664 protein-coding genes, 9 tRNA genes, 13 pseudogenes, 2 CRISPR repeat arrays and 1 riboswitch (2 of these 689 only partly in view) are annotated in these 922,746 nt (G+C 71.4%); of the genes and pseudogenes, 370 read left to right on the forward strand and 316 right to left on the reverse strand.

Translation table 11 applies throughout. From position 1 onward, the window contains the following. From WMF28_RS00840 to WMF28_RS00855, 4 genes are all read right to left on the reverse strand, one after another. A protein-coding gene (locus tag WMF28_RS00840; RefSeq protein WP_437600091.1) for a DUF1552 domain-containing protein crosses the window boundary here: on the reverse strand, positions 1-587 show its start. Its footprint begins 790 nt before the window's first position; only the first 587 of its 1,377 coding nucleotides appear in the window; it begins with the start codon at positions 585-587; its stop codon lies off the left edge, out of view. Beyond that, positions 584-2,290 carry a DUF1592 domain-containing protein gene (locus WMF28_RS00845; protein WP_437600092.1) on the reverse strand — a complete coding sequence of 569 codons (1,707 nt, stop codon included), beginning with the start codon at positions 2,288-2,290 and terminating at the stop codon, positions 584-586. The genes WMF28_RS00840 and WMF28_RS00845 overlap by 4 nt, the downstream gene beginning before the upstream one ends. Before the next feature lie 800 nt (positions 2,291-3,090). Further along, positions 3,091-3,747: a YceI family protein gene (locus WMF28_RS00850; RefSeq protein WP_437600093.1), complete on the reverse strand. Its 657-nt coding sequence runs from the start codon at positions 3,745-3,747 to the stop codon at positions 3,091-3,093. A 21-nt stretch (positions 3,748-3,768) separates the two neighbouring features. Further along, the gene (locus WMF28_RS00855) at positions 3,769-4,569 is read right to left on the reverse strand and encodes a dioxygenase family protein (RefSeq protein ID WP_437600095.1); all 801 of its coding nucleotides are present in this window, start codon (positions 4,567-4,569) and stop codon (positions 3,769-3,771) included. Positions 4,570-5,181: 612 nt separating this feature from the next. Between WMF28_RS00855 and WMF28_RS00860 the strand changes: the two genes are divergently transcribed. The 5 genes from WMF28_RS00860 to WMF28_RS00880 all read left to right on the forward strand — a co-directional run bounded on the left by WMF28_RS00860 (position 5,182) and on the right by WMF28_RS00880 (position 11,097). After that, entirely contained in the window at positions 5,182-6,231 is a 1,050-nt protein-coding gene (locus WMF28_RS00860) for an ABC transporter substrate-binding protein (protein ID WP_437600096.1), read from the forward strand. After that, entirely contained in the window at positions 6,228-7,160 is a 933-nt protein-coding gene (locus tag WMF28_RS00865) for an ABC transporter permease (RefSeq protein WP_437600097.1), read from the forward strand. Before WMF28_RS00860 ends, WMF28_RS00865 begins: the two co-directional genes overlap by 4 nt. Next, the gene (locus WMF28_RS00870; protein WP_437600098.1) at positions 7,136-7,924 is read left to right on the forward strand and encodes an ABC transporter ATP-binding protein; all 789 of its coding nucleotides are present in this window, start codon (positions 7,136-7,138) and stop codon (positions 7,922-7,924) included. Before WMF28_RS00865 ends, WMF28_RS00870 begins: the two co-directional genes overlap by 25 nt. Then, positions 7,921-9,273: an LLM class flavin-dependent oxidoreductase gene (locus WMF28_RS00875; protein ID WP_437600099.1), complete on the forward strand. Its 1,353-nt coding sequence runs from the start codon at positions 7,921-7,923 to the stop codon at positions 9,271-9,273. Before WMF28_RS00870 ends, WMF28_RS00875 begins: the two co-directional genes overlap by 4 nt. Positions 9,274-9,558: 285 nt before the next feature. Further along, positions 9,559-11,097: a S28 family serine protease gene (locus WMF28_RS00880; RefSeq protein ID WP_437600100.1), complete on the forward strand. Its 1,539-nt coding sequence runs from the start codon at positions 9,559-9,561 to the stop codon at positions 11,095-11,097. Here WMF28_RS00880 and WMF28_RS00885 read toward each other — a convergent pair. Next, positions 11,094-11,909: a DUF6597 domain-containing transcriptional factor gene (locus WMF28_RS00885; RefSeq protein ID WP_437600101.1), complete on the reverse strand. Its 816-nt coding sequence runs from the start codon at positions 11,907-11,909 to the stop codon at positions 11,094-11,096. The two genes, WMF28_RS00880 and WMF28_RS00885, sit on opposite strands and share 4 nt — an antisense overlap. Before the next feature lie 65 nt (positions 11,910-11,974). Between WMF28_RS00885 and WMF28_RS00890 the strand changes: the two are divergent. From WMF28_RS00890 to WMF28_RS00940, 11 genes and pseudogenes are all read left to right on the forward strand, one after another. After that, positions 11,975-12,286, forward strand: a pseudogene (locus WMF28_RS00890) (glutathione S-transferase N-terminal domain-containing protein); the annotation flags it as partial. 277 nt (positions 12,287-12,563) lie between these two features. Then, entirely contained in the window at positions 12,564-13,784 is a 1,221-nt protein-coding gene (locus tag WMF28_RS00895) for an IS4 family transposase (RefSeq protein ID WP_437600079.1), read from the forward strand. 61 nt (positions 13,785-13,845) lie between these two features. After that, positions 13,846-14,169: a glutathione binding-like protein gene (locus WMF28_RS00900; RefSeq protein ID WP_437600102.1), complete on the forward strand. Its 324-nt coding sequence runs from the start codon at positions 13,846-13,848 to the stop codon at positions 14,167-14,169. Positions 14,170-14,846: 677 nt separating this feature from the next. After that, the gene (locus WMF28_RS00905) at positions 14,847-15,173 is read left to right on the forward strand and encodes a hypothetical protein (RefSeq protein WP_437600103.1); all 327 of its coding nucleotides are present in this window, start codon (positions 14,847-14,849) and stop codon (positions 15,171-15,173) included. A 144-nt stretch (positions 15,174-15,317) separates the two neighbouring features. Continuing rightward, positions 15,318-15,854 carry a hypothetical protein gene (locus tag WMF28_RS00910; RefSeq protein WP_437600104.1) on the forward strand — a complete coding sequence of 179 codons (537 nt, stop codon included), beginning with the start codon at positions 15,318-15,320 and terminating at the stop codon, positions 15,852-15,854. A gap of 11 nt (positions 15,855-15,865) precedes the next feature. Next, on the forward strand, positions 15,866-16,882 hold the full coding sequence (locus tag WMF28_RS00915; RefSeq protein WP_437600105.1) for an HTTM domain-containing protein: 1,017 nt from the start codon (positions 15,866-15,868) through the stop codon (positions 16,880-16,882). A 768-nt stretch (positions 16,883-17,650) separates the two neighbouring features. Beyond that, positions 17,651-18,163, forward strand: a complete 513-nt coding sequence (locus tag WMF28_RS00920) for a ClpX C4-type zinc finger protein (RefSeq protein ID WP_437600106.1) — start codon at positions 17,651-17,653, stop codon at positions 18,161-18,163. A gap of 354 nt (positions 18,164-18,517) precedes the next feature. Then, positions 18,518-19,609, forward strand: a complete 1,092-nt coding sequence (locus WMF28_RS00925) for an AAA family ATPase (RefSeq protein WP_437600107.1) — start codon at positions 18,518-18,520, stop codon at positions 19,607-19,609. A gap of 201 nt (positions 19,610-19,810) precedes the next feature. Next, a complete protein-coding gene (locus WMF28_RS00930; RefSeq protein WP_437600108.1) occupies positions 19,811-20,335 on the forward strand; it encodes a hypothetical protein in 525 nt (174 codons plus the stop codon). Next, positions 20,332-21,198, forward strand: a complete 867-nt coding sequence (locus WMF28_RS00935; protein ID WP_437600109.1) for a tetratricopeptide repeat protein — start codon at positions 20,332-20,334, stop codon at positions 21,196-21,198. Before WMF28_RS00930 ends, WMF28_RS00935 begins: the two co-directional genes overlap by 4 nt. Further along, a complete protein-coding gene (locus tag WMF28_RS00940; protein WP_437600110.1) occupies positions 21,195-22,472 on the forward strand; it encodes an AAA family ATPase in 1,278 nt (425 codons plus the stop codon). The genes WMF28_RS00935 and WMF28_RS00940 overlap by 4 nt, the downstream gene beginning before the upstream one ends. A gap of 171 nt (positions 22,473-22,643) precedes the next feature. On the opposite strand, the pseudogene WMF28_RS00945 reads toward WMF28_RS00940, so the two are convergent. Then, positions 22,644-22,871 (reverse strand): annotated as a pseudogene (locus WMF28_RS00945) (SDR family NAD(P)-dependent oxidoreductase); the annotation flags it as partial. Between the two features lie 402 nt (positions 22,872-23,273). Here WMF28_RS00945 and WMF28_RS00950 point away from each other — a divergent pair. Further along, positions 23,274-24,494 carry an IS4 family transposase gene (locus WMF28_RS00950; protein ID WP_437600079.1) on the forward strand — a complete coding sequence of 407 codons (1,221 nt, stop codon included), beginning with the start codon at positions 23,274-23,276 and terminating at the stop codon, positions 24,492-24,494. Between the two features lie 410 nt (positions 24,495-24,904). After that, complete coding sequence (locus WMF28_RS00955; protein WP_437600079.1) at positions 24,905-26,125, forward strand: IS4 family transposase; 1,221 nt, start codon at positions 24,905-24,907, stop codon at positions 26,123-26,125. Here the strand turns inward: WMF28_RS00955 and WMF28_RS00960 are convergent. From WMF28_RS00960 to WMF28_RS00970, 3 genes are all read right to left on the reverse strand, one after another. Next, entirely contained in the window at positions 26,118-26,243 is a 126-nt protein-coding gene (locus WMF28_RS00960; protein WP_437600111.1) for a hypothetical protein, read from the reverse strand. The two genes, WMF28_RS00955 and WMF28_RS00960, sit on opposite strands and share 8 nt — an antisense overlap. A 908-nt stretch (positions 26,244-27,151) precedes the next feature. Further along, positions 27,152-28,063 (reverse strand): hypothetical protein, encoded by a 912-nt coding sequence (locus tag WMF28_RS00965; protein ID WP_437600112.1) that lies wholly within the window; start codon positions 28,061-28,063, stop codon positions 27,152-27,154. A gap of 19 nt (positions 28,064-28,082) precedes the next feature. Next, positions 28,083-28,580 carry a hypothetical protein gene (locus WMF28_RS00970; protein ID WP_437600113.1) on the reverse strand — a complete coding sequence of 166 codons (498 nt, stop codon included), beginning with the start codon at positions 28,578-28,580 and terminating at the stop codon, positions 28,083-28,085. A gap of 350 nt (positions 28,581-28,930) precedes the next feature. On the opposite strand from WMF28_RS00970, the gene WMF28_RS00975 reads away from it, so the two are divergent. Beyond that, on the forward strand, positions 28,931-29,314 hold the full coding sequence (locus tag WMF28_RS00975) for a hypothetical protein (RefSeq protein ID WP_437600114.1): 384 nt from the start codon (positions 28,931-28,933) through the stop codon (positions 29,312-29,314). Between the two features lie 732 nt (positions 29,315-30,046). On the opposite strand, the gene WMF28_RS00980 is transcribed toward WMF28_RS00975, so the two are convergent. After that, complete coding sequence (locus WMF28_RS00980; RefSeq protein WP_437600115.1) at positions 30,047-33,412, reverse strand: tetratricopeptide repeat protein; 3,366 nt, start codon at positions 33,410-33,412, stop codon at positions 30,047-30,049. A gap of 1,556 nt (positions 33,413-34,968) precedes the next feature. Here WMF28_RS00980 and WMF28_RS00985 point away from each other — a divergent pair. From WMF28_RS00985 to WMF28_RS01005, 5 genes are all read left to right on the forward strand, one after another. Next, positions 34,969-35,832 (forward strand): tyrosine-type recombinase/integrase, encoded by an 864-nt coding sequence (locus WMF28_RS00985; protein WP_437600116.1) that lies wholly within the window; start codon positions 34,969-34,971, stop codon positions 35,830-35,832. A gap of 6 nt (positions 35,833-35,838) precedes the next feature. After that, complete coding sequence (locus WMF28_RS00990; protein WP_437600117.1) at positions 35,839-37,113, forward strand: IS91 family transposase; 1,275 nt, start codon at positions 35,839-35,841, stop codon at positions 37,111-37,113. 846 nt (positions 37,114-37,959) lie between these two features. After that, the gene (locus tag WMF28_RS00995) at positions 37,960-39,294 is read left to right on the forward strand and encodes a S41 family peptidase (protein WP_437600118.1); all 1,335 of its coding nucleotides are present in this window, start codon (positions 37,960-37,962) and stop codon (positions 39,292-39,294) included. A gap of 243 nt (positions 39,295-39,537) precedes the next feature. Beyond that, positions 39,538-40,176 carry a peroxiredoxin gene (locus WMF28_RS01000; protein ID WP_437600119.1) on the forward strand — a complete coding sequence of 213 codons (639 nt, stop codon included), beginning with the start codon at positions 39,538-39,540 and terminating at the stop codon, positions 40,174-40,176. A gap of 29 nt (positions 40,177-40,205) precedes the next feature. Continuing rightward, positions 40,206-41,495, forward strand: a complete 1,290-nt coding sequence (locus WMF28_RS01005) for a hypothetical protein (RefSeq protein ID WP_437600120.1) — start codon at positions 40,206-40,208, stop codon at positions 41,493-41,495. Positions 41,496-41,658: 163 nt separating this feature from the next. On the opposite strand, the gene WMF28_RS01010 is transcribed toward WMF28_RS01005, so the two are convergent. The 4 genes from WMF28_RS01010 to WMF28_RS01025 all read right to left on the reverse strand — a co-directional run bounded on the left by WMF28_RS01010 (position 41,659) and on the right by WMF28_RS01025 (position 46,807). Next, complete coding sequence (locus WMF28_RS01010) at positions 41,659-42,843, reverse strand: XdhC family protein (RefSeq protein WP_437600121.1); 1,185 nt, start codon at positions 42,841-42,843, stop codon at positions 41,659-41,661. 86 nt (positions 42,844-42,929) lie between these two features. After that, complete coding sequence (locus WMF28_RS01015; protein ID WP_437600122.1) at positions 42,930-45,122, reverse strand: xanthine dehydrogenase family protein molybdopterin-binding subunit; 2,193 nt, start codon at positions 45,120-45,122, stop codon at positions 42,930-42,932. Next, positions 45,119-46,123: an FAD binding domain-containing protein gene (locus WMF28_RS01020; RefSeq protein WP_437600123.1), complete on the reverse strand. Its 1,005-nt coding sequence runs from the start codon at positions 46,121-46,123 to the stop codon at positions 45,119-45,121. The genes WMF28_RS01015 and WMF28_RS01020 overlap by 4 nt, the downstream gene beginning before the upstream one ends. Before the next feature lie 3 nt (positions 46,124-46,126). After that, a complete protein-coding gene (locus WMF28_RS01025) occupies positions 46,127-46,807 on the reverse strand; it encodes a (2Fe-2S)-binding protein (protein WP_437600124.1) in 681 nt (226 codons plus the stop codon). A 117-nt stretch (positions 46,808-46,924) separates the two neighbouring features. Here WMF28_RS01025 and WMF28_RS01030 point away from each other — a divergent pair, with 117 nt between their 5' ends. Genes WMF28_RS01030 through WMF28_RS01040 form a run of 3 tightly spaced genes read left to right on the forward strand, consistent with a single transcriptional unit; the run spans position 46,925 to position 49,522 of the window. Next, positions 46,925-47,896, forward strand: coding sequence for a LysR family transcriptional regulator (locus WMF28_RS01030; RefSeq protein ID WP_437600125.1), 972 nt, complete (start codon positions 46,925-46,927; stop codon positions 47,894-47,896). Positions 47,897-47,924: 28 nt separating this feature from the next. Continuing rightward, positions 47,925-48,626, forward strand: a complete 702-nt coding sequence (locus WMF28_RS01035) for an IclR family transcriptional regulator (protein WP_437600126.1) — start codon at positions 47,925-47,927, stop codon at positions 48,624-48,626. A gap of 5 nt (positions 48,627-48,631) precedes the next feature. Beyond that, complete coding sequence (locus tag WMF28_RS01040; RefSeq protein WP_437600127.1) at positions 48,632-49,522, forward strand: aminotransferase class IV; 891 nt, start codon at positions 48,632-48,634, stop codon at positions 49,520-49,522. A gap of 112 nt (positions 49,523-49,634) precedes the next feature. Here the strand turns inward: WMF28_RS01040 and WMF28_RS01045 are convergent, their stop codons facing one another. After that, positions 49,635-50,546 (reverse strand): LysR family transcriptional regulator, encoded by a 912-nt coding sequence (locus tag WMF28_RS01045; protein WP_437600128.1) that lies wholly within the window; start codon positions 50,544-50,546, stop codon positions 49,635-49,637. Between the two features lie 651 nt (positions 50,547-51,197). Between WMF28_RS01045 and WMF28_RS01050 the strand changes: the two genes are divergently transcribed. The 3 genes and pseudogenes from WMF28_RS01050 to WMF28_RS01060 form a co-directional block, all read left to right on the forward strand. After that, on the forward strand, positions 51,198-52,742 hold the full coding sequence (locus tag WMF28_RS01050; RefSeq protein WP_437600129.1) for a hypothetical protein: 1,545 nt from the start codon (positions 51,198-51,200) through the stop codon (positions 52,740-52,742). Between the two features lie 55 nt (positions 52,743-52,797). Further along, positions 52,798-53,118: a hypothetical protein gene (locus WMF28_RS01055; RefSeq protein ID WP_437600130.1), complete on the forward strand. Its 321-nt coding sequence runs from the start codon at positions 52,798-52,800 to the stop codon at positions 53,116-53,118. A 110-nt stretch (positions 53,119-53,228) separates the two neighbouring features. Then, positions 53,229-53,396 (forward strand): annotated as a pseudogene (locus WMF28_RS01060) (hypothetical protein); the annotation flags it as partial. Between the two features lie 181 nt (positions 53,397-53,577). Here WMF28_RS01060 and WMF28_RS01065 read toward each other — a convergent pair. Next, positions 53,578-54,003, reverse strand: a complete 426-nt coding sequence (locus WMF28_RS01065) for an organic hydroperoxide resistance protein (protein WP_437577746.1) — start codon at positions 54,001-54,003, stop codon at positions 53,578-53,580. A gap of 472 nt (positions 54,004-54,475) precedes the next feature. Here WMF28_RS01065 and WMF28_RS01070 point away from each other — a divergent pair, with 472 nt between their 5' ends. After that, a complete protein-coding gene (locus tag WMF28_RS01070) occupies positions 54,476-55,156 on the forward strand; it encodes a DJ-1/PfpI family protein (RefSeq protein WP_437600132.1) in 681 nt (226 codons plus the stop codon). Positions 55,157-55,213: 57 nt separating this feature from the next. On the opposite strand, the gene WMF28_RS01075 is transcribed toward WMF28_RS01070, so the two are convergent. Further along, positions 55,214-55,969 carry a glutathione S-transferase gene (locus tag WMF28_RS01075; RefSeq protein ID WP_437600133.1) on the reverse strand — a complete coding sequence of 252 codons (756 nt, stop codon included), beginning with the start codon at positions 55,967-55,969 and terminating at the stop codon, positions 55,214-55,216. A 270-nt stretch (positions 55,970-56,239) separates the two neighbouring features. On the opposite strand from WMF28_RS01075, the gene WMF28_RS01080 reads away from it, so the two are divergent. The 3 genes from WMF28_RS01080 to WMF28_RS01090 all read left to right on the forward strand — a co-directional run bounded on the left by WMF28_RS01080 (position 56,240) and on the right by WMF28_RS01090 (position 59,303). Further along, a complete protein-coding gene (locus WMF28_RS01080) occupies positions 56,240-56,857 on the forward strand; it encodes a TetR/AcrR family transcriptional regulator (protein WP_437600134.1) in 618 nt (205 codons plus the stop codon). Next, a complete protein-coding gene (locus tag WMF28_RS01085; protein ID WP_437600135.1) occupies positions 56,854-58,125 on the forward strand; it encodes a cytochrome P450 family protein in 1,272 nt (423 codons plus the stop codon). The genes WMF28_RS01080 and WMF28_RS01085 overlap by 4 nt, the downstream gene beginning before the upstream one ends. Positions 58,126-58,388: 263 nt before the next feature. Beyond that, the gene (locus WMF28_RS01090; protein ID WP_437600136.1) at positions 58,389-59,303 is read left to right on the forward strand and encodes an MBL fold metallo-hydrolase; all 915 of its coding nucleotides are present in this window, start codon (positions 58,389-58,391) and stop codon (positions 59,301-59,303) included. Between the two features lie 99 nt (positions 59,304-59,402). On the opposite strand, the gene WMF28_RS01095 is transcribed toward WMF28_RS01090, so the two are convergent. After that, a complete protein-coding gene (locus WMF28_RS01095) occupies positions 59,403-61,826 on the reverse strand; it encodes a PAS domain-containing protein (RefSeq protein WP_437600137.1) in 2,424 nt (807 codons plus the stop codon). A 570-nt stretch (positions 61,827-62,396) separates the two neighbouring features. On the opposite strand from WMF28_RS01095, the gene WMF28_RS01100 reads away from it, so the two are divergent. Then, positions 62,397-63,521: a Gfo/Idh/MocA family protein gene (locus tag WMF28_RS01100; protein ID WP_437600138.1), complete on the forward strand. Its 1,125-nt coding sequence runs from the start codon at positions 62,397-62,399 to the stop codon at positions 63,519-63,521. Between the two features lie 115 nt (positions 63,522-63,636). Here the strand turns inward: WMF28_RS01100 and WMF28_RS01105 are convergent, their stop codons facing one another. Further along, positions 63,637-65,037: a sigma-70 family RNA polymerase sigma factor gene (locus WMF28_RS01105; protein WP_437600139.1), complete on the reverse strand. Its 1,401-nt coding sequence runs from the start codon at positions 65,035-65,037 to the stop codon at positions 63,637-63,639. Between the two features lie 451 nt (positions 65,038-65,488). Between WMF28_RS01105 and WMF28_RS01110 the strand changes: the two genes are divergently transcribed. From WMF28_RS01110 to WMF28_RS01130, 5 genes are all read left to right on the forward strand, one after another. Then, positions 65,489-66,136, forward strand: a complete 648-nt coding sequence (locus tag WMF28_RS01110) for an RNA polymerase sigma factor (RefSeq protein ID WP_437600140.1) — start codon at positions 65,489-65,491, stop codon at positions 66,134-66,136. Further along, positions 66,112-67,713, forward strand: a complete 1,602-nt coding sequence (locus tag WMF28_RS01115; RefSeq protein ID WP_437600141.1) for a FecR domain-containing protein — start codon at positions 66,112-66,114, stop codon at positions 67,711-67,713. The genes WMF28_RS01110 and WMF28_RS01115 overlap by 25 nt, the downstream gene beginning before the upstream one ends. Beyond that, positions 67,710-68,774 carry a hypothetical protein gene (locus WMF28_RS01120; protein ID WP_437600142.1) on the forward strand — a complete coding sequence of 355 codons (1,065 nt, stop codon included), beginning with the start codon at positions 67,710-67,712 and terminating at the stop codon, positions 68,772-68,774. The genes WMF28_RS01115 and WMF28_RS01120 overlap by 4 nt, the downstream gene beginning before the upstream one ends. Before the next feature lie 177 nt (positions 68,775-68,951). After that, complete coding sequence (locus WMF28_RS01125) at positions 68,952-69,557, forward strand: hypothetical protein (protein WP_437600143.1); 606 nt, start codon at positions 68,952-68,954, stop codon at positions 69,555-69,557. A gap of 206 nt (positions 69,558-69,763) precedes the next feature. Continuing rightward, entirely contained in the window at positions 69,764-70,123 is a 360-nt protein-coding gene (locus WMF28_RS01130; RefSeq protein ID WP_437600144.1) for an arsenate reductase family protein, read from the forward strand. A gap of 138 nt (positions 70,124-70,261) precedes the next feature. On the opposite strand, the gene WMF28_RS01135 is transcribed toward WMF28_RS01130, so the two are convergent. Together WMF28_RS01135 and WMF28_RS01140 are read right to left on the reverse strand one after the other, a co-directional pair. Further along, positions 70,262-70,480 (reverse strand): helix-turn-helix domain-containing protein, encoded by a 219-nt coding sequence (locus WMF28_RS01135; RefSeq protein WP_437600145.1) that lies wholly within the window; start codon positions 70,478-70,480, stop codon positions 70,262-70,264. 755 nt (positions 70,481-71,235) lie between these two features. Continuing rightward, complete coding sequence (locus WMF28_RS01140) at positions 71,236-71,907, reverse strand: hypothetical protein (protein WP_437600146.1); 672 nt, start codon at positions 71,905-71,907, stop codon at positions 71,236-71,238. Positions 71,908-72,068: 161 nt separating this feature from the next. Between WMF28_RS01140 and WMF28_RS01145 the strand changes: the two genes are divergently transcribed. Further along, complete coding sequence (locus WMF28_RS01145; protein WP_437600147.1) at positions 72,069-72,488, forward strand: hypothetical protein; 420 nt, start codon at positions 72,069-72,071, stop codon at positions 72,486-72,488. A 70-nt stretch (positions 72,489-72,558) separates the two neighbouring features. Here the strand turns inward: WMF28_RS01145 and WMF28_RS01150 are convergent, their stop codons facing one another. Both WMF28_RS01150 and WMF28_RS01155 read right to left on the reverse strand, forming a co-directional pair. After that, positions 72,559-73,002 (reverse strand): hypothetical protein, encoded by a 444-nt coding sequence (locus WMF28_RS01150; protein WP_437600148.1) that lies wholly within the window; start codon positions 73,000-73,002, stop codon positions 72,559-72,561. Positions 73,003-73,851: 849 nt separating this feature from the next. Further along, positions 73,852-74,796: pseudogene (locus tag WMF28_RS01155) on the reverse strand (DUF4142 domain-containing protein); the annotation flags it as partial. Between the two features lie 330 nt (positions 74,797-75,126). On the opposite strand from WMF28_RS01155, the gene WMF28_RS01160 reads away from it, so the two are divergent. Then, on the forward strand, positions 75,127-78,804 hold the full coding sequence (locus WMF28_RS01160; protein ID WP_437600149.1) for a GAF domain-containing protein: 3,678 nt from the start codon (positions 75,127-75,129) through the stop codon (positions 78,802-78,804). A 130-nt stretch (positions 78,805-78,934) separates the two neighbouring features. Here the strand turns inward: WMF28_RS01160 and WMF28_RS01165 are convergent, their stop codons facing one another. Continuing rightward, a complete protein-coding gene (locus tag WMF28_RS01165; protein ID WP_437600150.1) occupies positions 78,935-80,119 on the reverse strand; it encodes an ABC transporter permease in 1,185 nt (394 codons plus the stop codon). Positions 80,120-80,165: 46 nt separating this feature from the next. Then, a complete protein-coding gene (locus WMF28_RS01170) occupies positions 80,166-83,759 on the reverse strand; it encodes a PD-(D/E)XK nuclease family protein (protein ID WP_437600151.1) in 3,594 nt (1,197 codons plus the stop codon). 711 nt (positions 83,760-84,470) lie between these two features. On the opposite strand from WMF28_RS01170, the gene WMF28_RS01175 reads away from it, so the two are divergent. The 5 genes from WMF28_RS01175 (at position 84,471) to WMF28_RS01195 (ending at position 89,644) form a co-directional block, all read left to right on the forward strand. Then, positions 84,471-85,025: a hypothetical protein gene (locus WMF28_RS01175; protein WP_437600152.1), complete on the forward strand. Its 555-nt coding sequence runs from the start codon at positions 84,471-84,473 to the stop codon at positions 85,023-85,025. Positions 85,026-85,107: 82 nt separating this feature from the next. Then, positions 85,108-86,157 carry a hypothetical protein gene (locus tag WMF28_RS01180; protein WP_437600153.1) on the forward strand — a complete coding sequence of 350 codons (1,050 nt, stop codon included), beginning with the start codon at positions 85,108-85,110 and terminating at the stop codon, positions 86,155-86,157. A 236-nt stretch (positions 86,158-86,393) separates the two neighbouring features. Further along, the gene (locus WMF28_RS01185) at positions 86,394-87,254 is read left to right on the forward strand and encodes a hypothetical protein (RefSeq protein ID WP_437600154.1); all 861 of its coding nucleotides are present in this window, start codon (positions 86,394-86,396) and stop codon (positions 87,252-87,254) included. Between the two features lie 599 nt (positions 87,255-87,853). Continuing rightward, positions 87,854-88,321, forward strand: coding sequence for a bifunctional diaminohydroxyphosphoribosylaminopyrimidine deaminase/5-amino-6-(5-phosphoribosylamino)uracil reductase RibD (gene ribD / locus WMF28_RS01190; RefSeq protein WP_437600155.1), 468 nt, complete (start codon positions 87,854-87,856; stop codon positions 88,319-88,321). A gap of 369 nt (positions 88,322-88,690) precedes the next feature. Further along, positions 88,691-89,644 carry a S1 family peptidase gene (locus tag WMF28_RS01195; RefSeq protein ID WP_437600156.1) on the forward strand — a complete coding sequence of 318 codons (954 nt, stop codon included), beginning with the start codon at positions 88,691-88,693 and terminating at the stop codon, positions 89,642-89,644. Between the two features lie 13 nt (positions 89,645-89,657). Here the strand turns inward: WMF28_RS01195 and WMF28_RS01200 are convergent, their stop codons facing one another. The 8 genes and pseudogenes from WMF28_RS01200 to WMF28_RS01235 all read right to left on the reverse strand — a co-directional run bounded on the left by WMF28_RS01200 (position 89,658) and on the right by WMF28_RS01235 (position 97,599). Next, on the reverse strand, positions 89,658-90,011 hold the full coding sequence (locus WMF28_RS01200; protein ID WP_437600157.1) for a thrombospondin type 3 repeat-containing protein: 354 nt from the start codon (positions 90,009-90,011) through the stop codon (positions 89,658-89,660). Positions 90,012-90,100: 89 nt separating this feature from the next. Next, positions 90,101-90,869 (reverse strand): annotated as a pseudogene (locus tag WMF28_RS01205) (hypothetical protein); the annotation flags it as partial. Between the two features lie 350 nt (positions 90,870-91,219). Next, complete coding sequence (locus tag WMF28_RS01210; RefSeq protein ID WP_437600158.1) at positions 91,220-91,825, reverse strand: L-2-amino-thiazoline-4-carboxylic acid hydrolase; 606 nt, start codon at positions 91,823-91,825, stop codon at positions 91,220-91,222. 218 nt (positions 91,826-92,043) lie between these two features. Further along, positions 92,044-93,327 carry a radical SAM protein gene (locus WMF28_RS01215; protein WP_437600159.1) on the reverse strand — a complete coding sequence of 428 codons (1,284 nt, stop codon included), beginning with the start codon at positions 93,325-93,327 and terminating at the stop codon, positions 92,044-92,046. Between the two features lie 64 nt (positions 93,328-93,391). After that, a complete protein-coding gene (locus tag WMF28_RS01220; RefSeq protein ID WP_437600160.1) occupies positions 93,392-93,808 on the reverse strand; it encodes a GAF domain-containing protein in 417 nt (138 codons plus the stop codon). A 31-nt stretch (positions 93,809-93,839) separates the two neighbouring features. Next, positions 93,840-94,648 (reverse strand): annotated as a pseudogene (locus WMF28_RS01225) (response regulator); the annotation flags it as partial. 10 nt (positions 94,649-94,658) lie between these two features. Then, on the reverse strand, positions 94,659-95,321 hold the full coding sequence (locus WMF28_RS01230) for a regulatory protein RecX (RefSeq protein WP_437600161.1): 663 nt from the start codon (positions 95,319-95,321) through the stop codon (positions 94,659-94,661). A 106-nt stretch (positions 95,322-95,427) separates the two neighbouring features. Further along, positions 95,428-97,599, reverse strand: coding sequence for a DUF362 domain-containing protein (locus tag WMF28_RS01235; RefSeq protein ID WP_437600162.1), 2,172 nt, complete (start codon positions 97,597-97,599; stop codon positions 95,428-95,430). A gap of 495 nt (positions 97,600-98,094) precedes the next feature. Between WMF28_RS01235 and WMF28_RS01240 the strand changes: the two genes are divergently transcribed. After that, entirely contained in the window at positions 98,095-101,406 is a 3,312-nt protein-coding gene (locus WMF28_RS01240; protein WP_437600163.1) for a cadherin-like beta sandwich domain-containing protein, read from the forward strand. Between the two features lie 40 nt (positions 101,407-101,446). On the opposite strand, the gene WMF28_RS01245 is transcribed toward WMF28_RS01240, so the two are convergent. From WMF28_RS01245 to WMF28_RS01280, 8 genes are all read right to left on the reverse strand, one after another. Further along, on the reverse strand, positions 101,447-102,991 hold the full coding sequence (locus WMF28_RS01245) for a cobyric acid synthase (protein WP_437600164.1): 1,545 nt from the start codon (positions 102,989-102,991) through the stop codon (positions 101,447-101,449). Continuing rightward, the gene (gene cbiB / locus WMF28_RS01250; protein WP_437600165.1) at positions 102,988-103,926 is read right to left on the reverse strand and encodes an adenosylcobinamide-phosphate synthase CbiB; all 939 of its coding nucleotides are present in this window, start codon (positions 103,924-103,926) and stop codon (positions 102,988-102,990) included. The genes WMF28_RS01245 and cbiB overlap by 4 nt, the downstream gene beginning before the upstream one ends. Then, the gene (gene cobU, locus WMF28_RS01255; protein WP_437600166.1) at positions 103,923-104,507 is read right to left on the reverse strand and encodes a bifunctional adenosylcobinamide kinase/adenosylcobinamide-phosphate guanylyltransferase; all 585 of its coding nucleotides are present in this window, start codon (positions 104,505-104,507) and stop codon (positions 103,923-103,925) included. The genes cbiB and cobU overlap by 4 nt, the downstream gene beginning before the upstream one ends. Then, positions 104,504-106,030, reverse strand: a complete 1,527-nt coding sequence (locus tag WMF28_RS01260; RefSeq protein WP_437600167.1) for a cobyrinate a,c-diamide synthase — start codon at positions 106,028-106,030, stop codon at positions 104,504-104,506. Before WMF28_RS01260 ends, cobU begins: the two co-directional genes overlap by 4 nt. Continuing rightward, entirely contained in the window at positions 106,030-106,599 is a 570-nt protein-coding gene (cobO, locus tag WMF28_RS01265; RefSeq protein WP_437600169.1) for a cob(I)yrinic acid a,c-diamide adenosyltransferase, read from the reverse strand. Before cobO ends, WMF28_RS01260 begins: the two co-directional genes overlap by 1 nt. Continuing rightward, positions 106,596-107,387, reverse strand: a complete 792-nt coding sequence (cobM, locus tag WMF28_RS01270) for a precorrin-4 C(11)-methyltransferase (protein WP_437600170.1) — start codon at positions 107,385-107,387, stop codon at positions 106,596-106,598. The genes cobO and cobM overlap by 4 nt, the downstream gene beginning before the upstream one ends. A 159-nt stretch (positions 107,388-107,546) precedes the next feature. Further along, the gene (locus WMF28_RS01275; protein WP_437600171.1) at positions 107,547-109,148 is read right to left on the reverse strand and encodes a PAS domain-containing protein; all 1,602 of its coding nucleotides are present in this window, start codon (positions 109,146-109,148) and stop codon (positions 107,547-107,549) included. Between the two features lie 220 nt (positions 109,149-109,368). Next, the gene (locus WMF28_RS01280; protein ID WP_437600172.1) at positions 109,369-109,659 is read right to left on the reverse strand and encodes a hypothetical protein; all 291 of its coding nucleotides are present in this window, start codon (positions 109,657-109,659) and stop codon (positions 109,369-109,371) included. 921 nt (positions 109,660-110,580) lie between these two features. Here WMF28_RS01280 and WMF28_RS01285 point away from each other — a divergent pair. The 10 genes from WMF28_RS01285 to WMF28_RS01330 all read left to right on the forward strand — a co-directional run bounded on the left by WMF28_RS01285 (position 110,581) and on the right by WMF28_RS01330 (position 127,156). Next, positions 110,581-112,311, forward strand: a complete 1,731-nt coding sequence (locus WMF28_RS01285; RefSeq protein WP_437600173.1) for a DUF1592 domain-containing protein — start codon at positions 110,581-110,583, stop codon at positions 112,309-112,311. A gap of 2 nt (positions 112,312-112,313) precedes the next feature. Next, a complete protein-coding gene (locus WMF28_RS01290) occupies positions 112,314-113,750 on the forward strand; it encodes a DUF1552 domain-containing protein (protein ID WP_437600174.1) in 1,437 nt (478 codons plus the stop codon). A gap of 416 nt (positions 113,751-114,166) precedes the next feature. Next, a complete protein-coding gene (locus WMF28_RS01295) occupies positions 114,167-115,186 on the forward strand; it encodes a sugar-binding protein (protein ID WP_437600175.1) in 1,020 nt (339 codons plus the stop codon). Positions 115,187-115,188: 2 nt separating this feature from the next. After that, positions 115,189-116,721 (forward strand): sugar ABC transporter ATP-binding protein, encoded by a 1,533-nt coding sequence (locus WMF28_RS01300; RefSeq protein ID WP_437600176.1) that lies wholly within the window; start codon positions 115,189-115,191, stop codon positions 116,719-116,721. Beyond that, positions 116,718-117,833, forward strand: coding sequence for an ABC transporter permease (locus WMF28_RS01305; protein WP_437600177.1), 1,116 nt, complete (start codon positions 116,718-116,720; stop codon positions 117,831-117,833). The genes WMF28_RS01300 and WMF28_RS01305 overlap by 4 nt, the downstream gene beginning before the upstream one ends. Before the next feature lie 352 nt (positions 117,834-118,185). Beyond that, the gene (locus WMF28_RS01310; protein ID WP_437600178.1) at positions 118,186-119,943 is read left to right on the forward strand and encodes a sigma-54-dependent transcriptional regulator; all 1,758 of its coding nucleotides are present in this window, start codon (positions 118,186-118,188) and stop codon (positions 119,941-119,943) included. 53 nt (positions 119,944-119,996) lie between these two features. Beyond that, entirely contained in the window at positions 119,997-124,142 is a 4,146-nt protein-coding gene (locus WMF28_RS01315) for a TOMM system kinase/cyclase fusion protein (protein ID WP_437600179.1), read from the forward strand. Positions 124,143-124,156: 14 nt separating this feature from the next. Next, positions 124,157-124,525: a hypothetical protein gene (locus WMF28_RS01320; protein ID WP_437600180.1), complete on the forward strand. Its 369-nt coding sequence runs from the start codon at positions 124,157-124,159 to the stop codon at positions 124,523-124,525. Positions 124,526-124,571: 46 nt separating this feature from the next. Further along, the gene (locus WMF28_RS01325) at positions 124,572-125,795 is read left to right on the forward strand and encodes a YcaO-like family protein (RefSeq protein ID WP_437600181.1); all 1,224 of its coding nucleotides are present in this window, start codon (positions 124,572-124,574) and stop codon (positions 125,793-125,795) included. Further along, entirely contained in the window at positions 125,741-127,156 is a 1,416-nt protein-coding gene (locus WMF28_RS01330; protein ID WP_437600182.1) for a TfuA-like protein, read from the forward strand. Before WMF28_RS01325 ends, WMF28_RS01330 begins: the two co-directional genes overlap by 55 nt. Here WMF28_RS01330 and WMF28_RS01335 read toward each other — a convergent pair. Both WMF28_RS01335 and WMF28_RS01340 read right to left on the reverse strand, forming a co-directional pair. Next, on the reverse strand, positions 127,146-128,759 hold the full coding sequence (locus WMF28_RS01335) for a tyrosinase family protein (protein ID WP_437600183.1): 1,614 nt from the start codon (positions 128,757-128,759) through the stop codon (positions 127,146-127,148). The two genes, WMF28_RS01330 and WMF28_RS01335, sit on opposite strands and share 11 nt — an antisense overlap. Before the next feature lie 27 nt (positions 128,760-128,786). Next, a complete protein-coding gene (locus tag WMF28_RS01340) occupies positions 128,787-129,278 on the reverse strand; it encodes a hypothetical protein (protein WP_437600184.1) in 492 nt (163 codons plus the stop codon). Between the two features lie 740 nt (positions 129,279-130,018). Between WMF28_RS01340 and WMF28_RS01345 the strand changes: the two genes are divergently transcribed. Further along, positions 130,019-130,537, forward strand: a complete 519-nt coding sequence (locus WMF28_RS01345) for an AidA/PixA family protein (protein ID WP_437604382.1) — start codon at positions 130,019-130,021, stop codon at positions 130,535-130,537. Between the two features lie 91 nt (positions 130,538-130,628). On the opposite strand, the gene WMF28_RS01350 is transcribed toward WMF28_RS01345, so the two are convergent. From WMF28_RS01350 to WMF28_RS01425, 16 genes and pseudogenes are all read right to left on the reverse strand, one after another. Beyond that, the gene (locus tag WMF28_RS01350) at positions 130,629-131,045 is read right to left on the reverse strand and encodes a precorrin-3B C(17)-methyltransferase (RefSeq protein WP_437600185.1); all 417 of its coding nucleotides are present in this window, start codon (positions 131,043-131,045) and stop codon (positions 130,629-130,631) included. Between the two features lie 39 nt (positions 131,046-131,084). Then, positions 131,085-131,888: pseudogene (cobJ, locus tag WMF28_RS01355) on the reverse strand (precorrin-3B C(17)-methyltransferase); the annotation flags it as partial. Further along, positions 131,881-133,020, reverse strand: coding sequence for a cobalt-precorrin 5A hydrolase (locus WMF28_RS01360; RefSeq protein WP_437600186.1), 1,140 nt, complete (start codon positions 133,018-133,020; stop codon positions 131,881-131,883). The gene WMF28_RS01360 and the pseudogene cobJ, both read right to left, overlap by 8 nt. Continuing rightward, positions 133,017-133,817, reverse strand: a complete 801-nt coding sequence (gene cobI / locus WMF28_RS01365; protein WP_437600187.1) for a precorrin-2 C(20)-methyltransferase — start codon at positions 133,815-133,817, stop codon at positions 133,017-133,019. Before cobI ends, WMF28_RS01360 begins: the two co-directional genes overlap by 4 nt. Next, a complete protein-coding gene (gene cbiE, locus WMF28_RS01370) occupies positions 133,814-135,124 on the reverse strand; it encodes a precorrin-6y C5,15-methyltransferase (decarboxylating) subunit CbiE (protein ID WP_437600189.1) in 1,311 nt (436 codons plus the stop codon). Before cbiE ends, cobI begins: the two co-directional genes overlap by 4 nt. Beyond that, entirely contained in the window at positions 135,121-135,852 is a 732-nt protein-coding gene (locus WMF28_RS01375; protein ID WP_437600190.1) for a precorrin-8X methylmutase, read from the reverse strand. Before WMF28_RS01375 ends, cbiE begins: the two co-directional genes overlap by 4 nt. Further along, positions 135,849-136,976, reverse strand: coding sequence for a cobalt-precorrin-5B (C(1))-methyltransferase (locus tag WMF28_RS01380; RefSeq protein ID WP_437600191.1), 1,128 nt, complete (start codon positions 136,974-136,976; stop codon positions 135,849-135,851). The genes WMF28_RS01375 and WMF28_RS01380 overlap by 4 nt, the downstream gene beginning before the upstream one ends. A gap of 16 nt (positions 136,977-136,992) precedes the next feature. Then, positions 136,993-137,730: an FAD-dependent oxidoreductase gene (locus tag WMF28_RS01385; protein ID WP_437600192.1), complete on the reverse strand. Its 738-nt coding sequence runs from the start codon at positions 137,728-137,730 to the stop codon at positions 136,993-136,995. 13 nt (positions 137,731-137,743) lie between these two features. Next, a complete protein-coding gene (locus WMF28_RS01390; protein ID WP_437600193.1) occupies positions 137,744-138,118 on the reverse strand; it encodes a DUF3209 family protein in 375 nt (124 codons plus the stop codon). A 23-nt stretch (positions 138,119-138,141) separates the two neighbouring features. Continuing rightward, the gene (locus tag WMF28_RS01395) at positions 138,142-139,329 is read right to left on the reverse strand and encodes a CbiX/SirB N-terminal domain-containing protein (protein ID WP_437600194.1); all 1,188 of its coding nucleotides are present in this window, start codon (positions 139,327-139,329) and stop codon (positions 138,142-138,144) included. Further along, positions 139,305-140,132: an energy-coupling factor ABC transporter ATP-binding protein gene (locus WMF28_RS01400; RefSeq protein ID WP_437600196.1), complete on the reverse strand. Its 828-nt coding sequence runs from the start codon at positions 140,130-140,132 to the stop codon at positions 139,305-139,307. Before WMF28_RS01400 ends, WMF28_RS01395 begins: the two co-directional genes overlap by 25 nt. Continuing rightward, positions 140,129-140,878, reverse strand: coding sequence for a CbiQ family ECF transporter T component (locus WMF28_RS01405; RefSeq protein WP_437600197.1), 750 nt, complete (start codon positions 140,876-140,878; stop codon positions 140,129-140,131). The genes WMF28_RS01400 and WMF28_RS01405 overlap by 4 nt, the downstream gene beginning before the upstream one ends. After that, complete coding sequence (locus WMF28_RS01410; RefSeq protein WP_437600198.1) at positions 140,868-141,236, reverse strand: hypothetical protein; 369 nt, start codon at positions 141,234-141,236, stop codon at positions 140,868-140,870. The genes WMF28_RS01405 and WMF28_RS01410 overlap by 11 nt, the downstream gene beginning before the upstream one ends. Continuing rightward, complete coding sequence (locus WMF28_RS01415; protein ID WP_437600199.1) at positions 141,233-141,967, reverse strand: energy-coupling factor ABC transporter permease; 735 nt, start codon at positions 141,965-141,967, stop codon at positions 141,233-141,235. Before WMF28_RS01415 ends, WMF28_RS01410 begins: the two co-directional genes overlap by 4 nt. Positions 141,968-142,044: 77 nt before the next feature. Further along, a riboswitch (cobalamin riboswitch) is annotated at positions 142,045-142,249 on the reverse strand. Between the two features lie 920 nt (positions 142,250-143,169). After that, complete coding sequence (locus tag WMF28_RS01420) at positions 143,170-143,997, reverse strand: enoyl-CoA hydratase/isomerase family protein (protein WP_437600200.1); 828 nt, start codon at positions 143,995-143,997, stop codon at positions 143,170-143,172. Between the two features lie 239 nt (positions 143,998-144,236). Continuing rightward, positions 144,237-145,127 carry a 3-hydroxyacyl-CoA dehydrogenase family protein gene (locus tag WMF28_RS01425; RefSeq protein ID WP_437600201.1) on the reverse strand — a complete coding sequence of 297 codons (891 nt, stop codon included), beginning with the start codon at positions 145,125-145,127 and terminating at the stop codon, positions 144,237-144,239. Between the two features lie 209 nt (positions 145,128-145,336). On the opposite strand from WMF28_RS01425, the gene WMF28_RS01430 reads away from it, so the two are divergent. The 3 genes from WMF28_RS01430 (at position 145,337) to WMF28_RS01440 (ending at position 158,546) form a co-directional block, all read left to right on the forward strand. Then, on the forward strand, positions 145,337-156,577 hold the full coding sequence (locus WMF28_RS01430) for a tetratricopeptide repeat protein (protein ID WP_437600202.1): 11,241 nt from the start codon (positions 145,337-145,339) through the stop codon (positions 156,575-156,577). A 14-nt stretch (positions 156,578-156,591) separates the two neighbouring features. After that, positions 156,592-157,584, forward strand: coding sequence for an aminotransferase class IV (locus WMF28_RS01435; RefSeq protein WP_437600203.1), 993 nt, complete (start codon positions 156,592-156,594; stop codon positions 157,582-157,584). 149 nt (positions 157,585-157,733) lie between these two features. Then, positions 157,734-158,546: a hypothetical protein gene (locus WMF28_RS01440; RefSeq protein ID WP_437600204.1), complete on the forward strand. Its 813-nt coding sequence runs from the start codon at positions 157,734-157,736 to the stop codon at positions 158,544-158,546. 125 nt (positions 158,547-158,671) lie between these two features. Here the strand turns inward: WMF28_RS01440 and WMF28_RS01445 are convergent, their stop codons facing one another. The 4 genes from WMF28_RS01445 to WMF28_RS01460 all read right to left on the reverse strand — a co-directional run bounded on the left by WMF28_RS01445 (position 158,672) and on the right by WMF28_RS01460 (position 162,510). After that, on the reverse strand, positions 158,672-160,951 hold the full coding sequence (locus WMF28_RS01445) for a hypothetical protein (RefSeq protein ID WP_437600205.1): 2,280 nt from the start codon (positions 160,949-160,951) through the stop codon (positions 158,672-158,674). Positions 160,952-161,005: 54 nt separating this feature from the next. Then, positions 161,006-161,392, reverse strand: coding sequence for a RidA family protein (locus tag WMF28_RS01450; protein ID WP_437600206.1), 387 nt, complete (start codon positions 161,390-161,392; stop codon positions 161,006-161,008). Between the two features lie 93 nt (positions 161,393-161,485). After that, complete coding sequence (gene recR / locus WMF28_RS01455; protein ID WP_437600207.1) at positions 161,486-162,181, reverse strand: recombination mediator RecR; 696 nt, start codon at positions 162,179-162,181, stop codon at positions 161,486-161,488. A gap of 5 nt (positions 162,182-162,186) precedes the next feature. Continuing rightward, entirely contained in the window at positions 162,187-162,510 is a 324-nt protein-coding gene (locus tag WMF28_RS01460) for a YbaB/EbfC family nucleoid-associated protein (RefSeq protein WP_437485718.1), read from the reverse strand. Positions 162,511-162,795: 285 nt separating this feature from the next. Between WMF28_RS01460 and dnaX the strand changes: the two genes are divergently transcribed. Further along, positions 162,796-165,063, forward strand: coding sequence for a DNA polymerase III subunit gamma/tau (gene dnaX, locus WMF28_RS01465; protein WP_437600208.1), 2,268 nt, complete (start codon positions 162,796-162,798; stop codon positions 165,061-165,063). 27 nt (positions 165,064-165,090) lie between these two features. On the opposite strand, the gene WMF28_RS01470 is transcribed toward dnaX, so the two are convergent. From WMF28_RS01470 to cas7g, 9 genes are read right to left on the reverse strand one after another with little or no spacing between them, the layout of a single operon-like run. Continuing rightward, entirely contained in the window at positions 165,091-165,699 is a 609-nt protein-coding gene (locus WMF28_RS01470; protein WP_437600210.1) for a Uma2 family endonuclease, read from the reverse strand. Then, positions 165,693-166,307 (reverse strand): ATP/GTP-binding protein, encoded by a 615-nt coding sequence (locus tag WMF28_RS01475; protein ID WP_437600211.1) that lies wholly within the window; start codon positions 166,305-166,307, stop codon positions 165,693-165,695. Before WMF28_RS01475 ends, WMF28_RS01470 begins: the two co-directional genes overlap by 7 nt. Positions 166,308-166,311: 4 nt before the next feature. After that, positions 166,312-167,304 (reverse strand): class I SAM-dependent methyltransferase, encoded by a 993-nt coding sequence (locus WMF28_RS01480; protein WP_437600212.1) that lies wholly within the window; start codon positions 167,302-167,304, stop codon positions 166,312-166,314. Continuing rightward, positions 167,301-168,377: a radical SAM protein gene (locus WMF28_RS01485; protein WP_437600213.1), complete on the reverse strand. Its 1,077-nt coding sequence runs from the start codon at positions 168,375-168,377 to the stop codon at positions 167,301-167,303. The genes WMF28_RS01480 and WMF28_RS01485 overlap by 4 nt, the downstream gene beginning before the upstream one ends. Continuing rightward, positions 168,374-169,120 carry a radical SAM protein gene (locus WMF28_RS01490; protein WP_437600214.1) on the reverse strand — a complete coding sequence of 249 codons (747 nt, stop codon included), beginning with the start codon at positions 169,118-169,120 and terminating at the stop codon, positions 168,374-168,376. The genes WMF28_RS01485 and WMF28_RS01490 overlap by 4 nt, the downstream gene beginning before the upstream one ends. A gap of 58 nt (positions 169,121-169,178) precedes the next feature. Further along, positions 169,179-170,117, reverse strand: a complete 939-nt coding sequence (locus WMF28_RS01495; protein ID WP_437600215.1) for a type I-G CRISPR-associated protein, Cas3-extension family — start codon at positions 170,115-170,117, stop codon at positions 169,179-169,181. Next, positions 170,114-173,098 carry a type I-G CRISPR-associated helicase/endonuclease Cas3g gene (cas3g, locus tag WMF28_RS01500; RefSeq protein WP_437600216.1) on the reverse strand — a complete coding sequence of 995 codons (2,985 nt, stop codon included), beginning with the start codon at positions 173,096-173,098 and terminating at the stop codon, positions 170,114-170,116. Before cas3g ends, WMF28_RS01495 begins: the two co-directional genes overlap by 4 nt. Further along, positions 173,091-174,782, reverse strand: coding sequence for a type I-G CRISPR-associated protein Csb2 (gene csb2 / locus WMF28_RS01505; RefSeq protein WP_437600217.1), 1,692 nt, complete (start codon positions 174,780-174,782; stop codon positions 173,091-173,093). The genes cas3g and csb2 overlap by 8 nt, the downstream gene beginning before the upstream one ends. Then, positions 174,782-176,056 carry a type I-G CRISPR-associated RAMP protein Csb1/Cas7g gene (gene cas7g, locus WMF28_RS01510; RefSeq protein ID WP_437600218.1) on the reverse strand — a complete coding sequence of 425 codons (1,275 nt, stop codon included), beginning with the start codon at positions 176,054-176,056 and terminating at the stop codon, positions 174,782-174,784. The genes csb2 and cas7g overlap by 1 nt, the downstream gene beginning before the upstream one ends. 534 nt (positions 176,057-176,590) lie before the next feature. Between cas7g and cas4g/cas1g the strand changes: the two genes are divergently transcribed. Both cas4g/cas1g and WMF28_RS01520 read left to right on the forward strand, forming a co-directional pair. Further along, positions 176,591-178,606 carry a CRISPR-associated endonuclease Cas4g/Cas1g gene (cas4g/cas1g, locus tag WMF28_RS01515; protein ID WP_437600220.1) on the forward strand — a complete coding sequence of 672 codons (2,016 nt, stop codon included), beginning with the start codon at positions 176,591-176,593 and terminating at the stop codon, positions 178,604-178,606. A 54-nt stretch (positions 178,607-178,660) separates the two neighbouring features. Then, positions 178,661-178,951: a CRISPR-associated endonuclease Cas2 gene (locus WMF28_RS01520; RefSeq protein WP_437600221.1), complete on the forward strand. Its 291-nt coding sequence runs from the start codon at positions 178,661-178,663 to the stop codon at positions 178,949-178,951. A gap of 479 nt (positions 178,952-179,430) precedes the next feature. Here WMF28_RS01520 and WMF28_RS01525 read toward each other — a convergent pair whose 3' ends face one another. After that, a complete protein-coding gene (locus WMF28_RS01525; protein ID WP_437600222.1) occupies positions 179,431-179,925 on the reverse strand; it encodes a helix-turn-helix domain-containing protein in 495 nt (164 codons plus the stop codon). 1,081 nt (positions 179,926-181,006) lie between these two features. Further along, positions 181,007-183,746: direct repeats of the CRISPR family, unit length 36 nt; unit sequence CTCTCCGCCGCTGAAAGGCGGCGGCCCCATTGAAGC. Between the two features lie 443 nt (positions 183,747-184,189). Here WMF28_RS01525 and WMF28_RS01530 point away from each other — a divergent pair. The 4 genes and pseudogenes from WMF28_RS01530 to WMF28_RS01545 form a co-directional block, all read left to right on the forward strand. Further along, positions 184,190-184,348 (forward strand): annotated as a pseudogene (locus WMF28_RS01530) (RHS repeat domain-containing protein); the annotation flags it as partial. 217 nt (positions 184,349-184,565) lie between these two features. Further along, positions 184,566-185,360, forward strand: coding sequence for an HNH endonuclease (locus tag WMF28_RS01535; RefSeq protein ID WP_437600223.1), 795 nt, complete (start codon positions 184,566-184,568; stop codon positions 185,358-185,360). Between the two features lies 1 nt (position 185,361). After that, on the forward strand, positions 185,362-185,637 hold the full coding sequence (locus tag WMF28_RS01540) for a DUF7716 domain-containing protein (protein WP_437600224.1): 276 nt from the start codon (positions 185,362-185,364) through the stop codon (positions 185,635-185,637). A 213-nt stretch (positions 185,638-185,850) separates the two neighbouring features. Next, positions 185,851-186,480, forward strand: a complete 630-nt coding sequence (locus WMF28_RS01545; RefSeq protein ID WP_437600225.1) for an RHS repeat domain-containing protein — start codon at positions 185,851-185,853, stop codon at positions 186,478-186,480. Between the two features lie 306 nt (positions 186,481-186,786). On the opposite strand, the gene WMF28_RS01550 is transcribed toward WMF28_RS01545, so the two are convergent. Further along, positions 186,787-188,349, reverse strand: a complete 1,563-nt coding sequence (locus WMF28_RS01550) for a tetratricopeptide repeat protein (protein WP_437600226.1) — start codon at positions 188,347-188,349, stop codon at positions 186,787-186,789. Positions 188,350-188,847: 498 nt separating this feature from the next. Between WMF28_RS01550 and WMF28_RS01555 the strand changes: the two genes are divergently transcribed. The 7 genes and pseudogenes from WMF28_RS01555 (at position 188,848) to WMF28_RS01585 (ending at position 197,826) form a co-directional block, all read left to right on the forward strand. Continuing rightward, on the forward strand, positions 188,848-192,849 hold the full coding sequence (locus WMF28_RS01555; protein WP_437600227.1) for an RHS repeat-associated core domain-containing protein: 4,002 nt from the start codon (positions 188,848-188,850) through the stop codon (positions 192,847-192,849). A gap of 10 nt (positions 192,850-192,859) precedes the next feature. Then, positions 192,860-193,711, forward strand: a complete 852-nt coding sequence (locus WMF28_RS01560) for a hypothetical protein (protein WP_437600228.1) — start codon at positions 192,860-192,862, stop codon at positions 193,709-193,711. Between the two features lie 159 nt (positions 193,712-193,870). Continuing rightward, positions 193,871-194,710: a hypothetical protein gene (locus WMF28_RS01565; protein WP_437600229.1), complete on the forward strand. Its 840-nt coding sequence runs from the start codon at positions 193,871-193,873 to the stop codon at positions 194,708-194,710. Positions 194,711-195,024: 314 nt separating this feature from the next. Then, positions 195,025-195,405: an RHS repeat-associated core domain-containing protein gene (locus WMF28_RS01570; protein ID WP_437600230.1), complete on the forward strand. Its 381-nt coding sequence runs from the start codon at positions 195,025-195,027 to the stop codon at positions 195,403-195,405. Then, positions 195,308-195,517 (forward strand): annotated as a pseudogene (locus tag WMF28_RS01575) (YwqJ-related putative deaminase); the annotation flags it as partial. The gene WMF28_RS01570 and the pseudogene WMF28_RS01575, both read left to right, overlap by 98 nt. A 26-nt stretch (positions 195,518-195,543) precedes the next feature. Further along, positions 195,544-197,031 carry a hypothetical protein gene (locus tag WMF28_RS01580; RefSeq protein WP_437600232.1) on the forward strand — a complete coding sequence of 496 codons (1,488 nt, stop codon included), beginning with the start codon at positions 195,544-195,546 and terminating at the stop codon, positions 197,029-197,031. 537 nt (positions 197,032-197,568) lie between these two features. Further along, positions 197,569-197,826: a UPF0175 family protein gene (locus WMF28_RS01585; RefSeq protein WP_437600233.1), complete on the forward strand. Its 258-nt coding sequence runs from the start codon at positions 197,569-197,571 to the stop codon at positions 197,824-197,826. A gap of 188 nt (positions 197,827-198,014) precedes the next feature. Here the strand turns inward: WMF28_RS01585 and WMF28_RS01590 are convergent, their stop codons facing one another. After that, on the reverse strand, positions 198,015-199,469 hold the full coding sequence (locus WMF28_RS01590) for an SAVED domain-containing protein (RefSeq protein WP_437600235.1): 1,455 nt from the start codon (positions 199,467-199,469) through the stop codon (positions 198,015-198,017). Next, on the reverse strand, positions 199,466-199,780 hold the full coding sequence (locus WMF28_RS01595) for a hypothetical protein (protein WP_437600236.1): 315 nt from the start codon (positions 199,778-199,780) through the stop codon (positions 199,466-199,468). The genes WMF28_RS01590 and WMF28_RS01595 overlap by 4 nt, the downstream gene beginning before the upstream one ends. Before the next feature lie 421 nt (positions 199,781-200,201). Here WMF28_RS01595 and WMF28_RS01600 point away from each other — a divergent pair, with 421 nt between their 5' ends. From WMF28_RS01600 to WMF28_RS01650, 11 genes are all read left to right on the forward strand, one after another. Further along, the gene (locus tag WMF28_RS01600; protein WP_437600237.1) at positions 200,202-201,713 is read left to right on the forward strand and encodes a Cas10/Cmr2 second palm domain-containing protein; all 1,512 of its coding nucleotides are present in this window, start codon (positions 200,202-200,204) and stop codon (positions 201,711-201,713) included. Beyond that, positions 201,710-202,507, forward strand: a complete 798-nt coding sequence (locus WMF28_RS01605; protein WP_437600238.1) for an RAMP superfamily CRISPR-associated protein — start codon at positions 201,710-201,712, stop codon at positions 202,505-202,507. Before WMF28_RS01600 ends, WMF28_RS01605 begins: the two co-directional genes overlap by 4 nt. Further along, a complete protein-coding gene (locus WMF28_RS01610; protein WP_437600239.1) occupies positions 202,504-203,628 on the forward strand; it encodes an RAMP superfamily CRISPR-associated protein in 1,125 nt (374 codons plus the stop codon). Before WMF28_RS01605 ends, WMF28_RS01610 begins: the two co-directional genes overlap by 4 nt. Next, entirely contained in the window at positions 203,618-204,070 is a 453-nt protein-coding gene (locus tag WMF28_RS01615; RefSeq protein ID WP_437600240.1) for a hypothetical protein, read from the forward strand. The genes WMF28_RS01610 and WMF28_RS01615 overlap by 11 nt, the downstream gene beginning before the upstream one ends. Before the next feature lie 2 nt (positions 204,071-204,072). Further along, complete coding sequence (locus WMF28_RS01620) at positions 204,073-204,483, forward strand: hypothetical protein (RefSeq protein WP_437600241.1); 411 nt, start codon at positions 204,073-204,075, stop codon at positions 204,481-204,483. Then, positions 204,480-205,391, forward strand: coding sequence for an RAMP superfamily CRISPR-associated protein (locus WMF28_RS01625; protein WP_437600242.1), 912 nt, complete (start codon positions 204,480-204,482; stop codon positions 205,389-205,391). The genes WMF28_RS01620 and WMF28_RS01625 overlap by 4 nt, the downstream gene beginning before the upstream one ends. Next, entirely contained in the window at positions 205,381-206,346 is a 966-nt protein-coding gene (locus WMF28_RS01630; RefSeq protein WP_437600243.1) for an RAMP superfamily CRISPR-associated protein, read from the forward strand. The genes WMF28_RS01625 and WMF28_RS01630 overlap by 11 nt, the downstream gene beginning before the upstream one ends. Then, the gene (locus tag WMF28_RS01635; protein WP_437600245.1) at positions 206,343-206,915 is read left to right on the forward strand and encodes a hypothetical protein; all 573 of its coding nucleotides are present in this window, start codon (positions 206,343-206,345) and stop codon (positions 206,913-206,915) included. Before WMF28_RS01630 ends, WMF28_RS01635 begins: the two co-directional genes overlap by 4 nt. Next, the gene (locus WMF28_RS01640) at positions 206,912-207,976 is read left to right on the forward strand and encodes an RAMP superfamily CRISPR-associated protein (RefSeq protein WP_437600246.1); all 1,065 of its coding nucleotides are present in this window, start codon (positions 206,912-206,914) and stop codon (positions 207,974-207,976) included. The genes WMF28_RS01635 and WMF28_RS01640 overlap by 4 nt, the downstream gene beginning before the upstream one ends. A gap of 41 nt (positions 207,977-208,017) precedes the next feature. Further along, positions 208,018-211,164, forward strand: coding sequence for an SAVED domain-containing protein (locus WMF28_RS01645; RefSeq protein WP_437600247.1), 3,147 nt, complete (start codon positions 208,018-208,020; stop codon positions 211,162-211,164). Between the two features lie 74 nt (positions 211,165-211,238). Next, positions 211,239-213,884: a hypothetical protein gene (locus tag WMF28_RS01650; protein ID WP_437600248.1), complete on the forward strand. Its 2,646-nt coding sequence runs from the start codon at positions 211,239-211,241 to the stop codon at positions 213,882-213,884. Between the two features lie 188 nt (positions 213,885-214,072). Here WMF28_RS01650 and WMF28_RS01655 read toward each other — a convergent pair whose 3' ends face one another. Both WMF28_RS01655 and WMF28_RS01660 read right to left on the reverse strand, forming a co-directional pair. Beyond that, entirely contained in the window at positions 214,073-214,639 is a 567-nt protein-coding gene (locus tag WMF28_RS01655) for a helix-turn-helix domain-containing protein (protein WP_437600249.1), read from the reverse strand. A 1,080-nt stretch (positions 214,640-215,719) separates the two neighbouring features. After that, a CRISPR array of direct repeats spans positions 215,720-217,602; the repeat unit is 36 nt; unit sequence CTCTCCGCCGCTGAAAGGCGGCGGCCCCATTGAAGC. A 159-nt stretch (positions 217,603-217,761) separates the two neighbouring features. Continuing rightward, positions 217,762-219,156, reverse strand: coding sequence for an IS1380 family transposase (locus WMF28_RS01660; protein ID WP_437598143.1), 1,395 nt, complete (start codon positions 219,154-219,156; stop codon positions 217,762-217,764). 437 nt (positions 219,157-219,593) lie between these two features. Here WMF28_RS01660 and WMF28_RS01665 point away from each other — a divergent pair, with 437 nt between their 5' ends. From WMF28_RS01665 to WMF28_RS01710, 10 genes are all read left to right on the forward strand, one after another. Next, positions 219,594-221,060: a hypothetical protein gene (locus WMF28_RS01665; RefSeq protein ID WP_437600250.1), complete on the forward strand. Its 1,467-nt coding sequence runs from the start codon at positions 219,594-219,596 to the stop codon at positions 221,058-221,060. Continuing rightward, positions 221,057-223,270, forward strand: a complete 2,214-nt coding sequence (locus WMF28_RS01670) for a hypothetical protein (protein WP_437600252.1) — start codon at positions 221,057-221,059, stop codon at positions 223,268-223,270. The genes WMF28_RS01665 and WMF28_RS01670 overlap by 4 nt, the downstream gene beginning before the upstream one ends. Continuing rightward, the gene (locus WMF28_RS01675; RefSeq protein ID WP_437600253.1) at positions 223,267-224,316 is read left to right on the forward strand and encodes a hypothetical protein; all 1,050 of its coding nucleotides are present in this window, start codon (positions 223,267-223,269) and stop codon (positions 224,314-224,316) included. The genes WMF28_RS01670 and WMF28_RS01675 overlap by 4 nt, the downstream gene beginning before the upstream one ends. A 245-nt stretch (positions 224,317-224,561) precedes the next feature. Next, positions 224,562-224,750, forward strand: coding sequence for a hypothetical protein (locus WMF28_RS01680; protein ID WP_437600254.1), 189 nt, complete (start codon positions 224,562-224,564; stop codon positions 224,748-224,750). A 165-nt stretch (positions 224,751-224,915) separates the two neighbouring features. Then, positions 224,916-225,515: an RNA polymerase sigma factor gene (locus WMF28_RS01685; RefSeq protein WP_437600255.1), complete on the forward strand. Its 600-nt coding sequence runs from the start codon at positions 224,916-224,918 to the stop codon at positions 225,513-225,515. 79 nt (positions 225,516-225,594) lie between these two features. Further along, positions 225,595-225,999: a hypothetical protein gene (locus tag WMF28_RS01690; RefSeq protein WP_437600256.1), complete on the forward strand. Its 405-nt coding sequence runs from the start codon at positions 225,595-225,597 to the stop codon at positions 225,997-225,999. A gap of 2 nt (positions 226,000-226,001) precedes the next feature. Beyond that, positions 226,002-227,027, forward strand: coding sequence for a hypothetical protein (locus tag WMF28_RS01695; RefSeq protein WP_437600257.1), 1,026 nt, complete (start codon positions 226,002-226,004; stop codon positions 227,025-227,027). Between the two features lie 369 nt (positions 227,028-227,396). Beyond that, the gene (locus tag WMF28_RS01700) at positions 227,397-228,842 is read left to right on the forward strand and encodes a sigma factor-like helix-turn-helix DNA-binding protein (protein WP_437600258.1); all 1,446 of its coding nucleotides are present in this window, start codon (positions 227,397-227,399) and stop codon (positions 228,840-228,842) included. Further along, positions 228,839-230,059 (forward strand): hypothetical protein, encoded by a 1,221-nt coding sequence (locus WMF28_RS01705; RefSeq protein WP_437600259.1) that lies wholly within the window; start codon positions 228,839-228,841, stop codon positions 230,057-230,059. Before WMF28_RS01700 ends, WMF28_RS01705 begins: the two co-directional genes overlap by 4 nt. A gap of 144 nt (positions 230,060-230,203) precedes the next feature. Beyond that, on the forward strand, positions 230,204-231,325 hold the full coding sequence (locus WMF28_RS01710) for a hypothetical protein (RefSeq protein ID WP_437600260.1): 1,122 nt from the start codon (positions 230,204-230,206) through the stop codon (positions 231,323-231,325). Between the two features lie 208 nt (positions 231,326-231,533). Here WMF28_RS01710 and WMF28_RS01715 read toward each other — a convergent pair whose 3' ends face one another. Then, positions 231,534-233,120 carry an ATP-binding protein gene (locus WMF28_RS01715; protein WP_437600261.1) on the reverse strand — a complete coding sequence of 529 codons (1,587 nt, stop codon included), beginning with the start codon at positions 233,118-233,120 and terminating at the stop codon, positions 231,534-231,536. Between the two features lie 636 nt (positions 233,121-233,756). Between WMF28_RS01715 and WMF28_RS01720 the strand changes: the two genes are divergently transcribed. Continuing rightward, positions 233,757-234,389, forward strand: coding sequence for a glutathione S-transferase family protein (locus WMF28_RS01720; protein WP_437600262.1), 633 nt, complete (start codon positions 233,757-233,759; stop codon positions 234,387-234,389). Positions 234,390-234,584: 195 nt separating this feature from the next. Here WMF28_RS01720 and WMF28_RS01725 read toward each other — a convergent pair whose 3' ends face one another. From WMF28_RS01725 to WMF28_RS01735, 3 genes and pseudogenes are all read right to left on the reverse strand, one after another. After that, on the reverse strand, positions 234,585-235,697 hold the full coding sequence (locus WMF28_RS01725; protein WP_437600263.1) for an alpha/beta hydrolase family esterase: 1,113 nt from the start codon (positions 235,695-235,697) through the stop codon (positions 234,585-234,587). Positions 235,698-236,020: 323 nt separating this feature from the next. Next, entirely contained in the window at positions 236,021-236,236 is a 216-nt protein-coding gene (locus tag WMF28_RS01730; RefSeq protein WP_437600264.1) for an IS66 family transposase, read from the reverse strand. A gap of 78 nt (positions 236,237-236,314) precedes the next feature. Then, a pseudogene (locus WMF28_RS01735) lies at positions 236,315-236,783 on the reverse strand (efflux RND transporter permease subunit); the annotation flags it as partial. A gap of 160 nt (positions 236,784-236,943) precedes the next feature. Between WMF28_RS01735 and WMF28_RS01740 the strand changes: the two are divergent. From WMF28_RS01740 to WMF28_RS01755, 4 genes are all read left to right on the forward strand, one after another. Further along, a complete protein-coding gene (locus tag WMF28_RS01740; RefSeq protein ID WP_437600265.1) occupies positions 236,944-237,498 on the forward strand; it encodes a cytochrome P450 in 555 nt (184 codons plus the stop codon). A 615-nt stretch (positions 237,499-238,113) separates the two neighbouring features. Beyond that, on the forward strand, positions 238,114-239,025 hold the full coding sequence (locus WMF28_RS01745) for a hypothetical protein (protein ID WP_437600266.1): 912 nt from the start codon (positions 238,114-238,116) through the stop codon (positions 239,023-239,025). Between the two features lie 104 nt (positions 239,026-239,129). Beyond that, positions 239,130-240,230 carry a hypothetical protein gene (locus WMF28_RS01750; protein WP_437600267.1) on the forward strand — a complete coding sequence of 367 codons (1,101 nt, stop codon included), beginning with the start codon at positions 239,130-239,132 and terminating at the stop codon, positions 240,228-240,230. A 24-nt stretch (positions 240,231-240,254) separates the two neighbouring features. Then, the gene (locus WMF28_RS01755; RefSeq protein ID WP_437600268.1) at positions 240,255-240,590 is read left to right on the forward strand and encodes a hypothetical protein; all 336 of its coding nucleotides are present in this window, start codon (positions 240,255-240,257) and stop codon (positions 240,588-240,590) included. Positions 240,591-240,685: 95 nt separating this feature from the next. Here the strand turns inward: WMF28_RS01755 and WMF28_RS01760 are convergent, their stop codons facing one another. Further along, positions 240,686-240,952 (reverse strand): hypothetical protein, encoded by a 267-nt coding sequence (locus WMF28_RS01760; protein ID WP_437600269.1) that lies wholly within the window; start codon positions 240,950-240,952, stop codon positions 240,686-240,688. A gap of 151 nt (positions 240,953-241,103) precedes the next feature. Here WMF28_RS01760 and WMF28_RS01765 point away from each other — a divergent pair, with 151 nt between their 5' ends. The 3 genes from WMF28_RS01765 (at position 241,104) to WMF28_RS01775 (ending at position 244,739) form a co-directional block, all read left to right on the forward strand. Continuing rightward, positions 241,104-242,315 (forward strand): hypothetical protein, encoded by a 1,212-nt coding sequence (locus WMF28_RS01765; RefSeq protein WP_437600270.1) that lies wholly within the window; start codon positions 241,104-241,106, stop codon positions 242,313-242,315. Positions 242,316-243,089: 774 nt separating this feature from the next. Continuing rightward, positions 243,090-244,337: a PKD domain-containing protein gene (locus WMF28_RS01770; RefSeq protein ID WP_437600272.1), complete on the forward strand. Its 1,248-nt coding sequence runs from the start codon at positions 243,090-243,092 to the stop codon at positions 244,335-244,337. A 120-nt stretch (positions 244,338-244,457) separates the two neighbouring features. Continuing rightward, positions 244,458-244,739 (forward strand): hypothetical protein, encoded by a 282-nt coding sequence (locus tag WMF28_RS01775; RefSeq protein WP_437600273.1) that lies wholly within the window; start codon positions 244,458-244,460, stop codon positions 244,737-244,739. Between the two features lie 70 nt (positions 244,740-244,809). Here the strand turns inward: WMF28_RS01775 and WMF28_RS01780 are convergent, their stop codons facing one another. Then, positions 244,810-245,868, reverse strand: a complete 1,059-nt coding sequence (locus tag WMF28_RS01780; RefSeq protein WP_437600274.1) for a LacI family DNA-binding transcriptional regulator — start codon at positions 245,866-245,868, stop codon at positions 244,810-244,812. A gap of 380 nt (positions 245,869-246,248) precedes the next feature. On the opposite strand from WMF28_RS01780, the gene WMF28_RS01785 reads away from it, so the two are divergent. Then, positions 246,249-247,775: an L-fucose/L-arabinose isomerase family protein gene (locus WMF28_RS01785; RefSeq protein WP_437600275.1), complete on the forward strand. Its 1,527-nt coding sequence runs from the start codon at positions 246,249-246,251 to the stop codon at positions 247,773-247,775. A gap of 184 nt (positions 247,776-247,959) precedes the next feature. Here the strand turns inward: WMF28_RS01785 and WMF28_RS01790 are convergent, their stop codons facing one another. Both WMF28_RS01790 and WMF28_RS01795 read right to left on the reverse strand, forming a co-directional pair. Further along, positions 247,960-249,033, reverse strand: coding sequence for a hypothetical protein (locus WMF28_RS01790; protein WP_437600276.1), 1,074 nt, complete (start codon positions 249,031-249,033; stop codon positions 247,960-247,962). 10 nt (positions 249,034-249,043) lie between these two features. After that, positions 249,044-250,966, reverse strand: a complete 1,923-nt coding sequence (locus WMF28_RS01795) for a protein kinase domain-containing protein (protein WP_437600277.1) — start codon at positions 250,964-250,966, stop codon at positions 249,044-249,046. 377 nt (positions 250,967-251,343) lie between these two features. Here WMF28_RS01795 and WMF28_RS01800 point away from each other — a divergent pair, with 377 nt between their 5' ends. Together WMF28_RS01800 and WMF28_RS01805 are read left to right on the forward strand one after the other, a co-directional pair. Next, on the forward strand, positions 251,344-254,769 hold the full coding sequence (locus WMF28_RS01800; RefSeq protein WP_437600278.1) for a DUF2126 domain-containing protein: 3,426 nt from the start codon (positions 251,344-251,346) through the stop codon (positions 254,767-254,769). A gap of 327 nt (positions 254,770-255,096) precedes the next feature. Continuing rightward, positions 255,097-255,984 carry an SDR family oxidoreductase gene (locus WMF28_RS01805; RefSeq protein ID WP_437600279.1) on the forward strand — a complete coding sequence of 296 codons (888 nt, stop codon included), beginning with the start codon at positions 255,097-255,099 and terminating at the stop codon, positions 255,982-255,984. Here the strand turns inward: WMF28_RS01805 and WMF28_RS01810 are convergent. Next, positions 255,981-256,415: a hypothetical protein gene (locus WMF28_RS01810; RefSeq protein ID WP_437600280.1), complete on the reverse strand. Its 435-nt coding sequence runs from the start codon at positions 256,413-256,415 to the stop codon at positions 255,981-255,983. The two genes, WMF28_RS01805 and WMF28_RS01810, sit on opposite strands and share 4 nt — an antisense overlap. A gap of 68 nt (positions 256,416-256,483) precedes the next feature. After that, the gene (locus WMF28_RS01815) at positions 256,484-257,188 is read right to left on the reverse strand and encodes a hypothetical protein (protein WP_437600281.1); all 705 of its coding nucleotides are present in this window, start codon (positions 257,186-257,188) and stop codon (positions 256,484-256,486) included. An 84-nt stretch (positions 257,189-257,272) separates the two neighbouring features. Here WMF28_RS01815 and WMF28_RS01820 point away from each other — a divergent pair, with 84 nt between their 5' ends. The 3 genes from WMF28_RS01820 (at position 257,273) to WMF28_RS01830 (ending at position 259,965) form a co-directional block, all read left to right on the forward strand. Further along, on the forward strand, positions 257,273-257,914 hold the full coding sequence (locus tag WMF28_RS01820) for an O-methyltransferase (RefSeq protein ID WP_437600282.1): 642 nt from the start codon (positions 257,273-257,275) through the stop codon (positions 257,912-257,914). A gap of 96 nt (positions 257,915-258,010) precedes the next feature. Beyond that, positions 258,011-258,910, forward strand: coding sequence for a type III pantothenate kinase (locus tag WMF28_RS01825; protein ID WP_437600283.1), 900 nt, complete (start codon positions 258,011-258,013; stop codon positions 258,908-258,910). Further along, positions 258,907-259,965 (forward strand): FecCD family ABC transporter permease, encoded by a 1,059-nt coding sequence (locus WMF28_RS01830; protein ID WP_437600284.1) that lies wholly within the window; start codon positions 258,907-258,909, stop codon positions 259,963-259,965. The genes WMF28_RS01825 and WMF28_RS01830 overlap by 4 nt, the downstream gene beginning before the upstream one ends. 39 nt (positions 259,966-260,004) lie before the next feature. Here WMF28_RS01830 and WMF28_RS01835 read toward each other — a convergent pair whose 3' ends face one another. The 4 genes from WMF28_RS01835 to WMF28_RS01850 form a co-directional block, all read right to left on the reverse strand. After that, a complete protein-coding gene (locus WMF28_RS01835; RefSeq protein ID WP_437600285.1) occupies positions 260,005-260,403 on the reverse strand; it encodes a (deoxy)nucleoside triphosphate pyrophosphohydrolase in 399 nt (132 codons plus the stop codon). 90 nt (positions 260,404-260,493) lie between these two features. Further along, complete coding sequence (locus tag WMF28_RS01840) at positions 260,494-261,600, reverse strand: FHA domain-containing protein (protein WP_437600286.1); 1,107 nt, start codon at positions 261,598-261,600, stop codon at positions 260,494-260,496. 156 nt (positions 261,601-261,756) lie between these two features. Then, positions 261,757-262,377, reverse strand: coding sequence for a Holliday junction branch migration protein RuvA (ruvA, locus tag WMF28_RS01845; protein ID WP_437600287.1), 621 nt, complete (start codon positions 262,375-262,377; stop codon positions 261,757-261,759). After that, positions 262,374-262,892, reverse strand: coding sequence for a hypothetical protein (locus tag WMF28_RS01850; protein ID WP_437600288.1), 519 nt, complete (start codon positions 262,890-262,892; stop codon positions 262,374-262,376). The genes ruvA and WMF28_RS01850 overlap by 4 nt, the downstream gene beginning before the upstream one ends. Positions 262,893-263,007: 115 nt before the next feature. On the opposite strand from WMF28_RS01850, the gene WMF28_RS01855 reads away from it, so the two are divergent. The 3 genes from WMF28_RS01855 (at position 263,008) to WMF28_RS01865 (ending at position 266,675) form a co-directional block, all read left to right on the forward strand. Beyond that, a complete protein-coding gene (locus WMF28_RS01855) occupies positions 263,008-263,418 on the forward strand; it encodes a hypothetical protein (RefSeq protein WP_437485873.1) in 411 nt (136 codons plus the stop codon). Further along, complete coding sequence (locus tag WMF28_RS01860) at positions 263,415-264,737, forward strand: LysM peptidoglycan-binding domain-containing protein (RefSeq protein WP_437600289.1); 1,323 nt, start codon at positions 263,415-263,417, stop codon at positions 264,735-264,737. The genes WMF28_RS01855 and WMF28_RS01860 overlap by 4 nt, the downstream gene beginning before the upstream one ends. A 300-nt stretch (positions 264,738-265,037) precedes the next feature. Beyond that, positions 265,038-266,675 carry a tetratricopeptide repeat protein gene (locus WMF28_RS01865; protein WP_437600290.1) on the forward strand — a complete coding sequence of 546 codons (1,638 nt, stop codon included), beginning with the start codon at positions 265,038-265,040 and terminating at the stop codon, positions 266,673-266,675. Positions 266,676-267,366: 691 nt separating this feature from the next. Here the strand turns inward: WMF28_RS01865 and WMF28_RS01870 are convergent. The 5 genes from WMF28_RS01870 to WMF28_RS01890 all read right to left on the reverse strand — a co-directional run bounded on the left by WMF28_RS01870 (position 267,367) and on the right by WMF28_RS01890 (position 270,639). Then, a complete protein-coding gene (locus WMF28_RS01870) occupies positions 267,367-267,579 on the reverse strand; it encodes a hypothetical protein (RefSeq protein WP_437600291.1) in 213 nt (70 codons plus the stop codon). After that, positions 267,572-269,002, reverse strand: coding sequence for a tyrosine-type recombinase/integrase (locus WMF28_RS01875; protein WP_437600292.1), 1,431 nt, complete (start codon positions 269,000-269,002; stop codon positions 267,572-267,574). Before WMF28_RS01875 ends, WMF28_RS01870 begins: the two co-directional genes overlap by 8 nt. Positions 269,003-269,006: 4 nt before the next feature. Next, a complete protein-coding gene (locus WMF28_RS01880; RefSeq protein WP_437600293.1) occupies positions 269,007-269,432 on the reverse strand; it encodes a DUF6166 domain-containing protein in 426 nt (141 codons plus the stop codon). After that, positions 269,429-270,211: a hypothetical protein gene (locus WMF28_RS01885; protein WP_437600294.1), complete on the reverse strand. Its 783-nt coding sequence runs from the start codon at positions 270,209-270,211 to the stop codon at positions 269,429-269,431. Before WMF28_RS01885 ends, WMF28_RS01880 begins: the two co-directional genes overlap by 4 nt. A gap of 86 nt (positions 270,212-270,297) precedes the next feature. Further along, positions 270,298-270,639, reverse strand: coding sequence for a hypothetical protein (locus WMF28_RS01890; protein WP_437600295.1), 342 nt, complete (start codon positions 270,637-270,639; stop codon positions 270,298-270,300). Between the two features lie 1,325 nt (positions 270,640-271,964). Here WMF28_RS01890 and WMF28_RS01895 point away from each other — a divergent pair. Genes WMF28_RS01895 through WMF28_RS01905 form a run of 3 tightly spaced genes read left to right on the forward strand, consistent with a single transcriptional unit; the run spans position 271,965 to position 273,587 of the window. Continuing rightward, a complete protein-coding gene (locus tag WMF28_RS01895; RefSeq protein ID WP_437600297.1) occupies positions 271,965-272,597 on the forward strand; it encodes a hypothetical protein in 633 nt (210 codons plus the stop codon). Continuing rightward, entirely contained in the window at positions 272,579-273,196 is a 618-nt protein-coding gene (locus tag WMF28_RS01900) for an RNA polymerase sigma factor (protein ID WP_437600298.1), read from the forward strand. The genes WMF28_RS01895 and WMF28_RS01900 overlap by 19 nt, the downstream gene beginning before the upstream one ends. 52 nt (positions 273,197-273,248) lie before the next feature. Continuing rightward, a complete protein-coding gene (locus WMF28_RS01905; protein ID WP_437600299.1) occupies positions 273,249-273,587 on the forward strand; it encodes a hypothetical protein in 339 nt (112 codons plus the stop codon). 106 nt (positions 273,588-273,693) lie between these two features. Here WMF28_RS01905 and WMF28_RS01910 read toward each other — a convergent pair whose 3' ends face one another. The 5 genes from WMF28_RS01910 to WMF28_RS01930 all read right to left on the reverse strand — a co-directional run bounded on the left by WMF28_RS01910 (position 273,694) and on the right by WMF28_RS01930 (position 277,592). Then, positions 273,694-274,302, reverse strand: coding sequence for a hypothetical protein (locus tag WMF28_RS01910; RefSeq protein ID WP_437600300.1), 609 nt, complete (start codon positions 274,300-274,302; stop codon positions 273,694-273,696). Continuing rightward, positions 274,302-275,117 carry a hypothetical protein gene (locus tag WMF28_RS01915; RefSeq protein WP_437600301.1) on the reverse strand — a complete coding sequence of 272 codons (816 nt, stop codon included), beginning with the start codon at positions 275,115-275,117 and terminating at the stop codon, positions 274,302-274,304. Before WMF28_RS01915 ends, WMF28_RS01910 begins: the two co-directional genes overlap by 1 nt. Positions 275,118-275,629: 512 nt before the next feature. Continuing rightward, a complete protein-coding gene (locus WMF28_RS01920; RefSeq protein ID WP_437600302.1) occupies positions 275,630-276,883 on the reverse strand; it encodes a S49 family peptidase in 1,254 nt (417 codons plus the stop codon). Between the two features lie 70 nt (positions 276,884-276,953). After that, a complete protein-coding gene (locus WMF28_RS01925; RefSeq protein WP_437600303.1) occupies positions 276,954-277,136 on the reverse strand; it encodes a hypothetical protein in 183 nt (60 codons plus the stop codon). Between the two features lie 156 nt (positions 277,137-277,292). Then, entirely contained in the window at positions 277,293-277,592 is a 300-nt protein-coding gene (locus tag WMF28_RS01930) for a hypothetical protein (protein ID WP_437600304.1), read from the reverse strand. A 53-nt stretch (positions 277,593-277,645) separates the two neighbouring features. Between WMF28_RS01930 and WMF28_RS01935 the strand changes: the two genes are divergently transcribed. Further along, a complete protein-coding gene (locus tag WMF28_RS01935) occupies positions 277,646-277,888 on the forward strand; it encodes a hypothetical protein (RefSeq protein ID WP_437600305.1) in 243 nt (80 codons plus the stop codon). A 1,181-nt stretch (positions 277,889-279,069) separates the two neighbouring features. Here the strand turns inward: WMF28_RS01935 and WMF28_RS01940 are convergent. The 10 genes from WMF28_RS01940 to WMF28_RS01985 form a co-directional block, all read right to left on the reverse strand. Next, positions 279,070-279,924 (reverse strand): DnaJ domain-containing protein, encoded by an 855-nt coding sequence (locus WMF28_RS01940; protein ID WP_437600306.1) that lies wholly within the window; start codon positions 279,922-279,924, stop codon positions 279,070-279,072. A 39-nt stretch (positions 279,925-279,963) separates the two neighbouring features. Then, positions 279,964-281,922, reverse strand: a complete 1,959-nt coding sequence (locus tag WMF28_RS01945) for a DnaB-like helicase C-terminal domain-containing protein (RefSeq protein WP_437600307.1) — start codon at positions 281,920-281,922, stop codon at positions 279,964-279,966. After that, positions 281,868-282,305 carry a hypothetical protein gene (locus WMF28_RS01950; protein ID WP_437600308.1) on the reverse strand — a complete coding sequence of 146 codons (438 nt, stop codon included), beginning with the start codon at positions 282,303-282,305 and terminating at the stop codon, positions 281,868-281,870. Before WMF28_RS01950 ends, WMF28_RS01945 begins: the two co-directional genes overlap by 55 nt. Then, positions 282,302-282,571, reverse strand: coding sequence for a hypothetical protein (locus WMF28_RS01955; protein ID WP_437600309.1), 270 nt, complete (start codon positions 282,569-282,571; stop codon positions 282,302-282,304). The genes WMF28_RS01950 and WMF28_RS01955 overlap by 4 nt, the downstream gene beginning before the upstream one ends. Continuing rightward, positions 282,568-282,933 (reverse strand): hypothetical protein, encoded by a 366-nt coding sequence (locus tag WMF28_RS01960; protein WP_437600310.1) that lies wholly within the window; start codon positions 282,931-282,933, stop codon positions 282,568-282,570. Before WMF28_RS01960 ends, WMF28_RS01955 begins: the two co-directional genes overlap by 4 nt. 56 nt (positions 282,934-282,989) lie before the next feature. Beyond that, positions 282,990-283,154, reverse strand: a complete 165-nt coding sequence (locus tag WMF28_RS01965; RefSeq protein ID WP_437600311.1) for a hypothetical protein — start codon at positions 283,152-283,154, stop codon at positions 282,990-282,992. 189 nt (positions 283,155-283,343) lie between these two features. Beyond that, complete coding sequence (locus tag WMF28_RS01970; RefSeq protein WP_437600312.1) at positions 283,344-284,135, reverse strand: hypothetical protein; 792 nt, start codon at positions 284,133-284,135, stop codon at positions 283,344-283,346. 124 nt (positions 284,136-284,259) lie between these two features. Then, the gene (locus WMF28_RS01975; protein ID WP_437600314.1) at positions 284,260-284,658 is read right to left on the reverse strand and encodes a hypothetical protein; all 399 of its coding nucleotides are present in this window, start codon (positions 284,656-284,658) and stop codon (positions 284,260-284,262) included. Positions 284,659-284,749: 91 nt separating this feature from the next. Next, positions 284,750-289,423, reverse strand: a complete 4,674-nt coding sequence (locus WMF28_RS01980; protein ID WP_437600315.1) for a sigma 54-interacting transcriptional regulator — start codon at positions 289,421-289,423, stop codon at positions 284,750-284,752. A 12-nt stretch (positions 289,424-289,435) separates the two neighbouring features. Next, a complete protein-coding gene (locus WMF28_RS01985; protein WP_437600316.1) occupies positions 289,436-290,350 on the reverse strand; it encodes a hypothetical protein in 915 nt (304 codons plus the stop codon). Between the two features lie 348 nt (positions 290,351-290,698). Here WMF28_RS01985 and WMF28_RS01990 point away from each other — a divergent pair, with 348 nt between their 5' ends. The 3 genes from WMF28_RS01990 (at position 290,699) to WMF28_RS02000 (ending at position 293,697) form a co-directional block, all read left to right on the forward strand. Continuing rightward, positions 290,699-291,862, forward strand: coding sequence for an alpha/beta hydrolase (locus WMF28_RS01990; RefSeq protein ID WP_437600317.1), 1,164 nt, complete (start codon positions 290,699-290,701; stop codon positions 291,860-291,862). 70 nt (positions 291,863-291,932) lie between these two features. After that, complete coding sequence (locus WMF28_RS01995) at positions 291,933-293,153, forward strand: GNAT family N-acetyltransferase (protein WP_437600318.1); 1,221 nt, start codon at positions 291,933-291,935, stop codon at positions 293,151-293,153. A 13-nt stretch (positions 293,154-293,166) separates the two neighbouring features. Further along, positions 293,167-293,697: a DnaJ domain-containing protein gene (locus WMF28_RS02000; protein WP_437600319.1), complete on the forward strand. Its 531-nt coding sequence runs from the start codon at positions 293,167-293,169 to the stop codon at positions 293,695-293,697. A gap of 77 nt (positions 293,698-293,774) precedes the next feature. Here the strand turns inward: WMF28_RS02000 and WMF28_RS02005 are convergent, their stop codons facing one another. The 8 genes from WMF28_RS02005 to WMF28_RS02040 all read right to left on the reverse strand — a co-directional run bounded on the left by WMF28_RS02005 (position 293,775) and on the right by WMF28_RS02040 (position 306,591). Next, positions 293,775-297,101: a protein kinase domain-containing protein gene (locus WMF28_RS02005; protein WP_437600320.1), complete on the reverse strand. Its 3,327-nt coding sequence runs from the start codon at positions 297,099-297,101 to the stop codon at positions 293,775-293,777. 554 nt (positions 297,102-297,655) lie between these two features. Next, a complete protein-coding gene (locus WMF28_RS02010; RefSeq protein ID WP_437600321.1) occupies positions 297,656-298,339 on the reverse strand; it encodes a thioredoxin family protein in 684 nt (227 codons plus the stop codon). A 38-nt stretch (positions 298,340-298,377) separates the two neighbouring features. Further along, positions 298,378-299,271 (reverse strand): hypothetical protein, encoded by an 894-nt coding sequence (locus tag WMF28_RS02015; RefSeq protein WP_437600322.1) that lies wholly within the window; start codon positions 299,269-299,271, stop codon positions 298,378-298,380. A 2-nt stretch (positions 299,272-299,273) separates the two neighbouring features. Beyond that, complete coding sequence (locus WMF28_RS02020) at positions 299,274-300,227, reverse strand: phosphatase PAP2 family protein (protein ID WP_437600323.1); 954 nt, start codon at positions 300,225-300,227, stop codon at positions 299,274-299,276. Between the two features lie 17 nt (positions 300,228-300,244). Beyond that, positions 300,245-300,601: a cupin domain-containing protein gene (locus WMF28_RS02025; protein WP_437600324.1), complete on the reverse strand. Its 357-nt coding sequence runs from the start codon at positions 300,599-300,601 to the stop codon at positions 300,245-300,247. A 113-nt stretch (positions 300,602-300,714) separates the two neighbouring features. Next, on the reverse strand, positions 300,715-302,511 hold the full coding sequence (locus WMF28_RS02030) for a DUF4139 domain-containing protein (RefSeq protein ID WP_437600325.1): 1,797 nt from the start codon (positions 302,509-302,511) through the stop codon (positions 300,715-300,717). Positions 302,512-302,530: 19 nt separating this feature from the next. Then, positions 302,531-304,807, reverse strand: coding sequence for a DUF4139 domain-containing protein (locus WMF28_RS02035; RefSeq protein WP_437600326.1), 2,277 nt, complete (start codon positions 304,805-304,807; stop codon positions 302,531-302,533). A gap of 74 nt (positions 304,808-304,881) precedes the next feature. Continuing rightward, on the reverse strand, positions 304,882-306,591 hold the full coding sequence (locus tag WMF28_RS02040; RefSeq protein ID WP_437600327.1) for an Eco57I restriction-modification methylase domain-containing protein: 1,710 nt from the start codon (positions 306,589-306,591) through the stop codon (positions 304,882-304,884). 355 nt (positions 306,592-306,946) lie between these two features. Here WMF28_RS02040 and acpS point away from each other — a divergent pair, with 355 nt between their 5' ends. Continuing rightward, positions 306,947-307,438 (forward strand): holo-ACP synthase, encoded by a 492-nt coding sequence (acpS, locus tag WMF28_RS02045; protein ID WP_437600328.1) that lies wholly within the window; start codon positions 306,947-306,949, stop codon positions 307,436-307,438. Continuing rightward, positions 307,435-309,153: an NAD(P)H-hydrate dehydratase gene (locus tag WMF28_RS02050; protein WP_437600329.1), complete on the forward strand. Its 1,719-nt coding sequence runs from the start codon at positions 307,435-307,437 to the stop codon at positions 309,151-309,153. The genes acpS and WMF28_RS02050 overlap by 4 nt, the downstream gene beginning before the upstream one ends. Before the next feature lie 154 nt (positions 309,154-309,307). Here the strand turns inward: WMF28_RS02050 and WMF28_RS02055 are convergent, their stop codons facing one another. Further along, positions 309,308-309,955 carry an NADPH-dependent F420 reductase gene (locus WMF28_RS02055; protein ID WP_437600330.1) on the reverse strand — a complete coding sequence of 216 codons (648 nt, stop codon included), beginning with the start codon at positions 309,953-309,955 and terminating at the stop codon, positions 309,308-309,310. Positions 309,956-310,332: 377 nt separating this feature from the next. Here WMF28_RS02055 and WMF28_RS02060 point away from each other — a divergent pair, with 377 nt between their 5' ends. From WMF28_RS02060 to WMF28_RS02120, 13 genes are all read left to right on the forward strand, one after another. Next, the gene (locus WMF28_RS02060; RefSeq protein WP_437600331.1) at positions 310,333-311,055 is read left to right on the forward strand and encodes an RNA polymerase sigma factor; all 723 of its coding nucleotides are present in this window, start codon (positions 310,333-310,335) and stop codon (positions 311,053-311,055) included. 57 nt (positions 311,056-311,112) lie between these two features. Continuing rightward, the gene (locus WMF28_RS02065) at positions 311,113-312,471 is read left to right on the forward strand and encodes an NAD(P)/FAD-dependent oxidoreductase (protein WP_437600332.1); all 1,359 of its coding nucleotides are present in this window, start codon (positions 311,113-311,115) and stop codon (positions 312,469-312,471) included. Between the two features lie 58 nt (positions 312,472-312,529). Next, positions 312,530-313,195: a helix-turn-helix domain-containing protein gene (locus tag WMF28_RS02070; RefSeq protein WP_437600333.1), complete on the forward strand. Its 666-nt coding sequence runs from the start codon at positions 312,530-312,532 to the stop codon at positions 313,193-313,195. A 157-nt stretch (positions 313,196-313,352) separates the two neighbouring features. Further along, a complete protein-coding gene (locus WMF28_RS02075) occupies positions 313,353-313,676 on the forward strand; it encodes a DUF2325 domain-containing protein (protein ID WP_437600334.1) in 324 nt (107 codons plus the stop codon). 17 nt (positions 313,677-313,693) lie between these two features. After that, positions 313,694-314,713 carry a sulfate ABC transporter substrate-binding protein gene (locus WMF28_RS02080; protein ID WP_437600335.1) on the forward strand — a complete coding sequence of 340 codons (1,020 nt, stop codon included), beginning with the start codon at positions 313,694-313,696 and terminating at the stop codon, positions 314,711-314,713. Between the two features lie 57 nt (positions 314,714-314,770). After that, positions 314,771-315,616: a sulfate ABC transporter permease subunit CysT gene (gene cysT / locus WMF28_RS02085; RefSeq protein WP_437600336.1), complete on the forward strand. Its 846-nt coding sequence runs from the start codon at positions 314,771-314,773 to the stop codon at positions 315,614-315,616. Beyond that, positions 315,616-316,518, forward strand: a complete 903-nt coding sequence (gene cysW, locus WMF28_RS02090; protein WP_437600337.1) for a sulfate ABC transporter permease subunit CysW — start codon at positions 315,616-315,618, stop codon at positions 316,516-316,518. The genes cysT and cysW overlap by 1 nt, the downstream gene beginning before the upstream one ends. A gap of 240 nt (positions 316,519-316,758) precedes the next feature. Continuing rightward, positions 316,759-317,577 (forward strand): hypothetical protein, encoded by an 819-nt coding sequence (locus WMF28_RS02095; protein ID WP_437600338.1) that lies wholly within the window; start codon positions 316,759-316,761, stop codon positions 317,575-317,577. A 190-nt stretch (positions 317,578-317,767) separates the two neighbouring features. Then, positions 317,768-317,839 (forward strand) — tRNA-Cys (locus WMF28_RS02100). 112 nt (positions 317,840-317,951) lie between these two features. Further along, positions 317,952-318,455: an N-acetyltransferase family protein gene (locus WMF28_RS02105; RefSeq protein ID WP_437600339.1), complete on the forward strand. Its 504-nt coding sequence runs from the start codon at positions 317,952-317,954 to the stop codon at positions 318,453-318,455. Between the two features lie 91 nt (positions 318,456-318,546). Beyond that, positions 318,547-321,153 carry a penicillin-binding protein 1A gene (locus WMF28_RS02110; RefSeq protein ID WP_437600340.1) on the forward strand — a complete coding sequence of 869 codons (2,607 nt, stop codon included), beginning with the start codon at positions 318,547-318,549 and terminating at the stop codon, positions 321,151-321,153. A gap of 137 nt (positions 321,154-321,290) precedes the next feature. After that, positions 321,291-321,656, forward strand: coding sequence for a c-type cytochrome (locus WMF28_RS02115; protein WP_437600341.1), 366 nt, complete (start codon positions 321,291-321,293; stop codon positions 321,654-321,656). After that, positions 321,653-322,120, forward strand: a complete 468-nt coding sequence (locus WMF28_RS02120; RefSeq protein ID WP_437600343.1) for a hypothetical protein — start codon at positions 321,653-321,655, stop codon at positions 322,118-322,120. The genes WMF28_RS02115 and WMF28_RS02120 overlap by 4 nt, the downstream gene beginning before the upstream one ends. Before the next feature lie 36 nt (positions 322,121-322,156). Here WMF28_RS02120 and WMF28_RS02125 read toward each other — a convergent pair whose 3' ends face one another. From WMF28_RS02125 to WMF28_RS02135, 3 genes are read right to left on the reverse strand one after another with little or no spacing between them, the layout of a single operon-like run. Continuing rightward, positions 322,157-325,759, reverse strand: coding sequence for an AAA family ATPase (locus WMF28_RS02125; protein ID WP_437600344.1), 3,603 nt, complete (start codon positions 325,757-325,759; stop codon positions 322,157-322,159). A 26-nt stretch (positions 325,760-325,785) separates the two neighbouring features. After that, positions 325,786-329,370, reverse strand: coding sequence for an AAA family ATPase (locus tag WMF28_RS02130; protein WP_437600346.1), 3,585 nt, complete (start codon positions 329,368-329,370; stop codon positions 325,786-325,788). Positions 329,371-329,428: 58 nt separating this feature from the next. Next, a complete protein-coding gene (locus WMF28_RS02135; protein ID WP_437600347.1) occupies positions 329,429-330,535 on the reverse strand; it encodes a cytochrome-c peroxidase in 1,107 nt (368 codons plus the stop codon). A gap of 384 nt (positions 330,536-330,919) precedes the next feature. Here WMF28_RS02135 and WMF28_RS02140 point away from each other — a divergent pair, with 384 nt between their 5' ends. Together WMF28_RS02140 and rd are read left to right on the forward strand one after the other, a co-directional pair. Further along, positions 330,920-331,759 (forward strand): SDR family NAD(P)-dependent oxidoreductase, encoded by an 840-nt coding sequence (locus tag WMF28_RS02140; protein WP_437600348.1) that lies wholly within the window; start codon positions 330,920-330,922, stop codon positions 331,757-331,759. Between the two features lie 91 nt (positions 331,760-331,850). Then, positions 331,851-332,015: a rubredoxin gene (rd, locus tag WMF28_RS02145; protein WP_437485945.1), complete on the forward strand. Its 165-nt coding sequence runs from the start codon at positions 331,851-331,853 to the stop codon at positions 332,013-332,015. Positions 332,016-332,400: 385 nt separating this feature from the next. On the opposite strand, the gene WMF28_RS02150 is transcribed toward rd, so the two are convergent. Both WMF28_RS02150 and WMF28_RS02155 read right to left on the reverse strand, forming a co-directional pair. Continuing rightward, a tRNA-Ala gene (locus WMF28_RS02150) sits at positions 332,401-332,473 on the reverse strand. Between the two features lie 132 nt (positions 332,474-332,605). Further along, positions 332,606-334,735 (reverse strand): hypothetical protein, encoded by a 2,130-nt coding sequence (locus tag WMF28_RS02155; RefSeq protein ID WP_437600350.1) that lies wholly within the window; start codon positions 334,733-334,735, stop codon positions 332,606-332,608. Positions 334,736-334,957: 222 nt separating this feature from the next. On the opposite strand from WMF28_RS02155, the gene WMF28_RS02160 reads away from it, so the two are divergent. After that, the gene (locus tag WMF28_RS02160; protein WP_437600351.1) at positions 334,958-335,203 is read left to right on the forward strand and encodes a hypothetical protein; all 246 of its coding nucleotides are present in this window, start codon (positions 334,958-334,960) and stop codon (positions 335,201-335,203) included. Here WMF28_RS02160 and WMF28_RS02165 read toward each other — a convergent pair. Beyond that, the gene (locus WMF28_RS02165; RefSeq protein ID WP_437600352.1) at positions 335,164-335,649 is read right to left on the reverse strand and encodes a hypothetical protein; all 486 of its coding nucleotides are present in this window, start codon (positions 335,647-335,649) and stop codon (positions 335,164-335,166) included. The genes WMF28_RS02160 and WMF28_RS02165 overlap by 40 nt on opposite strands. Before the next feature lie 91 nt (positions 335,650-335,740). Next, positions 335,741-336,568 (reverse strand): acetylglutamate kinase, encoded by an 828-nt coding sequence (gene argB / locus WMF28_RS02170; protein ID WP_437600353.1) that lies wholly within the window; start codon positions 336,566-336,568, stop codon positions 335,741-335,743. A 153-nt stretch (positions 336,569-336,721) separates the two neighbouring features. Here argB and WMF28_RS02175 point away from each other — a divergent pair, with 153 nt between their 5' ends. Further along, the gene (locus tag WMF28_RS02175) at positions 336,722-337,891 is read left to right on the forward strand and encodes a M20/M25/M40 family metallo-hydrolase (RefSeq protein ID WP_437600355.1); all 1,170 of its coding nucleotides are present in this window, start codon (positions 336,722-336,724) and stop codon (positions 337,889-337,891) included. 376 nt (positions 337,892-338,267) lie between these two features. On the opposite strand, the gene WMF28_RS02180 is transcribed toward WMF28_RS02175, so the two are convergent. The 10 genes from WMF28_RS02180 to WMF28_RS02225 form a co-directional block, all read right to left on the reverse strand. Then, complete coding sequence (locus WMF28_RS02180; RefSeq protein ID WP_437600356.1) at positions 338,268-339,122, reverse strand: helix-turn-helix transcriptional regulator; 855 nt, start codon at positions 339,120-339,122, stop codon at positions 338,268-338,270. 57 nt (positions 339,123-339,179) lie between these two features. After that, entirely contained in the window at positions 339,180-340,019 is an 840-nt protein-coding gene (locus WMF28_RS02185) for a PP2C family protein-serine/threonine phosphatase (RefSeq protein WP_437600357.1), read from the reverse strand. Positions 340,020-340,472: 453 nt separating this feature from the next. Continuing rightward, the gene (locus WMF28_RS02190; RefSeq protein WP_437600358.1) at positions 340,473-342,017 is read right to left on the reverse strand and encodes a hypothetical protein; all 1,545 of its coding nucleotides are present in this window, start codon (positions 342,015-342,017) and stop codon (positions 340,473-340,475) included. An 85-nt stretch (positions 342,018-342,102) separates the two neighbouring features. Beyond that, positions 342,103-343,050 carry a PEGA domain-containing protein gene (locus WMF28_RS02195; protein WP_437600360.1) on the reverse strand — a complete coding sequence of 316 codons (948 nt, stop codon included), beginning with the start codon at positions 343,048-343,050 and terminating at the stop codon, positions 342,103-342,105. A gap of 119 nt (positions 343,051-343,169) precedes the next feature. Beyond that, positions 343,170-344,279, reverse strand: coding sequence for a hypothetical protein (locus tag WMF28_RS02200; protein WP_437600361.1), 1,110 nt, complete (start codon positions 344,277-344,279; stop codon positions 343,170-343,172). 96 nt (positions 344,280-344,375) lie between these two features. Next, positions 344,376-345,083 (reverse strand): sigma-70 family RNA polymerase sigma factor, encoded by a 708-nt coding sequence (locus WMF28_RS02205; protein WP_437600362.1) that lies wholly within the window; start codon positions 345,081-345,083, stop codon positions 344,376-344,378. Next, entirely contained in the window at positions 345,076-345,339 is a 264-nt protein-coding gene (locus tag WMF28_RS02210; RefSeq protein ID WP_437600363.1) for a hypothetical protein, read from the reverse strand. The genes WMF28_RS02205 and WMF28_RS02210 overlap by 8 nt, the downstream gene beginning before the upstream one ends. 72 nt (positions 345,340-345,411) lie before the next feature. After that, positions 345,412-347,376, reverse strand: coding sequence for a protein kinase domain-containing protein (locus WMF28_RS02215; protein WP_437600364.1), 1,965 nt, complete (start codon positions 347,374-347,376; stop codon positions 345,412-345,414). A 953-nt stretch (positions 347,377-348,329) separates the two neighbouring features. Then, on the reverse strand, positions 348,330-349,388 hold the full coding sequence (locus WMF28_RS02220; RefSeq protein ID WP_437600365.1) for a hypothetical protein: 1,059 nt from the start codon (positions 349,386-349,388) through the stop codon (positions 348,330-348,332). 106 nt (positions 349,389-349,494) lie between these two features. Further along, positions 349,495-350,754, reverse strand: coding sequence for a class I SAM-dependent rRNA methyltransferase (locus tag WMF28_RS02225; protein ID WP_437600366.1), 1,260 nt, complete (start codon positions 350,752-350,754; stop codon positions 349,495-349,497). Between the two features lie 30 nt (positions 350,755-350,784). On the opposite strand from WMF28_RS02225, the gene WMF28_RS02230 reads away from it, so the two are divergent. From WMF28_RS02230 to WMF28_RS02275, 10 genes are all read left to right on the forward strand, one after another. Further along, positions 350,785-351,858 carry a hypothetical protein gene (locus WMF28_RS02230; protein ID WP_437600367.1) on the forward strand — a complete coding sequence of 358 codons (1,074 nt, stop codon included), beginning with the start codon at positions 350,785-350,787 and terminating at the stop codon, positions 351,856-351,858. A 529-nt stretch (positions 351,859-352,387) separates the two neighbouring features. Beyond that, entirely contained in the window at positions 352,388-353,590 is a 1,203-nt protein-coding gene (locus tag WMF28_RS02235) for an FIST signal transduction protein (protein ID WP_437600368.1), read from the forward strand. Positions 353,591-353,613: 23 nt separating this feature from the next. After that, the gene (locus WMF28_RS02240; protein ID WP_437600369.1) at positions 353,614-355,482 is read left to right on the forward strand and encodes an ATP-binding protein; all 1,869 of its coding nucleotides are present in this window, start codon (positions 353,614-353,616) and stop codon (positions 355,480-355,482) included. A gap of 110 nt (positions 355,483-355,592) precedes the next feature. Beyond that, positions 355,593-357,560 carry a 4-alpha-glucanotransferase gene (locus tag WMF28_RS02245; RefSeq protein ID WP_437600370.1) on the forward strand — a complete coding sequence of 656 codons (1,968 nt, stop codon included), beginning with the start codon at positions 355,593-355,595 and terminating at the stop codon, positions 357,558-357,560. Between the two features lie 247 nt (positions 357,561-357,807). Continuing rightward, a complete protein-coding gene (locus WMF28_RS02250; RefSeq protein WP_437600371.1) occupies positions 357,808-358,764 on the forward strand; it encodes a hypothetical protein in 957 nt (318 codons plus the stop codon). A gap of 42 nt (positions 358,765-358,806) precedes the next feature. Next, on the forward strand, positions 358,807-359,577 hold the full coding sequence (locus tag WMF28_RS02255) for a thioesterase II family protein (RefSeq protein ID WP_437600373.1): 771 nt from the start codon (positions 358,807-358,809) through the stop codon (positions 359,575-359,577). 89 nt (positions 359,578-359,666) lie between these two features. After that, complete coding sequence (locus tag WMF28_RS02260) at positions 359,667-361,313, forward strand: fumarate hydratase (protein ID WP_437600374.1); 1,647 nt, start codon at positions 359,667-359,669, stop codon at positions 361,311-361,313. A gap of 365 nt (positions 361,314-361,678) precedes the next feature. Next, on the forward strand, positions 361,679-361,993 hold the full coding sequence (locus tag WMF28_RS02265) for a hypothetical protein (RefSeq protein WP_437600375.1): 315 nt from the start codon (positions 361,679-361,681) through the stop codon (positions 361,991-361,993). Next, the gene (locus WMF28_RS02270; RefSeq protein WP_437600376.1) at positions 361,993-362,934 is read left to right on the forward strand and encodes an alpha/beta fold hydrolase; all 942 of its coding nucleotides are present in this window, start codon (positions 361,993-361,995) and stop codon (positions 362,932-362,934) included. The genes WMF28_RS02265 and WMF28_RS02270 overlap by 1 nt, the downstream gene beginning before the upstream one ends. Positions 362,935-363,332: 398 nt before the next feature. Continuing rightward, positions 363,333-364,982, forward strand: coding sequence for a protein kinase domain-containing protein (locus WMF28_RS02275; RefSeq protein ID WP_437600377.1), 1,650 nt, complete (start codon positions 363,333-363,335; stop codon positions 364,980-364,982). A gap of 131 nt (positions 364,983-365,113) precedes the next feature. On the opposite strand, the gene WMF28_RS02280 is transcribed toward WMF28_RS02275, so the two are convergent. From WMF28_RS02280 to treS, 4 genes are all read right to left on the reverse strand, one after another. Beyond that, positions 365,114-365,761 carry a superoxide dismutase family protein gene (locus tag WMF28_RS02280; protein ID WP_437600378.1) on the reverse strand — a complete coding sequence of 216 codons (648 nt, stop codon included), beginning with the start codon at positions 365,759-365,761 and terminating at the stop codon, positions 365,114-365,116. A gap of 215 nt (positions 365,762-365,976) precedes the next feature. Then, positions 365,977-366,516: a hypothetical protein gene (locus WMF28_RS02285; protein WP_437600380.1), complete on the reverse strand. Its 540-nt coding sequence runs from the start codon at positions 366,514-366,516 to the stop codon at positions 365,977-365,979. A gap of 112 nt (positions 366,517-366,628) precedes the next feature. Further along, positions 366,629-367,582 (reverse strand): hypothetical protein, encoded by a 954-nt coding sequence (locus tag WMF28_RS02290; RefSeq protein WP_437600381.1) that lies wholly within the window; start codon positions 367,580-367,582, stop codon positions 366,629-366,631. A gap of 356 nt (positions 367,583-367,938) precedes the next feature. Beyond that, the gene (gene treS / locus WMF28_RS02295) at positions 367,939-371,334 is read right to left on the reverse strand and encodes a maltose alpha-D-glucosyltransferase (RefSeq protein WP_437600382.1); all 3,396 of its coding nucleotides are present in this window, start codon (positions 371,332-371,334) and stop codon (positions 367,939-367,941) included. Between the two features lie 420 nt (positions 371,335-371,754). On the opposite strand from treS, the gene WMF28_RS02300 reads away from it, so the two are divergent. Further along, positions 371,755-372,354, forward strand: a complete 600-nt coding sequence (locus WMF28_RS02300) for a hypothetical protein (protein ID WP_437600383.1) — start codon at positions 371,755-371,757, stop codon at positions 372,352-372,354. 130 nt (positions 372,355-372,484) lie between these two features. Then, positions 372,485-374,086 carry a serine/threonine-protein kinase gene (locus tag WMF28_RS02305; RefSeq protein WP_437600384.1) on the forward strand — a complete coding sequence of 534 codons (1,602 nt, stop codon included), beginning with the start codon at positions 372,485-372,487 and terminating at the stop codon, positions 374,084-374,086. Positions 374,087-374,112: 26 nt separating this feature from the next. Here the strand turns inward: WMF28_RS02305 and gspC are convergent, their stop codons facing one another. The 3 genes from gspC to WMF28_RS02320 form a co-directional block, all read right to left on the reverse strand. Continuing rightward, entirely contained in the window at positions 374,113-375,048 is a 936-nt protein-coding gene (gene gspC / locus WMF28_RS02310) for a type II secretion system protein GspC (RefSeq protein WP_437600385.1), read from the reverse strand. Positions 375,049-375,350: 302 nt separating this feature from the next. After that, a complete protein-coding gene (locus WMF28_RS02315; protein WP_437600386.1) occupies positions 375,351-377,138 on the reverse strand; it encodes a cytochrome b N-terminal domain-containing protein in 1,788 nt (595 codons plus the stop codon). Further along, positions 377,135-377,695 (reverse strand): ubiquinol-cytochrome c reductase iron-sulfur subunit, encoded by a 561-nt coding sequence (locus WMF28_RS02320; RefSeq protein WP_437600387.1) that lies wholly within the window; start codon positions 377,693-377,695, stop codon positions 377,135-377,137. The genes WMF28_RS02315 and WMF28_RS02320 overlap by 4 nt, the downstream gene beginning before the upstream one ends. A gap of 304 nt (positions 377,696-377,999) precedes the next feature. On the opposite strand from WMF28_RS02320, the gene WMF28_RS02325 reads away from it, so the two are divergent. Next, a complete protein-coding gene (locus WMF28_RS02325) occupies positions 378,000-380,330 on the forward strand; it encodes a BamA/OMP85 family outer membrane protein (RefSeq protein WP_437600388.1) in 2,331 nt (776 codons plus the stop codon). Between the two features lie 66 nt (positions 380,331-380,396). Here the strand turns inward: WMF28_RS02325 and WMF28_RS02330 are convergent, their stop codons facing one another. The 5 genes from WMF28_RS02330 to WMF28_RS02350 all read right to left on the reverse strand — a co-directional run bounded on the left by WMF28_RS02330 (position 380,397) and on the right by WMF28_RS02350 (position 385,778). Next, positions 380,397-380,750: a hypothetical protein gene (locus tag WMF28_RS02330; protein ID WP_437600389.1), complete on the reverse strand. Its 354-nt coding sequence runs from the start codon at positions 380,748-380,750 to the stop codon at positions 380,397-380,399. A gap of 182 nt (positions 380,751-380,932) precedes the next feature. Further along, complete coding sequence (locus WMF28_RS02335; RefSeq protein ID WP_437600390.1) at positions 380,933-383,314, reverse strand: (Fe-S)-binding protein; 2,382 nt, start codon at positions 383,312-383,314, stop codon at positions 380,933-380,935. Positions 383,315-383,540: 226 nt separating this feature from the next. Then, on the reverse strand, positions 383,541-384,248 hold the full coding sequence (locus WMF28_RS02340) for a hypothetical protein (protein WP_437600391.1): 708 nt from the start codon (positions 384,246-384,248) through the stop codon (positions 383,541-383,543). Between the two features lie 13 nt (positions 384,249-384,261). Further along, complete coding sequence (locus WMF28_RS02345) at positions 384,262-385,098, reverse strand: TrmH family RNA methyltransferase (protein ID WP_437600393.1); 837 nt, start codon at positions 385,096-385,098, stop codon at positions 384,262-384,264. A 152-nt stretch (positions 385,099-385,250) separates the two neighbouring features. Next, positions 385,251-385,778, reverse strand: coding sequence for an ureidoglycolate lyase (locus WMF28_RS02350; RefSeq protein ID WP_437600394.1), 528 nt, complete (start codon positions 385,776-385,778; stop codon positions 385,251-385,253). Positions 385,779-386,029: 251 nt separating this feature from the next. On the opposite strand from WMF28_RS02350, the gene WMF28_RS02355 reads away from it, so the two are divergent. From WMF28_RS02355 to WMF28_RS02370, 4 genes are all read left to right on the forward strand, one after another. After that, entirely contained in the window at positions 386,030-386,614 is a 585-nt protein-coding gene (locus WMF28_RS02355) for a LemA family protein (protein WP_437600395.1), read from the forward strand. Positions 386,615-386,631: 17 nt separating this feature from the next. Beyond that, positions 386,632-387,423: a TPM domain-containing protein gene (locus tag WMF28_RS02360; RefSeq protein ID WP_437600396.1), complete on the forward strand. Its 792-nt coding sequence runs from the start codon at positions 386,632-386,634 to the stop codon at positions 387,421-387,423. Between the two features lie 199 nt (positions 387,424-387,622). Further along, a complete protein-coding gene (locus tag WMF28_RS02365; protein WP_437600397.1) occupies positions 387,623-388,834 on the forward strand; it encodes a thiolase family protein in 1,212 nt (403 codons plus the stop codon). 131 nt (positions 388,835-388,965) lie between these two features. Further along, on the forward strand, positions 388,966-389,535 hold the full coding sequence (locus tag WMF28_RS02370) for a peptidylprolyl isomerase (RefSeq protein ID WP_437600398.1): 570 nt from the start codon (positions 388,966-388,968) through the stop codon (positions 389,533-389,535). A gap of 194 nt (positions 389,536-389,729) precedes the next feature. Here the strand turns inward: WMF28_RS02370 and WMF28_RS02375 are convergent, their stop codons facing one another. The 3 genes from WMF28_RS02375 to WMF28_RS02385 all read right to left on the reverse strand — a co-directional run bounded on the left by WMF28_RS02375 (position 389,730) and on the right by WMF28_RS02385 (position 393,727). Continuing rightward, positions 389,730-390,815 carry a hypothetical protein gene (locus tag WMF28_RS02375; RefSeq protein WP_437600399.1) on the reverse strand — a complete coding sequence of 362 codons (1,086 nt, stop codon included), beginning with the start codon at positions 390,813-390,815 and terminating at the stop codon, positions 389,730-389,732. 162 nt (positions 390,816-390,977) lie between these two features. After that, positions 390,978-392,039 carry a CHAD domain-containing protein gene (locus tag WMF28_RS02380; protein ID WP_437600401.1) on the reverse strand — a complete coding sequence of 354 codons (1,062 nt, stop codon included), beginning with the start codon at positions 392,037-392,039 and terminating at the stop codon, positions 390,978-390,980. Further along, positions 392,036-393,727: a ribonuclease J gene (locus WMF28_RS02385; protein WP_437600402.1), complete on the reverse strand. Its 1,692-nt coding sequence runs from the start codon at positions 393,725-393,727 to the stop codon at positions 392,036-392,038. Before WMF28_RS02385 ends, WMF28_RS02380 begins: the two co-directional genes overlap by 4 nt. Before the next feature lie 323 nt (positions 393,728-394,050). Here WMF28_RS02385 and sppA point away from each other — a divergent pair, with 323 nt between their 5' ends. Beyond that, positions 394,051-395,838, forward strand: coding sequence for a signal peptide peptidase SppA (gene sppA, locus WMF28_RS02390; protein ID WP_437600404.1), 1,788 nt, complete (start codon positions 394,051-394,053; stop codon positions 395,836-395,838). 537 nt (positions 395,839-396,375) lie between these two features. Then, positions 396,376-399,795, forward strand: coding sequence for a vitamin B12-dependent ribonucleotide reductase (locus WMF28_RS02395; RefSeq protein WP_437600406.1), 3,420 nt, complete (start codon positions 396,376-396,378; stop codon positions 399,793-399,795). 145 nt (positions 399,796-399,940) lie between these two features. On the opposite strand, the gene thiL is transcribed toward WMF28_RS02395, so the two are convergent. The 6 genes from thiL to WMF28_RS02425 all read right to left on the reverse strand — a co-directional run bounded on the left by thiL (position 399,941) and on the right by WMF28_RS02425 (position 407,356). Beyond that, a complete protein-coding gene (thiL, locus tag WMF28_RS02400) occupies positions 399,941-400,930 on the reverse strand; it encodes a thiamine-phosphate kinase (RefSeq protein ID WP_437600407.1) in 990 nt (329 codons plus the stop codon). Positions 400,931-400,940: 10 nt separating this feature from the next. Further along, positions 400,941-402,563 (reverse strand): ATP-binding protein, encoded by a 1,623-nt coding sequence (locus WMF28_RS02405; protein ID WP_437600408.1) that lies wholly within the window; start codon positions 402,561-402,563, stop codon positions 400,941-400,943. Beyond that, entirely contained in the window at positions 402,560-403,288 is a 729-nt protein-coding gene (locus WMF28_RS02410) for a GTP-binding protein (protein WP_437486028.1), read from the reverse strand. Before WMF28_RS02410 ends, WMF28_RS02405 begins: the two co-directional genes overlap by 4 nt. A gap of 108 nt (positions 403,289-403,396) precedes the next feature. Further along, positions 403,397-405,214 (reverse strand): dynamin family protein, encoded by a 1,818-nt coding sequence (locus WMF28_RS02415; RefSeq protein WP_437600409.1) that lies wholly within the window; start codon positions 405,212-405,214, stop codon positions 403,397-403,399. A gap of 48 nt (positions 405,215-405,262) precedes the next feature. Next, positions 405,263-406,156 carry a M48 family metallopeptidase gene (locus WMF28_RS02420; protein WP_437577928.1) on the reverse strand — a complete coding sequence of 298 codons (894 nt, stop codon included), beginning with the start codon at positions 406,154-406,156 and terminating at the stop codon, positions 405,263-405,265. 153 nt (positions 406,157-406,309) lie between these two features. After that, complete coding sequence (locus WMF28_RS02425; protein ID WP_437600410.1) at positions 406,310-407,356, reverse strand: homoserine kinase; 1,047 nt, start codon at positions 407,354-407,356, stop codon at positions 406,310-406,312. A gap of 226 nt (positions 407,357-407,582) precedes the next feature. On the opposite strand from WMF28_RS02425, the gene hflX reads away from it, so the two are divergent. Further along, positions 407,583-409,439, forward strand: coding sequence for a GTPase HflX (gene hflX, locus WMF28_RS02430; RefSeq protein WP_437604202.1), 1,857 nt, complete (start codon positions 407,583-407,585; stop codon positions 409,437-409,439). Between the two features lie 45 nt (positions 409,440-409,484). On the opposite strand, the gene WMF28_RS02435 is transcribed toward hflX, so the two are convergent. The 6 genes from WMF28_RS02435 to WMF28_RS02460 all read right to left on the reverse strand — a co-directional run bounded on the left by WMF28_RS02435 (position 409,485) and on the right by WMF28_RS02460 (position 415,918). Continuing rightward, positions 409,485-410,435 carry a hypothetical protein gene (locus tag WMF28_RS02435; protein WP_437600411.1) on the reverse strand — a complete coding sequence of 317 codons (951 nt, stop codon included), beginning with the start codon at positions 410,433-410,435 and terminating at the stop codon, positions 409,485-409,487. Between the two features lie 10 nt (positions 410,436-410,445). Then, entirely contained in the window at positions 410,446-411,669 is a 1,224-nt protein-coding gene (locus WMF28_RS02440; protein ID WP_437600412.1) for a PEGA domain-containing protein, read from the reverse strand. A gap of 151 nt (positions 411,670-411,820) precedes the next feature. After that, complete coding sequence (locus WMF28_RS02445) at positions 411,821-412,429, reverse strand: precorrin-2 dehydrogenase/sirohydrochlorin ferrochelatase family protein (protein WP_437600413.1); 609 nt, start codon at positions 412,427-412,429, stop codon at positions 411,821-411,823. 97 nt (positions 412,430-412,526) lie between these two features. Then, positions 412,527-413,318 carry a hypothetical protein gene (locus tag WMF28_RS02450; protein WP_437600414.1) on the reverse strand — a complete coding sequence of 264 codons (792 nt, stop codon included), beginning with the start codon at positions 413,316-413,318 and terminating at the stop codon, positions 412,527-412,529. After that, on the reverse strand, positions 413,315-414,877 hold the full coding sequence (locus WMF28_RS02455) for a BamA/TamA family outer membrane protein (RefSeq protein ID WP_437600415.1): 1,563 nt from the start codon (positions 414,875-414,877) through the stop codon (positions 413,315-413,317). Before WMF28_RS02455 ends, WMF28_RS02450 begins: the two co-directional genes overlap by 4 nt. Before the next feature lie 138 nt (positions 414,878-415,015). Then, positions 415,016-415,918, reverse strand: coding sequence for a hypothetical protein (locus WMF28_RS02460; protein ID WP_437600416.1), 903 nt, complete (start codon positions 415,916-415,918; stop codon positions 415,016-415,018). 165 nt (positions 415,919-416,083) lie between these two features. Here WMF28_RS02460 and WMF28_RS02465 point away from each other — a divergent pair, with 165 nt between their 5' ends. Next, positions 416,084-416,650 carry a hypothetical protein gene (locus WMF28_RS02465; RefSeq protein WP_437600418.1) on the forward strand — a complete coding sequence of 189 codons (567 nt, stop codon included), beginning with the start codon at positions 416,084-416,086 and terminating at the stop codon, positions 416,648-416,650. Between the two features lie 19 nt (positions 416,651-416,669). Here WMF28_RS02465 and hisIE read toward each other — a convergent pair whose 3' ends face one another. Both hisIE and WMF28_RS02475 read right to left on the reverse strand, forming a co-directional pair. Beyond that, positions 416,670-417,359, reverse strand: coding sequence for a bifunctional phosphoribosyl-AMP cyclohydrolase/phosphoribosyl-ATP diphosphatase HisIE (gene hisIE / locus WMF28_RS02470; protein ID WP_437600419.1), 690 nt, complete (start codon positions 417,357-417,359; stop codon positions 416,670-416,672). A 3-nt stretch (positions 417,360-417,362) separates the two neighbouring features. After that, positions 417,363-418,829 (reverse strand): prolipoprotein diacylglyceryl transferase, encoded by a 1,467-nt coding sequence (locus WMF28_RS02475; protein WP_437600421.1) that lies wholly within the window; start codon positions 418,827-418,829, stop codon positions 417,363-417,365. 213 nt (positions 418,830-419,042) lie between these two features. Here WMF28_RS02475 and WMF28_RS02480 point away from each other — a divergent pair, with 213 nt between their 5' ends. Together WMF28_RS02480 and WMF28_RS02485 are read left to right on the forward strand one after the other, a co-directional pair. Further along, complete coding sequence (locus tag WMF28_RS02480) at positions 419,043-419,795, forward strand: hypothetical protein (RefSeq protein ID WP_437600422.1); 753 nt, start codon at positions 419,043-419,045, stop codon at positions 419,793-419,795. Positions 419,796-419,800: 5 nt separating this feature from the next. Beyond that, positions 419,801-421,390 carry an MXAN_5187 C-terminal domain-containing protein gene (locus WMF28_RS02485; RefSeq protein ID WP_437600423.1) on the forward strand — a complete coding sequence of 530 codons (1,590 nt, stop codon included), beginning with the start codon at positions 419,801-419,803 and terminating at the stop codon, positions 421,388-421,390. Positions 421,391-422,133: 743 nt separating this feature from the next. Here WMF28_RS02485 and WMF28_RS02490 read toward each other — a convergent pair. Beyond that, the gene (locus WMF28_RS02490; RefSeq protein WP_437600425.1) at positions 422,134-423,921 is read right to left on the reverse strand and encodes a serine/threonine-protein kinase; all 1,788 of its coding nucleotides are present in this window, start codon (positions 423,919-423,921) and stop codon (positions 422,134-422,136) included. 692 nt (positions 423,922-424,613) lie between these two features. On the opposite strand from WMF28_RS02490, the gene WMF28_RS02495 reads away from it, so the two are divergent. The 18 genes from WMF28_RS02495 to panB all read left to right on the forward strand — a co-directional run bounded on the left by WMF28_RS02495 (position 424,614) and on the right by panB (position 443,670). Further along, positions 424,614-424,686 (forward strand) — tRNA-Thr (locus WMF28_RS02495). An 81-nt stretch (positions 424,687-424,767) separates the two neighbouring features. Then, positions 424,768-424,849, forward strand: a tRNA-Tyr gene (locus WMF28_RS02500). 80 nt (positions 424,850-424,929) lie between these two features. Further along, positions 424,930-425,002, forward strand: a tRNA-Gly gene (locus WMF28_RS02505). Positions 425,003-425,018: 16 nt separating this feature from the next. Further along, positions 425,019-425,094, forward strand: a tRNA-Thr gene (locus WMF28_RS02510). A 52-nt stretch (positions 425,095-425,146) separates the two neighbouring features. Next, positions 425,147-426,337 (forward strand): elongation factor Tu, encoded by a 1,191-nt coding sequence (gene tuf, locus WMF28_RS02515; RefSeq protein WP_437600426.1) that lies wholly within the window; start codon positions 425,147-425,149, stop codon positions 426,335-426,337. A 9-nt stretch (positions 426,338-426,346) separates the two neighbouring features. Then, complete coding sequence (gene rpmG / locus WMF28_RS02520) at positions 426,347-426,517, forward strand: 50S ribosomal protein L33 (protein ID WP_437577944.1); 171 nt, start codon at positions 426,347-426,349, stop codon at positions 426,515-426,517. A gap of 29 nt (positions 426,518-426,546) precedes the next feature. Further along, a tRNA-Trp gene (locus WMF28_RS02525) sits at positions 426,547-426,619 on the forward strand. A gap of 186 nt (positions 426,620-426,805) precedes the next feature. After that, entirely contained in the window at positions 426,806-427,333 is a 528-nt protein-coding gene (gene secE / locus WMF28_RS02530) for a preprotein translocase subunit SecE (protein WP_437600427.1), read from the forward strand. A 30-nt stretch (positions 427,334-427,363) separates the two neighbouring features. Next, positions 427,364-427,894 carry a transcription termination/antitermination protein NusG gene (nusG, locus tag WMF28_RS02535; RefSeq protein ID WP_437486067.1) on the forward strand — a complete coding sequence of 177 codons (531 nt, stop codon included), beginning with the start codon at positions 427,364-427,366 and terminating at the stop codon, positions 427,892-427,894. A gap of 117 nt (positions 427,895-428,011) precedes the next feature. Further along, complete coding sequence (gene rplK / locus WMF28_RS02540; protein ID WP_437600428.1) at positions 428,012-428,455, forward strand: 50S ribosomal protein L11; 444 nt, start codon at positions 428,012-428,014, stop codon at positions 428,453-428,455. A gap of 147 nt (positions 428,456-428,602) precedes the next feature. Further along, positions 428,603-429,313: a 50S ribosomal protein L1 gene (gene rplA, locus WMF28_RS02545; RefSeq protein ID WP_437600430.1), complete on the forward strand. Its 711-nt coding sequence runs from the start codon at positions 428,603-428,605 to the stop codon at positions 429,311-429,313. Between the two features lie 3 nt (positions 429,314-429,316). Continuing rightward, positions 429,317-429,847 carry a 50S ribosomal protein L10 gene (gene rplJ / locus WMF28_RS02550; RefSeq protein WP_437600431.1) on the forward strand — a complete coding sequence of 177 codons (531 nt, stop codon included), beginning with the start codon at positions 429,317-429,319 and terminating at the stop codon, positions 429,845-429,847. A 99-nt stretch (positions 429,848-429,946) separates the two neighbouring features. Next, positions 429,947-430,333, forward strand: a complete 387-nt coding sequence (gene rplL / locus WMF28_RS02555) for a 50S ribosomal protein L7/L12 (protein WP_437486075.1) — start codon at positions 429,947-429,949, stop codon at positions 430,331-430,333. A gap of 369 nt (positions 430,334-430,702) precedes the next feature. After that, on the forward strand, positions 430,703-434,839 hold the full coding sequence (gene rpoB, locus WMF28_RS02560; RefSeq protein ID WP_437600432.1) for a DNA-directed RNA polymerase subunit beta: 4,137 nt from the start codon (positions 430,703-430,705) through the stop codon (positions 434,837-434,839). Positions 434,840-434,980: 141 nt separating this feature from the next. After that, complete coding sequence (rpoC, locus tag WMF28_RS02565) at positions 434,981-439,264, forward strand: DNA-directed RNA polymerase subunit beta' (protein WP_437600434.1); 4,284 nt, start codon at positions 434,981-434,983, stop codon at positions 439,262-439,264. Between the two features lie 387 nt (positions 439,265-439,651). After that, a complete protein-coding gene (locus tag WMF28_RS02570) occupies positions 439,652-441,868 on the forward strand; it encodes an HD domain-containing phosphohydrolase (protein WP_437600436.1) in 2,217 nt (738 codons plus the stop codon). A gap of 22 nt (positions 441,869-441,890) precedes the next feature. Further along, positions 441,891-442,520 carry a GNAT family N-acetyltransferase gene (locus WMF28_RS02575; protein WP_437600438.1) on the forward strand — a complete coding sequence of 210 codons (630 nt, stop codon included), beginning with the start codon at positions 441,891-441,893 and terminating at the stop codon, positions 442,518-442,520. Between the two features lie 202 nt (positions 442,521-442,722). Continuing rightward, complete coding sequence (panB, locus tag WMF28_RS02580; protein WP_437600439.1) at positions 442,723-443,670, forward strand: 3-methyl-2-oxobutanoate hydroxymethyltransferase; 948 nt, start codon at positions 442,723-442,725, stop codon at positions 443,668-443,670. Between the two features lie 72 nt (positions 443,671-443,742). Here the strand turns inward: panB and WMF28_RS02585 are convergent, their stop codons facing one another. Together WMF28_RS02585 and WMF28_RS02590 are read right to left on the reverse strand one after the other, a co-directional pair. After that, a complete protein-coding gene (locus tag WMF28_RS02585) occupies positions 443,743-445,836 on the reverse strand; it encodes a VWA domain-containing protein (protein ID WP_437600440.1) in 2,094 nt (697 codons plus the stop codon). Next, complete coding sequence (locus WMF28_RS02590) at positions 445,833-446,777, reverse strand: DUF58 domain-containing protein (RefSeq protein WP_437600441.1); 945 nt, start codon at positions 446,775-446,777, stop codon at positions 445,833-445,835. Before WMF28_RS02590 ends, WMF28_RS02585 begins: the two co-directional genes overlap by 4 nt. A gap of 274 nt (positions 446,778-447,051) precedes the next feature. On the opposite strand from WMF28_RS02590, the gene ftsH reads away from it, so the two are divergent. Then, positions 447,052-448,911, forward strand: coding sequence for an ATP-dependent zinc metalloprotease FtsH (gene ftsH, locus WMF28_RS02595; RefSeq protein WP_437600442.1), 1,860 nt, complete (start codon positions 447,052-447,054; stop codon positions 448,909-448,911). A 61-nt stretch (positions 448,912-448,972) separates the two neighbouring features. On the opposite strand, the gene WMF28_RS02600 is transcribed toward ftsH, so the two are convergent. The 3 genes from WMF28_RS02600 to WMF28_RS02610 all read right to left on the reverse strand — a co-directional run bounded on the left by WMF28_RS02600 (position 448,973) and on the right by WMF28_RS02610 (position 452,642). Next, complete coding sequence (locus WMF28_RS02600) at positions 448,973-450,412, reverse strand: choice-of-anchor D domain-containing protein (RefSeq protein WP_437600443.1); 1,440 nt, start codon at positions 450,410-450,412, stop codon at positions 448,973-448,975. A 62-nt stretch (positions 450,413-450,474) separates the two neighbouring features. After that, complete coding sequence (locus WMF28_RS02605) at positions 450,475-451,713, reverse strand: serine/threonine-protein kinase (RefSeq protein WP_437600444.1); 1,239 nt, start codon at positions 451,711-451,713, stop codon at positions 450,475-450,477. Then, on the reverse strand, positions 451,710-452,642 hold the full coding sequence (locus WMF28_RS02610) for a LysM peptidoglycan-binding domain-containing protein (protein ID WP_437600445.1): 933 nt from the start codon (positions 452,640-452,642) through the stop codon (positions 451,710-451,712). The genes WMF28_RS02605 and WMF28_RS02610 overlap by 4 nt, the downstream gene beginning before the upstream one ends. Positions 452,643-452,806: 164 nt before the next feature. Here WMF28_RS02610 and WMF28_RS02615 point away from each other — a divergent pair, with 164 nt between their 5' ends. Then, positions 452,807-453,838 carry an OmpA family protein gene (locus tag WMF28_RS02615; RefSeq protein WP_437600446.1) on the forward strand — a complete coding sequence of 344 codons (1,032 nt, stop codon included), beginning with the start codon at positions 452,807-452,809 and terminating at the stop codon, positions 453,836-453,838. 1,020 nt (positions 453,839-454,858) lie between these two features. Here the strand turns inward: WMF28_RS02615 and WMF28_RS02620 are convergent. Both WMF28_RS02620 and WMF28_RS02625 read right to left on the reverse strand, forming a co-directional pair. After that, positions 454,859-456,379, reverse strand: coding sequence for a glycosyltransferase family 39 protein (locus WMF28_RS02620; protein ID WP_437600447.1), 1,521 nt, complete (start codon positions 456,377-456,379; stop codon positions 454,859-454,861). Then, positions 456,372-458,030, reverse strand: coding sequence for a helix-turn-helix domain-containing protein (locus WMF28_RS02625; RefSeq protein ID WP_437600448.1), 1,659 nt, complete (start codon positions 458,028-458,030; stop codon positions 456,372-456,374). The genes WMF28_RS02620 and WMF28_RS02625 overlap by 8 nt, the downstream gene beginning before the upstream one ends. A 209-nt stretch (positions 458,031-458,239) precedes the next feature. Here WMF28_RS02625 and WMF28_RS02630 point away from each other — a divergent pair, with 209 nt between their 5' ends. The 5 genes from WMF28_RS02630 to WMF28_RS02650 all read left to right on the forward strand — a co-directional run bounded on the left by WMF28_RS02630 (position 458,240) and on the right by WMF28_RS02650 (position 463,606). Continuing rightward, complete coding sequence (locus WMF28_RS02630) at positions 458,240-459,463, forward strand: DUF1015 domain-containing protein (protein ID WP_437600449.1); 1,224 nt, start codon at positions 458,240-458,242, stop codon at positions 459,461-459,463. A 32-nt stretch (positions 459,464-459,495) separates the two neighbouring features. Then, on the forward strand, positions 459,496-459,933 hold the full coding sequence (locus tag WMF28_RS02635) for a rhodanese-like domain-containing protein (RefSeq protein ID WP_437600450.1): 438 nt from the start codon (positions 459,496-459,498) through the stop codon (positions 459,931-459,933). A 175-nt stretch (positions 459,934-460,108) separates the two neighbouring features. Beyond that, positions 460,109-460,873, forward strand: coding sequence for a glycosyltransferase (locus WMF28_RS02640; RefSeq protein WP_437600451.1), 765 nt, complete (start codon positions 460,109-460,111; stop codon positions 460,871-460,873). Positions 460,874-461,072: 199 nt separating this feature from the next. Next, complete coding sequence (locus tag WMF28_RS02645; protein ID WP_437600452.1) at positions 461,073-463,241, forward strand: HAMP domain-containing sensor histidine kinase; 2,169 nt, start codon at positions 461,073-461,075, stop codon at positions 463,239-463,241. After that, positions 463,238-463,606, forward strand: coding sequence for a response regulator (locus WMF28_RS02650; protein WP_437600453.1), 369 nt, complete (start codon positions 463,238-463,240; stop codon positions 463,604-463,606). The genes WMF28_RS02645 and WMF28_RS02650 overlap by 4 nt, the downstream gene beginning before the upstream one ends. On the opposite strand, the gene WMF28_RS02655 is transcribed toward WMF28_RS02650, so the two are convergent. Both WMF28_RS02655 and WMF28_RS02660 read right to left on the reverse strand, forming a co-directional pair. Continuing rightward, positions 463,594-464,616 carry a squalene/phytoene synthase family protein gene (locus WMF28_RS02655; protein ID WP_437600454.1) on the reverse strand — a complete coding sequence of 341 codons (1,023 nt, stop codon included), beginning with the start codon at positions 464,614-464,616 and terminating at the stop codon, positions 463,594-463,596. The genes WMF28_RS02650 and WMF28_RS02655 overlap by 13 nt on opposite strands. 834 nt (positions 464,617-465,450) lie before the next feature. Beyond that, on the reverse strand, positions 465,451-469,341 hold the full coding sequence (locus WMF28_RS02660; RefSeq protein ID WP_437600455.1) for a serine/threonine-protein kinase: 3,891 nt from the start codon (positions 469,339-469,341) through the stop codon (positions 465,451-465,453). Between the two features lie 564 nt (positions 469,342-469,905). Between WMF28_RS02660 and WMF28_RS02665 the strand changes: the two genes are divergently transcribed. Together WMF28_RS02665 and WMF28_RS02670 are read left to right on the forward strand one after the other, a co-directional pair. Beyond that, positions 469,906-470,427, forward strand: a complete 522-nt coding sequence (locus tag WMF28_RS02665) for a hypothetical protein (protein ID WP_437600456.1) — start codon at positions 469,906-469,908, stop codon at positions 470,425-470,427. Between the two features lie 326 nt (positions 470,428-470,753). Continuing rightward, positions 470,754-471,884 (forward strand): hypothetical protein, encoded by a 1,131-nt coding sequence (locus tag WMF28_RS02670; RefSeq protein ID WP_437600457.1) that lies wholly within the window; start codon positions 470,754-470,756, stop codon positions 471,882-471,884. Between the two features lie 102 nt (positions 471,885-471,986). Here the strand turns inward: WMF28_RS02670 and WMF28_RS02675 are convergent, their stop codons facing one another. From WMF28_RS02675 to WMF28_RS02695, 5 genes are all read right to left on the reverse strand, one after another. Continuing rightward, positions 471,987-472,916, reverse strand: coding sequence for a trypsin-like serine protease (locus WMF28_RS02675; protein WP_437600458.1), 930 nt, complete (start codon positions 472,914-472,916; stop codon positions 471,987-471,989). A 588-nt stretch (positions 472,917-473,504) separates the two neighbouring features. Continuing rightward, positions 473,505-475,295, reverse strand: coding sequence for a glycoside hydrolase family 15 protein (locus tag WMF28_RS02680; protein ID WP_437600459.1), 1,791 nt, complete (start codon positions 475,293-475,295; stop codon positions 473,505-473,507). Positions 475,296-475,620: 325 nt separating this feature from the next. Next, a complete protein-coding gene (locus WMF28_RS02685) occupies positions 475,621-477,135 on the reverse strand; it encodes an AMP-binding protein (protein ID WP_437600460.1) in 1,515 nt (504 codons plus the stop codon). A gap of 10 nt (positions 477,136-477,145) precedes the next feature. Beyond that, a complete protein-coding gene (locus WMF28_RS02690; RefSeq protein ID WP_437600461.1) occupies positions 477,146-477,415 on the reverse strand; it encodes an acyl carrier protein in 270 nt (89 codons plus the stop codon). Positions 477,416-477,443: 28 nt separating this feature from the next. Next, positions 477,444-478,829, reverse strand: coding sequence for a cystathionine beta-synthase (locus tag WMF28_RS02695; RefSeq protein WP_437600462.1), 1,386 nt, complete (start codon positions 478,827-478,829; stop codon positions 477,444-477,446). 368 nt (positions 478,830-479,197) lie between these two features. On the opposite strand from WMF28_RS02695, the gene WMF28_RS02700 reads away from it, so the two are divergent. Then, complete coding sequence (locus WMF28_RS02700) at positions 479,198-480,565, forward strand: sigma 54-interacting transcriptional regulator (protein WP_437600463.1); 1,368 nt, start codon at positions 479,198-479,200, stop codon at positions 480,563-480,565. Between the two features lie 97 nt (positions 480,566-480,662). Here the strand turns inward: WMF28_RS02700 and WMF28_RS02705 are convergent, their stop codons facing one another. Further along, complete coding sequence (locus WMF28_RS02705; RefSeq protein WP_437600464.1) at positions 480,663-480,962, reverse strand: CsbD family protein; 300 nt, start codon at positions 480,960-480,962, stop codon at positions 480,663-480,665. 424 nt (positions 480,963-481,386) lie between these two features. Between WMF28_RS02705 and WMF28_RS02710 the strand changes: the two genes are divergently transcribed. Further along, on the forward strand, positions 481,387-481,644 hold the full coding sequence (locus tag WMF28_RS02710; RefSeq protein ID WP_437600465.1) for a GlsB/YeaQ/YmgE family stress response membrane protein: 258 nt from the start codon (positions 481,387-481,389) through the stop codon (positions 481,642-481,644). A gap of 374 nt (positions 481,645-482,018) precedes the next feature. After that, positions 482,019-483,233, forward strand: a complete 1,215-nt coding sequence (locus tag WMF28_RS02715; RefSeq protein WP_437600466.1) for a pyridoxal-phosphate-dependent aminotransferase family protein — start codon at positions 482,019-482,021, stop codon at positions 483,231-483,233. Here WMF28_RS02715 and WMF28_RS02720 read toward each other — a convergent pair. Next, entirely contained in the window at positions 483,230-485,128 is a 1,899-nt protein-coding gene (locus tag WMF28_RS02720) for a chloride channel protein (RefSeq protein ID WP_437600467.1), read from the reverse strand. The two genes, WMF28_RS02715 and WMF28_RS02720, sit on opposite strands and share 4 nt — an antisense overlap. Before the next feature lies 1 nt (position 485,129). Then, a complete protein-coding gene (locus tag WMF28_RS02725) occupies positions 485,130-485,687 on the reverse strand; it encodes a MarR family winged helix-turn-helix transcriptional regulator (RefSeq protein ID WP_437600468.1) in 558 nt (185 codons plus the stop codon). Between the two features lie 247 nt (positions 485,688-485,934). Here WMF28_RS02725 and glyQ point away from each other — a divergent pair, with 247 nt between their 5' ends. Then, positions 485,935-486,882: a glycine--tRNA ligase subunit alpha gene (gene glyQ, locus WMF28_RS02730; RefSeq protein ID WP_437600469.1), complete on the forward strand. Its 948-nt coding sequence runs from the start codon at positions 485,935-485,937 to the stop codon at positions 486,880-486,882. A 58-nt stretch (positions 486,883-486,940) separates the two neighbouring features. On the opposite strand, the gene pyrE is transcribed toward glyQ, so the two are convergent. Genes pyrE through WMF28_RS02750 form a run of 4 tightly spaced genes read right to left on the reverse strand, consistent with a single transcriptional unit; the run spans position 486,941 to position 489,024 of the window. After that, complete coding sequence (gene pyrE / locus WMF28_RS02735; protein ID WP_437600470.1) at positions 486,941-487,519, reverse strand: orotate phosphoribosyltransferase; 579 nt, start codon at positions 487,517-487,519, stop codon at positions 486,941-486,943. Further along, complete coding sequence (locus WMF28_RS02740; RefSeq protein WP_437600471.1) at positions 487,516-488,226, reverse strand: bactofilin family protein; 711 nt, start codon at positions 488,224-488,226, stop codon at positions 487,516-487,518. The genes pyrE and WMF28_RS02740 overlap by 4 nt, the downstream gene beginning before the upstream one ends. 3 nt (positions 488,227-488,229) lie before the next feature. After that, the gene (locus WMF28_RS02745; RefSeq protein ID WP_272097558.1) at positions 488,230-488,544 is read right to left on the reverse strand and encodes a bactofilin family protein; all 315 of its coding nucleotides are present in this window, start codon (positions 488,542-488,544) and stop codon (positions 488,230-488,232) included. Between the two features lie 54 nt (positions 488,545-488,598). Next, positions 488,599-489,024, reverse strand: coding sequence for a bactofilin family protein (locus tag WMF28_RS02750; RefSeq protein WP_437600472.1), 426 nt, complete (start codon positions 489,022-489,024; stop codon positions 488,599-488,601). Positions 489,025-489,635: 611 nt separating this feature from the next. On the opposite strand from WMF28_RS02750, the gene WMF28_RS02755 reads away from it, so the two are divergent. Continuing rightward, a complete protein-coding gene (locus WMF28_RS02755) occupies positions 489,636-491,030 on the forward strand; it encodes a styrene monooxygenase/indole monooxygenase family protein (RefSeq protein ID WP_437600473.1) in 1,395 nt (464 codons plus the stop codon). Between the two features lie 351 nt (positions 491,031-491,381). Beyond that, complete coding sequence (locus WMF28_RS02760; RefSeq protein ID WP_437600474.1) at positions 491,382-493,835, forward strand: family 43 glycosylhydrolase; 2,454 nt, start codon at positions 491,382-491,384, stop codon at positions 493,833-493,835. Between the two features lie 51 nt (positions 493,836-493,886). On the opposite strand, the gene WMF28_RS02765 is transcribed toward WMF28_RS02760, so the two are convergent. Then, on the reverse strand, positions 493,887-497,021 hold the full coding sequence (locus WMF28_RS02765; RefSeq protein ID WP_437600475.1) for a VWA domain-containing protein: 3,135 nt from the start codon (positions 497,019-497,021) through the stop codon (positions 493,887-493,889). 333 nt (positions 497,022-497,354) lie between these two features. Between WMF28_RS02765 and WMF28_RS02770 the strand changes: the two genes are divergently transcribed. Continuing rightward, positions 497,355-498,551, forward strand: coding sequence for a serine/threonine-protein kinase (locus WMF28_RS02770; RefSeq protein WP_437600476.1), 1,197 nt, complete (start codon positions 497,355-497,357; stop codon positions 498,549-498,551). A gap of 410 nt (positions 498,552-498,961) precedes the next feature. On the opposite strand, the gene WMF28_RS02775 is transcribed toward WMF28_RS02770, so the two are convergent. Further along, on the reverse strand, positions 498,962-501,019 hold the full coding sequence (locus WMF28_RS02775; RefSeq protein WP_437600477.1) for a VWA domain-containing protein: 2,058 nt from the start codon (positions 501,017-501,019) through the stop codon (positions 498,962-498,964). A 1-nt stretch (position 501,020) separates the two neighbouring features. After that, positions 501,021-501,923: a DUF58 domain-containing protein gene (locus tag WMF28_RS02780; protein ID WP_437600478.1), complete on the reverse strand. Its 903-nt coding sequence runs from the start codon at positions 501,921-501,923 to the stop codon at positions 501,021-501,023. Positions 501,924-502,333: 410 nt separating this feature from the next. On the opposite strand from WMF28_RS02780, the gene WMF28_RS02785 reads away from it, so the two are divergent. The 7 genes from WMF28_RS02785 to WMF28_RS02815 all read left to right on the forward strand — a co-directional run bounded on the left by WMF28_RS02785 (position 502,334) and on the right by WMF28_RS02815 (position 513,902). Further along, the gene (locus WMF28_RS02785; protein ID WP_437600479.1) at positions 502,334-503,908 is read left to right on the forward strand and encodes a hypothetical protein; all 1,575 of its coding nucleotides are present in this window, start codon (positions 502,334-502,336) and stop codon (positions 503,906-503,908) included. Between the two features lie 11 nt (positions 503,909-503,919). Continuing rightward, positions 503,920-505,485: a vWA domain-containing protein gene (locus WMF28_RS02790; RefSeq protein WP_437600480.1), complete on the forward strand. Its 1,566-nt coding sequence runs from the start codon at positions 503,920-503,922 to the stop codon at positions 505,483-505,485. 326 nt (positions 505,486-505,811) lie between these two features. After that, positions 505,812-506,621 carry a hypothetical protein gene (locus WMF28_RS02795; protein ID WP_437600481.1) on the forward strand — a complete coding sequence of 270 codons (810 nt, stop codon included), beginning with the start codon at positions 505,812-505,814 and terminating at the stop codon, positions 506,619-506,621. 17 nt (positions 506,622-506,638) lie between these two features. After that, positions 506,639-507,547: a hypothetical protein gene (locus tag WMF28_RS02800; RefSeq protein WP_437600482.1), complete on the forward strand. Its 909-nt coding sequence runs from the start codon at positions 506,639-506,641 to the stop codon at positions 507,545-507,547. Between the two features lie 586 nt (positions 507,548-508,133). After that, positions 508,134-508,841 carry a YsnF/AvaK domain-containing protein gene (locus WMF28_RS02805; protein WP_437600483.1) on the forward strand — a complete coding sequence of 236 codons (708 nt, stop codon included), beginning with the start codon at positions 508,134-508,136 and terminating at the stop codon, positions 508,839-508,841. 1,558 nt (positions 508,842-510,399) lie between these two features. Next, the gene (locus WMF28_RS02810; protein WP_437600484.1) at positions 510,400-513,108 is read left to right on the forward strand and encodes a hypothetical protein; all 2,709 of its coding nucleotides are present in this window, start codon (positions 510,400-510,402) and stop codon (positions 513,106-513,108) included. A gap of 47 nt (positions 513,109-513,155) precedes the next feature. Then, entirely contained in the window at positions 513,156-513,902 is a 747-nt protein-coding gene (locus WMF28_RS02815) for a hypothetical protein (RefSeq protein ID WP_437600485.1), read from the forward strand. A gap of 37 nt (positions 513,903-513,939) precedes the next feature. Here WMF28_RS02815 and WMF28_RS02820 read toward each other — a convergent pair whose 3' ends face one another. After that, entirely contained in the window at positions 513,940-514,902 is a 963-nt protein-coding gene (locus WMF28_RS02820) for a hypothetical protein (RefSeq protein WP_437600486.1), read from the reverse strand. A gap of 383 nt (positions 514,903-515,285) precedes the next feature. Between WMF28_RS02820 and WMF28_RS02825 the strand changes: the two genes are divergently transcribed. Next, complete coding sequence (locus WMF28_RS02825) at positions 515,286-516,674, forward strand: hypothetical protein (RefSeq protein WP_437600487.1); 1,389 nt, start codon at positions 515,286-515,288, stop codon at positions 516,672-516,674. A gap of 26 nt (positions 516,675-516,700) precedes the next feature. Here WMF28_RS02825 and WMF28_RS02830 read toward each other — a convergent pair whose 3' ends face one another. Next, positions 516,701-517,672, reverse strand: a complete 972-nt coding sequence (locus WMF28_RS02830; RefSeq protein ID WP_437600488.1) for a tetratricopeptide repeat protein — start codon at positions 517,670-517,672, stop codon at positions 516,701-516,703. A gap of 467 nt (positions 517,673-518,139) precedes the next feature. On the opposite strand from WMF28_RS02830, the gene WMF28_RS02835 reads away from it, so the two are divergent. Both WMF28_RS02835 and WMF28_RS02840 read left to right on the forward strand, forming a co-directional pair. Next, positions 518,140-519,825 carry a protein kinase domain-containing protein gene (locus WMF28_RS02835; RefSeq protein WP_437600489.1) on the forward strand — a complete coding sequence of 562 codons (1,686 nt, stop codon included), beginning with the start codon at positions 518,140-518,142 and terminating at the stop codon, positions 519,823-519,825. Between the two features lie 100 nt (positions 519,826-519,925). Continuing rightward, positions 519,926-522,115 carry a bifunctional alpha,alpha-trehalose-phosphate synthase (UDP-forming)/trehalose-phosphatase gene (locus WMF28_RS02840; RefSeq protein ID WP_437600490.1) on the forward strand — a complete coding sequence of 730 codons (2,190 nt, stop codon included), beginning with the start codon at positions 519,926-519,928 and terminating at the stop codon, positions 522,113-522,115. A 16-nt stretch (positions 522,116-522,131) separates the two neighbouring features. On the opposite strand, the gene WMF28_RS02845 is transcribed toward WMF28_RS02840, so the two are convergent. After that, a complete protein-coding gene (locus tag WMF28_RS02845) occupies positions 522,132-523,865 on the reverse strand; it encodes a right-handed parallel beta-helix repeat-containing protein (RefSeq protein WP_437600491.1) in 1,734 nt (577 codons plus the stop codon). 489 nt (positions 523,866-524,354) lie between these two features. Between WMF28_RS02845 and WMF28_RS02850 the strand changes: the two genes are divergently transcribed. Further along, positions 524,355-524,972 carry a Maf family protein gene (locus WMF28_RS02850; protein ID WP_437600492.1) on the forward strand — a complete coding sequence of 206 codons (618 nt, stop codon included), beginning with the start codon at positions 524,355-524,357 and terminating at the stop codon, positions 524,970-524,972. Positions 524,973-525,052: 80 nt separating this feature from the next. Here the strand turns inward: WMF28_RS02850 and WMF28_RS02855 are convergent, their stop codons facing one another. After that, complete coding sequence (locus WMF28_RS02855) at positions 525,053-526,060, reverse strand: LacI family DNA-binding transcriptional regulator (protein WP_437600493.1); 1,008 nt, start codon at positions 526,058-526,060, stop codon at positions 525,053-525,055. A 372-nt stretch (positions 526,061-526,432) separates the two neighbouring features. Here WMF28_RS02855 and mgtE point away from each other — a divergent pair, with 372 nt between their 5' ends. After that, the gene (gene mgtE, locus WMF28_RS02860; protein ID WP_437600494.1) at positions 526,433-527,767 is read left to right on the forward strand and encodes a magnesium transporter; all 1,335 of its coding nucleotides are present in this window, start codon (positions 526,433-526,435) and stop codon (positions 527,765-527,767) included. A 119-nt stretch (positions 527,768-527,886) separates the two neighbouring features. Here the strand turns inward: mgtE and WMF28_RS02865 are convergent, their stop codons facing one another. Next, complete coding sequence (locus WMF28_RS02865) at positions 527,887-528,492, reverse strand: hypothetical protein (protein WP_437600495.1); 606 nt, start codon at positions 528,490-528,492, stop codon at positions 527,887-527,889. Between the two features lie 308 nt (positions 528,493-528,800). Here WMF28_RS02865 and WMF28_RS02870 point away from each other — a divergent pair, with 308 nt between their 5' ends. The 3 genes from WMF28_RS02870 (at position 528,801) to purU (ending at position 530,918) form a co-directional block, all read left to right on the forward strand. Further along, complete coding sequence (locus WMF28_RS02870; RefSeq protein ID WP_437600496.1) at positions 528,801-529,082, forward strand: hypothetical protein; 282 nt, start codon at positions 528,801-528,803, stop codon at positions 529,080-529,082. A gap of 132 nt (positions 529,083-529,214) precedes the next feature. After that, a complete protein-coding gene (locus WMF28_RS02875; RefSeq protein WP_437600497.1) occupies positions 529,215-529,952 on the forward strand; it encodes a histidine phosphatase family protein in 738 nt (245 codons plus the stop codon). A 72-nt stretch (positions 529,953-530,024) separates the two neighbouring features. After that, positions 530,025-530,918, forward strand: coding sequence for a formyltetrahydrofolate deformylase (gene purU, locus WMF28_RS02880; protein ID WP_437604203.1), 894 nt, complete (start codon positions 530,025-530,027; stop codon positions 530,916-530,918). A gap of 80 nt (positions 530,919-530,998) precedes the next feature. Here the strand turns inward: purU and WMF28_RS02885 are convergent, their stop codons facing one another. From WMF28_RS02885 to WMF28_RS02895, 3 genes are all read right to left on the reverse strand, one after another. Next, positions 530,999-531,550 (reverse strand): hypothetical protein, encoded by a 552-nt coding sequence (locus WMF28_RS02885; RefSeq protein ID WP_437600498.1) that lies wholly within the window; start codon positions 531,548-531,550, stop codon positions 530,999-531,001. Positions 531,551-531,999: 449 nt separating this feature from the next. Beyond that, positions 532,000-532,692 (reverse strand): glutathione S-transferase N-terminal domain-containing protein, encoded by a 693-nt coding sequence (locus WMF28_RS02890; RefSeq protein WP_437600499.1) that lies wholly within the window; start codon positions 532,690-532,692, stop codon positions 532,000-532,002. Between the two features lie 158 nt (positions 532,693-532,850). Continuing rightward, complete coding sequence (locus WMF28_RS02895; RefSeq protein WP_437600500.1) at positions 532,851-533,708, reverse strand: homocysteine S-methyltransferase family protein; 858 nt, start codon at positions 533,706-533,708, stop codon at positions 532,851-532,853. Between the two features lie 410 nt (positions 533,709-534,118). On the opposite strand from WMF28_RS02895, the gene WMF28_RS02900 reads away from it, so the two are divergent. From WMF28_RS02900 to WMF28_RS02920, 5 genes are all read left to right on the forward strand, one after another. Continuing rightward, a complete protein-coding gene (locus WMF28_RS02900) occupies positions 534,119-534,736 on the forward strand; it encodes a hypothetical protein (RefSeq protein WP_437600501.1) in 618 nt (205 codons plus the stop codon). A 45-nt stretch (positions 534,737-534,781) separates the two neighbouring features. Beyond that, positions 534,782-536,389, forward strand: coding sequence for a S53 family peptidase (locus tag WMF28_RS02905; protein WP_437600502.1), 1,608 nt, complete (start codon positions 534,782-534,784; stop codon positions 536,387-536,389). An 80-nt stretch (positions 536,390-536,469) separates the two neighbouring features. Continuing rightward, positions 536,470-537,447, forward strand: coding sequence for a hypothetical protein (locus WMF28_RS02910; protein WP_437600503.1), 978 nt, complete (start codon positions 536,470-536,472; stop codon positions 537,445-537,447). Between the two features lie 119 nt (positions 537,448-537,566). Further along, positions 537,567-537,944, forward strand: a complete 378-nt coding sequence (locus tag WMF28_RS02915; RefSeq protein WP_437600504.1) for a hypothetical protein — start codon at positions 537,567-537,569, stop codon at positions 537,942-537,944. A gap of 237 nt (positions 537,945-538,181) precedes the next feature. Next, positions 538,182-538,787 carry a DUF2914 domain-containing protein gene (locus tag WMF28_RS02920; RefSeq protein WP_437600505.1) on the forward strand — a complete coding sequence of 202 codons (606 nt, stop codon included), beginning with the start codon at positions 538,182-538,184 and terminating at the stop codon, positions 538,785-538,787. Positions 538,788-538,817: 30 nt separating this feature from the next. Here the strand turns inward: WMF28_RS02920 and WMF28_RS02925 are convergent, their stop codons facing one another. The 8 genes from WMF28_RS02925 to WMF28_RS02960 form a co-directional block, all read right to left on the reverse strand. Further along, positions 538,818-539,423, reverse strand: coding sequence for a Uma2 family endonuclease (locus WMF28_RS02925; RefSeq protein WP_437600506.1), 606 nt, complete (start codon positions 539,421-539,423; stop codon positions 538,818-538,820). Positions 539,424-539,465: 42 nt separating this feature from the next. Then, complete coding sequence (locus WMF28_RS02930; RefSeq protein ID WP_437600507.1) at positions 539,466-540,803, reverse strand: metallophosphoesterase; 1,338 nt, start codon at positions 540,801-540,803, stop codon at positions 539,466-539,468. 86 nt (positions 540,804-540,889) lie between these two features. Next, positions 540,890-542,857 (reverse strand): alpha/beta hydrolase, encoded by a 1,968-nt coding sequence (locus tag WMF28_RS02935; protein WP_437600508.1) that lies wholly within the window; start codon positions 542,855-542,857, stop codon positions 540,890-540,892. A gap of 38 nt (positions 542,858-542,895) precedes the next feature. Then, entirely contained in the window at positions 542,896-543,936 is a 1,041-nt protein-coding gene (locus WMF28_RS02940) for a hypothetical protein (RefSeq protein ID WP_437600509.1), read from the reverse strand. Then, positions 543,929-545,158 (reverse strand): tyrosine--tRNA ligase, encoded by a 1,230-nt coding sequence (tyrS, locus tag WMF28_RS02945; RefSeq protein ID WP_437600510.1) that lies wholly within the window; start codon positions 545,156-545,158, stop codon positions 543,929-543,931. Before tyrS ends, WMF28_RS02940 begins: the two co-directional genes overlap by 8 nt. A gap of 70 nt (positions 545,159-545,228) precedes the next feature. Beyond that, positions 545,229-545,573, reverse strand: a complete 345-nt coding sequence (locus WMF28_RS02950) for an HU family DNA-binding protein (protein ID WP_437600511.1) — start codon at positions 545,571-545,573, stop codon at positions 545,229-545,231. Between the two features lie 135 nt (positions 545,574-545,708). Next, positions 545,709-548,138, reverse strand: a complete 2,430-nt coding sequence (locus tag WMF28_RS02955; protein WP_437600512.1) for a hypothetical protein — start codon at positions 548,136-548,138, stop codon at positions 545,709-545,711. Between the two features lies 1 nt (position 548,139). Beyond that, the gene (locus WMF28_RS02960; RefSeq protein WP_437600513.1) at positions 548,140-550,464 is read right to left on the reverse strand and encodes a hypothetical protein; all 2,325 of its coding nucleotides are present in this window, start codon (positions 550,462-550,464) and stop codon (positions 548,140-548,142) included. 1,076 nt (positions 550,465-551,540) lie between these two features. On the opposite strand from WMF28_RS02960, the gene WMF28_RS02965 reads away from it, so the two are divergent. The 20 genes from WMF28_RS02965 to WMF28_RS03060 all read left to right on the forward strand — a co-directional run bounded on the left by WMF28_RS02965 (position 551,541) and on the right by WMF28_RS03060 (position 583,250). Then, the gene (locus WMF28_RS02965) at positions 551,541-553,193 is read left to right on the forward strand and encodes a GAF domain-containing protein (protein WP_437600514.1); all 1,653 of its coding nucleotides are present in this window, start codon (positions 551,541-551,543) and stop codon (positions 553,191-553,193) included. Between the two features lie 12 nt (positions 553,194-553,205). Next, a complete protein-coding gene (locus tag WMF28_RS02970) occupies positions 553,206-554,888 on the forward strand; it encodes a sensor histidine kinase (protein WP_437600515.1) in 1,683 nt (560 codons plus the stop codon). After that, complete coding sequence (locus WMF28_RS02975; protein ID WP_437600516.1) at positions 554,885-555,805, forward strand: TIGR02757 family protein; 921 nt, start codon at positions 554,885-554,887, stop codon at positions 555,803-555,805. Before WMF28_RS02970 ends, WMF28_RS02975 begins: the two co-directional genes overlap by 4 nt. An 836-nt stretch (positions 555,806-556,641) precedes the next feature. Further along, positions 556,642-557,841: an alpha/beta fold hydrolase gene (locus tag WMF28_RS02980; protein ID WP_437600517.1), complete on the forward strand. Its 1,200-nt coding sequence runs from the start codon at positions 556,642-556,644 to the stop codon at positions 557,839-557,841. Between the two features lie 219 nt (positions 557,842-558,060). After that, entirely contained in the window at positions 558,061-560,985 is a 2,925-nt protein-coding gene (locus tag WMF28_RS02985; protein ID WP_437600518.1) for an MXAN_6577-like cysteine-rich protein, read from the forward strand. Positions 560,986-561,096: 111 nt separating this feature from the next. Continuing rightward, positions 561,097-563,595, forward strand: coding sequence for an MXAN_6577-like cysteine-rich protein (locus WMF28_RS02990; RefSeq protein WP_437600519.1), 2,499 nt, complete (start codon positions 561,097-561,099; stop codon positions 563,593-563,595). Positions 563,596-564,097: 502 nt separating this feature from the next. Next, the gene (locus WMF28_RS02995) at positions 564,098-565,219 is read left to right on the forward strand and encodes a hypothetical protein (protein ID WP_437600520.1); all 1,122 of its coding nucleotides are present in this window, start codon (positions 564,098-564,100) and stop codon (positions 565,217-565,219) included. A 246-nt stretch (positions 565,220-565,465) separates the two neighbouring features. Beyond that, positions 565,466-565,822: an NADH-quinone oxidoreductase subunit A gene (locus tag WMF28_RS03000; RefSeq protein ID WP_437600521.1), complete on the forward strand. Its 357-nt coding sequence runs from the start codon at positions 565,466-565,468 to the stop codon at positions 565,820-565,822. After that, the gene (locus WMF28_RS03005; RefSeq protein WP_437600522.1) at positions 565,810-566,394 is read left to right on the forward strand and encodes an NADH-quinone oxidoreductase subunit B; all 585 of its coding nucleotides are present in this window, start codon (positions 565,810-565,812) and stop codon (positions 566,392-566,394) included. Before WMF28_RS03000 ends, WMF28_RS03005 begins: the two co-directional genes overlap by 13 nt. Further along, a complete protein-coding gene (locus tag WMF28_RS03010; protein ID WP_437600523.1) occupies positions 566,391-567,071 on the forward strand; it encodes an NADH-quinone oxidoreductase subunit C in 681 nt (226 codons plus the stop codon). The genes WMF28_RS03005 and WMF28_RS03010 overlap by 4 nt, the downstream gene beginning before the upstream one ends. Before the next feature lie 3 nt (positions 567,072-567,074). Then, entirely contained in the window at positions 567,075-568,289 is a 1,215-nt protein-coding gene (locus WMF28_RS03015) for an NADH-quinone oxidoreductase subunit D (RefSeq protein WP_437600524.1), read from the forward strand. 69 nt (positions 568,290-568,358) lie between these two features. After that, a complete protein-coding gene (locus tag WMF28_RS03020) occupies positions 568,359-570,053 on the forward strand; it encodes a 2Fe-2S iron-sulfur cluster-binding protein (protein WP_437600525.1) in 1,695 nt (564 codons plus the stop codon). Further along, positions 570,050-571,816, forward strand: coding sequence for a complex I subunit 1/NuoH family protein (locus tag WMF28_RS03025; protein WP_437600526.1), 1,767 nt, complete (start codon positions 570,050-570,052; stop codon positions 571,814-571,816). Before WMF28_RS03020 ends, WMF28_RS03025 begins: the two co-directional genes overlap by 4 nt. Before the next feature lie 11 nt (positions 571,817-571,827). Next, positions 571,828-572,502 carry a NuoI/complex I 23 kDa subunit family protein gene (locus WMF28_RS03030; protein WP_437600527.1) on the forward strand — a complete coding sequence of 225 codons (675 nt, stop codon included), beginning with the start codon at positions 571,828-571,830 and terminating at the stop codon, positions 572,500-572,502. Positions 572,503-572,568: 66 nt separating this feature from the next. Further along, complete coding sequence (gatB, locus tag WMF28_RS03035; protein ID WP_437600528.1) at positions 572,569-574,026, forward strand: Asp-tRNA(Asn)/Glu-tRNA(Gln) amidotransferase subunit GatB; 1,458 nt, start codon at positions 572,569-572,571, stop codon at positions 574,024-574,026. 28 nt (positions 574,027-574,054) lie between these two features. Continuing rightward, positions 574,055-574,906 carry a lysophospholipid acyltransferase family protein gene (locus tag WMF28_RS03040; protein WP_437600529.1) on the forward strand — a complete coding sequence of 284 codons (852 nt, stop codon included), beginning with the start codon at positions 574,055-574,057 and terminating at the stop codon, positions 574,904-574,906. A 106-nt stretch (positions 574,907-575,012) separates the two neighbouring features. Further along, positions 575,013-578,420: a GAF domain-containing protein gene (locus WMF28_RS03045; protein ID WP_437600530.1), complete on the forward strand. Its 3,408-nt coding sequence runs from the start codon at positions 575,013-575,015 to the stop codon at positions 578,418-578,420. Between the two features lie 455 nt (positions 578,421-578,875). Then, positions 578,876-580,459 (forward strand): serine/threonine protein kinase, encoded by a 1,584-nt coding sequence (locus WMF28_RS03050; protein ID WP_437600531.1) that lies wholly within the window; start codon positions 578,876-578,878, stop codon positions 580,457-580,459. A 171-nt stretch (positions 580,460-580,630) separates the two neighbouring features. Next, positions 580,631-581,692 (forward strand): hypothetical protein, encoded by a 1,062-nt coding sequence (locus tag WMF28_RS03055; RefSeq protein ID WP_437600532.1) that lies wholly within the window; start codon positions 580,631-580,633, stop codon positions 581,690-581,692. A 31-nt stretch (positions 581,693-581,723) separates the two neighbouring features. Then, positions 581,724-583,250, forward strand: coding sequence for a hypothetical protein (locus tag WMF28_RS03060; protein ID WP_437600533.1), 1,527 nt, complete (start codon positions 581,724-581,726; stop codon positions 583,248-583,250). A 22-nt stretch (positions 583,251-583,272) separates the two neighbouring features. Here the strand turns inward: WMF28_RS03060 and WMF28_RS03065 are convergent, their stop codons facing one another. The 4 genes from WMF28_RS03065 to WMF28_RS03080 form a co-directional block, all read right to left on the reverse strand. Continuing rightward, positions 583,273-584,751 carry a hypothetical protein gene (locus WMF28_RS03065; protein ID WP_437600534.1) on the reverse strand — a complete coding sequence of 493 codons (1,479 nt, stop codon included), beginning with the start codon at positions 584,749-584,751 and terminating at the stop codon, positions 583,273-583,275. Then, the gene (locus tag WMF28_RS03070) at positions 584,738-585,748 is read right to left on the reverse strand and encodes a hypothetical protein (protein ID WP_437600535.1); all 1,011 of its coding nucleotides are present in this window, start codon (positions 585,746-585,748) and stop codon (positions 584,738-584,740) included. The genes WMF28_RS03065 and WMF28_RS03070 overlap by 14 nt, the downstream gene beginning before the upstream one ends. A gap of 296 nt (positions 585,749-586,044) precedes the next feature. Then, positions 586,045-586,938 (reverse strand): dihydrodipicolinate synthase family protein, encoded by an 894-nt coding sequence (locus WMF28_RS03075; RefSeq protein ID WP_437600536.1) that lies wholly within the window; start codon positions 586,936-586,938, stop codon positions 586,045-586,047. Then, complete coding sequence (locus WMF28_RS03080; protein ID WP_437600537.1) at positions 586,935-587,432, reverse strand: cupin domain-containing protein; 498 nt, start codon at positions 587,430-587,432, stop codon at positions 586,935-586,937. The genes WMF28_RS03075 and WMF28_RS03080 overlap by 4 nt, the downstream gene beginning before the upstream one ends. Before the next feature lie 64 nt (positions 587,433-587,496). Here WMF28_RS03080 and WMF28_RS03085 point away from each other — a divergent pair, with 64 nt between their 5' ends. Together WMF28_RS03085 and WMF28_RS03090 are read left to right on the forward strand one after the other, a co-directional pair. After that, positions 587,497-589,170, forward strand: a complete 1,674-nt coding sequence (locus WMF28_RS03085) for a PLP-dependent aminotransferase family protein (protein WP_437600538.1) — start codon at positions 587,497-587,499, stop codon at positions 589,168-589,170. Between the two features lie 28 nt (positions 589,171-589,198). Continuing rightward, positions 589,199-589,288 (forward strand): annotated as a pseudogene (locus WMF28_RS03090) (hypothetical protein); the annotation flags it as partial. An 82-nt stretch (positions 589,289-589,370) separates the two neighbouring features. Here WMF28_RS03090 and WMF28_RS03095 read toward each other — a convergent pair. The 6 genes from WMF28_RS03095 to WMF28_RS03120 all read right to left on the reverse strand — a co-directional run bounded on the left by WMF28_RS03095 (position 589,371) and on the right by WMF28_RS03120 (position 600,814). Further along, the gene (locus WMF28_RS03095) at positions 589,371-590,465 is read right to left on the reverse strand and encodes a hypothetical protein (RefSeq protein WP_437600539.1); all 1,095 of its coding nucleotides are present in this window, start codon (positions 590,463-590,465) and stop codon (positions 589,371-589,373) included. Beyond that, positions 590,462-592,735: a DEAD/DEAH box helicase gene (locus WMF28_RS03100; protein WP_437600540.1), complete on the reverse strand. Its 2,274-nt coding sequence runs from the start codon at positions 592,733-592,735 to the stop codon at positions 590,462-590,464. Before WMF28_RS03100 ends, WMF28_RS03095 begins: the two co-directional genes overlap by 4 nt. 169 nt (positions 592,736-592,904) lie before the next feature. Then, positions 592,905-594,953, reverse strand: a complete 2,049-nt coding sequence (locus WMF28_RS03105; RefSeq protein WP_437600541.1) for a hypothetical protein — start codon at positions 594,951-594,953, stop codon at positions 592,905-592,907. After that, positions 594,953-598,510: an RHS repeat-associated core domain-containing protein gene (locus tag WMF28_RS03110; RefSeq protein WP_437600542.1), complete on the reverse strand. Its 3,558-nt coding sequence runs from the start codon at positions 598,508-598,510 to the stop codon at positions 594,953-594,955. The genes WMF28_RS03105 and WMF28_RS03110 overlap by 1 nt, the downstream gene beginning before the upstream one ends. A gap of 288 nt (positions 598,511-598,798) precedes the next feature. Continuing rightward, entirely contained in the window at positions 598,799-599,443 is a 645-nt protein-coding gene (locus tag WMF28_RS03115) for an RNA polymerase sigma factor (protein WP_437600543.1), read from the reverse strand. A 189-nt stretch (positions 599,444-599,632) separates the two neighbouring features. Beyond that, the gene (locus tag WMF28_RS03120; protein ID WP_437600544.1) at positions 599,633-600,814 is read right to left on the reverse strand and encodes a sigma-70 family RNA polymerase sigma factor; all 1,182 of its coding nucleotides are present in this window, start codon (positions 600,812-600,814) and stop codon (positions 599,633-599,635) included. A gap of 255 nt (positions 600,815-601,069) precedes the next feature. Between WMF28_RS03120 and WMF28_RS03125 the strand changes: the two genes are divergently transcribed. The 3 genes from WMF28_RS03125 to WMF28_RS03135 are packed head-to-tail and all read left to right on the forward strand — an operon-like array spanning position 601,070 to position 604,355. Beyond that, positions 601,070-602,188 carry a hypothetical protein gene (locus WMF28_RS03125; protein ID WP_437600545.1) on the forward strand — a complete coding sequence of 373 codons (1,119 nt, stop codon included), beginning with the start codon at positions 601,070-601,072 and terminating at the stop codon, positions 602,186-602,188. Positions 602,189-602,214: 26 nt separating this feature from the next. Continuing rightward, positions 602,215-603,294 (forward strand): hypothetical protein, encoded by a 1,080-nt coding sequence (locus tag WMF28_RS03130; RefSeq protein WP_437600546.1) that lies wholly within the window; start codon positions 602,215-602,217, stop codon positions 603,292-603,294. Continuing rightward, positions 603,291-604,355, forward strand: coding sequence for a hypothetical protein (locus WMF28_RS03135; protein ID WP_437600547.1), 1,065 nt, complete (start codon positions 603,291-603,293; stop codon positions 604,353-604,355). The genes WMF28_RS03130 and WMF28_RS03135 overlap by 4 nt, the downstream gene beginning before the upstream one ends. 75 nt (positions 604,356-604,430) lie before the next feature. On the opposite strand, the gene WMF28_RS03140 is transcribed toward WMF28_RS03135, so the two are convergent. The 5 genes and pseudogenes from WMF28_RS03140 to WMF28_RS03160 form a co-directional block, all read right to left on the reverse strand. Continuing rightward, positions 604,431-605,453: a hypothetical protein gene (locus tag WMF28_RS03140; protein WP_437600548.1), complete on the reverse strand. Its 1,023-nt coding sequence runs from the start codon at positions 605,451-605,453 to the stop codon at positions 604,431-604,433. A gap of 6 nt (positions 605,454-605,459) precedes the next feature. Next, a complete protein-coding gene (locus tag WMF28_RS03145; protein ID WP_437600549.1) occupies positions 605,460-605,819 on the reverse strand; it encodes a hypothetical protein in 360 nt (119 codons plus the stop codon). A gap of 460 nt (positions 605,820-606,279) precedes the next feature. Then, complete coding sequence (locus WMF28_RS03150; RefSeq protein WP_437600550.1) at positions 606,280-607,308, reverse strand: hypothetical protein; 1,029 nt, start codon at positions 607,306-607,308, stop codon at positions 606,280-606,282. 44 nt (positions 607,309-607,352) lie between these two features. Further along, positions 607,353-607,949 (reverse strand): hypothetical protein, encoded by a 597-nt coding sequence (locus WMF28_RS03155; RefSeq protein ID WP_437600551.1) that lies wholly within the window; start codon positions 607,947-607,949, stop codon positions 607,353-607,355. Between the two features lie 175 nt (positions 607,950-608,124). Continuing rightward, a pseudogene (locus WMF28_RS03160) lies at positions 608,125-608,262 on the reverse strand (AAA family ATPase); the annotation flags it as partial. 681 nt (positions 608,263-608,943) lie between these two features. On the opposite strand from WMF28_RS03160, the gene WMF28_RS03165 reads away from it, so the two are divergent. The 3 genes from WMF28_RS03165 to WMF28_RS03175 all read left to right on the forward strand — a co-directional run bounded on the left by WMF28_RS03165 (position 608,944) and on the right by WMF28_RS03175 (position 610,936). Next, positions 608,944-609,537: a hypothetical protein gene (locus WMF28_RS03165; protein ID WP_437600552.1), complete on the forward strand. Its 594-nt coding sequence runs from the start codon at positions 608,944-608,946 to the stop codon at positions 609,535-609,537. Between the two features lie 188 nt (positions 609,538-609,725). Beyond that, positions 609,726-610,139, forward strand: coding sequence for a hypothetical protein (locus WMF28_RS03170; RefSeq protein WP_437600553.1), 414 nt, complete (start codon positions 609,726-609,728; stop codon positions 610,137-610,139). A 167-nt stretch (positions 610,140-610,306) separates the two neighbouring features. Beyond that, positions 610,307-610,936, forward strand: coding sequence for a LysE family translocator (locus WMF28_RS03175; RefSeq protein ID WP_437600554.1), 630 nt, complete (start codon positions 610,307-610,309; stop codon positions 610,934-610,936). Between the two features lie 64 nt (positions 610,937-611,000). Here the strand turns inward: WMF28_RS03175 and WMF28_RS03180 are convergent, their stop codons facing one another. Next, entirely contained in the window at positions 611,001-611,723 is a 723-nt protein-coding gene (locus tag WMF28_RS03180; protein ID WP_437600555.1) for a hypothetical protein, read from the reverse strand. 384 nt (positions 611,724-612,107) lie between these two features. Between WMF28_RS03180 and WMF28_RS03185 the strand changes: the two genes are divergently transcribed. Then, a complete protein-coding gene (locus tag WMF28_RS03185; protein WP_437600556.1) occupies positions 612,108-612,557 on the forward strand; it encodes a hypothetical protein in 450 nt (149 codons plus the stop codon). Positions 612,558-612,584: 27 nt separating this feature from the next. Here the strand turns inward: WMF28_RS03185 and WMF28_RS03190 are convergent, their stop codons facing one another. The 8 genes from WMF28_RS03190 to WMF28_RS03225 form a co-directional block, all read right to left on the reverse strand. Beyond that, positions 612,585-615,875, reverse strand: coding sequence for an FAD-binding and (Fe-S)-binding domain-containing protein (locus WMF28_RS03190; protein ID WP_437600557.1), 3,291 nt, complete (start codon positions 615,873-615,875; stop codon positions 612,585-612,587). A 10-nt stretch (positions 615,876-615,885) separates the two neighbouring features. Beyond that, the gene (locus WMF28_RS03195) at positions 615,886-616,992 is read right to left on the reverse strand and encodes an enolase C-terminal domain-like protein (RefSeq protein ID WP_437600558.1); all 1,107 of its coding nucleotides are present in this window, start codon (positions 616,990-616,992) and stop codon (positions 615,886-615,888) included. A gap of 2 nt (positions 616,993-616,994) precedes the next feature. Then, positions 616,995-618,782 carry a thiamine pyrophosphate-requiring protein gene (locus WMF28_RS03200; protein WP_437600559.1) on the reverse strand — a complete coding sequence of 596 codons (1,788 nt, stop codon included), beginning with the start codon at positions 618,780-618,782 and terminating at the stop codon, positions 616,995-616,997. 154 nt (positions 618,783-618,936) lie between these two features. Next, positions 618,937-620,328, reverse strand: coding sequence for a DUF1552 domain-containing protein (locus WMF28_RS03205; RefSeq protein WP_437600560.1), 1,392 nt, complete (start codon positions 620,326-620,328; stop codon positions 618,937-618,939). Further along, entirely contained in the window at positions 620,325-622,052 is a 1,728-nt protein-coding gene (locus tag WMF28_RS03210; protein ID WP_437600561.1) for a DUF1592 domain-containing protein, read from the reverse strand. Before WMF28_RS03210 ends, WMF28_RS03205 begins: the two co-directional genes overlap by 4 nt. 174 nt (positions 622,053-622,226) lie before the next feature. Further along, entirely contained in the window at positions 622,227-622,934 is a 708-nt protein-coding gene (locus WMF28_RS03215) for a hypothetical protein (protein ID WP_437600562.1), read from the reverse strand. Next, positions 622,931-623,620 carry a tetratricopeptide repeat protein gene (locus WMF28_RS03220; protein ID WP_437600563.1) on the reverse strand — a complete coding sequence of 230 codons (690 nt, stop codon included), beginning with the start codon at positions 623,618-623,620 and terminating at the stop codon, positions 622,931-622,933. The genes WMF28_RS03215 and WMF28_RS03220 overlap by 4 nt, the downstream gene beginning before the upstream one ends. A gap of 71 nt (positions 623,621-623,691) precedes the next feature. Then, positions 623,692-624,237: an RNA polymerase sigma factor gene (locus tag WMF28_RS03225; RefSeq protein WP_437578103.1), complete on the reverse strand. Its 546-nt coding sequence runs from the start codon at positions 624,235-624,237 to the stop codon at positions 623,692-623,694. 255 nt (positions 624,238-624,492) lie between these two features. On the opposite strand from WMF28_RS03225, the gene WMF28_RS03230 reads away from it, so the two are divergent. Continuing rightward, a complete protein-coding gene (locus tag WMF28_RS03230) occupies positions 624,493-625,428 on the forward strand; it encodes a hypothetical protein (protein WP_437600564.1) in 936 nt (311 codons plus the stop codon). Between the two features lie 434 nt (positions 625,429-625,862). On the opposite strand, the gene WMF28_RS03235 is transcribed toward WMF28_RS03230, so the two are convergent. Then, positions 625,863-626,126, reverse strand: coding sequence for a hypothetical protein (locus WMF28_RS03235; RefSeq protein WP_437600565.1), 264 nt, complete (start codon positions 626,124-626,126; stop codon positions 625,863-625,865). Between the two features lie 280 nt (positions 626,127-626,406). On the opposite strand from WMF28_RS03235, the gene WMF28_RS03240 reads away from it, so the two are divergent. Next, complete coding sequence (locus WMF28_RS03240) at positions 626,407-626,739, forward strand: hypothetical protein (protein WP_437600566.1); 333 nt, start codon at positions 626,407-626,409, stop codon at positions 626,737-626,739. Between the two features lie 108 nt (positions 626,740-626,847). Further along, entirely contained in the window at positions 626,848-627,990 is a 1,143-nt protein-coding gene (locus WMF28_RS03245; protein WP_437600567.1) for a D-alanine--D-alanine ligase family protein, read from the forward strand. A gap of 25 nt (positions 627,991-628,015) precedes the next feature. On the opposite strand, the gene WMF28_RS03250 is transcribed toward WMF28_RS03245, so the two are convergent. Further along, the gene (locus WMF28_RS03250) at positions 628,016-629,134 is read right to left on the reverse strand and encodes a GHMP family kinase ATP-binding protein (protein ID WP_437600568.1); all 1,119 of its coding nucleotides are present in this window, start codon (positions 629,132-629,134) and stop codon (positions 628,016-628,018) included. A 271-nt stretch (positions 629,135-629,405) separates the two neighbouring features. Continuing rightward, positions 629,406-629,909, reverse strand: a complete 504-nt coding sequence (locus WMF28_RS03255) for a hypothetical protein (RefSeq protein ID WP_437600569.1) — start codon at positions 629,907-629,909, stop codon at positions 629,406-629,408. A gap of 300 nt (positions 629,910-630,209) precedes the next feature. Here WMF28_RS03255 and WMF28_RS03260 point away from each other — a divergent pair, with 300 nt between their 5' ends. The 4 genes from WMF28_RS03260 to WMF28_RS03275 all read left to right on the forward strand — a co-directional run bounded on the left by WMF28_RS03260 (position 630,210) and on the right by WMF28_RS03275 (position 637,615). Beyond that, positions 630,210-632,531, forward strand: a complete 2,322-nt coding sequence (locus WMF28_RS03260) for an ATP-binding domain-containing protein (RefSeq protein ID WP_437600570.1) — start codon at positions 630,210-630,212, stop codon at positions 632,529-632,531. A gap of 301 nt (positions 632,532-632,832) precedes the next feature. Then, positions 632,833-632,909 (forward strand) — tRNA-Met (locus tag WMF28_RS03265). 739 nt (positions 632,910-633,648) lie between these two features. Next, positions 633,649-635,646, forward strand: coding sequence for a globin family protein (locus WMF28_RS03270; RefSeq protein WP_437600571.1), 1,998 nt, complete (start codon positions 633,649-633,651; stop codon positions 635,644-635,646). Positions 635,647-635,731: 85 nt separating this feature from the next. Continuing rightward, positions 635,732-637,615 carry a protein kinase domain-containing protein gene (locus WMF28_RS03275; protein WP_437600572.1) on the forward strand — a complete coding sequence of 628 codons (1,884 nt, stop codon included), beginning with the start codon at positions 635,732-635,734 and terminating at the stop codon, positions 637,613-637,615. Between the two features lie 127 nt (positions 637,616-637,742). Here WMF28_RS03275 and WMF28_RS03280 read toward each other — a convergent pair whose 3' ends face one another. Then, positions 637,743-638,414, reverse strand: a complete 672-nt coding sequence (locus tag WMF28_RS03280; RefSeq protein ID WP_437600573.1) for a hypothetical protein — start codon at positions 638,412-638,414, stop codon at positions 637,743-637,745. A gap of 306 nt (positions 638,415-638,720) precedes the next feature. Then, complete coding sequence (locus WMF28_RS03285) at positions 638,721-639,185, reverse strand: hypothetical protein (RefSeq protein WP_437600574.1); 465 nt, start codon at positions 639,183-639,185, stop codon at positions 638,721-638,723. Positions 639,186-639,272: 87 nt separating this feature from the next. Between WMF28_RS03285 and WMF28_RS03290 the strand changes: the two genes are divergently transcribed. After that, positions 639,273-639,491, forward strand: coding sequence for a hypothetical protein (locus tag WMF28_RS03290; protein WP_437600575.1), 219 nt, complete (start codon positions 639,273-639,275; stop codon positions 639,489-639,491). A 12-nt stretch (positions 639,492-639,503) separates the two neighbouring features. Here the strand turns inward: WMF28_RS03290 and WMF28_RS03295 are convergent, their stop codons facing one another. The 3 genes from WMF28_RS03295 to WMF28_RS03305 form a co-directional block, all read right to left on the reverse strand. Next, the gene (locus tag WMF28_RS03295) at positions 639,504-640,430 is read right to left on the reverse strand and encodes a glutamate--tRNA ligase family protein (RefSeq protein WP_437600576.1); all 927 of its coding nucleotides are present in this window, start codon (positions 640,428-640,430) and stop codon (positions 639,504-639,506) included. Positions 640,431-640,491: 61 nt separating this feature from the next. Next, on the reverse strand, positions 640,492-642,351 hold the full coding sequence (locus WMF28_RS03300; RefSeq protein WP_437600577.1) for a glutamate--tRNA ligase: 1,860 nt from the start codon (positions 642,349-642,351) through the stop codon (positions 640,492-640,494). Between the two features lie 118 nt (positions 642,352-642,469). Then, positions 642,470-644,428 carry an adenylate/guanylate cyclase domain-containing protein gene (locus WMF28_RS03305; protein WP_437600578.1) on the reverse strand — a complete coding sequence of 653 codons (1,959 nt, stop codon included), beginning with the start codon at positions 644,426-644,428 and terminating at the stop codon, positions 642,470-642,472. A 606-nt stretch (positions 644,429-645,034) separates the two neighbouring features. On the opposite strand from WMF28_RS03305, the gene WMF28_RS03310 reads away from it, so the two are divergent. Next, on the forward strand, positions 645,035-645,391 hold the full coding sequence (locus WMF28_RS03310) for a hypothetical protein (RefSeq protein ID WP_437600579.1): 357 nt from the start codon (positions 645,035-645,037) through the stop codon (positions 645,389-645,391). A gap of 269 nt (positions 645,392-645,660) precedes the next feature. On the opposite strand, the gene WMF28_RS03315 is transcribed toward WMF28_RS03310, so the two are convergent. Then, positions 645,661-646,041 (reverse strand): Hsp20/alpha crystallin family protein, encoded by a 381-nt coding sequence (locus tag WMF28_RS03315; RefSeq protein ID WP_437600580.1) that lies wholly within the window; start codon positions 646,039-646,041, stop codon positions 645,661-645,663. A gap of 83 nt (positions 646,042-646,124) precedes the next feature. Further along, positions 646,125-646,589 carry an Hsp20/alpha crystallin family protein gene (locus WMF28_RS03320; RefSeq protein WP_437600581.1) on the reverse strand — a complete coding sequence of 155 codons (465 nt, stop codon included), beginning with the start codon at positions 646,587-646,589 and terminating at the stop codon, positions 646,125-646,127. Positions 646,590-646,932: 343 nt separating this feature from the next. On the opposite strand from WMF28_RS03320, the gene WMF28_RS03325 reads away from it, so the two are divergent. Next, a complete protein-coding gene (locus WMF28_RS03325; protein ID WP_437600582.1) occupies positions 646,933-647,514 on the forward strand; it encodes a YtfJ family protein in 582 nt (193 codons plus the stop codon). A 36-nt stretch (positions 647,515-647,550) separates the two neighbouring features. On the opposite strand, the gene WMF28_RS03330 is transcribed toward WMF28_RS03325, so the two are convergent. Then, positions 647,551-648,600 (reverse strand): MerR family transcriptional regulator, encoded by a 1,050-nt coding sequence (locus WMF28_RS03330; RefSeq protein ID WP_437604204.1) that lies wholly within the window; start codon positions 648,598-648,600, stop codon positions 647,551-647,553. Positions 648,601-648,613: 13 nt separating this feature from the next. On the opposite strand from WMF28_RS03330, the gene crtI reads away from it, so the two are divergent. Genes crtI through WMF28_RS03345 form a run of 3 tightly spaced genes read left to right on the forward strand, consistent with a single transcriptional unit; the run spans position 648,614 to position 652,627 of the window. Further along, positions 648,614-650,212 carry a phytoene desaturase family protein gene (gene crtI, locus WMF28_RS03335; protein WP_437600583.1) on the forward strand — a complete coding sequence of 533 codons (1,599 nt, stop codon included), beginning with the start codon at positions 648,614-648,616 and terminating at the stop codon, positions 650,210-650,212. Continuing rightward, positions 650,193-651,149 (forward strand): phytoene/squalene synthase family protein, encoded by a 957-nt coding sequence (locus tag WMF28_RS03340; RefSeq protein ID WP_437600584.1) that lies wholly within the window; start codon positions 650,193-650,195, stop codon positions 651,147-651,149. Before crtI ends, WMF28_RS03340 begins: the two co-directional genes overlap by 20 nt. Beyond that, positions 651,146-652,627, forward strand: a complete 1,482-nt coding sequence (locus WMF28_RS03345; RefSeq protein ID WP_437600585.1) for a lycopene cyclase — start codon at positions 651,146-651,148, stop codon at positions 652,625-652,627. Before WMF28_RS03340 ends, WMF28_RS03345 begins: the two co-directional genes overlap by 4 nt. Here the strand turns inward: WMF28_RS03345 and WMF28_RS03350 are convergent. From WMF28_RS03350 to crtD, 3 genes are read right to left on the reverse strand one after another with little or no spacing between them, the layout of a single operon-like run. Beyond that, positions 652,612-653,166, reverse strand: coding sequence for a beta-carotene hydroxylase (locus WMF28_RS03350; RefSeq protein ID WP_437600586.1), 555 nt, complete (start codon positions 653,164-653,166; stop codon positions 652,612-652,614). The two genes, WMF28_RS03345 and WMF28_RS03350, sit on opposite strands and share 16 nt — an antisense overlap. Continuing rightward, a complete protein-coding gene (locus WMF28_RS03355) occupies positions 653,163-654,056 on the reverse strand; it encodes a carotenoid 1,2-hydratase (RefSeq protein ID WP_437600587.1) in 894 nt (297 codons plus the stop codon). Before WMF28_RS03355 ends, WMF28_RS03350 begins: the two co-directional genes overlap by 4 nt. Next, positions 654,053-655,627, reverse strand: coding sequence for a 1-hydroxycarotenoid 3,4-desaturase CrtD (gene crtD / locus WMF28_RS03360; RefSeq protein ID WP_437600588.1), 1,575 nt, complete (start codon positions 655,625-655,627; stop codon positions 654,053-654,055). Before crtD ends, WMF28_RS03355 begins: the two co-directional genes overlap by 4 nt. 100 nt (positions 655,628-655,727) lie before the next feature. Between crtD and WMF28_RS03365 the strand changes: the two genes are divergently transcribed. The 5 genes from WMF28_RS03365 (at position 655,728) to WMF28_RS03385 (ending at position 662,892) form a co-directional block, all read left to right on the forward strand. Continuing rightward, on the forward strand, positions 655,728-656,639 hold the full coding sequence (locus WMF28_RS03365) for a polyprenyl synthetase family protein (protein ID WP_437600589.1): 912 nt from the start codon (positions 655,728-655,730) through the stop codon (positions 656,637-656,639). Positions 656,640-657,049: 410 nt separating this feature from the next. Further along, positions 657,050-658,750, forward strand: coding sequence for an acyl-CoA dehydrogenase family protein (locus WMF28_RS03370; RefSeq protein WP_437600590.1), 1,701 nt, complete (start codon positions 657,050-657,052; stop codon positions 658,748-658,750). 116 nt (positions 658,751-658,866) lie between these two features. Next, on the forward strand, positions 658,867-659,955 hold the full coding sequence (locus tag WMF28_RS03375; RefSeq protein ID WP_437600591.1) for a MaoC family dehydratase: 1,089 nt from the start codon (positions 658,867-658,869) through the stop codon (positions 659,953-659,955). Positions 659,956-660,062: 107 nt separating this feature from the next. Then, a complete protein-coding gene (locus WMF28_RS03380; protein WP_437600592.1) occupies positions 660,063-662,180 on the forward strand; it encodes an ATP-binding protein in 2,118 nt (705 codons plus the stop codon). A gap of 142 nt (positions 662,181-662,322) precedes the next feature. Then, positions 662,323-662,892 (forward strand): hypothetical protein, encoded by a 570-nt coding sequence (locus tag WMF28_RS03385; protein WP_437600593.1) that lies wholly within the window; start codon positions 662,323-662,325, stop codon positions 662,890-662,892. A gap of 21 nt (positions 662,893-662,913) precedes the next feature. Here WMF28_RS03385 and WMF28_RS03390 read toward each other — a convergent pair whose 3' ends face one another. Both WMF28_RS03390 and WMF28_RS03395 read right to left on the reverse strand, forming a co-directional pair. Continuing rightward, a complete protein-coding gene (locus WMF28_RS03390) occupies positions 662,914-664,371 on the reverse strand; it encodes a cyclic nucleotide-binding domain-containing protein (RefSeq protein WP_437600594.1) in 1,458 nt (485 codons plus the stop codon). 193 nt (positions 664,372-664,564) lie between these two features. Then, on the reverse strand, positions 664,565-665,611 hold the full coding sequence (locus tag WMF28_RS03395; RefSeq protein ID WP_437600595.1) for a retropepsin-like aspartic protease: 1,047 nt from the start codon (positions 665,609-665,611) through the stop codon (positions 664,565-664,567). A gap of 218 nt (positions 665,612-665,829) precedes the next feature. Between WMF28_RS03395 and WMF28_RS03400 the strand changes: the two genes are divergently transcribed. Beyond that, positions 665,830-666,363 carry a DUF2505 family protein gene (locus tag WMF28_RS03400; RefSeq protein ID WP_437600596.1) on the forward strand — a complete coding sequence of 178 codons (534 nt, stop codon included), beginning with the start codon at positions 665,830-665,832 and terminating at the stop codon, positions 666,361-666,363. Between the two features lie 40 nt (positions 666,364-666,403). Here WMF28_RS03400 and WMF28_RS03405 read toward each other — a convergent pair whose 3' ends face one another. The 3 genes from WMF28_RS03405 to WMF28_RS03415 form a co-directional block, all read right to left on the reverse strand. Next, positions 666,404-667,249 (reverse strand): ribokinase, encoded by an 846-nt coding sequence (locus WMF28_RS03405; RefSeq protein WP_437600597.1) that lies wholly within the window; start codon positions 667,247-667,249, stop codon positions 666,404-666,406. Between the two features lie 78 nt (positions 667,250-667,327). After that, positions 667,328-668,467, reverse strand: coding sequence for a hypothetical protein (locus WMF28_RS03410; protein ID WP_437600598.1), 1,140 nt, complete (start codon positions 668,465-668,467; stop codon positions 667,328-667,330). A 1,008-nt stretch (positions 668,468-669,475) separates the two neighbouring features. Beyond that, a complete protein-coding gene (locus tag WMF28_RS03415) occupies positions 669,476-671,344 on the reverse strand; it encodes a vWA domain-containing protein (RefSeq protein WP_437600599.1) in 1,869 nt (622 codons plus the stop codon). A gap of 483 nt (positions 671,345-671,827) precedes the next feature. On the opposite strand from WMF28_RS03415, the gene WMF28_RS03420 reads away from it, so the two are divergent. The 3 genes from WMF28_RS03420 to WMF28_RS03430 all read left to right on the forward strand — a co-directional run bounded on the left by WMF28_RS03420 (position 671,828) and on the right by WMF28_RS03430 (position 674,330). After that, positions 671,828-672,646: an SIR2 family NAD-dependent protein deacylase gene (locus WMF28_RS03420; RefSeq protein WP_437600600.1), complete on the forward strand. Its 819-nt coding sequence runs from the start codon at positions 671,828-671,830 to the stop codon at positions 672,644-672,646. 244 nt (positions 672,647-672,890) lie between these two features. Then, positions 672,891-673,133 carry a DUF378 domain-containing protein gene (locus tag WMF28_RS03425; protein ID WP_437600601.1) on the forward strand — a complete coding sequence of 81 codons (243 nt, stop codon included), beginning with the start codon at positions 672,891-672,893 and terminating at the stop codon, positions 673,131-673,133. Positions 673,134-673,460: 327 nt separating this feature from the next. Then, entirely contained in the window at positions 673,461-674,330 is an 870-nt protein-coding gene (locus tag WMF28_RS03430) for an isocitrate lyase/PEP mutase family protein (protein ID WP_437600602.1), read from the forward strand. A gap of 93 nt (positions 674,331-674,423) precedes the next feature. Here WMF28_RS03430 and WMF28_RS03435 read toward each other — a convergent pair whose 3' ends face one another. The 5 genes from WMF28_RS03435 to WMF28_RS03455 form a co-directional block, all read right to left on the reverse strand. Continuing rightward, positions 674,424-675,044, reverse strand: coding sequence for a glutathione S-transferase family protein (locus WMF28_RS03435; protein ID WP_437600603.1), 621 nt, complete (start codon positions 675,042-675,044; stop codon positions 674,424-674,426). A 25-nt stretch (positions 675,045-675,069) separates the two neighbouring features. After that, positions 675,070-675,744, reverse strand: a complete 675-nt coding sequence (locus WMF28_RS03440; protein ID WP_437600604.1) for a glutathione S-transferase family protein — start codon at positions 675,742-675,744, stop codon at positions 675,070-675,072. A gap of 64 nt (positions 675,745-675,808) precedes the next feature. Further along, entirely contained in the window at positions 675,809-676,822 is a 1,014-nt protein-coding gene (locus tag WMF28_RS03445; RefSeq protein ID WP_437600605.1) for an ABC transporter substrate-binding protein, read from the reverse strand. A 12-nt stretch (positions 676,823-676,834) separates the two neighbouring features. Beyond that, positions 676,835-677,698, reverse strand: coding sequence for an ABC transporter ATP-binding protein (locus WMF28_RS03450; protein WP_437600606.1), 864 nt, complete (start codon positions 677,696-677,698; stop codon positions 676,835-676,837). Positions 677,699-677,738: 40 nt separating this feature from the next. Continuing rightward, positions 677,739-678,566, reverse strand: a complete 828-nt coding sequence (locus WMF28_RS03455; RefSeq protein WP_437600607.1) for an ABC transporter permease — start codon at positions 678,564-678,566, stop codon at positions 677,739-677,741. 859 nt (positions 678,567-679,425) lie between these two features. Here WMF28_RS03455 and WMF28_RS03460 point away from each other — a divergent pair. Then, positions 679,426-680,004, forward strand: coding sequence for a GNAT family N-acetyltransferase (locus WMF28_RS03460; protein WP_437600608.1), 579 nt, complete (start codon positions 679,426-679,428; stop codon positions 680,002-680,004). A 26-nt stretch (positions 680,005-680,030) separates the two neighbouring features. Here WMF28_RS03460 and WMF28_RS03465 read toward each other — a convergent pair whose 3' ends face one another. Both WMF28_RS03465 and WMF28_RS03470 read right to left on the reverse strand, forming a co-directional pair. Further along, a complete protein-coding gene (locus tag WMF28_RS03465) occupies positions 680,031-680,519 on the reverse strand; it encodes an N-acetyltransferase family protein (RefSeq protein WP_437600609.1) in 489 nt (162 codons plus the stop codon). 78 nt (positions 680,520-680,597) lie between these two features. Then, positions 680,598-684,812, reverse strand: coding sequence for a tetratricopeptide repeat protein (locus tag WMF28_RS03470; RefSeq protein ID WP_437600610.1), 4,215 nt, complete (start codon positions 684,810-684,812; stop codon positions 680,598-680,600). A gap of 347 nt (positions 684,813-685,159) precedes the next feature. Between WMF28_RS03470 and WMF28_RS03475 the strand changes: the two genes are divergently transcribed. The 5 genes from WMF28_RS03475 (at position 685,160) to WMF28_RS03495 (ending at position 697,447) form a co-directional block, all read left to right on the forward strand. Beyond that, the gene (locus tag WMF28_RS03475; protein WP_437600611.1) at positions 685,160-685,759 is read left to right on the forward strand and encodes a peptidyl-prolyl cis-trans isomerase; all 600 of its coding nucleotides are present in this window, start codon (positions 685,160-685,162) and stop codon (positions 685,757-685,759) included. Positions 685,760-685,813: 54 nt separating this feature from the next. Beyond that, entirely contained in the window at positions 685,814-686,110 is a 297-nt protein-coding gene (locus WMF28_RS03480) for a polyhydroxyalkanoic acid system family protein (RefSeq protein WP_437600612.1), read from the forward strand. Positions 686,111-686,362: 252 nt separating this feature from the next. After that, positions 686,363-691,102 (forward strand): hypothetical protein, encoded by a 4,740-nt coding sequence (locus WMF28_RS03485; protein ID WP_437600613.1) that lies wholly within the window; start codon positions 686,363-686,365, stop codon positions 691,100-691,102. Next, positions 691,099-696,867 carry a hypothetical protein gene (locus tag WMF28_RS03490; protein WP_437600614.1) on the forward strand — a complete coding sequence of 1,923 codons (5,769 nt, stop codon included), beginning with the start codon at positions 691,099-691,101 and terminating at the stop codon, positions 696,865-696,867. Before WMF28_RS03485 ends, WMF28_RS03490 begins: the two co-directional genes overlap by 4 nt. Before the next feature lie 163 nt (positions 696,868-697,030). Continuing rightward, the gene (locus tag WMF28_RS03495; RefSeq protein ID WP_437600615.1) at positions 697,031-697,447 is read left to right on the forward strand and encodes a YkgJ family cysteine cluster protein; all 417 of its coding nucleotides are present in this window, start codon (positions 697,031-697,033) and stop codon (positions 697,445-697,447) included. A 60-nt stretch (positions 697,448-697,507) separates the two neighbouring features. Here WMF28_RS03495 and WMF28_RS03500 read toward each other — a convergent pair whose 3' ends face one another. From WMF28_RS03500 to WMF28_RS03520, 5 genes are all read right to left on the reverse strand, one after another. Continuing rightward, on the reverse strand, positions 697,508-699,163 hold the full coding sequence (locus WMF28_RS03500) for a phytoene desaturase family protein (RefSeq protein WP_437600616.1): 1,656 nt from the start codon (positions 699,161-699,163) through the stop codon (positions 697,508-697,510). A gap of 62 nt (positions 699,164-699,225) precedes the next feature. After that, positions 699,226-699,657, reverse strand: a complete 432-nt coding sequence (locus WMF28_RS03505) for a hypothetical protein (RefSeq protein ID WP_437600617.1) — start codon at positions 699,655-699,657, stop codon at positions 699,226-699,228. 41 nt (positions 699,658-699,698) lie between these two features. Continuing rightward, the gene (locus WMF28_RS03510; RefSeq protein ID WP_437600618.1) at positions 699,699-700,631 is read right to left on the reverse strand and encodes an MlaE family ABC transporter permease; all 933 of its coding nucleotides are present in this window, start codon (positions 700,629-700,631) and stop codon (positions 699,699-699,701) included. Next, positions 700,621-701,181: a hypothetical protein gene (locus tag WMF28_RS03515; protein WP_437600619.1), complete on the reverse strand. Its 561-nt coding sequence runs from the start codon at positions 701,179-701,181 to the stop codon at positions 700,621-700,623. The genes WMF28_RS03510 and WMF28_RS03515 overlap by 11 nt, the downstream gene beginning before the upstream one ends. A 90-nt stretch (positions 701,182-701,271) precedes the next feature. Then, complete coding sequence (locus WMF28_RS03520; RefSeq protein ID WP_437600620.1) at positions 701,272-702,051, reverse strand: rhomboid family intramembrane serine protease; 780 nt, start codon at positions 702,049-702,051, stop codon at positions 701,272-701,274. Positions 702,052-702,354: 303 nt separating this feature from the next. On the opposite strand from WMF28_RS03520, the gene WMF28_RS03525 reads away from it, so the two are divergent. The 3 genes from WMF28_RS03525 to WMF28_RS03535 all read left to right on the forward strand — a co-directional run bounded on the left by WMF28_RS03525 (position 702,355) and on the right by WMF28_RS03535 (position 706,022). Then, positions 702,355-703,317, forward strand: a complete 963-nt coding sequence (locus tag WMF28_RS03525; protein ID WP_437600621.1) for a DnaJ C-terminal domain-containing protein — start codon at positions 702,355-702,357, stop codon at positions 703,315-703,317. A gap of 66 nt (positions 703,318-703,383) precedes the next feature. After that, positions 703,384-704,487 (forward strand): AgmX/PglI C-terminal domain-containing protein, encoded by a 1,104-nt coding sequence (locus WMF28_RS03530; RefSeq protein ID WP_437600622.1) that lies wholly within the window; start codon positions 703,384-703,386, stop codon positions 704,485-704,487. A 134-nt stretch (positions 704,488-704,621) separates the two neighbouring features. Beyond that, the gene (locus WMF28_RS03535) at positions 704,622-706,022 is read left to right on the forward strand and encodes a serine/threonine-protein kinase (protein WP_437600623.1); all 1,401 of its coding nucleotides are present in this window, start codon (positions 704,622-704,624) and stop codon (positions 706,020-706,022) included. Here WMF28_RS03535 and WMF28_RS03540 read toward each other — a convergent pair. Both WMF28_RS03540 and WMF28_RS03545 read right to left on the reverse strand, forming a co-directional pair. Then, complete coding sequence (locus tag WMF28_RS03540) at positions 706,019-707,239, reverse strand: chorismate-binding protein (protein WP_437600624.1); 1,221 nt, start codon at positions 707,237-707,239, stop codon at positions 706,019-706,021. The two genes, WMF28_RS03535 and WMF28_RS03540, sit on opposite strands and share 4 nt — an antisense overlap. Before the next feature lie 251 nt (positions 707,240-707,490). Beyond that, the gene (locus tag WMF28_RS03545) at positions 707,491-708,099 is read right to left on the reverse strand and encodes a response regulator (protein ID WP_020732843.1); all 609 of its coding nucleotides are present in this window, start codon (positions 708,097-708,099) and stop codon (positions 707,491-707,493) included. Positions 708,100-708,575: 476 nt separating this feature from the next. On the opposite strand from WMF28_RS03545, the gene WMF28_RS03550 reads away from it, so the two are divergent. Next, positions 708,576-708,649, forward strand: a tRNA-Pro gene (locus WMF28_RS03550). 230 nt (positions 708,650-708,879) lie between these two features. Here WMF28_RS03550 and WMF28_RS03555 read toward each other — a convergent pair. The 6 genes from WMF28_RS03555 to WMF28_RS03580 form a co-directional block, all read right to left on the reverse strand. Then, positions 708,880-711,627: an ATP-binding protein gene (locus WMF28_RS03555; protein ID WP_437600625.1), complete on the reverse strand. Its 2,748-nt coding sequence runs from the start codon at positions 711,625-711,627 to the stop codon at positions 708,880-708,882. 213 nt (positions 711,628-711,840) lie between these two features. Beyond that, positions 711,841-712,812: an electron transfer flavoprotein subunit alpha/FixB family protein gene (locus WMF28_RS03560; RefSeq protein ID WP_437600626.1), complete on the reverse strand. Its 972-nt coding sequence runs from the start codon at positions 712,810-712,812 to the stop codon at positions 711,841-711,843. A 78-nt stretch (positions 712,813-712,890) separates the two neighbouring features. Next, positions 712,891-713,718 carry an electron transfer flavoprotein subunit beta/FixA family protein gene (locus WMF28_RS03565; RefSeq protein ID WP_437600627.1) on the reverse strand — a complete coding sequence of 276 codons (828 nt, stop codon included), beginning with the start codon at positions 713,716-713,718 and terminating at the stop codon, positions 712,891-712,893. 422 nt (positions 713,719-714,140) lie between these two features. Then, complete coding sequence (locus tag WMF28_RS03570; RefSeq protein ID WP_437600628.1) at positions 714,141-714,716, reverse strand: hypothetical protein; 576 nt, start codon at positions 714,714-714,716, stop codon at positions 714,141-714,143. Positions 714,717-714,996: 280 nt separating this feature from the next. After that, the gene (locus tag WMF28_RS03575) at positions 714,997-715,620 is read right to left on the reverse strand and encodes a sigma-70 family RNA polymerase sigma factor (RefSeq protein ID WP_437600629.1); all 624 of its coding nucleotides are present in this window, start codon (positions 715,618-715,620) and stop codon (positions 714,997-714,999) included. A gap of 62 nt (positions 715,621-715,682) precedes the next feature. Then, complete coding sequence (locus WMF28_RS03580) at positions 715,683-716,003, reverse strand: hypothetical protein (RefSeq protein ID WP_437600630.1); 321 nt, start codon at positions 716,001-716,003, stop codon at positions 715,683-715,685. Positions 716,004-716,296: 293 nt separating this feature from the next. Here WMF28_RS03580 and WMF28_RS03585 point away from each other — a divergent pair, with 293 nt between their 5' ends. The 15 genes from WMF28_RS03585 to WMF28_RS03655 all read left to right on the forward strand — a co-directional run bounded on the left by WMF28_RS03585 (position 716,297) and on the right by WMF28_RS03655 (position 740,308). Continuing rightward, complete coding sequence (locus WMF28_RS03585) at positions 716,297-717,547, forward strand: serine/threonine-protein kinase (RefSeq protein WP_437600631.1); 1,251 nt, start codon at positions 716,297-716,299, stop codon at positions 717,545-717,547. Beyond that, positions 717,547-720,105, forward strand: a complete 2,559-nt coding sequence (locus WMF28_RS03590; protein WP_437600632.1) for a protein kinase domain-containing protein — start codon at positions 717,547-717,549, stop codon at positions 720,103-720,105. Before WMF28_RS03585 ends, WMF28_RS03590 begins: the two co-directional genes overlap by 1 nt. A 25-nt stretch (positions 720,106-720,130) precedes the next feature. After that, on the forward strand, positions 720,131-721,348 hold the full coding sequence (locus WMF28_RS03595; protein ID WP_437600633.1) for a hypothetical protein: 1,218 nt from the start codon (positions 720,131-720,133) through the stop codon (positions 721,346-721,348). A 62-nt stretch (positions 721,349-721,410) separates the two neighbouring features. Beyond that, on the forward strand, positions 721,411-722,475 hold the full coding sequence (locus tag WMF28_RS03600; protein WP_437600634.1) for a PEGA domain-containing protein: 1,065 nt from the start codon (positions 721,411-721,413) through the stop codon (positions 722,473-722,475). A gap of 218 nt (positions 722,476-722,693) precedes the next feature. After that, complete coding sequence (locus WMF28_RS03605; protein ID WP_437600635.1) at positions 722,694-724,070, forward strand: hypothetical protein; 1,377 nt, start codon at positions 722,694-722,696, stop codon at positions 724,068-724,070. Positions 724,071-724,561: 491 nt separating this feature from the next. Further along, entirely contained in the window at positions 724,562-725,602 is a 1,041-nt protein-coding gene (locus WMF28_RS03610; protein ID WP_437600636.1) for a PEGA domain-containing protein, read from the forward strand. A gap of 35 nt (positions 725,603-725,637) precedes the next feature. Continuing rightward, positions 725,638-727,212 carry a PGRS family protein gene (locus tag WMF28_RS03615; RefSeq protein ID WP_437600637.1) on the forward strand — a complete coding sequence of 525 codons (1,575 nt, stop codon included), beginning with the start codon at positions 725,638-725,640 and terminating at the stop codon, positions 727,210-727,212. A gap of 841 nt (positions 727,213-728,053) precedes the next feature. Next, complete coding sequence (locus WMF28_RS03620) at positions 728,054-728,818, forward strand: PP2C family protein-serine/threonine phosphatase (RefSeq protein ID WP_437600638.1); 765 nt, start codon at positions 728,054-728,056, stop codon at positions 728,816-728,818. Positions 728,819-729,034: 216 nt separating this feature from the next. Next, complete coding sequence (locus tag WMF28_RS03625; protein ID WP_437600639.1) at positions 729,035-730,759, forward strand: serine/threonine protein kinase; 1,725 nt, start codon at positions 729,035-729,037, stop codon at positions 730,757-730,759. 309 nt (positions 730,760-731,068) lie between these two features. Then, the gene (locus WMF28_RS03630) at positions 731,069-732,640 is read left to right on the forward strand and encodes a hypothetical protein (protein WP_437600640.1); all 1,572 of its coding nucleotides are present in this window, start codon (positions 731,069-731,071) and stop codon (positions 732,638-732,640) included. Positions 732,641-733,316: 676 nt separating this feature from the next. After that, on the forward strand, positions 733,317-734,489 hold the full coding sequence (locus tag WMF28_RS03635) for a hypothetical protein (RefSeq protein ID WP_437600641.1): 1,173 nt from the start codon (positions 733,317-733,319) through the stop codon (positions 734,487-734,489). A 1,241-nt stretch (positions 734,490-735,730) separates the two neighbouring features. Beyond that, positions 735,731-736,084 carry a hypothetical protein gene (locus WMF28_RS03640; RefSeq protein ID WP_437600642.1) on the forward strand — a complete coding sequence of 118 codons (354 nt, stop codon included), beginning with the start codon at positions 735,731-735,733 and terminating at the stop codon, positions 736,082-736,084. Positions 736,085-736,425: 341 nt separating this feature from the next. Next, positions 736,426-738,108 carry an L-aspartate oxidase gene (locus tag WMF28_RS03645; RefSeq protein ID WP_437600643.1) on the forward strand — a complete coding sequence of 561 codons (1,683 nt, stop codon included), beginning with the start codon at positions 736,426-736,428 and terminating at the stop codon, positions 738,106-738,108. Further along, positions 738,105-739,070 carry a CPBP family intramembrane glutamic endopeptidase gene (locus WMF28_RS03650; protein ID WP_437600644.1) on the forward strand — a complete coding sequence of 322 codons (966 nt, stop codon included), beginning with the start codon at positions 738,105-738,107 and terminating at the stop codon, positions 739,068-739,070. Before WMF28_RS03645 ends, WMF28_RS03650 begins: the two co-directional genes overlap by 4 nt. Beyond that, positions 739,067-740,308, forward strand: coding sequence for a patatin-like phospholipase family protein (locus tag WMF28_RS03655; protein ID WP_437600645.1), 1,242 nt, complete (start codon positions 739,067-739,069; stop codon positions 740,306-740,308). The genes WMF28_RS03650 and WMF28_RS03655 overlap by 4 nt, the downstream gene beginning before the upstream one ends. Before the next feature lie 45 nt (positions 740,309-740,353). Here the strand turns inward: WMF28_RS03655 and WMF28_RS03660 are convergent, their stop codons facing one another. Beyond that, positions 740,354-740,854, reverse strand: coding sequence for a YchJ family protein (locus tag WMF28_RS03660; RefSeq protein WP_437600646.1), 501 nt, complete (start codon positions 740,852-740,854; stop codon positions 740,354-740,356). A gap of 160 nt (positions 740,855-741,014) precedes the next feature. On the opposite strand from WMF28_RS03660, the gene WMF28_RS03665 reads away from it, so the two are divergent. From WMF28_RS03665 to WMF28_RS03675, 3 genes are all read left to right on the forward strand, one after another. Continuing rightward, positions 741,015-741,482 carry a Tudor-knot domain-containing protein gene (locus WMF28_RS03665; protein WP_437600647.1) on the forward strand — a complete coding sequence of 156 codons (468 nt, stop codon included), beginning with the start codon at positions 741,015-741,017 and terminating at the stop codon, positions 741,480-741,482. Between the two features lie 176 nt (positions 741,483-741,658). Further along, the gene (gene fusA, locus WMF28_RS03670; RefSeq protein WP_437600648.1) at positions 741,659-743,746 is read left to right on the forward strand and encodes an elongation factor G; all 2,088 of its coding nucleotides are present in this window, start codon (positions 741,659-741,661) and stop codon (positions 743,744-743,746) included. A gap of 10 nt (positions 743,747-743,756) precedes the next feature. Continuing rightward, on the forward strand, positions 743,757-745,073 hold the full coding sequence (locus WMF28_RS03675) for a hypothetical protein (RefSeq protein ID WP_437600649.1): 1,317 nt from the start codon (positions 743,757-743,759) through the stop codon (positions 745,071-745,073). A gap of 136 nt (positions 745,074-745,209) precedes the next feature. Here WMF28_RS03675 and WMF28_RS03680 read toward each other — a convergent pair whose 3' ends face one another. Continuing rightward, the gene (locus WMF28_RS03680; RefSeq protein ID WP_437600650.1) at positions 745,210-745,644 is read right to left on the reverse strand and encodes a DUF6918 family protein; all 435 of its coding nucleotides are present in this window, start codon (positions 745,642-745,644) and stop codon (positions 745,210-745,212) included. 459 nt (positions 745,645-746,103) lie between these two features. On the opposite strand from WMF28_RS03680, the gene WMF28_RS03685 reads away from it, so the two are divergent. Beyond that, on the forward strand, positions 746,104-747,135 hold the full coding sequence (locus WMF28_RS03685) for a hypothetical protein (protein WP_437600651.1): 1,032 nt from the start codon (positions 746,104-746,106) through the stop codon (positions 747,133-747,135). Positions 747,136-747,165: 30 nt separating this feature from the next. On the opposite strand, the gene WMF28_RS03690 is transcribed toward WMF28_RS03685, so the two are convergent. Next, positions 747,166-749,883, reverse strand: coding sequence for a glycoside hydrolase family 15 protein (locus tag WMF28_RS03690; RefSeq protein WP_437600652.1), 2,718 nt, complete (start codon positions 749,881-749,883; stop codon positions 747,166-747,168). Between the two features lie 100 nt (positions 749,884-749,983). Here WMF28_RS03690 and WMF28_RS03695 point away from each other — a divergent pair, with 100 nt between their 5' ends. The 7 genes from WMF28_RS03695 to WMF28_RS03725 all read left to right on the forward strand — a co-directional run bounded on the left by WMF28_RS03695 (position 749,984) and on the right by WMF28_RS03725 (position 756,062). Continuing rightward, on the forward strand, positions 749,984-750,529 hold the full coding sequence (locus WMF28_RS03695; RefSeq protein WP_437600653.1) for an OmpA family protein: 546 nt from the start codon (positions 749,984-749,986) through the stop codon (positions 750,527-750,529). 144 nt (positions 750,530-750,673) lie between these two features. Beyond that, on the forward strand, positions 750,674-751,414 hold the full coding sequence (locus tag WMF28_RS03700; RefSeq protein ID WP_437600654.1) for a MotA/TolQ/ExbB proton channel family protein: 741 nt from the start codon (positions 750,674-750,676) through the stop codon (positions 751,412-751,414). 15 nt (positions 751,415-751,429) lie between these two features. Beyond that, positions 751,430-751,909: a biopolymer transporter ExbD gene (locus WMF28_RS03705; RefSeq protein ID WP_437486552.1), complete on the forward strand. Its 480-nt coding sequence runs from the start codon at positions 751,430-751,432 to the stop codon at positions 751,907-751,909. Continuing rightward, positions 751,906-752,766: a TonB C-terminal domain-containing protein gene (locus tag WMF28_RS03710; protein WP_437600655.1), complete on the forward strand. Its 861-nt coding sequence runs from the start codon at positions 751,906-751,908 to the stop codon at positions 752,764-752,766. The genes WMF28_RS03705 and WMF28_RS03710 overlap by 4 nt, the downstream gene beginning before the upstream one ends. Then, entirely contained in the window at positions 752,757-754,088 is a 1,332-nt protein-coding gene (locus WMF28_RS03715; protein WP_437600656.1) for a tolB protein, read from the forward strand. Before WMF28_RS03710 ends, WMF28_RS03715 begins: the two co-directional genes overlap by 10 nt. 476 nt (positions 754,089-754,564) lie before the next feature. After that, a complete protein-coding gene (locus WMF28_RS03720) occupies positions 754,565-755,137 on the forward strand; it encodes a hypothetical protein (protein ID WP_437600657.1) in 573 nt (190 codons plus the stop codon). 415 nt (positions 755,138-755,552) lie between these two features. Further along, positions 755,553-756,062 (forward strand): hypothetical protein, encoded by a 510-nt coding sequence (locus WMF28_RS03725; RefSeq protein WP_437600658.1) that lies wholly within the window; start codon positions 755,553-755,555, stop codon positions 756,060-756,062. A 181-nt stretch (positions 756,063-756,243) separates the two neighbouring features. Here the strand turns inward: WMF28_RS03725 and WMF28_RS03730 are convergent, their stop codons facing one another. The 3 genes from WMF28_RS03730 to WMF28_RS03740 all read right to left on the reverse strand — a co-directional run bounded on the left by WMF28_RS03730 (position 756,244) and on the right by WMF28_RS03740 (position 759,315). After that, a complete protein-coding gene (locus tag WMF28_RS03730) occupies positions 756,244-757,929 on the reverse strand; it encodes a protein kinase domain-containing protein (RefSeq protein ID WP_437600659.1) in 1,686 nt (561 codons plus the stop codon). 250 nt (positions 757,930-758,179) lie between these two features. Next, positions 758,180-759,007 (reverse strand): bifunctional hydroxymethylpyrimidine kinase/phosphomethylpyrimidine kinase, encoded by an 828-nt coding sequence (gene thiD / locus WMF28_RS03735; RefSeq protein WP_437600660.1) that lies wholly within the window; start codon positions 759,005-759,007, stop codon positions 758,180-758,182. A gap of 62 nt (positions 759,008-759,069) precedes the next feature. Further along, positions 759,070-759,315 (reverse strand): hypothetical protein, encoded by a 246-nt coding sequence (locus WMF28_RS03740; RefSeq protein ID WP_437600661.1) that lies wholly within the window; start codon positions 759,313-759,315, stop codon positions 759,070-759,072. Between the two features lie 184 nt (positions 759,316-759,499). On the opposite strand from WMF28_RS03740, the gene WMF28_RS03745 reads away from it, so the two are divergent. The 4 genes from WMF28_RS03745 (at position 759,500) to WMF28_RS03760 (ending at position 763,123) form a co-directional block, all read left to right on the forward strand. Next, positions 759,500-760,294 (forward strand): ABC transporter ATP-binding protein, encoded by a 795-nt coding sequence (locus WMF28_RS03745; RefSeq protein WP_437600662.1) that lies wholly within the window; start codon positions 759,500-759,502, stop codon positions 760,292-760,294. Beyond that, positions 760,291-762,468 carry an ABC transporter permease subunit/CPBP intramembrane protease gene (locus WMF28_RS03750; protein WP_437600663.1) on the forward strand — a complete coding sequence of 726 codons (2,178 nt, stop codon included), beginning with the start codon at positions 760,291-760,293 and terminating at the stop codon, positions 762,466-762,468. The genes WMF28_RS03745 and WMF28_RS03750 overlap by 4 nt, the downstream gene beginning before the upstream one ends. Positions 762,469-762,546: 78 nt before the next feature. Next, a complete protein-coding gene (locus tag WMF28_RS03755) occupies positions 762,547-762,834 on the forward strand; it encodes an extensin family protein (protein ID WP_437604205.1) in 288 nt (95 codons plus the stop codon). Positions 762,835-762,850: 16 nt separating this feature from the next. Then, positions 762,851-763,123, forward strand: coding sequence for an extensin family protein (locus WMF28_RS03760; protein ID WP_437600664.1), 273 nt, complete (start codon positions 762,851-762,853; stop codon positions 763,121-763,123). A gap of 16 nt (positions 763,124-763,139) precedes the next feature. On the opposite strand, the gene WMF28_RS03765 is transcribed toward WMF28_RS03760, so the two are convergent. The 4 genes from WMF28_RS03765 to uvrB all read right to left on the reverse strand — a co-directional run bounded on the left by WMF28_RS03765 (position 763,140) and on the right by uvrB (position 769,958). After that, on the reverse strand, positions 763,140-765,077 hold the full coding sequence (locus WMF28_RS03765; protein ID WP_437600665.1) for a glycoside hydrolase 5 family protein: 1,938 nt from the start codon (positions 765,075-765,077) through the stop codon (positions 763,140-763,142). Positions 765,078-765,156: 79 nt separating this feature from the next. Further along, entirely contained in the window at positions 765,157-766,176 is a 1,020-nt protein-coding gene (locus WMF28_RS03770; RefSeq protein ID WP_437600666.1) for a LacI family DNA-binding transcriptional regulator, read from the reverse strand. Between the two features lie 294 nt (positions 766,177-766,470). After that, a complete protein-coding gene (gene serB / locus WMF28_RS03775) occupies positions 766,471-767,652 on the reverse strand; it encodes a phosphoserine phosphatase SerB (RefSeq protein ID WP_437600667.1) in 1,182 nt (393 codons plus the stop codon). 128 nt (positions 767,653-767,780) lie between these two features. After that, the gene (gene uvrB, locus WMF28_RS03780; protein WP_437600668.1) at positions 767,781-769,958 is read right to left on the reverse strand and encodes an excinuclease ABC subunit UvrB; all 2,178 of its coding nucleotides are present in this window, start codon (positions 769,956-769,958) and stop codon (positions 767,781-767,783) included. A 596-nt stretch (positions 769,959-770,554) separates the two neighbouring features. Between uvrB and rsgA the strand changes: the two genes are divergently transcribed. Beyond that, positions 770,555-771,667 carry a ribosome small subunit-dependent GTPase A gene (gene rsgA, locus WMF28_RS03785; RefSeq protein ID WP_437600669.1) on the forward strand — a complete coding sequence of 371 codons (1,113 nt, stop codon included), beginning with the start codon at positions 770,555-770,557 and terminating at the stop codon, positions 771,665-771,667. A gap of 126 nt (positions 771,668-771,793) precedes the next feature. On the opposite strand, the gene WMF28_RS03790 is transcribed toward rsgA, so the two are convergent. The 6 genes from WMF28_RS03790 to WMF28_RS03815 form a co-directional block, all read right to left on the reverse strand. Next, a complete protein-coding gene (locus tag WMF28_RS03790; protein ID WP_437600670.1) occupies positions 771,794-773,740 on the reverse strand; it encodes a sigma 54-interacting transcriptional regulator in 1,947 nt (648 codons plus the stop codon). Between the two features lie 225 nt (positions 773,741-773,965). Further along, positions 773,966-775,720 (reverse strand): hypothetical protein, encoded by a 1,755-nt coding sequence (locus WMF28_RS03795; RefSeq protein ID WP_437600671.1) that lies wholly within the window; start codon positions 775,718-775,720, stop codon positions 773,966-773,968. 222 nt (positions 775,721-775,942) lie between these two features. Beyond that, a complete protein-coding gene (locus tag WMF28_RS03800; RefSeq protein WP_437600672.1) occupies positions 775,943-776,785 on the reverse strand; it encodes an SDR family oxidoreductase in 843 nt (280 codons plus the stop codon). Positions 776,786-776,874: 89 nt separating this feature from the next. Beyond that, entirely contained in the window at positions 776,875-778,023 is a 1,149-nt protein-coding gene (locus WMF28_RS03805) for an NAD(P)/FAD-dependent oxidoreductase (protein WP_437600673.1), read from the reverse strand. Positions 778,024-778,029: 6 nt separating this feature from the next. Then, the gene (locus WMF28_RS03810; RefSeq protein WP_437600674.1) at positions 778,030-778,866 is read right to left on the reverse strand and encodes a 3'(2'),5'-bisphosphate nucleotidase CysQ family protein; all 837 of its coding nucleotides are present in this window, start codon (positions 778,864-778,866) and stop codon (positions 778,030-778,032) included. Beyond that, positions 778,863-779,813: an aldo/keto reductase gene (locus tag WMF28_RS03815; protein WP_437600675.1), complete on the reverse strand. Its 951-nt coding sequence runs from the start codon at positions 779,811-779,813 to the stop codon at positions 778,863-778,865. Before WMF28_RS03815 ends, WMF28_RS03810 begins: the two co-directional genes overlap by 4 nt. An 86-nt stretch (positions 779,814-779,899) precedes the next feature. Here WMF28_RS03815 and WMF28_RS03820 point away from each other — a divergent pair, with 86 nt between their 5' ends. The 5 genes from WMF28_RS03820 (at position 779,900) to WMF28_RS03840 (ending at position 784,771) form a co-directional block, all read left to right on the forward strand. Next, positions 779,900-780,124 (forward strand): hypothetical protein, encoded by a 225-nt coding sequence (locus WMF28_RS03820; RefSeq protein ID WP_437600676.1) that lies wholly within the window; start codon positions 779,900-779,902, stop codon positions 780,122-780,124. A 578-nt stretch (positions 780,125-780,702) separates the two neighbouring features. Further along, positions 780,703-781,206 carry a hypothetical protein gene (locus tag WMF28_RS03825; protein WP_437600677.1) on the forward strand — a complete coding sequence of 168 codons (504 nt, stop codon included), beginning with the start codon at positions 780,703-780,705 and terminating at the stop codon, positions 781,204-781,206. A 75-nt stretch (positions 781,207-781,281) separates the two neighbouring features. Continuing rightward, a complete protein-coding gene (locus WMF28_RS03830; RefSeq protein ID WP_437600678.1) occupies positions 781,282-782,379 on the forward strand; it encodes a pectin acetylesterase-family hydrolase in 1,098 nt (365 codons plus the stop codon). A 268-nt stretch (positions 782,380-782,647) separates the two neighbouring features. Beyond that, complete coding sequence (locus WMF28_RS03835) at positions 782,648-783,340, forward strand: ROK family protein (RefSeq protein ID WP_437600679.1); 693 nt, start codon at positions 782,648-782,650, stop codon at positions 783,338-783,340. Positions 783,341-783,481: 141 nt separating this feature from the next. Further along, a complete protein-coding gene (locus WMF28_RS03840) occupies positions 783,482-784,771 on the forward strand; it encodes a cytochrome P450 (RefSeq protein ID WP_437600680.1) in 1,290 nt (429 codons plus the stop codon). Positions 784,772-784,825: 54 nt separating this feature from the next. On the opposite strand, the gene astD is transcribed toward WMF28_RS03840, so the two are convergent. Further along, positions 784,826-786,292 carry a succinylglutamate-semialdehyde dehydrogenase gene (astD, locus tag WMF28_RS03845; RefSeq protein WP_437600681.1) on the reverse strand — a complete coding sequence of 489 codons (1,467 nt, stop codon included), beginning with the start codon at positions 786,290-786,292 and terminating at the stop codon, positions 784,826-784,828. A gap of 535 nt (positions 786,293-786,827) precedes the next feature. Between astD and WMF28_RS03850 the strand changes: the two genes are divergently transcribed. Both WMF28_RS03850 and WMF28_RS03855 read left to right on the forward strand, forming a co-directional pair. Beyond that, the gene (locus WMF28_RS03850) at positions 786,828-788,369 is read left to right on the forward strand and encodes a hypothetical protein (RefSeq protein WP_437600682.1); all 1,542 of its coding nucleotides are present in this window, start codon (positions 786,828-786,830) and stop codon (positions 788,367-788,369) included. Positions 788,370-788,795: 426 nt separating this feature from the next. Continuing rightward, positions 788,796-789,323 carry a hypothetical protein gene (locus WMF28_RS03855; RefSeq protein WP_437600683.1) on the forward strand — a complete coding sequence of 176 codons (528 nt, stop codon included), beginning with the start codon at positions 788,796-788,798 and terminating at the stop codon, positions 789,321-789,323. Positions 789,324-789,489: 166 nt separating this feature from the next. On the opposite strand, the gene WMF28_RS03860 is transcribed toward WMF28_RS03855, so the two are convergent. Beyond that, positions 789,490-789,864 carry a VOC family protein gene (locus tag WMF28_RS03860; protein ID WP_437600684.1) on the reverse strand — a complete coding sequence of 125 codons (375 nt, stop codon included), beginning with the start codon at positions 789,862-789,864 and terminating at the stop codon, positions 789,490-789,492. 240 nt (positions 789,865-790,104) lie between these two features. Between WMF28_RS03860 and WMF28_RS03865 the strand changes: the two genes are divergently transcribed. The 3 genes from WMF28_RS03865 (at position 790,105) to WMF28_RS03875 (ending at position 793,496) form a co-directional block, all read left to right on the forward strand. Beyond that, positions 790,105-791,034, forward strand: coding sequence for a LysR substrate-binding domain-containing protein (locus WMF28_RS03865; RefSeq protein WP_437600685.1), 930 nt, complete (start codon positions 790,105-790,107; stop codon positions 791,032-791,034). A 219-nt stretch (positions 791,035-791,253) separates the two neighbouring features. Further along, complete coding sequence (locus WMF28_RS03870) at positions 791,254-791,985, forward strand: CPBP family intramembrane glutamic endopeptidase (protein WP_437600686.1); 732 nt, start codon at positions 791,254-791,256, stop codon at positions 791,983-791,985. A gap of 17 nt (positions 791,986-792,002) precedes the next feature. Further along, a complete protein-coding gene (locus tag WMF28_RS03875) occupies positions 792,003-793,496 on the forward strand; it encodes a B12-binding domain-containing radical SAM protein (RefSeq protein ID WP_437600687.1) in 1,494 nt (497 codons plus the stop codon). 3 nt (positions 793,497-793,499) lie between these two features. Here WMF28_RS03875 and WMF28_RS03880 read toward each other — a convergent pair whose 3' ends face one another. Beyond that, on the reverse strand, positions 793,500-795,557 hold the full coding sequence (locus WMF28_RS03880) for a right-handed parallel beta-helix repeat-containing protein (protein ID WP_437600688.1): 2,058 nt from the start codon (positions 795,555-795,557) through the stop codon (positions 793,500-793,502). 448 nt (positions 795,558-796,005) lie between these two features. On the opposite strand from WMF28_RS03880, the gene WMF28_RS03885 reads away from it, so the two are divergent. The 13 genes from WMF28_RS03885 (at position 796,006) to WMF28_RS03945 (ending at position 812,330) form a co-directional block, all read left to right on the forward strand. Next, positions 796,006-796,362, forward strand: coding sequence for a hypothetical protein (locus WMF28_RS03885; RefSeq protein ID WP_437600689.1), 357 nt, complete (start codon positions 796,006-796,008; stop codon positions 796,360-796,362). An 88-nt stretch (positions 796,363-796,450) separates the two neighbouring features. Continuing rightward, positions 796,451-797,767 (forward strand): YcaO-like family protein, encoded by a 1,317-nt coding sequence (locus tag WMF28_RS03890; protein WP_437600690.1) that lies wholly within the window; start codon positions 796,451-796,453, stop codon positions 797,765-797,767. After that, positions 797,745-798,485 (forward strand): hypothetical protein, encoded by a 741-nt coding sequence (locus WMF28_RS03895; protein WP_437600691.1) that lies wholly within the window; start codon positions 797,745-797,747, stop codon positions 798,483-798,485. Before WMF28_RS03890 ends, WMF28_RS03895 begins: the two co-directional genes overlap by 23 nt. Then, a complete protein-coding gene (locus WMF28_RS03900; protein WP_437600692.1) occupies positions 798,482-800,287 on the forward strand; it encodes a SagB family peptide dehydrogenase in 1,806 nt (601 codons plus the stop codon). The genes WMF28_RS03895 and WMF28_RS03900 overlap by 4 nt, the downstream gene beginning before the upstream one ends. Then, the gene (locus tag WMF28_RS03905; RefSeq protein ID WP_437600693.1) at positions 800,274-801,071 is read left to right on the forward strand and encodes a nitroreductase family protein; all 798 of its coding nucleotides are present in this window, start codon (positions 800,274-800,276) and stop codon (positions 801,069-801,071) included. The genes WMF28_RS03900 and WMF28_RS03905 overlap by 14 nt, the downstream gene beginning before the upstream one ends. Continuing rightward, positions 801,068-803,608, forward strand: coding sequence for a lantibiotic dehydratase (locus tag WMF28_RS03910; RefSeq protein ID WP_437600694.1), 2,541 nt, complete (start codon positions 801,068-801,070; stop codon positions 803,606-803,608). The genes WMF28_RS03905 and WMF28_RS03910 overlap by 4 nt, the downstream gene beginning before the upstream one ends. Beyond that, on the forward strand, positions 803,605-806,205 hold the full coding sequence (locus tag WMF28_RS03915; RefSeq protein ID WP_437600695.1) for a thiopeptide-type bacteriocin biosynthesis protein: 2,601 nt from the start codon (positions 803,605-803,607) through the stop codon (positions 806,203-806,205). Before WMF28_RS03910 ends, WMF28_RS03915 begins: the two co-directional genes overlap by 4 nt. 49 nt (positions 806,206-806,254) lie before the next feature. Beyond that, the gene (locus tag WMF28_RS03920; protein ID WP_437600696.1) at positions 806,255-807,538 is read left to right on the forward strand and encodes a YcaO-like family protein; all 1,284 of its coding nucleotides are present in this window, start codon (positions 806,255-806,257) and stop codon (positions 807,536-807,538) included. Further along, positions 807,535-808,941: a TfuA-like protein gene (locus WMF28_RS03925; RefSeq protein ID WP_437600697.1), complete on the forward strand. Its 1,407-nt coding sequence runs from the start codon at positions 807,535-807,537 to the stop codon at positions 808,939-808,941. The genes WMF28_RS03920 and WMF28_RS03925 overlap by 4 nt, the downstream gene beginning before the upstream one ends. Continuing rightward, positions 808,938-809,900: an ABC transporter ATP-binding protein gene (locus WMF28_RS03930; RefSeq protein WP_437600698.1), complete on the forward strand. Its 963-nt coding sequence runs from the start codon at positions 808,938-808,940 to the stop codon at positions 809,898-809,900. The genes WMF28_RS03925 and WMF28_RS03930 overlap by 4 nt, the downstream gene beginning before the upstream one ends. Continuing rightward, positions 809,897-811,246, forward strand: coding sequence for an ABC transporter permease (locus WMF28_RS03935; protein WP_437600699.1), 1,350 nt, complete (start codon positions 809,897-809,899; stop codon positions 811,244-811,246). The genes WMF28_RS03930 and WMF28_RS03935 overlap by 4 nt, the downstream gene beginning before the upstream one ends. Before the next feature lie 144 nt (positions 811,247-811,390). After that, positions 811,391-811,864, forward strand: coding sequence for a hypothetical protein (locus WMF28_RS03940; protein WP_437600700.1), 474 nt, complete (start codon positions 811,391-811,393; stop codon positions 811,862-811,864). Positions 811,865-811,904: 40 nt separating this feature from the next. Next, positions 811,905-812,330: an STAS/SEC14 domain-containing protein gene (locus tag WMF28_RS03945; protein ID WP_437600701.1), complete on the forward strand. Its 426-nt coding sequence runs from the start codon at positions 811,905-811,907 to the stop codon at positions 812,328-812,330. A 55-nt stretch (positions 812,331-812,385) separates the two neighbouring features. Here WMF28_RS03945 and WMF28_RS03950 read toward each other — a convergent pair whose 3' ends face one another. After that, positions 812,386-815,982 carry a DNRLRE domain-containing protein gene (locus WMF28_RS03950; protein WP_437600702.1) on the reverse strand — a complete coding sequence of 1,199 codons (3,597 nt, stop codon included), beginning with the start codon at positions 815,980-815,982 and terminating at the stop codon, positions 812,386-812,388. A gap of 389 nt (positions 815,983-816,371) precedes the next feature. Between WMF28_RS03950 and WMF28_RS03955 the strand changes: the two genes are divergently transcribed. Next, a complete protein-coding gene (locus WMF28_RS03955) occupies positions 816,372-816,554 on the forward strand; it encodes a hypothetical protein (protein WP_437600703.1) in 183 nt (60 codons plus the stop codon). Between the two features lie 145 nt (positions 816,555-816,699). Here WMF28_RS03955 and WMF28_RS03960 read toward each other — a convergent pair whose 3' ends face one another. Together WMF28_RS03960 and WMF28_RS03965 are read right to left on the reverse strand one after the other, a co-directional pair. Continuing rightward, positions 816,700-817,545 (reverse strand): GFA family protein, encoded by an 846-nt coding sequence (locus tag WMF28_RS03960; protein WP_437600704.1) that lies wholly within the window; start codon positions 817,543-817,545, stop codon positions 816,700-816,702. Positions 817,546-817,764: 219 nt separating this feature from the next. Next, the gene (locus WMF28_RS03965; protein WP_437600705.1) at positions 817,765-818,484 is read right to left on the reverse strand and encodes a CPBP family intramembrane glutamic endopeptidase; all 720 of its coding nucleotides are present in this window, start codon (positions 818,482-818,484) and stop codon (positions 817,765-817,767) included. 324 nt (positions 818,485-818,808) lie between these two features. On the opposite strand from WMF28_RS03965, the gene WMF28_RS03970 reads away from it, so the two are divergent. Together WMF28_RS03970 and WMF28_RS03975 are read left to right on the forward strand one after the other, a co-directional pair. Next, entirely contained in the window at positions 818,809-819,036 is a 228-nt protein-coding gene (locus WMF28_RS03970) for a hypothetical protein (protein WP_437600706.1), read from the forward strand. Further along, positions 819,020-820,387 carry an RNA polymerase sigma factor RpoD/SigA gene (locus WMF28_RS03975; RefSeq protein ID WP_437600707.1) on the forward strand — a complete coding sequence of 456 codons (1,368 nt, stop codon included), beginning with the start codon at positions 819,020-819,022 and terminating at the stop codon, positions 820,385-820,387. Before WMF28_RS03970 ends, WMF28_RS03975 begins: the two co-directional genes overlap by 17 nt. Before the next feature lie 95 nt (positions 820,388-820,482). Here the strand turns inward: WMF28_RS03975 and bioA are convergent, their stop codons facing one another. Then, positions 820,483-821,766, reverse strand: a complete 1,284-nt coding sequence (bioA, locus tag WMF28_RS03980) for an adenosylmethionine--8-amino-7-oxononanoate transaminase (protein WP_437600708.1) — start codon at positions 821,764-821,766, stop codon at positions 820,483-820,485. A 277-nt stretch (positions 821,767-822,043) separates the two neighbouring features. On the opposite strand from bioA, the gene WMF28_RS03985 reads away from it, so the two are divergent. After that, on the forward strand, positions 822,044-822,286 hold the full coding sequence (locus WMF28_RS03985; RefSeq protein ID WP_437600709.1) for an anti-sigma factor family protein: 243 nt from the start codon (positions 822,044-822,046) through the stop codon (positions 822,284-822,286). Positions 822,287-822,496: 210 nt separating this feature from the next. Here WMF28_RS03985 and WMF28_RS03990 read toward each other — a convergent pair whose 3' ends face one another. Together WMF28_RS03990 and WMF28_RS03995 are read right to left on the reverse strand one after the other, a co-directional pair. Then, entirely contained in the window at positions 822,497-824,629 is a 2,133-nt protein-coding gene (locus tag WMF28_RS03990; protein ID WP_437600710.1) for a DEAD/DEAH box helicase, read from the reverse strand. Positions 824,630-824,698: 69 nt separating this feature from the next. Continuing rightward, complete coding sequence (locus tag WMF28_RS03995; protein ID WP_437600711.1) at positions 824,699-825,145, reverse strand: hypothetical protein; 447 nt, start codon at positions 825,143-825,145, stop codon at positions 824,699-824,701. Between the two features lie 148 nt (positions 825,146-825,293). Between WMF28_RS03995 and WMF28_RS04000 the strand changes: the two genes are divergently transcribed. After that, positions 825,294-826,859 carry a dipeptidase gene (locus WMF28_RS04000; RefSeq protein WP_437600712.1) on the forward strand — a complete coding sequence of 522 codons (1,566 nt, stop codon included), beginning with the start codon at positions 825,294-825,296 and terminating at the stop codon, positions 826,857-826,859. 36 nt (positions 826,860-826,895) lie between these two features. Here WMF28_RS04000 and WMF28_RS04005 read toward each other — a convergent pair whose 3' ends face one another. Continuing rightward, on the reverse strand, positions 826,896-827,792 hold the full coding sequence (locus tag WMF28_RS04005; protein WP_437600713.1) for a LysR family transcriptional regulator: 897 nt from the start codon (positions 827,790-827,792) through the stop codon (positions 826,896-826,898). A 164-nt stretch (positions 827,793-827,956) separates the two neighbouring features. Between WMF28_RS04005 and WMF28_RS04010 the strand changes: the two genes are divergently transcribed. Further along, positions 827,957-828,352: a RidA family protein gene (locus tag WMF28_RS04010; protein WP_437600714.1), complete on the forward strand. Its 396-nt coding sequence runs from the start codon at positions 827,957-827,959 to the stop codon at positions 828,350-828,352. 120 nt (positions 828,353-828,472) lie between these two features. On the opposite strand, the gene WMF28_RS04015 is transcribed toward WMF28_RS04010, so the two are convergent. The 5 genes from WMF28_RS04015 to WMF28_RS04035 form a co-directional block, all read right to left on the reverse strand. Next, positions 828,473-830,026, reverse strand: a complete 1,554-nt coding sequence (locus tag WMF28_RS04015) for a hypothetical protein (protein WP_437600715.1) — start codon at positions 830,024-830,026, stop codon at positions 828,473-828,475. A gap of 207 nt (positions 830,027-830,233) precedes the next feature. Continuing rightward, positions 830,234-833,380 carry an efflux RND transporter permease subunit gene (locus tag WMF28_RS04020; RefSeq protein ID WP_437600716.1) on the reverse strand — a complete coding sequence of 1,049 codons (3,147 nt, stop codon included), beginning with the start codon at positions 833,378-833,380 and terminating at the stop codon, positions 830,234-830,236. A gap of 8 nt (positions 833,381-833,388) precedes the next feature. Next, positions 833,389-834,576: an efflux RND transporter periplasmic adaptor subunit gene (locus tag WMF28_RS04025; protein ID WP_437600717.1), complete on the reverse strand. Its 1,188-nt coding sequence runs from the start codon at positions 834,574-834,576 to the stop codon at positions 833,389-833,391. After that, a complete protein-coding gene (locus WMF28_RS04030; RefSeq protein ID WP_437600718.1) occupies positions 834,573-835,241 on the reverse strand; it encodes a hypothetical protein in 669 nt (222 codons plus the stop codon). Before WMF28_RS04030 ends, WMF28_RS04025 begins: the two co-directional genes overlap by 4 nt. A gap of 1 nt (position 835,242) precedes the next feature. Continuing rightward, positions 835,243-836,136, reverse strand: coding sequence for a hypothetical protein (locus WMF28_RS04035; RefSeq protein ID WP_437600719.1), 894 nt, complete (start codon positions 836,134-836,136; stop codon positions 835,243-835,245). A 267-nt stretch (positions 836,137-836,403) separates the two neighbouring features. Here WMF28_RS04035 and WMF28_RS04040 point away from each other — a divergent pair, with 267 nt between their 5' ends. The 3 genes from WMF28_RS04040 (at position 836,404) to WMF28_RS04050 (ending at position 840,426) form a co-directional block, all read left to right on the forward strand. Continuing rightward, a complete protein-coding gene (locus WMF28_RS04040) occupies positions 836,404-837,891 on the forward strand; it encodes a sensor histidine kinase (RefSeq protein ID WP_437600720.1) in 1,488 nt (495 codons plus the stop codon). Then, positions 837,888-839,303 (forward strand): sigma-54-dependent transcriptional regulator, encoded by a 1,416-nt coding sequence (locus WMF28_RS04045; protein ID WP_437600721.1) that lies wholly within the window; start codon positions 837,888-837,890, stop codon positions 839,301-839,303. Before WMF28_RS04040 ends, WMF28_RS04045 begins: the two co-directional genes overlap by 4 nt. Before the next feature lie 787 nt (positions 839,304-840,090). Then, complete coding sequence (locus tag WMF28_RS04050; RefSeq protein WP_437600722.1) at positions 840,091-840,426, forward strand: DUF6968 family protein; 336 nt, start codon at positions 840,091-840,093, stop codon at positions 840,424-840,426. A 140-nt stretch (positions 840,427-840,566) separates the two neighbouring features. Here the strand turns inward: WMF28_RS04050 and WMF28_RS04055 are convergent, their stop codons facing one another. Continuing rightward, positions 840,567-841,286 carry an NAD-dependent epimerase/dehydratase family protein gene (locus WMF28_RS04055; RefSeq protein ID WP_437604206.1) on the reverse strand — a complete coding sequence of 240 codons (720 nt, stop codon included), beginning with the start codon at positions 841,284-841,286 and terminating at the stop codon, positions 840,567-840,569. Between the two features lie 185 nt (positions 841,287-841,471). Here WMF28_RS04055 and WMF28_RS04060 point away from each other — a divergent pair, with 185 nt between their 5' ends. The 4 genes from WMF28_RS04060 to WMF28_RS04075 all read left to right on the forward strand — a co-directional run bounded on the left by WMF28_RS04060 (position 841,472) and on the right by WMF28_RS04075 (position 845,764). Next, positions 841,472-842,248, forward strand: coding sequence for an SIMPL domain-containing protein (locus WMF28_RS04060; protein WP_437600723.1), 777 nt, complete (start codon positions 841,472-841,474; stop codon positions 842,246-842,248). A 143-nt stretch (positions 842,249-842,391) separates the two neighbouring features. After that, positions 842,392-843,231 carry an inositol oxygenase family protein gene (locus WMF28_RS04065; protein WP_437600724.1) on the forward strand — a complete coding sequence of 280 codons (840 nt, stop codon included), beginning with the start codon at positions 842,392-842,394 and terminating at the stop codon, positions 843,229-843,231. A gap of 331 nt (positions 843,232-843,562) precedes the next feature. Beyond that, positions 843,563-844,885, forward strand: a complete 1,323-nt coding sequence (locus WMF28_RS04070; protein WP_437600725.1) for an endo-1,4-beta-xylanase — start codon at positions 843,563-843,565, stop codon at positions 844,883-844,885. A 246-nt stretch (positions 844,886-845,131) separates the two neighbouring features. Beyond that, entirely contained in the window at positions 845,132-845,764 is a 633-nt protein-coding gene (locus WMF28_RS04075; protein WP_437600726.1) for a MarC family protein, read from the forward strand. 19 nt (positions 845,765-845,783) lie between these two features. Here the strand turns inward: WMF28_RS04075 and WMF28_RS04080 are convergent, their stop codons facing one another. Together WMF28_RS04080 and WMF28_RS04085 are read right to left on the reverse strand one after the other, a co-directional pair. After that, positions 845,784-846,662 carry an NmrA family NAD(P)-binding protein gene (locus tag WMF28_RS04080; RefSeq protein ID WP_437600727.1) on the reverse strand — a complete coding sequence of 293 codons (879 nt, stop codon included), beginning with the start codon at positions 846,660-846,662 and terminating at the stop codon, positions 845,784-845,786. Further along, on the reverse strand, positions 846,659-847,114 hold the full coding sequence (locus WMF28_RS04085) for a nuclear transport factor 2 family protein (RefSeq protein WP_437600728.1): 456 nt from the start codon (positions 847,112-847,114) through the stop codon (positions 846,659-846,661). The genes WMF28_RS04080 and WMF28_RS04085 overlap by 4 nt, the downstream gene beginning before the upstream one ends. A 136-nt stretch (positions 847,115-847,250) precedes the next feature. On the opposite strand from WMF28_RS04085, the gene WMF28_RS04090 reads away from it, so the two are divergent. Next, entirely contained in the window at positions 847,251-848,207 is a 957-nt protein-coding gene (locus WMF28_RS04090) for a helix-turn-helix domain-containing protein (RefSeq protein WP_437600729.1), read from the forward strand. Positions 848,208-848,274: 67 nt separating this feature from the next. On the opposite strand, the gene WMF28_RS04095 is transcribed toward WMF28_RS04090, so the two are convergent. Then, the gene (locus WMF28_RS04095) at positions 848,275-848,904 is read right to left on the reverse strand and encodes an endo-1,4-beta-xylanase (RefSeq protein WP_437600730.1); all 630 of its coding nucleotides are present in this window, start codon (positions 848,902-848,904) and stop codon (positions 848,275-848,277) included. 345 nt (positions 848,905-849,249) lie between these two features. Here WMF28_RS04095 and WMF28_RS04100 point away from each other — a divergent pair, with 345 nt between their 5' ends. From WMF28_RS04100 to WMF28_RS04110, 3 genes are all read left to right on the forward strand, one after another. Next, positions 849,250-849,390 (forward strand): hypothetical protein, encoded by a 141-nt coding sequence (locus WMF28_RS04100; protein ID WP_437604394.1) that lies wholly within the window; start codon positions 849,250-849,252, stop codon positions 849,388-849,390. Next, the gene (locus tag WMF28_RS04105) at positions 849,387-849,881 is read left to right on the forward strand and encodes a hypothetical protein (protein WP_437600731.1); all 495 of its coding nucleotides are present in this window, start codon (positions 849,387-849,389) and stop codon (positions 849,879-849,881) included. The genes WMF28_RS04100 and WMF28_RS04105 overlap by 4 nt, the downstream gene beginning before the upstream one ends. 184 nt (positions 849,882-850,065) lie before the next feature. Continuing rightward, positions 850,066-850,287, forward strand: a complete 222-nt coding sequence (locus WMF28_RS04110; protein ID WP_437600732.1) for a hypothetical protein — start codon at positions 850,066-850,068, stop codon at positions 850,285-850,287. A gap of 50 nt (positions 850,288-850,337) precedes the next feature. Here WMF28_RS04110 and WMF28_RS04115 read toward each other — a convergent pair whose 3' ends face one another. Continuing rightward, complete coding sequence (locus tag WMF28_RS04115) at positions 850,338-850,703, reverse strand: hypothetical protein (RefSeq protein WP_437600733.1); 366 nt, start codon at positions 850,701-850,703, stop codon at positions 850,338-850,340. Between the two features lie 35 nt (positions 850,704-850,738). Here WMF28_RS04115 and WMF28_RS04120 point away from each other — a divergent pair, with 35 nt between their 5' ends. Together WMF28_RS04120 and WMF28_RS04125 are read left to right on the forward strand one after the other, a co-directional pair. Beyond that, positions 850,739-851,371 (forward strand): DUF6151 family protein, encoded by a 633-nt coding sequence (locus WMF28_RS04120; protein ID WP_437600734.1) that lies wholly within the window; start codon positions 850,739-850,741, stop codon positions 851,369-851,371. Positions 851,372-851,511: 140 nt separating this feature from the next. After that, complete coding sequence (locus tag WMF28_RS04125) at positions 851,512-851,673, forward strand: hypothetical protein (protein ID WP_437600735.1); 162 nt, start codon at positions 851,512-851,514, stop codon at positions 851,671-851,673. On the opposite strand, the gene WMF28_RS04130 is transcribed toward WMF28_RS04125, so the two are convergent. Continuing rightward, positions 851,660-852,235, reverse strand: coding sequence for a YceI family protein (locus WMF28_RS04130; RefSeq protein WP_437600736.1), 576 nt, complete (start codon positions 852,233-852,235; stop codon positions 851,660-851,662). The genes WMF28_RS04125 and WMF28_RS04130 overlap by 14 nt on opposite strands. A gap of 151 nt (positions 852,236-852,386) precedes the next feature. On the opposite strand from WMF28_RS04130, the gene WMF28_RS04135 reads away from it, so the two are divergent. The 4 genes from WMF28_RS04135 to WMF28_RS04150 all read left to right on the forward strand — a co-directional run bounded on the left by WMF28_RS04135 (position 852,387) and on the right by WMF28_RS04150 (position 856,554). Beyond that, positions 852,387-853,322 (forward strand): LysR family transcriptional regulator, encoded by a 936-nt coding sequence (locus WMF28_RS04135; RefSeq protein ID WP_437600737.1) that lies wholly within the window; start codon positions 852,387-852,389, stop codon positions 853,320-853,322. 71 nt (positions 853,323-853,393) lie between these two features. Continuing rightward, positions 853,394-854,431, forward strand: coding sequence for an aldo/keto reductase (locus tag WMF28_RS04140; RefSeq protein WP_437600738.1), 1,038 nt, complete (start codon positions 853,394-853,396; stop codon positions 854,429-854,431). A 280-nt stretch (positions 854,432-854,711) separates the two neighbouring features. After that, entirely contained in the window at positions 854,712-856,013 is a 1,302-nt protein-coding gene (locus WMF28_RS04145) for an aminotransferase class V-fold PLP-dependent enzyme (protein WP_437600739.1), read from the forward strand. 166 nt (positions 856,014-856,179) lie between these two features. Beyond that, entirely contained in the window at positions 856,180-856,554 is a 375-nt protein-coding gene (locus WMF28_RS04150; protein WP_437600740.1) for a hypothetical protein, read from the forward strand. 30 nt (positions 856,555-856,584) lie between these two features. Here WMF28_RS04150 and WMF28_RS04155 read toward each other — a convergent pair whose 3' ends face one another. From WMF28_RS04155 to WMF28_RS04170, 4 genes are all read right to left on the reverse strand, one after another. Beyond that, a complete protein-coding gene (locus WMF28_RS04155) occupies positions 856,585-857,436 on the reverse strand; it encodes a ketopantoate reductase family protein (RefSeq protein WP_437600741.1) in 852 nt (283 codons plus the stop codon). Positions 857,437-857,533: 97 nt separating this feature from the next. Then, a complete protein-coding gene (locus tag WMF28_RS04160; RefSeq protein ID WP_437600742.1) occupies positions 857,534-859,057 on the reverse strand; it encodes an amidohydrolase family protein in 1,524 nt (507 codons plus the stop codon). A 348-nt stretch (positions 859,058-859,405) separates the two neighbouring features. Then, positions 859,406-859,537, reverse strand: coding sequence for a hypothetical protein (locus tag WMF28_RS04165; RefSeq protein ID WP_437600743.1), 132 nt, complete (start codon positions 859,535-859,537; stop codon positions 859,406-859,408). Continuing rightward, positions 859,534-859,959, reverse strand: coding sequence for a DUF6184 family natural product biosynthesis lipoprotein (locus WMF28_RS04170; protein ID WP_437600744.1), 426 nt, complete (start codon positions 859,957-859,959; stop codon positions 859,534-859,536). Before WMF28_RS04170 ends, WMF28_RS04165 begins: the two co-directional genes overlap by 4 nt. Before the next feature lie 400 nt (positions 859,960-860,359). Here WMF28_RS04170 and WMF28_RS04175 point away from each other — a divergent pair, with 400 nt between their 5' ends. Together WMF28_RS04175 and WMF28_RS04180 are read left to right on the forward strand one after the other, a co-directional pair. After that, positions 860,360-861,262 carry a LysR family transcriptional regulator gene (locus WMF28_RS04175; RefSeq protein WP_437600745.1) on the forward strand — a complete coding sequence of 301 codons (903 nt, stop codon included), beginning with the start codon at positions 860,360-860,362 and terminating at the stop codon, positions 861,260-861,262. Positions 861,263-861,359: 97 nt separating this feature from the next. Beyond that, positions 861,360-861,782 carry a DoxX family protein gene (locus WMF28_RS04180; RefSeq protein WP_437600746.1) on the forward strand — a complete coding sequence of 141 codons (423 nt, stop codon included), beginning with the start codon at positions 861,360-861,362 and terminating at the stop codon, positions 861,780-861,782. A 93-nt stretch (positions 861,783-861,875) separates the two neighbouring features. On the opposite strand, the gene WMF28_RS04185 is transcribed toward WMF28_RS04180, so the two are convergent. Continuing rightward, positions 861,876-863,726: a TIR domain-containing protein gene (locus tag WMF28_RS04185; RefSeq protein ID WP_437600747.1), complete on the reverse strand. Its 1,851-nt coding sequence runs from the start codon at positions 863,724-863,726 to the stop codon at positions 861,876-861,878. A 178-nt stretch (positions 863,727-863,904) separates the two neighbouring features. Continuing rightward, complete coding sequence (locus tag WMF28_RS04190; RefSeq protein WP_437600748.1) at positions 863,905-865,614, reverse strand: CotH kinase family protein; 1,710 nt, start codon at positions 865,612-865,614, stop codon at positions 863,905-863,907. A gap of 804 nt (positions 865,615-866,418) precedes the next feature. Between WMF28_RS04190 and WMF28_RS04195 the strand changes: the two genes are divergently transcribed. Further along, positions 866,419-867,195: a class I SAM-dependent methyltransferase gene (locus WMF28_RS04195; RefSeq protein ID WP_437600749.1), complete on the forward strand. Its 777-nt coding sequence runs from the start codon at positions 866,419-866,421 to the stop codon at positions 867,193-867,195. Here the strand turns inward: WMF28_RS04195 and WMF28_RS04200 are convergent. Further along, complete coding sequence (locus tag WMF28_RS04200; protein WP_437600750.1) at positions 867,189-867,416, reverse strand: IS66 family transposase; 228 nt, start codon at positions 867,414-867,416, stop codon at positions 867,189-867,191. The two genes, WMF28_RS04195 and WMF28_RS04200, sit on opposite strands and share 7 nt — an antisense overlap. 759 nt (positions 867,417-868,175) lie before the next feature. Between WMF28_RS04200 and WMF28_RS04205 the strand changes: the two genes are divergently transcribed. From WMF28_RS04205 to WMF28_RS04255, 11 genes are all read left to right on the forward strand, one after another. After that, on the forward strand, positions 868,176-875,051 hold the full coding sequence (locus WMF28_RS04205) for an SDR family NAD(P)-dependent oxidoreductase (RefSeq protein ID WP_437600751.1): 6,876 nt from the start codon (positions 868,176-868,178) through the stop codon (positions 875,049-875,051). A gap of 68 nt (positions 875,052-875,119) precedes the next feature. Continuing rightward, positions 875,120-878,839 carry a type I polyketide synthase gene (locus WMF28_RS04210; protein ID WP_437600752.1) on the forward strand — a complete coding sequence of 1,240 codons (3,720 nt, stop codon included), beginning with the start codon at positions 875,120-875,122 and terminating at the stop codon, positions 878,837-878,839. Between the two features lie 6 nt (positions 878,840-878,845). Then, on the forward strand, positions 878,846-883,696 hold the full coding sequence (locus WMF28_RS04215) for a MupA/Atu3671 family FMN-dependent luciferase-like monooxygenase (protein WP_437604207.1): 4,851 nt from the start codon (positions 878,846-878,848) through the stop codon (positions 883,694-883,696). Between the two features lie 167 nt (positions 883,697-883,863). Continuing rightward, complete coding sequence (locus tag WMF28_RS04220; RefSeq protein WP_437604208.1) at positions 883,864-885,249, forward strand: PfaD family polyunsaturated fatty acid/polyketide biosynthesis protein; 1,386 nt, start codon at positions 883,864-883,866, stop codon at positions 885,247-885,249. Positions 885,250-885,281: 32 nt separating this feature from the next. After that, a complete protein-coding gene (locus tag WMF28_RS04225) occupies positions 885,282-886,232 on the forward strand; it encodes an acyltransferase domain-containing protein (protein ID WP_437604209.1) in 951 nt (316 codons plus the stop codon). Positions 886,233-886,463: 231 nt separating this feature from the next. Then, positions 886,464-887,318, forward strand: a complete 855-nt coding sequence (gene fabD, locus WMF28_RS04230) for an ACP S-malonyltransferase (RefSeq protein WP_437600753.1) — start codon at positions 886,464-886,466, stop codon at positions 887,316-887,318. A 143-nt stretch (positions 887,319-887,461) separates the two neighbouring features. Beyond that, positions 887,462-901,936: an SDR family NAD(P)-dependent oxidoreductase gene (locus WMF28_RS04235; RefSeq protein WP_437600754.1), complete on the forward strand. Its 14,475-nt coding sequence runs from the start codon at positions 887,462-887,464 to the stop codon at positions 901,934-901,936. 124 nt (positions 901,937-902,060) lie between these two features. Next, entirely contained in the window at positions 902,061-910,220 is an 8,160-nt protein-coding gene (locus tag WMF28_RS04240) for an SDR family NAD(P)-dependent oxidoreductase (protein WP_437600755.1), read from the forward strand. A gap of 60 nt (positions 910,221-910,280) precedes the next feature. Further along, positions 910,281-918,383, forward strand: a complete 8,103-nt coding sequence (locus tag WMF28_RS04245) for an SDR family NAD(P)-dependent oxidoreductase (RefSeq protein ID WP_437600756.1) — start codon at positions 910,281-910,283, stop codon at positions 918,381-918,383. Between the two features lie 130 nt (positions 918,384-918,513). Then, the gene (locus tag WMF28_RS04250; RefSeq protein WP_437600757.1) at positions 918,514-919,332 is read left to right on the forward strand and encodes an alpha/beta hydrolase; all 819 of its coding nucleotides are present in this window, start codon (positions 918,514-918,516) and stop codon (positions 919,330-919,332) included. A gap of 60 nt (positions 919,333-919,392) precedes the next feature. Continuing rightward, the gene (locus tag WMF28_RS04255) at positions 919,393-920,208 is read left to right on the forward strand and encodes a methyltransferase domain-containing protein (RefSeq protein ID WP_437600758.1); all 816 of its coding nucleotides are present in this window, start codon (positions 919,393-919,395) and stop codon (positions 920,206-920,208) included. 22 nt (positions 920,209-920,230) lie between these two features. Here WMF28_RS04255 and WMF28_RS04260 read toward each other — a convergent pair. Further along, a pseudogene (locus tag WMF28_RS04260) lies at positions 920,231-920,548 on the reverse strand (RNA polymerase sigma factor); the annotation flags it as partial. Between the two features lie 1,352 nt (positions 920,549-921,900). Here WMF28_RS04260 and hcp point away from each other — a divergent pair. Beyond that, a protein-coding gene (gene hcp, locus WMF28_RS04265; RefSeq protein ID WP_437604210.1) for a hydroxylamine reductase crosses the window boundary here: on the forward strand, positions 921,901-922,746 show its 5' portion. The gene runs 453 nt beyond the window's last position; only the first 846 of its 1,299 coding nucleotides appear in the window; its start codon is at positions 921,901-921,903; its stop codon lies beyond the right edge, outside the window.

Below are 922,746 nucleotides of genomic sequence, written 5' to 3' on the forward strand. Positions count from 1 at the left end.
ACGTCGGCGAGCCCGAAGAGCTTCTGGTACGCGTTGAACGGGTTGCGCTCGGCGGCGCGGAGCTGCTTCGGCCCGCGGTACGAGAGCACCTCGTTGATGTAGCCGCCCATCCTGCCCGCGTAGAGCGTCAGCGGCTCGACGCCCGGCGGGTTGAGCTCGGTCGCGATGCGGTTGTCGATCGACTCGCCCATCGCGAGCGACGCGTTGCCCCTCGGACTGTCCGACACGCGGGCGGCCGTGAGGCACTGGTTGCCGCCGCCGGAGTGGCCGCACCCGTTGGCCTGGAACGCGAAGTCGACGCCGCGCACCATGATCAGCTGGCTCGCGTACTCCTTGAGCTCGCTGACCGCCCGGTCGCTGTCCCGCTCCATCGCGTCGGCGGACAGCGGGCCCGCCTCGCTGGGCCAGAACATCTCGGGCTCGCCGCCGGCCGCCTGCGCCACGCCGTTCGCCTGGCGCATGAAGATCGCGAAGGGCGGCACGTCGCCCGTGCCGGCCGCCGCGCGCCGGGGCGCGAACGTCTCCAGGAACGGGAGCGCGACCGTGACGCCAAACAGGCCTCGAAGCACACGTCGTCGGGTGATCATTGCGCCTCCGTGGGAACGCGAGTGAGGAAGGATGTGGAGGAGACGATCTGGAGGAGGAGCTCCTTGGTCGAGGCGCCGCCGCGCGACGCCTCGCCGAGCTCCTTGATGAGCTCCCGGTCCTTCGCGCCCACCTCGCGGCCGTGGGCGAACTCGACCCAGCGCCTCGCGTAGCACGCGTGCGCCTCGCTGCTCTCGGCGAGGACCTGGCTGAACGCGATCGCGTCCTCGTAGCTCCTCGGCTCGCCGCCGAGATAATAGACGTCCGCGGCGTCGACGGGCACGCCGTTGTCGGTCGTGCGGTACTTGCCGATCGCGTCGTAATGCTCGAAGGCGAACCCGGCAGGGTTGATCATCGTCGCGTGGCATGCCGCGCCGCACGTCCCCTTGCCCGTGTGCGCCGCGACGCGCTCGCGGTTTGTCGCGTGCTCCCCCGGCGGCAGCCCGGTCACGTTGTCCGGCGGCGCCGGCAGCGCCGCGCAGAGGATCCTGAGGTTCACGAAGACGCCGCGGTGAATCGAGTCCGGCTGCCGCGCCGTCGCCTTCGACGCGAGGAAGCCGAGGCGCGTGAGCAGCCCCGAGCGCTCCGCCTTGTCGAGCTCCACCTGCTTGAATTGATTGGAGAATTCGCCATCGACGCCGTACGCCGCCGCGAGGTGATCGTTCACGAACGCGGTGCGGGAGGTGAGCAGGTCGGTGAGCCCGCGCTCCTTCTCGAAGACGATGTGATCCACGAACAGCTCCGCCTCGCGCTGCATGTCGTCGCCCATCTCGGGGACGAACTCGGGGTAGAGCGCCTGGTCCTTGTTGAGGTCGTGGTAGTGCTCGTAATCGTAGAGCTGCCGGTGGAACGCGCTGACGACCTCGCGGGCGCGCGGGTCCTCGAGCATTCTCTCGGCGTAGCCGCGGACCGCCTCGTGGGTCGAGAGCTCGCCCGCCTTCGCCGCCTCGAGGAGCTCGTCGGAGGGCATCGTGTTCCAAAAGAGGTACGCGAGCTTGGTCGCGATCTCGTACCCGCTCAGCGGGATGAGCCCGCCCTTCGCCGGCCCGGCGCCGAGCTCGACCCGGTAGACGAAATGGGGCGATTGCAGGAACGCCTCGGTCGCCGCGCGCACGCCCGCGACGAACGGGTCCTCGCCCTCGAAGAGCTCCTTGCCGCGGTCGAACAGCGCGAGGTACGTGCCCCGCTCGCCGGCCGTGAGCGGGCGCCGGAACGCCCGCTCGCCGAACCGCTCGACGAACGCCTGCGCCCGCGCCTCCGGCCCGGCCGGCAGATCGGCGGGCACGAGCCGCTCTAGCTTGCCCTGGTCGCCGGCCACCATCGCCGCGAGCTCCTCGGCGGCGCGCTGGTAATCGCTCCAGAGACCCGGGGTCACCTGGAGCGCAGCCTCGTTGTTGTCGAACACGCCGCCGAGGGGATCGCTCGTGAACGACGCCGAGAGACCGGGCCTGTCGTCGAGGCGCAGGAGATCGCGCACCGTGCTCTCCCACTGCGCGTGGCTCAGCCGCGGGAACATGCTGCGCCCGGCGACCTGCGACGGCGCCGCGCCGCCCGGCAGACCGCCCGGCACAGGGCCGCCGCCTCCCTCCGGATCACCCAAGGAGCCCGTGCACCCCGTGAGCAGGAGCGTCGCAGCGCAGAGCCCCGCGCCGAGCGCCCGCCTCCAGCGCGGCGAGCCGGTCATCGAACAAGACGGTCGGGTCATCGTTGTCTCCTGATCAAGCTCCAGTGGTCAAGCAGCCCCCTCAGCATAACTATCGATGCAACCACATCCGTCCGAGTTGTCTTGCTCACTACATATCATCGAGCGCGGCTTCGGTTTGACCTGCAACGCTGGGTCCGCGATCGATCGATGCTGGACAATTCGGATGTCACCTGAGCTCGCGCGCTCGCGCCGGAGCGAAATCGCTAGAGCTCGCGCGGCCTCGGGGGGGGGCGCCGCGACAGCGGGCGACCTGCGGTGGCCCCGATCCGCCGTTCGCGACGCGCACCGCCGAGCTAACGGAATCGGTGCCGAGATCGATCGTAGGACGAAGATCTCGGTGCGCATGCCCACCCACCCAGGGCGAAGACAAAGGATACCGCTCGGGCCTAATGTGAACGCTCACAGGACCGGTGTCAATTCCAATCGACCAGCCCGCGGGTACCCTCAGCCCGGGGAGGACAAGGCTGGCGGGGCTCCTCCGGAGCGCGGCGTCAAGAGGAGCGGGCGCGAGGCGCCGTGGACAGGCCCTCCAGAGCCGTTAGTGAACGTTCACATAGGTGGTGTCAGCTCGAATCGACCGGCGCGCGGCTCTCCTCGATCGCGATGAATGACAGGAGGGGCGGGGCGATTCCGGAGCGCTGCGTCAACAGGAGCGGGCGCCGGTGCGTCGGTCGATAGGGTGAGGCTCGCTGGCGTCGCCCCGCGCGGAGAGCGCGGTCGCCTCGGTCGTCGCGCGCAGCTCCTGGTCCGGGGTGACAGCGCCACCCGCGCGGGCGGCGCCCCCGGTCTCGGGCCGGCGCTCAGCCCTGCTTGCGCGGCGCCTTGAGCGACAGCTTGAGCAGCACGTCGTCGCGGATCAGGTCGTCCTGCTTGCCCGGATAGACGATCCCGAAATCCTTCCGGTTGATCACGAACTCGGCGTTGCCCGACACCGCATCGGCGCCCTCGGTGATGGTCGCGGGGAAGGTGATGGTCTTCTTCACCCCGTGCAGATCGAGCTCGCCGGTGATCGCGTGCGTCGCGCCGTTCTCGCCGCCGGCCTTGATCTCGCTCGAGGTGAAGGTCGCCTTCGGGAACTTCTCGACGTCGAAGAAGTCCGGCGACTTGAGGTGGCCGTCGAGCTTCTCCGCGTCGGACTTCACCGACGCCGTGTCGGCCTCGACGCTGAGCTTGCCGCCCTCGGCCTTGCCGCCGGCGAGCGTGATCGAGCCCGAGATCTTCTCGAACTTGCCCTCGTGCTTGCCGGTGACCTTCGAGCCGACGAAGCCGATGGTGGACGCGGCCGCGTCGAGGGGCAGCGCCTCGGCGAGGCCGGAGGGCGCGGCCGCCTGCGCCTGCGCCGGCGCGGCGGTCGAGACGGTCGCCTTGGGCTTGTCCTTCGTCGGATCCTCGCAGCCCGCGAGCGAGAGCGCGAGGGCGGCGGGGAGCACGAGGCGAGCAATACGGGACGTGATCATGAGAGACATTCTCCTTGTCGGTCAGCCAAACTGCACAGAACGCTTCGTGAACGTGCCATAGGTGAGCCCCGTGATGGGGAACTCCACCGGCTCGCTCACGTCGATCGACGCCCCCAGGGCGGCGACCACCGGTACGAAATGCTCGTGCGTCGGGAGCGCCATCTTCACCCCCGGCGCGCGCTTGCGGTAATCGAGCAGCGCGTCGACGTCGCGGCGCCCGAGTACGTCAGCGCACCAGGCGTCGAACTCCGTGGCCCAGGGCTGCGTGACCGCATCGCCGCGCCAGTCTGCCGCGCGGAGGTTATGAGTCAAGAACCCGCTGCCGATCACGAGCACCCCCTCGTCGCGCAGCGGCGCGAGCGCTCGCCCCATCTCGAGGAGCGGGCCTGGAGAAAGGGTCGGCAGCGAGACCTGGAGCACGGGTATGTCGGCACCCGGGTACATGCAGACCAGCGGCACATAGGCCCCGTGATCGAGGCCCCGGCGCGGATCCTCCGCGACCGGCCCGAGGGGGCCGAGCAGCTCCCGGACGCGCCGCGCGAGCGCGGGGGCGCCCGGCGCGGGGTAGGTCACGCGGTAGTATTTCTCGGGGAAGTTGTAGAAGTCGTACACGAGGGGCACGGTCTCGGTGGCGCCGAGGGTGACCGGCGCGTCGACCCAGTGGGCCGAGAGCATCAGGATCGCCCTTGGGCGCGGCATCGCCTGCGCCCAGGCGCCGAGCTCGGCCACCCACGCGCGATCGTCGAGCAGGAAGGGAGAGCCGTGCGCGAGGAAGACGGCCGGCATGCGCCCCGCGTGAGCCTGGTTCAGGGTCTCGGACATTGTACCTCTCTCGTTCGCGCCCGACGTCGACGTGGCGTCCGATGTCGAAGCCGAGCTCGATGTCCCCGATGTCGAGGGCCGGCACGCGCCCGCGATGGGTGCGGCTCCGCCCGCGACAAGGAGGAGCCTTAGCGCAGCCCGGCGATCCATGGGCCCACCCTAGGACGTTTCCAGGAATGGTACAATTCCCCCCGCAGTGAAACGCCAGGCTGTCAATCGCCCGCGAAACACCGCGGCCGTGCGCCCGCCCACCCCCCCCCGGACGGGACCCGCCGTGCTCGTGCCGGAGCAGCGGATCACCACCGGCTGTTGCTGGGGAAGCAACGCGTCCGCAGATCCGCCGCCGGGCGCCGCGCGGACCCATGGACGGTCGCCGCCGGAGGGCGGCCCGCGCGGCGGCATGGGTGTTGCTGGTCTGCCGGCGCGCGGCGCTCCTGCGGAGGGGTCGCACAAGCTGCCTTGTCGAAGCTCATCTCTGCGCCTCTCGAGGACTCCACTCCGGTGCCCGGCTGGGCGGCGGAGCGGGCCTGAGCGCCAGGGACACGGCCTCGCTTCCAGCCGCGCACCGAGGTCCATCTGCGCACGTTCATCGACAGCAAAGGCCTTCTTCTGGTGCTCGCCGCGGCGCTGCTCGCCCTGTCCGGGTGCAAGCGCGAGCGCGGCGCGAGCGCCGGTCCACGGCTCGCCCTGGACGCCCCGATCCCGGCCGAGTTCCCGCGAGAGACGCGGCTCAGCATCGGTGATCCGAGCGCGCAGAAGCAACTCCAGATCTCCGGCGACATCGACAGGCTGCCGTTCCGCGTCGACTGGCAGAACATCAGCGGCGGGCCGCAGACCATCGAGGCGTTCCGCGCCGGCGTCCTCGACGCGGGCTCGGTCGGCGACACGCCGCCCATCCACGCCACCTTCACCGGCGTCGACATCAAGATCATCGCCGTGCTGGTGCGGGAAACGCCCATCTACGAGCTGGCGACGGCGCCGGGCGTGCGGCTCGCGTCGGTCCAGGACCTCCGCGGCAAGAAGATCGCCTATTCGCCGGGGCAGGCGCAGGGCGCGCTCGTCCTGCGCGCGCTGAGGAAGGCCGGGCTGTCGCCGCAGGACGTCACCCTCGTCCAGCTCGGCAGCCCCGAGTTCAGGGAGGCGCTCGCCGGCCGACAGGTCGACGTCGCGCCGCTGTCCGGCATCACCCTGCTGCGCTACCTCAACGACTACCGCGCCGACGGCGCCTCGTCGATCTCGCACGGGGTCCGCGACAACCTCGGCTTCCTTCACGTGCGCACCGAGGCGCTCCAGGACGCCCACAAGGCGGCGGCGCTGGTCGAATACGCCAGGTGGCGCGCCAGGGCCCAGCTGTGGGCCCACGCGCACCCGGAGCCGTGGATCGAGGCGTATTACGTCAAGGACCAGGGCCTCACCGCCGCGGAGGGGCGCTTCCTCGTCGAGAGCACGAGCAAGCCGCAGTACCCGAGCGACTGGACCGAGACGATCGCGCTGACCCAGGAGACCGTCGACCTGCTCGCCGAGGCCTCCGGTCAGAAGCGCTTCGAGGCGACGACGATCTTCGACCGTCGATTCCAGTCGATCGGGGCGGAGGTGGCCAGCGCCGCCCAGGGCGCCGAACCGACGGACCGGCCGGCGACGGCCGACAGGAGCACTCCATGACGACCACACTGCCCACGAGGGCCATCTCGCCGCGCGTCGCCACGCGAGCCGCCTCGCTGCGCGTCGCCGGCGGCCCGGATCTCACCGCGACCGCGGATGTCCACGCCTCGCTGGTCGGCGCGCTCGCGCGCCCGGTCGCCGGCCGCCGCTCGCGGCGCCGCCTCGGCCCGGGCCGGCGCATCCCGTACGGCGCGGCGCTCGGCCCGGCGCTGCTGCTCGTCGCCTGGGGCCTCGCCTCGGCGACCGGCGTGCTCGACGCGCGCGTGCTGTCCGCGCCGTGGACCGTGGTGACCACGGCCAGCGATCTGATCGCCGACGGGCGGCTGCTGTCCAACCTGCTCACGTCGGCGCAGCGGGCCTTCCTCGGGCTCGCCCTCGGCGTCGGCCTGGGCACGGTCCTGGCCCTGCTCTCCGGGCTGACCCGCGTCGGCGAGGCGCTCGTGGACGGGCCGGTGCAGCTCAAGCGCGCGATCCCGACGCTCGCGCTCATCCCGCTGCTGATCCTCTGGTTCGGCATCGGCGAGGAGATGAAGGTGCTCACCATCGCCCTCGGCGTCGTCATCCCGGTCTACGTCCACACCCACGCCGCGCTGCGCACCATCGACGCGCGCTACGTGGAGCTGGCCGAGACGGTCCGCCTCTCCAGGTGGCAGTTCGTCCGGAAGGTGGCCTTGCCGGGGGCGATGCCGGGCTTCCTCATGGGCGTCCGGCTGGCGGTCACCGGCGCGTGGCTGGCGCTCGTGGTGGTCGAGCAGATCAACGCCACGAGCGGCATCGGCTACATGATGTCGCTGGCCCGCTCTTACGGTCAGACGGAGATCATCCTCCTCGGCCTCGTCGTGTATGGCCTGTTCGGCCTGGCCTCCGACGCGGCCGTCCGGCTCATCGAGAGAAGGACCCTGTCATGGCGTCGTATCCTGGCCGGCTGACCGCGCCGCCGCCCACGGTGCGGATCCGCGGCCTGACCCGCCGCTTCGGCGCCCGCACGGTCCTCGACGACGTCGACCTCACGATCCAGCGGGGCGAGTTCGTCGCGCTGCTCGGCCGCAGCGGCTCGGGCAAGAGCACCCTGCTGCGGGCGATCGCCGAGCTCGACTACGACGTGACCGGCTCGGGCGAGCTGCACATGCCCGAGAACCGCGCGGTCGTGTTCCAGGACACGCGGCTCCTGCCGTGGGCGCGGGTGCTCGACAACGTGATCCTGGGGCTCGACCTGCCCGACGCCGTGGCGCGCGGCGAGGCCGCGCTCGCCGAGGTCGGGCTCGCCGGGCGGGAGCGCGCGTGGCCCGTCGAGCTGTCCGGCGGCGAGCAGCAGCGGGTCGCGCTGGCGCGGTCGCTCGTGCGCGACCCGGAGCTCGTGCTGGCCGACGAGCCGTTCGGCGCGCTCGACGCGCTGACCCGGATGCGCATGCACGATCTCCTGCGCGAGCTGTGCGCGCGGCACCGCCCCGCCGTGCTGCTGGTCACCCACGACGTCGACGAGGCGATCACGCTCGCCGACCGGGTGCTGGTGCTCGTCGACGGCCGCATCGCCGAGGAGCAGCGGATCGAGCTGCCGGCCCCGCGCCCGCTCCGCGACCCCCGATTCCTCGCTTGCCGCGAGTCGCTGCTGGCCGCGCTGGGCGTGGCGCCGGCAGCGGCCTCCACCGAAGACACCGACTCGAGCTCTGAACTGGAAGGAAGTGCCCCGTGACCCATCGGCCCGGACGACTGCATCTCAACGCGTTTCTCATGAGCGTAGGCCACCATGAGGCCTCGTGGCGCTTGCCGGAGAGCGACCCGTTCGCGAACACGAGCATCGCGCATTTCAAGCACCTCGCCCGCGTCGCGGAGCGGGGCAAGCTCGACTCCCTCTTCCTCGCCGACAGCCCGGTGCTCTGGAACAACGTCGGCCGCAGGCCGGCCGGGACGCTCGAGCCGACGGTGCTGCTCGCGGCGCTGGCGGGCGTGACCGAGCACGTCGGGCTGATCGCCACCGCCTCGACAACGTACAACGAGCCGTTCAACCTGGCCCGGCGGTTCGCGTCGCTGGATCACATCAGCGGGGGGCGGGCCGGGTGGAACATCGTCACGACCGCCGGCGTGGACGCGGCGCGCAACTTCAACCTGGACGAGCTGCCGGCGCACAGCGACAGGTACGCGCGGGCGGCCGAGTTCATCGACGTGTCGCTGAAGCTGTGGGACAGCTGGGACGACGACGCGCCGCTCGGCGACAAGGAGAACGGCGTCTGGGGCGACGACGGGAAGATCTATCCGGCGCAGCACGCGGGCCGGCATTTCAAGGTCGGCGGCGCGCTCAACGTGCCGCGCCCGCCGCAGGGCTATCCGCTGCTCGTGCAGGCCGGCTCGTCGGAGGACGGCAAGGAGCTGGCGGCGCGGTACGCCGAGGCGGTGTTCACGGCGCAGCAGACGCTGGAGGACGGGCAGCGGTTCTATACCGATCTGAAGGCGCGCGTCCGGGCGCTGGGCCGCGACCCGGAGTCGATCAAGATCCTGCCGGGCATCGTGCCCGTGATCGGCGCCACCGAGGCCGAGGCGCACGCGCTCGACGCCGAGCTCGACCGGCTCATCAAGCCGGAGTACGCGAAGCGCCAGCTCGCGCAGACGCTGCGCGTGAAGCCGGAGGACCTCGAGCTCGACGCCGAGCTGCCAGGGGATCTCCCGAGCGAGGATCAGATCGAGGGGGCCAAGAGCCGTTACACGCTGATCGTGACCCTGGCCCGGCGGGAGCGGCTGACGGTGCGCCAGCTCATCGGCCGGCTCGGCGGCGGCCGCGGGCACCGGACGTTCGCCGGCACGCCCGAGCAGGTGGCGGACGCGATCCAGCACTGGTGGGACCAGGGCGCGGCCGACGGCTTCAACATCATGCCGCCGGTGCTGCCGTCGGGGCTCGAGGCGTTCGTCGACCACGTGGTGCCGATCCTGCAGCGTCGTGGTCTGTTCCGGACCGAATACGAGGGCAAGACGCTGCGCGACAACTACGGCCTGTCGCGGCCGGTGAACCGCAACCACGGTCAGGAGCTCGTCGAGGCGGCGGAGTGAGCGGCGTACCCGCTGCGCGGCGACAGCTGCGCTCGCCGCGTTCCTGAGGACGATCCGCCGTTACCTGGCGGCGGTCGCGCCGGTCTCGGGGAGCCACGCCTCGACGTCCTCGGCGAGCTCGCGCGGGGCGTTCACCGAGGTCTCGTGTACAGACTCATGGAGTAGAAGGCGAAAGCGCATGTCGGGGGATCATCGTGATCGTCCGACGTCCGGCGGCGCACCGTTCCGTGAATTCCGCGCGAAACCGATCGATCCAGGCGCGTGTTCATGTAGCGTCCGCGCGACATGCGCACTCCTTTTCTGACATGGATCGCCATCTCGCTGTTCTCCCTGGCCACCGCCGCCTGCGGGGACGATGCTGCCAATGAACAGCCCTCCGAGGCCACTGGCGGTGCCGGCGGCACGGGCGGTGGCACCGGCGGCGCGGGCGGCGGTTCCGGCGGCGCGGGCGGCACCGGCGGTTCCGACGGCACCGGCGGCACCGATGGCACCGGCGGCACCGATGGCACCGGCGGCGCGGGCGGCGCCGACTCGCGCGACCTCCTCGAGCAGCTCCAGGACATCGATGGCCTCACCGCCGTCGAGCAGGACTCGAGCTTACCGGGATACCGCTACTTCGTGATGGAGCTCGACCAGCCCGCCGATCACGACCACCCCGAGGGCCTCCGGTTCCAGCAGCGCGTGACCTTGCACCACCGGGATCCCGCCGCGCCCGTGGTCCTCGTCACCGAGGGCTACCAGGTACGCCCGGACTCCCAGTGGCTCGACGAGCCCGCCGAGCTGCTCGCCGCCAACCAGATCCGCGTCGAGCACCGCTTCTTCACCCCCTCCCGCCCGGAGCCCGCGGACTGGTCGCTGCTCACCATCGAGCAGGCCGCCGCGGACCTTCACCGCGTCATCGCGTCGATCCGGCCGCTCTACGAGGGCAAATGGATCTCCACCGGCGCGAGCAAAAGCGGCATGACCTCCGTCTACCATCGCCGCTTCTATCCCGCCGACGTCGACGGCACCGTGGCGTACGTGGCCCCGCACAGCGCCGGCACCGCCGACCCGCGCTACGTCGATTTCGTGGCCGAGCGCGGCGATCCCGCGTGCCGTGAGGCCCTCCAGGGCTTCCAGCGCGAGGTGCTGCTGCGCCGCCCCGCCATGCTCGACCTCATGGAAGCCGAGAACGAGGTCACCTACGATCTCCTCGGCGCCGAGAGGGCCCTGGAGGTCGCCGTTGTCGAGTCGGTCTTCTCCCTCTGGCAATACAAGGACGCGAGCTTCTGCGAGCGCGTCCCGACCGCCGCGTCGGACGACGCCGCGGTCTGGGCGTTCCTCGACGAGGCGAACGCCCCCCGCCTCTGGTCCGACGCCGACCTCGACGGCATGGAGCCGTACTACTGGCAGGCTGCGACGGAGCTGGGCTATCCGAGCTTCGCGGAGGCGCACATCGCGGATCTGCTCCTCTACCCCGGCGCGAACGCGCCCACCACGTTCATCGAGCCCGAGCCCGGCAAGACCCCGGTCTTCGATCCCGCGGCGATGCAGGACGTCGCCGGCTGGCTCACCACCGAGGGCGAGCGGTTCCTGTTCATCTACGGTGAAAACGATCCGTACACCGCGGCCGCCTTCGATGTCGGGGGCGCCCGCGACTCCCACCGTCTCATGGTGCCGGGAGGGACCCACGGCGCCGTCCTCCTCGCGCTCGCGCCGGCCGACCAGGCGGTGGCCTTCGGCGCGCTGGAGGCCTGGACGGGCGTCACGCCGAGCGTCACGCCGAGCGGCCGCGCCCCGGCGGCGCTGCTGCTCCGGGGCCGGCGCTGGGTGACGCGCGACTAGAGCACCGCAGCCGCGCAGCGCGCCGCGTAGGCGGCGGGCGTGAACCCGACTTGTGCCTTGAAGTCGCGGATGAAGTGCGCCTGATCGTGATACCCGAGCTCGGTCGCCAGCGCCGCCCACGCGATGGACGCCCCCGACGCCACGCGCTCCGCGGCCTCCTGGACCCTGGATCGCCGGATGATCCACTTGGGCCCGACGCCGATGTACCGCTCGAACGCGCGGTGCAGGGTGCGGACCGAGACCCCCGCGACCCGCGCGAGATCCTCGGCGCGGTGGATGTCGCGATCTCCCTGCGCGCGCGCGGCGAGCGCCATGGCCTCGTCGAGGCCCCGATCCGAAGGACCCCTGTGCGCTCGGAGGAGCGCCTCGATCGCGCGGACCGCGAGGAGGTCGTCCGGTTGATTGAGCACGTCGCGCTCCAGCGCGTTCGCCGCGTCACCGAAGACGTCCACGAGCGGGACGACCTGATCGACCAGCCGGCGCATCGGACAGCTCGCGAACGGAAAGAAGCCCCCCGGCTTGAACTTCGTGGCCACGACGCGCCCCGTCCCATCGAGCCGCGAGACCTCGCGCCGCGTCCCGAGCCCGTTCACGATCGACCCGTTCACCTGGATGGCCAGGTTGACGCAGGGGTGCGGCAAGATCTCCTGCTCGAACGGCGCGGGGAGCGACCAGCGGACGACCCAGTGCCAGTCGACGAGCGCGGCCAGATCGGGCGCGGGCGCGTGGCGGCGCAGCTCGAAGCTCTTGAGCCCCGCCGCGGGGTTCAGGATGCCGAGGGTGCGACCTCCGGGGGTGACGCTCGAGCTCATCGCGTGGCGCTCTTTTACAATACGCGGCCCGGCCCGGGCAGTAGGGTCCGGCCCGGAGGCACGACATGGCTGATTCGACCACGCCCGCGCGGGGAAACCTCGTCTTCTATCATTCACCGAACACGCGCGCGTCGGGCACGCGCATCCTTCTCGACGAGCTCGGCGCGCCGCACGAGCTGCGCGTCCTCAACATGAAGGCGGGCGAGCAGCGCAAGGCGCCCTACCTCGCGGTGAACCCGCTCGGGAAGGTCCCCGCCATCGCGCACGACGGCGCGCTGGTCACCGAGCAGGTCGCGATCTTCATCTACCTCGCCGACCTCTTCCCGGAGGCGGGCCTGGCCCCGGCCCTGCGCGATCCGCAGCGAGGCCCCTACCTCCTGAGGGATCCCCTCATTTTCGTGGCGGAAATTAGTGGTCGCAGAGCTGAGGGATCCCCTCATTTTCGTGGCGGAAATTAGTGGTCGCAGAGAGCTGCTCCACGGTCGGCATGCGTAGGTCCATTGGTGACATGAGTCATCGAAATCTTGAGCTTCATGGACCTCGAAACGAATAATTGTGCCGTGCGAGTGAGAAATCGTCGTCGCTGACCGGAATATATATTGGTAGGAGGCGACCAGCGAGCCTAGCGCATGCGCCGTTGGTCCGAGCGACATCATGACGACTTTCGCGAAGAACGCGCATCAGCCTGCCACACATGACTCCGCACCTGCGCCATCTACGCAGACCAATCGCCCGAAAGTCGACCCGAAGTACATCCAGACCTTCGTCGAGAATTTGTTCGGCGATGACCTGCACGCGATGCGCGTCCTGTCGCTCGCGAACGGCGTCGTTGGCGTCCTGCACGCGGCGGTGCTGGCCATCCATGCCATCGGCCAAGCGTATGCGAAGGTCGCAAACGTCAAGCCGAAGAGTGGGGTCAAGCAGGTCGACCGGCTGCTGAGCAATACCGGCATCGACGTGTTCCATTCCCTGAAGTCGTGGGTAGAGTTCGTGATCGGGGTCCGCAAAGAGATCGTTATCGCGTTGGACTGGACGGACTTCGAGAAGGACGATCACACGACGCTCTGCGCCTACCTTGTGACGCGGCATGGTCGTGCCACGCCGCTGGCATGGAAGACGGTGAAGAAGTCCGCGTTGAAAGGCACTCAGAAGGACCACGAATACGAGCTCATCGAGTGGCTCCACGGGGCCATCGACGAGACGGTCGAGGTCATTCTGCTCGCCGACCGGGGCTTCGGCGATCGCAAGCTCTACGACTTTTTGGAGTTCATGGGCTGGGACTTCGTAATCCGCTTCCGCGGGGGTATCGTCGTCGAGAACGCGGCCGGGGAAGCGAGGTCCGCCAGCGCGTGGGTGCCGACGAGCCGCCGCGCCACGATGCTGCGCGAGGTGCGCGTCACCGCCGACCGCGCGAAGGTCCCGGCCGTCGTCCTTGTCCACGCGCCGAAGATGAAGGAGCCGTGGTGTTTGGCCACAACGCTTTCGGGCCGCAAGGCGGGCGATATCGTCAAGCTCTACGGCAAGAGGTTCACGATCGAGGAGACGTTTCGAGACATCAAGGACAACCACTTCGGGATGGGCCTCTCCGCCACGCACATCCACAACGCCGACCGGCGCGATCGCCTGCTGCTGCTCGCGGCCATCGCCCATGCACTCTTGACGCTGCTCGGCGCTGCGAGCGAGGAGGCCGGCCTCGATCGGTATCTGAAGGTCAACACCGTCAAGCGCCGCACACATTCGCTCTACCGCCAGGGGCTCTACTGGTACGACTGCATTCCCACCCTGCGCGAGGACTGGCTTCGGCCTCTCATGACGGCCTTCGATCGCATCGTCCGGGAGCACGCCGTCTTCCGCGAGATTTTCGGCATTATTTGAGGGGATTCCCCAGCCCTACCTCCGCTGGCTCGCCTACTACGGGTCATGCTTCGAGCCGGCCATGATCGATCGCGCGATGAAGCGCGAGCCGGCGCCCCCGGGGATGTCGCCTTACAGCGATTACGACACGATGTTCGGCACGCTCGTGGAGGCGCTCCGAAAGGGCCCCTACCTGCTCGGCGAGCGGCTCTCCGCCGCCGACATCCTCTGGGGTACGGCGCTCCAGTGGATGACGAGCTTCAAGCTCATCCCCGAGCTGCCCGAGATCACGGCCTACATCGCGCGGATCTGCAGCCGGCCGTCGTTCGCGCGGGTCACGGCGGACGACGCGCAGCTCGCCGCAGCGCACGAAGCCGCGGTCGCGGCGGCGGTGCAAGCGAGCTGACGCGCTGACGCCCCGCCGCGGACGTCGGGTCACAGGTCCGGAGCAGGCCTGAGCCGGTTCTCACGCCGGCGGCGCGCGCCAGCTCGACGGCGCCGTAGCCGCGCGGGGCGGCGGGGGCGCGGGGATCAGCGGCATCGAGACATCCTGGCCAACAAACAAGATAAAAGTCGACTGAATCTAGAGAAACAGCCTTGGATTCTAGAGCGAACTGGGCTGGATACAGAGAATTGTCGCTAAAATCTGGCTGATTGGAAGCCAGATCTAGAGAATGAGCTCAAATAACAAGATAATACTGAGCTGAATCCAGAGAAACCGCTCAAAATCAAGCGAACCGGGCACGCCCCGGGCCCCTCTGGGGAGTCTGCGCGACCGCACTACCGGGCTCTGGGGCTGGAACAGGCTTCATCCCGGTCCGGCGGGCTCAGCAGCCTCAGTCCCCGTTGCGCATTCGAGCAAGTCCTCGCGTACTCGCGCAGTCGCTCGCCGACAGCGTCGATGCCGGAGCCATCGATCGATCCCAGCCGCTTCGCCGTGTCCTGCTCGTTTTCACCCTCGTACAGCTGCATTTGCCGGTGGATCGCGCTTGAGCCGCACCCCGGCGCGCAGCGTGCATGGTCACCCTGCATCACCCGGTATGCGACAGTCAGCATGCTCGGGTAGAAGGGAAGGAATCGAAAATGAAACAGCTGAGATTGATCGGCGCTCTGGTGGCCACCGCGGTGGTTTCTATCGCTCCGCTCGCTCGTGCGGCCAGCACCACGCCGATTCAGGACCTTGCGCTCGTCGAGGAGACGAGTGTACCCAGCTCGGCGGACGCGAGCGCCAGCTGGCCCAGCCATCACCACGGGCATCATCACGGCTATCACGGCCACCACGGCTACCACGGCCATCACGGTCACCACGGCCATCGCGGTCACCACGGCTATTGGGGGTTCAGGGCCGACGTTTCTCCGCTGGCAGGGCTCCCGACTCCGGTCGTGAGCCTGACGGCGGATCAGCGCTGATGCTCTGACGGTTCATGGTGCCGCTGGCAGGTCGAGCGGGCGCTCGGCCGCCAGCGGCGCCACGCCGCCAAGAAGGGTCGTCCGGTTGGGCAAGGTGCCGGCGCTGCGGGCACCCTGGGGGTGAGCTGCATGAACGGAACAGCCATGGACCGAAGACGCGCCATCCTTCTGCTCGCCGCGGCGGCGGCGCATCTCGTGGTGGTCTGTCTGGGCGCGCTGCACGTCCACATTGGAGACGAGGGCTGGGCGCGCCGGGCGGTGAAGGTTTACGGCCTGCTCTCCGGAGCGGACAGCGGGTACTCCTTCTTCGCTCCGGGGGTCGGGACGACGCTCTCAGCACGCTTTCAGGTGAACGGCGCCAACGGGGAGATCGCCGCCGATGCCCTGGAGACGGGGGTGAGCCGTGAAGCAGATATCCGGGTCAGAAACATCATCGGGATGTTCTCGTTGGAGCAGGATGAGAGGGTGAGGCGCTCGCTCGTGGCTTCCTGGGCCGGCAAGGTGCTCGCCAGGCATCCAGGCGCCGATGGCGTCGTCGTCCAGCTCGATACGTTCGAGCTCCCCTCGATGGCGGAATACCGCGAGGGGAAGACCACAGGGTGGACGCTGAATTACCGAGCGAAATTCGTGCATCACGCGAAGCTCCTGCGCGCGCAGCAGAGCGACGGGAGGGCGCCGTGAACGCGCGGCCGATGGCTGCTCCCCGGGCTGCGACGGAGCGCTCGCTTGCGCGAGCGTGGGCGGCCGTCGAGCGCTTCGCCTTCGCTCCTGCGTCTGCAGCGCCGCTCGCCGTGCTCCGGATCGGGCTCGCCTCCGTTCTGCTCATCCAGGCGGGGATGGTCGCTCCTGCGCTGTTCGATCTCTACGGGCGAGCGGGGATCCTCCAGACACCGCTCGTCGACGCGCTCGGACGGCCGGGGTTTGTCCGGCTCAGCTGGCTGATAGACCGTCTCGCCCCGCTCGGGATCGGAGACGTGCCCATCCTCGTCGCCGTGGGCGCCTTCTATGTGCTCGCCCTCGTCGCGCTGCTCGCGGGATGGCGCACGAGGGTGGCCGCGGCGGCTGCCTGGTCCTCCCACCTGATGCTGATGATGACGGCGGATAGCACGAATTACGGTGTAGACCAGTTCGCCAACATCTTCCTGTTCTACCTCATGTGGATGCCGGCGGGCGCGGCGCTGTCGCTCGATCGATGGCTCGGCCGCGCGCCCATCGGGCCCACGAGCATGGCGCGATTCGCCCTGCGCGTGGTGCAGATACACCTCTGCGTCGTCTACCTCGTGAGCGGGCTGGGAAAGGCGCTCGGCGAGCAATGGTGGAACGGCGATGCCATCTGGCGGACGCTCAACCTGCCGGATTATCGCCAGTACGACTTCACCTGGCTGGCCCACTATCCATGGCTCGCGGTGGGCGCAGGCTGGATGGTGCTGCTCGTCGAGACCGGCTACCCGGTCATGATCTGGCCGCGGCGCACCCGGCGGCTCTGGGTCGCGGCCACCGTGGCGCTCCACGTCGGCATCGCGGCCTTCATGGGGCTCGGCGTCTTCGGCGCCATCATGGCCGTGCTGACCCTCTCGGCCTTCGCGGTGCGGGCAGATCCTCGCGAATCCATGCCCTCCGAGACGGCCGCGCTTCGCAGCGAGGACGCGGGTGCGCCCCGCTGCGCGCTGTCAGCGGCAGCCGGACCATGGCGCCGCGACCGGCCGTGATCGCGGGTGACGCTGGCGCACGGGCGCCGTCGTCCCGCTGTGCGTGCGCGTCCGTCAGCACACCGTGACGGCTCGCAGGCGACGTCGTGCAGCCCCAAGACGCGCGGTGGCCAGTGTGCTCTCGATCCACGACAGGGGCGAGCCCGACGAGATATCGGCGGCGGGCCGTGGCGATACGCGCCGGGGGGAGAGCTCAAGCGCGCTTGCTGTCGAACGAGTCACGGACGCCCGAGAAGCCTACGAGCTGGCCGAGTCTCCGGCGCTCTTCCTGAGCTCGCCGACGTGCGCCTCCCGATACTCGACTACGCCGCGACCACAATCGCTGAGGCCGATCGCTCGCGTCACAGTCAACTGCGTGTACGAGGAAACGACGCCGTGCATGGATCCGTGCTATGGGAACAAGAGGATTTCGTTAAAATGCTGGTATTTGTCGCTCGGATTCCTGGGCATGATGGGAATAAGCACAAGATCGATGGCCGAGACAGCGAACCATGCCACCCATTGCGTTGACATAATCAGTGCCAACAACTACAATTTTCCGGCGAGCACGATAACCACGGAAGAACCGTGTTCAATCGACGAGAACGAGACGGGCGATGGATCGATATTGCCGGAATGGACGAAGAAGCAGTGCCGCAAGGCGTTTAAGCATAACGTGAAAATTTGCAACAAGTCTCCGCCAAACCTCCGACTGCCGTGTATAGCGGCTGCTCTTTTACTATTTTGCGCGTGTCTCAAGAATGCGCAGTAGTTCAGGAAGTCTGCAGCATGACGCTCGACGACGAGATCACGGCGGTTGAAGACTTGGTTCAGGTCGCGCGAAGTGCAGCAGCCGAGCATCTCGGGCGCGCGACAGAGCATCTGTATCTCGGATGCGAGGCGCTGAATCGATACCATGATTTCGTGAACGCCACTATTGCCAATGCGGAGTCCACGCTGGGGCACTGTAGAGAAACAGCGTCAGCTCTGGCCGTTTTTGCTCAAACGTCCACAGCCATCGCGCAAGGACTACTTGCTGCAACACGCGATTCCATCAAGCTGATGTATGCCGCAATGGCCGTCGCCGAGGAGCTTACTGGAGCCGGAGGCCAGCTCGACGTATCCCAAGGTGGGATCGCGCACGTAATAGAAACTGCGGTACCCAGGTCATGCTCGTTCTGCGGAAAGACCGATAAAGAATCGAAGCTCGTCGCCGGGCCAGAGGCCAACATCTGCGCCTCCTGTACTCGCCTGGCCTGCGGCGTGCTAGGAATAGAGCTATCCGCGAGTGAGACCGAGTAGATCGATCTCGCTCGCGAGCGTGGGCTCGCACGACCGCCCGGCGCGTCCGCTGGGAGCGGAACGCCCCTTGGTGGAGGTGTTCGTCAACCGATCGGTCGGCGAGCAGGCGGCCACATGGGCAAGAGCGCCGCGGTTCCGCGGCACCGCCCAGCGGCGGAATGGACGCGACGAGGGGCGCTGGGGGAGGGGGGGCTGGGGCGGCTCGCACCTCGGCAGGGCTTCATCTCCTCCAGGTGGAAGCGCTGCGCGAGCTCGGGGCCGTCGCCGTCCACCTTGTCGAGCTCGGCCACATCGCCGGCGAGCTGGGGTCGCGGCGCGGGTGGCGGGTGACCACGATAGGCTATCCTGGGCGGGATGACGGTCCAGGAGCTCCACGTCGCGGGGTATCGCTCGATCCGCGAGCTGACCCTCCCCCTCGCGCAGGTCAATGTCATCGTCGGGCCGAACGGCGTCGGCAAGACAAACCTCTATCGCACCATGGTGCTGCTCGGCTCGGCGGCGAGCGGGACCTTCGCGCGCACCCTGGCCGAGGAGGGGGGGATGCCGTCTGTGCTCTGGGCCGGCCAGCGCAGCAAAGGCCCGGTGCGGATGACGCTGCGGGTGCGGCTGGATCAGCTCGTCTACGAGCTTCAGTGCGGGCTGACGCCGCCGCCTGCGGGGCCGTTCGCGCTGGACCCGGACATCAAGGAAGAGACCCTCTGGTTGCTCGACAAGCGCCGCCGCCTGCCGATGCTGGAGCGGGCCGCGGGCTCGGCCTTCGCGCGCGACGTGGACGGCCACCGCGTGACCTTTCCCTTCTCGCTCTGGGGCTCGGAGTCGGTGCTGGCGCAGGTGGTGGAGCCGCACCGCTTTCCGTTGCTCTCGGCGGTGCGGCAAAAGCTGATGAACTTCCGGTTCTATCATCACTTCCGCACCGACTCCGGCGCGCCGTTGCGGGTCGAGCAGGTCGGGGTGCGGACGCCGGTGATCAGCACCGATGGCCACGATCTGGCCGCGGCGCTGGCGACGATCCTCGATATCGGCGACAGGGGCGCCTTGCAGGATGCCGTCTCCAGCGCGTTCCCTGGCGCGTCGCTCGAGGTCTCCTCGACGCAGGGGCGGTTCCGCGTCGAGCTCGGTTTGCCAGGGATGTCGCGGCCGCTCGACGCCCGCGAGTTCTCGGACGGCACGGCGCGCTATCTCTGCCTGCTGGCAGCGCTGCTGAGCCCGAGGCCTCCGCAGCTGCTGGCGCTGAACGAGCCGGAGACGAGCCTGCATCCGGATCTGCTCGGGCCGCTCGGGGATCTCCTTGTGCACGCGGCATCCCGGAGTCAGCTGTGGATCACGACGCACTCCCGCCCGCTGGCGGAGCGGATCCGGAAGGCGACGCCCTGCCGGCTCATCGAGCTTGACAAGAACGGTGGAGAGACGGCGCTGGCGCGCGGCGCGGCGGAGGAGGATGAATGACGTCCGCCCCCGCGTGAGCTTTGCGAGCGGAGCCGGCGCGGGGGAGGCGAAGGGGAGGTGAGCTCGGCGCGGCCGCGCAGGTCGAGGGCGACGTCGGGCGCTGGTGACTGGAGAGCAGGCACGCCACTGGATCGAGCGTTTCGTCGCCTGGTACAACGACAAGGGCAGCGGACGCCGGGCCGCGTGGGGTAGACTGCGTCCGTGGCTCGACCCGGCAAGCGCCCCACGGATGATTTGCTGACACCGACGCTGCAGGACGCCGGCGAGGTGCAGGCAGCGCCAGGGAAGCGGCCGTTCCGGCTCCGGTCCCAGCTCTGGATCGGGGTGCTCGGCGGCGTGGTGCCCATGTTCCTCCTCGGCATGATCAACGCCGGGCGCCTGCGGCTGCCGGCCGAGCAACGGCGGCGAATGCTGCTCCTCGGCCTCGCGGCCCTGGCCGCCATCCTGGCCATCTGGAGCTGGGCGCAGTTTTCCGCGTACGGCCAGGCGTCGGCCGACGCGCCGGGCTTCTACCGCGGGATCCGGCTCGCCAACCAGGTCCTCGGCGTGCTGCTTTACCTCGCCTACAGCCGCCTTCAGCAGCTCGCCGACCGGCGCTTCCAGTTCGCCGGCGGAGAGCACGCCTCCCTCTGGATCCCGGGCATCGCCGTCATGCTCGCCGGCTTCGCGATCCAGTTCGCCGTGCTCGCGGGGCTCGCCGCGCTCCCCGCCGGAGCGCAGCCGTGAGCGGCGCCGAGCAGGCCGTCGCGCTGGCGCGCCACTACCTCCACGTCGACCAGCCGCGGCGCGCGCTCGAGACGCTCGAGCGGGTCGCGGATCCCGATCTCGAGGACCCCGAGCTCTGGACGCTGCGCGCCGCCGCGCTCCGCGCGCTCGACAAGCCCGCCGAGGCCGCGCGCGCCGCGCGCGAGGGCCTCTCGCGCGCGCCGGAGTCGCCCCGCCTGCTCTACCTGCTCTGCGACTGCGAGGCGCAGCTCGGCGACGCCGCGGCGGCGGAGCGGGCCATTCTGAGCTGCCTGCGCGTCGCGCCGGAGAGCGCCCCCGCGCTCTGCCGCTACGCCTTGCTCGTCGCCAAGGAGGGCCAGGTGGACAAGGCGGCGCGGCTCGTCGAGGAGGCGGCGCGCATCGATCCCGAGGCGGGCGGCGTCGCGCGCGCCCGGATGATCGTGGCTTATCTGCAGGGCAAGGACGAGGAGCTCGCCCGGCATGGCAAGGCGCGCCTCGCCGCCGATCCCGACGACGCGCTCACCTACCACTTCCTCGGCCAGGCCATGCTCGAGGGCGGCCGGGTCGACGAGGCCGGCCGCCACCTCCGGACCGCGGCGCGCCTCGACCCGGGCGACAACGACTTCGCCAGCGCCGCGCGTGAGGCCCGCTTCGCCTCGCATCGGCTGATGAGGCCCCTCTGGCCGATGCAACGCTTCGGGGCCATCCCGGTGTGGATCGCGGCGATCGTGGTCTTCTACGGTCTACGGGCGACGGGGAACCGGGCCGCCGCGAGCCTCTTCGGCTTCGCCTACGTCGCTTACTGCCTCTACAGCTGGATCATGCCGCCGCTCCTGCGGCGCTGGATGGGTCTATCGCGATGAGCTCGGACCGGATCACCGCGCTGGAAAGGGCGCTCGAGGTCGCTCCCGACAACCACCCGCTCCGGCTCCTGCTCGCCGAGATGCTCCAGGGCGCGGGCCGCCCCGCGGACGCGGCGCGGCAGTACGAGGCGCTGCTCGACGCGGGCGAGCTGCCGCGCGAGGCGCTGCTCGACGCCGCGAGGCTCTCGATCGAGGCCGGCAGCCTGCAGGCCGCGGCGCGATGCCTCGACGCCGCGCGCAAGGCCGGGCTCGTGGAGGGGATCCCCGAGACGCAGGCGCGGCTCGACGCGAAGCTCGACCATCAGGGCGTGCTCCGGCTCGTGCACTCGTCGAGCGGCCGCGCCGCCGCCGCGGCGGGCGCCGAGGGGCGCCAGCAGGACCGACGCAAGCTCGGCGAGGAGGCGCGGACCACGTTCGCGGAGATTGGCGGCCTGGAGGAGGTGAAGAAGGCGGTGCACCGCGCCATCATCCTCCCGCTGCAGCGCCCCGACCTCTACGCGAAATACGGGCGCAAGTCGGGAGGGGGCATTCTCCTTTATGGCCCGCCCGGCTGCGGCAAGACGCTGCTGGCGCGCGCGACAGCGGGCGAGTGCGATCTGCCCTTCTTCAATGTGCGCATCGAGGACATCCTCGACCCCTACGTCGGCGTGAGCGAGCGCAACCTCCACGACGCTTTCGAGGAGGCGCGCGCCCACGCGCCCGGCGTGCTGTTCCTCGACGAGCTCGATGCGCTCGCCTTCGCCCGCCGCAAGCACCACGGCAGCGCGGGGCGCCCCCTCGTGGATCAGCTCCTCCAGGAGCTCGACTCCATCGGCTCGGAGAACAAGGGTCTGCTCGTGCTCGGCGCCACCAACGCGCCCTGGGACGTCGACGACGCGCTCAAGCGGCCCGGGCGCTTCGATCGCCTTGTGTTCGTCCCGCCCCCCGACGAGGAGGCGCGCCGCAGCGTCCTGGAGATCGCGCTCGCGGGCCGGCCTGCGGAGCGGCTGGAGCTGAAGAAGCTCGCGCGGCTGACGCCGCTCTTCAGCGGGGCCGACCTGCGCGCGCTGGTGGAGCAGGCGTTCGACCGGGTGATCGAGGAGGCGCTCGACACCGGCACGGAGCCGCCGCTCACGATGAAGCACGTGGAGGCGGTGCTCGCGGCGCAGCGCCCCACCACGCTGGAGTGGCTGGCGCGCGCCCGGAATTACGTGGAGTTCGCCAACCAGAGCGAGCACTACAAAGACGTGGCCCTGTTCCTGAAGTCCCGCGAGGCCAGGGCCTGGAAGGACTGATCGCCCGCGCCGCCCGCCGGCGCCATGGCCTTGGCGGCGAAGTACGCGTTACGCAGTCCCCGATCCGCCGGCTCCTCTTGTCCCTGATTCAGTGAAGCTGAGTCGCCGCGCCGATCTGCGGATCGATTTGTCGTGTCATCGAGACCGCCTTGCTGGCGCGCGCTCGTCTCCTCACCAGGGGATCGGGCCTGCGTCGTCCGAGAAGGTGCCAGTCGGTCCGTCGGGACCGAGCAGCGCGAGCCGCACCGGCTCGCGCGCGCCTTCTGCGACGGTGCGCGTTCCGCTGTGGTTGTTGAGATCGGTCGCGACGTAGCCGGGGCACACCGCGTTGACCTTGATCGCGGTGCCGGCGAGCTCCTGCGCGAACGCGATCGTCACCGCGTTGAGCGCGCTCTTCGACGGGTCGCCCGGGAGATCGAGGCCACGTACCCCGGCTACCGGCCGATCCCGCCGGAGATCGGGAACGAGGTGGTGCCGGATGTGGCGATGAACGTGGTGTTGATGGGCGAGGCGACGATCTACATGCGCCTCTTCTCGGAGGTGTGGACTTTGGTTGATCCGGTATAGCCCCTGAGGGATCCCCTCATTTTCGTGGCGGAAATTAGTGGTCGCAGAGAGCTGCTCCACGGTCGGCATGCGTAGGTCCATTGGTGACATGAGTCATCGAAATCTTGAGCTTCATGGACCTCGAAACGAATAATTGTGCCGTGCGAGTGAGAAATCGTCGTCGCTGACCGGAATATATATTGGTAGGAGGCGACCAGCGAGCCTAGCGCATGCGCCGTTGGTCCGAGCGACATCATGACGACTTTCGCGAAGAACGCGCATCAGCCTGCCACACATGACTCCGCACCTGCGCCATCTACGCAGACCAATCGCCCGAAAGTCGACCCGAAGTACATCCAGACCTTCGTCGAGAATTTGTTCGGCGATGACCTGCACGCGATGCGCGTCCTGTCGCTCGCGAACGGCGTCGTTGGCGTCCTGCACGCGGCGGTGCTGGCCATCCATGCCATCGGCCAAGCGTATGCGAAGGTCGCAAACGTCAAGCCGAAGAGTGGGGTCAAGCAGGTCGACCGGCTGCTGAGCAATACCGGCATCGACGTGTTCCATTCCCTGAAGTCGTGGGTAGAGTTCGTGATCGGGGTCCGCAAAGAGATCGTTATCGCGTTGGACTGGACGGACTTCGAGAAGGACGATCACACGACGCTCTGCGCCTACCTTGTGACGCGGCATGGTCGTGCCACGCCGCTGGCATGGAAGACGGTGAAGAAGTCCGCGTTGAAAGGCACTCAGAAGGACCACGAATACGAGCTCATCGAGTGGCTCCACGGGGCCATCGACGAGACGGTCGAGGTCATTCTGCTCGCCGACCGGGGCTTCGGCGATCGCAAGCTCTACGACTTTTTGGAGTTCATGGGCTGGGACTTCGTAATCCGCTTCCGCGGGGGTATCGTCGTCGAGAACGCGGCCGGGGAAGCGAGGTCCGCCAGCGCGTGGGTGCCGACGAGCCGCCGCGCCACGATGCTGCGCGAGGTGCGCGTCACCGCCGACCGCGCGAAGGTCCCGGCCGTCGTCCTTGTCCACGCGCCGAAGATGAAGGAGCCGTGGTGTTTGGCCACAACGCTTTCGGGCCGCAAGGCGGGCGATATCGTCAAGCTCTACGGCAAGAGGTTCACGATCGAGGAGACGTTTCGAGACATCAAGGACAACCACTTCGGGATGGGCCTCTCCGCCACGCACATCCACAACGCCGACCGGCGCGATCGCCTGCTGCTGCTCGCGGCCATCGCCCATGCACTCTTGACGCTGCTCGGCGCTGCGAGCGAGGAGGCCGGCCTCGATCGGTATCTGAAGGTCAACACCGTCAAGCGCCGCACACATTCGCTCTACCGCCAGGGGCTCTACTGGTACGACTGCATTCCCACCCTGCGCGAGGACTGGCTTCGGCCTCTCATGACGGCCTTCGATCGCATCGTCCGGGAGCACGCCGTCTTCCGCGAGATTTTCGGCATTATTTGAGGGGATTCCCCAGGTATAGCCCTCCCCTGGCGTCCGCCGTCCCGTGGCCGAGTTGGGCGCGTGACAAGGTGGATGCTGCGTTCAAGCTCAAGTACCCGCTACTCGGTACCACGGTGTTGGCGCTCGCTGCAAACCGCGGAATTCCGGACAGCCCGAGCGATGGGTGAGTCGTTCGTCACCTGAGGGATCCCCTCATTTTCGTGGCGGAAATTAGTGGTCGCAGAGAGCTGCTCCACGGTCGGCATGCGTAGGTCCATTGGTGACATGAGTCATCGAAATCTTGAGCTTCATGGACCTCGAAACGAATAATTGTGCCGTGCGAGTGAGAAATCGTCGTCGCTGACCGGAATATATATTGGTAGGAGGCGACCAGCGAGCCTAGCGCATGCGCCGTTGGTCCGAGCGACATCATGACGACTTTCGCGAAGAACGCGCATCAGCCTGCCACACATGACTCCGCACCTGCGCCATCTACGCAGACCAATCGCCCGAAAGTCGACCCGAAGTACATCCAGACCTTCGTCGAGAATTTGTTCGGCGATGACCTGCACGCGATGCGCGTCCTGTCGCTCGCGAACGGCGTCGTTGGCGTCCTGCACGCGGCGGTGCTGGCCATCCATGCCATCGGCCAAGCGTATGCGAAGGTCGCAAACGTCAAGCCGAAGAGTGGGGTCAAGCAGGTCGACCGGCTGCTGAGCAATACCGGCATCGACGTGTTCCATTCCCTGAAGTCGTGGGTAGAGTTCGTGATCGGGGTCCGCAAAGAGATCGTTATCGCGTTGGACTGGACGGACTTCGAGAAGGACGATCACACGACGCTCTGCGCCTACCTTGTGACGCGGCATGGTCGTGCCACGCCGCTGGCATGGAAGACGGTGAAGAAGTCCGCGTTGAAAGGCACTCAGAAGGACCACGAATACGAGCTCATCGAGTGGCTCCACGGGGCCATCGACGAGACGGTCGAGGTCATTCTGCTCGCCGACCGGGGCTTCGGCGATCGCAAGCTCTACGACTTTTTGGAGTTCATGGGCTGGGACTTCGTAATCCGCTTCCGCGGGGGTATCGTCGTCGAGAACGCGGCCGGGGAAGCGAGGTCCGCCAGCGCGTGGGTGCCGACGAGCCGCCGCGCCACGATGCTGCGCGAGGTGCGCGTCACCGCCGACCGCGCGAAGGTCCCGGCCGTCGTCCTTGTCCACGCGCCGAAGATGAAGGAGCCGTGGTGTTTGGCCACAACGCTTTCGGGCCGCAAGGCGGGCGATATCGTCAAGCTCTACGGCAAGAGGTTCACGATCGAGGAGACGTTTCGAGACATCAAGGACAACCACTTCGGGATGGGCCTCTCCGCCACGCACATCCACAACGCCGACCGGCGCGATCGCCTGCTGCTGCTCGCGGCCATCGCCCATGCACTCTTGACGCTGCTCGGCGCTGCGAGCGAGGAGGCCGGCCTCGATCGGTATCTGAAGGTCAACACCGTCAAGCGCCGCACACATTCGCTCTACCGCCAGGGGCTCTACTGGTACGACTGCATTCCCACCCTGCGCGAGGACTGGCTTCGGCCTCTCATGACGGCCTTCGATCGCATCGTCCGGGAGCACGCCGTCTTCCGCGAGATTTTCGGCATTATTTGAGGGGATTCCCCAGGTTCGTCACCCCCCCCAGGGTCACCGAGATCGTCTCGGGCACGGCGTTGGCGACGAGGACCTCGAGCGCGAGCGCGGCCGCCTCCGCGTCGCGGTGAAGGTCCATGGCCAGAAGGATAGGGGCGATGCTCGTCCTAACGGTTGCAGCAGAGCACGTGCGTGTCACCGGGTTCCGGTTCGCCGCCCATGACTTTGGAGTCGGTCGAAGGCGTGCATGTAGGCTCGTCCTTCACGAAGGCAGCGCGAATCGCACCGATCTGTCCGTCGATCGTGTCCGCGCAGAGCGGCTCATCCAGCCCGGAGATAGGGACAGAGCCGAGCTCTTCTGAGCAACCTGCCTGATAATATAGTTTGGTCTCTACACGGCACTTGTCGCGGCTCGGCTCGCTACAGGAGCATGGGCTGCACGTGCGCGTATCGTTGTAGAGGGGAAACTCCCGCCGAATCCGGTAGGAGTCCCAGCACCCGCCGTTCGGCTGCGGTGGGTAACAATGGAGGAAGTCCGTGGAAAAGAAGTCGATGTCTGGACTGCAAGCCCGGACGAAGGTCATGTTCGTTCGTCGCAGCGGAGGCACCGGGGAGACAGGCTCGCAGCCACTCACGACCGGTGGTTCGATCATCACGGCAGCGTAGGAATCGCTCGGAATGGGGTGGGTAAGGGCCATGCATGTCCCATCCCAGGAGCCGCCCGCATCGATCGTGGCAACATCGTCTCCAAATGAGCAAGTGGATGAGGAGTACAGGCGCACCCTGCTCGATAGGAAACAGGCAGACGGGCCACACTCGCAAGGCTCGCACTCGACCGGCTCAGGCGTACCCGCCCACCCTTCCCACAATGTCTTGTCATCGCATCGTGGAGCACTCTCATATCGGCCGTCCCAAACCAAAATAAGCTGGCTCGGATCTGGATCTGGCCACTCTTCAGGTATCGGCGACGAGCAGCCGATGAGCACACACGTGGCCAGCGTGGAGAGCGCAACCCAGCGCATCGCGGCGGCCACCCCTCTGTCTTGATCAGTTGTCAGCGTTGCCATAGATGATCTCCGCGCTGGAGCAGCAGAACGTTCGGGTCTCGCCGCTCTCGATCGTGCCGTCCACCAGGGAGACGGTGGCTTTGGGTGAGCACGTGCCCGGCTCGTCCCGTGCGAACACCACGCGCGCTCCTGCCAGAGGCGAATCAATAGGTGCGCCGTAGCAGATTTCCTCCTGTGTACCGATTCCGTTGATCGAGATCAGCATGTCCGAGCAGCTCGTGTCGCTGAAGAGCAGCACATCCACCACGCAGACTCCACCGACGGGCTCACCGCACTCGCATGGTGTGCAGGTACGGGCGTCTCGGATCTTCTCCTGGAACTCGAAGCGGGCGGAGAAGCCCGGCCGGCACGAGCCGTCGTGCTCGGGTGTGATACACACGAGCCCATCGAACCCTGTCCTATACTCACCGGTCCACGGGCAAGCTCGTGCAAACGTCCCGCCGAGGGGCGGCGGAGTGAACTGCGCTGACGCCCTGCACGCGGGAGCCATCGTAGGCGGCGTGATGGTCACCGAGGCGAACGCGTCGCCCGGGACAGGGGGCGAGGTCTTGATGCAGTGCCCTGGCGGGTCGGCTGCATCGGCGAACTTGACCTCGATTCCCTCGTCAGCGCAGCGAGCGGCTTCGTGCGCCTTCACCATGTCTGGCAGCACGCACGCGGCAGGGCTGCACGCGCACGTCCCGCATTCGTTCTGGTACCAAGGATCGGTGCGTACACCAGCCCAACCATCCCAGTAGTCGAGTCGACCTTCTGGACACATGGGAAAATCTGCCGTGTCGCCGACCCACAACAACACCGGGTTGTCATCGGTCCGGGGCTTGGGGATCTCGAGGTCCTCTCCGCAACCGAGCAGCGCAGCCACGCTGAAAGCAAGACAAGACGTAGATCGCATCGAGGATTCCTCACGCTGCTCAGTAAAAGGCCCTCTGACAAGGGAGCAGACAGTCACAGAGATCGGGCTCCTGCGCCGGCGTCTTCATGGTCTGCCGCGTGGGAGCGGCGGGCCGGGTCGTGCGCGGCCGCGTCGCGACGGGCGGCGTGGTGGCCCCTGGGAGCGGCACAGGGCATCGATCGAGCGGTCGAGCTGAGGGCGGCGGGGTGGCTCGATCCGCCGCGGCCTGGATCCCTGGCCCCAGGCGCGGCACGGCGTGACGCGGGGGCCCCCACCGCAGGACCGCGGCCGCGCTGCCCAGCACGAACGCCAGCGCGAGCACCGCGCCGAACCAGCGCGAGGGGGAGCGTCGCCCTGGGTGCGGCTTGAACGCGGAGGGGTCGAGGGCACCGGCGGTATCGGCAGCACCGCCGACGACGAGCGCAGCCGAGCCGAAGCCATGGAACAGGCACGCTCGTGTGTTCGCCGCGTGCGCTTCGTCGTAGGTCTTGCGGAACTGCGCGCTGCTCGGGAGCATCGAGCCGTCCGAAAGGCGCGACACCTTGGCGGCCGTTTCGCTCTCCGCGGCGTTGCCGGCCAGGTGAAGGCCGACGCCGGCGCCGAGCAGGGCCGCCGAGGCGGCCGCGCCGGTGCCGAGGGTCCACGGGTTGCGCGCCCGCGCTGGAGCGCTGGCGGCCTTCGGGGCCTCAAGGCGAGGGCGACGCGCCGCGACTGCCCCGCCGTCACCCTGACGAGCGCACGGGCTACCTGACCCTGCTTGTCCGTCGCCGTGACCTCGTGCTGTCCAGGGACGACGAAAACGGGGCCGCCCGCGCTCACCTCGCGACCGTCCACCAGGAGCCGCGCCGTGCCCGGCGGGGCGCTCACGTGGAGCTCGGCCACGCGCTGCCGAACGGCCGCGAGGTCGGCGCGTCGGACCTCGTAGCGGCGGCGCTCGATGTCGTTGGTCGGCGCGGGCATCTGCGCGACGCACGTGGAGAGCTCGGCCGCGGCCTCCTCGAGTCGGCCGAGGCGCAGGTCGAACACGCCGAGCTGACACACGGCCATCGTCGAGGGCTCGAGCTCGTTGATCCGCGCCCAGAGCTCGCGGGCGCGAGCAAGGTCGAGCCGCTTGGCGGCCTTCTCCGCCTCCTCGATGAGCTCCTGGACCTCGCGGGACCGGGGAGGAGGGTCCGCGGCCGCGGCCTGTACGGGGCACGCGGAGGCAAGGACGAGGGCCAGGGCCGCCGCTTGCCGTCGATGGACCGGTAGAAGAGAAGCACGCACGGTTCACCGGGGGCAAACGAGGGAGACCACAGCGCCGCGCTGGCCCATCCAGCGCGGCGCTGCTTTTCATACCACCGCGACGACGCGGTCGAGCGTGCAGAAGTGCCGCGTGTCCCGTGGCATTCATTGCGATCGAGCGGAGAAATTTCTCATTTGCGGCCCAGGAAAGCGCCGCGACCGGTGAGAACTCTCGCGGCGGTCCATGTCCGCGCGACGCTGGCTACCTGTCCCCATCGCGACGAAGGAGGAAGCGATGGGGACGAGGGTGGAGTGGGCCGAGAGGGTGCAGCGATGGGAACGGAGCGGGTTGAGCGTCGACAAGTTCGCGCGGCGCGAGGGCTCAAGCCGAAGGAGCTGTACCGGTGGCGCTGGAAGCTGCGAGCTGATGGGCCCTCGCAGCCCTCGCCGTCGTCGTCGCCCGAGCCGTCGCGGTTCCTACCGGTGAACGTGGTGGCCGACGTCTCGCCGGTCGAGGCGGAGCCGAGCGAGAGCGCGCTGCCCAACGGGCGGGTGGTTCGCGTTCGGCCGGGCTTCAACCTCGCCACGCTCGAGCGCGTGCTGGCGCTGGCCGCTGAGGAAACGCCTTGCTGTAGCGGCCGCCGGCGCCTCGCCGCCTCGCTCGTGCGCTGGCGTCGTCGGCGCTCACGCGGCCCCTCGACCGCGCTGAGGCTTCGACCGTACGCAGCCCCGAAGACGACGGGCGGAACACCGCGAAGTTCAGTCGCGGATCTTCGTGTTATGGAGTTCTATGCGTTCGAGCAGCGCAGGAGTGATTGGTTGTTCGAGCGCCTCCAAGCCTACGAGAAGGTTCTGGACGATCGTTCCCGCGTCTCTTGCAAAGGCCCGAGGTGTTGCAAGGAAAAAGGGCCAGATAGCTTCAAGTGCCTCCAGGGTCGAGACGACCGCCGCCTCCCGCTGTCCCAGTTCGCGCTGTCTCCGGCCCAGGCTGTTCAGGCTGCTGGCGAGGTTTGGCAGGAAGGCGTCGGGGTTGCGCTCCACCAGGGCGCGGTTGCAGTCGACCGCGTCCTGTGCGACTTGCAGTGCCTCTTCTAGCCGCCCAAGGTCACTCAACGTGGTGCCCAGGTTGCTCAGGCTGATTGCAAGGTTTGGCAGGAAGGCGCCGGGGTTGAGCTTCGCCAGCGTGCGGTTGCACGCGACAGCCTCTTCTGCGGCATCCAGCGCCTCTTTTAGCCGCCCAAGCTCACTTAGTCTGCAGCCCACGTTATTCAGGCTGATGGCGAGGTCTGGAAGGAAGGCGTCGGGGTTACGTTCCGCCAGCGTGCGGGTCCAGGTGACGGCCTCCTGTGCGACTTTCAGCGCTTCTTCTTGCCACCCCAGGCTACTCAACTTGCTGCCTAAGTTGTTCAGGCCTACGGCGAGGTCTGGAAGGAAGGCGTCGGGGTTGCGCTCCGCCAACCTACGCCAACAGGCCACAGCCTCCCGTGTAGCGTTCAGAGCCTCGTGTGGCCGCCCAAGGTCACTCAGCACGACGCCGAGGTTGTTCACACCGGCGGCAAGGTTCTGCAGGAAGGTGTCGGGGCTGCGCTCCGCCAACCTGCGCCAACAGTCCACAGCCTCCTGTGTGGCGTCCAGAGCCTCTGCTCGACGCCCGAGTTCACTGAACGTGCTACCGAGGTTGGTCAGACTGGGCGCAAGGTTTGGCAGGAAGAGGTCGGAGTTGCGCTCCACCAGCCTGCGGTGGATGGCGACCGCTTCTTTCGCGACCTCTAGTGCCTCATCTCGCTGCCCCAGGTTACCCAACACGGTACCCAGGCCGCTCAGGCTGATCCCAAGCTTCTGTAAGGAAGCGTCAGCGTTGTGCTCCGCTAACGTGCGGCAGCAGGCGACAGCTTTCTTAGCGGCCTCCAGTGCCTCATCTCGCCGCCCCAACTCGGTAAGTTGGAGCGAGTAGTTGTGCAGCCGCCGTGCCTGCTCCTCGAGAGCCGGATCGTCCACTACGCTAGCGCTTTGCTTGAGCAGCGTCCGGCTCACCCAAACAGCGACACGACGTAACGACACGGTCAAGGGCGGCAGCCCAACCTTTTCCAGCGTGCGTGCTACCTCCCTGTCTCCGCCCACCTCCAGCCTGTCGGCCAGCACCTCACCGAGCAACGAAAACGGCGTTCGGTGCCCAACTCGCTTCGCGGCCTCCAGCGCCAGTGGTGCTCGATCATGCAGCGGTCCGGCGAGCATCCGATCTATCCACAGCCGGGTCACGGCCGGGCCCGCTGCGGACGCGTGCCCCAGCACCGAAAAACCCGTGCGCACGGGCAGTCCCGCCTCGTCCGGTGGAAAGACCCTCTCGATCCAGTCCGAGAGAGGGCGATCCTCCGCGAGTTTAGGCGCGCCCACCCGCAGCACCATCCCCTCTCCCAATAGATCTGGCTCGAGCGCAGGGATATAGACGGCACCTCGGCCAGAGCCTTGGTAGACTCGATGCAGTAGTCGCAACAGATCCTCCTCGCGCTGTCCGGGATTGCGTCTCAACAGTCTGCCAACAACTGCGGATGCCTCGGCTGGGTCCGCAATCCCGCCGCGCAGCGTGGACGTCGCCATCACCTGCCGCGCGAGCGACCGCCGCGAGGCCAGCGCCACGCCGGCTTGCCCAGCGCTCTCTTCCCAGAAGCGCTCCTCGTGGTCGAGGATCGTATCCATCAGCGTATTGGCCTCGAACCTGAGGCCTGCAACCGTCGCTAGCGCGGCCATGTGTAAATATAGAACTTGATCGAAGCGCGCGTCCGTGAGATCAGGTGGTTCACGTTCGACCAGCGCGGTCGTCCGCCGCTCTGCAAACCTCCGAGCTGCCTCTAGGAACACGGCCTCACGCTCAGCGCCCCCCCTCGCCAAAGGCTGCAGGTCTAGCGATGGCGTCGCGTCGAGCCATGCTCCGAGCGCGACGTCCTCCTGCCTCAACGATTGCCACCAGTCGCCGTCGCTGCGCGCGAGCAGCAGCAGGCGGACGCGCTGCAGTATACCGGTTCCTTGCTGCTGGCAGTAACGGAGCGCACGCAGCAACATGTCGCGCAGATCCGCACGGCTCTCCGCGTAGTCCAGCACTGCGAGGACCGGTCTTCCCAGTGCACACAGGCGTTCAAACCAGCCTTCGGAGCTGCCCTTCGCCAGGAAGCCCGCGGCCCAGCCTTCTGCGCGACATCGGCGCGCCCACTCGATCGCGAGACGCGTCTTTCCGACGCCACCTTCCGCGTGCAGCAGCCGAATTCCCACGGGTGACCCGTCGTTGCACCAGCGATCCAGCTCGGCCAGGATCTCCTTGCGTCCCTGTTCGTGCCACGGCACGACCTCATGCCGTGCGTTGAGCAACGCCGACGGAGGCGCGTTCGGCGCTAAGTCCACGTGCCCGTCAGTCAACAGATCGTCGACGCCGGGCACAACGTCGGGCTCGACATGCTCGCGCAGGAACGCGATCAAGCACTCGGCCGAAGCGCGGGCGGCGAACTCCTTAAAGTGATCGTCCCGCCCGTGGTTAGCGAAGTCCATGACGCCCTTCATCACCAGTGCGTCTAGCTTTGCGTCGCGCTGGGCATGCGCGAGCGCGCCGACGGCAGCCGCCTCCATATCCAGCCCCAGCGTCTTGCGCATGTGCTCCGAGACGAAGGTCCAGCACGCTTCGTCTTCGATAACCTTGTTGCCGCTGCCCATTGGCGCGACGTGCACCCGGAAAGGAAGCAGGGCGCCCGCAGGGGACAGATCCGGGAACCGACGGCGATGTTGAATCAGGATGCGCCCGATCCGGTTGCGTCCGTCGGCGGTAAGTTCGAGAGTGCCGTCTAGCAGATCCCCAGATTGCCATAACGACGCGACGACCTTCTCCCACGCCGGGCACAAATCCGAGCACTCCGGCAGCGCGTCAGGTTGCACGACGCCCTCGTACAGCTTCGCCAGAACCCAGTTCTCCTGCCACTCGTAGGGAACGGGGCGTTTTCTCCACCAGGACGTGTCCCGAAAGCGTGCGGCGAACTCGGTGTGTTCCAGCGCAACCTTCCAGTCCTCGCGCAGGTTGTAAGTCGTCAGATCCTGCTGCACCTCGTCTGGCAGCTGCTTACCCGTGTCGTGGAAGAACAAGCGCTCGGCAGTGACGACGTCGCCTAGACGCGTCTTGCTAGGCCGTCCCGCGCACACGCCACACATTGCGACGCACTTCGGTCTGTACGTGTTTACTAGCGGCAGCAACGCGTTCGTCGCAGGGACCGCCCCCATGTCGCCTGCCTGCGCCAGCGCGATACGGAGCGGCCTTCCACGTGCTGCTTGGAAGCTCCGGAACGCAACAGGAAGGCCGTTTGGACCTTTCTCTGGCTCCCACCTGCTTCCTGGCTGCGCGCCCTCCTCAACCCTAAGCGCGGCCTGGTACTCCAGAGTGATCGCAACGAGGATCACTACGTCGACCTTGCGTATGCTCACAGCGCCCGTAGACATCCACCGCAGCGTACACTCGCAGCCGCTCGCAAGGAAAGGAGACCCGGAGGTGCCGTGCCCCCCCAAGCTTGATCTTGGCCGGCGCTGTGGCCCGCGAGTTCGACGGTGGCCGGTGCGGTGCCCCGCAAGTGCGGCCTTGGCCGGTGTCAGAGATCGGCCTCACGGACCACGACCCGATCCGCAGAACGAATCACGACCGGAGGAGGACCACCTGATAGAGTTCAGCAGGGGCGGACTGTCACTCGGCCGGATGTAGGCGGGACCACCGGGAATGGGCGCGGCAGATTACGCGAGGGTACGGGGCCCACAGAGCTGCACCGGAGATACCAGGCCGGCGGAGCCGACCCCGGGTCCGCATCTGCGTGCTGCGTGCTAGAGGGCGTGAGTGCCGGGGCCCTCCATGGCGTTGAGCGGAGGCGACGTTGATGCTCAAGAGCGGCAGCGAGGCGGCGAGGTTCTCGGCGAGCAAGACAGGCTGTTCCGGTGGAAGGGACACCTATCGGCGCGAACGCGCTCGCCTCTCCGGTACCGCCGACAGGCCGAGCAGCCGACCGATCGCCTCGTGAACGACCCGGGCCGCCACCTCATCCCCGAGGGCCACGGCGCGGGTAAGCGTCTCGGCGAGCGACGTGACCACGGCCACCCGAGGCGATGGATCGACCGTCGCGAGCTCCCCGGGCACAGGGCTCGCCGATTGGACCAAGCCGCTTCGCGGCAGCTCCTGTCCCTGCTGAGGGCGACCGCGAGGACGGCCGCGATCTCGACGACGACCGCGACCGCGATGAAGACGCCGCCCTCGCGCCCCGCCATCAAACAGCCGGATCGACAGGCGCGCCATCGGCGTCAACGAGGGTGCTCAGTAACACCCTGGGAGCCATGGACCTGGCGGCGGCGCTCGGGGGCGCGAGCGAGCGCGATGCTGACGAGGTGCAGGAGCTCGTCGTGAGGCTCAAGAAGATGCTGCGGGCCCTGCTCCGTTAAGCATTCCGGACACCGAGCCGCGGTTTCCTGCCGCGGCTCGGATCCTTGTCTTCGCTGCGGCTGTCACGACAGTCATTGCTGCTGCAGCGCGACTTTTGCCGGTATTCACTGCGAAAAAAAGCGCCCGGCGCCGCGCAGGACTCGCCGCCCGCCGCCTCATTCCCTGCCCACCCTGCCGTTCGCGACGCCCCTGCCCGGGCGCCGCGTCCACCAGGAGGGCAGCGATGGGACAGCTCCGCGATCGAATGGCCGAAGACCTGAAGCTGCGGCGATACAAGCCGTCGACGTGCGACAATTACCTCCGCTGCGCACGGGCCTTCGTAGCCTATCACCGCAAGCCGCCGCAGCAGATGGGTCTCGACGAGGTGCGCGCGTTCTTGCTCTACCTCGCCGAGCAGCGCAAGGTCGCGGAGGCGACGCAGCACCAGTACGTGGCGGCGATCAAGTTCCTCTACGCCACCACGCTCGGGCGTCCGGAGGTCGCCGTCGAGATCCCCTGGCCGAAGGTACCCCAGAAGCTGCCGCCGGTCCTCAGCGGCACCGAGGTCGAGGCGCTGCTCAACGCGATCGGCTCGGTCAAGCAGCGCACGATCGTACTGACGGCGTACGGCGCCGGTCTGCGGATCGATGAGGTCTGCTCGCTGCGGGTCGAGGACATCGACAGCAAGCGCAACCTCATCCACGTCCGCAATTGCAAGCACGGGCGTGATCGGTACGTGATGCTCAGCGCCCCCGTGCTGACCGCGCTGCGCATCTACTGGCGGGCGGACAGACCCGCTGGACCGGAGCTGTTCCCGGGTCGCAAGCAGGGCTCGGTCATCTCGCACGAGGCGGTGCGCAACGCGCTGCGCGAGGCGGCGAGGCGCTGCAAGCTCCACAAGCGCGTCACCCCGCACGTGCTGCGGCACAGCTTCGCTACCCACCTGCTCGAGCTCGGCACCGACATCCGCGTCATCCAGGCCCTGCTCGGCCACCGCTCCATCCGCACCACCGTCCGCTACGCCCGCGTCAGCCAGGCTCACGTCGGTCGCACCCGCAGCCCGGTCGAAGTGCTCGGCACCCAGGAGGCCAAGAAGAAGCTCGGCTGAGGTCGCGTGCACCCGCATCGCCCGACACCGCGGCCCGCGGCGACGGGTAGGCCTCGGCTCGAGGTCGCGGATATCGTCCGCGCCCACGGCGAGGCCTACCTGCACGCCCACGCCGTCTCCACCGCCCAGCGCAAGGTCCTGCGCGACATCGCTGCGTGCAGGACCGCGGTGCTGGGCGGCCATGTAGACGTGTGCACCAGCTGCGGCCACGAGCAGCCCTCGTACAACTCCTGCCGCAACCGCCACTGTCCCAAGTGCCAGAGCCTCAGCCAGGCCAGGTGGATCGCCGAGCGGCAGCAGCGCATCCTACCGACGCACTACTTCCATGTCGTCTTCACGCTCCCGGCCGAGCTGCGCCCGCTGGCGCTCGTCAACCAGCAGAGGGTCTTCGATCTGCTCTTCCAGTGCGGCTCGCAGACCCTGCTCACGCTCGGCCGCGATCCCAAGCGGCTCGGCGCCGACCTCGGTGTCACCGCCGTGCTGCACACCTGGAGCCGCGATCTCGGCTTCCATCCGCACCTGCACTGCATCGTCACCGGCGGCGGGCTCTCGCTCGACGGCTCGCGCTGGATCGAGGGCCGGCGCGGCTATCTCTTCCCTGTGCAGGTCCTCGGCAAGCTCTTCCGCGGCAAGTTGCTCGCCGCGCTTCGGCAGGCCTATGACGCCGGAGAGCTCGACCTGACCGGCGGGGCCGCCGCGCTGGCCAACCCCGCTGCCTTCGCTGCGCTACTCGACGCGCTCTATCGCAAGCCCTGGGTGGTCTACGCCAAGCCGCCCTTCGCTGGGCCCGAGCAGGTCTTTGCCTACCTCGGTCGCTATACCCACCGTGTCGGGCTGTCCAATCACCGGCTGCGGTCGATGGATGAGCGCGGCGTGTGCTTCCGGACCCGCGGAGACAAGACCGTGACGCTCTCCGCAGAGGAGTTTCTGCGTCGCTTCCTGCTGCACGTGCTGCCTCATCGCTTCGTGAAGATCCGACACTTCGGCTTGATGGCGGCGTGTCACGCCACCACCACGCTCGAGGTGGCGCGCACGAGGATCCTGGCGGCGCGAGACGCAGGGCAGCGAGCTGCCGGGGGAGAGGAGCATCGGGAAGGCAGCTCTCACGAGCACGAGCCCTCTCCGCGCCACATCGTCAAGGTCGACTGGTGCACGCTGCTCGCCGAGCTCACGGGGATCGACCTGTCCATCTGTCCTCGCTGCGGTCAGGCTGCGATGGCTCGCCGCCCGCTGCCGTCGTGCGTCGTCGCCTCTTCCGCTGCTCCTCCGGACACGTCATGAGCATCGCTGGCCTGGGCAGGAGCAACGACACCACCTCCGTTGCGCGGCGGTCAGGCATCGATCCGCCTTCTGAGCCCTCCATGTCGGCGGCGTGCGTGCTCCTGGGTCTCCGTCGGCTGCGCGCTCTGTCTCGGCACGCCTGCGCCCAACGTCGTGGCGGCGGGATCCACCCCGCGTGCGAGCCCTGCCGAGCCCGCCCTCTGCTGCCTGCTCGGGCAGGATCCCCATAGGCCTCGCGACCGCCCCGCCCGGCCGCGAACCGGCCCGGTCCAACCCGACGTTTGCGCGACTGCGCCGGGACCTCGCCGCCGCTGCTGCTCAGGCGCAGTCCCGCAAACGCCTATTCGTTGGTCCAACCCGACGTTTGCGCGACTGCGCCGGGACCTCGCCGCCGCTGCTGCTCAGGCGCAGTCCCGCAAACGCCTATTCGTTGGGCCCGGGTTGGGGCCATGCCCTCCGAACGGGTGCGATCCGTCATTACGCCCTTCCAAAACCCCGGGGAATGCGACGGCTCACCACGGTTCGCCACCTCAAATTCGTTCCCCAAGCTCGTCCCTGGTTCCACGTCCACGGCAGGCTCCCGGCGAGGGGGTCCTCCGCGCGGGGTGGGGGATGGGCCGATGTTTGAGCCTGAGCCCTCCCGCCTCCGGCGCTGCCGGAGGCGGGAGGGCTCAGGCGAGTCCGGCGGGGCCCCCACCCCGCGCGGAGGACCCCCTCGCCGGGAGCCGGGCGGCCCTGAAATTCCTCCGCCACACCAGGGACGAACCTCCGCAATCCGGTGCGGCCCGCGCCCCCGCCTCCGATCGGCGTTGCCCGCCCTTTCCCTTCCGTGATGTGCTGCGGGGCATGGTCGCTTCGAAGCTTGTCGCGGTCCTCTCCACATGCACCCTCGCGCTGGCGGCCTCCTTGACCGGAGGCTGCACCGCGTCAGATGCCCCGGCGGAGCCCAAGGCGGAGGACTGCTCGACGGAGGGACAGAACCGGTTCCTGTTCGATCTGATGAAGGACGCCTATCTCTGGTACGACCGCGTGCCGGACGTGGACCACCGGGCTTACCCCTCGCCCGAGGCGCTGCTCGAGGATCTCGTCGACACGTCGCGAGACCGCTGGAGCTACATCACGACCAAGAGCGATTACGAGGCCTATTTCGAGGAGGGGCAGACCCTCGGGCTCGGCCTCCGGTGGAGCTACGACCCGGAGGGCAGCCTCCGGCTCGCGCTTGTCCATCCGGCCTCGCCCGCGGGGGCGGCGGGCCTGCGGCGGGGCGACAGGGTGCTGGCCATCAACAAGATCGATGTCGAGCAGGTGGCGAGCGACGATCTCTGGGCAGAGGTGGCGGGCCCCGACGAGGAGGGCGTCGATGTCTCGCTGACGATCGAGCGCGCGGGCGCGGAGGTCTTCACGGTCGCTGTCCGGAAGGCGGTGTATCCCATGACCACGGTGCTGAACCCGCGGATCCTGCAGGCGGGATCCGCGACGGTCGGTTACCTCATGCTCACCACCTTCATCGAGCCCACCACGAAGGAGCTCGACGGCGCCTTCGCGATGTTCAGGGACAGCCAGATCGACGAGCTCGTCCTCGATCTGCGCTACAACGGCGGCGGGCGCCTCGCCGTCGAGAGGCACCTCGCGAGCCTGATCCACCGGCCCGCGGAGAGCGGCGCGCTGCTCGACGTCATGGCGCATAACGACCGGCACGCCGACTGGGACAAGCGGGCTTTGTTCGAGGACCTCGACCAGCCGGCGCTCCCCCTGTCCCGGCTGGTCGTCATCACCACCGGCGCGACGGCCTCGGCGAGCGAGACGCTGATCAACAGCCTGCGCGCCTACATGGACGTGCAGATCGTCGGCTCGACGACGCACGGCAAGCCCGTCGGCATGCACGGGTGGTCCTACTGCGACAAGAGCCTGCACCCGATCTCGTTCCGGGTGCTCAACGCGAAGGACGAGGGGGATTTCTACGAAGGCTTCGCCCCCGACTGCGCCGCCGTCGAGACGCTCGACGCCGAGCTGGGCGACACGGGCGAGGCGTGCCTCGCCGAGGCCCTGCACCTGCTGGAGCACGGCGCGTGCTCGACCCCGGCGGAGCCGGGCGAGGCGGGCGAGGCGGGCGAGCGACGCGCCGCTCCGCCGCGCGAGATCCCCTGGCACGGCCTCCGCCGCGAGGTCGGCGCGCTCTGAGGCCCTCTCGTCTCCACGGGATTTCCCGCTCACGGGGATTTCCCGCGCGCGGAACCAGGGCCCGGCGGCCGCCCGGGCCGGCGCCGCCCGGCGGCCGCCTGGGCCGGCGCCGCCCGCCAGGCCGGCCAGCCGCCGGCGAGGCGCCAGCGCGAAAGACCGCAGCGACCGGCTTGACACGCTGAGCGGCTTGGCGGAGATTCATCCGCCATAGCGGACGTAGCGCCGCGGCCAGGAGGGACTGTCATGAGCCTGCAACTCGGAAGCATCGCGCCTGATTTCGAGCAAGAGTCCACGCACGGGAAGATCCGGTTCCACGAGTGGGCCGGGAGCTCGTGGGTGATCCTGTTCTCGCACCCGAAGGATTTCACCCCGGTCTGCACGACCGAGCTCGGCGCGGTCGCGCACCTCAAGGCGGACTTCGACAAGCGCGGCGTCAAGCCCATCGCCCTCAGCGTCGACGACGTCGACTCGCACAAGCGCTGGTCTGTCGATATCGAGGAGACGCAGCGCACGAAGCTGAACTATCCGATCCTCGCCGACGTGGACCGGAAGGTGTCGAGCCTTTACGGGATGATCCACCCGCAGGCGAGCGACACGCTCACGGTCCGCTCGGTGTTCCTCATCGATCCGAACAAGAAGATCCGCGCGACGTTCACGTACCCGGCGAGCACCGGGCGCAATTTCGATGAGATCCTGCGCCTCATCGACTCGCTCCAGCTCACCGACAGCCACTCCGTGGCGACGCCCGCGAACTGGAAGGACGGCGATGAGGTGGTGATCGTCCCCTCGATCCAGGACCCCGAGGTCCTCAAGCAGAAGTTCCCCAAGGGCTACAACGCCGTCCGCCCGTACCTGCGCCTGACCCCGCAGCCGAACCGCTGAGGCGGCGCGGCGGGGGCGCTCGGGCCTGTATGCCCTCCGTGACGCGGCTGCTCGCCGTGCTCGCCCTGCCGCTCGCGGCGTGCTCGTGCTCGCGCGCGCCGGCGCGCGAGACGCTCGCGGCGACCGGCGACGCCCCGAAGCCGGCGGCGCCGGCCGCCGGACGCGGGTGGAGGCTCGTGCACCACGAGACCTTCGATGCGCCGTTCCAGGAGCCGGCGGCGTGGACCGAGGACACGTACGGTGACGCGAGCCCCTACCACGTCGATGCCTTCGACGAAGATGGCGAGTTCTTCTCCGCGCGCGGCGGCGAGGCGTTCCGGGAAGGGCTGCGGAGGTTCCGCTCGTTCCGGAAGTCCTTCACGTACGGCGAGGGGGGCTGGCTCACGGTCGAGCTGTACGGCCGCGACAGCGATCGCGACGGCGTCCCCGAGACGGGCGGCCGCTTCGAGGCGGCCTCGGGCAAGGCGAGGCTCGTCTCCACCCGCCATGTCGACGGCGCGATCCTCCGCTCGACCGCGCCCCTGCCGGCGCGGTACCGCGTCGAGGTGACGGTCTCCAACATCGACTTCGGCGGCCTGCGCGAGGGGAGCTGGACGCACCGGGGCAAGATCAACGGCTACGACGGCGATGAGGTGGCCGACCCGTGGCGGTTCACCGATCGGAGCACGAAGCCGCTGTCCGCCACCTTCGGTAACGGTGTTTACTTCCTCTGCATCACCGACCACGCGCGGCCGGCGCCTCACAACAACGTCTTCATCCATCATCACCGGAAGGTCGTGATGGACACCGACAACAACTTCGGCGACGAAGGCCCCTGGTCGGAGGTCTGGAACCCCGTGACCGGCCGGGCCGAGACGGACGGCTCGCGTTACGTGAGCATGATCTGGCTCCGCGGCGACGCGTTCGGGAGCCCCTGGACGGGCAATGGGTTCACGTCGTACACGGCCGGCGGGTGGAAGGACGGCCCCGTCTTCGTGGACAAGTACCTCGACCGGGAGACCTACGTGTTCACCGTCGAGCGCGACGGCGAGGGCTACGCGATGTCCGCGGCGGGCAGGTTCCACCACGGCGGCAGCACGACGTACGCGGCGCGGCGGGGCTTTCGCGAGCCGCCGGTGACGTGGCACTACAACCAGCGTCCCGACGAGCTCGAGGGCCCGGGCTTCAACGAGACGGTCGACTTCGGCAAGACCTTCGAGACCTGGCCGGCGGGGTCGGCCTACCCGGATCACTTCTTCTTCGGCGACCCGCACATCAACTATTACGAGGGCACCGCCGAGTTCGACGACGTCAAGCTGTACCTGCCAGACGAGGGATAGGCCCCATGCGCTGGGTGGACCGAGGTCTCGGGCCTCGCTGCTTCGCCTTCTGCCCCGGTCCACCCTGATCCAGGGGAGCCGCGCGAACGCGCTCGGCGCTTTGGCGAGCGCGGCTGGCCCTGGCTCGCCAACTCCGGCGCGGCCGTGTGGCAGGACATGCAGTCTACCCCTCAGGCACCAGCGCCGGCGCCGCCGCGGCTCCTCTGCGGGAATATCCCTGGAGGGGCGCCGCGGGCAGGTGGATCGATCCCCCGGCGCGGTCACGGAGGCTGCGGCCCTCGCGACGAGACAGGCACGCTTGCGCCTCCGCGAGGATGGCCAGGGCGATCTCCTCCGGCGTCTCGCCCCCGAGGTCGAGGCCGATGGGGCTGTGCAGACCGCCTGCGCACGCGAACGTGGGCGCGCCGCTCTCGGCCAGCAGGCGCTCGGTGCGGCGCCGTGGTCCCAGCAGGCCAAGATAGGCGACAGGAACCGTGGAGAGAGCTCGCAGGAGCGCCCGGTCCTGCGTCACGCTGTGCGTCATGACCACGCAGGCTGTTTCGGGCAGGATAACGAGGTTGGCGAGCGGGGACGCGCGGTCTGTGACCACGACCTCGTCGGCGACGGGGAAGCGATCCCGGCGGGCGTAATGGGCCCGAGCGTCCGCCACGGTCACGTGCCACCCGAGCTCCTTGGCGAGACGCACGAGCGGAACCGCGTCGTGGCCGCCGCCGAACACGACGAGAGAGCGCGGCGGGCGCACCACCTCGAGGAAGACGTCGACCCGCACGCGCGCGCCCCCGAACGCCACCTGTTCGGAGGCTCCTCGCCGCAGGCAGTCCGCGGCGCGCGCGGCGATGCTTCGCGCCAGCGCGGCGTCCGGCAAAAGGCCGCCGAGGTGGCCGTCCGCATCGAGGGTCACGCGGTCTCCGACGCGCGCCCGCGAGGGGTCGAGCGAGCCGATCACGGTGGCGAGCACCCCCGCGCGCCGGCGCGTCACGCACGAGGCAAGGAAATGGATCGGCTCGACCGGCTCCTCCTCGTGGCGCAACCGCTCGAGCAGCACGTGAATCACCCCCTCGCAGCCCAGGTCATAGGGGCGTTCACCCTCCTCCTCCTCGCGCGTGCTGTATCGGACGAGGGCGGGGCTCCCATTGCCGGTCAACCACCACGCCTTGCGCGCCACCTCGCCTTCCAGGCAGCCGCCGCTCACCGAGCCGACGCGGCGCCCGTCCTCGACGAGCAGCATGCGCGCCCCCGGGCGTCGATAGGCCGAGCCCTCCACGCGCACCACCGTTGCCAGCACCGCATCCTTGCCGTCGCGAACGGCCTCCGACCACAGCGAGATGATGGCTTGTGCTTCGTTCATCGGGGGTCTCTCCCTTGGATTCGAATCGACCTTCGGACCTCGCGCGTGACGCCGCGCGCCCTCGACGCCGAGCGAGCGCCGCGGGGTTACAGCGCGTCCTCGACACGGACCGGCAAATGGCGGAGGCGGCGCCCGGTCGCGTGATGGATGGCGTTGACGATCGCGGGCGCCACGCCGACCATCACCACCTCGCCGAGACCCTTGACGCCCATGCTGTTGATGAGCGGGTCCGGCGCGTCGATGAACTCCGCCTCGATCGTCCCGATGTCCGCGTTGACGGGTATCACGTACTCCGCGAGGTCGGCGTTCACGAACCCGCCGTACCGGGGGTCCACCTCGCTCACCTCGCGCAGCGCCGCGCCGATCCCCCAGACCACGCCGCCGAGGACCTGGCTGCGCGCCGTGCGGGGGCTGATGACCCGGCCACAGTCGACGACGCTCACCACGCGTGGCACGCGGATCCGCCGGGTGCGGGGCTCGATCCGCACCTCGACGAACTGGGCGCAAAAACTCATGGAGACGAAGTCGGGATAGGCCGGGCCGGCGGCCGCGGGGAGCCCCTGGGCGACACGGTCGAAGATCGCGTCGGGCTGGCCGGGCGCATGGTGGCGCGCCTCGACATCGACGTGCGACCTGCCGGCGTCACGCAGGATCTGCAGGAAGGTGCGGTTGGCCGGTCCGTTGCCTGCCAGTCGCCCGAGCTCCCGCAGCATGTTCAAGGCCGCCTTGTGCACCGCGGGCAGGGCCGTGGCGGCCCCCCACGAGCCCGCGGTGAGGTGCTGGGGCACGCTGCCCGTGTTCCCGACGAGGATGTTCACCGCCTCGGCCGGAACACCGAGATCCACCGCGACCGTGGAGGCGATCGCCGTGCGGATCCCCTGACCCATCTCGTGCCCGCCGACGCTCACGAAGATCTCGCCCGCATCGGTCACGCGCAGCATCGCGATGGCCGGCGCGGTCGCCGCCTTGTATGCCCCGAGCGCGACACCCCACCCGACGAGCGTGCCATCGGCCAGGCGCATCGAGCCCGGCGCCTGCGTTCTCCTCTCCCAGCCAAACCGCTCGGCGCCCCGCTCCAGGCACGCCACGACGTGCCGGGACGAAAACGGCCGGCCGGTCAGCGGGTCTGTCAATGCGTCGTTGGCGATGCGGAACGCGACCGGGTCGCGCCCGAGCGCATACGCCAGCTCGTCGACAGCGACTTCGAACGCGCACGCGGCGATGTGCTCGAAGGGGGCGCGCGCGAAGCCCGGCGTCTGGATGTCGTTGCGGACAAGGCGCTCGCGGCCGCGGAAATTCGCGATGCCGTACAGGCGCGCGGTCAGATCCGCGTAGGAGAGCGGGAAGAGGTCATGGCGCGAGGTCTGGTGGTCAATCTCGTGTACGGCGGCCACCATGCGCCCCGACGCATCGGCCCCCAGCCGCACCGTATGGCGGCTGGCGGGGCGGAAGCTCGCATTGTTGAAGATCTGCGCCCTGGGGACCACCAGCTTGACCGGACGGCCGAGCTCGCGAGCGGCCAGCGCGACAAGCGCCGTGTGTGCCTGCAACGAGTTTCTCTGACCGAAGCCGCCGCCGGCTGTGGGCGAGAGCACCCTGATCCTGTCCGGAGCCAGCCCGAACACCCTGGCCAGGCCGTGCCTGAGCGCCTCGGCGTTCTGCGTCGATTCGCGGATCGTGAGCTCTCCCCGCGACCACTCCGCCACGGTGGCCAGGAGCTCCATCGGGTTCTGGTGCTGGGGAGGGCCTTGAAACGTCGCGTCCACGCGCGTCGCGGCCGTCGACAGGGCGCCGTCCGCGTCGCCGACGACCCGATCCGCGAAGGCGGGCTTCGGCAACGGGGAGTCCGCTTGCGCGAGGATCTCCGCGCCCGGCGCGTCGAGCGTCACGCTGATGGCGTCCTGCGCATAGGTGGCGCGGACGAGCGCCGCGGCCTCTCTGGCCGCCTCGAGCGTATCGGCCACCACCAGCGCGATCGGCTGGCCGCGATAGGCGATCGCCGCGCCGAGCAGGGGCTGCAGGCTCTGAAAACCGTAGCCGCCGCCGAGCAGGAACCCGGCCGACTGCAGGCCCGCCGTGTCGAGGTGCGTCAGGACCAGCCGCACGCCGGGGACGCGGCGGGCCGCGTCCGTATCGAGGCTCAGGATGCGACCGCGGCCGATCGTCGCCACCGCCAGCGTCGCGTGGGCGAGCCCGGGGAGGGCATGATCGGCGGTATACTGGGTCGCGCCGCGCACCTTCTCGCGCGCGTCGACCCTGGGGATCTCCGGATGGCTCATGGCTGTTCTGCCCTCTGTCGTGCGATCATCAAGGCGTCCGTGATCGTCCGCGCCCCCAGCTCGACCTTGAAGGCGTTGTGGACGCCCGGGCTCGCGGCCGCGAACGCGGCCTGGCCAGCGCTCTGCGCGACGTCCTCGGTGAGCGGCTGACCGAGCAATACTTTCTCGGCCTCCGGCGACCGCCAGGGCCGGGTCGCGACGCCGCCCAGGGCGACCCGCGCTTCAGCGACCACGCCGGCGCTGAGCCGGACGGCGACGGCCGCCGACGTGAGCGCGAACGCGTAGGATTCGCGGTCACGTATCTTGTGATAGGTCGACGCGCGGCCCGCCTCGGACCTCGGCACGCGAATGCGTACGATCAGCTCGTCAGGGGCCAGCGTCGTCTCGACCTCCGGCGTGGAGCCCGGCTCCCGATGCAGCTCCGCCAGGGGAATGGAGCGCTCGCCGCGCGGGCTCAGCGTGTCCACCACCGCGTCGAACGCCACGAGCGCGACGGCCCAGTCCCCTGGATACACCGCGGCGCAGGCGTCGCTCGCGCCCAGGAGCGCATTGCCGCGATCCATGCCATCTCGCGCCGCGCATCCGCTGCCGGGGTCCCGCTTGTTACAAGCAAACGGCTCTCCACCGCGGAAATAGGCGCAGCGGGTCCGCTGCAGCAGGTTTCCGCCCACCCTCGCCATGTTGCGCAGCTGCTGCGAGGCGGCCTTCCACATCGCCTCCGACAGCGCGGGGTAGTCCTCCTTCAGCCGGCGATCGGCGGCCACATCGCTCATCCGGGCCAGCGCCCCGAAGACGAGCTCGCGCGGGCCGGAGGTGTCGAAGCCCGCGAGCGCGTCGAGGCGGGTGATATCGATCACCCTGAGAGGCCCCTCGACGCCCAGCTTCATGAGATCGTAGAGCGTGGTCCCTCCCGCCAGGAACCGGGCTCCGGGGCCGCCGTCGGCCATGGCCTCGATCGCCTGCGCCGGCGTCGACGGCCGTAGGTACGTGAAGCTTCGCATGGCTCAGGCACCTCCGATCTCGGGCGCGGCCTGCTGGATCGCAGCGAGGATGCCGGCATAAGCGCCGCATCGACACAGGTTGCCGCTCATGTACTCCCGGATCTGCTCCGCGGACCCGGCGTTGCCCTCGCGGACACAGGCCACCGCCGCCATGATCTGGCCGGGTGTGCAATATCCGCACTGGAGCGCGTCCTGATCGATGAAGGCCTGCTGCATGGGGTGCAGCGGCCCGCCCTCCGGCGATAGCCCCTCGATCGTCGTGATCTCCCGGCCGTCGGCCTGCACGGCGGGGGTGAGGCAGGACGCGACACGACGGCCGTCGAGGTGCACGGTGCACGCTCCGCACTGACCGTGGTCGCAGCCCTTCTTGGCGCCGGTCAACCGCAGCTGCTCGCGGAGCACGTCCAGCAGAGACGAGCGCAGGTCGATGTCGAGCTCGGCCCTCGTGCCGTTGACGAGGAGCCGGACGGACGTGTCCGCGCTCGTCGCCGGAGCGTTGCTTCCCGCGCAAGCGCTCCCGAGCGTCGACAGCCCGCTGGCCACTGCGATCGAGCCCGTGGTGAACTGACGTCGGGTGAGGAGGTGGGCCGCCAAGAGCCCGCCGCCGGTGTTCGTCTCGCCAGCGGTCTCCTGCTTCGATTGTGCTCCACGAAGGGGCGATGGTCGACTCGTCTTGTCCTGCATGGTGATCTCCTCGCGACAGGCGCCCAGATACCCCAGCCCGGGCTGAACGCGACTCGTCCTGTCGTGACCATGCGCCCGCGCACCCCACCAGGCCAGCGAATAGGATATATGAGTCATATGAACCCCAGTTATGGGAGAGACCTCGACCTCAACCTCCTGCGCGTGTTCGCGGTGGTCGCGGACACGGGCAGCGTCACCGCGGCGGCGGGCCGGCTCTACCTGACCCAGCCGGCGGTCAGCGCGGCGCTGCGCAGGCTGGCCGCCGCCGTCGGGGCTCCGCTGTTCGTGCGGCGCGGGCGCGGCCTCGCGCTCACCGGCCGGGGCGAGCGGCTGCGCGCGACGCTGGTGCCCCACCTCCAGGCGATCGTCGACGCCGCGCTCAGCGAGCCGCAATGGAACCCGGCGACCAGCGAGCGCACATTGCGCCTCGGCCTGTCCGATACAGCCGAGTTCTGGCTGCTGCCCGCGCTGCTCCGCGCCCTCGCGCCCGAGGCCCCGCGAATGCGCGTGATCGCCGTGCCGGTGCAGTTCCGCACGATCGCAGCGGCGCTCGCGGGCGGCCTCGACGCCGCGGTCACCGTCGCCGATGACCTGCCCGCGACCGTGCGCCGCCAGGCGCTGTACTGCGGCGGCTTCGTGTGCCTGTTCGACCCGCGCCACACGCGCCTGCGCCGCACGCTGACCACGGAGGACTACTTCGCGCTCGATCACGTGATCGTCAGCTACAACGGCGATCTGCGCGGCATCGTCGAGGACGTGGTGCAGCGCTCGCGCAAGGTCCGCTGCTCGGTCTCGACGTTCGCGAACCTCGGCGCGCTGCTGGACGGCAACGCCCTTGTCGCCACCGTCCCCGTCATCGTCGCCGCGCACATCCGCGAGACCCGGCGGCACCTCGCCACGCGCCCGCTGCCGTTCACGATCGAGGGCACGCCGACGGAGCTCGTGTGGCCGTCGAGCACCGACGACGACGACGCGTGCCGGTTCGTGCGCGGCAAGATCGTCGAGGTCGCGCGGTCCGCGTCGCCGAAGCCGCGCGTCGCCGCGGCGCGACACAAGCGCGCCCTGGACCGCAGCCCTGGATCGGAGTAAACCAATTATCGGAACTTCATTCCGAATAATGGAACGCTCTGGGACGGTCGACAAGGCGGTGCGCGCCCTCGAGGCGCTGCGCGAGGGGGGCGGCAGCGCCTCGCTGGCGGAGCTCGCGGCGCGCCTCCGCATGCCCAAGGCGACGCTGCACCGGCTGCTCGCGTCGCTCGCCGCGCACGCGCTCGTCGAGCAGGACGGGGAGGGGCGCTACCGGCTCGGCGTCGGCCTCATCCGCCTCGGGCTCGGCGCCCAGGGGCTCGACCCCGTCGCGCGCGTCGCGAAGCCCGAGCTCGAGCGGGCGGCGCGCGCCTTCGGCGAGACGTTCTTCCTCGTCGCCGCGCGGGCGGGGCGGCTCGTCGTGCTCGACAAGGCCGAGGGCACGGGGCTCCTGCGCGCGGCGCCGACGGTCGGGGCCGAGGTCCCCGTCGACGTCACCGCGAGCGGCCGGCTGTACCTCGCGCACGCGCCGGAGCTCGTGGGCGCCCCCTGCGCGGGCCCCGCCGCGCAGCGCGCCGCCAGGCGCGGCTACGACGTCAACGAGGGCGAGTGGATCGACGGGCTCACCGTCATCGCGGCGCCGGTGCTCGCGCGCGGCGGCCTGCACGGCTGCATCGCCTGCGCCGCCGCCGCCCAGAGCCTGCGCGGCGATCGTCACGACGCCGCGGTGCGCCACACGCGCGACGCCGCCGAGCGCGTCGCGCGCGCTCTCCAGGGAGAAAGCAGGAGGTGAACGGCATGAAGACATGGATCGATGGGCGAATCGTCGACGCGAAGGACGCGACCGTGAACGTGACCGATCACGGGCTGCTCTACGGCGACGGCCTCTTCGAGGGCATGCGCGTCGCCGCGGGGCGGCTCTTCCGGATCGAGCGCCACCTCGCGCGGCTCGCGGCCGGCGCGAAGGCGCTCGGCCTCGCGCTGCCGCGCCCGCTCGATGGGCTCCGCGCGATCGTCGAGGAGACCGCGCGCGCCCACGCCGAGCGCGAGGCCTACGTCCGCCTCGTGGTGACGCGCGGCGTGGGCCCGCTCGGCGTCGACCCGACCACCTGCGCGCGGCCGGGGCTGTTCTGCATCGTGGGGGCCATCCGCCTCTTCGACGACGAGCAGCGGCGGCGCGGCCTCGAGCTCATCACGTCGAGCCACCGCCGGCCGGACGCGGACGCGCTCGACATGCGGATCAAGAGCCTGAACTACCTGGGCTCCGCCCTCGCGAAGCTCGAGGCCAGGCAGCGCGGCGCCGACGACGCGCTCCTGCTGAACGCGCGCGGCCACGTGGCCGAGGCCAGCGTGGCCAACGTGTTCGCGCTCCGCGGCGACGTGCTCGCGACGCCGCCCGCCACCGACGGCTGCCTCGAGGGCATCAACCGCGCGGCCGTGATGGAGCTCGCGCGCGGCCTCGGGCTCACCGTCGTGGAGCGCTCGCTCGGGCGGCTCGACTTCTTCGCCGCCGACGAGGCGTTCCTGACGGGCACCGGCGCCGGCGTGATCGCGATGCGCAGCCTCGACGGGCGCGCGATCGGCCGCGGCGAGCGCGGCCCGGTCACCGCCCGCCTGACCGCGCTCCACCGGCAGCTCGCCGAGACCGAGGGCGTCGAGCTCATCGCCGCGCCCGGCGGCCAGACCTGAACGGGCAGGCCGAGGGAAGGGGAAAATAACTCAACCGATTCAGAGCTCCGCCCGTCGTCTCGTCGACCTCTCTCCCGGGAGACCCGACCGCGGCGGGCCGCCGGAGGGCACGTCAGCTGTCACGGGCAATCTCGGCGAAGATCCCTCTCAGCCAGATGTGCGCCGGGTCCTTCGCCTGCCGCTCGTGCCACACCTGATCCAGCGAGAAGCCGCCGAGCTCCACGGGCGGCTTCATGATGCGCAGCGCCTCCATCTCGGCGAACACGCGCGCGATGCGCGCCGGCACGGTCAGCACGAGATCCGTCTGGGCAACGATGTGCGCCGCCACGAGGAAGTGGGGGAGCTGCAGCGCCACACGGCGCGAGAGCCCCCGCTCCGCGAGGACCTCGTCCACCCGGCCCCCGCCGTCGCCGCGCGGGCTGATGAGCGCGTGAGGTAAGCTCGTGTAGCTCTTGAGGGTGAGCTTGCTGCCCACCACGGGATGATTCTTCCGCACCACGCACATGTAGTGCTCCTCGATGAGCCTTTGCCGGTAGAAACCGGCGGGCACGGTGGGGAGCAGGCCGATCGCCAGGTCGACCTTGCCGGTCTCCATGGAGCTCCACATCTCGCTGTCGTAGGGGCGCGCGATCAGGTCGACGAAGGGCGCGTCGGAGAAGAGCTTTTGCACGAGCCGGGGCAGCAGGATGAGCTCCACGTAATCGACCGTGGCGACCGCGAACGAGCGGCGCGCCGTGGCGGGGTCGAAGCGGGGGCTGTGCGCGACCGTCGCCTCGATCTGGGCGAGGGCCGCGCGGATGGGGCCGATGAGCTCCTGCGCGCGCGGCGTCGGGATCATCCCCCTCGGCGTGCGCACCAGGACGGGATCGTCGATCAACGCGCGGAGGCGCCCGAGGGCGTGGCTCATGGCCGACTGGCTCAGCCCGACGCGCGCCGCGGCGCGCGTGACGCTCCCCTCCGCCAGGAGGGCGTCGAAGACGACGAGCAGGTTCAGGTCGATCGAGGCAAGATGCACGGGATGCATGGGGCCCATGCTACGAATGAGCTGGAGGCGCGCCATGGGCCGACCTACAAGTTCGCTGTTGAGGCGGCACGGTCACTGACCCCGCCAAGAGAGGTGGGGGGATGCCGCCGGCCTTCGTGCCCATGTCCCGCTTCGATCCCCCGAGCACGCCCGCGGAGCCCGGCTCACGGCTCCTCCTCGCGCCCGCTCCGCCCGCCGTGACTTCGACACGCGGCGATGTCGCAGGCCGAGCAGCCGGGGAATGTCGTCTCGTGATCCTGCTTGTAAAGATTCGTTAAGAAGTCAGAATCGTGCTGCGACCGTCCGTGAACGTTGCTGTGTCTGGTCCGGTAAGCTATGTAGTCGCCGCCTGAGAACGCCTGCAGCGCGATCCCCGGAGGGGGGTCGTATCGAGGCGGAGCGGCCCGAGCGCGCTCGTCGCACGGAGCGCGCAAGGGCCGGGCCTCGGGCCTCCGGCGTGCCTCCGAGGCCGCGCGGATGGCCGGGATCGGCCATCTCGCCCCCGGCGTGGCGCCAGGTCGGTTTCCACTGTGTTTCCCCGGCGCCGCCGCTGAACGGCGCGCCGCATCCATGAACGCCTTGGTTCGGAATCGGTGTCGAACAACCGTAACAGGAAGAGAGAGCGTCATGCCAAGTCCGAGATTGAGTTCCTTGTTCCTCGCTCCCATCGTCTCTGTTTCTCTCCTCGCCTCGTGCGCCCCCTCCGCGCCGGAGGGCGAGGCAGAGGCCCTCGGCGCCGCGTCGAGCGCGCTCACGGCCCAGCAGCGGCTCGCGGCTTGCGACCAGGATCCTCGCGTGATCGCCGGGCTCGTCACGAGGGAGATCTGCGCGGGCGCCGACATCTTCTTTCACGAGACCTTCGAGGGCAATGGCCGCTCTTGCGGGACGTGCCATCCTGTCGGAAACAACTTCACGATTGACATCCCCTTCATCGATGCTCTGATCGAGGATAACCCTCTCGACCCGCTGTTCGTCTTCGAGCAGGACCCGGAGCTGACCGAGCTCGAGACGCCCGAGCTGAAGACGCTCGGCTTGATCCGCGAGAACATCGACGGCTTCGACGATCTCGACAACAAGTTCTCGATGCGCGCGGTCCCGCACACGCTCTCGCTGGCGACGAGCATCACGCCGGATCCGGTGGACGGGACGGCGAACCCGCCGGTCCATCGCACGGGCTGGTCGGGCGACGGCGCCCCGGGCACCGGCTCGATGCGCGAGTTCCTCACCGGGGCGATCACGCAGCACTACCCTACGGATCTCGGCCGCGAGCCGGGGGTGGCCTTCCGGCTCCCGACGGAGCAGGAGCTCGATCTGACGCTCGCCTTCCAGATGAGCCTGGGCCGGACGAACGAGCTCGACATCACGCAGGTGAACCTCGCCGATCCCGAGGCGAACGAGGGGCGGCAGGCGTTCCTCGACCCGGCGCGGGGCCGCTGCAACGTGTGCCACGCGAACGCGGGCGCCAACCACCTGGACACGGGGCGTAACCGCAACCTGGACACGGGCACCCGGAAGGCCCCGGCGACGGCCACCATCGGCGTGTTCGACGGCGGCTTCGGCGGCGCCGGGCTGTCCTCGCCCAACATCGATGTCCTGGACATCGGCTTTCTCAACGGGTTCGGCGACGGCACGTTCAGCACCCCGCCCCTCATCGAGGCTGTGGACACGCCGCCGTTCTTCCACACGAACGCCTTCGGGAACGACATCGAGGGCGCGGTGGCGTTCTATGTGTCGCAGTTCTTCAAGGATTCGCCGGCCGGCCTGGAGCTCGAGGCGCGGTTCGGGAGCCCCGTCCAGTTCCCCGACTCCGACATCATCAAGATAGGGCGCTTCCTTCGTGTCCTGAACGCCGCGTTCAACCTCGACCTCGCAAGGCAGCGCCTGAACGCCGCCCAGGTGCTCGTCCAGCAGTTCCACGACACGCGGGCCGACGTCCAGCGGCGCCTGATGGAGCTGGCCGAGGCCGAGATCGACGACGCGCTGCAGGTCCTCGCCGTCGGTGGTACGCCGCTGCACCCCGTCTCCACGGATCGCCTCCAGCTGGCGAAGACCGAGATCGCCGCGGGACTCTCGGCGACGACCTGGTCGCAGCGCCAGGGTCGGATCTCGAACGCGATCTCGCGCGTCCAGAACGCGCGCGATCAGTTCGGAGCGAACATCCACTTCCAGCTCGGCAAGGGCAACCTGATGTACTAGCGAAGCGCCATGAGCCCTGTCAGGGCGCTGGCCCAGCGGTCCGGACGGCTCGTTCGTGGACGGCGTGCTGCTCCAGAGCGTCATCATGGTCCTGTCGCTCGGCGTGTACGTCGCGTACATGCTCCACGCGCACGCCCTCCTGACGCTTGTGTGCCTCGCGCCGACGCCGCTGCTCTGGATCGCGAGCACGCTCTTCGCCCGGTGGGCGCGGCCCGCCTACCTGCAGAACCGGGGGCTCGTGGACCGCATGGTCCTGAGCTTCACCGAGGGGCTGCAGGGGATCCAGGTCAGATCGCGAGCATGGCGACCCTCGTCAACACCGCGCAGCAGAGCTTCACGACCCGACCTCCGGGCGCATCCTGCTCGACGGCATTGACCTGCGGCGGCACGACCTCGACCTGATCCGCCGGCGCAGCCCGTCGCGCCGCGCCGGCGCGGGCGCAGCTCGGGCTGGTGCTACAGAGCAATTTCCTGTTCAGCGGCACGGTGCTCGACAACGTGCGTCTGGGCAACCCGGCGGCGACCGACGCCGAGATCCGCGAGGCGGCGCGGAGCCTGGACGCGCTCGACGTGCTCGACGCGCTGCCGGACGGCCTCCACACCGAGGTGGGCGAGCGGGGGACGGGGCTGTCGCTGGGGCAGCGGCAGATCGTGTGCTTTCTGCGGGCGATGGTCGCCCATCCGCGCATCGTGCTGCTCGACGAGGCGACGAGCTCGGTGGACGCGCTGACCGAGGGCGCTTCACCGGGAGCTGGCAAACGAGGCGCCGGCCCCCTGAGAGGGAATTGGTTGGGAGGGGGCGATGTCTATCGCTCGGGGGAGAGGGGGATCGCGATCAGGCGACCTCTAGACGGACGGGGACGTTGTTGCGGGTGGCGTTCGAGTAAGGGCAAACCTGGTGCGCCTTCTCGACCAGCTGCTCGGCCTGCGACCGCTCCAGACCGGGCAGCGCGATCCGCAGGCCGATGTCGAGGCCAAATCCGCCCTCGGAGCGGGGGCCGATGCCGACGGTCGCGGTCACGGTGGCGTCGGCGGGTATCCGCGCCTTCTCCTGCGCGGCCACGAACTTCAAGGCACCCAGGAAGCAGGCCGCGTAACCCGCCGCGAACAGCTGCTCCGGGTTGTTCCCCTCACCACCCGCGCCGCCAAGCTCCTTCGGCGTCGAGAGCTTCACGTCGAGGGCACCGTCCGCGGTCTTGGCGTGGCCATCGCGGCCGCCCTGAGCAGTGGCTTGGGTCGTGTACTTCACGTCGACAGGCATCGAAGCGCTCCTTTTCGTGACGACAGGCCCGGGTACGGAGGGTTCGTCCCCGCTGGGCAGGGCCGGCCGGGCAGCCGTTCGGATACGCTCCCCATAGTGCTCAAGCCCACCGTGCGCAACGTCGGAAGGGACACCGCGCTCGCGCTCGGCATTCTCCGCCGCGAGCAGCCGGTTCTTCTCCTCGAGCTCCTCGGCGTGGACCGCCCGGCGCTGGAGCGCCTCCCTGAGCTCGGTCTACAGCCGCTTGAACCCCCCGAGGGGGCGCGGACATGCGACATCGCGCCGCAGGACAGCGTGTCGCATGGTCGCGCCGCATGGCAGCGCGTACACAGGCATCATGAGACGCCGACAGATCTTGGATCTCGCTGCCGCGAGCGCCGCGCTCGCCACATTGCAAATGCTCGGCGGGTGCGCGCAGGACGACGGCGCTCCCGGGCCGTCGCCCGCAATCCCTGAAGGAGAGAGCTCCCCCATGCAGCACATCGCCATGCTGGTTTATCCGGGCTTCACCGCGCTTGACCTCATCGGTCCTCAGACCGCGTTCAGCATGATTGACGATACGCAGATACACCTCGTGTGGAAGACGCTCGACCCCGTGACGACGGATTCGGGCATCACCCTCCTTCCCACGGCGACCTTCGGGACGTGTCCCGAGGAGCTCGAGATCCTCTTCGTCCCGGGCGGCGTCGACGGCACGATCGCCGTGATGGAGGACGGCGAGGTCCTCGATTTTCTCGCGGCGCGGGCGGAGCAGGCGAGCTACGTGACGAGCGTCTGCACGGGGTCGCTCGTGCTCGGCGCTGCGGGGCTGCTCCGCGGTTACCGTGCGACCACGCACTGGGCATTCCGCGAGGTCTTGCCCCTCCTCTTGGCCGAGCGCGTCGACGCGCGCTACGTCGAGGACCGCAACCGCATCACGGGAGGCGGCGTGACGTCAGGCATCGATTTCGGCCTCCGGATCGCCGCCAAGATGCGGGGCGAGGAGGCCGCGCAGGCGGCGCAGCTCATCATGGAGTACGCTCCCGACCCGCCGTTCCAGGCGGGCACGCCCGAGTCCGCGCCCGCGGCCGTGGTCGAGCGGGTGGCCGACCTCTCTGCGCCGGCGGTCGCCCAGGCCAGACAGGCAGCGGAGCACGCCACGGCACGCTGGTAAAGGCACGACGCGCCGTCTCCGAGGGCCGCTGAACCCGCGCTCGCCGGACAGGGACGGTCAGCCCGTCCGGAACGCGCTGTAGAGCTGGTCGCGCCACGCGATCAGATCATCGTAGCGATCGCGCAGCTCGGGGTCGGAGAAGCACCGCCGGCTGGCGGCGCCGAGCCTCAGCGCGGCGGGCGGCGCCACGTTCACGAGCAGCTGGCTCATCGTGATGTCGGCGAACGTGATGCCGCCCAGCAGCGTCCTCGGCGCGTCTCCGGACGGCGCGCCCCGCGCGAGCATCGCGCGGAGCTCGCCCAGCGCCTCGACCTGCGTTTGCAGGTGCGCCTCGCCGCCGGCCTCGTGGCCGCCGTACTTGCGGAGGGTGCGCCGGACCCCGAGCCCTCCGAGCCGCGAGGCGAGGGGGCCGAGCGCGCGGCGGATCGGCCCCGGCGCCATCTCGGCGAGCGCCTCGTCGTCGGCCAGCATGCGCGACAGCGCGCGGGCGCGCCCGGCGGCGAGGGCGCGCTCCGACAGATCGATGAGCCGCGCGATGGTGGCCTCGTGCTCGACAGGGAACAGGGTCGGACCGGCGCCGCGCCCGTCGGCCCAGCGCGCGATGTCGGCCGAGTCCGCGAGCACGCGCCCGTCGTCGGTGGTGAGCACCGGCACGGAGACAGGGCCCGTGAGCCGGCGGAGCTTCGCCCGGAGCGCCGGCTCGCCGATGAGCGGCTGGTAGTGACGGAAGGTGTACGGGACGCGCCGGACGTCGAGCGCCCAGCGCGCCTTCTCGGTCCACGCAGAGAACACGAGGCCAAGTAGCTCGGTCATGGGGCCGGCAGCCTACCACACGCCGCGCGCGCCTCCTGCCGATCGCCGGCGGGCAGAGGACGCGGCTCCTCGCCGGCGGGCCTCGGCCTCACCACGAGCGATCTCACGCGCCGGCCTTCCGGTCGGCCGGCGCTCTCTCCAACATTCGCCCAACATTCGCCCAGCGTGCCGCGCCTCAACACCTCAGGAGAACCTGCGCCTACCAGCCCAGTCCGATGCGCAGGGAGCGATCGCCTTGCATACCGACCGACCGGTCGGTATACATTCCCGATGCCGGCGCGGACTTACTCCAGCGCGCGAGAGCGCATCCTCGACGCGGCCGAGCGACTCCTCGCCTCGCGCGGGGTGAACCAGCTGACCATCGAGGCGGTGATCACCGAGGCGCGGATCAGCAAAGGCGGATTCTTTCACCACTTCGCGACGAAAGACGCGCTCCTGACAGCGGTGCTCGATCGGCTGAGCGCGCGGGTGAGCGATGACTCCGCGAAGCGCGCGGCTCGGGACCCGGAGCCCCGGGGCGCCCGGCTGAGGGCACAGATCGCGCTCGCCTTCGACGCGGACGAGCGCGAGACCGCCGCGCCTCGCGCCTTGCTCCTGGCGATGATCGAGGCGGCGAGCGCCCTGCCTGCGGTGGCGCGCCACGCCGGCGAGCTGAACGCCGAGGCCTTCGCGCGCGACGCGGCCGAGGACATCCCGGAGGGGCGGGCCATCGCGATCCAGTTTGCTCTCGACGGTTTCTGGTTCTCCCAGGCGCTCGGCACGGCCGCGCTCACCGAGGGCCAGCTGCGGGCGCTGCGCGACGCGCTCCTCGCGCTGGCGCAGCCGGAGGCGGGCGCGGGGCGCCGGCCCAGGCGGCCACGAGCTTCAAAGAAAGGCGGTCCAGCATGATGTCCATTCCCGATATCTCCGGTGCTCAGCACAAGGCGAACCCCCATCCGCTCTATGCGCGGCTGCGCTCCGAGGCGCCGGTCGTGCGCACCGCGCTCGAAGACGGAAAGCCCGCGTGGCTCGTGACGCGCTACTCCGACGTGGCTGTCGCGCTTAAGGACCCGCGCCTCGGCAAGGATCCGCTCCGCGCGCTCAGCGCGGAGGAGCGGGCCGGGCAGGTGCCGTGGATGCCCGGGTTTCTCCGGCCGATGTCGAAGAACATGCTCGATCAGGACCCTCCGGATCACACCCGCTTGCGCGCCCTGGTGCACCAGGTCTTCACGCCGCGTCGGGTCGAGGAGCTGCGCGGGCGCGTCGCGGCGATCACCGAGCGCCTCGTGGCGCGGGCCCGGGCGCGCGGGACGCTCGATCTCCTGGAGGAGCTCGCGCTGCCGCTGCCGCTGGCGGTGATCTGCGAGCTGCTCGGCGTTCCCGAGGCGGACTGGCCGCGCTTCCGGGCCTGGACGAACCGCCTGACCGGGATCGTCACGAAGGTGGACATGGTCCGCGCGATGCCGTCTCTCTACATGTTCGTGCGCTACCTGCGCGCGCTGGTGGAGCGGCGCCGCCGCACGGGCGGGGAGGATCTCATCGCGGCGCTCGTGCGCGCCGAGGAGGCGGGCAGTCGGCTGAGCGAGGACGAGCTGCTCGCGATGATCATGCTCCTGGTCGTGGCGGGGCACGAGACGACGGTGAACCTGATCGCCAGCGGGACCCTCGCCCTGCTCGACGATCCGGAGGCGCTCGAGCGCATGCGGCGCGAGCCTGGGCTGATCAAGCCGGCGGTCGAGGAGCTCCTGCGCTTCACGAGCCCGGTCGACCTCGCGACCGAGCGGTACACGACGGAGGACGTCGCGTTCGGCGAGCACGTGGTCCCGCGGGGACAGCGGCTCATCGCGGTGCTCGGCTCGGCGAACCACGACGAGCAGGTCTTCGCGAGCCCCGGCCGGCTGACGCTCGACCGGGACCCCAACCGCCACCTCGCCTTCGGCAACGGCGTGCACTACTGCCTTGGCGCGCCGCTGGCGCGGCTCGAGGCGCAGATCGCGTTCCCCGCGATCGTCCGGGATCTCCCCGAACTGCGGCTCGCCGTGCCGCGTTCGTCCCTGACATGGAAGCCGTCGCTCCCCCTGCGCGGGCTCACCCGGCTGCCGGTGCGGTGCGCGGCGGCGCCGGTCTACTCCGTCCCCCGGGCGGCCCGGCCGCCGGAGGCGGGTACCCAGCTGTAGAGCACGCCCTTCGCCCGCTTCTGTCCGCGGACGGGCCTCGGCCGTCCCGTCGTTCACGCAGCCTGGAGCCCGGCAATCGGCATGCTCCATGCACTCACCGTGCCTCATGCGCCCCGGGGAGCCCACGCTCTGGTCTCGTGATCTGCGGCGAGCAAGCCGCGATGAGCAGGTCGAGCGCACGACGCGCGGTGCGCCCGTCTCGGCCGGAGCCGACCGCGCGGCCGTCCCCGGGGCAGGGTAGCCGCGAAAGGAGGGAGGTGTCCGTGCGAATCCATCATCTCAACTGCATCTCGACCTGTCCGATCGGCGGCGCGCTGATGGATGGCCAGACGCTGGGGCTCCGCGGGAGGCTGACGTGCCACTGCTTGCTCCTCGAGACGGAGAGCGGCCTGGTCCTCGTGGACAGCGGGCTTGGGCTGCTGGACGTCTCGATGGCGAGGAAGCGGCTCAGCCGGTTTTTTCTCTTCCTCGTGCGACCGGAGTTTCGCGCCGAGATGACGGCGTACCGGCAGATCCAGCGCCTCGGTCTCCGGCCCGAGGACGTCCGTCACATCGTGCTCACCCACCTCGATTTCGACCATGCCGGCGGCCTCGACGACTTTCCCGGCGCCGAGGTGCACCTGCTCGCCGACGAGCGTGACGCCGCGGTCGCCCGGCGGACGCTCCTCGACAGGATGCGTTACCGGCCGGCCCAGTGGTCGACGCAGCCGAGCTGGATCGCCTATCCCTCGCACGGTGGCGAGCGCTGGTTTGGCTTCGAGGGGGCGCGGCCGGTGGGCGGTTTGAAGGACGAGGTGCTCTTCGTCCCGCTCATCGGTCACACGCTGGGTCACGCCGGCGTGGCTGTCCGGAGCGATGACGGCTGGCTGCTCCTCGCCGGCGACGCCTACTTCTATCACCGCGAGATGGACGCGGTTCGACCGACCTGCACGCCCGGCCTGCGTTTCTATCAGTTCATGATGGAGAAGGACCGCGGCGCGCGGCTCCAGAACCAGCGCCGGCTGCGCGCGCTGTGCCAGGACAGCGGCCACGAGGTGACCCTCGTGTGCTCCCACGACGTCGTGGAGTTCGAGCGCCTCGCCGGGCGGAGCCATGCTGTGCCGGCGGGCGCCCAGGGGATGGACGTGTCCGAGCCACCCGTGTGGACCCCCGCCTCGTCCCGAGCACAGAGAATCTGAGCTACAGAGGCGCAGAGCAAATAAGACCTCTGCGCTCTCGGCAGCTCATGCTCCAGGGCAGCTCTCGACGAGCCCCTCTCCTGATCACGGCGCACCCCGTCACGGCGCCGCCCCCACCGGCAGCGTGAAATGGAACGTCGTGTACCCTCCCCTGGGGCTCTCGACCCAGATCCTGCCGCGGTGCGCCTCGACAAGCCCCTTCGCGATGTACAGCCCGATCCCGAGGCCGGCCGCGCGCTCCTCCCTCGCTCTTCCCCGGAAGAACCGCTCGAACAGCAGCGGAAGATCCTCGGCCGGGATCCCGCGGCCGCTGTTCCGGATGGAGATCTGCACCTCGTCGCCGCGCCGCTCCAGCGAAGCCTGGATCGGCGCCTCCGGATCACCGTATTTCACGGCGTTGGAGACGAGGTTGCTGAGCACCTGCTCGACGCGCTCGGCGTCCGCGCGCACGACCGGGATCTCTCCCCTGATCTCGACCTCGACAGCGCGCCCCTCGGCCTCGCTCGCCATCCGCTCCACGACCGCGAGGAGCAGCGCCGGCAGATCGATGGGAGCGCTCTCGATCGCGAGCCGCCGCGACTCGAACTGGGAGATATCCGTCAGATCGGACACCATCCGCCCGAGCCGCTTGGCGCTCGCCAGGATATGCCCCGCCTTCGTCTTCACCGCGGCCGCCACCTGGGGAGCCCGCTCGATCTGGGCCGCATAGCCGATGATCGTCGTCACGGGCTGCTTCAGATCGTGCGCCACCACCGACGTCCACTCTTCCTTGAGCCGCTCGAGGTCCTTGAGCCGCGTGATGTCGTCGAACACGACGACCGCGCCGAGCAGCTGCCCATTTCCGTCGACGATGGGCCCGGCGCTCACGAGCACCGCCAGCATGCTGCCGTCGGCGCGCCGGAGCGCGAGCTCCCTCGAGCTCGTGACCTCGCCGCGCAGCGCGCCCGCCGAGGGCCGCTCGTCGTCCGGGAGCGGCTGCCCGTCGAGGGAGCGCAGGCTCCACGCGCCCGGCAGCCCCGGCGGTGCGTCGGTCCCGGCGAGCTCCTGGGCGCGGCGATTCCAGGCGAGCGGCGCGCCGGCCGGGTCGAGGAGGAGGATGCCGACCGGCGAGCGCTCGATGACCGCGTCGAGCCAGCTCCGCTCGGCCGCCACCTGCCTGAGGAGCCGCTCGCGCTCCTCGGCGGCGAGCTTCTCCGTCGTGACGTCGCGCGAGATGCCGATCCCGGCGACCGGGGCCCCGTGCTCGTCGCGCTGGATCGTGATGTGGGTCGCGACCCAGCGGATCCGGCCGCTTCTGTCGATGATCCGGAACGTGAGCCGCCCGCCGGCCGCGGCCATCTGCGCGACGAACTCGTGATAGCGCCCGCTGTCCTCGGGATGGACGAGCGAGAGGAACAGCTGAGGATTCTCGTACCAGGCCTCGGGCGGATAGCCGGTGTGATCGAGGACGGCGGGGTTGATGTACTCGTAGCCTCCTTCCGGGCCGAACCGGATGCGGAAGATGACGTCGCTCGCGTGCTCCGCGATCACCCGCAGGCGCTCCTCGCTGAGCCGCAGGGCCCGCTCGGCGCGCCGCTGCTCGGTGACGTCGAGGGCCGTGCCGATCAACCGGAGCGGGGCTCCGTCCTCGGCGCGGATCACGTCCGCCTCGGTGTGGAGGAGGCGCTCTTCGCCGCTCGGGCGGAGGATCCGGTAGTCCATGCAATACGGCCTCTCCCCCTGGAGCGCGAGGTCGACGGCGCGCATCAGGCCCTCGCGGTCGTCCGGGTGGATGCAGGCGAGGAACCGGTCGTACGTGAGCGCGCCGGCGTCGCGGGACAGCCCCAGCATCGAATAGCACTCGTCGGACCAGAACAGCTCGTCGGTCGGAATGTGCCAGTCCCAGTTGCCGAGCCTGGCTATCTTCTGCGCCCGCGCGAGGCTCTCCTCGCTCAGCCGGAGCGCCGCCTCCGTCTTCCTGGCATCCGCGATCGCCTCGTTGAGCTGCTCGCTCGCGCGCTCCAGCGCGCGTTTCTCCCGCTCGAGCTCCTCGATCCGCGCGCGCAGCCCGCGGGGCTCGGCGGCGGCGAGCGCCATCCCGAAGAGGCTCGACAGGGCGGCTGCGATCTCGACGATCTCGGCCGGCGGCAGGGAGGGCTGCGCCGCGGCACAGAGCACCACCGCGCGCAGGTCGCCAGCGAAGGCGATCGGGATCGCGATCGCGTGATCGCAGCCGCAGAGGGCGCGCAGGTGGCCAGCGTCCAGGAGCGCCGCTGCGGTCTCGCCCTCGGGCGCGACCTGCACGACCCTCGTGCGCGCGGCCTCGGCCGCGAGGCTCCGGTCGTCGAGCGGCAGGCGCTGGAGCGCGTCCAGCGAGCCCTCGCCGCCGCCCTCGGAGGCGACGAGCCTGAGCGCTGCCGGCTCCTCTGCGATCTCGTAGAGACAGGCGATGTCGGCGTGCAGGAGGCGCGACGTCGCCGCGACGATCGCCCGCGGCGTGCCGTCCTCGCCGGCGCGGAGCAGGGCCAGCGACGCGTCGGCCACGATGCGGGCCAGCGCGCCGCTCGACGTGGGTGGGTCCTCGCAACGTCCCTCTCCGGACGGTCCACCCCGCTCGGCTCCTAGTCCGTCGTCGCTGTTCACTCCGCCCCTCGCGCCTTCTACCAGGATCCCGGCGGGCGCGAGGCGAGACTATCACGAGTGTTCGTGCGGCACCCCGGTTCGCTCAGCGATCCTTTGCCGGGCCCCGCGGCGTGGGCGCGGGCCGCCGGCGGCGCCGCGCCCACGCCGCGGGGAGCTCCGTGGGAGCCTTGGATGTCATCCGGCTGCGCGACATTCATGCGCAGGCGACAACTCCTGCCTTACAGTGGGAGCGTTGCGTGCTTGGAGCTGTTGAGCTCGCCATTGCAGGGAAGACAGCGATGGCCGGATGGCGTCGAAGAGGTCCTGCGTCGCGTGGCTGAAGCTCCTGGCCTGGACGGCGGACGCGGGATCACCGGTGAGGTTGACCTCTCGCTGCCTGGGGGCGCCGTCGACGCCAGCCCCGCCGGTTGACGCTCGCGGTCCTCTCTCCATGCTCCCCGTGAGCGCGGGTTGCCCGCGCAGGGAGGGACCATGTCCAGGACAGCGTCGGACGAGACGAGGAAGATCCGCTACGCCGTCGTCGGGGCGGGCAACATCGCGCAGGTCGCCGTGCTGCCGGCGTTCAAGAACGCCGCCGAGAACTCGGAGCTCGTCGCGCTCGTCTCGGGTGATCCCGAGAAGCTCGCCGCGCTGGGCGAGCGCTACGGCGTCACCGAGCGCGGCGGGTACGACGAGCTCGAGGACATCCTGAAGCGCGCGCGCGCCGACGCGGTGTACATCGCCCTGCCCAACGCGATGCACCGCGCGTACACCGAGCGCGCCGCGGCGGCCGGCGTCCACGTGCTCTGCGAGAAGCCCATGGCCATGACCGAGGAGGACTGCGAGGCGATGATCCGCGCCACGAAGGACCGCGGCGTGAAGCTGATGATCGCCTACCGTCTCCATTTCGAGGAGGCGAACCTGCAGGCCATCGAGATCGCGCGCTCGGGCAAGCTCGGTGAGGTGCGCGCGTTCACCTCCCTGTTCACGCAGGTGGTGCGCCCCGGCGACATCCGCACGCGGAGCGACGAGGGCGGCGGTGCGCTGTTTGACCTCGGCGTTTACTGCGTCAACGCCGCGCGGTACCTCTTTCGTGAGGAGCCGACCGAGGTGCTCGCGACGAGCCTGCGGCTCGACGAGAAGCGCGCCAAGGACGTCGACGAGACCACCGCGGCCATTCTGCGCTTCCCGAGCGGCGCGGTCGCGCAATTCATCGTCAGCCAGGGGCTCGCGAGCGTGTCGTCGTTCCGCCTCGCGGGCACCGAGGGCGACCTCCGCGTGGAGCCGGCCTTCGATTACACGGCCGACATCAAGCATTACCTGACGGTGGGCGGGAAGACGGAGGAGAAGACGTTCAAGAAGCGGGACCAGTTCGCTCCCGAGCTCGTCTATTTCTCGCGCTGCCTCCTCGAGGGCAAGGAGCCTGAGCCGTCGGGCCTCGAAGGGCTCGCCGACGTGCGGGTGATGTTCGCGATCCAGAGCTCCGCCGCGAGCGGGAGGGTCGAGGCGATCCCGCCGCTCCATCCGGAGCAAAGGCCCGACATGCGCCAGAACATCAAGAAGCCCCCGGTCGACGCGCCGGAGCCGGTGAAGGCCCCGTCGCCGTCGGAGCAGTGAGGCGGCGACCCGACCCGATCCCAGGCCGCAAGCTCCGGGGAGGCCCTGCTGGGTCGCTCCAGCGGGCCCCTGGCCGAGCGCCGACGCGGCTCCCGCGCGCGCGCTCCTCGCGCCGTCACCCTTCGAGGTAGGAGCCGAGCTCTCGTTGCCGCGAGCGCATCCGGAGCTTCTCGAGCAGCTTCGCCTCGATCTGGCGGATGCGCTCCCGCGTCAGCGAGAACGACTGCCCGATCTCCTCGAGCGTCTCGTCCTCGTTGCCGTCGAGGCCGAAGCGGCGCCGCAGGAGCTCGCGCTCGCGCGGCTGCAGCGAGTCGAGCAGCTCGCGCGTCTGCTCGATCAGGCGGCGCCGGGCCAGCATCTCGGCGGGCGTGGGGTCCTCGTTGGCCAGCAGATCGCCGAACCGGGTGTCGCCCTCCTCGCCGACGGGGGCGTCGAGGCTGAGCGGCTCGAGGGCGAGCTCGCCGATCACGCGCACCTTCTCCACGGAGAGGCCGCTGCGCTCCGCGACCTCCTCGACGGAGGGCTCGCGCCCGCGCTCCTGCACCAGGTCTCGCCGGGCGCGCACCACCTGGCTCCGGATCGCGGTGAGGTGGACCGGCATGCGGACGGGCTTCCCCTGGTTGAGGATCGTCCGCTTGATGGCCTGCTTGATCCACCACGCGGCGTAGGTGCCGAAGCGGTGGCCGCGGCGGTACTCGAACTTGTCGGCGGCGCGGATCAGGCCGAGGTTCCCTTCCTGCACGAGGTCGAGCAGCGGGACGCCGAAGCGCTGGTGCTCCCGCGCGATGGCGACCGCGAGCCGGAGGTTCGCCTGGACGAGCTCCGACTTCGCCTGGGCGACCGCGCGACGCCCCCGGGCGATCGCCGCGATGGTGGCCGCGATCGGCGCGCGCTCCGCCCCGTCGGCCTCGGCCGCCGCGGTGCGCAGGCTTTTCTCGATGCGCTCCTCGAAGGCCGGATCGAGCCGCAGCTCGGCGAGGCCCGCGGCGAGGCCGGCCAGGGCGATCTCGACGTCCTCCTCATCCTGCCGGGCGACGCGCTCTGCGTCCCGCTGCCGGTCGACGAGCGCCCGGGCGACGCCGAGCAGCCCCACGAGCCGCGTCGTGCACGCGTCCGCCTCGGGATCGTTCGCGTCGGTCTCGCACAAGAGGTCCCGGACGCTGAGCGCTCCGTTCTCGACGTCCTCCGCCGTGAAGGCGAGCTCGCGCAGGGCGACGGGCGAGCGGACCCATGCCTCGAAGCACGCGAGCGCGCCCGCCTCGATGCGGCGGCCGAGCGCGACCTCGCCCTCGCGCGTGAGCGGCTGGCTGCCGGCGAGCGACCGGAAGTACAGCTCCGTCGCCCCGAGCGTGGCTTGCGTGCCAGCGGTCTTCGCGCGGCGCGCCGGAGCGCGCTCACCCCCGCGCCCGGCCGCGGCTCCGCGCCCGGCCGTGGACCCGCGCCCGGCCGCGGAATCGATGGAAACGGGAGGACTCGATTCGGACTCGCTCGCCGGTAGCGAGGAACGGAACCTCATTCAATGCGCTCCAGTGTTGCCGCTGCTTCGTGCCTGACCTCGAAGGGTGTGAAGGGGCACGATCATCGAGGCGCCTCGTTATCCTAACCGCCAAGGACGTAAATAGGAAAACGAATCGCTCGCTGATTTGGCGCATTTGCACGGCGTTTTTCGGGGTCGTCCGCCGGCCGGAGCGGAGCGTCTCTCCGCCGGCGCAGGCGGCCGCGCGGTCGCGTCGCCGGACGAGCGGGCACGGCCCGCTGGAGCCGTCGGTGTTTCACCCCGATGCGGTCTTGTCGTCGCTTGCCGTTGGAGCCTGTCGTCGGACGTGGTGAGGACGGCGCCGGACGGACAGGGCGGCGCTGGAGTAGCCGCCCGGGCGCGGCATCGGGCGCCTGGCCCCTGGGCCGCGATCGTGCGCCCTCTTGAGCCGTGCGCCGCGCCTCCGGGGACTTCAGGGCAGGAGCCTCGCTTGACCCGCCCCCTGAAGCTCGTCCGACCGCTGCCGCCGTCTCCCAGGTACGCCTTCGCGGGGGACGACGCGGCGCTCGTGGACGGGTTCCGGCGGGGCGATTTGCGGGCGCGCTCCGCCCTGTACCACCGGTACGCCGAGCACGTCCACCGGGTGCTCTACCGGCTGATTGGCTTCCACCGCGACCTCGCGGACCTGCACCACGACGTCTTCGTGCGCGCGCTCGGCTCGCTGCCGACACTGGAGGACCCGAGCGCGCTCAAGGGCTGGCTCACGATGATCGCGGTGCACGTGGCGCGCTCGTGGATCACCCGCAAGAAGCGGCGCAGCTGGCTCTGGTTCCTGCCGAGCGAGGAGCTGCCCGAGGTCGAGTCCGGCGCGGCGTCGGGCGAGGTGCTGGACGCCCTGCGGGCGACCTACGCGGTCCTCGACGCGCTCCCGGTGGAGGAGCGGATCGCCTTCGCGCTCCGGTTCATCGACGGCATGGAGCTCACCGAGGTGGCCGCGGCGTGCGAGACCTCGCTGGCGACGATCAAGCGGCGGCTCGCCCGCGCGTGCGCCCGCTTCGGGGCCGAGGCGCGCAAGCAACCCGTGCTCGAGGCGTGGCTCGATGGAGGTACCCGGTGGGGCAATCCGAGCGATCGCTGACCGCCCTCGGGCGGCACGTGGCCGAGCTGCAGGATCGGGCGGCGGCGGCGCGGCTCGACCTGGAGCGCGGGCGCGCGCGGTTGCTCGAGGCGGAGCTGCCCGATCGCCGGTCGGAGGACCGCGCCGGCGGGAACCCCGGTGCGCCGCGGCTCGTGAGGACCTCCGGCGAGGGGCGCGCGAGCGGGGCCATCGCCCGGGCGCCTGCGCGGCCGCTCGCGACCCGGCTCGCCGCGTCGCTGGCGGCGGCGCTGCTCCTCGTCGCGATCGCGGTGGTGCTCGTGAAGCGCTCGCGCGGTCCGATGGGCTTCGAGCTCGGGACGACCGAGGCGGGGGTGGTCGGGGCGTGGATCGCGGCGCCCCCCGAGGCGGAGCTCCCGATCCGGTTCTCGGACGGCTCGCTGCTCCGCCTCGCGCCGGGCGGGCGCGCCCGCGTCGTCGCGGTGGACGCGGAGGGCGCAGAGGTCGCCCTGGAGCGGGGCGCGCTCGACCTGTCGGTCGTCCACCGGGAGCGCTCGCGCTGGACGGTGCGGGTGGGTCCGTTTCAGGTGCACGTGATCGGGACGCGTTTCGAGACCCGGTGGGACCCGGTGACCGAACAGTTCGAGGTGGCCTTGCGCGAGGGGGCGATCACCGTCTCCGGACCGGTCGTGGGAGATTCGCGCACCGTCCGTGCCGGCGAGCGGCTCGTGATTTCGCCCGCGACGAATACGCTCGAGGTGGGGCCGATCGATGCGACGTTGACCGACGCAACCCCGGTCGGCGGCGCAACCCCGGTCGGCGGCGCAACCCCGGTCGGCGGCGCAACCCCGGTCGGCGGCGCAACCCCGGTCGGCGGCGCAACCCCGGTCGGCGGCGCAACCCCGGTCGGCGGCGCAACCCCGGTCGGCGGCGCAACCCCGGTCGGCGGCGCAACCCCGGTCGGCGGCGCAACCCCGGTCGGCGGCGCAACCCCGGTCGGCGGCGTGGACCCGCCGAGCGCTCATGCGGGCGCCGAGGGCTCGTCCGCCCCCACGGCGGCCACTCCGCCGCTGGCGCCCCTGGAGACGCCCCGCTGGCGAGCCCTCGCCCTCGACGCCAGGTACAAGGAAGCCCTCGCCGCGGCGGAGCGCGAAGGCTTCGACGCCATCTGCGAGGCCGGGACCGCCGGCGACCTGCACGCCCTCGGCGACACGGCCCGCCTCGGCGGCAGCTCGGCGCGCGCCGTCCAGGCCTTCACCGCCCTCCGCAGGCGATTCCCCGGCTCGCCCGAGGCGGCATCCGCAGCGTTCCTCCTCGGGCGGATCGCCCAGGACCAGCTGAAGGACGATGCCGGCGCTGCGGGCTGGTTCACCCGGTATCTGAGCGAGCACCCGGCCGGCGCGTTCGCCGCCGATGCTGCGGGACGCCTCGTCGAGACAGAGGACAAGCGGGGCGACAAGGCGGGCGCTCGCCGCGCGGCGGAGCGCTATCTCGCCGCGTATCCGAGCGGCTCGCACGCGGAGTATGCCAGGCGCCTGCTCGCGCGCAGCGCGACGCCGGCTGCTCCCGGCGGCTCGACCGGCAATCCGGGAGCCGCCCCCGATCCCCCGGCGCCGTGACACGCCGCTCCCCGGTGCCCCTCCTCCTCGCCCTCGCCACCCTCGCGGCGGGGGCCGCGCTCGCGGCGGGCGCGCACGCCGACGAGGCCCGCGAGGAGGCCCCCTCGACCATCGCCGTCCTCTGCCCGCCGGGCGATCGCTTCGGCCTGCGGATCGTCGCCGAGCTCGAGTCGCTCGGCTTCCGCGCGGAGATCCTCGACCCCGCGGCCGAGCCGGCGACGCGCGCGTCCCTCGAGGCCTCGGCGCGCCGGGCGGGCGCGATCGCCGCGATCCGCGCCGTCCGCTCCGGGCCCGGCGTCGAGGTGTGGATCGCCGACCGGGTCACCGGCAAGACCGTCCTCCGCGAGATGGCGGGCGGCGCGGACGACGACGGCGGCGCGCCCGACCGCGACGCCGCGCTCGCGCTCCGCGTCGTCGAGCTCCTGCGCGCCAGCCTCCTCGAGGCCTCCCTGCCGGCGCCGCCGCCCGGAGAGGTGCCCGCAACGCCGGAAATCCGCGAGAAGCTGCGCGTCCCGGCGCCCGCCGCGCTCGCCGGCGAGCCGGCGCCGGCGCTCCGGTTCTCGCTCGCTCCCGGCGCGCTGCTGAGCCCGGGCGGCCTCGGCGTATCGGCCAGCGCCGACCTCGGCCTCGCCTGGATGACGAGCGAGCACGTCGGCGTCTTCGCGCTCGCGGTGATCCCGCTGAGCAGCGCGCGGCTCGAGCGATCGCACCTGAGCCTCGACCTCTCGGCCCTGTTCGCCGGCGGGGGGGTGCGCTTTGCCACCCGCGAGGGCCGGATGGCTCCCTCGGTGGATCTCGGCCTGGCTGTCGTCTCGCTCTGGAGCTCGGGGAGGGTCGTCAGCTCGGGCTTCCTCGGCGGCGAGTCCACCGCCGTGACCGTCGCCCCCTTCGCGCGCCTCGGCGTCGCCTTCGCGGTGACACCCGGGTTCCGCCTCCGCGCCGACCTCCTCGCCAGCGTGATCGCTCGAGGGGTCTCGATCCAGATCGCCGAGCACGACACCGTGACCTGGGGACAACCGATCCTGCTCACGTCGGCCGGCGTCGACTTCGGGTGGTTCTGATGAGCCGTCTCCGCGCCGCCGAGGGACTCCACATCAGGAACCTGATCCGGAGGTCAGCGAATGAAGCGACGAACGATTGTCCTCGGAGCCGTGGCCATGTTGATCCCCACGCGTCCGAGAGACTTCAACTGAAGAGCCTGTCATGGAGATTGAAGAACCTGTCACGGAGGTACACCAATGAAGCGCTTCCTCATGGCTCTCGGAATGCTGGCGATCGTGAGCACCGGGTGCGACGAGATCGTGTTCGTGCCGGAGCTGGACTGGACGGACCCGTCCGATCCGGGCCCCACCCCGCCTGATGATCCCCCGCCTCCTGAAGAGGGCGACCCCCCGGTGCCGGGCGCCGTCGCGGTGCGGGCCGGCGACGTGCCTCCCGATCTCGGTTTCGGGATGTGGGAAGACCCCGAGACGACGCTCCTCATCTTCGACAGCGATGCCCAGGAGTGCATCCCCACCGTGATCAAGGCGACGTGCGACAACGCACCCATCTGGCAGCTCATCCTCTACATACCATCCGAGATTGACATGGACACGCCGGGGCTCATCGATCTGACGGATCCGCGGATCGCCTTCCGCGAGACGGTATCCGAGAACCACTCCGGGTGCTCCTTCGGGGGCGGGGTAGGTGCCCTCACCGGCTACCGGGGCACGCTCGAGATCGTCAGCAGCGACGAGATCTCTCTCTTCGTGAAGCTGCGCGGCGCCGGCATGAGAAACCAGGTGAACGGCGATTACACGGTCGAGCGCTGCGGCGCAGCGGCCGCGCTGGCGCCTGACGAGTGATCTTCCACGAAGCCCGCGCCCGCTCGCTCCGGCGGCCGGGCCTGCCCCCGGTCCGGTCCGCCGAGCCCGCCCTCGCGCGCGGCGCGCGATCTGCCGGCGCTCCCCGCCTCGCCGCCGCCTGGTAGGCTGCCGCGTCCGCGCCTATGCTTCACGCTCGCGCTGCCTGCGGGGCGCGCAGGGAGCCAGGCGATCCAGGAGCGACGCGGATGATCCAGATCTTCGGCACGGCCAAGTGCAAGGCGACGCGGGCGGCGCAGCGGTTCTTCGCCGACCGGAGCATCAAGGTGCAGCTCGTCGAGCTGCGCGAGAAGGGCCTCTCCAAGGGGGAGCTCGCGAGCGTGGCGCGCGCGGTGGGCGGCATGCGCGCGCTCTACGACGCGGAGGGCGCGCGGGTGAAGGAGCGCGGCCTCCAGCACCTCGGCCCGAGCGAGGCGTGGCTCGCCGAGCTCCTCGTGGACGATCCGCTCCTGCTCCGCACGCCCATCGTGCGCGACGGCGCGCGCGCGTGCGTGGGCCTGGCCGAGGCCACATGGAAGGCCTTCGCGGAGGCAGCGAAGGCCGGCTGAGGCGCCCAGGGGACGGTCGCGGAGGGGCATCGAGAGGCGCGTCGCCACGCTGCTTGCGCGGCGGGCTTTCCCCCGCCTCGCCGCGGACGGACGTCGTGTCCGGGGTACCGGTACGGGGGCGCGCGCCACCGCTCGTCCTCACCCCGCCGGCGCGCGCCCGTACTCCTTGAGCTTGCGGTACAGCGTCGACACGCCGATCCCGAGCTCCGCCGCGCTCCGCGTCTGGTTGCCGCCGTGGCGCGTCAGCGCCGCGAGGATGTGCTCCTTCTCGACGTCGCCGAGCGTCCGCGCGCGCTCGCGGCGCGGAGGCGGATCATCCCCTGCAGCGTGTGGATGCGCCCGCCCGCGTTGCGCCACGCCTCGTCGCTCTCCAGCGCGAGCTCGGGTCCCGTCGTCTCCAGGACGGCGCCACGTGCCCGTGCGGGGCACGCCGAGGGGGCCGCGCGTCAGAGGGGCTTGACCGCCGGTGGCGCGCCGCATCGGAGATCACAGCGACCTCCTCGAACGGTAGCGTGAGTAGCAACCCGGGCAGCGCCACTCCATCATCCTTAGCCCGTTCGCGTCGACGGTCCGTGTCAGCCGCCAGCCATAGCGAGAGCTGATGAGCGTGTAGTTCGTCTCCGTCTTTGGCGCAGGTGTACCGCAATCCACGCACTGCTGTGCTACACGCTGCTCGCTGTCCGGTGACTCTCTCATCGTGAGACCCGACCCGGAAGGCGGCGCGCTCTTGGGGCCGTCGATCGTGAGACCCGACCCGGAAGGCGGCGCGCTCGTGGGGCCGTCGATGGCGCGACCTGACCCGGAAGGAGGCGTGCTCTTGGGGCCGTCGAGCGTTCCCGGGTAGAATGAATCGCGTCTCGTCGCCGACATCTGCTCCTCAGGGGGTGCGCCGAATCTCCGCTGAGCGTGTCGCCTCGCCCGTCCGCAGGGTGCCCGGGGTCCAGCAGTCCCAAGTGTACCGAAGCGCGTCTCGGGTGCCAAGTTGATCTCCCACGGGACGGCCGGGATCGAGGCCATCTGCAGCTCGGCGGGGGCCTGTAGGCCGGCGCGGCCCCGACGTCCTCGCCATCCTCGCCGTCCTCCGCCATCCTCGCCCGGGCGCGCGGCCGCCGTCAGCGCTCGTGGCGCTTTTCCTTTTCCTCGACGTGGTGCCGTCGACGCTCCGCGCGAGGCTTCTTCGTCGGCTTGGCCGGGGTCGCCGGCCTGGCCGTCGCCCCCGCCTTGACCGTCGCGTTCGCCTTGACCGTCGCCCGCGCCCTGACCTTGGCCGCCGGTCGGGCCGCGGGCGCCGGCCGGGCCGCGGGCGCCGGCCGGGCCGCGGGCGCGCGGTGTACGTGGCCGTGCTGCACGTGGTCGCGGTGTACGTGGCTGTGCTGCACGGGGTCGCGCTTCACGTGGTGATGGTGGTGATGGGCTCGGCGCCGGTCGAAGTCGACGCGGTAGTGGACAAGCGCGCGCGGCTCGTTGCGGTAGTAGACCCAGCCGTGGCGCGATGGATAGTACCAGCGGCCATCCACGTAGTAGACGTAGGTCCCGCGGTAGTACACGCGCGGGTAGGTCTCGATCTGGACCGGCGCCGCCGCGATGTGAACGACCGGCTCCTCGTACACTGCGAACTCCTGGTACGTGACGGTCGCAGGCGCGGCGGCCCTGGTGTGGACTTCCGCCGCGCACCCGGTCGCGCCGAGGAGCGCGAGCGCGACGAGCGCGGCCAGCACGGCGAGCCTGCTGCGCTGCGGGGCATGGGCGGTGGGTCTGGGGAAAGAGGTATCGAGGGCTGTCACGTTCATCTCCATGGGGTTCACAGGAGCAACTGCGGTGCCATCCGGCGGCCCGGGGGCCGGCGCCCGCCGCCTGGCAGCGCGCCTGCTCCTGGTATAGCGCTTGCTGGCCCTTCGCGCATCGGCGCGACAGCGCCAGACTTGGATAAAGGAAGACGACCCCCATGGAACTCTCGAAGGTGCTCTCCGGTCTCACTGGCTGCGTCCTCGCCACCGCCTCGCTCACGGGGTGCATCATCGTCGATCATGACGACCACGACCCCTTCACGAGCGGCTCGCTCACCGTCGCGCTGACCATCGGCGGTAGCAACGACCCGTGGGAGTGCTTCGAGCACGACGTGAGCGGGCTCGCGGTCAGCGTCGAGGACGAGGATGGCTACGTCGTCGATGTCGTCGGGGACTGCGATGATTTCGGCTTCACCATCGACGACCTCTACGAGGGGTACTATGACGTCGATGTCTGGCTCGTGGATTTCGAGGGATACGCGATGAGCGATATCGTGCGCGTCGAGGGCGTCGACGTGCTCGATGGCCTCGACACGCTCGTGAGGGTCGACTTCCCGACGAGGTGGATCGATCGCTGACGGGGCTCAGAACGGCTCCGTCGACGGGCGCACGTCGCTCTCGACCTCGCGGCCGGCGAACGCCGGCAGGTTACCCGCCTCGGGGCTCGACGAGGTCGTCCCCCGGCGGAGCGCTCCACGAACGCACGAACAAGGGCCACGCGTCGTGGAGATACAGGCCGAAGGGGACCCACCAGACGAGATCGTTCGTCAGGCAGAGCACGGCGGACCGGGGCGGCCACTGCCCGGTCACGACCAGGGCCGCGAGGCCGATGGGCCCGAGGACCTTGCCGAGCAGGCCGACGGCCGCGAGGAGAAAGCCGCGTTCCGGGGCCCGCGCGACCTCCGCATAGAGGATGGCGTACACCCCGACCACCATCCCGAGGCAGGCGAAGATGGCGGGGTGGTTGAGGGGCGGCATGCCGGCGAAGCGAAACAGCCATTGCGGGTCGAGCGCCGCGTAGAGCCCCCAGCAGGCGTTGTAGAGGGCGGCGAGCGAGAAGACGGCGCGGTGCAGTCGGCGGCGGGCGATCATGCGGCCTTCGGGCGGCAGGCGTGAGGGGCGCACGGAGGCATCACGGGCATGCCGGCGAGGATACCAGCTCGGGCGACCGTGAGCGCGACGATCAGAGCCGTTCCAGACGAGGACGGCGATCGCGTTCTTCGGACGTGGTCCGGATCGAGGAGACCGCCGAGACACCAGGAGAGATCATGAACCTCTTCGCTTGGCGTCCCTGGCGTCCTGGCGGTTCATCTCCTTCGGGTCCGCCCACCGCTCCGGAGATCGCGGGCGCGATGGGGCCGATGCGGCGCGCGGGCGGTGAGAAGGCGCTGCTGAGAGGGTCTTCTGCGGCTCGCCTTGCTACTGGTCCGGCTGACTCTCTTGCTGCTGCGCGTAGGCCTGGTGGCCTTGCTGCTGGACGCGCTGCTGCTGCCCGAGCTGGGCGCCCTGCTGCTGGCCGCGCTGCTGAACGCCTTGCTGCCCGTACTGGGCGCCCTGCTGCTGGCCGCGCTGCTGAACGCCTTGCTGCCCGTACTGGGCGCCCTGCTGCTGGCCGCGCTGCTGAACGCCTTGCTGCCCGTACTGGGCGCCCTGCTGCTGGCCGCGCTGCTGAACGCCTTGCTGCCCGTACTGGGCGCCCTGCTGCTGGCCGCGCTGCTGAACGCCTTGCTGCCCGTACTGGGCGCCCTGCTGCTGGCCGCGCTGCTGAACGCCTTGCTGCCCGTGCTGGCCGCGTTGCTGCTGGCCGCCTTGCTGCCCGTGCTGGCCGCGTTGCTGCTGGCCGCCTTGCTGGTCTTGCTGCTCCTGCAGCAGCGAGCAGAAGAGCTGCTCCGCCTCTCTCAGGTGCTGCTCGACGTGCGCTCGCATCGCCTTCACGTGAGAACGGAGCCTCGCGTTGTCCGTGCTCGCGATCCTCGGCATGTCGAGGAGCTCGAGCGCGCGGCGATGGAAGGAGACCTGCGCCCAGATGAAGGCGATGTCGAACTCGGTGCCTTTCTGGTCCTCCAGCGATTCGGTCAGCTCGGTCGAGCTGGTCTCCAGCTGCTGGCAGCGCGGGCAGGCCTCGAAGTTGACCCTGCCGCCCTGCGACAGCTCCGCCCCGCGCTGCCCGGCCTGGGAGTGCTCCTCGATGATCTGCTCGGCGTAGCGCTGGACCTCCGGGGACTCCGCCTTGCCTCGAGCGATCTCCGACAGCTCGACCTCCTTCTGGTGGATGAGCGAGACCAGCATCGTGATCTCCGCCTCCGACGCCTGCTGCATCGCGCCTCGCTGGCCGGGCTGCCTGCGGTCTCCCTTCCTGTCGCCTCGACTGCCGATCTCGCCGCGGCCTCCGTGCCTGCCGCCCTGATAGCCGGCCTGCTCGCCGCACGCCTGCGTGCCGCCCGCGCGCTGGCCGCCGGCCTGCTCGCCGCCGCGCTGCCCGCCGCCTTGCTGGCCCGGCTGCCGGCGGCCTCCCTGCCTGCCGCCGGCGTGCTCGTGGTCGCGTTGCCCGCCGCTCCTGTCCGCGCCTCTCGCGCCCTCTCCGCCTGTCTGGCCGCCGCTCCTGCCGTCGGCGCCCGTGGGGCCCCTGCCGGTCCCCTCGTCGCCGGACGTCCCGTCGCGGTCCGTCTCGGCATCTTCGTCGCCGCCGATGCAGCCGCTAGCCCCGGCGAGTACAATGCTCCCAGCGAACATGATCGCCATGAGGCGACCTGAACGATAGCCCAACATCTGCTTGCTCCTTGCTCGATATCGGCGCGCTGTCGCGCTCACCTGCCGGTTATCGGCCCCCAACATCTGGGTTCGCGCAACGGGGATGGTGAGCGAGGTGGAGCCCGAAGCCAGCATCGTCTTTTCCCCGAGAGCCCCCGCGCCACCGGCGCGCTCACCGCGAGAATCGAAGTCCCGCTCAACGTCGACCCTGGCCGTCCCAAAGCAGCCAGCCCGCAGCAGCGGTTCTCCCGCGACGACCTGCCCGCGCGCCGGGGCGCCGCGCCGAGAGCCGCCGTCCGCCCCCGTCCGCGCCGGCGCGAGCCGGACAGGCGCGCACGCACCTGTCCGGCGGCGGCGCCGCTCTCGCGCCGCCTTTCGCCGCGCCGCCGATGAGCGTAAGCTCCGGGCGGCGTCCGACCGAGCGATGCCTCGGCCCTGCTCCGAGCCTCCGGTCGCGGTCACTCTATGGGAACCTCCGCTCACCCCCGCCCGCCTTCCGGGCCCTCGATCAGCGTTGACTCGACGGACATCGAAGCCCTGAAGCGGGAGATCGAGCGGCTCCGCGTCGTGGCCTCCCGCGATCGCGGGTGGCTCGACGCCGTGCTCGAGCACAGCCCGCACGGCGTCATCCTCTGCGACGCCTCCGGCAAGCTCGTCCTGCACAACCGTGCGGCGGAGCGCATCTGGGCCGGCAGCGCCTCGACCGAGTCGATCCAGGACTGGACGCTGTATCGCGCCTTTCACGAGGATGGCCGCCCGTACGAGGCCGGCGACTGGGCGATGGCGCGCGCGATGGCCGCACGGCAGGTCATCGAGAGCGAGGAGACCCGGATCCAGCGCTTCGACGGGACGCGGGGCATGGTCCTCGGGAGCGCCGCGCCGCTCATCGGGCCCGGAGGCGAGCTCGAGGGGGGGATCTCGGTGTTCGCCGACGTCTCCCGCCTGAAGCAGGTCGAGGCGGAGCGCGGCGAGCTCGCGGCGCAGCTCACGAGGCGCGTCGAGGAGCTCGATCGCAGCGCCCGGCTCACCCAGGCGCTGCTCGCGGTCAGCTCCGCGCTGAGCGGCGCGGTCACGGTCGAACAGATGTCCACCGCCGTCCTCCGCGACATCCACCGCGTGCTCAACGCCTCGACGACGATGATGTACGCGGCGGACGAGGCGGCCGGGGTCGCGACGCTGATCGGCCAATGTGGGCTCGAGGCGCAGCGCGCGACTCCTTACGTGACCGTGCCGCTCGACGCCCGACTGCCGCTCTCGGAGGCGCTCCGGGAGCGGCGGCCGATCTGGGTGGGTACGAAGAGCCGCCTGCACGCCGGGTACCCCGAGCTCGCGGCGCTCAGGCCTGCTCGCGACGACATCGAGGCGCTCGCCGTCCTGCCGATCATCACCCACGGAGCGCTGCTCGGCGGGCTCTCGTTCTCGTTCGCGACCGAGCGGGCGTGGACCGATGAAGAGCGCGAGTTCTTGCTCAGCGTGGCCGCGCAGTGCGCATCGGCGCTGGACAGGGCGCGCCTGCTCGAGCAGGAGCGCGAGGCCCGCGCGCGCGCCGAGATGCTCGCGGCCGAGCTCGAGCGGCAGCAGGCGACGCTTCGCCTGCTGAGCGAGGCGGGCGCCGTGCTCTCGAACTCGCTCGACGACGAGGCGCGGCTCACGCACCTGACCCACCTCGCGGTCCCCACGCTGGCGGACTGGTGCGCTGTCGACATGCTGAACGGCGACACCATCGAGCGCGTGGCCGTTCACCACGGCGATCCGGCGAAGATCGAGCTGGGAGAGCGCCTGCGGGCGATGTCGCCGCCCCGGCCCGACGCCGCGACGGGCGTGCCCGCGGTCATCCGCACCGGCCGCCCCGAGTGGGTGGCCGACATCCCGGGCTCCGTGCTCGAGTCCGCCGCGCAGGACCCCGAGCACCTGCGCCTCATCCGGTCGCTCGGGCTCAGGTCCTACGTCGTCGTCCCGCTCCGGGGGCGCGAGCGGACCATCGGCGCGCTCACGCTGGTCCACGCCGAGTCGGGCCGTCGCTTCAGCGAGGCCGACGTCGCGCTCGCCGAGGAGCTCGCGAACCGCGTGGCCTTGCTGATCGACAACGCGAGGCTGTTCCAGCAGGTCGACGCGTCCCGCCAGCAGCTCGCGGGCCTGTTCAACCAGGCGCCCGCCGGCATCTGCATCCTGCGCGGCCCCCGGCACGTCTTCGAGCTGGTCAATCCGACGTATCATGACATCCTCGGCGGTCGAGAGCTGATGGGCAGGCCGATCCGGGAGGCGCTCCCCGATCTGGAGGGCCAGGGCATCTTCGAGCTCCTGGATCGGGTCTACCGGAGCGGGCAGCCCTACGTCGGCACGTCCGTGCCCCTCCGCCTCCGCCGCGGCGCCGCCGGCATGGAGGAAGAGCGCTTCTTCAACTTCGTCTATCAGGCGATGCGCGCGCAGGGCGGCAGCACCGAGGGCGTCATGGCGTTCGCTTTCGAGGTGACCGACCAGGTGCTGGCGCGCCGCCACGTCGAGCATCTCGCGATCGAGCTCTCCACGAGCGAGGCGCGCCTCCGCACGCTGGTCCAGGCGACAACGGCCATCGTGTGGACGACCACGCCGGAGGGGAAGATCATCGAGAGCTCGCCGAGCTGGCGCGAGTTCACTGGCCAGGACGACGCCGAGTACCTGCGCGGCGCCTTCATGGAGGTGATCCACCCGGAAGATCGGGAGGCGACGGCGCGGGCCTGGTCGGACGCGACGGCGCGCGGGGCCGTTTACGAGGCCGAGTACAGGCTCCGCCGGAGGGACGGCACGTATGCCTATACCGTGGCGCGCGCGGCGCCCGTCCGCGCGACGGACGGCAGCATTCGCGAGTACGTGGGCTGCAACATGGATATCAGCCTGCAGCGCGAGGCCGAGCGGCTCACTCGAGAGCACGCCGAGGTGCTCGAGACGCTCCACGAGGTGGGGCAGGCGCTGTCGGCGGAGCTCGAGCTCGACGCGCTCGTCCAGTCGGTCATCGACGCCGGGACGAAGCTCTCCGGCGCGGCGTTCGGCGCGTTCTTCTACAACGTGAACGACGCGCAGGGCGTCAGATCCGTGCTGTATGCGGCCTCGGGGGCGCCGAAAGAGGCCTTGTCGCGCTTCCCGATGCCGCGGAGCACGGCGGTGTTCGCGCCGGCGTTCAGCGTCGATGGCGTGATCCGCCTCGATGACGTGACCCGGGATCCGCGTTACGGCACGGACCCCTCTTCTCAGGGCCCGCCGGAAGGGCACCTCGCCGTCACGAGCTACCTGGCCGTCCCCGTCGTCTCCCGGAGCGGCAAGGTCATCGGCGGCATGCTCTTCGGTCACCCGAGGCCGGGGGTCTTCACCGAGCGTTCCGAGCGCGTCACCGTCGGTCTCGCCGCCCAGGCGGCGGTGGCGATGGACAACGCCCGGCTGTTCCGTGAGGCGCAGTCGCTCATCCGCGCGCTGGAGCGGACCAACGCCGAGCTCGACCAGTTCGCGTACGTGACGAGCCATGACCTGAAGGCGCCGCTCCGCGGTATCGCGAGCCTCGCCCAGTGGATCGAGGAGGACCTGTCGGACAGGCTCACCGCAGAGACGCGCCATCAGATGGAGATGCTGCGCGGGCGCGTGCGGCGCATGGAGGCCTTGATCGAGGGGATTCTGGCCTACTCCCGCGCCACGAGGTTCCGCGAGAAGCCGGAGAGCGTGGACCTCGAGAAGCTTGCGCGGGAGGTGGTCGAGCTCATCGCCCCCAAGCCGCCAGCGCGGGTCACGCTCGACGTGCCGCCCGCGATCCTGAAGACGTACAGGGTGCCGCTGCAACAGGTGCTGATGAACCTGATCACCAACGGGCTCAAGCACGCCGGCCGCGAGGATGCGACGGTGTTCGTCTCCGCCCGGGAGCAGGGTGACAGGTACGAGATCGCGGTGTCGGACAACGGGACGGGTATCGCGCCTGCGTTCCAGGAGAAGGTGTGGGGGATGTTCCAGACGCTGCAGGCGCGGGACAAGGTGGAGAGCACGGGGATCGGCCTTGCCATCGTGCGGAAGATCGTGGAGAGCCGCGGTGGGCGGGCCTGGGTGGAGTCGGACGGCGAGAGCGGGGCGACGTTCCGGTTCACGTGGCCGAAGAGGGAAGAGGCGCAGGGCGCCGCGTAGCGCGCCACGACCGGGGGCGTTCGCTCCCGGAGACGGTGGATGCGAGATGGATTCCCCGCCTCGGCCACGGCTGGCCGAGGTCGAGGCGCGCTCGAGGGGGGCGGCACCCCGGGCAGGCGAGGGGCCGCGCTCAATTCGAGGGCTTCGGCATCTGGAACACCACGGTGTCCTCGTCGGCCTCGAGGTTGTTGACGCTCCAGTAGATGGATCCGCAATCGATGGCGATCTCGAAGAAGTACGGCTGCCCGGTCGCGAGGGTGGTCGTGTCTCCCATGCCGATGTGCGCCCTCCGCACCTCGCCCTGACCGGCGCCGTTCACGTAAACGGTCCAGTAGACGAACTCGTCGTCCACCGCGAGCGACTTGGAGACGGCCTGAGCGTCGACCGTGGTGGTGAAGGGCGGGGCGTCGAGCGCCGCGTCCGTGGCCTTGGACTGGACCGCGCCGGTGTTGTCGGTCACCCAGTGCACGACGCCGTTGGCGAGGACGATCTCGCTCGGGTTGCCGTTCGTCTCCGCGAAGACCTCGGCGGTCTCGCCGAGCGGGTCCTTCGTCTTGCGCAGGATCTGGCGCTCCATGTACTCCGCCCAGTAGACGTGCGTCGCGTCGACGGCGATGCCGGTCGGGTAGCCGCCGGAAGCGATCTGCTCGGCGAGCGCCTGGCTGCCATCGGCCTTGGCCCGCCAGACGGCCGCGGGCGTCTGGGTCACCCAGTAGACGCTGTCGCCAATCGAAGCGATCCGGCCGAAGCCCGGGACGACATCCTCGTCCTCCTGCCGAGGGACCTCCGCGATCGGGATCGGGCTTGAGCTCGGCGGATCGATGGAGATCCCGAGCACGTTCCCGTTGCTCCAGTTGAGCCACGAGAGCTGTCCGCCCGAGTAGGTGACCCAGGACGTGTCTCCGAACCCGACGGTGCCGGGCAGCGTGCGCGCGGTCCCGCCGTCCTTCGGGATGGAGACGATGCCCTCGCCGTTCGCCAGGAGCACGGCGTCCTGGGTGACGACCATGCCCTTCGCGTTCCTCCCGAGCTCGCCCGGCACCTGCGTCACCGGACACTGGCCCGCGGTGCAGCTCGACGGGGCACACGAGGGCGTGCCCCCACCCGACCCGCCCGCCCCGCCCGCCCCTCCATGGCCGCCGGAGCCCGATGTCGTCGTCGCCGACCCGCCGCTCCCGGACCCCGCGCCTGTCGTCGTCGAGGACGAGGTGGTGATCGCGTCCGTGCCAGGCTCGATGCCGAAGAGGAGATTGCAACCGGTGCCCGCCGCTGCGATCGCGAGCAGGGCGCAGGGCAAGGCGATCTTGCTGTGCATGACCGATTGTAACCTGGATGCGCGCGCCTGATCGCGGCGTCCGCGCTCACGCCAGCCTGCGGAGCTGCTCCAGCCGCCGGCGCTGGTCGGTGTCGCGCCGCTTGATCTTCCCGGTCCTGAGCTCCTCGTACGGCCCGCACACGGGCCGGTAGTCGCACTGCGCGCACGCTCCCTCGGCCGGCATCGGCAGGAGCGCCGCCTTGTCGATCGCGTCGCCGATGATCCCCGCCACCTGCGCGGCCGCCTCGCGCGCCCGCGCGTCCAGGTAGATCGGCACCTCGGCGAACCCGCCGGCGGACGTGCAGTAATAGAGCCGCCCCGACTCGACCTGCGTCCCCGGCGGCATGAGCTTCTCCAGCGCGAGCGCGTAGAGGACCGGCTGGAGCGCGCCGCCGCCGCTCACGACCGCGTCGCGCGGGGCCCGCGCCTTGCCCGTCTTGTAGTCGGTCGCCCGCATCGCGCCCCACACGCTCCGCTCGACAAGGTCGATCGACCCCCTGAGCCTGACCCCGCAGTCGAGCGCCACCGCCTGGTCCGAGCTCCCCGGGTCGCGGGTGGCGAGGCGGCGCGGCAGCCCGAACGACAGCTCGAAATGGATCGGCTCCCAGTCGCGGTCCTCCGCGGCGCGCCGCAGCCACTCGCGGAGGTCGGCCCGCACCGACGCGATGCCGTCGTCCCAGACGCGCTGGATCGCCGGCGCGAGCTCGTCCGCGTAGCGCGCAGCCACGCGGTCGAGCGCCCGATCGAGCTCGGCCCGCGCCTCGTCGAGCGAGGCCACGCTCACCGGCAGCTTGCCCGCGTCGCGCAAGGCGACAAGCACCTCGTAGAGCACGTCGTGCACGAGCCGGCCGCGCTGGAGCGGGTCGAGCTCCTCGATCGCCGCCGGCGCCGGGCGCGGCGCGAGCTCGTGCACGGCGTGGAGGAAGAACCGGTAGGGGCACGCGGCGAAGTGCTGGAGCGCGGTCGGCGAGAACGACCGGCGCCCGAGGGCGTGCCTCGCGAGCGCCTCGCGCGCCTCGGCGATCGGCTTGAACAGCCCGTCGGCGCTCGTCCAGCCCGGGATCCAGCGCCGCGCCCGGAACCGGAGCGCCCGCGCCAGGTGCGGGTTCGCGCCGAGCAGGTAGCGCGCGGTGCCGATGGTCCGGTCCTCCGGCAGGCTGAAGAGCGTCTCCAGGAGCGCGAGATCGTGCTCGGCCGCGTCGATGGCGTCCTCGGGCCGCGCCGGCGCGGGCCAGCCGATGCGCGCGGCGCCGCCCTGCTCGGCGCGGCGCTCGAGCTCGCCGAAGCCGGGCAGCCGGCCCTCGGCCGCGCGCAGGAGCTCGAGCCCGTAGAACGAAGGCACGCGCGGTCGGGACTGGTCCATGTCGACGCGCGGGTACGACACGACGAGCTTGCGGCGGGCCGCGCCGACCGCGAGCCGGAGCGCGAGCCGCTCGCGCGCCACCCGGTCGTCGCTCGTGTCGAGGCCCGAGGCGCCCCCGGCGATCGCCCGGCGGAGCGCGTCGCGGAGGATCGGGTCCTCGGTGACCTTCTGCGGGAAGATCCGCTCGGCGAGCCCGGGCACGAAGACCACGTCGAACGAGCGCCCGCGGGCGGCCTCGATGGGCGCCACGAAGAGGCGCCCGTCGCGGCGGGCGGCCGGGGGCAGCACGAGGTCCGTGAGCCGGTGCGCGAGGCAGAGGCGCACCTCGCCGAGATCCACCGGGCCGACGTCGGCCATCGGCGCGAGCTCGGCGAGCACCGCGAGCACGCGCTCGGGCCGCCTCAGCGCGCGCGTCGCGAGCGCCGAGAGCCGCTCGCGCCACGCGCCCCAGGTCGCGCGCTCGCCCGGGCTCGGCAGCGCCGCGAGCAGCGGCAGCGCGAAGTCGCGGAGCGCCGCGAGGTCCGCGAGCATCCGCGCGACGCGCGCGGCGTCGCGCTCCTCCGGGGCGCGCGAGAGCTGCAGCCGGAGCTCCCGCTCCAGGCCGGAGAGCCGCGCCTTCCACCGGTCGAGCCCGCCGATCACCGCCGCGTCGACGAGGATCCGCTCCCAGCGCCGCGGGGCGCGCAGGGTGCCGTCGTGCACGGGGGCGTCGGCGGGACTGGCTGTCGGATCGGGGGTGGCGGCTGTTGGATCGGTATTGGGGCCCGTCGAAGGGGAGTTATTGCCCGTCGAAGGGGAGTTATTGCCCGTCGAAGGGGAGTTATTGCCCGTCGAAGGGGAGTTATTGCCCGTCGAAGGGGAGTTATTGCCCGTCGAGGTGGCGTTATCGCCCGTCGAAGGGGGGGGTTGGCCCGTTCGATCGGGATCTTCGCTGTCGGCCGGTGTGTCGTCGAAAGGCGCCTCGTCGAGCTCGCCGCGCAGGAGCGCGGGGAAGAAGTCGTCGTCCGGCGGCACCCACCGGTCGGCCTCGGACGTGGCCGGCGGCGGCTCGCCCGCGGGCGTGGCGTCGGGCACCTGCCCGAGCGAGAGGTACTCGGCGAAGCGCGACGCCGAGAGGTGCTCGGCCGCGCACGCGAGCAGCGCGAGGAGCGCGCGTCCCGCGGGATCGGGCTGGACCGAGCCCTGCGCGAAGTGCGCGGGGATCCCGGCCCGGCGCAGCGCCTCGACGAGGTGCGCCCGGTACTGCTCGGGCGCGCGCAGGAGGATCGCCATCCGCTCGAACGGCACGCCGCGGCCGGCCTCGCGCAGAGCGATGCGCGCGAGCTCCACGCACTCCCGGCTCTCCCCGGGCGCGGAGAGGATCTCCACCTCGTCGCCGAGCCCCGGGGCCTCGTCGGTCAGCGGGTCGAACAGGTGCTCCTGCAGGCGCGCGAGCGAGGTGCTGGGCGCGCCCGGCGGCGGCCCGTCGCCCGGGTCGTCCGCGTCGGTGCCCGCGTCGGTGCCCGCGCCGGGGCCGTCGTGCGCGGCCGACACCGCGGCCAGCGCGACCCGCCGCGGCGGCGACCGGAGCGCGGCCTCGAGGTGGCGCAGCGACGCGGCGTCGCCGGCGGGCACGGTGGCGAGCGCGTCGGGCGAGCGCGCGGCCATCGCCTCGAGGAGATCGCGCTCGAGCGCGAACCGCACCGGCAGGTCGAGCAGGAGCATCGGCAGCCCGAGCAGCGGGTGCCTCGCGCGGGGGTCGCCGTCGTCCTCGGCCCGGGCGCGCTCGGCCGCGAGGCGCAGGACGAGCGCGCGATCGGCGAGCCCCGCCTCGTCCAGGGCGGCGTCGAAGGCGTGGGCGATGCGGTCGAGATCGGCCGGCGCGAGCGCGTCCGGATCGACGCCGGCGAGCCGCACCTCGTCCAGCGTCCGCGCCACGGCGCGCGGCAGCCCGGGCCGATCCGCGACGCGGGCGAAGCGCCCGAGCAGCCCGTCCTGCGCGAGCCCGCCGATCGCGCGCGCGCACAGGGCCTCGATCGCGAGCGGGCTGGCCGGGACGAGGCCGCGCGCGGCGAGCGCCGGCATCGCGAGCGCGGCGGCGACGCGCCCCAGGGTGAGCCGGTGCCAGCCGAAGGTGGCGCGGCGGCCGCGGATCGACGCGCGGGCGAGCTCGCTCACGGCCTCGACGGAGGCGCCGACGAGGAGCACCCGCTCGGCGGGGCGCCGGCGGCGCAGCCAGCCCACGGCGCGATCGAGGCGGGCGGCGGCGCTGGGCGAGGTGATGAGGGCGTGGGGCACGGGGGCGCTGGGGAAGGCGGCGGCGGAGCATACCGCTGCGCGACGGTGCGGGCCGGCGGAGTGTGATGCAGAACGGAGGGGGAGGAAACCCGCCGCGTGTGGAGCACAGGCGCGGGCAGGCGGGCGAGGGAAGGCGAGGGAATGGCCGAGCGACGAGGGCGCAGCGCTGCTTCGGTACCGCCTGCCCTCGGTCGTCCTCTGCATCCACGGCGGCGTCATGCTGCGCGACTTCGCGTCGAGGCAGCCTCTCGGCGCGTTCCGGGACCGCCGGGGCCCGGCCGCACGGGGCGCGGTGCCGTCGGTGCGAATCGTGCGGCGCGACGCGCCGGAGCGCCCGCGGTGGAGCAACGGGTGTAGGTGCGCTGCAGCAGCCTAGCTACGGAGATTCGCTGAGAGGCAGCGGAGGGGCGCGGTCAATCCATCGGATTACGGGGGTAGGCCGCGGGGAGGTGCGCCCCCGAGGCGGAAATGCCAAGGTAGGCCGCGGCGGCTCGTGGTCTATAGGTCTATATGCTGGACTGCGCCGGCAGGGCCGTGCGTTCCAGGTAATTGCGAGTTTGGGCAGATGAAGCGTCGGCTTCCGGAACTCGGAAAAGTACGATGGTCGCTTCCGGCGGCGCTGCTCATTGTCAGAGGCGATCCCCTTCCCCCGCATGCGGGGCCGTGATAGACGGGTCGCACTGTCGGCGCGGAGTGCGACCTGAGGGCGACATGGACACCTTCCTGAAACTGCGTACGCGTAGCGTGTTTGTGCCCGGTGGGCAGCCCCACCATACCTACGTGAGTAGGAATGAATATGGACTTGAGGATGAGATACGCGCCAGTACGGATAACTTGTGTAAGCTAGTTACGGTCACGGGTCCGACGAAGTCCGGGAAGTCCGTTCTCGTTAAGCGCGTCTTTCCTGGGAACACCGCCGTGTGGATCGATGGCGGCTCTGTGGCAACCGAAGACGATCTCTGGACACAGGTCATCGGACAACTCGCAGCGTCGACAAGCACTGCGAGCACTGAAGAAACAGCGAAGACGACAGCCGGCGGCATTGATGTCGGCGGCGAAGTCGGCTTGAAACTGGTCGGCAAGGTAACCGCCAAGGCTAGCGTTCTGCACTCGCGTGCGTCCAAGTCTACAACGACCAGTACGAGAACTTCAACGCACCGTGCGGGGGCGGTTGCCGCACTTCAGCAATCCCGCCGCCCTTTGGTTATCGACGATTTTTATTACATTCCGGAGCCACTTCAGGCGACAATCATTCGGGACTCTTAAGTCCCTCATATACGAAGGGTGTCCCACGATAATACTTGCCATACCGCACAGGCGGTATGATGCAATTCGTGTTGAGCGCGAGATGACAAGTCGCGTTCAGCAGGTTCATGTCCCCCTGTGGACCGTCGATGAATTGCGCCGAATTCCAGACGTTGGACTGCCGCTTCTCAACGCCTCAGTAGATGACGGGCTGATAGAGCTTTTCACTGCCGAGGCGCTCGGTAGCCCGCACCTTGTCCAGGAATTTTTTCGCGAACTCTGCCTTCGGGCCGGTTTGCTGGAAACCTCAGATGTGCCTGTTGATGTCCGGCCGCAGCCCTCTGCGACTGCTCTTCTGGGCGATATTGCGCAACACCTCAGTCGCCCGGTTTTCGACGCGCTCGCTCAGGGGCCACGCCAACGATCGGACCGCATACCGCGCCCCTTTCGCGATGGACGCACTGGGGACATTTATCACGCGGTGCTTAACGCAATTGCGCAGCTCAAGCCAGGTATGGGGACGCTGTCGTACGAGCAGATTCGATCCGCACTCCGGGAATTACTAATCGATTTACCCCAGGCTCATGAGGTTTCGCGTGTTCTTGAGCACATGAGTACTATTCAGGCCGACCAGGAGGCGTCAGCGCCGGTGCTTGATTGGGACAAGCGGAATCGGTGTCTACATATCACAGATCCCTACCTCGCGTTCTTTTTAAAATGGGGCGCCGACGTGTTTGCTGTTGAGTACGTTGTGCCGGTAGCGTCGGCAACTCAGTCGCTTCCGCCGCCCACACGAGCGAAGTCGGGGAATCGGGTTCCTGCGAAGCCTTCAGCTCAAGGTCTTGCTGGCGCGCACGCGTCCGACGCCGGAGTTCGTGCGACTGGCGTCGGAGTGCGCAGCAAGAAATCGGACGCGGATGCTCCTAGCGCGGGAGACACGCTGAATGCGAATGAACGCGCTGTGCTGGGTTGTCTTTCGGCGGTGAATGGGCCTTTGACTCTGTTCGCTCTCGCAGAGCGGGCGTTCCCGGAACTCCCACCCGAGAAGGCAAATTCGTGGGTTCGCAACTCGGTCCGCAAACCGCTTAGGTTGGGTCTGATCGCTCGAGCCGGCAGCGGGGCGTACTCGTTGCGTAAAGCGCCTAAGCGCTGACGGCGCTGCGAGCAACCAGGACGAACTGCCCAACAAGGGGCTGCACCCGGCGGCGCTTCGCGCCGCGGGTGAGCCGCAAGTCGTGGGACAGCCGAGCATTGAGCCAAGCCTGCAAAGGCCACCTCATCGGTATGTACGGCGACGGCCCCGACCCGCTGGCCAGGGATGGCTCCGATCCGACATCGCCCTTGAGTGCGTGTTGGCCCCATACCGGCCGGCGTGCGATCCTCCTCGCCATGGTCTCCATGCGCCACGAGTGCCTCGTGGATCTTTTCAAGAACCGTCCTTCCCTGGCCGCCGAGATGCTCGTCGAGGTGCTCGGCGTCGTGCTCCCGGCCTACAGCGAAGCCCGCGTCGCCTCGGTCGAGTTGAACGAGACGCAGCCGGCGGAGTACCGCGCCGACCTTGTCATCCTGCTGCTTGAAGGCGGCAGGCCGGTCCGGGTGATCATCGTCGAGGTTCAGCTCAGGAAGGACGAGGACAAGCGCTTCACCTGGCCCGCCTACCTCACCGTTTCGCGGGACCAGCACCGGTGCCCTGCCGATCTGCTCGTCATCGCGTCCGACCCTCTCGTCGCGGCATGGTGCGCGGAGCCGATCGAGCTCGGCGTGCCCACCTTCGTGCTGCGCCCGCCCGTGCTCCGGCGAGACGGGATTCCGGTCGTGACGGACCCCGCGGAAGCAGCCCGCCGTCCAGAACTGGGGGTGCTCTCGGCCATGGCGTACGGCGAGACCGAGCAAGGGGCGACGATCGCCGGGGCGGTGCTACCCGCGATCGATGCGCTCGATGACGAGCGGGCCAGATTTTACTACGATCTCGTGTACAATTCCCTCAACGATGCCGCCCGCTGGGCGCTGGAGGCGATGATGAAGGGGTACGAATATCAGAGTGACTTCGCCAAGAAGTACGTCGCGCAGGGCGAGACCGCCGCGAATGCGCGCGCCGTGATCACCGTGCTCAAGGCTCGCGGCATCACGGTCCCGGATGACGCGCGCGAGCGCATCCTGGCCCAGAAGGATGTAGAGCGTCTGGAGCGCTGGCTGGAGAAGGCCGCCGTTGCCGCCTCGCTGGCTGAGGTGCTCGACGAGCCGAGCTGACAGCGCCGGTCAACCCGACTCCAACGACGAAACGATGTGGCGGATTCCTCCGGTTGCTGGCGTGGCCGTCGCATACGCACTCGGGAGAATTCGAGATCAAGGTTCATGCTGCTCGACGCGGCGCAGACATTATAGTCAATCAATCATCTGACGAACGGACGAACCAGTCCGGGAACTATGTTTTTACCGAGTGGCGCTCGTCGGGCACATCCGGACGGGGGATCGTCACGTAGTGTCGCCCCGCCGAACGAGGGGCTGGTACCGACGAGCGAGTGAGCTCTGCGCATCGCGGCACACACCCCAAGGCGTTGGGCTGGGGTCGGGTCGGGGGAGAGGGTTGGAAGCATGGGTGCGGGTGGCCAGCGCGCAGCCTCCGCACTTCCACGACCCGCCCGGGCACCGAGTTCCGGCCCCGAACGGCTCTCGCGAGCTGCCGAAGCGAGTTCCTCTCCGCCCGTCGCGTCCCGATGCAGGCGACGCGGCCGTCCTTCGCTGCCTGCCTCCGTCGTCCTCCGCTATACTTGCCGCGTCATGCTGTACGACGCCGCGGCGAGCCAGGCAGGCCGCCCCTTCATGGACCGCCGCGCCCCGAGGCCCGCGTGAACGACGACGACCTTCGCTGGATGGAGCGCTGCCTCGAGCTGGCGGCGCTCGCCCGGGGGCGCACCGCGCCGAACCCGATGGTCGGCTCGGTCATCGTGCGCGGCGGCGAGCTCCTCGCCGAGGGATTCCACGAGCGCGCCGGGCTGGCCCACGCCGAGGTCGACGCGCTCCGCAAGCTCGCCGGCCGCGCCGAGGGCGCCACGCTCTACGTCAACCTCGAGCCGTGCTGCCACCACGGCCGGACGCCGCCATGCACCGACGCGATCCACCGCTCCGGCGTCCGGCGCGTCGTCATTGGCATGATCGATCCGAACCCCCTCGTCTCCGGCAAGGGCGTGGCGATGCTCGAGAGCGCCGGGGTCGAGGTGGTCATCGGCGTCCGCGAGCTCGAGTGTCGCGAGCTCAACCGCGCTTACATCGCGAGCATGGCCGAGCGCAGCGCCCTGAACGCGCCGCGCGAGTGAACGCCCCCGCCGCCCCGGCGGCGGCGATCGACCGGGCGCGATCCCCCCGCTCGCGCGTGTCGTGACCCCATCGCCCGGAGAGAGCTCGCATGAAGGCGGGAATCGGGAAGATCGTTGAGCGTTCCCTTCCACCCTTCCGCCTTTCCGCTTTTCCGCCATCGCGCACTCGTGCTCCGATCGGACCACCACCCTCGCGCGCCACGCCGGGACCCCCGCCGCCCCGGGGCCGACACGGGCGCTCCGCGCGCACGGCGCTGGCACCACGCTTGTTATGCCCTCCGCTCACCCGCGGAGCCGAGCGGTGCCGAACTGTGGGCGCCCTCACAATCGGCCGCTCTAGACACCATTTCTAGAGGGAAAGGTGGCAGTATGAAGAATGCTATCCCGATTGCGATCCTGTGCCTCGGCGGGCTCGGCTGCGCGGATACGCCTGCTGGCGACGAAGGCGAGCAACCATTGCTCACGTCCCGACAGCGCATCGTCGGAGGCGCCGTGGACACAGCGCACGCCTATGTCGTGGGCGTGGGCACCCGCAGCCGGGCGTTCTGCAGCGGGACCGTGATCTCGCGGCGCACCGTGATCACGGCGGGACACTGCCACGGCGCGCTCACGCGGGTTTACTTCGGCACGAGCCTCGGGCGGCGCTCGGAGAGCGTGCGGGTCGAAACGTCGCGGCGGCACCCCGAGTACGACCCGGGCACCCTCGAGAACGACCTCACCCTCCTCAAGCTGGAGAGCGACGCGCCCGTGCAGCCCGCGCCGCTCCTGCGCGAATCGATGGAAAATAGCGGGTGGTACGTCGGACCGGACTACACCTTCGTCGGATACGGGGTCTCCGACGGGGTCGCCGGGACGGGGTTCGGCATGCGCCGCGTCGTGACGTTCCCGATCCTGGCGATCGGTCCGGCCCAGGTCGGTGGGACGCCTGGGACGATCGACGCGACCCAGTTCTATTACCAGTTCCCCGCCATGAACACGTGCGCCGGAGACTCGGGAGGTCCGGCGTTCCTCGTGCGGTCGGGCGTCGAGCGCCACGCCGGCGTGACGTCGTTCGGCGACGACCCCTGCACCCTGGACGGGGTGCAGGCGCGCACCGATCTCGACCAGATCTCCCGGTTCATCCAGCCGACGATCGACGAGTTCGAGGCGGACAACCCGTGCCGCGCGGACGGCCGCTGCGACGCGACGTGCGATGTCGGCCCCGATCTCGTCGACCCCGACTGCGCCGATCTCCACTGCGGCGCAGATGGGGTGTGCGCGCTCGCGTGCGTGTCCCCGGCCGACCCGGACTGCGCCCTCGGCGACGATGGCGTGGAGGAGTGATCGGCGGCGGCGCTCAGGGCGTGTCTGCGGGGTCCGCCGGGTCGCTGCCGGCGCTCCGCTCGTCGCCGTCGAGAAAGCCGTCCTCGTCGCGATCGATGCCTGTGCGGTAGCCCGAGCCCGGCGGCGCGCACGTGTACGTCAGCGGGCGCCCCGCCGCGACGGCGATCTGGCGGAGCACGGCGTCGGGGATCGGCGGCAGCGCCATCCGGTCGGCGGCGAACTTCCCGGCTCCGGCGTAGAGAAAGCCGATCTCCTGCAAGATCACGTGGCTCTTCACGACGAGGTCGCACTCGCCGGCATTCGCCCTCTCGATCAGGAGCTCGACGCGCGGGCCAGCGGCGACCTGGTCGTCCCAGCGCAGCGTCACCTGCTGGCCGACGATCGGCGCGACGTTCGAGTCGAAGGCGAGGAGGTACGCCTCGAGCTGCCTTCGGACCGCGTCGCCGGCCGGCCGCGCTCGTCGAGCGAGCCGCTGTCCGGCTGGGCGGCCTCCGCGTCGTTGCCGCCCGTGCGATCGCCGCGCCAGTGCATGGGCCCATGGTTCGCCATGCCGCGCAGGCTCTGGGTCGTTGTCGGGCCCTTCATCGGGTGGAGCTGCTGCGGCATCGGCTGCTGCGTGAACAGGTTGAGCAGCGGGCCGACGAACGGGCCCGGGTTGTTCGTGACCGCCGCGCCCGGATTGCCGAGATCCCACCCGAGGCTGTCGAGGTCGCCGAAGATATGGCAGCTCGCGCACGAGGAGTCGCCGTGCGCCGAGCTCGATCGCGCGTCGTAGAGCTGGCTCCGCCCGAGCGTGACGCTCGGCGGCTCGGGGCTGTACATCGCGACGTGCGCCGTCTCGATCCGGCACGAACGTGTCGTCCTCGGGCGCGGCCGTGCCGAGCACGCCGATCTTGCTCGAGCCGAGCGCGGCCACAATCTTCCCGTTGGCCGGGTTGACGACCATGTTGAAGAGGACCGTCCCGACGCCGGTGAAGACCCCCGAGGGCCCGGCGACGGGCTGCGGTGGGCTCGCCATCGCGTCGATGGCGAACACGTCCTTGCCGGGCAGCGAGAGCTTCACGCGATGGTCCCAGGGGCCGCCGAGCTCGTCGACCCAGTGCGCGCCGTCGAACTTGACGATGAGGCTGACCTCGGGCGCCGGGTCGCCGTCCGCGTTGGTGGCCGGTCCCGGCGAGGAGCCGTCGGGCACGAGCAGCTCGGTGACAACGGTGGTCTGGTTGCCCCAACGATTCACACGATCACGCTCTCTCGAGATCCATGAATCAACGCTCGTGTTTCAAGCTTGAAACATGTGCGCTGTCCCACGGGCGTTCCGTCCTCGGAGGCTGTGGCGCGTCGTGGGGCAATCGTCGAATAGCAATACAATAGCAATAGCAATGGCCATGGCGGCGCCGCGGTGTGCGGTGCGTGGCCACCAGCGCGTCGGCGAGACGACCGGGGCCCTCGTGCGCGCGCCGGTGTGCCCGGCGCGGGGGCTCTGACGGGAGCTGGAGGAGGGCAGGAAGAGGAGGGAGGGCGGTCAGCGCGGGAGAGCTCGAGGACGCCCGGACTGGGCGCCGCGGAGCGGGGGCGCTATTTCTTCGCCATCACGTACCGGAAGCCACGGCACCCGGCGCCCGTGCCGAGCGTGCCCGCGCGGTGCGCCTCGATGCCGTGGAGCTCTTTCACCTTGAGGTCGTCGAGCCGGCAGATCATGGGGACGACCTCCGGCACGCCGTGCCGCCGCGCGAAGGTCACGAGCGGGCACTCGCGCACGTCGCTGGCCCTGCCGAAGCGGAAGGCGCCCGGCTCACCCGCGAGCATGCTCCTCCTGCGCAGGCGCCGCGCGGGCTTCAGCCGGAACACGATATCCATCGCGGCGCCGAGGAGCGGGCTCCGGTGAAGCTGCTTGCGGTAGAACGCGAGCAGCATGTCCTCGGCGAGGCGCAGGGCCGGCTCCCGGTCCACGCCGAGGTCGTGCAGGAGCGCCTGGTAGATCGCAAGCACGGGCGGGCCGAGCTCGAAGAGCTTGCGATCCATGCTGCTCCCGAACTGCGGTATCGTCGCCTCCAGCGCGAGGTACCGCTCCTTGGCGCGCGTGTGGAGCTCCGCCGCGCACTCTTCGCCGAGCTCGCGAATCGCGACGAACCGGCCTTCGCTGAGGATCTGAGCGAGACGTTCCGACGGCGACGACGACATGCTCGGAAATTATCACATGCGGCGCGCGAGCAAGAACCATTGTTCAAATTTCCACGGCGGAGATGGCCACTCGGAGTGGCCGGGCTGGCCGGCCAATGGGTCCACTCGCCTGGCCGGCCAGCCCGGCAGGGGAGCCGGCGTGTTCGGATGAGTTCAATCCGGACGCACACGGTTCTGCCGGAGTGCCTGATCGCCGGACAGGAGCTCTTGTGGCAGCCCTACGCGGCCCCCGGGGCCCACAGGCCGGGCACGGGCGTCCCGCACGCTGGGCACGCGCCGCCGGAGAGGAGGACCTCCTGCGTCTCGTAGTTGAACCGCCGCACCACGACCTCATGGCAACCCGGGCAGCGGGTATGCGAGAGCTCGCGCACGCGGTCGGCCACGTTGCTGACGTAGACGTACTTCATGCCGCGCGCGTACGCGACGCCGGCCACGTCCACGAGGAACGCCGGATCGGTCGTCAGCCGATCGCGCATCTTGTAGCGTGGGTAGAAGGCGTTGAGGTGCCACGGGATGTCGGGATCGACGCCGGCGATCTCGGCGCCGAGGGCGCGGAGGCCGGCCGCGTTGTCGTTGAATCCCGGCACGACGAGGGTCACGACCTCGACCCAGTAGCCGAGGCCCCGGGCCTCGCCGATCGCCGCGAGCACCGGCTCCACGCGGCCGCCGAGCGTCCGGTACTGGTCGGCGCTCCACCCCTTGAGGTCGACGCGGAACACGTCGGTGACCGGGCGCATGTACGCGAGCGCCTCGGGGGTCGTGTTGCCGTCCGAGATGAGCGCCGTGACGAGCCCCCTCCGCCGCGCCTCGGTGAACACCGCGCGCGCCCACTCGGCCGTGATCATCGGCTCGTTGTAGGCGCTCGCGAGCACCCCGCAGCCCGCTGCGACGGCCACCTCGACGAGATCCACCGCGCTGATGTCGATCGGCTCGCCCTCGCCCTCGGGCTCGCGGAGGGCCTGCGAGACCTTCCAGTTCTGGCAGTAAGGACAGCGCAGGTCGCACCCGAACATGCCGAAGGTGAGCGACCTCGCGCCGGGGCGCACATGGAAGATCGTGTTCGTCTCGACCGAGCGCACGTAATGGCGAGCGACGTAGCCGAACGGGACGCGGAGCTCGCCGTCCTTCTCGAAGCGGATCCCGCACGCGCCCGCGCGCCCCGGCGAGAGGACGCAGCGGTGCGCGCACGCGGTGCACCGCAGATACCCCTCCTCGGGCCCTCGCTCGTAGAGCACCCCGGGCACGGTGCGGCGGGCGAGCTTCGCCGTGAGGGGCTCGCCCCCGGCGCTGCCTTCTCCCGCCTCGGCGAGAGCGCGCTCGCCCCCGGCGCTGCCTTCTCCCGCCTCGGCAGGAGCGCGCTCGCCCGCGGGCGCCGCGCCGCGCACGAGGTCCTCGACGCGGACGTGCGGCCGGCTGCCCGGGTCGCGCGAATCGCGCAGATCGCGCGATTCGCGCGGATCGACGATCGCTGCTTCCGGGGCGCTGCGGCCGTTCGTCACCATGGGAAGGCGCCCATCCTCGCATCGACGCCGCGAAAGACAAGGGCCGGCGCCCGCGACGGGGGTGTCAGTCCGGCAGCGCGCCCGCGCCCTCGGCGAGCCCGGCGAGCTCGTCCTCGCCGAGCTCGCGCTCGCCGGCGAACGCGATCCCCACGACGGCGCGCACGCTCGCCGAGGCGCCGCGCACCGGCAGGGCCACCGCGGCCTGCGCCGCGACCGCCCTGGCCCCCGGCCGCACGTCGCCGGACGTGTCCGTCTGCAGGTTGCACGTCTGCACGGGCTGGCCGCGCTCCCAGGCGAGCCCGGCCATGCCCTTGCCGCGCGGGACGCGGCGCGTGATCTCCTGCACCTTCTCGGGGATGTTCACGGCCGCGGTCAGCGTGAGCGCGTCGCCCTCGACGAGGTGCACCGTGCCGGCGATGCCCCCGTTGTCGGCGACGAAGCTCCGCAACCACGGCTCGAGCGACTCTCGGCGCGCTTGCATGGCCGCACCCTCGACCGGCGCGGCGCCTGCGTCAACCGCGAGGACCGGCCGGGGCCGTCCGTCGGACGACCCGCAGATGTAGCGCAGGTGCGGAGAGCAGGGCGCGTCGTGCCAGCCGCGCGCCGGAGTGGACCCGTTGAGCTGTACTGCCACCCTGACGGGTAGATCGCGCGTATGCGGACAGCGTGACTTCACGCCAAGAAGAAATTGAACACGCCGCCTCTCGAGGAGAAGGTATCCGGGCGTGTGCGTCCTCGCGGGGGCTCTCGCGCACTCCGTCCGCGCCCGCCTCGAGCCCCTCGACGCGCGACTCCTCGCCTGCGCGCGCGGAGCGCATGATGACCGGAACGCGGCTCGTGCGCTCGTCCTCGCGCAGCGCCCGGAGCAGGCCGAGCCCGTCGAGGTTCGGCATCATCACGTCGGTGAGCACGAGATCCGGCGGGCTTTCGCGCGCGGACTCGAGCGGCCCGAGCATCAGCGTGAGGGGCGTGCGAAGCTCGTGGCTCACGTTGCTGAAGAAGGCTGTCTTCGCGCGATCGAGCTCGGCGAGGGCCTCCGCCCGCCGCTTCTCTTCCTCGTACGCTTGCGCGTTGGCGACGCTGGCCGAGATCTGGCCGGCCACGAGGTGGAGGAAGCCGCGGTAGTCGTCGTCGAAGAGGCGGAATGGATTCAATCCGACGATCAGGACCCCCGCGCGCCCCGTCTCGCCGGATGGGAGAGCGAGAGCGTGGCGGCTCGCGCTGGCGGCCTTCGCCACGCGCCGGTCGGGAGGTCCCCGAGGTCGGACGGCAACTCGACGACGCGGCAGGTCTCGTGCTCGCGCAGCACCCCGGCGAGCGGGACAGTTGCGCTAGGCGCCCTCGTCGTCGGGCGGCGGCGCGTCGAGCACCGCGCGCAGCGCCCGGCGCGTCACGTCGGGCGCGTAACCCTGCCGCGCCAGGAACGCGTAAAGCTTCTGCCGCTGTTCCATCGGCTGGAGGCCCGAGAGGGAGCGGAGCTTCTTCCGCGCTGCCCGTTCGGCCACGGCGAGCTCGTCTGTCCCCTCATCGGCCATCACCTGCCGGATCGCCGCGTCGGCCACGTCGCGCGCGACGCCCTTCCGGGCCAGGTCCTGCTCGATCCTGCGGCGCGAGCGCGGCTTGCCCACGATGCCCGAGCGCGCCTTGGCCTCGGCGAAGCGCGCGTCGTCGAGCAGCCCGTTCGCCGTGAGGCGCTCGATCGCGCTCACCACGTGCTCCCTCGGCTCGCCCTTGTCGATCAGGCGCTTCTCCAGCTCCCTGGCCGATCGCGCGCGGAACGACAGGAGCCGCAGCGCCCGCTCGTAGGTCTTCTGCGCGCCGGCGCCCTCGCCGGCCTTCCGGAGCGGCTCCGCCGCGGCGGCGGGGCTGTCCTGCCCTGGCGCGAAGCCCGCGGCGCTCGCCTCGGGGACCGTGGCGAAGGCGACCCCATCGACCAGGATGACGACGTGGCCAGGCTTGTCGGGCGAGGGGACGATCCCCGTGATGATCGGCATGCGTGGCAGCACGATGGCGCAGCCCGCGCGGGCCGCAAGCGCCCTCGCGCCCGCCGGCCGGCGACCGCCGCGATCGGCCGCCCGGCCGCTCCTCTCGGAGCTCGAGTCAGGGATCCAGCACGAGCACGCCGAACGCCTCGGGTACATGGAAGTCCGGCTTGGTCGTGCGGGGCGGGCTCCACGCGAGGTAGTGCCGCGGCCCCTTGCCCTCCATCCGGTAGAGGTTCATGGGCAGCCGCGCGTCCGGGGCGAGCGCCTTCACGATCCCCGGCGCCGCGATCCGCGCCTCGATGACGGCCGTGCGCTCGTCTGCGCTCTGGCTCGTCGCGATCGTCGCGCCGCTCGACCACGCCGTGTCTTCCAGGCGTGCATCGCGGTCGATCGCGATATCGAAGAAGTGACCGAACGGCCCGATCTCGACCTCGAAGTACCGCTTCGGCGCGCCCGGATCCGGCGTCAGGAACAGCTCGATACAGTCCTCCTTGTAAAGCCCCTTCCGCTCCTCGCCGACGGGCCTCGAGCGATCCGTGTTGAGCCCGGCGTTCGAGAGCTCGAAGAGCGCATGGAGCCCCGCCGTCGACCAGAGGAAGCGCGCCCGCGTGGGGAATCCGGTGCGCTGGCCGGCATAATCGGTGTCCCACTGCACGGCCTTCGCGCGGCTCCAGGCCGCGTCGTCCGCCTTCCCGTCGAGCACGATCTGCTCTCCCGGCGGCAGCCGCGGCGCGCGCGCCTCCGGCCTCGCCGGGGTCCCGCCGTCTTGCCCGCCCTCGGGTGCCCTCTGCGAGGCCGGCGGCGCGGGCTCTGGCCCCTTTGTGGACCCGCCGGGCAGGGGCGTTTGCCCGGGCTCCCAGTCGAGCCGGAAGGGCGCCATCGCCTTGTAGTGGACCGGCCTCGGGGTCTTCAGGAGATCGGCTCCGTCCCCCGTGATCGCCGTCGCCGCGAGGTCGAGCCCGAAGCGCTTCGCCGCCGCGTCGATGAGCGGCGATGTCCGGTGGCCGCCGAGCTCGCGCGCGAGCGCCGGGCTGTTCCAGACGCCGAGGAGCTCCGCCACCACCCGGTCGACCCGCACCGGGTTCGTGCCGCCGACCGCCACCCTCTCCGCGGTGGGGCGCAGGACCTGGAAGCCGTCTCCGCCCATCGCCGGCGCGCCGTCGCCGAGCACGGCGTCCGGCGTCGAGATCTCGAGCACGTCGACCATCCGCTCGGCGAAGACGCGGAGCGACGAGAGGTACAGGGCGCGGTCCTCCTGGCCGGCGGCCTTCGTGTCGAGGTACGTCTTGAGCTCCCGGTGCATCCTCCACTTCTGCTTGTAGGCAGGCGCGCTGTCCGACAGCATGACCGTGCCCTGCATGCCCTTGATGCCGGCCGAGATGACCGAGTACCTGTGCATCTTGAGCCGCGGGAGCGACAGGAAGAGCCCGCGGTCGAGGTGCTCGGCCAGCACCCTGGGCATGAGCAGCGTCGGGACGTGCGTCGCCTGGATTCCGCGGATGGCGAGGGGCTTTCCGGGCTTATCTCCGGCGACATCGAAGACCCCGTCGTCGTCCATCGCGACGAGCGCGGCGCCCTCCTCCGCGGCCATCGCTTCATAGCCGGTCCGCTGCACGAGGTCCTTCCAGAACTTGTGCGAGTGGCCGCAGCCCTCGGCGATCGTGATCTTCGTGTGCCCGCGCGCCTTGAGGCACTGGACGACGCCTCGAACGAACTCCGGCTGCGTGATGCGGCCGGTCACGCCGTCGTCGCCGTTCGACTTCGCCGGGTCCTTCACGCTGTCGAAACCGCAGATATTCGGCTTGAGGAGCACCGGAGTCGCCGCGGGCCGCCTGGGCACCACCGCCTCGCAGATGCGCTTGCCGAGCTCCAGAGGCCCCTCGCCGCGGAGCACGGTGACGGGCGAGTCGTCGGCCTCGAGGCGCTCGATGTGCCGCTTCCTGAGGGCGGCGCCGTCGATGCTGTCCGACGCGATCACCGACGGGCCGGCCTCGTACCGCTGCGACGCGCCCGCGACCACGTCGCTCGACGCGCCCGGCGCGGCGGTGGGCACGGCCGGGTGCGCGGAGGCGGCGGCGAACGAGGCGGCGCTCGCCGCCGGCGCAGGCGCGGCCGTCGACGCCGGCGGCGGCGCCGCGTCGAGCTGAGGCTGCGCGGCGGCGGGCCCGCCGTCGCCGGGCTGGCGTTGCCGGTCCCCGCAGCCCGCGAGGACGGCGACCAGCGCCGCGATCGCGAGGGAAGACCGTCGCGCCCGGCGGCCATGGAGCGCCCGTGTCCCGTTCATCATCGCGAGCACGATGGAGCGAAACGGCGGCGACGAGAAGGCAGAACGTGCAAGGTGGGGAGGGGACCGCCGCCCGGAGGCGCACCGAAGACGAGCCTCGACTCCTGTTGCCCGGAAGCCACGCTGCCGTGATCGCCGCCGCGCATCCACAGGCGCTGGGCGATCCTCCAGCGTGACGAGCCATACCGGATCCGCAGCCCGGTCGCGAGCGCGTGGGCGCGTCGGCCCCCTGCCGGATCGTCCTGGCGGCCCACCGGGGTTACGCGCCGGGACCACGTGTGTCGTTCCTGTTGGCCCCGCCGCGCGCGAATCGTCTAGTCTCGACGACCGCTCCCTCTCCGAACGCGCGCGGCGCAGCGCCGCTTCACGCCGTGCTCGATCCGGAGTCGGAGCGCACCGGCCAGGCAGCACATCGAATCGTGGCCCTTCGTCCAGCGAAATCTTCTATTCCGACCGTGGTTCGAGCGACGGAGCCATCGCTTCACATCGAGGTTGACCATGCCCCACCTGCGGATCTTCTTGCTCGTCGGTCTCGCCTTCTTCCTCGCCGCTTGCACGAGCGAATCCCCCGGGACGACAAGCGGCGGGGCACCCCTGTGCGGGCCAGGGCAGTCCTTGTGCGGCGATGTGTGCGTCGACCTCGCCACCGATGTGGCGCACTGCGGGGCGTGCGACGTCGCCTGCCCGGAGGGGCAGCTCTGTGATGGGGCGGGGGAGTGCGCGCTGTCGTGCCAGAGCGGGCTTGTGGCGTGCGACGGGACGTGCATCGACCCGGACACCGACCGCGAGCATTGCGGCGCGAGCGGCGATTGCATCGGGAGCGACGCGGGCGTGACGTGCGCGTCCGGGGAGATCTGCAACGGCGCCGGGGAGTGCGCGCTGTCCTGTCAGAGCGGGCTCGTGGCGTGCGATGGGACGTGCATCGACCCGGACACCGACCGCGACCATTGCGGCGCGAGCAGCGATTGCATCGGGAGCGACGCGGGCGTGACGTGCGCGTCCGGGGAGATCTGTAACGGCGCGGGGCGGTGCGAGCTGTCGTGTCAGAGCGGGCTTGTCGCGTGCGATGGGACGTGCATCGACCCGGACACCGACCGCGATCATTGCGGCGCGAGCAGCGATTGCATCGGGAGCGACGCGGGCGTGACGTGCGCGTCCGGGGAGATCTGCAACGGCGCGGGGCGGTGCGAGCTGTCGTGCCAGAGCGGGCTCGTGGCGTGCGACGGGACGTGCATCGACCCGGACACCGATCGCGACCATTGCGGGGCGAGCAGCGATTGCATCGGGAGCGACGCGGGCGTGACGTGCGCGTCCGGGGAGATCTGCAACGGCGCGGGGCGGTGCGAGCTGTCGTGCCAGAGCGGGCTCGTGGCGTGCGACGGGACGTGCATCGACCCGGACACCGACCGCGACCATTGCGGGGCGAGCAGCGATTGCCGCGGCAGCGACGCCGGGATCGTGTGCGCGTCCGGGGAGATCTGCAACGGCGCGGGGCGGTGCGAGCTGTCGTGCCAGAGCGGGCTCGTGGCGTGCGACGGGACGTGCATCGACCCGGACACCGACCGCGACCATTGCGGGGCGAGCAGCGATTGCATCGGGAGCGACGCGGGCGTGACGTGCGCGTCCGGGGAGATCTGCAACGGCGCGGGGCGGTGCGAGCTGTCGTGCCAGAGCGGGCTCGTCGCGTGCGACGGGACGTGCATCGACCCGGACACCGACCGCGAGCATTGCGGCGCGAGCGGCGATTGCATCGAGAGCGACGCCGGGGTCGCGTGCGCGGTCGGGGAGATCTGCAACGGCGCGGGGCGGTGCGAGCTGTCGTGTCAGAGCGGGCTCGTCGCGTGCGGCGGGACGTGCATCGACCCGGACACCGACCGCGATCATTGCGGCGCGGCCGGCGACTGCAGCGGGAGCGACGCCGGCGCGGTCTGCGGCGCGGGCCAGATCTGCAGCGGCGGCGCGTGCGAGGCCTCCTGCGCGCCGCCCCTCGTGGCGTGCGGCGGGGCCTGCGTCGACCCGTCGGCCGACGAGACCTACTGTGGCGCGACCGGCGACTGCGCGGGGGCCAGCGCGGGCGCGACGTGCAGCGCGAGCGAGGCGTGCGTCGCTGGGGCCTGCGCGAGCACGGACTCGAGCCTCTCCGGCCTCTCGGTCTCCAGCGGGGCCCTGAGCCCGGCCTTCGATCCGGCGTCAGCGGTCTATGTCGTGTCCGTCGAGGAACGCATCGCCTCGATCACGGTGACGCCGACGGCGTCGGCCCCGGGCGCCGCGATCGAGGTCAACGGGACCCCCGTCGCCTCCGGGAGCGCCTCGTCGCCGATCGCGCTGATCGCGGGCGGTAGCACCGCGATCACCATCGAGGTGACCGCGCCGAGCGGGGACGTGACGACCTATGGCATGGTGGTCCTTCGCGGCGGGGTCGTCTCGGCGTACCTCAAGGCCTCCAACACGGATGCGCAGGATCAGTTCGGCTTCGCGGTCGCGCTCGACGGGAACACGCTTGCCGTGTCCGCGCTCGGGGAGGCGAGCGCCGCGACAGGGGTCGATGGAGACCAGACCGACAACTCGAAGACCAGCGGCGCAGTGTACGTGTTCGTGCGCGACGGCGGCTCCTGGGTCCAGCAGGCGTATCTGAAGCCGACCACCGCCGACGTGAACGACAACTTCGGTTACAGCCTCTCCCTGTCCGGGGACACCCTGGCGGTCTCCGCGCAGGGCGAGGACAGCAACGCCCGCGGCGTGGACGGCAACCAGGCGAACAACTCTTCGCCGAACGCCGGCGCGGTGTACATTTTCAGGCGCAGCGAAACGACGTGGTCCCAGGAGGCCTACATCAAGGCCTCCAACACGGATGCGCAGGATCAGTTCGGTTATGCGGTGACGCTCGAGGGAGACACCCTCGTCGTGGGCGCGCCTACCGAGGACAGCAATGCCATCGGCGTGAACGGCGGGCAGACGAACAACGGGGTGTCGCAGGCCGGAGCTGCCTATGTGTTCACGCGCAGCGGGACGACCTGGACCCAGCAGGCGTACCTGAAGGCGTCGAACACCGGCGCGGGCGACATGTTCGGCGCCAGCGTCGCCCTCTCCGGGGACACGCTCGCCGTGGGCGCGGCCGGCGAGGCGAGCGCCGCGACGGGCGTGAACGGCGCGCAGGCGGACAACGCTGCTTCCGGGAGCGGCGCCGTCTACGTGTTCGTGCGCAGCGGGGCGACGTGGACCCAGCAGGCGTACCTGAAGGCGTCGAACACCGGCGCGGGCGACGCGTTCGGCGCCAGCATCGCGATCTCCGCGCATTCTCTCGCCGTGGGCGCGACCGGCGAGGCGAGCGCTGCGACGGGCGTGAACGGCGCGCAGGCGGACGACAGCGCCCCCGGGAGCGGCGCAGTCTATGTGTTCACGCGCAGCGGGACGAGTTGGTCGCAGCAGGCCTATCTCAAGGCGTCCAACACCGAGCGCGGCGACGCGTTCGGGTCTGCAGTCTCGATCGACAACGATTTCCTCGTCGCGGGCGCGCCCGGCGAGGACAGCAGCTCCACGGAGTGGGGCTGGCTCGAGTCGGACAACGGCGCTCCCGGGAGCGGGGCAGCGTACCTGTTCGAGCGCTCCGGCGGCGCCTGGGCGCAGGACGCGTACATCAAGGCGGCGAACACCGGGGCGTCGGACGCCTTCGGGGCGCGCCTCGACCTGCACGGCACGACGCTCGTCGTCGCCGCGACCGGGGAGGACAGCAGCGCCACGGGCGTCGACGGCGACGGGGCGAACGACGCGGCGGCCGGCAGCGGCGCTTGCTACAGCGCCAGCTGGTAGCCAACGGCGAGCGTTTGGCGTGAGCGGAGAGCCGCGCCGCTCAGCGCCGGTCGAGCCCCACGATCCGATCGAGCAGCGCCCGATCGAGGCTCGCCTCGACCGCCGTGGCGAGCCGGTCGTACTCCTCGTGACGGCTCGGGATCGCCGTCTCCCCCGCGGGCGCGGGGAGCCCCCGCCGCTCGCGCAGCGCCGCGAGGAGCGACCGCCTGAGCCCGTCGTTCTCGAAGAGCCCGTGGATCATCGTGCCCACCACCGCGCCGTCCGCCGATACGGCCCCATCGAGCGCCGCATCGGCCCTGCCGCTCCTCGACCCGATCGCGAACGCCGCGCGCGCGCCGCCCACCCGCTCCACCCGGCCCATGTGGATCTCGTAGCCGGTCAGCTCTCCCTCTCCCGCGCTCGCCGCGTCCCCCGCGCCCAGGAACGAATCGCCCGCGAGCCGCGCCCGCACCTGCGCCGTCGTCTTGGTCCGCTCGAACCGCGTCCACACGTCGAGCAGCCCCAGGCCCCGCGCCGCCGGCTCGGCCGACTCGACGCCTTCCGGATCCTCGATCGCCCCGCCGAGCATCTGGCAGCCGCCGCAGATCCCGAGCGTCCACCCGCCTTGCCGGGCGCGCGCCGCGACCGCCTCCGCGAGGCCGCTCGCGCGCAGCCACGCGAGGTCGGCCATCGTGCTCTTCGTCCCGGGGAGCACCACGAGATCCGCCCCGCCGATCTCGTCCGGCCGCTCGATGAACCGCACAACGACGTCCCGCTCGTGCTCCAGCGGCTCCACGTCGTCGTAATTCGATATCCGCGGCAGCCCGACCACCGCGATGTCGATCTGCCCCGGCCCCGCCGCCCCTCGCCGCCGCCGGCCCTCCAGCGACACCGAGTCCTCGTCCGCGATCCGCAGGTGCTTCAGATAAGGTACCACGCCGAGCACCGGGACGCCCGTCCGCGCCGTGAGCATCTCGAGCCCCGGCTCGAGCAGCTTGATGTCGCCGCGGAACTTGTTGATCACGAACGCCGCCACCCGCGCGCGCTCGTCGGGCTCGAGCAGCGCCATCGTCCCCACGAGCGCCGCGAACACCCCGCCGCGATCGATGTCGCCGGCGAGGAGCACCGGCGCGTCGGCGACGCGCGCGACGTGCATGTTCACGATGTCGCGGTCCTTCAGGTTGATCTCCGCCGGGCTGCCCGCCCCCTCGATCACCACGACGTCGTGCGCCTCCCGGAGCCGCCCCAGCGAGCGGGCGATGATGTCCTTGAGCTCCCCGCGATAAGCGAAGTAGTCGCGCGCGTGCAGGCTCCCGAGCGGCTTGCCGAGGACGACCACCTGCGAGCGCGAGTCCCCCTCCGGCTTGAGCAGGACCGGGTTCATGTCGACCGTCGGCGCCACGCGCGCCGCCTCGGCCTGCACCGCCTGCGCCCGGCCGATCTCGCCGCCGTCCAGGGTCGCGAACGAGTTCAGCGCCATGTTCTGCGACTTGAACGGCGCGACCCTGAGCCCCCGCCGCTGGAACATCCGGCAGAGCGCCGTGCAGAGGAGGCTCTTGCCGACCGAGGACGCGGTGCCCTGCACCATCACCGTGAGCGCTGTCATCGCCAAAGCCCCTGTCCGAAGGATGTCGCCGCGAGCGCGGCCGCCGCGAGCCCGGCGAAGAGCAGCGCCGCGAGCACGACGATGCGGCAGGCCTCGTCGATGAGCTCCCTCCGGAGCGGCTCTGCCGCGTCGCCGAGGCGGTAATGGCCGCGCTTCTCGAGCGCGACCCGGAGCAGCCCCGCCATCGCCGCCATCGGCCGGCCGGCGTTCGGGCTCTCGGTGCGGCCGCCGTCGCGGAGCAGCACGGCGAGGCCGCGGCGCGCGTCGGCGCCGCGGAGCCAGCCGGCGGCGAGGAGCAGGAGCGCGGTGAGGCGCGCGGGCACGAAGTTCAGCGCGTCGTCGAGCCGCGCCGACGCCTTGCCGAGGTACTCGTAGCGTCCGTGGTAGCCGATCATCGCGTCGAGGGTGTTCACCGCGCGGTAGAAGAGCGCGCCCGGCAGCCCGAAGAGGGCGAAATAGAAGAGCGGCGCGACGAAGCTGTCCGACGCGTTCTCGGCGACCGACTCGATCGACGCGGCGACAAGCGCGGGCTCGTCGAGCTCCGACGGGTCGCGGCTGCAGAGGCTCCGCAGGGCGCCGCGGGCCGCGGGGACGTCGCCGGCCGCGAGCGCGTCGCGCACGCCGAAGGCCGCGTCGCGGAGCGCGCGCAGGGCGAAGGTCGGCTTCAGAAGGAGCCCTGACAAAGCGACGCAGACGACCGGGTGCGGGGCGATCAGCGCGGCGAGCCCGGCGCCCAGGGCCGCGAACAGGCACGGGACGGCGAGGGCCATGAGCGCGCCGAAGAGGAGCTCGGCCACGCGGCCGGACCGCGGCGCGCGGCGCTTCAGCGCCTGGATCGCGGAGCCCATCCACACGACCGGGTGGACGGCGGCCGGGGGCTCGCCGCAGGCGAGGTCGAGCGCGACCGCCACGAGCACCGCGGTGGCGGCGGTCATCGCCCGTCCTCGCCCATGACGGCGACCGGGCCGGGGCGCAGGCGCAGGATGGCGCCCATCACGGCCACGTAGAGCTCGCTGGCCGACCGGTTGAGCCGCTGGTGCGCGCGTCCGGCGAGGTCGCGGAAGGCCCGGCCGAGCCGGCTCTCGGGGACGATGCCCATGCCCACCTCGTTCGACACGAGGACGACGTGGGGCGCCGCCGACTCGACGGCGGCGGCGAGATCCTCGACGCGCGCCTCGATGCGATCGAGCTCGCGGCCCTCGGACTCGTCGCGGAGCAGCAGGTTCGATAGCCAGAGGGTGAGGCAGTCGACGACGACGACGTCGACGCCGGTGAGCGCGGCGATGCGCTCGGGGAGCGCGACCGGCTCCTCGAGGGTGGTGAACTCGTCGCCCCGCTCGCGGGCGTGGGCGGCGATGCGCGCCCGCATCTCGTCGTCGAACGGCTCGGCGGTCGCGATGAAGGCGCGGCGCTCGCCGAGCGAGCGCGCGAGGGACAGCGCGAACGCGCTCTTGCCGGAGCGCACGCCGCCGCCGACGAGGGCGATCCGCCGCGGCGCCGCGCGCACGCCGCTCATCGCCCCTGCTCCTTCCGGTGCGCGGCGGCGCTCGCCACGAGCCCCTCGGGCACGAGCGGGTTCGAGGCCCAGTGCGCGTGGACGTAGGAGGCGAGGACGCGCTGCGCCCAGTACCCCTCGCGCGCGACCTGGCCGCCGCGCCGGCGCCGCACGGAGTAGGCGTGCTCGATCGGCGAGGGCGCCTGCGCGGCGGGCGAGGGCGCCGGCGCCTGCGCGGCGGGCGCGGGCGGCGGTTCGGGCGATGCCGGCGCCTGCGCGGGCTGCGTGGGGCGGAGCTCGGAGTAGCGGAACTGGTGCCCGCGGAAGCGGAGCCCGGCGCCGCCCAGGATCGTGCGCGCCTGCGTCTCGACCTCGACGTAGCCGAGCGCCTGCAGCTTCTCGCACATCACGGCCTCCGCCGGCACGAGCCCGACCATGGGGTGCGCGCGCCCGTCCAGCGTGCGGATCGCCTCGGTCAGGTACATGAGCCCGCCGCACTCGGCGTAGATCGGGCCCCCGCGGCCGGCGAACGCGCGGATCTCGGCGCGCAGGGCGGCGTTCTCGGTCAGGCGCTCCGCGTGCGCCTCGGGGTAGCCGCCGCCCAGGTAGAGCGCGTCGACGTCGGGCAAGCGCGCGTCGCGGATCGGTGAGAACCGCACGAGCTCGGCCCCCGCGGCCTCGAGGCGGCGCAGGTTGTCCGCGTAGTAGAAGTGGAAGGCCTCGTCGAACGCCACGCCGAGGCGAACCCGCCGCTGTTGCGCCCCGCCGCTCGCTCCTGTCACGGCTCCGCCCGCTGCTCTCCCGGGCGCAGCCGCCGCCACCGGCGCGGCCGCCTCCGCCGTCTGCGGCAAGGGCGGCGCCCCGCGCGCGATCTCGAGCAGCGCGTCGAGCCCGATCCACGCCTCGGCCTGCGCGCCCCAGTGGTCGAAGCGCTCCTCCGGGAGCGCGGCCTCGTCGGCCGTGCGCAGGCCGAGGTGGCGCTCGGGGAAGCTCTGCGCCTCGTCCCGCGGCAGGCCGCCGAGCACGGGCGGCGAGCGCTGCGCCTGTCGAAGAATGTCGAGGTGCCCCCGGCTGCCGACCTGGTTGCACACGACCGCGGCGACGCGGAGCCCCGGATCGAAGCCCGCGAAGCCCTGCACCAGCGCCGCGACGCTGCGGGCCATCCCGGACGCGTCGACCACGAGCGCGACCGGCGCCTCGAGCCACTTCGCGATCTCGGCCGTCGAGCCCTCTTCCCCGGTCGGGCTCGCCCCGTCGAACAGCCCCATCACCCCCTCGATCAGCGCCACATCGGCGCCCGCGGCCTCCGCGGCGAACGTCGACAGGACCGCCTCCCGGCCCATCATCCAGCCGTCGAGGTTGTGCGACGTCCCGGCGACGGCGCGCGCGTGGTACGTCGGATCCAGGTAGTCGGGGCCGCACTTGAACAGGGCGACCCGCAGGCCGCGGGCGCGGAGCGCGCGCGCGATCGCGACCGTGGTGGTCGTCTTCCCGACGCCGCTCGCCGTGCCGGCCACGACGAGCCGGGGGATGGCCAGGCTCATCAGAAATCGACTCCGATCTGGGCCTTCGCCCCCTGCTCGAACGGGTGCTTCACCGACCTCATCTCCGTCACCAGATCGGCGAGCGCGACGAGCGCGTCGGGGGCGTTCCTGCCGGTGATCACCACGTGCACGTGCGCGGGCCTCCCGCGCAGCGCCGTGAGGAGCTCGTCCTCCGCGATGAAGCCGTAGTGCAGCGCATACGTGATCTCGTCGAGCACGACGATGTCCTGCTCGCCGCTGCCGATGAGCGCCGCGGCCTCCTGGAAGGCCGCGCGCGCCGCCGCCTTGTCGCGCGAGAGGTCGTCGCTCTCCCAGGTGAAGCCGCGCCCCATCACGAGGAAGGTGAGGCCGGGGAGCGTCTCGGCGAACAGGCGCTCTCCCGTCTTCCACTTCCCCTTGATGAACTGCACGACGGCGACGCGCATGCCCCGGCCGAGCGCCCGGAACACCATCCCGAGCGCGGCCGTCGTCTTGCCCTTGCCGTGGCCGGTATAGACGATGACGAGCCCTCTTCGACCAGCCGCCGCGGCGCCCGCCGCGCCCGCCCCGGCGCCTCCCTCCGCGCTCACGAGCCCTCCTCCGCCGGGCGCGGAGAGCGCGGCCTCTCGGCCTTGCGGAACCTGTGGCTGAACTCGGGATCATAGAGCCGCGAGTCGGCGAAGTCCGTGGACGTGAGCACCCGGCCGACCAGGATCATCGATTGTGTCTTGATCCCCTCGGCCCGCACCTTCTCCCGGATGTCGGCGAGCGTGCCAGTCACGATCTTCTGATCGGGGCAGCTCGCCTTGTGCACCACCGCGACCGGGCAATCGGCGCCGTAGGAAGGGATGAGCGCCGCGGTCACGTCCTTGAGCAGCGTGATGCTCAGGAAGAGGCAGAGCGTCGCCTTGTGGCGCGCGAGCTCCTCGAGCCGCTCGGCCGGCGGCACCGGCGTGCGCCCCTCGGCGCGCGTCAGGATCACGGTCTGCGAGAGCTCCGGGAGCGTGAGCTCGCGCCCGAGCGCCGCCGCCGCCGCCGTGAACGACGAGACGCCCGGGATGATATCGTAGGAAATCCCGAGCTCATCCATCCGGCGCATCTGCTCGGCGGTCGACCCGAACAGGACCGGATCGCCGGTGTGCACGCGCGCCACGTCGTGGCCCGCCTCCTTCGCCTCGACGAAGACCGCCACGATCTGGTCGAGGGTCATGCCGGAGGAGTCGATGACCCGGGCGTCCGGCCGCGCGCTGGCCACGATCTCCCGCGGGACGAGGGAGCCCGTGTACATGACGACAGGGCAGCGGGCGACGAGCTCGGCGCCGCGGACTGTGATGAGCCCGGGGTCGCCTGGGCCCGCGCCGATGATGTAGACGCGCATGGGGGTTCTCTCCTCGTTTCGTGCGCCGGCCATCCTGCCGGGGAGCGCTGGCGCGCGAAGCTAGAGCGGTCGTGAAGCGAACGCCAGGGATCCATTCCTCCTCCAGGCGACACGCCTCTCCGCGTCGCCCTCGCCGAGGAGGGGGCGCGCCGTCCGTGCTCAGCGCCGCGCGGGCAGGGCGCGGAGGCAGACCTCGATCCCGGCGCGGAGGTTGCCGTGCGTCGTGACGCCGGAGAGGTCGACCCCGAGGCCGCAGATGGATTGGGCCACGGCGGGCCCGATGCCGGTGAGGACGCCGCTCGCGCCGAGCAGGCGGATCGCGCGGACGATGCGGACGAGGTGGTCGGCCGTCGCGGCGTCGACGCTCTCGAGGCCGGTGACGTCGATGATGGCGAAGCGAGCGCCTGTGCGCACGACCTCGTCGAGGAGCTTGCCGGTGACGTCGGACGCGCGCGCGTCGTCGAGCGCGCCGATGACGGGCACGGCGAGCACGCCCTCGGCGACCTGGAGGATGGGCGTGGACAGGGCGCGGATGAGCGCCTGCTGGCGCTGGATGACCGCGAGCTGATCGGCGATGGCCTCCTTCTGCAGCTCGAGCTCGGCGATGGTGGCGGCCATCTGCTCCTCGTGCTCCCGCTGCGCCGTGATGTCCGTGCCGATGGCGAGGACGTGCGCCGTGCCGTCCTGCTCGACGAGGGGCACCTTGATGATGGACATCCACCGCACCTTGCCGTTCGGGCGCGAGACGGGTTGAATCCGCGAGACCGGCTGCATGCGTGCGAGCACCTCCTGGTCCATCTCGCTGATGACGGAGAGCTCGGCGTGGGAGGGCGGCAGATCGGCGACGGTCTTGCCAACCGCCCCCTCCGGCGTGGTGTTGTACAAATCGGCGTAGCCCTTGCTGACGAGCTTCATCTTGCCGTCCCGATCCTTGACCGTGACGATGAGCGGGATGGTGTCGAGCACGAGGCGGATGAACTGCCGCTCGCGCTCGAGGGCGAGCTCTGTCTCCTTGATCTCGGTGGTATCGATCCGCAGGCCGACGACGCTGCCGTCGGCGAGGCGGCTGCTCTTGAGGGTGAGCCAGCGGTCTCCGAACCGCCGCATGTAGACCTCCCCGGAGCGGCGATGGTCCGCGAGGCGACCGGCGATCCACGCGTCTTCGCTGAGGCCGCTGTGGAGGTGGAGCCCGTTCCGGCAGCCCTCGCGGACGACGTCTTCGAACGTATTGCCTACCTGGATGGCGGCGGCACATTCGGGGTAGAGCGATCTGTACGTCGTGTTGAAGAAGCAGAGCCGCTCCTTGCTGTCGTAGATGACGAAGCCGACGTCGAGCGCCTCGACGGCCGCGTGCAGGCGCGCTCCTTGCTCGCGCGCCGCCTGCTCGGCCCGGCGTTGCTCGGTCACGTCGCGCAGCGCGAGGAGCACGGCGGCGCACGCGCCCGCGGGGTCGACGAGCGGGCTGAGGCTCCCCTCGGCGAGGACGACGCGCTCGTTCGCGAGGTGGAGCGCGAGGTCGGGCGGCAGGGCGCGCGGGGCGCGATCGCGGAGCACCTGCTCGAGCAGCGCGCCGAGGGGCGGATCGGGCCGCAGGGCCTCATCGATCGGCGCTCCGCGCGCCGTCGCCCCGGACGTGGAGGCGAGGCGCTCGGCGGCGGGGTTCAGCGCCAGGATCCGACCGCTCTCATCGAGCAAGAGCAGCGGGTCGACGCTGCAGGTGAAGGCGAGCGAGTAAAGATCGACAGGAGCGTCGCTAGGCATCGGGAGGAGCGTAGATCAAGATCTCCTCAGGGTGTCGGCCTCGGTGACCCCGTGGCGCATCACAGGCAGCGAAGCTGCTGGCCGAGCTGGGCGTGGGCGCGAGTCCTTGAACCGCCGGTTCACGCGCTCGCGGACAATGTGGTCTATGTCGACCGCCTGTCCGACGCGCACCACGGGTCGTTCACGGCGCCACCCGAGCTCTTCGCCTCCACGACATCGCTCACGTGGACTCCCGCGAGGTCTGGATCTGGGTCCGAGGTGGCGTCGCGCGCCCCGTCCGCGTCATGTGGAGCTCGTACGTGAAGCCGAAGTCGTGCTCCCGCCCCTCGTTGCCCCACCCCTGATCGTCGATGGGGAAGAACTCCTCTCCCCAGAAGTGCCCGAAGCCGCGCTCGCTCGCCTTGAGAGGGACGACGTATGGAATCGGTACGTTGACCGTGGGGTCGTCTTGATACCACGGATAAAACGCCTCGGGCCCGGTCGTGTGATCCGTGCCCCCTGATGGGCACATAGACGGCGGTGGACGTGGACGGGGACGAGGCGGGCAATGGCAATGTCGTGGCGCCCATGTCGCGACCGAGGACGGCGATCTCGGGGGTGCACCCCGCGAGCGCCGTGCCCGTCGAGACAAGGACGGCCAGGAATCTCGGGGCGCCCGCGCGGGCCGCCGTGGGCTGGGACAGCTTCATCGAAATCGTCTCCTGTCGCATGAATGCCGCCGAGCTCACCGGTCCTTCAGGCAAACTCACGCGAGCGCGTCGTTTCGAGGGGCGCTGCGTCCTGCCTCGCAAGGGCGGGAGGGGGACGCGCCCGGGCGGGGTAGCTGGCTGCGGCGCACCGTCACGGCCGCGCTGCAGGCGGAGCGCGCCGCGTTCATGGTCGACGTCGACAAAACTCGCCGGCGTCTCGTACCGGACGGTCTCGCAGGTCCTGCAGCACAGCCCTCACGTGCATCGCGACACGCAGGGGTCCATTTGGATTGACACCCGTCATGTGAACGTTCACAATCGACTCTCGAAGTATCCTTCTGCTTTGCCGCGGGTGGGGGGTGTCGTGCGCCTCCGGCGCCCTTCGTTCCTGGGATTGGGGTGGTTTTTTGCATTGATTTCGCTCGGCCGTCGCGGGCGCGGGCAGGGCGCGAGCTCGTGGGGGCTCGCTCGCGCCCTGCCCGCGCTGGGCTCGAGGTCTCACCTGCGACCCGCACGCGCACCGGTCCACTGGAATCTTGGAAGCACATAAGTAGCATCGTGGAGGTTGCCGTGCGTTCATATGCAGCGCAAATCGCTGCTCTCGTTGGATTGAGTAGGGTGGGTTGCGGCTCGTCGGATACGGCGCCCGTCCCGGGAACGTGGAGCACCTCGTCCGGGGCAGCGGCGGGCGGTCGGCGGGCAAACGGACACCCGCGCTGCGGGATAGGCTGGGAGGCTTGAACATGCATCGACCTCAGGTTTGGGATTGGATTCAGCGCGCGGCGTCCCCCGCCGTGGGGGAGGGGCAGGCCGCCCGGGAGCGCTCCGGCGGGCGACGCCGCTCGGCGTGGCTCGCCGCGTGCGCCTCGGCCCTCGTGGCGGCGGCGTGCACGGGCACCCTCGGGAGCAACGTCGACGAGCAACCCGGCGGCGAGCGACCCGGCGGCGAGCAACCCGGCGAGGACGCGCAGTGCGCGCCGCGGCTGGCGCGCCGCGTCGTGCTGCTCCCCGATCTGCAGTTCACGAATTCGGTGCGTGCGCTGCTCGGGGACGCCGCCGTGCGGGCCGATCAGGCGCCCGATGAGAGGACAAAGCCCTTCATGAAGAAGGGGATCGTCGTCGGCACATCGCTGGTGCGCACCCGGCTCGACGCGGCCGCTTACGCCGCGGAGAGCCTCGAAGGGCGCTTCGAGCAGGTGACCGGCTGCGCGACGGACGGGGATGACGCGTGCGCCCGCGACTTCCTGACCCGGTTCGCGGCGGAGGCGTTCCGGAGGCCGCTCGGGGCGATCGAGCTCGAGGACCTGTGGGGGGTGATCGAGCTCGGGAAGGAAGAGAGCTACGAGCGCGGCGTGATGCTCGCCGTCGAGGCCATCCTCGCGTCGCCCTCCTTCTCTTACCGGACGGAGCTCGGCGAGAAGGGAAGCGACGGCGTCGTGAGGTTGTCGCCGCACGAGCTCGCCAGCGAGCTCTCGTTCTTCCTCACGGACAACCCGCCGGACGTCGAGCTCATGGCCGCCGCCGACTCCGGGGCCATCCGCGACCCCGCAGAGGTGGCGCGGCAGACCGAGCGGCTGCTCGCGCTGCCGGCGACGCGGCGCAGCCTGAGCACCACGCTGCTCGCGGCGTGGGGGATCAGCAACCTGTTCGGCACGGTGAAAGACCCGGGGATGTTCCCCGAATACGGTCCCTTGCTCCAGGCGAGCATGTTCCACGAGACCGAGCTGTTCGTGGACGCGACCCTCTGGGGTCGCGGCGCCGATGTCTCCGAGCTGCTCACGTCGCGGGAGACGTTCGCGAACGAGCCGCTCGCCGAGGTGTACGGCGTCGAGCATACCGGTGCGCCGGAGGAGTTCGCGCCGGTCACCTTGCCCGCCGACCAGCGCGCCGGCCTGCTCACGCAAGCGAGCGTCCTCGCGACGCTCTCCCGCACGGACAACACGAGCGTGGTCGCGAGGGGGCTGTTCATTCGAGGCGCGCTGCTCTGCCTGCCGAAGCTCGCGTCGCCGCCGGAGACCCTCGCGGGCGCGGTCGCGGACCTGCTCAACGCCGACATGACCGAGCGAGAGCGCGCCGAGGCGCGCGCAGCGAACCGCACCTGCGGCGCATGCCACCGGGGGATCGACCCGCTCGGCTTGGCGCTCGAGAACTACGATCCGCTGGGTCGTTATCGAGAGACGCTCGACGGCGCGCCCATCGACGCGCGCATCGAGCTCGGGGGGATCCTCGGGCTGCACGAGAGCTACGCGAACGCTGTCGAGTTCGCCGGCGCGATCGCGCAAAGGGAGGAGTTCGCCGCGTGCCTCGCGCGGAACCTCATCACCTACGGCACCGACGACGAGCAGCTCTCGCCGGTCGACTGCCAGGTCGACGACGTGATCAAGGCGTTGCCGGAGGGCGCGCGCACCCTGCCCGCCATCGTGAAGGCCATCGCGAGCTCGAGCGCGCTCACCGAGCGCACCGAGGAGGAGTGACCATGAACCGCAATCTGCCCTATGTCTCGTCCCGCCGTCGCTTCCTCCAGGGCATCGGCGCCGCCGCGGGGATGTTCGCGATCCTCCGCGGCCTCGAGCGGACCGCGGAAGGCGCGCCGAGCCCGAAGCGGCTCCTCATCGTCCAGCGGCCCGTGGGCACCGTCTACGAGAGCTGGTGGCCGCAGGGGAACGGGACCAACTTCACGCTGTCCCGCATCCTGCGCCCGTTCGAGCCGGTGCGTGACCGGATGATCGTGATGCGCGACCTGAAGCTGCCTTACGAGGGGTCGGTCGGCGGCGGCCATGAGCGCGGGACCGTCCTGATGGCGACCGGCCAGCGGACCAAGCAGCTCTACCCCGGCAACGGCGGGGACGACCCCATGGCCGAGGGGGCGAGCGTCGACCAGCTGCTCGTGAAGCAGTCGGCCGATCTGCAGGGGACGCCGATCGCGTCGCTCCAGATCTCGTGCGACAAGCGCGCGGACACGCCGGAGGTGTCGACGCGCCACATGTCGTACTCCGGCCCGCGGAGCCCGATGACGCCGTACTACCAGCCGCTCGACGTCTATCAGCGGATGTTCGGCACGATGATGCCCGGGGGGCCGACGAGCGACAACCTCGAGGCGCTCGCCAGGGCGCGCCGGCAGAAGAAGAGCGTGCTCGACTTCGCGAGGAAGGACATCGGCCGGCTCCACGAGCTTGCGCCGAGCGCGCAGCGCGAGATGCTGGACGGCCACATGGAGGCGATCCGCGAGGTGGAAAAGGAGTTCGATGCCGACCCGCGCAACGCTGCGTTCTGCGGCATGGAGCAGCCGCCCGAGATCGTCAATGTGAGCGAGTACATCGACCCTTACAGCTCGTCGCACGTCGTGAGCGAGCGCGACGACGAGAAGCACGCGCGCATCGGCGCCCTGCACTTTGCCCTGATCAAGGCGGCCTTCCGGTGCGACCTGACGCGCGTGGTGACCTTCCAGTGGGCCCCGGGGACCAACCACGTGAGCTTCGGCGACCTGTGGCCGCCGGATTCGCGCATCTTCAAGGTCCATCACACGACGAGCCATGATCCCGACACGCGAGATACGCTCGAGTTCCTCACGCGCGTGGAGGAGTTCTACGCCAACAAAATGGTGGGGTTCCTGCAGGAGCTCGCGGCCACCCAGGACGTGAACGGCGGGACGCTGCTCGACAACACGCTCATCCCCTACGTGACCGAGGTCGGCACCCGCAAGCACAACTGGGACAACGTGCCCTGGCTGCTCTTCGGCGGCGCCAACACCGGGCTCCTCGGCGGGCGCGTGTGGGACAGCGGCGGTCGCGGCCTCCGCTCGACGAACGACCTGTGGATGGCGTGCGCGGGGGCGTTCGGCGTCCCGGACTTCGTTCTCGGGGATTCCGATCTCCACACGACGGCGCTCCCGGGCGTGTTCATGCCGGCTTGAGCGTCCAGGTCGCTGTAGCCTGGGTGTCGGACCGCACGGCTCGAGATGACCGCGGTGCGGCGCCCGCTCCTCTCGACGCGGCGCTCCGGAGGACCCGATGGCCTTGTCCTCCCTCGGGCTCGAGGATACCCATGGTCCTTCCAATGGAGTTGACACCGAAAATGTGAACGCTAACAATGCGCCCGGGCGGGCATCTCTTGGCCGCCTCCTGGGGGGACGTTTCTACTCCGGGAATCAATGATTCACCGCTTCACGGCGGAGTGAGAGAGGCGGCCATGCTCTGTTTCGGTGTCATCGGTACGGGCGGGGTCGCGCGTGGCTTCACGCGCGCGCTTCAGGGCAGTCAGCGTTGTCGGGTCGTGGACGCCACGCAGGGTGTCCACGCGCTCAAGAGTGAATCAGCAAGGAGACCTGCCGTGAAAGAGACGAAGTCCTGGGGCAACGGTTGGGCGATCGCAGCGCTCTCCCTGTTCGCGCTGCTCGCGATCACGGGGTGCGGCAAGACGACCGAGGGGACGGGCGCCGCGCCCGCCGAGGGGGCCGACTCGAAGCCGAAGACGGTGAAGCTCGCCTTCGTCACCAACAACGCGAGCGAGTTCTGGAAGATCGCTCAGGCAGGCGTCCGGAAGTATGAGCGAGAGAGCAAGGTCCAGGTCGACGTGAAGATGCCGCCGAACGGCACCACGGAGGAGCAGAACCAGATCCTCGAGAACCTCTCGAGTCAGGGCTACGACGCTATCGCCGTGAGCGCCATCGCGCCGGGCGATCAGGTCCCGGTGCTCAACAAGACGGCCGAGAAGAGCAAGCTCATCACGTTCGACTCGGACGCCCCGAAGTCGAACCGACTGCTCTACATCGGCACCAACAACTACGAGGCCGGCAAGGCGCTCGGCGCCCACATCGTGAAGCTCCTCCCGAGCGGCGGCAAGATGGCCGTGTTCGTCGGCATGCTGTCCGCCGACAACGCGAAGCAGCGCCTCCAGGGCATCCAGGACGCGATCGCCGGCAAGGACATCGAGATCGTCGACAAGCGCGAGGACAATACGGACCGCGCGAAGGCGCGCTCCAACGTGGAGGACATCATCAATGCGCACCCGGACCTGAAGCTCGTCGCAGGCCTGTGGTCCTACAACGGCCCGGCCATCGCGGCGGCCATCGAGGCGCTCGGGAAGAAGGGCAAGGTCCTCGCGGCCGTGTTCGACGAGGAAGAGGGGACGCTCGCGGCCATCGAGAGCGGCACGATCTCGGCCACGGTCGTCCAGAAGCCGTTTCAGTTCGGCTACATGGCGAGCAAGTGGGCGCATGAGCTCGCGACGAAGCCCGACGCGGCGATGGCGCAGATCCCGGCGAGCAAGGGCATCGACACCGGCATCGATGTGATCGAGAAGGCCAACGTGGCGGAGTTCAAGCAGAAGCTCGCCGAGATGAAGAGGTGAGCGTGGCCGCGGCGCTACCGAGCCTGCTCGCGATGAGCGCGATCAACAAGCGGTTCCCCGGCGTGGTGGCGCTCCAGGGCGTCTCTCTCTCGCTGAATCCGGGGGAGGTGCTCGCCCTGATGGGCGAGAACGGCGCCGGTAAGAGCACGCTGATGAAGATCCTCGGGGGCGCCCAGCAGCCCGACGAAGGCGAGATCCGGATCGGAGGGAAGCAGGTCACCCTCGAGAGCGTGCGCGCCGCCAAGCGCCTCGGCATCGCGCTCATCCACCAGGAGCTGATGCTGGCGCCGAACCTCGACATCGCCGCCAACATCTTCCTCGGCAACGAAGGCGGCGGGACCAGAACGCTCCTCCGTCCGCTGCCGAAGGGCGGCATGTACGCCCGCGCCCACGAGCTGCTTCAGCGCGTGGGCTTGGCGCTCCCGCCCTCGACCCCGGTGTCCGTGTTGACCGCCGGTCAGATGCAGATGGTCGAGATCGCCAAGGCGCTCGCCCTGGACGCGCGTATCATCATCATGGACGAGCCGACTTCGTCGCTGACGAGCGGTGAGTCCGAGCACCTCTTCCAGATCATCCGCAAGCTCCGGGCGGACGGTATCGGCATCGTCTACATCTCGCACCGGATGGAAGAGGTCATGGCGCTGGCGGACCGGGTGACGGTCCTGCGCGATGGCCGCCACGTCGGCGACCTCGCGCGCGCAGAGGCGACGCACGAAAAGATCGTCGCCATGATGGTGGGCCGCGAGCTGAGCACGCATTACTTCCCGCAGAGACGGCCGCGGAGGTCGACCGAGCCCGTGCTGGTGGTCGACGGCCTCGTCGTGCCCGGCGCGCCGGCGCCGATCTCCTTCTCGGCCGAGCGCGGGGAGATCCTCGGCTTCGCCGGCCTGGTCGGCTCGGGCCGCACCGAGCTCATGCAGACGATCTTCGGGGTTGCTCCTGCGCTCGGCGGGCGCATGACGCTCGAGGGCGAGGCGTTTGCTCCTCGAAGACCCAGGGACGCCATCGACCGCGGCGTCTACCTGGCGCCGGAGGATCGCAAGCGGCACGGCCTCGTGCTGCCGCTCAGCGTCGCAGAGAACACCTCCCTGCCCAGCATCGGCAACTACAACCGCTGGGGCTTCTTGGACAGGAAGACGGAGCGCCGCGTCGCCGAATCGGAGGTGAAGCGGTTGCGGACGAAGACGCCTGGCATTCGTCAGAGCGTCGCGAACCTCTCCGGCGGAAACCAGCAGAAGGTGGTGCTCGGAAAATGGCTGGCCATGAGCCCGCGCGTGCTCATCGTGGACGAGCCGACACGCGGGATCGACGTCGGCGCCAAGGCCGAGATCTATCGCCACATGGCCGCCCTCGCGGATGAAGGCATCACGATCTTGATGGTCAGCTCGGACATGGGAGAGATCATCGGAATGAGCGATCGCGTCGCCGTCATGCACGAGCGGCGCATCAAGGGGGTGCTGCCGCGGGAGCGGCTCAGCCAGGAGCGGGTCGCGACGTTGATGACGGGCCACGCCGGAGTGGAGGCTTTGTCGTGAGGCGCGAGCTTGGCATGACCATCGCGCTCGTCGTGATGTGCCTGGGGCTCTACATCTCGAACCCGGATTTTCTCGGGCAGTCGAACTCGATCAACACCCTGCGGCAGATCTCGATGCTCGGGATCTTCGCGATCGGCATCGGCTTCGTCATCATCACCGGCGGCATCGATCTGTCGATCGGGTCCGTGATCGGCCTGACGGGCGTCCTGATCGCGAAGCTCTCGTCGAGCCAGGTCGGCGGCCTGGGCTACTCGTTGTGGATCGGCATTCCGGTGGCGCTCGGCGTGGCGCTGCTGATCGGCCTCGGCCAGGGGCTCCTGATCACGCGGCTCAAGCTGCAGCCGTTCATCGTCACGCTCGGCGGCATGCTGTTCTTGCGCGGGGTCTCGCAGACCATCGCCGAGGGCGGCACCCTGAGCCTCGGGGGCTCGCCGCTGCTCCACCTCGCGAACGGCGGGCTGCTCAACGTCGGCAGCGACGCGCTCGTCCCGTATCCGTTTCTGATCTTCCTCGCCGTGATCGGCCTCTCGACCTACGCGCTGCACTTCACGGTGTTCGGGCGTTACGTTTATGCGATCGGCGGCAACCGCGACGCAGCGGAGTACTCCGGCATCAACGTGAAGCGGGTGGAGGCGTCCACCTACATGATCTCGGCGGGCCTCGGCGGCATCGCTGGCGTCTGCTACGCGTCGTACATCGGGCAGATGTCGCAGCAGGTCGGCGTCGCGTACGAGATGTACGCGATCGCCGCGGCCGTGCTCGGCGGCTGCTCGCTTCGCGGCGGTGAAGGCACGGTGCTCGGCATCGTCATCGGCTCCGCGGTGATGCGCGTCATCGACAACGGCATCAACATGTTCCAGCTGCCGTACGAGGACGCGGACGGCATACGACGCATCTGGCGCCTGGACCCGAACTGGACGTTCATCATCATCGGCGCCGTGATCCTCGTCGCCGTCATCCTCGACCAGATCGTGCACATGGTGCAGACAAAACGGCGCACCCGGCGTGCCTCCGCGGGAGCCGCCGAGGCGGCGCCGAGCCTCCAGGCGGCCGCGGCCTTCAGCGCGGCGGAGTCGCCGGTCGCGCGAGCGCCCGATCGTGAGAACGTCTGAGCCCTCCGGTTCGTACGTCGTCGCACAACGATGAGGCGGCCCCGGGGTCAAGGGGACGCTCGTCTCGGACTTGCGCGCTGGCCTCGGTATCGGGGACGTGCCGTTCCTCGCCGGGGATCTCCTCTATTCGGGGCCGTGCGCAAACCACAAGTCGCTGGCGACCGCTGATTCGAATCCTTTCGGACCCGTGGCGGCTCCCGTGCTCCCTCGGGCAGGGCGCAGGCGCTGCCACACCGCTTCCGGGTCGAGAGGGGGCTCGCGTCCCGCCCGGACGCGCTGCGTCCGCGGGAGACGCCAGCCTGCTCGTTCCACCTGGACCCGCCCCCGTTCTCCTGCTTATCTGCTCCGTACCGTGACCGTATCCCGTGACGAGATCTTCATCTCGCTCGTCCCCCGCCTCGTGTCGGCCACGTACTTTGACGAAGCTGCCACAGCGGTCCTCCAGGCCATGTTCGCCTGCGTCGAGGAGGCGCTCGCCGACAGCCCGTTCGCCGGCCGCGCTCGGATCCTGCGCGGCGTCGTCCACCTCCGCCCCGAGGGCAGCTACCTGCGCCTCTTCGGCATCGACCGCTCGAGCGGCGCGCGCATCGAAGGCACCGGCTATCTCACCTCCGGCAGCGTCTGGAGCTGGATCGAGAAGCACCGCTGTTCGGTCTCGATCGACGTCCAGCGCGCCTCGCTCCGCTCCTGGATGCCGGACGGGGCGATCGAGCTCCGCGACCCGTCGGAGGCGGCCGGCATGCCCGGCGACGCGACGCGCAGGCGCATGCTCGATCGCGATGCGACCCACGTCCATGTCGTCCCGCTGCGCGCGCCCGGCGGCTGCGTCGACGGCATGATCACCCTCGAGGCGAGCTCCAGGGGGGCCGTCGGACGGGAGCTCCCCTGGGCGGAGTGCTACGAGGGGCTGGAGATCCTCGCCAGCATCGCCGGGGCGTTCATCGCCGCCCGCGCGCTGCCGCTTCGCGCGGACGAGCCGGCGAGCCCGGACGAGTTCCTGCCGGTCGTCGGTCAGAGCACCGCGCACCTGGTCGAACTGCTCCGCGCCTTCGCCCCGAGGGACGACACCATTCTGATCACCGGCCCGACCGGCGCTGGAAAATCCAGGCTCGCGCGGTGGTGCCACGAGCACTCGCAGCGCCGGGGCCAGCCCTTCGAGTCGCTGGACCTCCTCGGGGTGCCCGAGGACCTGCAGATGGCCGAGCTGTTCGGCTGGAAGCGGGGCGCCTTCACCGGCGCGATCAAGGACAACCCAGGCGCGGTCGCCCGCGCCGCGAAGGGCACGCTCTTCCTCGACGAGATCGACAAGCTCTCGCTCAAGGCCCAGGCGGGCCTCCTGCGCTTCATCGAGGAGCGCGCCTACCGGATGCTGGGCGATGACGGGGCGGGGGAGCGCCGCGCCGACGCGCGCCTCCTCGTCGGCACCAACGCCGATCTGCGCGCCGCCGTGCGCGCCGGCCGCTTCCGCGAGGACCTGTACTACCGCATCAACGTCCTGCCGGTGCGGCTGCTCCCGCTCGCCGAGCGGCTCGACGAGCTCCCGCGCTGGGCCGATTACATGTTGAACCGGCGCCACCAGGAGGCCGACGGCAAGGGCACGGCGCGCTTCGAGCCCGAGGCCATGAAGCTCCTCGTGTCCGCGCCCTGGCCGGGCAACCTGCGGCAGCTCGACAACATCGTCCGGCGCGCTTACGCGCTCCAGCTCGCGGGGCAGAGCGGCCTCGGGGGCGATCTCGTGATGCAGCGGCGCCACGTCGAGCGCGCGCTCACCTTCGACACCGACGCCGAGCCGAGCGCGCTGGTCAAGCTGCTCTGGCGGGCGGCGCTCAGCTTCGTGAACGAGGCCGAGCGACGCCGGGGCGGCGGCGCCCCGCTCCCGCTCGATCTGACCGACGCCTTCCGGGGCATGGTCCTGGGCGCGGCGGTGCAGCGGGCGGGCAACCGTGACGACGGCTTCACGCTGCTCGGCCAGGAGCCGCTGCTCAAGAACCGCAACCACCATCGGACGCTGCGCCGCGAGCTCTCGCGGGTGCGCGAGGTCCTGGACGTGCTTGGGGGTGATGTCGACCCGGATCTCCAGGCGGTGCTCGACGCCGACAAGGATCCCTGACGGAGCGAGGTGCCGGCGCGCTCCGAGCGCCTCCGGCGACCCTGAGATCGAGCATGCAGCGCTACGTTGCAACCGGTGCAGCACCCGTCCCAGGCACCACGTTCGCGGGGCAGTACGAGATCCTGGCCAAGCTCGGCGAGGGCGGCTTCGGCGTGGTGTACAAGGCCCGCCAGCTCACCACCGGGCAGCCGATCGCCTTGAAGATCCTGCGCCTCGCCGAGCAGGGGGGCGTCGCGCAGGCCGACAGGCGGGTCACGCGCTTCCTGCGCGAGACGCGGCTCTGCGCCCAGCTTCACCACCCCAACATCGTCCAGCTCGTCGACGCCGGGCAGATCGAGGACGGGACCCTCTACACAGCGTTCGCCTTCGCGCCCGGCGACAACCTCGCCGCGCTGCTCGAGCGAGAGGGCGCGCTCGCGCCGTCCGAGGCGCGGCACCTGATGCTCCAGGTGCTCGACGCCCTCGCCTGCGCCCACGCGGCGGGCGTCGTCCACCGCGACCTCAAGCCCAGCAACATCATGGTGATCCCCACGGGCGCCCGCCGCAACGCCCTGGTGCTCGACTTCGGGATCGGCGCCGCGCTCGACGACGATCGCTCCGCGCGCCTGACCGGCAGCCACGACGCGCTGGGCACGCCGGGCTACGGCGCGCCGGAGCAGTGGCGCGGCGCCGAGCCTTCACCGCGCGCGGATCTGTTCTCGTGGGGCCTCGTGTTCCTCGAGTGCCTGACGGGCAAGCCGGTGTACGGCGGCACGGAGGCCGAGATCTTCTATCGGCTGCTCGGCCCCGACGCCGTCCCGATCCCCGCCGCGCTCGAGCGCCACCCCCTCGGTGACCTGCTCGCCCGCGCTCTCCGCAAGGACGAAGGCGCGCGCGATGTCGACGCCCGTGGGCTGTTCGAGGCGCTCGAGGCCTGCAGCCTGCGCGGCGTGTCGCGCGAGGCCATGCTCGGCGCCGGCGGCTCCCCGTCCGGCGGGGACACGCGGTCGCTCTCCTCGATCGCGACGGTCGCCACGTCGCCCGACCGGCGGAGGGCGCCCGCGCTCGACGGCGAGCGCCGGCAGCTGACGGCGCTCTGCTGTCACGTGAGCGCGCGCGCCGCCGCCGCGCAGGCCCTCGACGTCGAGGCGCTGGACGATCCCCTGCGCTCGGCGCTCGCGCTCTGCGCAGGCGTCGGGCGCCGCCACGGCGGGTACGTGGCCGCGGCGCTCGGCGCCGATCTGCTGATCTACTTCGGCTACCCCAGCGCGGCGGAGGACGACGCCAAGCGCGCCGCCCGCGCGGCGCTGGCGATGGCCGGCGCCGTCCAGGCCGAGGACGAGCGGTTCGCCGCGCAGGGCGCCCTGATCGAGGTGAGCGTCGGCCTCCACACCGGTCCGGTCGTCGACGGGAGCCTGGGGGATCTCGAGGGCGCGTGCCTCGTCGCCGGCAGCACGCCGCGGATCGCCGCGCAGCTCGCCTCGCTGGCGCCGCCGGGATCCGTGACGGTCGGCGCCGCGTCGCAGACGTTGCTGCGGGTCTCCTTCGACCTCGAGAGCGAAGGGGCCCGATCCATCGAGGGGATCGCGGCGCCGGTGGAGACCTTCCGCCTCCGGCAGGAACACGGCGACGCGGCGGGGTGGCCGACCCCCGACGGATCGAGGGCGCCGCTGTACGGCCGAGCTCAAGAGCTCGGGCTCCTCGTGGAGCGGTGGCGCCGCGCGTGCGAGGGGGTGGGCCACGCGAGCCTCATCATGGGCGAGGCCGGCATCGGCAAGAGCTGCCTGGCGCGCGCGCTGCGCCGCCGGCTGGCGCACGAGCCCCACACGTTCCTCGAAGCGCGGTGCTCGCCCGATACGCGAAATAGCCCCCTCCGTCCGGTTGTCGATCTCATCGAGCGCGCCTTCGGGCTCGATCAGGAGCTCGACGAGGGCCGCAAGATCGCGCGGCTCGCCGGGGAGCTCGCCGGCCACGGCTTCACGCCGGCCGAGGCCATGCCGCTCTTCCTGCCGCTGTTCTCCCTGCCCATCGGCGCGCCGTACGCATCGCTCGACGCCTCGGCGCAGCGGCAGAAGGAGCTGACGCTCCAGGCCATCGCGTCGCTGCTCCTCGCCATGGCGGACGCGCGGCCGGTCCTCCTGCTGGTCGAAGATTTGCATTGGGCCGACCCCACCACGATGGAGTTCCTCGGCCAGCTCGTCCGCGAGGCGATCACGGTCCCCCTGTGCGTCATCATGACGGCGCGCCCGGCGTTCTCGCCGTCGTTCTCGACGGCCGATGTGCTGTTGCTCCCGCTGAGCCGCCTGGAGCGCTCGCCGATGGAGGAGATGCTCGCCGGGCTCCTGGGCCACAAGGCGCTGCCTCCCGCCGTGATCGAGCAGGTGGCGGACCGCGCCGACGGGGTGCCGCTCTTCGCGGAGGAGCTGCTCCGGATGATGGTCGACGCGGGGCTCCTCGTGGAGCGGGAGGATCGCTACGAGCTCACCGGGCCGCTGTCGGGCGCGGCGATCCCGGGGACGCTGCGGGCGCTGCTCACGGCGCGCCTGGATCGGCTCGCGCGCGCCAAGGAGACGGCCCAGCTCGCGGCGGCGCTGGGGCGGGAGTTCAGCGTCGAGGAGCTCTCGGCCGCGAGCTCGCTCGGCCCGGCGGCGGTGGCGGAAGATCTGGAGCGCCTGATGCGGGCTGGGCTCGTGCTGCGCAGGCGGCGGGGCAAGGAGGCGGTGGGGATGTTCAAGCACGCGCTGGTGCGGGATGCGGCGTACGAGTCGCTGTCCACCGGCGCGCGATGGAGGGTCCACGCGCGCATCGCTGCGACGCTGGAGGAGCGGTTTCCGGAGGTGGTCCGGACGCGGCCGGATCTGCTCGCCCACCATCACGCGGCGGCGGAGCAGAAGCGCGAGGCCGTGGGCTACGCGCAGAAGGCGGCGCAGGCGGCGCTGGCTCGGTCGGCGTACGTGGAGGCGATCACCGGGGCCAGGCAGGCCATCGAGTGGCTGCCGGCCATAGCGCAGGAGCACGAGCGAGCCGAGATGGAGCTCGGGTTGAACGGTATCATCATGCCGGCGCTGATCACGACCAAGGGCTGGTCGGCGCCCGAGGTAAAGAGTATTTACGAACGGGCCGTCGAGCTCGCCACGCAGACGGGCGAGCAGGAGCGGGGGAGCCAGGCGCTGCACGGCATGGCCATGTTCACGCTGTTCCGCGGCGATCTCACGGCAGCCAGGGACATCGCGAGCCAGTGCGCGAGGCTGGCGGAGGACATGAATGACGTCGTCGCCCTCGCGCAGGCGTCGCTCATCCTGGCGAACGTGACCACGTGGCTGGGGGACCACGACGCGGGCGAGCCTCACCACCGGCGTGTCATCGAGCTTTACCAGCCGGCGCAGCTGCCCGTCTACATGGCGCGTTATGGCTGGAATCCGAGCATCGTCGTGCGCGTGACCCACGCCATGAGCGCGTGCATTTGCGGCGAGCCGGATCGCGCGGTGCGGATCTACGAGGACGCGATCGCGGCGGCGGAGGCGACGGGGCACCCCTTCACCATCGCCATCGCCTATCAGATCGGCGCGTGGATCCACCACCTGAGGCGCGAGGTGGCCGACACGCAGCGGTACGCCGACGCGCTGGGGAAGGTCGCCGCAGAGCATGGATTCCCCGCGTTCATTGTGCTCGCCGACGCGCTGGGGGGCTGGGCCATGGTCCATACGGGACAGGCGGAGCAGGGGCTCCAGCGCGTCCGAGCCGCCATCGCGCGCTGGCGGCGAATGGGCTCGGGGATGGTCACCACCTTCTACGCCACGCACCTCGCTGACGCCTGCCTGGCCGCCGGCGACATCGAGGGCGCCCGCGAGGCGCTCGACGAGGCGTTCACGACACAGGAGCGCTGCTACCATCCCGAGCTCTACCGGCTGCTCGGCGAGGTGTGGCGGGCCAGGGGAGACGCAGGGCAGGCGGAGGCCGCGCTCGCGCGCGCGAGGGACATGGCCGAGGCGCAGGGCGCCCGGCTCTTCGCGCTGCGCGCGCAGGCGGGTCTCGTGCGCCTGCGCAGGGCTGAAGGGCGCGTGGAGCTCGACGACATCGAGCGGCTCCGCCGGCTCCGGTCGGGCATCACCGGCATCCCGGACGCCCGCGAAGCCGACGCGCTGCTGTCGTGGGGCGCCGGCCCACCGAGCACCGGCGAGGGCTCCGGGGCATCTACGACAGGGCAGCAACCGACGTGACAAAGGAGGATACGATGAAGGATGAGAGCGCAACCAGCGGGGCAGAGGAGAACACGAAGGTCGATCGAGATGCGCCGGACGACCAATGTTGGGGTTTCAACATGATCGTCGCCGTGCCGAACAAAGCGGGCACCGAGACCCTGTATTACGAGGTGTCATCGGACGTGCTGACGAAGCGGCGCAACCGCAGGCCGGCAGATTCGGTGCAATCGTGGTGCACGGAGCTGGTCGATATGGGCGCGCAGATAGGACACGTGGCGGACGAGCCGGATGTCGAGCAGCTGGTCGATGCGGACGCGCAGACGGGGCAAAAGAAGGTACCGGTGTCCACGGACTTCTGCGGCACCTACCTGGTCAACCTGACCAGCTTCAGGCGCCGGTAGCCGTGGGCGCCTGAGCGCGCGCCGCTCGCTGCGAGATCCCGACGACATGACCCGGCCCTCCACGCACAAGACCTTTCTCCGGGGCACGCACCGCCTTGTCAGCCCCGCGGAGACCGTCGAGCGGGTGCTCCCGATGACGCGCGCCATGGGGATCACCCGGGTCGCCGACGTCACCGGGCTGGACGTCGTCGGGATCCCGGTGGTGATGGTGTGCCGGCCCAACGCCCGATCCGTGTCGGTCTCGCAGGGAAAAGGGCTCGCCATCGACGCGGCGCGCGCGTCCGGGCTGATGGAGGCCATCGAGCAGTGGCACGCCGAGCACATCCTGCAGCCGCTGCTCTTCTGCACCGCCGCGGAGCTCTCGGCGCGGCGCCGCCTCGTCGACCTCGCCGGGCTGCCGCGGCTCTCGATCGGCTCCTTCCACCCCCATCACAAGATGCTCTGGATCGAGGGCGAAGACATCATGAGCGGCGGCCCGCTGTGGGTGCCGCTCGAGGTGGTCCACGCCGACTACACAGTGCCGCTCCCGCCCGGCAGCGGGTGCTTCTTGACCACGTCGACGGGGCTCGCCTCGGGCAACCACCGGCTCGAGGCCGTGCTCCACGGGCTCTACGAGGTTATCGAGCGCGACGCGGTGGCGCTGTGGCGCGCGGCCGGGCCGGCGCGCCGCGCGCGGACGCGCCTGGACCTCGGCACCGTGGACGATCCGACCTGCCGCGATGTGCTGGCCCGCTTCGCTCGTGCCGACATCGCGGTGGGCGTGTGGGACGCGAGCAGCGATATAGGGCTGCCTGTCTTCGTGGCGGAGATCGTCGACCGCGTGCCTCACCCGGGCCGCGTCCTTTACGTGAGCGGCGGTCAGGGGTGCCACCGCTCCCGCGCCGTCGCCCTCGCGCGCGCCCTGACCGAGGCCGCCCAGAGCCGCCTGACCGCCATCGCGGGGGCGCGCGACGACGTCGACCGGACCTCGTATGAGCTGTTCCGGTCGCCGCCGCACATCGCCGCGGCGCGCGCGGAGATCGAGCGGTTCGAGGGGCCGTGGCGCTCCTTCGGCGAAGTGAGCGACGGGTTCAGCGAGCGCTTCGACGAGGATCTCGCCGCGGTGCTCGCGGCGCTGCGCGGCGCGGGGCTCCGCCAGGTCGCGGTCGTGGATCTCACGCGGCCCGAGCTCGGGCTGCCCGTCGTCCGCGTCGTCGTGCCCGGGCTGGAGAGCATGTGGGATGCACCCGGGTACACGCCTGGACCGCGCGCGCAGGCGGCGTCGTCGTGATCGTCCTGTTCACCGGGCCCAGCCTGCCGCCCGCCGAGGTGCCCGCGCTCCCGGAGCTGCGGGTCTTGCCGCCCGTCGCCCAGGGAGACGTCTACCGGGCCGCGCGCGAGCGGCCGTGGGGGATTGGCATCGTGGACGGCTTCTTCGAGCGCGTCCCGGCGGTCTGGCACAAGGAGATCCTCTGGGCGATGTCCCAGGGCGTCCATGTGTTCGGGGCATCGAGCATGGGCGCGCTCCGGGCCGCCGAGCTGGCCGACTTCGGCATGGTCGGGGTGGGCCGGATCTTCGAGCAATTTCGTTCGGGCGCGCTCGACGCCGACGATGAGGTCGCGCTCGCGCACGCCTCCGCCGAGGAGGGCTATCGGCGCACGTCGGAGGCCCTCGTCAACATCCGCGCGACGCTCGCCGCCGCCGTCGAGGCGACGATCTGCGATCCGGCGCTCGCCGAGCGGCTCGTCGCCATCGCCAGGGCCCTGTTCTACCCCGATCGCACCTGGCCAGCGGTGCTCCAGGCGGCCCGGGCCGCGCAGGAGGCCCCGGACATGCTCGACGCGCTGAAGCGGTGGCTCCCCGTCGGGCGCGTGGACCAGAAGCGCCTCGACGCGCTCGCCCTGCTCGAGGCCATGCAGGCCGCCCGCGCCCGGCATCGAGGACCGCTCGAGCCCGGCTTCGTCTTCCAGCGTACCGACGTCTGGGAGCGGGCCGTCGAGCGCATGCGTGCGACCCGGCTCGACCTCGACCCCGGCGCGGACTTCGACGCGCTGCTCGACGAGCTGCGCCTGCTCGGGGACGAGCCGCTCTACACCCTCGCGGTCCAGGGCGCCCTGCTGCGCGGCCTCGCCGAGGAGGCGGCGGAGCGCAACGGGGTGAAGATCGGCCCTGCACACCTCGAACGCACGGCCATGGAGTTCCGGCGCGAGCGAGGGCTGTACACCGGGCCCTCGACCCGCGCGTGGCTCGGCGAGCAGGGGCTCGACGCCAGGTCCTTCGCCGACATGATGGCGCGAGAAGCGAAGCGCCGCTGGACGGCCGCCGTGTGCGAGCCGGAGGTCCGCCGTCACCTCGTCGACCAGCTGCGCGCCATGGGCTGCTACGGGCGTCTCGCGCAGCAGGCTCGCGCCAAGCAGGCGGTGATGGAGCGTGAGGGGCTGGACGCTCTGGATCTGGCGGGCAGCGGCGTGGACGACGCGGACGCGCTGTGGCGGTGGTATTTCACCGAGCGGCTCGGCAAGCCGGTCCCGGAGGATCTGGAGACCTACGCCGCGCGCCTCGGTTTTGCGGGCGCAGGAGCGTTGCTCCGAGCGGTGCTGATCGAGCGCTGGTGCACGGAGCTCCGCCGAGCGCTGCCCTTCAGTCGGTGATCTCGTAAGTGACCTTGATGTCTCGGGAGAGCGTCGAGCGGGTCTTGATGCTCCCGGGGCGCACCTCGTCACGGTGGTGGACCGCGATGTTGAACGCGGCGCGCCCGACCTCGTCCTCCGGCATCTCGCGCAAGGGGAAGTGCGCGACGACCTCGAGGTGCGTGCGGCAGTTCGCGCACGAGAGCACGTCCCACCGGCTGAAGACCGAGTGGTACCCCACGAGATACTCCCTCGGCTTGCCGCTCGCGTCTGGGACGGATGCCGTGACGGTCACCAGGAACGAGCCCTGGAACTGCGCGCGATCGATGCCTCGGACCACGAGCTTCTTGGCGCTGAACCCTTTCTTGGCCGCCAGCGCGCTCTTCTGCAGGCCGCCGCCGTCCAAGGAGCCTTTCCCGTACCTGTAGCCGAGCTGCTCTTCGATGTTGATGCACTCCTTGCCGGTCTTGCCGAACGGGTTGAGCGGCGTGTCGAGGCTGAGCGGCGTCCCCGGCGCGATGGCAGGGGTCGGGCCCTGGCTGTCGCTCGAGCTCGTGCCTGGGTAGTTGGGGATGATTTCGAGGTTGTTCGTCGATCCGTGGAGTTTTTGCCAGATCCAGAACATGCGATCGACGTTGCAGTGGTGAAAGAAGAACATCGGATCGAACGCGGCCGTGTTGTTCTCGCCCATGTCGCCGTTCGCCCCGGGCACCCGCCCCGCGCGCAGCTGGGCGTAGATCTGCGGCGCGTCGAACCCGCCGGCGGCCAGGTGAACATCGTTGTGGGGCGACTCGAGCGGCACCGCCGTCTGGCTTGGCACGGTGAGGTTCCATGCGCTGGCGGAGGTCGTGTTGGAGAACACTGTGTAGTTGGGCGCGTCCAGGCAGTCCATGTACTGCAGGCGGATGCCCGGGCCGGAGCCCATCCCGTCGGGCGTCTGAGGCGCGATGTTGACCCAATCCTTGACATTTTGATTGAGCATGGAGACCGCTGTCTGATAATCTTCGTATTCTTGGTTGTGCTTCGCCGACCTCTCCTTGTCGGCCTCATTGCCCACCAGCCCGGAGTACGGGTACCGCATCGTCTTATAGCCGGCGGGTTTGTAGTACGGCGACGTATCGCCGATCGCGGGCTTGTTGTCCCCCCAGTAGTCGTCGGAGAGCGACGTGGGCAGCCTGAACGAGCACAGCGGATTCTTGATCCGCCCGAGCGTCGGGTGGTCGAAGATCGCGTCCGTCAGGATATGCGGGATCCCCTGGTTGTACGGGTCCGTCTGATCCCAGAAGGGCAGCATCACGCCCGGGACGATGCTCTGAAGGGCTTTCTCGAGCCTCCAGAGGTACGCCCTGTGCCAGAGAGGAAAGAGGACGTTGCCGTGGGCGCAGTACCCTCCCCAATAGGCGTATTTGTCGTCTTGCGGCAACGCTTCGACCGCCTCCCGCAGGACGAAGGGCTCGCCATGATAGCCCCCCAGGACGAAGAACGAGTTCGGATCGGTCGGGGGGAGGTTCTGGATGCCGTGCCAGGCGCGCACCAGGTCTTCGAGAGGCTGCTTGTTGTTGTGGTTGTCGTACTGGTCCTGGAGCCAGGTCAGCGAATACCGTGTTCCTACGTTGGTGCTCATGTCTTCGATCCTTCTCTTTCTTGCGCGCTATCGCTGCTGTCCGGGGGAGGTGGACGTGGTTCGGCGAGGGGCGAGGCGGACGCTCCAGAGCGACGCGCCGAAGAGGAGCGCCGCGCCTCCATAGAGGACGGGCGTCGCGTCGAGAATGAACTTCCCGCAGAGCAGGCCCGCCGCGCCCGCGAGGCCCAGAAGAGGAGGTCGGTGGTCCTGGCTCCGCAGCGCGCGCAGCGCGAGCGCGCCGAGCGCGAAGGCGAGCAGCCCGGCGCCGAGCGGCAGCCCCCATGCCTCGCGCAGCCAAGCGCTGGCGCCGAGGGAGCCCAAGATCCCGAGATAGGCCGCCACGCACAAAGGGCACTTCGGGAGCAGCACCAGCGCGACGGCGGGGACGAGCGGGAGATGCCGGCAGGCGCGCCTGGCCAGCGCGGCGACGTCGGACGGGCGCGGCGAAGGGGCAGCGCCCCCGCAGGTGCACCTCGAGGGCGAGGGAGACTTGATGATCGCTGTATCGGTGATCGCCATGGTGGGTCTCCGGGGTGCGCAAGGAACGCGATCAACGGCGGTCGATCTTCGAGGCTCTGCTGAGCAGCCCCGAACCGCGCTGAGGGCTGCAGTGGCGTTGATGGGCCGTACGTGTGCCGGCGTGGACCCGGGCCTCGCCAAAGACATGGGCGCGCCGGTCCTCGCCTCGACAGGCCGCGAGGCTCGCAAGCGATGTGCCATGCGGATCGGCCCTCGAGGCACCCGGCGCAGGAGCGCTCGCTCCACGGGAGGCCCGCGGACGCGCGGCCCTCCGAGCTTCCGGGCGCGCTTCGCCGCCTCCTCGCGGTGCCGGCCTTGCTTCACCAGGTGATGCAAGGCCTTACTGGCCAGGACAGTGGGCCGCCGCGGGCGGCGTCCTCGATGGCGGCTCGATGGTGCCGCTCGTCAGAATCCCCACGGACGGGCTCCGCGCCGCCGGGGCTCCACCCTCGTCAGCGGGGCCTGCTTGCGGGCGGGACGCGCTGTGTCTCGCCGAGACGCGGGCCTTCGATCGGTGCGCCACCTCGTGGCGCGGGTGCGGGCGCTGGCCTGCGCCGCCCGAGAGGGAGTTCGACGCCCGCCGGCTCGGCCCGCGCCGCCCTGGCCGCCTGGGTCGCCCACCGGCACGAGCCTTGCGAACACAGCACATCCGAGCGGTAGACACGCTGCAAGGACGAGCGTCGCGCCCCGCGACAACACGGCATCAAGACACAGGAGAAGCCATGGCCACCCAAGACGTGATGATCATCGTTGATTGTGAAAGCATCCTGAAGGGCGTGAGGGATCCCAGCTCGCAGATTTTCATGTTCGCGGATCCCAGCATCGTGCTTGATGGCCAGGGCACGGACGAGCTCAGCATTCAAGTGAACAACCAGGACATCATCCGGTGGTTCGTCTTCCCGAAGGTGATGCAAGCCCAGGGCAGCGAGGACACCTACGCGGTCCTCGCCGTCGGCAACTACGCCTGGGACCAGAGTACGCTGCTGAAGGAGTGGACGGCCTACCAGGGCAACGGCTCGATCTGGACCTATCAGAACGACGGGGTGCCGCTGACCCAGGGGCAGGACGTCACCGCCAAGCGGGTCACCGATTACAAGCCCTACATCCAGGCGAACGCGACGCTGCCGGGCCGCCAGGATCCTGGGACCAAGCAGCGGGAAGCCTACTTCTTCTATCTCAACATCTACAAGGGCAACGGCAATGCCCCGGCGGTGAAGGACTATTCGTGGGATCCCTATGTGACGGTCTACCAGCCCTGACGACGGCGCTCGGGTGCCTCGGCGACGCGCGAAGCCGCCGCGGAGCGGCGCAGACGTCCGGTCATGCCGGCCGGACGTCTGACGGGCGGAGCTAGAGGCAGCGCAGCACGTTGTCGCGTACGAGCTGCCAGATGGTCTCGGGGATATCCCCGAGCCACCGCGCGTCCCGCTCGACCGGCGCCTCGGCGTCATCGAGCGGGTCGTCGGGGCTGTAGACGAGCCGCCAGAGCCGCTCGCTCACCGAGCCGTTGCGGTCGATCACGAAGCGCTGGACGAGCTTCTTCGCGAGATCCTCGCCCTCGACGTCGAGGAGCAGGACCGGCGCCGCCACCTTCACCTCGCGGAGCGGCTCGAGCCGGAGATAGACCCCCTTCACGAGATCGACCTCGTCCGGGGGCTCGAACCCCGCCTCCCGGAAGTCGACCGGCGCCTTTGTGTTGCCGATGAGGTAATACTCTCCCTGGGTCTCGGCGAGGATCGCGCCGCCCAGCCTTCCTACGCGTGCCATCTAGACCTCCTCTCCAGCGGCGCCCTCGTCCGAGACCACCAGCGTGCGCCCCGGCGTCTGGCCCGGGAGCGCTTCCCCATCCCATGTGTATTTGTTGGTATATCCGCGCGGCGTGACCATGTATCCCTCGAACATGAAGGTGTTTGTCGAGCCGACGAGCACCGTGGTGAGCATCCCGATCTCGTAGTCGAGGAAGTGATCGACATCGGTGAGCACGGCGCTCTCCAGCTTGCGGTAGGCGCTCTTCACGAGCGCGACAGGCGTCGTGCCCGCGCGGTGCTGGCGGATGATCTCCTGGGCCCGCACGATCTGGCGCGTGCGCCGCCCGCTCGCCGGATTGTAAAGGCCGATGACGAAGTCGGCCGCGGCGGCGGCCTCGAGCCGCCGCTCGATGACCGGCCACGGCGTCAGGAGGTCGGACAGGGAGATGGCGCAGAAGTCGTGCCCGAGCGGCGCGCCGACGAGCGACGCGCACGCGTTGAGCGCGGTCATGCCGGGCACGATGCGGAGCTCCGGCGACTCGCCCCGCTTCCAGCCGATCTCCTGAAGCACCTGGAAGACGAGCCCGGCCATGCCGTAGACCCCGGCGTCGCCCGAGGAGATGATCGCGACGCGCCCGCCGTCCCGCGCCCGCTCCACAGCGGCGCGCGCCCGGCCGATCTCCTCGGTCATGCCGGTCTTGATGATCTCCTTGCCCTCGATGAGGTGCTTCACCAGCCGGATGTACGTCGTGTACCCCACGATGAGATCCGACGCGGCGATCGCCTCCAGGGCGGCGCGGGACGCGTGCGCCTCGGCGCCGGGGCCGATTCCGACGATCGACAGGACTCCTTTGTCACCCATGGCTCTCCTCGATGGTGCGCTTCGCGAACGGGACGCGCGCCACGGCGAGCGTCATGGACCGGCCCACGCCCGGCTCGGTGTACGCCCGCTTCGGCACGAGCAGCCTCGCGGCCCCGGCCGCGCGCAGGGCGGCCGGCTCGGCGACGCCCCGGGCGCCGACGTGCTTCTTCACCGTCTCCGACGGGTTCTCGATCCCCTCGGTCGCGTCGAGCTCCTCGGCCGTGAACGTGACGAGCGGCCACCCCCGCCGCGCCGATAGCGCGAGCAGCGCCTCCTCGTCGGCCTTCTTGTCGATCGTCGCCAGCGCCTTCACCGATTTCGCCGACAGCCCGTGCTCCTCGAGCAGCCTGTCGACCCCGCGCTCCACCATGTCGAGCGGCGCGCCGCGGTCGCAGCCGACGCCGAGGACGAGGCTCTTCGGCCGGTAGACGACGGCGCGCTCGACGATCGCCGGGTGCGAGCGGGCGAGGTCGCGGTCGCTCGCGACGAGGAGGATCTCCCATGCGTCCGGGTCCACGCCGTCGAGCGACGTCGCGTAGCGCACGCCCGGCGGCAGCGGCTTGTCCTCGGGCCAGAACGACGGCTCGCCCGTCTCCTGGACGAAGAGCACGGGCGCGGCGTTCACGACGGCGGCGCAGCCGCGGGTCACGTTGCGGTCCGGGTCGTCGAGCGTCCAGCCGAGCTCCCGGCCGAGGATGTCGACCGTCAGCGTCCCGAGCGCGTCGGACGCCGTTGTCACCACCGGCAGCGCGCCGAGCAGCGAGGCCACCTTCTCGGTGAACGCGTTGCCCCGCCCCACATGCCCGGAGAGCACGCAGATCGAGAACCGCGCCGTGTCGTCGACGCAAACGACCGCCGGATCGACCTTTTTGTTCTTGAGCAGCGGCGCGATCATCCGCACCACGGCGCCCACGCTGATCACGAACACGTGGCAGTCGTACGCCGTGAACGCCTCGTTGAGCAGCGGCCCCATCGGCAGCGGGAGCGGCTTCGCACCCTCCGGCGCCCCGTCGAAGAGCTTCTGCGACACGTAGAGGTCCGCGCCCGGGAGGCCCTCGATGAGCCGGCGCGCGATGGCGATCCCGTGGCGCGTGATGGCGTAGACGGCGTAGGGCTTGCGCGCGGCGATCATGGCGCCTCCTGTTCGTTAAATGTCTTTTCGAAGCTGCCCGGCAGCGAGGCCTCGGCCTCGCCGACGAGGAGCCCGCTCCGCTCCCCGCGCGTGACGACGACCATGGCGAAGCAGTCGCCCCGCTCGCCCTGCGCGGCCCGGAGGTCCCGGACGATCCGCTGCTCGGGCATCGTCGCCTTGGACACGAACACCGCGCGATCGAGGAGCCCCGCCCGCGTGAGCGCCTCGATCACCTTCGGCATCTCCGAGCCGATCTTCATCAGGACCACTGTGTCGAAGCGACAGAGGACGTCGGTCAGGTCGTCGACGCCGTACGTGGCGGGGAGGATGGCGATCCGCTCCTGGCCGTCCGCGAGCGAGAGCCCGCTCACGGCCGGGACCGCCGTGACCGAGGTGACGCCGGGGACGACCTCGACCTCGAGCCCGGGGAAGCGGCGGAGCGCCTCGCGGCGGACATAGACGAACGTGCTGAAGAGCGACGGATCGCCCTCGGTGGCGAACGCGACGGAGAGGCCGCGCGAGAGGCGGTCGCCGATCTGGCCGACGGCCGCGTCGATGTACGGGCGGACGCGATCCGGGTCCTTGCTCATGGGGAAGGTGAGGAGCAGCCGCTCCTGGTCCGGCCGCTTGGGGACGACGGGGGAGAGGATCCGGTAGGCCATCGAGGCGCCGAAGTCCGAGCTGCGGGGGAGCGCGAGCACGTCCGCGGCCTCGAGGACGCGCACGGCGCGCAGCGTGAGCAGGTCCGGCGCGCCGGGGCCGACGCCCACGCCGTAGAGCTTGCCGAGGCCGCTCATGACGCCTCCGGCGCGCCGGCGGGCGCGGGCCGGGCCGCCTGCGCCCGCTCCGCGTCCTCTGGCTTCGCGGGCTTCGTCGCGGCGAAGACGTGGATCGGGTTCAGCGCCTCGTACCGCATGTAGCGCGCGAGCGGCACGCCGCGCGAGACCGAGAGCAGCGTGACCTCGGGATCGAGCCCCCGCGCCCGGAGCGCGCGGTACGTCTCGGCCACGTTCTCCATCGTGATCGCGTTGACAACGAGCCGGCCGCCCGGCCGCAGCCGATCGAGCGCCGCCGTGATGATCTCCTCCATGCTCCCCTTGCTCCCGCCGACGAACACAGCGTCCGGGTCCTCGAGCGCCGCGAGCGCCTCGGGCGCGCGGCCCGCGACGACGCGCACGTTGTCGACCCCGTGCGCGCGGACGTTGTCCCGGCAGATCTCCACGCCCTCCGGGTCGACCTCGATCGCGTAGACGCGCCCGAGGGGGCAGAGCATCGCCGCCTCGATCGAGACCGAGCCCGAGCCGGCGCCGACGTCCCAGACGACCGCGTCGGGGCGGATCGCCATCGACGCGATCGAGAGCAGGCGCACCTCGCGCTTCGTGATGAGGCCGTTCTTCGGCATGCGCTTCGCGAACGCGTCCTCGTGCAGGTAGGGGACGGCCGGCGGCGGCCGCCACACGGGATCGCTCCGCAGGAGCAGGAGCACGTTCAGCGGCCCGATGTCGTCGCACGACGCGAGCGCGGCGAGGTCGAAGGCGCGCACGCGCTCGCCCGCGCCCGCGAGGCTCTCGCAGACCCACGCCTTCCAGCCGGTATCGCCGTGCTCGAGGAGGCGCGCGGCGAGGCGGGCCGGGCTGCTCTCCCCGTCGGTCAGCACCGCGACCTTCGAGAGCCGGCGGAGGCGCGTCGCGAACCCCTCGGGCGAGCGCCCGTGGACCGAGACGAGCGCGGCGTCGTCCCAGGCGATCCCGGTGCGCGCGAACGCCCACTGGACCGAGCTCAGGCTCGGGATGATCTCGACGTGCTCGCCGCCGAGCTTCCGGACGACGAGCGCGCCGACGCCGAAGAACAGCGGGTCGCCCGAGGCGAGGATGCACACGTTCTGCTCGGCCGACAGGGCCTCCACGCGGTCGAGCGCCGCGGACAGCCCGCCCTTGAGGGCGATCTTCTCGCCGCGGAACTGCGGGAAGAACTCGAGGTGCCGCTCGCCCCCCACGAGCACCTCGGCCCGGGCGACCGCGGACGCGGCGCGGCTCGACAGGCTGGCGCACCCGTCGTCGCCGATGCCGACGACGGTCACGGCGCGGCGCGCGCTCGCGCTCATCGCGCCACCGTCGCCGGGGCCGCCGGGCCGGACGGCAGCGTCGGATCCGGGGGGTCCGCCGAGAGGAGCAGCAGCGCGTGGACGATCGCGACGGCGATCGGGCTGCCGCCCTTGCGCCCGCGCGCGACGATGGAGGGGAGCCCGGACTCGATCAGGGCCTCCTTCGACTCCGCGGCCGACACGAACCCGACCGGCACGCCGATCACGAGCGCCGGCCGCGCCCCCTCCTCCCGGGCGAGGCGCACGACCTCGAGCAGCGCGGTCGGCGCGTTGCCGATCGCGACGACCGCCCCGTCGAGGAGGCCGAGCCGGTGCGCCTTGCGCATCGACTCGATCGCGCGGGTCGAGCCGGCCGCCGACGCGGCCTGGATGACGTCGTCGTCCGAGATGAAGCAGTGGATCTTGCAGCCGTACGACGCGAGCCGCTGCTCGTTCAGGCCGACGCCGATCATCTTCACGTCGACGAGGACCGGCGCGCCGCCCCGGAGCGCCTCGATCCCCCGGGCGATCGCCTCGGGGTGGAGCCGCATGAGCGACGAGAACTCGAAGTCCGCGGTCGCGTGGATCACGCGGCGGACGACCTGCCACTCCGCCTCCGGGAAGCCGTGGCCCCTGGCCTCCTCGTCGATGATCGCGAAGCTCTTGTCCTCGATGCGGCGCCCGAGCGCGGTCATCTGCCGCATGTCGTTCACCGCGCGCGCGTCTTCACCGATCTTGGCACCGCTCATGGCTCCTCCGCTCTGTCTGTGCTGGCGGCCCCGGCCGGGTACCGGCCGAGCAGCGCCCCGTTGAAATCGACGAGGCAGGCGTGCACCTCGAGGGCGCCGCCCGCGTGGGCCGAGGTGTGCTCGACGACGCGCCGGCAGATCCCGCCCGCGACGCCGGTGAGCGCCTCGCGCTGGCACAGCTCGAGCACGTGCCGCGCGGTGTTCGCCTGCCGGATCTCCGCCGCGACCTCCGGCCGCGCGCCGAGCTCCTCGGCGATCTGCGCGAGCAGCTCCATGCTCACCTCCGAGCCGGCGGCGTGCGTCATCATCTTGCCGTCGGCCATCTTCGAGAGCTTGCCGATCATGCCGACGATGACCGCGCGGGCGATCCGCCGCCGCGCGGCGTGGCGGACGCCGGTGCCGATGAAGTCGCCCACCTGGATGAACGCGTCCTCCGGGAGCTCCGGGTAGAGCTTCATCGCGTACGCCTCGGACTTGCCGCCGGTCGTCAGCGCGAGCGTCGCGATGCCGCGCTCGGCGGCGACGTCGATCGCCTGCACCACGCTCGCGCGGAAGGCGGCGGTCGAGTACGGCTTCACGATCCCGCTCGTCCCGAGGATGGAGATCCCGCCGATGAGCCCGAGGCGCGCGTTGATGGTCTGCTTCGCCATCTCCTCGCCCTGGGGGACGCTGATCGTGACCGTGGCGCCGGCGAAATCCGAGCCCTCGAGCTCCTCGAGGACCATCTCGGTGATGTTCCGGCGCGGCACGGGGTTCACGGCCGGCGCGCCGACCGGCAGCCCGAGCCCGGGCTTTGTGACGACGGCGACCCCGTCGCCGCCGCGGATCTCGACGCCCGGCTCGCGGCGGAGCTCGACCTCGGCGACGAGCTCGGCGCCGTGGGTGCAGTCCGGATCGTCGCCGGCGTCCTTGATGACGCTGCACGTGGCGCGCGGCCCGTCGCGGTCGCAGCGCTTCAGCGGGAAGGTCACCCGCTGCCCGTTCGGCAGGGTCGTCTCGATGGCGTCGACCGCCGCGCCGTGGGCGAGCACGCGCGCCGCCGCCTTGGCCGCGGCGGCCGCGCACGCGCCCGTCGTGAACCCCTCGCGCTGCCCTTTCGGGTCTCTCGGCCGGACCTCTGCCATCCAGGATCCTGAACGATTACAAAGACTTCTTCAGGGGGTTGTTGAAGAAGCTCTCGAGGAGCACGCTGCCCTCCGGCGCGCCGAGCGAGGCCAGCCGGTCGCGGAGCGGGTAGAGGACGGCGCCGTCGCCCGCGCAGAGCACGGCGTCGTAGGGGCCGGCCGCGAGGTGCTGCTCGCCGACGAGCGCGCACGCGCGCGCCGGCCGCTCGGGGTGGCCGACCGGGGGGAGGTCGCGGGCGACCGAGAGGCGGACGGGGGCGGGGAGGCGCTCGCGGACGAACGGCTCGGAGAGGAAGTCGTCCTCGGACTCGACGAGCCAGAGCAGGTCGAGCTGCGCCGCGCCGGCCGCGGCCGCGCTCTGCGCGATGCCGAGCGCGGCGGTGATGCCGGTGTCGGTGGCGATCAGGAGCGCGCGCCCGGAGAAGCCGGGCGGGAGCCGCAGCTTGCCCCAGGGGCCGCTCCACTCGAGCTCGGCGCCGACGGGGAGGTCGTTGAGCACGTTCGACCCCGGCCCGGCGCCGATGCGCTTCACGGCGATCTCGACGGCGCGCTGCTCGGCGTCGCTCGAGAGGAGCGAGTAGGCCCGCTTCGCGAGCTTGCCGCCGGGCAGGGTGACGCCGGTGTTGATGATCACGTACTGCCCGCCGGCGAAGCCGAGCTCGGCGCCGTCGACGCGCTCGACGCGGAGCAGCCGGGCGCCGTGGCCCAGCGGCGTCGCGTGGGCGATCCTGATCTTCGGGTTGCCCTGAGCCATGGGTTTGCTCCGCTCACTCCGCCGGGTAGATCTCGTGAACGAAGTCGTGCATCTCCTCGAGCTCCCGGTAGAGCCGGCCGAGCCCGTCGACCTGGGCGCGGAGGTCGAGCTCGACCTGCTTCGTGAGGATGACGAGCGAGCGCAGGTAGGCGAGCTTCGCGTCGCCGGCCGGGGTCTTCGCGACCTTCTCCTGGAGCTCTGCGAGGGACCCCTCGAACAGGCGTGAGAGGTTCTTCAGATCTCCGGCGCGCAGCATCGCCGAGACCGGCCCCGGCGCCTCCGCTGCAGGGCCGAGCTCGGCGAGCTCGTGCGCGCGCTCGGCGGGGTCGTCGATGCCCAGGATGTTCATGAGCCCCAGGCGGAGCGCGGCGATTTCGTGACAGGCCATATCGGTTCTCTCCTACCGGTCCTTCATTGCATGATGTCGTCGACGAGCCGCGCCACAAGCCGGTCGCCGAGCAGGTGCTCCTCCACGAGGTCCTCGGCGTCCTCCTCGCGGACGCCGCGGTACCACACCCCGTCGGGGTAGACGGCGACCGTCGGCCCCTCGCCGCAGCGGCCCATGCACGACGTCCTCGTCACGCGGATCTGCTGCTGCTGGCCGGCCTGCTTCAGGCGACGGCGCAGCGACTCGAGCAGCGCCAGGCTGCCGCGGTCCACGCAGTCGGCGTTGCCGCAGACGAGCACGTGCTTGCGCAGCGGGCGGTGGGCGTGCAGGTGGTTCGACGCCTGCGTGTGCGTCAGCGTGTGGCGCACGCTGTAGAGCATCGCCTTGAGCCCGCCGACCTCCTGGGCCAGCCCCGGCATGGCGGTGCGGTACATGCACGTGTCGCAGGGGAGGGGCGACTCGCCGGCGAGCGCCTGGCGCGCGCGCTCGTCGACGAGCCCGAAGAGCGCGCGCGACAGGCCGAGGTGGGGCGCGAGGGACGCGCGGATCCACGGGTACGTCGAGGCGAAGCGATCGACCTGCTCGGCGAGCTTCGTCATGAGCCGGCCGGCGAAGAGGAAGTAGGGGAGGACGACGACGCGCTCGGGCCGCTGGCGCGCGACGCGATCGAGCGTCTCCTCGACCGAGGGCCGCGTGATGCCGATGAAGGTCGGCTCGACGAGCTGGAGCCCGCGGCCCTCGCCGATGAGGCGCGCCATCTTGCAGAAATCGCCGTTCGCGTCCGGGTCGCTGGCCCCGCGCCCCACCACGACGAGCGCCGTCCGGGCCCGCGCCGCCGGGTCGTCCGGCAGCACGGACGCGGCGCGCTCGAACGCGAGCTCCGCGAGCGCCGGGTGCACGCCGAGGTGCCGCGCCGCCGAGAAGCGCACGCCCGGGTGCGCGGCCCGCGCCTGCTCGAGCGAAAGCGGGATGTCGTTCTTCACGTGACCCGCCGCGAACAGGAAGAGCGGCACGACCGCCACCCGGGACACCCGCGCCGCGAGCGCCGCGAGCGCGTCGGCGAGGTAGGGCGTCGCGAGCTCGATGTAGCCGTGCTGCACGACGATCCCGGGCCGCGAGGCGCGGTAGTCGGCCACGAGCGCCTCGAACTCGGCGTTCGACGCGGCGTCGCGGCTGCCGTGGCCGATCAGCAGGAGCCCGTCGTCATGCATGCGAGCGCCTCCTCCAGGGTGAGCGGAAGGCCCGCGTGGCCCCGCAGGGGGGACGGGCTCATCCGGGTCCAGAGCTCCGCGACCCAGGGCCGCCTGAGCCGCGCCCGCGCGAGGAGCTCCCCGCGCGCGAACACCTCCCGCGGCGGCCCGTCCGCGAGGACCTGTCCGTCGCCGAGCAGGATCGCCCGCGTCGCGAAGAGCGGCACGAGATCGACCGCGTGCGTCGCGGCGACCAGCGTGGTCCCCTGCTGCTCGGCGAGGGCGCGCAGCGTCCGGCAGAGGGAGAGCTCGCCCTCCGGGTCGAGGCCCGCGGTCGGCTCGTCGAGCAAGAGCACGCGCGGCCGCATCGCCAGCATCCCGGCGATGCACGCGCGCTTGCGCTCCCCGAAGCTCAGCGCCTCGATAGCGCGGCCCTCGAGGTGCGCGATCTGCACGGCGGAGAGCGCCGCCTCGGCGCGGCGCCGCGCCTCGGGCGCGGGCAGGCCGAGGTTCCTCGGGCCGAACAGGACGTCGTCGAGGAGCGTCGCGCCGAGCAGCTGGTCGTCCGGGTCCTGGAGCACGAGCGCGGCGCCCGCGGCCACGGCGTCCGAGGGCGAGCCCACGCGGCGGCCCGAGATCTCGACGCTGCCGCCGGGCGCAGGGAGGAGCCCGACGAGCGTCCGGAGCAGCGCGGTCTTGCCGGCGCCGTTGCCACCGAGCACCGCCACGGACTCGCCCTCGGCGACGTCGAGGCGCACGTCGCGCAGCGCGGGCTCGGCGCCGCGGTAGCCGATCCGGGGGGCGCGCAGGGCGATGGCGCTCATCCCGCCTCCCCGGCGGCGACGCTGAGCCCGAGCGCCGCGAGGGCGGCGGCGGCGAACGCGAGGTTCGCGGCGGGCGCGCTCGCCCGGCGGTCGGCGACGGGGAGCTCTCCCTTGTAGCCGCGGAGCTGCATCGCGAGGGCGGCGTGCTCGGAGCGCTCCAGGGTCCGGAGCGCCACGACGCCCGCGACGGCGCCGGCCGAGCGCGCGGCGGCGCGCGGGTGCGCGAACCCGCCGCGGAGCGCGGCGGCGCTCCACGCGCCGTCGGCCGCGCGCTGGAGCACGCCGGCGAAGCGCCGCGCGAGCGCGAGCAGCTCGACGAGGGCCGCGGGCGCGCCGAGCCCGGCGAGCGCCGACTCGATCTCGGCGGGCGCGGCGGCGCTGGCGAGCCACCGGAGCACCGCGGCCGCCGCGAGGACGCGCGCGGCGATGGCCGCGGCGCGGTCGGCCCCCTCGCGCGTGAGGGCGTCGAGCGGGAACGGCGCGCCCGCGAGGAGCGGCTCCCCCGGGGTGAGCGCGAGCGCGAGCGCGGCCGCGAGCCCCCCGAGCCACGCGGCGGGCGCGAACGCGCGGAGGACGGCGCCCGCCGTCACGCCCTGGAGGCGGAGGGCAGCGCACGCGACGACGAGCAGCGCGGCCGGCGTGAAGGGCGAGCGCGCGCCCGCGGCGACGCAGCACGCGGTCACGGCGGCCCCGAGGCGGAGCCGGGGATCCACGTCGCGGAGCCGCGCGGGGAGGTCAGTCGGCACGGAGGCCTTCAACGCCGGGCTTGCCGCCGGGATCGCCGGCGGGCTGACCGGCGCGCTCGACGAAGAGCACGCGCGAGAAGTAGCCCAGGGCGAAGCCGGAGAGGAGCCCCGCCCAGAGGAACGCGAAGAGCAGGAGATCGCCCTCGAAGCCCGCGAACAGCGGCCCCGTGTCGTGGCGCCCCGCGTCCTCGGCGACGCGGCGGATCACGGCCTCGTCGACCCCGTCCCAGGAGGCGTTGCCGCACGCGACGAGCCCGAGCGCGGCGGCGGCCGGGAGCGCGGCGGTGAGCCGGAGCGCCGCAGCGCGCGCGCGCCGTGCGAACGCGGGCAGCGCGCGCTGCGCGACCCGCCGTGTCACGACGCCCCCGCGGCGAGCGGGACGACCCGGAGCCGCTCCAGGATGTCGGGCCGCCGGGCGCGCAGGAAGACGAGCGCCCCCGCGGTCATGGCGCCCTCGAGGAGGCCGAGCGGCAGCTGGGTGGGGACGAAGGCGAGGGCGACGCCGGTGAACATGGACGTCACCGACCCTTCGCCCGCGAGCCCGAGCGCGAGCTCGAGCGCCGTGGTCGCGTACGTGGCCCAGTCCGAGATCACGCCGGCCAGGAACCCCGCGACCCAGAGGCTCGCGCCGCAGCGCTGCGCGAGCCGGAAGGCGAGGAACCCGGTGAACGCGCCCGCGATGCCCATGGACGCGACGTCGGCGCCGAGCGTGGTGAGCCCGCCGTGCGCGAGGAAGAGGGCCTGGATGAGGAGCGCCACAACGGTGACGAGGACGGCCATCCAGGGGCCGATGAGCACCGCGGCGAGCCCGGTGCCGCACGGGTGGGAGCAGGTCCCGGCGGTCGGCACCGGCACGGGCATGCACGAGATCGCGAAGACGGCGGCGGCGACGAGGCCGACGAACGGCTTGTAGAAGACGTCCTGCCGGGTGCGCTGCCGGAGCAGGTGGAGGGCGATCGCCACGAAGGGCAGGGCGAGCGCGTTCCAGACCGCGCACCAGCCGAGCGGCAGGACGCCTTCCGCGAGGTGCATGGCGGCCGCGGGCCGGGCCGCGAGGAGCGTCGCCAGGAACACGCAGGCGATGGACACGGCACGGCCGTGGGGACCGATTTCGGCGCTCCGGGTGAGATCCGCACCCGAACGCCACGAAGACGTGCGCAAGCTGCACCTCGTGGGGGGCTCGGGTAGGTCTCCCGGCTCATGGGTTCAGGGAGCTGTTCGAGCTCCCAGCGCTGCGTCCACCTTCCCAGGCCTGTTCATGAGGCCCAGTGGTCTTCGGAAGCAGCTCCCCACTCACGGTGGCGGTACCGCGCCGGTTTCGCACCGGCTTCCCTGTTATGCCCTGAGGGCACCCGAGGCGTGGATTGTCAGATGGATCTCGGTAGTCCCGTTTCGCGCTCGGCGTCAAGGACGTCGCGCCGCGATCGCGGGGGCGCTCGTCTCGCGGCGCAGCGCGGCGCGGCGAGCGGGCGGTCCTGGCGCTGCCGCGGCGTGCCGTGCGCTGTTGGCGCCGCCCTGTCGAGCCGACCGGCGGCGCCATACGGGATCGCGCCCTGTGCAATGGTGGAATCGGAGGCGAGGACGGGAAGGAGAAGGAGAAATTGACCGAGACGCACGAGGCAAAGCTTTCTCGAAAATGCTGCAAGCCTTGTGCTTCGGTAGTTAAAGTCTCTTTACTTGCTCGCCTCAGGGTCGCTGCTTACCCCGGCGTCCTGTCGGGGCGTGCGCCGCCCCATGCGCGCGGCGCAGGTTCTGGGCCCTCTCGCCTCGTGCGCGCGGCGCACGCTCCGGTGGTTTTCTCGCGGCAGTGTGCCTTGTTCGTCCTGGCTCTTTACTTATGAGCAGGTGTTCCGTGCCTGGCTCCCTTCGTCGCGGCGCCTGCCGTGAGGGGCCGGCGGGTTCTCGTGTACTCCTTTCCGAGAACGCGAAAATGGACTCCGCCGGAGGCTGTCTCCCGTGCACGGGTATGCCCGGCTCGAACGCGCATTCGCCGGAATGGGCGGCGTCTGCGCTGTGCGGTCGTCTGGCTGTCCTCGTGCCGGGCGCAATCCGCTCACCTGCGTGCATACGTTGCACTTTGTTATCGACAACCTGCCCTTGGGTGCCACACTCTGATCACCGCATGCGCACCGGCGCGGTTTCCCCCCCCGGCCCGGAGCGCGTGCGGGTTTTCTTGAGCACCGCGACGGACGTCCACCACGCCGCCGCGGTCCCCCTGCCGCGGTCATGTCTGGCCCCCCTCCAGCATGATGCGCGGTATTTTTTTGTCCTCCGGCGTGCGGCTCGGAGGCTCACTTTCCGGTGAACGCGGCCTGTGATTTCGCCAGGAAAGCTTTCATTCCGAGCTGCTGGTCGTCGCTGCCGAAGAGCGCGGCGAAGGCCTGGGCTTCCAGCTCGTTGGCGGCGGCGAGATCGAGGCTCTCGCCGCGCAGGATGACGCGCTTGGCGGCGGCGACGGCGAGCGGCCCGCGCGAGGCGATCTTGAGGGCGGTGTCGCGGGCGCGCGCGAGGAGCTCGGTCGCCGGGAAGACGGCGTTGACGAGCCCGATCGAGAGCGCCTGCTCGGCGGTGATCATGTCGCCTGAGTAGATGAGCTCGCGTGCGCGTCCGGGCCCGACCCGTCGCAGCAGCCGCTGGGTGCCGCCGAACCCTGGGATGACGCCCAGGTTCACCTCGGGCTGGCCGAGCTTGGCGCCCTCCGCGGCGTAGATGAAGTCGCAGGCGAGGGCGAGCTCGCAGCCGCCGCCCAGCGCGAAGCCGTTGACCGCGGCGATCACGGGGAACGGGGCGGTCTCGATGAGGTCGCCGAGGCGGTGGCCTGCGTCGGCGAACCGCTTCGCGGCGATGCTGTTCATGGCGGCCATCTCGGCGATATCGGCGCCGGCGACGAACGCCTTGCCGGCGCCGGTCAGCACCGCCGCGCGGATCTCGTCGCCCTCGGCGGGCGCGAGCAGATCGCGGAAGGCCGCGGTGAGCTCGCCGAGGACGGCGGGGTTCAGGGCGTTGAGCTTGTCCGGCCGCTGGATGGTCACGGTGGCGACGTGGCCCGCGCGCTCGACGGCGACGAACTGGAGCGTACCGCGAGCAGGGATCCCCGGCTGCTGTTCTTGAGCGGTCATGGGGTGGGGTTAGCAGCGCCCGGCGCCGGGGGGAAGCGCCTGCCTCGCGCCCCGGAAGGCGCCATTTCGTGCCTGCCTGGGCCTGCTATGTATTCATTGCGTTCCTGGACGCAGGCCGCGCGCGGTCATGGGGAATCGCGTAAACAGGCTGTCTCCTGAATCGCCAGAAATGTTCGCATCTCGCGGATGACGCGGCGTCCCTCCACCCCCGCCCCCGCCGTCTCTGTCGCGGCTCCCGCCTACACGGCCCTCCCCGTCTTCTGCCCCTTCTCGTCGTACACGTAGAACCCCCGCCCGCTCTTCTTCCCGTACCACCCCGCCGCCACGAGGTTCCGCAGCAGCGTGGGCGCCCGGTACTTCGAGTCCCCGAACTCCCGGTGCAGCACCTCCGCGATCGAGAGCACCGTGTCGAGCCCGATCAGGTCCGCGAGCTCCAGCGGCCCCATCGGGTGGTTCAGCCCGAGCCGCGCCCCCGCGTCGATGTCCTCCGGCGTCGACAGCCCCTCCTGGAGCGCGAAGCACGCCTCGTTCAGGAACGGGATCAGCATCCGGTTCACGATGAACCCGGGCTGGTCCTTCGAGGTGATCACCGTCTTGCCGAGGCCCACCGTGAGCGCCCGGACGGCCTCGTACGTCGCGTCCGACGTCTGCACCCCACGGATGAGCTCGACGAGCTTCATCAGCGGCACCGGGTTCATGAAGTGCATCCCGATGACCAGCTCAGGCCGGCCGGTCACCGCCGCGAGCCGCGTGATCGAGATCGACGACGTGTTCGACGCCAGGATCGCCCCCGCCGGCATCGCCGCGTCCGCGAGCTTGAAGATCCGGCTCTTCACGTCGAAGCTCTCGGTCACCGCCTCGACGGCCAGGTCGACCCCCGACAGGCCGGCGATGCCGTCCGCGACCGCGACGCGGCCGAGGAGCGCCTCCCGCGCCTCCGGGGCCATCTTCCCCTTCTCCACCTGCTTCGCGAGGATCGCGGCGATCTGAGCCTTGCCAGACTCCGCCACCGGCCTCGAGACGTCGCACAGGACCACCTCGAGGCCCGCGGCCGCGGCGACCTGGGCGATGCCTCGCCCCATCTGGCCCGCGCCGATCACCCCGAAGCGCTTGATCGTCGTAGCTTCCATGCCCGTGGTGGATACCCGAAGCCGAGGGCACGGTGAATCGTCCATGCAGACGGCCCGCCCGCTGGCCGTCCCCGCGGCAGAAGCGCGCGAAAGCTGCGCCCGCGCTTTTGCCGCGGGGGCGAGGATCCTTGAAACCGTGTCGTCCGCCCGGCTATCTTCGCCCGGCCGTGAACGGACCGGACCGAATTCGCGAGGTCCGCGGAGATACGATGAGCGTTGAGACGATTCGGATGGCCCTCGGGCGCCTGCAGGATGAGCCCGAGAACGAGGCAGCCTGGAACGAGCTCGCGGAGGCCGTGACTGCTCCGAACAACGGCGCGGGCGCGGGCGACGTCGAGCGTCTGCTCGGCGCGGCGCGCGGGCGGCACGAGGAGCGGCACGAGTGGCAGGCCGTCGCTCGCCTCCTCGAGCTGGAGATCGCGCTCGCCGCCGGCAGCCCCGTCGAGGGCGCGATGCAGGCGGAGCTCGCCCGCGTCTACCACGAGGAGCTCATCGACGTCGAACGCGCGACGGCCGCCTACAAGCGGCTGCTCGAGCTGCGCCCCGACGACGACGCCGCCACCGAGGCCCTCGAGACCGACGCCTCGAAGCGCGAGCGATGGCGCGACCTCGTGGACCGCTACATGGCCGAGGCCGAGGCCGCGACCGACGGCGCCTTCAAGAGCGCGCTCACCACGAGCGCCGCCGACATCGGCTACCGCTACGGCCGCGCCGAGCTCGGCGCGAAGGTCGGCGAGCTCATCGATCTCGCCCTCCAGCTCGACCCGAAGAACCGCCGGGCCGCCAACCTCGCCGAGATCGCCTTCGCCGCCGCGGGGGACTGGGACGCCGTCGTCCGCGTCCAGTCGCTCGTCAAGGCCGAGGCCGAGCGCAAGGAGGACCGCATCGCGGCGGGCGTCCGCGCGGCCCGCACCATCAAGGCCCACCTCGATGATCCGGCCCGCTCCATCGCGGCCTACGAGGAGGTGCTCGATCTCTCGCCCGGTCAGCCCGAGGCGCTCTCGTTCCTGGCCGAGGCGTACTCCGCCGCGGGCGACTGGGATCGCCTCGTCGCCCTCTACGAGGACCAGCTCCGCAGCGGCGGCGTGAAGCCGGGCGACGAGCTCGGCATGCTCGTGCAGATCGCCATGGTCCACTGGCGCATGCGCGCCCAGCCCCAGGCGGCCGAGCCCTACTTCGACCGCGTGCGGCGCGCCGACCCGGCGCACGCCGGGATGCTCAACTTCTACCGCGAGGTCCTGGAGCAGCGCGGCGACAAGCCGCGGCTCACGACCATCCTCACGGACGCGCAGCGCGCCGTGCCCGACGGCCCCGAGAAGCGCGCCCTCGCCACCGAGCTCGCGCGGCTCGCCGAGTCGCAGGAGAACGCCGCCAAGGCGATCGAGCAGTACAAGTCCGTGCTCCGGACCGATCCGGAGAACCGCCAGGCGCGCGACGCCCTGAAGCGCCTCTACCTCCAGACCGAGGGGTACAACGCCCTCGTCGAGCTCCACCGGCAGGACCTCGAGCGCACGCCCGTCGACGACGTCGCCGGCAGGGTCGCCGTGCTCCGCGAGATCGCCGGGATCTACCGCGACCGCGCCAAGAACGACGCGGCGCTCGTCACGGTCCTCACCCAGATCGTCCAGCTCGACGACAAGGACGTCGACGCCGTGCGGGAGCTCACCCGCATCTACGAGGCGCTCGGGCGCTGGCGCGACCTGCTCTCGTACCAGCAGCGCCTCGCCGAGCTGACCGAGAGCCGCGCCGAGAAGGCGGGGCTCTACCGCGCCGTCGCGCGGCGCTGGTTCGACCAGTTCTCGAACGTCCAGAACTCGATCGCGGCCTACGAGGCGCTGCTCACCGTCGAGTCGATCGACGAGGAGGCGCAGCAGAAGCTCCGCGAGCTCTACCTGAAGCGGCGCGCCTGGCCGCAGCTCTACTCGCTCTACGAGCGCAAGCTCGACAGCGCCGAGGGCGCCGCGAAGATCGAGCTCCTCGGCGAGATGGCCAAGCTCGCCGCCGAGCGGCTCGATCGCGGCGGGGACGCGATCACGCTGCAGAAGCGGATCCTCGAGCTCGACCCGAGCGCCCCCGGGGTGCTCGACGCGCTGGAGAAGCAGGCCGAGCGCGAGAAGGACTTCGCCACGGTCGCCGAGGTGCTCGAGCGGCGCGTCGACCTCGCGGCCGACGACGCGGCGCGGCTCGTCTCTCTGCAGAAGCTCGGGGCCGTGTACGCCGAGCGCCTCAAGGATCCGGCGCAGGCGGCGCGGACGTGGCGGCGCGTGCTCACGCTCTCGCCGGGGCACGCGCGCGCGCTCCGCGTCCTGCGCGACGCGTACTTCGTCGCGGGCGACTGGGACGGGCTCGAGGAGCTCTACGCCTCGCAGAACGACTGGGAGGGCCTCGTCGACTTCCTCTCGGGCGCCGCGGACAAGGCGACCGACCCGGCCACGAAGCTCGACATCTCCTTCCGCGCGGCGCGGATCTTCGAGGAGCAGCTCAAGGCGCCCGAGCGCGCGGCGCGCTCGTACGAGCGCGTGCTCAGCGTCTCGCCGAAGGACGCGCGCGCCGCGGCGGCGCTCGTGCCGATCTACGAGGACGAGGAGAAGTGGGCCCGGCTGCCGGCGCTCTACGAGATCCTCCTCGACGCGACGGAGGACACCGAGGCCCAGGTCGGCATGCTGCGCAAGCTCGCGGCGGCGACGGGCGGCCCGCTCTCGGACAAGCCGAGCGCGCTCGGCTACGCGCGCCGCGCCTACGAGCTCAAGCCCGACGAGGAGGGGCTCGACCTGCTCGAGGCCTGGTCGCGGGCGGCGGGCTCCTGGGGGCCGTTCGTCGAGGCGGTCGAGGGCCGGCTCCGGACGGCGACGGACCTCACGACCGACGTCCAGCGCACGCTCCGGCTGAAGCTCGCCGAGGTGTACGCGCGCGAGATGGGCAAGCTCGACGAGGCGGTGACCGTCTACCGCGGCCTCGTCGAGGACGACCCGTCCGACGACGACACGGTGCGGGCGCTCGACGCGCTCCTCCGCGCGAACGAGCGGCAGGCCGACCTCAGGTGGCTGTTCGATCTCAGGGCGAGCCAGGTCGAGGGCGAGGCGCGCGCCGAGATCCTCGAGGAGTGGGCGACGCTCGAGGAGGAGGTCTTCGGCGATCCGGCGAAGGCGATCGAGCTCTTGCGCAAGGTCATCGCGCTCACGCCCGGGCGCATCAACGCGCTGCGGGTGCTCTCGCGCCTCCTGAACGCCGCGGGCGAGTACGAGGCGGCGGCCGAGATCGTGGCCACGCACCGCGACGTCAGCGAGGGCGACGAGCGGGCGCGGCGCGAGATCGAGCTCGCGACGCTCTACCTGGACCGGCTGGATCGTCCGGCGGACGCGTTCGAGGCGGCGGTGCGCGCGCTCGAGCTGTCGGCGCACGACCCGGACGCGATCGCCGTGCTCTCGCGGCTCGTCGAGCGCCCCGAGACGCGCGTGCGCGCGGCCCGGGTGCTCGCCGTCGAGTACGCCGAGACGGGCAACCACCGGCGCGAGGCCATGGCCCTGCGGGTGATCCTCGAGGCGGAGCGAGACCCGGCGCGGCGCCGGGAGCTCTACCTCACGCTCGCGAACGTCGAGGAGACGAAGCTGCACGCGGCCGGGACGGCGTTCGACGCGCTGCTCCGGGCGCTGCACGAGTTCTCGGACGACATCGAGCTCTGGGACCGCGCCGCGGAGCTGTCGCGCCGCGCCGGCCGGCCGACCGACCTCGCGGAGGCCTACCGCGTGCACCTCGTCGCGGGGCGCACCGAGGGCGACAAGGTGCTCGGGAGCGCCGTGGAGGTCGAGCTCTGCGAGCGCGCGGCGAGCCTGCACGACGAGCAGCTCGGCGATCCGGAGGGCGCGAAGCCCTACCTGGAGCGGGTGCTGAGCCTCGACCCGAACAGCCACCGCGCCTTCGAGCGGCTGAAGCAGATCCTGACGGCGGCCGAGCGCTGGGGCGAGCTCGAGGAGCTCTACGACCGCGCCGCGAAGGGCACGACCGATCAGAGCGAGCGCATCGAGCTGCTCAACGAGGTCGCGCTGATCGCCGAGGAGATCATCGGCGATGCCGCCAAGGCGATCGGCTACTACGAGCGCATCCTCGAGCTCGATCCGTTCTACACGGCGGCGCTCGACTCGCTGGAGAAGCTCTACGAGCGCGAGGGGCGCTTCCGCGACCTCGCGGCGCTCCTCGAGCAGCGCCTGAAGACGGCGACCGAGGCCGAGAGCGTGGAGATCAAGCTGTCGCTCGGCAGCATCTACCTCGACCGGCTGCACGAGCCGGACGGGTCGCTCGGGCACCTCGAGGACGTGCTCCGGATCCGCCAGAACGACCCGAAGGCGCGCGAGCTTGTCGAGCGGCTGCTCGACATCGGGGCGCTCCGGCTCCGGGCGGCGCGCGTGCTCGAGGCGGTGTACGAGGCGCGGGACGAGATCCGGCAGCTCGTGCGGGTCCTCGAGATCCGGCGCCAGGGCGCGGAGACCGAGTCCGAGCGGCGCGAGCTGCTCCGCCGCGTCAGCGTGCTCCAGGACGAGCGGCTCAAGGACGACGCGGGCGCGTTCGCCAGCCTGTCGGAGCTGCTGCCGCTCGAGCCGGAGGACCTCGCGGCGCGCGAGCGGCTCATCGAGATCGGCCGGCGCCTCGGCGAGCACGAGCAGGTCGCCGAGGTGCTCACGGCGGCCGCGGACGCGTGCGGGACGGCCTCGATCCGCGGCGAAATCCTGATGGAAGTCGCGAGGATCTGCGAGGACCTCCTCGGCGACGCCGACCGGGCCGAGAAGGTCTACCGGCGCGTGCTCTCCATCGATCCGACCGATCCGTCGCTGGTCATCCCGGCGGCGCAGGCGCTCGGCCGCATCTACGCGGCGAAGGAGGAGCACCAGGCGCTCGCGGGCGTGCTCGCGATCGAGGTGCGCCTCGAGGAGGACGTCGAGACGCGGCGGTCGCTCTACGAGCGCATCGGCACGCTGTACGAGACGGTGCTGGACGACCCGGCCAAGGCGATCGAGGCCTGGCAGGCGCGGCTCGGCGACGACAGCGCCGACACGGCGGCGCTCGCGGCGCTGGAGCGGCTCTACGAGCGGACCTCGCAGTGGCGGGAGCTCGTCTCCGTGCTCCGGGCGCGGGAGCAGGCGACCACCGACCCGGAGGAGCGGCGGCGCGCGATGACCAAGGCGGCCGAGACGCTCGCGCAGCGGCTCGCCGACGTGCCCGAGGCGATCAACGCGTGGCGCGCGGTGCTCGACGAGTTCGGGCCCGAGCGCCCGACGCTCGCGGCCCTCGAGGCGCTCTACGACCTCGACGAGCGCTGGGTCGACCTCGCCGACACGCTGGAGACGGACCTGTCGCTCGCGGTGGAGACGCCCGCCCGGCTCGATCTGCTGGCGCGGCTCGGCGACGTGCGGCGGCTGCACCAGGCCGACGCGACGGGGGCGCTCGAGGCGTACCGCCAGGCGCTCTCGCTCGATCCGTCGAACGCGCGCTGCCGCGCGGCGCTCGAGGCGATGCTCGAGCGGGACGACGCGCGGCGGGACGCGGCCGAGACGCTCGAGCCGCTCTACGAGGCGGACGGCGACGCCGAGCGCCTCCTCCGGGTCCTGGAGATCAAGGTCGAGACCTCGGATCTCCCGGGCGAGCGGCTCGCCACCCTGCAGAAGGCGCTCCGCACCGCGGAGGGGCCGCTCGGCGACACGTCGCGGGCGTTCGGCTACGCGCTCCGCGGCGTGCGGGAGGCGGCCGGCGAGCCCGACGTGACGACCTGGATCGAGACGGTCGAGCGGCTGGGCGAGGCCACCGGACGCTGGTCCGAGGTGTGCGCGCTGTTCCAGGGCATCGCGCCGGACATCCTCGACGGCGACGTGCAGCAGGACGTCCGGCTCCGGGTCGGCGAGCTCGCGCGGCACAAGCTCGACGACCGCGAGCTCGCGGTCGAGCAGTACAAGAAGGCGCTCGAGGCCCGCGGCGACGACCGGCGGGCGATGATCGCGCTGGAGGAGCTCTACGGCGAGGCGAACGACGCCGGGCGGCTGCTCGAGATCCTGAAGCTCCGGGTCGAGCACGCCGAGAGCGACGAGGAGAAGACGGGGCTGCTCTTCCGGATCGCCGAGCTCGAGCGGGGCCCGCTCGAGGACCAGGCCAGCGCGATCGCGACCTACGAGACGATCCTCGACATCGCGCTGCACCCGGACGCGCTCGCGGCGCTGGACAGCCTCTACCGCGCGGCGGGGCGCTTCCAGGACCTCATCCGGCTCTACGAGCGGCAGCTCGACGTGCGCGCCGGCGATCTCGCCGAGCTGCACGTCAAGATCGCGCTCGTCGCGCACCGCCACACCGAGGACCTGCAGCGCGCGTTCGACGAGCTCTCCGAGGCGCTGCTCATCGATCCGGCGCACGAGGGCGCCGTGTCGCTCCTCGAGGCGATCCTCGAGGGCTCGGCCGAGGCCGAGCACCGGGCGCGCGCCGGCGAGATGCTCGAGCCGGTGTACCTGCGCCGGGCGGACTGGAACCGGGTGAAGATCGCGCTCGATGCGCGCCTCGCCGCGAGCCAGGACCCGGTCGAGCGCCGCGACCTCCTGCAGCGGCTCGCGACCTTGCACGAGGAGCAGCTCGAGGACTACCGCGCGGCCCTGGAGACGGTGGCGAAGCTCCTCCACGAGGATCTCACCGACGAGGGGGTCTGGGCGGAGCTCGAGCGGCTCGCGAAGGTGGCGAGCGCCGAGCGGCGGCTCGCCGAGATCTACGCGGCGGAGCTCGGCGAGCTCACCTCGGACGACGCGTCGAGCGCGAAGCTCAGCCGGCGCACCGGCGAGCTCTACGCCGAGCTCGGCGACGTGACCGACGCGCTGAAGTGGTACCGGCGCGCGCACGAGTTCGAGCCGGACTCGCGCGAGCTGTTCGACGCGATCGACGGGCTGCTCATCAAGGAAGGGCGCCACGCCGAGCGCATCCAGCTCTACCGCGCCGCGCTCGACTACCGGAAGGACGAGGACCGGCTCGACGCCCTCCACACGATCGCGCGCCTCGAGCGGACGGAGCTCCGCGAGCCCGCGCTCGCGATCGAGACCTACCGCGCGGCGCTCGACGTCGACGAGGACGACGCCCGGTCGCTCGACGCGCTGACCGAGCTCTACCGCGAGCTCGATCGGCCGCGCGATCTCGCCGATCTCTACCTGCGCCGGGCCGAGGCCGCCCCGAACGGCGAGCGCGCGGCGCCCTACCGGCTCGCGCTCGCGGAGCTCCTGCGCACGCGCCTCGACGACACCGCGGGCGCGATCGATCAGCTCGAGGCGATCGTCGGCGAGGTGCCCTCGCACGCCGAGGCGATCCGGGCGCTCGAGGCGCTCATCCAGGACCTGCAGCACAAGGCGCGGGTCGTCGAGATCCTCCGGCCGCTCTACGAGGGGGCGGACGACTGGCGGCAGCTCATCCGGCTCAACGAGGAGCGGTTCGGCCTCGCCTCGGACGCCCGCGAGAAGGTCGCTGTGCTGCGCGAGACGGCGAAGCTCTGGGAGGCGCGGGGCAGCGACGAGCTGCGCGCCTTCGACGCGATCCGGACGGCGTTCAGCCTCGATCCGGACGACGGCGAGACGCGCGGCGAGCTCGAGCGGCTCGCCGAGCAGCTCGGCGCCTGGGAGGAGCTCGCGGAGAGCGTCGAGCAGGGCGTGACCATCACGTCCGACGAGCTCACGAAGCGCGAGCTGCTCTCGTCGCTGGCCAGGGTCTACGACACGCGCGTGGACGACCCGCGCCGGGCGCTCCGCGCCTACGCGCGCCTGTCCGCGCTCGACCCGAGCGACCCCGAGCCGCTCGAGCAGATGGACACGCTGGCCGTGCTGCTCAGCGACTGGGACACGCTCATCGCCGTCCTCGAGAAGAAGAGTGAGATGGCGTCGGACGAGGACAACGCCTCGATCTGCCGGCGCATCGCCGAGACAAAGCTCGAGATGCTCGAGGACACGGAGGGCGCCATCCAGGCGTACGAGCGGGCGCTCGAGCTCGACCCCGAGAGCGCGATGACGATCGACGCGCTGATCGAGCTGCACGAGCCCCGCGGCGCCGCGAGCCGGCTGGTGGAGCTCTACGGCCGCCGCGTCGAGCTCGCGGGCCCCGACGAGGAGGAGCTGCGCTACGACCTCAACGTGCGCGCCGCCGAGCGCTACGACAGGGACCTCGCGAGCCCGCGCGACGCGATCACCGCGCTCAACGCGGCGCTCGACGCGAAGCCGGGCGATCCGGCGGTGCTCACCTCGCTGGAGCGGCTCTACCGGGCCGAGCGGATGTGGGACGAGCTCCTGTCGAACCTGATGCTCCAGGCGAGCGCCGCCACGGAGCGGGACGCGCGCATCAAGCTCCGGACGGCGATCGGCGATCTCTACGCGCGGGAGCTCGAGAGCCCGAGCGACGCGATCGAGCAGTACCGGCTCGTCCTCGACGAGGATCAGGCGAACGATCACGCGATCCGGGCGGTCCGCGCCATCGGCGAGGGCCGCGAGGAGCTGCGCCTCGACGCCGCCCAGGTGCTCGAGCCCGTCCTCCGCGCGGCCGGGCGCCACGAGGAGCTCGCGGCCGCGCTCGAGCTGCGCCTGCGCGCGCAGACCGAGCCGACCGACCGGGCCGAGACGCTCCGGGCGATCGCGGTGGTGCAGGACGTGCAGCTCGGGCGGCCGCTCGAGGCGGAGGAGGCGCTGCTCCGCGCCCTGGAGGACGCGCCGGACGACGCGTCGCTGCACGGCGAGATCGAGCGGCTCGCGGAGCGCACGGGCGGCTTCGGCCGCTACTGCGACGCGCTCGCGCAGCGGGCCTCGGCGACCTTCGACGCGACGATCGCGAAGGACCTGTTCCTCCGGATCGGCCGCATCGCCGAGGACAAGCTCAAGGACGACCGGCGCAGCGCCCAGGCCTACGCCAAGGCCGTCGAGCACGCCGGCGACACGCCGGAGCTCCTCGAGGCGCTCGATCGGCTCTACGGCCGCCTCGGCGACGAGAAGGCGCTCGCGGACGTGCTCGAGCGCCGCGTCGCGGTGACGAGCGGCGATCGCGACCAGGCCGATCTCTTCTACCGGCTCGCGGTGATCCAGATCGAGTCGTTCGGCGACAAGCCCCAGGGCCTGAACACCCTGCGGCAGGCGCTCGATCGCGCGGTCGATCACGAGCGGGCGAGCGCGGCGATCGAGGCGCTCACCGAGGATCCCACGCTCTTCGACGAGGCGGCCGAGGCGCTCGAGGGCGTCTACCGCACGCGGGGCGACAACGCCGCGCTGGCGCGCCTCTACGAGAAGCGCATCCGCTTCGCGCCGACCGGCGTGGAGCGGATCCGGATGCGCCTCGACCTGGCCAAGGTGCTCGAGGTGCGCTCCAACGACCCGCGGGCGGCCCTGGAGACCCTCGAGAAGGCGCTCGCCGACGACCCGTCGGACCCGGACGTGCTCGGCGAGATCGAGCGCCTCGCCCCGCTGACGGGCGGCTGGGCGAGCGCCGCCTCCGCGCTGGAGCGGGCGGTGCGGGCCGGGGACGATCTCGACGGCGACACGGCGCGCGACCTCTGGATGCGCATCGCCGAGTGGCAGAAGAACAAGGTGGGCGACCCGAAGGCCGCCGAGGCCGCGTACGAGGCGGCGCTCACGCACGATCCCACGAGCGAGCACATCCTGCGGTCGATCGAGGAGCTGCAGCGGGCCCCCGGGCGCGAGCGCGATCTCATCGGCACGCTCCGCCGGATCGCGGCCCTCGACGGCATGGAGGGGACCGCGGGCGAGCTCCGCCGCGAGGCGAAGCAGCTGGCGGAGCGCGCGCTGGGCGACCGGGAGCTCGTCGAGGCGATCCTGCGCGAGATGATCGCGGCGGACGAGGGGGACACCTGGGCGCTCGCCGAGCTCACGAAGGTGCGGGAGGAGGCGGGCGACCCCAAGGAGGTCTTCCGGCTGCTCGTGCGCCAGTCCGAGCTCTACGCCGAGGCCGATCGCATCCGCGACGCGCGGCACGCCGCCGCGGCGGTCGCGCGCGAGAAGCTCGGGGACGACGCGGCGGCGATCGATCTCTACGAGACGCTCTTCGAGGCGGAGCCGGGCGACGCGCGCGCGGCGACCGCGCTGCGCGAGCTCTACGCGAAGGCCGGCAAGCACAAGGAGCTGCTCTCGCTGCTCGAGCGGCTCACCGACCTGGCCGAGTCCCCCGAGGCCCGCTCGGCGCTGCGGCTCGAGAGCGCCGAGATCTGCCTCTCGCGGCTCGACGCCGTGAGCGAGGCGACCGAGCACCTGCGCGCGGTCCTCGACGAGCAGCCCGACAACGAGAAGGCGACGGTCCTGCTCGCGCAGCTGCTCGAGAAGACCGGCCGCGATCAGGAGCTGTCGGATCTGTTCGTCACGCAGATCGAGCGCGCGAAGGACCGCGGCGACGTCGCGGCGGAGCTGTCGTACAGCGTCCGCCTCGGCGAGGTCTACGAGACCCGGCTGAACGACACGGCGCGGGCGATCGAGACCTACCGCGCGGTCCTCGAGCGCGAGCCGCGCCACGCCGGCGCGCTGCTCGCGCTGGCCCGCCTGCACGAGCAGCGCGGGGAGAAGGCCGAGGCGGCGCAGCGGCTCGAGGTGATCCTCGAGGACGCCCGCGCCGCGGAGGCGGTGAGCACGGCGCTGCGGCTCGCGGATCTGCACCGGTCCCTCGGCGACGAGGGCGCGGTCCGGCGCGTGCTCGAGCGGGGCCTCGCGGCGGACGCGTCGGCGCAGGACATCAGGAAGCAGCTCCTCGCCCTCTACGAGAAGCAGCAGGCCTTCACCGAGCTCGCCGATCTCATCACCGGCGACGCGGAGACGGCCGGGCAGCCGGCCGAGAAGGTGGCGCTCTACCGCAAGGCGGCCGGCATCCACCTGACGAAGCGGAGCGATCCCGGCCGCGCCGCGGACCTCCTGGTCAAGGCGACCGAGCTCGTGCCGGGCGATCGCGAGCTCCTGCTCGCGCTGTGCGACGCGTACAGCGCCTCGGGCCGCGGCCAGAAGGCCGCCGAGGCGCTGCAGCAGATCGTCGAGTCCTACGGCGGCCGCCGCTCGAAGGATCTCGCCGCGATCCACCACCGCCTCGCCAAGGCCTACCTGGCCGAGGGGCAGCGGGAGCGGGCGCTCACCGAGCTCGACGTCGCCTTCAAGATCGACCCGGGCTCGATCGCCATCCTCCGCGACCTCGGCGTGCTGGCGCTGGAGCTGTCGGAGTCGGGCGACGACGCGGCGAGGACGGCGCACATCGACCGCGCGCAGAAGACCTTCCGCGCGCTGCTCCTCCAGAAGCTCGACGAGGGCGCGCCGATCAGCAAGGGCGAGGTCTTCTATTACCTCGGCCTGATCAGCCACCGTCAGAACGACGACAAGAAGGCGATCCAGATGCTGGAGCGCGCGCTCGACAACGCGCGCGACTTCGCCCCGGCGAAGGAGCTCCTGGCGCAGCTCAAGAAGTGACGTAATCTCGCCGCGTGACGCGGCTTGTCAGCATCGACGGTGTCATCCATCGGCCGGAGGAGGCCAAGGTCTCGGTCTACGACCGCGGCTTCCTCTACGGCGACAGTGTCTTCGAGACCATCCGCACCTACGGCGGCGAGCCGTTCGCGCTGGAAGAGCACCTCGCCCGCCTCGAGCGCTCGGCCGAGCGGATCGCGATCGCGCTGCCGATCCCGCGCGACGCGCTCGCCCGCGAGGTGCGCGCGCTGATCCGGGCCGCGAGCGCGCCGGAGGGCGCCGGAGCCACGGCGGGCTCGGCGGGCGCTGCGGGCTCGGCGGGAACGACGGGCCCGGCCGCGCCGCTCGAGAGCTACATCCGCGTGATGCTGACCCGCGGCAGCGGCCCGCTCGGGCTCGATCCCGCGCTCGCCGGGGCGCCGCTCCGCGTCGTCCTCGTCGAGCCGCTGAAGCCGCTGCCGGGCGCGCTCTACCGCGAGGGGATCTCGGTCATCACGACGCGCACCCAGCGGGCCGGCGACGCGGCGCCGGGGGCCAAGATCTCGAACTACCTCGAGAGCCTCCTCGCCCTGCGCGAGGCGCGGGCCGCCGGGGCCCACGAGGCGCTGATCCTGGACCCGTCGGGCCACGTCGTCGAAGGCACGACGTCCAACGTCTTCCTCGTGGAGCGGCGTCCGCCGGCGCGCGAGGGCGCGCAGGAGGCGGGACACCTGCTGATCACGCCGCCCAGGGAGGCAGGGATCCTTGTCGGCATCACCCGGGCCAACGTCATCGACGTCGCGGGCGAGCTCGGCATCCCGGTGTGCTGCGAGCCGGTCACGATGGCCCGGCTCCTGGCTGCGGAGGAGGTGTTCATCACCTCGAGCCTCCGCGAGATCGTTCCGGTCGTGCGCGTGGACGGGCACACCCTCGGCGCGGGACTCCCCGGCCCGAAGACCCGGGCGCTGCACGTCGCTTTCCGCAAGAAGGTGGGTCTTGGTGAGGCGCCCCTCCCGTGGGAGGCGCCCTGAGCCCCGGCGACCGACCGGACCGCGTCGAAATCTTGCGATCCATGATGTGTTGCTCGGAGCGCGCGTCCAAGAAGCGGGCTGACACGCTCCCTGCGCGGTCGGACGGGGCTCGAACCTCGCCTGCCGTACTATCTGCTCGAGAGGAATCCATGATGAATCGCTCGCTTCGAATCGCCTGCTTCCTGATCTGCGCTGCGTCCGCCGCAGCGGCGGCCGGGTGCGTCGTCACCGCCGAGACCCTCGTGCGCTACGAAGGCACCGACGAGAGCGTGCGTGTCGAGTACCTCCCGACCCAGAGCATCCGCATCGTGAGCGACAACGGTGACGTCGAGGTCCGCACGGGGAACGTGAGCGATGTCGTCGTCACCTTCTCCCCGTTCACGATGCGCAAGAAGGACGAGAACGTGCTCGCGGTGCAGGAGATCGAGGAGAACCTCGATCTCGCCGCGAAGACCGAGGGCGAGGTCGTCATCACGACCCAGCGCAGGGCGGGCTCCTCCGGGTACCTCGGCGCCGACATCGAGGTCGTCCTGCCCGCCGACTTCGACGGCGGGCTCCGCGTCGAGCAGGACAACGGCAGCGTCGAGATCGATCTCGACGGCGCCCCGTCCCGCGGCACCACCGTCCTGAGCGACAACGGCAGCATCGACGTGGTCGGCGCGCGCGGCGCCATCAACGTGGCCACCGACAACGGCGGCGTCTTCGTCGACCTCGACGCGTGGAGCAGCTCGGACGGGGCGATCAGCTCCGGCAACGGCGCGGTCGAGCTCTCGGTGCCGGCGGGGGTGGACGGGACGATGACCGCGCAGACGCTCAACGGCGACGTCGTGGAGCAGGGCATCCCCTCGACGTGGGCGACCGCCGGCGAGGGCAGCGCGACGTCGTACACGATGGGCGACGGCAAAGGCGGCCTGCTCGAGCTCTTCACCGAGAACGGCGACATCACCGTCACCGTGAAGTAGCTCCGCCAGACAAAAGCCGAGAGGCGAGCGCCGGGTCGTTCCGGGCTCGCCTCTCGCGCTTGTTTCCCGGCGCGCCAGCCGAGCCGGCGCGCGCGATCACGCGCCGGCGTGGCCGGCGCGCGCGATCACCCGCCGGCCGCCTGCTGGGCCTCGCCGCCCGAGCCCTCGGCGCTCGCGGCCTCGGCGCCCGAGCCTTCGGCAGGCTCCTCGCCGCTCGCGGCCTCGGCGCCCGAGGAGGGCCCGGCCGCGTCGGCCGGAACCGGGACCCGCAGCTGCCCGCCGCCCTGCTGCGCGAGCACGCCGAGCGCCTTCTGGAAGAACGCCGCCAGGAAGGGGATCTCGCGCGGCGGCGCGGTGATCAGCCCCGCCTCCTTGATGGCGCGCGCCACGGCGAGGGCGGTGGTGGCCGCCGCGTCCCCCTTGCGCGCCCGCAGCGAGACCGCGCTGCTCCGCATCCGCGTCGCGAGCTGCCCGCGCACCTCGGGCGAGAAGAACCGGTCGGTCGCGAGCTCGAGCTCCTCGCGCAGCGCCGTGTTCACCTGCGCGGGATCGCGCATCCCGGCGGACCCGAGCCGCTGGCCGACCTTCTGCAGGAGCTCGTCGAGCGCCTGCCGGGCGGGCAGCCAGTGCCGGAACTCCGGCTCGTCGTGCAGGGCGGCGGAGCCCGGGATGAGCGCCGCCACCTGCTCGTCCGTCAGGCTCTCCTCGAGGTCGGCCACCGGGTGGCGCGGCTCGGTCTCCGGCGCGGGCTCGATGAGATCGCGACACCCCTCGAGCCCGAGCGGCACGACCTGCCCCGACACGGCGTTCTGGCGCTTGGCGGTCGCGACCCGATAGCGGGCCCACTCCAGGGAGACGGGCACGGGCGCCGTGCCCAGGTTGTCGTACGCGCGCGCCCGGCCCTCCTTGAGCTGCGAGCCGCTGAGCCACCCCGCGCCGGCGTGCAGCACGCCGACCGACTCGCGCACGATCACCTCCGCGATCCGGTAGCGGCCGCTCGTATCGCGGCTCGTGATCGCGATGGCCTCGGTCCCGCTCGAGTCGGGCGGGATCAGCGTCGCCTGGATCACCTCGGCGCGCTCCTCGGCGAGCCGCACCACGCGCGGCCGCGTCGGGATCGCCGCCCCGCGCGACTTCAGCACGTTGAGCGCCCGCCGCGCCGCCTTCCGCGCCGCGCCGGAGGCGTCCTCCGACTCGGCCGCCGCCGCGATCGCCTCGGCGTTGGAGGCGCCGATCCAGGCGTCGATGAGCGCCGGCGCGGCGTCGCCCGCCGCCCGCAGCGCCTCGATGGCCCGATCCCAGCCCGCCGCGAGCACCTCGGCGTCGAAGTCGACCTTCGCCGCCTCGACGCCCGCGCTGCCCTCCGGGCGCGCCCCGCTGTCGGCCTTGCCCTTCGTGGCCGCCGTCGCCTGCTTCGCCTTGGCGGTGCGCGCGCTGAGCGCCTCGCGCGCCGTGAGCGCCGGCTTGTCCGCCGCCGCGACCTGCGTCGCCTTGGCCGCCGGCAGCGCGAACAGGAGGTGCGCCGGCCTGGCCGGGCCCTGCGGCTGCCGGGCGCCCTTGCCCGTCACGACCGTCGCGCTCGCGCCCTGGCCGACAACGGTCACCATCCGGTCGCTCTGCTGCTGCTTCGCCGCAGCGGGCGCTCGTCCCCCGGCGCCCCCCGGGCCTTGCGCCCCGGGCCGCGCGCCCTGCGGGCGCCCGCTGTCTGTCCGCCCGCCTTCCGCGACCGGTCGCGCCGAGAACCCGCGGTCGGGCCTCGGTCCCCGGTCGGGCCTCGGCCCGCGATCAGGCCTGGGTCCGCGGTCGGGCCTGGGCCCGCGATCGGGCCTCGCGCCCTGCTCCGCTCCGGCTCCCTGCGCCGCGCCAGGTCCCTGCTCCACCCTGGGGCCACGCTCCGGCCTGGGCCCGCGGTCGGGCCTGGGCCCCCTGTCGGGTCGCGGGCCGCGGTCGGGCCGCGGCCCGCGGTCGGGCCTCGGCCCGCGGTCGGGCCGCGGCGCGCCGGATGCCCCGGCGGTCCGCTCGGGCCTCGGCGCGCGGTAGTCGCGGACGACGCGCGGCGCGACGGTGGGCGGCGGCGCGGCGTCCTCGGTCGGGGCCGGCGGCGGCGCGTCCGCCAGCGCCGGGCGCTTGCGGGGCGCGATCAGGTCCAGCAGCGAGCCTTGCGGCTCCTTTGCGGCGGCCTTCGCCGAGGGGCGCGGCGCCTCGCCCGCGGGCTGCGCCGAGGCGCCCTCGGACGGCTCGTCGGCTCGCTTGGCGACGCTCGCGCTCGACGTGCTCGCCGAGCGGACGACCTTCCGCGCGCGCGGCTTGTCTCCGCTCTCTGCATCGGGGGCGCCCTCGTGCGCAGATTCGGGAACTGCGCTGGCGGTCCGCTCCGTGCTCTCGCTCTCGTTCTTTGTGCTCATGTCGAGGCTCCCGGGGACATTTTGGAGAGGGGGACCGCGGCCGCGGCTCCCCGATTATCGCGATAGATGGGCAACAGCTTCGATCTCGACGGCGGAGCCCTTGGGCAGCGCCGCCACCTGCACCGTCGCCCGTGCGGGCAGCACGCCGCCGACGGCCGCCCCGTACACCTGGTTGACGACGGCGAAATCCGCGAGGTCCGTCAGGTAGATCGTGGTCTTCACCACGTCGTTCCAGCTCGCGCCGGCCGCGGACAGCACCTCGCTCAGGTTCTTGATCACCTGGGTCGTCTGCGCCTCGATCCCCCCGGCGACGAGCTCGCCCGTCGCGGGATCGATCGGGATCTGGCCGCTGCAGAACACGAGATCGCCGGCCCTGACGGCCTGCGAGTAGGGCCCGATGGCGCGCGGGGCCCGATCGGATGTGATTGCGGTTTTGGACATGTCGACCTCTGAATCGTGGAGCGCCTCGGCGTGCGGGGAAGGCTCGCCCGCCCCGCGCTGACGTGGGTCGGGGGCCGATCTACGCGGTTCCCTCTAGCCGAAGCTCTTCCGGCCTTCGATCGCTCGCCCCAGGGTCACCTGGTCGGCGAACTCCAGATCTCCCCCGTGGGGCACGCCGCTGGCAATCCGCGTGACCTGGATCCCCATGGCGCCGAGCTCGCGCGCGAGCAGGAGCGCGGTCGCCTCCCCGTCGACGGAGGGCGGGGTGGCGACGAGCACCTCCCGCACCGGCTGCTCGGGGTCGAGCACGCGCGCCCGGAGCGCCGCGAGCGGCAGCTCCTCGGCGCCGACCCCCTCGAGGGGCGAGAGGAGCCGGCCGAGCACGAAGTAGCGCCCGCGCATCGCCCCGCTCCGCTCGATCGCCAGGAGGTCCTGGACGCGCGCGACGACGCAGAGGAGGCCGCCGTCGCGCCGCGTGTCCTGGCAGATGGCGCAGAGCGCCCCGCCGCCGTCGTCGATCTCGGCGATGTGGCCGCACCGGACGCACGGCCGGATGTGGTCGCAGAGCTCCGCGAGCTCGCTGCCCAGGTCGCGCGCGGTGTCCTCGCCGGCGGTCACGAGGAAGAGGGCGAAGCGCTGCGCCGTCTTCTCGCCGACGCCCGGCAGGCGCGCGAGCAGCTGGGCGACGCGCGACAGCCGGCCGGGCAGGCCTCCAGACGCGCTGCGGAAGCCGGCGGGGCCGCCGTTCGGGAGCTTCGAGGAGCCGGGGAGCGAGGCCGGGGGACGCAACGCAATCAAGTGTGCATGCCGGGGAGCTTGACGCCGCCGGTCACCTTGGCGATCTCGCTCTCGACGAGCTTGTCGGCCGTCTCGAGCGCCGAGTTCGACGCGGCCACGATGGCATCGAGCGCCATCTCCAGGCCCTCGCTCGCGAGGAACGCGGGGTCGACGTCGATCCGGCGCACCTTTCCCTCGCAGGTGACCACGACCGTGACCTTGTCCCCGGCGGCCGTCGCGCTTACCTCGCGCTCCTTCAGCTCGTCCTTCACCTGGTCGATTTTGCGCTGCATGCGCGCCGCCTGGCGAACCAGCTCATTCATTCCGCCGCGAAATTGCATGAGACGGCGGTCTATGCCGTGAACGGCGCCGCGCCGCAACCGGGAAGGGGACGCGGAGAGCGCGGCCTGTCCGGCCCCGTCCGGTCGCGTCTCACGTCGAGCGGCGCTTCCGCCTCTCCAGGGACTCCGTTGCGCACCCTTGCGCAGGGCGGCCGGCCCCGGTCTGGGCGGAGAAGGGTGCGTTTGGCGCGGCAACTCTGGCAAACTCACCGGAATGCAGGGCGGCGTCCGAGTCGGCCACAGCTGCGGCGACGCGCTCGCCAGAAGGTGCTAGTCGAGCAGCGTATGAGCTACGTCGTCCTCGCGCGGAAATGGCGCCCGCAGTCCTTCGAGGATCTCGTCGGCCAGGAGCACGTATCCACGACGCTCGGCAACGCCATCGCGCGGGATCGCGTCGCGCACGCCTTCCTCTTCACGGGCGTCCGCGGGGTCGGCAAGACGACGAGCGCGCGCATCCTCGCCAAGGCGCTGAACTGCGTGCAAGGCCCCACGGCGAAGCCGTGCCAGACGTGCCCGCAGTGCGCCGAGATCACCGTCGGCGCGGACGTCGACGTCCAGGAGATCGACGGCGCGAGCTACAACGGCGTCGACGAGGTGCGGAAGCTCCAGGAGAGCCTGCCGTACCGGCCGGCGCGCGACCGGTTCAAGATCTTCATCGTGGACGAGGTCCACATGCTCTCGAACGCGGCGTGGAACGCGTTCCTGAAGACGCTGGAGGAGCCGCCGCCGCACGTGAAGTTCATCTTCGCGACGACGGAGGTGCACAAGGTCCCGGTCACGATCCTGAGCCGGTGCCAGCGCTACGACTTCAAGCTCATCGGGGCGCAGGCGATCGCGGCGCGGCTCCGCTGGGTGCTCGAGCAGGAGAAGATCCCCGCCGACGATCCGGCGCTCAGCGCGCTCGCCCGGGAGGCCGCGGGGAGCATGCGCGACGCGATGAGCCTGCTCGACCAGGTGATCGCGTGGGTGGGGACGAGCGGCGATCGCATCACGGCCGAGGGCGTGGCGAAGGTGCTCGGCGTCGCCGACCGCGTGGTGCTGCACCGGCTGGCGGAGGCGCTCGTGGACGGCGATCCTGCGGCGTGCGTGCGCATCGTGGGCGAGCTCGCGCAGCAGGGGTACGACCTGCCGCACGTGGCCCGCGACTTCCTCGCGCACCTGCGCGATCTCGTGGTGGCGAAGGTGTGCGAGGATCCGGCGCCGCTGCTCGATCTCGCCGACGAGGAGGTCGCCGACGCGCGGGCGCTCGCGGCGCGCGCGGACGCGGACGATCTCACGCGGCTGCACCAGGGTTTCTCGCGCTCCTTCGACGACATCGTCCGGAGCGGCCAGCCGCGGGCCTCGCTCGAGATGGCGCTCGTCCGCCTCGCCAGGCGGCCGCCGCTCCTGCCGATCGACGAGCTGCTGCGCCGCCTCGGCGATCTCGAGCGGCGCCTGAACGGCGGAGGCGGCGGTGGCGGCGGTGGCGGTGGTGCGCCGGAGCGCGCGCCGCAGCGGCCCGGCGCGCCGTCCGGCGGAGCGGCTGCGCCCCGGCGCGGCGCGGCGCCGGCCGAGGCAGCGCCCGACGAGGCGCGGGCGGATGCGCGCGCCTCGGGCGTCGCGGCAGAGGGCATCGCGGCCCCGGGGGCGGCGCGCGCGGGGAGCGGCGCGGCGGCTTCGTACGGCGCGGCGGCTTCGTACGGCGCGGCGGTGAACGGCGCGGCGGTGAACGGCGCGGCGGCTTCGTACGGCGCGGCGGCGCACGGCGCGCCGCGGGCGAACGGCGCAGCGGCGAGCGGCGCGCCGTACACCGCGGGGGTGGCGAGGGCGACGGGCGGCGTGGCGGCGAACGGCACGTCGTCGGCGCACGTCGTGGCCCTCGCGAATGGCGCGCCGGGCGTGCACGGCGCGGCGGCCAGCTTCGCGGGCGGCGGCGCCGCGCCGGCCTTCGCGAAGGCCACGGCCTACGCGAACGGCGCGGCCGCGCCCGCGTACCGCGCCGACAGCGCGCCGCCTCCCTCGCCGCGCGGCGCCCTGTACTCCGTTCCGCAGAGCGCCCCGCCCCCCGCGGCGCAGGCTCCGGCGCCGCGGTCGAGCGCGCCGCCGCCGGCGGCGCAGGCCCCGGCGCCGCGGTCGAGCGCGCCGCCCCCCGCGATGAGCGCCGGCGATCTCGCCACCTGGCGCGCGGTGATCACCGGGGTCCGGGCGCTGCGGCCGGCGCTCGCCTCGGTGCTCGAGCACGCGGCCGTGCTGGAGCTCACGCCGACCCGCGTCGTCCTCGGCTACGAGGCGAACTCGTTCCTGTCCGGCCAGGCCACCGAGCCCGCGGCCCGCGAGCTGCTCGCCCGGGCCCTGCGCGCCCATTTCGGCGGCCCCGCCGAGCTGGTCTTCGAGACGATCACCCGCGGCAGCGCCGGCCCCTCGCTCGCGCAGGTCGAGACCGCCGAGCGCAAGGCGCGGGTCGAGGCCGCCCGGCGCGCCGTGGCCGACCACCCGCTCGTCACGGCCGCGATCGAGCTGCTCGGCGCGGAGCTCAAGGACGTGCGGCTCTCTCAGGACTTCGCCGAGGGCTGAGCGCCCCGCGCCGCCGCGCGAGCGAGCTCAGCCTTCGTCCCGCAGCCAGCTCCGGAACGCCTTGACCGCCGCGTGCTGATCCGGCCAGCGCACGAAGCGCGCGAGCGCGGCGAGATCCAGAGCCGGAAGGAGCTCGCTGGCCGCGATGGCCTCGTACGCCTCGCCGCGCAACGCATGGATCTGGAATGCGTCGCGCTCCCAGAACCAGACCTCACGGACGCCGAGACCGCTGTAGACAGATAGCTTGTCGAGCCCACCGCTCGTCAGCACCACCTCGATCGCAATATCGGGGAATTCCTTGAGCGGCTCGCCGACGCAATAGCACTCGTCGGGCTCGAGGCCCCGTGCCTTGGCCTCGCGACGGAACGTGGTCGAGCCGTAGCCGTGGAGCGGCACATCCCGCTCCAGCGCGAAGATCTCGATCAGGCGGGCGATGAGCGTCTTCGTTGCTTCGTGATCGATGGACGGGCTCATCAGCTCCAGCGTTCCCTCGCAGAAGGTCATCCGCAGGCCGGGTGTGTCCAGCTCGTCCCGCAGCCTCACGTAGGTCTGCCAGGGGACGCCGTGGATCACGAACCGCTGCTCACCCGCGGGCGCGATCGAGGACGGAAACGGCATGTGCGCGGCGGCTACCATGGGCTCTCACGCAAGGTAGCACGCGCGCCCCGAGCCAGGAGCTCCGCCCGCTCTTCCACGGTGCCGGGGCCGACATCGACCACCTCGAAGCCGGCCGCGCGGTAGAGCGCGCCGAGCCGCTGGTTGATCCGCTCCGCCTCGGCGGCGCGCGCCTCTCTGCTCCTGCCCCAGCGCGGCGCCTGCAGCTCGGGCATCACGGCGAACAGGAACACAAGCGCATACCGCTCGAACGCGGGCTCGCCGGGCGGCCACGGATACTCGGCCTCTCCGCTCGTGCGCAGGTAGTACTCGACCGGATCGAGCGCCCCGCGCTCCAGCCAGTCGCCATCCCGCGCCTCCGCCTCGATCGTCTTCTGGGTCTCCAGCACCCGCGCGGCGAACTCCCGCTTTCGGCACATGGGACAGACGTGGTCCGGCGCGTCGATCGGGCGAAACGGCTCGTCCGGCGGATGGCCGTGGGTGCGCGCGCCGAGCTCGTCGAGCACGCGCCGGTGCGCCTCGCCGTGCACGCCGTAGCCCCGCGTGGACGCGAGATGACGGAGCGTCGTGGTCTTGCCGCACCCATAGGCTCCCGTCGCGACGAAGAGGCGCTTGTTCGTCTCCATCATCTCGTTATCGCCGCGCCCACCACACCGAGCCGGCGCCGCGCTCGGCCGCCCGTCCGGCCAGGGACATGAAGTGAGCCACGGCGTCCATGACCCCCGCGTGCTTGTCGTTGTGATCGTGGCCGGCCAGGACGGCGCCCGGCCTGAGCTTGGGCCACCAGGCCTCGAGATCGGCTCGCACGGCCGCGCGGTCGTGCGAGCCGTCGAGAAACACGAGATCCAGGCTCGCTTCGGCGAAGCGCGCCGCCGCGTCCGTGGACGGCATCCGGAGGACGCTGGGCCGGATCCCGAGCGCCTCCATGTTCGCCTGGAACGCGCCCGGCACGTCCTCCGCGGCCAGCAGGGCGCGATACCGCCCGTCGTACGCGTCGCTGGAGCCTTCCCACGTGTCGACGCAGTGGAGCGCGACGCCGTTCCTCGCCGCGAGCCGCCCGACGTGGGCCGTGGAGAGCCCCTTCCAGCAGCCCACCTCGACCATCGCGCCACCCCGGAGCGAGCGCACGAGCGCTCGGTACGCCAGGCCGTCTTCCTCGGAGAACCAGCCCTGGATCGGTTCGACCCGCGTCACCGGAAAGAGCGCGAGGAGCGCCGCCTGCTTCTGCGCTGGATCGCTGTATTCGTACTGCCGGTCGCACAGCTTGACGAAGCAGCCGGCATCGTGCGCGACGAACAGGGGCCGCTGGATCACGGCGAATTTCTTGAGCGACGTGGACCGCTCGGGCTCCCGCTCTCCCGACCGGATCTCGTCGGCCGTGGTCGCGAAGATCACGTCCTCGTGCCGTATCGGGCGCCCCTGATCCGGGCCGTCGGTCCACGGCCTCTCTCCGGGGTATCCGGCGCGGTCGGTGCCGTGCTCGAGGAGGCGAGCGAGCTTGTCTGTCTCGCTCGCGCGGAACAGCAGAGGGCCCGTGATGCCGCGCCCGTCGAGCTCGTCCAGCACCTCCTCGAGAAAGAGCAGGTTCCGGCCGATGTAGGGCAGGGGGATGATCGGCGGCGTCATGATGCGTCGAGCGCGGCACGCGCCGCCGGGGGTGGGCCCAGGATGCCGTCCCACGGCTGCCAGGTGGAAGCGAGCCTCCCGTTCGGGTGGAAGATGAGCTCGTGGACGATGCCTGGGCCCGAGCGCTTCGTCTCCTCGAGCTGGGCGAGGTCGGCCTCCTCGAAGACAACATCGATGTCCTCGAAGCGGAACACCTCGACATAGTAGTAATAGCCCACGATCTGCCGCTCGAACGAGAACCGCGGGTCGGCGCTGAGCGCGTCGAGGAGCGGCTCGAGCTGGACGCGGGAGCGATCGCTGTATTTCACGACGTGGTTCTCGACCACCGCGGCCTTGTCGGTCTTCATCAGCTGGCGGAAGATCACGTTGTCGACGCCGAGCGACCGGGCGAACCGCAGATAGGCCACGATGGGCTCGACCGAGTCGATCTGCCCCTGCAGGAGCACGCAGGAGAGGCGCACCCGGGTGCCGCCCGCCGCGGCCGTCTCCACGACCTGGCGCAGCTCGTCGACGCTCAGGCCGTCCTTCATCACCATCAGCTTTGCGTTCCTGTCGTGATCCGGGTGGGCGCGGCTGATGTTGAGGTGCTGGACGCCTGTCTCGACGATCCAGTCGATCACCCGCTTTCCCTCGCGCTGCTGCAGCAGCCCCGACCCGTTCGTGGTGAGCGTCCGCTTGCGTCCTCGGCGGGCCTGTCCGAGGGCGAGGATGCGGGGCAGCCGCGGATCGTGGCTCGGCTCGCCGCCGGTGATGGATACCGTCGGATCGAGCGGCTGGAGCGCGACAAGGGACTCGGCCATGGCGTCGAAATAGCGTTCGTCGTCGTCCTCGACGGTCTTCTGCACCGACAGGCTCCGCCCGCGCGACGCCGGCCTGAGCTCCTCGACGCAGAAGTGGCATTTCGCATTGCAGGGCTGGCGGCTGTAGATGGAGAAGTTCGCATTGCGGTAGATCTCGACCGGCTGTCCCCACAGGTCGAAGCGCACCGTCTCGCCGGCGGTGCTGTTGCCCGTCAGATCGAAGGCGCGGCTCTTCAGGCGGCGCCATTCCTCGCGGAAGGGGCGCGCGCTCACGGCAGGTCTCGCATGGCGTCGGAGCGCGCCACGAGGTCGGGGCCGAAGGCGCGGCCGTCCGGGTTGAGCATCGTGAAGTGGGTGCCGACGAGGAAGGGCTCGTCCCAGTCCTCGCGCTTCTGCGCGAAGCCGTAGCGCTGCAGGTGGAACACGTTGGCGAGCTCGATGAGCCCCGCGTCGCGCACCGCCTGCACGACCCACGCGTCGCCGTCGGCCTCGTCCTTCCGGAGCCGGACGTTCAGGACGAGCTGGCGGTCGCCGCCGAGCGCGGAGAGCCGCTCGTGCAGGGCGCGCGCGAGGGCGAGGAGATCGCTGTCGTGCTCGAGGAGGTGGTGGTTGATCGAGAGCTTGATCGTGGCCGGCTCGCCGAGCTTCTGGAGCCAGGCGTCGAGCCCGGCCGGGTCCCGCGGGATCTCGACGCCGTTGGTCACGACGACGACGCGCGCGCAGCGGGGCTCGGCGCGGGCGAGCCGCACCATCTCGTCGAAGTGCGGGTGGATGGTGGGCTCGCCGCCCTCGAGCTGCACCTCGAAGGGGCCCTCGGCCGGGAAGCTCGCCTTGTAGCGGTCGAGGGCGAGGAAGGTCCGGCCCCGGGGCGACGAGCAGGTGCAGCACCACGGGCACGCGCGGTTGCAGTGGTTCGAGGTGGCCACGTAGAGCCGGTGCGGCCGCTCCGCCGTGGGCCGGTCGAGCGGGAGCGCGCCGGTGAGCGTGGCGTTCTGGGGTCTCGTCGCAGTCGGCATGGGGCCTCCAGCGAGGAGGATACGGCGGAGGGGGGAGGGGATGAAGGGGATCCTCGGATCAGCCCGCGCGCGCCGGGCGTGCCATGCGCGCCGGGGCGAAGCTCCCGTAGCCGCCCTGATCGCTCCGGCGAATCGCGGACTCGAACACGATAGCGATGCCGCGAGCGCGCAGGACGCGCGGATCGACCTCGAAAACCTCTGGCGATGTGAGGACGGAGCCGATAACCGAGCGCGGGAGCGGAACGGTCCAGATGGGCCAGCGGAACGTTCCCGTCTTCCACTCGCCGTTGCAGCCAGTCGTCATGATGCGGTCGCCGAGGGGGGCCACCCGGATGAACGGCAGGCCGCGGAATGCGAGCCAGTCCGCGCCGGGCACGCCGAGCTTCTTGTCCTTCGAGGGATCGCTCGCGCGCAGCGCATAGTCGCGCGCCGAGGTGTTGTCCCACTGGAGCACCGGGAGCGGTCGCTCGTAGCGCCACGGCCCGAACAGGGCCTCTTCCAGATCCTCGACGCGCACGCCCTGGAGGAGCTCGCTCACCATCGTGAGGAACTCTTGCTGGCCTGCGGTGAAGTGGAGCGCCGTCGGCTTCGTGTTGCCGTTGTTGTCCACCGCGACGTCGGTCGCGAATGCGGCGGCGAAGGCGACGCTTCGCCGCAGATCGTCGCTCACCAGGTCGCGCAGGTACTCCGCAAAGCGGCGCGGAGGAGGCTTGAGATCGTGCGCCGCGGCCCCATCACCGTCCTTGCGATAACGCAGCCGCTCGATCGCTGGCTCTCCCCGGAAGCTCTCCAGGTCCTGCACGAGCACATCGAGCAACGCGGCGCGATCCGGGCCGCCCACGATCGTCGCCTGGTACGTGCCGCCGGCGCGCCAGAGGAGCTTCGGCTCCGGCGTCCCGTCCTTCGTCCGGTCGGCGAGCGCGTTGAGCACCCCGAGCGCCGCCAGGAATGCCAGCGGGTTCTTGCCGTCAAGCCCGGTCAGCAGGAGCTCGCTCATCTCTCTTCCTTCGCCTGGATGTCGCCGCGCTGCTCTTCCTCGCTCCGCCGGTGATCCGCGAGCCGCAGGATCGCTTCGAGCCAGGCCAGGCCGAACCAGCCGTAGCGCTCCACGAGCCGCCAGAACCGCTCGGCGATGCCCGAGTCGAGCCGCGCGAGGCCGTGGTCGCTCGACACGCATGCGATCTTGCCGTCGGCATCCAAGGTGAGCTCGACAGGATCGGAATCCACGACGACCGGCGCGAACGGCCGGCACCAGCCGTGGTGCGAGGCCACGAGGTGCAGGACCAGATCGCGATCGGCGGCCTGGCCTAGCAGCGGGGCGCACGCCTCCGTCTCCAGGAGCGTGACGGACGAGAGCTCGTGACGGGCTCCCTCCGGATACCCGGATCGCTTGAACGCGTGGGCCCGCGCAGCGCGATCCGCAGAGACTAGCGCGCTCTTGGCAAGCGGCTCGGGCGCCACCGCCGCCCGTAGCTCGCTGCCCCCGTGGAGCATCCGCTGGAACCGCGGATCGACCTTCCCGGCGTCGTGCCAGCGTGCCGCCAGCGCGACGTCGCGCGAGACCTCGGGCGGGAGCCCGCACTGCTCGGCGAACCGCCTGGCCCAGGAGGCAACGCCCCCCAGGTGCTCGTGCAGCGTCACCTCGACGCCCGTGTACGACGCGCCGTCGTCCTCCGTCGTCACGCCGCCCGCCCCCTCGTCATGCGTGCGGAAGCGGCCGACGAGCGCGAAATAGCCAGCCTCGACCCGCGGCTCTCCATCCTCGCCCGCCAGCTCCATGCCGTCGAGCCGCACGAGGGCGGGACGCCTCCTGCCCTTCATCGCGAGCTCCTTGAGCACCCGGCCAAGCCACGATGTCGCGGCCGTCGCCGTGCTCATCTCCGAGAGCCACGCGTCGATCTCCGCGCGATCCTCGGCATCTGACCCATCGTCCACGACCGGGACGGGAATCTGCCGCAATGCAGCGTCCGTGACATCGGCATGCTGCCGCAGGACATCCGGGTGCAGCCGCAGCGTCGGGCGTCCCGTCTGCTGCCATCGAGCGCGATCGCCCAGGTCCGAGACGGGCTTCTGGGCCGAAGGATCCCAGGTGCCGTCGGCGACGCCTCCATACGTGCTCGGCACGACGAGCGTAGTGCCTGGGCGGAGCTTGCTGGGCTCGATCACCCGGCTCTCATCAGCCTGCCAGAGGAGCGCGAGCCGTCCATCGTGCGGTTTCCCGTCGTCCTCTCCCACCGCGCGTCCCTCGACGTCGGCGAGATCGGGTGCCGCGCCGCCCTGGAGCCACACCCGCACCGCATGAATCGGCATCGAGATCGCCTCGAGCCCGACCGGCGCGCACGCCTCCACGCGCTTCAATAGCGCCTCGCGCGCCTCCTCGTCTCTTTTCGCCAGCGCGAGCAGCGCTTCGGTCACGTCGGCGCGCCAGACGACTTGCACCTCGGGGGTCTGCTCCTGCTCGGTCCCGTGGAGCCACAGGGAAACATCGGGATCGACCTCCGGGCTCGGCCGCGTCTGCACCCATGCGTTGAGGTGCGCGGGGAGCATCACGGGCGCAGGCGCCTGCTGCGAGAGCAATGCATCGAGCCTTTCCCCCTCGGGCAGCGCCGTCGCCATCGCCTGGATGCCGAAATCGCGCGCTGCCTCACCGAGCCACGTCCACGTCTCGGCGAGCGCCCTGCCATAGATCGGATCGACGTGGTCCTTGGCGAGCGCGTCCGAGCGCACCAGCACCACGCCCCGCGCGTCCTCGATGGCGCCGATCCGGTTCAGGCGGCCGAAGCGCTGCCGGAGCGCGTCGAGCGAGGCGCACTCGGTCACGATCGCGTCGAGATCGAAGTCGGCACCCGCCTCGATACACTGGGTCGCGACGATGACCACCGGGTCCGCGGCTGCGTCGCGCGCGCGGCCCGTGCGCACGAGCGGGCCGAGCTGGGCGTCGAGATCGTCCCGATCGAGCGGACGCATGCGGCCCGTGACGAGGATGGGGGTGACGTTGCCCCCGGACCGCCTGCGGACCGCCTCGGCCGCCTCGCGCGCCGTGGCGACGCGGTTGACGATGACGCCGACGGCGCGCCCTGGCGCCACGAAACGGAGGGCGTGCTCGGCGAACGCGTCGGCGAACATCGCTCTCCTCGCGTCCTCCCCGCCGCTCACTTTCACTTCACCGAGCGCAATCGACTTCTTCGCCCGGAGCCGCTTCGCGAGCCGCTCGTCGCGATGATCGTCGTCGTTCAGCCTGAACACGCCCTCGCCGTCTGACACAGCGGACGTGCTGCCCGGCGTGGCCGACATTTCCACGGCCTGCCATCGGTCGGGCAGCTTGTGGCTCGCCCACGTACGGTACCGGCGCAGCGAGATCAGCGTGTCGCGGAACGGCCGCGACAGGTGCACCTCGTCGAGGAGCAGGAGCGCATCGTTGCCGAGCAATCCCGCGTGGATCGGGCGCATGGCGTCGCTCACGCCGTAGCCGCGGAAGAGCAGCCGCGAGCCGACCTGATCGACGGTCGAGACGGCCACGAGCGGCTGATCGGGCCTCCGCGCCCACGCGTCGTCGCGCGGCATGCCGCCGCGGAGCTGCGCCAGCGCGAGCGGCGCCTCGTCCCCCCGCAGGCCGGCGAGCGCCCGGAGCCGATCGGCCACGGCGCGGAGGACGCCTTCCCGCGCGCCGATCAGCGCCCCGGCGATCGTCTTCGCGCGCTCGAACGCCTGATCGACGACCGTCCTCCGATCCACGACCATGACGATGCGCCGGGGGGCCTTGCGCTCGGCCGGCGGCGACGCGGCGTCGAGCGCGAGGTGGAAGAGGGCGACGTCGATCGCCGCTGTCTTGCCCACCCCCGTGGGCAGATCGAGCAACGCCGGCCAGTGCCCCTCGCGCTTGACGTCGGCGAGCAGCCTCGCCTGCCACGGGAACGGCGCCGCGCCGTGGATCGCCTCGAAGTATGCGGCGAAGTCATGGGGCGAGAGCTCAGCCATTGCCCCTCAGCGGCCGGAAGAGGCCGAGGCCGAAGTAACGGCCGGCGCCGAGCAGGATGGGCCCCCTCACCGGCGCGTCGAACGCGAGCGTCGCGTGCACAAGCACGCGCTGCACGGAAGGCTTGCCCGTATGAAACGGCGGGAAGCGCCGGGCCTTCTCGGCGCCCGCGAGGGGCGCCGCAGGCAGGACCGTCACGCGCGACGGCCGCGGTAGCCCGATCCGCTCGCACGCGACGGCGAGCGTCGCCTCGGCCTCGGCGTAGGCGGCGGCCTCCTTCTGCGGATCGCGCGCGCCGAGATCGCCCGGGTTGCGATCGAGCGCGATCGGCGTGGCGCTGGCCCAGGATGCGGCCTCGGCGCACCAGGTCGCGGGCCTCAGCGTCGACAGGGACGCCTGCTCTTCGAGCCGTGCGAGGACGAGCTCGCCTGCCTTGCCGAGGTGGACAGGGACCGTCGGCGGCTCCTCGTCGCCACCGCGCCCTTGCCGCTCCCAGGCGTCCAGCGCGCGGTAGACGGCGAGCCGTTCGTCGCGCGTCGCGTCCCGCGGCAGGATGAGCGCGACGCCGAGGATCGCGCCGTCGGCGTGCTCGTTGCCGACGAACGGCAGCGGGACGTAGGCGAGGTGGGGGCGCTCGCTCGGCCCGCCGGACGCGCGGTGCCCCGAGAGGATCTCGGGCGCGCCGGGGCCGTACGCCGCCATCAGGGCCTTGCGCACCGTCCGCGCGACGTCGACGGCCCGGACCGAGGGGAGGCGCGGGCCGGCGACCCGGCGCAGGACGATCCACCCGTCGCCGAAGGAGGGGGCCGGCGCGCTCGCCTCGCCGGCGGCGCGAGGCCGGACGTAGCGCTGGAACGACGCTGGCATCACCCGTCCTGGCGTGTCGGCCTGGAGCTCGAAGGCCGCGCAGAGGGCCGCGAGCTGGCCCGGGCCGACGACGCGGAGCACCGCCTCGTCGCCGGCGCGCCCCGAGCCGACATCATCGGGGACCCAGGTCGCTTCGGGGCGGTCGTCGCGCACGCGGGCGGTCACGAGCGACGAGGAGTGCCCGAGCCGCGTCACGCGCGCGGCGAGCGCGTCGAGCGCCGCGCGCTGCTCGGCCGTGGGGGTCGCGCTCGGCCACGCGAAGACGATCCGCGGCGCGGCGGGCTCCATCTCGGCTGGCGCGCTCGACGGGAAGGTGCGCGGCTGCCGCATCCGGCGCTCGGGCAGGATCGACGCTGCCTTGGCCGGCCCCTCTTTCCCCTCCTTCCCGGCCGCGACCGGGGCGGTCGCCTTGCGCACGGCCTCCAGGAAGCGCGCCTCGGCCTTGACGAGCTTCTTCTCGGCGGCGGCGAGCGGCTTGCCGCCCTTCGGCGCTGCGGCGTCGAGCTCGGCGCGCGCCTCGCGCACGGCGAGCGCCTCGTCGTCGAGCGAGCCGACAACGCTCGTGTCGTTCACCGGCACGAACACGGTCACCACCTCCCGCGCGGCGGCTTCGGGGGCCGTGATCTCGGGCGGGCCTTGCCGTTCCAGCCACTCCAGCGCGGCGCGCTCGTCGGCGGCCGGGTCGAGCGCCTCGAAGTAAGCCGCGACGAGGGCCGAGAACAGCCGCGCCGGGTGCGGCGGCCACTCGGCCCGGCCGCGCTCGTCGGCGGCGGTCGCCACGTAGCGGCCGGTCAGCAGGGCGACCTCGATCGCGAGCATCAGCCGTCGTCCTCGGCCTCGCCGCTCGCCGCCAGCTCGCGGCTCTTCCGGATGAGGCCGGCGAGCTTCGGCGCCGGCGTGAGCGTGACGGGCTTCGGATCCCAGCCGAGGCCGAGCTGCCGCGCCTTCAGCTCGGCGCCCTTGAGCAGGGCCGCGGCCTCGGCGCGCGAGAGCGAGAAGCGCTCCGGCTCGCCGCCGTCGCGGCCGACGAGCTCGAAGACGAGGGGCTCTTTCGCGACGAGGGTCGATCGCGAGCGGAGATCGTAGCCCTGCTCGCGGTGGTAGACGACGGCGGCGAGGGCGAGCGCGGCGAGGGCGGTGCGCGCCGCCGTCTCGGCCGCGTCGCGCTGCTCGGCGGGCAGGCGCTCGCCGGAGCAGGCGGTCTGGAAGCGCAGGCGCCGGAGGGCGCCGAGCGAGAGCACGGCGGTCTGCACGGCGTGGCTCATCGTGACGCCGCCGGCCGCGGCGTCGATGCTCGGCGGGATGTTGCCGTGGTTGATGGCCGACGGAGAGCCCTTCTTGCCGTCGCCGCCGCTGCGCGAGAACTCGACGGGCTTGCCCTTGACGAGCTCGGCCTCCTTCGGATCGACGGTCCAGTCCTGGCTCGGGTCCTTGTGTTTGAACACCGGGCCTGCCTTCGTCTGGATGCCGGCGGGGTCGAGGCGACTCGCCGTCTTCACGCCGATCGCGATGTCGACGCCGACGATCTCGGAGACCAGGCAGCGCTGGAACTTGGCGCCGAGGCCGCCCTTCGGACCGGTGCTGTCCCACACGCCGAAGATCAGGGCTGTCGGGCAGTACTTGAACATGGCCGTCGCGTGGGTCGGGCGCGCGTCGGTCACCTCCTTGCCGATGGTCGTGTGGCGGAACGGGGTGCCGCCGAGGACGCTGTCGCGGAGGAGCGCGTCGGCGATGCGGTGCGGGGCCTGGAGCGCCGTGATCTGCTCGAGGTCTGCGAGCCCCTCCTCGTTCGAGAAGTCGACCTGCACGATCGGGAAGGGGAGCTCTCCGCGCCGGAATCCGTCGAGCAGCGCCTCCTCGAAGCGGTTGGCCTGAGAAGCGACCGAGTCGAGGAGCACCGTGGTCACCTCGCGCCCGTCGATGCGCCGCTGCTCGGTCGCGTACTTCGTGGTCGCGTTGCGCTCCTTCACGTAGGTTGGCGGGAAGACCTTGTCTCCGGGGCCGCCCGCGGGATCGAGGCGCGTGATCGTGCGGATCGCGGCGGCGCCGCCGGCGACGGCGTTCGCGAGGGTGTCGAGATCGAGAGAGCGCATCGGTCCTCCGTGGGCGGAACGTGAGCGGAAAACGGTAAAAAGCTCCAGGCTGCGCGGAGCGGGGGCGAGCTCATGCGGCAGAGCGCTGGCGTCGAGCGGCTGACGAGATGGTGCTTACCATCGCAGAGGAGAGGGCGAATGGGAAGGGGGGCGACGCCTTACTACGCAGCTTTGCGTAACCCATGCGAATTTACCTGATGAAGTGACGCGCGCATCCGAGCTCGGGCCGAGCTCGGCTTGCTTCGCCGAGACTCAGGCTGCCCGGGGCCGCCGTGGCCAGAGTCGAGCTGGGAGCGCACGGGAGTGGAGGTACGGGAGACGTGACGCGACCTATCGGCGGGTTTCAGGTCTTCCCACGGGACCGGGCTGCTCGCGCAGCGCGCCGTTGCCGGTGAGGAATCGCGTGAGAGGACGCCGTTGCTCGTGCCGGGCATTCCGTTGAGTTGCTCGGAATTTCCAGGCCAATTCATGGGTTCGAATGCTTGACTCTGCCTGACGCGAAGGCGTCTGATGGTGTCCAGAGGGGGTGCCACGATGGCGCGAGCTCCTGAGCGAGTCACGGACGAGTCGAGCGAGCCGCTGATCCGGGCGAAGCCGCTTCCGCGGAGGTTGCCTGTCGCGGGGACGCCGCCGGAGCTGGTGCCGGCGCGGATGATCAACGAGGTGCTTTACTGCGAGCGTCTGCTCTACCTGGAGTGGGCGCAGGGCGAGTTCGAGGACAACGTCTTCACGGTGGAGGGCCGGAGCGTGCACCGGCGCGCGGACGTCGCGGGCGGCGAGCTGCCGCCGCGGCCGGCAGGGGAGGCGCACGGCTCCGTCGGGGAGCAGGCGACGCCTGCGCCGGCCGCGGCGACGCCTGCGCCGGTGCAGCAGCGGCGCGCGCCGGGCAGGCGGGCCGACAGGGACGAGGAGGGCGACGAGCCCGCGCCGTACGAGGCGCGCAGCGTGTGGCTCTCGTCGGAGCGGCTCGGCATCACGGCGAAGATCGATGTGGTGGAGGGCGACGCGTCGGGGCGCCTGCTGCCGATCGAGTACAAGCGCGGCCGTGCGCCGGACGTGCCCGGCGGGGCTTACCTGCCGGAGCGCGCGCAGCTCTGTGCGCACGTGCTGCTCCTGCGCGAGCACGGGTATTCGTGCGACGAGGCGGCCGTCTATTTCGCGGCGTCGCGGCGTCGCGTCTCGATCGCGATCGACGAGGCGCTGATCGCCGCGACGCAGGCGGCCGCGGCGCGCGCGCGGGCGGTGACGACGGCCGCGGCCATCCCACCGCCGCTCGTCGACAGCCCGAAGTGCAACGGCTGCTCGCTGGTGGGGATCTGCTTGCCCGACGAGACCAACCTGCTGCGGCGTCTCGCCGGGGAGGATCTCGACGCGGCGGTGGAGCCAGAGAGTCCGCCTCTCGAGGCCGACGGGTCGGAGGAGCTGGAGGGCCCTCTGGAGGTGGATCCGTGGGGGATCGCCGGCGAGGCGCGTGCGGACGCGGGGCCTGGGGACGGCGACGAGGAGGGCGAGGCGGAGCTCAGGCGGCTCCATCCTGCGCGCGACGACAAGGTCCCGATGTACGTGCAGGAGCAGGGGGCGCGCATCGGGCTCGCGGGGGAGCGGCTCGTGATCTACAGCCGGACCGGGGGCCAGACGGAGGCGCGGCTCTCGAACACGTCGCAGGTCGCCCTGCTTGGCAACGTGCAGATCTCGACGCAGGCGATGCGGGCGCTGCTGGAGCGCGGGATACCGCTCTGTCTCATGACGTACGGCGGCTACTACATGGGTCGCGCGACGGGGCTCGAGTCGCGGAACGTGGAGCTCCGGGTCGCGCAGCACCGGGCGGCGGCGGACGAGGCGTTCTGCCTGTCGTTCGCGCGCGGGGTGGTGGTGTCGAAGATCAAGAACGCGAGGACGATGCTCCGGCGCAACCACGCGGCGCCCGAGGCGGCCGTCTTGTCGGAGCTCGATCAGCTCGCGCGCAGGGCCGCGGAGGCGGCGGCGCTGCCGTCGCTGCTCGGGATCGAGGGGACCGCGGCCCGGGTGTATTTCGGGGCGTTCGCCGGCATGTTGAAGGCCGGCGGCGAGGCGGGGGGCGAGTTCGATCTGGAGGGGCGCAATCGCCGGCCCCCGCGGGATCCGGTGAACGCCCTGCTGTCGTTTGCGTACGCGCTGCTCGCGAAGGAGCTCGCGACGACGCTGGGCACGGTCGGGCTGGATCCGCTGCTCGGGTTCTATCACCAGCCGCGCTTTGGCCGGCCGGCGCTGGCGCTGGATCTGATGGAGGAGTTCCGGCCGATCGTGGCGGACTCGGTGGTCGTCGCGGTCATCAACAACGGCGTGGTCGCGCCGGACGATTTCCAGCGCTTCGGGGGCGCGGTGGCGCTGCGGCCGGCGGGGCGCAAGAAGTTCCTCCTGGCCTACGAGCGGCGGATGGACCAGCTCGTGACGCACCCGGTGTTCGGATACCGGATCAGCTACCGCCGGGTGCTGGAGGTGCAGGCGCGGCTGCTCGCGCGGGTGCTGCTCGGCGAGGTCGGAGCGTACCCGTCGTTCCGGACGCGGTGAAGGCGAGGGAGAGAGCGGGAGACGGAGCGAGGGAGAGAGGGAGAGGAGGCCGGCGTGAGGCAAAGTTACGTCGTGAGCTATGACGTCTGCGATCCGAAGCGGCTGCGCAAGATCTTCAAGGCGATGCGGGGGTATGGGGACTGGCTGCAGCTCTCGGTGTGGCAGTGCGATCTGAGCCGGAGGGAGCTCGTGGAGCTGCGGCGCGATCTCGGGCAGATCATCGATTCGAAGGTGGATCAGGTGCTGATCATCGACATCGGTCCGGCGAACGGGCGCGGGCTGAGCGCCATCGCGTCGATCGGGAGGGCGTACGTCCCGTCGGAGCGGGTGGCGGTGGTCGTGTGAGGCGGTGAGCCGGCGCTGGGGGCGGCCAAGGCGCGCGCGAGGGTCGAAGGGAGGGCGGCGCCGAAGGCAGAGATCCGCCGGAGGCGAGCGAGGTATCTTCAGCTCGCTTCCGGATCCGCGAGCCATGCGCGAGGGCGTCTGCGGACAGCTCCAGCCGGACATCGTCCAGGCGAGAGAGGCCGAGGCGTTCGAACCGAGCGGCCAGCACAGGGTGCTCGGCCTCGGCGAGCGGCCGGCCGAGCTTCTTCTGGAACATCTCCGCCACGGCTCGGATCTGTCCCTCCTTGAGAGCCGCGGTATTACGTGGGTCGCACCGATGTCGTGCTGGAATCGTGATCGTGCTGGAATCGTGTTGCCAGCGCGGCTCGCCGGCGCTGCGTGCCCGCCCCGAGTCGCGCGGTGCTGCGACGGCGTGTGTTCGATGGATGAGGGGTTGTTACGAGGCAGGGAGAGGAGCGAACGCGACGCGCCCGCGCGGCTCAGCGCCCGCTGCGTCCGGCGGCCGGGGCGCGGGCAGGAGCGCCGGTGAGGAGCGCCGGGGTGCGGGGCAAGTACTCCAGCCGCACGTCGGTGAGCACCGAACGAGCTGGGCTCCGCCAGGGTGCGGACGAGCCGAGCGTCACGAGCGTCCGCCCGCTCCTCGAAATCCGCGGAGATCCCGCGACGTGCGGCTGGAGTCCTGGAGCGGGTGCGGTCCGGGGGCCGCGCCGCCGAAGTGATTCACGATCTGCTGGGCCATCTGCCGCAGGATCGGCCCGCCCGCGCTGCTTGATCTCGGGCAGCTTGAGCCCCTGCTCGCGGAGCTTCTGGATCGACAGGATCTGGAGCCGATGCTCGCGCAAGTACCGCGCCCCCGGTCCGGCGAACGGCGGCGGCACGAAGAGGTTCCGCTCGTACCCGTAGCGCATGGTGCGTTCGCTCACGCCAGCTTGCTCGGCGATCTCCCCGAGGGTGTACCCGTCGTTCCTCGGCATGGGCGGCCTCCTCGGACAGAGCTTCGCCTGGGAAAGCGGCAAGCTGCCATGAATCTTGACAGGATCGGGGCCGGGGCTGGCCGGAAATTGGACCTATTTGTGCAATTTTTCTCACTTGGGTCGAAGAAAATCGTCACGACCGTGAAGTTAAATTCTCCATCCAGCATATTCGAAGCCTCAAGCGTGAAGTTAACTTCTCCATCACGGATGTTCGAAGCCGTCTGCGCGAGGTTAAGCTCTCCATCCCGGATGTCCGAAGCCACCTGCGTGAGGTGAAGCTCTCGATCCAACATGCTTGGAGCCGGGGAGGCGGACAGTCCATGCGGAAGCACTGCGGGTGATAGAGACACCTGGGGTGGTTCCGGTGGCTATAGAAAAACCATTGAGAACGCCCTCCGCCGGCCCCGCGGACGGCAATGAGGACGAACGCCGGGACGAGGATGGCGAGCGCAGCGACGACTCCCATGGCGACCGCTGTCCGCACGCTCGTCTCCAGCCGCACATCGGTGAGCACCGAACGAGCTGGGCTCCACCCGTGTGCGAACGAGCGGAGCGTCCCGATGGCCGGCCCGCTCATCGAAATCCGCGGAGATCCCGCGACGTGCGGCTGGAGTACAAGGGCGCCGGCGGTCGGGGGGACGAAGCCCCGGCGCGGGCGGTGGGTCGCGGGGGTCGGCGGGCGGGAGCCCCGGGGCGGGCGGGGGTCGTCCCCGGCTCGGGAGGTGAGCGTTCCGAGGGGGATGAGGCGGGCAAGGTGGGGGATGAGTCGGGCGAGGTGGGGGGGGAGTCGGGCGAGGTGGGGCAAGGAGCGGCAAGGCGGCCGAGGAGAACGGAATGGCTGGGCGAGGAGAGGAGGGGGTGTGGTAGAAGAGGGCGCGGGAGCATCGGCTGCGAGCGGTGGAGTGACGCGAAAAACCCGGGGGGCGCTCGCAAGGCCGGCAGGTGTTTGAAAAGACGATGGATTTCGAGATGGCCGGGGGCGCTCGGGGCGGTCCCGGGCGGCCGGAGCGGGGGGTGGAACGGGGACCTCTCGCAAACCGGGTTGCAAGTGCGCGAAATATTAGGTAGGTCTGGGAGGCCTCTCTCCGCCGCTGAAAAGCGGCGGCCCCATTGAAGCCGACCGGAGGCGCCGCGCACCCATCGCGAGGCCCATCCTCTCCGCCGCTGAAAAGCGGCGGCCCCATTGAAGCCGCCCGAGGTCCGTTGCGAGGACCGCGTCCCCGCCGGTCTCTCCGCCGCTGAAAAGCGGCGGCCCCATTGAAGCATCTCCTCGCGTTCGCAGAGCGTGTTGCGCATCTTGACTCTCCGCCGCTGAAAAGCGGCGGCCCCATTGAAGCATAATGAGCGCGCCGAGCGAGCCACCGATCGCTTCGGCCTCTCCGCCGCTGAAAAGCGGCGGCCCCATTGAAGCCCATGATCAGAGTATGATCGATCCGCGGCGCTTGCGCTCTCCGCCGCTGAAAAGCGGCGGCCCCATTGAAGCGTCTCCGGGAAGTAATACTCATCGCGATACAGGAAGCTCTCCGCCGCTGAAAAGCGGCGGCCCCATTGAAGCAAGGCGTGGTCGAGCGCCCCGAAGCGCGCGATGTCCGCCCTCTCCGCCGCTGAAAAGCGGCGGCCCCATTGAAGCGCCGGGACCGACACGATCGCCATCGAGGTGCCAGATCTCTCCGCCGCTGAAAAGCGGCGGCCCCATTGAAGCAACACCCGGGTCAACGCGGTGCTCGGCTCCGACCTCACCTCTCCGCCGCTGAAAAGCGGCGGCCCCATTGAAGCTGAATGGACGCGCCTGCACGGCGTCGACATCGAGCGCCTCTCCGCCGCTGAAAAGCGGCGGCCCCATTGAAGCCTCATCGAGGGCCGGCTCGGCGACGCCGTAGAGCTCGCTCTCCGCCGCTGAAAAGCGGCGGCCCCATTGAAGCTCCTCGGTCACCTCCGGCCCTTCGTACACGTCGACCCACTCTCCGCCGCTGAAAAGCGGCGGCCCCATTGAAGCATGATCTGCGCGTTATCCATCGTGGCCTCCTTTGCCGCTCTCCGCCGCTGAAAAGCGGCGGCCCCATTGAAGCGCCGCTGGCATCGCCGGCCCCGTCGGTGACGCCTGGCCTCTCCGCCGCTGAAAAGCGGCGGCCCCATTGAAGCTAGGCCTGAACCAGCTCCATGTCGCGCGCGCGCAACCTCTCCGCCGCTGAAAAGCGGCGGCCCCATTGAAGCACCATGATCGTGAGGCCTCCGCCGCCGCCGGCCGCGCTCTCCGCCGCTGAAAAGCGGCGGCCCCATTGAAGCAAAGCGCATGGCTCAGCTCCTCACCGCGGGCTGGTCACTCTCCGCCGCTGAAAGGCGGCGGCCCCATTGAAGCGAGTTAGGGCATCACCTGCTGCTCGCCGCGCTCGGAAACCTCTCCGCCGCTGAAAGGCGGCGGCCCCATTGAAGCATGAAGCGCTCGACCCAGATCTCTTCCGGGAAGATGACCTCTCCGCCGCTGAAAGGCGGCGGCCCCATTGAAGCAACTGTCAACACCCGCTTTGCCTTCATTGTCTTACCTCTCCTCTCCGCCGCTGAAAGGCGGCGGCCCCATTGAAGCTGTGCGTCGCTGGGTGGCTCGACGGGGCACGCCCAGACTCTCCGCCGCTGAAAGGCGGCGGCCCCATTGAAGCGGCTGATCTGCGCGCTTCCGGTGTCTTTATGATCCGATGCTCTCCGCCGCTGAAAGGCGGCGGCCCCATTGAAGCATGGCCTTCTGGCTCGGCGAGCACCTGCCCGCGTTGCTCTCCGCCGCTGAAAGGCGGCGGCCCCATTGAAGCCGGCGGTCTCGCGGGGCGCCACGGGGCAAGGTCGCGAGCTCTCCGCCGCTGAAAGGCGGCGGCCCCATTGAAGCGGGTTGCCGCGCTGGAACCCCACGAGCACGATGGTCTCTCCGCCGCTGAAAGGCGGCGGCCCCATTGAAGCTCACCCGTCGGTGAGGTGCACCTGTAGCCGGCCGGGACTCTCCGCCGCTGAAAGGCGGCGGCCCCATTGAAGCTACGCTCGTTCCCGGGTCGGTGATCTCGGGCGAGGGCTCTCCGCCGCTGAAAGGCGGCGGCCCCATTGAAGCCGCGAACGGCGCGGCCACGTCTTGACCGCCTCGCGCACCTCTCCGCCGCTGAAAGGCGGCGGCCCCATTGAAGCATCCGCCCAATTAGTTCCGCTAGAGGAACCTCGCTGTACTCTCCGCCGCTGAAAGGCGGCGGCCCCATTGAAGCTTCACCTTGCTGCTCCTTGGCCCGTGTGCTCCGACCTCTCCGCCGCTGAAAGGCGGCGGCCCCATTGAAGCCGCTGTGAAACGCGAGCGCGTCACCGGGGCGACCGAAGCTCTCCGCCGCTGAAAGGCGGCGGCCCCATTGAAGCTACGCGCTCGGCGCATCGGCGGCGACGCTGGCGACGCACTCTCCGCCGCTGAAAGGCGGCGGCCCCATTGAAGCCTGGACTGGGGTCCTTCCAGCGGGGCGAGCCCGGGCTCTCCGCCGCTGAAAGGCGGCGGCCCCATTGAAGCGCCCAAGCCGAGGAGGCGAGCCTGGCCGCGGACACGGCTCTCCGCCGCTGAAAGGCGGCGGCCCCATTGAAGCGAGGCGCTCTGCCCGCAGTACGGGGACACCTTCGAACTCTCCGCCGCTGAAAGGCGGCGGCCCCATTGAAGCCCGATCCGCTCGACCCACGCTCCCACGTTGTCCCCACTCTCCGCCGCTGAAAGGCGGCGGCCCCATTGAAGCTCGTCAAGGTCGAATTGCTCGAACCTGGGATTCCGGCTCTCCGCCGCTGAAAGGCGGCGGCCCCATTGAAGCGTGTGTTCTCCGGCCGAAGGGGCAAGACGCTGGCGCTCTCCGCCGCTGAAAGGCGGCGGCCGGGCGGCGTGACGGTGCGCTACACGCCGTTCGACCTGCCGGAGACCATCACGCAGGGCGCGAGCACCGTCTCGTTCGCCTACGACGGCGACCAGCAGCGGATCCGAACGACCACGCCGGACGAGGAGACGCTCTACTTCGGCGACCTGTACGAGCGGGTCACCGACGCCGCGACGGGAAGCGCCGAGCATCGGTACCACGTCCACTCCCCAGAGCGGGTCGTGGCCGTCGTGACCCGCGGAGGCACAGGCGACGACACGCGCTACGTGCACGTCGACCACCTCGGCTCGGTCGACGCGCTCACGGACGAGGACGGCGACGTTGTCGAGCGGCGGAGCTACGATCCGTTCAGCCAGCGGAGAAGCCCGGTGTGGGGAGAGTCCGTGCCGGCGTCGTTCTCCAGCGAGACGACGCGGGGGTTCACCGGGCACGAGGGCGACGAGGAGCTCGGCCTCGTCAACATGAAGGGGCGGATCTTTGATCCGAGGATCGGGCGGTTTTTGACGACCGATCCGATCGTGCAAGCGCCGCTCTCCGGTCAGAGCTGGAACCCGTACAGCTACGTGAGCAATCGCCCGATCAATCACGTCGATCCGAGCGGGTTTCAGGCAGAGCCTGCGGGGTCGCAAGCTCCGGGGTTGCTTGAGGAGGATCGAGTCACCCCCCCAGCTTCAGGTCTTTGTCCAAGGCCCTCCGCCCCCGTGGCGCACGCCGAAGGCCGAGGCCGCCGAGGTCGGCGCAACAACGGCGCCTGTCGACGTGGGTACGACCGGAACTTCGTCGGGCTACGCGCCGCAGCCGGTGACCGTCTCCCCGGAGCACGCCGGCGCCGGCGGCCCGGGCACCGTCGTGGGCGACACCTTGCTGGGCGCCGCGGAGGGCACGGGCGACCTCGGTTTCGGCATCGCGCGGTCGCTGGTGCTGAATGCGCTGACGTTCGGGATCTACGGCGGCTACGAGCTCGGCGGAGCGATCTGGGAGGGCTACGCGCAGGACGGGATCCTCGGCGCGCTGAACGCGGTGAACCCGCTCTTCCACATCGGACGGGGCGCCGCGGACACGGCCCTCGCGATCGACCGGGGCGACTACCGGGAAGCCGGCGCGGCGGGGACCAAGTCGGTGATCCTCGCGGCGGCCACCATCTTCGGGATGGGGAAAGGGTTGGGAGCGCTCGCGGAAGAATCGGCGGCGGCGGGGGTCGCTCGCGGCGGAGTGAGGGCGTACTCGGTCGCGTACGAGACAACCATCCCCAAGTTCGGCGCAGGCACTCGACCGGCGCACTTCAAGGCAGCAAACGAAGCGCTCCTCACCGATATGCGAGCGAGCGCGGAGCTGACCCAGTCCATGCGAGGGTTGAGCATCGAAGTGCCCACTTCTGCTTCCGGTGCTGCCCAGGGCCTCTCTCCGTCTGGATGGACATGGCACCACGTGCCGGAGAGCCCTGGTGTGCTACAGCTGGTCCCGCGTCGGCAGCACACGGCAGGAAGCGGCTTCTACGAGCTCATGCATCCCGAGGGTCGAGGCGGGTTCTTTCTCTGGGGAAAGGAATTCTAACATGGCGAAGCTACTGGACCTGATCGCCAAGATCGATCAGATGGATCGTGAGGACATGATCTGCGTCAAGCCGGAATGGCGCCCCGACTCAGAAGCGAGCGTCTTTCGGCCCACCGAGGACTACCGCGTTCCCGACGAAGCAAAGGTCCTCGGCTATGAGTACTTCCTAGAGGTTGATACTATTCGACAGATCCTCGAAGAGTTCCGCAGTCGCCCAGACGCTTCGCTCAACGAAAAGTGCGAGCGGATCATTCATTACGCAACATACGATGCATAGACATGTTCGTCGAGTTCACCGACGCGCCGGATCACGTAACCGTGGTCGAAAAGGCCCCGCTGGGACGACCGGTGGACGGTCTCCACAAACGACGGCTTCGGCACGCTCTCCTACGACGACCCGCTGCACCCGCACGCCGTCACCAGCGCGGGCACGGACCGCTTCAGCTACGACGCCGTCGGCAACCAGATCGCGCGCCCAGGGGGCGTGACGGTGCGCTACACGCCCTTCGACCTGCCGGAGATCATCACGCAGGGCGCGAGCACCGTCTCGTTCGCCTACGACGGCGACCAGCAGCGGATCCGGAAGGCCACGCCGGACGAGGAGACGCTCTACTTCGGCGACTTGTACGAGCGGGTCACCGACGCGGCGACGGGAAGCGCCGAGCATCGGTACCACGTTCGCTCGCCGGAGCGGGTCGTGGCGATCGTGACCCGAGGAGGCGCCGGGGCCGGCACGCGCTACGTGCACGTCGACCACCTCGGCTCGGTCGATGCGCTCACCGGCGAGGACGGCGCCGTGATCGAGCGACGGAGCTACGATCCGTTCGGCCAGCGGAGAGACCCGGTGTGGGGACAGCCCGTGCCGGCGTTGTTCTCCAGCGAGACGACGCGGGGATTCACCGGGTACGAGGGCGATGACGAGCTCGGGCTCGTCAACATGAAGGGCAGGATCTTTGATCCGAGGCTCGGTCGGTTCTTGACGACCGATCCGAACGTGCAAGCGCCGCTCTCCGGTCAGAGCTGGAACCCGTACAACTACGTGAGCAATCGCCCGCTGAGCTACGTGGACCCGAGCGGGTTCCAGGAAGAGCTCCAAGCGCCTGTGGGGTCGCAAGCCTGAGGAATCCCCCCAAATTTTTCGGGGAATTCACATGAAGACGGGAAGCAAAATCTCTGAGAAATCTTCCCGCCTTCTCGCCTTCATGTTCAATTTCTCGCTGGAAGCGGCCACAGAATGAGGGGATTCCTTAGGTAGCTGAGCCCATCTTCCTCTCCGCCGCTGAGAGGCGGCGGCCCCGCGCCCGGCGGCGGTGTGCGGAGAAGGCGGGGGAGCCGGCGGCGGGGGCTGCGCGGTCCGCGCGGGGGGAGGGACGCGCGACGGCGTGCAGCCCGCCGTGGGGGGACCGCCGCCGGAGCGAGCGGGTCGCTACGCCTCCGGCCGGATCCGCCGCGCGGCCCTGGGCGGCACGCCGGGCCGGAGCTGCGCGGGCCGCAGCATGTCTCTTTGAAAGAAGTGCTCGAACATGTGCTGGCAGCTGGGGCAGGGGCTGACGGGATCGCCGGCGTCGAAGTACCTGGACGCCTCGGCCTGGATCGCGATGCCGCCGTCGGGGATCTCGCGCAGCGCCCGTCGCGTCCCTGCTTCGTCCAGGGCGCCGGGCCGGAGCGCGTGCTGCCGCTCCCACGAGGCGAGGTAGTCGCTGAGCGCCGCGGGCGCCGAGCACCGGCCTGGCTCCACGGGGATCCGCGCCGGCTCTCCCCTGGAGAGCGCCTCGATCCAGCCGCGGTACCACGCCGTGAAGCTGTCGTGGGTCGGGACGACGCCGAGGCCTGCAGGGCGCAGATCCGCCCAGACGCTGCCGGCGCGCGGGCCGCGGATCACGAGCACGGAGAAGTAGCCGCAGCCCATGTGCGCGAGCGCCACGGTCCCGCGGACGGCCTCGTCGGCGTGGAGCGCGGCGCGCTCGGGGGCGGTCAGCGTCCGCGGATCGGGCCGGTAGGGCCTCGTGTGGGGGAACTCGCCCGTGAGGCTCTCGAGCTGTCCGGGGCCGTCGAGCGGCAGGAGCCCGTCGTACGGGCCGGCGCCGGCGCTGCCGACGCGGGTGAGGAAGGCGGCGTAGTCGGCGGGGATGCGGGCGCCGCACGAGGCCTCGATGCGCTGGAGCTCGCGCGGGGTGAGCGGCGGGCGGAGGCGGTATCCGTGCGCGCGCGCGCCGAAGCGGTTCAGCCACGGGTCGTGATCCCGGTGGAGGTGGTCGAGCGCCTCGGCGACGCCCGCGACGAAGCCCTCGACGACGCTGACGGGGGCGGGGTGGTGGAGCCCCTCGGCGCGGAGGCGCTCGAGCGACCGCGCCGCAGCGGCGCTCTCCGGGTGCGCCTTGGCGTACGCCGCGAGCTCGTCGTACGCGGAGGCGTCGCCGTCGCGCGCGGCGCGGTGGTAGACGTGGAGGGGGAAGGCTGTGGGGTGCGCCGGCTGCGCCTCGAGGACGGCCTCGAGGTGGCGCAGGCCCTCGTCGGCGCGGCCGGCCTCGCAGAGCATGGCTCCGAGGTCGCAGCGGGCCGAGACGTCCTCGGGATCGAGGCGTGCGGCGGCCTCGAACGCGTCGCGGGCCGCGTCGATGTCGCCTCGCTCCCGGAGGGTGTACGCCAGGCTGACCGCGGTGGCGAAGGTGGGGTCGAGCTCGAACGCGCGGCGGGCGAGCTGCGCGGCGTCCTCCAGGCGGCCGAGCTTGCGGAGGATCATGCCGGCGACCCAGGTGACCCGCGGGTGGTCCGGGTGGCTCGCGCGGAGCGCGTCCAGGGCGGGCAGGGTCTTCTCGATGGCGCCGCGGGCCTTCGTGTCGAGGCGCTCGTCCGGGAAGCGGCTGAGGAGCTTCACGAGGCGGTAGACCGCTGCGTCGACGTCCATGAGCGCGACGTTCTTCGGGGTGAGCTCCGGGGCGCCCTGTCGCGGCGTGGGTTTCTGCTTGCGCCGCCCGGTCCTGGCCATGGCGGGACGGTAGCTCGCCCCCGGTGGGGCACCAAGGAGCGGCGAGGGGCCGCAGGGCGTCGCGCGCAGCGGGAGAGGTCCGCTGTCGAGACAGCCGGGACCGCCGTCCGCTCGGGCGAGCTCTCGCGGATTCCGGAGGCGGCCGTCGACCACGTGACCTGGGGAGCCGGCGCCGCGTGGGGGACGCGAACCGGGACGCCGCGCCGCGTGGGGGGACGCGCGCCGGGACGCCGCGCCGCGTGGGGGGACGCCCGCCGGGACGCCGCGCCGCGTGGGGGGACGCGCGCCGGGACGCCGCGCCGCGTGGGGGGACGCGCGCCGGGACGCCGCGCCGCGTGGGGGGACGCCCGCCGGGACGCCGCGCCGCGTGGGGGGACGCCCGCCGACTTGCAGGCGGCGGTGGGGGGACCACCGCCGCCTGCAAGTCGGCGCGGTCGAGCGCCATCGCTGAGCCGCGTGCGGGTTGCGGTCGGCAGTCCCGTCGCCGAGCATGCCCGCATGGCGCGAACGGCCCCGCTTCCGAATGCGGCGGTGATCCCCGGCATGAACCCCGGCGTCTTCATCCTCGGCGGCGGCGGCGGCGGCGGCGGCGGAAACGGCCGCGGCGGAAACGGCCGCGGCGACGGCCAGGGCGGCGACGGGAAGAACGGCGGCAACGGCGCCCGCGGCGGCGGCAAGGACGCCGGGAGCTGCGGGCCCGGCAGCGGCGGCGGCTGCCCCAACCCCACGCACGGCGGCGGCGGCGGCACGCACGCGGGCGATCCGGTCGATCCGATCACCGGGCGCGTCACCACGGTCGCGGTCGTCGACCTGGCCCTGCCCGGCGCGATCCCGCTCGTGATCCAGCGCAGCTACAGCTCGGCGCTCGCCGAGGAGGACTGCGGTCTCGGCTTCGGCTGGACGCACTCGCTCGCGTGGCAGGTCGAGGAGCGACGCCGCGGCCTGCGCGTGCTGGAGCCGCACGCGGCGGCGACCGAGCTGCCGCGGAAGCTCGAGCCCGGCGAGTCGGCGCGGCTGCCGTGCGGCGTGCTGACGCGGTACCCGTGGGGCTACGCGATCGCGGCCGACGGGTTGGCGTACCTCTTCGCGGAGCCGCTGGGCAGCCGCTGGCTGCTGAGCCGGATCGTCGACGTCCACGACAACGCCATCGCGCTCGCCTACGACGACGGCCGCCTCGCGCAGATCATCGACAGCGTGGGCCGTGTCGTGCGCGTTCGACGGCACGGCGACGGGCACATCGCTGGCTTCGAGGTCAAGAACGCCTTCGCGCACGGTCGGTGGGAGACACGGCGGCGCTACGCGTTCGACGCGCGCGGCGACCTCGTCGCGGCCGAGGACGCCGCGGGGCACGCGCACCGCTTCGCTTACGACGAGGACCATCGCCTGGTGCGGCGGGAGGAGCCCGGCGGGCTCGTCGCGGAGTTTCGCTACAAGGACAGGCGCTGCATCGAGGCGTGGTGCCACCGCGAGGGCAACGACGCGCTCGACGACGGCGCGTCGGGAACCTTGAGCGACGGTTCACCGGCGAAGGGGTTCCTGCACGTCAAGATCGACCCCCACGACGGCGGGCTCACCGAGGTGATCACCTCGCGCGCCATCCGGCGACTCGACGGCAACGCCTTCGGTAAGCTCGACAGGATGGTCTGGGGCGCCGGCGGCGGCGTACACACCTTCCGTTACGACGACGACACCGGGGCGCTGCGCACGTACCAGGACGCGCTCGGGCAGGTCTTCCGCTGGGAGCGCGACGCCGAAGGGCAGCTCCTGGCCGAGGTCGATCCAGCCGGGAACAAGACCGTCTACGAACACGACGCGCGCGGGCTCGTCTCGGCCATGACCGACGCGCTCGGCGGCGCCGCGCGCTACGAGCGCGACGCGCGCGGAGACGTGATCGCCGTCTACGACGACACGGGGTTCGTCGTAGGATTCACGCACGACGCGCGCGGCTTGCTGGTCGGCGCGACGCTGCCGAACGGCGGCGAGACGCGCATGGAGTACGACGCGCTCGCGAACCGCGTCCGCGTCGTCGAGCCCGACGGCAGCGAGCGGCGCATCCGTTACGACTTCCTCGGCCGGGTGATGGGCTTCACCGACGAGCGCGGGCACGAGACCCGCTTCGCGTACGATGCCTGCGGCAGGCTGGCGGCCGTGTTCGGGCCGGGCGGCGCCGTGACGCGCTACGACGTCGACGTCGACGGCAACCTGGCGAGGATCACCGACGCCGACGGGCGCACGACCACGCTGCGCTGGGGCGGCTTTCACGTCGTCACCGAGCTCCTCCGGCCCGACGGGACCCAGGTGCGGTACCGCTACGACCGCGAGCAGGACCTGGTGCGCATCGTCAACGAGGCCGGCGAGGAGCACCGGATCGAGCGCGACGCCGAGGGGCGCATCACCGGCGAGCGGACCTTCGATGGGCGGCAGATCCGGTACAAGCTCGATCTGCTGGGTAGGATCGTCCGGAGGGCGTGCGGCCTCGAGACCATCGACTTCGAATACGATCCGCTCGGCAGGCTCGTGAAGCGGAGCACCTCGGATGGGCGCGAGGACGTGTTCGAGTACGATCCGCTCGGCCGGATCGAGCGCGCGACGAGCGGCGAGGTCGAGTGCGGGTACACCTACGACCGGCGGGGGCGGGTGACGACCGAGGTGACGCGGCGGGGCAGCGAGGTGCTCGCGGCGTTCGCGTGGACCTACGATGCCATGGATAGGGCCTCCGGTGTGCGCGGGCCGGGGGGCGAGATGAGCGTGCAGCGCGACGTCATGGGGCGGCCCGTCGCCGTGCAGATCGGCGGGGAGAGCGAGCCGCTGCGCATCGCCTACGACGCGCGCGGGTTCGAGGTCGAGCGGCTCTTGCCAGGCGGCGGCACGATCGCGACCGACGTCAACGCGGAGGGCTGGATGGAGCGGCAGCGCGTGCTCGGCAAACCCATAACGCCGCGCATCCGTCCGGGGGAGCCCGCCTGGGTTGGGCCGCTCATCGCGCCTGAGACGTGGCGCAGGGCGTACGCTTGGTCGCCTGCGGGGCTGCTCCGCGCCGACGAGGACCTCGGCGGCGAGAGGGGAGAGCTGCTCCGCGATGCGAACGGCCGCGTCGTCGAGCGGCGCAAGGACGGCAAGGTCGCGGAGCGGTTCCGCTTCACCGCGGCGGGAGAGGTGGAGCGAGCTGGCGAGCGGCGAACGTACGCGCCTGGGGGGCGGTTGACGGCGCGCACGACAGGACAAGAGACCGTGCAGTACGACTACAGCGAGCGCGGCGAGGTGGTGCGGAAGCGCGTGAGCGAGCTGGACGGCCAGGGGGAGGTGCGGCGTGAGCGCGTGTGGACCTACGCCTTTAGCGGCGACGGGCGGCTCATGGAGGCGCGCACCCCGGAGGGGAGGACGATCTCGTTCGCCTATGACGCGTTCGGCCGCAGGATCGAGAAGCGCGTGGTGCGCGTCGGGCAGGTCGAGAGCGTGTCCCGGTATGCCTGGCGTGGCGACGTGATGATGCTCGAGCGCACCGAGCGCGCGCGGGACGGGGAGGCCCCCGTCGTGGAAGAGCGGAGCTACGTCACGCTTCCAGAGAGCGCGCTACCGCTCGCGCAGAGGGAGGGCACGGCGGGGGCGCTCAGGTACTTCGTCCATGGGATGAACGGTCTTCCCGAGGCGCTGATCGAGGGGGATGGGAGCGTCGCGGCGGGGATCGAGGCGGGGCTCTACGGTGATGTGCCGGCAGACCAGGCGGGCGTGACGCCACTCAGGTTCCCGGGGCAATATGCGGACGAGGAGACCGGGCTCTACTACAACTGGCACAGGTACTACGACCCGGAGACGGGCGCGTACCTGAGCCCGGAGCCGATCGGGATCGAGGGGAGCCTCAAGGCGTATGCGTACGCCGATTCGTGGCTCCCCGAGGCGATCGACCTGGATGGGCTCAAGAAGGATCCGGTCATCTGCACAATCCGCAGAAAAGATGGCACGACCGTGACCGGCGCGAGCCAGGACAGAGCCCCCGGCGATCTACATAAGGCAGTCTTGGCCGCGTTGCCTCCGACGCCGGCTCGCGATCCCGATGACCCCACAGCCCCCTGGAACTGCGCCGAGCCAGCAGCGCTCTCCGCACACATCAAGGACTGGGAGGAGAAGAACAAGCCAAAAAAGTGTGAGCCCGGTGCAGAGGGGTGGAAGAAGAACCTCCGATCCGCCATGCGAGAGATAGACGAAGAAAACGGGATCTCATCGAAGCACGAGAGATCAGACGTAGCTCGCGCTCCGTGCCCAAACTGCTCGCAAACGGTACCGAGGCTCTTCGCGCTCGCTGGCATGATGCCTCCCACGAAGGTGCTTGCTCCAGGACACCAAAACAGGAGGGGCGTGGGACCGCTCGAACGCTTCTCCAATCCAAACGATAGCTTCCACAAGGATCCGACCAACAAAGCTCCGAACATGTTGATACCCGGAACCAACAACCTGGGAACCTGGTCGCTCACCAGCAAGGGCTGGATGCGTCACCCCTGAGGATGGATGCATGAGCCAAGATCGTCCATCGCTGGATGCTTTCGGCGGGCAGCTCTCGGAGCGCGTGAGATCATTCTTCACACGCGAGCATGTATTTCGGGATTCCTCGAGAACATGTAGCTTCGAGCGGCTCGCCGAGGAGCTAGATCGGCGCGGAGCACCGTGGTTCGACAAGGTGTTCGAACTTGAAGAAGATTTCGGTGGCCTGGTACGTCGAGGGAGCCATCCAAAGACGCCTTCCATGGCTCTTGGACTCTTTCAGTTGATATGCCTCGGCCTCGACTCTCCCGGCGACGAAGAGCCCGACGACGACTCCGCGCTAGTCTCGTCGACGTGGCCGATGGCACGCTTGACAGCGACTGGCGACCCGATGGTCCATGTAGGCCTGTACACGACGGAAGGGGATCTCTATATAAACGAGGCCGGCCGGGTATTCCTTTACACGCCCATGTTGGATCGCGTTGAACTCCTCTCTGGATCGGCATCGACATTCTTGGAACGAATCGCCCTCGAGGACCATGCGCGACGCGCGATGCGCCACCACGCAGCGACGTTTTTCATGGCCGATGACGGCCTCGCGATCGCGCAGGCTCTCGGCCTGCCCATCATCAACGAGGCTTCGGACGCGCTGGTCAAGCACTGGATGAGTCCCGATGTCCTCGTCTCACGCTTGCCCCCGGCGTCCGCATCGGGTAGCTGCCGAACGCGCATCGTCTCCCGTACAGTGGAAGATCTCCTCCTCGCCGCTCGAGCCTTGACCAAGAAGCACCCTGGAGCGCGGGCCACCGTGGAAACTTATCTGCGAGGTGGACGCGAGCGATACGACGCACTCCGGCGCGAAGGTATCGCCGTCGATGAATGATCGGACGCTGGGCCACAGGATCGAGAAGCGCGTGGCACGGCTCGCGCGGGTCGAAAGCGTGACACGGTATGCCCGGCGCGGCGACGTGATGGTGCACGAGCACCACGAGCAAGCGCAGGATGGGGAGCTGCCCGTCGTGGAAGAACGGAGGAGGCGCATATGAACACGCCTTCTCGGATCCGCGCTTCGGAGTTCATCGCAAACCGCCTGTCGGCGCGCGTACAGCTCTACCTGGATGCAGAAGAGATCCTGTACAACCCGGAGCGCACATGCTCTCGCGAGGCGCTGCGTCTCGTACTAGAAGGCGAGGGGCTGCCGACCTTCGCCTCGGCGCTCGATTTCGAAGAGGCGTTCGGCGGCATCCTATCGTCACCAGACGATACAGTGCTTCTCCTGGGCACCTGCCAAGTCCTATTACACCAGAAAGAGACAGGGTGCTACTCGGTCGATGAGCACGCAAAGACGCTCGAAACCGATCGAGGCTGGCCTCACGTCCGGTGGAGAGGCGTGCCGTTTCTGCCTGTCGGACACTGGCACGGCATTGGAGACCTGTACATCGATGAAAGAGGCATCGTCTACGGGTATCGGTGGAATGACGACGTGCTGCGCGCTGCTGCCGGGGGAGGACAAATCTTGCTGGAATCCATCGCGCTATGGTGGGAAACATATGAGAAGCCGCTGGAGAGCCCGCCGAGCTTCGAGGCGAGTGTGCGTGCTCCCATCGCAGCCGGCATCGCGGGAGCGATGTCGGCCTCGCTCGTCGAGGAAGTATCGGACAGCGTCTGCGCACGCTTTCGAAATGATGACGTCTTCATCGAAGAGATAGCGGCTCCCTACCCGGGCGGACCACTCACCACCGTATGGGCTGACAGGAAGATTCTGCTGGAGGCGATGCGAATCGCCCGTGACCTTGCGCCAGAGGTGCACATCGAGCCCAATCAGGACTACGGAGGCGTTGTAGGTACGATGCTTCGAGCCGCAGGGCTTCTCCCGCGATGAGGCGACGATGCGCCAGGAGCCGCTGGCCACGAGAACCTCGTTTGGCGTGTACGCCGCGGCGGCCCCAACGAGCACGCCCCCGCCGGCAGCAGCTCCGTCCTGCCGGCCACGCCCGATGATCAGGAGTGACGTCATGGCAACCCAAGGCAACCCGAAGATCAGGATTGCCCACGCAACGCCGCTAGGCCACGGCGCCCGGCTGCTCCGGGGGGGCGCTCAGGTACTTCGTCCATGGGACGAACGGTCTTCCCGAGGCGCTGATCGAGGGGGATGGGAGCGTCGCGGCGGGGATCGACCCCGGGCTGTACGGCGACGTGCCCGCCGAGCAGGCGGGGATCACGCCGCTCAGGCTCCCAGGACAGTACGCCGACGAGGAGACCGGGCTCCACTACAACTGGCACAGGTACTACGACCCGGAGACGGGGGTGTACCTCAGCCCGGAGCCGATCGGGCTGGAAGGGGACATCAAGCCGTACGCGTATGTCGACAATTACCCGATGGAGTGGGTGGATGCCGATGGGCTCCTTCGCTGCGTCATCGCCCGCCGCAACGGCACACAGATCGTGCGAAGCAGTGGCGGCAGCGAGGAATCAATCCACCGCTGCAGTTACAGCGGCGCTGCCTCGAACGAGCGCTCGACAGCCGGGCGATCCAAGACCCCCGGAAGGATGCGCCGAGCCCCAAGCCCTCTCTGAGCATTTAAGAGACTGGGAACGTCGGACCGGCCGTTCCTGCGCCCCAGGAGATCGCAACTGGCAGCGGAATCTCAAGAGGGCGCTCCGCGAGGTCGACACGATCCGCTCGGAAACCGGATCGAATGATGCCGTACCGGCGTGCCCGAACTGCTCTCAGCTCATCCCGCGGCTCTGGACGATGGCTGGACAATCCCCGCCGAACGGGCGCGTGATGGGCGGAGGCACAAACGCAAGCCGCGATTATTCATCCCATCCCACGAGCCACCTCAGCCGGCCGAACGCACACGGATCCATGAATCTTGGTACGTGGAGCACCGACAACGGCAATTTCGTGAGGCAGCGATGAGCTCCAGGAAGGCGTTTCACCGCGGCCTCGACTTCATCAAGCCACCGGCCGGCCTCGCGTTGCGGCTAGACCGCCGCGACGAGCACGTTGATCTGCGCATCGACGGCGCCCGCGTCGTGGAGCGTCCGGTCGGGAGGAGCCGCCGCGCGCCTTTCGAACGGCGTTTCCTCAGGACAGAGTTCGCCGAGATCGTCTTCGAGCACCGCCTTGCTCGACTCCGCGCCGAGGGGTTCACCGCTGGCGCTCAACCCATCACCAACGTGCGTTTCGAGGAAGACATGCTCACCGCGCCCCGCCTGATCGGCGCACAACTCGAACGGCGGGGCGATCCGACGGGCACCCTGCTCGCCTTTCAGGTCGAGCGGCTGCTTCGCGATGGAGACGATGCGCGCGCCATGGAACGTGAGCTCCTCGATTCGCTTACGGCGATGACCTTCGGCCCGATCCCCGATCTCGGCGAGCCTTTCGCGTGCATCGATGACGGTCACGGCGGCCTCCTCGCGTGGGCCTACGACGAGGATGTGGCCACCATCGAGGATGCGCTCCGGCCAGAGCTCGCGCTCATCGGCCGCGACACGCTCGGCTTCTCGCCCGACGACTCGGACGTCTCGCTCGGCGTCGTCGGGCTGCATCGGCTGCGCCGATTCCTGGCGAGCGCCGCCGGACGCTCGCTCCGATCCCTCCGCCTCATGATCTCTGGTGCTCTCGGACCATTCCTCGATCTGCTCAACGCGCACAGCTGCGCGTCGGCGGTCACATCGCTCGTCGTCCGTGGGACCAGTCCGTCGGTCGGCGCGGCGCTCCCTGGGCTACGCGGGCTGGGCGCGCCGGAGCGCAACCTCGCAAATCTGCTCGCCCGGCCCGCGCCGGCGCCGGCGCTTCGCTATCTGACCGTGTTTCGCGGTGACGATGACGTACGAGGAGCCCTCGCACCGCTCGACCCAGAAAAGCTCCCGTCGCTTGAACACCTCGCGCTCTGGTACCGCCCGACGCGCCCCGAGGGACTCCGTGCGCTCGCAGCGCATCCTCTCGTCCGGCGACTTCGATCGCTCGAGATCTGGTCGGCAGACGACGCCAAGAGGTTCCCTTTCGAGGATCTCCTCGCGTTGCGCCCGTCCCTCTCTCACCTCGCGCGGCTCCTCCTCGGAGGGCACCTCGTACCTGCGGGTGCTCAGGCGCAGCTCGCCGCGTGGCCCGCGGTCGAGCTCGTGAGCCACGATCGACGTGAGGTTCTGGCGCTCGACATCGCCGCGCTCGGCTGGACGCGGGCGCTACGGTGACCTCCTCTGCCGCCGGAGCGCGCCTCGCAGCGACGACCTGCTCGGCTGGCCCATGAGCTCGACCGGGTTGTCACCGCAGAACATTCACGGGTCTCCGCTCAGGGCCCGGAGGCAGATATGGACCTACGCCTTTAGCGGCGACGGGCGGCTCATGGAGGCGCGCACCCCGGAGGGGAGGACGATCTCGTTCGCCTATGACGCGTTCGGCCGCAGGATCGATCAAGGTCGAGCAGGACAACCTCTCGTTCCCGACGGATGAAGAGATCGCGCTCTGCGCGCGCTCGGGCGTCCTGCTCGCCGAGTAGGAAGCGTACGGGGCCCCTCCCTGAGCGCGCGGAGCGCGCGATTGGGTGCGCCCGGCATGGGCGCGGGTGGACACGGGCCGGCCCGTGCCTGCGCCGCGCGCGCGTGCGTCATGCGCGGGAACGACGCGCCCGGGCTCGCCGCCGCGGCGCGCCGCGACGGAAGCTCTCGGACCGCGACGGAGCTCGGCTGCTCGCGGAGCGCCCCGAGGCGGCGTATGCTTGCGGCCTAGCCGTGGTCCAGTCGCACATCACCGTGAGCGTCGATCTTCCGCCGGACGCGGGCAGTGAGCCGATCGATGTCCTGGCCAGACGGCTGCGCTTGCTCTGGGCGCTGGACGAGGTGCGTCAGGGGCGCATGACGCGCGCGCGCGCAGCGCAGATCGTCGGGATCGGGATCGACGCGTTCCTGCGGGAGGCCGCGGCGCATGGCATCGACGCGATCGACTACGATCTCGAAGATTTCGGGCAGGAGCTCGGATCCTCCTCGTGATCGTCATCGCTGACACGACGCCCCTCCTTTATCTGTCGCGCATCGGCCGTCTCGAGATCCTCCGGGCCGCTGCGTTTGCGCTCGCGGATCAAGCTCTCGAGATCCGACGGCGTTGCGTCGAGTGATCGACGAATCCTCCGGAGCCAGCCCCGACCGAGCGCGACCGTGACCGGGTGGCGCCGTCCGGCTCAGCCCGGGATGAGAAACACAGGCGCGTAGCCCGGGCTCAGATCCTCGTACAGCTGGGTGCTCGGTATCCGATTCCAGAGGTGCCCCAGGAGCAGCGCTCCGCCCGCCGGCCCTGACAGGAACAGGTGAACCCTGCGCGCCCCCGTCGCGCGCACCTGATCGCGCACCACCTGCCGCACCGCGAGCGCCCAGCCCATCGCCCTCGCGGCGTCCGGGATCGCCGTCCGACTCGGCGCCGGCGCGGCCGCGATCGCGATGAAGCGCCCGACCGGAAGCGCGCTGCCCCGGAGATAGCCGAGCACGTCCTCGGCGAGGTCGTTTGTCACGCTGAGCCCCACCGCCAGCTCGTTCCCCGCCCCGAGCGCCACGGGGGAGCCGACGTGGACCGGGAAATCGCCTGGCGTCACCTCGCTTCCCCAGCGCTGGCCGCCCTGCACGCAGGCCACCCGGACGTTGCGCGTGTCGCCGAACGCGACGCCCGCCGCGAACCACGCCGGCAACCGCATGTCGCCGCGCACGAGCACCCGGTCAAAACCGAGCGCACGGAGGGTCCGCTCGGCACCCTCCAGCTCGGGGAGCAGGCGCGCATTCCAGTCCCCCGGATCGCGGAGCTGCCGGCGCGCGCGCGGGTGGTCCCCCTCGAAGAGCTCAACCCAGTCGATGTTGACCGTCGCCCCGGCCGCCCAGGGATCGCGATCGATGGCCTGCACCACCACGGCCGCCTGTCGCGCCTCGCCGTGCAGGCCGCGGCGCGCGATCTCTGCGGCCAGCGCCTCCCGGTCCACCTTCTCGCGCCGTGCCCCCGTCACCCACGCACGGATCGCCTGGACCCCCTGCTCCACCGCGAGCTCATCGCTCCTCAGCCCCACGGCAGCCATGCGGTCCGAGACGCTCGTGGCAAGACCCGCCCACCCCGACTGGCCCGTGAGCAGGACGAGATGATCGAGCATCTCCAGCAGATCGCTCTCCGCGACGCCGAGGTGGGTAGCCCAGCGCTTCCGCCCCCGCCCAGCCTTCGAGCTCGACGTCGCCAGCCGCAGCCTCGGGCCGAGGGTGCCGGTGCGCCCGTCCTGCAGGGCCAGCACCGGATCGGAGACGTCGAGCGGCCGGTTCGTGTAGAGGCCCATGTGCGGCCTGTGCCCGTCCCGCGACAGCGTCCGAAAGCTCCGCCAGAAGCTCTGCAACGGGCTCTTGCCCTTGCTTGTCGCCGGCGTGACCCACCAGGCCTGGTCGATCGGGTGACGCCCGTCCACCGAGTATTTCACCTGATAGTGCTCGTCGGCCGCCGCCCGGCGGCGCACCACGACGTCATCCACGTTGCCGGCGTTCTTCGCCTCGACCTCGATCCCGAGGACGTCCTCCGTCGGGTTCAGCGCCCGCAGGGCGTGATACCAGGCAAAAAGATGCTGATAATCGTGTCCCTGGAGCGCGGCTCCAGCAGCGCTGAGGCTCATCTCGTCGGGCCCTCCGGCGATCTCGGGGCCAGCTTGCGGCGGTGGAAGCGCGACGGCAAGCGCGAGACCGCCGTCGCGGCCGCGGGCTGGTGCCGGCGCAGCCTCATCAGGTAAATTCCGCGAACCAGACGATGGACCTCCCCGGCGATAGGTTCGGTCCGTATCGACTCCTCCGACCCATCGGCAGCGGCGGCGCCGGGCGCGTCTTCTCGGCGATCCACCAGCACATGGGCCAGGAGGTCGCGCTCAAGGTCCTCTCGCGGCTGGCTTCTGAGCGAGGACACCAGCGGGACCGGCAGATCGTCGCTCATGCAAGCCGGGCTCCTGCCGCCGTTGACGGAGCGATCCCCGGGGACAGTACCGTAGAGCGTCGCGACGCTCCGGCCGCCCAAGTACCCGACCAAGAGCCTCGCGGGGGCCGTCGCTCCCGTGTGCGCGGCGCACGGCTGGTGACGTCGCATCGGCGATACATGCGCTCGGAGTCGGCTACGGCAACGCACGCCGCTTACCCGTCGGTCAACGAGATCGCGAGCACGCTCGCCATCGCCGTCGCGTCGAAGCCCAGCGGCACGAAGGCTGTGCGCCGGAGCGGATGACCCGCTTCGCGAGTGCGCCCGACCTTGACGGCGCTGGCGAAATACGTTCTCGTTCGAGATGCACCTGGATTGTTAGATCGCATCGCCGCCGAGGCATGGCACGCCATGTCGCTCGACGCCTGACGGTGGGGGATTCGTGCACCATTATCTCTACCTCGAGCTGGAAGGGATCCAGCGCTTCGTCTTCGCCTCGACCAAGCTGAAGATCATTCGCGGCGGCAGCGCATTGCTCGACAGCTTCAACCGGGTTGCGATGCGGGAAGCTTGCGGCAAGAAGGGCCGAGTCGTGCTCGCCGGTGGTGGACACTGCTTGGTCCACGGCCTGGCTCGCGAGGACGCTGAGGGCATCGCGATGGATCTGGGCCGGAAGCTCCGCAGGAAGACGGACGGCCAGGTGGGCCTCTCCTGGGGTGTCATGGCGGAGAGCGCCGACTGGAAGACGACCTGGGCGGAGATCCGTCGGGAGCGCGCGGCGCGAGATCTTGTTGCGCCTGCTGCGTCGCCTCCGCTGCCACCGTTCGTTGCGCTGTGCTCTTCCTGCGGCAGCTCTCCAGCGCGAGACCTTCGCGACACTTACGATCGCGAATCCAGACCGCTCTGTGCGGCCTGTTGGACGCGCTGGCATGAGGTACAGAAGATTCGTGATCTCAAAGAGAAAACGATCTGGGCGCGCCTGCGCCCACACCTCGATCGGCATGCACACCTGGACGACGATCTCGCCTTCTCTGCGCTGCTGCCGGAGCGTGAGCTTGAGCAAATCGCCGAGCTCGGCTCCCGAGAGGGGTACCTCGCCTATCTCTACTGCGACGGGAATGCGATGGGGCGAATCCTGAGAGCGGCGACCTCGGCCGATGAGTACGGAGAGATCTCGGAGCGGGTGGACGTCGCGCTCCACAAGGCCGTCGCAGCGGCTCTGCTGGCGCACTGCCCGCCCGAGCGAGGCAAGGGGAAGTTCGGTGCCGAAGTGCTGCTCCTCGGCGGTGACGACCTCATCGTCGCGCTCCCCGCCGATCGCGGCGCAGGTTTCACCCGGACCGTCCTCGATGTCTTCCACCGGGAGGCCGGCGACGAGTTCCGTCTCTCTGCCGGTCTTGTCCTTGCCCCGTACACGACGCCGATCGCGATCCTCCAGCAGGTCGCGACCTCGCTACTCCGCTCGGCCAAGCGGTATGCATACCTCGACGAGCAGCGTCAACTTGAACGCCGCGCCGTCGGTTATATCGATTTCCAGGAGCTGACCTCTGCGCAGGTGGACGTTGACCGCGACCATACCGTCACCTGCCGGCCCTACCGACTCGACGACTTTGGACGGCTCATCGAGCGTACCAGGCAGCTGCGGAAGACGCGGGTGCCCAGGGGGAGGCTCTATGCGCTTGCCGAAGCTGTGCGAGGCTCGGAGCGCGAGGCCCGCACCATGACCCGACTCATCGTCGGCCGCGCGAGGACCGATGCCGAGCATGCGGCGCTTTGCGGTCTGCTCCGTCCCCTTCACGATGATGCGCCTGCGCGCACCCTGCCCTACACCACCTGTCCTGACCCGGCGTGGGATCTTCCGTTCGGGCTCTACCCCGACTCCCATCGGTGGAGCGTGATCCCTGACGCGATCGAGCTTTTGGATCACCTCCCTACCGATGGAGACAATGCGTGAGTCCTCAGCACGTCAAAAAGCCCCGCGTCGAAATCACCTACGCTATCCACACGAAGGGCCCGCTTCATGTCGGCACCGGGCATGGCGCCGCCGGACTGCACCGAGCGATGCTCCGTGACCATAATGGTCTTCCCTACATCCCCGGCTCCACGATCAAGGGCCGGGCGCGGTACGCCGCCACCCGCATCTGCGACTGGATGGGCGTGTCCGTGCTCAAGGACGCGGTGGGCGATAAGCGAAGCGGCGGCACGCCCAACGGTCCCAGCGGCGTGCGCGATCTCCCCAACCGCATCTTCGGCTGCGCGTGGCAGCGCTGCACCCTGCGGTTCGGCGATGCGCGTACTGACCCAACCTGGATCGCCGCGCGCCCCGATGAGCAACGCCGGAGTGAAGCCGAGCGCCGCATGCTGCGCGACCGTGCGTATGGCCTTCGCGAGGTGCGCACCGGCGCAGCCCGGTCGCGCCGCCTCGGCACGATCCGCCAGGGCCATTTGTATCAGACCGAGGTTGCGCCCCCGGGCGTCGTGCTCAGCGGCGAGGTGTGGGGCTATCTCGACTGCCGCCCGCCCCCGGATGGCAGCACCTTGGTAGAGATGTTGGTGCTCTGGCTGGCCATCCACCTGATGATCGAGGACGGCGTCGGCGGAAACAAGTCGACAGGAAGCGGCAAGCTCGCGTTGGCGCCGTCGACTACGATTGGGATGAAGGTCGACGGGGGCGTGTTCGCCCCGAAGGACGACGACGTAGCTGCCGCGCTCGGGTTGTTGCCATTGATCGAGGCAGCCGAAGGATGATCCCCCTCACCCTGACCGCCACCCTCCGCTCCCCGATGCATCTCGGGGCCACAAACACCGCCGGCAACTTTCTCGCCAGCCTGAGCTACCTACCGGGCCGTTCGCTCCTCGGGGCGGTAGCCTGGGCCTGGATCGATGCGGGCGGCGACCCCGGCGCGCCTGAGTTCGCGCACCGCTTCGTCTCGGGGGCTGTGTCCTGGGGCGACCTGCATCCTGTGCCCGTGAAGGAAGAGACAGGGGCAGCGGTCGACGGTGAGCCGCTGGTCGTGCCCCGCACCATCAAGGTCTGCAAGCTCTCTGGCCTCAGGCACGGCCTTGTGGACGTTCTCCTCACGACCCCGCCACCGGAGGCCTGCCCGCTCTGCGGTGTCGGCCTCGATCGCCTTGAAGGCGTGCTCGTCGGCGACCACGACGGCCGCTGGCTGTCACCGGAGCTTCACCGCCAGCATCGCGCGCATGTCTCGATCGCGTTCGACACCGGCACGGCTCGATCGGGTGATCTGTACTCACGCGACGTGCTGGAAGAGGGGCAGGTGTTTCGCGGGCAGATCCACTGCTCCGATGAGCCTACCGCGAAGGCGATCCTCGACGAATTGCCGCGTCTCCGGCTCGCGGTTGGCGGTGCGCGCAGCAGGGGTTTCGGACAGATTGAGGTCCAGGTCAAGAGGGCGACGGCATCCACGCTCGAGGTGCTCCGGGAGCAATCCGAGCGCGTGGCCCAGTCGCCGGCCGACGTCTGGTACTTCACCCTCACCGCTGTTTCGCCCTGGTGCGTGCGCGAGACCGACGGCTCCCACGCGCGCTCGCTCACCCCTCGTCGGCTCGCGCGGGTGCTGGGTGTTGAAGAGGCGAACGCGCGCATCGTGAGGGGCGATGCGCGGTCCGAGAGTCGCTCGGGCTGGGACGGGGCGGCGGGGCTCCCGACGGAGCTCCGGCACGTCATCGTGGCCGGCTCCACGTTTCTGTGCGCTGTTCGCGGCCTCGACGGCCCAACCCTTCAGGCCCGGCTCTTGCGCCTCAGCGGGCGTGGTATCGGCGAGCATCGTGCCGAGGGGCTCGGTCGCGTCGCCGTCAACCATCCACTTCACTTCATCTCCGCGGAGGCAAATCGTGACGAATGACATGATGGTCCGTGTCGAGCTCAAGCGGCGCATCGATCGAGATCTGGACGAGCTCTACAAGCAGGCCAACGAGCTCGGAGAGGAGATGGGGAAGCTGTTCAAAGCGTACAACCGGTCCCAGCTCCGCAATCTCGAGACCGTGGCGGCCGCCGCCACGCGCACCTCCGCACTCAAGAACCACGTCAAGAACCAGACTGGCAAGGACCGGCTCCGTCTCGAATCGAACCAGACCTGGGCGCTCCAGCGTGGAGCAAAATCGCTCGGTGAGAAGCTGCTCGCGCTCCTCGACGCACTCGGAGGGCGTGCCACGAACATCGTGAGCGCGCTGCCGCCCGGAAACCTCGATCAGGAGGCTCGCGACGACCTCGCCCGCACCGTGGAGATCGAGCTGCAACGAGGTGTGGTGCAGACTGCTGTCTGCGCCGCGCTGTACGAGGCGTAGCCATGAAGCTCGGACTGCTCGAAGACGGAGTGCTCTACCAGCTCGCGAGAGAGGTCGTGCCGGAAGGCGGGAGCGGGGTGGACAACGCCCAGATCACCGGGCTGCTCTCGACCGCTCGTGCCACGGGCTCCTACACGCAGCTGCGCGCGATGACGCAGCACCAGTTCGAGAAGGCCCGCAAGGATGGCGATCGTGGCGCCGCACGGGCTGGTTTCTACGACCGGCTCTTCAGGGCCTTGCAGACGGTCGAGAAGCTGGCCGACGACTTTGCGCGCGCTCGTCTTGGCGAGGCTCTGCAGGGCACCGGGAAGAATACCGCAAAGCAGTGGAAGGACCACTGGTCAGGCCGCCTGACCGTCACCCTCATGACCCATGTCGCCGCCGAGCACCGGTGGCGAGGGAGCCGCCGATGAAGCTACGCACTTGGTTTTCAGGCGTCCTCGAGACCCGGACGGCCCTCCATATCGGGACGGGAACGGTCCTCAGCACCGCCACCGATGCGCCTGTTCTCCGGGGGGCCGACGGCCGCCCGCTCATCCCAGGCAGCAGCGTGAAGGGCGCGCTCCGCTCCGCATCCGAGCGCCTCCTGCGCGCCCTCGGGCAGCGCGCCTGCACGGTCTTCGGCGACGATCGCTCCTCCGACCCTTCGCTCCGTTGTCTGACGACCGATAGGGAGGGCCGAGAGCTGTTCTTCAAGCTCAAGAGCGGGGACGCGGACTGGGAAAAGGTCGGGAACAGATTCTCTCCATCGGTCGATTGGGGCACCGAGCCCTGGAGAGACTTCGGCAAGAAAGAGGAACGACAGCTCTACCTCCTCGAGAAGAAGCAGGAGCTCTGCCGAGCTTGCCTCACCTGGGGCTCGCAATTCCTCGCCGGTCGGGTTCGGGTGCCCGACCTCCGTCTCTCGACCGAAGCGGGTGATGTGGCCTGGTCGGGCGTCACCGAGATCCGCGACGGTGTGGGCCTCGATCGCGACACCGGCACCGCCGCGCCGGGCATCAAGTTCGATCTCGAGGTGCTGCCGGCCGGTGCCCGCTTCTCGTTCGAGCTGGTCGCCGAGCCGGAGGCCGAGCTCTCGGTCGTGGCGCTTGCTGTTGGTGAGCTGCGCCAGGGCAACCTTCCGCTCGGGGGTCGGGTCACCCGGGGGCTCGGCGAAGTCGCCCTCACCGAATTTGCCATCCAGGAGGTCGACCTCTCCAGGCCCGAGCAGCTCGTCCCGTACCTGACGCGAGGCGCCCGCAAGACATACGAGCGCGAGCTCGCCGACAAGAAGCTGGAGGAGATCCTCTCCCGGATCACGGAGAAGCGCGATGCTGCGTAAGCTGGTCAATCACGCCGAGATCGAGATGACGCTCCGGCCCGTGGAACCGCTCCTCATTGCCTCCGGCGTCCCCAATGCCACGGGCACCGATCTCCCCTTTGTCCTCACGTATCGCCGTAGCGCCGACGCGGGCGAGCCCTACCTGCCGGGCAGCTCGCTCAAGGGGGTCCTGCGCAGCCATGCCGAGCGGATTTCCCGGACCATGGCGCCGAAGGCTCGCGTCTGCGATCCGCATTTCCACCCGAAGGATGCCGCGAAGGAGGCGAGTGCTCTTCGCGTCCCCTTCTGCGGCGACCGGCTCCGACCGCGGAAGGGTGAGGACGGAAAGTGGGAATCCCATGATCTCTATCGCCAGAGCTGCCCCATCTGCCGCACCTTTGGCTCTACCGTCTACCGCGGCAGGCTCGCGCTCGGGGACGCATACTTGAAAGACGGGGAGGTCCCCCGGATCGAGCGGCGGGACGGGGTGGGCATCGATCGCTTCAGCGGGGGCGCCAGTCGCGGGGTGAAGTTCGAGATGGAGGTCTTGACCCAGGGCGCATTCCGGGCGCGGATGCGCCTGGAGAACTTCGAGGACTGGCAGCTCGGTCTCCTCGCCCTGCTCTGCCGGGATCTCGAGGACGAGATGATCTCCATCGGCCACGCCACCACGCGTGGCCTTGGGCGTTTGAAGGGCCTCGTCGAGCGGCTCGATGTGATGTACATCGTCCCGCCGACGAAGCATCAGCTCGACGAGAAGCGCGTCCATGGGGTCGGGTCGCTGCTCGAAGACGACGAGCGCCGGCTCTACGGCTTTGTGAACGACGACCACTTCAGCCTGAAGCGGGCGCCTGCGCTCAAGCCCCAAGGAGTGCGCCGGGTGCAATCGTTCGCTGACGCGGAGGTGCGGCGTACCTTCTTCGACGACGCCATTGCCCGCTGGTCGGAGCGGATGGATGGCTGGATGAAGTCATGATAGGCCACCTCGATACCTGGGAAGGCACGCTGGGCAACGGCGATCTCGATGGGCTGATCGCCTGCGTGCCCGCTGCCATCCTCCTCGGGCAGCGACCAGGAGACTTCACCCTCCGCAGCCTCGATGGCGGCGCGGCGGCGTGGCCCTCGGGCCGCTGCTTCAATGAGAGCCTCGAGATCCGCTGGTGGCCGGGCGAGGACGAGGAGCACCGGAGCGTGCTCATCCTGAGCCGGTTGCCCGAGGGTTGGACGCTGCCAGCGACCATGAAATCCGAGCCCCAGCCCCTCGCCGAGGCGCCGGATGAGAACCAGCGCTACCTTTGCGTGGGTCAGTACGACGACGAGCGCGCGCCTGAGGGCACACACCGCTGGTGGGAGACCCGATACGGCCGCTGCTTCGAGTATCTCGGCTCGGCGCCGCCGGCGGGCGGTGAAAAGAAGGCCGAGGTTCGCCCCGAGCGCCGTGGGCGAGTCTACCTGCGGGCCGTGGGGTACGAGCTCGCCGATGGTCGCACCCAGCATCGACTCCTGGGTTTCGAGCACGCCGGCATGGAGGAGGTCGCACCATGAACCCTTACGATTTCATTCCTCTGGGCCGCCCTTCTTCTCGCCTGCCGCCGCCGGGTCATCATGTCCTCGCCGCGCGGGGAGGCACGATCCGCGCGCGCCTGACGACGCTCGGCCCCTTCCTCGTTGCTCAGCAGACCGGGATGCAGAACACCATCATGCCGCTGCGCCAGGGGAAGATCATCCCGGGCAGCTCGCTCAAGGGAATGCTGCGGAGCATGGCCGAGATGGTTGGCGGCGGGTGTATTAGCCTGTCGGGGAGCCTGTATCCGCGCGGAAGATACGACTATCCCGCCGAAGAGCCGCACGGCTTCGCTCCGTGTGATGACATCGAGCGGCTGTGCGTCACGTGTCGCATGTTCGGGGCGCTGATCCGTGGCGCGGCGTGGAAGGGTCTGGTCGAGCCGGGTGAGGCGCAATGGTCGGGCAGCGGCACGCCTCGGACGAGGAGCTTCGATGTGATCGTCGGGCAGCCCAAGCCGAGCCATGGCGCCTTCTACGCGAGGAACCGAGAGATCCGGGGTCGGAAGGCGTATTACCACCATCCGGACAATATCATGGTGTCGGCCTCCGCCCAGCAAGCAACCTATGGGGCCCGTCAGACGATCCAGGTGCGCGCGCTCGAGCCCGGACAAGTCTACGACTTCAACGTGCGCCACGCCGGGCTAGATCAGGGAGCATATGCGCTGTTGCTCTATGCCCTTTTCCTGGAGGAAGGCCTGGGCCACAAGCTGGGGTGGGGCAAGCCAATGGGCTTCGGGTCGGTGAAGATCGAGCCGGTGGCGATCGAGGAGATCGATCTCCGGGCGAGGTACCGGCGCGGGGGTGAGCAGGCGACCGTGAAGCACGAGGGCGCAGCGGCAGCGGCGCACGTGGACGAGCAGACGAAGGAGCTGCGGGACGACAAGGGGGAGGTGATGGCGGAGATGCGGCGGATGTTCGGGGTCCCGGGGCCGGAGGGTAAGTGGGCCTATCCGGCGTATAGCTGGTTCAAGGAGAACCCGCGGGCGACGCTCGAAGAGTTCAACCAAACAGCTACCGCGCAAGCGCCGCCGCGTCGATAGCGTCAGATCCACGAGGTGGATTGGATTCGCCTGGGTCTGCCATGAGCGACGACGGGTACCATGCGTTCGTGAGCTACGCCAGAGATGACTGTGAACAGTGGGCTCTATTGTTCATCGACAATCTCGAAAATCTCGGTGTACGCGTCTGGTCCAGGAGACGAATCCGACCCGGCGAGGAGCGTGACAAGGTCGTTAGAAAGGCACTCGCTCAAAGCAAGATTTTCTTGTTGATTGTGTCGCCAGGGGCGATTCTGTCGAAGGATGTTTCGCACGATCTGGATCAGTGGGGAGCCACCAAGCCACTCGTGCCCATCATTGTCTCGAAGTACGAGCATCCCGACGATAGACATTCCGGTCGTGAACCAATCGTGGCCGTCGATCCAAAGAGAGAAGCAGTTGGTTATAGGGATGCACTTGTTCGGCTGGCGACAGATCTTTTAGGAGCGCCTGCAGACCTGACACGATGGTCGAACGACCTTACCCCAGAGCCTTACCCTCACCCCGTAAGCGCAGAACTCTTGAGCCGTGCCGCCGATGTGGTCGCATTTGTCATCAAGTTTTCAGCCTTCTGGAACGATTTCGCGCGGAGTCTAGATTCCACGCATGAGATTTCGCCGCACTGTGCGCCCAGCGCTGCGTCTGTAGCCCTCCGTAAGAAGGCATGCGCGTACATCTACCGAAATGGATGTCATAAATCTATCGGCGTGATGGATCGTACAATGGCTCAGTTTCGTGAGGATCTTGAGTCAGCGGCCAGGCTCGCAGACCGCATAGATCACGGGCACAGCGAGCGCGCCTGGTGGCGAGATGTTTACACGCAGATCAAGCGAGATGCGGACGCGGCGACAGAGGAACAGAAGATAGCGGAGGAACGGCTACGCCGACGTGAGCTGGCGGAGAGTATGGCCGGCGAGCGAAGGGCAGATGCGCGCGCGGAACACGAAATGGACGAGGTGCTGGCGCAGGCGGAGGAAGAACCGATTTTTTGCGAGCCGTCGGGAACGAGTGAGCGAGTCGAACGATGCATTCCGTCGGACATGAGAAAGGATCTTTTGCGAATGAACACGGTTCCTCACCAAAGCGTCGATTTCCTGATCATCACGGCGCTCGAAGAGGAACGCCTTGCCGTGCTCTCGAAGCTCCCTGGCTATCGCAAGCTCGCACGCGACGGCGCCGACACGCATACCTACTATGAGGCGGAGGTCAAGACCACGCGCCCGGATGGCGCGGTCTACCACGTCGTCGTCAGCTCGCTTGCCCGAGTGGGGCCCATCCCGGGCGCGCTCAAGGCGAGCGCGGTGATCAAGCGATGGCATCCGGCGCACGTGATGATGGTCGGCATCGCCGGCGGCGTCGAGGGCGAGGTCGCTCTGGGCGACGTGATGGTAGCCGAACAGGTCCCCGACTATACGAACGGCAAGATCCACGAGGACGGACGGCGGGAAGAACGCTGGGTGTCCTATCTCGCGGACGCCAACTTGTTCGATGCTGCCTCCAACTTCCCCTCTGGCTGGGACGACCTCGTCACAGTACCGCGCCCCCGTCCGGGCACGCCCAAGCGCCATGTCGGCGTCATCGTTTCTGGCGGAGACGTCATCGCATCGAAGCAGCAGATCGCCACCTACCTCGCCGATTGGCCCAAGCTCATCGGTACAGAGATGGAGGGCGGGGGCGTGGCCGCTGGGCTTCACACCGACATCGAGCGACCTCGCTTCTTGATGATCCGCGGCGTATCGGACCTGGCCAACGGGCAGGACAACGCGGAGATGAAGAAAGTGTGGCGGGCGCACGCCTGCGACGTCGCCGCGGCGTATGCCATCGGCCTGCTTCGCGACGGTCCCGTACCCGGTGCTCGGGTGACCTTGCCTGTCGCGCCTGCTCCCGCTTCGGTCAAGGCATCGGGGGGCGCTCATGGAGGCGCGCCGACGGCGCCTCTGCTCTCTCGAACGCATGTGGATAGCCCGCTGCCGCCCGTGACTGTGGGCCATGATCTCGCCGAGATAGCCGGTCTTCTCAGCCGGCTGGTAGATTCTCAGTTCGGGGACGTAGTCTTGCGATTGCGCATCGAAGATGCTTACCTCCCGCCGCAGTCGGCGCCCATGGCGACTCGCGCGCAGGCGCTCGTCCTCCGGATGGATCAGGAAGGGGCTGACGGGGTTCGGCGGCTCGTCACCGCGATCCAGAGCGTCGCTCCTCACCTCCCGTGGCGGCCCGCTGCCAGCATTAACGCCGCGCCAGGCGCGGTACCTGCTCCCACCAGCGTGCCCGTCGCTTCCATGACCTCCGCTGCGGTCTTGGTAGCCACGACGCCGACCTGGAAGGAGTTCGATGCTCTCCCACGGCGGTATGAGGTGAACCCCTTCGACGATATCGTTCTCTGCATGCACCCAGACTGCGAGCGCGAGTGGCGCACCATCGTTCCCAACGCTCGTATGGGGGTGCAATGCGTGACGATTCGTACTCCGGCGGGCCTATGGCATCGTGCAGGAGCACCGACGCTGAGTATCTGGAAGGACGTTTTCCAGCAGATCAGCGCCAAAGTGCAAGAGGTTCGTGCTGCGAAGCAGAGCCGCCTCCACCTCGTGGCGAAGGCCCCATTGGCGCTCGGTGCACTCCTCGGACGGCTTATCGATCCACATGATCAACTGCTGGTCTACCAGCTTGACACCGACCACGGGAACAAGGTCTGGCGCCCTTGGGGCCCGGCATGGCCGGCCGACCCTGGCACGCGAGGGACGCCTTTCTTCGATGTGCCGCCAGGGCTCGAGCAGTGCCGGCCGGAGCAGGACGGTCACTTCGCCCTCGTCGTCGATGTCTCTGGCAATAATAACGCGGATACCTGTGTCGAGGCCGTGAAGACATGGGCCGGCGGTCGGAACGTGCAGCCATTGCTCATCCGCGCAAACGACATCACGGGGCAGGACGCTGTGCGTGTACCTGCTGACGTCGACAAGGCTGCCATCGAGCTGGATCGTGTGTTCCAGCAGATCGCGGAAGCGCTCCCGAATGCCACGCTTCATGTGTTCTACTACGGTCCCCTTGGGATCCTCATTCGTGCATGTCGTCGCCTCTGGCTACGTCGCACGCCGATCATCTTCTGGGATACGTATTATGATTCGGCTGCGCGATACTTCCCGGCGATCGCCTTTCCGGAGGGAAGGCTCCTCATCGGAGACGGTGCCCCGTGATCGTTGTCCACTCGACGCCGATCGCGATCACCCGCGCAGCCGGCCTCCCTTCAACGCACCGTGAAGGCCGTGTCATGAAGCGATCGCGCCCGGCGCCTGCGCCCATCGAGCGAGCTGTCCGTGCCTTCTGGAGCGAGGCCCTTCGCCACCCGCTCTTGCCTCCGGAGCAGGCCGCGCTGGCCTCCGTCGAGCGCTGGCGACGAGAGGACGCCGATCGCCCCTATGCCCTCCTCCATGGGCCAAGGACGAGTCAACACGCGGCGGTCGCGGCCCACCTCCTTCGCCCCCGCGGGCGCTCGCGCGCCTTGAACAACGCTCATCTCGTGCCCGTCGGGCCGGACATGCGCCTCGAGCGCGACCTCGTCGTCCTGCTCGCCGCCCGGCTCCAGCGTGACCTTGCAGGGGGCTCCGTGCGGACGCTCCTTGGCAACCTGGCGTGGGAATGCTTGGGCGAGGGGCGTGATGAGACCTCTCCGCCGCTCGTGGTTGCGCTCACGGACGTCCACGAAGCCGAGCCGTCCGTCCGCTGGCCGGCGCTGTTCACCGGCGTCGGCGCCGGCGTCAAGGTCATCGCCACCGTGGAAGGCGACGAGGCCGCCGCCCAGGCGTGGATCGACCGGCTCGGCTTCGATCCGGCGCGCACCCTCGTCCATGCGCTCCCGAGCCGTCCCGATCCAGCATGGGAAGGCCTCCTTGGCCTGCTCGAGGGGGAGGGGAAGGCGACCGCTGGGAACGCGACCGCCGGGAAGGCGACGGCTGGGAAGGACACCCAGGCAGCGGCTTTGCTCGACCTGCTCGGCCTCCTCGCCTGCGCGTGGGGTCGATTGTCCGCGGACGACATCGCGCGCGCCCTGGGAGGGCGCGCCGATCGGCGGCTCGCGGAGGTCGCTCCCACGATCGCGGAGGTCGCTCCCACGATCGCGGAGGTCGCTCCCTGGATCGCGGAGGTCGCTCCCTGGATCGCGGAGGTCGCTCCCTGGATCGCGGAGGTCGCTCCCTGGGTCACGGAGGTCGAGGGGACCTACGCTTTCCGGCGGAGCGCGTACCGCCGCGAGGTCGAGGCGCGGCTCGATCCGGAAGCGCGCGCGGCGTGGGTGGGCCGGCTCCTGGAGCTCTCGCCCGGCGGGTACCCCTGCGATTACGGGTGCGTCCACCGGCTGGCGCTGAGCGCGCCTGTCGCGGCATTCGCCCCGCTCGTGACGCAGGACCACCTGACCCGATGGATGCAGCGGCCGCTGGATGGCCTCGGTTTCGTCTCCGACCTCGAGCGCGTGCGCGGGCGGGCCGCGACCTCGCTGGGCCGGGGAGTCGATGCCGAGGCGCTCGGGCTCGCGGTGCGCGCGATGCTCGCCGAGGCCTCCTACCACGGGATGGCCCGCCGCCCGAGGCGCCGCGCTCCGGTCGGCGTCCAGGAGCTCGATCGCAAGCGACCCCTCGCGGACCACCGTGCCCAGTCCACGGCGCTGCTGGCGCTCGGCCGCGCGATAGCGCCCGGTCCTGGGCGCGCCGAGGTGCTCCAGGCGGCCCTGGACGCGGCCAGGCGCATTCCTGTGGCCGAGGAGCGGGCCTGCGCGATCCACGCGCTCGCCTCGGCGTGGGAGGACGACAGCGCGGAGCGGCGCGCGCTCGCTCGCGAGGTGGTCGACGCCTACCGGGGTGTGCCCCAGGCCGCATGGGACCTGCTGGCCGCGACACCGCTCCTCCCGGCCGAAGAGGGCAACTCGCTCGCTCGCGAGGCGCTCGCAGCGGCGCAGGCGGCCGGCGAGGATCCCGGCGATCTCGCGCTGTTCGCGGGCGAGCTCCCCCGCCCCGTCGCCGAGGCGCTCTGGCCCGTCGCCGCATCCTTTCCGATGCCTTCGCGGGCGCGGGCGCTCGCCGCCCTCGCCGCGCGCCTCGGCGATCCTGACCGGGTGCGCGCCGCATTCGACGTCGTGTCTGCCTATCTGGAGAGCGGCGGCGACGACGCCTTCGACGGCAAGCCGCACCACCTCCTGGGGCTCGCCCCGCGGCTCGCCCTGGATCAAGCCCGCCGCGCGCTGCACCTCGCGGCTGCGTTCGGCGATCTCGGGCGGGACGCGCTCCGGGCGCTGGTGTTGCGGCTCATCGAGCTTGGCGAGCCGGCCCGCGCTCTGCTCCCTGCGTTGCGCGACGAGCGCGACGAGGAAGAGCGCCTCGGCGTCCTTGCCCGCACCCTGGCCTTTCCTTCCACGCCCGATCCGGGGCGCCTCCGCGCCGAGCTCCTCGATGCGCTCGGCGCCTCCACGAGCGCGCCGCGCACGCCTGGAGAGCGCTTCGGCCTGTTCTTCCAGGTGGCCCCGCCGCTCGCAGCCGCCGGCGCCACGGGCGAGCTCGTCGCCGTCGCCGAGACGTTCGACCAGCGCGCCAGGTTCGCCGCGCTCCTCTTGCTCGCGCAGCACGACACTGTCCGCGCGCCGGAGCTCGTCCGGCATGCGCTCTCCCTGGGCCTTGCGCTCCCGTCCGAGGACGCGCCCCGCCTGCTCCACCTCGTCCCGCTCGCGCCGCATCTCCCGCGCGCCGGAGCCGCCCAGGCGCTGGCCCGCCTGCTCGACGACGCGGCGTCCGACCTGCGCTCGGCCGCGCTCGCGGGCGACAGCGTGAGCCTCGAGAAGCTCGTTCCGCTCCTCGCGAGCCTGGCGGGGGATCAGGGCCTGATGGAGGCCGCACGCGAGGTGCAGCGGGTGGCCGCGTGGTTCCCTTGAGGCTCCCGGCCGAGGTCGGGCGCGCGTCGGGGCGCCGCGTCCGAGGTGGGTAGGAGCGGGTATGAGGCAGGGGAGAGGCGTGAATGCGACGCGCCCGCGCGGCTCAGCGCCCGTTGCGCCCGGCGGCCGGGGCGCGGGGCGCGGGCAGGAGCGCCGGTGAGGAACGCGCCGGGGTGCGGGGCAAGTACTCAAGCCGCACGTCGGTGAGCACCGAACGAGCTGGGCTCCGCCAGGGTGCGGACGAGCCAAGCGTCACGATCGTCCGCCCGTTCATCGAAATCCGCGGAGATTCGGCGACGTGCGGCTGGAGTCCTGGAGCGGGTGCGGTCCGGGGCCGCGCCGCCGAAGTGATTGACGATCTGCTGCGCGATCTGCCGCAGGATCGGCCCGCCCGCGCTGCTCACGAGGAGCTCCAGGCCGGGCACCAGCACGACATGCTCCCAGCGTTCCGCCGCGTAGGTCGGCTCAGGCGGCGGCGGCCAGACCGCCGGGGGCGGCGGCACGAGCAGCGCTTCCATGTCGGCGGGGGACATCGTCGCGAGCTTCCGCTTGATCTCGGGCAGCTTGAGCCCCTGCTCGCGGAGCTTCCGGATCGACAGGATCTGGAGCCGATGCTCGCGCAAGTACCGCGTCCCCGGTCCGGCGAACGGCGGCGGCACGAAGAGGTTTCGCTTGTACCCGTAGCGCATGGTGCGTTCGCTCACTCCGGCTTCCTCGGCGATCTCCCCGAGGGTGTACCCGTCGTTCCTCGGCATGGGCGGCCTCCTCGGACAGCGGCTCGCCTGGGAAGGCGGCAAGCTGCCATGAATCTTGACAGGATCGAGGCCGAGATTTGCCGGGAGTTGGACCTACTTGTAAGACTATTTTCACATGAGTCGAAGAAATTTATCATGATCGTGAAGTTAAGTTCTCCATCCCGGATGTCCGAAGCCACCTGAGTGAAGTTAAGCTCTCCATCATGGATGTCCGAAGCCATCTGCGTGAGGTTAAGCTATCCATCACGGATGTCCGAAGCCCCCTGCGTGAGGTTAAGCTCTCGATCCAACATGCTTGGAGCCGGGGAGGCGGACAGTCCATGCAGACGCACTGCGGGTGATAGAGACACCTGGGGTGGTTCCGGTGGCTATAGAAAAACCATTGAGAACGCCCTCCGCTGGCCACGCGGACGGCAACGAGGACGAACGCCGGGACGAGGACGGCGAGCGCAGCGACGACTCCCATGGCGACCGCTGTCCGCACGCTCGTCTCCAGCCGCGCATCGGTGAGCACCGAACGAGCTGGGCTCCACCCGTGTGCGAACGAGCCAAGCGTCCCGATCGCCGGCCCGTACATCGAGATCCACGGAGATCCCGCGACGTGCGGCTGGAGTACAAGGGCGCCGGCGGTCGGGGGGACGAAGCCCCGGCGCGGGCGGTGGGTCGCGGGGGTCGGGCGGGCGGGAGCCCCGGGGCGGCCGGGGGTCGTCCCCGGCTCGGGAGGTGAGCGTTCCGAGGGGGATGAGGCGGGCGAGGTGGGGGATGAGTCGGGCGAGGTGGGGAGGCGAGCGGGGGAGGTGGGGCAGGAAGCGGCAAGGCGGCCGGGGAGAACGGAAGGGCTGGGCGAGGGGAGGAGGGGGTGTGGTAGAAGAGGGCGGGAGCACCGGCTGCGAGCGGTGGAGTGACGCGAAAAACCCGGGGGGCGCTCGCAAGGCCGGCAGGTGTTTGAAAAGACGATGGATTTCGAGATGGCCGGGGGCGCGCGGGGCGGCCCCGGGTGGCCGGAGCGGGGGGTGGAAGGGGGACCTCTCGCAAACCGGGTTGCAAGTGCGCGAAATGTTAGGTAGGTCTGGGAGGCCTCTCTCCGCCGCTGAAAGGCGGCGGCCCCATTGAAGCGTCGACGTGATCAGATCCATCGGCCTCCCGAGGACGCTCTCCGCCGCTGAAAGGCGGCGGCCCCATTGAAGCCCAGCCACCCCGTCGGGGGCGGGGATCTCCGCCATGTCTCTCCGCCGCTGAAAGGCGGCGGCCCCATTGAAGCCGCTTGCTGCCGGCGGGTCCATCGGGAGCGCCCGGGAGCTCTCCGCCGCTGAAAGGCGGCGGCCCCATTGAAGCACGCTTGCTCGAGGCGAGGAGAAACCGACCCTCTCGACCCTCTCCGCCGCTGAAAGGCGGCGGCCCCATTGAAGCACCGCGGCGGACATCTCGACCGGCAGCCCGAGCACCGCTCTCCGCCGCTGAAAGGCGGCGGCCCCATTGAAGCCGCTCGAAAACGCGACGTGCTCTGTCCCTGTCGAGGCCTCTCCGCCGCTGAAAGGCGGCGGCCCCATTGAAGCGGCTCCGGGCCCGATACCGTACTGTCCGAGGCAGTCTCTCCGCCGCTGAAAGGCGGCGGCCCCATTGAAGCGTCTCCAGCCCGCGCGAGCCGGCGCCGGCCATCGTCTCTCCGCCGCTGAAAGGCGGCGGCCCCATTGAAGCGCGGAATTCGACGCCGCATCCAGCGCAGCACGCCGTCATCCTCTCCGCCGCTGAAAGGCGGCGGCCCCATTGAAGCATGACGATCGTTTGCGCCGCGCCAGCGCTCGTGCTTCTCTCCGCCGCTGAAAGGCGGCGGCCCCATTGAAGCTGCAGGATGCCAGGGACATCGTACGGGCCGATCTTGCTCTCCGCCGCTGAAAGGCGGCGGCCCCATTGAAGCAGACGCGTGCTGCTCTTCGGCATGGCCGCGATGACGGCCTCTCCGCCGCTGAAAGGCGGCGGCCCCATTGAAGCATAGACCGCGAGCCACGACTCGATCGCGGCGGACGTCCTCTCCGCCGCTGAAAGGCGGCGGCCCCATTGAAGCAGCGTGACAGCGAAGTCCACGTTGTCGCCGTCGACCGCCTCTCCGCCGCTGAAAGGCGGCGGCCCCATTGAAGCCGCTCCTCGCGGAAGCTCAGGAGGTTGCGGCCGTAGACCTCTCCGCCGCTGAAAGGCGGCGGCCCCATTGAAGCGTGCCGATGGCGTCGGCAGCAGCCTGGGTGGTGAGGCCGCTCTCCGCCGCTGAAAGGCGGCGGCCCCATTGAAGCACGTTCGAGGTGATCCCAGAGCTGCGCGTCGGGGCGCCTCTCCGCCGCTGAAAGGCGGCGGCCCCATTGAAGCATGAGCGCGCGGAAGAGGTTCGGAATCGCTTGCTCGACCTCTCCGCCGCTGAAAGGCGGCGGCCCCATTGAAGCCCGGCTCCCTCCAGCGCTCCCTCGAAGTCGTGCTTCCACTCTCCGCCGCTGAAAGGCGGCGGCCCCATTGAAGCTCCATGCGCTCCGCGATGTCGCTCGTGTGCAGCCCTTCTCTCCGCCGCTGAAAGGCGGCGGCCCCATTGAAGCCACGCAGAGAGCGACGAACCGGCGCGGTTGACGGATCTCTCCGCCGCTGAAAGGCGGCGGCCCCATTGAAGCGACATGGCCCGATTCTTTCCCTCGCCCTCCCATTGAGCTCTCCGCCGCTGAAAGGCGGCGGCCCCATTGAAGCGTCCGTGGCCGCGTCAAGCGTGCCGTCGATGCGGAGCTCTCCGCCGCTGAAAGGCGGCGGCCCCATTGAAGCCCGAGCAAGTCCCGGGTCACGCCCGTGCCATCGGCGGCCGCTCTCCGCCGCTGAAAGGCGGCGGCCCCATTGAAGCCGGGGCTCATGAAGCCTCGTCATCGTCGGGAATGTGGCCAAGGACGGCGTGCCTCTCCGCCGCTGAAAGGCGGCGGCCCCATTGAACTTCACTTTCGCGCGTGGGCGCTGCCATGTGCGGGCGCTCAACGATTTCACGGTGCCCGAGCCCGCGAATGCAGCTCGGAGGCGTTTTCTGCTGCGTCATTGCGACGCGAGGGCACACCTCCCCCTTTCCCCCGATGCCCGTCCCAAGGCTGGCCTGCTGCTCAGTTGAGCGAGCGTCCGAGCAACCACAGCTCCGGGACGCGGAGGATGCGCTCGCGTCCTGGGCCTCGTAGCAGGCGTCCGGGAACGAGGATGAGCTCGCGGCGGAGCCACGGCGCGGTCCAGCGCGACAGCTCGGGGAATCGCCGGAGCACGTAACGGCGCATCAGGTTGTGAGCGAGCAGCTTCAGAAGGAGCATCGCGTGGTTCGCGGCGAAGGTATGGCTTGGAACTTGACCACAGCCCCAGCCGTGCTTGAGGTCACGGATCAGCACCTCGATGCCCGCCCGAGGGTCGTAGCGTGCGGCGACGTCCTCCGGCGCTTCGACCATCTCGTTGGTGACGTAGACCTGCACGGTGTAGTCGAGATCGTCCCAGAGATAGATGTGCCTGGCGTAGGTCCGGTCGAGCGTCCGGACGGCGATGACGCGAGCCTCGAGGTCTGCCCATTGGCCGCGTCGAAACGGGACCTCCGCGACCTGGCGGCGAGGCCGTCCGTCCGCGTCCCAGTCCACGGTTTTCCAGCGGGTGACCAGGGAGATTGCACCCGCGAGCTCGCGCGTCAGCCTGGGCTTGGTCAGGAAGAAGGCCCCCTTGTCGGCAACGGCCCGCAGCAGCTGGGTACAGTCGCCGGCGGCGTCAATGCGCACGTAGACGGCGGCCTCGGGCGCCGCCGCACGGACGCGATCGAGGCAGCGCTCGACGTAGGGCACGTCATCGTTGCCGAAGTTTGTGTCTCCCGGCCGGAGCTGGGCGCCGATGACGGTGTTGGTTTCGGCGACGCGGACAAGCAGCGGGTGATAGCTGGGCCTGCCGTGGTAGCGAGGATTGGGTCCCGGTCGGGCTCCTTCCTGCGAGCCGAACAGCGGCTCGACGGTGGTGTCTACGTCCAGATGGACGATGTCGGGCGGCGCTTTGGCGAGCGGAGCGAGCCCGTGCTCGGCGAGCATCGAATCGAGCGCGGCGAGCGCCTTGTCGTCGAAGCGGCAGAGATCACGGTAGACGGTGTCGATGCTGGGCACGACGCCGCCGGCCAGGTGCACGAAGAGCGGGTCGTTCGCCAGCGCCTCCAGGCCGAAGACCCGCGCCTCCCCGGCCACGGCGGCGTCGATGAGCAGCCGCACCTGGGCGGCCATGGGGAAGACAACACGGCTGTCCGGCTTGAGTCGACCGAACGTGCGCCGGAGCTCGGCGTCGACATCGAGCTCACGGAGGAAGACACCGAAGCCGACCAGTCCCGCCACGCCGGTGAGCGTCGTCTCCGTCGCGCGGAGGTGCACCGCACGCGGATCGGGACGGCGGACGCGGGCGCGTCGAGGCGGGGTCGGTTTGGGCTTGCTTCGGCGGATGCGCCGTCGCACCTTCGAGGTGCTCGGCGTGCGCTGGCCTTGGGTCATAGCAAACGCAACGGCTGCGCACGCCGAGCCTTTTCTTCAAGGCGTTCCGTTTTGCGGCGTCAGTTTGCCAGTATTTCCGAATGGCTCAGGACGCGCGAAATCCAGGTTGAAGCCACCAGGCGCCGTAGGCCGGCGCCACCGTCGCCGCGAGCTCTCCGCCGCTGAAAGGCGGCGGCCCCATTGAAGCACGATGTCGGCGATCGCCATGGCCTTGGTGATCAGGCTCTCCGCCGCTGAAAGGCGGCGGCCCCATTGAAGCACCCCCGACGCACCCCCTCGCAGCCCATCGGTGCCTCTCCGCCAAGGACGGATGCGTGTATCTCGGGGCGCGCTGCTCGGCTGAGCAATGTCCGAACGCTCTCGTGGACACTTGTCTCCGGGGCACCTGCGCGCGAGCGTCCGCCGATGAGAAAAGTCGCAGGGTGGAGGGAATGAGGATGAGGAAGACGAGGAGGAGACCCAGGCGACGGCCGACGACCCTTGTCGCGGCCTTCGCCGCCCTGGCGCTCGGCGCCATGGCGTGCGGGTGCTTGTGGGATCGCGACGACGACGCGCGCGGGAGCTTCTGCGCGCAAGCCGACACCAGCACTGTCGAGTACTGCGTGGACGCGAGCGAGGGCCCGGGAAGCGCGTGGCGCAAGGCCGAGGAGAGCGGCGAGCTGCCGATCCAGATGTGGGCGCTGAGGCCGAACAGCGTGATGGCGGAGGATCTCGCCGCGAGCGAGGCGGAGCTCACGGCCTGGTTCGACAACCTCGAGCGGGCCGTGGCCTACGTGCGCGACGAGGAGAAGAACGCCGAGTCGCTCCGGGCGACCCTGAACGGCGAGCTCCGCAGGCTGCTCCGGAACTTCAGCGATTACCAGAAGGAGGTCCTCGAGGAGGAGCCGGTCCGCGCGGCCGACAACTTCACGCAGGCGATGGCCGACAAGGCGAGCGCCGAAAAAGAGCCCCTCGTCGCCGCGCTCGCTGCGGACAAGCAGGCAATGGCGGTCATGCAGGCGATCTTCGATCAGGCGCGCAGCGACGCCGCGCCGCTTCGAGCCCGGTACGCGGGCGCCGCGGCCCACTTCGCCGCGTACCGGGCGACCGAGACAGCGGAGACGGCGGCGTACGTGGCGCTCTCGGAGCAGGCGTCGCGGTCGGATATCGAAGGCCTCGACGGCGCGGAGCAGGCGGTGCTCGCGGCGGCGCGCGAGGCGAGCCGGGCACCGAACGAGCTCGCCGCGGAGGTGATGACGCTGTCGGCGGAGCTCCAGGCGTTCGCGGTCTCGTTCGAGGAGGCGATCGCGCCGCACAAAGAGGTCCTCGCGACGCACGGGGCGGTGGTGCCGGACATGACCTCGGGGGCGCTGCGCTCGCTGAGCGCGATGCTGGGCTACGCGCAGCGGCGGGTCGCCCGGAGCGACGCGACCGCGACCGGGCTGCTCAGCGGCGTCGCGGTGCGCCGGCAGGCGCTCGAATTACTGCAGGCGGACGCGGGGGCGCGCGAGGCGATCGCGCGGTCGCGGATCCGCAAGGCGTCGGAGGGGTTCAGCGAGGGAGCGCGCGCGCGGGCAGCGGCGCTGTCGGCGGCGCCGCCGGTGAGCGAGAAGCTCGGGCTGCCGCTGCTCGCCGAGCGATGCGGGGAGCTCTTGGCGCTGGTGCAGATGCGGCCGCTCTGCGAGGCGGCGGGGTCGTCGTGGCGCGAGGCCGGGTGCGCCGCGCTTCGCGGGCGGTTCGACGCCGCGGAGGCGGAGCTCAGGACGGGCCTGCCGCGGGAGATCGCGGCGGGCCTCGCGGCGCTGCGGGAGAAGGGGATGGCCGCGGCGGCGCTCGACGCCGCGCAGGCGAGGCTCGACGCGGGCGACGTGAAGGGCGCCGCGCTCGCGTATGACGCAGCCGTGCGCGGCGCGGAGGGGCCATGAGAGGCTCGAAAGACGTTGCGCGGCATGGCTTCTGCGCCGCGGTGTTCCAGAAGGTTGTCGCGCTGATGACGGCGCTGGCGGTGCTGGCGCCGTCGCCGGCGTGGGCTCGCACCCGCACGCCGTACACCGTGCTGTGGAGCAGCCACGGTGATGCCGATTCGTGCGGTTCTACCGAGCTCGAGACCGAGGGCAGCGCGATGTTCGAGGTGAACCAGACGCCGCTGCCCACCTACGGGGTGCCGGGCGCGCTGCAGATCCACGGCGACGGCTCGCGGAGCAACACGCTCGAGGCGGAGTTCGACTCGGTGCTGCTCCGCATGGGCAGAAACGAGTTCCACTTCGGGGTCCACACCGTGAACGGCGGCAACTGGTGTACCCACGAGCAGGAGGTGGTGCACCTCGTCTCGGAGCCGCTCGGGCTGAACAAACCGCTCTTCAACCTCCGCCGCGATGGGACCGGCTTCGAGGGCAGCACCGACGTCGACCTGCGCCTCGCCGAGATCAACCCGGCGCTGGCGCGCGACATCGCCGAGCTGGAGGTCGTGCTCGCCAGGCTGATGGTGACGATCCTCCGCGACGCCGCCAAGGTCGCGGACCTGCGGGCGAGGATGGATCTGCTGCGGCAGCTCGACACCGAGCTGCACGACCTGGTGAGCCGGCCGCTGGCCGAGATCTCGCGGACCGACCTCGACGCGATTCTCGACCGGTACAAGGACGTTGTCGACGCGGAGACGCGGGCGGCGATGGAGCAGCTCGTCGACGACCTGAAGAAGAGCGTCCGCGATCTCGAGGACGAGCTCGGGCGATTGCTCGACGAGTTCGGCGCGCAGGCGGACGAGGTGGCGGACCTGGCGACGCAGGATGCGCGCGACGAGGGGTGGAATCCGGACGACCCGGGGGCGTACGCGCTCGGGGAGAGCGAGGTGCCGTGGGTCGAGGTGCCGGACATCGCGGAGGTGGACGGGGCGTTCGACGAGGGGAGAGATCCCTATGCGGCGTACGCGGACGCGGTGATCGCGGCGCTGGAGGCGGACGTGAGCGGCGGGGCGGTGGTCGCGCGGGCGGACTTCGTGGCGAACGTGAGGGCGTGGCGGGCGAACAGCGCGGCGCTGGAGATCGCGCTGCGCGACCGGATGGGGGTGTCGCTCTCGGAGACGAACGCGTTCCTGAAGGCGCAGAACCGGATCGCCGGGGTCGTGCGGCGGTACATGGATGCGTCGGACTGGTTCGAGGACTCGCCCGTGCCGCCGGACCTGCGGGCGCAGGTGGACACGGTGCTGAAGCCGCGGTTCGACGCGCTCGCGGACCAGATGAAGGACAGCCTCAACCAGTGGACGGGCGACGGGCTCGACCTGGAGCAGACGCAGCTCTACCAGACGATCAGCGCCTTCGGGGGGGCGATGTCGACGGTCGGCGAGGGCTTCGAGGCCTACGCCGAGGTGATGCAGACGCTGGTGCACGCGACGACGCGCATCGGGGTCGGGTTCGTGCCGGTGGTGGGGCCGGCGCTCGACCTGTGCGAGGCGGTGACGGGCAAGGAGTGGTGCTTGCCGTCGGGGCAGGAGCTCAGCACCGAGCAGCGGATCTTCTCGGGCGTGGGGTTCGGCCTCGGGGCGGTAGGACCGATGTGGCGCGCGGTCAGTCGCGCCGGCGGGCTAACGCCGGATGCGATTCGGGTCGCCGAGGAAATCGCGCAGATGGGCGAGGAACTCGCGACAGCGCTGCGCGCGAACCGGCGCAACTGGTACAAGACGCTGCGTGGGGCGGTCACCACCAAGTTTATCGACGCGTTCGAGCGCAGAGCGGCCAAGTTCCTACTGGACGATGGGCGGGCCTTGATCGGCGTTGGCGACGACGGCGTGCGCACAGTGCTGGGTATACCGAGGACGGCTCCTGCCTACAGCGACATCGCGAAGGCGCCCGATTTTGTGACGGTGACCCGAGGGAACAAACTGGCAGTGAGCGAGGCGAAAAGTGGGACGCACGTCCAGGAAGCGATCAAGCAGTTGACGAACGCTCTGAAGGCGCTGAAAGAGAAGGGGCTCGCCGGCGACGTCACAAGAGTCGAAATAATCATCAAGAAGGGCGTGGCGTTCGACGATCACAATAAGATCATCAAGAATGGATATTTATTCGACAAGGCCACAGGTCAGACCGTTCAGATTTCCGGAGAGGGTTTTAAGCATTTTGTCAGGGTCATCGAGATATGAGCGAGTCAAGCGGTCAGCGGGTTTTGAGGGAATCAACCCCTTCGTTCTTCGCGTGGTGTGACGAGTCGGATAGAATCGACGCATTTGCAGCGGCGCTGTCGGCTCTCGTTCACCCGTGGCGGTTCTGTAGCAGCCTGTCGATATTCTCGACATGGCGTAATGAGATTCCTATTGACGAAGTCGCTGCGACGCTGCATGCCCAGTTCGGCACGGACGCGTACGCTTGGGCGTCCTTCGGCGTGACGCTAAGCTCCGGACGTGCGCTAGGCTTCAGCAGCCACTGCTGCGGCGACGGGCAGCTCCGCCGCGGCGCCTCAGGTCCTCTCGGCATGTCGCCGTTCGACAAGGAGGAACTGCTCCCGCTTCGCCTGCCCGTCGGCTTGCTCGCCAGCGCGAGATCGGTCGAGGTTGAGGCGGCCATGGCGTCACTCGTCGTCCAAGAGGACGTGGAGGATCTCCTGCTCCGCCTATGCGCGCCGGGCGCGAGCAGGCGCGTAACGACCGGAGGATGTACGAAGCTCGGGCACTGGGGCGCCCCCATCGAAATCGGCGCGACCTACCACGCGACGGCCACGGAAATCGTGCGTGATCTTGCTCTCTCGTGGGTGCACCTGCACGACGGCGACAAGGTGGAACGCGCCGCGGGGTTGTCGATGGACGCGCTGCGCGCGCGCGTCGACGCTGCTCCGCACGGGGCGCGCATCGCGGTCAAAGGCGGCGCTGAGGTATCGCGGGAAGCGGTTCTACAGGCCGTTGATACTGCACCGGAAGTGCTTCTCGACGCGCTTGAGGCGTCCGCGCTCCCGGACGATGAATGGTGCGCCGTGGAGCCCTATGCCCGCGAGATCATGAAGATAATCGCGGAGGGCGCGCCCGTGCACGACGTGGACCTCACCACGCGCAAACACGTCCGGTTTCTCGAGCAACACGCCCCCTACCACGTGCGGCGCCTGGCGAGCGGCGGTGTGACGCTCGCGACCCACCCGTACCGCACGCTGTGGCCGCTCTGGGCCGACGCCCTCTTTTTGCTGGGCATCACGTCATGACGCAGGGCGCCCGCCTGCTCTCCCTTGCAGGTTCCGCACCTGGAAATGCCGGGCAACGCACCCCTCCCTGAGCGCACGGAGCGCGCGATGAGGGAGGGGCGGACCGCTGCGCGCGCTGCTGCTCAAGCCGTGGAAACGCAAGCGCAGCGTCCCGCCCCGACCGATCGGCGCCACGCCCGCCCCCCCTCGGCACCCGCTCATGCCGATTCCGTGACGACCCCGGGCGCTCACCCGCAATTCTAAACATGAGCCCTCTTCCTCTTCCCCCGCGTCCGCCCCCCGACCTCGTCCAGCACAGCACCTGGACGTCCATGCACGCGACCGCCGTTCACGTCCTCCCGGGGATGCTCCGGTACCTCGGGGTCGCCGAGGACGACATCGACGACCTCTCCCAGGAGGTCCTGCTCGGCGCCTACACAAGCCTCCCCCGATAGGACCCCGCCTCGCCCCCTCCGCCGGCGCCCGGTACGCCGTCCGGTCCATCGCTCCCGCACGGCCTCGGCCCGCGCTGGCGCGCCGAGGCCGCCTGGCTCTTCGGGATCGCCTGGCGCCAGGTCGGGCACCACCTGGAGCGCGCTTACCGGCGGCGCGAGGTGCCCGTGGGCCTCGTGGACGCGGCGTGCTTCGAGACCGCCGGCGTCGCGCCGAGCAGCGAGCAGCACATCGCCCGGAAAGAGCGGGGCGCGCTCGCGACCTGCCTGCTGGCGAAGATCGCGCCCGAACGGCGCGCCGTCCTCCTCCTGGCCGACGCGTACGAGATCCCGATGCACGAGATCGCGCGCGCCCTCGATCTCAACGAGAACACCGCCGCGAGCCGGCTGCGCCTCGCGCGCGAGGACTACCGCGCCGCCGTGAAGCGCCTGCGACCCGAGCAGCAGCAGGCGCTCCGGTCCGGCCTGCTCATGCTCCCGCTCTTCTCCCTCGCCTCCGCCTCCTCGAGCTCCGCCGTCGTGTCGCGCCCCGTCCACTCGGGAGCCTCCGCCATCGTCGACGCGAACGCGCCGGCGACCCTTCCCAGCCCGCGAAGCGAGCTCGGACTGCGTATTCCGACGGACGTGGCCCAGGGGATTCTTCCCCGCCCGGGGCGGGAAAGCCTTGACCCCGTGGCGAGCTCGGCGCCCGTGGTGGCGGCGGCGCGCCGGGAACGGGTGCGGGGCGGCGCGCTCCGGTTCCCATGTGCAAGGACCGCATGGACCTAATGTGGTCCAGGTCACCTGTTGACGCCGCCAGCATGCGGAGAGAAGAGAACGGTGCGCTCATCCGGAAAGGGAGGAACACATGGGGTACGACTTGAAGCTGAAGGCGAGCGCGATCGTGCTGTGCGGCGGGCTCCTGGTGGTGCTCGCGTCGGCATGCGACTTGTCCTACACCTGTGACACAGTGGAGCCGGGGAGCGCGGGTGCTGGATACCCTACAGAATCCGTGGGGGCGGGAGATTACCCGAACAACGACGAAGGCGAAGAGGACGGGGGCGAGGAAGTAGGTAGCGCAGAGCTCGCGATGGCAGGGTCGTGCTCCCCAAGCAAGACATGTACTGACATGTTCGAAGCCTGCCAGGACAAGGGTTACCCGTGTACTCGTGAGATCGAGTATAAAAAGACTCTCTGCGCGATTTGCCAGAGGAACTGCATCAACAAGCATCCGTACAAGTATTCGGAATGTTACGAGTGCGGTTTCGAGTGACCATGGCCGACCGTCCGACCCTTCGCAATGCGACCCATGTTGCCTTCGACACGCCGACGGCGGAGCAGCTGTTGCGCATGGGCGCGTCCAGCGTCGTGCCTGCGTCTGATTGCCTCGTCATCGGTCCGAGCCGCCAAGACGCCGAGGAGCATGCTCGCGCGCGTGAGATGTTTTGGGCTTCGTCCGGGAAATTCGACCGGCTATATTCGTCGGAGATCTGTTGGAAACCGCCAGTTGTCTTGTGGGCGTCGTCGAGCGTGCATGAGCGGGTGAACCTGTGGAGAGCCTGTAGCTGGTTGCGCCACGTCGGAATCTCATGCGATGAGGTGGCGGTTATCGATTTCGAGCCAGTGGCCATCTCGCGTGACCTTGACGAGCCGGCACCAATGTTCGAGTGTACCGATTCGGTGTCCGATCACCCCGACGCCATCCTTCTGGAGCGCCTCGACAAGGCGCAACCCTGGCCATGCGAACGCTACGATCGCGCCGTGCAACTCTGGGCCATGTACGCCGATGCGGATCCTCTCCCCTTCGTTGAAAGTTGCGTCCGTGGCGTGGACGGGTTCCCGGAGCTCGCTGCTTTGTGGGCCCTGCTCTCCTGCTTTCATGCAAGGAGGACTCCGGACGGTCGCCTGCGCTTGAGTCGATTCGACGAGTTCTTGCTGGAGCTCCTGTCAGAGGAATGGCGGACACCGCTCGCCGTGTTCTGCCATAAGTCGCCGCAGGGAACGGAGTTGCGTGGGTTCCTGTCCTATACAGGAGATCTGTTTCTTGCCGATCGCCTGGATCGTTGGGCGGACCACGATTCGAGCACGGCGGTGGAGCGCGCACCTGGCCCGAAGCCGCCTGGCGCTGGCTACCCGATGCTTTCGGAGGTCTATCGCCTCACTGAACGCGGGATGCGACTCCGAGACATGGGGCTCGATGAGCTCACGGATGCGCCAGGCCTGCCCATCGCCGGGACCGAGGCGTACTCGCCTTCGGCCCCCTGGGTGCTGCTCGAAGATGGGCGGCTCGCTCGGCTGTGAGGCGTAGCAGCGGCTCCGGCCAGCGCGCCTGACGGAGGGCACAGGCTGTGAAGCTCGAGCGTGACGAGCAGGCCCGGCTCCACGTCACGCGACTCTCCGCCGCTGGGCCCGGTCAACCTCTCGGTCAACCCGAAGGATCACGCTCGGGTCAGCCCGTCGACCGGCGGTCAGCGCCGGTCAAAGGGGCGCACCGCACCGTTCCGTCCGGACCTCCCGCCCCCCTCGGCGCCGCCCCCGCCCCCCCTCGGCACCCGCTCATGCCGATTCCGTGACGACCCCGGGCGCTCGTCCGCAATTCTAAACATGAGCCCTCTTTCTCTTCCCCCGCGTCCGCCCCCCGACCTCGTCCAGCACAGCACCTGGACGTCCATGCACGCGACCGCCGTTCACGTCCTCCCGGGGATGCTCCGGTACCTCGGGGTCGCCGAGGACGACATCGACGACCTCTCCCAGGAGGTCCTGCTCGGCGCCTACACGAGCCTCCCCCGGTACGACCCCGCCTCGCCCCCTCCGCCGGCGCCCGCTACGCCCTCCGGCCCATCGCTCCCGCACGGCCTCGGCCCGCGCTGGCGCGCCGAGGCCGCCTGGCTCTTCGGGATCGCCTGGCGCCAGGTCGGGCACCACCTGGAGCGCGCTTACCGGCGGCGCGAGGTGCCCGTGGGCCTCGTGGACGCGGCGTGCTTCGAGACCGCCGGCGTCGCGCCGAGCAGCGAGCAGCACATCGCCCGGAAAGAGCGGGGCGCGCTCGCGACCTGCCTGCTGGCGAAGATCGCGCCCGAACGGCGCGCCGTTCTCCTCCTGGCCGACGCGTACGAGATCCCGATGCACGAGATCGCGCGCGCCCTCGATCTCAACGAGAACACCGCCGCGAGCCGGCTGCGCCTCGCGCGCGAGGACTACCGCGCCGCCGTGAAGCGCCTGCGACCCGAGCAGCAGCAGGCGCTCCGGTCCGGTCTGCTCATGCTCCCGCTCTTCTCCCTCACCTCCGCCTCCTCGAGCTCCGCCGTCGCGTCGCACCCCATCCACTCCGGCGCCTCGGCCATCGCCGACACGAACCCGCCCGCGACCCTTGCCAGCCCGCGAAGCGAGCTCGGACGACACGACCTCGCAGCTCCGCCCGGGGATCCCGCTCGACCCGCGCGTCTCGCACGCCTGGCGCGCCTCGCACGCCCCCTCGCCCGGCTCCTCCGCCCGGCGCTGGAGTGGGGAACGGCAGGCATCGGCGGCGCCGCCATGGCCGTGGCGCTCGCTGAAGCGCCGGTCCCCTGGGCGAACCACCTGGCTCCGGTCGCGACACAGATCCTCCTTGCGCGCGCCGTCCACACGAATGCACAGCCGGCCACCGATCCCGGCGAGGCTCCGCACTCCGGAACGGCGCGACGCGAGGCGATCTCGATCGCTACCAGGGAGATCGCTATCTCCCCGAAGGAAACGCCAGCCTCCTCCCCGAAGGAATCGCCAGCCTCCCGAACGCCCACATCCACACACGCGCCGGCGGGGGGCTCCGGTCAGCGCAAGCCCGCCGCGCCGATGCCGCAGGCTCGCTCCGACGAGGAGCAGGCTCGCTCCGACGAGGAGCAGGCTCGCTCCGACGAGGAGCAGGATCCGCTCGCCGAGGAGCTGCGCCTGCTCGACGCGGCCAGGCAGGCGCTGCTGCAAGGCGACCGGGCGACCGCGATGGATCGCATCGCCGCCCACGAGCGAGGGTTCCCGCAGGGTCGGCTGAAGCTGCTGCGCGAGCGGCTGCGATCGAAGGTGGACCCGAGGCGGTCCGCGCCGGCCGGCAGCGCGGCCACGCAGCAGGAGCTCCCGTGACGGCGCGAACGAGGCGCGCGCGCCGGACATCGCACGGCGAGCGCGCGATCACGACGCGGGCCCGGCGCGCAGGGGTCGCGGCGATGACCGCCGCCGCGATCTCGGCTCTCGGGATCGCTCCGGTCCAGGCCGAGCCGCGTGCCACGCCGACCCGCGTGCGGCTCGAGCTCCTCCGAGGGCCAGGCGTCGAGGATTGTCCCGATGAGCAGTTCCTGCGCGCACAGACGATCCGGAAGATGGACGGGGTCGATCCCTACGACGCCGAGGCGCCGCTCACGATGACCGCGTCCATCCAGCGCCGGCGCGGCGAGCTCATCGCCGCGCTGTTCCTCCTCGATCGCGACGGCCGCGGACTCTGGGCCGACGGGTTCAGCGCCGGCAAGGACTGCAAGGTGCTCGTCACCGCCATGGCCGTGTCCATCGCCGTGCTGCTCGACGACGACGAGCTCGCCGCTGCACCGGGCGCACCGACCGCACCGCAGGAGCCCGTCCAGCAGGCAATGCGGCTCGAGGAACCCTGCTCGCCGGACCGCCCCTGCCCGCCGCAGCCCGTCCATGCTCCGGCACCGGCGCCGCTCCCCCACGAGACGCCGCTCTCTGACAAGACGCCGCTCTCCGACAAGACGCCGCTCTCCGACAAGACGCCGCTCCCCCACAAGACGCTGCCCACGCCCGCGCCGTCCGGGAGCAGCGTGCCGCCAGCTCCGGCGGAGCGCTTCCGCTGGGTGGCCGGCCTCGACGCCGTGACGGGCCTCGGCTTGACGCCCGGCGTTGCCCTCGGGTCGGCGCTGTCCATCGGGGGACGCTGGCCGGCGTGGTCCGCGGCGCTGGAAGTTCGCGGGCTCTCCTCGCTGTCGGGGAGAGTCGACGCCGTGGCCATGTCGGTGTCGGCCGTCACGACGGATGTCGTCCTCTGCCTGAACCGCCGCGCCCTGTTTGCGTGCGGTCTCGCAGAGATCGGCGTGCTCCGCACGGCACCCAGCGCGCCGTTCGACGCGGCACCGCGGCTGAACCCCCGCGTCGGTACAGGGGTACGGGCGGGCATCGCGTGGCCTCTTTCGGAGAATCTATCCGTGCGGGCACACGCCGAGGCCGTTCACCCCGTGATCGGCGCACCCATCCTCCGCCACCCAGGCGTTCCTGCACGCGAGCGACCCGTCTGGGGCGCTCCTGCTCTCGCCGTGGCACTCGGAATCGGTCTACAGGCGAACCTGTGAGAGCGAACCGGCAATGAACGCAACGAAGCTCAGTAGCGTCGATGAAATGAGAAAATTTTCTCGATGAAGGGAATGGTGCTCATGAGAATGTTCTTCAATCATCCTTCTTGTGCCGGGGACTCGCGTCCGCGTAAGGTCTCAGACATGCGCACGTCACGCTTCTTCCTTCCAGGATTGCTGCTCATCGCTGGCTGCGAAGTAGATCCCATCATCATCACGGGCCCCTGTCAGCCTGAAGAGGCCGAACTGGGGTATTGCACGGTGCCCGGAACCGGCGACGGCGGCGCCGGCGGTGAGGGCGGCGCCGGCGGTGAGGGCGGCGCCGCCGGCGCCGGTGGTGGCGGCGGCGGCGACGCGCACAGCTCGCTCTGCTCCGGCCAGTGCGCCCCGCCAGCGCCGCTCGGCTGGTTCGGCCCGGCGTTGCTCTGGTCCGGCCCGCCCAACGCGGTCCCCGACTGTCCCGCCGACGCGCCGACGCTCGGCTACGAGGGCTTCGCCGATCTCCGGCAGCCGCCCCTGGAGTGCGCGACCTGCGCGTGCGATCCGCCCGAGGCCTCCTGCTCCCTCCCCACCGACTGGGCCGCAACCTCCTCCTCTTGCCCCGGCGACGCGCCCGGCACCGTGGCGACCTCCTTCGCCGCGCCCGACGGCTGGGACGGCGCCTGCACCGCGGCGAACCCGATCCCCGCCGACCAGCTCTGCGACGGCGAGCCCTGCGTGCAGTCGCTCACGATCGCCGCCCCCTTGGTCACGGCCGGCGCCTGCACGCCGCGCCTCGACGTCCCGCCGCCCGTGCCCAGGCTCGATCTGTGGGCGACGCGGGCCAGGGCGTGCCTCGCCGGGGCGCACACCGAGTGCGGCGACGCGACGACGTGCGCGCCGGCGGCGCCCTCGGGCTTCCAGACCTGCGTCTTCCACGAGGGGGACGCCGCCGCCTGTCCGGAGGGGTACGCCGTCAGGCACCGCTTCTTCAAGGACGTGATCGACGGCCGCGACTGCACCCCCTGCGGCTGCGGCGATCCGACAGGCGCCTCGTGCACCCTCATGGCGTCCGTGTACCGCGACGCCGCCTGCACGGACCTGCTCGCGTCGAGCCTCGTCACCTCGAGCGTCCCGTTCTGCGTCGTGACGCCTCCCGGCGTGAGCCTGGGCAGCAAGTCGGCCGTGATCGCCGCCGTGGAGCCGGGCGCGTGCGCTCCGCACGGCGGCGAGCCCGTCGGCGACCTCCAGCCGAGCACGCCCTCCACGTTCTGCTGCATCGCCTGAGCTCCTCCCCCGGGAGCTCTCCCTCACCAGGGAGTGGTGGGGTCATTTGAACATGAAGGCGGGAAGGGGGAAGAAAATCATCAATAATCTTGCCATCTTCCCGCCTTCTCGCCTTCCTGTGACATCGCTCTGGGCCAATGCCCCCACCACCCACAAGGGCGCAACGCTCCGCCACCCTGGCCCCGCGTGCCCCGCGCGCGCCCCCACTTCAACACCCCGCCGCCTCCCTCCGCGGCAGCCGCGCCGTGAACGTCGTCCCCCGCTCCGCCTTGCTCTCGACCTCGATCTCCCCGCCGTGCGCCTTCGCGATCTGGTGCGCGATGAACAGCCCGAGCCCGAGCCCGCGCCCCGTGCTCGACCGTCCGTCCGCGGGCGGCTGTTGCCACGGATCGAACAGCGTCTCCAGCCGCTCCGGCGCGATCGCCGGCCCGTCGTTGTGCACCTCGATCTGCACGTCCTCCCCGCGCGGCCGGATCGCCACCCGGATGGCGCTCCCCGGGTCGGCATAGTCGACAGCGTTCTGCACGAGGTTGGTCACCATCTGGGCGATCCGCTCGGGATCCCACAGCCCGGCGCCGCTCCCCTGCAGATCGAGCCCGATCGGCACCTCCTGCTGCATGGCCCTGAGCTCGTCGATCGCCCCCTTGCAGAGGACATGGAGGTTCCCCGGGCTCGGCGCGATCGGGATGCTTCCGCCGAAGCGGCTCCGCGTCAGGTCGAGCAGGTCGTCGATCGTCCGCGCCATGCGGCGGGCGCTCGCCGCGATACGCTCGACGCTCCTCGCCTGGCGCGGCGTCACGTTGCCGTGGTGCATCAGCACGCTTGTCGCCAGCGTGACGGACGTGAGCGGCGTGCGCAGATAATGGCTGAGCGCGCCCAGGAACCGATCGCGAAACGCGAGCTCGTCGATCCGCTCCGCCTCCGCCCGCTTGCGATCCGAGATGTCGATCACCGTGCCGATCATCCGGACGCTGCGCCCCGCGGCGTCGAAGAACGCGCGCCCCTGCACGCAGACCCAGCGCTCGATCCGGTCGCGGATCCCCACGAGGCGGTACTCGATGCTGTACTCGCCGCCGCTCTCCGGGTCCTGCGACCGCAGCACGGCCTCCTGCACGCGCGCGCGATCGTCGGGGTGGATCGCCGAGACGAAGAGCTCGAAATCGACGTCCGGCTCCGGACCCAGCCCGGACACCTGCCGGCAGCGGTCGTCCCAGCGCAGCTTGCCGGTCACGGTGTCGTAATCCCAGACCCCCACGCCGCCGGCCTGCGTGGCGAGCCGCAGGCGCGCAGCGCTGTCCTCGAGCGCGGCGCGCGCCGCCGTCTCGATCTCGCGGGCGCTCGTCCACATGCTCGCGTCCACCACCGCGTGGAGGACCTGCGCCTCCCTCACCCCGAGGGGGATCCCCTGGGCGGCGCACACCTCGATGAGCACAGCCCGGAGGTGCGATAGCTCGCGCAGGGCCGCCGCGATGCAGCTGCCCTGCGCGGCGTGAAGGTGCGCGTGGTCCTCGACCCGCTCGTAGGCGCTCTGGAGCTCCCCGTCCTCACCGGCGAGGGGCTCGGCGAGCCCGCTCGCCGCGAGCGCCTCGGCGCGCCCGCTCGCCGCGAGCGCCTCGACGAGGTGCTCGAAGAGCCTCGGGACCTCGTGGACGAGCACCGGACCCCTGTTCCGCTGCGCCGCCGCCGCCCTGGGATCGTCGCGCACCCGGCGCGTCCAGCGCTCGATCACGTCGCGCTTGCAGCTGCGCAGCCTGGCGGCAGGGGAGGTCTCCAGGGGCGGACCGGCGTCATCCATCGCCACAAAAGCGAGCGCGCGCCAGCGCGGATGTCACGTGAGGACACCCCCTGATTGACGCGTCGGTGGCCGTCATACGGCCTCGCGCCCGGTGCCAAGGGGCCAAGTACGCCAGGAGGAGAAGAAGAAAGAGAGGGAGACAGATCGCCGAGGCGCCCAGAGAGCCCGGAAATCCTCTTCCGAGCGCCCTAGGCGCCTTTCTGCTCTTCTCCGGGTCGCTCCACCCGGCGCGGCCAGGCGCCGCGCTGGTTCCGTGCGTCAGAGATCCCGCCAGAACAGCCGGTCGATGACGAGCGGTCGCCGGAAATAGCGGCGATCGCCATCGCTTTCCGCCTGTTTCGCCGCCGAGGGCGGCTCCGGTGCCGCCCATCGGGGCGCCCTCTGCCGCCGCGTCGCCCGTAGTCAAGGGCCCGCAGCATCACCTGTGTGCTCGTTCGTGTGGCCGCGGCTCGAGCCGGTGATCCTCGCCGGGTAGCGGTCGAGGTCGCCTCGCGCCGAGGCGGGAGCCATGAACGCGGCGGGCAGAGGAATTCAAATCTGCCGCACCTGGCGCCGCGCCCAACGGGGCCGGCCTCTGGTAGCCTCCGCCGCGCCGCCGACGGACCGGCGGAAACGAACGGAGAAAGAGACACCACCATGGCCATCGTTCTTTACCACCACCCGTTTTCGCGCGCCGCCAACACCGTGTGGATGCTCGAGGAAGTCGGCGTCGAGTACGAGCTCAAGTTCGTCGACATCATGGCCGGCGACCAGAAGAAGGAGGACGTCACGAAGCTCAATCCGATGGGCAAGCTGCCCTTGCTCGTCGACGGCGACACCGTCGTCACCGAATCCGCGGCGATCGGCCTCTATCTCGCGGATCGTTATGCCCCGGGCCGCCTCGCGCCGAAGCTCGACGACGCGGCGCGCGGCACTTATTTTCGCTGGTCGCTCTTCGCCCCCTCGGTCATCGAGCCCGGCTCGATGGCCAAGGCCGGCAACTGGGAGTTCCGCGTCGGCTCCGCCGGCTGGGGCAACTACGACGACATGATCGCGACGATGGAATCGGCCATCTCTGGCCGTGACTTCGTCCTCGGCAAGGCGTTCTCGATGGCCGACGTCATCTTCGGCGGCACCATCGCGTACATGCTCGACTTCAAGATGCTCGAGCCGCGCCCGAGCTTCACCGGATATGCCGCGCGGGTCAAAGCCCGCCCGGCGTACGCGAAGAGCGAGGCGCGCAACAAAGCCGTGATGGACGAGCGCGGCCTCAAGATGCCTGGGGCTTAAGGGGCGCATCGGGCGGCGCCGCGCGCGCCAAGGGGCGCGTCGGCGTGCCGTGGGCACACGTGAGTTCACTCGGCTGTGGTAGTTTGTCTACACCACGCTGACGCGCTGGGGGCGGCCCCTGTTCCCCTGCAGGCGAGACGCCCCGAGCGCGGCGCTACGCGCGGGCGAGGGGCCCGCCCGCGGCGAGGACGTCGGTCAGAACTGCTTGAAGAACTTCCACGACTCGATGGGAATCCAATTCGGATTGCCGTCGATGTTCGTGTGCCCGCCGCCGAAGGTGCACACCCGCGTCGGATGCTCCGGATCGCAATCCTGGAAATCGTAGCAGCTGTACGCGCCGTTTGACGTCGGGATGTTGTTCGGAATCGTGCAGCCGTTGTCTTCGGCTTTTTCGAGGGCGATGAACTTGGCCCCTCTCTTTTGAGCTTCGTTGTTCACCCAGGGGCAAGTCCCGTCGCTCATGCCCGTCGTGTGCATCCAAGCAATGGGCTTACGTGTCTTTTCAGGCAACCAGATGTTGTAGTTGGCCGGGGCGATGCCCACGGCCGCACGGATCTCCGCTTGATGGTTCGTCGACAGCGAATAGGTGATCATCCCTCCGAAGCTGAAGCCGGTCGCGAACACGCGGGTCGTGTCGTAGCATACATTCTCATGCATGAGCTTCATGATGTCGTCGAACAGCGCGTGGTCCTTCTCTTGCCACGTTGCACCGTCCGAGGAGGGGGCCACGAAGATGGCTTGCTCTCCGTCGGCCTCTAGCTGCGGTTTGAGAAAGTAGAAGTTTTGCCCCTGGACGTCTTGCCAGCGGCTGCCGATCCAGTGTGACGTGTAGAACAGCCGGTAGGGCTTGTTCATGTCGTAGTTCCTGGGCATATCGACGTAGTACACGCGATTTTGGCCCGAACTTGAGATCGTATACTCCTTGGTCGTCAACGTGGTTGCTTTGCCGCACCCCGCGCTCAGCACAGGCGCGTTCCCCATGGGAATGGCTCCTTCGGGCCAGCCACCCATGCCAGCCCCGCCGCTGCCGGTCGGCTCAGCCCCGCCACTCCCGCCGCTGTTGTCACCGCCGGTCCCAGCCACGGTGGTGCCGCTGGAGGTCGCAACGCCGCTGCCGCTCGCGCTGCTGCCGCCCGCGCTGCTGCCGCTCGCGCTACTGACGGAACCGGTCGTCGTCGCTCCGCCCGCTCCGCCCGCTCCGCCCGCTCCGTCGTTGTTCGAGTCGGACTCGGCGGGGGCGCACGAAATCGCGACCCAACTCGCAAGGGTGACACAAAAGGCGAGTCGGCTGAACGTTTGATCTTGCATCACAGGTCTCCTACGAACCGGAATCAGGTGAAAAGGGAACTGAACGATTCGAGCGTGTCAAGGGCGACTCGCCACGCTCCCCTCACTGAACGGATCATGTTGACGAAGAGCTCGGTACTCAGGAGGACCCGAGCAAACCGAAACAAAAGGGTGGCCTCGACTGGAATGTGAACGCTCACATTGCCGGTGTCAATTCCAATCGACCGGCCCGCGGGTATCTTCGGGCCCGAGGGAGGACATGGCTGGCAGGGCTCGTTCGGAGCGCCGCGTTAAGAGGGGTGGGCGCCGGACCGCGGCCATCGCCGGACTGCCCGATTACAATCCTACTGCCAGCCTGTCATGTTGCCGCGGCCGATGCGGAAACCGTGCCGGTCCGACTCCACGTCTTGTCGGTAGCAGGGCGTGTGGTAGTCGAGCTCGTGGACGAGCAGGTGGGCCAAGAGGCTCGGATCGGCAAGGCGCCTGTCCATCGGGCGCTCCGGCGGCGAGGCGATCATCACCGGCTCGCCGCTGCCCGCGATGGGCTGGACGGTCTCCATGGGGCCGCCACGCCGGTAACGCCGCCGGTGGAGGGAGGGAGGGCGCCGCTATTGCTGCGGCGTGGCCGGGTGCGCCGTGCTGGCGGGCGCGCTTCGCCCTGCGCGCCGCGTCCGGAGCCGCGCGAGGTCCTCGGGCCGGCTCCGCTGCTCCGCGAGCAGGCGCGCGCGGACGTCGATGCGGCGCCCGTCGTCGTTGTACTTGGCGATGCGTCCGCCGCCGATCAGCGTGTTCAGCGTCGTCGCGATCGCCTCGACGCTCACGCCGAGGTGCGCCGCGCGCGCGGTCGGGCACGATGCGGAGCTCGGGCATGCCGAGCTGGTAGTCCGTGTCGAGATCCACGACGAGGCCGCTCTGGGCGAGCTCGCCCCGGATGCGCTCGCTGTGCTTCGTGAGCTCCCCCCGGTCGGGGCCGCGGACCGAGAGCTCGACCGGGAACCCGCGCTGGGCCGTGAAGCCGGACTGGGAGAGATCCTGCACCACGGCGCGCAGGCCGGGGTAGCCGTTCAGCTCCTTGCGGAGCACGCCCTGGAGCTCGGCCTGCGAGAGCTCCCGCTGCGCGTAGGCAAATCAAGCCGGATCGCAGGGCGAGGAAGTGTAGCGCGGCAGAGCGAAAGGGTGGGACCGCGAGCGTCGTGGACTCTTCTGGCGTCGCAGGGCGCCGTCCGATGCGCTTGCGCCATGGACTCGCCGACGCGAGCACGCCCGCGTGCTTGACGGTGTGAAAGCGCGGCGGCGGAACGCTGGCCGCGAGGCGGCACAAGAGCGAGAGGTCCTCGGGGACAAGGACCCTGGCGAGGAGTCGCTCTCGCGCCTGCGGCTCACCCGCCGCGTCATCGACGAGACCTTGCGGCTCTATCCGAGCGCGTGGATGACCGACCGCTGGACGCTCGCCGTGGAGCACGTCGGGGGATATCGCATCCCCGCCGACCCGATGGTCTTGATCCGCCCATACTTCGTGCACCGCAACCCGCGCTGCTGGAAGGGCCCGGAACGCTTCGATCCAGACCGTTTCGTGCCCGAGCGGGTGGCGGAACGGCCGGCGCACCACGACCTGCCATTCGGCTACGGGCCGCGCAACTGCATCGGCAGCCGCCTGGCGCTGCTCGAACTGCAGATCCTTCTGCCCATGCTCCTCTCACGCTACCGCTTTCGCGTCGCCTCCGCGCGCCCTCTCCGCACCTTCGCGCAGGTGACGCTCCGATCGCTCGGCCTGAAGTTCAGGCTGGAACCCCGCTGCCGAGCTCCACAGACCCGGCCATGACGGAGGGACCCCGACACCAAGGAGGCAAGGGTCTGACGGATAGGACATCCACTTCGACTGCGAGGCACCGCACCTGGAGCGACGGTGCACGACGGCGGCAGCGCGCTGATCGGGCGGGAAGCACGCTGCCCCGACCCGCCGCGACGCGCTGCTCCGAGTGCCGGAGGAGGGCCGCCACCGTCTCCGGAAGGTGACCCGGGGGCGGCAGCGGGGTATGATCGCGGGTCGAAGGACGCAGCAATGAGCGCTGGAAGAGCCGGGAGCCGTGGTCGAGCAGGCGAGGATACGAGGCCGCCGCACCCGGCGACGGTGGCGCAGTCGAAGCCCGCGCCAGGAGCGGCGGCGGCCCGAGCGCCGCACCCGGCGACGGTGGCGCAGTCGAAGCCCGCGCCAGGAGCGGCAGCGGCCCGAGCGCCGCACCCGGCGACGGTGGCGCAGTCGAAGCCCGCGCCAGGAGCGGCGGCCCGAGCGCCGCACCCGGCGACGGTGGCGCAGTCGAAGCCCGCGCCAGGAGCGGCGGCCCGAGCGCCGCACCCGGCGACTGTAGCGCAGTCGAAGCCCGCGCCGGGTGCGGCGGCGGCCCGAGCGCCGCACCCGGCGAGGGTCGTGCAGCCCATGAACCAGGGCGGGAACCAGCAGCCCAGCGTCGAGGACATGATCCAGAAAGGCACCCGTCTCTGGAACGATCTCCGGAATGCCCTGCTGAGCCCCGACTTGGACGTCGACAGAGCCGCGGCCTTCTCCGCCCGTTACGCGAGCACGTGCAAACGAGGCGAGACGCTCCCGATCAACGTCGCCTCCTTCGCCGGGACCAAGGAGAACTTCTTCTACATCCAGACTGGCCCGAAGGGTGGCGAAGGCGCCTACGCCAACTACATCGATCCCGTCCACGGAGTCATCGTCGCGAGCTACAATTACGCGAACAAAGACACGAACACCGTCGAGACCGGGAGCACGGAGCGCATCAACAACTCCGAGATCCTCTATTTCCAGTACCATCATGCCTGCGTGAAGGCCCGCGAGGCCGGGCTCTCCCCGCTCCCCATGCACAAGGTGAAAGAGATCATACGGAGCTCCATAGCCAACCCGGCGACCACCGCCATCTCTAGCAAGTTCATCAAGATCACGCAGAGGTTCAGCGATGTAACGTTCTTGCCGGGGACGGACCCGTTCAAGGCGCTGATCGCGACCGACAACTGCAAGGGCGTCGCCTTTCTCCTCAAAGACCACCCCTTCGAGCTCCGGTGTCTCACGATCACCAGCTTCGTCGTCTGGAACGGTAACTACATCCGGATCAAGCTGAAGCAGGACAAGGGGGCCTACCGCGCCAAGAAGCAGGCCATCGAGGTGCGATTCGAGGACCAGATCGCCCACGGGATGGAGCTCGCGGAGATGTACGGGTGGTCCCCGGAAGCGGTGCTCGAGATGGCGATGCGGGGTGAGTTCGACGAAGACGTGAAACGCCGGAAGGCGATCGAGGAGAGGGCGCGACTGGACCCGAAGAGCATCCCTTCGTACTTCGTATGAGCCCTCCCCGTGAGCCGCCCGAAAAGCCCCCGCACCCGGCGGCCGTGAAGCCACCAAACGCGCGCGTCGCCCGCCCATCCCCGATCCGACCCCATCCGGCGACGGTGGCGCAGCCGAAGGCGCCGTTCGGGGCCGGGGCGGCGAAGGGGCCGCACCCGGCGACGGTGGCGCAGCCGAAGGCGCCGTTCGGAGCTGGGGCGGCGAAGAGGCCGCACCCGGCGACGGTGGCGCCGGCCGGCGCGGTTCAGAGAAAATGGGTCGCATTCAAAGACGGCCCTCGACATGCCATCATCCGCTGGGAGCAACAGGACGAGGACGACCAGGCGGGGTACGCCCTCGAGGACGGATGGTACAGGGCGACGCTGGACCAGAGGACCTACTGGGCGATCAAGCTCGACGATGACGAGGCGGACGACATCGCCACGGGCAGGTACGTGGTGCGGGTACGCCCCTGGATCGTGACGATGGTCTACAAAGAAGGCGTCACGAGGACAGCGGCGGACATCGATCTCAAGATTGTCTTTGGAAGAGTGAGAGAGATCTGGAAGCAGGCCGGCGTTGGCATCCACGTGGCCCGCCCGGTCGCCGCCAGGATCGATCTGCAGAAGAACCTCAATCAATATGCGAGCAGCGATGCGTTCCTGGGCGAGCTGTACGATGACCTCAGGGACGACATCAACGCGGCGATCCTCGAGGACCGGCGGCAGGAAAGGGAGTGCGTCCAGCTCGTGTTCATCCCTACCTTCGATCGGTGGGGCCTCACCCGCCACCAGGGCAACGACGGCTTCGTAGGGCCGGTGGTCTTCGTCGCGACGCACACCGCCGGCGTGTCCACGAAGGACGATTTCTTGGAGCGAGAGATCCCTCCGAGTCAGAAGTACGTGCACATGGGCATCTCGCTCGACACGGCCCACGAGATAGGGCACGTGCTCGGGCTCGAGCACGACAAGGGTCCCGCGCTCGTGCATCGTCTGATGCACGAATCTCTGTACTTCAACATCTGGGGGCAGACCTTCAAGACCGAGCTGGAGGCCCGCCAGATCGCCAAGGACAGGTATCCGACCCTCGGGGATATGACCCTATTCACCACCAAGAACCAGACGACGAATCGGTCGTACTGGACGGTGCTTCACGGCCGCGATCTGAGCGGGGCGCAGATCGCGACCGTCCTGGGGAACGATACCTTCCGGAGGATCGCCCGATGAGAGAGCCCGCGATCCGGCCGGCGCATGTGCGCCACGGCGGCGAATTTCATCGAGGACGTGCAGCCCGAGGTGGCGCTCCGGCAATGGGCTCTGACGTTTCCGTTCGCCTGGCGGCGGAGGCTCGCCCAGGGGGGTGCGCTGTTCGGCGCGCTGACGCGCATCTTCGTGGACAGCGTAGAGCGGTTCTACAGCGAGCACGCCGTGCGCCGGGGCGCGCGCGGAGCGGTCAAGACCGGCTCCGTGACGGTCGTGCAACGCACGTCCAGCGACCTCCGAATGAACCCAAGACCCACGACCCCGTTATTGCCGACCTGTACGGCCGGCTCGCTGCGCGGGGCAAGGAGCCGAGAGTCGCCCTGATTGCTTGCATGCGCAAGCCATCATCTTCTTGATCTCGGATCTGATGCTGCGCATGGCGTTCGCGTTGATCCAGGTCGGGATGGTGTACTACGTGACTATCCTCCTTCGTCCGAACGACGACATGCACGCGGCACGATGTACGTGACGGGCCTCATGGGCGTCATGTTCGCCACGAGCTTGCTGCTTTCGGTGGCCATCTTCCGCATCATCCCCCGCGTGGTCATCTCGAACATCGCGGGCTCGTCCTCGGGGAAGGGGGTGCGGACGAGATCGGCCGCATCGCGCTCGGCGGCGAGCTGGATGCGGCTCGACCAGATGACGCGCCGAGCAGAACGGGCCCGATGGTCAGACAGGCTTTCCACGCCTGAAACGCCTGCGATTACCGCGACGGTAGCACCAAGCGGAACGCATCCTACCCTATAGCTGTACCACTACTGGTGGACTCTCCGGTTGCGGGAGAAAAGGATCTCGTCCTCTCGTCATTTGCGGCGAGTTCGGGTATGCTCGGTCGGTATGTTGCGAGAGCCCACCCGCCTCTGCTGGCTCGTTCCCCTCCTCATCGCCCTGATCCTCTCAGTTGCCTGTGAAAATGGCTCGGCAGAGTCCGAGGCAGACGAGAGCGGAGGCCGAGCAGCGGCCGGAGCAACGAGCTCTGGCGGGAGCGGTGGCCAGGGCGGGACCGGTTCGACGACGAACGGCAGCGGCGGCATGGGATCCACTCCAAGGCCCGCGGAGAATGAACTCTTCCGACTGAGCACGACGCACATCGAATTCGACTCACGGAGCGACGAGTACACAGCGATCGTTGAGGTCGAGGCGCTCAAAGGGGTCGTCACGGTTTCCGCCATCCCGGTCTCCCACGAAGAGCTCGGAGAGTCCCACGTCGTCGTGAGCGGGCTGGAGGTGACGGACTCGAACGGTATCGCCCGCGTCCGTGTCACCAAGGCCGCCCCTCTTTCGCTTCCTCCCGGGGTATTTCGGGGTCAGATTCTGGTGAGAGGCTGCTCGGAGGGCTCGTGCCAGGAGCTCCTGGTCGATATCACCTACACGGTCGTTCATGTGGAGCTCGTCGGGCATCAGGGATTCAATCGGGCTGATATCGTTTTTCGCCGGCGTATCGACGAGGGACCTCCCGGAGCTCTCACGATTCCGATGGTGGCGAGCGACGGGAGCGCCTTCGACTGGTCGGTCAAACTCACCGAGAGCAGCCAGAACGAGGTCACCGGTTGGCTCGATTTTACTGCCGCAGGCAAGAGCACAGAGCCGCTCGTGCTTTCTCCAAATCAGCTCTTCGACCGTCCGATCAGACTCTCCGCCCAGCTCGCCATCACCACCGAGATCGAAGTCGCACCAGCTCTCGTGATTTATGACACGCTATTACCGATCGAAGTTTCGACGAACGAGGTCCACCTCACCGCGAATGTCGGAGAGCAGGCTGAGCCAGTCGAGTTTGAGATCTACGACGCCTACGGAGGCAGCTATCCTTGGGCGGTGAGCTACGTGGGGTTCGTGTTCGGGTGTCCGATCCGGTCGACCTTCATCGTTGAGCTCGTCGAGGGCAGCTACGACGCGTTGCCCGCAGTGGTGAGCGTCACTGCTCCGATCGCAGAGCAACCGACGGCGACGCCCACTGAATGCTACGGGGACCTCGAGATCAAACACGAAAGGACCACGCAGATCGTGCATCAGAAGGTGCGGGTCTCGCTCGACGTGACGGGAGAGTGAGCTCGTGGCAAGGGCGCTGAAACTCGATTTCCGCGTCGAGCGACCCCTCGAAGGCCGGAATGAGCGCGGTCCGGGCGGCGCCGCGCGCGCTAAGGGGCGCATCGGCCTGCCGTGGGCACACGTGTCGGTCCGGGCGCTGGTCTGGCCCGGGAGGCGCGTCGCGAGAGGCTATACGGCGTCACCGTGCGCCTTGCGGCGCACAACGGTGCTTTTCCAGTACGGTGGTCCCCGGTTGGGAGAGCGTGCTGGAACATCGGTCGGCTCGCCGAGCGCGGAGAGGAAGCGGACGATGTTCCGGGGCTCAGTGACCATGGCGACGAGCTTCATCCGCCCCTTGCAAGCTGGGCACTCGAGGACATCGAGCGCACATGTGCGGCGCAAGAGCTCGGCGCGGTTTGTCGACCGCCCGATAGCCGCCACGCTTGCGTTTCGGAGCGGCGTCATCGTCCGCCTTCGTAGACTCTTCTGGCTTCGCAGGGCGCGGTCCGATGCGCTTGCGCGCCAACGTGCGCGACTCGCCGACGCGCCAGGCGAATACAGTGCACGACGGGTTTGCTTTGACAGCATCGATTCGTCCTGGTTTATGCTATTCTTTGTGTCTTGACACCTCCGGCTCGACCCCGCGTGGGTCCGCGGGGGGTGTTGGATGCGGCCAACACGAAGGACATGTCCCCCGCGAGTCCCCGGCGACCGCTCCGGAGCGTCGCCGGTCGGCGTCTCGCCGGGGTGCACAGCAAGGGGAACAGCATCATGAGATCGATATCGAGAACATTCTTGCAATCGACGATCACCATCGCGCTCGCGCTCGCGTCACACGCATGCGACATGGAGAAGAGCGACGGAGACGCCGCCGGGACGACGGGCGCCATCCACGCGGCGCTCGCGGTCCGCGGCGCGCGACACGACGTCACGGCGATCCACTACAAGGTCGTCGGCGCCGGCAGCACATGCGGCGACGCGCCCCTCGCGGAGGCGACCAGCGCCCTTGAGCCCGAGGCGCTCCCTGGCAGCGTGCTCCCCGCGAGCTCGGGGACGCACGCGGGGGACAGCGTCGTGTTCCTGCTGCCTCCCGGCAACTACCGCGTTTGCGCGACACCGATGAGCGACGCTGCGCCGTCGAGCGAGTGCGCTCCCACCGAGGGGACGGCGTACGTCGCCGCCGAAGCGACGACCGAGGTCCTGCTCGTGTCCCAGTGCGGCGGGGGCGCGAACGGCGGTCTCGACACGGTTGTCGCGCTGAACGACCCGCCGAGGATCAACGATCTCGACATCGCGCCCAGCAAGTTCATCTCCCGGTGCGAGACGGCCACGATCACCGTGGGCGCCGAGGATCCCGACGGCGACCCGATCTCCTTTGCCTGGTCGATCACCGCGAGCCCGTCCGGGTCCTCCCCGGCCCTTCAGGCGACCGGCGCCGCCAGCAGCTTCTCGACGGACATGCCGGGCGACTACCAGGTTCAGGTCACGGTCTCCGACGTGTATGCCGCGTCGAGCTCGCTGACCTTTCCCGTCCACGTGTCGGCCGAGGACTGCAGCTGTACGTGCCCCGAGGGCTTCACGCAGCTCCCTGACGGCGACTGCGCGACGAGCTACGACATCGACGACGCGAGCGTCCTCATCAACCAGGACATGGACTGTGATGGGCTCGGCTTACACCGGAGAGACGGGTGCAACAGCATGCCCTACGGTTTCCGGTGGACCGATGCCGGCGGCGCGCTCGGCCCCGTGCAGAGGCTCGATGTCGAGCTCGAGAACGGCCTGACCTGCTACCCGGGCAGTCGGTCGGTGTCGCTCAACGGCACCACGATCGGGAGCTTCGACACCATCGGCACGTGCAGCTGCGACCCGGTCCACGGCCTCATCTCGCTGCCGGATGTGGGTTTCGGCACCTATAACCAGGGCGACTACAACGCCGTCCTGATCCACGGGCCCAGCTGTGAGGGCCTGAGCCGGAGCGACGCGCTCGGCGGCGCGTTCGCGCGCGTCACCGTGACCTACAGCTGCGAAGGCGGCGCGGGTTGACCCACGTGCGCGCCTCCCGACATCGCCTGCGTCGATCCGAGCGGGGACACCGTCTGTGTGGATCCGAGCTTCCACCGAGCCCACTGCGGGAGCTGCGGCAACGTGTGCAGCGGGCAGTGCGTGGACGGCGTGTGCACCGACGCCAGCGCCGACCGCGTGCTCATCGCGGGGGTGTCTTTCATCCCGGGCTGGAACGACGACGTACGGGTGGAGCTCGCTCGCACCGGCGCGTTCTCGGCGGTCGATGTCTACGACATCGGAGAGGCGACGCCGACCGTCGAAGAGCTTCACGCCTACGACGCGGTCCTCGTCTATATGTATGGCTTCCCGCATGATGGCGGCGCCCTGGGCGAACATCTGGCCTCGTACTTCGATGGCGGTGGACGGCTTCTGGGTCGGTGACGGCGCCGACATCATGAGAAACGCGCTGCTGTTCGAGTAGTCACAAGGCTTGGTACCACGGTCCCCCGTCCTACCATCGCGGTCCCGTCGCACCGTCGCCGGCGCTGATCGGGTGTGACTCAGCGGGGCGCCCTTCGCTGCGCGGCACGTCCGATGTTCGCGCGGTGAGGCGAGGGGGGAGCAGGACCTCTCGCGCGACCTTCCCGCCCGCCAGCATTTCAAGGAGCAGCCGGACCGCTTCGCGTCCTATCGCGCCGACGTCCTGATCGACGGTCGCGACGGGATAGCGCAAGAGATCGGCCATCAGGATGTCATCGAATCCGACGACGTCGATCTCGTCGGGCACGGAGAGGCCGGCGGCGCGGATGGCCCGCAGGGTCCCGACAGTGGTGCAGAAATTTGCTGCGTAGACGGCCAGAGGTCCACGCAGCCGCTGGAGAAGCTCGACCATGCGCGTCTCGGCCTCTTCCGGGGTGGCCTCCTTCAACTCCTCGATGGCCGCCGCCTCGACGCCGCTCCGCGCCAACTCCGCCCGGAACCCGTCGAGACGATGTCGGTAGGTGGGGATGTCGAGCGGGCCGCCGATGTAGACGAGCGACCGATCCTTGTGCCTGAGAAGGTGGCGGAGCGCCAGCACCGAGCCGGCGGCGTGATCGGTGCGCACGCACGCGACGTCGAGGTCCGGGACCGCCCGGTCGATCTGCACAAAGGGAAGTCCCTGCTTGTGCGCCGCGATGAGATCGCAATCCCCTCCGGAAACCGGGGACACGATGAGCCCATCCACCCGGGACTCGTGCACGAGCTGCAACGCGCGACGCTGGCGCCCTGCGTTGCCGGCCAGGTGGCTCACCACGAGGGCGTAGCCGTGGAGCTCGGCCTCGCGCTCGGCGCCGACGGCTATCCCGGCCCAGATCGGGTTCGACAGGTCTTCGACGGCGAGGGAGATCGCGTACGATTTTTGCTCCCGGAACGCCTGGGCCATGGCGTTGGTCCGATAACCCAGCTTCTGGGCCAGCGTCCAGACCCGCTCCACCGTGGCGGCGCTGATGCGAAATTTCGCATGCTTGCCCGTCAGCACGTGAGACACCGTGGTCTGGGACAACCCCAGGCGTTCGGCGATGTCCTTCATACGGATCGGACGCAGACCGGGCACGTGCGGGGGGGCGGGGTCGGGGGGATCGTTCAAGCGCGCGCTCCGTTTAGCTAATTCGGATTAGCTGTTGACGCTAGCACGGGCATGCATAGTATTGAAGCGGAATACGCGGTCGGTGTTTGCGGTCCCCCGCGCGCGCGGGAGCCATGAGCGCTGGTCGGGTCCGACGCGCGACTGGACGCCGGTTGGCGCTGTCCGCCTCGATCCGCGCAAACGTGACGAGCCCAGTGGGACTCGTGGCAAGGGGGCGCCCACAGCGTAAGTGGACGCCGATGCGACGACAACCGTGACGCTAACCGGCGGGCTGGAGCGGCAAGACCATCCTGGCTCGAGCCCGCCTGCTCCAGGAGACAGCGATGACACAGAGCGAGCCGGTGATCTTGGGCTTCATGGGCAACCGGGGCTTCTTTCCGACGGAGTTTGCGGAGGACGGAGCGAAGGCCACCCAGTCGGCTGTGGGCCATGTGCTCGGCGGGCGCGTGCGCTACGTCGAGCTCGGCAACGTCGAGACCTACGCCGACGCGCGCGCGGCCGCGGGCGTCGCCCAGCAGTACCGCCGCACCCCCGACGGCGGCGGGGCCATTGGCGTCATCTGCTCGATGTACAATTTCTCCGATGAAAACGGGATTCGGGACTTTCTGCGGCTGGCCGACCTCGATGTGCCGGTGCTGCTGCACACCGAGCCTGACGTGCGCGGTCTGGGACGCATGGGACAGAAGGGCCGGCGGGACGGGGCGTGCGGGCGCTTCTCGGCCGCCAACGCGCTCCGCCACATCGGCTACCCGTACACCCTCACGTCCAAGCATTGCGAAGCCGTCAGCTCGGCAGCCTTCGCGGACGATCTCCACGCCTTCTACGCGAGCTGCGTTCTGGCATCGAAGTTCCGTCGCCGGGGCCGCGGCGTGCGCCTCGGGCTGGTGGGCTCGGGGCCCGACGCGTTCCAGACGGTCACCAACGTCTCCACCGAGCTGCTGGGGCACATGGGCCTGAGCACGGTCGGCCTGGAGTTGATCGCGCTCGATCGACAGATGCGCAAGGTCTCGCCGCGCGAGCTATCCACTCAGCTGGAAGCGGTCTCCGGCTACATGGCAGCGGCTGACGTTCCGCGCGCCTCGCTGGAGGCGATCGCCCGGATGGGCGTCGTCTTCGATCGCTTCGTGAAAGAGAACGACCTCGACGGCATCGCGGTGCGCTGCTGGACGGAGATGCAGAAGTACCAGATCGGCGGAGAGGTGGGCGTGATGCCCTGCACCTGCATGAGCATGCTCTCGGACAAGCTCATTCCCGCCGCTTGCGAGACCGACATCGCGGGCTGGATGGGGATGTACATGCTCCAGTGCGCTTCCGGGCTCGTGCCGCTGCTCGGCGACTGGAACAACATGTACGATGACGAGCGCGAGGAGGTGGATCTCTTCCACTGCGGCGTTTGGGCCAAGAGCGTGATGCGCCCCGGCGCCCGCATCACCCGCCAGGAGATCCTGGCCACCCAGGCCGACATCGGCGCGGAGAACACCTGGGGCGCAGTCGACGGCGAGCTCAAGGCGGGCACCTGCGCTTTTCTGAGACCTTGCACCAACGCGCGCGAAGGCAGCGTGTTCCTCTACGGCGGGGTGGGCCGGGTCAGCGAGGAAGGCATCGACACGTTCGGCACGCGCGGCCGCATCCAGATCCCGCGCATTCAGGAGCTCTTTCGCTATTTGACGCAGCCCGAGCGGGCGGTGGAGCACCACACCGCCCTCGTGGTCGGGACGCACAAGAACATCGAGCTGACGATGAAAGCGATTCGAGACGCGGTGCCCTACATCAATGCCCAAGCGGGCCTCAGCCGCAGCGGCCAGGCGCTGGTTGATTTTCACGAGCACAGCCAGGTGGGCGAGCTCTGAGGCCGGAGCTCAGGTCGCCTGCGTGCGCGCGCGGATTCGCTCCCGACCGCCGACGGTCACGCTCCACGGCAGCGGGCGCGGACTGGCGCAGCCACGACGGCGCACGATCGCGGACCACCGCAGGCCGGTCCTCGTCGAGGCAAGGAGGTCGGCGACCTCGACGAGAAACGTGCCCAGGTCGCGCCTAGAACGCCCCCAGCACGCCGACCCCGCCCCCATCCGGGCCGATGAGCGGCACCACGCGCGCCTGCACGCGCCCCGGCCGCGCCCCGGCGGCGCTCGCGCCCTCCGTTCCCGACCGGCCCGACGTCAGCACCAGGATCACCCCCGCGCCGATCGCGGCGACGCCCACGCCGATGCCGATCGTCGACACGAGCGCCTTGGTCTCCGCCGCGTCGATCTCCGCGCGACCCAGAGGAGAGCACTGCTTGCCCGGACAGAGCGCCGCGTCCTTCTCCGCGTCGCCAGCCTGCCCCGCAGCGAGGATCCCGAACACGGCACCGACGCCGAGCACCGCCGCGCCGGCGCCCCCGATCACGAAGCCCGCGGTGCGCAGTCCTCCTCCGCCGCCGCCGTCGGCGCTGCCGGCGTCGCCGCCCGCCGCCGGCCCCCGCGGCGCGGTGGTCGTCTTCGCGGGGGGCGCGGGCTGGAGCTTCGGGACGGCGATCGCCTTCAGATCGGCGCTCTCGCCGACCTGCACGGTCGTCGACCACACCGAGTAGCCGCTCGCGGTCGCCTCGACCTGGTGCGACCCAGGATCGATCGGGATCGGCGTGCCGAGCGCGGCCGCGGGGATGTCGTACCCGTCGATGCGGACCAGCAGGCCCGGCGTGCCCTCCGCGACGAGCTGGATCTTCGAGAGCCTCGGCTCCAGCGCGTCGATGTGCTCCTGCGCGAACGCCTCGCGCGCGGCGTTGCCCTCCTTCTTCGAGGCGAAGAGCGCCTCCTTGAACTGCCCCCACGCCGTCGCCGTCCTGCCGAGCCCCTCGTTGCACAGCGCCAGGTTGAGCAGCGTGCCCGTGCCGGGCCGCAGCCGCTGGCTCTCCGCCAGCTTGGGACACGCCTCGGCGTACGACTTCGCCTCCATCAGGCGGCGCCCCTCCTCGAACAGCGTCTGGGCCAGCGTCGGATCGCCGCCCATGCCCTGCGCCGCAGCGCCCGCGGGCGCGAGCAGGGCGGCCGAGGCGAGGACGACCGAGGCGAGGACGAGTCGAGCGCGACGGATCGCGCGGGGGGCATGCAATCTCGAGAAGATCATGGGGGGTGGCTCAGTGCGGATCGTTCAGGTCGATGCCCTGGGGAGGACGCTGGGTCGCTGGAGGTGGCACGGGGCGGCCAGCCGGCCCGCTGCGCCCCGCCGGCGCCCGCGGAGGCGCCGCCCTCGTCGGCACCGACGCTGGCGAGGCTGACGCCGAGGCGCTCGCCGCCGCCGAGGCGCTCGCCGCCGCCGAGGCGCTCGCCGCCGCCGAGGCGCTCGCCGCGGCAGTGTCCGTCGCCACCCCCGTCGGCAGGATCGTCGGCCCGTCCGGCGTCGCCGCCCCGGGGTCGGACGCCGGCCGCTCCGGGGTCGGCGCAGGCGCGGCGGTCTCCGTCGCGCTCGCGGTCGTCGCCTGCGCCGCCGCCGCGCCGCCCGCGTCGTCCGCGCCGCCCCGGCGCAGCATGAACACGCTGACCGCGAGCACCCCGAGGACGAGCGCCGCCGAGAGCAGCGTGATCGCGATGATCACGGCAGGGGAGGCCGGCAACCCGGGGATCCGGCGCCCGTCCGACGAGATCCCCAGGTGGGTCGACGAGGCGAAGGTCGCGGCGGCGCGCGAGCTCATCGGCGCGCTGTACGGACCGGGGACGATCTGCTGATGCGGCGCGGGACCTTCGGGCGGCACCGGGCTGAGCCTGCCGCCATCGCCGGGCGGCGCGCCCGGGGGGCCGAAGGCCGGCGACGACGGCCGGGCAAACGGCGAGGACGGGTGCGGGAACGGCGTCGTCCCGGAGGCGACCGGCGATGGCGAGAACGGCGACGGCGGGTGGGGGTAGGGGGTCGCCGCAAAGGCGACCGGCGACGGCTGCGAGAACGGCGCCGCCGCGTCGGGGAGCGGCGTCCCGGGGCGCTGCGGCGGCGCTGCGGCGGCCTGACCGGCCGCCGCAGGCGACGAGAGCCCCGGCCACGACGGCTCGCGGAGCGCCGGCGCCGAGGCCCGCGCGTCCACGACCGAGAACGAGGGCTGCGACGCGCGGTGCCCGCCGGCGGCCGCGGCGTGCAGCGACAGGCCGCCCATGCGCGCGATCCGGACGAGCGTCGGGTACGTGCGCGCGGGCGCGAACGGGGCGAGCGCCACGACGAGCTCGGCGACCGACGCGTACCGTTGATCGCGCTCGCGGGCATAGGCCCTCTCCAGCACGGTCGCGAGCGGGGCGGGCACGTCGGGGCGCATGTCCCGGAGCGGCGTCGGCGTGCCGGTCAGCACCTCCGCGCAGAGCTGCGGCAGCGTCTCGGCGTAGTACGGCTGCCGGCCGGCGAGCAGCTCGTAGAGCGAGACGCCGAGCGCATAGATGTCGGTCCGGTGGTCCACCGAGCGCGTCTGCCGCATCTGCTCCGGCGACATGTACAGCGCCGAGCCCAGCGCCGCGTCCGTGCCCGTCAGGATGTCGACGGCGCCGGTCGCCATCTTCGAGATGCCGAAGTCGAGCACCTTGACGAGCGGCGAGCCGTCGATCCGCGTCGTCAAAAACAGGTTCGCCGGCTTGAGATCGCGGTGCACGATGCCGAGCCCGTGGGCCTCGGCGATCGCCTCGCTGCCCTGGACGATGTAGTCGACAGCGTCCTCCAGGCCGAGCACGCCCTGGTCCTGGAGCAGGCGCGCGAGATCGCTCCCGGTCAGGAACTCCATGACCATGTACGGGGCGCCGTTCTCGAGCGTGCCGACGTCCGAAACACGGGCGACATGCTCGCTCTTGATCTTCATGCCCGCCTTCGCCTCGCGCAGGAAGCGGCCCGCCCCCTCCGGGTGCCGGCTGAGCTGGGGCAGCAGGAACTTCAGCGCGACCCGCTCGTCGAGCACGATGTGCCGCGCCTCGACGACCACCCCCATGCCGCCCTGGCCGATGATCCGCTCCACGCGGTACTTGCCGGCGAGCACGGTCCCCGGCTCGACCGGGGCCAGCGAGGGCTGTTTCGTCTCGGAACCCGACACAGCGGGCGATGATCACCGCTTCGCCCTCGGACGGCAAGCGCGCGGCGCCGGTGGTGGGTCGCGGCGTCGCACGGCCTGCAGAACAACGCGAAAGATGCAGCAACGCGCGCCGCCGCGCGGCCGCTCCGCGCACGATCACGCCGTCGCACGCTCGCGCCGCCGTCGCACGGTCGCGCCGCCTCCGCACGCGCGCGCCGCCTCCGGACACCCGCGCCGCCGCGCCCGCCACACGCCGGCGTCTTCGCGCCGCTACACCGCCGAATTCTCGCCGAATCCTTCAGGAAACGAACGCGCCGTGCGTCCAGAACACGTCGCGGAGAGCGAGACGGAACGGGGGCAACTCTGTTTGGATAGGGCCACCCCCGGAGAGAACCACCGTGCGCCTGCTCATCCAGCACCGGACCCGTTACACCTATCCCAGTCCCGCCTCGCTCGGCCCGCACCTCATCCGGTTGCGGCCCGCGACGCATGCGAAGGCGAAGATCGAGTCGTACAGCCTGAAGCTCGACCCGCACATCGCGGCGCACTGGCAGCAGGACCCGTACGGCAACCATGTCGCCCGGGTGCTCCTGCCCGCGGGGGAGCGCGCCCGGCACCTCGACATCCTCGTCGAGCTCGCGGTCAGCGTGCGCCCCGTCAACCCGTTCGACTTCTTCGTCGATGAGCGCGCGGAGCATGTCCCGTTCGCGTATCCGGCCGAGCTCAAGCAGGACCTCGCCCCCTTCCTCGACAGCGCCGATCCGTCGATCGCGCGCGGCCCGCTGCTCGACGAGTTCCTCGCCGGGCTGCCGTCGCAGGGCCACACCGTGACGCTCCTCGTCGCGCTGAACACCGCCGTGAACCGGCGCATCAAGTACGTCATCCGCGAGGAGGCCGGCATCTGGACGCCGGAGGAGACGCTCGCGCAAGGGCGCGGCAGCTGCCGCGACTCGGCGACGCTGCTCATCGCCGCCCTCAGGTCCCGCGGGCTCGCCGCGCGCTTCGTGAGCGGCTACCTCGTGCAGCTGACCGACGAGGGGATGATCCCCGACCAGCCGCGCGGCGTCAGCCGCGACGTCGTCGACCTGCACGCGTGGGCCGAGGTCTTCCTGCCCGGCGCGGGCTGGATCGGCCTCGACGCGACGAGCGGCCTGCTCTGCGGCGAAGGCCACATCCCGCTCGCCTGCACCGCCTCGCCCGCGCTCGCGTCGCCGGTCGAGGGCACGAGCGACACGCGCGCGAGCGACGTGACCTTCGAGATGAAGGTCGGGCGCCTCGGCCACGAGCCGCGGCCCACGACGCCCTACGAGGAGCCCGTGTGGCAGGAGCTCCTCTCGGTGGCGGATCGCGCCGACGAGCGGCTCGCCGCCGCGGGGCTGACCCTGACCATGGGCGGCGAGCCGACCTTCAACTCGCGCGAGTACCCGGACGCGCCGGAGTGGCGCGAGGGCGCGCTCGGCGCGACGAAATGGTCGCAGGGGCTCCGGCTCGCGCACGAGCTACGGCGCCGGATCACGCCGGGCGGCGTCCTGCTGCTGCGCGCCGGCAAGCACTACCCCGGCGAGAGCCTGCCCCGCTGGGCCCTCGAGATCGTCGGCCGGCGCGACGGCGTCCCCCTCTGGACCGAGATGTCCGGGGCGCGCCACGCGGACCCCGCGGTCGCGCCGAGCCGCTCGTCGCGCGGGAAGAACGTCGCGCTCTCGCGGAAGTTCGCCGAGGCGCTCGCGACGCGGCTCGGGCTGACCGAGTTCCTGCTGCCCGCCTACGAGGACCCCTGGCGCCACCTCCAGGACGAGGCGAGCCTGCCCACCGAGGTCGACCCGCTCAAGGCGAACCTCGACGACCCGGAGGAGCGGCGGCGCCTCGCGCGGGTGCTCGATCGGGGGCTCGGCAGCGAGGCCGGCTTCGTCCTGCCCCTCACGCGCCAGTGGGGGGCGTGGATCAGCGAGCGCTGGGGCTTTCGGCGCGGGAACCTCTTCCTGATCCCGGGCGACAGCGCCCTCGGCCTGCGCCTGCCGCTCCGCTCGCTCGTCGCGGTGGCCCCGCCGCCGCCCCTCGAGGAGCTCGTGTCGCCGCCCGATCCGCGGCGCGGCGAGCCCGAGGCCGACGAGGAGGAAGCGAAGCAGCGCCGCGTCGAGCGGCTGCACGACGACGGCGAGCCGGAGCACGCCGAGACGGCGCGCGCGCGGGCGGCGCAGCGGCACGCCCACGAGGGCAAGCGCGCGGCGCAGGCCCAGCGCGCGGCGCCGGCCGCGGGGCGATCGGGCTACGGGGTGCGCACGGCGCTCTGCGTCGAGACGCGCGACGGCACGGTCCACGTCTTCCTGCCGCCGCTCCTCGCGCCGGCCGACTTCTTCGAGCTCATCGCGGCGATCGACGCGACCCGCCAGGAGACGGGCATCGACGTGCTGCTCGAGGGGTACCCGCCGCCGCCCGGCGCGGACGTGCTCCGCTTCTCGGTGACGCCGGACCCGGGCGTGCTCGAGGTGAACCTGCCGCCGACCGACGGGGTGCGCAAATACGCGTCGCTCCTGGAGACGGTGTTCGACGCGTCGCTCCACAGCGGCCTGCACTGCGAGAAGTACCTCGTCGACGGGCGCATGGCGGGCAGCGGGGGCGGCCACCACCTCACGTTCGGCGGCCCGACGCCGCGCTCGAGCCCCTTCCTGCGCCGGCCGGATCTGCTGGCGAGCCTGCTCACCTTCAACCAGCACCACCCGTCGCTCTCGTACATGTTCGCCGGCCTGTTCGTCGGCCCGACGTCGCAGGCGCCGCGCGTGGACGAGGCGCGGCACGAGAACCTCTACGAGCTGGAGATCGCGCTCGCGCGCGCGTTCGAGCGGCGCGAGGACGAGCCGCCGTGGCTCTCGGACCTCCTGTTCCGCCACCTGCTCGTGGACATGACGGGCAACACGCACCGCGCCGAGGTGAGCATCGACAAGCTGTTCGACCCGCAGACGGCGCACGGCCGGCAGGGGCTCATCGAGCTGCGCGCGTTCGAGATGCCGCCGCACTTCCGGATGGCGGTCGCGCAGTCGCTGCTCGTCCGCACGCTCCTGGCCTCGTTCGCCGAGGAGCCGTACACGGGCCCGCTCGTGCGCTGGGGCCAGGCGCTGCACGACCGCTTCCTCCTGCCGTACTACCTGTGGCGCGACTTCGAGGATGTGCTCGATCACCTGAAGCGGCGCGGGCTCGCGCTGCCCGCGGACGCGTACCGCCCGTTCATCGAGCTGCGCTGCCCGGTGGTGGGCACGCTGCACGCCGGCGACGTGATGCTGGAGGTGCGCAACGCGATCGAGCCGTGGAACGTGCTCGGCGAGGAGCTGACCACGACGGGCACGTCGCGCTACGTGGACTCATCGATGGAGCGCATCGAGGTGCGGGTGCGGGGGCTCACGCCGGAGCGCCACACGGTGCTCGTGAACGGCCACGTGCTGCCGCTCCGGCCGACGGGGACGGCGGGCGAGCTCGTGGGCGGCGTGCGGTTCCGCGCCTGGGCGCCGCCGCACAGCCTGCACGCGCACCTCGGCATCCACCACCCGGTCCACCTCGACCTCCTCGACACGTGGGCCAAGCGCTCGATCGGCGCGTGCGCCTACCACGTGTGGCACCCGGAGGGCCGCGCCTACGACGCGGCGCCGCTCACGCGGTTCGAGGCGTCGGCGCGGCGCGCGCAGCGGTTCACGATCGAGGGGCCGACGCCCTGGCCGGTGACGGGGAAGCCGGCGTCCCCCCACGCCGACGCGCCGTACACGCTGGATCTGCGGCGCTACCCGGTGGACCGGCCGCCGCCGAAGCCGCCGAAGCCCGAAGACGAGGGGTGACCGAGGTGGGAGACCTGGTGGGCGCCGGGGTCAGGGCGGCCCGGGCAGGCGCCGCGAGCGCGCGCATGTCCCCGAGCCAGGCGAGGCGGCTGGCCGCCGGGTCATCGTCGTCGTCGCTGTAGCCGGCGATCAGGGGAATGGACGACAGCGAGAGAACGAGCGCGGGTCGCCGGAAGAATCTCATGGCCGCTCGTGCGGCCGGGTCGGGGGAGCTCCGATCCAGAGTGCAGGCTGCGACCGATGGTCGGGCTGGCCTGCCGTTCCTATTGCCATGTACCGCCGGGAGCGCGAGCGGCCTCCCACCACGAAACGGTATCAGGAGGAGGCATGCGGAACACTGGACCGAGCGAGGATCCGAAGGGCGCGGGCCCGAAGCCGCCTTTCGAGGGCAAGAGCCAGGACCGGCCCGGTATCGAGGCCAGGATGGATCCGAGGCCCGATTATGGCGAGTCGTCGTACAAGGGGCTCGGCCGGCTGAAGGACCGCGTCGCGCTGATCACCGGCGGCGACAGCGGGATCGGCCGCGCCGTCGCGCTCGCGTTCGCCCGGGAGGGGGCCCGCGTGGCGATCTCTTACCTGAGCGAGCACGAGGACGCGAAGGAGACGGCGCGGGTCGTCAGGGAGGCGGGGCGCGATGCGATCACGATCCCCGGGGATCTGGCCGACGAGGCCCATTGCCGGAAGGTGGTCGAGGAGACGGCGCGCGAGTTCGGGCGGATCGACATCCTTGTGAACAACGCGGCGGAGCAGGGCAAGGCCGCCGAGCGGTTCGAGGACATCGACGCCTCGCGCCTGGAGCGCACGTTCCGCGTGAACATCCTCGCGATGTTCCACCTCGTCCGGCTCGCGCTGCCGCACATGAAGGAAGGCAGCGCGATCATCAACGTCGCCTCGATCCAGGCGTATCAGCCGAGCCCGAGCATCCTCGATTATGCGTCCACGAAGGGGGCGATCGTCACCTTCAGCAAGGGCCTGGCGCAGGACCTGATCAAGCGCGGCATCCGGGTCAACACCGTGGCGCCCGGCCCTGTCTGGACGCCGCTCATCCAGCAATCGTTCCCGGAGGAGAAGGTGGCCACCTTCGGCAAGGACTCCCCGATGCAGCGCCCTGCGCAGCCGGCCGAGCTCGCCCCTGCGTTCGTGTTCCTGGCCTCGAACGAGGCCAGCTACATCAACGGCGAGGTGCTCGGCGTCACGGGCGGCAAGCCGCTCTAGGACCCGCTGAACTGCGTCAGATCGACGCGGACACCGAGGTGGAGGAGCGCCTCCTCGGGCCGGGTGAAGGTGCCCACCGGACTGACATGCCCCTTCGAGAGCCGCTCCACCTGGAGCACCCCTATCGCGCTCTTCAGGAGGACCGCCGTCTTCTTGAACCCCTGCACCAACCGCGTGTGAGACGGCGCGAACGTCGCCTCGAACCGGTCGTCGTTGCGCATTGGTGCGTCCCGGGCGTCCACGAGCAGCAGAGAGCGCGGTCTGGAGATGATCCCGAGCGCCTGCTCCATGCGCTGGAAGTTCTGCTCGACTTCCCCGAGGCTCGGATAGGGCGGCGAAAACCGCTTGAGGAACACGAGCTGCTGGGCCGGGTCGTGGTAGAGGGCCGTGTACGGGTTCCGCTCGAGCTCGATCAATCCGCGGAGAGGCACAGCCAGATGTTAGGCCCATTCCTCTTTGGCGTCGACCCTCGCGGCGCCGCGCCGCGGACCGCGGCGGCTCACCGCTCCTCACAATCGACGCTGCACTGCGCCCCTTCGCACGCGAAGACCCCGGCGGCGGCCGGCGCGCCGCTCTCGTACAGCATGGCGCACTCCCCGGGGCAATCGGCGTCGTCGGCGGCGCACGCGTCGGTGCACGCGAGCAGCCCCCTGCACACCGGGTCGGCGACGCACGCGTTCATCTCGGCGGCGCACCGCGCGTGAAGGCAGGACCCGCAGGGAGGCAACGGAGCGCGCGACGGGCACTGCACATTGCACCGCTCGGCCGCACAGCCGCCTTCGAGCAAGACGTCGGAGATGCCCTCCTTGTGCGCGGTCATGCACGTCTGCCGGCACGGCTCGTCTCCCGTGGCGCAGCCGAGAAAGCAGTTGGCCAGCGCGTCGCACTCCGTGCTTCGCTGGCACGCGCAATAGCTCTCCTGACAGCGCAGCGCGAGGCACGTCGTGCACGGGTCGCCGAGCGAAGCGCAGGCGTACTCCGGCTCTCCGCCCGCCCCGCCGCCGGTCGCCACGGAGCTCGCCCCGCCGCTTCCCCCGGCGCCCGCGCCGTCGGCCCCGCCCGCGCCCGCGCCGCCGGCCCCGCCCGCGCTGCCGGCCCCGCCCGCGCCGCCGGCCCCGCCCGCCCCGGGGCTGCCCGGCGCCGAGCTGCAGGCCGATGCGAGGAGCGCCACAACCGCGCACTTCTTCCAGGAAGAACCGGGCATGGTCGACGCTACCCGAAGGCCGGCGGCAGCTCAAGGTGGGGGCGGACCCCGCGTGCTACCGTGGCCCGACCAAGGAACGTCCTCATGGCCCTCATCATCGATCGAGACCTGGAGCGCTACGTCCACGACCACACCGAGCCGCCCCCCACGCTCCTCGACGAGCTGCGCGAGCACACCCTCGCCAACGAGCCGGGGGCCGGCATGCAAGTGGGGCGGGTCGAAGGCGCCCTGCTCAAGATGCTCGTCGCCCTCATGCAGGCGCGCCGCGTGCTGGAGATCGGCACCTTCACGGGCTACTCGGCCCTCAGCATGGCCGAGGCGCTCCCGCCGGACGGCGAGCTCATCACCTGCGACCGCGACCCGGACGTGAGCCGCGTCGCCCGGTCGTTCTTCGACCGCAGCGAGCACGGCAAGAAGATCCGGATCGCCCTCGGCGACGCGCTCGACACGATCCGCGCCCTGCCGGCGAGCCCGGCCTTCGATCTCGTGTTCATCGACGCCGACAAGGAGCGCTACTCGACCTACTACGAGGAGGTCCTCCCGCGCGTCCGCCGCGGCGGGCTGATCGTCGCCGACAACACCCTCTGGAGCGGCGAGGTCCTCGCCCCCCAGACGGTCGACGGCCGCGCCATCGCCGCCTTCAACGATCTCGTTTATCGGGATCCCCGGGTCGAGAAGGTCATGCTCTCCGTTCGCGACGGGGTGACGCTCGCGCGCAAGCGCTGAGCGGCCAGAGCCCCGGGCGCGCGCGGGCGCCGGCCCACGCGCGCGTCCGAAATCCTGGCGGGATCCAGGGCGCGCGGCGCTAGAGTCCAGCCCAGCATGCTGCTCACCATCGACGTCGGGAACACCAACATCAGCTTCGGGGTGCTGGAGGGCGAGGTGCTGCAGCACCACCTCCGGTGCGAGAGCGCGCGCTCTCGCACCGCGGACGAGTACGCCGTGCTCGTCCGGCAGATGCTCGACCTCCGCCGCGTCGATCTCGCCCGCATCGACAGCGCGATCATCGCCAGCGTCGTGCCGACGCTGACCGACACGATGGTGGGGCTCGTCGAGCGGGCATTCGGGATCGAGCCGCTCGTCGTGGGCCCGGGCATCAAGACCGGCATGGCCATCCTCTACGAGAACCCGCGCGAGGTCGGCGCCGACCGGATCGTCAACGCGGTCGCGGCGCACGAGTGGATCAAGCGCTCGTCGGAGCCCGCGCCCCGCTCCGCGCCGGCGCGCGAGCCCGCGGCCGATCCCGGCCGGGGCGATCACGCCGCCTTCGGCGTCATCGTCGTCGACTTCGGCACGGCGACGACGTTCGACTGCGTGACCCCGAGGGGCGAGTACCTGGGCGGCGTCATCGCGCCGGGCATCCAGATCAGCGCCGAGGCGCTCTTCTCCCGCGCCGCGCGGCTGTCCCGCGTGGAGATCGCCCTCCCGCCCCGGGTCGTCGGACGCAACCCCGTCCACTCGATGCAGTCGGGCATCGTGTACGGCTACGCCGGGCTCGTCGACGGGCTCGTGAGCCGACTCCGGCGGGAGCTCGGCTACCCGTGCCGGGTCATCGCGACGGGCGGCCTCGCGCAGCTCATCGCGCCGCAGACCGAGACGATCGAGGAGGTCGACGACGACCTGACGCTCACCGGGCTGCGCCTCATCTACGAGCGGAACGCCGAGCGCAACAGCGGCCCCGCCACGCAGCCGCCCGCGGCGCGCGGAGGCGGCCAGGATTGACGGCGCCCGCGTCCGGCCGCGCTCCCGCGCGCCCTCCCGCCGCGGCGCCCGCGTCCGGCCGCGCGCCCCGGAGCTCGCTCGCCGTCATCGCGGCGCCCGTGGTGCTCGTCGTCGCGCTGCTCCTCGCGGTCCTCCTCGGCGCCGAGCCCGTCTCGGTCGAGCGCGCCCTCGCGGGCCCGGGCCTCGACCGGACGCTCCTCCTCGATGTGCGCCTGCCGCGCGTGCTCCTCGCGGCCATCTCCGGCGCCGGCCTCGCGGCCGTGGGCGCCGCGTTCCAGGCGCTGCTCCAGAACCCGCTCGCCGAGCCGTACGTGCTCGGCGTCTCCGGCGGCTCCGCGCTCGGCGCCTCGGTCGCGATCGCGCTCGGCGTCGGCTCGGCGACCGTCCTCGGCGCCACGCTCCTGCCCGCGGCGGCGCTCGTCGGCGGCCTTGTCGCGACGGTGCTCGTCTACGCCATCGCGCGCGGCGCGGCCCAGGGCACCTCCGGCGCCTCGATGCTCCTCGCCGGCGTGATCGTGAACTCGATCGCCGCCGGCCTCATCTCCTTCCTCAAGACGGTCGTCTCCCCCTCGCGCTCCCAGCAGCTGCTCCGGTGGCTCATCGGCTTCATCGAGCTGCCCACGACCTCGGCCCTCCTCGGCGTCGCCGCCTACGTCGTCGCGGGCTGCGCGGTGCTCGTGGCCGACGCCGCGCGCCTGAACCTCCTCTCGCTCGGCGACGAGTCGGCCGGGACCCTGGGCGTCGACGTGCGCGCCGTCGAGCGCCGGATCTTCTTCGCGTCCTCGTGCGTGGTCGGCGCGATCGTCAGCCGCACCGGCCTCATCGGCTTCGTCGGGCTCATCGTCCCGCACGCGGTCCGCCGGCTGGCCGGCGCGGATCACCGGCGGCTCCTGCCGCTGTCGCTCGTCGCCGGCGCGGTGCTGCTGACGACGTGCGACCTCGTCGCGCGGCTCCTGTTCCGGTGGCTCGGCACGGAGCCGCCCGTGGGCGCGGTGACCGCGGTCCTCGGCGGGCCGCTGTTCCTCGCGCTGCTGCGGCGCTCGCCGCGCATGTGAGGGGGGCGCGCCGGGCCGGTGTCGGACCGGCCCGGGGCGTCAGGTCATGCCGAGGAGCTTGTTCATGCTGGCCTCGTCGGCCGGCGTGAACGGGTAGCGATCGAACTCGGCGCTCGTGACCCACCGGAAGGCGTTCACGGCCAGCGACGCGAGCTCGCCGCTCTCGATGTGGCACTCGTAGAGGTACAGGTCGACGACGTAGCGCTCGTACGGGTGACTCACGAACGAGATCAGCTGGCGCACCTCGATCTCGACGCCGAGCCGGTGCCGGACCTCGCGCTTCAGCGCGGCCGCGTCGGTCTCGGACTCTTCCACGCGTCCACCCGGGAACTCCCAGAGCATCGGCAGCACGGCGGTCGGGCGGCGCTGGGTGATGAGGTAGCGGCCGTCCTGTTCGATCACGGCGGCGACCACGCGGATGGTGCGGACCATTTCCATGACGAGTGCCTCAGCGACGCCCAGCGTACGACGGGGCGCGGGGTTGTGCGAGCGGGACGGTCGCGTCCTCGGGGCCCAGGTCGCGCGGCCTCACACGGACACGCGGAACAGCTGCTGACCCATGAGCAGGATGTCGCCCCCCGTGATCTCGGTCTCGCCGAGGACGCGGAGGAAGGTGCCGTTCGAGCTGCCGAGGTCCGTGAGGAACAGCCGGCCGCCCTGGAGCGAGATCTGGCAGTGGAGCCCCGAGACGTAGCCGTCCTCGGGGAAGAGGATGTCGCCGCGCTCGCGCCCGAGGTGCAGGCCGGTGTCGGGGACGGGGAACGCGTTGCCGGTCGCGTCCCTGCCGATGATCAGCGCCAGGCGGGCGACGTAGCCCTTCGAGGGGCTGCCGAGGCGCTCGACCCCGTCGGGCGTCGCGGGCGCGGGGGCGAGCGACTCCAGGCGGACGATCTCCTGGCCGACGCGGAAGACGTCGCCGGTGTCGAGCTGCACCGGCGTGTCCCTGCGCAGCCTGCGGTAGACGCCGTTCAGCGAGCTCTCGTCCTTGACGAACAGCCGCCCGCCCTTGATCGAGAACGTGGCGTGGCGCGGGGAGAGGTAGCTGTCGCCGCCGAAGATCGCGCCGGCGTCGCGCCCGATCGTCGTGGGGTTCGCGGGCAGGGTGTACGAGCCGGCCTCGGTGCCGTCGGCCCGGAGCGCGGTCAGCACCACGTTCGCGGCGCCCGACGTCGACACGACCGGCGCGGGCGGCTGCACGGACAGGCCCGCCGGCTTGAGGAGCTTGAAGCCGCAGAGCGCGCAGAACTTGTTCGACGGCGGGTTGGGCTCCTGGCACTGCGGGCAGACGACCGTCCCCGCGCCGGCCGACGCCGTGGGCGCCGACGGCTGCGCGGCGGCGGCGGCCTTCCTGCTCGTGCCGGTGTCCTCGCCCCGGACCGGCGCCATGAACGCCGCGGGGTCGACGAGGGCGGGCGGCGGGGGCGCGCCCGGGGCCCCCTTCTGGGCGCCGGTGCCGATGGCGGTCGGCTCATCGCCGTAGCTGTTGTTCGACCGCGAAGCCGCCGGCACGCCGTGGGGCGGCGTGCCCGGCGCGAACTTTTTCGGCGAGACGTCGCGAGGCAGCTCGGCGCCGCAGCCGAGGCAGAACTTGTAATGGTCCTGATTTTCCTTAGAGCACTTCGGGCAGGTGATCACCAGGCCTCCTCACAACGAGCGACCGACGGGGTCCAAGGCGAACGGCGGCGGGAGCATATTCGCCGCGGCCGCCTTCTGTCGACTGTCTGTCGCTTCTCTGTGCGCTTGCGGCCGGTAGGGCCCGGAGCGGCCGGCGGCTCGCCTCGCGCGGGCGCCTCACTTGGACAGCATCGCGAGCGCGTCGCGCACGAGATCCCCGAGCGGGGCGCTGTCGACGCGCGCGCCGAGGGCGGCGACGGCCCGCTCGGCCTCGGCCGGCCGGTAGCCCATGCGGGTGAGCGCGCTGTGCAGGAGGTCCTGCTTCGCGGCGCTGGCCGCGGGCGGCGAGGCCGCGGAGGAGAGCGGGGCCGAGGGGAGGTTGACGAGCTTGTCCTTCAGCTCGAGCACGAGCCGCTCGGCGGTCTTCTTGCCGACGCCGGGGATGGCGGTGAGGCGCGCGGTCTCCCGGCGGGCGATCACCGCGGCGAGCTCCCCCGCGCCGAGCGCGCTGAGGATGGCCACCGCGATCTTCGGGCCGATGCTGGAGATGCCGATGAGCATGCGGAAGGCCGCCCGGTCCTCGCGCGTCGCGAAGCCGTAGAGGAGGAGCGCGTCCTCGCGCACGTGGGTGTGGACGAACAGGGTGATCGCGTCCGAGCCGGCCGGCGCGGCGATGCCGCGCGCGCGCCCCAGGGCGCCGAGCGGGACCGTCACCTCGTAGCCGACACCGCCGACGTCGAGCACCACCGTGCCCTCGTCGCCCTCTTCGACGACGTGGCCCGAGAGCCGGCCGATCAATTGACCTTGGCCCCTTGCTGGATCCACCGGCGGACGGCGTCGCGCTCCGCCGCGGCCAGGGTGTCGCCGGTGTAGGGCATCGGTTCCCCGCACTGTCGATCGGGGGCGCACTCGAGGTCCCCGCAGCTCAGGGTGTCGTCCATCTTGTGCATGAGGAAGCTGTTCGCGGGGTCGCCAGCCGCGATCCGCGGCATCCCGGAGGGCGCCCGCGACGCGGCGCCGACGTTCTGGGCCACGATCGCGTCGATCTGGGCCGGCGTGGCCTGCTCGCTCAGCCCCGGGCCGAGGTACGTGAACCCGGCCGAGCCGGCCTCGGCGCCGTGGCAGGTCGAGCTGAACGAGCAGGACCGCTGGAAGACCGGGAGGACGTCGGTCGCGAAGCTCACCTCGGGGGTCGCGCCGTCGAATTTGCTATAATCGAAGCATTCGGTCGCCGCGGGCTCCGTGCCGCCGTCGCCGCACGCGGCGGCCGCCGTCGCGATCAGGAAAATCAAGAAGAGTTTCCGCACGTTCACCCCTCGCAGCTCGATCTGGGAGGCGCGACCCTAGCAGAACTGTGCGCGCTCTGTAACGCGCGAGATCGCCGTGCGTTTGGCCGGTCGGCGCGGCGGCGGGTAGGCTGGGCGCTGCATGAGGACTGGCCTGGGCATCTGCTCGATGGGGCTCACGCTCGCCGCGCTCTCCGCCGGGTGCGGCGGGGGGCGGGACGCGGTCGGACAGCAGCTCTCCGAGCTGCGCGCCGAGCTCGTCAGGGTGCGCGCGGACAACGCGGTGCTCTCGGACCGGGTGGGCTCGCTGGAGCGCTCGCGGGCCGCTCCGCGCGGCGCGGCGCGCCCGGGCGAGGCCGAGGCGCGCGCCGCGGCCCCGGAGGAGCCGGACAGGCCTGACCTCGAGGTGGTGCGGCTCGCGCCCGAGGACGGCGGCGCGCGGCCGCCGGTGCTCCGCTCGACCGCGAAGGGCGTCGTGATCGACGAGCCTCCGGGCGGCGGATCGACGCCGCCGAGCCCGCCACCCTCCACCCTGTCGAGGCGCAATCGATGAAGTTCCACGCGAAGGCAACGCTGGTCCCGGTCTCCCTGGCGCTCGCCGCGGCGTCGCCGCTGGCGCTGGCCCAGGAGGAGGGCGCCGGCCAGGGTCCGGGCGTCACCGTGGTCCAGCTCCCGCAGGCCGAGCCGACCGTCGAGACGCAGGTCGTTGTGCCGGGCTACCCGCAGCCGGGGTTCGATCCGAACGCCCACCTGCCCTCCAGCTCGCGGGGCACCACGGACACGTCCCGCCCGTCGGACGGCTTCGATCTGGGCCGCCGCAGCGAGGGCCCCGCCTCGGTGCGGGGCAGCGCGAGCGGGAGCTACGTCGTCGAGGGGCAGGTCGTGCCCGAGTCGCACTCGGTGCGGCGCGGCGACACGCTCTGGGACATCTCGGGCAGGTACTACACGAACCCCTACGCGTGGCCGCAGGTCTGGGCGCTGAACCCGCAGCTCCAGAACCCGCACTGGATCTACCCGGGCGATCGGATCCGGCTCCGCGACCCGAACGAGGGCCCGACGCGCGGCAGCATCGGGCTCGGGGCGAGGCAGGCGGGGCGCGGGTCGCGGGTGCCGGCGAAGACGATCTTCCTGCGCGACCTCGGCTGGGTCGACGACGTCAAGAAGGACACGTGGGGGGAGCTCGTCGCCAGCCCCGAGGACCAGATGCTCCTCAGCGAGGGCGACGACGTCTACCTCCGCCTCTCGGACGATCACGACGTCGCGATCGGCGACGAGCTCACGATCTTCCGCGAGATCAAGAAGGTGAGGAGCGGCGGCGACCCGAAGGGCGAGCTCGTGACCGTGCGCGGCACGGCGCGCGTGGACCGCTACAACCCGAAGACGCACATGGTGCGCGCGCGGCTCATCGAGTCGCTCGACATTGTCGAGCGCGGGGACAAGGTCGGCTCGGTGGTGCGCCGCTTCGACGTGGTGCCGCCGGCGAGCGCCGAGCAGGACCTCGAGGCGAGGATCATCGCGGCGATCTACCCCTACCAGCTCTTCGGGCAGCACCAGGTGGTGTTCATCGACAAGGGCGAGAAGGACGGCGTGAAGGTGGGGCAGCGCTTCTTCGCGGTCCGGCGCGGCGACCGCTGGGTGCAGCAGCTCGGGGGCGCCGGCAAGCTGGCGACGCTCAGGCCGCGGCTGCAGGACGAGCAGCCGGCGCAGGTCGACGCGCCGAAGTTCGGCGTCGACGAGGAGCTGCTGCCGGACGAGACCTACGCCGAGCTGCGCGTCATGCACGTGCGCGAGCACACCGCCGCGGCGCTCGTGACCCAGGCGATGCACGAGGTCGAGCGGGACGCGGTGCTCATCTCGCGCAAGGGCCTCTGACCGCCGCGGCGCGGCGGCGGGCGCGCCGCGCGAGGTCGCGCCGCCGCCGCCTGCGTGAGCGAGCGAACCGTGGCGCGCGGCGGCCGGCGCGCCGCCGCTCGCGACCCGGACGGCGCGGCCGAGCGCCGCGCTGACCGCGACGAAAAGCGCGAAGTTGGAATGTACGTGGACGCGTGGACGCGTGTACGTGGACGCGCCGATGGCGTGGAAGGTACGGCCGCGGAATGTGCGTGAGCGCGCGGCCGCCGGCGCAATGTCTCCACGAGGAGGGCGCCGCCGCGGTAGGATGTTCCGTCTATCATGCGTCGCCGCTCAGAAGCCCAGTCCGAGCTGAAGGGCGTGGATGGAGATCCTCCCACGCAGCGCTCGTTCGAGAGCGCGTTGGATCGCTGCGCCCCGAAGAGCGGATCGCTGGCCGAGGTGCTCGGTGACAGCGCGATGCGCGGTCCCCGATCGAGCGCCGCGCCTCCGAGCCTCAACGGCACGGCGCCGGAGGCGCGCGGCCACGCGCTGCGGGAGCGCGGCAACCTGCTGCTCCGGCGCAACGACACCGTGAGCGCGGGGCGCGACTACGACGAGGCGCTCGCGCTGTTCCAGGCCTCGGGCGACGTGCTCGGCCAGGCCCAGGTGCTCATGGATCGCGGCGCGCTGCGCCTGCGGGAGGGCGTCCCCGTCCAGGCGGTGCGCGACTACGACGAGGCGCTCGCGCTGTTCCAGGCCGCGGGCGACCGCGCGGGGGAGGGGGACGCGCTGCGGGCGCGGGGCTTCGCGCGCGCCGAGGAGGGCGATCTCGGCGGCGCGGTCTGCGACTACGATCTGGCGGTCCACGTCTTCCTGCAGCTCGGCGATCGCGAGCCGCTCAAGCCCCGCGCCGGGTCGCGCGGGGCCGCCGAGGGCGCCGACGGCCAGGGGCCCACGGAGTCGCCCCGCGCCCGCCCGCACGGCGCCGCGCACGCGCGGGCGCTCAAGTCGCGCGGCGATCTGCGCGTCCGCCTCCGCAACCTGCCGGGCGCGGCGCGCGACTACAGCACCGCGCTCGCGCTCTTCCAGGGCGCGGGGGCTCGGAGCGGGCAGGCCAGCGTGCTCAAGGCGCGCGGCGACATGCGGCTCGGCCAGGACAACGTGACGGGCGCGGCGCGCGACTACGACTGGGCCCTCACGCTGTACCAGGCCACCGAGGACCACCTCGGGCACGCCGGCGTGCTCAAGGCGCGCGGCGATCTCCGGACCCGGCAGGGGGATCTCCCGGGCGCCGAGCGCGACTACGATCAGGCGCTCGAGCTGTTCTCGGCGACGCGCGACGTGCTGGGCCAGGCCGCCGTGCTGAAGGCGCGGGGGGATCTGCGCTCGCTGCAGGAGGATCTCGTGGACGCGGTGCGCGACTACGATCGGGCGCTCGCCCTGTTCCGCACCGGCTTCGAGCGCCGGGGCCAGGCCGCGACGCTCAAGGCGCGGGGCGATCTCCGCCGCAGGCAGTTCGAGCTTGTGGCCGAGCTCGTGGGGGTCGCGGCGGCCGACGCGTCGGACCTGGAGGGCGCGCTCTCGGACTACGAGCAGGCGCTCACGCTGTTCGAGGTGCTCGAGGACGGCGCAGGCCAGGCCGGCGTGCTCCGGGCGCACGGCGATCTTGTGCGCATCCAGGGGGATCTCGGCGCGGCGCTCGAGCTTTACCTGGGCGCGAAGCGGCTGCTGGACGTCGCCGGCAACGCCTCGGAGCTCTCCGCGACGCTCGCCGAGATCGCCCGGACGCACGCGCTCGGGGGCCGCGCGACCGAGGCCCGCGCCGCGGCCGAGCAGGCGCTCGCGCGCGTCGATCGCGCGACGAGCGCCGAGGTCCGCGAGCTGGCGGAGGCGGTCCTCTCCGGGCGGATCGCGGAGCGCAAGGAGGAGCGCGCCACGCGTGACTCCAAGCTGCCGAACAGCCCGAAGCGCTTCTAGCGAGAGAGGTCTTGAGCGGCGTACCCGCACGGCGACACGGCGTGTGCTGCGTGTTGAGCCTGCGCCAGCCGGCCTGGACTCCCGGCTGGCGTGGCGACCGCCTATCTGCCACGTCCTTCGCCACACGACGCCGCGCGCCGAACGAGCACGGAACGCGCGGCGGCGGCGAGGGTGGGGATGGGAGGAGGTCGCCTCAGGGATCGCTGGGAACGCAGAGCATCTCGGGGGCGCCCCCGGGCGAACCCGCCCGGCTGCAGGAAAACGACCCATCGGGTGCCATGCCAACCCAGCTGTAGACGAGCCCGGCGGGATTGATCTGCTTGCCACGCAGGGATGCTCCCGCGTGTTGTGGCAGTTGTTGGGGACCCAGTGGCCCGAGTGGCCCCGGCCGCCCGCTCCGTGCGTCACGCGCTGCGGCGGCTCCCAGCAGAGGCGCCGCCCAAGCCGCGGCGCGCCGAACGAGACTCACTGCGTTCACGTCGGCGGGCGTCCCCCCACCGGGCGCTGCACGTCGGCGGGCGTCCCCCCACCGGGCGCTGCACGTCGGCGGGCGTCCCCCCACCGGGCGCTGCACGCCGGCCGCGGTCCCCCCACCGGCGCCGGCTCCCCCGAGCGCGTCGCCGACGCGGCGGCCGAGCCCCGCCCGCCGCGATTGCAAGCGCATCGCGGATCGGGCTCGCCGGGCGAGCGCTCAGCGCCGCCGTCTGCCGCGCGGTGCCGGCTTGCGCCGGCCGCCTGGCGGCCCCGGCTCGACCGCGCCATTGCCGCGCGGCGCGGGCTTCTCCGGCGGCGCCTCCGTCGTCCGGACCACGAGCAGCGCCTGTCCGCGCTCGAAGGTCGGCGTCACGCTGACGTAGCCGCTCTCGCGCGCGAAGCCCGCCGCGTCGCCGCGGTGCTCATCCATGTACCGGCTGAACCGCGTCCACAGATCGCGCGCCTCCTCGTCGGGGAGGCGCGCGCCGTCGACGGAGGCGGCGAGGTTCGATCGATCGCTCACTGGATCCCGTATCCGGATGGTGGGGGCGTGAAGTGCTTCGTTTCCCGGGGTTTTTCGAGGATCGGTGCCCACCGATCGCCGCAGCTAAGTGCCCGTGGGTCCGTCCTGTGGGTCCACTCTCGGGCGTCCCGCCCCCCTCCGTCAAGGGGCCGCCGGGCCCCTCCCCCGCCGCCGGCGCGAGCTCCGGGATCGCGCTGGTGATGTCGGGAAAGGGCACGATCTTGATGTCGGCGAGGGTCCGGGCGGCACGCGCATAGCGCTCCAGTTGCGCACGATCAAGGTGTCCGCTGCGATCGGCGATCCAGCCGTCGCCCTTGCCGGCGCGCTTCGCCCACGTGACGAACGTGGCGCGCAGATCGTGGAAGCGCATCGGGGAGACGTTTCTCTCCTTCGAGAAGAGCACCTCGCGCGTCACCCCGGCGGCGCGCAGATCCGCGCGGAGCTGCTCGGCCTCACGCGTCGCCACGCACTCGACGCCCTGCACGACGCGCTCGTCATCCGCCGGGGCGCCGCACCACGCGCGCCAGGCACGGAGCACGCTGACCAGACCGGCGGGGATCTCGAAGAGCTGCGGCACGCCGTTCTTGGTGACGAGGGCGGCGAGCATCGCGTGGGTGATGTCGACGTCCTTCCACTTCAGCGCCATCAGGCTCGACTTCCGCAGGCCCGTGTAGACGGCGAGCGCGTACAGCACGCGGCGCCCGATCGGAATCGCCACGCACGCGAGCAGCGCGAGCACCTCTGCAGGGAGGAGGTAGGCGAAGAGCTTCGCCGTCCCCTTCGGGGGGCGATGGTAACGCGTGACGGGGCTGTCCTTCCGGAGCCGCGCGGGCATCACGGCGAGGTCGAACCCGCGCCGCAGGAGCGAGTAGAGCTGCGTGTGCGTCTTCTCGCGGCGCTCGCGCGGGACGCGCGCCATCACGCGCTCGATGTCCTGCTCGGTCACCTCGTGCACGAGCTTGTCCCCGATCGCGGGGTAGATGTACCTCGCAGCTCGCCAGCGATCGACATCCGCGGAAGCCTTCTCGCGCAGCCCGTTGACCGGCCCGTGATCGCGCAGGAGCGCCCCCGAGATCCACGCCTCGTAGTGATCGCGCACCGTCACGCCCTCGGGCTTCGCAGGGGGCGCGTCGACGCCGTAGCCCTCGCGCGCCATGCGCTCGCGCCACGCGTCTGCCTTCTCGCGCGCCTTCGCCTCGCTCATCCCGGAGCCGAGCGGGATGCGCTTGCGCTCGCCCCCGACCCGGATGCGCAGCGACCACGACCCGCCGCGCTCCTCCACGTTGCCGCGGGGGAGCTTGATCGGACGGTCCTTCGCCTTCGTCGCCATGGTCTCAGCCCCTCCAGCCAGCGGAGCGCGCGCGGGTGCGAACCTCGCTCCGCGTCAACGTCCAGCCGCCATCGGACGGAAGCGCGGACGTCACGCGCACGCAGAAGCTCCATCCGAACCGCCGGGCGGCCTCCGGTCCGATGGCGTCACCCAGGAGGGCGCTGGCCAGCTCGAGCGGGCCCGTGCCGAAGTAGCCCCACCCGAGGCCCACCGGGGCGCCGTCCACGTCGCGAGCGGGCAGGAGCTCGGCGCGCTCCCCGCTGCGCTTGATGACGAGCACGCCGTGCTCCGCGCTCCGGACCCCGTAGTAGGCGACCGGCGCGGGGATCGGCTGCCGGGCCGGCCGGCGCAGCGAGGGCCGCTTGCTCGCGGTGAGCCTCGAGGGCGTGCGGCGCCGCGGTGCGCGGTCGGTGACGTGCTCGCGGCTCATGAGCGGCCCCCTTCCTCGCCCGGCGCGGGACGCAGCGCGCGCTCGTCCTTGATGGCTTCGCGCATGCGGCAGTAGAGCTCACGGGCGACGATCAAGCGCGATTCGATCTGCCAGAGGGCCATGCCGATCGCTTCGGTGTCCACCATGTCTACGCCGTCGGCGCTCTGGAGCGCATCCCGGATGATCCGCACGTCCCGCCGCACGCTGTCCTGGATCGCCAGCGTGGGATCGTCGTCGCCCACGAACAGGAGCGCCATCATGTCCGCGATCGATGCCCCCCCGAGCTCGTCTACGCCGGCGTGGAACTCGATGCCGAGCGCGCGCAGGTGCGGCGCCGCGGGACTGCGCACGTTGCTCCGCACGGGCGGCGAAGGGGGCGAGGGCGGAGCAGCCGCCGGGGGCGCGGGGGGCGCGCTGCCGTCGCCGTCGACATGCCCTGCGGCCTCGCCGCTCGCCGTTCGCACCGCCTTGGAGAAGGCCAGCGCCGCGCGCTGGTAGGCCAGCTGGAACCGCTCGTCATCGCGCTCGAGCATGAAGACGAGCGAGCCGAGGACGAGCCGCGCCAGCGCCGCCGGGCCGCTCCCGCTGGCCTTCCCGGTCCCCGCGAGCCGCTTCAGCAGCGCGCGCAGCGCCTTGTTGATCGCGCTCCGCACGCTCGGCCGATCGGCAGCCGCCGCGCGCGCCGTCGGGCGTCCGGGGCGGGTCGCCTTGCCGGCGGGGCGCTTCGTCGTCTTCGTCGATTTCTTGGCGCCGGGGGCGCGCTTTGCTACGTGAGCCATCGGATCATCTCCTGGTTCCACAGGGGGTCGATCAAGGGCCGTTCGGGAGGGTCCAAGCTCCCGGGCGGCCCGCTCTACTTCTGGGCCTACTTCTTCTTCATCGGCGTCCGCGCCGCGGTGGGCTTCTCCTTCGACGGCGCCGCCGCTACGGGCGCGGGCGCGTCGGGTTGATCGTCAGGGTCGGGGTGCTCCTCGGAGCCGCGCACCGCGATCCCGTGTTCACGGCAGAGCCGCGCCACGGCGATCCGCACTGCGGCGGCATCCGACCGCGCGCCGAGCTTCGGGCGCAGCTTCCGCACCGCTTCGCGGAGCTCGTCGGTCATCGGGATGTTCATGCTCGACTGTGACCAACGTTGATCAACGCGGGTCATGTCGTCAACCCGAATCGTCTCGGGCGTGGCAAAGCGGGCCAGCTGACCGGAATGCACCCAGGTGCACCGGCGCGGCGGCACCTTCCGAGCACGAGGAGCCGCACGCGCTCCGGAGCTCTCCGCCGCTCCGAACGGCCCCGACGTGGTGGGCACTCGGCGAACCGCTCTCGCGTTCACCTTGACGTGCACCGTCGACTCGTGCTGTGTCGGCGGTTCGGGCGTGCACCTCATCGCGGATGCCTGCAACCACAGGACTTCCGCGGTGCACAGCGATGGTCGTTGACACGAGTGCGCTACATGATGCACGCGCGAGCCGATGGATCGCCGAGTGCTCACCACGTCGAGCCGCACCTCGTGCTCGACAGCGCCACCCCTGACGAGCTCCCGCTCGACGTCCTGCCCTGCCCAGGGCGGCCCCTGGCGAGCCCAGGGCGCGACCGGAGAGCCCAGGGGCGACGCCGGCGAGCCGCACCTCGTGCTCGACGTCCTGCCCTGCCCAGGGCGGCGAGGGCGAGATCGGCGAGTGCGCGCCGCACCTCGTGCTCGACGTCGCCGGCGAGCTGTAGCTCGTGCTCGACAGCGGCACCGGGGGCGACCGGCGGCACCGCCCTGCCCCACGGCGCGCTCGCGCTCGACAGCGACGGGGGCTCGTGCCCGAGATCGGCGACCCACCGCGACCCCAGGGCGGCGAGGGCGTGCGCGACGGGGGCGAGCTGTAGCTCGTGCCCAGGGCGCGCGTGCTCGACGGCGCCACCGGGGGCGCGACCCGCACCGCGGCACCGGCGGCGGCGAGGGCGTGCTCGTGCAGGGGCGCGCGCACCGGCGGCACCGGGGGCGAGCTCCCGCTCGCCGGCCTGCCCAGGCGAGCGCTCCGGTGCTCCGCCGGGGGGCGCGGCGGCGGCGAGGGCGTGCGGCGCTTACGGACGCGCCCGATCTCGTCTCGCGAAATCGACACCCACCGGGCGGAAGCCCTGGTAGCCTCGCGCGCTCGGTTGGCCGCCCGGCGGCGACGCCGTCGCGGCGAGGGTCCTCGCTCGAGCGCCCCCCGCTTGACGCTGCGCCGGCCCCTCGCGCGGGCGCGCGTGCCACAGGCGGATCCACCGGGCCAAGAAAGCGGACGACGTCCACGGGCCGGCCCTGGTAACCTGCCGAAAACATGCCGATAACTCCTCCTGATCCGGGTTTCGTAGGCAGGCTGCTCCAGCTCTTCGCCCTCTTCGGCCTGGGGGCCGCCCTTTCTTGGCCCTCCTGGAGGCGCCGCGTACCGTCGGCGCCGTGCCTGCCGCATCGCCCGCCGAAGCCCTGACAGCGCAGCGCGATGGTCCAGCCCTCGCGCCCGGCCTCGAGGGAGCCCGCCCGCCCCACCAAGCCCAGGCTGCGCCGTGATCCCGGCGCTGTGGAGCCTCTCCGTCGTCGCGACGGTGCTCGCCTGGGTCGTCGCGCGGCATCGCCCCGAGCACCGCCCGATCGCGTTTCTGCTCGGGTACGGGCTCGCGACCGATGCCGTACGGGAGCTCATCGGCGCGAAGGTGCTGCGGCCCGCGCGGGCAGAGCTCGCCGGCGCGCCGTTCACGGGATGGGTGAGGATCGCCTTCCACGTTGAGTCAGCTCTCTTCGTCGGCTGGATGACCGGCGTAGCAGCGCTCGCGGTGTTCATCTTTGGCCGGCGGCGCCCGTGGGGTGTGCTCGCGATCTACGTCGTGGCGGTCGGGGTCCTCGCCGCTGGCTACCCCACCTTCCGCGGTGAGCTCCTCGGCAAGGCCTACCTGGCCTTGCAGCTCGCGGCGCTGTGCGTGTCGATCGGGTGCCTGCTCCGCTGGTTCGCCAGCAGGGAGCCGGCGAAGGTGCATCACGTCGCGACGGGCCTGATCATCATCACCGAGCTGTCGATGCTCGCCGGCCCCTACCGCTACGGCGTCTTCACGACTTGGGATCTCGCGCAGTCGATGCTGATTGCGCTGTACGTGACGATCGTTCCTGTCCAAGGGGTGGCCATATGGCGCCGGACGCCCTAGCGTTCACGCTTGCTCAGCTCGTCTTCTTCCTCGTCGCGATCGTCGTTCGCGAGCGACGCTATGCCGCGAAGCGGCTCACCCCGGCGGAGCTCGTCGGGCAAGCGCGCCTCGTGCGAGGCCTCATCACCCGCGCCCTTCGAGGGAAGGCGACGATAGAGGACGTCAAAGACCTCGCGCAAGACGTGCTCCTCGCCGCGTGGGAGGCCTCGGAGCAAGATCGCTACTGCCCCGACCCGGACGTGCAGCCGTCGCGTGCGCTGGCGTTCTGGCTCCGGAGGCTGACCTATCACCATGTCAGCCATCACCTCGAGTCCGCTCGGGTGCGGCGCGAGGAGATCGTTGCAGATCCACCGATCGCCGCGCACTCGATGCCGGACGTCGAGCAGGCTCTCGAGCGCGAGGAGATGCGCGTCTTGCTGCTCGAGGCGCTGCGCCAGCTGCCCGAACACGAGAGCGCGGTGATCATGGCCCACGACCTCTACGAAATGTCGATGGATGAAGCGGCGGAGCAGCAAGACGCGCCCCGCAGCACGGCCTACAAGTGGCGTGCTCGCGGGATCGATGCGCTGACACGGGCGCTGCGGCCGCGGCGAGGGTGAGCGGCACCGGCATGCCCTGCCCAGGCGAGGGCGACCGGCAGGGCGGCACCTCGTGCCCGAGATCGGGGAGGGCGACGCCGGCCAGATCGGCGAGGGCGTGCTCGACAGCGGCACCGGGGGCGCGACCGGCGACCGGCACCGGCGGCGAGGGCGTGCGCGCTCAAGATCGGCGACCGGCGACCCCCACCGGGGGCGAGCGCTGCCCAGGGCGACCGGCGAGGGGGCGCGACCCGGCCAGGGCAACGCCGGCGAGGGCGACGCCAACGAGGGCGACGCCTGCCAGGGCAACGCCGGCGAGGGCGACGCCAACGAGGGCGACGCCTGCCAGGGCAACGCCGGCCAGGGCGGCCGCGTGCCCCACCGCGAGCTCGCGCTCGCCGGCGAGCTGTAGCTCGTGCCGCACGACCCGGGGGCGACATCGGCGACGGCGACGCCTGGCGAGATCGGCGGCACCGGCGGCGCTGCCCTGCCCAAGGCGGGTGTACCGGCTCAAGCCTTCACGGCTTGTCGTCCGGGCCCCTGGGACCCGCGAGCCCCAAATCGACGAGCCCATCATACCCCCCGAGAGCTACCGACGCTGGCAAGCCGCTATTCGCGAAGCCCTTACCAACAGCCGCCGTGAGAGACTCTCGCCATTCCTCCGATATCTTGGGTGTCCGGGTGATGAAGGCCTGTTCCTTGGGCGCCGGGTTCCACTCCTTCGCTTCGATCGTTACCTCGTACATGCAAGGCGTGATGTTCTTCCGGTCGGTCATCTTCTCGATGATGATGTCCGTGACCCTGCGTTCCTGCGCCTTCGGGTGCACGATCGCGAACGGGCCGCCACCGTTCGGCCCGTTCGGATCGAGATAGGCAAGCATCTCCTGGACTTCATCGTAGATCCGATAGGTGAAGCGGAAGGTGATCTTGACCGATACGGGCTCCTTACCCTGGAGTTTGGTCTTGGCCTTGTCGGTGCCGCTCGCCTTCTGCGTGTCGACCTTCTGGGCGGTGGAGACCTCGACGATCGCAACGCCCTCGCGCGCGTTCGGCGGGAAGTTGACCGAGCCGATCCCCACGGAGTCGTGGAGCTCGCGGTTCAGGTAGGGGGAGTTGACTCCGGACATCAGAGTTCCTCCGCGCTCGCGCGCCCCGCCGTGGCGCCCACGCCCGATCCGAGGCCGACTTGTGGAAAGGGCTTCGGCTCACCGTCCTGCTTCGGGTGCACGTCCTGGTACTGTTTCAGCAGCTGGCGACTCAGAACCTGGTCATAGCTCATGCCGCGGGTCGCCTCCGCTTCATCCGCCATCTCGGCCAACAGCCTGCGGCGGCGGAGCTCCTCGCGGTCTCCTGCCTCGAAGGCACGCTCTCGCTGAATGTGCAAGATCGTGCGCTCCAAGTCGCCTTGAGATGTCGCGCCCAGACAGATCTTGATCACCTCATCATCGGAGAGGCGATTGGGCGTGCTCCCCAACCGGAACATGTCCCGCAGCGTGGCGCTGTGCGCTTTCGCGGCGCGCTCCGCCGGCGGCTTCGAGAGGTACCGCTCTTGCTCGATGTGCGCCGTCAAGCAGACGCGCTCGACCGGCTCCACTGTCGCGCCGAGCTCCTGAGCTTCGCGCGCGGCGGCATGCTGGGCTTCGAGGGCCGCGTGGATCCTGGCCTTGTGCCGCGCCACCATCGCTTCCGCGAAGATGAGCGCCGACACGTCTACCGCGATCGCCTCCTTGAGCCCCGCGAGCGATGCACGGTGGGCGAGGTCCGCACGTGCTTGCTCCTCCCGCGCGGCCGTCGCGGCGGCGAGCTCGGGGGCCAGCTCGGGGGCGAGGGCGAGCAGCCGCCGCTCGATGCTCGCCAGCTCGGGAGCAACGGCGGCGGCGAGCTCCCGCTCGACGGCGAGGGCGGAGCACGCCTGCTCATCGGTGCTCGCCAGCGTCGCCATGGTGCGGGACATCGCCGCGGCGTAGCTCGTGCGCGCCGCTGCGCTTGACCGGCGGAGCCCCACCGCGAGCTCCTCCACGGCATCGCTGGCCCTCTGCAGGCGCGCGACGGCGACGGCCTTCTCCGCGGCGGCGAGGGCGGCGCGGGCTTCCTCGAGGCGCCGGCGGGCCCGCTCGGCACGCGACACAGCGAGGTCCCTCGCCGTGCGCAGCTCCTTCTCGGCGCGATCGTTCGCATCGATGGGCTCCGCGTCGAACAGGCGCTCTGCGGCCACTAGCGCTGCGTTCGCGTCCTCGCACCGGCGGATCGTCTCGGCGGCCTCGCGTTCGGCGCTCTCGAGCGGTGCGAGGGTCGCGGCGTGCTTCGCCACGAGCGCTTCGATCTCCGCATCGTTCGAGCCCGATAGCCACCCATCCACGACGGTGGAAGGGTGGAGTCGTTCTGTCTGCTTGATTCTCATGGGCCTTTCGTGCGCCCGGGGGCGCTCCTCCTGGTGTACTGTTGACGCCAGGCTCAGGCCTGGCCCTGAACCCGCAACGCGGCTTGCACCTGCTCGAGCGCCTGGCGAGCAACATCGACGCTCACGCCCTCGCTCGAGGCCAGCGCGGCAACGCTCGCGACGGGGCGAGCCGATGGCGGCTGCAACGCGGCTTGCACCTGTTCGCGCGCCATCCGGACAACCGAGAGACTGGCGCCCGTCTCGAACGCCATGACTTCATCACTCACGACGGCGCGCGCCGGTGCCTGGCGATGCTCCTCGCGGTTCGCCGGGGGAAGTGAGGGCGGCTGCAACGCGGCTTGCACCTGCTCGATCGCCTGGCGGGCAATCGAGAGGTCGACGCCCGTCTCGGCGGCGAGGGCCGGTGCCTGGCGATGCTCCTCGCGGTTCACGGGGGGCGCCGAGTGCGCAGCTTGGAGCCTGGATGAGAATGCCATGCTGTGTCCTTTCCTTGTCCGCGTCACGGCTCGCACCGCGGCGAGATCGACCACGTCTTCGAGAGAGCCGATCCCATCGGCGAGGCCGGCATCGACGGCGGCGACGCCGTGCCGCGTGCGTGCCTTGAACTCGTCCATGTCGGCGGCGGACAAGCCCCGGTGCTCGGAGACGAGCTCTCGGAACGAGGCGCCGAACATGTCCACGAGCTTCTGGAGCTCCGCGCGCGCCTCTTTGGAGAGAGGCTCTGCAGGATGCCCCGCCGCCTTCGTGGGGTCCGAGCGGAGGATCGTGACGTCGAGCCCCTCGAGCGCGAGCGCGCGCGCCTCGCTCACGTGGACGGCGATCGTACCGATCGATCCCACGCCGCCCGATGCCAGCACGTAGATCGCCTCCGCGGCGCTGGCGAGCGCGTAGGCCGCCGAGTAGCCCATCGTCACCGCGGCGAGCAGCGGCTTTCCGGCATCCTTCGCGATCTGCCGGAGGCGCCGAGCGGCCTCGAGGTTCCCGACGGCGTCGCCCCCGGGCGAGAGCACGTCCAGCACCACCGCGTCGACGTCGGCGGACGAGAGCGCCGCTCCCACGCGGGACACGATCGCGTCGTACCCGTCCGCGTACCCGCACATGTGGTGCTGCGCGCGGGTCTGCAGCGGCCCGGCGATGCTGACCACCCGGACGCGCTCGCGCGCCGCCGGGGTCGCGCCAGCGACGGGGGGCGCCTCATCGGCGAGCGAGAAGATGCCTCCCAAGGCACTCTCGTGCAGGGCGAGCACCCCCGAACAGTGGGCCGCGGCGAGCGCGGAGGCATCGAGCTTGAACGTGCGGACCTTCATTGACCATTGTCCTTCCAGCGCCGCGACGAGCGCAGCAGCAGTCGTGATGCGCCAGGCGGGCGCGGGCGTGTCAGGTAGCCTCTTGATGAGGCGCCGCCGGGCGATCCTGCTCCAGCACGTCGAGCCCTTTGGCCAGCGCCTCTCGGGCAACGTCGGAAAAACTGCGGATCTTCTTGCCGATGACTCGACGGGTGTTGACGCGGTCCTCGAGCGCGGCGTCGAGCACCATCGTAATAGGGCGCTTGCTGCTCATGGGTGCATAGCTTGAGCAATTCACTGCTACTGTCCAGCGATGTGCTTGATGTGGCGCGAAAAGACGTCAACCAGATCGTCTATTGCGACTCATCACGACCTATCGAAGCGCGACCGATAGTCGAGCCCCGCGGGCGATGTTTCGCACGCGAAACATTCACAGCAGAGGCATCGCGCGAAAGGCGGCGAGGGCGCGCTCGACGGCGGCGCTGCCCAGGGCGCGCACCTCGTGCTCGACGGCGCGACCGGCGGCACCGCCCTGCCCCACGGCGACCCACCGCGAGCTCGTGCCCAGGGCGGCCGCGTGCCCCACCGACGGCGGCGGCACCGGCGAGATCGGCGACGGCCGGGCGCGCACCTCGTGCTCGACGGCGACGAGGGGGCGACCGGCGAGCTCGCGCTCGTGCCCAGGGACGGCGACGCCTGGCGATCGGCGACCGCCCGAGATCGGCGGCACCGACGACCGGCAGCGCCGCGGCCGCACCTCGTGGCCAGGGCGAGCCGCACCTCGTGCTCGACGTCCTGCCCTGCGGCGAGCTCGTGCCCCGGGTGATCGGCTCGACGGCGGCGAGGGCGAGCTCGTCCTCGATGGCGCCGACGACGCCGGCAGGGCGCGCACCGGCGACCGGGGGGCGGGGCGCTGGACACCGGCAGGGCGGCACCGGGGGGCGCGACCGGCGATCTCGTCCTCGACGGCGCCGACGACGCGACACCGGCGGCGAGATCGGCGAGGGCGACGCCGACGAGCCGTAGCTCGCGCTCGACGGCGGCGCGCGACGGCGTGTCGCGCTCGTGCCCCACGGCGACCCCCACCGCGAGCTCCTCTGCCCTGCCCAGGGAGGCGGCGAGGGGGCGCGCCTATCTGTGCCACGTTGGGCCATCGCGTCGCGACGGGCGCGCTTCGGTCGTGGCACACCTCGCGTGCCATGACGCAAGGCGGCGGCAAGAATTCAGCTTGAAGCGGAAAACGTTGACATGAACCTTACAGCGGCTCGACTTGAACGGGCATACTGAACGCTGAACCCTTCAGTTTCCCGCAAATGAAGGCGCGCCCTAGCCGCTATTCCGTTGTCAGTATAAAAAACTCCCACATTGTACCGAACGAAAATTGACAATCGTTGACAACGCGGTCGATTCGACCGCTGCCTTTGCGTCACAGTGCGTCACTGGTTTGACACGGTGCATTGCTTGCGCTCGCTCCCATGGGCCACCCCGAACGCCTGCCCGAGAGACACCCCGAGCTCGCGAGCGATGGCCCGGAAGGGCTCGTGCCGCAGACGACGCACCCGGATCTCTGCGACGACGGCCGCCGGGATCCTCGTGCGCGGCCGCGCCGGCTCCGTAGAGGCCCTCTCTCGGCTCCACCCGAGTTCGATACGGCGACGCAGGAGCTGGCGGGAGATGCCGTTGCCGCGGGCCACTACCACGAGGTCTTGGGTGTGCTGCATTCCTTCGCTTACGAAAGGTTAGCACGCCTCCCTTCGCCGCCATGCAGGGCGCGACCTCTCAGGGGGCGATCGCCTCTCGCACCGCTCTCTCACGGATCGGTTCCGGTTCCGGTTCCCGCCCTATAGGGCGGGAACCAGGAACCGGGAACCGGTTCCCGTGGTTCCGGAACCGCGGGAACCAGCGGAACCAGCATCACTCGGAGAGTGACTCCGCGCCTCTCCGGACGCGACCGGGGACCCCTGGTCGCCGGGTCGCTGACCGAGCGACCCCCCACCGCGGGCGGCGAGCACCATGCCCCGCGGGAGCTGACCGACGTGTGGAGCATGCCCGTGTCCACCGGCGAGGGCGGCCACGTCGATGCCGTCGGGCTGTTCGTCGTATCGGAGCTCGGCCAGGGCCTCTCCGCTGGCGCTCCGCGCAGCTGGGCGATGGCCGTGTCTACCCGGCTTCGGAGTTCGCCGGCGAAGTCTGCAGGCACGTCAGCCCTACCGGCTGGCGACGGCGGCGAGAGCGGCGTCTCGGGCACGCAGGACGGCGATGAAGTCCTCGGCGCTTCCGCCGCGGTCCGGGTGCGTCTCCAGCGCTAGGCGCCGGAAGGCGCGCTTGATGTCGGCCTCAGGCGCGCCGTCGGGCAAGCCGAGAGCGGCGTAGGCCTGCGCGGTGTTCGGGGCGCTGCCGGCGGCCGCTCGAGGTCCGGGGCGTCCGTGCGCATGGCGGGTCCGCGTGCGCTTCTCGGGCGGCGGCGCGTAGAAGTAGGTGCGGTGCTTCTTGGACCACGCCCGGCCATCGCGAACGAGCTCCGCGGCGTCGAGGCGTACCCGGTCGACATCGCCGTGGGCGCCGTGGGCGCCGTGCTCAACGACCACGGCGCCGCCCTCGCGACCGACGATCGCGAACCGGACGACGGCGCCGAACCCGTGCGAGAGGAAGACGCTCGTCTCCAGCGTCGCGGCAGCGTACCCGACGCGCCGAACGTGGGCGGCAAGCTCCTCGCGTCGGTGCTCGTCCAAAGAGTCGGCGAACGCCCGATCGCGCACCTCCCTGCTGGTGCTCCGCTCGGCTGGCCAGGGGGGATCGCCCTGGAGGGAGAAGCGCGCCGCCCGGGCCCACATGGGCGGGAGCTCGATCACCTGCGCATCGCGGCCGATCCATCGGCGGGCGAGATCCTCTGCCTTGATCCTCGCGTCCTCCGCGCTCGTCCCGCCGCCGATGCCGGTAGGCGGCGTGAAGGGCTCGCGCTGCGGTTCGGCTCGCCACCAACAGAAGGTGTGCGTGCAGCCGCGGAAGCCGCGCCCGCGTGGCTTCCCGAACGTCACGGCGATCCAGATGCGATCGCTCATGGGGCCAAGAAGCTGTGGACAGTCAGTATGTTGAACATATCAACTGGTCCCGACGGCGAGCGACAACGGCTTGTCGCCTGGCGTCTCAGGAGGGGTTCCGCGCTCACCTGCGGCAGCCTGCACGGGGTCAGTCAGGTAGAACATCGCCTGCGGCCCCTTCCCGCGCTTCTCCAGCCGTCCTGCGCGTCGGAGCTCGTCCCAGCCGGCCTTGATCTGCCACGTGCGCCAGCCCTGCTCGGCGACGAGCTGCGCGCGCATCCAGTCCAAGCTCGGCGCGGCGCCGTGCTGCTGGAACATGGCGACCATCGCGCTCACGATCCCCTGCATCGGGTTGTCCGGCGATGGCGGGCGCGTCGACGTCGGCTTGCTCCTCGTGCTCGGCTCGCGCGGCGGCCGCTGCGGTTCCGAGGACGGCGCGCTGCTCGGCTCCGGGGGCTCGGGGTAGTCGTCGAAGTCCTCGAGCGGCGAGGGCGATCGGCGCTCCGCCGGCGGCGCCCCACCGCCGCCCCGTCCGGGGTCGACGCCGGATCCGCCGCACCGGAAGCACACGCCATCCGCGTTGTGCTCGTACTCCTTCAGCTTGCCCGAGCCCCCGCACTTCTTGCAGGGCATTGCCTCTGCATCCGGCGAAGAGTCGCGCGCGCCGGCCTCGGGGACCGAGCCGACGCGGATCACCCCGTTGACGTGCACGAGCCGACCCGCCGCGCGGAGCTCCTTGAACTTCTGCAGGATGTCTTGCTTCCGTCCTTTGACCTTCGTGCAGATGTCGTTTGCGCTCTTGAACGCACCGCCGGACCTCTTCACGGCTTCGATGATGTCGCGCTCGAGCTTGCAGGCTCCGCCGTTGGCGCCGCTCATGTTCTGCTCTTCCTCCGGGATTGGCACTTCGCGGAAGTCCAGCCGCGCGCCCCTCTCCAGCCTGAACTTGATCTCGTTCGGTCCGAGCCGGTTCTTGGCGATGGAGACGTCAATCACGAGCCCCTTCCCCTCGGGCACGCTGCGAAGCAAGAGGCCGAGATCGGCGCCGTACTCGATGCCGCTGCTCTCCTTGAACGCCGCGAGGTCAGAGGAGTTCTCGGCCTGCACTCGATTCCGGTACGAGCCGCGGTTGAGCTCGCTCGTCGCTATAAGGCATATCTTGTGCTTCGTGGCGAGGTAGGTCATGCGCTTGACGCGTGCTTCCATCTTGAGTCGCGAGTCCTGCGCGGGGTCGTCAAGGCTGAACGGCGCGGAGTGCAGCGAGTCAACGATGACAGCGACCCGGCGCCCCTTCGCGTTCGCGGCCGCCCACTCGATGACATCCTCGACGGAGACGTTCTCGAAGCGGGAGTCGAAGATCGCCAGGTTGTCTCCTGTATCCGAGAGGCGATCTCGCAGGTTGGCCCATGCCGGGCCGGACACGCCCGTGTCCTCGCTGTCGAGGTCGGCTCGCGAGAGCCCGTACATCTGGCCGATCCGGCTCAGGATGCCGTGGCGCGGCTCGTCCGTGGCGAAGATGACCACCAGCACCTCGTGCCGCTGGCCGTTCACGGCGACGCCGCGCGAAGCCCAGTTGTAGCCGAGCGACGTCAAGAGAGAGGTCTTGTTCGCGCCGGGCGCTCCGCCGATGACGATGAAGCGCGACGTCTGGAACCCGCCCCCCGTCGCGTTGTCGAGGGGCTCTATCCCTGTCGGGATACGCTTGAACACGCCAGGGAACGTGCCGCAGAGCTCCGCCAGGTTGGGCGGCGCGACCTTGGAGGGCTGCTGCTCGCGCGGCGCGGATGGCTTCACCGGGCGCCCCTGCGCGGCCTGCGGCTCGTCCTGGATCGCCTGGCGCTCGATGTCGTCGTCGGCGCCGGTCGCGTCCGGACAGGCGAACACCTCGGCGCGTCCCTGATCTCCGCTGTCGTCCACCGTCGTGGCGTCGTTCGCGGGCGCTGTCGTGCCGACGATCGGAGCGTTCAAGCCGAACCCCCGAAGGCGTTCATGGGGACGCTGCCGGCCGACGTTATCCACTCGACCTCTCCAGCCTGGTATGGCCCGCGGACGCCTCTCGGGCCGAGCATGAGGATCCGGATCGCGTTTGGCGGCGGCGCGCGCTCGATGGCGGCGGCGATGTCGTCTCGCCCGTCGGCGAGGGCGGCCAGCATCACGAGGCCCCTCGAGATGAGCTGCAGGGTGGGCGCGCTCGTCGGGGCGCCGTCGTCGGTCGAGACGAGCACGAGAAGCTCTGGATGCTCCGGCAGCGTCGGGCTCGTCTCGACGTACCTCCGGATCGCCTGGTAGCCCCGGCGGAGCTCGGGGAGAAGCGCGGCACCGAAGGACGCGGGCGAGGTCACCGCGTTCTGCCTCGCCGCGAGCGCGGCAGCTCGGCGGGCGGCCCTGTTCGGGCGGCTCATGCTTCACCTACCGGCGCGTCCGTGACGCTCAGACGCTCGATCGCAGCGATCGACACGCCGTAGCTCGGGACCATCAGCAGCGCGTAGATGAAGCCGGCGGGCGGCGGCTCGGTCCGCAGGCGCGCAGCGATGCGCGATGCTTCGAGCTCGCCACAGATCTCGACGGCCCGAGCGCTGGACACCGCGTGAAGCTCGAGGATCCCGAGCTCCGCGGACCCCACCATGTAGCGCGGCACGCCCTGCCGAGGGGCCCCGCGGGGGCTCATCGGCTTGCCCCCTTCCGGAGGCCGGCGCGCTGCATGGTGGCCTCGAACTCGTCGCCCTCCGGCTCCGGCTTCTCCTGCGCGAGCGCGGCGTAGTACCGCTCGAGCGCGTCCGGCTCGACGAAGTAGAACTTGCCGATCTTCTGCGCGGCGAGCTTGCCCGCGCGAATGTCGGCCAGCAGGGCGCGCCGGGGGCGCGCGATCCTGTCGTGCCGGATCCGCCGGTCCGTCGCGTGCGTCCCGCTCTTGAGCTCCTCCCGCACGATGCCGCGGACGATGCCGCGGACGAGCTCGAGGAAGCCGGCCAGCTCCTTGGGAACGCCTTGCGCTCCTGTCTGCGTACCCGATCCAGTGGCCTTCGACATGGCACCTTTCCGGCGCACGATCGCCAGGACCAGCCCGGCGCACGGCGCGCTCATCGTCAGGCGGCCTTGGGGCCCTGCGGGTTCTGGAGGCGGATCGCGACGATCTCCGCCGTTGCTCGTCGGACCGGCAGGCCGCCCGCAACGCGCGCGAGCGTCTGTCGACTGATGTCGAGCCGCGCGAGCGCCGCGGGCTCTCCAATCTTCTTGATGAGGTTCAACACGCCCTGCCGTACCTCCTCCGGAGGAACGACAGCCCCGGTATTCTTCACCGCTTGCTGCATGCCTGGAGGATGCGGCTTGGGTATGCGGCTGCAACGCACACCTGTCAGGTGTGCCCAGAAATGCTATCGGGGTGTTAGCTGCAAATCACACACCTGTCAGGTGTGCCTTCGTCCCGGCGAGAGCGAAGCTTACCGCCTGCTCCTGACCTTGTTGTAGGCCTTCGCCAGGCGCGCGCGTGCATCCTCGAGCGTCTCGGCGGTACCGTCGCGGTTGGCGCCGCAGGCATCGCCAAAGGCGCCTGCCTCCAAAGACAGCGCCGCGGCGACCGTTGCTTCTCCTACCACTCGCCCAGCGTATCCCTCCGGGCGCGACGACTCATCAACCAGACGAATCATCCAACTGAATGCGCACTCGTATGTTACTTTCCTGAACTCTGGGGCAAGCTGGTTTAGGCTCTTTAGCATGTATTGCAGACTGAGCGTTTCTATGTCGTGCTCTGGTGGGCCATCGGCAATGACACCGTCGCGGTATCTGGCTATCAGGCGCATCACTTCTGCTCTCTGGTCTTCTACGCCAAAATTCATTGCTTCTACCCCGCGCTCCAAGGCAACCCAGTTGCGATCAGAGAATATGGCGAGCGCTTTAGATACCTCCACCAGAAGCTTTTGCGCCATGCATAGTCTGCTTATGGTTTTGGGGTCGCGAGGATCTGCTACCGGGACAGGTTTGCCCTCTGCGTCGAGCCACGTCGAGCAGTTGTCGGTTAGGAAGTCCTCCACATCTTCTGGCGCGTTTAGGTCAAGCGCGAGGAGAACCGCTAGCCTGTGCGCGTCGTGGCGTCGTGCCAATCGCTCATAGAAGCCAGAGTCAGTGGTTAGAACTGGGACATCGTCGGAATCGGTCTCGTCGAAGTCGTCTGACCCGGTGTCGGCCTCTCGTGACTTGTCCGGAGTTGATTCATCCGATATAATGGCGCTCACGTGAACCTCGCTCGTTCGCGTCGTCGGCCGGGAGGGCGGCAACCCTCGCCGGCCGGTTCCTTCTGAGCCTACGCCGCGACGCGCAACTCCGCGAGCGCGCCGAGCTGCGCGTCACCCCGGGCGCTCACCGTCCCCGCCGGGCGCGCTCGGCCGAAAGGCGCACGACGTCGGCCGCCTGCCCGGAAGGCTGCTCGGGCGCCGTCAGGAGCTTGCCGAGCGCCTCGTTCGCCACGCGCGCGGCCTCGAGGTCGCCGGCGACGAGCGCGGTCCGCACCATCTCGGTCAGCTGCTCCAGCAGAACCGCTCGCGGCGAGCTCGCCCCCGGGGCGCCCGACGACGCCGTTGCTGGTCCCGGCGAGGGCAGCGGGGCGCTGGCGTGGACGACGAGCACCGCCGGCGCGGCGCCTCCCTGCGCGCCCTCGACGTCGACCGGAGACCGCGGCGATGCCTGGGCAGCCGGCGACCGCTCGGTCACGGCCCCGAGCTCCGCCTTGGACCCATCGTTGGACCCAAGCCCCTCCACGCCCCCGACCACATCGGCCGGACCCTGCTCTGCTTCTCCAATAGTTTCGCCAGTTTCGACGCCGCGCCCTGCCCCGAGCGCGGCCCCCGCGTCACTGGATCCCGTACTCCTTCAGGCGCCGGTAGAACGTCCGGCGCGGCAGGCCCACCACCTGCGCCGCCTTCACCCGGTTCCAGTTGCAGCTCGAGAGCGCAACCAGGATCCGCTCTCGCTCGCTCGCCTTGTGCGCGTCGAGCGACGTCTCGAGGCGGTGAAGGTCGCTCGACGGCGGCGCTCGGCCGGCGCTCGCAGGAGCCCCGCCGCGCGCGCCGCTCGGCGGCGGTGACGCGGCCTCGAGGCTCCGCAGCGACCGCGGCGCCGCGTCGGGGAGCTCGAAATCGTCGCTCTCCAGCTCGGGGCGGTCCGAGAGGACCCACGCGTTGAGCAGCACGTTCTCGAGCTGCCGCACGTTGCCGGGCCAGCTGTACGCCGACAGCCGCTTCAGCGCGGCGCGCGAGACGCTGCGCCGATCGCGGCCGTAACGCGCGGCGAAGATCCCGAGGAAGTAGTCGATGAGCAGCGGGATGTCCTCGATCCGCTGGCGCAGCGCCGGGACCCGCACCTCGACGACGTGCAGCCGGTAAAAGAGATCCTCGCGGAACGTGCCGCGCGAGACCATGTCGGCGAGGTCCCGGTGCGTCGCCGCGATGACCCGCGCGTCGACCGGCTCCTCGCGCGCGCCGCCGACGGGACGGACGACCTTCTCCTGCAGCACCCGGAGCAGGCCCGCCTGCATCTTCTGCGGCATCTCGCCGATCTCGTCGAGCAGGATGGTGCCGCCGGTCACCTCCCGGAAGAGCCCCTTGCGGTCGCGATCGGCGCCCGTGAACGCGCCGCGGACGTGCCCGAAGAGCTCGCTCTCCAGCAGGTGCTCCGGGATCGCGCCGCAGTTGACGCCGACGAACGGCTTCTTCGCCCGCGGGCTCGCGTTGTGGATCGTCCGCGCGACGACCTCCTTGCCCGTCCCGCTCTCGCCGGTGATGAGCAGCGGGATGTCGGTGTCCTTCACCCGGTCGATCAGCGCGTACACGCGGCGCATCGCCTCGCTCGTGCCGACCAGGCCCTCGTAGCCGAAGTGGCCGCGGATCACCGCGCGCGCCGAGCGCAGATCCCGCCGCGTCGCGGCGAGTTGCGCGGTGCGGTGGCCGAGGAGCTCCTCCAGCTTGGCGCGCGCGGCGCGCAGCTCCTCGTTGGCGCGCTCGAGCTCGCGGGCGCGGCGCTCGTTCTCGCTGACGAGGCGCGCGGTCTCGATCGCGATCGCCACCTGATCGGCCAGCGCCGTCAGCGTGGGGAGCTCGGCCTCGAACTTCGCCGCCGCGCTCAGGCGGGTCTCCAGGTACAGCGCGCCGATCACCTGCCCGCTCCGCTGCCGGATCGGCACGCACGCGACCGACTGCAGCATGAGCTGGTGGACCGAGACGTAATCGCTCATGCGCGCGTCGTCCCGCGCGCTCGCGGTCACGACCGGCTCGCCCGTGGAGATCACCCGCTCGGCGATCGAGCTGGAGAAGCGCGCGTGCGGGTCGTCCCCGGCCTGGTCGCGCGAGGCGTGGATCGAGAGGTCGGCCGCGGCCGGGTCGCGCGCGGCGTGGATCGAGACGTCGACCGCGGCCTCGCCCGCGGCGGGCGGCGGCTCGTCGCGCGGCGGCCGCTGCAGGATGATGAACCCGCGCTCCGCCTGGAGGAGCGCGATCGCGTGATCGGTCACCTTCGCGAGCAAGCGCGTGAGATCGTACTCGCCCGCGATCGCCCGGTTGATCTCGAGGACCCGCGCCAGCCGGTCCTCGCCCTGCTGGGGCGCCGCGCCGGGCGAGGGCGCCGCGCTCTGCTGGGTGAACGGCACCGTGCGGCTGCTCATCAGCTCGAGCATCGCCGCCGCCCGGATCTCCTTGCGCCGCCCGTCGTTCCAGAAGACCTCCCGGAGGTCGCGCGGCAGCTTCGAGGCGATCTCCTCCAGCGTGCTCAGCGCCTCCTCGCGGTCGTGGCGCGCCCGGATGAGGTGCCCCCGCTCCGTCTCGAGCTGCGCCCGCGCCTCCAGCGCGCGCCAGATCCAGTCGCGCTGGCCCGCGGCGCGCGCCGCGTCGAGCGCCTCGTCGTACGCCGCCCGGGCCCGCCGCTCGTCGCGCGCGAGCGCCGCGACGCGCCCGCGCGCCAGCGCGAGCAGCGCGCGATGGGCGCCGGTCGTCCCCAGGCGCTCCGACGCCACGTCGATCTCCTCGCCGAGGACGCGCGGGTCCGCGCCGGCGCGCGCCACCGCGAAGAGCACGCGCTCGAGCCGCGCCTCGACCCCGTCGATCCGCCGGCCCATCGCCTCGTACGCCTCGGCGCACTCCAGGCAGAGCCGCTCGGCCCGCTCGAGGTCGCCGGAGCGCGCCGCGTGCTCCGCCTCGAGCGCGAGCAGCTGCGCGTGCTGCTGCGGCGCGAGATCCGCGCGCTGGGCGGCGAGCGCGTCGAGCGACACGCGGGCCCGCGCGAGCCGCCCGAGGTAGAGATCGAGGTTCGCGAGGTTGAGGAGCGCCTGCCGGATCGTCGCCACGCGGCCCGAGCGCCGGCCGAGGTCGACGGCGGCCTCGAGGTGGCGGATGGCCGCGCCGAGGTCGCCCTGGAGCTTCGTGAGCGCGGCGAGGTTCAGGCGGGTCGTCGCGAGCGTGCCCGCGTCGCCGGCCTGCTCCGCCGCCGTGAGCGCCTCCTCGTAGACCGCCTTCGCCTCGCTGAGGCGGTCGTCCCGCTGGAGCGCGAACGCGAGCGAGACGAGCGCGACCGACAGGATCCGCGGCTCGCCCGTGAGCCGCGCGAGCCGGACCGCGTGCTCGAGCGTGCGCTTCGCGTCCTCGTGCCGCGAGGCGAAGCTCTGCGCGAGCCCGCGCGTCGCCACCGCCTCGGCCACGATCGCCTCGGGCGAGGCGCCGAACGCGGCCGCCGTCGCGATCTGCGAGGGCGACCCCCCGGCGAGCTCCGCCTCGAGCTTGACCGGGCCCACCCGCTCGACGGCCTCGCCCGCGCGGCGCTCCGCCTCGCCGTAGTCGCCGGTGCGGACGAGCGCCCGGGCCATCTGCAGCGACCAGAACGCCGCCAGCGCGGGGTCGCCCGAGGCCTCGACCTGGTCCTTCACGCGCGCGAGCTCCGCGAGCGCCCGCGCGGTGTCGCCGCGGTTCATGGCGAGCCGCGCGCGCGCGATCGTCAGGATGGACACCACGACGGGCGAGCAGTCGCCCTGGTACCGGCCGAGCGCCTCCGCGGCCGCGTCGAAGTGGCCGCGGTCGAGCAGCCGGTGGATCTCCGCGGGCGGCAGCGCCGCCCTCTCCTCGCCGGCGCCGCCGGGCCCGGACGCCTCCGCCCGGGGGGCGGGCGGCGCGTCGAGCAGCCGATCGACGTCCTCGGTCGACGCGACGGGCGCGCGCGCGATGCGCGCGACGATCTCGCGGATGCGCCCCGGCCACCGGCCCGCGCGCGCGACGACGTGCGCGGCCACCGCGTCGCTCAGCGACGGGATGGTGCGCTGCACGAGCTCGCGGGCGACCTGCTCGTCGAGCGGCGCCATCTCGAAGCGCTCGAACCCGCGCCCCGGCGGCTCCCCGCGCACGAGCACGAGCTTGCCGCCGGCCCTCCGCACCTCGTCGAGCCGATCGCGCTCCGCGTCGCCGAGCCGGTCGGCGTCGTCGACGAGCGCCGTCACCCGGCCGAGGTCGTGCCCCGACAGCTCGATCGCGAGCGCCTCGCGCGGGTCGGCCCCGCTGGCCGCCTCGACCCACGCGACGGCGTACCCGCCGACCTCGAGCGACCACGCGATGCGCCGGAGCAGCGCGCTCCGCCCGGACCCGGGCGGCCCGGCGATCGAGAGACCGCCGCCCGCGGGCAGCGCCAGGATCTGCGCGAGCAGCCGCGTGGACGGCGCGTCCAGCCCGACGATCGGCCAGACCACCGCGCCCGCGCCGGGCCGCGCGCCCGCGTCGGCCGGCCCCGCGGTCTCCTCGTTCTGCCCGCAGGGCAGCCGCGCGGCGCGCCGGAGCGCGTTCGCGAGCTCGTCGGCGCTCGGGTAGCGCGCGTTGGGGTCCCTGGCGGTGGCCCGGTCGACGACCTCCTGGAGCGCGTCGACGACCTTCGGATCGCGCTGGACCGCGCTGTCGCGGAGGGCCTCGGAGAGGGTCGCGCCGAGGGCGAACACCTCGGCGCGGACGGTGAGCGGGTCGCCCTTGAAGAGCTCCGGCGCGGCGTAGCGGGGCGTGAGGCCCACGGGCCGCGAGCCGTCGTCACGGAACGGCGCGGCGAGGCCGAGGTCGACGAGGGTGGCGCGCCCGCCCTCGCCGACGATGATGTTCGCGGGCTTCACGTCGCCGTGCAGCAGGAGCGCGCGGTGCAGGCGCGTGAGCTGGTCGGCCGCGCCGGCGATGGCCGCGACGTTCCTGGCCAGGTCGCCCTTGTGCGCGAGCAGATCGGCGAGGCTCGTCCCCTCGACGAGCTCGCGCACCATGAAGGGCCGCCCCGACGCGGGCAGCCGGCCGAAGCGCAGCACGCGCGGCACGCCGAGGCCCTCGACGCCCGACAGCGCCGCCGCCTCGCGGACGAGCGCGAGCACCTCCGGCTCGTCCGCGTCCTCGCCGAGCGTCTTCAGCGCGACCGTCTTGCCGGTGATCCGGTCGCGCACCGCCCACACCTCGCCGCCGCCGCCCTTTCCGAGCGTCCCGATCGGCTCATACCGCGGGGGGAACAGCGGAGGCGGCGTCACCTGGTCCCTCGCTCAGAGGCCATACCCGACGGACAGCCCCATGAAGAAACCCGTGATGGAGAAGCCGGCGTCGAGCCGCGTCTGCAGCTGCTTGATCGGCTTGTACCGGAAGCTCACCTGCGGAAACGAGATCCACGGGAACACCGACGGCTTCGAGCCCCCGTTGACCCAGCTCGGCTCGTCGTAGTCGCCGTAATGGTTGTTGGAGGCGTCGCAGTAAGGGCCGCCCGCGCCGGAGCACTTGTTCCAGGCGCGCACGTCGTCGGGGCTCGGGTTCGACCCCGCGCCGCCCGGGTACGCCTGGGCGCGGTAGAGGTTGCCGAACACGACGCCGATCCCGACGCCGGCGCCGACAAGGAACGAGAAACGGCCCTTCTCGTCGATCGGGACGTCGAAGAGGAGATCGCTCGTGAAGTAGACGAGCTTCATGTCGCTCGACACCATCTCCCAGGCGAACTGGTCGTCGTTCTTCCCCTTGAAGAGGAAGGGATCCATCGAGTAGTCCGCGTAGGACACGGCCAGATCGATCTCGAGCCCGTTCTTGCGCGAGGTGAACTCCGGGCCGATCATGAAGACGTTCACCGACGCGCCGCCGTCGGCAAAGAGGTTGATCATGAACTTCGGGACGATGACGTTCCGGAGCCGGAGGCCGATGAACTTGTGGGCCTTGCCGTCCTTCTCGAGCGGGCTGTTGTCGTCGGCCGCCTCCGGCGGCGCCTCCGGCAGCATGTCCTTCTCACCCGGCGTCTTGTCGCCCTGCGCCTGCTCGTCCTTGGCCTGCTTGTCCGCGGCGGGGGAGTCGTCCTGGTCGCTGTCGAGCCCGTCCTCCGACTGCGCGCGGGCAGTCCCGGCGAAGCACACGGCGCCGAGCAGCGCGGCGAGCGCGGCGGCCCTGGCATGCACCCCGACCGCGAGCTGCCGACCCATCTTCGAGTGGTACATTGTAGGTCACCTAGCGATGCGTAAGGTCAGGGCCGGACCCGGGCATGCACGGAACGAGCGCGCCGAGGCCAGACTCCGGCTCTCCGCGCGCCCCGGTGCACCGGGTACCAGCCGAGGGGAGGGTACACGAGACGCAGCGCCGTGTGACGCCTGCGGACCGCCCACGGCAGAGCTTTTTCCACCAGGGCATGCCAGAGCGCGCCCGCCCGCGCCCGGCATGAGCGGCCGCGCGACGCCGGCACCGTGGCGGCCGCCCGCGCCGTCGTCGCGCGGCGTCGAAGCGTGCCTGGCCGAGGTTGCGCACAGCAAAATAATCCGCAATAGACGGAAAGGATGATCCTGCACCAGTCTCACGTGGAGCAGACCGTCGACCGCGATGAGCGGGACAGGTTCATCAAGGAGCTGGTGGTGGTGCGGGTCCGCAGCACCGCGCACGAGATCGCGCCGGCGAGCCGTGGGATCGAGGGGGCGCGCGCGCCGGGCGTGGAGGACCCGGGCGGCGACAGGGAGGGGATCGTCCACGATGTGCCGCTCGCGATGATCCGCAAGCGGAGCGCGCGGCTGCGGAGCACGGTGGCGAGCGTGCTGCTGATCCACGGGTACGGCCAGAACCGTTACATCTGGCACCTGCCGTCGCGCAGCTTCTCGAACTACCTGGCGCGGGCGGGCTTCGACGTCTTCAACCTGGATCTGCGGGGGCACGGGCGGTCGCGGCACCTCGGGGCGCGGCGGCCGGGTCACGTGACCGATTTCGTCCGCGAGGACGTGCCGGCGGCGATCGAGGAGATCCGGCGCATCTCGGGGCCGCGGCCGGTGTACCTCATCGGGCACTCGCTCGGGGGCCTCGTCAGCTACGCGGCCGCGCCGACGATGGGCGACGCGGTGGGCGGGATCGTCACGCTCGGGAGCCCTTACCTGTTCACGCACGGGTCGCGGGCGCTCGCGCTGCTCGGCCGGCTGATGCTGACGCTCGACCAGCGGGTCCCGCTCGGGCAGGGCGCGCTGGCGCTGTCGGCGTGGGGGGAGCCGTTCCGGTTCGTGCGCGCGTTCATCGAGAGCCCGATCTTTCCGCTGCCGATCCGGGGGTTCGTCCCGGGCTCGATGGAGACCCGGGTGCTCACGCAGCACATGTCGCTCGCCATGGACAGCGGCAGCATCACGGTGCTCCGGAACATGTTCCTGGACGCGGCGGCGTCGCGGAAGAGCGGCCACCACATGGGGAGTCTCTTCGGTTACGCCGAGCGGTTCGAGCAGCTGGACCTGCCGCTGCTCATCATCGCGGGCACGCGCGACGACCTCGCGCCGCCGGCGTCCGTCAAGCCCGCCTACGATTTCAGCCGCTCGTCGGACAAGACGTACCGCGAGTTCCCGCGCGGCCACCTCGACGTCGTGGTCGGAAGGGACGCGCCGCTCACGGTGTGGCCGCTCATCGAGGCCTGGCTGAAGACGCGCATCCGGCGTGCGGCCGCGCGAGAGCGGGAGCGGCTGAGCGCGTAGGCCGCCGCGCGCACGACGCCGCCGGAGATCTCCGCGCCGGGATGCGCGGCTCCTTTGGTATCGTGGCCGCATGCACATCGAGCTCCGGCAGATGACCGCCGAGCAACAGGCCGAGTTCAGTCAGCCCATCCTCACCGCGTTCGGCGTGGTCCCGGACCCCGAGCGCCTCGAGGGCGCGAAGCGCCTCCCGGAGCTCACGTCGCGCCTCGGCGCGTATGACGGCGAGTCGCTCGTCGGGGCCGCCGGCTCGTTCTCGCTCACGATGACCACGCCGGGCGGCATCGTCCCGGTCGCCGGGCTCACGGCGGTCGGGGTGACGCCGACGCACCGCCGCCGCGGCATCCTCACGTCCCTCATCCGCCGGCACCTCGACGACGCGCGGGCCGAGGGGCGGCCGATCTCCTCGCTCTGGGCCACCGAGGGCGCCATCTACGGCCGCTTCGGCTACGGCCTCGCGTCGCAGGCGTGCTCCATCTCGATCGAGCGGGAGCGCACCGCGTTCCGCAACGAGGCGGGCGCGCAGGGCCGGGCGCGGCTGCTCGGGGAGGCGGAGGCGCTCGAGGCCTTCGCGCCGGTCTGGGAGCGCGCCCGCGCGTCCGTCCCCGGGATGCTCGCGCGGTCGCAGGTGTGGTGGCAGGTCCGCCGGCTGGCCGACAACGACTTCACCCGCCAGGGGGGCGGCCCCTTGCAGCGCGTCGTGATCGAGGTCGACGGGCGCGCGGAGGCCTATGCGCTCTACTGCGTGCACCACCGGTGGGACGCGTCCAACATCCCGATCGGCTCGGTCCGCGTGATCGAGGCGATCGGCGCGACGCCGCTCGGGACCCGGCTCGTCTGGCGCTACCTCTTCGACCTCGACCTGGCGCAGCGGATCGAGGCGAGCCTCCTGCCGCCGGATCACCCGCTCGGCCTGCTCCTCGTCGAGCCGCGGCGCCTGCGCCTCACGGCGAGCGACGGGCTCTGGGTGCGCATCGTGGACGTCGAGGCCGCGCTCGCGGCGCGCGCCTACGGCAGCGGCGAGCCGCTCACGCTCGAGATCACCGACCGCGACTTGCCCGGGAACGCCGGCCGCTTCCGGCTGCACGGGGGCGAGCGGCGCGCGGCGCGGACCAGCGAGGCGCCGGACGTCCGCCTCGACATCTCGGCGCTCGGCTCGGCGTACCTCGGCGGCGTCTCCTTCCGGTGCCTCGCCGACGCCGGCCAGGTCGAGGCGCTCTCGGAGGGCGCCATCGAGCGCGCGGATCGCCTGTTCCACGCCGCGCGCGCCCCGTGGTGCCCCGAGATCTTCTGAGGGCCCGGCCCCGATGACGCTCCCGCTCCGCGGCGTCTACGCGGTGACCCCGACGCGCCGCCGCCGCTTCCTGTGGGCCGCCTGGTGGACGGCCGAGCCCGCGCGCGAGCCGTTCCGCCCGCCGGACGCGAGCCAGGGCGGCGCGCGGACCGCGGAGGAGGCGCGGGCGCAGGCCGAGCGCGCCGCCGGGCGCCCGCTCGTCGAGATCGAGCCGGCGTGGGCGACGGCCTGGACGCGCATCCTGCGCGGCGAGCCCCCCTGGCCCAGGCCGCGCGCGGCCGGTCGGAAGGAGGCGCCCCCGCCGCCTCCTCCCGATCCGCCGCGGCGCGCCCCCTCGCGGCCCGCCTCCGCGCGCGGCGTGTCGCCGTTCGCGGTGCTCGGCCTGACGGAGGCCGCCGGCGCGGCCGAGGTCCGCCGGGCGTTCCGCCGGCTCGCGCTGGTCACGCACCCCGATCGCGGCGGCGACGCCCGCGAGTTCATGCGCGTCAAATGGGCCTACGACGAGGTCATGTCCAGGCTGTCGCGCCCGAAGCGCCGCCCGTAGCGCTCGCAGCCCGCGCTGCCCGGCAGCGCGTGCGTCCCCAACGCCGGTAGCGCACGCGCTGCCCGGCAGCGCGAGCGCTACGGCCGGTCCCCGCCCGCCTCCGCGACCTTCCGCGCCTCGTCGAGGAAGCGCGCGTACTCGCGCGCGAGGAGGGGGGCGTCGCGGAGCGCTCGATCGAGCCGCGCGCCGGCGTGCCGGGCCAGATCCCGGCGCGGCGCCGGCTCGGGCTCCGCCTTCGCCTTCAGCAGGAGCAGCGCGCCCTGCTCGGCGCTCGCCGCGGGGAGCGCCGGATCGATGGCCAGCGCGCGATCGATCAGCGCGAGCCCGGCCTCGACCTCCGCGCGCACGTCGCGGGGGCCGGGGCCGAGCGAGGCGGCGCGCAGCCGGTGGACCTCGGCCAGGGCGCCGAAGATCCTCGCGTTTCGCTCGTTCGCCTCGAGGGCGCGGAGCAGCGAGCGCTCCGCGGCGTCGAGCGGCGGCGCAGGGCTCCTACCCCGGGACGCGAGCCACCGCGCCGCGAGCAGGTCGATGTGCCCGAGCGCGAGGAGCGCCCCCGCGTTGTGCGGCCTCGCGGCCAGGGCGCGATCGAGCGCGCCCCTCGCCGCGCGGAGCGGGGCGGTCGGATCCTCGCCGCGGTCGAGCGCCCACCGCGCCGCCTCGAGGTGAGCGAGGCCCACCCCCTGCTGCGCCTCGAGATCCTCCGGACGGAGGCGCAGCGCCGCGCCGTAGCCGTCGAGCGACCGCGCGAGCGAGACCTCCGGGCTCCCGCCGGCGAGCCGCTCGTGCCGGCCCTGGATCAGGTAGGTCAGGGCCAGGGCGCCATGCGATGGATGGCTGTCCGGACGCAGCCTGAGCGCCGCCTCGAGGTTGTCCTTGGCGAGCTCGAGCGACTCCTCGGGCGGCGTCCCGTGGTCGAGCTCGTACTGCGCCCGCTGCGCGTAGAACCAGCCCTGGTTGAGGAGCGGCGGCGCGTCGTTCGGGGCGATCTCGATCGCCCGCTCGGTGTGCGACGCGCTGAGCGCGAAGAGGGGGAGGGGATCGGCGCCGCGGGACGCTGTGCGCTCGGCCATCATGCCGTAGGCGATGCCGGCGTCGTTCCACGCCCAGAAGGAGCTCGGGTCGAGCGCGAGCGACCGCTGCATGCTCTCGACCGCGCGCCCGAGCGAGGGCCACACGTCGACCCCGAGGGCGCTCTCGTGGGACGCAAGGAGGAAGATGCTCGCCCCCATCGCGCCGTGCGCGGTCGCGTCCGACGGGTCCCCCTCGATCGCCTGCTCGCTGGACGCGATCGCCTGCACGAGGTCCGGCTTCGGGTCCGCGCCCCGCGCGAGGTCGCGCCTGGCCCGGTGCACGAGGGCCCAGGCCCTCTTCGCGTGGGCGCCGCTCGCGCGCGGGCTCGCGCGGAGCGCCCTGTCGCAGCGGGCGATGACCTGCGCGAAGATCGCCTCGGCGTCCCCGCCGCGCTGCGACTCGATCAGCATGATCTCGCTCAGGGCGCGGGCGGCCGCCTCGTGGACGTCGGGATCGCTCTCGGCCATCTCCGCCGCGGCCTCGTACGAGACGACGGCGCTCCGGAACTCGGCGAGCGCCGCCGCGTGCTCCCCGAGGTCGCGCGCCGCCGCCCCCTTCGCGAACAGGATGTCGCCCTCGAGCATCCTCGCCTCGTATTCCCAGGGCGACCGCGCGAACGCGCGCCGCGCGTCGGCGAGGGCCTCGTCGAACCGCCCCTCGTAGAGCTCGATGAGCGCCGCGGTGTACGCTGACGGCGCCGCGGCCGCTCTCACGCTGTCCCTCAGGTACTTGAGCGCCGGGGCCCTGTGCCGCGCCTCCAGCTCGCGCTGGTGCGCGGACCGCTCCCCCTTGTCGGCGAGGCGCCGCGCCCGGTCGACCCCCTTCCTGTAGAGCATCCCGTGCACGAGGCCCGCCGCGAACTTCGCCTCTCGCGCGGCGTACCCGCTCTCGAGCGCCGCCTCGAGGTGCGCCAGCGCCTCCTCGGGCTCGTGCAGCGCGAGGTGCCCGCGCCCGAGCGCGTAGTGGCCCGGGCCCTCGACGAGGTCGCCCGCGGTCTCGCGCATGGCCTGCATCTTCCGGTCGATCTCGCCCATGCGCGCGCGGATGACCTCCTTTTCCCGCGATACCTCGTGGAGGGGGAGCGCGTACGCATAGCGCATGAACAGCTCCATCTCCTTGCCGTCCTGGCCGAAGCCCTGGGCCAGGGACGCCACGTGCGCCGAGAGCTCGGCCTGGCGCGCGGCGGCGAGCTTCGCGCGGAGGGCGACGGCGCCCGAGAGCGCGAGCACGAGCAGCGCCGCGGCGCCCGCCGCGACCGCGAGCTTGTGCTTCCGCGCCCGCTTCAGGGCGCGGTAAACGAGGCTCGGAGGCCGCGCGTCGATCGGATCGCCCTCGAGGTAGCGCCCGAGATCGAGGGCGAGCATCTTCGCGGAGTCGTACCGCCGCTGAGGCTCCTTCTCGAGGCACTTCATCACGATGGTCTCCAGATCGAGGGGGATCCCCCGGTCGATCTGGCGCACCGGCACGGGCAGCTCGTGCGCGACCCGCAAGACGAGGCTTGTCACCGACGGGTCGACGAACGGCGGGCGCCCGGCGAGGATCTCGTAGAGCGTGGCGCCGAGGCAGTAGACGTCCGTGCGGCGGTCGAGCTGGCGCTGGCCCCCGGACACCTGCTCGGGCGCCATGTAAGCCGGCGTCCCCTCGCCGCTCATGGTCGCGCGGACGTCCACGGCCGTGTCCCGCGCGAGCCCGAAATCGAGGAGGTAGGGGCGGAAGGCGCCGTCGGCCGTCCGCTCGACAAGGATGTTCGCCGGCTTGATGTCGCGGTGGATCAGCCCGAGCCGGTGGGCGGCGTGGAGGCCGTCCGCCACGTCGGCCACGATCTTCACCCGCTGCTCGAGCGACATCTGCTGCGCCACGCGGTGGAGCGGCTGGCCGTCGATGTACTGCATGGCGATGAACGGCTGGCCCTGCGCCTCGCCGACCTCGTACACCTTGCAGACGTTCGGGTGCTCGACGCGGGCCTGGGCCTGCGCTTCCCAGATGAAGCGCTGGGCGAGAGCCGGGTCGTTGCCCCGGATCAGCTTGAGCGCCACGTACCGCTGGAGCCGCGGGTCCCTGGCCTTGTAGACCGTTCCCATGCCCCCTTTGCCGACGAGAGACACGCACTCGTACCGGTCCCAGTCGCGGATGGGAAACCGGCTCGGCACGCGCGAGGAGGGCGGATCGACGCACTCGAACACCGTGTCCTGGGCGGCGCCCGAGCCCCCCGGCGGCGCGGTGCGCGACGGCCCGCTCTGGGGCGCGAGCGGGACGGACCTCGACGTGAGCTCCTCGTCGACCGGGCTCGCGGCCTTCGCGCCCTCCGGGCCCGCTCTTCCCCTCCGGCTCATGAGTCGGACCCTCTTCAACATCGAAGGCGGAGGCCCCCGGGGTCGGGGCGCCGAGCCCGTCCGAGGAGGGGCGCGACGACCGCGCCCGAACGGCAGCGCGCTGCATGGCCCATCGCCGGCGCGCGCATCGACATGAACCTTCGCATCAGCACCTGCCTCGGCAGCTCCCAGCGCGATGGCCTCGACTCGCCATCTTCCCGAACCGTCTGGTCGCTTGCCAGTGAGCGCCTCGCCTGGGACGTGAGCTACGAGCGATGTTGTTACAGAACTGTTGTGCAACGGTAAACCGGGGTTTACGTCCATGTCAACACCCGGGACGTTCCGTGTCCCCGTGTCGTGGAATCTTCCAGGAGGGGAGGGCGCGCGGGTGCGATGCGGCCCGTGCGGTGACGTCCTACGCGGCGGGAGCGGGTGGCGGGGGCGCTGTCGGCCTGCGAGCGACGAAAGAGATCAACGGGGGGAGACTACGTCCGTGGCGCTATTTGTGGGGCGCGCGACGTGACGCCGAGGTGGGTCAAGCTGCGATGCGGGGGATGGGCCCGCTGGCGGGTCGCTCAATATTTGACGGTGCAGCCGAACGCCTCGGTCTCTTTCGTGGAGATCGGCTTGCCGGCGGCGAGCTCGGCGATCGCCGCATCGACGTAGTTCGTGACCTGCTCGCCCGGCTCGGGCTCACCGCCCTTCGTGCTGTCGATGGCGCCGGCGTAGACGAGCGTGCCCTGCGGGTCGATGATGTACATATGCGGTGTGCGCTCGGCGCCGTACGCGCGCCCGACATCGCCCTTCTCGTCGACGAGGAGCGGGTAGCTCATCCCGAACTCCTGCTTTGCCTTCGCGTTCTCGTCCTTGGCGGTGCCCTGCTTGCCCGGAGCGCCCGAGTTGATGGCGAGCCACACGACGCCGTTCTGGGCGTGCTGCGCCGGCGCGTCCTTCAGGCCGCCCTTGCGGTGCGAGAGCTGCACGAACGGGCAACCGGGGTTGAACCACTCGAGAACGACCGTCTTGCCCTTGTAGTCGGCCAGCTTGACGGGCTTGCCGTCGAGGTCCGGCAGCGTGAAATCGGGCGCGGGCTGGCCGAGCTTCGCGTTCTTCGCCTGCGTCGCCGGCGCCTGGGCCGCGTTCGCCTCGGCGGGCTGCGCCGCGACGGCGCCGGCCGCCGCGGGCGCGCTGGCCTCGCCGGGCTGGGTGCACGCCGCGAGCGCCGCGGCGAGGAAGGTCAGGGGGATGAGCTTGGTCATGCCGAGACGCTTACCACGCCCCGCGACGGGCGCATGCGTCAGGGGAACTCAGGCCAACGATCGCCGGTCGCCCACCGGTACCGCAGGCCGAGCTGCCCGAGATCCGCGCCCAGCAAGCCGAGCTGATCGGGCGCCGCCGCCACCACCATCACCGTCCCGACCGCGTCCAGGTGGTGTGTCAGCGAGATGGCCAGCACCGGGCCGATGCGCACGATGATGCTGCCGCGGCCGGGGTTGCCGAGCACCTCGGCGGCGGCGCCGAACCGGAGCTCGCCGTACCGGTCCATCTCCCCCAGGAAGCCGAGCCGCGCGCGGTAGAGATACGGCGGCTTCATCACCGTATGGAGCGATTCCTCGTAGAGAGTGAATCCCTCGGGCGCGCCCAGCACCGCATAGCCGGTCCCCACGCCGAACAGGTTGCCTCCGAGCAGGGGTATCGAGCCCGACACCTCGATCTCCGCGGCGACGTAGCGCGACAGGGGGCCCAGCATGAGCTCGGTGTCCCTGCGCGTGTACGACGCCCGGGGCTCGAGGAAGTACTGGCTCGTCGAGAAGGCGTATCGCGCGCCGCCGCGGATCTCCACGCTGGGCAGCGCCGCGCGGAGGCCCACGTACTCCGCGCCGCCGCTCGGCGACACGCTCGCGTAGCCCTCGATCCCGAGCCAGGACCAGTGCGGCTTGCCGAAGCCGACCGCGAGGCTCGGCCTGTAATAGATGACGCCGAGATCCATGACCGCGGAGACGAACGGGCGCGCGCCCGCGCTCCGCGCCCAGTACGAGCGCTTCTGCAGGACATCGACCCCCGAGGGCACCGGCGGCGGATCGACGGCGGGCGGCGGCAGGTCGGCCGGGTCCTGGGCGCGGGCCCCGGCGGGCGGGAGGGCGAGCGCGGCGAGCGCCGCGGCGGCGGCGAGCGTGCGGCGCGGCGCCATCGCTAGAACCTGCCCACGAGGGTTCCGCCGAGCGGCGCGGGCACGAAGCGGATCGAGACGCCGTCCCCGCGCGGCGCGTCCGCCGCCGGGGCGCCGCCGCGGTAGTGCAGGAGCCACGGGAGCCCGAAGCCCGTGAGGGCGCCGACGGTCGCGCCCGTGAGCGCGTCGGTCGCGAAGTGCTGGTCCGAGACGACCCGCAGCATCGCCACGGCGGCCGCCGTCCCGAGCGACGCGGCGCACGCGAGCGCGTCGGGCGCGCCGCCGCCGTACAGGGGCAGGTGCGCGTGGTGCGAGCACACGAGCCCCGCCGCCGTGAACGCGGTCGAGCTGTGGCCGCTGAAGAAGCTCCGGTACCGCTTGCTCCCCCGGCAGTCGCGGTCCTGCTGCTCCTCCGGCCCGGTGCACCCGGCGCGGTAGGGGCGCTCGCGGCTCGTGAGCCCCGCGACGACGCCGTTCAGGGCCGCGTTGAACGCGAGCGCCTCGATGTCGATCATCGCCATCTCCCACGCGACGCTGCCGCGCCCGTGCCCCCACCAGGTGACGAGCAGGGCGTCCACCGCGAGGTGGTTGGTCATCAGCGTGAGCAGGAGATCGCTCGCGTCCCGCGCCATCTCGCGCTGGCGATCGCTCCGGATGCGCAGGGCGTGGCGCGCCGAGCCGTCGAAGCCGTTCACGGTCGTCCACCGGCCCTCCGACGGCGGGATGGCCAGCGTCCCGAAGGCGGTCGCGGCCAGGAGGCCCGTGGCCACGTACTCGCTCGCGCGGAAGCCCGTCCAGCGCGGGTCCCACGCGATCTCGCGCCGCGCGCGCTCCGGCGGCGCCGCGGCCTGTGGCGCCGCCGCGCCGGGCGCCGCCGCGGCCGGCTCGGCCTGCGCCGCCGCCGCGCCGAGCAGCGCCGCCGCGCCGAGCAGCGCCGCCGCGCCGGAGGCGGGCCGTCGGGCGGCGGTGCGCCTCACGGGGCGGACCGCGCGAGTCAGAAGTCGGGGTGGCCGATGACGAGAAACTCGAGCGGCCCGGCGCCCGCGTTGCGCAGCCCATGGTGCACGTTCTTCTCGACGTGCATCATCTGGCCGGGGCCGAGCGGCACCTCGCGGTCGCCGACGATGCCGAGCGCCTTGCCGGCCAGAATGTAGATGGTCTCGCTTGTCTCGGTGTGGAGCTCGCGCGAGATCTCACAGCCGGGGTCCATCTTGCCCTTGTAGAAGCCGAAGGCCTGTCCGAGCCCCCTTCCCAGCAGCTGTGCCAGGAAGACCCCTCGGTTGGGCAAATACTCCATGACGTCTTCGTCGGCCGCGGTCAGCACCACGGCCCCGTCGATCTGCTGCCTCATGGCGATCCTCCTCCTCCGCGAGCGAAGCTGCTGGAGAATCCATCCGTTACAGAAGCGCACGGCGTCCTGTCAACGCGCTTCACGGCGAGGATCGCGACGGCGGCGGTCGCATGTCAAAAAGGCAACACCACGCTCGCGGCGGCGCGGAGCTCGTAGCTGAACGACATCGTCTTCAGCCCCTTCGGCGGCAGCTCGATACGGCCGCGGAGAAAGCCGTCCTTCTCGTCGAGGGTCCAGCCTGGGGCCTCGCCGAGCGCGACCTCGACGTCGGCCACCTCGCTGATCGGGATCCGCTCGGTGACGAGCACCCGCTTCACGCTGCTGGAGAGGTTGGAAACAGAGAGCTTCACGCGCCGGCGGATCTTTCGGCTACCGGTGATCGCCGAGGTCTCCTGCTCCTCGTCGACGGTGCGCCGCACGCGCACGGCGTCGTCCACGCCGAAGCCGAGCTCGAGCGGCTCCCCGGCGCCGACGAAGTCGAGCCGGGCACGGCCGATGAGGCTGCCGCCGCGCGCGACCTTCACCGGGCCCGCGAGCAGCGGGCGCGGCCTCCCGCCGGCGCCGCCGCCGTCCAGCGTCGCGGTCGCGCGCAGGTGCGCCGCGGGGTGGGCCTCGGGGTACAGCACGAGCGCGAGCTCGGCCGGAACCGAGCGCCGCGCGATCTCGATACGCGTCGGGCGGCCGTCGGAGGGGAGGGTCACCGGCTCCGCCGCCTCGAAGATCAGCGGTTCGCCCCCGTCGTCCACGCCCGGCATCTCGTCGACGGCCCGCGCCCCGCGGCCGAGCCCGGCCGTGACGATCGCCTGGTCGCGCGCCTCGACGACGACGCGGCGGCGGTCGACCTCCGCCCTGCGCCGCACCCGGAGGACATCGTCCGCGAGGAGCGGCGCCTCCGCGCTCCGCGACGGCCGCGCGGTCGAGAAGCGCGCGGTGACGTTCTCCCAGGCCTCGCCCGTCGCCTGCCACGCCGCGGCCCACGTGGTGAGCTCGACCGAGCCGCCTGCTCCCTGCGCCTCGGGGCCGCCCGCGCCGGCGGCGTGGGCCGAGAGCCGCGCCAGGTGCTCGGGGCGCCAGATCGCGCACGCGACGCGGTACGTCAGCTCGATCTCGATGGGCTGCGGCGCGGGCGCGTGCACCTCGACCTCGATCACCGCCTCGTAGCGCGGCTGCTCGATCGACCCCTCGCGCAGCCGCGCCGCGGCGCGCCGGGCGTCGTCCTCGGCGTGCGCCCGCGCCGCGCGCGCGTCGGCCGACGCGCCGAGGGCCTCGGCGAGCGCCGCGTGCAGGGCCTCGACGCCGGCGCGGCACGAGGCGAGGCGCGCGGGCTCGCCGGCGTCCTTCGGGGCCTCGCTCATCGCTTGCGCCCACTTCGCGAGCAGCTGGTCGAGGTGCGCCTCGCGGCGCGACGCCCGGTCCCGCGCGCGCTCGGCGGCGCCGGCCCGGCGGGACGCCTCGCGCTGCTCGCGCTCCAGCGCGTCGATCGCCTCGCGCCCGAGCGCCGCCTCCCGGTGCGCCCTCCACCGCACGCGCGCCGCCGTCACCCGGACCGCGCCCTGGCCGTCGGCGCCCGCGCCCTGGCCGTCGGCGCCCGCGCCCTGGCCGTCGGCGCCCGCGCCCTGGCCGTCGGCGCCCGCGCCCTCGGCCCCAGCGCGCGCGACGCGCGCCTGCACGGTGCGCTCGTCGACGAACACCGACACGCCGCCGATCGCGATCCACTGCGCCCCGGCCGCGACATCGACGCGCGCGGCGCGCACGACCTCGGCGCGATCCTCGAACAGCGTCACCACGCGCGCCGCGCTCGGGTGGGGCGCGCCCTCCGCGGCGCGCCCTCCGCTGCCGGTCACCTCGCTTTCATCTCCTCCGCCGGCGCTCCGCTCCGCCCGGTCCGAACCGCTCGCATCCGTTGCCATGGTGCGCCTGTTTCCCCTGTTATTCCCGTCGGTTACCGCCGACGACCTCGTTCCTGGAGGAGAACACGACGCGGTAGGCGAAGGCGACCGAGGCCTTGCCGCCGGGCGCGATCGGGACGCGCCAGCGCAGGCCGCCGCGCACGGGCTCGCCGAGCTCCTCCTGGGTGAACGGCTCGGCCTTCGGCTGCGACGAGAGCAGCTTGATCTCGACGTCCTTGTCGTCCGTCACGGGGATGCGGTCGAGGACCTCGACCTCGACGCCCACGCCGAGCGACGAGGAGAGATCGATGGTGATCGCGTGCTCGACGGCGAGCGAGCCGCCGAGCAGGCCGGCGCTCGACTCCTCCACGCGCGCGTTCCTCGCGACCCGGATCCGCTCCTCGACGCCGAGGCCGGCGCGGAAAAGGCCGCCCCGGTCGACGTGACCGAGCGAGGACTGCGCGGCGAGGGCGCCGTCGACGAAGATCTCGACGGGCCCCGCGAGCAGCGGGGCGTCGATCGGGTTCTCGACGCGCGCCTCGCGGTAGACCTCGGCGGCCTCGCGCGGCACGGTCACGAACCGGGGCGCCGCCGGGGCGCGCGCGGCGCTCAGCGCGACGCGGTGGCGCCTGCCGTTCGACGGCACGTCGGCGGCGCCTTCGCCGGCGTAGAGGTGATCGAATTGCCCGCGCGACGCGCGCGGGTCCACGGCCCGGGGCGGGGCGCCGAGGTGGTCGATGTCGATCTGCGCCCGGCGCGCGGCGCGCCTCGAAGGCCCGGGCTGGTCGTGCGCGAGCCGGCCGCGCTGCGGGCCCGTCCCAGGGAGGTGCAGCGCGTCGAAGTCGAGCCACCGTTCGACCTGCGCGGGCTCGAGCGGCGCGGGGGCCGCGCCGGCGCCTTCGAGCTCCTCGTCGTGGCCGAGAGAATCCTCGGCCAGACCCGCCGTGCGCTCGGCGCTCGCCACGCGGGCGGAGGCGGCGCTCGGGGCCTGGGGCGCGCTCGCCTGGAGCGCCAGCGGCGGGGGCGGACCGCCGTAGCCGCCGCCGAACGAGGGGAGCGACAGCCCGCGCGACTTGCTGCGCGCCGGGGCGGGGAGCGGCATGGAGAGCGGCGCAGCGGCCGGCACCGGGGGCGGCTCGGGGGCCGAGCCGCGCTCCGGCCACGTCGTCGGTGGCGGCGGCGCGGCCCCGCCGGGTGGCGGCGCGATCCTGTCCATCGCCTCCCGCAGCTCCTCTCTGGCCTGGCTCGGCACGGGCCGACTCAGCGTGGGCTCGTCGTCGTCGTTGTCGTCGATCTCGTCGGACGCGGGCAGGAGCTGACCCGGGGCGGCCGTGGTTCCCGCGGCGGGCTGGGGGAGGGCGGCGACGAAGCGGTCGAACCCCTCGAACAGGGCGTCGAGCCCCTCCGGCGCCGGGCGGTAACCGCGGCGCGGGGGGCGCTGCGCGCGGCTCAGCCGCAGCGAGGCGAGCTCCGGCAGCCGCGTGTCCTGCACGAGATCGGCGGTGGCGAGCGCGAGGCGCACGTTCTGCCAGTCCTCGCCGGAGGCCTGCGCGACGAGGGCGTCGAGCTGCAGGGCGACCTCCGTCGCGCCGCGCGAGAACCGCGCCGCGTAGGCGGGCCACCACCGCGCGGCGCCGACGGCGTACTCGATACGGAGCGCCGGCTCGCCGCCTGCCCCGCCGCGCGCGGGCGCGAGCCGCACGACCACGTCGAGGCGCGCCGGGGCGCGCTCCTCGACCTCGCCGCGGGTCGCCTGGGCGGCGTCGAGCTGCGCGGAGAGGAGCTGCTCGCGGGCGCGCTCGAGCTCCGCCTCGAGCGTCGCGGTGCGGCTGTCGAGGGCGGCGAGCTCGTCCGAGAGCAGCCCGCTCACCGCGAGCGCGTCGCGGATGCGGGCCGCCGGGTCGCCCGGCCGGAAGCGCCGCGCGAGCTCCGGATCGAGCGCGACGGCCGCGAGCTGGTCGCGCCAGCGGCGGAGGTGGTCGTGCTCGGCCGACAGGCGCTCGATCGCGAGCTCGAGCTCGCGGAGCTGCGCCGAGAGCGCGCTCCTCGAGACGGGCGCCGGGGGCACGACGAGCCGCGCCCGCACGCCGACGACCTCGCGCGGCGCGGCCGCCGCGTCCGGCGAGGCGCCCGCCGCCGCCACGAGCGCGCGGAAGCTCCCCGGCTCGGCCAGCGGCGTGATCCCCGGCACCGCGATCTCGATCGCTCCGCGAGGGAGCGGCTCCGCGAGCTCGACGCGGCGGGTGACGATCGCGCCGCGCGCGTACACGACGACCGCCTCGATACGGCTAGCGCACTCGATCTTCTCCGCCGTCATCCGTTCGTCCCTCGCCCGCGAACGCTGTGTGGGAGCGCGAAGGTATCACGCCGCGCCCGACGCCAGATAGCGCGCTAGCGCCGCGTGTCGACGAAGCTGAAGCCCGGGAGCGCGTCGATGCCATAGGCGCGCAGCGCGAGCGCGTCGAGACGGTGGAAGTCGCGCTGCCGGAAGGAGCTCCGTAGATCGCTGATCAGCGCCTCGGCGACGCTCTCCGGCGGGGGCAGGCGGATGCGCCGCAGGTACTGGGCCTGGAAGCGCAGGTAGCCGCCGCGCATCTTGACCGCGTAGGACCACACGAAGAAGAGGGCGACCCTGGAGCTGAGCAGCCCGCCGAGCGCCTCCATGTCCCAGCCCTCCGACGTGATGAAGTAGAGGTTGTGGTGCGGGTGGAACCTGCCCTCCTCGTAGACCACCTCGTTGGATCCTGCGATGTCGGGGATGAGGAGCTTCGGGATGGAGGCGAGCTCTGGATAGACGCGATCGATGGTGCGGAACCAGCTCGCGGCGTTCCTCCCGGCGACGTAGCGCTTCCTGACGTCGGCCTCGTGGGCGCGCAGGTAGCCGGCGAGCTTCGGGTACTCCTCGAGATTGACCACCTTGCCGTCGTCCCCGAAGGTGTTGATGACGAACCGCCCGGCGTCCCGGATGCGGCCGTCCTCGATATCGTCTCGCATGACGAGGGGGACGAGGCGGTCGCGCTCGATATCTACATCGTCGCCGTGGCCGACGATGTAGATCCTGTCGCTCCCGGTGGCGACGCCGATGCCGACGCGGGTCCCGCCCACCTGCTCGATCGGCGCGAAGCGCGCCTCGAGGGCGCGCAGGGCGTCGAGGTGCTCCGGTGAGCTGAGCACCCACGGGTCGTCCCCCTCGAACCAGGAGGGGTACTCCGACACGGCGACGCCGGCGCCGCGCACCGGCGCGCCCCCCTCCGCGCGCCGAAGCGCGGCGGACGCGGCCTCGCACTCCTCCGGAGAGGCGGTGCGGAGCGTCGCGACAGGGACGCTCCCCGTCTTGCCGGGCGACACGGCGAATATCGACGGATAGGCGACGACGTCGGACTCGAACGGGGAGGCGCTGTGCAGATCGATATAGCACTGCACCCGGAACCACCTCGAGAGCATCCGGCGGAGCGGGGCGCCGTACCGGTTGAGGGTCCACCGGTCGGCGCAGATGAAGGAGAGGACCCCGCCGGGCGCGAGGAGGTCGAGGCCGCGCTCGATGAAGGCGACGTAGAGATCGGCGCGGTCGTAGAGCGACCTGTACCGGTCGCGATACTCCTCCTGCAGCTCGGGCGAGAGCTGCTCGATCCGGATGTAGGGTGGGTTGCCGACCACCGCGTCGAAGCGGCGCCCCTGGCTGGTGAGCAGGAAGTCGCCGTGGGCTATCCAGGCCTCCGAGAGGCGTCGCGCGTCGCCGTGGGGCAGCCCGAGCCGGGCGAGCGCGCCGGCGACGGCGAGGCGGGAGCGGTCGACGTGATCTCGCGCGATGTCGTACGACCGGATGGCGGACTCGATCTGCAGGAGATCGCGGTCGTGTCGGCGCGCCGACTGGATCAGCCGCTCGACGGCGGGGACGAGGAAGGCGCCGTGGCCGCAGGCCGGCTCGAGCAGCGACAGCGACGCGAGATCCCGGTCCGCCGTGTAGCCCGCGAGATCGAGGATGAGATTCACGACGTGGGGCTTGGTCAGCACCACGCCGTGGGCCTCGCCCGACGAGCGCTCGCCGTAGTCGTAGGCGCTCTGCGGGAGCATGACCGTCAGATCGAGGGCTGTCTGCATGGGCGCCGCGTGGATGCTAGCCGCGATCGGCGCGTTTCGGACGCGCGACGCGCGATGCCGCGCTGGCGCGCTCGCCGCGCTCGCCGTCGGCAGCGCGGCGCCTCGGGCCGCGGCCGCCTGCCTCGCACCGGGCCTCCGCCCCGCCGGCGCGCGGCCCGCGAGGGCGTTTCTCCGCGATCGGGGCGAGAGGCGGCTCGCGTTTCACGGGGCGTCGCGATTGAATAGGGTAGAGTCGCCTCATGGCCTTCCCCCTGCGTCTCTCTTCTGCCGATCGCATCGGGGCGAGCGCCGCCCGCGAGGGCGCCGCGGCGCCGCCGGCCGCCGGGCCGGGCTGCCGGCCTCTCGAGGTGACTGCATGATCCTCGGCATCGGCATCGACGTCTGCGGCATCGGACGCATGGAGGAGGCGCTCGCGCGATGGGGGGAGCGGTTCTGGGAGCGCGTGCTGTCCGTGCCCGAGCGGCGTTCGCTCGCGCACCGTGTCGACCGGGCGACGGCGCTCGCGGGCCGCTTCGCCGCGAAGGAGGCGGTTGTGAAGGCGCTGGCCGGGGCGCCGGGGGTCGGCTGGCACCACCTGGAGGTGCGCGGCGCGCCGCGCACGCCGCCGACGATGGCGCTCCACGGCCCGGCGCGCGCGCTCGCGGATCGCATGGGCGTCAAGCGGGTGCACCTGTCGATCACGCACGACGCCGGCGTGGCGGCGGCGGTGGTGATCCTAGAAGGGGACGGCGAAGTCCGATCCCCGACGATGAATGACGAGGACGGCGAAGTCCGATCCCCGACGATGAATGACGAGGACGGCGAAGTCCGATCCAGCCTGGACGACGAAGGGAAAGAGCGCTCGTGATTCCGGTCCTCTCGCGCGCGCAGATGCGCGCCTTCGACAAGCACGCGATCCACCATTGCCACGTCCCCGGCGTGGTCCTCATGGAGAACGCGGGCCGCGGCGCCGCCGACGTCATCTCGGCGATCATCGAGGCGCGCTGGCCGGCGACGTTGCCCTCCGGAGGCGGCCCTCGCTCCGGGAGCCTCCCGCCGCCGCCGAACGGCCGCCGCGACGCCGACGATGCCCGCGCCGCGCGGCTCCGCTCGTTCCCGGTGCGGCACGTCCCGAGCCCCGGGCAGCCCGCGACGTACCCGCTCCACGCCCGCGTCGTCGTCGTCTGCGGCGCCGGCAACAACGGCGGCGACGGCTTCGTCGTGGCGCGCCACCTCCTCGCCCGCGGCGCCGAGGTCCAGGTCTTCCTGGCCGCCCCGTCCGAGAAGGTCACCGGCGACAGCCGCATCAACCACGACGCGTACGTCGACCTCGGAGGCGCGCTGACCGAGCTCCCCCCTGGCGCGTCGCTCGCCCCGCTCGAGGCCACGCTCGCGGAGGCCGACCTCGTGGTCGACGCCATCTTCGGCACGGGCCTCGCTCGCCCGATCGAGGGCCACCTCGCCGACGTCATCGGCGTCCTCAACACGGTGACCTGCCTCTGCATCGCGCTCGACGTGCCCTCGGGCCTCGACGCCGACAGCGGCGCGCCGCTCGGCGCCGCGGTGCAGGCCGACGAGACCGTCACGTTCGGCCACCTCAAGATCGGCCTGCTCACGCCCGAGGGCGCGCGGCTCGCGGGCAACGTCCACGTGGTCGATCTCGGCGTCCCGGACCGGCCGATCCTCGCCGAGGTGGGGCACGTCGCGGAGGTCATCCGCAAGGAGACGATCGGCGCGTCGTTGCGCCCGCGCGAGGCGACCATCTACAAGCACCAGGCGGGCAACGTGCTCGTGATCGCCGGCTCGTCCGGCAAGCTCGGCGCCGCGCTGCTGACGGCGCGCGCGGCGATGCGCACGGGCGCGGGCCTCGTGACGATCTGCACCTGGGCGGACGCCGCGCCCGCGATGGAGTCGCGCGTCGTGGAGCTGATGACGACCGCGATCGATCCGGCCTGCATCGCGGCGTCGCTCGACGGCGCGCTCGCCGGGCGGCGGGCGGTCGCGATCGGCCCGGGCCTCGGCCTCGACGAGCGGGCGCGGGTCGCGGTGGATCACGTCGTGCTCGGCTGGGACGGCCTGAAGGTCGTCGACGCGGACGCCCTGACGCACTTCGCCGGCCGCCCCGAGGCGCTCGCGAGCGCGCGCGGGAGCCTCATCCTGACGCCGCACGCCGGCGAGCTCGGCCGGCTGCTGGGCCGGAGCGCGCGGGCCGTCGAGGAGGACCGCTTCGGCGCGGTGCGCGAGGCGGTGGCGCTGACCCGGGCGATCGTCTTGCTGAAGGGGGCGCGCACGATCATCGCGCTCCCGGACGGCCGCATGCTCATCTGCATGGCGGGCAACCCGGCGCTCGCCACCGCCGGCTCGGGCGACGTCCTGACCGGGATGATCGCGGCCCTCCTGTGCTCGATGGATCCCTCCGCCGCCGCGAGCGCGGGGGTGCTGATCCACGCGCTCGCCGGGGACGTGTGGAGCGCGCAGACGGGCAGCGATCGGGGGCTGCTCGCGAGCGAGCTCGCCGAGCTCGTCCCCGGCCTGATCGCCGCGCTGGCCGCCGGAGGCGATCCGCTGTCCGGGCACGTCTAATCCACCGATCAGTTTGCTCGAGCGAGAATTGAACCGCCAAGACGCCAAGGACGCCAGGAGGACCCAGAAGCTCTCTTTATCTTGGCGTCCTGATGACTTGCTCTCTTCTCTTGGCGCCTTGACGATTCCTGTCCTCCTCGCTTGAGCTGCCCGGCTACTTCTTCAGGAGTTTGAACGCGTGCGTCCAGCGGTTGTTCAGCAGGCCGGGGATGCACCAGAGCATGCAGAGCGGCTCGATCGCGCGCGCCGCCTCCACGCTCCCCAGGTCCTCGGTCTCCCACCCGAAGGCGTCGAGGATGCCCTCCACCTCCTTCTTCGCGCGGGCGTCGTCGCCGCAGATGAACATCGTCGGCCGCACGCCATCGAAGTCCGGATTGACCATCCACACGCTGCCGACGCACGAGAAGGCCTTCACGAAATGCGCGTCGGGCGCGCGCCGGGTGAGCCGCTCGAGCAGCGACTCGTTCGGCCCCGTGAAGAACTTGAGCACCCCGTTGACGGGCGGCTCGTCCGCGATGGGGTTCGTCGCGTCGATGACCGTCTTCCCCGCGAGCGCCCCGGGGCCCGCGAGCTCGATCGCCTGCTCCGCGGCGGTCCCCTTCACGGCGAGCACGACGAGCTCGCCGAACTGCGCCGCCTCCGCGAACGTCCCCACCGTCGCCTTCGCACCCGCGTCCGCCAGCCAGGTCGCGAGCTTCGAGGGCTGGCGCGTGGCGCGCATGACGCTGTGACCGTGCCTGAGAAAACCGTCCGCCAGCGTCTGCCCGACAATCCCTGATCCGAGAACCGCGATATTGCTCATGGCAGGAGCATCGCACGCCCCTGGAGCCGCGCTCCAGCGCCCGGATCGACGTCGAGGATGCGCCGCAGGGCAGCACCTCGAGGGTCGACTGCAGCGCGACCTTGCTTCAGCCAGCGATGATCCTGATGTGCCCGTTGCCCAGCCCAGCCAGACGAACCCGATGCCTGCGCCGCCCGCGCCCGAAGCGGGCGGCCTGGTGCTCGGCCTGCTCCCGCGCCGCGGGTCGGCTCGCCACTCTGACGAGCCTCGGCGACCTGCTGTCGATTTGACACGCGCCCGCGTGCCTCCGCCCGCGCCATCCAGCGCCTTTCGCGTCCTTCGCGCGGTCCGCTCGGTGGCACCTGCCTTGCCAGGGTCGATCCGCAGGAGGTCCCGCCATGCTTGTCCACGCTGCCCATGTCCCCGCCCGGTCCCCGAACCCAGCGCCGCTGTCGCCCGGCGTGACACGCGCGGCCGGGCGCGGGCCGTCGCTCGGCGCGGCCCGGACGGCGCCGGGCGAGGGCTCGCGGGCGGCGGTCGACGAGCTGCTCCGGGGTCTTGTCGAAATGACACCGGAGCTCTTCGGCCGCGCCCTGCGGCTCTCCCGATCGCCCGCGACGGCGGAGGATCTCGTGCAGGACACGGTGGAGCGCGCCATCCGGTTCGCGGAGAGCTACGAGCGTGGGACCAACCTGCGGGCGTGGGTGCATCAGATCCTCTTCAGCGTCTTCATCACCCGCTGCCGGCGCAGCCGCCGCGAGCGCAACGCCCTCGACGTGCTCGCGACCGACCCGTGCGCGTGGACCGCGCCGGAGCGTCGCGCCGAGGTGCACTTCCTGTCGCCCGGCGTGCGGCGCGCGCTCGCGACGCTCCCGCCGACCTTCCGCGACACCGTCGTGCTCGTGGACCTCGAGGAGATGTCCTACAAGGACGCAGCGACGCGGCTGGGCGTCCCGGTCGGCACCGTCATGAGCCGCCTGCACCGCGGCCGGAAGCTGCTCGCCGAGGCGCTACGCGGCGAGTCCGGAGGCCCGAGGATCGACGCGAACGACGGGAACGACGCGAACGACGCGAAGATCGACGCGCAGACCGACGCAGATCGCGCCCGCTTGCCGCACTGATCGGCGGCCCCTACCATCGGCGTGCCACCGAGGAAGCGTTCCTCGCCAGGAGGCACCATGGCATCGACCGCGAAAGAGCCCCACGTCGTGATCGTCGGCGGAGGCTTTGGCGGCCTGAACGCGGCGAAGGCGTTTCGCGACGCGCCCGTCCGGGTCACGCTCGTCGACAGGACCAATCACCACCTGTTCCAGCCGCTGCTCTACCAGGTGGCCACCGCCAGCCTCTCGCCGGCCGACATCGCGGTTCCGATCCGATCGGTCCTGTCGCGCCAGCGCAACGTCCGGGTCCTGCTCGGCGAGGTGACGGGCGTGGACCTCGCCGGTCGGCGCATCACCGTCGATGCCGACGCGATGGAGTACGATTACCTGATCCTCGCGGTCGGCGCGGCGAACAACTACTTCGGCCACGAGGAGTGGGCCCGCTTCGCGCCGGCGCTCAAGAACCTCGACGAGGCGCTCACCATCCGCGAGCGCATGCTGCTCGCCTTCGAGGCCGCCGAGCGCGAGGAGGACCCCGCCGTGCGGCGGCGGCTGCTCACGTTCGTCGTCATCGGCGGCGGCGCCACGGGCGTCGAGATGGCCGGCGCCTTCGCCGAGCTCGCGCGCTACATCCTCGCGCGCGACTTCCGCTCCCTCGACGCCTCGCTCTCGCGCGTGCTGCTCGTCGAGATCGGCCAGCGCATCCTCCAGGCCTTCCCCGAGGGCCTCTCGGAGAGCGCCGAGCGGCAGCTCACGTCGCTCGGGGTCGAGGTCATCAAGGGCCGTCGCTTCCGGGCCATCGACGAGCAGGGGGTCGAGTTCGAGGACGGCGAGCGCCTCCTCGCGGCGACCGTCATCTGGGCGGCGGGGGTCCGCGGCACCCCGCTCGCGCGCTCGCTCGGCGTCGAGCTCGATCGCATCGGCCGCGTGAAGATCGAGCCGGACTGCTCCCTGCCCGGGCACCCGAACGCCTTCGCGATCGGCGACATGACCCTGCTCCGCGACAGGAACGGCGTCGACGTGCCCGGCCTCAGCCCCGCCGCGATCCAGGAGGGGCGCTTCGTCGCGCGTTGCATCCTCGGCGACCTCGAGGGCCTGCCGCGCGGGCAGTTCGCCTACCGCGACAAGGGGACGATGGCGACCATCGGCCGCTCGCGCGCCATCGCGAAGGTCGGGCGCCTGCAGATGTCCGGCACGCTCGCGTGGCTCGCCTGGCTGGGCGTCCACGTGCTCTTCCTCATCGGCTTCAAGAACCGCTTCGCCGTCATGTTCGCGTGGATGTGGCAGTACATCACCTTCAAGCGCGGCGCCCGGCTCATCACCGGCCACACCGCCCGCGCCGCGCTCCCCGCGGCGGCGCCCGCGGTCGCGCCCCCGGCGCCTGGCCCATCACCGGCCCGGCGCGCGGTGGCGGACGCTGTCTCCGACGGCGCCTGAGCGCCCTCGGCGCTCGCTTGCTTGACGCGCGGCCTCCACCATGGCGGATACGCCTCCAGTGAAGGCACGCAGAGCTCAGTCATCCGCGCGACCGGCGACCCCCGAGGCGCCGCCGCCCCCGGCGAGCGATCCGGGCGTTGACGACCCGGTGCTCGACGACGCCTCGGACCTCACGCCGGTCGTCGCCTCCAACCTGAAGCGCTTCCGGGCCGAGCGCGGCCTGTCGCTCGAGCGCCTGGCGAAGGCGTCCGGGGTGAGCCGGGCGATGCTCGGGCAGATCGAGCTGGGCCAGAGCACGCCGACCATCAACGTCCTCTGGAAGATCGCGCGCGCCCTCGGGGTCCCCTTCTCGGCGCTGATGAGCCAGGCGGCCTCGCCCGTCACGACCGTCATGCAGGCCTCGCAAGCGCGCATCCTGCGCTCGCGCGACGGCGACTTCTCTTCCCGGGCGCTCTTCCCGACGGACCGGCCGCGCAACGTGGAGTTCTACGAGCTCCGCCTCGCGCCGCGCTCGGTGGAGAACGCCGAGGCGCACGCCCCCGGCACCTCCGAGAACCTGGTCGTCACGGAGGGCTCGGTGGAGATCATCGTGGCCGGCGAGCGGCGCGTCCTCGAGACTGGCGACGCCATCCTGTTCGAGGCCGACAGCCCCCACAGCTACCGCAACCTGGGCAGCTCCGAGGCCGTCATGTACCTCGTCATGACCTACGGATCGCGCGGGTAGCCCCCCGTTTCACGAGCTCCAGCGGCCCCGTGTCCCTCCGGTATCCAAGACGTGTCGTCCGCTATACTGTCAGATCTTCCTTGCGCCCTCTGCTTTAGCGTGAGATATGTCCGCTATAGCGGCGGTTACCCGCTGCGGGTAGCAAGGAGACGGCGCGATGCGGATCACCTGGATTGGTGGGTTGGATCGCAACCAGGCGCAGCTGGAGCGGATGGCGCTGCAGGCCGGGCACCATCTGGAGTTTCATACGGGCAACACGGGGGGCCGCGGGGCGGCCGAGCTGCGGGCGGCCATCGAGCGAGCCGATCTTGTGATCTTGCTCACCGATGTGAACAGCCATGGCGGCGTGCTGCTCGCCAAGAAGCTCTGCAACAAGCTCGGCCGCGCGGCCTTCATGGCGCGCCGCTGCGGCGCCTCGCGCTTCCAGCAGCTCCTCGACGCGCTCGCGCAGCGGGAAGCGCGGTTTTTGGCCACCGGATAACGGAGTGAGTACGACCAATGCGATGCTTGATCATGGCGCTCTGCTGCGTGCTTTCGCTGGCCGGGTGCTCGAAGAACGAGGCGGGCAAATCGGGCTCGGTGGAGCTCCTGAATGTCTCTTATGATCCCACGCGTGAGCTCTATGAAGAGGTGAACGCCGCCTTCGCGAAGCGCTGGAAGGAGCAGAGCGGACAGGACGTCACCATCAAGCAGTCGCACGGCGGCTCGGGCAAGCAGGCCCGCTCGGTGATCGACGGGCTCCAGGCGGACGTGGTCACGCTCGCGCTCGCCTATGACGTCGATGCGCTCGTGCCGAGCGGTCGTCTCCAGGAGGGGTGGCAGGCGCGCCTCAAGGACAACAGCGCTCCTTACACGTCGACAATCGTCTTCCTGGTGCGCAAGGGCAACCCGAAGGGCATCAAGGACTGGGACGATCTCGTGAAGGAGGGCGTCGCGGTCATCACGCCGAACCCGAAGACCTCCGGCGGCGCGCGGTGGAACTACCTCGCCGCGTGGGGGTACGAGCTGAAGCGAGCGGGCGGCGACGAGGCCAGAGCGAAGGACTTCGTCGGCCGTCTCTTCAAGAACGTGCCCGTCCTCGACACGGGCGCGCGCGGCTCGACCACGACGTTCGTCGAGCGTGGGCTCGGCGACGTCCTTGTCGCCTGGGAGAACGAGGCGCTGCTCGCGGTGAAGCAGAGCGGCAAGGACAAGTTCGAGGTGATCGTGCCGTCGATCAGCATCCTCGCCGAGCCTCCTGTCGCGGTGATCGACAAGGTGGTCGACAAGCGCGGCACGAGGGCGGCGGCGGAGGCGTACCTCAACTTCCTCTACACGGAGGAGGGGCAGCGCATCGCGGTGAAGCACTTCTACCGCCCGCGCCATCCGGCGGTCCTCGCGGCGGCCGAGTCGGAGGGGGCGTTCCAGAAGGTCGCGCTCTTCTCGATTGACGAGGTGTTCGGCGGGTGGCAAAAAGCTCAAAAGGCGCACTTCTCCGACGGCGGCGTCTTCGACCAGATCTACCAGACCGGCAAGTAAATTTCGGTGGCTCTCCTCTGGCGGCGACAGAGCGTTTTGCCCGGCTTCGGGCTCGCGATGGGGATCACGGTAACGTACCTGTCGTTGCTCGTGCTGGTCCCGCTGTCGATGATCTTCCTCAGGACAGCGACGCTCTCGCCCAGCGAGATCTGGGCCGTGGTGAGCTCTCCGCGCGCCATCGCCTCCTTGAAGATCAGCTTCGCCGCGTCGCTGATCGCGGCGGGCATCAACGCGGTCTTCGGCGTGCTCGTGGCGTGGGTGCTCGTGCGCTACAGCTTCCCGGGCAAGTCGATCGTCGACGCGCTCGTCGATCTACCGTTCGCGCTCCCGACGGCGGTCGGGGGCATCGCGCTCACGGCCATCTATGCGCAGCAGGGGTGGGTCGGCCAGTTCCTCTACCCGCTCGGGATCCAGAGCGCGTTCAGCCGTCTCGGCGTGGTCATCGCGCTCACCTTCGTGGGGCTCCCGTTCGTCGTGCGGACGGTCCAGCCGGTGATGGAGGAGCTCGAGGTGGACCAGGAAGAGGCGGCGGCGTCGCTCGGCGCGGGCCGCTTCCAGATCTTCCGTCGGATCCTCCTGCCGGCGCTCTGGCCCTCGATCCTCACCGGCTTCGCGATGTCGTTCGCGAGGGCGTTCGGCGAGTACGGGTCGGTCGTGTTCATCTCGGGGAACATGCCTTTCAAGACCGAGATCACGCCGCTCGTCATCATGACGAAGCTCGAGCAGTACGACTACGCGGGGGCGACGGCGCTCGCGCTCGTGATGCTGCTCTGCTCCTTCGTGCTCCTGTTCGTGATCAACCGGCTCCAGTCCTGGAGCGGCGCGCGCGTCTCGTCGCGGAGCCCGGTCGAGGCGCCGCGCGCGGCGCCCACGGGCCCGGGCGCGTCCGGGGTCGCGTCGTAATGGCGGGCGCGGCGGGCAAGCTGCGGGTGCGGTCGCGCGGGGCGGTGCGCGGCGCGACCTCCGAGCCCCCGCTTGTGCGCTGGGCGCTCACGGCGGTGGCGCTCGCGTTCCTCGGGTTCTTCCTCTTCCTGCCGGTCGTGGCGGTGTTCATCGAGGCGCTGAAGGACGGCCTCTCGGGCTACTGGCGGGCGATCACCGCGCCGGACGCCGTGGCCGCCATCGAGCTGACGCTCACGACCGCGCTCATCGCGGTGCCGCTCAACCTGGTCTTCGGCGTGGCCGCGGCCTGGGCGATCGCGCGCTTCGAGTTCACCGGCAAGAGCCTGCTGGTCACGCTGATCGACCTGCCGTTCGCGGTCTCGCCGGTGATCTCCGGCATGATCTTCGTCCTCCTGTTCGGGGCGCACGGGGTGATCGGCCCCTGGCTCATGGAGCACGACATCCAGGTGATCTTCGATCGCCCCGGGATCATCCTCGCGACCACGTTCGTGACGTTTCCCTTCGTCGCGCGCGAGCTCATCCCGTTCCTGGAGAGCCAGGGGGCCGACGAGGAGCACGCGGCGCTGTCGCTCGGCGCGAGCGGGTGGAGCATGTTCTTCCGCATCACCCTCCCCAACGCGAAGTGGGGTTTGCTCTACGGGGTGGTGCTCTGCAACGCGCGGGCGATGGGCGAGTTCGGCGCGGTGTCGGTCGTCTCCGGCCATATCCGGGGGCAGACCAACACGATGCCGCTGCACGTCGAGGTGCTCTACAACGAGTTCCACTTCTCGGCGGCGTTCGCTGTCGCCTCGCTGCTCGTCCTTCTCGCGCTCCTCACGCTCGTGGTGAAGCGCCTGATCGAGCACCGGGCGCAGCGCGAGATCGGCCCGGAGCTCGAGAAGGCGAACGCCGGCGCAGGGTGACGCGCCCGCGCGGTAGACAGCAGATCTCGGCGCTCCGCCCCGGGTGAGCGCGGCGACAGGCGCGCTGTCGGGCTGGGTCTTTCCGCCGAGCAGGAAGGCGGGGAGAGGCGCTTGAGGATCTTCATGCCTTCCCGCCTCGATGGGAGGCCTCGCCGGGCGAGCGATAGCGAAAGGCGCCGTCGGGCTTCGCCCAGCTTGCGATGGGCCGCCTGCGCTCCAGGTTGGAGCGAGGGGGGCACCATGCGGTTCTTTGAAGCGATTGGGCGTGCGATCGGGGGAGCCCTGTCTCCTCTCGTCTGGCAGGGCAGCCTCGTCCGGGGAGCGAGGCTGTTCCATCCCGACGGCGTGGTTTACTGCGCGGGGGTGAAGGCGCTCGCGATGGAGGGCGAGGTCGGTGCGCTGGCGCAGCGGCTGGCGGGGCCGGCGCTGGTGCGGCTGTCGGGCGGGATCTGGCGGTGGCGGGGCGGCAAGGGCGAGCGCCGCCCGGACGTGCTGGGGGTCGCCGTGCGCTTCCGGACCAGCGAAGAGGTGACGCCGACGGCGAGCGCCGGCGATCAGGATCTCATCTTCCTGAGCGCGCGCCGATTGTCGCTGCTTCCGATCGCCATCTTCACGACGAGGAGGCGTGATTTCCTGGACAACGATTACTACGCGCAGCTGCCGTTCGACGTGGAGGGCTTCGGTCGCGCGAAGTTCCGCCTGGTGCCGCTGCGCGCATCGACGACGAAGGGCAATCGCCGGGAGAAGCTGGAGCGCGCTGCGGCGGCGGGGCTCGCGCTGCTGCGGCTCGAGATCAGGCGCGGGGGAGCGCGCGCGCGCTGGATGGCCGTGGCCGATATCGAGCTGTACGAGCCGGTGGACATCGACCAGAACACGCTTCGCTTCAACCCGTTCCAGACGGGGAAGGGGATCGTGCCGCGCGGGCTGCTCCAGGCGACGCGGCTCGCGACCTACGCGGCCAGCTACCTCGGGCGGACGCTCGGGGCACGGGCACGGGCACGGGCACGGGCACGGAAGCCGGGGGCGCGGGGGGAGCGGCGGAGCGAGCGGGAGCGGTAAGGGGCGTATTCCGGGGGGCGGAGGCCGGCTCGAGGCTCGAGGAAGCCGGGAAGCGGCAGGCCTCCGCCGGCTCACGGAGGCGAAGCGCCCGTAAAGGCCGCCCGGGCGCATAAATGCGGGTGAGGGCGGCGGTGAAGGCGTTGACAGCTGGGTAGAAATGAGGCATGACCTCCCGCCGCTTCGAACAGTCGGTGAGGTAGCCAAGTGGTTAGGCAACGGTTTGCAAAACCGTTATACGCGGGTTCGAATCCCGTCCTCACCTCCGCAAGGATGACAGTCCGGCCTGCGCGCTGAAACAGCCCCCGAGGGGGCGAGCGAGGAGCGGTGGGCCAGGCTGGAGCACGAGCGCCGGCGACGGGATCCCCGGAAGGCTCATGATTCGCCTCCTGACCCCGGCCGACGAGCCTTTGCTCTGGGAGATGCTCTACCAGGCCATCCATGTCCCGGAAGGCAGCCCGCCGCCTCCGCGGGACATCGTGCACCGGCCCGAGCTCTCCAGGTACGTGCAAGGCTGGGGACAGCTGGACGATCTGGGCGTCGTGGCGCTCCAGGAGGGCGAGGCCGCAGGCGCCGCCTGGCTCCGGCGGCTCACCGGCGCGCTGCGAGGGTACGGCCACGTCGACGACGAGACCCCGGAGCTCGCGATCGCGCTCCTGCCCCAGCACCGGGGACGAGGGCTGGGCACTCGGCTGCTCACCTCCCTGCTGGACACGGCACGGAACCGTTATCCGGCGATCTCGCTGAGCGTCTCGCCGGACAACCCTGCAACTCGCCTGTACCGGCGCCTTGGATTCATCGACGCGGGCCGGAACGGCACGTCGCTCACCCTGGTGCTGGCGCTCTCGGCTCAGCGAGGCTCAACCCCGGTGCGGCCGTAATCCAAGCCGGCGTCCGGCTCGTGATACCGTGGCGCGTTCGGAACACCTCACCTGCGCCGTCATGGCGCTGCTGACCCCGGCGCGCTGACTCATGGCCTCGGATCCCCCGCGACGACCCGCCGTGCTGCCCCAGGCGCCCGGCCTCCAACAAGGGCCGAGCGCCCGCCCGGCCCCGCTGGAGCCCACGCTGCCGTACGACGCAGGCGCGGCGAGCTCCGACCCGACGCCGAGCGAGCGCGCACCGACGCGGCGCTGGTCGCCCCAGCACGCCGCGCCGACGCCGCCCGCGCCGGGGAGCCCGCCGGCGGCACCGCCCTCGGCCGGGCACCCGCTGCGGGCGCGGGCCGCCGCGGCGCTCCGCGCGGCCCTCGCGGCGCTCCGCGCGGTCTTCCAGCGGAAGCCCCACGGCGCCAGACCCAGGCCGCCGCTCCGCCCCCAGCTCGTCCGCTGGGGCAAGCGGCTCGCGATCGCCCTCGCTTGCCTGGCCGTCGCCGCGGTCATCGCGTTCTTCCTCGTCGTCCGGCACTACGAAGCCGAACTGCCGACAACGGCGGAGCTGAAAAATTACAGTCCGCCGCAGGTGACGCGGTTCCTCGCGCGCGACGGCACGGTGATCGGCGAGCTCTTCGTCGAGCGCCGGACCCTCGTGCCCGTCACCGAGATCCCGCCGGCGATGAGCCTCGCGGCGCTCGCCGCCGAGGACGCCAGGTTCTACAAGCACGACGGCCTCAACTACCTCGGCATGCTCCGCGCGCTGATCGTGAACCTGCGCTCCGCGGAGGCGCGCCAGGGCGGCAGCACGATCACCCAGCAGGTCGTGAAGAACGTCCTGCTCACGCACGAGCGCACGCTGGACCGGAAGATGCGCGAGCTGCTCCTCGCCCGCCGCATCGAGCAGGAGCTCACGAAGGACCAGATCCTCGAGCTTTACCTGAACCACATCTACTTCGGCCACGGGCGCTACGGGGTCGAGGAGGCGGCGCGGTTCTACTTCGGCAAGAGCGTCCGCCAGGTGACGCTCGCCGAGGCGGCGCTCCTCGCGGGCATCGTGAAGGGGCCCTCCATCTACTCGCCGCGCGTGAACCAGGGGCGCGCCGAGAAGCGCCGCGCCTTCGTGCTCGGCCAGATGCGCGAGAAGCGCTTCCTGCCCGCCGCGCAGATCGACGCTGCCCTCGCGGAGCCGATCCACCTCGCCCCCGAGCCGGAGCACTCGGACGAGCTCGCGCCCGAGGTCCTCGCCGAGGCCGAGCGCGCGCTGCGAAAGGCCGTCGGACCCGAGGCCAGGTACGGCGGCTACACGGTCGTGACGTCGATCGATCCGAAGATGCAGGCCGCCGCGCGCGCGGCGGTGCGCCAGAACCTCGACGCCTACGCCGCGCGCCACGGCCTCGCCGCGCCGTTCGCCCGCGCCAAGGGGGATCCGGCGCCGTTCCAGGGCGCCCCCAGGGACCCGAACCGCGCCTACCTCGGCGTCGTGACCGGCGCCGACGACGCGCGCGGCACGCTGGCGATCCGCGTGGGCACGGCGCAGGGGACCGCCGACCTGCGCAAGGAGCGCCGGTACAACCCGCGCGGGCTGCCGCCCAGCCGCTTCGCCGAGATCGGCAAGGTGCTCCGCGTGCGCTTCGCCGGCGAGCCCGAGGCCGGCAAGCTGCGGCTGGACCTCGGACCGCAGGGCGCGCTCATCGCGCTGGACGCGCGCACGCGCGAGATCGTCGCGCTCGTCGGCGGCTACGAGGGCGCGCGCGGCGGGCTCGATCGGGCGAGCCACGCGCACCGGCAGCCGGGCTCGACGTTCAAGGCCATCGTCTACGGCTACGGCATCCACGCGCGCAAGCTCACGGCCGTGTCGATGCTCGAGACGAACCCGGCGGCGCTCGAGGGCTACAAGCCCGGCAACCACGACGAGAGCGAGGGGCAGAGCCCGAAGCGCCTGCGCGAGGCGCTCGCGCACAGCGTGAACGTGGCCGCGGTGTCGGCGCTCCGGGACGTGGGCCCCGAGGCCGTTGTCGCGTGGGCGCGCGAGCTCGGGATCACCTCGAAGCTCGGCGCCGACCTGTCCCTCGCGCTCGGCTCCTACGAGGTGACCCCGCGCGAGATGGCGGCCGCCTACGCGACGTTCGCGGCGGGCGGCGCGTACCAGGAGCCCGTCCTCGTGACGAAGATCACGGGCCCGCGCGGCGAGGCGCTGCCCGTGCCGGCGCGGCCCCCGCCGCGGCCGGCGATGACCGCGGCGGAGGCGTACATCACGACGGACCTGCTCACGTCGGTCGTCGAGGTCGGCACGGCGAAGCAGGCGCTCTCGCTGCGCCGGCCGATCGCGGGCAAGACTGGCACGACGAACAGCGCGAAGGACGCGTGGTTCGTCGGCTACTCGACCGACATCGCGTGCGCCGTGTGGACCGGCTTCGACGACGCCACGCCGCTCGGCGCGCGCGAGGCGGGCAGCAGCGCCGCCCTGCCGGCCTTCATCGCGTTCATGGACAAGGCGCACGCGGGGCGGCCGGCGACCGACTTCCCGGAGCCGCTCGGGATCGTCCGCCTCGAGATCGACCCGGAGACGGGCGGCCTCGCGATGCCCGGCCAGGAGAACGCGGTCGAGGAGGTGTTCCTCGAGGGCACCGAGCCGGTCGGCGTGGCGCTGCCGGACCCGGCCGCGATCGGGCAGGGGATCCTGGACCTGTTCAAGACGCAGTGACCGCCGTGGCGTGCCGTGCGCCTCCTCGGGCTCCCGCGCTGCGGCCTCGAACGAGCTGGTCGGGCGCCCTGGCGAGCCCTGCGTCACAACGTCGCGTTACCCGGGCCCGCGGGCGCGCTATGTTCCGGCCCGCCCGCATGACACGGTCGCCGATCCTCGCCGCTCTGCTCCTGCTCCTGCTCGTGGCCGCGTGCAAGGGGCCGGCTCCCGACGAGGGGCTCGCGCTCTCGCCGCGCGCCGCGAAGGGCAAGGCCCTGTTCTCCACCCTCTGCGCGGCCTGTCATGCCCCCGCCGCCAAGCTGGTCGGCCCGCCGCTCAGCGAGATGGCGGCCCTCTATGCGACCGACCCCGAGGGCATCGTCCGCTGGGCCGTGACCCCGGGCCGCAAGCGCACGGACGTCCCTCCGATGCCCAGCTTCCGCGGCGTCCGCGAGTCGGACCTCGCCGACGTGGCGCAGTACATCATCGAGGCCGGCACCGCGGCCGGAAAGCAGCGTCCATGATCTACTCGTTCGTCCTCGTCGTGCACTCGTGGCTGCGCTGGGCCGTCCTGCTGTTCGGGCTGGCCGCGCTGGTGCGGTCGGTCCAGGGCTGGACCCAGCGGAGGCCGTGGACCGAGACGGATCGCAAGATCAGCGCCGCGTTCGTCGGCTCGCTCGACACCCAGCTCCTCCTCGGCCTCCTGCTGTACGTCGTGCTCAGCCCGCTCCGGCCCACCTCGATGGCCGCGCTGAAGGCCGCGATGCCCATCGCCGCGCTGCGCTTCTTCGCCGTCGAGCACATCTTCACCATGATCGTGGCGGTGGCGGTCGCCCACGTCGCCTTGAGCCGGGCGAAGCGGGCCGCGGATCCCACGGCGCGGCACCGGCGCATGGCGCTCGGCGTCCTCTTCACGCTGCTCATCGTGCTCGCCGCCATCCCCTGGCCGTTCCTGCCCTACGGCCGCCCGCTGTTCCGGCTGCCTTGAGGCGCCGGGTCGAGGTCGCTCGGAGAGGCGCGCCGGCTACGCGACGTCCTCCCGGCTCATCCTGAGCAGCCACAGCGGCGCGAGCGCCTGCGACAGGCTCCTCACCAGCGCCGCCTCGGCGTACCCCATCGCGTAGTCCTCGATCTCGATCGGCGCGGCCCTGCCCGGGCGGCCCGGCGGGTCGAACCGGATCCTCCGCACCACCGGCAGGAGCGCCGCCGGGTTCGGCGGGAGCGCGCGCCCGTGCCGCGCCGCCTCGTCGAACGCCGCCTGCCGCTCGAGGTGCTCCCGGACCGCGGTCGCCGGCGAGAGGCCCGGCCGGGCCGGCAGGACGCGCACCCGCACCACCTCGGGGCCGCGCGCGAGCGACGTCCAGACGTGCGCGCCGGTCTCGAGCTCGAAGAAGTCGAGCACGCACAGGCCCACGACGCTCAGCACGAGGAGCTCCGCCCCGCCCGTGAGCATCGCGTCGAGCCCCGCCGTCCCGCGGCCCTGCGCGATCGCGGGCGCGTGCCGATCCTCGGAGGGCGCGCGGCCGGAAGGCGCGCCCGCCCACCCCTCGACCTCGCCCCCCGCCTCGCTGTACGCGCGCGCGAGCGCCTCGAAGAGCCCCTCCTCCCGCGCGCCGCCCGGGCCGCCGGCCGGCCCCTCCTCGAAGTGCGCGGCGCGGAGCAGCTCGATCAGGACCGCGTGCTGGCCCGGCTCGTCCACCTTGCGGAGCGCGCGCCGGAGCGCGTGGCCCTCGGCGATGCACTCCAGCACCTCCTGCTTCGCCAGCCGGGGCAGCGGGCCCGGCAGCTGGCGCCGGTGGAAGAGGCGCACCCGGGAGCGATTCCGCTCGTCCTCCCCCAGGGTCACGTAGCCGAACCGCCGCATCTCAAGGTCGAGCTGCTGCTGCTCGTCGTCGTCGCCGCTCCGCCGCCGGACGAGCTCGATCCGCTCGCGGAACGCCTGGATCGCGCCGCGCATCGCGTCGAGGTTGTAGACCGCCTCCGCGTGCTCGTGCGCCTCGGGCCCCTCCGCGGTCCGGCCGTGCTCCGCGAGGTGGTAGCGGATCCGCGCCGACAGGCGCGCGAGGCCGTCGCCGCGCTCGAGGTCGTCGACGAACTCGAGCAGCGGCGAGAGCTCCGCCGTGAGCGCGTCGAGCGGCCTCGTCATGAGGGGCGCGAGCGCCCACGCCGCGGCCGCGGGCTCGGCCTCCTCGAGCGCCTCGCGGTGCAGCGCGAACGGGGGCGACGCGGCGCCGTCGCTCCCAGCGGGCATGGAGGTCGTGAAGATGCGGAGCAGCTGCATCGCGGCGGGCGCGCCGCGGGTGAGCGCGTCGCTGAGCAGCGAGCCGATCTCGTCCTCGATGAACCGCTTCACCGAGCGGGCGCCGTCCTCGGCCACGAACGCCTCGCGCGCGATCCGCTCGGCCACGCCGGCGCCCCGGCGCACGAAGACGCTGCGCTCGGCGAGCCCGCGCCGGCAGAGCAGCCGGTCGAGCTCCTTCTCGGCCACCCGCACCGCCACCTCGGGCGTCAGCGGCCGGAACGGCACGACGCGATCGATCCGGTTGAACAGCTCGGGCGGGAAGAACTCGCGCACGGCCCGCGCGACCTCCTGGGCCGACTCCTCCGCCATCGCGAGCGCCCGCGCCTCCGGGAGCCCCGCGCCGCCGAAGCCGACGCCGAAGCCGACCAAGGAGCGCGCGCGCGAGCCAAGGTTGGAGGTCATCACCACCACCGCGTGGTTGAAGTGCGCGGGCCTCGCCGCCGCGTCGGTGAGCCGGCCGTCCTCGAAGAGCTGGAGCAGCAGGCTGTGCACCGACGGGTGCGCCTTCTCGATCTCGTCGAGCAGCACCAGCGAGAACGGCTGCTCCCGCACCCGCTGCGTCAAGAGCCCGTCGGGCGCGTAGCGATCGCCGATGAGCCGCGCCGGCGCGTCGGGGCCGCTGTGCTCGCTCATGTCGAAGCGGAGCAGCCGCGACGCGCTGCCGTAGATGAGCTCCGCCATGCACTTGGCGAGCTCGGTCTTGCCGGTCCCCGTCGGCCCGGTGAAGAGGTACACCCCGTACGGGCGCCGCGGATCCATGAGGCCCGCCTTGATGCGCGCCACGAGATCCGCCGCGGCGCGCACGGCCTCCGGCTGGCCGATGACCCGGCGGCCGAGCTCCTCCTCCAGCGCGCCGGCGTCGAGCGGCTCGTCGCCGCCGAGCAGGAGCCTCGGCACCCCGGTCTTCTGCGACAGGAGCCGGAGCACGTCCTGCGACGCGACCGGCCGCGGCGCGTCGCCGCGCGCCGCCGCGTGCTCCCCGGAGGGCGAGGGGCTCCCGCCCGCGCGGACGACCTCGCGCAGGAGATCCATGGCCTTGCCCGGCAGCGCCTGCGCCGACAGGAGCGAGCCGCCGAGGTCGAGGATCGTCCGCAGCACGTACGGGCTCACGCGGGCGGCGTGGCGCTGCTCGAGGGCGCGGACCTCCCGCACCATGAGGCGGAACGTCTCGGAGGGGGTCGCCTCGGGGAGGAAGAGCGGCGTGAACAGGGCCGCGAACGAGGGGGCGTCCTGCTCGAGGAGGCGAAACGCCTCGGGGGAGCACTCCCCGACCATCACGATCTCGCGGCGGGAGAGCGGGCCGCGGAAGAAGTCGGCGAGCGAGCGCTCGCTCTCGCGCGACCTCCCGATCCGGCCGAAGTGCTGGATGTCGTCGACGACGAGGATCGCGCCCCGGCTGCGCGCGTCCTCGACGAGATCGACGCCGCGCTTCTCCCAGTCGCCGAGGTGGCTCATCCCGGCGATGAGCCTGCGGCCGCTCACGGCGACGACGTCGCGCGCGCGGTCGAGGTTCTTGTGGGCGCCGTACCCGTCGGCCTCCAGCAGGTCGACAACCGCCCGGTGGATCAGGGTCGTCTTGCCGCACCCCGGCGGGCCGATGACGAGGACCGGCTGGGCCCGGCCCGCGCCGAGCAGCAGCGCGAGCTGCTCGCGCTGCGGCGACCGCGGCACGCCCGCGTCGAGGCCGCCCTGGGCCGCGCGCTGGGTGAGGCTCACGCCGAGGCTCGGCAGGACCTTCAGGCCGCGGCGCTTCTTCCAGCGGAAGGCCGGGTCGGCGCCTGTGTCGTCGTCGCCCGGTCGATCCGGCAGATCCGCGAGCGCCGAGCGCGGGGTGCACGAGAACGACAGCGCCGTGATGCGCTCCTTGCCCTGGCTCCAGAGCCGCGCGATCTCGTCGTCGTCGAGCCCGGCCCACGCGACCTGGAACAGCGCGCGGAGCTGCTCATCGAGCGGGAGATCGTCGCGGATGGGCGCGGCGTCGCCCTGCCGGGTGGGGTGGTAGGCGAAGACGATGCGCTCGCGCTCCGAGGCCCAGCGCGGCTCGAGCACGACGGGGCAGAGCCCGCTCACCTTGCGGCGCTCGCCGGCCCCGGAGAGCGAGAGCTCGAGGCGCACCTTCTCGAGCCGGAGGCCGCGCGGCATCTCGATCCGCGCGAGCTGCGCCGCGCGCGCCTTCTCGAAGAGGGGCCTGAGCTCCTCGATGAGCAGGCGCCGGACGCGCTCCGGGTGCCGCCCCGCCCGCGATCGCGTGCTCGGGCCGAGGCCGAGCGTCACGCACTCGACGTTCGTGGTCCGGCGTTCGAAGAGCGGGATCGTGAAGTGCACGGCTGCAGGGTAGTGGCTCCGCCGCGTCAGGCGTCCGGCAAATCATCGCCGGGCGCCGCGCCGTCCCCGCCCGCGCTGAAGTACTCGCTCCGATCGAGCCCGCTCCCCTCGTCCTCGAACAGGAGCAGGTGCGCCAGCGCGACCTCGTCGAGGCGCTCCCAGTACCACGCCGGATCCATGGCGATCCGCGCCCGGCGCCCCGCGATCAGCACCGCGCCCTCGACCTCGTCGTGCTCGCGCGCGGCCGCCCCGCGCCGCCGCGCCGCGGTCGAGCCGGCGGGCGGCGGCGCGAGCGATTTATGCTCCCACTGATCCTCGGCGATGCTTGTCGCGTGCGCGACGAAGTGCACGAACACGTGCAGCCGGCCGTCGTCTGACGCGTCGCGCGCGGCGCCCGCGTCCCGCTTCCCCACCACGAACTCGTGGTGCCCCCGCTCGAGCGAGAGGAACGCGCCGGCGTACGCGCCGGTGCAGCGGAAGAGCACGTTCCGGAACCCGCGCTTCGGCTGATCGAGCGCCTCGAGCACGTCGCCCGGAGAGCGCGGCGGGCCCCACCGCCGGCTCGCGGGCCACGCGCCGTCGCCGGGCCCGGCCCGGTCGCCGTCGATGTGCAGCGTCGCGCTCCACCCCCGCCTCGGGAGCGCCCGCAGGAGCGGCGCGAGCCACCGCGCGAACGCCCCCTCGTCGAGCTCCTCCAGGACGAGCGTGATCGCGTCGCGCCGCGCTTCCGTCGCGACGAGCGCGCGCGGCAGCACCTTGCGGACGCCCTCCCACGCGGCGCGCGCCTCGCGCGCGAGCTCGCGCACCTCCTCACCCTCGAGCAGCGCCATCAGGGCGAGCTCCTCGACGCTGTGCATCTCCTCCTGCGCGCCTTCCAGCTGCCCCCAGAGCTCGCTCAGCCGGTGGTGCTCGGCCTGCAGCCCCGCGGTGTCGATCTCGTTCCGGCGGTCGCGCGAAGGGCCGCTCGCCAGGCTCAGCTGCGTCAGCAGGAACTCGATCTGCTCCCGGAGCTGCTCGACCGGCCCGAGGCCCATCCACTGATCCACCTCGCGCCGGAGATCGCCGACCTGCTCGACGCCGAACGCCTGCTGCGCCGCCCGCGCCGCGCGCCGCCGCCGCGCCACGAGGCGGAGCGCGGGCGTCTCCGCGCGGCCGACCAAGACGCCCTCGGCCGGCGCCTCCGGCTCCCCCGCCTCGGCGACCCACACCGTGAGCTCCCGCGCGTCGCCGCCGAGCCCCGCGAGCAGCCGCGCGAGGGGCGCCGCGAGGTGCTCCTCGACGTGGCGCCGGAGCGCCCGCGCGCCGTAGGCCGGCGCGTGGCCGTCCTCGGCCAGCCGGGCGAGCGCCCGCGGCGACACCTCGAGCGCAATGCCCGCCTCGGCGAGCCCGCGGCGCTGGCTCAGGCGCTGCGTCGTGAGGCGCGCGACCTCGGACAGCTCCGCGCCGGTCAGGGTCCGGAACGGCACCACGCGATCGATGCGGTTCACGAGCTCCTGCCGGAACGCGCCCGCGACGACGCGCTGGTAGTGCGCCTCGTCCAGCGCGGCCCGCTCCTCCGGGGGCGCCGCGCCCCGATCGCCGGCGAACCCCGCCTGCGCGCGCCGCTCCGCCCCGCCGAGGTTCGAGGTCATGATCACGATCGCGTTGTGGAAGTACGCCGTCCTGCCGCGCGCGTCGGAGAGGCGCCCCTCCCCGAGCACCTGCAGCAGCAGGTCGAACACGGCCCGGTGGGCCTTCTCGATCTCGTCGAGCAGGAGCACGCAGAACGGCTGCTCGCGCACGCGCTCCGTGAGCAGCCCGCCCGCGCCGTCCGTCCCGCGGATCAGGCGATCGGCCGCGCCCTCGCTCGAGAACTCGCTCATGTCGAACCGCGCGAGCCGCTCGGGCGACCCGAAGAGGAGCCCGGCGAGCGCGCGGGCGAGCTCGGTCTTGCCGATGCCCGTCGGCCCCACGAAGAGGAACGTCGCGAGCGGCTTGTCCGGAGGCGACAGCCCCGCCTTCACCACGGCGATCGTCTCGGCGAGCGCGCGCACCGCGCGCTCCTGCCCGACGACGCTCGCCCCGAGCTCGCGCGCCACGCGGTCGACCCGGAGCGGCAGATCGTCGCGCAGCAGGAACGCCGGCATCCCGGTGCGCATCGAGAACAGCTCGTAGAGGTCGCTCCGCCCGAGCGTGACCGGCTCCCCCTGCGCGGTCCGCTCCCGCTCGTGCACGGTGCGCAGGTCGTCGTAAAGGCGCACCGCCTTGCCCGGGAAGGCGCTGTAGGGGAGGTACCGCTCCGCGAGATCGACGAGCGCCGTCAGCGCGTCGCCCGCGACCGAGGGGCGGTGCGGCTCGACGCGGCGGTCGCGCTCGGCGCGCTCGGCGAGCGCCCTCCGGGTGTCTTCGGCCGAGAGCGGCTCGACCCGGATGCGGCTCAGGCCGGCGAAGAAGGCCCAGTGCCGCCCCTCGAGCGCGTCGAGCCGGTCGTCCCGGAGCTCGCACACGACGCGCACCCGCCCCTCGTCGAGGTAGGGCCGCATCGCGCCGGCCAGGTCCACGTGCCCCCCCTCGGAGCGCTCGGCCAGCAGGTCGTCGAGGCTCTCGAAGTAGAGCACCGCGTCGAGCGCGGCGGCGGCCTCCATCACGCCGTGGATGCGCTCCTGCCACTGCCCGAGCCCGCTCATGCCCGCGACGAGCTGCGCGCCCGAGGTCGCGTAGACGAGCCGCGTCTGGCGCGCGACGTAGGCCTGCATGAGCGCGGTCTTGCCGGCGTGCTCCCGGCCGACCAGCAGCACGCCGAGGCGCTCCTCTCCGTCGAGCAGCGCGGCGAGGCGCGCGAGCTCCGCGTCGCGGCAGGCGAGCGGCGGCGTCGCGGTCGGGCTCCGCTGCGCCGCCACGTGGAGCGGCGTCGCGACAGCGACCAGCGCGTTCACCGCCTTCTTCCGCCGCGCGCGCTCGGCGATGGAGACGCCCCGCCGCGGCCCGCGCCCGCCCGCGGGCTCGGGCAGCGGGGCGTGGAGCACCTCCAGGCGGTGCGCGCTCCCGGGCAGGAGCCCCATGTGCTCCCACGTCGACAGCGTCTGCGAGGCGAGCAGCCGGCGCACCTCGTGCCGGATCGCCGGCTCGATCGGCTCGCCGGCCTCGACGTAGAACGCGTGGCCGAGGCTCGGCACGAGCACCCACGCGTCGCGCTCGTCGCGCGCCGCCGGCCCCGGCGCCCCGCGCGCCGCCCGCTCGCCGGCGGGCACGATGACGCAGGGGAAGCTCACCGGCACCTCCCTCCGCAGCTTGCGCGGCAGATCGTCGCGCGGGACGGCGACGTCCACGGAGAGGAGCGCGGTCCCCTCCGGGAACGACAGCCGGGAGATCGCCTCGGGCTGGGCGCGGGCCGCGTGCTCGCGCAGGAAGAGCTGCTGCTCGACGAGGACGTCCTCGTCGCGGCCGAAGCTCGCGGTGTCGGGCGCCGCGACGGGGAAGGCGACGCACGCTCCGTCGAAGCGCTCGCGCACGAAGACGAGCGCCCTCGCGGTGCGCCCCTCGCTTGCCTCCGGAGCGCCCTCGGCGGAGGCGCCCGCTCCGTCGTCAGGAGCGGGCGCGGATCGGTCGTCGTCGCCGGAGCTCGTGCTCATCCGAGAGGGCGGAGCAGACCCGATCGGCCCGTCCGGCGCAATCGGATCGGCGCTCAGCTCACGACGGGTCGGCCTTGGGCGTGGTCGGCGTGCTCGGGGGCAGCTCGGGCTTCTTGATGTACTCGGTCGGGAGATCGCCGGTGAGCGCCTTGAGGTAGGCGACGATCGCCTTCACCTCGTCGGGCTTGGCCTCCACGCCGAGCTGGTGCCACGCCATCTTGGTCACCGTCTCGTCGAGCGTCGCGATCGAGCCGTCGTGGAAGTAGGGGAAGGTCTTCTCGATGTTCCTGAGGCTCGGGACGCGGAAGAAGAACTTGTCCTTCTCGTCCTTCGTGTGATCGAAGCGGCCGTTGTCCTTGAGGCCGGCGAACTCCTTCACGAGGCCGAGCTTCTGGAACGTCGAGCCGCCTACGGCGACGCCCGTGTGGCAGGTCGGGCAGCCGAGCGAGATGAACTTGTGGAACCCGGCCTTCTCCTCGGCGGTGAGGGCCTTGTCGTCGCCGTCGAGGTACTTGTCGAAGCGCGACGGCGTGACCAGGCCGCGCTCGAACGCGCCGATCGCCTTGGCCATGTTGTCGTAGGTGACCGGCTCCTTGTCGTCGGGGAAGGCGGTCTTGAAGAGCTTCACGTACTCGGGGATCGACTTGAGCGTCGTGATGACCCGCTTCTCGTCCGGCATGGCCATCTCGACGGGGTTCAGGATAGGCCCCTTGGCCTGGTCCTCGAGCGTGGCCGCGCGGCCGTCCCAGAACTGGGCGACGTGGTGGCCCGCGTTGTAGGCGGAAGGCGAGTTGCGGCCGCCGAGCTGGCCCTTGTGCCCGGAGGAGAACGGCTTGTTGTCCACGCCGTAGGTCGAGAGGTCATGACACGAGTTGCAGGAGATATCGTGGTTCTTCGAGAGGCGCGCCTCGTACCAGAGCATCCTGCCCAGGGTCACCTTCTCATCGGTGATCGGGTTCTTGTCGTACTCGAATTTGGCTGGCAGGACCTTGAAGGCCTTGACGTCGTTCGGATCGAAGACGAGCGGCTTCACGTCGCCCGTCGTGGAGGGCTTTGCCGTCGTCGAGGCCTGGGGGGCCTGATATTGGTTATCCGCGGATCGTTCGCAGGCGCTCAGCCCGGCGGTGACGAGGAGCACACAGATGAGAGATGAGGGCCAACGCATGATGTCTCCTGGCTCGTGAGGACGACGTCCACGGTAGATAGAGCCGCCTGCCACGTCAACGCGCGCCTCGGCCGCGTCGCCGCCGCGCCCGCCGGCCGGGGCGCGCGGCTCGGCGGCCGCCGCGAGGGGCGCCTTGTGGCCTGATGTGTGTTACGGCGGGGTTGCGACTCCTGGTCTCGAAGGTAGCGCAAGAGGTGCTGAGGTGCCTCCGGAGCGCCTGTCTTCCGAGGTGCGCATTCCCGCCTCGTCCGATTTGTCCAGGTGCACGCGATGCGCGCCCGCCCGGCGGGCGGGCGCCGGGTGGACGCTCCGGGACGGGATGGAGAGGACGCCCGTCGACGCGCCTCTTGCGCGGCCCGGGGGCGCTGGGCAACCCTTGCGGCCGTGCAATCGCCGATCGACAGCGGGGTCGTGCTCATCACCGGCGCGTCGTCGGGCATCGGCCGCTCGCTGGCGCGCGAGGTCGCCGGCCGCGCCCGGGCGCTCGTGCTCGTCGCGCGCCGCACGGATCGCCTGGAGGCGCTGCGCGCCGAGCTCTCCGCGGCGCGGCCCGGGCTCACCGTGCTCGTCTTCGGCTGCGACGTCACCGATCGGGCGGCGGTCGACGCGATGCTCCTCTCCGTCGCGGCCGAGCTTGGCCAGGTCGACGTCCTCGTCAACAACGCCGGTTTCGGCGATCTCAGCCTGTTCGACCTCTCGGCGTGGTCGCGCACCGAGCAGATGATCGCGCTGAACGTGACGAGCCTCGCGTACCTCACGCACCGGCTCGTCGGCCCGATGGTGTCGCGCGGCCGCGGCGCGATCGCGAACGTGAGCTCCGGCTTCGGGCTCACGTTCGGGCCGGGGATGGCCTCCTACATCGGCACGAAGCACTTCGTCACGAGCTTTACCGAAGCCCTCCGCATCGACCTCGCCGGCACCGGCGTGCGGGTGACGCAGGTCTGTCCGGGGCCGGTGCAGACGGAGTTCGCCGAGATGGCCGGCAACTTCACGGACCTCGAGCCCCCCGCGCTCCTGTCGATCTCTCCGGAGCGCTGCGCGCGCGCCCTCGTCCGCGCGGTGGACCGGGGGCGCGCGCTCGTGGTGCCCGGGGTGGTGGCGTGGTTCGTCGTGTACCTCGGCGTCCTCTGCCCCCGCTGGCTCCTCCGGCTCGTCTACCGGCCGATCGCGCGCATGCTGCGCAAGAAGCAGCTCGCCGTGCGCGGCGCGACGGCGCCGCCCTGAGGCGGGGCGGCGCGGCAGGTTCGCCTCCGGAGGCGACAGCCCTTGTGGTAGCGTCTTTCGCGGCTCGCCAAGCCCCTGAGGAGAACCACGGATGAAGAAATATCGGTGCCTGGTCTGCGAGTTCATCTACGACCCGGCGGTCGGCGACCCTGACAGCGGCATCGCGCCGGGGACCTTGTTCGAGCACCTGCCCGACACCTGGGCTTGCCCGGAGTGCGGCGCGACCAAGGCCGATTTCGAGCCGATCGAGGATTGAGCGATCCGCGCCTCCCCCCCCCGTCTCGAGGGGGCGCGCGCCGCGGGCAGCACGGGAGGGCGGGCACATCGGTTGTCCGCCTCCGTGCCTCTCTGTGCTTCGCCGCTCGCTCCGTGTGCCGCACGCGGCGCGCGACAAGCACGGTGCCGTGAGGGCGAGGAGCTCGGCGCGCTGCGATCGGAGCTCACGCCGCTGACACGAGCTCCCTCTGGCGGGCCGCTCCGCGCGCGGAGACCATGGATCCGACACCGGACCGGCTCACGCAAGGCATGCGCTCGATCGCTTGCCTGGGTCGCTTCGCCGTGAGCTCACGCTCGCGGGGATCAGCGACGGTGCGGAGGGGAAAGAAGAACTGCTAAGAAAGAGAACTGGACGGCTTCGAGGGTGGACCTGACAGGGATCGAACCTGCGACCTCTAGAGTGCGATTCTAGCGCTCTCCCAACTGAGCTACAGGCCCTCGCTTTCGAGAGCGCGGACTCTACTCGCCGGGACGCGGCTGTCAAGCGAAGAACGCCGTTTTCTGTCCGGCGTCCCTGTGCCTCGCCTGCGCGCGCGCCCCCTTGTCCATGTCCTTGCCCTGCTCCTGGTTCTAGTCCGCGGGGCTCTCGTCGGGCGTGGGCGCTCCGGGCGGCTCGGCCGGGGTGCGCGCCTGGGCCTTCGGGTTGTGGAAGGAGAAGAGCCGCTCGCGCTCCTCCCCGTAGCTCTCCGTCTTGCCCCACTTCGGGTTCCAGTCCTTCACCCAGTACACCTCCCCGGAGACGATCGCGTCCTCGGGCCGGCCCGTGCGCTCGGGGTAGCGGTACATGTACTCCTTCATCGCGTCGCGGTACGACGTGTTGGCCGGCAGCTTGATGCGGGCGAAGTAGTCGCACCAGATCTGGGTGTACGCGAAGCTCTTCGCGTGCAGGAGGTCGAAGTTCGGCGGCTTGCCCGTGAAAGGATTGATGTGGCGGCCGTCGACCGTGACGGCGTCGACGACGATCGTCCCGTCATCCATCACCGGGTTGGGGGAGAACATGAACCAGCCCTGGAGGAACCGGAGCTTCTGCGCGAGGACCCGCGTCTCCTCGGGGTGAGGCACCTTCCAGCGGTTCTTGATGACCCAGAGCTCGACCGCCGCCTGGTTCACGGCGCCGGCGAACATCGCGAGCACGGCGAGCTCGCGCAGCGCGGCGAGCGTCTTCCGGCCGGCGAGCCGCAGCGGCGCCGGCGGGGCGGCGACCTCCGAGCGCTCCGGGATCCGCGCGCCGAGCGCCCGGCCCAGGCTGCGGCGGTGCGCCGCCGCCATCGCCGCGGTGGCCGCGTCGCGCGCGAGCGGCAGGCGGAGCACCCACGCCACGGCGGGGCCGAGCGGGATCGCCGCGACGATGTCGGCGAGCGCCCCGGCGCCCTCGAGCGGCGCGCCGTCGGGGCGCCGCGCCGCGAGCCCGTGCGCCGCGGAGCCCGACGCCTCGAAGGTCAGCAGCCCGAACCGGTCCATCCGCTTCAGCACGCGGCAAGCGAGGACGGCGCCCGGCGACCGCGGATCGAACAGCACGACGCGGGCCCGGTGCGCGCGCCGCATCGTGCGCGCGGCGATCGCCCAGTCCTCCCGGCCGAACAGGAGCGTGGAGAACACGCAGAGCGCCCACGCGAACGGCCCCAGCACGAACGTCATGCCGAAGCCGATGTGGAGCACGTTCATCATGACGAGCGCGAGCCGCCGCGCCCACACGCGGCCGAGGGGCGACAGGAGGCACACCGGCAGGGCCGCCTCGAACGCCATCACCATCTTCGTCATGAACACGATGACGACCTTCGGCGCGTAGTCGCGGATGTCCGCCACGATCGGCGTCACCATCCGGTCGACGTAGAGCACGTAGTGGATCGCGGTCCCGTTCTTCCAGGCGGGGCCGGTCTTGTGCACAACGTTGAAGAAATAGATCGCCGCGATCTGGATCAGCAGGACGGGCCCGAGGACGGTCACGTGGTCGTTCGGCTTCAGCGGGTCGTCGACCGTTGTGCGGTCGTTCAGATCGTCCGCGGTCCGCTCGCGGCTCCGCTTCAGCGACGCGAGGAGCGCGTCGACCGAGAAGCGATCGCCGAGCGGCAGGAAGCACGTCCAGAGCAGGAGCAGGTTGTGGACGACGTAGCCGCCGTTCTCGATGAGCAGGACGCGCCCGTTCATGCTCGTGACGAACACGAGCGAGAGCACCTGCATGAGCTTCGTCTTCCAGCCGATGAGCAGGCAGACGTAGGTCGCGAAGATCACGGCCCAGAGGACCCAGAGCTCGCCCGACGTGGAGAAGGCGTTGACGAGCGAGAAGTTCCCGCCGCCCTGCGGGCGCCAGAGGTTCACGTGGTTCGGCAGGACGCCGATGTCCGCGAACATGTCGGTCCACGCCCACGTGCGGCGGAGCAGGTCGCCGATCAGGAAGAAGCCGAGCAGGATGCGCGTGAAGCCGAGCGTCCGCCGGTCGAACGTGAAGAAGCTGTCCCGGAGGATGTCCCACATCGAGGGCCCGCGCGCGGGGGGAGGCGCCGGCGGCGGGGCGTCGTCCTCGCCCTCGGCTTCGCGGTCGTCGTCCGCGGCGGCGCCGCCCGCGGGCGCGTCCTCGCCTGCGCTGGAGCCTCCCGCGGCGGCAGCGGCCTTGCGGCCATCTCCGCGGCTCCCGCTGGGGTCCTCGTCCCGGAGCGCGCCCTCGGGCCCGCGCTCGTCGCGATCGTCGTTTGCGTTCATAAGGCGTCGAGGTCGATTCTACGCGAGCGCAGGGCTCGCGGGTTCCCGGCTCGTACCTACCGCAACCGCGCTGGCGCCGCACGAGGCGACCAGGATCGCGACGCGCCGGCGCGCCGGCTCCCCCTGGAGATCGCGCGGCGCGCTCGATGCGCGCGGGGCTCACCGCGGCGGCGGCGCGGGGCGCTTGATGCGGGCGGCGCGGGGCGGTAACGAGGAGCGAACGTGTCCCCGATGCCCGACGCGGAAGAGCGCCTTGCGCTCGCGGCCTGCGCCTTCCTGGCCGGCTGCATGCTGCTCGCGCCGCGCGAGTGGGTCTCGGCGGGGCTCGCCCTCGCGCTCGCGGCGGCGCTCTTCGCGTGGCACCTGCGGCTGCGCGCGCGGGCCCAGAGGGGCGCGCCGGCGGCGGGCGCGCCGGGCGCCGCGGGCGCTCAGGGCGCGCCGGGTGAGGAGCCGCGGGAGCCCGCCTGAACGCGCAGCGGCGGGCGGCCGAAGCGGGCGCGCACGCGATCGGCGACGGCGCGCATCTTCGGCGCCCCGAGGATCCGCCGCACCATGCGCCGCTTGCCGGGGAGGTCGAGGAGCATCACGCCGATCAGGATCACCAGCGCGCCCGGGCCCGGAATGCCGGGCAGCGCGAGCATGATCCCGAGCGCCACCGCGACGACGCCGAGCAGGTTCTTCCCGATGCGCGCCGAGATGCGCATCCAGGCTGGGCGTCCTGGCAGGAAGGGCTCGTCTTCCTGCTTTTCCAGGTAGTCCTCGGGCAGCCGGACAAGCACGAACGCGGCCAGCGACGTGGCCACGATGAAACTTGTGACGGCCACGCCCGCCCCGATCGCGAACTGGCCGCGATGCGCCTGCACGAACAAGACCGCTGATCGGACGGCATCCATGATCGAGCCCGCGAGGAGCATACGGCGCGCGGTCAGCCGGGGCGAGGCCGGCCGCGCGGGTCAGCGGTCGAGCCCGGCCGCGCGGCTCAGGGGACGAGGCCGGCCGCGCGGCTCAGGGGACGAGCACGGTGCCGATCGAGCCCGGCGCGCTCGCCTCGCGCGCGAGATCCCCCGGGCTCAGCCGTCCCACGATGTGGATGCGGCGGACCCCCTCCGCGAGCGCGGCGAACGACTCCTCGAGCTTCGGGATCATCCCGCGCGTGACGGCGCCGCCCGCGATGAGCGCGCGCCCCTCGCCGACCGTGAGGCTCGGGATGCGCGAGGCGGGATCCGAGACGTCGCGCAGCACGCCGGGCACGTCGCTCACGAGGAAGAGCCCGGCGGCGCCGAGCTCGATGGCGACCCGGTTGGCGACCGTGTCGGCGTTGATGTTGTAGACCTGCCCGTCCGTGCCGGCGCCGAGGCAGGCGAGCACGGGCACGTAGCCGGCGCGCCCGAGCAGCTCGAGGAGCCCGCGGTCGACGCCCGTGATGTCGCCGACGAGGCCGAGGTCCACCGGCTCGGGCCCGGCGCTCCTGTAGACCTGCGGCGGCCGCTTGACGGCCGAGAGGGCGGGCCCGCTCGCCCCGTGGAGCCCGACGGGCCGCGCGCCCGCGGCGAGGAGCGCGGCGCAGAGGTCGACGTTGAGCTTGCCCGCGACGACCATCTTCATGACGTCGAGCGTGTCCGCGTCGGTGACGCGCTGGCCCGCGACCTGCCGGACGGGGATGCCGAGGCGCTCCTGCAGCCGGCTCGCCTGCGCGCCGCCGCCGTGGACGACGACCGCGCGCGCGCCACCGCGGGTGAGCGTCGCGAGGTCGCCGGCGAGGACGGCGAGGGCAGGGCTGCCCACGACCTCGCCGCCGAGCTTGATGACGAGCGGCCCTTCCGACGCTGTCACGGGTGCCTCCGCGCTGCTCTGGGACGGTTCATGAGCGCAACACGTATCACTTCTGCAGCGGGCAGGGCAGAGGTCGCCGGGTCCTCCCCGCGCCCGGCCTCGCGGCGGCGCGGCGGCGCGGCGGTGCCCGGGCTTCCGTGGCATGCTGGTGTGGTGATCCAGGCACTCCGACAGGCGCTGTCCAGCCGCACGGAGCCGATGCTCGCGCTCCTCGAGCGGCTGGTGAACCTCAACTCGTTCACGGACAACCCGCGCGGCGGCGACGCGGTGGGCGAGGTCATCGCCAACGAGCTCTCGACGATCCCTGGCCTGTGCGTGCGGCGGCACGCGAGCGCGCGGTTCGCCGCGCACTGGGTGGTGGAGAGCGAGGCGGCGAAGGCGTCGCCGGCGGGGCACGTCGCCCTCGTCGGGCACCTCGACACGGTGTTCCCCCCGGGGGTCTTCGAGGGTTTCCGCCTGGACGGCGACCTCGCGCGCGGGCCCGGGGTGCTCGACATGAAGGGCGGGCTCGTGGTGGCGATCGAGGCGCTCAGGGTGCTCGAGCAGATCGGCGCGCTGCCGCAGATCGCGGTGCGGCTCGCGATCGTGTCGGACGAGGAGGTCGGGTCGCCCGAGGGGCGCCCGCTGCTGCAGCGCGAGCTCGCGGGCGCGGCGTGCGCGCTCGTGTTCGAGGCGGGGCGCGAGGGGGACAGGATCATCACCGCGCGCAGGGGCACGGGCGCCGCGGTGGTGAGGGCCACGGGCAAGGCGGCGCACGCTGGCAACGCGCACAAGCAGGGCGCGAACGCCATCTGGGCGCTCGCCCGCTTCATCGACTGGGCGCAGCGGCTCACCGACTACGGCCGGGGGGTGACGGTCAATGTCGGCAAGGTGAGCGGCGGGCAGGGCAGGAACACGGTGCCCGACGCCGCGGAGGCCGGGGTCGATTTCCGCTTCGTGAGCCTCGCGGACGGCGAGGCGATCCTCGCGGCGCTCGCCGCGGCGGCGCACGAGGCGGCGATCGAGGTCCCCGGCACCGCGGTGCGCGTCGACGGCGAGATCGCGCGGTCGCCCCTCGTGCGGACCGAGGCGAGCGCGGCGCTCTGCCGCGAGTACGCGGCCTGCGCGCGGGCGGCGGGGCTTGGCGACGCCGAGGCGCCGCTCATCGGCGGCGGGTCTGACGCGAGCTCGACGGCCGAGATCGGGATCCCGTCCATCGACGGGCTGGGGCCGCGGGGCAGCGGCTTCCACACGAAGGACGAGCTCATCGAGGTGAGCACCCTCGTGCCGAAGGCGGAGGCGCTGGCGTCGTTCCTGCTGGGGCGGCGCGCCTCGGCGAGGTGAGGTTGTTCGAGAGCGTGCGGCGAGCGAGGCACGCTGCGTGGTGGCCGGCCTGCGCTCGCCGCGGGCCTGCGAGCTCGTCCCGGTCCGTGAGCTGGGTAGATCCGGAGATGAGAAAGAGGAGCAGGAGAATGAGGAGCAGGAGAATGAGGGTTGCCCACCCCCGGCCCGTGCTCGGCCCTTCGGGCCTGCGCGCGGTCCGCCCCTCCCAAATCGCGCGCTCCGCGCGCTCAGGGAGGGGTGCGCCTGTCGCAAGCACTTCACCCACCTCCCAGACCTCCCAGCCGCCGGCGCACACGTCACCGTACCGCCGTGCTCGGCTTCTCCTCGTGGTCCACCCGCCGAAGTCCGGCCAGGGATCCCGGAGGGAGAGATTTTCTCACCCATGGCGCCCTACTCCCGGGAGCGTCGTGTTCAGGGGAGAGCGCTCTGCTTCCTCCCAATCGGACGCACCGGCCGCGCTCGTCCCCCCTTCGTCGGGCTGCAGCGGGAAGCTCGTCAGGGTGGCAGCGCGACGGGCGAGCTCTTCCCCCGCGACGGCGCGGACAGGGCGCGGTGGCCGGAGCTGCGGCAGGGGAGGCGGCGGGAGCTTCGCCTGCGGGCTCCTGGCCGCGAGCTCGGGAGACGGCACCACGGGAGGTGGAATGTCGAGCGCGCGGGGAGGTATCGGCGGCGACGCCGAGCGCTCACGCTCGGTGACGAGCTCACCGGCCCGGAACACCGCGGTATCCTCCGCGTCCGTTCGGCGGTCGTCGTGCAGCCGCCACAGGCGCTCCCAGTACCGCGCCGGCGTGCCGGTGAAGGTCTCCAGCTGCCGCGCGAGGCCGGGCCTCATGGGCAGGTCGCTCCTCAGCAGCCGCTCCACCTCCCTCGGTTCCAACCCCGTGCTCTCGGCCAGCTTCCTCCTCCACGAAGGCGTCGTCGCGCAGAACGACTCGAGGACCCTTCCTGGCCAGGGGACGGGGCGCCCTCGGGCGTCTCTCAGCTCGGCGAGCGCCGCATCGACGTGACAGTCCAGCAGGCGCCGGCAACGGTCCCGCTCCCCCGCTGCCTGCTCCTTCGCGTCGGTGAGGGCGGCCTCCTCTTCATCATGCGCCAGCTCGCGCGCCTCACGAAACCCCCGCTCGCGTCCCAACGCTTCGCGCGCGGTGACCGCGAAGCCGATCGCGATGCACGCGATCATCGCGAGCCCGATCGGCGAGACGAGCCACATTGCACCCAGCATGTCTTCCATGTTCCCTCCTGAACCGTGAGCACTCCTGTCCGATGCGCCGCGGAGCCCGGCCTTGTGCTACCCGACCCAAGGCATCCCCTCACATCCGCCGTTCGTCGCGCCTGGCTCAGCGCGCCGTCTCGTCCCGCCTCCCAGGCGCGCCAGGACGCACGTCACATTGTCCGGCCCGCCATGCTCGTTGGCGATGTCGACAAGCAGGCTCGCCGCGAGGCTCAGGTCCCGGTGCCTCCCCAGCACGCCCTCGATCCGTGGCTCGGGCACCGGCCCCCAGAGCCCATCCGAGCAGACGAGGAAGATATCGCCCGGCGCCGTCGCCTCCACGCGCGACTCGATCGCCACGCTCTCGTCGCACCCGAGCGCCCGCGTGATCGCGCTCGCCCGATCGCTCAGCGCCTCCAGCGCTGCCAGTGCGCCGTCGCCATCGCGCAGCAGCTCTTCCAGCAGTGTGTGATCCCGCGTCAGCCGCTCCAGCTTGCCGCCCCGCATCCGGTAGACCCGCGAGTCGCCCACGTGCGCGATGTACGCCATCCCAGCTCCGAGCAGCACGCCCGCGAAGGTCGTCGCCATGCCGCGCACTTCCTCTTTTTTCTGGCTCGCGTCGTAGATCGCCCGGTTTGCCCGCCGCACGCTCAGCACCAGCCTCACCTCGTCACGGTCGTGCGGCGTCGCCGTGCCGTAAGGCCATGTGTCCTCGAGATCCTCGTCCTCCTCGAAGCAGCTCTTGACGACCTCGATGGCCATCCGGGACGCCACCTCTCCGGCCGCGTTGCCGCCGAGGCCATCGGCCACCATGAACAGCCCGAGGCACGGCAGCGCCGCGAAGCTGTCCTCGTTGTGGCTGCGGCGGCGGCCCACGTCCGACTGCGCTGCCGCCTCGATGGCGAGCTGTGGATACACGATCGTCCTCCTCGCGTGCTCGTCCACAGGACGAGCCGAGCCATGGCGCGCCGCGTATCGCGGCGCGCTCAATCCTCCTCACGACCACCTCAGCGCGCGAGGCGCTGCTCCCTGCTCAGCGCGCGTGGGCCACGTCGGCGCACGCGCGGCGCGCGCTCATCCCTGTCAGGCGCCAGGCCCCAAAGGGGTCCGCTTCTCCCGGGCTGCTGCCAATGGCCATTGGATAAATATCCAGACTATAGGCCTGACGAAGCAGTGGAGGATTTCAGCAGACCATCGGCCCACCCGCCCGACACTCACGCTTTCGCAGCAGTGTTGTTAGCCCCGAGCAGCCCACCGATCCGCGTTGCCGCGGCACGCTGAAATCTACTGCCTGGGTGCTCTGCACGTCCAGCCTCCTGAAGCGATGCTGCCCTTGATTGGTCCGGAGAAGCTCATCCCCTCCAGAGCGCTTCAATTCTCACACGATCCACCTGAGCCGAAATTCCAGCAACTCCCGGCGCTCCCCGGCGCGCCGGCGCTCTCCGGCGGGCCGCCGGGCGCGGCGTTTCCGCCGGCGCCCGGCGTGCCTGGCGTAAACGTCTTCAGCTCGGGGGGGGCGGCCGGGGTCGACGCGAAGGTGATGCCGACTGCGTAGCCGCCTCGGCCGCCGCCGCCGGAGCCACCGCGGCCGCCGTCGCCGCCATTTCCTCCTTGACAGCCGCGTCTTGAGTCGCCCAGCCCGGAGTCCGCTCCGCCAGCGGCGCCATCCCCTCCTCGGGCGCCCGTCCTGCCGGCCGCGCCGTCGCCGCCTTTTCCGGCCTTCCCTACGGTCACCGCGACATCGGTCAGCACCAGCTTCGTGCCCAGGCTGAGGATCCCGACGCTCGACCCGCCGGTCTTGCCGCCGCCCCCTCCTTTACCGCCGCACCCACCGGCCCCGCCGCCGCCGCCGCTCGCACCCACGCCATCGACGAGGGTCGAGTTGAGCGAGCAGAACAACCCCGACTTGGCGCCGCCGCCCCCGCCGCCCCCTTGACCACGGCCGCCCGTCATGCCTTGGCCGCCGTCTCCGCCGCTGATCCCGGCGAGCGTCAGCGTCGCGCCGCTGCCAGCGTCACCTGGCCCGCCAGCGCTGCCGCTCTTGCCCGGTTCGCCTGGCTCACACTCGCCTTCAGGATCGACCTGCCCGACGCCGCCGATGCCCTTCCCGGATGGATTCGGCTCCGGCATCGGCCCCCCATCCCGCCCGGCCAGCCCGTTGCCCTCCTCTGTCCCCGTGATTCCTCCGGTCCCGCCGTCTCCGCCGCGCGTCTCGCCGTCCTCGCACGTCGTCGCGCCGGCGGTCCCGCCGATGACCAGGTTCGGCGCCATGCACGCATTCGACGCGCTCGTCGCCTCCGCGCTTGCGCCCGCGATGGGCGCCTCTGTCGGCGTCGTCCCGTTCTCGCCGTCCATCCCGTCGCCCGCCGTCACATCCACCTGCGCCAGCTCCGCCTCGATGTCCGCCACGGCCACACCGATCGACGACCCGCCGCTCTTCACCGCGCTGGCCGCGCGCACCGCGAAGCTTCTCACCTTCGCACCGCTCGCTCCCTCGCTCAGCGTCAGCGCGATCTGCCCTGCGGGCCCCACGATCGCGCTCCGCGCCTCAGCGCTCCACGTCCACTCCGCCGCGCAGTCGAAGCCGCCGATCACCTCGACCTCCGCTCCGATCGTCACGCTCTCCGCGAACGCCCCGCTCGCGCACGCCAGCACGCGCTTGCCGTTCGCGTTCGCCACCGCCTCCCCGAGCGACGCGTACGGCCTTGCCTTGGTTCCATCGCCGCCCGGCATCGCGCTCGCGCTCGCGAACACCGCGCATTCCTCCGTCGCCGTGCTCGCGTCCTCCGTCGGGTCCACATCGCACACGGCGCTGCTGCCGCCGCCACCGCCCTCACCGCTGCTCACGTCGCACACGAGCGTGAGCGTGCAGTCGTCCGGCATCGCATACGGGAAGCATCCCAGCGGCTGGCTCACGGCAACCATCACCCCGAGAATGAGCACCGAGCCACAGCGAGCAGTCCGACGCATGCTTCTGTCTCCTCGACCCTCTACACCCTGCTCAGAAGCCACCGCGTACTCCAATCCCGAGGCCGCTCGACCCGACGAGAGGCGTTACATGCACACGCCGCTCGTTCACGGAGGCGCGCGACATGAGACCATAGACGAGTGTTCCGACCCCGATCGTCCCCGCACCGACGAAGCTCCAGAACGCCGCGTTGCTGAGATCGTAGCGAGCGGCGACGGCGTCCTTCAGCTCCGTGCATCGCGCGGGTGCGCCGGGAGCCTCACATGCACCCAAGCCGCCCGCTTGACGCAGCAGCCTTCGCTGCTCTTCCGCGTCGCTGGCGTTCGCGTTCGCCAGCACCGTGAACACCACGCCCGCGACCGCCGCCGCTCCCGCCGTCGCCGCACCGCCGATCAGCACTGCCGTCCTCGGACCGCCGGCGTGCTCCTCCGCGCTGCGGTCGGGCGGTGCCATGGTCGTGTCCAGCAGCCTCGGTGGCGGTGCGCCCGCCGACTTCGGCTGAAGCTGCAGCCCATTCTCGATCTCGCCGCCGGCCCCGAGCTGCACCGTCATCTTCTTCGTCTCGTACTCCTCGTGCTCCACCGAGATCGTGTGCGCGCCCGCCTCCACGAACAGCGGATCCGGCAGCGGCGTCGACCCTCGCAACGTGCCGTCAACGAACACCCGCGCCCCGTCCACGTCGGTGCGCACCACCAGCGTGCCCACCTTCGACCGCGCCTCCGCGTAGATCGCCGCGCCTCGCTCTCGCTCCGCCGCCGTGCTCGTCGCGTCCTCCGCCATCTCCCGCACGTACCTCGCGAGGTGCTCGGCCGCGTCGCGGTAGCGGCCGAGCTTGAGCTCAGCCGCGCCAAGGTTTCCGCGGATCGTGTAGTGGGCGTTCAGCGCCAGCGCCGCCAGGAACGCGGCCCGCGCGTCGGCCCAGCGGGATTGCGCGAAGGCATCGACGCCTTCCTTGAACAACTTCCGCGCCTGCTGGGTCATCGCGGCTGCTTCCGCCTCGTGCGGTGCCGCGCTCGGCTGTGTCCGGCCCGGCGCCGCCCAGCAGAGCAACGCGAGCAAGCCAGCGACAGAGGCGATGCGACGAATGTGCCTGTGCATGATCAGAACTTCGGCTCCGTGTGGGGGGCGCGCTTGCCCGGTGGCTCGGTGGATTCATTTGCGCTGGCAACAGGCGCCGACAGCGGCGCCTCGGCCGACGAGGTGGCGGGCGCTACCGGCGCTGCGGGCGCCTGGGCTGTCGCGTCGGCCGTGGCCACGGATGAACGCTGCCGCTGCACCGGCTGCATCACGGTCGCTCTCGGCGCCGGCGCGTCCGCCTCGGGTGCGGGCCTTCGGGGCGCGCCGTGCGCCGCTTCAACTCGATCCGGCGCCGCGGGAGGCGCGGCGCGTTCGACGGACACCTCCGGCGACGCTCGGACGGGCGCGCTCTCCGCGCGCTCGGCGCTCGCAGGCGCGTCGCTCGTTGTGCGCGCGCCGCTCGCCGCCGCCGCTTCACGCACCGCGTGCGCGCCGCTCGCCGCCGCAGTTTCGCTCCTCGCGTGGGGCCCGCTCGCCCGCGCCGCCTCTCCGGCCGGCGCCCCTTCCTTCACCCCGCACATCGCCGCGGCGCCGATCCCCGCCGCCAGCGCCAGCACCGCCACGGCCGTCCCAGCGCGCCGCGCCTTCGCAGGCCTCGCCGCCGCCTCGTCCTTCTCTTCCGCCGCCTCGCTCCTCGGCCGGTGCGCCGACGGCAGCGCGCTCTTGTCGATCACCGCCGCCCCTGCCGCCGCGTCCGCCGCCCACGGGCTCCCGCCGCCGCTCTTCCCGCCGCCGCTCTTCCCCCCGGCGCTCTTCTCTCCTGGACCCTTCGCGCCGCTCCCTCGCGCCGTGCCCTTCGGCGCCATCGCCTCCCGCAGCCGCGCCGCGGTGCTCGGCTTTCCCTCGTGGTCCACCCGCACGTTCACGCGCGGCTCCCGCGGCGGCGGTCCTTGCTTCGTCCTCTCCCACGCCGCGTACGCGGTCCAGTACGCCTCCACCTCGTCGCGCAGCTCCGGCTCGATGTAGATCACCCCCGTCTGGAACGCCGGGTGGGACACCAGCTGGCTCGGTGCCGGCGCTGGGCTGGCCGGCGCGCCGGCGCCCGGCTCGCTCGCCGCGCCTCCCTCCGCTTCGCGGTCCCCGCGCTCATCCCGGTCCTCGTCCTTCACCGCCTCGCCTCCTGTCCGTGCCACCGATCGCTCACCGCGATCCATCGCCCCCGCGCGCGCGAATTCTCATCTTTCTCATCGCCCATCGACCCATCGCCCATCGACCCGCCCGCCGCCCGCTCACAGTTCGTCCTCGCGCGGCGGCGGCTCGGTCACGCCGGCCGCGCGCAGCAGCTTGCCGAGCCGCACGATCGCCCGGTCGTGGACCCGGTACGCGCCCGGGTGCGGGATCCGGAGCGCGCCGCCGATCTCCGTGAGCGGCCGCCCCTCCACGTAGTGCATCGACAGCACCTCGGCCTCGCGCGGCGTCAGCCGCTCCAGGGTGCGCCGCAGCACCGCGTGCGCCCGGCCGTGGCGCTCGCGCCGCGACAGCACCTCCTCCCCGGTCTCCGGCTTCGCCACGCCGGCGGCCGTCGCGAAGACGCTCGCCGCGAGGCCGTCGACATGGTCGAGGAGCCGCTCCTCCGCCTTGCCGTCGACGTCGGTCATCACGTCGCCGTACCGCCGCTGCCGCGCGATGTAGTCGTACCCGCCCTGCAGGCAGAGCGCGACCACCCGGTCCTGCTCCCGCGCCTCCCGGAGGTACCCGTCGAGCATCGCGCCCCGGATGCGGTGCCGCGCGAAGCGCGGGAAGCTGTCGTCCCGCGCCGGATCGTAGGCGAGCGCCGCCTCGATGAGCCCCGCGCGGCCGAGCGATATCAGCTCGTCGAACGAGAGGTGCCTTCGCAGCCTCGGCGAAAGCCGGCGCGCCGCGCCGCTCACCTCGTGCAGCGCCGACGCCGCGAGCGCCTGTTGCGCCGGCGTGAGCCTCGCCTCGGGGTCAGCCATCCTCGCCGCCCCCCGCCTTGCGCCGGGGCTCCCCGGCGCCGTCCCGGGCCTCCACGCCGCTCCCGAGCGGCGCCGCGCGAGGCCGCGCGCGCTCCAGGAGGTCCCGCCCGACCTCGTCCTCGGTGAGCGCCTCCACGAGCAGCCCGCGCATGGCCTCGATCACGTCGAGCGACGCGATCCCGCGGTAGCGCGCGAGCGTCCGCTCGACGACCTCGGCGAGGAAGGGATCGGTCGCGCTGGGTTCGTCGTTCGACATGTCTTCGCTCCTCGCTCGGCCTCGTGCCTCGTTCCGCGCTCGCGCTTTCATTCATCGCTCCGCGCCTGTCCTCTAGAAGCGGGGCGGCCCGCCGACCGGACCCTCGCCGCCCCTCCCCCGCTGGGCCTTGGCCGGCCTCGCGGGCGCCGAGGTACGCCCGCGCGAGGGCATCGGGTAGATGTCCTCCTCCTCGTACGGGTCGGTGTTCTTCTCCGCGTCGCGCCCCTTCGACGTGAACAGCCAGTCCCACGGGCGCCGCGCGGGCGCTTGCGCCGCCCCCGCGACCGGACGCGCGCGTGTCGCCGGCGCGCTCGGCTGCTCCGGCACGCTCGCGTGCGGCGGCGTGCTCGCCTGCGCCGGCGTGCTTGCCTTCGCGGGCGCGCTCGGTCTGGCCGCGATCCCCCTGGATTCGGCGGGAGGTGACGGCGCGGCCTCAGACGCCTCGACGCCGAGGGGGTCGGCTGCGCTCTCCGGCACGCGCGCGTCCGGCGGTGCCCCGGTCTCGCGCGTGGCGCGCGTGGCGTCAGAGAGCGCCGGCGCCGCCTGTGCGCTCGTGACGACCCCGCCGGCGGACGCGGCCAGCACAGCCCCGCTCTCGGATGCGGACATCGCGGGGCGTTCGCGGCGCACATGGATGTACAGCGCGGTCGCGGCGCCCGAGATCGGGATCGCCAGCACCGCCGCGGCGGCGCAGCGGCGCAGGAGCTGCGCTCGCCAGCGCCGGTCGGCGACGCGGTCCGTCGCCGGCAGGTCAGGTCCCACGAGGCTTGCTCCCTGGCCTCCCGGCGACGATCGCACCGTGACCGGCCCGGGGGTCACGAGCAGCGGCCAGCCCGGGTCGGCCGCCGGCGGCGCGCTCGGCGGCGGATGCCACGGAGGAGCCGAAGGCTGCGCCGGCCGCGCCGCCTCACCGTCCTCGCGCGCCGCCGGCGCCGCGTCCTCCTCCCGCGCCTCGCTCCCGCCGAGCTCGGCCGAGGCTGCCGGCCCAGGGACGATCACCCGGCTCTCGTCGGGCCGCGGCGCCGTGATCAGCCGCTCGGGCGATCGCGGACCGTGGTGCTCCCGCCGGGACCCCGGCGTCCCTGGGTCCGGTGCCGCGGCGAGCCGGCCGGCGCGCACGTCCGAAAGGTAGCGCTCCCGGAGCTCGCGCAGCGCGCTCGCCGCCGCGCCGGCGTGCCTGAAGCGCTGGGCCGGCCGCTTCGCCAGGCCGGTCTGGAGGACCGGCCAGACGTAGTCCGGGATCGACGGCACGAGCTCGTGCACCGGCACCGGCATCCGCAGCATGTGCGCCGCAACGAGCTGGCCCTCGCTGGGCATCCCCGAAAGCCCCCGGCCCGTGGCGAACACGTAACGGCCGGCCAGGAGCTCGTAGATCACCAGCGACAGCGCGTAGACATCGCTCGCCGGTGAGCACGGTTCTCCCCAGCAGTCCTCCGGCGCCGTGTACGCCGTCGTGCCGAATCGCTGGCCCGGCCGGGTGCTCGGCAGACCGTCGACCCGGATCTTCGCGATGTTCAGGTCGAGCAGCTTGACGTCGCCGTGCCGGTCGACGAACACGTTCTCCGGCTTCACGTCCCGGTGCACGATCCCGAGGTCGTGCGCCGCCGCGAGGCCGTCGGCGATCTCGATGCCGATGTGGAGCGCCCGCGCGATCGGCAGCGGCGACTCCACCTGGCAGATCCGGCGGAGCGACTGGCCCTCCAGGAGCTCCATGGCGATCCAGACCGTGCCGTCGGGCAGCATGTCGGCGCTGTGCACGGCGACGATGTTCTTGTGCCGCAGCCGGCAGAGCGCGATGGCCTCCTTGCGGGCGCGCTCGCGCACCTGCTCGGTGCTCGCGTAGCACGGGAGCAGCAGCTTGAGCGCGACCCGCCGCTGCGTGAACTCGTGGACCGCCTCGTAGACGACGCCCATGCCGCCCGCGCCGACCATCCGCACGAGCCTGTGGCCCGCGACGGTGCTCCCCGGAAGATAGGTCGCCGAGGGCGAGGGCGGCTCGGCGTCGTCGTCTCGTGCGCTGCGCTCGCCCTGACTCATCCAAGCCACCTCTGCACCAGGAGCGCGCCGACCATACCAAAGAACGCCGCGGTCGCGGCGACGGCGAGCCAGCTCGCCACCGGCGCAGCGGGACGCGGAGCGAGCGCCTGCGCGGATGACGCGCGCTCCTCCGTCGGATCGGAGCGTGGAGCCCGGCGGACCGGAGGACAGGGCACCTCGATCACGAGGGGTCGCGTCGCGACAGGTCGCGTGACGGCCGCCGGTGCGACCGGCAACGGCGCCGTCGCCATGGAAGCGGGCGGCGCCTGGGACGGCTGCCAGGGAAGAGGCGAATCCGGGCGAAACGACACGGGAAGCGGCGCGGTGAGCAGCGGGGCCGGAGGGGGCTCGACGCGACCCAGCGGCCTGGCGGCGCCCTCGCCGGCACGAAGGACCTCATCCAGGGGCACGGTCGCGAGCAAGCATTCGATCGAGCTGCGGGCGGTCACGGCCAGGTTCCTCTCCAGCAAGCGCGGGCATGAGAGCGCGGGCATGAGACGGCGGCGGCGACGGATCCCGGGCGTGACATCCGAACAGGGTCGTCGCTCCTGCCTTCGACGGGTACTATCGACGCTGCGCGGCGGATTTCTCAGAAAAGTGATCGGTCTCGGGAAAGCCATGGGCGGCTGCGGCTGCGGCTGCGCGCCCCGAGGGCATGGCTGCGCAGGCTGGACCCATGCCTGCATGCGCGGAGGCCGTAGTTGCACACGCGGAAGGCCATGGCTGCGCAGACGGGAGCCATGGCAGCACGCTCGGAGGCCATGGCTGCAGGCCCGGACTCCATGGCCGCGCGGGCTTGAGCCATGGCTGCGTGATGAGAGACCCTCGCCGCGCCCTCCAGAGCCATGGCTGCACGCCTGGAGGGCATGGCTGCGTTGTCGGCCTCCCCCCCTGCGGCGCACCGCGGGACCACGGCTGCGCGCGGGGAAAGGCAGGTACGCGGCCCCGCCGCGCTACACCGGCACGCCGGGCTGGGGCTTCGGCTCCGCCGAAGCGGCCTTCGGCGCCGCCGAAGCGGCCTTCGGCGCCGCCGCGGGGACCTCCTCGGCGGGCTTCTCCGGCTTGGTTCGCCGCGGCGAGAAATACCGGCCGAGCGAGATGGGGACGAGCCGGGGCACCGACGGGTCGACCTGGTGGCCGGCATCGAAGAGGTCGATGACCATCTCCAGGAGGAGGAGGTTCATCCCATCCCAGGTGTCGACCTCCGTCTGGTCGACGCTCGCGCTCGCCGTCACCGCCGCCGCGGCGTCGCCGGCCTTGCGGATCTCCTCGGCGAGCGCCTCGATCTGATCGAGCTTCGCCGCGTCGAGGCGCGTCCCTTTGCGGCGCAGCGCGGCGGCCTCGGACCGGTCGGCGACGACCTCCCGTCCCACCTTGACCAGCGCGGCGAGCGACCTGGCGAGCTTCGCGGCGTCGGGGGCGACGCCGTGGGCGCCGTCGATCTTCTTCAGCAGCCTCGGCTCGCCGCCGCTCAGCGTCCGGAGCGCGGTCGCGAGCTGTTCGCGCACGCCGCGGCCCCTGCGCCGCGCCGCCTCGGCCGCGGCCTCGCGCGCCGCCTTGGCGCTCCCGGCCTTGGCCACGCCGCCGTCGCGCGCGGCCGCGAGCCGGCTGCCGCGGAGCGCGGCCCAGATCGCGGTCCGCAGGAGGTCGTCGGACAGCCCGAGCAAGGCGTCGCGCTGCGCCTCCGTCGCCTTCCTCAGGAACGCGTCCGCCTTGCCGTACAGGCGCGCCGCGTCCCTGTCGATCCGCGAGGTCGCGACGGCCCGGCCCTCGCGGACGAGGTCAGCCTTCTCGACCCCGCCCACGTACGCGAGCACCTCGTCGACCGTCGCCTCGCCGCGCCGCGCGACGAGGTCGTCGAGGCTGTAGATCGCGTCCTCCTCGTCCTGCGGTTCTTGCGCGGGCGCGGCCGGCTGGACCTTCGCCTTCGCCGTCGTCGACTTCACCTTGGGGGCGATCCGGGATGTCCCTCTCGCCGCAGCTTGGGTCTTGGTAGTGAGTTTTGTCGCCATGACCCGATGCTACGGAGTCCGGCGCGCCGAGCGCAATGCATGGGCACGTTGACGCCGACCGTGACGACCGCGCCCGCGCACTTCCGCCCGCAGCGCATCGACAAGCTCACTCCAGCACAACGAACTTGAGATACCGCCCCTCCCACCACGCCGGCAGCGTCGGGTGGTCCTCCGGCTGTCCGTGGATCGCCCGGACCCGCAGGTCGTCCCGCTCCAGCGTGGCGTCGTCGAGCGTCGCCAGGAAGTCCTCCATCGTGATGTGGCTCGAGCACGACGCCGCGCACAGCACGCCGCCTCGATCGAGCACGCGCGCGACCGCGGTGTGCAGCCGCCGGTAGGCGCCGAGCGCGCGCGGCTTGGCGCGCTCGCTCGGCGCGAAGCTCGGCGGATCGCAGATGACGAGATCGTACCGGTCGCCGCGGCCGCGGGCCTTCTCGAGGAAGTCGAACGCGTCCGCCGTCACGAAGTCGTGCGCCGCCGGATCGACGCCGTTCTCGCGGAACGTGCGCTGCGCGGACGCGTGCGCGGCCGGCGCCGAGTCCACGGAGGTGACCCGCCCCGCGCCGCCGAGCGCCGCCGCCACCGAGAAGCCCCCCGCGTAGCTGAACAGGTTCAGCACGCGCCCGCGCCCCGCCGCGAGCGCGCGCACGCGGGCGCGATTGTCGCGCTGGTCGAGGAACGCCCCCGTCTTCTGCCCTCGCGCGAGATCGACCTCCATCGCGACCCCCGTCTCCCTCACGAAGAGGCGATCCGGCAGCGGCGGCCCGTGCAGGTGCGCGAGCTTCTTCCCCTCCTTCCCCTCCGCGTCCCCGCTCGCCGAAGGCGCGCGCGCGCGCAGGCCGATCGAGCGCACGCCGCAGGCGCCCAGCGCGCGCGCGAGGTGCGGGAGCAGGCGATCGAGCCACGGCGCGAGCATGCCGCCGTCGAGGCGGATCACCGCGACGCGGTCGTACCGATCGATGACCAGCGAGGGCACCCGGTCCCCCTCGCCGTTGCACAGGCGGTAGGCCGTCGTGTCGCGGCCGGCGAACCAGCCGTCGCGCAGGGCGAAGGCGCGCTCGAGCCGCTCGGCGATGGCGCGCTCGTCGAGCGCCGGCGCCGGCGTGCGCTGGAAGACGCGGACGGCGATCGCCGAGTCGGCGTCCCAGAGCCCCCGCCCGAGGAACGCGCCCTCGGCCGACAGCTCGACAACGTCCCCCGACGCGGCGGCCGCGGCGCCGCCGCCGGCGCGAGGCGAGCGCTCCCCGCGCCGGCGCTCCCCGGGAGGGCCCGCGTTCCCGCCGCCGCCCGCGATGCCGTCTCGGTACACCCACGGGTGGCCGCGGCGGACGGCGGCGGCGGCTGTCGCGGTGAGATGGACCCGCATCGACCCCGCCTAGCACGGTAAGCTCGCAGCGTGCTGCACCGTGTTCTCTCGATCGGCTGGGCCTGCCTCGGAGGGATCCTGCTCGCCGCGCTCGGCGGAGCCGGCTGCACGCAGGACCACGATCTCCTCGGCCGAGATCCGCCGGGCGCGGCGAGCACGTCCGGCGCCGGCGGCGGCGCGGGGACGACCGCGAGCAGCGCGACCACCACCGGCACGGGCGGCGGCGAGGCGGTCGAGCCGCCAGGGCCGACGAAGCTCACGGTGGTGAACGGCGTCGGCGATCACGACGCGGTCCGCTTCTGCTTCCTCGCCTACCCCGACGGCACCGGCGCCGGCGTGGAGCCCTGGCCGAGCGCCGGCCTCCCCTTCGCCCGGGCCCGCGTGATCGAGCCGCTCGGCGCGGCGATCCCCGAGGGGACCCGCGTGCAAGCGCACGCGATCGCCGGCGACCTCGACGCGACCGAGGGGCTCGACTGCGCCGAGATCCTCGCGCTCGCCGCGGAGCCCGCGGCGCAGATCGTGGCCGCGGGGCTCCCCGTGCTGCCGGCGCCGGTGTTCGCCGAGGAGAAGAGCCTCCTGCTGGTCGCCACCGGCTGCCTCGGCGGCGAGGGGCACACGCACGCCGGGGAGAAGCAGGGCTGCGGCGACGCCTACGCGGTCGACACGCCGACCGCCGGCCTCGTGGCGGTCGCCATGTCGCGGCGGACGAGCTTCGACAGGCTGAGCCTCCAGGTCGCGCACGCGAGCGCGGCGACGCCGAGGGTCCACGTGCGGCTCGCGCCCGGGCGCGCGGAGGCGAGCGCGGCGGCCGTCGCGCAGGACCTCTCGTACGGCGCGATCTCGCCCTCCCCGCCGTTCGCCGGCCTCTCGCGCGGCGATCTGGGCACGCTCGACGAGGTCGAGATCGAGATCTACGATCCGCTCGCGGCGAAGGTGACGTCCTCGGTGCCGATGCGCGAGATCCTGGCGAGCAGCGACGTGCCGGCGGACAGCATCGCGAACGGCCAGGGGCTCGTGCTCGTGGCCGTCGGCGCTGCCCCGGAAGCGGCGCGCGGCGGGTTCTGGCACCCCCTGACGTACGCGCTGCTGTGGGCGGATCCCTGAGCAGGTCCTGATCATCCCTTCTCCGGACTCCCGCGCTGGCCGCCCCCTCAGGAGCTCAACCACACCTCGTCCGGCCGCTCCCAGGCGATGTGCTGCAATTCCGCCTTGGGCATCAAGACGTCGTCGACAGCGGCACGCAATCCCACGTTGGCTCGCGTGGTGCGCTGCGTTGTCCGGCGCTTGCGCACGACCCTGATTGCTTCTGTGCAATCGACGCGAGCGACGCGAGCGACTCCGGGGGTGTCCTGCGCGCCGACGAGCTTGCAGGCGACGTGGTCGTATTGAAGGATAAGGATTCTGCTCCCTCGGTCTCGGGCGCCTACCTCCGCTCCGCAGGTCTCGTCTCGCAGGCCCTTTCGCGGCTCTGTCCGGCTCTTCTCCGAGAGCGTCGCGCCGGGAAAATCGCGAGTCGAGCGAGGAGCGGGAGCGCCCTGTACGGACGACATCCCAGGAGAATGCGCGCGTCGTGACGTTCGGGTGAATCTCCAGTATAACGCGAGTGCCTACATTCCGAGGGGGGGAAGAGAACATGGCGACACAGATGTTTGTGGGGGCGAGCTCCACGGCGGATCCAAAGAAGGCTGCCTCGGAGGCCGTGGCTGCGGCGCTCCGCGGGTCGGCGCGCTCCGAGCACGCTTCACCGCCGCCCCGACCCGCCTTCGCGCTCGTCTTGTCGACGGATCAATACGACGCCGACGCGCTCGCTGCGGCCATGACGAGCGAGCTGCCCGGGGTCCCGTGGGCGGGGTGCTGCACGGCGGGGGTCTTCGCGGGCAGCCGGCTCCTCCGGCAGGGGCTCGTCGTGGGGCTCGTCGCCTCGGAGACCGTGCGCGTGGGCGTCGGGGTCGCGCAGCCGGTGAGCCAGGACGGGCGGCGCGCCGGCGTGCTCGCCGCCGCGCGCGCGCTCGAGGCGTTCCCCTCGTCCGTTCCGGCGGGGTGGAGCCGCGCGCTCATCGTGCTGCCGGACGCGCTCACGGGCAACGCGGCCGACGTCGTGCGCGGCGCGGTCGAGGTCGGCGGCACGGGCGTCGTCTGGGCCGGCGGCGGCGCGGGCGACAACCTCCGCTTCGTGCGCACCGCGCAGTTCGCGGGCGGCCGCGCCTACTCGGACAGCGCGGTCGTGGTCGCGATCGACTCGCCGGCGCGCATGGCCACCGGGATCCGCCACGGCTTCCGGCCCTACGGGCCGCCGACGATGGTCACCCGCGCCGAGGGCACGGTCCTCGCGGAGCTCGAGTACGAGAGCGCCTTCTCGGTCTACCAGCGCACCGCGCGGGCGAGGGGCGATCAGGTCAACCTCGAGGGCTTCGCTTCCTTCGCCATGACCCACCCGCTCGGCATCCCGCAGGCCGACGGCGAGCACGTCATCCGCGACCCGCTGCGCGTGGTCTCGCCGGGCGGCCTCTACTGCGTCGGCGAGGTCCCGGACGGCTGCCTCATCCGCGTCATGGAGGGCGACCCCAGCGGCCTCGTCGGCGCGGCGCGCGAGGCCGCGACCACGGCGCGCGACGCGGTGGCCGGGCCGATCGCCGGCGCGTTCGTGTTCGACTGCATCTCGCGGTGCATGATGCTCGGCGACACGGTGCGCGACGAGCTGACGACCTTCGAGAGCGAGCTCGGCCAGAGCGTTCCGGTGATGGGCTGTCTGACGTTCGGGGAGGTGGGCACGCTCGGCCGGGGGGTGCCGCAGTTCCACAACAAGACCGCCGTCGTGCTCGCGCTGGGGGCCTGAGCCAGGCGCGGCGGGAGCCCTGTATGCCGAGCGGTTCAGACCACGAGATCCAGGAGGAAAGGCTGGCGCTCCTCAGCGTCCTCCAGGAGCTCACGGTCGCAGCGCTCGATCTCTTCGATCCGCGCCAGTCGATGGCGATCTTCCTGGAGCGGCTCGCCGAGCGGCTGAGCTGCATCGCGGTGCTCGTGCTCGTCGAGCCGACGCCCCTCGCCCCGCGGCTCCTCGACGCCGCGGGGCTCTCGGCGAGCTCGCGCGCGCTGCCCATCCCGCCGCGGTCGCCGGCCGCGGCGGGCGAGCCCGCGGGCGAGGGCGCGGGCCTCCGCTTGCCGTACCCCGAGCTCGCGCGGCACGGGCTCGTGACGTGGCACTTCTCGCTGGAGGGGCAGGGCGACAGCGGCGCCTCCGGGCTCATCCTCTGCTTCGAGGGCGAGCCCCCGTTCGCGCCGCGGTACCGGGGCATGATGCGCCGGCTCGCGGGGACCTTCCGCACGGCGCTCGTGCACCGCCTGCTCTACGCGCGCATGATCGAGAACGAGCTCGAGCGGGCGCGGAACCTCGCCGCCGCGGAGGCGGGGCGCGCCGCGGCGGAGGCGGCGCAGCGCCGCGCCGCGTTCCTCTCGGAGGCGAGCCGGCTGCTCTCCAGCTCGCTCAACTACGAGGCGACGCTGGTCCGCGTCGCGCGGCTGCCGGTCCCCTTCGTCGCGGACTGGTGCATGGTCGACATCATCGAGCGCGAGGCGATGCTCCGGCGCGCGGTCGTCGTCCACGCCAACCCCCAGAAGAGCGAGCTCGCGCGCCTGCTGCAGGGCCAGATGCCGATGGAGGCGGTCCTTCCGTCCGGCGTGGCGCGCGTGATGCAGACGGGCGAGGCGGTGCTCTGCGAGATCGCCGGCGCGCCCGCCCCCGAGGGCGAGCGCGGCGCGGTCGAGAGCGAGCCGCCGGTGTCCGCCAGCGAGGCGCTCCTCCGGGAGCTCGGCCTCCGGCGCTACATCTCCGTGCCGCTCGTCACGCGCGGCACGATGCTCGGCGTGCTCACCATCGCCTCGGGCCGCGACGATCTCCTGTACGGCATCGAGGACCGGGCGCTCGCCGAGGATCTCGGGCGGCGGGCCGCGCTGGCGATCGACAACGCGCGGCTCTACGAGAGCGCGCAGCGGGCGATCCGGGCGCGCGAGGAGCTCGTCGCGGTGGTGTCGCACGATCTCAAGAGCCCGCTCGCGACCATCGTCATGAACACGAGCCTCCTGCGCCGGAAGCTGCCGAGCTCGGACGAGGCGGTCGATCTGCGGCGCCCGGTCGAGCGCATCCAGAAGTCGGCCGATCGCATGAACCGCCTCATCCGCGATCTGCTCGACCTGGCGAAGCTCGACGGCGGCCACATCTCGATCCAGCCGGTGCCGCACGACGTCGCCGTCCTGCTGAGCGACGCCCTCGAGCTCCTGCGCGAGGAGGCGGCGGAGAAGTCGCTGCGCCTGGAGCACTGCATCGAGCTCGGCGTCGAGCGGGCGCTGTGCGACCGCGAGCGGGTCCTGCAGGTGATCGCGAACATCGTCGGCAACGCGATCAAGTTCACGCCCGCGGGCGGCGAGGTCGCGCTCCGCGCCGAGCCGTGGGGCAGGGAGGTGCGCCTCTCGGTGCGCGACACCGGCCCGGGCATCCCGGAGGACCAGCGGACGAGGATCTTCGAGCGCTACTGGCAGGCGAAGGAGACCGCCCACAAGGGCACGGGGCTCGGCCTCTCGATCGCGAAGGCGCTCGTCGAGGTGCACGGCGGGCGGATCTGGGTCGAGAGCAAGGTGGGTGAGGGGAGCACGTTCTTCTTCACGCTCCCGGCGGCTGAGGCCGCGGGCGCGACCGCGGGGGTCGCGGCGGGCACGCGCCTCGGGGCCTGATCGCGGTGATCGGGTTTCGCCGGACAGCGATGTAATCAAGCCACCTAGGCGCATCTGTCCCTGATTTCGCGCCTTGGCGGGCCGATCCGTTCATCGCTATACCTACCGCGATGAAGGACGTCGGCGACGACAGGGGCGACGCGGCAGAGGCCCAGGCGCGCGGGGGCGAGGACGAGCGGGGGCTCGTCAGGGCCGCATTGCAGCTCCTGGGCATCCGCAATCTCGTGCTCGCGATCCACGATCCGAGCTTTCCGTCGGACGACGCCGAGGACACCGGGCGCGGGTCCCCGTACACCGACGGGGGGCGCCGGTTCCTCCGGTTTGCGCGCGATCTCGGGTTCAACGGCGTCCAGCTCGGGCCCCAGGGGGAGACCTCGGCCGACAACGCGTCTCCGTACGACGGCGCCATCTTCTCGCGGAGCACGCTGTCGATCGCGCTCGCCCGGCTGGCGGAGGACGGCCCCTGGGGCGCGCTCCTCCGCCCCGAGTCGGTGAGGAAGATCGTGGCCGGGAAGCCCGGCGGCAGCGAGGGGCGCGCGCTGCACGGCTATGCCCACCGCGCGCAGCGCGCCGCGCTGCGCGAGGCGTACGCGTCGTTCGTCGACCGGCGGAGGCGCGGCGAGCTCGGGGCCCTCGCCGCTCGGCTCGACGCGTTCAGGAAGCGGAACGCGGCGTGGCTCGAGCGGGATGGGCTTTACGGCCCCCTCTGCGACGAGCATCGGAGCGACTGGTTTCACGGCTGGTCCGGCGCGCCGGAGCTGGACCGCCGCCTCTGGGCGCCCGGCCCGGGCGAGGCGGTCGCCTGCGCGGAGCGCAGGAGGGAGCTCCTCGACCGGTACCGCGACGAGCTCGACCTCTACGCCTTCTGCCAGCTCCTCGCGCACGAGCAGCACGCGGCGCTCCGGGCGGTGACGGCCGAGCTCGGGCTCAAGCTCTATGGAGATCTGCAGATTGGCTATTCGCCTCAGGATGCCTGGGCCTATCAATCGGTCTTCCTGAAGGGCTATCTGATGGGGGCGCCGCCGAGCCGGACCAACCCGGAGGGCCAGGTGTGGAACTACCCTGTCCTGGATCCGGCGCAGTACACGGACGGCTCCTCCGGCGCGCTCGCGCTCGTGCGGGCGCGGATGGACAAGATGTTCGACGAGTTCGACGGCGTGCGCCTCGATCACCCGCACGGCCTCGTCTGCCCGTGGGTGTACGCCGCCGGCGCCCCCGATCCGCTCCGCGCGGTCCAGGGTGGGGCGCGGCTCTTCTCGTCGCCCGACCTGCCGGACCATCCGCTGCTCGCCCGCTACGCGATCGTCTCTCCTGCGCAGCTGAACCGCGCCGTGCCCCGGTACGCGGACGACTGGGTCTCCTCGCTGACACCGGAGCAGGTCGGGCGCTACAGCGCCATCTTCGACACCATCGCGCGCTGCGCGGAGGCCCACGGGCGCGCCATCACCGACGTCGTGTGCGAGGTCCTGAGCACGCTCCCGTACCCGCTCAGGGCCGTCCTCGAGCGGCACGGGCTCGGGCGCTTCCGGGTCACGCAGAAGGCGGATCTCGACAACCCGAAGGACGTCTATCGCAGCGAGAACGCCGCGCCCTCCGACTGGATCATGGTGGGGACCCACGACACGCCGCCGCTCTGGCGGCTCGTCGACACGTGGGCGCGCGCCTCCGCGCTCGAGCGGCAGGCGGCGTACCTCGCCGCCCGGCTGGCGCCCTCGCCGGCCGAGGAGGGCGCGATGGCGCGCGCGCTCGCGTCCGACCCGCGCGCGCTCGCGCAGGCCAAGTTCGCCGACCTCTTCGCGAGCCAGGCGTCGAACGTGATGGTCTTCTTCTCCGATCTGCTCGGGGTGAAGGAGATCTACAATGCTCCCGGGACGATAGGCGATCACAACTGGTCGCTGCGGGTGCCCCGCGATTACGAGCGCTCCTATTCCGAGATGCGCGCGCGCGGCGAGGCGCTCGATCTCCCGCGCGTCCTCGCGCTCGCGCTGCGCGCCCGGGGAGGCGCGGAGTCGCAGGAGCGCCGCGACCTCGCCGCGCGGCTGGAGCGCCGGTCCGGCCCGGCGCGCGACCAGCGCTGAGCGCGCGCCGGGCCGGTCGCGACGTTGCGCTGCCCCGCCTCGAACGAGCGGCCGGCGCGGCCGCTCGACGCAGGGCGTCGCAGGGTCGCGTCGGTCAAAAAGCTTGCATCCAGCCCCCTCGGGCTGCATTGATCCGGGCGAGCGCCGCGGTCATGGGGCCTCGCCCGTGCGACGCGGCGGCACAGTGCGACAAGGTGGTCAATCGCCCGCAGAGCCCGTGAGGCGAGAACGAGATGGGAGACACCAGGTGAGCACGACCAAAGCGTCTCTTGGCACCCTGTTCCTCATGCTCTCCCTGGCCGCGCCTGCGCTGGCGCAGGAGGCGACGCCGCGGCAGCCCATCACGGACAAGACGAAGGAGCGCTGGGCGAAGACCCAGGGAGGCCGGTTCGGATTCGAGATCGACGTCCTCAGCTCGTCGTACCAGGAGCCGATCGTCGAGGCGCGCCCGGGGTCGGATGAGGTCACGCTCCCGGCGTCCGATCGGCTCGGCGTCGCCATCACCGCCGTCATGCAGTACAAGCTCTTCGCGGGGCTCCACCTCGACGCGGAGATGCCGTTCGCTTACGGCGACGTCTCGGGCCCCCACTCCACGGACCTGTTCGGCAAGCGATTCTGGAGCACCGCAGACTACAGCCATTTCTTCCTCGGCAATCCCACGTTCGGCCTGCACTACGCCGGCAACGCGCTGAAGAACCTCGCGCTCTTCGGCGGCATGAGCGTGACGGTCCCGCTCCACCCGCACCCGGGCGCGGGCCTCGAGGCCGCGGCGGTGGCGAATTTCCCCGCGCGGGCCTACTTCGACGCGCAGCGCGTGCTGCTCGGGCACTGGGCCCTCCGGGCGCGCGTCGGGACCGAGATCCACTTCGGCAAGGTCCTGTTCCTCACCCACGACGTCGCGGCCCAGATCTTCATGCCGACGCGGGAAGGGGACTTCACGAAGACCGTGATCGAGCAAGGCAACGAGATCGAGTTCCGCCCGTTCGGCAACTTCGGCATCGGCATGCGTCTCCAGGCTGCCTTCCCCCTCTCGTCGAGCAACTCCGCCCAGCTGGCGGCGGAGCCGTTCATCGGCTGGGAGCCGCTCGTGAAGGGCTCGTTCACCCGCGTCGGCGCGCTTGTCGCGCTGGACGACGACCTCGGCTTCGGCCTGGACCAGGGGAAGGTCGCCACCATCCGTGTCGCCCTCGGCAGCAAATGGTAGGAGGCGAGCGCGGCGGCGTCGAGCTACGCTGAGCGCCGCACGATGACCGCGAGCTCGATCTCCGATCCTTGGGTGGGCAGCCCTCGGCCGAACCCCGCTGCCCGCCTTCGCCTCTTCTGCTTCCCCTATGCCGGCGGCGGCTCGTCGATCTACGGCGCCTGGTGGCGCGGGCTCCCGGCGCACACGGAGCTCTGCGCGATCAAGCTCCCCGGCCGGGAGGCGCGCCTGAGCGAGCCGCCCTTCGAGCGCCTCACCCCGCTCGTCCAGGCCCTCGCGACCGCGCTCGAGCGCTGGCTCACGAAGCCGTTCGCCTTCTACGGCCACAGCCTCGGCGCGCTGGTGAGCTTCGAGCTCGCGCGCGAGCTGCGCCGGCGGGGCGCTCCCTTGCCGCGCCATCTCCTCCTGTCGGGCCGGCGCGCGCCCCACCAGCTCGGCCCGGCGCCGCTCCACGGCCTGCCCGATCACGAGTTCTTGGCGTGGCTCCGCCGAATGGGCGGCACGCCCGACGAGGTGCTGCGCGAGCCGGAGCTCCTGGCGCTCTTCCTGCCCACCCTGCGCGCGGATGTGGCGGTCAACGAGGTCGAGCCGTTCGTCCCCGAGGCCCCGCTCGATTGCCCGATCTCCGCCTTCGGGGGCCTCGAGGACGAGCGCGCGGGCCGCGCGGAGCTCGAGGCCTGGCGCGAGCACACGCGCGGGCCCTTCCGGGTCGAGATGTTCCCCGGCGGGCACTTCTTCGTGCGGAGCGCCCGGGAGCCGCTCCTGCGGTCGATCGCAGCGCTCCTCGACGGCGTCGAGCGCGAGCTGCCCGCGTGACGGCCGGCGCTGGGCGGGTGTTGAGCCCGGGGCCGGAGCGATGCAAAGAGGGGAGACCCGCAGCCTCCCTGCCCCCGGAGACCCGAACGATGACCGATTTTCAGTACCAGGACATGCTGCCCCTCGGCCACGACGAGGCGCCTTACCGCCTCGTCAGCCGCGACCATGTCTCCACCTTCGAGGCCGCCGGCTCGACCTTCCTCAAGGTCGAGCCGGAGGGGCTCACGCTGCTCGCGCGCGAGGCCATGCGCGACATCGCCCACCTCCTCCGGCCCGGTCACCTCGCGCAGCTCGCGCGGATCCTCGGCGATCCCGAGGCCTCGTCGAACGATCGCTTCGTCGCCCTCGAGCTCCTCAAGAACGCGAGCATCGCCGCGGGGGGCGTGCTTCCGTCGTGCCAGGACACCGGCACGGCCATCATCATGGGCAAGAAGGGCCAGCTCGTCTTCACGGGCGGCGGCGACGAGGCGGCGATCGCGCGCGGCGTCTTCGAGACCTACCGCGCGCAGAACCTCCGCTATTCGCAGCTCGCGCCGCTCGACATGTACAAGGAGGTCAACACGAACGACAACCTCCCTGCGCAGATCGAGATCTTCGCGACGGACGGCGACGCCTACAAGCTCCTGTTCATGGCGAAGGGCGGCGGCTCCGCGAACAAGAGCTATCTTTACCAGGAGACCAAGGCGCTCCTGAACCCCGAGAGCCTGCTCTCCTTCGTCGAGGCCAAGATCCGCGCGCTCGGCACGGCGGCGTGCCCGCCGTACCACCTCGCCATCGTCGTCGGCGGCACCTCGGCCGAGCACACGCTCAAGGTCGCGAAGCTCGCCTCGGCGCGCTACCTCGACACGCTCCCGGCCGAGGGCAACGCGCGCGGGCGCGGCTTCCGCGATCGCGACCTCGAGCAGAAGGTCCTCGAGCTCGCGCAGCGGACGGGGATCGGCGCCCAGTTCGGGGGCAAGTACTTCTGTCATGACGTGCGGGTCATCCGCCTGCCGCGGCACGGCGCGTCGTGCCCGGTGGGCATCGCCGTCTCGTGCTCCGCGGACCGGCAGGCCCTCGGCAAGATCACGCGCGAGGGCATCTTCCTCGAGCAGCTCGAGGCCGATCCCGCGAAGTACCTGCCCGAGACCACGGACGCGGATCTGGGGGGCGAGGTCGTGAAGCTCGATCTCCGCCGCCCCATGCGCGAGATCCGCGCCGAGCTCTCGAAGTACCCGATCCGGACGCGGCTCTCGCTGACCGGGCCGATGATCGTCGCGCGCGACATCGCGCACGCCAAGATCAAGGAGCGCCTCGATCGCGGCGACGGCATGCCGAGCTACATGCAGGAGTTCATGGTCTACTACGCGGGGCCCGCGAAGACGCCGGCGGGCTATGCCTCCGGCTCGTTCGGGCCCACCACGGCCGGCCGGATGGACGCGTACGTCGATCTCTTCCAGGCGAGCGGCGGCAGCTACGTCATGCTCGCCAAGGGCAACCGCTCGCCCGCGGTCACCGCGGCGTGCAAGAAGCACGGCGGCTTCTACCTGGGCTCGATCGGCGGCCCGGCCGCGCGCCTCGCCAAGGACTGCATCAAGAAGGTTGAGGTGCTCGAGTACCCCGAGCTCGGCATGGAGGCGGTCTGGAAGATCGAGGTCGAGGATTTCCCCGCCTTCACCGTGGTCGACGACAAGGGCAACGATTTCTTCGCCGACATCAACAAGCCGACCGGCCGGAAGCTCGACGTCGCGGGCTGAGCTCCCGAGCCCGGGATCGCGGCCGGGCAGCGCTCCCTCGGCCTCCAGCGCCGGCGCGGCCCGGTCGCCCCCGCCTGCGCGCACCCGATCTTCCAGGATCTGGAGGCGCTCCGCGTCGGCGGAGCGGAAATAACGAGCTCGACTGACGATCACGTCCTCCGGATCGAACGCGGAGGGCCCCTGTTGCGTCCATTCGTGACGCGGCTCCTGATCTGCTGCCATGAACGGGGGTCGACCGAGGCAAAAGGTCACATTCGAGGCGTCTTTGCTCCTGTTCGGTCCGGTTTCGGCGCCACGAGCTTCCCTGGCGCTGCGGTCCGCGGGGGCACGGTCCGTGCTTCGACCTCGTGCGGAAGGAGCTGAGAATGACACTTCGACCTGATCGCACGGTGTCCCATGGCCCTGCAGATGCCGGGCACCACCGCTTCGAGGATCGGCACGGCGGTCCGGACGGGGCTCGCCATCACATGGACGGGGAGCGCCTGGAGCGGCTGGTGCGCGCTGCGCAGCAGGTCTCGGATCAGGCAGAGCGCGAAGCGCGCGACGAGCGCCGCGACGCTGGCCAGGGTGGACGGGCCGACGCTGGCGGCGTCGAGGCGCGGCCGGCTCCGAGGACCGCGAGCATCGCCGATCTCGAGCGCGCGGATGATGAGGGGATGCCCTCGCCGGAGGAGACGTGATGGGAGCGCGTGCGATGAGCCTCGATGGGGTCGTCGATCGGTTCGTGCCGAGCGCGCTTCGCAGGACGGAGCGCGCGCCCCTGGCCGGCGCGCTGGACGCGGAGGTCCGGCATGTCGACACGTGGAGCGCGGGGCGCCTCGCCTATTACGTGGACACGCGCGCAGCGGGGCGCCCTGTCGTGCTCGTTCACGGGGTCGACGCGGCCGCCTCGTCCAAGGAGATGGCTCCCCTGTTCGATGCGCTGCGCGGGAAGCGGCCTGTCTATGCGCTCGATCTCCCGGGATTCGGCCTCTCGGAGCGATCCGACCGCGCTTACGATCGCGAGCTCTACCGCGCCGCCGTGCGCCGCTTCCTCACGGACGTGGTGCGCGAGCCGGGCGGCGCCGACGTCATCGCGCTCTCCCTCTCCTCGGAGTTCGTCGCCGCCGTCGCCTGCGAGGAGATGAGCCTCGTCCACAGCCTCGTGCTCATCTCCCCGACGGGGCTCGGCCGCGAGGCGCCTGGCGCGAACGTCGTCCTCCGGGCCGTCTCGCACGTTCCCCCCGTCGCGGAGGCGCTCTATCGCGTTCTGGCGTCGCCGCCGAGCATTCGCTGGTTCCTGAAGAAGAGCTTCGTCGGCGCCCCGGATCCCGGCCTTGTCGACTACGCCATCCGCACCTCGAAGGAGCCTGGCGCCCACCGCGCCCCCCTCGCGTTCATCTCCGGCGCCCTGTTCACGGAGGGTGCCTTCCAGCGCCTTTATGCGCGTCTGCCCGTCCCCACCTTGATCGTCCACGATCAGGACCCGTATTCGCGCTTCGATCGTCTCGACGATCTCCAGCAGCAGAACACGCGTGTGGAGGTCGCTCGCGTCGCGCCCACGCGGGGTCTACCCCACTTCGAGCAGCTCGACGCCACGCTCGAGGTCGTGCGCAGGTTCTGGGCGCAGGACCCCTGGTAGACGCTCCTCGAAGAGCGACCAGGACAGCGCGGGGGCAGCTCCGCGCAGGGCGGACGTCGACGTCTCGCTGAGCCCCGGGCTCGCGGCGAACGACGACCTGCCGGTGTACATGACACCGTTGCCGGACGACTGGGAGGTGGGGCGGGCGCTCTGTGTGCGCGGTCACATGCGAACCGGCCCACTTCGGGCCAGTTCGTTAGGATCATGACATTCGTTGGCTTGGCGGCGTTTTCCCTCAGCCTGCGATGGAGCGCTGCGCAAGAACGGCACGGTGTGACGGCCGGACGATGGAGCGGCGCGGCACGCGTCCGGGAGGTGCGCGGCGTGTTTCCAAAACATAAAAGTCTTTGCAAACTTCCGGTCAACGGGGTAATTAAGCTCTTATAGCGGGGGATGTCGTGAATGCAGGCGGCCAAACCATCTCGACGAACCAGCAAGCGAGCAGCAGCTTGCTTGGTCGATACCGCCTGATTGCAAAATTAGGCCGCGGTGGAATGGCGGATGTGTTCCTCGCCGTCTCCCGCGGGCCTGGGTCGTTCAACAAGCTTGTTGTTGTGAAGTGCCTCCGCGTCGGGATGGCGGAGGACCCGCGCTACGTCCTGATGTTCCTGGACGAGGCCAAGCTCTCGGCCCGGCTCAATCACCCGAACGTCGTTCAGACCTACGAGATCGGGGGCGAGAGCGGCGGGTACTTCATCGTGATGGAGTACCTCGAGGGGCAGCCGCTCAAGGACATCGTGAGGGCGGTGGTCAGCGGCTGTCCCGGCGCCGCGAGCTTCACCCGCGCGGCGTGGGTCAGGGTCATCGCCGAGGCGCTGCGCGGGCTGCATTACGCGCATGAGCTCACGGATTTCGACGGCGACCTGATCGGCGTCGTGCACCGCGACGTCTCGCCGCACAACATCTTCGTCACGTACGACGGCGCGGTAAAGATCGTTGATTTCGGCGTTGCGAAGGCGTCCCTGAACGCGGCGCACACCGAGAATGGAACGTTCAAGGGCAAGATGGCGTACGCCGCGCCCGAGCAGGCGATGGCGAGCGCGGATGTCGACCGGCGGGCCGATCTCTTCGCGATCGGCATCGTGCTCTGGGAGCTCCTGGCGATGCGGCGGCTGTTCGACGGCGATCATGTCGCCGTCATGCACCAGCTGCTCTCGCGGGACATCCCCCGGCTCTCCACCGTCGTGCCGGACATCGCCCCGGAGCTCGAAGAGATCGTGGCGCGGGCGCTCCAGCGGGACCCGGCGCGACGATTCGCCACCGCGCAGGAGATGGGCGACGCGCTGGAGAGCTACCTGCGGGCCTCTGGCGAGGACATCCGGACGGAGCAGCTCGGCGCGCACGTGCTCGAGATGTTCGCGGAGAGCAGGGCGCTCGTGCGCCAGCAGGTCACCACGCAGTTCGAGTACCTGAGCTCGCTGGACGTCACGGGCGACATCCAGCGCACCTCGATGCTCGGCGAGTTCCCGCGCGCCTCGATGGTCATGGGGATGAACCGCTCCATGTGGCCCTCCGCGACCGCGGCGGGGCTGCCCGTCCTCAGCGATCACAGCAGCCCCGTGAACTACCAGCACGAGCCTGTGGCCGTCGATCCCGACAGCCTGGGCGCGACGGTGGGGCGCGTCTCGTCCTGGCGGCAGCGCGGCTATCTCGCCTCCGCGCTCGGCATGGCGGCGTTGCTGACCGCCGGCACCGTCGCGCTGCTCCTCGAGAGGCAGGTGGTGCCGGTCGAGACGGCCTCGTCAGACCGGCCTCTTGTCGATTCGAGGGCCGAGCAGGTGGTCGAACCGAACGTGGCGAAGGCCAAGGTCACGATCCGGAGCGAGCCCGCGGACGCGAACGTGAGCTGGAACGGGAGCATGCTCGGCAAGACGCCGCTCAGCGTCGAGCTGCCGCAGGGAATGCAGGTCGTCGTGGTGTCCAGGTCCGGCTGGTTCGACGAATCGATCTTTCTGCAGCTCTCTGCGTCGGACGTCATCGAGCGCACCGTCTCCCTCCGGCGTCAGGAGGTCACGGTGATGCCCAGGAGAGACTCCGAGTCTCGCTAGCTGGCCGCGGCCGAGTCCCGCGCTCGTCTCGTTTACGTACGGCGCGAGCGGCCCCGAGCCCAGGGAGAGCGCGCCGGCCGGGGGGCCGATACGCCCCCCGGAGGGCCCGGACAGGCGAGCTCCGCGGAGGGTTACTCCTGCTCGATGAGGCCGCAGCCGATGCGGCCGCCGGCGGCCGGGTCTGCCGCGGCGTGCACGACGATCGCGTACTTCGTCACGTCGGTGTCCGCGTCGTCGCCGACGGTCCAGAGGTCGGTCCCGCGCTTGACCGTCTGCGTGCCCTGGCCGCTCGCGTCGCACATGAAGCTGCCGAGTCCTTCGCCGTTGGGCACCCAGTGGGCGCCCGCATCATCACCGTTGCTGCCGCAGCTCTTGTTCTCGTGGATGTGAGCGGAGTGCTCGCCGGCAGGGCAGCCTGACAGCGTGATGGTGAGCGTCACCTCCTCTCCGGTCTGCGTGAAGACCGCGGTCCCGGTCAGGTCGCTCGAGTTCAACCCCTGGATCTCCGCCTCGGCCCGCAGGGACGCGCCGCCGCCGCTCCCGCCGTCGCCGCCGCCGCTCCCGCCGTCGCCGCCGCCGCTCCCGCCGTCGCCGCCGCCGCTCCCGCCGTCGCCGCCGCTCCCCGACGCGGAAGTGCTCGTCGAGGCGTCGCCGCCACCCGCGCCGGTCGTGGACGACGTGCTGCTGGTGCCAGCGGCCGATTCGCCGTCATCCCCGCACGCGGTCAAGAGAGCGCTCGCGCCAAGCGCGAGCAACGAGAGCTTCAACCACCGTGACATAAGTCTCCTTTCCTCGGCGCGACCCGAGCGGGCAGGCAGTTGCCCCCCCGGACGCGACAAGCCATCGAGGGCACGAGTATGTCCTAACATGGCGAGCGTCCAAGCAGCTCCGTCATAAAAATCGTGCATCGATCGCCCATCCGGTGACGAAATTGCGCCGATCATAGAAAGATGTGGCCCGGCCGCCCTGCTCCGGCGCTCCAGCGCGCGGTGGGCTATCCAGCCCCGAGCGCCCGCGTGGAGGAGACCGCCCTGGCAGCGAGACGATCCACTTCTCGACCGAGCCAAGCGAGAAAACCCTCGTTCCAGGGAGGGCCCTCTGGCCAGCCTGCACGGATGCGATCGGCGAGCTCGAGATCCCAGCTCCCGTAGAGGTCCACGAGAGCGTCATGGGCCCTGCGGCCGGCCAGCGCTTCAGGGGCCCCGCGAAGCTCGCCCCCGTGCGCGAAGGCGTCGTCGCAGACATAATAATTGCACGTCGCCGCGCGCCGCTGCGGCGGGATGGTGCAGCCCTCGGCACCGTGGAAAGCGCACCTCTTCGGCAGCGGGTGGCCGTCGCTGCCCTGGGGCTCGACGCGCAGGATGAGCAGGCCGCGCCGGCCGGGGCGCAGGGTGCCTGCGGTCATCTGATCGAGCAGCCAGCCTGCGCCGCCGAGCGACACGATCCTCCCGATGTCCGACCACTCGACCCCCGGCGGGCTGGCGCAGCAGCCGGTCGGCCCCTGCGGGCAAGCGCCGCACAAGGTCGAGTGCAACCGCGTATGCGCACCTGCCAGCTCCAGCCGGATCATCGCTTCACCAGCGCTCGAGGATAACGACGCATCCCGCTTCGTCCAGCGCGCCGGCGCGCTCAGCGGAGGACGGGGATCACCACACCCCGCTGAGCGTCATGCCGCTGGCCGACGCGGTGATCTCGGCGCGTGGGTGCGTGAAGAGCGCAAACCCGAGCGTGCCGGCGGCCAGCACGCCGCCCGCGATGAAGCTGGCGGCGCCGAGCTCGCGCGCCGTGAACATGGTGTTCTCGTACCGGGCGGCCCGCTTGCACTCCGGCGCGATGAGGCGAAGACAGTTGTTGCCGCCGACGCTGCGCGCGGTCTCGTTCCGGCTCATCTCCGCGTCGTGCGCCACGACCATCAGCCCGCCGCCGAGCGCCAGGAAGAGCGTCGAGGCCGCGGCGCCCCCGAGGATGAGGCCGGTCCGCAGCCCGGATGCCGGCGGCGAGCTCGCGAGCGCAGGGCCCCTCGTCGGCGTGGGCCTGAGCGCCGGAGCCGTCACATCGAGCCGTACGTCGCGGAGCTCCCCGCGGCGAACATCGACGTCGACCCGGACGGCGGCGCCGTTCAGCGTTGCCACGACGGCGTGGCGCCCCGGGTTGACGGGAATCGTCTTGTCGCGCTCGACCGAGACCTGCTCGCCGTCGATGGTGCAGGTAGCCCCGGCAGGGAGGACGATGCGGAGCTCGCCGACGAGCTGACGCGCGCGCGCCAGGTCGAAGATCCGCGATTCGTAGAGGTCGCGCTCCTCCGGCGTGCTCGGCGGCCGCATGATCTCCTTGCAGAGCGACAGCCAGCGCACGGCGGCGGGCGCGTCGCCGATCCGGTAGGCGAGCGCCCCGATATTGCAGGCGGCGACCTGCGAGCGCTCCAGTTTCCAGATCGCCTCCCAGAGCTCCCGCGACTCGGCGAAACGACCCTCCGCCTGCGCGGCGTTCGCCTGCGCACGCAAGCGGGTCACCGCGTCATTTCCGGGCTCGGCGTGAACATTGGATGAGAAAATTAGAAGAGCGGCGGCAATGCGCAGTCCCAAGCCGAGTTGCGACATCGTGCTCACTGGGTAGGACCTCCTGGCCCGAGGTTCAGGTCAACCGCGCTCCTGGGGCTGTCCGTCGGCCGCGCAGGCTGGCAGCCTAGCAGAGACAGCCGCCGCACGACTCGACTCTTCGCCTGTCGAGCGGGCCAATCGCTCCACACCAAAGCACCTTCCCCTGTCGAGCCCCGGTGCGAGCGCCGCCGGATACGTCCTCGCGGCGCGACGCGGGCGGGCTCGGGCACCGAGCAGCACCGCGCGCCTCCGGCAGGTCGCCGCGGGCGCTGTACGTCGGGCGCGCGCTCGGCAGGGCGCGCCCGATGCGTTCTGACCGGCTGAACGGAGAGGAAGAGGAGAGGGCAGGTGTGGAATTACACCTTGGGTGTAATCAGTTGCTCCAGCCCGCGCAGCGGGATGTCCAGCCAGTCGGGCCGATTGTTGAGCTCGTAGCCGACCTCGTAGATGCACTTTTCGAGCATGTAGAAGTCGAGCAGGAGCACCGTGTCGGCGTCGCTCGCGGGCACGAACGGCGCCGAGTCGTCGGTCCGCGCCTCCGAAGCGGCCTGCGCGCGCGCGATCGTGTCCAGGTAGCCCGCGAGGTAGCTCGCGGAGACCCAGGCCACCCAGGCGTCGGTCCACGGCTTGAGCACGGCGACGTCCTCCGGCCGGATGCGGCTGTCCCGGAGCGCCGAGGCTCCGGCGTAGTTGAACGAGCGCAGCATCCCCGACACGTCCCGGAGCGGGCACCGCTTGTAGCGGCGCTCGCTGAGCGGCCTCGCCGGCTCGCCCTCGAAATCGATCAGGATGAAGTCGTCGCCCGTCGAGAGCACCTGGCCGAGGTGGAAATCGCCGTGCGAGCGGATGCGGGTGACGTTGAACTTCCGCGACAGGACCTGCTGGAGCTTCGCGTTGATCTCGGCCTCGCGCGCGAGCAGCGCCGCCGCGGGCTCGCGCACGTTCTCGGGGAGCATGCGCTCGCGCTTCCGGATCAGGGTGAAGGTGCGCGAGAGCATGCCGTGCGCCGACTGGAACAGCGACTGCTGGTGCAGCGTCGTGAACGGCTGCTGCCCGAACGCAGGATCCTTGCTCGCCTTCCCGAGCGTGAGGTGAAGCTGCGCGGTGCGCTCGCCGAGCAGCCGCATCCGCACGAGATCGGTGCCCATCAGCTGGTTCACCACGGGGGGAGGCGTCGCGCGCGACGCGTCGATGAGCGTGCCGGCCGGCATGGGCGGCGCGCTCCCCTTCACCGACTCCTCGTCGGCGAGCACCCGCTCGAAGAAGCGGTTCAGCGACTCGAGCGTGGTCTTCCACGCGTCGCTCTGGCTCTGCACGAACTCCTGCAGCATCGCCACCGTGGTCGTCTCGCGACCGCGGCCCTGGTACTCGATCGCCCCGGCGAGCCGCGCCGTCGCGGGGAACTGCTGGTCCGTCAGGAACCTGCCGATCTCGAGCTCCGGGTTGATGCCCTCCTCGACCTGCCGGAAGATCTTGAGGAGCAGCTTGTCGCCGTAAATGATGGTCGTGTTGCTCTGCTCGCTCTCGGCGATGCGCGCCGTGAGCTCTCCCTCCGCGCCGAGCGCATCGAGCGTCGTCCCGAGCGGCAGGGCATGGAGCTCGCCGGCGGCGCCCGTCGCGACGCCCCGCGCCCGGATCGCAGTGAGGATCAGCGCGGCGAACTCCGGGGTGGTCAGCGCGTCGTACAGGACGCCCTCGGGCGACGCCGCGCTCTCCGGGTCCGGATCGCGCACCGTGACGTCCGCGATCACCGCGTGGCGCGTGCGCGTCGCGAGCGCCCGCGCCTGATCGCCCGTGGCGAAGCCGATCGGCACGACGTACGTCTCCGGCGAGCCGTCCGTGTACTCGATGCGCACCAGCAGGAGGTAGTGCTCCGCCGCCGTCTGCTCGTTGCGCACGATCGGGACGACGTCCGCGAGCGCCGTGGCGCGCCGGGTGCGCGCCTTGCCGCGGAACCAGCGACGTGCCGCGATGAACTTCCCGAGCGCAGGCTCGAGCGCCCTGCGCCCGTCGGAGGAGAGGAGCGCCCGCCACGAGCCCTTCGTCGAGATCGCGGGCACCGCCTGGCTCTCGCCCGCGGAGGCCACCGGCGTCGCGGGCTCCAGCGCGAACCAGAAGAAGTCATGCGGCCCGAGCGAGAGGGAGTAGCCGCGGCCCGTGATCTCCGGGAAGCGGCTCCTGCCGAACAGCTCGACAGGCACCATGCCCTCGAAGCGCGCGAGATCGAGCTCGACGTGCTGCGCGTACCGCGACAGGTTCGCCACGATGAGCAGCCGCTCGTCCCCGTGCGCGCGGATGAACGCGAGCACCTTGCTGTTGTCCGGGTGCAGGAACTCGATCGTGCCGCGGCCAAGCACCTTGTGCTGCTTGCGCAGGGTCATGAGCCGCTTCATCCACCAGAGGAGCGAGGCGGGGTTCTGCTGCTGCGCCTCGACGTTGATCGCCTCGTAGTGGTACTCGGGGTCGATGATGATCGGCAGGTAGAGCTTCTGCGGGTTCGCCCGGGAGAAGCCGGCGTTCCGATCCGCGCTCCACTGCATCGGTGTGCGCACGCCGTCGCGGTCGCCGAGATAGATGTTGTCGCCCATCCCGATCTCGTCGCCGTAATAGAGGACGGGCGTCCCCGGCAGCGAGAAGAGCAGCCCGTTCATCAGCTCGATCCTGCGCCGCGTCTTCATGAGCGGGGCGAGCCGCCGCCGGATGCCCAGGTTGATCCGCGCCGTGTGCTCCTGCGCGTAGACGCGGTACATGTAGTCCCGGTCCTCGTCGGTCACCATCTCGAGCGTCAGCTCGTCGTGGTTCCGGAGGAACGTCGCCCACTGGCAGGTCTCGTGGACCACGGGCGTCTGCTTCAGGATGTTGACGATCGGGAAGCTGTCCTCGAGCTCCACCGCCATGAACATCCTGGGCATCAGCGGGAAGTGGAAGTTCATGTGGCACTCGTCGCCGTCGCCGAAGTACGCCGCGGCGTCGGCGGGCCACTGGTTGGCCTCGGCGAGGAGCATGCGATCGGCGAAGTTCGCGTCGATGTGGCGCCGGACCTTCCGCAGGAACTCGTGCGTCTCCGGCAGGTTCTCGCAGTTCGTCCCCTCGCGCTCGTAGAGGTACGGCACGGCGTCGAGCCGCAGCCCGTCGACGCCCATCTCCAGCCAGAAATCGATCACCTTGAACACGGCGGCGTGCACGTCCGGGTTCTCGAAGTTGAGGTCGGGCTGGTGGGAGTAGAAGCGGTGCCAGTAATAGGCGTTGGCCACCGGATCCCAGGCCCAGTTCGACGTCTCGAAGTCCTTGAAGATGATCCGGGCGTCCTTGTAGCGGTGGGGCGTGTCGCTCCACACATAGAAGTCGCGCCAGCGCGAGCCCTTGGGCGAGGTCCGCGCCCGCTGGAACCACTCATGCTCGTTCGATGTGTGGTTCAGGACGAGCTCGGTGATGACGCGGATGTCGCGGCGGTGCGCCTCGCGCAGGAGGCGGGCGAAATCGCGCCGGGTCCCATAAGACGGGTTGATGTTGGCGTAGTCCGCGATGTCGTATCCGCCGTCGCGCAGCGGCGAGGGGTAAAAAGGCAGGAGCCAGATCGCGGTGACGCCGAGGTCTTGAAGGTAGTCGAGCTTGTCGACGAGCCCCTCGAAGTCGCCGATGCCGTCGGCGTTCGAATCGCTGAACGCGCGGACGTGGACCTCGTAGATGATCGCGTCCTTGTACCAGAGGGCGCTGCCTTCGGCGGGCGGGGGCTTTTGATCCTGGCTCATGGCTGCTCCGACGGATGCGCGTTAATCCGCGCGACGACGCCGGGCGCTCAGGACACAGCGGTACGGGCCTGATGCGGCGTGAGCACGCCGCCCGGGCCAGAGTAGGCCAGGAGGGCAAGGCACGCTGCGGAGGTCCACCACTGGGCGCGCACTACCGTCCCACGCAGGTGACGCAGAACACGTGTATAGGTTAACTACTTGGAATTGCAAGACCGCGCAGGCCCGACCTCGGATAGCACGCCACGCGCGGGGCGCAAAGCGGCGCGGCGACAGCGGACGCGCAGCGCTGCGCGGCGCCGTTCGCTGTCGAGGTCGCTGCTTCGTGAGCTCGACCCACACGTCGAACCGCAGCCGGTGTAAGAAGCGCCGGCACCTCGTTCTGTGATCGGGCGAGCTCATGCCCATCGAAGGAGCATTCTCATGATGCGTGTCTTCCAGGTACTCCCGCTCTCCCTCGCAGCGCTCGGAGCGCTCGCGTGCTCGTCGACCCCGGAGCCGACGATCGACCCGAGCAACCCGTGCCCGCCGGGTCAGTGGTGCGCCTCGGCGATGCCGACCACGACCGCGACGGCGGTGCCCACGACCACTGCGGTCGCGCCCGCGGGCTCCGTCGCCACGCCGATCCCGCCGGTCGCCGCGGTGGCCGCGACGCCGATCCTGCAGGGGATGGGCACGACGGAGGCCCCGGGCATGAAGGCGGACGGCGGGCCGTTCGCGGGGCAGTTCCAGGAGGGCCAGACGCTCGAGCAGGAGATCAACATCTCGGCCGGCAAGTGCTACACGGTCGTCGGCATCGGCATCGGCGTCCAGGAGCTCGACATCCAGCTCGTGTCGCAGCCGGCGCCCGCGCTCCCGCCCGTCGTCCTCGCGCAAGACAGCACCACCGGCGCCGCGGCGACGCTCGGCGGCAAGGCCTCGGGCTGCTGGAAGAACCCGCTGCCGCTCGGCGGACCGGGCAAGGTGATCCTCAGGGCGACGAAGGGCGCCGGGCTCGCGGCCGCGCAGGTCTTCTCCAAGTAACGCCGCCGCGCGGGCGGGGAGGGCGAGCCGGCGGAGCGTGCGGCGAGGGCGCCGCTCTGCTCTTCCATATCCCGCCGCCTGCGTGCTCCCCCAATGCAGGCGGACGCGGCCGTGCGCCGCGCGCGACGCCATGAGCGAGACCGTATTTCTCGGCCCCGACGCCAGCAGGACCTGCGCGAGGTCGCGCTGGGACTGGCTGGCGCCGCGGCTCCCCCCGGACCTCGAGCAGGAGGCGGTGAGGCGCGTCGCGTGGATGTCGCTGTGCACGCTCCTCGTGGGCGCCTTCGGCTTCATCGTGTCCGAGCTCATCCCGGGCCTCGAGCTCGGCCCTCACCCGATCCGCTTCGCGGTCTACCTGCCGTTCATGCTCTTCTCGGCGGCGCTCTTCGTCGCCGCGCGGCGTCGGCTGCTCTCGCCGTCGTGGATCGTCGATCTCTCGTTCGCCTACAAGATCCTGGGCGCCGCCTCGATCGCGGTCGTCACCAGCGCGCAGCCGTGGCCGGAGGGGCCGATGCTGCCGGGCTGGTCACCGGTGGCCGTCTGGGTGCTGATGTTCCCGATCATCGTCCCGGCCCCGAGCGTGCGCACGCTGCTCACCTCGACGATGGCGATCCTCACCGAGCCGGCGTGCCTCTGGGTGCTCGTCCGGTCGGACTTCATGGAGGTGCCCTCGCGCGAGGCGATGTTCCGGCGTTTCTTCCCGAGCGTCATCGCGCTGGCGCTCTCCATGTTCGTGTCGCGCGTGGTCTTCGGGCTGGGGCGCAAGCTCGACGCGGCGCGGGAGCTCGGCAGTTACCGCCTCGTCGAGCGGCTCGGCGGCGGCGGTATGGGCGAGGTGTGGCGGGCGAAGCACCGGATGCTCGCGCGCCCCGCGGCCGTGAAGCTGATCCGCCCGGAGGCGTTCCAGGGCGAGGCGGCGAGCAGCGGCAACGCGAAGGCGCGGTTCGAGCGCGAGGCGCAGGCGACCGCAGCGCTCCGGTCGCCGCACACGATCGACATCTTCGACTTCGGCGTCGCCCACGACGGATCGTTCTACTACGTGATGGAGCTGCTCGACGGCATGGACCTCGACACCCTCGTCAAGCTGGACGGCCCGCAGCCGCCCGCGCGGGTGGTCCACCTGCTCCGGCAGGTCTGCCATTCGCTCCACGAGGCGCACAAGGCCTTCCTGGTGCACCGCGACATCAAGCCCGCCAACCTCTTCCTGTGCCGCTACGGCGCGGATCTCGATTTCATGAAGGTGCTCGACTTCGGGCTGGTGGCCGAGCGCAGGAAGGACGCGGCCCCCTCCACGCTGACCGCGGACAACGCGATCACCGGGACGCCTGCCTTCATGGCCCCGGAGGTGGTGCTCGGCGATCGCCCGGTCGACGGCCGGACCGACATCTACGCGCTCGGGTGCGTCGCCTACTGGCTGCTCACGGGCGCCCTCGTGTTCGAGGCCGAGACCGCGATGAAGACGGTGCTGCTCCACGCGACGGAGGTGCCCGTCGCGCCGTCGAAGCGCGCGGCGCGCCCGATCCCGCCGGCGCTCGATCGCCTCGTGCTCGACTGCCTCGAGAAGGATCCGGCGAGGCGGCCGCAGTCGGCGCGCGAGCTGTCCGAGCGGCTCGCCGCGCTCCGCATGGACGCCGAATGGACCGAGCGGCACGCGGGGGCGTGGTGGGAGTCTGTCGCGCCGCCGTCGCTGGCGGGCCGGGCGGCCAAGGCGGCCGTCGACGCCTTCGGCTGAGCCCCGCGAGCGCCGGGCCAAGGTCGTCAGCGGATGTTGAAGTCGACGGTCATCAGCTGGCCGCCGCGCTCGATCGCGACGGACAGGTGGTCCGCGGTCCGGAGCCGCGCGTAGGCCTCCAGCGCCTTCTGCGGATCGGTGATGTCGAAGCCGTTGATCGACCTCAGCGAGTCTCCGCTCTCCAGCCCGAGCGACTCGAGCAGCGAGCCCCGCTTGATCCGGAGCTTCAGCCCGACGACCCGGCCCCCTTGCCTCTCCGGGATCACCCGGGCGGAGCGCATGAGGAGCGCCTGCTGCTCGAGGATCTGGTCGACCGCCGCCCGGTCGACGTGGACCTCCGTGGCGCTCACCCGCCGGATGCGGGCGGCGATCTCCGGGGGGATCGAGCTCATGCCGTCCTCGCTCCCGACCGGCCTCGCCTGAGGCCGCGGCGGCGGCGGTTCCGGCGCCTTCTCGCGCGCGCTCTTCCCGAGCTGCAGCTGGCAGCGCGCGCCGCCCGCGACGATCCAGACGCGGTCCCAGGCGATGCGCGCGAGCGTGCCGCCCGGCGCGTCGCCGCCGAGCCGCCGGAGCTGCGTCCGCCCGTCGGGGCCCTCGATCGCCGCGAACGACCACGCGTCGTCCTGCGAGGCCGCGATGAGCACCACGCGTCCGGCATCGCAGAGCGGATCGCTCCACGGATCGCCGCCCGCCTCGGGCGTGCGCTCCTCGGGAGCGCCGCCCGGCGGCGGGAGGAGCGGCCCCGTCGTCGAGTCGAACGGGTTGCGCTGCAGGATCGGGTCGGCGTTCGTGGCGTGGAGATCGTCGCGCTGCGCGCGGCGTTCGACCTGCGGCAGGGAAGCCATCCTGGAGGCTCTGTCCGGGATGATCGTCCTCCCGAGCAGGTGCGAGACCGCCGCTGCCTGAAAATAGGCTGCGGACGCGATCAGCGTGCCCGCGATCCACGGGAAGTGATGCTTCACAGCCGCATCCAGGTCCACGGATCCTGCTCTTTCTGGGCTCGCGCGCGCCGCCGCCGGGGCGAGCGCCGCGCGCACGCAGGTGTGGAGGCGACCGTGCACGATGCCGCCACCGGCTCCCCCTCTCGGGACGCAGAGCACCGCGCGTGCCGGCGCGCCGCGACACCGCAGCGCGCGCGATCACCGGCCAGAGCGCGCCTTGACCCGAACGGATCGGCGCGCTCCGGCGAGCGCCGCGCCGGCGTTCATCGAGAGAGCGTGTAGGGAGGGAGGTCTGGGACGGCGCTAGCCCGCGAGCGGATCGCTCAGGGCTTCGTCTCGGGCGCGCTGGCGGCGGCCGCGGGCTCGCCGCGGCCGCGGCGGTGAACCCAGGCGGCGAGGACCTTCCGGTCGTTCGCGGAGATCTTCTCCTCGAACGCCGGCATGTGGCCCTCCAGATCCTTGGACATCGCCGCCGGCGGGTAGGCCTTGCCGCTGCCGGGGTTCGTGATCTGCGCCTCGATCCACGCGACCGAGGCCCAGCCCCGGAGCTCGGGCGCGGCCGACTCCTCGTCGTCGGTCTTGCCGTCGAGCCGGTGGCAGCTCGTGCACCGCTGCCGGACCAGCGTCTCTCCCGGCGTCCCGGCGCTCGGCTCCCCGCGCGCCTGCGCCTCCAGGAACGCCGCGATCGTCTCCTGGTCGGCCGCGCTCATCGGCGTGAACATCTTCGCCGCCTCGGGATCCGCGGGCGGCTTGACCATCGACGGCATCATCTCCTTGAACGCCGTCTTGCCGAAGAGGTGATCGGCGTCGGGGTCCCTCAGCACCTCGAGCGCCCAGGCCTTCGTCCCGAACCCGGTGAGGTCCGGCGCCGTCTGCTTGTCCTTGGGCGGCCCGAGATCGTTCAGCCGGTGGCAGCTCGCGCACTCCTTCTTGTAGAGGTCCTCGCCGCGGATCTCGGGATCGTTGCGGAGCATCGCGAGCGCGCCTTCGGGCGGGACGCCCTGCTTGAACAGCGCCATCGCGCGCGCGGTCCGCTGGGCGTTCTGCGCCTGCGAGCGCTGGAAGCCCTCGTCCTTCGCGTCGGACGCGTACGACTTCGCCAGGAAGCCCACGGCCCCGAGGCCGATCAGGAACAGCGGCGCGAGCGCCGGCAGCCGCGCGCGGAGCGGGCCGGGCTTCCTGTCGATGAACGGGAGCAGGGCGAGGTACAGCCCGATCACCCCCGGCAGGCCGACCGTCGCGATGAGCTCCAGCGAGCCGGGGAAGAACTTGCGCAGCTCGAAGAGCGGGCGGAAGTACCACGCCGGGCGGGCGTTGTAGTCGCTGACCGGGTCCGCGGGCGCCTCGAGGGGGGCGCCGTGCTCGATGGCCGCGAGATCGAAGAGGACGACGAGCACGACCGCGCCGGCCAGGAGGATCATGCCGAGCTGCTTCGGGTAGAACCGGTCCGCCTTCGTGAGGTTGGCGCCGTGGGGCGCGCCGAAGCCGTGCTTGCGGAACAGCGCGAAGCTCGCGGCGAGCAGCAGGGCCGTGACCGCCGGCAGCACGAAGACGTGCAGGGTGTAGAGCCGCGTCAGCGTCATGTGGCCGAGCGAGCTGCCGCCGACGACGAGCTCCTGCGTGAGCGGCCCGACGACGGGGACCGCGCCCATGATGCCCGTCTCGACGCGCGTCCCCCAGTAGCCGTCCTGGTCCCACGGGAGCGGGTTGCCCGTGAAGGCGAAGCCGAGGATCACCCCGAGCAGGCCGAGCTTCAGGAACCAGCCGACCTCGCGCGGGGCGCGGTACGCCCCGTGGATCGCGATCTGCGCCACGTGGACCGCGATCAGGATGACGAGCGCCTGCGCTCCGAAGTAGTGGAGGCCCCGGATGAGCCACCCGGCGCGCAGGGTGAAGTTGATGTGCGCGACGCTCGCCCACGCCGTGGTCGCGCTCGGCGCGTAGGCCGACATGAGCAGCGCGCCCGTGACGGCCTCGACGAGCAGCAGCAGCGCGAGCGCGCCTCCCCAGACGTAGCCGATGCGCGCGCCGCCGGGGATGGGCTCGTCGAGCAGGCGACGGAGCGGCTCGCGGTACCCGATGCGCTCGTTCAGCCAATCGCCGAGGCTCATCCTGCGATCTCCTCGAGCGCGGCGGTCCCGTCACGGTAGCGCCGGTAGTCCACCTCGACCCAGCCGTCCACGACGCGCGTCGCGAGCGGATCCATCGGGCGCGGGGACGGCCCCGTCTCCGGCGCCCCCGACAGGGCGAAGCGCGACGAGTGGCACGGGCAGTTGAAGCTCTTCTTGTCGCCGTGGAGCTCGATCCCGCAGCCGAGATGGGGGCACGTGGCGCTCAACGCGCGGATCTTCTCGCCCTCCCGGATGATCCAGATCGCGCCGAGCATCTGGTCCTTCGCGACCGTGAAGGCGTCGCGCTCCTCGCCGATCACCTTGAGGCGCCGCGGCTCGTCCGGCGGCAGATCCGCGAGGCGCCCGACCCGGACCCAGCGCTCGCGCCCGCCCGCCGAGCCGGCGTTGCCAGCGGCGGGACCGGCGATGAAGCTCGCTGCCGGCACGGCGATCGCGCCGGCATAGGCCAGGCCGCCGAGCGCCACCAGCGCCTTCAGGGCGCCGCGCCGCTCCTCGGGGGGCGGACCTCCGAAGGGCGCGCCTGCGCTCGCGGGCACCCCGTGAGCCCCAGGTTCGTTCGGCAATCCATATCCCGGGTACCCAGCGGCACCAGGTTCCTTTTGCGTCGGCTCTGCCATCTCGTAGGCTCTCCCTCGCTCGCGCCGCTCTCCGAAGGCCCACTCAGACTCGGAGCGGGACTCCGGCGGCCGAAGCGGACGGCAGCATATCGAAAATACAGGCGTAACGTTGAATCCTCGCCATCGCGCCCACCGAGGCGATCGCATCGCCGCCGGCTCAACCGAAAGTTCTCTTTCAGGTGTTCAGGTCCCGCTGGCTCGGTTCGTCGCCGCAGCGCTCACGATGTGCGCGGCGCTCGGGGTTTCCGCCTGTGCCGCTTCGCGTCAGCCGCCGGCGTGCACGCGTCCCGATCTCAGCGGCTGCGCCATCGAGGAGGTCTCCTTCGACGGTGACGAGGTGATCAGCGGCGACGAGCTCGCCGGGCGGATCGCGACGGCCGAGAGCTCGCATCTGCTCGGCGGCGTGCTCCAACCCGTGCCAATCCTGAGCATCTGGGACGCGCTCACGGTCGAGTACGAGCGCTTCGATCGGTTCGTCCTCGAGCGGGACCTGGCCCGCATCGAGCGGTACTACCGGGCGCGCGGGTTCTACAACGCGCGGGCCCGCGCGGCGCGGGTGCAGCGCACCGGCGGCCCCGGCAAGGAGGGGCGCGTGCGGGTGCGCATCGTCGTCTCCGAGGGACAGCCGGTGAAGATCGCGTCGGTGGACCTCCAGTGGCGGGACTGGACCCTGGAGAAGGGCAAGGACGTCGCCCGGCCGGTGACCGAGGCGAAGGGCCGGCTCCGGATCGGCGAGCGCCTGGACGAGGACGAGTACGAGGAGCTGAAGAAGACGCTGCTCCGGGTCCTCACGGATCGCGGCTTTGCCTACGCGACCGTCGAGGGGCACGTCGACGTCGACCTCGTGAAGAACGAGGCGCGGGTCCGCTACACGATCGAGCTCGGCCCCGAGAGCACGTTCGGCGAGGTCAAGCTCGAGGGGCTCGGCGAGCTGCCGGAGGCGCCCGTCAGGACGGCGATCGGCATCGAGGAGGGCGAGCGTTTCTCTACCGCGGCTCTGGCGGACGCGGAGCAGGCGCTGGCCGACTTCGGCGTGTTCGGCGCCGTTGCCGTGAAGCCCGAGCTCGCGCCCCCCGGGCAGCCGAGGAACCCGGTCGTCCCCGTGACGTTCTCCGTGGAGCCGGCCGCGCTGCGCGCCGTGAAGCTCGGCGGCGGCGCCGAGGTCGGCTCGCGCGTCGAGGCGCACCTCGTCGCCGGGTGGGAGGATCGCAACTTCCTCGGCGGCTTGCGGCGCTTCAACATCGAGGCCCGGCCGGGGCTGGTCTTCTATCCGGTGGAGTTCGCGAACCTGTTCGGCAAGGAGCTCGGGGACACGTTCCGCCTCCTGCCGGAGATCCAGCTGCGGTCCGAGCTCCGCCAGCCGGGGGCGTTCGAGCGGCGCACGGCCGCGGTGCTGCGCGGCTCGTTCAAGCTCTATTGCCCGCAGACCGGTGAGTTTTGCACCAAGCCTGGCCAGAAAGCCGCCACGGGCGAGGGGGAGTCAGGAAGTGCTTCAAATCCTCCTCAGGAGCCCTCGGACCACGCGATCGTCGGCTACCGCGAGTACGTCGGTTCCATCGGCCTCGAGCGGCCCTTCCTGAAATCGGACCTGAACGCGGCCCTCCTCTACAACGTTCAGCTGAACAGTCCGTTCACCTACAACCCGGCACCGTTGCCCCCGGGTTTCGGGACCCTCTTCATTCCTTACCTCCAGGCGCTCGTGTCCTATGACCGCCGTCTGAACCGGGCGGGGAAGCCCGACCGGCTCACCCCCCATCACGGCTACTACGTCGCGCTGGACACGCAGCTGGCCGGTTATCTCGGGTTCGACACCGCGCTGGCGAAGGCCGTGGTGGGCGAGCAGGACGAGAGCAACAAGCGGTTTCACTCCGCGCGCGACATCCGCTTCCAGCCCGAGTTTCGCGCCTACCTCCCCGTCTCGAGGCGATGGATCCTCGGCTTCCGCCTGATGACCGGGTGGCTGTTCACGGGCGACTACGGCGACGCCTCCCTGGATCCAGCCGCGTGCGACGCCCTCGGGGGCGAAGCCAGGAACACGTGCCAGAGAGAGGTGGGGGCCGACCTGCAGCTGATGCAGTTCCGCGGGTTCTTCAGCGGCGGCGCGACAAGCAACCGCGGATACGGGTACAACGAGGTCGGCCCGCACGCCCGCGTGCCGAGCCTGACAGCCGATGAGAACGCGAACGCCGAGGACGCCCCCCTGGTCCCCATCGGGGGCAGGCTGCTCTGGGAGGCGAGCCTCGAGCTCCGGATACCGCTCGGCAAGAGCTTCGGCACCGTGATCTTCGCCGACGCGAGCGACGTCACCCGGGAGCACCGGCTGTTCCGCCCGGACGCGCAGCGCCTGCACCTCTCGACGGGCGTCGGGCTGCGCTACACAACGCCCGTCGGCCCGCTGCGCTTCGATGTCGGCTACCGCGTCCCGTGCATGCAGGTGCTCGGCGTCTGCGATGAGACCCAGGCAGATGGCTGGCCCGACGACGAGAGGCGTCCGGGCAAGCTGTTCGATGTGCTGCCCGTCGCCGTGAACCTGGCGATCGGCGAGGCGTTCTGATGTCCAGGGTTCCGCCCGGCGGGCGGCGGCGCGGCCCGCGCCTGACGGCGGGCCGCGGAAGCAGGCTCAGCCCTCTTCTTCCTCGACGTTCCAGGCGGACAGCGCGGTCATCCCGATGGCGACGGCGCAGCCGCCGCACAGGGCGGGCTCCTCGATCCGGAGCTCATCGCCGCGCGACCACACGTAGAGGCCGCGCCCGGCGGGCTCTCCCTCGATGGCCGCGTCGCACACGTCGCAGCGGAGCTCGGTGGCGCCCGAGGCTGCTTGACGCGCGCGCAGCGCGCTGTCGGCGACCGCGTCGACCGAGATGCAGATCGGATGAGTCAATGTCCCCGTGAGCCGGTACTCCGCGTTTGCGGTTCCCTCCGGCGTAGGGCGGGGGTCCAGGTTCGCGGTCCCCTTCAGAGCACCTTCAATCACATCCACCTCCGGCGGCACGGCCGAATCTAGCTCAGGCCGAGACGGGACGCACGAGAAGGCTGCGCCTGATCCTCGTCAGGGGTGTTCCAGGGCGCAAATGTAGGCGAGTACGCGGAACCGTGCGCCGCGGAGCCCCGCGGCGCGGCGGCTCCGCGTGCGTTCGCAACGGAATATGGAGGGGATCAGACGCTGGCGGACGCGACCGTCTGGGAACCGGCGGCCTCCTGGGAGGCGGCGTGGCTGCCGGCCGAGCGATCGAGGGCGCAGCTCTCCTCGAGCAGCTCGACAACGTCGAGCTGGCGGATCGACTCCTCCTTGGACTGATCCTTGAGGCCGTCGGTGATCATCGTCTGGCAGAACGGGCAGGCGGTCGCGATCGTCTTCGCCTCGGTCTGGAGCAGCTGCAGCGTCCGCTTGACGTTCATGCGGTCCTTGTTCTGCTCCTCCATCCACATCTGCGCGCCGCCGGCGCCGCAGCAGAGCCCCTTCTGCCGGTTCCACCCCTCGGCCTCGACGAGCTGCAGGCCGGGGATGCGCTTCAGGATGTCGCGCGGCTGCTCGTACACGTCGTTGTAGCGGCCGAGGTAGCAGGAGTCGTGGAAGACCACCTTCCCCTCGACCGGCTTCCTCGGGACGAGCTTCTTCTCGGCGACCAGGCCGAGCAAGAAGTCCGTGTGGTGCACGACCTCGAATTTCGCGCCGAAGTCCGGGTACTCGTTGGCGAGCGTGTTGAAGCAGTGGGGGCAGGTCGTGATGATCTTCCGGATGCCGCCCTGCTCCTTGTAGCCGTTCAGGGTCGCGGCGTTCTGCTCGGCCAGCATCGCGAAGAGGTACTCGTTGCCCGCGCGGCGCGCCGGATCGCCGGTGCAGGTCTCCTCCTGGCCGAGGATCGCGAAGTCGACGCCGGCCGCCTTCAGGAGCCTGGCGGTCGCGCGCGCGATCTTCTTCGCGCGGTCGTCGTAGCTCGCCGCGCAGCCGACCCAGTAGAGCACGGGCGCCTGCGGCTTCTCGGCCAGGGTCGGGATCTCGAGCCCCTCGGCCCAGTTGCCGCGGTCGATGCGCGCGAGGTTCCACGGGTTGCCGTTGACCTCCATCGCGTTGAACGGATTCCCGAGCTCGGCCGGGAACTCGCCCTTCACGAGGACCAGGTGGCGGCGCATGGAGACGATCTTGTCGACGTAGCTGATCATCACCGGGCACTGCTCCTCGCAGGCCCGGCACGTCGTGCAGGCCCAGAGCACGTCCGGGTGGACGACGTTCGCCACGAGGTCGACCGGTTTGTACACCGCCTCCGGGACCGGGACCGGGTTCTCCGGCGCCGCCTGCTCCGCGTGCCCGGCGCCTTCCTGCGCCTCCGCTCCCTGGCCTTCCTGCGCCGCTGCGCCGTCGCCGGCTTGCCCGTTCGCCTGGGTCGCGTGGCCGTCGCCGGCGAGGCCCCTCGGGCCGCCCGGCCGGTTGATGAACTCGCTCTCCCGGCCGTACAGGTGATCGCGCAGGTCGAGCGTGAGCTGCTTCGGGCTCAGGATCTTGCCCGTCTTGTGGGCCGGGCAGTTGTCGCTGCAGCGGCCGCACTCGGTGCACGTGTAGAAGTCGAGGATCGCCTTCCAGGTGAAGTCCTCGATGCGTCCGATGCCGACCGGCGCGGCCTTCTCGGGCTCCTCGGCGGCCTTCATGACCATCTCGCCGATCGCCTCGGCGTTGCCCGCGACGAGCGGCAGCCGGCCGCGCGGGTCGAGGGCGCGCGTGAAGACGTTCGGGATCGACGTGATGATGTGGAAGTGCTTCGAGTGCGGGAGCAGGTTCATGAACACGAGCACCAGCGTGACGTGCGTCCAGAACCCGATGTGCGCGAGGACGACGAGGGTCCCCGGGCCCGCGCCGCCCAGGAGCACGGCGAACAGCGAGCCCGCCGGGGCGGGGAACAGGTGCCAGCGGAGCGCCGCCGGGTCCGCGGGGACGCCCGCGAACGGGGCGGTCACCGTGGCGATGCGCTCGCAGAGCGTCGCGTCGTCGGGGCCGCACGCCGCCGTGAACCCGCGGTGGTGCAGCGCCAGCGCGGCGCCGTCATAGAGCATGTCGGCCACCATCATGGTGACGATGATGCCGAGGATGAGCAGCCCCTCGCCGGACAGGGTCATGCGCCGCTCGCGCTTGATCGCCCGGTAGTAGATGAACACGAGCGCGCCGGCGACGACCAGCGTGGCCATGACGTCCTTCACGAACTCGTAGATGCCGCCGAGCGGCACCGCGCCGATGCCCGGCAGCCGCACCGGAGCATGCCCCAGGATCCAGAAGTCGAACGCCGGATCGAAGCCGCGCCCCCACAGGATCGTCGTGCGGAGCAGGAGAACCAGGAATCCAAAGAAGATGAGCTTATGCGCCAGCCCGGCGAGCGGGTAGTAACCCATCTTTCGCTGGCGGAAGGCATACTCCCAGGTGCCTTTGAGACGCTCGGCGAGCCGGTCGAGCCGGTCGTCCTCCCCGCGCCCGACCTTGAGGAGCTGCCAACGCCGGTTGGCGCTCCACGCAAAGGCCGCGAAGAGGCCGACGAGCAATGTGAGCATCCAAATGGGATTCATTCGCGGGACGTCTCCGGGTGTAAAATGGCCACATCTTTTAAGGTGGGGGGATGGTGGACGTCAACCGCGCGGCGGCGGTGAAGAGCGCGGAGCGTTGTCGCCGGATGCCTTTCCTGCAAGGGCGGATACGCCGGTGCGCGATCGCATCGCGGGTCGCGTCGCGCTTTGGCCGGGAGGCGCGGCGGTGCGCCTCGCGCGCCCCGTCAGCGGCTCAGAGCGTGAACTCGACGCTCTTCTCCTCGCTCGCGGGGGAGGGAGACAGGTCGAGCGCCATGCTGTACGAGCGCTGGCCGACCCGCGCGCTCAGGCGGACGCGGATGGGCGCCGTCGCGTCGTTCAGCTTGTCGAGCCGCACGACGACGCGGTAGCGGCCCCGGGCCGGCTCGCCCTCGGTGAGGAAGACGTTTTCCACGTTCTGCTCCTGGCACTCACCGCTCACGCGCGGGCAGTCGCGATCCTTCATCAGGCCGCTCGCCGTCGGCTCCCCGACGCGGGCGAGCTCTCCCGACGGGTCGTAGACGTTGAGATCGACGTCGGCGTCGGCCTCTTCCCAGGCGATCGTGAACTGGAGGATCCCGGTGTGGAGCCCGCACCCCTCGTCGATCACGCCGTTGCAGTTGTTGTCGCGGGCGTCGAAGCAGAGCTCGACCCCCGTCGGCGTGCAGGCCATCTCGAGCCCGACGCCCTCGGGGACCCGGAGGTCCTTCGGCTCGAGGGGCGGCCTGGGCGGGGGCGGCGGCACCTCGATGCAGCCGGCGAGGGGCAGGGCGACGAGCGGGGCGACGAGCGCCGCGCGCAGCGCGCCGCCGAGCGCCGCGCGCGCGACGGCGAGGCGCGCGAGGAGGCCGCGGGGGGCTGGCGGGCGCGGGACGGCGCCGCGGGCGTGGCGCTCGCGCCGCGGAGGACCGGGGCTTCGCATGGGGTGCTGCATGCTACCCGCCTTCCGGCTCCTTCGGGGCGCCGGCGCCGCGCTCTTCGCGCGCGGGCCCCGCGGGCGGCGTCCGCGCCTTGGGGCCGCGCGGCTTCGGGGGAGGGGGCGGCGCTCCTCCGAGCGGCACGGGCAGGTGCATGCCCCGCGCGGCGAGGATCTCCGCCGCGTGGGCGACGGTGAGCACCAGCGCGCGGGCGTAGAGCCTGATCTGGGTCGGCTCGGGCAGATCGCCCGGCCGGCCGTGCGTCGCGTGCTCGAGCAGGATCGCCGCGGTGACGCTCACGTTGAGGCTCTCCGCGAAGCCCCGCATCGGGACGCGCACGGCGCGGGCGCATGCGGCGGCCAGATCGGGGCGGATCCCGTCGCGCTCGTTGCCGAGCACCAGCGCGAGGCGGGGGATGCCCGCGAGATCGCGCGGGGTCAGCTCGCCGTCCGGGTGCGTCGCGACGAGCTCGTGCCCCGAGGCGCGGAGCGCGGCGATCGCGGCCTCGGTGGTCGCGTGCGTGCGCACGTCGACCCAGCGCTCGGAGCCGCGCGAGACGGTGTTCGAGACGAGGAACGGCTCGGCCCGCTCGATGATGTGCAGCCGCTGCAAGCCGAACGCGTCGCACGAGCGGAGCACGGCGGCCCCGTTGTGCGGGTCGTGCGGCGCGTCCATGGTCACGGTGACCGCGTCGAGGCGCGACGCGATCACCCCGCGCAGCCGGGCCCTGCGCTCGTCCGTGACGAACTCCTCGAGGATGCGGGCGATGGCGGCGGCGTCGAGGGCATCGAGCGCGGCGAGCAGCCTTCGCTGCTCCTGCGCGACGAACGAGCAATTGGGGGTCGAGCGGCGCATGGACGGTTCGGGGCGCCTCTATAGCGCGGCGCGCGCCCGGAGGCTGCGGCGCAGCGCGGCCTTGAGGACCGCCTCCCGCCGCCGCGGTCCCTGCCTGCGGCGCCGGCGCCGCGCTTTGCCGGACCACCGGCGACGGCGGAGCGGTCCGGCGTTCAGGGATCGATCGTGATCGCGACCCGCTCGCCCTCTCCGTACTCGACAACGGCGCAGTCGCCGGGGGAGCCGTCTTCCCAGACCAGGCAGACGAAGTCGACCTCGGCGTCGAGCGCGATCATGGGATGGTGCCACACGCCGGGGCGATAGGTGATGCCCTGGGCGCCGTGGGCGATGAAGGCTGCGAGCGTCGTGAGGTCGGGCCGGTCGCCGCCCAGGGCGACCACGACCAGGTAGCGCCGCGCGTTCATCGGCACGAACGCCTGCGTCGAGCCGGGGTGCTTCTCGAGCAGCGCGATCGGGAGCGGAAAGCTCGCGCGCGGGGCGCAGCGGAACACCGAGACGTTCAGCGCGGCCTGCGCGGGGCGGAGGTTCTCGATCGCGGCGAGGTGATCGAAGCGACGGGCGGTCCCCTGGTTGGCCGGCCTGCCGGGCTGGCCGTGCGGCGAGGCCATGAGGATGTCGCCGTACGGCGCATAGGCTGCAGGGCTGAGCGAATGGGCTGCGATGCGCGGGCGGTGGCTCATCGGAACGGGCGGCTGTGGCGGTGTGCCACGCGTGTGGCCCTCCTGCAGCGAGAGCGCCGGGCTGCGGGCACGATCACGAGGGCGAAGGGTATCACGTCGCCGGAGTCCCCGCGGCGCGGCGCCCCCGTGAGCGGCACGGGGCCGGGGTCTTGCATGACGTGGATCGACGCCGTCCCCGGCGGGTAATGCAAGCGACCCTGGAGCCACTCATGCGGATTGTTCACAAAGCGACATTTCGGAAGCGCCTCGCGGTGGTTTCCCTCTTCCTGGCGGTGCTCGCCCTCATGACGTCGGTGGTGGGCTGCCAGCGCTACGACCTGCTCGTCGAGAAGGATCAGATCGCGGCCCAGAAGTGGTCGGATCTCGAGGCGAACCTCCAGCGGCGTTACGACCTCGTCCCGAACCTCGTGGCGGTGGTGAAGGGGTCGGCCAAGCATGAGGAGCAGACGCTCTCGAGCGTCGCCGAGGCGCGCGCCCGCGCCACCGGCATCCAGCTCAAGGCCGAGGACCTGACGGATCCCGAGAAGGTGCAGGCCTTCCAGAAGGCGCAGGAGCAGCTCAGCGGCTCGCTCTCGCGGCTCCTCGTGGTGCAGGAGCAATACCCGGACCTCAAGGCCAACCAGAGCTTCCACAGCCTCCAGGTCCAGCTGGAGGGCGTCGAGAACCGGATCCTCCGAGCGCGCGAGGAGTACAACCAGGCAGCGCGCGAGTACAACGCGGAGCTCCTGAAGATCCGGGGCCAGGTGGTGAACAAGGCGACGGGCCAGCCGTTCAAGCCGCGCGTTTATTTCACCGCCTCTCCCGAGGTCCAGTCGGCGCCCAAGGTTTCGTTCTGATGACGAGGGAGGCGGCGATGCGCCAGGTTGTCTCGAGCGGAGCTCGGCTGCGGGCCGTGGCCAGGGCGGTCGCCGCCGCGGTCGCGCTTGTCTGCGCGCTCGTCGTCCGGCCTGCCCTCGCCGACTTCACGCCGCCGCAGCTCACGGGGCACGTCGTCGACACCTCGGGGCGGCTCGGCCCGTCCGACCTCCTTTACCTCGACAAGAAGCTCGACCGCATCCGTCGCCAGACCGGGTTCGAGATCGTCGCCTTCGTGGCGGGATCGCTCGAGGGCGAGACGATCGAGGACGTCGCTTACGAGGCCTTCAACACGTGGCAGCTCGGCCAGCGTGGGGCCGACAACGGCGTCCTCCTGGTGATCGCCCCGTCCGAGCGGCGCGTCCGCATCGAGACGGGGAAGGGCGTGGGCGGGGCGCTCACGGATCTCCAGTCGAACGACATCATCCGGCAGACCATCAACCCGCTGCTCCGGCAGGATCGGTTCCGCGACGCCATCGATCGGGGGACGACCGAGATCGCCCGGACGCTCATCGCCGGGACGCCCGAGCAGGAGCGGCGCCCGGCGCCCGGAACCCAGCCGGCGCCCACCCCGGTCTCGCCGATCAAGATCGGCGTCACCCTGGTCGCCATCGTGGCGGCGCTGCTGCTCGCGCTCATCTCACCCGCCTTCCGCTGGTTCCTGTGGTTCGCCCTGCAAGCGCTCCTCTTCCGAGGCGGCAGAGGCGGCGGAGGCGGCGGCGGAGGGTCCGGGTTCGGCGGTGGCGGTGGCGGTCGCTCCGGCGGCGGCGGATCCAGCGACAGCTACTGAGCCGCTGCGCCGCGCCAGCTCGTCCTGTGCTGAACGGAACGGGCCGCTCGGTCGCCGCGACGTCGGCCCGCGGAGCTGTGCTCCACCGGGCGTGACCCGGCGGGCAGGCGTGACATGGCCGTCGCCCCGGCGAGGAACGAAGGCTCGGCGCGCGCGATCTCCAGGCGGCGCCCCGCCGGGGCGAAGCTACGCTCTCTTCATGGCTGCTGCCCTGCGCCCCGTCTTCATCGTCGACGCCGTCCGGACTCCGATCGCCCGCTACGCCGGCGCCCTGGCGACGGTCCGCCCGGACGATCTTGCCGCCCTCGTCCTCGAGGCGCTCGTGCGCCGCCAGCCTTCGCTCGCGCCGCGGCTCGACCAGGTCGTCCTCGGCGCGACGAACCAGGCCGGAGAGGACAACCGCAACGTCGCGCGCATGGCCGCCCTGCTCGCCGGCCTCCCCTACGAGGTCCCGGGCGTCACGGTGAACCGCCTCTGCGGCTCGGGGCTCGAAGCCGTGGCCGACGCCGCGCGCATGATCGCCACCGGCGAGGCCGATTGCGTGATCGCGGGCGGCGTCGAGAGCATGACGCGCGCGCCGTTCACGATGCCCAAGCAGGCCGAGCGCTTCGACCGGAGCGCGCCGACGGTCCACGATACGACCCTCGGCTGGCGCTACCCGAACCCGAGGATGGCCGCGCGGTTCGAGCTCCTGTCGATGGGGGAGACGGCCGAGAACGTGGCCAAGAAGCACGGCGTCAGCCGCGAGGATCAGGATCGGTTCGCGCTGCTGTCCCACGAGCGCGCCACGCTCGCGTGGGAGTCGGGCGGGTTCGCCGCCGAGGTGGTCCCTGTCCCCGTCCCCCAGAAGAAGGGCGCGCCCGTCCTGTTCGAGCGCGACGAGGCCGTGCGCGCCGATGCTTCGCTCGAGGCGCTCTCGAAGCTCAGGCCGGCGTTCCGCGAGGGCGGCACCGTCACGGCGGGCAACGCGTCGCCCCTCAACGATGGCGCCGCCGCGCTCCTGCTCGCCTCGAGCGACGCCGTGCAGTCCGCCGGGGTGACGCCGCTCGCGCGCGTCGTCGCGACCGCGACCGTGGGGGTGGATCCCAACCTCATGGGCGAGGGGCCGATCCCCGCCGTGAAGAAGCTCCTCCAGCGGACCGGGCTGCGCGTGCCCAACGTGGACCTCTTCGAGCTCAACGAGGCGTTCGCGGCGCAGGCGCTCGCGTGCTCGCGCGCGCTGGAGCTCGATCCGGCGCGCGTCAACGTCCGCGGCGGAGCGATCGCGCTCGGACACCCGATCGGCTGCTCGGGGGCGCGCATCGCGTGCACCCTCGTGCATGCGATGCGCGCGCGCGGCGCCAAGGTCGGGGTCGCCTCGCTGTGCATCGGCGTGGGCCAGGGCATCGCGACGCTCTTCGAGCGCGCCTGAGGTGATTTCGCCGCTCGTTCGCGCCGCCAGATGAGATAAGACCGCCGCAGCAGAACGCAGGAGGGGGTCTCGCGGCTCTCCTCCCTCGGCTGACGGCGCCGCCTCGGCGGCAAGGAACAGGAGAAGGCCCGATGGATTTCCCCCCGATCAATGTGCCCGGCACCGGCCAGCTTCACGCTCGACTCAAGACCTCGCTCGGTGACATCACCCTCCGGCTCGAGGAGCAGCGCGCCCCCGAGACCGTCAAGAACTTCGTCGGCCTCGCCACGGGCGCCATCAACTGGATCGATCCGAAGACCGGCCAGGGGATGCAGGGGACGCCCTGTTACGACGGCGTCCGTTTTCACCGCGTCATCTCGGGGTTCATGATCCAGTGCGGCGATCCGCTCTCGCGCTACCCGGACAAGGCGGCGCTCTGGGGCACGGGCGGCCCGGGCTACAAGTTCGCCGACGAGTTCACCCCCGAGCTGCGGCACGACGGCCCCGGCGTGCTCTCCATGGCGAACTCCGGCAAGAACACGAACGGCGCGCAGTGGTTCATCACCGAGGGGTCGACGCCGCACCTCGACAACCGGCACACGGTGTTCGGCAAGGTCGTGAGCGGGTTGGACGTCGTCCATAACATCGCCAACGTGGCGACCACGCGCGATCGGCCGAATCAGGACGTCGTGATCGAGCGCGTCGAGATCTTCCGGCAGTAGCCGCGTCGAGCGCCGCGCGATGCCGTCCAGCGTCGCGCGGCGCGGCCAGCGCCGCCGGCGGACGGCGGATGGAGAAGGGTTGCGGGAGGTCGGAAGGAAGGCGTAAGTCAGGAAGAACGTTCAACTTTCTTCCGAACCGTCCGCCCTCCTGCGCTCTCCGGGGCACACCGGGAGGCGCGCCGCGCTTCGATCGATCAGCCGGCGCAGCAGACGGTGATTTTGTCCTCGCCTTCCTCGACCTCGCCTGTGGGGGCGCCGCCGCGCGGCCGGCAGCTGCCGCTTCCGCTCACCTCGAGCGACACCGAGGCGGCGGGGGGCGGATCGTCGACGCAGGCCCCGTTGAACGACACGGTCTCGACGGGCGTCCGGCAGCCGGACCTCCTGAAGAGCGTCAGCGTCGCTGCGCAGGCCACGCCGCTCGCGTCGCACGTGCATCGCGTGCAGTCGCGGTCGTCGATCACGGAGCTCGCGAACACGTGTCGCTCGCCGAACTCATCAGGGCAGCGCCGCTCCCCCTCGCGCCAGATGCAGACGCCCTGCTCGAACGGCGCGTCGATCTCGCGCGGGGCGCAGGCCTCGGCGGCCGCGCAGCCGCCGAGGTCCGGACCGGGGGCGCACACGACCCCCTCGGTCCCGAAGCGCGGCGGCGGCAAGGTCGCCTCGCCGCCCGACGCGGGGCAGGTCGCCGAGTCCACGTCGGGCGTTTCGGCGCTGTAGCTGCCGGGCTGGAAGTCATCGCCGAGGTTGATGCAGTTCTCGGATCGTACCGGCAGCGTCAAACTCACCCCGTTACACTCGTCGCTCCCGTACACCGTGACCGCCGGTGTCTCGCACGCCACGGTCGGCGCGCCGCACGCGCACGGGCTGCAGGTCGCGGGCGTGTCGAGGACATCACGGCCGCCCACGTCCACCCGCGTGGGGAGGCCCTCGGGGCAGGCGACGTCCGCGGCCGCGGGGCCCTGGTACAGGATGCCGGGCCCTCGCCAGTCCTCGGGCACGGCGACGCACGCGAACCCGCCGCAGTCGTCGTCGGCGCAGTCGACCGCGCCGTCACCGTCGTCGTCGTCGCCGTTCAGGCAGTGCTCGGCCCCGCTTCCGCCGCTGCTCGCGGTGCTCGTGGTCGTCACCTGGCCGCCTCCATCACCGCCGGCCCCGCCGGAGCCGCTCCCGGACGTCTCCGGAAAGAGCTCGGGCTCGAACTGATCGAAGTCCAGGGTGCAGGCGCTCGCCGCGAGGAGAGCGACGAGCGCGGTGACGCTTTGGAGGGCAGAGCGGCGCAACACGACCTCCGGGATGGCGAGCTTCGCCTCGGTGAATGCAGCGATGGCGACGGTATCACGAACCGCCTGCCGTCATGGCGAGCTCCTCGGTCGGCGAGGCGCCATGCCGTCCGAGGCCTTCGTGCTGCGGCGCTCCTTGCTGCACCGCGCCCGCGCGCCGCGTCACCCAGGCGGGAGCGCCGGAGGCTCGTCCGACCAGAGCGAGGTGAGCGTCTCGAGCTCCTGCGCGAGCTCCTGCGTCGCCTTGCGAGCGAGCCGCGCCCGCTCCGCGTCGAGCGCCTCGACGATGGCCGCGCGCTCGTCGGACGACAGCTCCTCCGCCTTCCTCATCTGTGCGAGCGCCTCATCGACGTCGTGCAGCTGGCCGAGGCGGCGCTGCAGCCGTGACGCGGATTTGGCGATGCGCTCGGCGCGCTCTCCGAGGAGCGGCGAGAACGTCTCCGCGGAGTAGCGCAGCCGCTTGAAGCGGATCCGGAGCGCGTGCATGGCCGCGCCGTCGCTCGGATGGCTCGCGGCGAGCGCGCGCACGTCCTCCAGGGCATCGCCGATCGCCAGCCGCGCGAGCGCCTCGGCGCCGCGCTTCTTCGCCTTCTTGCGCGAGATGCGCCGCTCGAGGCGCGCGAGGTGCCGCTCCAGCCGCAGCCTCCCGCCCTTCGTGGGCGCGTCGGCCCGCGTGGCGCCCACCGGCGCGTCGGCCCGCGTCTCACCGGTGCCGCCCGCCGGCGCCTCGGCCCGCGGCGCGCCCTCGTCGCCCGGGTGGTCGCGCCGGAGCAGCTCGACGATGTGGGCCCTCGCCTCGTGCTCGCGGGGCGAGCGCTGCGCGACCCAGGCGGCGACGGCCGCCCGCGCCGCCTCGCCCAGATCGAGCGCGGTGAGCGTCTCGCGCAGCACCTCCTCGTCGCGCAGCGTCCCGGTCGCCCGCGCGAACTCCCGGAGCCCATCGGCGGCGGGGCGGATCCGCTTTCTGCCGTAGATGCGGCGCGCCGGCTTGAGCAGCGTCCGGAGCCGGCGCAGCGAGACCCGGAAATCGTGCACCGCCTCCGCGTCCGGCTCGGCGTCCTCGCCCTGCGCGCTCGTGGCGACGACGCGCCGCGCATCGGCGCGGACGTTCTCGATGTGGGAGAGCAGCACCGGCCCCAGGAAATCCCGCGCGGAGAGCTTCGCCCGGCCGCCGCCTTTCCCGCCGCCGTCCGCCTTCGGGGCGCCCCCCTCGAGCGGCGTCACAGCCGCGTGAGCGCCACCGTCACCAGCGGTCGCCTCCCGAGCTTCGCCTCGATCGTCCGGCGCGCCGCGAGCCGGGCGACCTCGATGATGTCGTTGTCCCGGCGCCGCGCGCGCGGCTCGCAGTCGTTCACCGCCTGCGCGACCGCGCGCGCCGCGGCCCGCAGCGCGCTGCCCTCGAGCTCCCCGATGACCCCGCGGGCGAGGACCTGCGGCGGCGCCGCGAGGGCGCCGTGCACGTCGACGACCAGCGACACGAAGGCCACCCCGGCGCGACCGAGGTTCGCGCGCTCCCGGAGGACCTCCTCGCCGAGCTCCTGGCCTCCCGCCGTCGCCACGCGGCCGGTGACGGCCCGGCCGCTCCGGCCGAGCGGCTGTGTCTTGCCGATCTCGACGACGTGGCCGTTCTCAGCGACGAGCACCTCGGCCACGCCGCGCTCCCGCGCGAGCGCCGCGTGCCGGGTCAGGTGGTGCAGCGCGCCGTGCACGGGGAGGAAGCTGCGCGGCTGGGTGAGGTCGATCATGCGCGCCTGCTCTGTCCGATGCGCGTGACCGCTCGCGTGCACGCGCCGGTCCGTCGACCACGTCACGAGCTCGACGCCGAGGCGGAGCAGACCGGCCATCATGTCGACGACCGGACGGTCGTTGCCAGGGATGACGCGGCTCGAGAGCACGACCCTGTCCCCCTCTTCGAGGCGCAGCAGCGGGTGCGTCCCCGACGCAAACCGCATCAGCGCGGAGGACCGCTCGGCCTGGGTGCCGCTCGCGACCACGAGGAGCCGCTCGCGCGGCATGGAGGAGGCGACCTCGGGCGGGACGAGCAGGTCGCTCGGCCACGGGAGTCGCCCCACCGCCTGCGCGGCCCGCACGTGCGTCTGCACGCTGCGGCCGAGGAGGCAGATCTTGCGGCGCGCGCGGACCGCGGCCTGGCCGAGGGCGAGCAGGCGCTGGACGTTGGAGGCGAAGACGCCGACCACGACGCGCGCCGGCGCGGTCTCGACGAGCTCCGCGAGCGCGTGGGCGACGTCGCGCTCGCTCCCCGCCTCGCCGGGCGAGTCCACGTTGGTGCTGTCGGACAGGAGCAGCCGGATCCCGGCGTCGCCGAGCGCGCGGAAGCGGGCCTCATCGGTCGGCTCGTTGTCGAGCGGCGTCGGATCGAGCTTGAAGTCCCCGGTGTGGACGACGAGCCCCGCGGTCGTTTGGATCGCGAGCGCCGTGGCGTCGACGATCGAGTGCGTCACGCGGAGCGGCTCCACGACGAAGCCGCCGATGGCGACCTCGCGCCCGACCTGCGTCGGCAGCAGCCGCACCTTGTCCTCGAGCGCGTGCTCCGCGAGCCGGTAGCGCACGAGCTCCAGCGCGTGCGGCGGGCCCCAGACGGGGACGTCGAGGTGCCGCAGGAGGAAGGGTAGCCCGCCGATGTGGTCCTCGTGGCCGTGCGTCAGCACGACGCCGCGCACCCGGTCGCGCAGCGCGAGCACGTGGTCGAAGCGCGGGTGGTACACGTCGACGCCGAGGTCCGAGCTCGGGAACGTCACCCCGCAGTCGATGAGCAGCACGCCATCGGCCTGCTCGAGCGCGAGGCAGTTCATCCCGACCTCGCCGAGCCCTCCGAGAGGCACGAGCCGCAGGGTGGACGGGGCTGGCGGGAGGAGCTGGCTCGGGGCGGGGGCGCTCTGCTCGGGATGCACGTTCGGTGAGGGGGTCTGCCACCCAGGGCGCCGGGGGCCCACGGCCCGCGGCTTGCTGAGCTGGTCTGTAAGAGAGAGGACGGCTTCTCCAAGACCTAGCCGAGATCGGCTCGCCGTCCCCTTCGAAACTTGGAGCGACAGTGTAGCCACAGGGTGGCCCCTTGCGTCACGCTCTCTCTTTCCAGCGCCGACGCGAAGCCTGGCGGCGCGGCGTCGCCCCGCTCGGACCGGTTCCTGCGCACCTTGTCTTCTTCGCCGCCTGACCGCCGCCCGAGGGCGGACGCCGAGCCCCCTTTTCCCCTGAACGTTCCGAGGAGCCACCGGTGATCGCTGCCCTGTTCGTCAATCTCCTCCGCCTGCTGCTGCTCCCGGTCAGCGCGCTTCGCTGGGCGTTTGCTGCACCGCGGGGCGGGTATGTCGTCCTCGAAATCGACGGCCGCGTGGTCGATCTGCAGCCTCCCCGGGTCCGTCTCGGCCTCTGGTGGCGTCCCGGGAAGAGGGCTCCGCTCTCGGTGGAGCGCGTCCGGGAGCTCGGCAAGCACCTGAGGAAGGACCCGCGCCCGGCGGGGCTGCTGCTCCGGATGCGGTCGGTCCATGCGGGGCCTGCGGTGCTCGCCTCGCTGCGGGACGCGCTCCTCGAGATCCGGGCAGGGGGCAAGGACGTCGTGGCGTACCTGCCGAGGGGCGCCGACACAGCGATGCTCCTGCTCGCCTCGGCCGCGCGCGCCGTCGTCGTGGGGCCCGAGACGCTTGTGTCGCCGCTCGGGTTCGCGGTGGAGGGCCGCTACGTGCGTCGCGCGCTGGAGCAGGTCGGCGTCGAGCCCGAGGTGTTCGCGAAGGGCATGTACAAGAACGCCGGCGAGGTGCTCGTGCGCGACACGATGAGCACGGAGCAGCGCGAGCAGGTCGGCGCCCTGCTCGACGCGCGCCTCGGCGACCTGATCGCGGCGCTCGCCCAGGGGCGCCGCGTCGACCGCGAGACGGCCGCGCGGTGGATCGACGAGGCCCCCTACGGCGCGGAGCAGGCCGTGGCGCACGGCATCATCGACGCGGTCGCGTACGAGGACGAGCTCGAGCACATGCTCGCGTCGGGGCTGCTCCCGGGCACGACCGCGCCGCGCCGCGCCGAGGCCTCCGCCGGAGGCTCGGCGGGCGCGGGAGCTCTTGCGGCGGGTCGGGACGCGCGGGTCCGCCTCGTGGCGGCGGGCCGTTACCTGAGCGCGCGGCGCGGGCTGTCGCTGCGGCCGATGCTGCCGCGCCCCATCCTCGGCGTCGTCGAGGTGCACGGCGCGATCGTCAGCCGCGCCCGCTTCCGGGGGGCCTCGCTGGCCAGCGAGGAGCGGCTCGTCGCGAGCCTGCGCGCGGCGCGGCAGAACCCGCGCATCCGGGGGGTCATCCTCCACATCGACTCGCCGGGCGGCTCCGCGCTCGCGTCCGACCGGATCCACCACGAGGTCACGCGGCTCGCCGAGGTGAAGCCGGTCGTGGCGTGCATGTCGAACGTGGCGGCGAGCGGCGGCTACTACGTGGCGGCGGCCGCGCACGCGATCATCGCGCAGCCGCAGACGATCACGGGGAGCATCGGCGTGGTCTCGGCGCGCTTCGCGCTCGGTCCGCTGCTCGAGCGCCTCGGCGTCTCGACCGACGTCGTGAAGCGCGGCGCGCGGGCCGACCTGTTCTCCCCGTCGCGCAGGCTCGACGCGGGGGAGCGGGCGGTGGTGGAGCGCGAGCTCGACGCGATCTACGCGACGTTCCTCCGCGTGGTCGCGCGCGGCCGGAGGCGTCCGGTCGAGGAGATCGAGCCGCTCGCGCAGGGGCGCGTCTACAGCGGCGCCGAGGCGCAGGCGCGCGGGCTCGTCGACATGCTCGGCGGGTTCGAGCGGGCGCTCCACGAGCTGCGTCAGATGATCGGGCCGAAGGCGGCCGCCATCGAGCCGGTGATCGTGCGCGCGTCGCGGTACATCCCGCCTCCGCCGCTGCTGCCGGCGCCGGTGCCGACGCTGCTCGAGCTCGTCGGGCTGCGCGGGGTCGCGGAGGAGGTGGCGCTCGCGATCCACTGCGAGGGGGAGAGGGTGCTCGCGTATTGCGCGGAGGCGACGGAGCTCGGCTAGGACGCGGCGGCCGGGCGGGGTGAAGGTGTGTGGGGGGCGCGCGCTGAGGCCCCGCACGCACCCACACCTCGCTCGGCTCCTTTCGGGGGACAGGACGGTGTGGAACCCATTCCTGGATGGGGAGGATTTCGTCGGGGAGAAGCTGTGCGCAATCTGTGCGCCCGGTGGGTAGCACCTGTTCAGAACTGCTCAGGGATCGCTACGAATCCCGCGACGAACGGGCAGACCCCATATGTGGGCCCTGTTCGGCCGGAGATCCCAAGATGTAGCGGTTCTCCTTGACGCACGGGCCCTTCGCGGGTTTGACTAGCTCGCGGTCAGGCGCTCCCGAATGTCGGCGCACGCCTTTCAGGCATCGCACCTGGACCTATGCTCACTGGCCGGAACACGGAACGTTTGAGCAGGTAGCAGGGGAGAAGCGACGGGACCTGTGGAGATCCGAGGCGATGAGGCCTCGGCGTTCTCCCGGGAACTATTTGTGCTTTTGGTAGGACCCGAGTGACCGCCCGGTGCGGTGGCTCACAGGAGGACTTGGAAATGGCCCAGTCGGCAGTTGTGGGTGACGGCGGTAAGCTTCCCGTCGGGAACGGCAAGATGACGGCGCGGACGAAGGAAGATGCAGGGGCCCGTCCGGTGACCGGGGGGGTTGCCAAGGCGCAGACCGACGGCGCGGCCGCGAAGAAGGCCGCGAAGAAGGGGGCCTCGCGGCCGCGCGGGCTCGGGTTCGACCGGCGGTTCACGCACCGCGGCGCGGACCCGCTCGACGAGGTCACCTGGGAGCGCCGCTCGAGCATCATCACCAACCCGGACGGCTCGGTCGTCTTCAAGATGGAAGGGGCCGAGATCCCCGCCGGCTGGTCGCAGCTCGCGACCGATATCGTCGTCTCCAAGTACTTCCGCAAGGCTGGGATCCAGGGCAAGAAGGAGCTCGGCGAGACGAGCGTCCGCCAGGTCGTCCACCGGCTCGCGCGCACCATCCGCGAGGCGGGCGAGCGCTTCGGCGGCTACTTCGCCTCCACGAAGGACGCGGACTCCTTCGAGGCAGAGCTCTCGTACCTGCTCGTCCACCAGTACGGCGCGTTCAACTCGCCCGTGTGGTTCAACTGCGGGCTCTTCCACCGCTATGGCATCGAGGGCTCGGGCGGCAACTACGCCTGGAACGAGGCCTCGGCCGACGCGGGGAACGGGGGCGCCGTGGCGAAGTCGGGCGCATCCACGAGCCGAACGAGCACGGCGGGAGCGGTCGACGAGATCATCGAGACCCGGAACGCCTACGAGCGGCCGCAGTGCTCGGCGTGCTTCATCCAGGCGATCCAGGACGACCTGATGAGCATCTACGACCTCGTGAAGAGCGAGGCCCGCCTGTTCAAGTACGGGTCGGGGACGGGGACGAACTTCAGCGCGATCCGCGGGAAGCAGGAGAAGCTCTCGGGCGGCGGGACGAGCTCGGGGCTCATGAGCTTCCTCGAGGTGTTCGACCGCGCCGCCGGCGCGACAAAGAGCGGCGGCACGACGCGGCGCGCCGCCAAGATGGTCTGCCTCGACATGGACCACCCGGAGATCGTCGACTTCATCCAGTGGAAGGTCCGCGAGGAGAAGAAGGCGATGGCGCTCATCGCCTCGGGGTACCCCTCCGACTTCAACGGCGAGGCGTACCACACCGTGAGCGGGCAGAACTCGAACAACTCCGTGCGCGTGAGCGACGAGTTCATGCGCGCGGCGGCGACGGCCGCGTCGTGGGAGACGCGCTCCCGGACGACCGGCGAGGTCGTCGACACGCTGAGCGCGAAGGATCTCTGGCGCCAGATCGCCGAGGCGGCGTGGGGCTGCGCCGATCCGGGCGTGCAGTACGACACGACCATCAACCGCTGGCACACCTGCCCGAACACGGCGCGCATCAACGCCTCGAACCCGTGCTCCGAGTACATGTTCCTCGACGACTCGGCCTGCAACCTGGCGAGCCTGAACCTCACCAAGTTCCTCGGCGAGGACGGCTCGTTCGACATCGAGGGCTACCGCCACGCGGTGCGGGTGTTCTTCGTCGCGCAGGAGATCCTTGTCGACTTCTCGGCGTACCCGACCCGGGGCATCGCGAAGAACTCGCACGACTACCGCCCGCTCGGGCTCGGCTACGCCAACCTGGGCACCCTGCTCATGCTGCAGGGCATCCCGTACGACTCCGACCAGGGCCGCTCGGTGGCGGGCGCGCTCACCGCGATCCTGTGCGGCCACGCTTACCGGGTCTCGGCCGAGGTGGCCGCCGCAAAGGGGCCGTTCGCCGGGTTCGCGAGGAACCGCGAGCCGATGCTCCGGGTGATGGGCATGCACCGCGACGCCGCCTACGCGCTCGACCGCGACCGCTGCCCGGAGTCGCTCTGGCGGGCGGCGTGCGCCGACTGGGACGAGGCGGTCCGGATCGGGCAGGAGCACGGCTACCGCAACGCCCAGGCGACGGTGCTCGCCCCGACCGGCACCATCGGCCTGCTGATGGACTGCGACACGACGGGCATCGAGCCCGACTTCGCGCTCGTGAAGTTCAAGAAGCTCGCCGGCGGCGGCTACTTCAAGATCGTGAACCAGTCCGTCCCCGAGGCGCTCCGGCGGCTCGGCTACCCCGAGGCCGAGGTGCAGGAGATCGTCGCCTTCGTCTCCGGCACGAACACCCTCCTGGCGGCGCCGCACGTGAACCGGGCGTCGCTCAAGGCCAAGGGGCTCAACAACGACGACCTCGCGAAGATCGAGGCCGCCATCCCCGGCGTCTTCGATCTGGAGCTCGCCTTCGGCCCCTGGATCCTCGGCGAGGAGACCTACGACCGGCTCGGCGTCTCCAAGGAGTCGCGGGCGCGCTTCAGCTTCTCGCTGCTCCAGCACCTCGGCTTCTCGCCCGCGGAGATCGAGGAGGCGAACGAGACGATCATCGGCCGCATGACGGTGGAGGGGGCGCCGCACCTGCGCGAGGAGCACTACGCGGTGTTCGACTGCGCCAACCGCTGCGGCAAGAAGGGCCGGCGCTACCTCGCGCCGATGTCGCACGTCCGGATGATGGCCGCGGCGCAGCCGTTCCTGTCGGGCGCCATCTCGAAGACCGTGAACCTGCCGAACGACGCGACGGTCGAGGACGTGCAGCGGATCTACGAGGAGGGGTGGCGCCTCGGGCTCAAGGCGGTCGCGCTCTACCGCGACGGCTGCAAGGCGTCCCAGCCGCTCTCGTCCACGAGCGACAGCAAGTCGACGGAGACCAAGGGCAAGGCGGACAAGGCCGAGATCGCCGGCCCCGTGCTCCAGGCGGCGACCGCGCTGGCCAGCCAGGCGCGCCCGCGCTCGCCCTCGGCGGCGGCGCCCGAGCGGTTCCGCCTGCCGAGGAAGCGCAAGGGCTTCACGCAGGAGGCGCGCGTCGGCGGGCACAAGATCTACCTCCGCACCGGCGAGTACGACGACGGGACGCTCGGCGAGATCTTCATCGACCTGCACAAGGAGGGGGCCGCGTTCCGCTCGATGATGAACTGCTTCGCGATGGCGGTGTCGATCGGGCTCCAGTACGGCGTGCCGATCGAGACCTTCGTCGAGCAGTACACCTTCACTCGCTTCGAGCCGCAGGGCGTGGTCGAGGGGCACGACTACGTGAAGTTCTCGACCTCGATCGTGGACTACCTCTTCCGCGTGCTCGGGGTCGAGTACCTGAACCGCTACGATCTGGCCCACGTGCAGCCGGTCACCTCGGCCATGGAGGACCCGGTCGAGTCGCGGGCGCAGGAGAGCGGCGTGGCGTCGTTCTCGCAGACCTCCCCGGCGTCGGCGCTGCTCGAGGGCGGGGGACGGGCGTCGAGCGCGCTCGACGCGCAGCTCGAGGACATGATGGGCGACGCGCCGGTCTGCGACGGCTGCGGGCACATCACCGTGCGCAACGGGGCCTGCTACAAGTGCCTCAACTGCGGCAACAGCATGGGTTGCAGCTGAGGGGCGACGGGCGGGGGTTGTGGGGATGAGGGAGGGGCCGGCGGGGGGCCCCTCCCACGAACTCGCGCCTGTTGGCGGCCAGTGCCGCTAGTGCCTCGTGAACGGGAAGGCCGGGACTGGAAGGCCCCGCTGCGCCAGAGCGGCGTCAGGCGAAGTGATCGTACCCCCGCGCCGCGAGGCTCGTGAGCTGCCCGTCCGGTCCGACCAGCGCCACGTCGCTCGTGCCCTCCTCGCGCGGCGCGCAGCGGCCGATCGTCACGAAGCCGGGGAGCGCGCCGACGTCGGGCCCTGCGACCGCGATCGCGTAGTCCTCGCCCCCGTACAGCGCGAGCTCCAGCGCATCAGCGCCGAGCAGCGCGGCGGCCTCGCGGAGATCCGAGCCGACGAGCGCCCCGGGATCGAGCAGCACGCGCACGCCGCTCGCGCGCGCGAGGTGCGCCAGATCCGCGGCGAGACCGTCGGAGATGTCGATCGCCGCGCGGGCGCTCGCGGCCGCGCGGCGGCCCGCGTCGATGCGCGCCGCCGGCCGGCGAAATGCCCGGATCGCCAGCGCGGCCGCCGCGCCGGACGGCGCGATGCCCCGGTCGAGCAGCGCAAACCCCGCTGCGGCCAGGCCGACCGGCCCCGCCAGCGCGAGCGTGTCGCCGGGGCGCGCGCCGTCGCGCCGGAGCGGCGCGGCCGCGACGCCGAGCGCCGTCGTGGTGATCGAGATCTCGCCGCCCCGGGAGAGGTTCCCGCCGATGACCGCCGTGCCGATCTCGTCGCACGCGGCGCGCTGGCCCGCGGCGAGAGCGCCGAGCTCGTCGTCGCTCACGTCCGGAGGCAGCACCAGCGCGGCGAGCAGGCCGACCGGGCGCGCCCCCATCGCGGCGAGATCGCTCGCCGCCGCCATCGTCGCCCGGTAGCCGAGTTCCTCGAAGCTCAGGAGATCGCGCCGGAAATGCACGCCCTCGACGGCGCTGTCGACCGTCCAGACGAGCGGCTCCGCGGCGCCCGGGAGCGCCCCGCCCTGCGGTGCCGCGGGCGCGAGGATCGCGGCGTCGTCGCCGATGCCGCAGAGCACGTGCTCGCCGGCCGCACCGCCGAGCACGGCGCGCAGCAGCTCGATGCGCTTCCACTCGGAGCGCCCGCTCATGGAAACCCGCTCATTGAAAGATGGGCGGCACGACGCTGTTCTTCGCCGGCGAGCCCGCGACCGTGGGCAGCTTGACCACGAACACGGTGCCGCGCGGCTCGTTCGGCTCGATGCGGACCGTGCCGCTGTGCGCCTCGACCAGGCGCTTGACGATCGAGAGGCCGAGGCCCGTGCCGCCGTGCTCCCGGGTCGAGCTCTGATCGATCTGGTAGAACGGGTCGAACACCTTCAACCGCTCGCCAGGAGGAATGCCGATGCCCGTGTCCACGACGCGGATCTCGACCGCCTGCTGGAGCGGCGCGACGAGCACCAGCCCGGGGAGGTCGTCCGTGTCCTCGCTCACGGCGCGGGCGACGAGCTGCACCTCGCCCCCGGCCTCGGTGAATTTCACCGCGTTCTCGACGAGGTTGATGAACACCTGCCGCAGCCGATCGCTGTCCCCGAGCACCGGCGGGAGATCGCTCTCGGCGCGGATCCGGAGCTCGACGCCCTTCTTCGAGGCGGCCGGCGTCATCGTCGACGCCGCCTCGATGAGCACCGGGCCGACCGCCACCTCGGTGCGGTGCACGATCAGCGTACCGCTCTCCAGCTTCGAGAGATCCAGGAGGCTCATGATGAGCCCGAGCAGCTGCTCGCTCTTCGACCGGATCGTATCGATGAACTCGCGCTGCTCACCGGTCAGGGGCCCGCCGATGCCCTCGGCGAGCATCTCGCTGTAACCCATGATCGACGTGAGCGGGGTCCGGAGCTCGTGCGACACCGTGGCGAGGAAGTTCGACTTGAGCCGGTCGAGCTCCTTCAGCCGCTCGTAGGCCTGCTCCAGCTCGGCGTTCTTCTGCGAGAGCTCACGGAAGCTCTCGCGGATCGACGCGACGTGCATCGTCGACGTGAGGAGCGATTTGTGCCCGCTGAACAGGATGAGATCGAGGACGGCGCGGAGGTGATCCGCGATCTCGCCGAGCCGCTCCGGCCGGAGCCGCGGCAGCCCCTCCGCGGCGCGCGCGAGCTGGGTCTGCGCCGCCGCCGTGAGCTCGGCAGCGGGAGGCTCATCGACGCCCTCGGGCAGGTACGGGCCGAGGATCGACCGGCCGATCGCGCGCCCGTCGTACTCGATCGGGAACACCTGGTAGAGCGCGCCGGCGAAGCGGGGATCCGTGTGCTCGCCGACGGCCGCCGCGCCGCGCCGCTGCGCCCGATCCGCCCGCGCCGCGCCGGTCCGCGCGGTCTCCGGCTCGTCTCCGGCCGGGCCGGCCGGCGTCGCGAGCGTCGCGAGCGCGCCGGACTCCGCGAGCGCGCCGGACTCCGCGAGCGTCGCGCCGTTGATCGACTGGATCCCGATCGGCAGCCCGAACAGCTTGTGGAACGAGGCCGCCATCTCGCCGAGGGCCTGGCGATCCACGAGATCCTCGAGCGAGAGCGGGCCGATGCCGACCAGATCGACGACCGGCGCAGCCGCAGGGGGCGGCAGCGTCGAGGGCTCGGGCGCGCTGCTCGGCGCTCCGTCGCGCTTCGAGGAGCTGGGCGCGTCCGCGACGCGGGCCGACGGTACCGGCGCGGAGCTCGGCGCATGGAGGAGATCCTCGTCGTCGAGGCCGAAATCAGCCGGCGTCCCCTTGTGGGCGTCGGGCCTCATGGAACGATCCGGGAGCTCTTCTCGAGGCTGCCGCCCATGCGCCTCGCCAGGAGCTCGCTCACCGAGCTCGTCACCCCGAGCTGGCGCACCGCGCTGTTGAGGAGCTCCTCGCCGCTGATCGACAGCCGCTTCGAGAGCTGGTGCGTCTGATCGAGCGTCTCCCACGTGAGGTGGAGCAGGCCCATGAACGTCTCCACCGTGCCCATGCCGCGGGTCGCGATGGCCCTGTACACCGGCTCCTTGCCCCGCGCGGCGAGGCGCGCCAGCTCCTCGTCGCTCCGGATGTCGGGGAGGTCGCGCTTGTTGAACTGGATGACGAGCGGCATCCGCGCGAGATCGAGGCCGTTCTCCCGCAGGTTCTGGCGGAGGTCGAAGAACGCGTCGGCGTTGCGCTGCGTCTCCGTGAGCTGGGAGTCGGCGATCAGCGCGACCCCATCTGCGCCCTGGAGCACGAGCCGCCGCGTGGCGGCGTGCATCGGTTGACCGGGCACGGTGAACAGCTTGATGCGGAGCGAGACGTCGCCGTCCTTCGCGCGGAAGGTGAGCGGCAGGAGATCGAAGAACAGCGTGCGATCGTCCTGTGTTTCGAGCGTCATCAACCGTCCGCGGGCGTCCGACCCGGCGAGCCCGTGCAGCGAGACGAGGTTCGTCGTCTTGCCGCTGAGCGCCGGGCCGTAATAGACGAGCTTGATCGTCACTTCACGGGCTGCGAAGTCGAGCTGCACAGCCGCATTCTCGCATGAGCAGCGGACGATTGGATATGGCCACGGCGCCCGGCCGAGGATGCCGGGCCGGGCAGCGCCTCCTCCCTTGTCAGGAGGCGTGCGCCCCGCTCAGGCCGAGCCGCCGGGCGCGTTGGGCACGCTGGGCACGGGGGGAGGGATCAGCTTGCTCTCGCCGTTCTCGATGGTCCAGAGCGCGCTCCGCAGCCCCTCCAGGCGCCCCGTCAGGGTCTGGAGCGCCTCGGCCTGGGCGTCGCACGCCTTGAGCTGGCTCTCGCTGCTCGGCTCGGAGCGGACCCGCTCCTCGCGGGCCGCCTGGAGCACCTCGATGACCTCCCGGTGCAGCTCCTGGCCTGCCGTGACCACCCACGCGTCGAGCCGGCTCGCGAACTCCTGGATCATCTCGTCGAGCTTGGGCCCGATCCGGGTGGCGGCCTCGCGCAGGGCGATCGGCGCCATCTCCTTCGCCTTCTTGCGGGTCTCGGCCTCGACCTTGTCCTTTACGTACACGGCCAGGACCGGCGCCGCGAGCGCCAGGATCCCGCCGAGCAGGGCGTTCGTGAACATCACGCCGAGGCCGATCGTGAAGAGCGCGAAGACGCCGACGTCGTAGCCGAACGTGTCGACCTCGACGTTCGGCGTCTTCACGTCGCCCCCGAGCGCCTCGCTGACCCGCTTGGCCACGTCGTGCGCGTCCTCTCGGACGAGCGCGATCGTCTTCTCGGCGAGCGCCTCGAGCGCCGTGGCGATCTCCTTCGTCTCGGCCTGCGCCCACTCGGCCAAGGTGCGCTCCAGGAACGCGCCGAGGTAGACCTTGATCTCGTCGGTCTGGGCCTCGTCGATGATCGCCGGCAGCTGCCGGAGCACGTCGTCGACGAAGCGATCCAGATCGCGGCGCACCCACGCCCGGATGGCGCTCACCTCCTCGCGGATGCCGGCGCGCCGCTCCTCGATGGTGCGCGACTGGCCGGCCAGATCCTTCTCGATCATCTCGATGCGACGGCTGAGCTCTTCGCGCGACATCGCGGCCGCCCGCCGCCGCGCGTCGACGCCCTTGCCGAGCAGGCGCGAGGACTCGAGGCCCTCGCCGAGCGCGTTGTCGAGGAGGATGCGCCCGCGCTCCTCGGCGAGGAACCGCGTCAGGTGATCGAGCAGCTCCGGCATCCCGCTGCCGGCCCGATCCGCCTCCAGCGCCCGCTCGCTCGAGATCGGGAAGACCACCGGCGTCTTCACGAGCTTCCCGAGCTCGCTCCGGATGTAGGCGAGCGCCTCGACCTCCTCGTCCTGGCTCCAGATGTCGCGCTTCGTCACGACGAAGAGGATCTTGTCGCGGGACTGCCCGAGCAGCTTGTCCTGGAGGAAGACGCGCTCGCTCTCCTTGAGCGGCTGGCCGGCGTCGATGAGGAACAGCACGGCGTCCGACCGCGGGATGTAGCTGTAGGTGATGTCCGCCCGCTGGAGCGAGAGATCGTTCACCCCGGGGGTGTCGACGAGGACCACGCGCTCGCGCAGGAGCTCGGCCGGGTACCCTACCTCGAGGAATTTGACCTCGCCGGCGCTCGACGAGCGCTCTCCGCCGACGGTGAAGGCCCGCACGTCCTCGAAGGGCAGGCCCACGCGCTCGCCCGACGCGTAGACCACCTCGGCGCGCGGCTCGGCCGCGTACTCGAGGTGGTGGATCACCGCCGTCGTGGGCGTCACGCCGACGGGCAGGATCGAGGCGCCGAGCAGGGCGTTCACGAAGGTCGTCTTGCCGTGGTTGAACTCGCCGACCACGACGAGGTGGAACCGATCGGCCTCGAGCTTCTTCACGAGATCGTTCGCGATGCGCGTCGCGACGCTCTTGGCGCCGAGGGCCTCGGCGAACTCCACGAGCTCCCGGAGCGCCCCGGTCACGTCGTCTTTGCGGCTGTGGAAGGATTCGAGCATGTGCGTTGGACCTCGGCCTTGGGTCGGGAGCCAGGAGGAGAGAGCCCCTCAGCCCCAGATCTTGATGACTTCGTGCACCTTCTCGTCGACCTCCTCCATGGAGAGGCCGCCCGCGCCGAGCCCGGCGTGGCGCTGGTAGAGCTCGCTCTCGGCGAAGGCCCGGAGCGCCAGGACGCGCTTCGGCAGCCACGGGTGGTTGGCCGTGAACTCGGCGAACCTGCCGATGCCGCCCTTGCCCTCCTCGTGCTGGGCGATGAACGCCTCGAGGTTCAGCTCCTCGTAGAGCTTGGTCGAGCCGAGCGCGAGCTTGGTGAGCGCGCGCGTCGAGACGTCGAGGCTCTTCGCGCAGAGCAGCCCGGCGCGGTCGCAGGTGACCTCGGCCCGGCGCGACCAGCCGGAGAGCGCGATCATCGCCGGGCCGACGATCCACTTCACGAAGACCGACGCCATCCGCGTCAGGTAGTGCATCGCGGTCAGGTAGACGACGTGGCTGTTGTGGATGTGGCCGCACTCGTGGCCGATGACGCTGAGCAGCTCGTCGTCGGTGAAATGGTCGACGAGCGCCGAGTGCACCATGATGAACGAGTCGTCGTTCGTGCCGTAGGTGGCGGCATTGAGGTAGGGGCTGTTGACGATGTAGAGCGTCGGGGTCGCGATCCCGAGCGTGTCGGCGCAGCGGAGCGCGAGGTTGTGGACGCGCGGGAACTGCGTGGGGCCGACCTTCACGGCGTGGCCGAGGAGCTCGTTCTTGCCGACCGTCTTGAACAGCCTGACCGCGGCGGTCACGGCGAGCTCGACCGGACGCATCTTCTCGAAGGCGAGCCGCGTGTTCTTATCGGACACATAGGCATACGCGTTTCCAGCGCCGTCCCCGCCACCCGCGCGCTGGCCCTTCCGTCTCTCGATGAAGCCCTTGAAATCGAGCGTTCCGACCTGTGCCATCCGGCGAAGGTAATGGCCAGGCCGCGGACGCGCAACGCCGCCCTCGCCCGGCGTCGTGAACTTAACGCAAAATCACGGGGCGACCTTCGCGCACACCCCGCGTCGGACGCGAGCTGGCGCAAATCAGGCGAGAGCAGACGTGAGCTGACGCGATCAGACGCGATCAACGCGAAGCAGCGCGAGCAGCCCCTCCGGGCCGAGGCGCTCGAGCGTCCGCTGCCGCGCGAGGAAGCGCCGGAAGTCCTTGTAGACACCGCTGCCCTTCGGGCGGAGCTCGAAGTCGGTGATCCGCGTGATGGAGAACCTCAGCGCGGCGACCAGGCTCTCGTGGAAGATCCGGCCACGCTCCTCGGTTGAAAGCGGCCGCACCGACGTGTAACCGGCGGCGAGCGCGGCCGCGAGCTCCGGGTCGAGGTCGTCGCCGAAGCACCACGCCAGCATCGTGACGGCGAGATCGAAGACGGCGCTCCCGCGCGAGGCGCTCTCGAAATCGAGCAGCGCCGAGATCTCGCCGTCCTGCCAGAGCACGTTGTCGCGGAAGAGATCGCCGTGGATCAGCGTCTCGGGTCCGGACGTCCGCGGCGCCGCGGCGCGCATCCGCTGGAGCCGGCCGGTGAGCTCGTCCACGGCGGCGGCCACCTCGGGCGGGAGGGTCGAGGCGGGAGGGCCGGCGGCCTGCGCGGCGCTCGCGGCGGATCCGGGCGCACGGAGGCCCTGGAGCCGCTGGTCGAGGCTGTCGAGGTCGAACCGGCTCGCGTTCGCCCCCTCGAACGACGCGCCGACGAGGTGCACGCGCGCCAGGGCCGCGCCGACGCGACGGGTCGCTTCGGGCGTGACGCGCGCCTGGCAGAGCGACTCGCCCGCGACCCACGGGAACAGCGCGACCGGCTTGCCGGCGTGCTCTGCGATGAACGCGGCGCCCTCCGACCCGGACGTCGCATCCCGGCGCCGGAGCGGCTGCGGCGTGGCGACGCCGCCGGCCGCGAGGTGCTCCAGCATGAGCGCCTCGCGCGAGGCCGCATGGAGTTGCTGCTCCTCGTAGACCCGCAGGAACGCTTGCCCGCGGCCGTCGGCGAGCGTCAGCGCGAAGTTCGAGTTCACGCTCCCGGCGAGGAGGCCGCGCACGTCGGCGATCTCCAGGCCGTAGAGCGCGCCGATGCGGCGGGCATCTGCGAGCGAGAGGGGGGTCAGGATGGCCATCGTGGGCACGGTTGCCACGGCTCGCGCGCGGCCTCCACAGGAACCTGGAGGAGCACGCCGAGCGAGAGACGCGACGAGGCGGGAAACGGGAGGGGGCCGAGGGGCCGACAGCGGCGAGCGACAGGAAAATGCGCGCCCCGCGTGAAGATCCGCGGTGGCCCAGGTCGCGGACCGGTTCCTCGTGCGTTATGAATTGAGCGGGAGCGACATCCCCTTCGACTATCGAATGCCCACCATCTACGGAAACACCACCGGACTCAGCCCTCTCGCCACCAAGACCCTAGAGCGCATCTACCGCCGCAAGGTGCCGCTCGCGAGCCTCGCCACGCCCGAGCTCATCAAGGCGCTCGCCGAAGCGTCGCACGAGGCGGGGCGCCAGGTCGGCGCCCTGGTCCACCGCTCGGGCGAGGTCGACTACGTCGTCGTCGGCGACGCGACCCGGCTGATGCTGCCCGACATCGGGCGCCTCCGCGCCGCGCAGGGGCGCTTCAGGGCGCTCCGGCTCGTCCATACGCACCTCTTCAACGAGCCGCTCACGCGGGACGACCTTGTCGACCTCGTCCGCCTCCGGCTCGACCTGGTCGCGGCCGTGCAGCTCACCCCGCAGGGCGAGCCGAAGACCATCCAGTACGCGTACAACGTGCCGGTCCGCGGGAAGGAAGCGATCACGGTGACCGTGGACGACGCCGACGGCGACGGCCGCGGGAAGGCGGAGCTTCCGTACCGGACCGTGGGCCCCGTCGCGATCGGCCGCGTCGACGTCGATTTCGGCGCGCTCATCCAGGCGCTCGAGGACGAGTTCGCGAAGCGCTCGCGCACGAGGTCGATCGCGGCCAAGGACGGCCGGGCGATCCTCGTGCACGTCGCCGAGAAAGCCAAGACGGGCGCGCTCGCGCGGGCCGAGGAGAGCCTGCGCGAGCTGACCGAGCTCGCCGGCACCGCCGGCGTCGACGTCGCGGACAGGGTGCTTCAGCTGCGCGACCGCATCGATCCGCGGCTCGTGCTCGGCAAGGGGAAGCTCGACGAGGTCGTGCTGCGCGCCTCGGAGCTCGACGCGGAGACGCTGGTCTTCGACCGGGATCTCACCCCCTCGCAGGCCTCGGCGATCGCGAAGCACACGGATCTCAAGGTGCTCGACCGGACGCAGCTCATCCTCGACATCTTCGCCCAGCGCGCAGAGTCGTCGGACGGCAAGCTCCAGGTCGAGCTGGCCCAGCTGAAGTACACGCTCCCGCGCCTTGGGCAGAAGGACGACTCCCTGTCCCGCCTGACCGGCGGCATCGGCGGGCGCGGTCCCGGCGAGACGAAGCTCGAGATCGGGCGCCGCCGCGCGAAGGAGCGCGTCAGCTTCCTGGAGGCGCAGCTGAAGCGGCTCTCCCGGCAGCGCGAGCAGCGCCGCCGCCGGCGCGCCCGGCTCGGCGTGCCGGTGGTCTCGATCGTGGGCTACACGAACGCCGGCAAGAGCACGCTGCTGAACACGCTGACCGGCGCCGATGTATTCGCCGAGAACAAGCTGTTTGCGACGCTCGACACCCGCTCGAGGCGGCTGCGCTTCCCCGAGGAGCGCGAGGTGGTGATCACCGACACGGTCGGCTTCATCCGGGAGCTCCCGAAGGACCTGTTCGCCGCCTTCCGGGCGACGTTCGAGGAAGCCGCCGACGCCGACCTCCTGCTCCACGTCGTGGACGCGAGCGATCCCGCGCGCGATCAGCACATCGAGACGACCGAGGCGCTGCTGACCGAGCTCGATCTCATCGGCATCCCCCGCATCCTGGTGTTCAACAAGGTGGACCTGATCGCCCCGGAGGAGGGGCGGCGGCTGCTCCTCGGGCATCGAGACGCGGTGCTCCTGTCCGCCACGGACAGGGAGACGACGCGGGAGCTGCTCATGAAGCTCGCGGCTCGGCTCAAGAGCCGCTGGGACGAGGCCGCGATGGTGCCTGCCTACGAGGCCGAGGCCGAAGGCGTCGAGCTGGAGGACGGCGGCCTGTTCGAGGGAGAAGCCGAGTCGATGACGGTGCTCGGTCCGCCATCGGGCGCCGGGGAGATCCGCGCGCGTGTGAGAGGGACGTTCGAGGCGTGAGCTCCGCCGGGCTCCTCGAGGAGCCCGGCGGGAGCCGGGGAGAGCTCAGGGCGTCTCGATCTCGTCACACGTGAAGACGAGGCCGAGGCAGTTGCCGCTCGCGCACTCCCCGTCCTCGTCGCACCGCTCGCCGGCCGCCCGCTTGCAAGCGCCCTGGCCGTCGCAAACGTTGACGTCGCTGCAGTCCGCCCCGTCCTCGCCGCCGAGCGGGACGTTCGAGCACGTGCCCTCCGACCCCTCGACGTTGCAGGCCTGGCAGGCCGAGTCGCAGCCGGTGTCGCAGCAGACGCCGTCGACGCAGCTCCCGCTGCCGCAATCGGCCGCGTCCGTGCATTCCTCACCGTTCGCGGCCTTGCACTCGCCCATGGCGTCGCACGCCTGCTTCTCCTCGCAGCCGAGGCCCGGTGTGCCTGCCGGAGCCAGCGCGCAGGTCGCCGCGTCGTCGTCGCAGACATGGCACTTCGCGCACTGCGTGTCCTCCGAGCACTCGGCGAAGCACGCGTTGGCCTCCTGATCGCAGGCGAACGTCTCGCACGACGTCGCCTCGCCGGGCACGCACTCCACCTTGGTCCCGTGGCAGGTGCCGCGGGCTGTCTGGACGCCCTCGGAGCACGTCGCCTCGCCGCACTCGGCCTCGGCCTTCGAGGGGCCGCACGTGCCGTCCTCGTCGCCCGACGCCTTGAGCTCGGCGGTGCAGGCGTCGCAGTCCTCGTCGCAGGCGGCGTTGCAGCAGACGCCGTCGGCGCAGGAGCCGCTCGCGCAGTCGTCCTCTGCCTTGCACGCCTTGGCGATCTCGCACTGCGGGCAGGTGGGGCCACCGCAGTCGACGTCGGTCTCCTCGCCGTTCTTCGTACCGTCAGCACAGCCGTTGGTGACGCCGTCGTCCCCCGGGATGCGCGAGCGGTCGACCGTGGCGATGAGCTCGCAGCCCATCCCGAGGGTCGAGAGCGCGCCGGCGCAGAGCGCCATCGCGAGAAGGTACTGGTTCTTCCACATAGTAGTCCCCTTAGAAGGTAAACCGCGCGGCGGCGCCGCCGCCTGTCGGGCTGACGAACGGAGTGACGAACGCCTTCTTCGTCACGCTCGAAGCTGCGGCCTTCGGCTCGGCCGTCGCGTCATCGGTGAGGAGCAGGACCGCGCCGGTGACGCCGAACGTGAGCGCCACAGCGAAGGACATGTCCGAGATGAGCGCGAAGCGGTCGACGCGATCCGCGGCGTCGGTCGTCGGTCTCTCGTCGAAGTCGCCCTTCGCGCTGAGCGCCTGGATGCCGAAGATCGTCCCGACCACGACGCCGGCGCCGGCGAGCCCGAGGGTCACGTAGGCCGGCACCCGAGAGCGCGGCTCGACCGCCGGTGCAGGCGGCGGCGGCTGAGCCGGAGGCACCTCGGCGGCGGGCGGCGGGGTCGGAGGCTGCGCCGGCGCCGCAGCGACCGGCTCAGGCGCCTTCGGCGTCAGCGCGACGCTGACCTCGCGCGTCTCGGCGAAGGTGACCTCGAGCTCCTGGCTCGCGTCGGCGAACCCCTCGGCCGAGACGGTGAGCGTGTGCTTGCCGGGCGGGACCGAGAGCTCCTGGCCGGTCTGGGCCACGCCGTCGACCGTGATCTTGAGTCCCTGCGGCGCCTCCGGAACGGTCGCGACCTTCACCTTCGCCGGCGTCTTCTTCAGGGACTCCACGCGCCCCTGCGCCTCGGTGATCTTGTCCTTGAACTTCTCGGCGTCCGGCTTCGAGTCGAGGAACGACTGCCACGCCGCGACCGCCTCGGTCACGAGCCCCTGCCTGTCGAGCGCGAGGGCGAGCTTGTACTTCGGCGCGGCGCCGGGCACGTGCTCGTCCGCCTGGCGGTACAGGTCGGCCGCGACGGCGTACTCGGCTTTCTCGAACCTGGCTTCGGCTTCCTTGTAGAGCTTCTTCGCCTCGTCCTTCTTCTGCTTTTCCGTCAGCGCCTTCTTCGGCTTGGTGATGGTCACCTTCGCCGCGGGCTCGGCGGCCTTTCCGGGCGCCGCCGTCGCGGGCGTACCGGCCGCAGGCGGCGTCGCGCCGGTCGCGGGCGGCGCTGCGACGGGGGGAGCCGCCTGCGCCGCGGCTGCGGCGGGCTTCGCAGGAGCCGGCGTCGGCGCGGCCCCGGCGGGCGCCTGCGCAGATACCGGGCTGACGTTCGTCAGCGTCAGGAGCCCAGAGACCATCGCCGCCGAGGTCAACATCGTCAGCCGGCCCGATCGTGAACGCATACCGTAAGCCCTCCTCCGCGGATAGTGTCGCGTGGGCGCCCACTTAATCCTTGAAGGCCGCTTTACACAAGGGTTTTCGCGTTCGTTGCATCGCGCGCGCCCTCACGTTCGCGGCGCCGGCGCCCCGGTTCGCCCGCGGCGTCTCCGGACATCAAGGCTCGTCGCCTCGCTCCAGCCATGCAGGGAACCGAAGCCTCGCCTCCAGGCCAAAGCCCGAGGTGGCCTGGCGCATTCGCGCGGCCCGCTCGGCGCCTCGAGGGAGGCTCTCGCGGAGCCGCCGCAGCGCCTCGATGTAGCGCCCGAACCGAGGATCCGAGAAGAGCGCGCTGAGGTCCTCCCGGATGCGCCGTATCGTTCCTGGGCTGACGCCGTGGCTGCTGAAGCTCATGGTCAGTCCGGAGGCGGAGACCACCGAAGGATTGACGAAGCTCGACACCTCCGGGCGATCCAGCGTGCAGACGAGGCGCCCGGCGTCCGCGAGCTCGCGATGGAGGCGCCGCGAGAGCGCGTCGTCGCCCGGCGCGAGGAACACGATCGCCGCGCCGGCGAGGTCGCCGTCCACGAACGGCCGCCGGTGCAGCTCGAGCCGCCCTTCCCGGCTGGCGCGCTCGATCGACGCGTCGACCTGCCCCGGCGCGACGACGGAGACGCGGGCGCCCGCCGAGAGGAGCCGCTCCACGGTGTAGGGCACCTCGCCATCCGCGCCGATGACGAGGGCCCGCCGGCCGTTGAGATCGAGCGCGATGGGAAAGAGGCGCATGAGGGTGGAGTAGACACGAACGGGGACGGCCGCGCAGCGATTGTAGACCGGCGGGCGCGGCGCGCGTGACGGCGGGCGAGCTCGCCGTCCGCGCGGCTCAGCGGCTGGGGGGGCTCTGGGGCGGCGGGGGAGGGCTCGGCGGCGGAGCTGGCGGGAGGAAGGCCTGCGTGCGAAACGCGAGCTTCCTGTCGGCGTTGCCGATGCGCGTCACGAACAGGCCGACGAAGGAGCCGAACAGCGAGTCGCCGGGCCCGATGGCGGTGGAGCCGGGCGGGCGGGTGACCCACCGCTTGATGCGATCGAGCATCTCGGCGCTCATGGGGTTCACCTCGACCAGCACGGCGACGAAATAGCGGCTGCCGTCGCGGACGAGGGATCGCTCGACGAGCGGCAGCTTCCGCGCTTCAGCGCAGTTGCGGAGCACGCCCTCGACGTTGATCGCGACCGTGCTCGACGGACTTCCCGCCTGGATCAGCTGGATCCGGAACACCTCGTCCCAGAGGTCATAGACGATCCGGCAGCTCTTGGCGGCGAGCGCGACGGGGTTGCCCCCGCTCTCGTGGAAGAGGTAGCCGCGCATCGTGATGACGGTGGGGAGCCCGCTGAGCAGCTTCTTCGAGATCTCGCCGTCGACCACGTCGCGGAAGCCGACGGTGAGCTGCACGATCGTCTTGTCGAGCGAGAGGCTCGCCACGCGGATGGGCAGCGCGGCCGGCGCGCCGAGCCCCTGCTGCGCGTCTGCATCCGCGATCTCCTTCGGCCCCTGCCGGCCCTCCGCTCCGCCGGGCCCCTCCTGGGCCGCCGATCGGCGCGCGCCGAGGGGGAGCGCCGCGAGCAGCGCGATCCCGAGCCAGCGCGCCGCGGCGCGACCTGCGCCCGGGCAAATCATTTCCGCTCACCGCGCCGCGCTGGGATCAGCCCGAGCAGGTTCGAGAAGGCGAGCGTCACGCCGCCGATCGCCGTGTCGACCCGCAGACCGAGGTTGTAGGTGATGTCCAGGGGCACGCGGGCGAAGCCCTCGTATCCGGTCGGCGCATCGGTGAGCTCGCGGCGGGTCGCCAGCCCGTACAGGCCGGCGGCGCCGAAGAGGTCGACGCCGTAGATCGAGCCACGGCCGGCATAGACCGGGATCCGGTACTCCGCCTCGAGCTTCGCGGCGAAGTCCCCGTACCGGACCTCGATGATGTCCGTGCCGAGGAAGTTCGGCGGCTGCCTGCGATCGGGGGCAAGGTCGAGCAGCCGATCCGGCAGGAGATCGGTGAGATCGCCGACGTAGAATTTCTCGAAGAAGGGCGCGTCCCCGGCGACGGCGCCGACGAACGCCTCCACGCGGAGCACGTGACGCAGCGGGAGGCGGAACCAGCGTTGCGCGGCGAACTCGAACTTCTGGTAGCCGTAATCGCTGCCGAACGGCGGGACGCCCACGGTGACCGAGACGGAGGCGAGCGTGCCTTGCGTCGTCAGGAAGGGCGCGTCGCGCGTGTCGTAGTCGATCGCGGCGCGCAGCGACGAGAGCACCGTCTTGCCGCCCAGGATGTCGAAATCGATGGGCTCGCGGCTGTTTCCGCGCATGTGCGAGGCGACCGTGGGCACGGTCGCGTCGATCTGCTCCAGGTGGTGGTCGAGCGACAGCCGCGAGGCGGAGGAGACGTCGTGGCCCGTTCCGAGCGTCGCGCCGAAGCGCTTGTAGGCGACGACCGCGTATCCCGTGACCTCCCGCTGCTCGAGCAGCGGGGACTCGAACGCGACGTCCCGGTTGCCGAAGAAGTCGCGGGCGTCGTTGTAGAGCACCGTCACCGCGGCCGACCAGCGGGTCCCGACGAACGCGGGATCGACGAAGCGGGTCCTCAGGGCGAGCTGGTCGGCCGCGAGGCCCACGCCGGCGCCGAGCGTGATCCCGGTCCCCGCGAGGTTGGTCTCGGCGACCTGCACGCCGGTGAACGCGGAGAGCGGCCGCGCGTTGCCTGCCGTGTCCTCGTCGGCCGCGATGCCGAGCCAGAGATCCTGAACGACGAACGTGTTGCGCTCGACGACGTCGATCACGAGCGTCGCGCTCCCGCGCTCGGCCCCTTTGCGGAGCGACAGCCCGATCGAGGTGAAGAACCCGGTGCCGAGGAGGCGGTAGCGCGTGAGCTCGATCCCCGGATCCTCGACGTCGAGCACGTCCCCCGCGCGAAACCTGACGTAGCGGAGGATCACGCGCGCGGCGGTGCGCACGTTGCCTCGGATCTCGATGCCATCCAGGGTGTACCGGACGCGGTGCCTCTCCTGGGGCGTCGCGCCCGCGGACAGCCCGGCCGCGCGGGGGCGCGCGGCCGGGTGAGGTGCCGGTTCCGGCGCCGCGGGCCCTGCACCGGCGGCGTCCTCCGCGCCTTGACCGAGCGCGCGACCCGGGTGCGACCCCACGAGCAGCGCGCTACAGAGCGCGAGGAGCGCGCGGCGGAGCACCGGGGGCAGGGGAATGGCGGGGGAGCGTGAGGAGCTCCGGAATCGAGGAGGATTCACAGGATCCCTGCGACACCGCCGGAGCCTCCTGCGACTTCAGCGACGCGCCCTTCGACGACGCATCGTTCAACGGCGCACCGTTCAGAGACGCACCGTAGCACGATCGACTCCTTCTCCGGCGGGCTCGGCCGCGTCGAGCTCGACCACCGGCGCGGCGTCCTCGGCGACGGTGCCCGGAGGGGCATGGCGCGACGGCGTCCCGCGGCGGATCCGTGCCGCCGCAGGCTCGTGCTGCTGCCGCGGTGGCTCGCGCGAGGTCGGGGCGGCATCGGTGTGCTCCGCCAGCACGAGCAGGTCCAGCCGGGCCGGTGTCGGCTCGATCAGGTGATCGGCCGCGGCGAGCAGCAGCGTCCGGACCTCGGTCCGGACGATCGCGTCGCGCGTCCAGCGCGCGCCGGCGCTCGCTGCGATGGCGCGGGCCAGGAGGAGCTCCGCGCGGCCGCGCACGTCCGCGGGGATCCAGTCGGCGATGAGCGGATCCGCGAGCGTGGAGAGCGTCCTGCGCAGCGCGGTGATGCGGCGCGGGCCGAACCGCTCCGGCGCGCGCGCCGCGTGGTGCGCGAGGCGCAATGCCCCGCGGAGCGCGCGCCTCGCCGCCGTGCCGACCACGGCGCCGCGCACGGTGAGCCGCTCGCGCGGCGCATCGAGGGCGCGCAGCACCGCGGCCAGCGAGAGCCCTCCCGCGATCACGAGCGCCACCGTCGCGGCGGTCGCCTCGACGCCGTGCAGCTTCCAGCCGCCGGTCGCCGCGACGAAGGCGCAGGCGGCCACGAGCAAGAGCCCCAGCGAGCCCAGCGCGCCTGCCGAATGCGAACGGTCGCGCCAGGAGCCGCGTTCGCCCTGGATGAGCCGGGCGTAGCCGTCGGGCGCGATGAGCCTTCCGCCGCTCGGGATGAGGCCCACCAGGGCTCGTCGCGCCGCGCGCCCGAGGCCGACCTCCAGCGGGCCGAGCTCGACGCCGGGCGGCTCACGGAACGGGCTCACGCCTCCAGGATAGCCCATCCCTCGCCGGCGCGGAGGGCGCGCCGCGGAGCGGCGACGGCGGTGGGCGCGCTTCGTCCGGCGACGCGGCGCGCGACGAGCGCCCGGGTCGCCAGCGGAGCGCCGCGACGGATTGCGCCCGCTTTTCACGGTCTATACCCTCGGCGCGTGAAGAGCATCGCCGTCTGCAGCCTCGCTCTCGCCGGCGCCGCCGCGGCCGGGGCGATCCTGATCAGCAGCCCCGGTTGCAGCGATACGGTCTCGTCCGTCTGCGATGGGCTCTGCGACTGCTGGCAGTGCAGCGCTTCCGAGTACGAAGAGTGCGTGGACGACGTGGAGGACGCTGTTCAGAGCGCCGAGCGGAGGGGCTGCCCGGAGGCGGCAGACGCCTTCATGCGCTGCGTCGACGCGGACATCGAGTGCATGAGCGACAGGAACGCTGCCGAGCCCACGCGCTGCGAGACAGAGCGGGACGCGCTCGCGACGTGCGGCGTCAGGGTGCCGGTGCCCTTCCTGAGCCCCCTCTGCGAGCGGGGCGTGCAGAGGGTACAGGACTGCGGGGGCGTGGTGTTCGAGCCCGAGCCCGCCCCGTGCGCGGGGCCGTCTCGATGCACGTACGCGTGCTATGCGATAGCGACCTGTGACGAGGTGCTGTCCGGCCGCTCCCGGCAGCTCGACGAGTGTATCGTGCGATGCCTGGGGGACATGCCTCCGCCCGGGCCGTCGCCGCGCTGAGGCGGCGACGCCCGGCGCATCACGGCGCTCCCGCCCGGTCCTTCTGCGCCCGCAGCGCCTTCTCGACGAGGCCGCTCGTGCCCATGCGCGCCGCGAGCGCGGCGAGGACCGCGCGCAGCGGAATGCCGCGCGACGCGAGGCCGACCAGCAGGTGGTAGATGACGTCCGCCGCTTCCGACGCGACGCGCTCGTCGCTCTCCCCGGCGATCGCCTGCGCGAGCTCGCCGGCCTCCTCGCGCAGCTTCGCGCCGATGAGCGGCGCGCCGCCGTCGAGCAGCTTCCGGCTGTAGCTCTTCGTCGCCGACGACGTCTTGCGCGCCTCGATCTCCCGCTCGAGCGACTCGAGCAGCGCGGACGCGTCCTGGCCCTCGTCGGCGGCCTCCGGCTCGCCGTCGCCGCGGGCGTCGACCTGCCGGAAGAAGCAGCTCGCGCTGCCCGTGTGGCACGTCGGGCCGTGGGGCTCGGCGAGGATCAGGAGCGCATCCCCGTCGCAGTCGGCGTGGATGCTGGTCACGGCGAGCGTGTTGCCGCTCGTCGCCCCCTTCTCCCAGAGCTCGCCGCGCGATCGGCTGAAGAACGTGGCGCGCCCCGTCTCCAGCGTCCGGGCGAGCGACTCCCGCGTCATGTACGCGAGCATCCGGATCTGTCCCGTCAGCCGATCCTGCACGACGGCCGGTATGAGCTTGCCCTCTCCGAATGCGATCTTCACAGCCTATGCCTCTCCGTTGGTGTCGGGCGCCTCGGCGGCGTCGCTGCGTTCGCGGGCCGTCGCCCGGTCTCCGTCCTTCTTCGCGCTGCCGCGCCTGGCCCGCGACGGCTTGTCGCCGGCCTCCGCCGTCGCGCCCCGCTTCTCGCTCGGCGTGCCGTCCTCGTCCTCCCCGTCGTCCGTCGCGTCGTCCTCTTCTTCGTCGTCAGCGGCGACGGTCCGGCTCTCCGGGAGGTTGAGCGCCATCGCCTGCTCCGGGTGGTCCAGGGCGGCCTTGTAGTAGATCGCGAACGCGATCGACGCGGCGAGCCCGGTCGCCAGCGCGACCGCCTGCGAGGTCGAGTACTGGAGCGACGTGGACGCGCCGAACGTCTCGGGTTTGAGGGCGAGGTACAGGGCGACCGCGGGGATGAAGGAGAGCACCTGCGTCACCTTGCGCGCCACGTTGTCGCGGATCACGTGCGAGAACCCGATCGTGTACCCCACGGCGAAGACGACGAGGCCGGCGGGGAGCAGCACGTGCTCCGGGAGCGTCGGCGGGATCGAGCCGCGCTCCGCGTCGTCCCGCAGGAGCTCGAGCAGATAGCGGCAGACGCCGTAGGCGAACGTGAAGAGGAGGAAGATCTCGCCGCGGAACTTCTGTCGCCGGCGCGCGAGGAGCAGGAGCGCGAGCAGCCCTGCGCCGACGAGCGACTCGTAGATCTGCGTCGGGTGCACGGCGAGCGACGCCTCGGAGGTCGGATCCAGCCCGCGCTCCTTGACGTGCTGCACCCACGCCGGGGACCCGCTGCCGTGGTCCAGCGTGCCGTCGGCCCAGTGCGGGAACGTGCCGAGCTTCTTCAGCCAGGCTGGCGCCGTCTCGCCGAGCGGCCGGCCGAAATCGCAGCCGAAGAGATAGCAGCCGATGCGCGTGATCATGAGGCCCGAGGCGAGGCTCGGGACGGCGACGTCGGCCCAGGGGAGCAGCGGGAGGCGATGGGAGCGCAGGAACAGGTACGAGCCCAGGAAGCCGCCCAGGAAGCCGCCGTACGCCACGAGCCCGCCGCGGCGGATGTCGAACATCGCGCCGAACGAGTCGAACTCGTCGAGGTTCGTGAGGATGTAGAGCGCGCGCGAGCCGAGGACCGCGGCGAGCGCGGTGACGACGTAGCAGTTGGCCATCGTCTCCTTCGGCAGGCCGTCGCGCTCCGCGAGGCCGAGCGTCAGGTACCAGCCGACGACGAGCGAGAGGCCGAGCATGACCCCGTAGCTGTAGATGGGGATCGGACCCAGGGTGTAGGTCTGCTCCTTGAACTGGGACGCGAGCACAGCGAGCGCGACGCCCGCGATGCCCGCCGCAGCCGCGCCTGGCCTGTTCTTGCCGACGAGCAGCCCGATCGCGCCCGCGAAGGCGATGCCCGCAGCGATCAGGAAGACCCAGAGCAGGGGCACGGTCCAGACGGGCAGCGGGACGCGGAACAGGATGGGATGCATGGCGCCTCTCCTTACGCCTGCGATTGGGGACCATCAAGCGCCGTCTCTCGGGCATGACGCGGCGAGCCAAGGCGCTCGCGGACGCTGGTCCAGCCGCATCGGGCGGTCGCGATGCGCCCGGGCTGGCGCGCGGCGCAGCTCCGTCCCCGATCCCGGCGACGGCGTCCGCGAGCGGCCTCGAAGTCCGCGCGCGCCGCTGCTAGCATCGATTCCGTGCTCTCTGGCCGTGCCACCGTCAGCGTCTTCGCCGTGCCTGGGCTGCTCGTGAGCGCGTCGTGCATCCCCGAGGGGCCGGCCACCGTCGACACGAGCACGCGGCCAGCCGGGACGGTCGCGACGTCGGCGTCCGCGTCGACTGCAGGGGGCGTTCAGGGGACGCCGCGTGCGGGCGTGTTCGAGGACGATTTCAACCGGTCGACGCTCGGCCCCGACTGGAACGCGCTCAGCCCCAAGTGGAAGATCGAGGAGGGGCGGCTCTGCGTCCGCGGCGCGAGGAATCGCGGCGTGTGGTTGAAGCGGCCGCTGCCGGAGAACGCCCGGATCGAGTTCGACGCCATCGCCGAGGCTCCCGACGGCGATCTCAAGGCGGAGCTCTGGGGCGATGGACGGAGCGGAGCGACGGCGGCGAGCTACACGAACGCGACGAGCTACCTCGTGATCCTCGGCGGATGGAAGAACACGAAGCACGTGCTCGCCCGTCTCGACGAGCACGGCGCAGACCGCCTGGAGATCGACGTGGATCCGGAGAGCGACGACGAGCGCGCGCGCCCGGTCGCGCCGGGGCAGCCGTATCGCTTCCGGATCGAGCGTCACGACGGCAGGACGCTCGCCTGGTCGGTCAACGATGTCGAGTACTTGGAGCTCAACGATCCCGCGCCGCTCACCGGCCCGGGGCACGAGCACCTGGGCTTCAACGAATGGGATGCGCCGGTCTGCTTCGACAACCTGCGCATCACGCCCCTCTAGCCGCGATGGAATCGAGCGAGGTCGAACGGGAGCTTGGGGAGCTGGAGACGCGCATCGAGCGGCTGCGCGCGCTGTATGAGCAGTACTTCATGGGGATCGAGCGGCTCGAGCCGCTCATCCCGCGCAAGGACGTCGAGCGCCGCATCTGGGTGATGCGGCGGGAGCAGATCAGGAACACCGGGCTCCGGTTCAAGTTCCAGATGCTGATCCAGCGCTACAACACGTTCCAGCAGTACTGGGGCCGCATCTCGCGGGAGATCGAGAACGGGACGTACCGTCGCGACGTCATCCGCGCAGCGAAGCGGGTCGGAACGAAGGAGGCGCTCACGATCGTCGGCCGGAAGCGGGCGGAGCGCTACGCGGAGCTCGCCGAGCAGCAGGGGGCAGCGCACGAGACGGTGCGCCGCGACGTCGGCGACGACCACGAGGAGATCGACGTCGACGACGAGGCGGTCACGCTGGCGCCCCCGCCTCTGCCCGCCGCGCCGGCGGCGCGAAAGCAGCCGCTGGCCACGCGGGCCGCCGAGGAGGTCCTGCCGCGCGAGGCCGTCGCGCCGTCGACCGTGCCGGAGGCGTCGAGCGCGGCTCCCGCCGTCCCACAGGTGCGCCCCGCGCTCGTGCCGCCCGCCACGCCGCAGGCGGCGGCGGCCGTGAAGCCCGCGCCGCTGGGCGGGTTGCCCCGGGGGCTCGGCCTGACCAGGCCCCAGCAGAAGCCGCCGGAGGTCAAGCCGGCGGAGGCAAAGTCGACCGAGGCATCTGGAGCGGGGACCAGGACCGCCGCGCGCTCCACCGCCGACCGGAATCAGCCTGCGGCGGCGGGCGCCAGCCGCCAGCGACTGGCCGAGCTCGCGGCGGAGATGCGCGCTCAGCGCTCGCAGAGCGCCAAGAACGGCGACGCAGCGGCGGTCGCCGCCGGGCCGCCGGGGGCCTCGACGGACATCGCATCTGAGCCGCCGTCCCCTCCGCCGAAGCGACCGCCGCCTCCGCTCCCCATCAAACCTCCGCGGAGCCCTGCCGCAGCGCCAGCAGCCGCAGCGCCAGCAGCCGCGGCGCCAGCAGCCGCAGCGCCAGCAGCCGCAGCGCCAGCAGCCGCAGCGCCAGCAGCCGCAGCGCCAGCAGCCGCAGCCCTGGCAACCACCGCGGCGGTGGTTGCCGAGGCAAGGGGCGCTGGGGCGAGGCGGCAAGAGCGCGCGCACTCGGAGCGTCCGCCGCCGAGCCGGCGCCGTCGCTCCACCGCGCCGCCTGCAGCGGACACCGGCACGGCAGGCGGAACTCGGCACGCGTCCTCGCGCCCGCCGGACGCCGCGCGCGCCGGCCTCGACGTCGCGAAGCGCCCGCGGCCCGGGCCGCCCCCGCAGCGGCCTGCCGCGCGCGACGATGAGCTCCCGGAGCAGCGTCTGCGCCAGATCTACGCGAAGTACGTCGAGACAAAGCGCGCCGCGCGGGAGTCGACGGCCGGCGTCACCTACGAACGCCTGGCCGAGAGCCTCCGCGCGCAGGCCGCGAAGCTCCGCGCGACGAACCCGGCCAAGTCGGTCGACTACGATGTCGTCGTCAAGGACGGCAAGACGCTGCTGAAGCCGATCCTGAAGTAGCCTGACATCGTCCCGCAGCCGGACGTCGCCGGGCAGGCACAGGTGGCCCGGGCGGGCGCGACCAGCCAAGAAGCGGGCGGGCGCGCACACGAGACCCACCGCTGCGAGCTTCAGGAGCTGAGCTGGCTCCAGGAGCTGAGCTGGCCGGCGGCACCCGGCCAGCTGTATCGCCCCGGAGAGCGCTCGCTACGTCAGATGCCTGGATAGATGAGGTTGTTCGGGCGGATCAGTGCTGTGCGACCCGGCGCCAGAGCTGCGGCAGGCGCTGGATCCGTGTGGGTACCCCGGCCTCCTCCTCGACGAAGAGGATCGCACAGGCAGTACGGTCGGCCTCTCGCATCCTCGCGCACAAGTCGGCCAGGTCATCGTCGGCGTCCACGACGTCGGCCTCGGCCGGCTGGGAACAGCCTTGCGCGTATTTTACATTGTCAAGGGCGATCCATCGCCCAGCAAACTCTTCAGAACGACATATGTCTCGCCACGTCATTCGAGGCGCGGCCAAACGAATCTTACTGCCCATTTCCCGTGAGCGACCTTCTCCCCCATGTTCCAAAGTCAAGCGCCGACCTACTAAGTCAGATCGTGGCGTTCACTGAACTTTCAGAACCATCAGGGCAGGATCTAGCACCGGTCAAAATCGGGCGTCAAGGCAAGCCTGGAACAGTCCGGACCCGTCCGATGTTACGCCCGATCGTGCCCAACCGTCCCACACACCACGTTACGTTTGCCCATCCGTTCCGTCGTTACTGACATTTCGACGGCAACTGGGACATCGCCTCGCCCGCCCCGATGCGCGCGGCAGCCACGGCGTGGGACTTGGCCGCGCACCCCTTGGAGGCGACGGCTCGCTTGGCGCTCGCGCCGATCGCGGCCCTCGCCTCGGCCTTCTTGGGGCCGTCGCAGCCCGCAAAGCGTTTCACCGCGAGATCCGTGTTGCCGCCGTTCGCCAGGTTGATCGCGGCCTTGCACTCCTGCTCGGCCTTCTCGTTGCCGGCGGGCGGGGTCTTGGGCCCCGTGGTCGCGGTCGGCGTGCTCTTCGGAGCGTCGGGGGGCGCCTTGACCTGACCGGCCTGCTCGGGCGGGGGCTCGGGGGTGGAGGGCTCGCTCGTCGGCAGGGCCACGATCGGGTCCGACGTGACGGTGACGGGCGGCGTGCCCGAGGGCGGGGGGATGGCGGTCGATGTGCTCTCCTCGGTCGCGCTCCCGCTGTCCCCCTTCTTCATCATGACGATGCCCACGACGCCGAGCACCGCGACGGCCGCGACCGCGGCGAGGATCGGGGCTGTCTTGTTCTTCTGCGCCGGCGGCGGCGGCGCGGGGAACACCTGACCGCTGCCCGTGTTCACGGGCGGGTGCGCCGGCACGGCGCCTCCCGGCATCGCCGCCTGGTCCATGACGGTGGCGGCGGCGTGATGGTTGACGACGGTCTTGCTCGGTCCCGTGGGCGGCCCCGCGACGAACAGCGGCTCGCCCATCTGCGTCTGACCCGAGCGCGACGGCATCAGCGCGGTCCCGCTGGTCGGGGCCTCGAGCCCGACGTGCGTGCGGGGCGCCGTCCCGAGCACCGAGAGGCGGGGCCCCGCGCCGATCGTGAGGTCCTCGTAGAACTCCCGGGCCGACTGCTGGCGGTCCTCGCGGTTCTTGCTGAGGGCCCTCATGACCGCCGCCTTCATCTTCGCCGGCGCCGCGGCGCCCATGGGCACGGCCTCGAACGGGAACGGCTGCGCCGTCATGTGCTGCGTCGCCCACGCCCACGGCGTGTCGGCGTCGAAGGGCAAGCGCCCGGTGAGCATCTCGTAGGTCAGCACGCCGAGCGAGTAGATGTCGCTCCTCGCGTCGAGCTCCTTCCCCGTGAACTGCTCGGGGCTCATGTACGGCGGCGTGCCGAGCACCGTGCCCTGCTGCGTCAGCTTCTGCTCGGCCCTGGCGCTGCGCTCGTCGCGCTTCGCGATGCCGAAGTCGAGGACCTTGACGTAGTCCTCCTCGCCGGCGCGCCTGGTCAGGAAGAGGTTGGCGGGCTTCAGGTCGCGGTGGACGATCCCCTTCTCGTGGGCCTCCTGGAGCGACCCGCACGCCTGCGCGACGATGCGATCGACCCGCTCGGGCGAGAGCGCGCCGCCCCGCTCGAGGGCCGTCTCCAGCGACTGCCCGGTGAGGAGCTCCATCGCGATGTAGAGCTCCCCGGTGTTCGTCTGCCCGAAGTCGTAGACCTTGATCGTGTTCGGGTGCTCGAGCTCGCTGACCGTGCCGCACTCCCGCATGAAGCGCGCGACAACCTGCGGATCCTTCGCGTGCTGCGAGAGGAGCGTCTTGATGGCGACCTTCCGCACCGACGTCCCCATCGGCTGCTCGCCGTCGTAGACGCGGCCCATCCCGCCCTCGCCGAGCACCCCGACGATCCGGAACCGGCCCCCCACGATCGTGCCGATGAGCGGATCTGCCTCCACCGGCGCGACAGGGAGGAGCGCGCCGCACGTGGCGCAGAAGCGCGCCCCATCGATGTTTGGCTGATGGCAAGCGGGACAGTCCATGCGATCGAACCTCTACCCCCGAAGCATGACGAAATGCCACCGCCGCCCGGCGCTGCTTCGCTGCGCGCCCGAGCGAACGTGTGCCGGGCAGGATCGCAGCAGCGGCGCGCCGAGCGCAAGGGAGCTCTTGCGCGCCCGAGGTGCTGCCACGGCCGTCCCCCGTTCGCGCGTGCGCGTCGCGACGCCGCCGCGCTGCGAGCGCGGCGTGCGACGACGGCAAGTTCGGGCCCCAAGAGCGTCCCCGCGCCGCGCCGCGCCGCCTCGCGTGTTGTGCGGGAGCGCTCAGGTCGACGTCCGGCTTGAAAACGGTCGGCACTCGAGCGAGATCGGCGCTGCCGGACGGAGCGGGAGCTCCGGCCCGCCGCAGCTCGATGGCGCGCTCGCCCCGCGCTCCCGCAGCCGATTCCAGCGAAACGGACGAAAACGATGCACACCGCTTGACACGTCTCTTGCAGGGGGCTAAGAGCCTCCTCCCTTCGCGGGACTCGTCTACCTTCGGAACGACGTGAACGGCACCAGCACCTTCACCTCGCTGCGATCCAGCCCGGCCGGGACACTCCGAGCCGCGCAGGCAGGCGGTCCAGCAGGACCGGGAGTTGATTGCTCGCACAGAAGTGATCGGTCTTGGGACATTTCGCTAGGTCAGCACGCTCGCCTCCGGGAGCCCCGGGGACGGGCAGCGGGTCGATGTCGCTGGCGTAGCTCAATCGGTAGAGCACCTGCCTTGTAAGCAGGGGGTTAGGGGTTCAAGTCCCCTCGCCAGCTCCGATGCAAGGCAGCAGGTAGACGGTTCGGGAGGTCACGGAAGAGATAGGGAGCGGTAAGCTCGAAATAAAGAGATAATCTGGAGGGTTGCCCGAGCGGCCAAAGGGAGCAGACTGTAAATCTGCCGGCAATGCCTACGATGGTTCGAATCCATCACCCTCCACCGGAGTGAGCTTTCGCTCCGATAGCGGTCCGACCAAGATGTAGCTCCGCCGGGGTCGCTCCCGGTGGGACCCCCCGCTCGCGGGCGTAGCTCAGTTGGTAGAGCGTCAGCCTTCCAAGCTGAACGTCGCCGGTTCGAACCCGGTCGCCCGCTCCGTGGTCGGTCGTTTGCCCACCTAGCTCAGTTGGCAGAGCACGTCCTTGGTAAGGACGAGGTCGTCGGTTCGATCCCGATGGTGGGCTCCAGCGAGGACAGCGCAACGCAGCCGCGAACTTCATTTCGGCAGGAGACATCTCGATGGCCAAGGAGAAATTCAGTCGTACGAAGCCGCACGTGAACGTGGGCACCATCGGCCACATCGACCACGGCAAGACCACGCTCACGGCCGCGCTCGTCAAGGTGCAGTCGAAGCGCAACCTGGCGAAGGCGATCTCGTACGCCGACATCGCGAAGGGCGGGACGGTCCGTGACGAGACCAAGACGGTGACCATCGCGGCGGCGCACGTCGAGTACGAGTCGGTGAATCGCCATTACGCGCACGTCGACTGCCCCGGACACGCCGACTACATCAAGAACATGATCACCGGCGCGGCGCAGATGGACGGGGCGATCCTCGTCGTGTCGGCGCTCGACAGCGTGATGCCGCAGACGCGCGAGCACGTGCTGCTCGCCCGGCAGGTCGGCCTGAACCACATCGTCGTGTTCCTCAACAAGTGCGACGCCGTGGACGACCCGGAGATGCTGGACCTGGTCGAGATGGAGGTCCGCGAGCTGCTGTCGAAGTACAAGTTCGACGGCGACAACGCGCCGGTGGTCCGGGGCGCGTCGCTGCCCGCGCTGCAGGGCGACCCCAAGTGGGAGGAGACGATCCAGCAGCTGCTCGCCGCGCTCGACAGCTACATCCCCGAGCCGGTGCGCGACATCGACAAGCCGTTCCTGATGGCGATCGAGGACGTGTTCTCGATCAAGGGCCGCGGCACCGTGGCCACGGGCCGCATCGAGCGCGGCATCATCAAGGTCGGCGACGAGGTGCAGATCATCGGCTTCAAGGACACGAAGAAGTCGATCGTCACCGGCGTCGAGATGTTCCGCAAGCTGCTCGACCAGGGGCAGGCGGGCGACAACGTCGGATGTCTGCTCCGCGGCGTGGAGAAGGAAGAGATCGAGCGCGGCCAGGTGCTCGCGAAGCCCGGGTCGATCACGCCGCACACGAAGTTCACCGGTGAGGTGTACGTCCTCAAGAAGGAGGAGGGCGGGCGCCACACGCCGTTCTTCACCAACTACCGGCCGCAGTTCTACATCCGGACGACGGACGTGACCGGCACGGTGAACCTCCCCGAGGGGGTGAAGATGGTGATGCCGGGCGACAACATCACGATGACGATCGAGCTCATCGCCCCGGTCGCGCTGGAGGAGCAGATGCGCTTCGCCATCCGCGAGGGCGGCAAGACGGTGGGCGCCGGCGTCGTCACCAAGATCCTCGCGTAGGAGACGGACATGAGCGAGCAGGCCGGTGGGTGGCGTGCGGCGCGCATCGCCGTCTCACTGGCCTGCTGCGAATGCAAGTCGCGGAACTACAAGACCACGAAGGCGCCCGACCAGGTGGTTTCGCTCAAGAAGTTCTGCAAGCAGTGCAAGAAGCACACGGTTCACAACGAAACGAAGTGAACGGGTGCTCAGGAAGGCGCAGCGATTCTAGGGGTATAGCTCAGTTGGTAGAGCAGCGGATTCCAAATCCGCAGGTCGGGAGTTCGAGCCTCTCTGCCCCTGCCGGGGAATGTGGGCGCCCAGGGGGCGCCCCCGAAGCCCCATTGAGCAGGCTTCTGTCTGCCGCGGGCCGGCGCGTTTGGTGTGGTTATGGCGAAGGGTCAAAAAGACAAGCAAACGCCGAAGGTCGCGGAGGATGGGGAGCCGGAGGAATCTGGATCGGCCGAGCCCACCGAAGCGTCATCCCTCGTGACGCAGGGCGAAGAGCCAGCGGCCGCTGACACCGAAGATGCCGAGGCGCTGCGCGCCGGTGAGCTCGGAGAGGCCGAGGAGGCCGAGGAGGAGGCCGCGGCCACCCAGCTCGGGACGGAGCGCTATGTGCTCGCCGGTTTCTTCGCCGGCGGGATGCTGCTCGCTTACCTCCTCGGCAAGATCGTCCACGGCGTCTGGGCGACCCTCTCCAACAAGGACTGGTTCAGCCGGGCGCTGCCGGTGGTCTCCGCGGTGGGTGACGACGACCAGGCGACCTACGGCATGGTCATCGGCGGCGTCATCGCGCTCATCGTCGTGCTGCGCATGTTCCGCAACACGGAGCTCCGCACCTGGAGCGACGAGGTTGCCGGCGAGCTGGCGAAGGTGAAGTGGCCGACCAAGAAAGAGGTGACGAACTCGACGTTCGTCGTCATCGCCACGACCACCGTGGCGACCCTCTACCTGGCGCTGCTCGACCGCTTCTGGGCATTCGTGACCAACATCGTTTACGGCGATGGAAGCTGAAGCAGGGAGACCCTGAGGGAATCAAGCGCCATGGCCAAGAAGTGGTACGTCATCCATACCTATTCGGGATACGAGGCGAAGGTGCGCGACGCGCTCCAGCAGCGCGTAAAGCAATACGGACTGGAAGATCGGTTCGGCGAGATCCTCATCCCGAGCGAGACGGTCACGGAGAACCGTCCTGGCGGGAAGACGCGCGTTCGCCAAAAGCTCAGCTTGCCCGGCTACATCTTCGTCGAGATGGAGATGAACGAGCAGGTCTGGCACCTGGTCAAGGACACGCCCAAGGTGACCGGCTTCATCGGCAACCAGGCGCCGCAGGAAGTCCCGCTGGTACAGATCGACAGCCTGCGGCGGGGGATCGTCGAGGGGGCAGTCAAGCCGAAGCCGCGGCTCACGTTCGAGGTGGGTGAGGAGGTGCGGGTCCTGGATGGGGCCTTCGCGAACTTCACCGGCACGGTCGACGACGTGAAGATGGACAAGCAGAAGCTCAAGGTGAAGGTCAGCATCTTCGGCCGACCCACCAGCGTGGAGCTCGACTTCTCAGCCGTGGAGAAGCGCTAGTCGGGGGCGAACGGCTGCAAACCTGCGGGCGAGGACCGCGTCTCCGCGGTGCTTCGCTGTTTCTCTGAATAGTACACCGCCCGTCGGGCGGCGGTTCGATAGGGTGCGAGATTCATCATGGCGAAGAAAATCACTGGGTACGTGAAGCTGCAGCTTCCGGCGGGCAAGGCCAACCCGTCGCCCCCCGTCGGTCCTGCGCTCGGCCAGCACGGCGTCAACATCATGGCGTTCTGCAAGGACTTCAACTCGCGGACGGCAACACAGGGAGACATGATCATCCCGGTGGTGATCACGGTCTACTCGGACCGCTCGTTCACGTTCATCATGAAGACGCCGCCGGCCTCCGTGCTCCTGAAGAAGGCGGCGGGGCTCGAGACCAAGAAGAAGCCGGGCGCGGGCTCCAAGGAGCCCAACAAGGTCAAGGTGGGCAAGGTGACGCAGCAGCAGCTGCAGGAGCTCGCCCAGCTCAAGATGCAGGACATGAACACGACGAACCTCGACTCCGCGATGCGCAGCATGACGGGCACCGCCCGCTCGATGGGCATCGACATCGTCGACTGAGGTTGGTCACAGCGCTCCCCGCCGTCGGGGATGCGCGCCGCCCTGGCGGCGCTCCGAATCGAGGGCGCCCCGGCGGACTGGGAGAAGACTTACCACGGTAGTTTAAGGCGCACCGTGGGAGGCGAGAGCCGTTACGAAGGAGGGCATATGCCGAAAGTCGCCAAGAAGAAAGTCGCAGCGCGAACATTCGTCGATCGCGCGCGAAAGTACACATTGCAGGAGGCGTGCGCGCTCGTGAAGCAAGCCGCGCCCGCCAAGTTCGACGAGACGGTGGACGTTGCGGTCCGGCTGGGGGTCAACCCGCGGCACGCAGACCAGATGGTCCGCGGCGCCGTGGTGCTCCCGCATGGCACGGGGCAGTCGCTCCGCGTGCTTGTGTTCGCCAAGGGTGAGAAGGCCAGGGAGGCCGAGGCTGCCGGGGCCGACTTCGTCGGCGAGGCGGATCTCGTGAACAAGGTCCAGGAAGGCTTCATGGACTTTGACCGCGTGATCGCGACGCCCGACATGATGGGCCTGGTGGGCAAGCTCGGCCGTATCCTCGGTCCGCGCGGCCTGATGCCGAACCCCAAGGTGGGGACGGTGACGTTTGACGTGAAGACGGCCATCTCGGAGGCCAAGGCCGGCAAGGTCGAGTACCGTGTCGAGAAGGCGGGCATCGTGCACGCTCGGATCGGCAAGGTCTCCTTCGCGGAGAACGCGCTCCAGGTCAACGCGGACGCGCTGATCCAGGCGCTCGTCCGGGCCAAGCCGGCGACAGCCAAGGGCATCTACCTCCGGAGCATCACGATGTCCTCGACGATGGGCCCGGGGGTTCGCATCGACCCGGTCCACTTCGTCGGCAAGGCAGAGGAGGCGTAGCCCATGGAACGGTCCCAGAAGGAAGCGGTTGTCGGCTCAGTCCGGCAGAAATTCGAGCGGATGTCTTCCGCGGTCTTCCTGGATTTCAAGGGAATGAACGTCGAGGCGGTCACCAAGCTTCGCGATGAATTCCGGAAGTCCGGCGTCGAGTACCGGGTCGTGAAGAACACGCTCGTCCGCCACGCCGTCAAGGAGCATCCCTGGGCGAACACGCTGGCGAAGAGCCTGACCGGCATGACCGGCGTGGCCTGGAGCTACGAGGATCCGAGCGCGGCAGCCAAGGTCGTCAAGGCGTTCCGCAAGGACAACCAGAAGCTCCAGATCAAGGCTGGGCTCATCGAGGGGCAGATCCTCTCGGGCGACGCCGTCGAGACGCAGCTCGCGACGATGCCCGGCAAGGATGAGCTCCGTGCCACGCTGCTCGCGACGCTCCAGGCGCCGCTCCAGCAGTTCGTGCAGCAGCTCAACGCGCCTCTCCAGAATTTCGCCTATCTCCTGAAGGCGAAGGAGGACGCGGCGGGTACGTCGGCCTGAGAGGGCGCTTTCGTAATAAATGGGCCTTGCGCCCGTCTGGTTTTGGTTTACATCGCCCCCCTCCCCGGGGCGCGCAGAAGAGTTTGAAGGAGTCTTGCAATGGCTGAGATCACGCGCGAGCAGGTCGTCGATTACCTCTCCAACCTCCCTGTCATCCAGATCGCCGAGCTCATCAAGGACCTCGAGAACAAGTGGGGCGTCAAGGCTGCCCCCGCGGCTGTCGCCGTCGCCGCCGGCCCCTCGACCGCCGCTCCGGCCGAGAAGCCCCCGGAGCAGACCGAGTTCGACGTCATCCTTGCGAGCGCCGGCAGCAACAAGATCGGCGTCATCAAGGCGATCCGCGAGATCACCGGTCTGGGCCTGAAGGAGGCGAAGGACCTGGTCGAGGCCGCGCCGAAGACCGTCAAGGAGCAGGTTTCCAAGGCGGACGCGGAAGAGATGAAGAAGAAGCTCGTCGAGGCAGGTGCTACCGTCGAGCTCAAGTAACGATCACCGTTCCCTGCCAGGGGAAATCGGGATCCGCCGGAGGACGGCGGCAGGGCGGTCGTCCCTGCCGCACGTCCCGCTTTTGTCTGAAGAAAGGGACCGCGGGTGCGGGTCCCTGCGCAACGCTGCTGTAGAGGACCGCGGCTACGGGTCCTCGGTCAATTCTGACGAGGACCGCGGGTGCGAGTCCTCGACCAATGCCGGAGCTCAATGGGTCGCCACGCGGTCCGCTCTGCCCCCACAGCCAAGATGTTTTGGGTCCTCACACCCTGGGGACGCTCGCTCGCCATTGGTGCGTAGCTTCGTGTTCGTTGCTCGGTTCGAGCCGTGCGCCCGCCCCGCACGGCTCGTGTGAGCCGGAGGAAATCGATGCCGTCGGTCGTCCAATCCAACTTCCGCGTCCGTAAGAACCTGGGTCGCGTTCGTCGCATCATCGACGTCCCCAACCTGATCGACATCCAGAAGTCGAGCTACGACAAATTCCTCCAGATGAGCGTTCCGCCGAACGAGCGGGAGGAGATCGGGCTGCAGGCGGTGTTCCGCTCGGTCTTCCCGATCAAAGACTTCAACGGCACGAGCGAGCTCGTCTTCGTCTCGTACAACCTCGAGCCGCCGAAGTACGACGTCGATGAGTGCCGCCAGCGCGGCATGACCTACTCGGCGCCGATCAAGGTCACGAACCAGCTGATGATCTACGACACCCGCGACGGCGGGGAGCGGATCGTCCGCGACATCAAGGAGCAGGAGGTCTACTTCGGCGAGCTCCCGCTGATGACCGAGACGGGCACGTTCATCATCAACGGGACCGAGCGCGTCGTCGTCAGCCAGCTGCACCGCAGCCCCGGCGTCTTCTTCGACCACGACAAGGGCAAGACGCACTCGAGCGGCAAGCTGCTCTATTCCGCGCGCGTCATCCCGTACCGCGGCTCGTGGCTCGACTTCGAGTTCGACCCGAAGGACATCATCTACGTTCGCATCGACCGCCGGCGGAAGATGCACGCGACCGTGCTGCTGCGCGCGCTCGGGTACTCGACGCAGGACCTGCTCAACTACTTCTACTCGACCGAGACCGTGTACCTCGAGACGGGGGGCAAGTACTCGAAGAGCATCGAGTACGACCTCCTGGCCGGCCAGCGGACGACGCGCGACATCAAGATCGGCGCCGATGTCATCGTCAAGAAGAACACCAAGTTCACCCGCGCGGCCATCCGGAAGATGAAGGAGGCGAAGCTCGAGCGGCTCAGCCTCGAGCCGGAGGAGCTCGTCGGGAAGGTCGCGGCCCACGACATCGTCGACCCGGAGACGGGCGAGGTCGTGGTCGAGGTGAACGAGGAGCTCACCGAGGCGAAGCTCGAGCGGCTGCGCGACGCGAACATCGAGCAGTTCCGCATCCTCTTCATCGACGGCCTGAACGTGGGCTCGTACCTGCGCGACACGCTGCTCACCGACAAGGTGAAGACGATGGAGGACTCGATCCTCGAGATCTACCGGCGGCTGCGTCCGGGGGATCCGCCGACGCTCGAGACCGCCAAGACCCTGTTCCACAACCTGTTCTTCAACGCCGAGCGCTACGACCTGTCGAAGGTCGGCCGGCTGAAGCTGAACTACAAGTTCTACCGGGACGTCCCCGAGGACGAGCGGCCGGGGCTCGACCTCACCGTGCTCACGCCGCAGGACATCCTGGAGACGGTGCGGCACCTGATCGAGCTGAAGAACGGGCGCGGCTCGGTCGACGACATCGACCACCTCGGCAACCGCCGCGTGCGCGCGGTCGGCGAGCTGATGGAGAACCAGTATCGCATCGGCCTCGTCCGCATGGAGCGCGCGATCAAGGAGCGCATGAGCATGTCGCAGGAGATCGACACGCTCATGCCCCACGACCTGATCAACGCGAAGCCGGTCAGCGCGGTCGTGAAGGAGTACTTCGGGAGCTCGCAGCTCTCGCAGTTCATGGACCAGACCAACCCGCTCTCCGAGGTCACCCACAAGCGCCGCCTCTCGGCGCTCGGGCCGGGCGGCCTCACGCGCGAGCGGGCCGGGTTCGAGGTGCGCGACGTCCACGCGACCCACTACGGCCGCATCTGCCCGATCGAGACGCCCGAAGGGCCGAACATCGGCCTCATTGCGTCGCTGTCGACGTTCGCCCGCGTGAACGAGTTCGGCTTCGTCGAGACGCCGTACCGCAAGGTCGAGAACGGCCGCGTGACCGAGGACGTGATCTGGCTCTCCGCGCTGGAGGAGGAGGGCAAGTACATCGCGCAGGCGACCGTGAACCTCGATGAGAGCGGGCGCTTCAAGGAGTCGCTCGTCTCGGCCCGCTACAACGGCGAGTTCAAGATCGTCACGCCCGAGATGGTGGAGCTGATGGACGTCGCGCCGAACCAGATGGTGTCGGTCGCCGCCGCGCTCGTGCCCTTCCTCGAGCACGACGACGCGAACCGCGCGCTCATGGGCGCCAACATGCAGCGCCAGGCCGTGCCGCTGGTCCAGTCGCACGCGCCGCTCGTGGGCACCGGCATGGAGGAGCGGCTCGCCCGTGACTCCGGCGTCTGCGTCATCGCGCGGCGCCCCGGGGTCGTCGAGAGCGTCGACGCGACGCGCATCGTCGTCCGCGCCGAGGGCGAGGGCGCCGAGGTGCCCGATATCTACCACCTCATGAAGTTCCAGCGCTCGAACCAGTCGACCTGCTACACGCAGAAGCCGGTCGTCAGGACGGGCGAGGTGGTGAAGAAGGGCGACGTGCTCGCCGACGGCCCGTCCACGGACATGGGCGAGCTCGCGCTCGGCCAGAACGTGCTCGTCGCGTTCATGCCGTGGCAGGGCTACAACTTCGAGGACTCCATCCTGGTGTCCGAGCGCATCGCCAAGGACGACGTGTTCACCTCGATTCACATCGAGGAGTTCGAGTGCGTCGCCCGCGACACGAAGCTCGGCAAGGAGGAGATCACCCGCGACATCCCGAACGTCGGCGAGGAGGCGCTCAAGGACCTCGACGACTCCGGCATCGTCCGCATCGGGGCCGAGGTGCGCCCCGGCGACATCCTGGTCGGCAAGATCACCCCGAAGGGCGAGACCCAGCTCTCGCCCGAGGAGAAGCTGCTCAGGGCGATCTTCGGCGAGAAGGCGGGCGACGTCCGCGACAGCTCGCTCAAGGTGCCGCCCGGGGTCGGCGGGATCGTCATCAACGCCCGCGTGTTCTCGCGCAAGGGGACCGAGAAGGACGACCGCGCGCGGGACATCGAGGACCAGGAGCGCGCCAGGATCGAGCGGACGCGCGACGAGGAGATCAAGATCCTCCGCGACTCGTTCTTCCGCCGCATCCGCGAGCTCCTGCTCGGCAAGGAGGCGTCGGGCAAGCTCGTCGACGACAAGGGCAAGGTGCTCTTCCAGAAGGGCGCCATCATCGACGAGGCCTCGCTCGCCGAGATCCCCCGCAAGTACTGGGGCGAGATCCCCGTCGACGACGCCGAGCGGGTCCAGCAGATCCTGCGCGACCTCGAGGAGCTCGTCCGCACGCGCGAGGAGCACTTCCGCGACAAGATCGATCGCCTCTCCAAGGGCGACGAGCTGCCGCCGGGCGTCATCAAGATGGTGAAGGTCTATATCGCCATCAAGCGCAAGCTCCAGGTCGGCGACAAGATGGCGGGCCGCCACGGCAACAAGGGTGTCATCAGCCGCATCCTCCCCGAGGAGGACATGCCGTATCTGCAGGACGGTAGGCCGGTCGATCTCGTGCTCAACCCGCTCGGCGTGCCGAGCCGCATGAACGTCGGTCAGATCCTCGAGATCCACCTCGGGTGGGGCGCCTTCGAGCTCGGCAACCAGCTGCAGCGCATGGTCGAGCAGCAGCGGGCGACCGCCGAGATCAAGGCGCACCTGAAGGCCATCTATGCGGGCGACGAGTCGATGGACGGCTTCTTCGACGACCTCGACGACGGCGACGTCAAGCGCTTCGTCAAGACGGTCGACGAGGGCGTGTTCATGGGATCGCCGGTGTTCGACGGCGCTCACGAGTCGGATATCAAGGGCGCTCTCGATATCGCGGATCTCCCGACCTCAGGCCAGGCGATCCTCTTCGACGGGCGCACGGGCGAGGCGTTCGATCAGAACGTCACGGTGGGCATCATGTACATGCTGAAGCTCCACCACCTGGTCGACGACAAGATCCACGCGCGCTCGATCGGGCCCTACTCCCTCGTCACGCAGCAGCCCCTCGGCGGCAAGGCGCAGTTCGGCGGGCAGCGGCTCGGCGAGATGGAGGTCTGGGCGATGGAGGCCTACGGCGCGGCCTACGCGCTGCAGGAGTTCCTCACCGTGAAGAGCGACGACGTGATGGGCCGCACCCGGATGTACGAGGCCATCGTGAAGGGGGACTACACCCTGGAGGCGGGGCTGCCGGAGAGCTTCAACGTGCTCATCAAGGAGCTCCAGTCGCTGTGCCTGAACGTCGAGCTGGTCGAGTCGACCGGAGGCGTGGAGGCCTCGGCCGCGGAGGAAGAGGAGTGATGCAGTTCGTCACGTCACGAGCGCCGCGCGCCGGGTCGGTGATGGCGAGGGAGGCGCGTCGCGCGGGCGGCGCGCTCCCGAAGGCCGACACGGTGGGCGCGGACAGGTTCATCGGTTTCGTTTCCGTCTCCGGAGGTCTCCATGCGTGACATCTTCAGCTTCTTCGAGAAGCCCAAAGACCCGCTGTCGTTCAGCGCCATCCGCATCTCGCTCGCGAGCCCGGAGAAGATCCGCGAGTGGTCCCACGGCGAGGTGAAGAAGCCGGAGACCATCAACTACCGGACGTTCAAGCCGGAGCGAGATGGCCTGTTCTGCGCCAAGATCTTCGGGCCGGTGAAGGACTACGAGTGCAATTGCGGCAAGTACAAGCGCATGAAGCACCGTGGCATCGTGTGCGAGAAGTGCGGCGTCGAGGTCATCCAGTCGAAGGTCCGCCGCGAGCGGCTCGGGCACATCTCGCTGGCCACGCCGGTCGCCCACATCTGGTTCCTCAAGAGCCTGCCGTCGCGCATCGGCAACATGCTCGACATCACGCTCAAGGACCTGGAGAAGGTGCTCTATTGCGAGGCCTACATCGTCATCGATCCGAAGGAGACCGGCCTCATGAGGGGCGATCTCCTGAGCGAGGAGCGCTATCTGCAGCTGCTCGACGAGTACGGTGACGACAAGTTCAGCGCCGGGATGGGCGGCGAGGCGGTCCTCGAGATGCTCAAGCAGGTCGACGTCCACGGCCTGGCCGAGCTGCTCAGGACCGAGATGCGCGCGGCGACCAGCGAGGCCAAGCGGAAGAAGCTCGCGAAGCGGCTCAAGGTCGTCGAGGCCTTCCGCGAGAGCGGCAATCGGCCGGAGTGGATGATGCTGACCGTGATCCCGGTGCTCCCGCCGGATCTGCGCCCGCTCGTGCCCCTGGACGGCGGCCGCTTCGCGACCAGCGATCTCAACGACCTCTACCGCCGCGTCATCAACCGCAACAACCGCCTGAAGCGGCTCCTCGAGCTGAACGCGCCGGAGATCATCATCCGCAACGAGCGCCGGATGCTGCAGGAGGCGGTCGACGCCCTCTTCGACAACGGCCGCCGCGGCAAGACGATCACCGGCCCGAACAAGCGCCCGCTCAAGTCGCTCTCCGACATGCTGAAGGGCAAGCAGGGCCGGTTCCGCCAGAACCTGCTCGGCAAGCGCGTCGACTACTCGGGCCGCTCGGTCATCGTCGTCGGCCCGACGCTGCGCCTGCACCAGTGCGGTCTGCCCAAGAAGATGGCGCTCGAGCTCTTCAAGCCGTTCATCTACAACAAGCTGGAAGAGCGCGGCTACGTCAACACCATCAAGAGCGCGAAGAAGATGGTGGAGAAGGAGCGCCCGGAGGTCTGGGACATCCTCGAGGAGGTCATCAGCGAGCACCCGGTGCTCCTGAACCGCGCCCCGACGCTCCACCGCCTCGGCATCCAGGCGTTCGAGCCGGTCCTCATCGAGGGCAAGGCGATCCAGCTGCACCCGCTGGTCTGCGCGGCGTTCAACGCCGACTTCGACGGCGACCAGATGGCGGTCCACGTGCCGCTGTCGGTCGAGGCGCAGATGGAGGCGCGCGTGCTCATGATGAGCACGAACAACATCCTCTCGCCCGCGAGCGGCAAGCCGATCATCAACCCGACCCAGGACATCGTGCTCGGGCTCTACTACGCGACCCGCGAGCGCAAGTTCGAGAAGGGGTCGTACCGCGCGGACACCCTCTCCTTCGGCGAGGACGGCGTGGCGCAGGGCTACCTGCGGGGCATCTACGCCTCCCCCGAGGAGGTGCGGATGGCCTACGACAACGGCGAGGTCGCGCTGCACGCCGGCGTCCGCGTCCGGGTGCCGATCATCGACGACGACGGGAACCCGCAGCTCGACGAGTTCGGCCACGTGAAGCGCCGCATCGTCGAGACCACGGTGGGCCGCGTCATCATCTCCGAGGTCCTCCCGAAGGGGGTCGCGTTCGAGTACGCGAACAAGACCCTCGACAAGAAGGCGCTCTCGGCGCTCATCGACGTCTGCTACCGCATCCACCGCAACAAGGAGACCGTCCTCCTCGCAGACCGGCTCCGCACGCTCGGCTTCGACCACGCGATGCGGGCGGGCATCTCGATCTGCATGGATCACATGGTGATCCCGGCGGCCAAGAAGGTCCTCCTGGGCGAGGCCCAGAAGGAGGTCGAGCGCGTCGTCGAGCAGTACCAGGAGGGGCTCATCACCGACGGCGAGCGGTACAACAAGATCGTCGACATCTGGGCGAGCATCGCCGACCAGGTCACGACCGAGATGATGGCCGGCATCGGCAAGGAGACGATCGTCGATCACGAAACGGGCAAGTCCTCGATCGAGCCGAGCTTCAACCCGATCTACATCATGGCCGACTCCGGCGCGCGCGGCTCCACGCAGCAGATCCGGCAGCTGGCCGCGATGCGCGGCCTGATGGCCAAGCCGTCCGGCGAGATCATCGAGACGCCGATCACCGCGAACTTCCGCGAGGGTCTCAGCGTGCTCCAGTACTTCATCTCGACGCACGGCGCGCGCAAGGGCCTCGCCGACACCGCGCTCAAGACGGCGAACTCGGGTTACCTCACCCGGCGGCTCGTCGACGTGGCGCAGGACGCGGTCATCTCCGAGTTCGACTGCGGCACGCTCGACGGCATCCGCGTGGCGAAGCTCGAGGAGGCCGGCGAGGTCATCCAGCCGCTCGGCGACCGCATCCTCGGCCGCGTCGCGCTGGAGGACGTCGTCGACCCGCTCACCGGCGAGGTGCTCATCACCGCGAACACCGAGCTCGACGAGCAGGCGGTGCGGTCCATCGAGGACGCCGGCATCGAGGAGGTCGTCATCCGTTCGGTGCTGACGTGCCAGCTCCGCCGCGGGGTGTGCGCGCTCTGCTACGGCCGCGACCTGGCGCGCGGTTACCGGGTCAACATCGGCGAGGCGGTGGGCATCATCGCCGCCCAGTCGATCGGCGAGCCGGGCACGCAGCTCACGATGCGCACCTTCCACATCGGCGGCACCGCGGCGCGCGGCAAGATCGAGGCGAGCTACCTCGAGGCCCGCACCGAGGGCACGGTCCGCCTCCGCCGCGCGGTCGTCCAGAAGAAGAAGGACGGCACGATGGTGGTCATGAACCGCCACGGCGAGATCGTTGTCGTCGACGAGACGGGGCGCGAGCGCGAGCACAACCGCCTCGTCTACGGCGCCATCCTCAAGAAGGCCGACGGCGAGCGCACCAAGGCCGGCGAGCTGCTCGCCGAGTGGGACCAGTTCGCGACGCCGATCCTCACCGAGGTCTCCGGCGTGGTGAAGTTCGGCGACCTCATCGAGGGCGTCAGCGTGCAGGATCGCCTCGACGAGGTGACGGGCCTCTCGCGAAAGGTCGTCATCGAGTCGAAGGCGGCCGACGTCCGCCCGCGCATCTCGCTGAAGGACCCCGAGTCCGGCAGGACGCTGAAGCTCCCGAACAGCGAGCTCGAGGCGCGCTACCTGCTCCCCGTCGGTGCGCACATCGTCGCGCAGGAGGGGGATCTCATCGAGGCCGGCGAGGTCATCGCGAAGATCCCGCGCGACACGACGAAGGTGCAGGACATCACCGGCGGTCTGCCCCGCGTCGCCGAGCTGTTCGAGGCCAGAAAGCCCAAGGATCACGCGATCATCAGCGAGATCGACGGCGAGGTCACGTTCGGCAAGGACACGAAGGGCAAGCGGAAGGTCATCATCACGCCGTACTCGCCGGACGGGCATGCGCTCGGCGATCAGGCGCGCGAGTACCTGATCCCCAAGGGCAAGCACATCCAGGTGCAGCCGGGCGACCGGGTGCGCGCGGGTGACCCGCTCCAGGACGGCCCGCCGAACCCGCACGACATCCTCCGGGTGAAGGGCGAGAAGGAGCTGTCGGCCTGGCTCGTGAACGAGATCCAGCAGGTCTACCGGCTCCAGGGCGTCGGCATCAACGACAAGCACATCGAGGTCATCGTCCGGCAGATGCTCCGGCGGGTCCGCGTGCGCGAGGTCGGCGATACGAACTTCCTGGTCGATGAGCAGGTGGAGAAGCACATCTTCGAGAAGGAGAACGAGACCGTCCTCGAGCGCGGCGGCAAGCCCGCCATCGCCGAGGCGCTCCTCCTCGGCATCACCAAGGCCAGCCTGTCGACCGAGTCGTTCATCAGCGCCTCGTCGTTCCAGGAGACGACCAAGGTGCTCACCGAGGCGGCGATCAACGGCAAGACGGACGATCTCCGCGGTCTCAAGGAGAACGTCATCATGGGCCGTCTGATCCCGGCCGGGACGGGGCTGCCCGCCTACAAGCGTCTCCAGGTCGTGGTCGAGGGCGAGCCGGTGGTGCAAGCGCCGTACGTCGCCCCCCGGCCGCGTCCCGAGGAGACGCTCACGGCGGTGAACGAGGAGTAACGGCCGCCGGCGCGCCCAGGGCGGGGTCGACCCCCGCCTACGGGCGCGCCGTCCGTCCCCTGGACACCGTCCCGGGGGCGGCTTTCCTCTTTCAGCCCTGAGCTTGTCGGCCTGGCGAGCCGCGCCGGACGTGGCGCGCGCGCCTACCCGGGGTCAGCCTTCACCTCCACGTAGCAGCGCATCGGGTCGAGCGGGGCCTCGGGAGCCAACCAGCGTTGGCCGGTGTTCACGGGGCTCGCGCACCGAGCCGAGCTCTGCTCTCATTCATCGAGCGCACCCCATGGCTGCACACGCCGCGAGCGGCTGGCCAGCTTTCCCCGCGTGCTTTCGTTCCGCGAGGGTTCTTGGGCGCGCTTACCTCCAATTTCCGAGTAGAATCAGGTTTCGATGGCTTCCGTTCACGGATTGAACCAGCGGATTGCCGATCGCCTCGTCCTCGAGGGGCGCATCACTCCGGACGACCATCGTCGTGCGGTGGAGTACGCGATGCGTACCCGCGGCCGCATCGAGGACGCCATCATCGAGCTCGATATCGTCAACGAGGCCGAGCTCCTGAAGTTCATCGCGACCGTCCACAACACCCGCTTCGTCTCGACCGAGAAGCTCTCGAAGGCGATCATCGAGCCCCGCGTGCTCGCCAAGGTTTCGGCGATCACCGCGACGTTGCACGGCGTCTTCCCGGTCCTGCTCGACGATCGGAACACGACGCTCTCGGTCGCGACGGCGGATCCCGACAACGACGTCGCGCTGCACGAGATCCGGCTGGCCGCGGGCGTGCGGGACGTACGCGCCATCGTCGCCAGGCCGGCGGCAGTGCGCGCGGCCATCGCCTACCATTACCGGGGCGACACGACCGCCTTCAATTCGCTGCTGCGGCCGGTCAGCTCGTTCGACGAGATCCTCTACAACAACAGCAATAACCCGTTCGAGCGCACGTCGATGACGCACGAGCGCGCGTCGATGACGCACGTGCCGGCTGCGCACTCGCAGACGATGCACGGCCAGCCGGCGCACGCGCCGCCCTCGCATTCGCAGCCGATGCACGGGCAGACGACGACGATGCACGGGCAGACGACGATGCACGGGCAGACGGCGCACGCGACGCCGCAGCCCGCGCCGGTGCCCGCGGCGCTCGTCACGGCGCCGCAGGCTCCCGCGGTGATGCGGGCGCCCTCCGCGCCGCCGCGCGTGGCCCCGGCCGGGCCCCCGCCCACGCCCGTGCCGCCCTCGCCCCCCGTTCAGCCGCAGGCCGCCCCGCTCTCGGCGCCGGTCGCGGTGGCAGCGGCGCCGCCGCCGCCGCACCCGACCACGAGCCACGCGTATGTCGAGACGCTGAACGTCCTCGTGAGCCTGCTCGAGAACGCGCGGCAGGACCTCCGGGGTCACTCCTCCACGGTCGCGCGCATCGTCCGCAAGCTCTGCGAGCGCATCGGCCTGCCGCCGACGACGGTCGCGAGCTACGTGGCCTCGGCCTACCTGCACGACCTCGGCAAGAACGGCCCGTACCACCTCACCGCGCTCAACGTCGCCGAGTACGAGGGGCACCGGCTCGCCGCGACGAAGAGCGTCGACCTCCCGGCCCACCTCATGGAGTCGGTGGGCCTGCCGCAGGACGTCGTCTCGGCGATCAACCTGATGTACGAGCGCTACGACGGCAGCGGCTTCCCCGACGGCCTGTCCGGCAAGGAGATCCCGCTCGGCGCGCGCATCCTCGCGGTCGCGGACACCTACGCCGACCTCACCCAGAACCCGCGCAACCCCTACCGCAAGGCGCTCCGCCCGCCCGAGGCCTGCGACGTGCTCGCCCAGTACCGCGGCACCATCTTCGATCCGAACATCGTCGATCTCTTCCGCCAGGTCATGACCGGCGACGACATGCGCGCGAAGCTCCTCGCCGACCGGCATCAGGCGCTCATCGTCGACCCGGATCCCGAGGAGACGACGGTGCTCGAGCTGCGGCTCCTCGAGCAGGGGTTCGAGGTCTCGATCGCGCGCAACGTGGCGCAGGCGCGCCGCGAGCTCGAGACGAAGGACATCGAGGTGGTCGTCAGCGAGATCGACCTCGAGGAGCCCGACGCCGGCCTCGTGCTCCGCGCCGACGCGCTGAAGCTCGGCTTCGGCCGCGACAAGACGTGGGTCATCCTCACCGCGAAGACCGACCGGCAGACCGCCCAGCGCGCCTTCGATCTCGGCGTCGACGACTTCGTCTCGAAGCCGGCGTCGACCGACGTCATGGCCGCCAAGCTCCGCCAGCTCATCGAGCGACGCTCCACGACCGCCGTCCCCCGCGGCGTGTCCGGCTCGCTCGCCGAGATGGGCCTGCCGGACATGATCCAGATCCTCTGGCACGGCCGGAAGACGTGCGCGCTCAAGATCCAGGCGAACTCCATGGCCGGCGAGATCCACTTCGCCGACGGGCAGGTCGTCCACGCGCTCTGGGCCGGCGCGCTGGGCGAGGACGCGTTCTACAGGATGCTCACGCTCCGGGAGGGCGACTTCCGTCTCGACCCGAGCTTCTCGCCCAGCACCCGCAGCATCACCGCCTCGCCCGAGGCCCTGCTCCTCGAGGGGATGCGCCGCCTCGATGAAGGGACCTTGTCGTAGGAGCGGCGCGCGGGAGGCCCGGTTGAAGAGCTCCGTCTGCATCGAGACCCCGCGGCTGCGCCTCCTCATCCCGTCCCTCGACTTCGCCGGCCGCTACCTCGCCTATTTCGAGCGCAATCGCGAGCACCTGGCCCGGTGGGATCCGCCGCGACCCGAGGGCTTCTACACCGAGGCGTTCTGGCGGGAGCGCCTCCTCCGCGATCGCGACGATCTCGTCGCGGACCGGGCGCTCCGGCTCGCGCTGCAGTGGCGCGGCGCTCCCGCGGGCGAGGTGATCGGGGTCTGCAACTTCACCCAGTTCGTTCGCGGCGTCTTCCAGGCCGCGACGCTCGGCTACTCGCTCGACCAGCGCGTCGTGGGCTCGGGCGTGATGTTCGAGGCGCTCGAGGCGGCGATCGCGTACATGTTCGGCACGCTCGGCTTCCACCGGGTGATGGCGAACTACCTGCCGCATAACGAGCGCAGCGGTCGGCTGCTCCGGCGCCTCGGCTTCGTCGTCGAGGGGTACGCCCGCGATTACCTGTTCATCGACGGCGCCTGGCGCGACCACATCCTGACCGCGCTGACGAACCCCAGGCCGGCACCCCCGGGCGCCTCGCGGGCGCCTGCCGCGGCGCTCTCTTCTGGCGGCGCCGGCCAGCGACGCGGATGATCGGTCGGCGCTGCAGCGACCGCCGAGCGGCGCCTGGGCCCCCTACCTGCCGCGGCTGTTTCCGTCGGTAACTCTCCACGATCCTTGGTGATTGTGACGAGGTCGGCCGCGGCCGGCGCGCGCCGCGTCTTGCCCTGTAGCGTGCGCGGCTCTAGCCTTTCCGGAGGCGTGGACCGCAGGTGCGGCCGCGACCAGGAGGCACATGTACGGTCCGCAAGGCAATGGTGGCGGCAGCGCGCGTAGACCAGCGCAGCGCTCGACGAAGGTCATGGTCCCCGAGATCCGCGCCCGCAAAGGGGTCTCGCCGATCGCGATGGTGACGGCCTACGACTTCACGATGGCGCGGCTGCTCGACGAGGGCGGCGCCGATCTGCTGCTCGTCGGCGACTCGCTCGGGATGGTCGTGCAAGGGCACCCGACCACCCTCCCCGTCACGGTCGAGGAGATCTGTTACCACGGCCGCGCGGTGACGCGCGGCGCGCGGCGCGCCCACGTCGTGGGCGACATGCCGTTCATGAGCTTCCAGCTCTCTCCGATGCACGCGCTCGAGAACGCCGGGCGGATGATGAAGGAGGGCAGCTTCGAGAGCATCAAGCTCGAGGGGGGCGCCGAGATCGCGGAGCATGTGCGCCGGATCGTCGCCGCGGGCATCCCGGTGATGGGTCACCTCGGGCTCACGCCGCAGTCCGTGCACGCGATGGGCGGCTTCAAGGTGCAGGGCAAGGGCGACGAGGCGGCCGAGCGCCTCATCGCCGACGCGCGCATCCTCGACGAGGCGGGCGCCTACGCCATCGTGCTCGAGGCCATCCCGCCGGACCTCGCGCAGGAGGTGACGGAGGCGGTCTCCGTGCCGACGATCGGCATCGGCGCCGGGGCCGGCTGCGATGGGCAGGTGCTCGTCTGCTACGACCTGCTCGGGATGTTCCGCGAGCTGACGCCGAAGTTCGCGAAGCGCTTCGCCGAGGTCGGCGACCAGATCGTGGAGGCGACGCGCGCCTACGTGGACGAGGTGCAGTCGCGCACGTTCCCGGCCGCGGAGCACAGCTTCAAGCCGAACGGGCCTCGCCGGGCGGCCGTCGTGCCCGCCTCGCCGGCCAAGCCCGAGTTCGCGCCGGCGGACGAGATCCCGCCGCATTGGCAGACGCACTGAGCGCGGTGGCGGCGGGAGCTGGCTGACGCCGGCCGCCCCGCTGCCAGGCCGCGCTGAAAGCGGCCGCCGGCCTCAGCTCGCCTGGACTTCGGCCGGCTGCCGCCGGCCTCCGAGGGCGCGCAGCAGGAGCTCGGCCGCGAGCAGCGCGAGCAGCAGCAGCGCCACGTAGGGCGATCCGTCGATGGATGCCGACATGCCGCCCAGCTCCGCCGCGCGGGCGCTCTCGGCGACGCGCCGGGGGCGAAGGTCGATCTCGCGCTCCGGCACCGACACGACGCGCGTCGAGCGCTCGCCGTCCAGGGTGAGCTCGTAGAGCCCGGCGAGCGGGGGCGAGACGCGCAGCCGCCGATCGACCTCCACGACGGGGAGCGCCTCACGCCCCGCGGGGCCCTGGCCGCGGTCGACCCGCACGCGCTCGACCTTGACGTCGTGGTAGCCGTCGAAGGTCCACGTCTCGCCCGCGGCGAGGCGCCGCGCGCCGCCGCGGGCGCGCGCGGCGCCGACGAACCCGTCGAGCAGCGAGAGGAACGCCGGCCGCAGCGCGACGTCGCTCTCCTCCGTACTGAGCGGCAGCGTCATGAACAGCACGACGCCGCGCCCGAGCGGGCGGCGCACGAGGAAAGGGGCGCCGTCGATCCACCGGGCGAGCACCTCGGCGCCCTCCGAGGCCTCCGCGCCCAGCGTGGCCCGGCCGCGCGGGGCGACGTCGGCGAGGCCAGCCGCGGACGGTCCGAGCCAGCCCGCCGTGGCGCGGTCCAACCCGGGGACCGGGGACGCCGACCAGCGGACGACGCCGGGCACCAGCGGCTCGAACCCGGCGCCGAGCGGCGCGGCGGCGGCGCGCTGGCCGAGCGTCAGGAGCGCGACGCCGCCGCGCTCGACCCACGCGGCGAGCGAGCGGCGCACCTCCGGCGTGAAGCCGGGCGCGTCGTCGACGATGAGCCCCGCGTGCGCGGCCAGCTCGTCCGCGTGCTCCGGGACCGAGGGCAGCGGCCTGATCTGCGCGTCGAGATCCAGCGCAGAGAGCGCCTGCTCGAGCGGCGGCGGGCCGCCCGTCTCGACGTGCGTGGTCGCAGGGTCGACCACGACCGCGATCGAGAGCGGGCCGCCGGCGGTGATGATCGGCGCGCGGTCGTCCTCGGCGATCGCGTCGCCGCCGGTGAGCACGGCGAGCAGGAGCTCGGGCGCCCCCGAGGGCAGATCGATCGTGAGCTCCTCGGCGCGCAGCGCCGGATCGAGCGCGACCTTGCCGAGCACCGCGTCGCCGGCGCGCACCTCGAGGGATCGCCCCGCGGCGGCGGAGGCGCCCGCGGCGGAGGCGGCCGGCGCCGCCGCGCCGCCGTCGCGCTCCGCGGCGGCGGGGTCGGGTCCGGGCGCGGCGGGCGACGCGGCGGTGCAGACGACGCGGATGCGCGCCTTCTGGCTCGATCGATCCGCGCGCACGATCCCGCAGTCCTCGCCCGTCGCCTCGAGCTCCTCGAGCGGCACCCACGTGGCGATGTCGGGGGTGCCCGAGATGGGCGGGGCGCCTGGCGCGCCGTCCGCGAGGTCGCTGAGGAGCACGATGCGCTTGTCGCTCTGGGGCAGGCCCCGGAGCAGATCGCGCGCGAGGTCGAGGGCCCCGTCGAGGTCGGTGGCGCGGTCCGACGGCGTCACCGCGGCGAGCGCCTCGGTGACGGCGGTGAGGTTGGTCGTCGACGCGAGGGCGACCCGGGCCGGGGCGCCCGCGAGGACGAGCGCCGCGGCGTCGCCGGGCGCGAGCCCGCCGGCGAGCTCGCGCGCGGCCGTGAGCGCGCGCTCGAACCGCGCCGGGCCGGCGCGCTCCACGCCGCCGGCGCCCGGGCGCGCGCGCATGCTGAGCGAGTCGTCGACGACGATGGCGAGCGCGACGGACGCGCCGGCCCTGCGGCTGAGCGCCAGGTGCGAGCAGCGCAGGAGCGGCGTGGCGCCGAGCACCGCGAGCGCGAGCACCGAGACGGCCCGGGTGGCGAAGAGGGCGCGGTCCTCGAGGAGGCTCCGGCGCCGCGCTGTCGGCGGCGTGGGCGGGACCAGCCGCGCGGGCGGGAACGGCCGCTCCTCGGCGCGGCGACGGCGCAGGAGGTGCGCGGCGACCGGCGCGCCGACGAGCAGCGCGACAAGCAACGCGCCCAGGGTGACGAAGCTCATCGCCGCACCTCGGCGATCGCCTGCACCAGGGAGCGGACGACGTCGGTCGGGGGATCGGCGCTCGTCGCGCGCAGCAGGCGGCCGCCGCGCGACGCGAGCGCGCGCGACCAGCCCTCGGTCAGGGCGGCGAGGCGCGCCTTGTACTGCGCCCGGACCGCGCCCGCATCGGCCTCGACGACGGCGTCGCCCTCGAGCGCGCGGAGGCGCACGTTGCCCTCGAAGTCGAGCTCCGCCTCGCTCGGATCGAGGACCTGGAGGGCGATCAGCGTGCGGCCGCCCGTGCTGAGCGGCGTGAACGCGGAGAGCGCGCGGTCCGTGCCGGATTCGTGAGCAAGATCGAGTAGATCCGAGATCAGCAGGACGACGGCGCCGCGGCGGGCCTTCTTCGCGACGGGCGCGAGGGCGCGCTCGATCGCGCCCGCGTCGCCGCTCCAGTCCTGGGCCGCGGAGGTGGCCTCGAGGGCGCCCACGATCCGCTCGAACGCCTCGCGCCCCGCCATGGCGGGCAGGCCGTGGGTGCCGGCGCCGCCGAGCCACGCGAGCCCCACCGGGTCGCCGGTGGCGAGCGCGACGCGGGCCATGGCCGCGGCGATCAGCGCCGCGTAGGCGAGCTTGGCGCCGGGCGCGCGCTGGCCTCGGTAGGACATCGAGGCGGTCGCGTCGACGCACAGCCAGAGGGCGCGATCGGTCTCGGTCTCGAACTCGCGCACCATGAGGCGATCGTGGCGGAGCAGGGCGCGGCGATCGAAGAAGCGGAGATCGTCGCCGGGCACGTAGGGCCGCTGCCCGCCGAACTCGACGCCGGCGCCCTTGCGGATGCTCCGGTGCATTCCGGCGTACACGCCCTCGGCGACGGCGCGCGACTTGAGCCGGAGCGGGGCGAGCCCGCCCCAGTCGATGGGGAACGTGGCGAGCGAGGCGCGGTCGGAAGCGAGCGGCACAGGGGCGCTTCTTAGCCTGGATCCACGGGGCGATCACCCCGCGGCAACCGGGCAGCAGGCGCGCGGTAGAGCCGCGGAATCGAACGGTGATCGAACGGTGACCGAGCGGTGACCGAGCGGTGGACGCGTGGTCCCGGGCCGTAGAACCGGGGCCGGGTGGCTCACGGTCAGCCTCCTGGGCTCCCTCCCTCGCGCGGCTTTACCGTGTAATTTCCGGTTCTTCCGGGGCCCGGGGCTTGCCGAGGCGACGCACGCCACACATCAGATCCATGGAATGGCTGACGAGAAAAGGCCGACGTCGCGCACGTGGCTCGGGTACCTGCTGATCGCCGCCGCGGCTCTGGTCTTTTCCGGGATCTTCAAGCCGCCGGGGCCTCCGCTCGTGCCCTACGACGAGGCGGTCGCCGAGGTGCGGCGCGGGGAGGTCGCCGCGGCGGTCGTGAAGCCCGACGAGATCGAGCTCGTCCGCCGCGCCGGCGAGCGGCGGCCCGAGGAGCGCGTCCGCGTGACGCGGCTACCCGGCGTCGAGGACGAGCCGATCGTGCGGGCGCTGCTCGAGCAGCAGGTCCGCATCGAGGCGAAGAGCGCCCGGTCCGCGGCGTGGACGCAGGTGGCGCTCTGGCTCTTGCCGCTCCTGCTCATCAACGCGGTGTTCTTCATGATGCTGCGCCGGGCGGGGCAGGGGGCCGGCGGGCCGCTCGGGTTCCTGCGCAGCAAGGCGAAGATCTACGATCGGTCCAAGCAGGATCCGGTGCGCTTCTCCGACGTCGCGGGGGTCGACGAGGCCAAGGACGAGCTCGTCGAGGTGATCGACTTCCTCAAGGAGCCGTCGCGGTACCGGTCGCTGGGCGGGCGGATCCCGCGCGGCCTCCTGCTCGTCGGGCCGCCCGGCACCGGCAAGACGCTGCTCGCGCGCGCCGTGGCAGGCGAGGCGAACGTGCCGTTCTTCTCGCTGAACGCGAGCGAGTTCGTCGAGATGTTCGTGGGGCTCGGGGCGGCGCGCGTGCGCGAGCTCTTCGAGGAGGCGCGCAAGAGCGCGCCCAGCATCGTGTTCATCGACGAGATCGACGCCGTGGGCAGGACCCGGGGCGGCCTCAGCGCCCTCTCGACCCACGACGAGCGCGAGCAGACGCTCCACCAGCTCCTCGCCGAGCTCGACGGCTTCGACGCGCGCACAACCGTGATCCTGATGGCCGCCACCAACCGGCCCGAGGTGCTCGATCCGGCCCTCATGCGGCCCGGGCGCTTCGACCGCCAGGTCATCGTGGATCGGCCCGATCTGCGCGGCCGCGAGGCGATCCTCGCGGTGCACGCGCGGCGGGTGCCGCTCGCGAAGGACGTCGACCTCGGGCTCGTGGCGCGCCGCACGCCGGGCATGGTCGGGGCCGACCTCGCCAAGATCGTCAACGAGGCGGCGCTCGCCGGGGCGCGGCGCGGCGCCAGGGAGATCGGCCAGGCCGACTTCGACGAGGCGCTCGATCGGTCGCAGCTCGGGCTCCGGCGCCGCGGGCAGATCATGACCGCGGAGGAGCGGCGGCGCGTGGCGTACCACGAGGCCGGGCACGCGCTCGTCGCGCTCGCGCTGCCGGCCGCCGATCCGGTGGAGCGGGTGTCGATCGTGGCGCGCACGATCGGCGCGCTCGGCGTCACGATCCAGGTGCCCCGCGACGAGCGCCAGCTGGTCACCGAGCAGGAGATCGAATCGCGCGTCACGGTGATGCTCGGCGGCAGGGCGGCGGAGGAGATCGCGCTCGGCCAGGTCTCGAGCGGCGCGCACGACGATCTCGGGCGGGCCACGGCGCTCGTCCGCGAGATGGTGACCCGCCTCGGCATGAGCCGGCGCCTCGGGCTGCCCGCGCTCTCGCGCCAGGTCGGCGCGCCCATGCTCGGCGTGATCCAGGAGGAGCGCACGTGCAGCGACGAGACCGCGCGCGAGGTCGACGAGGAGGTGAGGGAGCGGCTCGGCGAGATGTATCTGAAGGCCAAGCAGCTGCTCGTCGATCGCCGCGAGGGCCTCGAGGCGGCCGCGGAGGCGCTCGTGCTCAAGGAGACCCTGCGCGGCGACGAGCTGGAGCAGATCGCGGCCATGTCGGTGCGCCGGAAGATCGCCGTGGGATCGCCGAGCGCGGCCTGAAGCTCGGGGCCGCGCGGCGCCGGGGCTCGCGGCCAGGGCCGTACGGTTCCGGGCACGAGGCTCAGGTCGCGCGGCGCCGGCGCCTGAGGCCGCCCGCGAGCGCGGCGAGCGACAGCCCGGCGGCCGCCCACGCCCCACCGCCCGCGCCCCCGCGCGGCGCGCTCCCGGCCGCGCGGCAAGCGCAGCCGCCGTCCTGAGCCATGGGCTCACCGCCGTCCGGCCCGTCGTCCGGCGCTGCGACGCCGATCCCCCTCACCGTGATCTCCTGCACCGGATCGCTCGGGTCGTTCGACTCGACGAGGACGGTCGCCGCGAACGCGCCGCTCGCCTTCGGCGCGAAGCGGATCGCGAAGTCGACCGCCGTCTCGGGGTCGACCTCGAGCGCCGCGCTCGCGAGCTCGAAGCCCTCCGGATCGTCGGTCGTCACGGCGACGTCGAGCAGCGCCTCCCCTGTGTTCGACAGCTGGACGATCTCCACGTTGGCCTGCCCGACCTCCACCGCGCCGAAGTTGATCTCCTGCGTGTCCAGCGCGAGATCCGGGAGCGGGATATGGACGCGCTCGCTCTCGAAGAGCCATTCCCGCTCGGTGAGCGGGAAGGCGAGCGGGAGGTCGGCGATCGGGATCGACCACTCGCGGCCGAGCAGGCTGACGCTGAACGTGGGGATGAGGTGGAGCGTGCCCTCGTAGCGCACCGAGCCCTCCGGACGGACGTTGAGCTCGACCGACGGGCCGCCCAGGTACTCCGTGAAGGAGGCGCTGCGCTCCGAGGTGATGTCGCCTCCGCTCACCGTCGCCTGATCGAGCGTCTCGATGGCCACGCGGTGGGTCACGTACCGCGCAGCGACATCCATGGCGACGTCGAGCTCGAACCGCCCCTCGATACCGGGGATCGATCCGCCGATGAGGTCGCCGATGGCGACGGACGCGAGCCGCTGCGGCTCGGTCGAGCTCGCCAGCGCAATGCCCGGCTCCCAGCCCCAGGCGTCGAACGGCGCGCTGGCGTGCACATGGAAATCGAGCTGGGGCACATAGGGGATTTCGCCTGTCCAGTCGAAGTCCTGGCCCAGGATGGAAACGCTGATGCGCCCCTGTGCGCTGACGCCGAGCCCGTAATCGCAGCTGAACGTGCCTCCGTCCTGGTCGCCGGGGGCCGTGAGCGCGAGCGCCTCTGGCCACGACGCCTCGATCGCTCCGCTCAGCGAGACCTTCGTGTTCGCATAGACCGCGGCCCGGAGGTTCAGTTGCAACGGTGAGCCCGGTGGGACCCAGCCCGTCTCGAAGTCGAGCTGGAGCGGGATGGCTTCTCTGCGCTCGAAGGCGACTGCCCCCCGCTCGCAATAGAACGGATCGTCGACGCACGGCGCAGCGAGCGAGTCGTAGGCCGACGCAGCCACGGGGGCGAAGAGGGTGAGCGCGGCGGCGGCGCAGGGGAGAGCGCGCCGGGGCCGAGCCGCGCGGGAGGCCGTGAGTGCAGCGTCGCCGGGCAGCAGAGAGCGCATGATAACGATTACCACGAGCCGCGCGCTCCACGCCATGGCCGCATTCCACGATGACGGCGTCGCTAACGTGCCCCGAACAGCGTGCCGACCACGATTCCGGCGGCCGCACAGAGAATGGCCACCACGGTCCAGAGGAACCGCTCGCGCGAGGGGCTCGCCGCCGCCTGCGCGCCGTTGCTGGACGTGTCCTCGAACACCGCGGAGCGGCCCGCGGGCAGCGCCCTGACCACCGCGCTCTCCCGGGGCGGAACGGGGGGACCGACGTCCGAGGTGGAAGCGTCGTTCTGGGGCGTCGCGGCGTGGTCCAGGCCGGTCCGCTCGAGCTCCAGCTCGGTGATCGAGATGGCGTCCGCGAGGTTCGCTGGCGTGTGGCCGACGACGCGCCGTTCGCGGCAGGCGCGCAGGGCGTCGGCGAAGGCCCGGGCGCTCCGGTGCCGCTCGGCCGGGTCCTTGGCGAGGGCCCTCAGGATGACCGCCTCCAGCCCGGCCGAGATGAGCCCGTCGCGCTTGCCGGAGCGCGGCGGCAGCGGTTGCTCGGCGATCTGCGCTGTCATCACGGCGATGGGCGTCCGCTTGCTGAACGGCACGGCGCCGACCACCATCTCGTAGAGGATGCAGCCGAGCGCATAGATGTCGCAGCGCGGATCGACGTCCTCGCCGCGCACCTGCTCCGGCGCCATGTACTCCGGCGTCCCGAAGATCATGTCCTGCTCGGTGAGCCCGGTCGTCATCTGCTCGCCGTGCACCACCTTCGCGAGCCCGAAATCGACCACGCGGACGCAGCCCGCGAGCGGCGGCGGCGCGCCGCCGGCATGCCCGTCCGAAGGCGGCGCGCCCGGGCGCTCGACGAGCACGTTGGCCGGCTTGAGATCGCGATGGACCACGCCCGCCGCGTGCGCGGTCTCCAGCGCGGAGCAGATCTGGAGGGCGATCTCGATCGCCCGGTCGGCCTCGATCGGCGCGCGCTCCTGCAGGAGCTCCTCGAGCGAGCTGCCGTCGATGTGCTCGAGGGCGATCACGAGGAGCCCGCCCTCCTCGACGAAGTCGAGCATCCGGACGACGTGGGGGCCCTCGATGCGCTTCAGGATGGCGGCTTCCCGGTGGTAGCGCCTGAAGATCTGCGGTGTGCCGGAGAGGTGTCTGTGGATCACCTTGAGCGCGACGCGCCGGCCGTCCTCGTCGCGGGCGGCGCGGTAGACGACGCCGGATGCGCCCTCGCCGACGACCGACTCCACGGTGTACTGCGACGCGACGCGGTGCCCGGGGGGCAGGCGCTCGGGCGCGATGGGCTGCGAGGTCACCGCGCACCACCTGCGTCCGCGGGGTTCGGCGGGGCAGGCTCCGGCGGAGGCAGCCTGAGGTGCAGCTCGGTCGATGAGGTGCAGGCGCCCACGATCTTCGGGCTGAGCTCGATGGGGTCGAGCCGCGCTGTCGGATCGTGCTCGCGCCACGCGGCGCAGGCGGTCTCGGCGAGCCCGGCGGCGTCGAGCGCGACGTAGGCCTCCAGCAGATGCCTGTGCAGCGTGGCGATCTGCATCCGGGCGAGCTCGCCGTAGCCGAGCAGGCGGCTCGCCCGCGCCACGGCGTCGATGTACCGGCCGCTCCGCACGTCGCTCGCGAGCTGCGGCAGCTCGGCGTCGACCCGGCGCTGGGCCTCGCGCGCGCGGCCCGCCCCCTCGGAGCGCACCAGCGCGCCGGCGTTCGCTGCCTCGGCCTTGCCCTGGGTCGTGAGCGGAAGATCCGTGAGCGGCACGAGGATCACCGCGCCGCGGCGCAGCGTGTCCTTCTTGAAGTGGTTGTACTTGTGGAGCATCCACGCCTTGTCCCGCTTGCCGAGGAAGCGATAGGCGATGGTGAGCAGCGTGTCGTTCTGGCCGACGACGTACCGCAGGTTGTACGGGACGATGATCTCCTGCCCGTCGCTCGGCTCGATCCACGGCATCGTGTCGTTCGAGAGCGCGAGGACGTCGCTCCGGTCGGCGGCGCCGAGCATCCGCTCCGCGAGGATCGCCCAGGTCTCGCCGGCGGTGACGCGGTGGTGGCCGAGCGCGGGCACCTCCAGCCGCAGGCCGGGCATGATCGGCACGCCGGCGCCCGCGTCGAGCGCGTTCGCGGCGACGAGCACCTGCTCCATCTGCACGCGCCCGTAGGTGCGCTCCGCGATCTGCGCGAGGGTCTCGCCCTCGCGGACGACGTGCGGGAACGCCGCCGCGGCGCTGGCTGCGAGCATCGTCGCGGCCAGGGCGCCCACGGAAAACCAAGTTCGCCGAGAGCTCACGCCGCGGAGGGTACCAGGGGTTTGCCCGCCGTGGGACCGCTCGTTCGGCGGCGCCGGCGGGATGTTCGCCGCGATTTCGGCGCGCCGACAATTTCGTGCCAGAGTGCGCGCGAAGCATGAAAACCACGACGACGGCCGGCAAGATCCCGGCGTGGCTGTCGCGGCGCTCGCCCGCCGCGGCGCGGCTCCTCACGGCCGGTCTGCTCGGGCTGGCGGCGCCGGGCTGCCTCGTCCGGCAGGACCTGTACGATCAGGCGCGCGCGGAGGTCCAGAGAGAGCGCGAGGAGGGGAAGAAGGTCCGGACCGAGGCGCAGAGCGCGCGCGCCGAGGCGGCGCAGCGATCGGCGCAGGTCGCCGCGCTCGAGGAGGAGATCTCGGGCCTCGCGCACGACCTCCGGGCGCGCGATCTCCGGCTGTCGGAGGCGACGACGGCGGAGGCCGGGCTCGCGCGGCAGCTGGACGAGCTCGCCGCCATGAACGAGGAGCTGTCGGCGCGGCTCCGGAGCGCCGGGCAGAGCGTGGGCCAGCTCGCGAACGAGCGCGGCAGCCTGTCGGCGGAGCTCGCCGAGACGCGGGCCAAGGTCGACGAGCTGCGCCGCCAGCACGCCGCGGCCGAGGCGCGGGCGGCGCGGATGCGGGATCTCGTGGGCCAGCTCGAGAAGGAGGTCGACGCCGGCAAGGTCCGCGTCGGGCTCCGCGCCGGGCAGGTGGCGATCGAGGTGCCGAGCGACGCGCTGTTCGACGCCGGCGGGGCCGACCTCAAACCGGCAGGGCGGGCGGTGCTGGACGGGATCGCCAAGGTGCTGCGGGCGATGCCGGATCGGAAGTTCCAGGTCGCCGGGCACACGGACAATGACGGAAGGCGAGCGCGGCGCGCGAGGTTCACGTCGAGCTGGGAGCTCTCGACGGCGAGAGCGGCCGCCGTGGTGAAGCGGCTCGTCGAGCGCGGCGTGCCGCCGCAGGCGCTGTCGGCTGCTGGATACGGCGAGTTCGCGCCGCTCGGACCGAACGACACGGCGGCGGGGCGGGCGAGGAACCGGCGGATTGAGATTGGCCTGGTGGCGGAACAGGAAGCGGAACGGCAACGGGAAGAAGTGACGGGGACCGGGAAGGTCGCCGGCGAGGAGGGGGCTGCGACGGCGCCGTGATGCTGGCACCAGAGCGCTGACGAGAAGGGCTGGCCAAGGCTCGCGGGGCTGGAGGGAGGCATCTCCAGCGCGGAGATGGATGCGGCCCATCTCTCGTTGGAGGCGCTTCCACCGGGAGAGGTAGTGCGGTGCTTCGGCCGAACGTGCGGCGCTTCGTGAACCGCCAAGACGCCAAGTGCGCCAAAAATCCTAAAAGTTTGGCGCACTTGGCGTCTTGGCGGTTCGATCTTCCACGGCAGCGTCCCGTTGGGCGGCGCTCTTGGTTCAGGGGTCGCTCAAGGAGAAGAGGGGCTTCCGCGTGTAGTGTGCGACTCTGGGGTCCAGTCGAAGCTGGAAAGGGAGCCCATTTTTGAGATACAGAGTGCCGAGGCGATCGCCGGGTTTCTCCGGGAACGTGAACCTGGCCCTGGGGCCGAGCGAGTTTCTAAGGACGCTCGATTCGATACGAGCGAAGGTGAGCTCGACCTCGTCCGCTCGTCCAGCCTTGCGCACAACGTTGGCGCGAACAGAATCAAGGATAGAAGACCAGCCGGAGATCGTGACCGTCACGTAGTCAGGCGAGCAGGCTGACCCGCCGTCATCGTCACGAATCGGTTCTATGTCGTAGCGGTAGCACTCCGGATAGTCGGGCTGCGTAGGGCGAGGATTACAGTCCGAAAAAGAAGCGGGCGACAGCGCGCTAGCGCAGGCCGCTTCAGCCCGGGCGCTTTCTGCCGGCCGTGGGCGATCCCCAGGCTCAGCCGGCGAATCGCCGCTGTGCGTCAGGGATGCGGAGGGATTCGCAGTTGAAGACGGACTGGCGCGCTCGCTGCACGCTCCGACGACGATCAACGCGATCCTGCAGAAGCGATTCACGCCGCTCACCATCTTGGTCTCTTGTGTCACAGCCGCCCCTTCAACGCTCTCATCCTCGCGCAGCCGGAGGCCGTCGGGGGCAATGCCTCGTTGAACGAAACCGCGCAAGCGCGTTAGCTCCACGCCGCGGCGCACGCCGATAGGAGCGTTGGTCGCTGCGCGCGCTCACCATGTCTCTCGTGGGACGGCTGGCCCGCCCCGCTCGTCCGCCCGCCCCGCAGCCGGCGCCGCCTCCCCGCGCCGCAGCGCGCACGCCGCGAGGATGCACAGCGCCGGGGTCACGACCATGTGATACCGGTCCTCGCCGAAGAACACCGCGTGCGTCAGCGCCACCGAGGCGACCGCGAACGCGAGATAGCCGACGACCCCCCCGTTCGCGGGCCGGCCCGGCAGCGGCAGCGCCGCGATGAGCGGGATCGCCACCGCGAGCGGCCAGAACGCGTGCTCGTCCCCGAGCACCCCCCACGCGATGAGCCCGAGCACCGCCGCGAGCGCCATCAGCTGCGCGACGAGCCCCTTCCACGGCCGCCGCCGCGGCAGCGCCACCACCCCGAGCGCCGCGACGGACAGCAGCCCGAGGTGCGACCCCGTGAGCACGCCGCGCCCCGCCGCGCGCCGCTCCTCGGGCCACGCCGCGGGGTTCGCCTCGCCCAGGTAGCCGATCGGGAACGACTCGTGATCGAACGTGAAGCTCAGCTTCCTCGGGATCAGGCCCAGCCAGCGGACTGGATCATTTTTGATCCATCTGAGCCCCTCGACCATCCAGCAGCGGTCCTGCGCCACCTGTCCGCGCGCGATCGGGCAGCCGTCGCCCGCGCGCAGCGTCTCGAAGCGGCCCGTGGCGCGCGGGAACGCGCCGATGGCGAGGTTCCAGCCGCCGTTCGTCGAGACGAGCGCGCAGCCGTCCATCACGCGGCAGTTCCGGATCGTCCACGGCGCCACCACGGCGAGGGCCGTCGCGGTCGACAGCGCCGCCGCGAGCGCGCCGCGCCTCCACCCGGCCCGCGCCCCGCCGGACGCCGCGCCCGGGCCACCCCGCGCGAGCAGCGCGAACGCCGGCGCGCAGAGCAAGCTCTGCGGCCGCACCAGCGTCGCCAGCCCGAGCGCCACGCCCGCGAGGACCGCGCCGCGGATGGGGCGCCCGCGCGCAACGCCGCGCGCGAGCAGCCACGGCGCCGTCACCAGGCCGAGCGCCGCGAGCGGCTCCGTCATGACGAGCGCCGCGTAGAGGACGAGCCCCGGCGAGAGCGCCGCGAGGAGCGCCGCCACGCGGGCGCGCGCCGGCGTGGTCGCGTACCGGGCCAGGCGATGGACCACGACGACGAGCAGCGCGCCGAGCACCGCGTTCGCGACGGTCGCCACGTGCGGCCCGGCGCCGAACAGCCGGTAAACGAGGCCCAGAAACCCGCTGTAGCCGACCGGGTAATGGCACCACGGGTGCCACACCGGCTGGCCGCCGACGATGAGATCGTCCGAGTAGCCGAGGCCGGCGGCGATCCGGCGCGCGCCGAAGTCGTAGTAATGGCCGTCCCAGACCGGCTCGCGCGCCCACGCGATCGCCACGTAGAGCCGCGGCAGCAGCGCGAGCACGAACGCGAGCGCCGAGAACGCGAGATCCCCGCCGGCGCGGGGCGGCGCGCGGCCGGGTCGCGCCGCCTCGGCGCCGGCGCGCGCCGCCTCAGCCATGCTGCCTGGCGCGCGTCCCGGCCGAGATCTCGCGCAGGCGACGCATGTACGTCTTCACCACCTGGGCCGGATCAAGCCGCAGGAATTTTGCAAATTCTTGAACGAATCCATGTATATAGACTGGTGCCGGCAGGTCGCCGATCGACTCGTTCTCGATCGCCTGGAGGTGCGCCAGGGAGATCTTCGTCCGCTGCGAGATGTCGGTGAGCTCGACCCCCTGCGACTCGCGCACCTTGCGCAGCAGCGCGCCGCTGAACTGCGTCTCGGCGTTGATCTCGCGCGCGAGCTCGGCCTGGAGCATGGCGAGCTCGGCCGCGGCGGCGGCGTTCTCGGCGCGCGCCGGGCCGAGCGGCGTGCGCGGGTCGTCCGGGTAGGTCGAGAGGTCGTAGGCGCGGCGGCGCACCGGATCGAGCAGGGTGTCGTGCGCCTCCTCGATGCGCGCCTGCTCCCGCTGGAGCACCGCGGGGCTCAGCACGCTCACGACCGGCAGGCTGCCCTCGCGGTAGGTGTCGCGCTGCCGCTTGTAGGCGCGCCGGATCTCGTCGTCGGCGGCCGCCCGGGCGAGGCCGAGCGCCTCGTACAGGGTGGCCGGCGCGGCGCTCTTCGCGGCGGCGGCGAGGGCGCGCGCGTGCGCCTCGGCGGGGCGCGAGTCGCGGGCGGCGAGCAGCGCGAGGATGCGCCGGGCCACGCGCTCGAGGTTGCGCGCGCTCTTCGAGGTCGGGCTGTCGATGAGGAGCGGCTGGCGCCGCCGCGCGGTCAGCCACACCGCGTCGTCGTGCTCGATGTGCCCGAGGTAGTCGAGGGAGATGCCGAGGAAGCGCTCCGAGACGGCGCTCATCGCCGGGCCGAGCTCCAGGTCCGAGCGGTGCCGCGTCTGGCTGACCACGAGGTGCGGCGTCACCCGCGGCAGCTGCGCGGCCGCGAGCGACGCGACCCCCTCGTCGAACCGCTTCACCTCCATGATGAAGTCGCGCGGCGTCGCGAGCGCCGGGAGCGACGAGGCCACCTTCTCGACGAGCCGGATCTTGAAGCGCTCCTTCATGAGCGCCCGGCGCAGGGTGCGCTGGTAGAGCGCGCGGCAGAAGCGGTAGGCGTGCTCGACCGCGAGCGGCTCGGGCGTGGTGACGCAGATGCTGACGTCGGCGTGCAGGAAGAGGTCGAGCGTCGAGGAGCCCGTCGCCGCGCCGAGGCTGACGATCACGTAGTCGACGTCGAGCTCCTGGATCATCTTCATCCAGTAGGCGGCGCGGCTCGGCCGGAGCGGCGTGGCCGTCATCGGGTCGTACGCGGTCGGGACGAGCCGGAGCCCGGGCACCGTGGTCGCGATCGGCTCGGCCTTGCCCTCCTCGATGTCCTCGCGCGTGACGAGCGGCGGCGCCTGGATCCCCAGCGCCGCGTGCAGCCCAGGGCTGTAGGCGTCGGTGTCGACGATGACCACGTCGCGCCCGAGCTGCGCGAAGTACACCCCCAGGTTGACCGCGAGCGTCGCCTTCCCGACGCCCCCGCGGCCGCCCCCGACGGCGATGACGCGGCGGGATCGCGAGCTGGAGAACGAATGGGCCTCGCCCGGCAGGGCGAGGTCGTCGTCCGACGAGCCGGTCGGGAGGGTCGAGAAGCGCGACGGAGGGTAGGACTCACCGGAGCTGGACAAGGTTCCTCTTCGTGCGGCGGGCTGTGTGCTGCGTCGATCACCTGCGCGCTGCTCGTGAAGCGCGCGTGTCCCTCCTAGCACGCGTCGCGCGCCGCCATCAGCGCCGCCGTCGCCGGGGCGCGGCCCGGGCGCGCGCGCCGTCTGCCCGCGCCGTCCGGCCCAGCCGGAGCCGTCTCGACGCGCCCCGGCCGTTGGGCTAGTCGCTCTCCGTGGCCACCGTCCGACCCTTCCGCGCTTACCGACCTCCCCAGGCGCACGCGGCCCGCGTCGCCAGCCCGCCGTACGACGTCATCTCCACCGCCGAGGCGCGCGCCCTCGCGGCCGGAGGCCTGCACAGCTTCCTCCGCGTCTCCCGGCCCGAGATCGACCTGCCCGAGGGGACGGACGAGCACGACGACGCCGTCTACGCCCGCGGCGCGCGGAACCTCGCCGACCTCATCTCTGGCGGCGATCTCGCGCAGGACCCGGATCCGCACCTCTACCTCTACGCCCAGAAGATGGGCAATCACCGGCAGATCGGCGTCGTCGGCTGCGCCTCGGTCGCGGAGTACGAGCAGGAGGTCATCAAGAAGCACGAGAAGACGCGCCCCGACAAGGAGGACGACCGCGCCCGCCACATCGAGGAGCTCGGCGCCCACGACGAGCCGGTGTTCCTCACGTACCGCGCCGACACGGGCATCGACAGCGCGGTCGCGCAGGCCACGCAGTCGCCGCCCATCTACGATTTCACGACGGCCGACGGGGTCGAGCACAAGCTCTGGGTCCTCGGCCGCGAGGCGACCGCCGAGCTCGAGGAGCACTTCCAGGCGATCCCGACGCTCTACATCGCCGACGGCCACCACCGCAGCGCCGCGGCGGCGCGCGTCCACAGGACGCTGCGCGGCGACGGCGGCGAGCACGACGTCTTCCTCGCCGTGGTCTTCCCGCACGACCAGATGAACATCATGCCGTACAACCGCGTCGTGCGAGACCTCGCCGGCCGCAGCGCCGAGGCGCTCCTCGGCGCCCTGGGCGAGCGGCTCGACGTGGCGCCGGCCAGCGACGGCGCGGCCGCGACCCCGGCCAGCCCGCGGTCGTTCGGGCTCTACCTCGGCGGCCGCTGGTACACCGCGAAGGCCCGCCCGGGGTCGTTCGACGCGAAGGACCCGGTGGCCTCGCTCGACTGCTCCATCTGCCAGGACCAGATCCTCGGCCCGATCTTCGGCGTCAGCGACCCCCGCCGGGACAAGCACGTCGATTTCGTCGGCGGCATCCGCGGCATCGCCGAGCTCGAGCAGCGCGTCGACTCGGGCGCGTTCACGATGGCGATCCACCTCCATCCGACGCAGATCGGCGAGCTGTTCGCGGTCAGCGACGCGGGGCTGCTCATGCCGCCGAAGAGCACGTGGTTCGAGCCGAAGCTCCGCAGCGGGCTCTTCATTCATACGTTCTGACGAAAGCGCCGCGCCGGGGGTAGACTGCGCCCATGGCGGACATCAAGCGTGTATCACCCGAACAGGCAAAGAAGCTCATCGACGAGGAGGGGTATCTCTACCTCGATGTCCGGAGCGAGCCCGAATTCGCCGCCGGGCACCCGAGCGGCGCGCACAACGTGCCGCTCATGCACGCCGCAGCCGGCGGCATGAAGCCCAACCAGGACTTCCTCGACGTGGTCTGCTCCCTCTACCCGAAGGACGCGAAGATCATCGTGGGTTGCCGGTCCGGACAGCGCTCGATGCGCGCGGCCGAGGCCATGGTGTCGGCCGGCTACACGGCCGTCATCGATCAGCGCGCCGGCTTCGAGGGGCCGCGCGACGCGTTCGGCGCGCTCACCGAGAAGGGGTGGGGACCGGCCGGGCTGCCCGTCGAGACGACCACGCCCGGCGCGTCGTACGCCGAGCTCCGGCAGAAGGCCGGCAGGTAACGATCCCGCCGAGTGATCCCGGCGCAGGCGGGCGATCCAGACGAGCCGCGCCGGCGTCGCGACCCGGACGTCCGCGCTGTCGGGCGCCTCGGCGGGCGCCCTGTACAGCGCGAGCGGCTTCGACCGCTCCGGATCCGCGGTTTGCCGAGGGCCGCGCCTTCCGCTAGGAACTCGCGTGCTCCACGGTGCGCGCGTCGCAGTGGTCATCCCCGCGCGGGACGAAGCGCGGTGGATCGCCGAGGCGGTTGGGTCCGTCCCCGCCTTCGTCGACCACGTGATCGTCGTGGACGATGCCAGCCGGGACAGCACGGCCGAGATCGCGCGCGGGACCGGGGACGAGCGCCTCGAGGTGCTCGTGCACCCCGAGTGCCGCGGCGTCGGCGCGGCGATCGTCGGCGGCTACCGGCGCGCTCGCGCCCTGGGCGCCGCCGCCGTCGCCGTCATGGCCGGCGACGGGCAGATGGACCCCCGCGACCTCCCGCGCGTCGTCGCCCCGATCACCTCGGGCGAAGCCGATTATGTGAAGGGCGACCGGCTGCGGCACCCCGACGTCTTTCGCGTCATGCCCCTCCAGCGGCTCGCCGCGACGGCGGCGCTCGCCGCGCTCACCCGCCGCGCGGCGGGGCTCGACGCCCTCTCCGATAGCCAGTGCGGATACACCGCCATCTCGGCCCGCGCGATCGACGCGCTCGACCTCGAGGGCCTCTGGCCCCGCTACGGCTATCCGAACGACCTGCTCGCCGCCCTCGCGGCGCGCCGCCTCCGCGTCCGCGAGGTCACCGTGCGCCCCGTCTACCGCGGCGAGGCGAGCGGCTTGCGCGCGCGCCACGTGCTCACCATCCTTCTCCTGATTGCCAGGAATGCCATAAGGCACCGCCTGAGCCCATCAGGGAAATCGCAGATCGCCCAGGCCAGGACGGAACGCGTGAGTCGGAGTTGACCGAATCGACAGGAACCCTCGCGTAAAAGGTCGACAATCCGACCGCTGGTTCCATAGCAAAGCTGCCTGGCGACCTGACTCATCGGCTTGGCGCAGCGTGCCCCGCAGGCGTGGGCCCCGCAGCCATGCTTCAACACGGGGGGTGACGGACGTGGCGATCAGCCGAGCCGCCTGGTCTAGAATCTGGAATCCGGGGAGGGTGCGGACTCCGTCCTTCACGCCCCGGGTCGTGGCTTATGCGTTCGGCATCGAGCTGCCGTATAGCCTGCTCGTCCCGGTCGCTCACCTGCGGCTCCTCGGCGTCGTGGACTCATCGATCCAGGCGCGTATGCTCGGGCTGATCGGGCTCATGTATGTCGTGAAGACCGCGGGCCTCATTGCCCTGCTCGTCCACATGTTGCGCCCGATCGAGCACCTGCGGCGGTACGCCGTGGGCCACCCCCTCCAGAGCGGCGCGGGCGTCGAGGAGCGGGGCGGCGGCGCGGCGCCGCCGGAAGGGCTCATCCTCGCCGCGGCGAACGCCGCCTACGACACGCCGCTGGCGTTCGCGACGGTCTGGGCCGTCTCGTGGGCGCTGCTGTACCTGCCCGTCACCGCGGCGTTCTACTACATCGCGCCGGCCCAGAGCCCGCTCGACGTCCAGCGCGCCGTCGCGCTGGCCCTGTTCGCGCTGGCCCTGTTCGCGGCCGCGCTGCCGCTCGCCTACAGCATCCTCGGCCGCCTGCTCTCGCCCGCCGCCGGCGTCATCTCGCTCATCGCCCGCGAGCGCGGCCTCTCCGTGCCCGGCAGGGGCTACTCGCTCGCCGTCCGCCTCGTGATCCTCGGCGCCTGCCTCGCCATCGCGCCGACGAGCTGGATGGCGGCGATGGTGCTCGGCGAGACGGCGGGGCCGGCCAAGCCCGGCCTGAAGCTCACGCTGGCGATCTTCTCGATGGTCGCGGTCACCTGGGCGCCCGTCTGCGCCGGCTTCCTCGCGGGCGCCCTGGCGGGCCCGCTCCAGCAGGTCGCCGCGGTCATCCAGAAGATCGTCCAGCGCGGCGAGGTCGACCGGCTGGAGCGGATCCCTGTCTATTTCAAGGACGAGATCGGCGCCCTGGCCGGCGGCGTCAACGCGATGGTCGATCGCCTGGAGGAGTCGTCCCGGCGCAGGCGCAGCTACCTGGCGGAGCGCGAGCGCCTGCTGCAGGACGCGGCGCAGCGCGCGGCGCAGCTCGGGGCCGTGCTGGACAACCTCGTCGAGGGGGTGTTCGCGTGCGACCTCCACGGCCGGCTGACGATGATCAACGCCTCGGGGCTCCGGCTGCTCGGGCTGTCCGGTCGCTCGGAGCAGGACGGCCGGATGGTCGAGGAGGTCATGGACCTCAGCCGGATGCGCCACAGCGACGGCCGCCCCTTCACGCGCGACGAGCTGCCCATGGTGCGGGCGCTCGCCGGCGAGACCATCGTGCAGGAGGAGCAGGTGCTCGCGAACGGCCGCGCGGGCCGCGACGTCTTCCTGCGCACCAGCGCGGCGCCGATCCGCAGCGAGGGCGGGGCGATCCTCGGCGCGGTCACGGTCGCCCGCGACGTGACCGAGCTCATGGAGCTCGATCTCGTCAAGGACCAGTTCATCCGGGTCGGCGCGCACGAGCTCAAGACGCCGGTCGCGATCATGAAGGGCTACGCGCTCGCGCTCCTGCGCAACATGGACGATCTGCCGGCGCCCCGCCGCAAGATGCTCGAGGCCATCGACCGCGGCGCAGACAGGATCAACCGCATCGTCGACGATCTCCTGGCCATCTCGCAGGTCTCGCTCGACGTCCTCCACGTCTCGGAGGAGGACGTCGACCTGAAGGCGCTCCTGGACGAGACGGTCGACCGCGTCGCCAAGTCGGCGAGCCGCCACCGCGTGCGGTTCGCGCTCGACGCCGAGCGGCCGCCCGTCGTGCGCGCCGATCCGGAGCGGCTGCGCCAGGTGCTCGCGAGCCTCCTCGACAACGCGGTGAAGTACTCGCCGGACGGCGGCGACATCGACGTCCGCGTCGCCGTGGTCGAGCGCGCGCCGGTGTCCTCGCCGCCCCGCTGCGACGCAGCGCTCTTCTCGCAGCGCCACGGCGCTTCGCCGGGCTTCGAGGCGGTCGTGTCGGTGCGCGATCAGGGCGTCGGTATCCCGACCCACAGGCAGGAGCGCATCTTCGAGCGCTTCTTCCGCGCCCACACGGACACACGACATGATTACGGTGGGATGGGGATCGGGCTGTTCCTTGCGAAGGACATGATCTCCCGTCACGGTGGTCGTATCTGGTTCGAGAGCGAGGAGGACAAGGGCAGCACCTTCTATTTCACCGTTCCACTCAGCAGCGCGGCCCCCGCGGTCGACCGACAATGAGCGAAAGACACGCAAAGACGGTGCTCCTCGTGGAGGACGACGCGGACCTCGTGGCGCTCGTCTCCCTCGTGCTCCAGGAGGGCGGTTACCGGGTCCGGATCGCGAGCAACGGCCGCGAGGCGCTGGCCAAGCTGGAGCACGACCTCCCGGATCTCATCCTGCTCGACATGAAGATGCCGGTGATGAACGGCCCGGAGTTCGCCCGCGAGCTCGAGGTCCGGCACGGGCGGCAGGCGCCCATCATCGTGCTCACCGCCGCGGCCGACGCGCACCGGCGGGCCGCCGAGGTCGGCGCGGACGCGTGGCTGGGCAAGCCGTTCGACCCGGACGCGCTCCTCTCGACGGTGAGGCGTTACACCGGGTGAGCGCGCGGGAGCTGCCGCCGCTCGGCGAGGTCGCGCCGCACCTCGGCCCAGTACCGCGCGGGGAACCGGCGGTGATCGAAGCCGATCGCGCGGAACACCCGGGTGATGCGGGCATAACGGCGCAGGCTCCACTCCCTCATGATCTCGAGCGAGGGGTGCAGCCCGCGCGCGCCGATGAACGGCGCTGCCCGCGCGTAGAGCGACGGCATCACGTCATCGAGCCAGGACCGCATCAGGCGCTCGTATCCGGGTGTATCGACGCACCGTCCGGAGATCACCTGAGCGCGCGTGACGCCGTGACGCGCGAGCTCCTCCTCGGGCAGATAGCAGAGGCCGCGATCGGCGTCCTCCTGCATGTCCCTCAGGTTGTTGAAGAACTGGTCGAGCCGGCCGAACTCCCCGGCTGTATCCCAGTGCTCCTTCGTCAGGAACGGAACCAGCTGGAAGATATGCCCCGACAGCCGCCCCAGCATGGTGTCGTGCTCCTTCATGGTGCGGATGAGGAGGCCGGGAGCGTGGTAGTCGGCGAGGGCGAGCAGGTAGGCGTCCCAGGCGGCGAGCGAGCGCGCCTGCATGTCGTCCTGGTCGCGCCGCGCGCTCGCGGGATCGTGCCCGGGGCAGGCCGCGTCCCGGAGCCACAGCGCGCGGATGGCCGAGAGCTCGCCGGCGAAGGGGCAGCTCGGATCGACGAAGCCGCGTGAACGGAGCAGCCTCCAGGCCTCCATGAACCGGCTGAAGCGCCGCTCGTGAGGCTCGATGCGCTCGTTCTCGGCGAGCCGGTCGACGATGCGGATCCCGCGGAGGCGGTCGAGCCACGCCTGCTTCATGTCCGGTTCGAGGCCGAGCACCCAGGCGGCGTTGTCCTCGTCCTTCAATGCGTCGTCGGAGAGCGCGCGATAGTGCGATGAGCCGACGACCGCCGAGATGGTCTGGTAAGCAGTCCGCTCCGACGCCGGCGCCGCAGCGGGCAGGCAAGGCAGTCGGGTGGAGATGGGTTGAATAGGTTTCACGAGATCGCGTGCCGCACGTTGATGGTGCCTGTTTCTGGTGTCGCCCTGGGCTCACGCGCGGTCGTCGGTGATTATGGACGTGGCCCATCCTGGTTACTTGGGATCACCTGTGTCGATGATGGCTTGTGGCCCTCTGTCTTGCAGGACTTTCCGCTCTTCCGCGAGATGCGGGATGACGCCCGCTCGCCTTCCTTTATGAGACCTTATAGTCTCCCAGTCGACGCGGAAATTCGTCGTCCAGGGCACGGGCTCCGGAGATAATGCATGGATTCCCTGAGTGTTTTGCCCGTGAGTTGGGGACACGCCGGCAATGGTCGTCGGTGTATACCCTGGGTTGATACATTGTCGAACGGACAAAGCCGGGATTGGCTCGACGTTCTCGCCACTTTGTGCTCCGTCGCGGCGGTCTTTGAGGCGTCCTGGGCAGAGGGGTTTTCCGGAGCTCCGGGTGGATGGCGGCTCTGCCCACATGACGTCCTGCGGCCCGACGGCGCGTGTGCGCCGCGGGGCGAGCCTCTTTTCCTGTCGTCCAGTCCGCTTTGGCGCGCGGCGCGATGGGGCCGATCGGAGGCGCGATCCTGCGCGGTGCTAGACGCTCTCGTGAGCTCTATGATTCAGCGCTTGTCTTCGCACTGCTCGTGATGCGGTGAACGCGGCGATTCTGTGGTTGCGAACACGACTCAAAGCGGTCATCCGTGCCTGTCGGACCATCCGCTCCAGACACAGCAGATGGACGTGAGGAGGGGCCCCGGCGAGCCACCTCACCTCTGCCGCGCGGGCGGACGCCGACGGGGGGCCGGCGGCGTCGTCCGCCGCCCGGCGCGGCCCTGCGCGCTAGCGCTCGCGCAGCCGGGCCACCCGGTCGCGCCAGTACTGCAGGTCGAGCGTCGAGAAGAGCGCGACGGCGCGCGCGATCTGGCGCTCGCGCCGCGGATCGCTGCGCGCGAGGTGCCGCGCGAGCTCGAAGCGGGCGCGCGCCTCGTCGACGGGCAGGCCGCGCCGCACCGCCTCGTCGATCGCCGCGGCCCAGAGCCGCCGCGCGCGCGCGCGGCCGCCGGCGAGCCACGCGGCGAGGCCGCGCAGGCGGAGCGAGATCGAGCGCCCGAGCGGGAAGACGCGCGCGTACCGGTCGAGCGCGCGGCACGCCTCCGCCGAGAGCCGCCCGAGCTCGCGCCGCTCCGACGGCGCAGAGGCCTCCTCGAGCAGCGCGAGCAGCACCTCGCTCGTCGCCGCATAGCCGTACAGGCAGTGATAGCCGGCCGGCTGTCCGTCGCGGATCATCGGGAGCGTCCGCTCGGCGGCCGCGCGCGCCTCGCCGCGCGCGCCGCGGAGCAGGTGCCCCAGCGCGACCTGGCCGTGCGTGATCTGCTGCGTGCGGTCGCCGAGCCGCTGCACCTCGTCCGACAGCGCGTCGAAGATGGCCGTCGCGCCCTCGCCGTCGCCGAGCAGCAGCCGGCACTGCGCGCGCCCGCTCTCCGCCCAGAGGTGGCCCTGCGCGTTGTCGCTCGCGCGCGACGCCACGGCGAGCGCGCTGTACAGATCGAGCGCCTCCATCCAGCGGCCCTCTGTGTGCGCCACGCCGGCGAGCAGCGTGATGCACTCCTCCCTGCGGCGGCGGTCCAGCAGCGCCTCCGCCAGCCGCTCCGCCTCGGTGAGCAGCGCCCGCGCGTCCCGGCACCGGCCCTCGCCGAGCGCCGTCAGCCCGCGCAGGAACGAGACGAACGCGACGCCCCGCGGATCGTCGAGCGCCGCGGCGGCCTCGGTCGCGCGCGCGGCGTAGGCGTCCACGACGGCGTTCCACGGCACGTACCCGAACGCGACGCTCAGGGTCGCGTAGCCGCGCGCGAGCGCGAGCGACGGGCCGAGCCGCGCCGCGGCGTTCGTCGAGGCCAGCGCGGCCAGGAAGGCGAGCGTCGGCTCGTTGCGGAACAGGTAGGTCTTGGACAGCGTCTCCGCCGCGAGCGACGCCTCGGCGAGGCGCTCGCGCTCGACCGCGTCGCGCGCGACCGGGATCGGCAGGCCCGCGACGTGCGCGAGCTGCAGGCCGAGCTGCTTCATCGAGGCCGTCGCGGCGCGGAGCCGCTCCCGGAGCGGCGCGCCGCTCCCCGCCACGCGCAGCCACGCCGCCTCGCCCTGCGAGAGCAGCTCGAGCGCCGCCGCGCAGTGCCGCTCCGCGCCGAGCAGGTGGCCGACGTTGTAGTGGGCCTGGCCGAGCCGCCGCTCCCAGCGCGCGCGCCGGAGCGGCGAGGCGCGCTCCTCCGCCGCCTGTGCGCCGTCCAGGTCGAGAGCCCTCCTGTAAAAATCCACCGCGTCGCCGGACGCGCCGGTCGTGAGGGCCTGGTCGCCCGCCTTGTCGAGGTACTCGAGCGTCTTCTGGACGACGCCCGCGATCGCGTAGTGGTGGGCGAGGAGCGGGTACGACAGCGCGAGGTCCGGCGCGTCGCGGTGCCGCTGCTCGATCGCGCGCGCCGCCGCGCCGTGCAGGGCCCGCCGCTCCGGCTCGGGGGTGCCGGCGTAGACGACCTCGCGCAGCTTGTCGTGCACGAAGCGGAGCTGCCCCGGCTCGGTCTCCTCGAGCACGTGGCGGCCGGCGAGCTCCGCGAGCGCGTCCATCGCCTCGACCTCGGCGAGGCCCGCGGCGCCGAGGAGCAGGCGCTCCTCGAGCTCGCGGCCGAGCACCGAGGCGAGCCGCGCGAGCGCGAGCGCCTTCCGGCTCAGGCCCGACAGCCGGCGCGCCACGAGCTCGCGCAACGAGCCAGGCAGCGGCAGCGACGCGGGCGGCTGGCTCGCGCGCGCGGCGCGGGCGAGCGCCTGCGCGGCGGCGCCCTCGGCGCTCGCGCGGATGCGCCACACGTAGGCCTCGTCCCGGTAGATCATCCGCTCCTGGATCGCGGCCCGGAGGTACTCGGCGATGAAGAACGGGTTCCCCTCCGACTGCTCGAAGAGATAGCGGACGAACGCCTCGGGCGGCTCGTCCAGCGCGAGCATGTCGCGCACCATCCGCCCGACCGAGCCGCGGTCGAGCCGCCCGAGCTCGATCCGCGACGCCCAGGGCGCGCCGAGCAGCGGGGCGAGCGCGGGCGCTGCCTCCTCGGTCCGGTACGCGCCGAGCAGGACCACGGGGTGGGCCGCGAAGTAGGCGGCGTCGAGGTGATCGAGGACGTCGCGCGAGCTCGCGTCGGCCCACTGGAGGTCGTCGAGCACGAGCAGGACGGGCCTCGTCGCCGCGAACGCGGCGAGCGTGTCGGCGAGCGCGGTCCGCAGCCGGTAGCGGGCCGCGTCCGGCGGCAGCTCGGGCGGCTCCGGGGCGCGCTCGTGGCCGCGGAGCTGGGCGAGCGACGGCTCGTACGGCGCGAGGACCTGGCCGCGCGGGCCGAGCAGCGCGTCGTAGCCCCAGGGCCCGAGCTCGTTGCACCGGTCGGCCACCGCGAGCAGGAGCGGGCGGAACGGGTGGAGCGGCGCGGCCTTGACCGCGCCCTCGCGCTCGCCCTCGGCGGACACGGCCGCGCACGCGCCCGTGACCACGGCCATGTGGACGAGCGCCGCCTTGTGCACCGCCTCGACCGCGAGGCGCGTCTTGCCGACGCCGCTCTCGCCGCCGACGAGGACGAGGCTGCCCTGGCGGCGCTCGTTCGCGCGCTCGATCGCCTCGTTGATCTGCCGCAGCGCTTCCCCGCGCCCGGCGAGGCGCGGCCGGTACAGGTACGGCTGCGCCGGCGGCGCGGGCGCCTCGTCGCGCGGCGGCGGCGCGTCGCCGGCGCCGAGCCCGGCGAGCGCGGTCGCCACGTCGTCGGCGTAGCCGAGCCGGTCCTCGGGGCGCTTCTTCAGGAGCCGCGCGATGAGGGCGTCGAGCTCGGGGGGCACCTCGGCGACGAGCTCCGAGGCCGGGAGCGGCTCAGCGTAGAGGTGCATGGACAGCACGACCGAGCTCGAGTCGCCGAGGAACGGGACCGCCCCGGTCACGGCCTCGTAGAGCATGCAGCCGAGCGCGTAGAGGTCCGCGCGCGCGTCGACGAGGTCGCCGCGGATCTGCTCGGGGGACATGTAGTCGGGGCTGCCCATCAGCCTGCCGCCGGCCTGGAGCTCGTCGCGCCCCTTCTGGCCCTCGAACCGGAAGGCGAGCCCGAAGTCGAAGAGCACCGGCGCCCCGTTCGCGCGGATGAACACGTTGTCCGGCTTGAGGTCGCGGTGGACGAGCCCCCGGCCGTGGACGTACGCGAGCGGCCGGCAGATCGCGCGGAGGAGCGTCAGCGCCTGGCGGAGCGCGCCGCCGGCCGCGCGGTGGAACGGGCGCGGCGCGAACGGCTGGTACGAGCGCGGGATGACCGAGGCGGGCGCGATCTCGGCCGTGGCGGTGCTCGTCTGCGCGTGCGCGTGCGCGTCGACGCTCGCGGACACGCTCACGGTCACCTCGCTGTTCACGGTCGCGCGGGCGCGCCAGCGCTCCTGGTTGCGATCCCGGAGCGTGCGCCCCTCGAGCAGCTCCATCGCGTACCACGGGATCCCCCCCTCTACCCCCTCGTCGAGGATCCGCACGACGCCCGGGTGCTGGACGCCCCGGAGCGCGTGGATCTCGCGGCGGATGCTGGAGACGAGGCTCGCGTCGCCGACGCAGACGGTCTTCAGCGCCGCGAGCGCGCCCGTTCCGCTGTGCTGCGCGCGGTAGACGACCCCCATGCCGCCGCGGCCGAGGGGCGCGAGCACCCGCCACGGCCCGATGGACACGGGGAGATCCGGAGGGTGCCTGGCCTGTCCCGAGCTAGGCGTCGTGATCATCTGGGGACCGAGGCCCTCCGGGCCTGGGCCGGGATGAGCTCCAGGTGGCAGGCCAAAGGCGGTTCCCCCACATCGCCGCTGGGACTGAGTACATCCACCCGAGGGGCTGCGATGATGTCACGAGGCGGCCGACCCTACAACAAGTCCGTGTCGAGCCCCGATCATCGCACGAGCGCCGCGTCCTGTGGCTGCTGCACCGACAGGCGACTACACGCGGTCACGCGTCGAGGTCGAGTCGCGCGTCGAGTCGCGATGTCGCGGAGAGCCTCCCGGGGCGGCGCTCGGGCGAGGACGTCTCGACTCCTCTGAACGCTCGGGCGGACGCTCGGGTTGTCGAGAATGGTTTCTTTTCTCGCTCGGTGCATCCCGCATCTCCGTGGTCGATGTCCTGTTTTGCCGGGCCGTCGCAGCGTCGAGCGGTCGAATCGTGCACAGCTGTGCTCGCGGTACATGGCTTGCTCCCGGGTGCGCCACGGCCGTGCTCGCGGCCGCACTTAGAAAGGAAGATGGCGAATGAAGCGAACGACTCGTATCGGGGCCCTTCTGACCGTCCTGTCCCTCGTCGCGTGCGGCGGCGAAGGTGCAGATACCGCCCCGACGGACACCGCCATGAGCAGCAAGCAGCTCAAGGACCTGACGGCCGATGACGTCCAGTCCACCTGCGACTCGCTCGAGGCGAGGGTGAAGCTCTCCAAGGAGGATGCGTGTGAGTATATGGGTCTACTCGCGGCTTCCACCCTCGAGAAGCCGTGCGGCACGTTGAGGGACGAGTGCGTCGCCGCGGCGGATCCGGCCGAGGATGAGAACATCGAAGCGGACTGCATGCCTCCGACCGACCAGCGCGCGGGCTGCACCGCCACCGTGGCGGAGTACGAGGTCTGCCTGATCGCCCAGACGCAGCTGGTCCGGGCGCTCACGTGCGACTCTGCCCTGAGCTCGCTGGACGTCGTTCCTACGGAGTGTGATGCGGTGGCGCGCAAGTGCCCGCAGCTCGTCGCGACCGCGGGCGAAGGCCAGGGCGCCGAGGACCCCTGAGCGCGGCGCCGCGGAGCGGGTGATCGGCAATCGTCGGCGCTCGATCGACCGACGCGCGCGCGACCGACGCGCGCGCCTCGCTGCCTGAACGAATTACGGGTAGGCCCGACACGGCCGCTCAGCGGCCGTGAACCCCCTTATCCCACCTCCGTTCTCGTGGATCTTTTGATTCCCACCGATATTCGCGCTCGTCCGCGCCTTCGAGGGCAACTCGTCGTAAGATGGGCCCCGACGCCGGCGTGTCCGGGGGGCTTTCGGCCCCGGCGCATCGGCACGAGCGAGGCCGCGGCTCCCGCCGAGGGCTCGCTCGAACCGAGGAGGATTTCATGAAGATCACCAAGCTTTCCGGAGTGTTCGCCCTGCTGCTGCTCGCCGCTGCGCCCGCATGCGGCAAGGACGAGCAGCCGGCCGAGGCGAACGCGACGGTCGAGGCGACCGCCACCGCCGAGTCGACGATCGGCGAGGGCGCTTACGTCGAGGAGCACGAGAGCGGCAAGGCCGCCTTCAACGTCGCCGCGGACGGGAACGTCAAGGCCGCGGTCACCGGTCCGGACGGCGAGCCGATCCGCGAGGACGTGAGCGGCACGCTGCTGTGGAAGGATGCGTCCGGGGAGAAGAGCGTGCCGCTGACGTTCGACGCGAAGGCCGGCGTCCTGGTCGCCGCCGGCCCCAAGCTCGACGCCGACCTCACCGAGATCGGTTACACCCTCAACGTCGCCGGCAAGCCGTGGAGCGGCACGCTGCACGTCCCCGCGGGCGGCACCGCCGAGCTCTACGCCAACGCCAAGGGGGCGGCGGATCTCGGGCTCCCGGAGGGGAAGCTCGGCCCGCACGGCGGGCGCATCGAGATCGTCGGCGACGACCGCCTCGAGCTCCTCGTCGACGAGGCGACCGGCGAGGTCCGCGTCTTCGCGCTCGACGCCGATCTGAAGCCCATCGACATCGGCGAGCGCAAGGTCACGCTCGGCGTGGTGGCCGAGGCGCCGCAGGTGGTCGTGCTCGTCCCGGTGGCCGCGACCGCGGGCGTCGCCGCGGGGGCGTACCTGACCGGCAAGCTCGCGCTCGCCGCCGATCCGCTGAAGGTGACCATCGCGGTGCGGAACGCCGGTCGCTCGGCGGTGGCCCTGTGCGGCTACCGGGCCGGAGCGGCGTTCGCCGTCCACGCGCGCGCCCCGCGCGTGAAGCTGCGCATGAAGACCGACTGGCACGCGCACGCGCACGCGCACGCCGACCTGAAGGCGAAGGCCGATCTCGATCCGAAGGTCCACGTCCACGCCGGGGCCGGCGCGAAGGCCAACGCGAAGGCCCACGTGAACGTGAAGGCGCCGAGCGTCCGGGTGACGCCGCCGAGCGTGAACGTGAAGATCAAGGCGCCCAGCATCTCGATCCCCAAGCCGAGCTTCAAGGCGTCGGCCTCGGCGCGCGCGAGCGCGGGGGCGAAGGTGGGGACGCACTGACGTGCGCCCCGGGGGGAGGGGCGCGCGGCGCGGGCCCTTCCTCCCGTTCCTTCCGCCGGTTCCTCCGAGGCGTCGGAGAGCGCACCGCGGGTCAACAGGCTCTCATGGGCACGCGACCGAGTTCGGCAAGCACTGGTTGCACGTCGTGCCGCCGCCGGGCTCGCAGCAGTGGAATCCCGAGGGGCACGCGGGGCCGGGGGGCGGCTCGGGGTCGTACACGCGCTCGGTGCACACGGTGCCGCAATCCAGCATGAGGCCCGTGTTCCTCGAGGTCTCGTACATCCAGGTCCGATTGGGCGGGAAGAGCGCGGCCTGCTGCTTCATCGAGAACGAGGGCGCGTCGAGGTAGCGACCCGAGTGGACGCCCACGATCGCGCGCACGCCGTCGCGGGTGAGGAGCCAGGGCGCACCCGAATCTCCGCCGCAGGTGTGCTTGCTCCCGTAGGACGACTTGATGGTGCGGACATTGAAAGACTCTCTGTCCATGACGAAGCCGGTGGCGATGCGCTTCGTGCTGTCGGAGCCGCCGCAGCCCGGGTCCGACAGGCCATAGCCGATGATCGAGAACTCGCGGTCGCTTGTCGAGTTCGACGTCCAGGGCGACGTGTAGCCAAAGAGCCTGGCCGTGCCGGTGACGCCGAGGTTGACGCCGGACGCGCCCGTGAGCCGGACGATCGCGATGTCATGATCAACGTCCGGCGAGAGCCCGGAGCCATAGAACGTGTGCTGGTACGTGCGCGCGTTGCCGGTGTAGACGTTCACGACCGAGCCGGCGGTGTTGCGGGTGCTGACGCTGACCGTCGTGAGCGCGCCCTGGGCCAGGCTGTCGACGCAGTGAGCGGCGGTGAGCAGCCAGTGCGCGGTGAGGACGGACGCCGTGCAGCGGGCCCCGATGCCGGTGAACGTCAGGTTCACGATCCACCGCTCTGCGGTGGTCGCGGGCGAGTTGGTGAGAGGCTGCAGCGCCTCGCCCACCTCGTCGGCGCCCTCGAGCTCCAGCTCGCTCCAGCTGGTCGCGCCCTCGGTATCCATCGCGCAGCCGCTTGTGGCGAGCACAGAGAAAGAGAGGGCGGCTGCGAAAGCATGAGTCGATTTCATGTGATGTCTCCCTGAACTGATTGGCTATGAGCGGGTCATGCCCTGTGTTGGTGATGAACAGCGCTGCGCGCGAACGCGCGCTTCGACCTCGATGAAGGCAAGCTCGTCTCTGCGTGCCCGGTCAAAGCCGCGTGTCGGCGAGGAGAGCAACACTCGGGCCAGCCCTCGGGCGCAGAGCGCGGCAGCCTTCACGGCCCGCGCGCCGCTCGTCAGGCGATTGATCTGCACTACGGGACGGTCCCGCGTTGCGCGCCGTGGCGCGCTGGAGGCCGTCAATTGCGCGAGGACCTGCTCACTGTGCGAAGTCTTGCGCATGCGCGCTGCGCTGCCGTTGCTCGGCCAGATCACGCGCATCGCGCGTCGCCCGGTCGCGTTCCGGAAGGAGCCCGGCGCGTACGAGCCCCCGGAGCGGTCGGACGCCTGAAGCGGGGCCAGGCCAGCGCCGTCCACGCGCGCGCCCCGCGCCCCGGAGGGAAGGGCGGGCGGCGCGGGCCGCCCGGCGAGCTCTTTCCTGCGGACTGCCTACGGGTGCTGGCGGTCCTCGGCGGGGCCGCCGGCGTGGTCGAGGTTGCGGGCCGTGTTGATCAGCCCCACGTGCGAGAAGGCCTGGGGGAAGTTGCCCACCAGCCGGCCGGCGCTCGGGTCGTACTCCTCGGCGAGCAGCCCCACGTCGTTCCGCAGCGAGAGGAGCCGCTCGAACAGCGCTCGCGCCTCGTCGACCCGCCCCTGGAGGGCCAGGTTGTCGGCCAGCCAGAAGGAGCAGAGCAGGAAGGCGCCCTCGCCGGGCGGGAGCCCGTCGACGCCGGAGCGGGTCGGGTAGCGCTCCACGAAGCCGTCGCGGCTCAGGCGCGCCTGGATGGCGGCCACGGTGCCGACCATGCGGGGATCGGTCGCGGGGAGGAAGCCGACGAGCGGCAGCATCAGCAGGCTGGCGTCCACGTCCTTGGAGCCATAGTGCTGCACGAAGCTGTTCAGCCCCCCGTCGAAGCCCCGCGCGCAGACCTCGGCGTGGATCTCGTCGCGCAGCCTTCGCCACGTGGCCGCATCGCCCGGCAGGCCGAAGCGCTCGACCGCCCTCACCGCCCGGTCCATGGCCACCCAGGCCATCACCTTGGAGTGGGTGAAGTGGCGGCGCGGCCCGCGGATCTCCCAGAGCCCCTCGTCGGGCTCGCGCCATGCCGTCTCGAGGAAGCCCATCACCGCCCGCTGCACCTGCCAGGCGTCGTCGCTGAGGGTCAGCCCGGAGCGCCGGGCGAGGTGGAGCGCGTCTATCAGCTCGCCGTAGACGTCGAGCTGGTGCTGATCGTAGGCGGCGTTGCCGATCCGCACCGGCGCCGAGCCCTCGTAGCCTGGCAGCCAGCCGAGCGTGAGCTCGGTGATGCGGCGCTCGCCCGAGAGGCCGTACATGATCTGCAGCTTCGCCGGCTCGCCGGCCGCGGAGTTGACGAGCCAGGTGCGGAAGGCCTGCGCCTCGTCGAGGTAGCCGCCAGCCATCAGCGCGTAGAGCGTGAAGGTCGCGTCGCGCAGCCAGCAGTAGCGGTAATCCCAGTTGCGCACGCCCCCGAGCAGCTCGGGCAACGAGGTTGTCGGCGCCGCGATGATCCCGCCGGTCGGCGCGTAGGTGAGGGCCTTGAGCGTGATGAGCGAGCGCAGGACGTCGTCGCGATAGGCGCCCTCGTAGGTGCAGCGGCCCGACCAGGCGCGCCACCAGGCCGCGGTGGCGTCGAGCTCGTGCACCGGGTCGAGGGCGAAGGGCACGGGCGCATACGTGGGCGACCAGGTGAGCGCGAACGGCACGCGGTCCCCGGCGGCGACGGTGAACTCCGCGACCGTCCGCAGATCTTCGCCGTGCAGCGGGACGGGCGTGTGCAGAAACAGGGTGTCGGGCCCGGCCGTGGCCCGGATGCCGTCGGGGGTGCGCTGGACCCACGGCACCACCCAGCCGTAGTCGAAGCGGATGATCAGCTCCAGGCGCAGGGGCACGACGCCGCGGCGGCCGACGACGAGGCGCATCACGTCGGGGGCGGCGTCGCGGGTCGGCATCCAGTCGATGACGGAGACCACGCCGCGCTCGGTCTCGTGCTCGGTCTCGAGAATCAGCGTGCCGGGCCAGTAACGTCGGCGCACGCTGCGCGTGGGCTCGGCCGGCGCGATCTGCCAGCGGCCGTGCTCGGGCGTGCCGAGCAGCGCCGCGAAGCAAGCGCCCGAGTCGAAGCGCGGGAAGCAGAGCCAGTCGATCGATCCGTCGCGGGCCACGAGGGCCGCCGTCTGACGATCGCCGATCAGCGCGTAGTCCTCGATCCGGGAAGGCATGGGGCGGCTCCTCTCAGCGGGAGAGCGGCGCGGAGCCAGGAACGCCGGGGTGTACGGTCAACGCGCGCATCGCATCGCTCCTGTGGGGCGCTCACCGCTGCACGCCCGCAGCGCACGAGGACCTCGGCGAGGCCGCATGCCGGTCGAGCGCTGCGGTGCCGGGTCGGAGCCGTCCTGGACGGGGAGTCGGGCCATCCAGCGGGCTCGGGCGTGAACGCCCTCCTGCTTCTCCACTTCTCCATCCATCACGGTCTCCTTGTGCCTTCAGGGGAGCGACGGAAGCGGGGGAGGGGCCGTGCTGGCCGCATGACGCGCGCGCAGGCGCTCATCCTGGCAGCGCGCGATAATCGATCTTCCCCGTCGCGGTCCGCGGCAGCTCGTCCATCATGACGATCTTCTCCGGGACCATGTACGGAGGCAGCCGCTCGGCAAGGTACATCCTGAGCGCGTGGTCGTCCGCGTCCCCTGCGAGGGCGACGAAGCCACGGAGCGCCTTGCCGAGGCGCGCGTCCTCGACGGCGATCACGGCGGCCTGGCGCACGGCCGGGTGCGACGCGAGCGCCGCCTCGATCTCGCCCGGCTCGACCCGGTAGCCCCGGACCTTCACCATCCGGTCGATGCGGCCGCGGAAGTAGAAGAGCCCGTCGGCCCTGCGCTCCACCCGGTCGCGCGTCCGGTACGGGCCGCCGTCGACGGTCGTCGGCCCCGAGACCACGAGCTCGCCCGTGCCAGGGCCCTCGATGATGCGGCCGTCCTCGTCTTCAGCGAGCAGCGCGCAGGCGGCGTAGGGGCACGCGCCGCCGATCGGGAGCTCGCTCACCCCGTCGAGCGCCGCGCGGTCGACGCGGTGAAACGTGCAGACGTTCGTCTCGGTCGGGCCGTACAGGTTGTAGAGGGCCGCGCCGGGGACGCGCGCCGCGAGCGCCGCGAGCTCGCGCGGCGGGAACACCTCGCCGGCGAACAGGAGGGCGCGCACCGGCGGGGGGAGCGCCCCGGCCGGAGCGCCCGCGTCCGCCGCGGGGAGCGCCGCGGCGAGCTTCATGAACATCGACGGCACGCCGTAGACGACCGTCGGCGCGAGCGCCGAGACCGCGTCGCGCAGCGCGCGGCCCGAGGCGAGATCGCGCCGCGCCATCGTCGCGAGCGTCGCGCCGGCGCGGAGCGTCGCGAGGTGGTCGAACCACGCGAGATCGAAGACGAGCTCGGCCACGCGGAGGACCCGATCCGCCGGCGCGAGGCCGATGAGGTCGATGCAGAAGGCGGTGAACGCGTCGAGCCCGGCCCAGGTGATGGGGACCGGCTTCGGCTCGCCGGTGCTGCCGGAGGTGTGCAGGATGCACGCGAGCTCCTGCGCCCCGGCTTCGCAGGCTTCGCCGCCCGCCCCGGCTTCGCGGGCTTCGCCGCCCGCGCCTGGGGGCGCCGCCCCGCGCAGCACCCGCCCCTCGGCGTCGAGCTCCACGCGCGCAAGGCCCCCGCCGAGCTCGGCGCCGATGCCGTCGGCGAGGGCCGCGGCGGCGGCGTCGAGCACGAGCGCGCGGCATCCCCGGGCCCGCGCGATCCGCCCGAGCCGCGCGGGCGGCGCGGTCGCGTCGAGCGGGACCGCCACGACGCCGGCCGTGAGCACCCCGGCGAGCGCCACCGGCTCGTCGTGGGCGCGGCCCGAGGAGAGCAGCGCCACCCGGTCTCCGGGGCGCACGCCCGCCCCGGCGAGCGCCGCGCCGACGGCCGCCGCGCGCGCCGCGAGCTCGGCGTACGTGACCGCGGCGCCGCGCGACGCGAGCGCGACGGCGTCGCCGCGCGCGGCCAGGTCCTCGACGCGCAGCCGGTAGGGGCCGGCCACCGCGGCCTCGCTAGCCCTGCGCGGCCGCGATGCGGCCGGCGACGAAGCGCGCCATGCGGTCCACGGTCGACACCTCGTCGACGTCCACCTCCTCGTCCGGGATCTTCACGCCGAAGCGCTGCTCGATGAACACGAGCACCCGCGTCAGCGACATGGAGTCGAACCCGGACCCGCCCTCGAAGAGATCCTCGTCCGGGGCGAGCGGCGCCTTGCGAAGGAGGATCTCGTTCACGATATGGTCGTGCAGCGCGCGCCGCACCGCCTCGAGGTCTTGTGTCACCGCGATGCTCCCTCTCCTGTCCGGGCGCTCAGCCGAGCGCCGGCGTCGCCTTGCGGGCAAGATAGTCGATGAGGTCGATCTTGGACACGACGCCGAGGACCGTGTCCTTGTCGACGACGAGCGCGATCTTCGCGTCGCTCAGGACGCCCTTCAGGAGCTCGACCTTCGTCGCCGGCGTCACGGTCGCATAGTCGCTCTCGACGAGCCCGCCGATGCTCGAGTCGAGCGTGCCGCTCCCCTTCACGAGGTGCCGCAGCAGGTCGACCTCGTGGACCATCCCGCGCAGCTTGCCGTCCTCGGTGACCGGGAGCTGGCTTATCCCGTGCGATTTCATCATGTCGATGACGTCGCGGACCCGGGCGTTCGCGTCGGCGGTGACCACCGCCCCGCTCGGCTTGACGGCGAGCAGATCGCGCACCGTCCCGAGGCCCTTGTCCTCCTCGAGGAAGCCGTTCTCTCGCATCCAGTCGTCGTTGAAGATCTTGGAGATGTACTTGGACGCGCCGTCAGGCAAAAGGACGAGGATGTTCTCTTTCTTCCCGCTCTGCCGCGCATACTTGATCGCGCCGGCGACCGCCGCGCCCGCGGAGCCGCCCACGAAGAGGCCCTCGAGCCGCACGAGATCCCGGGTCATGAGGAAGCACTCCTTGTCGTCGACCCGGACGATCTCGTCGATGATCTCGAGGTTCATCGTGCTCGGAAAGAAATCCTCGCCGATCCCCTCGACCTTGTAGGCAAAAGGCTTCGTGATCCGCTGGGTCTTCACGTAATCGTAATAGAGCGATCCCACCGGGTCGACGCCGACCATCTTGATGTTCGGCTTGCGCTGCTTGAGGACCTTGCCCACGCCGCTGATGGTGCCTCCCGTCCCCATGCCGGCGACGAAGACGTCGAGCTCGTCGCCGCACTGCTCCCAGATCTCGGGGCCGGTGGAGCCGACGTGGGCCTCGGGGTTCGAGGGGTTATGATACTGGTTCGAGTAGAAGCAGTTCGGCGTCTCGTCGGCGATGCGCCTCGCCACCTGGTAATAGCTGCGCGGGTCGTCGGGCTCGACGGCGGTCGGACAGACCACGACGCGGGCGCCGTAGGCGCGCAGGGTCGCGATCTTCTCCTGCGACATCTTGTCTGGCATGACGAAGACGCACTTGTACCCGCGGATCGCGGCGACCATGGCGAGGGCGGCGCCGGTGTTGCCGCTGGTCGCCTCGACGATCGTCCCGCCCGGCCTGAGTCCGCTCGCCTCGGCGTCGCGGATCATGTTCAGCGCGACCCGATCCTTGTGGCTGCCGCCCGGGTTCAGGTACTCGCACTTGACATAGATGTCGCTCTCGATCCCCTCCGTGACCCGGTTCAGCTTGACGATCGGCGTGTTGCCGACGGCTCTCGTGATATCGCTGAGCGCGCCTCGCATCATGGAGGGACCTCTACCCGCCGCGCGCCGCAGCGACAAGAGGAGCGAGCGGGCGCGGAGGGCCCCGTTACATCGCCTCTCGCGCCCGGCGCGCGGCGGCTCACGGGCGCTTTCGCGATCGTCGGGCGGCGAGGGTATAGGGTCTTATCCATGATCTCCCGCCGAGCCGTGATCGCCGCGTGATGCGTTCCACGCGCACCGGAGCGCCCGTCGCCCTCGACGCGGCGCGCCCGGGCGGCGCCGAGCAGCCCGCGGAGGTCGTGCGGGAGCCGGTCCGCGAGGCCGGTTCGCGAGACAGGGCGCCGCGCGCCCCGGGGAAGATCGCCGGGCGGCCCCGGCCATGCGCCGCACCGTCGTGGTAGGCTGGCGAGATGGGCTCCGAGCCGAAGGTTCACCCGAGCGCCGAGACGGCGCTCCTCGATGTCCGCTCCAAAGAGATCGCGTTCAGCCGTTTCCGCGTGCAGGTGACGGCCGGCCCCGACGCCGGGTCATCCCAGGTGTCGGACGCGACCGAGTTCGTGATCGGCACGGCGCCCGGCAACCAGCTCATCCTGACCGACCGGGCGGTGTCGCGGCACCATTGCGTGATCACCGTCACCCCGCGCGGCTTCCTGCTCCGCGATCTGGGCAGCAAGAACGGCACGACCCTCTCCGGCTTCCGCGTCGAGGCGGCCTACCTCCAGCCGGGCGCCACGCTCGGGCTCGGGCAATCGACCCTCCGCTTCGAGCCGCTCGCCGAGCAGATCCGCGAGCCGCTCGGCGACGAGGAGCGGTACGGCCGGGTGCTCGGGCAGAGCACCGCGATGCGCCGCATCTTCGCGGCGCTGCCGCGGATCGCCGCGTCGGACTCGACGGTGCTCATCGAGGGAGAGACGGGCACGGGCAAGGGCCTGCTCGCCGAGGCGATCCACGAGAGCAGCCCGCGCGCGCGCGGGCCGTTCGTCGTGATCGACTGCGGATCCATCCCGCCGACGCTGATCGAGGCCGAGCTCTTCGGCCACGCGAAGGGGGCGTTCACGGGCGCGCAGGCGGCGCGCGCCGGCGCGTTCGAGGCCGCGCGGGGCGGCACCGTGCTGCTCGACGAGATGGGCGAGCTCCCGCTGGACATGCAGCCGAAGCTCCTGCGCGTGCTCGAGGAGCGACAGATCCGGCGCATCGGCACGATCGAGCCGATCAAGCTCGACATCCGGATCATCGCGACGACAAACCGCGATCTCCGCCAGGAGGTGAACCGCGGGAATTTCCGGTCGGACCTCTATTACCGGCTGAACATCGTCCGGCTCCGCGTCCCCGCGCTGCGCGAGCGCCCCGACGACATCGCGCTGCTCACGGCGCACTTCTACCGGCAGCTCGCGCAGGGGCCGGACCAGAGCCCGCCGGGCGACCTCCTCGAGGCGTTCATGCGCCAGGACTGGCCGGGCAACGTCCGCGAGCTGCGCGGCGCGGTGGAGCGCGCGGTGCTGATGATCGATCCGGCGCTGTTCCGCGAGGCGGTGATGGGCTCGGGGGAGAGGGAGAGCGGCCTCTCGGCGCCGGAGGCGCTCCGGGACGACGAGCTCAGCCTGTCGTTCCGAGAGGCGAAGGAGCGCGCCGTGGCGCGCTGGGAGCGGACGTATCTGACGGCGCTCGTGCGCGGGAACGGCGGCAACCTCTCGCGCGCCGCCCGCGCGGCGCGGATGGACAGGAGCCACCTGCGCGAGCTCCTCCAGCGGCACAGCGTCTCGGCGACCGAGGTGTGACGGCGCGAATCTGCACGGAAGTCCGGCCTTCCCCGGCCGGACTTCCGTCGGGCGAGCCAGCGCCCGCCCGTTGCTGCGGGCGAGCAGGGGGCGACCTCTACTGATTGTCCTTCTGCCGGTTCTCTCCCTTGAGCTCCTTGGCCTTCCCTTCAGCGGCCATCTGCTCGTTGTCGACGAGCTTTCCGATCCGGTTCTTGATGGCGCCGGCGGCCTCCTCGAGCGCGCCCTGCGCGCGCTCATCCGCCTTGGCGTCCTCCTGCTGGACCTTTCCTCGGAGCTCCTTGGCGCGGCCCTCCGCTTCCATCTGCTCGTCTCCCATCAGCTTGCCGAGGCCCTTCTTGATCTTGCCGCCCAGCTCGTCGGCAGCCCCTTCATTACGGTCGCTCGCGTTGCTCATTGTACCCTCCTCCGGGTGGACACCCGTAGAACATGTCTGCGGTGCGCCATGATCTCTGCACCTGGCAACATCTGAACCTAGCAACCGCCGCGCCACCGCGGCGCGCCGGGTCTTGTCGAGGTCGTGAGGGCGAATGGGGCAGGCTACCTCGCCCGCCCCCTGTTTTTCAGCTCGCCTGAGGCAATACGCCACGCTGCCCTCAAGCAAGCAGTCCCACAGCGCAGTCCGACCGTCCTGGCTCTCCAGAACGCATTCTGCGCCGCGGTCGAATCTCGCGACGGGAAAGGTGACCCGGCGCTCTGTCCGCGGCGTTCAGCTCGCCTGTGGGCCTGTGGAGAGGCCGGACTCCACGGCATGGCGCGGCGCTTGCTGAACAGGCTGCATAGCAACCAGGAGCGCTTCGCTCCGATCCGGGAGGTTCATCATGTCGTTCATTCTCTTTCTCCTGTTCGGCCTCGTCATCGGCGCTCTGGCCCGCCTTATCGTCCCGGGGCGTGAGCCTGGCGGGTGGGTCGTCTCGATGATCATCGGTGTCGTCGGCTCCTTCGTCGGCGGGCTGCTCGGCCGCATGCTCTTCATGTACCGTGAGGGCGAGCCGGCGGGGTTCTTCATGTCCCTGATCGGCGCCATCCTGCTCACCGCCGGGTATCAGGCGATCGCGCGGCGCCGTTCGGCGGTATGAAAGGGTCGATTGACCCTCTCGTGAGGCGCTACGCCCGAGCTCGTCCCGGGGCGCGACGTGGCGGAGCTCCCGCTCCGCTGCAGTACCCTGTGGCGTCTCGGATCACCTCGGGTCGACCGCACGACGAGCGGTGGATGAGGCGTCGCTGTCCATGAGCCCGTCTCTCGGGCTCAGGCGCCGCGGCGCTCTCCTCCCCCCCGCGGTGGGCCGGAGGGGGCCCTGCTCGTCGCATGGCTCATCCCCCCAGGGTCGTGCGACGAGCAGGACCGCCTCTGGCCGGCTTGCCCGGTAGAGCTTCTTGCCCGGTAGAGCTTGACGCGGCAGGATGCTCTGGGCTTGCTAGCGCGCTCCGCGCTCCCGCCCAAGGTCCTGCCATGTCGTTCTCCATTCTGCCCCCGCCGATCACGCCCCTCGCCGCGATCCTGCCATCCGAGCCGTTGCTCCTCATGGGCGCCGGTCCGGTGCCCATCCCGCAGGCGGTCGCCCAGGCGAACGGGGTCATCATCAATCACCTCGGCCCCACCATGGACCGCGTCATCCAGAACGTGAAGTACATGGCGGCCTACGCGTTCCAGACGCGCAGCGACAAGATCATCGGCATTGCCGGGCCCGCGTCCGCGGCGATGGAGATGGCCGTCTCGAACCTGTGCTGGCCCGGGCGCAAGGTCCTCTGCCTGAAGGTGGGGACGTTCAGCGGGCGCCTCGGCGAGATGGCGCTCGGCGTCGGCGCCGACGTGACCTTCCTCGAGGGGCCGCCCGGCCGGCCCGTGACGCTCGCGGATGTGCGCGAGGCGATGAAGAAGCAGCGCTACGACGTGGTCACGATGGCGCACGGCGAGACGTCCTGCGGCGTCCGCATGGTGGAGCTGCCGGAGATCTGCAAGCTCGCGAAGGCGCAGGGCGCCCTCACGATCGTCGACGCGGTGGTCACGCTCACGGCCATGCCGGTGCACATGGACGAGTGGGGCATCGACGTCGGCATCGTCGGCGGCCAGAAGGCGCTGTCGTCGATCCCGGGCGTGTCGGCCTGTGCGTTCTCGCAGGACGCGTGGAAGGTCGTCGAGGAGCGCCCCTCGCCGCGCCCGCACTGGTGCTACGACGCCACGCGCGCGCAGCGGTTCTGGGGCTACCAGCAGTACCACTACACCGCGCCGGTGCCCGGCGTGCTCGCGCTGCACGAGGCGCTGCGCCTCGTCTGCGAGGAGACGCTCGAGCGGCGGTTCCGCCGCCACGAGATGAGCTCCCTGGCGATGCAGGCGGGCCTCGAGGCGATGGGGCTCGAGCTGTTCGCTTCGAAGGACGTGCGCCTCAACAGCGTGCTCGCCATCAAGCTGCCGGCCGGCGCCGACAGCGCCCGGATCCGCGAGTACATGACCAAGGCCTTCCGCGTCGAGATCTCGGGCGCCTTCGGCCTGAACATCGTGCGCGTCGGCCAGATGGGCGAGCAGTGCCGCTCGCACAACCTGTTCAAGACGCTCTACGCCATGGGCATGAGCTTCCAGCGCGAGGGCGTGAAGCTCGACGTCTCCGAGGGCATGGCCGCGCTCGAGCAGGGGCTCGCGGGCGATCGCAAGTACTTCGTCGACTAGCTCCGCCCGCCTGCGCCACCGGCAGTCCGGGGAGGGATCACCTGGCTTTCGCCATGGGTCGCGGCTGTGAGCGCCGGCTCGCGGCGCTGCGCGGCCTCGATCCGGCTCCGGTGCGCGTCGAGCAGGTCGCTGCGCGTCAGCATCCCGAGCACCTTGCGGGGCGCCTGCCGGGACACGACAGGGAGCCTCCCCACGCCCTCGGTGACCATGTGATCGGCGGCCTCGCGGAGGGAGCTATCGTCGAACACCACGGCGGGCGGCCGCCGGATGAGGTCGCGGATCGCGAGCGCGCCGGGCTGCTCGGTGAGCACATCGCGCTGGGTGACCACGCCGACGAGCTCCCCTCCGCGGTCCACGACCGGGAAGCCCTGGTGGCGCGAGCCTTCCGCCTGCGACAGCAGAAAGGCGCGGGCCGCCTCGACCGTGTCGTCGGCGGCGAGCGTCACGGCGGGGCGGGAGCCGGCGTCGCGCACGGTGATCTGCGCCAGGTGATCGGCCGCGTACTCGACCATCACGCGCGCGCCGCGGCGGGCGAGCTTCTCGGTCATGATGGAGTGCCGCATCAGCAGGCTCGAGACGAGGAACGCCGCGCTGCAGCCGCCGAGCAGCGGCAGCAGCCCCATCGGCTGCCGGGTCGTCTCGAACGCGAAGACGACCGAGGCGAGGAGCGCCCGGGAGGCGCCCGCGAAGATCGCCGCCATCCCGACGAGCGCGGCGACGCGCGCGTCCACGCCGAGCCAGGGGAAGAGCGCGGCGGCGGAGAGGCCGAGGATCGCGCCGAGCCCGCCGCCGATGGTGAAGAGCGGCGCGAGCGTCCCGCCCGAGGTGCCGCTGCCGAGCGCGATCGACCAGGAGACGAACTTCAGCACCGAGAGCGACACGAGCGCGGCGAGCGCGAGGTGGCCGCTCAGGATGTCGTCGATGTTGTCGTACCCCACGCCGAGCGTCTGCGGCGCGACGTAGCCCACCGCGCCGATCGCGACGGCGCCGATCGCCGGCCACCACATCCAGTGGAGGGGCAGCCGCTCGAACGCCTCCTCGATCGCGTAGATCGCGCGGGTCGCGCCCATCGCCGCGACGCCGAGCGCCGCGCCGAGCGCGATGTAGAAGGCGAGCGCGGGGCCGGTCGAGGGCGCCACGGCCGCCATCTCGAACGCCGGCGCGGTCTGGCCCGCGGCCAGGCGCGCCGCGGCGGCCGTGGCGGCGGCGAAGGCGACGGGGATCACCGAGCGCGGGCGGTACTCGAAGAGCAGGAGCTCGATCGCGAGCAGCACGGCCGCCACCGGGCTCCCGAAGGTCGCTGACATGCCCGCCGCCGCGCCCGCGGCGAGCAGCGTCTTGCGCTCGTCCGCGGTGGTCCGGAGCAGTTGCCCGACGAGCGAGCCGAGCGCACCGCCTGTCGCGATGATGGGCCCCTCCGCGCCGAACGGCCCGCCTGTGCCGATCGCGATCGCCGCGGAGAGCGGCTTGAGCAGCGTCATCCGCGGCGGGATGCGGCTCTGGTTGAAGAGCACCTGCTCCATCGCCTCCGGGATCCCGTGGCCGCGGATCGCCTGGGAGCCGTAGCGCGCCATCACGCCGACGACGAGCGCGCCGGCGATCGGCACGACGAGCACGAGCGCGCCCACCTGGTGCTCGGCGGGCGACGCGGGCGCGGCGGACAGCCGGCCGAAGAACGCGAGGTTCGTGATGACGGCGATGAGCGCGGTGAGCAGCTCCGCCGCGAGGAAAGCGACGCCGGCGATCGCGATCGCGAGGCCGCTCACGAGGACGACGCGCCGGTCGACGGCGGCCCTGGGGGCGGGGACGTGGAGGACCTCGAGGGCCGGGCCCATCGAGGGGGCGACCGGGATGCTCTCGGCGGCCGCGGTGTGGGGGGGGTTCACGCTCGACATGTCAGCTCTCGCTCTCGTCTCGGGCGGCGGCGGCGAGGGCTTCTTCGCCCTCGAAGAACAGGGGCGGGGCCTCGTCGCCGGCGCCGAGCGCGCGGGCGAGGGTGGTGAGGCTCTGCGCGAGCCCGCGGCGCTCGTCTTCCGGCAGGCGGTCCACGGCGGAGACGAGCTCGGCCTGCACGGTGCGCGGCGCGCGGCGGAGCAGCGCGCGACCGGCAGGGGTGAGCGAGATCTCGGTCCGGCGCGCGTCCTCCGGCGAGGGGCGCCGGGTGACCAGCCCGCGCTCGGCGAGGCGCGTCACCACGACCGAGACCGAGCTCTGGTGGGTGAGCGTGCGCCGCGCGAGCTCGGCGACCGACGCGGCGGCCGCCTGGTCGAGCTGCTGCAGCACGAACAGCTGCGCGCTGCTCAGGCCGAGACGCCGCTCGCACGCGCGCGAGGAGACGCGCAGGCGCTGCACGATGGCGCGGATCGCGTCCATGACCCGCTGCGCGTCCGGCCCGCCGGGGGCCTGCTGCTCGGCGGCCTTCCGCCGCGCTGGTGGAGATGCATGGGAGCCCATATATTGCGCGGGAAGCTACGCCGCGCGTCGACCGAGCGCAAGCGGCGCGCGGGGTCAGCGGGGGCCGAGGCGGGGCCGTCCTCGACGGGGTACGCCGGGGAGGGCGGCCGAGGCGGTCTTCCACGTGGGCGTGCGGCGCGCGGCGCGCGCCCACGTGGAAGACCGCCCATCGGGCGGACCGCGCGGGGGATCCTTCGCGGGGCGTCGCCTGCGCGGGCGATCCAGGCTAAGAACCGGCCCTCCCACCATGACCTTTCAAGACCTCATTCTCACCCTGCAGAAGTTCTGGGCCGATCGTGGCTGTCTCATCGTGCAGCCGTACAACTCGGAGGTCGGCGCTGGCACCTTCAACCCGGCGACGTTCCTGCGCGCGCTCGGCCCCGAGCCCTGGAATGTGGCGTTCGTCGAGCCTTCCCGGCGGCCCGCGGACGGTCGTTACGGGGAGAACCCGAACCGTATGCAGCAGTTTCACCAGTTCCAGGTGATCCTCAAGCCGAGCCCGATCGATATCCAGGACCTCTACCTGGAGTCGCTGCGCGCGATCGGCACGAACCCGCTCGATCACGACGTCCGGTTCCTCGAGGACGACTGGGAGTCGCCGACCCTCGGGGCGTGGGGGCTTGGCTGGCAGGTGTGGATCGATGGGCTCGAGATCTCGCAGTTCACCTACTTCCAGCAGATCGGCGGGATCGACTGCCGCCCCGTCTCGGGCGAGCTCACGTACGGCCTCGAGCGGATCGCGATGTACCTGCAGGACAAGGACAGCATCTACGACGTCGTCTACTCGGACAGAGGCGGCGAGGTCGTGCGCTACGGGGATCTCTACCAGCGCGCGGAGTGGGAGTGGTCGACCTACAACTTCGAGGAGGCCGACATCCCCGAGCACTTCGCGGCGTTCGACGTGTGCGAGGCCGAGGTGAAGCGGCTCCTCTACCGGGGCGCGGATCCGGCGGCGAAGGGGGCGGCGATCGATCCGAAGAAGGCGCTCGTGCTCCCCGCCTACGATTTCGTCGTGAAGGCGGCGCACCGCTTCAACGTGCTCGACGCGCGGGGCGCCATCAGCGTGACCGAGCGGCAGCGCTTCATCGGCCGGGTCCGCGCGCTCGCGCGGGCGGTCGCGGAGACGTACCTCGCGCAGCGCGAGGCGCTCGGCTATCCGCTCCTCGGCGAGCCGCAGGCGAAGGCGGCGGAGTAGCGCGCGGCGGCGCGGAGGCGGCGCAGCAGCGCGCCGCCCCGCCGGGCGGCCGTCCGCCTCAGGCGAGCGGGCTGTCCGGGAGGAAGTCGCGGCGCGTGCAGAGCGCGACGAGCGGCAGCCCCGCGGCGCGGATGGCGTCGGCGCCGCCCTCGAGGCGGTCGACGAGGGCGATCACGCCGACCACCGAGGCGCCCGCGGTGCGCAGCTTCTCGACCGCCTTCAGCGTCGAGCCGCCCGTCGTGATCACGTCCTCGAGGATCGCGACGGGCATCCCGGGCACGAGCCCGCGATCCCCCTCGACGAGGCGGCGCGAGCCGTGGTCCTTGACGTCCTTGCGCACGTACAGCGCGGGGAGGGGGCGGCCGCGCAGGAAGCTCGTGAGCGACACCGCGCTCGCGAGGGGGCACCCGCCGAGCTCGACGCCGGCGACCGCCTCGCACCGGGGGAGCGCGTCGAGCGCCTCGAACATCAGCGAGCCGACGAGGGCGTGGCCCTCGGCCGTCAGCACCGACTGCTTGCAGTCGATGAAGAAGTCGCTCTCGCGACCGGACGCGAGGACGACGCGCTTCTGCTCGAACGAACGCTCGCGCAGCAGCGCGACGAGCCGCTCCCGCTCCGAGGCGCCGGCAACGCTCACCGCCCGCCCCGCTTGCGGAGCGACGCCTTCGCGGCCCCCTTCCGGAGCGCGGGGACGACGGGCGGCGGCGGCCCGCCGGCGCTCTCCGCCGCGTCGGGCTCGTCGCCCTCGCCGGCGGCCGAGGCCGACAGGTCGGCCTCCTCGTCGTCGTGCACCGCCGCGAGGCGCGGCTCGGGCGCAGGCGCGGGCCTCGCCTCGACCGGCGCGGGGCGGGGCGCAGGCGCGGGGCGCGCAGGCGCCGGCGCGGGGCGGGCCGCAGGCCGCGCGGCCGGCGCCGGCGCGCGCTGCTCCGCCGCGGCCCGCGCCGGCCGCGCAGCCGCAGGCGCGGCCGCTGCGCGCGGCGCAACCGCAGCGGCGGCGGCCCGGACCGGGGCGGGCGCCGCGGCGAGCGGCGCGCCGGTGGTGACGTTGCCGCGCACCAGCGCGCCGGCCTGGATGCCGATCTGCGGCGCGCCGAGGTCGCCGACGACGCGCGCGCCGGGCTCGAGGATCACGGCCTCCTCGCCGGAGATGTTCCCGGCGACCGAGCCGCGGACGACCACGCGCCGCCCCCGGACGTCGCTCTGGATGAGCGCGCCTTCGCCGATGGTGACGTCGCCGGTCATGACGACGCTCCCCTCGACGTGGCCGAGGATCTCGAGATCCCCGTCGCCCTGAACGTTGCCGCGGATGGCCGTCGTCGGCCCGATCGAGGACTGGGCGGCCATCGGCTACACGTCCATGTCGACGTTGCCCTTGAACGAGGCTCCGTCCGCGATGGTCAGCCGCGACGCTTTCACGTCGCCGACGAGGCGACCGCCCGCGAGGAGGTCCACGCGGTCGGCTGCCGTGACGTTGCCGGTCACGTTGCCGCCCACCTGGAGCGACGCCGCCCCGATGTCCGCTTCGACCAGCGCCCCTGCGTCGATGGTCAGCGGCCCCTCGACGGTGAGCTTTCCGCGCACCGTCCCGGCGACGATCACCTCCTCGTCGGAGGTGATCTCGCCCTCGATCGTGAGCCCGTTTCCGATGATCGTACCCGCCACGTTCGTGCTCCTCGTCGCGCCTTGGCGGCGCGATTTTCCGTCCGTCAACGCGCGCTACCGCCCCGCCGATTCGCGTCGGGGGCTCTGTGCGCGCCCGCCGGTCCGCTCCGAGAGCTCGGCCGGCAGGTCGAACTCCGCCTCGATGCGGCCGGCGAACGCCGCGCCTTCCTCGAGGATCACCTCGCTGCCGCCCACGTTCCCGGCGTACTGCGCGGTCGCCCGGATGGTGACGGGGCCGCGCGACGTCACGTCGCCCGTGAGCTGTCCGGAGACGACGAGCGAGCTCGCCTCGACGTCGCCGGTGACCGACGCTCCGTCCTCGATCTCGAGATCGCCGGCCAGCTGGATGTTCCCCTCGACGCTCCCCTCGACCCGGAGCGAGCCGTCGCCGTGGACGCGCCCGCGGATGCGGGCGCCCCTTCCGATGAGCGATTCGGCGGCGTCCGATTCGCGGTGCGTGGTTGTCGAGCCTCGGGCCATTCTCGTCTCCAGTGCGCGGTGGGGGCCGCGCGAGCCGGGGCGCGCACCTGATGCCCGGCTCGTCCGCTGGAGCTGGGCGAGCGACATCGCCCGGCCCTGCGGCGGCGCGGACGCTACTCCAAGGCGCTGCGCCTCGCAACCGGCGGGCGGCCTCGGTGGGGGGTGGCCTCGCAGGGCGGCCTCGGTGCGGGGCGGCCTCCGCGCGCTGCAGGGGAGCCCTCGGGGGGAGGGGGTGTCGCGCGGGGGGTCGAGGGGCCCCCTCCCACGAACTCGCGCCTCGTGGTGGCAATTGCCTCCTGCACGGAGGTGCCAAGTCCATGAGCGACTCGCTGCGACGCGGGCCGGCGCTCGGGTTCGTGGGGCCCTGCCCCTCGGCCCCCCGCGCGACACCCCCTCCCCCCGAGGGCTCTCTCCGGTGGAGCGGACCATGACGCGGTCGTCGGGCATCTCGCGGGAGGCTTCCGGCGCTCCTGGTCGAGGTGATACGGTCTCTCTTGACTGGGCTTCCCTTGCTCGCGACGCCCCCGGTGCCCTGGCGGCGAACCGACTTGGACGGCTCAGCGCGCGTCGTCGTGAGGCGATCGCCGACCAACACAATCCGAGGGGTGCTCATGCGGAAGATGGCTATCGTGGGATCTGGACAGGCTGGCCTGCTCGCGGCGCACGCCCTCGTGAAGGCCGGCTACGATGTGACTCTCTATTCGGATCGCACGCCAGAGCAGTGGCTGAACGAATCGAAGCCGACCGGAAGCGCAGCCCGGTTCGACAGGGCGCTCGAGTTCGAGCGCGAGCTCGGCCTGGCCTTCTGGGAGGACGCCGCGCCCCCGGGCCGGGGCATTCAGCTGACCGCGTGCCCCGCCCCGGGCAACCGCCTGTTGACGCTGGCAGGCCGCCTGGAGCGGCCGTTCATGGCGATCGACCTGCGGCTCCAGAGCCACCGGTGGATGCTCGAGCTGGAGCAACGGGGAGGCAAGATCGTCATCGAGCCCGTCACGGTCCCGCGGCTCGACGCGATCGCGGCGGAGAGCGATCTCACCATCGTCGCCGCTGGACGAGGCGACCTGTGCAGCCTGTTCGAGCGCGACGCGGGGCGCAGCGTCCACACCGAGGCGCAGCGCAACCTCGTCATGATCTGCGTGACGGGACCGAAGCTCGGGTTCGACGGCATCCCGCTGATCCCGGTCAAGTTCAACCTGTTCGGGGGCCTCGGGGAGGCGTTCTGGGTGCCTTACCACCACAAGGACGTGGGACCGAGCTGGAGCTGCATCGTCGAGGCGATCCCCGGAGGGCCGATGGACCGGTTCCAGGGCGCGACGTCGGGAGAAGAGATCCTCGCGATCACGAAGGAGCTGGTGAAGGAGCTCATCCCCTGGGACCATGAGTGGTTCAGGACAGCCGAGCTGTCGGACAAGCATGGATGGCAGAAAGGGCGGGTCGTCCCGGCGGTGCGCAAGCCCGTCGGGCGGCTGCCCTCCGGGCGGATCGTGACGTCGCTGGGCGACACGGCGATGTCGCTCGATCCGATCGGCGGCCAGGGGGCCAACAGCGGCAACAAGATGGCGCGCAACCTGGTCGAGTGCATCGTGCAGCACGGCGACCGCCCCTTCGACGCCGAATGGATGACGCGCACCTTCGATCGCTTCTATGCGCGGCACGGCGGGCCCTCCGACCGGTTCAACAACCTCCTCCTCTCGGGAGCGTCGGCAGGGATCTTCCACCTCCTCTTCGCGCAGTACGGCAGTGACGGGCGGGCGGACAACGCGAGCCGGCAGCAGGCGCTCGCGAACGCCTTCGTGAACAACTTCGACGATCCGGCTCAGCTGACGCCGGTCCTCGAGGACGTGGGGCGGGTGCGCGCGTTCATCCAGCAGACGACCGGAAAGCCCTGGCCGCTCGCGCTCGCCGCCGGCGGCGTCGGCGTCGGCCTCGCGCAGGTGCGGCAGCGCCTCGGGCTCCCGCCCGGGCACCCGAGAGCGCCGGAGCACGCCGGGGGAGCGAGCGCGTAACGCCCACCCCGGCCGCTTCGGCTTTGCCCACGACCGGGGTCGTCATGCTGAGGGGATTCCTCCGATCACGACCGGCTCCGTGACGGTGGGGCAACGCGCGTCGAGCGACCTCCGATTGAACCCCCATCTACACGTCTACACGTCGTGCTTCTCGACGGTATCTATCAGGGCGATATAAACCGTTTGACGCGCGACGTGAGGAGTGCAAGTGAGCATCTTGCAGGTCGTGTTAGCGCTCACATGTGGCGCTGGCGGATTATTACCGGGTGACGGTCTTCGAGGTTCGGACGGTCGCTGCCGATACCCGAGGGACAACCATGGCGCCGGCACGGCGCCGGTGAGGAGCAGACGATGAAACGATGCAGCGCGCCTGTCATGGCGATTCTCCTGATCGGGTCTCTTGTCGCGGCGTGCGGAGAGAGCGGCGATTCGAGCTACACGCTCACCATCGAGACCGGCGGCGAGGGCACGACCGATCCCGCGCCTGGAACCTACACGTACCCGTCTGGCACCTGGGTGACCGTGAGCGCGACGCCCGCCGCGGGCCGCAACTTCCTGGGATGGAGTGGCGCCGGCGCCGGGCTGGACAACCCCGTGACCATCTCCCTGGACGCGGACAAGACGCTGACGGCCACGTTCGGCGCGGCCTTCGAGCCCACGACCTACCAGAACCCCGTCCTACCCGGGGATCACCCGGACCTGAACATCTACCGGGAAGGCGACGCTTTCTACCTGGTCGGGTCCACCTTCCACATGATGCCGGCCTTCGAGATCCTGCGCTCGACGGATCTCGTGCGCTGGGAGCGCGTGACCCGGGTGGTCAATTCCACCGCGACCGCGCTGGACGAGCAGACGGGCCCTGGCCAGGGCACCTGGGGCGGCTTCATCACCAAGGCCGATGATGTGTACCGGGTCTACTACTCCATCGGGGCCACCCAGCACTTCTCTTCGGCGCCGAGCCTCGCGGGCCCATGGTCAGAGCCCACCAAGGTCGACGTCTTCCCCTACACGCCGCCCGGCAGCGAGACCTCGTACGAACGAGGGACCGGCTCCGACAACTCCGTGTTCATCGACCCGGACAGCGGCAAGACGTACATGCTCATCAAGAATGGACTGTGCAAATGGGACGCAGACAATCCCAACGACTTTGGCATCAACCTGGCCACGGAGATCGATCCTGCCACCGGGATGCTGGTGCCGGAGTCGACAATCGATCTGAGCTTCATCAACTGGGACCAGGAGACCGGCGGCTGCGGGGACTTCACCGATCCTGACTGGAGCAAGTGGGCCGAGGGGCCGACCATGGCCAAGCGCGGCGAGTGGTACTACTACTTCGTGTCGACCCACACGGCCTGCGGCGGGCAGCTGCACGCCTGGGCTTCGAAGAAGCTGGCCGGCAGCACCTCCGAGGACTGGACGTGGCTCGGCTATGTCCTGACCGGCGAGGAGCCGTACGCTGGCGTGCAGCACATCACGGCTCCGCTCGAGCTCGAGGATGGCACCTGGTGGGCCTTTGCTCACTCGTACGACTGCAGCGAGGTGGGTACCCAGGACTGGAAGAACGGCGAATGGATGGGGCTGGGCCGCGAAGGGCTGCTCCTGTCGATGGACTGGGTCGAGCAGGAAGTGGGCGGGCAGACCATCCCGGTCCCGCGGTTCGCGACCCAGGTGCGCGATCTGCCGGCGCCCGAGCTGCCGCGGAGCGACGTGCCCTTCCTGCTGCCCGTGAACGACGAGTTCTCGTCGGACAAGATCGGACCTGCCTGGACCTCCTACGGCCGGTCGGAGGACAGGTACTCGGTGACGGACCGCCCGGAGTGGCTGCGGATCAAGCCGGGTGCTGAAGAGACCACGTGGGTGGTGCAGAAGGACGCGCTGCGTTCGAGCACCATGATCGTGAAGATGGAGTTCACGCCCGAGGCCGACGGCGACGCGGCCGGCGTCCGGCTGGGCAACGGCTACTGGCAGGACGAGCAGGTGCTCTCTGCCCCGACGTGGATGGCCAGCGACGAGAAGTTCATGCTTCCCGCCATCATGGAGGCCTCCGTGGCGCGGGTCATGGAGGACAACGCCGACAAGATCCGGTTCTCCTTCCGCTCGCGCTCGGTGATGCCCCCGAGCGAAGAGGGGGGAGCGTACACCGAGCTCGCCGAGCCGGTCGTGGTGGGCGCATCGGTCCCGGCCCCCTCCGGCGCGACGGTCTGGCTGAAGCTGGTCCGCGCCGGCCACATGGCCACGGGCTGGTTCAGCTCCGATGGCGTCGACTGGACCCAGGTAGGCGCCGAGATCGACCTCTCCACGCTCGACCACTTCTATGCCATGGCCCACACCTGGATTGGCAACCAGGCTGGCATGTTCGCGACCAACAAGAGCGCCGACTTCGACCTGTTCGTTTACCGCGACGGTCTCACCCCGATCCCGGCCGCGGAGGCGGACCAGGAGTCCGGCGCCGGCGTCGTGTCGAGCGAGTCGGCGGGATCGGTGCTGGGCGAGCTGGAGAACGGCGACTGGGCCATGTATGGCAGCGTCGACCTCGGCAGCGGCGGAGTGAGCTCGAAGGCCATCGAGCTGAAGGCCGCGAGCGCCGGGCAAGGCGGCGCCGTCGAGGTCTGGATCGATCCGCTGGCCGGTGGCTCGGCGATCGGCACGTGCAACATCCCCGGCACCGGCGGCTGGGAGGAGTGGGTGACCACCACGTGCGACGTGAAGCCCACCGCTGGCACCCACGAGGTCTACTTGAAGGTGACGGGCGGCACGGGCGAGCTGCTGCGCCTCGCGTCGCTGCGCTTCGTGCCGGCCATGTGACCTGTCGGTTTTTTCGTCCCCGAGCCCGTGATGAGCGGCCGACAGGCCATGTCACGGGCGCCCGCGGCGACGCGCCAGGATCTTCTCCGCCGCGCTGAGCGGCCGCTCCTCGCGCGCCGCCTCGCGGCCTGCGGGGGCCGCTGTCCCGTGCGTGCTTCGCCCCGCCGCCGGCGCTCCGGCCGCTCCGCGCTGCTCCGGCCGCGCGGCTGCCTGCTGCGCCGGCGACCCCGGCTGCACGGGCCCCTCGGGCGGCGCCCCCCATCCCGTCTGCGCCGGCCTCGGCGGGGGCGCCGTCCACGTCGGCCCGCCCCCGCCGCGGCCCTCGCCCCCGCCGCGGCCCTCGCCCCCGCCGCGGCCGTCATCCCGCAGCGCGGGTCCCGCCTGCGTGCCCTCGCGCCGCCCGCGCCCCCGCTCCCGCGCCGACAGCAGCGCCCCCACCGTCTCCCCCGCGCCGGCCGCCTCCGCCGCGGCTCCCCACCGCCTCGCCCGCAGCCGCTCTCCCGCCCGCGCGGCCCACGCCCCCGCCGCCTCCGGCAGCGCGAGCCGCCGCGCCGCCACCGCGAACAGCAGCGCGAGCGCGGCGAAGCCGACCAGCCCCGGCGTCGCGTCCCGGTACGCGAAGCGCTTCGACGCCCGGTCGTCGAAGATCCCCGCGAGCGTGTCGCGCCGCTTGCCCCCGGTGAACTCCGCGATCCGCCCGAGCAGCGACAGATCGCTGCCCGTCGGGCGCAGCTCCTCGCCGGCCGTCATCGCCGCCCCCGTGGTCCCGACGGCCTCCCCCGTGAGCTCGTCCCGGGCCACCGCCACGTACGTCCCCGGCCGCGACAGCGGCAGCGTCGCCATGTACGCCCCCGCGCCCGTCGCCTCGAGCGGGAGCTCGCGCGCGAAGCCGTCGGGCCCCGCCACGTGCACGACAAGCCGGCGGAACGACTGCGCCCGCCCGTCGTCGCCGATCACGCTCGCCCGCACCGACAGCTCGCCGCCCGACGCGTCGGCCTCGAGGCGCACGCGCGGATCCTCCGCCTTGCGCGTCACGTCGCGCGCCGCCTGCGCGATCATCCGCGCCGCGCCGGGCCAGCGCGTCCACGCCGCCCCCCAGCGGCCCTTGAGATCGCTCGTGAACGCCGCGGCCCGGCCGAGCCCCGCCGACCACACAGCGAGCACCGGATCCCCCTCCGGCCCGGACAGCAGCACCGTCGCCCGGCTCTTGGGGACCGTCACCACGTAGCCCGCGAGCGGCGGCGCCTCGCCGAACGGCACGCCGGCCGTGATCGACGACGGCGCGCCCAGCGCCACGTGGAACGGCTCCTCCACGATCGCGCTCCTCGCCGCGAGGATGGTCTCCTGCGTGAACACCGCGGGCAGCCGCCCGGCGTCCTCGACGAGGTAGAAGCGGCCGCCGCCGAGGCGCGACAGCGTCTCCAGCTCCGGCACGTCGCCGCCCTGGCCCAGCGCCACGACGCTCGTCGTGATCCCGCGGCGCATCGCCGCCTCCACCATCGCGCGGCAAGGCCCCATGTTCTCCGCGTCCGACCCGTCGGCGAAGAGCAGCACGTGCTTCAGGTTCGAGCCGTCCCGGTCGAGCGCGCGGTAGGCCGCCTCGAGCGTGATGTCGACGAAGATCCCGCCGCCGCCCGGGCCCACGGCGCGGATTGCCCTGTCGATCGCGGCCTTGTCCGCGACCGGCCCGAGCGGCACGCTCCACTGCACCGCCGTGTCGACGTGCGCGACGCCGAGCCGGTCGCCGGGGCCGAGCAGCGACGCCGACCGGGACGCGGCCTCGTTGGCGAGCTCGAGCTTCGTGTGGGCGCCGGCGGTCGCCGCCATCGAGCCGGAGATGTCGATGCCGATCACCTCGGCCAGGCTCGCCCGGCGGCGCTCCTGCTTCAGATCGAACGAGACGGGGGAGACCTCCTCGAGCGGCGTCCGCGCGTAGCCGCCCGGCCCCATGCTCCGATCGCCGCCCATCAGGAGCAGGCCGCCGCCGAGGTCGCGGACGTAGCTCGCGAGCGCGTCGATCTGGCCCGGCGACAGGTCCGCCGCGCGGATGTCGCTGAGCACCACCACGTCGTAGCCGGCGAGCGTCCCGAGATCGGCCGGGACGCGGCTCAGATCTCCCTCGTCCACCCGGAACGCGCCGTCCGCGAGCGCCCGCGCGACGAACGCGCCCTGCCCGGCGTCGCCCTCGAGCACGAGCGCGGCCGCGGCCCCGCGCACGCGCAGGAACGCGCTCCCCGCGTTGTCCTCGGCGGCCTCGTCGAGCCTCGGATCCTTCGCGGTGATCTCGACGTCGTAGCGGTGCAGCCCCGGCCCCGGCGCCTTCTCGCGGATGCGCAGCACGTCCTCCCCCGCGGCGATCGAGGCGTCGGCGCGGGCGATGAGCTCGCCGTCGCGGCGCAGGCGGATCTCGACCTCGGCCAGGGACGGCGACGACGTGACGAGCCGCAGATCGAGCGCCTCGCCCTCGTCGGCCCGCGCGGGCGCGCGGAGGGCGACCACGCGGATGTCGGGGACCCGCCGCTGCTCCAGCGGGAGCACGTCGATCGGCAGGCCGGCGGCGACGGCGGCCGCGGCCGCGGCCATCGTGTCGCCGCGGGTGGCGACCCCGTCGGTGAGCAGCACGACGCGCGCCGCGGAGTCGGGCGGCACCTCGGCGAGGGCGCGGCGGATGCCCGCGGCGAGGTCGGTCCCGTCGCGGCCGAGCGCGACCCGCTGCGGGGCGGGGAGCTGCGAGCGCGGGCGCGGCGGATCCTCGGTCGCCGCGCTGGCGGCGAAGACGATGGTGGCGATCCGGTCGTCCTCGCGCATGCCGAGCTCGGCGACGGAGAGCTCCTGCGCGACGCGCTGGTCGGCGCGCGGCACGAGGTCGATCGAGCGGCTGCGATCGATCGCGAGCAGGACGGTGAGCCGGTCGAGCGGCCGGCCAATCTCGGGCCCGGCCACGGCCATGGCCGCCGCGAACGCCGCGAAGGGGGTGAGGAGGTCACCGAGCCGCGCGCGCCACGCCCCCTGCCTGCGGGCGCGCGCCGAGGCGAGCGCGAGCCCGAGGTACCGGAGCGCGATGAACGACGTGGCGCCCGCCGCGAGCAGCGCGCCCCAGGGCCGCGCGAGCCGGAGATGGGCGTCCGCGAGCAGCCCGCACCAGACCAGGGCCACGTGGAGCGCCGGAAGCGCGCCTGCGATCATCCAGGCGAGCAGGATCGGGCGGCGGAGCGCGCCGCGTCGGAGGGCGAGGCGGAGCAGCGCGGCGAAGAGGAGCGCGCCGGCCAGCGTGGCGGCGTAGGGCAGGGCGCGCAGCGCGGCCGCCGGGATCAGGGAGGCCTCCGTTCGATCCGCATGCGGTGGAGCGGCAGTAAATCATCTTTGCGGCGCTCCGGGGGGGCCGCTTCGGCGGGGTGTGGCCGAGTGCCCCATCGAGGCAGCCGTGCGGCGCCCCTGTCGGTTTGGAGCGGAAAACAGGCGGCATTTTGGCCCTCCTGTCCCCATTTCCATGTTTGTCCAAGATGGCACGCTGTCTGCTTGAGCGCGGGTACGGGCGGCGAGGCCGCGCAGCAGGGGGCAGGAGAGATCATGTCGCGCATCGAGATCACGGACGCCTGGAGCAGCTCGGACGACGGCTCATGGGACCTCGACGAGGGGTTCGGCGAGCCCCGGTGCAGCGTGCACTACCAGGAGGGGGATCTCGTCGCGGGCAAGTACCGGCTGGTCCGCAAGCTCGGCGAGGGCGCGATGGGCACGGTCTGGGTCGCGACCCACGTCGTGCTCGGATCCGAGGTCGCGATCAAGCTGATGCGGCCCGAGCTCCGGTCGGCGGAGCTGGCCGAGTACTTCCTCCGCGAGGCGCGCGCCGCCGGCCGGCTGAATCATGCGGAGATCGTCCGGATGTTCGACCTCGGTGAGGACGCCAAGGGCGATCCCTACCTGGTGATGGAGCTCATCGAGGGCGAGTCGCTGAAGAGCGTGCTGTCGCGCGAGGGGAGGATGACGCCGGAGCGGGCGATCGCGCTGCTGTTGCCGGTGGCGGGCGCGATGCATGCGGTGCACGAGAAGGGCGTCGTCCACCGCGATCTCAAGCCGGACAACGTGATGCTCGTGCGCCGCGGCGGCGGCCGGCTGCAGCCGAAGGTCGTCGATTTCGGCGTCGCGAAGCTCGTCTTCGAGCGCGAGGAGAGCCAGGCGTCGGGGAGCTTCGATGTCTTCGGGACCCCGGACTACATGCCGCCGGAGCAGGTGCTCGCCGCCCCCGACCTCGATGGCCGCGCCGACATCTGGTCGTTCTGCGCGATGCTGTACGAGCTGCTCTCGGGCCGCCCGCCGTTCTCGTCGAGGAACGCGCTGGACGGCCTGCGCGCGGTCCTGCAGGACGCGGTGCCGTCCCTGGTCGATACGCGCGGCCTCGACGCGGATCTCTGGGCGATCCTGGAGCGCGGGCTGCAGAAGGAGCCGGCCTCGCGCTGGTCGAGCATGCGCGAGCTCGGCGAGGCGCTCGCCGCGTGGCTCTGGTCGCGGGGCATCCGGGAGGATGTGCGGGGCGTGTCGCTCGAGGGGGAGTGGCTCCCGCGGGAAGAGACCTGCGCGCCCGTGAGCTGTGGCATGGCGCCACGCCTTTCCTGGGTGGAAGAGCGGGCCCGGCCGAGCCGCCGGTGGTCGTCGCGCCGCCGGGGGCACCGGCTGCACCGGGGGCGGTCGCCTGCCGAGCAGGCGGTTTGCCACTGAGGACGAGGACGCGCCGCTGAGCGGTCGGGAAGCCCCGGCCCCGGAGCCCGCGGCGGTGTAGGCTCGCGCAGGTCGCGCATGAACCTCGTAATCCCGCGTCGCTCGAGGTCACCGCGTCATAGCTGCCCCGAACCGCGTCATAGCTGCCCCGAACCGCCTCCTCGCTGCCCCGAACCGCCTCTTCGCTGCCCCGAACCGCCTCTTCGCTGCCCCGAACCGCTCCACGGTTCCCCTGAAGGGCTCCACGGCTGCCCTTTTCGCCTCGGACCCCCCGTGGCCCCCCGGTCAGGCGCCCTTTTCGCCTCGGACCCCCCGTGGGTGGTGCTCACATCTGCCCGGAGAGAGTTCACATGAAGGCGGGAAGGCGGGAAGATCATTGATCTTTTCTTCCCGCCTTCCCGCCTTCATGTTCAAATCGGGCCACCACCCAGCGGCCGCGGCGCGCGCGTGAAATACCAGACGTCGACGACCACGAAGGCCAGCGCCGCGAGGGCGACGAGCCAGGTCCACTCGACGTGGGCGTCCGGCTCGCCCGCCGCGCTGGAGACCGCGACCTCGCCGCCGCCCTCCGCGACGAGCGGCCTCGGCGCAAGATCGCTCTCGGCGACGCTCGTGAGGTTGGCCGGCATGACGACCGACCCGGCCTGCGGTCCCTGCCAGGCGAGGCGGTAGAGGCCGGCGCGCGGCGTCTCGGCGATCACCGCGATGCCGGCGCGCTGCGCGACCTCGAGCCGCTCGCCGGCAGGGCCGGTGGCCTGGAGATCCCGCGCGGTCGCCGGGACGCTCACCCGCAGCGGCTCGCCGGTGCGCGCCGGGCCGGTGATGCCATGGGCGCGGTGGGCCCGCGCCTGCTCGAGCAGGTTGCGCACGAAGAGCACGAACGACGCCTTGAGCGGCCAGTCGCTCTCGCCCACGTCGAAGCCGAGCAGCGTGCCGGTCCGCGACGAGGTGGAGATGTCGGTCGCGATCGTGCCCTCCTGGGCGCGGATGAGCGCCTGCGCCGCCCCGTCCGGCGCGAGGGACGAGGCGGCGCGGAGGTGCACGCCGTCCAGCGTGAGGAAGCGCAGCCGCGGATCGGCCGTGTCCCACGACGTGAGGGCGGGGCGCTCGAGCGTCTGCCCGACGAGCGTGCCGAAGCAGCGCCCGGGCGGCGGGTTCACGATCAGCAGATCGCCGCCCGGCGGGTCGGGCGGGCAGGCGCCGTCGATCACCACGAACGTGTCGGGATCGAGCCCGGGCGCCCCCAGGAGATCCGCGAGCCCGCCCGAGGTGACCGAGGTCATCGGGTCGGACGCGAGCGCCCGCTCGAGCCACGCAGAGCCGCCGGAGGCCGCCGCCGGCTGCCCGCCCCGGCCCTCGTCGCCTCGACCCGCGCCGCCCGACGCGAGGAACACCGGGAGCCTGTCGCCGGCCGGCACGCGGCCGTAGGCGACGTCGTCGAGCGGCATGGCGTCGGGCGGCGAGAGCTCGAAGACGAGCCCCTTGCGGTAGTCGCCGGGCGACGGCCGGAACGTGAGCACGACCGGCAGGCGCTCGCCCGGCTTCACCAGCACACGCCGCGAGCTGAGCACGTCCAGGGCGCTGTCCTGCCGCATCGTCACGTAGACGTCGCGCGGCTGCGCCCCGAAGTTCGCGACAACGAGGAAGGCCTGCACCTCCTCGCGTCCCTCCGGCCGCCCGCCGTTCGCGCCGGCCGCGCCGCTCGCGCCCGCACCCTCGCTCCCGGAGCGCACGTCGACGCGGACGATGGCCGCGTTGTCCACCGGGTCGCCGACGGTGATGACCTCGAGCGGGACCGACACCCCGCGCAGCGAGCCGGGGCGGGCCAGGTTGCCGTCGGTGATCACGACGACCCGGCGGGCGCCGCCGAGCTGCCGGAGCCGGTCCACCCCGAGGGCGACCGCGGCGCCGAGGTCGCCCTCGACGTCGCGCGCGGCGATCGGATCGATCGCCGCCCTGAGCCGCACGAGATCGCGATCGAGCGCCGCGACGAGGCGCGCGTCGCGCCCCGCCTCGAGGATCAGCGCGTCGCTGCCCGGGGCGAGGCCGGCGAGGAGGTCCCTGGCGACCTGCTTGGCGAGCTCGATGCGCGTCGTCGGCTCGCCGGACGGTCCCCGCGCGGCCGCGGACATCGAGGCGCTCGCGTCGAGGATGATCGCCACGTGATCGCCGGTGAGCTCGCGCCCGCGCGAGGCGGGGCGGGCGAGGGCGAGCGCGAGGAGCGCGAGGGCGAGCGCCTGCAGGACGAGCGGCAGCTGGGCGATGAGCTTCCTGAAGGGCGCGCGCGCCATGAGGTCGCGCTGCGCGGCGGCCCAGAGCCACGTCGAGGGGACGCGGCGGCGGCTCCGCTTGATCTTGAGGATGTAAAGGAGCACGAGCGGCCCGAGCAGCGCGAGCAGCCAGAGGCCGCCGGGCGAGAGCAGCGCGAGCGGAGCCCCCGCGGAGGCCTGGGCGAGCGGCGCGGCCACGTCAGTCGACGCTCCTCGAGACGAAGCGGCGGACGGCGCCCTCGAGCGGCTCGTCGCTTCGCGCCCGCACGTACGTCGCCCCGTGGCGGCGGGCCCAGCCGCGCAGCGCCTCGCACAGGCCGGCGAAGCGCGCCGCGTAGGCGGCCAGGGCCGCGGCGTCCATGGTGACGTCGACGAGCGCCCCGGTCTCGGCGTCCTCGAGCGTCAGGTCCCCCTCGAAGCTCGGCGCGAGCTCCTCGGCGGCGACGACCTGGAGGACCGCGACGTCGTGGCCCGCCTGCGCCGCGCGCCCGAGGGCGGCGGTGACGGGGCCGGGGTCGAAGAAATCGGAGACGACGCAGAGGAGGCCCGGCCGGGCGCTCTGCCGCACGACGGCGTCGATGGCCCGGGCGAGGTGGGTCCCGCCGGCCGCCTTCACGCCGTCGAGGGCGCGGAGGAGCGCGGCCAGCCCGGCGCGCCCGCGCACCGGCGCGTGCTCGCGGGCGATGCCGTCGCCCGCCACGAAGAGCTGCGCGCGCTCGGAGCGCGCGAGCGACATGTAGCCGATCGCGGCCGCGAGCCGCCGGGCGGCGTCGAGCTTCGTGGGCTCCCCGAAGTCGAGCGACGCCGACGCGTCGCACACGATCCGGGCGATGACGTCCTCCTCGGCGCGGAACAGCTTGAGCACCGGCTCACCGGTGCGCGCGTAGGCGGCCCAGTCGATGCGCCGCATGTCGTCGCCGGGCGCGTACGCCCGGTGCTCCTCGAACTCGGCCGACCCGCCGCGGCGCCGCGCGAGGTGCTCGCCGGCGCCCCCGGAGCGGGCGCGGATCTCGAGCCGCCGCCGCAGGACCTCGAGCTCGCGGACGAAGCTCGCGCCGAGGAGCGGCCCGGAAGCGGAATCGGAAGAAGAGGAGCGGAGCACCGGAGACGAGTAGACCTCGGCGCGGGCGGAGGTGCCAGCGGGCCGCGGAGGAACGGCCGCCCGCGCGCCGAGAGAGGCGGCGGGCGGGCCCGGCCCACGGCTGCCGCGCTGTTTTCCTCAAACCCTTTCCCCCGTCGGCGAGGGGGATATCGCCGAAGCTCACGCCGACGACGCTCGCCCTCCGATCCGGCCCGAGGGCCCGGGACGCGGGCGCCCCGGCGCACCCGTCGCGCGGACCGGCCGCGTGACATCGGCGTCAGGGGGCGCGCCGCTGTGTCGTCGCCTAACCTATTGATTTTGTGAATATTTTTTCGGGGTATACCCCTTGCTTCGGGGCGGTCCTCGGCAAGCCGCTCGCTCGCTTGCTTGGCCACCGTGCTGGCCCCTCATCGCACGGAAGGACAGCTCTGATGCATCGAGATCTGCGCTCGTATCGATCGCTCCTTCACCCCCTGTGGCTAGGAGCCCTCGCGCTCCTCGTCCTCAACGATCACGCCCTCAAGGGATCCGGCCTGCTCCCCGGATGGGTGACCGGAAAGCTCAGCGACTTCGCCGGGCTGCTTGTCGCGCCCGCGGTCCTCGCCTCGCTGCTCCGGGTCTCCTCGCGCCGCGGCTTCCTCGGGGCGCACGTCGCCACCGGCGCCGTCTTCTCCGCCATCAAGCTCGCTCCGGAGGCCGCTCGCGCGGTCGAGGGGCTCATGGCGCTCACGCCGCTCCCGTGGCGCATCACCGTCGACCCGACCGACCTCCTCGCGCTGCCGGTGCTCCTCGTGTCGTACCGGGTGCTCGGCGAGGCCGCGCGGCGGCCCGAGCCCGCGCAGCGCCCGATCGCGCACCGGCTGGCGCTGATGGCGGGCAGCCTCTCGTGCGTGGCCACGAGCTACGAGCCGCCTCCGTGCGGCGAGGCCGAGGGCTGCTTGCCGCCGCAGCCGCAGGAGATCGCGTCGCTCGTGATCGGCAATGCGACCGAGACCGAGCAGCTCTTCCGCGTGCGCCGGCTCCGGGAGTCGGCGCGGGTCGACTGCAGCGCCATGCTCGCCGATCCGGCGGGCACCCTCTCGCGCGATCTGTTCGCGAACGCCGAGACCTGGCTCATCGCGCCCGGCCGCGCGCTCCCCCTGCGCAACGCGGGGTGCGACGCCTACCTGATCGACGCCGACGGGCTGCCGCTCACGCTGCTCGCGTGGTCGGCGGAGCAGTTCCCGGAGCAGCTCCTCGTCACCACGACGGAGAACTCGCTGCCGGATCGGATGCTCGCGCTGCAGCGCGCCGGGGCCAGGCTCGAGCTCGCCGAGCACCCGGCGGTGTTCGACGCGCCGCCCGCCGAGCCCCGGCCGCCGGCGGACGCGTGCGGCGTCTCCACCCAGGGGAGCCGCCTCGACTGGACCCTGCCCGTCTCCGAGGCGGCGGTCCTCACCGGCATCACGTCGTCTCCGGACGGGTGCCACGCCCTCGCGCTCGAGCGCGGCGATCGCGGCGATATGTTCTTCCTCTGCGCTCCCGCGGAGGCGATCCCGTTCAGCGAGGGCGAGCTCCTCCACGTGAGCCGGGTCGCGATCGACGGCGGCGACTATCCGGAGCGCCCGGAGGACGAGCGGGCGCTCGCGCGCGGCATCCACATCGAGAGCGAGACGCACGCCGTGCTCGTGCTGCAAGGCAACGTGCTCGCCCGCGGATCGATGGTCGGCCGGCAGGCGTCCACCGACTTCCTGGCCGAGCTCACCCCGCTCAAGGGCTGCAGAGGGTTCCACGACGCGTGCGGCAGCCTTGTCGCGCCGCTCGAGGTGTCGCTCCTCGGCGACGGCGTCTCCGGGGTCGTGTCCCTGCGCGCCGGAGAGAGCGCGGCGCTCGCCGAGGGCGCCGAGACGCTCCTCGTCGTGCGCGCCGAGGACATGCCCGTCCGCAACGCGGAGTGCTTCACCGCTCCCATCGATCAACCCCGCCTGCTCGAGTCGGTCTGGATCGCCGCCGCCGCGGCGCCGTAGGAGATCACGCCATGAAGCTTCGAATCCATCATGTCCTCGCGCTCGGCGCCGCCGCGGCGCTCGGCGCGATCGGCTGCGGCTCCGACGAGAGCAGCTCCGGCGAATTCGTCTCGCCCGAGGGGCCCCCGGGCAGCGTGGGCGTCTCCCAGGGCGGCTCGCAGGACTTCGGCCTGTTCCGCCAGATCCTGGAGGACGGCGAGATCCCCGGGCCGGACACGCTCGACGACGTCGGCTTCTTCGCCGAGCACAAGCTCGACTACCCGGCCGCGGCCTGCGGCGACGACGTGTGCATGCACGGCCTGCTCGGGATCATGGGCAACATGATCAGCGGGTCGCCCTGCACGCTCATCCAGATCGGGATGAACTCGCCCGTGGACCTCGGCGCGCTCGAGCGGCCGCCGCTGCACCTCGTCATCGCGGTCGACACGAGCGCCTCGATGCTGGGCGACCCCATCGCCTACCTGAAGGCGGGGCTCGTCGAGATGATCGACGCGCTCGGGCCGACCGACCGGATCTCGCTCGTCCGTTACTCGAACACCGCCGAGGTCGTCCTGGAGCAGGCGGAGGGCTCGGACCGGGAGGCGCTCACCGAGGCGTTCGAGGGCCTCGTCGCCGCCGGGTCGACAAACCTCTACGAGGGGCTCTTCACCGCGTTCGCGGTCGCGGAGCGGCACCTCGATCCGGCCTGGCAGAACCGCGTGATCTTCCTGTCCGACGGCGTGGCCACCACCGGGCTCACCTCTCCGGAGCGGCTCGTGTCGCTCGCGCGGGGGTACGCGGAGAAGGGGATCGGCGTCACGGCCGTCGGCGTCGGCGCGGAGTTCGACGTCGGCGCGATGCGCGGGATCAGCGAGGTCGGCGCCGGCAACTTCTACTTCCTCGAGGACCCGAAGGCCGTGGAGGAGGTGTTCACGGAGGAGGTGAAGACGTTCCTCGTGCCCCTGGCGCTCGACGTCGAGCTCGACGTCGCCGTGGGCGACGGCTACGTCGTGCGCGGCGCCTACGGCACGAACGGCTGGCAGGGCGGTGAGCGCGGCGGGGCCGTGCACATCCCGAGCCTCTTCCTCGCCGGCCGGACCAGCGCCTCGGAGCCCGTCGGCTCCGGCCGGCGCGGCGGCGGCGGCGCCATCGTGCTCGAGCTCGTGCCGAAGCCCGATCAGCAGGGCGTCGACGATCCCCACGCCGTGGGCTCCCTCGCGCTGTCGTGGAAGCACCCGCTGACGGGCGAGACCCACGCGCAGCAGGTGGACATCGAGGCGCCGAGCACGCCCGACGCGCCCCCGGAGGGCGGCTATTTCTCCGGTGATACCGTCGAGAAGGGCTTCGTGATGCTGAACCTCTACGCCGGGTTCAAGCTCGCCGCCCAGCTCGCCGCCGACGCCGATCCCCGCACCGCGCGGCGCACGCTCGAGGCGCTGCGCCCGAACGTCGAGGCGTGGCTCGAGGAGCACCCGGACCCGGATGTGGAGGACGACCTGCGCTACGTCAACCTGTTCATCGAGAACCTCATCACGGTGGAAGCGGACGTGCAGCCCTACACGCCCGCGGAGCCGCCGAACCCCTGGCCCGCCGATTGAATCACGCGGTCTTCGCGAGGCCCCCGCGGCGGTGATCCGCCGCGGGGGCCAGCGCGCGCCGGGCGATGCTGTGGCCCGGCATTCACGTGGAGCCTATCAACAGGCGTTCACTGGCGCGCTCGGACTGTCTCGGCGCGTCCTGGAACCCTGGAACCCTGGAACGAAACGAAACGCTCCCCGCGCGCCGCGAACGGGCACCGCGCAAATAGCGCTTCCCTGGCGGTAATTACCTTGTGTAGGATCCTGTGTTTGCGGCCGTTCGAGAAGGAGAATTCATCGTGCGAATATCCAGCGTTCTTGGGTTGGCGAGTATCATCGTATGTCTGATGGCCGCTCTCCCCGCGAGCGCCGGCGTCGAGGAATGCGGCAACATTCGCTTCGACGAGCTGTCGAACTGTGAATTGCGCGTCACGGCCGAGTGCTCGGCGGGCTGCAGCGAGCTCGGGATCTACAAGACGGCGTGCGCCACGAAGCTCGTGCCGGTCTGCAAGACGGAGTGCTCCCTCTCGGCGGAGGCGACCTGCACGGACGGCTGCACCACGCAGTGCTCGACGGACTGCGCCAACGGCGTCATAGTCATCTGCTCCCATAACTGCTTCGTCGAGTGCACCACCGAGCGGGACGCCAAGTGCTCCGGCGCCGCCGACGTCGCGCAGTGCGCCGCGACGTGGGACGCGAACTGCGACAGCGAGTGCGACGCCCAGTGCGTGACGGTCGATGGAGACTGCTATCAGCACTGTATCGAGTGCTGCGGCGGCTCGTGCACGGCCGGCGCGAACATGGACTGCCAGACCACCTGCCAGGACGAGATCTTCGAGGACTGCGAGCACGAGTTCCGCGCGAACTGCGATGCTTCCTGCAGCGGGGACGGCGCGCTCTTCTGCGATGGGACGTACGTCATCTCCGGATCGCAGGTCCCGGCGTGCGTGAAAGCGCTGCTCGCGCAGGGCGTCTCCGTGAAGGCCGAGGCGGAGGTCACCATCGGTCCAGACGGCGTGAGCGGAGATCTGTCCGCCGGCATGTGCGCCGCCGGCCCGGGGAACAAGGCCTCCCTTGTCGCGCCGTTCGCCGCGCTCGCCGCGGCGGCAGGCTGGCTCGCCCGGCGGCGCAAGCGGTCCTCGCACGCGTCGAGTTGAGCCGGTACCAGGTGATCGTGCGGCCGACCTCCCAGCCGCTGCGCGCGGTGCTCGCGCTGCTCGCCCTCGGCGCCTCGGGCTGCGGGAGCGAGGACGCCGACGCGCTCGTGGTGGTCGGCCTGACGACGGATATGGCGATCGGCTTCGAGATCGATGAGATCGAGAGCACCACGAAGGTGGATGGCGTCGTCACGCGCGCCGAGCGCCTCTCGTACGGCGGGGGCGAGCTGTCGCTCCCGGCGGAGCTCCCGGTCGCGCCGGCGCACGACGGTGCGGAGGTCGAGCTGTCCGTCGCGGCGTTCCGCGACGGCGACGCAGCGGCGATCGTGACGCGGAGGGCTGTGACCCGCGCGGTCGGCGGGCGGCGGCTGCTCCTGCCCGTCTCGCTCGACGAGGAGTGCTCCGCGGTCTCCTGCGCGGCCGGCGCGACCTGCGCGGCGGGGGCGTGCGTCGACCCCTTCGTCGCCCCGTCCGCCCTCGCCGACCACGACCCGATGTGGATCGCGTCGGCAAGCGACGCGTGCAAGACGCCCTCCTCGGGCGATCCGGAGATCATGATCGGGCAGGGGGAGAGCGCGTTCGCCCCCCTCGAAGAGGGCGAGGTGGTGCCGATCGAGGCGGGCCCTCAAGGAGGTCACCACGTGTGGCTCGCGCTGCGCGTGACCGGCCTCCGGCAGATGGGCTCGCGCCTGAGGGTAGGGGGCTACTTCCGCGAGCTCGAGTTCGAGCTGCGTCCCTTCACCGCGCAGGTCACGCTGCACAGAGCAGCGGGAGACCTCTGCGAGATCTACGGCATACGCTTCCAGGTGGATCGAGGCCTCATGGTCGATGCCGTCCGGGGCCGAGCGCTCGACGTCGAGATCGCCCTGGAGGACCCGAACGGCGATCGCGCGACCGCCGCGCGGCGGGTCGTCATCGCTCCCTGACACCTCTTCGAGCGACGGAGCCCCGGGACCGAACGTCGGGCCGAGCCGCGTCGAGCTCCCGGTGAAGCGCGGCCCGACGGGCAGAGGGCGCACCGCCGTACCGGCCGCGCGCCCGGGCCCGCCGCGCAGGCACGTTTGCTGGAGCAGCGGATCGAGCGTCGCGCCGCTGTAACCGCGACGCACGGGGCCGAACGGGCGCGGCGGTGCGCTTTCGGCAAGACGGGCGCGGCGGCGCGCTTTCGGCAAGACGGGCGCGGCGGCGCGCTTTCGGCAAGACGGGCGCGGCGGCGCGCTTTCGGCAAGACGGGCGCGGCGGCGCGCTTTCGGCAAGACGGGCGCGGCGGCGCGCTTTCGGCAAAGTCGGTGTCCGGAGCCACGGCGACGTCAGGAGGACCGACGTTCGGATTGCATGACGATTGCATGGCGGGGAGGGACACCGGAGGGGGCCGCGACCCGGGACGAGGCGAGAAAGAGCTCGCCACGAGATCGGTTGGCCGAGAGAGCGCAGCACAGCGGGGGCCGAGCGGCCCGTGCCGCCGGCGCCCCTCACGATGCCGGGCCGGAGAATTCCGGGTTGGGGGTAGATATGGTGAAGCAACAGGAGATCACGCGTGGAATGGTCGTCCGGAGCTCGGACGGCGAGAAGCTGGGCAAGGTGACGCGGCTCGACGTGGACACGTTCGAGATCGAGAAGGGCTTCTTCTTCCCGACGGAGTACGCCGTGCGTTACGACGAGGTGGCCGGCATCCGGGACGGGGACATCATCCTGACCCACGCCCGCGACCAGCTCGCCGGTGGCCGCGACCAGGGGCGCGGGGCCGAGGGGATCTCGGCGGGCGGTGAGATCCGCGTGCCGCTCGTGGAGGAGGAGATCACGGCCGGGAAGACGGTGAAGGAGGTCGGTCGGGTCCAGGTCAGGAAGGAGGTCGTGACCGAGGAGAAGCAGGTCTCCGTGCCCGTGGCGCGCGAGGTCGTGCACGTCGAGCGCGTCCCCGCGAGCGGAGCGCGTCCGGTCGCGCCCGGGACGACGGTCGAAGAGGGGTCGATCAGCATCCCCGTCCGCGAGGAGCAGGTGGAGATCTCGAAGCGGCCCGTGGTGAAGGAAGAGCTCCGGATCAGCAAGGAGGTCGTTCAGGAGCAGGCGCAGGCGCGGGCGACGGTCCGTCGCGAGGAGGCCGAGATCCGGACCGAAGGGCAGGTGCGGCGCGAGGACACGCTGGACGAGACACCGGCCACCCTGCCCGAGCAGATGCCGCCGGAGCGGGCCACCGGGACGGGCGGCAGGCGGAGCTGAGCGCTCACGTCATCATCGCGCCGTCGCGCGGCGGCGGCCGCCGCCATGCACGCGGCGGCGAGGGCGCCGGCCCAGCCCCCGCCTGCGCTGCCGGTGTGGCAGCCGCAGCCTCCGTCGCCCAACCGCGCCCCGCCGGCAGGCAGCGCCCCGCCGCCCGGCGCATCGGGCGCTCCGCCCGTACCCCCGGCGCTCGCGCCTCCGCCGCCGCTCGCGGCCGTCCCTCCGCCGACGCCGCTCGCGGCCGTCGCGCCGGCCGCGCCGGTCGCGCCGGCGCTCGTTCCGCTGCCGGCCGCGGGGGAGCCGGCGTCCGGCGTGCAGTCGCGGTGGCTCGTCATCAGCGCGACGCGCGGCCAGTCCGTCGGGCAGAGCGCCCCGACCGCCGTGGTCGCCGCGCAGCCGAGCGGGCCACGGATGCACGCCTGCCGGAGCAGCGGCTCGAACGTCGCGCCGCCGTCGAGCGAGCGGCCGATCGTGAAGTCGTCCAGGAACTCGCTCGCGCACGCGTGGAGGCCCGCCTCCGTCCAGGTGAAGCAGCGCGGCGCGACGCTCGAGACGCGCTCGAACGCGAGCGTCGACGAGGGCGCGCGGAAGACGCCGTCGACGTCGCTGCCCACCGCCACCGTCGCGCCGTCCGGCGAGATCGCGAACGCGCGCACGAAGCCCTGCGTCTCGAACACCGGCTCGAACGCCGCCCCGCCGTCCGTCGAGACGAACAGGCGCCCCGGCGCGCTCGCGACCCGCACGTACAGCACGTCGGCGTCGAGCGGATCGACCCCCGCGATGTAGGGCTCGCGCGACGTCGTGCTCCCCGGCACCACCGCGGTCTCCCACGTCGCTCCGCCGTCGGCCGAGCGCGCGATCACCCCCTTGACCGGTCCGCTTCCGGTCGCGAGGCCGCTCACGTAGACCCGCTGCGGATCCGAGGGCGCGACGTCGACCGTCCGCGCCTGAAAGCCCGCCGGGAGCGGCGTCCCCGCGCTGGCCCAGCGCGCGCCGCCGTCGCGCGACGCCCAGAGGGCGTGCCGGGTCCCCGCGGCCACCGCGACGACGTGCGACGGGTCGCCCTGCCGCACCGAGAGATCGAGCACCGCCTTCCCCGCGAGCTCCGCGGCGCGCGCCCAGGCGCAGCCGCCCTCGGCGCCGACCGCGATCCCGTCGCTCAGCGCGGCGAGCACCCTGCCGCCCTCCGCCGCCGCGATGGGCGGAGCCGCGCCGCCCGTGTCGTCGTACCCGACGGCGCCCTCGCAGATCCAGCGCCAGCTCGCGCCCCCGTCCCGCGTGGCCAGCAGGCCGTACGTCATCCGGGCTACGGCGCGCGCCGGGTCTGCCGGGTCGAACACGAGCTGGTCCGCCGAGGGAAAGACGCCGTTCGCAGCGGCAGGGGAGGGTACCGCCGCGAGCGCCGCGGCGACGAGCGCCGCGGCGCGCACCGGGCGAGATCGCGGCCTCACGACGCGCAGGGAGGACCATCGCATCCAGGATCCATCGTACCCGCGCGTGCGCGCGCGCACGCCAAGAACCACCCACGCGCTTTCCGCGCCCCGCTACACTCGCCGCAATGCCGGAGCGCATCGTCGTGTCCTTTCGAGGTACTGCGGCCCTCTCGCAGCCGGACAGCACGGACGCGGTCGTGCCGTGGCCCGGCCGCCGCGGCGCGACGCGCGCGCCGGGGCCGCCGTCGCGCCACCGGGGCGCGGCGCGCGACCCTCGCCGCGCGCCGCGCGGCGAGGAGAGCTACCTCGCGCGGGCGCTCGCGCTGAAGAAGCGCGCCGAGGCGCTCGGCGCCACCCTGTGCGCCTGGAGCGCGCAGACCTTCTCCTTCGAGTTCAGCCCCGAGGACATCGAGGAGGCCGTGCTGCTCGCCGCGCTCGCCGCGGAGGACGCGTCCGTGCACCCCGACGCGCGCTTCGCGGTCGGCATCGCGCAGGGGGAGATGACCTACGTCGGCGAGGCGGGGCGCTTCACCGCGCTCTCGTGGGGGCAGCCGCTGCTCGTCGCCGTCATGCTCGCCCGCGTCGCGCTCCCGGGCGACGTGCTCCTCGATCCCGCGCTCCAGGCCGTGCTCTCGGGCGAGCTCATGACCCTCGGCATCCACCGCGGCGTCGACGGCGCGCGCCGGGTGCGCGGCCTGCGCCTCGACGCGCAGCAGCCGCTGCGCCGGCAGGTCGCCGAGAGCGTGGCGCGCCTCTGCAAGCCGCCCCTGAGCGGCCGCGACGGCGAGCTCGCCGCGCTCGCCGTGCCCCCCGGCTCCCTCGCGATCGTCCGCGCCGAGCCCGGCGCCGGCGGCTCGCGGCTGCTCCTGGAGCTGCTCAGGGCCCTCGCCCCGTCGCGGAGCCTCTTCGTCGCGCCGATCGGGGCCTCGCGCGAGCCGTTCGGCGCGCTCCGGCGCGCCCTCGTGCGCGCGGCGCCCCGCACCGAGAAGGGCCGCGCGCCGGCGCTCCCGGATCGCCTGACGCCCGCGCTCGCGCGGCTCATCGCCGGCGAGGGCGTCGAGCCGTGGCGCGCCGCCGAGGTGATCGCCGCGTGGCTCGCCCCCGAAGGCGCCCGCTCCGGCCTTGTCGCCGTCGACGACGCCGTCGAGGTCGACGCCGCGAGCCTCGAGGCGATCGCGATCGCGCTCGAGATGGGCGGCCTGCGCGCCGTCGTCCGGCTCGGGCGCGCGGAGCCGCTCCCCGCGCCCCTCACCGCGCTCACCCCCGCCGCGACGGTCGCGCTGGGGCCGCTCTCCGCCGCGGGCGCCCAGGACCTCGTCCGCCGCTTCCTCGACGGCTGCATCGACGAGGCGGGCGCGCGCCGGTGGGCGGCGCGCGCGCCGCCCTTCCCGCTGGCCCTGCGCGAGCTGATCTGCGAGGCGCTGGAGAGCGGCGCGCTGCGCTGGATCGGCAGGAGCGTCGCGCCGCGCCGGCGCAGCGCCGGGCGGGGCAGGCCCGCGCGCACCATGACCGGCGCCGAGCTCGCGGCGCCGCCCGCGTCCCGCGCGATCGAGGGCCGCCTGCGCCTGCTCGCGATCGGCCATCGCACCGTCCTCACCGCGCTCGCGACGCTCGGCGGCGACGCGTCCGAGTCGGCGATCGAGGCGCTGTGCGACGGCACCGGCGCCCCGAAGGTCACCGCGGTCCAGGCGGCGCTGCTCGGCGCCGGCTGGGCCTTCCGGCCGGAGCCGGGCTGGCTGAAGCTCTCCTCGCGCACGCTGCGCGACGCCCTGCTCGCGGCCGTCCCGCCGGGCGAGCGCTCCGCGTGGCACCTCGCCGCGGCGCGCGTGGTCGAGGATCACGCCGGCGTGCTCGGCCTCGCCGACGCCGCGTTTCACGCCGCGAAGGCGGGCGACCGGAGCTCCGCGGCCGATCTCGCCGGGCGCGCCGCGCGCGCCGCCGGCGACGCGCTGCTCGAGTCGTCGGCCGCCGAGCTGCTCGCGTTCGCCGACGAGCAGGAGACCGCGAGGGAGCACCGGCTGGACGGGGCGCCGGACAGCACCTCGAGCCAGCCGCCGACCTACCGCACGCCCATCGAGGTGGTTGGCGACGCGCCGGATCCGCAGCGCGCGACGACCGCCTCGGAGCCCGCCGGCGCCGACGCGCTCCGCGCGGCGGCGGACAGCTCCGCGCGCCGGCGGGGCTCCACGATGCCGGCCGAGAGCGGCGGCGCGCGCGCCGGCGGGCCCCGCGCGTCGCGGCCGGGCGGCGCAGCGCCGGCGCTCCCGGACGAGGCGCCCGCGGACTTCCCCGACGTGCCCTCCCTGGACGAGGACTTCCCGCTCGACGACGCCTCGGGGGATCCGCTCGCGAAGACCTCGGAGTCGCCCGTCCTGTCGATGAACGACATCGCGGTCCGCCTCGCCGAGCTGGCCAAGCAGGCGCTGGTTCAGGGCGATGTCCGCACGCTGGAGCGGCTCGTGGGCGAGCTCCGCCGCACCGGCGAGCACCAGGAGCTGGCGGAGCGCCTGAGCGGCCTGATCTCGCTCGGGCGCGGCGCCAAGGAGGAGGCGCTCCGGCGCTTCCGGATCGCGGCGGAGGCCGACGCGTCGCCCTCGCATCGGGCGCGGGCGCTGCTCGCCCACGGCGTCGCGCTGGCCGCCACGGGCCGCACGGAAGGCGCCCTGCTCGAGGCGCTGAGCGCCCTCGCGCGCGCTCGCGAGGCCGAGGATCGCCGCGGCGAGCAGGCGTGCGCGCAGTTCCTGGCGCGGCTCGCGGCCGCGGTCGGGCACGAGGAGGCGGCCCGCACCTGGGCGCAGGTGGCGCGCCTCGCCGGCGCGGCGCCCCCTTCCTGACAGCGCGTCGATTGACAGCGTCGTCGCGGCTGTTCATACCCGCGGCCATGTCGTCACGAGAGCCCTCCGGCGAGCCCGCTCCCGCGCCGGCAGCGCGCGAGGAGCGCGCTGCGCCGGCAGCGCGCGCCGGCCGCTCCGCGCGCTCCGGCGCCAGCGCGCGCTGGAGCGCCGCGCTCCTCGCGCTTGCGCTCTCGCTCGGCGCGATCGCCGGCGTCGCGTACCAGCGCTACGCCGCGGTGCACCTGCGCGAGCTCCCGAAGGTCCCGCGCTGTGTCCGGGGGGCGCGGGTCGCGCTGCGCAGGCCGGTCGTGGTGTCCGGCACGGAGCCCCGCCAGACGGCGTCGGGCGAGACGGTCTACCTCACGCTCGGGGAGGACCTTGCCGTCGCCTGCGCCCTGCAGTTCGACGAGGCGCTCGCGCGCCACCTCGCCGGAGCGCTGGCCGAGCAGGCGCCGGCGCAGCGCGCCGCCCGGCTGCTCGAGCTCGTGCACGACCGCGTACCGGCGGATCCGGCCCACGATCGCTCGGCCTCCGCGGCCTACATGATGGCCTCGGCGGCCCTTCGCGGCCTGCCCGACGGCGCGCCCGAGGTCCGCGCCGCCGCGGAGGCGATCGAGCAGCGGCACGCCTGCCGCTTCGCCACGCGGCGCGGTTGCCCGACGCGCCCCCCGTTGCCGGTGCTCGTGTGGCTCGCCGGCGTCCCCGCGGCGCTGAGCCTGCTCGGGCTGCTCGGGATCGGCCTCGCCGCGAGCGCCGCGCGCTACCGGCGCTGGACCGAGCGACGGGGCCGCTGATCGCGTCGCGCGCGGTGTCGCCGCGCGCCCGCGCGCCTCAGTCGATCGCCTCGACGCGGAAGCTCGACTGGACAAGCCGTTGGGGGCTCGCGCCGATGTCGGAGACGTCGAACCCGAAGCCCGCGCCCTGCTGGTGGATCCCGCCCGACGTGGCGCCGCTCGGCATCTTCACCGACGAGCTCACCGTGACGTAGACCTTCGCGCCCTTGGCGAACGCGGCGGTCATCGCGAGCACGCGCCCGGCGAGCTGCGCCGCCGCCTCGCGCGCCACCCGCGCCCAGAGCGCGGCGGCTCCGGCCGTCGACGACAGCGCGCGCACCCCGAGCACCGCGCCGGCGCCGCTCAGCTGCACCTCGAACACCGCGCGCGCCGTCGCGGGCGTCTCGGCTGCGCGCACCGCGTCCGCCACCACGGACGCGACCGTCCCGGCGGCGGGAAGATCCAGCCCCAGCGTCTTGTCCCGATCGCGCATCACGTCGCGCAGCACCTCGCCGGCCCTGTCCATCGAGACCTCCCGCGGCGCGGTCGGCGCGGTCGGCGCCGGCGGCGGAGGCGCGCGGTCCGGCAGCACGCCGGGCAGCTGCCACACCGGCACGCCGCCGAGCCCTGCCACGCCCCGCGGCCCCTCGGCGCTCGGTGGACCGCCGTACTCGGCCGCCGGCGGCGGAGGCGCGACCGGGCCTTCCCGCGGCTCGACCGGAGCCTCCGGCGGCGCCGGCGCCTCCAGCGCGCGCCGCTCCCGGCGCGCCGTCCGTCCGAGGAGCGGCGCCGCCTCGCGCGGCCGCGCCCCGTCCGGAGCGTGCGGCGGCGGCGCGTCCGGCTCGTCCTGCTGCGGAACGAGCGGCGCGACGGGCTGCACCTCGATCTCCACCTCGCGGTACGCGCCGCTCGAGCGGGCCACGAGCGCCGGCGCCGGGCTGCCAGCGATCCGCGAGAGCCACGGGATGGCAGCGTGGAGCAGCGTCGCTGCGAGCAGGAAGCGGGCCTCACGGGGAAACAAGCGCGGAGCACCTTGCTGGGTGGCGGAGAGCGGTGCAAGTGCGCGTTTCATCGCCGCCGTGCTCTGTTCACCGCGCGCACCTCACCCGCGCCGCCGCGAGCACTTCCCTCTCGCCCCCCCGCTTCGCCGCCCGACGGGCTCACCCACGCGTGTTCCAGCAGGACACACAGCATTACCGTCACGTTTAAATATGCGCGTACGGCACGGTTGCCGCTTGAGCTTCGTGCCGTGCTGGTCGATCCTCCCGCTGCCACGGCGCCTTCCAGGCTCATGGCAGGAGCAGAAACGCAGCGCGGCGCCGCATGTGCAACGCGCTCACCGAGACGAAGCAGCGCCTGGCAGCGAAGGCCGAGCGCTACGTCCCCGCTGAGGAGGCGCATCGAATGAAGGCAAACGTGCGCGCTGACAGGTCGCCTGTGGACCTCTCGCCGACGCCCACGCCGCCGCCTGTCACCGTGGTCCAGGGTTCCCCGGATCGCGGTCTTCCCCTCGACCCGCCGCCCGGTTCGCTGGAGCAAGGGTCTCTCCTCGATCCGCCGTCCCTCGGCGCGGCGCCCGATCCGCTCGAGCAGGGGCTCGCTCCCGGCCTCGGCGATCCGGCGCTGCAGGGGGCGCCGCTGCACCTGGCCGAGGCCGGACCGTACGGCTCCTGGTCTGCTCCCTCAGCCGACGAGCGCCGCGCCCGCAGGTGGAGCGCCCTCGGGGCGTTCGTCCTGGCCGCGGCGACCGTGATCGTCGTCGTCGTCCTGGCCGCCCGCGGGATCGCCGCGCGGATGCCGGTCAACGCCGAGGCCTTCCGCGCCATGACGCCCGTCAGCCGCGCGCTGCTCCTCGCGTCGCGCTCCGCGCGCGAGGGCGCCGCGGCGAAGGTGCTCGTCGCGCCCGAGGTGTTCGCGCGCTGGCAAGGGGCGACGCCGCCGCCCGAGATCCGGCACGACGGGTACGCCTCGATCCGCGGCGGCGTCCTCTTCACGCCCGAGACGTTCACGCCCGCCGGGTCGAGCTACGATCTCGTGCTCCACTTCCACGGCAGCACCCAGCTCGTCCGCGAGAGCGCCGAGGTCGCCGGGCTCAACGCCGCGGTCGCCGTCATCAACCTGGGCATCGGCTCGGGGGCCTACGAGGACCACTACGCGCAGCCGGGCATGTACGAGAGCCTGCTCGCGGACATCGACCGGGCGCTCGCGCAGCGCGGGCTGCCGACCCCGCGGCTCCGCCGCGTCGCGCTCTCCTCGTGGAGCGCGGGCTACGGCGCGATCGCGAAGATCCTCGAGCTCCGCCGCGGCATCGAGCGGCTCGACGCGATCCTCGTCACGGACGGCATCCACTGCGGCTTCGCCCCCGGGCACCCGAGCGGGCTCAACAACCTGCAGCTCGCGTCGTTCGCGCGCGCGGCGCAGCTCGCCGCCTCGGGTCAGATGCTGTTCACGATCACGCACTCCGAGATCGACCCGATCGCGTACGCCAGCTCCAGCGCGACGGCCGACTACCTGCTCGGCGCGGCGGCCGGGCACCCCGTCGAGCGGGCGCCCGCGTGGGCCGCCCCCCCGCACCTGCGGCTGCGCGCGGCCGAGGGCGCTGTCTCGAGGAAGCTCGAGAAGCAGCTGGTCCCGACCACCGAGGCGAGCGTGGGCGAGCTCCGCGTCCGCGGGTTCCGGGGCAACACGCCGGAGCACCACATGGCGCACCTGCTCCAGATGGCCTCGACCGTCCTCCCCGAGCTCGTTGATCGCTGGCGCGAGGGCGGTGATCGCCCGCCGCTCGAGCGCTGATCGCCCACCGTCGGCGGAGCGGCGCGTCAGCTCCGGCTCCGCGCCTCGTCCATCCACGCCTTGATCGCCTCGGCCACCGGGTGATCCGACCCGAGCTCCGCCGCGGCCAGCGCGAACGCCCGCTCGTAGAGCGGCAGCGCCGCGGAGGGCCGCCCCGCGGCGTGGTGGACCTGCGCGAGCCGGACAAGGGTCGGCCGGAGCGACGGGTGGGCGGCCCCGACGAGCGCCTCCCGCGCGGCGAGCGCGCGCTCGTACAGCGCCGCCGCCTCGGCCGCGTCCCCGAGCGTCTCCCGCGCGACCGCCAGGTTGTGGAGGATCGACGCGAGCAGCGCCCCCTCCACGGACGGGTCCGCCTCGGCGATCTCCAGCGCCCTCCGGAGCATCGCCTCCCGCTCGGCCGCCGGGCGGTCCTCCACCAGGAACGTGGCCGCGTTGTAAAGCACCTCCGCCACGAGCGGATGGCGGGCGGAGGTCGCCCCCTCGCGCAGCGCGATCGCCCGCTGGAAGAGCGGTGCCGCCTCGGCGCGCGCCCCCCTCCGGCCGAGCAGCAGGCCGAGCCGGTTCAGCAGCGCGGACAGCTCGACCGGATCGGGCGCGCGCATCCGGTCGTAGCCCGCGAGCATCCGGCGGAAGAGCGCCTCGACGTCCTCGGCCGCCCCCCGGCGCTCCAGGATCGCGGCGAGCTGCTCGAGCAGCCTCGGCAGCGGGGGGTCCGTGCCCGCCCCCGCCGCCTCGGCGATGGCGATCGCCCTCGCCGAGCTCGCGCGCGCCTCGTCCAGCCGCCCCTGCGCGAGCTGCGCCGAGCTCAGCGCGTACAGGGGCCCCGTCAGCTCGGCGTCCCCGGGGCCGAAGATCTCCTCGGCGACGGCGATCGCCCGCGCGCACGTCGCCTCCGCCTCGGCGTGGCGGGAGCCGGCCAGCTCGGACGCCGCCTCGTCGAGTAGGCGCCGGTACTCTCTCCCCCTCCACCAGCGCCATAGGGCGCGATCGGGTCGCATCCTCCTCTACTACCTCGTCCCCGCCCGCCAGGGCGAGGGGGCCGGCGGGGACGTCCGGCGCCCGCGGCGGCGAGGCGAGGCAGGGACGATCGGAAGAGCATCGCGCGGGCGCGGAGCCGTGTAATCTCCTGGCAGGATCTCGTGGTGCGAAGGTCGGATGCGGACGCTCGATGCGAGCAACTGGCGGTTCCCGTCGATCGGGGCTATGGCGCTCGGCGCATGGTGCAGCGCCTCCCGCACGGCCGCCGGCAGGGCTCCCGGAGGGGCCTGCGACAGGGGGCCATCGGTCTCGCGAACGGGGCGATCGAGGAAAGGTCGCCAAGGACTTTTCTTCCGTTTAGACTGCCCCGACGGCCCCACGCACCGAAGCTCCCCACGATCATGAGGTCAAAGCTCACGCATCGCGAGGCATCGACACCGAGGGGAGGGCTCGCCCGCGCCCGCACGGGGAAGGCGACGGAGTTCATATGAGTGCCAACGAAAACGTCGTCGATGAAGTAGCGCGCAGCGAGCCGATCGATCCGTTGCTCGGGAAGGTGCTCAACAGCAAATTCAAGATCCTGTCCATGCTCGCGACCGGCGGCATGGGCACGATCTATCGCGGCGAGCAGCTCCCGCTCGGGCGCGCGGTGGCGATCAAGGTCCTGATCCCGAACCAGGCCTCGCGGCAGCTCGACCCGAACTTCCACAAGCGCTTCTTCCTCGAAGCGAGCATCCTCGCGCGCCTCCAGCACCCGAACATCGTCACCGTCTTCGACTACGGCCGCATCGAGGCCGACGATCAGGACCGGTTCTTCATGGCGATGGAGTTCCTCGAGGGCGAGACGCTCTTCCGGCGCGTGCGCCGGCAGGGGCGCCTCCCGCCGCCCGAGGCCATGCGCATCGCCCGGCAGATCGCGCGCGGGCTGCGCGAGGCGCACAAGCACGGCGTCGTCCACCGCGACCTCAAGCCGTCGAACGTCATGCTCGTCTCCAACGAGGACTCGGAGGAGGCGGTCAAGATCCTCGACTTCGGCCTGGTGAAGCAGCTCGGCGACGACTCGGAGGAGCTCACGCAGCAGGGCGCGTTCCTCGGCTCGCCGCGCTTCATGTCGCCCGAGCAGATCTCGCACGGCAAGGTCGATCTCAGGACCGACATCTACTCGCTGGGCGTGATCCTCTACCAGATGCTCTGCGGGAAGGTCCCGTTCGAGTCCGAGAAGTCGATCCAGATCCTGATGGCGCACCTCCAGCAGCCGGTGCCGCGCATGAAGGATCGGAACCCGGACGTCGACATCCCGGAGCCGCTCGAGGCGCTCGTGATGCGCTGCCTCGCGAAGGATCCGGACGGACGGCCCGCGACGATGGACGCCCTCATCCAGGGCCTCGGCGAGTGCGCCCGCGGCATGGGCGTGACGACCGCCTTCGGCGGCACGCAGATCACGTCGTTCGAGTCGCTGCCCGGCGTGCAGATCTCGTCGCGTTCGTCCACGGTGCAGGCGCTCAAGGAGGCGGTGACGCTCCCTGCGCCGGCGACGGACGACGAGGCGAGCGGTCGCACCTCCGGCGTCGGGACGGGGGTCGCGGCGGCGACCACGGCGGACGCGTCGAAGGGCGCGGCGGGCGCGCAGGACGCGCGACCCGCCGGGCGCAAGGCGGTGATCCTCGCCGCCATCGGCGCCGTCATCGTGGCGGCGGTCGCGTTCGTGCTGACCCGCAACCCCGCGTCGAGCGAGGCGACGACCGTGCCCCCGCCCGCGGCTAGCCCCGCGCCGACCAGCGCGCCCAGCGACCCCAAGGGCGCGGCCTCGTTCATGCTCATCATCGAGTCGATCCCGCCGGGCGCCGAGGTCCTCGAGGACGGGAAGTCGCTCGGGCAGACCCCGCTGCAGCTCTCGATCGAGAACGAGCTGGTGCGCGCGGCGCCGCGCCGGCTGACGGTGCAGAAGGAAGGCTTCCAGCCCTACTCCATCATCCAGGGGCCGTCGGAGATGTCCGTGCAGACCGTCGCGAGGCTCGCGCAGGTGGAGGCGCCGGCGAAGACGGAGGATCCGCCTTCCAGCTCGCCCAGCAGGAGGACCTGGGGACGGCCTGCTCGCGTGGTCCCGCCTCCGCCCACGACGAAGCCCGCCGCCCCAGAGAACACAGCGCCCCCGATCCGGATCGACCGGTAACGCTCAGGATGCGCCGGACGAGCCGCTCGGCTCGTCCCTGATTTTGCCGCGCCGCGTGGGCGTGGTGCATGCGCCATGCGCTAGCTTCTTCGCGCCGCGCATGTCCCGCCTGCTCATCGTCTCGAACCGCCTCCCCGTGACCGTCCACGTCGATAACGGCGACGTCTCCGTCGTCCCGTCGGCGGGCGGGCTGGTCACCGCGCTCCGCGGCCCCCACGAGCGCCACGGCGGCCTCTGGCTGGGCTGGCCTGGCGACGTCTCGCGCCTCGGCGCGGAGCAGCGCCAGGCGATCGAGGAGCAGCTCGAGCAGCTCGGCGCCGTCCCGGTGCACCTCACCCCGGCCGAGGTGAGCCATTATTACGACGGCTTCTCGAACGGCGTCCTCTGGCCGCTGTTCCACTACCTGACCGAGAAGGTGCACCTCGACGCGCGGCGCGACTGGGAGAGCTACCGCGAGGTGAACGAGCGCTTCACCGAGGCGATCGTCGCCCGGTACAGGCCGGGCGATCGGGTCTGGATCCACGACTACCAGCTCATGCTCGTGCCGGCGATGCTGCGCCGGCGCATCCCGGACGCGCGGATCGGCTTCTTCCTGCACATCCCGTTTCCAGCGGCCGAGGTCTTCCGGAGCCTGCCGTGGCGGGAGCAGGTGCTGCGCGGCATGCTCGGCGCCGACGTCGTCGGGTTTCACACGACGTCCTATCGGTACCACTTCGTCTACTCCGCCGCGCGCGTGCTCGGCCTCGATCCCGACCTCGAGACGCTCGCGTACGAGGGGCGGAAGGTGCGGCTCGGCGCCTATCCGGTCAGCATCGACGTCGACGAGTTCGCGCGGCTCGCCCGGGACGAGGAGGTGCGCGCCGAGGCGCGGCGCATCCGCGAGCGCGCCCCGGGACGGAAGATCGTGCTCGGCATCGACCGGCTCGACTACACGAAGGGGATCCCGCGGCGCCTGCTCGCCATCGAGCGCTTCCTGGAGAGCGAGCCCGAGCTCCGGAGCCGGGTCCGGTTCGTCCAGCTCGCGGTGCCGACGCGCGAGAAGGTGGACGCCTACGCCGACGTCCGGCGCCTCGTGAACGAGCTCGTCGGCCGCATCAACGGCAGCTACGCGACGCTCGACGACGTCCCGATCCACTTCCTGCACCGGTCGATGCCCATGTCCGAGGTCGTCGCGCTCTACCTCGCCGCCGACGTGATGATGGTGACGCCGCTGCGCGACGGGATGAACCTGGTCTGCAAGGAGTACGTGGCCTCGCGGATCGACGACACCGGCGCCCTGGTGCTGAGCGAGTTCGCGGGCGCGGCCGCCGAGCTGATCGAGGCGCTCCCGGTCAACCCGTACGACATCGACTCGGTGGCCGCCACGATCAAGCGGGCGCTCGTCATGCCGCCGTCCGAGCAGCGCGTCCGGATGCAGGCGCTCCGGCGCCGCGTCGTCACGCACGACGTGCACCGCTGGTCGCACGGCTTCCTGAGCGATCTCGAGCGCGCGTGCAGCCCGGCGCCCGCGGTGGGTGCGGTCCGGCGCCGCGCCGGCGCGCCGCAGCTCAACACGATCGCGAGCGCGCGCAGCGCGCCGTCGCTCGTCGTGATGCTCGACTACGACGGCACGCTCGTCCCGCTCGCGGCGATGCCCGAGCTCGCGCCGCCCGACGAGGAGCTCATCGCCGACCTGCGCGCGCTCGCGGCGCGCCCGCGGACGCAGGTGCACGTGGTGAGCGGCCGGCCGCGCGAGGACCTCGAGCGGTGGCTGGGCGAGCTGCCCATCAGCCTCCACGCGGAGCACGGGTTCTTCTCCCGCGCCGGCCCCGGCGAGCCCTGGGTCGCGCTCCGCGAGGCGTCGCTCGACTGGAAGCCGCGGGTCCGCGACATCCTCCAGGGCTTCGTCGACCGCACGGCGGGCAGCTTCATCGAGGAGAAGGTGGTGTCGATCGCGTGGCACTACCGGTCTGCCGACCCGGAGCTCGCCAGCCACATGGCCCGCGAGGTGCCAGCGAAGCTCGACGAGGTGCTGCGCGAGCGCGATCTCGAGCTGATCCCTGGCCGGAAGGTGCTGGAGGTGCGGCTGCGGGGCGTCAACAAGGGGGTGATCGTGCCGCGGGTGCTGGCGACGGTGACGCCCGAAGCGATGATTGTGGCGCTCGGCGACGACAGGACGGACGAGGATCTGTTCGCGGCGCTCCCCCCCACGGCCCTCACCGTCCACGTGGGCGGCGGGGCGAGCTCCGCGGCGTTTCAGCTGCCCGATCCGGCCGCGGCGCGGCGCTTCTTGCGCGCGCTCGTCGCGTGAGCGCCCGCGCTGCGGCTCACGCCCTGGAGCGGCGGCCGCGGCGCCGGAGGGCGGCCCCGAGGAGCGCCGTCATCCCCGCGAGGGCCGCGCTCGATCCGGCGAGCGGACCGCCCGCGAGCGCCCCGGTGGCGCTGCACGAGCCGGCGTGGCCGGCGCAGCGGGCATCGGTGCCCTCTGCGGCCTCGTTTCCGGCCGCGGCGCAGTCGGCGCCGTCCGCGCCGGCGGCGTTGTCGCCGTCCGCGTCGTCGGCGTCGCCGTCGCTGGTGGCGGCGTCGCCGTCCGCGTCGGCGGCGTCGCCGTCGCTGGTGGCGGCGTCGCCGTCCGCGTCGGCGGCGTCGCTGTCGCCGGTGGCGGCGTCGCTGTCGCTCCCGGCGGCGTCCCCGTCGCTCGCGGCGGCGTCTTCATCGCTCGCGGCGGCTCTCGTGGCGTCCGCGGTGTACGAGAGGCCGGCTCCGAACTCGTAGGCCCCGATGTCGATCGCGCCTGTGGTCGGCCGCTGCGGCGCTCCGCTGGCCGCGCGCACGCTCTTCGCGGGCGTGAACCGCGGTGCGGCGAGCGGGTTCGGGAACGGGTGGCCGGCCGGGCTCGGCGTCCACCGGGCGCCGGCGTCGATGAGCGGGCTGCCCGCCGACGGGCGGAGGTCCATCGAGCCGATATCGGCGAACCCGGGATCGGCGCCCTGCAGCGTGCCAGTCCACGCCGCGGGGATGGCCGAAGAGCCGGTCGGAACCCAGTTGTTCGCGCCTGCGAGCAGCGCCGCGCCCGTCACCCAGCTCGCCGACCTGTCGACGTAGACCTCCACGCCGCCGCCGCCGAGCCGGTAGAACACGTTGTTGCTCATCTCGACGCTCTCGATGCCGTCGAACATCCGGATCGCCGGCCTCGAGCCGGGGGCGAGCAGGAACGTGTTGTTGACGAACCGGAAGCGACCGAACGTCTGCCCGGTGCCGTCGCCCCCGACGCGCGCGACGAAGTTCTGGTTTGTCTTGCGGAAGACATTGCCGACAACGTCGGAGTCCTCGCGCGCGAGCCCCTCGTCCTGGCCGTCCGGCCCGATGAGCTCGATCTCGTGGTACTTCGCGCCCTCGATCCAGTTGTAATAGATCTCGTTCCGCTCCGCGCGGCTCTTCACGTTGTTGCCACCGTTGCTGTCGTGGACATAGCAATGCCGCATGCGGAACACCGAGCCGAGGCGCGTCTCCTCGTCGGTCGCGATGTAGATGGGGTGTCTGGTGTCGCCCGAGCCGCAGGCGTAGACCTCGACGTACTCCAGCGTGAACGAGCCCGACTCGGAGTCGGCGCCCAGGATGCCGTGCCCTGGGCAATCGTGCACCACCGCGTCGCGGATGGTGACGTCATGCGCGCGGTTGAACACGCAGCGGTTCGCGCCCCGGGTGATCTCGAAGCCCTCGAAGGTGTAATGATTGCCACCGAAGACCACCGTGTTCGTCCCTCCGGACAGCACAGGACGGCGGCCGTTCACGCGGACGCCGCGGATGGTGATCTTCTGCGCTTCGGTGCCGGATTTTTTGAAGATCAGATCCCCTGGATAGGTGGCGTCGCCCTGGACCTCGACCACATCCCCGGCAACCAGGCGAGGGGCGACCTCGGCGAGGCTCGAATACGGCTTGCCTCGGCCCACCTCGTACGTCGCTGCGCTCGCCGGCGAGGCCGCGAGCAGCACGGAGAGCCCGATGCCCGGCGCGACGAGAGAGAGCGTGACGAGGTGCCTTGTGTTGAGTTGCTGCATCGCCGCAATCTCGCGTGCTGAGGTGCCCTGTTGCAAGATGCTTTTTAATGAAATGCATGATGGGTAATTCAGGCGACACCTGACGGCGGGTAATCCCTGTCTTTCCTTCGCGGTTCCCCGGGGTTATGCCCATTGCTGACTCTCCGCGCCGTCGATCGGGATCGAGGGAGTGAATGTAGGAGTCGAATCCGTGCGGAGGGAATCGGGGAGATTCGAGCGGTGTCCGATCGCGTCTGGCACAGGAATTGTCATGAATTAAAAATACAATGATGTTAAATAAATATGCCAGTGCGCCAGGGGTGCGAGGAGAACAAGAAGATCTGAGATGAAGAAATCGATCGATGGGCACAGGAGGATCCTGATCTCTCCTCTTGGCGTCCTTTGCGTCTTGGCGGTTTTTTCTCTCCCTCTCTCGTCTGCCGGCGCGCGCGCGGCGGGGGGAGGCGGTCTCCCTCGGCACCGGCGTCTTTCCGTGCCATGGATCCGGCCATGTCCCGGATTGTCCTCGCCTCCACGTCTCCTTTCCGGAGGGCGCTCCTCGACCGCCTCGGGCTCGCGTACGAGGCCGTCGCGCCGGCGTTCGACGAGATCGCGCCCGAGGGGCTGTCGCCCGTCGCCTGCGCCCGCCTCTTCGCGGAGGGCAAGGCGCTGAGCCTCGGGCGCGCGCGCGACGACGCCCTGATCATCGGCGCCGATCAGGCGCTCGATCTCGACGGCGAGCTCCTGCGCAAGCCGGCGTCGCTCGACGAGGCGGCGGACCAGCTCGGGCGGCTCGCCGGGCGCGTCCACGCGCTCCACGCCGCGGTCGCGGTGCACGCGCCCCCGGGGCTGCCGCTCGCGCCGGGTGAGCCGCGGACGCTGGCCGAGACCGTCACGGTGGAGCTCCGCGTCCGGCCGCTCGGGCGCGCGCAGATCCGGCGCTACGTCGAGCTGGATCGGCCGATCGGCAGCGCGGGAGGGTACCTCTTCGAGAAGCACGGACCGTGGCTGTTCGACGACGTGCGCCACGCCGACGAGACGGCCATCGTGGGGCTGCCGCTCGTCCCGCTCTGCCGCCTCCTGCGCCGCTTCGGGGTCGATCCGCTCGGCGTGCCCGCGCGCGCGTGAGCGCGCGTGAGCGCGCCGGGGCCGGCGGGCCGCGGGGAAGGCGGCCCCGTCAGCCCGAGCGGCCGCAGGACCGACGCGCGTCAGCCCGAGCAGCCGCAGGAGCGGCGGACGATGAGCTCGACAGGGAGCCGCGCCTGCGGCTCCGTGGCGACGCTCTGGATCCGCCGCACGAGCTCCCGCACGGCGAGGCGCCCGACGAGCTCCGTCGGCGGACGGACGGTGGTGAGCGCCGGGTCGAGGTGCCGCGCGGGCCCGATGTCGTCGAACCCCACCACCGACACATCGGCGGGGACGCGCCGGCCCTCGCTCCGCAGCGCATCCATCGCGCCGATCGAGGCGGCGTCGCACCAGCCGACGACCGCGTCGAACGCCGCCTGCTCGCGGAGCAGCGCGATCGTCGAGGTGCGCGCCTCCTCCGCGCCGAGCCCGCCGCGGCAGAGGCGCGGATCGAACGGGAGGCCATGGCGCAGGAGCGCTCCCCGGTAAGCCTCCTCACGCCGCGCCGCGTCCTCGTTCCCCGCGGGGCCCCGCAGGAACGCGATGCGATGCCGGCCGTGCGCCTGGATCAGATGATCGATCGCCGCCCGCACGCCCGCCTCGTTGTCGATGACGATGCTGGGCAAGGAGAGGCCCGGCGGTGACGTTCGATAGACGAGGAGCGCCGGGAACCCCTCGGCCGCGATCCGCCTCAGGCTCGCCTCCCCCATCGCGGCGCCGAAGATCAGGACACCATCGGTGTTGTGCCGACCGAGCATCCGGTGCAGCGAGCTCTCCGAACGCAATGCGATCAAGAGATCATACCCCTCCTCCGTCGCCGCGCCCGCGACGACCTGGAGGAAGCTCGACATGAAATCGGTGCCGACCGTGGGCAGGAGAAAGCCGAGGGACCCAGTCCGGCCCTGCGCGAGGCTCCTCGCGGCAGCGTTCGCCACGTAGCCGAGATCGCGTATCGCGGCGAGCACCCGCTCGCGGGTCTTCGCGCTGCACTTGCCCCTGTCGTTCAGGACCCTGCTGACCGTCGCCGGAGACACCCCGGCGTGCCGGGCCACCTCCTCCATGCGTACCGACGGCCGAACGCCGGAGCTCATCGTGACCGCCTGAGGCGAAGATTTCATGCTGGCAAACAAGGCAAAGGAAAGCGCTTGCATCCTAGGAGGCGTGGCGGGTTCCTGTCAAACCGTACTCCGCACACCGGCACAGTTTGACTCTCAAGGAAAAATTCCAAGGCACCAGCGCGCGCTGCGGGCTGACCTGACCGCCCCAGGCGTCGCGCTGGCGGCCGGCGGACGTGGGCGGCTCGCGGCGCCGCGGGCGCGCCGGGGCTTCCGGGGAGCGCGGCCGTGGCGCGTCCTTTGCTATCCGTCGGTCGAGGGCCAAGCCTGCCGCTGGGCCCCTCCGACTGAGCACCTTCTGCCGGGCGACGCCGACGGGGCGGGCCAGGCGCTCGACGAGGTGAGGCGATGATGGAACGCCCGCCCTTCAAGGCGGCCGAGACGCTCACGGCCGCCGAGCTGTCCATGTCGTGGCCCGCCCTGGAGAACGAGGAGCGGGTGCAGGCCTATCGCCGCCTGCGGCGCGAGGAGGCGGAGGATTTCTTCCAGGGCCTCTCCACCGCCGACCAGGCCGCGCTCCTCGCCGCCCTCTCGAAGGGCGAGCGCAGGCTGTGGCTCCGCCTGCTCGCGCCCGACGACGTGGCGGACATCCTCCTCGAGGTGTCCCCGGCTGAGCAGGAAGAGCTCCTCGCGCTGCTCGACGAGCCGACACGGCGGGAAGTGAGCGCGCTCCTCGCCTACGCGGAGGACGAGGCCGGCGGGCTCATGAGCCCGTGGTTCGCGCGCGTGCGGCCGGAGGCGACGGTCGACGAGACGATCAATTACCTCAAGCGACAGGCCAGAGATCACCTGGAGACCGTCTACTACGGCTATGTGCTCGACGCCGAGCAGCGGCTGCGCGGCGTGGTGTCGCTGCGACAGCTCATGATCACGCCCGGCCACCGGCGCGTCAGCGACATCATGAAGACCGACGTCGTGTCGGTGAACGAGGACGCCGACCAGGAGGCGGTCGCGCGGCGCTTCGCGGAGCACGATCTCGTGGCGATACCCGTCGTCGACGGCGAGGGCCGCATGAAGGGGATCGTCACCGCCGACGACATCGTGGACGTCGTGGAAGAGGAGGCGACCGAGGACATCCAGAAGCTCGGCGGCATGCAGGCGCTCGACGCGCCGTACCTCCGGACGCCGCTCCTCAGGATGCTCGGCAAGCGCGCGGGCTGGCTCTCCGCGCTGTTCGTGGGCGAGCTCCTCACCGCCACCGCGATGGGGCACTACGAGGACGAGATCGCCCGCGCCGTGGTGCTGGCCCTCTTCGTGCCGCTCATCATCTCGAGCGGGGGCAACTCCGGATCTCAGGCGACGACGCTGGTCATCCGGGCGATGGCGCTCGGCGAGATCCGGCTCGGCGATTTCTTCCGCGTCAGCCGCCGGGAGCTCGCTTCGGGCCTCGCGCTCGGCGGGATCCTCGGCACGATCGGCTTCGTGCGCGTCATCGCCTGGGAGCACCTCTTCGGCGCCTACGGCCGGCACTACGTGCTGCTCGGGCTGACCGTCGCGCTCAGCCTGGTCGGCGTCGTGACGTGGGGCACCCTGGCGGGCGCGCTCCTGCCGTTCGTGCTCCGGGCGCTCCGCTTCGACCCGGCGAGCGCCTCGGCCCCGTTCGTCGCGACCCTCGTCGACGTCTCCGGCCTCGTGATCTACTTCAGCATGGCCGAGCTCCTGCTCCGCGGGGTCCTCCTGTGAGGCGGGCCAGCGCCCGCCGCGGCCCCGATGCGCGGCGGTGATCGCGGCGCCGCGCTGGTGCGGCCGCTCGCGCCTGGAGGCGCCCGGGGAGGGCGCGCTCTGCGGGGTGCGCTCGCGCGCTAGGGGTTGACGCGCGACTCGAGGTAGCGGGCCGCATACGCGCCGATCACGCGCGCGTCCTCGCGCCAGCGGCCGCCGATCGACAGCTTGTCCGCGTCGGCGGCGCTCAGGGTCGTGTTCGGGATGGGCGACGCCGTGCGGCTCGAGAGCTGGATCTCATCGAGCACCTTGCCGTCCGGCGTCGTGAGCCGGAGCGTCATCCTGATCTGGCTCGGGGCCGAGGTGACGACCGCGTAGAAGCCGGGGTTCATGTAGCCGACATAGGGCCTGATCACGAACTGCGCCGACGTCATGCCGGTGGTCGGCGCGACCTCGATGCCCTCGTCCTTGGCGCGTTCGACCAGCGCCTTCGTGAACTCCTCGTTGACCGACTCCTTGTCCGCCATGTGGCGCTGGTAGTCGTCCCCGTCCTTGCTGGCGAGGTACCGGTCCTCGGGCTTGTCGATGATCTGGAGGCCCACGTAGTCGATGGGCATCAGGGCGAAATACCGCTGGCCCACGAACGGATCGGGGCTCGCCTGGGTCACGACGCGCCAGCTCGGCGCGCACCCGGCGAGGGCCGCGAAGCCGAGCAGCGCGGCCGCGATGAAGCTGCGACGGTGCATAGGGGCCCGCCTTGTAGGCCATGTCCGAGCGCGCTGGCAAGCGCGGCCCCGCACCCCGCACCCCGCACGCCGGCGGCGCGGCCCGGCCGGCGGCCCGCCGCGGCCGGTGCGGCGCGATCCGCGGCCGGCGCTCCTCCGGCCCGGACGGGGCGGCTCCCTCGCTCGGGCGCGCGCGAGGCCCCGGACCGCGCGCCCATGTGCAATGGGCGGACATGACCCGAGCTGGCCTGTTGAATGCATCTCGATGCAACCGATGCAATCGCTACCTCGTACGAGGAGGCATTTCCATCGACGTTGGAGGTGAGCTCATGGTCTCGAATTTCATAGCAGGCCTCTTCGGCCTCTGGCCCATCGTGTTCTTCCCGGCGTTCGGCGTCGACCCGCCGGAGGACGCGGGCGACAGCGGCTCGCAGGAGGTCGGCGCGCCCAGCGAGAGCGCTCCGCGGTACGTCTATTCGATTTCCTGTATCGAGGGCAGCACGGGAAAGAAGACCTTCGGCACGGTCGACGATTTCTGCAGCGCCCTGCGCGACGAGCAGGTCTGCTCCGAGAGCGCGGCCCTCTTCGCGCTCCTCCACGGATGTCCCTGAGCTGTCCCTGAGCGTCCGCGCGGTCGCGGCACAAACGCTTGACATCCGAGGGGGGCCTTGCTCTTCCTAGCGGGCGCGGACCGCCCCGCGCGGCCCTCCCCCTCGCCAGGTCGCGCCTCGGAGGCTCAGAACGTGACGAACCTCTATCTCATCCGGCACGGAGAAGCGCTCGTCAACGTGAACCATATCGTCGGGGGGATGCGCGGGGACACCGGGCTGACGTCGCTCGGCGTCCTCCAGGCGGAGCGGCTGCGCGATCGCCTGGCAGCGACGCGCGAGATCTCCGCCGATGTCGTGATCGCGAGCTCGTATCGCCGGGCGCAGCAGACCGCCGAGATCATCGCCCCCGCCCTGGGGCTGCCCCTCACGCTCGACGACGATGTCCAGGAGCTCCGCCCCGGCGAGGCGGACGGGATGCCGGTCGGAGAGGCGATGGTGCGCTATGCGATCGATTTCGAGCGCGAGCCGTACCGCCCGGCGAGCCCCGGCGGGGAGAGCTGGGCTCAGTTCATGCTGCGGGTCTCTGTCGCCCTCGATCGCATCACCCGCGAGCACGAGGGGCGGACCGTCGTCGTCGTCACGCATGGCGGCTTCATCGACGTCGCGTTCCTCCATTTCTTCAAGATGAACGCGCTCGCGTTTCCGGTGGCGCACTTCGCCACCCGCCACACCTCGCTCACCCACTGGCAGCGCCGGCGGCGCTGGGGTCGAGCCGAGGCGTGGCACCTCATCTATTACAACGACAGCGCTCACCTGCGCGACGTCGAGCGCACCGTGCGCATCCCCTGGGCGGAGCTCTCCACGCTGGCGCCCAGGATGACGGAGGATCCGTCTGGGCCGCCGTCCTCGGAGAGCGGCGAAGGGCGCTAGCGCTCGCCGCGCGCGCCTCCTCGACCCCTCCGCTTGCGCCGCTGCCTCGGGGCGAGCTACATGACCCGCATGATGGGTCCTGTCCACGCAACCTTCCTCATCGCCGCTCCCGACCAGCCCGGTCTCGTCGCGCGACTCGCGGGGTTCTTCTACAACATCGGCCTGAACATCATCGACGCGAGCAATCACACGGATGCGTTCATGGAGGAGGGACCGCGCTTCTTCATGCGCCTCGTCGTCGATCTGTCCGGCCTCTCCTCGCCGGCGGCGGTCACCGCCCTGGGCGGCTCGGCCACCCGCAGCGCGATCGAGGCCGCCTTTCGCGAGCTCGCCACGGCGCTCTCGGCGCGCTGGTCGGTCGATTACACCGATCACGTCCCCAAGATGGCGGTCCTGGTGACCAAGGATCCTGCGTGTCTCTACGATCTCGTGCTCCGGCAGCGCGCGGGCGAGCTCCGCTGCGAGATCCCGCTCGTCATCTCCAATCACCCCACGCTCGAGGCGGTGGCCGAGAGCTTCAGGATCCCTTTCTTCTGCCTCCCGATCACGCAGGAGACCAAGCGCGAGCAGGAGCGCCAGGTGCTCCACCTGCTGAAGAGGCACCATGTCGATCTCGTCGTGCTCGCGCGGTACATGCAAATCCTGTCCGAGCAGATGCTCGATGAAGGGCCGCCCGTCATCAACATCCACCACGGGTTCTTGCCCGCGTTCCAGGGCGCGAAGCCCTATCATCAGGCGTACGCGCGCGGCGTGAAGCTCATCGGCGCGACGGCGCACTACGCCACCCGCGACCTGGACCAGGGGCCGATCATCGAGCAGGACGTTGCGCGCGTGAATCACCAGCTGGGCCCAGAGGAGATGACGCGGGTGGGGCGCGACGTGGAGCGGCTCGTCCTCTCTCGCGCCGTCCGGGCGCACCTGGAGCGGCGGGTCATCGTCGAGGGCCGCCGGACCGTCGTTTTCTGACGGTCTTCTTCTCCGGATCGTCGCACGAGGCGCGGTCGATCATGGCCCTCGTGAGCGGGCGGAGAGCTCGCGCGGGGCGATCAGGGGTTGCGCTGCTGGCCAAACCAGGTGCTCTGGCCCGTGGCGCCGGGCCCGTAGCCCGATTGCTGGCCGGCGCCCGACGGGCCATAGGCGCCCGATTGACCGACGGCCGTCTGGCCGAGGGCGGCGCTCTGGCCGATGGCCGACTGGCCATACCCGACCTGGCCCTGCAGCGCGTGGCCGGATTGCTGGCCGCCGTAGCCGAACCCAGCCTTGGACGGGATCTGACCCTTGCCGGGGAGCATCACGCCCTTGCCCGGACCGAAATGACCCTTGCCGGGGATCGTCACGCCCTTGCCCGGACCGAAATGACCCTTGCTGGGGATCGTCACGCCCTTGCTCGGGACGAGTCCAACCTGGCTGGGGCCGAACTCGGACTTCCCAGGCACGAGCTGGGCCGTGCCCATCCCCACGTATCCGCCCCTCGCCCCCTCGAGCGCCTGATCCGCCGACGCGATCGACGCGTCATCGAGGTCGATCGACTCGAGATCGGCCTCGTCCGTGCTCGCCGCGCAACCGGCGGACAGCGCCGCGAAAAGAACTGCAGGCACCAGCATCTTGCTATGCATTGACATGATCGGTTCCCCCCGATGTCCGCGAGGGCCCAGCAGGCCCAGACATCTCGGCTCACCGCAGAGCAGAGTGTGTGCCTGGCAGACGTGTGCAGACGTTTCCGCTCCCGGCATGCTTGACGTTCGCGCAGCGGCGGATGCAGCGCGATCGAGCGATGGGCGCCAAATCCAGCCAGGGCGCACCGTGGACTCGAGGCGCCGAGCGAAGCCTCGCCCGCAGGGCGCGCCGGCGCGGCGACCCCCCTGTGCGGGACACGCCGCGTCGAACCGCGTGTGCATCTCCGGGGCGCCGGAACGGGACGGTTCGTCCGAAGCCGACCCATCCGCCCCGGTCGCAGCCCTGTCAGCGAAGCGCCGCGCGCCTACGACGCACGAGCGCGCCGCCGCGGGGCGCGGAGGCGCGCCTCATGCGCCCCCGGACGGACGGCTCACGCCTGGGGCTTCTTTCCGAACAGCCAGCGCTTCGCCTCGTCGTCGACAGGCTGGCTCTGGTTCCGCAGCTCGCTTCCGGCCGCGAGCCCGCGCTCGACGGCAGGCCGCGCGCGCACCGCGTCGAGCCACCGCTTGAAATTCGGGAGCTCGTCGGCCGAGATCCCGAATCGGTCGTACAGAATCGCCCAGGGGAAGCTCGCGATGTCGGCGATCGAGTACTCGCCCGCCAGGAAAGGCCGGTCCGCGAGCCGCTTGTCCATCACGCCGTAGAGCCGCCGAACCTCGTTCGTGTAGCGCTCGATCGCATACGGGATCTTCTCCGGCGCGTACTGGCCGAAGTGCCCCGCCTGGCCGCTCATCGGGCCGAGGCCGCCCATCTGCCACATGAGCCACTGGGTCACCTCGTAGCGGCCGCGCAGGTCCGAGGGCATGAGCTGGCCCGTCTTCTCCGCGAGATAGAGCAGGATCGCGCCCGACTCGAACACCGAGATCGGCGCCCCGCCGCCCGGCGGATCGTGATCGACGATCGCGGGCATCCGGTTGTTGGGGCTGATCGCGAGGAACTCCGGCTTGAACTGCTCGCCCCGCCCGATGTTGACCGGGATGAGCTTGTACGGGAGGCCCGTCTCCTCGAGCATTATGCTGATCTTCCAGCCGTTCGGGGTGGGCCAGTAGTAGAGATCGATCATCGTGCGCTCCGTCTCCGTGGTGTGTCGCCGATCGCGACGGCGTGCTGTCTCGGGATCTGGATCGTCGCAGGGCGCCGCGTCGCAGCGCGCCGGCGTCACCCTGCGCCTCGGGCATCGGTGGCACGTCGACCCCGGGGGAGCAACCGGCGATCGGCGCCTCAGCGCGGCGACCCCGCCGGGCGCCGCGTCGCTCCGTCGACGAGCGCGCGCAGCGCGGCGACGTGCGCCGGCCCCGTCCCGCAGCAGCCGCCAACGATCGTGGCGCCCGCCTCGATCCAGCCGCGCGCGAGCTCCGCGTAGCGCGCGGCCGCCGAGCGGCCCTGCCCCTCGCGCCAGCCGAGCCCCTCGGTCGCCGCGCCGGCGTTCGCGTAGGCCCCGAACGGAACGCCGCACGCCGCGAGCCGCTCGACGTGCGCGAGGGTGCGGGTCGCGGGGGTGCAGTTGACAAGCACGGCCCGCGCGCCGCGGGCGACCGCCTCCCGCGCGGCGACGCCGATGCTTTCGGGCGACAGGAGATCCGCGTCCGGACCCGCCGTGAACGACACCCACGCTTCGATGCCCGTGGCGACCGCCTCCTCGAGCGCCACGAGCGCCTCGCCGACGTGCGAGAAGGTCTCGCAGAGGAGGACGTCGACGCCCGCCGCCGCGAGCGCCTCGGCGAGCTCGCGGTGCTCCTGCCGCGCGCCGGCCGGGCTGAGGTCCGGCCGGTAGCAGTCCTCGAGCGGCGCGATGCTCCCGGCGACCCGGTGCCGCGGGTCCACATCGCGCACGGCCTCGCGCGCGAGCGAGACCGCCCGCGCCAGGAGCTCGGCCCACGCGGCGCCCGCCTGCCTCCGCTTCGTGCGGAACGTGTTCGCCGTGTGCACCGTGGCCCCCGCGCGCGCGTAGTCCCGGTGGATCGCCCGCACGACGTCGCAGCCGCGCGCGTCGAGCAGGGCCGCGGCGCTCCAGAGCGGCGCCGGCGTCTCGACCCCCCTCGCGGCGAGCTCGGTCCCGAGCGGGCCGTCGAGCACCACGAGTTCGGCCTCAGCCGTTGCGACGACTGGCCTGAACGGCTCTCCGGACCCGTCCACCATGTAGGCGCCGGTATGTCCGTGACCGGCGCTCAACGCAACCCCCGATTCCTGCCGTGGCCCCGCTGTACTGTCGCAGGTATGCGGGGCCCGCACAGCGCACCGTCCCGACCACTATGCCGCAGGAAGAACGATGGAATTCTCTTTCACCCCGGGAATTTACTTGCCAGGTATGGGGGGGCTGCGGCACCGTTTGAAATGAAATCATCTTCCCCTCATTCCACTCAACTCGCGGGAGTCGTGGGGTCCAACAAGCAGCCATCGCTCGAAGGACCGACAGGGGTGGAGCTCCCTCTGGCCAGCCCGAGGCCAGATGACCTCCGTCAGTGAGCCAAACGAAAGGAATGCCCATCATGATTCGTCAGCCCATCCGTTCTTCCAAATCGCTCGCTCTCAGTGTTGCGCTCGGCGTCATCGCGGCGGCCGGTTTCTCCGGATGCATCGCGTCGGACGAGCCGATCGTCGATGACGCGGTAGAGCACGAGCGGATCACGCAGGCCGAGCTGTCCGCCCTCCCGGCGGGGGAGTTCCTGCGCCTCGACATGAACCCGAAGATGGTCTACGCCCTCGACTACTCGGCGTCGCCGATCGACTACGCGCGCATCAAGCTCTCCGCCAGCGACGGCAAGGAGATCCTGCTCGCGGAGCAGATGGCCGCGGTGCAGAACGCCGACTACGGCGATTACCCGCCGCCCGTCCTGACGGAGGCTTCGGATCAGAGGTTCAGCATCTCCTCGGACGCGGCCTCTTTCGGCAAGCTGTCGGCGAGCGAGCTCGACCAGCTGAAGACCGACGGGTTCTTCTACTCGGAGAAGCCCGTGACGTCCCCGAACGCGGGCCCGCAGAGCACCGACCCCGAGTGCATCCACGCGTACTGCGAGGTCTGTGTCGACAACAACACCGGCGGGTGGCCCGAGACCTGGCTGCCGGGGTCGTTCACCTGCTACCTCATCGAGCACGTGTGGTGCTGAGCCCCGCCTGACGATCTCCACCCCCTCGCCGGCGAGGCCCAGTTGATGCGTCCGCTCTCGGTTTGGTGCGTTGCGTCGCTCGCCCTCGCGGCCGCGGCGTGCGGAGACGATGGACCGGTGCTCCCGAGCGGCCTCCCGCGGCCGCTCGCGGGGGTCTACTTCGACTTCGGCCCGGCGCCGGAGAAGGAGCGCTTCCGCGCGCTGATCGGGTTCCCGACCCGGGACGTCCCCGGGCTCGAGAGCGCGATCGAGGACATGTACGATCCCGGGAAGCCGGAGACGTTCCGGAAGTACATGTCGGTCGACACCTGGATGGAGCGTTACGCCCCGTCCGAGAGCGACATCGCGGCCGTCGAGGCCTGGCTCACCCAGCACAGGATGGAGATCCGGCGCCGGTCGAAGAACCGGCTTCTGCTCGAGTTCGCGGGCACGGTCGAGCAGTTCAACACCGCCTTCGACACCGAGCTCCGCGACTTCGAGCGCGAGAACCCCTCGAAGGGCGGCAAGCCGCTCCGCACGTTCGGCGCGCTGGAGCCGCTCAGGCCGCCGCAGAACATCATCGACCTCACGTCGGGCGTCATCGCGGTCGACGTCCCGGCGGACACCGCTCCGCTCCCCGCCGAGGGGGGCTCGATCGAGACGGAGCTCCCGGAGGAGCTGGCGCAGGGGCTCACGCCCGCGCAGATCGCGCGCGCCTACGCGGTCGACAGGCTCCACGACGGCGGGCACCGCGGGCAGGGCGTGAAGCTCGGCGTCGTGGTCGGGGCGACGTTCAAGACCAGGGATCTCCAGTCGTTCTGGCGCTCGTTCGGCGTGATGCCGCGCGACAACCCGGAGGTCGTGGTCACGGCGGATCCGATCTCGACCCGCTACATCGAGACGACGCTGGACATGCAGTGGTCGGGCGTGATGGCGCCCGGTGCGGAGCTCATCGCGTACGAGGGGCCGGACGCGCGCACCCTCTCCATCCTCTATGCGTGGAACGAGGCGATCGCGGCCGGCGAGGTGTCGGTGCTCTCGACGTCGTTCGCGCACCGCGAGGAGACGGAGGCGCAGCCGATCCGGGAGCAGTACCACGAGGCGTCGCGGATGGGCGCGGCGCTCGGGATGACGATCGTCGTCGCGAGCGGCGACTCGAGCCGGCCGGACGTGCCGTCGTCGAGCCCGTACGTGACGTGCGTCGGCGGGACGATGCTCGAGTTCGGCGACGACGGCGAGGTCGCGCGCGAGGTGGCGTGGAGCGGCTCGGGGTCGGGGCGATCGCGCGCCTTCAAGACCCCGTGGTGGCAGGAGGGTGTCGTCCTGGACGCGCAGGGGCAGCGCGCCGTCTCCGACGTCGCGCTGAACGCCTCGGGGGACTCCAGGTACTGGCTCTACTACCTGGGCGAGTGGGAGCGGCGCAACGGCACGTCGTTCGCCGCCCCTGTGTTCGCCGGGCTGATGGCGTCGGTGAACAGCCAGAGGCTCGCGGAGGACAAGCCCGTCGTGGGCTGGCTGAACCGGGCGCTCTACACCGACGCGAAGGTGCAGTCGGCCTTCCGCGACATCACGGCGGGCAAGACCCCCGAGGGGTTCAGCGCGGGGCCCGGCTGGGACTATCCGACCGGCTGGGGCGCTCCGCTCGCGGACAAGCTCGCCGAGGCGCTGCCGTAGGCCGCCTCATCCCCTCGAGCAGGCGCCGGCCAGCTCGCAGCCCGTCGTGTCCGGGACGCCGATGCGTCATCCTGGGCCGGATGACGCTCCCCGCCGCCATGCTCTCCGGCCCGCTCGCATGCCTCGCGCTCCTCGCGGCGGCGGCGCTCGGCTGCGACCGCACGGGCCGCGCCGCGGGGCCGGCGCCCGCGCCGCCCAGCGCCGCGCAGGTCCCGGCGCCCGAGGGCGCGGCGCAGGGCGCGGACGGCGGGGCGGCGCCGGCGGAGCAGGGCGCGGACGGCGGGGCGGCGCCGGCGGCGCAGGGCGCGGACGGCGGGGCGGCGCCGGCGGCGCAGGGCGCGGACGCCGCGGCTCCTGCTGCGGAGATCGCGCCGCTGCGCGCGGACGCGCCGTTCGTGGAGCTTTCGGTCGACGGGTTCCCGAGCGCGGTGGTGTCGGTGCCGATCGGCGCCACGGCGCGGCGCCCGGTGCTCATCGCCTCGCATGGCAACTACGACCGGCCCGAGTGGCAGTGCCAGGTGTGGCGCGACATCGCGGGAGGCGACGCCTTCATCCTGTGCCCGCGCGGCGTGGCGCGGTCCGACTCGCCGTCGGCGAGCGACGTCCGCTTCACGTACGAGAGCAACGCCCGCCTGGAGCAGGAGATCGACGCGGGGCTCGCGGCGCTCCGGGCGCGCTTTCCCGAGCACGTGGACCCCGGCGCGGTGCTCTACACCGGCTTCTCGCTGGGCGCGATCATGGGCTCGGCGATCGCCGCGCGCCGGCCGGCGCTCTTCCCGCGCCTCGTGCTTGTCGAGGGCGGACACGACAAGTGGGCCCAGGCGACGGCCAGGGCGTTCGCGGATGGCGGCGGGCAGCGCGTCCTCTTCGTCTGCGCGCAGGCGGGGTGCGGCGCCGCGGCGAAGGCGGCGGCCGCGCGCCTCGAGAAGGCGGGCGTGCTCACGCGCGTGGTGCGCAGCAAGGAGGCCGGCCACCGGTACGACGGGCCGGTCGCCGAGGAGACCCGGCGCGCGCTCGGCTGGGCGCTCGAGGGCGACACGCGGTGGAACTCGCGCTGAGCGAGCGAAGGCGAGCGGAGGCGCTGCCATGATCGACGATCGCGATGGCCGGCGCGAGGCCCGGCCGCGTGCGATCGAGTACCTCGTCGACCGCGGCGCCGTCGGAGAGCGTAAGATGGATGCGCGCCGCGCCCCTCGCGGCCTCGGCCGGATCGTCGAACGCCATCGCCGTCGGCTCCTGGTTCCTGGACGACGGCTCCTGGTTCCTGGACGACGGCTCCTGGTTCCTGGACGACGGCTCCTGGTTCCTGGACGACGGCTCCTGGTTCCTGGACGGCGGCTCCTGGTTCCTGGACGACGGCTCCTGGTTCCTGGACGGCGGCTCCCGGTTCCTGGACGGCGGCTCCCGGTTCCTGGACGCTAGGCCTCCGGTGACGGCTGGGCGCCGTACCGCTCCGGCTGGGTGCTCACCGGCAAGACGGCCGCCGGCGGCGCCTATGCCGAGACCGACGCGGGCGCGTGGATCCCCGCGTCCGCGCTGCGGGTCGCGCGGCTGAGCCGCGACTTCTGGGGGCATGCGAAGCGCGGCCGGAGGTGGATCGTCGCGGTCGGCAGCACGCGGGTCATCGCGCCGGCGGCGCGGGCCAGCCCGTCGCGCCGGGCACACAGGGCGCGGCCCTGCGACCACAGACGCGCGAAAAATCATCAATGATTTCGATGATTCAGAAGCGGTCCGCGCCTTGCTGACTCCAGCGGTGAGACGGGGACGCCCCGGAACACGGAGGAGTGCTTCGATGACGACGACGATGGCTCGACGGTTGATGTTTCTGGCGCTCTGCGCGGCTTCGCTCGCTGGCTGCGGTGAGCGCCACGACGCGCGGCCTCCGGCGGCGGCCGCCGCCGCGAGCCCCGCGGCGACGCAGTGCCCCGAGCCGGCGGTCGCCGTGGCGGCACCGCCCGCGAGCCCGCCGGCTGCGGCGGTGACGGCGCCGGACGCGAGCGTCGCGGTGGGCAAGGCGGGCAAGGCGGGCAAGGCGGGCAGCGAGAAGGGGAGGGGCGCGGCGGAGCTGAAGGTGAAGCGGCTGGTGCTCGCGGAGGGCGTGAAGGACCGCGAGCCGGTGGCGCCGGGGACGATGTTCCGCGCGCCGGAGACGGAGCGGCTCTATGCGTTCCTGGAGATCGAGAATCCGGGCGACGTGGAGGGCGAGGTGACGGTGGCGTTCGTTCCGCCGGGCGGCGGGGCGCCGGTCGGGAACGTGACGCTCGGGGTCGGGCCGTCGCCGCGATGGCGGACGTGGGCCTTCACGCGCGGGGCGCGCACGGTGGGGGAGTGGACGGCGGTCGTGCGGTCGGAGACGGGCGAGGAGCTCGCGCGCGCGCCGTTCGAGGTGACGCTGTAGCCGGGGCGGCCCAGGCGCGCTCCGCGCGCGTCAGCGCGCGGCCGGCGGCGCCTCGCCCGTCGCGCCCTGGTCGAAGACGTCCTGGTACACCCGGTCGACATCGAGCGTGCAGCCGAGCGACGAGAGCTCGGCGCGCTCGCCCGGTCCGTGGATCCGGAGCAGCCAGCTCCCGTCCTCCTGCCGCGTGAACACCTCGATCCGCGGCGCCTTCTGCGATGCGAGCACGTACTCATCGAGCGACGGCAGGCTCCGGTACTGGGCGAATTTGTCCCCGCGATCGTAGGCCTCGCTCGAGTCGGAGAGCACCTCCACGACGACGCGCGGGTTCAGGAGCGTGTCGCGCTGGTCGTCTTCGAACTCGGGGCGCGAGCAGACGACGGCGCCGTCGGGGTACACGTAGCGGCGCGCGGCGGCGATCTTGATGCGCATGTCCGAGGTGAGCACCCGGCACCCTCGACCCCGGAGCGCGCTCCGCAGCTCACCGAGGACGTTCGTGGCGACGGCGCTGTGCTCCAGCGTGCCGCCCGCCATGGCGAAGATCTCGCCGTCCGCATACTCGTGGCGAAGCGGCGACGAGCGCTCGAGCGTCAGGTAGTCCTGCGGCGAGAGACCGGTGCGCACCGCGGCTTGTGCCATGGTCCACAGTTTCGCCCAGCAGACGGAGCGCGTCCACGCGCGTCAGGCGGACACGAGCTCGACGAGCGTGATCTCCGGCGGGCAATTGATGCGGACCGGCAGCCAGCCGCCGGCGCCGGCGTTGACGTGGAGGCGCCGGCCGCGGTGCACGTAGAGCCCGTTGTGGTAGAGCCCGGCGGGCAGCATCGGCGTGAGGGCGTAATCGCCGATCCGGCCCAGCGAGATCTGCCCGCCGTGCGTGTGGCCGGAGAGCATCAGATCGAAGGGCAGCTCGCGGGCGGCGCGGAAGGTGCCCGGGTGGTGGCTGAGCAGGACGCGCGGCGCGCCGTCGTCCCGCATCTGTCCGAGCGCGCGGGCCAGCCCGTCGGCCGTCGGGCGCCGGGCGGGCTCTCCCGGGCGCGCGCGGCTGGGATAGTCGATGGCGCTCATCCACAGGCGATCGCCGCCGAGGCGGACCTCCCGCGCCTCGTCGACGAGCACCTGGGCGCCCGCTTCCTCGAGCCCCTTCACGATCGCCGGGATGCTGGCCGACCGCGCGGCGATGTACTCGTGGTTGCCCATGCAGAAGAAGAGCTGTCCCCGGGCGGGGCGCAGGCCCCGGAGCAGCCGCACGGACAGCTCGAGCTGGGAGACGTGGTGATCGAGCAGGTCGCCCGTGATGACGTGGATGTCGGCGCGGAGGGCGTTCATGGCGTCGCGGAGCTCGTCGAGGCGCTCCGCGTCCATGAAGCTGCCGACGTGCACATCGCTGAGCTGCGCGAGGGTGACGCCGTGCAGGCTCGTCAGCTCGCGCCGCACGGGCAGCGCGACCCTCACCACGACCGGGCGCTGTCGCGAGGCGAGCACGCCGCCCATCGACACAGCGACCGCCGCCGCGGGCAGCGCCCAGGTCGCGCCCACGAGGAGCCGGCGGCGGGGCTCGTCGACGAGTTCCGGCTCGGTCTTGACGTCCTCTGGAGCGCTGGCGGGCTGGGCGGCTGAGCCGGCCTGAGCGCCTGCATCCGATCGCGCGTTCGCGTCGGCCTCGGCGACCGTGACAGCCCGGGCGCTCGGCGCGGGCCGGCCCCGGCGAAGCGCCCCGAAGGCCACGCGCACCATCGCGGCGATCCCGAGGAGCAGCCCGTAGAGGAGCAGGGCCACCTGAGCGCCCAGGGCGATCAGCGACACAGGCTCGGGCAGGTGGCGCTGGAGCGCTCGCAGCCCCGACCAGCTCGCGACGGCCATGAGCACCGCCGGGTGCGTGAGCAGCAGCAGCCCCGCGGCGCACAGCCCGTTGATCAGCCCTCCATGCCGCGGGAACGCCGCGCGGAGCCGCCGCCAGACGATCAGGCCGAGGAGCGCGTTGACGAGCGTGACGACGAGGCCGCCGAGCTGGAACACGCGATCGAAAGTAGCATCGCGCGGCTCGTCCGTCCGGCCGCCGGCGCCGGACGGCCGCGCGCCGCGTCGGCGAGGCGCGGCCAGCCCTAGAGTCCAGCGCCGCCGCCAGGCATCTCCGCGCTCACCGGGATCTCCCTCGCTTCGAGCCCCTCGAGCGACTCCTTGCCCGAGAGCGCGCCGAGGCACCTGCGCGCGTCCCGGAGGTAGACGTTGAAGAACGCGGCGACGTAGCCCATCGCGATGGCCTGCTGTTCGCGGCGCGAGAGCCCGGCAGGGCCGTCGACCGGCTCGGCGAGGCCGAGCGACGTCGTGTAGCCGAAGTGGCTCGCGCCGGGCACGGTCACGAGGTGCTTCGGCGCGCGCGCGCGGTCGTAGAGCGTCGCCGGGACGGCGGCGGCGATCGGGTCCGCGGTGCCGTGGACGAGGAGCACCGGTCGAGGCGCGAGCCCGTCGATGGGCGGGGCTCGATCGAGCTCGCCCGCCGGCGCGAGGAGCGCGAGGGCGCGGACGTGGAACGGGCAAGCGGCGTCGAGCGCCAGCGCGAGGGCGGCCTGCGCGCCGAGCCCGTGGCCGAGGAGGCCGACATGATCGAAGTCGGCCAGGAGCGGGCCCCGCGAGCCGGCCCTGAGGTGCGAGAGCGCGTCCCGGAGGACCGCGGCGCGGCGCAGCGGCGCGTCGTCCGGGGTGAGCCACGAGAGATCGGGCGCGATGACGGCGAAGCCCCAGCGCGCGAGGTGCGCCATGACACCGGCGAGCTGGCGGTAGTCCTGCTCGATGCCGGCAGGCGACCCCGAGGTGACCGCGCTCGTGGGGAGGCGGCGCTCGTGGGCGATCGCGATGACCGGGAACGGGCCTCCCGGCGAGAGCGGCGCCTCCTCGCCGTCCGCCGACGCGGGGTAGTAGAGCAGCGCGGCGCCCCGCGCGGGGCAGCGGTAGATGGCGCCCTGGAACGGCCAGGCGGCGGGGTAGCAGGCGTCCGCCGACAGCGAGAGCTCGTCGATGCGCCGGAACCCAGCCCGGTGCGGTCCTGCGCGGAGCTGCGGCGCAGCGCTGGTGGGGCGCGGCGCAGGCGCGGGCGGCGTCGCCGGCGAGGGAGCCTCCGCCGGGGAAGGGGACCCGCCGCGCGGCACCTCGCGCTGCGACCAGAGCTCGCCGTCGCGCACCAGGTGGACGATCCGCCCTTCGGCGCGCACGGCGAGCTCGATCCGCCCGAGCGGACGGCTCTCGATGACGGACACCGCCTCACACCGGCCCAGATCGGTGGCGAACACCGCAGGCCCGCGGAAGCGCGCGCCGCGGCCTCCGTCGCCGCGACACCACCGCGCGAGCCCGACGCCCGCGAGCGGCGAGAACAGCTCGAGCGTGCCCTCTCCGCCGGACGTGCCCCGGAAGAGCGCCGGTGTCCCCCGGATCCCGGAGACCACCTCCTCCGGGCCCTGCCACGCAGCCCCGGCCCCGGGAGAGCGCCGGAACATCAGCAGCCGATCCCCGATGCGCGCGACCACCTCGATGTCGCCCGGCGCCCCGGGCGCGCCGGCTCCGCGCTGGATCATCGCGACCGCATCGAACCGCCCGAGCTCCGCGCCGAAGATCGCCGGGCCGCGCCAGCCGAGCTCCGCGGTGTCGTTGTCGCGGTGGTAGTGCGCGATCCCGCCGCTCGCGTGAGGCACCACGAGCTCGAAGTTGCCCCTGCCCCCGAAGCCGCCCTGGATCAGGGCGGGGTCGCCGTCCGCGCCCTCCGCGAAGAAGCGCGGCTCGCTCCATGACGGCTCGCTCCACGACGGCTCGCGCGCGCACCAGAGCGCGGCCAGCCGATCCCCGGCGCGCACCACCGCCTCGAGGTGGCCCGGATCGCCGAAGTTGCTCTGGATGAGCGCCACCGCGCCGACCGGGCCGAGGTCTCCGGCGAACGTCGCCGCGTGGCGCCACGGCCCGGCGGCCTCCTCGCGGCGGTGGTGCTCGACGCCGAACGGCGCCCCGGCGGCGGGCAGGACGAGCTCGAGCGTGTCGAGCGAGGCGCATTGCAGGAAGAAGCCGCTGGTCGTGGTGGGCATGGCGCTGATGAGGTTTTACCGGCGAGGCGCCGCCGCGCCTACCGCAGCATCTCGTCGACCCTCTCCCCGGTCGCCGCGGCGAGCCCCCGGGCGAGCGCGCGCGGGTTCAGCTCGACCGCGATGGCCGCCGCGTCCGGCGCGTGCGTGGCGAGCGGCGGCTCCACCGGCGCGTCGAGCCCGAGCAGGTGGCCGAACGAGCCGTGCGCCAGCTCGTCCCACGCCGCGAGCAGCTCCTCCGACGCCGCCGCTCCGCTCGTCGAGAAATCGCCCGCCACCGCGATCGCGAGCGCGATCCCCTCGCGCGCGCTCGGCCGCGCGGCCGCGCCCACGGCCGTCGCCGCCGCGAGCAGGCCGCGCGCGCCGCGGGCGAGCTCCCCGTCGAACGGCCCCGGCGCGAACGCGCGCGCGGGCGCCGGGCCGAAGCGGGCCGCGAGCGCGCGCAGCGGCCCGTCCGAGAGCGCCGTCGGCGCGCGCTTGAGGCGGCCGAGCGCGTACAGCGACGCGACCCGCGCCGGCCCGCGCCGCGGGCTGCCGCCCTCCTGCACACAGACCACGTCCTCGCCGAGCAGCGCCAGCGCGTGCGGCGCCGTCCCGATGTCGCCCATCACGCGCACGACGTCCCCCCGATCGAGCGCGCGCCGCTCCTTGCCCGTGAGCCGCCGCCGGAAGCGGCGCTCGATCGCCCGCGGATCGCCGCTGTGACGCGCCACGTAGAACCTGGCCTCGCCCGCCGCCCCCGCGTACGACGCGATCGCGGCCTCGCGCACCTGCCGCAGGTCGACGCCGGTCGCGCGGGCGTGCCGGGCCAGGTTCTCCTCCGGCGCCACGAGCGCGATCGACGGGATGAGCCACGGCACCGCCGCGAGCTCGCGGGGCCGGACGAGGATCAACCACCGGAGCCCCGCCTGCGGCAGGAGGCGCGCGAGGTCCGCCGTGCCGAGCGGCGTGAGCGGCGGGCTCGTCCGGGCGGGCGGCCGCGGCGCGCCGCCGCACGACGGCAGCGCGAGGCCGAGGACGCAGCCCAGGACGCCGCCGAGCGCGCCGCGACGGTGGAGCCCCCGCCCGGGCGCGTCAGCCAACGACGAGGTAGGCGAAGCGGCGGTTCTTCGAGCCGACGCGGACCAGGAATCGCTTCCCACGCTCGAGCTTGAGCTGCTCGTCCTTGACCACCTCGCCGTCGAGGTGCACCGCGCCGCCCTTCACGAGGCGCCGCGCCGCGGAGGTCGACTCGGCGAGCCCCGCCTGCGCGAGCGCGTTGCCGATGGGGATCGTGTCGCGGTCGCTCGCCACGTGGAGCTCCTCGATGACCTCGGGCAGGCCGCCGGCCGCGACGCTGCGGCGCCGCTCCAGGGCCGCGCGCGCGTCCTCGGCCGCGTGGAAGCGGGTGACGATCTCCTGCGCGAAGAGCTCCTTCACCTCGATGACGCTCTGCTCGCCGCGCCGCACCGCGTCCCGCAGGCGGGCGACCTCCTCGGGCGGGCGCGACGACAGGAGCTCCATGTACCGCCAGATGACCCCGTCATCGACGAGCATCAGCTTCTGAAGCATGTCGAACGGCGGCTCGGTGATGCCGACGTAGTTGTCGGCGCTCTTCGACATCTTGGCGCCGACGACCTTGCCGTCCTCCACGCGGGCGTTCGTGCCCTCGAGGAGCGGCATCGTCATCACCATCTGGGCGCGCTTGCCGTAGCGGGGCATCAGATCGCGCGCCACGAGCAGGTTGAAGAGCTGATCGGTGCCGCCGAGCTCGATGTCGGCCTCGAGCTCGACCGAGTCGTAGGCCTGGAGGAGCGGGTACATGAACTCGTGCACGTAGATGGGCCGCGCCTCCTCGTAGCGCTTCTTGAAGTCGTCGCGCTCGAGCATGCGGGCCACGGTGTACTTCGCGCAGAGCTCGATCATCTGCGTCGGATCGAGCTTGTTCAGCCACTCGGAGTTGTAGCGGACCTCGGTCTTGTCCCGGTCGAGGACCTTGAACGCCTGCGCCTGGTAGGTCTCGGCCGCGGCGACGACCTCCTCGCGCGAGAGCCGCGGGCGCAGCTCGTTCTTGCCGGTCGGATCGCCGACCATCGCCGTGAAGTCGCCGACCACGAAGATGACCGTGTGCCCGAAGTCCTGGAACTCCCGCATCTTCTGCATGACCACCGTGTGGCCGAGGTGGAGGTCGGGGCGGGTCGGGTCGAAGCCGGCCTTGACGCGCAGCGGCTTGCCCTCGCGGAGCCGCTCCTCGAGCTCGGCGCGGACGTGGAGGTCGACGGCACCCTTGCAGAGGATCTCGAGCTGACGTTCGGCGGGGACCATGGGGCCCCGCTTCTACCGCGCAGCGGAACGGCCCGCCAGGGGGGGCGAGCGCGCGCCGGAGCGCGCCGCCTCATTCGTCGTCGGCGTCCTCGTCGTCGTCGTCGTCGTCGTCGTCGTCGCCCGAGATGGCGTACGCGCGGCTCGCGTTGACGAGCTCCTTGAGCTCCTTGCCGACCTTGAAGAACGGGAGCCGCTTGGCGGGCACGGGCACCGGCTGGCCGGTGCGCGGGTTCCTGCCGCTGTACGGCTTGTAAGGCCTGACCGTGAAGCTACCAAACCCGCGGATCTCGATGCCTTCGTTGCGCTGGAGCGCCTGCGTCATCGCGTCGAAGACGCAGTTCACCACGAGCTCGGCTCGAGCTTTGGTGAGCTCGCCACGTCCCGCGATCGCGTCGATGAGCTCGCTTTTCGTCATGGTCCACCTCCCCCACCCGAGCGGACCGCCGCCGGCGCGCGGCTTGCCGCTTTCCCACCGCAAAGCTCCAGGGGCTGCGCCGGTCCAGGAGCCGCATGACAACAGAATCCTATGAAAAGCTCGCATGTTACGGGACTAGCGGTCAACCGAATTCCCGCCCGCGACCGAGACCGCATCGAGCGCGAAGAGGCCTCCGGTCGCGGGGGGGTCCGGGTCCCGCGGAGCACGCTCGGCGGCGGCCTCGACGCGGATCCGTGCGGCATCGGCGACCGCCAGGGCGGGGGCGGCCTTCCCGTGCGCGTCGCCGGGCGAGAGGGAGAGCTCGATTCCGACGGCGTCCTCGGGGATCGGGTGGGGCGGGAGCTCGGCGCAGGCGAGCGGCGCGCCGGGGGCGTCCGCTGTGGCGGGCTCGACCCGCCAGACGTGGAGCACGGCGCCGTCGACGACGAGGCGCACCTCGCCCGCGCCGTCGCCCGCGACCGCCACGCGCGGGCTGATCCGGGCGCCGCGGAGCCACGGGGCGGGCAGACCGACGCGGACGACGGCCTCGCCGCTCGCCGCCGCGTGCACCGCGAGGAGACGCCCTCCGGACGCGCACGTGCCGCCGGCGTGCTCGGGCAGCGCCCAGGCGCCGCGCTGGGCGCGCGGCGGCCACAGCGACTCGCCCTCGATGAGGTGCTCGCGGGGCGGCGCTGCGTCGAAGGCGAGCGGCGCGATCGAGACCGACGCGAGGCCGCCGCCGTCCGGGATCGCGAAGCCGTAGCGGTAGGCGGGGGGGCGACCGCGGGCCTCCCAGGCCATCCGGTCGATCGCGTCGCCGCGGTAGCGCAGCACCGCGACGTCGCCCGGGGCGGGGTCGAAGCCGAGGTTGAAGCCGTGGTCGGTGTCGACGAACACGAGGCCGCGCGCGACGCCCGCGCGCGCGACCGCGGCGGGGTCGAACATGGGCAGGCCGCCCTCGCGATCGCGGAGCGCGGCGTGGTCGAAGCCCGCGCGGAAGGCGAAGCCGGCGAGGGGGAGCGCCGCCGCGAAGAGCGCCGCCGGGAGGAGCGCGGTCGGGACGAGCGACCCCGGGATGAGCGACCCCGGGACGAGCGACCCCGGGACGAGCGCGCGCAGTCGTCGCGCGAGGCCGCCGCGCGCGGCCGGCGACCCCGCGCGCTCCGCGAGCGCGGCGCAGGCCATGGCGGCGAGGACGTGCTCGACCGGCAGCACGTCGGCGAGGAAACGAGCGCCGCCGCCGGGGTAGTTGCCATCGAAATAGAAGGGGGCGTAGGCGGCGATCTGGAGGAGCGGGGCGACCGCGAGGGCGCGCGAGCGCGGCCGCCGGAGGGCGAGCGCGGCGCCGGCGATCACGAGCAGCACCAGCGGCTCGGCGTTGAGCGCGTCGACGAGGTGGAGCTTCAGGCGGCGCAGCGTCGTGCCGGCGGCGGCAAGAAAACCGTATCCTTCCGATAGGTTATGGCGGACGAAGTCGCCGTGCTCGCCGAGGCAACCGACGCCGGCGCCGAAGCCGTAGCGGAAGCAGCCGAGCGGGCCGTCGGAGACGGCGTAGTAGGCGCTCTGCGACGAGGCGAAGGCGCCCGTCGCGGCGCGCTGGTGCGCGGCGAGCAGCGCGAGGCCCGGGAGGGCGCCGAGCGCGAGCGCGGCGGCGAGCCTCCCGAGCCGCGGCGACGGGCGCGGCGCGGGGTCGCCGTGGCGAGGGCCGGCCGGCGCGCTGACCGGCAGCACCACGAAGAGCAGCGCCGCGGCGAGGGCGAGCGCGCTCGGCGGGCGCGTCGCCGCGAGCCAGCCGGCCGCGAGGCCGGCGAGCGCGGCGGCGCCGACGGCCGGATCGAGCCGCCTCCGCGAGGCCCCCGCCGTGGGGATGGCGCGGGCGTGGTCGAGCGCGCGCCGCGCCGACGCGAGCGCGACCGTGAAGCAGAGGGCCGCGAGCCCGTGCGACATCGTGTCGGCCGTGTGGTAGCGGAGCGCGGCGCAGAGCGCCGAGAAGAGCGCGGCGAGGAGCGGCACGAGGGGGATCCGCGCGGCGCTCCCGGCCGGGGCCGGGGCCTCCGGCGCGAACCGCGCGGCGAGGTCGTACGTGGCGATCGTCAGCGCGGCGGCGAGCAGGGGACCGACCGCGAGCGGCGCGCCCGCGAGGAAGCCCAGCGAGAGGAGGGCGGGGTAGCCCGGCGGGAAGATCACCGCGACCTCGCCCGCGCCTTGCTGAGCCGCCGCGCCGCTGCGGACGAGGAAGCGGCCGAGCACGGAGGCCTCGGGCTCGTCGAGCGGCCACGCGAGGTACCCGGCCGCCATGGCGCGCGCCTCGAGCCAGTAGCTCGTCGCGTCGATGATGCGGGGGCCGCCCCGCAGGTAGACCGCGACGTACGCGGCCGAGATCAGCGCCGCGAGGAGCGCGAGGGCTGCGGCGACGGCGACGCCGGGGCGCGGGGACGCCCGGCCGGAGCGCGCGACGCCGGGCGAGCGGCCGCGGCGGAGGAGCCAGGCGCCGCCGAGCAGCGCGGCGACCGAGAGCGCGAGCGCGAGCCACTGCGCGGGGTCGCGGGGCAGGCCGGCGCGCACGTCACGGCCCGGCGAGCGAGCGCGGCTCGGAGCGCGCGGCGCGCTCGAGGACCCAGATGTGGTGATCGATCCACTCGCCCTCGACCGGCGTGAGCGTGAGCGTGAACGTCTCGGGCAGCCCTTCGGGCAGGTCGAGCGACGCCTCGGTCCAGCCGTCGCTCTCGCGGATGGCGAGCTGGCCGAGCTCCCGGCCGTCCGCGGTCGCGCGGATCGCGGCGGGGCGGGGCGCGGCGGTGCGGACCACGAGCCTGCCCGGGCCCACGCGCGGGGCGCGCAGGCGGGCCGTCTCGCTCCTGCCGCCCGGGATGACGCGCCCCGCGTCGAAGCGATCGCGCCCGGATCCGTGCGGATCCGGCAGGACGCTGAAGCCGACGAAGCCGGCTTGCGGCTGCGGGAAGGTGTAGCCGTGCGCGCGCTCGCTCACGAGGTCGGCGACGTCGAGCTCGTCGAGGACCTGCTCGCCCGCGCGCATCGACGCGGGCGGCTCGCCGTGCGCGAGCGGGCTCCAGTCGGCCTGGTAGATGACCTTCTCGATGCCGCCGCAGATGACATTCCCGAAGACGGGGATCCCGACGATCCGCTTGCCGAAGATGGCCGGGAACTCGCCCCACCAGGTCGGATAGATGGCCAGCGCGTCGGGGCGGTCCTCGGCGGGGATGCGCTCGATGAGCTCCAGCGACGCGCCGAGGCCGTGGACGCCCGCGCGCGCGAACGGGAGGTCGTGGTAGCCGCCGAGCCCGATGAGGTCGAGCCCGGGCCGGTCCGACGCGTAGAGGAGCGCGCCCGCGTCGCCGACGAGGACGCGGCGCACGTCGAGCTGGGCGAGGACCTTGCCGGCGACGAGGTGCTGATCGCGGATGTTGCGGCTGGCGCGGCCGAAGAACCAGATCTGGTCGCGCATCCTGGGCAGCTGGTGGACCCAGAAGAGCGCGGCGAGGGCGAGGGCGAGCGCGACGCGCGCGCCCCAGAGGCCGCGGGCCGGGCGGCTCGTCTCGCCCGCTCCGCCGCCCGGCGCGGTCCATGCGGCCCGCGCGACGAGCAGCGCGAGCCCCATCGCCGTGAGCACGAGCAGCCAGGCGACCGAGGGCATGGTGTAGCGCTCGTTCTGCCAGCGCACCTGGCCGTTCAAGGCCACCAGCGCGAGCCAGCCGGCCACCTGCACCCAGAGCAACGCCGCGATCCCGCGCGTCCTGCGCGAGGCGAGGGGAACGAGCGCGAGGGCGGGGACGATCCACCCCCAGGGCAGGGCGTCCGAGAAGTGGTGGTTTGCGTTGCGGCCGATGACGTAGCTGACGAGGGACACGTAGGTGTCCCATTTCTCCTGCGACGTCATGTACGGGTTGTTCAGCGCGAGCTTGGCGATGGCGCCGCTCGCCGCCCACTCGCCGGTGAACACGCGGTTGGCGACCGCCTGGGCGACGCACACGATCGCGCCGGGCACCGACGTCCGGAGCAGGGTCGCGATCGCGGCGCGCGCGCCGTGGGCCCGCCCCACGGCCACGGCCGCGTAAACGCCGAGGGCCGCGACGCAGACGACCGACTCCGGCCGGGTGGCGTAGAGGAGCGCGCCGGCGAGGCCCGCGGCCCAGCCGAGGTGGGCGAGGCGCGCCGGCGGCGCCGCGGCCCGCTCCCCAGCGCCGGCCGGCCCGCGCGGGGCGCCGGCCGCGCGGGCGACCGAGAGCGCGGCGAGGGTGGCGAGGGCCCAGACGCCGAGGTGGAAGGCGTTCTCCATCCCGCTGAACAGCGACCAGTCGAGCGCGCCGATGGAGAGCGCCACGGGCGGCAGCAGGTACTTCGCCCAGCGCCCGATCGGATCGAGGAGCCGCGCGCCGACGAGCAGGAAGCCGAGGGTCGAGACGCACGCGACGATCGCCGCCCATTGCATGAGCAGGAGGCCGCGGAAGCCGATGAAATAGCCGAACGCGAGGACGAACGGATAGCTCAGGCTTGTGTTCCCGCTCGAGAAGCCGTTGCCCTCGGACCACTCGAACGGGTACCCGCGCGCCGTGGCGCGGGCGTAGTCGAAGTGGATGAAGACGTCGTCGAGCGGCGCCGACCACATGCCGCCCGTCTGCTGGTGCATCGCGCTGTAGAACGCGACGGCGGCGTAGAGCACGCATGCGCCCGCATAGACGGCGAACAGGACCGGATCGATGCGCGGCCAGGCGGCGACCACGCGATCGAGCCGGCCGGGGGGCGTCGCCGGGCCGGCGCCCTGCGAGGCCGCAGCCTCCGTTTCGCCGGGGGAGTCGCTGCTCGGCCGGAACGGAGGCGCAGCTCCTCCGGGCGGCGCGGAGGGCACGGGGTCGGCGCTGGACGGTGACACGCGGCTCTTTTACACGACTTTCACGCGACCCGAGCCCGCGGACCCGTCCGCGGGGAAGCCGGCCCCGGCCGCAGCCGTCCAGCACCCGCCCCGAGGAGCACGGCGGGGCGGGTGAAGGCGAGCGCTCCCGAGGCCACGTCGGGAGCGTCCCAGGCGCGTCCGTCCGGCGGACATGAAAGCGTTCGTTTCAAGGCTGAACGACGCAGACCGTCCTTCCAGGAAGATCTCCATGAAATATGGAGAGAATGCTCTTGGTCCGCGACGTGCTTGATGTCTGGACCAGAGCGCCCGTGACGGTCTCCCCCCCGACCGTCGAATGGGCGCTCTGTTTTTTTGTGCTGGTTCCTGCCAGCAGGTGCTGAGAGACGCGCCCGCCCGCGGTTGCGGCGCGGTCCGGGCGACCTGAGCCTTGGCTGTCCGTGCAGGATCCGTCCGTGGACCGACACCCGAGGGGGCCCATGGCTGCGCCGGTGCCCCGGTGCCGTCGTCTGGAAGCACTCCCCGCTGCCGTTCCACAAGAACGCACCTCGCGGCCGAGACGGTGTTCCGGCTCGGCGGGCCCGAGGCGTTCTGGAAGTTCCACGCGATCGCCTTCGCCAACCAGCGCGCGCTCGCGCCGGAGCGCGCTCGCGCCGGAGTCCGCACTGCCGAGCGCGCGCACGCCCCGCGAGGGTGGATCAGCGCGCGAGTGGACATGCAGAGTCGAGCATCACAGATCGTCCCCTGGGCCGGGATCGCCGTCTACCTCGTGATCGAGCGGGCTTGCATGTTCAGATGACCCCACCACGCCGCGGGCGTGACAGCGGGGATCTCCTGCCTCTACAGGAATACCCGGCGGCCGTTCAGTGCCTGAGCGGATGCGTCTGCGCGGCGCCTCGCCGCGCGCGGCGATTCCAGGACAGGCCCGATCTCCTCGCCGGTCCAGGGTTGAGAAGTTTTCGGGTCCTCCGCCAAAGGCGCCCGCGTGCGCTCCGTGTGGCCAGCGCGTTGACCCATCTCGTGAGCGTCTAGTAGAAAGATCGTCGCGCCACAGCGCGCGACCCGGTCGGCGCCAGCGCGGATGGGAACCGCAAACGATGCGTTGGTTCGTCGAGATCTCGTCGCTAGGGCAGAACGCACCGCCGACCAGGAAGGTGTGCGTCGAGGCCCCGCAGTGGCAGCCCGCGCTGCAGAAGGCCCGGGCGTTCCGCGGCGATGGCGGGCCGCTCAACAATTTCTCCGTGGACCTGCTGGAGAGCGGCTACCGAGCGATCGACCCGACGACGCGCGTGCGGTACGTCGTGCAGCGCGCGCCGGACGACGAGGCGCTGACGGACGGGCTGGACGCTCCGGCGGGCGCGCCTCCGGCCGGGGCAGCGTCTCCCACGCCCGCCGATCCGGGGGAGCGTCCGCCGAGGAAGCGTCCGACGGCGGCCACGGTCCCGTACATCTCGATGGGGACCGCGCTCCTCGTGCCGGAGCCGGCGGGCGCGGCGGCGCAGGCGAAAGGCGGAGAGGCCGCGCCTGAGCGGGAGGCCGCGCCTGAGCGGGACGCCGCGCCTGAGCGGGAGGCCGCGCCTGAGCGAGAGGCCACGCCGGAGCGGGAGGCCGCGCCTGAGCGAGAGGCCACGCCGGAGCGGGAGGCCGCGCCGGAGCCGGCCCCGAGCGCGCTGCCTCCGTTCGAGCTCGTGTCGCAGCGCGAGGAGAACCCGTCCGAGCGCTCACCGCTCACGTACCGAGAGCTCGTCTATGCGGTCCCGACGGGGACTCCGCGCGATCTCGTGAACGCACTGCTGCTCGACCGGCTCGAGAAGGTACGGGAGCTCATCGACGACGCGCGCCCGGGCAAGTTCATCCAACTCGCCGTGTTCGATCACGCCTTCCGCGGCCGGCCTCAGCGCAGCCCGCTCGCGACGCTCGCCTGGAAGGACTGGCGCTCGGCGGAGCCCGAGATCCAGTTCCGCCCGCGCACCGGCGCCACCACACCGCCCCCGGCGGCCGCGCCGGCGGCCGACGCGTCGCCTTCTGCCGTCGCGCCGCCGGTCGCCACGCCGGCGGCCGACGCGTCGCCTCCTCCCGCCGCGCCGCCCGAGGAGCCGAGCGGGCTGCCTCGTCCCGAGGCCGCTTCGGCGTTGGCCGAGATCCCCGTCCCCGCGCCGAGCCAGCCGCCGCGGAGGCGCTCCTCCTTCCCGCCCAGGAGCGGGCGCCTCTCCGGCGACGACCTCATCGCCGAGCTGTTCGAGGCGTGCAGCGATCTGCACTTCCTCCAGGACACGCTCGCGGGCGCCGACTTCATCCTCGCGCTCACGCTCGACAACATCCCGTGCGCCCTCGGGCTCGTGTCCATGTTCGACATCAACCGGCGCGAGTTCGTCGTCGTCCGGCAGTACGGCGGCAAGAACGCGCTCCTCGCCAGGGTGTCCGAGCGGTCGCCGCTCGCGCTGGCCGCCATGCGGTCCAGGCGCGCCGTCGTGGTCCCCGACGCGTCCAGGGACGAGCGCGTCATGGACGACCGGTGGAAGGCGATCGGCGCCGAGCTCCGGAGCGTCATCTGCGCGCCGGTGGAGATCGCGGGCCGCTACCTCGGCCTCCTCGAGATCGGCAACCCGCTCGACGGCAAGCCGTTCTCCGAGAGCGACGGCAACGCGCTCACCTACATCGGCCAGCAGTTCGCCGAGTTCGTCGGGGCGCGCGGCGTGGTCCTCGACCCCGGCCTCGTGACCGCGGGGGCGAAGAAGGCCGCCCGCTAGCGGAGCTCAGCGATGGACCTCCTCCCCTCGGCCGGGCAGCGCCATCGCGTCCCGTACTTCGCCCTCGTCCCCGCCATCGTCGTCGCCGTGCTCGTCCTCGGCGGGATCGCCCTGCGCACCACGCTGCAGATCGAGAAGGCCCGCCAGCAGACCGTCTTCGACGCGACGCTCACCCTCGCCGACGAGCGCGTCGACCGGCTCGACAAGCTGATCATCGCCCAGGACAACGTCGTCGCCGCGCACGTCGACGTGGCGAACCTCTCGGTCATCGCGCGGAGGTGGCTCCCCACCGCGGCCCGCGAGACGCCGACCGTGCGCGCCATCCTGGTCCTCGACATGGACCACGAGGCCCACGACGTGCTCGCGTTCGCCTCGCGCGGCGCGTCCGGCCGGGAGGACGACGCCTTCCGCAAGCTCCTGCTCGCGCGCCTCGTGCCCCAGATGAACTTCTCCGGCGACGCGACCGAGCTGCGCCACCTCCACCACGTCATCGACCAGCAGAGCTTGCTCGTGAGCTACTGGCAGCGCGAGCACCTCGGGCGCCGGTACCTCGTGGTCGCCTGGCACGAGGTGCCGCGCCTCGTCCACGAGGTGATGCCCCGGCTCTTCCGCGACCTCGATCGAGAGAAGAGCCGGATGAACGTCATCGACGAGGAGGGTCGCATCGTGTTCGGCCCCCCCATCATCGGCGGCGAGTTCACGGTCGGGCGCCCGTTCCCCACCACGCTCTACAACTGGCGCCTCCAGATGGCGCTCACCACGGCCGAGGAGCTCGGCGAGAAGGTGGAGCGGCAGCGCCTGATCGAGATCCTGATGGTCGGCTTCTCCGCCCTGGTCGCCCTGGCCGGGCTCGCGATCGTTGTGCTCGCCTCCGTGAACGAGCGGCGGCTCGCGGCGCTGAAGAGCGACTTCGTCGCGAACGTGTCCCACGAGCTCAAGACGCCGCTCTCGCTTGTCCGCATGTTCGGCGAGCTCCTCCTCGGCGACCGCGTCCCCAACGACGAGAAGCGCCGCCAGTACCTGCAGATCATCGTGAGCGAGAGCGAGCGGCTCACCGCGCTCATCGAGAACGTCCTCGATTTCGCCAGGGTCGAGCGGGGCAAGGCCGCCTACGAGTTCGCGCGCGGGAGCGTCGCCGAGGTGGCGGCGCGCGTCGTCGATATGTACCGCTACCGCGCCGAGCGCGAGGAGATGACCGTGGAGCTGACGATCGCCGAAGGGCTGCCCGAGGCGCTCATCGACGCGCGCGCGCTCGAGCTCGCCGTCGTGAACCTGCTCGACAACGCGCTCAAGTACGCGAAGGACGGCGGCTGCGTCGCGGTCGAGGTCGAGGTCGAGGGCGGGGGCGGCGGGCGGCTCGCCGCGCTGACGCGCCAGGCGAGGCGCGTCGCCATCCGGGTGAGCGACCGGGGGCCCGGCATCGATCCGGACGAGCAGAAGCACATCTTCGAGCGCTTCGCGCGCGGGCGGCGGGCGAGCGAGCGGCAGGTGCGCGGCAGCGGGATCGGGCTCGCGCTCGTGAAGCACATCGCCGAGAGCCACGGCGGCGCCGTGCGGGTCGAGAGCCCGCTCACGGAGGACGGGCGCGGCAGCGCCTTCGTTGTGTCGCTCCCCGCGCTGGAGCACGACCGCGAGGCGCCGGAGCGGGACGAGCCGCTCGCGGCCGACGCGGCGCCGGGCGCGGGGGCGGCGTGAGGGCGCGCGGGCGTGGCGGGAGCGGCGAGACGGCCCCCCGGCGGAGCGAGACGGCCCCCCGGCGGGACGCCGCGCGGAGCGCCGCCCTGCAGGCCGCGCTCGACGAGGTGCGCGCGCGGTGCGCCGTCGAGGAGCGCCGCGCGCAGGACCCGGTCTCCTTCGTTCACCGCTACATGGATCCGGCCGATCAGGAGCTCGTGGCGCTCATCGCCGCGTCGCTCGCCTTCGGCAACGTGAAGGCGCTGCGCGCCAAGATCGGCGACGCGCTCGAGCGGCTCGGGCCGCAGATCGCCCTCATCGCGGACGATGCCCGGGCCGTCTCGGCGCGCCTGCGCGGCTTCCGGCACCGCGTTTACCGCGACCGCGATCTCGCGGAGCTCCTCGTCGGCGCGCGGCGGGTGCAGCGCGCCTCGGGCTCGCTCGGCGCCGCCTTCGCGGCCGAGCTCTCGCGCAGCGGCGACCTGCGCCAGGCCCTCGGCGCATGGGTGCGCGCGATCCGGCGCGCGGGCGGCCTCGACCGGCGCCCGGACGACCGCGGCGCGGCGCACATCCTCCCCGACCCCGAGAAGGGCAGCGCCACAAAGCGGCTCATGCTCCTGCTGCGGTGGATGATCCGTCCCGCCGACGGCGTGGACCTCGGCCTGTGGCCTGTGTCCCCGTCCGCCCTCCTGATCCCAGTCGACACCCACATCCAGAAGCTCGGCTACAACATCGGCCTCACCGACCGCAGGGGAGCCACCTGGAGGACGGCCGAGGAGATCACCGCCTCCCTACGCGCCTTCGATCCGGCCGACCCGGTCAAGTACGACTTCGCCCTCTGCCATCTCGGCATGCTCCAGCAGTGCCCGTCGCGGCGCGATCCGGTCCGCTGTCAGGGGTGCGGCGTGAAGCCCGTCTGCCGCCACTGGGACGAGTGAGCACGCCGTGTACAGTCGTTTCGTCCGGGACAACGGTCGACGTTGTGAGATAAGGCCGCGGAATCATTCGGAATTGCACCCGATTTCAGTTTTGTTTTTCAAAAATGAAATATCAGTCTGATTCGTGCGCGGTAACTATCTGAAATCTGGTATCCGGAAGGTCGGCACAGAGCCTGCACTACAGGTGGGCGAGCGCCGTCGCGGAGACCTTCCCCCCCCAGGTCCGCGAGGCGCTTTTTTCATTTTGTTCCAGCGGGCGCCAGGGCGCTTCCGCTCGTCGTGGTCACCGGCGCGGCAAGCAGAGCGCCGCAGCGGAGCCCCCCCGAGCTCCGCTGCGGCGCTCTGCTTGCCCCCGTTGCACCGGGGCTCTTACGGAACCCTGTCCACTTCTCTCTTCTCCCTGGTCTTCTCCGTGGTCTTCTCCGTCCGATGCGACGCGCATGCCACGCCCCGGGCCGGCAGGGCTGGAACCTTTGTGCACGCCTGCGCTGAAGGCTTCGCGCGGCTCGCCGCCTGGTTTCTGGACACACGGCCATGCCACCGCGCGATGCGATGAGGGGCAAAACAAGCCGCCGCCGACATGTGCTTCCGTCAACGGTACTCGTTGCGTGCCCGCTACGCGATCGAAGCGGCGGAGTCGAGTCGAGCGCCGTGTGTGATTTTCTCGCGCGCTGAGAGCAACGATCGTGAAACAGCCTGTTCACATGGATTCGTGATCATCCGGATCCGCGAGCGGTAAGCGGGCTCAGCAAGCGGCTGACCTGCGCTCCGTCCTCGCGCCAAACTTGTCGAGATTGCTCGCATGCGAGAACGGCGGAAGCGGGTAGATTGGGCGTATGGTCTGGACATTCGGGGCTTACCTCCTGGTCGCGCTGGCCCTCGTGGTGCTGGGGGCGATCGGGCTGTGGGCGCACCTCTTTTACTGGGTCAAGCGGCTGACCTTCCCGCTCGAGTACAGCGTGGAAGAGGTCCTGCGGACCGAGGACGGCGCGCCGATCGAGATCCGCCGCGTCCCGGTCCCGCCCGGTGCGGCGGTGCAGCCGGACCTGCCGCCGATCCTCCTGGTCCACGGGATCGCCGCGAACCATAGAAACCAGGACATCCACCCCGATTACTCGCTGGCCCGACACCTCGCCACGCTGGGACGCGACGTGTGGCTGCTGACCTTGCGGAGCGGCCGCCTCCTCACCCGCCTTGAGCGCCGCAGCGTCCGCTTCTCGGCCATGGTCCGGTACGATCTGCCCTGCGCCTTCGACGCCATCCTGAAGCGCACAGGCGCCCGTTCGCTCGACTATGTCGGCTTCTCGATGGGCGGCATGCTCCTCTATGCCGCGCTGGGCCGGAGCGTGCCGGAGGGTCGGGTGCGCCGCGTCGTCGTCGTCGGGTCTCCGGGCCGCTTCACCACGCCGACGCGCCTCATGCGCTTTCTGCCGGGCCGGCTGCTCCCGGGCGTGCCGCTCCGCTTCATGGCACGCAGCGTCGCGTTCGCCTCGGAGTGGCTGCCGACGCCGATTCACCACGCTGTTGCCAATCCGCGCAACGTGCCCCCCGGCGTCACGCGGCTCGCGCTCGTCAACTGCATCGAGGACATCCCCGCTGCGCTGAACGCGGACTTCGCCGCCTGGCTGGCGAGCGACGGAGAGATCCGCGTCGACGGAGAGAGGGTCCTCGACGGCCTCGCGTCCGTCGCGGCGCCGGCCCTGTTCATCGCGGGCAGCGCCGACAGGATAGCCCCCGTCTCGTCGGTGCGCGCCGCGTTCGACGCGTGGGGGCGCGAGCACCCGGAGACGCCGAAGCGGTTTCTCGTGCTCGGGCGCGATTTCGGGGCGCGGGAAGATTACGGACACGGCGACCTGGCCGTAGGCGCCTATACCGGTGTCGAGCTCTTCGAGCCGATCGCCCGCTTCCTCGGCCCGGAGCGGCAGCCCGAAGACGCGCCGGGGCCCGAGACGGGCGCTCCGGCGCTGGAGGCCATCCAGGCACGTCAACCGACCTCCGACGGGGCCGAGCCGCTGCCGGACGTCCCGGCCGCGTGACGCCTGTGTCCCGCGCGGTCGCCTCACGTATTCCGCCGGGCCGCTCCTCGTGCGCGGCCCGAGCGCTCCATCTCACCTAGGCCCGTCCGAGTGCGTGGAGGTCGAACGAGCGCGCGCCCCATGCGCGGTGATCCCTGATTGCAGAGCGAAAGCGAAGAGGCGTACCCTCGGAGTGCCTCAAAGCCACAAGGTGACCGGGGTATCCGCCAAAGGAAGTTCATGAGTCAACCCGGATTGCGCTCCAGGTTCGATCTGTCGTCCACAGCGCTCCGGCTGACGGCAGCTGCCCTCCTCGTCTGCTCTGCGTCCTGCGCGCAGGAAGTCAGCTCGAACATCTCGTGCGATGACGGCCTCGCGCTGTGCGGCGGCGCGTGCACCGACACGCAGGCCGATCCCGGCAACTGCGGCGACTGCGACAGCGTCTGCGCGAGCGGGCAGCGGTGCGAGGCGGGCGAGTGCGTCGGCGCCGACGACGGAGCCGGCGGGAGCGGCGAGGGCGGCGGCGATGATCTCGGATCGAGCGGGACCGGCGGGGCGCTGTGCGCGCCCGGCCTCGCGCTGTGCAGCGGGGACTGCGTCGACCTCGACATCCACCCGCATCATTGCGGGGGCTGCGGCCAGGCGTGCCCGATCGGGCAGCCGTGCGAGGACGGCGCCTGCCGCTGCGACGCCGGCCTCACGGCGTGCGACGGCGGCTGCGCGGACCTGTCGAATGATCCGCTGCATTGCGGGAGCTGCGAGGTCCGGTGCGCCTTCAACCAGACGTGCATGGACGGGGCGTGCCTCTGCGACGAGGGCCTCACGGACTGCGACGGCAGGTGCGTCGTTCTGGCGAGCGATCTGGCGCACTGCGGCGCGTGCGGCGCGGCGTGCGACGCGGGGCTGGTCTGCCAGGCGGGCACGTGCACCTGCGTCGTCGGCGAGCACGAGGACATCGGCTCGACGGTCCCGCAGGTCGTGAGGGGCACAACGCTCGACGCAGGCACCTATTTCGGGCTCGCCTGCGTGGCCGCCGGCTCGACCGAGGTCGTCTACAGGTTCAGGGCGGAGGAGCTCGGCAGGTACAGGTTCGATACCGCCGGGTCGAGCTACGACACCGCCATCGCCGTCCTCGGCTCCGCCGTCTGCGACGAGCTCGCGTGCAACGACGAGCGCGGGGACGCCGAGGCGGCCGTCTCGGTGGTCCTCAATGAAGGGGAGGAGGTCCTCGTCGTCGTGTCGGGCTACAACGGCGCGCAAGGCGACTTCGTTTTGAGCGTCGACCGGGCGGCGCCGCCGGTCTGCCCGGTGGGCAACATCGATCCGACTCTCCCGCAGGCGGTCAGCGGCGACACCTGGATGCGCGACGATGCCCTCGTGCCGAGCTGCGGCTCGCTCGACACCCCCGACGCGAGCTACACGTTCACCGCGCCGCACGCCGGCAGGTACATCTTCGACACGGCCGGCTCCTCGTACGATACCGTCCTCGAGCTGCGCAACGGGACCTGCACCGGCTCGGTGATCTCCTGCAACGACAACATCTCGGCGGGCACGACGTCGCGCATCGTCACGAACCTCACCGCGGGCCAGACGGTGGTCGCGATCGTCGATGGCGTCGCCGGCGAGTCGGGGCCATTCACGCTCAACGTCACCGAGTACGCGGGGCCGTCGTGCCCGGAGCTCGTTCTCGGCACCACGTTCCCGCAGCGGGTGACGGGCACCACCGCGATCCTGGATCGCGAGAGCGCCCTCTCGGCGTCCTGCGGCAGCGGCGCCGGCCCCGAGGTCACCTATGCGTTCACCGCGCCGGCGGACGCGCTCTACACCTTCGACACCTTCGGCTCCGCCTTCGACACGGTCCTCCACCTCCGCGACGGCACGTGCAGCGGGCCGAGCCTCGGGTGCAACGACGACTCGTCCGACCTGCAATCGCAGGTGAAGGCGCTGCTCGAGGAGGGGCAGACGATCGTCGTTGTCGTGGACGGCTTCAGCAGCTCGGCCTCCGGCGCCTTCACGCTCAACGTGAGCCAGACCATGGCCCCTCCGTGCCCGCAGATCGATCTCGGGTCGACGGCGCCTCAGACCGTGACCGGGACGACCGTGGAGGCGGTGGACATCCTGCGCCCGACCTGCGGCAACGCCGGCGGCCGCGAGGCGACCTACAGCTTCACCGCGCCAGTGACCGGCACGTACATCTTCGACACGTTCGGATCGAGCTTCGACACGACCCTCTCCGCGCTCGAGGGCACCTGCTCCGGGGCCACGATCCGATGCAACACCGACGCGGCGGGAGGCCAGCAGTCGCGGCTGACGCTGGAGCTCGAGGAGGAGCAGACGATCCTCCTCCTCGTGGACGGCGGTTCGGCGAGCGCGTCGGGCGATTTCACGCTCAACGTCGATCGGTTCGCCGGCGGCGGGATCTGCTCGGCGCCCATCGATCTCGGCTCCCGCTTCCCGCAGGTCGTCACGGGGAGCACCGTGGAGCAGCCCGAGTCGGTCACCCCGACCTGCGGCTCCTCGAACGCTCCAGAGATGATTTACAGCTTCACCGCGCCGGACCGCGGGACGTACATGTTCAATACGTTCGGCTCGAGCTTCGACACGATCCTCCAGATCTTGAATGGGAGCTGCGGGGGGACGTCGCTCGGGTGCAACGACGACTCGGGCGGCCTGCAGTCGCGTGTCTTCGCCGATCTGGCCGCCGGTCAGACCGCCTTCATCGCCGTCGACGGTCGCGACACCAGCGCCGGCGACTACGTGCTCCAGGTGGACCGGTTCCTCGGCCCGGGGACCTGCTCGACGGCGATCGACCTCGGATCGGAGCTGCCGCTCACCAGGACCGGCACGACGTCGAACCATCCCAACTCGGTGGCGCCGAGCTGCGTGACCGGAGCGAACGCTCCTGAAATGGTGTTCACCTACACCGCCCCGGTCAGCGGCAGGTACGTCATCGACACGATTGGCTCGTCGTTCGATACCGTCCTTCACGTGCACACGAGCGGCTGCAGGGGCCTCGAGCTCGGCTGCGACGACAGCTCGGGCGACTCCGGAGCGTCACGGCTCATTCGAAGGTTCAACGCCGGTCAGGTCATCACCGTGGTCGTCGACGGATACGGCGCGGCGTCGGGCAACTTCACGCTGCACATCTCCCCCGCCGATCCGTGAGAATGCGCCACGCGCCCCCGCCCGTTGCGGATACCTCGGCCATGGGCGTATTCTGGGATGCGGCTCGTTATCCGCTCCGCCTCGAATGGCCAGGTACCCCCAAGGATGGATATGAACAGATCCGGATTGCGCCCCAGGCCCGCCCTGTCGTCCGCTGCGTTGCTCCTGGTCGCAGGGGTTGTCCTGGCGGCGTCCTGCGCCGAGAGCTCCAACGCGCCGAACCCGTGCACGGACAGGCAGTCGCAGTGCGGAGGCCTGTGCGTCGATATCCAGACGAGCGATGAGCATTGCGGCGGATGCGGCAATGCCTGCGAGGCGGAGCATCGCTGCGCGGAGGGCCGCTGCGTCGAGGACGACGACCTCGGAGAGGGCGGGGGGACCGACGGGTGCAGCGAGGGCTGGGCCGAATGCGGCGGCCGCTGCGTGGACCTCGAGGCCGACCCGCGGAACTGCGGCGATTGCGAGGTCCGGTGCGCGGCGGAGCAGGTCTGCGAAGACGGCGCCTGCGCCTGCGCCGCCGGCCTCACGGAGTGCGCCGGCGCCTGCGTGGACGTGCTGAGCGACAGGACCCACTGCGGTACCTGCGCGTCCAGCTGCTCGCCCGCCCAGCTGTGCGTCGAGGGCGCCTGCTCCTGCTCCGAAGGTCTCACGGACTGCGGCGGCTCGTGCGCCAACCTGCAGACGAGCGAGCAGCACTGCGGCGCCTGCGGGGTCGCGTGCGAGCGAGGGGCGTCCTGTCAGGAAGGCGCCTGCTCCTGCGTCATCGGCACGCACGACGTGATCGACGACTCGTTCCCGCAGACCGTGATGGGGACCACCGTCGCGGGAGAGGCGAACTACGGGCTCGCGTGCGTGGCGGCCGGCTCGTCGGAGCGGGTCTACCTCTTCACGCCCGCCGAGGCGGGGAGATACACGCTGGACACCTTCGGATCCAGCTTCGATACGGCCCTTGGCGTGGTGGGGGCGACCACCTGCGCTCAGCTCGCCTGCAACGATGACAGCGGGAGCCCCCAGTCCAAGGTCCGCGCGGTCATCGGGGCGGGTGAGCCGGTCTTGATCGTCGTGACCGGCTTCGACGGATCGGATGGCGACTTCACGCTCCACCTGTCGAAGGCCGGGCCGCCGGTCTGCCCTTCGGGGGACGTCGGCGACGCGCTCCCGAAGACCTTCACCGGCGACACCGACCTGCTCGGCGACGCCATCACGCCGAGCTGCGGCCACACGGGCGGCCCCGACGCGAGCTATACCTTCACGGCGCCGGCAGACGGGAAATACGTATTCGATACCTTCGGCTCCGAGTTCAACACCATCCTGGAGCTGCAAGACGGCGGGTGCAATGGTGAGGTGCTCGCCTGCAACGACGACTCGCGAGAAGGGTCGCAGTCGCGCGCCGTGGTGGATCTCCACGCCGGTCAGACGATCGTGGCCGTCGTCGATGGATTCGAGGCCGCGGGGGGGGCCTATAAGCTGAACATCGCCGCGTGGGAGCCGCCCACGTGCCCCATGCTGGATCTCGGCTCGACCTACCCGCAGTCGGTGACGGGCAACACGTCGGGCCTCGACAACCACCTCGAGTCGCCCTGCGCCATGAGCGACAGCCCCGAGGTCAGCTACAGCTTCACGGCCCCCATCGACGGCCGGTATACATTCGACACGATCGGGTCGAGCTTCGACACGGTGCTCCACGTTCACGACGGCAGCTGCACGGGCCCCTCCCTGGGCTGCAACGACAACGGGATGGCCTCGTCCCAGGCGGTGGTGGCAACGCCGCTCTCGGCGGGACAGACAGCGTATGTGGTCGTGGAAGGCGCGTCCGGTGACTCCGGCGCCTACAAGCTCAACGTGAGCGGCATCCCGGCGCCCCCGTGCCCGGCGAACGAGCTCGAGTCGGCCGTCCCGCTGGTCGTGACGGGGACGACCGACGGCCTCGGCGACTTCTTGATCGCGCCCTGCGGCGTGCCCGGCGGCGCCGAGGCGACCTACAAGTTCGTCGCCCCGGTCGATGGAGTCTATGTCTTCGATACGTTCGGCTCGAGCTTCGACACGGTCGTTCACGTGCACGACGGCACGTGCCGTGGCCCGTCGCTCGGTTGCAACAACAACACCACGGGCCCCCAGTCGCGGGTGGCGGTGCCGCTCGTCGCGGGGCAGGAGACCGTCGTCGTGGTCGATGGCTCCGGGCCGGCCGCCTCGGGCACGTTCACGCTCAACATCAACCTGTTCGACGCCGAAGCCACCTGCGCGAAGCCCATCGACCTCGGCTCGACGGTCCCGCAGACCGTGTCGGGCTCGACGTTGCTCCAGCCGAACTCCGCCGCGCCGAGCTGCACGACGTCGAGCGGCAACGACCGGGTCTACCGCTTCACCGCGCCGGCGGACGGGACGTACATCATCGACACGGTGTCCTCGACCTTCGACACCGTCCTCCATGTGCATGACGGCGACGGATGCACCGGCACCGAGCTCGCATGCAACGACAACGCGAGCGCGTTCGCCTCGCGGGTGAGCGTGACCCTCACCGCGGGCCAGGTGATCACGATCATCGGCGACAGCCGGCCGTCCTCCTCCGGCAACCTCGTGCTGCACATCAACGCCGAGCCCGAGCCCTAGACCCGGCCTGGCCGGTCGGGGATCGACCCGGAGGAGGAACCGCCAAGGCGCCAAGAGCGCCAGGAGACAAGAGAGCTGGAAAAATCTCTTCTTGGCGTCCTTGGCGCCTTGGCGGTTAATTTCCCTCTCCTCTGAGAACCATTGCTGGCCCGCGTCGAACAGAGCCGGGGTGGGGATCGGCTCATGCGACGCTCGCCGGCGGCGCGCCCTCGACCGGTTCGGCCCTTGGCCCCGGGGGGGTGAGGTGTCTGGCTGGGCCGGGCCGCCCGCTGCGCCGCCTCGGCCGAGGGGCAAGCGGAAAAGGCGAAGCTCGAGGCGCGGTGGGGGCAGGTGGACCGGCGTGGCGCGATGGATGACGGATGGCGGCGGCGGCCCGCGATGCGCGTGCGCGATGCGCGTTCCCTAGGAGTTTTCTTGAGAGAAGCGCGCGCCCGTGCGAGTCTCGCCCCCTGGGACACGCGTCCGTCATCCGGGACGCGCCCCCTGTGATCCGGGTCGAATCATGCCAAAGGAACGCGTGTTCTCCCTCGATGCCGTCCGGACCGACGGCTGGTTCGAGCGCATAGGCGACGGCATCGGCAGCTTCCAGGCGCTCTGTGAGATCGTGGGCGAGGCGTTCTTTGCCTTCTCGATGATTACCGGCGCCCGCATCACGGCGCTCACCGTCGACCGCCGCAACCCGGACAACACGCTTGTCGACTTCGTTATCGCGCCGCCGGGCGAGGAGGAGATCGACGGCGACGTCCAGCGGCTCACGCTCGCCGACTTCCGCCACCGCCTCGTCGGCGCCCTCCTCACGGAGGACACGACGCCGCAGGCCCCCGAGCGCGACACCGACCTCGAGGGCATCCAGCTCCACATCGGCGTCCGCTACCTGCTGCTCGCCCCGCTCTACGGCTACAGCCTCCGCAAGCTCTCGGTCGAGGGGAAGACCTCGCGCCTCCTCTTGCTGCGCGATGGCATCGAGGAGACGCACGAGCTCAACGAGTTCCGCGCCCGCATCCGCTCGCACGTGCGCGACGAGCTCGAGCGCGCCTCGGCCGGCGCGCGCTCCGCCATCGACCTCACCAAGGTCGCGGAGGCCGAGGTCGCCTCGCAGCGCGGCGACTTCCCGAAGGTGATCCAGCTGCTCGGCACCTGGCCGGCGCCGCTCGCGATCTTCCTGCGCACCCCCGAGGGGCAGATGCTCACCCCGGACGCCCGCAGCCTGATCGCCAAGGGGCTCGGCCTGCTCGGCACCGCGTGCGTCAAGCTCGGCGAGGAGCACCAGGGCGAGGAGGTCATGCGCCTCGCGGTCCAGTACGCGCACGACGGGGCCGCGGCGGGCGACATCTTCCGCCGGCTGGGCGAGGCCATGCTCGAAGACGGCCGGGCGGGCGAGGCCATCGGCCCCCTCCGGCGCGCCGCGAACCTCGGCGCCCCGCCGAAGCACATCTGGCCGCTCCTCGCGCGGGCGTTCGTGCACCGCAAGAAGTACGTGGCCGCGCTCGCCTGCGTCCGCGAGGCGCGGAGCGTCGGCGTGGCGGACGCCGAGATGGTGGAGGAGATCCGGGAGATCGAGGCCAGCCTGGGGACGGCGCTCACCGCGTGGAGAGGGCTGGTCCTCGTGGCGAACCGCTCCTAGGGTTACGGCCCCGCCGGTTGACCGACCGCCTCCATTGACACCCCCGCGGCGGCCGACTAGATCCGGCGCGGATTAAGCCGGGATCGCTCGGATTTTTGCTGTTTCAGGCAGCAATCGCCGCGTCGCTCTCACCTTGTTGGTCTGCATGGTTCGGGGCCGCGGGCCCTGAGGTCTCGCCCGAGACGCCGCGCGCCGCGGCGAGGCGGTCGACCCTCCCCGGGGCCGACCCGTAGGAGTGCTCTCTCGATGGCCACCTACATCCCCTTGTTCCTGCTGTTTCTCGTCGCCGCGGTCATCGCGCTCGCGATGTTCACGCTGACGTCGTTCCTCGGTCCGAGGAACCCGACGCCCGAGAAGATGATGCCGTACGAGTGCGGCAGCGACTCGACGGGCGGGCGATTCGTCAAGCCGAGCGTGAAGTTCTACCTGACGGCGATCCTCTTCGTCGTGTTCGACATCGAGGCGGTGCTCATCTACCCGTGGACGGTCCAGTTCCGCTCCCTGGGGTGGACGGGCCTCGCGACGATGAGCTCGTTCGTCGCGATGCTCGTCGTCGTGCTCGTGTACGTGTGGAAGAAGGGAGCTCTGGAATGGGAGAAGTGAAGGGCGGAGGCTCCTCGACGCGGGTGTTGGAGGGCTCCGAGCACGGGTTCGCGACCACGCGCCTGGACGCTTTGCTCAACTGGGCGAAGAAGTACTCCCTGTTCCAGTACCCGTTCGTGACGGCCTGCTGCGGCATGGAATACATGGCCATGGCGAGCCCGCGCTTCGACATGGCGCGGTTCGGCGCCGAGGTGCCGCGCTTCTCGCCGCGCCAGGCCGACCTGCTCTGGGTGGTGGGGACCATCAGCCAGCGCCAGGCGCCCGCGCTCCGGCGCATCTACGAGCAGATGGCGGACCCGAAGTGGGTGCTCGCCTTCGGCACGTGCGCCTCGTGCGGCGGCTTCTACGACAACTACACGACCGTCGCCGGCATCGACAAGATCATCCCCTGCGACGTCTACGTGCCGGGGTGCCCGCCGCGCCCCGAGGCGGTGCTCGACGGCCTCTTGCTGCTCCAGGACAAGATCGCGCGCGGCGACCGCGCGCCGGCGATCGTCAAGCCACGCGAGGACCCGGCGCAGACCGCGGAGCGCCTCGTCACCCTCCAGCGCAAGGAGCGGAGCCAGCCATGAGCAAGAAGGTCCTCGAGATCCTCACGGCGCAGTTCCCCGGCGCCGTCCTGGAGACGCACTCGCAGTTCGGCGACGACACGGCCGTGCTCGACCCGGCGGTGTGGCGCGACGCCGCCCTCTTCCTCCGCAACGACCCGCGGACCCGGATGAACATGTTCATCGACCTCACGGCGGTCGACTACCTCTGGCGCGGCGACGTGCCCCGCTTCGAGGTGGTCTGCCACCTGCGCTCGCTCGAGAAGAACCACCGCGTCCGGATCAAGGCGCGCGTGGGCGACGAGGAGGGCAACGGCGCCGAGATCGACTCCGTCGTGTCGGTGTGGAAGGGCGCGGACTGGTTCGAGCGCGAGTGTTACGACCTGCTCGGCATCGTCTTCCGGGGGCACCCGGACCTCCGGCGCATCCTGATGTACCCCGAGTTCGAGGGGCACCCGCTGCGCAAGGATTACCCGGCCGACCGCATCCAGCCGCTCATCCCGTTCCGGGAGGTGCCGAACATCGGCAAGCTGCCGCCGTTCGGCCCGGACGAGGGCATGGCCTTCGGCCGCCAGACGCACGACTTCGCGCGGCTCGACCCCGGGACGGGGGCGTCGCTCGAGTCGACCGGCGGGGATGAGGCCGCAAACAACGGCAAACCGCAGGGCATCGGCGTGGGTGCGCTGCAGGAGCGAAGCTGACCGATGGAACCCCTGGATCGCGATCTGGACGAGGCCGCGCTCGATCTGCCGAGCGAGCCGATGCTCCTCAACATGGGGCCGTCCCACCCGGCGATGCACGGCACGGTGCGGATCGTGCTCGAGCTGTCCGGCGAGACGATCAACAAGGCCGACGTGCAGATCGGCTACCTGCACCGCGGCTTCGAGAAGATGTGCGAGCGCGGCACGTGGACGCAGGTCTTCCCGTACGTCGACCGGCTCAACTACGTCTCGCCGATGCTCAACAACGTCGGCTTCGCGCTGGCGGTCGAGAAGATGCTCGGCGTCACGGTCCCCGAGCGCTGCCAGTACTACCGCGTGATCCTCGGCGAGCTGGCGCGCATCTGCGATCACATGATCTGCAGCGGCGCCATGGCCATGGAGCTCGGCGCCTTCACGCCGTTCCTCTACCTGTGCCGTGCGCGCGAGATCTTCTGGGAGATCTTCGAGGAGGAGACGGGGGCGCGCCTGACGCACAGCTTCGGCCGCGTCGGCGGCATGGCGCGGCCGCCCACGCCCGACTTCAAGGCGATGGTGCGGGTGGGCCTCGCGCGCGTGCTCACGCTCATCAGCGACGCCGAGAAGCTCATCCTGAAGAACCGCATCTTCCTCGATCGCCTCGACGGCATCGGGCGGATCTCGCAGGAGGACGCCCTCGCGCTCGGCTGGACCGGCGTCGTGCTCCGGGCGACCGGCGTGCCGTACGACGTGCGCCGCGCGAACCCGTACATGGTCTACGACCGCTTCGAGTTCGACGTGCCGGTCGGCACGCGGGGCGACAACTACGACCGGTTCATGTGCCGCCAGGAGGAGATCCGCCAGGCGGCGAGGATCATCGAGCAGGCGCTCGATCAGATGCCCGACGAGGGCCCGATCAACATCGACGATCCGCGGATCGTGCTGCCGCCGAAGGAGGAGGTCTACACGACCATCGAGGCGACCATCCAGCACTTCAAGATCGTCATGGAGGGCATCAAGGTGCCCGCCGGCGAGTGCTACTCGTACACCGAGGCCGGCAACGGCGAGCTCGGCTTCTACCTGGTGTCCGACGGCAGCGGCACGCCCTACCGCGTCCGCATCCGCCCGCCGTGCTTCGCCACGACGCAGGGGCTCTCCCAGCTCATCACCGGGCTGATGATCCCCGACGTCGTGCCGACCTTCGGCTCCCTCAACATGATCGGCGGGGAGTGCGACCACTAGCGACGGCGCTCCCGTCATCGACCTAAGGAAGCTGGGGCCCCCGCGGCCCCGCCGGGAATCGAGAGCACGATGCCTACGATCAAGATCGACGGAAGGGAGATCCCCTTCGAGAGCGGTGACACGATCATCCGGGCGGCGCACCGCGCCGGGATCGACATCCCCCATTACTGCTGGCACCCGGGCCTCAGCGTCGCCGCCAACTGCCGGATGTGCCTGGTCGAGGTGCTGCCGCCGCCCGGGAGGCCGGCGATGAGCCTCGACATCCTCCGGTGGGACGCGGCGAAGCAGGACTACGTGCCGGCGGCCAAGCCGAAGCTCCAGCCGGCCTGCCAGATGGCCTGCGCGAACGGCATGGAGGTGCTGTCCGACGGCAGCGATCACGTGTCCGAGGCGCGCTCGGCGGTGCAGGAGCTCCTGCTCCTGAACCACCCGGTCGACTGCCCGATCTGCGATCAGGCCGGCGAGTGCCGCCTCCAGGACTACTGGCTCGAGCACCAGCGCAAGGGCAAGCGGATGCACCAGGAGCCGGTCCACAAGCCGAAGGCGGTCACCTTCGGCCCGACCATCGTCTACGACGCCGAGCGCTGCATCGTCTGCACGCGGTGCATCCGCGTCTGCAACGAGCTCGCGCGGGATCCGGTGCTCTCGATCCGCGAGCGCGGCAACCTCGGGGAGATCACGGTCTCGCCGGGGCGCGAGCTCGACCACAACTACACGCTGATGACCGAGCACGTCTGCCCGGTCGGCGCGCTCACGTCGCGCGACTTCCGGTTCAAGGCGCGGGTCTGGTTCCTCCGCAGCGCCCGGACCATCTGCCAGGGCTGCGCGACGGGCTGCAACGCCTACCTCGACTACGATCCGCGCAACAACACGCCGTACCGGCACCGCCCGCGCGAGAACATGGCGGTCAACACGTACTGGATGTGCGACGACGGCATGCTGTCGTACCGGCACGCGGTCGACGGGCGGCTGCTCACGGCGCTCGTCGGCAACGACGACGCGAGCATCGAGGACGCGCTCGCCGCGGCCAAGGAGCAGCTCGGCGGCCACGCCGACGACCCGTCGCGGGTCGCGATCGTCCTGTCGGCCCAGCACTCGAACGAGGACAACTTCGCGCTCTACCACCTCGCCACGACCTACCTCGGCGCGACCGATTTCTTCGTGTCGGGCAGGCCGCTCGGCCAGGGCGACGACATCCTGATCAGCGAGGACAAGAACCCGAACACCCGCGGAGCCGTGCAGATCGCGGCGGTGACCCCGCCGCGCCCGGTCGCGGAGCTGCTCCAGGGGATCGCGTCGGGGCAGTACGCGTACGTCGTCGCCCTCGGGTCGGACCTCGAGGTCGACGCGGGCGAGGCGCAGCGGGCGCTCTCGCGGCTCAAGGGGGTGGTGACGATCGCCGCCCACGAGGGGCCGCTGGCGAAGGCGGCGCGCGTCGCGCTGCCGGCGTGCTCCTGGGCCGAGGCCGAGGGGACGTACGTGAACAGGAACGGCCTGGCGCAGCGGAGTGAGCGGGCGTTGCTCCCGCACGGCGACGCGCGCCCGGCCTGGGAGCTCATCGGCCGGCTCGGGCGCACGCTCGGGTACGAGACCGGGTGGAAGACCCTCGCCGAGCTGCGCCGCGCGATGCCGCCCGGCGCGGTCGCGGGGGCGGGCGCGCCGGCCGCGGTGCTCGGCGCCGCGCCCCCCGCGCACACCGCGGCGGCGACCGCTGTCGCCGACGGGTCGCGCGTCGAGCCGAAGAAGACGGAGGCCACGGCATGACTGTCGTCGAGCTCGTTCTCGCGATCGTGAAGATTCTCATCGTCGTCATGTTCCTGCTGAACATGGCGGCGATCGCCACCTGGGCCGACCGGCGCCAGGGCGCGATGGTGCAGGACCGCGTCGGCCCGAACCGGGCGGTCGTCTACCTGCCGGCCATGATCGTGCGCGGCATCGTGTTCTTCCCGCCGGCGCTGCTCGGGGCGCTCGCCGTGTTCACGGCGACGCGCGCGATGTCCGCGCCGGCCGCCGTCGAGGCGCTGGTGATCGGCGCGCAGTTCGCGGTCTTCGTGACCTGGCTCGGCCTGCTCGTGTTCTGCGCGGCGGCCCGCCGGGGCGGCCCGATCAACGCGGCCGAGGAGGCGCTCGCCCGCTTCGACCCCCGCAGCATCTTCTACGCGGGCGTCATGGCCCACGTGCTGGCCTTCTTCGTCACGCAGGCGGTCCCGCTCTCGGCGGCGCCCACCGCCGCGCGGGTCGTGTGCGTGCTGCTCGGCGCGCTGCTCGTCGTGACGGGCGCGTACACCGCGCTGCGCGTGCCCGAGGGCAAGGTGCCGCTGCGCCTGCTCGGCACGCTCCACGCCGCGGCCGACGCGATCAAGATGATCTGGAAGGAGGACTTCATCCCGCCGAAGGGCGATCGCCTCCTCCACTCGCTCGCGCCGCTGCTCGCGATGTTCCCGGCGCTCGTGACGTTCGCGGTCATTCCCTTCGGCGACAAGCTCTGCTTCGAGGACAACGGCGACGGGGTCTTCGGCTTCGGTGACCTGCCGCTCCTCAAGCGGACGGTCGACCAGGCGTTCACGTGCAGCGGCCACGTCGCGAACCTCCAGGTCGCCGACCTCAACGTCGGCATCCTCTACATCTTCGCGATGGCGGGCACCGGCATCATCGGCGCCGCGCTCGCCGGCTGGGCGAGCGACAACAAGTTCTCGCTGCTCGGCGGCCTGCGCGCCGCGAGCCAGATGGTCAGCTACGAGGTCGCGATGGGCCTCAGCGTCGTCGGGCTGTTCATGATCTACAGCAGCGTCCGGCTCGGCGACATGGTGCAGTGGCAGGCCGAGCACGCGTGGGGGATCTTCGTCCAGCCGTTCGCGTTCTTCCTGTTCCTCGCGGCCCTCGCGGCCGAGACGAAGCGCATCCCGTTCGACCAGCCCGAGGGCGAGAGCGAGATCGTCGCCGGCTACTTCGTCGAGTACTCCGGGATGAAGTTCGGCATGTTCATGACGGGCGAGTACGTGGAGCTCATCACGTCGAGCGCGCTCCTCGTGACGCTCTTCTTCGGCGGCTACCACCTGCCGTTCCTGGACCGCGACGGCATCAACGTCGTCTTCGGCGAGACGGTGCTGTTCCAGTACAAGATGACCCACCTCGCCGTGAGCCTGACGTACGTCCTCGCGTTCTTCGGCAAGACGATCCTCATGACGTGGGTGCAGGTCTTCTTCCGCTGGACGCTGCCGCGCTTCCGTTACGACCAGGTGATGCGGCTCGGGTGGACGAAGCTCCTGCCGCTCACGCTCGTCAACATGATGGTGACGGGCATCGTGCTGCTGGCCGTCGACTCGGCGCCCGAGGGGCTCCGCAGCGGCCTCCAGGTCGCCGCGGACGTCTCCCACGCGGTCGTCGCCGTCGGCGGGTTCGCGGCGGTCGTGGCGCTCATCGCCGGCCTCCTCGAGCCGATCGAGCGCCAGCGCACCCTCGCTTCAACCTCTGCCCGGTTCGCCGCCGCGGCGGGGGGCACCAAGGCGTCGCCGCAGCAGGCGTAGAGGAGGATCCCATGGCGAGAGCTACCCCGAGCAACCCCTGGACGAAGCCGGCCGGCAGGCCGGTCGTCGGCAAGCCGGTGCCGCGTCCTGTCCGGAGCGCCGACGTGCAGGCCTACATCCCCGAGATCGTCAGGGGGATGGGGATCACGATGAGGCACTTCTTCAAGAACACGAAGGAGATGGTGCTCGGCCAGAAGCCCGACCCGGTGCTCCACTCGCTCGAGCCGGGGGTGACGACGATCAGCTACCCCGAGGAGAAGCGCCCCTACCCGGAGCGCTTCCGGGGCATCCACCGGCTCACGCTGCGCGACGACAACTCGCCCCGCTGCGTCGCGTGCCTCTGCTGCTCGACCGCGTGTCCGGCGCAGTGCATCGCGATCGAGCCGGCCGAGTACCCGGCGGGCGATCGGCGGCAAGGCTACGAGCGGTACCCGAGCAGCTTCGTCATCGACGAGCTCCGCTGCATCTTCTGCGGCTACTGCGTCGAGGCGTGCCCCGTCGACGCCATCCGCATGGACACGGGCCTCCACGCGGTGCCCTACGACTCGCGCGAGCAGTTCATCTACCGGCGCGATCTCCTCATGAGCCTGTCCGATCGCACGGGCTCGCGCCTGACGGCGAACACGCGCCACGAGCCGGGCGACCCCACGCACCCCGGCCTGTCGCGCGAAGCCGCGGATCACTGAGCCAGCCTCGCCCGGCGGCGCCGGGGGGCCTCTCGCCGGGGCGTGGTTCTGCTAGAAGAGCGGGCCATGGCGACGACGTACGGCTCCTTCGAGGCGGTCATCGGGCTCGAGGTCCACGCGCAGCTCCTCACCCGCACCAAGGCGTTCTGCGGCTGCGCGACAAGCTTCGGCGACCCGCCGAACACGCACACCTGCCCGGTCTGCCTCGGCCTGCCGGGCGCGCTCCCGGTGCTGAACCGCGAGGCGGTCCGGATGGCCGTGAGCGCCGCGCTCGCGCTCGGCTGCGCCGTCCAGGAGAGCAGCATCTTCGCGAGGAAGAACTACTTCTACCCGGACCTCCCCAAGGGCTTTCAGCTCAGCCAGTACGACCGGCCGCTCGCGCTGCGCGGCGTGCTCGAGATCGAGACCGAGGCGGGGAAGCGGCGGGCGGGGATCACGCGCGTCCACATGGAGGAGGACGCCGGCAAGAACCTCCACGGCCTCGGGGGCCTGTCGGTCGTCGATCTCAACCGCGCCGGCACGCCGCTCATCGAGATCGTCGGCGAGCCCGACCTCCGCTCGGGCGTCGAGGCGGCCGAGTACCTGAAGCGGCTGCGCGAGATCCTGATGTTCATCGGCGTGAACGACGGCAACCTCGAGCAGGGCAGCTTCCGCTGCGACGCCAACGTCTCGGTCCGCAAGGTCGGGGAGACGAAGCTCGGCACGCGCACCGAGCTCAAGAACATCAACTCGTTCCGCTTCGTCGTCGAGGCGATCGACCTCGAGATCCGCCGGCAGATCGCGCTCATCGAGCAGGGCGGCCGGGTGCGGCAGCAGACCCGCGGGTACAACGCCGAGAAGAAAGAGACGTACCTCCTCCGCGACAAGGAGAACGAGTCCGGCTACCGCTATTTCCCCGAGCCGGACCTGCCGCCGCTCGTCGTGGACGAGGCGTTCCTCGCCGAGGTGCGCGCCGCGCTCCCGGAGCCGCCGGCCGACAAGCGCCGCCGCTTCGCCGAGTCGCTCGGGCTCACCCCGTACGCGGCCTCGGTCCTGAGCGGCCACCCGCGGATCGCGGCGTTCTTCGAGGAGGCGGCGCGCCTCCACGGCGACGCGGTGAAGGTCGCGAACTTCGTCCAGGGCGAGGTGCTGCGCGACACCCGCACCACGGGCCTGTCGGCCGCGTTCCCGGTCTCCCCGGCGCAGGTGGCCGCGCTGCTCCGCCTCGTCGACGAGGGGGCGATCAGCGGCAAGCAGGCCAAGGAGGTGTACACGGAGGTGGCCGGCACCGACAGGGCGCCCGGCGACATCGTCCGCGACAAGGGGATGGCCGTGATGAGCGACGCCGGCGCGATCGAGGCGATCGCCGCGTCGATCATCGCCGCGAACGAGAAGCAGGCGGCGGCGTACCGCGCCGGCAAGACCGCGCTGCTCGGCTTCTTCGTCGGGCAGATCATGAAGAAGACGGGGGGCAGCGCGAACCCGGCCGTCGTGAACGACGTGCTCAAGCGCCTGCTCGAGGGCGCCCCCGTCGCCGGCGCCTGATCCGCCCGGCGACCTGGAGATCCGAGGCATGGCCAGCGCTCTTCCCCTCGACGCCCTCCGCTTCCCCCTCCGGGCCGCCGGCTTCGTCGGCCTCACCTTCGGCATGTACGGCCTGCTCGAGATCGACACAGCGCTCTCCAGCGCGCCCGATCGCGAGGTGGTCCTCCATACATGGATGCGCCGCTACGGGCGCGCGCTCCTGAAGTTGTACGGCCTCGACGTGCGCGCCGGCGGCCTCGTCCAGGCGGAGCCGGTGCAAGGTTCCACCGGGGGCGCGGTCGACCCCGCCATGGCGAGCGGGGCGTACTACCCCGGCCGCGATCCAGCCGGCCTCGGACGGCTGTTCGTGATGAATCACCGCTCCGCGCTCGACATCATGGTCACGCTCGCCTTCTTCGAGGCGACCGTCGTGAGCCGCGCCGATCTCGCCGGCTGGCCGGTCATCGGCATGGCGGCGCGCCGCGTCGGAACGCTCTTTGTCGACCGAGCGAGCAAGCGGAGCGGCTCCGCGGTCGTGCAGGCGATGTCCACCGCGCTCAGGCGTGGCCGTGGTGTGATGGTCTACCCCGAGGGGACCACCTTCTCCGGCGATGAGGTGCGGCCGTTCCGCGCGGGCGGCTTCACCGCGGCGTGCCGCGTCGGGGCGGAAATCGTCCCTGTCGGGCTCGCGTACGGCGGCGACGGCTCCTCCTACGCGGACGAATCGTTCGCGGCGCACATGGCCCGGGTGAGCCGTGCGCGACATATCCCCGCGGCGATCGAGGTCGGCACGCCCATCGCCACGGCAGGCCAGGACGTCGGCGCGGTCCGTGACGAGTCGCATCGGGCCGTCCAGACGCTTGTCCACCGCGCCCGCGCGCGGCTCAGCGCCGACGGTTAGGCGTCGTTCTCTGTTCCTACGCCGCTGGCTTCTGCGATCGGCCCTCGCTACGATGCGGCCGCCGGCGACCATCATGGAGCGTGAAGGCCATCCCAGCGAGACCGCCATGGCATGGCAGGTCGTGAAGCATCCCCGCGGTGGGGCGATCCATAATGAGCTGATGTTCCTGGCGGACGCGAGCGAGCAGCTCACCGGATCGCTTGATCCGCACACGATCCTCGAGCGGCTAGCGCGCCTGTCGGTGCCTTACCTCGCGGACTGGTGCACCGTCGACCTGATCGAGCGCGGCGCCGCCGACGCCATGGGCCTCGTCGGCTCCGTGCCGCCGCCGCCACCGACGCCGCCGTCCGAGGCCGGCGGGCCGCCGTTCGCGCCCGGGGTGAGCGCGCTCGACCTCACGCCCGCGCCGGGGATCCACGCGCAGCGGCGCCAGCGCGCAGCGGCCGAGGCGGCGGGCTCCGATCGGGCGGGGCAGGCGGGCGCGGCGAAGCACCGGTTCTGCCGGGTCGCGGCGAAGCACGTGAACCCCGAGCGCGAGGGGCTCCTGCGCGCGATCTCGCCCGACGCCGAGGAGCGCCTCGGCATCGCCAAGGTGCTGCACAGCGGCGAGTCCGAGCTCCTGCACGAGCTCGACGGCGAGCAGGGCGAGGAGGCCGCCGAGCGCGCCGCCGCGCTGGAGCAGCTCGGCACGCGCTCGGCCATGGCGGTGCCGCTCATCGCGCGCGGCCGCAAGCTCGGCGTGCTCTCGTTCGGCGTCTCCGAGTCGAACCGCATCTACTCCGCGGACGACCTCGTGCTCGCGGCCGAGCTCGCGCACCGCGTCGCGCTGGCGCTCGACAACGCCTACCTCTACCGGAAGGCGGAGGAGGCGCGCCAGTCGGCGGAGCGGAGCGCGGATCGTGCCGCCTGGCTCTTCGCGGTCACGGCCGCGCTGTCCGACGCGATCACGCCGCCCGCGGTGCTCCGCGTGCTCGCGAGCGACGTCGTCGCGGCCGCCGGCGCGATGACGGGCATGGTGGCGCTGCGCGCCGGGCTCGGCGGCGAGCTCGAGACGGTGCGCTCGACGGGCTACCTCGAGGCGCAGATCGCGCGCTTCAAGACGTTCGATCTCAGCGCGGAGCTGCCGCTCGCGCGCGCGGTCCGCGAGCGGCAGCCGATCTTCCTCGAGTCGGAGGGGCGCTTCCGCGAGTTCGAGCCGGGCTTCGCGTCCTGCTGCGACGCGACGGGCGAGCGCGCGTACGCCGCGATCCCGCTCTTCCTCGAGGGGCGCGTGCTCGGGGCCGTGGGCTTCGGCTTCTCGGCGCCGCAGTCGTTCTCCGAGGACGACCGGGCGTTCATGCTCGCGCTGGTCCAGCAGAGCGCGCAGGCGCTCGAGCGGGCGCGCCTCTCCGCGCTGCAGACGGAGGAGGCGATGCACCTCTCGCACGAGGTGCTCAAGCAGATGCCCGAGGCGATCCTCGTCACGGACGTCGAGGGCAACATCCGGTACTGGATGGGCGAGGCCGAGTCGATCTTCGGCTACCTCTCCGAGGAGATCGTCGGCAAGAGCATGGCGCTCCTGCACCGCGACGACGTCCGCGAGGAGACCACGCGCCGGATCCTCCAGCAGATCGAGGACGCGCGCACCTTCGTCGGCGATGTCCCGTGCGTGCGGCGCGACGGCTCCGAGGTGCCGATCGAGGTGACGGCGTACGCGGTGCACGACCAGGAGGGTCGCCCGCTGTTCCTTGTCGGCATCCACCGCGACATCACGGATCGCAAGCGGGCCGAGGAGGAGCGCGCCCGGCTGATCCGGGTGCAGGCGGCGCGCGCCGAGGCCGAGGAGGCGGCGCGGCGCTTCGCCTTCCTGGCCGAGCTCAGCACGGCGCTCGCCGCGTCGCTCGACTTCACGGCCACGCTCCAGTCGCTCGCGCGGCTCGCCCTCCCGGTGCTCGCCGATTTCTGCCTTGTGGACATCGACGACGGCCTCGGCCTGCGCCACGTCGCGGTCGCGCACGTCAGCCCGCTGAAGGAGCCGCTCCTCCGGTATTTCCACCCGAGCCGCGTCGACGGCGAGCCGGGCCCGGTGGCGCGCGTGCTGCGCACGGGCCGGTCGGAGCTCTACGTCGACGTGCGCGGGGACGTGCTGCTGCACGAGGCGATGACGAGCGAGGAGGCGGCGGCCAACCGGGCGCTCGCGCCGCTCTCCTACCTCGTCGTGGCGCTCCGGGCGCGCGGGCGGATCCTCGGCGCGATCTCGCTCGTCTCGTCGGAGTCCGGTCGGTTCTTCGAGCGGCCCGACGTCGCCTTCGCCGAGGAGGTCGCGCACCGCGCCGCGCTCGCGCTCGACAACGCGCGTCTTTACCGCGAGGTGCAGGACGCCAACCGGCTGAAGGACGAGTTCCTCGGGACGGTGTCGCACGAGCTGCGCACGCCGCTCAACGCGATCCTCGGCTGGGCGCGGATGATGCAGGCGGGCTCGCTCGATCGGGTCGCGGAGACGCGGGCGCTGTCGGCGATCGAGCGCAACGCCGAGCACCAGGTGACGCTCATCGACGAGCTGCTCGACGCGTCGCAGGTCGTGACGGGCACGCTCAAGATCGAGCGGCTCGCGGTGGAGCTGACGTTGCCGATGCAGACGGCGGTCGAGTCGATCCTCCCCTCCGCGGCCGGCAAGGGCGTGGCGATCGAGACGAAGCTCGACCCGGAGGGCGTGTTCGTGGAGGGCGATCCGGCGCGGCTCCAGCAGGTCGTGTGGCACCTGCTGTCGAACGCGGTGAAGTTCGCGCGCCCCGGGGGTCTGGTGCAGGTGCAGCTCTCGCAGGACGAGCGCTTCGCCGAGATCCGGGTGACCGACGACGGCGAGGGCATCTCGGCGGACGTGCTCCCGCACGTCTTCGAGCGTTTCCGGCACGAGGACGGCGGCATCGGGCGCCGCCACGGCGGGCTCGGCCTCGGGCTGTCGATCGTGCGGCACCTCGTGGGGCTGCACGGCGGCACGGTGCGCATGACGAGCCCCGGCCCCGGCCGCGGGACGACGTGCGCGGTGCAGCTGCCGCTGTCGACGGGCGCCACGGCGACGGCGCTGACGAGCGCGGGCATCGCGCCCGATCCGCGCAACCCGTTCCCGCGGCTGACCGGCGTGCGCGTGCTCATCGCGGACGACGATCCCGACACGCTCGCGATGCTCTCGGCGGTGCTCCGGCGCTGCGGGGCCGAGGTCAGCACGGCGACATCGGGCGCCGAGGCGCTCAGGCTGCTGGAGACGTCGGAGCCGGCGCTGCTCGTCGTCGACATCGGGATGCCGGGCGAGGACGGGTACTCGTTGATCCGGAAGGTGCGGGATCTGCTGCCGCGCAAGGTGGGTCGTACGCCGGCGCTGGCGCTGACGGCGTATGCGCGGACCGAGGACCGGGTGCGGGCGCTCGCGGCCGGCTACCAGATGCACGTGCCCAAGCCGATCGAGCCGATCGAGCTGGCGGCGGCGGTGAAGAGCCTGGCGACGGGGCTCTTGCCCTGGTCGCGGGACGAGTGACGGGGCCTCCAGGAGGCACGCGCCGGGGTGGGGGTGTGCGTGGCAGCGCGCCGGGGGGCGCTCGGCCATCCGTCAAGACGGGGGCGGGGGAGCTTCCGCTGAGAACACCGCCCGGCATGTCTCACTTCGGGACATGCCCCCTCCGAGACGTCTCGTTGCGCGCCACATGAGGCACGCCTGAGACGTGGAGCCCGCTCGGCGCCGCCGCGTGCGCTGGTCATGCGACGGAGCATGGACGCCTTGAACATCCACGGAGGTGCGATGGCGCTGCACGCCTGCCCGTGGCACGTGTCGTGTTTGCTCCATGGCGAGCGTGTGACCGGACCGCGATCGATCGCAGGGCGCCTGGAAGGGGCGCAACGCCGCCGAGAATCGACCTGCGTTCAGCGCGGCTGACGCGGTGCGGTCCGTTCATGGCGCACTGGTTCCGGTGCGAATGAGCGCGAGAGAGGCTTATGTCAAAGCTGAAGGCGCACACACCCGCCAGCGCTGGTGGGGTGATCAATGGCAAGTACAAGCTCGTCGAGAAGATCGGCGAGGGCGCCATGGGCTCCGTGTGGTCGGCGGTCAACCTCGCCACAGGGCGCGAGGTGGCGCTCAAGCGGATGATCCGCGCGGAGCCGGAGCTCCGGGTCCGGCTCGAGCGGGAGGCGCGGAGCTGCGGCGCGCTCCAGCACCGGAACATCGTGGATGTCTATGACCTGGCCGAGACGGACGCCGGCGATCCGTTCCTTGTGATGCAGCTGCTCTCGGGCGAGACGCTGGCCGAGCTGCTGCTGCGCAGGCGTCGGGTCGAGCCGGAGATCGGCGCGGGTATCGGCAGAGACGTCGCGAGGGGCCTCGCGGCGGCGCACGAGCTCCACATCGTCCATCGGGATCTGAAGCCCTCGAACATCTTCTTGCACCGGGAGGCCGGCGTGGAGGGGTGGGTCGTCAAGGTGCTGGACTTCGGTGTCGCCAAGAACCTGTCGATCAACGACGGACTCCACACCATGCCAGGCGGGATGGTCGGATCTCCGCTGTACATGAGCCCGGAGCAGGTCAAGGCGGACAGGACCATCGATCATCGCACCGATATCTGGACGCTCGGCGTCGTGCTGTTCGAGATGCTCACCGGGGAGCGGCCGTTCCAGGGGGACGCCACGGAGGTCTTCGCGGGGATCCTGAGCGGTGAGATCCCCACCCTGGCGCGGACCCTGTGGCGCGTGGACCGGCGGCTCGTCGACATCGTCGCCCGCTGCATGCGGCGAAACCGCGAGGAGCGGTTCGGGACCGCGGCGGAAGTGGCAGAGCTGCTCGACCCGATCGCGACGGCACGAGGAGCGCTCCCCTCCGCGCCAGGGAGCACGCGGAGCACGCGCGAAGCGAAAGAGGCGGCGCTGCCGCAGAGCATCGCGCGAAGTCCGCTCTCGACGGCGCCCTCCTCGCGGACCTCGGGCGCCGACGGTACCGCGAATGCCAGGGACACCGACAAGGCCACTCCGAGCCACCGGCGGGACCCTGAGAGCTCGACAACGCCGCTGGTCACGAGCTCGTCCCAGGTGAACCTCGCCGTCAGGGTCATCCCGCCCCGAGCGCCCGAGCCCCCGCGACAGGACGTGAGCTCGAGGTGGAATACCAGGGTTGCGGCCGCAGCCGCGGCGGTTGCGTTGACCGGGCTCGTGGCGGTGGTGCTGGTCTTACCGGGGAGACGTGCGCAGCGCCCTCCTGAGCTTCGCGCGATGGCGTCCGAGCCTTTCGTCACGGCATCGAGCCCACCGGCGCTGGCCCCGCCGGGCCCGGCGCGGACCGACGGAAGCACAAGGCGGATGTCGGCGGATGGAGCGAGCCTGGAGCCTGAACCGCCTGCGCCAGTCCCGACATCCAAGCAGCGCGTGGACGCACCGTCTGCTGGCACGAGCACCCAGAAGCCGCTTTCGCCCCGCCAGCCTTCAAATAGACAGCCGAAGGCCGAGCCTTGCGCGGGGGAGAAGGGATTTCTACGGGTCCTCTGTCTGGACAAGGAAAAGCGAGGGCGCAGCCCCTCTGGCCCGCAGTGATGGGAAGCGGTGAGCTCCAGGCGGAGGCGCTCTGGCGGGCCTCCTGGGCCTGTCGCACTGCAGGGGTCGGCGCCGCGGCGCGATGACCGAGACGGCGGTGTCCCTGCGCCTCCCGAGCCCCCTCATGAACCCATGTCATCGACGCGCAGGAGGTACACCATGGCGGGTGTCTTGACGACTTCTGGCCGGCGTGCGGCCGGAGCGATGCTGGGCGCGTTCCTCTGCGCGGTGACCGTGGAGGCGGTCGCCCTGGCGCAGACCCGTGATGCGCCAGGGGCGCCACGCGACGACGGCGCGCGCGCAGCACGCATCTACAGCGACGGGGTCGCGGCGGCCAGGCAGGGCCGCTGGCAGGAGGCCTACGCGGCCTACCTCGAGGCATGGAAGCTCAAGCAGCATTTCCAGATCGCGGCGAACCTCGCTCGGGCGGAGCTCAAGCTCGGAAAGCACCGCGACGCCGCGGAGCACATCTCGTTCTTCCTGCGCGAGGCAGAGGGCGTGAGCGAGCTCGATCGGGCGCGGGCTCGGCAGATGCTCGACGAGGCGAAGGCGAGCATCGGAACGCTCACGCTGATCGTGAGCCGGGCCCAGGCCACGGTGCTCGTCGATGGCGTCTCCGTGGGGACATCCCCGCTCGGGCGAGAAGTGTACGTTGAGCCGGGGGAGAGGAGGATCGAGGCGCGGCTCCAGGGCGAGACCCCGGCGATGACCTCGGTGGCGCTGGCGCCGGGAGCGTCGCAGGAGATAGAGCTCCGGTTCGTGGGGCGCGCCGCTGCGGCGGCGGCGATTCAGCCCCGGACACCGCAGCATCGCCCGCCCACGGCTCCGGATCGCGGCGCCGCCGGGCCGAGCATGGCGCTCGTCGCAGCCGGCGGCGCGGCCACGGGGCTCGCGGCGGGAACGGCGGTCGTCCTGAGGATCCTCGCGGATCGGAGCGCGCGAGCGGGCAGCAACGCCGCGGTGCCCGGCGCGGACTCCTGCTATGCGAGCGGACCTGCGACGCGCGAGACGCCCGACGACGCGAGGTGCCTCGAGGTGCACAAGCGCCGGACCGAGGCCGCGCGCCTGTACAATGTCTCCACCGGGGTCTTCGCCGCAGCGGGCGTGCTCGGCGCGGCGACCGTGGGCTATGCGCTGTACGGATCGTTGCGGGCCGATGGAGGACCCGCGGTGACGGCCGTTCCCGTGGCGCTGGCGCCCGGGGCAGGAGTTTCGCTGAGCGCACGATGGTGACATCGAGGATGTGACACTGGGGAGTGACACCATGCGAGTTCGTCTGTTCGAGGAGGTTCGTCGATTCCGGTGTGCCGCCGTGCTCGCCGCGGCGCTGCACGCGACCGCGTGTCAGCAGGTACCGGATTGCCGGCACTGTCACGATGGGGAGGGGGATTCACGTCCGGTTCCAGTGGACGGGTGCGGCGTGTTTGCGAGAGCGGGCGAGGACGCTGGAGGCTCCGGGAAGAGCGACGATCCTTACACGCGCCTGCAAGACGCGATCGACCACGCGGAGGGAAGGAAGGTGTGCGCGTGCGCCGACGAGGCGTTCGCCGAGGCGGTGACGCTGCGCGCAGGGATCGAGGTGCACGGGGGTTACACGTGCAACGGGGAGTGGGAGAAGAGCGCGGACAGGAAGAGCACGATCGTGGGGTCAGCGGGGCAGGTCGCGCTGACGCTGACGGGCGAGGCGGGCGGGGCGAAGATGCAGGGATTCGAGATCCGGGCGGCGGACGCGACGGATCCTGGCGCGTCGTCCATCGCTGTTGCCGTGGCGGACATCGCGGCGGAGCTGACGCAGATCGACGTGCTGGCCGGCAACGGGAGGGCCGGGGAGGACGGCGAGGCGGAGACGGGCACGGCGGCGGCAGGGGGCGACGCGCCGGCGGACGACGCGGTGGGCGCGCCGACAGACGCCTGCGTGGCTACCCCGAAAGGCGGTGAGCCCGGACAGATGACGTGCGGTATCGTGAACACCAACGGTGGTGCGGGCGGGCCTGGGGGGACGCCGCTCTCCGTCTCCGGGATATCAGGCGAGGATGGCAGACCGCATTCGAACACGAGGGCGCATGGCCAGGGAGGCACGGTCGACATCCGCGGAACACGCCAACCCGGCAACAACGGTTCCGTCGGCTCTATCGGGACCCCTGGCGAGCTCGACCCTGACGGGAGGTTGACCCTCGACGGGCTCACGGGCGGCGACGGTGCGCCGGGCGGGCCCGGAACGCCGGGCCAGGGAGGTGGAGGGGGAGCAGGAAACAACATGATAACTTATTGCGCACAGGGAAGAGTATATGTGAACGGTGCTGGCGCCAGCGGTGGGGGCGGAGGCGCGGGTGGATGCGGCGGGAAGGGCGGCGCCGGCGGGAAAGCCGGAGGGTCCAGCATCGGCATCGTGAGCCTCGGGACGCAGCTGGTCCTGGTCGATGTGGCCGTCACCGTGGGAAAGGGCGGCAGAGGAGGAAACGGAGCGGCCGGGCAAGAGGGCGGACCCGGGGGGAAAGGTGCGGCAGGTGGCAAGAACGTTCTGGGCGACCAAACTGGGCCTCTCTCGGGGGCTGGAGGAAATGGTGGCCTCGGTGGAGCAGGAGGTCCGGGGGCTGGCGGGCGCGGCGGGCATGCGATCGGCATTGCATACAAGGCTGCCGCTGCGGACGCGCCGTCGTTGAAGGAGTTCGTCGCCGGACAGGCGGGCGGCGGCGGCCAGGGCGGACGCGGCTCTTCGACCTACGCGGGCCACCCTGGCAACGGCGCCAGGTGCTGGAACTTCCAGACGAAGGCGGAATGCGGGCAGTGAGCCGCGGCGTGTCACCAACGGCCTATTCGAACACGGGTGGGCTGTCGAACACCGTCGGACCTGCGGTCTCCGAGGTCTCTGCGGCCGGAGGCGGTGTCCTGCGTTGAGTCCACCTCGCCGGACCTCGCTGCGTCCCCCGGCGCTGCGCCCGGGCGCCTCCCGTGGCCGCCGGCGGCGCCTCCGGTGAGCTCGTGCCCACCCGCGCCGGCGGAGGCGGAGGCGCCGCCGTCGCCTCGATGTCCGGCTCGTCTTCCATCACCGCTGCCGGCGGCGCCGCGACATCCCCTCTCCCCTCCTCCTCGCGCGCGGGATCCGACAGGACGCCGAGCACCGATGCCGCGGCCACCGCCGCGCTCGCGCCGACGACCGCCCTCCGGATCCAGCGTCGCGCGAGCGGCCTCTCCACGTCGGGCGCTCTCTCCTCCTGCTCGCCCTCCGCCGCCTCGACGCGCGCGCCGGCGGGCGTCGCAGCGGCCGCGGCCTCCTCGCGCCGCACCGCCTGGGCCTCGGGTCCTGTGCGCGCGGCGCCCTGGGGCGCGCCGGCAGCCAGCGCGCCCTGCGCCGCGTAGCGCTCCCGCCAGCCCACAGGCTTCGACCTCTCCAGCTCGGCGCCATACGGCCTCGCGCTGAACACCGCCCGGGCGATCTCCGCCTCGTCCCCGGGCACCTCCTCGAGGCGCAGGAGCCGGCCCTGGCGCTCCTCCGTCGCGACATCGCGCTCGGCCACGAGCCGCACCGACAGCCCGCCCGGGATACCGGTCTCTCGACCGGTGGTGATCGCCGTCCACTTGATGTTCGAGCGGAACAGCACCGCCGCGAGCCTCGACGCGACGCTCGCGACCGCCTCGAACGGCTCGTCGTCGCCGTGCACGATGACCACCCGCCTCGGCTGCGCGGCCGCATCGGCGACCCACGCCCAGGACAGGTCGCTCCGCGGCAATCGCGGGAGATCGTCGAACGCCTCCACATAGCGCGCCAGCACGCGGGACACGCCGTCCGGATGCTCCAGGACCGCGCGCACGTACGCGCGGTAGAAGGCGCTCGCGGGAGAGCCGGACTCTCCTGCGTTCATCGTGTGGCGGTGGAACGTGATCGCCGCTTCGAGCAGCGACGCAGGGCGCACCTCGCGATCGACCGCCGCGATCCCGTGCGCGAACGGCGGGTGCCCCCTGCCCGCGTGATCCGTCGCGCCGCCGATCCGGAACGCGAAGATCAGGGAGATCGCGCCGTGCCCTGCCTCGTGCTGGGTGTCGTCGCGCGAGAGATTGCCGATGGCGAACGCGTGCGTGCCGTTCGTCTGCGGCTCGATGTACTTCATCAGGCGCGCGAGGTGGCTCAAATGCGTCGGCGTGAGCGGCCCCTGGGGGACCTCGGGGCCATACATGAAATCGATCTGGTGCTCCGGGACGTTCCCGTGGAGCACGTGGTACCACGGCGCGTCGTCCGCGGCGCGGTAGCGCGGAGGCTCGTACCCCGCGGCGCTGGCTTCATTTCTGCGCATGGGGCCCGACCTGCTGAGCCGAGAGTCGCGCTGTCTGGGAGATGGCCGTCGGCGCGAGGACCTCCTGCTTGATGCGCTGGAGGAGCTGACCGTCGTAGGCGTGCTTCGGCAGGATGCGCTCGACGAAGTGCGAGAACAGGTGGTGCGTGCTGTGGCCGTAGCTCGCCGAGCCCACGAGCACCCGCGTGCTGACGTGGTTCTTGAGCCGCTCGATCCCGTCGATCAGCGGCCGGTAATGCCTGTGCGCCTCCAGCTCGATCTCGGCCGGCGTCCCGGAGAGGACGTCCGACTTGTTGATGAACAGGACGACCGCCTTGCAGGCGGTCAGCGTCTTCGAGCCGAAGAAGTAGCGCAGCGACTGCGGCTGAAATTCCCGGATCTGCTCCTCTACCCGGGCCGGATCCACCTGCCGTCCGTCCTTGGACGCGAGATCGACCACGAGGAGCAGGCCGTGGACCTCTTCCACGACGAGCTCGTGCTGGGCCTCGACGAGATGCTCTCCGCCCCAGTCGCCGATCTCGAAGATGTGCTCGGTCAGCTCTTCCTTGGTGGACACGTTGCTCACGGTTCGCTCGTAGCGCTCGATCTTCGTCCCTTGCAGCTTGCCGAGGTCGACGAGGGGATTGGCCCACTTCAACGTGAGCGAGGTCTTCCCGGTCCCTTTGATGCCGAGCGTCAGGATCTTGTACCGTTTCTGCGTGATCTTGGGCCGAGCGTCCAGCTCCCTCCGCAACCACTCGATCTCTCGCTGCTGCGCGTCGAGCCATTCGATCTTCTGTCGATCCTCGCTCCGGGCGCGCTCGAGCGTCTCTCGGTCCTGGGCGTGCTCCGAGCGCAGCTGCTCGAGCTGCACGTTGGATTGACGGAAGGCCTCCGCGTTCCGTGCGGCCTCGCGCAGCTGTCCCTTCAACGAGGCCGTCCGGGCCGCGAGCCAGGTCATGCCCGCACCGCAGCCGAGCGCGCCGAGCCCGAAGAGGATCGATAAATCTACTGTCATCTCCACGCCCCTCACCCCCGCCGACCGGGTGGCCTGCGTCGCGCCGTTCCCGGCGGACGGTCCCCGGGCCGCGGCGGCGCCCATGGGCTCAAGTGCTATCACAGCGCGCCTCGACGACCAGCCGAGTCCCGGCGTCGCCGCCCGTCCGAGGCGCCGTGTCCGGGGCGTCGCGCGCCGCTCCGCGCACGGTCATGTCGCCTCGTCCACGTCGGCGTCCGGCGAAGGGCGAGCGCGGCGGGCCGTCACGGCGGCGCCTGCGGAGCGCGGGGCTCAGGAGGATCGCGGCGAAGCGTGCGTCATGCGGACGGCAGCACGGCGAGATCGACAAGGATCCGTCGAAGCTCCTCGACCCGCTCCTTCTCGAGGGGCTGCAGCGGGGCCCGGAGCGGCCCGACCCGATGGCCCATCAGCTCCAGGGCCGCCGAGATGGCTCGCGGCAGGCCATGCGCGACGATGAACCGAAGGAACGGCAGCTGGCGGTAGAAGGATCGCCGAGCGGCGTCGAGGTCGCCGCGAGTCACCGCGTCGTAGAGCTCGATGGTGAGGCGGGGGATGACGTGCGGGGCCGCCGTGCACCAGCCGCGGGCCCCGGCGACGAATGCGGCGAGCGCGAGCGGATTGCTCCCGTTGTAGAAGGCGACCTCGTCGCCACAGAGCTGCACGAGCCGGTGCATCCGGTTCACGTCCCCGGTGCTCTCCTTCACCATCGTGACGTTCGGGATGCGCAGCAGCCGCGCGATCGTGTCGGGACTCAGGTCGAGGCCGCCCGTCGCCGGGTTGTTGTACACGGCGATGGGGATGGAGATGGCCTTCGCGACGGTCTCGAAGTGCGTCACGATCTCCTTGTCCGAGAGCTTCCAGTAGCTCATCGGGAGGATCATCACCGCTGTGGCGCCAGCCCTCTCCGCGTACTTCGCGTGGTGCACGGTCCGCTCCGTGGTGAGGCTCGACACGCCGACCAGGGTCGGAGCCCGGCCCGCCACGCGCTTGACGACGAGGTCGGTGACGGCCTCGCGCTCCTCGTCCGAGAGGTACGGCAGCACCCCGGTGCTGCCCAGCGGCGCGATCGCATGGACGCCCGCGGCGAGCATGTCGTCGACGATGCGCCCGAGGAGTCGTTCATCGACGCGTCCGGCTTCCGTGAACGGCGTGATGGGGTAAGCGACGATTCCACGGAGAGAGGAGGTCATCGCGCGCCTCCTTCCGCCTCGTGGGCCTTGTCGAAGAGCTGGTCACCCCGATGGGGCACCTCCTCGCGCAGCGCGACCCCTCCCATGTTCTGCAGCATCGGCGCGTTCTCGCAGGCCAGGTAGCGTGCCCGCCCCTCTCCCGTGTTGACGTGGTTGTGCCAGGCCCACACAGGGACGTAGATCGCGTCCCCCTGCTTCCAGTCGACGCGCTTCCCGCCCACGTACGAGTAGCCCTCTCCTTCCAGGACGTAGAGGAGGGTCTCGTACGTGTGCCGATGCCGGTTCGAGGATTGCCCCGGCTCGAGCCAGCCGATGGTCATGCTGATCGCGTGGGACGGGAGGTCCACGAAGAAGACCGGGTGTTTTCTTGCTTTCGAATAGTCGTCGTGGCGCCCGGCGGCCTCGACCGCGGGGTGCGCGAGCTTCTCTGGCATCACCACGCGAGGCCGCGGCGGCGTCTTGTCGAAGTCTGCTGAATGGAACCGTTCGCTCATTTCTGCTCCTTGTCAGCGCGAAGAGCGTCTTGCGCAGGACCAGGGATAGCGCCAAGCTGGACCCATGACAGGCTCCAGAACGAACATATCGACGGGTCCAGCTGGTCGGCCCTGGCGCTTCGACCTGGTGCTCGACGGCGGTGCGTCCGTGTCGCGGCAAACCCAGCTGAGCCGCGCGATCGTCCAGGAGATCCAGCGCGGGCGACTCCTGCCGGGCTCGACGCTTCCGGGCAGCCGGACGCTCGCGGCCCAGCTCGAGGTCAACAGGAAGGTCGTCGTCGCTGCCGTGGACGAGCTTGTGGCCCAAGGGTGGCTCGAGGCGCTGCCCGCCCGCGGCACCCGGGTTGCGCTCAACCTTCCGACGCTCGCTGTCGCCGACGCCGAGGGCCGCCGCTCCGTCGAGACGGCGCTCGACCGGCGACGCGCCGCCGGGATCGCGGTGAACGACGGGGTTCCAGACGCCCGGATCGCGCCCGTGGACGAGCTCGCCCGCGCCCAGCGGCGCGCCCTCCGAGCGCTGGCTCGGACGGGCCTTGGCTACGGAGATGCTGCAGGCGATCCCGTGCTCAGGGAGGTTCTCGCGGGCTTCGTCAACCACGCTCGCGGGCTTTCGTGCTCCTCGGAGGAGATCGTCTTGACGCGTGGCAGCCAGGGCGCGCTGAGCCTGTTCGCGCTGGCGATGCTGGAGCCTGGGGATGTCGTCGCCGTCGAGCACCCCGGCTACGCGCCGGCATGGCGCGCCTTCCAGCTCGCTCGGGCCGACGTCGTCCATGTGCCCGTCGACGCGGATGGCCTTCGAACGGATGAGCTGGAGGCGCACGCCAGGAGGCTCAAGGGGCGCCTCAAGGCCGTGTACGTGACGCCGCACCATCAGTACCCCACGACCGTCGCGATGTCCGCCGAGCGTCGAATGCACCTGCGACGAATCTGTGAGTCTTTCCGGCTCTACATCGTGGAGGACGACTATGATTACGAGTACCACTTCGAGGGGGCGCCGCTCTTGCCCCTCTCTGCGACAAAGGACCTCTCGTCGCGCTGCATCTACATCGCTTCGCTCTCGAAGCTCATCGCCCCCGCGCTACGGCTCGGATACATCATCGCGGACAGGTCCGTTGTCGCGCGCTTGAGGGCGGTCCGCGAGCTGCTCGATCGTCAGGGAGACGTCGTCCTGGAGCGCGCCGTGGCCGAGCTCATCGAGGACGGCGAGGTTCAGCGTCACGCGCGGCGCGCCCGGCAGCTCTACCGAGAGCGCCGTGACCACCTGCTGCAACAGCTCGCGTCGAGGCCGCCCTTGCGCTCCGCGATGGTGTGCGACCCGCCTGGCGGCGGACTGGCGCTCTGGATGCGCTTGCGCAGCTTGACTTCGGAAGAGCTCGTCAGACGCGCGCACGCGCGCGGCCTGGCCCTCACGCCGGGGTCTGCTCACGTCGCGGCTGGGTCCGTACCCGCATTTCGCTTCGGCTTCGCGGCGCACACGAGCGAGGAGCTGTCGAGGATCTGCGACGTGTTGGAGGCGTGTCTCCAGCCCGACTCCGAAAAGGGCGCCAGACCGGGGGGCCCCCGGGGGTCCGAGGCGAAAAGGGCGCCAGACCGGGGGGGCCCCCGGGGGTCCGAGGCGAAAAGGGCGCCAGACCGGGGGGCCCCCGGGGGTCCGAGGCGAAAAGGGCGCCAGACCGGGGGGGCCCCCGGGGGTCCGAGGCGAAAAGGGCAACCGCGAGGCGGTTCGGGGCAGCCGTGATGCGGTTCGGGGCAGCCGTGATGCGGTTCGGGGCAGCCGTGATGCGGTTCGGGGCAGCCGTGAGGCGGTTCGGGGCAGCCGTGAGGCGGTTCGGGGCAGCCGTGAGGCGGTTCGGGGCAACCGTGAGGCGGTTCGGGGCAGCCGTGAGGCGGTTCGGGGCAACCGTGAGGCGGTTCCGGGGCCCGGCGGCCGACTGGCCCTCATCGCCGCTTCGCGCACGCCGGGCACGCGATCCTGCCCTGCGCGTTCGGCGCGCACGCCTCGCAGAGCAGGTGCATCCGATCGTCGCAGGCCGCCGGCCTCGACGTCGCCATGCCGCACGCCTCGCACGTGAGCCTGTCCAGGCTCGACGCGCCCGCCGGGAGCCGCGCGACGAGCTCCCGCGACTCCTTGCGACGCCGGAGACGCAGGCTCACGAGCGCCGCCGGGACCTCGGCGATCACCAGCGCCGCGACCGAGCACGTCACCTTCGCCGCGAACCGCGCGGGCAGGGCCTCCAGCTTCGCGTTCCGCTCCGCCACGAGGTGCGCGACCTTGGCCTCGACCGCCTTCGGCTCCGCGCGCCGCCGCGGCGCCCGCGCCTCCGCGATCAGGTCCGCGAAATACGACACGATGCGATCGTGATCCCGCGCGTGCCTGCGCTCGACCTCGCCGAGCAGCGGCTGCACCGCCGCCCGCACCGCCCGCTCCGCGCGGAGCGCGATCCAGTCCGCCGCGCGGCCGTCCGCCGCGAGCGGCGCGGCGCTCGGCTGCACGAGCGCGCTCGGCCAGGCGAGGTCCAGGTGGGCGCCCACCGCGGCGTCCGGCTCGCCGCCGTCGTGCGCGCTCACCACCACCCGGACGAGCCCCTCGCGCCGGTCGTCGGCCTCGACGACATGAGCGACGCTGGCCGCGACGTACACCGCCGTACCCATCGAGATCTGCCCGGGCTCGCAGAGCCCGTTGCGCAGCGCGAAGCGGTCCGCGGCGGCCCTCACATGAGCAGGCCGCGGCGGATCCGCGGCGAGACGCGCCGACGTGGACACCGGCCGCCCGCGCGCCCTCGCGATCAGCCGCTCGAGCAGCGTCGAGCCGAGGCCGCACGCGACGTCCCCGTCCCGATCCGGGTAGAGCGCGAGGGCGCACTCCTCCGGGACCTCGATCTCGGCCGCGAGCCCCGGCGGCAACAGCGCCACCGCCCGCGCACCTTCCCGCTCGGCGAGCGCTCCGGCCTCCGCGAGCGCCTCGACAACGAAATCGAGCGGAGCGGGCAGCGCGCCCCCCGCAGGCGAGGCCGTCCCCGGCGACGCGGTCATGCCTCGTAGTCCTTCCCGAAGAGCCTGGCGTCGAGGCGCTTCACCTGCTCGTAACGCCCGCGCGCCGCGGCGAGCTCCTCGGCGATGGCGTCGAAGCCGCTCGCGAGCTCCTCCTCCGAGCGCGACGTCGCGTAGAGCGCGACGATCCGCTCCTCCAGGTCGCGCTCGTCGGCCAGGTTGCCGAGGACCATGTCCATCTCGCCCACGACCAGCTCGAACAGGTGCAGGCGGCGATCCAGCAGATCGAGGACGCGCTCCTCGGCGGTGCCGCGCGCGCAGAGGTTGTAGACGCGCACCTCCTCCCGCTGGCCCATCCGGTGCAGCCGCCCGATCCGCTGCTCGATGAGCATGGGATTGTAGGGAAGATCGAAGTTCACGAGGACATGGCAGTGATGGAGGTTGTGCCCCTCGCCGCCGGCGTCGGTGGAGACGAGCACGCGCGCGCGGCCCTCGCGAAACGCCGAGAGGGCCGCGCGCTTGTCCGCGGCGGAGAGGCCGCCGTGGAACGCCGCGGGCTCGACGCCTGCGTCGCGGAGCACGGCCTCGATGTACGACAGCGTGTCGCGGAACCGGGTGAAGACGAGGAGCTGCTCGTCGTGCGCGCGCGCGAGCTCGACCAGCGCGCCGCCCTTCCGGGACGCGCGGACCGAGGCCGCCTGCTGCGCGAGGGCGGCCAGCGCGGCGCGCAGCGCGGGCGCGCGCCTGTCGCTCGCGCTCATGCGCTCGAGGCTCCCGCGCACCGCGGCCGGGCTCGAGCCGGCGCCGAGCAGGAGCGTCGACGTGACGAGCCGGGTGCCGGCGTCGGCCCCGTGCGCGCGCACGAGCGCGAGGACGCGCTCGTAGAGCGCGCGCTCCTCCGGCAGCGGGTCGACCATCGTCGTGCTCACGTAACGGGGCGGCAGCGCGAGGCCGCTGTCGGCGCGGGTGTTGCGGACCATCACCTCGGCGAGCAGGGCGCGCAGCCGCTCCCGGTTCTTGGGCGACAGCGGGTCCTTCGGGTCGACGAACTGGGCGCGGAAGGCGGCCGGGGTCGCGAACTGGCCGGGCTTGAGCAGCGTCACGAGGTTGTAGAGCTCCTCGAGGTCGGTCTCGATCGGCGTCGCCGTGAGCATCAGGAGGAAGCGGCTGTGCAGGCCATCGACCAGCCTGAAGCCGGCGGTCGTGCGGCTCTTGACGTGGTGGGCCTCGTCGACGATCACGAGATCCCACGAGGCGGCCTGGACGAGCGGCGCGTGCCTCGCGCTCCTCGCGAGGGCGAGCGACGCGACGACCACGCCCTCGTCGCGCCAGAAGGCCTCGGGGTCGGCCGTGCGCGCGGCGTCGTCGGTTGTGCGCGCCGCGATCCCGGCCTTCTCCGCGAGCTCGCCGGTCCACTGGCCGACGAGCGCCGGGGGGACGAGGATGAGCGCCCGCCGGACCATCCCGCGGAGCTGGTACTCGCGCAGGATCATGAGCGCCTCGACGGTCTTGCCGAGCCCGACCTCGTCGGCGAGCAGCGCGCGCCCGCGGAACCCGCGGAGGACGCGGCGCGCGGTCTCGATCTGGTAGCGGTGCGGCTCGACGCCGGTGAGGGCGGCGAGCGCGAGCAGCTCCTCGAACTGCTCGGCCGAGGCGAGCAGATGGGCGCGCAGCGCGTGGCTCACCGCCGCGAGCGAGGCCGGCGGCCCCTGGAGCCGCTGGAGCAGCTCGGACCGGTCGAGGCCGGCCATCAGGAGCGGCGCCGGCTTCCTGGGCGGCGGGGCCGGCACAGGCGGAGCGGGCTCGGGCGGGCGCTCCGGGGGCGGGGCGGTGGGGGGTCGTCGAGGCGGCGCAGCGGGCGCCTCGGTCCGCCGAGCCGGCGCGGCAGGCCGGGCCCGAAGGGGAGCGGCAGGGCGTGCGGGAGGCGGCGCTTGCTCCGCGCGATGCGCGTGGAGGAGCTGCTGGACGTCGCGCCGATACACGAGCTGGCCCAGCCGGCGCAATAGACCGACGTTGCGGTCGAGGCAGAACGTCCTCGCGTTGTAGGCCACGAACGCCGGATCCGCGCTCGTCGATTCGCGCATCCGCTCGATGAGCCCGCCGCCCGCGAGCGCCTGCGGAAGGCCGTTCGCCAAGAGCAGGTCATGCGCCTCATCGAGCGTCAGCGGCAGCTGGTGCGACCGGCCCGAGAACGCGAATGCCAAGGTGAAGAGATCAGCGCCGGAGAGCAGCCCGCCGCCGGCGCCCGCGGCGAGCAGCCCCCTCACGTCGCTCGCGGTGATGGACGTGATGGGCGTCGTGGAGACCTGCATGCCTTCGCCGCCTTATCTTGCCGGCACCGGGCTGTCGAGGTGCCATGAGCAGGCGGGCGGCGGAGAATGAGATGATTATTTTGGGAAATATTGCCTGTCTGATCGTAATGTGTCGCCACCGGCTGGCGTCCTGGTCGACAAACTGTGGCGGAACTTCAGGCGGGCGAAACTAGGGGAGCCACTTGCCCACGTCGGCGATGGCGCGGGCGGCGCCCACGAGCGCCGCCGTGCCGCCCAACCGTTGCAGGAGCGGAGCGAGCTCGGTGAGGCTGCCGAAGCCGACGAGCATCCCGGGGAGATCGCCCGTCCAGTCGTTGCCGAGCTCGTTGCAGAGGACCCTGGCTGCGTCGGCAAGGGCCATCCAGGGCGCGCAGGCCGAAAGGACGCGCAGCGCCAGCCGGTCGCCGTGGGCCCAGTACGCGGACATGACCTCTCGTACGGCCTTCTCGCGCATCTCCTCGGGAAGATCGGGCAAGATGCCCGCGAAGGTGACCATCCGCGATTCCCCTTCTCGGCTCTCCGCGAGGCGCCATGCTTCGTCGGGCGAGAGGTCTGTGGGTCGAATCACCATGTCCCTCGACAGGTACTCGTCGACCTCATCGTACGTCGCGCCCGCGCGGATCCGACGGGTGCGCTCGGGATCGGCCGCGCTCCGGTCCGTCGTCACGTGAGGGATCGGTCGGGGAAGGATCTCGTCGAGACCTGCGCACGCGTCTGTCGCCCACCGCTGAACCAGCTGCTGCTCCGAGCCTGTCAACAGGGAGACGAACGTCAAGAGCGCCTCGGCGCGCTCGCGCGCGGCGCCCGTCGGTCGGGTGAGGTCCACGGTCGGCTCGGTGTAGGGCTCGGCGGGGTCGCGTTCTTCATCGCGGCTGCCCTCTTTCGCGCAGAGCGCCGCCTCCACGAGCGCACACCACACGACGTCGCACAGACGAGCGGCCCTTTCGGCTCTGGCCCCTGGGTCGCTCCCGGTCCCCGAGCTACACGCGTCTAGGAGCGCGTCCTTCGCAGCGCCACGAGCCCGACGGGCGTCCGTCAGGAACCCCACGAGGCCTCCAGGCCTGTCCATCCATATATCGAGCCACGCCGGGGAGACGAGCTCCATGCGATCGGCCACTCCAGCGGATCGCCGCGTCATATGAGCACCGAGGTACTCCACCAGGTACGGCGGCCACGTGCCGCGCGGCTCGGAAGCCGCCTTGCACCTACCCAACGCCGATAATCCGCGAGCGACGATGGCGTCCTCGATGACCGCGAGGCGATCGGGCGCCGCCCAGCAGCCGCGCCCCGCGTCGTCGCGGAAGCGGTAGGCCCCCTCGTCGTCCGTGACGACGAGTCCCCGCGCCGGATCAGGCGCGCGCTCGAACGCCTCGAGCTCGGCAATGTCCACGCCCACGGCCCCGACGAGATCTTCTGGCGACACGGGAGCGAGGACCGCGGCGAGCGCGTCGAAGACACGCGCGGCGAGCAGCCCCTCCTCACCCAGCGACGCCAGCGTGAGCCGTGCCCCGGCAGCGTCGTCGAGCGATGGACGATCGACCGGGCACGATATCAGGACCATCTCCTCGGCCGCCCACGCGAGCCTGTCGCGCCACAACACGCCGCTTGGAGCCTGCTCCTCGGCGTCGACGGAAACGACGATGCGCGCTCCCTCGCCGGGCTGGCTCAGGAAAGGGGCTTGCGGATCCGGCCACCCATCGGCCGCGCGCTCGACGCCGTCGAGGACCACGAGCAGCTGGGGGTTGTCCTCGTCAGGCACCGAAGAGACCCATCCGACGCCCGTCAAGGCCAGTCGGATGGCCGACATCAGCTCGCCCGGGCTCCGCGGACGGCTGAACATGGCCGTCGCCGAACCCTTGAACAGGCCGAGGAACAGCTTCAGCATGTCGCGCTCGATCGCGGTCCCGAACCGAGCGCTGACGGGCAGGAAGATCACCTCCGCCGCCCGGCGCTCGGCCACCGACAGCGCCCATCGCGCGAGGAGGGCGGAGCGGAAACCCGGGTCCGGGCCCGCGACGAGCGCGCAGGCAGGCCCTCCTGTGAGCCAGGCATCGAGCGCTGCGAGCAGTGCGTGGGTGTCCTGCGGAGCAGGGCCGAGGAGGACGCCCTCGCCGACGGACCGCCAGAAGGCGGCGAGCCCTCGGTGCGACCGCGCAAGGCCGCCCTCCGGACCGCGCAGCGAGGACAGCGCGACTTGCGGCGGAGAAAGGCCGGTCATCAACGTCCTCCTGCATTCATGAAGAGCTTCCGAGTACCCGGATTGTACGTCGACTCCCCGTTCCAGGGGCCGGTCTTCGTCAGGTTCTTTGGAGAGTGTCCCTGGATGGAGGCGTGCGGGATCCCCATCTCTTGCAGCATCGCCTTGCATGCTGAGCAGGGGTTGGCCGCGATTCGCAGCTTTCTCTTGTAGTTGTCTGCATTGCCTTCGTACGTCTCCAGCGTGTAGCCTTGCTCCTGGAAGAGCTTGGCGATGTCCGCCTTCGTGGTGTTGGGGCCGAGCCGGTGCGCCAGGTTGGTGAGCGCCGAGCGCTCGGCGCAGGGCTTGCCGCTCGGCACCGCGCTGTGCGGCGCCGGGAGAGGCCGACCCGTGTCTTGGTTGTGCCCATCGGCGACGATGTTGCCCGCCCTGTCCTTGATGACCGAGTACATCAGCCCCTCGACGTCGACCGCCGAGGTCGGGCAGTTGGCCGCGTACGCGAAGACGTTGAGGCCGCCCTCGATCCCCAAGGGATCGGCACTGATGTACCGGCCGAGGTCCGGGTCGTAATAGCGATATCTGTTGTATGAGAGCCCGGTCTCCTCGTCCGCGTATTGTCCCCGGAAGCGTAGCGGCGTGCTCGTCTGGGCACCTTCTGCCGCCACCGCCGATCCCCACGGGCCGCGCGTGAGCTCGCAGCCGATCCGGCCATCCGGCGCGACGAGCATCTCTGGCGAGCCGGAGTCGTCGTTCAGATAATGCCACCACGCCGAGACGGTGCGGCCCCCGCCCTCGGTGCGGGCATCGCGATGCGCGAAAGGAGCGGTCTTATCGTGCTCGAACACGTACGTTCGCTCGTCCACGATCGGGTCGCCTCCGGCGTCCGCCCTGCGGCGGATCTCGTGCACGAGCGACCCGCCATCCCAGACGAAGCGCGTCGCCTCGATCTGCCGCTCGGAGCCATCCGCCGCGCGGGCCAGGAGCCGCTTCGCGACGCGCCTGCCGAACGGATCGTACTCGAATGCGACGATCAGGCCATCAGGACGCTCGACCCTCGCCAGCATGCCCGACGCTGACCAGCGATAACGCGTGACCTCCTCCTCGCCTGACGCGGAACGCGTGCGCTTCATGGTGAGGCGACCGTCGTCGTCCCACCTGTACTCGGTGTTCCCAGCGCGCTGGATCCGACCGCCAGCCGCGTACGAGCGCGGCGGGGCCCCGCGCGTGACGTCGTGCAGGTTGCCGGCGAGATCATAGCGGAACGAGGCCACCTCGTGCCCGTTACGGAGCACCTGGGCGAGCTGGCCGACCGGATCGTAGCCGTACTGCGTCGCTCCACCGCGGGAGGTCCAGTGTTCCTGGAGGAGGCCGGTTAGCGCATAGCGGCGCGACTCGGCGTACCGCGTTCCCGGCGGCAAGCGCCCGATCCAGGCGGGCTCCAGGGAGAGGTCCCTGCCCGTCGCGCCGGGCGCGTTCGAGACGAGCCACCGTTCGGATAGGCGCCCGAGCGCGTCGTACGCCATGTCGATCCGCGCCCCGCCCTTGAGCGAGCGCGTCAGCTCGCGTCCCGAGGGATCGCGGGTGGACACGGCCTCGGCCTGGCCGTCGAGGAACAGCGCCACCTGTTGCCGCTCGAAGTCGTAGGACCACTGCGCTGCATGCCCGAGCGAGGTGCGGCGGGCGGCGACCTCCCCGGTGATCCGATAATCGACGTGCACCGCGACAGGAGCGCCCGCGACGTCCTGCGTCTCGGCGACGATCCATCCCCGTGCGTTCCTGTCGAACGCGAAGCGACCCGCGGCGTTCACGGCGAAGACGATCTCGCCGCGCCCGTTGTACTCGAACGATTCCTCTGTTCCATCGTCGAAGGTCCGCTTCGTGAGCTGGCCCGCGAGATCTCGCGCGTACTCGGTGCGCTGACCTTCGCCGTTCTTGAACCACACGACCCGGCCCATCGCGTCGTGACCGTACCGCAGGGTGCGGCCGTCGAACGTACGCTCGGCGACGACGAGCCCGGCGAGGTTCCTCTCGTAGCTGTGTGTCTCGCCCCTGCCGTTCGTGATGCGCACGAGCCACCCTTCGCGGTTGTACTTCAGCTCGGTCACTTCGCCGCCTGGCCTCTCGATGCGAACGGGTTTGTGAAGCCCACCATAGTATATTCGCGTCGTCTGACCATCGGACTCGGTGACCCTCACGAGGTTGCCCGCGCCGTCGTAATCATAGCGCTCGACCGACCCGTCCGGCGAGGTCACGGACAGGAGGCGGCCCCCCGCGGAGTAGGTGAACGCAGTCCGCCCGCCGCGCGCATCCCAGATCTCGACGCACCGGCCCCACGCGTCGTAGCGCGCTCGTGTTTGCGCTCCAGCCTGGTCGATGTGCTTGATGACGTTGCCTTGCACGTCGCGGAGGAAGACGAGCATCCTGCCGTCGGGCCAGCGGACCTCGATGGGCAGACCTCGCGCATCGAAGCGCACCGAGCAGGTGGCGCCGATCGGATCGGTCCAGAACAGGGTGTCGCCCGCGCGCTCGACGCGGGTCGTCTCGCCGTCTGGCCCCATGACCGAGGTAATCTCGCCCGATGCATCGCGCTCGATCACGGTGCGCCGGCCGAGCGGGTCGACGACCTCCGTCTCGCGTCCCATGACGTCGCGCTTCCAGGTGGTCCGCGCCCCGAGCGGATCGGTGAACGAGGTGAGAAAGCCCCGTCGGTCGTAGGTGCGGTCGAAGACGCCGAGCGGCGTCACCGCCTTGTCGACCAGCCCGTACGGGTTGCCGAAGTACCGGTGAAGAGCCACCGAGTCGACGGCCTCCGAGTAGCCGTCCCCTGAGTACTCGAGCTTCGTGTGGAGGATCCCCTTGGCCCTGGTGACGTGATCGGCGAGCACCTCGGGGACGTTGTCCGCCAGGCTTGGATCTGCCTTGCCGGCGTACTCGCCCCACGTCTCGATGCACCGGCTCTCGCCGTCGTACCGGAAAGAGAAGGTGAGCCCCGTCGGATCCGTGGTTGACGTCAATCGATGGTTCTTGTCGTACTCGTACCGCGTGACGTGCCCGTCGGCGTCCTCCACCGCCATGAGCCTGCCTTCCGCGTCGTACGCGACGCCGTCGAACGACAGGATGCGCAGCGATCCGCGGCGCAGGACGAGCTGCCAGGCGAGCGAGTAGGCCCACCCGAACCCGAGGCCCACATCGCGGTCGCGCGCGCTGCTCGAGTACGTACGCTCGATGACGAGCGGGAGCGGGCCGGGAAAGGAGATATCGATGGCCGGCACGGTGAAGACGCGCCCCGTCACCACGTCGACGGGATCGCCGCGCGACATCTTGCCGCTCGCGCCGGAGCCATGATGGTTCGGGCACCCGCCGCCGTCGGTCGAGCCGGTGCCGCACGAGCCGGCGCCCTTGCCGCCGCCGTCCGCGCCGTCGCCTCCGTTGCTGCCGCTGCCGCCCTGGCCGTCGCCCGCGCCATTGCCTCCACGGCCGCCGGAGCCCCCGCCACCGCCGCCGCCCCCCATCACGAAGACGCCAGGGTTCATGCCGGGGATGGCAGGGATGTTCGGGACTGGGGCGGTACGGGCCATACCCCGAAGATACGTCAACGGAACGAGATCCGGGCGGCGGAGTGTCTCCTGCTCGCCGCGAGCATCATCGGATACGGGGCGGGCCACCCGTGGGGGTCTACCCGGCAGCTCCGAGGCGGGGGCCACCGGGGCGCGAAGCGGTTCGGGGCAGCGGCGAAGCGGTTCGGGGGAGCCGGGGGCTCGCGGGGAAGACGCCGGGCGACCTGCCGGAGGACGCCGCCAGTTCGTGGTGGATCTCGGTCTCTTGCGCCGTGCAGAGGGTGGCGGCATGCACGTGGCGACCCCCCTTTACCGCGAGATCATCGTATGTGCTCTCTCGGGCGGCGCGCGGCCCTGACGTTCGAGGAGGCACCGAAGCCTCCTTCGCGCTCGGTCGAGCCGCCGCACCGCTGTCGAGCTCGGCATACCGAGCCTGCGCGCGATGTCGCGGATGCCGTGACCGATCGCGGCGAGGGCGAGCATCTCGCCGTCGCGCCGCGGCAGCCTGGATACCGCGAGACGCACGCTGAGAAGGCGCTCGCGCGCCTCGACGAGGACATCGTCGTCCCGCGGCGGCTCCGGCTGCACGCTCCACGGATCTGCCACCGGGATCTCCCGGCGGACCCAGGCGCGCTTGCAGTGGTGCCCCACCTTGCGCCAGACGATGCCGTAGAGCCAGCCGCGGAGCGCTCGCCGCGGATCGACGGACGCGTCCGGGTGGTACCTGCCCTCCTCGACAGCCATCCACGCAGCCAGGATCACTGCTTGCACCACATCCTCACGGTCGCGGGGCGATACGCCGCCGGCGCGCACGAGCGCGGCGATCCAGCCGCGCTCGGCGACGATGCGCTCCACGGGAATGCGGATGGCCGGGGGCTTCGCGATCGATGGAAGGCGGCGCCGGGGCGCGCTGCGCTCGTGGACAGCGGTTGTCGTGCGGCGTCGAGTCTGCATACCGGACCTCTGCAAGAGGGTGTCTGTCGAGAAGCCCTCAGCACCATCGCGCGCCCGTGACGGCCACGCGCCGGCCGCGCGCGCAGGCCGACATCGCAGCTCGCCGGTCGAGTCGGCCCACGTCGAGCACCTCGGGCGCCGATGCTCGTGATTCCTCGTCGCGGAGGCGCTGTTCTTCAGCCAGCGAATTCAGCGAACGCGCGCTGCGGGCGTCGAGAGCGCCAGGGACACATCGCGGCCCTGCGAGGGCGCGGCGCCTGGCAGGTCGCGGCGGCGGCGCTCCAGCAGCGCACGCGCCAGCGCTTCCTTCCCGATGGCGCGCGCGGCGGCGGCCATCCTCAGGCGCTCCTGCTCATCGCCCTGCGCGATGGGCCAGCGCTGCGCCGGGCGGGACATGCCTCGAGGACGAAGAGCCGCGCTGCCCTGGTCGTGCGAGGCCACCGTCGCTCCTGGTGAAGGATGCTTGTTGCTCGCGGCTGAGTACGAGAGCTCGCTCGCTCCTCCCGCCGGCGCCGCGGTCGACGAGGCGCGAGCACGCGCCGTGAGAGAAGCGCCCGGCGGCGCCGCGCCTCCGGGAACGAGAAGGCCGCTGTGCCCGGCCAGCATGAGCCCTGCTGTCAGGACGACGCCCAAGGCGCTCACCGCGAGCGAGGCGCCGCCGTGAGCGGCTGTTCGCAGGCGCGGTGCCCTTGCGCCGGACACCGCCTCACGGAGCGCGCGCCGGACGCGGTGAGCCAGGCGCTCCCGCGATACGGAGAGGCGGGGACGCTCCCCCGCGCCACCGGCCGCGCGCATCGGGAGCAGGGCGGCGAGGCGGCGGCGATGGCGCGCCTGCCAGCGGCGCGCCGCTGCCTTGAGCTCCTCGCGCCCGTGGCGGACTCGGCTCTTCGCGGTGGTGGCGGAGATCGAGAGCAGCTCCGCGACACGCGGGATACCCGCCTCGCCGAGCTCGTGGGCAATCAGCGCCTCGCGCCGCTCCGGCGGCAGCTCGAGCAGCAGCGTCGACAGGAGCTGCCGCCGCTCGTGCTCCATCTGGCGCTCCTCGGAGCTCGGCGCCTCGTCGGCGACCTCCAGCGGCTCGTCCGGCCACGGCGCCTCGCGCCGGCGGTAGGCGCGGCGCCGGTAGTTGGATGCATGGTTGTGGACAATGGCCTTCAGCCAGGCGCGCAGCTCGCCCCGGGCCGGATCGAAGGTGGCCAGGGCCCGCGAGATGCTGTGCAGCACCTCCTGAAGCACATCCTCCCTGTCGGCCTCCGGGATCCTCGCCGATGCCACGCAGCCGCGCAGGTAGCGGAGGTGCTCGCGGACGACGGTCTCCCAGGTGGGCGGCGGCGCTCCGGCGGACGCGCCGCGCGGATCCTTTGCATCCATGCCCGATCCATTATCCGCCGGTTACCCGATGGCGCTCGAAATCGTTCCCGGTCCCTCTCCCGGGCTGCCGGTATCGCGCTCTTGGCGGATCCGGATCCCCGGCAGGCGCTGAACCGGCGTGGCGAGGGGTGAGCGCGCGCCGGATCCTTGATGCTTTACGTGGACGTCTTCTGATTCGCCATCCTATCTCTCGCTCGTTCCGCGCCTGGGATTCGTGCTTGCGGGCGATCGGCGGGCTGAATAGGGTCGGCGGCCATGCGCTTGACGAGGTGCCTGGGGCTCGCGCTGCTGTCGTGCGCTTCAGGCTGGAGCGGCGGTGCGATGGCCGAGGCGCCGCCATCGCCCGGCACGGGGGCGGGGGGCTCGCTCTCGGCGGTCTCGCCGTCAGGAGGCTCGCGCGCGACCGCGTCGCCGCCTGTCGCCTCGCCCGCGACGACGGCGGCGACGCTCCGCCGCGCGGAGCAGGAGCGGCGCGCCGGGCGGTGGGAGGAGGCCGCCGCGGCGTATCGAACGGCGTGGGAGTCGACCGGTGACCCTCGCTGGGCCGGGGAGCTCGGGCTGGCGGAGCTCTCGCTGCGCCGCTTCCGGGACGCCGCGGAGCACCTGCGCCGGGCGCTCGAGGCGGGGGACGCGCTCGCGCCGGGCGTCAGGGCAAAGCTCCAGCGAGGGCTCCAGCGGGCCGCGCAGGAGGTCGCCGCGGTCGCGATCGTGGTGGGCGAGCCCGAGGCCGAGGTGTTCATGGACGGCCGGCGCGTCGGCCAGGGGCTCGCCACGTACGTGGTCTATGTCGAGCCCGGCAGCCACGAGGCGCGGGCGACGCTCGGAGGCCACGAGGACGGCGTGGGGCGCTTCGAGGCCCAGCGCGGGGACACGCCGGCGATCGGCCTGGCCCTCAAGGAGAAGCCGCCGGCGCCGCGGCCGGCGGCGGCCCCGCGCGCCGCGGCGGTCGCGCCGGGGCCGGCGGCGCTGCGGCCCGCGGCCAACGGGACGGCGATCGGCCCGGCGATCCGGGTCGGGGGGCTCGCGCTCGCGTCGGCGGGCGTCGTGGTCGGCGCGGGGTTCGCGCTCGCGTCGGCGGTGAAGGACGGCGAGGCCGAGACGCTGCGCGAGGACCTGCGCGGCGCGCACGGGGAGCGTGCGTGCCACAAAGACACCCATGTCGTCGATGCGCGGTGCCCCCAGCTGGAGGACGCGATCCGTTCCCGCGATGCCCTGGGCCTGGTCGCGCTCGCGAGCTTCGTGGCGAGCGGCGTGGTCGGTGCGGCGGCGCTCTCGTCGTTCTGGTGGGCGCCCGCGCCGGATCAGGGCGGCGTCCGCATGGTGCCGCAGGCGACGGCGCGCGGCGGCGGCGTTCGGATCGAGGGCTCGTGGTGAAAGGAAAAGGTGCGATGAGGCGGTGCGTGGCAAGGCGGATCCTAGCGGCGCTGGCTGGTCTGAGCGGCGCGGCGGTCGCGATGGCGAGCGGCTGCGGGGCGCTCGACGGCTACGACTGCGCCGAGCTCCTGGCGTGCGACGTCATCAACGAGGACGGCACCAGCAATGCCGCCTGCGAGGGGACCTGCGTCGATGTCGACGTCAGTGGCTTTGAGGACGAGCCGCGCATCGTCTGGATAGGACCCGCCTCCGAGCAGCCCTCGTGCGGCGAGGCCCTGCTGGATGAGCCGCGCAGCGACGCCGGCGTGACCATGATCGAATACGAGCGCCTCGTCGCCGAGCCGGGGCACGTTGGCTGCGGTCCGTGCGCCTGTACCGAGCCCGCGTGCGTGTTGCCGGCCGGCCTCACCGTGACGTCCGGCTGGATGTGCGGCAACAGCCCCGGCGAGACGGTGACCCCGTTCCGCGCGCCGCGCGGCTGGGACGGGGCGTGCGTCGCCCCCGGCGCGGTGGCGCCCGAAGCGTTCGGCTCGTTCGACGTCGCACCGGTCACCGAGCGCCCCTGCGAGGTCGCGCTGGCCCCGGCGCCGCGCAACGGCGATCTGCCGGGCGGGCAGATCGCGGTCGTGTGCACAGGGGGCGTGGAGCGCACCTGCCCGAGCGACGACGCGTGGTGCATGGTCGGCGCGGAGAGGCTCGGCGCGGGCTTTCGCCGCTGCATCTTCTCGACAATGGAAGGGGACCATGCGGTGTGCCCCTCCAGCGATGGCGTCGCGGACCTGACGTTCTCGGACAGGTTCACCTTCTGGAATGTGCGCGACGACACCCGCCGCTGCACGCCGTGCGCGTGTACCGAGACCGCGCCGAGCCTGTGTGAGGCGCTCGTGTCGACGTTCGAGGACGAGGCGTGCGTCGACCTGGTCGCCGCTGCCGCGGTCGCCGAGAAGGGCGGCTGCCACGACGCCGAGCCCGGCTCGGCGCTCGGGAGCCTGCGCGCGGAATGGCGGGTCAACGCGCCCGGGAGCTGCGCGCCGAGCGGCGGAGAGCTCGTGGGTGACCTGATCGTGGAGAGAAGGACGCTTTGCTGTCTGCCGGAGGGAACATGACGCGCGCGATCAAGAGAGCAAGGACGCGGACGATACGGATGGCTGCGGCGCTCCTCTCGCTCGGCGTCGGCGTGGCGCTGCTCGGGGCGTCGTGCAGCCCGTGCGGCGACGGGGAGTGCCCTCAGCCCTATGACATCTATGACGTCACCTGTCCTTGGGGCTGCACGCGCTTTCCGTGGGACGGCACCAGCGACTCCCCCGAGGGCTTCGACATCGATCGGCCCGTCGCTGTCTGGGTGGGGAACCCGCGCGATGTGCCGGACTGCCCGTCGCTCAACTACTACCACCTGGTGGACTATTATCAAGGCCAGAAGCCCATCGACCGCTGTCCCCGGTGCGTCGCCGAGCCGCTGGAAGAAGACTACTTCACCGAGGTCTTTGTCAGGAGAGGCGGCAACTGTGGTCGGAGCACATGGCCTGACGCTACCACCGCCAGCGTGTTCATGGTGCCGGCCATGTGGGACGGTAGCTGCGTATCCGAGAGGTTGGTCCTGGACCCCCCCGAGGAGGACGTCGAGTTCGTTCGGGGATGGACGCGCGGTGACGCGACCAAAGGGTGCAAGTTATCGTTCCCACCGGAGGACCTGGAGGCCACCTGGGAGAGCGTCGTCCGGGTGTGTGAGAACCCGTTTTCATTTGACGAGCTCTGCTGGCGGCTCAACAGCTCCTGTCAGCCGCCGCTGCCGCCAGATTTCCGTCGCTGCCTTCCATACTCCGGCGAGGAAAAGGTCCCAGCGTGTCCCCGCTCGCATCCCGAGCTCGTGCAGGGTCACAGGGGCGTGGAGGGGTGTAGCGATTGCGAGGTCGACATCAACGTTGGGGACTATCGGAGAACGACGTCGACGCTCGTCCTCTATTCGGACGAGCATTGCACCCAGCCCATTCCCGCCATCGAGACCGGCAGTGAATGCCTGGATCTGCCTCCCGGCGCGGTTCCGCGGAGCGTCAGCGCGACGCTGACGGTCGAGCACCCCTACGGCTGCGAGGCGATCGGTGGCGAGCAGGAGGGCGAGAGCACGCCGGAGGACGTGGTGAGCTTCTGCTGCGCGCAGACCGGGTGAGCCGAGTCCCGTGCGCCTTGCGGCGGTTCGTCCTCGCGGGGGCGGCCGCGATGCGTGCCTCCGCAGCGACAGAGCTCATTGGCTCGCGCTCAGCAATGCCTGGATCCCGTCCGCGAGCCTGTCCTGCCGCTGCCTGCGGAGGACGGAGACGAGCGCGGCCGCGAGCGGTCCTGGGGCCACGATCGGCCCGGCGAGCTCGTCGAGCCAGGCCGCCAGGATCTCGCCCGGATCGCGGCCGATGGCGGCGCCGCGGAGCAGCGACGCGAGGGTGTCCGCGAGCTCCCCGCGTCCCTCGGCGCGGAGCTGTGTGCAGAGGTCGGCCGCGAGGCGTGCGGGGTCCACGATCGGCCCGGCGACGTCGCGCGCCCAGAACATCATGATCGAGCCCGCGAGCGTGTCGCGTCCCTCGGCGCGGAGCCTGGTGACGAGCGCACAGGCCAGGACGTCCGCGGGGTAGCTGCGCCCCAGCGTGTCGGCCAGCGTGTCGGCCAGGGCCCGGAGCGCGGCGCCATCGGGCGGGGGCTCGTGCTTTCTGGTGGCCGCTGGCGGCCGGGCCGGCGACGGCGTCTCTGCCTCGCGGCGCTCCCGTTCTTCGTGGGCGTGGATTGCCCTCGCGATGGCATCGGCGAGCTCGTGGTGACCGTCGGCGCAGAGCCGCTCTCGCAACGCCACCCGGAGGTCGAGCGACAGGGAGTTCTCGACAAGGCTCGCGAGCTCGTGACGCCCGTGGGCGCGAAGCGTCGCGGCCTCGTGGCGCCTCGTGGCGATCTTCCCCTGGACCTCGTCGAGCCAGAGCATGGGGTCGGCGTCGACAGGGCCGCCGCCCAGCAACGACACGATCGCGTCCGCGAGCTCTCCTTGCCCGTCGACGCGCAGCTTCCCGACCAGCGCCGTGGAGAAGCGTCCGGCGTCGCAGATCGGCCCGCTGGCCTCGTGGCGCTCGCTCTGCCGGACGAGCCCGGGCAACGCTTCGCGCCTGTCGAGGGAGAGCCTCCCCTGCAGCGCCTGGCTCAGGAGGTGCGCTGCGTGACTGCGGGCGAGCTCGTCTCCGAGCGCGACGAGCGCCGCGCGTTCGCTGGGTTCAGCGGGCCTTGCCATGTGCTCCTACTTCCAGGCCGCGCCGAGGGCGCCCAGGCTGGGGCACTGCGCTGGGCAGGCGTCGTCCAGGCACGAGGCCGCGTCGGTGGAGACCTGGTCGGCGGAGCCGCAGCTCTCGGGTAGGGTGCACACGGAGAGCGCGTTGCCGTCGGACAGGCAGTCGACCAGGCAAACACAGTTGGCGTCGCCGGCGCATGCGTCGTACTCGCTGCAGCACGAGGTTTTTGCGCAGCTCGCGCACTCGTCGTCCTCTGGGGCCGCATCGCAGAGACGCTGCACCGTGAGCTCCGGCTGTACGTCCTGAGGGTAGGGCGTCCCGGTGTCCCTGCACCCCTTGTGTCGGAGCACCACGGATCCTTCCTTCACGTTGACATAGTACTCCAGCTGGTTCTGCGCCGTGAACGGGTCCGGTGCACAGACCCAGTCGGTATATTCCCTCGGTGCCCCGTCACAGGAGCAGGAAGGGGTGGACCGCTCCAAGATCGTGGCCGAGCAGATCCAGTACGTTTCCCCCGGCCCACGGCAAGGCATGTCCAGGGGGCTGGTGCATCCCGGGGCTACCACCGAAAGGAACGGCGCAAGAGAGACCAGCGCCGGCACGACGCGAAGGAGGATACGTCGTTTCACCATGTACCACACCCCCAGACAACGGTGAACGCTGACGTGTGGAGGCATACGCCTGCGCAGGCGCTGGTGTCAAGTGCATCCAGGTGACGGGAAGATCAGATCTCGGATTTCTATTAAAAATACAATGAGATGAAATGAGTGGAAGGTGCGAGCGTCCGGGGTGGATGTCGACGCGATGCTTACGGCGCACCTCGACGAATCATTTCGCGTCTTGCGTGGCGAGCTTTCCGAGGCGCTGGAGGCGCCGCCCCGAGGGGCCATCCTCCACGACCCAGGGGGCCGCAGGGTCGTACGCTGTAACACCCCAAACCGGCAGCGGCGCTCCTTGAGCGATACCGGTCAGTCCATGCCGCATGATTTTACTGCCTGTACCAGACAGCTTGTAGCGTGTAGCCATCATTTCATTGCCTGCCCGGTACGGCTCACTCAGCAGCGCGGCGTCGTCCCCGTTGTGCTTTGCCCATTGCGCGAGGCGAATGGACAGAAAGATATCTCCGGTGAGGCTCACCCACTTGTTGCGCAGCTCCTCGCCGGCCGCTCCGCGGCTCACAAACACATCCACAGCCGTCGACCCTTGCTTTGCGAGGCACGAAAACAGGAGCTCATCGAACCGAGAGAGGGTGAGGGCGTGCCCGTCGAACCGGGGAAAGAAGCTCGCCTGGTAGCCGCCGAGCTCGAATAGCTGTCTGCGCGCGCGCGTGGCGCCGCCGCCCTTGCCGGACAGGATCGGGGAGCGACCGGACAACTTTCGCCAGCAGCGGGCCATCTCCCGGACCCGCGTCAGGGAGAGAGAGCGCACGTGGTCCAGGCTGCGACGGACGTCAGCGGGAGTCACACGGATGAAACCGCCGCCGACCCCGGCCGCGTCGTCCGCCTCTGCTGGGCCGCCCAGCACGGCGAGATCGAGGCTCGGTCGGTCGGGCCACCGCAGCAGTCTCCAGGCGCAGAGCGCCCAGAGCGCTACCGTGTCGCTCCCGAGCTGCGACGCCCAGAGGACGATGCGCTGGCGCGAGTCGATCGCTTTCATGACCTCGCGAAACGAGCCGGTAAATCGTGTTCGTTCCCGCCCCTTGAGCGCCCAGAAGTCACACCGCGCTCGAGCGTGCGCCTCCAGATCCGAGGAGCAGGGGCCCACGAGCCAGTTGTCGGAGATGAAGCACACAGGATCGCGGAGCCCGCGGCGAACCACCGTTCCAAGGTCCGCGGATGTGGCGATATGAATGGTCATCAGGCCCTCAAAACCTGCACGTGCGGCACTGCGATGACGGAGAATCACCGGCCTTGCATCGCTCCCAGCAGCGCTGGCAGAGCGACTGTCCGCCTACTTTCTTCAGACAGGATGTTGGGCCACTGTTCTGGTTTCCATACAGGCCCAGCGGTAACCATGACAACCAGGCTGTCATGAAGAAAATGGCTGCTTCCGCCGGCCCAGTCCACGTTGGCGCTCACGGACGCGCCCAGGCGCCCGGCGAAGTACCAGTCGGACTGGGCGCGGCCGCCTGGAGCAACTCCCGTCACGCGGTCGCAATACACGGCGCCGCACACCGCGATCGAGTAGATCGACAGGGACGGTCCAAGGCTGATGTTGCCTGTCTTCCTGGTGTGCCCGAGAGTGACCGCCGTCCGGTCGTAGATCCCTATACGTGATCCTGGAACGATGCTGAGCATGTTGTGGACTTCGATCCGGAAGTCCCCCTCTCTGCGCCAGAGCACTCCGGCGAACGGGCTCACCGCGAGCTTGGGCTCGGTCCCGACCTGGATCCCGCCCACGCTCACGCCAACGCTGAACTCGCGTGCCTGTACCGCCGTCGGCGCAACGACGAGCGCACAGGCGCAGAGATAACGGCGGAGCCGCAAGGGCCGGAACACGTAGAGCGCTCCTTACCTTCCACGTTCGTCTTTCCCCGAAGGCCGATACGATGTGAGGTGCGAGCCATTGTTCCGGGGGGTGGTTTGGGCGTCAAGCCGAAATTCGTCGAGGCGATCGCAACGAATGCGGCTCGAACCATCCAAGGCGTGCGCGCGCGCTCGCGCGGCGGGCGTGTTCGGAGAGAAAGGCGAAGACGTCGAAGAGCGTCGACTTGCCGCTGCCGTTTGGCCCGAGGAACACGGTGAGCGGGGTGATCGCCTCGAGATCGAGCTGCTTCAGCGCGCGGTAGTTCTCGACGTGGAGCGACTCGATCCGCGGTGGAGGCGTCCCTCGGGGGCCGCATCGAACGGGTCGATCGACACGACGGGCCCGCGGCGGTTGCGCACGGTTGCCATCATGCGAACGCGGGGGTTGCCAGCCGGTTCACTCATGGTCGGGCATCCTATCCTGGGGGCGCTCGTCGCCGCTGGCTGCGGGATCGGAGGACGCGTCAACGGCCAGCTGTAACAACCCGGCCCGGTGTCCGGTGAAAAAAGCTACCCGGCCGTCGCACGGGCGCGCGGGTGCGGCAGTGGTGATGCCCGGAGCGGTGCGGCGTATCGAGAGCGTGCCCGCAGGAGCGCGGGCCGGCCGCCCCCCCGGGTCGAGCTGCGCTGGGGGCTCCCACCCGGGGGGCCCCCCGGGTGACGTGGGGGCCCCCCGGGGTGTGAGGCGGTTCAGGGCAGCGGCGAGGCGGTTCAGGGCAGCGGCGAGGCGGTTCAGGGCAGCGGCGAGGCGGTTCGGGGCAGCGGCGAGGCGGTTCGGGGCAGCGGCGAGGCGGTTCGGGGCAGCGGCGAGGCGGTTCGGGGCGACCGAGCGGGCTGCCGTCAACAGAGGCCGCCTCCGCTTTGCTCCTGGCGTGGAATTCGTGCTCTGGCAGGCAGGCATGCTTGCGAGACCGGACACGCCATCTTACGGTACCCGCTTGCAACTGAAGCACGGGAGGAGAAAGCAATGGCTTCGAAGAAAAATTCGAATTGGACCACGTGGGAAGACATGCCGATCGACGAGTTCCGGGCGCGCGCCGCGAAGGCCAAGGCGCTGGCCGCCGAGCTCGAGGAGAAGCTCGACAGCCTGTTCCCGGGGCTCGTGACGCTGACGAAGGAGCAGCGGCAGACGGCGCCGCGGCTGCGGGACGGCGAGCACGTGATGCTGAACAAGGTGCTCGACGTGGTGGACATGAAGCCCGCCCTGTTCGAGTCGCTGGCGGATCAGGACGAAGGGATGGACCCGAACCGCTTCGAGACCGCGCTGCTCCGGGACCGCATCGAGAAGCACCTGCTCTTCAGCGAGGTCGCGGAGACCCTCGCGCCGATCGGGGGAGAGCTCGGCGACTCGACGTTCTACGCCGCCATCAAGTTCCGCGAGACGCTCTATGCAGCCTACCGGATCGCCAAGACGCACGCGCAGACCGATCGCAAGGTGATGGACGTCCTGGCGCCGGTCATCGACTTCATGCGGAGGAACGTCGCCCCCGGGACCGCGGCGAAGAAGAGCCGCAAGCCGGCGCCGGCCACGAGCCCGCTGCCCGGCGCAGACGAAGCGTAAGCCTCGGAGGCGAGGGCGGGGGATCCCGCCGCGGGTTCCTCGCCTCCTCCACGGTCGAGGAGCATGGACCGAGCGGCGCTCCGTACGAAGCAGGAGACACGGGACATCGCCCCCGCGCCCCGCGCCCCGCGCCCGGACGAGCGGCGCGAGCCGCTTCTCGACGGCCGCGCGAGCATTAAGCTTCCTTCATGAGGCTCGGGGCACGGCTCACCACGCACGCATTCTCGGCTGGCGCCGCCAGCATCAGCTTCATCGTCCAGCTGATCCCGGGTTTGGACCAGCTGTTCGTCATCCCGATCCAGTACCTGCTCACGGCCTCGCTCGCGAAGGAGCGAGGCGCGCACCTCTCGAAGGCGGCGTGGTCCCAGATCCACCAGATCATCTGGGGCGGCGGCGCCATTCGCCTCATGCTCGACTTGACCCTGGGGCTGATCCCGCTGGCGGGCGCGGTCACGAACGCGATCACGGCGTTCGCCATGACCGAGTATATCGGGCGCTACGTGGATAAAGCCCTCGACAACCCGGACAAGCCACCTCCTGACATGTCGATCCAGGATATCCTGGACACCATCACCTCCCTGTTCACCACGCGAGCGCGGTAGGCAAGCAATCCCTGGGGCTGGCTTCGAAGCAGGGATCTTTCTCCGGCCGCCAGAGCAATCCGGCGAAAGGGGACCTGGAGCGAGGCTTCGCCGGCTCGACCCGCCGGCCCCGAGCTCGCGCGGCGAGGCCTGGCCGGCCGAGCGTCGAGCGGGTACACAGGCTCGTCATGAGCTCGACCCTCCTTGCCTTTTGCGGCGCCGCGCTGGTGCTGGCGATGATCCCGGGGCCGAGCACCGCCGTCATCGTGCGGCAGGCCCTGCGCGGCGGGCGCCGCGCCGCGCTCGCGACCATCGCCGCGAACGAGCTGGGCCTCCTCTTCTGGGCCCTCGTCGCGGCGCTCGGGGCCACGGCGCTCGTCAAGGCCTCCGAGGTCGCCTACGACGCGCTCCGCCTCGCCGGCGCGGCCGTCCTCGTCGTGCTCGGCGTTCAGTCCCTCCTGGGGCGGCGTCGGGCCGGCGCCGGCGGCGCGGGGCCGGGAGCCCGGGAACCCGCTGCCGGCGCGTGGAGCGCCTTCCGCATCGGCCTCCTCACCATCCTGGCGAACCCCAAGGCGGCCGTGTTCGCCGCGTCCTTCCTGCCGCAGTTCGTGCCGACCGGTGCGCCGACGCTGCCGGCGCTGCTCCTCCTCTCGCTGGTGTGGGTCGCCGTGGACACCGCCTGGTACCTGGCGCTCGTCCTGCTCCTCGGCCGGCTCCAGGCGGCCATGACCGGCGGTCGCGTACGCCGGACGCTCGAGGCGGTCTCCGGCGTGGTCCTCGTGGCGCTCGGCGTGCGCATGGTCCTGGAGCGTCCCTGAGGAGCGCGGCCGCTCCATCGACGCCGCCGCGCGTCCGTGGGGTGGGGTGAGGTATCGCCTTGGCTCAGCGGCGGAGCGCGGCGGCTGCGCGCCCCGAGACGGCGGTCCCGCTCACGACGACGGCCGACCCCAGCGCGAGGAGGGCGACCAGCGTGAGCACCATGGGATAGATGCCGACCAGCGCGAGGATGCCGAGCACCACCGCGCCGGCGCCGATGAGCGACTGCAGGCCGGCCGCGGCCATCGACGCCTGACGAGCGACGTGGGCGAGGTGCGGCTCCGCGCCGCGCGTGTCGAGCCCGCCGAGGTCCGCCGTTGCGCCGCCGCCGAGCAGGGTCGCTCCACCGAAGACGATCACCGCGATCGAGGTCAACGTCGCGGGGGAGAGGCCGAGGAGCGCGAGGACGCCGAGCACGACGCCGGCCACGCCGCCGACGAGCTCCGCGCCCAGCCCGCCGCCGAGCTCGGCGCGCGTGTCCCACTCGAGGGGCGGCGTGGCGCGGGTCAGCGCGCCGAGGCGCGAGGCGATCGCGCCGCCGTGCGCGATCAGCGCGGCGCCGAAGACGATCGTGGCAATCGAGGTGAGCTCCCCTGGCATGGTCCCCGTCAGCCCGAGGATGGTGAGGACGATCGCCGCCGCGCCGCAGACCACCTCGGCGAGCGAGCCGCCGAGCACGATCTTCGGTGCCTTCTCCTCCTCTGATCTGTATCGCGCGCCTGACAGCGGCGGATTAGGGTTCTCCTGCTGTGCAAAATGTTCACGTTCTTCAGGCTTCAGTGTCGGCATGATTCCCCCGTCCTGTGATGAGCTCTGTCGCGCTCACGCTCCCTCCGGCCTGCACGTGCTGCGCCGGGCTCCCCATCTCGCGCGACGCCCACGCCGGCGCGGCCTGCTGGGACGGGTTCCGCAATGGCGATGGTCATGATCGCGTCCGAACGCGGGCGCAATGACGTTGGGGTTGTCCGGTGAACGCTGAGCCTGCCGACCTGCCGGACACGCCTCGTCGAGCGGGCAGCCGTCGCGGTCGCGGCGCTCGCCGGCCTCGGTATGAGGCTTGCTCGAGCGACGACGGCGCAGCGGGCGGCGGGTGAGTACCGGCCAGCCCGGACTTGATGCCCGAGATGGGCAGTGGGTCCGTCGTGACGCCAGAAAGACGATCGAGGGGGCGATATGAAGTACGGTGATACGGGGCGACGGGTCGGCCGCCGGATGGGGCTCGCGCTCGGTCTTCTCGCGAGCATGGCGCTCGCCGGCTGTGGCGGCCCGAGCGCGCGAACCGTTCACGGCACGCAGCTCGCGCCCGGTGCCGATGCGCAACTCACTGCCGACATCGACGCCGACGCCGCGACCACGCGGCTGGCGGTGGACGTCGTTCACCTCGCGCCGCCCGAGCGGATCGCGGCCGGCAGCAAGCACTTCGTCGCCTGGCAGCGCCCGAACTCCGAGACCCCGTGGCGGCGGCTCGGAGTGCTCGACTACAATCCTGGCAGCCGAAACGGCAAGCTGGCCGAGACGACCGTGCCGTATGCCAACTTCGAGCTGCTCATCACCGCCGAGGAGCAGAGCAGCCCTCATTCCCCATCGTCTGCCGCCGTCATCGGGCCGACGTCTGTCGGGTAGCGTCGCGCCCGGCGGACGTGGCGTCGCTCAAGGCAAGCGCCGTCGCCGCCGCCCGAGCAACCCCACCGCCGCGAGCGCCACGGCGGCCACGCCCGCCGCCTGGAGCCACCGGCCGCGCCGCGCCCGCCGCCGCTCGGCCGCGAGCCGCCGGCCGCCCGCCCAGAGGAGCGCCACGCCGGCCGGCGTCGCGGCGAGCGCGGCCGCCTTCGCGCGCGGTAGCACGTAGACCTCCTCGGGCCCGGGCAGGTAGGCGCGCTCGGGGTAGTCGCCGGCCGGCCCCGCGGGGCCGTGCAGCGCCGCCATGCGCACGACCTGGGCCAGGTGCAGCGCCTGCCGGTCGGTCGTCTGCTGGATTTGCTCGCGGCAGCTGAAGCCGTCGGCCACGACGAGCGCGTCCTTCGGCGCCGACCGGACCGCGGGCAGGAGCACGCGCTCGCCGCACCGGATCGAGACGTCGTACTTGTCGCCCTCCTCGAAGCCGAACGCGCCCGCCATCCCGCAGCAGCCCGAGTCCAGGAGCTCGATGTCGAGGCCCATGCCGCGGAGCACGTCGCGCTCGCCGTCCATCCCGAGGATGGCCTTGTGGTGGCAGTGACCGTGCACCACCGCGCGCCGGTCGAGCCGCGGCAGCTCGATCCCGCGCGCGCCGGGCGAACGCGGGCCGGGATCGCCGTCCGGCGCCCCCTTCAGGAAATCGCCGAACAGGTGCGTCTGCTCCCGGAGCTTCGACGCGACCGGGTCGTCCGGGAAGAGCCCGCGCAGCTCGTCGCGGAAGACCGAGACGCAGCTCGGCTCGAGGCCGACGATCGGCACGCCGCGCTCGATCGGATCGCGCAGCGCGCTCATCACGTCGCGCAGCATGCGCTTGGCCGTCTTCAGGAAGCCGAAATCGTAGAGTGGCCGGCCGCAGCAGAGCTGTGCCTCCGGGACGATCACCTCGTAGCCCGCCGACTCGAGCACCTCGGTCGCGGCGATCGCGGTGTCCGGGAAGAAGTGATCGTTGAACGTGTCCGGCCAGAGCAGCACCTCGGGCCCGCCGGCGTTGCGCCGCGGCCGGCCGTGGAACCACTGCCGGAACGATGTCCGCGCGAACGGCGGGATGGTCCGCTCGGGCGCGATGCCGGCGAGCTTCTTGGCGATCGCGGCGAGGGCCGGCGTCTGCGTCACGAGGTTCGCGAGCCCGGGCACGCGCTGCCCGAGGCGCGCCCACCAGTGGATGAGCCCCATCGAATAAGCGGCGCGCGGCCGGAGCCGACCCGCGTAGTAGTGCGACAGGAACTCGGCCTTGTAGGTGGCCATATCGACGTGGACCGGGCACTCGTCCTTGCACGCCTTGCAGGCGAGGCACAGGTCGAGCGACTCGCGCACCTCGTGGTCGCGGAAGCCGCGGAGCTCGTCGCCCTCCAGCATCTCGAAGAGCAGGCGCGCCCGCCCGCGCGTTGAGTGCTCCTCCTCGTGCGTCACCCTGTAGCTCGGGCACATCGTGCCGCCGTCGTGGCGCCGGCACCTGCCGACGCCCACGCAGCGCAGGGTCGCGCGCGTGAAGTCGCCGTCGTCGTCCGGGAAGCGGAAGTGCGTCTCCACCGCGGCGGAGCGGAAGCCGGCCCCGAGGCGGAGGTTCTCGTCGACGCGGTACGGGTCGACGACCTTGCCGGGGTTCATGGAGAACGAAGGGTCCCAGGCGGCCTTGAAGCGGCGGAACGCCTCGATGAGCTCCTCGCCGTACATCTTCGGCAAGAACTGCGCGCGCGCCTGGCCGTCGCCGTGCTCGCCGGAGAACGAGCCGCCGTAGCGGACCACGAGGTCGGTCGCCTCGTCGAGGAAGCGCTTCCAGTTGCGGATGCCCTCGGCCGTCACCACGTCGAAGTCCACGCGGCAGTGCACGCACGCCTGCCCGAAGTGGCCGTAGAGCGCGGGCTGATAGCCGTGGCGGTCGAAGAGCGCGCGCAGGTCGCGGAGGTAGCCGCCCAGGTTGTCCGGGTGCACGGCGGAGTCCTCCCAGCCGGGCCACGTGTCGGGCTCCCCCGGGACGCGCGTGGTCGCGCCGAGCCCGGATCTGCGCACGTCCCAGAGCGCGCGCTCCTGGTCGGGGTCGTCGTACAGCTTCATCGTCGGCGGGTTCGGCCCGCGCGCGAGGGCGCGCATGGCGTCGAGCGCCCCCGCGTCGGACTCCTCCTGGGTGTCGCCCCCGAACTCGACGAGCAAGAAACCGCGGCCCTCCGGGAGGTAACGCAGGTAACGCTCGTGGAGCCCCTTCTTGTGCATGTCCTCGATGAGCCGGTCGTCGATCCCCTCGAGCGCGATCGGCCGGAAGCGCATCACCTCGGGGACGTGATCGCCCGCGGAGAACACGTCCGGGTAGCCGAGCACGAGGAGCGATCGGAACCTGGGCCAGTCGACGAGGCGCAGGGTGGCCTCGAGCACCGTGACGCATGTCCCCTCGGTGCCGACCAGGGCGCGCGCCACATGGAAGCCGTTCTCCGGCAAGAGCTCGTCGAGGTTGTAGCCGGACACGCGGCGCGGGATGCGGGGGTAGCGGGCGCGGATGAGGTCCGCGTACCTGTCGCGGATGGCGCGCAGCTCGGCGTAGATGCGGCCGCGTCGGCCGCCCTCGCGGACGATGGCCTCGAGCTCGTCCTCGCTCGTCGGCCCCACGCGCAGCCGCAGGCCGTCGTAGGTCAGCACCTCGAGCTCGTGCACGTTGTCGACGGTGCGGCCGCCGAGCACCGAGTGCACGCCGCACGAGTTGTTGCCGATCATCCCGCCGAGCGTGCAGTACTCGTGGGTCGAGGGATCCGGCGCGAACGTCAGGTCGAGCTCGTTCGCGGCGTCGCGCAGGGTGTCGAGCACCGTGCCCGGCAGCACCCGCGCGCGCTTGCTCGCGCGCTCGAGCGAGAGGACGCCGCGCATGTACTTCGAGAAATCGAGGACGACGGCGACGTTGCACGTCTGCCCGGCGAGGCTCGTGCCGCCCCCGCGCGCGAGGATGGGCGCGCCGTGGCGGCGGCACGCGGCGACCGCGGCGATCACGTCGTCCTTGTGGCGCGGCACGACGACGCCGATGGGCAGCTGCCGGTAGTTCGACCCGTCGGTCGCGTAGAGCGCGCGGTCGCCCGCGGTGAAGCGGACCTCGCCCTCGACAGCGCGCGAGAGCTCGGTGGCGAGCGCCTCCACCTCGGGGCCGGCCGCGGGCGCGAGCCGCACGCGCCGCTCGCCGGGCAGGCGGATCACGCCGCGATCGATCTCGCGCTGGACGGGCTCGGAGGGCCTGTCCTCCGCCGCCGCGCTCTCCTCCTTCTGCTGCTCGATGTGCTGCATGATTCCCCCCTCACACTGCGAAGCGCTCGGCGTCGGCGCGCCGGAGCGAGAGCCCCATCCCGGGGCGGTCGAGATCCGGCGCGAGCGCGCCTCCCGCGGGCGCCACGGCGCCCTCGAAGAGCATCTGCTCGATGCGGACGTGGTCGTGGAAGAACTCGAGGTGCGCGAGCCGCTGCACCGCGCACGCCGGGTGCAGGTGCAGCGACGGCGCGCAGTGGCCCGACAGGTCGAGCGAGCGCGCCTCGCACAGCGCCGCGGCGGCGAGGAAGCCGGTGATCCCGCAGCGGCTCGCGTCCGCCTGCAGGACGTCGACGGCGCCGGCGTCGAGCATGCGGCGGAAATAGACGAGATCGTAGCCGTACTCGCCCGCCGCGACGTCCATGCCGGCGGGCGCCCGGTCGCGCAGGAGCCGCAGCCCGTCGAGGTCGTCCGAGGTCACGGGCTCCTCGAACCAGCGGACGCCCTCGCCGGCGAACTGCTCGGCGAAGGCGAGCGCCTGCTTGCGCGAGTAGGCCCCGTTGGCGTCGACGAAGAGCGCGGCGTCCGGGCCGATTGCGCGGCGCGCCGCGCGCACGCGCGCGAGGTCCGCCGCCGGGTCGCGCCCCACCTTCATCTTCACGCGCGGGATGCCCGCGGCGACCCAGCCGCCGAGCTGCTCCGCGAGCTCGACCTCGGTGTACGAGGTGAACCCGCCGCTGCCGTAGATGGGCACGCTTTCACGCGCCATGCCGAGCAGCGCCGCGAGCGGCAACGCGAGCAGGCGGGCCTTCAGGTCCCAGAGCGCCGCGTCGACCGCGGCGATCGCCATCTGCGCGATCCCGGGCCGGCCGAGGTTGCGGATGCTGCGCACCATCGCGGCCCACGCGCCGGGGACCGCCAGCGCGTCGCGCCCGCGCACGACGCCGGCGAGCTTGTCGGCCACGAGCCGCGCCGCCGCCACGTCGGCGTACGTGTAGCCGAGCCCTCGCTCGCCCCCGGCGGACGCGTGCACGACGACCAGCGTCGTCTCGCGCCACTCGAGCGTGCCGTCGGACTCCGGCCTGTCGGTCGGGATTGTGTACGCGGCCACCTCGATCTGCTCGACCGGGATCGCCGTGCGCTGCAGCTCGCCGGCCATCGTCAGCCCCGGTGCGGGATCCAGCTCTCGATCATGTCGCGGTACGTCTGGCGGATGATCCCGCGCGCGTCCGGGTCGCCCCGGAGGAGCGCCGACGTGAGCATCCTGGCCTGATTCACCGTGATGTGCGGCGGCAGCGGCGGGACCTCCGGGTCGGTGACCGCCTCCACCACCACCGGCCTGTCGACCCGGAAGGCCTCGTCCCAGGTGCGCGCGACCTGGTCCGGGCGGTCGATCCGCACGCCCGAGAGCCCGAGCGCCTCGGCGTAGGCCGCGTACGGGAAGTCCGGCAGCGTCTGGGATGCCTCGAGCTTGGGATCGCCGCTCATCACGCGCAGCTCCCAGGTGACCTGGTTCAGGTCGCGGTTGTTGAGCACCAGCACCACGAGGCGCGGGTCCTTCCACTCGCGCCAGTACTTCGCCACGGTGACGAGCACGTTGATGCCGTTCATCTGCATCGCGCCGTCGCCGACCATCGCGACGACCGGGCGGTCGGGGAAGGCGAACTTCGCCGCGACCGCGTAGGGCATCGCGGGTCCCATCGTCGCCAGCGTCCCCGAGAGCGAGGCCATCATCCCCTCCCGGATCTTGATGTCGCGCGCGAACCAGTTCGCCGACGAGCCGGAGTCGGCGGTCAGGATGCAGCGGTCGGGCAGCCGCGACGACAGCTCCCAGTAGACCCGCTGCGGGTTGAGCGGATCGGCGTCGTTCATCGCCCGCGCCTCGAGCACCTTCCACCAGTCGGCCACGCTCTCCTCCAGCCGGCGCCGCCACGAGCGGTCGGTCTTGAGCTTGAGGTAGGGGATGAGCGCCCGCAGCGTCTCGGCGCTGTCGCCGATCAGGTTGACCTCCATCGGGTAGCGCAGGCCGAGCATCCGGCCGTCGATGTCGATCTGGACGCCGCGCGCCTGGCCCTCGTCCGGCAGGAACTCCGGGTAGGGGAAGCTCGAGCCGACCACGAAGAGCGTGTCGCAGTTGGCCATCATCTCCCAGCTCGGCTTGGTGCCGAGCAGGCCGATCGAGCCGGTGACCCAGGGCAGATCGTCCGGGAGCGCCGCCTTGCCGAGCAGCGCTTTGGCCACCCCGCACCCGAGGATCTCGGCGACGCGCGCGACCTCCGGCGCGGCCCCGAGAGCGCCCTGGCCGATCAGCATGGCGACGCGCTTGCCGGCGTTGAGCACGCCGGCCGCGCGCCGCAGATCCTCCTCTTTCGGCACCACGCGCGGCGAGCTGTAGCCGAGGCCGGTGTGCACGGTGCCGTGCGTGTGCGGCGGCTCCTCGACGGCGTCCATCTCCTGGACGTCCTTCGGGACGATGACGCACGTGACGGTGCGCTCCGCCCTGGCGATGCGCATCGCGCGGTCGATGAGGTGCCGGATCTGCGCGGGCGAGGACGCCATCTGCACGTACTCGTGCGCGACGTCCTTGAAGAGCGTGACGAGATCGACCTCCTGCTGGTAGTGCCCGCCGAGCGCGGCGCGGTCCTGCTGGCCGACGATGGCCACGACCGGCTGGTGGTCCAGCTTCGCGTCGTAGAGCCCGTTCAGGAGGTGGATCGCGCCGGGCCCCGAGGTCGCCATGCACACGCCCACCTCGCCGGCGAACTTCGCGTGAGCGCACGCCATGAACGCGCCCATCTCCTCGTGCCGCACCTGGATGAACCGGAGGTCCGGAACACGGCGGAACGCGCCCACGATGCCGTTGATGCCGTCGCCTGGGTAGGCGTACACGCGCCGGACACCCCACGCGACGAGGCGCCTCAGCAGGAACTCGCCGACGGTCTGGGCCATGAGTCTTCCCCCCCGCGAGCTCGGAACGTGAGCTCGACCCTGCGGGGTGTGCGACATCCGTGCCGCCTCGCCGCGCTGCGCGCTGCGTGCCGCGGCTGCGCGTGCGGGCGGGGGCGGCGGCCGCCACGTGGCCCGCCGCCCGCGGTTCAGGCCGTCAGACCACGAGGCCCGGCAGCGGCCCGGTGCACACGCCGGGAATGCCAAACGTGGTCACGTCGTCGAGGCCCATGGCGTTGCACACCGACACGAGCAGGTCGTTGTGCGGCAGGTCGGCGTAGTTCATGGCGCGGCCCATCTTGAAGTACCCGCCCGCGCCGCCCGCGAGCACCCAGGGGATGTCCTTGTACGAGTGCGTGTTGCCGGCGCCGAGCTCGTTCCCCCAGAGCAGCAGGGTGCTGTCGAGCATCGAGCTGCCGTCCACTTCCCTGGCGAGCGCCAGCTGATCCAGCACGTACTGCACCTGCTCGCTGTGCCAGCGGTTGATCTTCACGAGCTTCTCGCTGGCGACCGCGTCGTCATCGCCGGCGTGGGAGAGCTCGTGGTGCTCCTCGTTCACGCCGATCCAGGGGTAGTATTGCCAGCTATCGGCGTTGGCCCACATGAACGTGGAGACGCGGGTCATGCCGCAGATGTGCGCGAGCAGCATCAGATCGGTCTGCAGCCGGCCGACCTTCGGATAGCTCTCCATCGCGCGCGTGTCGAACTTCTCCGGCATCGCGAGCGGCGTGCACGAGACCGCCGAGCTCTGCAGCCGCTGCTCGATGTTGCGAATGCCGCCGAGGTGGGCCTCGAGCCGATTCCTGTCCTCGGCGCCGACGCGCGCTTGCAGCCGGCCGATATCGTCCTTGAGGAAGTCGAGCACGCTGCGGCGCTCGGCGATCCGCCGCTGCAGCTCCGTGTCGGAGAGATCCGCGTCGGCGAAGATGCGCGCGTACACCTGGAACGGGTCGTCGACGGCGATGTTCGGCTGGTTCGGGCCGCGGTACGAGATGACGCGCAGCGGCTCCTGCCCCTCGATGCGCACGCCGAACTCGAGCGACGGGAACGGGCTGTCGCCGCCGATGCGCTGGGCGATGGCCTGATCGACCGAGATGCGATCCGCCCAGCCGGCAGGGCCGCCCGCGCCGGTGAAGCTGCCGGCGAGCAGCGAGCCGCCCGTCAGCATCGCGCCGGGGCCCTTCATGTGCGGGCCGCCTGGCTTGTTCGCGCTCGGGACGCCGAGCTCGTCCTCGACGGTCGAGCTCATGTGCACGCCCTTGAGCACAAGCATCCTCTGCTTGTGCTCCTCGAGCGGCGCCAGGATCGGGCCGAGCGAGAGCGGCGCTTCGTGCGCGTCTCCCGGCTGGAAGAACGACGACGGCACCGTGCCGTTCGCCGAGAAGATGCCGATGAAGCGCCTGGCGCCCGGCTGCCTGGCGTCCTGTCCGAACACCGTGGCGCTCCGCCAGATGGGGCTCGTGAGCGCGACGGTCAGGGCGCCGAGCCCGCCGAGCAGCTTGCGGCGGCTGATCTGGGTCCGGAGATCGATCGGGCCTCTTCGCTTCATGGCATCTCCTGCGTGGGCGTGTGCGTGTCGATCGCGCGACGGTAGAGGAAGGCGTCCGTCGCCACGACGGCGCGGGGCAGCGCGTTCAGATCCTGACCGGCGGCCCTGAAGGTCTCGAGCAAGCTCTTCATCGAGCAACCATCCATGTCCTGTTCGAAGCGGGCGATCGCGAAGCGGAACCACTGGCGCGCCACGCACTCTTCCACCTCGGCGCTGCCCGCGAGCATGGCCCCGAGCTCCGCCACGCCCACGAACTCGCCGTTCATGTCGCGGGTGGCGATCACCCTGCCGCTCGCGTCGACCGGCCTGCCGCCGTCGAGCTCGCGGTGGCGGCCGAGCGCGTCGTAGCTCTCGAAGCCGAAGCCGATCGGGTCCATCAGCTGGTGACAGGCGACGCAGCCCGGGTCCACCTCGTGCTGCGAGAGCCGCTCGCGGGTCGAGCTGCTCTGGTCGACCTCGGGCGGCTTGGGGATGTTCGCCGGCGGGGCCGGCAGCTGCTGGCAGAGCAGGGCCTCGCGCACGAACTTCCCCCGGTAGATCGGCGAGCTCTCGGCGGGCTTCGCCTGCACGGCGAGCAGCGCCGGGAGCGTCAGGAGGCCCGACGCGGTGCCGTCGGTGCGCTCGAGCGCCTGGAAGGAGTCGCCGCCGGTGACGCCGTAGTACCCGCCCAGGTCCTTGTTGTAGAAGACGGTCGTCGAGGTGAAGAGCGCGCTCAGCTTGCCGCCCTCGTTCCGGAGCACGTGCTCGAAGAAGGCGTCGGCCTGCCCGCGCAGCGACTCGCGGAACGATCGAGATTGCCACTCGGGGAAGGCGCTCTCGTCCTTCACCACGCCGGTCACGCCGTTCAGGTGGGTCCAGCTGCCGAGGAAGCGATTGACAAGCTTCTTGCCGCGCTCGTCCTCGAGCATCCAGCCGAGCTGCGCCGCGACGCCCTCCTTGCTGGTCAGGCTGCCGTCGGCGATCGCCTCGTCCAGCCGGGCGTCGGGCAGGGTGCCCCACAGCGTGTAGGAGAGGCGAGCGGCCACCTCGTACGGAGAGAGCTTCACGGCCCGATCGCCCACCTTCTCCGCGGTGCCGATCTCGACGCGGTACAGGAAGCGCGGCGATTGCAGCATGCCGCGGAGCAGGAGCTCGATCCCGTGCTCGTAGCTCGTCTCCGCGCCGGCGCTGAAGAGCTGCAGGTGTCGCTCGATGTCCGCCGCGTCCGTGAGCGGCGCGCGGTAGGCGCGGGCGCCGAAGGTCACGACGAGCTGGCGCGCGCACGCGCGCGGCTCGGCGCCGCCCTCGCAAGGCGCCACCTCGCCGAGCGACGTCGGATCGCCGACGATCGCCGCGGCGATGGCGTCCGCCGCAGCCTGGAAATGCTCGAGCTCGACCTGCGTCACGTCCGGCTGCAAGAGACCGAACGCCGACGCCTCGTTCGCGGGACCGAGCGCCGCCTCCAAGCCGGGCACGTCCCCGGCGAGGTCGCGCACGGTGTTCAGGTACTGCTCCCGCGAGAGCAGGCGCATCGGCGAGGGCCCAGGATCGACGACGTTCGCGTCGCACGCCAGCGCCTCGCCGGGGCCCATCGACCCCGAGCCTCCGCTGCTCGAGCTGCCCCCCGCGTCGTCCCCGGGCGACGAGCCGTCGCCGCCGCCGCCCAGGTTGCCGATACACGCCGACAGCGTGAACGCCAGGGCGAGCAGACCCACGCTTCCGTGAGCGGTGGATTGTTCAATCAAGGATGGTTTCATTCATGGCTCCGCTCGGGACTACCGGCACCTCCGGGTAGGTGGCGAGCGAGCACTGGCGCGATCACATTTTATCGCCGACGAACCGCGGAGACGCTTTGATTGGGTACGAAAGGGTGTGTCTCCGGGCGACGAGCTCCGGCTCGGTGGCGGGAGCGGCTCGGCTCATGGCCCTTCGATGTGGCAGCACACCGAGCAATCGTAGGCATCGAGCGCCTCGCGCCCGGCGCACGCGACGGGGCCGCATTCGGTTCCCTTCAAGGCGCCGCAGCTCGGGAGGCATTCACCGCCGATCTCGATCGAGTGCGGCGGATCGCAGGGCGTGTCGTTGCCCGGAGGCTCGTCGCCATCCGGCGTGAAATACAGCCGATCGAGCCCCACGCCGTCGACGGCATCCGCGATGACGAGCTCGTGAGCTCCCGCCGCGAGGGAGAAGCGGAGCGGCTCGCCGTAACGAGTGTCGTCGTGGAGATCGTCCCAGAACCAGATGTCGCCGACGCTGATGCGCCAGAGGGTCCAGGGGCCGCCGTCCACCCGGAACCAGAGGCGGTTGTTGATGGCGTTCGGAGCGTGAATCCGCCCCCAGATCACGTACTCTGCGCCGCTCGGCGCCTCGAAGCGGTAGCGAGCGCGCGCGAGCCCCGGCGCCTCGCCCGAGCTCACCCCGCCGGGGGGTACGATGAAGCGGCCCCCGGAGGCGCGGCTGTCCTCGCCCACGGTGAAGCCTTCGCTCAGCTCTCCGAGCTCCGCCTCGACGTACGACGCGCCGGACACGACCGGCGTGAAGGCGCCGACCGAGGTGATCTCCGCATCACACCCGGAGGCCGCGAGGCCGCCGAGCGCCGCGATGCACGCGGCCGGCCAGCGCTTCACGGCGGATCCAGGAACCGCTTCAGCTTCGCGCTGTGGGGGCTCCCGGGATATTGCTTGACGAAGGCCTGCGCGCGCCGCTTCGCCTCCTGCGCGTTGCCGCGCGCGGCCAGCACGTCGATGGCCAGCACCTCGCGCTCCTGCCGGAGAACGCCCCTCGGGAACTGCGCGCGCAGGCGCTCGAGGGTCGCCGCAGCCGCCGCCACATCTCCGGAGCGCAGCTCGGCGCGCGCCTCCATGAGCAACGCGCTCTCGGCGCGCAGCAGGTCGGTCGGCTTCGGCCCGCTGTCGGCCGGCTTCGGTCCGCTCGGCCTCCGGCTCGGCTCCCCCGCGGTCGGACCCGCCACCGACGGCTCGGGGAGCGCCCTGGGCTCCGGCGCCGACATCACCGGGGCCTGCGGCACCACCGCCGGCGCCGGCTCCTCGCCCGCCGCGCGGTGCGACGCGGGCGCCTCGACAGGAGTTGAGAGCGCCAAGTAGGCGCCGCCGAGCACCACGCCGCCGCTCACGAGCACCGCCGCTGTCTTGATCGCGAGCGCCGTCGACCCCAGCGAACCGACTCCCGCTCTCGTGGCGGCGGCGGCGCCGGCGCCGGTCGTGACGCCGACGGCCGCCCCCGCGGCCAGCTGGCTCGCGATACCGCGCCACGCGCGCTCCTTGGCGCCCTCGGGCGGACCCACGTGGCGCACGCTCCCCAGGAGTTCGCGCTCGAGCGGGTCCGCTCCGCTCCTGGCGCTCAGCAGTCGTTCCGGATCCCCCGTCACACGGCCTCCTTTCGGTCCGTGCCTTGCGCCAGGGCGAGACGCTTGACCTCGCGCGAGAAGGTCTCGCGCGCCAGGCGAAGGCGTGAGCGCACGGTGCCCACGGAGATACCCAGCAGGTCTGCGATGTCCTGACCGGACATCTCCTCGAGCTCGAACAGGACGAACACGAGGCGCTGCGGCTCCGGCAGCTTGTTCAAGAGGACCTCCGCCGCCTGCGCGCGCTGTCGCGACTCCGCGCTCAGCGCAAGATCCTCGGGCGCGGCGCCATAAAGGTCCATCTCCGCGGCGTCGGTCGTGACCTCGCGCCGGAACCGCGCGGAGCGCCGGTAGTCGCTCGCCACCCGATGGCAAATGCCGAAGAGCCAGGTCGTGATGAGCGACCGACCTTCGAACTCGGCGAGCTTCAGGTGCGCGGTCAAGAACACCTTCTGCGCCAGGTCGAGCACGTCCGCCTCGCGCACGCCAAGGCGCCTGAGCGAGCACCAGACGAAGTTGAAATGCGCGTCATAGAGGGCTCGAAACTTCGGGTCCGGTGTGCTCATGCCCGTGGCGTCCGGGGGACCTGCTAGCGAGCGAGATGAACGCAAGCCGCGAGCGCGGGATTTTTCAGGAACGATATCACTCGGCCACCTAGTGGGGAGCTCGGCCCGGGGCGATCACAAAAAAATGCGCGTGCACCGGGCTGCGGCTAGGCTCGCGCCGTCCCCATGCGGAGCAGTCGCGCTCTTCTCGTCGGTTGCTGCGCGGTTCTGGCCACCTCGGGGGCTGCCAGCGCGCACACCGGGCCGTATCTGAGCGTGACGCGCGGTGACGGCGCCGAGAGCTGTCCGGACGCGGCGCGCCTCATCGAGCGCGTCGAGCAGCTGCGCGGTCGACCCGAAACGGGGGCGAGCGGCGCCTACCACGTCGACTTCACCCGCGGCGCCGACGGCTTCGGCGCGGCCATCCGCAGCGGAGGCGGCGCGCGTGTGCTGCGCGATCGCGGTCCCAGCTGCGCCGCGCTCGAGCAGGCGACGGCGGTGACGCTCGCCCTGCTGCTCGACTCCGACGCGCGGGCGTCGTCCCTGCCGGCGCCCGACGCCGGCGCGCGCGACGAGCCTTCGCCTGCCCCCGAAGCGCCGGCGCCTCCGCCCGCGGCTCCGGCCCGGGCGCCGCTCGCGCCGCCCGGGCCCACGGGAGGCGGCGCGCGGGAGGGCGAGGGCGAGGCGCCGCGCTCGGAGCGCGGGGCCACGCGGCTCACGCTGGCGGCCGGCGCCGCCGGCCTGTTCGGCGTGGTGCGCCCCGTGGCGCCCGCGCTCTCCGCGGAGCTCGGCGTCGGCGGCGCGCGATTTCGAACGACGCTTGGCGCCCTATGGCTTGTTCCTCAGACGCTGAAGCACGGACCGGGCGAGCTCCGCGAAACGCTGCTCGGCGGCGCCGTGCGCGCCTGCTTCGCCGCTGCCGGCACGGAGGCGCTGCGCTTCGAGGTGTGCTCCGGCCTGCATGCCGGCCTGCTGAAGGTGGTGGCGAGCGGCTACACGCGAAACGACGTCGCGGAGACGGCGTGGCTGGCGGTGCCGCTCGAGCTGTCGCTGGCGAGGCTGGCAGGTCCGCTCGGATTCGACGTCGGCGCCGCCGCGCTGGTGCCGCTCCGGCGCAACGATTTCTCGGTGGATGGCGTGGGCGTCGCGTACCGCTCGCTGCCGGTCGGAGCGCTTGTGTCGCTCCGCGGCGTCGCCATCTGGCCGCTTTAGAGCGACGGTCACCCGCTTCGGATACGGGCCCACCTCGACGTTTTCGGTGCTCAGCGCACCGGAGTGCGCTTGCGCGCCGAAAACGCCGATCTGGGCCCGTCTCCTGTGCGGGTGACCGCCGCTCTGCTCTGTACGGAGCAGAGGTGGGCGGAAACCGCTGTAGAGCGGCATGTGCCCGATGCGGCCTGGAGCAGCGGGCGCGCTTGTGGCGACGCTCCTTCCAGGGGGGATTCCCGTGTGCTCCTGACGACGGAGCGCGATTTGTATTGTCCAGGCCGCAGTTGATAAAGTGTACCATGATCGTAAAGCTCGTCGGGGGCGCCAGCCAGGACACGTGGTGGCGAGCCGGCGCCGGTCCTCGGTGACGGTGGAGGGGATCTTCGACGGACCTCGATCGGCTCCTCGACTCGATTGGCTCCTCGAGGAGAGCCCCATCACATCGATTCGACCGACTTGAGCATCTCCGGGATGAAGTGGAGTCTCGGCCGGAGCAGCCTGTCGCGGCGCCCGAGCTGCCGGACCTGGAGCATGGCGCCGGACGCGGCGCCGTTCGAGGCATCGAGGAGGTCGTCCATGAACGTGTAGCTGTAGTTCTCTTGCCTGGTCGGGGTCCTGTCCTGCGCGGCGGCCTCGGGGATCGAGACGCAGAGAACCAGCAGCGCGGCTTTGACCGAAAAGAGCGATCGTGATTTCATCATGCCTCCTCGCCTTCGTCGGACACGAGCGAGGACCGCGCATTGGGACCCTTTTTGCCGGGCTCGATGATGTCGCGCCGCGGAGCACGCCCGCGCGGCCGGGGCGCGCGGAGCTCCCGGCTCCGGGGCGTGCTCCGGTGCCGCGCTCCAGGTGAGGGGATGCGCCGCTGTGTTCTGTGCCGACAGGCGCGCTCGATGTCGTCGCGAGGGGCTTCCTGGACGGAGCGCCGGATCCGGCGACATCGCAGGTGACATCGCCGACCTTCCGCGTAGAATCAGCGCGATGCTCATCCGCAGTCGAAGGAGCACGGCTGGCGGCCTCATCGTTGCGGTCGTCGCGGCGCTCGCCGTGGTCGTCCCCGGCGGAGCGGCGGGCGCGGCCGAGGAGGCGCCGGCGAAGGGGGCGAGCGGCATCGCCGTCGGGGTCCAGCTGGAGGCCCTCGCGGACGTCACGGTCGCCCGCGCCGAGGTCGCCCGGGGCTCCAGGGTGAGCGTGGCCCGGCTGATCGAGCGTCAGGGCCGGCTCACCGCCGTCGACGTCGAGCTCGCGGACGGCCACATCGCGCGCGTGGCGATGGCGACGGTCCGCGCGTCGTTCCGCGTCCTCTCCGAGTAACGCGCCCTCTTCCCCGCCGCGCCCCTGCCGGGCCGCGCCTTCTCCCCGCCGCGCCTGCCGGGCCGCGCCTTCTTCGCCCCCGCGCGCGATCGCGGCTAGGGTGCCGCCATGCGGAACCCCGCCAAGGTGCGCGTCGCCGTCCTGTTCGGCGGTCGATCGGCCGAGCACGAGATCTCCCTCCTGTCCGCGCGCTTCGTCGTCGAGGCGCTCGATCGCGACCGCTTCGAGCCGGTGCTCGTCGGCATCGACAAATCCGGCCGCTGGCTGCTCCAGGAAGAGGCGCTGCTGCTCGGCGCGGCGCGCGATCCCCGCCTCGCCCGCCTGAACGAGGCCATGCCCGAGATCTCGCTCGACGCCCACCCGGGCCCTGCCGGCGAGGCCACGCTGACCGTGCCGGGCGGCGCGCGCTCCCCGATCGACGTGGTCTTCCCCGTCCTGCACGGGCCGACAGGCGAGGACGGGTGCATCCAGGGCCTCCTCGAGCTCGCCGGCGTCCCGTACGTCGGCTCCGGTGTCCTCGGCTCCGCCGTGGGCATGGACAAGGACGTGATGAAGCGGCTGCTCCGCGAAGCGGAGCTCCCGATCGTCCCTCACGTCACGCTCCGCCGGGCCGCGTGGGAGCGCGATCGCGGCGCGTGCCTCGAGCAGATCGCCGGCCTGTCCGCCGCCGGGACGGGCCGCTTCGGGCCGATCTTCGTCAAGCCCGCGAACCTCGGATCGTCCGTGGGGGTCCGGCGCGTGGCGGCGCGCTCCGAGCTGGAGGCGGCGGTCGAGCACGCCTTCGAGTTCGACCTGAAGATCGTCTGCGAGCAGGGCATCGAGGGGGTGCGCGAGATCGAGTGCTCCGTGCTCGGCGACGACGATCCCATCGCCTCGGCGCCCGGCGAGATCGTGGTCGGGCACGCCGATGGATTCTACTCCTACGCCGCGAAGTACATCGACGCGGAGGGCGCCACGATCAGGATCCCGGCCGACCTCTCCCCGGCCGAGGCGAACGCCGTGCAGCTGCTCGCGCTCCGCGCGTTCCGCGCGCTGGAGGCGTCGGGGATGGCGCGCGTCGACCTGTTCCTCTCGCCCGATCGCGAGCTGTACGTGAACGAGATCAACACCCTCCCCGGCTTCACGGCGATCTCCATGTACCCGAAGCTCTGGGAGGCGAGCGGCATCCCGCCGCGCGAGCTGGTCGGGCGGCTCATCGCGCTCGCGCTGGAGCGCGGCGCGCGCAAGGCCCGCCTCCGCACGAGCGCCTAGGGCCGCGCCCGCGCTCCGCTCCCTCTCACGCCGGATCGCGCCGCACGCCCGCCGCCCCGATCGCAGGCCGCCGCACGAGGCACGGCCCGAGGGCGTCCAGGAGGCGCGCGTGGCGCTCGGCGGGCGCCCAGACGAGGATGTGCCCTCCGCCGCCCGCGCCGCACATCCGGAGCACCTCGACCCCGAGGCCGTCGAGCCTCCGCTCGAGCGCGCGCGCCATCGCGCTCGCCGCCTCCGAGAGGCGCGCCTTCGCCGCGGCCCCGCGGCGCATCCCCGAGAGCACCAGCGCGAGCGAGCCGATCTCGAAGCCGCGAACGACCTCGCCGGCCGCGGCCACGAGCTCGCCCTTCGCCTCGCTCGCCGCGCCGGGGTCCATCCGATCCAGCACGTCGCCGGACACGCGCCGCACCGCCGTGTCGACGAGCAGCAGCCCGGCCGAGAGCGCGGGCACGAGCTCCGGGCAGCCGATCGCGAGCGGGCGCACCCCGGAGCAGCCGCGCGCGTCGAAGGCGAGATCGAGCAGCCCGCCGAACGCCGCGAACACCTGATCCTGCGCGCCGCACGCGTTGCCCAGGCGCTCGCGCTCGATCGCGACCGCCTCGCGCGCGAGCTCCTCCGCCGCGGCGGCCTCCCCGACCGAGGCGCGCAGCGCGAACAGCGCCGCCACGGCCACCGACGCGCTGCCGCCCAGGCCAGCGCCGGGCGACATCTCGCTCTCGACCCGGAGGGCGACCCCGTCGCCCACGCCCGTCGCGGAGAGCGTCGCCTCGATCAAACGGAACGCGAGGTCGTCGCGCGGAGGCTCCCCGCGGCGCCGCGTGAGGACGCGCGGCGCGCCGGCGCCCGCGCCCCCCGCGCCGGCGCCCGCGCCCCCCGCGCCGGCGCCCTCCGTCGGCCGCTGCCCCTGGCCGCGCGCGGCGAGCTCGATCCGCACCCAGCCCCGATCGAACGGCTCCACGATCACGCGCACGCGCAGATCGATCGCCGCGCCCACGACGCGCCCGCCGTCCTGCCGGGCGACGCCCGGCAGGTCGCTGCCTCCTCCGGCGAAGGAGACGCGCATCGGCGCGCTCGCGGCCGCGTGCCACAGCGGGCTTCGCAGCGTTCGCGGCGCGGAGAGGGAGCCGGCGCAAGGGGTGCTCATGCTGTCCTTCAGTGCAGGCGCGATCCACCTCGAGGCGAGAGGGCCCCAGGGGACCGAGGCGGGGCGCCCCGCGGCGGCACCCTGTGCAGGGAGCGAGCCAGCGATGGAGCGCCCGGCGTGCACGCACGCCCGCGCCCGCGGAGAGATCGAGCCGCGGCCTCCAGCGCCGTCCTCCGGTGATGCCTGCGCGCCGCGCGGTGTTCGTTGGGGTTGGGTCGTGGACGGAGATCACGGGAGCGGCCCGGCGCGTCGCGCCGCCCGCCGGCGGCGCTCAGTTCAGGTCCTTGCTCGCCGGCTCGTCCCGGGGCGCGGGCTGCGCGCGCGCCGCGTCGAGGATCCGGTCGATGACCCTGAGCCCGGCCGCAAACATGTCCCGCTCGGCGCGCTCGCCCCCGGCGTGCACCTCGGCCGCCTTCTCGCGCAGGGTGAGCGCGTCGCGGCGGACGACCGGGAGGCGGGCCGCGGCGGCCGCCTCGGCGATGCACCCGGCGAGATCATAGACGAGGAACGCGTCCTCCTCGCTGACCCGCGGCTCCGCGCGGCGAACGCCTGCGCGCGCGCGCGCAGGCGCTCCGCCTGCGCGACCCCTGTGGACGTACGGCGCGACCTCGCGAGCGTCGTCGTCCCCGAGCGAGCCGGCGGAGACGCGGTCGAGCAGGCACGTCAGCTCGGCCCGGTAGGCGGCGAGGACGAGCGCGCAGAGCGCCCCGCGATCGCGCAGCGAGTAGAGGATCAGCTCGAGGAGCCGGTCGGACCGGGTCGCGCAGTTTTGCATCGCTGCCTTGTACGGTGTTCGCCCCCGCGACCTCAATCCCGAACGCCACCGCCCGCGGCGGATCCACCGGCGGACGCAGGGCGCGTTACGCCGCGAGGGCGCTCGGCCGGCGCGCGCCGCCCGAGCGCCGACGTGCTGCCAGCGCGCGGTCGAGGTGGGGGGCCCCACGCGGCAGTTGCGGAGCTGAGCCGGATCGGTCAATAGGTCCGACCCTCCTGCGTCAACGGGCAGCGACAGATGTCTGCCGTGCTGACGCTGTTGCTCAGCCTGTCACCTGATCCTCATCGCATCGGCATTCCCGTGACCGCGAATCGTTCTACGAGCCCCACGCACACCGAAGAGCAGTCCACCGAGCCGACCTCGGCCACCGTCATGACCTCGCCGACCCAGCCCGCCGACGGCGCGCCCGGCGCCGGGCTGAGCGCGCAGGGCGAGGCGATCGTGAGCGAGGAAGAGGCCCTGCTCGCCCGCGTGACCGCGCACCTCGCCTCCGTGGCGACCAAGCCGTCGCGGCCGCCGCCCATCGAGAACCACGAGGAGCAGCTCCTCTCGCTCCGCGATCAGATCGCGGCGGCGCGGCTGGAGGACATCCCGGCGCTGGTGCAGCAGATGGAGCGCCTGCAAGGGATCGCCGCGCGGCGGAGCGAGAACGTTGTCGAGCCCGTCGATCCGAAGGCGCCCTACTTCGGCCACCTGCGCCTGCGGGAGAAGGGCCGTCCCGAGCGCGACGTGCTCATCGGGCGCACGACGCTCGTCGACGCGAGCGCGGGCGTGCGGATCGTCGACTGGCGCCACGCCCCGGTCAGCCAGATCTACTACCGTTACGAGGAGGGCGCGGACTACGAGGAGACCTTCGGCGAGCGCGAGGTCGAGGGCACTGTGCTCGTGCGGCGCACCGTGACCATCGACGGCGGCGAGCTCTGCCGCATCTCGGCGCCGCAGGGGACGTTCGTGCGGGCCCCCTCGGGCTTCCGCGAGATCGCGACGCGGGCGGCCGAGCTCGCCGGCGGCCAGGGCAGCGCGGTGCGCCCGGAGGACATGCGCGACATCGCGCGCGCGGCGACGGGCGGCGCGCGCGGCGGGCTCGGGACCGGGGCGACGTTCCACGCGCGCGAGGACCGGCACCTGCCGGAGATCGCCGCGCTCCTCGACCCGCGGCAGTTCGAGCTCATCTCGAAGCCGGACGCCGGCATCGTGGTCATCCAGGGCGGCGCCGGCAGCGGCAAGACGACGATCGGCGTCCACCGGCTCGCCTTCCTCGCCTACAACGGCGGCCGCCGCTTCACCGCCGACAAGATGCTCGTCATCGTCGGCAGCCCCGCGCTCCGCGCGTACATCGGCGAGGCGCTCCCCGCGCTCGGCCTGGGCGGCATCGCGGTGGAGACCTTCGCCGAGTGGGCGCGCGCGGCCAGGAAGCGCGCGTTCCCGTGGCTCGAGGCGCCGGTCGAGGAGAACACGCCCTCGGTGGTGACCCGCTACAAGACCCACCCGGCGATGCTCCACCTCCTCGAGCAGCGCGCGTCGGAGCTCAAGGACGACGCGCGGGCGCGGCGCGACTCGCGCGGGACCCTCGCGTTCTGGGCCGACGTGCTCACCGATCTCGACCGGGTGACGGCCGCGTTCGCGGCGGCGAACGACCCCGAGTTCGGCCCCGAGCAGGTGAAGCGCGCGTGGCGCTGGTGCGCGGACCGCTGCCCCGCGGTGCTCGATCTCGACCCCGGCGATCGCGCCGAGCGCAAGGCGGCGATGGCCGACGAGCCCGCGGACGACGGCGACGACGATCGCGGCGCGGACAGGGCCGAGGTCTCGAGCGACGACCGCGCGGTGCTCGATCCAGAGGACGACGCGCTCCTCCTGCGGGCGTACCAGCTCCTCCGGGGCGAGCTCCGCAAGGGGAAGAATGTGCTCGTCTACGAGCACCTCTTCGTGGACGAGGCGCAGGATCTGGCGCCGATCGACCTGGCGGTGCTGCTCGGCGTGGTGGCCGAGCCGCGCAGCGTGACCCTGGCGGGCGACACCGCGCAGCGGCTCTTCATGGACTCCGGCTTCCGCGACTGGCGCGCGACGCTCGACGACCTGGGCCTGTCGCGGGTCGACGTCGAGCCGCTGCGCATCGCGTACCGCTCGACGCGCGAGGTGCTCGCGTTCGCCCGCGCGGTGCTGGGCCCGCTGGCGGATCCGACGCCGCCCCTCGCGCCGCGCAGCGGCGCGCCGGTCGAGCACCACCATTTCCCGAGCGCCGGCGCCGCCGTCGCGTTCCTGGCGGACGCGATCCGCCCGCTGTTCGCCCGCGAGCCCCGCGCCACGCTGGCGATCCTGGCGCGCCACCCCGAGCAGGCGGACGTCTACTACGACGCCCTCAAGATGGCGGAGGTCCCGAACCTCCGGCGCGTGCGCGCCTACGAGTTCGCGTTCCGCCCCGGCGTCGAGGTGACGGAGATCCGGCAGGTGAAGGGCCTGGAGTACGACTACGTGGTGCTGGTCGACGTGAACGCGTCGACCTACTCGGCGGACGCCGAGTCGCGGCACCTGCTCCATATCGGGGCGACGCGCGCGGCGCACCAGCTCTGGGTGATCTCGACGGCGGCGCCGTCGCCGCTCGTGCCGGACTGGCTGGGCTGAGGGACGGGTAGGGGGCCACCGCCACGGGGGCTGCGGCGGCTGCGGCGGCTCCGGAGCGAGCGGCCGCGCGCCCGGGCCGGCGACTCCGCTGCTGCGCGCGGAAGCGGCGCGTGCGGAAGCGGCGCGTGCGGAAGCGGCGCGCGCGGAAGCGGCGCGCGCGGAACCCATGCCGCCTCGGCTCGCTCGTCTGATCGGGTGGGCTCAGCCGCGGTTGCTTCCCCCGGTACGCGCGGTGGACACAATCGACATGGTGCCGAGAGAGAATCCTTGACCAGGGCGGGTCTGTGAGTAGATTCCACCTCGCGCGGTGGAGCAGCCTGGTAGCTCGTCGGGCTCATAACCCGAAGGTCGTGGGTTCAAATCCCGCCCGCGCAACCACGACCCAAGAAGCATCAAAGTAGCAAAGCATCAAAGCAGCAAGAGAACGCGAGGATTGGCCAGAACAGGCCACCTCGCGTTTTTCGTTTTCTGGGTCGACATCGCAGCACCAGGAACGCCGGCGGAGCGGCGATCTGAGGGACCCCGACGGGCCGCCTTTCCGGTGAGCCCTGTCGTTCTGCGCGTCGCCTGCTCGTCCGGTGCGACCCTCGTGCAAGGTGTCCTGGGTTGCCCGGCCGCGACTCGCGCCCTGGCTCCCCGCCACTCCACCCGCACCGGAGCGCGTCCGACACGGCGCGGCCAGGGACGGTAACAGGTCGCTTCTTCCACGGAGCCCCGAGCGTCCGTGGCGCGAACTCACTCGCTTCTGTCGTTGTCCTCGCGCAATGCCGTGCCGAAGGCGGCCTCGCGTCCTGCTGCGAGCCCCGGCAGAGCGGCGCGAAACGCAGGAGCGCCCGGCCCGCTCTCCACGGCGCCGCGCCCCCCGGGCCCGCTCTCCACGGCGCCGCGCCCCCGGCCTGCTCCCCGCCCGCGGGTGAGCGGCCCTCCCGCGGGGGCGTCCGTGCCGGCGGTGCAGCCGTCTCGCTGTGCCCTGGGCAGGCCCTCTTGCCGCGCCGTAGGCAGGCGCCGGGTCCGTGATGTAGGATGGCGATAGCGGCGGCTCCTGTGCTCTGAACGCGCGCGCCGCGGCGCGCAACTCACCGATGCAATCCCGGTAACCTCCAGCGGACAACCCACGATGGCCAAACCGAACGATCCCTTCGCACCCCCGACCAACACGCGCGGCTCGGCGACGCCGGGGGATGCCGCCAAGCCGCAACGAAGCATCAGCGTGCCTGCTCCCGCGGCGCGCCCGCTGCCCGCGGCGGCATCGGCCGGACCCGCCACCCAGCGCGGGCCGGGAGCCTACGGCGCGCCCGATTTCCTGAACAAGGCCGCGCGCACGACGCCTCCGGCCGAGCTCCTGAGCCAGCGCACCATCGAGCTCGTGCAGTGGTCCTGGGCGAAGGTGATGCCCATCTCGGACGCCGCGGCGGCGCTGTTCTATGAGCGGCTGTTCACGCTGGATCCGTCCGTGCGGCCGCTCTTCAAGAACGATATGGCCGAGCAGAAAAAGAAGCTCATGCAGACGCTCGCGGTGGCCGTCGATGGGCTGAACAACCTGCCCAAGCTCGTGCCCGTGCTCCAGGGGCTCGGCGTCCGGCACCAGGGCTATATGGTGGCCGAGCGCCATTACGACCTGGTGGGCGAGGCGCTGCTCTGGACGCTGCGCGAGGGGCTCGGCGACGCCTTCTCGAGCGACGTCGAGTCGGCGTGGAAAGAGGTCTACGGCGTCGTCTCGGACGTGATGAAGAAGGCCGCCGTCGCGCACGTGGCGGTGGGCACCACGCAGGTGCTCCCGCCGACGCCGGCGCCGGGCGGGAAGGAGGGCTCCCGGGTGAACGCCCCGCCGCCGGCGCCGGGCCCCGCGGGGCGCCCGGCGGATGCGGCGCAGCGGCCGAACTCGGTGCCGCCGCCCTCGTCGGCCAAGATGGCCGCGCGGACCCTCGTCGGGGTCGTCCCCCCCTGGCAGCAGGGCGAGCCGCCGGCTGCCGGGACCGCGGCGGCCGGCGCGAGCCCGGTCGCGTCGATCAGCCCGCGCACCATCGAGCTCGTGCAGCGCTCGTGGGCGAAGGTGATGCCCATCTCGGACGCCGCGGCGGCGCTCTTCTACGACCGTCTCTTCGAGCTCGATCCGTCGGTGCGGCCGTTCTTCAAGAACGACATCGCCGAGCAGAAGAAGAAGCTCATGCAGACGCTCGCGGTGGCCGTCGATGGGCTGAACAACCTGCCCAAGCTCGTACCCGTGCTCAAGTCGCTCGGCGCCCGGCACCACGGCTACATGGTCGTCGATCGCCACTACGACCTGGTGGGCGAGGCGCTGCTCTGGACGCTGCGCGAGGGGCTGGGCGACGGCTTGACGAGCGACGCCGAGTCGGCGTGGAAAGAGGTCTATGGCCTCATCGCCGACGTGATGAAGAAGGCGGCCGCCGAGCACGCCGGCGGCGGGGCTCCGGGCAAGGCCGACGCGGCGCCGGCGCCGCGCGAGCGCCCGCAGCGGCCGCCCCTGTCGGAGCCGCGGGAGCCGGCCGCGCAGAGCGTCACGGAGGTGATGCCGCGGAAGAGGCGCCCGGGCCCCCTCGACGAGGACGCCGACACGCTGCACTACCAGACGAACCCGGCCCACGAGGCCCTGGCGGCCAGCGGCCTCGACCGCGAGGAGCGACGGGCCCCGACGCCCGCCGCCGGCGCGAAGGCGAGCCCGGCGAATCCGCAAGGAATCGTCCTCCCGTGGTCGGGGCAGGAGATGGTCCTCAACGTCCACGTCAAGCTGGACGGCCCGCTCGTGACGGTCCCCGCCGCGGCGCCGGTGGCCCCCGTTGGGCCGGCCCTGGCGGCGCCGGTCGTGCTGGAGCCGACCGGGCCGAGCGGCCTCGTCGCCGGGCTCGCGATCGCCCTGCTCTCGATCTCCGCCTCGATGGCCACGGCCATCCTGCTCACGGTGGGCGGGCCCGACAAGGCTGTGGCCGTGGCGGGCGCCGCGGCGGACAGGGCGTCGCCCAGCATCGCGTCCCTCGCGACCTACGCCGTGCCGATCATCGTCACGGTCCTCGTCCTCTCGGCGTTCACCATGGGCCACGTCCTGGGCCGGGGCCGGGTGCGGAGCGACGCGGGGCAGGGCGCCGGGCGGCTGTGAGCGGCGCGCGCGGGTTGTGACCTCGGGCCGACGCATGCGCTGGGCGAGCGCGGGGGGTTGATGTCAACATGGGAGCAAGCTTCCAATGATCGCGGATCCTGCGATGACGCTGACCCACCTGGTAGGACAATGGCTGGGACCCTTCCAGCTGATCCAGCTGCTCGGCATCGGCGCGATGGGCGCCGTGTACCTGGCCAGGGACAGCGTCCTCCAGCGCGACGTGGCGGTGAAGCTCATCGCGAAGGGGAGCGCGGACACGGACCCCGACCGGCGCGACCGCTTCCTGCGCGAGGCGCGCGCGGCGGCGCGCCTCCTCCACCCGAACGTTGTGCAGATCTTCCAGGTCGGCGAGGACGAAGACGTCCGCTACATCGCGATGGAGTACGTCCACGGCCTGACCATGGCGCAGGCGGCGAAGCAGCACGGCGGCCGCCTGCCGGAGCAGTTCGGGATCGAGAAGATGCGCGAGGCTGCGGCGGCGCTCGAGCTCGCGGCGTCGTTCGGCATCTCCCACCGCGACATCAAGCCCGCGAACCTCCTGCTCACCGCGTCGGGGACGCTCAAGATCGCCGACTTCGGCCTGGCGTCCCACCCGGAGAGCGGCCCGCTCGGCAGCACCGGCACCTCCCGCACGCTGGAGGGCACGCCGTTCTACATGAGCCCGGAGCAGTGGACCGGGCAGGAGATCGCGCCCCCGTCCGACATCTACAGCCTCGGCTGCACCTTCTACCACCTGCTCGTCGGCCGGACGCCGTACTCGGCGCGGGACCTCGCCGGCTGCTTCCAGGCGCACTGCCACACGCCCGTCCCGGATCCGAAGCTGTCGATGCCGGACATCGATCCGCTCCTCGCGGAGCTCCTGCGCCGCTGCATGTCGAAGCGGGCCCAGGAGCGGCCGTCCGCCGGGCACATCGTGGCGTTCCTCGAGGACATGCTGATGCTCCGGCGCAGCAGCGTGCGGCCGCGGGAGCTGCCGGAGCCGAAGGGCTCCGCGCTGGGCTCCGGGGTGGATCTCGCCGATACGCGGATAAGCCAGCTCCCGCTGCCGACGAGGGGCACGCTCGCGACGCCGACGGGCACGATCCTGGTGAACAGCGCGAGCACGAGCGGGCATTTCACCGGCCAGTACAGCTACCGTGACCATTTCGGGCTGACCGGGTATCCGTTCAGCGACATCCGACAGCCGAGCTCCTTCTGGGATGCGGGCCCGTATGCGTGGATCTTGAGGACCCTGGCGTCGCAGATCGTCGCCGGGCAGCGCCCGGCGATCCTCGTGGGCGAGCCGGGGAGCGGCCGGACGTTCGTGTGCGAGATGATCAAGAACAAGGTCCCTCGCATCCAGGTCTTCTCGATCGAGCCGCAGCTGCTCTTCGGGACGCGGCCTCTCGTGTCGCTGTGCAGGCAGGTGGGGGCGTCGGCCGTCTCACCCACCCTGAGCCAGCAGTTCCTCGTCGACGCGTTCCTCGGGCAGGCGCTCCTCCGCGCCGGGTCGGACGCGATCGCGGTCCTGGTCGTCGACGGCGTCGATCCGGAGGATCACGACCTCCTGATGGAGCTCCACGACATCCTCCGCTGCGCCCCCCAGGGCAGGCTGTCGATGATCCTGGTGGGCGCCCCCGATCTGCCCCCGACCCTCGCGTCGAACGGCGTGCCGCGCGAGCTCTACTCCGGCGCCCAATCGCTCCTGCTCCCTGGCATGACGCAGCAGGAGATGATCGAGTACATCGATTTCAGGATGCGGTCGGTCGGAGGGAGCGGGCGGGGGCTCAACCTGGACCTCGCGTCACAGCAGCTGCTGCACGCGAGGAGCGGCGGCAGCCCGAAGCTCATCAACATCTACTGCCACAACGCGCTGACGCTCGCGGCGATCCAGGGCGAGATCGAGGTGAGCCTGTCGTCCATCCGCCTCGGCATGAAGAGCAAGAGCTACCTCACCGCCGAGGCGGCCATGGCCCTGCTCCGCGGCTGAGCCGCGCGCCCCGCTGCCATCGCCTCAGCCGGTCTGGCCGTGGGCTCATTCTCGTCCTCCGCGGGGCGCGGAGGACTCTGCAGCAACCCGGCTTCCCGAGCCAAAGGGCGTTGAGCCCGACCCTGCGCTAGCTATCGTTTCCGACCGCTGGCGGCGCCGCCTGCGGCGGTGGTTTGGCCTTGCCCCCCGGCATGGAGGCGAGCACCGCATCGTCCGTCATCGGAGCGCGCCGCACGTTCTGCGCGCGTCCCATACGTGCTCTCGAGTGCTTGTCGTCGGCGATGCACCTGCCGCGCGTGTAGGCGCTGAGCCTGTCGCGCGCGTCCTGTTTGCGGCACGCGCCGAAGGATTTCCTGATCAGCGCGAACCCTGCGCGAAAGCACTTCTCGCGGTCCGAGACGAGGTCGTCATGCGACCACCCCTCCCGCGTCTTGCCGGCGCCGACGCGGATCTGGAGCAGACAGGAGTCGACCCCAGAGCCGCGCGCGAGCTTCCCGAGGCCGAGATCGACGTCGCGACGGTAGCCGCTCTCGAAATAGGCGATCGACAGGAGCAGCGCCATCGTCTCGGCTCGCCCGCGCGGGCCGCCGAAGACCGGCTTCAACTCGGGATCATACGCCACCTTCGCCGCTGCGCGCGCGATCTCGTGGTAGCGCGCGCGGCCGTCCTCGGGCGTCTCGATGGCATCCTTGATGTGGCTCGTCCCGGGCGGAGCCCATGTGATCATGATGCTGACCGCCCACGCGATGATCGACTCCATGACATATGTAAGGTACTGGTCTCCCTCTGCGTCAAGCATTTAGAACAGCCTGGCTGAGATTATCGTCATGCATTGTATGTTCGTGTGCCGCTCAGCGCGCATTATAACGCCCTCGTCGAATTGCCAATCGTGCGGACGGAGGTACGCGGTGCGCAGTCGGTTTCGCACCCGCTTCGCACCCGCGTGATTTCGCGACGTTTGTCGCGGGCATGAAGCGTGGATTGAGCGTGGATTGGCTGCCTCCGAGCCCCGCGAGGACGACTCGCCCTCATCGAGGCCGCGCGAGGATCGGCGCGACGGCGCCGCGCTCTCCGGGGCGGGCGAGCCACCCCGGCGCGGCGCGCATCACGCCTTCTCGGCGGCGTCTTCTTCGGAGGTCGCGCGCGTGTCCTCGAGCCGGTCCACCGCGCGCAGCTCGGGGAAAAGCCATCCCCAGAGCGCGACGACGACGATCGTCCCGAGGCCGCCGACTATCACGGTCGGGACGGTGCCGATGAGCCGCGCGAGGGTGCCCGACTCGAGCTCTCCGAGCTCGTTCGAGGCGCCGACGAACACCCTATTGACCGCGCTCACGCGGCCGCGCATCTCGGGCGGCGTGGCGAGCTGCTCCAGGGTCATCCGCACGACGACGCTCACCATGTCGGCGGCGCCGATCACGGTGAGCGCGACGAGCGAGAGGAGGAAGCTGCGCGACAGGCCGAACACGACCGTCGCCAGGCCGAACAGCCCCACGCAGAGGAGCATCTTCGTCTCGGCGTGGCGCCCGATGGGCCGGAACGCGGGGAGCACCGCCATCAACCCGGCCCCCATCGAGGCAGCGAGCGTCGCGCGGGTCGCGCTGCGCCGGCGCAGAATGCTGGCGCGCCGACCCGGAGCCATGGTATGCGGCGGCCCGACATGACACCCCTAGGAAACGACGCCTCACCAAGTCGAACGCGCGACCTCGCCGAGCAGGCGCGGCGCGCCTGGACGCTGCTCGGAGGTCACTCCCGCCGCGAGCGTGAGGACGATCGCCGCGACGACGACGACGACGACGACGATCTGCCGCGCCCGAACGCGATCGCCACGCTGCTTCCGTGGCTGGGCCTCGCCGGCTCGTCGCTGCTGCCCGCCTGAGCGGCGCGCCCCTCAGGGGCCCGGCGTCGTCACCCGGAGCACCCCGTCGCCGGCGCTCACGACGCGGTCCTCGGTCGCGACGCGCGACCAGCTGAACTCCCGGAGCAGCTCCGCCGGCGCGCACGGCTCGGGGCGATCCCGCAGGCCGACGCAGCAGGCGAGCGCGCCGCAGAGCGCGGGCGCGCTCCGGGCGAGCGCCGCGCCGCGCGCCGCGCCGTGCGTCTTGGCCAGCTTGCCGCCGCGCTCCTCGAGGAGGAGCAGGTGGTGGCGGTAGACGGGCGCCGGCAGCCCGAGCAGCGCCTGGAGCGCCGCCTGCGTCGCGGTGCTCGGCGCGATGTCGCGCCCCCGGACGACGCGCGTGACGCCCGCCGCGCCGTCGTCGACCACCACCGCGAGCTGGTACGAGAACGCGCCGTCGCGCCGGCGCACCACCGGGTCGCCCATCGCCAGCGCGGGCTCCTGCGACAGGTCGAGCCCGCCCTCGTCGACGGGCCGGAAGACCTCGTCCGGCAGCCGCGCCCGGATCGGCTCGACGCTCGCGCGCCACCCGCCGGGCGGCAGCGCGCGGCCGCGCGCGCGGTTGTCGTACGCCCAGCCGCCGTCGGGCGCGCGCCGGCCGATCGCGCGCACCTCCTCGCGGGTCGCGGAGCAGGGATACAGCGCGCCGAGCGCCTCCAGCCGGTCCATCGCCGCCTCGTGGTGCGCCCGCCGGGTGTGCTGCTCGAGGCGCTCGTCGAAATCGAGCCCCAGCCACGCGAGATCTTCCTCGAGGGCGCGCGCGAGCTCGGGCCGGCAGCGGTCGGGATCGAGGTCCTCCAGCCGGAGGAGCAGCCGCGCGCCCCGCGACCGCGCGTCCAGCCAGCAGAGCAGCGCCGCGGCGAGCGTGCCGAGGTGGGCGGGCCCGGTGGTCGACGGGGCGAACCGGCACACCTCGCTCATCGTTCCTCCTATCGCCGCGGGCGCCCGTGCTCCGGGCGCGCGGCCCGTGTCACGGCGCGCCTCAGAGGAAGCGGGCGATGCGCGCCCGCACGCGCGGCTCGCCCAGGACCGCCATCACCTCGGTGAGATCGGGGCTGTTGCGCGTCCCGCAGACGGCGACCCGGAGCAGCATCGAGACGTCGCCGACATGGCCCTTCCACGACTCGGGAGAGGCCTTGTACTGCTTCACCTCGCCGGCGTAGCCCGAGGCCACCGCGATCTGCCGGATCTTCTCGAACCACGCCTCCTTCGAGTCGGCCGGATCGAAGACCTCGAGCATCTGCCGGAGCAGCGGCCTGCGATCCGCCTCCGGGACGTTCTCGGGGAAATCGAACGACGCCTGGCGGCCGTAGAGCTCGTCGTAGAAGAAGAAGAGCTGGGAGCGCAGGTCGGACCAGGTGACGATGCGCTTGTTCGACTTCTTGCCGCCGCGCTCGATGCCGAGCGCGCGCTTCGTGTACTCCGGATCTCGCTCCATCAGCGCGGCGAGCTCCGTGTCGTACGCCCTCGCCCAGTCGAGGCCCTGGGTGTAGACGTCCTCGGCGCTCATCCGGCTCACGACCGCCTGGCTGACGCTCTTCAGCTTGACCAGGTCGCTCAGGGCGCCGCCGGGGGCGAGCTTGTTCAGCTTGAGGGGGAAGGCGGAATAGGGCTTGTCGGGGTTCGCCTTGCGCCAGTCCTCGAACGCGGAGTTGGCGATGTTGAGCAGGTACTCGATCGTGGCCGTCTCCGGGACGCCGATCTCCCGGTAATACGCGATGTTCGCCTCGGGGTCCTTGCGCTTGCTCAGCTTGCGCCGCGCGTCCGAGACCTTGAGCGCGCCCGTCTCCGGGTCCGCCTCCTCCACGCGGTCGAGCTTCTGGATCGGCGGGACGTGGGCGTACTCGACCGGCCTGAACCCGAGCACGCGGAAGAGCTGCAGGTGGAGCGGCATCGACGAGATCCACTCGTCGCCGCGGATCACGTGCGTCGTCCGCATCAGGTGATCGTCGACGGCGTGGGCGAAGTGGTAGGTGGGGATGCCGTCCGACTTGAGGAGGATGGTGTCGAGATCGTTGACGGGCATCGAGATGACGCCCTTCACGCCGTCCTTCCACTCGACCCGGCCGGAGACGTCGTCCGGGGCGCGCAGCCGGAGCACGAACGGGGTGCCGCTCGCGAGCGCCTCCTTCACCCGGGCGAGCGGCGCGTCGCGCCACTTCGCCCACCGGCCGTGATAGCCGGTCTTGATCGCGACGGGCTTCTGGTCCTGGACGCCCTTCTCCTGGAGCGCCTTCTGCTCCTGGACCGCCTTCTTCTGGAGCGTCTCCTGCTCCTGCCGGATGGCGTCGAGCTCCTCGACCGTGCAGAAACAGGGGTAGGCGAAGCCGCGGCGGATGAGATCGATCGCGTAATCCCGGTAGATCCCGGCCCGCTCTGTCTGGATATAAGGGCCGTAGTTGCCCTGCTGAACGAGCTCGCCTCGCGACGCTCCTCCCTCCTTGGCCGGCGCGCGGAGCACGCCTTCGTGAGGGGAGAGATCGAAGCGTGCTAGCGAGTCGACGATGGTGTCGATCGCGCCGGGGATGGCGCGCTTCACGTCGGTGTCCTCGAGGCGGAGGAAGAAGACGCCCTCGCTCTGGAGGGAGAGCCGCTTGTTGATGAGCGACACGAAGACGCCGCCGATGTGCATGAACCCGGTGGGGCTCGGCGCGAAGCGGGTGACCATCGCGCCTTTGGGCAGCGCGCGCCGGGGATAGCGCGCCTCGTACTCCTCGGGCCGCCTGGCCGACGCCGCGGCCTCGCCGAACAGGAGGCGCACGAGCTCGTCGCGGTCCTCTCCGGGGCCCGGTTCGCGGACGGTGACGGGAAGCGTCGTCTCGGTCGAGGCCTGCTTGTCCATGAGGGCGCGTCGCTCCTTTTCTGACATCGGGCGGGGAGGGGAGAGGGGCAGCCTTTGCACGCCCGCCAGGCCTTGTCAATCGTGGCCTTGGCGCGGGCCGCGTGGGCGCCGCGCGGCGCTACTGCGGTGTCGTCTCGCTGACGAGCCAATACGTCTTCATCGCGCCCTTGCCCTTGATCGTCACGAGGCCCCGCTCCTCGAGGAGGAAGTCCCCCACGAGCCGGGCATAGCTCGCCTCGCTCACCTGGATTCTCCCGGGCTCTCCGCTCGACTCCATGCGGCTCGCGACGTTCACCGCGTCGCCCCAGAGGTCGTAGCTGAACTTCTTCTTGCCGATCACCCCGGCGATGACAGGCCCGGTGTTGATGCCGATCCTCAGCCGGAACGGCTCGCCGTCGTCGGCCAGGAACTGGTCCATGGCGCAGGTCATCGCGAGGGCCATCCGCGCTATCGCCCTCGCGTGATCGGGGCGCTGCGACGGCAGCCCGCCGACGACCATGTAGGCGTCTCCTATGGTCTTGATCTTCTCCAGGCCGTGCTGCTCGGCGAGCTGATCGAACGACGAGAACATCCGGTTGAGCAGGCCGACGAGCTCCGCCGGGCCCTGCCGCGCGGCGAGGGAGGTGAAGCCGGCGATGTCCGCGAAGAGGATGGTCACCTCCTCGAAGTGCTCGGCGATGAGCCGCTCGTGCTCCTTCAGCTGCTCGGCGATGGAGCTCGGCAGGATGTTGAGGAGGAGCCGGTCCGAGCGCTCGTGGGCCCGCTCCGCCGCCGCCTTCGCCTGCTCGAGGGCGGCCTTCTGCTGGCTCTGCCGCCGGGCGTTCGTCTCGAGGGCCGAGAGCATGCCGTTGATCGACCCGGTGAGGCGCGACAGCTCGTCGGTGCCCGGCATCTCGATCCGCGCCGAGAGGTCGCCGACGCCGCCGATCTCGGTGACCTCCCTGCTGAGCCGGGCGAGCCGGTAGAGGACGAGCTTCTCCAGGAGCAGCAGGGTGACGCCCCCGAAGACCAGCCCGACGAGCACCGTCACGAGCACGAGGTAGCGCAGCGTGTCGTGGCCCATCCTGAGGATCGCCCGGTCGTTGTCGACGCGCAGGAGCAGCGCCGGCCGGCCGTCGAGGTCATCGAGGACGGTGTACCCGGCGATCCGGTCCTCGCCGAGCGGGTGGACGAGGATCGCCTCGCGGCCCGTCATGGCGGCGCGCGCCTCGAGGAAGTCGGCGGGCAGGTCGGGGTCGTCGAGGCGGCGCACGGCGAGCGAGAGGCCGGCGGGCTCGGTGAGGCGCTTGATCTCGGCGTCGGTCAAGAAGCGCCCGAACGTGACGGAGCCGGCGACCGGCCCGCGGCCCGAGCTGCCGACGCTCGGCTGGGAGCAGACGAGCATCGGCCCGTCCGGCAGGAGGACGATGCCGCCCCGGACCGCGCTGGCCGGCGCGTCCTGCCCGAACAGGAGATCGCCGACGCGGAGCCGCTCGGCGATGCCTCGCGGGAGCGGGGCCCAGCGCTTCGTGGCGTGATCGTAGCCGGTGCTGTACACGGGGATTCCGTCCGCGTCGGCGAAGACGGCGAGATCGATCCGGGTGATGTCGAAGAGCTCGGCGACGAGGTTCGAGCGGACGAACTCTTGATTGCCGTCCTGCACGAACGCGTGCGCGTCGTCCCACTGGCTCCAGTCGGTCCAGCGCGCGTTGAAGTCGCGGATGGCCTGGTTGAACAGGTTGAGGGCCACCTGGGCGGTGCGGCGCGTATCCTGCGCCTCGGCGGCCATGGAGTTGGCGAGGAGCGCCCTCGACGAGACGCCGTACAGGGCAAAGCTGAGCCCGAGCAGCGTGGCGGCGATCGCCAGCAGCGTCTTTGCGCGCAGCGAGAGCAGGGCGTCGAGCGTGGGCTTCAGCGTCAGCGACGGCGAGCCTATCGAAATGCGCGCCGGCGCGGAAGTGCGCCGGCGCGAGGTGCGGCCAGAGCGGAAGCGCGCTGGTGGGGCGGGGACGGTGCGCGGCGCGGGAGGGGGCGCGGGGTCCGGCGGTCGTCTGGATGGGCCTGCTGGATGGGAGTGGGAGGCGCGACGTCCTCTCATCCCACGCAGCGCGCAAGGCACCGAGTTCCAGACGTGGTTCAAGGACGTTTCCGACGGCCGCCCGTACTGCGCTGCGCCTTCGTGTCCTCCTCGGAAATACAGGTTTATGGTAATGAGAACAACTCTGCAGGTCGTCGGTGTTACGGGGCCATGGTGCGCGTCGTCACGGTATCTCAATTCACCCCGGTGCTTCCTTGGACCGCTCTCGCGAGAGCAGATAGAATGCTCTCGATGCACACGCCCTGCCGGCTGCTCGTCGCTCCTGCGCTCCTCCTCACCCTCGCTGCGTGCGCCAACGGCACCGACGACTTGATGCCCGGGTACTACGAGGAGCAGGCCGGTGGAGGCGGAAGCGGCGGCGGGGGAGGCGAAGGGGGCGCCGGAGGGGCGGATGCGTCTTCGAGCTCGAGGGCGAGCTCGAGCTCGAGTTCCACCGGGGTCGGCGGCGCCGGGGGCGAGGGCGGGAGCAGCGATGGGGGCGAGGGCGGGAGCAGCGATGGGGGCGGTGGGGGTGAGGGGGCCGAATGCGATTACGCTGCACCGAACACGTGTGCTGGAGCAGAGGATCTCGGGACGGTCCCTGGCGATGACGGCGCCGATTGGGCGATGGAGACAGCGACAGGAACCACGTCGAGGTGGTTCAAGGTCCGTGTCATCGATGAGGCGAACTGGCCCACCTCCGAGCGCTTCAAAGCGACGCTCACCTCTCCGCCGGGGATGAATTTCGATCTGATTGTCTACCAAGGGGAGATCGAGGTGAATGCGCCGGATTGCTTCGTGTCCGGCGTGAGGGGGCAAGGAACGCCTGAGTCATTCACGACAACCTGGAATGACCGTATTGGGCCGGACGACCACCGCTGGTTCATCCTCGAGGTGCGTCATGTGGATGGCACCGCGTGCGGCGAGGAGGCGAAGTGGACGCTGACGGTCGAAGGTAGGGTGCCGCCATCACCGGACCCTTGAGCCTGCACGCGAAGCAATGCAGCACGAGGTGTGGCACCGCTCTGTCACTGGAGAGGCCCCGTGCCAAAGATTCTGGCCCACACGACCTCGCTGCACCCCACGCCGTCGCAGTCCTCCTCGCCCCTCTCGTCGCAGTCCTCCTCGCCCGGCAACACCTGATCCTCGCACGCCCCCCCCAGCTCCCATCCGCGACGGCACCGCGCGCCGGCCCGACGCCGCCCCGAGGGGGCCGCCGGTCGCCGGCGACGCGGTGCCTCTGACACACCACATCAGCCCGCGCTGATCGGGATCTGACGGGGCTTGAGCGACGCGCTCTTCGGCAGGTGGATCCGCAGGACGCCCGCCTGGAGCTCCGCGGCGATCTTCTCCGAATCGATGCCCTGCGGGACCACGAAGCTGCGACGGAAGTCCGGCAGGTTGTCCGCGCTCTGCTCGCGCTCGGCCGCCTCGGTGCGCCGGCCCTCGAACGTCAGCTCCCCCTTCTCCAGGCGGATGGCCAGCTTGTCCTGCGTCACACCCGGGAGATCCGCCACGACAAGGAGCTCGTCGGCGTTCTCGTAGATGTCCACCGCGGGGGGCACTGCAGGGCGCTGCTGGATCTTCTCAGGGTTGCTCTCAGCACGGTGGGTCAAGTTGCGATCGGTGCTCATCTTCATCACTCCTTCCTCGGTACATTCCAGATCCGCTGCTCGCCGGATCGTCTCTCTCCTCTCGGTCTGCCTCCGTCTGCCCCTCAGCGCGCCGTCACCGTGATCTGCCGCGGCTGCGCCTCGGCGGCCTTGTTCAGCGTCAGCGTCAGCACGCCGTTCCTGAGGACCGCAGAGGTCTTCTCGGGGTCGACCTTGCTCGGCAGCGTGAAGCTCCGGCTGAAACGCACCCCGCCCCGCTCCCTGCGGTGGACGAGATAGCCCTCCGGCGCGTCCGACTTGCGCTCTCCGCTCACGGTCAGGACGTCCTGGTTGAGCGAGATCTGGACGTCCTTCTCCGCCAGACCCGGAAGATCGGCCTTCACGACAAGCGCGCTGCCCGTGTCGAACAGGTGGATGCGCGGCCCAGGCGTGTACCGCGGCGACTGGTCGAACTCGCCGCGGAGCGACGGGCGAGGCGCGTCGTACTCCTCGAACGCCCGATCCATTCGCCGGCGGAGCTCATCCATCATGGCAAACGTGCGATCGAAATCCGTGTACCGGTTCAGCATGACGACTCCTCCATGACCCCCGCGCGCGGCGCGCGCCGGGGCCTCGCCCGCGGCGCCGTCACCCTGCTCGCGACGGCCCATTTGTTGTAGTGTTACGGGACCTTGGCTCCGAGAGCCGGTCTCCTCGCACCGCCCAATCTTTGCACGGCGCCGGGGGTGTCAAGAGCCGCGCCGACCCTCCCGCTCACCGCGCCGGACCGGGAGGAAGACGAGCTCGACGGGCATCGCCACTCCCCCCAGAAGAACCTCCAGGACACCCAAGGACGCCTCCAGCAGCGACAGCCCGGGAGATCGACCAGCGTTGAACAACCCTGGAGTCACGCTCGAGAAAATGCTACAAACCATGGACATGCCGATCCGCCCGCCCGCTCCCCGCCGCCCGCGGCCCGCCCGCCTCCTCTCGGCCGCCTCCGCCGCGGCGCTGGCCGTCGCGCTGGTCTCGGGCGCCGCGCTGGCGCTGCCGCCTGTGGGCGATCGGGCGCCGAACGCCCGCGTCGAGGACGCCGACGGCCGCGAGCTCCAGCTCAAGGCGCTGCGGGGCAAGCCGATCCTCATCGTCTACGAGGACAAGGACTCGACGACGCAGAACCAGGCGCTCAAGGACGCGCTGGCGAAGCTCGCGAAGGGCGACCGTTACAAGCGCTCCATCGCCGTCACGGCCATCGCCGACGTGAGCTCCTACGACTTCTGGCCGGCGAAAGGGTTCGTGAAGGACGCCATCCGCGACGAGTCGCGGAAGGTCGGCGCGACCATCTACTGCGACTGGGACGGCACCTTCCGCGAGGCCTACCGGCTCCGCCGCGGCATCAGCAACGTCATCCTCGTCGGCAAGAACGGCCAGGTGCTCTTCGCGGCCGAGGGCAAGCTCAAGCCCGAGGCGCAGACAAGGGTCCTCGACCTGCTCCGCAAAGAGGTCGACGGCTGACCGCGGCGCGCGCACAGGCCGGCGCGGGGCGCGCGCTCAGCTCGCGTCCTTGCGGCGCCGGCGCGAGAGCAGCGCGGACTCGACCTGCGCGCGGATCTCCGCCATTTCCGGGGCCGCCACGAGGCCGCCGCGCGCCTCGATGAACGGCCGGAGCGCCTCGGAGCCCGCGCCGCCAACGATCCACGGGGCGCCCCGGCAGGCGTCGGCGTAGGCGTCGATGAGCTCGCGCGCGGCCGGAGGCGGCGGCGGGATCGCGACCGTCAGCGCGATGATGTCCGGCGCGAGCGACTCGACCGCGCGCGCGATCGCGGCAGGCGGCGTCCTCGGGCCGAGCACGATGGAGCGGAAACCCCACGCGCAGAAGCGCAGGCCGACGCCGAACAGCCCGAGCACGTGATCCTCGTCGGCAAAGGCGGCGAGCAGCACGCGCCGCCCGCTCTCGCCCGGCTGCGCCAGCCGCAGGAGGTGCATCAACGTCGCGCCGAGGACCTGCGAGGCGAGGTGCTCCTGCGCGACCGTGATCTTCCCCTCGTGCCAGAGGTCGCCGATGCGCTCGAGCGCCGGGCCGAGCGCGCGCTCGAAGATCGTCACCGAAGGGCCGAGCGACAGGGCCCGGTTCACCTCGGCCTCGAGGCCGTCCGGGTCGAACCGGATCGCTGCGTCGACGATGCGATCGCTCGCGCCCGCGAACGCGTCGCCGCCGTTCATGTGCGCCGGCGCGCGGGGCACCTCCGTCTCGCGCACCATGCGCGCCGCCTCGGCCGCGGCCATCCCGCCGTTCACGTAGTCGCGCATCTTCTTGATCACCGCGACATCGTCATCGCTGTACAGGCGATACGCCGACGCCGTGCGCGCAGGGGACGGCACGCCGTAACGACGCTCCCACGCGCGCAGCGTCGCCGACGTCACGCCACACATCTTGGAGACGGCATGGATTCTGTAACGGCTCAAGTGAACAACCCTGGTGGACCCGCCGAGCCGCGGCCGCCAGCGCCGGCTCGAAGCACCGAGCCGACGGGCGGCGCAACCCCAGGAAGGCCAGCTTGCGCAGATGTTTTCGCCTTTGTCAAAGGCTAGTACAAACATTATCCTCGGCACCATGCGAAACACCAGCGCTTCTTCGGCGCATGAAGAGCGGCCCGGCCCCTCGCCGGGCGACGACGGGGCCGCCCCGCGGCAGGCGTCGCGCGCCACGGGTGCCCGCGGGGCGCCGCGCGCGCCGCGGGCCGTCGTGATCGGCAGCGGGTTCGGGGGCCTCGCGGCGGCCGTGCGGCTCGGGGTGCGGGGCTACGACGTCACCGTCGTCGAGAAGCTCGACGAGCCGGGCGGGCGCGCGTACGTGCACCGCCAGGACGGCTTCACCTTCGACGCGGGGCCGACCGTGATCACGGCGCCGTTCCTCTTCGAGGAGCTCTGGCAGCTCTGCGGCCGGAACCTGGCCGACGACGTCGATCTGCGGCCGGTGACGCCGTTCTACCGGATCCGCTTCCACGACGGCGTGACCTTCGACTACACGGGCGGCGCCGCCGCGATGCGCGCCGAGGTCGCGCGCCTGTCACCCGGCGACGTCGCGGGCTACGAGCGCTTCGTCAAGACGAGCGAGGCGATCTTCCGCGTCGGGTTCGAGGAGCTCGCCCACGTGCCGTTCGGGTCGTGGACGGACATGGCGCGAATCGTGCCCGACATGATGCGGCTGGAGAGCTACCGCACGGTGTACGGGCTCGTCGCGAAGCACGTGAAGGACGACCGCCTGCGCCAGGTGCTGAGCTTCCACCCGCTGCTCGTCGGCGGGAACCCGTTCTCGACCACCTCGATCTACAGCCTGATCGCGTTCCTCGAGCGCAACTGGGGCGTGCACTTCCCGATCGGCGGCACGGGCGCGCTGGTGCGCGGGCTCGTGTCGCTCATCGAGGGGCTCGGCGGATCGGTGCGGTGCGGCGCCGAGGTGCGGCGCATCGCCGTGGAGGGCGGCCGCGCCCGGGGCGTCGAGCTCGCGTCGGGGGAGCGGCTCTCGGCCGACGTCGTCGTCTCGAACGCGGACTCGGCGTGGACCTACAGGCACCTCGTGGCGCCCGAGGCGCGGAAGCGCTGGACCGACAGGCGCATCGAGCGGCAGCGCTACTCGATGAGCCTCTTCGTGTGGTACTTCGGCACGCGCCGGCAGTACCCGGACGTCGCGCACCACACGATCCTCCTCGGGCCGCGGTACAGGCCGCTGCTCGAGGACATCTTCGAGAAGCACGTGCTCGCAGACGACTTCAGCCTCTATCTGCACCGGCCGACCGCCACGGACCCGGCCCTCGCGCCGCCCGGCTGCGACGCGTTCTACGTGCTGTCGCCGGTGCCGAACCTGCTCAGCGGCACGGACTGGCCCGCGACCCAGGAGCGCTACAGGCGCTCCATCGCGGCGCTGCTCGAGGCGACCGTCCTGCCAGGGCTCGGTGGCGCGCTCGCGAGCTCGCGGCTCCTCACGCCGCAGGACTTCCAGGACCGGCTGCTGTCGTTCCGCGGCGCGGCGTTCGGCCCGGAGCCGGTGCTCACGCAGAGCGCCTTCTTCCGGCCCCACAACGCGAGCGAGGACATCGAGCATCTCTATCTCGTCGGGGCAGGGACGCACCCAGGGGCCGGGCTTCCCGGGGTGCTCTCGTCGGCGCGCGTGCTGGATCGGGTGGTGCCGGATGCATCGAAGTTCCGTTGAGGCGTCGGCGGCGGACTTCGCCGCGTGCAGGGCGCTGCTCCGCAAGGGGTCGAAGAGCTTCGCCGCCGCGGCGCTGCTGCTGCCGCCGCGCGTGAGGGAGCCGGCGGCGGCGTTCTACGCGTTCTGCCGGGTCGCCGACGACGCGGTCGACGAGCTCGGGGAGCACGCCCCGCCGTCGGCGGCCGCGGCGGCGGTCGCGGCGCTGCGCGAGCGGCTCGCGCGCGCCGCGGCGGGCGCGCCGGACGACAGCCCCGTCGACCGGGCGCTCGCCCACGTGATGGCGGAGCACGGGCTGCCGCGCGCGTTCATCGAGGCGCTGCTCGAGGGGCTCGCGTGGGACGCGGCGGGGCGCCGCTACGAGACGCTCTCGGAGCTGAACGCCTACGCCGCGCGCGTGGCGGGCACCGTGGGCGCGACGATGTCGACGCTCATGGGGGCGCGGGGGCCCGACGCGCTCGCGCGGGCGTGCGACCTGGGCGTCGCCATGCAGCTCACGAACATCGCGCGCGACATCGGGGAGGACGCCCAGCGCGGGCGGATCTACCTGCCGCTCGCGTGGCTGCGAGAGGCGGGGATCGAGCCGGACGCCTGGCTCGCGCGGCCCGCGTTCGACGACCGGCTGGGGCGCGTCGTGGCGCGGCTGCTCGCCGAGGCGGAGGTGCTCTACCGCCGCGCGGGCGCCGGCATCCCGATGCTGCCGCGCGACTGCCGCGCCGCGATCCAGGCGGCGCGGCTCATCTACGCCGACATCGGGCGCGTCATCGCGCGCCGCGGCTTCGACTCGGTGTCGGCGCGCGCCGTTGTGTCGCCCGGCCGCAAGATGTGGCTCGTGCTGCAGGCGCTCCTCCGCAGCCCGGTCGCGCCGGAGGAGGAGCGCGCGCACGGCGCGGCGCCGCCGCTCGACGAGGTCCGCTTCCTCCTGGAGGCGGCGCGATGAGGGCCGGGGCAGGCGGCCCGACGGGCGCGGCGGCGCGGGAGCTCGACGCGGCGCGTGGGCGCGTGCGCGAGGCGGGCGGCGAGGCGCTGCTCGCGCGCCTGGAGCACCTCGACGCGGCGCGGGTCGCGCCGGCGCCGCAGACGGGCCTCGGGCGCGCGCCGCGGCCGCCGGACCGGGGCGCGGCGGCCGACTACGACGTGGTGATCGCCGGCGGCGGGCTGTCGCTCCTGCTCGCGCCGATGCTCGCGTCGGCCGGGCTGCGGGTCGCGGTGCTCGACAGGGCGCGGATCGGCGCGGCGCACCGCGAGTGGAACGCCGGGACGGCCGAGGTGGCCGCGCTGTCGGCGTCGGGGATCTTCGCGCAGGGCGAGGTGGAGCGGCTCGTTGTCGCCCGCTACGTCGAGGGGCTGTGCCGCTGGCACGGCGGCGGGACGTACCCGGTGCGCGGCGTGCTCGACCACGCGATCGACGCCGGGGGGCTGCTCGCCGCGGCGCGGGCCCGGGCCGAGGCGCTCGGGGTGGCGCTGCTCGACGGGCACGCGCTCCTCGGGCACGCGGAGGGGCCGGACGCCGTCGCGCTCGCCGTGGCCGAGGCGCGGGCGGGCGCCGCGCCGCGCGACCTGTCGGCGCGGCTCCTCGTCGACGCGCGCGGCGCCGCGAGCCCCCACGCGACCGCGGACCTTGTCTGCCCGACCGTGGGCGGCGTGCTCGCGGGGCTCGCGGAGGGCGACGGGGAGCGCCGGATCCGGCCGGATGTCGGCGAGATCCTCGCCACGACGGAGGACGTCGAGGAGGGCAGGCAGCACCTCTGGGAGGCGTTCCCGGGGCGGCCGGGCGAGACGACCGTCTACCTCTTCTATTACGCGCGCTCCGGGGACGTCGGGCCGGGCGCGCTGCTGTCGCTCTACGCGCGGTTCTTCCGGCTCCTCGCGCGGTACAAGGAGGGCGACGCGCGGCTCGTCCGGCCGACGTTCGGGTTCATCCCCGGCTGGTCGCGGCTGTCGGCCGCGCCGCGCGCGCCGGGGCGGCGGGTGCGGCTCGTGGGGGACGCGGCGGCGCGGCACTCGCCGCTGACGTTCTGCGGCTTCGGCGCGAACGTGCGCGAGCTCGCGGCGACGGCCGCCGACCTGGCGCGCGCGGCGCTGGATCCGGGCGCGCCCAGCGCGGCGCGCGACGCGCCGGTGCACTCGGGCACGGGCGCGCTCGCGGCCCTGATGGCGAGGCCGGCCGGCGGGGCGAGGGCAGGGGAGATGAACGCGCTCCTCAACACGGCGTTCGCGGTGCTCCACGCGATGGGCAACGACGCGTACGCGGCGCTGCTGCGCGATGAGATGCAACCTGGCGATTTTGTTAGATTTTTGCGCGAGACAGCGGCGCGGCGGCCCGAGGTGTACCGCGAGGTCGTGAGCGCGCTGCCGCTCCGGGCCCTCGGCCGCTGGGGGGCGGGGCTCGCGCGGGAGCTCTACCGCGCCCGCTGAGGGGCGCGCTCGCCGAGGGGGGCTCCGGCGGAGGGGCGCCCGGGCGCGGCGCCCGTCGAGGGGCGTCCGGGCGCGGCGCCCGCCGCTGCCCGGCGCGCGAGGACGAGGGGCCCGAGGAACAGGCCGTACGGCGGGCCCCCGGTGCTGTGGTGGACGCGGTGCGCGTCGCGGACGCGCGCGAGGTAGGGGATGCGCGCGAGGCCCGAGACCGGGAGCCGCCGGTGGACGAGGCCGTCGTGGACGAGGAGGTAGGCGAGGCCGAAGGCGGTCATGCCGAGGCCAAAGCCGAACGCGGCCTCGCGCAGCGGTCCCGGCGCGCCCTCGCAGCCGTAGATGATGAGCCCGGCGGCGATCGGGGCGTGGAGGAACGCGAGCGCGTCGTTCTGCTCGAAGGCGCCGCGCCGCTTCGTGTGGTGGGAGCGGTGGATGCTCCAGAGGGCGTGGTGCCAGACCCTGCCGTGGAGGAGCGCGGCCCACACCTCCATCGTCGCGAAGGCGGCGAGCGCCGTGGTGATCCAGATCGCGAGCGAGAGCGTCATCGCGCCCTCCGCATGCGGAACGGCAGGAGGAGCTGCACCCAGGGGCTGGCGAAGCGGTCGAGCGAGAGGGCCTCGTGGACGACCATCGCCGGCTTGCCGCCGAACGTCGCGGCCGCGAGGGAACGCGCGTAGAACGGCGTGTCCTCGTAGGTGCGGAGGAGCCGCGGCGCGGAGCCCGGGTCGGCGGCGATCTCCCGCGCCATGCCCCAGCGCGTGTCGCCGAGCGGCCGCGGGGTGAGCGGCGGGAGGTCGCGCGCGCCGCCCCCCGCGTCGAACGCGGGCGAGAGGAGCATGCGCGTGCCGTCGCGGCGCCGGACATCGTAGGTGAGGGCGATGCCGTCCGCCCCGAGCGCGCGCGACCAGGTCCAGCGCTCGAAGGCGCGCTCGAGCGGCTCGTCGCCGGCGTTCGTGTCGAGGTAGGCGCTGCCGGAGAAGCGCAGCGACGGGTGCGTGAGCTCGACGTCGGCGCGCGCGATCGGCGCGATCGGCGACCAGCGATGGCGCCCCCGGCCGTCCAGCGCGACCCCGGGCTGCGCGCCGCTCGCGCCCGGCGTCGCGGGCTCGGGCGCCGACGGGCGGAGGCGCACCGTCCCGGAGAGCCGCGAGGGCACCGGCGCCGTGATCTCGTCGAAGGTGACGCGGAGCTCGCCCCCGGACCACTCCATCAGGCTCGGGCCGATGGCGAGCGACCGCGGCGACCTGGAGACGGCGCCCCGCGGCCGCTCGGTCAGCGCCCAGCGATCGGCGCGCGGGCCGTACAGCGCGACGTTCATCGCGCAGTGCATGAGCGGGTCCGCGGCGCCGCGCGCGCGGGCCCTGGCGTAGTACGGCGAGAAGACGCTCCCGAGCATCGCGATGATCGTGATCGCGCTCCGGCCGTCGTCGCTCACCGCGTCCAGGTACCACCAGGCGTAGCCGCCGCTCGGGATCTCGAGGTCGAAGCGAGGTCCTCCATCACGCTCCGCGCCGCGAGCTGGCCGCTCAGCGCCGCCATCGGCACGCCCGCCCCCGGGTGCGCGCTCCCGCCGGCGAAGTACAGGCCCGGGAGCTTCGAGCGCGAGGCCGGGCGCGCGAAGGTGGAGCTCCACCCGTGGGACACCGGCCCGTACAGCGCGCCCCCCGTCGCCGGGAACATGCGCTCGAAGTCCGCCGGCGTCGTCACCACCGGGGAGGGGCCCGCGCTCTTCAGCGAGAGGCCGGACCTCTGCAGTCGATGGAACACACGCTGCTCGCATTCTTGGATCTCCGTGGATGAGGGGGTGTGCATATCACCTGTCGCGGGGGCGTTGACGATGAAGAACAGACGCTCTCCGGCGTGCGCCTCCGGGGGCGCGCCGGCCGCGGCCCCGCCGGGCCCCGGCGACGGCTCGTCCCAGCGGTCCTCGGCGCCGACATAGACCGTGGCGTCGCGCGGGACCGTGGCGCGCTCGAAGAGGTCGCGGAACTCGGCCTCGTAGTCCCCGGAGAAGAAGACGTTGTGCCGGAGGAGGGGAATGCCGCTCACCTCGGCCACGAGCGCCCAGGTGACCGCCGAGAGCGACCGCGGCGCGCTCGCCGGCGCCTTGCCGGCGACGCGCTGGCCGAACAGGCCGCTCCGCAGCGCCGCCGGGTCGGCGTTCATCACGATCGCGTCGGCCTCGATGCGCTCGCCGCCCTCGAGCACGACGCCCCGCGCGCGGCCGCGGCCTTCCTCGATGGCGGCGACGCGCGCGCCGCAGCGCAGGGTCGCCCCGGCGCGGGTCGCGGCCGCGGCGAGCGCCTCGGCCACCCGGTACATCCCGCCCTCGGGGAGCCAGAGGCCCTCGCGCTCCACGTGCGCGATCACGCTCAGCGTCGCCGGCGCGAGGTACGGCGACGAGCCGCAGTAGGTGGCGTAGCGCCCGAACAGCTGCAAGAGGCGCCGGTCCGCGAAGAAGTCGCCGAGCGCGCGGTGGAGGGTGCGGTGCCCGTCGATCTTCATCATCCCGCCGAGGCCCAGGCTGCCCGCCGTGCTCAGGATCGTCTTGAGCGTGGGCCGCTCCGCGCGCAGGAACGGCGCCTCCACCACGTCGAAGATCTCGCGCGCGTACCGGCAGAACCGGCGGTACCCGTCCGCCTCCCGCGCCCCCGCGAGCGCGCCGATCGCGTCCGCGGTGCGCTCGACGTCGGCGAAGAGATCGAGCGTCGACCCGTCCGGCCAGACGTGGCGCGCGAGCGTCCCGGCAGGGCGGAGCGGCACCTGGTCCCCGAAGCAGAGCCCGAGCGACGCGAAGATCTCGTCGAAGACCCACCGCATCGTGAGCGCCGTCGGGCCGGCGCCGAGGCGGCGACCCCCGAGGTCCACCTCGCGTATCTTTCCGCCGACGCGCGCCGCCCGCTCGAGTAGCACGACGTCGAGCCCGTTCGATGCCAGGAGCGCGGCCGCGGTCAGCCCGCCGATGCCCCCGCCGATCACCACGACGCGATCTCCCTTGTCCGCCATGGAGCCGTAGTTTACCCGTCGCGGACGGTTTGTCTATGCTTTGTGTAAGCGTTGTTCAAACCATTGACAATAACCTGAACCTCGTCAAAAGTCGCCTGTTATGGATTTCGATCGCCGGATCGAGCGCGTCCTCCGCGTCGCCATCGAGTCGCTCTCCTCGCCCGCGTCGCCGCCCGGTCTGCTGGCGGCGACGCACCACGCCGTCTTCCCCGGGGGCGCCCGCTTCCGGCCACGGCTGTGCCTGGCCGTGGCCTCGGCTTATGGCGATCCTGCGCCGGAGGTCGCCGACGCGGCGGCGGCGGCGGTCGAGCTCATCCATTGCGCGTCGCTGGTCCACGACGATCTCCCCTGCTTCGACGACGCGCCGATCCGGCGCGGCCAGCCCTCGGTCCACCGGGCCTTCGGCGTGCCGATCGCGGTGCTCGCCGGCGATCAGCTGATCGTGCTCGCCTTCGAGGCGCTCGCGCGCGGCGCCTTCCACGCGGTGGCGAGCGGCGTGTCCGACGCGCGGAGGGCGGTCCGGTTCTTCGAGGTGCTCGCGGGCGGCGTCGGGATGCCCCAGGGGATCATCGCCGGGCAGGCGTGGGAGTCGGAGGCGAAGGTCCCGCTGTCGGCCTACCGGCGCGCGAAGACGGGGGCGCTGTTCGAGGCGGCGGCGGCCCTGGGCGCGCTCTCGGCGGGCCAGGACGGGGCCGCCTGGGGCGACCTCGGGCAGCGCATCGGCGAGGCGTACCAGGTCGCGGACGACGTGCTCGACCTGATCGGCCAGCCGGAGGACATGGGCAAGCCGGCGGGGCGGGACGGGGCGCTCGGACGGCCGAACACGGCGCTGGAGCTCGGGCTCTCCGGTACGACCCGGCTGCTGCAGCGGCTCATCCAGGACGCTGTCGAGTCGGTGCCGCAGTGCCCGCGGGCCGACGCCGCGCGGTCGTGGGTGGTCGAGCTGGGCGACAGGCTCCTCCGGGCCTGCAAGATCCGGGACGCGGCGCTCCCGAGCGTGAGCTCCATGTAGCGGCCTCTGCCCGGGGCGCCCGGCTCCGTGGCGGGGGTGTTCGCGCGGGGCCTACGGTCGTTCGAGGGGCGCCGTCCGAGACTTAGGATCTGCGGAGGAACAGGCGTGGTTGCGCGTCGCCGGACGGAAGAGGAAAAGGGGCTTCGGGAAGGGCCTTAGCGCTGTCGAATCGAGACAGAGAGCGTGCGGGCCGGCTCGACGAACACTGGTTGAGATGCCATTCTCGGCGAGCCTCTCCGCGCCTGTCGCGGTGGGTAGGACCGTGGAGCGGCGCAGAGGTGGTCGCCCTGCGTCTTGTGAAATAAGGGGTGGGTCGTAGTCCGCGATCGGGGGGATTGGGGATGAGGGCGATTCGGGAGCAACACGCCACCATCGTTTCTCGCAAACTCGAGGCCGATAGCCCGGGGGGAATGCGCGAGGCGATCACCTCCGTCGAGCAGCTCGCGCGCGTCGCGCGCGGGCGGCTCCGGGACCGGGTGGTGGACGTCGGGAGCCCGACGAACGCCGGCCTGCGGGGCGCGCCAAGGAGCGCGAGCTTCGTCCGCGCCGGCAGCGCCGCCGTGCCGCTGCACGTGTCACGGATGCTGCTCGATCGACACCAGCTCGCCGCTCACGCGCTCGCCCACCTCTCCGCGGAGATCGAGGCCTGCCGGGCGCTCGCCAGCTGGGCCTGCGAGGCGGGCGGCGAGGCCAGGGTCGTCGCCGAGGCCCACGCAGGGACGCTGCTCCTGTCGCTGCGCGGGGGCGTCGATCTGGGGGGCGGAGAGGTCGCGCCGCTCGGCGAGCTCGAGCTCCGCGATGACGAGGTCGCCAAGGCGATCGGACACCCCGCGGTCGCCGCGTGGGCGCGCGACGCCGGCTCGGGCGCCGCCGTGGCGTCGCTCGTGCGCACGGCCGCCGAGCACGGGATCCCCGGCTGCGGCGGCGCAGAGGACGAGCGCGTCGGATGGATACGGCACAACATGCGCGACTTCGTCGAGCGCCTCGTCGAGCCGCTCGCCCCGGAGATCCACCGGCGCAACGGGCTCATCCCGGAGTCGATCGTCCGCCGTATGGGGGAGTTCGGGGTGTTCCGGCTGGCCACCGCGCCCGAGCACGGCGGCGACGGGCTCGGCGCGGCCGCCATGGCCGCCGCCGTCGAGGAGCTCGCGCGCGGCTCGCTCGGCTTCGGCGTGCTCACCATGACAGCCTCCATCGCGATGGACCTCATCGCCCGATCCGGCACCGACCTCCAGCGCAGGACCTGGCTGCCGCGCGTCGCCGGCGGCGAGGCGCGCTGCGCCCTCGCGTTCTCGGAGCCCGCCTACGGGTCGGACCTCGCGCGCGTCGCCACGCGCGCCGAGCGCCAGGCCGACGGCAGCTACCTCATCACCGGCAAGAAGGCATGGGTCACCGGAGCGTCACGCGCCGACCTCGTGCTCACCCTCGCGAGGACCACGACGCCGGGCGGACAGGGACAGCAGCCGCTCGGGCCGAGCCTCTTCGCCGTCGCCAAGCGGCGCGGCGCGCCGGGCGCCGACTTCCCGGACGCAGGGATCGCCGGGGCCGAGGTGCGGGCGCTCGGGCAGCGCGGCATGGGACACTACGAGCTCCGGATCGAGGGGCTCCAGGTCGGCCGCGAGGCCCTGCTCGGCGAGCGCGAAGGCGAGGGGATCGCCCAGATCCAGCGGTCGCTCGTGATCGGCCGCGTCTACGCGGCGGCGTGCGGCGTGGGCGTGGCGCAGGCCGCCCTGGAGCTCGCGCTCGAGCGGGCCAAGACGCGCGTGCAGTTCGGGTCGCAGCTCATCTCCTTCCCGCGCGTGGCGCACCGGCTCGGCGGGCTCATCACCCGCGTCGCGGCCGCGCGCCAGCTCACGCGCGCCGCCGCGCAGGCCGCGGACACGGGACAGCCGTGCGAGCTCACGTCCGCGATGGCCAAGCTGTTCTCGAGCCGCGCAGCCTGGGACGCCGCCGACGCCTGCATGCAGATCCACGGGGCGAACGGCTACGCCGAGGGCTCGGTCCCGGCGCGGCTCCTGCTCGACGCCCGCAGCCTCTCCTTCCACCTGGGCACGCAGGAGGTGCTCGCGCAGGGCATCGCGCGCGCCCTGCTCGAGGGATCGCTGCCCTGAACGGGCCCGCCCCGCCGCGGCGGAGCGCGCCGTGGACGAGGGCGAGCGCGCGCAGGCGTGTGCGCGAGCGGCGCCGTCGTCAGCGGTGCGCGCCTGTGCCATCATCGCGCGGACCGATGGTCCGCGTCCGCTCTCCTCGCTACGGCCGCAAGCTCGACGATTTCACGGTGGGCGCGGTGTACGCCCACCCCTGGGACGTCACCGTGGACGAGGGGATGCTCGCGCTCTTCGCGGCCTCGTTCCAGGACGCGATCCCGACCTACTCGAGCCGGGTCGCGGCCAGATCGGCGGGGCTCAGGGACAGGCCGGTGAGCCCGCTGCTGCTCCTCAACCTCGGGATCTCCTTCAGCGTTCACGACGTGAGCGAGCAGGCGATCGCCCACCTCGCGTACATCGACGTGCGGTTCCCGGAGGCCTGCTATCCAGGGGACACGCTGCGCGCGAGCTCGATGGTCATCGGCAAGAAGCCGGTCTCGACGGGCGACAAGGGCGTCGTCCACGTCAGGACGCAGGTGGTGAACCAGGACGGGCTGCTCGTCTGCTCGTTCGAGCGCAAGGCGCTCGTGCCCCCCGGCCGCGTCGCGGAGCGCCCCGCCGACGCGCCGCACGCGATCGTGCAGCCGGACGGGACCCCGGCGCGCCTGCCGAAGGAGCTCGACGGCCCGCTGCCGCCGCCGGCGCGCCACGGCGGCTTCGCCTGCTTCTGGGACGACTTCGAGGTGGACGACGTGCTCACCCACGAGGTCGGCCGGACCGTCGGCGACAGCGAGCACATGCAGCTCGCGACCCTCCTGCGCAACTCCCACCCGCTGCACCTCGACGAGCAGTACTGCAGGACGAGCTCCTTCGCGAAGACGCGCGTCGTCCACGGGGGGCTCGTGCTGTCCTGGGTGCTCGCGCTCTCCAGCCGGGACACCGCCGGGTGCGGCGTCTGGGACCTCGGCCTCGACGACGGGGCCCACCCGAGCGGCGTGCTCGCGGGCGACACGCTCTTCGCCGCGTCGAAGGTGATCGCCCGTGAAGAGGCCGGCGCAGGCGCCGGGAGCGTCACCTTCCGGATCGTCGGCGTGAAGAACACGCCGCCGCGCGCGCTGCTCGAGCAAGGGGCCGATCTGTTCACCCCCGAGCTCGGAAAGACCGACGGCAGGGTCAAGGAAAAGGTCGTGGAGATCACGCGTACGCTGCTCGTGCGCCGACGGAGCTAGCCGCGCTCGCGGCATGGGCCGCAGAAGAGGGATCCCCCGCGGGGCGCGCCGCGGCATACAATGCGCGGCATGAGCACCGCGACGTCACGACGAGGAGCAGGACGGCCATGAGCGCGGCGGCGAGCCGTGACCGTGAGCTGGACTCACTCCGCGCGCGCGTCGCCGAGCTGGAGCAGGCGCTGTCCGACGCCCACGCGTCACGCCAGCGCGCCTCCGCCGCGGATCCGAGCAGCGCGCGGGGCCCCGCCTCCATCGGGTGGGAGGCACGGATCGACGAGGCCGAGCACGCGGCGCAGATGGGCAACTGGCTCTGGGAGCTCGGCTCGAACCACGTCACCTGGTCGCGGCAGCTCTTCCGGATCCTCGGCTACGACCCCGCGACGGACAGGCCGTCGACGGAGACGTTCCTCGCGGCCATCCACCCCGACGACAGGGAGCGGATGCACGCCGGCATGCGGCAGGCGATCGAGACCGGAGAGGGATCGGGCGCGAGCGCGTTCCGCGTGCGCCACCGGGACGGCGCGGTGCGGGAGTGCCTCCTGAGCAGCCTGCCCGTCATCGAGGGGGCGGGCCCGCCCACCCGCTTCTTCGGCGCGATCGTCGACCTCACCGAGCGCCGCCGCGCCGAGCAGGAGCTCCGCCGCAGCGAGCGCATGCTGAAGGAGGCGCAGCGCATCGCCCTCGTGGGCAGCTGGTCCTACGACCTCGCGTCGCGGACCATCCGCTGGTCCGAGGAGCTCTACCAGCTCCTCGGCGTCGACCCGTCCGTGCGCCCGACGTTCGAGCTCTTCGCGGGCCTCATCCACCCGGAGGACCGCCACCGCGTCTTCGGCGGCGCGGAGAGCGCCTCGCCGCTCGGCATCGCGAGCCCCGTCGAGTGCCGCGTCGTGCGCCCGTCGACCGGGGAGCTGCGGCACATGCAGATGGCGGCGCAGCTGCTCACCGACGACACGGGGGCGATCACCGGGCTCGTCGGCACGAGCCTCGACATCACCGAGCGCCGGCGCCTCGAGGAGCAGCTCCTGCACAGCCAGAAGCTCGAGGCGATCGGGCGCCTCGCCGGCGGGGTCGCGCACGACTTCAACAACATGCTCACCGCGATCTTCGGGCACAGGGAGCTCGCGGTGCGCAAGGTGCCGCCGTCGTCGCCCATCCTCGATCACCTCACGCAGATCGGCACCGCCGCGGAGCGCGCCGCGGCGCTCACGCGGCAGCTGCTCACCTTCGCGCGCAAGCAGCTCATCCAGCCGACCGTGGTCGACCCGAACGCGCTCATCCTCGGCGTCGAGCCGCTCCTCCGCCCGCTCGTCGGCGAGGACGTGGAGCTCGCCGTGCTGCCGGGGAGCCAGGTCTGGCCCATCCACATCGATCGGGGCCAGTTCGAGCAGCTGCTCATGAACCTCGTCGTGAACGCGCGCGACGCGATGCCCGCCGGGGGCCGCCTGACCATCGAGACAGCGAACACGACGATCGGCGCGGGCGACGCCGAGCGGACGCCGGAGCTCGAGCCGGGCGACTACGTGGAGCTCACGGTCACGGACACCGGGCAGGGCATCGAGGACGCCATCCGGCAGTACGTGTTCGAGCCGTTCTTCACGACCAAGGAGCCGGGCAAGGGATCGGGGCTCGGGCTCGCGACGTGCCACGGCATCGTGAAGCAGCACGGCGGCCACATCTGGTTCTCGAGCGCCGCCGGCCAGGGGACGCGCTTCACGATCTGCTTCCCGCGCGTGCGCGGCGCGCCTTCCGAGCAGCCCACGAGGACGCCCTCCTCCGTCGCGGGGGGCAGGGAGACGGTGCTCGTCGTGGAGGACGAGGCGCAGGTGCGCGACCTCTGCGTCGCCGCGCTGCGCTCGTTCGGCTACTCGGTCCTCGCGGCGCGGAGCGGCAAGGAGGCGGTCGCGCTCGCGGCCACCCACCCCGGAGCGATCCACCTGCTCGTGAGCGACGTGGTCCTCCCGGACGCGCGCGGCCCCGCGCTCGCGGCGGCGCTCGCCCGCGCGCGCGCCCCGCTGCCCGTCCTCTACGCCTCGGGCTACACGGAGGACGCCCTCCTCCCGGGCGACCTGCTCGACGGGGCCGTCCACTTCCTCGCCAAGCCGTACACGCCGACGCAGCTCGCCAGGGCGGTGCGCGCGGTGCTCGACGCGTCGGCGCAAGCGCGGCGGGCGAAGGGCCCGGGCGACGCTCCGCCGCCGGCCTCGACCGCCGAGCGCCTGCAGTGAGCGCGCCCGTGCGCGACCGGCGGCTCGCGCGCAGAGGCGGCGGTGCCGGAGCGAGCGGCGTGTGCGCGCGTGTGCCCGCGCGCGCGCTCCGCGCTGGCCCGAGCGGCCGGGGAGCCTCTATCCTGGGCAGGCGGCTGTCTCGATGAAGATCCGGGGCTCAGCGCTCATGCACGCGAGGACCTACCTGCAGACGCGGTGGGGGAGCCAGGCCATGTCGGCCCTCGACGCGAAGCTGCCCGCCGCCGCCCGCGCGGTCTTCTCCTCGCCCGACCTCGTCGCGCACAGCTGGTACCCCGTCTCGGTCTGGAACGCCATCGCGGACGAGATCACGAGATGGCCGAACAAGGCCGGTGTCGTCCGCGATCTCGCCGCCTACGTGGCCGAGCAGGACCTGACGCTGGCGCACAAGGTGCTCCTCAAGCTCGGCACGCCCGCGCTCGTCATGCGGCAGGCCGGCGTGATGTGGGGCATGTATTTCAACGGCGGCCGGCTCGCCCCGCTCGCGGAGGGCGAGCGGTTCTTCCGCCTGATCCTCTATCTCGGGGTCGATCCGCAGTCCGACCCGGGGCGCCAGACCTGCAGGGACGCTGTGCCGGCGTGGCAGGAGAACGCGCTCCGGCTCGCGGGCGCGCGAGGCGGGCAGAGCCTCCACACGAAGTGCCGCTTCGAGGGACACCCCACCTGCGAGTACGAGGTGCGCTGGCTCCGCTGAGGCCGCGGCGGCGCGGGCGCGTCAGGTCTTCGTGCAGAACGCGAACAGGTTGACCTGCGCCTCCTCGGCGCGCACCTCGACCGGGGTGGTCCCGAACTTCGAGCGGGAGAACAGCGTCCTGAGATCATCGGAGCTGCGGTGGATCAACTCCCACTCGAGGACGTGGTCCATGAAGGCCTTGCTCGGGTTGTTCACCCCGAAGTTGCCCACGACCGCGATGCCCCCGGGGAGCAGCTTGTCATGCATGCAGTTGAGGAGGCTCACGACGAGGTCGTCGCGGAGATAGTCGGTGAGCCCGATGCTGTAGATCATGTGCTGGGGCTTGAGCACCGTCCTGCCGCGGCCGTGCGCGAGCCGCACCACGTTGTCCTGGGCGAAGCTGAAGCGGTCCATGACGCCGAGATCCTCGGCGATGCCGGCGGCGTAGGCGAGGGCCTGGTTGTCGATATCGATGCATGTCGCCTTGATGTCGGGCGGCTCGCCCCCATCCGCGAAGAGGTCGAACAGCTCGCGGGCGGGTCCGCTCGCCAGGCTGGTCACGAGGACCGGGCCGGACCCGTGCACGTGGAAGGCCTCCCGGAGCGCGCGGCTCAGCACGCCCCGCCTGTTCTTGACGGCGCGGCAGGCCTCGATCGCGAGCCCCCACTGGTCGATGAAGCGGCCGAGGCGGCCGTCGCCGGCGGGCTCGTCGTTGTACATCATCTCGATCGTGTAGAAGTCGCCCGCGTAGCCGCGCGGCTTCGTGTAGCACCGGTCGACGGTGCGGCTCAGCATGAAGAGCGAGAAGGTCTCGCGGAAGACGTAGGCGCCGATGCCCTTCTCGAGGTGGCGCTCGCGCTCGATGTGCTCGCGCAGCGCGGACACGATGGTCTGGCACGCGGCGCTCACCTTCTCCTGGATCTCCGCCTCGGGCTGCTTGGCCTCCTTGACCATCCTGTCGGCGATCATCATCTCGAACTTGAACTGTTCGACCGTGTCGATGAGCTTCGGAGGGATGTTGTTGGTGCCGGCCTGGCCCGTCCTCGCCGCGTGAAAGCGGTTGACCTGGGGCACGTCCTCGACGAGGAGCGGGGGGAGCATCGCGGTGTTCTCGCGGAGGCGCTGGGCGAGCATGATCGCGAGCGACTGGTAGAAGCGCGCGGCGAGGCCGGGGACGGAGGCAAGCAGCGAGTGGACATACGGGCCCTCGATCACGTCGAGGGTGCACTCCTCGCGGGCGACGACGGAGGCGCTCGCGGCGGCGCTCTCGAGGAACGACATCTCGCCGAAGATGGCGCCGGGGCCGAGCTGGCGGAGGGCCACGCCGCGCCCGAGGTGGGCGACCTCGACCCCGACCAGGCCGCTGCGCACGATGAAGATGCCCTGCCTGCGCGAGCCCTCCTCGAGGATCTGCTCGCCCGGTCGGTAGGTGACGCAGGTCGACTTCTCCAGCAGCAGCCGCTCGTCATCCTGGGTCAAGAACTCGAAACCTGTCGTCATGATGCCTCCCGACCACCGTAGGCGCCTCGGCGTCGCGGCGAGCCGGATCCCTCCCCGCCGCGGCGACAGGACGTCCACGCGTGCGCCCCTTCTACCACGACGCATCGCGACCTCGCTGGGGCATGGCGCGCCTCTCGAGGCCCGGCCCCGATCCGCGCCCCGGCGCCCAGCGCGATAGCGCGCGCGCCGCCGCTCACGGCGGGGCGCAGGCCGCGAGGCCGCCGTCCTCGGCGAGCACCAGCACACAGGTGCGGAGCACATCCATTCCGGCAAATCCGTCCGACGGGCAGGCCCCCCTCCGCTGGCCGGGCAAGAGATCGAGTTCCGCGGCGGCGTCGAACCCCGCCAGGTGGAGGCGAGCGCCTGACAGCACCGGAACGGTGTGCTTGCCAGAGGCGGCGTAGGCGCTCCTGCCGCCCGCCGCCCGGCGCGACAGCCGCTTCCCCGCCGGCGCGGCGGCGAAGAGCGAGCTCTGTGACGCGCCCGAGTCGACCTTCAGCGTGACGGCGATCCCCTCGACGGTCGCCTCGACGGTGAGCTCGCGGCCCTGGTTCGGGCCGCCGCAGTGGCCGAGCTCCGCGATCGCGGCCTCGCCGAACCGCGCCCGGAGCGCGCGGGCGGCCTCGTCGCGCGGCGCTTCGGTCATCCGGCCCTCGCGCAGGTCGAGCACGACCGCGCGGCCCGGCGCGGCCAGCGCCTGCGGCGCGAGGACGCCGCCGATCCCGAGGCGCTGCAGCGCGTCGGGGACGGGGATGACGAGCAGCGCGGGGGCGTCCACCGCGCCCCACCCGGCGAGCGCGATGGTCGCGCGCTCGATCCGGGAGACCGGCACGGGCCGGCCCGCGTGGTCGACCGCGACGTCGCCGGCGGTCGAGAGCGGCAGCGCGAGCTCGTCGGCGAGCCAGCGGGCGATCACGTGGTGGGAGGCGCCGGTGTCGACGATCAGCGCGGTCGGCTGGCCGGCGACGACGGCATCGATGAGCGGCGAGGGGAACGGGCGGTCGTTCAGCTCGAACTGGAGGCTCGCCCGGCGCCCCCCGGCGCTCGCCGGCCCCGCGCTCGCCGGCTCCGCGGGCGAAGGTCCGCGGGCGGCGTCGACGGCGGGCGCCGCGCCGTGCGGCGAGGCCGGCGCCGCGCGGACCGCGGCGGGCTCGGCGCAGCCGGCCACCGCGAGCGCGCCGGCTGCGAGGGGGATCGAGAGCGCGAGGGCCGCCCTCCCACGAGCGCGCTGCACCCGCATCACCCGCGCTCGGCCTGCCGCGGTGAGGGACGGCCCCGGCGCCGGGGCTCGCCGCGCTCGCCTCTCCCCGGCGAGGTGGAGAGTCTCTCTCGCATCGTCATCGAGCCATCCTTGGCCGGCGCTCGACCTCGGTCAAGCGGGCTCTGCCGGCGACCCCGGCGCGCCGGTTGTCAGCCGGCTCGTCCGGCTCCAAGGTTTGCGCAGGAGAAGGCAAACGCATGATCCACATCGAGGCGAGGCACGTGATTCACTGCGACGAGGACACCTTCTGGGAGCTGTTCTTCAGCGGTGAGGTCAACGAACGGATGTACCGCGACGTCCTCAAGTTCCCCTCGTTCGAGGTGCTGGAGCAGCGGGAGGACGAGCGCACGAGGGCGCGCAAGGCGACCGGGCAGCCCCGTATCCACGCGCTCCCCGCGGCCCTTCAATCGATGCTCGGGCCGAACTTTCGTTACATCGAGGAGAGCGTCTTCGACAAGGCCGCGCGGACATGGAGCTGGACGATGGCGCCGAGCCTGCTCCACGATCGGCTGCGCAATTCGGGCACCCTGCGGGTCGAGCCGTCGGGCCCCGGCCAGGTGACGCGCGTGGCGAGGGCGACCATCGAGGCGAAGATCTTCGGCCTGGGCAGGGTGCTCGAGGGCATCATGGAAAACGAGATGCGCGCCGGCTGGGACGACAGCGCGGCGTTCCTGAATCGCTGGATCGCGGAGCGCCCCGCCCGGGCGGCGGCGAGCGTTCAGCCGGCGTGAAGGGAGCGTGTTTTGCGCGGCCGCCCGGGCCGAGAGGCCATCACGGATCCAGGGAGGCGCCGAGGCGGCGCTCCACCTCGGCGCGGGTCGGATAGGAGGGCTGGCACCCCTCGCGCTCGACCGAGATGCCCGCCGCCGCGATCGCGCGTCGCAGCGCGGCCTCGATCGTCATCCCGGAGGCGAGCCCGCCGGCGAGCACGCCCGCGAGCGCGTCCCCCGCGCCGGTCGTGTCGACGGCGCGGGCGGGCAGGGCCGGGAGCTCGTCGCCCGAGGGCAGCAGCACCGCGCCGCGGGCGCCGCGCGTGAGCACCACGCGCTCCGGCAGGTGACCGCGCAGCGCCTCGTGCTCGAGCTCGTTGACCACGGCGAGATCGAACCGGCCGACGAGCGCAGGGTCGATGGCGTTGACGGGCGATGGATTGCAGATCGACAGCGCGCCGTCGGCGCGCGCGGCCGACAGCACGCCGTCGATCGCCTCGGCCGGGATCTCGCCCTGACAGAGCCAGACCGAGGCCCCGCACGGCGAGGGCGGCGCGACGAGCGCGTTGGCGCCGGGGATCGCGAGGATCTGGTTCTCCCCGGCGTCGTCGACGCAGATCAGGGCCACGCCCGTCGTCGCGCCGCGGTGGACTGCCACGGTGGACTGGTCCACGCCGCCTTCGGCGAGCGCGGCGGCGCAGAGCTCGCCGTGGGCGTCGTCGCCGCGCGCGCCCGCGAGCCGCACGCGGGCGCCGGAGCGCGCCGCCGCGACCGCCTGGTTCGCCCCCTTGCCGCCCGGCGCCACGAGGAAGCGGCGGCCCAGCACCGACTCGCCCGGGCGCGGCAGCCGCGGGCCGTAACCGAAGAGATCGGCGGTGATCGAGCCGCAGATCGCGAGCAACCCCATGTCCGCCGCATACCACGAACGCGGCGGCGCCGAGCCGCTGGACGGCGCCAATGAGCCGATGAGGCGGCTGCTCCAGGCTCAGCCGCCGAGCGCGCCGTCCAGGTGGCGGGACGCCAGCGTGGAAAGGAGGACGAGCAGCGTCGTGCGACCGAACAGCCATGCGAGCGCGCGCAGCGGCCATCTCTCCTGGCGCGCCGCCTCGCTCCGCGTCCCCTCGGCCAGCTCGTGCTCCCCTTTGCCGGCCCGCGAGAGCCTGTGTCTCCGCGCCCTGTCCATCCTCTTCTGCGCCGACTCGCTGGCGACCTGGGCCGGCGAGCGCGTCGCCGGCCGCGGGCAGATCTCGGCGTCGAAGAGCAGTGCGCCGTCCGGGGCGTAGCGCCGCGCTCCCGAGCTGTTCTCGAAGAGCCAGACGCCGTCGTCGACGGCGAGGAGCACGGAGTCGCGCCACGCGCGGCCGGCCGGGCCTTCGAGGCAGGGGCGGAGCTCCTGGTCCTCCGGTCGGGCCACCCAGAGGCGACGATGGTTGAGCACGCCGACGAGCCCGCTCGGGCTGACCGAGAAAGCGAGCCTATCGAGCGAGCCGTCCTTCGGATTGACAAGGAACGTCCTGAGCGCGCCGCGCGGATCGACGACATCGAGCCTCACCCCGCGGTGGCGGGAGAGGACGCCGAGTCCGCCGCCGGGCAGGCGCCGGACGACCTTCACGCCGCGTCGGCCGAGGACCGCTCCGGGGAGCGCGGCGGCATCGCCTTGCGCCACGGCGATGCGTCCCCTGTCGACCCGCAGATGAAGGCCGAGCGCGCGCGCCTCCCGCCCGTGGAGCGACGCGAGCATCGAATCGCTGGTCGCCTGTTTCCCGAGGGAGGCGCCGGTGGCGCTGTTGAGCACCTCGTGTCCGTCTCGGGAGTAGAGCAGGATGCGTTCACCGTCCGACGCGAGGCCGAGCGCCTGCTCCCCGAGCTTCCCGGGCATGCGCTCGCGCCGGAGCCACCGCACCCGGAGATCCGGGCCGAGCGCCACGACGACGCGCTCATGCACCTCGTCGTGGCTCCGCCGCGGCTCGGTCCGCTCTCCGGTGGAGAGCGAGAGCAGGACGAACCCACCGTCGTCGAGCGGCGCGACCCTGGGCGCCTCTCTCCAGTCGAAGAGCCCCTCTTGCACCGGGGCGGCGCGCCCGCTGACGGGGGCGAACCGCCCCGACACGATGAGCCATGTCATCGGGGCGCGGTCACGGACGCGTTGCGAGGAGGTTTCGGGAACGTGCGGGACCGCGGTGCAGCGCTCGCAGCCTGCTCCGGGGGCGCTCGAGTCGCCCGCAGCGCTGCAAAGGGCGCAAGGAGAAGAGGGCTCGACGCCCGCGGTGCGGGGGCGCTCGGCCGCGGCGCTGATCTCGGCCTCCTCTCCAAGGAGGATCGCCTCGGGATCGAGGCCGGCGATCGGGATGGCCGCCGGCCAGCGGCGTCGCGCGTGCTGCGTCCCGCAGCTCGAGCACGAGAGGGGTGTGAGCGCGCTCGAATCGAGGGAGAGCGGCGCCCGGCAAGCGCGACACGCAGGCTTCGACCGAGAAAATTCGAGTGACAGTGACATTTCCTGCACGCGCTGCACCTCGCCCGGCAGCAGGCGCGGAGCGCGGTAGAGCGGTTCGCGTAGCATGCGATGCCACACGCGGTTTGCGATCTCGGTGAACGTGCCGCACACGGAGCAGAAGATCTTCGTGTCGACCCGGTTGATGGGCAGCATCGCCTGGCAATACTGGCACCGCCCCCGCATCGTTACGCACAGCGCATCCACGGCAGCGTCCTCGCTTCTCGGCCTTCGTCTCGCGCGCCACGCCCGACGACGGTGAATGATAAAAGCGACATCGCAGACGAGATGTCAAGTCACAGTTCCGCGGACCTGAGTTGATCGGAGCTGCAATGGAAGCTGCGCCGCGCTGGAATCCAGTCTGCCGGTTGCTCTCGTCGGTGGGTTGCCGTCGTCGATGGCGCCCTTGCGCATCCACGCGGAGCGGGTGCGCGATACTGCGGTTGCGGGACCGCGAGGGTGGCCGTTGAGGAGAGCCGGCGCGGTGATCCCTCGTGAGTGTCTGTGCAACAGAGTGGGCTTCGGAGTTGCGGCCGGGCTCCGGCGTGTCGTCTCCTGCCCCTGCTCGATGTGCCGGCGCGCATGTCTGGGCCGGCTCGAAGGCGGCGTGGCGCTCTACCTACCTGTTTACCTGTCTGCCGGTCAGTCGGCGACCCGCGCGGCCACGGCGTCCGTCTTGCCGGCCGCGAGCGCGCCGGCGCGGCGGACGACGCCGAGGAACTCCTGCTGATCGCCCTTGCTGGACGCCGCTGCCCTCGCGATCTTCTCGACGTCGGAGAGCCTCCAGGAGCGCGCATGCGGGCTGTGGCGCAGGATCTCGGAGAAGCCGGCCACCGCGGACGCGAAGCGGAGGTCGGCCGGCGCCGCGTCGAAGGTGGGGGCGATGGCGCCAGGAGCCATCTTGACCAGCGTCTCCTCGGCCACGTCCGAACCGAGAGGCGCCTTGTGGCGGAGGCGCACGACGACCGGCGCCGCCCCCTCGCCCTTCTGCGCCGAGGCCTTGAGCTCGACGTCGTAGATGGCCGTCACGCTGTGCCCGGCGCCGATCTCGCCCGCGTCCACCTTGTCGTTCCGGAAATCCCGGTCGGCCACGTTGCGGTTCTCGTAGCCGATGAGCCGGTAGCTCTTGACGAAGCGCGGATCGAAGTCGACCTGGATCTTCACGTCGCGCGCAATGACCTGGAGCATCCCGCCGACCTGCTCGGAGAAGACCCGCCGCGCCTGCGCCTCGCTGTCGATATAGGAGTAATTGCCGTCGCCCTGGTTGGCGAGCTGCTCCATCATGAGATCCTTGTAGTTGCCCTGGCCGAAGCCGATGGTGGACAGCGTGATCCCCTTGTCCCGCGCGCGCTTGATCGTCTTTAGGATCTCGTCGTGGGAGGTCGGGCCGACGTTCGCGTCGCCGTCGGAGAGCACGACGACGCGGTTGATGTGCCCCTTCACGAGCGTCCGCTCCGCCAGCCTGTAGGCGAGGTCGATCCCGCTCGCCATGGCGGTGGAGCCGCCGGCGCTGAGGTCCGCGATGGCAGCGAGGATCTTCCCCTTGCTCTCGATGCCGGTCGGCGCCAGCACCTCCCGCACGCTGCCCGCATAGGTGCAGAGCGCGACCGTATCCCCCGGCTTGAGCGACTCCGTGAGCATCTTCAGGCTCTTCTTCGCGAGCTCGATCCGGTCCGGCGCGTGCATCGATCCGCTTGTGTCGACGAGATACACGAGGTGCACCGGCGTCCGCTCCTTGACCGGCACGCGCTTGCCCTGGACCGCCACGCGCACGAGGTGGTGGCCCACCGTGAACGGCGAGGGCGCGGCCGCGAGGTGCACCGCGAACGGGCCCGTCGTGGGCGACGCATAGCCGTAATCGAAGTAGTTGAGGAACTCCTCGGCGCGCACGGCCTGATAAGGGGGCAGCGCGCCGTCCAGGATCTTGCGGCGCGCGATCGCGTAAGAGGCCGTGTCCACGTCGATCGCGAACGTCGAGAGCCGGTCCTTCGCGGGGTTCTCGACCGGGTTGACGCCATAGTCGCGGTACGACTCGCTGCCCTGGGGCTCGGGCGCCGTGATGGCGACCGCCGCGGGCGGGGCGGCCTGCGCCGGGGCGGAGACCTTCTTGGGCGCGGGCGCGGTGCCGGTCGCGCGGCCGCGCGCCTCCAGCCTGGCGGCCGACGTCGCGGTGGCCGACTGGGCCACCTGCGCCGGCGAGGGGGAGGCCGGCGAGCGCGGGGCAGGAGCAGCCGCCACGGGCGGGGCAGGCGGGGGCGGGGCTGCCACCGCGGGCGCGGCCCCGGGGGCGGCCACCTCGGCCTTCTCGTCCCGAGCAGCGGACGCGCGGTCCTCTTCTTGTTCTTGCGGGGCGTCGTACTCCGGCTGCATCGACTGCCCGGCGGCGGTGCCCGTCGGCACGGCCGGCGATGCAGGTGACGCCGGCTCCAGGGCTGGCGCAGCGCTGCCGCAGCCGACGAGCAGCGCAGCGAGGAGAGCGGGGGCGACGAGATCGAGGGGCCGAGTGCGCATGAGGTGTCCTCCTTGAAGGGGATCGCGAGCGCGGATCCCCGCAGTACGTTCTCGTGGGGCGGTCATCTCCGACCCCGACACAGGTCCTTGCGAGGGCCGCACGCGCGGTCCCCGTTGCCTCGTCCGGGGGCGAGACGGATCCCCCCGCCGCTCTCGCTGCGCGAAAGCCGCGTGTCGCCGGTCGTCCGGCGAGCCGACGGAGGGACCCTCGCGGCCGGGGCTCGCGGTGGCGGGCCCCCGGCGCGTCCGGGTGTCAGGGAAACGCGGTCGCCTCCGCCGGCTTACACCCGAAAGCGAGGGCGCGCCGGCCGTGCGTCCTCCGTGCCCGGGACCGGGTGGCGCGGCGACGGTGTGACAGGCGCCGAGGGTGCGGCAGGCGCCGCCGCGCGCTAGATTGCGCTGGAGCGCGGGAAGCAGGGGGCAGCGACAACCGTTCTCCTGTCTCCCCGTCTCCCTGCTCGATTCTCCTCAGGAGGTCCCGCGATGAGCGCAACGAGCCGCGAGCGCTTCAAGTCCAGCCTGCGCCGCGCCAGGAAGATCGCCGTCCTGACCGGCGCCGGCGTCTCGGCGGAGTCGGGCATCCCCACGTTCCGCGGCGCCGGCGGGCTGTGGCGGCGCTACCAGGCGACGAGCCTCGCCTCGCCCGAGGCGTGGCAGCGCGATCCGGGCCTCGTGTGGGAGTTCTACAACCACCGCCGCGAGCGCGCGCTCGGCTGCACCCCGAACCCGGGCCACCACGCGCTGGCGCGGCTGGAGGCGCGCTTTCAGGAGGCCGGCGGCGTCTTCACCCTGATCACCCAGAACGTCGACGGCCTGCACGAGCAGGCGGGCTCGCGGGACCTGGTGCGGCTCCACGGCTCGCTCTGGCAGGTGCGCTGTCTCTCGTGCGGGGGCGTGACCGAGAACCGCGACGTGCCCATCACGCCCGCCTTCGCGGGCAGCGGCTCCCCCGATCCGGAGACCCGCGCCCGCCGCTTCACCGCCGCGGAGCTGCCTCACTGCAGCTGCGGCGGCGTGCAGCGCCCGCACGTCGTCTGGTTCGGCGAGGCCCTGGAGGAGAGCGATCTCGCCGCGGCGGCCGCCGGCGTCGACGGCTGCGATCTCCTGCTCGTGGTCGGCACCTCGGCCGTGGTCTATCCGGCTGCAGGCTTCGTCCCCCTCGCCAAGCGCCACGGCGCCCTCATCGCCGAGATCAACGTCGAGCCCAGCGCGGTCACCAGCCTCTGCGATTTCGTGTTCACCGGCGGCGCGGGAGAGAGCCTGCCCTCGCTGCTCGACCTCGCACCGGCGTCCGCGCCGTGACGATCGCGGTCTGACGGGCGCGCAGCCGACGCGATGATCTCGACTTCTCTCCGGCGACGCGATCGTCCCCGCGCGCCCGCGCCGGACCAGACGGGCGGACTCCTCGGCGGCAAGCTGATGGCGTCAGCGCGACAGCGGCGAAGCGTGACGACGACGAGCGGGCGATATCAGCGGATTGCGCAGCACGTCGCAGCGCGCGCGCGGTGCACGTCGCGCGCGGCGCGGCTCGTGCTTCTCCCGGGGTATGGAACAGGTCAACCGTGGGATTTCAGGGCTAACGTGGGCTGCGATCGTTCTCGTCGTGATCGGCGCCGTCAACTGGGGGCTTGTTGGGCTGTTCGAGTTCGACCTGGTCGCCGCGATCTTCGGCAGGCTCAGCGCGATCAGCCGCATCGTCTACGTGCTCGTCGGGCTCGCTGGCCTCTACCTCCTCTACTACGCCTCAACCCAGCTCGGTAAGCGCACGAGCGTCACCACGACGCCCTGAGCGGCATCGCTCGACCGGGCGCACCGGCGCCAAGCAGGCGCGCCATGAACCGGATCCGGAGTACCCCGAGGCGGAGGCGTACTCGACAGGGATGTGAGCGCCGGGATCAGGCGCTCTGGCGAGGGGAGGGTCGCGCCGCCCCGCCCGCGGGCCGCCGGCGCTCGGGCGCCCGCGCCGGTCTGGCCGCCCTCTCCGCGGGGGGCTGGCAACAGAGAGCCCCTCGCGCCCCCGGCTGCGGCAAGCGCTCGTCCAGCGCTCCCGCCGCGCGGCGCGTCTCGGGCTTTCGCGCTTGCCCGGAGGGCCGCCGGTCGAGGTATCGTCCCGGCCGTGTCCTCCGCTCACAAGCTCCGCGAGCTCCTCGCGACGCCCGGCCTCCTCGTCATGCCTTGCTGCTTCGATGCGCTGTCGGCGCGCCTGATCGAGCAGGCCGGCTTCTCGCTGACCTTCATGAGCGGCTTCGCGGTCTCGGCCGCGCGCCTCGGCGCTCCGGACACGGGGCTCATCTCGTATGGCGAGATGGTCGACCAGGCGCGGGCGATCTGCGCTGCGGTGTCGATCCCGGTGCTCGGCGACGGCGACACGGGCTACGGCAATGCGATGAACGTGAAGCGCACGGTGCGCGGCTATGCGCAGGCCGGGCTCGCGTGCGTCATGATCGAGGACCAGGTGGCTCCGAAGCGCTGCGGCCACACGCGCGGCAAGCAGGTCGTGCCCCGCGACGAGGCGTTCACCCGCGTCCAGGCCGCCGTGGACGCGCGCGACGAGGGCGCCGGCGTGCTCATCATGGCGCGCACCGACGCCCGGCAGACGCACGGCTTCGACGAGGCGCTGGCCCGGGCCAGGGCGTTCGCCGATCTCGGGGCCGACATCGTGTTCCTGGAGGCGCCCGAGAGCGTGGAGGAGATGCGCACGTTCTGCCGGGAAGTGCGCGCGCCGGCCATGGCGAACATGGTGGATCACGGCAGGACTCCGGTGCTGCCGCCGGCCGAGCTCGCGGCGATCGGCTACAAGATCGCGGCCTATCCGCTCACCCTCCTCTCGGTCGCCGCCGCCGCCATGCGCGAGGCCCTCGCGGCCCTGCGCGCCGGCGGGCACCCGGACCCCCGGACGAGCTTCGGTACGCTCCAGGAAATCGTCGGCTTCCCTGAGTACTATGCTGAAGAGGAGCGCTATGCGCTGCCTCCCAGGAAGGGTTGAGTCGGGAGCCATGTCCTCCGCTCCGCGAGAGGAGAGGCGGAGACGAGAGGGCGAAGCCGGCGAGCCGTCATGCGCCCGCGGGGGGCGCGCGCCTCACGTGAGCGGGAGGTCCACCCAGCGCTCGAAGCCCGGCCGGCGCTTGATGCGTTCGTACCACGCGTCGACGTGCTGGAGCGCCGGCCGGTCGATCGGCAGGTTGTACCACCGCTGCGCCGCCACCCCGAGGGGGATATCGGCGATGGTGAAGTACTCTCCTGCGACCCACGGGTGCCGTGACAGCTGCCTGTCGAGGATCCCCAGGGCGGCGAGGGCCGCCTTGCGCGCACCGTCGATCGCGCCCCGATCGCGGCGCTCCTCCGGCGTGCGCAGGAGCTGGACCAGGAGCGTCCGGACGGGGGGCCACAGGGTCCCGAACTGCCAGTCCGTCCAGGCGTCGGCGCGCGCCCTCTCCGCGAGATCGCCCGGCTGGAGCGGCGGCGAGCCGTAGCGCGCGAACAGATACCGCACGATCGCGTGCGACTCCCAGAGCGTCAGGGACCCGTCCTCGAGCGTCGGGACCAGCCCGTTGGGGTTGAGGGTGAGATAGTCGGCGTCCTTCACGCGGCCGAAGGGCCCGCCGGCGTCGACGCGCTCGAAATCCAGCCTGAGCTCGTCGAGCGCCCAGAGGACCTTCTGCACGTTCGAAGAGTTCTTGTGACCCCAGAGTCTCAGCATGATGTCTCCTGTCCCTCGGTCCCGCTCAGGCGGCCGTCGCCGCCGCCGGTTTCACGAACTTCGCGTAACGCTCCACGTAGAAATCGACCGGATTCGAGGTGGCGCGGACCGCGTCGCGCGCCTGCACCGCCTCGATCCACGCCCGGAGCCGCGTGAGCCCTGCCGGGATGGTGAACCCGCGGAGGCGATCGACCGCGGGCAGCCGCTCGAACCACGGATAAAACGAGAGATCGACGAGGCTGACGTCGGCGCCGAGCCAGTAGGGCCCGCCGCCCGACGACCCCACCAGCGCCTCTCGCTCGATGAACGCGAGCACCTCGCCGAGCGCCTTGCGCCCCTCCGCTTCGCGCTCCGGCGTCTCGGCCCTGAGCAGCTGGGCGAACGCCGGCACGAGGCGCGTGTTCGCGTAGTCTATCCAGATCCGCGCCAGGGCGCGCTTGCCCGGATCCCTCGGCAGGAGCGCCGGATCGGGGAAGACCTCCTCGAGGTACTCGCCGATGATCGCCGACTCCCAGATGCGGCGCCCCTCGTGCTCGATCGCCGGGACCTTGCCGTAGAGCGAGGCGTCGACGAACGCCCGCGGCTTGTTCTGCAGATCGACCTCGATCAGCTCGGCGTCGATCGCCTTCTCCTGAAGCACGAGCCGGGTACGGTGGGCGAAGGGGCACGCCTTCGCGCTGAAAAGTCGCAGCTTCGTCATCCTGTTCTCCTTCGTGGCGTCCGCCACGCGAAAAGCTCTCCTGCAGTCCACGCAATGGGCGCGCTCATCGGGGCGAGACGCGACCGTTGAATCGCTCGTCGAACACCCGCGAGACCTCGATCTTCTGCGGCAACAAGCCCTCCTGGAAGAAGGTGTCCGCCATCTTCTGTTGCGCTTCCTCGATGTCGTCGTCGAGCGGGACGTATCTCGGCTCGTAGTGCGCGAACATGTCCTGAGCGACCTCGAGCGGCAGCTTGGTGACCTCGGCGAATTTGCGCGCCCACACGTCCTTGTGGTCGTTCGACCACTCCTGGGTCCTGTGCGAGCGGGCCAGGTAGTCCGCGATCGCGGCGGCCTTGCCCGGATCGGCGAGGGCCTTCTCGCTGCTCACCTGGAACGCGAGCGCGTCGGTGAGCCCGTTGCCGTCGAGGAGCTTCACCGCCCCTTGGCGCACGTTGTTGGCCACATGGGGCTCCCAGACCGCCCAGGCGTCGACGTCTCCGTTGGCGAACGCCGGCTGGGCGTCGTTCGGATTCATGTACACGGGCACGATGTCCGCCATGCCGAGGCCGTCCCGGCGGAGCGCCGCCAGCAAGAGGTAATGGGCGGAGGAGCCCTTGGCCACCGCCACCTTCTTGCCCTTGAGCTCGCGGAAGGCCTTGATGCTCGACCCCTGGGGGAGCAGGATCGCCTTGTATTCGGGGCGGTTCCGGGTGACCGCGACGATCCGGATCGGGGCCCCGGCGGCCTGCGCGAAGATCGGGGGCGTATCCCCGACGGCGCCGATGTCCACCGCGTCGGCGTTGATGGCCTCGAGCAGCGGAGGGCCGGCGGTGAACGTCGCCCACTCGATCTTGTACGGGATCCCGTCGAGCTGGCCCGCAGCCTCCAGCCCGCTCTTCACGATGCCCGTCTGCTCGCCGATCCGGAGCATCACCGTCCCGAGGTCGACCGCGGGCCGCTCGCCGGCCCCGGGCGAGTCCCCGGTCTTCGAGCAGGCGGCGATGGACAGGGCGAGCAGCGCTGCCGCGGCGTTGCGGAGCGGGGCGAGCGCATCGAGGAGAGCGGCGATGGACATGGTCTTTCCCCTTCAGGAGACGACAGCCGGCAGGGTTCGCCTTTCGGCGGGAGCGAGGGTGGGTGAGGCCGCTCCTTCGGCGCGACAGGCGGCGCGGAGGGCGGCGCAAGGGGCCGACCCGATGACCGGAGCGTCGTCCGGCTCGTCGCCCTCGACGCCGAGGTGGGCCAGGAGCCCGCCGCGCAGCGCCGCGAACCGGCGGTCGCTGCGCCGCCGCGGCGCCGGAAGATCGATGGCGACGTCCGCGGTGATCACGCTCCCGGCCTCGGGCGACGGCCTGGCGAGGACCAGCGCGCGATCGGCCAGGAGGAGCGCCTCGTCGACGTCGTGCGTGACGAGCAGCACGGCGGGGCGGTGCCGGGCGCAGAGCTCGGCCAGCAAGCCGTGCATGCGGATCCGAGTGAGCGCGTCGAGCGCGCCGAACGGCTCGTCGAGGAGCAGGACCTCCGGTTCGCGCACGAGCGAGCGGGCCAGCGCCGCGCGCTGGGCTTCTCCGCCCGAGAGCGTGAGCGGCCAGGCGTTCGCGTGATCCGAGAGCCCCACCTCCGCGAGCGCGAGGAGCGCGCGCCGCCTCGCCTCGTCCGGCGGGCTGGGGAGCCCCAGCGCGACGTTCCGCCATACCCTCTTCCACGGGAAGAGCCGCGGCTCCTGGAAGACGACGGCGCGCCTCTCCGGGACCAGGACGTCGCCGCTCGCGTGCACGTCGAGCCCCGCGAGCACCCGCAGCAGCGTGCTCTTTCCGGAGCCGCTCGCGCCGAGCAGCGCGACGAACTCGCCGGAGCGGACGGTGAGGTCGACGCCGCCGAGCACCGGGCGGGCACCGAACGCCCGCCGGACGTCGCGGAGCCGCACGGCGGGACCAGGAATCGTGCTCATCACATCGGCCTCCACGCTGTGCTCACGGGCGTCACCCCTCTCACCGGCCGGCGAACGCCGCGCGCCAGCCGAGGACATTGCGCTCGAGCCACCGGACGAACAGATCGGTGCTGAGCCCGAGCAGGGCGTAGATCACGAGACCGAGAACGATGATGTCGGTCCGCAAGAACTCGCGTGCGTTCGTCATGAGGTAGCCAATGCCGGCCGTCGCGTTGATCTGCTCGCTGATGACCAGCACGAGCCAGGCGATCCCCATGGAGTGGCGCAGCCCGATGAGGACGTTGGGGAGCGCGCCGGGGAGCACCACATGCGCGACGAGGCCGAGGCGGCCGAGCCCGAGCGTGGTCGCGGCCTCGACGAGCCTGTTGTCGACGCTGCGGATGCCCGCGTACGTGTTCAGGTAGACGGGGAAGAACGTGCCCAGCGAGACCAGCGCGATCTTCGGCGTCTCGCCGATGCCGAACCAGAGGATGAAGAGCGGCACGAGCGCCAGGACGGGGAGGGTCCTGAGCATCTGGATGGGAGCGTCGAGCACGTCCTCACCGAGCCGGAACAGCCCCGCGACGAGCGCCAGCGTCACGCCGGCGCCCACGCCGATGGCGAGCCCCCGGCTGACCCTGCCGAGCGACACCCAGAGGTGACTCGGCAGCTCCCCGCTGGCGAGGAGCGTGAGCCCTGTGTGCGCCACGGCGGTCGGCGACGCGAGCACGCGCGGCGACACGAGGCCGAGCGACGCCACGGCCTGCCACGCGAAGAGCAGGAACAGGAGGACGAGGATCCGGACCCATCGGATACCCCTCCAGGTGCGTCGCGCGGCTCCACGCTCGGTGCGCGCGTCGGCCACGATCGTCGGTTGCGTTCGCGTCATCTCACGAGCTGTCATCTGACGAACTATCGATAAAGCAGGTAGCGTGCCAGAGCGCTGTCGCAGGAACGGATCGCAATCCATCATGCTGGACATGGACTTGCTGCGACAGGAGCAGGGATTGCTGGTGATGTGTTGCTGCGGCAGCAATGCATCCGGCGTGCGGCGGTGACCGAGTCGACCGGCGTCCTGTGATGCCGTGCGGGCTCGCTGGACCGCCTGTCGCGGCGCACGTTCGAGGTGCTCGGGGCCGGCTTGCTCGACCGGTGCTCCGCTGGAGCGTCGAGCGCTGGGATGGGGCGCTGCAGATGGGAGGGTCGAACGACGTCAAACGCCCGGGAGGCGTCGCGCCTCTCGGGAGGGCGCATGTTCAGATCTTCATCCTTCCTCCTCGTGTCTTGTTTGTCGCGTATGCGACAGAAAGAGGCGCAGTCGGCGCCGCTCCATGGGGTGGCGCCCCTGCTCGAGCGGGTCATCCACGCGCAGGCATGGACACCGAGCCCCTCTCAACGCACCGGGAGGGAGAGCTGCTGTTTTCCGCCTTACTCTTTCGCGACGGATGTTAGTCCGTTATAACGGAAATGTCAAGCCGCTCCGGGAGGGCGTTGGCGTTTGGCGTTCCTGGTCGGCGGCGCTGTAACGGGTCTGCGGCGGGGATGGCGCTGTCGGGGAGGGGACTGGGCCGGAGATGCGGGGATGTACCAGGGAGGTCTTCATTGTAAGCTTCGCTGTATGACGACGGTTCGTCTCCATGCTGGAGCGCTCTGCGGCTCGGGACATGGCCCTCGCGCGGTCCGCGGCGCTCGACGGGGCAGCGTCTTCGTCGTCAGGTGCACGATCGCGGCAGGCGCGGAGCGGCGCGATGGCGGGTGAGCGCCCGCCGTCTCGTATCCTGACCGCTCGGCTGGCGCTGCGAGCGTGGCGGCCCGAGGATGCTCCTTTGATCAGGGAGGCGATCGACGTAAGCCTCGAGCACCTGCGGCCCTGGATGCCGTGGGCCGTACACGAGCCTTCATCCATGGACGCCACCACTGTGCTCCTGGAGAGGTTCCGGGACGATTTCGCGGCAGGACGCGACTTCCATTACGGCATCTTCACGCGCGATGAGCGCGAGGTGCTCGGGGGGACGGGGCTGCACCCGCGGATCGGTCCGGACGCGATCGAGATCGGGTACTGGCTCCGGGAGACGGCGACGCGCCGCGGTTACGCGAGCGAGGCCGTGGCGCGCTTGACCCGGGTCGCGCTCGAGGAGCTCGGGGTGAGCCGCGTCGAGATCCGTTGCGACCCGCGGAACACGGCGAGCGCCGCCGTGCCTCGACGGCTCGGATATCGACACGTGACGACGCTCGAGGCCGATGCCCTGACGCCCGCGGGCGAGCCGCGCGACACGATGGTGTGGGCGCAGACGGGCGCGGAGCTCGCGGGGCCAAGGCGGGAGTAAGCCACCTCGGTGCGCGCTGGCAGCGATCAGAGATCGAGCGTCATCTCGATCATCGTGCGACGGAAGCCGAACCGCTCGAACAGGCGCTGCGCAGCGGTGTTCTGCGTCGCGGTGTGGAGCACGACGCGTGGCGCACCCAGGGCGCGGAGCCGTGCGAGCATGGCCTCCAGCAGGATGGCGCCCGCGCCGAGCCGGCGCACGGGTTCGGCGACATAGAGGTCGTGGACCACGCCGCAGGCGTCGAGGAGGCTGTTCCAGTCGCGCGGCTCCCGGCGGCCGTAGGCGTAGCCGGCCAGCACCGGCTCGGCGCCGCCTCGCTCGGCGACGACGATCGCGGCGTCAGGGCTTCCGAGCTCGCTGGTGAGCCATCGCTCGTAGCCAGGCTCGATCGGCTCCAGGCACAGGAAGCGGTGAGGATCCAGGGCATGGTGGAGGCGGACGAGCTGCGCCGCGAAGCGCGCCACCTCGGGCATGTCCGCGCGCACCGCCGCGCGGACCGTGATGGAGGAGGTCATCTATCAGGATAGCTGAGCGACGACTGAGCGACGACTGAGCGACGACTGAGCGACGACCGCTCGCCCGGCGCTCGGCGCTCAGCGCTCCTTGCCCGCCCCCAGGCTCGCCAGCGCCTGCTGCGCGTCGCGCCGGTAGGCGTTGTCGGTCGGCGCCGTCTCCAGGAAGCGCTGGTAGTGGCGGATGGCCTTCTCGCGGTTGTTCGTCGCGCGGAGCGCCTCGGCCAGGAGGAAGTGCGCGTCGAACAGCCACGGCGGGGCCGAGCGCTCCGGCGACTCGCCCAGGGCGACCGCCTGCGCCATCTCGGTCGCGGCCCCGGCCCGGTTGCCGCGCGACGCGTAGATCTTGCCGAGGCGGTAGTGCCAGTCGGGGACCTTGTCGTTGGACGCGATCGCCTTGCGCCAGGCCTCCTCCGCTGCCGGCCAGTTGCCCTGATCCTGGTAGCAGAGCGCCATCGTGGCGTACGCCTCGTAGCGGGACGGCCGCTTCTCGAGCGCGATCTGCAGATCCGCCAGCGCGTCGCGGCTCGCCCCCTGCTTCTGCAGCAGGACGCCGCGCTGCCAGTACGCGTCGCCGAGCTCCGCGTCGAGCTCCAGCGCCCGCCTCAGCGCCATCTCGGCGCGCGCGGTCTGGCCCGTCTCGTTGGCGCCCCAGCCGACGTAAAGGTGGTACTCGGCGCGGTTCGGGTCGATCTCCGAGGCGCGCTCCAGGAAGCGCAGCGCCTCGGCTATGTTCGTGCCGCGCGCCAGGAGCGCGCGGCCGAGGAAGTGGTTCGCCTCGGCGGAGTTCGCCTTGTCCTTGAGCACCTCGCGCAGGATGGGCTCGGCCTGGCTCGCGTGCCCCGCCATCACCTGGGTCGAGCCGACGCGCAGCTTCAGATCGACGTCGTTCGGCGCCTTGCGGAGCGCGTCGGCGTACATCTCCAGCGCGCGCTCGCTCTGCCCGGTCTCCTCGAACAGGAGCCCTCGCTCCAGCGCCAGGCCGGGGTAGTCCTTGTCCGCCGCCATGACCTTGTCGAAGACCCGCGCCGCGTCCTCGAACCGGCGCAGGCGGCGGTAAGCCTCCCCCAGCTTGAACTCGCTGCCGAGGTCCTCCTCCTTGGCGAGCGCGAGCTCGAGCTCCAGCCGGGCCTCCTCGTACTTCCCGGTCTGGAGCGCGACCTCGGCCTTGGCCTTGTGGAGGGCCGGCAGCTCCGGGAACTTCGCCGTCGCCTCCGACAGCTTCGCCGCCGCCGCCTCGTTGCGGCCCAGGCTCGACAGCAGCGAGGACAGCGCCACGTAGGCGTCGACGACCTCCGGGCGGTTCTCGCTCGACTTCACCGCGTCGAGGTACGCCTGCTCCGCTTCCTTCTTGTTGCCGAGCGCGAGCTCGGTGCGCCCGATCCAGTAGGCGACCTGCGGATCCGCCGCGTGGGTCTTCTGCAGCCCCTTCAGGAGGTCCTTCGCCTCCTTCATGCGCTCCTGCGCGAGCCAGGTCTTCGCCTTGCCGATGTGCGCGGCGAGGTTCTGCGCGTCGGCGCGGGCCGCGGCCTCGAAGCGCGCCTGCGCCTCGGAGTAGCGGCCGGACCGGTAGAGGACCTCGCCGTTGCCGATCAGCGCGCGCACCGCTTGCGGATCGATCTTCGCCGCGGCGGCGAAGGCCTGCTCGGCCGCGCTCATGCGGGACTTCGTGAGGTGGATGGTGCCGAGCAGCGTGTACGACTCGACGATCTCGGGGTCGCTCGCGGCGGCGCGGACCGGACCGTCGCCGGTGACCTTGCCGAGCAGGTCGAGCGCCTCCTGCTCGCGGCCCGGCGTCTGCCAGAGGAGCGACGCGATCAGGGTGCGGGCCCCGACGTGGTCCGGCGAGGCCTCGAGCGCGCTCCTGGCGCTCGCCTCGGCGCCGGGCGCGTCGCCGGCGAGCCGCTGCGCCCGGGCCAGGCCGAACAGCGTGCGCGCGCTCTTCTGGAGCTCGGTCGCGCGCTGCCAGGCCGCGATCGCCTTGGGAGCGTCCTTGGCGAGGAGCTCGATCTCGGCGGCGAGGACGGCGACGTCGATGTCGTCCTTGAGCTGGGCGCCGAGCGCCTGCGCGGCCTGGCGCGCGCGCGGGAGCTGGCCCGTGGTCGCGTCCTGCGTCGCGACGGCCAGGGTGAGCAGGTCGCCCGGATGGGAGCTCGCGAGCGTGACCATCTCCTTCCCGAAGGCGTCGTCGATGGTCCGGTGCCCGAAGCGGATGCTGCGCGCGAAGGCGACGTACGCGGCGTAAGCCATCGTCGGCCGGTGGCGGGGCGCGCTCGTGCGTGTGGCCTTCGCGTCGTTCAGCGCGCCGCTCGCGGCCGAGGCGGTGTCCAGGGCGAGGGCCGTCTGGGTCCGCTGCCGGAGATCGGCGAGCGCGGCCTCGTACGCGAAGACGTTGAGCCGGTCGCTGATGAGGTTCACGCCGAAGGCGCCGACGTCCGGAACGAGCGCGAGCGCGCCACCGCCGACGGCGGCGACGGCGAGCACCGCGACGACGTAGCGCTTGATCTTCGACTTCTGCGCCGGGGCTTCCTGGGCAGGCGCGGGCTTCTCGACCTGCGCCTCCGGCCCGGCGCTCAGGTCGCCGATCTCGGTGCCCGCGCCGGTGAGATCGACCTCGTCGCCGACGCTGGGGTTCGGCTCGCTGAGCTCGATGCCCCGATCGTCGTCGTCCGCCAGCGTCTGCGTGAAGTTCGCGGAGCGGTCGGACGGATCGTACACGGTGGGCGCGGCGCTGGCGGCGAGGTGCGTCACGCTCTCGCCGAGCGCGATCTCATCGCCGAAGTCGGCCGGCGGCATCGCGCCGCCGAAGTCGGCCGGCGGCATCGCGCCGCCGAGGTCGGCCGGCGGCATCGCGCCGCCGAGGTCGGCCGGCGGCATCGCGCCGCTGCTCGGGGGCTCGGGCGCCGCGTGCGGGATCGGGCGCGGCCCGGGCGCCTGGAACGCGGCGCCGACGCGCGAGTCGTCGTAGTCCGGCGGGGCCTCGTCGAACAGCTCGGCGCCGACGATGGTGCCCGGTCCGGCGGGCAAGCCGGTGCCGGTGGCCTTCGTGGGAAGGGCGGTGCCGGTGGCCTTCGTGGGAAGGGCGGTGCCCGTGGCCTTCGTGGGAAAGCCGGCGGACGCCGCGGCAGGGTAGCCGGCGGACGCCGCGGCAGGGTAGCCGGCGGACGCCGCGGCTGGGAGCCCGGCGCGCACCGGCGAGGGGAGCGGTGCGGAGACCGGCGCGGGCAGGCCCGCGTTCGAGAACGGGGCGGGCATGCCGATCACGCCCGGGACCGAGTTCGGCAGATCGCTGGCGATGATGGGCAGGTCGCCCGAGGGTGAGGGCAGCTCGGCGTCACCGTCGCCCTCGAGCGGCAGCTCGAGCTCGCCGAAGCCGAACGACATGGACCCGCTGCTGGAACGCGCCGGCGGAGCCGGGGGCGCGTCGTCGTCCAGGTCTCCGAAGTCGTATTCCGGGGCCACGCGGGGCGGAGCGACGTCCCCCATCCCGCGGGTGCGCCCGCGGCTGAGCGGCTGCGAGGCGGCCCCGGAATCGCGCGCGCCGAACCCCGAGGAGGCGCTCGGCCGCGAGTCCCGTATGCCGAACCCGAGGGTGCGCCGGCTGCTGGGAGGATGCGGATCGGACGGCGCCGGCAGGTCGGACTCGGCGAACGCGGTGGGCGTCGCCGGAGCGGTGCGGGACTCCGCGCGCGAGCGCGCCGGAAACGGGGCCGGCGCGGCGGGCATATTGCCGTAGACGACCGGCAGGTCGTCGGGATCGAGCCCCTGCACCTCGGCGTCCGTCGGGCTCGGGAGCTCGACCATGAGATCGATCTCGCCGAAGCCGCGCCGCTGCGGCACGGTCTTGGCGTTGCGCCGATCGGACGGGGCCGGGCGATCGGGGACGTCGGGCAGGCCGATCTCGCCGAAGACCTCGGGGCCCGACGGCTCAGGGGGCGGCGCGGGCGCTGCGGGGGCCGTGGGCGCCGCGCGGCGCGGCGGCGTCGCAACGGGCGCCGGTCCCGGACGACGAGGAGGCGCGACCGCGGGGAACGCGACGTCCTCCGAGGCCGCCACGGGCAGATCGGCGTCGTCGTGCATCGCCGGCGCGCTCCGCTCCGAGAGCTGTAAGCCTCCCACAGCCCGCGGCGCAGGCGTGGGCGCGGGCGTCGGCGCAGGTGCTGCACCCGCGCCCCCCTTGGTCACCAGCAGGCTCGTACCGCACTTCGGACAGCGCATCCTGAGCCCCGCAGGGGGAACGCGCTTCTCGTCGACCTGGTACGGCGATTTGCATCCGTCGCACTCGACCTTGATCATGCTCCCCGACCCGATGCCGGCGCTGCGAGCGCCTCCGCAGGCGCCTCCACGCTCGTTCGACCTGCAAAAGGCCGGGATGCACCGACATCCGCTCTCCTTACTAGCAGGGCTTGTGGTCCTTGGATCGCCTCTTCTACGGGCCGTCCTCAAATTGGCGAGTTCCCCGGGCATGTCGCGTGCTTGTCTCCGGCGTGGAGCCGGAGCAGCGCCGGAGTGAAGCCGGAACAAACGCGGCCGGCGACCGAGCGACGCGCGGCGGGCGCGGGTTCGAGACGTCCGGCCGGCGGAGCGCGCCGCCATCACGGCCTCGCCAAGCGTCCTCCACTTGTGCTAACGCGCTGCCGCCCATGCAGCGCTCGACGGCGGTCATCTACACGCTCTTCTTTGCGGGCGCGCTGGCGTTCGTCATCGTGAACGGCGGCCCGAAGGGGAGCGGCGCGGCCAGCGCGCCCGCCGATGCGGGCGCCGACGCCGACGCCGACGCCGGCTCGCCTGCGGCGACGGCGGCGGACGACGGCGACGCGGGGAGCGACGCCGGCGGTGCCGGCCTCCTCCAGGAGAGCGGCCCGGAGCAAGCGGCGCGATCCGACGCGGGCATCACGCTCCTCTCGGGCGAGGCGCCGCCCGGGCTGCCGGCCGAGGCGCCGAAGAAGGTGCGCTTCGGCGTGGTGCTCATCCAGTACCGTGGAGCGCAGGGCGCGACGCCGAACGCGCGCTCCAAGGACGCCGCGCTCGCGCTCGCCAGGGAGCTCGCCGAGGTCGCCAAGACGGACTTCAAGGCCGCCATCGGCAAGGGGGACAAGGGATCGACCGACGATCTCGGCTACATCCCGCGCGGCGTGCTCGAGCCCGCGCCGGAGTATGAGCTCTTCAGCCTCCCCAAGGGGGGCGTGAGCGGCCCGGTCGACACGCCGCGCGGCTTTTGGATCGCGCGCCGGATCGAGTAAGGATGGCCTACCGCGCGGCGCGTCGCCGCGCGCGCGAACGAGTGGAGATACCGTATGGCGACGATCGACATCCGCCGGCAGCACGCGCTCACCAAGGAGGATGCCAGGCAGCGCGCGGAGGAGCTCGCGCGGGGCATGGAGGACAAGCTCGGTATCCGCTGGCGGTGGGAAGGCGATCTCATCCGGTTCGAGGCCCCGGGCGGCGCAGCGAAGGGGACGAAGGGCCTCGTGCGCGTCGAGGCGTCCGCCGTCCAGGTGGAGATCGATCTCCCGTTCCTGCTGAAGGCGATGAAGGGCACGATCGAGTCGAAGGTCAACGAGAAGCTCGAGGCCGTGCTCTCCAAGGCCTAGCCGCGGCGGCCGGATTCAAGGAAGCGCCGCGCAGACCTGCGCGCGGTAGCGCCGCAGCTCCGCGCTTTCCAGGGCTGCGCGCCTCCACGCGCGCGGCGCTGATCGGGCCCGCCCCCTGCCCGGCGCGCTTTACTCCGCGACGTTCGGTTCGCTACTCTCCGCCATCGTCATGCGTTGCGCAGAGATGAGACCCCCTTCGGAGGCGTCGCTAGCGAGATGACGGTTCAGGCACCCGAAGGGCAGGTGGAGAGCATGACGGCCCTGATCGCGCGGCTTCGCGCGGAGCAAGGCGACCAACCGGAGCGACAGCTCCAGGCGCTGCTGCTGCACGAGCTCGGCGCGCTCGAGGAGGCGCTCGGCGAGGAGCCCACGGCCGCGCGCGACTACCTCGCCGCGTTCAACGCCGATCCCCAGTTCCGCGAGCCGCTCGAGGCGCTGGTCCGCATCCTCACCCGGCGCAAGTCGATCAAGAACCTCGGCAAGCTGCTCGACGCGCTCACGCGCGCCGCCGCCACGCCCGAGGAGCGAGCGCGCGCGTTCTGGGAGCGCGCGGCGTACCTCCAGGACCACGAGCAGAACCTCTCGGCGGCCAAGGAGGCGCTCGAGGAGGCGGCGCTCAGCAACCCGGAGGACGCGACCCCGTGGCTCGAGCTCGAGCTCATCGCGGCCAAGGAAGGGGACATCGCCGGCCGCATGCGCGCGATCGAGGCCCGCGCCGAGCTCGCGACCGACGCGACGTGGAAGGGGCTGCTCTTCATCGAGCTCGCCGACCTCGCGGCGGCGACCGAGAACGTGGAGCGCGCCTACGAGCTGCTCGACGCGGCCGCCGCGCTGGAGGGGCGGGCGCGCTTCCGGTCGCAGCTCGCGCTCGAGGCCATCGCGCGGCGCGAGGAGGACCTCGGCGCGCTCGCGCGCGCCCTCGAGGGGCAGGCCGAGCTCATCGCCGACGCGCTCGACGACGAGGCGAGCGGCGAGGCCAACGGCGTCCCGCGGTACATGCGCAAGCCGGAGTACGCGGCCGACGCGTGGCTCCGCGCCGCCGAGCTGACGCAGCGCGCGGGGACGGGCGGCTTCGCGTCGCTCCTGGAGCGGGCCGCGGAGCGGCTGCCCCAGTCGGCGCTGCTCGGGCGGGCGCGCATCACCGCCCTCGAGGCCGCCGGCGAGGCCGAGGCCGCCGCCGGCCTGGCCAAGCAGGAGATCGCGCGCGGCGCGAGCGGGCCCGGCGCCGCGGCGCTGTGGCTCCGCATCGCCGAGGCGGCGGCGCTGGCGAGCGACCGCGACGCGGCGCTCGCGGCGCTCCGGAGCGCGCTCACGACCGACCCGCAGTGCATCCCGGCGCGCGCGCTCGAGATCGATCTGCTCGGCGACGGCCAGGACCCGTCCGCGTTCGCGGCCTCGCTCGAGACAACGGCGGCGTCGTACGGCAGCGACGAGGCGAGGGGACGCGCGCTGCTCCTCGCGGCCTACGTCTGGGCGGTGCGGACGGACGACGTCGGCGCGGCGAAGGCGGCCCTGTCGCAGGCCGGCATGGCCGGCGTGCATCCGGGCGTGCTCGCGCGCTTCGGGCGGTCGTTCGCGGCGCTCCGCGGCGACGCGGCCTGGTACGAGGAGTCGACGAAGCGGCTGCTCTCGACCGGCGTCGACCCGGCCGAGAAGGCGAGCCTCTGGTTCGAGATCGGCAGGAGCCGTCTGCTCCGTGGCGACGCGGGCGGCGCCGAGGGGGCCTTCGCCGAGCTCGCCGCCGCTGGCGCCGACGACGACGGCCCCGCGCCGAACGCGTGGCTCGGGAGGGCGCTCGGCGCCTTCGCGGTCGATCTCGTTCGCAGCCGGCGCGAGCGCGGCGACGAGCCCGGCGCCCCCGGCCCGCGGCGCTCGCCGATGGTGATCGAGGCGCTCGCGGAGGTCGAGGGCCCGGAGACCGCGCGCGGGCTGTGGCTCGTCGCGGCCCTGCGCAGCGCGCGCAGCGGCGAGCTCGATCGCGCGCGGAGCCGGCTCCGCGCGCTCTTCGAGCAATCCGCGGACGACGAGGTCATCGCGGTGTTCCTGGCCGAGCTGGAGCGGCGCGCCGGGAGCCCCACCTCCGCGGCCGCCACGCTCTCGACCTGCGCCGCGGCGATCGACGACGCCGATCTCTCGGCGGCGCTGCACATCGAGGCGGCCATCCTGCTCTGGCGCGCCGGCGAGCGCGGGCGCGCCGTCGAGGAGCTCGAGGCGGCGCGCGGCAAGGCGCCGCGGGCGGGGGCGACGGCCCTCACCTGGGCGCTCCGCGGCCACGAGGCCAGCGACCTCGACAGCCGGCGCCGCGCCCTCGATGTGGCGGGCGAGGCGGGCGAGGACCCGGCGGCGCTCGCGCTGTCGCGGTTCGGCCTCGAGATCGGCGCGGCCGAGGGAGGCGACGCCGACGAGGCGCTCGCGACGCTCGAGGCGCTGGAGTCGCAGGCGAGCGACGATCTCGCCCTGGCCGCCGCGCTCGGGCGGCTCCTCTGGCAGCCGGCGCTCGAGCAGCGGAGCGCCGTCGAGCGCGCGCTCGACTACGTCGAGGAGCGGGGCGACGGCGCCGCGTCCATCGCCCACGCCGAGCGCTTCCGCCTCGCGCGCACCCTGGATCACGACCGCGCGCGCACCGCGGCGCGCGCCGAGGCGTGGGCCGCGGCCGACCCGAGCCCGCACGCCGAGCTCGAGTGGCTCGGCGCGGCGCTCGGCGCCGAGGACCGCGACGCCGAGGTCGCCGCCCGGAGCGCGCTCGCGCGCCACATGGACGGCGAGGCCCGCGCGGCGATGGAGGCCTCGGCCGCGATCGTCGGCGCGCTCGACCAGCCGAACCTCCCGCGCCCGTTCCTGACGGGCGAGCACGCGCCTGCGCAGCTCGCCAACCTGGAGCTCGCGCTCCCCGGCTGCGATCCGCGGCGCCGCGCCGCGGCGCTGCACGGGCTCGGCGACGCGCTCGGCGAGGACGCGCAGCTCATCGCGCTCGGCCTCGCGGGCTGGTCGGACTTCGCGGCCGGCGATCACGAGCGGGCGCTCGCCGCGTTCCGCACGGTCGTCGAGCGGAGGCCCGACGACGTCGCCGCCTGGGAGGGCGTCCGCGCGACGTCCGAGGCGCTGCGCGACCCAGTCTCGACGGCGCTCGCCTCGGCGCAGCTCGGGGCGCTCTGCAAGGACGACGCGCGCGGCGCGGGGTTCTGGGAGAGCGCGGGGCTCCTGCTCCTCCAGCACACCGAGGCCCACGAGGACGCGGAGATCGCCTTCGACCGCGCCTTCTCGCGCGACCCGCGGCGCGGCGTCGCCTTCGACCGGCTGTTCCGCCGGGTGCGCGCGCGCAACGAGGACGATCGGCTGCTCGACATCATCGAGCGGCGGCTCGGCGTGGCCGACAACGACCTCGAGATCTGCAAGCTGTTCTGGGAGCGCGCGCGCGTGCTCCGCAAGAAGGGCAAGCTCGACGATGCGCTCGCCGCGCTCGAGAACGTGACGCTGCTCGAGCCGGACCACATCGGCGCGCTGGCGCTCTCGGCCGACATCTCGAAGGCGCAGGGCGACCTCGGCCAGGCGGCGGCCTTCTACGCCGAGCTCTCGCGCGTCGCGAAGGCGCCCGGGGAGCAGCGCCTCATGTCGGGGATCACCGCGGTCGACGCGTACGAGAAGCTGGGCGAGCACGACAAGGCGCTCGAGGTGCTGGTCAGCCTGCACCGGGCCGGGCTGTCGACGCTCCCCGTCCGCGAGCGCCTCGTCCGGGTCGCCGCGCGCGTCGGCTCCTGGGACGAGGCCACGCGCCTGCTCGAGGAGCTCATGGTCGAGCGCGACACCCCCGCGGGGCGGATCGAGGCGGCGCGGCTCGCGATGGCCATCTACCGGGACCAGCTCGGCGCGCCTCGCCGCGCCGAGCGGGCGGCGGCGAAGCTCCTCGACGAGGCCCCGGACGACGGGGAGGCGATCGATCTCGTCCTCACGACGGACTACGACCCGGCGTTCCGCACCCGCGTGCTCGGCCGCGCCAAGGCGACGCTGATCCAGGCGCTCGCGTCGGACCCGATCGACGCGGACCGCGTCGCGCTCCTCGCGAAGATTGCCGGCGCCGGGCAGGACGCGGCGCTCCGGCAGGCCACGCTCGGCGCGCTCGTCGCGCTCGGCCGGAGCGACGACGGCATCTCCGCGGAGCTCAGGAAGATCGACGCCCGCGTCCCCGCGCGGCCGCAGATCGCCCTCGACGCCAAGGCCATGGCCGAGATCGCCGATCCGCTCGACAGCGGGCCGGTCGGCGAGCTCTTCGCGAAGATGGCCGAGACCCTCTCCGTGACGCTCGGCCCCTCGCTCGTGTCGCTCGGCGTCGGCAAGAAGGACCGCATCGACTCGCGCGGCGGCCACCCGCTGCGCGTCGCGGTCGCCGAGTGGATGGGCGCGCTCAGCTTCGAGACGGACTTCGAGCTCTACGTCGGCGGCCCCAGCCCGCACGGCGCCACGGGCGTCTACGGCCAGCTGCCGGCGCTCGTGCTCGGCTCCGAGATCACGACGCCGCTCGACGCCGCCTCCCGCTCGGCGATCGCGCGCGAGGCGTTCGCCCTGCGCCGGGGCATCACGTCGCTCCGGACCCGGGACGACAACACCGTCGCCTCGCTCGTCGCGGCGGCGTGCATCGAGGCGGGCTTCGCGGTGCCGCAGCCGCCCTACGCCGTCTTCGGCGAGGTCTCGCGCGCCATCCACAAGGAGATGTCGCGCGCCACCCGGAAGGCCATCGCCGACGTGTGCCAGCGCATCGTCTCGAGCCAGCAGGACCCGCACCACTGGGCGCAGGCCGCGCGCAGGAGCATCGACCGCATGGCCGTCGTCGCCGCCGGCGACGTCTCGTTGGTCCTCTCGGACATCCTCAGTACCCCGCGCGAGCAGCTCGGCGGTGTCGTCGCCGAGAGCGAGCGGGCGCGCCAGCTGGTCGCGTTCGTCCTTTCGCAGAGCTACCTCGAGCTTCGGAAGAAGCTCGGGATGGGGGTCCGGTGAGCAGCAAGAATCCGCAATCCAAGAGCTCCTCTGGCGGCGGCGACGAGGGCACCCCGTCGCAGGAGAAGATCACGGTCCCGCCGCCGGCGATGTACGGCGCGGCGGTCTCGGACGACGACGTCGAGGAGGCCACGCTCCTCGCCAAGATCCCCGACGAGCTCATCCAGTCGATCCGCGCCGAGGAGGGGGAGCGCGCCGGAGAGGGCGGCCTGAAGCAGCTGTTCTCGCGCGAGCCGGTGCCCGTGCCCGCGAGGCCGGCGCAGAGCGCCGGAGAGAGCGACGCGCTGCTCGACATGCTCTTCGAGGACCCGCGCGCCGACGACCCCGACGATGGGGTCGTGACCTCGGCGCCCGCGCTGACCGGGCCGCGTCGGGCGACGCCCCCCGTGCCGCCACCGCCGCGGCCCCCGTCGCTGCCCCGCCCCGCGGCCACGCCCCGCTCGGGCAGGCCGGGCGACGCGAAGGCCTCGCTCGGCGCCGAGCTCGCGCACAGCGATCGGACGCCGAAGATCCCGGCGCGGGCCGCGTCCGCGAGGTCTCCGGTGCTGCGCCCGCCGCCGGCCGCCGCCCCGCCCCCGCTGCCGCCGCAGACCAGGCGCCCGGACGAGGTGCAGGACGAGGACACCGCCGAGCCGGGCGACCGCGCGACGCCCATCCCCGACGGCGGCGACTCCCCGTTCGAGTTCGCGCCGCCCAGCGTCGTCAACAGCAGCCGGCTCGCGAAGGCGCCGGGCTTCGACGACGCCGACACGACGGGCTTCGACGACGAGGAGACGAACGCCCTCGACGAGCCCGGGCCCACGACCCGACCGTACGCCGGCGTGCCGTCCGCCCCCCCGAGCCACTGGGATCAGCCCACGATCGAGAGCGATCCCGGCGAGCTCGTGGACGAGTCCAGCCTGCTCGACGGGTCGGCCGACATGGAGGACGATCTCGCCCAGACGCGCGTCGCGAGCCGGAGGCCGGAGGTCGGCCGGACGTTCGCTCCGCCGCGCTCGTCCGCGCCTGTCAGCGCGCCCGAGAGCCTCCCGCCGCTGCCGTCGATCCCGCCGCCCGCGTCCGTGTTCGACGGCGAGCAGGACGCGAGCGCGATCCTCGTCCAGTCGCAGCAGCGCGACGTCTGGGCGGCGCGCGCTGCCTGGCTCCGCGCCGAGGCGGAGCTCATCGAGGACCCGGCGGCCCGGGCGCGCGCGCTGCTCCCCGTCGCCGAGCTCTTCGTGATGGCCGGAGAGGACGCCACCGCCGGCGCCGTCGCGGCCGAGGCGCGCGAGCTCTCTCCGGGCCTCATCTTCGCGCACCGGCAGCTCCGCGGGCTCCTGATGCGCGAGGGGGATCTGCCCGCCGCGCTCGATGCGCTGGAGAGCGAGACCCGCATCCTCGGGACGCCCGCCGCGCGCTGCCACAACCTGGCGCTCGGCGCCGAGCTCTCGCGCATCTCGCTCGCGGACCCCGAGGGCGCGCACAAGCGCCTGGAGCTCGCGGCCCGGATGCACCCGGCCGATCCGCGCGCGCACGTCCAGCGCTTCTGCGACGCGCTCGCCGCGCCCGACACCGACGCGGCGGCCTCCGCCACGATCGCGAAGCTCCGCCTCCCCGACGCGCCCGAGCTCGCGCCGCTCGCCGCGGCGTGCGCGCAGGTCGCCGCGCACCGCGGCGCCTCGCGCCGCGGCCGCGCCGCGCCGGCCACGCCGTACGAGGCGCTGCTCCGCGCCCGCGCCCTGCTCCGCGCCGGCGACCTGGCCGAGGGCCTCGCGAGCCTCGAGCCCCTGCGCAGCACCTCGCTCGCGCCCGGGGTCGCGTGGCTCACCGCCGCCCTGAGCGCCGCGCGCAAGGAGACCCGCCCGGCGGCGCTCGGCGCGCTCCGCACCGTCGCCTCCGGCTCGCACGGCGGCCAGGCGCGCCGCGCCCTCGCGGCGCAGGCGATCGAGCTCGGCGACGCCGCGGCCGCGCGCGAGGCCACGCTCGACGACGGCGACGCGTTCTCGCCGGCCGATCGCATCGTCCTCTCGGCGCTCGCCGGCGGCTCCGCGGGCGAGATCGAGCCGTGGCTCACCGCCCTCGCCGACGATCCGGAGTTCGCGCCGCTCTGCGCCGCAACGAGCGCCGCCCTCAGCGACGCCGGCGGCGACAGCGCGGCGGCGGACGGGGCGCCCGCGCCGCGGGGCGTGCGCGCCCTCGGCGGCCCCGGCGCCCGCGCCGCCGCGGTCCTCGGCCGCGCGCTCTCCCGCGAGGCTGTCCCGGCCGAGGGCGGCATCGACGCGAGCGACGCCTTCTCCCGCGCGGTGGCCACCTACGGCGACAGCGCGCCCGAGAGCCCGCTCTTCCGGGCCCTCTCGCTCGAGCTCGATCTCGACGGCGATCGCGGCGCCCGCGTCGCCAGGGCCGTCGCGGCGCTCCGCGAGGTCGCGTCCGAGCGCGACAGCGCGCTCGCCGCCGCCGTGATCGCGGAGGTCGCGGGGGATCAGCGGGCGGCCATGAGCGACCTCGATCGCGCCCGCGCCGCGGATCCGCAGCACGAGGGCGCCGCGCGCGCCCGCGCCGCGCAGGAGAGCGGCGTCGGCGCGGCCCGCATCCTCGCGGAGCACGCGCTCACGCTCGAGGAGGGGCCGCGCGCCGCGGTGCTCGTCACCGAGGCGGCGATCCGCCTGCTCGACGGCGGCGACAACGACGACGGCGAGCGCCTGCTCTCCCGCGCCGCGCAGATCGATCCGAAGCTCCCCGTCGCGCTCCACCTCGGCGAGCGCAGCGCGCGCGCCCGCGTGGATCGCGACGGCCTCCTCGAGTGGCTCAGGACCCGCCGCGAGAGCGCGACCGACCCGCTGGAGCGGGCCCACGACCTCGTCCGCGAGGCGCTCCTCGTCGCCGAGGCCGATCCCGCGTCGGCCGCGTCGCTCCTCGAGACGGCGCACCGCTCGCGCCCGCAGGACATCGGCCTGCGCGAGCTCTTCGAGCGGCTCGCGCCGGAGCCTCCGGCCGACCGCGCCGCCTGGCGCGCCGAGCGCGCCACCGAGCTGATGCGCGCCCTCCACCCGGGCGACGACGGCCGCGCCTCGGGCGACGCCGACGCCCGCGGCGACGACCGCGCCGCGACGGGCATCGAGGCCGCGCGCCTCGCGCTCGAGGCCGCCCTCGAGTACGAGCGCGCCGGCGATCTCGCGCAGGTCGCCGCGTGCGCCAGCCAGGCCATCGCCGCGGGCGACGAGGCGCTCGCGCCGATCGCCCTCTACCGCGCCGCCGTCGCCGGCCACGGCGCCGGCGAGCTCGTCGACGCCCTGATCCCGCGCGCCCGCGAGGCGGAGGACGCGACCGAGCGCCTCGAGATCTACGAGCGCCTCGCGGAGCTCGACGAGCTCGGGCGCAGCGACGCCGGCAGCGCCCTGCTCTGGCGCCGCTCCGTCCTGGAGGAGACGCCGCACCACCTGCCCACGCTCCGCCGCGTCGCCTCCTTCCTCATCGGCGAGGGGCGCGACGAGGAGCTCGAGCCGATCGCCCTCGAGATCGCGCGCGTCCTCGACGGCCCCGAGGCGATCGCGCACGCGCTCCTGTCGGCGCGCCTGCGCCTGCGCGTGTTCCCGTGGGAGGAGACGTTCGAGCCGGTCCAGATCGCGTACAGGAACGAGCCCCGGGGCATCTGGTCGCTGCGCCAGATGGCCGCCCACGCCCGCGCGAAGGCCGAGCACGCCCTCGCGATCGAGGCGGATCGCCAGCTCATCGAGCGCACCGATCGCCCGTCCGAGGCCGCTGCCCTCTCGGTGCGCGCCGCCAAGGACGCCCTCCTCGCCGGCTCGATAGAGGACGCCGTCGCCTTCTTCCGGCACGCGATCACGCTCGTCCCGCACTACCTCGTCGCGCACCTCGACCTCGCCGATGCGCTCGAGCGCGGCGGCGAGGCGGCCGCCGCCGCGGCGGCGCTCGAGTCCGCGGCGGGCGCCAGCGTCGGCTCCGAGGGGCGCGCGCACTCGCTCTATGCCGCCGCGGTGCTCTGGCAGGACAAGGTCCAGAACGCCGCGCGGGCCCGCGACGTCCTCGAGGCGGTCGCCACGGTCGACCCCTCGTACGCCGACGTCTTCTCGCGGCTCAAGGCGATCTACATCGCCGAGGGCGCGCGCGCCGAGCTGGCCGCCCTCCTCGAGCGCCGCCTCGACGCGGTGACGGATCCGGCGGAGCGGGTCGAGATGGAGGTCCTCCGCGGCCGGGCGCTGGCCGACGTCGGCGACGCCGCGGCGGCGAAGCGGGCGCTCGCCGCCGCGCTCGACGCGAACCCCGACCACGTCGAGGCCCTGTCCGCGTTCGCGGACGTCTGCGCAGGCGAGGGCGACTGGGCCGGCGCCGAGCAGGCCTGGATTCGCCTCGCGCGCCTCGTGCCGGATCCCGCGAAGCAGGTCGCGATCTACCTCCGCCTCGGCGAGCTCTACGACGAGCACCTCCCGAACGCGGAGCGCGCCGAGCTCGCCTACCAGGAGATCCTGAAGCGCGCGCCGGGCGACGTGAGCGCGCGCGAGCGCCTCGTCGCGCTCTACAAGCGCGAAGGCGACGGCGTCCATGCGCTGGAGCAGCAGAACCTCCTCATCAACGCCGCGGAGGTGCCCGAGCAGAAGTGCCGCCGCACCGCGGAGCTCGCCGAGATCTACGAGTCGATGGGGGACCTGAAGAAGGCCGAGGCCACGCTGCTCACGGCCCGCAAGACGTGGCCCAAGGACGACTTCGCGCTCGGCGCGCTGGCGGGCTACTACCAGCGCACCGAGCAGGTCTCTGCGGCCAACGTCCTGCTCGATCGCGCCCTCGCCGACGCCCGCCGCGCGCTCACCACCGGCCGCTTCGAGCCGTACCTGTTCGCGACGGTCGCGACGGTCGCGGAGCTCCGCGGCCGCGCCGGCGCCTCGAGGATCGCGCGCGCCACGGTCGCCGCGCTCGACGGCCGCGAGGCGGCGATGGGCGGCGCCGGCAACGCCGCCGGCGCGGCCCGCCTCGACGTCCACCTCGCCCCGGACCTCATGACCGCGGCGTTCCGCGAGCTCCTGCTCAAGACGGGCCCGCTGCTCGACGCCGCGGTGCCGTTCGATCTCGACTCGATCCGCGCGACGCCGCTGCCGCCGCAGCACGCCGACATCACCGACCTGGCCCGCGGCATCGGGGCGGCGTACGGCCTCCCCAACCTGCAGGTCTACGTGACGGGCGCGCTCGGCGCCGTCTGCGTCCCGGCCTCCTCGAGCCCGCCGAAGATCGTCCTCGGGCAGTCCCTGGTCGCCTCGCCGCGCGAGGACGTCCGGCTCTTCCTCATCCACCGCGCCGTCAAGATCCTCCAGACCAACGGCTCGGCCTTCTCGCGGACGGCGCCGATCGACCTCTGGCCGCTGCTCGCGGCCTACCTGAAGGCGTTCACCCCCTCGTGGGCGCCGCAGGGCGCCGACGCAGGTCGTCTTCGCGAGTACCAGGGCCGCATCGATCGGGTGATGACGGGCGGCGTGGATCCGAAGCTCAGCGTGCTCGCCGCCGACGTCATCGGCTCGATCGGCAACCGGGCGTCGACGCTCAGCACGGCGATCAACGGCTGGGGGAACCGGGCTGCGTTCCTCGCGGTCGGCGACCTCAACATGGCCCTCACGGGCATCGCCTGGTCGGGCGGCCACACGAACGCGCCGCCCGCTGCGGGCAAGGAACGCGTCACCTGGATCGGACGCAACGCGGAGGCGCGCGACCTCATCGTCTTCGCCGTGAGCGACGGCCTGGCCGAGGCCCGGGAGCAGCTCGGGTTCAACGAGTGAGGGCGCGCGCGCTCGTCGCGGCGCGCCGTCGCGCTATGTTGAGCGCGCGCCGTCGCGGGTACTTCGCCGTCGCGGAGGCTTGCGCGGCCGCGTATGCTCCGCTGCCTGCCAGCGAGCGCTCCGCCTCTTCCCACCGGCATCGGCTGCACGTCCCTCACGACCCATGACGACGACCCTCAAGGCCAAGCGCCGCGTCTCTTACGACTGCTCGAAGTGCCCGGCCTACTGCTGCTCCATCTACGAGCGGGTCGAGGTGACGCCGCGCGACATGCGCCGGCTCGCCCGCCATTTCGGTCTCACGCTCGAGGCCGCCGAGGAGCGTTTCACGAAGCGCTACAGCGGCGAGCGCATCCTCCGGCGGCAGTCGGATCCGGTGCTCGGCCGGGTCTGCCGCTTCCTCGATCTCACGACGCGCGGCTGCACCATCTACGAGGCGCGGCCCGAGGTCTGCCGCGACTATCCTGGCAAGCCGCGGTGCGGCTACTACGACGTGCTCCAGTTCGAGCGGGAGACGCAGGACGATCCCAACGTGATGCCGCTCGTGCAGATCACGTTCCGCTCGAGGACGCCGTCGGGGTAGCTCCGCCGAGGGGGGTGTTCCGGTCGCTCGGTTTCGCCGGTTTCGCCGGTTTCGCCGCGCTCACGCCGTCTCGTTGCGCTCGTCCGCGTCGACCTGCGCCCCGGCGCTGGCCTTGCTCTTCTCGCGCAGCCACTCCTCCGGCCGGTCGGCGGGGTAGACCCGCAGCGAGCCGTCTGCCGGTCCGAGCAGATCCTCGACGCGCGCCACGCCGGTGATGCGCTGCGCCGCCATGAGGCCCGACATCGCGGCGCCGGCCACCCCGTGGCTCAGCGTGCTCGCGCCGCACTGGTACAGCCCAGGGATCCTCGTCCCGATGGAGAACGACAGCGGTCCGAGCTGCCAGGGTGTCTTGGCGGTGCCGTAGGCGGCGCCCCGGTGCGATGCGCAGTAGAAGTCGTTGGTCAGCGGCGTCGCCACCGAGCGAAACGCGAGCGCGCGGGAGATGCCGGGAATGACGTGCTCCGCCGCGGCGATCATCTGATCCCCGAGCGACTCCTTGAGCTTCTCGTACTCTGCCCCTCGCTCGCCCGTGCGGGTCTTGTCCCAGCGCGCGAAGGGGTCGTGGGGCACGAACGTGAACATCTCGATCGTGTGGTGATCGCCCCGGGTCGGGTGGCCCGGATCCTTCAGCGTCGTGATGGTCAGGAACAGCCCGTCCACCGCGCCGCGCGGCAGCTGGCGCTCCGCGCGCTCGTAGATGCGACCCACGTCCCTCCCGCGGTACCACCAGTAATTGCCTGAATCATATCCCATCGACCGTAGATCCATGTCCACGGCGCAGAACACGCTGAGCAGGCTGACCGAATACTCCATCCGCTGGACTTTCCGGCGCTCGCGGGCGGTCAGCTCGGGCGGCAGCAGCTCGCCGTAGGTGATCGCCGGGTCCGCGTTCGAGACGACGCTCGCCGCGCGCAGGGTCTCTCCCCCTTCCAGCTCGACGCCGGCCGCGCGCCCGCGCTCGACGAGGATGCGCCTCACCCGCGCGCGCATCCGGACCTGCCCTCCGAGCCGGCGCAGCGCCCGGATCATCGCGAGCGGTATGCGCCTGGCGCCGCCGCGCGGGTAATACCCGCCGTCGAGATAATGGCAGACGATGCTCGCATGGATCGGCAGCGCCACGCGCGACGGCGAGAGGCCGTGATCGCCCCCCTGCGCGGCCAGGAACGCGCGCAGCAGGGGGTCGCGGACGGTCGCGTTCAGCAGATCTTCCTGGGTGCGAAACCCCCAGCGCACGAGGTCCGGCGCCTTGAACGGCACGAGCAGGACCTTCGGGAACTCGAGCATCGTGTCGAGGCGGACGAGGTCGTCGTTGAGCCCGCGCAGGACGCGGAAGTACCGCTCGATGCCCGCGGCCTCGTGCGGGAACCGCGCCGTGAGCCGGGCGATCAGCCGCTCGAGGCCCTTGGGCACGTCGAGCCGATCGTCGCCGACGATCAGGTGATCGAGCCCGTCCGGGTTGAGCTCGCAGAACTCGAGATCTCCCGAGAGGCCGAGCCCCTCGTAGAGCCGCCTCACGGGGCCTCCGGGGCCGAGCCCGCCGATGTAGTGGACTCCCGGGCTGAACAGATAGCCATCCAGCGAGAAGCTGTGGGTCCACCCGCCGGGGAGGTAATGTTGCTCGACGACGATCACCTTCTGTCCCGAGCGCGCGAGCGCGAGCGCGGCCGTGAGCCCGCCCGAGCCTGATCCGATCACGACGGTATCCGCGTGCTTCATACATCCCCCCTCGGACTCCGATGCTCCGAGGAGGAGCCAGGCTGCGCGATTCTACCCCTCGGTCACCTGCCGCCGTCCGGCGGCGCCCCGGCGTCGGGCGGCGCCCTGTCCTCCTTCTCCATGCCCGTGAGCGGCAGCGGACAGACGACCGGCACGGCCCGGCTCGGTGTCTGCGCCGACTCGCGCATGCATGTCTTGCCGGTCAGGCGAAGGCGCTCGCCCACCTGGAGGTCGGGTGGGCATACGATCGGCTGGGATGCCGAGACGAGGTCCCCGTCGATCCAGAAGAGCTCGCAGCCATCGTCCGTCCGCCGCAGATGGTAGTGCCGCGTCGGGCGCCGCGGCGCCGGCGTGCCCTCTGCCGCCAGCGCGGCGCCGCCGTCGAGCGCCGGCGCCCCCGCGCCCTCCCTCCCGGCGTCGCCCTGGCACGCCGCGATCCCGGGGAGGAGCGCAGGCAGGACCCGGACGAGGAGCCTGGCCAGTCGGCGCTGCAACGTCGGCGACGGCCTCTGGGCCCTTTCCGGACCGGCCGTGATCACCGGCTCGGGAAGAACATGATGGACATCTTCGTCAGGAAGAAGTCGGCGATCAGGATCGTGATCGACGTCACCACCACGGTGCGCGTGGTCGCGTGACCGACGCCCTCCGTTCCACCGCGTGTGATCAGCCCGAAGTGGCACCCGACGAGCGCGATGATCGCCCCGAAGAAGGGCGTCTTGTACATCCCGCTGAAGTAATCCATGAACGTGACCGAGCTGAGCGCCGTCCTCAGGAAGAAGCCGGCCGGGATGCCGAACTCGGTCGCGCAGATCAGCATCGCCCCCCCGAAGCCCAGCACGAGCGCGAACGCGCCGAGCACCGGCATCACCACGATGCTCGCGAGCAGCCGTGGCAGGACGAGCTTCTTCACCGGGTTGGCGCCGAGGGCGCGGATCGCGTCGATCTGCTCGGTGACGGCCATCGACCCGACCTCCGCCGCGATGCCGGCGCCGATGCGGCCGCCCACGATGACCGCCGTCAGGGTCGGCGCGAGCTCGCGCGAGAACGACAGGCCGATGATGCGGCCCGTGTACTCCATGCCGCCGAACTTCTGCAGGCCGATGGCGAACTGCACCGCCATGACCATCCCGACGAACAGCGCCGTCACGGACGCGATCGCGGCCGAGCGCACGCCGAGCGACTCCATCTGGTAGATGGTCGAGCGCAGCTCGAGCGGCCGATCGAAGATCGCCTTGATCGCCCCCCAGGTCATCCGCCCGAACTGCCCGAGGTGCTCGACGAACCCGACGGCCGACTCGTTGATCCTGGCGAGCAGCGGGGGGAGCGGCGGCGGCGGCAGGCTGTTCGGGCCCCGGCTGGCGGGGGCCACGCTGTTCGGGGGCAAGCTGCTCGGGCCCGGGCTCGTGGAAGCCGGGCTGTTCGAGGAGGACGGCGGCGCCTCCGGGGGCCGTTTGCGCTCAGTCGTCATGGGCCGGCAGGGTCGAGAAGCCGCGGACCATCTGTGTGAACGCCGGCTCGCTGGCGGCGTAGCGAGCGGGATCTGCGATGAGGAGCATGTCGTACACGCAGCCGTTCTTCTTGAGCACCCAGATATCGAACACCTTCGGCACCCCGTCGAGCTTGGCCGAGACGACCGTGTGCATCGCCTCGCGGCCGTCGAACGGGACGACCTCCTGCTTCAGCACCTCGCGCTCCGTGAAGTGCAAAAAGAGGTGGTTGGTCAGCGAGACGAGCGGGATGTCCTCTTCGTTCCGGCAGCGTCCGTTCAGGGCGATGGTCGCCCCGTTCGTGTCGTCGCGGTACGCCACCGCCGCGTCCGAGACCGAGATCGGCTTCCAGCTCGCCGGCGCCGGGGGCACGCGGAAGGCGATCTCCGAGCCGCGGTAGACCGTTCCATCGAACGACGGGCCTCCGCAGCCGGCGATCGCGATCGCGATCGCGAGGAGCCTGGCCCGGGGGTTCGCTGCCTCGGCCGCAGAACCGGCGGCGGTGGGGCGCCTTCGAAGGGGTCGTCGCATCGCTGCGGGCCGACGCTATCACGCTTTTGCATCCTGGGCGAACGCCGGCGTCGCGCGCGTCTCTACGCGTCCCAGCGGTCGCGGCGTCTATCAGTCCCAGCGGTCGCGCGGCCGCGGCGCGTCCCACGGCGCGGATCGGCGGGCTGCCGGGCGTCGGGGCGACGCGCGCCAGTGCTGCCAGCGCTCGTGCTCGCGCGCGGAGCGCCCCACCATGAAGAGGCGGACGAGGAAGAGCCCGGCGACGAACCCCCCGAGGTGCGCGAAGAACGCGACGCCGCCGCTGCGCATGTCGATCGAGCCGAGCCCGTTCAGCAGGTTCACCACGAAGTACTGGAGGATGACAAGCCACGCCGGCAGCTCCAGGAACAGGCCGAAGATGAACCACAGGAGAAAGATCGGGTTCAGCACCGTGATCGGCGAGCGCGGGTAGAGCGACGCGTACGCGGCCAGCACGCCCGAGATGGCGCCCGAGGCGCCCACCATGGGGATCATCGATCCGGGATCGATCACGATCTGGGCGCCCGCGGCGGCGATCCCGGACAGCGCATAGAACGCCGCGTAGCGGAGGCTGCCCAGCGCGTCCTCGACGTTGTCGCCGAAGATCCAGAGGAACAGCATGTTCCCCCCGAGGTGGGCCCACCCGGTCGGGTCGTGCATGAACATGCTGCTGAAGACGGTCCACCAGGCGTCGGTTGGCTCCTCCAGCAGCTGCGCCGGGACGAGGCCCCACACGGAGAGCAGTCGGTCGGGCGGGAACCCGGCCGAGATCATCGACCGCATCCAGAAGAAACCGAGGACGTTGAGCGCGATCAGCAGGTAGTTGACGATCGGCACCTTGCGGGTGGGCAGCTGGTCTCGGAGGGGCAGCATCGGATTTACTTAAGCACGGGGGCCCGTGACAGCATCCTTCGGCCTTGATAGACCCGGGGCCCCATGCTCGAGGTGCGGCTCCGCGACACGCTGGCCCAGGGGCCTGCCCTGCTCGTCCTGTGGCGACCCGGCGAGGTCCGCATGTCCTGCTGCCGACGAGCGGCTCCTCGGCACGACCGGCCGCCGCCGTCCTCTGCACCAGTGGACGAAAACTCCTGGCAGATCTAGGTTTCCGCCCGATGAGGGCCCCCGGCGGCCCGCGTCGCGTGCCTCTCCTGCAGCCCAGAATGATGACGGACGACCATGGCTCGTGATCTCTACTCCGTGCTCGGCGTCTCGCGCGATGCGGACGAGGACAGCATCAAGAAGGCGTTCCGCAAGCTCGCGATGAAGTACCACCCGGACAAGAGCCCGGGGAAGGCCAACGAGCAGAAGTTCAAGGAGATCAACCAGGCGCACGAGGTGCTGAGCGACAAGACGAAGCGCGCGCTCTACGACGAGTTCGGCGAGGAGAGCCTCTCGCAGAACTTCGATCCCGAGCGCGCCCGCGTCTACCGTCGCTACGCGAACGCCCGGGCTGCGGGTGGGGGCCGCGGCGGCCCCGGCAACTTCGACGTGCAGGAGATCTTCGGCAACGCCGGCGGCGGCCAGGGCGATCTCAGCGACATCCTCGGCGACCTCTTCGGCCGAGGCCGCGGCGGCGCGGGCCGGCGCGGGCAGCCCATGCGCAGCCGCGGCGGCGACGTCGAGCAGGACCTCACCATCGATTTCGTCTCGGCGGTGCGGGGCACGACGCTCCAGATCCAGCGCGCCGACGATCCGCAGCCGGTGACCGTGCGCGTCCCGCCCGGGGCAGCCGAGGGGAGCCGCCTGCGCATCCGCGGCCAGGGCTCCCCCGGCGTGGGCGGCGGCGAGCCGGGCGATCTGCTGCTGAACATCCACGTCACGCCGCACCCGTTCTTCAAGCGCGAGGGCGACGATCTCCACCTCGATGTGCCCGTCACCCTGGGCGAGGCCTACCGCGGCGAGAAGATCCGCATCCCCACGCCCGACGGCGAGGTCACGCTCAAGATCCCGGCGCACACCCAGACCGGCCAGGTGATCCGGCTGCGTGGTAAGGGCATCGCCCGCAAGGCGAGGGAGCCGGGCGATCTCTACGTGAAGTTCGTGGTGTACGTCCCGACCGTCGACGACCCCGAGGTGGCGAAGGCGATCGATCTGCTCGACGGCACGGTGGAGGCGCCTCGCGGCGATCTCCGGTTCTGAGCGCGGTCGCGGGTCGGCGCGGCCGCGCGTCGGCTCGGGCGAGCGCAGCTCTCGGGTAGACATGGCATGAAGCGGCCTCTCGCGATCGATCCCTGGCCCCTCCTCGCGGCCGCCATCGCGCTCGCCGCGTGCGCCGCGCCGGCGCCGCCGCGCCCTGCGCCGCGCGCTGCCGGTCTCCCTGCGCCCGCTGCCGTCCCGCCTGCGCCTCCGCCCGCGCCGGCGCCCGCCGTCGCTCCCCCCGCCGCGTCGCCCGCGCCGGCCGCGCCGCCCGCCTCCTCGGCGGTCCCGCCGGCGGCGCCGAGCGCCGCCTCCGCGGACGCGGCCGGCGAGGCCGGCGCGCTCCAGGCGCCCTCGATCACGATCGATCCGCCCTACAAGCTCGGCCAGCACCTGGTGCCCCGCGGCCAGGCCGAGGCGGCGGAGCGGGATCGCTGGAACGCCGGGGGCAGGGGAGATCCTCCCGCGCCGCCGCCTCCGGCCGAGGGGCACCCGCTGCCGCGGATCATCGTGGACATCGGCAAGGTGAATGGCCCGCTCAAGGCGCGCGAGGTCGAGCGCATCGCCCGGCGGCACCTCTGGATCCACGTGTACTCGTGCTACCGGCTGCGCGCGTACAGGGACCCGTCGCTTCACGGCAAGACCACCGTGCGGCTCACGGTGAGCCGCGCCGGCAAGGTGACGGGCGCGCGCGCGACCTCGTCCACGCTCTCCGCGCCGGACGTCGTCTCGTGCCTCGCGCAGCGCGCGAGGTCGCTCTCGCTGCCCAGGGCCAGGGCGGGCTCGACCGTCGTCGCCACGCTGCAGGTCTATCCGGGCGACGAGCCTGTCGAGCCTCCGCCGTCCGTCCTCGTTCCCGGTCCCGGCGAGCTCCGGCCCGACGCGATCTCGGCCGCCGTGGCCGACGCCTTGCCCGCGTGGCGGAGCTGCTACGAAGCGGCCCTTGCCGGCGCGCCGGCGCTCTGGGGCCGCCTCGCGATCCGCTTTCATGTGACCGACAGCGGCGCCGTCGACGAAGCCTTCGAGGCCGAGTCGCGCTTCCCGGACGAACGGCTCACCCGCTGCGTGCTCCGGCGCGCGCGCGCCCTCACGTTCCCGGCGCCGGAGGGCGGCGACCTGCGCTTTGTGGTGCCGCTTCGTCTTTCGCCCGACCCGCAAAGCCCGCCGCGATAGCTCCCGCGCTCCCCGCGGTGCGAACGCTCACAGCGCATGCACGGCCAAGGCGGTCTCGCAAGCGAATCGCGCCGCAACAAATTGCGCCCCGGGGTCGATGTGCAACTTTACCGTGGGGGAGGAGGCTCAGGTATATGCACATCTCACCGGGCACCATCGTTGGGGGGAAGTATCTGCTGGAGAGGCAGCTCGTGCGTCCTGGCGCGCGGGTCGCGCGCGATCGGGGCTCGGTCTGGGTCGCGCGCGAGCTGCAGCTGGGCGCGCGCGTCGCCCTGAAGCTCTTCCACCCCGAGGCCGGCGCGACGGGAGATCTCCTCCGGATCGATCGCTGGGTCCGCGCTGCCGCCTGGCTCTCGTCGCGGCACGTGGTGCGCGTGTACGACCACGGCGTCGAGGGCGAGGTGGTCTACCTGGCCATGGACCTGCTCACCGGCGAGGATCTCGCGACCCGCCTGCTCCGGCGCAGCAGGCTCTCGCTCCAGGAGGCTGCGCGTATCGCCGCGCAGGCCGGCGAGGCCCTCCAGCGCGCGCACGCGGCGGACCTCCTTCACCAGGGCCTCCGGCCGGAGAGCCTCTTCTTCGCGCTGGACGGCGGCGAGGAGGTCGTGACGGTGCTCGACCTCGGGCTCCCGAGGGCCGCGCCGCGGCTCGTGGGCGAGGTCGCGGCCGACGTGAGCGCGAGCTCGCTGCACTACCTCAGCCCCGAGCAGATCCGGTCGGAACGTACCCTCGATGCGCAGACCGATCTCTGGTCGCTGGCGGCTGTCCTTTTCCGCGCGGTGACTGGCCAGCTCCCGTTCCCCGGCGACATCGCCAGCGTCGTGGCCTCGAAGATCCTGCTCGCCCCGCCGCCCGCGGCGACGCAGCTCGTGCCGAGCCTGCCTGCCGGGCTGGACGGCTTCTTCGAGAAGGCGTTCGCGCGCGACCTGGCGCGGCGCTTCCGGTCGATCGACGAGATGGTGGAGTTGCTCGTCCGGATCGCCGACCTCGCGCCGCCTCCCTCGTCCGGCGTGCTGCGCCCGCCCCCGCCGGCGCGCGTCCCCTGGGTCCCTTCGGTGCGGCCGCTGTCCGCGCTGTCTGCGGAGGTGGCGGCGTCGGGCGTTACGGCGCGGGCGGAGCCTGGTACCGAGCCACCGAGCGCGGGCCGGAGGGCGGCCCCGGTCACGCAGCTCAGCGCGGAGAGCGCCGAGGTCGTGCGCGGGCTCGACGGGCTGTCTGCGCGCGCGGGGTGGGTCATCCCGGCCGGCCTCATCGCGCTGCTCGGCGTGGCGGTGTTCGCGACGACGGCTCGGCTGGATCAGCCCAGGCTGACGACGGCTTCGACCGGCGCCGCGGCGGCCGTGCTCTCGGCCTCTCTCGCCTCCCGCCGCGTCGAGGCGCCGCCCGCCGCCCCCGAGGTGGCCTCCTCCGCGCTCTTCCGTCGAGCGCCGCTCGCCTCTCCCCAGCGCAGCGCCCACGCGCCGCCGAGCGCCGCGCCGCCGCGTCCTGCGCGGCCGCGCTCCTCTGCGGGGGCCGCCCCCGACGGGCCGCGCTAGGCGCTCCGGGACGCGTCGTCCTCGGCGGCTGCGGCCTTCTCGGCCGCGGCCTTCTTCTCCTCGGCGATGTCGCGCGCCTTGCGCGCCTCCTGCGCCGCGCGGATGGCCGACAGCGGGCCGCGCGCGTCGCGGTGCGTCCGTTCGGCTTCCGCTCGTGGCTCGCTTCCGTTCGCGATGCGCGCGCCGGTCATCACCTCGAAGTACCCGGATTCGCTCCAGACGGCGCCGAGCGTGTGCGCGATCTCCGCGCCCTCCGGCCCGAAGTACCCGATCGCGCCGCCGTAGACCCACCGTGGCCCGGCCTCGAGGCTGCGGCTGATGGCGCTCGCGCGCGCCGCCGGCTGGCCGACGGCGCTGCCGCCCGCGAGGGCGGCGCGCAGCGCCTCGACGGGCGACGCGTCACCGGGGCGCGGCCCGGCCGACGGATCGTGCTCGACGCGCACGAGCGTCTCCCCCGAGGTCCCAGCGATGGTGAGCCCCGGCGCGAACGGCGACTCGGCGAAGTCGACGAAGTAGAGGTGCGTCGACGGCGCGAGCACCCGCAGCGCGCGGTACACGTCGAAGGGATCTGCGCCCCGGAGCGGCGCCCGGAACCTGCGGGCGAGCACGATCTCGCTCGCCTCGCCGGCCGTGATGCGCTGGCGCGCGGCGGCCACCTGCGCCGCGTAGCGCTCGTCGCTCACCGGCGTCTCGAGGTGCTCCGGCAGGGCCTCCGGATCGAGCGCGGGCAGGCTCTGCTGCTCGGGCCCGTGCGCCATCTCCCACGCGCAGCGGTTCACCGCGCCCTGCGATCGGCCGGCGATGGTCATCGTCTGCGCCACGCTGTCGAACACGACGACGGTCGCGTCCTTCAGCACCCGTCCGAGGTACATCTCCTCGGGCCACGGCTCGATGCCCATGAGCTGGTGCACCGTATCGTACGAGAGGAAGCCGACCCATGCCTGGCAGACGCGGGCTGCCAGGTCGCTCGGCGGGCCCGACGCTGCCGGCTGGCCGAGCCCCTCGGCCAGCGTCGCGAACGGGTCGAACCCGCTCGGGAGGAGGCTCTCGACGCGCGCCCGGTATCCAAGGATCGCGTAGCGGCCCCAGCGTTCACCGGAGACGGCGGACTCGAGCATGAACGATGATCGGCCCGGCGACTGGGCGCGGAGCGCGGCGTAGGCGCGGACCGGTGTGATGTGATCGGCCGGGAGGGTGCGGGTCACGACGGAGCTCATCGCCGGCGAGCCTACACGACGTTGCGCCGCCCGGCGAAGGAGGGCAAGGTACCCGGAGGAACACGGTGCGAAGCGCGATCGCCCTCTCCTCCGTCCTCTGCCTGGCCGCTTGCGGCGGCGCTCCGCCCGCCGCGGCGATCGAGCGCGGCGCGCGGCGTTGACACGGCGTGGATCTGCGCGCCTGCCCGGGCGTGCGGGTCGGCGGAGGGCGGAGAGCCGCGCGTGGCGGCTCCGGCAGCGCCCCTCGCTGATCAGTAGTGGCCGAAGAGGTCCTGGATCCGCGACTCGAGCGCGACGGCGATCTTGTAGAGCGACGAGATGGACGCCGACGACTCGGCGCGCTCGATCTGCGAGAGCAGCGACACGCTGAGCCCTGTGCGGCGCGCCATCTGCTTGAGCGTCAGGTCCTTGTCCTTGCGGAGGTTCCTGATCGTGTCGCCGATGACGCGGTGGAGCTGCTCTTCGGGGGTCCGCGCGAGGCCCTTCTTGCGCATGACGCGGGCGAGCACCTCGCGGAACTCGTCCACGTTGAACGGCTTCTTGATGTAGTCGACCGCGTCGAGCTTCATGGACGCGACGGCGCTCTCGAGGTTGGGGAAGCCGGTGAAGATGACGACGGCGATGTCGTTGTCGACCTTGCGAATGCGCTTGAGCACCTCGATGCCGTCGAGCTTCGGCATCATCAGGTCGAGGATGATGAGGTGGTAGCCGCCCGCGCGGACCTCCTCTTCCACGGTCGTCGGATCGCCCAGCGTCTTGACCTGGTAGCCGTCGCGCTCGAGCAGCGTCTGCATGTAGTCACAGATCGCCCGGTCGTCGTCGACGATCAGAATGCGTACAGCGGGAAGCTCAATTGCCACCTGTTCCTCCTCTCACGTACGACCGCCGAAGTCGGTCGCTCTTGTCTTACGTGCGACCGCCGAAGCCGGTCGCCCTTGTCCGTTCTGGAAGGGGCCGCACAAGACGGTCCCTGACTCCACGTTGCATGAGCAGGGGCGAAGCCCTGACCGGCGCCCAGGCACCTCGCTCTCTGCTTCCTATCGGCAACATCGGGATTCCAGTGACACTTTAACACGACCTGAGCAAGGTGGAGACGGGAGTTTTTTCTTGCGCTCCACTGATTCTTGGCTTCGTGAAACGTCCCGGGCGCCGGATAGGCGCCAAAGAGCTGTGTTTCCGGCCATTTCCCGCCATTTGTCCGGGCTGTGGTGCGCCATCGTTCGGGGGAGCGGGGGCTGCGCCGGTGGGGGCCTGATTTATTTCGTCTTGACAGGAGGCTCGCTCTTGGCGATGTTGCGCGCCCGCTGTTCAGCGGGCGTTGCTTCGCGGCAGCGTACGGGGCGTAGCGCAGCCTGGTAGCGCACTCGGTTCGGGACCGAGGAGTCGGAGGTTCAAATCCTCTCGCCCCGACTCATTTCTTCGCATGCTGACAGGTAGAATCGCCGCGGGACGGCCCTCGCCGTCCTCGCTGGCGTCCCTGTCGTTGATGCCCGACAGGAACCCCTCGCTGAGGCGTTCGCTCGGCGTGCGGCAGGACCGAAGGGGTCCCTGCTCGCCGCGGGAACGTCGGTCTGAGGCGCTCGTTCGGTAGGCGGTAGGCCGAGGAGGCCCTCCGCCCCGGACGACCTGGAGCCTCGCCGCTACCCGGTGCGCCCGGCCAGGTTGGCGATCACCGCCGCGAGCTCCGACGCCTCGATCGGCTTGGGTACATGCGACTGGAATCCGGCCAGGAGCGCCCGCGTCCGGTCCTGGGCGCTCGCGTACGCGGTCAGCGCCGCGGCCGGGATGCGCCCGCCCTGCTCGGGGCTCTGCGCCCGCAGCCGCCGGATCAGGCTGTAGCCGTCCTCGCCGGGCATCCCGAGATCGCTCAGGATCACGTCGGGCCTCTCGCGCGCGATCGCCGACAGCGCCTCCTCGACCGTCGCCACCGCCGTGATGGTCGCCCCCTTGCGCTCCAGCACCGTCGTCACGAGCTCCCGCGCGTCCGGCTCGTCGTCGACCATCAGCACGCGGACGCCCTGGAGCGTCGGCTCCGTATCGGCGGCCATGTGGCTCAGCCCGTCGGCCCTCCGGAGCGCCGCGATGGCGCCCCGCGGCGCCAGCGGGATGTCCACCACGAACGTCGCGCCCATGCCCTCGCCCCCGCTCTCCGCCTTCACGGTGCCGCCGTGGAGCTCGATCAGGTGCCGGGCGATCGCCAGGCCGAGCCCGAGCCCGCTGTGCGGCCGCGTGCTCGTGCTGTCGGCCTGCCGGAAGCGATCGAACACGTACGGCAGGAACTCCGGGACGATGCCCTGGCCTGTGTCGCTCACCTGGATGCGCGCCAGGCCCTCGGCCCTGCCGAGCTGGATCGAGACCTTGCCGCCGCGCGGCGTGAACTTGATCGCGTTCGACAGGAGGTTCCACACCACCTGCTGCAGCCGGGTCTGGTCGCCCGAGATCGGCCCCGCGTTCGGGTCGAGCTGCACGACGAGCTCGATCCCCTTGGCGTCCGCGCCGTGGCGGACCGCGTCCATGGCCGCGTTGATGATCGGCGGCAGATCCACCAGCATCACGTCGAGCCGCAGCTTGCCGGTGATGATGCGGGAGGCGTCGAGGAGATCCTCGACGAGCTGCGCCTGGAGCGTGCCGTTGCGCTCGATCGCCTCGAGCGCGCGGACGTGCGTGTCCGGCTTCAGCGAGCCCTGCCGGAGCATGCGCGCCCAGCCGAGGATCGCGGTGAGCGGGGTCCTGAGCTCGTGGGAGAGCGTGGCGAGGAACTCGTCCTTGGCGCGGTTGACCTGCTGCGACTCGCGGTATAGCTGGGCGTTGTCGAGCGCGAGCGCCGCGAAGTTGCAGAGCTCCTCGGCGAGCGCGAGATCGTCGATGCCGTAGCGCCGGCTCGACTCGGTCGAGAGCAGCGTGATCGCGCCGCGCGTCCGGCCGCGGGCGCGCAGCGGGACGATCATCGCCGAGCGGACGCCGAGCTCCCGGAGCAGCGCGAGGTAGACCGGATCGTGCGCGCCGGACCAGGCCTCGTTGCCGGGCTGGAGCGACGAGGCCCGCTGCCACGCCATGCCGTCGACGTCCGGGAGCAGCAGCGAATCGCCGCACCGGAGCACCGCGTGCACCGCGCGCGGCATCTCGGGATCGGTCGGGTAGCGGGCCGACAGCTCCCTCCCCAGCGACAGCTTCGCGCCGCTCGCGTGCACGGCCGCGAGCCGGCTCAGCGAGCCGTCGGGCTCGACGATGTCCACCACCGTGGCCTCGGCGATGTGCGGCACCGCGAGGCGCGCGACGTTGGACAGGGTCGTGTCGTACTCGAGGCCCGACAGGGCGAGCTGCCGGCTCGCCTCGCCGATGAAGTAGCGCCGCTTGTCGGCGAGCCGCTTCTCGGTCACGTCGCGGAAGACCAGCACCAGCCCGACGAGCTCGCCCTCGTCGCTCCGGATCGGCGCGCCGTTCGAGTCGATCGCGAGCTCCGAGCCGTCCCTGCGCAGGAGCAGCGTCGTGTCGTCGAGCCCGATGATCCCGCCGTGCCGCAGCACCTCGGTGACCGGGTTGTCGAGATCGTCGCGCGTCTGCTCCGAGATGGCCCGGAAGACCTCGGACAGCCGGCGATCCCTCGCCTCGTCGAGCGTCCATCCCGTCAGCGTCTCGGCCACGGCGTTCATGAAGTCGATCCGGCCCGAGCCGTCGGTCGAGATCACCGCGTCGCCGATGCTCTTCAGCGTCGTCGAGAACTTGGTCCTGCTGACGCGCAGATCCGCCTCGAGCTGCTTGAACTGGGTGATGTCGGCGAAGATGGAGACCGCGCCGAGCATGTCGCCGTCCGGCGAGAAGAGCGGCGCGCAGCTGCCGAGCAGCATCCCGTGCGTGCCGTCGAAGCGCTGGAAGTGGACCTCCTCGGCGGGGACGGTCTCCCTGAGCGTGAGGCACCGCGCCATCGACCAGTCCTCGGCGGCGAACGGCCGGCCGTCGGGGTGGAACGCGCGGTAGCGCCCCCACCCCTCGACGTTCTCGGCGGTGGCGCTGCCGGCCCAGATCCGCTCCGAGGCGCGGTTCTGGAGGGTCAGCTTGCCCTGGGTGTCGGAGACGATGATGCCGTGCGGGCTCTCGCTGAGGAGCGCGTCGAGCAGCCCGCGCTCGTGCCGCGTGATCGCGCGGAGCCGCTCGACCTCGCGGCGCAGCGCCTCGAGCTCGGTGTCGATCGGCGGCACCGACGCGGCGAGGGGCGTGAGCTCGAACGAGGCGCTCGCGGTCGGGTCGAGGCTCGCGATCGCGCGATCGATCTCGACGACCGTCGGGCCGAGGAGCCGTCGCTGCTCGGCGGTCGAGGCCGCCTCGTACAGCAATGCCCTGGCCTGAGCGAGCGCCGTGACGATCGGGATGTCCGAACGTTCGGGCATGGCCTTCAAGGGATCCCACGGCCGCCGGTCGCGAACAAGATGCTAGGCGGGCGACCTGACACGGAAACTACGTTGCCGGACGCGGACTTCTTGCTGGACGGACTCTTCCGGTGTGCTGGGGTACGGCCGCGGGCTCTCCCGGTGTGCCGGGGTACGGCTGCGGCCCTCGAGGGCGGCGCTGGCGCACCCCGGCGGGGTCGGTGGCCGCGACGGTCAGCTGCGCGCCGCCTGGATCTGCTTCACGAGCTCGGGCACGGTCGTGAAGAGGTCGGCGACCAGGCCGTAGTCGGCCACCTGGAAGATCGGCGCGTCGGCGTCCTTGTTGATGGCCACGATGACCTTCGACCCCTTCATCCCGGCGAGGTGCTGGATGGCGCCCGAGATGCCGATGGCGAAGTAGAGCGACGGCGCGACGACCTTGCCCGTCTGTCCGACCTGCAGGTCGCTGGCGGCGTAGCCTGCGTCGCATGCGGCGCGGCTCGCGCCGACGGCGGCGCCGAGGACGTCGGCGAGCGGGTCGAGGATCTCGTTGAAGCGCTCCTTCAGGGCGCGGCCGCCGGAGACGACGACCTTGGCCTCGGCGAGCTCGGGGCGCTCGCTCTTCACCTGGTCGAAGGAGACGAACTCCACGCGCTCCGCGGCGGCGCTCGGCGGGACGACCGCGACCTGCTCGATCGGCGATTTCGACCCGGCGGGCTCCGCGGCGGCGAACGCGCTCTGCCGGACGGTCACGACCTGGACCTGGGTCGTGACGGTGCAGATCCCGTACGCGTTGCCGGCGTACATCGGGCGTTTGTACCTGAGCGTCGAGCCCTCGGCGAGGAGCTCGGAGATGTCGCTCGCGAAGCCCGCCGAGAGCCGGGCTGCCACGCGCGGGAGCAGGTCCTTGCCGTAGGCGCTCGCGGTGCCCACGACGACCGCGTATCCCTTGGCGGCCGCCGCGACGGTCGGCACGTAGCGCTCGGCGACGTAGTCCTTGAGCGCGCTCGACTCGGCGACGAGCACCTTGGCCGCGCCGAGCGTCGCCGCTTCCGCGGCCGCCTCGCCGAGGGCGTCGCCGATCACGAGGATCGCGTACGTCCCGCCGAGCGCCGCGGCGGCTTGCCTGGCGAACGTGACGGCGGAGTGGGTCGTCTTCTTCAGCTTTCCATCGGCGGCCTCGGCCACCACGAGAACGTCAGCCATGAATCCCTCCTGCACCTCGTCGACTTGTGTCGGTTCATCCCCGCGCGCGCGGGGGCCACGACCTGCATTCGCGGTCCGTCAGAGGACCTTCGCCTCGTCCTTGAGGCGCGTGACGAGCTCACCGACGTCTTTCACCTTGATGCCTGCCTTGCGCGCCGGGGGCGCCTGGAACGCCTGGTACTGGACCTTGAGCGTCGGGTCGGCGGCGAGGTCGACGAGCTTCACCTCGACGAGGGGCTTCTTCTTGGCGGCCATGATCGCGGGGAGCGCCGCGAAGCGCACGCCGTCGTTGTACTTGAACGTGGGCGCCGTCTTCATCGAGTAGACGCTGGTCGGCGCGACGATGCGGAGGTCGACCGTGACCACGGCCGGCAGGCGCACGCGGAGCGTGGCGACGCCGCCGTCGACCTCGCGGCCGACGAGCAGCGCGCCCTTTTCTTCCTTGAGGGTCGCGGCGAAGGTGGCGAGCGGCCAGTCGAGCAGCTCGGCGAGGATCTGGCCGACCTGGTTCGAGTCGCCGTCGACGGCCTGCTTGCCCATGACCACGACGTCCGGCTTCTCGCGCTCGACGAGCGTCTTGAGGGCGCGGGCCACGAGGTCGCCGTCGAGCTTGTCGTCGGTGACGTCGACGCGGAAGGCCCTGTCGGCGCCCGTCGCGAGGGCGGCGCGGAGGGTCTGCTCGGTCTCCTTGGGCCCGAAGGTGACGACGACGACCTCGCCCGCGCGCGTCTTCGGCGCCTTGCCGTCCTCGGTCAGGCGCAGCGCCGCTTCCAGGGCGTACTCGTCGAACGGGTTCGGTTTCCACTCGAGCCCGGTCGTCTCGATTTTGTCCCCTGAAGGAGGGATCTTCACCTTGTTCGCGTTATCCGGATCGGCGACGCGCTTGAGCGGAACGAGGATCTTCACGGCTCGGTTGGCTCCTGTTGCTGTGGGGTAACGCAGAGCGTAGTCCCCCGGGGCAGGGGCGCGCCAGACACGACAGACGGGCCGGCGGACCCGAGCGTGGATCCGGCGAGCCCGACTGAAATAACGCGCCCGAGGCGGAGGAAATCGGTCATGGCAGCGCCGACGTGGTGCGTCAAGCAGGCGTGGTGGTTCTGACGGCATGGACGCGATCCGTTGTGAGGCGCCTCGCGGCGGCGGGGGGCGCGATGGATGCGAACCGTTGAGAGGGGGCTGGCGGGCGGGGGCTGCCACGTCAATCCACCCCGGCCACGGGCGCTTCCTCGTCGATCGCGGGCTCGCCTGCGCCGCCGTCTGCCGGCGGGGCGCCGTCGGCCGCGTCGGTCTCCTTGCCGCCCGAGCGCCGGCGCTCGACCTTGCCCGCCTCACGCTGCAGCTCGGTCGCTCCCGGCTGGTCCTGCGCCTCCAGGTGGATGCGCTGCGCGTCCAGCTTGCCGAACTCGTCGCCCCCGGCGAACCACGCCTGCACCCGCCTTGAGCAGGTTGCCCCCCAGCGTCGGCAGCGCCTTGAGCGCCGCCTTCGACTCCGGCGTCAGCTGGTCGCGCGCGAGCTTCACCTCGCCCGCCTCATCGCTGTAGCTCGCCGAGATGAACTTGAGCCCATCGGCGAAGAGCTGATCGCGGAGATCGAGGTAGATCGCGGCGTCCTCGCGATCGTCGGCCAGATCGGCGAAGCCGGTGAGCACCGCGTGGGCGCCGCGGGCCTTGCGATCATGGATCTGATCGAACACGACCTGCTTTTGCTGGATGCCTGTGAGCTCGTCATTCGCCTTCTTCTGCAGGCGGTGCGACTTCAAGATCCCGTCGTGCGCCGCCTCGATATCGTCGATGAGCGGAGCGCACCGCTTCAGCGATACGAGGCGCGGCCTTTCGCGCTCCGGGTCGAGCCACGCGGCCGTGATCTGGACCATCTGACGAGGAGGGAGGTCTTTGAGCGCCATGGTGCCTCCTTGGTCTTCCTCCGGCGACGATCGCCGGGGAACGCACCCTCGGTGAGGCTTTCAGATCGGGCGCTGTCCGTGAAGGCCGTTCGCGCGACGCAAACGTGCCCGCGCCACCAGATCTGCGGCAGGTTTTCGGCCGGCTTGAACCGCGGCCGCCCGGCGCCGCCCTCCAGCCGTCGTCCTGCCTCGCAGGCCGCCTCGAAGGCGAGGACACGACAAGCAGCTTTTCGACCTTGGACCTGGTGATGCTCGGTAACGGTTGAACGCGGTGGGCGCTCTACGGCGGTTCGCTCGGCGGCGGCGCATCGACGTCGCTCGCCCGCAGATCGCCCCTTAGCCGCCTTCGCAGCTGCTCGTCCATGCGCAGCGCGTACTTCTCGTGCACGCCGAGCGCGGCGGCGACGTTGGCCCAGGAGAGTTCCTGCCAGTACCGGAGCTCGATGAGGCGCGCCTCGCGCTCGTCGAGGCCGTGGAGCGCCGTCCTGAGCGCCTCGAGGGCCTGGGTGCGCGCCATCGCGTCCTCGGGGTGCGCCCTGAGCCGCTCGCCGGCGTCCGCGACGAAGCGCGCGAAGACGAGCGCGCGACACTGGTTCTTGAGCTGGTTCAATGCGTCGGTGTCGTCGTCGCCGAACGGATCGCCGGCGTCGCGCATCGACTCGGCCGCAGCGAGCGAGGCGGCGAGGCCGGCGCGCCGGAACGACGCCTCGCGGGTGAGCAGCCGGATGACGGCGCCGGCGACCCGCTTCCATGCGTAGACGCCGAACGGGACGCCGCGCGCGGCGTCGTATCCGGGGCTCGCTTCGAGGAGCGCCTGATAGGCCGTCTGCTCGCAGTCCTCCAGGCCCTGTCGCGTCCGCACGCCATAGACCCGCGCGGTCGTCCGCGCGACGTGGCGCGCCATGGACAGCGCCTCCAGCACGCGCTCATGATCCGGAGGCGATGGAGGGGGGCGCTGGCTGCCTGTCACCGCCGCCCACCGAAGGTCCCGTCAACGGGCTCCGGCGCCGCCAGGGTCGCCCGCGCCCCTTCCGCGCCCGCGCCCTCGCGGGCCACCTCGCCGCTCTCGGACAGGACAGGAGGCCTCGCCCGCAGGCGATCGTAGAGCGGCGCCGACGCCGGGTGCGTCGTGATGAAGACCGCGAGGAGCCTGCGGTAATCCTCGATCTCCTCGGGCGAGAGCGCCCCGAGGTACGGGCTCAGCGCGTCTTCGGCACAGGCATCGACGAGGGGATCGACGTCGCCCGTGATGGGGAGGTCGTCGTGCTGGGGAGCGTCGTGCGTCATGGGGACCTCGCGTGGCGGGGCCCCGCGTGCGGTGCGGCGCCCCTTCGTCCTTCCTCTCTCAAATCACCTTCAGCGGACCGGTTCGGACAGAGAAAGCGACGCGCCAGGGCCTTTTCTTGGGCCGCCCGGGGGCGCGGCGGCGGCGGGCGCGGGCCGGGGGCTGCTGTCCGAGCGCTTCGTGGGCCGGCAACTACTTGAATCGACGTTGTTTTTCAACAATCGACAGCGCCGGAGCATTTTCTTTGTCTGAACCGGCCCCGTGCTCGTGATTTCCACTTCAGGAGACCCCGCTGGTGGCACGCCTCACGTCAGACAGCGCACGGCTTCCCGGCGACGGGGGGGACGCGCTGGAAGGAACGCCGTACCGCGCGCTCCGGGCGCTCGGGCGCGGGGGCATGGGGGAGGTGATCGAGGCGGAGCACCGAGCCCTCCGGAAGCGGGTCGTGGTGAAGCTGGTCCGCCGCACGCTCGCCGGGGATCCGCGGTTCGCGGATCGGCTGCGGGTCGAGGCGCAGGCGCTCGCGGCGGTCTCGTCGCCGCACGTGGTGGCGGTGATGGATCTCGGGACGACGCCGCGGGGGCGGGCGTATCTCGTGATGGAGCGGCTCGAAGGGTGCACGCTGCGGGAGGAGCTGGAGCGGCGCGGGTCGTTGCCGGTGTCCGAGGCGATCGAGGTCACGCGGCAGGTGCTGGCGGGGCTCGCGGCGGCGCACCGGGTCGGGATCGTGCACCGCGACGTGAAGCTCGACAACCTGTTCCTGTGCGCGCCGGACGCGGCGGCGCCGGGGGCGGCCCGCGTCGTGAAGGTGCTCGATTTCGGGGTCGCGAAGGTGCTCGACGCGGGCGTTGCCAGGACGGGGCCGGGGACAGCGCCGCCGCGTTTCCTGGCCGGGCCGGCGGTTCCGACCGAGGCGGGGTTGCTCGTCGGGACCCCCCGGACGGCCTCGCCGGAGCAGGCGCGATGCCAGCCGGTCGATGCGCGGACCGACGTGTATGCCGTCGGGTTGCTGATGTATACGCTCTTGGTGGGGCACGGTCCGTTCGCTCATGTCGAGGACGCGCTGGAGGTGCTGCGTGCGCACGTCGTGGAAGCGCCTGCGGCGCCGTCGCGTCACGCGGCGCAGGTGATCCCGCGGGCGCTGGACGGGGCGGTGCTGAAGGCGCTGGCGAAGCTGCCGGAGCACCGCTTCCAGAGCGCCGAGGCGTTCGCGGAGGAGCTCGCGCGGATCGGGGCGGGGCTGGGGGAGGAGGAAGAGAGCGGGGCGGGGGCGGGGACGGCGGGAACAGGGGGAGGCGGGTGGATGGCGGGGGCGAGGGGCGAGGGAGGGGAGGGGGAAGCGGCGTGGGAGCCGGAGAGCGGGGCGTGGTTCGAAGCGATGCCGTCGGGCGGCGGAGAGGCGGGAGCCGGGGGGCTGGTGGAGGCGGCCGCGGAGGAGGGTGCGGCGGGGGTGGACGCGCGGCTGTTCGCGGGGCTGACGCTGGCGAGCACGGTGGTGTTCTCGGTACTGGGGGTGCTGGCGCTGCGCGGCCTGGGGGCGTGGTGATGGCGCGAGGACCGCTCCAGGCCGGAGACGTGTTCCTTGACTACCGTGTGACGGAGTTGATCGACGCGGGCGGGATGGGGGAGGTGTACCGAGCGGTGGAGGACTACTCGGAAGACGTTGTGGCGATCAAGTGCATGTCGCCGCGGCACGTGAGGAGAGAGGACTTCGCGAGGCGTTTCCGGCAGGAGTGCAAGTTCTATCCGAAGCTGAAGCACCCGAACATCGTGCGGATGAGGAAGGCCGGGGTGTCGCCAGAGCACGTGGCGTACATCGTGATGGATTACCTCGAAGGGAGGACGCTGAGGAAGCTGTTGACCAAGGCGTACCGACTGGATTTTTTGAGCGCGATGCACGTGATGCTGCAGGTGGCGGACGCGATGACGTTCGTGCACTCGAAGGGGATATGGCACCGTGATCTGAAGCCCGAGAACATCATGGTGGGGACGAAGGCGGACGCGAAAGGGCACGTGTGGCTCCTGGACTTCGGGATAGCGAAGTTCGCGGACGGGGGGATGAACACGGACGACCTGCCGGACGTGGGGACGGTGAGGTACATCTCGCCGGAGCAGGTGAAGCTGCTGTACGGGGCGTCGAAGAAGGCGGAGCGGGCGAAGCCGGACGGGCGAACGGACATCTACGCGTTCGGGGCGATCTTCTACGAGGTGCTGACAGGCAAGCACCTGTTCCTGGACGACAGCGAGCCGGCGACGGCGGAGGAGACGCTGACGGGTCATCTGGTGGCGGCGCCGGAGCCAGTGCACGAGATCGTGCCGGATTGCCCGGAGTTCGTGTGGCCGGTGGTGTCGCGTTGCATAGCGATCGACGTGGAGGAGCGGTACGCGAAGTTCGACGAGGTGGCGCGTGACCTTCGGTCGCTGCTGAGGGACACGGTGCCGGCCGGGCACGTGCTGGCGCGACGGCTGGCGCAGGAGCGGATGAAGGCGGAGCGGGAGGCGGCGTTCGCGGGGGTGGAGCTGGGAGAGGACAGCGCGCCGGTGAGCGGGAGCGGAGAGGCGGCGGGGAGGCTGGCGGGCGAGGAACAGACGGAGGAGGCGCGGGCGCGGGGCGAGAGCGAGAGCGAGGGGGGCGGGATGGCGGGGGCGAGCGAGGAAGAAGAGGGAGGGAAGAGGGTGCGGCGGGTGGCGCACGGGGAGACGGCGCGGGTGGCGCACGGGGAGACGGCGCCGCTGGCGCAGTTCGTGGCACCGGCGAGCGCGCTGCCGTTCGCGGCGGCGTCGAGGGCGCGGGCGCGCTCGCTGCGGGGGCTCGGGGTGGGGTACACGGAGCCGTTGCCGTCGACGCTGCCGGCGCTGAGGCCGCGGGAAGCCGCGGGGCCGGTGAGGACGGGGCGGGAAGCCACCGCGGTGCTGGCGGGAGCGTGGGCGGAGAGGAGCGCGCAGAGGACCGCACCGCCGGAGGCGGGGGCGGGGGCGGGGGCGGGGGCGCAGTACTACGCGGCGCCGCCGTCGTTGCCGGTGATGGAGTCGCAGCGAGCGGTGCCGCCTCCGCCAGCGGAGGCGGGGGCGCAGTACTACGCAGCGCCGCCGTTGCCGCAGGCGGGAGCGCAGCACCACGCGGCGCCGCCGTTGCCGCAGGCGGGAGCGCAGTACTACGCCGCGCCGGCGTCGCCGGTGATGGAGTCGCAGCGAGCATCGGCGCCGGCGTTGCCGGCGATGGAGTCGCAGCGAGCATCGGCGCCGCAGTTGCCCTGGAGGGAGGCGCAACGAGCGGCGGCGGCGGCGGCGCCGGAGGTCGGATCGCCGTACGTGACGCCGGAGCTGCGCGAGATTGCGGCGCGGTACGTGACGCCGGCGTTGCCGGTGATGGAGCCGCCGCGAGCGGGAACGACGCCGCTGCCTGTCGCAGGGCGGCCGACGGCGCCGAGGGAGGTTGCAGCACCGGCGATGCAACCGCCGGGGTCGCTGCCGAGAGAGACAGCGAGCCCGCCGGCCGCGATGCTCGCGCAGCCGCGGCGGTCGATGCGGGCGTACTTGCTCGCGCCGCTTGTGGCGCTGGGGCTCACGGGGTTGGGGCTGGGCGCTGCGCTGGGACTCCGAGCGATGAGCGGGGACGCGTCGGAGCCGGCGGCCTCCGCGGAGCCGGCCGAGAGCGTGACGGCGAGCGCGGCGCCGGGAAGGGTCGCGCCGGCGCCGCCGGCGAAGGCGGTCTCCGCGGCGCCCGCGCCGGAGACGACGGCGAGCGCCGCGGCGGCGAGCTCGGCCGAGGCGCCCGCGGAGGTGCAGGCGCCCGTGAAGGAAGCCGATGCGCCCGCGGAGGTGCAGGCGCCTGCGAAGGATGCGGCGCCCGCGGAGGCCGAAGCGTCGTCGAAGGAGCCGCGGCCCGAGGCGGCGAGGCCAGCGCCGGTGAGGACCGCGCCGGCGGAGCCCGAGGACGACGAGGACATCTACGAGATGCCGAAGCGGCAGAAGCCGTCGTTTCTGCGGGTGCTGGCGGAAGAGAAGAAAAAGGCGGCGCCGGCACAGAAGGCGGCGCCGGCGAAACAAGGGGGCGCGAAGCCAGCGGGCCCGTGCCCGGCTGTCGGGTGCAGGCCGTTCTAGTCGCTGATGGAGAGAGGTCTTGGATATGGGCAGCAACAAGGACAGCGACGACATCCGGCAGTACCTGCCGGACCTGGAGAGCATCCAGCGCGAGGCGGATCCGGCGGTGGCGGAGCGGAAGCTGCAGCAGGCCCTGGACAACCCGGAGCTGGACCGAGCGCTGTCCGAGATGCAGCAGCAGAAGCGGACAGGGCAGCCGCTGTTCCAGTTCCCGGTGGTGCCGGCACTTCCCAAGGGGCAGGCGGCGCCGCAGGGGGCAGGGCAGCCGCAGGGGGCAGGGCCGCCGCAGCGAGCGGTGCCGCCGCCGCTGCCGGCGATGGATACGCAGCGCTCGGTGATGCCGCCGCTGCCGGTGATGGAGACGCAGCGCTCGGTGACGCGGCAGGGCGCAGCGCCGCAGCACGGACCGATGATGCCGCAGGGAGCGGTGACGCAGCAGGGCGCGGTGATGCCGCAGCACGTCGGGGTGATGCCGCCGGGCGGAGCGCCGCAGCAGCGCGCGTCGGCGCCGCCCGGAGCGATGGCGCCGCAGCAGCGCGCGTCGGCGCCGTCCGGTGCGCCGGTGCCGCTGTACGGTGGTGCGGCGGCGCCGGTGTACGGCGGTGCGGCGGCGCCGCTGTACGGCGGTGCGGCGGCGGTGCATGGATCGGCGGTGCCACGAGGTGCCGTGGTTGCGCCGAGCGCAGCGGCGCAGCAGGGCGCGCTGGCGTCGCACGGCGCGATGGCGCCGAGCCAGTGGGCGGACCGGGGGCTGCCGCCGATCGACAAGGCGCTGCTGCCCTCGTCGTTGCTGCCCGTGACGCCGCTGCCGGTCGCGACACCGAAGCCGCCGGCCGGCGCGCAGGCGGCCACTGGGGGCTGGTGGAGCAGGAGGTGGTGGGTCGTGGCGCTCGCGTTGCTGGCGCTGAGCATGCCGTTCGTGACGCTGGCGATCGCGCGACGACAGGCGCCGCCGAAAGAGAAAGAGCCAGCGCCGCCGTCGAGCGGGGCGCCGGCGCGGAGCGCGCTGGTGGCCTCGGAGCGGACGCCGACGGCAGCGCCGCAGATGGTCGACGGCGAGCCGCCGGCGCCGCCGGCGGCGGTCGAGCCAAGCCTTGACGATGTCGCGCCCGAGAGCGACCCGCCCGCGCCTGCGCCTGCGCCTGCGCCGCTGGCACCTGCGCGGCCGGTGCGTGCGGCGCCGAGTCCGCCGGAGGCGCCGGTGCCGGCCGAGAAGCCGCTCGCTGATGACGTGATCGAGTGAAACCGCGTGGAGCCATGATGATGAACTGCCGACCCCTTGCTCTGTTGCTCACTGCGGCGACCGTGATCGCCGCCCCTGACATCGCCGCCGCGCAGCCTGCGGCGCCGCGGGAAGCCTCTGCCAGCGCCGATGCGGCGACGCGCGCCGATGCGTTTTTTCGACGAGGCCTGCGCCTGTACTCGGATGGAAAATACGTGGAGGCGGAGTCGGAGCTTCAGTCGGCGTGGGAGCTGAGCCCGACGTTCGACGTGGCGTACAATCTCGGGAACACGAAGTACCAGCTGAAGAAGCACAGGGAAGCAGCGCAGTACCTATCGCATGCGCTGCGGCACTGGCCGCTGATGAAAGCGGCGGCGAAGCTGAAGCCGACGGCCGAGAAGCGGCTGGCGGAGTCGCGGGCGCAGGTGGGAGCGCTCGTGGTGACGGCGGGCGTGGCGGGGGCGGAGGTGATGGTGGACGGCAAGGCTGTGGGGAAGGCGCCGCTGGAAGGAGAGGTGTTCGTCGAGCCAGGCGAGCACCGGGTGGAGGTGAGGCTGGAGGGGTATGGGCCGGCAAGCAAGACGGTGAAGGTCGCCAAGGGAGGGACGGCGGTGGCGGCGCTGGCGTTGCCGCCGCTGCAGAGCGAGGGGCAGGAGGCGGCGCCGGGCGCGAGGGCGGCGGAGGGGGGGAGCGCGCCGGGCGCCGCTGCGGGGGCGCCCGTGGCGGAGATGCCGCCCGCGGTGCCAGCATATCCGGGGCCGGAACCGCAAAAGCGGAGCTGGGTGCCGGTGATCGCGCTGGGGGCGGCGAGCGCGGTGGGGCTCGGCGTGGGGATCGGGACGACGGTCGCGTCGAACGCTGCGAGCGATGACGCCCGCGAGCAGAGCGCTGCGATCATTCAGGGCCGCGGACAGTGCGTGAGGCCGGAGTCAGCGTGGGTCGGGCCATGCGAGCAGGTCCGGAACGACGCGTCTCGTGCCGACACGTTGGGCAACGTCGCACGCGTGGCGTTCATCGCGTCGGGCGCATTCGCGATCGCTGCGGCAACGTACGTTCTATGGCCAAAGCCGAAGCGCTCCGAATCTGCCGTTGCGCTGCCCGTGGTGCACTCGGACGGCGCGGGGATCGCAGTGATGGGGGCTTGGTGATGGAGCTCCGGAAGGCAAGGCACATGCGGAACATGCGCAGGACAGTCGGCGGGTTGGCGTTCGTCTTGGCGGTTGGTGGTTGCGATAGCTTCTGGAGCGATCTGGCGGAAGACTGCGGGCTCCTGGTCACCTGCGATCACTTTTATCCGTCAGGCACGGGAGGGGGCGGAACGCCGGACCCCGACTGCGATACGGACCCGACCGAGGATGCGAGTACGGTGATTGACGAGTGCGCGGTGTTCGCGAGCGCGAGCGCGGAGCCTGGCGGAGACGGGACGAAGGCGAAGCCATACGCGTCGCTCGGGGAAGCGATCGCGAACGCGGACGGCAAGCGGGTGCTGGCGTGCACGAGCGGTGCGTTCGAGGAGAGCGTGACGATCGAGGCGGGGCTGAAGTTGATCGGGGGCTTCGACTGCGACGCGGAGTGGACGTGGAACGAGGAGGCGCGGAGCGTGATCGCGGCGCCCGCCAACCAGATCGCGCTCACGCTGGGGGAAGGTGCGAGCGGGGCGAAGGTGCGGAGCTTTTCGGTGCGTGCGGAGAGCGCGACGGAGCCGGGCGGGTCGTCGATCGGCGTGGCGGTGGCGGACGTCGAGGCGGAGCTTGCGCAGGTGGACGTGGCTGCGGGCGATGGGATGGACGGTGCGAGCGGGGAGACGCCGACAGAGACGCCGCAGGCGGGAGTGCACGCGGTGACGATGAGCGCGTCGTCGGCGTGTGTTGTGGCGGTATTCGGCGGCGAGCCTGGCGTGACGACGTGTGAGGACGGCGAGACGCGCGGCGGAGCCGGTGGGCCCGGCGGGATTACGGGCATCGAGGAGGGCAACGGGCAGAAGGGTGCAGACGGCGCGCCGGTGCCCGAGCTGAATCCCGAAGAGTACGGGCTAGGCGGCGCAGGGCAGACCGGTGGCAATTGCCGGCAGGGAGAGCCCGGCGCGCCTGGTGAACTCGGCGGCGCCGGGGCTGCCGGGAGCGACACGCAGCTGACGCTGGCCGGCATCGCTGGCGGTGACGGAACCGGCGGCAGAACTGGAATGCGAGGTCAAGGGGGAGGTGGTGGCGGCGGAGCGAAAGCCGGGCAGTTCTGCGGGGCCAGTACGAACACCGTGGAGGGCCCCGGCGCGAGCGGCGGGGCTGGCGGAGCCGGCGGCTGCGGCGGGAAGGGAGGCGGGGGCGGGAAGGCCGGTGGTTCAAGCATCGGGATCCTGAGTCTGGGGACGAAGCTGGTGCTGACGGAGGTGACCGTCGCGGTGGGCAAGGCGGGCAAGGGGGGAGATGGCGCCGGTGGAAGAGGGGGTGCGGTTGGGGGCAGCGGCGGAACCGGCGGCACGCCGTCGACCCTCGGTGGTTCCGCTGGTTGCCGAGGTGGAGATGGCGGCCAAGGCGGGACGGGCGGCCCCGGTGGCGGCGGTCGAGGCGGCCACGCGGTGGGCATCGCCTACGCTGCGGGGCAGGGCGGAGCCGTCGAACTGGCGAACTTCATGGCGGGCACCGCCGGCACTGCGGGCAGCACGGCGCCGGGCGGAAACCCAGGCGAACCGGGGTTGAGCGGAGAATGCTGGGACTTCATCGCCAATGCGAGCTGCGGGCAGTGAGGAGAGCGGCGTTGTTTTGGTGGTAATTCCGTGGAGCTCAACGGAATGCAATTGGTCGGAGAACGAGAGCTGCGCTTCGTGAGCTGGTGAGCTGAAGGAGACAACAAGAAATGGTTGGACGTGCCCCGCGCCGGGGTGGTAGGGAGTGGTTTGTCGTGGAGACGCGGCACGGTGGGCTGCCCGGCGCTTACAACCTCGCCACTACAGCGTGGAGTGCCCAAGGCGCGGGCGGACGGACCGGAGATCTGCTGACCCCTTCTGTGTCGGGCCGCGAATACGGATATTATCCGACGGTCGCTGAAGGCAGCCCAGCAGCAGATCGCTTTTGCCTTCTGCGAGAGCCGTTGGTCTTGGCCGCGGTCTGGTGGATGCGTCGCAGGGCAGCCGCGAGAGCCGCCAGCGAGCAGGGGACCCCTCCCGTCCCGCGCGTAGCGCGGGGCGTGGGAGGGGCGGACCGCGCGCAGGCCCGAAGGGCCGAGCACGGGCCGGGGGTGGGCATCCTTGTATTCCTCTCTCTTGTCTTCTGCACCCCAGCGCGAGCTGCGTGGTGCGAGGAACGCGGTCCGTCGTCCGAGCTGCGGCCACGGAAGTACCAAGAAACGGAGGCGGAGCTTCAGTCGGCGTGGGAGCTGAATCCGACGTTCGACGTGGCGTACAACCTCGGGAACACGAAGTACCAGCTGAAGAAGCACAAGGAAGCAGCGCAGTACCTTTCATTCGCGCTGCGGCACTGGCCACTGCTCAAAGTCGTAGCGAAGCTGAAGCCGACGGCGGAGAAGCGGCTGGCGGAGTCGCGAGCGCAGGTGGGAGCGCTCGTGGTGACGGCGGGCGTGGCGGGGGCGGAGGTGACGGTGGACGGCAAGGCTGTGGGGAAGGCGCCGCTGGAAGGAGAGGTGTTCGTCGAGCCAGGCGAGCACCGGGTGGAGGTGAGGCTGGAGGGGTATGGGCCGGCAAGCAAGACGGTGAAGGTCGCCAAGGGAGGGACGGCGGTGGCGGCGCTGGCGTTGCCGCCGCTGAAGAGCGAGGGGCAGGAGACGGCGCCGGTCGCCAATGCGGCGGAGGGGGGGAGCGCGCCGGGCGCCGCTGCGGGGGCGCCCGTGGCGGAGATGCCGCCCGCGGTGCCAGCATATCCGGGGCCGGAACCGCAAAAGCGGAGCTGGGTGCCGGTGATCGCGCTGGGGGCGGCGAGTGCGGTGGGGCTGGCAGTCGGCGTCACGACCACGGTGCTATCAAGAAATGCGCGAGGAACGGCGAATGCGCAGCAAGAAGTGATCCGACAGGCCAGCGGACGGTGCATCGAGCCGCCGAGCCATGTGATAGAAAACTGTCGCGAGCTCGAGCGCGAGGCAAAGCGCGCTGAGAGCTTTGGCACGGTATCCGTGGTGAGCTATGCGGCGTCGGGCGCGCTGGCGATTGCCGCGGTCACGTATGCGCTGTGGCCTCAACGCCGCGCATCTGCGGATCATGGGCTGCGTGTGCTGCCTCAGGTGCACGCAGGCGGAGGCGGAATCTTCGTCGTGGGAGCATGGTGAGTGGGGCAATGGTGAGCACAGTGAAGACGAGACGGATGACGTGGTTGCTGCTCTGGGGCATTGCGGTATCGACGGCTACGAGCGGCTGCGACGCTCTATCTATCGGGCTGACGAGCGACTGCGATTACCTGCTCACGTGCCCTAGTTTCCTCAGCGGCGGTGGTGGTGGTGGTGCCGGAGGCGGCACGCCTGAGGGGTGCGTTCCAAACGAGGCGCCGGCCGCTGTGGGCGATTCATGCGGCGTGTTCGTGTCGACGAGCGGTGACGACAAGGGCGTCGGGACGAAGGCGGAGCCCGTGAAGACGCTGAGTGCGGCGATCGCGCTGGCGGCGAAGCAGGAAAACGCTGTGTACGCATGCGCGGAGGAGTTCAAGGAGGCGGCAGAGATCCCCGCGGGCGTATCGATTTTCGGCGGGCTCGACTGCGCGAACGGGTGGGAATGGATCGGCGAGGAGAAGAAGACGATCGTGGCGCCGGCCGACGAGGCGATCGCGCTGAAGGTGATGCGGGGCGTGGGGACGGTGCGGATCGAGGACGTGTCGGTGCGTGCTGCGGATGCTCAGGCGGCGGGAGACTCGTCGATCGCGGTGCTGGTGGATGGCGCGACGGCGGAACTGGCGCGGTGCGAGCTGATCGCCGGGAACGGGGCGGATGGCGCGGAGGGAACGGATGCGCCGGGCGAGGTGCCGGCGCAGGCGTCGGCTGGGAACCCAGGAGCGGATGGGTGCAGCGATCTCGATGGCACGCCGGGGCCGGATATGACGCTGTCCGGCGGCGCTCAGGTGGTCAACGCATGCGGCGGCGAGCTGTCGATCGGCGGTGGCGGTGGTGATGGCAACGTGACCAATGGCACCGGCGGCGACATCGGAACGCCAGTGAGCCCGGGTAATGGTGTTGGTGGACTCGGAGAGAGTACCGATGGCTGGAACTGCAACGTCGGCGGCACGAATGGCGGCGCTGGCGCCGGCGACAACGGCCCTGCCGGCGATACCGGCCTCGCGGCGAGCGGTCTCGGCGCGTTGAGCTCATCCGGCTACGTGGGCATGAGCGGAGGCGCGGGCGGACCGGGCAAGCCCGGGCAAGGCGGAGGCGGAGGAGGCGGCGCGAAGGGCGGCGCGGCGATCTGCTCAGGCGCCGTGCAAGGGGCCGGAGCGAGCGGAGGCAGCGGCGGACCTGGCGGCTGCGGCGGGCTGCCTGGGCAAGGCGGCGGTGCCGGCGGAGCGAGCATCGCGCTGGCGAGCGTGGAGGGGAAGGTGACGCTGAAGGACTGCGTGCTGACGGCAGGCAACGGAGGCAAGGGAGGCGCAGGCGGCGACCTTCAACCGGGCGGGCTCGGTGGCCTCGGCGGCGTCGGAGGCACGGGCATGGGCGGCTCGAAAGCCGCGTGCGACGGAGGAAAGGGAGGCCAGGGAGGCAACGGCGGCCCTGGAGGAGGAGGCCTCGGCGGGCCGTCGCTTGCGATCGCGTACCGAGGGGAGGCGGTGAAGCAGGAAGGGCAGACAACGCTGATGCCCGGCACAGCGGGCGCGGGCGGGCCCGGCGGAAGCAGCAACGTGTTGGAGAACGCGGGAGCCGAAGGCACGGCAGCGACGGAGCAAGCGTTTCCGTGAGCGAGCGGTGAGGTAGCGGGCGTCGTTGAGAGCGGCGCCCGCACCGCCGCGGGATGGAGCGGAAGGAGGTGGTGGCGATCGCGCAGAGCGCGATCGAAGGGGAGAGGTGCGTCCCGAGGGGGATGTGTGCGGCGGCGAGCAGGGGTGCTGGAGCGTTGCCATCGGCGAGGGCTGCGGAAAGTGGAGACGACCGTATGATTTTATGACAATTCCAGATGGGTGATCGTAAGTCGGCGAAAAGACATCCGTTTCCAGAAGAAACCCCTTGGCATGCTCCTTCGGTATCGGCAGAATCCGTGCCGTCCGTCCAAGGAGTACTCATGTCGATGCGCCGGAAGTCCCGTCGAGACGCGATGCCTCCCTCTGGTGTGCGCTCCAGCCTGAGGATGGGAGAGTGGGAGCGGGAATGGGTACGGAAGCTCGGCCTCGAGGACATCGCGTGGGACCCGGAGCAGTACTGCGAGCACTGCATCGCCAAGCGAGCGGCTCGCGGAGAGATGGTGACGAGCTGGTGCCGCCGTCGGGGAGCCGTGGGAAGCTGCTGATGAGCCTCGGCTGGGCGAAGACTCCACCCACGGCGGTTGGTCCAAGAGGGCGGAGCAAGCGCGGCGGCAAGCTGAAGCTCGTGCGCGCGCCGCGCCACGAGCACAAGGATTCTTGAGCGCTTGAGCGAGAGGCGCCGCCGCGAGGGCGCCGGTTCGAGCGAGCAGACGTGACGGCCCGGGCGCGCTGAAGCCGCACGGCGGCAGCGCCGTGCGCAGGGCGACAAACTAGGATCTGGCGCATCGCGGGCGTGGTGCGCCGTGACTCGGCTCGTCCCTGGGACGAGCGCGCGAGGTGGATGATGGTGTGCCCAACGCTCGCCATCGAGGCCGGGGCGGATGCCCCTGTGTCGAGGCGTCATGCGAGCAACGAGGAGAGCCTTGGCGCGTTGCCGTGCCTGGGACTATTCGTGGTCGCCGGAAGGGTCGGCGGAGAGGCCGTCTCCCGCACGGCGATCGAGATGGTGTACGCATGTATCGAGCGGGACAGCGCGGACGATATTCGTGCAGGTGAGATGACTGCACCGCGATGCCGTGACGAAGTGCGGCTCATGATGAGTCCGCATCTCACAAGCTGCCGCCGTCCCGAGAGCGATTGCCCGGAGGCTGGACGGAGCCGCGCGCCCACGAGCTTCGCGGGTGTGCTGCTCGCGCCGGGGGCGGCGTACATCGCCTACGTCGGCGCTATGCGCGTCTACCGATTTCGTGGTGGGAAGCTGGAGAAGCGCACGTGTGATCTCGCGGCGCTCGATGGCGTGTCGGATGGATCCATCTCGCCGGACACTCTGGCCATGTTGGTTCAGCACGCGGATGCAGCGACGCGTGCGCTCGGCTGCGAGGCGGCGGTGAAGCCGAAGATGCAGGTCGAGCGCACCGCGCCGGGCGACATCTTCCTCGCGTGCTCGGCCGGCCTCTGGAGCTCTGTGCCCGAGCACCGCATCACGGGCATCCTTGCAGCGCACTGCGAGCTACGCCTCGCAGCGAGCCTGCTAATGGACTGCGCTCATGAGCACGGAGAGACCGAGCACGTGACGTGCATCCTTGCGCGTGTCGGCGACGTCTGAGCGCAGGAACTCATGAGGAGGAACGGTGTGCAAACACGACAGGGCCGCGGGGCGGAGGCAGAGGGACCCCTCCCGTCCCGCGCGTAGCGCGGGACTTGGGAGGGGCGGGCGGCGCGCAGGCGCGAAGCGCCGAGCACCGACCGGGGGTGGGCATCCTCTCTCGCTTCTTCTTCTTCTTCTTGTTCTTCTTCTCTCTCTGCTCGTGGGTGCGTGGTGATGGGGCGAGGACCGCTCCAGGCCGGAGACGTGTTCCTTGACTACCGTGTGACGGAGTTGATCGACGCGGGCGGGATGGGGGAGGTGTACCGAGCGGTGGAGGACTACTCGGAAGACGTTGTGGCGATCAAGTGCATGTCGCCGCGGCACGTGAGGAGAGAGGACTTCGCGAGGCGTTTCCGGCAGGAGTGCAAGTTCTATCCGAAGCTGAAGCACCCGAACATCGTGCGGATGAGGAAGGCCGGGGTGTCGCCAGAGCACGTGGCGTACATCGTGATGGATTACCTCGAAGGGAGGACGCTGAGGAAGCTGCTGACCAAGGCGTACCGACTGGATTTTTTGAGCGCGATGCACGTGATGCTGCAGGTGGCGGACGCGATGACGTTCGTGCACTCGAAGGGGATATGGCACCGTGATCTGAAGCCCGAGAACATCATGGTGGGGACGAAGGCGGACGCGAAAGGGCACGTGTGGCTCCTGGACTTCGGGATAGCGAAGTTCGCGGACGGAGGGATGAACACGGACGACCTGCCGGACGTGGGGACGGTGAGGTACATCTCGCCGGAGCAGGTGAAGCTGCTGTACGGGGCGTCGAAGAAGGCGGAGCGAGCGAAGCCTGACGGTCGAACGGACATCTACGCGTTCGGGGCGATCTTCTACGAGGTGCTGACAGGCAAGCACCTGTTCCTGGACGACAGCGAGCCGGCGACGGCGGAGGAGACGCTGACGGGGCATCTGGTGGCGGCGCCGGAGCCAGTGCACGAGATCGTGCCGGATTGCCCGGAGTTCGTGTGGCCGGTGGTGTCGCGCTGCATAGCGATCGACGTGGAGGAGCGGTACGCGAAGTTCGACGAGGTGGCGCGAGATCTGCGGTCGCTGCTGAGGGACACGGTGCCGGCAGGACACGTGCTGGCGCGACGGCTGGCGCAGGAGCGGATGAAGGCGGAGCGTGAGGCGGCGTTCGCGGGGGTGGAGCTGGAGGACAGCGCGCCGGTGAGCGGGAGCGGAGAGGCGGGGGCGAGCGAGGAAGAAGAGGAAGGGAAGAGGATGCGACGGGGGGCGCACGTGGAGACGGCGCCGCTGGCGCAGTTCGTGGCGCCGGCGAGGGCGCTGCCGTTCGTGGCGGCGTCGAGGGCGCGGGCGCGCTCGCTGCGGGGGCTCGGGGTGGGGTACACGGAGCCGCTGCCGTCGCTGAGGCCGCGGGAAGCCGCGGGGCCGGCGAGGACGGGGAGGGAAGCCACCGCGGTGCTGGCGGGAGCGTGGGCGGAGAGAAGCGTGCAGAGGACCGCACCGCCGGAGGCGGGGGCGCAGTACTACGCGGCGCCGCAGCCGTTGCCGGAGACGGGGGCGGGGGCCGCTGGAAGGAGAGGTGTTTGTCGAGGCCGGCGAGCGCCGGGTGGAGGCGAGACTGGAGGGGTATGCGCCGGCAAGCGAGACAGTGAAGGTCGCCAAGGGAGGGACGGCGGCAGCGGCGCTGGCGCTGGTGCCGGTGAAGAGCGAGGCGCAGGAGGCGGCGCCGGGCGCGAGGGCGGCGGAGGGGGGGAGCGCGCCGGGCGCCGCGGCGGGGGCGCCCGTGGCGGAGATGCCGCCCGCGGCACCGGCGGAGTCGGGGCCGGAGCCGCAAAAGCGGAGCTGGGTGCCTGTGATCGCGCTGGGGGCAGCGAGCGTGGTCGGGCTCGGCGTGGGTATCGGGACGACGGTAGCGTCGAACGCTGCGAGCGATGACGCCCACAAGCAGAGCGCTGCGATCATTCAGGGCCGCGGACACTGCGTGAAGCCGGAGTCAGCGTGGGTTGGGCCATGCGAACAGGTCCGGAACGACGCGTCTCGTGCCGACACGTTGGGCAACGTCGCACGCGTGGCGTTCATCGCGTCGGGCGCATTCGCGATCGCTGCGGCAATGTACGTTCTATGGCCCAAGCCGAAGCGCTTCGAATCTGCCGTTGCGCTGCCCGTGGTGCACTCGGACGGCGCGGGTATCGCAGTGATGGGGGCGTGGTGATGGAGCTCCGGAAGGCAAGGCACATGCGGAACATGCGCAGAACAGTCGGCGGGTTGGCGTTCGTCTTGGCGGTCGGCGGTTGCGACAGCTTCTGGAGCCATCTGGCGGAAGACTGCGAGCTCCTGGTCACCTGCGATCACTTATATCCGTCAGGTACGGGAGGGGGCACGCCGAACCCCGGGTGCGAAGCGGATCCGACCGAAAATGCGAGTACGGTGAGCGACGCGTGTGCGGTGTTCGCGAGCGCGAGCGCGGAGCCTGGCGGAGACGGGACGAAGGCGAAGCCATACGCGTCGCTCGGGGAAGCGATCGCGAACGCGGATGGCAAGCGGGTGCTGGCGTGCACGAGCGGTGCGTTCGCGGAGAGCGTGAGGATCGAGGCGGGGCTGAAGGTGATCGGGGGCTTCGACTGCGACGCGGAGTGGACGTGGAACGAGGAGGCGCGGAGCGCGATCGCGGCGCCCGCCAACCAGATCGCGCTCACGCTGGGGGAAGGTGCGAGCGGGGCGAAGGTGCGGAGCTTTTCGGTGCGTGCGGAGAGCGCGACGGAGCCGGGCGGGTCGTCGATCGGCGTGGCGGTGGCGGACGTCGAGGCGGAGCTGGCGCAGGTGGACGTGGCTGCGGGCGATGGGATGGCCGGCGCGAACGGCGAGACGCCGACGGAGGCGCCGCAGGCGGGGGCGGGCGCGCCAGACACGGAGCAGACGCGCGCGTCGAATGCGTGCGGTCTACCCGCGGCAGTTCGAGGTGGCGATCCTGGCGTGACGATGTGCGAGGACGGCGAGACGCGAGGCGGTGTCGGTGGCCTCGGCGGGATCACGGGTACTGAGGAGGGCAACGGGCAGAAGGGTGCAGACGGCGCGCCGCTTCCGGAGCCGAATCCCGAAGAGTACGGGCTAGGCGGCGCCGGGCAGACCGGTGGCAATTGCCGGCAGGGAGAGCCCGGCGCGCCTGGTGGACTCGGCGACGCCGGGAATGCCGGGAGCGACACGCAGCTGACGCTGGCCGGCATCGCTGGAGGCGATGGCGGTAACGGCACAACCGGGAAGCGAGGTCAAGATGGAGGCGGTGCGAAGGCGGGGCTGTTCTGCCCGGCCGGTCCGAACACCGTGGAGGGCCCCGGTGCAAGTGGCGGCGGCGGCGGCGGTGCCGGTGGCTGCGGCGGCAAGGGAGGAGGCGCAGGGAAAGCCGGCGGTTCGAGCATCGGGATCATGAGCCTGGGGACGAAGCTTGTGCTGACGGAGGTGACCGTCGCGGTGGGCACGGCGGGTAAGCGGGGAGATCGCGTGGCCGGGCAGAACGGGGCCGACGGCGGCGCCGGTGCCACCGCCGGAGTAGCATCGCCGAATCCGCCATCAATCCCGGGCTGCAAGGGGGGAGATGGCGGTCGAGGCGGAGCCGGAGGCCCCGGCGGAGGCGGTCGAGGAGGCCACGCGGTGGGCATCGCGTATGCCGCGGCGCCGGGCGGAGCCGTTGCGCTGGCGACCTTCAAGTCGGGCACAGCCGGCCCCCCAGGCAACATGGCGCTGGGTGGGACGGCCGGCGAAGAGGGCAAGAGAGGAGAATGCTGGGACTTCACGGCCAATGCGAGCTGCGGGCAGTGAGGCGTGCGGTGTTTGCGTGATAATTCTGAAGAGCTCAACGGAATGCACTCGGTCGGAGTCGGAACGAGCACTGCGCTTCGTGAGCTGCTGAGCTGAAGGAGACAACAAGAAATGGTTGGACGCCCCCCGCGCCTGGGTGGTAGGGAGTGGTTTGTCGCGGAGACGCGGCACGGTGGGCTGCCCGGCGCTTACAACCTCACCACCACAGCGTGGAATGCCCAAGGCGCGGGCGGACGGACCGGAGATCTGCTGACCCCTTCTGTGTCGGGCCGCGAGTACGGATATTATCCGACGGTCGCTGAAGGCAGCCCAGCAGCAGATCGCTTTTTCTTTCTGCGAGAGCCGTAGGCCGCGGCCGCGGCCTGGTGGACGCGCCGCAGGGCAGCTGCGAGAGCCGCCGGCGAGCAGGAGACCCCTCCCGTCCCGCGCGTAGCGCGGGGCGTGGGAGGGGCGGACCGCGCGCAGGCCCGAAGGGCCGAGCACGGGCCGGGGGTGGGCATCCTTGTATTCCTCTCTCTTCTCCCCTGCACCCCAGCGAGCGAGGCGCAGGAGGCGGGGCCGGTGGCGAAGGCGGAGCAAGGAGAGGGCGCGCCAGCCGGTGCGCCTGCCGCGGAGAAGCCGCCTGCGGCGCCGGAGCAGCCGGTTCCGCCGCCGAAAGAGCGGAGCTGGGTTGCCGGTGATCGCGCTGGGGGACGCGAGCGCGGTAGGGTTTGGTGTGGGGATCGGGATGACGGTTGCGTCGAACCGTGCGAACTCGGAAGCTCGTGGTCAACAGGGCGAGATCTTCGCCGCAGGCGGTGGGCGCTTGGCCTCGCCGTCGTTCGCAGCGCGATGCGCTGAGCTTCAGAGCGCAGGTGAACGCGCCGGTCGCCTGGGGGATATCGCATTGGGCAGCTACATTGCGTCGGGTGTGCTCGCCACGGCCGCCCTGACGTACGCCCTCTGGCCAACGGGACAGACAGAGGCATCCACAGCAGTGCTCGTGCTTCCGGAGCCGCGGGGTGATGGCGTCAGCTTTGTGATGGTGGGCGTATCGCTCCGGCGCGCAGCGGACAAAGGCACGGGGGTCTATGCGTGCGCCGAAATGTTCGAGGAGGCGGTCGAATTGCCGGTCGGCGTCAAGCTGTTCTGTGGGCTCGACTGCGCGAACGGGTGGGGATGGATCGGCGAGACGACGAAGACCATCGTGGCGCCCGGCGAGGAGGCGATCGCGCTGAAGGTGATGCGAGGCGAGGGGACGGCGAGAGTCGAGGACGTGTCGGTGCGTGCTGCGGATGCGCAGGCGGCGGGAGCGTCATCGAACGCGGTGCTCGTGGATGGCGCGGAGGCGGAGCTCGTGCGGTGCGAGCTGATCGCCGGGAACGGGGCGGATGGCGCGGAGGGAGAGAATGCGCCGAGCGAGGTGCCGGCGCAGGCGGCTCCCGGGAACGCCGGAACCAACGCGTGCAGCGATCTGGATACATCAGGAGCGCCGGATGAGACGCTGCCAGGAGGCGCGCAGGTGGAAAGCGCGTGCGGACTGCGTGCTGACGGCGGGCAACGGAGGCAAGGGAGGCGCCGGCGGCGAGCTTCAGCCGGGCGGAATCGGAGGAGTCGGCGGTACACGGGTGTCGGCGGGTCGAAGAATGCATGTGCTGGCGGGCAGGGCGGCCAGGGAGGCAACGGCGGCCCTGGAGGAGGAGGCCTCGGCGGGCCGTCGCTTGCGATCGCGTACCGAGGCGGTGAAGCAGGAAGGACAGACGATGCTGATCCCGGCACGGCGGGCACGGGCGGGCCCGGCGGAAGCGCCAACGTGTTGGAGAACACGGGCGCCGAAGGCACGGCAGCGACAGAGCAAGCGTTTCCGTGACCGAGCGGTGAGGTAGCGGGCGGCGTCGTCGAGAACGACGCCCGCGCCGCCGCGGAATGGACCGGAAAAGGAGGTGGTAGCGATCGCGCGGGCGCGATCGAAGGGGACGACGATCGAAGGGGACGCTCGAAGGGGAGACGAGCGTCTCGAGGGGATCTGTGCGGCGGCGAGCAGGGGTGCTGGAGCGCTGCCACCGGTGAGAGCTGGGGAAAGCGAGGACGAGCGTGTGATTTTTTGACAATTCCGCATGTCTGAGCGTAACCCGGCGAAATGGCATCAATTTCTGGGAGAAACCTCTTGGCAAGCTCCTTCGGTATCGGCAGAATCGGTTCCGTCCGCCCAAGGAGTACCCATGCCGCTGCACCGGAAGTCATGCCGAGACGAGATGCCTCCCTCTGGTGCGCACCGCAGCCTGAACAGGGCGGGGAAGTGGGAGCGGATGTGGCTACGGAGGCTCGGCCTCGAGGACGTGGCGTGGGACCCGGAGCAGCACTGCGAGCACTGCATCGCGAGGCGAGCGGCTCGCGGAGCGATGGTGAGGAGCTGGTGGCGCCGTCGGGAAGCCGTCCGAAGGTGCTGATGAGCCTCGGCTCGGTGAAGACCCCAGCCACCGACGGTTGGTCCAAGCGGGCGGAGCAAGCGTCGCGGCAAGCTGACGCTGGTGAAGAACGAGCGATCGGCGCATCGCGAGCGCAAGGATTCTTGAGCGAGCGGCGCCGTGTCGAGCGAGCAGAGATTGACGGGCCGCGCGCGCTCACGACGTACGGCTGACGGCCTGTGCGCGCTGACGATGCACGGCAGCGCCGTGATGCGCTGCGCTGCGCGATAGATAGGACCCGGCGCACCGCGGGCGCGGTGCGCCCCGACTCGGCTCGTCCTTGCGACGAGCGCGCGAGGTGGATGATGGTGTGCCCAACGCTTGCCATCGAGGCATGGGCGGATGCTCCTGTGTCGAGGCGTCGTGCGAGGAGCGAGGAGCGCTTTGAGGCGTTGCCTTGTCTCGGGATGTCCCTGGTCGCCGGTGGGTTTGGCGGAGAGGTCGTCTCTCGTACTGCCATTGAGATGGTGCATGCATGTGTCGGAATGGATAGCGGTGGCGATGTATTGGTGTATGCGCTCTGGCCTCGGCCGGCCACGACGGGCAGCTCGGTCGGCGTTCGACCGATCGTCTCGCTGGCGAAGAGCGATGCGTTGGTTGGTGTCGTTGGTGCGTGGTGCGCGGTAACGGGAAGGACGCGAACGTGAGAGGACATAGCGGCTTTACGATCGGCGCCATCTGTGCGGCGCTCGCGGCCGTCGGGTGCGATGCGCAGTCGATCGACCTGACCGGCAACCGCGAGTACATGCTGGCGAACGCTCCTCATGACTGGCTCCAGGGAGCGGGCGGCGGACCGCCGAACCCCGCGTGCGAGGCGGATCCGACGGAGGACGCGAGCACGGCGACGGAGGAGTGCGCGGTGTTCGCGAGCACGAGCGCGGCGCCTGACGGCGATGGGACGAAGGCGAGGCCGTACGCGTCGCTCGGGGAGGCGATCGAGAACGCGAACGGCACGCGGGGCTCGCGTGCGCGTGCGGGGCGTTCGCGGAGAGCGTGACGATCCCCGCGAAAACCGAGGGGATCGGCGGCTCCGACTGCGACGCGGGGTGGACGTGGAGCGAAGGAGCGCGGTACCTGTCGCATGCGCTGCAGTACTGGCCGCTGTGCAGCCCCGCGCCGGTTCACGCCGCCGGCCCACGCCGGCGCTCGCCTCGACGCGGCCCCCTCGCCTCGGCCCCCTCGCCTCGGCCCCCTCGCCTCGGCCCCCTCGCCTCGGCCCCCTCGCCGCGGCTCGCCTCGGCGCGGCTCCCGCCCGAACGCCCGGCCGCAGCGCCGTCGCGCGCAGGACGCATACCACGGCCTACCTTCACACGCCCCGCTCCTGCTACCCTCCGGGCCGTGGCCATAACCACCGATTTCCTCGTCATCGGCAGCGGCGTTGCGGGGCTTACCTTTGCGCTCGAGGCGGCCGAGCACGGCGAGGTGATCATCGTCACCAAGCGGTCGCGTGACGAGTCCAACACGAAATACGCTCAGGGAGGGATCGCCGCGGTCTTCGCGCCGGACGACTCCCCCGAGGCGCACATCGCCGACACGCTCGAGGCAGGCGCGGGCCTCTGTCACGACGTGGTCGTCGAGATCTGCGCGCGGGAAGGCCCGGAGCGGGTGCGCGAGCTCATCGCGCGGGGCGCCCAGTTCGATCACGAGAACGGTCAGGTGCGCCTCGGGCGCGAGGGAGGGCACTCCGCGCGGCGGATCGTGCACGCCGCCGACGCCACCGGCCTCGAGATCGAGCGCGCCCTCCTCGAGCAGGCCCGGCAGAACCCGAACATCCGCTTCGCCGAGCACCACACGGCCATCGACCTGATCCTGCTCTCCCGCTTCGGCGGGCCGGACATCTGCGCCGGCGCCTACGTGCTCGACGAGACCGACGCCGCCCTGAACCCCGCGCCGCCGCGGCCGCGCGACTCGGAGCGCCCGGTGCCCCGGCACCGACCGGCCTCGAAGCCGCACGTCGTCGAGACCTACCTCGCGCGGGCGACCGTGCTCGCGACCGGCGGCGCAGGCAAGGTCTACCTTTACACAACGAACCCCGATGTCGCGACGGGCGACGGCGTCGCCATGGCCTACCGCGCCGGCGCCGAGATCGCGAACATGGAATTCTACCAGTTCCACCCGACGTGCCTGTTCCACCCGGAAGCGAAGAGCTTCCTCGTCAGCGAGGCGCTGCGCGGCGAGGGCGCCATCCTCCGGCTGCCGGACGGCACGGCCTTCATGGCGAGCCACGATCCGCGGAAGGACCTCGCGCCGCGCGACATCGTGGCCCGGGCCATCGACTTCGAGATGAAGCGGACCGGCTCGGACTACGTGCTGCTCGACATCACCCACCGGCCGGCCAGCTTCGTCCGCGAGCACTTCCCGACGATCCACGCGCAGTGCCTCCGCTACGGCATCGACATCACCGCGCAGCCGATCCCCGTCGTCCCGGCCGCCCACTACATGTGCGGCGGCGTCACCACCGACCTCTACGGCAGGACGACGATCCCCGGCCTCTGGGCGATCGGCGAGTGCACGTGCACCGGGCTCCACGGCGCGAACCGGCTCGCCTCGAACTCGCTGCTCGAGGGGCTCGTCTTCGGCCACCGCGCCGCCGCGCGCCTCTCGACGCAGATCGGCGAGCTCCGGCAGAGCCCGTTCCCCCAGGTGCCCGAGTGGCAGGCCGGCAACGCGGTCGCGAGCGACGAGGAGGTCGTCGTCGCCCACAACTGGGACGAGATGCGTCGGACCATGTGGAACTACGTCGGCATCGTCCGGTCCGACGCCCGCCTCCGGCGCGCCGCCCGGCGGATCTCCCTGCTCCAGGAGGAGATCCGCGAGTACTACTGGAAGCACCTGGTCACCCGGGATCTGCTCGAGCTGCGCAACATCGCCACCGTGGCCGAGCTCATCGTCGGCTGCGCCGCCGCCCGGCACGAGAGCCGGGGGCTGCACACGACCATCGACTACCCGGAGCCGGACGCTCGCATCAGCACCGATACGGTCGTGAAGCGGGGTGTCCTGCCTCATCTGCGAGGTCGATGAGCGATCTGCGCGGCACCGCCGGGCCCCCGCCCAGCGACGGAGCGCCCGGCCCGCTCGCCCAGCGCGGCAGCGGGGAGCGACCGATGTCGGTCCTCGCGGCCGCCGGCTGGACGGCGGCCGTCACCTTCGTCTTCCTGTGCCTGCTCGGCGTGCTCGCCCTGCTCCGGCCGGCGCTGCCGCCGGGCGGCGCGGTCAGCTCGCTCCAGCCGGTGACGAAGCTCGACGTGGTCGGCAGCTTCGCGTGCCAGGCCGCGGCGTACCTGCTCGGCCTCCTCGGCGTGCGCCGCGTCCACGCGCCGCGCGCGCCGGTGCGCGAGCTCCTCGGGGTGCGCAGGACGCACGCGGCGTTCTACCCGCTCGCGGCCGCGCTCGGCCTCGCGCTCGCGGGGCCCGTCGCCGCCCTCTACGAGGCGATCGAGCGGCGCTGGCCGTCGGGCCTCAGCGACGCCCGGCTCGTCCAGGCCTTCGTCGAGGCGAGCGCGCTCGATCGGGTCGCGTTCGGCCTCATCTTCATCGCGCTCGGCCCCGCGCTGGAGGAGGCCTTCTTCCGCGGGGCGCTCGCCCGCCCCCTGCGCTGGCAGCACGGCGCCCCGCTCGTGGTCGCGACCACGGCCGCGCTCTTCGCGGCGGCCCACGGCGAGTGGCAGAAGCTCCTGCCGATCGCGATCTTCGGCGTGGCCCTCGGCGTCGTCCGTGTCGCGAGCGGCTCGCTCTTGCCGCCCGTCGTGATGCACGGGACCTACAACGCGATCCAGTGCTTCGCGCTCCTCTCCGCCGGGGGCGCGGGCCCGATCGACGAGGTGCCCGCCGCCGCGGGCGCGGCGTTGCCGGAGACCGCGTCGCTCCCGGGTTGGCTCGTGGCGGTGAGCTCCGCCTGCGCGCTTGTGTTGACCGCGCTCGCCTGCGCCCTCGGCAACCGCGCCGAGGGGGCAGCCCGCGCGAGGGAAGAGGACCTCCGATGATGCCGGCTGTCGAGAGTCAAGGCGGCGGCGCGAGCCGACCCGCGCAGATCGCAGCGGGCGACGGCGAAGGCCGCGCCCCCGAGACCGTGGAAGCGAACGGCGAGGGCCGCGCTGCCCCTCGCCGCGAGGCGAGGGGGGCGCGCGTCAGCCTCTGCCTGCCGGGGGGCGGCCTGACGGGCGCGCTCTACCAGATCGGGGCGCTCGCGGCGCTCGAGGACGGCGTCGAGGGGATCGACAACCAGAGCTTCTCGCTCTACCTCGGGCACGGCAGCGGCGCCGCGGTGGCCGCGGCCCTCGCCGGCGGCATCCCGATCGAGCGGCTCTACCGCGCCCTGCTCGATCCGGTCGACAATTTCTTCCCGCTGGAGCGCAGCCACCTCCTCCACCTCGACGTCGGCGAGTGGCGGCGCGCGCTCACCACCAGCCTGGTGGCGCTCCGCCACGCGATCGTCCGGCTCTCGACCCGGGGCGACGCGACCCCGAACGCGCCGGCGCAGCAGTACCTGTTCGAGCAGCTCGATCGCTTCAACGACTCGCTCCCCGCGGGCCTGTTCCAGCTCGATCGCTACGAGCGGTTCCTCGCCGAGTTCTTCCTGCGGCGCGGCATCCCGAACTCGTTCCGCGCGATGCCCCGGACGCTGCGCATCCCGACGTACGACCTCGACTCGGGCGAGCGCGCGATCTTCGGCGCCGAGGGGTTCGACGACGTCCCCGTGTCGCTCGCCTGCGCGGCGTCGCTCGCGCTCCCGCTGTTCTTCTCGCCGGTGCGCATCGACCAGCGGCACTACCTCGACGGCGGGCTCGGCGACGTGGCGCACCTCGATCTCGCGCAGGCCGCCGGCGCGGAGCTCACGATCGTCGTGAGCCCGCTCGTGCCGGTCTCCACCGCGCACCGGCCGGTCCCGACCGGGCACGGCGTGCGCGAGAGCGTGCGCGACAAGGGCCTGCTCTGGGTCTTCAACCAGGCGATGCGGATCGGCGCGCACGCGCGGCTCCACCAGGCGGTGGGCCGGACGCGCGCCGAGGGGAAGATGCAGGTCCTCGTGCTCGAGCCCGCGCGGAACGACGCGCTCCTGTTCCTCCACAACCCGGCCAACCTGCGCGCGCGGCGCGCCATCCTGGAGTACGCCTACCGGACGACGCGCGAGCGCATCACGCTGTGGATGGAGAAGAACCGCGCCGTGGTCGAGGCGATGGGGTGGCACGAGGCCCGCGCCTCCGGCGCGGCATCCGGCTGAGGCGCGGCAGCTGGCTGACCGCGCCATCGGCGGCCGAGGGCGCGGTCACCCGGCCAGCGACGAGAACCGGGCGATCGTCAGCTCGTCGGGCGGGACGCTGATGCGGGCCCGGGGGATGGCCATGCCGTGGAGGTAGCGCCAGCCCTCGCCGTCGTGGAGGAAATCGGAGAGCTCGATGAACGAGCGGTCGGCGCCCGCCTCGAAGATCTTCGCGAGGAACAGCACCGACGCGGAGTCGCCGCTCTGCAGGCTGTCGAGGATCTTCAGGCCGCGGTACCGGTGGTGGTGGGTCGTCGCCTTGAGCTCGCGGAGCGCCTCGTCCCTGTCGCGCGCTCGGTCGACGTGGCCCATGTGCAGCGTCCGCCAGAGGTAGGCGGCGTCTCCGACCGCGAACGCGGCGTACCTCGATCGCATCAGCGCCACGGCGTCGGGCGCCTCGCGATCGCCCAGATGGCAGGGGGCGCAGCACTCGCGGTACGAGCGCCCCGAGCCGCACGGGCACGGGCGGGACAGGGTGCCCGTGCCAGGACGAACATCTCGGGTCATGGGGCGTTCTCTACACGGGTTCGTGTCGCGCTGCAGCGCCCGGCGCGAGGCGAGGCGAGCCGCAGCGCCGCGCGCTGCCACCCCCCCGGCGGACCCGGGACCACCCCGGCACGAAGCCCCTTGCGGGGCGCCGGGGAGGACGGTAAGGCGGGCGAGACGTATGCCCGCAGCGCGCGCTCACGCTGCGGCCCTCCTCCTGGCCCTTGCCCTGGTTCTGGGGGGCTGCAAGCGCCAATATGCCATCGGTGACGATGTCCTCGTGACGTGGGAAGGAAACGACTACCCCGCCAAGGTCATCGAGGTCGTGGGTCCGACGAAGTTCAAGGTCCACTACCAGGGGTACGATGACATCTGGGATGAAACTGTACCTCGCGAACGGATCCGCGGCCTCGTCGAGGGCGACGTTGTCAACCCCCCGCCGCCGCCGAAAGTCCGGAGCAAGGGGCTGCAGGCCTCGCAGACCAACCTCTACAAGATCGGCGACAGGGTGCGCGTCGAGTGGCACGGGCAGATGTACCCGGCGGTCGTCACCGGCATCGTGGGGCAGGAGCGCTACCGCATCCACTACGACGGCTACGGTCCGGAGTGGGACGAGACGGTCGGACTTTCCAGGATCCAGGTCAAGTAGTTGAAATGATCGCGAAGAATCATTTTCCCCCTGGCGCTTGGGATGGGGCCGATTTAAGAGCCGCGCCGAATTTCTGACTGGGCGCTCGCAAGAGTGCGCACGCCCGGCTGAGGTTCATTGCGTGCCGCACGCCCTCCACGGGTACGCCCTCACGGGTGCGCGGCGGGGAGCCTTCTGTGATCAGCGATCTGTCCAAGCTGCGCAATATCGGGATCAGCGCCCACATCGATTCGGGCAAGACGACGCTGACCGAGCGCATCCTCTTCTACACCAAGCGGATCCACGCCATCCACGACGTCAAGGGCAAGGACGGCGTCGGCGCGAAGATGGACTCGATGGATCTCGAGCGCGAGCGCGGGATCACCATCCAGTCCGCCGCCACGCACTGCTTCTGGAACGGGCACCAGATCAACGTGATCGACACGCCCGGCCACGTGGACTTCACGATCGAGGTCGAGCGCGCGATGCGCGTGCTCGACGGGGCGATCCTGGTCCTCTGCGCCGTCGCCGGCGTGCAGAGCCAGTCGCTCACCGTCGACCGCCAGATGCGCCGCTACGGCGTCCCGCGCATCGCGTTCGTGAACAAGTGCGACCGCGCCGGCGCGAACCCGCTGCGGGTCCGCACGCAGCTGCGCGAGAAGCTCAACCTGAACCCGGTCCTCCTGCAGCTGCCGATCGGGCTCGAGGACAAGTTCGAGGGGGTCGTCGACCTCGTCGCGATGAAGTCCTACCGGTTCGAGGGGCAGAACGGCGAGACGATCCTCACCGGCGAGATCCCGGGGGAGATGGCCGACGAGGTGAAGGCGGCGCGCGAGGAGATGCTCGACGCGCTCTCGATGTACTCCGACGAACTCACCGAGGCGATCCTCGAGGAGCGCGTCACCGAGGAGCTCCTCTACAAGACGATCCGCGACGCGACCGTGAAGCTCCAGATCGTCCCGATGATGATGGGGTCGGCGTACAAGAACAAGGCGGTGCAGATCCTGCTCGACGGCGTGACCCGCTACCTGCCGACGCCCGCCGACATCACCAACAAGGCGGTGGATCTCGACAAGGACGAGGCCGAGATCTCGCTGTCGAGCGACCCGGAAGGGCAGCTCGTCATGCTCGCGTTCAAGCTCGAGGATGGCCGCTTCGGCCAGCTCACGTACATCCGCATCTACCAGGGCACCCTGAGCCGCGGGAAAGAGGTCACGAACACGCGCACGGGCAAGCGCCACAAGGTCGGCCGGATCGTCCGCATGCACTCGGACGAGATGGAGGACATCGACGGCGCGAGCGCGGGCGACATCGTCGCGATCTTCGGCATCGACTGCAACTCCGGCGACACGTTCACCGAGGGCGGCCTGGCCGTCGCGATGACGTCGATGCACGTGCCCGACCCGGTCATCTCGCTGACGGTGACGCCCAAGGACAACAAGGCCCAGGCGAACATGTCGAAGGCGCTGCGCCGCTTCACCAAGGAGGACCCGACCTTCCGCGTCGGGGCGGATCCGGAGAGCGGCGAGACGATCATCCAGGGCATGGGCGAGCTCCACCTGGACGTCTACATCGAGCGCATGAAGCGCGAGTACGCGGCCGAGGTCGTCACGAGCCCGCCGCGCGTCGCCTACCGCGAGACGATCACGCGCCGCGTGGACTACAACTACACGCACAAGAAGCAGACCGGCGGCTCTGGCCAGTACGGCAAGGTCGGCGGCTTCATGGAGCCGTGGACGGAGGCGCCGTTCCGGTTCGAGGACGAGGTCGTCGGCGGCGCGATCCCGCGCGAGTTCATCGCGGCGGTCGAGAAGGGCTTCGTGTCGATGCTCGCCAAGGGGCAGCTCATCGGCGCGCCGGTCACGGGCGTGTCGGTCACGCTGAACGACGGCGCGTCCCACTCGGTCGACTCGTCCGACATCGCCTTCCAGGAGGCCGCGCGTGGCGCCTGGCGCGAGACGTACCCCAAGGCCGGCCCGCAGATCCTGGAGCCGCTGATGAAGGTCGCCGTCGAGGGCCCGGGCGAGTACCAGGGCGGCATCGTCGGCATCCTCATGCAGCGGCGCGGCATCATCGTCGGTTCGACCGAGGCGGACGGGTTCTGCCGTGTCGAGGCGGAGGTGCCCCTCGCCGATATGTTCGGCTTCTCGACGATCCTCCGTTCTGCCACCCAGGGCAAAGCCGAGTTCACGATGGAGTTCTCGCGCTATGCTCCCCTTCCGGCGGCTCTCTCGGAGGAGCTCATCAAGAAGTACCGGGAAGAGCTGGCCAAGAAGGCCAAGTGAGGGGGTCGGCATGTACCGCAAAGAGGTGAACGAGCGGAGCCCCATGCGGGTCTTCGAGGGGTCGATGCACGGCGGGCTGGGTCGCGGCAACGTCGGCGTCATCGTCGCTCGGCCCGGCGTGGGCAAGACGGCGTTGCTCGTGCAGATCGCGCTCGACGATCTGCTCCGGGATCGCAGGGTCCTGCACATCTCGCACGAGAACGCGGTCGACCACGTCCGCGCGTACTACGACGAGATCTTCCACGATCTCGCGCAGTCGATGCGGCTCCAGGAGCCGGAGGCCGTCCGGCTCGAGGTCGAGCGGCACCGGCAGATCTACTCGCACCTCGGCCATGTGAAGGCGCCGCCCGACGCGACCGAAGAGGCGGCGCGGCTGTGGGTCGAGAAGATGCTCGAGACGGTGGCGTTCGCGCGCGGCGTCGCCCACTTCGAGCCCGACGTGATCGTCGTCGACGGCTTCGACGTGGCGATCGCGTCGGAGCAGGCGATGGAGGCGCTCGGCCGCCTCGCCAAGGAGCGCTCCGCCGAGATCTGGATCGCGGCGCAGGTCGATGAGTCGATCCCCCCGGGCAAGCTGCCGGCCGCGCTCGAGAAGGTCGAGCGCCACCTCAGCGTGGTCGTCTACCTGCAGCCGGAGCGCGAGGTCGTTCGCCTGCGGCTGCTGAAGGACCACGGCAACAAGGACCTCGCCGAGCTCCACCTGCGCCTCGATCCGCACTCGATGCGGGTCATCGACGAGGACGTGCGTCCCCCGTCGGAGCGGCCGAAGGACCCGCGGCAGTTCCGCCTGCACTCGGGCGGAGCCAAGGGGGCCGAGGCCGAGTTCGGCGCCTGCGCCGAGCGGTACGGGGTGCAGGAGCTCAACTACAGCTTCGAGGGCCACCGGCTCCTCGAGCGCCAGCGGGGCGTGGTCGTGCTCGGGGACGACGAGCTGCGCAAGGGCGACTTCAGCCTCGTCTACGTGTCGCGGCGCCTCGGCCGCGTGCTGAGCGAGATCCCGCTCGTGCGCAACATCCTCCAGACGATCTGGCACCAGATCAACGCGGCCAACCAGGTCTTCGTCGTGGGGACGCTCCAGGACGACGGCACGGTGCGCGGCGGCACCGGCTGGGGCGCGGAGCTCGCGCGCCTCTGGAAGAAGCCGCTGTTCGTCTACGATCAGGAGAAGCGCGGCTGGTTCCGCTGGAGCGGCTCGGCCTGGGAGATGGCGCGGCAGCCGAGCATCATCAGCGAGAACTTCGCCGGCATCGGCACCCAGGATCTCAACGACGCCGGCCGCGAGGCCATCCGCGATCTCTTCGCGCGGAGCTTCGGCGAGCCCGGCTGAGCCGGCGCGCGGAGCGCCTCCCGTCCCCCCCGACACCTCTCGTCGACGTGAGGCGCTCCGGCCGCGCTGCGGAGCGCAGCGGGCCGGCGCGCGCCCCAGGCCGGCGTGGGCGCGCGGGCCTGCGGCGCCGGGCGGCTCAGGACGCGTGCTTCTGGATCAGCTGGGCGAGGCGGGGGACGGCGTCTTCGACGTTCTTCTTCGCCGAGCCGCGCAGCTTCTCGTAGGTACCGCGCACCACGCCGCTCGTCGAGGTCTTCGCCTTCTCGTCGGTGACGCTGAGGAGCGCGTCGGCGACCCGCGAGCGGTTCGTGGTCAGGTACGAGCTCGCATTGCCGCTGCCCGCAGCCTCGGCCCAGAGGGGATCGAGCTTCTTGGCGAACTCGGGCAAGAGCTTCTCGACCACCTGGGCGATGAAGCCGGGCTTGATGCCCTTCACGGCCGCGTAGCCGGCCTTGACCGCCAGGCCAGAGAGCCCGCCCTTCGAAGCCACCTCCTCGTCGACCAGCGTGCAGCAGTCGGCGATGACCCGTGATTTCTTGTTCGCATCGAGCAGCGTTTCGCTGAGACCCATTCTCGAACTCCTCCGGGCGCTTCGGGGACCGGACGAGGCCCCCGGACCCATGTCAGCGTGACCCCCGGCAGGGAGCCCCGACCACGTCGAGCGGACCTCCGGCCCGCTCCCGACACATCGAAGCGCGGCTCTTACCACAGCAGGTCAGAGGCAGGCATCGCAAGCGCCCACCCGAAAACCCTTCGGTCCAGGACGGTTCCTGCTCCTCCACGACCGCCCAGGATGGCCGCACATGGAGCGTCCAGCGCTTGATCTTCATCCGATTCCGTCCGATTGCCGTCCAATTGCCGTCCGCTTCCGTCCAATTGCCGTTCGCTTCCCGCTCGATTCTCGTTCGATTCGCGGGGAGACCGCATGCACGCCCGGCCCGAGCACGCCATACTCGCGATGTAAGTTAGATCACAAGTTTGGCGTAGCGGGCTCTCGCCGCCGTCATGGTGCGAGGCCTGCGGGGGGCTCATGGACGTCTACTGCGAAGTCTGCGGACTCGTCACCACGGTTTCCGGCGGCGCGCGGGGCGGGGCCGCGCCCGAGTGCCGCGTCTGCGGCGGCACGATGCTCCGCGCGCAGGGGAGGGGCACGGCCGGGCTGCCGGTGGCGGGCGCCGGGAGGCGCTCGAGCCGGCCTCCTCCTCCGCTGCGGCGGTCGAGCGCGCCCCCGGTGCCGCGGGACGACGACGACCCGACGATGATGGATCTCCGATCGCTCGCGCTGAAGTCGTTCCTCGCGAACCCTCCCGCCCCGAGGACGGCGGCGGCTGCGCTGGCGGGGAGCGCGGCTGCGCCGGCGACGGGCCGGGTCGCGGCGGCGACGCCGATCGCGGCGGCGACGCCGGTCGCGGTCGATGCGCCGCCGAGCGTGACCGATGTGCTGCGGGTCTACGACGCGCTCGCGCCGGTCGCGGCGCCCTCGCGGGCGCGGCACCGGGCCCGCGTGTGCGCGCTCATGGCGTCGGCGGCCGGCGCTCTGGCGATCGCCGCCGGGCTCGCGCTGTTCACCGGCCCGAGGTCCAGCGCGCCGGGGGACGTCCTGCCCCCCACCGCGCAGCGCGGCGTCTCCCGGGCAGGGGAGGTCGCGCGCGAGGTGAGCGCGCCGGACGAGGCGCCCGGATACCCCAACACGGCGCCCCCCGCGCGCGAGGCGCAGGCGCCTGGGGCTGGCGAGGGCGAGGCGGATGGTGCCGAGCCCGACGCGGCGCCGAAGCCGGCCGCCGCGGTCGAGGCGGGGGCGCGCGCGGCCACCGGTGCAGGCGCCCGCACGGCCTCCAGCGCAGGCGTCCGCGCCCTCGCCGCGGCAGGCGCGCGCGCGGCCTCCGCGTCGGGGGCCCGCGCGCGGCCTGCGCACCCGCCGGCGCCGCCGCCCGCGTCCGAGGAGGCGCCGCGGCCCGCGCCGCCGGTGTCGCTCACCGATGCGATGGCCGCCGCGGTCGCCGGCACCCCGTCTCCCGCCGCCGCGCAGGCAGAGCGGCAGGAGGACACCCGCGAGAAGTAGCCCGCGAACGCGGCGCGCGCCCGGCGAGCGTCAGCGCCGCGCCCTCCCGCGCCGCCGTCGCCCGAGGCCGGCTGCGGCCACGGCCACGGCCGCCGCGAGCGGCGGCCAGCGCGCCGCGCCCTCCGCCGTCGCGAGTCGGCAGCCGCAGCCGGCGTCGTCCTGGATTCCGTCCGCGCCTCCACCTGCGCCTCCGACGCCCGCCCCGCCGGAGCCGGCGCTGCCGCTCGAGGGGCCGCCTCCCGGGCCGGAGCCGGCGCTGCCGCTCGAGGGGCCGCCCCACGCGCCGGCGCCGCCCGCGCCGCCCGCGCCGCTCGTGGCGCCCTCGTCGAAGTACGCGCCGCAGGCCGGCCCGACGACCTGCCCGTCGCGCGCCGCGAGCGCGAGCGCGTAGACGCCCGCGCCGAACCCCACCATGGGCGCGTTGAACTTGTAGGCGCCGCTCGTCTCGTCGTAGGTCTCGGCGATCGCGAGGTAGTTCGCGGTCGACTGATCGAGCACCCAGCGGAGCAGCCGGTCCGAGCGCGCCTCGTCCCCCATGAGCCGCGCGGCGACCGCGCCGCGCAGATCGGTCACGACCCACTCGGCGCTGTCGTACTCGCTGCCCCAGGGGCTCAGGTCGTTCGCGCCGGCGTGATCGAAGCGGTCGTCGTTCCGGGACCACCCGGCGCCCGCGGGGACGAGCAGGTGCTCGTCGAGCCCGGCGAGCGTGGCGGCGGCGATGCGGCCCCGCGGATCGAACAGGCCCATCGCGATCCCCTCGAGCACCGCCGCGTCCCAGTAGCCCGCGCCCGACTCGAGCTCCTCCAGGCTCGCGGCCAGCGCGCCCGAGGCGTCCGTGAGCCGCGCGGCGATCGCGTCGCGCAGCCGGCTCGCGGCGTCGCGGTACCCCGCGGCCCGCTGCGCCTCGCCGCGCCGCGCCGCGATCTCCGCCGCGTCGCACAGGCCGCGCGCCGCGGTGATGCTCGTGTACGCGAACGAGCGCTCGCGCCCGTTCCAGTGGGTCTCCCAGATCGACGAGTCCTTCCGGACGAGGCCGGTGTCCGGGTCGATGAGCGCGACGAGCGCGTCCGCGACCTTCGACGACACGGCGGCCCAGCGCTCGTCCACGAAGGCCGTGTCGCCGGTGAGCTCCTCGTAACGGCGCAGCGCCCAGAGGAACAGGCCGAACCCGTCGAACTCGAGGTTCGGGCCGAAATCGTTGAAGTCGGTCTCCTCGACCCCGAAGCCGTGGTAGCGCACCAGGCTGATCTGGTACGGCGGCATGTCGTACGACGCGAGCTCGTTCCAGCGCTGGAAGCGCCCCGCCTCCGCGTCCAGGTAGTAGCTCAGCGCGTCGCGCGCCTCGGCCTCCATGCCGAGGACCGCCATGGCCACGGTGGCGTAGGCGCCGTCGCGGATCCAGGCGACCGTCCACTCGCCCGGCGGGAGGCTCGCGAGGACGGCGCCGCGGCCGCGGTGGGCGATCGTCGCCGGCAGCGCGGCGGGCGCGCCGCCGAGCGTCGTGCCGAAGCGCGTGGCGCGCGGCTCGGCGTCGCGCGTCAGGTGCTCGCGCAGGAAGGCGTGGCTCTCGCGGGACTGCGCCATCCGGAGCATCACGGCCGACTGCCGGAGCAACGCCGTCTCTTCGGGCGTCGCCGTGGGCGGCACCTTCAGCGAGCCCTGGAACGCGCGGTACGCGGCGATCTCGTCCGCGACCACCTCCGCCGCGCCCTTCGCGCCGAGGTACGCGTCGAGGGCGCCCTGCACGAGCGGGTCCGCCGCGCCCGAGGGGTCGCCGTGATGCGCGAACGCCACGCCGACCCACCGCGCCTCGCCGGGACCGATGCTGCCGAGGTCCCACTGGAACGCGCTCACGGAGCCGTCCGCGGTGGGCGCGGCCCCGTCGAGGTCCGGCAGATCGGCGACGGCGCCCTCCGCGACGATCCGGTAGACGTTGAGGTCCGCCGGGCTGCCCGCGCTCGACGCGCCGTGGCGCGCGGCCGGCTCGAGCGCGCGCGCGACGACCACGCCGGCGAAGGCGCGCTCGAGGAAGTCGCGCCGGCCCCCGCTCCCGTCGTAGGCGACGGTCTCGCCCGACTCGCCGATGTCGGTCATCACGCCCGGGCGCCCGAAGCCGAGGTGGAAGTTGTGCAGGGAGAAGGCCGACACGCCCTCCGCCGGCACCTCGCCCCGGTTCTCGACGCGCATCGCCATCACGAACCCCGCCTGCCCGAGGCCCTGCGGCGCGAAGAAGAGCTGCGTGCACTCGAGGTTGCCGACCCGCTGCACCATCGTGACGACGCCCGTGCCGCCGCGCTCCCCGTCGGTCCAGCCGGCGTAGCCGCTCGCGTCGAGATCGACGGGGACCTCGGTCAACCACCGCTGCCTGCCCTCCGAGCGCAGCCCGAAGTACGCGTCGTAGAGCAGATCGCGCGTGGGCACGGCCTGCGGCTGGTTGCCGATCCAGACCTCCTCGCCGCGCTCGTCGAGGAGCGGTTCCTCGGTGGCGAACAGGTGCTCGCGGAAGTGGGTGAGCCTCGCCTGGTTCAGATCGAGGAGCACCGCGCCGAACCCGTTCGACGAGGGCAACCGGAAGAACGTGCGCTGCACCGGGACCTCGGCCCGCGCCGCGCCGGGAGCGGCGACCGCGGCCGCCGCGCCGAGCGAGAGGAGCGCGGCGCCGAAGGCATGGAAGGCGCTGCGGGAGGCGCGAGGCGGGCCAGATCGTTGGTGCCCAAAATATTCCCGCAGCGGGGGCTGGCGATGCATCGCGGCACTTTACAGGAATGATTGTCCTCCCGGCGCGCCGGCCCGCCGGCGGCCGCTCAAAATGCTGCAACACGCTCCGTGGCGTGGTAACGGCATGCCCATGACAAAACTGCCCGCGTTGATCCTCGTGGTCGCGGCGCCCCTTGCCGCCTTCGCGGCCGGCTGCGGCTCCGATCCGCAGCCGCCGGCGAATGTCGGCGGCACCGTCGCGCCCCCTCCGGTGATGAACACGGCGGCGCCCGCCCCGAAGCAGGACACGACCAAGCCGACGAGCGGGTCGATCCGCATCGACGACAAGATCCTCAAGGCCTGCGGCGATCTGCCGACGGCCCGCTTCGCGTTCGACTCGACGGCGATCGAGGGCGAGGCGGCGAGCGCGCTCGACGCGCTGGCGCGCTGCTTCGTCTCGGGCCCGCTCAAGGGCAAGGGGATGAAGCTCATCGGTCACGCCGATCCTCGCGGGGAGACGGAGTACAACCTGGGCCTCGGCCAGAAGCGCGCCGGCAGCGTCGCGGAGTACCTCGCCAAGAAGGGCCTCGAGCAGGGCCGCATCGCGACCTCGTCGAAGGGCGAGTTCGAGGCGACCGGCGCGGACGAGGAAGGCTGGGCGCGCGACAGGAAGGTCGACATCCTGCTGGCGGACTGAGCGTCGCGCGCGGCGCTGGACGATGTGAAGAGGGCCACGGCCGCGCTTCCAGGTGAGAGAGGGGGCCGCGGTCGCAAACTGCACTGAACGGGGCCGCGCGCGCGGATCCCCGACGAGCCGATTCCCTGACCCGAAGAGATCGATATGGCCTTCCTGCAAAGCGCGCCCGAGGCGGCGACGGCGGTCCCGATCAAGCTCGATCCCGTCTCCCTGGTCCTCCACGCCTCCGGTCCCGTCTTCCTGGTCGTCTGGCTGCTGATCTTCGCGGCGATCCTCGTCTGGGTGATCGCCGTCCTGAAGGTCCTCCAGCTGACCCGGCTCTCGGCGCAGCAGGCGCGGTTCGAGCAGGAGTCGGCGCACGCCCACTCGCCCGATCAGCTGTTCGCGCTCGCGCAGCGGCACGCGGACGCGCCGGGCGCCCGCGTGGTGCTGGAGCTCAGCCGCCGCGCCGGGACCCACAAGCTCCTCGACTCGATCGCGAAGCGCGCGATCGTGACCGAGACGCAGCGGGCGAGCGCGCTCATGCCGACGCTCTCGTCGATCGCGGCGGCGTCGCCGTTCATCGGCCTGTTCGGCACCGTCTACGGGATCATGGACGCGTTCCTCCGCATCGGTCAGCAGAAGAGCGCGTCGCTGCCCGTCGTCGCCCCGGCCATCGGCGAGGCGCTCATCGCGACCGCGATCGGGCTGTTCGCCGCGATCCCCGCCGTCATCGCCTACAACGCGCTCAACAAGCGCATCGACGACCTGCTCTCGGCGCTCGAGGCCGCGAGCGAGGGCTGGGTGGAGATCGCGTCGCTCTCGGCGCGGGCGGTGCAGGAGTCCATCCCGCTGGCGCTCCAGCGGACGAGCGACCGGCCCACGCCGGTGATGTCGAAGGGCTGAGGGGCGGGGCCGGTCATGGCGATGTCGGTGGGCGGAGGGCGCAGGCGGCGGGGCGGCGGGTTCAGCGAGATCAACGTCACGCCGCTCGTGGACGTGATGCTGGTGCTCCTCGTGGTGTTCATGGTCACCGCCCCGCTGCTCACGGCGGGGCTCCGGGTCGAGCTGCCCAACGTCTCCGCCGAGGAGGCGCCGACAAAGGACACGAAGCTCGTCGTGACCATCACGAAGGAGGAGAAGATCCTCTTCGGTGAGGACGACGCGACCGCCGACATCGAGGGGGTGCTCGCGTCGAACGGGCGCGTACAGAAGGAGAAGGAGCTCTACATCCGCGCCGACAAGGACGCCCGCTACGGCGCCGTGGCGCGGGTCGTCGCCGCCGCCCGGGCCGCCGGGGTCGAGGGGCTGAACCTCCTCGTCCAGCCAGAGATCGAGCCGGAGGGCGCGGCGCCGCGGCCCGGCGGCGGCGCGCCGCCACCTGGAGGAGCGGCGCCTTGAGCCCGGCCGCGGCGCGCGCGCCCGGGCCGATGACGCCGCCAGGGAAGCGCCGACCGAAGAGCGACTTCCGCCCGCGGGACGTCGCGCTCGCCTTTGCGGTGGCGATGGGCGTGCAAGCGGGCGCCGCCGTCGCGGTCAGCCTGGCGGACCTCGCCGTGCCCGCGGCGGTGCCCGAGATCGAGAAGGGGCCGAGCGTCCCGGTGAAGGTCACCCCGGTGCTCGACATGGACACGCCGCTGCTCAAGCTGGGCGGCAAGCGCGACAAGATGAAGCTGCCCGACCGGTGGGTGCGCCAGACGCCCAAGCCGCGCGTCGAGCAGAAGGCGTTCGTGTCGCCGGACGCGGGCAAGACCGAAAAGGACATCCCGCCCCCGGAGGTGAAGGTCGCCGACGCGGGCACCGCGCCGCCGCCGCCCGACGCCGAGATCGCGAAGCAGGTCGACACCGAGCTCGAGCCGAAGACCGACGCCGGTGAGGTCGCCAACGTCGACCAGGAGGGACACCAGGACGGCGTGGCCGAGGGGACGGAGACCGATCCCCTCAAGGCGCGCGCGGTGGACCTGTACCTGGCCCGCATCGCGGGCTGGTTCTCGAGCAGGTTCCGCGTGAGCGGCTCGGGGCTCCCGCCGGAGGAGCTCACGAAGCACAAGCCGCGCGCGGTGATCGTTTTGTCCGACGGGCAGATGGTGAGCTACACGCTGACGCCGAGCGGGAATGCCATCTTCGACGCGGCCGCGCGGGCGACGCTCGAGGGGGCGAAGGGGCAGGCGCTGCCGCCGCCGCCCGAGAACTATCCCGACCTCGGTCAGAAGCAGGTCAGCGTCACGTTCGTCTGTAGGGAGACCACATGCGACTAGCTCAATACGCCCTCGGCGCGCTGGCGCTCGCTGCCGCCGCGCTCGCTGCCAACCCTGCTCCGGCGCAGGCGCCGGCCTCCACGGCGCCCCCCAACCCGGACGAGATCCTCGGTCACATCACGGTCGTCGCCGGCGCGTCGCGCCCGCTCCCGAAGATCGGCGTCCTGCCGTCGCTCGTCTCCGACCCCGAGGACGTGACGCTCCACAGCGTGGTCCGGCGCGACCTCGAGCTGTGCGGCGAGTTCGAGGTGCTGCCCGACAGCGCCGCGCCCGACGGCCTGTACCTCTCCGACAGCCCGGTGGACGTGAAGGCGTGGTCCGCGAAGGGGGTCGAGGCGGTCGTGAGCGTGCGCGGCAAGAAGGTCGGCCCGGACAAGGTCGAGCTCGTCGGCCAGGCGTTCCTGGTGAACCGCGGGCAGGCCCCGGTGTTCGACAAGAAGTTCATCGTGCCGCTCCGCGACGTGCGCTTCGAGTCGCACCGGGTGGCCGACCAGCTCATCGGCGCCCTCACCGGCCAGAACGGCGGCTTCGCCAGCCACATGACGTTCGCCTCGGGCTCGGGCTCGCTGCGCCGCGTCTTCACGATCGACGCCGACGGGCACGACGCCAAGGCCGTCTCGCCGCCCGATCAGACCGCCATCGCCCCGGTGTTCGGGAAGAACGAGCAGCTCCACTACGCGGCGAGCGTGAAGGGCGACGAGTACAAGATCTTCACGCCGGCGGGCGGCCCGCTGGCGCTGCCGGTGAAGGGCTCGGTCTACGGGATCGCCTTCTCCAAGGATCGTTCCCAGGTCGCGCTCAGCATCGGGGTGGGGTCGACGATCAAGCTGTTCTCCGGGCCCGACTTCCAGAGCATCAAGCCGACGTCCGAGGTGGGGATGGCGCTCCACCCGGCGTTCACGCCGACCGGCAAGCTCGCCTTCTCCGGCGAGGGCAGGTACGGGCAGCGCATCTACGTGGGCGACAAGGCGATCTCGCCGGAGGGGCTCTTCGCGTCGGCGCCCACGTTCTGCAACCACCCCGACGGGGTGAAGGCGGTCTATGCCGTCGGGGTCGGCAAGAACACCGACCTTGTCGTCTCGGGGGAGACGGGCGGCGGCCTCGCGCGGCTGACCCAGAGCCAGGGCAGGAACGGGTACCCGGCTTGCAGCCCTGATGGGCGGCTCGTGGCCTTCTTCTCCACGCGCACGTCCGGCGAGGGCCCGGGGCTCTACATCATGCGCGTCGACGGGCAGCGCCCCAAGCGCATCTCCAACCTGCTCGGGGACTCGCTGCGGTGGGATCCCCTTCCTCCCGGCAAGGCCGTCGAGGCGAAGAACTGACCCGCTCGCGGGCGCCGTTCCAGCGCGGCGCCCGCTGACCCGAGCTCGGCGGTGCTGCGCAGATCGGGGGCGCGGCGTGCGGACGCTGCACACGCTGTGGCAAGGCGTCCCGCGCGGTCGGCCTCCAGAGCCCCGCTCCAGCGCGCGACACGCCGCGAGCCGCGCCGCGGGCGGTGCGGCCCGGACATCCGGCGCGCGGGACCAGGGGGCGCCGCGTCGCGGCTGGATCCAGGGGCTCTCCGTCCGACAACTTCTTCGGCCCAGGCCCGTCTGACGTGGCTAGCTCCTGCGCGATCACGTGCGTCGCCGCGGAGAGCGGAGCGAAGGGAGGCCGCGCCGGCGGTCACCGCTTCTTTGGCCCGCTGCGTCGGACGCGGTTAGCCTCCGGACTGCTCAGGGGTGAGTTGGCTGGAAAATTGCACGGGAATTGCAGTAGGCCGCCCTGGTCAGCCAGCGAAACGAACATGGAGAAGAGCATGGTGTCGAGCCGTATCTGGACCGCCATCGCGATCGTCTGGTCCTTCTGCGCCGGTGGTTGCAGCTCGGCGGCGGCGGTTCACGAAACGAGGATCAGCGAGCAGGGGGGGTTCCGGAACCCGGATCACCGGCTCGCCCCGCGAGAGGACGGGGGATACTGCAGCGCCGAGGTGCTCCGCTGGCAGTACGACGAGCCGTCGGCGACGCTCCGGCTCGCCGATTCCCGTTTGATGCTCGATTGCTGCGGGAAGCGCGCGATTCACGTCGAGCGGATCGACAGCCTCTACGAGGTCACCGAGCGGGACGAGCCGGACGACGTCGAGGGGCGCTGCAGCGAGCAGTGCGCCTTCGATCTGTCCGTGGGCATGCAGGACGTCCCGCGGGGCGAGATCTATGTGAAGCTGCTGCGCGACGTCGTCGATCAGCAGGGCAGTCCGGCCGTGGTCTGGAGCGGCACCCTCGATCTGGACGTCACCGCGGGCGCGGTCGTCCTCGACGACGCCCCCGCGGACGCCGGCTGCCATGAGCAGAGCTCGCCGCGCCGGCGCAGCACGACCGTCGCCTCGAGGTGACCACCGCACCCCCGTCGCCCCGCCGTGCGCCGTGTCAGCGGGACGGGCGGCCGGCAACGGATCGCGGGCAGCTGTCTGGCGCCGCACCTTGATGGTGGGATGCTGGAGCAGGTCGACCGACCATGACGTCCAAGGTCAGAGAGCCGGGCGTATTCTGCCACGTTTCACCTGGACATTTATTCCCGAAACGCGTAGATCACACTCGAGTGTGCGTGCAGCTGCTCCGGGGTGTGGTGGCACGCGCCTCCTACGTACGCCAGACAGCGACTGTCTCCGCGACAATTGCCGCAGAGACAGATCGAGCCTTCTTATTGAAGCCCTGGTTCTTCATTTTGGGCGTATTTTAACAGTGGGGCCATATAGCCAAGGAAGTCTGGGCATGAAGTACGCGGCGGTCTGTAGGGCACTTGCAACGGTGGGTTCGCTGGTTCTCCTGAGCGCGTGTCTGGAGACCGAGCCTGCGCAGGTGGGGATCGTGAGCGAGGCCGGCGGCTTCGTGGAGCCGGAGCGGAGGCTCGCCGTCGAGGGGGAGGAGAGCTACTGCGGCGCCGAGGTGCTGCGCTGGCGCTACGACCGATCGAGCGGATCCCTGACGGTCGCGGACAGCCGGCTCCTGCTCAACTGCTGCGGCCAGCGTGTGATGCACGTGGACCGGATCGACAGCATCTACGAGATCACCCAGAGGGACGAGCCCGACGCGGCGAACCCGAGGTGTGATTCGGTCTGCGCGTTCGACTTCGCGGTGGCGATTCCCGAGGTCGCCCCGCGCAAGATCTACGTGCGGCTGCTGCGGGACGTCGTCGACGCGCAGGGCAGCGCGGAGCTCATCTGGCAGGGGGAGATCGACGTCCGGAAGCTGTCCGGCGAGGTGGTGATCGACCACGTCGCTGCGCCGGGCGAGGCCTGCAGCGAATCGTCCCAGTAGGCGCTCGCCGCTCCGGCGCGCGCGAGAGCCGCCGGCGAGCGTGGGCTCGCGCCAGCGGGCCACGCGTCCTGCATGACGGGGGCTGCGCCTCCGAACGAGCACGCGGCCGCGCGACGGCGCCGGCCGAAGGACGGCTCGTCGGCGGCAACGCGCGGTAGCCGCAACGGCGCGGCCGTCGCCCTCAGTCGATCAGCGTGCGCGCGGGGCGACCGGGCTCGCACTTCACGAGCGTGGCGGTCAGCTCGAGCGTCTCGGGGAGCGTGCCCTGCACCTGCGCGACGACCTGCTCGACCACATGCTGGGCCTCGTCCAGGTTGGGACCCACGATCGAGACGACGAACGTGAGCGGGCCGGTGCGCCCGGCCGCGGCCGGCGTCAGGCTGAGCAGCAGCGTCTGGGTCAGGTCCACAACCTGAAGCGCCGCCTTGCGCAGCGCGAGCATCTCGAGGATCGTCGGCCGCAGGCTCACGAGGCCGTTCTGGCCGCGGAGCTCGAAGCGCGCGATCTCCATCGGCACCTCGGCCCACTCGGCGAAGAAGCCGTCCTCGTCGATGGCCTTCATCAGGTGCTCGCGCACGAGCAGCCCCGTGAGGCCGTCGCGCCGCGCAAGGTAGCGCTTCGCCTTGTCGTGGTGCGGCGAGTCCGGTCCGAACGTGACCACCATGAGGCGGCACTCGCCGAGCTGCACCTCGGCGCCGTGGAGCAGCGAGACCTGCGCTTTGCGCTCGAAGGGGAAGTCCGCGTACGTGCCGTTCGTGCTGTTCAGATCCTCGACAAGCCAGGAGCCCGTCTGCCAGCGAAGGAGCGCGTGCGACCCGGAGACGGTCGCCTCGGCCAGGACGAGATCCTGATCGCTGCGGCGGCCGATGGAGAGCACCGGCTTCTGCAGCGGGAACAGCGTGGTGACGCTGTCCGGCGCGTTCGTGGCGTACGTGATGAGCAGCGACTGCGCGCCGGGGGTGAACTGCGTCTTGATGGCCCGACCGGGCGCCGGGCCGGGGTCGATGCGCTCGCGCGGCAGCTGGATCGGCGCGGTCGTGGTCTGCGTCGGGTTGAAGAACCGCATGTGCCGCGCCTGCGGGCGCATCTGCGGATCCGGGTTCAGCCCGCGGAAGATCTGCCTGATCTCGTCGTTCGTCAGCGCGGCGGGCACGTCGAACGTGATCTGCTGCTTCATCGTCTTGAGCCGCGGCTTGTAGCCGGGCTCGGGGACGCGGCAGGTCCACATCTCCCAGAGCGTCAGCGACGCGGCGTAGACGTCGTCCTCGGGGCTCGCCCCGCCGCTGCGCAGCCGCTCCGGCGACATGTAATGAGGCGTGCCGCCGTCCGGGGGCGCACCCGGCTTGCGCACGGCCGCGCGGGCGCGCTCCTTCGCGAAGCCGAAGTCAAGGATGACGGCGCGATCGTCGGCGACCATCACGTTGCCGGGCTTCAGGTCGCCGTGCACAAGCCCCTGCTGGTGGATGGCGGCGAGCCCCGCGCAGACGTCGGTCGAGATCTTGCGGAACTCGTCGGCGCTGAACCCGCCGGACGTCTTGCGCTTGCGGATGTGGTTGTGGAGCGTCTGCCCGGGGATGTACTCCATCACGAGGATGGGCCCCCACGTGCTCGGCGCGAGGTCGTGCACGCGGCAGACGTTCGGGTGACGCGCCTTCTGCGCGAGGATCACCTCCTGCCGCAGGGCCTCGTCGTCGCCCGGCATGGCGGAGGCCTCGGGCACCACCTTGAGCGCCACCTGCTGCTGGGTCAGGCGATCAAAGGCCAAGAACACCTCGCCCATGCCGCCTTTGCCGATGCTCTTCAGGACCTCGTACCGGTCGTTGATGACCGTTCCGACGTCGATGGGAGGGAGGGGATCTTTGGTCACGGCCACGGGCGCACGAAGGGTGAGGAAGAGCTCCGCGCCGGCGCCGAAGCTGACGCGCCGGCACGTCGATACGGACTGCGCGCAGGGTCGTCCATTCGAGCCCCGGGCGCAACGAGTCGTTGCACAAGCGTTGCGGCTTGCCCGTTCGGCGCGGGACGGGGCGGGGCCGGGGAGCGCGCCGCACGGCCGGCAGCGCGTGGCCGCCGCGGCCGCGGCGCCGTCCACAGGAGGGCGGCGCCCCGCGCGGTGTTCAGGAGAACGGCCGCGCCGTGTGGGCGTGGTTCAGCGGACCGTGGCCGTGGCCGAGCCCGGGCGCGGCGCGCATCGCCTCGCGGAGGTAGCGGCGGGCACGCGCGATCGCAGGGACGAGGGCCAGGCCCTGGGCGAGGCCGGCGGCGATGGCCGAGGCGAGCGTACAACCCGTGCCGTGAGTCGCGCGCGTCTCGATGCGCGCGTCCTCGAACAGCTGCTCACCCCCGGGGCGCCCGGAGGCGCCGGGCTCCGGCGCGGTCCGGAGGACGTCGACGACCGCGGCGCCAGGGAGGTGGCCCCCCTTCAGCAGCACGGCGCGCGGGCCCATGGAGAGCAGCTGCGCGGCGGCGCGGCGCATCGCGTCCACGCTGTCGATCACCGTGCCGGTCAGCGCCTCGGCCTCCGGGATGTTCGGCGTGAGCAGCGCGGCGAGCGGCAGGAGCCGGACGCGCAGGGCGCCCTCCGCGTCGGACTCCAGCAGGCGCGCGCCCCCCTTGGCGACCATGACGGGGTCGACAACGAGCGGCGTGCCGCGGCCGAGGCGCTCGTAGACGCGCGCGACCTCGGCGATGACCTCGGCCGAGTGGAGCATGCCGGTCTTGATCGCGTCGGCGCCGATGTCGTCGAGCACGAGCTCCATCTGGCGGCCGATGAAGTCGGGCGGCACCGGGAACACGGCGGCGACGCCGCGGGTATTCTGGGCGGTGAGCGCGGTGATCGCGGTCGCGCCGTACGCGTCGAGCGCGGTGACCGCCTTGAGGTCCGCCTGGATGCCGGCGCCGCCGCCCGAGTCGGACCCGGCGACGATGAGGACGCGGCCTTTCATGAAGCCTCCGGGCCGCGAGGGGCGGCCGGCCATGTGTCGTTCACGAGCACCCGCGCTGCACGTCAGTAATGCTTGTCGAGGACCGCGGGATCGGTCGTCGTCGAGAACACCGTGTCGCAGCGACGGCACCTGTACTTCACCTTCGTCGGCCGGGCCGAGATCCCGAACGCGAGCTGGATGTACCCAAGGAAGCGGTATTCTGCCTCCGCGCTCACCATGTGGTGGTCACGGCCGTGTCCGCAGGGGCACTGGACCAACCCGGACGTCGTGCTGTTGCGGTAGGGCATGGAAGGGGCGCTCGTCGACATGGCGTTCCGGGTATTCTAGGGGGTCTGCGGCGGACGTCGAGGGGGGCGCCGCGGAACAGGCCCGGAGGAGGCGATCGGGCGGCGCGGGCAGGCGTCTCGCGGCCAGGGCCGTGCACTGCGGCGCATCGGCCCTGCGCCGACCGGCGCTTTGCGTCCCGCCGCGGACCGAATAGGACATGCCGCCATGCGCCCCGCACTTCGCGCCGAGCAGCTGGTGAAGCGGTACGGCGACTTCACGGCCGTGGACGGGATCGACCTCGCCGTGCACACCGGCGAGATCGTCGGCCTGCTCGGGCCGAACGGCGCGGGCAAGACGACGACCCTGCGGATGCTCGCCGGCATCCTGTCGCCGACCGCGGGGCGCGTCCTCATCGGCGGCGTCGACCTCGCCGCGAGGCCGCTCGAGGCGAAGCAGCGGATCGGCTTTCTCTCGGGCGACACCCAGCTCTACCAGCGGCTCACGCCCCGCGAGGTGCTCCGCTACTTCGGCAGGCTGTACGGCATGGGCGAGGCAGCGCTCTCGCGCCGCATCGACGCGCTCGTGGCCGACCTCGAGATGGACGCGTTCGCCTCGCGGCCGTGCAGCACGCTGTCGGCGGGGCAGAAGCAGCGCGCCAACATCGCGCGCGCCTTCCTCCACGAGCCCGAGGTGCTCATCCTCGACGAGCCGACGACCGCGCTCGACATCATCAGCGGCCGCTTCATCGTCGAGTCGATCCGGCGCGAGCGCGCCGCGGGCAGGGCCGTCCTCTTCTCGACGCACATCATGGGCGAGGCCGAGTACCTCTGCGATCGGATCGCCCTCGTGCACGAGGGGCGCATCGCGGACACCGGCGCGCTGCCGGAGCTCCTCGCGCGCACCGCCACGACGAACCTGACGGACGCCTTCCTCCACCACGTGGAGCGGCGCCGCCCGCGCGAGGCGCGCGATACGCCCGGGGGCGCCGGCGCGCCCGCTCCGGGAGGGACGGCGCGATGAGGCTCGCCATCGTCTGGACCATCCTCCGCAAGGAGCTCGTCGAGTCGCTCCGGGACCGGCGCACGCTCGTGCGCCTCGTCCTCGTGCCGATCCTCCTCTATCCGCTCTTCGCGCTCGGGATGAGCAAGCTCATCGGCTCCGAGGCGGCGGCGCGCGAGGCGCGCGCGTCGCGGATCGCGGTGTGGGGGGAGCTGGCCGAGGGCCTGCGGACGCGGCTCGAGCCGGCGGGCAAGATCGAGCTCGTGCCGTGGGCCGGCGCGCCGCCGGACGTGCGCGACGGGCTCCTCTCGGGGGCGCTCGCGCCGCCGGCGGGACCGGTGCCCCGGAGCGAGGAGGAGGAGGCGCCCGGGGCCGAGGACCCGCCGCCGAGGTGGAGCGAGCCGGAGAACCCCGTGCTCGCCGCGGCGCGCGCCGCGGTGAGCGAGCGCAAGGTCGACGCGGTGCTCGTCCCGTGGCCCTCGCTGGGGACCGAGCTCGGGCGGGGCGGAAAGGGCTCGGTCGCGATCTACTTCGACTCGGTCCGCGCCGACTCGGCCACGGCGGAGGCGCGCCTCCAGGGCGCGCTGCGGCGCGCCCGCGCGGCCATCGTCGCGGAGCGAGAGGCGGCGCGCGGCCTGCCCGAGGGGTTCTCGATCGCCTACGACGTCGTGCCGCGCGACGTCGCGGCCGACAGCCGCAAGGTCGGCCAGATCCTCGGCTCGATGATGCCGATGATGCTGATCCTGATGTCGCTCCTCGGCAGCTTCCTCCCGGCGATCGACCTCACGGCGGGCGAGAAGGAGCGCGGCACGATGCAGACGCTGCTGTGCGCGCCCGTGCGATCCATCGAGATCATCTCGGGCAAATTCCTGGCCGTGTGGGTCATCTCGCTGCTCACGGCGCTCGGCAACGTGGTGAGCCTGTCGCTCACGGTGAGCCGGATGCTGCCCGACGTGATGGTCGTCGATCCCTGGATCTTCGCGCTGACGTTCGCGCTGCTCGTGCCGGTCACGCTCCTGTTCTCGGCGCTGTTCCTCGCGCTCGCCGTGTTCGCGAAGGACTTCAAGGACGGCCAGAACGCGCTCATGCCGGCGTACCTGCCGCTCTCGCTGCTCGCCGGCATCACGGCCCTGCCGGTTGTCGAGCTCAACCCGTGGACGGCCTACGCTCCGGTCCTCAACATCGCGGTGCTGATCAAGGCGCTGTTCGTGGGGGAGGCGCCGGCCGATCTCCTCTTCACGGCGCTCCTCTCCTCGGCGCTCTACGCCTGCCTCGCGCTCCTCTTCGCCGCGCGCGTGTTCGAGCGCGAGAACGTGCTGCTCGGGGGCCAGGAGTCGGCGCGCGCCGTGCTGGGCCTCCGGCGCCGGGCCGGCGGGACGCCGTCGGCCGGGTTCTCGCTGGCGGCGTTCGCGGGCGTCCAGGTGCTCTTCTTCTATGGCAGCCTGCTCATCGCCCGCGCCAGCGTGGCCGTCCAGCTCGCGGTCTCGCAGGTCGGCTTCTTTCTCGCCCCGACCCTCGCGCTGGTCGCTGGCTTCGGCTACTCGCCGCGGGCGACGCTCGGCCTCCGGCGGCCCTCGGTCCGGGGCCTCGCCGGGGCGCTGCTCCTCGGGGTGTCGGCGTGGGCCGCGATCGGCGGCACCGTCCTCCGGTGGTTCCCCGCGCCGGAGCCCTTCGCCCGCGAGCTCGGCGAGCTCGTGCTGCTCGGCGGGCAGCCGTACCCTGTCGTGCTGCTGCTCGTCGCCGTGACGCCGGCTGTCTGCGAGGAGCTGCTGTTCCGCGGCCTCGTCTATTCCGGCCTGCGCCGCGCCGGGCCCGCGGTGGCGATCGGGGTGTCGGCGCTCCTCTTCGGGCTCGCGCACGGCTCGGTGTACCGGCTCTTGCCGACGTTCTCGCTCGGGCTGGTGCTCGGCTACGCGCGCCACCGCACCGGCTCGGTGCTGCCCGGGGCGCTCCTGCACGCCTTGAGCAACGGGCTCGCGGTGTCGCTGCTCTATTTCAAGCCGCCGTCGGTGCAGGGCATCATCGAGGGAGAGGTGCTGCCGTGGAGCGTGACGGCCGCGGGGGCGGTCGTGTCGCTGGCCGGGCTGCTCCTGCTCCGGTCGACGGTGCCGGGAGAGCCGGAAGACGGGGCGGCGACGAAAGCGAGCGAGCGCCGAGAGAGCGAGGCTGTCGGAGACGGCGCGGGAGCGGACTGAGGCTGGCGAACGCGGTGGCGGTGTGGGCGGGCGCTCGGGGATGGGCGGCCGCCGCGAGCGCAGCGCCAGTGGAACCACATCGCCGCGGCCGCAGGCGCGGAGTGCCGCGACGCGCTCAAGCTCTCCGGCGCGCGGTTTCAGCCGCTGCCGGACATCGCGAAGCCCAGCAAGAAGGGGTGCGGCATCCCGCACGGCGTGCTGCTGACGCGCGGCCCGACTGGCATCGTTTACTCGCCTCCGCTTCAGGTCGACTGCTCGCTGGCCCTCCGACTGGCCGATATCGAGCGCGTGGTCCAGGGAGAGGCGGAAGCGCGCCTGAGCTCGCCGATCTCCCGCATCAGCACCCTGGGGAGCTACGCTTGCTAGGGAAGTGGTCGGCAGGATGCGCCGGTGGAGCGCGGTGCTGAGCGAGCACTCGTTCGGCAATGCATTCGATGTCGCGCGCTTCTCGCCGAAGCGCGGCCGCGCGATCAGCGTGCTCCGCGATTATGTGCGCTACGGGAACGACCCGAGCACCCGCGAGGGGCGCTTTCTCCGCGGCGTGACCCGTCGACTCCGCGCCGAGGGGGCGGCATCGCGCGTCCTCGGGCCGGACTGCGACGCGAGCCGCCGGGACCACCCGCACATCGATTGCGGCACGCCGCGCTGGTACTGAGCCGCGGCCCCCGCGCTCACCGCGGCCCGGCCCGCAGCTCGAGGATCCGCACGTCGTACGGCGCGAGCTCCACGGCGTGGACCGGGGATTGGCCGCCCAGCTCGGTCAGGTGTCCCGAGGCCAGCTCGGGCTCGACCGAGAGCGGCTCGCCGGCCTGGCTGACCAGGAACACGAAGCGGCGGCCATCCCGGTGGCGCAGGGTGTCGGCCGCGACGCGCGGGTCGTCCACGATCACCGGCCGCCGCACGCCGGCGAGCTCGGCGAGCGCGTCGTACAGCCTGTAGGTGGGCTCCGGGTTGATCCGCGGGGTCGCCGCGGCGAAGTGCTCGATCGGGTAGGTGCAGAGCACGACGCTGCCGCTCCCGATCTGGCGCCGCAACAGCGCCGGCCGGCCGCGCTCGTCGACCGCGACGACCTCCGCCCCCCTGGGCCGCACCGGCAGGTAAGCGCGGCTGTGCTCGGTGCCGGCGACCGGGAATGTGAGCGTCGTGCCCTCGGCGATCGTGCCGAACCGGCGCTCGAAGGTGAGCGTCACGCGATCGCCCTCGATCGGGTCGACCATGCCGTAGCGCAGCTGGTGCTCGACACCGAACATCGCATTGAGGTGCGCGTACCAGGGACCGCGCTGCGACCCGTGCGTGCCGTGGGAGTACGACGCATAGACCACCGCGCCGCCCGAGGCCAGCCGCTCCAGGAGATGCCAGCTCGGCGCGGTGAGCTGCTTGGCCGACGGCAGGAGATACAGCCGGCAATCCTCGGCGATCCCGTCCCGCTCCCGGGTCAGCCCGAGCGGCAGATCCGCCTCCTTCGCCGCGATGTAGGCCTGTCGCAGCATCGTGAACAGGTAGCTGCGATCCTCGGCCTCGGTGAACGGAAACGCGCCCTCCAGGTACGACGGCACGATCAGCGCCGCGTCGGCCGGCTCGCGCTCGCAGCCGAGGACGTCGATGTCGGCGAGCACCCTGGCGAAGCGGGCCATCTCCTTTAGCTGCGGCTTGGGGCGACCGTCGGTGGTCGTCAGCCCGAAGTGGAGCTCGAAGGGGTGATGCCTGTAGGGATCCTGGTGAATGAGATCGAAATCGGTGTTGTTCCAGCCGATCCAGCCGGTGGCGCCGGCCAGCAGCGTGTTGTGGAGGACCTGCCGGTAGTAGTGCGCGGCGTTCTCGTCGGACGCGAAGCCCGAGGACACGCCGAACTCCTCCAGCACCACCGGCTTGCCGAGGAAGCCCGTGAGCTCGCAGACGAACGCCGCGCCGTAATGCTGGCGCACCAGGTCGTTCTCCATCCGGTACACGTGCGGGCCGAGGAAATCGACGAGGGCGCCGAGGTCGCGGACGGAGAACCCGTTGTCGTTGCCGGTGACCTCGATGCCCCACGCGCCGTCGCCGATCGAGATTGGCTGGCTCGCCCCGCCGGCCCGCAGCGCCTGCACGAGCAGGCCCGCCCAGCTCGTGACCGTCTCGCGGACCGAGCGCTCGCGCTCGCCGTAGATCGGCATTTCGTTGGAGATGAGCCAGCCGGTCACCGCCGGGTGGCCCGCGAAGCGCCGCGCCATCTGCTCGCCGAACCACGCCTGGCGGGCGACCATCCACACGTCCCCGTAGAGATCTCGCCCGCGCCGCCAGACCGGGTCCCAGTTCTCGCCGGACATGTGGCCGACGAGGAGGGTCGGGATCGTGGTCAGGCCGGCTTCCACATGCGCCTCGAGGAAATCGCCGTAGCGCTCCACGCAGCCCTCGTCGATCCGGTCGGGCTCCGGCATGAAATGGGGCCAGTAGAAGAACGATCGGGTCATCGTGAGGCCGTGCTCGGCGAGCACCCGGAGCTCCTCGCGGACCAGGGCCGGATCGTAGCTCTGCCACATGAGCGGGCCGCCGCGCCTCGACCAGAAATTGGCCCCGAGCCAGGCGACGGCCTGTTGACGAACAGCGACTTTGGCGAAATTGCGGTGCATATCCCTCGATCAGGCGACTTAATCGGTTCAGTGTGCAGCCTGCAAGGGAGGAACGCACCCCCGGCGGCGCGAGGTCGGCTCAGGTGCGAGGGGGCGGCGCGGTGCTGCCCCGCGTCGCCAGCGTCGGCGCGCTGCACTCGACGTCGGCGATCTCCTCGCCGGCCACGAGGCGCAGGAGCAGCGCGGCGGCGCGGGAGCCGTGCTCGGCGATGTTGCGGCGCACCGCGGTCAGGGCGGGGTGCACGAGCTGGCACAGCGCCGAGTCGTCCCAGGCCACGATCGAGAGGCGCTCGGGCACGGGGACGCGCATCTCCTGGGCGACGGCGAGCGCGGCCACGGCCATCACGTCGTTGTCGAAGACGATGGCCGTGGGCGGCGTGGTCCCGGCGAGCAGCCGCCGCGTGGCCTGGCCCCCCGCCTCGCCCGTGTAATCCGCGTGGACCGTCTGCACCCGCTCCAGCCGGCGCTGGCGGGCAGCCGCGTTGAACGCCTTGGTGCGGAGCCCGGTGTGCATGAACTCCGCGGGGCCGGCGACCCGCGCGATCGACCGGTGACCGAGCGCGGCCAGGTAGTCGACAACCGCCCGCATCGCGCTCGCGTCGTCGCTCCACACACCCGCGAGCCGCCCCTTGCCCGCCGGTCCGCCGACCACCACCGCCGGGAGCTTCAGCTCCTCGATCAGCTTCACGCGCGGATCGCCCTCGCAGAGGTCGACAAGGATCACCCCGTCCACCCGCCGCTCCGCCCACCAGCGGCGGTACGTCTCCAGCTCGGCCGCGCGATCCTCGGTCACCTTGAGCAGCAGCGCCTCCGCCTTCTCGGACAGCTCCGCCTCGATGCCGGAGATGAGCTGCATGAAGAACGGCTCGATGCCGAGCGTGTGAGCGGGCCGATCGATGACCAGACCGATGGCGCTGGCCCGGCCGTCGGAGAGCGCCCGCGCCGCGTTGCTCGGCTGCCAGCCGAGCTCCGCCGCGATGGCCAGGATCCGCTCGCGCGTCGGCTCCGACACGCCGGGCCTGCCGTTCAGCGCGTAGGATACCGCTCCCTTGGACACTCCCGCACGCCACGCGATGTCCGTGATCGTCGGACGCTTCACGCCTCACCTCCGCTCCAGGCGACGGAGCGCGCCTGCCGTGTGGACCTGCTCCGTCTCATGGCCCCGGTTGGATAGCACGACGGCCTGCGGGCGAGCCTCACGCCGCGCACGGCCGGACGCCGCGGGAGGCTGCCGAGCCAGCGCAGCCGCTCCCACACCCTCGCCCACCGCAGGCGCCGCGGGCGAGGGGCCGCGCCGGACGAGCGCGCTCGGATCGGCGTCGCGTCGACAGGCAGCCGTGGACTGAATCGGTTCAGCGTTGTGAGCCGGCGCGCCTCTCAGGGGCGGCGCCGGTCACGTCACTTCCAGGAGCTCGCGCCCGGTGATGCCGAGCAGGAAGAGGATGGCGTCGAGGCCGCTCGCGGACAGCGAGGTGTCCGCGGCCTCTCGCAGCTTGGGCTTCGCCCGGAACGCGACGCCGAGGCCGGCGCGCTGGAGCATCAGGAGGTCGTTGGCGCCGTCGCCCACGGCGATGGTCTGATCGAGCAGCACGCCCTCCGCCTGCGCGATGGTCTCGAGCAGCTCCGCCTTGCGTTGCGCGTTGACGATGGGCCCGGTGACCCGGCCGGTGAGCTTCCCGCCCTCCACCTCCAGCGCGTTCGAGTAGGCGTAGTCGATCCCGAGCCGCGCCTTCAGCGCCTCCGCCGCGATCGAGAAGCCGCCCGAGATCACCGCGGTCCGGTAGCCGAGCCGCCTCAGCACGCGGATGAGCGTCTCTGCGCCCTCGGTGATGGGGAGCTCGGCGGCCAGCTTCTGGAGCACGCCGACGTCGAGGCCGCGGAGCAGCGAGAGCCGCTGGCGGAGCGACTCGTCGTAGTCCATCTCCCCTTGCATCGCCCGCTCGGTGATCTTCGCGACCTGCTCCGCGACGCCCTTTGCGCGCGCGAGCTCGTCGATCACCTCGATGCGGATGAGCGTCGAGTCCATGTCCATCACGACGAGCCGCTTGCTCCGGCGGAAGAGGCCCTCTCGCTGCAAGGCGAGGTCGAAGCTGCTCTGCGTGGCGAGCGCCAGGAGGGCCTGCTTGAGCGCGTCGGCCTCCTCCTCGCGCTGGAGCAGCACCTGGATCTCCACCGAGGAGAGCCGCTCGACCGACAGCCGCGCCACCTTCTCGATGTTCGCGCCGTGGGCGGCGAGGGTGGAGGCGACGTCGTGCAGCTCCTTGGCGCCGAGCTCCCGGCCGATCGCCGTCACCACGTAGCGGCTCCCGGGAGCGCGCGGCGGCGCGCCGCCGTCGAGCGGCTTGAAGTCGAGCGCCACGCCGAGCTCCTTGGCGGCGAACAGGAGCTCCTTGAGCGCGCTGCGCGCCTCGGGGAAGAGCACGAGCAGCGCGAGGTTCAGGTTTCCGTGGATCACCACCTGCTCGATGTCGAGCAGCGTGGCGCCGATGTCGCTGAGGACGCCGGTGAGCCGGGCGGTGATGCCAGGGTGGTCCCTGCCCGTGACCGTGACGAGGATGGGATCGGAGGCGGCCATCGCGGGCCCCTTAACAGGGCCGCGCCGCAGGGTCGACGTGGATTGCGCGCGAGGCAGGGGAGGGCGCCTGTGCCGGATCACCCCCCTTTCCCCCGCGCGCGCTGCCCCCTCCCTTGCGGGCTCCGTCGCTATCTGTAGCGCCCGCCCCCGCGCCCCGCCGCCGCCCGCCCGCCGCCCTTGCCGCCGGCCGCCGCCCGCGCGCCGCCGTTGGCGGCCGCGCCACCCTTGCCGCTCGCGCCCCGCCGGCTCGCCGTCCGCCCGGAGCGCGCCGGCTTCGCCTCGGCCACCTCGCGCGCGGCGCCGGCCTCCCCGTCGCCCTGCTGGGCCTTGAGCTGGCGGAGCTGATCGCGCAGCCGCGCCGCCTTCTCGAACTCGAGGTTCTCCGCCGCCGCGAACATCTCCTGCCGGATCGCGTCGATCTGGTCGACCACGTCCATCGCGGCGCGCGCCGCGTCGGCCGCGTGCTTCGCCGGGCCCTTCGACACGGCGTAGTAGTCGCGCGTGCCCGAGGTGGGCGACAGGTCGAGGATCGCCTTCTTGACCGTGGCCGGCGTGATGCCGTGCTCCTTGTTGTACGCCTCCTGGATCGCGCGCCGCCGGGTCGTCTCGTCGATCGCGCGCTTCATCGCGTCGGTGATGCGATCGGCGTACATGATGACCTCGCCGTTCACGTTGCGGGCGGCGCGGCCGATCGTCTGGATGAGCGAGCGCGGGCTCCGGAGGAAGCCCTCCTTGTCGGCGTCGAGGATGGCGACCAGCGACACCTCGGGCAGATCGAGCCCCTCGCGCAGCAGGTTGATGCCGACCAGCACGTCGAACTCGCCGCGCCGGAGATCGCGGAGGATCTCGACGCGCTGGAGCGTGTCGATGTCCGAGTGGAGGTAACGGACCCGGATGCCGAGCTCCGTGTAGTACTCGGTGAGATCCTCGGCCATCCGCTTTGTCAGCGTCGTGACGAGCACGCGATCGCCGCGGGCCACCCGCTCCCGGATGCGCGCGAGCAGGTCGTCGACCTGCCCGCCCACCGGCTGGATGCGGATCTGCGGATCGATGAGCCCGGTCGGCCGGATGATCTGCTCGACCACCGAGCCGGCCGACTTCTGGAGCTCGTAGTCGCCGGGCGTCGCGCTCACGAACAGGACCTGCGCGTAGTGCTGCTCGAACTCCTCGAACTTGAGCGGCCGGTTGTCGAGCGCGCTCGGGAGCCGGAACCCGTACTCGACGAGCGTCTCCTTCCGCGCCCGATCGCCCCGGAACATCGCCCCGACCTGCGGGACCGTCTGGTGCGACTCGTCGATGATGAGGAGGAAATCCTTCGGGAAATAGTCGATCAACGTGGGCGGGGGCTCGCCGGGCTTCCGGCCCGAGAGGTGGCGCGAGTAGTTCTCGATGCCATTGCAGAACCCCATCTGCTCCAGCATCTCGAGATCGTACATCGTGCGCTGCTCGATCCGCTGCTTCTCGAGGAAGCGCACGGCCCTGTCGTAGTGGTCGATGCGCTCGCGCAGCTCCTCGCGGATCGCGTGGATCGCGAGCCGGAGCTGCTGCTGCTCGGTGACGTAGTGGGAGCCGGGGAAGACCGCGTAGCGATCGAGCTGGCCCACCACCTTGCCCCGGACGGGGTCGACCTCCTTGATCGCCTCGATCTCGTCGCCGAAGAACTCGACCCGGATCGCGAGCGACTCCTCGTAGGCGGGGAAGATCTCGACCACGTCCCCGCGGACGCGGAACGTGCCACGGTGGAAATCGACGTCGTTGCGCGTGTACTGGATGTCGACGAGCCGCCGCAGCAGCTCGTCGCGGCGGATCTCGGTGCCGCGCTCGAGCTTGATCAGGAGCCCGTGGTAGCTCTCGGCCGAGCCGATGCCGTAGATGCAGCTCACCGAGGCGACGATGATCACGTCCGGCCGCGAGAGCAGCGCGTGCGTCGCCGCGTGACGCATGCGGTCGATCGCGTCGTTGATGATGGCGTCCTTCTCGATGAAGGTGTCGCTCGTCGGGACGTACGCCTCAGGCTGGTAGTAGTCGTAGTAGCTGACGAAATAGTGGACGGCGTTGTTGGGGAAGAGCTCCCTCATCTCACCGTAGAGCTGGGCCGCCAGCGTCTTGTTCGGCGCCATGATGAGGGTCGGCTTCTGCAGCTTCTCGATCACCTTGGCCGCGGTGAACGTCTTGCCGCTGCCCGTGACGCCGAGGAGGACCTGGAAGGCCTCGCCCTGCTCGAAAGCGGAGCAGATCTCCTGCAGCGCGCGAGGCTGGTCACCGCACGGCTTGAATTCGGAGACGAGCTCGAAGGGTGTGGGCATGGAGCGGAGGACCCTAGTGCGGCGAGCCCCTCCTCGCAACCTCCCCCGCGGCCAGGGCAGACGGCCGGGGCGTCCTGCCCTGCCTGGCCCTTCCAGAGCGGCGAGGGCCGGTTCTCGTCGGTTCTCGTCGGTTCTCGTCCGCTTCTCGTCGGTTCTCGTCCGCTTCTCGTCGGTTCTCGGAGGCGCTTGACGGCGGCGCGGCGCTGGCGGATTCTAGGCGCTGCCGCGTCGTTGTGACGTGAGCCGAACACGGAGGTTAGGTCATGAGTGGGAATACGCAGCACACCCATTGCGCCGCCGCCGTCGTCTCCGCCGCGGCCAGCTGAGCTCGTCTCCACGCCTTCGCTCCGGCGCGCGCGTGCCCTGATCGGCGCGCGTCCGTCCTGCGCTGCGCGCGCCTCGCAGGGCGTCCGCCCTGGCCGGGCGCGCCCTCCGGCGTGACGTCCTGATCGGTCGACGAGCTCCGCACCGCGGCGGCCCCGCGCGTGGAATGGCCGGCGCGGGCGCGTCCTCGCGCGCCGCCGCGCCCTGTCCGTCGATCGCCGCGCGCCGCAGCCAGCGCCGCGCGGCCGAACGCCATGGAGCGCTCGTCCGTCATGCAAATCGACTCCGATTCTCTCGTTGATCCGTCTTCTCAGAACGAACCGCGACCCGATCTGATCGGGCTCGGATGGACTCCCTTCTTCGCGAGCCAGCTCGCCTGTCTGGAGGACGCCGTGCAGCCCGCGCGCGTCATCCTCGCCTCCGCCTCGAGGCACCACGTGCAGACCGCGGACGGCCCGCGCCTCGCGGTCATCAGCGGGCGCCTCGCGCACGAGGCCGCGGACCGCGCGGCGCTCCCCACCGTCGGCGACTGGGTGGGGCTCAGGCCCGGCGACGGCGCCGGGCCCGCGTACATCGTGCACACGTTCGCGCGGAGCACGTGCCTGCGCCGCAAGGCCGCGGGGCCCACGGTGGAGGCCCAGGTGCTCGCGGCCAACGTCGACAAGGTGCTCATCGTCACGTCGCTGAACGCCGACTTCAACCTGCGCCGCCTGGAACGGTACATCGAGGCCGTCCTCGACAGCGGCGCTCGCCCGGTGCTCGTGCTCAACAAGGCAGATGTCTGCCCCGATCCGGGGCGGTTCGTCGACGCCGCGCGGGAGGTCGCGCCCACGGCGCCGGTCGCGCTGGTCAGCGCCCTGTCCGGCGCCGGCCTCGACGCGCTCCGCGCCGAGATCGGGGCAGGGGAGACCCTCGCCCTGGTCGGCTCGTCCGGCGTGGGGAAGTCCGCGCTCAGCAATCGCCTGCTCGGCGCCGAGATCCAGCTCGAGGGGGAGATCCGGGCGTCGGACGAGCGCGGCCGCCACACGACCGCCCACCGGGAGCTGTTCCTGATCCCGGGCGGCGGCCTCCTCATCGACACGCCGGGTGTGCGGGAGCTCGGCCTCTGGTCCTCGGATGGGGCGGGTCCGGCAGGCTTCGACGACGTCGAGGCCCGCGCCGCCACCTGCCGCTTCCGGGACTGCGCCCATGACGGCGAGCCCGGGTGCGCGGTGCGCCGCGCCATCGAGGACGGCGAGCTCGACCCGGAGCGCCTGGGCGCGTACCTCAAGCTCGGGGCGGAGCGACGCTACCTCGCCCGGCAGCAGGACGTGCGCGCGAGGGTCGAGGAAAAGCGGCGCTGGAAGCAGATCTCGAAGCGAATGCGCGCCAATCCGAAGCAATAGAGCGATAGAGCGATAGAGCGACAGAGCGATAGAGCGATTGAGCGATTCGTCGCTGCGCCGCGCGGAGGGGGCGGGCCCTCGGGAGCAGCCTCCCGAGGGCTCCCCCGCGTCGTGGCGCCCTCGCCGTCAGATCCCGTACTGCCGGAGCTTCTTGTGGAGCCCTTCTCGCGTGATCCCGAGCGATTTCGCCGCGTTGGTCTTGTTGTTGTTGTGCCCGCGCAGCGCTTCCAGGAGGAAGAACTTCTCGACCGCGTCCATCATCTCCTTGAGCGACCCCTTGGGCGTCCCCGCCCGCGCCACGAGCCCCTCGACCTGCCGGATCCGCGGCGTCAGCAGCTCCGGCGTCGCGAACGCCCCCGGCTCCAGCTGGATGACGAGCCGCTGCACCTCGTTCTGGAGCTCCCGGACGTTGCCCGGCCAGTCGTACGCGACCATGAGCTCCAGGGTCTGCTGGCTGAACCCGCCGCACGGCTTGCCGATCTCGTCCGCGTAGCGCTCCAGGAAGTGCGCCGCGAGCAGCTGGATGTCGTCGCGCCGCTCGCGCAGCGGCGGCAGGCGGATCGGGAACACCTTGAGCCGGTAGTAGAGATCCTCGCGGAATCGCCCCTTGGCCACCTCGTCCTCGAGGTTCCGGTTCGTCGCCGCGACGATGCGCACGTTGACGTGCTTCGGGCTCGTCGCCCCCACGGCGCGGATCTCGCCCTCCTGGAGCGCCCGGAGGAGCTTCGACTGGAGCGACAGCGGGGTCTCGGTGATCTCGTCGAGGAAGAGCGTGCCCCCGTCGGCGATCTCGAACAGGCCCTTCTTCTCCTCGGTCGCGCCCGTGAACGACCCCTTCTTGTGGCCGAAGAGCTCGCTCTCCAGGAGGCTCTCGGCCAGCGCAGCGCAGTTCTGCGCGACGAAGAGCTTGTCGCGGCGGCGGGAGCGGTAGTGCACGGCGGCGGCGATGAGCTCCTTGCCCGTGCCCGTCTCGCCCTCGATCAGCACCGTGACGCGCGTGTCGACCACCTTGTCGAGCTGGCCGATGACCTTGCGCATCGCGTCGCTGGTGCCGATGATGTCGACCGCGCTCCCGCCCCCGCCCCGGCGCTTCTCCTCGCGCCCCTTGAGGAAGCTGTTCTCCTTCTGGAGCCGCTCCTCCGCGAGCACGAGCCGCTTGATGAGCCGGGCGTTCGCCACCGCGAGCGACGCGTTCGCCGCCAGCACGAGGAGCGTCTCCAGATCGCCCGCGTTCAGCATCCCGGGCGCGCTCCGGTTGTCGGCCTGGAGCACGCCGATGATCTCCTCGCCCTTCCAGAGCGGCACCGCCAGGGTGCTGCGGATCGAGGCGCCCATCAGCGACTCGGTCTGCCCGACCTCGATCGGCGCGTCGGCGGCCAGCACGGCCGCGCGCTCCTTGATCACCTTCCGGTACACGCTGCGCGTGATCGGCACCGGCCCCGCCGGCGGCGCCCCGCCGCCCGACGCGGAGCGGACGCGCGTCAGCACCGGGACGAACACCGCCGGCGCCGCGCCCGCCTCCTGGTCGTCGTCGCGGAGCACCACCGTGACGTGCGTCGCGCTCGGCACCAGCGCGAGCACCGCGTCGGCGATCTCGGCGAGCACCTGGTCGAGATCGTTCGCGGCGCCGATGCGCTTCTGCGCCGCGTACATGGCCGAGAGCGCGCTCGGATCGCGCTCGATCTTCGCCTCGGCAGGCTCGATCTCGTCGAGGCGCCGGATCGAGACGACCCGCGTCTCGTCGGCCTCTTCCGGGATCTTCACCACCATCCGGGTGACCGCGTCGCCCGAGCCGAGCTCGATGACGTCCCCCGTCTGGAGGGCGACCGCGCTGCGACCGGGGCCGAGCTCCAGCCGCTCGCCCCGCCGCGTCACGCTCGTCCCGTTCGTGGAGCGCAGGTCCTCGAGGATCACCCCGTCGGCGCCGCTCACGATGCGCGCGTGCGCCCCGGAGATGTGGCGATCGTCGAGCACGACCCGGTTGTCCGGCGAGCGCCCGAGCGTGATCAGCTCGCCCTGGAGCTCGAAGGCGCGCCCGGCAGCGAGACCCTGGGTTACCTCGAGCACGATCATGGTTCTTTCAGCCAGGAAGGCCCCGTGAGAGGGCCCGGAGTAAACCGTCAAGACGGAGGAGACGCCAGGAAAAATCGGGATCCAGGCGCTCCGGCGAAACATCGCCCCCGGAGGGCGCCGGGAAAAGAAAATGTGTAAATTAGTTCTGGATCTTACGCTTGTGCGCCTGCGCGCTTGCCCCGTCCCGGGAGCTGGCCGCGGGACGGGGCGCGTGGCGCTGCGGGCTTACTGGGCGCGGGCGGTCAGGCGGTAGATGACCGTCTTGAAGGGCGCGTTGCCGGAGATCTTCTCGGGATCCCTCGAGGCCTCGCCCTCGTCGACGATCTTCTGCAGCTTGCTCGCGACGTCGGCGTCGCCCTTCGGCGAGAGCGCGTCGATGACCGAGACCGACACGAAGCGCACGGCCGCGTTCGAGGCCTTCGGCAGCGCGTCGATGATCTGCTGCCGGACGTCGGGGGAGCCGAGGACGCCCGTCATGTAGGCGGCCTTGATCCCCGTGAACTGGGTCTCCTTGGTCTGCGCCGCCGGGTCGCCGAGCTTCCCGATGTAACACTCGACCTTGGCGCCGCAGGCCCCGAGCAGCTCCTTCGCGAGCTTGATCTCCTTCTCCATCGACTTGCCGACCGTGCCGCCGCCGCTCGTGCGGGTGTTCGCGAGCCGATCGACGTCGGCGACCTGGTCGGGCTTCATCAGCTTGAGCGCCGTCTGCAGCGACACGTCGCGGATCTGCGCGACGTCGTCCTCCTCGCCGCGCGCCTCGAGCCCGGTCTTCACGATCCACGGCACGAGGCTCGCGTCGAAGAAGTTGCTCGCCGCCTCGGCGAGCATGACCCGCGCGTTGAGGCCGGCCGGCGGCATCTCGAGGCCCGCGGGCGTCTTCTCGTAGGCCGCCTGGAAGGCGGCGAGGGTCTCCGGCGTCCTGGGCACCTTGGTGAGCTCGCGCGCGATGATGGCGCGCGGCACGTCCTCGGCCTTCGCGAGCACGGCGAGCAGCGGCTGCACCGACTCCTGCCGGCCGATCGTCGCCAGGACGAGCGCGGCCGCCGCCACGTGGGCGGTCTCCGCCGCCTTCTTCTGCTCCGCGCTCGCCTTGTCGCCGGCGCCCTTCAGGTTCTCGATCTTCGAGTACTCGATGAGCTCCTTCTGCTCGCCCTGGAGCAGCGCGATCGCCGGCTGGATCGCGGGCTTGCCGATCTTCGTGAGCGCGAGGATCGCGGTCGTGGCGGCGTCCGCCTTGAGCGGCGACAGCACGATCTTGAGCAGCGGCACCACCGCCTTCTCGCTGCGCTGCCAGCCGAGCAGCTCCGCCGCGGTGATCTGCCAGAACAGCTCGTTCCGCATCGTGGCGACGTCCTTGGGATCGTTGATCGGACGCCCGAGCATCGTGATGAGCCCGTCCTCCCACGACTTGCTGTTGATATCGATCATCGCGTCGTGCACGTCGCGCGAGATGCTGGAGCCCTTCGCCTTGCCGTGCTGGAGCTTCGTGAAGACGGCCATGAGCGGCTCGGCGGCCTTCTCCGACTTCATCGCCCCGAGGCCGCGCACGGCCCAGCGGACGTCCTCCTCGGTCGACTCGGGCTTGTAGTCCTTGAGCGCCTTGATGAGGCAGGCGTCGCCGCGCGGGTCGCGCGTGTCGGAGATGAACTTGATGAGCTTCGAGTTCGTGCGCTCGTCGAGGTCGCCGGCCACGCATCGCTGCGTCATCGGCTCGATGATCTTGTCGAGCAGCGGCTTCACGGTCGGGCCGCTCCGGTCCTTGTTGTCGCGCGTCATCGCGTCTTCGAAGAACTGGACGAGCCGGTTGACCGAGGGGGTAACCGTCGCGGGGTCGTCGAGTCGCTTGACGTGCGTCTCGGGGTCGTTCTCGTCTGCGCAACCGGCGACGATCCCTACGGAGAGCGCCATCGACGACGCGGTGGCGGCCCCCAGGAGGAGCGAGCGAAGGAGCGGCAGGATGCTGCGTGCTGAGCGGGACATGGTGTTTCCTCCGGGACCTCGGTGATGCTGCCGGCCTGACCTCGCCGTCGCGCGGCGCGCGCTGCAGGAGAGGGGGTCAGCGGCTAGCCTTCGTTAGCCTGAGGGGACGAAAGCGGACAAAAACAGCGCGCGGCAGGGGGCGCAGCCCCCCTTCGGCCACGACGTGGCGCCGCTCCGCCATGGAAACGGCGGTGCCGAAACTATTCGGGGCCAGAGATCGTGTCAACGCGAGCGCGGCGCGGACACCAGCCGGCGGATCGCCGTCGCGAACAGCCGGTCGGGGATGACACGGCGCAGCGCGACGAGCGCCCGTGCGTCCCGGCCGATGAGGGTCCGGAACGGCGGCGAGGGGGCCTCGATGAGGCGGAGGATCGCCGCCGCGACCGGGGCGGGCGGCGGGGCCTTGGCGGCGTCCTGGAGGACGAGCTGCTCGATCGTCCTGGTCATGGCCGCGTAGGGGCCTTCGGGCGAGATGTGGGCGCCGCGACGCTGGTTCTCGTAGAAAATTTCGGTCTTGAAGGTGCCGGGCTCGACGAGGCAGACGTGGACGCCGAACGGGGCGACCTCCCAGCGCAGCGCCTCGCTGAAGCCCTCGACGGCGTGCTTCGTGGCCGCGTAGATGCTCACGCCGGGGAGGCCGACGAGCCCGGAGACGCTCGAGACGTTGATGACGCGGCCGCGCCCGGCGCCGCGCATCGCCGGGAGGACGGCGCGCGTCGTGGCCATGAGGCCGAAGACGTTTGTCTCGAACTGCGTGCGGACGTCGTCGTCCGCCTGCTCCTCGAAGGCGCCGCCGACCGCGATGCCGGCGTTGTTGACGAGGGCGTAGACGGGGCCGTGCTTCCGGAGGATCTCGCGGACCCGGTCGGGGGCGCTCGGCGAAGCGACGTCGAGCGGCTCGACCTCGAGCGAGGCGCCCCGCGCGGCGGCCGCGGCGAGGAGGGCGCCGGCCTTCTCGGGGCGGCGCATCGTGGCGATGACCCGATGGCCCGCGGCCGCGCACGCGACCGCGGTGGCGAGGCCGATGCCGCTCGAGGATCCGGTGACGAGGACGAGGTGACCCATGGGGAAGGGGGGCGAGTCTAGGCGAAGCGCGGGGCGGGGAGGGCGGGCGAAAGGGCGCGGGCGGCGTCCTCGGCCTCCCCGCGCGAGGCTCAGCCGATGATCATCGCCTCGCTGAGGAGCCGGCCTTCCTTGAAGCGGCGGAGGTTCCAGCGATCGAACAGGGGGAGGGCGGTGCCCTCGGCGATGTGCTGGGCGATGAGCTTGCCCATGACCGGCGCGATCATGAAGCCGTGACCCATGAACCCGGAGGCCTGATAGAAGTGCTCCACCTCGTCGACCCCGCCCACGATGGGGTTCTGATCGGGGGTGAGGTCGTAACAGCCGGCCCACTGCCGCAGCACCTTCACGCTGCCGAGGACGGGGCACGCCGTGACGAGCGCCCGCGCATACAGCGCGAGGAACTTGTGGCTCGACCCCATGTCGAGGCCCTCGGGGACGTCCTCGTTGGAGATGCCGCCGACGATCTCGCCGCGCATCGACTGGGAAAAATAGAGGCCGTTCGAGAGGTCGGCGACGAGCGGGCCGAGCCAGGGCTTGAGCGGCTCGGTCGAGCAGATCTCGTGGCGGTGCGGGTGGTTCGGCAGCTCCACCCCGAGCAGGCGCGCGATCTCCGGGCTCCACGCGCCGGCGGCGTTGACAACCCGGTGCGTCCGGATCTCGCCGCGGTCGGTGACCACGGCGTCGATCCGCGCGCCCTGCGTGCGGAAACCGAGGACGTTCGTGAAGGTGGCGATGTCGACGCCGAGCTTCCGGGCGCGCTCGGCGTAGCCCCAGACGAACGGCCAGGGGAAGACGACGCCGTCGTCGGGGTTGTAGCTCGCCGCGACGACGCCCTCGGTCGAGAGCTCCGGCACGATCGCGCGCGCCTCGTTGGCGGTGAGCATCCGCGTCCCGAGGCCGCACGCGTTCTGCACGGCGACGCTCTTCTCGAGCGTCCGGCGGCCGGCCTCGCTGCGCACGAGGAAGAGGTAGCCGCCCTGCCGGAACCAGATGTTGATCTTCATCTCGCGGGCGAAATCCCGGCAGATGCGGATGCTCTCCTGCATGAGCCGGATGTTCCCCTCGCTCGAGAACTGCGCCCGGACCCCGCCGCCGTTGCGGCCGCTGGCGCCGCCGCAGAGGTAGCTCCGGTCGACGACGACGACGTCCGTGATGCCGTGGTGCCGCGCGAGGTTGTAGGCGATCGCGAGGCCCATGATCCCCGCGCCGACGATGACGATCTCCGCCTGCGCCCGCATGGCGCCTCAGCCGAGCTCCGCCCTCGCCGCGTCGACGACGGCGTCCTGGAGGGCGCCGTTCGAGGCGATGATGCCGCGCGCGAGCTTGAGCCCGGGGCCGGTGTAGTCGATGGGCGCGCCGGTGAGGTCGGTGAAGCGGCCGCCGGCGCCGCGGAGGACGGCCTCGGGCGCGCAGCTGTCCCAGAGCTTGGCGCCGCCGCCGCCATGCACGTAGAGGTCGACCTCGCCCGTCGCGATCCGGGCGATCTTCACGCCGACCGAGCCGCACGGGACGACCTTCGAGATGCCGAGCCGCGAGAGGAGCGGCTCGATCTCCTTCGGCCGGTGCGACCGCGAGACGATGAGCGTGGCGTCGGCCGGCGAGGCCACCGGCGAGACCTGGAGCGGGCGGCGGCTGCCGTCCCTCGCCTCCAGGAAGGCGAAGCCCCCGCCGTCGCCGGCGCGGCCGGCCAGCGCCTCGCCGGTCGTGGGCATCACCACGACGCCGAGCGCCGCGCGGCCGGAGACCGCGAGCCCGATCATGACGGCGAACTCGCCGTTCCTGTCCGCGAACTCGCGCGTGCCGTCGAGCGGGTCGACGAAGAACACCCGCTCCCGCCCGAAGCGCGCGGCGAGCTCCTCGGCGGCCGGGACGCTCTCCTCGGCGAGGATCGCCTCGCCGGGGAACGCGGCCTCGAGCGCGCCGCAGATGAGCGCGTTCGCCTCGCGATCGGCGCGCGTCACCGGATCGCCCGGGCCCTTCATCTCCACGATGAACGGCGTCGCGTACACGTCCATCACGATCGCCGCCGCCGCGCGCGCGATGCGGACGATCTCGTCGAGCTCCCTGTCGCTCTGGCTCATCCTGCTCCCCCCTCGATCCCCGCCTGCTTGAGGCGCTCGGCGAGCTCCATGAGCGCCGTGCCGCGGAGGTAGGGTGGCATGCCGGCCTCGCGGACGAGCTGGTCGAGCTGGGCGACCGAGCGGGGGCCGAGCACCGCCGACGAGACGAGGTTGTTCGAGAGGACGAAGCGGAGCGCCGCCGAGCGGAGCGAGACGACGGCGCCCGAGACAAGCGGCCGGAGCGCGTCGAGCTGGCGGAGGCGGGTCCTGAACTCGTCGCGGGTCCACCGATTGACGCGGTGATCGTCGGCGTAGAACTCGCGATCGGCGCTCCACTGGCCGGCGAGCAGCCCGTGCGCGAGCACCGAGCGGGCGAGGACGCCGGCGCCGCTCTCGGAGACGTCGCCGGCGACCTCGTGGAGGTCGCCGGGGAGGAAGGCGTTGTAGGCGATCTCGATGACGTCGGCCTCGTCGCGCAGCGCGGAGCGGGCGACGTCCGCAGAGCCGGCGCTCACGCCGAAGGCGCGGATCTTCCCGGCCTGCTTGAGCTCCTTCAGGAAGGCGAGGGGCTCCTTGTCGCGCATCGCGGCCACGGTGGGGTTGTGGAGCAGGACGACGTCGACGACGTCGCGGGCGAGCCGCTCCTGGGACCGCTCGAACGCGGTGCGGAGGTAGGCCGGGTCGAAGCGCTTCGTCGGCGGGAGGCCGTCGAGATCGGTGCCGATCTTCGTGACAACGAACGTCGTGCCGGCGCCCTGGAGCCGCTTGCCGAGGAGGCGCTCCATGTCGCCGCGGCCGTAGACGTCGGCGGTGTCGAAGAGGTCGATGCCGACGGCGATCGCGCGGTCGATGACGCGATCGACCTCGACCTGGGAGACCGGGCCGTAGCCGTCGCTGGAGAGGCCCCAGGTGCCCAGGGCGAGCTCCGAGACCTGCAGGGTTGTCTTGCCGAGGGGGCGTTTCCTCACGGGCGGCGATCTACACCAGCGCGGGAAGGGCGCCACGAAATAGGCAGCCGCGCGAGGAACAGCCCCAGGAGGAGCCAGAGCGGGCCGTGGCCGGCATCCCTCGCGGCGCTGCCGGCGGCATCGTCGAGCAGGCAGCCGCCGGCGATGCAGACCCCGCCGGGGCACGGAGAACTCTCGGCTTGCTGCCCTCGACGCAGGCGCCGTTCGGCGCCTCGCAGACCGCGAGCCTGCAGGTGCTCGGATCGGGCTGGGGGCACAGGAACGGGTCGCTGCCGACGCACCGCCCCGCCTGGCAGGTCATGGCATCCTGAGCGCGCGCCGCGATCGGCGCGCCGCGCGGCCAGCTCACGCCCGTCGGTCCGGACGTCGAGGTCGAGCCCGCGCTCCGGTCCGTCAGCGACGACGGTCGCCCCCACCTGGCCGCCACCGGCGCTGCCGGCGTCTCCGTCGTCTTCTCCCTCCTTCTCCCTCATCGACGACCACCCGCGAGACGGCGCGCCGCGTCGCACGCGCCGCCGTGCCCGGAGCGGTGGGGCCGCCCCGTGGTCAGGCGTCCCCCATCGAGCCGCCGCGTCCGGGCGAAGGGCGCCCCTCCAGTGGCCCGCGCGCCGGCACGGGCCGCCGGGGCGCCACGTCCCTGCGCGCTTGGTCGCGGAACGATCCATGCCAGAGGAGCCGGGGAAGGGGAGTGATGTGGGAGCGCGCGGGGCGGCTCCGCCGAGGGCAGGTCTCCACTGGACATGCAGAGTCGACCCCTGCCCGTGGGCGACGAAGGGGGCTGTAGAGTATGGCGAAATGGCCTAATGAGGCATCGAGGGCCGAACCCGTCAGCGACCGGAAGTCACGGCCGCCTGCGGCGAGCACCTCCGCGCGGCGCGCGCTGGAGCTCGTGGCCGTCCGAGGCAAGGACGTGATCGGCGTCCGCCACCTGCTCGCCGAGGGGCGGGCGCACATCGGCGATACGCCCGCGTCCATCGCGCGCGTGCCGTCAGGAGAGCTGGATAGAGCGGCCCCCGTCATCGCGGAGGTGACCGGGGCGCGCTATGTGCTGTACGTACCGCGGCGAACGCGGGCGCGCGTCCACGGCGCCGACGGGCTCGGTCGCCTGCTGACAGGCCCCGCCGACATCGAGCTCCAGGAAGGAGACCGCGCCGTGCTCGTGATCGGCGCGGTCCAGATCCGCGCGCAGATCGTGCCCATCGAGATCATCTCCCGGCTGGGCGCGTCCGGTCTGCGCTGGATCGGCCTCCTCGGCGCCCTCTACCTCGTCGCGCTCGCCATCTGCGCCGTCCTCGCGCCGCGCGACAGTGCGCGCCTCGACGAGGGCTCGATTCGCCGCGTGGTCAGCGCGGCTGCGGCGCAGCTCTGGGCAGAGCAAGCCCCGGCGCCCTAGCGCGCAGCATCCTCCCCCACGGACGTTTCCGGCGGACAGGCCCGCAAGTCGCGGAATGCTATCCTTTCGCCTGTCATGCGACTCAAGGCCCCCGCGTTCCTTCCGTTCCACCTCCCGCTGTGTCTGCTCGCCGTCGCCAGCTGTGGCGGCCCGTCCGCCAAGGACGAAGGCCCGACCAGCCCGCTACGGGCTGGAATCCTGAGCTTGCCGTCCGGCTGGAACACCCTCGAGCCGGGCGGCGAGACGACGTGCGCGCGCGGCGCTCCGTTCAAGTACCTCGTACGCCCGGGCACCGTGAATCGCCTCGTCGTCGAGTTCCGCGGCGGCGGCGCGTGCTGGAGCGCCGCCACCTGCGCCCCTGGAGTAGAACTCTTCCAGGAGACGGTCAGCGAGGATCCCATGACGACCGGGATCTACGATCATGAGAACCCGGACAACCCGTTCAAGGACTGGCACCATGTCTATATTCCCTACTGCACCGGGGATATCCACTGGGGCGACAACGTGGCCACGTACGGAGAGGGGAGCAGCGCCGTCACCGTCCGGCACAAGGGCGCCGTCAATGTCCGCGCCGCGCTCGACTGGGTCTACGCGAACGTCCCCGCCCCCGAGAAGATCTTCGTGACGGGGTGCAGCGCGGGCGCGTATGGGTCGATCATGTGGTCCGCGCACCTGCGGGAGCACTACAAGGACGCGTCCGTGGTCCAGTTCGCCGACAGCGGCGCGGGGATCATCACCGAGGCCTTCTTCGAGGACAGCCTCCCCTCCTGGAAGCCCGAGGGCGTCTACCCGACCTGGATACCCGGCTTCGACCCGGCCGAGCTCGCGAAGCTGTTCGTGCTCTACGAGAAGCTCGGCGCGCATTACCCCGACATGCGCCTGTCGCAGTACAACACGGTCCAGGACGACGATCAGATCTTCTTCTTCAATGCGATGGGCGGCGGCGGCGCGGAGGCGTGGTCGGACGCCATGAGGGCTTCCATCGCCCATATCGAGGCGTCGACGCCGAGCTTCCGCTCGTTCCTCGCCCCCGGCAGCGCTCATTGCATCCTCTGGCGGCCGGAGTTTTACTCCGTCGCGTCGGGCGGAACGCGGCTCGTGCGGTGGCTCGACGCGCTCGTGAACGGCGAGCCGCCGCAGAGCGTCGCCTGCGACAGCTGCGGTTCGCCGTAAGAGGGGACACCCGCGTGGGGTGAGCGCCGCCCTCGACGCGGCGGGCCGGGGCCGCGGCGCCTCCGGGTGCGCTCCGGAGCCGCCGCGGCGGCGCAGGAGCGCGCCGGCCGGGGCCGCGGGAGGCGCCGTGGGCCGCTCGGGCGCGCGCCGTCGAGGCTGCTGTTGACACGCAGCCAGAGCTCTAGATGATGTCCGCCGCGATCGCGGGCGCGCCGACGTGCCCGCGGCAGCCCCGGAGGACGAGCTCCGGGAGGAGACAGAGGGATCCATGCGCACGCTTTGCATCGATATCGGCGGAACGGGGATCAAGGCCACCATCCTCGACGAGCAGGGGACTCCGATGACGGATCCCGTGCGCGTGGCGACGCCGCAGCCGGCCTCGCCGGACCCCATCCTCGACGTCATCGCGGACGTCGCTCGCGCGCAGGGGGAGTTCGATCGCGTCTCGATCGGCTTCCCCGGCGTCGTGATGGACAACGTGACCATGACGGCGCCGCACCTCGACAACGAGAAGTGGAGAGGTTACCCGCTCGCCGAGGCCGTCGAGCGCCGCCTCGGGAGGCCTGTGCGCGTCGCCAACGACGCGGGCATCCAGGGGCTCGCCGTCATCGAGGGCAGGGGGCTCGAGATGGTGCTCACCTTCGGCACGGGGCTCGGCTGCGCCCTGTACATCGACGGCCACTACGTGCCGAACCTCGAGCTCGGGCACCACCCTTACGGAAAGCGCGACCTGAAGTACGAGGACCGCGTGTTCGACGCCGAGTGCAAGCGCATCGGCCCGAAGCGCTGGAACAAGCGCGTGCGCCAGATGATCGCGCAGCTCGAGCCGATCTTCAACTACCGCAAGCTCTACCTCGGCGGCGGCAACGCGCGCCTGCTCGATGTCTCGCGGTTGCCAGAGAACGCCGTCGTCGTCGACAACGTCGCCGGCCTGCTCGGCGGCATCAAGCTCTGGGCCTAGCGCCGCGCGGACGGGCCCGGCTTCGTCGCCCGCGGCGCGCCGGCCGATTGCGGGCGCCGGCGGCTGTGGGCCGCGCCGCTCCCCGCGCGGGCGTGGGCCGCGCCGGTTCCCAAGCGGACGCGACCGGCGTACCCTGGGCCGATGAACTCGCCGGACGCACCGAAGCCCGACGCGACGCCCGCGGCCACTCCAGCGGCGGACGCTGATCTCGACCCGTTTCGCCTTCAATCGCCGGAGACCCTCGCCAACCCGTACCCCGTGTACGCACGGCTGCGCGAGGAAGCGCCCGTGTACTTCAGCGCGGCCTACAACGGCTGGCTCATCACCCGCTACGACCAGGTCGCGGCGGGCTTCCGCGATCCGCGGCTATCGGCGAAGCGCTCCAGCGCCTTCGTGACCAAGCTGCCCGAGGACGTGCGGCAGCGGCTCGAGCCCTTGCGCCGCAACCTGGCGTCGTGGGCCTTGCTGCTCGACCCGCCGGAGCACACGCGCATCCGCTCGCTCATCAACAAGGCGTTCGTCCCGCGGCTCGTCGAGGGGCTGCGCTCCCGGGTGGAGGCGCTGGTCACCGAGCTGCTCGACGCTGTCGCGCCGACAGGGCGGATGGACGTCCTCCGCGACCTCGGCGACCTCCTGCCGCTGCTCGTGATCGGCGAGGTGCTCGGCGTGCCCGCCGAGGATCGGCACCGGCTGAAGGGCTGGTCCAACGCGCTCGGGGGTTTCCTTGGCTCGGGCCGGCCGACGCTCGAGATCGCGGGGAACGCGCTGGCCGCCGTGGCCGAGCTGGAGGACTATTTCCGCGGCGTGATCGCGGTCCGGCGGCAGAGCCCCGGGAGCGATCTGCTCAGCCAGCTCCTGGTGGCGGAGGAGCAGGGCATGATCCTCGGCGAGCAGGAGCTGCTCTCGACGTGCTGCATGTTGCTCTTCGGCGGCCACGAGACGACGAAGAACCTGATCGGCAACGGTCTGCTCGCGCTCCTCCGCAACCCGTCCGAGCGCGAGGCGCTCCGCGCGTCTCCCGCCCTGATCGGCCCCGCGACGGAGGAGCTGCTCCGTTACGACTCTCCGGTGCAGTGGATGAGCCGCGTCGCGCTCGAGGACATCGAGCTCGACGGCGTGCGCATCCCGAAGGGGGATCGCGCGTTTCTGGTGCTCGGCGCGGCGAACCGCGATCCCGCGCAGTTCCCCGATCCTGACCGGCTGGATTTCCGCCGCACGGACATCCGTCACATCTCCTTCGGTCTTGGCGTCCATTACTGTGCCGGCGCCGCGCTGGCCCGGCTGGAGGTCCAGGCCGCGATCGTCACGTTCCTGCGCCGTTTCCCGGACGCCCAGCTCTCCTCCGCCCCGCTGACCTGGCGCCAGACCCCCGGCGTGCGCGGCCTCACCGCCATTCCCGTCGAGCTGGCCGCGCAGAGCTCCGCTTCCTGACGCTCTTCAGCCATCGCAGAGCGCCTCGACCCGCCGGCGCCCGTTGCCCTCTCGTCAGTTGCCCCGCATCCCCGGCGCCAGCTGCGGAGGCAGCGCCACGCTCGCCGCCTCCAGCCCCGCGACCGGATACGCGCAGTAGTCCGCCGCGTAATACGCGCTCGGCCGGTGGTTCCCGCTGCTGCCGATACCGCCGAACGGCGCCGCGCTCGACGCCCCCGTCAGCGGCTTGTTCCAGTTGACGATCCCCGCCCGGGCCTCCCGCCAGAACTGCTGGTAAAGCTCCTTGCGATCCGAGAACAACCCCGCGGCGAGCCCATAACGCGTGCGGTTCGCCAGCGAGATCGCCTCATCGAAGGTCGCGTAGCGCTGCACCTGCAAGAGCGGCCCGAAGAGCTCCTCGTCCGGGAGCTCCTCGACCGCCGTCACGTCGATGATGCCGGGCGAGAGCAGCGCTGTCCCCTCCTCGATCCGGCGCATCTCCAGCAGCGCCTCGCCCCCGAGCGAGAGCAGCCGCGCCTGCGCCCCGAGCAGCTGATCCGCGGCCGCGAGCGAGATCACAGCGCCCATGAAGGGCTGCTCGGCGTCATCGTACCTGCCCACCTTGAGCCGGCCCGCCGCGTCGACAAGGCGCTCCACCAGCGCGTCGCCCTCCGGCGTCGACGGCACGAGCAGCCGCCGCGCGCACGTGCACCGCTGGCCCGCCGAGATGAAGGACGACTGCAGGATATGGTGAATCGCCGCCTCGGTGTTGGCCACGTCCTGCACGATCAGCGGGTTGTTGCCCCCCATCTCCAGGGCGAGGATCTTCTCCGGCTGGCCCGCCAGCTGCCGGTGCAGGGCGCTGCCCGTGCCGGAGCTCCCGGTGAAGAACAGACCGTCGATCCCAGGATGACCCGCGAGCGCGACGCCGGTGCTCTTCCCCCCCTGAACCAGGTTGAGCACCCCGGCCGGGACGCCCGCCTCCTGCCACAGCCGCACGATCGCCTCCGCGACCTTCGGCGCGAGCTCCGAGGGCTTGTAGATCACGCAGTTGCCCGCGATCAGGGCCGGCACGATGTGGCCGTTCGGCAGGTGGCCCGGGAAGTTGTAGGGCCCGAACACCGCGACCACCCCGTGCGGCCGGTGCCGCACCACCGCCGTCGCGTCGCCCGCCTCGGCGTGCCGCTCGCCCGTCCGCTCCCGGAAGGCCATGAGCGACACGTCGACCTTGCCGATCATCGTCTGGACCTCGGTGAGCGCCTCCCACCGCGGCTTGCCTGTCTCGAACCCGATCGCGTCGGCCAGCCGGGCCTTGTGCTCGCCCAGCAGCCCGGCGAACCGCTTCACCCGCGCCGCCCGCTCCTCGACGCCGCCGTCGCGCCACGCCCTGAACGCGCCGCGCGCCGCCCTCACGGCCGCGTCCACCTGTCCCTCCGCCGCGGCGCACCCCTCGAAGACGAGCGCCTGCGTCACGGGGTTCCGGCTCGCGAACGGCTCCCCCGTGCCGGACACCCAGCTGCCGCCGATGAAATGGGTCGACATGATCACCTCTCCACGTCCACGCGCGGGACCCCCGCGACCTCGGCCGTCCGTCTATCCAGCCAGGCTGGCGAGCGTCCACCTTGCCCCGCCAGTGTGCACCGTACCAGAGGCCGGCGCAGCGAGCCCGCGCCCACCCCCGGCGAAACGGCTCGCCAGCGACCCGCCTGCCCCGCCCCCGGCCGGGGCCGCCCGCCGGGCGCCCCGGATCCGCCCCTCCCGGGTGCGACCCCAACAGCGTGGGTGCCGGCTCGATTGGCCCCCGACCCGATGGGGTCCGCTCGCCTGATGAGAATCTCTGAAGGAGGAACTCGATGCACTCTGTGCGCCGGCGCCCGACAGCGCTTGTGGCGAGCTCGCGACATTCACAGGAATGCACGGTGGCGAACAGGTGTGCTGAGCGCTCTCTGGCCATGGAATCACGCTCCGGGCGAACTGAAGCAGGGCGCCCCCGTGGTCCTGTGACACCAAGTCTTGACGGTCCCGTGGCTGGCGTGGAAACGTGGATATGTCAGTTTCTCCGCCGATGCATCACACGGTGGCTATCTCAGACATCCATCTATGTGAGCTCGAGCCGACGGCCGGCCTCTGGATGCGCTACCGGCAGGCGCCGTACTCCCCGGACGGGGAGATCGCGGCGATGCTCGACGCCCTCCGAGGAGAGATACGGAGGGGCGCGGGCGGCCCTGGCGGGCTCAACGGGCTCAACGCGCCGCCGGACGAGCTCACGCTGGTCCTGAACGGCGACATCTTCGACCTGGATGCGCCTCGCGTGCTCGACAACGAGAGCGTGGTCCACGACCTGCCGCGCACCGCCGAGCACGCGGTGCCGGCGATGGAGGCCATCCTGCGCGATCACCCGGTGTTCGTCGCGGCCGTCGGTCGGGTCGTCGCGGACGGGCACACGGTGGTGTTCGTGGCAGGCAACCACGACATCCAGCTCACGCTCCCCGAGGTGCGCGACGCGGTGAAGCGGCGCCTCGTCGAGGCCGCCCTCCACGCGCTCTCCGCCCGCGACGGCGCCCCCCCGGCGAGCGCGGCCCTGGCGCTCCGCGCGGCGCTCGCGGAGCGGGTGCTCTTCCGCGCCTGGTTCCACCGCACCCGGGACGGCGTGATCGTCGAGCACGGCAATCAGTACGACTCGTACTGCTGTTACCGCTACCCGATGGCGCCGTTCGGCCGCAAGCCGGGGGAGATCCAGCCGACCATGGGCTCGCTCGTGAGCCGCCTGCTCGTGTCGCGCATGGGGTACTTCAACCCGCACGTCGACTCCTCGTTCATGCTCTCCGGCCTCGGGTACCTCGCCCACTGGGCGCGGTACTACCTGTTCACGGGCCGGTCCCTCGTGCTCGCGTTCGCCGTGGGCGCGCTGCGCACGATGATCGAGCTCGTGCGCCGGCGCGACCCGTGCCGCCGCGCGCTCCGGCGAGCGGACCTCGGGGCCGCCGCCCGCGAGACGGGCGCGCCGTTCCCCGCGGTGGTGAAGCACGCGCGGCTGTTCGCCCGGCCCGCCGAGGACTGCCTCGGCCGGGTGGCCCGCGAGCTCTGGCTCGATCGGCTCGGGCTCGTGCTCGTCGGGCTCGTCGCGACGCTCGCGTGCCTGTGCTGGATGCCGGCAGGGCTCGCGCCGGCGGTCCTGCTCGCCCCGACGCTCCTCGTCGCCTATGAGCGCGCTATCCCGAAGCCCACGCTCGATGCGGTCTGGCAGGGCGTGAACCAGGCGGCGCGGCGCGTGGCCAGGGCGCACCGCGCGAAGGCCGTGATCTTCGGGCACACCCACAACCCGGAGGGCAGCTGGGAAGACGGGGTGTTCTTCGGGAACACCGGGTCCTGGTCCGCGGCGTTCGAGGACATCGCGTGCACGAAGCCCGTCTTCGAGGCGCGCCCGCTCGTATGGCTGCGCTCCGACGAGGGCGCGCGCCCCGAGGCGCCCCTGTCGGGCGGCCTCGTGATGTGGAAAGACGAGCGCTTCCAGCCCTGGAGCGCCGACGCCAGGCCCTCCCAGCCCCGCAAAGCAGAGATCGCCAAGCGGCCGCGCCCCGCGCTGCGACCTCAGGCGACCGCCGCGCTGCGCAGCTAGCCCCGCTCGTCTCGGACGCGCGTCGGACGCACGCGCCCGCGCGCGCCTGGCGCCCGGCAGCGAGGTCGACAGAGCAGATCGCGAGAATGTCGTCCTCGAGAACGGACGAGAACGGAGGAACGGAGGAACGGAGGAGCGGAGGAGCGGAGGAGCGGAGGAGCGGAGGAGCGGAGGAACGGAGTTCCACCTGCCCGGCGCCGACAGCACGGCGACATCGGTGGAGGGCGATTCCTTCACGCTCTCCAATGACCGAAACGAACGCTGCAATCGCTGAACATCGCGACAGGGCGGCTCGCTGCGCTGGGTGCTCACACTGCAATTTTCATGCAGGGACGCCATGTCGGGCTGAAACCACGTCTCGGCGCCGGCGCTCGGCATGGGAATTCTGCATTGCGAGCGCGAGGCGAGGTGTGATATGCGTCGCCTATGAAGGTTGGGGGAATTCTTTTCAATACCATTGCCCTGGTCCTCGCCTGCGGGTGCGCCTCGTCGTCGCCGCTGTCGCCGTCGCTGCCGGAGAGCGCGGGGGATGGCGCGCGCGCGCCGGGGGACGGCGTACCGTCGGCGGGCGCGCCGGCGCCGGCCGGGGGCGCCGCGACGGCGAGCGCTGCGGGTCCCCGGGGGCGCGTCTATCCCGCCGAGGAGCTGCGCCGGGTGGCCCGGGTCGCGTCCGCGCGCTGCAAGAAGGCGAGTGTGCCCTCGGACTCGGCGTGCCTTCTCAACGAGGCCACGTCGTTCCTGAAATACAGGCCCGAGGACCCGGACTGCCGTTACGTGTCGGGGACCGCGCTGTCCGTCGCCGAGTGCTCCGACTTCGCCGAGGGCTGCCAGAGCGTGGATCCCAAGGATCTCGAGCACCAGCTCACGGCGCTGCAGAACGCCGGCAAGGATTGCAATCGCGAGCCGACCGAGGTCGAGCGGGCCGAGGTGCTGAAGCTCGCGGGCTCGCAGTAAGAGCGCCGAACAGGAACGGGAAGCCGAGCTGGAACGCGACCGTCGCGTAGGTCAGCGCCGTCACAAGCGCCACGCTGCGGTAGAGGCTCTCGCCCGGGCGGCCACCGGGGCTGCCAATGCGGTTGAACGTGGGCAGCAGGCGCGGCTCGACCCGGCGGAGCAGCCGTCAATGCGCGGGCTGCCAGAGCTCGACGGGGTTGCCGGACGGGTCATCGAGCAGGATCTGGGAGCCACCGACTCCGCTCACGATGTCGTTGCGGAACCGGAGTCCGGCCGCGCGGAGCCGGGCTACCTCGGCGGTGAGATCCGCCACTGGCAGCTGGATGCGGCTCCAGCCGCCGGGGACAGGCTGGCGTCCGTCGGGCATCGGCCGCGCGCCGGAGCTCTTCTTCCCGCTGAGCAGGAGCCGCAGGTCGCCGCGGGTGACGGACGCGAACGCGGGGCTGGCGTCGGATTCGAGCGCGAAGCCGAGGTGCGTCGTGTAGAAGGCCATGGCGGCGTCGACATCGTCGACCATGTAACGGACGCTCACCGTGCTCATGGGCTCCAGTCCTCCTCGTGGTGATGTGCTGGGTAAGGGGGTGCAGCTGGACTGCCATGCCAGCCACAGGACCGACGAGGCCCTGAACGCCGACCTCGCGAGGACCGATCTTCTGTTGAAACACATGAATCGCGCGTCCTCCGTTCCTCGGGGGACAAGATACCTGCTCGCGCGCGGAGGACCATGACGAGCTCGGGCAAAGCATTGTCAACCCCAGGTTAACGACCTACCCTCGCCGCCGTGGACCTCTTCTCCGGTGTGATCCCGTTCGTCCGCGTGGCGGAGGCGGGGGGCTTCCGCGCCGCGGCCGCGCGCCTCGGCGTCTCCGCCGCCGCGGTGAGCAAGTCGGTGGCCAAGCTGGAAGCCGAGCTCGGGGTCGTGCTCCTCGAGCGCACGTCGCGCCATGTCGCGCTCACGCCGGAGGGCGCGGTGTTCCTCGAGCGCTGTCGTGCGGCGATGGCGCAGCTCCAGGCGGGGCGCGAGCAGGTCGCCGGCGCGCAGCGGGAGCCGCACGGCATGCTCCGCGTGACGTTGCCGCCGGTGCTCGGTCGCAGCGTCCTGCCGGTCGTCGCGCGGCTGTCGGCGCGTCACCCGCGGCTGTCGATCCGGCTCGTCGTCACCAATCGCCTCCTGCGGCTCGTGGAGGAGGAGATCGATGTCGCGCTGCGCCTGGGGCCGCTCGAGGGCTCATCCCTCATCGCGCGCGCTCTGCGGGCTCCGCGCTGGATCACCGTCGCCGCCCCGGCTTACCTCGCGAGCCGGGGGGCGCCGACCTCGCCGGCTGACCTCGCGCGGCACGAATGCATCAAGTTCGTGCTGCGCGGTAAGGTCGTCGAGTGGAGCTTCCGCGCTGGCCATGGCGCCATCGACGTCGCGACGCCCTCGCGCATCCTGCTCGACCAAGGCGATCTGCTCATCGACGCGGTGGTGCAGGCGGTCGGGGTGGCGCAGGTCCTCGATTTCATGGCCGCGCCACTGCTCGAGGCGGGGCTCCTCGTGGAGGTCCTGGCGCCGTTCGCGACCGACGGGCCACCGTTGCACGCGGTCACGCCGGCGCGCCGGGCGTCTGTCCCCCGCGTGCGCGTCTTCCTTGATGCGCTCGGCGACGCGCTCGGCCGCGGCGGTCATGGCGCTCGGAGCCCGCCGGAGAACGGGGTGCGGAAGGGGTGACGAGCCGCCGGCGCAGCGGTCCCGGTGCCCGTGGACACGCGCCCGTGCACCCGAGCGGGGAGCCGGCCGGGACGACCACCAGGGTGAAGGCGTCATAGCCGCTCGACGGTTGTGCCATGTCGGCTCAATCCGCGCGGCCTCCGCGCACGGCGCTCGCCGGCCGAAAGCGTCCCGCGCCGCCGAGCGCCGCCTGGCACACCCGCTGCTCAGAGAGCCGGCATGGCCACCGACGCTCCGGCAACCGTCGCTCCCGAGGTGCGCGAGCGCACCCTCGAGCTCTCCTGTGGGGCCCCTGCGCGAAAGCTCCGCCGCGAGATCACCTCCTTCATCGCCCTCGCCGCCGCGCTCCTCGTCATGGCGCGCGTGGTCCAGCGAACGGTGACTTCAGGGCTGCCCCCCGCCCTGCACATGGCCTATTCTTGGGGGCTTCTGCTGGTCCTTCTCATCCCCGTGGCGTGGTACGTGCGCCGCCAGTCGCTGCCGCTCTCGCGGATGGGCGTGACCACGGCCGGCCTGCGCCGCAGCGTGACGGAGTCGCTGGTCGTCGCGCTCGGCCTGGCCGCCGCCTGCGCCGCCCTGCGGTTCGGCGCGTGGAGCCGCGGTGAGCCCCTGATCACCTGGGGATCGATCGCCGGTTACGACGCGACCTGGCGGGCGCTCTTCCTGGTCCTCTACGCGCCCCACTGCCTGCTCCAGGAGTTCGTGGCGCGCGGCGTGATCCAGACCTCCCTGGAGCGCTTCCTGCCCCGGTCGGGCCGGGGCGCCCCTCTCGCGCTCACCTCGGCGTTCTTCGGCGTCTACCACCTGCACGTCTCGCTCGGCTTCGCCTTTCTCACCTTCGCCATCGGCCTTCTCTTCGGCGCTCTCTATGCGCGGCACCGCACCCTCTTCGGGGTGACCCTCGCGCACGCCGCTCTGGGCCTCGCGAGCGTCGCTGTCGGCCTGAACTGAACCAGGAGCTCCCCTCGATGCGCATCGCGATCATCTCGACCTACACGCACCCGAGCCGCCTGCACCGCAAGGAGCGCTCGATCATGCAATCCACCGTGCCCGAGCTCCTCGCCGCCCTGTGCCCGCCGGACGCCGAGATCGAGCTCTACAACGAGAAGGAATCGGACGTTCCCCTCGACCGCGATTGGGACCTCGTGTTCTTCTCGTACCTGCACGCCTATTACGAGCACACAAAGGTGCTCTCCACGCTGTTCCGGCGGCGGGGCATGACCACCGTGGCGGGCGGCCGGCACGCGAGCCATTTCCGCGCGGACGCGCTGGAGCATTTCGACGCGGTGGTGGCGGGCGACCCGGAGGCGAACATCCCGGCCCTCATCGCGGACTTCCAGCGGCGCGAGCTCCAGCCCGTCTACGCGCTCCCCCCGGTGCCCCCGGAGCAGATCCCCACGTACCGCTACGATCTGGTCGATTACCGCACAAACCTCGTCCGGATGCCGGGTATCGAGGCGTCGCGCGGCTGCCCCTTCTCCTGCAACTTCTGCGTGCTGACCGGGCACGAGCAGTACCGTTATCGCCCCGTCGACCACGTGATCCGGGACATCCGCGATCGGATGATCTTCAACCAGCGCGTCCCGGGGCTGATCAAGGATACGTTCGCCTTCGTCGACAACAACCTGGGAGGCTCGCCCCGTTACCTGCGGGAGCTCTGCGAGGCGCTGATGCCCCTCAAGAAGATCTGGGGCTGCGCGCTCACCTTCAACGTGCTGCGCGACCCGGAGCTGGTCCGCCTCATGGGGCGCGCGGGGTGCCGCTACGTCTACACCGGGCTGGAGTCGCTGAACCCCGAGTCGATCAGCGCGATGAACAAGGACCAGAACAAGCTGAGCGAGGTCCGCGAGGTCATGCAGCGGGCCTTCGCGAGCGGGATCGTGCTCTCCTTCGGGCTCCTCGTCGGCGCGGACGGGGATACAAATGAGTACTTCGAGCGGCTGCCCGAGTATCTCCACGACCTCGGGGATCATTGCCCGACGTTCCTGGGGATCGTCTGCCCGTACCCGGAGACACCCTTCTTCGCGCAGGTGGCGGCCGAGGGCCGGCTCCTGCCCGGGGTGACCAGCCGGGACCTCGACGGGTACACCCTCTGCCACCGGCCGACCCGGCTGCACCCCTCCGAGGCGATCGAGCATTTTCAGCGCCTGAGCCGCGCGCTGGGGAGCCTGCGGAACGTGGGCCGCCACGTCTGGAACCGGCTGATGGCGAGCGATCTGCCTCGTTACAAGGCGAGCGTCCTGATGTCGGCGCCCGAGGTGATCAGCCTGCGCGGGCCGCTCGTCAACCGCTCGCGCAGCTACATCGCCGGGCGCGACCCGATCGAGGCCTGGGACGAGGCGAGGATGCGAGAGCTCGGCCTCGAGCCGCAGCGCCTCGACGCCTCGTCCTGCCGGGCGGATCCGCGCGGCCTCGCCCGGATCCGGCCCCGGAAAGCGGGCCGCTCCGCGGCGGTCGCGTGAGCCTCAGCCCTCGCTCTCGGGCAGAGGCGGAGGCGGCGGCAGCGCGCGGGGGGGCTCGATGCGCGTCGGCTCCGCCCTGCAGTCGATGGTGCGGCCCTCGCAGCCACAGACGTTCCCGCCCAGATCCTCGTAGACCGCCGGGGAGCGCTCATCGACGTACCTCACGATGTCGAGCGGCTCGCACGTGAAGGTCGTCGACGCGATCTGCACCGTCGCGCCGAAGTTGTAGATGCCAGCCGCGGCGCTCCGCTCGATCACGCTGTCCCGGACGAGGACGTTCGCCTGACCCGTCTCGTTGTTGTAGGCGATGATGCCGCAGCCGTTCGTGCCGTCGCGCGCGCGCCCCAGGGTGTCCGCGATCGTCGTCGACTCGACGGTCGCGTCCGAGTCGCTGAGGAAGAGGCCGCCGTCGTTGTTCCGCTCGATCAGGACGTTGTGCAGGCGCGCGCTCCCGCGCTCGCCGAGGTCTGGCAGCGACTGGACATTGACGCCCCGGCCGAAATCCTGGTTTGACGGCAGCGGCCTCGTGTCGCGCACAACCGTCGAGTCCAGGGCCGCGTCGGCCCCGAAGACGGCGATCCCGGTCCCGTAACTGCCTTCCACCGCGCTGCCGCGCACCCGGACGTTCGCGCGTCGCTGATCGTGCGCGATCTCGATCCCCGCGCCGTAGTCCGGCGCGCCGGGCACGAGCTCCCGCACGAGGAGGCCATCGATCTCGGCGTCGGAGCCGTTGACGACGACCCCCCTCTCGCGGCTCCGCTCGACGAGGACGTGCCGGAGCGCCACGCGGGAGGGGCGCCCGTCGATGCGGCTCGGCTCGGCGTAGAGGCCCATGCCCTGGCCCGGATCATCCTCGGCCGGCCCCGAGCCCGTGTCGCGCACGACCGTCGCCTCGATGGTCGCCTCCGCGCCGATCATCGCGATGGCGGCGGTGTGGTTCCGCTCCAGGACGCTGCCCCGGACCGTGAGCGTCCCCGGATCGAAGTTCCGGATGTGGGTCGCCGTGAGCCCAGCGCCCGGCATGTCCGCCGCGAGCCAGGCGACGTCGCGGACGACGCTGTCCTCGACCACGCCGTCCGCCCCGGAGAACCTGATCCCGAGCCCCCCGACGCGCTCGATGACGACGGATCGCGCCGTCACGCTCGCGCGGCGCTCGAACGACTCGACCTGCACCGCCATCGCATGGCCGTCGAACGGGTGCCCCGGGTCCCCGGTGGCGAGATCGATGTCGCGCAGGACCGTGCCCTCCAGCGTCACGGCGGCGTCCGCCACGACCATGCCCGCGCCCGTTGTGTGCTCCACGAGCGCCCCGCGCACGGTCAGGCTCGTTTCGGACTCCAGGCCTGCGGCGAGGAGGCCGACGTCGCCCGTGTCGTGGATCCAGACCCGCTCGAGCACGACATCGCGCGCGTTCCTCACGCCGAGGCCGATGCCCTGTCCGCGGACAGCGAGGTCGTGGATCTCCGTGGCGCTCGCGCGCCTGTCTACCTGGACGGCGATCCCCCCCGCGGTCGGCCCGACGATCTCGACGCGCGCGGGGCACCGGCCCCAGAGCCGCACGGGCTGCCTCGAGATCAGCAGCTCTTCGACGTAGCTGCCCTCCGCGATCGCGACCAGGGCGCCCTCGGCCGCGTTGTCGATCGCGTCCTGGATCGTCGACCACGGCCTGGCCTCCGTGCCGTCGCTGTCCGCCCCGGCGTAGGCCGCGTCGACGAACTCGGTCGTCTCGTCGATCGGCGCGCCGCCCCACCGGCCCGCCCCGCACGGAGCGACCTCACGCCACGCCGCCTCGCCGGGGACGGCCATCTGACCTGGCGGGCCCGCCTCCTCCGGCAGGACGGGCACGCAGCCCTGCGCTCCGTCGGGCGCGAAGCCGCTCCCGCACCGCCCGGGCGGGACCCCCGCCGGCTCGCAGCCCGCGCCGGTCTCCAGCGCGCCCGGCGGGCACGGGAACGTGGGCGCGGCGCCCGTCCCTGCGCCGTCGTCCGGGTCAGGGGGCTGCGCGCACGCCGCGAGCAGGGTGAACTGCAGGAGAGAGAGGGCGAGCTGCTCTTTGCGCATCGTGTTCCGGTGCCTCGTGGGAACGATACGACGGCTGGCCTCGCGGCGCGCTCCCCCTGGATGGGCGCCCTCGGAGGCATCCGCGCGCATGTTGGGCAAACCCTTGCTCAACATGCGCGCGGATCTGCGCATCGCGGGCCGCTCCGCCGATTGCCGCCCGCGCCCTGGCGGCGATCCGCCGGTCCCGGGCCGCGGTCGTGAGCTCGGGCCCCGCGGCACGCGCGTTGCTTAGCCTCAAGGATAGCGAGCCGCGAGCTTCGGGGCTGGAGCGGCGCCGGAAGGCACGCTCGTTGTCCGGCTCGACGATCATGGGGTGTCACAGGCGACATGCCGCCCTGGACCTCAAGGACTCTTCGGAGCGAATCCGAGAGGGCGCGCGCGGCCGTTCGCGAATCATCGGGAGCGACCGCGCCCGTCGCTACGTAGTCACCGTCTGAAGGAGATTGTCATGTTGAATATCCAGAACACCGAGTCGATGTTCGAGGTGCAGACGACCGCCGGCGCGTCCGACGTCGTCGACACGAAGGCCGGCGTGCAGCGTCTCGAGCTCACCCTCAAGAAGATCAGCGAGAAGAGCAACGAGACGCTGCGGGACGTCCCCATAAGCTCCGCCTGTACGAGCGGGTGCTTCTCCTCGGTCAGCTCGATCGGCGTCTCGTCGAACTCGTCCTTCGACAGCCTCGACGAGGGGCAGCTCGAGAGCGTCATTCGCATGCACGACAAGGCGCTCGACGTCATGGGCCAGGACGCCCTCGTCTCGGCCGCGATCGCCAAGGGCGTCGAGCTCGGCGCCGACAAGAAGTGAACCCGTAGGCGCGCCCTGGGCGGCCCGGACGTGCGTCGCGCGTCCGGGCTCCTGGGGCGCCGCCTGCCCCGTTCAAGGAGTCGCCGCCATGTCGGAGATCTCGCTCATCGATCGCCTCGCGCCGCTCATCGACGAGCGCTGCGGGATCATCCGCCGTGTCCGGCGGTTCATTTTTCCCCCCGGCTTCGAGGGGCAGATGCACGGCTTCACCGCGTTCCTCGGCAGGCCCCCGGCGCTCCACCCGGGCCCGTCCCACGTGGGCTCGAAGCTTGGGTCGCTCACCGGCTCCGGCACGGCCGTCGACGAGACCACGGCCCAGATCCGGGCCGTCTGCGAGGCCCTCGAGCGCTACTGCGGCGTCATGTACCCGACCGAGGGGGTGCTGCGCGCGACGCCGCGCTCGCTCGGCGATCGCGCGCTCGACCCCGCGCGGCTGCCGCGCTGCTCGGCGCGCGAGCGGGCCCGCGCGCCGTCGACCTTCCGCCTGCGCGAGCCCGATCCGGATCGCGACGAGCTCTGGGTGCGCGGCTTCTCGCTCACCCACGGGCGCCCGATCTGGGTGCCGCTCACGGCGACGTACATGGGGTTGCCGCTGCCGATCCGCGAGCACGCGCTCTTCCCGCTCTCGACGGGGTTCGCGGCGGGCGCGAGCTTCGGGCAGGCGATCCTCTCCGGCGTGTGCGAGGTGATCGAGCGCGACAGCCTCGCGCTGTTCTGGCTGCACCAGCTCCGGACGCCGCGCATCGCGCCCGGGAGCGCGCGGAGCCCGCTCGTCGCGGCGCTCCTCCGCGGCGCCGAGGCCGCGGGCACGGAGACGACGCTCCTCGATCTCACGACCGACGTCGGCGTCCCCGTGATCGGCGCCGTGCAGACGTGCGCGCACAGCGCGCCGCACGCGATCGCGATGGCGGCCTGCCGCCCCGACGGCGAGGCCGCGGCGGCGCGCGTCCTCGAAGAGGTGGGGAGCCTGCGGGTGGCGCTGACCGAGCCCGCTCCGCCGGTCACCCGGGCGTCGTTCTTCACCGACGCCGATCAGACACCCGAGTCGTTCGGGCGCCTCTACGCGGGACCCGACGGGCCGGCGCGGTTCGCGTTCGCCACGCGCGAGGCGCCGCTCGCGACCGCCTTCCCCCGGCCGATCGAGGGCGCCGACCCGCTCGCGGCGATCGTCGCGCGGCTCGCCGCGCTCGGCATGGAGGTGGTCGCCGTCGACGTGACGATGCCCGAGGTCCGCGACTTCGGGATCGTCGTCGTGAAGGTGATCGTGCCCGAGCTCCTGCCCATCAGCTTCACCCACCACGCGCGGTACCTCGCCCACCCCCGCCTGTACGACGCGCCGCAGAGGCTCGGGTACGGCGCTCGCACAGAGGAGTCGATCACCGATGATCCGATCCCGTTCGCCTGAGGAGACCCCGGCCTCGGAGCGCGCCGCCGGCGCGCCCGCGGTGCACGTCATCCGTGACGGAAAGCTCGGCGCCCGCTGCGCGGAGCTCCTGACCGGCGCGGGGGCGCGGGTCACGACGTCGGCGCTGGGCACGGGCGTGCCGGAAGCGCCGCCCGACGCGGTGATCGTCCTCGCGACCGATCGTCCCCGGCCCGCGGAAGCGCTCGCGCTCGACGCGGCGGCGTTCGCGGCGCGGGTCGCCTGGACGTCGGGCACGTGGCTCGCGCACGAGCTCCGGATCGGGCCGTCGATCGTCCCCGGCCGCACGCCGTGCTTCGCCTGCTTCTCGCGGCGCGTGCGCTCGGTCGCGCTGGACCTCGAGGCGCACGACGCCCTCGAGGCGCTCGGGGCCTCGGGCGACCTTCGCCCCTGGTTCCAGGGCGAGCTCGCGGCCGTCACCGAGCAGGCCGCGGCGCTGCTCGCCGCGGAGGCGCTCGCGCTCTTCGAGGCGCGCGGCGCGCCGGAGCCGCCCCGCGCTGGAGCGGCGCGCATGGGGCGCTTCTGGGAGTGTGACGTCACGTCGGGCGGGCTCCGCGCGCGGCGCTTCGCCCGGGTCGGGCTGTGCGGGCGGTGCGCCGCCGGCGAGCACGCGGCGGGGCGCGGGGCGTCGCTCGCGGGCTACTTCGCCGAGCACCCGCTCGAGCTCGCCGGATCGTCCGGCGTGGGAGGTGAGCGATGAGCCCGCCCGACGATGCCTACGAGGCCCGCGATCTCAGCCGCTTCGCCGAGCTTTACTGGGAGCTTCGCTGCCCGGAGCGCCCGCGCTTCGTCGAGGATCTCCTCCGCGCGGCGCTCCCGGGCGGAGATCTCTACATCGTCGGCGGCGAGGCGCAGATCATCCAGGGCGCGTCGCTCCCGTGGGTGATGGAGAACCTCGTGCCGCTGCTCGACGGGACGCGCACCGTCGGCGACGTCGAGGCCGCGTTTCCGGGCATCGCCGCCTCCGACCTGCGGGACGCGATCCACCTGATGCACATGCACGGCATGCTCGAGGAGGGCGAGGGCGCCGCGGCCGACGAGGCCGAGGAGCCGCGCCGGGCGCAGCGCGTGTTCTTCAGCAGGTACCTCCGCCGGACCGGGCGCAACCGCAGCCGGGGGGAAGCGCAGCGGGCGCTCGAACGCGCGCGCGTGCGCGCGCTGGCGGACGAGGACGAGCCGCTCGCGGGGATGCTCGTGACGATGCTCCGCGAGGCGGGCGTCGCCGACGTCCGGCTCGCCGCGGGCGCCGGGGAGCTCGCGCGGGGCGAGGTCGATCTGGCCGTGGCGATCGGCGACCAGGAGGCGCTCGAGGCGGCGGCGCGCGCGTGCATCGCGGCGCGCGTCCCGATGCTCGCGGCGAACCCCGGCACGTGGATGATCGGGCCGCTCACGATCCCCGGGGCGTCCGCGTGCCCGGCGTGCGTCCGGCTCCAGATCGCCGCCGCCGCGGCGGATCCGGCGCTCGAGGACGCCGCGCAGCGCGCGCTCTGGGGGCGCGCGCTCGCGAGCCGGGTCGCGCAGCACGTGATCTTCCACGCGAGCGGGCTCCTCGCGGTGGCCCCGCTGGAGCACGTCGAGGTGTGGCGGCCCGGCGCCGGCGAGACGGCGCTCCACCCCTTCATGACCAGGCTGCCCAGCTGCCCGGTCTGCGGCGGCGACGCGCCGCCGCGGACGGCGACGCTCCCGTCCGGCCACGCGGAGAGCCTCGCGCGGATGTTCCACAACACGACGGTCGTCCAGCCGTGGCACATCGGCCAGCACGCGGGGATGCAGGTGCACATCAGCCCGGAGGTGCGCAAGCTGCAGAGCGCGCCGGCCGCGCCGTCGCCGCGGCGGCCTCCGGAGGGCGCCGGCACCCAGGTCGCCACGCTGCTCGGCGCGGCGTTCGGCGCGCCCGCGGGGGTCGCGCTGTCGCGCCGGCGCGACGCGACGGGGACGCTCGACGCGGGAGCGCTCGGCGCGCTGCTCGAGCTGAGCTTCGGCGGGCGCGTCGAGCGCCGCGCCGAGGGCGAGGCCCACGTGCGTCGCGCCACCGCGTCGGCCGGGAACCTTGGCTCGGCGGAGGCGTACGTCGCGGTGGCGCGGGTCCCCGGGATCGCGGCGGGCGTCCACCGGTTCGAGCTCGCCGCGCGAGAGCTCACGCCGCTCCGCGGCGGCGTGGCCGCGGGCGCCCTCGGGCGCGCCGCGCTCGAGGGCGGGAGCGCCGAGCACGCCGCGGCCGTGGAGTCCGCGGGCGCCGTGATCGTCGTCGTCGGCTCGGTCGCGCGGGCGTGCTCCAAGTACTACGCGCGCGGGTACACCTACGCGCTGCTCGACGCCGGGCTGATGGCCCACCGCGTGGAGCTCCTCGCCCAGGAGCTCGGCCTCGCGGCGACGACGGTCTGGGCGTTCGACGACGAGGTCGTCGCCCGCGTGGTCGGCGTCGACGGCATCGATCTCGCTCCGCATCTCCTCATCGCGCTCAGGGGCGCAGCCACGGAGGCTCGCGATGTCTCTCGCTGAACACAGGATCTCGTCCACGCTCGCCGCGGCGACCCAGCCCCTGCGGGGGGTCGCGGAGCTCGCCCTCGCGAGCCGCTACCCCGAGACGCGGCCGTCGCCGGAGCCGGTGCTGCCCGCGCCGCCGCCGCTGCCCGCGCCGCCGCCGCTGCCCGGGGACGCGGAGCGCGCCCTCTCGCTGCCCGCGCCGCGCGCGCTCGAGTCGGTCCAGCGCTCGCTCGCGTCGGTCATCGCCGCGCGGCGGAGCGGGAGGCTCTCGACGGGAGCCCTCGACGCGACGACGCTCGGGACGCTGCTCGCGGCCGCCGCGGCGCGGCCGGCGGGGCTCGCGGACCCGACGCTCGATCCGCTGCTGTTTCCGGTGGTCTTCGACGTCGACGGTGTCCCGCCCGGCGCGCACCGGTACGACCGCGGCGAGCATCGCCTCGCGCCGATCGGCCCGGCGCCGCGCGCGCGGATGGCCGAGACCGCGATCCTGCAGCACGAGCACGCCACGGGCGCGGCGGTGCTGTTCCTTGTGGTCCCGATCGGGCGGTGGCTCGTGGCGTTCGGCGATCGCGGCTACCGGGGCGCGGCGTTCGCGGCGGGGTGGCTCACCGACCGCCTTTACCTCGTCGCCGAGACGCTCGGGCTCACCTACACGGCGACCGGGGGCTTCGCCCCCGCGGTCGTCGACGAGGTCCTCGGGCTCGACGGCCGCGATCATACGGCGTTCTTCGCGTTCGCGGTCGGAGGGCACCGCCACCCGACGTCCCGAGAGGTGCCTCGCGGAGGGCAGCCGCGATGAGCCGCGGGCTCCAGATCGCGCCGTGGGGCGCGCTGCGCGTCGCGGGGATGCCGGCCGACGCGCTCGCCGGGCTCCGCCTCCGCGAGAGCCCCGCGGTCGAGCGCGAGCTCGCCGCGGCCGAGCTCGAGCTCGCGGCCGCGCGGGCGGAGGCGGCGGCGACCCTGTTCGACGTCGTGCACCGGTGCGAGGACGAGGCGCTGCGCCGCGCGGCGCTCGAGGCGAAGCGGCGGCTGTTCAACGGAAAAGCCGTGGCGGCCGGCGCGCTCGAGGGCGCGAGGACCGCGCCGCCGGAAGGGGCGCGCGCCGCGCTCGCGCTCGTCGGCGCGCGCGCGGCCCGGTGCGCCGCGCTGGAGGAGCGCTACGAGGCGACGTTCGCCGCGGAGTGGATCGCCGCGTCGGAGCGCTTCCGGCAGGCGCTCGGGAGCTCGCGCCTGCTCGGGGGGATCCTGCTCTCGAGCGCCGACCACTTTACCACGGCGAAGAAGCTCGCGGAGATCCCGGGCGGCGCGCCGCTCACCTCGGCGCAGCAGATCCGCGAGGCCACCATCGCGCGCTACGTCTTCCGCGCGACGGCGCGGACGACGCCGTTCGCGGGCTTCGCGGGCGTCGCGCTGCTCGACCTCTCCGCGTCGCCCGCAGGCGCCAGCGACGCGCCGCGCGCGCCCGGGGAGGCGCGGTGGCGCAGCCTCCCGCAGCTCGCGCTCGCGCGCGCCGGGGAGCTCGTCGCGCGCGCGATGTCTTCTGATCCGGCGGCTCACGCCCACGCGCGCGCGCGCCTGCCGCTCCGGATGAACCCGCTCCGGCGCTTCGCCGCGGGTGCCGCGCCGTCGGTCGTGTTCTCGCGCGCCGGATCGGGCGAGCTGATGTCGCTCGGGTGGACCCCCGCCGTCGCCCGCCTCGTCGAGGGCGCCGAGGGGCGCACGCTCGAGGACGCCGCCCGGGCGCTCGCGTCGGACGACGCCGACGAGCGAGCGTGCCGCGACGTCCTCGAGCAGCTCATCGAGGCGGGCATGCTCGAGCCGGCGAGCGTCCCGATGGGGCCGACCCCCGCGGCGCTGTGCGCCGCAGCGGACGCCCTGGGCGAGATCGGGTGCGCGGGCGCTCCGGACGAGCTCCGCTCGGTCGCGCGGCGCCTCGAGGGCTACGCGACCGCCGACGTCGAGGCGCGCGCGCGCCTCGCCGCCGAGCTCGGCCGCGGCCGCGGGCGCTCGTCCGTGCTCGAGGACGTCATGGTGGACGGCGCCTTCGGCGCGGAGCTCCCCGTTCCATGCGGGGCGCTCGCCGCGGCGCTCGAGCCGGTCGTGCGCTTCGTGCGCGCGAGCGCCTGCGGGGCCGCGCACCGCCGCCTCTGCGCCGCCTTCGTCGAGCGGTTCGGTCGTGACGGCGTGTGCGACGACGTCGGCGGCTTCGTGACCGAGATCCTCGAGGATCCGCGGCGCGTCGCGCGCATCCGCGGCGCGTCCGAGCCGATCCGCTGGATTGACGCGGAGCTCGGCCGCGTCGCCGCCGCGGCGACGGGCGACGTCGTGCGCCTCGATCCAGGGCTCTTCGAGGGGCTCGCCGCCCCGGACGCGCCGTCGTCGATGGCGCTCTTCCTCCAGATCGCGCCTCCCTGCCCGCGCGACGGCGGCGAGCCGCGCGTCGTGCTCAACGGCGCGCAGGCCGGGCGCGCGAAGTACCTGTCGCGCTACCTCGCGGACGCCGCGGGGCGCGCCCCCGAGGCCCTCGAGGCGATCCGCCGCCGCCTGGCGCAGGAGGACGGTCCGCTCCCCGTCGAGCTCTCGCCCACGCTCGGCCTCAACTTCCAGGTGCACCCGCGCCTCACGGCGTGGTCGCTCGAGCTCCCGTGGGAGCCGAGCGCGCCCGGCGACAAGGTCCTGCCGCTCCGCGATCTCTCCCTCCGCTTCGACGCGGCGGCGGTCGAGCTCCGGCTCGGATCGCGGCGCCTCGGCCGCGAGATCGAGCCGATCCACCTCGGCTTCCTGCGGGACGCCGCGCTCCCCGATCCGCACTTCCTGCTCCGCGCGCTCTCGCCGCGGCTCCGCGACGACACGGTGGCGGAGCGGGCGGACCTCTACAACGTGCTCGATCGCCTCGACCTCGCCCGGGGCGCCGCGCTCGCCCCGCGGCGCCCGCGCCTCACGGTCGGCCGCGTCGTGGTGGAGCGCGCGCGGTGGGCGATCCCGGTGAGCGCGGTCCCGCGCAAGGAGCCGAAGCAGCCGTACGCGTCGTACTTCCGCGCGATCGCGCGCCTGCGGCGCGAGCGCGAGATCCCGAGCCGGGGGTTCGCCCGGTACGTCGGGCAGGACGCGGCCGGCTGCGGCTTCACGGAGACGAACCTGTACGTCGACTGGGAGAGCCCGTTCACGCTGATCGGGCTGGCTCGCCTGCTCGGCGCTCCCGGCGACGGGAGGCGCGGGTACCTCGTCTTCACCGAGCTCCTGCCGGAGCCCGAGGCGTCGTGGCTCTGCCTCGGCGGGAGGCCGCACGCGGCGGAGCTGCTTGTCGAGATCGACGGCGAGAGGAGCGCGCGATGAGCTGGATCTATCGGAAATTGTTCCACAATCGTGGCTCCGAGGGCGAGGGGACGGACGCGCTCCTCCTCGGCCTCATCGATCCGCTCGTGTCCGGGCTCGAGAAGAGCGGCGCGATCGATCGCTTCTTCTTTCTCCGGTACGCCGAGGGAGGGGACCACCTGCGGCTGCGCGTGCGCGTGGCGCCCGGGCGCGACCCCGAAGGCGTGGCGGCGCGCGTGGACGCCGCGGCGGCGTGCTGCGCCGCCGTGTCGCGCACGGAGGCCGCCGCGTACGAGCCGGAGCTCGAGAAGCACGGAGGACCCGTGGGGATGGAGATCGCGGAGCGGCAGTTCTTCGCGTCGAGCCGGTTCGCGCTCGGCTGCATCCGGAAGACGGCGGGGCGACCGCGGGCGCGCGCCCTCGTCGCGGCGTGCGCGCTCGACGCGTCGCTCGCGCGCGCGGGCGTCGCGGGCGACGCGCGGCGGTCGTTCCTGGCGGCGTACGCGCGGCACTGGCGCACGTTCGCCCGCGCGATCTCGGGCGTGGAGCTCGTCTGCGCTGCGCCGGACGTCGCGTCGGTCGCGCTGGTGCGCGCGCTCATGCGGGGAGAGGGGCTCGCCGCGCTCGGCGAGCTCGTCGACGACGAGCGCGCGCTCCTGGCCGCGTTCGACGCGGATCTGCCCGAGCTCGCCGAGGCGTCGCGGCGCGGAGCGCTCGGCGCGCCGCTCGCGACCGTCATGACCAACCTCGCCCACACGTTCCACAACCGCCTCGGGCTCACGCTCGCCTTCGAGGTGTGGGTGGCCGACGCGCTCGCCGAGGCAGGCGCCCCGCACGAACCGCCGCGGGCTCGCCCGCCGAGCGTCTCGCCGGGCGAGGCGTGGCGGCGCCTCGCCCGCGCGGCCGAGCAGCGCCGGCCCGTCACCGCGCTCCTCGACCCCGGCGAAGGCGCCGCGCTCGACGCGCTCCGCGACGCCGCCCGCCGCGACGGCCTCCGGCTCATCGCGCCCGCCGCGCCCGCCGGCGGGATGCCCGCGCCGTTCGCGCTGCTGCGCGCCCTCGCGGACGCCCACCCGGCGGGCAGCGCCCTCCTCGCCGCCCTCGGCCGCATCGAGGCCGCGCACGACGCGCCGGAGTGCCCGCTGCCGCCCGACCCGTCCTCCGTGGCCGAGGCGCTCCGCGCCTTCCTCGCGGCGCACACGCTCGAGCCAACGGTGCTCGTCCTCCGCGGCGTCGACGGCGCCGACGCCGACACGCAGCACGCCGTCGCGTTCCTCGCGCGCGCCCTGGAGACGGAGCCGCTCTCCCTCGTCCTCGCCGCGAGCGGGCGCCCGAGCCCCGGGTGGGCCGCGATCGTGGCCGAGATCGAGGACGGGCCGGGGCTCCTCCGCGTCGCGACCGCGCCCGGAGGCGAAGTGGCCGCTCCCGCGGTGACGCCGGGGCCCGCGACGGTCGCGCGGGGCGAAGCGTTCTGCCGCGCCGGCGCGCTGCACGAGGCCGCCGCGATCCTCGGCGACGCCCTGGCGTCCCCCGGCCTCACGCCCGCGGCGCGGGCCGACGCGCTCGTCGCGCTCGCGAGGACGATGCTCCGCATGTCGCGCCCCGCCCTCGCGCGGCAGGCGGCGGAGGCGGCGCTCCGCCTCGGCCTCCCGGAGCGCCGCCGCGCGCTCGCGCGGCGCGTCCGGATGGCCGCGCTCCACAACCTGGGCGAGACCGTCGCGCTCGACGCGCTCCGGGACGAGGTCGCCCGGGACGCCCTGTCCGGCGCGTCCGCCGCGGAGCGCTGCTGGGCGGAGCTCGACGCCGCGCTCGCGAGCGCCGCCGACGAGCGCCGCGCCGAGCACGAGGCGCGGCTCGACGCCCTGCTCGCCGCGCCGCGCGGCGACGCGCCGCCGCAGTGCCTCGCCGCCGCGCACGCGTGGCGCGGCGCCGCGCACGCGGCCCGCGGCGAGCTCGAGCGCGGCCTCGCGCACCAGCGCCGGGCGCTCGCCTTCGCCGAGGAGCTCGCCGATTTCCGCCGCGCCCTCATGGTGCGCGTGCGCCTCGCGAGCAGCGTCGCGGCCGCGGGCGAGCTCGCCGAAGCGGCGGCGCTCTTCGAGCTCGCGGCCTGCCACGCGGCGTGGATCGGCCTCTTCGACCTCGCGTCGCTCGCCGCGCAGAGCGCGATCTCGCTCGGCCTCGCGCGCCGCGACGCCGCCCCGGTCCGCGCGTGGCTCGACGACGCGCGGCCCGCGCGCGCCCGCGTGTGGCGCTCGCCCTACGGCGAGCTCGCCGTGCTCTACGCGCGCGCCGAGGCGGCCCTCGCGCGGGGCGAGGCCGGGGCGGCGGGGGCGCACCTCGATCGCCTGCGCGCGCGCCTCGCCGCGCTCGGGCGCGCCGCCCCGCGGAGCGCGCCGCTGCTCGCGCTCGCCGCGGCGCACCTCGAGGCCGACGTCGCCGCCTCTGCGGGGGACGACGCCGGCAGGGCGGCCGCGCTCGGGCGCGCCGCCGAGCTCACCGCGGGCGTGCCGCCGGAGGAGCGACGGCTCGTCGCGGCCCTCGCCCGCGCGCGGCGCGACGCGGGTCGCGGTGACGGCCGCCGCGACCGGCCGGCGGCCCTCGGTTTGCAAAGCACCTGAACGAACTCGAGTCGCGCCCGCCGCGGGCGCAGAGCGAAGGAGGAGCACCGTGGAGACTCAGACAAAGCTTCCGCCCATGCCGGGGCTCTCGGGCCCCGAGAAGAAGCGCTTCATGAACGGCACCCACCGCACGGCCTCGCCCGAGGAGACCTTCGATCGGATCAAAGGCTTCATGCCGGCGATGGGGATCACGCGGATAGCCAACGTCACCGGGCTCGACGCGATCGGGATACCGGTCGTCGTCGTCTGCCGGCCCAACTCGCGCTCTCTCTCGGTCAGCCAGGGAAAGGGGCTGACGCTCGCGGCGGCGAGGGTCTCGGGGCTGATGGAGTCGATCGAGGCCTATCACGGCGAGAACATCATCCGGCCGCTGCTCCTCGGCTCCTCTCGCGAGCTCCGGCGCTCCCACGCGATAGCCGACGTCTTCGCGCTGCCGCGGACATCGAGCGTGCCGCTCGACGAGGACACCCCGCTGCTGTGGGCCGAGGGCTACGACCTCATGCGCGGCGCCCCGGTGTGGGTCCCCTACGAGCTCGTGCACGTCAACGCCACCACGACGGGCCGCGTCAACCCGGGGATCTTCTGCTGCTCGACCAACGGGCTCTCGTCGGGAAACGGGCTCCTCGAGGCGGTGAGCTACGGTATCTGCGAGGTGGTCGAGCGCGACGCCACGGCCGTGTGGGGGGCCCTCACCGACGAGGAGCGGGACGCGAGGCGCCTCGATCTCGACACCATCGATGATCCCGGCTGCCGCGAGGTGCTCGCGAAATTCTCGGCCGCCGGGATCGCCGTCGGCGCGTGGGAGACCACCTCCAACGTCGGTATCCCCTCGTACGAGTGCCTGATCGCCGAGCGGACGGAGGACGCCATCCGTGCGCTCCACGGCTCCGGCGGGCAAGGCTGCCATCCGTCGCGCGCCGTCGCGCTCCTGCGCGCCCTCACCGAGGCGGCGCAGACCCGGCTCACGGTCATCTCGGGCGCGCGCGACGACCTCCTCCGGACCGACTACGACCGCCACCGGAGCCCCGATCAGGTCCGGCACCTCCGCCGGCTGCTGACGGCGCGCGGAGAGCGCCCGTTCTCCGCGGGGCCGACGTTCGCGGGCGACACGTTCGAGGACGACGTCGCCTGGCAGCTCGAGCGGCTGCGCGCGGTCGGGATCGACAGCGTCGTCGCCTTCGATCTCACGAAGCCGGAGTTCGGCATCGCCGTCGTCAAGATCGTGATTCCCGGGCTCGAAGGGATCCACTCGTTCCCCAGCTACATCCCTGGCCCTCGGCTCCGCCGCGCGCTCGATCGCCGGAGCGCGAAGAGCCTGAAGGAGATCGCATGAGCATCATCGTCTTCATCGGTCCTACCCTCTCGCTCGAGGCCGCGCGGGCGGAGCTCGACGCCATCTATCTGCCGCCGGTCTCGCAGGGGGACGTCTACCGGGCATGCGCGAAGCGCCCGAGCGCGATCGCGATCATCGACGGCTACTTCGAGCGGGTCCCGGCGGTCTGGCACAAGGAGATCCTCTTCGCGATGGCGCAGGGCATCCACGTCTTCGGGAGCTCCAGCATGGGGGCGCTGCGCGCCGCCGAGCTCTCCGCCTTCGGCATGGAAGGCGTGGGCGCCATCTTCGAGGGATACCGCGACGGCCTCATCGAGGACGACGACGAGGTGGCCGTCGCCCACGGCCCCGCGGACAGCGGCTTTCGCGCCGGCTCCGAGGCGATGGTCAACATCCGCAGCACGCTCGACGCCGCGGCGGCCGCGGGCGTGATCACCGCCGTCACGCGCGACGCGCTCACGGCGATCGCAAAGTCTCTTTACTATCCAGACCGCGCCTATCCCGTGATCCTCGACGCCGCGTCCCGCCACGGCGTCCCGCAGAGCGAGCTCGCGTCGCTGCGCGACTTCCTCCCGAAGGGGCGCGTCCACCGGAAGCGCGACGACGCGATCGCGCTGCTCCGGCACCTCCGCGCGCGCGCCGAGGCGGGCTTCTCGCTGAAGACCGTCACGTACAGGTTCGAGGTCACCGAGTTCTGGTGCCGCACCGAGCAGCTCGCCGGCGAGATGGTCGCCGCGGAGCGCCCGGGCGCCGGCGACGCGTCGCCGTACGACACGGTCGTCTTCGACGGCATCCTGGACGAGCTCCGGCTCGACGCGGCGGCCTACGGCCGGGCGAAGCGCGGGGCCATGCTCCGCTACCTCGCGCTGAAGGAGGCCGAGCGGCGCGGCATCACCGTGGACAACGCCGCGCTCGAGCGGACGTCCGACGCCTTCCGCCGCGAGCGGCGGCTCTACGAGCCTGACGACGTGAAGGCGTGGATGCGTCAGTTCAGCGTCGGCTGGGGCGAGCTGACGAGGCTGCTCCGCGACGAGGCGCTCATCGGCTGGGTCGACAAGGCGCTCGACGAGGCGGCGCAAGGCCACGTCCGCGACCACCTCTCGGTCTCCGGCGAGTACGCGGAGCTGCTCTCTCGGGCCCGCGAGAAGCAGCGGCGCCTCGCCGAGCTCGGCCTGTCGAACCCCGCCTTTTCCGACGCCGGGATGACCGAAGGCGATCTCACTCGGTGGTATTTCGAGCGGTGCCTGGGCGCGCCCGTGCCGCCCGATCCGGCGAGCGCGCTGCGCTCCGCCGGCTTCGCCGATGCGGACGAGTGGAAGCGCGTGGCGCTGCGCGAGGTGTGTTATCGCCGCGCCGCGCCCGGCGACCGGGCCGCGGGCGCCTCGGCCCCGGAGCGCCGATGACGCCCGCGATCTCGCTGCGCGGGGCGACGAAGGTCTTCGCGTCGCGCCGGGCCGTCGACGCCGCGTCGTTCGAGGTGCGGCGCGGCGGCGCCACCGCCCTCCTCGGCCGGAACGGCGCTGGAAAGACGACGACGATGCGCCTCGTGACAGGCATCCTCCTCCCCGACGAGGGCGCGGTCGAGGTCCTCGGAGGCAGGAGCGACAGCGTCGCGATCCGCGATCGCGTCGGGTACCTCCCGGAGGAGCGAGGCCTGTACAAGCAGATGCCGGTCGCCGATCACCTGGCCTTCCTCGGCGAGCTCAAGGGCGTCCGCCCGCGCCGCGCGCGCGAGAGCGCCGCGCGGCTGCTCCGGTCGCTCGAGCTGGAGCACGTCGCGCGCGCGCGGATCGAGACGCTGTCGAAGGGCAACCAGCAGAAGGTGCAGCTCTGCGGCGCGCTCGTCCACGACCCGGAGATCCTCGTCCTCGACGAGCCGATGTCGGGCCTCGATCCCGTCAACGCCGTGCTCGTGACGAGGCTCTTCGGGGAGCTCCGCGCCGCCGGAAAGACCCTCCTGCTCTCGACCCACGTCATGCCGCTCGCCGAGAGCCTGGCCGACCACGTGGTCGTGGTCGATCGGGGGCGCGTCGTCCTGGAGGGGCCCGTCGGCGAGGTGAAGGCGTCCTTCGCCGGCAACACCGCGCGCATCGAGTTCGACGGCGACGGGACCTTCCTCCTCGGCATCGACGGTGTTGTGAGCGCGCGGTTCGAGCCCGGCGCGGCGGAGCTCGTGCTGCGCGACGCCGACGACGCGCAGCGGGCGCTCTCGGCGGCGCTCCCGCGCCTCCGGGTGCGGAGGTTCGAGGTCTCGTCGCCGTCGCTCGACGAGATCTTCTCTCGCGTCGTCGGCGAGGGCGCCCCGCCGCCGCTCGCCCCGAGGGCGCGCGCGGGCCGGGGCTCCGCGCTGGAGGCATCGTGAGCCGCATCCTCGTCGTGCTGAAGCGCGAGTACGTCGCCTCGGTGAAGACCGCGTCCTTCGTCCTCACGACGCTCGTCCTGCCGGTCCTCTTCGCCGCGGTGGGCCTGCTCCCTGCGCTCATCGTCGCCGCGGGCGTCGGCGACCGCTCGGTCGTCGTTGTCGACGGGACAGGCCGGCTCCGCGGGGTCGTGGAGGCCGCCTTCGCGGGCCTCGCCGAGGAGGCGTCGGCGCGGTCCGCCGCGAGGTCGCTCGGCGCCGCGATGGGCAGCGCGGTGCTCCCGAGGGCCGCCCGGCTGCGGCTCACCTACGTGGCCCCCGGGGACGCTGCCGCCACGAGCGCGGCGGTCGCGGCGCTGCTCGACGGCGCGAGGGCGGGCGTCGCGACGGGAGGGCACGGCGCGGACGCCGTGGTGGTGCTCCCGCCCGCGATGCTCGAGGACGCCGGCGCGCGGGGCGCGCTGTACGCGAGCGGGGCTGACCTCGAGGCCGTCGAGCACGCCGCGGCGGTGGTGGCGCGCGGCGTCGCCGTGGCGAGGTGGACGGCGCGCGGCCGCGACGCCGCCGAGATCGAGGGCCTCCTCTCGCCCCCCGCGTTCGCGTCGGCGCCTCTCTCCTCGAGCGGCCCCGGGGGACCCGGCGGCGACCTCGACATGCTCGTCGCCTTCGGCTTCGGCGGCCTGCTCTTCGTCGCGATCCTCCTGAATGGTCGCGAGATCTTGCGCCGCATCGTGCAGGAGAAGTCGGACCGGATCATGGAGATCCTCCTCTCCTCGGTGACCCCGTTCGAGCTCCTGTCCGGGAGGATCCTCGGCCTCGCCGCCGCCGGCCTCACGCAGATCGTCGTGTGGCTCGGGATGGCGGCCGCCGCGGGCGTCGCGATCGGCGCGCTGGGAGGGCCGCGCCTCATCGACGCCGAGACCCTGTTTCGACCCATGGTCGCCGTGTACTTCGTCGTGTTCTTCCTCCTCGGATACCTCGTGAACGTGGCTGTCTATGCCGTCGGGGGCGCGGCCGCGAGCTCGGAGAAGGCCGCGCAGCAGCTGATGAGCCCGATCTCGATGGCGCTCTCCGCGCCGCCGTTCTTCCTCGTGGTCATCGCCGGTCACCCCGGCTCGACGCTGGCCGTCGTGCTCTCGATGATCCCGATCTACGCCCCGATGGTGATGTTCGTCCGGGTCCTCGTCTCCGAGCCGCCGCTCTGGCAGATCCTCGTCTCCATCGGCGGCACCGGCGCGACCGTGCTGCTCTTCGTCTGGGTCGCCGCGAAGATCTTCCGGATAGGCGTCCTCTCCCATGGAGCGACGCCGACCCTCCGCGAGCTCTGGCGCTGGGCCCGCGCCGGGTGACGCGGTCCGGGCGTGTCGGGAGCGCCGCCGGCACGCCCGAGGGCCTCCGCCGCGGCCACGGCCTCCTCGGTCCGGGCTGGCTCGCGGACCGGAGGAGGGGCGCTCGGTTGCGGGCGATCGAGCAGGCGTGGTAGTTGTCGCGCCATGAAGCCTGGGGGATCCTTGCCTGTCCTCGTCGGCATCGGCGTGTGCGCCCTCTTCGCGTGCGCGTGCTCCGAGGCGGCGCGGCCCGCGGCCGGCCCGCGGACCGCCGGCGCTGCGAGCGCGCCGCCTCCTCGCCCTCGGGTGCATGTGATTCCGGCGGAGGATCTGGCGCGGATCGCGCGCATCGCCGCCGCGCGCTGCAAGGAGGCGAGCACGCCGTCGGACGCGACGTGTCTGCTCACGCATGCCTCGACCTTCCTGAGGTACCCTCCCGGGGATCCTGATTGCCGCTACGTCGCGGGGACCGCGCTCTCCGTCGCCGAGTGCTCGGAGTTCGAGGAGGGCTGCATGAGCGTCGACCCCGGGGATCTCGTCCGCCAGCTCGACGCCCTCGAGAGCGCCGGCAAGGACTGCCAGCGTGAGCCGACCGACGCTGAGCGGGCGGAGGTGCTGAGGCTCGCGGGCGCGAAGTGATGGGCTGAACCGCCGTCGCGAGTCGGCTAGCATGCTCGGCATGAGCGGCGTCAGCCTCGAGAACGCGTGCCCCGATCTCCGTGACGAGCCCGATGGCATCCTGCGTCTGGAGATCCACGGCGACGTCACGGGCGACAGAGCGCGCACGATCCTCGGCGCGCTGCGGCGCCTGGCGGAGAGCGGCCGCGAGGTCCTGGTGCTCGCCGACGCGCGTCACACGGGCGCCATCCCGCCGTCGGTGCGCAAGGTGGTGGCGGAAGAGGTGCGCAGCGCGCGCATCGATGCCGTCGCGATCCTCGGAGCGGGATTTTCCCTGCGCGTCATCTTGACGCTCCTCGCGAAGGGCGTGCAGCTGCTCACAGGGCGATCCTACCCGCAGCAGTTCTTCGGCACGGAGGCCGAGGCGCGCGCGTGGCTGCTCGCCCAGCGGGACGCGCTCCGGGCCAGGCGGGGCTCGGTCCCATGAGCCGGAACGGCTACAGGTGAGAGCTCACCGCGGGCGCCGCGGCCGCTGAGCGATGTCACCGGGCGCGCGGTTCGGTCGCGACCTCCGCGGCGCCTCCTTGTGACTCGGCTGCGTGATAGCAGACGTCGAGCCTCGGCCTGCGCGCGACGTCGGGGTATTCGCTCGCGCGGAAGTCGGTCCTGTTGCTCGCGTCGACCAGCGCGACACCGTGGTTCGGCTGCGCGCCGTTGATCCAGCCCTGGACGAGGGACGTCAGCTCGGCGGAGGCAAACGCGTCGGTTTGCGCGAGCGTGGTGAGCGAGGCCTCGACGGTCGGGCTGTATCCGCTGAAGCCGCCGGCATCGAGGGTGAGCTCTTCCCAGGCGCCGTTCACGCGGTGCACGGTGACGACGCTGCCCGCGGGCTTCCAGGCATAGGAGAGCGAGAGGGTCGCCGAGGTCACGCTGGAGCCTGCCGGGATGAACGACAGATCGTAGGCCAGGACCGCCGTCGCCGGGCGGACCGCGCCCGCGCCGGTGATGAGGTAGGGATACGCGCCGTACGCCCAGCCGGTCGTGAAGTCCTCAACGAAGGAGTCCTGCACACCGCCGAACGTGTCGCGCCGCACGCTGACGCACTCGAGGTCGCAGGCGTTGCCGAGGCTGTCGCCGTCCGAGTCCGCCTGGGAGGCGTTGGACACCGTCGGGCAGTTGTCGCGCGCGTCAGGGACGCCGTCGCCATCCATGTCCGGAGCGGGCGCGATGCGAAAGCGCGCCACGCCGGGATCGTGGTCGCTGGCCTGGTCGGCGAACTCCGCGTTGACGTGGACGACGTCGAAGCCCAGTAGCTTCGGTCCGGCCAGGTTGGCGCTGACCAGCACGTGGTCGAGCGCCTGGCCATTGCCGTCGAACACGTACGTGTAGCGCTCCTCCGGCGGGAGCGTCTCGATGAGGGTGGTCAGCCCGGCTTCCTTGAGGATCCCGAGGGGCGCCGAGAACTGGAAGTCGTTGAGGTCGCCCAGGACCACCACGTTTGCGGACGGGTCGCTGTCGAGGATCCGGCGCACGAAGCCGGCGACCACCGTGGCCTGCTGCCGTCGCTGGGCTTCGCTCGAGAGGGCCGGGGGCTGGAAGCGCCCGTACAGTGGCGCATCGCCGCCCTTTGAGTTCCAGTGGTTGGCCACCACGAACAGCGGCTCTCCGTTCCAGCGGAGCTCGCCTGCCAGCGGCTTGCGACTGTTACCGAAGGCCGGGTTGCCCGGGTCGATGCGGCCCGGGCTGTAGCGCAGCGACACGCCGCCCGCGTCGCTGAGCACCTCGTTCGGCGTGAGGGCGCCGGCGCCCGGGCGGTCGACGAACTCGAGCCCGCGGTCGGTCCGGAACAGGAAGCCCACGCGGATGTTGCCGCCCGGCTCACCGCCGTCCGCGCCGTCGACCGGATCGATGCTGCGGAATTGATAGGTGGTGGGCCCGCCTGGCACGGCCGCGACCGCGGCGATGAGCCGCGCGACGGTGTCCGATGCGTCCACGACCCCATCGTTGCTCGGGCCGCTGTTGTCCTGGACCTCTTCGAGCGCGACGAGGTCGGGGCTGCCGAGGCCATCGACGAGGATCCGGGCGAGGCGATCGAACTTCTCCTGCGGATCGCCCGGATCGAGGTTCTCGACGTTGAACGCGGCCACGTCGAGGTCGTCGGCGCTCCGCGCTCCCAGCGACGCGCTCTCACGCGGGAGCGCCGAGATCGCCGCGGGGAGCGCATCGTCGACCGGCAGGAGCTTGTAGTTGGCGAAGTTGTAGTCGACCGTGCCCACGATGGGCCCGGCGAACGTGGCGCCGACGTCCAGCGCCGGCGTCGAGGTCCTCAGAGGGACCTGGAGCAGGATCCGCTCCGGGTTGAAGTCGCCTGGGCTGATGACGACGGCCCCGCGCGCGCTGCGCAGGCCGGCCGCGTCGCCGGTGGCCGGGTCGCTGTCGCCCGGGATCAGCGCGATCTCCGCGGTGCCGGAGCTCGTGAACCGGCGGGTGGGGCCCACGACGGTCGGGTCGTTCAGGCTCACCCGCGTGCCCTCGAGGCTCTCCCAGAAATCGATGCCGTCGGCCTCGGGGTCGACGTGGTTCGCGGCCTCCACGCTGCCGCTGGCGTCGTCCTCGATGGTCTGCGTCGGGGGGCGGCGCGAGCCGGGCGCGAAGCCGACCGGGACCGGGGGCGGCAGCGCGTTGCCGGTCGAGAGCACGGCGATCCGGGGGCGGTCGAGCTCGGTGACGGTCAGGTTGTGGTACGCGCTGCCGCGGGAGGGCGTGCACGGGTCGGCGCAGCCGGCGCGGTACTCCGCCACCTCGCCGGTGAGCTCGACAAGGTCGCCGACCCTCACCGCCGGCGCGGCTCCGGTGAAGACGAGCAGGCCTTCGGAGGTGGCCGGATCGCCGTCCGGCGCCGGCGACTCGACGGTGAAGCCGTTGCTGCGCAGGCTCGCCACGAGGCCCGTCGTCTTCACGACCGTGCCCAGAAGCGGCGAGAGGTGCGCGCGCCCCTGGATGTCGTGGATCGCGACCGCCGGCGCCGCGTGCCCCGTCGTGAACGAGACCGACACGTCGGCGGGCAAGGGCTCGATCGTCGCGTTGCTCCCCGGGTCCTGCTCCTGCACGCCGCTCGCCCGGACGACGAGGAGGCAAGCGGCGCTGGCGGGGAGCAGCTCGGCCGGCGTGAGCGTGAAGGCGAGGGGGCCGCCGCTGATCGCGATCGGGCGCGCGCTGCCCGCGCAGGAGAGCTCGAAGGCGTCTGCCGCGACAACCGGTTCGCTGAACGTCACGCTCAGGCTCGCGGTCGGGTCCACGCCGGTCGCGCCGTCGCTGGGCGCCGTCCCGGTCACCACCGGCGGGGCGTCGCCGCCGCACGCGAGCGCCGCGGTCGACGTGTTGCGGGGCGCGGGGGTCCCGGTCGAGAGGTCGTCGACGTTGCTGCCCGTGTCCTGGCAGCCAGCGTCTCGCCGGAGCGACGCCGTCGCGTTGGCGATCGCCGGAGCCGGCGCGGCGCCTTCGAAGTAGCTGGCCCCGCCGTACCCGACAAGATCCTCGATGAGCGCCTCCTGGGCCGCCGAGCACGGCGCCGCGCCGCCGTTGCAGCCGAGGCCCGCGGCTTGCCGGACCAGGGCGACCTTCCCCGCCGAACCGCTCAGGTTGATGGGGGTCGTGTCGACGAGATCGGGGGCGGGGACCGGCGCGCCGTTGCCCGACCCCGCGGCCTCCTGCACGAGGAGGTACTGGCCGGGCTGCAGGGTGATCGCGGGCAGCTCGGTGAGCTGCGTGGTCGTGGCCCCGAGGGCGCCCGTGCCGCCGGCGCTCGCGTACTGGAGGGACCACCCCGCGAGCGACACCGGGCTGTTCGACCGGTTGAACAGCTCGACGAAGTCGTGCGTGTACACGGCCCCCGCGTTTCCCCCGCCGCCGTACACCTGGCTGATGACCACGCGCCCGCTCGGGAGGGAGACGGCCTGTTCGGCGCTCCCGAGCGCAGCGCCCGGCTCGACGCTCCCGAGCTCGCCCGCATCCGACGAGTCGCCGCAGCCCCAGGCGGTCGCGAGCGTCAGGGCAGCCGTCCATCGAATGGAGTGAAGCCGAAGAAGAGAATTCCACGGGCGCGAGCGCGCACGCGGACACAGGAACGAATTTCGCACGATGACACCTGTTGGCGTTCGAATACGATTGGAGGAAGTGGCCGCGGCAGACAGTGGCGACCACTCTCACATTACGCCGTGCCATGCATTCCGGCTGTTACTTCTTCATGAAGTCGCGCCTGGCCAGACCGACCGACCCGGGCGTAAGCGAGGAAGGCCCATCATCCCACCGGCGCATTCGCCGATCCTCGCCGGACCACGAAGAGGTGGTTGTCATGGCCAGCGGAGGATCTCGGAGCCACCTGTCCTCAAGCCATCCAGCTTGGATCCACTCAAGTAGCTCGCCATCGACCCCGCTGCGAGCGACGCGCCCGCCCGCCCGCAACGACGGCGGCGTTGACCCGACAGCACGCGTGTCGCCGCGCGGCGGAGGAGCTAGCATGCCCGGCATGAACGATTTTGGCCTCGAGGACGCGGGCCTCGACGTGCGCGACGAGCCCGACGGCATCGTGCGGGTGTCGCTGCACGGCGACTTCACGGAAGAGCGAGCGCGCGCCATCATCGGCGCGCTGCGGCGCGTGGCGGAGAGCCGCCGCGAGGTCCTCCGGTCGCAGGCGATTCTGGTCACGTGACTCCTGCTCTCCCGATGTTCGAGGTTCAAGCCGCAGGTCATCGAGCGCGTTCTGTCCGTCCAGGAATGCGGTGCCTCGCCGTCGCCAGACGCCTCCTTTCGCTCGCGGAGGCGTGGGGCGTGGAGGGCAGGTGATCCGCCGGATGTCAGATCTGGGGCGGGAGATCGGCGAACTGCGGCAGCTCGCCCGTGATCGGGAACCAGCTCGCCTTGGAGCCGACGAAGATGTGGGCTCTCGGGCGGATGCCGGGATCGGTGTCGAGCGCTCCCGCGGGCACCACGGCAAAGCCGCGCTCGGGTGACTGGCGCGGCGCCGCGCTGCCGCAGCGCGTGCAGAACGCCACGCCGAAGCGCTGCGCCTCGGGCACCTTGTAGCTCGCGACCTGCGCGTCGCCGCGGACCCAGCGGAGCTTGTCCAGGCCGACGAGGACGTTGGTCGCGTGGGCGGCGCTGCGTCCGCGGCGACAGCGCGAACAGTGGCAGTTCATCATGAGGATGGGCGCGCCGTCGAGCTCGAAGGCCACGTCGCCGCACAGGCAGCTCCCCTGGGTGACGCCCTCCCTGGGCGGGACCGCGGGGCGCGAGACGACCGGCCTCTGGATCTGGGGCGGCCACCCCTCGAACTGCGGCAGGGGATCCGTGATCGTGTACCAGGGCGCCTTGGAGCCGACGAACTGGTGGAACTGTGGCTCGATGCCGAGATCGCCCTCGAGGTTGCCGGCATGGACCAGGGCGAGCTGCTTCTCGGGGACGAGCAGCGGCATGGCCGAGCCGCAGGTGACGCAGAAGGAGCGATGGTCGCTCGCGCAGGACGTGCGGATCGTGTGCTCGCCGGCGAGCCAGCGAAAGCCCGACAGCGGCGCGACGACGGCCGTGGCGAACGCCGAGCCGTGGAATTTGCGGCACATCGAGCAGTGACAGTTCAGCATGGTCTGGAATGGACCGCCGATCTCGTAGCGGACCGTTCCGCATAGACACGCGCCCTTGATCATGGTCGTACCTCTCGTGGTCGTGAGCGATCCGTGTGAGCCGGAGCGATGACCTGGGCGTGCACGTTAGCACCGCGGGGTTCACAGGCACGCGTCCGGATCCGGCGCTCGACGCGAGATCGGAGAGCCGCAGGTGGGTGAGGGCCAGCGCCTCGAATCCTCTGTTGCCGTCCCATCGAGCCGCGGCCCCGCGGGCTTGGCCAGCGCTGCCCCCGCGCCGCCTCAGATAGACCGCAGCGCGATCATCCCGATCAGATTGATGCTCGCGTGCGCCACGACGCACGGCCAGACATTGTTCCGTCGCACCGCGAGCGTCCCGAGCACCAGGCCGATGGCGAAGGTCTGCACGACGCCGAGCATGGATTGATAGAAGTGGCCGGCCGCGAACAGGGCGGACGACAGCACGACGGCGCCGACGGCGGCGGAGCGGTCATGGGGTCTGGGGGACAGGGCGGCGCGCAAGCGCGAGACGAAGAAACCACGGAAGACCAGCTCTTCGTAGATGCCGGTGAAGAGCGCCAGCGGAAGGACGAGGGCCGGCGGGAGCTCGGAGAAGCCGACGAGCGCGGCGGTCCTCTCGGCGGCGAGCCGCTCAGGGTCGAGGCCCGCGACCAGCGCGTAGACGGCCGCTCCCACGCCGGCGGCCAGGTAGCTGGCCACGAGCCCGAGCAGGCCCGAGGTCAGGACGGCGCTCGGAGCCTCACGCCGGAAGCCGAGCGTGCTCCAGGGCTCTCGAAGCACGGCGAGCATAACAGCGACGCTGCCGAGCAAGACGCCACCGCCGAGGGCGACGCCCTGGCCGATGTCCCGCGATGAGAGAGCTCGTGCGTCGCGGCCCGCCGCCTGGCCGAGCGCGATGAGCGCCAGCAGGATGGCGGCGACGACGAGGACTTGCAGCGCTGCCTTTGCGCGGCGCGTGCTGGCAGGGGCGGTGGTGGACATGGCAGGAACTCGGGAATGAGGGCTCGGCGCCCGCGGCGGGTGAGGCGAAGCGGGGCGTCACGAGCCCGCGCGAAGCGCAGGCGTCGCTCGACCCGGCGCGACGCCGTAGAGGACGGCGTTGTGAACCAGGTTGCCGGGCGCGTCGACGACCAGATCGGGCCGAGTCGGCCGCGGTGCGGAGCGCCTGCTCGCGGCTGTAGACGCCGTTCCCGCCGGTGCCCGCGATGACCGGGCTCCTCCGCGGCGCCCCGCCCCTCCGGCTCGATCGCGTTCACGTTCGTGCCACGCTCCTCCAGCGCACGGCGCTTGCACCCCAGGAGGGCCATGCGACGCCTTCTGACCCTCTCCCTGCTGGGGATGGCCGCCTGCGCCTCCCAGCAGCGATTCTACCATCAGCCCGAGGAGCAGGCCTCGGCGAGGATCGCCGGCCGCCCCGCCGCGCGGTACACGATACCGCCAGAGCAGCCGCGCGGCGACGTGCGCGTGGCCACCTTCGGTGTCCCGGAGATCGAGCTGGGCCGCGGCGAGCCGATTCATGGCCACGCGCGCTGAGCAAGGCCGATCTGCCGCCGCGCGCAAGCCTGCCCGCGGCGGGCGGACCGGGCGTCTGCCCCGCGCCGAGCAGGCGCCCTACCCCAGTGGGGCGAGCCTCTACCTCGGCGGGTTCGGCCGGTACCCGATCCTCACGCGCGAGGCCGAGATCGAGCTCGCGCGGAGCATCGAGGAGGGCGAGCGAGCCATCTTGCAAGCGCTCGTGGGATCGCCGCTCGCGCTGCGCGAGCTCGGCGCAGCCGGCGAAGAGCTCGACGCGCGAAAGCTCCGCCTGCGCGATGTGCTCCGCGCAGCCGACGAGGGGGTGCTGGCCGGCGAGGAAATCGCGCAGCGCCTCGTCTCTGTGCTCCGGCGCGCAGGGGCTCTGGCCCGGGCGCTCTCGGCGGGAGAGCCGACCGAGCCGGGGGAGCGCGCGGCGATCCTCGAGGAGCTCGAGCGCGTCCGCCTCCATCGTCGGCTGCTCGATCGCATCGTCGGCGCGCTCCGCGCGAGCGGCTCGGCTGACGAGGTGACGCGGACGACACTTGAGCTCATCGAGGAGGGCCGCCGCGTCGCGGACAGCGCCAGAGCCCGGCTCGTCGAGTCAAACCTCCGTCTCGTCGTCTGGTTTGCCAAGCGCCATCTGAACCACGGCCTACCGCTCCATGATCTCATCCAGGAGGGGACCATCGGCCTGATGCGCGCGGCGGACAAGTTCGACCATCGGCGCGGCCATCGCTTCACCACCTATGCCTCATGGTGGGTCGATCAGCAGATGACGCGTGCCATCGCCGAGCAAACGAAGACCCTCCGCGTGCCGGTCCATCTCCTGGGCCGCCGCCGGAGAGTGCAGCGCGTGCGCCAGGAGCTCGCGGCGGAGCTCGGCCGAGAGCCGACCGAGGACGAGCTCGCCGAGAAGAGCGGCCTGTCGCCCAAGGAGGTGCGCGGGGTCCTCGAGATCGCTCCCGAGCCGCTGAGCCTCCAGGCGCCCGTCGGCGAGCAGCAGGACGCCGAGCTCGGCGACCTCATCCCTAGCCGGACTGCAGCGGCGCCGGATGAGGAGGTCGCCGAGGCGCAGATGCGCCGCCAGACGGCGGAGCTGCTGGACACACTGCCCCCGCGCGAGCGGGAGATCCTCCGCCAGCGCTTCGGCCTCGACGAGGCGCCCGAGCGCACGCTCGAAGAGATCGGCAGCTCACTCTCGTTGTCACGCGAGCGCATCCGTCAGATCGAGGCCGCCGCGCTGGAGCGGCTGCGAGCCTCTCCGAGGAGCAAAGGGCTCAACGCCCATCTGGGAAACCGCCCTTCGAAAGACCACCGCGCAAACAAGGGCTCGAAGCGGCGGCGGAGCCCGGCGGCGCCGCCGCGGTAGACCCGGGCGGCGGCGGGGCCCGGCGGCGCCGCTGCGGTCGACCCGGAGCGAGCCCCGGAACATCGCTCTTCCGGTTGCGAGCAGCCGTCCGGGCCTCAAACCTCGGACAGCACGCCCACGATGGCCTCGCTGATGCGCGATAGCTCCGCTGGCTCGATGATGTACGGCGGCATCGTATAGACAAGCTTCCCGAAAGGCCGCAGCCAGACGCCGCGCTCCACGAACGCTGGCTGCACGCGCGCCATGTCGACGGGCTGCTTGAGCTCGACAACGCCGATGGCGCCGAGCACGCGCACGTCGGCCACCGCGTCGAGCGCGCGGCAGGGGGCGAGCTCGCGGAGGAGCTGCGCCTCGATGGCCGCGACGCGCGCGCGCCATGGCGAGCCGAGCAGCAGCCGGATGCTGGCCAGCGCGGCGCTGCAGGCGAGCGGATTGCCCATGTACGTGGGGCCGTGCATGAACGCGCGCGGCTCGCTCCCGGCGATGGTCTCGGCCACGCGCTCGGTGCAGAGCGCGGCGGCCAGGCTCATGGTGCCGCCGGTGAGGGCCTTGCCGAGGCACATGATGTCCGGCGCGACGCCCGCGTGCTGGCAGGCGAACAGCTCCCCGGTGCGGCCGAAGTTTGTCGCGATCTCGTCGAGGATGAGCAGCACGCCGTGGCGGTCGCAGAGGGCGCGCAGCTCGCGCAGGTACCGCGGGTGGTAGAAGCGCATCCCGCCGGCGTTCTGCGCGATCGGCTCGAGGATGACGGCGGCGACCTCGTGCGCGTGCTGCTCGAGCAGCGCGGCCATGCTGCCCAGGGCGTCCGGCGACCAGGGCGCGTCGAAGGCCGGGCCGGGCGCCGCCGCGAACAGGTGCTGCGCGAGCGCGCCGCGGAAGAGGTGGTGCATGCCATTGACGGGATCGGTGACCGCCATCGCGCCGAACGTGTCGCCGTGGTAGCCGCCGAGCACGCTGACCAGGCGGCGCTTCTCGGGCTGCCCCCGCGCGATGAAGAACTGCAGGGCCAGCTTGATGGCCACCTCGACGGCCACGGATCCGGAGTCGGCGAGGAAGACGCGCGTCAGCGGCTCGGGCGTGATCGCCACGAGCGTCTCGCACAGCGCGACCGCGGGCTCGTGGGTGAGCCCTCCGAACATGACGTGGCTCATCCGCCCGAGCTGGTCGCTGACGGCCGCCGTCAGCGCCGGGTGCGCGTAGCCGTGGATGGCGGCCCACCAGGAGGACATGCCGTCGATCAGCTCGCGGCCGTCGGTCAGCGTGAGACGAACGCCCTCCGCGCGCTCGACGGCGAAGAGCGGGGCGGTCGAGATGGGCGCGGCGTAGGGGTGGATGACGCAGCGGCGGTCGCGCGCGATGAGATCGTCTCGACTAGGCACGGAGCTCTCCTGGTGCCTGGCGGGCCGACGGGTTGCGGGCTCGTTCGAGCAGCCCACCCGGCGGGCTGCGGCGCGCGAGCGCGCGGGTTCCTCGGAGCTCGACCGATCGCCAGGGCATCGCGACGCGTCTAGCCCAGGACGCGCAGCGCCACCAGGGGGCGGCCGGGCGAGCCGCGGCGGCGCCGGACGGCTCCCCGGTGCCCGGCGCCGCGGCGCCCGACGCGCTCTGCCCGGCGCCGCCGCGCTGGAGCGATACCTGACGAGGGGGTGAGCGCGCATGCTCGTCACGTGCTGTCAGCTGACGGAGATGATCACCGACAGGAAAGAGGGAAAGCTGTCCTCGGAGCAAGAGGAGGGCTGTGCGCGGCACCTCGCGTGGTGTGACAGGTGCCGCACCTACCTGCGGCAGATGGAGCTGACGGTCGACGCGCTCCGGGGGATCCCGGGCGAGCCGCTGCACGACGAGGTCCGCGCCGCGCTGTTCGCCCAGTTCCAGCGGCGGAAGGCCACCGCCGACTGAGCTGAGCTGCCTGGGCAGCGGTGGAGCTCAGGCCGGAGGGCGGTGCCGCGGGGATGCCGTGCCCGCCGCGCTGCCGTGGGCGTCGGCCGCGCCGGCTCTCCCGAGGAGCAGGCGCCGGCCCGGGCAGCCGTGGACTCAGACCCGGATTCGACGCCGGGTCGTGCTGTCAGTTGCCAAGAGGGTTCCACATGGAGTCGGGAAGACGGGAATTCATCCGGGCTTTCTGCCCACCTTCCTGCCTTCCCGTTCGAACGACTGCACCACCACCCGACGCCGAGGGGGGGACATGCCGGTCGCGCCGTCCCGGCTCTCGACCGAGCTGGCCCGCGGCTTTTCCGTGGCCGCGCCGCTCCGCGCCTTGGCCTTCGCCGCGCCGCCTCGCGCCTTTGTCGCGTCGTCCGGCGCCTCGGCCGCGTCGCCCCGCGCCTTGACCGCGCTGGCTCGCGGCTTTTCCGTGGCCGCGCCGCTCCGCGCCTCGTCCGCGCCGCCACGGGCCTCGTCCGCGCCGCCACGGGCCTCGTCCGCGCCGCCTCGCGCCTCGCGCGCGCCGCCGCGGGCCTCGTCCATACCGCCTCGCGCCTCGCGCGCGCCGCCTCGCGCGCCGCCGGGCCCCTCGTCGTGGCGGACCTGGACCTTGCGCCCCTTGATCCGGGTGGAGCGCAGCGCCTCGATGACGCTGTCCGCCGCGTCGGCCGGGACCTCGACCACCGAGAAGCCGTCGGCGATCTGGATGGCGCCGATGTCGCGGGACGTCAGCGACGCCTCGTTCGCGATGGCGCCGACAAGATCGGCCGGCCGGATGCCCGCGGTGCGCCCTGCGCCGATGTAGAGCCGCGCGACGTTGCCGTCGGTCTCCCGCTCCTCACGTCCCTCGCGCCGCGGCGGCCGCCCCGACCCCTCTCCCGGGCGCCCGCGCGCCCCCGGCGGGCCCCGCCACGTGCGGTCGTTGTAGCCGTAGCCGCGCTCCGGCCCGGGCGGCGGCGGCCGGATCGCGGGGATCTCCGCCTCGTCCTCCTGCCGCTCCCCCTCCGTCGCGTGGTGTGCGAGCTTCACCGCCGCGGCGGCGATGTCCATGACGTCGAACTCCTCGGCGAGCCCCTCGACAACGACCCGGAACCCCTCGGCGCCGCCCTCCAGGAGCGCCTCCCGGAGCGAGGCGCGCGTCAGCTCGAGGCGCCGGGCGCGCAGGTCGGCCACGGTCGGGATCGTGGCGACCGTGATGCGCTGGCCCGTGAGCCGCTCGACGTTGCGGATCAGGTAGTGCTCGCGCGGCTCGACCAGCGTGATCGCCGCGCCCTCGCGGCCGGCGCGCCCGGTGCGGCCGATGCGGTGGACGTACACCTCGGCGGCGCAGGGGACGTCGTAGTTGATGACGTGCGACACGTGCTCGATGTCGAGCCCCCGCGCCGCGACGTCGGTCGCGACGAGCAGGTCGGCGGTGCCGGCGCGGAAGCGGGCCATCACGCGATCCCGGTGCTCCTGCGAGAACCCGCCGTGGAGCGCCTGGGCCTCGTAGCCGCGGGCGCGCAGCGCCTCGCTCAGCTCGTCCACCTCGTTGCGGGTGCGGCAGAAGAGGATGGCCGACGATGGGTCCTCCATGTCGAGCACCCGCGTCAGGGCGGCGGGCTTGTGCGCGCGCGGCACGATGTACGCCGTCTGGCGGATGCGCGGGAGCTCGCCCGGGGCGGTCTTCTCGCCGGCGATCTTGACCCGCACCGGCTCGCGCAGGTGCCGGCCGGCGATCGCGGCGATGCGCGGGGGCAGCGTCGCGGAGAACAGCACCGTCTGCCGCGCCGCCGGCGTGGCCGCGAGGATCGCCTCCAGCGCCTCGGCGAAGCCCATGTCGAGCATCTCGTCCGCCTCGTCGAGCACGACGGTGCGGATGCCGTCGAGGGCGAGCGTACCGCGGCCGATGTGGTCGAGCGCCCGGCCCGGCGTCGCCACGACGACGTGGACCCCGCGGCGCAGCGCGCGCAGCTGCTGCCCGAACGGCTGGCCGCCGTAGACCGACAGCACCTGCACGCCGAGCCGGCGGCCGTAGCGGTGCATCGCCTCGGCCACCTGCATGGCGAGCTCGCGGGTCGGCACGAGCACGAGGGCCGCGGGGCGGCTGGGCGGCTCGTTGCCGATCTCCAGCCGCTCGAGGAGCGGCAGCGCGAACGCGGCCGTCTTCCCGGTGCCGGTGGCGGCCTGCCCGAGCAGGTCGCGCCCGCTCAGGAGGTGCGGGATCGCCTCGCGCTGGATCGGGGTGGGCTCTTCATAGCCGAGCTCGGCGAGCACGCCGAGGAGGGCGGGCCCGATGCCGAGCGCGGCGAAGCTGACGGACGGATGGGTCGGTTCCACGGGGGCCCCCCGTCTCATGGGTTCACGCCGGCGTCATGGCAATCCGACAGCGAGCCGGCGCTATCCGGGTCAGCCGAGCTTGGCGGCGAGGGCGCGGTGTCGCTCGGCCAGGCGCGCGGCGTCCACCCGGCCGAGGAGCGCGCGCGCGGCCTCTTCTGCGCGGGGGTTGCCCTCGGGCGCGCGGCTCATCGCCTCCAGGTGGAGCTCGAGCGCGCGCCTGCGCTCCGCGAGCGCCTGCCCGGCCCGGCCCCGGAGCTCGAGGAGCTCGGCCCGCTCCGCGCAGAGCGCCGCGTATGCGCCGATCTTCTCGTGGTCGCCGAGCAGGGTGGCCGCGCCCGCGGCGTCGAGCCGGTCGAGCATGTCCCGCATCGGGCCGAAGAGCCCGTCCGCGGTGGAGCGGACGAGCAGCTCCGCCTCGTCGAGCTGGCCGGCGCGCCGGAGCCCGGCGATCCGGCCGAGGGCCTCGGCGAGCTGCTCGATCATGCGGAGGATGTAGTCGCGCTGTCGGATCGACATGAGGTCTCCTGATCGAGCCTAACCGATCGCGGAGCCTTTTCATTCACCGCGCCGGCTTCCGTCGGCGCTGTTGGCTCCCATCTCCAGCGCACGATTCTGTCGCCGCTCGGGCCCTCCGCCCGCCGAGCCCGCATGATACGATCCGCTCATGCGCACGCCCCTGTCCCTCGTGCTCCTCGCCGCCGCGACGCTCGCGGCGTGCGTTCCTCCCGCTGCGCCTGCGGAGGCGCCCGATCCCTTCGCGTCGAGCGTCGACGAGGTAGGGCCGTGGGCCGAAGCCGCGCCCGACGTGACGGAGAGCCCGGCGGGACCCGAGACGCCGGAGCAGCGGGCCGCGCGGCTGCAAGCCAGGGCGCTCCTCGTGGACGGCCACAGCAGCGTGCCCTCGCTGCTCCCCGGCGGCTCGTTCGATCCGGTGAGCCTGGACCGCGAGCCGACGGCCGCGGAGCTCGCGAGGCTCAAGGCGGCGGGCGTCACGGGGAAGTTCTTCTCGATCCACGTCGGCCCGCCCGCGCCGCAGGCGCCCTCGTCGCTCGGCGGCGGCGTCGCGCGCCGCGCGCTCGACCTCATCGACGCGACTCACCGGCAGATCGAGCGCCACCGCGAGACGCTGGTGCTCGCGCGCAGCGCCAGGGACGTGCGCCGCGCCGAGCGTGAAGGCAAGATCGCCGTGCTCATGGGCATCGAGGGCGGGCACGCCATCGAGAACTCCCTGCCTGCGCTGCGCTCGTTCTACCGCCTCGGCGTCCGCACCATGGCGCTCACGCACACGACGACGAACGACTGGGCGGACTCCGCGGGAGGCGGCCTCGATCCCGGGCTCGTCCGCCACCGCGGCCTCTCCCCCTTCGGAGAAGCGGTGGTCCGCGAGATGCAACGGATCGGCATGCTCGTCGACGTCTCGCACGCGTCGGACAGCACGTTCCAGGAGGTCATGAAGGTGGCCAATGCGCCGGTCATCACCTCTTCCACGATGCGCGCCGTCGGCCACCACCGCCGCAACCTCGACGACTACATGCTGCGCGCGATCGCGGAGAAAGGCGGTATCGTCATGGTGAACTCCTGGGCGCTCTACCTGGACGAGGCGTATGCGGCGCAGTCGGCGCGCGTCGCGCAGAAGTACGGGGCGTACATCAAGGAGCTCGGCGAGAGGCTCCAGGGCGACGCGGGGGCGCTCCGCGAGCTGGTCGAGAAGCTCAAGGCCCAGGACGGGCCGATGGCGCCGCCGCCGCCGGTCTCGCGGATCGTGGACCATATCGACTACGTCGTGAAGATCGCGGGGATCGCTCATGTCGGCCTCGGCTCCGTCTTCGGGGGCGACGAGGTGCTGCTCCAGGACGGGCTCGCTGGCATCGACGGGCTCCCGAACATCACGCTGGAGCTCGTCCGGCGCGGCTACTCGGACCGGGACATCCTCAGCCTGCTGGGCGGCAACTTCCTGCGGGTCCTCGAGCAAGCCGAGGCCTACGCGGCCTCGACGGACACCACGCTGTCCGGGCACGGCAGCCTGCGGCAGCTCAGCGCGACCGAGCTGCCCGAGCCGCCCGAGCCGCCGACGCCGCCGGTCACGTCGCCGCCGGCCGGGCAGCCGCTGGACCCGCCGTCGCGGCCGCGGGTGTCGGCTCCACCGCCCCCGCCGCCGAAGCCGGCCCCGCGGCTGCCGAAGGAGGGAGCGCCGGAGCGCTCGCCCGCGGAGCTCAGGATGTCGCGGTAGCGCGCGCGAGGGGGCATCGATTGGCAACGTGGCGCATCACGTGCCAAGTTCCTGGATCATGAGATCGATGAAGCGCCTGACACGGGGCTCCAGAAGACGTTGGGTCGGGTAGATCGTCACGATCTTCACGTCCCCAGCCTCGAGGTCGGGCAGCACCTGCCGGAGGCGACCGGCAGCCAGGTCCTCGGCCACCAGAAAGTCCGGAAGAAACGCGATGCCGAGCCCTGCGACGGCAGCATTCCGGAGGGCTTCTCCGCTATCCAGCCGCAAGCGGCTTCGACCCTGCGCCTTGACCCAGGCTCCATCGTCGCCGAGAAAGCGCCAGCTCTGCCTGCGATTGCGACTGCTGAAGATCAAGCAGTCGTGTGCTGCCAGCTCATCGACGTCCAGCGGCTCGCCGCGCTCGGCGATGTAGGACGGAGAGGCACAGAGCATGGCCTTGTACTTGGCGACCACCCGGGAGATCAGCCGGGTGTCCGGGGGCGCTTCTCCGATTCGTACCGCCAGATCGAAGCCTTCCTCGACGATGTCCGCCTGGCGATCGGTGAGGTTCACCTCGATCTGGATGTCGGGCCAGGCCTCGAGATACTTCTTCAGCAGCGGAAGCACCACGAGCCGCCCGAAGGCATCGGGGACGGTGAGCCGCAGAACTCCCCTCGGCGTGCCATGGCGTCCGGCCACGCTCGCCTCGGCGTCATCGACCGCCGCGAGGATCTGCAGACCGCGGTCGTAGAACACCCGACCTTCATCGGTGAGGCTCAGCGCCCTTGTCGTGCGGTTCAGGAGGCGCACGCCCAGCCTGTCTTCCAGGCGGTTCACGGCCTTGCCCGCCGCCGACCGGGTCAGGCCCATCGCCTGCCCCCCGGCGATGAAGCTCCCTTCATCGACGACGGCCATGAAGACGAGGATCTCGTTCAGGTTCGCGCGCGGCATATCGCAACTCCACCTGCTCCGGCGCTGGGCTGAACCGGGCGTCTGGAACGTGTCAAGAAAGTCCTTCGCGTCTGTGTAGAAATCCGTTCGTCAATCGGCTGACTACAGTTCTCAGCGCCTCGTCGATGTCGCGGCGCGGAACTACAAACAGAAGGGAAACGAACATGACAAAAAAGGCCACCACCTACGACCACGGCGTCCCGTGGGAAGATGGCTTCGGCGTCACCCAAGGGTACAGCGTGAATGGCACCATCTACATTTCGGGCCAATTTTCCCACGACATGCAGGGCGCGTTCGTTGGTGAGGGCGACTTCGAGGCACAGACCCGGAAGACGCTGGAGAACCTTGATCGGGTGCTGGCGGGATTCAACATCACGAAGTCCAATATCGCTGAAATGGTGATCTACCTGACGAACCCGAGCGAGCATTTCGAGCGATGCGTGGGTCTGTACAAGGAGTATGTGGGGCAACACCGTCCGGCAGGCACCCTCATCGGCGTGTCGGGTCTGGCGTTCCCTCATCAACTGATTGAAATCCGCGCCGTTGCGCACACCGGTTAACCTCGACGGCGGCCAGCTTCCGCCCCTCCGGCGTTTCAGCACCGCCGCACCCAGCCAGGCGAGCTCGAGCATCGTCACGAGCGCGCTGTCGCACGACGCGCGCTGTGCGCCGATCGCCGGCTACTTCTTGGCAACGGGCGTGGGCAGCGCGACGTTCAGCGGGGCTTTCAGCCACGACGAAAGGGTCGTCTCCAGCGGGCACGCGGCGGCCTCATTGCAGAGCAGCGCGTGTTTGGCGGCCAGCTGCGCCCCAAGCTCCTCTTCGCTGACGCCGTGGGCGCGGGCGCACACCAGGTTCTTGGCGGTCTGAGCGGCGTTGAGGCTGCCGGCCACTTCCACCACGACGACAGCGGGCTTGTTCGGGCAAGCGCGCTTCAAAGCGCCCCGCGCTGCGTCGTCCGTTTCGGAGAAGCCACCATCGGGCAGCGCGTGGAAATAGAGCTTGGGGCCGGTCACGCGCGCCGGGCAGGTCTTGAGGCCGCAGTCCGCTCCGAGCCAGGCGACGAAGCCGCCGTAGCTCCCGAGATCAGGCCGCATGTCGAAATCCAGGTGCTCGACGCCGACGCCACCCGAAACACGCGGCGCTCTGGCATACGGCTTGATGCCCGCGGCATCGAACGACCAGATCGGCGCGGGCAGCTCCGCGGGGCTCGCGCCGGCGTTGGCTTTCAGCTCGTACGGGACGATGAGCTCATTGTTGCCGTCGTCGTCGTAGTCGTAGACCTGGAGCGCCGAGATCTCGAGCCCACCGGGCGCAGCGGAGAGCGCGCCGAAGCTCGCGGTCTTGCGCTGGCCCTCGATGTCCACGCGCACGACCTCGAGCTCGAGCCGGAGGCTGCGCGTCGCGCCTTCACCTTGCGCGGAGGCGGCCTTGAGCGCGAGCGCCCACGAGCCGAGCCCCGCGGGGTGGCAAACGCCGAAGCGCGGGAGCTTCGTCGCCTCGGTGGCCGTGAGGCGCTCCGCCGGCTCGAGCTTCTGCGCGTTCTGCAAGGCCGCCTTGCTCTCTTCGAGCACCGCGGCGCAGCCGCGTCGGTGAGGAACGCCCGACCCCGCCCAGACAAGGCGGGCTTTCGAGCCGCTCACCTCGAGCGTGTAGCGGGTGTCACTCCATTCGAGCGTCACATCGCGCCGCTCGTCGCCGCTGAACGGCACCACCACGGTCAGGTCGCCGTATTCGTTGGGGAACAGCTCCTCCCCCGGGAGCTCGGCGCCTTCCGCGGCCGCGACGGCCTCGGGCGCGGGCTCGCGACCTTCCTTCTCCGCGCCGCCGGGCGTGCGGATGAGCGCACGCTTGGGGTGGCCGCCAGTGCCGTTCTTCTTGCGGCAAAGGAACTGCAACCAGCCGTCGAGGCTCACGGCTTCGCAGCCGAGACCCACGGCGCTCTCGATGTTCTCCTTCGCTCCGCCCTTGAAGGAGCTCGGCCGGCTGGCGCTGCCAGGCGACGGCGCGCTGGGCACCTCGGCGGTCGGCGCGCTGGGCACCTCGGCGGTCGGCGCGCTGGGCACCTCGGCGGTCGGCGCGCTCTCCGCGGCGCTCTGCGAAGCCGCGGCGCTCGCGGCGGCCGGCGTGGAAGCGCTCGCTCCCGCGCTGCCGCTCGCGCTCGTTCCTGCGGGCTCCGCCTTGCTACACGAAAGCACCGCTCCCAGCACCCAGATCAACCCCACTGTCCTCATGAGGCGCCCATGGATAGCACCCCGTATGCCAGGTGACGTAACGCAAATCTGCCGACCTTTCGTGAGGTGTGCGGGCCCTGGCCAACGCCGCGCGTGGAGCGCGCCCCGCTTTTGTGTGGACGCTCAACCACAGGCGAGGGTGCAAGCCCAGCGTCGAACACGACGCGCTCGGACTCGTGTCGATGAATGGCGTTGCGGCGCTGGCTGCTACCCCTCCGCGGGCCTCGGGTCTCGTCGAAGACGCGTATCCCCGCTCGCGACCTCCGGGGCGCGCGCCAGCCGCTCGGCCGAGGCCCTGCCGAACCGGAAGAAGACCGCCGGCGTCACCATGATATCGAGCAGCGTCGACGACAGCAGCCCGCCCAGGATCACGACCGCCACGGGCTGCAGGATCTCCTTCCCCGGCTGCCCCTCCGAGAGCGCGATCGGCACGAGCGCCAGCGCCGCCGTGAGCGCGGTCATCAGCACCGGGACGAGGCGCTCCAGCGAGCCGCGGACGATCATCGCCTCGCCGAACGGCTCGCCCTCGGCCTTCATGAGGTGGATGTAGTGCGAGATCATCATGATGCCGTTGCGCGAGGCGATCCCGCACAGCGTGATGAACCCGACGAGCGTCGCCACCGACAGGACGCCGCCGGTGAGGACGACCGCGAGCACCGACCCGACGAGCGCGAGCGGGATGTTCAGCAGGATCTGGAGCGCGACGGTCCACGAGCGGAACTGCGAATAGAGCACCACGAGCATCCCGGCGAGGCTCGCGATCGACAGCAGCCCGATGAGCCGCGACGCCGATCGCTGGCTCTCGAACTGCCCGCCGTACGTCACGTGGTAGCCCGGCGGCCTCGGGATCGCGCCCACCGCGCGCTGGACCTCGCCGACCACCCGCTCCAGATCGCGCCCGGCCACGTTGGCGGACACAACGATCCGCCGCTGCGTGTCGTCGCGGCTGATCTGGTTCGGTCCCGCGCTCTCCGTCACGTCGGCGAGCTCCGAGAGCGGGACCTTCGCGCCGCTCGGCGTGTCGACGAGCGTGCGCCGCAGAGCGTCGATGTCCTCGCGGAGCTCCGGCGGGTACCGGAGCACGACATCGATGGTCCGCTGGCCCTCCAGGAGCTGCGTGACGGTGCCGCCCGCGAGCGCCAGCTCGAGCAGCTCGGACAGCTGACCCGCGTTGACGCCGAGCTGCGCGGCGCGCTCCCGGTCCACCCGGATGGCGATCTGCGGGATCAGCACCTGCGGCTCGAGCTGGAGATCCTTCACCCCCGGGACGGCCTCCATCGCGTCGCGCGCCGCCTTGCCCAGGCGCCGCAGCTCGCCGAGATCCTCGCCGAAGATCTTCACCGCGATCTGCGCGCGCACGCCCGAGAGCAGGTGATCCAGCCGGTGCGAGATCGGCTGGCCCACGTTGATCGCCACGCCGGGGATCCTGTCGAGCGCCGCCCGGATGTCGCCGAGGATCGCCTCGCGCGCCCGCCCGGAGGCGGCGAGATCCACGTCGATCTCCGTGTAGTGGACCCCCTCCGCGTGCTCGTCGAGCTCGGCCCGGCCGGTCCGCCGCCCTGTCGAGACGACCTCGGGGACCTCGTGCATCAGCTGCTCGGCCAGCGTGCCGAGCCGGCTCGACTCCGCGAGCGACGTGCCCGGCCTGGCCACCACGTTGACCGTGAGCGTCCCCTCGTTGAACGGCGGCAGGAACTCGGCCCCGAGCAGCGGCACCGCCGCCGCCGCCGCGAGGACCAGCGCGCCCGCGGCCGCCATCACCGCCCCGGGGTGCCGCAACGACACAGCGAGCACGCGGCGATCCGCGGCCTTGAGCTTGCGGACGAGCCAGCCGTCCTCGTGGCTCATCTGCTTCATCGACGGCAAGAGGACCGAGCAGAGCGCAGGTGTGACCGTCAGGGATACAACCAGCGAGGCCAGGATCGACACGATGTAGGCGATCCCGAGCGGGGCGAAGAGCCGCCCCTCGATGCCGCTCATCGCGAACAGGGGCACGAAGACGAGGACCACGAGGATCGTCGCGAACACGATCGAGCCCCGGACCTCGCTCGACGCGTCGCGGATGACGTCGAGCGGCGGCCGTGGGGAGGCGAGCGCCCGGTTCTCGCGCAGCCGCCTCCACACGTTCTCCACGTCGACGATGGCGTCGTCGACGAGCTCGCCGATCGCCACGGCGAGCCCGCCCAGGGTCATCGTGTTCACCGACAGGCCGGCGGCCCGGAAGACGAGCGCGCTCACGAGGAACGAGAGCGGGATGGCGGTCAGCGTGATCGCGGTCGTCCGGAGGTTGAGCAGGAACAGGAACAGGACGATCGCGACGAGGATCGCGCCGTCGCGCAGCGCCTCCGCCACGTTGTGGATCGCGCTCTCGATGAAGGTCGCCTGCCGGAACAGCCGCGGGTCGAGGGTGACGCCGGCGGGCATCGACCTCCCGAGCTCGGCCACCGCCGCGTCGATCCGCTCGGTGAGCGCCACGGTGTCGGCGCCGGGCTGCTTCTGCACCGAGAGGATGACCGCGGGCTTGCCGTCGATCGAGCCGTCGCCCCGCTTGACCCGCGCGGCCTCCTCGACCGTCGCGACCTGCCGCAGGGCCACCGGCGTGCCGTTCCGCACGGCGATGACCGTGGCGGCGATGTCCGCCTCGGTCCGGGCGCGGCCGAGCACGCGGACGAGGAACTCGAGCCCCCGCCTGTCGACGTACCCGCCCGTCGCGTTGGCGTTCGCGCCGGCGAGCGCGCGCGCGACCTCGTCGAGCGACACAGCCGCCGCGGCGAGCCTCGCCGGATCGACGGTCACCTGGATCTGGCGGACCTCGCCGCCGATGGGGATCACCTGCGCGACGCCGGGGATCGTGAGCAGCCTCGGCCGGATCACCCAGTCGGCCTGCGTCCGCAGGACCCTCGGCGAGACGCCCTCGCCCTGCACCCCGATCAGCAGGATCTCCCCCATGATCGAGGCGACGGGCCCCATCTGCGGCGTGACCCCCCGCGGCAGCTGCTCGGTCAGCGTGGCGAGGCGCTCGGCGACGAGCTGGCGATCGCGGTAGATGTCCGTGGACCAGTCGAACTCGACGTAGACGACGCTGAGCCCCACGCCCGAGGTGGAGCGCACGCGCTCGACCCCGGGGGCGCCGTTCATCGCCCGCTCCAGCGGGATCGTGACGAGCGTCTCCACCTCCTCGGGCGCGAGGCCCGGCGCCTCGGTCATGAGCGTGACCGTGGGCCGGTTCAGGTCGGGGAACACGTCGATCGGCAGCTTCAGGAGCGAGTACGTCCCGTAGACGAGCACGAACGCCGCGGCGGCGAGGACGAAGAGGCGGTTCCTGAGCGAGAAGCGGATCAGGGCGTCGAACATCGTCGCGGCTAGCCCCCCGCGGCGAGGAGGACGGTCATGGCGCCCTCGACGACGACGCGCTCGCCCGCGGCGACGCCCGCCGTGATCCCCACGGCGCCGGCGGACCTCGGCCCGACCGCGACGGCGCGCAGCTCGAACGTCTCGGGGCCTGTCTTCACGACCACCGTCGGCGCGCCGCTGCGATCGAGCAGCGCCGACACGGGGACGACAACGCTCTCGACGGCGGCGCCCCCGGCCATGCGCACGTGGACGAGCGCGCCCACCCGCGCGCGCCTGTCCTTGTTGTCGATCTCGAAGAGCGCCTGGACGGTGCGGGTCGACGGATCGACGAGCGCGGCGACGGCGAGGCGCCTCGCCTCGAAGCGCGCCGCGGGATCCGCGACGAGCGCCGCCTCGGCGCGGTCGCCGGAGAGGCGCGCCGCGTCCGCCTCCGGGATGCGCACGTCGAGCCAGAGCGTCGCGAGATCCACGATGCGCCAGAGCTCGGTCCCCTCGGCGACCTGGGCGCCCGGGCTCACGCGGCCGGAGACCACCGTGCCGTCGATCGTCGCGCCGAGCTTCTGCGCGCCCGACCCGCCCGCGAGCGCCCCGACGTCCGCCCGGGCGCGCGCGGCCTCGGCCCGGGCGATCTCGACCTCGGCCTCGGCGGCCTGGATCTCCTTCTCGGCGACGAGGCCCCGCAGCTCGCGGCGCCGCGCGAGCTCGCGCTCGGCCACGCCGAGCCGCGCCTCGGCGACCGCGACCCGGGACGCGGCGTCGCTGCGCGACAGCCCGAGCTGCGCGCTCTCCGCGCCGCCCAGGCTCGGCCTGAGCGTGGCGAGCGGCTGCCCCTTCTTCACCTCGTCGCCGAGCCGGACGAACCCGCCCTCGGGCGGGAAGAGGCGGCCGGCCGTCGGGGCGACCACGGCGAGCTCGCCGGCCGGGCGCGCGATCACCGTGCCGATCTGCCCGAGCCCCGCCGCCAGCGCCCCGCGCCGCGCGCGCTCGGTGCGGAGCCCCAGGAGGAACTGCGTCTCGATCGGCACCTGGGCCACGTTCGGATCCGCCGCCGTCGCCGCGGCCGGCCTCGCCGGCGCGCCGTGATCCTCGCCCCCGTGCGCGTCGACGCGCTCTGCGAGGCCGAAGGCCGCGAGCGCCGAGGCGACGGCGAGCGCCGAGGCGACGGCGCCGACGGTGAGCGGGCGCGCGCGGCTCACGAGGCCACCTGCGAGAGCGCGGGCCGGTCCTCCGGAGGCTGGCTCCCCGCAGGCGGCTTCCTCCGCGCGCGCCGCCCGAGCGCATAGCCGAGCGCGCCGCTGAGCACGGCGAGCGCGCCCGCGCCGACGGCGAGGCTGCCGGCGGGCACCCCCGGGGCCGGCGGCGCCGCGGGCGGCGCCGCGGCGGGCGGGGCGGCGCCGAAGCGGAGATCGCCGACGATCACGAGGTCGAACGCGTCCCCGGCCTCGACCGACACGACCCCGTTGGCCGTCGTCCCCGGGGCGGCGGCGGGGAGGGCGAGCTCGTACACGCCGGCCGCGCCCGTCTTCGCGGCGTCGGCGGCGAAGGTCAGCCCGCCCTTCAGCTCGAGCCGGACGCGCGCGCCTTCGACCGGCGCGCTGGAGTCGGCGCGGGCCACGTAGACGCGCGCGGGCAGCGTGCCCTCCGCGTTCCGCGCCGGGTACTTCACGACCACCGAGAACCTCGCTGTCTCTCCCGACACGACGTGCTCCGTCCCGGTGCTCGCGGCGCGCGGCGCGGCGGGCGCCGTGTGGTCCTCGCCCCCGTGCGCGAGGGCGCGCGGGGCCGCCGCGCAGAGCGCGAGCGCCGCGGCCAGGGCGGCGGCAGCGACGCCCCGCTTTCGCCGGTGCCGCGGGGTCGTCATCTCAGTGCCCGTGCCCGTCGTGGCCGTGCCCCTCGTGCCCCGTGTGGCCGTGCCCCTCGAGGTGGAACGCGAACCGGAGCGAGGCCGCGGCGCCCCCGGCCGGCGTGATGCTGAGCACCCCGTCCAGGTGATCCTGCTGGACCGGATCGACCTTGCCCCGGAGCACGTCGGCCTTCTCGTCGTAGGCGAGCTGGACCTCCTTCGCCCCCGCGACGACGGGGCGGAGGCTCGCCGTGACGCCCTTCGCCGAGCGGGGCTTCTCGCCCGCGTCCAGCATCCAGACCGTGATGTCGCCGGTCTTCTCGAGCTTCACCTCGACGTGGCCGTCCCCGAGCGACTGCACGACGCCGCCGTGGGGCGAGCCGTGGGCGTGCTCTCCGGTCGGGTGATGCGCCGGCGTGTCGGCGAAGGCCGCCGTGCCTCCGGCCGGCACCGTGAGGGTCATCTTCATCGGCGCGCCACGCACCTTCAGATCCCACGTGTAATCCGCCTTGTCCGGCGCCGGGCCCTTCGCCGAGAGCGACCCCTTCGCCTCGTCCGGCGCGAGCGGGAGGGTCTTCTTCTCCTTCCCCTTCGGCTCGATCGTGATGGTGCCGGCCACGTCCTTCGGCGGGATCGGCGTCCGCACCGCGTCGCTCACGTAGAGGTCGACGGCGCCGTCGGCCCCGACCACGACCTCGACGTGGTTGTCGCCCTCCATGGTGACCAGGCCTCCGTGGCGGGGGTTGTGATCCGCGTGAGGGCGCTTTTCGCTCGCGGCGTGGTCGTGGGGCGCGGGCGCCGCCGCGGGACCCTCCTTTGGGCCGGCCTTCGCGTGGTCGTGGCCAGGCGCCTCCTTCGTGGAACAGGCCAGGAGCGGGATCGAGACGAGCAATGAGAAAAGGATTTGGCGCATCGTGCTTTCCTGGAGCCGAGGTTCTTGCCCGGGAGAGCATGCCCCCGAGCAACGAGCGCGCCAAGACGCCACACGCGCGGATCCCGCGCTCCGGTGCTGCAGATCGCCCTCTCAGTGACCTCCAGGGTCACCCCGTTGTGACCATCTCGGTCACAGATCGCCCCCTCGCCGGGATCGGCGAGCGCGTCGCCCGGCCGGATCGGGGCCGAGCGCGCCTCTCGCGGCCCCGGTACGCGGCTTGCGACGCGGCCGGCGGTGTCCTCGGCCATGGCTCCGCCTCCCGCTCCGCAGCGCCTCTATCGGCTCCGCCGCCGGCTGCTCCTGCTCATCAGCCTCCTCGTCGCCCTGGTGGTCGCGAGCGGCGCCGCCACGGTGCTCACGGGCCTCGCGTCCCGCCGCGCGATCCTGGAGGCGCACGACCTCGAGGTCGCGTCCCGCCGGGCCGCGCTCCTCAGCGTCACCGCGCGCGAGCAGTACATCCACGAGGCCCACACGATCATCCTGCGCGACCGCTCCCACGTCGCGCACCACGACGCCTGGGTGAGCGAGCTCGGCGACAAGCTCGCCGAGCTGCGGCCCAGCCTCGAGGCCGAGGCGGCCGCGCAGCTCGACGACATCGGCAGGGCGAGCCGCGAGCTCAGCGAGCTCTTCGCGAAGGAGATCCTCCCGGCGATCGACAGGCAGGACTGGCACGCTGTCCACCACGCGCACGATCGCGCGAACGCGCTCGTCGACCGCATGACCGAGCACGCCGACCGCCTGGCGCGGCACTACGACGAGCGCGCCCTCGCCGCGGAGCGCCGGGCCGAGCAGTTCATCCGGTTCGCGCTGATCCTCGCGACGGCCGTCTGCGCGCTCGCCGCCGCGCTCGCCCTCATCGCCGGGCGCAACCTCTGGCGCTCGTTCTCCACGCCGCTCGCCTCGCTCGAGCGCGTGGCCGAGCGCGTCGCCACGGGGGATCGCAGCGCGCGCGTGGAGCCGGTCGCTGCCGTGGAGCTCGCGGCGGTCGCCGACGCGTTCAACCGCATGCTGGACGCGCTCTCGCGCGCCGAGGCCAGCCTCGTCGCCTCGGAGCGGCTCGCGGCGGTCGGGCGCGTCGCCGCGGGCGTGGCGCACGAGATCAACAACCCCATCGCCGTGATCCGCGGCTACGTGAAGACGATGGTGAAGGAGGCAGGGACGCCCGAGCTCCGCGAGGAGCTCTCGATCCTCGACGAGGAGGCGGCGGCCTGCCAGCACATCGCCGAGGAGCTGCTCATGTACGCCCGCTCGCCGGTCCTCGCGCCGCGCCGCGTGCAGGCCGACGAGCTCCTGCGGGACGCCGCCTCGCACTGCGACGGCCCGCCCGGGCGGGGCGACCCGCGCCTCTGCGTGGACGCCGAGCCGGCCTTCATCGCCGTGGATCCGCTCCGGATCCGGCAGGTCGTCGTCAACCTCGTGGCCAACGCGCGCGAGGCGACCGCGGGAGACGAGGAGATCGTCGTGCGCGGGAGGCGGCTTGACGGCGGATACCTCATCGAGGTCCTCGACCGGGGCGCCGGCGTCCCCGACGAGGCGCGCGAGCGGCTGTTCGAGCCGTTCTTCACCACCCGCCGCGACGGCACCGGACTCGGTCTCGCGGTCTGCTATGGTCTCGTCACCGCGCACGGCGGGACAATCCGGGCGGAGCCCAGGCCGGGGGGCGGCTCCCGGTTCGTTGTCGAGCTGCCGGGCGTCCTCGTCGACGAAGCAAGGGAGAGCCAGGAGCGCGCATGAAGCCGACGGTGCTCGTCGTGGACGACAAGGCGAACATGCTGACGCTGCTCTCGAAGGTGCTCGGCAAGGGCGCCAGGGTCCTGACGGCGCGGGGGGTGCGGACGGCGCTCCAGGTCCTTGAGACCGAGCCGGTCACAACGGTGCTCTGCGATCTGCGCATGAACGACGGGGACGGGCTCGACGTGCTGCGGGCGGTGCGCGCGCGCTGGCCCGGGGTGCCGTTCATCCTGATGACCGCGTATGCGTCGGTCCCGACCGCGGTCCAGGCGATGCGCGAGGGCGCCTACGACTACGTGATGAAGCCGTTCGATCCGGACGAGCTGCGCGCGCTCGTCGAGCGGGCGACGGCGCAGGCCGCCGTGCTGAAGGGCGAGCCGAGCGCGCCGGAGGCGCAGGGCTTCGCGGCCATGACGGGGCGCTCGCCCGCGATGCGGGCCCTCTACACGATCATCGAGCGCGTGGCGCCCACGGACGCGACCGTGCTCATCTTCGGCGAGACGGGCACCGGCAAGGAGCTCGTGGCGCGGGCCATCCACGAGCACTCGTCGCGCGCGTCGCTCCGCCCCATCGCCGTCAACTGCGCGGCCATCCCGCGCTCGCTCATCGAGAGCGAGCTGTTCGGCCACGCCCGCGGCTCGTTCACGGGCGCCGTCGCCGACCGCGCGGGCCTCTTCGAGGAGGCGCACGGGAGCACCCTGTTCCTCGACGAGATCGGCGAGCTCCGGCCGACGGTCCAGGCGAAGCTCACGCGCGTGCTCGAGGAGCGGGCGGTGCGGCGCATCGGCGAGTCGCGCGAGCGCAAGGTCGACGTGCGGCTCATCAGCGCGACGCACCGCGATCTCCGGGCGATGGTCAAGGCGGGCGCCTTCCGCGAGGATCTCTGGTTCCGGCTCAACGTCTGCGTCATCGAGCTGCCGCCGCTCCGCGACCGCGCCGAGGACATCCCGCTGCTCGCGCACCGGTTCCTCGCCGAGCGGGCGCCGCAGTCGCGGTCGGCGGTGACCGGGTTCTCTGCCGCGGCGATGAGCGCGCTCCAGACGTACCGCTGGCCGGGCAACGTGCGCGAGCTCAAGAGCGCTGTCGAGCGGGCGCTCGTCGTCGAGACGGCGGGCGAGATCCGGCTGGAGTCGCTGCCGCCCGAGGTGCAGGGGGCGAGCCCGCTGCGGCTCACGAGCTCGAGCGACATCGACCTCGCCCAGCTCTCGTACCGCGAGGCGGTCGACGCCTCGCGCGAGGAGATGAACCGCCGCTACCTGGAGGCCGTGATGCGCCGCTTCCGGGGCGACGTGCTGAAGGCCGCCGCGCACGCCGGCGTCGAGCGCGAGAGCTTCTACCGGCTGCTGCGCCGCTGCGGCCTGTCCGCCGACGACTTCCGCGAGGAGCGCCGGGGCGCGGACGGCGCGAAGAGCTGAGTCGAGCGATGGACCGTCCCGGAGCGACGAGGGTCGCGGGGGCGCTCCTCGCCGGCCTGCTCGGCGGCGCGTGCGCGGAGGCGTCGCCCCGCAGGCCCGGGCAGGGCGGCGCCGGCGCGACATCCGTGACGACCCCTTTCGTGAGCATCGGTACGGGCTTCGGGGGCGCCCCGGAGGAGCTGCCGCACACGTTCCTTGTGACCGGCGTGGTCACAGACGGCGTGGCTTCGCCGTTACGCTCCAGCTCGCGCGCTGCTTCACCAGCCTGCTCACCTTGATCCGTTGGCGGCCACGCCGCGGACCGACCTGGCGTCGAGCTCGCCGCCCAGCAAGTTGCGCCCGGCATCTTACGCGGTGCGCGCGACCGTAGCCGGCAGCCACATCTGCGTACCCTGCACGAATTTGTTCTTCGACCTGGATCGGTCACAGCTGAGGGTCTGGAACCCGAACGTACACCACAAGGGCGATGCGACAACGCAGTAAACGATGGAGCGGACGTGTGGCAACTCATGTGCGGCGCTTTGGTGGCACCTCCCAAGACCAAACGGTAATGCCATGCCGAGCACAACGAAGGTCGCGCAAAGGCTGTGGCAGCCTGCCGATTTGTCACTTGCGAAAACGCCTGCAGAACGCTCAATGAACGATGGGATCTGTATTGCTCGGAGAGAATTCCACCTAAGCACCGAAAAGTCTGCGGGAGAGCACGCACGTTCGGCAACGGCAGGTGTCTTGCAGTATGCAGAGGACGGACGCTTGACGATGCTGAGGACGGTGGCACCATCGGCGCATGCAGCTCCCCATCGCAGAGCGAGAGCTCACGCTGAAGCGGCCGGACGGTAGCGAACAAGCGATCCGTGTTCTGCTGTGGAAGCCGGAGTTCAGGCATGAGCGCGGATGGGAAGTTGATTTTGAAATCCGAGGACCGGATGGCGAAGTCACGCGCTCTCATGGGTCAGGGCTCGACGCCTTTCAAGCTTTGTATGGTGCGTTGCACATGATACCGATCCTAATGGACGGTCTCAGTGCATTGGGCCAGGTGAGTGCGCATGAGGACGACTGGCACTGGTTTCCGTCTATTCCGCAACTGACGAAGCCGACACCAGGCAAGCCCCGCTCCGAGTAGTGGCTACGCGAGGGTCTTCGACACAGCGCCGACCCCGGATCGGGACGTCGAGCACCGGCCGGCGAGATCAGCTCGTGCCGGTCCTCTGCGGTTAATACGTCCTGTGCGGATCTCTCACCAGCGCCCACCTCCCCGCTGCATTACCGGCAGCCCCCCGGGTTCGTCATGCCGTGTGACCTCCGTGTGCCCCGCCGTCCGGGCACGAGGCTCCACGAGAGGGCACTCGGGTATACGAGAGGAACTGAGCCCTCGACGGCTGCTGATACCGCTCCGACGCGTCCGACGCGGCTTCCGCCGTATCTCTCGCGCATGCGCCTCGCAGGTTCGTCACCGGGTTCGAATCCCGGCGCCTCCACCAAGAAGACACGGTGAGAGCTGTCGCTTCGGCGCCCATCCGAGCCGGCGTGCTCGCGTGGCGCGCACGCGGCTGTTGGATACCCTGCTGTAGCGGCCCGCATTCTCACCGAAGGCGCCGATCGCCTCGGCGATCGGCCAGGAGACGGTGCTCCCTCCCTCCGTACCCGAGCATGCGGCTGATGGCGGCGGCGATGTCCAGGAACCGGGCCTCGCCCGCCTCGGCGAAGCGGAAGTCGCCGGGCCTGCGCCCGGGCGATGACGAGCGAGTAGAGGTCCACCAGATCATCGATGTGGACGTTCGACCAGGTATTGAGCCCGCGGCCCAGGTGCACGCCGGCCTGCTGGGCCAGCGACAGATGGATCAGCGCGGGCACCTGGATGGAGGCGCGCTTCGAGCCCGTCCCCCGCCCGTAGAACATCGGCGGGCAGATGACGACGCCGCGGACGCCCTGCCGCGCCGAGCCCTGAACGAGGCGGTTGATGGCGACGCTCGCAACCTGAATGCTCCGGTTTCATGAAATGCTGGAGTTCCGTTCGACGATTCGATCGGACACGGAACACCTCCTCGCCTCCTGCGCGTCCCGTGAAACCTGGCGGCGCGCAGGAGGCCGTCAATGGCGCGTCCGCTGCCGAGGCCCTGTGCTTCCTTATGCGTCCGCCTTAGATTCTCCGCGGAATGGAGGGACCCATGACGAATACGACAAAACTCTTCGCCTTGCTCGCGACCTGCGCGATATCCGCCGTCTCCGCGCCCGCGCTCGCGCTCGGGGGCGCGGGTACGCAGGCGGCAAATGCGGAGAATGCGGCCGCATCTCGGCTCCTGACGGTCGCTGGACGCGGGGAGGTGATGCTGAAGCCGGATTCGCTGCGCACGAGCATCTCGATCCAGGCGCGGGCCGCGACGCTGGCGCAGGCGCGCGCGGAGGCCGGGAGCAAGACGCGGGCGGTGATCGCGGCGCTGGAGGGCCTCGGGATCCAGGCGTTGCAGGTCCGGACCGTGGAGATCGCCGTGACGCCGATCCCGGAACGCCAGAGGCCGGGGGACGACACGCCGCCCCGGATCATCGGCTACGAGGCGGAGAGCAGGCTCTCGGTCGCCCTGCGCGACGTCACCGTCAAGGAGCTGCGCGCCCACGGCTCGCGTATCCTCGATACGGCGCTCGCCGCGGGCGCCAATGTCGTCGGCGGGGTCGATTTCTTCCTCAGCAAGCCGCGGGAGGCGCACAGGCTGGCGCTCGCCGCGGCCGTGCGCGACGCGCAGGAGAACGCAAAGGTGGTGGCCGGCGCGGCGAACGTCACGATGAGCGGGCTCCGCACGATCAAGACCGCGGCCGCGGAGAGCTACGGATACGCGCAGCAGGCCATGAAGGCCGACGTCGTGGAGACGGTGAACGGCTTCCCGGTCGAGCCCGGGGAGATCCGCGTGACCACCCAGGTGACGGCGAGCTTCCTGTTCACGAAATGACCCGGCTCGAGGCGCTGTCCTGGGTGTGAGCGCCAGCGCATCGGGCCGCTCGCAGCCCGCGCGGCGCCGCGCGCCTGCGCCACGGCGCCGCGGCGCCGCGAGGGCGCTGGCGCTGGACAGGGGGGTACGCTATGGCCGGAGCGATGAGCGAGCAGCGTGAGGAGACGTCGGGCGTGGAGGGGAGCGCCGCGCGCGGAGAGGCGGGAGAGACGGAAGCGTCGGCGTTCCGCGATTACCGCGCCGAGGCGCGGCCGAGCGTGAAGGAGTTTTACCGGCTGAACCACGAGGGGCAGACGCTCGCCTTCGTCCAGGAGAAAGAGCGGCAGTACCTCGGGCTCGACCGCCGCCGGATGGGCATGTGGGAGGTGCTCGAGCTGCTCGATCAGGTGGTCGATGACAGCGATCCCGACACGGAGCTGTCGCAGATCGCGCATGCGCTCCAGTCCGCGGAGGCGGCGCGGCGGGACGGGCAGCCGCGGTGGTTCGTGCTGACCGCGCTCATCCACGACGCCGGGAAGATCCTGTGCACGTGGGGCGAGCCGCAGTGGGCCGTGGTGGGCGACACCTTCCCGGTGGGCTGCGCCTTCTCGGACCGGATCGTCTTCCCCGAGCTCTTCGCGCGGAACCCGGACATGACGAACCCGGCGTACCAGACGCCGTGCGGGATCTACGAGGAGGGCGCGGGGCTCTCCCGGGTGCACATGTCGTGGGGGCACGACGAGTATCTGTATCATGTGGTGAAGGACCACCTGCCGCCCGAGGCGCTCACCATGATCCGATATCACTCGTTCTACGCGGCGCACCGCGAGGGAGCGTACGGGCACCTGATGAACGAGCAAGATCGGCGGATGATGGAGTGGGTTCGGCGGTTCAACCCGTACGATCTGTACTCGAAGGCCGACGCCCCGCCGGACGTCGAGCGGCTGAAGCCGTTTTACAAGGATCTCATCGCCGAGCTCCTGCCGGCCGAGCTCCGCTGGTGAGGGCCACCTGTCGCGCTTGCTGGCGGCTGCTCGAGCGGGTGGCAGGTGCGCTCCAGGAGCAGGGCGAGCCAGGTGTGGGGAGCCCTACTGATTCGCCTTCGGACACACGTTGTTGCCAGAGCAAAATTATAGATTAATCGTGGAATTTTCCCGGAGACGCATATCCCTACAAGCCCGCATCGTGAAGCTGTAGGCTGGGGGGGATGGCGGCCGATCGACTGCCGCTTCGGACCCCCTCGGGGGCTGCCCGTGCGCGGTGTGGCCGCGGCGACGATCAAGGCACGCCTTCGCGGGATTTATGGCAGGGATTTTCCCTTTGGAGGATGCAAGCATGAGGTCAACACCCCTTACCCTTCTACTCTCGGCATTCCTGTGCGCTACCGGCTGTTCGGACGGCGGTGGCGACGGGGGAGGGGAGACCGGCGGCGCGGGCACGACGGGCGGCACGTCGGGCGGCACGATAGGCGGCACGGGTGGCGCGACGGGCGGCACGACGGGCGGCACGACAGGCGGCACGGGTGGCGCGACGGGCGGCACGACGGGCGGCACGACAGGCGGCACGGGTGGCGCGACGAGCAGCTCGGTCGGCACGGGCGGCGGCGGCACGGGCGGCGGTGGCACGGGCGGCGGCGGCGCGGCCGTCAGAACTCCTGCTGCAAGCGCCGCCACCATGAGGGAGGCCGGTGAGAAGGCGAACCCCCCGATCCTGATCGGCGCGGCCATCTCCGGCTCCGGCCTCGGTGATAACAACTACAAGCGCGTCGCTGCTGCTGAGCACAACTACGTGACAGCAGAGAACGAGATGAAGTGGGACGCGCTGGAGCCCAATGCGGGGCAGTTCAGCTGGGGCGCCGCTGACAACATCGTGAACTGGGCGCGTGACAACAACATGAAGGTCAAGGGTCACACCCTGGTGTGGCACAACCAGTTGCCGGGGTGGGCGAACAACCTGAACGGGGCGGCAGCGGTAGAACAGGCCATCCGCAGGCACATCGAAGGCGTGATGGGGCACTTCAAGGACCGGATCAAGGACTGGGACGTGGTCAACGAAGCGGTCCTGACCGACAGCGACACCGGCGTCGGCAATCCCCGCATGCGACCCTCGGTGTTCCAGAGAGCGCTGGGGGAGAGATTCCTCGACCTCTCTTTCCAGATCGCGAGAGAGCAAGACCCTACCGCCAAGCTCTATTACAATGATTACAGCATCGATGCGCTCAATGACAAGGCCGACTTTGTCTACGAGATGATCAAAGGGATGGTCGAGCGCGGAGTCCCGATCGACGGCGTCGGGTTTCAGATGCACATCGGGCCGCCGAACAACAAGGCCGATGGAGCGGCTGTGGCGGCAAACCTGAAGCGCTTCTCCGATCTGGGCCTGGAAGTGCTGATCTCCGAGATGGACATCAACCGTTGCGGCGGTCAGGTCTCCGCCGAGGAGCAGCTCACGTTCTATCACGACATCGTGGAGGCCTGCTTCGTGCTGCCCAAGTGCGTCGGCATCACCTTCTGGGGGATCAACGACGGCAGGTCGTGGCTCAACGGCTGGAGCGGGGCGCTGTGCAACGGGCAGAGCTCTCAGTCTCTGCTCTTCAATGACCAGTATCAGAAGAAGGAGACCTATAACAGGGTGCTGGACGCCCTGCTGGGCCGCTAGGGTCCTCCTCGCGCCGCGCGCGGCGACGGCCCGGTCACCGGTACAGGTCGCCCGCCCGCTCTCCTCTCCTTGCTCCCCGCCCTCGCGCAGCGGAGCTGCCTGGCGGCCGCCCGTCGCCACGTCGGCCGCGGCAGCTCCGCTGACCCATCACCGCAGATCCATCCCTGGGCGACGCGGTGCTAGCGCGACCCTCGACGATGTGGGAGATGCGCCTGGCCCGCGGGGTCCGCGACGCGTCCGGTGAGCATGGCCCATTACGTCTCGGTCTTCCTCATGTCGCTGTCGGCGATCTTCTTCGTCGTGGATCCGATCGGCATCGTGCCGCTGTTCCTGACGATGACGGCGGGCGATCCGCCGGAGAAGGTGCGGCGCACGGCGCTTCGGGCGTGCGCCGTCGCCGGCGGGCTCATGCTCTTCTTCGCCCTCTTCGGCGGCGTCATCTTCAAGGTCTTCGGCGTCTCGCTGGCCGCGTTCCGGATCGCGGGCGGCCTCTTGCTGCTCATCACGGCGCTCGACATGCTGCGCGCCCGCTCCTCGGCGACGCGCACCACCCCGTCCGAGGAGCAGGAGGGCATCACGAAGGAGGACGTGGCGCTCGTGCCGCTGGCCATGCCGCTCCTGGCCGGGCCGGGCGCCATCGCCACGGTGATGGTGCTGATGTCGCGCGGGGGCGACGACCCCGTGGCCATGGCGCTCGTGCTCGCCAGCGTGACCATCACCTTCGTGGCCTCCTACCTCGTGCTGCGCGGCGCGGGGCTGGTGCAGCGGGCGCTCAAGGCGTCCGGCGTGGCCGTGCTCGAGCGCGTCATGGGCCTCATCCTCGCCGCCATCGCGGTGCAGTTCATGGCCGACGGCGTGAAGGAGCTCTGGCGCGGGTGAGGGCCCGCGCCGCGCGGACTCACGTGAAGGCGTGCGCGTGGGCGCGGGCGAAGTCGCGGAAGGTGCGCGGCGCGCGGCCGGTCACGCGCTGCACGACGTCGGTGACGCGGTCCTCGGCGCCGTCGCGGATGGCGAGGTCGAGCCGCACGAGGAGCGCGGCGTACGGCGCGGGCACCCCCGCCTTCACGAGGTGCGCGCGGGCGGCGTCCTCGTCGACGCGGACGTGGCGTATCGTCCGGCCGGCGACCTCGGACACGATGGCCGCCACGTCATCGTAGCTGAGCGCCTCCGGGCCGGTGATGACGTGCGCCGCGTCGTGGGGCGCCTCGTCGAGGAGCGCGCGCGCGGCGACCTCCGCGATGTCGCCGGCGTCGACGAAGCCGACGCGGCCGTCGCCCGTCGCGGTCGTGAGCTCGCCGGGCCCGGCGATCCCCGCCCTGTGCCAGTGGCGCGGATCGATGAAGTTCTGCATGAACCACGAGGGCTGAAGGACGGTCCACTCCGGCGCGCGCTCGCGGAGCGCGCGGTGGACGAGGCCGATCCCGGAGCTCCCCTCCGGCACGGCCGACGAGCTGAGCAGCACGAGGCGGCGCGCCCCGCCCGCGAGCGCCCGCTCGATGAAGGGCACCATGACCGTCGAGGGGTCCTCGACCATCGCGGGCGCCACGAGGTACGCGCGATCGACGCCGCGGAGCGCCTCCTCGTGCGTCGCCGGGTCGGCCCAGTCGAAGCGCGCGTGCTCCACGCCCTCGCGCGCGTCCGCGTCGCGCGCCGTCCGGCTCGCGACGCGGACGCGCGCGCCGGCGGCCTCGATCCGCGCGGCGATGGCTCGCCCGGTGGTGCCCGTCCCGCCGGTGAGCAGGACGCGCGGCCCGCCGCTCCCTGCGCGCGCGCTCACGACGCCGCCTCGCGATGCGCGGCGAGCGCGCCGCCGAAGGCCTCGAGCACGGGCGCCGGATTCCAGTACTCGCGGTACCGCACGATCTTGCCGTTTCGCGTGGCGACGACCATCACGTAGTCCTGCTCGTAGCGCTTGCCCGCGGGGAGGATGGTCGCCGAGCCGTGCACCTCGGCGAGCGCGACGTCCGGGTCGGTCGTCGGATACCGCCGCACGTCCCGGAGCGACAGATCGCGGAAGCTCTCGAGAATGCCCTCGAAATGGCGCCGGATGGCCGGCTTGCCCTCGAATCGACTCGGCGCGCCGACCGCGGGCGCATACGGGAACTCCACGATGGCGTCGTCGGCGAAGAGATCGAGCCATCGCTCGATGTCGCGGCCGATGAGGTCGAGGTGGGCGTCGAGCGCCTGCGCGGCGTCGAGCGGGCGGGGGTGCGGCAGAGGGGGAGTCATACAAGGCCTCTTTCTTTCATGGTGACGAGGCCAGCGTAGCCAGGCCGCGATCACCGCGCGTCCAGCTCCACGATCCGCGCGTCCACGGCGCGCGCCGGTGACGGGGCCGGGCGCGTGCGGTACAGTCGATCGCGCCATGTCCGCCGCGTTCGACGAGCTGGCCCGGAGCGTCGCGCTCCGCGAGACCGAGGTGATGCGCTTCGCGCTCGGCGATCGCTGGGGCAAGCGCCAGCCGGCGCGGCGCGCGTCCGCCCGGGTGTACGCGGCGAGGAGCGGCGGCGGGTGGATCGACGTGGCGCGGCGGCGGCTCGCGCTCGGCGCGGGGGAGCTCGCGTTCCTCCCGCGGGCCGACGAGCACGCCATCCGCGATCGGCCGACGACGTCGCTCGCGCACCCGGAGGCCGTCTGTCGCGGGATGCACGCCGTGGCTGAGGGCACCCTGGCGATGGAGGCGCCGCCGGAGGCGCAGCTCGTCATCGTCGACCTGCACCTCGACGCGGCGGGCGCCCCGTGGATCGCGCTGCTCCCGCCCGTCGTGCACGTCACGGGGGCGACGCCGGGGCTCGCGCGCTGGCTCAACGAGACGCTCGCCCTGCTCGCGGGCGCGCCGGAGCTGTCGCCGGCGCTGCGCCGCTCGGTCGGCGAGACGTGGGCGCACGCGCTGTTCGCGATCGCGCTGCGCGACCCGGCGGCGTCGCTGCCGCGGGCGGAGGCGCTCCGGGACGAGCCGATCGCGGCCGCGCTCGCGCGGGTGCGCGCCTCACCCGAGCGCGCGTGGGAGCTCGCGGACCTCGCGCGCCAGGTTGGCCTCTCGCGCTCGGCGTTCGCGGCGCGGGCGACGGCGCTCCTCGGCGAGCCGCTCGGCCACCACGTGCGCCGGCTGCGCCTCGAGCGCGCCGCGGTGCTGCTCGGCGAGACGACGCTGCCCGTGAAGCTCGTCGCCGCCCGCGTCGGCTACGACAGCGAGCCCGCGTTCGCCCGCGCCTTCGCGCGCGCCCACGGCGTGAGCCCCGTCGCCTACCGGCAGGCGAGGCGGCGGGAGGACGACGCGCTCGCGACGCGACGGCCTGAGCGCGTATTCTCGATTGCATGAGGCAAAGCGCGAGGATAGGGGCCCTGCTCGTCGCGATGGCGGCGTGCGGCGGCGATGACGCGACTCGTCAGCGGTCGAGGAAGTCCATCAGCCAGGTCATGGCCGGCCGCATGGTGCCGTTCGAATGCTGGATACCCGTGTTGTCCCTCCAGGTCGCGCCGACGATATAACCCCACAGGGTGATGCCGGGCACGGAGGGGTGGTTCCAGAACATCGTGAACTGTTCCTGCATCACCCGGCGCTGCTCCGCGTCGTTCGCGATGCCGATGTCGTACTCGGTGATGTGCACGGGCTTGCCCAGCGCGGCCATCTTGTCGATGTACCCCTTCACCGTGTTCGTGTTGATCCTGTAGGCGTCGTGCGCCTGGGCGCCGAGCGCGTCGACCGGGGCGCCTGCGTTGATCACCGCCCGCGCGATCCGCATGAAGTTGTTGTGGTCGTTCTCGTACTCGATGTTGTTGTAGTCGTTGAGGATGAGGACCGCGCGCGGGCAGTACTCGCGGGCCCACTTGAAGGAGTTGACGATCCAGTCCCAGCCGCTGGCGCCGTCAATTCCCGGCCAGAGCTCTTTTTCCCACGACCGTGTACACCCATCTGCAACGGCCGTCTGCCCGGTTACACCGTGGCTGTTGAAGCGGGTCTCGCACAGGCATGCCCGGCGCGAGAGGAGACCGGGCATGATTCGATATTGGAACACGTAAACACGGTCCGAAGTCAAGCTCCTCGTGCGGCTGTTTCGGTCGTGCAGTCACGTTGCATTCACGGGTTCGCGACGGAACGAGATGCGCGCCGTCCGCCCTCCTGAGAAAGCGACGATGTGTCGATGATTGATCTGTGCATCCAAGAGGACACCCTTGCTCCAGCAGCAGGGGCGAGCGCGCGAAACGCGCGAAATGCGAACGATGGCAGAGATCGCCATGGGGCGTCGCTGGTTCACGTTGCCCCCCGACATCACATCCCGGACACCTCCTGAAGAATGCTGCCGACGTTGCGCCTTCCTCTCACGACGTGTATGACGATCCGCGCAGACGAAAGGTGACCGATGAGCAAGGGCCCTGACGTCGCGCCGCCGGAGGCCGATCTGCGCACGGCCGAGCACCTCGGCCGCCGCGTCGCCGAGACCACGCGTCAGCTCACGTGCGGCCGCCTCGTCACCGGACAGGTGGTAGGATGCGGTCCATGAAGCACGTTTCCAGGATGATGACGGTCACGGTGGTCGCCCTCGCGGCGGTCGCAGGCGGCTACGGGCTCCTGAGCTCGCGCGGGTCGGACCCGAAGACGCTGGTCGGCCGCGTCTGGATCGAGCGAATTCCGAGGAACGACACGGATCAGGTCGAGCTCATCGCGCTGCTCGCCGACGAGCCGATCGGCATCTTCCGGCGTGCGTCCCAGTACGAGGGCTCGTTTGCCCTGTTCCGCTACGAGCTCCGCGGCAACGACAAGGTGCAGCTGCTCTTCCCGCAGGACAAATCGAAGCACGAGGCAGCCTTCGATGCGCGGCCGTGCGACGTGAAGGGCTTCGACTACTGCCTCGATCTGAGCGGTGCTCCGCGGGGCGCGGCGAAGTACTACAGCCGGAAGGAATGGGAGATCGAGGGGAGCGACCCGCCCGCGCTGGAGAGCGCGCTGCGGGCGCTCGGCGAGGAGCTGCTCGCGTCTCCGCCGGAGCCGTGACGGGGCAGGGGACGAGACGCCAGCAAGGACCTTCGCCGGCCACGCCCCGCACGGGGGTGACGAACAGCGAAGCGATGAGAGAACGTCAGGGGCGAATGCGTCGCGCGCGCGTCCGTCCGCCCCGCTGGCACGGCCACATGCCGCCGCCGCTGCCATCGGGGCCTCCGCGGCGGTCGCCGGAGACGTGCTCGATCCCGAGCAGGTCTACCTTGCCGGGACGCTGCACGAGGGGATCTGCGGGCAGGACGCGGTGGTGCACCGGGGCTCGCCCGGATCGGCCGCGGTGGGGTTCGACTGCGATGTCAACGAGCGAAGCGCCCAGAGCCTCCCCGCCGGCGGACGGCTGCTCTACATCAACGTCTTCGAGGACCTGCTCCGCGAGTTCCGCTGCGACGGCTGCCCGTAGGATGGCGACGCCTACCCGGCAGCGCCGCTCGAGGACGATGCCGTCCTGTTTCACGGGGCCGTGATCGGGGGGCCGTCAGCCGCCGTCCGCCGCGCGGCGGGTCGCTTCAGCGTGGTTCGTGCCGACGCGCCCTGCGGGCGAGCGACGCGCTTGAGCGGATACGGCGCGGCCTCGCGCTCGGTCATCGTGAAATACCCGGATCCTTCAGCCTCGTACGCGATGGACTCGCCCTGTCCCTCGACGGTGTCCGTGAGCGCTACGGGCGACGCCTCGAAGGCCGCTCCCACCGGCGCTCGGTGCTCGTAGACCGCCCGGTGGGCGCGCAGCAGGAGCCGGCTGGCGCACGGGTGATTCGCGGGGTCGGCGCCGCTGAACGCCACGATGCTCCCGGCGGGCACGAGGGCGGCGAGAAGCACGCGCGTCGCGCGTCGAGGCGTGATACGCAAGCTTCATGTTCCGAGACGTCGAGCTCCAGTGTCGTTGCGGAAAGCTCCACGGATGGCTGCGCGATGTGGCGCCGAGCGCGGTGAACCGCGTCGTCTGCTACTGCGACGACTGCCAGGCATTCCTGCACCATCTCGGCTGCGCGGATCTGCTCGACGACCACGGCGGCTCGGACATCGTGCAGGTTGCTCCTTCGACCGTCTCGTTCGACCGCGGCAGCGAGCTCGTCGCCGCCGTGCGTCTCACGCCGAAGGGCACCTATCGCTGGTACGCGAGCTGTTGCAAGACGCCGCTCGGCGACACGTGGACGCCGCGACTGCCGTTCGTCGGCCTCGCCACCGAGCTGTTCCAGCAATCGCCGAGCGCAGTCCCGTGCGACGAGGTCTTCGGCGCGCCGCGCGGCCGGCTCTTCGGCAAGTTCGCGATCGGCGAGCCGCCGCCTGGTTCGGTGAAGCCGAACGTGCGCCTCATCGCGCGCACGATCCGGAAGGTGCTCGCCTGGAAGGTCCGCGGCAAGACGTGGCCACATCCGTTCTTCGACCGCGCGAGCGGCAATCCAGCGTGCCCGGTCACGGTACTGTCCACGGCCGAGCGCGACGCGCTACGCCCGCTGTGCGGCCCGCGTCCCGCGCGCGCATGACGGCCGGCTCGAACGAAGGAGACGGCGGCGATAGGGCGCGAGCGCGGCGCCGCGCTCCTGCGTGGCCCATGCCTCGAGGCGATCTCGCCCTGCCGCGGGTCGTGGATCGACGCGTCGCGCCCCACACCGAGGAGAGATCGATGGGAAAGATGACGACCCACGATGAGGTGAAGGTGCGCCTGCCGCGCGACGCCGCGTGCTGCTCGCCGGGCGCGGCCGGGCGGCCGCGGGAGCAGGCGAGTCGCCTGCTCGTGGGCGCCGGTGCCGGGCGGATGGCCCTGCCGGCGCTCACGCCTGCTTGAGCAGCTGGATATCGAGGGTGATCGAGATCTCGTCGCCCACGAGGACGCCGCCTGTCTCGAGGACGGCGTTGAAGCTCATCCCGAAGTCGCTGCGGCGGATCTTGGTCGTGGCGGTCGCGCCCAGCTTGCGGTTGCCGTACGGATCGCGGTGCTCGCCCGAGAGCTCGCTGACCGCGAGCGTCACCTCGCGCGAGACGCCGCGGATCGTCAGGTCACCCACGATATCGAGCCCGTCGCCGCGACGGCGGACGCTCCTTCCGGCGAACGTGATCGTCGGGTACGTCTCGACGTCGAGGAAGTCGGCGCTCCGGAGGTGCGCGTCGCGCTTCTCCTCGCGGGTGTGGATCGACGCCGCGTCGATCGTGGCGGAGATCTTCGACGCCTCGGGGAGCCGCGGATCGTAGAGGACCTCGCCGGAGACGCCCTCGAATTCGCCGCGCACATTCGAGATCATCATGTGGCGTACGGAGAACGAGACGCTGGAGTGCGCCGCGTCGATCGTCCAGCGGGCAGCCTGGGAGGGGGTCGCGGTCGGGGTGGTGGTGCTGGTCGTGGTGTTCATGGCGGGTTGTCCTTCGTCGAAGAGGTCCGGGCTCGCCGCACCCGGGTCATCCGGGGCGCGCTGGCCGTGGGTCACAGGAGAGAAGATGCATCGTTGCTCGTAAACGCACTAGACAGGTGTTCTAGAACAGGCTGTTCTCCAGGGACGAACAATGGACCTCAACCGGATCGCCGTCTTCGTCCGCGTCGTCGATGAGCGGGGCTTCACCGCGGCGGCCAGGGTCCTGGGGCTGCCGAAATCCTCGGTCAGCCGCTCGGTCGCGCTCCTCGAGCAGGCGCTCGGAGCGCGGCTCCTGCACCGCTCGACGCGCAGCGTGAGGCTCACCGAGGCCGGCGCGGCGTTCTACGAGCGGGCGTCGCGCGACGTCGCGAGCCTCGAGGAAGCCGCCGCGATGGTGGCCGATCTCGAGGCCGTGGTGCGCGGCACCATCCGCATCACCGCGCCCGTCGACGTCGGCGTCGCGATGCTCGAGCCGGCGGTCGCCCGGTTCGTGCGGCGCCACCCGGCCGTCCGCATCGACGTCGTCCTCACCGGGCGCGTCGTGGATCTCGTGGAGGAGGGCTTCGATCTGGCGCTGCGGGCCGGGCCGCTCCGCGACGGCTCGGTCATCGCGCGGAAGATCGGGCAGGTGGAAGATGCCCTGTACGCCTCGCCTCGGTACCTCGAGCGCGCCGGGGTCCTCGGAAGCCTCGGCGACCTGGCAGCGCACCGGTGCGTCCTCTTTCGCGCGACGCGCGGCCGCGCCGCGTGGACGCTCCAGGGGCCCGCGGGGGACGAGACGGTGGAGGTCGATGGGCCGCTCGCCGTCGACGAGCTCAGCTTCGCGCGGCGCGCGGTGCTGGCGGGCGTCGGCGTCGGCCTCCTCCCGGCCGTCCTGTGCGCCCGCGAGGTCGCGCGAGGCCGCCTCGTGCGCGTGCTGCCGTCGCACGTGGCCTCCGGGGCGCCCTTGCACCTCGTGTACCCCTCCGCGCGGTACCTGCCCCATCGCATCGCGGCGTTCCGTGACTTCCTCGTCGAAGCGCTCACGCCGCGACTCCAGCGCTCGTTGATCGCAGCCACGCCGCCCGGGGTCGTGTCCGCCATATAAGATATAATGTCCGTTATGGTGGACGATGCCGCCGCTCCGTGCTACTGGACGCCCCACGGAACGGAACAGCGATGAACTACCGACAGCTGGGTGACAGCGAGCTCCGGGTCTCGGAGCTCTGCCTTGGGACGATGACGTTCGGCGAGCAGAACACGCTCGACGACGCGAAAGCGCAGCTCGACCACGCGTTCGACGCGGGCATCAACTTCGTCGATGCGGCCGAGATGTACCCCGTGCCGACCCGCGCCGAGACGCAGGGGCGCACGGAGAGCTACGTGGGCGAGTGGCTGAGCCAGAAGCCGCGCGACAAGGTGGTCCTCGCCACAAAGATCGCGGGGCCGGGCCGCCCTATCCCGTGGGTCCGCAACGGGTCTCTCGCGGTCAACCGCGCGAACGTGCGGCGCGCGGTCGAGGACAGCCTGCGGCGCCTCAGGACCGATTACATCGATCTCTACCAGATCCACTGGCCGGATCGGTATGTGCCGCAGTTCGGCGCGACCGCCTACGATCCGTCGAGCGAGCGCTCGAGCACCCCTATCCCCGAGCAGCTCGCGGCGTTCGCGGAGGTGATCCGCGACGGCAAGGTCCGATATCTCGGGCTCAGCAACGAGACCGCCTGGGGAGTGACGCAGTTCAGCCGCACCGCGGAGCACCTGGGGCTCCCGAGGCCGGTGGCGATCCAGAACGCCTACAGCCTCGTCAACCGCACGTTCGACTCGGCGCTCGCGGAGGCCTCGCGCCGCGAGAACGTGTCGCTGCTCGCGTACAGCCCGCTCGCCTTCGGCCTGCTCACGGGCAAGTACCTCGGCGGACCGCCGCCGGGCTCGCGCCTCGCCCGGTTCGAGACCTTCGGCCAGCGCTACCGGAAGCCCAACGTGGAGGAGGCGGTGCAGGCCTACGTGAAGCTGGCCCGCGCGCACGGCCTCACCCCGGCGTCGCTCGCGCTCGCCTTCGTGCGCAGCCGCTGGTTCGTGGCGAGCACCATTATCGGGGCGACCACGCTCGAGCAGCTCGACGAGAACGTGAAGAGCGCGGGCGTGGTGCTCGGCAAGGAGGTGCTCGCCGAGATCGACCAGATCCACGCCCGCTATCCGAGCCCGGCGCCGTGAGCGCGCGGGGATAGCAGTCCTCACGGCGAGCCAGGAATCTCGCGCTGGTGCGGCGTGACGGGACGGAGCCGACAGCGCGGAATACCGCGATCCGCCCCTCGCTGCGCGCTGTAAAAAGCTGAATCTTTACAGTTGGTTACTGCTCATTCGCGGCGCCCGTGCATACTCGCGGCCGGCGCGGCGAGGGAGAACATCCCTGCTCGCGGCATCGGAGCGCTCGTGGGCGAGCGATCCTGCGGCTCCGGAGGGGCTGCGCCGGCACGGAGGGAGGAAGCTGCAGATGACGACAAAGCTACCCAGGCGAAGCCTGCTCGAAGGCCTGCTGGCGCTCGGCGCCGTGGGCTGCGCGGCCCCGGAGGCGGTGAAGGCCGCGGGCGGTCGGCCGCGGGCGCCGGCCGACGCATGGCAGCGCGTCCGGGACGAGATCGAGGTGTCGCCGGCGTGGATCCACATGGCGAGCTTCCTGCTCGCCTCGCACCCGCGGCCCGTGCGCGAGGCGATCGAGGCGCTGCGGAGGGAGCTCGACGAGAACCCGGTGGACGCGCTCCACGAGCACGAGGATCCGGCGCCGGTGCGGGAGGCCGCCGCGGCGTACATGGGCGCCCGCGCCGAGGAGATCGCGCTGACGGACAGCACGACGATGGGGCTCGCCTCGCTGTACCTCGGCCTGCCGCTCGGGGCCGGGGACGAGGTGCTCACGACGGTGCACGATCACTATTCCACGCACGAGTCGCTCCGGTTCGCGGCGGAGCGGACGGGCGCGGCGGTGCGGAAGATCGCGCTCTACGAGAGCAGCGGCGCGGCGACGGCGACGGCGATGGCGGGCGCGATCGAGCGGGCGATCACGCCGGCCACGCGGGTCGTGGCGATCACGTGGGTGCACTCGAGCACAGGGGTGAAGACGCCGGTGCGCGCCGTCGCGGAGGTCGTCGCCAGGGCAAATCAGGGGCGGGCGCCGGGGGATCGCGTCGTCTGCTGCGTGGACGGCGTGCACGGCTTCGGGGTCGAAGACGTCACGATGGCCGACCTCGGCTGCGATTTCTTCGCGGCCGGCTGTCATAAATGGATCCTGGGGCCGCGGGGCACGGGCGTGCTCTGGGGCAGGGCCGAGCTCTGGCCGATGCTCCGCCCGAGCATCCCGCACTTCGGCCGTGACGGATACGGCGCCTGGCTGCGGGGGCAGCCGGCGCCGCCGACGACCGCCAACATGATGTCTCCCGGAGGGTTCCACTCCTTCGAGCACCGCTGGGCGCTGCCCGCGGCGTTCGCGTTCCACCGGCGCATCGGCAAGGGCAAGGTCGCGGACCGCATCCACGCGCTGAACCGGCAGTGCAAGGAGGGGCTCAAGGGCATGCGCCACGTCACGCTTCACACGCCGCTCGACGGCGCGATCTCCGCGGGGCTCGTCTGCTTCGAGGTGGCGGGGATGACGCCGGCGGCCGTCGTGGGGAAGCTCCGCGAGCGGAAGATCATCGCGTCGACGTCGCCGTACGGGATCTCCTATGCCCGCGTCGCGCCGAGCCTGCTCAACTCCGAGGCGGACGTCGAGGCGGTGGTGCGCGCGATCCGGGCGCTCGCGTGATGTGCCGGCACCGCCCAGCGGCTCACGGCGCGGACGCGTACACGAGGTCGCCTGAGCGTCGATGTCGCTCGGGGGGCGGCCGAGGGCCCCGGGGGAGCGGCCTGCCGGGCGCAGGAGCTCGCAGGTGAGGGTGGAAGCTCGTGTTGATCCGTGAGAGAGCACGCACATGAGACACATCATCGCGCGCTCGATGGGGCTCCTCCTGGTCACCGTGCTCTGCTGTGCTGCGTGCGGGGCGTCGTCGCACGAGCCCCCCGGCTCGAAAACGCCTCCGGCGCAGGATCCGGCCACGCCGCCCGCGGCCACCCCGACGGACGAGACGATCGTCGCGGGCAGCGACCCGTGCCAGAGCGACGCGGACTGTGTGCCCGTCTGCGGGTGCCACCCGGCCGCCTGCGTCGCGAAGGCCACGGCGCCCGCGTGCGAGGAAGGGCTGATGTGCACGCAAGAGTGCCGGCCAGGGACGATGGATTGCGGCGGCGGCTGCCTCTGCAAGGACGGCCGGTGCGCGGCTCGCCTCGTCAACGCGCCGGCGCGCTGAGACGCGGCTCGGCTGCCCCTCTGGCTGTCTTCAGGGCCTGATGGCGAGCAGCGCCGGCGTCTGGCCGGGGGCCGCGGCGGCCATCGCGTCGATCAGCGTGCGCGGCTCGCCGGGCCCAGCGGCGCCCGTCTTGCGGACGATCTCGAGCCTGCTGAGCGTCCACAGGAACGTGGCGAGCATCGGCTGGGGCAAGCGGCTCAGCCACGCCATCGGCTCCGGGGTGATGGTGTTTCCGAGCTGACGCACAAGGCGAAGTCCTTCAACCATGGCGCGCGCCAGGTTCATCGATTCGGTCCACGACACGCCTGCTCTCCGCGTATGGGCCGTGAGGATGGCAACCATCGCAGGCGCGACGAGCGCCGCGTGCGTCCGCAGCCAGCTTTCCATGTCGGAATGCACGACGCTGGGAATGCCTGCGTCGGTGAAGACCTTCGCCCAGGCTGCGTCGGTGACCGTGGTGACCATGCCCCGGGAGACGATCTTCGACGTCAGCTTGCCGTCATCGACGGTCGCCAGGATCGCGGGGAAGCCAAAGGCGAAGCGCGCCGAGCCGACCGCACCCTGGAGCCGGCCGAGCGACTCGAAGGTGTTGAACATGAACATCACCGTCCTCGCCGCGCTGGCGGCCAGCGCGGGCAGCACCGCGTCCACCTGCGACGCGAGCACCGTCACGAGCACGAGGTCCCACGCCGCCGTCGTGTCGAGCGCGGCGCTCACGTTCACCTCGGCACGCTGGCCCGAGGCGTTCACGATGGCCTGGTCTCGCTGCAGGTGATCGAGCCGCTTTCCACGAGCGACAACCGTCACCTCGTGCCCCGCTCGCGCGAGCTGAAACGCAAATGTGCTTCCGATCCCGCCAGGTCCAACGATGGCGATCTTCATGCAGCGGACGGTAACACCCGTCGATCGACCCGGCAACCCGCGCTGGCTGCGTGCGGAGGCACCAGGTCGAGCTGCGCGGGGGGTCGGGCTACCGCCCTCAGAAGAGCTCGCGCTCGACTCCCGCCGCGTCGAAGATGTAGTCCCTGGACGCCTCGAGGGCGGCGCGGAGGTGGTGCATGTGCACGTCGACCAGGTGCCCTCGCCATTTCCGGATCCGTCCCGCGACGATGACGGTGTCCACGTTGCTGCGGTCCATCAACGTCACGACGGCCCCCGGCACATTGTTGAGCGGGGCCACATTGATGGCATCCGCCCGCAGCAGGATGATGTCTGCCTCCTTGCCCGGCGTCAGCGTGCCGATCTTGTGAGAGAGCTGGGCCACCCGGGCCCCCTCGATCGTGGCGAAGCGGATCACGTCGCGGCACGTGAGGAGCTCGGGCAGACCCGTCTCTCCGGCCAGCGCGCGCTCGTTGATGAGCGCCCGCTGAAGCGTGAAGACGGTCCGCATCTGGGTGAAGAAGTCCGCGGTCATCGTGCACTCGACATCGGTGCTGAGCGAGGGCTGGACGCCGAGATCGAGCGCGGCCTGGATCGGAGGCATGCCGTGCCGCATGGTCATCTCGATCGGGGCCGCGACCGAGACGTTCACACCTGCATCGGCGATCGCCTGCCAGGAACCGGCCGAGATGCCGCTGGCGTGGATGAACTCGAGATCAGGCCCGAGCAGGCCCTCGCTGTCGAGCTGCTCGATGAGCGTCTGCTGGCCGAGGCCGCCGACGAGGTGAGTCACGATAGGCAGGCCATTCTGCCGCCCGATCGCCCAGTAATCACGGAACGCGGGGTCGAACAGCTCCCCGCCCATGGCGAGGGTCAGGAGCTGGTCGCTCGAGGAGAAGTACCCGCTTTGCAGCCGCGCAAGGTCGTTCGGAAAGATGTTGCCGGGGCCCGCACCCGGTGAGTACACGAACAGCGCGCGACGGCCCGATTCCTGCAGCGCCTCGATGACCGCATCGGTGTGCTCCGGAGTATGACCCACCTGCGACGTGTCGACGACCGTGGTCACCCCGGCGTCCAGCTGGCTGAGCGAAGAGGCGAGGACGGCGATGAAGGCGTCCGCCGGCCTGAAGACCGGCGTGATGGTGGAGTGGATATAGTCGAGGTAGTTCTTCTCGCCGTGCGGCAGCCCGTCGTCGGCCAGCAGGCCGTCCGACAGGAAGCTCCGCAGCGCGGTCTGGTACTGGTGGTGATGGGTGTCGACGAACCCCGGCATCACGATCATCCCTCTTGCGTCGATGATCGTCGCGCCTGGGGCGTGCAGGTTCGGCCCGACCGCGATGATCTTCGAGCCCTGGACGAGCACGTCGCCGCGGGCGAAGTCCCCCACGTTCGGATCCATGCTGAGAACGGCGCCCCCTTTCAGGAGGTAGCGCCGGTGCCCGGTGCCGGTGTGCCGCGGCAGGTCGTCGTGCTCCGCCGGCCCCCGCGCTGACGCGGGAGCCGAGAAGGTCGCCGCGGCGCCGAGGGCTGAAGCCCCCACCGCGAGAAACTGGCGACGAGAGGCGCCCGGCTTCGCCGGCTCCTGGTCGTGGATCGAGTTATTTCCGCAGAGCTTCTGACACATCTTGCGTTCCTCCTGCTGAGTTCACGAGTGCCATGGCGTGCCGCGACGTCGCGAGACACGACGCCGTGCTCGGTTCGGATCAGCAAAGGATAACCCGGGACGGAACCCAGCGTCGAGCCTCGCGGTATGCAGCGGAGCTCCAGGCCCGTACGGCGGACGTGTCTTCGGTATCGTGGATTGCTCTTTTTCGAGAGTCGTGGGGATCCACGAGCCCGGGGCGACCTCGCCTGAGGAGGAGGCCACATTTCGTATGTGGGTCACCACGCGACATCGAGGTCTGGGACGGCGTGCTCACGCTCCCCATGGCTGACTGCGGAGTGAAGGGCGGACGCGGCCCGGGCGTGCCCGTCAGGGGCAGCGGAGCGCTGTGTGCTCGCGGTTGGCGTCGAGCTCGTAGGTGTCGGTGCGCTCGAGTCTGACCACGACTTGCCTCTCGGCGGGCTGCCCGTACAGCAGCAGCCCGCCGAGAGGGGGCGTCACTTGTCGGCGGGATCCGTGCACACGCTCCCGGCGCTGCACTCATCCAGCGCGGCGATCGCGTCGAAGATACCCTCCGAGCAGGCGACCGCCTTTGCGCGCTCTTCGCAGACGTCGTAGCGGCTATCGTTGATCTGTCCCGATCCGCACTCGGTCGCGGGCCAGAGCTCGCCAGCGCGATCCTCGAAATCGCGCTGGCAGTCCTCTTCCGTCGCGTAGGTCTGGTCGTCGGTGCCGTAACCGGGGCAGCCCGCCTCGGTGTCGGCGTACCGGTCGCACGCCGCCTCGGCGATCTGTGTTATGCGCGCCTCGCGCGACGCCTCGCCGGGCAGCACGTCGTTCACGGCGTCCGCAGCGTCGTCACAGCCGGCGGCCCCAACCAGGAAGAACGTCGTGGCCAAAGAAGCCCAGAGATACTTTTGCATCGTTGTTTCCTCTCTCGCAGCTCGCCAGAATTTCGGATGGCGGCCTCACGCGTAGCCCGATTCGCAGCAATGCGCCGCGGGCCCGCTATCGAGCACGACGCTCAAGCACCGTCCATGCCAGGTCGCACTGCGCCGCTTCCACGGACGCTCGGAGGCGCTCTGCGCTGAGGATCGCACGTGTCCTCTCCGGCGCGCGGCGATGCGCCGGGCGCGCGGTTGTGGCAGATTGCGACGCTGCGTGCGCGCTTGTACCAGGAGAGGTGCAGAACGTCTCGCCGGCCCGTCGCGGCGGCCGCCTCGCCGCCTCCGTGGCGCTGCGCTCGTCGAGGACTGCCGTCCTCGCCGCCGTGGACGGTGTTCTTCCTTGCGAACAATCCGCCCCGCCGCGCACAGTGGGGGCATGATCGACCCGCTCTTCGACGACCTGCCTGGCCTGCTGTGCTTTGCCCGCGTCGTGGAGCGCCGCTCCTTCACCGCGGCCGCGGCCGGGCTCGGGGTGTCGAAGTCGATGGTGAGCACCCGGGTCGCGCGCCTGGAGGAGCGCCTCGGCGAGCGGCTGCTGGTGCGCACCACGCGCAAGCTCACCGTCACGGACGCCGGCATGAACCTCTACGCCCGCTGCGCGCGCGTGCTCGAGGAGGCCGCGGCGGCGCTGCGGGGCGCGTCCGACGCCGACCGGGGCCGCATCCGGCTCAACGCGCCGGTCAGCTTCGCGCAGATGTACCTGGCGGAGCCGCTCTCTCGGTTCCTGCGGGCCAGCCCGGGCGCGCACGTCGAGCTCGTGCTGAACGACCGGCTTGTCGATCTCGTGGAGGAGCGCGTGGATCTGGCCATCCGGATCACGAAGCTCAAGGACTCGAGCCTTGTCGCGCGAAAGCTCGCCACGACGGCGCTGCTCGTGGTCGGCGCGCCGGGCTACCTCGAGCGGCGGGGGCGGCCCGAGCAGCCGGGGGATCTCCTGCGCCACGACTGCCTGCGTTACCTCCACCTGCGCGTCGAGGACGAGTGGCGCTTCCACGGGGCCTCGGGGCGCGTCTCCGTCCCCGTCTCCGGCCCGCTCACGGCCGGCAACGGCACGGCGCTCCGCGAGGCGGCCGTGGCCGGGATCGGCCTCGCGGTGCTCCCGCGCTTCATGGTCGACGAGGACCTCCGGGCGGGGCGCCTGGTCACGTTGCTCGACGCCTTCGCGCCCCGGCCCATGGGCATCTACGCGGTGCACGCGGCCGGCCGGCGCCCACCCGCGCGGGTGCGGCGGCTCATCGAGCACCTCGCGGCCGCGTTTCGCGGGACCTCGTGGGCGTAGCGACGCATCGTTCTCCCTGAAGAACAGTTCGTTCCCGGGCGCGCTCTACCGTCGCGCTGCGCCGGGGCTTATTCCTCGGGTCATGGAGGCATCACCCATGAGCCGTCTCGACAAGATCCTCTCCGTTCCCCGCTCGGCCGAGCTGGCCGCGCTGATGTTGCGCGTCGGGCTGGGCGCCGTGTTCCTGGCGCACGCGCTCGCCAAGCCGTTCGTGTACACGCTGCCGGGCACCGTGGCGTTCTTCGCGGCGAGCGGCTTCCCGGGCTGGACGGCGTACCCGGTGTTCCTCGTCGAGCTGCTCGGCGGGGCGGCGCTCCTGGCCGGGCTCAGGACGCGCCTTGTCGCGCTGGCGCTCCTGCCCGTGATGGCCGGGGCGCTGCTCGTGCACCTCCCCAACGGCTGGATGTTCGCCGGCCAGGGGGGCGGCTGGGAGTATGTCGCCTTCCTGATGATCGCGCTCGGCGCGCAGGCGCTCCTCGGCGACGGAGCGCTCGCCGCGGGCCGGCTTGAGCGCCGCTGACATGCAGTGGCGGCGGCGTACGGCGCTCTTCGCGCGTGACATCGCGCAGCGCGGCGCGAGGGGAGCTGGAGCTGACAATCCGCGAGGCGCCGTTCAACCGGCATTCGGTCCACTGACGAGTCCCGGAGCGGCGCAGTCGTAGCCGTGCCTTCGGGCGTGGCCGCGCGCGAGCTCGTGCATGCTCCAGCGATCCTGCGCGGGGGCCCGGTCGACCAGGGCCCGCGTCTCGAGCTCGCGGAGCTGCTCGCGCGCGAGCTCCGGCGTCACACCGCTGACCTGCGCGACCACCGTGGCATCGAAGTCCTCGTCGAGCTCGCCGAGCCTGCACCACGTCTGCTGCAGGCCGCGCGGGAGCAGGTCGACGCTCGAGCAGAGCGCCGCCTCGGCTGGGCGGAGCCGGCGCAGCGCGGCCCGGAGCCGATCGAGATGGTCGGCCGGAGCCAGGGTCGCCTCCGCGGCGAGCGCGCTCGCGGCCACCCGGATCGCGAGCGGCAGGGACTGGCACTGCGCCGCCAGCGCTCTGGCGCCGGCCTCGTCCAGGCGCGGAGCGAGGGCGCACGCCAGAGCGCTGGCGTCGTCCGCCGAGAGCGCGCCGAGCTGCCGCGTGTACAGCCCCGGGAGCGCGAGCGGCTGCGACGACATGACCAGGAAGAGGGACCGCGTGCAGCCGGCGACGAGCGGCGCCACCTGCTCGGGATCCCTTGCATCGTCGAGGAGCAGCAGCGCGGGGGTGGAAGAGAGGGTGTGGCGGTACATCGCCTCGAGCGTCGCCGCATCGCCCGGAGGCTTGAAGTCCGCGATGATCTTCTCGAGGACGCGCACCATCGCGAGGGTCGGATGCAGGGACATGGCGCCCGCGCCCCCGAGCTCGACGTGAATCCGCCGCTCGGCATAGTGAGGTTCGAGCTCCAGGGCGAGGCGGAGGGCGAGCGTGGTCTTCCCGACGCCCGCGGGGCCGATGATCGCGGCGCCCGCGGGGCCGAGGTTCTGGAGGAGATCGGAGATGTCGTCTTCGCGGCCCAGGAAGTCCGCGGGCGGCGCGGGGAGCAAGAGCCGGGTGTGCCGCCGCTGCGCGGGGGCGCCGCCGTCCGTGCGGGGGTCGCTGCTGCCGGGCCACGACAGGGCAGGAGCGCCCTGGGGCGGCGGAGGCGGCCACGACGAGGGGATGTACCGGCGGTCCTCTTCGATTGCGCGGCCGTCCCCGTGGCGGGTGGCGCCGGGCGCGCAGCCCGGAGAGGGTGGAGAGGGCGCCCCCAGCGGAGCGCCCCCAAAGCAAATCTCGTGCGTCGCGAGGGCGCTCTTCGCACGCGCTTCCACGAGGCGCCGGATGCCGCGCGCCACGTCTGCCCATGCCTCGTTGCGATTGCGCCAGCTCGAGACGGGCTTGCTCCCCGTGGGGAGCACCGTGAGCCTGCCGAACGGCGCGCTCGCCCAGTCGCACGCATGGAGGAGCACGGGGACCACCTGCGCTTCGCTGCGCTCGTGGCGGATGAGCGCATGGAGCACCTCGCACGCGAAGCACTCCTCGGAAGCGAGGTAATCGGCGCTCACCAGGAGCAGGACGAGCCAGGAGCCTTCGAGGCTGGCCGCCACCGCGGCGTCGACCACCTCCCCGGCGCGCACGCGCCCTCGGTGGAACGTGCGGAGCAGCCCTTGCCGCATCATGAGACCGAGGTGCACCTCGAGCCGCGCGCGATGGCGTTCATCCGCCGGCACGTGCGAGATGAACACCTCGACCGGCCCGGGACCGGGTGGCCAGGGCGAGGAGCCGCCCGGGAGCGTTGCAAGCGCAGGCGAGCCCGGCGGCGACGGCCCCGAGAAGCCGCCCGCCTGGAACGCGAGCGCGGGCTGCGCGGCGAGCCCCTGCACCGGTGCACCGCACCTGATGCAGGCGCGATCGGCGTCCTTCAGCAGCCACGCGCAGACGGCGCACCAGGTGCTCACCGGAAGGGAGCTTAACCCCGGAAGCCGGATGGGAAAACATCGGTCGACGTCGGTGCCGCCACGCGACGGGCGGGCCGCGACGCCACCTGGGTGAGCACCGGGCGTGGAACGCCTCTTCGAAGCCTTCCCCGGAGCCTTGCCATCCGATCTGCGTCGAGAGCTCCCCGTCCCGGACGTGTCACGGCAAGTTGGCGTCCATCCAGGCGAGTCGGGCCATCATGAAGTCGCGCATGACTTGCAGCTGCCCCTCCCACGTCGGCGCGGTGGGGCCGCCGAGGAAGCCCTCGCTCGACTCGATGATGTCCGACACCGGCCACCTGGCGAGGTCGCGGACCGCGGCCTGCGCGAGCGGCGCGCTCAGCTCGTTCATGCGCTGCTCGATCGCGGCCTCGGACAGGAGCGTCTGGCGAAGCGCCGTGTAGCGCGTCCTCACCTGCGCCATGAAGGCCGGATCTGCGGTGAGCTTCTGATACCAGTTGTTGACGTTCCTCTGGCCGCTGAAGCGCCAGCCGGTCTCGCCGTTCGATGCCGGCGTCGGGCTCTGGGCGCCCACGCCGCCGAGCGCGAAGTTGTAGTCCCAGAGCGGGCCGGCCTTGAGCTTCTGATCGCGATCCTTGTGGTAATAGCAGCTCCGCACGTACGCATCCACGTTGAACGTCAGCTCGCTGATGATCAGGTAATCGATGAACGACGGCACGTCGATGTACGCCGAGTAATCGCCGATCGGCGTCTGATGGACGGTGTCGTGGAACTGCTGGATGTACTGCGTCAGCCAGGTCGCTTGCTCGTCGTTCAGGGGATCGGGATCCACGACCTCGAGATCGATCCAGCACGTGCCGCCTTCGTCGGGGCGCGGGCCTCCGCCCGGGCCCCCGAAGCCTCCGAACGACGGGAGGGGGTCCGCGCCGGTGCAGGTGAGCTTCGGCTCCTCGGCGGCCGCCTGGTCGAACTTGAAGATGTAACCGCCGCTGATATCGGGCAGCGCCCGGTCCGTCTCCTCGAGGCTCTTGAGATCGGTGCGGACCTTGTTGTTCTTGATGGTCTCCGAGATCCAGTAGATGCCCTGGTAATCCGCCTCGCCGATGGAGCGCGCGTCGTAGTTCAGGTAGACCTCGGCGAACTCGTTGCGCGGCGCCTCGAGGCCCATGTCGCGGCCGAGGGTGAAGGTGAACGGATTACGGATCAACGTGCGGTCGTAGTAGGGCGGGATCAGCGCCCAGTCCGAGTCGGCGGGCATGCCCAGCACCGGGTAGTCGAGGTCCTTGTCGTCGTTGTCCCACAGCTCGAGCTTGTAGGGTGTTTGCGGGAAGTTCCGCGACGACTGGCCGCGCACGTGATACCCCCCGCGCATCGCCATCGTGGGCAGCGAGGCGATCGAGGCCACCCCGTTGACCGGCTCCCAGATCATCACCGCCGCATCGAAGTAGATCTCCTTGTCGGTCGGCTTGCCCTCGCCGTAACCGTCAATGATCATGATGGGGAGGTCGGAGGTCGCGTCGACGGTGCGCGCGATGTAGATGCCGGTGCTCACCGCGCCGCTCGCGGCGCTCCCCACGAAGGCCTGCGCGCGGACCTGCGTCGTGGTGGTGAGGGTCACGGGCTCGCCCGTGTACAGCGTGGAGGCCGCGGTCGGTCGCTGCCCGTCCACCGTATAGCGGATCTCCGCCCCCGCCATCGTGGTGGACATCTCCACCTGGATCTGATCCCTGAACGTCTGGCTAGGCGTGGAGAACGCGACATCCCCGTTCAGGGACGGGATCTCCGCCGTGGTGTCGTCGCCACGCGGTCCGCCGGCATCGGTCGGTGCCTGGCCACAGGCAACGCACAGAGCGATAAGGCCGAGCGAGATGGAGTGGCGAAGCCGGGCGAAGCGCGGACGTTTGGTCATAATATAATTTTCCACTACAACCTCGTTCAGAGTTCAAGATTCCGCCATTCTACTGACACACAGGGCTGCCGCGCTACCCGTTTCTCGCGCGGCGCGGAAGGCGGGCCTCCTCGCCGCATGGAGAGGTTTTGAGCACGGCGTCGCTTTCCCAGGAGGGTGGACGGAGCGGTACCGTGGTCTCCAGAATGCTCCTGATGGCGAGCGGCGTCGGAGCCCCCTCCAGGCGGAGCGTCCTCCACAGTCGCTCTCTATCGCGCCTTGGCCTTGGCCGGCACTGTAGGGGATGGCGGCCGAGGTGGCACAGGACCGGAGCAGGTGAGAACCAGCGCCAGCAGGCCGAAAGCGAGCCAGATGATGAGAGGGTAGTCCGCGCAAAGCCATTCCGATTTGTCGAAAACTTTATGCCAACGACAGCCAGTTGACATAACGTCCAAAAGCACCATCCACTGATCCGCCTACAAAACCAACAGATCCAACGAGTTTGCTCGGTTGTGTGATATTGCCTACGTCACGCCGGCGTAAGGTCTCGAGCGGCGGACTGCGGCTCGATTGAGACGGCCTTTCTCTCCGGTCAGGAATTCATGGTGGACAGGACATGGCTTTTCTCGCCAAGATGGCGAGCGTCAATCAGGGCCGCGAATGTCGCCCGAGGGCACCGGGGATCTGCTGTGAGTCTGGTTCGATCATCTCTCCTCGCGAGCCGGCGGACCTTGGTGTGATTCGGGCGGCATCGCGCCTCGTACGAAGGACTGGAAGATGAGAATAGTCAGATACCCATTTTTGACGAATCCGTTCGGTTTTCCGATGACCTCGATCAACGAGGCGGATATCGATCTAGCTTACGCGGAATTCTTGGACCGCGAGCTACCGCGTCTTCACGCCAAGGAAATCGACCGTCCGGTGCTCGATTTCGTGCTGGACGACGTCGCGCGTCTGGACGGGTTGGTGATGGAGTTCGGTGTGTTCTCGGGCACAACCGTAAATAGGATCGCCGACGCCTGTCCGGACGAGAGAGTGTTTGGTTTCGACAGCTTCGAGGGCTTTCCAGAGGCGTGGGGTGTCATCAGCAAGGAAGCGTCGAAGCAGTTCTTCAGTAGACGTCCTCCCGAAGTGCGAAAAAATGTCACGCTCGTCGAGGGCTGGTTCGATCGGACACTCCCCGAATTCATGAAAGAGCATCCTCAGCAATGTTCGCTCGTTCACATCGACTGTGATCTGTATGTGTCGACTGCAACCGTCCTCGATTCACTCCGCTCGCGAATCGTATCGGGGACTGTTCTCGTGTTCGACGAGATGGTCAACCTGGGGGCCCAAAGCGCGCTTCACGAAATGAAGGCATGGTGGGAGTTCGTTCGAGACTCGAAGATTGAATTCGAATGGCTCTGCCTCGGCTATGACTGCGGCATCGTCTTTCAGTCGGATGCACGCGACACAGAGGATGCTCCCGAGGAGCTCGCGTCCGCTGCGAGGCCGGCGCAGGGGTCGGGCGTCCAGGAGTTCGTCGCGACCTTGCGTCGCACTCGCCGGCGATTCAACTTACCCCGCGGGCTCAAGGTCGCTGCGGCTGTGAAGGTTCACTGACCGCGAATGATTGCGTCTGTCGGCGCGAGTCGGCGTGCGATCGCGTCAACCTGATCCCACAGAGCCTGAGTCGTTACCTCCAGCCGATGGCGATGCAGGATGTACTCCTGTCGCGCCAGGGGCAGGTGATCGAGGTACTTGTCCAACGCGACCTTGATCGCGAGGTCGATAGATTGGCGTCCGCCGCGAATCGCGCAGTGCGGTTTCGACGACTCCTCCACACCGGCAGGAGTACTTCTGCTGCTTCACCTTGAGTACTCGTTCTGTAGACCCCATCCTCGCGTGGTCCGGGCCGTCGCCATAGATTCGCGTTGCGATGTGAGAGCGAGAGCAGCCTACGGAGAAGGGGGGAAGCGGGAACGAACAGATGCGTATTCCGACGGACGTGACGGCTCGGTGGGTCATTTCTGGGTGAGCGCCGAAGCATTGGCAGGAAGGAGGGGAAGGAGGGTTGTGATGGTGCATTTTTCGATAACTGCTGCACTAATTCGAGCCTCTTGACGGCCGGACGTTCCCTGGTAAACTGGCATACCAACGGCGAAGGGGGCATCTGACGACGGGGGCATCTGACGACGGGGGCATCTAGCGACCGACATCCTCGGGGCGTTCTATCCCCTCATGTGCTCGCTGCTTGCTCAGTATGGCTGCCTGCACGGTCTTGATATCTTGATGATTTAAGATAGACACGTGATCTTCGCGCGCTTGAAAATCGTTAGACTGGCCGGGCTTGGTACGCTTGCCGGGGGGGCTCGGAGCGCAGGCGGGCCATAAGAGGGGTTCGTTGGAGCGCAGGGCTCAGAGGAGTGTACCAAGACCGGCCAGCACCCGCTCTAACATTACGGTGCCACGCGGGTATGCAAATTATCGAAATTATTCGGGTTTTTTTTGTTAGCCATTGTGGCATGGTGGTAGATCCTGAGCAAATTGCGCGATGCGCGTGACGCACGTAGCTGCTACGTCGACCAGAGGGGGTTGACTCGGTGGACAAGTCTTCTCATTTTTCGCGCCAGACCGGTTCCTCAGGTGGCCCATCATTCCTGGAAGAGGCGGCGTCCCGCGTTCATGAGCTCATGGCCGAGCGGCACGCGCCCCCGGATCTCACGGCTTCTGTCGAAAAACGGCTTTCCGGGCTGAACGCCCTCGCAGCGCTTGCACTGCTCGAATACCTGAAACGCTGTGGAATACTGCTGTCCGCCGGAGAGGAGCATCAGATGGGCTCGCTCTGGCGCACTCTCGGGATCATCGAGAAATATCATCGACTCTTCGAAGCCTCGCTGCACATGCTTCATCGCAGGGGGTGGATCCATCTCGACGAGGGTCGGATCCAGGCGACCGCGGAGCTGCCGCCGGGCGACGCCCAGGGGGTCGCGCGGCTACTGGCGAAGAAGAAGAGCGATCTCCTCCGGGCGTTCCCCGAGCTCAAGCCCCACGTCCAGCTTTTCGATCAGAGCGGGGCCTCCTGTTCCAGGCTCTTCGGCGGAGAGATCTCCGCCACCGAGGTGCTCTTTCCGGGCTCGTCGCTCGCGCTCCTCGAGCCAGTCTACGCCGAGTCGCCTGGGGCGTCGCATTTCAACCGCGTCCTTCTCGTGGCGCTCAGAGCTGTCGTCGAGCTGTGGCGCAATCGTAACAGAGGCCAGAAGATCAGGATCTTGGAGCTCGGCGCCGGGACGGGCGCGACAAGCGCCATGCTCGTCGAGGGGCTCGAGGAGCTCGCGGATGTAGTCGAGTATACCTACACCGACGTATCCCTCGCGTTCCTGGACCACGGACGGAGGCGGCTCTCTGCTCGCTATCCGTTCGTCAAGTTCGAGCTCCTGGACATCGATAAGGATTTCCTGCGACAGGGCCTCGCGCGTCACGGCTTTCATGCGGTGATCGCCTCGAACGTCCTTCACGTCTGCTTGAAGCTCAAGGAGACGCTGCGGCGCATCAGGGGCGTTCTGGTCCCGGGCGGATGCTTGATGCTGAATGAAGCCACTCAATTCAGCTCCTTCCTGACCATGACGTTCGGCTTTCTGGATGGCTGGTGGCGATACCAGGATCCGGAGGTCCGGCTGCCGCACGCTCCGCTGCTGAGCCCACCGATGTGGCGATCTCTGCTGGACAGCGAGGGCTTTGCCTGCTGCACGAGCTTCGGTCTCCCAGGTCAGGAAGACGAGGCCAGCCTCCCGCAGGCGGTCCTCATCGCAGAGCGTGACGCGCGTGTCGACCGGGCGGAGGAGGGGCCCATCGCCGAATATTCGGTATGCGGCGGCGACGAAAACTCGGCCCCGGGGCCGGCGCGACCTGGCGATCGAGCACGGCCCACGGCGGCCAGGAGGACGCGCGTCGCCGCGGTGGAAGAGCTGCTCCGCCGACGGACCGCGGAGGTGCTCCACATGGATCCCTCGGAGCTCACCGCAGATCAGGCGTTCGCCGAGGCCGGCGTGGACTCGATCATTGCGATCGAGCTGGTGAACAACGTCAACTCGGAGCTCGAGATCGAGCTGAAGGCGATCGATCTGTTCGACTACGGCTCGATCTCCAGGCTGGCGGAGCATATTGCGATCTCATGGCCCGAGCCGGGCGCGAGGGACGGCGAGAAAGAAGACGGGCGGGGGTCCCCGCCACCGCCGGTGGACTCGAGAGCGCCGTTCGGCGGCTCGCCCGTGGCGGCGGAGGCGCCCGCGAAGGCGGGCCAGAGGGCCGCGCTCGGAGCCTGGGAGCCGCGCCCCGAGCGGGGCGGCGGGGTATTCAACGGTTCGGCGCCCGCGGCGGCGGAGGCGCCCGCGGCGGCGGAGGCGCCCGCGAAGGCCGGCCGAGAGACCGCGCCTCGGACTCGGGAGCCGCGTGCTCGTGTAGAGGAGCCGCGTGCTCGTGTAGACCTGGGAGCGCTCGTCGGCTCAGCGGCCAGAGCGGCGGAGGCGCCCGCGGCGAGCCGGGAGGCCGCGCCCCCGGCCCGGGAGCGGCGTGTGGATCCGAGGGCGCTGTTCGGCGGCTCGGCTTACGCAGCGCAGGCGCATACGGCCACGAGCCAGGTGGCAGCATTCCGGAGTCCTCCGCGACCCGACGGGGACAGAGCGACCGAGGCGGAGTCTCCTGCGGCCGCGGGCGCCATTGCGATCATCGGGATGTCTTGCCGCTTTCCGGGCGCCGACGACCCGAGGGCGTTCTGGGACAACCTCGCGCGGGGGACGGACTCGATCCGAGCGCTTCCGACGGAGAGGAGGACACTGCAGCAGTGGCCGAGCGACGACCGCGACCTGCGCAGCGCCGGCATCGGCTATTGCGGCGGCTTCCTGAGCGCCATCGACGAGTTCGATCCGTCGTTCTTCAACATCTCCCCCCTCGAGGCGCAGCTGATGGACCCGCAGCAGCGTCTGCTGCTGCAAGAAGCCTGGAAGGCCCTGGAGAACGCAGGATACGACCCTGCGGACCTCGCCGGCGGACGCTGCGGCGTCTTCGTCGGTGCGAAGGCAGGGGGCTATCTGGACCCGCTCCGGGCTGCACGAGAGGAGGCCGGGACCTTCCTGCTGTCGGGAAACGCCGTTGGCATGCTCGCCGCCCGGATCTCGTATTTCTTGAATCTGAAGGGGCCCTGCCTGGTGGTGGACACCGAGTGTTCCTCGTCCCTCGTGGCGCTCCATCTGGCCCGAGAGAGCATCCTCCGGGGAGAGTGTGAGCTCGCCGTCGCTGCAGGCGCCTACCTGCTCGGTGGGCCCCAGTCGCACCTGGTGCTCGACGCGGCGCAGATCCTCTCTCCCAGCGGGCGCTGCAGGACCTTCGACGACTCCGCGGATGGCGCCGCGGTAGGCGAGGGCGTCGGGGTCGTCGTTCTCAAGCCGCTGGACAGGGCGGTTGCCGACGGCGATCACATCTATGCCGTCATCCTCGGCTCGGCGATCAATCACGACGGACGGTCGAACGGGATCACGGCGCCTGCCAGCACCTCGCAGACAGCGCTGCAGGCAGAGGTGTACCACCAGGCCAAGGTGAACCCGCAGACGATAACCTACGTCGAGGCCCATGGCACGGGGACGAAGCTGGGTGACCCTATCGAGATCCAGTCCCTGACCAGGTCCTTCAAGATGTGGACCGAGGCGAGGCAGTTCTGCGCGATTGGCTCCGTCAAGACCAACATCGGGCATACGATGACCGCGGCCGGGATCGCCGGGGTCATCAAGGTCTCGCTCGCCTTCGAGCACCGGCAGATCCCTCCGTCGCTGCACTTCACGCGCGAGAACAGGTTCCTGAGCTTGACGGAGACCCCGTTCTACGTGCAGACGAGCCTCGCCGACTGGGCGACGCCTCCAGGCGTCCGCCGCCGCGCGGCCATCAACTCGTTCGGCGCGAGCGGGACCAACGCCCACGTCCTCCTCGAGGAGGCGCCGCCGTCGACCGCGGCGCCGAGGAAGTCGAGAGAGCCGTCGTCGATCATCCCGCTGTCCGCCAAGACCCGAGAGGCGCTGCAGCGTCGATGCGAGGATCTCCTGCGCTGTCTAGAACATGAGGAAGGGCGGCACGAGCTGCACGATATCGGCTATACGCTCGCCGTCGGCCGGAGCCATTTCAACGTGAGGGAGGCGCTCGTCGCGCAGGACGTCGCAGAGCTGGCCGCGCAGCTGCGCGGCCTCCTGCGCCAGCAGCGCGTCTCCGGCGAGCGCCCGCTGCGCGGCGTGGGGCCCGAGTCGCGCTCCGCGGGCGAGGCTCGGGCAGAGGAGCTCACCCGCGCCCTGCGATCCGAGGCGCCCGGCGCGGGAATGCCGCGCCGGGAAGGGTTGCTGGAGCTGGCGGAGCTCTACGCGCAGGGTGTCGACATCGACTGGCGGCAGATGTACGGACGAGGAGGCGGGCGACGCCTCGCTCTGCCCAGCTATCCATTCGCCAGCGAGCGCTACTGGCACGAGCCCAGACCTCGCCCCGAGGAGCGCCGTGCTATCGCCGATGCTACGCCGGTGCAGTCCTTCCTGGGTCAAGGAGCGCCGGGAGGCGGGGGCCTGTCCTTCACGAGGGTGGTCGACGCGGACGACCCCGCGCTCGCAGACCACGTCATCCATGCGCGGAAGGTGCTGCCCGGCGTCATCCTGATCGAGATGGCCCGCGCCGCCGGCGCCTCCTCGCTGGGCGCGACAAGCCCGCTCACGATCCAGAACTTCGTCTGGAGCCGCCCGGTCCTCGTGGACTCCTCGCCGCGCCCGCTGAAGATCACCACCTCCGGAGATCGCCGCGCCGTCAACGTCGAGATCCGCTCCGAGGGCGATGAGGAGCCGGTGCTTCACGCGTCAGGGACCTTGGCGCCCTCGCGTCTCCAGGATCCGGTGGAGGAGCCGTTGCAGCTCGATCAGATCCGGCGTCGCTGCACGCGCCGGATGGGTGGCGAGGAGCTCTATCGCCTGCTCGAGGAGAGGCGCTTCCACTACGGTCCCCGCTTCCGGGCGATCGCCGAGCTCTTCCACGGTGACCGGGAGATCCTCGCGAGCATCGATGCATCCGAGGTGAGCTGGCCGTCGCTCCCCGCGGGCGCCATCCATCCATCCATTTTGGAGGGGGCCCTCCAGGCGGCAGCATGCTTGACCTCCAGCGAGAGCGCGGGGTCGTTGAGGGCTTACCTTCCGTGGACGCTGAGGGAAATGCGGGTCCTCGCGGTACCTCACGGCCGCTGTTACGCGTATGCGCGCGCGCTGGAGCCCTCTTCCGACATGCGGACGAGGAGGTTTGACGTCCTGATCACCGATCCCGAAGGGCGACCGTTCGTGATCCTGCGCGAGTTCTGCGTCATGGCTGTGCAGCTCGACGAGCGTGAGACGGACGATCAAGGCGCCAGGCGTGCGCCGCGGCCGGGGAGCGCAGCGGGCCTGTCCTACCATCGCTCCGCGTGGGTCGCGGCCGGACTACCCTCCGGCGACGCGCAGGTGCTGGCGGACGGCGCGGTCGTGCTGGATAGCCATGCCCGGCGCTGGAGCGCGCTCCGGAGGATCCTGGGGAGCAGCGCGGCCGTACCGGGAGGAGGGCTCGTCCTGGTGCTCCCCGGCGAGCGGTTCCGGGCGCTCGGGGACATGAGGTTCGAGATCGATCCTACGAGCTTCGACGACTACGGCGCCCTGCTGACAGAGCTGGAAAGGCTCGGGATCCGACCCAGGCACTTCCTACACCTGTGGAGCTGGGACGCGCCGCCGCTCGATTACCAGTCCGGCGCGCAGTTCGTTCATCAGCCGGGCGAGCTCCAGCGGCAGCTCTCCACCGGGCTGTACAGCCTCTTCTATCTCAGCAAGGCGCTCATCGCGCGACGCCCAGTCGAGGTGACCAGCCTGCTGACATTGTATCGATGCAGCGAGGAGGAAGTCCCGCCGCACCTCGCCGCGCTTGCGGGGTTCTTGCGGAGCTTGCGCCATGAACATCCGTTAATCCGCGGCAAGCTGGTCGAGGTCGCGCGGCGCAGCGACGGTGCATCGCCGGACCTCCTGGAGATCCTCGGGAACGAGCACCTCCAGGGCGCCGAGCAAGACACGGAGGTCCGGTACGACGCGCGTGGTGAGCGGTGGGGCCGCAGACAGCAGAGGATCGAGCCACCGGACGAGAGCTCCACGCGCGCTCAGACGGCGACCGGCGTCCTCAGGCGGGGAGGCGTCTATCTCGTCGTGGGAGGGACAGGGGGCCTGGGGTACGCCCTGAGCCGTCATCTGGCCCGCGCTTATCAGGCCAAGCTAGTGCTCGTCGGCCGCTCTGCGCCCGGGGAGGCGTCGCGGCGAGCCGTCGAGGGGCTGCGTGCGCTCGGAGGCCAGGCGCTTTACGTACAGGCCGATGTCGCGAGCTACCCGGCGGTCCAGCGGGCGGTGGAGCAGGCGCGCGCCCGCTTCCACGGGATCAGCGGGGTCATCCACGCAGCCGGGGTGATCCGGGACAATTACATCGTGCGGAAGAGCGCCGAGGAGATCGACGCCGTGCTGGCACCGAAGGTGCTGGGGGCCATCCACCTCGACGCCGCGACGGCCCAGGACCATCTGGACCTGTTCGTGATGTTCTCGTCGATAGCGTCCTTCTTCGGGAGCCCTGGTCAGAGCGACTACGCGGCTGCCAACGCGTTCATGGATGCCTACGCCACGATGCGCGCCCACTGGGTACGCCAGGGCACGAGGCGCGGCCTTACGGTGTCAATCAACTGGCCCCTGTGGGAGGCCGGGGGGATGGGGGTTTCGTCCGAGGTTCGCGAGCATATCACCCAGACGACCGGTCTGGCAGCGCTTCCAACCGAGCAGGGCTTGGAGGCCTTCGAGGCAGTCCTCCGCACCGGCCTGTCCCAGGCGGCCGTGCTCTTCGGGGACGATGCGCGGGCAGCGCCGGCCAATCCGCCCACGACCGCGGGCGATGGAGCCGTCGGTGCGCCGGTCCGCGGCGCGACTGTCGAGCTGCGAGCGCACGTTGAGGAGTATCTGAAGGAGATCATCGCGCGCACGACCAAGCTGCCCACTCACCGAATCGACGCGCGCGACACCATGGAGCGATTCGGCCTGGACTCGGTCTTGACCCTGAAAGTCATCGCCGAGATCGAGCGCGACCTTGGGGAGCAGCCGAAGACGCTGCTGTTCGAGCACCCGACGATCGCGTCGCTCGCGAGCTACCTCATGGACGTCCAGGGGGCCCGGGAGCTCGCCGCACGGCGCGCCGGGGAGCGCCTGTGCGAGGGCCCGAGGGCCGAAGCAGAGCCCCGGAAGGGCAGGTCCGAAGCGAACGGCGATCGCTCCCCGAGCGTCGCGCAGCTCCTCGACCACCTGCGCGGGCACCGGGGCGACTTGCGGCGCCACGTCGAGTGCCTGCCCGAGGCCGCGATCGACGAGCTCCTCCAGCACCTGCTCCTCGACAGCATCGCAGTCCACTAGGCCGCCTGCGTGCGGCGATGTCATCGAACGCCTCCTGTGAGGCAGACGGTAGCTGCGGATCCAAATCGATGAAGAACATGCCCTTGGAGCAAAAGCGGGAACTCCTTCTTCGCCTCATTCAATGGGAGAATGCTGCGCTTCCGGCGAAGCCGAGCAGGCCCGACGATGTCGCGATCATCGGCCTGAGCGGCCGCTATCCGATGGCGGACGACATCGACGCGTTCTGGAAGAACCTCCGCGCCGGACGCGACTGCATCACGGAGATCCCTCGCGACCGCTGGGATCACGCTCTGTATTACGACGCCGAACCAGGTAAACCGCGGAAGGCCTACGCGAAGTGGGGAGGCTTCATCGGCGACGTCGACAAGTTCGATCCGCTCTTTTTCAACATCCCTCCCAAGGACGCCGGCCTGCTCGACCCGCAGGAGCGCCTCTTCCTGGAGATCGTCTGGGAAGCCTTCGAGGACGCCGGGATCACCCGTGCCTCCCTTCACGAGCGCGGAGTCGCGCCGCCGGTCGGCGTCTTCGTGGGCGTGATGTACAGCGAGTACCACCTCCTGCCGGGGGGCTCGGATGGCTCCCGGGAGCTCGTGCTCACGCCGTCCTACGCGTCCATCGCGAACCGGGTGTCCCATTTCTTCGGCTTCAGCGGGCCTTCCATCGCCCTCGATACAATGTGCTCCTCCTCGTTGACCGCGATCCACCTGGCCTGCGAGAGCCTGAGATCGGGAGGGTGTGAGCTCGCGGTCGCCGGGGGAGTCAACCTCTCGCTCCACCCGAACAAGTATCTCTCCCTCTGCGAGTACCGGTTTGCATCGAGCGACGGCAGGTGCCGGAGCTTCGGCGATGGCGGCGACGGCTACGTGCCGGGCGAGGGCGTGGGCGCCGTCCTGCTGAAGCTGCTGAGCGCGGCCGTGCGTGACGGCGATCCGATCTACGGAGTCATCAAGGGGACAGGAGTCAATCATGGCGGCAAGACGCAAGGGTACACCGTCCCCAATCCGCTGGCCCAAGCGTCTCTGATCTCCGGGGTGCTCAACGCGGCGGATGTGGACCCGCGGACGATCTCCTACGTCGAGGCTCACGGGACGGGGACTTCCCTCGGGGATCCCATCGAGATCGCCGGGCTGTCCCGGGTGTTCTCAGGGGTCGATCCCGAGCGGCAAGTGCGCATTGGCTCCGTCAAGTCGAACGTCGGCCACCTCGAGGCGGCAGCCGGCATCGTGGCGGTGACGAAGGTGCTCTTGCTGCTCAAGAACAAGCAACTCGTCCCGTCGCTTCACTCCGACGTGCTGAACCCGAACCTCGCTCTGGCGAATACGCCCTTCCGCGTGCAGCAGCAGCTCGAGCCCTGGCCTCAGCCGCAGGTGGTCGAAGGCGGGGTCGTCAAGACGTGCCCACGCCGCGCCGGCATCAGCTCGTTCGGCGCTGGCGGCGCGAACGCGTTCCTGCTCGTGGAGGAGTACCTCCCGGCGCAAGGGACGGAGCCGAACCCCGACGGGGAGGACGATGGACCTGAAATCGTGGTGCTCTCTGCCAGGAACGAGGAGCGTCTCAACGCCAGCGTGCGCCGGCTGAAGAACTATTTGGAGGCCGGAAGGGCAGAGGCGCACCGGGTGAGCTCGGGCGCCCGCGTGGTGAACGCCGCGCTCCGCCTGCGCGACGTCGCCCACACGCTGCAGGTCGGCAGGGAGGCCATGGAGGTCCGGCTCGCGTGCGTCGTGAGGAGCCTCGAGGAGCTCACGAGGAAGCTGGGGCAGTTCCTCGACGGTGCGGGTGAGCGGAGCGTCGAGGAACTCTATTTCCATGATGCGCGCCGGGCTGGTGAGGGCGCGCCGCGGCCCCTTCGGCACGACGAGCAAGCACCGTTCGGCGCATGGGCACGGAACGCCGATTTCAGGAGCTTGGCACGCAGCTGGGTCGCCGGCGCCGAGATCGACTGGTGCCGGGTGTGGGACCGGCCGCGAGGACGGCGTATCTCCCTGCCGAAGTATCCATTCGAGAGGAGGCGCTGCTGGCTGACCGCCCCCCCGCCAGCGCCGCCGAAGAGGGAGGCGCCCCGGCCTGCCGCGGAGCCGCGCAGCGAGCGGTCCAAGGCGCAGGCGATGTTCGTCCGGCAGACATGGCTGGAGCAAGCGCACGCGCCTGGCTCCGGTCGCAGTGAGGCGCTCGGCGAGCTCCTCGGCCGGGAGCGCAGCGTCCTGCTGCTCTTCGGCCGGGCTCCTTCCGAGCTCGACGCGCTCAAAGCGTGGTTGTCCGCGTCGGGAATAGAGAGCAGGGCGGCCATCCTCCTCATCTTGCCGGGTACACGCTACCGCGAGCTCTCCCCTGAAATGGTCGAGATCGACCCGGACAGCCCGCAGGACTACGAGAGGCTCGCGGGAGGGCTCTCCGATCGGGGGGCCGCTCCGACGGTCGTCGCCTTCCTCTGGGGCCTGTCTCTCGGACACGCAGACGTGCCCGACGAACGACGCGCCGTTGCATCGAAGCTGGCGGACGCGCTGCGCTACGGCGTGAGACCCGTCTTCTTCATGACCAGGGCCATCTTCGCCCGCTACCCGAGCGAGCCGGTCAGGATGGCCTACTGCTCCCCGGGAAGCGGGGAGATGCTCGACGTCGTCTCGTCCCACCACCAGGCCGTGGGGGCGTTCCTGCGCTCCGCGGCCCAGGAGCATCCCAGTCTCGTCTTCAGGTCGATCCAGAGGGGGGACGATCCGAGCGACGCCCGCGCGGCCATCGGCGCCGCGATGACGGAGCTCGCGTCTTCCGAGCCGACGGCGTCAGCAGAGGTGCTCCTCAAGGGCGGTCGGCGCTGGCTTCGGACTCTGGTGCGGCAGCCGGACGAGCGTGTGGAGGCCGCCGGAGCGGCGCCCGGTGCCGCCGTGTTCAGGCGCGGCAGCAACTATCTCCTGTCCGGAGGCCTGGGGGCGCTTGGGCCAGCATTCGTCAGGCACCTCGTCGAGCGCTACGACGCTCGGGTGTTCCTGCTCGGGAGGAGGTCCCTCGGCGCGGCCGACCTCGAGCGGCTCCTCGGCCCGATCACCCGGTCGTCCAGCGTCGAGTACCATCGTGTCGATATCAACGACTTCTCCGAGCTGCGGAGGTGCTTCGCCGAGATCCGCGAGCAGCGCGGTCCGTTGCACGGCGTGCTTCATCTGGCGAGATCAGTCGAAGACAGGATGATCTTCATGAAGGACCCGGCCTCGTTCGAGAGGGTAATCGAGGCGAAGCTCTTCGGTACGATCAACCTGGACCAGGTCACCAAGGCGGAGAACCTGGATTTCTTCGTCATGTTCTCGTCGATGGCGTCCATCACCGGCCTCGGAGGCGCCTCTGATTACGCCTTCTCTTGCGCCTTCCAGAACGGATTTGCAGAGATGAGGAGCCGCCTTGTCGAGCGTGGGATCCGCTCCGGCGTGTCGCTCGCGCTGTCGTGGCCGCAGTGGGAGCAGGACGCCTTCCTCGACCCCGCGAAGCAGGCGCGGCTCAGGGCGGCGGGCTTCGAGCTACTGGACGCCGAGCGCGGCATTGCCGCGCTCGAGAGGGCGCTGGCCTCGGGCTGCCCCTCCGTGAGCGTTGCCTACGGGGACGAGGAGAAACTCTCGCATCTGCTCGGCGTTGCACAAGAAAATCGAGTCGAGGCGAGCGGCGCCGGACGTCAGATCCGCGCCTCGAAGGCTCCTCGTGCGCCGAGCAGAGGAGAGATGCAGGGCTGGTCCGATGCGCAGCTGGACAGTTACCTGAAACGCTTGCTCGCCGAAGCCGCTTACGAGAGCCACGCGAGGTGATTGGTGATGAGAGCGGATGACGTCACAGGTCGAGAGATCCGAGAGAAGATCCGAGCCGCCTTCGGCGAGCTCCTGGCGATCGAGGCGTCGTCGATCGATGCCTATGACGACTTCGCCAAGTTCGGTATGAGCTCGCTCGACGCCCTCAAGATCGCCGAGCGGCTGCAGTCCGATCTCGGCGCGCGCGTCGCTCCCAAGATGTTCTTCGATCATCCCAACATCGCCGAGCTCGCCCGGGTCATCTCCCCGGAGGCGCATGTGCCGAGCGCGTCGCGGTCGCCGGACGCCCCCGGGGACGTGGTCGAGGGGCGCGACGCCAAAATCGAGGCCATACTCCGGCTGCTCGAGGCGCGAAAGCGACCGGGGCTGCCCGACGCTCCTCCTCCCGGCGAGCAGGTGAGCCTCGCTGCCAGGATGAGGTTCAGCCTGCTGTTCTTCTCCGACAGGGGCAGCGCGCACCAAGACGCGAAGTACGATCTGATCACGTCGGCGGCGAAGTTCGCAGACCGGCACGGGTTCGAGGCTATCTGGATGCCTGAGAGGCACTTCCACCCTTTCGGCGGGATCTACCCGAACCCGTCGGTGCTGGCCGCCCACCTGGCGGGCATCACCGAGAACGTCCGCCTCCGCGCGGGTAGCGTCGTCCTCCCGCTGGAGCACCCGGCGCGGGTCGTCGAGGCATGGTCAATGGTGGACAACCTCTCCCGCGGCCGCGTCGATCTCGCCGTCGCGAGCGGTTGGAATCCAAACGATTTCATCCTGTCCCCCCAGACGTACAAGGATCGACGCGACATCTGGCTGGAGAGGATATCCGTCGTCCAGAAGCTCTGGCGCGGCGAGCCGGTGAGCTTCCCGAACGGGAGCGGCGTGCCGACGGAGATCGTCACCTATCCGAGACCGATCCAGAGCGATCTGAACATCTGGCTCACGGCGACCAGCAAGCTGGAGTCCTTCCTGGCTGCGGGTCGGGCCGGCCTGCATGTCCTCACGATGCTCCAGGGCTCGACGCCCGAAGAGCTGGCCGAGAAGGTGCGCGCGTATCGGAAGGCCAGGCAGGACGCGGGGTACGACCCGAGCAGCGGGATCGTGACCTTGATGCTGCACACATTCATTCATGAGGACGCAGAGTACGTACGTCGGAAGGTACAGGCTCCGTTCGTCGACTACATCCTCAGCGCCATCGACGCGCACACGCGCACCTTGGCGCGCCCTGAAGAGGTTACGCATTCACAGCGCGAGCAGCTCGCGCAGTACTCCTATGAGCGTTACTCCAGGGTCGCTTCCTTGCTGGGCACACCGGCAGAGTGCCTGGACAGGTTGGAGAAGTTTGAGGCGATCGGCGTCAACGAGGTGGCGTGCCTCGTCGACTTCGGCGTGGAACTGGACGCTGTCCTCGATGGCCTCCCCCATATCGCCGAGCTCAGGAGGAGCTATATGGATCGGCGCGGCCGGACCGGGGAGAGCGCGCCGCCGACGCTCGTTCCGTCCCGGCGGCCCGCCGGCCTCGCTCCGGAGCCGCAGGGCGGCGCGGCGACGCAGCAACGGGAGGCGGGCGACTGTCGCGGTTCAGAGCCGTCGGCCGGGGAGCGGAGGTCGAGCCCTGCGGCCGCTACCTCGCCCCGTGAAGCATCGCGCAGGGCCTCAACGGCCGTGAGGTCGCGCGACTCCCAGCCTGGCGTCTCTCCTGAGCAGGTCGCACCGCCGACGGCCGGTGAGCCGATCGCCATCATCGGGGTCGCTGGACGCTTCCCGGGCTCTCCGATGCTTCAGGACTTCTGGCACAACCTCCGCCAGGGGAGAGAGCTGACCTCCGATGCTCCCGGCGACAGGCCGATCGGCCGGCGCGGATGGCCAAGGCAGCGCGTCGGGTACCTCTCCGATGTGATGTGCTTCGATCCTCTCGTCTTCGGTATCTCGCCGCGAGAGGCGGAATACATGGACCCGCATCACCGCGTCTTCCTGGAGACGGCCTGGGCGGTCGTCGAGGATGCGGGGTATGATCCGTCCGCGCTCTCGGGGAGCTCGACCGGCGTCTTCGTCGCCGTCTACAATCATGATTATATGGAGGCGCTCCTGGACAGCGGGGGCGACCTGGAGGCCCACGGCGTCGTCGGCGTAGTCCACTCGATGCTTCCAAATCGCCTCTCGTACCTCCTCAACCTCTCCGGACCGAGCGAGGTGGTCGACACCGCCTGCTCGAGCTCTCTGGTGGCCATCCACCGCGCGGTGAGGGCGCTGCGCTCCGGGGAGTGCGACATGGCGATCGCGGGAGGGGTCAGTCTGCTGCTCACCCCCTCTCGGCTCGCGGGCCTCGCGAAGCTCGGGATCCTCGCCGAGGACGGGCGGTGCAGAGCGTTCGACAGGTCCGCCACGGGGCAGGTCATGGGCGAGGGCGCTGGAGCCGTCCTGCTCAAGCCCCTCGCCAAGGCTCGGCGCGACGGAGATGCCATCTACGGCGTCCTGCGTGGCTCTGCTGTGAACCATCACGGGCGGCTCTCGGGATCGCTGATGACCCCGAGCGCGGAGGCCCAGGCCGACGTGATCGAGAGAGCGCTCCGAGACGCAGGCATCCCTCGCGACTCAATCACTTACATCGAGGCGCACGGCTCCGGAGGCGTGGGCGACCTCGCCGAGCTCAGCGCGTTCATCCGGGTGTTCCGCGGGACACCTGAAGGCGGCGCGAGCCGCGCGCCATGCGCCGTGGGTTCGCTGAAGCCGAACATCGGGTTCCTCGAGGCGGCGGGAGGCGTCGCCAGCCTCATCAAGGTCCTCCTCTGCTTCGCGCACCGAACCATCCCGCCTCTGATCAACTTCGATGAATGTCCGCCTGGGTTTGATCTCGCCAGCGGACCGCTGTTCATGCCGGGGAGCGCCCAGCCGTGGGGCGGAGCGAGGGACGGACAGGAGCTCAACCCTCCCCGCAGGGCATGCGTCCATGCCTATGGTCTGGGCGGCGTGAACGCACACCTGGTCCTCGAGGAGCCTCCGCCTGTTGAGGTCGGACATGCCGCGGACGAGGAGGAGCGCAGCGAGCTCATCGTGCTTTCTGCCAGGACAGACGAGCGGTTGCTGGCCTACGTACAGCGGCTGCTGAGCTATCTCGAGGCCGCCACGGGGCCCGATGTCCCCGGCCCGTGCCCGTCGCTGGGAGACGTCGCCTATACGCTTCAGGTGGGTCGGCCGGCGCTCGAGGTCCGCCTGGCGCTGATAGCAGACAGCGTCTCCGAGCTGAAGAGCACGCTCAAGGCGGTGCTCAATGGAGGGGAGAGCGGCCGCGTCCTTCGGGGCTACGTCCGAGGCCATCAGACACGGTTTACCGGTCTGGGAGACCATCCGAAATTCAGAGAGTTCGTCAGGTCGCTCGAGGCAGACGGCGAGCTGGACAAACTCGCGCACCTGTGGGTCGAGGGGTTCGCCATCGCCTGGGGCGACCTCCACCAGGGCCGACATCGGAGGCGCACTCGATTGCCCACCTACCCGTTCGCCCGGCATCGATATGGTATCCCTGCGGTCCGTTCCCCGGGCGACACCCCGCCGGGGCAGCGCGACGGACGCGATGTCTCGACCGAGCGTGAGACCCAGCTCTCCAATGGATCAACGCACACGTCGAGATGCCTCGACGATCGTGTCTCTCAGGTCGAGGCGGAGGTCATCGCCATCCTCACGGATTTCCTCAAGATCTCGGCCCACGATCTCGATCCCGGTCGGCAGCTCAGCGAGTATGGCATCGACTCCCTGCTCGGCCTCGAGGTGATGAAGCGCATCCAGGACGCATTCGGCGCCGAGATACCGACCACGGCGATCGTGGAGCATGCGACGGGCGCGAGCCTGATCAAGTACATCGCCCGCGAGGCCGCCGCCAGGCCCCGCCTCCGCCGGCCGCGCATGGCTGTTCCAGCGACCCCGGCCGATCTGGGCGATGGCGTCGCACCTCCTGAGCTCGGGAGCGTGCAGGCGGCCGTATCGGCGATGGCACCCGACGCGAAATCGCTCCTGATCACCGTTCGCTCGACCGGGGCGCGGCGGCGGTCGTTCTGGATCCACGGCTCACCGGGCATCGTCGCCTGGGTCAACAGCTTGGCGCATGCGCTGGGGGAGGATTACCCGGTCTATGCCCTCCATGCCAGCGGCCTCAGAGAGGGTGAGGCGCCGCTCGCCACGGTGCGTGAGCTCGCTTCCCGTTACATCGACGAGATCCGTCGCGTGCAGCGATCCGGGCCATACATCCTGGGGGGATACTCCTTTGGAGGTATGGTGGCCTTCGAGATGGCGCACCAGCTGCTCGAGCGGGGCGAAACTGTCTCGCACCTTGTTCTCCTGGACTCCTATGCCCCGGGGTCGAAGATCCTCGACGCCGCCCTCGCGACCATGGACGCTCCACGCAGGCTCCTCCTGTGCGGGAGCATCCTCTGCGCGCTCTACAGGTGTCAGGCGCTCCCTTCGTTCGAAAGCCTCATGGCGGAAGGATCCGGCGATCTGGTGGCCGGTGCTGTCGCTCATATGATCCGGAGCGGACAATCACCGCTGCCGCCGAGTGAGCTGCGGGCGCTGCTCGAGAGGATGGCGAACGTGCTCGCCGTGCACCTGAACGCCGAAGGGCAATACAGTGCGCGGTGCTATCCAGATCCGGACATCAAGGTGGCGCTCTTCCGTGCTCGAGAGCCGCTCAACGCGCGCGAGAGCCCCTTCGCACCGCCAGCGGTGCACCTGCCGGACGCCGATCACGCGGAGGTTTGGTCGCGGCTGTTCACAGGGAGCCTCACGCTCTTCAACAGCAACTGCGATCATTTCTCCCTGATGCAGAGGCCGTACATCGATGGTGTGGTCGCGCACCTCTCGAGGTGGATCGATGACTAGCGGCACCGCAAGCGTGACGCACGACCCGAAGTTGTCGAGGCCGCCGTGGAGGACAGGTTCGCTCCGAGTGGCCGCGGGCAGGGTGCGCGTTGCTGCCGACCGCCCGGCTGCCGGCGGCGTCGCCGACGCTGTTCGCATGACTTGTCATGAACCTTGAGAGCTCCCGGATGACGACGGAACATCGGAGGCCTTCGGCTCGGATCGGCCCGGAGAAGCTAGGAGACCCCGGATTCCAGAAAACTTACCGAGTGAGGTATAGCTATACGGCAGGCGCAATGTACAAGGGCATCTCGTCCGTCGCGCTCGTCGTGCGTATGGGAAAGAGTATGCTCCTCAGCTTCTTCGGGACAGGCGGTCTGAGCCTTCAGGAGACCGAGGCAGGGATACTGAGAATACAGAGCGAGCTGAGCGATGGACAGCCCTATGGTATGAATTTTCTCGCCGATCCAGGTGATCCGGAGCGTGAGATCGCGAGGGCGAACCTGTACCTGAAGTACGGTATACGGAACATCGAGGCCTCCGCATTCACACAGATAACGCCCGGCCTGGTGCGGTACCGCGTCTCAACCCTCGCGGCGAATCCTGATTCCAGCATCCATGTCCCGAACAGGATCATCGCGAAGCTCTCCCATCCCAAGGTCGCGGAGGCCTTCCTCAGCCCGCCGCCGGAGAAGCTCCTCGCCCAGCTCGTTTCGGCATCGCTCATCACCGAGCAGCACGCGTCGATGGCCAGGAGAATCCCCATGGCGGACGATGTTTGCGTGGAGGCCGATTCGGGGGGGCACACCGACAAGGGCGTCGGCTGGGTGCTGCTGCCTGCGATCATCCACCTGCGAGACGAAGCTCGCGCGAAGCACGGCTACCAGCACCGCGTTCGCGTGGGCCTCGCGGGCGGTATAGGCACGCCGCAGGCGGCCGCCGGCGCGTTCGCCCTCGGCGCAGACTTCATCGGCACCGGCTCGATCAACCAGTGTACGGTGGAAGCGGGGACGAGCGATCTCGTGAAGGAGCTGCTGCAGGATATGGACATCCATGATACCGCAATGATCCCTGCTGGTGATATGTTCGAGCTCGGCGCGAGGGCGCAGGTCCTCCGGAAGGGCCTGCTGTTTCCGGGCCGTGCGAACCGGCTATACGACCTGTGGCGCCATCATCAGAGCCTCGACGAGTTGGATGACAAGACGAGGGCAGAGCTCGAAAGGAAGTATTTCAAGCGGAGCCTGGAGCAGGTCTACGAGGACGTGAAAGCGTACCACCTCCAGAGGCGACCCGCGGAGATCCACCGGGCTGAGCGGGACCCGAAGCACAAGATGGCGCTGGTGTTCAAGTGGTACTTCGCCCACACCTCGAACCTGGCTCTACGTGGCGTGGCGGAGCGCAAGGTGGACTTTCAGATACACTGTGGACCAGCCCTCGGCTCGTTCAACAGGTGGGTCAGAGGAACTCAGCATGAGAGCTGGCGCAACCGCCACGTCGACGACATCGCCGAGATGCTGATGCAGCAGGCGGCCGCCACGCTCGAGCAACGCCTTTATGCGTGCTCGGTGGAGTGAGACACGTGGAGGCGCGGAGGTCGGTGGTGCTCATGGCCGGCGGGCAGGGCTGCCAGTACTATCATATGGCGGCCGAGCTCTACCACAAGCACAGCACGTTCAGGAGGGCTATGCAGGAGGGCGACCGCATCGCGCACCAGATGCTCCGGACCTCCATTTTGGACGTGATTTACGACGAGCGCAGGAGTCGGTTGGACACCTTCGACGATATCCGGTTCACGCACCCGGCAATACTCATCGTGCAGTACAGCTTCGGTCGGATGATCCTGGACTGGGGTGTACGACCGGCTCATCTCCTGGGATATAGCCTGGGTGAGCTCGTGGTGAATATCCTCGCCGGCACGGTGTCACTGGAAGATGCCATCTTCGCGGCCGTTATCCAGGCCGAGCTGGTGGCGAGGCGGTGCCGTGTGGGCGGGATGATGGCCGTGCTGGGATCGCCGCGGCTCCTCGAGGAGCACGAGGAGGTGTTCTCTGGCTGTAGCCTTGCCTGTATCAACTTCGACGGCCACTTCGTGGTCGCTGGACGCAAGCGAGAGCTACGTCGGGCGGCGGACATCCTCGCCACGATGCCGATCTCTACCCAGGTGCTGCCGGTGAATTATGCGTTTCATTCCTCGATGATGATGCCGGCGCGAGAGGGCTTCGAGCTGCTGTTCGATGCGATACGCTATGCTCGGCCCGCGACCTCTGTGATCTCGTCGAGTTTCGCCGGTCCGCCGCCGGCGATAGACGGAGAGTACTTCTGGCAGATAGCTCGGGGACCGGTGATGTTCGGCAAGACCATCGACTGGTTGGAGGCGAGGGGACCGCATCTCTACGTTGATCTGAGCCCCAGCGGCACGCTCGCCGCGTTCGCGAAGCGCATCCTCGGCGACGGCGTCGGTGAGTCGATTGTCCTTCCGTCCCTGACGATGTACGGGCGAGATTGCGATAGCGCCAAAGAGCTCAGGAGCGCATTGATGGATCTTGGAGCGGCCTGAAAGCTCGAGCAGAGACAGCTGCTTCACTGGGAACACACGTTGGACGACGGATGCAGATTGAGAGAGGGACGTGTCGCCAATGTTCATCGACAGTAGGAAGGCAGTCGAAGGCACCGGCCGCCGAGCACGCAGGGGCAATCTGGTGTCCGAGGAGAGCCGCGCGGCGCGGCCGCCTGCAAGGCCCGCCATCCTCGCTGGAAGCGGTCGTGCGCCGTCGACCGGGGGGGCACCATGACGACCATCTACGTTTTCCCCGGGCAAGGCTCGCAGCGGGTCGGCATGGCGGCCGACCTGTTTCTGGAGTTCCCTGAACTGGTCAGGGAGGCGGATACGGAGCTTGGGTACTCCATCGTGGAGCTTTGCACGAAGAATCCAGATCGCCGCCTTGGAAAGACCCAGTACACCCAGCCGGCGATATATGTGGCGAACGCCCTCCATTATTTCAAGCTATTGAGACAGACGCGGGAGCGACCACATTATGTCGCCGGGCATAGCATAGGCGAGTACAGCGCGCTGCTCGCCGCGAACGTCTTCGACTTCCGCACAGGGCTTCGGCTCGTCAAGGAGCGCGGTGAATTGATGTCTCAGGTCGTGGGCGGATCCATGGCGGCGATCATCGGTCTGACGCTGCCGAAGGTCGAGGTCGTCCTGCGGGAGTCCGGATACAAGGGCATCGACGTAGCGAACATCAACGCGACGGATCAGATCGTGATCGCTGGACCACGCTCGGAGATCGAGTGCGTGGAGCGCGTGTTCCTCGACGCCGGAGCTACTCGATTTTTGATCCTGAACGTGAGCGGTGCGTTCCACTCGCGATACATGAAGCGGGTCAAGGATGGGTTTCACGCATTTCTTGACGGATTTCGCTTCTCATGCCCGCAGATCCCCGTCGTGGCGAATACGACCGCCGTGCCTTATCCCGAGCATGACGTGGAGATCAAGAGCAGCCTCGCGATGCAGGTCGTCAGCTCCGTCCGCTGGAAAGAGACTGTTGAGTACTTCCTGGCGTTGCCGAAGCCCGAATTCCGCGAGGTGGGCGCAAGCCTGGTCCTGACGAAGCTCATCCAGCAGATGCAGCGCAACTAGGAAGAGCCTTGGCGCGCGCAGTGATCTCATCGGCGGTCCCGCGCGGCTGAACATCGACCCTACATTGATGTCGCAGGTTTATCATGAACAGCAACAGCGGATCCGCGGTCGGTCAGCAGCAATCGAGTGGTGCACGTGGAGAGATGAAAGGCTTCCTCGCCTCGGAGGTCCAGGAGATCCTGTCGCTCAAGCTCGGTCGAGATTCGTTGAGCATCGGCGCGGATACGACTTTCCTGGAGCTCGGCGTCGACTCGTCGCTCAGCGTCGACTTCCTCGTGGCGCTCAATGAGAGATTCGGCCTCTCGCTCGGCGTGGAGGCGATCTTCGACTACATACGAGTGATGGATTTCGTCGAGCACGTCGTCGACTCGTGCAGTGACGTGCTCGGCCTGCGCCAACGCGTGGGCGGCCAGGGTGCGTCCGGGCGGGAGGCGAGCGCGCTGGAGAGGGCGAACCACGACGCGCCGCCCGAGTCCCAGGGCATCGAGGGCGTGAAGGCACCTGGCCTGGCGCGCGGTGCCGAGGACACAGCCGCGGGGGGCGCGATCGATGATCTCGCGATCATTGGGCTGAGCGTGAGGTTTCCCGGGGCAGAGGACGCGAACGAGTTCTGGAGCAGCCTGTACGGCGGCCGCTGCCTCGTCCGTGAGGTCGTGGACGCGGAGCATCGCGCTCAGGGTCAGGCCCTCGGCGCTGCGTCATTCCCGAAGGCGATGGCGCTCCTCGAGGGAGTCGATCTCTTCGACGCCGAGTTCTTCGGCCTCTCGCCGGACGAGGCGTCGGCCATGGATCCTCAACAGCGGATCGTGCTGGAGGAGGCGTGGCGCACGATCGAGGACGCCGGCTACTCGCCCGAAGCGCTCGCCGGTCGCTTCGGCGGGGTCTTCATCGGGGTGATGGGACAGGATTACAGCGAGCTGCAGTGGCCGGAGGCGACCGAGCACAGCCTGGTCGGAAACACGGCGTCGTTCATCGCTGGAAGGGTCGCCGACTTCCTCGACCTCAAGGGAACCAGCCTGTCGGTCGACGCGGCGTGCTCGTCGACGCTCGTCGCGCTCCACCAGGCATGCTCCGCCGTCAGGAGCGGAGACCTGGACTTCGCCCTCGTCGGCGGGGTCTCGCTCTGCCTGACCGAGCGATCTTATCTGGCCATGCAGCGAGCTGCCATGCTGTCCGCCTCGGGCCAGTGTCGTCCGTTCGACGACCGCGCTGACGGGTTCGTCCCGGGGGAAGGCGCCGGGATGATCATGGTGAAGCGGCTCACCTCGGCGATCGCGGACCGGGACAACATTTACGCCGTCATCAAAGGAATTGGAGTTGGCCAGACAGGGCGCACGAACGGAGTCACGGCGCCCAGCTCGCGCTCGCAGGCGGCCGTCCAGAAGCGGGTACACGAGGCGGCGAGGATCGACCCTGGGACCGTCTCCTACGTCGAAGCTCATGGCAGCGGGACGAGGATCGGCGATGCCATCGAGCTGGCGGCGCTCACGGAGACGTTCCGTGGCCATGCGAAGGGACCTGGCTCATGTGCGATCGGCTCAGTGAAGGCGAACATTGGGCACCTGTCCGGTGCGGCGGGAATGGCGGCCCTTGCCAAGGTCCTGCTGTGCCTGAGGAGAGCCAGCCTCGTCCCGAGCCTCAATTTCTCCCGGCTCAACGGGCTCATCGACTTGGAGAGCGGTCCCTTTTACGTGAATACTAGCGCGCAAGAGTGGTCAACGACGCACGGCGTGCCGCGGCGAGCTGCAATCAACTCGTTCGGCTTCAGCGGCACGAACTGCTATGCGGTGCTCGAGGAGTATACGCCGGCGCGAGAGAGCGCACAGCGTCAGCCGGCGGGCAACCACATAGTCACTGTGTCGGCAAGGAGCGAGCCAGCGCTTCATCGAGCGCTGTCTGGGCTCCGGGACTGGTTGCGGATCGCGCCCGAGCGCGTCTGCCTGGCAGATGTTGCGTACACGCTGAACTGGGGGCGTAGGCACTTCTCATGTCGCCGAAGCTTTGTGGCCGATGGAGCCGCCGACCTCCTGACCCAGGTCAACTCGGCCCTGGCGCGGGATCATGACGGTCGCAGGCCTGCAGCGGGCGCGTTGTCGACGCCGAGCGAGCGTCACGCAGCCCTGGACGAGACCGCGCGGCGGATCCTGGAGGATATCGCGGCGGCCGGGGGCGCTGGCAGCGTGTCAAAGCAGAAGCTCGTGGCGCTCGCGGAGGCCTACAACGCCGGGGCGAGCGTCGACTGGCATCGCCTCTATCGGGATCAGAACGTAAAAAAGACATCTCTTCCTACATATCCGTTCATCCGGTCCCGCTTCTGGCAGGGGCGCGCCGCGTGGCCAGAAATCAGGGCCGCTTCGCGCGCCGAGGCTGGCGATGGTCGTGGGGGCTGCGGGCGCGAGCTCGTCGAGACGCACGCCGTCTTCCTGGAGCTCGAGCGTCACGCTCGCGACCTCCTGCTCTCGTCCTTTCAGCGGAAGAGCCTGTTGCTAAAAGCAGGCGAGCGCTACATGAAGGCGGAGCTGCAGCGCGCGTTGCGAATCGATGCGGGCCATGCGCGGCTATATGAGGCGCTTCTGGAGATCCTGCTGCGAGAGCGGTGGATCAGCCTAAGTCAGGACGAGATCGTGGCCACGGCGGCCGTGGAGGACCCGGCGCTGAGGCGGCGGTTGCGAGACGTCTCCGTGGCGGCGCCTGAGCTGCTGCGATCGAGCCCGGGCGCCGCCCCTTACGTCGCCTTGCTGCGTGGTTGCCTGGGTAAGCTCTGGGAGATCATGTCAGGTGAGGACGACGTCATGAGCGTCCTGTTCCCGGACGGGTCTCTGGCGCTCCTCACGGCGGCGTACGCGGCCAACGGACTCGCCATCTACTCCAATGAACAGCTCGCCGAGGAGGTGTGCGCGGCGGTAGAAGAGCGTTTGCTGTCGGGCCCCGGTACGCAGAAGCTCCGGATCCTCGAGATTGGCGCAGGCACCGGGGCCACATCGCGACACGTCCTCGATAAGTTGGCGCGTCATCGGGATGCGGTCGAATTTTGGTACACAGACGTCTCACCCTTCTTCACACGGCAGGGGGCTGGCGCCTTCGGGGATCAGTATCGGTTCGTCACTTTCAGGGAGCTCGATATCGAGAGGGACATCGCCGCACAAGGGTTCGACCGGCACTACTTCGATATCGTGCTCGCGACGAACGTCTTGCACGCCACGACGCTGATCCGCCGCACGCTCGACCATGTCCATGAGCTGCTGAAGCCCGGCGGGCTACTCGCCCTCTGTGAGCTCACGAAGCGTGCCGACTTCTTGACCCTGATCTTCGGCCTCACGAACGGCTGGTGGTCGTTCGAGGACGGTGAGGACAGGATCGAGCACAGCCCCCTCCTTCAAGCAGCTTCCTGGACAGCGGTCCTGCGTGAGCGCGGATTTCGGCGGATCAGGGAGCTGGGCGGTCCGCCGGGCGACAGCGAGCGCGCGTTCTCGCAGACCGTCATCCTGGCGAGCGCGCCCGAGATCCAGGACAGGCAGGGCGCGCCGGCGGAGTTGATCGCGAGGTCGACGGCGGTGCGGGGGGGAGCGCATCGGTGGCCGGCCGCGGACGGAGACCTGTACGATGCCGTCGTGGAGCGAATCGTATCGCATGTCGCGAGCGCGGCGACGGTGCCGAGAGAGCGCATCGACCTGCAGAGGAGGTTCGCGGACTACGGTCTGAAATCCAAGACGGGCATCCTCATGATAGAGAGGCTCGCGAAGGAGCTTCAGGTTCCGCTCAGGGCGATCGATCTGTTCAATTATCCTGCTATCGGCGAGCTGGCTCGATACATCAGCTCGGAGCACAGGGACAGGATTCTTGCGCTTGGCGCTTTGCCGGAGCCCGCCGGCCACTCCGCCTCTACGCCGGGCGGCGTCGGGCGGGCCGCTCGCGCCGACCGGAGAGACGCGAACCCGGGCTCGCGCGACGCGCAAGGGGTCCTGGAGTTGGCCGTGATAGGCATGTCAGGGCGGTTCCCCGGGGCGAACAACGTACGAGAGTTCTGGAGCAACCTCGCCGCTGGGCGCAGCTGTATCACCAGGTTCCCGGACGCCCGGCGGCGCTACAAGAGCAGGCTCGACGTCGGTGATGGCGAGGACGGAGTCCCGGACCATGGTGGATACCTGGATGACGTGAGCCTCTTTGATCCCTTGTTCTTTCATATGTCCGGGGTCGAGGCCGAGCTGACGGACCCTCAGCACAGGCTATTCCTGGAAGAGTGCTGGAAAGCGATCGAAGATGCCGGGTACAATCCGCACGATTTCTCCGAGAGGAAGCTCGGCGTCTTTGTCGGTGCAGGTGCGGGAGACTACCGAGAGCGCCTGCGGGAAAATGGTCTCCACAGCGAGTCCCATGCGTTCGTCGGCAATGAAGCGTCGATCCTGGCGTCTAGGATCGCATATTTCCTGAACGCGAAGGGGCCGTGCCTGGCCGTCGATACGGCCTGCTCGTCGTCGCTAGTTGCGGTCCACCTGGCCTGCCAGAGCCTGGCCTCGGGCGAGAGCGAGGTGGCCATCGCAGGCGGTGCGTTCATCATGACGACGCTGAGCTACCATGCCAGCTGGGCGAAGGCTGGCATGCTCGCGCGCGACGGCCGGTGCAAGGCGTTCGACGACAGCGCGGACGGGTTCATTCCGGGCGAGGCGGTAGTGGCGATCGTCCTGAAGCCCCTGGCCAGGGCGGTGGATGACGGAGACTTCATCTACGGGGTGATCAAGGCGTCGGGAGTGAACCAGGACGGCAAGACCAACGGCATCACTGCGCCGAGCGGCCTGTCGCAGGCAGCGCTGATCAACAATGTTTATGAGCGAGCGTCGATCGCCGCAGACAGCATCAACTACATCGAGGCACATGGCACCGGAACGAGGCTCGGCGACCCGATCGAGGTGGACGCTCTTTCCAGTGTCTTCCGGAAGCATTCGTCCGAGAGCCGGTACTGCGGCATCGGATCCGTGAAGACCAATGTGGGGCATACGATATTTGCAGCGGGTCTCGTGGGCCTCGTCAAGGTCTTGCTGGCGCTCAGGCACGGCAAGATCCCTCCGAGCCTCAATGTTGCACAGGAAAACACGGAGATCGACTTCGCGCGGTCTCCGTTCTACGTGACTCGCGAACTGTCGGATTGGGCCCCGCGCGGGGGATCCCCGAGACGGGCGGCTGTGAGCTCGTTCGGAATCAGCGGTACCAACGCTCATCTGGTCGTGGAAGACGCGCCGCCGGCGCCGGCCAGACGCGCCGACGAACGCCACGGCTGGTTTCTCGTAACGCTCTCAGCGAAGACCGATGACGCTCTCCGGGCGCGGTGCGACGAGCTGGTCGCGTGGCTGGACGAGAGCGGCTCGATCGCCAGCATCGAGGACGTGAGCTATACATCGAACGTAGGCCGCAGCCACTTCTCGAGGCGCGAGGCATACGTCGCGGTCAGCCTCGAGGATCTCGCCGAGCAGCTCCGGTCCACGGCCAGGCTGCCGGGGCGCGGCCCAGGTTGCGGCAAAGCGCCCGGCCTGGGGCACGAGAGAGATCGAGCGCTCGACGAGAGGGCCGCGGGCATCGTCGATGAGCTGACGCGAATGGACCCCAGAGCGGCGGACGCGCGCAAAAAGCAGCTGTCGGCGCTCGCTGAGCTCTATGTCACAGGCGCCTCGATCTCATGGCAGGATCTCTATGCCGGTGGCCGGCACCGGAGGCTACAGCTGCCCGGATACCCATTCGCTCGAGAAAGCTACTGGGTGCCTGGTCGGCAGGAAGTGAATACGGCTGACCGCCATCCCGCACTGTCGCCCGAGCTGGCTGTGCCGGCGGGGGACGAACGAACCCGCCCGCAGCCGCCAAGAAGAAACAGCTTCGAGGTCGGAGGCATGGGCGCGGCGCAGACGAAGTACTACCGGCCGGTGTGGATCGAGGCGCCTCTTTCAGATCGAGACCTCGAATTGGCGCCAGGGTCGGTCGTGATCCTCGATCGCACCCGTGCACGATTCGATCTGCTGAAGAAGCGGTTGCGCGGGCAGGAGCGGACCAAAATCATCTGGATACGCCCGGGTGAACGATTCCGTGATCTTGGAGACGGAATTTACGAAATCAGCCCGCAAGAAGGCGAGGGTTTCGAAATGCTTCTCCGTGCTCTGTCGGCAGACGTCCCTCCCGTCCACACAGTACTGCATTGCTGGAACACGGACGTCCAGGCGGCGAGCTGCGAGCGCGATGAGGACCCGCTTGCCATGGCCGAGGCGGTGGACGAGGAGCTGGAGACCGGCGCCTACACGATACTTCGGTTGACGAGGGCCTTGCTGGCTCAGAAGCGGCGCGGCAAGACGCGCATCATCAGCCTGTATCAGTGCAACACTGCATCCTCCCGGCCGCACGAAGCAGCCATGGCGGCGTTCGCCAAGAGCCTGCGTGTGGAGGAGAGCTTGATGATTCACAAGGTCGTTGCCATGGAGCGCGACGGCGAGGACAGCGCTGACAGGGACGTCCGTGTGCTCCTGAGCGAGATCGGAGCCGGTGAAGAGACAGATGTCATCTACCGAAAGGGCTCGCGGTGGACGCGCAGCTTCGAGAGGATCGATCGCAATTTCGTCGCTGCCCGCGCCGCGGCTGATGGCGTCCGGCTGAAGAGGGGCGGAGTCTGTATCGTTACGGGCGGAGCGGGTGAGCTCGGCCTGCTCGTGGGCGAATACATGATGAGGAGGTTCGAGGCGCGTCTTGTCCTGGTCGGACGCTCGCATGTCTCGCAGCTGTCGCTCGATAAGCGGCGGAGGCTGAGCGAGCTCGATAGACTGGGAACTGCGGTCTACCAGAGGGCAGACGTGAGGCGGCTCGACCAGCTGTGCGTGGTCGTCGAGGAGGCTCGCCGTCGCTTTGGTCGTATCGACGGCGTCATCCATGCAGCAGGGGTTCTGCGTGACGGCCTCGTCGCCAAGAAGCAGGACGACGTGTTCAAAGAGGTGGTCGAGACGAAGCTGAAGGGAGCGCTGTTCCTGGATGCCCTCACGGCGAGGGACGAGCTCGATGTGTTCATCATGTTCTCATCGCTGGCGTCGATCGTCGGAAATGAGGGGCAGAGCGACCACGGCGTGGCGAACGCCTTCCTGGATCGATTTGCCGAGCTGAGGGCGGATCTCGTCCGAGGTGGGCACAGGTACGGCCGGACCTTGTCGGCGAGCTGGCCTCTGTGGGCCGAGGGCGGAACTGTTTTGGCCGCTGAGCAGCTGAAGCTCCTCTTCACGCAGATGGGCATGGCCCCCATGCCCAATCAGGAGGGCCTGGGTGCATTTGCTGACGTCCTCCGCCTCGGCGGCGAGTCCGTCGCTGTGTTTCACGGTGATGCGGCGCGGTTCGAGCGCCTCCTTCGACCAACGGGCGCCGCATGTCCCCCGAGAGCCGCTGGGGCAGCCAATGGAGAGAAAATGCTGGAGAGCACCATTGATTACGTCAAGAAGCTCATCTGCGGGGAGCTTCGGCTGCCGCTGCAGACCGTGAGCCACCGCGAGGTTCTCGAGACCTACGGCGTGGATTCCCTCGTCATCAGGAAGCTGAACGCAGCTCTCGAGAAGGTCTTCGGGCCGCTGCCGAAGAGCTTGCTGTTCGAATACAAGACAATCGAGGACTTGTCGGCTTACCTGGTGGCCAATTGCGAGTCGGAGCTGAAGCGGCTGTTGTTGATCGAGGAGCCGGCTGTAGCGAGGATGCCCGACCGTAAGCCCGAGCGGACGAGCGCGGCCTCAGCTACGGCGCAAGATCCAGGGCGGAGCGTCGCGCCGCCCGTCCCTTGTTCGAGGCTTCATGGCGATGGAGGTGGCGCGAAGGAGGGCGCTCGATATCCGATCGCGATCGTCGGTATCAGCGGCCGCTTCCCGATGGCCGATAACCTCGACGCCTTCTGGAGGAATCTGGCGGAGGGCAAGGACTGCGTCATCAGGGTTCCCAGGGAGCGCTGGGACAACGAGCACGTCTACGATGCCGCAGGTTCCCGGTACGACAGGACGGACTGCAACTGCGGCGGCTTCCTGAGCGGCTATGACGAGTTCGATCCTCTGCTGTTCAACGTGTCGCCGTCCGAGGCGCGGACGATGGATCCACAGGAGCGCCTGCTGCTGCAGGCGGTCTGGTCAACGCTCGAGGATGCCGGCTACACAAGGGAGCGGCTGAATCTCAAGGTCAAGAGCAATGGACACAAGGGCGTCGGCACCTACATCGGAATCACCTCGGGGACATACCAGCTGGTCGGCCTGGACGCGTGGCGCAACCAATCTGGCGGCATGGTCCTCCCCGAGGGAGCGCACTGGACGGTAGCGAACCGTGTGTCGTACACGTTCGGGTTCACGGGGCCGAGCATGCCCGTGGATACGGCGTGCTCGGCGTCACTCGTGGCGATGCACCTCGCCTGCGAGGCGATCCGCAACGGTGAGTGCGGCGCGGCTGTGGTGGGAGGTGTGAACCTCTATTTACATCCATATCGCTATGTCGTTCTGAGTCAGCGGCGGTTGCTCTCCAGGAGCGGCCGGTGCCGCAGCTTCGGCGACGGGGCTGACGGGTTCGTCCCCGGTGAAGCTGTCGGAGCGGTATTGCTCAAACCGCTGCACGACGCGATCGCAGACGGCGATCACATCTATGGCGTCGTCAAGGCGACGGCGGTCGGTTACGCTGGCAGAACGAACGGGTATGCCGCGCCAGATCCGCAGGCGTATGCGAGGGTGGCGAGCGAGGCGATCGCGAGGGCCGGTATAGACCCGAGGACCATCAGCTATATCGAGGCCCAGGCGGTAGGGTCCGATCTGGGCGATTCGATAGAGGTCGCAGGTCTGACCGCTGCGTTCCGGCGCTCCACGGAGGACGTCGGCTTCTGCACGATCGGGTCGCTCAAGCCGAACATTGGACATGCTGAGTCCGCGGCGGACATCGCGAAGCTCGCAAAGGTGCTGCTGCAATTCAAACACGGCACCCTTGCGCCGACCATTGTGCCGCCGAATCTGAGCTCGTCTATCGACTTTGCAACTACGCCGTTCGTCGTTCAGGACAAGCTGAGTCCATGGTCCAGATCGGGCGTCGATGCGGTGAGGGCGGAGCCTCGACATCCGAGGAGGGCGGCGATAAGCTCGCTTGGAGGAGGCGGAGCGCTGGCGCACCTCATCGTCGAAGAGTGGGTCGGTGAGGACGAGCCTGGCTCACGTGGCGAGCAAGCGCCGGCAGGCGCGCAGCTGATCGTCCTCTCTGCACGGACTCAAGAGGCGCTCAGGCAGGCGGCCGAGAACCTGGCCGTGTTTCTGGAGGAGGACCTCGCTCGTGAGAGGGACGGGGGCGGCGGCGCCACGCTGCGCGACATCTCCTACACCCTGATGGTGGGGCGGGAGGCGATGAGCGAGCGCCTGGCCGTCGTCGCGACCTCGAAGAGAGAGCTCGCCGACTCGCTGAGCGCCTTCCTCCAGGGATCGAGCGACAGGTCGAACTACGTTCGCGGCAAGGCCGATGCAAGGATCCGGAACGGTGAGCCGCCGGTGCGCCCGAGCGGGGACCTGAGGCCGCTCGCGGCGTGGTGGTGTCTCGGTGGGGGGGTGGATTGGGACGAGATGGTCAACGGCGGTGATATGAAGCGTGTATCGCTGCCCACGTACCCGTTCGCGAAAGAGCGCTACTGGCTCAACGATCGAGTTGAAGCGCATGACCGGGGCCTCCCGCTGGCCGGCGGCTCGGAGGTCGTGGCCGATTACTACAATACGGCGACGCGCATTTTTCGAGCTCAGGACCGCTACCTGAGATACATCACGCTGGCTCCGCTCCCGGCGGTCATCGATGACTTCTCCTGGCTCGTGACGTTCTCTCGGCCTGAGTCGCGGCCCGAGCACCTGAAGATGGTCGTCGAAAAGCAGGAGGAGCTCAGGCGAGCGTTGTTCTGGAACGTCGACTTTAACAAGGTGCATTCGTTTCTCGACATCGGTTGCGGCCTCGGCACAGATCTGGTGGAAATCGCCGAGAGCTATGTTCACGCGCGAGGGGATGGCTATACGATCGCTCGGAAGCAGTTCGAGTTCGCCAGTCAGGACATAAGTAATCGTGGGCTGTCCGACCGTGTCCATGTTCATCTCTGCGATAGCTCACAAGACCCGTTTCCGGGGCAGTACGATCTGATATACGGAATCGAGGTTTGCCATCATATCAAGAATAAGAATGGCCTCTACTCGAACGTCGCGAGTCACCTGAGGCTGGGCGGCCTTCTGAACCTGGCGGACACCATCGCGCGCACATCAGGGGATATCAACAATGAGGAGGTTGGCTCCTACTCACCCACGGAAATCCGGTATAGTCGGCTCCTGGCGACGAACGCGCTCGAGGTCATCGAGTGCATCGACGTGAGCGAGGAGATCGCCAACTTCCTGGAGGACGCCAGGTTCGAGGACAACCTGGCGCTCCTCGGAGCCGATCACACTCGTCGCGGCTTGGCCGGCGCGGCGGAGCACCGCGCATGGAACAATTACGGGAAGGCGCTGCGGATGGGCCTGGTCGCGTACGTGCTGCTCAGCGCGCGAAAGGTGGATCCGAGGTCCGATCTCGATGCGGTCTACGAGAGAAATCTCCGCAAGATCCAGGCGCCCCGTCGCTATGCGGATACACCGAAAGGGGCGCCGTACCTGCGATCGATCTCGGCGCCCCGCATGGCAGCCGAGCCGCCGGACGCCGCCGGTCGTCCGAATGGGGCTGACCAGGGGCCGCGTCCGCAGGCCGCGCCTCATGAGCCGGCCGCGGAGCGCAGAGGCGATCAGCGGCGGGAGGGTAGCGACGATCGGTCGAACCAGCGGGCGCGTTGCGAGCGTCTGGAGCAGCGGATCAGCAGCATCGTGTCGGAAGTGCTCGAGGTACGCATCCAGGAGCTCGAGATCGAGGCGCGATTCGCCGACTATGGCGTTGATTCACTGCGCGGCCTCCGCCTCGTGGAGGCGGTGAACCGGCGATTCGGCCTGCACCTGCCGATGGAGGTCCTCTTCGACCACTCCAGCATCAGAGACCTGTCTGTGTACCTCCTCTCTCAGCACCAGATACAGATGCCCGACGTCCAGCAGGAGAGGCCGGAGACATCAGAGCAAGCGCGAGCCGAGGCAAGCTCGCAGGGGGTGGGCAAGGCAGAGCAGCCCACCGCGGCGGCGCATGCTGCGCCGGCACGCGCCGAAGACGCCCAGGCTGGCGGGTCAGGCGGGATCGCGGTTATCGGGATCGCGTGCCAGTTTCCCGGGGCTCGGAACAGGAGAGAGTTCTGGACGAACCTGACCGCGGGCGTCGACGCTGCCAGGGAGGTCCCCGCGGACCGCTGGGACCCGGACAGCATCTATGATCCCGATCCCGATGCGCCCGGAAAGAGCTACAGCAAGTGGGGGGGCTTCCTGGATGGCGCGTTCGAGTTCGATCCCCTCTTCTTCAACATCTCGCCGAAGGAAGCTACGCTCATGGACCCCCAGCAACGACTGCTGCTCCAGCAGTGCTGGCACGCGCTCGAGGACGCTGGGTACAGCGGCGAGTCGACCAGGGGGCTCAAGTGCGGAGTCTTCGTCGGCGTGGCCGGCAATCCGTATCAGCCCCTGTCCGAGTCAAACGAGAGCGCGCTGAGCGATGGCCACGAGCTGCTGGGTCACTCTCCAGCGATCCTGGCGTCCAGGATCTCGTACTTCCTGGACCTCAAGGGGCCGGCCATCGCGGTGGATACGGCGTGCTCGTCATCGCTGGTCGCCCTCCACCTGGCTCAGGAGCAGATCCGCTCTGGCCAGATGAAGATGGCGCTCGTCGGGGGCGTCACGCTCTACCTCGACCCTCGGACCTTCGTTTCCCTGAGCAAGCTCGGGCTGCTGTCTTCAACGGGCAAGTGCAGGCCCTTCGACGAGCAGGCCGATGGCGTCGTGGTAGGCGAAGGGGTCGGCGTGATCCTGATCAAGGACCTGGCGCAAGCGCTGGCTGACGGCGACTCGATCTACGGCATGATCAAGGGGTCCGCGATCAACCAGGACGGCAGGACGAACGGCATCACCGCGCCGAGCAAGGCGTCGCAGGTCGAGCTGGAGCTGGAGACCTACCGCACCTGCGGCATCTCTCCCGAGACGATCAGCTACGTCGAGGCGCATGGAACCGGGACCCGGCTCGGGGATCCGATCGAGGTCAACGCGCTGATCGACTCGTTTCGCTCGTTCACGGACAGGAGGCAATTCTGCGCGCTCGGCTCGGTGAAGGGGAACATTGGTCATACCACGGCCGCGGCGGGCATGGCTGGGCTGATCAAGATCCTCTCCTCGTTCGAGCACCGACAGATCCCTCCGAGTCTCAACTTTGATTCAGCGAACCGCCACATTGATCTCGCCGCGAGCCCGTTCTTCGTTAACACGGAGCTACGAGACTGGATCGCTCCGACAGGCTCCGCCCGGCGGGCCGCCTTGAGCTCCTTCGGATGGAGCGGAACGAACGCACATGTGGTGGTCGAGGAGGTCCCTACGCGCGCCGCGGCGGTGCGGCGCCGCGACGTTGGGCACTTCTTGATCGTCGTGTCAGGGAAGACCAGGACGGCGGCGCTCGGCAGGATCGCCGAGCTCAAGGACTGGCTCACGATAGAGGATCCAGGCGTCGATCTGGGCGATGCTGCGTACACCCTCAGCGTCGGGCGGAGCCACTTCCGTTACAGGGTCGGCATCGTAGTCAAAGACATCGACGAGCTGGTGTCGAAGGCCTCGGAGCTCCGCGAGGGCAAGGTTCCCGGCGGCTGCATCATCAACCTGGACTCGGAGAGCCAACGGGGCGCGGAGCCAGCGCTCAGGCGGCTCGCTCACCAGCTGGTAACGGACCTGGCCGCGGCCGGAGCGAGCTCGCAGCCGAGCTACGCCGACCGCCTGCTCGCCCTGGCCGACCTGTACGTGAAGGGCTACGAGATCGACTGGCCTTCACTCTACGAAGGGCAAGGCTATCGCAGGGTTCACCTCCCCGGCTACCCTTTCGCGAGAGACCTCTATCACATCCCGACGGACGGCAGGACCGTCAAGGAGACCGGCTTCGAGCCTCATTGTCTCGACCAGATGATCGATGAGGCCACCGTCCGCCGACGGGAGCTGATCCTCAAAAAGAAGCTCGGTGCGCAGGACTCGTTGGCTCGGGACCACGTTGTGAACGGCAGGATGGTACTGCCGATTTCGGTCGGCTGGTCGATGGCGATGGCCACGGTTCGACGGGAGCGGCCTGGTGCGCGAGGAGGAGTGGGGCGCCTGCGCGGCGCCACGTTCCTGGCGCCGCTCGTGGTCGAGAGGGACGGCGTCGAGGTGGAGATGACCATCGATGCCGTCGACGGCTGGTCCCGCTACGAGATCAGGGGCTCGTCTGGAGCGGCGCCGGTGGTGCATTCGCGAGGTGAGCTGTACCTGGGTCGAGGCGAGCAAGAGGTGCGCGCGGACTCTGTGGATCTGAAGGGACTCCTCTCCGGGTCTGGGACCATGCTGCGCGCGGGCGATGCCTACGCGGTGTTCGAGGCGATGGGATTGACGTACGGAGGCTCCTATCGGCTCGTCGAGTGGGTCAGGCTGTACGAGTGGGGCGCCCTCGGGCGGCTCGCGACCGAGCACGACGCGCGGCGAGGGAGCGGGAGCTCGGCGCTCGAACCCAGGATCGTGGACGCGGCGCTTCAGGTCGCGATGCTGATGAGGTGTGGCACCGGGCACGAACAGCCCCTGATCCAGCCGTTCTCGGTCGACGACGTGGAGATCAGCGCGAGCTTGCAAGCCTCGCGCTACGTCTGCGCCAGGATCGCGAGCGGCGATGCGCGTGGGTTCAAGGTCGACGTGACCGCCATCGATGAGTCCGGCAAGCCGCTGCTGAGGGTGTCAGGGCTCCGGGCGCTGCAGGTCGGCGCTGCCGTCAACGGCGACCCGCGGACCAACGGCATGAAAGCGAAGGGCGCGACCGAGTTGCGGTCCGACGCTCGGTCGAGCGCCCCGCCGTCGCCGCTGCCCGCCGGACCGGCGGCGCACGCGACGCATGACGCGGAGGACGAGCAGCTCGCGGCCCTTCTTCCACGTCGGAATGTGGACACCGGCGCAGCGCCGACGCCCGAGGCCGCGTCCCGCGCGCGGATGCTCGTCCTGATCCAAAATGAGATCCGCAAGCACCTCGGAAGCTGCATCGGCGTCGATCCGCTGCAATTGCACCTCGATGAGGCGTTCGCGGACTACGGAGTTGACTCGATCGTCGCGATGGATCTCGTCAAGCGGATCAATGACGACATGGGTATCCAGCTCAAGGTTACTTCTATCTTCGATTATTCGGGGATAGGCGATCTGGCGAGGCACATCCTGGCGTCCTACGAGGTGGAGCTTTCCCGCGGCCTCGGGAGGGTCGAGGCCACCGCGGGTCGAGCGGCAGGAAGCGCGTCGCGGTCGGGCGAGGCGGACCCGCTCGGCCAAGGGCGCACGGAGCGCACGGAGAGTGGCGCGGAGCTGACGGCGCGTGATGCGACCGGTTCCCGCGCGCTCGGGAGGTCGAGCTCGCCCAATGCAGATCTGCTGAGCCTGCTCGAGCGCGTCGAGTCGAGGGAGGTGAGCGTCGACGACGCGATTGAGCGATTGGATACGCTGAGCTGACGGCCAACGGGTCCAGGCACGTTGAGCGGCGATCCAGGCGGCCTGTGGGCCTGAGGGTCGGACCGGCTGAGAGGGCGATTTCGGTTGTCAACCGGGGCGGACAGGGCCGAGGAGAAATGAGATCATGAGGAACGTCATCGCCGAGCAAGCGCGCAGGGAGACACTCGAGAAGCTGGCGAGGCGTGAGATCGACGCCGGGCAGGCCCTGTCGATGCTCCAGGCGCTGCGGCAAGGAGAGCAGGGGACGGATGCCCACGAAGCATCGAGCGTTCCCGCGGATCGTATCGCCATCATCGGCATGTCGAGCAGGTTTCCAGGGGCGAATGACTATAACGAGTTCTGGCAGAACCTCGCTCAGGGACGGAGCTCCATCGTGGAGGTCCCAGAGGACCGCTGGCGGGCAGATGAACACTTCGGTGACCATGTCGATGAGGCGAAGCGAGTCCGCAGCAAGTGGGGTGGATTTTTGTCGGATATCGACAAGTTCGACCCGCTGTTCTTCAGAATTTCCGGCAGAGAGGCGGAGCGCAGCGACCCGCAGCACAGGCTCTTCCTCGAGGAGTGCTGGAAGGCCATCGAGGACGCGGGTTACAGTCCAGAGGTCCTCTCGGCGAGGAGGGTCGGAGTCTTCGCTGGAGCCAATTCGGGTGATTATATACATAAGATCCTGGAGAGCGGACTCGGACTCGACGCGCTGAGCTCCGTGGGGAACACCGCGTCTCTTCTGTCTTCGCGTATCGCCTACTACCTGAATCTGAAGGGCCCCTGCGTCACCGTCGATACCGCGTGCTCCTCATCTCTCGTCGCCGTCCACCTCGGTTGCCAGAGCATCCTCACGGGTGAAAGCGAGCTCGTCCTTGCGGGAGGAGTTTTTGTCAGCACGACGGCGCTATTCTACATCATGTGTAGCAGGACGGGGATGCTGTCTCCCAAGGGGCGCTGCAGCGCCTTCGACGCGAGCGCCGACGGGTTCGTGCTCGGCGAAGGCGTGGGCGTGGTCCTGCTCAAGCGGCTCGACGCCGCTGTGCGAGACGGCGATCACATCTATGGCGTCATCAGAGCGTCCGGGATAAACCAGGACGGGAAGACGAACGGGATCACCGCGCCCTGCACGCTGTCGCAGACCGAGCTGGAGCTGGACGTCTACCGGAAGGCCGGCATCAGCGCGGCCGACATCACCTATGTCGAGGCACACGGTACCGGGACACAGCTCGGCGATCCCATCGAGATCGAGGCGCTGACCAACGCGTTCCGCGCGCACACCGACGAGGTCGCGTACTGCGCCGTCGGATCCGTGAAGACGAACGTGGGCCACGGTGCGTTCTCCGCCGGCATGGCAGGTCTCCTCAAGGTTCTCCTGTGCCTCAAGCACAAGCAGCTCGTGCCGAGCCTGAACTTTCACGTTGTCAATCCGCATATTGGGCTCGAACATAGCCCGTTTTTCGTGAACACGGAGCTCAGGGCGTGGGAGATAGCCAGCCGGCGCCCCCGTCTCGCGGCCTTGAGCTCTTTCGGGTGGAGCGGCACGAACGCCCACCTCGTCGTGGAAGAGTGGCCGGACGCGGGTGCCCCCGTTACAGAGGCAAAGGCTCCATCGCCGTGCTTGATCGTCGTGTCTGCTACGAACAGACCCGCCTTGATGAGCCGCTGCCGCGACCTGGCGAAGCACTGCCGAGGGGACGGGGCGCGGCTCTCGCTCAGAGACGTCGCGTACACGCTCGCCGTGGGGCGTGCTCATCACGCATGGCGGGTCGCTCTTGTCGTGACGACACGAGAGGAGCTGATCGATGAGCTGGAGGGCCTTCTGAGGGCAGACGGTCGAACGTCGCCCGGGAGGAGCTCGGCGGATGCATCGCCTGCGGCAGTATCGTCGGCCAGCGAGCTCATTCGAGCGCTGAAGCAGGACACGGCCGCCGGGCCGGAGGTCCGCGAGCGGTTGCTGCGGCTCGCCGAGCTGTACACCTCGGGGTGCAGTGTTGACTGGAGCGCGCTCTACCGAGGAGAGGCGCGGCGACGCGTGCCGCTGCCGGCGTATCCGTTCGCGAGGGAGAGCTACTGGCTGCCGGTCGCCGGAGATGGCCGCCGGACGGGGGCAGCGGTCGGGGAGACCTCGAGGAGGCACGCGCTGCTCGGGACAACCAACGTGAACGAGCGCGGGGGGGAGTTCAACGCGGTCCTGCTGCCGAGCACCGATCTGGTGCGGGACCATGTGGTCCGCGGCCAGCGTCTGCTTCCTGCGGCGGGGGCCATCGAGATGGTGATGGCCGCCGCCGCGCCCGTCAGGAAGAGCGCCCCGAGCTATAAAGTCAGGCGCATCACGTGGCTCGTCCCGATGGCGGTCGGCGAAGCTGGCCTGAGGATACGCGGGAGGATCTCCGCGGCGTCGGAGGGCTATCGTTACGAGCTCTCCAGCGAGAGCAACGGTGAGCGCACCGTCCACTCGCGCGGAGAGCTGTGCGCATCCGGGATGAACGACGCCGGGGCACACGAGCGAGTGAACCTGTCGAAGGTGCGCTCGCGATGCCTGAGGAGCCTTTCAAAAATCGATATTTACGCCGCGTACAGGAGCCGTGGCGTCGAGTACGGCGCGCAGCTACAGGTTCTGGACGCCGTCTGGGTGGGCCATGGCGAGGCGCTGGGAAGGCTCGCGCCGGTGGAGCCGGACGCTGCCGGGTACCATCTGGATCCTCGGATAGTGGACGGGGCGTTGCAAACCGCGGGCATGAGCGTGGATTGGGGGGAGGACGGGAGGGTGATGGTGCCGTTCTCCGCCGAGGAGATGGAGATCGCGGCGGCGCTGGAGGCGAGCGCGTACGTCTACGTGCAATGCCGAGAAGGCAGCCCAGAGAGCCAGACAGCGCGCTTCAACGTCACGGTCCTCGACGAAGAAGGGGTCGCGCTCCTGAAGATGAATGATGTATGTACAAGAGCGCTCTCCGCCGGGCGCAGCCATCAGGAATCTTCGGGGATGAGGCCCGAGAAGCGACTGATGGACGAGCTGACGTACTATCGTCCTGTCTGGCGGAAGGCCGCGCAGCGGGGCGGCCAGCAGGATGGACTGAGCGACGGCAGCGTGCTCGTCTACCATCATGGCTTCGATCTGGGGCTCCCCGCTCGGCTGGCGGAGCGCCATCGCGGCGCGGAGTGCGTCCGTGTTCTTCTGGGGAGCTCGTTCAGAGAGCTCGCCGGGCAGGGGTTCGAGATCGACCACAGGGCGCGGAGCGACTACGAAGGGCTCCTCGCGAGGCTGGGGCGGATCTCGACGATATACTTCCTCGGCGGACTCCAGGACGCGTCCGCTTCCCCGATGGACCTGGAAGCTCTGGAGTCGATGCAGCAGCTCGGCGTCATGTCTCTGCTCCGCCTCACGCAGGCGTTGGGCGGAAGGGGTGAGATGGGCCGGGGGTTGTCCTTGAAGGTCGTCACGAACGACGTGTACCGTGTCGTATCATCCGACGAGGTGCAGCCCGTCCAGAGCTCCTTGCTCGCTCTGGCCAGGGTTGTCTCGCGCGAGTACCCGAGCGCCCGCGTGAGCGCGATCGACCTGTGCGCCCGCGAGCTCCAAGGCACGTCGCCGTACAAGGACGAGCTCGTGCGCTGGCTGTTCGACGAGCGACCGGAGGCGCCGGCCTCGCTGGTCGCCTATCGGCGAGGGCGTCGCTACCGGCAAGGGATCGAGCGGGTCGAGGTCCGCTCGACCAGGCTCGAGGATGTGCCGCTGCGACATCGCGGGGTTTACGTGATCATCGGCGGCGCCGGGGGGATCGGGCGGGTGGTGAGCCAGTACCTCGCGGAGGCAGTTCGGGCCCGCGTGGCGATCATCGGCAGGAGCGAGCTCGACCATGCGAGGCAGGAGCAGCTCGATCGCATCGTGCAAGCAGGGGGCGAGGCGATGTACCTGCAGGCGGACGCAACCGAGCTCCGCTCCATGGAAGCCGCAGTCGCCGAGGTCAAGAAGCGATGGGGGAGCATGCAAGGAGTGATCTACTCCGCGCTCGTGCTCCGGGACAGCTCGATCGCGCGGATGGAGGACTCGTCGTTCCGAGCTGCGTTGGATCCAAAGGTGAAGGCCAGCGTCATCTTGGGACGGCTGCTGCAACATGAGCCTCTGGACTGGTTGACCTTCTTCTCGTCCGGGAACTCGCTCACGTGCAGAGCTGGGCAGTCCAATTACGTGGCCGGTTGTGCGTTTCAGGACGCCTTCGCCGAGCACTTGAGAGGCCTGGTGCGGTGGCCGGTGAAGGTGATCAACTGGGGCTACTGGGGGCAGGTCGGTGTCGTTGCGTCGGCCAGGTATGCGAAGGAGATGACGAGGATCGGCGTCGGCTCGATCTCCTGCGAGGAGGGGCTGGACGCGCTCGGACGCGTCCTCCATGGCCGGGTCAACCAGGTGATGCCGCTCAAGGCGGCAGCAAACCTCCTTGAGAGCCTTGGCGTGAATCTGGCGGAAACGGCGCTTTGCTTGCCGGAGTCGCCGTCCGTCATCGGCGACATGAACGACCGACTCCGGGCTCACGTGAACTCATTGAGGGGCGGCGCGGAGGGACGCCTGGATGGGCTCGAGGAGGTGGAAGCGTGGGGGCGCGACGCCATGCTGGTCGCGCTCCAGGCGATGGGAGCATTGAAGAGTGCAAATGAGGTATACGACGAGCGGGAATTCGCGCGGAAGATCGGCGTCGTCGAGCCTCACGAGAAGCTCTGTAGCGTGCTGTGCGCCATGCTGGAGCGGCACGGTGCGATCTCGCGGGTCGACAGACGGATCAGGTCGTCGGCCGTCCTCGATGACGAGACGTTCCTGCGACGGCTCCGCAGCTTGCCAGAGAGACGTAGACAGCTCGAGGAAAAATATCGCGAGCTGGTGCCCCATCTGGCGCTCCTCTCGAGCTGCCTGAGCTCCTATGGCGATGTCCTGCGAGGAGAGAAGCTGCCCACCGATGTCCTTTTCCCGGGCTCGTCATTGCATCTGGTGGAGAGCGTGTACAAGGGTAATCGACGCGCAGATTACTTCAACGATCTCACCGCAGAGGCCGTCGATCAGCTCATGCGGGCGAAGCTGAGCAAGGGGGAGCCGGCGCGCGGGGAGCGGATCAAGATCCTCGAAATTGGCTCCGGGACCGGCGGGACGAGCGCACCGGTCCTGAAGAAGCTGGCGCGATACAGCGAGGTCGTTCAGTACTACTACACGGATATTTCCCTGGCTTTCACGAGGCACGGCGAGCGCGTTTACGGACGCCGTTACGACTTCGTGAAGTTCAAGACTCTGAACATCGAGAAGGACGTCGAAGCGCAGGGCTACGCCGTGGGCGAGTTCGACGTCATCGTCGCCGCCAACGTGATCCATGCCACGCAGAGGATGGATGCCACGCTGGAGCGGGTGAAGAAGTTAATGAAGGCGAACGGCGTGCTCGTGCTGAACGAAGGGACGCTGGAGCAGGACTTCGCTACGCTCACGTTTGGCCTGACGCCGGGGTGGTGGGCCTACGATGACGCGGAGGAACGGTCGGGATCCGGGCCGCTGATCACCGTCGAGAAGTGGCGGCGGCTGCTCGAGGAAGGAGGCTTTCGGCAGTTCGCTGCGTTCGGTACGCCGAGCGCCAGGGGCGAACAGGAGGACGCGCAGCATGTGATGCTGGCCGAGAGCGACGGCCTCGTGATCCGACGCGCGTCGAGCGGTGGAGACAGCACATCGGCGGGGCAGGCCGGTGCGGAGCGTCGCCCCTCCGGCGAGGGGGTCGCGCCCGCGCCAGCGCAGCCGCCAGACGCGAGCGCTGCGCCGAGGCCGAGCGCGCCGCGAGCTGCGGAGCCAGAGCGCCGGCCGACCTCGGCGCCGGCTGGTTCCGTGGCTCTGGAGCCAGGGACCGGCTCACCCCGAGGGCGGGAGCTCCACGGCGCCGCGCGCCGGTACCTTCAGCGGGTCTTCTCCGAGGTGCTCCGGGTGCAGTACTCGGACATCGACCCAGAGCAGCCCTTCGAGAGGTACGGTGTCGACTCGTTGGTGGCGATGTCGGTTGTCGAACGCTTGCAGGCGGACTTCGGTCCCCTGCCTGCGACGGTCCTGTTCGAGTTCCTGTCGCTCGACGCGCTCGCTGATCACCTGATCCAGACCCGTCGAGAGAACCTTGTCGTCTGCCTGGGGGCGAGCGGGCGGCCACCCGCCGCCGCGGCGCCGGAGGAATCACGTGGGAGCCAGGAGGCCAGGCCCGGTCGCTCGCCCGCCAGCGCCGTGGAGGGCGGGCGCAGGCTCGTGTCGGATCCGGCTCGTCAGGACATCGCCGTCGTCGGGATGGCTTGCCGCTACCCCGGAGCCGAGGATCACGAGGAGTTCTGGAGGAACATCAGAGAGGGAAGGGACTGCATCACGGACGTGCCTCCGCGGCGCAGGCCGCTCGGGTTCGGAGGCGCGGAGCGTGGGGAGTGGGGCGGCTTCATCGACGACATCGACTCGTTCGACCCGACATTCTTCAACATCTCGCCCCTCGAGGCGGAGCTGATGGATCCCCAGGAGCGTATGTTCCTGGAGACGGTGTGGCGGACGATCGAGGATGCCGGGTACAGCAGGAGGAGCCTGGTCGCCGCGGGGGGGGGCGATGGGTACGATATCGGCGTGTTCGTCGGCGTCATGTACGGCGAATACCAGTGCCTCGGGGCCAAAGAGTGGGCGTGCGGCAACGAGGTCGAGGCGAGATCGGCCTACTGGTCGATCGCGAACCGCGTCTCGTATCACTTCGGCTTTCAGGGGCCGAGCATGGCCGTCGATACGGCTTGCTCCTCGTCGCTGACGGCGATCCACCTGGCCTGCGAGAGCATCAGGCGGGGCGAGTGCGTCGCGGCGGTCGCGGGCGGGATCAACCTGATCATGCAACCCGAGCACTACGAGTTCCTCCGGCGAGCGCAGATGCTGGCGCCCGACGGACGGTGCCGATCGTTCGGCGAGCGTGCTCAGGGGCTCGTACCGGGCGAAGGGGTCGGAGCCGTACTGCTCAAGCCGCTGGACCTCGCGCGCCAGCACGGCGATCACATCTATGGCGTGGTCAGGGGCACCGCCGTCAACCATGGCGGCAAGACGAGCGGGTACACGGTGCCCAACCCGAACGCTCACGCACGGCTGATCCTGAGGGCGTTGAGGTCGGCAGGCGTGCATCCCAGCACGATCACGTATCTGGAGGCGCACGGAACGGGGACGGCGCTCGGGGATCCCATCGAGATCGCGGGGCTGTCGAAGGCGTTTTCACAGCTCACGCCGGAGCGTCAATTCTGCGCGATCGGCTCCGTGAAGTCCAACATCGGGCACCTCGAGGCCGCCGCTGGCATCGCGGGCGTGTCGAAAATCTTGCTGCAGATGAAGTACGGCGAGCTGGCTCCCTCGTTGCACACAGGACGGGGCAACGCCGAGATCGATTTCACCCGCACTCCCTTCAAGCTCCAGCGTGAGCTGGGGGCGTGGCGGAGGCCACGTGCGCAGGTCGATGGTCGAGAGGAGGTCCATGCTCGGCGGGCTGGAATCAGCTCCTTCGGCGCCGGTGGCGCGAACGCCCACGCGATCCTGGAGGAGTACGACGACGAGGATCCGGTGGGCGACTCGATCCGGGAGAGCTGCGATCCGGAGCTCGTCGTCCTGTCCGCGCGCACCAGGCCGGCGCTCCAAACGAGAGCAGCGCAGCTCAAGGGCTACCTCGAGCGCGACGCGGACGCCGCGGGTGCGGGGCAGTCGCCGGGGAGGAGGCCCACGAAGCTTCGGGATGTGGCTCATACCCTGCGCGTTGGAAGGGAGGCCATGGAGTTTCGCCTGGCCGTCGTCGCGCGCGACAAGGCGGACCTGCTTCGCAAGCTGACCGGATATCTGGGCGACATGGATGAACATACCGGCATCTACTATGGACAAGCTCAGGCGAGGAATCTGCGCGGCACACGCGATGCCGAGGATCTGCCGGACTTGGCCCGCCGCCTGCTCGACGAGGGAAGGCTCGAGGAGCTGGCCAAGCTCTGGGTCAGTGGGATCGAGCTCGACTGGGACGCCGTGTCTCCGAGAGGCGATAGACGGCGGGTTTCCCTGCCCGCTTACCCGTTCGCTGGAAAGCGCTACTGGATCCACGCCCGAGGCGAGGGCGCTCCGCGTGGTCTCCAGGCGCGCGACGGACAGAGGCGGAGCGAGCCGCCGTGCGGCGCCGAAGCGAAGGGTGGGGCCGGGGACGGTGACGGAGCGTTGGAAGAGATCCTCAGCAGGCTCGCCGAAGGCGAGCTGACCATGGACGAGGTGGCTCGTCGGCTGCAGTTCGAGGCGTGACGTCCTGTCGATGGCTCAGTGGAAAGATCATCATTTGCGAGGCGGCGTAGAGCAATGGACATGAAAGGCATACTTCTCGCGGTGAAGACTGGGAAGCTCAGCGCTCGCGAGGCGGCCGCGTTCATCAAGCGAGTCCAATCGCAGGCCTCGGAGGAGCGCGCGCCGGGCGGAGGCTCCTCGCCGCCGCGCCAGGCGGCGCCGTCCGGGAGAGGCGACGCTCAGCCCTCCAGGGCGCTGTCGCCGCTCGACCGGGACGGCGCACAGCACGCAGCGCGAGCCCGCCTCCAGCGGATCGTCACGGACGTGCTTCGGCTCGACGAGGACGTCGATCCCGATAGGCCCTTCTCCGAGCTGGGCGTGGACTCCATCATCGCGATGCAGGTCGCTAGCGAGGTCAACGCCCAGCTGTCCACGAAGCTCAGGGCGACCGATCTCTATAGCTACCCCAGCGTCGGCGAGCTCGCCTCCCTCGTTCTGGAGAAGTTCCGAGACGAGGTGCTGGAGAGGTGCCTGGGGAGTGAAGACCCAGCCGCTCCCCCGACGGCGGATCGAAGCGCCTCCGGCGCAGAGGGGGCCGCGCAGCGGCACGTCGGGCAGGTGCCGGGTAGCGGCCGCGCGGGCGCGGCGCCCGGCGCCGCGACCGACGCACCGCGAGCCGGGATCGCGGTTATCGGCATCTCCGGCCGGTTCCCCGGCGCCGCGGATCTCGACCAGTTCTGGGACGTCCTCGCGAAGGGAGTCGATTGCATCCAGGACGTGCCGGTCGTTCGCTCCACCTTGGCCACGGGCAAGGCGCGGAGCGGCGGCGCCGGGGGCGCTGACAGTCCACGCTGGGGCGGGATCCTGTCGGACGTGGACATGTTCGACCCCCTCTTCTTCAACATCTCACCCCGCGAGGCAGAGCTGATGGATCCTCAGCAGAGGATCTTCCTCGCGGAGGCGTGGAAAGCGATCGAGGACGCCGGTTACTCCGACAGATCGATCGATAAGCGGTGCGGGGTCTTCGTCGGGGTGGCTCCCTCCTACTACCTGCCGGCGCCGGCGAGCACCATGGAGGTGATGGGCAGCTCCAACGCGATCCTGCCTGCCAGGCTCTCCTACTTTCTGGATCTCAAGGGACCGGCCGTCGCGGTCGACACCGCCTGCTCTTCCTCCCTGGTGGCGATGCACCTCGCCTGCCAGAGCATCTTGAGTGGCGAGTCGAAGATGGCCATCGCCGGAGGCGTCTCGTGTACGCTGATCAGGCCGCAGGCCCACTCCTTCCTGGTAGACGCTGGGATGCTCTCGCCGAGCGGCAAGTGCCACGTCTTCGATCGCAAGGCGGACGGGTTCGTACCTGCCGAGGGCGTCGGGGTGATTGTGCTGAAGCGCTTGGACGACGCGCTCCGAGACGGCGACCATATCTACGGCGTCATCAAGGGATCGGCGCTCAATGAAGACGGCAGGACCAACGGCATCACCGCTCCCAGCGGTCGCTCGCAATCCGCCCTGGAGTGCGAGGTATACGAGCGAAGCGCCATCGATCCGAGCACGATCACCTATGTGGAAGCTCACGGTACGGGGACGAGGCTCGGGGATCCGATCGAGGTCGAGGCGCTCACGGACGCGTTCCGCAAGTTCACCGACGAGGAGCAATTTTGCGCTCTGGGCTCCGTCAAGAGCAACATCGGCCATGCGCTCGCAGCGGCCGGCGTGGCTGGCGTGCTGAAGGTGCTGCTCGCGCTCGACAGGAAGCAGATCCCGCCGAGCCTGCATTTCGACGAGGCGAACGAGAACATCGACCTCTCGAACACGCCGTTCTTCGTGTGCCGTGAGCTCCGAGAGTGGCGGGTCGAGCGTGGCGGCGCCCGGAGGGCCGCCGTGAGCTCCTTCGGCTTCAGCGGCACGAACGCGCACCTCGTCGTCGAGGAGGCGCCGTCCATGCAGCACGAGGCCACGAGACGGCAGAGGGTGCCTTGCTTCCTGATCACGCTGTCCGCGAAGCGCGAAGAGGCGCTGCGCGGGCGCTGCGCGGAGCTGAGGCGGTGGATCGAGGGGACGGGCACGGGTGAGGACGTCTTTGACGTGAGCTTCACGCTGAACGCCGGACGCAGCCATTTCCCCTTGAGGCGGGCGTTCGTCGTGGAGGACACCACGGAGCTCGTGGAGGAGCTCCGGCGGGTCGAGGCGGAGCGAGCCCCGGCGCCCGGGGGCTCGCAGGTCGCGCAGCAGGACCTCGCTCCGCCGGCGATGGCAGCGCTCGGGCGCCGCCTCCTGGATGAGCTCCACGGAGCCGCGATCGACCGGGAGTCGTACAAGGAAAAGCTGAGGGCGCTCGCCGACTTGTATGTCGCGGGGTACGACGTCGACTGGGACCGATTCTACGCTGGGCAACGTGGGCGCCGCATCAGGATGCCTACCTACCCGTTCGCTGCAGAGCGCTTCTGGCACGAGGCTCCGGGCGACATCGAGCGAGGTGGCCGTGGATGCGTCGCGGCGAGCGATGGACAGGGGCTACACCCGCTGCTCGACCGCAACGAGTCGACCTTCGAGGAGCAGGTCTTCAAGAAGACCTTCGACGGGAGCGAGTTCGTCTTGGAGCACCACGTCGTGGCCGGCGACAAGGTGCTACCGGGGGCCGCCTACCTGGAGATGGCGAGGGCCGCCGCGGCGGCCTCGGACCCGGGACGGCCGGTGAGCCAGATCAGGAACTTCGTCTGGAGCAGGCCCATCGTCCTCAAGGACGCGAACGTCAAGGTCGATATCAGGTTGAAGCGGAGAGCGCCGGGGATCGACGTGCAGATCTCCGCGGAAGGTCCCACGACCAGCCTGCCCAACGGCCAGGGAGTGGTGGTATATCATACGGCGGACGAGCATGACGGGAGGGATGAATCGCCGCGCGTCGACATCGCGCCGATCAAGTCTCGCTGTGACGTTCACGAGGAGGAGGCTCGGATCTACTCCGAGCTCAAGCGCGCGGGCTTCGCGTATGGCGAAGGGTTCCGTGGCATCCGGGAGTGGTGGAGCAACGAGGCCGAGGCCCTCTCGAGGATCGAGCTGTCGGACGACGTATGGCGCCGCTTCCCGCCGGAGGCGCTGCATCCGGCGATCCTCGACTGTGCCGTGCAGACGGTCGCCGCGCTGGGTCGCCGCAGCGGGGTGAACGAACAGCACCTGCCCTTCTCGGTCACAGAGCTTCGTCTCGTCAGGCCGCTGGGGCGCCGCGTCTACGCCCACGTCAAGCGGTGCGAGGGACGGGAGCAGCGGAGCGGCCAGCGGTACGACGTCTGGATCCTCGATGAGCAAGGCCGCTTGCTGGTGGAGCTGCGAGAGTTCCTGCTCCGCTCGGTGTCCCGCGGCGGGGAGAGGAGCACGAAACCGCTCGCCAGGGCGGCGGCGAGCTCCGCGAGCTGGGAGCGCGTCTACTATCGTCCGGTCTGGTCGGAGTCACTCCTGAGCGAGGGGAGCGGTCAGAGAGGGCGCTTCGATCCGTCTGGGTCGCTGCTCCTCCTCGCGGATGGCAAGCCGGGCGCGAGCGAGCTGTCGACTGCCGCGCGAGCGCTCCTTGGGACCTGTCGCCGGGTCATCCTCGTGAACCACGGAGACCACTTCCAGCGCTGTCGGGAGGACGTATACGAGATCGATCCCCGGGCGCAGCGGGATTACGACCTGCTCGTCGAAGACCTGAGCAAGCAGGGGGCTCCGCCGCGCGGCGCCGTTCACCTCTGGGGTTGGGGGGCCGCTCCCGTGGATGTGCATTCCGTCGCCGATGCCGCGATCCTGGAGGAGTCGCTGGACGAGCAGCTACGCCTCGGGATGTCGGCGATCTTCGGCCTCGGCAAGGCGCTCATGGGCCTCGGCGGCGGCGACGCGGTGCGGCTGATCAGCGTCTATCCAGGCGGCAGAGGCGCGGTGCCCATCCTGTCCATGCTGGGAGGGTTCGCTCGCAGCGTGAAGAGGGAGAACTCGAAGCATTCCTACAGGGCCGTCGAGGTCGACGATGCGCGGACCGATCTGAGGGGGGCGCTGGAGATCGGCGTGGAGGAGCTCATGGATCCAGAGGACGGCGACGTCGAGATTCGCCGTCGCGCTGGCCGGAGGGAGGTGCGGCGCTTCGAGGAGGTACGCGACGCGCGAGGCAAAGACATCGCCCGCAGCGCGCAGGCGCCGTTCAAGCCGCGGGGGGGCGTCTACCTGATCAGCGGCGGAGGCGGCGGGATCGGGCGGATCGTCGCCAGGCATCTCGCGGAGGCCTACAGCGCCCGGCTGGTCCTGGTGGGCCGGTCGGCGCCGACCCGGGACATGCACGCCGAGATCGAAGCGCTGCGGCGCCTGGGGGGCGACGCGTGCTACCTGCAAGGCGACGTCGCGGTCCGCGCGCAGATGGCGGAGGTCGTCGCGCAGGCGCGGAGGCGCTTCGGCGAGATCAACGGTGTGCTCCATGCGGCAGGCGTCGTGAGGGACGCGCTCGTGGCCGAAAAGACGTGGGGCGCCATGCAGGAAGTCCTGCGGGCAAAGGTCCTCGGCACGATCAACCTCGACGCCGTGACCAGCACCGAGCCGCTCGACTTCTTCACGATGTTCTCCTCCCTCGCGTCCGTCACCGGGAACACCGGCCAGGCGGACTATGCGGCCGGCAACAGCTTCATGGACCATTTCGCCGCCGCGAGGAGCGCGTGGGTTGCGGCGGGCCTCCGGCGCGGGAGCACCGTGTCGGTCAACTGGCCGCTCTGGGAGAGCGGGGGCATGCGGCCGCCCGAGGAGCTGCTGAGGAGCTGGGGTATCCGGCCCCTCACCGCGGAGGAGGGCGTGGACATCCTTGCGGACGCGCTCTGTCGCGGGGAGGCGCAGGTCATCGTCGTCCAAGGGGAGCGGACCAAGATCGCGCGCGAGCTGGGGAGGACCCCGGGGCCAGTGGACGACAGCCTGAGAGCTGCAGATGGAAAGCGTGCGAGCGATGGCGAGGCTCGGGCGCGCGTTCAGGAGACGTTGCTGGCGGCCGTAGAGGACATCCTGAAGGTCAGAGAAGGGGATGTCTCCATGGACCAGCATATGAGCGAGTACGGCTTCGACTCCATCTCGCTCACGGCGTTCGCGAATCGCATCAACGACGTGTATGACGTCAAGCTGACGCCGGCCGTCCTGTTCGGGCACAGGTCGCTCGGGAGCGTCCTCGAGCATATGTGGGAAGAGTACGGAGAGCGGCTCAGGAGCTATCACGAGGAGCTCGGTCTGCCTCCGCCCCCGGGCGAGGCTGGGGAGGATGGGAGCGCCAGCGCGCCTCATGAGGATCGAGCCGGTTACCTGGTGACCCCAGGCGGGGACGAGCGCCAGCGTTCACGGAGACAGGCCGAATTCGCACCAGACGATGATGACATCGCGATCATCGGGCTCAGCGCCGTCCTCCCTCAGTCGCCCGATCTCGAGAGGTTCTGGCGCAACCTGGAGAAGGGACGGGATCTGGTGATGGAGATCCCTCCGACCCGCTTCGACTGGAAGAGGTGCTACGGGGACCTCGACGCAGCGGACAGCATCACCTGGTCGAGGTGGGCGGGCCTGATGTCGGACATCGACAGGTTCGATGCCGGATTCTTCAACATCTCGCCCCGCGAGGCCGAGCTCATGGACCCGCAGCAGCGGATCTTCCTGGAGGCGGCCTGGGGAACCATCGAGAACGCAGGCTACGCGCCGTCCAGCCTCTCTGGCTCGAGTGTGGGGGTGTTCGTGGGGGCGTCGACCAACGACTACGGTCAGCTGCTGGCCGAGCTCGCGGACGGCGGAGGGCATGCCCTCACAGGCATCGCGCCCTGCATGATCGCAAACAGAATTTCGTACATGCTCAACCTCCGCGGGCCGAGCGAGGCGATCGATACAGCCTGCTCCAGCTCCCTCGCAGCCCTCCACCATGCCATCAGAGCCATCCGTCTGGGCGAGTGTGACACGGCGCTCGCTGGAGGAGTCAACGTCATCCTCAGACCGACGCCCTTCGTCGCCTTCAGCAAGGCGGGGATGCTGTCACCGGACGGCAGGTGCAAGGTGCTCGACAGGAAGGCCAACGGGTATGTTCGCGGGGAAGGGGCGGGCGTCGTCCTGCTGAAGCCGCTCCGCAAGGCCCTCGCGGACGATGATACCATCCACGCCGTCATCAAGAGCACGGCGCTGAACCACGGTGGCCGGGCCAACCAGCTCACCGCTCCCAACCCTGGCGCACAGGCGGACGTCATCGTCGCGGCGCATGAACGAGCCAAGGTGGATCCGAGGACGGTCGGCTACGTCGAGCTCCACGGGACGGGCACCTCGATCGGAGATCCGATCGAGATCAACGGTCTCAAGGAGGCGTTCAGGCTGCTCGCGGCGCGGTCCGGCGGGAGCGCGCCATGGAGCAGGGGGGCACCTTTCTGCGGGCTGGGCTCCGTCAAGAGCAACATCGGTCACCTGGAGCCCGCAGCCGGGATCGCAGGCCTGATGAAGGTGGTGCTCGCGCTGAAGAACAAGCGGATCCCCGCGACGATCCACTTCGAGGAGCTGAATCCCTACATCGAGCTCGACGGCTCTCCCTTCTATGTCGTGGACCGGACCACGGACTGGCAGCCGCCGCGCGGGGACGCAGGCGAACCTCTGCCTCGGCGCGCGGGGGTCAGCTCGTTCGGCTTCGGCGGCGTCAATGTCCACGCCGTCGTCGAGGAGGCGCCCCGTCGAGGGGACGCGCCCCGGCCCGAGAGCGGTCCGGAGGCCGTGATCCTGTCAGGAAAGAGCCAAGATCGGCTCCTGGAGTACGCGCTCCGACTGCTCGAGTTCCTGACGCGACGCGAGGAGTCCGGCGAGGAGCAGCCGTCGCTGGGCGATATCGCGTACACCTACCAGGTCGGCCGGGACTCGATGGAGTTCCGCTTGGCGCTGGTGGTGAGCTCGCGGCGCGAGCTGATCGAGAAGCTGAGGCATCTGGTCGTGGATGCGCAGCGAGAGAGCGGTGTCTACCTCGGCGGCGGGCGTGGCGGCGACAAGCCGGCGAACCGTGGCTCGGTGGATGGGTCAACGCTCCGGGAGTTGGTCGGGAGCGGCGAACTGGCGCGCGTGGCCGAGCTCTGGGCGCAGGGGCTGGACGTGGATTGGCGCATGCTCTTCCCGGGCAGGCGCCGGACCCGGGTGCCCCTCCCAGGCAGCCCGTTCATGGGACGGCGGCACTGGTACTCGGCGACGAGCGCGTCGACCGAAGCTGCTGGGGGAAGCCTGGAGCGTGGCTGGACGCGCGAGGAGATCCCTCCTGGCACAGGCAAGGTCGTGCTCTCCAGACCAGCGGAGGCGACGCTCCAGCTCGCCGCGGGCCAGCTCCAGGCTCGGAGATCGCCGGCCGTGGATTCCATGGCGCTGCTCGGCGATGTCGCCTCGGCGTGGAGGGAGCTCGACGCGCGAGGCGAGCTCAAGCGGATACGCAACATCACCTGGTGGACCCCGCGCGATGCCGCCGAGGTGGACAAGGAGCTGATCGAGATCGAGATGGCTGCATCGGGCGCGAGCTGCAGCCTCTGTACGGAGCGCGGCGGGAAATCCGCCGTCCATCTGACGGCCGAGCTGCTCCACGGGCACGGAGGCGAGAGCGACACACCCTACGTCGACGTCTCGCTCGCCGAGTCCCGCTGCGTTCGGCGGCTGAGCGGCGACGATATCTACACTGGGTTGCGAGCCGCGCTTGATCGTGGAGCTCGGCCTCGCTTGCTGCAGCAGATCTCCGCGGGCGAGGACGAGGCTGTTGGAACGCTCGCCGTGATGGCGCAACAGGGATCTACCGCAGGCCTGAGCGCCCTGCAGGCGGTGATCCATGCCGCCCAGGCGGTGTGGCTCGGCGAGGAGGGGACGTTCCTTCCTCGAGAGCTCGCCGAGCTGGAGATCCTGAGCGATGAGGGGCGAGCCCGCTACGTGTATCTGCACCGGACAGCGAGCGAGGGGGCCGACGACGCCGGGTACAACTTCGCCATCCTGGACGAGTCCGGCGGCGTGATGCTGAAGGGGGTCGGGCTGCGGGTCGGGCGGGCGCGCGGGGAGGCGTCTCTGGGACCGGAGCGCGGCGCGACGAGCGGCCCATGGACCCGTCCCGTGACCGCGAGCCCAGCGGCGCGCGTCGCGTCGAGGGACGGCGCCGCGGCGCGCGCTGCGCGCAGGCCGCTCCAGGTCGAGCAGGACTGAGCGGAGAGCACGCCGCGATCGAGTTCACCGAGGAGATCCGCAGCACAGGGCCGAGGAGCAGCGAGTGAGCATCCAGCGGACACTCATTACGTCGGTCTCAGGGGGCTCCGGCGCCTCGAGGCTGGAGATCTTGACACAGCCGCCCGAGCTGCCGGAGCGGAGGCCTCCGCTGCTCTTCGTACACGGGTCGTTTCACGGGGCGTGGTGCTGGTCCGAGCGCTTCATGCCGTATTTCGCGGAGCGGGGATACAGGACCTTCGCCCTCAGCCTGCGCGGCCATGGCGGGAGCGAAGGGAGCGGCGACCTCGACGCCTATACCCTCGAGGACTATGTCGACGATGTCGGCGCAGCAGCAGCGAGCCTCGAGGAGCCCCCCGTCCTCGTGGGGCACTCGCTAGGCGGCGCGATCGTGCAGAAGTACATGACCAGATCGGAGCGGCGCTGTCGGGGCGCTGTCCTCGTGGCCTCCCCGCCGCCGCAGGGCGCCTCGACCGCCGCCGTGTTCTGCGCGCTGGCCCATCCGCTCGTCTACGGCAGGTTGGTCGCCTTCAATGCAGGGTGGAGCGCCCGCGCTCCGAGGGATCTCTTCTTCTCGAAGCGCATGGAGCGTGCGAAGGCAGATGCCTGCATCGGGCGCTTCCGGCGCCAGTCACGCCGCGTCTTTGCAGATTTCAAATATTTCCATATCGACGACCCCGGCGAGCCCAGGCTGCCCATGTTGGTCGTGTGCGCCAGAGGTGACAAGTTCCTGAGCCTGACGAGCGCGCGCGAGACGGCTCGTTTCTACGGGGGAGCCATCAGGGTGATTTCCGGGCCGGCGCACGACATGATGCTCGATGACGGGTGGCAGCTGGCGGCGGAGGAAATAGCAAGCTGGTTGAGCGCCGTCGAGGAGCGCAGAGGCTTCGACCCCGGGCCGCGGCACGCGGACGGGGGACAGCCGGGCTAGACGGCAGGCGAGAGGGTGCATGCCTGCAGACCGCTGTGAAGGACGAGAGAGCACTTACCTATGACACTGTCGGGTTCATACCAGGTCAACCAGGTTTCGGTCCACGTCGACGTGGAGCTGCAGCGCTTGCGGGCACAGGTCGACCTGTTCTGGGAGAAGGAGCTTCAGCGTTACATCGCGCACGGGCTCCGGGATGGAATGTCCATCGTCGATGCGGGGAGCGGCCCCGGCTATTTCACCTCGAAGCTGCTGCACCGGTTCCCGGGATCTCACGTGACGGCGATCGAGCAGGACCCGGTGATGACCGAGAGGGCGACGGCGTACTGGAAGGAGCAGGGCCTGGCGCGCGCCGTGATGGTCGAGCGATCGATCCTGGACACGGGGCTCCCGGAGAGCTCGTTCGATTTCTCGATTGCGCGGTTGCTCCTCGAGCACCTGGAGAGCCCGGCGATGGGCGCCAGGGAGATCCTTAGAATATTGAAGCCCGGTGGAAAGGCGGTGTTTGTCGATAATGACTTCGATTTGTACACAAGGACCTACCCGCCGGTGAAGTCGCTGAAGACGCTCTTCGAGGCCTACTGTGCGTGCCGCGAGTCTCAGGGCGGACATCCGAGGCTGGGTCGCAGGCTGCCGATCGTCCTGAAGGAGGCTGGGTACCGTAACGTGGATCTGGACGTCGTGGTGGCCCACAACACGCTGATGGGCGACAAGGCATTCCTGGAATCCGAAGGGATGAGCATCCCGCTGAAGCTGGTCAAAGAGGGATTCCTGTCGAGCAACGACCTGGCCGAGCTGGTGAAGGAGTGGCGAAGCTTTCTGCAGAACGAGGAGCACGTGATTGTCCGGCAGCTGTTCGTGTGCGTGGGCGAGAAGTAGCCCGTTCGAATCCCTTGCTGCAAGTGAGCTCTTCGCGTTGCCGCCTCCGGAGCAGCTCCTCCGGCGTGGGGCACTCGTCCCGGACCTCGCGCTCATCGAACGACGTCAGCTCCTCTCCGCGGCAGCGCGCGTCACGGACGTGATTTCGCGCCTGGTTGATCGCGATCGTGACGCGGTATGGCGCCGGGTCGCCGCCAGGCTCGATCCGCTTGTCCGCCTCCAATCCGCGCAGCAGCGCTTCCTGGGCGACATCCTCTGCGTTTCGCTCCGGGACACCGTGGCGCCTGGCGAGGTGCCGGAAGAGCTCGAATCCGGAAGAGCCGGTCGATGGCTTGTCCACGCGGGTAGCACACTTGAGCCGGCCAAAACGGTTCAGGAAAATGAGTCGCGGGGCAACTTCGGTGGGATAATGTGTGCATGCGTGGGGTTTTTTGATGTCCGCACCCGGCCGGTCCCTGAGGATGAAGCGACTCATTCCGGGATCGGGCTGTTCTTTCTCGTCCCAGAGCTCGTTTGACAGCGATCCATGGCGGTTGACGCCGTGCAGCTGGCGTACGTCCCGGCCGTCAATGCATCGCGTTGCACATGCGCTGTTGGTTTGCGAGTTCGAGAGGGCGCATGCGCTCGGTCGGCCCGCCGATCCGCAGCAGGCGCGCGCTTGAGGATGCGGTCAAGGCCATCCTCGATCGCGGCCAGCTGGGCCTCATCTGCCTCCGGGTCCACGGACCGGCGCTCCTGTGTGGACCGCCGATGTATCCGAGCCCAAGCCCCATGCCCCTCCGACGCATCGTGGGGAGATAGCGTAGCCGAGGGCCAACCCGACATGTCAAGCCTTCGGTACGCGGCGATCAGGCGACTCGAGCGACGCAACGTTGCGACGCGTTGCAGGCGGCGGCGACGTTGCCGGAGGTGGCGACGTCAGCGGACGGCCGATGCCTCTTCGGCAACGGGGCGGCGCCGCCTCGCCGGCGCTGGAGGAGCACCCCAAGCCTTAGCAACGGCCCCTGGGATGCGATCTTGCCCAGTCGCCGCGTACTCCGACGTGATCCGAGCAGCCATTCCGGCGCGACCCGAACGGTCGTTCCGACGGCATCCGGGCAGCTGTTCCAGTTACCCGAGCGCTCGTTCCGGCGACACGCGAGCACCGGTACCGGAGACCGGGCGGCCTCCCCGAGGGCACCCGGGCGCTGCGACGGGCGCAGGTGACGCGCGAGCGGGGGACGCGCGCGCCGGGTTGGCAGGGCTGCGCGATGACCGTCAATAGGCCGGTCACACGGCGGGACACGGCGGCGCGCACAGGCCGCGCGGTGACGGCGCACTGACGGCCGCTCGCGCGTAGCTGCACGATTCCCCGATGAGGCCGTCGAGCGCCGGCTCCCCGGAGGAACGACAGAAGGGAGAGGCGAAGGAGGCGAAGGTAAGCCGCTCACGCGCACCGTTTGCGCCCACGCGCCGTGATTGCGCCTTCGCTGGCGCGGCGCATCGCCGGAAAATCCGTTTGCGTCCGCGCTCGGCCTCTCGAGACCCGGCGCGAGCCGGCGGCACGATCGTTGATTGGTCTCGTGGCCCGTCGAGGACGCGCCCTGCGCGGCCGCGCGGCCGCGCTGCTGCGTGGCGGCGGCGGCGGCGCGCTCTCCAGCCCGAGCCTGCGCAGCGCGCGTGGGCCCACACCCCACGAGGTCGACCATGACCATGTTCTGCAACCAGTGCGAGCAAGCATCCCACGGGACCGGGTGCACCACGGCCGGCGTCTGCGGCAAGGACGAGGACGTGCAGTCGCTCCAGGAGATCTTGATCTTCGGCCTGAAGGGCGTCGCCGCCTACGCGCATCACGCGCGCAAGCTCGGCATGCGCGACGAGCGGGTGAACGCCTTCATCGAGGAGGCGCTCTTCTCCACGCTGACCAACGTGAGCTTCGATCCCGAGGCGCTGCTCGAGCTCTGCCTGGAGTGCGGCCAGGTGAACCTCCAGGTGATGAAGATGCTCGACGAGGGCCACCGCCTCCGCTTCGGCGAGCCGCGGCCGTCGATGGTCCGGGAGGGCACCGTCGCGGGGCCGGGGATCCTCGTCTCGGGGCACGATCTCGCGGACCTCGCCGAGCTGCTCCGGCAGTGCGAGGGGACGGGCGTGAACGTGTACACGCACGGCGAGATGCTCCCGGCGCACGCGTATCCGAAGCTCGCGAGCCACCCGAACCTCGCCGGCCATTACGGCTCTGCGTGGCAGCACCAGAAGAGCGAGTTCGCGGCGTTCTCGGGGCCGATCCTGATGACCTCGAACTGCGTGCTCATCCCGAAGGAGGCCTACCGCGATCGCCTCTTCACCGCCGGCGTCACCGCCGTGCCCGGCGGCCGGCGCGTGTATGGCGGCGATTTCTCCGAGGTCATCCGGGCGGCCCTCGCGAGCCCGCCATTGCCCGACCATTTCGTCCGCGAGACAGAGGTCGGCTACCATCACGAGGCGATCCTGGCGCACGCGGGCGCCATCGTGGACGCGGTGAAGGCCGGGCAGATCAGCCGGTTCTTCCTGATCGGCGGC

It is taken from the genome of Sorangium sp. So ce590, assembly GCF_051521365.1.
In the GTDB taxonomy this organism is placed as follows: domain Bacteria; phylum Myxococcota_A; class Polyangia; order Polyangiales; family Polyangiaceae; genus Sorangium.

Coding starts and splice junctions, on each gene's coding strand:
- WMF28_RS02210 (WP_437600363.1), bottom strand. CDS start 345,339: ATGTCGAACGACGAACCCAGCGCGACCGATCCCTTCCTCGCCGAGGTC.
- WMF28_RS02340 (WP_437600391.1), bottom strand. CDS start 384,248: ATGCGAAGCCCCGGTCCTCCGCGGCGCGAGCGCCACGCCCGCGGCGCC.
- WMF28_RS01285 (WP_437600173.1), top strand. CDS start 110,581: ATGCATCGACCTCAGGTTTGGGATTGGATTCAGCGCGCGGCGTCCCCC.
- WMF28_RS04015 (WP_437600715.1), bottom strand. CDS start 830,026: ATGAGGACAGTGGGGTTGATCTGGGTGCTGGGAGCGGTGCTTTCGTGT.
- WMF28_RS03675 (WP_437600649.1), top strand. CDS start 743,757: ATGTACCGCAAAGAGGTGAACGAGCGGAGCCCCATGCGGGTCTTCGAG.
- WMF28_RS03945 (WP_437600701.1), top strand. CDS start 811,905: ATGAGCGGCGTCAGCCTCGAGAACGCGTGCCCCGATCTCCGTGACGAG.
- WMF28_RS02280 (WP_437600378.1), bottom strand. CDS start 365,761: ATGTCACGGTGGTTGAAGCTCTCGTTGCTCGCGCTTGGCGCGAGCGCT.
- WMF28_RS02000 (WP_437600319.1), top strand. CDS start 293,167: ATGACGCTCCCGCTCCGCGGCGTCTACGCGGTGACCCCGACGCGCCGC.
- WMF28_RS02990 (WP_437600519.1), top strand. CDS start 561,097: ATGAACAGATCCGGATTGCGCCCCAGGCCCGCCCTGTCGTCCGCTGCG.
- WMF28_RS04235 (WP_437600754.1), top strand. CDS start 887,462: ATGAAAGGCTTCCTCGCCTCGGAGGTCCAGGAGATCCTGTCGCTCAAG.
- WMF28_RS02695 (WP_437600462.1), bottom strand. CDS start 478,829: ATGATGCGAGGCGCGCTCAGCGATATCACGAGAGCCGTCGGCAACACG.
- WMF28_RS04190 (WP_437600748.1), bottom strand. CDS start 865,614: ATGACCAAACGTCCGCGCTTCGCCCGGCTTCGCCACTCCATCTCGCTC.
- WMF28_RS02965 (WP_437600514.1), top strand. CDS start 551,541: ATGCGTTGGTTCGTCGAGATCTCGTCGCTAGGGCAGAACGCACCGCCG.
- panB (WP_437600439.1), top strand. CDS start 442,723: ATGTACGGTCCGCAAGGCAATGGTGGCGGCAGCGCGCGTAGACCAGCG.
- WMF28_RS03370 (WP_437600590.1), top strand. CDS start 657,050: ATGCGCGAGGCGATCACCTCCGTCGAGCAGCTCGCGCGCGTCGCGCGC.
- WMF28_RS02890 (WP_437600499.1), bottom strand. CDS start 532,692: ATGATCGATCTCTACTACTGGCCCACCCCGAACGGCTGGAAGATCAGC.
- WMF28_RS02435 (WP_437600411.1), bottom strand. CDS start 410,435: ATGTGGAAGAACCAGTACCTTCTCGCGATGGCGCTCTGCGCCGGCGCG.
- WMF28_RS02680 (WP_437600459.1), bottom strand. CDS start 475,295: ATGCCTTCCCGGATCGAGGACTACGCGCTGATCGGCGATCGTCAGACG.
- WMF28_RS03180 (WP_437600555.1), bottom strand. CDS start 611,723: ATGCCGACACTGAAGCCTGAAGAACGTGAACATTTTGCACAGCAGGAG.
- WMF28_RS03315 (WP_437600580.1), bottom strand. CDS start 646,041: ATGAGCACCGATCGCAACTTGACCCACCGTGCTGAGAGCAACCCTGAG.
- gatB (WP_437600528.1), top strand. CDS start 572,569: ATGGCGACGACGTACGGCTCCTTCGAGGCGGTCATCGGGCTCGAGGTC.
- WMF28_RS02935 (WP_437600508.1), bottom strand. CDS start 542,857: ATGCCCACCACGACCAGCGGCTTCTTCCTGCAATGCGCCTCGCTCGAC.
- WMF28_RS02615 (WP_437600446.1), top strand. CDS start 452,807: ATGAAAACCACGACGACGGCCGGCAAGATCCCGGCGTGGCTGTCGCGG.
- WMF28_RS02835 (WP_437600489.1), top strand. CDS start 518,140: ATGAGTGCCAACGAAAACGTCGTCGATGAAGTAGCGCGCAGCGAGCCG.
- WMF28_RS03075 (WP_437600536.1), bottom strand. CDS start 586,938: ATGACCTCCTCTCTCCGTGGAATCGTCGCTTACCCCATCACGCCGTTC.
- WMF28_RS03720 (WP_437600657.1), top strand. CDS start 754,565: ATGGTGTCGAGCCGTATCTGGACCGCCATCGCGATCGTCTGGTCCTTC.
- WMF28_RS03895 (WP_437600691.1), top strand. CDS start 797,745: ATGATCCGATCCCGTTCGCCTGAGGAGACCCCGGCCTCGGAGCGCGCC.
- WMF28_RS02165 (WP_437600352.1), bottom strand. CDS start 335,649: ATGCTCCTCGCGGGCTCGATCATGGATGCCGTCCGATCAGCGGTCTTG.
- WMF28_RS03010 (WP_437600523.1), top strand. CDS start 566,391: ATGAGCAAGAAGGTCCTCGAGATCCTCACGGCGCAGTTCCCCGGCGCC.
- WMF28_RS03295 (WP_437600576.1), bottom strand. CDS start 640,430: ATGAGCGAGGTGTGCCGGTTCGCCCCGTCGACCACCGGGCCCGCCCAC.
- fabD (WP_437600753.1), top strand. CDS start 886,464: ATGACGACCATCTACGTTTTCCCCGGGCAAGGCTCGCAGCGGGTCGGC.
- WMF28_RS03425 (WP_437600601.1), top strand. CDS start 672,891: ATGGAACAGGTCAACCGTGGGATTTCAGGGCTAACGTGGGCTGCGATC.
- WMF28_RS04105 (WP_437600731.1), top strand. CDS start 849,387: ATGAAGCACGTTTCCAGGATGATGACGGTCACGGTGGTCGCCCTCGCG.
- WMF28_RS01480 (WP_437600212.1), bottom strand. CDS start 167,304: ATGACGCCGCCGATCATCCCCCTGCCCTACATCGGCCGGAACCTGCTC.
- WMF28_RS03380 (WP_437600592.1), top strand. CDS start 660,063: ATGAGCGCGGCGGCGAGCCGTGACCGTGAGCTGGACTCACTCCGCGCG.
- WMF28_RS04035 (WP_437600719.1), bottom strand. CDS start 836,136: ATGCGCCAAATCCTTTTCTCATTGCTCGTCTCGATCCCGCTCCTGGCC.
- WMF28_RS01670 (WP_437600252.1), top strand. CDS start 221,057: ATGAGAGGCTCGAAAGACGTTGCGCGGCATGGCTTCTGCGCCGCGGTG.
- WMF28_RS03655 (WP_437600645.1), top strand. CDS start 739,067: ATGATGCCGGCTGTCGAGAGTCAAGGCGGCGGCGCGAGCCGACCCGCG.
- WMF28_RS02215 (WP_437600364.1), bottom strand. CDS start 347,376: ATGAGTCAGGGCGAGCGCAGCGCACGAGACGACGACGCCGAGCCGCCC.
- WMF28_RS01495 (WP_437600215.1), bottom strand. CDS start 170,117: ATGAGCGAGCTCCTGCTGACCGGGCTTGACGGCAAGAACCCGCTGGCA.
- WMF28_RS02060 (WP_437600331.1), top strand. CDS start 310,333: ATGCTTGTCCACGCTGCCCATGTCCCCGCCCGGTCCCCGAACCCAGCG.
- WMF28_RS00845 (WP_437600092.1), bottom strand. CDS start 2,290: ATGACCCGACCGTCTTGTTCGATGACCGGCTCGCCGCGCTGGAGGCGG.
- WMF28_RS03765 (WP_437600665.1), bottom strand. CDS start 765,077: ATGCACCGCAATTTCGCCAAAGTCGCTGTTCGTCAACAGGCCGTCGCC.
- WMF28_RS03025 (WP_437600526.1), top strand. CDS start 570,050: ATGACTGTCGTCGAGCTCGTTCTCGCGATCGTGAAGATTCTCATCGTC.
- WMF28_RS03985 (WP_437600709.1), top strand. CDS start 822,044: ATGCTCGTCACGTGCTGTCAGCTGACGGAGATGATCACCGACAGGAAA.
- WMF28_RS02055 (WP_437600330.1), bottom strand. CDS start 309,955: ATGAGCAATATCGCGGTTCTCGGATCAGGGATTGTCGGGCAGACGCTG.
- WMF28_RS03400 (WP_437600596.1), top strand. CDS start 665,830: ATGATCCACATCGAGGCGAGGCACGTGATTCACTGCGACGAGGACACC.
- WMF28_RS01030 (WP_437600125.1), top strand. CDS start 46,925: ATGAACCCCAGTTATGGGAGAGACCTCGACCTCAACCTCCTGCGCGTG.
- WMF28_RS01245 (WP_437600164.1), bottom strand. CDS start 102,991: ATGACAGCGCTCACGGTGATGGTGCAGGGCACCGCGTCCTCGGTCGGC.
- WMF28_RS01695 (WP_437600257.1), top strand. CDS start 226,002: ATGGCCGACCGTCCGACCCTTCGCAATGCGACCCATGTTGCCTTCGAC.
- WMF28_RS01010 (WP_437600121.1), bottom strand. CDS start 42,843: ATGAACGAAGCACAAGCCATCATCTCGCTGTGGTCGGAGGCCGTTCGC.
- WMF28_RS03015 (WP_437600524.1), top strand. CDS start 567,075: ATGGAACCCCTGGATCGCGATCTGGACGAGGCCGCGCTCGATCTGCCG.
- WMF28_RS01915 (WP_437600301.1), bottom strand. CDS start 275,117: ATGGCGACGCTGGCGAGCACCGATGAGCAGGCGTGCTCCGCCCTCGCC.
- WMF28_RS02670 (WP_437600457.1), top strand. CDS start 470,754: ATGAAGATCACCAAGCTTTCCGGAGTGTTCGCCCTGCTGCTGCTCGCC.
- WMF28_RS03000 (WP_437600521.1), top strand. CDS start 565,466: ATGGCCACCTACATCCCCTTGTTCCTGCTGTTTCTCGTCGCCGCGGTC.
- WMF28_RS01240 (WP_437600163.1), top strand. CDS start 98,095: ATGCCCCACCTGCGGATCTTCTTGCTCGTCGGTCTCGCCTTCTTCCTC.
- WMF28_RS04010 (WP_437600714.1), top strand. CDS start 827,957: ATGACAAAAAAGGCCACCACCTACGACCACGGCGTCCCGTGGGAAGAT.
- WMF28_RS03375 (WP_437600591.1), top strand. CDS start 658,867: ATGGTCCGCGTCCGCTCTCCTCGCTACGGCCGCAAGCTCGACGATTTC.
- crtI (WP_437600583.1), top strand. CDS start 648,614: ATGCGAAACACCAGCGCTTCTTCGGCGCATGAAGAGCGGCCCGGCCCC.
- WMF28_RS02995 (WP_437600520.1), top strand. CDS start 564,098: ATGCCAAAGGAACGCGTGTTCTCCCTCGATGCCGTCCGGACCGACGGC.
- WMF28_RS01165 (WP_437600150.1), bottom strand. CDS start 80,119: ATGCACAGCAAGATCGCCTTGCCCTGCGCCCTGCTCGCGATCGCAGCG.
- WMF28_RS03705 (WP_437486552.1), top strand. CDS start 751,430: ATGGCGATGTCGGTGGGCGGAGGGCGCAGGCGGCGGGGCGGCGGGTTC.
- WMF28_RS03680 (WP_437600650.1), bottom strand. CDS start 745,644: ATGGGTCTCAGCGAAACGCTGCTCGATGCGAACAAGAAATCACGGGTC.
- WMF28_RS00855 (WP_437600095.1), bottom strand. CDS start 4,569: ATGTCCGAGACCCTGAACCAGGCTCACGCGGGGCGCATGCCGGCCGTC.
- WMF28_RS01525 (WP_437600222.1), bottom strand. CDS start 179,925: ATGCCGAGGAACGACGGGTACACCCTCGGGGAGATCGCCGAGCAAGCT.
- WMF28_RS00925 (WP_437600107.1), top strand. CDS start 18,518: ATGACGGTCCAGGAGCTCCACGTCGCGGGGTATCGCTCGATCCGCGAG.
- WMF28_RS03960 (WP_437600704.1), bottom strand. CDS start 817,545: ATGATCAAGGGCGCGTGTCTATGCGGAACGGTCCGCTACGAGATCGGC.
- WMF28_RS01150 (WP_437600148.1), bottom strand. CDS start 73,002: ATGATCGCCCGCCGCCGACTGCACCGCGCCGTCTTCTCGCTCGCCGCC.
- WMF28_RS04150 (WP_437600740.1), top strand. CDS start 856,180: ATGAGACACATCATCGCGCGCTCGATGGGGCTCCTCCTGGTCACCGTG.
- WMF28_RS03855 (WP_437600683.1), top strand. CDS start 788,796: ATGAAGGTTGGGGGAATTCTTTTCAATACCATTGCCCTGGTCCTCGCC.
- WMF28_RS02475 (WP_437600421.1), bottom strand. CDS start 418,829: ATGCATCCCATCCTGTTCCGCGTCCCGCTGCCCGTCTGGACCGTGCCC.
- WMF28_RS03700 (WP_437600654.1), top strand. CDS start 750,674: ATGGCCTTCCTGCAAAGCGCGCCCGAGGCGGCGACGGCGGTCCCGATC.
- WMF28_RS01640 (WP_437600246.1), top strand. CDS start 206,912: ATGAACCCTTACGATTTCATTCCTCTGGGCCGCCCTTCTTCTCGCCTG.
- WMF28_RS02095 (WP_437600338.1), top strand. CDS start 316,759: ATGCGGTTCTTTGAAGCGATTGGGCGTGCGATCGGGGGAGCCCTGTCT.
- WMF28_RS01755 (WP_437600268.1), top strand. CDS start 240,255: ATGTGCGCCACGGCGGCGAATTTCATCGAGGACGTGCAGCCCGAGGTG.
- WMF28_RS01780 (WP_437600274.1), bottom strand. CDS start 245,868: ATGAAGGACATCGCCGAACGCCTGGGGTTGTCCCAGACCACGGTGTCT.
- WMF28_RS03205 (WP_437600560.1), bottom strand. CDS start 620,328: ATGAAGCGAAGAGGCCCGATCGATCTCCGGACCCAGATCAGCCGCCGC.
- WMF28_RS01160 (WP_437600149.1), top strand. CDS start 75,127: ATGGGAACCTCCGCTCACCCCCGCCCGCCTTCCGGGCCCTCGATCAGC.
- WMF28_RS01990 (WP_437600317.1), top strand. CDS start 290,699: ATGATCCTGCACCAGTCTCACGTGGAGCAGACCGTCGACCGCGATGAG.
- cas7g (WP_437600218.1), bottom strand. CDS start 176,056: ATGCGCTCTCTCGATCTCGACACCCTCGCGAACGCCGTCGCCGGCGGC.
- WMF28_RS03395 (WP_437600595.1), bottom strand. CDS start 665,611: ATGCGGGTGCAGCGCGCTCGTGGGAGGGCGGCCCTCGCGCTCTCGATC.
- WMF28_RS03270 (WP_437600571.1), top strand. CDS start 633,649: ATGGCCAAACCGAACGATCCCTTCGCACCCCCGACCAACACGCGCGGC.
- WMF28_RS03350 (WP_437600586.1), bottom strand. CDS start 653,166: ATGACGCTCTCGCTCGCGATCTGGATCACCACGGCGCTCGCCGCCTTC.
- WMF28_RS03890 (WP_437600690.1), top strand. CDS start 796,451: ATGTCGGAGATCTCGCTCATCGATCGCCTCGCGCCGCTCATCGACGAG.
- WMF28_RS02440 (WP_437600412.1), bottom strand. CDS start 411,669: ATGCGTTCACGATCGGGCCGGCTGACGATGTTGACCTCGGCGGCGATG.
- WMF28_RS03810 (WP_437600674.1), bottom strand. CDS start 778,866: ATGAGCCAGAGCGACAGGGAGCTCGACGAGATCGTCCGCATCGCGCGC.
- WMF28_RS03795 (WP_437600671.1), bottom strand. CDS start 775,720: ATGTCCCGCTCAGCACGCAGCATCCTGCCGCTCCTTCGCTCGCTCCTC.
- cbiE (WP_437600189.1), bottom strand. CDS start 135,124: ATGAGCGCGAGCGCGCGCCGCGCCGTGACCGTCGTCGGCATCGGCGAC.
- WMF28_RS03520 (WP_437600620.1), bottom strand. CDS start 702,051: ATGCTGCCCCTCCGAGACCAGCTGCCCACCCGCAAGGTGCCGATCGTC.
- WMF28_RS03905 (WP_437600693.1), top strand. CDS start 800,274: ATGTCTCTCGCTGAACACAGGATCTCGTCCACGCTCGCCGCGGCGACC.
- WMF28_RS04220 (WP_437604208.1), top strand. CDS start 883,864: ATGACGACGGAACATCGGAGGCCTTCGGCTCGGATCGGCCCGGAGAAG.
- WMF28_RS02270 (WP_437600376.1), top strand. CDS start 361,993: ATGGGAGCGCGTGCGATGAGCCTCGATGGGGTCGTCGATCGGTTCGTG.
- WMF28_RS02135 (WP_437600347.1), bottom strand. CDS start 330,535: ATGCGTTGGCCCTCATCTCTCATCTGTGTGCTCCTCGTCACCGCCGGG.
- WMF28_RS01215 (WP_437600159.1), bottom strand. CDS start 93,327: ATGGTGACGAACGGCCGCAGCGCCCCGGAAGCAGCGATCGTCGATCCG.
- WMF28_RS01425 (WP_437600201.1), bottom strand. CDS start 145,127: ATGGAAGCTACGACGATCAAGCGCTTCGGGGTGATCGGCGCGGGCCAG.
- WMF28_RS03615 (WP_437600637.1), top strand. CDS start 725,638: ATGACGTGGTTGCTGCTCTGGGGCATTGCGGTATCGACGGCTACGAGC.
- WMF28_RS03240 (WP_437600566.1), top strand. CDS start 626,407: ATGCTCATCCGCAGTCGAAGGAGCACGGCTGGCGGCCTCATCGTTGCG.
- WMF28_RS02840 (WP_437600490.1), top strand. CDS start 519,926: ATGTCCCGCCTGCTCATCGTCTCGAACCGCCTCCCCGTGACCGTCCAC.
- WMF28_RS03165 (WP_437600552.1), top strand. CDS start 608,944: ATGGCTTCGAAGAAAAATTCGAATTGGACCACGTGGGAAGACATGCCG.
- WMF28_RS01835 (WP_437600285.1), bottom strand. CDS start 260,403: ATGGAAATGGTCCGCACCATCCGCGTGGTCGCCGCCGTGATCGAACAG.
- WMF28_RS04075 (WP_437600726.1), top strand. CDS start 845,132: ATGGCCCATTACGTCTCGGTCTTCCTCATGTCGCTGTCGGCGATCTTC.
- WMF28_RS02225 (WP_437600366.1), bottom strand. CDS start 350,754: ATGCGGGTCCATCTCACCGCGACAGCCGCCGCCGCCGTCCGCCGCGGC.
- purU (WP_437604203.1), top strand. CDS start 530,025: ATGGGTCCTGTCCACGCAACCTTCCTCATCGCCGCTCCCGACCAGCCC.
- WMF28_RS02570 (WP_437600436.1), top strand. CDS start 439,652: ATGGCTTCCGTTCACGGATTGAACCAGCGGATTGCCGATCGCCTCGTC.
- WMF28_RS03740 (WP_437600661.1), bottom strand. CDS start 759,315: ATGTCGACGAGCGCCCCTTCCATGCCCTACCGCAACAGCACGACGTCC.
- WMF28_RS03110 (WP_437600542.1), bottom strand. CDS start 598,510: ATGGCCCGTACCGCCCCAGTCCCGAACATCCCTGCCATCCCCGGCATG.
- WMF28_RS02850 (WP_437600492.1), top strand. CDS start 524,355: ATGTCCCGGATTGTCCTCGCCTCCACGTCTCCTTTCCGGAGGGCGCTC.
- WMF28_RS02700 (WP_437600463.1), top strand. CDS start 479,198: ATGGGCTCCGAGCCGAAGGTTCACCCGAGCGCCGAGACGGCGCTCCTC.
- WMF28_RS01260 (WP_437600167.1), bottom strand. CDS start 106,030: ATGAGCCTGGCCATCCCCCGGCTCGTCGTGGCCGGCACGGCGAGCGGC.
- WMF28_RS03135 (WP_437600547.1), top strand. CDS start 603,291: ATGACGCGCGCGATCAAGAGAGCAAGGACGCGGACGATACGGATGGCT.
- WMF28_RS01490 (WP_437600214.1), bottom strand. CDS start 169,120: ATGCCGACTGCGACGAGACCCCAGAACGCCACGCTCACCGGCGCGCTC.
- WMF28_RS03305 (WP_437600578.1), bottom strand. CDS start 644,428: ATGAGAGGACGTCGCGCCTCCCACTCCCATCCAGCAGGCCCATCCAGA.
- WMF28_RS02395 (WP_437600406.1), top strand. CDS start 396,376: ATGGCCCAGTCGGCAGTTGTGGGTGACGGCGGTAAGCTTCCCGTCGGG.
- WMF28_RS03300 (WP_437600577.1), bottom strand. CDS start 642,351: ATGGACAAGCAGGCCTCGACCGAGACGACGCTTCCCGTCACCGTCCGC.
- WMF28_RS02040 (WP_437600327.1), bottom strand. CDS start 306,591: ATGCAGACAGCCCTCGATCTGACGGTCATGCTCCCGCAGAGCGCCTAC.
- WMF28_RS03225 (WP_437578103.1), bottom strand. CDS start 624,237: ATGAGCACACCGGACCCGAAGTTTCGAGCCCTCTATGACGCGCATTTC.
- WMF28_RS04155 (WP_437600741.1), bottom strand. CDS start 857,436: ATGAAGATCGCCATCGTTGGACCTGGCGGGATCGGAAGCACATTTGCG.
- WMF28_RS03045 (WP_437600530.1), top strand. CDS start 575,013: ATGGCATGGCAGGTCGTGAAGCATCCCCGCGGTGGGGCGATCCATAAT.
- WMF28_RS02115 (WP_437600341.1), top strand. CDS start 321,291: ATGACACGGTCGCCGATCCTCGCCGCTCTGCTCCTGCTCCTGCTCGTG.
- WMF28_RS02585 (WP_437600440.1), bottom strand. CDS start 445,836: ATGAGCTTCGTCACCCTGGGCGCGTTGCTTGTCGCGCTGCTCGTCGGC.
- WMF28_RS01925 (WP_437600303.1), bottom strand. CDS start 277,136: ATGAGCAGCAAGCGCCCTATTACGATGGTGCTCGACGCCGCGCTCGAG.
- WMF28_RS01340 (WP_437600184.1), bottom strand. CDS start 129,278: ATGGCGATCACCGATACAGCGATCATCAAGTCTCCCTCGCCCTCGAGG.
- WMF28_RS02075 (WP_437600334.1), top strand. CDS start 313,353: ATGCGGATCACCTGGATTGGTGGGTTGGATCGCAACCAGGCGCAGCTG.
- WMF28_RS01100 (WP_437600138.1), top strand. CDS start 62,397: ATGTCCAGGACAGCGTCGGACGAGACGAGGAAGATCCGCTACGCCGTC.
- WMF28_RS03115 (WP_437600543.1), bottom strand. CDS start 599,443: ATGCAGACTCGACGCCGCACGACAACCGCTGTCCACGAGCGCAGCGCG.
- WMF28_RS01725 (WP_437600263.1), bottom strand. CDS start 235,697: ATGCAAGATCAAACGTTCAGCCGACTCGCCTTTTGTGTCACCCTTGCG.
- rpoB (WP_437600432.1), top strand. CDS start 430,703: ATGCCGTCGGTCGTCCAATCCAACTTCCGCGTCCGTAAGAACCTGGGT.
- rpmG (WP_437577944.1), top strand. CDS start 426,347: ATGAGCGAGCAGGCCGGTGGGTGGCGTGCGGCGCGCATCGCCGTCTCA.
- WMF28_RS01175 (WP_437600152.1), top strand. CDS start 84,471: ATGGACACCTTCCTGAAACTGCGTACGCGTAGCGTGTTTGTGCCCGGT.
- WMF28_RS03925 (WP_437600697.1), top strand. CDS start 807,535: ATGAGCATCATCGTCTTCATCGGTCCTACCCTCTCGCTCGAGGCCGCG.
- WMF28_RS01235 (WP_437600162.1), bottom strand. CDS start 97,599: ATGATGAACGGGACACGGGCGCTCCATGGCCGCCGGGCGCGACGGTCT.
- WMF28_RS03120 (WP_437600544.1), bottom strand. CDS start 600,814: ATGGATGCAAAGGATCCGCGCGGCGCGTCCGCCGGAGCGCCGCCGCCC.
- WMF28_RS01620 (WP_437600241.1), top strand. CDS start 204,073: ATGAAGCTCGGACTGCTCGAAGACGGAGTGCTCTACCAGCTCGCGAGA.
- WMF28_RS04175 (WP_437600745.1), top strand. CDS start 860,360: ATGATCGACCCGCTCTTCGACGACCTGCCTGGCCTGCTGTGCTTTGCC.
- WMF28_RS03595 (WP_437600633.1), top strand. CDS start 720,131: ATGGGCAGCAACAAGGACAGCGACGACATCCGGCAGTACCTGCCGGAC.
- WMF28_RS00965 (WP_437600112.1), bottom strand. CDS start 28,063: ATGCGATCTACGTCTTGTCTTGCTTTCAGCGTGGCTGCGCTGCTCGGT.
- WMF28_RS02720 (WP_437600467.1), bottom strand. CDS start 485,128: ATGTCGAGCGTGAACCCCCCCCACACCGCGGCCGCCGAGAGCATCCCG.
- WMF28_RS02675 (WP_437600458.1), bottom strand. CDS start 472,916: ATGGATACCGAGGGCGCGACCAGCTGGAGCGAGCTGGAGCTCGAGGGC.
- WMF28_RS03500 (WP_437600616.1), bottom strand. CDS start 699,163: ATGAAGCACGCGGATACCGTCGTGATCGGATCAGGCTCGGGCGGGCTC.
- WMF28_RS04130 (WP_437600736.1), bottom strand. CDS start 852,235: ATGAACACCACGACCAGCACCACCACCCCGACCGCGACCCCCTCCCAG.
- WMF28_RS01280 (WP_437600172.1), bottom strand. CDS start 109,659: ATGTGCCCATCAGGGGGCACGGATCACACGACCGGGCCCGAGGCGTTT.
- WMF28_RS01865 (WP_437600290.1), top strand. CDS start 265,038: ATGCGTCGCCGCTCAGAAGCCCAGTCCGAGCTGAAGGGCGTGGATGGA.
- WMF28_RS03590 (WP_437600632.1), top strand. CDS start 717,547: ATGGCGCGAGGACCGCTCCAGGCCGGAGACGTGTTCCTTGACTACCGT.
- WMF28_RS03540 (WP_437600624.1), bottom strand. CDS start 707,239: ATGAGCTCCGTCGTGACCCGCACCCTCCCGGCCGATCACATCACACCG.
- WMF28_RS01950 (WP_437600308.1), bottom strand. CDS start 282,305: ATGAGCCGCCCGAACAGGGCCGCCCGCCGAGCTGCCGCGCTCGCGGCG.
- WMF28_RS01745 (WP_437600266.1), top strand. CDS start 238,114: ATGAACCAGGGCGGGAACCAGCAGCCCAGCGTCGAGGACATGATCCAG.
- WMF28_RS01080 (WP_437600134.1), top strand. CDS start 56,240: ATGCCGGCGCGGACTTACTCCAGCGCGCGAGAGCGCATCCTCGACGCG.
- thiL (WP_437600407.1), bottom strand. CDS start 400,930: ATGAGCGGGCGCTCCGAGTGGAAGCGCATCGAGCTGCTGCGCGCCGTG.
- WMF28_RS03465 (WP_437600609.1), bottom strand. CDS start 680,519: ATGACCTCCTCCATCACGGTCCGCGCGGCGGTGCGCGCGGACATGCCC.
- WMF28_RS03480 (WP_437600612.1), top strand. CDS start 685,814: ATGGCGACGATCGACATCCGCCGGCAGCACGCGCTCACCAAGGAGGAT.
- WMF28_RS04120 (WP_437600734.1), top strand. CDS start 850,739: ATGTTCCGAGACGTCGAGCTCCAGTGTCGTTGCGGAAAGCTCCACGGA.
- WMF28_RS03415 (WP_437600599.1), bottom strand. CDS start 671,344: ATGCGCACTCGGCCCCTCGATCTCGTCGCCCCCGCTCTCCTCGCTGCG.
- WMF28_RS04180 (WP_437600746.1), top strand. CDS start 861,360: ATGAGCCGTCTCGACAAGATCCTCTCCGTTCCCCGCTCGGCCGAGCTG.
- WMF28_RS03170 (WP_437600553.1), top strand. CDS start 609,726: ATGAGGCTCGGGGCACGGCTCACCACGCACGCATTCTCGGCTGGCGCC.
- WMF28_RS03420 (WP_437600600.1), top strand. CDS start 671,828: ATGAGCGCAACGAGCCGCGAGCGCTTCAAGTCCAGCCTGCGCCGCGCC.
- WMF28_RS03030 (WP_437600527.1), top strand. CDS start 571,828: ATGGCGAGAGCTACCCCGAGCAACCCCTGGACGAAGCCGGCCGGCAGG.
- WMF28_RS03050 (WP_437600531.1), top strand. CDS start 578,876: ATGTCAAAGCTGAAGGCGCACACACCCGCCAGCGCTGGTGGGGTGATC.
- WMF28_RS01125 (WP_437600143.1), top strand. CDS start 68,952: ATGAAGCGCTTCCTCATGGCTCTCGGAATGCTGGCGATCGTGAGCACC.
- WMF28_RS03930 (WP_437600698.1), top strand. CDS start 808,938: ATGACGCCCGCGATCTCGCTGCGCGGGGCGACGAAGGTCTTCGCGTCG.
- WMF28_RS03575 (WP_437600629.1), bottom strand. CDS start 715,620: ATGGCGCGCCACGTCGCGCGGACGACCGCGCGGGTCTATGGCGTGCGG.
- WMF28_RS02825 (WP_437600487.1), top strand. CDS start 515,286: ATGAAGGCAAACGTGCGCGCTGACAGGTCGCCTGTGGACCTCTCGCCG.
- WMF28_RS03450 (WP_437600606.1), bottom strand. CDS start 677,698: ATGAGCACGATTCCTGGTCCCGCCGTGCGGCTCCGCGACGTCCGGCGG.
- WMF28_RS02130 (WP_437600346.1), bottom strand. CDS start 329,370: ATGAGCACGAGCTCCGGCGACGACGACCGATCCGCGCCCGCTCCTGAC.
- WMF28_RS03250 (WP_437600568.1), bottom strand. CDS start 629,134: ATGAGCACCCCTTGCGCCGGCTCCCTCTCCGCGCCGCGAACGCTGCGA.
- WMF28_RS01105 (WP_437600139.1), bottom strand. CDS start 65,037: ATGAGGTTCCGTTCCTCGCTACCGGCGAGCGAGTCCGAATCGAGTCCT.
- WMF28_RS03435 (WP_437600603.1), bottom strand. CDS start 675,044: ATGCTGAGACTCTGGGGTCACAAGAACTCTTCGAACGTGCAGAAGGTC.
- WMF28_RS03685 (WP_437600651.1), top strand. CDS start 746,104: ATGGACGTCTACTGCGAAGTCTGCGGACTCGTCACCACGGTTTCCGGC.
- WMF28_RS04005 (WP_437600713.1), bottom strand. CDS start 827,792: ATGCCGCGCGCGAACCTGAACGAGATCCTCGTCTTCATGGCCGTCGTC.
- WMF28_RS02220 (WP_437600365.1), bottom strand. CDS start 349,388: ATGGCGACAAAACTCACTACCAAGACCCAAGCTGCGGCGAGAGGGACA.
- WMF28_RS01610 (WP_437600239.1), top strand. CDS start 202,504: ATGATCCCCCTCACCCTGACCGCCACCCTCCGCTCCCCGATGCATCTC.
- WMF28_RS01855 (WP_437485873.1), top strand. CDS start 263,008: ATGAGGACTGGCCTGGGCATCTGCTCGATGGGGCTCACGCTCGCCGCG.
- WMF28_RS02865 (WP_437600495.1), bottom strand. CDS start 528,492: ATGCACCGTCGCAGCTTCATCGCGGCCGCGCTGCTCGGCTTCGCGGCC.
- WMF28_RS02335 (WP_437600390.1), bottom strand. CDS start 383,314: ATGCTCACATTGCTCGTCGGCCTCTTCGCGGCCTTTGCGTGGAGCGCC.
- WMF28_RS03345 (WP_437600585.1), top strand. CDS start 651,146: ATGAGGGCCGGGGCAGGCGGCCCGACGGGCGCGGCGGCGCGGGAGCTC.
- WMF28_RS01185 (WP_437600154.1), top strand. CDS start 86,394: ATGGTCTCCATGCGCCACGAGTGCCTCGTGGATCTTTTCAAGAACCGT.
- WMF28_RS02805 (WP_437600483.1), top strand. CDS start 508,134: ATGGTGAAGCAACAGGAGATCACGCGTGGAATGGTCGTCCGGAGCTCG.
- WMF28_RS04020 (WP_437600716.1), bottom strand. CDS start 833,380: ATGTTCGACGCCCTGATCCGCTTCTCGCTCAGGAACCGCCTCTTCGTC.
- WMF28_RS02855 (WP_437600493.1), bottom strand. CDS start 526,060: ATGAGCTCCGGCGTTCGGCCGTCGGTACGCATGGAGGAGGTGGCCCGG.
- WMF28_RS03530 (WP_437600622.1), top strand. CDS start 703,384: ATGAAGCGGCCTCTCGCGATCGATCCCTGGCCCCTCCTCGCGGCCGCC.
- WMF28_RS03660 (WP_437600646.1), bottom strand. CDS start 740,854: ATGACCCGAGATGTTCGTCCTGGCACGGGCACCCTGTCCCGCCCGTGC.
- WMF28_RS03750 (WP_437600663.1), top strand. CDS start 760,291: ATGAGGCTCGCCATCGTCTGGACCATCCTCCGCAAGGAGCTCGTCGAG.
- hflX (WP_437604202.1), top strand. CDS start 407,583: ATGCCCACCATCTACGGAAACACCACCGGACTCAGCCCTCTCGCCACC.
- WMF28_RS03330 (WP_437604204.1), bottom strand. CDS start 648,600: ATGTTTGTACTAGCCTTTGACAAAGGCGAAAACATCTGCGCAAGCTGG.
- WMF28_RS01665 (WP_437600250.1), top strand. CDS start 219,594: ATGAGGAAGACGAGGAGGAGACCCAGGCGACGGCCGACGACCCTTGTC.
- WMF28_RS03975 (WP_437600707.1), top strand. CDS start 819,020: ATGGCCACGCGCGCTGAGCAAGGCCGATCTGCCGCCGCGCGCAAGCCT.
- WMF28_RS03745 (WP_437600662.1), top strand. CDS start 759,500: ATGCGCCCCGCACTTCGCGCCGAGCAGCTGGTGAAGCGGTACGGCGAC.
- rd (WP_437485945.1), top strand. CDS start 331,851: ATGAAGAAATATCGGTGCCTGGTCTGCGAGTTCATCTACGACCCGGCG.
- acpS (WP_437600328.1), top strand. CDS start 306,947: ATGATCCTCGGCATCGGCATCGACGTCTGCGGCATCGGACGCATGGAG.
- WMF28_RS04065 (WP_437600724.1), top strand. CDS start 842,392: ATGAGCGAGCAGCGTGAGGAGACGTCGGGCGTGGAGGGGAGCGCCGCG.
- WMF28_RS02665 (WP_437600456.1), top strand. CDS start 469,906: ATGAAGCGAACGACTCGTATCGGGGCCCTTCTGACCGTCCTGTCCCTC.
- WMF28_RS02415 (WP_437600409.1), bottom strand. CDS start 405,214: ATGCTCGAATCCTTCCACAGCCGCAAAGACGACGTGACCGGGGCGCTC.
- WMF28_RS03690 (WP_437600652.1), bottom strand. CDS start 749,883: ATGCATCGCCAGCCCCCGCTGCGGGAATATTTTGGGCACCAACGATCT.
- WMF28_RS03190 (WP_437600557.1), bottom strand. CDS start 615,875: ATGCAGCACATCGAGCAGCAGAAGGAGGAGAGCGCGGCGGCGGAGGAC.
- WMF28_RS01275 (WP_437600171.1), bottom strand. CDS start 109,148: ATGCCTAGCGACGCTCCTGTCGATCTTTACTCGCTCGCCTTCACCTGC.
- WMF28_RS01680 (WP_437600254.1), top strand. CDS start 224,562: ATGAGCCCTCTTCCTCTTCCCCCGCGTCCGCCCCCCGACCTCGTCCAG.
- WMF28_RS01805 (WP_437600279.1), top strand. CDS start 255,097: ATGCGGAACACTGGACCGAGCGAGGATCCGAAGGGCGCGGGCCCGAAG.
- WMF28_RS01230 (WP_437600161.1), bottom strand. CDS start 95,321: ATGCCGATCATCACGGGGATCGTCCCCTCGCCCGACAAGCCTGGCCAC.
- WMF28_RS01790 (WP_437600276.1), bottom strand. CDS start 249,033: ATGATCTTCTCGAGATTGCATGCCCCCCGCGCGATCCGTCGCGCTCGA.
- WMF28_RS02900 (WP_437600501.1), top strand. CDS start 534,119: ATGATTCGTCAGCCCATCCGTTCTTCCAAATCGCTCGCTCTCAGTGTT.
- WMF28_RS02715 (WP_437600466.1), top strand. CDS start 482,019: ATGTCGTTCTCCATTCTGCCCCCGCCGATCACGCCCCTCGCCGCGATC.
- WMF28_RS00940 (WP_437600110.1), top strand. CDS start 21,195: ATGAGCTCGGACCGGATCACCGCGCTGGAAAGGGCGCTCGAGGTCGCT.
- WMF28_RS01550 (WP_437600226.1), bottom strand. CDS start 188,349: ATGGCCAGGACCGGGCGGCGCAAGCAGAAACCCACGCCGCGACAGGGC.
- crtD (WP_437600588.1), bottom strand. CDS start 655,627: ATGGCGGACAAGGGAGATCGCGTCGTGGTGATCGGCGGGGGCATCGGC.
- WMF28_RS04085 (WP_437600728.1), bottom strand. CDS start 847,114: ATGACTCCCCCTCTGCCGCACCCCCGCCCGCTCGACGCCGCGCAGGCG.
- WMF28_RS01555 (WP_437600227.1), top strand. CDS start 188,848: ATGGCGCGAACGGCCCCGCTTCCGAATGCGGCGGTGATCCCCGGCATG.
- WMF28_RS02425 (WP_437600410.1), bottom strand. CDS start 407,356: ATGGCCATCCTGACCCCCCTCTCGCTCGCAGATGCCCGCCGCATCGGC.
- WMF28_RS03445 (WP_437600605.1), bottom strand. CDS start 676,822: ATGTCCATCGCCGCTCTCCTCGATGCGCTCGCCCCGCTCCGCAACGCC.
- WMF28_RS01195 (WP_437600156.1), top strand. CDS start 88,691: ATGAAGAATGCTATCCCGATTGCGATCCTGTGCCTCGGCGGGCTCGGC.
- WMF28_RS01210 (WP_437600158.1), bottom strand. CDS start 91,825: ATGTCGTCGTCGCCGTCGGAACGTCTCGCTCAGATCCTCAGCGAAGGC.
- WMF28_RS02365 (WP_437600397.1), top strand. CDS start 387,623: ATGGCTGCTGCCCTGCGCCCCGTCTTCATCGTCGACGCCGTCCGGACT.
- WMF28_RS03940 (WP_437600700.1), top strand. CDS start 811,391: ATGAAGCCTGGGGGATCCTTGCCTGTCCTCGTCGGCATCGGCGTGTGC.
- WMF28_RS03405 (WP_437600597.1), bottom strand. CDS start 667,249: ATGGGGTTGCTCGCGATCTGCGGCTCGATCACCGCCGATCTCTTCGGT.
- WMF28_RS01395 (WP_437600194.1), bottom strand. CDS start 139,329: ATGCATGACGACGGGCTCCTGCTGATCGGCCACGGCAGCCGCGACGCC.
- WMF28_RS04255 (WP_437600758.1), top strand. CDS start 919,393: ATGACACTGTCGGGTTCATACCAGGTCAACCAGGTTTCGGTCCACGTC.
- WMF28_RS01070 (WP_437600132.1), top strand. CDS start 54,476: ATGCAGCACATCGCCATGCTGGTTTATCCGGGCTTCACCGCGCTTGAC.
- WMF28_RS03885 (WP_437600689.1), top strand. CDS start 796,006: ATGTTGAATATCCAGAACACCGAGTCGATGTTCGAGGTGCAGACGACC.
- WMF28_RS01015 (WP_437600122.1), bottom strand. CDS start 45,122: ATGAGCCATCCGGAGATCCCCAGGGTCGACGCGCGCGAGAAGGTGCGC.
- WMF28_RS02065 (WP_437600332.1), top strand. CDS start 311,113: ATGGCATCGACCGCGAAAGAGCCCCACGTCGTGATCGTCGGCGGAGGC.
- WMF28_RS02025 (WP_437600324.1), bottom strand. CDS start 300,601: ATGAGGCAGCAGATCGACGGGGCCGTGGTGCTGACCGCGGCCGACGAA.
- WMF28_RS02120 (WP_437600343.1), top strand. CDS start 321,653: ATGATCTACTCGTTCGTCCTCGTCGTGCACTCGTGGCTGCGCTGGGCC.
- WMF28_RS03915 (WP_437600695.1), top strand. CDS start 803,605: ATGAGCTGGATCTATCGGAAATTGTTCCACAATCGTGGCTCCGAGGGC.
- WMF28_RS03840 (WP_437600680.1), top strand. CDS start 783,482: ATGAACTCGCCGGACGCACCGAAGCCCGACGCGACGCCCGCGGCCACT.
- WMF28_RS01320 (WP_437600180.1), top strand. CDS start 124,157: ATGAAGGATGAGAGCGCAACCAGCGGGGCAGAGGAGAACACGAAGGTC.
- WMF28_RS03080 (WP_437600537.1), bottom strand. CDS start 587,432: ATGAGCGAACGGTTCCATTCAGCAGACTTCGACAAGACGCCGCCGCGG.
- WMF28_RS03310 (WP_437600579.1), top strand. CDS start 645,035: ATGGAGACAGCGACAGGAACCACGTCGAGGTGGTTCAAGGTCCGTGTC.
- tyrS (WP_437600510.1), bottom strand. CDS start 545,158: ATGGTCCCCGCCGAACGTCAGCTCGAGATCCTCTGCAAGGGTGCCGTC.
- cas3g (WP_437600216.1), bottom strand. CDS start 173,098: ATGGCTGAGCTCTCGCCCCATGACTTCGCCGCATACTTCGAGGCGATC.
- WMF28_RS02620 (WP_437600447.1), bottom strand. CDS start 456,379: ATGGCTGAGGCGGCGCGCGCCGGCGCCGAGGCGGCGCGACCCGGCCGC.
- WMF28_RS02240 (WP_437600369.1), top strand. CDS start 353,614: ATGCCGAGCGGTTCAGACCACGAGATCCAGGAGGAAAGGCTGGCGCTC.
- WMF28_RS01635 (WP_437600245.1), top strand. CDS start 206,343: ATGATAGGCCACCTCGATACCTGGGAAGGCACGCTGGGCAACGGCGAT.
- WMF28_RS04145 (WP_437600739.1), top strand. CDS start 854,712: ATGACGACAAAGCTACCCAGGCGAAGCCTGCTCGAAGGCCTGCTGGCG.
- WMF28_RS01385 (WP_437600192.1), bottom strand. CDS start 137,730: ATGGCTCAGGGCAACCCGAAGATCAGGATCGCCCACGCGACGCCGCTG.
- WMF28_RS01630 (WP_437600243.1), top strand. CDS start 205,381: ATGCTGCGTAAGCTGGTCAATCACGCCGAGATCGAGATGACGCTCCGG.
- WMF28_RS03390 (WP_437600594.1), bottom strand. CDS start 664,371: ATGACGACAGGTTTCGAGTTCTTGACCCAGGATGACGAGCGGCTGCTG.
- WMF28_RS02445 (WP_437600413.1), bottom strand. CDS start 412,429: ATGCGCCTCTTTCCCATCGCGCTCGATCTCAACGGCCGGCGGGCCCTC.
- WMF28_RS00895 (WP_437600079.1), top strand. CDS start 12,564: ATGACGACTTTCGCGAAGAACGCGCATCAGCCTGCCACACATGACTCC.
- WMF28_RS03105 (WP_437600541.1), bottom strand. CDS start 594,953: ATGACCGGCCTTTCTCCGCCGCAAGTCGCGCTGTCCTCGCTGCGCGGT.
- WMF28_RS04225 (WP_437604209.1), top strand. CDS start 885,282: ATGGCCGGCGGGCAGGGCTGCCAGTACTATCATATGGCGGCCGAGCTC.
- WMF28_RS02290 (WP_437600381.1), bottom strand. CDS start 367,582: ATGTCGCAACTCGGCTTGGGACTGCGCATTGCCGCCGCTCTTCTAATT.
- WMF28_RS02105 (WP_437600339.1), top strand. CDS start 317,952: ATGATTCGCCTCCTGACCCCGGCCGACGAGCCTTTGCTCTGGGAGATG.
- WMF28_RS01335 (WP_437600183.1), bottom strand. CDS start 128,759: ATGAGCACCAACGTAGGAACACGGTATTCGCTGACCTGGCTCCAGGAC.
- rpoC (WP_437600434.1), top strand. CDS start 434,981: ATGCGTGACATCTTCAGCTTCTTCGAGAAGCCCAAAGACCCGCTGTCG.
- WMF28_RS02405 (WP_437600408.1), bottom strand. CDS start 402,563: ATGAGGCCCGACGCCCACAAGGGGACGCCGGCTGATTTCGGCCTCGAC.
- WMF28_RS03280 (WP_437600573.1), bottom strand. CDS start 638,414: ATGCTTGACGCAGAGGGAGACCAGTACCTTACATATGTCATGGAGTCG.
- WMF28_RS04050 (WP_437600722.1), top strand. CDS start 840,091: ATGCAGCTCCCCATCGCAGAGCGAGAGCTCACGCTGAAGCGGCCGGAC.
- nusG (WP_437486067.1), top strand. CDS start 427,364: ATGGCCAAGAAGTGGTACGTCATCCATACCTATTCGGGATACGAGGCG.
- WMF28_RS01955 (WP_437600309.1), bottom strand. CDS start 282,571: ATGAGCCCCCGCGGGGCCCCTCGGCAGGGCGTGCCGCGCTACATGGTG.
- WMF28_RS02450 (WP_437600414.1), bottom strand. CDS start 413,318: ATGATTTGCCCGGGCGCAGGTCGCGCCGCGGCGCGCTGGCTCGGGATC.
- cysW (WP_437600337.1), top strand. CDS start 315,616: ATGGCGGGCGCGGCGGGCAAGCTGCGGGTGCGGTCGCGCGGGGCGGTG.
- WMF28_RS03455 (WP_437600607.1), bottom strand. CDS start 678,566: ATGACGCGAACGCAACCGACGATCGTGGCCGACGCGCGCACCGAGCGT.
- WMF28_RS02710 (WP_437600465.1), top strand. CDS start 481,387: ATGTCGTTCATTCTCTTTCTCCTGTTCGGCCTCGTCATCGGCGCTCTG.
- WMF28_RS03995 (WP_437600711.1), bottom strand. CDS start 825,145: ATGTCGATCCGACAGCGCGACTACATCCTCCGCATGATCGAGCAGCTC.
- WMF28_RS02725 (WP_437600468.1), bottom strand. CDS start 485,687: ATGGGCTCCCATGCATCTCCACCAGCGCGGCGGAAGGCCGCCGAGCAG.
- WMF28_RS01920 (WP_437600302.1), bottom strand. CDS start 276,883: ATGAAGGTCCGCACGTTCAAGCTCGATGCCTCCGCGCTCGCCGCGGCC.
- WMF28_RS01475 (WP_437600211.1), bottom strand. CDS start 166,307: ATGATGGAGACGAACAAGCGCCTCTTCGTCGCGACGGGAGCCTATGGG.
- WMF28_RS03910 (WP_437600694.1), top strand. CDS start 801,068: ATGAGCCGCGGGCTCCAGATCGCGCCGTGGGGCGCGCTGCGCGTCGCG.
- WMF28_RS02810 (WP_437600484.1), top strand. CDS start 510,400: ATGCCGGAGCGCATCGTCGTGTCCTTTCGAGGTACTGCGGCCCTCTCG.
- WMF28_RS03880 (WP_437600688.1), bottom strand. CDS start 795,557: ATGCGCAAAGAGCAGCTCGCCCTCTCTCTCCTGCAGTTCACCCTGCTC.
- WMF28_RS02010 (WP_437600321.1), bottom strand. CDS start 298,339: ATGACCAAGCTCATCCCCCTGACCTTCCTCGCCGCGGCGCTCGCGGCG.
- WMF28_RS01380 (WP_437600191.1), bottom strand. CDS start 136,976: ATGGCAGAGGTCCGGCCGAGAGACCCGAAAGGGCAGCGCGAGGGGTTC.
- WMF28_RS03150 (WP_437600550.1), bottom strand. CDS start 607,308: ATGACCATTCATATCGCCACATCCGCGGACCTTGGAACGGTGGTTCGC.
- WMF28_RS01565 (WP_437600229.1), top strand. CDS start 193,871: ATGAACACGCCTTCTCGGATCCGCGCTTCGGAGTTCATCGCAAACCGC.
- WMF28_RS01825 (WP_437600283.1), top strand. CDS start 258,011: ATGCTGCTCACCATCGACGTCGGGAACACCAACATCAGCTTCGGGGTG.
- WMF28_RS04000 (WP_437600712.1), top strand. CDS start 825,294: ATGCGCACGCCCCTGTCCCTCGTGCTCCTCGCCGCCGCGACGCTCGCG.
- cobM (WP_437600170.1), bottom strand. CDS start 107,387: ATGCGCGTCTACATCATCGGCGCGGGCCCAGGCGACCCCGGGCTCATC.
- WMF28_RS02915 (WP_437600504.1), top strand. CDS start 537,567: ATGCGCGCCGCGCCCCTCGCGGCCTCGGCCGGATCGTCGAACGCCATC.
- WMF28_RS02345 (WP_437600393.1), bottom strand. CDS start 385,098: ATGCGCCGCTCGACCCCCAATTGCTCGTTCGTCGCGCAGGAGCAGCGA.
- WMF28_RS02795 (WP_437600481.1), top strand. CDS start 505,812: ATGGCCGCTCTCCCCGCGAGCGCCGGCGTCGAGGAATGCGGCAACATT.
- WMF28_RS01065 (WP_437577746.1), bottom strand. CDS start 54,003: ATGCCTGTCGACGTGAAGTACACGACCCAAGCCACTGCTCAGGGCGGC.
- WMF28_RS03555 (WP_437600625.1), bottom strand. CDS start 711,627: ATGCCCGAACGTTCGGACATCCCGATCGTCACGGCGCTCGCTCAGGCC.
- WMF28_RS02015 (WP_437600322.1), bottom strand. CDS start 299,271: ATGGCGCCGCGCCGCACGCTCGCCGCCGCCGCGGCGCTCGCCGCGCTC.
- WMF28_RS01900 (WP_437600298.1), top strand. CDS start 272,579: ATGGCGCCGGACGCCCTAGCGTTCACGCTTGCTCAGCTCGTCTTCTTC.
- cas4g/cas1g (WP_437600220.1), top strand. CDS start 176,591: ATGGCGCGAGCTCCTGAGCGAGTCACGGACGAGTCGAGCGAGCCGCTG.
- cobI (WP_437600187.1), bottom strand. CDS start 133,817: ATGAGCGGCCTCGGCAAGCTCTACGGCGTGGGCGTCGGCCCCGGCGCG.
- WMF28_RS02205 (WP_437600362.1), bottom strand. CDS start 345,083: ATGGCTGACCCCGAGGCGAGGCTCACGCCGGCGCAACAGGCGCTCGCG.
- WMF28_RS03385 (WP_437600593.1), top strand. CDS start 662,323: ATGAAGATCCGGGGCTCAGCGCTCATGCACGCGAGGACCTACCTGCAG.
- WMF28_RS03860 (WP_437600684.1), bottom strand. CDS start 789,864: ATGAGCACGGTGAGCGTCCGTTACATGGTCGACGATGTCGACGCCGCC.
- tuf (WP_437600426.1), top strand. CDS start 425,147: ATGGCCAAGGAGAAATTCAGTCGTACGAAGCCGCACGTGAACGTGGGC.
- WMF28_RS01940 (WP_437600306.1), bottom strand. CDS start 279,924: ATGAGCGATCGCATCTGGATCGCCGTGACGTTCGGGAAGCCACGCGGG.
- serB (WP_437600667.1), bottom strand. CDS start 767,652: ATGGCCGCCTCCGATCCCATCCTCGTCACGGTCACGGGCAGGGACCAC.
- WMF28_RS04140 (WP_437600738.1), top strand. CDS start 853,394: ATGAACTACCGACAGCTGGGTGACAGCGAGCTCCGGGTCTCGGAGCTC.
- WMF28_RS03195 (WP_437600558.1), bottom strand. CDS start 616,992: ATGGCCGGCGAGCTGCAGCGCACGGCGATCCCGGTCGAGCAGATCGAG.
- WMF28_RS02790 (WP_437600480.1), top strand. CDS start 503,920: ATGAAGCTTCGAATCCATCATGTCCTCGCGCTCGGCGCCGCCGCGGCG.
- WMF28_RS01880 (WP_437600293.1), bottom strand. CDS start 269,432: ATGAGCCGCGAGCACGTCACCGACCGCGCACCGCGGCGCCGCACGCCC.
- WMF28_RS03245 (WP_437600567.1), top strand. CDS start 626,848: ATGCGGAACCCCGCCAAGGTGCGCGTCGCCGTCCTGTTCGGCGGTCGA.
- WMF28_RS01985 (WP_437600316.1), bottom strand. CDS start 290,350: ATGGGTCGGCAGCTCGCGGTCGGGGTGCATGCCAGGGCCGCCGCGCTC.
- WMF28_RS03495 (WP_437600615.1), top strand. CDS start 697,031: ATGACGACGACCCTCAAGGCCAAGCGCCGCGTCTCTTACGACTGCTCG.
- WMF28_RS01390 (WP_437600193.1), bottom strand. CDS start 138,118: ATGGCCTGTCACGAAATCGCCGCGCTCCGCCTGGGGCTCATGAACATC.
- WMF28_RS03580 (WP_437600630.1), bottom strand. CDS start 716,003: ATGACGCACGACGCTCCCCAGCACGACGACCTCCCCATCACGGGCGAC.
- WMF28_RS00960 (WP_437600111.1), bottom strand. CDS start 26,243: ATGGACCTTCACCGCGACGCGGAGGCGGCCGCGCTCGCGCTCGAGGTC.
- WMF28_RS02315 (WP_437600386.1), bottom strand. CDS start 377,138: ATGAGCCTCGGCGATTGGCTGAACGAGCGCATCGGGTACCGCGAGCCG.
- WMF28_RS04045 (WP_437600721.1), top strand. CDS start 837,888: ATGAAGCCGACGGTGCTCGTCGTGGACGACAAGGCGAACATGCTGACG.
- WMF28_RS02005 (WP_437600320.1), bottom strand. CDS start 297,101: ATGAGCCGGAGGGGAAGAGCGGGCCCGGAGGGCGCGAAGGCCGCGAGC.
- WMF28_RS02750 (WP_437600472.1), bottom strand. CDS start 489,024: ATGGCCCGAGGCTCGACAACCACGCACCGCGAATCGGACGCCGCCGAA.
- WMF28_RS02650 (WP_437600453.1), top strand. CDS start 463,238: ATGAGCGAAAGACACGCAAAGACGGTGCTCCTCGTGGAGGACGACGCG.
- WMF28_RS03570 (WP_437600628.1), bottom strand. CDS start 714,716: ATGGCGCTCAAAGACCTCCCTCCTCGTCAGATGGTCCAGATCACGGCC.
- WMF28_RS01860 (WP_437600289.1), top strand. CDS start 263,415: ATGAAGTTCCACGCGAAGGCAACGCTGGTCCCGGTCTCCCTGGCGCTC.
- WMF28_RS03070 (WP_437600535.1), bottom strand. CDS start 585,748: ATGACAGTAGATTTATCGATCCTCTTCGGGCTCGGCGCGCTCGGCTGC.
- WMF28_RS03470 (WP_437600610.1), bottom strand. CDS start 684,812: ATGATCAAGGTCGAGTGCGACGGATGCAAATCGCCGTACCAGGTCGAC.
- rsgA (WP_437600669.1), top strand. CDS start 770,555: ATGCAAATCGACTCCGATTCTCTCGTTGATCCGTCTTCTCAGAACGAA.
- WMF28_RS01325 (WP_437600181.1), top strand. CDS start 124,572: ATGACCCGGCCCTCCACGCACAAGACCTTTCTCCGGGGCACGCACCGC.
- WMF28_RS03515 (WP_437600619.1), bottom strand. CDS start 701,181: ATGCGACGACCCCTTCGAAGGCGCCCCACCGCCGCCGGTTCTGCGGCC.
- WMF28_RS03060 (WP_437600533.1), top strand. CDS start 581,724: ATGCGAGTTCGTCTGTTCGAGGAGGTTCGTCGATTCCGGTGTGCCGCC.
- WMF28_RS01560 (WP_437600228.1), top strand. CDS start 192,860: ATGAGCCAAGATCGTCCATCGCTGGATGCTTTCGGCGGGCAGCTCTCG.
- WMF28_RS01645 (WP_437600247.1), top strand. CDS start 208,018: ATGAGCGACGACGGGTACCATGCGTTCGTGAGCTACGCCAGAGATGAC.
- WMF28_RS03140 (WP_437600548.1), bottom strand. CDS start 605,453: ATGGCAAGGCCCGCTGAACCCAGCGAACGCGCGGCGCTCGTCGCGCTC.
- WMF28_RS01710 (WP_437600260.1), top strand. CDS start 230,204: ATGCGCACGTCACGCTTCTTCCTTCCAGGATTGCTGCTCATCGCTGGC.
- WMF28_RS01625 (WP_437600242.1), top strand. CDS start 204,480: ATGAAGCTACGCACTTGGTTTTCAGGCGTCCTCGAGACCCGGACGGCC.
- WMF28_RS02300 (WP_437600383.1), top strand. CDS start 371,755: ATGATGCGTGTCTTCCAGGTACTCCCGCTCTCCCTCGCAGCGCTCGGA.
- WMF28_RS02490 (WP_437600425.1), bottom strand. CDS start 423,921: ATGGACTGTCCCGCTTGCCATCAGCCAAACATCGATGGGGCGCGCTTC.
- cysT (WP_437600336.1), top strand. CDS start 314,771: ATGGGGATCACGGTAACGTACCTGTCGTTGCTCGTGCTGGTCCCGCTG.
- WMF28_RS02610 (WP_437600445.1), bottom strand. CDS start 452,642: ATGCTCGCAGCCAGCGCCGCGGCGGCGTTCCCGCACGTCGTCCGCGAG.
- rplL (WP_437486075.1), top strand. CDS start 429,947: ATGGCTGAGATCACGCGCGAGCAGGTCGTCGATTACCTCTCCAACCTC.
- WMF28_RS01035 (WP_437600126.1), top strand. CDS start 47,925: ATGGAACGCTCTGGGACGGTCGACAAGGCGGTGCGCGCCCTCGAGGCG.
- WMF28_RS02080 (WP_437600335.1), top strand. CDS start 313,694: ATGCGATGCTTGATCATGGCGCTCTGCTGCGTGCTTTCGCTGGCCGGG.
- WMF28_RS03275 (WP_437600572.1), top strand. CDS start 635,732: ATGATCGCGGATCCTGCGATGACGCTGACCCACCTGGTAGGACAATGG.
- WMF28_RS02370 (WP_437600398.1), top strand. CDS start 388,966: ATGGATTTCCCCCCGATCAATGTGCCCGGCACCGGCCAGCTTCACGCT.
- WMF28_RS03185 (WP_437600556.1), top strand. CDS start 612,108: ATGAAGTACGGTGATACGGGGCGACGGGTCGGCCGCCGGATGGGGCTC.
- WMF28_RS00880 (WP_437600100.1), top strand. CDS start 9,559: ATGCGCACTCCTTTTCTGACATGGATCGCCATCTCGCTGTTCTCCCTG.
- WMF28_RS03665 (WP_437600647.1), top strand. CDS start 741,015: ATGCCCGCAGCGCGCGCTCACGCTGCGGCCCTCCTCCTGGCCCTTGCC.
- WMF28_RS01960 (WP_437600310.1), bottom strand. CDS start 282,933: ATGTCGAAGGCCACTGGATCGGGTACGCAGACAGGAGCGCAAGGCGTT.
- WMF28_RS03650 (WP_437600644.1), top strand. CDS start 738,105: ATGAGCGATCTGCGCGGCACCGCCGGGCCCCCGCCCAGCGACGGAGCG.
- WMF28_RS00865 (WP_437600097.1), top strand. CDS start 6,228: ATGACGACCACACTGCCCACGAGGGCCATCTCGCCGCGCGTCGCCACG.
- WMF28_RS00920 (WP_437600106.1), top strand. CDS start 17,651: ATGACGCTCGACGACGAGATCACGGCGGTTGAAGACTTGGTTCAGGTC.
- WMF28_RS01445 (WP_437600205.1), bottom strand. CDS start 160,951: ATGAGCACAAAGAACGAGAGCGAGAGCACGGAGCGGACCGCCAGCGCA.
- WMF28_RS02705 (WP_437600464.1), bottom strand. CDS start 480,962: ATGAGCAACGCGAGCGACCGTAATGAAGGGGCTGCCGACGAGCTGGGC.
- WMF28_RS01430 (WP_437600202.1), top strand. CDS start 145,337: ATGAGCGTTGAGACGATTCGGATGGCCCTCGGGCGCCTGCAGGATGAG.
- WMF28_RS02180 (WP_437600356.1), bottom strand. CDS start 339,122: ATGGAAGACATGCTGGGTGCAATGTGGCTCGTCTCGCCGATCGGGCTC.
- WMF28_RS02845 (WP_437600491.1), bottom strand. CDS start 523,865: ATGCAGCAACTCAACACAAGGCACCTCGTCACGCTCTCTCTCGTCGCG.
- WMF28_RS03560 (WP_437600626.1), bottom strand. CDS start 712,812: ATGGCTGACGTTCTCGTGGTGGCCGAGGCCGCCGATGGAAAGCTGAAG.
- WMF28_RS02925 (WP_437600506.1), bottom strand. CDS start 539,423: ATGGCACAAGCCGCGGTGCGCACCGGTCTCTCGCCGCAGGACTACCTG.
- WMF28_RS03715 (WP_437600656.1), top strand. CDS start 752,757: ATGCGACTAGCTCAATACGCCCTCGGCGCGCTGGCGCTCGCTGCCGCC.
- WMF28_RS00915 (WP_437600105.1), top strand. CDS start 15,866: ATGGCTGCTCCCCGGGCTGCGACGGAGCGCTCGCTTGCGCGAGCGTGG.
- WMF28_RS01460 (WP_437485718.1), bottom strand. CDS start 162,510: ATGCAATTTCGCGGCGGAATGAATGAGCTGGTTCGCCAGGCGGCGCGC.
- WMF28_RS01375 (WP_437600190.1), bottom strand. CDS start 135,852: ATGAGCGGTGCCAAGATCGGTGAAGACGCGCGCGCGGTGAACGACATG.
- WMF28_RS01540 (WP_437600224.1), top strand. CDS start 185,362: ATGGCGAAGCTACTGGACCTGATCGCCAAGATCGATCAGATGGATCGT.
- cobU (WP_437600166.1), bottom strand. CDS start 104,507: ATGAGCGGCGTGCGCGCGGCGCCGCGGCGGATCGCCCTCGTCGGCGGC.
- WMF28_RS03175 (WP_437600554.1), top strand. CDS start 610,307: ATGAGCTCGACCCTCCTTGCCTTTTGCGGCGCCGCGCTGGTGCTGGCG.
- WMF28_RS04030 (WP_437600718.1), bottom strand. CDS start 835,241: ATGACGACCCCGCGGCACCGGCGAAAGCGGGGCGTCGCTGCCGCCGCC.
- WMF28_RS03285 (WP_437600574.1), bottom strand. CDS start 639,185: ATGGGGGCCGGGTTGATGGCGGTGCTCCCCGCGTTCCGGCCCATCGGG.
- WMF28_RS04195 (WP_437600749.1), top strand. CDS start 866,419: ATGACCTCGATCAACGAGGCGGATATCGATCTAGCTTACGCGGAATTC.
- WMF28_RS03620 (WP_437600638.1), top strand. CDS start 728,054: ATGATGGTGTGCCCAACGCTCGCCATCGAGGCCGGGGCGGATGCCCCT.
- WMF28_RS00910 (WP_437600104.1), top strand. CDS start 15,318: ATGGACCGAAGACGCGCCATCCTTCTGCTCGCCGCGGCGGCGGCGCAT.
- WMF28_RS03695 (WP_437600653.1), top strand. CDS start 749,984: ATGACAAAACTGCCCGCGTTGATCCTCGTGGTCGCGGCGCCCCTTGCC.
- rplA (WP_437600430.1), top strand. CDS start 428,603: ATGCCGAAAGTCGCCAAGAAGAAAGTCGCAGCGCGAACATTCGTCGAT.
- WMF28_RS01075 (WP_437600133.1), bottom strand. CDS start 55,969: ATGACCGAGCTACTTGGCCTCGTGTTCTCTGCGTGGACCGAGAAGGCG.
- uvrB (WP_437600668.1), bottom strand. CDS start 769,958: ATGCCCACACCCTTCGAGCTCGTCTCCGAATTCAAGCCGTGCGGTGAC.
- WMF28_RS04100 (WP_437604394.1), top strand. CDS start 849,250: ATGAGCAAGGGCCCTGACGTCGCGCCGCCGGAGGCCGATCTGCGCACG.
- WMF28_RS03440 (WP_437600604.1), bottom strand. CDS start 675,744: ATGACGAAGCTGCGACTTTTCAGCGCGAAGGCGTGCCCCTTCGCCCAC.
- WMF28_RS02985 (WP_437600518.1), top strand. CDS start 558,061: ATGAGTCAACCCGGATTGCGCTCCAGGTTCGATCTGTCGTCCACAGCG.
- WMF28_RS02235 (WP_437600368.1), top strand. CDS start 352,388: ATGGCGACACAGATGTTTGTGGGGGCGAGCTCCACGGCGGATCCAAAG.
- WMF28_RS03835 (WP_437600679.1), top strand. CDS start 782,648: ATGCGCACGCTTTGCATCGATATCGGCGGAACGGGGATCAAGGCCACC.
- WMF28_RS01345 (WP_437604382.1), top strand. CDS start 130,019: ATGATCATCGTTGATTGTGAAAGCATCCTGAAGGGCGTGAGGGATCCC.
- WMF28_RS01910 (WP_437600300.1), bottom strand. CDS start 274,302: ATGTCCGGAGTCAACTCCCCCTACCTGAACCGCGAGCTCCACGACTCC.
- WMF28_RS03235 (WP_437600565.1), bottom strand. CDS start 626,126: ATGATGAAATCACGATCGCTCTTTTCGGTCAAAGCCGCGCTGCTGGTT.
- WMF28_RS00885 (WP_437600101.1), bottom strand. CDS start 11,909: ATGAGCTCGAGCGTCACCCCCGGAGGTCGCACCCTCGGCATCCTGAAC.
- WMF28_RS03095 (WP_437600539.1), bottom strand. CDS start 590,465: ATGACCGCGTCGCCGGGGACGGCCTCGCCTGCGGGGGGCGCGCTGCCC.
- WMF28_RS01655 (WP_437600249.1), bottom strand. CDS start 214,639: ATGCCGAGGAACGACGGGTACACCCTCGGGGAGATCGCCGAGGAAGCC.
- WMF28_RS01130 (WP_437600144.1), top strand. CDS start 69,764: ATGATCCAGATCTTCGGCACGGCCAAGTGCAAGGCGACGCGGGCGGCG.
- WMF28_RS03125 (WP_437600545.1), top strand. CDS start 601,070: ATGCGCTTGACGAGGTGCCTGGGGCTCGCGCTGCTGTCGTGCGCTTCA.
- WMF28_RS02255 (WP_437600373.1), top strand. CDS start 358,807: ATGACCGCGAGCTCGATCTCCGATCCTTGGGTGGGCAGCCCTCGGCCG.
- WMF28_RS03410 (WP_437600598.1), bottom strand. CDS start 668,467: ATGACATGGCTCATCGTGTCGGGGCGGTTCGCCCCCGTCAGCGGGCGC.
- dnaX (WP_437600208.1), top strand. CDS start 162,796: ATGAGCTACGTCGTCCTCGCGCGGAAATGGCGCCCGCAGTCCTTCGAG.
- thiD (WP_437600660.1), bottom strand. CDS start 759,007: ATGAAAGGCCGCGTCCTCATCGTCGCCGGGTCCGACTCGGGCGGCGGC.
- WMF28_RS03870 (WP_437600686.1), top strand. CDS start 791,254: ATGGCCACCGACGCTCCGGCAACCGTCGCTCCCGAGGTGCGCGAGCGC.
- WMF28_RS02870 (WP_437600496.1), top strand. CDS start 528,801: ATGGTCTCGAATTTCATAGCAGGCCTCTTCGGCCTCTGGCCCATCGTG.
- WMF28_RS02030 (WP_437600325.1), bottom strand. CDS start 302,511: ATGGCAACGGATGCGAGCGGTTCGGACCGGGCGGAGCGGAGCGCCGGC.
- WMF28_RS02815 (WP_437600485.1), top strand. CDS start 513,156: ATGTCGTCACGAGAGCCCTCCGGCGAGCCCGCTCCCGCGCCGGCAGCG.
- WMF28_RS03485 (WP_437600613.1), top strand. CDS start 686,363: ATGACGGCCCTGATCGCGCGGCTTCGCGCGGAGCAAGGCGACCAACCG.
- WMF28_RS04215 (WP_437604207.1), top strand. CDS start 878,846: ATGAGAGCGGATGACGTCACAGGTCGAGAGATCCGAGAGAAGATCCGA.
- WMF28_RS03760 (WP_437600664.1), top strand. CDS start 762,851: ATGCGCCGGTGGAGCGCGGTGCTGAGCGAGCACTCGTTCGGCAATGCA.
- WMF28_RS00995 (WP_437600118.1), top strand. CDS start 37,960: ATGGTCGCTTCGAAGCTTGTCGCGGTCCTCTCCACATGCACCCTCGCG.
- WMF28_RS03790 (WP_437600670.1), bottom strand. CDS start 773,740: ATGATCGTGCTCGAGGTAACCCAGGGTCTCGCTGCCGGGCGCGCCTTC.
- WMF28_RS01360 (WP_437600186.1), bottom strand. CDS start 133,020: ATGATCGCCGCGCGCAAGCCCTACGCCGTCTACGCCATCACGCGCCAC.
- ftsH (WP_437600442.1), top strand. CDS start 447,052: ATGGCTGACGAGAAAAGGCCGACGTCGCGCACGTGGCTCGGGTACCTG.
- WMF28_RS00955 (WP_437600079.1), top strand. CDS start 24,905: ATGACGACTTTCGCGAAGAACGCGCATCAGCCTGCCACACATGACTCC.
- WMF28_RS01660 (WP_437598143.1), bottom strand. CDS start 219,156: ATGACCCAAGGCCAGCGCACGCCGAGCACCTCGAAGGTGCGACGGCGC.
- WMF28_RS02260 (WP_437600374.1), top strand. CDS start 359,667: ATGACCGATTTTCAGTACCAGGACATGCTGCCCCTCGGCCACGACGAG.
- WMF28_RS03460 (WP_437600608.1), top strand. CDS start 679,426: ATGGCGGGTGAGCGCCCGCCGTCTCGTATCCTGACCGCTCGGCTGGCG.
- WMF28_RS03510 (WP_437600618.1), bottom strand. CDS start 700,631: ATGACGACTGAGCGCAAACGGCCCCCGGAGGCGCCGCCGTCCTCCTCG.
- WMF28_RS02600 (WP_437600443.1), bottom strand. CDS start 450,412: ATGCGCTCTCTGCTGCCCGGCGACGCTGCACTCACGGCCTCCCGCGCG.
- WMF28_RS04070 (WP_437600725.1), top strand. CDS start 843,563: ATGAGGTCAACACCCCTTACCCTTCTACTCTCGGCATTCCTGTGCGCT.
- WMF28_RS02910 (WP_437600503.1), top strand. CDS start 536,470: ATGACGCTCCCCGCCGCCATGCTCTCCGGCCCGCTCGCATGCCTCGCG.
- WMF28_RS04060 (WP_437600723.1), top strand. CDS start 841,472: ATGACGAATACGACAAAACTCTTCGCCTTGCTCGCGACCTGCGCGATA.
- WMF28_RS02920 (WP_437600505.1), top strand. CDS start 538,182: ATGACGACGACGATGGCTCGACGGTTGATGTTTCTGGCGCTCTGCGCG.
- WMF28_RS01720 (WP_437600262.1), top strand. CDS start 233,757: ATGGCCATCGTTCTTTACCACCACCCGTTTTCGCGCGCCGCCAACACC.
- WMF28_RS03290 (WP_437600575.1), top strand. CDS start 639,273: ATGACACCCCTAGGAAACGACGCCTCACCAAGTCGAACGCGCGACCTC.
- WMF28_RS03475 (WP_437600611.1), top strand. CDS start 685,160: ATGCAGCGCTCGACGGCGGTCATCTACACGCTCTTCTTTGCGGGCGCG.
- WMF28_RS03625 (WP_437600639.1), top strand. CDS start 729,035: ATGGGGCGAGGACCGCTCCAGGCCGGAGACGTGTTCCTTGACTACCGT.
- WMF28_RS01590 (WP_437600235.1), bottom strand. CDS start 199,469: ATGAGCCTCAGCGCTGCTGGAGCCGCGCTCCAGGGACACGATTATCAG.
- WMF28_RS02155 (WP_437600350.1), bottom strand. CDS start 334,735: ATGAACGCAAACGACGATCGCGACGAGCGCGGGCCCGAGGGCGCGCTC.
- WMF28_RS03630 (WP_437600640.1), top strand. CDS start 731,069: ATGCGCAGAACAGTCGGCGGGTTGGCGTTCGTCTTGGCGGTCGGCGGT.
- WMF28_RS01765 (WP_437600270.1), top strand. CDS start 241,104: ATGTTGCGAGAGCCCACCCGCCTCTGCTGGCTCGTTCCCCTCCTCATC.
- WMF28_RS01785 (WP_437600275.1), top strand. CDS start 246,249: ATGACACAGAGCGAGCCGGTGATCTTGGGCTTCATGGGCAACCGGGGC.
- WMF28_RS00850 (WP_437600093.1), bottom strand. CDS start 3,747: ATGATCACGTCCCGTATTGCTCGCCTCGTGCTCCCCGCCGCCCTCGCG.
- WMF28_RS01005 (WP_437600120.1), top strand. CDS start 40,206: ATGCCCTCCGTGACGCGGCTGCTCGCCGTGCTCGCCCTGCCGCTCGCG.
- WMF28_RS03805 (WP_437600673.1), bottom strand. CDS start 778,023: ATGCGGGCGCAGGCGGAGATCGTCATCGTCGGCGCGGGGATCATGGGC.
- WMF28_RS03365 (WP_437600589.1), top strand. CDS start 655,728: ATGGATTTCGATCGCCGGATCGAGCGCGTCCTCCGCGTCGCCATCGAG.
- WMF28_RS02325 (WP_437600388.1), top strand. CDS start 378,000: ATGTGCGCGGCGCTCGGGGTTTCCGCCTGTGCCGCTTCGCGTCAGCCG.
- WMF28_RS02950 (WP_437600511.1), bottom strand. CDS start 545,573: ATGACGAAAAGCGAGCTCATCGACGCGATCGCGGGACGTGGCGAGCTC.
- WMF28_RS01315 (WP_437600179.1), top strand. CDS start 119,997: ATGCAGCGCTACGTTGCAACCGGTGCAGCACCCGTCCCAGGCACCACG.
- treS (WP_437600382.1), bottom strand. CDS start 371,334: ATGAGCCAGGATCAAAAGCCCCCGCCCGCCGAAGGCAGCGCCCTCTGG.
- WMF28_RS01870 (WP_437600291.1), bottom strand. CDS start 267,579: ATGGATGAGCACCGCGGCGACGCGGCGGGCTTCGCGCGCGAGAGCGGC.
- WMF28_RS02970 (WP_437600515.1), top strand. CDS start 553,206: ATGGACCTCCTCCCCTCGGCCGGGCAGCGCCATCGCGTCCCGTACTTC.
- WMF28_RS02765 (WP_437600475.1), bottom strand. CDS start 497,021: ATGATCGCAGGCGCGCTTCCGGCGCTCCACGTGGCCCTGGTCTGGTGC.
- WMF28_RS00985 (WP_437600116.1), top strand. CDS start 34,969: ATGGGACAGCTCCGCGATCGAATGGCCGAAGACCTGAAGCTGCGGCGA.
- WMF28_RS01400 (WP_437600196.1), bottom strand. CDS start 140,132: ATGAGCGCCATCGCCCTGCGCGCCCCCCGGATCGGCTACCGCGGCGCC.
- WMF28_RS01045 (WP_437600128.1), bottom strand. CDS start 50,546: ATGCATCCCGTGCATCTTGCCTCGATCGACCTGAACCTGCTCGTCGTC.
- WMF28_RS02360 (WP_437600396.1), top strand. CDS start 386,632: ATGCGCCAGGTTGTCTCGAGCGGAGCTCGGCTGCGGGCCGTGGCCAGG.
- WMF28_RS01885 (WP_437600294.1), bottom strand. CDS start 270,211: ATGGCTCACGTAGCAAAGCGCGCCCCCGGCGCCAAGAAATCGACGAAG.
- WMF28_RS04210 (WP_437600752.1), top strand. CDS start 875,120: ATGAAGAACATGCCCTTGGAGCAAAAGCGGGAACTCCTTCTTCGCCTC.
- WMF28_RS02305 (WP_437600384.1), top strand. CDS start 372,485: ATGAGCGAGACCGTATTTCTCGGCCCCGACGCCAGCAGGACCTGCGCG.
- WMF28_RS01180 (WP_437600153.1), top strand. CDS start 85,108: ATGACAAGTCGCGTTCAGCAGGTTCATGTCCCCCTGTGGACCGTCGAT.
- WMF28_RS03525 (WP_437600621.1), top strand. CDS start 702,355: ATGGCTCGTGATCTCTACTCCGTGCTCGGCGTCTCGCGCGATGCGGAC.
- WMF28_RS03875 (WP_437600687.1), top strand. CDS start 792,003: ATGCGCATCGCGATCATCTCGACCTACACGCACCCGAGCCGCCTGCAC.
- WMF28_RS00900 (WP_437600102.1), top strand. CDS start 13,846: ATGATCGATCGCGCGATGAAGCGCGAGCCGGCGCCCCCGGGGATGTCG.
- WMF28_RS01220 (WP_437600160.1), bottom strand. CDS start 93,808: ATGCAAGCGCGCCGAGAGTCGCTCGAGCCGTGGTTGCGGAGCTTCGTC.
- WMF28_RS00970 (WP_437600113.1), bottom strand. CDS start 28,580: ATGCTCCCGAGCAGCGCGCAGTTCCGCAAGACCTACGACGAAGCGCAC.
- WMF28_RS04040 (WP_437600720.1), top strand. CDS start 836,404: ATGGCTCCGCCTCCCGCTCCGCAGCGCCTCTATCGGCTCCGCCGCCGG.
- mgtE (WP_437600494.1), top strand. CDS start 526,433: ATGATGGAACGCCCGCCCTTCAAGGCGGCCGAGACGCTCACGGCCGCC.
- WMF28_RS03255 (WP_437600569.1), bottom strand. CDS start 629,909: ATGCAAAACTGCGCGACCCGGTCCGACCGGCTCCTCGAGCTGATCCTC.
- WMF28_RS00950 (WP_437600079.1), top strand. CDS start 23,274: ATGACGACTTTCGCGAAGAACGCGCATCAGCCTGCCACACATGACTCC.
- WMF28_RS04090 (WP_437600729.1), top strand. CDS start 847,251: ATGTCCGCCGCGTTCGACGAGCTGGCCCGGAGCGTCGCGCTCCGCGAG.
- WMF28_RS02350 (WP_437600394.1), bottom strand. CDS start 385,778: ATGAGCCACCGCCCGCGCATCGCAGCCCATTCGCTCAGCCCTGCAGCC.
- WMF28_RS03320 (WP_437600581.1), bottom strand. CDS start 646,589: ATGCTGAACCGGTACACGGATTTCGATCGCACGTTTGCCATGATGGAT.
- WMF28_RS02195 (WP_437600360.1), bottom strand. CDS start 343,050: ATGACCCAGCAGGCGCGGAAGTTGTTCAAGGAAGGCGTCGATGCCTTC.
- WMF28_RS04125 (WP_437600735.1), top strand. CDS start 851,512: ATGGGAAAGATGACGACCCACGATGAGGTGAAGGTGCGCCTGCCGCGC.
- WMF28_RS03900 (WP_437600692.1), top strand. CDS start 798,482: ATGAGCCCGCCCGACGATGCCTACGAGGCCCGCGATCTCAGCCGCTTC.
- WMF28_RS00905 (WP_437600103.1), top strand. CDS start 14,847: ATGAAACAGCTGAGATTGATCGGCGCTCTGGTGGCCACCGCGGTGGTT.
- WMF28_RS02760 (WP_437600474.1), top strand. CDS start 491,382: ATGAAACGATGCAGCGCGCCTGTCATGGCGATTCTCCTGATCGGGTCT.
- WMF28_RS02265 (WP_437600375.1), top strand. CDS start 361,679: ATGACACTTCGACCTGATCGCACGGTGTCCCATGGCCCTGCAGATGCC.
- rplJ (WP_437600431.1), top strand. CDS start 429,317: ATGGAACGGTCCCAGAAGGAAGCGGTTGTCGGCTCAGTCCGGCAGAAA.
- WMF28_RS03005 (WP_437600522.1), top strand. CDS start 565,810: ATGGGAGAAGTGAAGGGCGGAGGCTCCTCGACGCGGGTGTTGGAGGGC.
- WMF28_RS01290 (WP_437600174.1), top strand. CDS start 112,314: ATGAACCGCAATCTGCCCTATGTCTCGTCCCGCCGTCGCTTCCTCCAG.
- astD (WP_437600681.1), bottom strand. CDS start 786,292: ATGTCGACCCATTTCATCGGCGGCAGCTGGGTGTCCGGCACGGGGGAG.
- WMF28_RS01020 (WP_437600123.1), bottom strand. CDS start 46,123: ATGCGAAGCTTCACGTACCTACGGCCGTCGACGCCGGCGCAGGCGATC.
- WMF28_RS02980 (WP_437600517.1), top strand. CDS start 556,642: ATGGTCTGGACATTCGGGGCTTACCTCCTGGTCGCGCTGGCCCTCGTG.
- WMF28_RS01420 (WP_437600200.1), bottom strand. CDS start 143,997: ATGACCGCTCAAGAACAGCAGCCGGGGATCCCTGCTCGCGGTACGCTC.
- WMF28_RS02035 (WP_437600326.1), bottom strand. CDS start 304,807: ATGACGGCGGAGAAGATCGAGTGCGCTAGCCGTATCGAGGCGGTCGTC.
- WMF28_RS01675 (WP_437600253.1), top strand. CDS start 223,267: ATGAGCGAGTCAAGCGGTCAGCGGGTTTTGAGGGAATCAACCCCTTCG.
- WMF28_RS01025 (WP_437600124.1), bottom strand. CDS start 46,807: ATGCAGGACAAGACGAGTCGACCATCGCCCCTTCGTGGAGCACAATCG.
- WMF28_RS01715 (WP_437600261.1), bottom strand. CDS start 233,120: ATGGATGACGCCGGTCCGCCCCTGGAGACCTCCCCTGCCGCCAGGCTG.
- WMF28_RS01875 (WP_437600292.1), bottom strand. CDS start 269,002: ATGGCGACGAAGGCGAAGGACCGTCCGATCAAGCTCCCCCGCGGCAAC.
- csb2 (WP_437600217.1), bottom strand. CDS start 174,782: ATGCTCGCGATCGAGGTCGCCCTGCTGACCGGCCGCTACGTGGCGACC.
- WMF28_RS02635 (WP_437600450.1), top strand. CDS start 459,496: ATGGCGGACATCAAGCGTGTATCACCCGAACAGGCAAAGAAGCTCATC.
- WMF28_RS02905 (WP_437600502.1), top strand. CDS start 534,782: ATGCGTCCGCTCTCGGTTTGGTGCGTTGCGTCGCTCGCCCTCGCGGCC.
- WMF28_RS01085 (WP_437600135.1), top strand. CDS start 56,854: ATGATGTCCATTCCCGATATCTCCGGTGCTCAGCACAAGGCGAACCCC.
- WMF28_RS03970 (WP_437600706.1), top strand. CDS start 818,809: ATGCGACGCCTTCTGACCCTCTCCCTGCTGGGGATGGCCGCCTGCGCC.
- WMF28_RS02755 (WP_437600473.1), top strand. CDS start 489,636: ATGCGGAAGATGGCTATCGTGGGATCTGGACAGGCTGGCCTGCTCGCG.
- WMF28_RS03535 (WP_437600623.1), top strand. CDS start 704,622: ATGCACATCTCACCGGGCACCATCGTTGGGGGGAAGTATCTGCTGGAG.
- WMF28_RS01145 (WP_437600147.1), top strand. CDS start 72,069: ATGGAACTCTCGAAGGTGCTCTCCGGTCTCACTGGCTGCGTCCTCGCC.
- WMF28_RS01650 (WP_437600248.1), top strand. CDS start 211,239: ATGAAGCGATCGCGCCCGGCGCCTGCGCCCATCGAGCGAGCTGTCCGT.
- WMF28_RS01350 (WP_437600185.1), bottom strand. CDS start 131,045: ATGGCACGCGTAGGAAGGCTGGGCGGCGCGATCCTCGCCGAGACCCAG.
- WMF28_RS03200 (WP_437600559.1), bottom strand. CDS start 618,782: ATGGCCCAGACCGTCGGCGAGTTCCTGCTGAGGCGCCTCGTCGCGTGG.
- WMF28_RS02485 (WP_437600423.1), top strand. CDS start 419,801: ATGGAATCGAGCGAGGTCGAACGGGAGCTTGGGGAGCTGGAGACGCGC.
- WMF28_RS03325 (WP_437600582.1), top strand. CDS start 646,933: ATGGACATGCCGATCCGCCCGCCCGCTCCCCGCCGCCCGCGGCCCGCC.
- WMF28_RS03800 (WP_437600672.1), bottom strand. CDS start 776,785: ATGGGTCACCTCGTCCTCGTCACCGGATCCTCGAGCGGCATCGGCCTC.
- rplK (WP_437600428.1), top strand. CDS start 428,012: ATGGCGAAGAAAATCACTGGGTACGTGAAGCTGCAGCTTCCGGCGGGC.
- WMF28_RS02110 (WP_437600340.1), top strand. CDS start 318,547: ATGGCCTCGGATCCCCCGCGACGACCCGCCGTGCTGCCCCAGGCGCCC.
- WMF28_RS01730 (WP_437600264.1), bottom strand. CDS start 236,236: ATGGAGACCGTCCAGCCCATCGCGGGCAGCGGCGAGCCGGTGATGATC.
- WMF28_RS03965 (WP_437600705.1), bottom strand. CDS start 818,484: ATGTCCACCACCGCCCCTGCCAGCACGCGCCGCGCAAAGGCAGCGCTG.
- WMF28_RS04245 (WP_437600756.1), top strand. CDS start 910,281: ATGAAAGGCATACTTCTCGCGGTGAAGACTGGGAAGCTCAGCGCTCGC.
- WMF28_RS02420 (WP_437577928.1), bottom strand. CDS start 406,156: ATGGCACAGGTCGGAACGCTCGATTTCAAGGGCTTCATCGAGAGACGG.
- WMF28_RS01595 (WP_437600236.1), bottom strand. CDS start 199,780: ATGAGCGACGATCTGCCGGTCCCGCTGGTGTCCTCGCTCAGAAGCCAG.
- cbiB (WP_437600165.1), bottom strand. CDS start 103,926: ATGACCGCCGCCACCGCGGTGCTCGTGGCGGTCGCGCTCGACCTCGCC.
- WMF28_RS03955 (WP_437600703.1), top strand. CDS start 816,372: ATGAACGATTTTGGCCTCGAGGACGCGGGCCTCGACGTGCGCGACGAG.
- WMF28_RS01820 (WP_437600282.1), top strand. CDS start 257,273: ATGGCCCTCATCATCGATCGAGACCTGGAGCGCTACGTCCACGACCAC.
- WMF28_RS02830 (WP_437600488.1), bottom strand. CDS start 517,672: ATGCGACCCGATCGCGCCCTATGGCGCTGGTGGAGGGGGAGAGAGTAC.
- WMF28_RS03065 (WP_437600534.1), bottom strand. CDS start 584,751: ATGCGCAGAAATGAAGCCAGCGCCGCGGGGTACGAGCCTCCGCGCTAC.
- WMF28_RS01690 (WP_437600256.1), top strand. CDS start 225,595: ATGGGGTACGACTTGAAGCTGAAGGCGAGCGCGATCGTGCTGTGCGGC.
- WMF28_RS02740 (WP_437600471.1), bottom strand. CDS start 488,226: ATGGCCGCCCAGTCCTCGATCGGGCCGACGACGGCCATCCGCGGCAAC.
- WMF28_RS03040 (WP_437600529.1), top strand. CDS start 574,055: ATGGCCAGCGCTCTTCCCCTCGACGCCCTCCGCTTCCCCCTCCGGGCC.
- WMF28_RS04170 (WP_437600744.1), bottom strand. CDS start 859,959: ATGCAAAAGTATCTCTGGGCTTCTTTGGCCACGACGTTCTTCCTGGTT.
- WMF28_RS03340 (WP_437600584.1), top strand. CDS start 650,193: ATGCATCGAAGTTCCGTTGAGGCGTCGGCGGCGGACTTCGCCGCGTGC.
- WMF28_RS03830 (WP_437600678.1), top strand. CDS start 781,282: ATGCGACTCAAGGCCCCCGCGTTCCTTCCGTTCCACCTCCCGCTGTGT.
- WMF28_RS00870 (WP_437600098.1), top strand. CDS start 7,136: ATGGCGTCGTATCCTGGCCGGCTGACCGCGCCGCCGCCCACGGTGCGG.
- WMF28_RS01040 (WP_437600127.1), top strand. CDS start 48,632: ATGAAGACATGGATCGATGGGCGAATCGTCGACGCGAAGGACGCGACC.
- WMF28_RS04240 (WP_437600755.1), top strand. CDS start 902,061: ATGAGGAACGTCATCGCCGAGCAAGCGCGCAGGGAGACACTCGAGAAG.
- WMF28_RS01000 (WP_437600119.1), top strand. CDS start 39,538: ATGAGCCTGCAACTCGGAAGCATCGCGCCTGATTTCGAGCAAGAGTCC.
- WMF28_RS01440 (WP_437600204.1), top strand. CDS start 157,734: ATGATGAATCGCTCGCTTCGAATCGCCTGCTTCCTGATCTGCGCTGCG.
- WMF28_RS04135 (WP_437600737.1), top strand. CDS start 852,387: ATGGACCTCAACCGGATCGCCGTCTTCGTCCGCGTCGTCGATGAGCGG.
- WMF28_RS03085 (WP_437600538.1), top strand. CDS start 587,497: ATGACAGGCTCCAGAACGAACATATCGACGGGTCCAGCTGGTCGGCCC.
- WMF28_RS01815 (WP_437600281.1), bottom strand. CDS start 257,188: ATGCCCGGTTCTTCCTGGAAGAAGTGCGCGGTTGTGGCGCTCCTCGCA.
- WMF28_RS01470 (WP_437600210.1), bottom strand. CDS start 165,699: ATGGTAGCCGCCGCGCACATGCCGTTTCCGTCCTCGATCGCGCCCGCG.
- WMF28_RS03100 (WP_437600540.1), bottom strand. CDS start 592,735: ATGCAGGTCTCCACGACGCCCATCACGTCCATCACCGCGAGCGACGTG.
- WMF28_RS02785 (WP_437600479.1), top strand. CDS start 502,334: ATGCATCGAGATCTGCGCTCGTATCGATCGCTCCTTCACCCCCTGTGG.
- WMF28_RS01700 (WP_437600258.1), top strand. CDS start 227,397: ATGCACGCGACCGCCGTTCACGTCCTCCCGGGGATGCTCCGGTACCTC.
- WMF28_RS03020 (WP_437600525.1), top strand. CDS start 568,359: ATGCCTACGATCAAGATCGACGGAAGGGAGATCCCCTTCGAGAGCGGT.
- WMF28_RS04160 (WP_437600742.1), bottom strand. CDS start 859,057: ATGTGTCAGAAGCTCTGCGGAAATAACTCGATCCACGACCAGGAGCCG.
- WMF28_RS02245 (WP_437600370.1), top strand. CDS start 355,593: ATGAAGGACGTCGGCGACGACAGGGGCGACGCGGCAGAGGCCCAGGCG.
- WMF28_RS01450 (WP_437600206.1), bottom strand. CDS start 161,392: ATGTCCAAAACCGCAATCACATCCGATCGGGCCCCGCGCGCCATCGGG.
- glyQ (WP_437600469.1), top strand. CDS start 485,935: ATGACCTTTCAAGACCTCATTCTCACCCTGCAGAAGTTCTGGGCCGAT.
- WMF28_RS01995 (WP_437600318.1), top strand. CDS start 291,933: ATGCACATCGAGCTCCGGCAGATGACCGCCGAGCAACAGGCCGAGTTC.